Source organism: Miniphocaeibacter massiliensis (genome assembly GCF_900232905.1).
GTDB classification, from domain to species: Bacteria; Bacillota; Clostridia; order Tissierellales; family Peptoniphilaceae; genus Miniphocaeibacter; species Miniphocaeibacter massiliensis.
This window is the reverse complement of record NZ_OCTQ01000001.1, coordinates 57,672-772,215: the sequence shown is the minus strand read 5'-3', so window position 1 is coordinate 772,215 and position 714,544 is coordinate 57,672. Positions and strand designations below refer to the sequence as shown.

720 protein-coding genes, 26 tRNA genes, 1 other RNA gene, 3 pseudogenes, 4 riboswitches and 5 other annotated features are annotated in these 714,544 nt (G+C 27.4%); of the genes and pseudogenes, 445 read left to right on the top strand and 305 right to left on the bottom strand.

Annotated features, from left to right (window positions below):
• From tuf to CS899_RS03975, 18 genes are all read left to right on the top strand, one after another.
• On the top strand, positions 1–1,010 hold a 1,010-nt coding region (gene tuf / locus CS899_RS04060), incomplete at its 5' end, for an elongation factor Tu (protein WP_099203666.1).
• Positions 1,011–1,095: 85 nt separating this feature from the next.
• Positions 1,096–1,488: an ATP cone domain-containing protein gene (locus CS899_RS04055; RefSeq protein ID WP_164995839.1), complete on the top strand. Its 393-nt coding sequence runs from the start codon at positions 1,096–1,098 to the stop codon at positions 1,486–1,488.
• On the top strand, positions 1,481–2,212 hold the full coding sequence (locus CS899_RS04050; RefSeq protein WP_099203664.1) for an aldose epimerase family protein: 732 nt from the start codon (positions 1,481–1,483) through the stop codon (positions 2,210–2,212). The genes CS899_RS04055 and CS899_RS04050 overlap by 8 nt, the downstream gene beginning before the upstream one ends.
• A 132-nt stretch (positions 2,213–2,344) precedes the next feature.
• Positions 2,345–3,301: a DUF2232 domain-containing protein gene (locus tag CS899_RS04045; protein ID WP_099203663.1), complete on the top strand. Its 957-nt coding sequence runs from the start codon at positions 2,345–2,347 to the stop codon at positions 3,299–3,301.
• Positions 3,288–5,291, top strand: a complete 2,004-nt coding sequence (locus CS899_RS04040; protein ID WP_129582282.1) for a DHH family phosphoesterase — start codon at positions 3,288–3,290, stop codon at positions 5,289–5,291. Before CS899_RS04045 ends, CS899_RS04040 begins: the two co-directional genes overlap by 14 nt.
• Positions 5,269–5,715 (top strand): 50S ribosomal protein L9, encoded by a 447-nt coding sequence (gene rplI / locus CS899_RS04035; RefSeq protein WP_099203661.1) that lies wholly within the window; start codon positions 5,269–5,271, stop codon positions 5,713–5,715. Before CS899_RS04040 ends, rplI begins: the two co-directional genes overlap by 23 nt.
• Positions 5,716–5,717: 2 nt before the next feature.
• On the top strand, positions 5,718–7,070 hold the full coding sequence (dnaB, locus tag CS899_RS04030) for a replicative DNA helicase (protein WP_099203660.1): 1,353 nt from the start codon (positions 5,718–5,720) through the stop codon (positions 7,068–7,070).
• Entirely contained in the window at positions 7,060–7,686 is a 627-nt protein-coding gene (locus CS899_RS04025) for a GNAT family N-acetyltransferase (RefSeq protein WP_099203659.1), read from the top strand. Before dnaB ends, CS899_RS04025 begins: the two co-directional genes overlap by 11 nt.
• On the top strand, positions 7,676–8,446 hold the full coding sequence (locus CS899_RS04020; RefSeq protein WP_099203658.1) for a DnaD domain protein: 771 nt from the start codon (positions 7,676–7,678) through the stop codon (positions 8,444–8,446). The genes CS899_RS04025 and CS899_RS04020 overlap by 11 nt, the downstream gene beginning before the upstream one ends.
• On the top strand, positions 8,439–9,398 hold the full coding sequence (locus CS899_RS04015; protein WP_099203657.1) for an ATP-binding protein: 960 nt from the start codon (positions 8,439–8,441) through the stop codon (positions 9,396–9,398). The genes CS899_RS04020 and CS899_RS04015 overlap by 8 nt, the downstream gene beginning before the upstream one ends.
• A gap of 8 nt (positions 9,399–9,406) precedes the next feature.
• On the top strand, positions 9,407–10,066 hold the full coding sequence (locus CS899_RS04010; RefSeq protein WP_099203656.1) for an NAD(P)H-hydrate epimerase: 660 nt from the start codon (positions 9,407–9,409) through the stop codon (positions 10,064–10,066).
• 14 nt (positions 10,067–10,080) lie between these two features.
• Positions 10,081–10,779 (top strand): FadR/GntR family transcriptional regulator, encoded by a 699-nt coding sequence (locus CS899_RS04005; RefSeq protein WP_099203655.1) that lies wholly within the window; start codon positions 10,081–10,083, stop codon positions 10,777–10,779.
• A gap of 172 nt (positions 10,780–10,951) precedes the next feature.
• Positions 10,952–12,673 carry a dihydroxy-acid dehydratase gene (gene ilvD, locus CS899_RS04000; RefSeq protein ID WP_099203654.1) on the top strand — a complete coding sequence of 574 codons (1,722 nt, stop codon included), beginning with the start codon at positions 10,952–10,954 and terminating at the stop codon, positions 12,671–12,673.
• 19 nt (positions 12,674–12,692) lie between these two features.
• Positions 12,693–14,090 (top strand): GntP family permease, encoded by a 1,398-nt coding sequence (locus tag CS899_RS03995; RefSeq protein WP_207204729.1) that lies wholly within the window; start codon positions 12,693–12,695, stop codon positions 14,088–14,090.
• Positions 14,091–14,158: 68 nt separating this feature from the next.
• Positions 14,159–14,250: transfer RNA gene (locus tag CS899_RS03990), tRNA-Ser, on the top strand.
• Positions 14,251–14,274: 24 nt separating this feature from the next.
• On the top strand, positions 14,275–14,754 hold the full coding sequence (locus CS899_RS03985) for a GNAT family N-acetyltransferase (RefSeq protein ID WP_207204728.1): 480 nt from the start codon (positions 14,275–14,277) through the stop codon (positions 14,752–14,754).
• Positions 14,755–14,777: 23 nt separating this feature from the next.
• A complete protein-coding gene (locus tag CS899_RS03980; RefSeq protein WP_099203652.1) occupies positions 14,778–15,332 on the top strand; it encodes a GNAT family N-acetyltransferase in 555 nt (184 codons plus the stop codon).
• Between the two features lie 82 nt (positions 15,333–15,414).
• A complete protein-coding gene (locus CS899_RS03975; protein WP_099203651.1) occupies positions 15,415–16,125 on the top strand; it encodes a DUF5714 domain-containing protein in 711 nt (236 codons plus the stop codon).
• 17 nt (positions 16,126–16,142) lie between these two features.
• On the opposite strand, the gene CS899_RS11055 is transcribed toward CS899_RS03975, so the two are convergent.
• A complete protein-coding gene (locus tag CS899_RS11055; RefSeq protein WP_099203650.1) occupies positions 16,143–17,006 on the bottom strand; it encodes an EamA family transporter in 864 nt (287 codons plus the stop codon).
• Between the two features lie 520 nt (positions 17,007–17,526).
• On the opposite strand from CS899_RS11055, the gene CS899_RS03965 reads away from it, so the two are divergent.
• The 20 genes from CS899_RS03965 (at position 17,527) to rplS (ending at position 38,292) form a co-directional block, all read left to right on the top strand.
• On the top strand, positions 17,527–18,549 hold the full coding sequence (locus CS899_RS03965) for a siderophore ABC transporter substrate-binding protein (protein WP_099203649.1): 1,023 nt from the start codon (positions 17,527–17,529) through the stop codon (positions 18,547–18,549).
• 22 nt (positions 18,550–18,571) lie between these two features.
• Positions 18,572–19,570, top strand: coding sequence for an ABC transporter permease (locus CS899_RS03960; protein WP_099203648.1), 999 nt, complete (start codon positions 18,572–18,574; stop codon positions 19,568–19,570).
• Positions 19,570–20,631, top strand: a complete 1,062-nt coding sequence (locus CS899_RS03955; protein WP_099203647.1) for an iron chelate uptake ABC transporter family permease subunit — start codon at positions 19,570–19,572, stop codon at positions 20,629–20,631. Before CS899_RS03960 ends, CS899_RS03955 begins: the two co-directional genes overlap by 1 nt.
• The gene (locus tag CS899_RS03950) at positions 20,628–21,380 is read left to right on the top strand and encodes an iron ABC transporter ATP-binding protein (RefSeq protein ID WP_099203646.1); all 753 of its coding nucleotides are present in this window, start codon (positions 20,628–20,630) and stop codon (positions 21,378–21,380) included. The genes CS899_RS03955 and CS899_RS03950 overlap by 4 nt, the downstream gene beginning before the upstream one ends.
• Positions 21,381–21,713: 333 nt before the next feature.
• Positions 21,714–22,481 carry a DeoR/GlpR family DNA-binding transcription regulator gene (locus CS899_RS03945; protein ID WP_099203645.1) on the top strand — a complete coding sequence of 256 codons (768 nt, stop codon included), beginning with the start codon at positions 21,714–21,716 and terminating at the stop codon, positions 22,479–22,481.
• A 10-nt stretch (positions 22,482–22,491) separates the two neighbouring features.
• Positions 22,492–23,787 (top strand): four-carbon acid sugar kinase family protein, encoded by a 1,296-nt coding sequence (locus CS899_RS03940; RefSeq protein WP_099203644.1) that lies wholly within the window; start codon positions 22,492–22,494, stop codon positions 23,785–23,787.
• A gap of 1 nt (position 23,788) precedes the next feature.
• Positions 23,789–24,781, top strand: coding sequence for a 4-hydroxythreonine-4-phosphate dehydrogenase PdxA (pdxA, locus tag CS899_RS03935; protein WP_099203643.1), 993 nt, complete (start codon positions 23,789–23,791; stop codon positions 24,779–24,781).
• Positions 24,782–24,826: 45 nt separating this feature from the next.
• Entirely contained in the window at positions 24,827–26,191 is a 1,365-nt protein-coding gene (locus tag CS899_RS03930) for a GntP family permease (RefSeq protein WP_099203642.1), read from the top strand.
• 79 nt (positions 26,192–26,270) lie between these two features.
• Complete coding sequence (locus tag CS899_RS03925; protein WP_099203641.1) at positions 26,271–27,230, top strand: NAD(P)H-dependent glycerol-3-phosphate dehydrogenase; 960 nt, start codon at positions 26,271–26,273, stop codon at positions 27,228–27,230.
• A 411-nt stretch (positions 27,231–27,641) separates the two neighbouring features.
• A complete protein-coding gene (locus CS899_RS03920; RefSeq protein ID WP_099203640.1) occupies positions 27,642–29,423 on the top strand; it encodes an adenine deaminase C-terminal domain-containing protein in 1,782 nt (593 codons plus the stop codon).
• A gap of 19 nt (positions 29,424–29,442) precedes the next feature.
• Positions 29,443–31,176, top strand: a complete 1,734-nt coding sequence (gene ade, locus CS899_RS03915) for an adenine deaminase (protein WP_099203639.1) — start codon at positions 29,443–29,445, stop codon at positions 31,174–31,176.
• Positions 31,177–31,230: 54 nt separating this feature from the next.
• Positions 31,231–32,799 carry a xanthine/uracil/vitamin C permease gene (locus CS899_RS03910; protein ID WP_242491860.1) on the top strand — a complete coding sequence of 523 codons (1,569 nt, stop codon included), beginning with the start codon at positions 31,231–31,233 and terminating at the stop codon, positions 32,797–32,799.
• A 219-nt stretch (positions 32,800–33,018) separates the two neighbouring features.
• A complete protein-coding gene (locus tag CS899_RS03905) occupies positions 33,019–34,236 on the top strand; it encodes a carboxylate--amine ligase (RefSeq protein ID WP_099203637.1) in 1,218 nt (405 codons plus the stop codon).
• Between the two features lie 175 nt (positions 34,237–34,411).
• A complete protein-coding gene (gene ylxM / locus CS899_RS03900; RefSeq protein ID WP_099203636.1) occupies positions 34,412–34,783 on the top strand; it encodes a YlxM family DNA-binding protein in 372 nt (123 codons plus the stop codon).
• Positions 34,773–36,116, top strand: a complete 1,344-nt coding sequence (ffh, locus tag CS899_RS03895) for a signal recognition particle protein (RefSeq protein WP_099203635.1) — start codon at positions 34,773–34,775, stop codon at positions 36,114–36,116. Before ylxM ends, ffh begins: the two co-directional genes overlap by 11 nt.
• 32 nt (positions 36,117–36,148) lie before the next feature.
• The gene (gene rpsP / locus CS899_RS03890; RefSeq protein WP_099203634.1) at positions 36,149–36,400 is read left to right on the top strand and encodes a 30S ribosomal protein S16; all 252 of its coding nucleotides are present in this window, start codon (positions 36,149–36,151) and stop codon (positions 36,398–36,400) included.
• 21 nt (positions 36,401–36,421) lie between these two features.
• The gene (locus CS899_RS03885) at positions 36,422–36,652 is read left to right on the top strand and encodes a KH domain-containing protein (RefSeq protein ID WP_099203633.1); all 231 of its coding nucleotides are present in this window, start codon (positions 36,422–36,424) and stop codon (positions 36,650–36,652) included.
• 6 nt (positions 36,653–36,658) lie between these two features.
• Positions 36,659–37,156 carry a ribosome maturation factor RimM gene (gene rimM, locus CS899_RS03880; protein ID WP_099203632.1) on the top strand — a complete coding sequence of 166 codons (498 nt, stop codon included), beginning with the start codon at positions 36,659–36,661 and terminating at the stop codon, positions 37,154–37,156.
• Complete coding sequence (gene trmD, locus CS899_RS03875; RefSeq protein ID WP_099203631.1) at positions 37,153–37,848, top strand: tRNA (guanosine(37)-N1)-methyltransferase TrmD; 696 nt, start codon at positions 37,153–37,155, stop codon at positions 37,846–37,848. The genes rimM and trmD overlap by 4 nt, the downstream gene beginning before the upstream one ends.
• A gap of 93 nt (positions 37,849–37,941) precedes the next feature.
• Positions 37,942–38,292 carry a 50S ribosomal protein L19 gene (rplS, locus tag CS899_RS03870; RefSeq protein ID WP_099203630.1) on the top strand — a complete coding sequence of 117 codons (351 nt, stop codon included), beginning with the start codon at positions 37,942–37,944 and terminating at the stop codon, positions 38,290–38,292.
• 40 nt (positions 38,293–38,332) lie between these two features.
• On the opposite strand, the gene CS899_RS03865 is transcribed toward rplS, so the two are convergent.
• The 3 genes from CS899_RS03865 to CS899_RS03855 all read right to left on the bottom strand — a co-directional run bounded on the left by CS899_RS03865 (position 38,333) and on the right by CS899_RS03855 (position 40,357).
• The gene (locus CS899_RS03865) at positions 38,333–38,899 is read right to left on the bottom strand and encodes a hypothetical protein (RefSeq protein WP_099203629.1); all 567 of its coding nucleotides are present in this window, start codon (positions 38,897–38,899) and stop codon (positions 38,333–38,335) included.
• 20 nt (positions 38,900–38,919) lie between these two features.
• Entirely contained in the window at positions 38,920–39,435 is a 516-nt protein-coding gene (locus tag CS899_RS03860) for a matrixin family metalloprotease (RefSeq protein ID WP_099203628.1), read from the bottom strand.
• Between the two features lie 313 nt (positions 39,436–39,748).
• Positions 39,749–40,357, bottom strand: coding sequence for a DUF1361 domain-containing protein (locus CS899_RS03855; RefSeq protein ID WP_164995838.1), 609 nt, complete (start codon positions 40,355–40,357; stop codon positions 39,749–39,751).
• A gap of 306 nt (positions 40,358–40,663) precedes the next feature.
• Between CS899_RS03855 and CS899_RS03850 the strand changes: the two genes are divergently transcribed.
• The 43 genes from CS899_RS03850 to CS899_RS10795 all read left to right on the top strand — a co-directional run bounded on the left by CS899_RS03850 (position 40,664) and on the right by CS899_RS10795 (position 75,476).
• Positions 40,664–41,452, top strand: coding sequence for an Ltp family lipoprotein (locus CS899_RS03850; RefSeq protein ID WP_099203626.1), 789 nt, complete (start codon positions 40,664–40,666; stop codon positions 41,450–41,452).
• Between the two features lie 133 nt (positions 41,453–41,585).
• Entirely contained in the window at positions 41,586–42,458 is an 873-nt protein-coding gene (gene ylqF / locus CS899_RS03845) for a ribosome biogenesis GTPase YlqF (RefSeq protein ID WP_099203625.1), read from the top strand.
• Positions 42,445–43,062: a ribonuclease HII gene (locus CS899_RS03840; RefSeq protein WP_099203624.1), complete on the top strand. Its 618-nt coding sequence runs from the start codon at positions 42,445–42,447 to the stop codon at positions 43,060–43,062. The genes ylqF and CS899_RS03840 overlap by 14 nt, the downstream gene beginning before the upstream one ends.
• Positions 43,059–43,406, top strand: a complete 348-nt coding sequence (locus CS899_RS03835) for a YraN family protein (RefSeq protein WP_099203623.1) — start codon at positions 43,059–43,061, stop codon at positions 43,404–43,406. The genes CS899_RS03840 and CS899_RS03835 overlap by 4 nt, the downstream gene beginning before the upstream one ends.
• Before the next feature lie 32 nt (positions 43,407–43,438).
• A complete protein-coding gene (locus CS899_RS03830) occupies positions 43,439–44,014 on the top strand; it encodes a GrpB family protein (RefSeq protein WP_099203622.1) in 576 nt (191 codons plus the stop codon).
• Positions 44,015–44,022: 8 nt separating this feature from the next.
• Positions 44,023–44,472, top strand: a complete 450-nt coding sequence (locus CS899_RS03825; RefSeq protein ID WP_099203621.1) for an N-acetyltransferase — start codon at positions 44,023–44,025, stop codon at positions 44,470–44,472.
• 9 nt (positions 44,473–44,481) lie between these two features.
• The gene (gene mog / locus CS899_RS03820) at positions 44,482–44,970 is read left to right on the top strand and encodes a molybdopterin adenylyltransferase (RefSeq protein ID WP_099203620.1); all 489 of its coding nucleotides are present in this window, start codon (positions 44,482–44,484) and stop codon (positions 44,968–44,970) included.
• Positions 44,971–45,028: 58 nt separating this feature from the next.
• Positions 45,029–45,586, top strand: a complete 558-nt coding sequence (efp, locus tag CS899_RS03815) for an elongation factor P (RefSeq protein ID WP_099203619.1) — start codon at positions 45,029–45,031, stop codon at positions 45,584–45,586.
• Positions 45,587–45,604: 18 nt separating this feature from the next.
• Positions 45,605–45,916 (top strand): CD1247 N-terminal domain-containing protein, encoded by a 312-nt coding sequence (locus tag CS899_RS03810; protein WP_099203618.1) that lies wholly within the window; start codon positions 45,605–45,607, stop codon positions 45,914–45,916.
• Positions 45,917–45,996: 80 nt separating this feature from the next.
• The gene (locus CS899_RS03805; protein ID WP_099203617.1) at positions 45,997–46,692 is read left to right on the top strand and encodes a response regulator transcription factor; all 696 of its coding nucleotides are present in this window, start codon (positions 45,997–45,999) and stop codon (positions 46,690–46,692) included.
• On the top strand, positions 46,685–47,710 hold the full coding sequence (locus CS899_RS03800) for a sensor histidine kinase (RefSeq protein WP_164995837.1): 1,026 nt from the start codon (positions 46,685–46,687) through the stop codon (positions 47,708–47,710). Before CS899_RS03805 ends, CS899_RS03800 begins: the two co-directional genes overlap by 8 nt.
• Positions 47,711–47,848: 138 nt before the next feature.
• Positions 47,849–48,478 carry an ABC transporter ATP-binding protein gene (locus CS899_RS03795; RefSeq protein WP_242491868.1) on the top strand — a complete coding sequence of 210 codons (630 nt, stop codon included), beginning with the start codon at positions 47,849–47,851 and terminating at the stop codon, positions 48,476–48,478.
• Positions 48,471–50,981, top strand: a complete 2,511-nt coding sequence (locus CS899_RS03790) for an ABC transporter permease (RefSeq protein ID WP_099203615.1) — start codon at positions 48,471–48,473, stop codon at positions 50,979–50,981. Before CS899_RS03795 ends, CS899_RS03790 begins: the two co-directional genes overlap by 8 nt.
• 431 nt (positions 50,982–51,412) lie before the next feature.
• Positions 51,413–51,562, top strand: coding sequence for a 50S ribosomal protein L33 (rpmG, locus tag CS899_RS03785; protein ID WP_099203614.1), 150 nt, complete (start codon positions 51,413–51,415; stop codon positions 51,560–51,562).
• Positions 51,563–51,581: 19 nt separating this feature from the next.
• On the top strand, positions 51,582–51,788 hold the full coding sequence (gene secE, locus CS899_RS03780) for a preprotein translocase subunit SecE (RefSeq protein WP_099203613.1): 207 nt from the start codon (positions 51,582–51,584) through the stop codon (positions 51,786–51,788).
• Positions 51,789–51,827: 39 nt separating this feature from the next.
• Positions 51,828–52,379, top strand: coding sequence for a transcription termination/antitermination protein NusG (gene nusG, locus CS899_RS03775; protein ID WP_099203612.1), 552 nt, complete (start codon positions 51,828–51,830; stop codon positions 52,377–52,379).
• 89 nt (positions 52,380–52,468) lie between these two features.
• Positions 52,469–52,894 (top strand): 50S ribosomal protein L11, encoded by a 426-nt coding sequence (rplK, locus tag CS899_RS03770; RefSeq protein ID WP_099203611.1) that lies wholly within the window; start codon positions 52,469–52,471, stop codon positions 52,892–52,894.
• 47 nt (positions 52,895–52,941) lie between these two features.
• Positions 52,942–53,652, top strand: a complete 711-nt coding sequence (gene rplA / locus CS899_RS03765; RefSeq protein WP_099203610.1) for a 50S ribosomal protein L1 — start codon at positions 52,942–52,944, stop codon at positions 53,650–53,652.
• A gap of 126 nt (positions 53,653–53,778) precedes the next feature.
• The gene (tmk, locus tag CS899_RS03760) at positions 53,779–54,399 is read left to right on the top strand and encodes a dTMP kinase (RefSeq protein ID WP_099203609.1); all 621 of its coding nucleotides are present in this window, start codon (positions 53,779–53,781) and stop codon (positions 54,397–54,399) included.
• A 3-nt stretch (positions 54,400–54,402) separates the two neighbouring features.
• On the top strand, positions 54,403–54,729 hold the full coding sequence (locus CS899_RS03755) for a cyclic-di-AMP receptor (protein ID WP_099203608.1): 327 nt from the start codon (positions 54,403–54,405) through the stop codon (positions 54,727–54,729).
• 11 nt (positions 54,730–54,740) lie between these two features.
• Entirely contained in the window at positions 54,741–55,019 is a 279-nt protein-coding gene (locus CS899_RS03750; protein WP_099203607.1) for a cyclic-di-AMP receptor, read from the top strand.
• Positions 55,019–55,837, top strand: coding sequence for a DNA polymerase III subunit delta' C-terminal domain-containing protein (locus CS899_RS03745; protein WP_099203606.1), 819 nt, complete (start codon positions 55,019–55,021; stop codon positions 55,835–55,837). The genes CS899_RS03750 and CS899_RS03745 overlap by 1 nt, the downstream gene beginning before the upstream one ends.
• Positions 55,834–56,673, top strand: coding sequence for a PSP1 domain-containing protein (locus CS899_RS03740; protein WP_099203605.1), 840 nt, complete (start codon positions 55,834–55,836; stop codon positions 56,671–56,673). Before CS899_RS03745 ends, CS899_RS03740 begins: the two co-directional genes overlap by 4 nt.
• A 113-nt stretch (positions 56,674–56,786) precedes the next feature.
• Positions 56,787–56,954, top strand: a complete 168-nt coding sequence (locus CS899_RS03735) for a DUF362 domain-containing protein (RefSeq protein ID WP_099203604.1) — start codon at positions 56,787–56,789, stop codon at positions 56,952–56,954.
• 71 nt (positions 56,955–57,025) lie between these two features.
• The gene (locus CS899_RS03730; protein WP_099203603.1) at positions 57,026–57,865 is read left to right on the top strand and encodes a pyridoxamine kinase; all 840 of its coding nucleotides are present in this window, start codon (positions 57,026–57,028) and stop codon (positions 57,863–57,865) included.
• A gap of 99 nt (positions 57,866–57,964) precedes the next feature.
• Positions 57,965–58,681, top strand: a complete 717-nt coding sequence (locus CS899_RS03725; RefSeq protein ID WP_099203602.1) for a tRNA1(Val) (adenine(37)-N6)-methyltransferase — start codon at positions 57,965–57,967, stop codon at positions 58,679–58,681.
• On the top strand, positions 58,674–59,492 hold the full coding sequence (rsmI, locus tag CS899_RS03720) for a 16S rRNA (cytidine(1402)-2'-O)-methyltransferase (protein WP_099203601.1): 819 nt from the start codon (positions 58,674–58,676) through the stop codon (positions 59,490–59,492). Before CS899_RS03725 ends, rsmI begins: the two co-directional genes overlap by 8 nt.
• 8 nt (positions 59,493–59,500) lie before the next feature.
• A complete protein-coding gene (locus CS899_RS03715) occupies positions 59,501–60,460 on the top strand; it encodes a DNA double-strand break repair nuclease NurA (protein WP_099203600.1) in 960 nt (319 codons plus the stop codon).
• A complete protein-coding gene (locus CS899_RS03710) occupies positions 60,460–62,316 on the top strand; it encodes an ATP-binding protein (protein WP_242491859.1) in 1,857 nt (618 codons plus the stop codon). The genes CS899_RS03715 and CS899_RS03710 overlap by 1 nt, the downstream gene beginning before the upstream one ends.
• Position 62,317: 1 nt before the next feature.
• The gene (locus tag CS899_RS03705; RefSeq protein WP_099203599.1) at positions 62,318–63,049 is read left to right on the top strand and encodes an acyl-[acyl-carrier-protein] thioesterase; all 732 of its coding nucleotides are present in this window, start codon (positions 62,318–62,320) and stop codon (positions 63,047–63,049) included.
• Positions 63,050–63,082: 33 nt separating this feature from the next.
• Complete coding sequence (gene udp, locus CS899_RS03700) at positions 63,083–63,874, top strand: uridine phosphorylase (protein ID WP_099203598.1); 792 nt, start codon at positions 63,083–63,085, stop codon at positions 63,872–63,874.
• Between the two features lie 119 nt (positions 63,875–63,993).
• Positions 63,994–65,196, top strand: coding sequence for a S41 family peptidase (locus CS899_RS03695; RefSeq protein ID WP_099203597.1), 1,203 nt, complete (start codon positions 63,994–63,996; stop codon positions 65,194–65,196).
• Between the two features lie 16 nt (positions 65,197–65,212).
• On the top strand, positions 65,213–66,136 hold the full coding sequence (locus CS899_RS03690; RefSeq protein WP_099203596.1) for a polysaccharide deacetylase family protein: 924 nt from the start codon (positions 65,213–65,215) through the stop codon (positions 66,134–66,136).
• Positions 66,137–66,349: 213 nt separating this feature from the next.
• Positions 66,350–68,470, top strand: coding sequence for an anaerobic ribonucleoside-triphosphate reductase (gene nrdD, locus CS899_RS03685; RefSeq protein WP_099203595.1), 2,121 nt, complete (start codon positions 66,350–66,352; stop codon positions 68,468–68,470).
• A 4-nt stretch (positions 68,471–68,474) separates the two neighbouring features.
• Positions 68,475–68,969, top strand: coding sequence for an anaerobic ribonucleoside-triphosphate reductase activating protein (gene nrdG, locus CS899_RS03680; RefSeq protein ID WP_099203594.1), 495 nt, complete (start codon positions 68,475–68,477; stop codon positions 68,967–68,969).
• 107 nt (positions 68,970–69,076) lie between these two features.
• The gene (locus CS899_RS03675; protein ID WP_099203593.1) at positions 69,077–69,595 is read left to right on the top strand and encodes a hypothetical protein; all 519 of its coding nucleotides are present in this window, start codon (positions 69,077–69,079) and stop codon (positions 69,593–69,595) included.
• Positions 69,579–70,910, top strand: a complete 1,332-nt coding sequence (locus CS899_RS03670) for an efflux RND transporter periplasmic adaptor subunit (RefSeq protein ID WP_099203592.1) — start codon at positions 69,579–69,581, stop codon at positions 70,908–70,910. The genes CS899_RS03675 and CS899_RS03670 overlap by 17 nt, the downstream gene beginning before the upstream one ends.
• Before the next feature lies 1 nt (position 70,911).
• Entirely contained in the window at positions 70,912–71,589 is a 678-nt protein-coding gene (locus tag CS899_RS03665) for an ABC transporter ATP-binding protein (RefSeq protein ID WP_099203591.1), read from the top strand.
• A complete protein-coding gene (locus CS899_RS03660) occupies positions 71,589–72,788 on the top strand; it encodes an ABC transporter permease (RefSeq protein ID WP_099203590.1) in 1,200 nt (399 codons plus the stop codon). The genes CS899_RS03665 and CS899_RS03660 overlap by 1 nt, the downstream gene beginning before the upstream one ends.
• Positions 72,789–72,908: 120 nt before the next feature.
• A complete protein-coding gene (locus tag CS899_RS03655) occupies positions 72,909–73,493 on the top strand; it encodes a TetR/AcrR family transcriptional regulator (protein ID WP_099203589.1) in 585 nt (194 codons plus the stop codon).
• Positions 73,486–74,193 (top strand): CPBP family intramembrane glutamic endopeptidase, encoded by a 708-nt coding sequence (locus CS899_RS03650; RefSeq protein WP_099203588.1) that lies wholly within the window; start codon positions 73,486–73,488, stop codon positions 74,191–74,193. The genes CS899_RS03655 and CS899_RS03650 overlap by 8 nt, the downstream gene beginning before the upstream one ends.
• 191 nt (positions 74,194–74,384) lie before the next feature.
• A complete protein-coding gene (locus tag CS899_RS03645) occupies positions 74,385–75,254 on the top strand; it encodes a D-alanyl-D-alanine carboxypeptidase family protein (RefSeq protein WP_099203587.1) in 870 nt (289 codons plus the stop codon).
• Positions 75,255–75,308: 54 nt separating this feature from the next.
• A complete protein-coding gene (locus tag CS899_RS10795) occupies positions 75,309–75,476 on the top strand; it encodes a hypothetical protein (RefSeq protein ID WP_164995836.1) in 168 nt (55 codons plus the stop codon).
• A 279-nt stretch (positions 75,477–75,755) separates the two neighbouring features.
• Here the strand turns inward: CS899_RS10795 and CS899_RS03640 are convergent, their stop codons facing one another.
• Together CS899_RS03640 and CS899_RS03635 are read right to left on the bottom strand one after the other, a co-directional pair.
• Positions 75,756–77,534, bottom strand: a complete 1,779-nt coding sequence (locus CS899_RS03640) for a vWA domain-containing protein (RefSeq protein ID WP_099203586.1) — start codon at positions 77,532–77,534, stop codon at positions 75,756–75,758.
• Between the two features lie 4 nt (positions 77,535–77,538).
• Positions 77,539–78,447 (bottom strand): AAA family ATPase, encoded by a 909-nt coding sequence (locus tag CS899_RS03635; protein ID WP_099203585.1) that lies wholly within the window; start codon positions 78,445–78,447, stop codon positions 77,539–77,541.
• Between the two features lie 108 nt (positions 78,448–78,555).
• Between CS899_RS03635 and CS899_RS03630 the strand changes: the two genes are divergently transcribed.
• The 7 genes from CS899_RS03630 to CS899_RS03600 all read left to right on the top strand — a co-directional run bounded on the left by CS899_RS03630 (position 78,556) and on the right by CS899_RS03600 (position 84,978).
• The gene (locus CS899_RS03630) at positions 78,556–78,945 is read left to right on the top strand and encodes a metallopeptidase family protein (protein WP_099203584.1); all 390 of its coding nucleotides are present in this window, start codon (positions 78,556–78,558) and stop codon (positions 78,943–78,945) included.
• Positions 78,942–79,772 (top strand): DnaJ domain-containing protein, encoded by an 831-nt coding sequence (locus tag CS899_RS03625; protein ID WP_099203583.1) that lies wholly within the window; start codon positions 78,942–78,944, stop codon positions 79,770–79,772. The genes CS899_RS03630 and CS899_RS03625 overlap by 4 nt, the downstream gene beginning before the upstream one ends.
• A 114-nt stretch (positions 79,773–79,886) precedes the next feature.
• On the top strand, positions 79,887–80,507 hold the full coding sequence (locus CS899_RS03620; protein ID WP_099203582.1) for a DedA family protein: 621 nt from the start codon (positions 79,887–79,889) through the stop codon (positions 80,505–80,507).
• 39 nt (positions 80,508–80,546) lie between these two features.
• Positions 80,547–82,478, top strand: a complete 1,932-nt coding sequence (locus CS899_RS03615; RefSeq protein ID WP_099203581.1) for a TcaA second domain-containing protein — start codon at positions 80,547–80,549, stop codon at positions 82,476–82,478.
• A gap of 9 nt (positions 82,479–82,487) precedes the next feature.
• Positions 82,488–82,874, top strand: a complete 387-nt coding sequence (gene gloA, locus CS899_RS03610; RefSeq protein WP_099203580.1) for a lactoylglutathione lyase — start codon at positions 82,488–82,490, stop codon at positions 82,872–82,874.
• A 3-nt stretch (positions 82,875–82,877) separates the two neighbouring features.
• Positions 82,878–83,795, top strand: coding sequence for an ABC transporter ATP-binding protein (locus CS899_RS03605; RefSeq protein ID WP_099203579.1), 918 nt, complete (start codon positions 82,878–82,880; stop codon positions 83,793–83,795).
• Positions 83,788–84,978, top strand: a complete 1,191-nt coding sequence (locus CS899_RS03600; RefSeq protein ID WP_099203578.1) for an ABC transporter permease — start codon at positions 83,788–83,790, stop codon at positions 84,976–84,978. The genes CS899_RS03605 and CS899_RS03600 overlap by 8 nt, the downstream gene beginning before the upstream one ends.
• Before the next feature lie 20 nt (positions 84,979–84,998).
• Here CS899_RS03600 and CS899_RS03595 read toward each other — a convergent pair whose 3' ends face one another.
• From CS899_RS03595 to CS899_RS03585, 3 genes are read right to left on the bottom strand one after another with little or no spacing between them, the layout of a single operon-like run.
• Positions 84,999–86,363, bottom strand: coding sequence for a citrate synthase (locus CS899_RS03595; protein WP_099203577.1), 1,365 nt, complete (start codon positions 86,361–86,363; stop codon positions 84,999–85,001).
• An 8-nt stretch (positions 86,364–86,371) separates the two neighbouring features.
• Complete coding sequence (locus CS899_RS03590; protein WP_099203576.1) at positions 86,372–87,367, bottom strand: isocitrate/isopropylmalate dehydrogenase family protein; 996 nt, start codon at positions 87,365–87,367, stop codon at positions 86,372–86,374.
• A 1-nt stretch (position 87,368) separates the two neighbouring features.
• Positions 87,369–89,300 carry an aconitate hydratase gene (locus CS899_RS03585; protein ID WP_099203575.1) on the bottom strand — a complete coding sequence of 644 codons (1,932 nt, stop codon included), beginning with the start codon at positions 89,298–89,300 and terminating at the stop codon, positions 87,369–87,371.
• Positions 89,301–89,544: 244 nt separating this feature from the next.
• On the opposite strand from CS899_RS03585, the gene CS899_RS03580 reads away from it, so the two are divergent.
• A complete protein-coding gene (locus CS899_RS03580; RefSeq protein ID WP_099203574.1) occupies positions 89,545–90,108 on the top strand; it encodes a DUF4256 domain-containing protein in 564 nt (187 codons plus the stop codon).
• A gap of 91 nt (positions 90,109–90,199) precedes the next feature.
• Here the strand turns inward: CS899_RS03580 and CS899_RS03575 are convergent, their stop codons facing one another.
• The 12 genes from CS899_RS03575 to CS899_RS03515 form a co-directional block, all read right to left on the bottom strand.
• Positions 90,200–90,466, bottom strand: a complete 267-nt coding sequence (locus CS899_RS03575) for a hypothetical protein (RefSeq protein ID WP_099203573.1) — start codon at positions 90,464–90,466, stop codon at positions 90,200–90,202.
• 15 nt (positions 90,467–90,481) lie between these two features.
• Positions 90,482–90,793, bottom strand: coding sequence for a hypothetical protein (locus tag CS899_RS03570; protein WP_099203572.1), 312 nt, complete (start codon positions 90,791–90,793; stop codon positions 90,482–90,484).
• 17 nt (positions 90,794–90,810) lie between these two features.
• Positions 90,811–91,989, bottom strand: coding sequence for a hypothetical protein (locus CS899_RS03565; protein ID WP_099203571.1), 1,179 nt, complete (start codon positions 91,987–91,989; stop codon positions 90,811–90,813).
• A gap of 4 nt (positions 91,990–91,993) precedes the next feature.
• Positions 91,994–92,476: a hypothetical protein gene (locus tag CS899_RS03560; protein ID WP_129582281.1), complete on the bottom strand. Its 483-nt coding sequence runs from the start codon at positions 92,474–92,476 to the stop codon at positions 91,994–91,996.
• Positions 92,477–92,717: 241 nt separating this feature from the next.
• Positions 92,718–93,047, bottom strand: a complete 330-nt coding sequence (locus tag CS899_RS03555; RefSeq protein WP_164995835.1) for a hypothetical protein — start codon at positions 93,045–93,047, stop codon at positions 92,718–92,720.
• Positions 93,048–93,119: 72 nt separating this feature from the next.
• Positions 93,120–93,416 carry a hypothetical protein gene (locus CS899_RS03550; protein ID WP_099203568.1) on the bottom strand — a complete coding sequence of 99 codons (297 nt, stop codon included), beginning with the start codon at positions 93,414–93,416 and terminating at the stop codon, positions 93,120–93,122.
• A 295-nt stretch (positions 93,417–93,711) separates the two neighbouring features.
• On the bottom strand, positions 93,712–94,095 hold the full coding sequence (locus tag CS899_RS03540; protein WP_129582279.1) for a hypothetical protein: 384 nt from the start codon (positions 94,093–94,095) through the stop codon (positions 93,712–93,714).
• 168 nt (positions 94,096–94,263) lie between these two features.
• Complete coding sequence (locus CS899_RS03535; RefSeq protein ID WP_099203565.1) at positions 94,264–94,749, bottom strand: hypothetical protein; 486 nt, start codon at positions 94,747–94,749, stop codon at positions 94,264–94,266.
• An 88-nt stretch (positions 94,750–94,837) separates the two neighbouring features.
• Positions 94,838–95,041, bottom strand: coding sequence for a hypothetical protein (locus CS899_RS03530; protein WP_129582278.1), 204 nt, complete (start codon positions 95,039–95,041; stop codon positions 94,838–94,840).
• Positions 95,042–95,122: 81 nt separating this feature from the next.
• Positions 95,123–95,323, bottom strand: a complete 201-nt coding sequence (locus CS899_RS03525) for a hypothetical protein (RefSeq protein ID WP_099203563.1) — start codon at positions 95,321–95,323, stop codon at positions 95,123–95,125.
• A gap of 33 nt (positions 95,324–95,356) precedes the next feature.
• Positions 95,357–95,839 (bottom strand): hypothetical protein, encoded by a 483-nt coding sequence (locus CS899_RS03520; RefSeq protein WP_099203562.1) that lies wholly within the window; start codon positions 95,837–95,839, stop codon positions 95,357–95,359.
• 134 nt (positions 95,840–95,973) lie between these two features.
• Positions 95,974–96,049: transfer RNA gene (locus CS899_RS03515), tRNA-Thr, on the bottom strand.
• Positions 96,050–96,158: 109 nt separating this feature from the next.
• Positions 96,159–96,393, top strand: a binding site (T-box leader).
• Positions 96,394–96,625: 232 nt separating this feature from the next.
• Here CS899_RS03515 and CS899_RS03510 point away from each other — a divergent pair.
• The 5 genes from CS899_RS03510 to CS899_RS03490 all read left to right on the top strand — a co-directional run bounded on the left by CS899_RS03510 (position 96,626) and on the right by CS899_RS03490 (position 99,228).
• On the top strand, positions 96,626–97,135 hold the full coding sequence (locus CS899_RS03510; RefSeq protein WP_099203561.1) for a tryptophan transporter: 510 nt from the start codon (positions 96,626–96,628) through the stop codon (positions 97,133–97,135).
• A gap of 89 nt (positions 97,136–97,224) precedes the next feature.
• On the top strand, positions 97,225–97,596 hold the full coding sequence (locus CS899_RS03505) for an SdpI family protein (RefSeq protein ID WP_099203560.1): 372 nt from the start codon (positions 97,225–97,227) through the stop codon (positions 97,594–97,596).
• Positions 97,597–97,626: 30 nt separating this feature from the next.
• Positions 97,627–98,367, top strand: a complete 741-nt coding sequence (locus CS899_RS03500; RefSeq protein WP_099203559.1) for a hypothetical protein — start codon at positions 97,627–97,629, stop codon at positions 98,365–98,367.
• Positions 98,368–98,399: 32 nt separating this feature from the next.
• Complete coding sequence (locus CS899_RS03495; RefSeq protein WP_099203558.1) at positions 98,400–98,984, top strand: hypothetical protein; 585 nt, start codon at positions 98,400–98,402, stop codon at positions 98,982–98,984.
• Between the two features lie 31 nt (positions 98,985–99,015).
• Positions 99,016–99,228 carry a zinc ribbon domain-containing protein gene (locus CS899_RS03490; protein ID WP_099203557.1) on the top strand — a complete coding sequence of 71 codons (213 nt, stop codon included), beginning with the start codon at positions 99,016–99,018 and terminating at the stop codon, positions 99,226–99,228.
• 54 nt (positions 99,229–99,282) lie between these two features.
• Here the strand turns inward: CS899_RS03490 and CS899_RS03485 are convergent, their stop codons facing one another.
• Positions 99,283–100,572: an O-acetylhomoserine aminocarboxypropyltransferase/cysteine synthase family protein gene (locus tag CS899_RS03485; RefSeq protein ID WP_099203556.1), complete on the bottom strand. Its 1,290-nt coding sequence runs from the start codon at positions 100,570–100,572 to the stop codon at positions 99,283–99,285.
• A 558-nt stretch (positions 100,573–101,130) separates the two neighbouring features.
• Here CS899_RS03485 and CS899_RS10790 point away from each other — a divergent pair.
• Entirely contained in the window at positions 101,131–101,268 is a 138-nt protein-coding gene (locus CS899_RS10790) for a hypothetical protein (RefSeq protein ID WP_164995834.1), read from the top strand.
• A 12-nt stretch (positions 101,269–101,280) separates the two neighbouring features.
• Here CS899_RS10790 and CS899_RS03480 read toward each other — a convergent pair whose 3' ends face one another.
• From CS899_RS03480 to CS899_RS03450, 7 genes are all read right to left on the bottom strand, one after another.
• Entirely contained in the window at positions 101,281–102,045 is a 765-nt protein-coding gene (locus tag CS899_RS03480) for an ABC transporter ATP-binding protein (RefSeq protein ID WP_099203555.1), read from the bottom strand.
• A gap of 9 nt (positions 102,046–102,054) precedes the next feature.
• A complete protein-coding gene (locus CS899_RS03475; protein WP_099203554.1) occupies positions 102,055–102,891 on the bottom strand; it encodes an ABC transporter permease in 837 nt (278 codons plus the stop codon).
• Positions 102,892–102,918: 27 nt separating this feature from the next.
• Positions 102,919–104,064 carry an ABC transporter substrate-binding protein gene (locus CS899_RS03470; protein ID WP_099203553.1) on the bottom strand — a complete coding sequence of 382 codons (1,146 nt, stop codon included), beginning with the start codon at positions 104,062–104,064 and terminating at the stop codon, positions 102,919–102,921.
• A gap of 153 nt (positions 104,065–104,217) precedes the next feature.
• On the bottom strand, positions 104,218–104,742 hold the full coding sequence (locus tag CS899_RS03465; RefSeq protein WP_099203552.1) for an NYN domain-containing protein: 525 nt from the start codon (positions 104,740–104,742) through the stop codon (positions 104,218–104,220).
• The gene (gene rlmB / locus CS899_RS03460; protein ID WP_099203551.1) at positions 104,729–105,466 is read right to left on the bottom strand and encodes a 23S rRNA (guanosine(2251)-2'-O)-methyltransferase RlmB; all 738 of its coding nucleotides are present in this window, start codon (positions 105,464–105,466) and stop codon (positions 104,729–104,731) included. Before rlmB ends, CS899_RS03465 begins: the two co-directional genes overlap by 14 nt.
• Positions 105,466–106,314 carry an aldo/keto reductase gene (locus tag CS899_RS03455; RefSeq protein WP_099203550.1) on the bottom strand — a complete coding sequence of 283 codons (849 nt, stop codon included), beginning with the start codon at positions 106,312–106,314 and terminating at the stop codon, positions 105,466–105,468. The genes rlmB and CS899_RS03455 overlap by 1 nt, the downstream gene beginning before the upstream one ends.
• 22 nt (positions 106,315–106,336) lie before the next feature.
• Positions 106,337–106,969 (bottom strand): DsbA family oxidoreductase, encoded by a 633-nt coding sequence (locus CS899_RS03450; RefSeq protein WP_099203549.1) that lies wholly within the window; start codon positions 106,967–106,969, stop codon positions 106,337–106,339.
• A 128-nt stretch (positions 106,970–107,097) separates the two neighbouring features.
• Between CS899_RS03450 and CS899_RS03445 the strand changes: the two genes are divergently transcribed.
• The 5 genes from CS899_RS03445 (at position 107,098) to CS899_RS03425 (ending at position 111,676) form a co-directional block, all read left to right on the top strand.
• Entirely contained in the window at positions 107,098–107,601 is a 504-nt protein-coding gene (locus CS899_RS03445) for a phosphatidylglycerophosphatase A family protein (protein ID WP_099203548.1), read from the top strand.
• The gene (locus CS899_RS03440) at positions 107,601–108,251 is read left to right on the top strand and encodes a ribonuclease H1 domain-containing protein (RefSeq protein ID WP_099203547.1); all 651 of its coding nucleotides are present in this window, start codon (positions 107,601–107,603) and stop codon (positions 108,249–108,251) included. Before CS899_RS03445 ends, CS899_RS03440 begins: the two co-directional genes overlap by 1 nt.
• A gap of 78 nt (positions 108,252–108,329) precedes the next feature.
• Positions 108,330–109,685: a Trk system potassium transporter TrkA gene (trkA, locus tag CS899_RS03435; protein ID WP_099203546.1), complete on the top strand. Its 1,356-nt coding sequence runs from the start codon at positions 108,330–108,332 to the stop codon at positions 109,683–109,685.
• 12 nt (positions 109,686–109,697) lie between these two features.
• Complete coding sequence (locus CS899_RS03430) at positions 109,698–111,146, top strand: TrkH family potassium uptake protein (RefSeq protein ID WP_099203545.1); 1,449 nt, start codon at positions 109,698–109,700, stop codon at positions 111,144–111,146.
• Positions 111,147–111,157: 11 nt separating this feature from the next.
• On the top strand, positions 111,158–111,676 hold the full coding sequence (locus tag CS899_RS03425) for an adenine phosphoribosyltransferase (RefSeq protein ID WP_099203544.1): 519 nt from the start codon (positions 111,158–111,160) through the stop codon (positions 111,674–111,676).
• 43 nt (positions 111,677–111,719) lie between these two features.
• On the opposite strand, the gene CS899_RS03420 is transcribed toward CS899_RS03425, so the two are convergent.
• Complete coding sequence (locus tag CS899_RS03420) at positions 111,720–112,781, bottom strand: acyltransferase (RefSeq protein WP_242491867.1); 1,062 nt, start codon at positions 112,779–112,781, stop codon at positions 111,720–111,722.
• Between the two features lie 690 nt (positions 112,782–113,471).
• Between CS899_RS03420 and CS899_RS03415 the strand changes: the two genes are divergently transcribed.
• Together CS899_RS03415 and CS899_RS10785 are read left to right on the top strand one after the other, a co-directional pair.
• Positions 113,472–113,654: a hypothetical protein gene (locus CS899_RS03415; RefSeq protein ID WP_099203542.1), complete on the top strand. Its 183-nt coding sequence runs from the start codon at positions 113,472–113,474 to the stop codon at positions 113,652–113,654.
• Between the two features lie 239 nt (positions 113,655–113,893).
• Positions 113,894–114,043, top strand: a complete 150-nt coding sequence (locus CS899_RS10785) for a hypothetical protein (RefSeq protein WP_164995833.1) — start codon at positions 113,894–113,896, stop codon at positions 114,041–114,043.
• Positions 114,044–114,185: 142 nt separating this feature from the next.
• On the opposite strand, the gene CS899_RS03410 is transcribed toward CS899_RS10785, so the two are convergent.
• Entirely contained in the window at positions 114,186–115,634 is a 1,449-nt protein-coding gene (locus CS899_RS03410) for a nicotinate phosphoribosyltransferase (RefSeq protein ID WP_242491866.1), read from the bottom strand.
• 188 nt (positions 115,635–115,822) lie between these two features.
• Between CS899_RS03410 and CS899_RS03405 the strand changes: the two genes are divergently transcribed.
• From CS899_RS03405 to CS899_RS03360, 10 genes are all read left to right on the top strand, one after another.
• The gene (locus CS899_RS03405) at positions 115,823–118,174 is read left to right on the top strand and encodes a heavy metal translocating P-type ATPase (protein WP_099203541.1); all 2,352 of its coding nucleotides are present in this window, start codon (positions 115,823–115,825) and stop codon (positions 118,172–118,174) included.
• Positions 118,175–118,188: 14 nt separating this feature from the next.
• Entirely contained in the window at positions 118,189–118,395 is a 207-nt protein-coding gene (locus tag CS899_RS03400; RefSeq protein ID WP_099203540.1) for a heavy-metal-associated domain-containing protein, read from the top strand.
• A complete protein-coding gene (locus tag CS899_RS03395) occupies positions 118,395–118,664 on the top strand; it encodes a metal-sensing transcriptional repressor (protein WP_099203539.1) in 270 nt (89 codons plus the stop codon). Before CS899_RS03400 ends, CS899_RS03395 begins: the two co-directional genes overlap by 1 nt.
• A 111-nt stretch (positions 118,665–118,775) precedes the next feature.
• On the top strand, positions 118,776–119,255 hold the full coding sequence (locus CS899_RS03390) for a CarD family transcriptional regulator (RefSeq protein ID WP_099203538.1): 480 nt from the start codon (positions 118,776–118,778) through the stop codon (positions 119,253–119,255).
• Between the two features lie 35 nt (positions 119,256–119,290).
• Entirely contained in the window at positions 119,291–120,379 is a 1,089-nt protein-coding gene (locus CS899_RS03385; RefSeq protein WP_099203537.1) for a PIN/TRAM domain-containing protein, read from the top strand.
• 64 nt (positions 120,380–120,443) lie between these two features.
• On the top strand, positions 120,444–121,178 hold the full coding sequence (gene ispD, locus CS899_RS03380; RefSeq protein ID WP_099203536.1) for a 2-C-methyl-D-erythritol 4-phosphate cytidylyltransferase: 735 nt from the start codon (positions 120,444–120,446) through the stop codon (positions 121,176–121,178).
• Complete coding sequence (ispF, locus tag CS899_RS03375; protein WP_099203535.1) at positions 121,156–121,635, top strand: 2-C-methyl-D-erythritol 2,4-cyclodiphosphate synthase; 480 nt, start codon at positions 121,156–121,158, stop codon at positions 121,633–121,635. Before ispD ends, ispF begins: the two co-directional genes overlap by 23 nt.
• A gap of 53 nt (positions 121,636–121,688) precedes the next feature.
• A riboswitch (SAM riboswitch) is annotated at positions 121,689–121,783 on the top strand.
• Between the two features lie 351 nt (positions 121,784–122,134).
• Positions 122,135–123,319 carry a methionine adenosyltransferase gene (gene metK, locus CS899_RS03370; protein ID WP_099203534.1) on the top strand — a complete coding sequence of 395 codons (1,185 nt, stop codon included), beginning with the start codon at positions 122,135–122,137 and terminating at the stop codon, positions 123,317–123,319.
• 2 nt (positions 123,320–123,321) lie between these two features.
• Positions 123,322–123,885: a VanZ family protein gene (locus tag CS899_RS03365; protein ID WP_099203533.1), complete on the top strand. Its 564-nt coding sequence runs from the start codon at positions 123,322–123,324 to the stop codon at positions 123,883–123,885.
• Positions 123,886–124,053: 168 nt separating this feature from the next.
• Positions 124,054–128,475, top strand: coding sequence for a BspA family leucine-rich repeat surface protein (locus CS899_RS03360; RefSeq protein ID WP_099203532.1), 4,422 nt, complete (start codon positions 124,054–124,056; stop codon positions 128,473–128,475).
• A gap of 43 nt (positions 128,476–128,518) precedes the next feature.
• Here the strand turns inward: CS899_RS03360 and CS899_RS03355 are convergent, their stop codons facing one another.
• Positions 128,519–128,734 carry a (2Fe-2S)-binding protein gene (locus CS899_RS03355; protein WP_099203531.1) on the bottom strand — a complete coding sequence of 72 codons (216 nt, stop codon included), beginning with the start codon at positions 128,732–128,734 and terminating at the stop codon, positions 128,519–128,521.
• The gene (locus CS899_RS03350; protein WP_099203530.1) at positions 128,735–128,923 is read right to left on the bottom strand and encodes a hypothetical protein; all 189 of its coding nucleotides are present in this window, start codon (positions 128,921–128,923) and stop codon (positions 128,735–128,737) included.
• A gap of 1,022 nt (positions 128,924–129,945) precedes the next feature.
• Between CS899_RS03350 and mreB the strand changes: the two genes are divergently transcribed.
• The 11 genes and pseudogenes from mreB to dltD all read left to right on the top strand — a co-directional run bounded on the left by mreB (position 129,946) and on the right by dltD (position 140,281).
• A complete protein-coding gene (mreB, locus tag CS899_RS03340) occupies positions 129,946–131,004 on the top strand; it encodes a rod shape-determining protein (protein ID WP_099203528.1) in 1,059 nt (352 codons plus the stop codon).
• A gap of 80 nt (positions 131,005–131,084) precedes the next feature.
• Entirely contained in the window at positions 131,085–131,630 is a 546-nt protein-coding gene (locus CS899_RS03335) for a rubrerythrin family protein (protein WP_099203527.1), read from the top strand.
• Positions 131,631–131,696: 66 nt separating this feature from the next.
• A complete protein-coding gene (locus CS899_RS03330; RefSeq protein WP_099203526.1) occupies positions 131,697–131,957 on the top strand; it encodes an HPr family phosphocarrier protein in 261 nt (86 codons plus the stop codon).
• Positions 131,958–132,129: 172 nt separating this feature from the next.
• Complete coding sequence (locus CS899_RS03325) at positions 132,130–132,804, top strand: response regulator transcription factor (RefSeq protein WP_099203525.1); 675 nt, start codon at positions 132,130–132,132, stop codon at positions 132,802–132,804.
• The gene (locus CS899_RS03320) at positions 132,804–133,706 is read left to right on the top strand and encodes a sensor histidine kinase (protein ID WP_099203524.1); all 903 of its coding nucleotides are present in this window, start codon (positions 132,804–132,806) and stop codon (positions 133,704–133,706) included. The genes CS899_RS03325 and CS899_RS03320 overlap by 1 nt, the downstream gene beginning before the upstream one ends.
• 100 nt (positions 133,707–133,806) lie before the next feature.
• On the top strand, positions 133,807–134,487 hold the full coding sequence (locus CS899_RS03315; RefSeq protein WP_099203523.1) for an ABC transporter ATP-binding protein: 681 nt from the start codon (positions 133,807–133,809) through the stop codon (positions 134,485–134,487).
• Positions 134,480–135,595 (top strand): annotated as a pseudogene (locus CS899_RS11140) (ABC transporter permease); the annotation flags it as partial. The gene CS899_RS03315 and the pseudogene CS899_RS11140, both read left to right, overlap by 8 nt.
• 612 nt (positions 135,596–136,207) lie before the next feature.
• Positions 136,208–137,071, top strand: coding sequence for an FtsX-like permease family protein (locus CS899_RS11135; protein ID WP_422879617.1), 864 nt, complete (start codon positions 136,208–136,210; stop codon positions 137,069–137,071).
• Positions 137,072–137,517: 446 nt separating this feature from the next.
• Positions 137,518–137,679 (top strand): teichoic acid D-Ala incorporation-associated protein DltX, encoded by a 162-nt coding sequence (locus CS899_RS03305; RefSeq protein ID WP_099203521.1) that lies wholly within the window; start codon positions 137,518–137,520, stop codon positions 137,677–137,679.
• A gap of 86 nt (positions 137,680–137,765) precedes the next feature.
• Complete coding sequence (dltB, locus tag CS899_RS03300; protein WP_242491857.1) at positions 137,766–138,986, top strand: D-alanyl-lipoteichoic acid biosynthesis protein DltB; 1,221 nt, start codon at positions 137,766–137,768, stop codon at positions 138,984–138,986.
• 26 nt (positions 138,987–139,012) lie between these two features.
• A complete protein-coding gene (gene dltD, locus CS899_RS03295; RefSeq protein WP_099203520.1) occupies positions 139,013–140,281 on the top strand; it encodes a D-alanyl-lipoteichoic acid biosynthesis protein DltD in 1,269 nt (422 codons plus the stop codon).
• A 420-nt stretch (positions 140,282–140,701) separates the two neighbouring features.
• On the opposite strand, the gene CS899_RS03285 is transcribed toward dltD, so the two are convergent.
• The gene (locus tag CS899_RS03285; protein WP_099203518.1) at positions 140,702–141,403 is read right to left on the bottom strand and encodes a YdjY domain-containing protein; all 702 of its coding nucleotides are present in this window, start codon (positions 141,401–141,403) and stop codon (positions 140,702–140,704) included.
• A gap of 206 nt (positions 141,404–141,609) precedes the next feature.
• Between CS899_RS03285 and CS899_RS03280 the strand changes: the two genes are divergently transcribed.
• Complete coding sequence (locus CS899_RS03280) at positions 141,610–142,542, top strand: M28 family peptidase (protein WP_099203517.1); 933 nt, start codon at positions 141,610–141,612, stop codon at positions 142,540–142,542.
• 761 nt (positions 142,543–143,303) lie between these two features.
• Complete coding sequence (locus tag CS899_RS03275) at positions 143,304–145,805, top strand: HsdM family class I SAM-dependent methyltransferase (protein ID WP_099203516.1); 2,502 nt, start codon at positions 143,304–143,306, stop codon at positions 145,803–145,805.
• Positions 145,806–146,340: 535 nt separating this feature from the next.
• Here CS899_RS03275 and ychF read toward each other — a convergent pair.
• Both ychF and CS899_RS03265 read right to left on the bottom strand, forming a co-directional pair.
• A complete protein-coding gene (gene ychF, locus CS899_RS03270) occupies positions 146,341–147,435 on the bottom strand; it encodes a redox-regulated ATPase YchF (protein WP_099203515.1) in 1,095 nt (364 codons plus the stop codon).
• An 84-nt stretch (positions 147,436–147,519) separates the two neighbouring features.
• The gene (locus CS899_RS03265) at positions 147,520–148,473 is read right to left on the bottom strand and encodes a HEPN domain-containing protein (RefSeq protein WP_099203514.1); all 954 of its coding nucleotides are present in this window, start codon (positions 148,471–148,473) and stop codon (positions 147,520–147,522) included.
• A gap of 608 nt (positions 148,474–149,081) precedes the next feature.
• On the opposite strand from CS899_RS03265, the gene CS899_RS03260 reads away from it, so the two are divergent.
• From CS899_RS03260 to CS899_RS03225, 8 genes are all read left to right on the top strand, one after another.
• On the top strand, positions 149,082–150,851 hold the full coding sequence (locus CS899_RS03260; RefSeq protein ID WP_099203513.1) for an aminopeptidase P family protein: 1,770 nt from the start codon (positions 149,082–149,084) through the stop codon (positions 150,849–150,851).
• 53 nt (positions 150,852–150,904) lie between these two features.
• A complete protein-coding gene (locus CS899_RS03255) occupies positions 150,905–151,954 on the top strand; it encodes a glycoside hydrolase family protein (protein WP_099203512.1) in 1,050 nt (349 codons plus the stop codon).
• A 158-nt stretch (positions 151,955–152,112) separates the two neighbouring features.
• A complete protein-coding gene (locus CS899_RS03250; protein ID WP_129582277.1) occupies positions 152,113–153,174 on the top strand; it encodes a hypothetical protein in 1,062 nt (353 codons plus the stop codon).
• An 87-nt stretch (positions 153,175–153,261) separates the two neighbouring features.
• Positions 153,262–155,106, top strand: a complete 1,845-nt coding sequence (gene uvrC / locus CS899_RS03245) for an excinuclease ABC subunit UvrC (RefSeq protein WP_099203510.1) — start codon at positions 153,262–153,264, stop codon at positions 155,104–155,106.
• Between the two features lie 3 nt (positions 155,107–155,109).
• Positions 155,110–156,039, top strand: coding sequence for an HPr(Ser) kinase/phosphatase (gene hprK, locus CS899_RS03240; protein WP_099203509.1), 930 nt, complete (start codon positions 155,110–155,112; stop codon positions 156,037–156,039).
• Between the two features lie 92 nt (positions 156,040–156,131).
• Positions 156,132–159,683, top strand: a complete 3,552-nt coding sequence (gene nifJ / locus CS899_RS03235; RefSeq protein ID WP_099203508.1) for a pyruvate:ferredoxin (flavodoxin) oxidoreductase — start codon at positions 156,132–156,134, stop codon at positions 159,681–159,683.
• Between the two features lie 97 nt (positions 159,684–159,780).
• Complete coding sequence (locus tag CS899_RS03230) at positions 159,781–161,142, top strand: hypothetical protein (RefSeq protein WP_099203507.1); 1,362 nt, start codon at positions 159,781–159,783, stop codon at positions 161,140–161,142.
• A gap of 418 nt (positions 161,143–161,560) precedes the next feature.
• Positions 161,561–162,142, top strand: coding sequence for a TMEM175 family protein (locus CS899_RS03225; RefSeq protein ID WP_099203506.1), 582 nt, complete (start codon positions 161,561–161,563; stop codon positions 162,140–162,142).
• A 105-nt stretch (positions 162,143–162,247) separates the two neighbouring features.
• On the opposite strand, the gene CS899_RS03220 is transcribed toward CS899_RS03225, so the two are convergent.
• Positions 162,248–163,033 carry a hypothetical protein gene (locus tag CS899_RS03220; RefSeq protein ID WP_099203505.1) on the bottom strand — a complete coding sequence of 262 codons (786 nt, stop codon included), beginning with the start codon at positions 163,031–163,033 and terminating at the stop codon, positions 162,248–162,250.
• 704 nt (positions 163,034–163,737) lie between these two features.
• Here CS899_RS03220 and CS899_RS03215 point away from each other — a divergent pair.
• A complete protein-coding gene (locus tag CS899_RS03215; RefSeq protein WP_099203504.1) occupies positions 163,738–164,550 on the top strand; it encodes a MerR family transcriptional regulator in 813 nt (270 codons plus the stop codon).
• An 11-nt stretch (positions 164,551–164,561) separates the two neighbouring features.
• Entirely contained in the window at positions 164,562–165,206 is a 645-nt protein-coding gene (locus tag CS899_RS03210; RefSeq protein WP_099203503.1) for a GyrI-like domain-containing protein, read from the top strand.
• Here the strand turns inward: CS899_RS03210 and CS899_RS03205 are convergent.
• Entirely contained in the window at positions 165,203–165,748 is a 546-nt protein-coding gene (locus CS899_RS03205) for a GNAT family N-acetyltransferase (protein ID WP_207204727.1), read from the bottom strand. The two genes, CS899_RS03210 and CS899_RS03205, sit on opposite strands and share 4 nt — an antisense overlap.
• A gap of 97 nt (positions 165,749–165,845) precedes the next feature.
• Between CS899_RS03205 and CS899_RS03200 the strand changes: the two genes are divergently transcribed.
• The 6 genes from CS899_RS03200 to CS899_RS03175 all read left to right on the top strand — a co-directional run bounded on the left by CS899_RS03200 (position 165,846) and on the right by CS899_RS03175 (position 170,612).
• Positions 165,846–166,385, top strand: coding sequence for a ClbS/DfsB family four-helix bundle protein (locus CS899_RS03200; RefSeq protein ID WP_099203501.1), 540 nt, complete (start codon positions 165,846–165,848; stop codon positions 166,383–166,385).
• 231 nt (positions 166,386–166,616) lie between these two features.
• Complete coding sequence (locus CS899_RS03195; RefSeq protein WP_099203500.1) at positions 166,617–168,149, top strand: AbgT family transporter; 1,533 nt, start codon at positions 166,617–166,619, stop codon at positions 168,147–168,149.
• A gap of 16 nt (positions 168,150–168,165) precedes the next feature.
• Positions 168,166–169,347 carry a M24 family metallopeptidase gene (locus CS899_RS03190; protein ID WP_099203499.1) on the top strand — a complete coding sequence of 394 codons (1,182 nt, stop codon included), beginning with the start codon at positions 168,166–168,168 and terminating at the stop codon, positions 169,345–169,347.
• A gap of 138 nt (positions 169,348–169,485) precedes the next feature.
• The gene (locus CS899_RS03185) at positions 169,486–169,848 is read left to right on the top strand and encodes a YccF domain-containing protein (RefSeq protein WP_099203498.1); all 363 of its coding nucleotides are present in this window, start codon (positions 169,486–169,488) and stop codon (positions 169,846–169,848) included.
• 118 nt (positions 169,849–169,966) lie between these two features.
• Positions 169,967–170,407 carry a hypothetical protein gene (locus CS899_RS03180; RefSeq protein WP_099203497.1) on the top strand — a complete coding sequence of 147 codons (441 nt, stop codon included), beginning with the start codon at positions 169,967–169,969 and terminating at the stop codon, positions 170,405–170,407.
• A gap of 1 nt (position 170,408) precedes the next feature.
• A complete protein-coding gene (locus tag CS899_RS03175; protein WP_099203496.1) occupies positions 170,409–170,612 on the top strand; it encodes a helix-turn-helix transcriptional regulator in 204 nt (67 codons plus the stop codon).
• Between the two features lie 145 nt (positions 170,613–170,757).
• On the opposite strand, the gene CS899_RS03170 is transcribed toward CS899_RS03175, so the two are convergent.
• The gene (locus CS899_RS03170; protein WP_207204726.1) at positions 170,758–171,267 is read right to left on the bottom strand and encodes an NUDIX hydrolase; all 510 of its coding nucleotides are present in this window, start codon (positions 171,265–171,267) and stop codon (positions 170,758–170,760) included.
• A gap of 73 nt (positions 171,268–171,340) precedes the next feature.
• Between CS899_RS03170 and CS899_RS03165 the strand changes: the two genes are divergently transcribed.
• The 7 genes from CS899_RS03165 to CS899_RS03135 all read left to right on the top strand — a co-directional run bounded on the left by CS899_RS03165 (position 171,341) and on the right by CS899_RS03135 (position 175,290).
• Entirely contained in the window at positions 171,341–171,817 is a 477-nt protein-coding gene (locus tag CS899_RS03165) for an NUDIX domain-containing protein (RefSeq protein WP_164995832.1), read from the top strand.
• Positions 171,818–171,950: 133 nt separating this feature from the next.
• Complete coding sequence (locus tag CS899_RS03160; RefSeq protein WP_099203494.1) at positions 171,951–172,400, top strand: GNAT family N-acetyltransferase; 450 nt, start codon at positions 171,951–171,953, stop codon at positions 172,398–172,400.
• 15 nt (positions 172,401–172,415) lie between these two features.
• Complete coding sequence (locus CS899_RS03155) at positions 172,416–172,769, top strand: helix-turn-helix transcriptional regulator (protein WP_099203493.1); 354 nt, start codon at positions 172,416–172,418, stop codon at positions 172,767–172,769.
• A 27-nt stretch (positions 172,770–172,796) separates the two neighbouring features.
• The gene (locus tag CS899_RS03150) at positions 172,797–173,285 is read left to right on the top strand and encodes an AraC family transcriptional regulator (RefSeq protein WP_099203492.1); all 489 of its coding nucleotides are present in this window, start codon (positions 172,797–172,799) and stop codon (positions 173,283–173,285) included.
• A gap of 61 nt (positions 173,286–173,346) precedes the next feature.
• Complete coding sequence (locus CS899_RS03145; protein ID WP_099203491.1) at positions 173,347–174,000, top strand: type 1 glutamine amidotransferase family protein; 654 nt, start codon at positions 173,347–173,349, stop codon at positions 173,998–174,000.
• Between the two features lie 259 nt (positions 174,001–174,259).
• Positions 174,260–174,844, top strand: a complete 585-nt coding sequence (locus CS899_RS03140; RefSeq protein WP_099203490.1) for a helix-turn-helix transcriptional regulator — start codon at positions 174,260–174,262, stop codon at positions 174,842–174,844.
• 146 nt (positions 174,845–174,990) lie between these two features.
• Positions 174,991–175,290: a hypothetical protein gene (locus CS899_RS03135; protein ID WP_099203489.1), complete on the top strand. Its 300-nt coding sequence runs from the start codon at positions 174,991–174,993 to the stop codon at positions 175,288–175,290.
• 90 nt (positions 175,291–175,380) lie between these two features.
• Here CS899_RS03135 and CS899_RS03130 read toward each other — a convergent pair whose 3' ends face one another.
• From CS899_RS03130 to CS899_RS03120, 3 genes are all read right to left on the bottom strand, one after another.
• The gene (locus CS899_RS03130; protein WP_099203488.1) at positions 175,381–175,995 is read right to left on the bottom strand and encodes an MBL fold metallo-hydrolase; all 615 of its coding nucleotides are present in this window, start codon (positions 175,993–175,995) and stop codon (positions 175,381–175,383) included.
• Between the two features lie 124 nt (positions 175,996–176,119).
• On the bottom strand, positions 176,120–176,410 hold the full coding sequence (locus CS899_RS03125) for a MerR family transcriptional regulator (protein WP_099203487.1): 291 nt from the start codon (positions 176,408–176,410) through the stop codon (positions 176,120–176,122).
• A 108-nt stretch (positions 176,411–176,518) separates the two neighbouring features.
• Entirely contained in the window at positions 176,519–177,655 is a 1,137-nt protein-coding gene (locus tag CS899_RS03120) for a MucBP domain-containing protein (RefSeq protein ID WP_099203486.1), read from the bottom strand.
• Between the two features lie 291 nt (positions 177,656–177,946).
• On the opposite strand from CS899_RS03120, the gene CS899_RS03115 reads away from it, so the two are divergent.
• Complete coding sequence (locus tag CS899_RS03115) at positions 177,947–178,714, top strand: transporter (protein ID WP_099203485.1); 768 nt, start codon at positions 177,947–177,949, stop codon at positions 178,712–178,714.
• A gap of 96 nt (positions 178,715–178,810) precedes the next feature.
• Complete coding sequence (locus CS899_RS03110) at positions 178,811–179,563, top strand: alpha/beta fold hydrolase (RefSeq protein WP_099203484.1); 753 nt, start codon at positions 178,811–178,813, stop codon at positions 179,561–179,563.
• Positions 179,564–179,839: 276 nt separating this feature from the next.
• Here CS899_RS03110 and CS899_RS03105 read toward each other — a convergent pair whose 3' ends face one another.
• On the bottom strand, positions 179,840–180,565 hold the full coding sequence (locus CS899_RS03105) for a CPBP family glutamic-type intramembrane protease (RefSeq protein WP_099203483.1): 726 nt from the start codon (positions 180,563–180,565) through the stop codon (positions 179,840–179,842).
• Positions 180,566–180,636: 71 nt separating this feature from the next.
• Here CS899_RS03105 and CS899_RS03100 point away from each other — a divergent pair, with 71 nt between their 5' ends.
• From CS899_RS03100 to CS899_RS03075, 6 genes are all read left to right on the top strand, one after another.
• Positions 180,637–181,053, top strand: a complete 417-nt coding sequence (locus CS899_RS03100) for a GNAT family N-acetyltransferase (RefSeq protein WP_099203482.1) — start codon at positions 180,637–180,639, stop codon at positions 181,051–181,053.
• A gap of 30 nt (positions 181,054–181,083) precedes the next feature.
• Positions 181,084–181,290, top strand: coding sequence for a hypothetical protein (locus CS899_RS03095; protein WP_099203481.1), 207 nt, complete (start codon positions 181,084–181,086; stop codon positions 181,288–181,290).
• Positions 181,291–181,303: 13 nt separating this feature from the next.
• Positions 181,304–181,738, top strand: coding sequence for a cytidine deaminase family protein (locus CS899_RS03090; protein WP_099203480.1), 435 nt, complete (start codon positions 181,304–181,306; stop codon positions 181,736–181,738).
• Positions 181,739–181,799: 61 nt separating this feature from the next.
• Positions 181,800–182,162, top strand: coding sequence for a DUF2513 domain-containing protein (locus CS899_RS03085; RefSeq protein WP_099203479.1), 363 nt, complete (start codon positions 181,800–181,802; stop codon positions 182,160–182,162).
• 9 nt (positions 182,163–182,171) lie between these two features.
• A complete protein-coding gene (locus CS899_RS03080; protein WP_099203478.1) occupies positions 182,172–182,396 on the top strand; it encodes a hypothetical protein in 225 nt (74 codons plus the stop codon).
• 107 nt (positions 182,397–182,503) lie between these two features.
• On the top strand, positions 182,504–183,013 hold the full coding sequence (locus CS899_RS03075; RefSeq protein WP_099203477.1) for a hypothetical protein: 510 nt from the start codon (positions 182,504–182,506) through the stop codon (positions 183,011–183,013).
• 39 nt (positions 183,014–183,052) lie between these two features.
• Here CS899_RS03075 and CS899_RS10760 read toward each other — a convergent pair whose 3' ends face one another.
• From CS899_RS10760 to CS899_RS03055, 5 genes are all read right to left on the bottom strand, one after another.
• On the bottom strand, positions 183,053–183,517 hold the full coding sequence (locus CS899_RS10760; RefSeq protein WP_129582276.1) for a hypothetical protein: 465 nt from the start codon (positions 183,515–183,517) through the stop codon (positions 183,053–183,055).
• A gap of 60 nt (positions 183,518–183,577) precedes the next feature.
• A complete protein-coding gene (locus CS899_RS03070; protein ID WP_099203476.1) occupies positions 183,578–184,063 on the bottom strand; it encodes a hypothetical protein in 486 nt (161 codons plus the stop codon).
• 505 nt (positions 184,064–184,568) lie between these two features.
• On the bottom strand, positions 184,569–184,832 hold the full coding sequence (locus CS899_RS03065) for a hypothetical protein (RefSeq protein ID WP_099203475.1): 264 nt from the start codon (positions 184,830–184,832) through the stop codon (positions 184,569–184,571).
• A 64-nt stretch (positions 184,833–184,896) separates the two neighbouring features.
• Positions 184,897–185,322, bottom strand: a complete 426-nt coding sequence (locus tag CS899_RS03060; RefSeq protein WP_099203474.1) for a hypothetical protein — start codon at positions 185,320–185,322, stop codon at positions 184,897–184,899.
• A 79-nt stretch (positions 185,323–185,401) separates the two neighbouring features.
• Positions 185,402–185,824 carry a hypothetical protein gene (locus CS899_RS03055; protein WP_099203473.1) on the bottom strand — a complete coding sequence of 141 codons (423 nt, stop codon included), beginning with the start codon at positions 185,822–185,824 and terminating at the stop codon, positions 185,402–185,404.
• A gap of 408 nt (positions 185,825–186,232) precedes the next feature.
• On the opposite strand from CS899_RS03055, the gene CS899_RS03050 reads away from it, so the two are divergent.
• From CS899_RS03050 to CS899_RS03010, 9 genes are all read left to right on the top strand, one after another.
• Entirely contained in the window at positions 186,233–187,072 is an 840-nt protein-coding gene (locus tag CS899_RS03050; RefSeq protein ID WP_099203472.1) for a class I SAM-dependent DNA methyltransferase, read from the top strand.
• Positions 187,073–187,119: 47 nt separating this feature from the next.
• Positions 187,120–188,268 (top strand): ArgE/DapE family deacylase, encoded by a 1,149-nt coding sequence (locus tag CS899_RS03045; RefSeq protein WP_099203471.1) that lies wholly within the window; start codon positions 187,120–187,122, stop codon positions 188,266–188,268.
• A 191-nt stretch (positions 188,269–188,459) separates the two neighbouring features.
• The gene (locus tag CS899_RS03040) at positions 188,460–188,975 is read left to right on the top strand and encodes a dihydrofolate reductase family protein (protein WP_099203470.1); all 516 of its coding nucleotides are present in this window, start codon (positions 188,460–188,462) and stop codon (positions 188,973–188,975) included.
• A 167-nt stretch (positions 188,976–189,142) separates the two neighbouring features.
• Positions 189,143–189,469 (top strand): amino acid permease, encoded by a 327-nt coding sequence (locus CS899_RS03035; protein ID WP_099203469.1) that lies wholly within the window; start codon positions 189,143–189,145, stop codon positions 189,467–189,469.
• Positions 189,393–190,388: an amino acid permease gene (locus CS899_RS03030; RefSeq protein WP_164995831.1), complete on the top strand. Its 996-nt coding sequence runs from the start codon at positions 189,393–189,395 to the stop codon at positions 190,386–190,388. The genes CS899_RS03035 and CS899_RS03030 overlap by 77 nt, the downstream gene beginning before the upstream one ends.
• Positions 190,389–190,458: 70 nt before the next feature.
• The gene (locus CS899_RS03025) at positions 190,459–190,797 is read left to right on the top strand and encodes a DUF6176 family protein (protein ID WP_099203467.1); all 339 of its coding nucleotides are present in this window, start codon (positions 190,459–190,461) and stop codon (positions 190,795–190,797) included.
• Positions 190,798–191,020: 223 nt separating this feature from the next.
• Positions 191,021–191,884 (top strand): alpha/beta hydrolase, encoded by an 864-nt coding sequence (locus CS899_RS03020; protein WP_099203466.1) that lies wholly within the window; start codon positions 191,021–191,023, stop codon positions 191,882–191,884.
• Positions 191,885–191,931: 47 nt separating this feature from the next.
• Positions 191,932–192,297: a DUF3795 domain-containing protein gene (locus tag CS899_RS03015; protein WP_099203465.1), complete on the top strand. Its 366-nt coding sequence runs from the start codon at positions 191,932–191,934 to the stop codon at positions 192,295–192,297.
• Between the two features lie 142 nt (positions 192,298–192,439).
• Positions 192,440–195,265: a hypothetical protein gene (locus tag CS899_RS03010; protein ID WP_099203464.1), complete on the top strand. Its 2,826-nt coding sequence runs from the start codon at positions 192,440–192,442 to the stop codon at positions 195,263–195,265.
• Positions 195,266–195,313: 48 nt separating this feature from the next.
• Here the strand turns inward: CS899_RS03010 and CS899_RS03005 are convergent, their stop codons facing one another.
• Positions 195,314–195,517 carry a hypothetical protein gene (locus tag CS899_RS03005; protein ID WP_099203463.1) on the bottom strand — a complete coding sequence of 68 codons (204 nt, stop codon included), beginning with the start codon at positions 195,515–195,517 and terminating at the stop codon, positions 195,314–195,316.
• A gap of 114 nt (positions 195,518–195,631) precedes the next feature.
• On the opposite strand from CS899_RS03005, the gene CS899_RS03000 reads away from it, so the two are divergent.
• The 5 genes from CS899_RS03000 to CS899_RS02980 all read left to right on the top strand — a co-directional run bounded on the left by CS899_RS03000 (position 195,632) and on the right by CS899_RS02980 (position 199,675).
• Complete coding sequence (locus tag CS899_RS03000; protein ID WP_099203462.1) at positions 195,632–196,336, top strand: response regulator transcription factor; 705 nt, start codon at positions 195,632–195,634, stop codon at positions 196,334–196,336.
• Complete coding sequence (locus CS899_RS02995; RefSeq protein WP_099203461.1) at positions 196,329–197,270, top strand: sensor histidine kinase; 942 nt, start codon at positions 196,329–196,331, stop codon at positions 197,268–197,270. Before CS899_RS03000 ends, CS899_RS02995 begins: the two co-directional genes overlap by 8 nt.
• Positions 197,271–197,358: 88 nt before the next feature.
• A complete protein-coding gene (locus tag CS899_RS02990; protein WP_099203460.1) occupies positions 197,359–198,276 on the top strand; it encodes an ATP-binding cassette domain-containing protein in 918 nt (305 codons plus the stop codon).
• Positions 198,276–198,971: an ABC transporter permease gene (locus tag CS899_RS02985; protein ID WP_099203459.1), complete on the top strand. Its 696-nt coding sequence runs from the start codon at positions 198,276–198,278 to the stop codon at positions 198,969–198,971. Before CS899_RS02990 ends, CS899_RS02985 begins: the two co-directional genes overlap by 1 nt.
• 11 nt (positions 198,972–198,982) lie before the next feature.
• Positions 198,983–199,675, top strand: a complete 693-nt coding sequence (locus tag CS899_RS02980) for an ABC transporter permease subunit (RefSeq protein WP_099203458.1) — start codon at positions 198,983–198,985, stop codon at positions 199,673–199,675.
• Positions 199,676–199,713: 38 nt separating this feature from the next.
• Here the strand turns inward: CS899_RS02980 and CS899_RS02975 are convergent, their stop codons facing one another.
• Positions 199,714–200,538, bottom strand: a complete 825-nt coding sequence (locus CS899_RS02975; RefSeq protein ID WP_099203457.1) for an Rgg/GadR/MutR family transcriptional regulator — start codon at positions 200,536–200,538, stop codon at positions 199,714–199,716.
• 249 nt (positions 200,539–200,787) lie between these two features.
• Here CS899_RS02975 and CS899_RS02970 point away from each other — a divergent pair, with 249 nt between their 5' ends.
• Both CS899_RS02970 and CS899_RS02965 read left to right on the top strand, forming a co-directional pair.
• Complete coding sequence (locus tag CS899_RS02970) at positions 200,788–201,231, top strand: hypothetical protein (RefSeq protein ID WP_099203456.1); 444 nt, start codon at positions 200,788–200,790, stop codon at positions 201,229–201,231.
• A 150-nt stretch (positions 201,232–201,381) separates the two neighbouring features.
• On the top strand, positions 201,382–202,065 hold the full coding sequence (locus CS899_RS02965; RefSeq protein WP_099203455.1) for a GntR family transcriptional regulator: 684 nt from the start codon (positions 201,382–201,384) through the stop codon (positions 202,063–202,065).
• Between the two features lie 56 nt (positions 202,066–202,121).
• Here CS899_RS02965 and CS899_RS02960 read toward each other — a convergent pair whose 3' ends face one another.
• From CS899_RS02960 to CS899_RS02950, 3 genes are all read right to left on the bottom strand, one after another.
• Positions 202,122–202,679, bottom strand: a complete 558-nt coding sequence (locus CS899_RS02960) for a DUF3267 domain-containing protein (protein WP_099203454.1) — start codon at positions 202,677–202,679, stop codon at positions 202,122–202,124.
• A 136-nt stretch (positions 202,680–202,815) separates the two neighbouring features.
• A complete protein-coding gene (locus CS899_RS02955; protein WP_099203453.1) occupies positions 202,816–204,186 on the bottom strand; it encodes a sodium-dependent transporter in 1,371 nt (456 codons plus the stop codon).
• Positions 204,187–204,201: 15 nt separating this feature from the next.
• Positions 204,202–205,785, bottom strand: a complete 1,584-nt coding sequence (locus CS899_RS02950) for an L-serine ammonia-lyase, iron-sulfur-dependent, subunit alpha (RefSeq protein WP_099203452.1) — start codon at positions 205,783–205,785, stop codon at positions 204,202–204,204.
• A 426-nt stretch (positions 205,786–206,211) separates the two neighbouring features.
• On the opposite strand from CS899_RS02950, the gene msrB reads away from it, so the two are divergent.
• The gene (gene msrB, locus CS899_RS02945; RefSeq protein WP_207204725.1) at positions 206,212–207,186 is read left to right on the top strand and encodes a peptide-methionine (R)-S-oxide reductase MsrB; all 975 of its coding nucleotides are present in this window, start codon (positions 206,212–206,214) and stop codon (positions 207,184–207,186) included.
• A gap of 30 nt (positions 207,187–207,216) precedes the next feature.
• Here msrB and CS899_RS02940 read toward each other — a convergent pair whose 3' ends face one another.
• Together CS899_RS02940 and CS899_RS02935 are read right to left on the bottom strand one after the other, a co-directional pair.
• Complete coding sequence (locus CS899_RS02940; protein ID WP_099203451.1) at positions 207,217–207,987, bottom strand: EFR1 family ferrodoxin; 771 nt, start codon at positions 207,985–207,987, stop codon at positions 207,217–207,219.
• Complete coding sequence (locus tag CS899_RS02935; RefSeq protein ID WP_099203450.1) at positions 207,988–208,560, bottom strand: TetR/AcrR family transcriptional regulator; 573 nt, start codon at positions 208,558–208,560, stop codon at positions 207,988–207,990.
• Positions 208,561–208,782: 222 nt separating this feature from the next.
• Here CS899_RS02935 and CS899_RS02930 point away from each other — a divergent pair, with 222 nt between their 5' ends.
• From CS899_RS02930 to CS899_RS02910, 5 genes are all read left to right on the top strand, one after another.
• Positions 208,783–209,688 (top strand): NAD(P)/FAD-dependent oxidoreductase, encoded by a 906-nt coding sequence (locus CS899_RS02930; protein ID WP_164995829.1) that lies wholly within the window; start codon positions 208,783–208,785, stop codon positions 209,686–209,688.
• Positions 209,689–209,854: 166 nt separating this feature from the next.
• On the top strand, positions 209,855–210,505 hold the full coding sequence (locus CS899_RS02925; protein ID WP_099203448.1) for a GPP34 family phosphoprotein: 651 nt from the start codon (positions 209,855–209,857) through the stop codon (positions 210,503–210,505).
• A gap of 77 nt (positions 210,506–210,582) precedes the next feature.
• The gene (locus tag CS899_RS02920; RefSeq protein ID WP_099203447.1) at positions 210,583–211,536 is read left to right on the top strand and encodes a M28 family peptidase; all 954 of its coding nucleotides are present in this window, start codon (positions 210,583–210,585) and stop codon (positions 211,534–211,536) included.
• Positions 211,537–211,549: 13 nt separating this feature from the next.
• The gene (locus CS899_RS11130) at positions 211,550–211,969 is read left to right on the top strand and encodes an SF0329 family protein (RefSeq protein ID WP_422879616.1); all 420 of its coding nucleotides are present in this window, start codon (positions 211,550–211,552) and stop codon (positions 211,967–211,969) included.
• 162 nt (positions 211,970–212,131) lie between these two features.
• Entirely contained in the window at positions 212,132–213,109 is a 978-nt protein-coding gene (locus CS899_RS02910) for a cell wall-binding repeat-containing protein (RefSeq protein WP_099203445.1), read from the top strand.
• Positions 213,110–213,176: 67 nt separating this feature from the next.
• On the opposite strand, the gene CS899_RS02905 is transcribed toward CS899_RS02910, so the two are convergent.
• Both CS899_RS02905 and CS899_RS02900 read right to left on the bottom strand, forming a co-directional pair.
• Positions 213,177–213,362, bottom strand: coding sequence for a hypothetical protein (locus tag CS899_RS02905; protein WP_099203444.1), 186 nt, complete (start codon positions 213,360–213,362; stop codon positions 213,177–213,179).
• Between the two features lie 86 nt (positions 213,363–213,448).
• Positions 213,449–214,120, bottom strand: coding sequence for a hypothetical protein (locus tag CS899_RS02900; RefSeq protein WP_099203443.1), 672 nt, complete (start codon positions 214,118–214,120; stop codon positions 213,449–213,451).
• A 585-nt stretch (positions 214,121–214,705) separates the two neighbouring features.
• Between CS899_RS02900 and CS899_RS11125 the strand changes: the two genes are divergently transcribed.
• A complete protein-coding gene (locus CS899_RS11125; RefSeq protein ID WP_422879615.1) occupies positions 214,706–214,840 on the top strand; it encodes a hypothetical protein in 135 nt (44 codons plus the stop codon).
• Positions 214,841–215,036: 196 nt separating this feature from the next.
• On the opposite strand, the gene CS899_RS02890 is transcribed toward CS899_RS11125, so the two are convergent.
• Positions 215,037–215,123, bottom strand: a tRNA-Leu gene (locus tag CS899_RS02890).
• A gap of 282 nt (positions 215,124–215,405) precedes the next feature.
• Between CS899_RS02890 and CS899_RS02885 the strand changes: the two genes are divergently transcribed.
• From CS899_RS02885 to CS899_RS02790, 20 genes are all read left to right on the top strand, one after another.
• Positions 215,406–215,942 (top strand): HdeD family acid-resistance protein, encoded by a 537-nt coding sequence (locus CS899_RS02885; RefSeq protein ID WP_099203442.1) that lies wholly within the window; start codon positions 215,406–215,408, stop codon positions 215,940–215,942.
• Between the two features lie 107 nt (positions 215,943–216,049).
• Complete coding sequence (locus CS899_RS02880; protein WP_099203441.1) at positions 216,050–216,511, top strand: YbaK/EbsC family protein; 462 nt, start codon at positions 216,050–216,052, stop codon at positions 216,509–216,511.
• Positions 216,512–216,575: 64 nt separating this feature from the next.
• Positions 216,576–217,571 (top strand): cation diffusion facilitator family transporter, encoded by a 996-nt coding sequence (locus CS899_RS02875; RefSeq protein ID WP_164995828.1) that lies wholly within the window; start codon positions 216,576–216,578, stop codon positions 217,569–217,571.
• Positions 217,510–218,565: an L-threonylcarbamoyladenylate synthase gene (locus tag CS899_RS02870; protein WP_099203439.1), complete on the top strand. Its 1,056-nt coding sequence runs from the start codon at positions 217,510–217,512 to the stop codon at positions 218,563–218,565. Before CS899_RS02875 ends, CS899_RS02870 begins: the two co-directional genes overlap by 62 nt.
• Positions 218,565–218,993, top strand: a complete 429-nt coding sequence (locus tag CS899_RS02865; protein ID WP_099203438.1) for a low molecular weight protein arginine phosphatase — start codon at positions 218,565–218,567, stop codon at positions 218,991–218,993. The genes CS899_RS02870 and CS899_RS02865 overlap by 1 nt, the downstream gene beginning before the upstream one ends.
• Positions 218,994–219,049: 56 nt before the next feature.
• Positions 219,050–219,679 carry a uracil phosphoribosyltransferase gene (gene upp, locus CS899_RS02860; protein WP_099203437.1) on the top strand — a complete coding sequence of 210 codons (630 nt, stop codon included), beginning with the start codon at positions 219,050–219,052 and terminating at the stop codon, positions 219,677–219,679.
• Positions 219,680–219,886: 207 nt separating this feature from the next.
• Positions 219,887–220,213, top strand: a complete 327-nt coding sequence (locus CS899_RS02855; protein ID WP_099203436.1) for a hypothetical protein — start codon at positions 219,887–219,889, stop codon at positions 220,211–220,213.
• On the top strand, positions 220,200–222,152 hold the full coding sequence (locus CS899_RS02850) for a V-type ATP synthase subunit I (protein ID WP_099203435.1): 1,953 nt from the start codon (positions 220,200–220,202) through the stop codon (positions 222,150–222,152). The genes CS899_RS02855 and CS899_RS02850 overlap by 14 nt, the downstream gene beginning before the upstream one ends.
• A gap of 17 nt (positions 222,153–222,169) precedes the next feature.
• On the top strand, positions 222,170–222,640 hold the full coding sequence (locus CS899_RS02845) for a V-type ATP synthase subunit K (RefSeq protein ID WP_099203434.1): 471 nt from the start codon (positions 222,170–222,172) through the stop codon (positions 222,638–222,640).
• A gap of 31 nt (positions 222,641–222,671) precedes the next feature.
• Complete coding sequence (locus CS899_RS02840) at positions 222,672–223,226, top strand: V-type ATP synthase subunit E (protein ID WP_099203433.1); 555 nt, start codon at positions 222,672–222,674, stop codon at positions 223,224–223,226.
• Between the two features lie 11 nt (positions 223,227–223,237).
• Positions 223,238–224,239, top strand: coding sequence for a V-type ATP synthase subunit C (locus tag CS899_RS02835; RefSeq protein ID WP_099203432.1), 1,002 nt, complete (start codon positions 223,238–223,240; stop codon positions 224,237–224,239).
• Positions 224,232–224,540 carry a V-type ATP synthase subunit F gene (locus CS899_RS02830; RefSeq protein ID WP_099203431.1) on the top strand — a complete coding sequence of 103 codons (309 nt, stop codon included), beginning with the start codon at positions 224,232–224,234 and terminating at the stop codon, positions 224,538–224,540. The genes CS899_RS02835 and CS899_RS02830 overlap by 8 nt, the downstream gene beginning before the upstream one ends.
• 16 nt (positions 224,541–224,556) lie before the next feature.
• On the top strand, positions 224,557–226,329 hold the full coding sequence (locus CS899_RS02825; protein ID WP_099203430.1) for a V-type ATP synthase subunit A: 1,773 nt from the start codon (positions 224,557–224,559) through the stop codon (positions 226,327–226,329).
• Positions 226,322–227,707 carry a V-type ATP synthase subunit B gene (locus CS899_RS02820; protein WP_099203429.1) on the top strand — a complete coding sequence of 462 codons (1,386 nt, stop codon included), beginning with the start codon at positions 226,322–226,324 and terminating at the stop codon, positions 227,705–227,707. The genes CS899_RS02825 and CS899_RS02820 overlap by 8 nt, the downstream gene beginning before the upstream one ends.
• A complete protein-coding gene (locus tag CS899_RS02815; protein ID WP_099203428.1) occupies positions 227,708–228,346 on the top strand; it encodes a V-type ATP synthase subunit D in 639 nt (212 codons plus the stop codon).
• A gap of 78 nt (positions 228,347–228,424) precedes the next feature.
• Positions 228,425–228,931 (top strand): ECF transporter S component, encoded by a 507-nt coding sequence (locus tag CS899_RS02810; protein ID WP_099203427.1) that lies wholly within the window; start codon positions 228,425–228,427, stop codon positions 228,929–228,931.
• Between the two features lies 1 nt (position 228,932).
• Positions 228,933–229,469 (top strand): folate family ECF transporter S component, encoded by a 537-nt coding sequence (locus tag CS899_RS02805; RefSeq protein ID WP_099203426.1) that lies wholly within the window; start codon positions 228,933–228,935, stop codon positions 229,467–229,469.
• A gap of 63 nt (positions 229,470–229,532) precedes the next feature.
• Positions 229,533–230,219: a 2,3-diphosphoglycerate-dependent phosphoglycerate mutase gene (gpmA, locus tag CS899_RS02800; protein WP_099203425.1), complete on the top strand. Its 687-nt coding sequence runs from the start codon at positions 229,533–229,535 to the stop codon at positions 230,217–230,219.
• 21 nt (positions 230,220–230,240) lie between these two features.
• Positions 230,241–230,945: an Ntn hydrolase family protein gene (locus tag CS899_RS02795; RefSeq protein ID WP_099203424.1), complete on the top strand. Its 705-nt coding sequence runs from the start codon at positions 230,241–230,243 to the stop codon at positions 230,943–230,945.
• A gap of 115 nt (positions 230,946–231,060) precedes the next feature.
• On the top strand, positions 231,061–231,840 hold the full coding sequence (locus CS899_RS02790; RefSeq protein ID WP_099203423.1) for a GNAT family N-acetyltransferase: 780 nt from the start codon (positions 231,061–231,063) through the stop codon (positions 231,838–231,840).
• Between the two features lie 45 nt (positions 231,841–231,885).
• On the opposite strand, the gene CS899_RS02785 is transcribed toward CS899_RS02790, so the two are convergent.
• Both CS899_RS02785 and CS899_RS02780 read right to left on the bottom strand, forming a co-directional pair.
• The gene (locus CS899_RS02785; protein ID WP_099203422.1) at positions 231,886–232,458 is read right to left on the bottom strand and encodes a DUF6434 domain-containing protein; all 573 of its coding nucleotides are present in this window, start codon (positions 232,456–232,458) and stop codon (positions 231,886–231,888) included.
• Between the two features lie 90 nt (positions 232,459–232,548).
• The gene (locus tag CS899_RS02780; protein ID WP_099203421.1) at positions 232,549–232,971 is read right to left on the bottom strand and encodes a Fur family transcriptional regulator; all 423 of its coding nucleotides are present in this window, start codon (positions 232,969–232,971) and stop codon (positions 232,549–232,551) included.
• 129 nt (positions 232,972–233,100) lie between these two features.
• On the opposite strand from CS899_RS02780, the gene uraA reads away from it, so the two are divergent.
• Complete coding sequence (uraA, locus tag CS899_RS02775) at positions 233,101–234,360, top strand: uracil permease (protein WP_099203420.1); 1,260 nt, start codon at positions 233,101–233,103, stop codon at positions 234,358–234,360.
• Positions 234,361–234,391: 31 nt separating this feature from the next.
• Here the strand turns inward: uraA and CS899_RS02770 are convergent, their stop codons facing one another.
• Positions 234,392–234,928: a hypothetical protein gene (locus tag CS899_RS02770; RefSeq protein WP_099203419.1), complete on the bottom strand. Its 537-nt coding sequence runs from the start codon at positions 234,926–234,928 to the stop codon at positions 234,392–234,394.
• Positions 234,925–235,821 (bottom strand): ribonuclease H-like domain-containing protein, encoded by an 897-nt coding sequence (locus tag CS899_RS02765; RefSeq protein ID WP_164995827.1) that lies wholly within the window; start codon positions 235,819–235,821, stop codon positions 234,925–234,927. Before CS899_RS02765 ends, CS899_RS02770 begins: the two co-directional genes overlap by 4 nt.
• A gap of 107 nt (positions 235,822–235,928) precedes the next feature.
• On the opposite strand from CS899_RS02765, the gene CS899_RS02760 reads away from it, so the two are divergent.
• The 19 genes from CS899_RS02760 (at position 235,929) to CS899_RS02665 (ending at position 254,662) form a co-directional block, all read left to right on the top strand.
• Positions 235,929–237,062: a cysteine desulfurase family protein gene (locus CS899_RS02760; protein ID WP_099203417.1), complete on the top strand. Its 1,134-nt coding sequence runs from the start codon at positions 235,929–235,931 to the stop codon at positions 237,060–237,062.
• Complete coding sequence (gene thiI, locus CS899_RS02755) at positions 237,062–238,234, top strand: tRNA uracil 4-sulfurtransferase ThiI (protein ID WP_099203416.1); 1,173 nt, start codon at positions 237,062–237,064, stop codon at positions 238,232–238,234. Before CS899_RS02760 ends, thiI begins: the two co-directional genes overlap by 1 nt.
• A gap of 13 nt (positions 238,235–238,247) precedes the next feature.
• Complete coding sequence (locus CS899_RS02750; protein ID WP_099203415.1) at positions 238,248–238,808, top strand: LemA family protein; 561 nt, start codon at positions 238,248–238,250, stop codon at positions 238,806–238,808.
• Positions 238,809–238,817: 9 nt separating this feature from the next.
• Positions 238,818–239,615, top strand: coding sequence for a TPM domain-containing protein (locus tag CS899_RS10780; RefSeq protein ID WP_099203414.1), 798 nt, complete (start codon positions 238,818–238,820; stop codon positions 239,613–239,615).
• A gap of 58 nt (positions 239,616–239,673) precedes the next feature.
• Positions 239,674–240,207, top strand: coding sequence for a GNAT family N-acetyltransferase (locus CS899_RS02740; RefSeq protein ID WP_099203413.1), 534 nt, complete (start codon positions 239,674–239,676; stop codon positions 240,205–240,207).
• A gap of 124 nt (positions 240,208–240,331) precedes the next feature.
• Entirely contained in the window at positions 240,332–240,922 is a 591-nt protein-coding gene (locus CS899_RS02735) for a hypothetical protein (RefSeq protein ID WP_099203412.1), read from the top strand.
• Between the two features lie 12 nt (positions 240,923–240,934).
• Complete coding sequence (locus CS899_RS02730; RefSeq protein ID WP_099203411.1) at positions 240,935–241,354, top strand: DUF3788 domain-containing protein; 420 nt, start codon at positions 240,935–240,937, stop codon at positions 241,352–241,354.
• Between the two features lie 566 nt (positions 241,355–241,920).
• The gene (locus CS899_RS02720) at positions 241,921–242,562 is read left to right on the top strand and encodes a hypothetical protein (protein WP_099203409.1); all 642 of its coding nucleotides are present in this window, start codon (positions 241,921–241,923) and stop codon (positions 242,560–242,562) included.
• Between the two features lie 16 nt (positions 242,563–242,578).
• Complete coding sequence (locus CS899_RS02715; RefSeq protein ID WP_099203408.1) at positions 242,579–243,166, top strand: hypothetical protein; 588 nt, start codon at positions 242,579–242,581, stop codon at positions 243,164–243,166.
• Positions 243,167–243,179: 13 nt separating this feature from the next.
• Entirely contained in the window at positions 243,180–243,989 is an 810-nt protein-coding gene (locus tag CS899_RS02710; RefSeq protein WP_099203407.1) for a nitroreductase family protein, read from the top strand.
• 14 nt (positions 243,990–244,003) lie between these two features.
• Positions 244,004–244,798 (top strand): pseudouridine synthase, encoded by a 795-nt coding sequence (locus tag CS899_RS02705; protein ID WP_099203406.1) that lies wholly within the window; start codon positions 244,004–244,006, stop codon positions 244,796–244,798.
• Positions 244,799–244,808: 10 nt separating this feature from the next.
• On the top strand, positions 244,809–249,023 hold the full coding sequence (locus CS899_RS02700; protein ID WP_164995826.1) for a C10 family peptidase: 4,215 nt from the start codon (positions 244,809–244,811) through the stop codon (positions 249,021–249,023).
• A gap of 93 nt (positions 249,024–249,116) precedes the next feature.
• Positions 249,117–249,851 carry an elongation factor P 5-aminopentanone reductase gene (ymfI, locus tag CS899_RS02695; protein ID WP_099203404.1) on the top strand — a complete coding sequence of 245 codons (735 nt, stop codon included), beginning with the start codon at positions 249,117–249,119 and terminating at the stop codon, positions 249,849–249,851.
• Positions 249,852–250,027: 176 nt separating this feature from the next.
• Positions 250,028–250,567, top strand: a complete 540-nt coding sequence (locus CS899_RS02690; protein ID WP_099203403.1) for a helix-turn-helix domain-containing protein — start codon at positions 250,028–250,030, stop codon at positions 250,565–250,567.
• An 8-nt stretch (positions 250,568–250,575) separates the two neighbouring features.
• A complete protein-coding gene (potA, locus tag CS899_RS02685; protein WP_099203402.1) occupies positions 250,576–251,613 on the top strand; it encodes a spermidine/putrescine ABC transporter ATP-binding protein in 1,038 nt (345 codons plus the stop codon).
• Complete coding sequence (locus tag CS899_RS02680; RefSeq protein ID WP_099203401.1) at positions 251,614–252,438, top strand: ABC transporter permease; 825 nt, start codon at positions 251,614–251,616, stop codon at positions 252,436–252,438.
• On the top strand, positions 252,432–253,211 hold the full coding sequence (locus CS899_RS02675; protein WP_099203400.1) for an ABC transporter permease: 780 nt from the start codon (positions 252,432–252,434) through the stop codon (positions 253,209–253,211). The genes CS899_RS02680 and CS899_RS02675 overlap by 7 nt, the downstream gene beginning before the upstream one ends.
• Positions 253,212–253,220: 9 nt before the next feature.
• Positions 253,221–254,282 carry an ABC transporter substrate-binding protein gene (locus tag CS899_RS02670; protein ID WP_099203399.1) on the top strand — a complete coding sequence of 354 codons (1,062 nt, stop codon included), beginning with the start codon at positions 253,221–253,223 and terminating at the stop codon, positions 254,280–254,282.
• Between the two features lie 89 nt (positions 254,283–254,371).
• Entirely contained in the window at positions 254,372–254,662 is a 291-nt protein-coding gene (locus tag CS899_RS02665; protein WP_099203398.1) for a DUF1905 domain-containing protein, read from the top strand.
• 132 nt (positions 254,663–254,794) lie between these two features.
• Here the strand turns inward: CS899_RS02665 and CS899_RS02660 are convergent, their stop codons facing one another.
• Positions 254,795–255,817 carry a D-alanine--D-alanine ligase family protein gene (locus tag CS899_RS02660; protein WP_099203397.1) on the bottom strand — a complete coding sequence of 341 codons (1,023 nt, stop codon included), beginning with the start codon at positions 255,815–255,817 and terminating at the stop codon, positions 254,795–254,797.
• A 343-nt stretch (positions 255,818–256,160) separates the two neighbouring features.
• Between CS899_RS02660 and CS899_RS02655 the strand changes: the two genes are divergently transcribed.
• Positions 256,161–256,982 carry an undecaprenyl-diphosphate phosphatase gene (locus CS899_RS02655; RefSeq protein ID WP_099203396.1) on the top strand — a complete coding sequence of 274 codons (822 nt, stop codon included), beginning with the start codon at positions 256,161–256,163 and terminating at the stop codon, positions 256,980–256,982.
• A 592-nt stretch (positions 256,983–257,574) separates the two neighbouring features.
• On the opposite strand, the gene CS899_RS02645 is transcribed toward CS899_RS02655, so the two are convergent.
• Complete coding sequence (locus tag CS899_RS02645) at positions 257,575–257,949, bottom strand: hypothetical protein (RefSeq protein WP_099203394.1); 375 nt, start codon at positions 257,947–257,949, stop codon at positions 257,575–257,577.
• 216 nt (positions 257,950–258,165) lie between these two features.
• Here CS899_RS02645 and CS899_RS02640 point away from each other — a divergent pair, with 216 nt between their 5' ends.
• Positions 258,166–258,795, top strand: a complete 630-nt coding sequence (locus CS899_RS02640; protein ID WP_099203393.1) for a helix-turn-helix domain-containing protein — start codon at positions 258,166–258,168, stop codon at positions 258,793–258,795.
• A gap of 47 nt (positions 258,796–258,842) precedes the next feature.
• Here the strand turns inward: CS899_RS02640 and CS899_RS02635 are convergent, their stop codons facing one another.
• Positions 258,843–259,037, bottom strand: coding sequence for a hypothetical protein (locus CS899_RS02635; RefSeq protein ID WP_099203392.1), 195 nt, complete (start codon positions 259,035–259,037; stop codon positions 258,843–258,845).
• A gap of 238 nt (positions 259,038–259,275) precedes the next feature.
• Between CS899_RS02635 and CS899_RS02630 the strand changes: the two genes are divergently transcribed.
• The 3 genes from CS899_RS02630 to CS899_RS02620 all read left to right on the top strand — a co-directional run bounded on the left by CS899_RS02630 (position 259,276) and on the right by CS899_RS02620 (position 263,828).
• Positions 259,276–261,477, top strand: coding sequence for an ATP-dependent helicase (locus CS899_RS02630; protein ID WP_099203391.1), 2,202 nt, complete (start codon positions 259,276–259,278; stop codon positions 261,475–261,477).
• 2 nt (positions 261,478–261,479) lie between these two features.
• On the top strand, positions 261,480–263,474 hold the full coding sequence (ligA, locus tag CS899_RS02625) for an NAD-dependent DNA ligase LigA (protein ID WP_099203390.1): 1,995 nt from the start codon (positions 261,480–261,482) through the stop codon (positions 263,472–263,474).
• A gap of 102 nt (positions 263,475–263,576) precedes the next feature.
• Positions 263,577–263,828 carry a kinase to dihydroxyacetone kinase gene (locus CS899_RS02620; protein ID WP_099203389.1) on the top strand — a complete coding sequence of 84 codons (252 nt, stop codon included), beginning with the start codon at positions 263,577–263,579 and terminating at the stop codon, positions 263,826–263,828.
• Positions 263,829–263,884: 56 nt separating this feature from the next.
• Here CS899_RS02620 and CS899_RS02615 read toward each other — a convergent pair whose 3' ends face one another.
• Positions 263,885–264,157 (bottom strand): hypothetical protein, encoded by a 273-nt coding sequence (locus CS899_RS02615; RefSeq protein ID WP_099203388.1) that lies wholly within the window; start codon positions 264,155–264,157, stop codon positions 263,885–263,887.
• 34 nt (positions 264,158–264,191) lie between these two features.
• Complete coding sequence (trhA, locus tag CS899_RS02610) at positions 264,192–264,869, bottom strand: PAQR family membrane homeostasis protein TrhA (RefSeq protein WP_242491854.1); 678 nt, start codon at positions 264,867–264,869, stop codon at positions 264,192–264,194.
• A 197-nt stretch (positions 264,870–265,066) separates the two neighbouring features.
• On the opposite strand from trhA, the gene CS899_RS02605 reads away from it, so the two are divergent.
• From CS899_RS02605 to CS899_RS02585, 6 genes are all read left to right on the top strand, one after another.
• Positions 265,067–265,336: a co-chaperone GroES gene (locus CS899_RS02605; RefSeq protein WP_099203387.1), complete on the top strand. Its 270-nt coding sequence runs from the start codon at positions 265,067–265,069 to the stop codon at positions 265,334–265,336.
• A gap of 17 nt (positions 265,337–265,353) precedes the next feature.
• Positions 265,354–266,988: a chaperonin GroEL gene (gene groL / locus CS899_RS02600; protein ID WP_099203386.1), complete on the top strand. Its 1,635-nt coding sequence runs from the start codon at positions 265,354–265,356 to the stop codon at positions 266,986–266,988.
• 85 nt (positions 266,989–267,073) lie between these two features.
• On the top strand, positions 267,074–267,289 hold the full coding sequence (locus CS899_RS11200) for a TraX family protein (protein ID WP_207204724.1): 216 nt from the start codon (positions 267,074–267,076) through the stop codon (positions 267,287–267,289).
• A gap of 2 nt (positions 267,290–267,291) precedes the next feature.
• On the top strand, positions 267,292–267,792 hold the full coding sequence (locus tag CS899_RS02595) for a TraX family protein (protein ID WP_207204736.1): 501 nt from the start codon (positions 267,292–267,294) through the stop codon (positions 267,790–267,792).
• A 101-nt stretch (positions 267,793–267,893) separates the two neighbouring features.
• A tRNA-Trp gene (locus CS899_RS02590) sits at positions 267,894–267,969 on the top strand.
• A gap of 95 nt (positions 267,970–268,064) precedes the next feature.
• On the top strand, positions 268,065–270,827 hold the full coding sequence (locus CS899_RS02585) for an AAA domain-containing protein (RefSeq protein ID WP_099203385.1): 2,763 nt from the start codon (positions 268,065–268,067) through the stop codon (positions 270,825–270,827).
• Between the two features lie 31 nt (positions 270,828–270,858).
• Here CS899_RS02585 and CS899_RS02580 read toward each other — a convergent pair whose 3' ends face one another.
• Together CS899_RS02580 and CS899_RS02575 are read right to left on the bottom strand one after the other, a co-directional pair.
• A complete protein-coding gene (locus CS899_RS02580; RefSeq protein ID WP_099203384.1) occupies positions 270,859–271,284 on the bottom strand; it encodes a hypothetical protein in 426 nt (141 codons plus the stop codon).
• Positions 271,285–272,080: 796 nt separating this feature from the next.
• A complete protein-coding gene (locus tag CS899_RS02575) occupies positions 272,081–272,653 on the bottom strand; it encodes a DUF5067 domain-containing protein (protein WP_099203383.1) in 573 nt (190 codons plus the stop codon).
• Positions 272,654–272,850: 197 nt separating this feature from the next.
• Here CS899_RS02575 and CS899_RS02570 point away from each other — a divergent pair, with 197 nt between their 5' ends.
• The 43 genes and pseudogenes from CS899_RS02570 (at position 272,851) to abc-f (ending at position 304,603) form a co-directional block, all read left to right on the top strand.
• Positions 272,851–273,648, top strand: coding sequence for a hypothetical protein (locus tag CS899_RS02570; RefSeq protein ID WP_099203382.1), 798 nt, complete (start codon positions 272,851–272,853; stop codon positions 273,646–273,648).
• 147 nt (positions 273,649–273,795) lie between these two features.
• Positions 273,796–273,870: transfer RNA gene (locus CS899_RS02565), tRNA-Glu, on the top strand.
• A gap of 5 nt (positions 273,871–273,875) precedes the next feature.
• Positions 273,876–273,951, top strand: a tRNA-Val gene (locus CS899_RS02560).
• Between the two features lie 5 nt (positions 273,952–273,956).
• Positions 273,957–274,033 (top strand) — tRNA-Asp (locus CS899_RS02555).
• A gap of 5 nt (positions 274,034–274,038) precedes the next feature.
• Positions 274,039–274,114 (top strand) — tRNA-Thr (locus CS899_RS02550).
• Between the two features lie 11 nt (positions 274,115–274,125).
• A tRNA-Tyr gene (locus CS899_RS02545) sits at positions 274,126–274,211 on the top strand.
• 63 nt (positions 274,212–274,274) lie between these two features.
• Positions 274,275–274,348, top strand: a tRNA-Gly gene (locus CS899_RS02540).
• A gap of 4 nt (positions 274,349–274,352) precedes the next feature.
• A tRNA-Arg gene (locus tag CS899_RS02535) sits at positions 274,353–274,429 on the top strand.
• Positions 274,430–274,432: 3 nt separating this feature from the next.
• Positions 274,433–274,509 (top strand) — tRNA-Gln (locus CS899_RS02530).
• Between the two features lie 14 nt (positions 274,510–274,523).
• Positions 274,524–274,599, top strand: a tRNA-Lys gene (locus CS899_RS02525).
• A gap of 4 nt (positions 274,600–274,603) precedes the next feature.
• Positions 274,604–274,692, top strand: a tRNA-Ser gene (locus tag CS899_RS02520).
• Between the two features lie 24 nt (positions 274,693–274,716).
• A tRNA-Ser gene (locus CS899_RS02515) sits at positions 274,717–274,807 on the top strand.
• Between the two features lie 7 nt (positions 274,808–274,814).
• Positions 274,815–274,891, top strand: a tRNA-Ile gene (locus CS899_RS02510).
• Between the two features lie 58 nt (positions 274,892–274,949).
• Positions 274,950–275,025: transfer RNA gene (locus tag CS899_RS02505), tRNA-Phe, on the top strand.
• A 45-nt stretch (positions 275,026–275,070) separates the two neighbouring features.
• A tRNA-Lys gene (locus CS899_RS02500) sits at positions 275,071–275,146 on the top strand.
• A gap of 112 nt (positions 275,147–275,258) precedes the next feature.
• The gene (locus CS899_RS02495; RefSeq protein WP_099203381.1) at positions 275,259–275,489 is read left to right on the top strand and encodes a hypothetical protein; all 231 of its coding nucleotides are present in this window, start codon (positions 275,259–275,261) and stop codon (positions 275,487–275,489) included.
• A 356-nt stretch (positions 275,490–275,845) separates the two neighbouring features.
• A tRNA-Lys gene (locus CS899_RS02490) sits at positions 275,846–275,921 on the top strand.
• A gap of 102 nt (positions 275,922–276,023) precedes the next feature.
• Positions 276,024–276,099: transfer RNA gene (locus CS899_RS02485), tRNA-Lys, on the top strand.
• Between the two features lie 106 nt (positions 276,100–276,205).
• Entirely contained in the window at positions 276,206–276,748 is a 543-nt protein-coding gene (gene yfcE / locus CS899_RS02480; RefSeq protein WP_099203380.1) for a phosphodiesterase, read from the top strand.
• A gap of 59 nt (positions 276,749–276,807) precedes the next feature.
• A complete protein-coding gene (guaA, locus tag CS899_RS02475; protein WP_099203379.1) occupies positions 276,808–277,749 on the top strand; it encodes a glutamine-hydrolyzing GMP synthase in 942 nt (313 codons plus the stop codon).
• A gap of 601 nt (positions 277,750–278,350) precedes the next feature.
• Positions 278,351–279,322, top strand: a complete 972-nt coding sequence (locus CS899_RS02470; RefSeq protein WP_099203378.1) for an ABC transporter substrate-binding protein — start codon at positions 278,351–278,353, stop codon at positions 279,320–279,322.
• A 3-nt stretch (positions 279,323–279,325) separates the two neighbouring features.
• Positions 279,326–280,363, top strand: coding sequence for a FecCD family ABC transporter permease (locus tag CS899_RS02465; RefSeq protein ID WP_099203377.1), 1,038 nt, complete (start codon positions 279,326–279,328; stop codon positions 280,361–280,363).
• A gap of 1 nt (position 280,364) precedes the next feature.
• Complete coding sequence (locus CS899_RS02460; RefSeq protein WP_099203376.1) at positions 280,365–281,126, top strand: ABC transporter ATP-binding protein; 762 nt, start codon at positions 280,365–280,367, stop codon at positions 281,124–281,126.
• Positions 281,127–281,776: 650 nt separating this feature from the next.
• A complete protein-coding gene (locus tag CS899_RS02455) occupies positions 281,777–282,499 on the top strand; it encodes a TVP38/TMEM64 family protein (protein ID WP_099203375.1) in 723 nt (240 codons plus the stop codon).
• Complete coding sequence (locus CS899_RS02450; RefSeq protein ID WP_099203374.1) at positions 282,489–283,172, top strand: TVP38/TMEM64 family protein; 684 nt, start codon at positions 282,489–282,491, stop codon at positions 283,170–283,172. The genes CS899_RS02455 and CS899_RS02450 overlap by 11 nt, the downstream gene beginning before the upstream one ends.
• 14 nt (positions 283,173–283,186) lie before the next feature.
• A complete protein-coding gene (locus CS899_RS02445; RefSeq protein ID WP_099203373.1) occupies positions 283,187–284,440 on the top strand; it encodes an ABC transporter substrate-binding protein in 1,254 nt (417 codons plus the stop codon).
• Positions 284,413–285,315 (top strand): ABC transporter permease, encoded by a 903-nt coding sequence (locus tag CS899_RS02440; RefSeq protein ID WP_207204723.1) that lies wholly within the window; start codon positions 284,413–284,415, stop codon positions 285,313–285,315. The genes CS899_RS02445 and CS899_RS02440 overlap by 28 nt, the downstream gene beginning before the upstream one ends.
• Positions 285,312–286,121, top strand: a complete 810-nt coding sequence (locus CS899_RS02435) for an ABC transporter permease (protein ID WP_099203372.1) — start codon at positions 285,312–285,314, stop codon at positions 286,119–286,121. The genes CS899_RS02440 and CS899_RS02435 overlap by 4 nt, the downstream gene beginning before the upstream one ends.
• Positions 286,122–286,134: 13 nt before the next feature.
• The gene (locus CS899_RS02430) at positions 286,135–286,971 is read left to right on the top strand and encodes an ABC transporter ATP-binding protein (protein WP_099203371.1); all 837 of its coding nucleotides are present in this window, start codon (positions 286,135–286,137) and stop codon (positions 286,969–286,971) included.
• Between the two features lie 3 nt (positions 286,972–286,974).
• Positions 286,975–287,841 carry a nucleoside hydrolase gene (locus CS899_RS02425; protein WP_099203370.1) on the top strand — a complete coding sequence of 289 codons (867 nt, stop codon included), beginning with the start codon at positions 286,975–286,977 and terminating at the stop codon, positions 287,839–287,841.
• A gap of 55 nt (positions 287,842–287,896) precedes the next feature.
• Positions 287,897–288,724 (top strand): rhodanese-like domain-containing protein, encoded by an 828-nt coding sequence (locus CS899_RS02420; protein ID WP_099203369.1) that lies wholly within the window; start codon positions 287,897–287,899, stop codon positions 288,722–288,724.
• A 63-nt stretch (positions 288,725–288,787) separates the two neighbouring features.
• Complete coding sequence (locus tag CS899_RS02415) at positions 288,788–289,798, top strand: aminoglycoside phosphotransferase family protein (protein WP_099203368.1); 1,011 nt, start codon at positions 288,788–288,790, stop codon at positions 289,796–289,798.
• A gap of 22 nt (positions 289,799–289,820) precedes the next feature.
• Entirely contained in the window at positions 289,821–290,894 is a 1,074-nt protein-coding gene (locus CS899_RS02410; protein ID WP_099203367.1) for a sulfurtransferase, read from the top strand.
• Positions 290,895–290,914: 20 nt separating this feature from the next.
• Positions 290,915–291,361, top strand: a complete 447-nt coding sequence (locus tag CS899_RS02405) for a hypothetical protein (protein ID WP_099203366.1) — start codon at positions 290,915–290,917, stop codon at positions 291,359–291,361.
• Positions 291,351–292,325: a heterodisulfide reductase-related iron-sulfur binding cluster gene (locus CS899_RS02400; RefSeq protein ID WP_099203365.1), complete on the top strand. Its 975-nt coding sequence runs from the start codon at positions 291,351–291,353 to the stop codon at positions 292,323–292,325. The genes CS899_RS02405 and CS899_RS02400 overlap by 11 nt, the downstream gene beginning before the upstream one ends.
• 110 nt (positions 292,326–292,435) lie before the next feature.
• The gene (locus tag CS899_RS02395) at positions 292,436–293,767 is read left to right on the top strand and encodes a TIGR04283 family arsenosugar biosynthesis glycosyltransferase (RefSeq protein WP_099203364.1); all 1,332 of its coding nucleotides are present in this window, start codon (positions 292,436–292,438) and stop codon (positions 293,765–293,767) included.
• Positions 293,768–294,082: 315 nt separating this feature from the next.
• Complete coding sequence (locus tag CS899_RS02390; protein WP_099203363.1) at positions 294,083–299,194, top strand: SdrD B-like domain-containing protein; 5,112 nt, start codon at positions 294,083–294,085, stop codon at positions 299,192–299,194.
• Positions 299,195–299,373: 179 nt separating this feature from the next.
• Entirely contained in the window at positions 299,374–299,694 is a 321-nt protein-coding gene (locus CS899_RS02385) for a DUF1622 domain-containing protein (RefSeq protein ID WP_242491853.1), read from the top strand.
• Positions 299,695–299,971: 277 nt separating this feature from the next.
• A pseudogene (locus CS899_RS02380) lies at positions 299,972–300,405 on the top strand (DUF4003 family protein).
• Between the two features lie 171 nt (positions 300,406–300,576).
• Positions 300,577–300,747, top strand: a complete 171-nt coding sequence (locus CS899_RS10775) for a hypothetical protein (protein ID WP_164995824.1) — start codon at positions 300,577–300,579, stop codon at positions 300,745–300,747.
• Positions 300,748–300,941: 194 nt separating this feature from the next.
• Complete coding sequence (locus CS899_RS02375) at positions 300,942–301,895, top strand: Gfo/Idh/MocA family protein (RefSeq protein WP_164995823.1); 954 nt, start codon at positions 300,942–300,944, stop codon at positions 301,893–301,895.
• Between the two features lie 116 nt (positions 301,896–302,011).
• Positions 302,012–302,668: a redox-sensing transcriptional repressor Rex gene (locus CS899_RS02370; protein ID WP_099203359.1), complete on the top strand. Its 657-nt coding sequence runs from the start codon at positions 302,012–302,014 to the stop codon at positions 302,666–302,668.
• 39 nt (positions 302,669–302,707) lie between these two features.
• Positions 302,708–304,603 carry a ribosomal protection-like ABC-F family protein gene (gene abc-f, locus CS899_RS02365; RefSeq protein ID WP_099203358.1) on the top strand — a complete coding sequence of 632 codons (1,896 nt, stop codon included), beginning with the start codon at positions 302,708–302,710 and terminating at the stop codon, positions 304,601–304,603.
• Positions 304,604–304,699: 96 nt separating this feature from the next.
• Here the strand turns inward: abc-f and pdxS are convergent, their stop codons facing one another.
• Positions 304,700–305,569: a pyridoxal 5'-phosphate synthase lyase subunit PdxS gene (gene pdxS / locus CS899_RS02360; RefSeq protein WP_099203357.1), complete on the bottom strand. Its 870-nt coding sequence runs from the start codon at positions 305,567–305,569 to the stop codon at positions 304,700–304,702.
• Positions 305,570–305,681: 112 nt separating this feature from the next.
• On the opposite strand from pdxS, the gene pdxR reads away from it, so the two are divergent.
• The gene (gene pdxR, locus CS899_RS02355) at positions 305,682–307,064 is read left to right on the top strand and encodes a MocR-like pyridoxine biosynthesis transcription factor PdxR (protein WP_099203356.1); all 1,383 of its coding nucleotides are present in this window, start codon (positions 305,682–305,684) and stop codon (positions 307,062–307,064) included.
• A gap of 12 nt (positions 307,065–307,076) precedes the next feature.
• On the opposite strand, the gene CS899_RS02350 is transcribed toward pdxR, so the two are convergent.
• Positions 307,077–307,598 carry an inorganic diphosphatase gene (locus tag CS899_RS02350; protein WP_099203355.1) on the bottom strand — a complete coding sequence of 174 codons (522 nt, stop codon included), beginning with the start codon at positions 307,596–307,598 and terminating at the stop codon, positions 307,077–307,079.
• 93 nt (positions 307,599–307,691) lie between these two features.
• Between CS899_RS02350 and CS899_RS02345 the strand changes: the two genes are divergently transcribed.
• The 19 genes from CS899_RS02345 to CS899_RS02255 all read left to right on the top strand — a co-directional run bounded on the left by CS899_RS02345 (position 307,692) and on the right by CS899_RS02255 (position 322,991).
• Complete coding sequence (locus CS899_RS02345; protein ID WP_164995822.1) at positions 307,692–308,120, top strand: DUF1893 domain-containing protein; 429 nt, start codon at positions 307,692–307,694, stop codon at positions 308,118–308,120.
• 7 nt (positions 308,121–308,127) lie between these two features.
• A complete protein-coding gene (locus CS899_RS02340; protein WP_099203353.1) occupies positions 308,128–309,498 on the top strand; it encodes a GTP pyrophosphokinase in 1,371 nt (456 codons plus the stop codon).
• A 4-nt stretch (positions 309,499–309,502) separates the two neighbouring features.
• On the top strand, positions 309,503–310,717 hold the full coding sequence (locus CS899_RS02335) for an NAD(P)H-hydrate dehydratase (protein ID WP_099203352.1): 1,215 nt from the start codon (positions 309,503–309,505) through the stop codon (positions 310,715–310,717).
• A complete protein-coding gene (gene alr / locus CS899_RS02330) occupies positions 310,717–311,895 on the top strand; it encodes an alanine racemase (protein ID WP_099203351.1) in 1,179 nt (392 codons plus the stop codon). Before CS899_RS02335 ends, alr begins: the two co-directional genes overlap by 1 nt.
• 80 nt (positions 311,896–311,975) lie before the next feature.
• Complete coding sequence (locus CS899_RS02325) at positions 311,976–312,317, top strand: type II toxin-antitoxin system PemK/MazF family toxin (RefSeq protein ID WP_099203350.1); 342 nt, start codon at positions 311,976–311,978, stop codon at positions 312,315–312,317.
• A gap of 55 nt (positions 312,318–312,372) precedes the next feature.
• Positions 312,373–313,134, top strand: a complete 762-nt coding sequence (gene ygiD / locus CS899_RS02320) for a 4,5-DOPA-extradiol-dioxygenase (protein WP_099203349.1) — start codon at positions 312,373–312,375, stop codon at positions 313,132–313,134.
• 70 nt (positions 313,135–313,204) lie between these two features.
• Positions 313,205–314,047, top strand: a complete 843-nt coding sequence (locus tag CS899_RS02315; protein WP_164995821.1) for a YitT family protein — start codon at positions 313,205–313,207, stop codon at positions 314,045–314,047.
• A gap of 65 nt (positions 314,048–314,112) precedes the next feature.
• Positions 314,113–314,697 (top strand): HDIG domain-containing metalloprotein, encoded by a 585-nt coding sequence (locus CS899_RS02310; RefSeq protein ID WP_099203347.1) that lies wholly within the window; start codon positions 314,113–314,115, stop codon positions 314,695–314,697.
• Between the two features lie 69 nt (positions 314,698–314,766).
• Entirely contained in the window at positions 314,767–316,038 is a 1,272-nt protein-coding gene (locus CS899_RS02305; protein ID WP_099203346.1) for a dicarboxylate/amino acid:cation symporter, read from the top strand.
• Positions 316,039–316,050: 12 nt separating this feature from the next.
• Positions 316,051–316,716: an L-serine ammonia-lyase, iron-sulfur-dependent subunit beta gene (gene sdaAB / locus CS899_RS02300; RefSeq protein ID WP_099203345.1), complete on the top strand. Its 666-nt coding sequence runs from the start codon at positions 316,051–316,053 to the stop codon at positions 316,714–316,716.
• 1 nt (position 316,717) lies between these two features.
• Positions 316,718–317,590 (top strand): L-serine ammonia-lyase, iron-sulfur-dependent, subunit alpha, encoded by an 873-nt coding sequence (gene sdaAA, locus CS899_RS02295; protein WP_099203344.1) that lies wholly within the window; start codon positions 316,718–316,720, stop codon positions 317,588–317,590.
• 69 nt (positions 317,591–317,659) lie between these two features.
• Positions 317,660–318,502, top strand: coding sequence for a CvfB family protein (locus CS899_RS02290; RefSeq protein WP_099203343.1), 843 nt, complete (start codon positions 317,660–317,662; stop codon positions 318,500–318,502).
• A 10-nt stretch (positions 318,503–318,512) separates the two neighbouring features.
• Positions 318,513–319,259 (top strand): peptidylprolyl isomerase, encoded by a 747-nt coding sequence (locus tag CS899_RS02285; protein ID WP_099203342.1) that lies wholly within the window; start codon positions 318,513–318,515, stop codon positions 319,257–319,259.
• 72 nt (positions 319,260–319,331) lie between these two features.
• Positions 319,332–319,688, top strand: a complete 357-nt coding sequence (locus tag CS899_RS02280) for a DUF1292 domain-containing protein (RefSeq protein WP_099203341.1) — start codon at positions 319,332–319,334, stop codon at positions 319,686–319,688.
• A gap of 46 nt (positions 319,689–319,734) precedes the next feature.
• Complete coding sequence (locus CS899_RS02275; RefSeq protein WP_099203340.1) at positions 319,735–320,574, top strand: Cof-type HAD-IIB family hydrolase; 840 nt, start codon at positions 319,735–319,737, stop codon at positions 320,572–320,574.
• Positions 320,567–321,013, top strand: a complete 447-nt coding sequence (locus CS899_RS02270; protein WP_099203339.1) for a peroxiredoxin — start codon at positions 320,567–320,569, stop codon at positions 321,011–321,013. The genes CS899_RS02275 and CS899_RS02270 overlap by 8 nt, the downstream gene beginning before the upstream one ends.
• Positions 321,000–321,944 carry a tRNA modification radical SAM protein MnmL/YtqA gene (mnmL, locus tag CS899_RS02265; RefSeq protein WP_099203338.1) on the top strand — a complete coding sequence of 315 codons (945 nt, stop codon included), beginning with the start codon at positions 321,000–321,002 and terminating at the stop codon, positions 321,942–321,944. The genes CS899_RS02270 and mnmL overlap by 14 nt, the downstream gene beginning before the upstream one ends.
• Positions 321,945–321,990: 46 nt before the next feature.
• Entirely contained in the window at positions 321,991–322,416 is a 426-nt protein-coding gene (locus CS899_RS02260) for a hypothetical protein (protein ID WP_099203337.1), read from the top strand.
• 38 nt (positions 322,417–322,454) lie between these two features.
• Positions 322,455–322,991, top strand: a complete 537-nt coding sequence (locus CS899_RS02255) for a DUF6648 family protein (protein ID WP_242491851.1) — start codon at positions 322,455–322,457, stop codon at positions 322,989–322,991.
• Positions 322,992–323,015: 24 nt separating this feature from the next.
• Here CS899_RS02255 and CS899_RS02250 read toward each other — a convergent pair whose 3' ends face one another.
• Complete coding sequence (locus CS899_RS02250; RefSeq protein ID WP_099203336.1) at positions 323,016–323,537, bottom strand: endolytic transglycosylase MltG; 522 nt, start codon at positions 323,535–323,537, stop codon at positions 323,016–323,018.
• Positions 323,538–323,617: 80 nt separating this feature from the next.
• On the opposite strand from CS899_RS02250, the gene CS899_RS02245 reads away from it, so the two are divergent.
• From CS899_RS02245 to CS899_RS02215, 7 genes are read left to right on the top strand one after another with little or no spacing between them, the layout of a single operon-like run.
• Positions 323,618–324,601 (top strand): RluA family pseudouridine synthase, encoded by a 984-nt coding sequence (locus CS899_RS02245; RefSeq protein ID WP_099203335.1) that lies wholly within the window; start codon positions 323,618–323,620, stop codon positions 324,599–324,601.
• Positions 324,579–326,198, top strand: a complete 1,620-nt coding sequence (locus CS899_RS02240; RefSeq protein ID WP_242491850.1) for a nucleoside kinase — start codon at positions 324,579–324,581, stop codon at positions 326,196–326,198. Before CS899_RS02245 ends, CS899_RS02240 begins: the two co-directional genes overlap by 23 nt.
• A gap of 7 nt (positions 326,199–326,205) precedes the next feature.
• Positions 326,206–328,947, top strand: a complete 2,742-nt coding sequence (locus CS899_RS02235; protein ID WP_099203333.1) for a PD-(D/E)XK nuclease family protein — start codon at positions 326,206–326,208, stop codon at positions 328,945–328,947.
• Complete coding sequence (locus tag CS899_RS02230; RefSeq protein ID WP_099203332.1) at positions 328,948–332,007, top strand: UvrD-helicase domain-containing protein; 3,060 nt, start codon at positions 328,948–328,950, stop codon at positions 332,005–332,007.
• Between the two features lie 18 nt (positions 332,008–332,025).
• Positions 332,026–332,709 carry a response regulator transcription factor gene (locus CS899_RS02225; protein WP_099203331.1) on the top strand — a complete coding sequence of 228 codons (684 nt, stop codon included), beginning with the start codon at positions 332,026–332,028 and terminating at the stop codon, positions 332,707–332,709.
• 4 nt (positions 332,710–332,713) lie between these two features.
• Positions 332,714–334,120, top strand: coding sequence for a HAMP domain-containing sensor histidine kinase (locus CS899_RS02220; protein WP_099203330.1), 1,407 nt, complete (start codon positions 332,714–332,716; stop codon positions 334,118–334,120).
• Positions 334,107–335,573, top strand: a complete 1,467-nt coding sequence (locus CS899_RS02215; RefSeq protein WP_099203329.1) for a hypothetical protein — start codon at positions 334,107–334,109, stop codon at positions 335,571–335,573. Before CS899_RS02220 ends, CS899_RS02215 begins: the two co-directional genes overlap by 14 nt.
• Before the next feature lie 131 nt (positions 335,574–335,704).
• On the opposite strand, the gene CS899_RS02210 is transcribed toward CS899_RS02215, so the two are convergent.
• From CS899_RS02210 to CS899_RS02200, 3 genes are all read right to left on the bottom strand, one after another.
• Positions 335,705–335,788 (bottom strand) — tRNA-Leu (locus tag CS899_RS02210).
• Between the two features lie 3 nt (positions 335,789–335,791).
• Positions 335,792–335,868: transfer RNA gene (locus CS899_RS02205), tRNA-His, on the bottom strand.
• Between the two features lie 88 nt (positions 335,869–335,956).
• Positions 335,957–338,761, bottom strand: coding sequence for a transglycosylase domain-containing protein (locus tag CS899_RS02200; RefSeq protein ID WP_164995820.1), 2,805 nt, complete (start codon positions 338,759–338,761; stop codon positions 335,957–335,959).
• A gap of 119 nt (positions 338,762–338,880) precedes the next feature.
• Between CS899_RS02200 and hflX the strand changes: the two genes are divergently transcribed.
• From hflX to CS899_RS02035, 33 genes are all read left to right on the top strand, one after another.
• Positions 338,881–340,155, top strand: coding sequence for a GTPase HflX (gene hflX, locus CS899_RS02195; RefSeq protein ID WP_099203327.1), 1,275 nt, complete (start codon positions 338,881–338,883; stop codon positions 340,153–340,155).
• Entirely contained in the window at positions 340,145–340,786 is a 642-nt protein-coding gene (locus CS899_RS02190) for a YigZ family protein (RefSeq protein ID WP_099203326.1), read from the top strand. Before hflX ends, CS899_RS02190 begins: the two co-directional genes overlap by 11 nt.
• A gap of 12 nt (positions 340,787–340,798) precedes the next feature.
• Entirely contained in the window at positions 340,799–341,524 is a 726-nt protein-coding gene (gene nadE / locus CS899_RS02185; protein ID WP_099203325.1) for an NAD(+) synthase, read from the top strand.
• A complete protein-coding gene (locus CS899_RS02180; RefSeq protein WP_099203324.1) occupies positions 341,524–342,264 on the top strand; it encodes a YebC/PmpR family DNA-binding transcriptional regulator in 741 nt (246 codons plus the stop codon). The genes nadE and CS899_RS02180 overlap by 1 nt, the downstream gene beginning before the upstream one ends.
• Before the next feature lie 3 nt (positions 342,265–342,267).
• Positions 342,268–343,011: a prolipoprotein diacylglyceryl transferase gene (gene lgt / locus CS899_RS02175; protein ID WP_242491849.1), complete on the top strand. Its 744-nt coding sequence runs from the start codon at positions 342,268–342,270 to the stop codon at positions 343,009–343,011.
• Positions 343,012–343,199: 188 nt separating this feature from the next.
• Entirely contained in the window at positions 343,200–343,631 is a 432-nt protein-coding gene (gene mraZ / locus CS899_RS02170) for a division/cell wall cluster transcriptional repressor MraZ (protein ID WP_099203323.1), read from the top strand.
• 8 nt (positions 343,632–343,639) lie between these two features.
• Complete coding sequence (rsmH, locus tag CS899_RS02165; RefSeq protein WP_099203322.1) at positions 343,640–344,581, top strand: 16S rRNA (cytosine(1402)-N(4))-methyltransferase RsmH; 942 nt, start codon at positions 343,640–343,642, stop codon at positions 344,579–344,581.
• A gap of 1 nt (position 344,582) precedes the next feature.
• Complete coding sequence (locus CS899_RS02160) at positions 344,583–344,984, top strand: cell division protein FtsL (protein WP_099203321.1); 402 nt, start codon at positions 344,583–344,585, stop codon at positions 344,982–344,984.
• A gap of 47 nt (positions 344,985–345,031) precedes the next feature.
• Positions 345,032–347,191: a penicillin-binding transpeptidase domain-containing protein gene (locus CS899_RS02155; protein ID WP_099203320.1), complete on the top strand. Its 2,160-nt coding sequence runs from the start codon at positions 345,032–345,034 to the stop codon at positions 347,189–347,191.
• Between the two features lie 88 nt (positions 347,192–347,279).
• On the top strand, positions 347,280–348,248 hold the full coding sequence (mraY, locus tag CS899_RS02150; RefSeq protein WP_099203319.1) for a phospho-N-acetylmuramoyl-pentapeptide-transferase: 969 nt from the start codon (positions 347,280–347,282) through the stop codon (positions 348,246–348,248).
• A gap of 9 nt (positions 348,249–348,257) precedes the next feature.
• On the top strand, positions 348,258–349,595 hold the full coding sequence (gene murD, locus CS899_RS02145; protein ID WP_099203318.1) for a UDP-N-acetylmuramoyl-L-alanine--D-glutamate ligase: 1,338 nt from the start codon (positions 348,258–348,260) through the stop codon (positions 349,593–349,595).
• A 5-nt stretch (positions 349,596–349,600) separates the two neighbouring features.
• Positions 349,601–350,710 carry a putative lipid II flippase FtsW gene (gene ftsW / locus CS899_RS02140; protein WP_164995819.1) on the top strand — a complete coding sequence of 370 codons (1,110 nt, stop codon included), beginning with the start codon at positions 349,601–349,603 and terminating at the stop codon, positions 350,708–350,710.
• A 7-nt stretch (positions 350,711–350,717) separates the two neighbouring features.
• Positions 350,718–351,821, top strand: a complete 1,104-nt coding sequence (gene murG, locus CS899_RS02135; RefSeq protein WP_099203316.1) for an undecaprenyldiphospho-muramoylpentapeptide beta-N-acetylglucosaminyltransferase — start codon at positions 350,718–350,720, stop codon at positions 351,819–351,821.
• The gene (locus CS899_RS02130; protein ID WP_099203315.1) at positions 351,814–352,563 is read left to right on the top strand and encodes a cell division protein FtsQ/DivIB; all 750 of its coding nucleotides are present in this window, start codon (positions 351,814–351,816) and stop codon (positions 352,561–352,563) included. The genes murG and CS899_RS02130 overlap by 8 nt, the downstream gene beginning before the upstream one ends.
• 374 nt (positions 352,564–352,937) lie before the next feature.
• Complete coding sequence (ftsZ, locus tag CS899_RS02125) at positions 352,938–354,035, top strand: cell division protein FtsZ (RefSeq protein ID WP_099203314.1); 1,098 nt, start codon at positions 352,938–352,940, stop codon at positions 354,033–354,035.
• Positions 354,036–354,038: 3 nt separating this feature from the next.
• A complete protein-coding gene (nrdR, locus tag CS899_RS02120) occupies positions 354,039–354,488 on the top strand; it encodes a transcriptional regulator NrdR (RefSeq protein ID WP_099203313.1) in 450 nt (149 codons plus the stop codon).
• A gap of 85 nt (positions 354,489–354,573) precedes the next feature.
• Entirely contained in the window at positions 354,574–355,890 is a 1,317-nt protein-coding gene (locus CS899_RS02115; RefSeq protein WP_099203312.1) for a replication-associated recombination protein A, read from the top strand.
• A 4-nt stretch (positions 355,891–355,894) separates the two neighbouring features.
• Positions 355,895–357,280: an asparagine--tRNA ligase gene (gene asnS, locus CS899_RS02110; protein WP_099203311.1), complete on the top strand. Its 1,386-nt coding sequence runs from the start codon at positions 355,895–355,897 to the stop codon at positions 357,278–357,280.
• A 175-nt stretch (positions 357,281–357,455) separates the two neighbouring features.
• Positions 357,456–357,968, top strand: a complete 513-nt coding sequence (gene infC, locus CS899_RS02105) for a translation initiation factor IF-3 (RefSeq protein WP_099203310.1) — start codon at positions 357,456–357,458, stop codon at positions 357,966–357,968.
• 11 nt (positions 357,969–357,979) lie between these two features.
• Positions 357,980–358,171, top strand: coding sequence for a 50S ribosomal protein L35 (rpmI, locus tag CS899_RS02100; protein ID WP_099203309.1), 192 nt, complete (start codon positions 357,980–357,982; stop codon positions 358,169–358,171).
• A gap of 23 nt (positions 358,172–358,194) precedes the next feature.
• Positions 358,195–358,545 (top strand): 50S ribosomal protein L20, encoded by a 351-nt coding sequence (rplT, locus tag CS899_RS02095; protein ID WP_099203308.1) that lies wholly within the window; start codon positions 358,195–358,197, stop codon positions 358,543–358,545.
• A gap of 58 nt (positions 358,546–358,603) precedes the next feature.
• Positions 358,604–359,944 (top strand): TrkH family potassium uptake protein, encoded by a 1,341-nt coding sequence (locus CS899_RS02090; RefSeq protein WP_099203307.1) that lies wholly within the window; start codon positions 358,604–358,606, stop codon positions 359,942–359,944.
• Between the two features lie 7 nt (positions 359,945–359,951).
• Positions 359,952–360,608 carry a potassium channel family protein gene (locus CS899_RS02085; RefSeq protein WP_099203306.1) on the top strand — a complete coding sequence of 219 codons (657 nt, stop codon included), beginning with the start codon at positions 359,952–359,954 and terminating at the stop codon, positions 360,606–360,608.
• A complete protein-coding gene (locus CS899_RS02080) occupies positions 360,601–361,386 on the top strand; it encodes a TrmH family RNA methyltransferase (protein WP_099203305.1) in 786 nt (261 codons plus the stop codon). Before CS899_RS02085 ends, CS899_RS02080 begins: the two co-directional genes overlap by 8 nt.
• Positions 361,387–361,633: 247 nt before the next feature.
• Complete coding sequence (gene pheS, locus CS899_RS02075) at positions 361,634–362,656, top strand: phenylalanine--tRNA ligase subunit alpha (RefSeq protein WP_099203304.1); 1,023 nt, start codon at positions 361,634–361,636, stop codon at positions 362,654–362,656.
• A gap of 9 nt (positions 362,657–362,665) precedes the next feature.
• The gene (pheT, locus tag CS899_RS02070; RefSeq protein ID WP_099203303.1) at positions 362,666–365,044 is read left to right on the top strand and encodes a phenylalanine--tRNA ligase subunit beta; all 2,379 of its coding nucleotides are present in this window, start codon (positions 362,666–362,668) and stop codon (positions 365,042–365,044) included.
• Positions 365,045–365,046: 2 nt separating this feature from the next.
• Positions 365,047–365,583 carry a cell division protein ZapA gene (locus tag CS899_RS02065; RefSeq protein ID WP_099203302.1) on the top strand — a complete coding sequence of 179 codons (537 nt, stop codon included), beginning with the start codon at positions 365,047–365,049 and terminating at the stop codon, positions 365,581–365,583.
• A complete protein-coding gene (locus CS899_RS02060) occupies positions 365,584–367,899 on the top strand; it encodes a U32 family peptidase (protein ID WP_099203301.1) in 2,316 nt (771 codons plus the stop codon).
• Between the two features lie 2 nt (positions 367,900–367,901).
• Entirely contained in the window at positions 367,902–370,271 is a 2,370-nt protein-coding gene (locus CS899_RS02055; protein ID WP_099203300.1) for an endonuclease MutS2, read from the top strand.
• A gap of 12 nt (positions 370,272–370,283) precedes the next feature.
• Positions 370,284–371,981, top strand: a complete 1,698-nt coding sequence (argS, locus tag CS899_RS02050) for an arginine--tRNA ligase (protein WP_099203299.1) — start codon at positions 370,284–370,286, stop codon at positions 371,979–371,981.
• A 36-nt stretch (positions 371,982–372,017) separates the two neighbouring features.
• The gene (locus CS899_RS02045; protein WP_099203298.1) at positions 372,018–373,736 is read left to right on the top strand and encodes a B12-binding domain-containing radical SAM protein; all 1,719 of its coding nucleotides are present in this window, start codon (positions 372,018–372,020) and stop codon (positions 373,734–373,736) included.
• Entirely contained in the window at positions 373,733–374,458 is a 726-nt protein-coding gene (locus CS899_RS02040; protein ID WP_099203297.1) for a hypothetical protein, read from the top strand. Before CS899_RS02045 ends, CS899_RS02040 begins: the two co-directional genes overlap by 4 nt.
• Positions 374,458–375,543, top strand: a complete 1,086-nt coding sequence (locus CS899_RS02035; RefSeq protein WP_099203296.1) for a tetratricopeptide repeat protein — start codon at positions 374,458–374,460, stop codon at positions 375,541–375,543. Before CS899_RS02040 ends, CS899_RS02035 begins: the two co-directional genes overlap by 1 nt.
• On the opposite strand, the gene CS899_RS02030 is transcribed toward CS899_RS02035, so the two are convergent.
• Positions 375,544–376,890 (bottom strand): helix-turn-helix domain-containing protein, encoded by a 1,347-nt coding sequence (locus tag CS899_RS02030; protein ID WP_099203295.1) that lies wholly within the window; start codon positions 376,888–376,890, stop codon positions 375,544–375,546.
• Positions 376,891–377,020: 130 nt separating this feature from the next.
• Here CS899_RS02030 and CS899_RS02025 point away from each other — a divergent pair, with 130 nt between their 5' ends.
• From CS899_RS02025 to rnpB, 44 genes are all read left to right on the top strand, one after another.
• A complete protein-coding gene (locus tag CS899_RS02025) occupies positions 377,021–377,242 on the top strand; it encodes a hypothetical protein (protein WP_099203294.1) in 222 nt (73 codons plus the stop codon).
• Between the two features lie 622 nt (positions 377,243–377,864).
• Positions 377,865–379,403, top strand: a complete 1,539-nt coding sequence (gene murJ / locus CS899_RS02015) for a murein biosynthesis integral membrane protein MurJ (protein ID WP_099203292.1) — start codon at positions 377,865–377,867, stop codon at positions 379,401–379,403.
• Positions 379,404–379,441: 38 nt separating this feature from the next.
• Positions 379,442–379,628, top strand: a binding site (T-box leader).
• 37 nt (positions 379,629–379,665) lie between these two features.
• A complete protein-coding gene (gene aspS, locus CS899_RS02010) occupies positions 379,666–381,438 on the top strand; it encodes an aspartate--tRNA ligase (RefSeq protein WP_099203291.1) in 1,773 nt (590 codons plus the stop codon).
• A 3-nt stretch (positions 381,439–381,441) separates the two neighbouring features.
• Complete coding sequence (locus CS899_RS02005) at positions 381,442–382,155, top strand: tRNA threonylcarbamoyladenosine dehydratase (RefSeq protein WP_099203290.1); 714 nt, start codon at positions 381,442–381,444, stop codon at positions 382,153–382,155.
• Positions 382,156–382,581 (top strand): SoxR reducing system RseC family protein, encoded by a 426-nt coding sequence (locus tag CS899_RS02000; protein ID WP_099203289.1) that lies wholly within the window; start codon positions 382,156–382,158, stop codon positions 382,579–382,581.
• Between the two features lie 22 nt (positions 382,582–382,603).
• Positions 382,604–383,845, top strand: coding sequence for a serine hydroxymethyltransferase (locus CS899_RS01995; protein WP_099203288.1), 1,242 nt, complete (start codon positions 382,604–382,606; stop codon positions 383,843–383,845).
• Between the two features lie 171 nt (positions 383,846–384,016).
• On the top strand, positions 384,017–385,333 hold the full coding sequence (gene der / locus CS899_RS01990) for a ribosome biogenesis GTPase Der (RefSeq protein ID WP_099203287.1): 1,317 nt from the start codon (positions 384,017–384,019) through the stop codon (positions 385,331–385,333).
• A gap of 7 nt (positions 385,334–385,340) precedes the next feature.
• The gene (gene plsY / locus CS899_RS01985; protein WP_099203286.1) at positions 385,341–385,937 is read left to right on the top strand and encodes a glycerol-3-phosphate 1-O-acyltransferase PlsY; all 597 of its coding nucleotides are present in this window, start codon (positions 385,341–385,343) and stop codon (positions 385,935–385,937) included.
• Positions 385,938–385,996: 59 nt separating this feature from the next.
• Positions 385,997–387,187 carry an acetate/propionate family kinase gene (locus tag CS899_RS01980; protein WP_099203285.1) on the top strand — a complete coding sequence of 397 codons (1,191 nt, stop codon included), beginning with the start codon at positions 385,997–385,999 and terminating at the stop codon, positions 387,185–387,187.
• 163 nt (positions 387,188–387,350) lie between these two features.
• Entirely contained in the window at positions 387,351–387,536 is a 186-nt protein-coding gene (gene rpmF / locus CS899_RS01975) for a 50S ribosomal protein L32 (RefSeq protein ID WP_099203284.1), read from the top strand.
• A gap of 106 nt (positions 387,537–387,642) precedes the next feature.
• Complete coding sequence (locus CS899_RS01970) at positions 387,643–387,873, top strand: hypothetical protein (RefSeq protein WP_099203283.1); 231 nt, start codon at positions 387,643–387,645, stop codon at positions 387,871–387,873.
• Between the two features lie 198 nt (positions 387,874–388,071).
• Positions 388,072–388,407, top strand: coding sequence for an amidase family protein (locus tag CS899_RS11050; protein ID WP_099203282.1), 336 nt, complete (start codon positions 388,072–388,074; stop codon positions 388,405–388,407).
• A 13-nt stretch (positions 388,408–388,420) separates the two neighbouring features.
• Positions 388,421–388,579, top strand: coding sequence for a hypothetical protein (locus CS899_RS11045; RefSeq protein WP_277985521.1), 159 nt, complete (start codon positions 388,421–388,423; stop codon positions 388,577–388,579).
• Positions 388,580–388,767: 188 nt separating this feature from the next.
• A complete protein-coding gene (locus tag CS899_RS01960; RefSeq protein WP_099203281.1) occupies positions 388,768–389,106 on the top strand; it encodes a hypothetical protein in 339 nt (112 codons plus the stop codon).
• Positions 389,107–389,350: 244 nt separating this feature from the next.
• Positions 389,351–390,349, top strand: a complete 999-nt coding sequence (plsX, locus tag CS899_RS01955) for a phosphate acyltransferase PlsX (protein WP_099203280.1) — start codon at positions 389,351–389,353, stop codon at positions 390,347–390,349.
• 1 nt (position 390,350) lies between these two features.
• Positions 390,351–390,575 (top strand): phosphopantetheine-binding protein, encoded by a 225-nt coding sequence (locus CS899_RS01950; RefSeq protein WP_099203279.1) that lies wholly within the window; start codon positions 390,351–390,353, stop codon positions 390,573–390,575.
• A 9-nt stretch (positions 390,576–390,584) separates the two neighbouring features.
• On the top strand, positions 390,585–391,307 hold the full coding sequence (rnc, locus tag CS899_RS01945; protein ID WP_099203278.1) for a ribonuclease III: 723 nt from the start codon (positions 390,585–390,587) through the stop codon (positions 391,305–391,307).
• Positions 391,300–392,364, top strand: a complete 1,065-nt coding sequence (locus tag CS899_RS01940) for an elongator complex protein 3 (protein ID WP_099203277.1) — start codon at positions 391,300–391,302, stop codon at positions 392,362–392,364. Before rnc ends, CS899_RS01940 begins: the two co-directional genes overlap by 8 nt.
• Positions 392,365–392,371: 7 nt before the next feature.
• Positions 392,372–395,887 (top strand): chromosome segregation protein SMC, encoded by a 3,516-nt coding sequence (smc, locus tag CS899_RS01935; RefSeq protein WP_164995817.1) that lies wholly within the window; start codon positions 392,372–392,374, stop codon positions 395,885–395,887.
• Positions 395,888–395,899: 12 nt separating this feature from the next.
• Complete coding sequence (gene ftsY / locus CS899_RS01930; RefSeq protein ID WP_099203275.1) at positions 395,900–397,003, top strand: signal recognition particle-docking protein FtsY; 1,104 nt, start codon at positions 395,900–395,902, stop codon at positions 397,001–397,003.
• A 64-nt stretch (positions 397,004–397,067) separates the two neighbouring features.
• Complete coding sequence (locus tag CS899_RS01925) at positions 397,068–397,412, top strand: Asp23/Gls24 family envelope stress response protein (RefSeq protein ID WP_099203274.1); 345 nt, start codon at positions 397,068–397,070, stop codon at positions 397,410–397,412.
• Positions 397,413–397,456: 44 nt separating this feature from the next.
• Positions 397,457–397,852, top strand: a complete 396-nt coding sequence (gene nusB, locus CS899_RS01920) for a transcription antitermination factor NusB (protein ID WP_099203273.1) — start codon at positions 397,457–397,459, stop codon at positions 397,850–397,852.
• A 9-nt stretch (positions 397,853–397,861) separates the two neighbouring features.
• The gene (xseA, locus tag CS899_RS01915; protein WP_099203272.1) at positions 397,862–399,199 is read left to right on the top strand and encodes an exodeoxyribonuclease VII large subunit; all 1,338 of its coding nucleotides are present in this window, start codon (positions 397,862–397,864) and stop codon (positions 399,197–399,199) included.
• Entirely contained in the window at positions 399,192–399,428 is a 237-nt protein-coding gene (xseB, locus tag CS899_RS01910) for an exodeoxyribonuclease VII small subunit (protein ID WP_207204722.1), read from the top strand. Before xseA ends, xseB begins: the two co-directional genes overlap by 8 nt.
• Positions 399,415–400,263, top strand: a complete 849-nt coding sequence (locus tag CS899_RS01905) for a polyprenyl synthetase family protein (RefSeq protein WP_099203271.1) — start codon at positions 399,415–399,417, stop codon at positions 400,261–400,263. Before xseB ends, CS899_RS01905 begins: the two co-directional genes overlap by 14 nt.
• A gap of 29 nt (positions 400,264–400,292) precedes the next feature.
• Positions 400,293–400,745 carry an arginine repressor gene (locus tag CS899_RS01900; RefSeq protein ID WP_099203270.1) on the top strand — a complete coding sequence of 151 codons (453 nt, stop codon included), beginning with the start codon at positions 400,293–400,295 and terminating at the stop codon, positions 400,743–400,745.
• Positions 400,746–400,750: 5 nt separating this feature from the next.
• Positions 400,751–402,451 (top strand): DNA repair protein RecN, encoded by a 1,701-nt coding sequence (recN, locus tag CS899_RS01895; protein ID WP_099203269.1) that lies wholly within the window; start codon positions 400,751–400,753, stop codon positions 402,449–402,451.
• Between the two features lies 1 nt (position 402,452).
• The gene (locus CS899_RS01890) at positions 402,453–402,995 is read left to right on the top strand and encodes an NUDIX hydrolase (RefSeq protein WP_099203268.1); all 543 of its coding nucleotides are present in this window, start codon (positions 402,453–402,455) and stop codon (positions 402,993–402,995) included.
• Entirely contained in the window at positions 402,985–403,620 is a 636-nt protein-coding gene (locus CS899_RS01885) for a site-2 protease family protein (protein WP_242491848.1), read from the top strand. Before CS899_RS01890 ends, CS899_RS01885 begins: the two co-directional genes overlap by 11 nt.
• On the top strand, positions 403,620–404,342 hold the full coding sequence (locus tag CS899_RS01880) for a segregation and condensation protein A (protein WP_099203267.1): 723 nt from the start codon (positions 403,620–403,622) through the stop codon (positions 404,340–404,342). The genes CS899_RS01885 and CS899_RS01880 overlap by 1 nt, the downstream gene beginning before the upstream one ends.
• A 4-nt stretch (positions 404,343–404,346) precedes the next feature.
• Positions 404,347–404,889, top strand: coding sequence for an SMC-Scp complex subunit ScpB (gene scpB / locus CS899_RS01875; protein WP_099203266.1), 543 nt, complete (start codon positions 404,347–404,349; stop codon positions 404,887–404,889).
• Positions 404,879–405,568 carry a pseudouridine synthase gene (locus CS899_RS01870; RefSeq protein ID WP_099203265.1) on the top strand — a complete coding sequence of 230 codons (690 nt, stop codon included), beginning with the start codon at positions 404,879–404,881 and terminating at the stop codon, positions 405,566–405,568. Before scpB ends, CS899_RS01870 begins: the two co-directional genes overlap by 11 nt.
• A gap of 2 nt (positions 405,569–405,570) precedes the next feature.
• The gene (locus CS899_RS01865) at positions 405,571–405,933 is read left to right on the top strand and encodes a hypothetical protein (protein ID WP_099203264.1); all 363 of its coding nucleotides are present in this window, start codon (positions 405,571–405,573) and stop codon (positions 405,931–405,933) included.
• Positions 405,926–406,495, top strand: a complete 570-nt coding sequence (mnmM, locus tag CS899_RS01860) for a tRNA 5-(aminomethyl)-2-thiouridylate-methyltransferase MnmM (protein ID WP_099203263.1) — start codon at positions 405,926–405,928, stop codon at positions 406,493–406,495. Before CS899_RS01865 ends, mnmM begins: the two co-directional genes overlap by 8 nt.
• The gene (locus tag CS899_RS01855) at positions 406,485–407,711 is read left to right on the top strand and encodes a BaiN/RdsA family NAD(P)/FAD-dependent oxidoreductase (RefSeq protein ID WP_207204721.1); all 1,227 of its coding nucleotides are present in this window, start codon (positions 406,485–406,487) and stop codon (positions 407,709–407,711) included. Before mnmM ends, CS899_RS01855 begins: the two co-directional genes overlap by 11 nt.
• Complete coding sequence (gene cmk / locus CS899_RS01850) at positions 407,698–408,609, top strand: (d)CMP kinase (RefSeq protein ID WP_242491847.1); 912 nt, start codon at positions 407,698–407,700, stop codon at positions 408,607–408,609. Before CS899_RS01855 ends, cmk begins: the two co-directional genes overlap by 14 nt.
• On the top strand, positions 408,609–409,187 hold the full coding sequence (locus tag CS899_RS01845) for a lysophospholipid acyltransferase family protein (protein WP_099203261.1): 579 nt from the start codon (positions 408,609–408,611) through the stop codon (positions 409,185–409,187). Before cmk ends, CS899_RS01845 begins: the two co-directional genes overlap by 1 nt.
• Before the next feature lie 2 nt (positions 409,188–409,189).
• Complete coding sequence (locus CS899_RS01840) at positions 409,190–411,217, top strand: bifunctional 4-hydroxy-3-methylbut-2-enyl diphosphate reductase/30S ribosomal protein S1 (protein WP_099203260.1); 2,028 nt, start codon at positions 409,190–409,192, stop codon at positions 411,215–411,217.
• 96 nt (positions 411,218–411,313) lie between these two features.
• The gene (locus tag CS899_RS01835; protein ID WP_099203259.1) at positions 411,314–412,336 is read left to right on the top strand and encodes a deoxyguanosinetriphosphate triphosphohydrolase; all 1,023 of its coding nucleotides are present in this window, start codon (positions 411,314–411,316) and stop codon (positions 412,334–412,336) included.
• Positions 412,337–412,346: 10 nt separating this feature from the next.
• A complete protein-coding gene (gene dnaG, locus CS899_RS01830) occupies positions 412,347–414,140 on the top strand; it encodes a DNA primase (protein ID WP_099203258.1) in 1,794 nt (597 codons plus the stop codon).
• An 11-nt stretch (positions 414,141–414,151) separates the two neighbouring features.
• Positions 414,152–415,348, top strand: a complete 1,197-nt coding sequence (rpoD, locus tag CS899_RS01825; RefSeq protein WP_099203257.1) for an RNA polymerase sigma factor RpoD — start codon at positions 414,152–414,154, stop codon at positions 415,346–415,348.
• Between the two features lie 3 nt (positions 415,349–415,351).
• Entirely contained in the window at positions 415,352–416,044 is a 693-nt protein-coding gene (locus CS899_RS01820) for a tRNA (adenine(22)-N(1))-methyltransferase (protein WP_099203256.1), read from the top strand.
• A complete protein-coding gene (locus CS899_RS01815) occupies positions 416,034–416,819 on the top strand; it encodes a Nif3-like dinuclear metal center hexameric protein (protein ID WP_164995816.1) in 786 nt (261 codons plus the stop codon). Before CS899_RS01820 ends, CS899_RS01815 begins: the two co-directional genes overlap by 11 nt.
• 21 nt (positions 416,820–416,840) lie before the next feature.
• An RNA gene (rnpB, locus tag CS899_RS01810) (RNase P RNA component class A) lies at positions 416,841–417,164 on the top strand.
• 35 nt (positions 417,165–417,199) lie between these two features.
• Here the strand turns inward: rnpB and CS899_RS01805 are convergent.
• Positions 417,200–418,546: a sensor histidine kinase gene (locus CS899_RS01805; RefSeq protein WP_099203254.1), complete on the bottom strand. Its 1,347-nt coding sequence runs from the start codon at positions 418,544–418,546 to the stop codon at positions 417,200–417,202.
• Positions 418,543–419,232, bottom strand: a complete 690-nt coding sequence (locus CS899_RS01800) for a response regulator transcription factor (protein ID WP_099203253.1) — start codon at positions 419,230–419,232, stop codon at positions 418,543–418,545. Before CS899_RS01800 ends, CS899_RS01805 begins: the two co-directional genes overlap by 4 nt.
• Positions 419,233–419,533: 301 nt before the next feature.
• Here CS899_RS01800 and trpS point away from each other — a divergent pair, with 301 nt between their 5' ends.
• The 9 genes from trpS to CS899_RS01755 all read left to right on the top strand — a co-directional run bounded on the left by trpS (position 419,534) and on the right by CS899_RS01755 (position 429,038).
• On the top strand, positions 419,534–420,526 hold the full coding sequence (trpS, locus tag CS899_RS01795; protein ID WP_099203252.1) for a tryptophan--tRNA ligase: 993 nt from the start codon (positions 419,534–419,536) through the stop codon (positions 420,524–420,526).
• An 81-nt stretch (positions 420,527–420,607) separates the two neighbouring features.
• A riboswitch (Lysine riboswitch) is annotated at positions 420,608–420,750 on the top strand.
• 77 nt (positions 420,751–420,827) lie between these two features.
• Positions 420,828–422,123, top strand: a complete 1,296-nt coding sequence (lysA, locus tag CS899_RS01790; RefSeq protein WP_099203251.1) for a diaminopimelate decarboxylase — start codon at positions 420,828–420,830, stop codon at positions 422,121–422,123.
• A 2-nt stretch (positions 422,124–422,125) separates the two neighbouring features.
• Entirely contained in the window at positions 422,126–423,325 is a 1,200-nt protein-coding gene (locus CS899_RS01785) for an aspartate kinase (protein ID WP_099203250.1), read from the top strand.
• A 12-nt stretch (positions 423,326–423,337) separates the two neighbouring features.
• Complete coding sequence (locus CS899_RS01780; protein WP_099203249.1) at positions 423,338–424,327, top strand: aspartate-semialdehyde dehydrogenase; 990 nt, start codon at positions 423,338–423,340, stop codon at positions 424,325–424,327.
• An 11-nt stretch (positions 424,328–424,338) separates the two neighbouring features.
• On the top strand, positions 424,339–425,220 hold the full coding sequence (gene dapA, locus CS899_RS01775; RefSeq protein ID WP_099203248.1) for a 4-hydroxy-tetrahydrodipicolinate synthase: 882 nt from the start codon (positions 424,339–424,341) through the stop codon (positions 425,218–425,220).
• 8 nt (positions 425,221–425,228) lie between these two features.
• Positions 425,229–425,978, top strand: a complete 750-nt coding sequence (gene dapB / locus CS899_RS01770; protein WP_099203247.1) for a 4-hydroxy-tetrahydrodipicolinate reductase — start codon at positions 425,229–425,231, stop codon at positions 425,976–425,978.
• A 10-nt stretch (positions 425,979–425,988) separates the two neighbouring features.
• Positions 425,989–426,963: a diaminopimelate dehydrogenase gene (locus CS899_RS01765; protein WP_099203246.1), complete on the top strand. Its 975-nt coding sequence runs from the start codon at positions 425,989–425,991 to the stop codon at positions 426,961–426,963.
• Positions 426,964–427,052: 89 nt separating this feature from the next.
• Entirely contained in the window at positions 427,053–427,760 is a 708-nt protein-coding gene (locus CS899_RS01760) for an alpha/beta hydrolase (RefSeq protein WP_099203245.1), read from the top strand.
• Positions 427,761–427,772: 12 nt separating this feature from the next.
• Positions 427,773–429,038 (top strand): dihydroorotase, encoded by a 1,266-nt coding sequence (locus CS899_RS01755; protein ID WP_099203244.1) that lies wholly within the window; start codon positions 427,773–427,775, stop codon positions 429,036–429,038.
• Between the two features lie 24 nt (positions 429,039–429,062).
• On the opposite strand, the gene ppdK is transcribed toward CS899_RS01755, so the two are convergent.
• The 3 genes from ppdK to asnA form a co-directional block, all read right to left on the bottom strand.
• The gene (gene ppdK, locus CS899_RS01750) at positions 429,063–431,711 is read right to left on the bottom strand and encodes a pyruvate, phosphate dikinase (protein ID WP_099203243.1); all 2,649 of its coding nucleotides are present in this window, start codon (positions 431,709–431,711) and stop codon (positions 429,063–429,065) included.
• 10 nt (positions 431,712–431,721) lie between these two features.
• Positions 431,722–432,534, bottom strand: coding sequence for a pyruvate, water dikinase regulatory protein (locus tag CS899_RS01745; RefSeq protein ID WP_099203242.1), 813 nt, complete (start codon positions 432,532–432,534; stop codon positions 431,722–431,724).
• 92 nt (positions 432,535–432,626) lie between these two features.
• Positions 432,627–433,640 (bottom strand): aspartate--ammonia ligase, encoded by a 1,014-nt coding sequence (gene asnA / locus CS899_RS01740; protein WP_099203241.1) that lies wholly within the window; start codon positions 433,638–433,640, stop codon positions 432,627–432,629.
• Positions 433,641–433,827: 187 nt separating this feature from the next.
• On the opposite strand from asnA, the gene CS899_RS01735 reads away from it, so the two are divergent.
• Entirely contained in the window at positions 433,828–434,733 is a 906-nt protein-coding gene (locus tag CS899_RS01735; protein ID WP_099203240.1) for a DegV family protein, read from the top strand.
• A 7-nt stretch (positions 434,734–434,740) separates the two neighbouring features.
• Here CS899_RS01735 and CS899_RS01730 read toward each other — a convergent pair whose 3' ends face one another.
• Both CS899_RS01730 and CS899_RS01725 read right to left on the bottom strand, forming a co-directional pair.
• Entirely contained in the window at positions 434,741–434,992 is a 252-nt protein-coding gene (locus CS899_RS01730; protein WP_099203239.1) for a GIY-YIG nuclease family protein, read from the bottom strand.
• Positions 434,989–435,606 (bottom strand): regulatory protein RecX, encoded by a 618-nt coding sequence (locus CS899_RS01725; protein ID WP_099203238.1) that lies wholly within the window; start codon positions 435,604–435,606, stop codon positions 434,989–434,991. Before CS899_RS01725 ends, CS899_RS01730 begins: the two co-directional genes overlap by 4 nt.
• Positions 435,607–435,797: 191 nt before the next feature.
• On the opposite strand from CS899_RS01725, the gene CS899_RS01720 reads away from it, so the two are divergent.
• From CS899_RS01720 to CS899_RS01560, 33 genes are all read left to right on the top strand, one after another.
• Complete coding sequence (locus CS899_RS01720) at positions 435,798–436,469, top strand: hypothetical protein (protein WP_099203237.1); 672 nt, start codon at positions 435,798–435,800, stop codon at positions 436,467–436,469.
• Positions 436,470–436,478: 9 nt separating this feature from the next.
• Complete coding sequence (locus CS899_RS01715; protein WP_099203236.1) at positions 436,479–436,700, top strand: YdbC family protein; 222 nt, start codon at positions 436,479–436,481, stop codon at positions 436,698–436,700.
• Positions 436,701–436,746: 46 nt separating this feature from the next.
• Positions 436,747–436,934, top strand: a binding site (T-box leader).
• Positions 436,935–436,974: 40 nt separating this feature from the next.
• On the top strand, positions 436,975–439,386 hold the full coding sequence (gene leuS, locus CS899_RS01710; protein WP_099203235.1) for a leucine--tRNA ligase: 2,412 nt from the start codon (positions 436,975–436,977) through the stop codon (positions 439,384–439,386).
• 42 nt (positions 439,387–439,428) lie between these two features.
• Positions 439,429–440,274 carry a DegV family protein gene (locus tag CS899_RS01705; protein ID WP_099203234.1) on the top strand — a complete coding sequence of 282 codons (846 nt, stop codon included), beginning with the start codon at positions 439,429–439,431 and terminating at the stop codon, positions 440,272–440,274.
• Between the two features lie 86 nt (positions 440,275–440,360).
• Positions 440,361–440,774 carry an RrF2 family transcriptional regulator gene (locus CS899_RS01700; RefSeq protein WP_099203233.1) on the top strand — a complete coding sequence of 138 codons (414 nt, stop codon included), beginning with the start codon at positions 440,361–440,363 and terminating at the stop codon, positions 440,772–440,774.
• Positions 440,771–441,913: a cysteine desulfurase family protein gene (locus CS899_RS01695; protein WP_207204720.1), complete on the top strand. Its 1,143-nt coding sequence runs from the start codon at positions 440,771–440,773 to the stop codon at positions 441,911–441,913. The genes CS899_RS01700 and CS899_RS01695 overlap by 4 nt, the downstream gene beginning before the upstream one ends.
• Positions 441,914–442,015: 102 nt before the next feature.
• Positions 442,016–443,242, top strand: coding sequence for an AI-2E family transporter (locus tag CS899_RS01690; RefSeq protein ID WP_099203232.1), 1,227 nt, complete (start codon positions 442,016–442,018; stop codon positions 443,240–443,242).
• Positions 443,243–443,254: 12 nt separating this feature from the next.
• The gene (alaS, locus tag CS899_RS01685; RefSeq protein WP_099203231.1) at positions 443,255–445,891 is read left to right on the top strand and encodes an alanine--tRNA ligase; all 2,637 of its coding nucleotides are present in this window, start codon (positions 443,255–443,257) and stop codon (positions 445,889–445,891) included.
• A gap of 10 nt (positions 445,892–445,901) precedes the next feature.
• Positions 445,902–446,174, top strand: coding sequence for an IreB family regulatory phosphoprotein (locus tag CS899_RS01680; RefSeq protein ID WP_099203230.1), 273 nt, complete (start codon positions 445,902–445,904; stop codon positions 446,172–446,174).
• Between the two features lie 462 nt (positions 446,175–446,636).
• Positions 446,637–447,053 (top strand): Holliday junction resolvase RuvX, encoded by a 417-nt coding sequence (gene ruvX / locus CS899_RS01675; RefSeq protein ID WP_099203229.1) that lies wholly within the window; start codon positions 446,637–446,639, stop codon positions 447,051–447,053.
• 3 nt (positions 447,054–447,056) lie between these two features.
• Complete coding sequence (locus CS899_RS01670) at positions 447,057–447,305, top strand: DUF1292 domain-containing protein (RefSeq protein ID WP_099203228.1); 249 nt, start codon at positions 447,057–447,059, stop codon at positions 447,303–447,305.
• A 13-nt stretch (positions 447,306–447,318) separates the two neighbouring features.
• Positions 447,319–447,765: a Fur family transcriptional regulator gene (locus CS899_RS01665; RefSeq protein WP_099203227.1), complete on the top strand. Its 447-nt coding sequence runs from the start codon at positions 447,319–447,321 to the stop codon at positions 447,763–447,765.
• Positions 447,765–449,429 (top strand): ribonuclease J, encoded by a 1,665-nt coding sequence (locus CS899_RS01660; RefSeq protein WP_099203226.1) that lies wholly within the window; start codon positions 447,765–447,767, stop codon positions 449,427–449,429. Before CS899_RS01665 ends, CS899_RS01660 begins: the two co-directional genes overlap by 1 nt.
• Positions 449,430–449,441: 12 nt before the next feature.
• Positions 449,442–449,771, top strand: a complete 330-nt coding sequence (locus tag CS899_RS01655; protein WP_099203225.1) for a YlbF/YmcA family competence regulator — start codon at positions 449,442–449,444, stop codon at positions 449,769–449,771.
• Positions 449,771–450,415, top strand: a complete 645-nt coding sequence (locus CS899_RS01650) for an O-methyltransferase (RefSeq protein ID WP_099203224.1) — start codon at positions 449,771–449,773, stop codon at positions 450,413–450,415. Before CS899_RS01655 ends, CS899_RS01650 begins: the two co-directional genes overlap by 1 nt.
• 33 nt (positions 450,416–450,448) lie before the next feature.
• The gene (locus CS899_RS01645; RefSeq protein ID WP_099203223.1) at positions 450,449–451,195 is read left to right on the top strand and encodes an IclR family transcriptional regulator; all 747 of its coding nucleotides are present in this window, start codon (positions 450,449–450,451) and stop codon (positions 451,193–451,195) included.
• Between the two features lie 116 nt (positions 451,196–451,311).
• Complete coding sequence (locus CS899_RS01640) at positions 451,312–451,593, top strand: 2Fe-2S iron-sulfur cluster-binding protein (RefSeq protein WP_099203222.1); 282 nt, start codon at positions 451,312–451,314, stop codon at positions 451,591–451,593.
• A gap of 24 nt (positions 451,594–451,617) precedes the next feature.
• A complete protein-coding gene (locus CS899_RS01635) occupies positions 451,618–452,541 on the top strand; it encodes a catechol 2,3-dioxygenase (RefSeq protein WP_099203221.1) in 924 nt (307 codons plus the stop codon).
• 26 nt (positions 452,542–452,567) lie between these two features.
• Positions 452,568–453,386 (top strand): alpha/beta fold hydrolase, encoded by an 819-nt coding sequence (locus tag CS899_RS01630; protein ID WP_099203220.1) that lies wholly within the window; start codon positions 452,568–452,570, stop codon positions 453,384–453,386.
• A gap of 76 nt (positions 453,387–453,462) precedes the next feature.
• Positions 453,463–454,233, top strand: coding sequence for a 2-keto-4-pentenoate hydratase (locus CS899_RS01625; RefSeq protein WP_099203219.1), 771 nt, complete (start codon positions 453,463–453,465; stop codon positions 454,231–454,233).
• Positions 454,234–454,247: 14 nt separating this feature from the next.
• Positions 454,248–455,129, top strand: a complete 882-nt coding sequence (locus CS899_RS01620; RefSeq protein WP_099203218.1) for an acetaldehyde dehydrogenase (acetylating) — start codon at positions 454,248–454,250, stop codon at positions 455,127–455,129.
• A 1-nt stretch (position 455,130) separates the two neighbouring features.
• Complete coding sequence (gene dmpG / locus CS899_RS01615; RefSeq protein ID WP_099203217.1) at positions 455,131–456,141, top strand: 4-hydroxy-2-oxovalerate aldolase; 1,011 nt, start codon at positions 455,131–455,133, stop codon at positions 456,139–456,141.
• 88 nt (positions 456,142–456,229) lie between these two features.
• Positions 456,230–457,450: a peptidase U32 family protein gene (locus CS899_RS01610; protein WP_099203216.1), complete on the top strand. Its 1,221-nt coding sequence runs from the start codon at positions 456,230–456,232 to the stop codon at positions 457,448–457,450.
• A 152-nt stretch (positions 457,451–457,602) separates the two neighbouring features.
• Positions 457,603–458,199, top strand: coding sequence for a DUF3841 domain-containing protein (locus CS899_RS01605; protein ID WP_099203215.1), 597 nt, complete (start codon positions 457,603–457,605; stop codon positions 458,197–458,199).
• 119 nt (positions 458,200–458,318) lie between these two features.
• The gene (locus CS899_RS01600; RefSeq protein ID WP_099203214.1) at positions 458,319–459,872 is read left to right on the top strand and encodes a BCCT family transporter; all 1,554 of its coding nucleotides are present in this window, start codon (positions 458,319–458,321) and stop codon (positions 459,870–459,872) included.
• A gap of 12 nt (positions 459,873–459,884) precedes the next feature.
• A complete protein-coding gene (locus CS899_RS01595) occupies positions 459,885–461,213 on the top strand; it encodes a glycine/sarcosine/betaine reductase component B subunit (protein WP_099203213.1) in 1,329 nt (442 codons plus the stop codon).
• Between the two features lie 9 nt (positions 461,214–461,222).
• Positions 461,223–462,521, top strand: a complete 1,299-nt coding sequence (locus tag CS899_RS01590) for a glycine/betaine/sarcosine/D-proline family reductase selenoprotein B (protein WP_099203212.1) — start codon at positions 461,223–461,225, stop codon at positions 462,519–462,521.
• Positions 462,522–462,636: 115 nt separating this feature from the next.
• A complete protein-coding gene (locus tag CS899_RS01585; RefSeq protein ID WP_099203211.1) occupies positions 462,637–463,302 on the top strand; it encodes a TetR/AcrR family transcriptional regulator in 666 nt (221 codons plus the stop codon).
• Positions 463,303–463,447: 145 nt separating this feature from the next.
• Positions 463,448–464,773, top strand: a complete 1,326-nt coding sequence (gene miaB, locus CS899_RS01580; protein WP_099203679.1) for a tRNA (N6-isopentenyl adenosine(37)-C2)-methylthiotransferase MiaB — start codon at positions 463,448–463,450, stop codon at positions 464,771–464,773.
• 8 nt (positions 464,774–464,781) lie between these two features.
• The gene (gene mutS / locus CS899_RS01575; protein ID WP_099203210.1) at positions 464,782–467,382 is read left to right on the top strand and encodes a DNA mismatch repair protein MutS; all 2,601 of its coding nucleotides are present in this window, start codon (positions 464,782–464,784) and stop codon (positions 467,380–467,382) included.
• 11 nt (positions 467,383–467,393) lie between these two features.
• Positions 467,394–469,277 carry a DNA mismatch repair endonuclease MutL gene (mutL, locus tag CS899_RS01570; protein ID WP_099203209.1) on the top strand — a complete coding sequence of 628 codons (1,884 nt, stop codon included), beginning with the start codon at positions 467,394–467,396 and terminating at the stop codon, positions 469,275–469,277.
• Positions 469,274–470,212, top strand: a complete 939-nt coding sequence (miaA, locus tag CS899_RS01565) for a tRNA (adenosine(37)-N6)-dimethylallyltransferase MiaA (protein WP_099203208.1) — start codon at positions 469,274–469,276, stop codon at positions 470,210–470,212. The genes mutL and miaA overlap by 4 nt, the downstream gene beginning before the upstream one ends.
• Positions 470,199–471,503, top strand: coding sequence for a methionine gamma-lyase family protein (locus tag CS899_RS01560; protein WP_099203207.1), 1,305 nt, complete (start codon positions 470,199–470,201; stop codon positions 471,501–471,503). Before miaA ends, CS899_RS01560 begins: the two co-directional genes overlap by 14 nt.
• A 10-nt stretch (positions 471,504–471,513) precedes the next feature.
• On the opposite strand, the gene CS899_RS01555 is transcribed toward CS899_RS01560, so the two are convergent.
• Positions 471,514–472,050, bottom strand: coding sequence for a DUF2634 domain-containing protein (locus CS899_RS01555; protein ID WP_099203206.1), 537 nt, complete (start codon positions 472,048–472,050; stop codon positions 471,514–471,516).
• A gap of 1 nt (position 472,051) precedes the next feature.
• Positions 472,052–472,669, bottom strand: a complete 618-nt coding sequence (lexA, locus tag CS899_RS01550; RefSeq protein ID WP_099203205.1) for a transcriptional repressor LexA — start codon at positions 472,667–472,669, stop codon at positions 472,052–472,054.
• 164 nt (positions 472,670–472,833) lie between these two features.
• Here lexA and yneA point away from each other — a divergent pair, with 164 nt between their 5' ends.
• Positions 472,834–473,142: a cell division suppressor protein YneA gene (gene yneA, locus CS899_RS01545; RefSeq protein ID WP_164995814.1), complete on the top strand. Its 309-nt coding sequence runs from the start codon at positions 472,834–472,836 to the stop codon at positions 473,140–473,142.
• Between the two features lie 9 nt (positions 473,143–473,151).
• Here the strand turns inward: yneA and CS899_RS01540 are convergent, their stop codons facing one another.
• The 38 genes from CS899_RS01540 to lepB (CS899_RS01355) form a co-directional block, all read right to left on the bottom strand.
• Entirely contained in the window at positions 473,152–474,105 is a 954-nt protein-coding gene (locus CS899_RS01540; RefSeq protein ID WP_207204717.1) for a tyrosine recombinase XerC, read from the bottom strand.
• A gap of 157 nt (positions 474,106–474,262) precedes the next feature.
• Complete coding sequence (locus CS899_RS01535; RefSeq protein ID WP_099203203.1) at positions 474,263–475,450, bottom strand: pyridoxal phosphate-dependent aminotransferase; 1,188 nt, start codon at positions 475,448–475,450, stop codon at positions 474,263–474,265.
• 11 nt (positions 475,451–475,461) lie between these two features.
• On the bottom strand, positions 475,462–476,292 hold the full coding sequence (locus tag CS899_RS01530) for a PHP domain-containing protein (protein ID WP_164995813.1): 831 nt from the start codon (positions 476,290–476,292) through the stop codon (positions 475,462–475,464).
• A 94-nt stretch (positions 476,293–476,386) separates the two neighbouring features.
• On the bottom strand, positions 476,387–477,970 hold the full coding sequence (gene rny / locus CS899_RS01525; protein WP_099203201.1) for a ribonuclease Y: 1,584 nt from the start codon (positions 477,968–477,970) through the stop codon (positions 476,387–476,389).
• Between the two features lie 90 nt (positions 477,971–478,060).
• A complete protein-coding gene (locus CS899_RS01520) occupies positions 478,061–478,717 on the bottom strand; it encodes a P-loop NTPase family protein (RefSeq protein ID WP_099203200.1) in 657 nt (218 codons plus the stop codon).
• Positions 478,718–478,954, bottom strand: coding sequence for a hypothetical protein (locus CS899_RS01515; RefSeq protein ID WP_099203199.1), 237 nt, complete (start codon positions 478,952–478,954; stop codon positions 478,718–478,720).
• A 1-nt stretch (position 478,955) separates the two neighbouring features.
• Entirely contained in the window at positions 478,956–480,398 is a 1,443-nt protein-coding gene (locus CS899_RS01510; RefSeq protein WP_099203198.1) for an AAA family ATPase, read from the bottom strand.
• A complete protein-coding gene (locus CS899_RS01505) occupies positions 480,395–481,363 on the bottom strand; it encodes a metallophosphoesterase family protein (RefSeq protein ID WP_099203197.1) in 969 nt (322 codons plus the stop codon). Before CS899_RS01505 ends, CS899_RS01510 begins: the two co-directional genes overlap by 4 nt.
• Positions 481,364–481,408: 45 nt before the next feature.
• Positions 481,409–482,461, bottom strand: coding sequence for a recombinase RecA (recA, locus tag CS899_RS01500; RefSeq protein ID WP_207204716.1), 1,053 nt, complete (start codon positions 482,459–482,461; stop codon positions 481,409–481,411).
• Between the two features lie 9 nt (positions 482,462–482,470).
• Positions 482,471–483,013: a CDP-diacylglycerol--glycerol-3-phosphate 3-phosphatidyltransferase gene (gene pgsA / locus CS899_RS01495; RefSeq protein WP_099203196.1), complete on the bottom strand. Its 543-nt coding sequence runs from the start codon at positions 483,011–483,013 to the stop codon at positions 482,471–482,473.
• The gene (locus CS899_RS01490; protein WP_099203195.1) at positions 483,014–485,257 is read right to left on the bottom strand and encodes an FtsK/SpoIIIE family DNA translocase; all 2,244 of its coding nucleotides are present in this window, start codon (positions 485,255–485,257) and stop codon (positions 483,014–483,016) included. It abuts the gene before it with no gap.
• Between the two features lie 41 nt (positions 485,258–485,298).
• Positions 485,299–485,730 carry a dUTP diphosphatase gene (dut, locus tag CS899_RS01485; RefSeq protein ID WP_099203194.1) on the bottom strand — a complete coding sequence of 144 codons (432 nt, stop codon included), beginning with the start codon at positions 485,728–485,730 and terminating at the stop codon, positions 485,299–485,301.
• Positions 485,731–485,778: 48 nt separating this feature from the next.
• A complete protein-coding gene (locus CS899_RS01480; RefSeq protein WP_099203193.1) occupies positions 485,779–487,911 on the bottom strand; it encodes a polyribonucleotide nucleotidyltransferase in 2,133 nt (710 codons plus the stop codon).
• A gap of 88 nt (positions 487,912–487,999) precedes the next feature.
• Complete coding sequence (gene rpsO / locus CS899_RS01475) at positions 488,000–488,266, bottom strand: 30S ribosomal protein S15 (RefSeq protein WP_099203192.1); 267 nt, start codon at positions 488,264–488,266, stop codon at positions 488,000–488,002.
• Positions 488,267–488,364: 98 nt separating this feature from the next.
• Positions 488,365–489,303 (bottom strand): bifunctional riboflavin kinase/FAD synthetase, encoded by a 939-nt coding sequence (locus CS899_RS01470; protein WP_099203191.1) that lies wholly within the window; start codon positions 489,301–489,303, stop codon positions 488,365–488,367.
• A complete protein-coding gene (gene truB / locus CS899_RS01465) occupies positions 489,290–490,201 on the bottom strand; it encodes a tRNA pseudouridine(55) synthase TruB (RefSeq protein WP_099203190.1) in 912 nt (303 codons plus the stop codon). The genes CS899_RS01470 and truB overlap by 14 nt, the downstream gene beginning before the upstream one ends.
• Positions 490,188–491,150 (bottom strand): DHH family phosphoesterase, encoded by a 963-nt coding sequence (locus CS899_RS01460; protein ID WP_099203189.1) that lies wholly within the window; start codon positions 491,148–491,150, stop codon positions 490,188–490,190. The genes truB and CS899_RS01460 overlap by 14 nt, the downstream gene beginning before the upstream one ends.
• 2 nt (positions 491,151–491,152) lie before the next feature.
• Positions 491,153–491,509: a 30S ribosome-binding factor RbfA gene (gene rbfA, locus CS899_RS01455; RefSeq protein WP_099203188.1), complete on the bottom strand. Its 357-nt coding sequence runs from the start codon at positions 491,507–491,509 to the stop codon at positions 491,153–491,155.
• Between the two features lie 8 nt (positions 491,510–491,517).
• Positions 491,518–493,812: a translation initiation factor IF-2 gene (gene infB, locus CS899_RS01450; RefSeq protein WP_099203187.1), complete on the bottom strand. Its 2,295-nt coding sequence runs from the start codon at positions 493,810–493,812 to the stop codon at positions 491,518–491,520.
• Between the two features lie 19 nt (positions 493,813–493,831).
• Positions 493,832–494,101: an RNase P modulator RnpM gene (gene rnpM, locus CS899_RS01445; protein ID WP_099203186.1), complete on the bottom strand. Its 270-nt coding sequence runs from the start codon at positions 494,099–494,101 to the stop codon at positions 493,832–493,834.
• A 10-nt stretch (positions 494,102–494,111) separates the two neighbouring features.
• Positions 494,112–495,224, bottom strand: coding sequence for a transcription termination factor NusA (gene nusA, locus CS899_RS01440; RefSeq protein ID WP_099203185.1), 1,113 nt, complete (start codon positions 495,222–495,224; stop codon positions 494,112–494,114).
• A gap of 9 nt (positions 495,225–495,233) precedes the next feature.
• Positions 495,234–495,698, bottom strand: coding sequence for a ribosome maturation factor RimP (locus CS899_RS01435; RefSeq protein ID WP_099203184.1), 465 nt, complete (start codon positions 495,696–495,698; stop codon positions 495,234–495,236).
• Positions 495,699–495,803: 105 nt separating this feature from the next.
• Positions 495,804–496,205: a hypothetical protein gene (locus CS899_RS01430; protein WP_099203183.1), complete on the bottom strand. Its 402-nt coding sequence runs from the start codon at positions 496,203–496,205 to the stop codon at positions 495,804–495,806.
• 8 nt (positions 496,206–496,213) lie between these two features.
• Entirely contained in the window at positions 496,214–497,203 is a 990-nt protein-coding gene (gene floA, locus CS899_RS01425) for a flotillin-like protein FloA (protein ID WP_099203182.1), read from the bottom strand.
• On the bottom strand, positions 497,203–498,039 hold the full coding sequence (locus tag CS899_RS01420; RefSeq protein ID WP_099203181.1) for an NfeD family protein: 837 nt from the start codon (positions 498,037–498,039) through the stop codon (positions 497,203–497,205). The genes floA and CS899_RS01420 overlap by 1 nt, the downstream gene beginning before the upstream one ends.
• Positions 498,040–498,124: 85 nt before the next feature.
• Positions 498,125–498,307, bottom strand: coding sequence for a 30S ribosomal protein S21 (gene rpsU / locus CS899_RS01415; RefSeq protein WP_099203180.1), 183 nt, complete (start codon positions 498,305–498,307; stop codon positions 498,125–498,127).
• A gap of 95 nt (positions 498,308–498,402) precedes the next feature.
• Positions 498,403–498,744, bottom strand: a complete 342-nt coding sequence (locus CS899_RS01410) for a histidine triad nucleotide-binding protein (protein WP_099203179.1) — start codon at positions 498,742–498,744, stop codon at positions 498,403–498,405.
• A gap of 16 nt (positions 498,745–498,760) precedes the next feature.
• Positions 498,761–500,059, bottom strand: a complete 1,299-nt coding sequence (mtaB, locus tag CS899_RS01405; RefSeq protein WP_099203178.1) for a tRNA (N(6)-L-threonylcarbamoyladenosine(37)-C(2))-methylthiotransferase MtaB — start codon at positions 500,057–500,059, stop codon at positions 498,761–498,763.
• Between the two features lie 10 nt (positions 500,060–500,069).
• The gene (locus CS899_RS01400) at positions 500,070–500,795 is read right to left on the bottom strand and encodes an RsmE family RNA methyltransferase (protein WP_099203177.1); all 726 of its coding nucleotides are present in this window, start codon (positions 500,793–500,795) and stop codon (positions 500,070–500,072) included.
• A complete protein-coding gene (prmA, locus tag CS899_RS01395) occupies positions 500,788–501,723 on the bottom strand; it encodes a 50S ribosomal protein L11 methyltransferase (RefSeq protein ID WP_099203176.1) in 936 nt (311 codons plus the stop codon). Before prmA ends, CS899_RS01400 begins: the two co-directional genes overlap by 8 nt.
• Positions 501,713–502,849, bottom strand: coding sequence for a molecular chaperone DnaJ (gene dnaJ / locus CS899_RS01390; RefSeq protein WP_099203175.1), 1,137 nt, complete (start codon positions 502,847–502,849; stop codon positions 501,713–501,715). Before dnaJ ends, prmA begins: the two co-directional genes overlap by 11 nt.
• A gap of 118 nt (positions 502,850–502,967) precedes the next feature.
• The gene (gene dnaK, locus CS899_RS01385) at positions 502,968–504,791 is read right to left on the bottom strand and encodes a molecular chaperone DnaK (RefSeq protein ID WP_099203174.1); all 1,824 of its coding nucleotides are present in this window, start codon (positions 504,789–504,791) and stop codon (positions 502,968–502,970) included.
• A gap of 16 nt (positions 504,792–504,807) precedes the next feature.
• On the bottom strand, positions 504,808–505,338 hold the full coding sequence (locus tag CS899_RS01380; protein WP_242491846.1) for a nucleotide exchange factor GrpE: 531 nt from the start codon (positions 505,336–505,338) through the stop codon (positions 504,808–504,810).
• 12 nt (positions 505,339–505,350) lie between these two features.
• Positions 505,351–506,385, bottom strand: coding sequence for a heat-inducible transcriptional repressor HrcA (gene hrcA / locus CS899_RS01375; protein WP_099203172.1), 1,035 nt, complete (start codon positions 506,383–506,385; stop codon positions 505,351–505,353).
• Positions 506,386–506,472: 87 nt separating this feature from the next.
• Complete coding sequence (hemW, locus tag CS899_RS01370; protein WP_099203171.1) at positions 506,473–507,609, bottom strand: radical SAM family heme chaperone HemW; 1,137 nt, start codon at positions 507,607–507,609, stop codon at positions 506,473–506,475.
• 39 nt (positions 507,610–507,648) lie between these two features.
• On the bottom strand, positions 507,649–509,457 hold the full coding sequence (gene lepA / locus CS899_RS01365) for a translation elongation factor 4 (protein ID WP_099203170.1): 1,809 nt from the start codon (positions 509,455–509,457) through the stop codon (positions 507,649–507,651).
• Positions 509,458–509,465: 8 nt separating this feature from the next.
• A complete protein-coding gene (lepB, locus tag CS899_RS01360) occupies positions 509,466–509,993 on the bottom strand; it encodes a signal peptidase I (protein WP_099203169.1) in 528 nt (175 codons plus the stop codon).
• Positions 509,994–510,002: 9 nt separating this feature from the next.
• Positions 510,003–510,533 carry a signal peptidase I gene (lepB, locus tag CS899_RS01355; protein ID WP_099203168.1) on the bottom strand — a complete coding sequence of 177 codons (531 nt, stop codon included), beginning with the start codon at positions 510,531–510,533 and terminating at the stop codon, positions 510,003–510,005.
• Positions 510,534–510,677: 144 nt separating this feature from the next.
• On the opposite strand from lepB (CS899_RS01355), the gene rpsT reads away from it, so the two are divergent.
• Positions 510,678–510,941: a 30S ribosomal protein S20 gene (gene rpsT / locus CS899_RS01350; RefSeq protein WP_099203167.1), complete on the top strand. Its 264-nt coding sequence runs from the start codon at positions 510,678–510,680 to the stop codon at positions 510,939–510,941.
• Positions 510,942–510,983: 42 nt separating this feature from the next.
• Here the strand turns inward: rpsT and holA are convergent, their stop codons facing one another.
• On the bottom strand, positions 510,984–511,970 hold the full coding sequence (gene holA / locus CS899_RS01345; protein ID WP_164995812.1) for a DNA polymerase III subunit delta: 987 nt from the start codon (positions 511,968–511,970) through the stop codon (positions 510,984–510,986).
• Positions 511,967–514,324, bottom strand: coding sequence for a DNA internalization-related competence protein ComEC/Rec2 (locus CS899_RS01340; RefSeq protein WP_099203165.1), 2,358 nt, complete (start codon positions 514,322–514,324; stop codon positions 511,967–511,969). The genes holA and CS899_RS01340 overlap by 4 nt, the downstream gene beginning before the upstream one ends.
• 93 nt (positions 514,325–514,417) lie before the next feature.
• Between CS899_RS01340 and CS899_RS01335 the strand changes: the two genes are divergently transcribed.
• Together CS899_RS01335 and CS899_RS01330 are read left to right on the top strand one after the other, a co-directional pair.
• The gene (locus CS899_RS01335) at positions 514,418–515,536 is read left to right on the top strand and encodes an alanyl-tRNA editing protein (protein WP_099203164.1); all 1,119 of its coding nucleotides are present in this window, start codon (positions 514,418–514,420) and stop codon (positions 515,534–515,536) included.
• A gap of 59 nt (positions 515,537–515,595) precedes the next feature.
• Positions 515,596–516,036, top strand: coding sequence for a VOC family protein (locus CS899_RS01330; protein ID WP_207204714.1), 441 nt, complete (start codon positions 515,596–515,598; stop codon positions 516,034–516,036).
• A 64-nt stretch (positions 516,037–516,100) separates the two neighbouring features.
• On the opposite strand, the gene eno is transcribed toward CS899_RS01330, so the two are convergent.
• The 11 genes from eno to CS899_RS01275 all read right to left on the bottom strand — a co-directional run bounded on the left by eno (position 516,101) and on the right by CS899_RS01275 (position 527,447).
• Positions 516,101–517,390: a phosphopyruvate hydratase gene (gene eno, locus CS899_RS01325; RefSeq protein WP_099203162.1), complete on the bottom strand. Its 1,290-nt coding sequence runs from the start codon at positions 517,388–517,390 to the stop codon at positions 516,101–516,103.
• Between the two features lie 11 nt (positions 517,391–517,401).
• A complete protein-coding gene (gene gpmI / locus CS899_RS01320; protein WP_099203161.1) occupies positions 517,402–518,931 on the bottom strand; it encodes a 2,3-bisphosphoglycerate-independent phosphoglycerate mutase in 1,530 nt (509 codons plus the stop codon).
• A gap of 15 nt (positions 518,932–518,946) precedes the next feature.
• Positions 518,947–519,693: a triose-phosphate isomerase gene (gene tpiA, locus CS899_RS01315; RefSeq protein ID WP_099203160.1), complete on the bottom strand. Its 747-nt coding sequence runs from the start codon at positions 519,691–519,693 to the stop codon at positions 518,947–518,949.
• Positions 519,694–519,701: 8 nt separating this feature from the next.
• Positions 519,702–520,901 (bottom strand): phosphoglycerate kinase, encoded by a 1,200-nt coding sequence (locus tag CS899_RS01310; RefSeq protein ID WP_099203159.1) that lies wholly within the window; start codon positions 520,899–520,901, stop codon positions 519,702–519,704.
• Between the two features lie 65 nt (positions 520,902–520,966).
• Positions 520,967–521,965, bottom strand: coding sequence for a type I glyceraldehyde-3-phosphate dehydrogenase (gene gap, locus CS899_RS01305; RefSeq protein ID WP_099203158.1), 999 nt, complete (start codon positions 521,963–521,965; stop codon positions 520,967–520,969).
• 18 nt (positions 521,966–521,983) lie between these two features.
• The gene (locus tag CS899_RS01300) at positions 521,984–523,009 is read right to left on the bottom strand and encodes a sugar-binding transcriptional regulator (protein ID WP_164995811.1); all 1,026 of its coding nucleotides are present in this window, start codon (positions 523,007–523,009) and stop codon (positions 521,984–521,986) included.
• Between the two features lie 82 nt (positions 523,010–523,091).
• Entirely contained in the window at positions 523,092–524,393 is a 1,302-nt protein-coding gene (rpoN, locus tag CS899_RS01295) for an RNA polymerase factor sigma-54 (protein ID WP_099203156.1), read from the bottom strand.
• A gap of 58 nt (positions 524,394–524,451) precedes the next feature.
• Entirely contained in the window at positions 524,452–525,384 is a 933-nt protein-coding gene (trxB, locus tag CS899_RS01290; RefSeq protein WP_099203155.1) for a thioredoxin-disulfide reductase, read from the bottom strand.
• Positions 525,385–525,499: 115 nt separating this feature from the next.
• Complete coding sequence (locus tag CS899_RS01285) at positions 525,500–525,964, bottom strand: tRNA (cytidine(34)-2'-O)-methyltransferase (protein ID WP_099203154.1); 465 nt, start codon at positions 525,962–525,964, stop codon at positions 525,500–525,502.
• 8 nt (positions 525,965–525,972) lie between these two features.
• Positions 525,973–526,620 (bottom strand): endonuclease III, encoded by a 648-nt coding sequence (gene nth, locus CS899_RS01280; RefSeq protein WP_099203153.1) that lies wholly within the window; start codon positions 526,618–526,620, stop codon positions 525,973–525,975.
• A gap of 2 nt (positions 526,621–526,622) precedes the next feature.
• Positions 526,623–527,447, bottom strand: coding sequence for a deoxyribonuclease IV (locus tag CS899_RS01275; protein ID WP_207204713.1), 825 nt, complete (start codon positions 527,445–527,447; stop codon positions 526,623–526,625).
• Positions 527,448–527,527: 80 nt separating this feature from the next.
• Here CS899_RS01275 and rodA point away from each other — a divergent pair, with 80 nt between their 5' ends.
• The 3 genes from rodA to CS899_RS01260 are packed head-to-tail and all read left to right on the top strand — an operon-like array spanning position 527,528 to position 529,614.
• Positions 527,528–528,634, top strand: coding sequence for a rod shape-determining protein RodA (rodA, locus tag CS899_RS01270; RefSeq protein WP_099203152.1), 1,107 nt, complete (start codon positions 527,528–527,530; stop codon positions 528,632–528,634).
• Positions 528,627–529,151 (top strand): DNA-3-methyladenine glycosylase, encoded by a 525-nt coding sequence (locus tag CS899_RS01265; RefSeq protein WP_164995810.1) that lies wholly within the window; start codon positions 528,627–528,629, stop codon positions 529,149–529,151. The genes rodA and CS899_RS01265 overlap by 8 nt, the downstream gene beginning before the upstream one ends.
• Positions 529,135–529,614, top strand: a complete 480-nt coding sequence (locus tag CS899_RS01260) for an S-ribosylhomocysteine lyase (RefSeq protein WP_099203150.1) — start codon at positions 529,135–529,137, stop codon at positions 529,612–529,614. Before CS899_RS01265 ends, CS899_RS01260 begins: the two co-directional genes overlap by 17 nt.
• 44 nt (positions 529,615–529,658) lie before the next feature.
• On the opposite strand, the gene CS899_RS01255 is transcribed toward CS899_RS01260, so the two are convergent.
• The 5 genes from CS899_RS01255 to CS899_RS01235 all read right to left on the bottom strand — a co-directional run bounded on the left by CS899_RS01255 (position 529,659) and on the right by CS899_RS01235 (position 534,289).
• Positions 529,659–530,261, bottom strand: coding sequence for a peptidylprolyl isomerase (locus tag CS899_RS01255; RefSeq protein ID WP_099203149.1), 603 nt, complete (start codon positions 530,259–530,261; stop codon positions 529,659–529,661).
• A gap of 10 nt (positions 530,262–530,271) precedes the next feature.
• A complete protein-coding gene (locus CS899_RS01250; RefSeq protein ID WP_099203148.1) occupies positions 530,272–530,982 on the bottom strand; it encodes a response regulator transcription factor in 711 nt (236 codons plus the stop codon).
• Positions 530,983–531,002: 20 nt separating this feature from the next.
• The gene (gene selD / locus CS899_RS01245; RefSeq protein WP_099203147.1) at positions 531,003–532,031 is read right to left on the bottom strand and encodes a selenide, water dikinase SelD; all 1,029 of its coding nucleotides are present in this window, start codon (positions 532,029–532,031) and stop codon (positions 531,003–531,005) included.
• Between the two features lie 10 nt (positions 532,032–532,041).
• Entirely contained in the window at positions 532,042–532,623 is a 582-nt protein-coding gene (locus CS899_RS01240; protein ID WP_164995809.1) for a helix-hairpin-helix domain-containing protein, read from the bottom strand.
• A gap of 76 nt (positions 532,624–532,699) precedes the next feature.
• Positions 532,700–534,289, bottom strand: coding sequence for a C40 family peptidase (locus CS899_RS01235; RefSeq protein WP_099203145.1), 1,590 nt, complete (start codon positions 534,287–534,289; stop codon positions 532,700–532,702).
• 196 nt (positions 534,290–534,485) lie between these two features.
• Between CS899_RS01235 and CS899_RS01230 the strand changes: the two genes are divergently transcribed.
• Positions 534,486–535,685 carry a pyridoxal phosphate-dependent aminotransferase gene (locus CS899_RS01230; RefSeq protein WP_099203144.1) on the top strand — a complete coding sequence of 400 codons (1,200 nt, stop codon included), beginning with the start codon at positions 534,486–534,488 and terminating at the stop codon, positions 535,683–535,685.
• 16 nt (positions 535,686–535,701) lie between these two features.
• Here CS899_RS01230 and CS899_RS01225 read toward each other — a convergent pair whose 3' ends face one another.
• From CS899_RS01225 to CS899_RS00925, 61 genes are all read right to left on the bottom strand, one after another.
• On the bottom strand, positions 535,702–537,033 hold the full coding sequence (locus tag CS899_RS01225; protein ID WP_099203143.1) for a L,D-transpeptidase family protein: 1,332 nt from the start codon (positions 537,031–537,033) through the stop codon (positions 535,702–535,704).
• A gap of 24 nt (positions 537,034–537,057) precedes the next feature.
• Positions 537,058–537,867, bottom strand: coding sequence for a pyruvate, water dikinase regulatory protein (locus tag CS899_RS01220; RefSeq protein WP_099203142.1), 810 nt, complete (start codon positions 537,865–537,867; stop codon positions 537,058–537,060).
• A gap of 8 nt (positions 537,868–537,875) precedes the next feature.
• The gene (locus tag CS899_RS01215; protein ID WP_099203141.1) at positions 537,876–539,399 is read right to left on the bottom strand and encodes a glycine--tRNA ligase subunit beta; all 1,524 of its coding nucleotides are present in this window, start codon (positions 539,397–539,399) and stop codon (positions 537,876–537,878) included.
• On the bottom strand, positions 539,392–540,153 hold the full coding sequence (recO, locus tag CS899_RS01210; protein ID WP_099203140.1) for a DNA repair protein RecO: 762 nt from the start codon (positions 540,151–540,153) through the stop codon (positions 539,392–539,394). Before recO ends, CS899_RS01215 begins: the two co-directional genes overlap by 8 nt.
• Positions 540,140–541,024, bottom strand: a complete 885-nt coding sequence (gene era / locus CS899_RS01205) for a GTPase Era (protein ID WP_099203139.1) — start codon at positions 541,022–541,024, stop codon at positions 540,140–540,142. The genes recO and era overlap by 14 nt, the downstream gene beginning before the upstream one ends.
• Entirely contained in the window at positions 541,017–541,421 is a 405-nt protein-coding gene (cdd, locus tag CS899_RS01200; protein WP_099203138.1) for a cytidine deaminase, read from the bottom strand. The genes era and cdd overlap by 8 nt, the downstream gene beginning before the upstream one ends.
• Positions 541,422–542,195, bottom strand: coding sequence for a diacylglycerol kinase (locus CS899_RS01195; protein WP_099203137.1), 774 nt, complete (start codon positions 542,193–542,195; stop codon positions 541,422–541,424). It lies immediately after the preceding gene.
• Entirely contained in the window at positions 542,188–542,646 is a 459-nt protein-coding gene (gene ybeY, locus CS899_RS01190) for an rRNA maturation RNase YbeY (protein ID WP_099203136.1), read from the bottom strand. Before ybeY ends, CS899_RS01195 begins: the two co-directional genes overlap by 8 nt.
• 2 nt (positions 542,647–542,648) lie before the next feature.
• Positions 542,649–543,626, bottom strand: a complete 978-nt coding sequence (locus CS899_RS01185; protein ID WP_099203135.1) for a PhoH family protein — start codon at positions 543,624–543,626, stop codon at positions 542,649–542,651.
• 80 nt (positions 543,627–543,706) lie between these two features.
• Positions 543,707–547,948: a PolC-type DNA polymerase III gene (locus CS899_RS01180; protein ID WP_099203134.1), complete on the bottom strand. Its 4,242-nt coding sequence runs from the start codon at positions 547,946–547,948 to the stop codon at positions 543,707–543,709.
• A gap of 12 nt (positions 547,949–547,960) precedes the next feature.
• Positions 547,961–549,010 (bottom strand): flavodoxin-dependent (E)-4-hydroxy-3-methylbut-2-enyl-diphosphate synthase, encoded by a 1,050-nt coding sequence (gene ispG, locus CS899_RS01175; protein ID WP_099203133.1) that lies wholly within the window; start codon positions 549,008–549,010, stop codon positions 547,961–547,963.
• 9 nt (positions 549,011–549,019) lie between these two features.
• Entirely contained in the window at positions 549,020–550,027 is a 1,008-nt protein-coding gene (rseP, locus tag CS899_RS01170; RefSeq protein WP_099203132.1) for an RIP metalloprotease RseP, read from the bottom strand.
• A gap of 8 nt (positions 550,028–550,035) precedes the next feature.
• Entirely contained in the window at positions 550,036–550,812 is a 777-nt protein-coding gene (locus tag CS899_RS01165) for a phosphatidate cytidylyltransferase (protein ID WP_099203131.1), read from the bottom strand.
• Positions 550,812–551,543 (bottom strand): isoprenyl transferase, encoded by a 732-nt coding sequence (locus CS899_RS01160; RefSeq protein WP_099203130.1) that lies wholly within the window; start codon positions 551,541–551,543, stop codon positions 550,812–550,814. The genes CS899_RS01165 and CS899_RS01160 overlap by 1 nt, the downstream gene beginning before the upstream one ends.
• An 8-nt stretch (positions 551,544–551,551) precedes the next feature.
• A complete protein-coding gene (frr, locus tag CS899_RS01155) occupies positions 551,552–552,109 on the bottom strand; it encodes a ribosome recycling factor (protein WP_099203129.1) in 558 nt (185 codons plus the stop codon).
• Positions 552,109–552,825 carry a UMP kinase gene (pyrH, locus tag CS899_RS01150; RefSeq protein ID WP_099203128.1) on the bottom strand — a complete coding sequence of 239 codons (717 nt, stop codon included), beginning with the start codon at positions 552,823–552,825 and terminating at the stop codon, positions 552,109–552,111. The genes frr and pyrH overlap by 1 nt, the downstream gene beginning before the upstream one ends.
• A gap of 187 nt (positions 552,826–553,012) precedes the next feature.
• Positions 553,013–555,466, bottom strand: coding sequence for an ABC transporter permease (locus CS899_RS01145; protein ID WP_099203127.1), 2,454 nt, complete (start codon positions 555,464–555,466; stop codon positions 553,013–553,015).
• Positions 555,453–556,136, bottom strand: coding sequence for an ABC transporter ATP-binding protein (locus tag CS899_RS01140; RefSeq protein ID WP_099203126.1), 684 nt, complete (start codon positions 556,134–556,136; stop codon positions 555,453–555,455). The genes CS899_RS01145 and CS899_RS01140 overlap by 14 nt, the downstream gene beginning before the upstream one ends.
• A 100-nt stretch (positions 556,137–556,236) precedes the next feature.
• Complete coding sequence (locus tag CS899_RS01135; RefSeq protein ID WP_099203125.1) at positions 556,237–557,469, bottom strand: sensor histidine kinase; 1,233 nt, start codon at positions 557,467–557,469, stop codon at positions 556,237–556,239.
• On the bottom strand, positions 557,462–558,154 hold the full coding sequence (locus tag CS899_RS01130; RefSeq protein WP_099203124.1) for a response regulator transcription factor: 693 nt from the start codon (positions 558,152–558,154) through the stop codon (positions 557,462–557,464). Before CS899_RS01130 ends, CS899_RS01135 begins: the two co-directional genes overlap by 8 nt.
• Before the next feature lie 98 nt (positions 558,155–558,252).
• Positions 558,253–558,729 (bottom strand): xanthine dehydrogenase subunit XdhC, encoded by a 477-nt coding sequence (gene xdhC, locus CS899_RS01125; RefSeq protein ID WP_099203123.1) that lies wholly within the window; start codon positions 558,727–558,729, stop codon positions 558,253–558,255.
• Positions 558,729–559,601, bottom strand: coding sequence for a xanthine dehydrogenase subunit XdhB (gene xdhB, locus CS899_RS01120; protein WP_099203122.1), 873 nt, complete (start codon positions 559,599–559,601; stop codon positions 558,729–558,731). Before xdhB ends, xdhC begins: the two co-directional genes overlap by 1 nt.
• 16 nt (positions 559,602–559,617) lie before the next feature.
• Complete coding sequence (xdhA, locus tag CS899_RS01115) at positions 559,618–561,909, bottom strand: xanthine dehydrogenase subunit XdhA (protein WP_099203121.1); 2,292 nt, start codon at positions 561,907–561,909, stop codon at positions 559,618–559,620.
• Positions 561,910–561,945: 36 nt separating this feature from the next.
• Positions 561,946–563,220: an amidohydrolase family protein gene (locus CS899_RS01110; protein ID WP_099203120.1), complete on the bottom strand. Its 1,275-nt coding sequence runs from the start codon at positions 563,218–563,220 to the stop codon at positions 561,946–561,948.
• 92 nt (positions 563,221–563,312) lie between these two features.
• Positions 563,313–563,411, bottom strand: a riboswitch (purine riboswitch).
• Between the two features lie 97 nt (positions 563,412–563,508).
• Positions 563,509–564,180 (bottom strand): translation elongation factor Ts, encoded by a 672-nt coding sequence (gene tsf, locus CS899_RS01105; protein ID WP_099203119.1) that lies wholly within the window; start codon positions 564,178–564,180, stop codon positions 563,509–563,511.
• An 87-nt stretch (positions 564,181–564,267) separates the two neighbouring features.
• Positions 564,268–565,059 (bottom strand): 30S ribosomal protein S2, encoded by a 792-nt coding sequence (rpsB, locus tag CS899_RS01100; protein ID WP_099203118.1) that lies wholly within the window; start codon positions 565,057–565,059, stop codon positions 564,268–564,270.
• 134 nt (positions 565,060–565,193) lie between these two features.
• Positions 565,194–567,257, bottom strand: a complete 2,064-nt coding sequence (gene topA / locus CS899_RS01095; RefSeq protein ID WP_099203675.1) for a type I DNA topoisomerase — start codon at positions 567,255–567,257, stop codon at positions 565,194–565,196.
• Positions 567,258–567,279: 22 nt separating this feature from the next.
• Complete coding sequence (gene dprA / locus CS899_RS01090; protein WP_099203117.1) at positions 567,280–568,341, bottom strand: DNA-processing protein DprA; 1,062 nt, start codon at positions 568,339–568,341, stop codon at positions 567,280–567,282.
• Positions 568,342–568,349: 8 nt separating this feature from the next.
• On the bottom strand, positions 568,350–569,759 hold the full coding sequence (locus tag CS899_RS01085) for an FAD-dependent oxidoreductase (RefSeq protein WP_099203116.1): 1,410 nt from the start codon (positions 569,757–569,759) through the stop codon (positions 568,350–568,352).
• A 47-nt stretch (positions 569,760–569,806) separates the two neighbouring features.
• Positions 569,807–570,745, bottom strand: coding sequence for an RluA family pseudouridine synthase (locus CS899_RS01080; RefSeq protein ID WP_099203674.1), 939 nt, complete (start codon positions 570,743–570,745; stop codon positions 569,807–569,809).
• Complete coding sequence (locus tag CS899_RS01075; protein WP_099203115.1) at positions 570,742–571,416, bottom strand: uracil-DNA glycosylase; 675 nt, start codon at positions 571,414–571,416, stop codon at positions 570,742–570,744. Before CS899_RS01075 ends, CS899_RS01080 begins: the two co-directional genes overlap by 4 nt.
• Positions 571,416–571,874 (bottom strand): signal peptidase II, encoded by a 459-nt coding sequence (gene lspA, locus CS899_RS01070; protein WP_099203114.1) that lies wholly within the window; start codon positions 571,872–571,874, stop codon positions 571,416–571,418. Before lspA ends, CS899_RS01075 begins: the two co-directional genes overlap by 1 nt.
• Before the next feature lie 7 nt (positions 571,875–571,881).
• The gene (locus CS899_RS01065) at positions 571,882–572,664 is read right to left on the bottom strand and encodes a YlmH family RNA-binding protein (protein WP_099203113.1); all 783 of its coding nucleotides are present in this window, start codon (positions 572,662–572,664) and stop codon (positions 571,882–571,884) included.
• Positions 572,665–572,688: 24 nt separating this feature from the next.
• Positions 572,689–573,192 carry a cell division protein SepF gene (locus CS899_RS01060; RefSeq protein ID WP_099203112.1) on the bottom strand — a complete coding sequence of 168 codons (504 nt, stop codon included), beginning with the start codon at positions 573,190–573,192 and terminating at the stop codon, positions 572,689–572,691.
• 12 nt (positions 573,193–573,204) lie between these two features.
• Positions 573,205–573,897, bottom strand: coding sequence for a YggS family pyridoxal phosphate-dependent enzyme (locus tag CS899_RS01055; protein WP_099203111.1), 693 nt, complete (start codon positions 573,895–573,897; stop codon positions 573,205–573,207).
• A gap of 8 nt (positions 573,898–573,905) precedes the next feature.
• Positions 573,906–575,069, bottom strand: a complete 1,164-nt coding sequence (locus CS899_RS01050) for a biotin/lipoyl attachment domain-containing protein (RefSeq protein ID WP_099203110.1) — start codon at positions 575,067–575,069, stop codon at positions 573,906–573,908.
• A gap of 75 nt (positions 575,070–575,144) precedes the next feature.
• The gene (gene pyrE / locus CS899_RS01045; protein WP_099203109.1) at positions 575,145–575,714 is read right to left on the bottom strand and encodes an orotate phosphoribosyltransferase; all 570 of its coding nucleotides are present in this window, start codon (positions 575,712–575,714) and stop codon (positions 575,145–575,147) included.
• A gap of 10 nt (positions 575,715–575,724) precedes the next feature.
• Complete coding sequence (locus CS899_RS01040; protein ID WP_099203108.1) at positions 575,725–576,621, bottom strand: dihydroorotate dehydrogenase; 897 nt, start codon at positions 576,619–576,621, stop codon at positions 575,725–575,727.
• Positions 576,608–577,342 carry a dihydroorotate dehydrogenase electron transfer subunit gene (locus CS899_RS01035; protein WP_099203107.1) on the bottom strand — a complete coding sequence of 245 codons (735 nt, stop codon included), beginning with the start codon at positions 577,340–577,342 and terminating at the stop codon, positions 576,608–576,610. Before CS899_RS01035 ends, CS899_RS01040 begins: the two co-directional genes overlap by 14 nt.
• On the bottom strand, positions 577,329–578,186 hold the full coding sequence (gene pyrF, locus CS899_RS01030) for an orotidine-5'-phosphate decarboxylase (RefSeq protein ID WP_099203106.1): 858 nt from the start codon (positions 578,184–578,186) through the stop codon (positions 577,329–577,331). Before pyrF ends, CS899_RS01035 begins: the two co-directional genes overlap by 14 nt.
• 9 nt (positions 578,187–578,195) lie before the next feature.
• Positions 578,196–578,624 (bottom strand): aspartate carbamoyltransferase regulatory subunit, encoded by a 429-nt coding sequence (locus CS899_RS01025; protein ID WP_099203105.1) that lies wholly within the window; start codon positions 578,622–578,624, stop codon positions 578,196–578,198.
• On the bottom strand, positions 578,624–579,544 hold the full coding sequence (gene pyrB / locus CS899_RS01020) for an aspartate carbamoyltransferase (RefSeq protein ID WP_099203104.1): 921 nt from the start codon (positions 579,542–579,544) through the stop codon (positions 578,624–578,626). The genes CS899_RS01025 and pyrB overlap by 1 nt, the downstream gene beginning before the upstream one ends.
• An 85-nt stretch (positions 579,545–579,629) precedes the next feature.
• Positions 579,630–580,436, bottom strand: a complete 807-nt coding sequence (locus CS899_RS01015) for a Cof-type HAD-IIB family hydrolase (RefSeq protein WP_099203103.1) — start codon at positions 580,434–580,436, stop codon at positions 579,630–579,632.
• Positions 580,437–580,481: 45 nt separating this feature from the next.
• Entirely contained in the window at positions 580,482–581,723 is a 1,242-nt protein-coding gene (locus CS899_RS01010) for a glutamate-5-semialdehyde dehydrogenase (protein ID WP_099203102.1), read from the bottom strand.
• A gap of 2 nt (positions 581,724–581,725) precedes the next feature.
• Complete coding sequence (gene proB / locus CS899_RS01005) at positions 581,726–582,511, bottom strand: glutamate 5-kinase (RefSeq protein ID WP_099203101.1); 786 nt, start codon at positions 582,509–582,511, stop codon at positions 581,726–581,728.
• 71 nt (positions 582,512–582,582) lie between these two features.
• A complete protein-coding gene (locus tag CS899_RS01000; protein WP_164995808.1) occupies positions 582,583–583,128 on the bottom strand; it encodes a class IV adenylate cyclase in 546 nt (181 codons plus the stop codon).
• Positions 583,128–583,850 (bottom strand): glucosamine-6-phosphate deaminase, encoded by a 723-nt coding sequence (nagB, locus tag CS899_RS00995; RefSeq protein ID WP_099203099.1) that lies wholly within the window; start codon positions 583,848–583,850, stop codon positions 583,128–583,130. Before nagB ends, CS899_RS01000 begins: the two co-directional genes overlap by 1 nt.
• A gap of 116 nt (positions 583,851–583,966) precedes the next feature.
• Complete coding sequence (locus CS899_RS00990) at positions 583,967–584,641, bottom strand: metallophosphoesterase (RefSeq protein ID WP_099203098.1); 675 nt, start codon at positions 584,639–584,641, stop codon at positions 583,967–583,969.
• 7 nt (positions 584,642–584,648) lie between these two features.
• Positions 584,649–586,901 carry an ATP-binding protein gene (locus CS899_RS00985; RefSeq protein ID WP_099203097.1) on the bottom strand — a complete coding sequence of 751 codons (2,253 nt, stop codon included), beginning with the start codon at positions 586,899–586,901 and terminating at the stop codon, positions 584,649–584,651.
• A complete protein-coding gene (locus CS899_RS00980; RefSeq protein ID WP_099203096.1) occupies positions 586,902–587,984 on the bottom strand; it encodes a metallophosphoesterase family protein in 1,083 nt (360 codons plus the stop codon).
• Between the two features lie 8 nt (positions 587,985–587,992).
• Positions 587,993–588,616 (bottom strand): hypothetical protein, encoded by a 624-nt coding sequence (locus CS899_RS00975; protein ID WP_099203095.1) that lies wholly within the window; start codon positions 588,614–588,616, stop codon positions 587,993–587,995.
• A 142-nt stretch (positions 588,617–588,758) separates the two neighbouring features.
• Complete coding sequence (gene mobB / locus CS899_RS00970; protein ID WP_099203094.1) at positions 588,759–589,787, bottom strand: molybdopterin-guanine dinucleotide biosynthesis protein B; 1,029 nt, start codon at positions 589,785–589,787, stop codon at positions 588,759–588,761.
• Position 589,788: 1 nt separating this feature from the next.
• On the bottom strand, positions 589,789–590,970 hold the full coding sequence (locus CS899_RS00965) for a molybdopterin molybdotransferase MoeA (RefSeq protein ID WP_099203093.1): 1,182 nt from the start codon (positions 590,968–590,970) through the stop codon (positions 589,789–589,791).
• A 97-nt stretch (positions 590,971–591,067) separates the two neighbouring features.
• Positions 591,068–591,412: an arsenate reductase family protein gene (locus tag CS899_RS00960; RefSeq protein ID WP_099203092.1), complete on the bottom strand. Its 345-nt coding sequence runs from the start codon at positions 591,410–591,412 to the stop codon at positions 591,068–591,070.
• Positions 591,413–591,423: 11 nt separating this feature from the next.
• Entirely contained in the window at positions 591,424–592,176 is a 753-nt protein-coding gene (locus CS899_RS00955; protein ID WP_099203091.1) for an amino acid ABC transporter ATP-binding protein, read from the bottom strand.
• Between the two features lie 6 nt (positions 592,177–592,182).
• Positions 592,183–592,827, bottom strand: coding sequence for an amino acid ABC transporter permease (locus tag CS899_RS00950; RefSeq protein ID WP_099203090.1), 645 nt, complete (start codon positions 592,825–592,827; stop codon positions 592,183–592,185).
• A 61-nt stretch (positions 592,828–592,888) separates the two neighbouring features.
• Entirely contained in the window at positions 592,889–593,701 is an 813-nt protein-coding gene (locus tag CS899_RS00945) for an amino acid ABC transporter substrate-binding protein (RefSeq protein ID WP_099203089.1), read from the bottom strand.
• A gap of 91 nt (positions 593,702–593,792) precedes the next feature.
• Complete coding sequence (thrS, locus tag CS899_RS00940) at positions 593,793–595,700, bottom strand: threonine--tRNA ligase (protein WP_099203088.1); 1,908 nt, start codon at positions 595,698–595,700, stop codon at positions 593,793–593,795.
• 250 nt (positions 595,701–595,950) lie between these two features.
• Positions 595,951–597,252 (bottom strand): histidine--tRNA ligase, encoded by a 1,302-nt coding sequence (gene hisS / locus CS899_RS00935; RefSeq protein ID WP_164995807.1) that lies wholly within the window; start codon positions 597,250–597,252, stop codon positions 595,951–595,953.
• Between the two features lies 1 nt (position 597,253).
• Positions 597,254–597,994, bottom strand: coding sequence for a DUF6873 family GME fold protein (locus tag CS899_RS00930; RefSeq protein WP_099203087.1), 741 nt, complete (start codon positions 597,992–597,994; stop codon positions 597,254–597,256).
• Positions 597,988–598,824: a protein phosphatase 2C domain-containing protein gene (locus tag CS899_RS00925; RefSeq protein ID WP_099203086.1), complete on the bottom strand. Its 837-nt coding sequence runs from the start codon at positions 598,822–598,824 to the stop codon at positions 597,988–597,990. Before CS899_RS00925 ends, CS899_RS00930 begins: the two co-directional genes overlap by 7 nt.
• A 79-nt stretch (positions 598,825–598,903) precedes the next feature.
• On the opposite strand from CS899_RS00925, the gene CS899_RS00920 reads away from it, so the two are divergent.
• The 3 genes from CS899_RS00920 (at position 598,904) to CS899_RS00910 (ending at position 599,141) form a co-directional block, all read left to right on the top strand.
• Positions 598,904–598,979 (top strand) — tRNA-Phe (locus CS899_RS00920).
• A 6-nt stretch (positions 598,980–598,985) separates the two neighbouring features.
• Positions 598,986–599,060 (top strand) — tRNA-Gly (locus CS899_RS00915).
• 7 nt (positions 599,061–599,067) lie between these two features.
• Positions 599,068–599,141 (top strand) — tRNA-Cys (locus tag CS899_RS00910).
• 111 nt (positions 599,142–599,252) lie between these two features.
• Here the strand turns inward: CS899_RS00910 and CS899_RS00905 are convergent.
• The 18 genes from CS899_RS00905 to CS899_RS00820 all read right to left on the bottom strand — a co-directional run bounded on the left by CS899_RS00905 (position 599,253) and on the right by CS899_RS00820 (position 615,872).
• A complete protein-coding gene (locus tag CS899_RS00905) occupies positions 599,253–600,107 on the bottom strand; it encodes a ComEC/Rec2 family competence protein (RefSeq protein WP_099203085.1) in 855 nt (284 codons plus the stop codon).
• 92 nt (positions 600,108–600,199) lie between these two features.
• Complete coding sequence (locus CS899_RS00900; RefSeq protein ID WP_099203084.1) at positions 600,200–601,051, bottom strand: bifunctional 5,10-methylenetetrahydrofolate dehydrogenase/5,10-methenyltetrahydrofolate cyclohydrolase; 852 nt, start codon at positions 601,049–601,051, stop codon at positions 600,200–600,202.
• A gap of 9 nt (positions 601,052–601,060) precedes the next feature.
• Positions 601,061–601,528 (bottom strand): metallophosphoesterase, encoded by a 468-nt coding sequence (locus CS899_RS00895; RefSeq protein ID WP_099203083.1) that lies wholly within the window; start codon positions 601,526–601,528, stop codon positions 601,061–601,063.
• The gene (rdgB, locus tag CS899_RS00890) at positions 601,509–602,114 is read right to left on the bottom strand and encodes an RdgB/HAM1 family non-canonical purine NTP pyrophosphatase (RefSeq protein WP_099203082.1); all 606 of its coding nucleotides are present in this window, start codon (positions 602,112–602,114) and stop codon (positions 601,509–601,511) included. The genes CS899_RS00895 and rdgB overlap by 20 nt, the downstream gene beginning before the upstream one ends.
• A gap of 9 nt (positions 602,115–602,123) precedes the next feature.
• Positions 602,124–603,548: an Asp-tRNA(Asn)/Glu-tRNA(Gln) amidotransferase subunit GatB gene (gatB, locus tag CS899_RS00885; RefSeq protein ID WP_099203081.1), complete on the bottom strand. Its 1,425-nt coding sequence runs from the start codon at positions 603,546–603,548 to the stop codon at positions 602,124–602,126.
• On the bottom strand, positions 603,548–604,951 hold the full coding sequence (gene gatA / locus CS899_RS00880; protein ID WP_099203080.1) for an Asp-tRNA(Asn)/Glu-tRNA(Gln) amidotransferase subunit GatA: 1,404 nt from the start codon (positions 604,949–604,951) through the stop codon (positions 603,548–603,550). The genes gatB and gatA overlap by 1 nt, the downstream gene beginning before the upstream one ends.
• Entirely contained in the window at positions 604,952–605,236 is a 285-nt protein-coding gene (gene gatC / locus CS899_RS00875) for an Asp-tRNA(Asn)/Glu-tRNA(Gln) amidotransferase subunit GatC (protein WP_099203079.1), read from the bottom strand.
• A gap of 87 nt (positions 605,237–605,323) precedes the next feature.
• Positions 605,324–606,205: a DNA-3-methyladenine glycosylase family protein gene (locus CS899_RS00870; protein WP_099203078.1), complete on the bottom strand. Its 882-nt coding sequence runs from the start codon at positions 606,203–606,205 to the stop codon at positions 605,324–605,326.
• A gap of 63 nt (positions 606,206–606,268) precedes the next feature.
• Positions 606,269–607,537: a Glu/Leu/Phe/Val family dehydrogenase gene (locus CS899_RS00865; protein WP_099203077.1), complete on the bottom strand. Its 1,269-nt coding sequence runs from the start codon at positions 607,535–607,537 to the stop codon at positions 606,269–606,271.
• Positions 607,538–607,609: 72 nt separating this feature from the next.
• Positions 607,610–607,858, bottom strand: a complete 249-nt coding sequence (locus CS899_RS00860) for a glutaredoxin domain-containing protein (RefSeq protein WP_099203076.1) — start codon at positions 607,856–607,858, stop codon at positions 607,610–607,612.
• Positions 607,858–609,252 (bottom strand): glycine--tRNA ligase, encoded by a 1,395-nt coding sequence (locus CS899_RS00855; RefSeq protein WP_099203075.1) that lies wholly within the window; start codon positions 609,250–609,252, stop codon positions 607,858–607,860. The genes CS899_RS00860 and CS899_RS00855 overlap by 1 nt, the downstream gene beginning before the upstream one ends.
• 113 nt (positions 609,253–609,365) lie before the next feature.
• Positions 609,366–609,528, bottom strand: a binding site (T-box leader).
• Positions 609,529–609,578: 50 nt separating this feature from the next.
• A complete protein-coding gene (locus CS899_RS00850; RefSeq protein WP_099203074.1) occupies positions 609,579–610,178 on the bottom strand; it encodes an SOS response-associated peptidase in 600 nt (199 codons plus the stop codon).
• 44 nt (positions 610,179–610,222) lie between these two features.
• Complete coding sequence (locus CS899_RS00845) at positions 610,223–610,699, bottom strand: ATPase (RefSeq protein WP_099203073.1); 477 nt, start codon at positions 610,697–610,699, stop codon at positions 610,223–610,225.
• Between the two features lie 72 nt (positions 610,700–610,771).
• Positions 610,772–611,248 carry a pantetheine-phosphate adenylyltransferase gene (gene coaD / locus CS899_RS00840; protein ID WP_099203072.1) on the bottom strand — a complete coding sequence of 159 codons (477 nt, stop codon included), beginning with the start codon at positions 611,246–611,248 and terminating at the stop codon, positions 610,772–610,774.
• Entirely contained in the window at positions 611,226–611,798 is a 573-nt protein-coding gene (rsmD, locus tag CS899_RS00835; RefSeq protein ID WP_099203071.1) for a 16S rRNA (guanine(966)-N(2))-methyltransferase RsmD, read from the bottom strand. The genes coaD and rsmD overlap by 23 nt, the downstream gene beginning before the upstream one ends.
• An 8-nt stretch (positions 611,799–611,806) precedes the next feature.
• Positions 611,807–613,834 carry an ATP-dependent DNA helicase RecG gene (recG, locus tag CS899_RS00830; protein WP_099203070.1) on the bottom strand — a complete coding sequence of 676 codons (2,028 nt, stop codon included), beginning with the start codon at positions 613,832–613,834 and terminating at the stop codon, positions 611,807–611,809.
• 33 nt (positions 613,835–613,867) lie between these two features.
• The gene (locus CS899_RS00825; RefSeq protein ID WP_242491844.1) at positions 613,868–615,502 is read right to left on the bottom strand and encodes a DAK2 domain-containing protein; all 1,635 of its coding nucleotides are present in this window, start codon (positions 615,500–615,502) and stop codon (positions 613,868–613,870) included.
• 1 nt (position 615,503) lies between these two features.
• Positions 615,504–615,872 carry an Asp23/Gls24 family envelope stress response protein gene (locus CS899_RS00820; protein ID WP_099203069.1) on the bottom strand — a complete coding sequence of 123 codons (369 nt, stop codon included), beginning with the start codon at positions 615,870–615,872 and terminating at the stop codon, positions 615,504–615,506.
• A 179-nt stretch (positions 615,873–616,051) separates the two neighbouring features.
• Between CS899_RS00820 and rpmB the strand changes: the two genes are divergently transcribed.
• Positions 616,052–616,243: a 50S ribosomal protein L28 gene (gene rpmB / locus CS899_RS00815; protein WP_099203068.1), complete on the top strand. Its 192-nt coding sequence runs from the start codon at positions 616,052–616,054 to the stop codon at positions 616,241–616,243.
• 43 nt (positions 616,244–616,286) lie between these two features.
• Here the strand turns inward: rpmB and CS899_RS00810 are convergent, their stop codons facing one another.
• The 16 genes from CS899_RS00810 to CS899_RS00735 form a co-directional block, all read right to left on the bottom strand.
• A complete protein-coding gene (locus CS899_RS00810) occupies positions 616,287–616,919 on the bottom strand; it encodes a thiamine diphosphokinase (RefSeq protein WP_099203067.1) in 633 nt (210 codons plus the stop codon).
• Complete coding sequence (thiT, locus tag CS899_RS00805; RefSeq protein ID WP_099203066.1) at positions 616,916–617,473, bottom strand: energy-coupled thiamine transporter ThiT; 558 nt, start codon at positions 617,471–617,473, stop codon at positions 616,916–616,918. Before thiT ends, CS899_RS00810 begins: the two co-directional genes overlap by 4 nt.
• A 77-nt stretch (positions 617,474–617,550) precedes the next feature.
• Positions 617,551–617,645, bottom strand: a riboswitch (TPP riboswitch).
• The gene (rpe, locus tag CS899_RS00800; protein ID WP_099203065.1) at positions 617,642–618,298 is read right to left on the bottom strand and encodes a ribulose-phosphate 3-epimerase; all 657 of its coding nucleotides are present in this window, start codon (positions 618,296–618,298) and stop codon (positions 617,642–617,644) included. Its footprint overlaps the riboswitch before it by 4 nt.
• Positions 618,298–619,164 carry a ribosome small subunit-dependent GTPase A gene (gene rsgA, locus CS899_RS00795; protein ID WP_099203064.1) on the bottom strand — a complete coding sequence of 289 codons (867 nt, stop codon included), beginning with the start codon at positions 619,162–619,164 and terminating at the stop codon, positions 618,298–618,300. The genes rpe and rsgA overlap by 1 nt, the downstream gene beginning before the upstream one ends.
• Positions 619,165–619,167: 3 nt before the next feature.
• On the bottom strand, positions 619,168–621,096 hold the full coding sequence (gene pknB, locus CS899_RS00790) for a Stk1 family PASTA domain-containing Ser/Thr kinase (RefSeq protein WP_099203063.1): 1,929 nt from the start codon (positions 621,094–621,096) through the stop codon (positions 619,168–619,170).
• Complete coding sequence (locus CS899_RS00785) at positions 621,093–621,830, bottom strand: Stp1/IreP family PP2C-type Ser/Thr phosphatase (RefSeq protein ID WP_099203062.1); 738 nt, start codon at positions 621,828–621,830, stop codon at positions 621,093–621,095. Before CS899_RS00785 ends, pknB begins: the two co-directional genes overlap by 4 nt.
• 12 nt (positions 621,831–621,842) lie before the next feature.
• Positions 621,843–622,877, bottom strand: a complete 1,035-nt coding sequence (rlmN, locus tag CS899_RS00780; protein ID WP_099203061.1) for a dual-specificity RNA methyltransferase RlmN — start codon at positions 622,875–622,877, stop codon at positions 621,843–621,845.
• A gap of 27 nt (positions 622,878–622,904) precedes the next feature.
• Positions 622,905–624,209 carry a 16S rRNA (cytosine(967)-C(5))-methyltransferase RsmB gene (gene rsmB / locus CS899_RS00775; RefSeq protein ID WP_099203060.1) on the bottom strand — a complete coding sequence of 435 codons (1,305 nt, stop codon included), beginning with the start codon at positions 624,207–624,209 and terminating at the stop codon, positions 622,905–622,907.
• Between the two features lie 23 nt (positions 624,210–624,232).
• On the bottom strand, positions 624,233–624,913 hold the full coding sequence (locus tag CS899_RS00770) for a zinc metallopeptidase (RefSeq protein ID WP_099203059.1): 681 nt from the start codon (positions 624,911–624,913) through the stop codon (positions 624,233–624,235).
• A gap of 11 nt (positions 624,914–624,924) precedes the next feature.
• Positions 624,925–625,857, bottom strand: coding sequence for a methionyl-tRNA formyltransferase (fmt, locus tag CS899_RS00765; protein WP_099203058.1), 933 nt, complete (start codon positions 625,855–625,857; stop codon positions 624,925–624,927).
• Positions 625,857–626,360, bottom strand: a complete 504-nt coding sequence (gene def, locus CS899_RS00760) for a peptide deformylase (RefSeq protein ID WP_099203057.1) — start codon at positions 626,358–626,360, stop codon at positions 625,857–625,859. The genes fmt and def overlap by 1 nt, the downstream gene beginning before the upstream one ends.
• An 8-nt stretch (positions 626,361–626,368) precedes the next feature.
• Positions 626,369–628,771 (bottom strand): primosomal protein N', encoded by a 2,403-nt coding sequence (gene priA, locus CS899_RS00755; protein WP_099203056.1) that lies wholly within the window; start codon positions 628,769–628,771, stop codon positions 626,369–626,371.
• 1 nt (position 628,772) lies between these two features.
• Positions 628,773–629,948 (bottom strand): bifunctional phosphopantothenoylcysteine decarboxylase/phosphopantothenate--cysteine ligase CoaBC, encoded by a 1,176-nt coding sequence (coaBC, locus tag CS899_RS00750; protein WP_099203055.1) that lies wholly within the window; start codon positions 629,946–629,948, stop codon positions 628,773–628,775.
• A complete protein-coding gene (rpoZ, locus tag CS899_RS00745) occupies positions 629,945–630,139 on the bottom strand; it encodes a DNA-directed RNA polymerase subunit omega (RefSeq protein ID WP_099203054.1) in 195 nt (64 codons plus the stop codon). Before rpoZ ends, coaBC begins: the two co-directional genes overlap by 4 nt.
• Positions 630,136–630,726, bottom strand: a complete 591-nt coding sequence (gene gmk, locus CS899_RS00740; RefSeq protein ID WP_099203053.1) for a guanylate kinase — start codon at positions 630,724–630,726, stop codon at positions 630,136–630,138. Before gmk ends, rpoZ begins: the two co-directional genes overlap by 4 nt.
• Before the next feature lie 12 nt (positions 630,727–630,738).
• A complete protein-coding gene (locus CS899_RS00735) occupies positions 630,739–631,620 on the bottom strand; it encodes a YicC/YloC family endoribonuclease (RefSeq protein WP_099203052.1) in 882 nt (293 codons plus the stop codon).
• 119 nt (positions 631,621–631,739) lie between these two features.
• On the opposite strand from CS899_RS00735, the gene CS899_RS00730 reads away from it, so the two are divergent.
• Entirely contained in the window at positions 631,740–633,485 is a 1,746-nt protein-coding gene (locus CS899_RS00730) for an Rqc2 family fibronectin-binding protein (RefSeq protein ID WP_099203051.1), read from the top strand.
• Between the two features lie 34 nt (positions 633,486–633,519).
• Here CS899_RS00730 and CS899_RS11120 read toward each other — a convergent pair whose 3' ends face one another.
• Positions 633,520–633,840, bottom strand: coding sequence for a TraX family protein (locus CS899_RS11120; protein WP_479724602.1), 321 nt, complete (start codon positions 633,838–633,840; stop codon positions 633,520–633,522).
• 192 nt (positions 633,841–634,032) lie between these two features.
• Between CS899_RS11120 and CS899_RS00720 the strand changes: the two genes are divergently transcribed.
• On the top strand, positions 634,033–634,482 hold the full coding sequence (locus CS899_RS00720) for a hypothetical protein (protein ID WP_099203049.1): 450 nt from the start codon (positions 634,033–634,035) through the stop codon (positions 634,480–634,482).
• Positions 634,483–634,515: 33 nt separating this feature from the next.
• On the opposite strand, the gene CS899_RS00715 is transcribed toward CS899_RS00720, so the two are convergent.
• Positions 634,516–635,145 (bottom strand): SDR family oxidoreductase, encoded by a 630-nt coding sequence (locus CS899_RS00715; RefSeq protein ID WP_099203048.1) that lies wholly within the window; start codon positions 635,143–635,145, stop codon positions 634,516–634,518.
• A gap of 142 nt (positions 635,146–635,287) precedes the next feature.
• Between CS899_RS00715 and CS899_RS00710 the strand changes: the two genes are divergently transcribed.
• Positions 635,288–635,629 (top strand): winged helix-turn-helix transcriptional regulator, encoded by a 342-nt coding sequence (locus CS899_RS00710; protein ID WP_099203047.1) that lies wholly within the window; start codon positions 635,288–635,290, stop codon positions 635,627–635,629.
• 8 nt (positions 635,630–635,637) lie between these two features.
• On the opposite strand, the gene smpB is transcribed toward CS899_RS00710, so the two are convergent.
• From smpB to CS899_RS00675, 7 genes are all read right to left on the bottom strand, one after another.
• On the bottom strand, positions 635,638–636,099 hold the full coding sequence (gene smpB / locus CS899_RS00705) for an SsrA-binding protein SmpB (RefSeq protein ID WP_099203046.1): 462 nt from the start codon (positions 636,097–636,099) through the stop codon (positions 635,638–635,640).
• Positions 636,083–638,209, bottom strand: coding sequence for a ribonuclease R (gene rnr, locus CS899_RS00700; RefSeq protein ID WP_099203045.1), 2,127 nt, complete (start codon positions 638,207–638,209; stop codon positions 636,083–636,085). The genes smpB and rnr overlap by 17 nt, the downstream gene beginning before the upstream one ends.
• A gap of 81 nt (positions 638,210–638,290) precedes the next feature.
• On the bottom strand, positions 638,291–638,917 hold the full coding sequence (locus CS899_RS00695; RefSeq protein WP_099203044.1) for an ATP-binding cassette domain-containing protein: 627 nt from the start codon (positions 638,915–638,917) through the stop codon (positions 638,291–638,293).
• Entirely contained in the window at positions 638,917–639,582 is a 666-nt protein-coding gene (gene modB, locus CS899_RS00690) for a molybdate ABC transporter permease subunit (RefSeq protein WP_099203043.1), read from the bottom strand. The genes CS899_RS00695 and modB overlap by 1 nt, the downstream gene beginning before the upstream one ends.
• Positions 639,582–640,382 (bottom strand): molybdate ABC transporter substrate-binding protein, encoded by an 801-nt coding sequence (modA, locus tag CS899_RS00685; protein ID WP_099203042.1) that lies wholly within the window; start codon positions 640,380–640,382, stop codon positions 639,582–639,584. Before modA ends, modB begins: the two co-directional genes overlap by 1 nt.
• 48 nt (positions 640,383–640,430) lie before the next feature.
• Entirely contained in the window at positions 640,431–641,360 is a 930-nt protein-coding gene (locus CS899_RS00680) for a tetratricopeptide repeat protein (RefSeq protein WP_099203041.1), read from the bottom strand.
• 27 nt (positions 641,361–641,387) lie between these two features.
• Positions 641,388–642,185: a nitroreductase family protein gene (locus CS899_RS00675; protein WP_099203040.1), complete on the bottom strand. Its 798-nt coding sequence runs from the start codon at positions 642,183–642,185 to the stop codon at positions 641,388–641,390.
• Positions 642,186–642,243: 58 nt separating this feature from the next.
• Here CS899_RS00675 and CS899_RS00670 point away from each other — a divergent pair, with 58 nt between their 5' ends.
• Complete coding sequence (locus CS899_RS00670; RefSeq protein WP_099203039.1) at positions 642,244–644,052, top strand: ATP-dependent helicase; 1,809 nt, start codon at positions 642,244–642,246, stop codon at positions 644,050–644,052.
• A 16-nt stretch (positions 644,053–644,068) separates the two neighbouring features.
• Here the strand turns inward: CS899_RS00670 and CS899_RS00665 are convergent, their stop codons facing one another.
• The 4 genes from CS899_RS00665 to CS899_RS00650 all read right to left on the bottom strand — a co-directional run bounded on the left by CS899_RS00665 (position 644,069) and on the right by CS899_RS00650 (position 646,608).
• Positions 644,069–644,752: a DUF3885 domain-containing protein gene (locus tag CS899_RS00665; RefSeq protein WP_099203038.1), complete on the bottom strand. Its 684-nt coding sequence runs from the start codon at positions 644,750–644,752 to the stop codon at positions 644,069–644,071.
• Positions 644,753–644,808: 56 nt separating this feature from the next.
• Positions 644,809–645,372: a redoxin domain-containing protein gene (locus CS899_RS00660; protein WP_099203037.1), complete on the bottom strand. Its 564-nt coding sequence runs from the start codon at positions 645,370–645,372 to the stop codon at positions 644,809–644,811.
• 94 nt (positions 645,373–645,466) lie between these two features.
• The gene (locus CS899_RS00655) at positions 645,467–646,201 is read right to left on the bottom strand and encodes an HAD-IB family hydrolase (protein ID WP_099203036.1); all 735 of its coding nucleotides are present in this window, start codon (positions 646,199–646,201) and stop codon (positions 645,467–645,469) included.
• A 2-nt stretch (positions 646,202–646,203) separates the two neighbouring features.
• Positions 646,204–646,608 (bottom strand): hypothetical protein, encoded by a 405-nt coding sequence (locus tag CS899_RS00650; protein WP_099203035.1) that lies wholly within the window; start codon positions 646,606–646,608, stop codon positions 646,204–646,206.
• Positions 646,609–646,759: 151 nt separating this feature from the next.
• Between CS899_RS00650 and CS899_RS00645 the strand changes: the two genes are divergently transcribed.
• The 3 genes from CS899_RS00645 to CS899_RS00635 all read left to right on the top strand — a co-directional run bounded on the left by CS899_RS00645 (position 646,760) and on the right by CS899_RS00635 (position 650,182).
• Positions 646,760–646,835 (top strand) — tRNA-Arg (locus CS899_RS00645).
• A 271-nt stretch (positions 646,836–647,106) separates the two neighbouring features.
• Entirely contained in the window at positions 647,107–648,834 is a 1,728-nt protein-coding gene (locus tag CS899_RS00640) for an adenine deaminase C-terminal domain-containing protein (RefSeq protein ID WP_099203034.1), read from the top strand.
• 16 nt (positions 648,835–648,850) lie between these two features.
• Positions 648,851–650,182, top strand: coding sequence for an NCS2 family permease (locus CS899_RS00635; RefSeq protein ID WP_099203033.1), 1,332 nt, complete (start codon positions 648,851–648,853; stop codon positions 650,180–650,182).
• 26 nt (positions 650,183–650,208) lie between these two features.
• Here the strand turns inward: CS899_RS00635 and nox are convergent, their stop codons facing one another.
• From nox to CS899_RS10990, 30 genes are all read right to left on the bottom strand, one after another.
• Positions 650,209–651,546, bottom strand: a complete 1,338-nt coding sequence (nox, locus tag CS899_RS00630; RefSeq protein WP_099203032.1) for a H2O-forming NADH oxidase — start codon at positions 651,544–651,546, stop codon at positions 650,209–650,211.
• A 171-nt stretch (positions 651,547–651,717) separates the two neighbouring features.
• Positions 651,718–652,902, bottom strand: coding sequence for an aspartate aminotransferase family protein (locus CS899_RS00625; protein ID WP_099203031.1), 1,185 nt, complete (start codon positions 652,900–652,902; stop codon positions 651,718–651,720).
• 8 nt (positions 652,903–652,910) lie between these two features.
• On the bottom strand, positions 652,911–653,786 hold the full coding sequence (gene argB, locus CS899_RS00620; RefSeq protein ID WP_242491843.1) for an acetylglutamate kinase: 876 nt from the start codon (positions 653,784–653,786) through the stop codon (positions 652,911–652,913).
• Positions 653,783–655,003: a bifunctional glutamate N-acetyltransferase/amino-acid acetyltransferase ArgJ gene (gene argJ, locus CS899_RS00615; RefSeq protein WP_099203030.1), complete on the bottom strand. Its 1,221-nt coding sequence runs from the start codon at positions 655,001–655,003 to the stop codon at positions 653,783–653,785. The genes argB and argJ overlap by 4 nt, the downstream gene beginning before the upstream one ends.
• Before the next feature lie 21 nt (positions 655,004–655,024).
• The gene (gene argC, locus CS899_RS00610) at positions 655,025–656,065 is read right to left on the bottom strand and encodes an N-acetyl-gamma-glutamyl-phosphate reductase (RefSeq protein WP_099203029.1); all 1,041 of its coding nucleotides are present in this window, start codon (positions 656,063–656,065) and stop codon (positions 655,025–655,027) included.
• 102 nt (positions 656,066–656,167) lie between these two features.
• A complete protein-coding gene (gene hslO, locus CS899_RS00605) occupies positions 656,168–657,052 on the bottom strand; it encodes an Hsp33 family molecular chaperone HslO (RefSeq protein WP_099203028.1) in 885 nt (294 codons plus the stop codon).
• Positions 657,053–657,121: 69 nt separating this feature from the next.
• Positions 657,122–657,325, bottom strand: a complete 204-nt coding sequence (locus CS899_RS00600) for a cold-shock protein (RefSeq protein ID WP_099203027.1) — start codon at positions 657,323–657,325, stop codon at positions 657,122–657,124.
• Between the two features lie 150 nt (positions 657,326–657,475).
• Entirely contained in the window at positions 657,476–658,210 is a 735-nt protein-coding gene (locus CS899_RS00595) for a class I SAM-dependent DNA methyltransferase (protein WP_099203026.1), read from the bottom strand.
• Between the two features lie 27 nt (positions 658,211–658,237).
• On the bottom strand, positions 658,238–659,485 hold the full coding sequence (locus CS899_RS00590; protein ID WP_099203025.1) for a bifunctional folylpolyglutamate synthase/dihydrofolate synthase: 1,248 nt from the start codon (positions 659,483–659,485) through the stop codon (positions 658,238–658,240).
• On the bottom strand, positions 659,485–662,127 hold the full coding sequence (locus CS899_RS00585; RefSeq protein ID WP_099203024.1) for a valine--tRNA ligase: 2,643 nt from the start codon (positions 662,125–662,127) through the stop codon (positions 659,485–659,487). Before CS899_RS00585 ends, CS899_RS00590 begins: the two co-directional genes overlap by 1 nt.
• Before the next feature lie 167 nt (positions 662,128–662,294).
• Positions 662,295–662,481 (bottom strand) — a binding site (T-box leader).
• Between the two features lie 39 nt (positions 662,482–662,520).
• Positions 662,521–663,132, bottom strand: coding sequence for an MBL fold metallo-hydrolase (locus CS899_RS00580; RefSeq protein ID WP_099203023.1), 612 nt, complete (start codon positions 663,130–663,132; stop codon positions 662,521–662,523).
• A gap of 8 nt (positions 663,133–663,140) precedes the next feature.
• Complete coding sequence (dtd, locus tag CS899_RS00575) at positions 663,141–663,593, bottom strand: D-aminoacyl-tRNA deacylase (protein ID WP_099203022.1); 453 nt, start codon at positions 663,591–663,593, stop codon at positions 663,141–663,143.
• A 37-nt stretch (positions 663,594–663,630) separates the two neighbouring features.
• Entirely contained in the window at positions 663,631–665,790 is a 2,160-nt protein-coding gene (locus CS899_RS00570) for a RelA/SpoT family protein (protein ID WP_099203021.1), read from the bottom strand.
• Between the two features lie 78 nt (positions 665,791–665,868).
• Entirely contained in the window at positions 665,869–667,614 is a 1,746-nt protein-coding gene (gene recJ, locus CS899_RS00565; RefSeq protein WP_099203020.1) for a single-stranded-DNA-specific exonuclease RecJ, read from the bottom strand.
• A gap of 105 nt (positions 667,615–667,719) precedes the next feature.
• Complete coding sequence (gene yajC, locus CS899_RS00560) at positions 667,720–668,070, bottom strand: preprotein translocase subunit YajC (RefSeq protein WP_099203019.1); 351 nt, start codon at positions 668,068–668,070, stop codon at positions 667,720–667,722.
• A gap of 9 nt (positions 668,071–668,079) precedes the next feature.
• Positions 668,080–669,204 (bottom strand): tRNA guanosine(34) transglycosylase Tgt, encoded by a 1,125-nt coding sequence (gene tgt / locus CS899_RS00555; protein ID WP_099203018.1) that lies wholly within the window; start codon positions 669,202–669,204, stop codon positions 668,080–668,082.
• Entirely contained in the window at positions 669,201–670,238 is a 1,038-nt protein-coding gene (queA, locus tag CS899_RS00550; protein ID WP_099203017.1) for a tRNA preQ1(34) S-adenosylmethionine ribosyltransferase-isomerase QueA, read from the bottom strand. The genes tgt and queA overlap by 4 nt, the downstream gene beginning before the upstream one ends.
• A gap of 8 nt (positions 670,239–670,246) precedes the next feature.
• The gene (gene ruvB / locus CS899_RS00545; RefSeq protein ID WP_099203016.1) at positions 670,247–671,257 is read right to left on the bottom strand and encodes a Holliday junction branch migration DNA helicase RuvB; all 1,011 of its coding nucleotides are present in this window, start codon (positions 671,255–671,257) and stop codon (positions 670,247–670,249) included.
• 4 nt (positions 671,258–671,261) lie between these two features.
• Positions 671,262–671,852 (bottom strand): Holliday junction branch migration protein RuvA, encoded by a 591-nt coding sequence (gene ruvA, locus CS899_RS00540; RefSeq protein WP_099203015.1) that lies wholly within the window; start codon positions 671,850–671,852, stop codon positions 671,262–671,264.
• A 19-nt stretch (positions 671,853–671,871) separates the two neighbouring features.
• Entirely contained in the window at positions 671,872–672,366 is a 495-nt protein-coding gene (gene ruvC, locus CS899_RS00535; protein WP_099203014.1) for a crossover junction endodeoxyribonuclease RuvC, read from the bottom strand.
• Between the two features lie 82 nt (positions 672,367–672,448).
• The gene (locus CS899_RS00530; protein ID WP_099203013.1) at positions 672,449–672,976 is read right to left on the bottom strand and encodes a flavodoxin domain-containing protein; all 528 of its coding nucleotides are present in this window, start codon (positions 672,974–672,976) and stop codon (positions 672,449–672,451) included.
• A complete protein-coding gene (locus CS899_RS00525) occupies positions 672,969–673,418 on the bottom strand; it encodes a MarR family winged helix-turn-helix transcriptional regulator (protein WP_099203012.1) in 450 nt (149 codons plus the stop codon). Before CS899_RS00525 ends, CS899_RS00530 begins: the two co-directional genes overlap by 8 nt.
• Positions 673,419–673,532: 114 nt before the next feature.
• Positions 673,533–674,837 (bottom strand): ABC transporter permease, encoded by a 1,305-nt coding sequence (locus tag CS899_RS00520; RefSeq protein ID WP_164995805.1) that lies wholly within the window; start codon positions 674,835–674,837, stop codon positions 673,533–673,535.
• Positions 674,827–676,023, bottom strand: a complete 1,197-nt coding sequence (locus CS899_RS00515; RefSeq protein ID WP_099203010.1) for a COG1361 S-layer family protein — start codon at positions 676,021–676,023, stop codon at positions 674,827–674,829. The genes CS899_RS00520 and CS899_RS00515 overlap by 11 nt, the downstream gene beginning before the upstream one ends.
• Positions 676,020–676,718: an ABC transporter ATP-binding protein gene (locus tag CS899_RS00510; protein WP_242491842.1), complete on the bottom strand. Its 699-nt coding sequence runs from the start codon at positions 676,716–676,718 to the stop codon at positions 676,020–676,022. The genes CS899_RS00515 and CS899_RS00510 overlap by 4 nt, the downstream gene beginning before the upstream one ends.
• Positions 676,719–676,897: 179 nt before the next feature.
• On the bottom strand, positions 676,898–677,623 hold the full coding sequence (locus CS899_RS00505; RefSeq protein WP_099203009.1) for a hypothetical protein: 726 nt from the start codon (positions 677,621–677,623) through the stop codon (positions 676,898–676,900).
• A gap of 15 nt (positions 677,624–677,638) precedes the next feature.
• Entirely contained in the window at positions 677,639–678,247 is a 609-nt protein-coding gene (locus CS899_RS00500; RefSeq protein WP_277985525.1) for a zinc dependent phospholipase C family protein, read from the bottom strand.
• Between the two features lie 101 nt (positions 678,248–678,348).
• Positions 678,349–678,789: a macro domain-containing protein gene (locus CS899_RS00495; protein WP_099203007.1), complete on the bottom strand. Its 441-nt coding sequence runs from the start codon at positions 678,787–678,789 to the stop codon at positions 678,349–678,351.
• A gap of 143 nt (positions 678,790–678,932) precedes the next feature.
• Positions 678,933–679,154, bottom strand: coding sequence for a P-loop NTPase family protein (locus CS899_RS10995; RefSeq protein ID WP_242491841.1), 222 nt, complete (start codon positions 679,152–679,154; stop codon positions 678,933–678,935).
• 21 nt (positions 679,155–679,175) lie between these two features.
• Positions 679,176–679,442 (bottom strand): P-loop NTPase family protein, encoded by a 267-nt coding sequence (locus CS899_RS10990; RefSeq protein WP_242491840.1) that lies wholly within the window; start codon positions 679,440–679,442, stop codon positions 679,176–679,178.
• 109 nt (positions 679,443–679,551) lie between these two features.
• Here CS899_RS10990 and sfsA point away from each other — a divergent pair, with 109 nt between their 5' ends.
• Positions 679,552–680,241 (top strand): DNA/RNA nuclease SfsA, encoded by a 690-nt coding sequence (sfsA, locus tag CS899_RS00485; RefSeq protein WP_099203006.1) that lies wholly within the window; start codon positions 679,552–679,554, stop codon positions 680,239–680,241.
• A 3-nt stretch (positions 680,242–680,244) separates the two neighbouring features.
• Positions 680,245–681,456, top strand: coding sequence for a nucleotidyltransferase (locus CS899_RS00480; protein ID WP_099203005.1), 1,212 nt, complete (start codon positions 680,245–680,247; stop codon positions 681,454–681,456).
• 9 nt (positions 681,457–681,465) lie between these two features.
• Here CS899_RS00480 and map read toward each other — a convergent pair whose 3' ends face one another.
• From map to secG, 6 genes are all read right to left on the bottom strand, one after another.
• Complete coding sequence (gene map / locus CS899_RS00475; RefSeq protein ID WP_099203004.1) at positions 681,466–682,233, bottom strand: type I methionyl aminopeptidase; 768 nt, start codon at positions 682,231–682,233, stop codon at positions 681,466–681,468.
• Between the two features lie 40 nt (positions 682,234–682,273).
• Positions 682,274–683,620, bottom strand: a complete 1,347-nt coding sequence (locus tag CS899_RS00470) for a hemolysin family protein (protein WP_099203003.1) — start codon at positions 683,618–683,620, stop codon at positions 682,274–682,276.
• Between the two features lie 67 nt (positions 683,621–683,687).
• A complete protein-coding gene (locus CS899_RS00465) occupies positions 683,688–684,914 on the bottom strand; it encodes a sensor histidine kinase (protein ID WP_129582273.1) in 1,227 nt (408 codons plus the stop codon).
• Positions 684,904–685,578 carry a response regulator transcription factor gene (locus CS899_RS00460; protein ID WP_099203001.1) on the bottom strand — a complete coding sequence of 225 codons (675 nt, stop codon included), beginning with the start codon at positions 685,576–685,578 and terminating at the stop codon, positions 684,904–684,906. The genes CS899_RS00465 and CS899_RS00460 overlap by 11 nt, the downstream gene beginning before the upstream one ends.
• Positions 685,579–685,666: 88 nt before the next feature.
• A complete protein-coding gene (locus CS899_RS00455) occupies positions 685,667–687,685 on the bottom strand; it encodes a sodium-translocating pyrophosphatase (RefSeq protein ID WP_099203000.1) in 2,019 nt (672 codons plus the stop codon).
• 108 nt (positions 687,686–687,793) lie between these two features.
• Positions 687,794–688,018 carry a preprotein translocase subunit SecG gene (gene secG / locus CS899_RS00450; RefSeq protein WP_099202999.1) on the bottom strand — a complete coding sequence of 75 codons (225 nt, stop codon included), beginning with the start codon at positions 688,016–688,018 and terminating at the stop codon, positions 687,794–687,796.
• A 216-nt stretch (positions 688,019–688,234) separates the two neighbouring features.
• On the opposite strand from secG, the gene CS899_RS00445 reads away from it, so the two are divergent.
• Positions 688,235–688,840, top strand: coding sequence for a DUF3793 family protein (locus CS899_RS00445; RefSeq protein ID WP_099202998.1), 606 nt, complete (start codon positions 688,235–688,237; stop codon positions 688,838–688,840).
• Positions 688,800–689,225, top strand: coding sequence for a flavodoxin (locus tag CS899_RS00440; RefSeq protein ID WP_099202997.1), 426 nt, complete (start codon positions 688,800–688,802; stop codon positions 689,223–689,225). The genes CS899_RS00445 and CS899_RS00440 overlap by 41 nt, the downstream gene beginning before the upstream one ends.
• A gap of 28 nt (positions 689,226–689,253) precedes the next feature.
• Here CS899_RS00440 and hisIE read toward each other — a convergent pair whose 3' ends face one another.
• The 11 genes from hisIE to CS899_RS00385 form a co-directional block, all read right to left on the bottom strand.
• Positions 689,254–689,868 carry a bifunctional phosphoribosyl-AMP cyclohydrolase/phosphoribosyl-ATP diphosphatase HisIE gene (hisIE, locus tag CS899_RS00435; protein ID WP_099202996.1) on the bottom strand — a complete coding sequence of 205 codons (615 nt, stop codon included), beginning with the start codon at positions 689,866–689,868 and terminating at the stop codon, positions 689,254–689,256.
• A complete protein-coding gene (hisF, locus tag CS899_RS00430; RefSeq protein ID WP_099202995.1) occupies positions 689,849–690,634 on the bottom strand; it encodes an imidazole glycerol phosphate synthase subunit HisF in 786 nt (261 codons plus the stop codon). The genes hisIE and hisF overlap by 20 nt, the downstream gene beginning before the upstream one ends.
• Before the next feature lie 16 nt (positions 690,635–690,650).
• Positions 690,651–691,361, bottom strand: coding sequence for a 1-(5-phosphoribosyl)-5-[(5-phosphoribosylamino)methylideneamino]imidazole-4-carboxamide isomerase (gene hisA / locus CS899_RS00425; RefSeq protein ID WP_099202994.1), 711 nt, complete (start codon positions 691,359–691,361; stop codon positions 690,651–690,653).
• Entirely contained in the window at positions 691,361–691,948 is a 588-nt protein-coding gene (gene hisB, locus CS899_RS00420; protein ID WP_099202993.1) for an imidazoleglycerol-phosphate dehydratase HisB, read from the bottom strand. Before hisB ends, hisA begins: the two co-directional genes overlap by 1 nt.
• 2 nt (positions 691,949–691,950) lie before the next feature.
• Positions 691,951–693,012: a histidinol-phosphate transaminase gene (hisC, locus tag CS899_RS00415; RefSeq protein WP_099202992.1), complete on the bottom strand. Its 1,062-nt coding sequence runs from the start codon at positions 693,010–693,012 to the stop codon at positions 691,951–691,953.
• Between the two features lies 1 nt (position 693,013).
• Positions 693,014–694,306, bottom strand: coding sequence for a histidinol dehydrogenase (gene hisD / locus CS899_RS00410; RefSeq protein ID WP_099202991.1), 1,293 nt, complete (start codon positions 694,304–694,306; stop codon positions 693,014–693,016).
• A gap of 11 nt (positions 694,307–694,317) precedes the next feature.
• Complete coding sequence (gene hisG / locus CS899_RS00405) at positions 694,318–695,922, bottom strand: ATP phosphoribosyltransferase (protein ID WP_099202990.1); 1,605 nt, start codon at positions 695,920–695,922, stop codon at positions 694,318–694,320.
• 336 nt (positions 695,923–696,258) lie between these two features.
• The gene (gene tkt, locus CS899_RS00400) at positions 696,259–698,229 is read right to left on the bottom strand and encodes a transketolase (RefSeq protein WP_099202989.1); all 1,971 of its coding nucleotides are present in this window, start codon (positions 698,227–698,229) and stop codon (positions 696,259–696,261) included.
• Between the two features lie 89 nt (positions 698,230–698,318).
• Positions 698,319–699,695 (bottom strand): PH domain-containing protein, encoded by a 1,377-nt coding sequence (locus CS899_RS00395; protein ID WP_099202988.1) that lies wholly within the window; start codon positions 699,693–699,695, stop codon positions 698,319–698,321.
• A 256-nt stretch (positions 699,696–699,951) separates the two neighbouring features.
• A complete protein-coding gene (locus CS899_RS00390; protein WP_099202987.1) occupies positions 699,952–701,319 on the bottom strand; it encodes a PH domain-containing protein in 1,368 nt (455 codons plus the stop codon).
• A 1-nt stretch (position 701,320) separates the two neighbouring features.
• Positions 701,321–701,701, bottom strand: coding sequence for a GntR family transcriptional regulator (locus tag CS899_RS00385; RefSeq protein ID WP_099202986.1), 381 nt, complete (start codon positions 701,699–701,701; stop codon positions 701,321–701,323).
• A gap of 191 nt (positions 701,702–701,892) precedes the next feature.
• On the opposite strand from CS899_RS00385, the pseudogene CS899_RS00380 reads away from it, so the two are divergent.
• Positions 701,893–702,249 (top strand): annotated as a pseudogene (locus tag CS899_RS00380) (GNAT family N-acetyltransferase); the annotation flags it as partial.
• A gap of 107 nt (positions 702,250–702,356) precedes the next feature.
• Here the strand turns inward: CS899_RS00380 and lon are convergent.
• From lon to CS899_RS00355, 5 genes are all read right to left on the bottom strand, one after another.
• Positions 702,357–704,696: an endopeptidase La gene (gene lon / locus CS899_RS00375; protein WP_099202984.1), complete on the bottom strand. Its 2,340-nt coding sequence runs from the start codon at positions 704,694–704,696 to the stop codon at positions 702,357–702,359.
• Between the two features lie 39 nt (positions 704,697–704,735).
• On the bottom strand, positions 704,736–705,968 hold the full coding sequence (gene clpX / locus CS899_RS00370) for an ATP-dependent Clp protease ATP-binding subunit ClpX (protein WP_099202983.1): 1,233 nt from the start codon (positions 705,966–705,968) through the stop codon (positions 704,736–704,738).
• An 8-nt stretch (positions 705,969–705,976) separates the two neighbouring features.
• Positions 705,977–706,561, bottom strand: a complete 585-nt coding sequence (clpP, locus tag CS899_RS00365; protein ID WP_099202982.1) for an ATP-dependent Clp endopeptidase proteolytic subunit ClpP — start codon at positions 706,559–706,561, stop codon at positions 705,977–705,979.
• Positions 706,562–706,583: 22 nt separating this feature from the next.
• The gene (gene tig, locus CS899_RS00360; protein WP_099202981.1) at positions 706,584–707,888 is read right to left on the bottom strand and encodes a trigger factor; all 1,305 of its coding nucleotides are present in this window, start codon (positions 707,886–707,888) and stop codon (positions 706,584–706,586) included.
• Between the two features lie 93 nt (positions 707,889–707,981).
• Positions 707,982–710,300, bottom strand: coding sequence for an N-acetylmuramoyl-L-alanine amidase (locus CS899_RS00355; protein ID WP_099202980.1), 2,319 nt, complete (start codon positions 710,298–710,300; stop codon positions 707,982–707,984).
• Between the two features lie 143 nt (positions 710,301–710,443).
• Between CS899_RS00355 and CS899_RS00350 the strand changes: the two genes are divergently transcribed.
• Positions 710,444–711,106: a helix-turn-helix transcriptional regulator gene (locus CS899_RS00350; RefSeq protein WP_099202979.1), complete on the top strand. Its 663-nt coding sequence runs from the start codon at positions 710,444–710,446 to the stop codon at positions 711,104–711,106.
• A 31-nt stretch (positions 711,107–711,137) separates the two neighbouring features.
• Here the strand turns inward: CS899_RS00350 and CS899_RS00345 are convergent, their stop codons facing one another.
• From CS899_RS00345 to CS899_RS00330, 4 genes are read right to left on the bottom strand one after another with little or no spacing between them, the layout of a single operon-like run.
• Positions 711,138–711,284, bottom strand: a complete 147-nt coding sequence (locus CS899_RS00345) for a FeoB-associated Cys-rich membrane protein (protein ID WP_099202978.1) — start codon at positions 711,282–711,284, stop codon at positions 711,138–711,140.
• A 37-nt stretch (positions 711,285–711,321) separates the two neighbouring features.
• Complete coding sequence (gene feoB, locus CS899_RS00340; protein WP_099202977.1) at positions 711,322–713,448, bottom strand: ferrous iron transport protein B; 2,127 nt, start codon at positions 713,446–713,448, stop codon at positions 711,322–711,324.
• Positions 713,449–713,673, bottom strand: coding sequence for a FeoA family protein (locus CS899_RS00335; RefSeq protein ID WP_207204730.1), 225 nt, complete (start codon positions 713,671–713,673; stop codon positions 713,449–713,451).
• Positions 713,674–713,690: 17 nt separating this feature from the next.
• A complete protein-coding gene (locus CS899_RS00330) occupies positions 713,691–713,909 on the bottom strand; it encodes a FeoA family protein (protein ID WP_099202975.1) in 219 nt (72 codons plus the stop codon).
• Positions 713,910–714,544: the final 635 nt, after the last annotated feature.

Sequence of the window (714,544 nt, the reverse complement as noted above, 5' to 3'; positions counted from 1 at the left end):
TAACAATCTCAACATCTCACGTAGAATATGAAACACCAAATAGACATTACGCACACGTAGACTGTCCAGGCCATGCCGATTATGTTAAAAACATGATCACAGGAGCAGCACAAATGGACGGAGCAATCTTAGTAGTATCAGCAGCAGATGGTCCAATGCCACAAACAAGAGAGCATATCCTATTAGCAAGACAAGTAGGAGTACCAAAAATAGTAGTATTCTTAAACAAAGAAGACCAAGTAGACGATCCAGAACTAATCGAATTAGTAGAAATGGAAGTAAGAGACTTACTAAGCGAATATGATTTTGACGGAGACGACGCACCAATCGTAGTAGGATCAGCATTAAAAGCATTAGAAGATCCAGACGGAGAATGGGGAGACAAAATCGTAAAATTAATGGAAGAAGTAGATGCATACATTCCAGAGCCAGTAAGAGACATAGATCATCCATTCTTAATGCCAGTAGAAGACATCTTCTCAATAACAGGAAGAGGAACAGTAGCAACTGGTAGAGTAGAAAGAGGAGTAGTAAAAGTAGGAGATAACGTAGAAATAATAGGTTTAACAGACGAAAAAAGAACAGTAGTAGTAACAGGAGTAGAAATGTTCAAAAAAATGTTAGACCAAGCACAAGCAGGAGATAACATAGGAGCGTTATTAAGAGGAGTACAAAGAGAAGAAATCCAAAGAGGACAAGTATTAGCAGCACCTGGAACAATACAACCTCATACAAAATTCGAATCAGAAGTATATGTATTAACAAAAGACGAAGGTGGAAGACATACACCATTCTTCTCAGGATACAGACCACAATTCTTCTTTACAACAACAGACGTAACAGGAAACATAGCATTAGAAGAAGGCGTAGAAATGGTAATGCCAGGAGATAATGCAAAATTCATAATAGAATTAATTACACCAATTGCCTTAGAAGAAGGACAAAAATTCTCAATAAGAGAAGGTGGAAGAACAGTAGGAGCAGGAGTTGTAACTAAAGTTATAGCTTAATCTGTAAATGCTTGTAAATTTGGAGAGCAAGGAATTCCTTGCTCTTCAAATGAAATTTAATGAAAACGATATCTAGGAGATGATTATGGTGGAAAGAGAACGTATTTTAAATGACATTATTGAGTATTCAAAAGAACAAAATTATTCAACAGAAGAATTAGTTAAATTTATAAATGGTTTATCAATGGAAGTTTTAGGAGAAAAGTATAAAAATTCTGACAAAATATATGTTTTAAAAAATAGGGGAATAATAGAAGAATTTGATCCGGAGAAAGTTTATTATTCACTAGCAAATATAACATACAAAGGACAGCATTGTATGACAGAATCAGAAATATACTTAGCTATAAAATATTTAGAAAATAGTATGAAACAATTAAACAGATGTGTAATTTCTACTAATGAGATAAGGAAATTAATTGCAAAGTATTTAGAAGAAAATGGAAGAACTAGAGTTGTAAATTTATATAATGCATAAAATAATTTATAAAAATTACGATGAAACAGAAACTTTTATGGAAGTGAGTCCCAAAGGCGGGATGATAAACTCTTTAAATTATAATGGAGAGAATATTTTATACCCTATTTCATTAATAGAAAAAAAGGGAATGAAAAAAATTAGGGGTGGTAATTTTTCGTGCATTCCTAACTTTGGAGTTGATGAAATTACAAATTTAAACAATCATGGTTATGGTAGAGATCTTGAATGGAAAGTTGATTTCAAAAATAAAGAAGAAATTAACTTATATGTTAGAGGTATTGGAGATTATAAAAAGCTAGATACATATCTATCGTATAAACTAGAAAATAATCAATTTATTATGAAATTGAAATTTTCTAATCAAGGAAATAAAGATATTTTTATTGCACCAGGATTTCATCCTTATTTTTCAAGTAAAGATAATTTTTTATTGGTTGAAGATAGAAAATATTCTAAAGAAGAGCTAGAAAAATCTGTGTTTATAGAAAAAAATTATATAGAATTTGAAACAGAAAAATTTAAATTTTCCTATACTTCAGAAGATTTTACTACTTATGTAATATGGTCAGATTTCTTAGGTGACTACGTATGCGTGGAGCCAACTTATAATGGTACTAGTTTTAAAACTGGATATAAAAATAAACCATATAATTTAAAATCTAAAGAAGAAATTGAATTTAAGATAGCTTTAAACTGGGAATATAAAAATACTATTAGCTAAGGTTGTATTTATAAATGAAATTATAAATTAATAAATAATAGAATAATACTATCAAAAAACAAGAGCTTGTTCATTGCTCTTGTTTTTTGATAGTATTATTCTTCATGTGGTATAATAGTATTATTTACGGAGGTGTTTAGAATAGAACCTAAAGCAAGTAATACAAATACATTAGATATTATAAATACAATAATGTTATCAATAGGGATATATCTAGTAAGTGCAGTTTTAATGCCGTTTTTCCTATTTATAATTCCAGCTCCAAGTATTGTACTATCTATAAAAAAGGGTACAAAATATGGACTACTATCAATGACATTGGTTTGTATTGTAGCATATTTATTTAATAGGACAGCTATGAATTTAACATTACTTTTATATATGATTCCAATAGTTATAATTATGAGTTCTATGATAAAGGAAGATGAGAGTTTTGGAAAGATAATGGGTGTAAATATTTTTGCATCTTTATTTATAACAATTGTATCACTATTAACTTTTCGATATATATTAAAAGTGGATATACTGTTTGAAGTAAATAGTTTTTTTACTGAAATGTCTAAATTTATGGAAGAAATTTTATTAAAATCAAATTTTACTGAAACTAATATGCAACAGATTTTAAAGGCATATAATTTTATGAAAATATTATTACCAGGAATTGTAGTATTAGCAGCAACAGCTCTAAATTATGGAAGCTTTGCATTTTCAAAAAATTTATTAAAGAAACAAAATATTAAAATTAGTCAAAACTTCAAATTTATTGATTATAGGATAAGTTTTAAGATATTGTTACCAACATTATTTGCAGTAGGGGTAGCATATTTATTATATTATTTTAAAAATCCATATTTTGAAATAGTGTTATACAATTTAGTATTTATTTATAGTTTGTTTTTTATACTAGCGGGGATATCTTTATTCGACTATTATTTAGTAGGAAAAATTCCAAAGATATTGAGATTAATATTGCCAGCAGTAGTATTGTATTTATTTAGGGGAGAAATATTGTATATAGCTGTAGCTACTGTTGATATGCTCGTTAATTTTAGAAAAAGATTTAAAAGGATTGAAAATGAAGAAAAGTAAATTTTTTAAATGGTCAGATGTAATTATATTTTTCATAGCTTTGATTTTGCTTTCAATAGTTATTGTTTACTATAATGCAGTCTTAGGAGTTATAGCATTTATAATTACTGTGTATCTAGTTTTTTATGAATCAAAACTTATGCAATACAAAAGTAATGAATTTGAGAGATATATAGAAAACATAGATAAACAATTTGACGAAATTACAAGAAGGGCTATATTTTCTATGCCATTTCCACTAGTTATTTTAAATGGAGATTGTAAAATAAAGTGGTATAATACAAAATTTAAAGAAGTCGTAGGAACTGAAGAAACATATATAAATATTGAAATTGAAAATATATTTAGTGAAATAAAGAAAGATTCTATATATAGCGGAGTTAGGTATATAGAAGTAAAATTTAACGAGAAATTTTATAAATTCTATATTAATATATTTGAAAAAGATAGCGATAATTCAGATATACTTTTGTATGCGGTAGATTATACAGGAGAGTATAAGTTGAATAAAGAATTAATAGATACATCTCTTGTAGCAGTAAATATAAATATAGATAATTATGATGAAATATATGAAAATACTGAAGATAATGTTAGACCGATGGTTTTTGCCGAGGTAGATAGAGTAATAAATAACTTTGTACAACAATACAAAGGATATTCTGTAAAATTTGAACAAGAAGACTATTTTGTTATAATTTCACACGAAAATTTAGAACAGATAATGGAAAATAAATTTAATATATTAGACCAAGTTAGAGAATTAGAAGAAGGAAATAAAATTCCTATAACTCTAAGTATTGGAGTAGGGACAAATCAAGAAAATATCTTAGAAACTTTTAAAGTTGCTAAAGCTTGTACAAATATCGCACTTGGTAGAGGAGGAGACCAAACTGTAGTTAAAATTGGAGATCATTATGAATACTATGGTGGAAAACGACAATCTACTTACAAGAGTAGTGCTGTAAAAGCTAGAGTAATTGCAAATGGACTTGTTAAGATACTAGAACAAGGTGGAAATATTTTTATTATGGGTCATAAAAATCCAGATATGGATTCCATAGGTTCTTGCTTGGGAATAATGGAAGCGGCCAATATAGTGGGGAAAAATAGTTATATTGTTTTAGATAGAGTAACACCAGCTATAGAGAATATTTATAATTCAGTGCTTAAAAATTACCCAGACGAAAATATAGAAGAAAAATTCATATCTCCTAACAAAGCAATAGGACTTTGTGAAGCAGAGTCAGTAGTTGTAGTCTTAGACCATCATAGGAGATCTCATTCGGAATGTGAAGAGTTGTTAGATTTGTCTAAAAATATAGTATTAATAGATCATCATAGAAGAGGTTCAGAATATATTGAGAATGCAATTTTAACTTATTTAGAGCCTCATGCTTCATCAACATCAGAACTTGTAACAGAAGTAATTTTCTATATGTCAGAAAAAGTTAAAATTCCAAAAGTGATAGCTGAGGCATTGCTTGCAGGAATAACAGTGGATACAAAGAATTTTATACTACAGACAGGTGTTAGAACCTTTGAAGCTGCTTCTATATTAAAGAGGCAAGGTGCAGATAGTGTTGAAGTAAAACAATTATTTAGAGATGATGAAAAAACTGTAAAATTAAAAGGCGATGTTGTTGCAAACTCTGAAATATATAAAAATAGAATAGCAATAGGTGTATTAAATGAAAAAATAGAAGAGTCTATTTTAATAGCAGCTCAAGCAGCAGATGAAATGTTAAATATGAATGGAATAGAAGCATCTTTTGTATTAACATTAAATGGAGATAAAATTCATATAAGTGGGAGAAGTTTAGGACAAATTTCTGTTCAACTAATATTGGAAAAACTTGGAGGAGGAGGACATTTAACTTCTGCAGGAACCCAATTAGAAGAAAGTATGGATGGAGCTATAAATCAATTAAAAAACGCGATAACAGATTATTTAGAGGAGGACGAAAATGAAAGTAATTCTAATAGATGATGTAAAAGGACTAGGTAAGAAAGGTGAGCTTGTAAATGCTAAAACAGGTTATGCTAGAAATTTTTTATTACCTGGTAAATTAGCACTTGAAGCTACAAAAGAAAACTTAGCAAACTGGGAAAAAGAACAAGCAGAAATTGCTAAAAAAAGAAAAGAAGAATATGAAGAGGCTTTAGCTTTAAAAGAAAAACTTGAAGGTCAAAAAGTTATTATAAAAGTTAAAGCAGGTGAAGGCGACAAGTTGTTTGGAGCAATTACAAATAAGGATATAGCAGAAGCGTTGGAAAAACAGTCAGGACTTAAAGTTGATAAAAAGAAAATAGAATTAAAAGAAAATATTAAAACTTTAAAAACAACAGAGGTACCTGTGAGAATATATCCAGAAGTTATTGCAAATATCAAGGTAGAAATAACTAAGGAGTAACAATGGAAGAATTATCTACTGGAAGAGTATTTCCAAATGATATAAGTGCAGAGATGTCTGTTTTGGGATCTATGATATTGGATAAAAATGCCATAGATGTTGCAACAGGCATTTTAAAGTATGAGGATTTTTATACAAATAAAAACGCTGAAGTATATAAAAGTATAGTCAATCTAACAGACAAAGGTGAGGCTATAGATTTTGTTACTATAAGTGAAGAGTTAAAAAAAGAAGGCAAACTAGATTTTGTAGGTGGTATGCAGTACTTGATGGAATTGACAGAATTCGTTCCAGGACCTACAAACATAGAGTCTTATAGTAAAATAGTAAAAGAAAAAGCCACTTTGAGAAATTTAATTAGAATAAGTGACGAAATAATGTCTAGATCTTACGCTAATAGTCCAGCAGAAGAAGTTTTAGAATTTGCAGAATCATCGATTTACAGTATAAGTCAAAGTAAAAACAAAGGTGATTTAGAAAAAATTAGTAGTATATTAGAAGAAACATTAGATCAAATAAACCAGATGAGTTTAAATGAAGGTGGTTTAACTGGTATAACAACTGGACTTGTAGATTTAAACAAACAAATTTCAGGTTTTCAAAAATCTGATTTGGTATTACTTGCAGCTAGACCATCAATGGGTAAAACAACATTAGCATTAAATATGGCATTAAGTGCAGCTTTAGACCATAAAAATATAGCAGTATTTTCTCTAGAAATGAGTAAATTACAATTATCACAAAGATTTTTAAGCTCTCTATCATTAATTAATTTACAAGATATAATATCTGGTAATATAGCAGAGGGAGATTTTGAAATGCTAGGAAATGCTATACGAATACTAGAAGAAACACCTATATATGTAGACGACACATCTAGTATTTCGTTAACTGAATTAAGGTCTAAATGTAGAAGGCTATCTTCAAAAGAAGGTCTAGATTTAGTATTAATAGATTATATTCAGTTAATGACAGCGGGTACAGGAAGAAATGAAAATAGGCAGCAAGAAATTTCAACAATTTCTAGAGGTTTAAAAGGACTTGCAAAAGAACTGAACTGTCCAGTAGTAGCTTTATCCCAGCTTTCTAGAGCAGTAGAATCGAGAACGGATAAAAGACCAATGCTTTCAGACCTAAGAGAATCAGGGGCAATAGAGCAAGATGCTGATATTGTAATGATGATATATAGAGATGATTATTATAATCCTGAAAGTGAAAAGCCTAATATAGCAGATTTAATAATAGCTAAACATAGAAATGGTCCAACGGGAACTGTGGAATTGTACTTCAATAAACAATATTCTAAATTTACTGATTTAGTATCAGACTTTGATAGCGCTGCTTATGGAGAATAGTAGAGATAAACTTATAATAGAGAAAGATGGTTTAAAGTTAAAAAAACTAGAATTTGAAGATGCTATTAATATTAAAAATTGGGGAAGACATAATAATGAACTCCTTATAGATTATGAATTAGGAAACTTTACAAAAAATCAATTAAGAATTTGGTATATTAGCAAAAAAAGTGGAATAAAAAACAAATATTTTGCTATATATAATGAAGAAGATAAAATGATAGGCTATTTAGGAATGAAAAATATAGCACTATTCAAAAGAACTTCCACTCTTGGTATTGTGTTAGATCCAAATTATGTTTCAAAAGGTTATGGATATAAGTCATTAAAATTATTTCTAAATTATTATTTTGATACATTAAACATGAAAGAAATGGATTTAGAGGTAAATGCTTTTAATGAAAGAGCGTTAAAGTTATATAAAAAGATAGGATTTAAATATACAGCAGAATACTATGGTATGTTTGAAAATCAAAAATTAGATTTTTCATTACCAAATATTGAAAAATACAGAGACTGTTTTATAGTAAATAGAGGGATAATATACTCTAAAAATTATGTAATGAATTTAAGTAGAAAAAGATTTATGATAGGAGAAAATAAAAATGAAATTTAGTATTGACACATTCACATTAGACTTGGGTGAAACTCCTATTGAAAATTTGTTTTTAGATTTATTGATGCCAATGGCAGATGGAAATGCAGTAAAAGTTTACTTATATTTATATAGACAAGTTTTAAGCAATAATAATTACTTAGATTTTAATGAAGATAAGATAGCTAAAAACTTAGGAATGGATACTGAAGAATTTAATAAGGCTATAGAATATTGGATGGAAACTGGAGTAATTTCTAGAGAATTAGTAGTAAAAACAGGGAAATATGATTACAAGTTCTTAAGTATAAGAGAGTTACAGTTAGGAAGAAAATCATTTTATGAATATGATAGAAATGAAGAGAATTTCTTAAACAAAGATAATAGCCAAGAAATGTTTAATAAAATAGAAGAAATTATAGAATTACCATTATCAAGTACAAATATAATAGAAATATTGGAATTACAAAAGTCTACAAACGTATCATCGGATTTAATTATAAAAGCTTTCGAATATTCCAAAAAGAAAACAGGTAAAATGAACTTTAACTATGTTTTTGGAATAATTAGGAATTGGTATTTAGATGGAATAAAAACATTAGATGATTATTATAAATTGGTAGAAAATGAACAAATAAAAAAGGCTAATATAAAAAAGAAGAGAAAGTATTATAAACCAGAATCTAAGGAAAAAAAAGAGTTGGATGTAGATTTTAAAGAAAATTCAGCAGAACTTGAATCTATTAGAAAACTTATAGCTCAAAGGAAAAAAGATGAATGATTATTTATATGCTGACAAAATAATAGAAAATACAAGATTAGAAAACAAAAAAAAATTAGATTCTAGAAAAAAAGAAATAGAATTAAAAATTCCTGAATATAATATATTTACAAATAAAATAAAGCTACTTAATTTAGATTTAATAAAGAATATAAAGAGTAATAATGAAGCTAATGAACTAAAAATAAAAAATGAAATAGAAGAACTAAAAAAGAAAAGAGAAGATTTATTATTAAAAAATAATTATGATAAAAATTATTTGAGCTTAGAATATAATTGTGAAATTTGCAAAGACATAGGTGAAGTTAATGGTAAAATATGCAAATGCAAAAAGGATATAATAAATAAAATAAGGCTTAAAAGAGCTAAAATGTATCAAGCAATAGATAGAGAAACATTTGAAAATTTCAATTTTAGTTTATTCAGAGATACAAAAAAAGAAGATGAGATAATATCGCCTAAAGAACTTATGAAACTGTATTTTGAAGAGTTTAAAGAATATGCTAAGAATTTTTCTGTTAATAGTAAATCTTTATATATAAGTGGAGATGTTGGAGTAGGAAAAACTTATATTTGTAATTCCATATCTAGTGAAATTATTAAAAATGGTAAAAATGTAGTATATATGACATCTTCAAATTTAATGCAACAATTAAGACTTAATTTATATAGTCCTTTTGATAAGATAGAAGAAAATCAAGAAAAGTATAATTTATTAATGGAATCAGACCTATTGATAATAGATGATTTAGGTTCTGAAAATATAACAGATACCTCCGTTTCAAATCTTTTCAATTTAATTAATAATAGGATGATTTTAAGAAAGCCAATAATAATATCGACTAATATTCCAATAGATGAAATCTCTAAAGTTTATGATGAGAGAATAGCATCAAGAATAAAAACTTTTAATCATCATGCCATTATAGGAGATGATTTAAGGAATAAATAGGAGGAATTATGATTTCTGTAACAGCAGAGCAAATGAGAGAAATAGACAGATATACAATAGAAGAAATAGGAATACCATCAATTGTTTTAATGGAAAATGCTAAAAATGCAATGATAAACTTTATTCCTTTAGATGGTTATGAAAAGTATATTGTAGTTGTAGGTGTTGGAAATAATGGTGGAGATGGACTTGCTATAGCAAGGGATTTAATTCTAGAGGATAAAGAAACTATTGTATTTATAGTTGGAAATGTTGAAAAAGGAAGTAAAGATTTTTTAATAAATTATAATATACTAAAAAACATAGAAGCTAATATTATAAATATAAAGGAAAAATCTGACTTAATAATTCTAGAAAATACATTAACAATTGATGATATAGTAATAGATGGAATTTTTGGAACAGGATTAAATAGTGATATTAGAGGAATAAGTAAAGAAGTAATAGAAATTTTAAATAACTCAAAAGCATTTAAATTTTCTATAGATATACCAAGTGGGTTAGATGCAAATACTGGAAAAGTTCTTGGAGTAGCTGTAAAATCTGATTATGTTGTTACTTTAGGGATTATGAAAAAAGGACTAGAAAATTATTCGGGACATGTAACCGTAGAAGATATAGGAATTCCTAAAATAGTAATAGAAAAAGTTTTAGGAAAACAAAAGTAGAAAGTAAAAATCATATGAAAGAATTTTCGAAAATTAAGAAAAAATTACTAGCAGAACAAGTAGAAGAAGATTTATATAAATATATATTAAAGTCTGAACTTTCAATAGGAGATAAGCTACCGAATGAATTTGAACTTGCAGAAAAATTTGGAGTAGGTAGGAGCACTATTAGAGAAGCTGTAAAACTACTGGAATCACAAGGGGTTTTAGAAGTACGTAGAGGTTCAGGAACTTATATTGTAAGTAAATCTTATATAGAAGTAGATCCTTTAGGACTTGGAGCAATAGAAGATAAAATGGCATTAGCTATGGATTTAGCAGACTTAAGGATACTATTAGAACCTGGAATTGCAGAAATAGCAGCAATAAATGCAACGGAAAAAGACATAAAAGAACTTTACGAGTTGTGTGACATAATAGAAGAGAAAATTTCAAAAGATGAAAATTATGTAGAAGAGGATATAAAATTCCATACATATGTTGCGAAAGCATCAAAAAATATGGTAGTGGAACAACTAATTCCTATAATAGATACAGCTGTAATGATATTTGTAAATGTAACTCATAAAAAATTGATAAAAGAAACGATAATGACTCATAGGGCAGTGGTAAATGCTATATCAGAAAGAGATATAGTAGGTGCAAAAACTGCAATGATGATGCATATGACATACAATAGGAATTTAATAAAGGAAATAAAAAAAGAAAAATAAGATAGAAATTAGCTATCTTATTTTTTATTGGAAAATTCAAATATTAAGAAAAAGAAATAAATTATATATAAATAGAGAAATATCATCTGATGACTTGATAAAATAATTTGAAAATGATATATTAAAAAGAAGAAACATCAGATGTATTTTTGAATATAAATAGGAGGAAATTATGGAACTTAATAGTCAAAGAGTTAGGAAGTTAGCGCCGGAAAACGATCCCTTAAAGATGGGTATGGGTTGGACAGTAAAAGATTTGGATAAACCACAAATAATGATAGAAAGTTCTTTTGGAGATAGCCATCCAGGAAGCGCACATTTAGACAAGCTAGTAGAAGAAGTTAGAAAGGGAATAATAGAAGAAGGTGGAAAACCAGCGAGATACTTTGCAACAGATATTTGCGATGGTATAGCACAAGGTCATGATGGAATAAATTATTCACTAGTAAGTCGTGAGATGATTGCGAATATGATTGAAATACACGGAAATTCAACAGGATTTGACGCTGGAGTTTTTGTAGCTAGTTGTGACAAATCCATGCCAGCAGCTTTAATTGGATTAGCTAGACTTAATATGCCGTCTATAGTTGTAGCAGGTGGAGTTATGGATGCTGGACCAGACCTTTTGACATTGGAACAAATAGGTATGTATTCAGCTATGGAACAAAGAGGAGAAATAACAGAAGAAAAGCTTACATATTATAAACATAATGCTTGCCCTTCTTGTGGAGCTTGTTCATTTATGGGAACAGCATCTACTATGCAAATTATGGCAGAAGCACTAGGACTTGCATTACCAGGTTCAACATTAATGCCAGCAACTTCAGGTGATTTGAAAATAAAAGCATATGAAGCGGGAAAACAAGCAATTAAATTGGTGGAAATGGGTTTAAAACCTTCAGATATAGTTACTATGAAATCCTTTGAAAATGCAATTATGGTGCATGCAGCAATTTCGGGTTCTACAAATTCACTGCTTCATATACCAGCAATGGCTCATGAATTAGGGTTTGAAATAGATGCAGATACATTTGACAAAATGCATAGAGGAGCACACTACTTACTTGATATTAGACCAGCTGGAAAATGGCCAGCACAATTTTTCTATTATGCAGGAGGAGTTCCAGCAGTAATGGAAGAAATTAAGTCAAAATTACATCTAGATGTAATGACAGTTACAGGAAAAACACTAGGTGAAAATTTAGAAGATTTAAAGAAAAATGGATTTTATGAAAAAACTGAAAAATACTTAGAGCCATGGAATATAAAAAGAACAGATGTTATTAGAACATTTGACAATCCAATAGGAAAAGATGGTACAGTTGCAATATTAAAAGGAAATTTAGCTCCAGAAGGTTCAGTTGTAAAACATTCAGCGGTTCCAAAAGAAATGTTTGAAGCAGTTCTTAGGGCTAGACCATTTGATAGTGAGGAAGAAGCATTAAAAGCGGTATTATCTAAAAAAATAAAACCAGGAGATGCTGTGTTTATAAGATATGAAGGACCAAAAGGTTCAGGGATGCCAGAAATGTTTTATACAACAGAAGCAATTTCATCAGATGAAGAATTAGGTAAAACTATAGCCTTAATAACAGATGGTAGATTTTCAGGAGCTTCAAAAGGACCAGCAATAGGGCATGTATCACCAGAAGCAGCAGATGGTGGTCCAATAGCACTTGTTGAAGAAGATGATTTAATAAAAATAGATATTCCTAATAGAATTTTAGAAATAGTGGGAGTAAAGGGTAAAGAAGTTTCAAAAGAAGAGATGGACAAAATCTTAGAAGACAGAAGAAAAGTTTGGAAAGCGAAAGAGCCTAAATATAAAAAGGGAGTTTTAAAAATTTATGCAGACCATGCAGTATCACCTATGAAAGGTGGATATATGGTTTAACCATAGAAGGAGGTAAAATATGTATATGAATTTAATGGCTTCGGTACAAGGGGATTCTTTAGAATTAGATCCTAAGAGATTAGTAATAGCAGCAATAATAGGATTACTTATATTACTTGTACTTATAATAAAGTTCAAAGTACAAGCTATGATAGCGATATTAGTTGGAGCTATATCTATAGGAATAATAGCGGGTATGCCACTTGAAGAATTGGTAAATTCAGTAAATCAAGGTATAGGAGAAACACTAAAGGGGATAGCTTTACTTATAGGATTAGGTTCTATGTTTGGAGCAATACTTGAAGTTTCAGGAGGTGCACAAACATTAGCTGTTACTATGGTCAATAAATTTGGCGATAAAAAAGCAGCGTGGGCATTGGGAATTACAGGTTTAGTAATATCTATTCCAGTATTTTTCGATGCAGGATTGATAATATTAATTCCCTTAGCATACTCACTTGCAAAAAGAACAAATAGGTCAGCTTTATATTATGCTATACCACTTTTAGCAGGACTTGCAGTAGGTCATGCATTTATACCACCAACACCAGGACCTGTTTTAGTTGCAAAGATGTTAAATGTAGATTTAGGCTGGGTTATAATGATAGGTTTATTGTGTGGAACAGTAGCTATGATTTTAGCAGGACCTATATTTGGAGCATATGCAGGTAAGAAATATTTTGTACCAGTTCCAGAGCATGTAAAAGAAAATGAAAATGTAGATGAGAAAAAATTACCTAGTTTTATTACAATAGTTGGAATAATAATGATTCCATTAGTGTTAATAATAATTAATTCTATATTAAAAGTAATTAAGCCAGGTAAGTATGAAATAGTTGATATGATAAGACCAGCATTGAAGTTTTTAGGAGAGCCTTTTGTAGCTTTACTAATAGCGACAATAGTAGCTATGATTTTACTAGGAATAAGACATGGATATACAAAAGAAGAATTAGAAAAAGTAATGACTAAATCTTTGGAACCAACAGGGATGATATTACTTGTAACTGCTTGTGGTGGAGTTTTAAGATATGTACTACAAAACTCAGGAATAGGAGAAGTAATAGGAAATGCAGTTTCAGCAGCTAATTTGCCAGTAATAGTTATAGCTTTTATAATTGCAGCACTAGTAAGAATTTCAGTAGGTTCAGCAACGGTGGCTATGACAATGGCAGCAGGAATAGTAGCACCTATGCCTATGATAGCAAATTTAGAACCACTACAATTAGCTTGTATTACAATGGCAATTGCAGGAGGATCTACAGCATTTTCACATTTTAACGATTCAGGATTTTGGTTAGTAAAATCGTTACTTAATATAGATGAAAAAACTACATTAAAAACTTGGACAGTAATGGAAACAATAGTAGGAACTACAGGTTTTGTAATAGCTTCAATTATATATATATTTATTTAAAAAATAAAACAACTGTATAATGCAGTTGTTTTTTATTTGAAAAGATTAAGATATAATAGTATTAATATGGAGATGTACCCAAGAGGCTGAAGGGTCCGCTCTCGAAAAGCGGTAGGTCGGCTAAACCGATGCGGGGGTTCAAATCCCTCCATCTCCGCCAAAATAATAAAATGAAGGAATGAAATTGGAAAAAATAAAACTACGTCCATTTATAGATAATGATATTAAAATTATAGGAAAATGGTTAAAGAAAGATTATATAATTAAGTGGTACCATGACTCAGATGCTTGGATTAAAGAGCTGGAACAGAGAAATAATGAATTTTCATGGATAAAACATTTTATTGTAGAGGAAGATTATGTGCCAATAGGATTTTGCCAATATTATGATTGTTACAATAGCAAGGATATTGAAGATTGGCATAAAACAACAAAACCAAACAACAGTTACAGTATTGACTACTTAATTGGGGAAGAGAAATATTTGAAAAAAGGATATGGAAGTCTAATAGTAAAAAAATTGACAAATATAATTATAAAACATGAAAACTTAAAAGAAATCATAGTTAAACCAGAAGAAGAAAATATAGCATCTATAAAATCTTTAATATCAAATGGTTATAAGTATGATAAGAATAGAGAATATTATTATAAAAATATTTAAAAGGCAATGTAAAGGGGATAATAATGTTAAATCACTGTGGAACTAAAAGGATAGAATTGGATAGATTGATTTTAAGAAAATTTGAACATAAAGATAATCAAGATATGCTGGATTATTGGATAAGTGATGAAAAAATACAGAATATGTATGCAGAACCAGTATATTCTTCAAGAGAAGAAGTAAAAGAACTTTTAGATAAATATAATACATCTTATAAGAATAATAACTATTACAGATGGGCTGTAATAGAAAAACAATCAAATATTTGCATAGGACAAATTTCAATTTATTATGTAGATAGTGAAAATCATTATTGTGAAATTGAATATTGCATTGGTAGTAAATTTCAAGGAAATGGATACTGTACTGAAGTTGTAAAAACTATATTAAAGTACTCTTTTGAAAATATAAATTTAAATAGAGTGCAGGTAAGTCATAAAGAAAATAATATAGCATCTAAAAAAGTAATAGAAAAATGTGGGTTTGTTTATGAAGGAACTTTAAGAGATTATTTTTACGATAATGGGAAATATATAGATAGGCTATATTATTCAATATTAAAGAATGAGTGGAGTTAAGAATTTTATAGCATATTGTTTTAAATAGAGTTAGGTACTAAAATATAAAGATAGATAAAAACTATTTGCAGGGGGACATATAGTGTCAGAAGAGTGTTTGATTTGTGGAAAACCACTAGAGTATCTAAACGAAACTGAAGAAATGAAATGTGGAATTTGTGGAAATAAATTTCCAAGTACGGCAAAATGTCTAGATGGACATTTTGTTTGCGATAGTTGTCATAATGAAGGAGCAAAGTTAATAAAGTTAGTTTGTTTAGAATTAGAAAGTAAAAATCCAATAGAAATAGCTAATAACCTTATGAGTAAAATATTTATTAATATGCATGGTCCAGAACATCATGTTCTAGTTGGAGCGGCTCTTTTAACAGCATATAAAAATGCTGGTGGAGATATAGATTTAGAAAAATCTTTGGAAGAAATGGAGAAAAGAGGTCGTCAAGTGCCAGGTGGAACTTGTGGATTTTGGGGAGCTTGCGGTTCTGCAATATCTGTTGGAATATTTGTGAGTATTATTACAAAGGCAACACCTCTTACTAATAATTCTTGGGGTATGTCTAATTTAGCAACAGCAAAAGTACTTCAAAGAATAGGGGAAATTGGAGGACCTAGGTGTTGTAAAAGAAATTCTTTTATAGCGATAGAGGAAACATTGGAGTTTATAAAAGATAATTTAGAAGTTACAATGGACAAAGAAAAAGTAGTTTGTTCTTATAGTGAAAGAAATAATCAATGTATAGTTAAAAGATGTCCTTATCATAAAATAAATATAGAAAAAGTATCAACTATTTAGAGTTGATACTTTTTTATTTACAGAAGTAATAATGTGCCAATAACTATTAGCATTAATCCACAAAGTGCTTTAAAAGATAATTTTTCTTTTAATATAAAGTATGAAAAAGCTATTGTTATAACGATACTTAATTTATCTATTGGTACAACTACTGAAGCTTTACCACTTTTTAATGCACCATAGAAACATAACCAAGAAAGACCAGTTGCAATTCCAGAAAGTACTAAAAATATCCATGATTTATTTGCTATTTTATTTAAACTTAAATTTGTCTTTCTTATGTAGACAATAAACCAAGCAGAAATAAAAACGAATATTGTTCTAATAGCAGTAGCTAAATTTGAATCTATATCTTGAACACCAATTTTCCCAAGAATAGCAGTTAAACTTGCAAATATAGCAGAAAGTATAGCATAAATAAACCAAGTATTTTTGTTTATATTAGTAATATTATCAGCAATTTTTTTAGCAGGTAACATCATGTATGTACCTATAAGGATAAAAGATAATGCTAAAAAAGATTTTTCTGAAAAAGATTCTCCTAGAAAAATAAAAGAGAGAACCATAGTTAAGACAGTGCTACTTTTATCTATAGGGGTTACTTTATTTACATCTCCAAGTTTTATTGCTTTAAAATAGCATATCCATGATGCACCAGTACTAAAGCCTGAAAGCATTAAAAAAAACAATGTTCTTGTTGTAATTTCAGATATTTCTTTTACAACTCCAGTTATAAAAACTAATATCCAAGCACTTATTAAAACAACTGTAGTTCTAATAGAAGTTGCTAGATTTGAATCTACATCTTCAACGCCTATTTTTGAGAGGATAGCAGTTATTCCAGCAAAGATAGCTGCTCCAAAGGCTAATAATATCCACAAAATGAAACCTCCTTACCAAATGATTTTAGAATAGCATAAAAATATTTTTAATACAAAGCAGTAAGTGATATTTTGATATTTAATATCAGAATATCACTTACTTTCGAAAAAAGATAATCAATATCGTTTCTATTTTGATATTTCTATGCTATAATAATTCTTGCCTTAATTGATACAAAGTATCATTATCATATTAATTCCTTTTTATTATAACATTAGAATAATATACCTATATAATAAAATTAAAAATATATTAATAAATAAGATTTTTATTAAAATTTGACAAATAATAATAAATCTAAAAAAACAAAAGTAATTATTAATATTATATAAATTTAAAAATCATATATTTAAGTAAGTGCACCTAATTTTAAATTTAATTTTGGATGTGTTTTTTTATTAATAGTAGGTATAACTAGATAATAAAAGTTATGTTATAAATAAATGGTGTAATAGAATAAATGATATTGTCAATTAAACAATATACTTGTATATCAAGATAATATAAAAGGAGAGATACATGAAAACAAATAAATTATTTAAACTAGCGATGTTGATGTTAGTGGTGTCAATGATGCTAGTTGGTTGTTCAAAAGGAAAGGATAACTCAAAAACAACAGAAACTGGCACAGCAAAAACAGAAGAAAAAGCAAAAGATACAGTTGAAATTAAAGATATTCACGGAACAGTAGAAGTTCCTGTAAATCCAAAAAATGTAGTTGCTTTAGATAATAGAACTTTCGAAACATTATCAGACTGGGATATTAAATTAGCGGCAGCACCTAAAGGAGTTATGCCAGAAGATTCATCTTATGTTAAAGATGAATCTGTTAAAGATATAGGAGATCACAAAGAACCAAATCTTGAAGTTCTAGCATCTGTAAATCCAGAACTAATAATAGTTGGACAAAGATTTGCAAGTTACTATGAGGAAATAAAGAAATTAGTACCAAATGCAGTAGTAATAGATTTAAGCTTTGATGTTTCTGGAGAAAAAGGTTCAGCAGGAGAAAACTTAATTAATGGTCTTAAAAATTCTACTACTGACTTAGGAAAAATATTCGACAAAGAAAAAGAAGCTGAAAAATTAGTAGCTGATTTTGATAAAAAGATAGAGGATGCTAAGAAAGCATATAATGGAACAGACAAAATCATGAGTGTTGTAGTATCAGGTGGAGAAATTGGTTTCTCAGCTCCAACTTCTGGACGTGTTTGGGGACCAATGTATGAAGTGTTCGAATGGAAAACAGCTTTAGAAGTTGATGGTTCAACTTCAGATCACCAAGGTGATGATATTTCTGTAGAAGCTATAGCAGAGAGTAATCCAGATTGGATATTTGTACTTGATCGTGATGCAGCAGTTTCTTCAGAAGAAGAAGCAGTTCCTGCTAAAGATGTTATAGATAAGTCGCCAGCTCTTAAAAATACAACAGCTATCACTAAAGGACAAATATTATATGCACCTAATGATACTTACACTAACGAGTCAATTCAAACTTATATAGAATTATTTGAAAATATAGCAAAATCTCTAAGTAAGTAATAAAAGGAGTATTAAAAAAAGAATGAAAATTACTAATGGGGCTGAGGTAACTCAGCCCCAAAATATTAAGAAAAATAAATTATGGACTAAACCTTTTATAGCGGCAATAATAGTTGTTATTATATTAGGAATAATATCTTTATTTACAGGGGTTTACGATATTAAAGGGCAAGAAGATGGAATGGACATGTTCTTTATAACTCGTGTGCCAAGAACTGTTGCATTAATGCTAACAGGAGCAGCTATGTCTATTTCGGGACTTGTAACACAACTTATTACACAAAACAAACTTGTTGAACCTACAACGACAGGTACAATTGAATGGGCAGGACTAGGACTTATATTTGTTTATTTAACTTTCCCAGCACCATCTCTAGTACTTAGAATGACAGGGGCAATAATTTTTTCGTTTATAGGAACTATGATTTTCTTTATGTTTTTAAGAAAAGTTAAACTTAGATCTTCTTTAATAGTTCCAATCATAGGTATGATGCTTGGAGCAGTAGTATCAGCATTTTCGACATTTGTTGGGCTTATTTTTCAAATGACACAAAATATTGAAACTTGGTTTGTAGGGTCATTTGCACCAGTTCAAGTAGGAAGATATGAATATTTATGGTTTATTGTCATAGCGACAATATTAATTTTTATTTATGCAGATAGATTAACACTAGCTGGATTAGGTGAAGATATTGCTACAAATCTTGGAGTAAATTATAACAAGATAGTTATTTTAGGAACAGGAATAATTTCATTAATTGTGGGAATAGTTGCGGCAGTAATTGGAAACTTACCTTTTTTGGGATTAATTGTTCCCAATATTGTTTCTATGTACAGAGGAGATGACCTTAGAGGAAATTTACCTTGGGTTTGTGTTTTAGGAATGGGAATTATCATGTTATGTGATATTATTTCAAGAACTATTATAATGCCATTTGAATTACCTGTGTCTTTAATTTTAGGAACTTTAGGATCTATAATATTTATAATTATGATACTTAAACAAAGGAGAGCAAAATAATGACTGATTCAACATTAAATAAAGGAAATATTAAACTTAGGTTTAATGCTGGAAACGAAGACAGGTCAGCTAAAGCTTTCCGTTCAAAGAAAGAACAAAGAAGATATTGGTTTCTTTTAATAGGGTTGATAGGATTAGGTCTTGCTTTTTCATATGGACTTTTAGTTTACAACAATCCTGTTCCAGTAGATTCACCATCTTTTATACCAGTAGTAAAAAGAAGGATAATTGCTCTTGTATCAATGTTAATTGCTGCTACTTGTCAGAGTTTATCTACAGTTGCATTTCAGTCTAGTACAAATAATAAAATTATAACACCTTCACTTTTAGGGTTTGAAGCACTTTATTCTACTATTCATACAGCAACTATGTTTTTTGGAGGAATAGCAGTATTTGTTAATTCTGAAGGAATAGGCTCATTTATATTTCAAGTAATAGTTATGGTTTTAATGTGTTTAGTATTATATGGATGGTTGCTTTCAGGTAAGTATGGAAATTTACAACTTATGCTTTTAATAGGAGTTATAATTGGAACAGGTTTAAGATCAATATCTTCTTTTATGAGAAGGTTACTGGCTCCTTCTGAATTTGATGTTTTACAAGCAAGGCTATTTGGCTCGGTAAATAATGCAGATGTTGATTATTTTCCTGTAGCTATACCAATAGTAATAATAGCGGCAGTCTTGCTATTGCTTTATTCTAAAAAATTAAATGTTTTATCTTTAGGAATAAATACAAGTACTGCTTTAGGAGTGAATCATAAATTTGGCGTAATTTATACACTCGTATTAGTTTCTATATTAATGTCAATTTCAACAGCTTTAGTAGGGCCTCTTACTTTTTATGGTTTTTTAGTTGCTACTATGACTTATCAAGTAGCACCAACATATGATCATAGATATATTTTTCCAATGGCACTTGCTATAGGTTTTTTAGTAATTACAGGAGCTTACTTTTTTATGTACCACATATTTAGTGCTCAAGGAGTAGTTTCTATAATTATAGAAATGTTTGGTGGAATTACATTTTTAATTGTAATGCTAAGGAAGGGGACTTTATGATAAAAATAGATAATGCTAGAAAAAATTATAACGACGAAGTTAATATTGGACCTATTGATATACAAATACCAAAGGCTGGTATAACATCTTTAATCGGACCAAATGGAGCTGGTAAGTCAACAACTCTTTTAATGATAGGAAGACTATTAAATATAGATGAGGGACAAATAAAAGTAGCAGATATGGACGTTACCACTTCTAAATCTGGGGATTTAGCAAAGATTTTAACTATTTTACGTCAAGAAAATCATTTTGTGACTAGGCTTACAGTTAGACAGCTGGTTGGCTTCGGAAGATTTCCTTATTCTAAGGGGAGGTTAACTAAAGAAGATGAAGTTATAGTTTCTAAATATATAGACTTTTTACATTTAACTGAATTAGAAAATAGATACTTAGATGAACTATCAGGAGGGCAGAGACAAAGAGCTTATGTGGCAATGGTTTTATGTCAAGAAACAGAATATGTTCTTTTAGATGAACCTTTAAATAATTTAGATGTAGCTCGCTCCGTACAAATGATGGAACATTTACGTCAAGCAGCTAATGAATTTGGAAGAACAATTCTTACTGTAATGCATGATATAAACTTTGCAGCTAAATATTCAGATAGAATTTGTGCCATGAAAGATGGCAAAATAGCAGCATTTGGTGAAGTAAATGAAATAATGGATTCAGAGCTTCTAACAGATATTTTTGAAACTAAAATTGAAATTATAGAAGGACCTTATGGACCAATAGCTATATATTAAGTAGACCTAACATATATATTTAAAATTAAAATAAAAGGAGAGATTTATCTCTCTTTTTTGTTTGAAAATTAAAGTAAATTTATTAATAGAAATACATAAAACTTAAATATAAATTGTTTAAAAATACCTATATATTTCATTAAATAACAAAATATAGCAAAAACAAACAAAAACTGTTAAATGAACATTTTAGCACTTGCTAAAAGAATATAAAATAAATAAATATTCAAAATGCATATATAACAAAGGCTTTAAATAGAAAAAAATAGAATATTTAATCATTGACTTTAATAAAAACTAATAATATAATTTGTTTACAAAGGTGATCATCTTATGAAAACAAACAATAGAATTAATAAAATAAGAAAATATTTAGAAGAAAATGGTTTTACTACAGTTTCTAAATTAGCAGAAGTTTTTTCAGTTAGCACAATGACAATAAGAAGAGATTTAAATTCTCTAGAAGAATTAAATTTAGTAATGCGCGAAAAAGGTGGGGCAATTCCCAAAACACCTATTTTTTTAGAAGAAAGATATGAAAAGAAAAAGATAGAAAACGTAAGAATCAAAAGAAAAATAACAAAAGAAGCTATTAAATTAATTGAAGATGGCGATGTAGTATTTTTGGACGCAGGTTCAACAACGTTTATGTTAGCTGAATTGATAATAGAAAGTGAATTTAAAAATATTACTTTAGTTACTAATGATTTAAATATAGCCTTCTATCTAAGAAATGAAGAAAATATTAATTTAATATTTATTGGGGGAAATATTTCTAAAGTTACACATAGCTCTCGAGGAAGTATAGCAGCTGATAATATTAGACAATTACACTTTGACAAATGCTTTATGGGAGTTTCTTTTATAGGAGAAAATTTTAAACTATTTACTCCAGCTGAGGAAAAAATAGAGTATAAAAGGCAAGTATTGTTAAATACCAAAATAAAGGTTCTATTAACAGATATGTCTAAATTCAACAAAAACAGTTTGTACTATATAACAGATATTGAAGAATTTGATATTTTAATTACTAATAAAGAAAACGATATAGTAGATATAAATTATTTTAAAGAGAGAAAATTAGAAGTAATTAAGGCTTAAAGGAGAAATTATGCCAAATTATGTAATGATAGCTGATGATTTAACAGGTGCTAATGCCAATTGTTCTTTGATGAAAAAAATAGGATTAAATAGTGCGAGTGTACTTGATATAAATAGCTATGAAGAGGAAGAAAATATTCAAGCTATTGCTGTGACTACAGACTCAAGATCAATGTTTAAAAATGAATCTTATGATGTAGTAAAAAAAGCAATGGAAAAATTTAACAAGAATAAAGTGAATTTATTTAACAAAAGAATAGATTCTACAATGAGAGGAAATATTGGAGTAGAGATAGAAGCAATGTTAGATAGTCTTGGGGAAGACTATATGGCAATTGCAGTACCTGTATATCCAGCTACAGGAAGAATTGTAGTAAATGGAATTATGCTTGTAAATGGAAATCTTTTATTAAATACTGACGCTGGAAAAGATACAAAATCACCAGTGGATTCTTCAAATGTAGAAGATATATTGAAAAAACAATTTAACAGAAAAATTAAAAGCATATATTTAGAGGATGTTCAAAAAGGAAAAGAACATTTAGAAAAAATATTAAGAGAAGAATACGATAATAAAACAAAGCTTTTAATATTTGATGGGGTTACAGATAAAGATTTAGAGAATATAGCTAACGCAGCAATTAATAGCAAGGTTAATTATTTTTCTGTAGATCCAGGCCCTTTCACAAGTAAAATAGCTGAAATAAACCTAAGTACTACAGAAACTTTTAGTAAGGTAATAATGACAGTAGGTTCAGTTACAGATATAAGTATTGAACAAATAAAAGAGCTTATATTCACATATCCTGTAAACATATTAAAAGTTGATGCCTTAAGACTAGCAACTTTAGAAAATTATAAAGAAGAGATAGAAAAATCAATAGTAGAAGGCGAAAAACTTTTAAAAGAAGAAGATTACTTACTTATAACAACAACTCCATATAATCCTAACGAAAAAAGATTAGATTTACAAAAAGTATCTAAAGATACAGGAATGTCAGTAGATGATATAGCAGTAATGATATCTAGAGGATTAGGAGTAATAACATCAGAACTACTTAAAAAAGATTTTTCATTTGCAGGAGTTTTTTCTAGTGGAGGAGATGTAACTGTTCAACTTACAAAAGAATTAAAAGCTAATATGATAGAGATAAAAGAAGAAATTATTCCGCTTGCAGCATATGGAAGACTTATTGGTGGAGAGTTACCAGGTCTTAGAATTATAAGCAAAGGTGGAATGGTAGGCGATAAGAATGCAATGAAATTGTGTTTAGAAAAATTGAAAAATACATTGGAGGAAGAATAGAATGACAAAACCAATTATAGGAATACCGTTAGGAGATCCGGCTGGAATTGGTCCAGAAATAACAATAAAAACTTTTGCAGATAAGGAAATAATAGATAGCTGTAACCTTATATTAGTTGGAGATAAGTATGTTGTGGAAAAAGCTATAGAAGTTACAGGAATTAATATGAATATTAATGTTATAGAAAAAGTAGAAGAAGCAAAATTTGAAGAAGGAACTATTGATTTAATTGATTTAGGTTTAATAACAGACAAATTTGAATTTGGTAAAGTAGATGCAGATTGTGGTAATGCTTCTTACCAATATATAAAAACAGTAGGAGAACTTGCTATGGATAAAAAAGTAGATGCAATAGCTACAACTCCTATAAATAAAGAATCACTAAGAGCAGCAGATGTTCCATATATTGGTCATACAGAAATGTTGGAAGATATTTCAGGAGTTCATGATCCACTTACAATGTTTGAAGTTGAAGATTTAAGAGTATTTTTCCTTTCTAGACATTTGTCATTAAGAGATGCAATAGATGTTGTAAAATACGATAGAGTTTTAGACTATATAAAACGTTCAACAGAAGCTTTAAATAAATTAGGAGTAAAAGGAACAATGGCAGTTGCAGGACTAAATCCTCATTCAGGGGAACATGGACTTTTTGGAAGGGAAGAAGTTGACGAAATAGAACCAGCAATTATTCAAGCACAAAAAGAAGGATATGATGTAGTTGGTCCAATAGGAGCAGACTCAGTATTCCACCAAGCTCTTCAAGGTAAATACGCTTGTGTTTTAAGTTTATACCATGACCAAGGACATATTGCTACAAAGACATATAATTTTGAAAAAACAATTTCAATAACAAATTCTATGCCTTTCTTAAGAACAAGTGTAGACCATGGAACAGCTTATGACATAGCAGGTAAAAATATAGCATCAGCAGTAAGTATGATAGAAGCAGTTAAATTGGCAGCAAAATATGCTCCGTACTTTAACAGCTAAAAGTAAAGAGGATAAAATTAGTAAATACAAGAAAGGATTTATATTATGGATATGACAAGAATGGTACTAGCATTAGTTATAGGTATTATAATACTAGTATTTTTAATAATAAAAACAAAGATTCATACTTTTTTAGCACTAATATTAGCGGCGTTATTTATAGGAATAGCTGGGGGAGTTCCAAGTGCAAAAGTAATAGAGTCAATTACTGGAGGATTTGGTTCAACATTAGGAAGTATAGGTATAATAATAGGATTTGGAATTATGATGGGGCAAATTTTTGAAACTAGTGGTGCAGCTACTAGAATGGCATATACTTTCATAAGATTATTTGGAAAAGAAAGAGAAGAAGCAGCACTTGCTGTAACGGGATTTTTAGTTTCTATACCAATATTTTGCGATTCAGGGTTTGTAATACTTTCACCACTTGCAAAAGCATTGTCAAAACAGACAAAAAAATCTGTTATTTCAATGGGGATAGCTCTTGCAGGAGGACTTGTAATTACTCATAGTTTAGTTCCACCAACACCAGGTCCAGTAGGAGCAGCAGGAATATTCAAAGCAAATGTGGGTAGTGTAATCCTTTGGGGAATAGTTATAGCTATACCAATGATGCTAGCGGTATTATTATATGCAAAATATATGGGAAAGAAAATTTATCAATTACCAGGTGATGAAGAACAAGAATGGATAAGGCCTACAAATAGAGAAGCTTTAGAAAATGAAAAAATGGAATTTAATTATGATAATTTACCTGGAACTTTCAGATCATTTGCACCTATTATAGTTCCTATTATATTAATACTTTTAAATACAGTTTCAGCAGCGTTAAAAGTAAAAGGAACATTAGGTACAGTGCTTACATTTATAGGAACACCTATAGTAGCAGTAGGAGCAGGACTTGTCATAGCAATATTTACTTTAACTATAGGGCAAGACAGGGATTTTGTAATTAAAGATATGGAAAAAGGAATTCAGTCAGCAGGTATAATAATACTTGTGACAGGAGCAGGTGGAGCTTTAGGACAGGTTTTAAGAGATAGCGGAGTTGGTAACTATATAGCAAAATACATTGCAGAAACTCCAATACCACCAATTTTTTTACCATTTATAATAGCTACATTAATGAGATTTATTCAAGGTAGTGGAACAGTTGCAATGACAACAGCAGCTTCAATAACAGCACCAATAATGATAGCATTAAATGTAAATCCAGTTTTTGCAACATTATCAGCTTGTATAGGATCATTGTTTTTTAGTTACTTTAATGATAGTTTCTTCTGGGTAGTTAATAGATCACTTGGAATTACAGAAGCTAAGGAACAAATTAGAATATGGTCAGTAACATCTACAATAGCTTGGGCAGTAGGATTTGTAATGTTATTAATAATAAACTTTATATTTGGATAAATAAAAAGGAGTTGGGAAACCAATTCCTTTTTTTGTTTCTATATTATTGGTATAATTGTAGAAGGAGAGTGGTGAGGGAATGAAAATTACAGTAATAGGAACTGGGAGATGGGGTTCTTTTATAGCTTGGTACTTAAATCATATAGGTAAAGATGTTACTTTATATGGAAGAGAAAGTTCTAAAAAATTTCAAGAATTTAAAAATACAAAATCAAATGGATTAATAGAAATTCCAGAATCGTTAAAATTATCTAGTGACTTAGATAATGTAATAGATTCAGAAGTAATAGTAGTATCAGTTGGAGCTCAAAACTTTAGAGATTTGATGAAACAACTACAAGAATATAAATTAAAAAATAAAATTTTTGTTCTTTGTATGAAAGGAATAGAAATTGCTAGTACAGAAAGATTATCACAAATTGCAGAACAGTACCTAGATTATACAAATAGAGTAGCAGTATGGCTTGGACCAGGACATGTTCAAGAGTTTTATAAGGGTGTTCCAAACTGTATGGTAATAGATTCAAAAGATGAAAATTGTAAGGAGTACCTAGTAAAAGAATTTAGTAGTTCATTAATTAGATTTTATTATGGTAATGACTTACTAGGAAATGAAATAGGAGCTGCTGCAAAAAATGTTATAGGAATAGCAGCAGGAGTATTGGATGGACTTGGACTTTCTTCACTAAAAGGAGCTTTAATGAGCAGAGGTACCAGAGAAGTATCAAGGCTAATAGAAAAAATGGGAGGAAATCCTCTTTCAGCATATGGACTTTGTCATTTAGGAGATTATGAGGCAACTGTATTTTCTGAGTTTTCACATAATAGAAGATTTGGAGAGATGATGGCAAAAAAAGAAACATTTGATAAATTGGCTGAAGGATATTTTACTTCAAAAGCGATGATGAAGTTAAAAGAAAAGTATAATGTTGAACTTCCAATAACAGAAGCAGTTTACAATGCTTGTTATTTAAACAAAGATCCTAAACTAGAAATAGAAAGTTTGTTTTTAAGAAGTATAAAACATGAATTTGCATAAATTTAATGAGCAAATTTAAGAGGGGAAACTATATTTAAAGGATAGGATTTTAGCTAGAAAGTAATTTATTTTGGGATATTTAGTAAATTTTTTCAGAGAAAATTATGAGAAAGGTTAGCAAAAGCTAGCCTTTTTTATTTTAAATAAACTCGTTATACTAATAAAAATATTCAGATAAAACATATCGTATTATAATTGACAATGAAAAAATAATATGGTAAACTTTCTGTAATTTCAAGATATGTTAATTATATAACTTGAAATACAATTGAAAATTCGTCTAGACAGTATTGCAGGACGGGAAACCTGAATTGCTTATAAGCCGGTACGTCTTAATAAAATTCCTTTACATAAATACAGGACGGGAAACCTGAGGCATGTTAGCTGTGCTAAAAAAACAAGGAGGATTTTATGAAAAGAACGGTTGACGATTTAAAACAGTACATAAGAGCAGGTAGAGCAATCAACAAGGCTACATTAGTAGTTAAAAATGGTAAGTTTGTAAACGTTATGACAAAAGAAATATATGATGCAAACGTTGCTATTTACAAAGACATGGTAGTGGCTGTCGGAAATGTTGATGATTACATTGATGACAAAACAGAAATTGTTGATGCAAAAGGAATGTATATAACACCAGGATTAATAGATGGTCATATACATAGCGAGTGTAGCAAAATGAGTATTACAAGTTACTCAAAAGCTGTTGTACCAAGGGGTACTACAAGTATGGTAAGTGGATTGGATGAATACATATCAGTATCCGGTTTAGAAGGACTACAAGAAGTTTTAGAAGAAATGAGAAGAAGTCCACTAAAAGTATTTTGGGGAACTCCATACAAAACACCATATACATTTCCAAAATCTACTGTTGCATTTAATATTACTGCCGACGTTCATAGACAAGTCCAAAAGTGGGACGATTGTCATGGAGTTTGGGAAATTGTTAGAGAAGCTGTCATAGAAGAAGACGAGGATACTTTGGGAGCTATTTCTGCAGCAATGGAGAATAATCTCCCTTTATTTGGTTGTGCTCCTATGGCAAGAGGTAAAGATTTAAATGGATATTTATGTTCAGGTGTAAGATTAGACCATGAAAGTTATTCACATGAAGAAGTAGTTGAAAAAATGAGAAATGGTATGCATATGATAATGAGAGAGTCAGAAGTAACTCCATTTATGCTAGAAAATATAAGAGCTGCAACTGAAGTAAATCCATACTTGACTAGACGTATAAGTTATTGTACTGATGATGTTACATCTTCTGATATTTTAGAACATGGACATTTAGATAGCGTTGTAAGAAAAGCTATAAAAGCTGGTATTGAACCAATTACAGCAGTTCAAATGGGAACTATAAATAGTGCAGAAGCTTATAGATTAGATCACTTAATAGGTTCAGTTTCACCAGGAAGATTGGCAGATATATTATTAGTGGATAATTTAGAAGACTTTAATGTAAAAAAAGTTATAGTTGAAGGAAAAGTTGTAGCAGAAGAGGGAAAATTATCATTTAGACTTGATCCACCAGAAAGAAGTAGTATTTTAAAAGGTAAATTAAAAGCTGAATTAACTGCAAAAGAAGACTTTGAATATAAAGTTAATATAAATGAAGGTACAGCTACGGTTCTTTCAATGGATGTTAGAGGACCATTTGTAAGAAAAAGAAAAGATATAGAATTAGAAGTTAAAAATGGAATAGTTCAATTAGACACAAGTAAAGATGTTGCAATGGTTTCAGTAATTGAAAGATTTGGAAGAAATGGAAATAAATCTTTGGCATTTTGTTCAGGTTGGAACATAAGCAAAGGAGCTATGGCTTCTTCAGCAGCACCAGATGATAACAATATTGTAGTTATGGGAGTTAATGCAGAAGATATGTCATTAGCAGTAAACCACTTAATAAAAGAAGGTGGAGGACAAATAGTTGTACGAGATGGAGAAATAGTAGATTATTTACCTTTACCAGTTGGTGGAATTGTAAGTGACATAGAGCCAGAAGAAATGTCTAAAAGAGAAAAAGAGATAAATGCAAGTGCATGGGAGCTAGGTTGCAAACTGGAACAACCGCTAATGTATATGTTCTTCTTACCTATTACTGCCATACCAGATTATGCAATTACAGATGTTGGACCAGTAGATTGTATAAACTTAACAACATTTGATCCAATAATAAACTTAAAGAGTAATTAATAAAAATAGAGGTAAAATTATGGATAAAGTTAATTTAAAAGAATTAATAGATGTGGCAGCAGGAAGAAAAAAATGTGATTTATTATTAAAAAATTGCAATATAATTGATGTATTTAGTCATAAAATAATAAAGGGAAATGTTGGTATTCATAATGGAACTATAATTGGAATAGGAGATTATGAAGGAACTAAAGAGATAGATATTGACTGGAAGTATCTATCTCCAGGTTTCATAGATGGCCATATACATATAGAATCATCTTATGTTAGTCCAGAAGAACTTGGAAAACTTCTAGTTCCTTGTGGTACCACTACAATAATTGCAGATCCTCATGAAATAGTAAATGTAAGTGGACTAGATGGATTAGATTATATGATAAAGGCATCAAAAAATACTAAATTAGATATTAAATTTATGCTACCATCATGTGTTCCAGCTACTCCATTTGAAAATGCAGGTGCTAAAATTCTTGCAGAAGATATGACAAATCATATAAAGAAAGAAGAAATTCTAGGACTTGGAGAGTTTATGGATTTTCCAGGAGTTACAAATGCAACTCCTATGGTAGTAGATAAATTAAATTTAGCAATACAAGAAAATAAATTAATAGATGGTCATTCTCCAGGAGTTGTAGGTAATGATTTAAATGCATATATATTATCAGGAATTCATACTGAACACGAATGTAGTACTGTAGAAGACATGAAGGAAAGACTAGAAAGAGGAATGTACATACTTCTAAGAGAAGGTTCAGCTTGTCATGAACTTGGGATATTAATTAAAGAAGTGACTAATGAAAATAGTAGAAGATGTCTTTTCTGTTCAGATGATAGACAGCCTAAAACAATTTTAGAAAAAGGTCATATAGACAATCATTTGAGAATATGTATAGAAAATAATATTGACCCTATTACAGCTATACAAATGGCTACACTAAATGCTGCAGAGTGTTTTAGACTTTACGATAGAGGAGCAGTTGCACCAGGTTATAGAGCAGACTTAGTAGTTCTAAATAATTTGGAAGATTTTAATGCAGAACTAGTATTTGTGAATGGAGAAAAAGTATCAGAAGATAAAAATTATTTATTTGAAGTAGAAAAAGTAGATAGCTCTATTGTAGCAAATAGTTTTAATGTAAAAGATTTTACAATAGATAAATTAGAAGCTAAAATACCTTCAGGTAAGGCAAATATAATAGAAATTCAGCCAGGCGGAGTAGTAACTAAGAAAATAAAAGAAGAAGTAAAAATAGATGAAGATAGTAATTTTATATTTTCAAAAGACAAAGATATTTTAAAAGTTGCAGTGGTTGAAAGACATAATGGTACAGGAAATGTTGCAGTAGGACTATTAAAAGGATACGGATTAAAAGAAGGAGCAATAGCATTATCTATAGCTCATGATTCACATAATATAATAGTAGTAGGTTCAAATGACAAAGATATGTACTTTGCAGTAAATGAACTTATAAAACAAAATGGAGGTATTATTCTAGTAAAAGATGAGAAAGTGATAGAAAATATGCCAATGCCATTGGGTGGAATAATGAGTGATAAAACTGGAGAATGGGTTGATAAGAAATTAAATGATATTCATAAAGTTGCTCATGAAGTATTAAAAGTAAGCAAAACTGTGGAACCAGTAATGACATTATGTTTTATGTCACTTGCCGTTATTCCAGAAATAAAATTAACAGATAAAGGATTATTTGACGTAACTATATTTGATTTTATAGATCTAGAGGTAAAGTAAACTTTCATTATATATTTTATCGCATATTATATTTTAATGTGTTAGGAGAAAATATTGAAAAAAGAAAATTTAGTACCTTTGTTTAAGGTTGAAGATGTAGGTGGCGTAGTTTACATGGTAACAAATAATATAATAAATTATTTGATAATTATCATGACTTTGTCAAACGTTTTGAAATGGCCTGATGATATAGTTTATGGGTATGTAATACCAGGTATATCTGTTGGATTATTTTTAGGAGGACTTTACTACGCTTACATGGGATATAAATTATCCAAAAAAGAAAATAGAGCAGATGTTACAGCAATTCCATCAGGAGTTTCTACACCAGCGATGTTTGTAATGTTATATGGAGTAGTGGTTCCACTAAATTATGCACTCGAAGATCCTAAATTGGCATGGTCAGCTTCAATGGCAGCATGTTTAATAGGAGGTTTTGTAGAATTTTGTGGAGGAATAGTGGGACCGTGGATTAAAAATAATGTGCCTAGAGCGGCTTTATTTGGGACAGTAGCAGGGATAGGATTTGTGTGGATGGCGACACAAGGGTTATTTGATGTATATGCTGATCCAATAGTGGGATTACCAATACTTATAGTGGCTATGCTAGGGTTTTTTGGAGGATACTTATTCCCTAAAAAGATACCACCATTACTAGTAGCTTTAGTAGGAGGAATAGTATATGCACTTGCACTAGGAAGGACTAGCATAAATTTTGAAGGAGTTGGGCTATATACGCCTAACCCAGTTACAGCTATACAAAATTTAGTAAATGGATTTGTAGTTGTAATTCCATATTTAACAGCTATAATTCCCGTTGAAATATATAATGTAATAGAAACAGTAGATAATGTTGAAGCGGCAAATGTTGCAGGAGATGATTATAGTGTTAGAGAAACATCTTTTGTGAATGGTATTTGCACTATGATATCTGCGTTATTTGGAGGAATAATACCTAATTCCATATGGTTAGGTCACGCAGGGCTTAAAAAATCAGGTACAGGAATAGGATATTCAATAATATCTGCGGTTATATTATTATTGGCAGGTGTGTTTGGATTATTTACATTTTTAAATAATTTAGTTCCAAGGTCTGTTTGTGCAGTAACATTCTTATGGTGTTCAATAGTTATGGTTGCACAGGCTTTCAAAGAATGCAAAGTTAAACATTATGCTGCAGTAGGAATAGCTATGATACCACCTTTTGCAGACTATATATTTTCAGAAGTAACAGGAGCATTAGGTGTTATGAATGTTTTTACAGAAATACAAGCATCTGGATTAAATGAATATACAATAGAAATGACCGATAAACTTGTAAATGGAGGAGTAATGTGGGAAGGTATACCAGCGGTTAAGTCTGGAGCAATTCTTGTAGGAGTGGTACTAGGAACATTAACTGTATACATAATAGATAATAGATTAGACAGAGTAGCACTCACACTTTTTGTAGGAGCAGCATTATCATTCTTTGGTCTAATACATAATGCACAAATGGGCATATTCCCTACATCACCATTTGTTATAGGCTATATTGTATCAGGAATATTAGCTTTAGCATTACATTTTAGTCATAAAAACAAGAAGTTGTTAGAAATAGAGGAAGATTTTGAATATGTTTAAATCATAAGAGGTTAGTATGTGATAAATATAGAGATAAATAATATCAAATATTAAAATTAAGAAAGAGGACTAAGTAAGTTAATAGTCCTCTTTTTTATTTAAGTCAAAATAAGAGTAAAATCTTAAAAGATTAGTAAATAGTAGTAGGTTTACACATAAATACAAATTTAGAGTATAATATATTAATGTAAATACTAATCAATATATAAAGGAGAGATTATGAAAGAAGATTTTCTACCTATAATATTAGGAACAGATATAAATGCTTATGGAGTTGCAAGGTCATTCCACCAAGCTTATGGAATAAATTCAGTAACACTTGGCAAAATGCCATTACCATTTACACAAAATTCTAAAATAGTAGATGTTAAAACTTTTGAAGGATTCGATACTCAAGATGTATTTTTAGAAAAAATGCTAGAGGTGGGTAAAAAATATAGTGAACAAGGTAAAAAATTAATACTTATTTCTTGTTCAGATGGATATACTAGTTTAATAACCAATAATAAAGAAGCTTTAGAAGAATATTTTTTATTTAATTATGTTTCTTTAGAGATGCAGCAACAGCTAGAGAACAAAAAAGATTTTTATGAAATTTGTGAAAAATATGGCTTAGATTATCCAAACACTTATGTAATTTCTAAAGATATGAGAGATAATTATGAAATTCCTTTTGAATTTCCTTTAGCTGTAAAACCAAATGATAGTATTGAGTTTTTACATTTAGACTTTGAAGGAAAGAAAAAAGCATACAAGGCTAATAATAAAGAAGAATATGAAAAAATTATAAAAGATGTATATGATGCAGGTTATACTGGAGAACTTATAGTTCAAGATTTTATCCCAGGAGACCATTCAACTATGGCTGTTTTAAATGCATATGTAGATACAAAAGGCAGAGTGAAAATGATGTGTTTCGGAAAATGTCTTTTAGATGAATGTCAACCACAAGGTATAGGTAATTACAATGCTTTAGTTACCCAAGATAATCCAGAAATTTATAAAATGGCTAAAAAGTTTTTGGAAGACATTAATTATAGAGGGTTTGCAAACTTTGATTTTAAATATGACAGAAGAGATGGAAAACATAAAGTGTTTGAAATAAATATAAGACAAGGGCGTTCAAGTTTTTATATGACTACTGGTGGTTGTAATTTTGTTGAATTTTTAGTGGACGATTTAATATATGGAAAAGATGAGCCTACATACTATCATAAGAGGGAAAAATTATGGTTATATGCAGACCCTTCAGTGTTAAAAAAATATGCTAATAAAGATGATGCTGAATATGCAAAGAAATTAATAAAAAAAGGTTATGAATTTACTCAGTGGTATAAAGAAGATAGAAATTTAAAGAGATTTTTACTTTATATGAGAAGAAGACTTGGAACTATAAAATATTATCCAAAACTTCAGCCAAGTAGACAAGAAGATTAATAATTATTATAGAAAAAAAGAAAGTTATATAACTTTCTTTTTTTATTATAAATTTAAGAAAATAGTAATAAACAAAAACTTTGAATTATTGAGTAAAAATTGTTGACTTAAGGCGGACAAAAGGGTATACTAATTAAGGTCAATGTAAAAGGTTGACAGCGAGGAAGAGGTAAAGATGGAGAAACTTGTTGAGGTAGGAATACTTTTTGACTATTATGGAGAACTTCTTTCAAAGAAACAGTATAAAATGGTTGATGAGTATTACAATGAGGATTTGTCATTAACAGAAATTGCTGAAATTTATGGGGTTTCTAAGCAAGCAGTTTCTGAAAATATTAAAAGAGCAGTTAACAAATTATATGAATTTGAAGAAAATTTAAGATTAATGAAAAAAAATGACGAAATAAATAAGTTGTTAACTACAATTAATTTGGAATTGGAAATGCTGGAAGTTAATACTAATGATAAAGACAAATTAGAAAAAATAGTTTCTAAAATAAATAAGTTCCAGAGAGAAAACATGGGAGATAGTAGTTATGATATTTGAAAATTTATCCGATAAATTACAAAATGCCCTTTCTAAGCTAACTGGTAAAGGTAAACTTACAGAAAAAGATATTGATGTAGCAATGAGAGAAGTTAAACTAGCGCTGTTAGAAGCGGATGTTAACTTCAAAGTTGTTAAAGATTTTATAAAAACTGTAAAGGAAAGAGCATTGGGCTCAGAAGTTATGGAAAGCCTTACTCCAGGACAGCAAGTCGTTAAGATTGTAAATGAAGAACTTACAAAATTAATGGGTGAAAGTGAGGCAAAATTAAACATATCATCTAATCCTCCAACAGTAATCTTGTTAACTGGTTTGCAAGGAGCAGGTAAGACTACTCATGGTGGTAAGCTTGCACTTCATTTGAAGAAACAAGGTAAAAGACCTCTTTTAGTTGCAGGAGATATTTATAGACCAGCAGCTATAAAACAATTACAAGTTGTTGGAGAAAAAGTTGGTGTTCCAGTATTTACACTTGGAGATAAAATTAGCCCTGTAGAAATAGCCAAACAAGCAATTGAAGAGGCAAAGAAAAATAGTAATGACGTTGTTATATTAGATACAGCGGGACGTCTTCATATAGATGAAGAATTAATGCAAGAACTAAGAGATATTAAATCTACAGTAAATCCAGATGAAATACTTTTAGTAGTAGATGCTATGACAGGACAAGATGCAGTAAATGTTGCAAAAACATTTAATGAAGAATTAGATGTAACTGGAATTATTCTTACAAAATTAGATGGTGATGCAAGAGGTGGAGCAGCTCTTTCAATTAGAAATGTAGCAGAAAAACCTATTAAGTTTATTGGTGTTGGAGAAAAGCTAGAAGATTTAGAACCATTCCATCCAGATAGAATGGCATCTAGAATACTTGGAATGGGTGATGTTTTATCTTTAATAGAAAAAGCACAAACAGCAATAGATGAAAAGAAAGCTAGAGAATTAGAAGAAAAAATAAGGTCGCAAAAATATGACTTTAATGACTTCCTAGAACAACTTGGTCAAATGAGAAACATGGGACCAATTGAAGATTTACTTGGAATGATACCAGGAGTAAATTCTAAAGCACTAAAAGGAATTAGCTTTGGAGAAAAAGAAATAAAAAAGATTGAAGCAATGATTCAGTCCATGACACAGAAAGAAAGAGAAAATCCTGAAATAATAGATGCTAGTAGAAGAAAGAGAATAGCAAACGGTTCAGGGTCAAATATTTCCGAATTAAATAAACTTTTAAAACAGTTTAAAGACACTAAAAAAATGATGAAACAAATGGGAAATATGGGTAAAAACATGAAAAAAAGAGGTAAGTTCGGCTTTCCGCTTTTTAAATAAATTTTAAATAAAAAATTTTGGAGGTTTTATTAATGGCAGTAAAAATTAGATTAAAAAGAATAGGATCAAAGAAAAATCCATTTTATAGAATAGTAGTAGCAGATGAAAGAGCTCCTAGAGATGGAAAATTCATAGAAGAAATAGGATACTATAATCCACTAACTGAGCCTAAAACAGTTAAAGTAGATGCTGAAAAAGTAAACCAATGGATTAAAAATGGTGCAAAACCAACAGATACAGTAAACAGATTATTTAAAAATAATGGTGTTTACGAAGCTAAATAATAGCCTTTAATAGGAGGTATTATGGTTGAATTAGTAGAAGCTATTGCAAAAGAATTAGTAGAAAAACCTGAGGCAGTAGTTGTTACAAGTAGAGAAGAAGGCAATACCTTAGTAATTGAAGTTAAGGCAGACTCTAATGATTTAGGAAGAATTATAGGAAAAGAAGGTAAAATAGCAAAAGCTATAAGAACTTTGGTTAAAGCTGCCGCTATCAAAGATGGTATAAAAGTAGCTGTAGATATTATTCAGTAGGTATTTATGGAACTTATAAAAGTAGGATATATAACCAATACTCATGGGATAAAAGGTGATATAAAAATTTATCCATTAACTGATTATCCAGAAAGATTTGATGAAAAAATTGATTTTTACATTGAAGATGAAAAGACTAAAGTAAAAATTAAAAAGACAAGACTTCATAGAGGGTTGGTTTATGTAAAACTTGAAGGTTATAACAATATAAACGAAGTACTAAAATTCAAAGACAAATATATTTATATTAATGAGGAAGATAGACTGGAATTGCCAGAAGATATTTACTATATTAGCGATTTAGTTGGTATGGAAATAATAGATGGTGACAAGCTTATTGGAGTTGTAAAAGAGGTTATGTCTAACCAAGCAAATGATATTTATATTTGTGAAGATAAGAATAAAAAAGAATTTATGATACCAGCAGTAAAAGAATTTATAAAAAATGTAGATATAAAAAATGGGAAAATTTATACTGAATTAATAGAAGGTATTATTGAATGAAATTTCAAATATTGACATTATTTCCAGAATTTATTAACTCATTGAACAATTATGGTGTAATAGGTAAGGCTTTAGAAAAAGGAATAATAGATTTAACTGTTAAAAATATTAGAGATTATTCTAAAGATAAACACAATAGAGTTGATGATGAGATATATGGTGGAGGAGCAGGAATGTTAATGACACCTCAACCAGTTTATGACTGCATTATGGATTCTAAAACAAAAGATAGCCTAGTTGTATATATGTCTCCACAAGGGGAAGTGCTAGACCAAGAAAAGTGTAAAGAGTTGTCAAAATATGATGATATTATACTTTTGTGTGGTCATTATGAAGGTATAGACTCAAGAATAGTAGATAATTACGTAGACATGGAATTATCTATTGGAGATTATGTAATGACAGGTGGAGAACTTGCAGCAATGGTAGTAATAGATTCAGTTTCTAGACTTGTAGAAGGAGTACTTGGAAATGATGAAAGTGCAGTAACAGACTCTCATTATAATGTATTACTTCAAAATAATGTATATACAAGACCTAGAGAATTTAATGGACATAAAGTACCAGAAGTTTTATTTAGTGGTAACCATAAAAAAATAGAAGAGTGGAAAAAAGAAAGCTCTTTAGTAAATACTAAGAATAAAAGACCAGACATATATGAAAAATATATAAAAAACAATAAATTGAAATAGCGTAATTATTATGCTATAATCACAAAGTCATGTAAAACGGATGGTCCTCTGCTTTCAAAGCAAGAACATTTAATAAATAGGAGGATTTTACAAATGGATATAATAAAGCAAATAGAACAAGAACAAGTTAGAGAAAATAAATTTGAATTTAATGTTGGAGACACAGTAGTATTAGACTACAGAATTAAAGAAGGTTCTAAAGAAAGAATCCAAAAATTCGAGGGAACAGTTATAAAAATTCAAGGAACAGGCTCAAGAAAAACTTTTACAGTAAGAAGAGTTGCTTATGGAACTGGAATTGAAAGAACATTCCCAATGAACTCACCAAGAGTTGAAGCATTAAAAGTTATAAGAAAAGGTAAAGTTAGAAGATCTAAATTATATTACTTAAGAGATAGAGTAGGTAAAGCTGCTAAAGTAAAAGAAAAACAAAGCTTCAGATAAGATAAAAGCGCTAATAATAGCGCTTTTTTGTTTACTATAACTATTCTTGTATTTTTTCAATTACATTATCAACAGGTACTTCATTGCTTTTATCATTAATTGGAAGTAATTCTTTAGTGTTTTCATCTAATTGCACCTTATCCTTTTCTATTTTTAAATAAGATTGGTCTAAATTTATTAAAGATGCAGGGAAGTTTTCATAAGTTTCTAGGAAAAATATTCCATTTGTACCAATTGAAAATTTTGAGTCAATATCTTCAGAAGAAGGTATTTTTATTTGTACAGTTTTATTAGTATAGTTAGAAGTTTCAATTGTTTCATCTATTTTTATAGTGTATAAATGATACTTTATTTCTGTTTCGTATTCCTCACCAGGAGTAAGTTTTATTTCATGTATACCATCATCGCTTATTATACTTCCTTTTATAATTAAATTACTAGCATTTTTCATTTCTTCTAGAGAATTAAAATATTCATAATCAAATTGTGGTGTAGGATTAAAAACTATACTAGTACTGGAATTATTTTTGTTATAATCAGTACAGGATGTACAAATAAACAATGTTAAGATAGAAACTAAAGATAATATATAAATTTTTTTAATCATTTTATTCCTCCTTATTCATATTAGGGATATACTTTTTCTACCCCATTTATTTCATCTGAGGTAGGTTTGTAAACAATATATCTATTTCTACTATGTGACATTAAAGTATAGGCATTATTAGTATGACCTAGATTTAAGGCGTGCCCCATTTCATGAGCGATAACACTTTGCCTAAAAGCGTAACTAGCAGGAATTGTACGGTCATTAATATATATATTAAAAATAGATACCCTCTTATTAGAAGTAATAATTGGACCAGGGGAATATCTGCCAAACCAACTATCTGGATAATTACTAACAACAACATTGCTAACTGAAGAATTATCATTTCCCCAGTTTATTTTTGAATACGCACTATTCCATGAAGCTTGAGCATTTCTATATGGGGTTTCATATTTGCTATTACTTGCAATTTTAGCATTGACTCTTATTCTAGATGTGTAGCTACCACTATTTTGTATATAGTAAGCTTTTACTGTGTAAGATATAACAAAGATACTCAATAAAATTATTGATAAAAAACACTTTTTCTTCATATTAATTCCTCCGACTTTATTTTTTATTAATTTAGTTTACTTTACTTGGCTCCTTTCATAATATTAGGTAAATTAATACCTTATACAATTAATACAAATTTAAGATACAATATGTTACAAAATATGGAGAAATCATCAAGAGATACACAATATGTTGCAAAAATGCAACAAATATAATTTTATTAATATATAATTAAAACAAAATATATGTAATAAAATGATTTTTAAAGGGTTTATATCAATTTTAAAATAAAGAGATAGTGTATGAAAAGAAAAATTTATATTAAGCTAATTTCAATAGTGATGACAATACTTAAACTTCACCTCTATTAAATAAATAATTTGAGTTCAACAATATAAATATAACCAAAGCAAAAGAAAGAATAAAATAAATTACAAAGCTTATATTATGTCCTACTAAATTAAATTTGTTGATATATTTTGGAATATTAAATATATCCCAAGAGTTAAGTCTTAAAAATCTGCCAATATATATTGCAAAACCAGAAGCTAAAGACAATATAAATCTAAAGCTTATCTTTGAAATATTTTTACTTTTAAAGTTAAATATTTGGAAAATAGTTTTTTCTACATATCGTTCAGAAATAAATCCACAAAAAATAGAGTAAGCTACACCAATTGCTATTGTCAATAAATTTATCCAGTTTGTAATATTGGTAGAGTATATCTTTAAATATTCACCATAATTTGATCCAGCTACTGTTTTATAAAATTCTAAAGTAGATAAATGAATAATATCTGTTATTACATAGAAAGTGTTAGGCCAAAATATTAGCCATAAAAAGAATAGCAGAAATAGTAAGATTTTTTTATTAGCAACATATAATAATTTTTCTGAAAAAAGCACAGGTAAAAAAGCTAAAAATATATTCCACACTAGCATTGGATTTAAAAATGACAAATCTCCATATTGAAACAATTTTAAATTTAAAAAGACAAATAGTAAAATAAAGATAAAATGTTTAAAATACATATTATTATAAAATTTGTTTAGTATAGTGTTATTATTCATATGTAAAATACTCCAGTATAAATTAGTTGTTTAATTAGGAAAATAATCTTATTCTGATAATTATATCATAATGCATTTATAATATTGAATTTAATACATAAACTATAATATAGATATAAGTATACAAAAGATTTATATTTTATAAAAATTACTATATACTTACATAAGTAATGTAAATATGGTGGAGGTAAGTATATGAAAAATAAATTATTGATTTGTACAATTTTAATTGTAAGTTTTATTATTACAGGATGCAATACTAAAAAAAATGAAATTAAAGAAGAAATTTCAGATAGGATTACTAAATCTTTGAAAACAGATATATATTCTAAAGAGGAAATTGAAGAGATTTTAGAATCAGAAGATTTCAGAAAAAAAGATATTGACTATGCTATGGGAAAAATGGATGAAAATATATGGGAAGAACAAGCTTTGGAAAAAGCAAAGAGGTATCTTAATGATGAAATATATTCAAAAGAATCTTTAACAAGTAAGTTAGAAAAAGATAAGTTTAGAAAAAAGGATATAGAATATGCAATTAAAGAGCTAGGAGATAGTATATGGAAAGAACAAGCTATAAAAATAGCAGAAAAATACTTGGAAGATGGTGAATATTCAAAGAGTGAATTAGTAGATATGATTGAATTTAGAGGATTTACAAAAGAAGAGGCTAATTATGCATTAAACGAATTAAATTTTTCAGATGAAGAATTTGCATTAGAAAAAGCTAGGAATTATATTAAAAGTTCAGCCTTTTCAAGAATTAGTTTAATAAAGCAACTGGAATTTGAGGGGTATTCTAAAGAACATGCAACTGTAGCAGTTGATAAACTTAATGTAAATTGGAAAGAACAGGCAGTTATAAAAGCTAAAGAATGGCAAGAGTATGGCAAGGAAACTAAAAGTGATATAATGGGTATATTACAAACTGAGGGATTTACAGGAGCAGAAATAATTTATGCTGTAGTAAAATTAGATTTTTAAAAATATTAATAAAATTATTAACCAAAATTACTAATATTTTATTGGGATTTTGGTTTTTTTATTATTAAATTAATGAATAATTTAATAATAGTATATAATAAGTGATAGAGGAAATTAAACTAGGAGGAAAATTATGAACAATATGAATATAAACTGGTATCCAGGTCATATGAAAAAAACTATAGATTCTTTGAAGTCCTCTTTAAAATTAGTAGATATAGTTGCAGAGTTAATAGACTCAAGAATTCCTATTGCTAGTAGGAATCCTTTAATAGATGAAATTTTAGAAAATAAGCCAAGGATTATTTTATTAAATAAAAAAGATTTATCTAATCAAGAAGAAAACTCAAAGTGGGTGGAATATTTTAAATCTAAAGGACATGAGACTGTCATGATTAATTCTATGACAGGTCAAGGCGTAGAGAATATTGAAAAAGCTTGTAAAAAGCAGTTGAAAGATAAGTTTGAAAAAAACAAAGAAAAAAACATTAAATCTAATAGAATTAGACTTATGATTGTAGGTATACCTAATGTAGGAAAATCTACTCTAATTAATAGACTTGCAAATAAAAAATCAGCAAAAGTTGGAAATAGACCAGGAGTCACAAAAAATAACCAATGGATAAAAACTAAGGGTAATATTGAACTTTTGGATACTCCAGGAGTACTTTGGCCTAAGTTTGAAGATAAGCTAACAGGACTTAATTTAGCTTATACAGGAGCTATAAAAGATGAAATAATGGATGTTGAAAACTTAGCTTTTTCTTTAATAGAAACACTTCAAAAAATAGATGAAAATATACTATCAAATAGATATGGTATAGAAACATCAGAAAGGCCTACTATAGATATTATGGACGATATAGCTTTAAAAAGAGGAGCGATATTAAAGGGAAGAGAAATAGATTATACAAAAACAGCAAATATTATTTTAGATGAATTTAGAAAAGGTGTTTTAGGACAAATTACTTTAGAAAAGGTTGAAGATATAAATGTTCGAGTATGATTTAAGTGAGTATTACGGAAAAAACATGGTTTTAGCAGGAGTTGACGAAGTAGGAAGAGGACCTTTAGCAGGACCTGTTGTTGCTTGTTCTGTTATTATGCCAAACAATGAGTTTATAGAAGGAATAAGAGATTCTAAAAAATTATCTGAAAAGAAAAGAAATTTATTTGCTGCAGAGATAAAAGAAAAAGCTATAGCCATAGGCATAGGAGTAGTAAATGAGAAAGCTATAGACAAAATAAATATAAAACAGGCTACTTTATTAGCTATGAAAATTGCTGTTGAAAATATGAAAGACAAAGAAGGAAATTTAGTCAAACCTGATATGATTTTTATAGATGCAGAAAAAATAGATTCAGAAATAAAACAAGTTTCTATAATTAAAGGTGATGACAAATGCTATCCAATAGCCTGTGCTTCTATTGTTGCTAAGGTATGTAGAGATAGTATGTTTAAGGAATTAGAAGAACAATACCCTGGTTATGATCTTATAAATAACAAAGGTTATGGAACTAAAAAGCATAGAGAAGCTTTATTGGAGCTAGGCCCTACACCAATTCATAGGATGTCTTTTCTTAAAAAGATTTTAGGAAATAAAAGATGAATTCTAATATTATTGGGCAAAAAGGTGAAGATATAGCCTTAGAATATTTAATAAAAAAAGGATATGATTTTATAGAAAAAAATTATAAAGTTTATTCTGGAGAAATAGACTTGATTTTTAGAGATGGAACTTATTTAGTATTTGTAGAAGTTAAGTATAGAAAAAATATTAAATTTGGTTATCCTAGAGATTTTGTAACTACAAAGAAACAAAGAAAAATTATTTCAGCAGCAGAAAGCTTTATAGAAGAAAAAGAACTTTACAATATGCAACCAAGGTTTGATGTTGTAGAAATTATAGAACAAACAGGAGTAATAGAGCATTTAGTCAATGCTTTTCCATAAAATAAAATTTTCATTGGAACTAAGGTGAAATTATGTCTGAAAATAAAAGACTAGAAGATATGACTAATGAGCAGTTATGGGAGTTGTTTCCAATTAAATTAACTTCACACAAAGATTATTGGTTTGACTGGTATTTAGAAGAAGAAAAAGAAATAACAAAAATTTTAGATAAAGATAATATAAACAGGATATCTCATATAGGAAGTACAGCTATAAAAAATATTTTTGCAAAACCTATTATTGATATATTAATAGAAGTTAGAAATATTACTGAATTAAATATAATAAAAGAAAAATTACAATTAAATAACTACATTTGTATGTCAGAAGATAAAAATAGAATTTCTTTAAACAAAGGGTATACAATTAATGGATTTGCAGATAAAGTTTTTCATATTCATTTAAGATTACTTGGTGATAATGATGAACTTTATTTTAGAGATTACTTAAATAAATATGAAAATATAGCAAAAGAATATGAAAAATTGAAATTAAATCTATGGAAAGAATATGAATACAATAGAGATATGTATACAGAAATGAAGACGGATTTTATTTTTGTAAATACAGTTAAAGCTAAAAAAGAAATAGGTTTGATATATAGTTAGGGTAAAGTATGATAAAAGAAGGAATAAGTGATTCTATAAATGAAATTATGGATATTTGGTTAAATTCTAATATTGATGCACATTCATTTATAGATAAAAATTATTGGAAGTCCAATTATGAAATGGTAAAAGAAATGCTTCCAAGAGCAGATATTTATACCTATATTGAAAATAATAAAATAGTAGGATTTATAGGAATAGTAGATTCAGAATATATAGCTGGTTTATTTGTATATAAGAGTTATAGGTCAAAAGGTATAGGTAAAAAATTATTAGATTACTGTAAAAATAAATATACTAATTTAGAATTAGATGTTTATGAAAAAAACACAGGTGCAGTTTCATTTTACAAAAATAATGGTGTTATAGTAGAAAAAGAACAAGAAGATGAAAATTTAAAAGAAAAAGAGTATCATATGAAATGGAGTAAAACTAGTAAAAGTAATATAAAAATTTAAGGAGAAATTATGTTTAATGTTGGAATTCTTACTATATCAGACAAAGGTAGTAAGGAAGAAAGAAAAGATTTAAGTGGTAAAGTTATAGAAGAAATATTAATTAAGAATAATTACAGTATCTTAGAGTATAATATAATACCAGATGAACAAGATATAATAGAAAAAGAACTTATAAAACTTTCAGATGAGAAAAAAGTCGATTTAATTTTAACAACAGGTGGAACTGGTTTTAGTAAAAGAGATGTTACACCAGAAGCTACTATAAATGTGGCTACTAAATTAGTGCCTGGAATAGCTGAAGCTATGAGAGCATACAGTTTAAATATAACAAAAAGAGCGATGCTTTCAAGGGCGGCATCAGTTATTAGAAATAATACTCTAATAATAAATTTACCAGGAAGTCCAAAAGCTGTGACAGAAAGTTTAGAATATATTATTACAGAATTAGACCATGGACTTAAGATTTTAACGGGTAAAGACTCTGAATGTGCAAGATAACTTGTTATGAGCACTTTCTATTGGTATAATTAATTAAGAAATTATTTAGGAGGTATATATGATATCAGCAGGAGATTTTAGAAAAGGCACTACTTTTGAAATGGATGGCGATGTTTGGCAAATAGTTGATTTCCAACACGTTAAGCCAGGAAAAGGAGCGGCTTTTGTTAGAGCTAAAATAAAGTCAGTAATGTCTGGAGCAAACAAAGACATAACTTTTAATCCATCAGAAAAATATCAAGAAGCAAGAATAGAAACAAAAGAAATGCAGTACTTATACAATGACGGTACATTATATTATTTTATGGATCCAAATACTTACGATCAAGTTCCACTAGAAGCAAGTAGCGTTGCAGATGCAATTAAATATATAAGAGAAAATGACAATGCAACTATTAAGTTTTACCAAGGAAATGCTTTCTCGGTAGCTCCACCTAACTTTGTAGAATTAACAGTAACAGAAACAGAGCCAGGTGTTAAAGGTGATACAGCAACAGGAGCAACAAAACCTGCAACAGTAGAAACAGGTGCAACAGTACAAGTACCTTTATTTGTTAATGAAGGTGATGTAATAAAGATAGATACTAGAACAGACGAGTATTTATCTAGAGCTTAAAATAAAAGGAGGATCATTATGGATAATATTTTTGAAAACATAGCTTATCTAAAAGGATTGGCAGAAGGTTTAGAAATCGAAGAGGATACTAAAGTTGGTAAATTGATGATGGGAATAATTGACGCTTTAGATCAAATGGCTGGAGAAATTGAAGATTTATCCTATGGTCTAGAGGATGTTGAAGAGTATTTAACATTTGTAGATGATGATTTATCTGAAGTAGAAGATTATATCTTTGACTTTGATGATGAAGACTACGAAGATTGTGAATACTATGATGAGTTTGACGAAGATTATGACGACGAAGATGAAGAAGTAGTTGAAGAATAGTCTGAAAAAAAGATGCTAAATTTAGCATCTTTTTTTATTTGTCATATAATTATAGTATAAAACAATAAAGGATATAAATTATGGAAAAAATACTATTAGTCGAAGATGACAAAATAATGAATAAAATGATAAAAAAATTATTGGAAAGTAATTCTTATAATGTTATTTCTGTATTTGATATGAAAGATGCGAAAAATGTTATTGAAAAAGATAGTTTGGATTTAATTGTATTAGATATAAATTTACCAGATGGTTTTGGGCTAGATTTGGCAAAAGAATTACAAGAAAAAAACAAAAATTTACCAATAATGTTTTTAACGGCAAATGACTTAGAAGAAGATATTATAAAAGGATACAAAGTTGGTGCAGTCGATTATATTACAAAGCCGTTTTCTAACGATATTTTAATATTAAAGATAAAAGCTTTTTTTAGCTTAATAAACAATTCAAAAGAACATAACAGCAATATATATGATAATGGTTATTTAAAAATAAACTTTGATAGTCTAAGTCTAAAAGTAAATGGAAAAGAAGTGGAAATTTCTCCACTTGAATTTCAAATTTTAAAAGTATTTGTAGAAAATAAAAATATTTTATTAACAAGAAACAAGTTGTTTGAATTAATATGGGATAGTAGAGAAAATTATGTTAAGGAACATACACTAACAGCTGCGATAAGTAGGCTAAGAAAAAAGATAGAAACAAAGGATAGAAAATTCATAGAAACGGTGTATGGTATGGGATATATGTTTGTGGAAGGAGAAAAAAATGAGTAAGGGAAAATCTTTGAAAAAATTATTTATAGGGTTTTTAATAGTAATAATCTCCTTGAATATATTTTATATTATTAATGTTGTAAATCAACTTGAAAAAAGATGTTTAATTTATAGTTCAATAATACTTAGTATATCTATACTTTTGAGCTGTTTAATTCTTGTGTTCAAATTAAATAAGCTAAACTCTGAATTTGTAAATAGAATTTCAGAAACCATAGATAAAATGACAAATAATGAAAGTAATATATCTTTTAATTCAGATGAAGAAACTTTGTTTTCAAGAGTGGAATATCGTTTAAATAGGCTTTATAACATGTTAAAAGCAAATAATAACAGTGTAAATGAAGATAGAGAAAAATTACAGGAGTTAATTTCAGATATTTCTCATCAAGTAAAAACACCAGTGACTAATTTAAAAATGGCTAAATCTTTTTTAAAGGCAGAGAATATTAATATAAAAGAAAAAAACGAGGCTATTGAAACAATAAACGCTCAAGTGAAAAAAATAGATTTCTTAATGAAAGCACTTGTAAAAACCTCAAGACTTGAAGCTGGAGTTATAAAACTTAATATACAACCAAATAATTTATACGAAACTATAGCTCGTTCTGTTGGAGGTGTATATTTAAAGGCAAAAGAAAAGTCTTTAAATATAGAGATAAATTGCAAAGAAGATTTTATAATTCCTCATGATAGCAAATGGACAGGTGAAGCTATTTTTAATATATTAGAGAACGCTGTTAAGTATACAAAAGAAAATGGATTTATAAAAATTTCTGTGGAAAAATGGGAAAAGTATACTAAAATAGATATTTCAGATAACGGAATAGGAATACCAGAACAGTCACAAGGTAGAATATTTCAAAGATTTTATAGAGAAGAAAAACTACATGATGTAGAGGGAATAGGAGTAGGATTGTACCTGTCTAGAGAAATTATATCCAAAGAGGGAGGATATATAAAAGTAAAATCTAAAGAGGGTATGGGAAGTACATTTTCAATATTTCTTCTTAATTAACTTGTAATAATTATTTAATTTCTTTGCGATAATTGAATGATATTTGTTTTGTATTATTTAATTAACAAATATTAAGGAGTGATATATATGTCAGTATTACAAGTTGAGAATTAAAAAAAACACTATAAACAAGGAGAAATTGTTACAAAGGCATTAGATGGAGTTGATTTAACGGTAGATTCTGGTGAGTTTGTTGCAATAGTTGGGACTTCTGGTTCTGGTAAAACTACTCTTTTAAATATGATAGGGGGACTAGACACACCAACTTCTGGAAAAGTATTAATAAACAATGAAGACCTTTCAGAGAAAAAAGATGAACAACTTACAATATTTCGTAGAAGGTACATAGGTTTTATATTTCAACACTACAATTTAGTTTCGGTGATGAATGTTAAAGACAATATACTACTTCCAGTAAAACTTGACGGAAATAAAATAGACTACAAGTTTTTTCAGGAAGTAACAGAACTTTTAGGAATAGGAAATAAATTAAAAAACAAACCAAATGAACTTTCAGGAGGACAGCAACAAAGAGTTGCTATTGCAAGGGCGCTAATAACAAAACCTCAAATAGTTTTGGCAGATGAACCTACTGGAAACTTAGATTCAAAAACTAGTGAAGAAGTAATGTCTCTTTTAAAAATGACAAGTGCTAAGCTAAATCAAACATTAATAGTAATAACTCACAATGACGCTATTGCACAACTTGCAGATAGAATAGTGAGACTTGAAGACGGTAGGATAGTAGGAGGTGCTTCTAATGTTTAGGAACACAAACAAAGAAGTATCAAAAGAAATTGCTACAAAGACAATGTCTAGTCATAAGCTAAGAAACTTCATGGCAATAATTGCTATAGCTCTTACAACACTTTTAATAACTACAGTTTTTACAACGGGACTAAATTTTTATGAAGCTATGAACAGGGCAACAGATGTTACTCCTGGTCCTAAGTCGGATGGAAATGTAGTTGCAGATGTTAGCAGGTATGAAGAAGTTACTAAAATGGATAACGTAAAGTGGGCATCTTACGTTCGACCTGCAAATATAGGAAGCTTACACAACAAAGAGATGATAGGACTGCAAAGTTCAATATTCGCACCAGATAAATCTTTTTATAAAAATAATAATGTTGAAATAATAAAAGGAGATTACCCTAAAAGTGATAATGAGATTTTAATTTCAAAAGCAATGGCAAGGAGACTGGGGGAAAGTGGAAAAGTTGGAAACGATTATATTTTACAATCAGTAGTTTTAGAAAATGGTGAGCGTGTTGAAAAAGAAATTACTGCTAAAATTTCAGGAATTTATACATCTCCAATAGATATTCTTTCAGATACATATGAGGAAATTTATATTACTGAAGATTTTATCTCCACAAATATGCCTGAAATGTTAGAGTCTAATGCTACTATTTACATTAAATTTAATAAAGTAAATACCGATGCAGAAAAAAGCGATTTATTACAAGAAGTAAAAGAGAAAATTGATGGAGAAGGCTTTGGGTTTAAGAGGGAAAATTCCATTTCAGGTATAGTTTTGCTGGCAGTTCCAGTTGTTTCAATAATAGTATTTTGTGGTTATCTTTTAATATACAATGTTTTTTATATTTCAGTAATAAATGATATTAAATTTTTTGGAATGTTAAAAACAATAGGAGCGTCTAAGAAACAATTAAAGATGATTATTTCAAGACAAATTTTAATTTTGTCTATTCCAGGGATACTACTTGGATTGGGACTAGGTATTTTACTTGGTTTCAAAATTTCTCCATTTGTTTTGAATTACACTGATTTTGGCAAGTTTTACAAACCAACAGTAAATGCATATGTAGTGTTTGGAGCAGTTTTATTTTCAGGGCTTACAGTTTGGATTAGTAGTTTAAAATCTTACAGAACACTAAGTAAGCTTTCTCCAATAGAAGCAAGTAAGTACGAAGTAAAAAACAATAGAAAGAAAAAAATTATATCTATTTTATCTTTTGGACTAAGTAGTATTATATTTTTAACCTTATTTACTTCAACTTTTGGGTATGATATTGAAAAAATGGTAGAAAGATATAATACTTCAGATGTTATAATACGACAAAAAGCTATGGTATATTATGACGAAGAAGAGTATCAGCCTATAACAGAAGAGTTAATAAATAATTTATTCAACATATCTACAGTAAAAGACGTTCATTTATTTTACCAAGCTAGAAAAATGGGGAATATAAAACAGGAAGGTACAAAAAATATAACAGAACCAGGATATGCATATGTAAAGAAAAATCCTATTTTTGAAAAAGAACACAAAAGAATAAAAGATGAGGCTGTAACATTAATTGAGAAGTATAAAAATCCATATATGATAATGGAAAATGGAGATATTCAATTTCAAATAAAAGGTATTCCAACAGACCAGCTAAAAGTTGAAGCTATTAACGTGAAAATACTTGATGGAAGTTTTGACGAAGAAAAATTTAATTCAGGTAAGCATGTTATTTTTAACCAAAACACTAAAAGTACAAATAAGTTAGTAGAAGGAGGAGTTAGAGCAGGAGATAAAATAAACTTATCCATATACGACCCTAGTAGAGATATTTATATAGACAAGGAAGTTGAAGTTATGGCAGTAATAGAAAGAATTAATCCATTTGGGACTTCTGTAATCAGAGACTCAATGCTAACATTTTCCGATAGTGATTTTAAAGAAATTTATCCTAATTATGTAGATTTGGTTGAAAGGGTAAAAGTAGATACTAAAAGTGAACTTACAAAAATGGAGTATGAGGAAATAGAAGAAACTATAAAAGAGTCTTTTAACTCACAATTGGAAATAGGTTCAAAATATGCAACTAGACAAAGTGAAATAAAACAAAAAGAACAAATGACTATCTTAGGACTTTTAGTTGCAGGAGTTTTTGGAGTAATAGGACTTGCTAATGTAGTAAATACAGAAGTTACTAGTATAATGGCTAGAAAACTGGAATTTGCAACAATGCAGTCAATAGGTATGACTAAAAAACAAATGACATTAAGTATTTTAAAAGATGGAATTTTCTTGTGTGCAGTAAGCTTTGTAGTAGCAGTTCCATCTTCCTATTTTATAATAAATTTACTATCATATAAAATTTTGCTATTAACAGGATTTGATTTAAAAACTTTTATAATAGGCTGTATAATATTATTTATTATAATGATAATAGTAACTTTATTAACTGCAACTTTATTAACTTGGTTTTTAAATAAGAAAACAATAACTGAAAGAATTGCAGATTCAAGAGAATAAGATAAATAAAAAAGATGCTAATTTTAGCATCTTTTTTTGTTATTTAAATATTTTGATTATATCTTCTATTTTATTAAACTTTTTCCAGCCAGATGGAGATAGTATTTCTACAGATGGCATTTTAGCAACTAACTGGAATTAATTAGGAATAATCCGCTTTTCTTTTACTTGTTAACTTATTGTTGGAATGTAATATTCTGCTTTTATAGGATATAGTTAATTTTAGTAAAATGCTGTTTATTGTTAATGTTTTTTATAAATTATATTTTAAAAAACCTAACTATAACAAATAAATACTAGAGAGTAACATTGTTTAAATTAAATGAGAAAACTAAGATATTTACATTGACTAAATGGCTTATTTATGATAAATTAGTCAAGTATGAATATGAGTAATTAACTCTATTCAAATAATTTGTCGGAGGTGTATTATGAGAGATAAAGTGACTATGGAATGTACTGAGTGTAAAAATAGGAACTATAACACTAATAAGAACAAGAAAGTAACAACTAACAGATTAGAATTGAAAAAATATTGTAAATTCTGTAAGAGTCACACTTTACACAAGGAGACTAGATAGTTAAAATTGGAGGTTTGAAATGGCTCAAAAAGAAACGTTAAAGAACCAACAGAAAAAAAGCTTTGCTAAAAGTGTTAAGGCAGAATGGAAAAAAGTAGTTTGGCCAACACCTAAGGAAGTTTTAAATTACGGTATAGTAGTTACTGTTGTTTGTTTAATAATAGTTGCGTTTGTATTTGGTTTAGATTCAATATTCCACTTTTTATATGGACTAATAAGCAAGTAGAATTAGTCGTTAAATGGAAAGGGAAGGAGGACCAATACTATGACAGAGCAAGATAATAACATACAAGAAAGAGCAAAAGATGCTAAATGGTATGTTGTTCACACTTATTCGGGACATGAGAATAAGGTAAAGGTAAACATTGAGAAAATGGTAGAAAATAGAGGATATGTTGATGATATCTTCGAGGTAATGGTACCAACAGAAGAATATATTTCTGTAGTAGGCGGCGTAAAAAAAGTAAAAGAGAGAAAACTCTTCCCAGGATATGTTTTTGTAAAAATGATAATCAATGATGTTTCTTGGTATTTAGTTAGAAATACCAGAGGTGTTACTGGTTTCGTTGGACCGGGTTCAAAACCTGTGCCTTTAACTGAAAGAGAAATGAGATCATTTGGTATTGAAGAAGTTGTATTACCAGATTTAGAAGTTGAAGTGGGAGATTCTATTAAGATAGTATCAGGTGCTTTTAAAGACTTCGTAGGTTCAGTTGAAGAAATAAACGTTGAAAAAAGAAAAATTAAAGCATTTGTTTCTATATTTGGAAGAGATACAAGTGTAGAAGTAGATTTTGACGACGTAGAAAAAATATAAATTTGAATATAATTGAAATAATTCGTTCGATATAGATTCAAGTGGGAGGGGAAACCCGCCAAACCACATTAGTTATAAGGAGGACTATAATGGCTAAAAAAGTTCAAGCAATAGTAAAATTACAAATCCCAGCAGGAAAGGCAACACCTGCTCCACCGGTAGGTACAGCGTTAGGACCTCACGGTGTTAATATAATGCAATTTACAAAGGAGTTTAATGCAAAAACTGCTGATCAACCTGGTATGATTATTCCAGTTGTAATGACAGTATATCAAGACAGATCTTTTACATTTATAACAAAAACTCCACCAGCTGCAATTTTAATTAAAAAAGAATTAAATTTAGATAAAGCATCTGGAGAACCAAACAAAACAAAAGTTGGTAAATTAACTAAAGATCAAGTTAAGAAAATTGCAGAAATCAAAATGCCAGATTTAAATGCAGCTTCTATTGAAGCAGCTATGGAAATGGTAGCTGGTACAGCTAGAAGTATGGGTATAACAGTAGAAGAATAAAATAAGTGGGAGAAAAAATTCGATAATACCACAAGGAGGTTCGCGTAATGGCAAAAAGAGGAAAAAAATACCAAGAAAGTGTTAAATTAATAGAGAAAAACACATCATATGATTTAAATGAAGGCGTTGGCTTAGTATTAGATACAGCTAAAGCTAAATTTGATGAAACAGTAGAGCTACATGTAAAATTAGGTGTAGACTCAAGACATGCAGATCAACAAGTAAGAGGAGCTATGGTTCTTCCTCATGGTACTGGTAAAGACCTAAAAGTTGTAGTTTTTGCAAAAGGACCAAAAGTAGAAGAAGCTGAAGCTGCTGGAGCTGATTATGTTGGAGGAGATGATTTAGTTACTAAGATTCAAACTGAAAACTGGTTTGATTTTGATGTGGCAATAGCTACTCCAGACATGATGGGTGTTGTAGGTAAAATAGGTAGACTATTAGGACCTAAAGGTTTAATGCCAAACCCTAAATCAGGAACAGTAACTTTTGATGTTGCTGATGCAATAAAAGATATTAAAGCTGGTAAGGTTGAGTATAGAGTAGACAAAGCTAATATTATTCACTCTCCAGTAGGAAAAGTATCTTTTGGAAAAGAAAAGTTAGAAGAAAATATAAATGCATTAATGGGAGCTATTATTAAAGCTAAACCAGCTTCTGCAAAAGGTAAATATTTAAGAAGTGTATCAATTTCTTCAACTATGGGACCTGGTGTAAAATTAAACGCAGCTAAATTTACAACATCAGAAAGCAAGTAATCTTTAAGTAGGTAAGAATTTCTTATCTACTTTTTTTTATTTTGAAAATTATAGTATAATATATATAGTAGGAAAAGAATAGATTGATTTTAAGTATCTATAAATATGAAAATTAGAGGTTAAGGATTGTTTATTACATTTGAAGGACCAGATGGATCTGGGAAGAGTACTATAATAAATTTAGTTTCAGAAAAATTAAAAGAATTAAATTATGATATTGTTCAAACGAGAGAACCAGGTGGAACAAGAATATCAGAAAAACTTAGAGATATTATTTTAGATAGAGAAAATACAGAACTTACAGCAAGAACAGAAGCTTTGTTATATGCTGCAGCAAGAGCTCAACATGTAGAAGAGTTTATAGTTCCTAATTTAAATTCTGGAAAAATTGTTTTATCAGATAGATATGTATTGTCAAGTTTAGCATATCAAGGTGCTGGAAGAGAACTTGGGATAGAAAGTATTTCAGAAATTAACAAGTTTGCAACAAATAATTTAGAACCTGACTTGATTTTGTTTTTTAAAGTAGACCCACTAACAACATTAAAAAGAAAAAACAAGCTAGATACTGCAGATAGATTAGAATTGGAGAAGGAATCTTTTCACAGTAGGGTTTATAATGGGTATATAAGCATTATAAACAAATATAAGAACAATAATAATTTTGTAGAAGTAGATGCAACGAAAACTATAGAAGAAGTTTTAGAGTTTAGTTTATATGTTATATTAAAAAGTATTAGGGGGTAGATTATGAAACTAATAATTGCTATTATTCAAGACCAAGATTTATTTTTATTGAGAGAAGACTTGACTAAAAATAATTTTAGAATGACAAAGTTGTCTTCATCAGGAGGATTCTTAAAGGCAGGGAATAGTACTTTGCTTATAGGGGTTGAAGATGAAAGAGTAGATGAATGTTTAAAAATAATAGAAGATGATTGTAAAGCTAGAGAAGCAGATTCATCATTGTTAAATATTACAATGCAGACAGATGCATACATGCCATACCCTGTTGAAATTACGATAGGTGGAGCGACAGTATTCATAGTAGATGTAGAAGAACACATAAGATTTTAGTAGGTGATTAAATGAAATTAGTAGTTGCAATTATAGAAGATGACATGTCTCACGACATAATTAAGTTATTAGCTATTAATAAGATTAGATGTACCAAATTATCATCTACAGGTGGTGTTTTTAAAAAAGGAAACACTACATTATTAATAGGAGCTAAAGAAGAGCAACTTGATGAAATAAAAAGCATTATTAAAGAAACTAGCAATAATAGATTAAGAGATCCTGACGATGGAGATTCATACAATGCAAATATTTTTGTAATTAGTCTAAAGGGTAGCAAAAGATTTTAATGAATTTATCTAGTAGAATATTAAAAGAACAATTAAAGAATAATTCGCTGTCTCATGCATATTTGTTGGTTTCTAGAAACAAAGAAATACTTGAAAATGAATCAAAAGCATTAATATACAATATTTATAATGGAGAAGATAATTCTTCAGAAAAATTTTTAAGAGATGCTAATGTAGATTTTTTTAAGGTTGAACCTGAAAAAAATAATATAAAAATTGGTCAAGTAAGAGAAATTATAGAATTTTTAAGTTCAGGACCAGTAGAATCTAAATATAAAGTTGTACTAATAAAAAATGCTGAGTTTTTTAGAAAAGAGTCAGCAAATGCATTGTTGAAAATTTTAGAGGAACCACCAAAATATGGGAAAATAATATTAACAACTGATAATGAAGAAAAAATAATAAAAACTATTATATCTAGGTGTCAAGTTATAAATTTAGAGCATAGTGTAGAAATAGCATATGAAGACTATGCTGAACTAAATAAAATATTAGTTAATAGTATAAATAGGAATTTACTGGAATTAAGTAATTCCAAAGAATATTTTTTTAATAATAAAGAAAAAGCTAATGAAATATATAATTATTTTTACAATTTTTTTTATGACCTGTATAAATATGGCAATAGTAAAATAAAAGATAATTTGATTTACAAAGATAATATTAAAATTTATGAAGATATAAATAAATTTAAAAATGAAAATTTGATTAATATACTAGATAAGATTATGTATATTAAAGACAAATTTAAAAACAATGTTAATTTTCAGCTTTCAAATGAAGAGCTTTTATTATATATAATGGAGGAACAAAAATGATTGAAGTAGTAGGTGTACGCTTCAAAAAAGCAGGTAAAGTATACTATTTTAGCCCAAATGGATTTAGTATAGAAAAAAATGAAAATGTAATAGTAGAAACTGCTAGAGGGATAGAGTTTGGTCAAGTAGTTGACGAAATAAAAGAAATAGACGAAAAAGATCTTGTTGCAGAGTTAAAATCTGTAATTAGAATTGCTGATGAGTGTGACAAAGATTGGAATAGACAAAATAAGAAAAAGGCAAAAGATGCTTTAGATATCTGTATAGAAAAAGTTAAAGAATATGATTTAGATATGAAATTAGTAGACTGTGAGTATACTTTTGACAATAATAAAGTTATATTTTACTTTATATCTGATGATAGAATAGATTTCAGAGAATTAGTTAGGGGCTTAGCTAGTATATTTAGAACCAGAATAGAACTTAGACAAATAGGAGTAAGAGACCATGCAAAAATGGTAGGAGGAATAGGATGTTGTGGACAACAATGTTGTTGCAATAGATTTTTAAGTGAATTTGCACCAGTGTCAATAAAAATGGCTAAAGACCAATCAATATCTTTAAATCCTACAAAAATTTCAGGAATGTGCGGTAGACTTATGTGCTGTTTGAAATATGAACAAGAAGGTTATGAAAGAAATATAAAAAGATTACCTAAAGTTGGTGTAAAAGTAAGAACACCAGAAGGATTGGGGATTGTCACAGAAGTAAATGCACTTACTGAATTTGTAAAAGTAAAGATTGAAAGTGAAGATGACCTTGAAGAAATAAAAGTATTTTTCAACGAAGATATAACAATTGAAAGAAAAAATTGTGATGGATGTCACTGTGGATAGATTTAAATAAGTTATTTAAAATGAAAACATATTCCATACCTTGATTTTAGATATTTAATATGCAATAATATACCTAGATATTTAATATCTAAATTATCAAGGGGGGAAATAACATGGCTTATCATATAGACGATAGTTGTATAGCTTGTGGATCATGTCAACCAGAGTGTCCAGTAGATGCTATCTCTGAAGGGGACGTTTATGTAATAGATCCTGATACTTGTACAGATTGTGGTGCATGCTCAGAAGTATGCCCAACAGAATCAATACATCCAGAGTAAAATATGTTATACATATATAGGGGATAGAGAGTGGAGCCTTGAAAGGCTCTACTTTTATTTTAGGAGAGAATATGAGTAAAAACAATATACTTTTAATTAATGATAGACCAGGTTATAGTAGAGTTGCATTGTCTGCAATGACTCCAATACTTTACCATATGGGTTTTGGTATTTTAAATCTTCCAACAGCATTGGTTTCAAATACTTTAGATTATGGAGAATTTTCAATATTAGATACAACTAAATACATGAGGGAATGTATAGAAGTTTGGAAAAAGCTTAAATTTAATATAAATAGTATTTCAACAGGATTTGTTTTAAATGAAGAACAAATAGAAATTATTGAAGAAATAATAGAAGATAATAAGATATATAATCCTTATGTAATGGTAGATCCTATAATGGCAGACAATGGAAAACTATATAATGGAATAGAAAAAGATAGAATAGAGATAATGAGAGATTTAATATCTTATGCAGACTTAACAATTCCTAACATTACAGAAGCATATTTGTTACTTGAAAATAGATTTAATAGAGTTTTTGTAGATACAAAGATGGAACTGAAAGATTTAATTGATGGAATTAGAGAAAAAGGAAGTAAATCAGTTGTAATTACAAGCGTTAAAGCAAGTAACGAAAAATATTATATAGCTGGCTATGATAATAAGAATAAAGAATATTTTAAGGTTCCATATGAAAAAATAGATGTAAATTATCCAGGAACAGGAGATATTTTTTCTTCAGTAGTATTAGGATATGTACTTAAAAATGTAAAATTAAAATATGCTGTAAAAATAGCGGCAGACTTTATATATAACTCAATAAAAGAATCTGAAAGAAATAGATTAGACAGAAATGAAGGCATAAATTTAGAATTATATATTCATAATATAAAAAAGGACTTATAGGTCCTTTTTTTTATTTATATAAGAAATTTAAGTAATTAGCTAATATGTAATATAATATAGTAGTATAAAATTGATAAATTAACAAATAACGGAGATAAAATGATAAAAGAACATTATATACCTGGAACAAATTATAAAATAAACTCAATAGAAGATAAATTTTCTTTTGGGATAGATGCTATACTTTTATCTAGTTTTGCTAAGGTTAAAAGTAGTGACAAAGTTTTAGAAATAGGTGGGGGAACAGGTATTATTTCTTTAAGGATGAATTATTTATACAATCCTAAAATAATAGATTGTGTTGAAATTCAAAAGGATAATTATAATGTTTTAGAGAAAAATATTGAAATAAATAATTTGAAAAATTTAATAAATCCAATTAATGAAGATATAAATAATTGTTTTGAAAATTATAAAAATGATAGTTTAGATATTATAGTAACAAATCCACCTTATTATAAAGTAGATGCAGGAATAAAAAATAAAAATGAAAACCACTATATATCAAGATATGAAGTGTACTTGAAACTGGAAGATATTTTTAAATTTGCAAAATATAAATTAAAGTCAAAAGGTGTACTATATATGATAAATAGACCTTCAAGACTTGTCGATATATGTGAAATGGCAAGAATTTATAAAATTGAACCAAAAAACTTAGTTCCAGTTGTATCTAAAATAGGAGAAGAACCTAAAATGATACTTATGAAATTTGTAAAAAATAGTGGAGCAAATTTTGTTTTTAAAAAGCCTTTAGTTGTATATAATGAAAAAGGTGAATATACAGAGGAAGTGAAGAAAATATATTATGGATAATAAATTGTATATAGTTCCAACACCAATAGGGAATTTAAAAGATATAACTATTAGGTCTTTAGAAGCTTTAGAAAATGTAGATATTATTTATTGTGAAGATACAAGAAATACTATAAAGCTTTTGAACCATTATGATATAAAAACAAAGCTTAAATCCTATCATGAACATAATGAAAAAGAGAGAGTAGCTGAAATTATAAGTGAATTAGACGCAGGGCTTAATCTAGCAGTTGTTAGCGATGCAGGAATGCCTGGTATTTCTGATCCTGGACATGTAATTATAAAGGAATTAATTAAGCATAATATTGCTTTTGATGTTTTACCAGGAGCTACTGCAACAATTACTGCACTTGTATCATCGGGTTTAAATACAGATAGATTTGCATTTTTAGGATTTTATCCTAGAGAAAATTCTGAAGCTAAGAAATTTATAAAAATATTAAGTGAAATAGAAATGACTTCTATTATTTATGAATCAGTTCATAGAGTAAAAAATACTATTAAAGTTTTAGCTAATGAATTTCCTAGTAGACAAATAGCGGTAATTAGAGAAATTACAAAACTACATGAAGAAAGAATTAGAGGAACTTGTAGTGAAGTTTACGAAATTTATAAGGATAAAGAAAATGTAAAGGGAGAATTTGTAATTATCTTAGAAAAAGCTGAAAAAATAGAAGAAGAAATAGATATAAAAAAAGAGTTGTTAAATGAAATAGAGTTAGGACTTAGCAAAAAAGATGCAGTAAAAAATATAGTAAAAAAATATGATTTAAATAAAAATGAAGTTTATAAAATTAGCTTAGAAATATAGGTGACAAATTGGATAAAGAGATTATAACTGAAGTAAAAAAAGTTAACGACTTTTTAAGAACAAAATATAATCAAATAAACAAATACTCTAGAGATGAAATTAGAGAAATAATGAAAAATGTTGGTGAGCTTATACAAGTAAAAAAACTTACATCTAATGAGCTTATAGATATAAAAAACAAAGGTGGAGTAGTGGGAATAGATGGCTCTACTAATACTTTTGGAGGAGCATACCCTCATTATATTCAGCTATTTCAAGCAGTTGCTAGTTTTGGTATAAATGAAGAAGAAAATATAAAAATTACAGATTTTTACTGTCCACTTGTAGATGAGAGTACTATAAATGAAGAAAAAAATATAAAAGATAGTAAATTAGCAAGTATAGAAATAGAAGTAGCTATAAAATCAACAGAAAAAAATCCTCATATTGTTTTGTTAGATGGTTCTTTAATTAGATACAAAATTTTATGTGATGAAAAATGGGAAGAATTAAAAAAGATAGCTGAAGAAAAAAATATTATTTTAGTTGGTGTTATAGAAGATATTAAAACTTCTGTAACTTATGATAATATATCTGGAAAAGATAGTAACAATACAACAAATAATATAATTTACGATAGAGAATTACTTTTTAATAAATTAGAATATTTAGAAAGTTTATATATAGATAAAAAAGAGTCTGGGAAAGACGAGTATGGTTTTAGATCAGCTTTTTTAAGAAGTAGTAAAGCACCTACTATAATAGCAGTAGATATTTTAGAAGAGCAAGAAGAAAATTTACAAAAAATATTATCTTTAATAGCTTCAATAACAGATGTTAATAGTAGAGGAATACCATTTATCTTAGATTTAGCTGATGTTCAAACTAGAATTTCAGACGAAACTATAGAGCAAATGATAAAAATGTACATTGATACAGAATTTTACGAAAAATTATTTAACGCTCAAAGATTTAAGAGGAGTTTTTAATGGATATTAAAATAATAGGAATGACAGATCAGCAGGAGGCTTATGTTGGATCTAATTCTAGGAAATTTAGAATAAACGAATTTTTAATAATTGAAGATTTAGGGCAAGGAGATATTCTTGGTGAAATTGTAGAAGTTCACACTTATAATAAATTTATTCCTATGAATAACAATGGTGAAATCATAGATGGGAATATGATTAACAATTTAAACTTACTAGGTTTCAACGTTGAAGAAGGTACTATTTATTTTGCTAAAATAAGACTTTTGCAAGAAGCTAATTATCCTATTGAAACAGGTTCAGATTGTAGGATTCCGAAATTCAAAGAAGTTAAGAAATATTTTATTTCAAATGAGTTAAACAAAGGACTAAATATTGGTGTTATTAGAAATACAGACGATATTTATGAAAATATAGATGAAGAATATAGAGACTTATCTTTAACATTAGAAGATAAAGAGTTGAAAAAACAAACTGAAGTTCCATATATTTTAAATTTATATGATATGCATGAATATCCTCATGTTGGAATTTTTGGAGGTTCAGGTTCAGGTAAATCTTTTGGACTTAGGGTTGTATTAGAAGAATTGATGAATAAGAATATTCCTACACTTGTATTAGACCCTCATTATGAAATGGACTTTTCAGAGAAATTAAAACAAGATTATGGAAGAGATTATACAAATCTTTTTTCTAAGTTTGTAATAGGAGAGAATATAGGAATAGATTTTAAAAAGATTTCTAGTAAAGATTTAAAAAACTTACTTCAAACATCTTCAAGATTAACAGAAGCTATGGAAAATGTAGTTGATAATTTACACAAACCAAAGGACAGCTTATTTTCTTTTGAACAAAGATTAGAAAGACTTAAAAAAGGTCAAGAAATAGGCTCAGAAGCTAATATTAGACGTGTAATGGAAGAAATAGAAGATTCAGAAGAAAGAAAATATTATAAAATGATATTAGAGGACTTTAGAAACTTAAATGATAAATGTCCACCTTCTTCAGTTTCAGGAGTTTCTTGGAGATTTGACAGGTTAAAAAAACTGGGAATATTTGAACACGATTCTTTACTTGCAGAAGAAGCTTTGAAAAACTGTAAGCTTGTAGTTATTCAAGGTAGTATAAAAATAATTCAAGTATTTTCAACATTTTTAGTAAACTCTGTTTATGAAAAAAGAAGAAATTACAAAGATTCTATTATAAAAAATAATGAGGAAGATTATTTTCCACCATTTTTTATAATAACAGATGAGGCTCATAATTTTGCACCACAATCAAAAGACGGTATGTCAGAGTCACCTTCAAAGTATATACTTAGAGAAATAGCACAAGAAGGTAGAAAGTATGGAGTGTTTTTAATACTTGCAACTCAAAGACCTTCTCTTTTAGATAGTACAATAACAGCTCAACTTAATACTAAATTTATATTTAGAACAACTAGAGCAAATGATATTCAAACTATAAAAGAGGAAACAGACCTTAGTCCAGAACAAACTAAAAGATTACCTTATTTAAAAACAGGAGATGTTTTTTTGTCTGAGTCTGCAATAGGACGTACAATGTATGTGAGAATTAGAGCAGCTCATACTACAACTCCTCACAAAGAAAATCCCTTTATAGAACTTAGTAATAAGTATAGTGTAAGTAATGAAGATAATTTTGAACTAGTAAAAGATTATTTGCCTATTATGAGTACAAACTTTTATGAATTAACAAAAGAAATTCAAGAAGATACAGGAAAAGTTTATTCAGTAGACCAACTAAGAAATATATTAGATGAATTGGTTTTAAAAGAAAAACTAGAAATTAAAAAGACTTTTTTAGGAGATAGATACGAAGAATTTGGGAGATAGAATGAAACATTATACAGATAGATACAAAATTTATAGCTTTAACTGTGACCATAATTTTAAAGCTACTATACAATCTTTAGTCGAATATATGGCAGAGACTTCAATAGGTGAAACAGACGATGTTATGAAAGGTGTTACGGAATACGACGATTATTTTTGGATAGTATATCAGTGGGAAATAGATATATTTGATATACCAAACTATTCAGATGAAATAAATATAGAAACCGTTTCAGCAGGAACTAAGAAGTTTTATGCGTACAGAAATTTTAGAGTATTTGATGATAATGGAAAAGATTATATTAAAGGAAAAACTAAGTGGTTATTATTAGATAGAAAAACATATATGCCTACAAGAATACCAGATGATTTAATAAACCGTTATGGCATAGAAAAAGATTTAGATATAGTAGGAAAAGATTTGAAAATAAAAAAAGATGTAGATTATGCTAGTTCACTTTCATTTAGTGTAAGAAAAACAGATATAGACGCAAATAGACATGTTAATAATGCAAAGTATTTTGGATGGATTTTTGAAAGTATAGACGACGAAATACTAGATGATAATAAACTAAAAAAAATAGAAATAGTTTATAAAAAAGATACAAAATATGGTGAAAATATAATAACCAAATCAACAGATTTAATACAAGAAGATGATGATTTAGTCATTTATAATAAAATAGAAGATGAAAAAGGAGAAGTAAAAACCTTTAGCAAATTGTATTTTTGAAATGAGGTTTGATTCACTTGAATAGGAGAATATATGAGAGATAATCTTTTAGAAGATAGACAATTTCACATAGATATGGAAAAAGGAGACGTAGGGAGATATGTTTTACTACCAGGAGACCCCAAAAGATGTGAAAAAATAGCAAAGTATTTAGATAATCCAAAGCTTGTAGCAGATAAAAGGGAATTTGTAACATATACTGGTACATTACTTGGGGAAAAAGTATCTGTAACATCTACTGGTATTGGAGGACCATCTACAGCAATAGCAGTAGAAGAACTTTGTAATATTGGAGCAGATACATTTATAAGAGTAGGAACTTGTGGTGGAATGCAATTAGATGTTAAAGCAGGAGATTTGGTTATAGCAACAGGAGCAATCAGGATGGATGGAACATCAAAAGAATATGCTCCTATTGAATATCCGGCAGTACCAAACTATAACCTTACGTCAAATTTGATAGATGCATGTGATAAGAAAAAATTGATATACCACACAGGAGTTGTTCAAAGTAAAGATTCATTTTATGGACAGCACAATCCAAGTAATAAACCCATTTTTTATGAATTAGAAAGTAAATGGGAAGCTTGGAAAAGAGCGGGGTGTTTAGCTTCTGAGATGGAAGCTTCAACATTATTTATAGTATCTAGTTATAGGGGAGTAAAATCAGCAGCGATATTTTTATGTATTAACAATCAAGAGAGAGTATCTAAGGGTTTAGAAAACAAAGTAACAGAAGACGTTAATATAATGATACAAACAGCAATAGATGCAATAAAACTTCAAATTATAGAAGATAAAACTAAAAATATTAAAGACAGGTAAATCCTGTCTTTTTATTATAATTGATATTTAAATTAAATTTATAAATATTAAAGAATCTAATGTGATACTAGTTTTTTATAAATAAATAAAATATGTTATCATATTAAAAGAGGTGAGAAATGAAGAGATATTTAAAAGTGTTTTTAGCTTTTAGTATAGTTATTTTACTTAGTGTGAGCTCTTTTTATGTTGGCACTATAGTTTCAATAAATACAGATAGTAAGACCGTATTATCAGATGAAGAAAGAGCAGAAAGCTTTAAAAAATTAAATAGCTTAATGGATTTAATAGATGAAAATTTTTTATTTGAGACTGATAAAGAAAAACTACAAGTCTCCATGTTTAAGGGGCTTTTTCAGGGGTTAGATGATCCATATTCTATGTATTTAGATAGTGAAGAATTAGCTAAATTACAAGAGAGTACATCAGGAGAGTTTTCAGGTGTAGGACTACAAGTAACCGTTACAAAAGATAATTTAATTCAGGTAATTTCTCCTATTAAAAATTCTCCAGCTTACAAAGAAGGAATAAAAACAGGTGATTTAATAACAAAAATAAATGGTGAAATATATTCCGGAGAACAGTTAAATGAAGCAGTAGCTGAGATGAAAGGTGAAGTAGGAGAAGAAGTAGTTCTTTCTATTAGACGTCCTTTAGAAGATGAAAAATATGAGGACTTAGAATTTAAAATTAAAAGAGATATAATAGAATTAACAACTGTAGAAAATACTAAAATAGATGATATAGGATATATATCTATATCTAATTTTAATGAAAATACAGATAGAGAATTTATTGAAGCCTTTGAAAAGCTTAAAAAAGAAAAAGTAAAAGGAATAGTTTTAGATTTAAGAGGAAATCCTGGAGGTCTTTTAACATCTACAGTATCCATAGCTGATTATTTATTGCCAGAAGGTGATATAGTAAAAATGGTAGATAAAAATGGAAAAGAAAAAGTCGAAAAGTCAGATGAAAAAGAACAGACTCTTCCAATGACTGTGTTAATTAATGGTGGATCAGCATCTGCATCTGAATTATTGACAGGAGCTTTGCAAGATTATGAAAAAGCATTTGTAATAGGGACACAGTCTTTTGGAAAAGGGATAGTACAGACTTCTATACCGCTAGATAGGATAGGAGACAGTGGAGCGGTAAACATAACTACTTCAGAATACTTTACACCAAAAAACAATAGAATTCATGAAAAAGGAGTTACCCCTAATAAAGTTGTAGAGTTACCAAAAGATATACCTTTAGGGCCAGAAAATATTGATAAAGATTTACAACTGAAGACTGCGATAGATATTTTAAATAAAAACTAAAGGCAAAGGAGGGATTATGAAGTTAGATTCAAAATATATTAAATTTGCATGTTATGTATTAATAGTATTAATTTTGTTTGGAGTACTAATATTCCAAAAAAGAAATTTTAAAAATAGTGAACAAAATAATAAAGGTATAGCTGAAACAAATTCTTCAGAAGATACTGAAAAAACTGTTAAAAACAAATCAACAGAAAAACCAACTGAAGCTACAGAAATAGCTACAGAAGAATCTACAACAGAAAACATAGAAACTTCTATTGTATATAATGCAGGGGAAATAAGTAATTATATAAGAGGAAAGGCTCCGTATAAAGGAGAAAAATTGGTATTTTTGACTTTTGATGATGGACCAGACAATGCTTCTACAGGTAGAATACTAGATATTTTAAAAGACAATGGTGTTAAAGGTACATTTTTCTTACAAGGAAGAAATATAAATGATAGTACAGCTGAAATGTTAAAAAGAATCCATATAGAAGGTAGTGGGATAGCTATGCACAGTTACTCTCATGATTATAAATATTTGTATCCAAATAGAGTTGGAAATGCAGATGCAATAATGACAGAGTATAACAAGATAGATGCGGTATTAAAAAAATATTTAGGAGAAGAGTTTAAATGTAAAACTTGGAGATATCCAGGTGGGCATATGTCTTGGAAAGGTTTAGAAACAGCAGATGAACGATTAAAATCAGCAGGAGTAGATTGGATTGATTGGAATGCAATGAATGGTGACGCTGAACCTAAAAAAAGAAGACCTGTTACAGCTGAAGAAATGATTAAAAAAGTACAAACTAGTATAGCAGAATCTCCAACTAAAGATATAGCTGTTGTATTAATGCATGATAATAAGAATAAAGAACTTACAATGCAAACTTTACCAGATATAATTAAATATTACAAAGATAATGGATATAAATTTGGAATTTTCAAATAAAAATAAAAAATCTTACCACAAGATGTAGGTGAGATTTTTTTATTTTGTATATTTAATAAGTAATTTTATTAAAAAATGAATAAAAAAATTGCTAAAGAACGTAAAATAAGCGAAGACCTAAAAAAGTACTGCATAAAGATACACACTATATATAGGTTGTCTTGTGGTTGAAACACTATATATTGTGTGCTAGAATAATTGTGGGTGATAAAAGTGAAAGTAATAAAAAGAGATGGAAACAAAGTAGAATTTGACAAAGATAAAATATCCAAAGCCATAGTAAAGGCTATGAACAGTAGTACGGGAGTTTATGAAGAAGGACTTGCAGAAAGAATAGCAAATGAAATAGAGGACTTTGCAAAAACTACTGGTAGAGTAATGAGCATTACAGATATAGAAGATCAAGTATATTATAAATTAATACAAAATAACAATCCTGCAACGGCTAGAGCTTATGAAAACTATAAGGCAGTACAAACATATAAAAGGGAATCTAATACTACAGATGATAGTATAATAGGACTTTTAGCAACAGAAAATGCAGAGTTAATGAATGAAAATTCAAATAAGAATGCTTATATTGCATCAACACAAAGAGATTTAATAGCAGGAGAAGTTTCAAAAGATATAGCTAGAAGAAAAATTATTCCTACAGATTTAATTCAAGCACATGATGAAGGCGCTATACATATTCACGACATGGACTATATCATACAGCCAATGTTTAACTGTTGTTTAGTTAATATGAAAGATATGTTAGACAACGGAACAGTAGTCAATGGCAAGATGATAGAATCACCAAAATCTTTTCAAGTAGCATGTAATGTTATGACACAAATTATAGCACAAATAGCTAGTAATCAATATGGTGGACAAAGTATAGACATAAAATGTTTAGGTAAGTATTTAAGAAGAAGTTATGAGAAAAATTTAAGTCTTGCAGTCGAAACTGTAGGAGATGTTAAACTTGCTGAAAAAATGGCTGATAAAATGACTCAAAAAGACTTAGAGTCAGGAATTCAAACGATACAGTATCAAATAAATACATTAATGACTAGTAATGGACAAGCTCCATTTGTAACACTATTCATGCATGTTGTTGATGGCGACGAATATGAAGTAGAAACAGCTAGAATTGTAGAAGAAATACTTAAACAAAGAATCCAAGGAATAAAAAATGAAGTTGGAGTATATGTTACACCAGCATTTCCTAAATTAATATATGTATTAGATGAAAATAATATAAACGAAGAAAGTAAGTACTATAATTTAACAAGTTTAGCCATAAGATGTACAGCAAAAAGAATGTATCCAGATTATATTTCAGCTAAGAAAATGCGTGAAAATTATGAAGGTAATGTATTTAGTCCTATGGGATGTAGAGCTTTCTTATCACCATGGCAAGATGAAAATGGTAAATACCAATTTGATGGAAGATTTAATATGGGAGTTGTAACTTTAAATCTGCCACAAATAGGGATATTAGCTGAAGGTAATGAAACAAAATTCTTTAATTTACTAGACAAAAGATTAGAATTATGTAAGAAAGTTTGTATGTTGAGATATGAATTATTACAAAATACTAATAGTGACTCATCACCAATACATTGGCAACATGGTGCAATAGCAAGACTTGGGCAGCATGAGCCAGTAGGAAAACTACTAACAAATGGATATGCAACAGTAACTTTAGGTTATATTGGAATATATGAAGCAACTCTATTAACAAAAGGAGTTAGTCACACAGATCCAGTAGGAGAAGAATTTGCACTAAAAATAATGGATAGACTTAATGAAAAAATAACAGAGTGGAAAAATGAAACTGGACTTGGTTTTGCTCTATATGGAACTCCAGCTGAAAGTTTAACACACAGATTCAATTCTATTGACAGAAATAGATTTGGAGAAATAGAAAATATAACAGATAAAGGATATTATATCAATAGTTTCCATGTGGATGTTAGAGAAGAAATAGATGCTTTCAGGAAGTTTAGTTTTGAATCTAAATTCCAGGATAGGTCAAAAGGTGGTTGTATATCATATATTGAAATACCAAATATGGCACATAATTTAGAAGCATTAGAAACAATGGTAAATTATATTTACAATAACATAACTTACGCAGAATTTAATACTAAATCAGATTTTTGTCAAGTTTGTGGATATGATGGAGAAATAATTTTAAATGATGACAATGACTGGGAATGTCCTCAATGTGGAAATAAAGATACTGCTAAAATGAATGTTACAAGAAGAACTTGTGGATATTTAGGAGAAAATTTTTGGAATGAAGGAAGAACCAAAGAGATAAAAGATAGAGTTTTACACATTTAATATTATGAGATACGCACAAATAAGAGAATTTGATGTTGCGAATGGTCCAGGCGTAAGAACAACGATATTTGTTACAGGTTGTACAATAGGATGTAAAAATTGTTTTAATAAAGAATATCAAGACTTTAATTTTGGAACTGTTTGGACTGATGAAGAAACAAAACAAATTTTAAATAATCTGTCATCAGACATTATAGAAGGACTTACTATACTAGGAGGAGAGCCTTTTGATAATACAGAAGGACTATTGAAGGTAGTTTTAGATATTAGAAAGAAATCTAACAAAAGTATATGGATTTTTTCAGGGCGTGTATTTGAAAAATTAATAGAAGTTGAAAATAATAAAAAATTATTAAAACTATGTGATGTTTTAGTAGATGGACCATTTATTGAAGAAAAAAAGAATTTACGACTTAAATTTAGAGGTTCAGAAAATCAGAGAATTATAGATTTGAAAAAAACTTTTGAAAATAATGAAGTAATTATTTATAAAAAATAGAAGTATATAAAAAATACTTCTATTTTTTTATTGTTTTTGCTTAAAGTCTTTGATATACTATTATTGTATTAGCGAATTAGTGCACACATAATATAATAGGGGGATATATGTTAGTAGAAAAGATTACAAAAAAAATGAAAACATGGAATACAATATTTTTGGTGTTTAGTATTATTGGAGTGGTATTATCAGCTATTGGTTTAATCGGTATTATATTTAATAAGGCAGAAATAAACGTATTAAACACAATTATTTCAGTAGTGATATTTATAATTACTATATACACAATTTTTATAGCAATACAGAATAATAAAAAGATATTTGAAGGCACAGATATTAATATAATAGCTTACATATTAAAATTGTTAATTACAGCATACAGTATAATCATAACCATAATGCAATTAATTACAGGTGATATTAAAAAAACTGCAGAAGCTGAACTATCAACTTTGCCAACAGATCAAGTAGAAGCTGTTTTAGCTATAACAATAGCTGTAACAATAGGTGTTGCAATAATAGGTTGGATAATAGCGATATTACCATCAGTTAGAATATTAATGTTAAATAAAAAATACAAAAAATTAAAAGAGGAAGTTAATACTAATTATGACGAAGAAGAATAAAATAATTATCGCTGTAGTTTCTATATTTTTTATAATAGCAATTGCACTAACTATATTTTTTAGTAGAGATAAGAAAGAAGTTGTAGATTTGTATAAAGTTGAAGAGCAAGATCCTATAACTTTTACAGGTTCAGCACAAGCAAGCAGCAATCAAGATATATATTTAGATTCTACTAAAGGTGAAATAATAGACTATTATGTAAAAAACGACGAAGAAGTAGTTGTAGGACAAAAATTATTTATTTATGAAAATGAAACAATAAAGGATACAGTAGATGAACTTACTAGAAGTTACAATAATTTATATGGTTCTTATAAAGATGTTCAAAGTCAAGTAAGTAGTGCCAAGGGAGAGTTAAGTTCAGCGAACAAAAAAATAGAAGATATAACATCAAAGATAAATAACATATCTGAAACACCTAGTATGGATATGGATCCAAGTAAAATAGGAGCAACTTCTGGAACGGGTGAATTAACTAAATTACAAGGTGATTTACAAAAAGCACAGGCGGAGGCACAAGCAGCACAAGCAACTATTACGCAAGGAGAGGCAAGTTCGAAAGAATTAAAAGCTCAGTACGAAGAAATAGATGCAAAAATAGCTTCAACTAAGAAAAACATGAACTATGTTGAAAAAGCTACTGTTGGAGGTATAGTAAAACTAAATAAAGAAGCCGCCAAAGCAGGAGTTAGTATGACAGGTGGAGAACCTGTCATATCTATAACAAGTAAGGACATAGTTATAAAAGGAAAAGTAACAGAATATGATTATGAAAAAATAAAATTAGAAGATAGAGTAGATATAGAAATAGCAAATTCAGGTAAAAAAATAGGAGGAACTATAACTTATATAGATTCACTTCCAATTAGCAGTGATTCACAGATAGCTCTTTCCCAGCAATCAGGAGGGTCATCTGTTTCAAGTTATAGTTTTGACGTAAAGCCGGACGAAGTAATTCATTATGGTTTTTCAGTAAATATAAAACTTCCACAAGAAGATATATTTATACCAGAAGAAGCTGTAGAAAAAAGTAGTGGTAAATATTATGTTTATACAGTAGAAAATGGAAAAACTGTAAAGAAAGAAATCCAAGTACAACAAGATGATGGTGTGTATAAATTAGAAAATGGACTAAAAGTTGGAGATAAAATAGTTGCAAATGTTGAAGGTATAAAAGAGGGAATGGAAGTTGAAACAAACACTCCAGAAGATAAGAAAAAAGAAAATATTGACCCAACAGATACAACAAATATGGATAGTAGCGATGCAACAAATATAAGCGAGACAACAAATAGCACAAAACCGGAGAATTAAGATGATTGAAATAAAGAAAGTAAATAAAACTTATGATTCTGGTGAAGAAAAGTTGCATGTTTTAAAAGATGTTACTTTTACAGTAGAAGAGGGAGAGTTTGTAGGTATAATGGGAGAATCTGGCTCTGGTAAATCTACATTAATGAACATAATTGGATTTATGGATAACAAATTTGAAGGTGAGTATTTTTTTGAAGATAAACTTATAAAAAATGAAAGTGATGATAGTTTATCTCATATTAGAAATGAGTCCGTTGGGTTTGTGTTTCAAAATTTTAATTTAATTGATAATTATACAGTTAGAGAGAATATAGAATTACCATTATTGTATGCAGGACTATCCCCAAAAAAAACTAGAGAAGTTGTTCTAAAAGCTTTAGAAAGTGTAGGAATACCTGAAAAAATTGACAAATATCCAACACAACTTTCAGGAGGACAAAAACAAAGAGTAGCAATTGCAAGAGCAATAGTTCATAAACCTAAGTTTATTTTAGCTGATGAACCAACGGGAGCTTTAGACTCAGTTACTTCAAAAGAAATAATGGATATATTCAAAAAATTAAATACAGAAAATAAAACAACAGTAGTAATGGTAACACATGATAGAACTCTATCAACATATTGTACAAAAATTCTTTTTATGGTTGATGGAAATTTAGAAGAGAGGTTTGATTTATAATGAGGTTTTCAGTATTATTTTCAGACGCTTTTGGAGCTATAAAAAGAAATAAAAAGAGAAGTATATTGACCATGCTTGGGATAATAATAGGAATTGGTGCAGTTATAGCAATAATTTCGATAGGACAAGGATTTGAGAATTATGTAGTAGATAGCCTTACAAGTGAAGATAGCAATGAGCTTTCAACAACAATAACATTTCAAGCTAATGATAGTAATTTGTACAACGATGAAAATATAGAATTTTTTAATAGCAACGATATAAGGAATATTGAAAAACTCTCAGGTGTTTCAAAAGTAGAAGAAATGCAAGGTTCTATAATGGGAGATGATGTAAAACTAGAGTTAGAAACAAGAAACAATAAAAAAAATGCTATGGTAAAAATACAAAATTCTACAAAACAATCTATATCTGATGGTAGAAATTTAACATCAGTTGATAATGCAAAAGAGAGTAGAGTTGTAATAATAAGTGAATCATTAGCAGAAACATTATATCCTGATACAAAAAACTATATAAATAAAAGTGTAGATATAAAAGGTCTCTCATATAATATTGTAGGAATTTATGAAAATACTGTGGAAATGTTTGGAGCAACATATGATGTGTATATGCCAAAAAAAACCTATGAATTTTACAATAAAGAAAAAGTGAATGCATCTACAATCACAGTTTATTTAAATAAAGGGGCTAATGTAAAAGATGTCTCAGAGAATGTAGTGGAATATTTAGAAGAAAAAGGTTCTATGAAAAGTTTAGGCTCCTATATGTATGTGGATTTAGGAGAAATAATGGATGGCATTTCAAGCGTTCTAGACAGCATAACTTTATTCATAGCATTAATAGGTGGTATATCATTGTTTATAGCGGGAATAGGAATGATGAACATGATGTTTATATCAGTTTCAGAGAGAACAAAAGAAATAGGTATAAGAAGAGCACTTGGGGCAACTAAAAGAAATATAACTATGCAATTTTTGTTAGAAGGAATAATTATAACTATACTTGGTGGAATACTAGGTTATTTCTTTGGATTGATTTTTGCGATGGTTATTTCAATATTTTTACCATTTTCAGTAGCTATACACGCAGGTCCAGTAATGACTGCACTTATAATTTCACTTGCAATAGGAATTATATTTAGCTATAGCCCTGCAAAAGCAGCAGCAAATAAAAATGTAATAGAAATATTAGCATAGAATAAACAGGTCATATTAATATGGCTTGTTTTTTTATGTGAAAAATTATTGACATAAAAAATTTAGTAGTGTATACTTTTAATTAAATAACATACGTTATTTAATTAAAAGGGAGGAAATATGAGAGGACCTAAAGTTAAGTATGATAAAGATTTAATAGTAGAGAAAAGTAGGGAATATATAGACAAAAATGGAATAAAACAAATAAGTATAAGAAATCTTGCAAAGTATATAGGCTGTTCAACACAACCGATATTTAGACAATATAAAAATAGTGAAGAATTATTAAAAGATGTATATATATCAATGGAAAAATATTATGAAAATTTTGTAGAAAGAATTTCTAGCAATATAGATATTCCATTTTTAGGATTAGGACTCAGCTATATAAATTTTTCAAAAGAACACCCTAATTTGTTCTTTGCATTGTTCATGAATGATTTATATAAAAAAGATAACTTATTAGATTTTTTCAAGAATGAAGAAAGTGATAGCGTAATAAAAGATATTTCTAAACAGACAGAATTATCTAGTGAGAATTGTAGAAAATTATTAAGAAATATTTGGTTATTAACTCATGGTATGGCAACGATGATATATACAAAACAAGTAAAATACAATGATAAAGAAATAAGGGAAATATTATTTCATGGTTTTTATGGATTTATTTCAATATTAAAACAAAAGGAGAGAAAGAATGATTAAAAATTTATTTAAAAGTATAGCAATAGCGATATTAATGGTATTATTTCCTATTATGGCATCTGTAATTATTCAAGTTAATAATATTAAGAGTGATATATTAGGATATGGAATTCAAACAATATTTTTTGCAATAGCGTCTACTATAGGAATTATAATATACAAAAAAGTAAAGTATAATAAAAAAGATAAAGGTAGTAAAATATATAAGCAAGTATTATGGTATACTCCAATTATAATTTCTGAAATTATAGTATTTAGTTCAAAAATAGACTTAAGTAAAGACATATTTTATTACATAATTTTATTAATATTTACAGTATTTGTTGGAATAAGTGAAGAATTATTTTTTAGAGGAATTATATTGAATATTTTAAGTGAAAAAAGTAAGCGTTATGCAATATTAGTTTCAGCTATACTATTTTCAATACTACATTTAACAAATATTGCAGGAGGTATTAGTATAAAATATGTAGTATTACAGGTAGTATTTTCATTTATATTTGGGGTAGTTGCAGGTCAAATAACTGTTATTAGTAGATCATTATTACCAGCGATTATTTGGCATTTTACACATGACTTTATCGCATTTTTAACAGGTAATGAATTAAGTAAAAAAACTATAATAGTTTTAGTTGTTCAGTGTGTAATTTTATTAATATATTCAGTTTATTTAAGTAAAAAAATAAATAAAAATATTTAAGAAATAAGTCATATTAATATGGCTTGTTTTTTTGTGAAAATTATTGTGAAACAATAAAATTTAAAAAATCAATTAATTAGTTTAAGGGTTATATTGTAACTATTATGTAAATTTTTCGTAACTGGAATGTAAATTTTTAGTGTTAGTATTTAAATTAAGCAATATTGCAATACTAAAATAAGGAGTGCAAAATGGAACTCAAAACTAAAGAGACAGTGAAATATTTATTTATACCTTTGTTGATTTTTATAGCAGCTATTTGTATATTATTTTTACTTAAAGAATCTAAATTTGCAAAATTAGAACTAAAAAGTAGTAATATTTTACTATATAATTTGACAGAAGATAGAGAAGAATTTTCAAAAAAAGATAAAGAATGTGTATCACCAGCATCTTTAACTAAAATTATGACAGTTTTAGTATCTATTGAAAATATAGAAGATAAATCTAAAATAGTGCTAGTAGATAAGAAATCTTATCAAGAAATGGTTGCAAGAAACTCATCTATGGCAGGATTTTATGGAAATGAGCCTGTAACATACAAAGATTTATTATATGGAACTATGCTTACATCGGGAGGTGAATGTGCAAATTCTTTAGCTATACATATTTCAGGTAACGTTTCAGAGTTTGTAAAATTAATGAATAAAAAAGCTAAAGAAATAGGTATGATAAATACAAATTTTGAAAATCCTGAAGGAATGGATGGAGAAAATCACTATACAACAGCAGAAGATATAGCTAAATTATTAAAGTATGCATTAAAAAATGAAGATTTTAAAACAATATTTACCGCTAAAGAATACACTTCCACGTCTACATTAGATCATCCAGGTGGTATTAATATAAAAAGCACAGTTTTAAGTAAGTTAGATGGATATAAACAAAAAAATTTCAGGATAATAGGTGGAAAGTCTGGGACTACAGAAAAAGCAGGACATTGTTGGGCGACACTTGTTGAAAAAGAGGATAAAGAATACATATGTATAGTAATGGGGGCTACTTTAAAGGAGAATGAACCACAAATAAAAGATACTATAAGTATTATGAATGAAGTTTAAAGTACATATTTAATTAGCCGGTATTAATTATATAGAAATAATAAGGAGAAAAGAATGGATAAAAAAGAAAAAGATAAGAAAATTGATGATTATTATAATGAAGAAAAAGAAGTATTTCATTTTTTAGATTGGTGGGCTCCTCCAATAAGCAAAGAAGATTTATTTGAAACATTAAATGATGACTATTTAGTAGAAAAAATTATAGATTTTCAAGAATGGTGAATAGACACTAATAATGTTTTTTTTAAACTATTAAACCAAGCACATTTTCTAGAAGATAATATAGAAGAAAATAGAGAAGAGTTAGCATATGTTTATTCTGTTATTTCTCATACAATAATATCGCATTTATATTTTCCAGATGCTCTTAGAATTGCAACACATTATATTGATAAAGCTATAGAATTAACAGAAAATGAGGAAAATAAAAAAGAGTGGACTGAGTTTAAAAATCTGGATATATTTTATAATTACTAAAAGAAAGGTTTTTTAACCGTTCTTTTAGTAATTTAATCCATTTTTAAATACATTTTTCAAAAAGTTTCCAACAATATCTGAAAATCTTGTTATATTTGATATATATGCAAAGTCTTGTCCATATATTTTCTTTTCACTAGGTAAGTCTTTAGTTTCTCCAGTAAATACCCCAAGAATAGTGTTGCCAGAGTTACGACCTAAAAATACTTCTTTGGCAGTATCTCTAACAGCTTCTTCTTTAACATAATCTACAGCTTTTTGTTTTAAGTTACCAATTATTTTAATATTTATTTTATCATATGGTTTTCCATCGCTTAAAACTATTAAAATTTTTCTATCAACAGGAGAATTTTTCATCAAATGATTTATAGTTTTTATAGCAAGTCCATCTCTATTAGAACCAGACGCGCTATATTCAAAAATATTTTGATTTTTATTTTGAGTATCGTTATAATCTCTAAAAAGTCTTAAAACTAAAACATTATAGAAGTTATTGAAAGACATAACTCTTGTAGGGATATTTAATTCTGTTAATGCTTGTGCAATTACATAACCTTGTGAAGCGACTATTTCTTGCCTTTCTATTTGAGAAGCAGAACTATCAAGTAATATGTCTACAGAAACTGTACCTATTTCATCTTTTAGTTCTTTTAAAAATATTTTATTATTGTGTAAATACTTTGGTTTCCAAAGATATGAAGGAATTAATTTTCCAGAGCCAGACAAAGTAGAACTTTCTTCTAAGTCAGCCAGTATTTCCTTTTGTATAGTATCTTTTAATTTGGTGATAGATCGTTTATATATAAGAAAGTTTTTTTCAAAATGTTTTAAATTTTCCTTTTTATTAAACTCTTGTTCAGATATTCTAAATTGTTCATTAGGTGTATTTCCAAATTCACCTTTTGTAATTAAAATTTTAATTCCGTCATGATAACCTGTACATAACTTATTTTCAAGTTTTAAATTATTAACTTTGTTTAAGATGCTTTTACCATATACTTTTTCAGCTAAATCTTTAGTATAGAGTTCTTTAGAATAAATGTTTTTACTGTAATTTTCATCTTTTTCATCATTATTTTTATTCATATCTTCAGATAAAAGATTTATTTTGTTAAATTCAGCAGCCTCTACTTCTTCATCTACTTTGGTATCACCTTTACTGTTAAACTCTAGCTTAGGTTTATTTTGAGATTTTTCCAACTCTTTTTCATTAGCTTTTTCAACGATTTTATCTATTTTTTGTTTATATTTTAAATCTAAATTTAAGTAAAAATGATTTTTTATAATATTCTTTAGTTTTAAGATTAAGTCAGAACTGTTTTTTATATCTTTTAAATTCATTATGTCATTTAGTAAAAGTATAGTCATTTCTCTAGTTTTAGGAACTTGTTTTAATTTCCTACTATAAAAAGCATACTCTAATTCTTCAGTTAAGTTTGTAGGTTGTCTAAATTTATAGTAATCAAATTTAGTTTTTACTGTGTAGTTTCTGTATTCAAGTATACCTGGTCTATATTTTTCATAGTAATTCCAAAAATATTCTTCCAGTATTAATTCAGTAACTTTATAGTAATCTTCTGGTTTTGGATTGTCATTTATTAAAATATTTAAAAATGAATAAATTTCATTCATTTGAAATTTCATATAAGAAAAACCAGAAAGAGCAGATTTATAAAAATTAATTTTTTCATCGCTACCAAATTCAAAAATACTGTAATTTGGTAAAAAATTATAATTGTTTGAAATAGTCCAAATTAAATTATTCCTTCTAATATTTTCAAATGTGTTTAAATTTTCAGACATTTTATTAACCTATAAATATATCTTCTTTAGTAAGGTTATTACTAAACAAACTGTCTATTTCATCTTGTATTATTTCTTTTTCAAAATTATCAAAAGTTTTATTAACAATACCTATTTTTAAAGCAGATTTTATATCTAATCCTATTTTCATTGCACCAATAGCAGCTATTAATCCCCTAATATCTATTGGGCGAGAAGATATTTCTGAGTTTAAACTTTTTTCTTGTAAATCTAAAAATAGTTTAGTAAATAATTCTATAGCATTTTTTGTTAAATCAAAATCTGTTTTTAAAATATTTTCTAGAGTATTCTTATCAGACATAGGCATATCAATTATTAAAAATCTAGATATTAAAGCTTCGTTTAATTCTCTAGTTCCAGCATATCCATAATTCATAGTGCCAATAAATCTTGTTGCATCATCTAGTTTTATTTTGTCATAACCAGGAATATCAATAATTCTTCTATGATCCAAACTAGAGTGAATAACAGCGACAGAATCATTTTTTGCCATATTGACTTCGTCTAATATCCCGAAACCTCCATTTATAGCAACATCATAAACAGGACCAGGTCTAAAAGAAACTTGGTTATTTACAAAAGTATCTGTACCAACTAAAGTAGAACTGTCTGTGTTTACATGAAAAGATATGTTCCATGTTGGTCTTTCAAAAAGTAGTGCTAAATTGTCACAAAGTACATTTTTACCAGTTGCTTTAGGGCCAGTTAATAGTATATTGGAACCTTGTAGAATTGCACTAATGGCTTGTTCCCAAACTTCTTTGCCATAGTATTTGTAATGAGGTGTAGGTATTCTTTCTATATATTTATCATTGGAATATTTTTTCCTAAATTCTAATATTCCATTTATTAATTCATTATTTATTCCTTGTTCTTTTAAAAAATTAATCATAGTTTTCCTCCAGTAGATAATTATACCATAATGATTAAAATTATCATTTAATTATTAAGTTTATTTTAATATCTTTATGTTATAATTAGTATTATTCGAGGTATAGCTATGTGTGAATATAATTATTCAATAGAAGAAGTGGAAGAAATGTTAGAAGAAATTGCAGAAAGTATTCCTAAAGCATTATACAAAAACCTACATGGTGGTATAGTGCTAATTGAAGGAGCAAAGATACATACAAAAAGCATTGAGCCAAGTAAATTATACATAGCAGGGGAATATATTAGAAATAGAAATACTGGCAATCACATAAAGATATACTATGGTTCAGTTATGAAACTTTATCAAAACTGGAGTAAAGAAAAATTAAAAGAAGAATTGGGTAAAATTTTAATACACGAATTTAGGCATCACATAGAGTATGAGGCAGGAGATTATTCTTTAGTGGTTGAAGATAAAATATTTATAAATAATTATTTAGAAAGGCATAGTGAATGAGGAAAATTTGGGGGAAGTTTATATTAAAACTTGCTAGGTTTATAGAAATTATAGTAGGAGGACTATCAAAGGGAGTTAATTTTGTAGTAACATTTGTTTCACAACTAGGAAAAATCCTTTGGTCTGCTTTAGTAATGGTAGCATGTGGCGGCTTTTTTATATTAGGACCATTTTTGTTGTTTAATCCATATGCTATGGTAGTAATTGTTACATCAATATTTATATTTGTTATTATTCCAATGATAGGTAAAATATTTGCAAGTTGGCTAGATTATATTAACTATTCAGCTGTAGAATTTTTAAGGAATTATGGGGATTATTTAATAAATAACAAAGCTAATTTTAAATCTTATAGGGAATTTTCAAAAGATTATAAAGATAAAAAAGCAAGAGAAGAAAGAGAAAGGGAAGAGCAACAACGAGCACAAAATGATTTTTGGGAAGAAATATTTAAAAACTTTACTCAAGGTGGAGGAGGTTTTTATTATAAAACTTATAATATGAATGATGAAGACTTCGGAAATCAATTTGGAGGTTACAGTGGATATGGTGGTCAAAGACAGGGTTATGGAGGTTACAATCAAAGCTATGGAAATCCTTTAGATGACTTTAGAACTAAATATAAAGAAAGTTGTAAGGTTTTAGGAGTACCAGAAAACACTGATAAGTATGAGGTAAAAACAGCATATAGAAAGCTTGCTAAAAAGTACCATCCAGACATAAATAAGAGTTCAGAAGCTACAGAAATGTTTCAAAAAGTTAATTCAGCATATGAATTTTTAAGTGAAGAGAATATACAAAGATATAATAAAATGAATATAAATTAAGAATATAATAATTTTGAGTAAAATATTTAAGGAATAAAATTATAACATAGAAATAAAGAGGGGTGGAGCTATCACTCCTCTTTATTTCTATGTTATAATATACTGGGTGATGTCATGGAAAGTTTTATAATAGGATTTTTAGAAAATTATGGATATTTTGGAGTATTTTTACTTATTTTTATAGAAAATTTATTTCCACCAATTCCTTCAGAAGTTATTTTGGGACTTGGAGGATTTTTCACAACCTCTACAGACCTTAACTATTTTGGGGTAGTGATATTTGCGACTATAGGATCTGTACTTGGTGCAATTATTTTATATTATATTGGGTACTACATAAATTCTGATAGAGTAAAAAATCTTTTAAGAAAAGGGAATAAAATTTTACAAGTAAAAGGCGGAAAACTAGATAAGGCTATGGAAATATATAAAAAATATGCTAGTGTATCGGTTTTTGTATGTAGAATGATTCCTATTATTCGTTCAATTATTTCAGTTCCAGCAGGAATGGCTAAAATGAATATAGGTAAATTTATAGGGTTAACGGCTCTTGGTTCTTTAATATGGAACTCTATTATTACATATTTAGGCGTTTACTTAGGAGATAACTGGATACAAATTGAAGTTTTGATAAAAGAGTATACAGTGATAGTTTTTGGAGCTATTTTGATAGTAGGTCTTGGTTATATTTTTTATAGGATAAAAAAGAAGAAAAAAGAAGGTAAAGATAGCTAATAGTATTTATATAAAATATATTAAGAAAGGGTGCTCGTCTTGGCTGATGATAACGACAAAGGTAACAATTCAAAAAAGAAAAGCTTTATTGGAAAGTTAATTGATGATTTAGAAATTAACAAAGATAATAAGACTAAATTTGAAGATGTTCAAAAAAGAAAATTAAATCCAAATATTGTTGAATATGATTGGGAAGAAGACAGTCCTTTAAAAGGTAGAAGAATTTTAATAACTAAAAAAAGTGACTTTTTAAGAAAAAACTACAATGATTCTACTCTAGATAAAAAGCATATAAAATTAGAAGATGATAAAGTAGAAGAAGATATATTAAGAGTATCAAAGCCTAAAAAAGTAAAAAAAATAGTTCATAAAAAAATTGATAAAAGTAAAATTGAAGACAAAAAAGAAAATCTTCAAACTAGTAATTATAAAGAAGAAAATAAACAAGTAAACGAAAATAATGTAGGAAAAAATTTAGTAAGAGAAGAAGTTCCTAATGAGAAAAATATAGAAGAAAAAACAAATTCTGAGATAAAAAAGGAAAAAGCTGGAAAAAACAGTTTTAATTTTAGAATACTAAAAGATAAATTATCAGAAATAATGGGAAGATTCAAAAATGATAAAGAAGATGAAAATAAAGTACAAAAAAGGAAGTTTCCCATCAAGTTTATATATCTAATTACTTCTCTAGCATGTGTATTTTTATTATTTTTAGGAATAATGATTGTTTCTGGTGGAGACAGTGTTTCATTAGATAACGTAAGCAAAGAATTTATACAGAGATTAGAAGAAGGAAATACTGAAAAAATAGAAGAAATAGTATCTTTTGAAGGCAAGAATACAGAAAGTTACAAGAAATCTATATCTAATTTCGTGAAATTGTATAAAGAAGATAACGAATTTAAGGAGTATGTTAAGACTTCTGTAGAATCAGATGTTAAGAATATACAGGAAAATAAGAATTATAAGACTAAAAATTTAATAGGAATAGTTGAAGCTGGTAAAAAACACTTACTTTTTCCAGGATATAAGGTAAAGATATCTCCCTTATCTATTAATACTGAAAGTATAGTTGAAAAAACTATAAAAATAGGAGATGAAAGAGAGATAATTAAAGGAGAAATGTTAGTAATACCAGGTGTATATGATATTATTACAGAGTTTGAGTTTTTAAAATTAAAAGATCTAGCATATGTTAAATATCAAAATAATGAAGCTAATTATAATCTTAATTTAGGTTATTCAAATTCTGAAATTTATAATGATAGTTTTGATTTGCAAGAAGGAAACTATAAATTTGAAATTAGGAATGCAGATGATGAAGCCTTAGTATTTATAGATGGTAAAAACACTAATAAGACAGTAGAAGAATTTAACGAGATGGAAGGTAAAAACTTAGATGATGGTAATTCTATAGCGGTATTAAATAAATCAGCTATAGGATATGGACTTTCAGATTCAATAGCGTTAATAAATGCTGATGGTAGTGCTAAATTTAAAGTAAACTATGAAAATAATTTAATGTTAGATAAATTTATCAGTATGATAAAGACTACATTGCAAAATGACAGTAAAGCTTTTAGGAATTCAGATATAAATATGTTAACAACATTAGGTGGAGAAGAATTAGATGCTGCAATAGGATGGATTAACAAGAATATAGGAAATAATCAATATTACATTAGAGATTATATGTCTTATTTGGTAGATAAAGATTCATTTGATGTTAAAGAAGGTGGATATTTTAGTTCTACGTCAGCTTATGTTGGAGGATACTTGAACTATAAAGAAGGTAAATTCAGTAATGATGATAAAAATCCGGATTTAAATAATTTAGATGAATACGTAGATAAGAAAACAGGATTCCACTTTAAATTTGACGAAGATGAAAAAGCTTGGTATGTAGACTTATGGGGAACAACTTATAGGAGTATAGAAACAAATAATACTTTATTGTTAAAACTAAAATAGGAGAAAATTATGAATATGAAAGCAATTCACACTTGTATAAGAGTATATGATTTAGAAAAATCTATTGAATTTTACGAAAAAGCTTTGGGCTTAAAAGTTACAAAGAAAAAAGACTATCCTGAAGATAAATTTACACTAGTATACTTGGGAGATGGAGAAAGTGAACATGAAATTGAGTTAACTTATAATTATGGACATGAACCATATGATTTGGGAAATGGATATAGTCATATAGCTTATTCTGTTGAGGATTTAGAGGATGCTCATGCAGAGCATGTTAGATTAGGTTATAAAGTGACTGAATTAAGTGGCTTGTCTGACTCAAATAGACCGAAGTTCTACTTTATAACTGATCCAGATGGGTATGATATAGAGATTGTTAGAAAGAGGAGTTAATAGTTGTTAAATATCGTAGATTTAAGTAAAAAAATCAAAAACAAACAAATTATTGATTCTGCAAATTTAACTATAGAAAAGGGTAGGGTTTTTGGGGTTTTTGGAAGTGAGAACTCTGGAAAAACTACCCTTTTAAGGATAATTTTAGGAGTTATAAAAGCAGATTCAGGAAATATTATATACAATGATAGTAAATTTATTCCACAAAACACAAATATATCATACTTACCACAAAAAAGTGGACTATATTATGATATGAAAGTATATACACAATTAAAGTTGTTGTGTAGTCTTAAAAAGATGCCTAAAAAGGATATTGATAAGAATATAAAATACTGGTTGAAAAAGTTTAAAATAGAAGAACTAAAGAACGAAAAGTATAATAATATTTCAAGAGAGAATCAACAAAAAATTAAACTTATTGCATTATTAATAGATAATCCAGATATAATAATATTAGATGAGCCATTTAGAAGCATAGGATTTATAGGTATTTATGAGTTAAAAAGTATCTTGCAAGAACTTAAAGAAGTGGGAAAGATTATTTTAATAGCTAGTGAATACCTTAATTATATAGAAGTAATATGTGATGATATTGCATTTATGTATAATGGAATATTAAAAGACTATGGAAGTATAGAAGGTTTGATAAAAAGCAATTCATATAATAAAATTTCAATAAAAGTAAAAAATTGCAAAGATGTGAATAAAATTATAGGAAATTTACTTAGTGTTAAAAAAATTATTTCAGTATGTGAAGATGAAATAATAATTGAATTAACGGAAGGTAACAATATAGAGGATTTAATTAAAGACTTATTTAATAAAGGAGTTACATTCACTTCAATAGGATCAATTAAAAAAAGTTTAGAAAATATTTATATGGAAGAATTTAGAAAGGAATTAACAAATAATGTTTAAGTTGACAATTTTTGAATTAAAAAGAATTCTAAAAAATAAAGTTTTTATTCTAGCAACCATTGTTATATCATTATTCCTTTTAGGATTAACATTTTTGCCACAAATTTTTCGGGGAAATGTAAGTTCAAATTCTGGAACAGCAAGTATAGAATACAATTATAAAAAATCTGATTTTAATAATAATAAAGTTTATTTTGGAGATGATTTCAAAGATCCAGAAGATCTTATTGCTTTAATGAATTTAAGTATACAAGATATTGCTTCAAGTGAGTCGGAATTAGAAAATATGGTTAAACAAGGTTCTATACATAGAGGAATTGTATTTAAAAGTCCAACAGAGTATAGAGTTATTGTTAAAAACAATAATTTGTTTAATTCATCGGATGATATAATTGCATTATTAGACAATTTTAACTTTAATACATATTTAAAATCAAATAATATAAATCCAAGTGTATTAAATCACGGAAAAGAATACAATATAAAAGGTACTGTTACATCATTAGAAGGTAGGGGGAGTACAGGCTATATTGTAAATATAATTATAATGATAATGTTTTATGCATTAATATTATTTTATGGGAATAGCATGGTCATCAATATAATAAAAGAAAAGAAGAATGGAGTTTATGAAACGGTGTATAGTTTTACAAATTCATTTTCATTATCTATTAGTAAAGTTATTGCGTATAGCATAGTAGGAGTACTTCAATTTATGTTGTATATGTCTTTTATTTTAATTGGATTAAATAGAAATAAAGAGTATTATATGTCAGAAGGATTTGACAGCATGGGTGGTATAAATTTCAATATGATATTAATATATTTATTATTTATTATTTTAGGATTTATTTTCTACCTGTTATTATATAATATACTTTCTAATTTTATAAAAAAAGTAGATAATGTTGTTAATATATCCATACCAATATTATTTTTGCTTTCATTTGTAATAATTTCAACATTTGTTGGAGTAAATTATATAAATGGACAGTTTATGTATATACTATCATTACTACCATTTTCATCTATAATCGTTGCTCCACTATTATTTAATATGACAAATATGGAAATTAGTAGCATTTTAATAAGCGTAGGGATATTGGTTTTTATAAATATAATTTTGGCAATAATTTCTATAAAAGCAAATAAAAAATATTTATATATAAAAAAAGACTTTTAGCTAAAGCTAAGAGTCTTTTTTTATCTTTCAGTTATACTAGTATAATTATTTTCAGATGCTATTGAAATGTAACCAGGTCTCATAATTTTTTCATCTCTAGTTTGTTCAAGTCTATGAGCACACCATCCTGCCATTCTTGCAACGGTAAAAATAGGAGTATATAATTCAGGAGGAATGCCTAGCATTTCATAAACAAGTCCTGCATATAAATCAACATTTGCACATATTTCAAAATCTTTACCTTTTCTTTCTTTAAACTTTAAAACAGTTAGTTTTTCAATATTTTCTAAAAGTTCAAATTTTTCAGTATATCCTTTTGCAGCAGCTAATTCTTTTGCTTTTTTCTTTAATAATACAGCTCTAGGATCAGATTTTGTATAAACAGCATGACCCATACCATAGATTAATCCTTTTTTATTAAATACCTTTTTGTCTAAAATATCATCTAAATAAGAAGATAACTCATCATAATTTTGCCAGTTACAACTTTCAATAATATTATTAATCATTGAGCGAACCATAATATTTGCTCCACCGTGTTTAGGACCTTTTAATGAACCTATAGCAGTAGAAATAGCAGAATATGTGTCAGTTCCTGTTGAAGAAACAACATGGGTAGCAAAAGCAGAGTTATTACCACCACCGTGTTCAGCATGCACGACCATACATAAATCTAAAAGTCTAGCTTCTTCTTTAGTGAATTTACAGTCAGGTCTTAACATATGAAGTATATTTTCAGCTATCGAAGCATTAGATAAAGGTCTATGCAAAATCAAAGATTTATTATCATAATAATGTCTTTTAGCCTGATAAGAATAAACCATCATTACAGGAACTTTGGATATTAAACTCAAGGATTGTCTAAAAGTATTTAAAAGTGATGTATCATCAGCAGTTTTGTCATATGTGTAAAGTGTTAAAACAAGTCTTTGTAACATATTCATCATATTATTACTTGGGAATTTTAAAATATTATCTTCATTAAAAAACTTAGGGAACTCACGATTGTATTCCATAACTCTATAAAATTCAGATAGGGCTGCCTCTGAAGGTAATTTACCTAGTAATAATAAAAATGCAGTTTCTTCAAATCCGAATCTATCATCTTTTTGAAAGCCATCAACTAAATCTGTAAGAGGTATTCCTCTATATAGAAGTCTACCGTCAATAGGCACTTTTTTATCGTCTTTAACCTCATATCCTACAACATTTGCAATCCCTGTAATACCAACAAGTACGCCTGTACCGTTAGAATTACGAAGTCCTCTTTTTATATTGTATTTTGTATATAGGTTAGGGTCTATATAGCTACTACTATCAAGTAACTTTAGAAAATTATCTTCTATTTCATTAATTGATTTATTATTAGAATTATCTACAACCATATATCCTCCTATAAATTTTTAATTATTGCATCTGTATATTCTTCTGTTGATTTATTACCACCTAAGTCTCTAGTAAAATTGTCTTTATCACTTAAAGCCTTGTGAATTGCACTCTTTATTTTATTAGAAGCTTCTATTTCTCCTAAATAATCCAACATCAAGCAACCACTTAAAATTAAAGCAGTTGGATTAGCATAGTTTTTACCAGCAATATCTGGCGCAGAACCATGAACTGGTTCAAAAATTGCCAAATCTTTACCTATGTTTGCACCAGGAATAAGTCCAAGACCACCAACAAGACCAGCACAAAGGTCAGATAAAATATCACCATATAAATTTTCGGTTAAAATAAGTTTGTATTTTTCTGGGTACATTACAAGTTGCATAGCCATGTTATCAACTAAAACTTCCTCAAGTTCAATTTCTGGATAATCTTTAGCAACTTCTCTTGAAACATCTAAAAACATTCCGTCAGTAAATTTCATGATATTTGCCTTTGTTACAACAGTAACTTTGTTAATTCCATTTTTCTTAGCAAATTCAAAAGCTTCTCTAGCAATTCTTTCAGAACCTTTTTTAGTAATTACTTTAATACTCTTAGCTGTGTTTTCATCTTCCATTTCTTCAATACCTTGATATAAATCTTCAGTATTTTCTCTAAAGATGGTAATATCTATATTTTCAAACTTACTATCTATTTTTCCTAAAGATTTAACAGGTCTAACATTTGCAAATAAATCATATTTTTTTCTTAAAAATACATTTGCAGATCTAAAACCAGTTCCAATAGGGGTAGTCATAGGTCCTTTAATACCTACTTTGTTTTTTTCTAAACTCCCAAAGCAATCATCTGAAATTATTTCACCATATTTTTCAAATTGTTTTTCTCCAGTTTGATAAATATCCCACTGAATATTAACATCAGCAGCTCTAAAAACTTTTCTTAAAGAAGCACATATCTCTTTTCCGATACCGTCTCCTTCTAACATTGTAACTCTATGCATTTTACACCTCTAATTTATTATTTTTAGCATAATTTAAAAATCCACCATTTAAAACAACTTCAGTTTCTCTAGGAGAACCTTTAAATAATACTGGAATTTCTGTATTTTTATTAACTACTTTAACAGTAAATTCTTTTCCGTTTTTAACAGAATTGATAACATTACTTAATTCTAAAGTATCATTTTCATCTATTTTGTCATAATCATCTTTGTTTACAAAAATAAGTGGTAAAATACCGCTGTTAATTAAATTTGAACGGTGAATTCTAGCAAAAGATTTAGCAATAACAGCCTTAACACCTAAGAATAAAGGAACAAGTGCTGCGTGCTCTCTTGAAGAACCTTGACCGTAGTTGTCACCACCTACAATTATTCCACCATCATTTTTTATAGCTCTATCATAAAAATCATCAACTATAGTTTTAAATGAAAATTGTGATAAGTAAGGTATATTAGATCTAAATGGTAAAAGTTTAGCATTAGATGGACAAATATCGTCAGTAGTAATATTATCACCAGTTTTTAAAATTACATTTTTTTCAATAGAATCAGTTAAAGGAATAGCTTTAGGGAAAGGTTTAATATTTGGTCCCATAACAACAGGTTTTCCTAAATCTTCTTCCACTGGAAAAATAAAGTAATTATCACTTTTACCGTAATTTTCAGGTTCAGTTATAGTCAAGTCTATATTTAATTCACTAGGGTCAGTTAAGAAACCTGTAATAGCAGAGGCCGCGGCAGTTTCTGGACTAACTAAATATATATCAGCATCCATTGTTCCGCTTCTTCCTTTAAAATTTCTATTAAAAGTTCTAAGACTTACACCTTTAGACTTAGGAGCTTGTCCCATTCCTATACAAGGACCACAAGCTGATTCCAATATTCTTGCACCAGCTTGAATAAAAGTAGCAAGAGCTCCATTTTCACTTAAAAGTCTTAGAATATTACTGGAACCAGGAGCAATAACTAAACTAACAGAAGGATCGACTTTCTTTCCTTCAAGAATTTTAGCAACTTTCATCATATCTGCATAAGATGAATTAGTACAAGAACCTATAGCAACTTGGTCAACTTTAATTTTTTCGTCTTTAACATTTGCAATATTGTCTGGACTATGAGGTTTTGCAGTCATAGGAATAATATCATTTAAATTAATTTCTAAAGTATTTTCGTATTCTGCATCAGCGTCAGGTGAAAGAGGAGTATAATCTTCGGGTCTATTTTGCTTAGTTAAGAAGTCTAAAGTTCTTTCATCACTAGGGAAAATAGAAGTAGTAGCACCTAGTTCAGCACCCATATTACAAATAGTAGCTCTGTCTGTAACAGAAAGAGAATCTACACCAGGGCCGGTATATTCCATGATATAACCAACGCCACCCTTAACAGAAAGTTCTTTTAAAACTGTTAAAATAACATCTTTACCATTACATTTATCACTTAACTTACCAGTAAGTTTAACATTATAAACTTTAGGTACAGTTATATAGTAATAACCATTTGCCATACCAACCGCAACATCTAGTCCACCAGCACCAATAGCTAAAGCACCAAGACCTCCAGCAGTTGGAGTGTGAGAGTCAGATCCAATTAAAGTAGCACCTGGTTTAGCAAATCTTTCAAGTTGAACTTGGTGACAAATTCCTCCACCTGGCTTAGAGAAAACTAAACCGTATTTTCTAGCAGAAGTTCTAATAAATTCATGGTCGTCTGCATTTTCAAAACCAGCTTGAATAGTGTTGTGGTCAATATAAGCAACAGATAAATCTGTTTTAATTTTGTCTATACCCATAGCCTCTAACTGTAAATAAACCATAGTACCAGTAGAATCTTGAGTTAAAGTTTGGTTTAACTTAATGGCAATTTCTTTGCCAATTTCTAGATCACCTTCAATAAGATGGTCTTTAAGTATTTTATATACCAATGTTCCTTTCATAAAAAAATCACCCCTAATCAAATTGTCAAATAAGTATAATTATATAAGATATATCACTTTAACACAATAGTGAAAGCTATAATATAGATACAATTACAAATAAATATCGAGAAATAAAATCCTTTATAATTATATTATACTATAAAAGCAATATATGAACTTTCTTTATAATAGAATTAAGATAAGAATGGAAAATAAGGGTATTAAAATTATATTAAATTATAAATTATCTAAGGAGACAAAAATGAAAACAAAAAAGATTTTAGATAGAGAAGGAGAATTAAATTTATTAGAAATATTAGAAAAAAGATTTAAAGAAAATATGCACAGACATAATGGGGTAAAGTGGCAGAAAGTACTTGAAAAATTAAAAGAAAATCCTAGTAAATTAAATACTCTAAGTAAAATGGAAAAAACTGGGGGAGAACCAGATGTAGTAAAGTTTAATTCAAATATAAAAGAATACGTTTTTGTAGATTTTTCAAAAGAAACTCCAGAAGGAAGAAGAAGTCTTTGCTATGATAAAGAGGCATTAGAGTCTAGAAAGAAAAATAAACCAGAAAATAGTGCATTAGAAATGGCTAAAGAAATAGGAATAGAAATATTAACTGAAGAAGAATATAGGAGGTTACAAAAAGTAGAAGAGTTAGACTTAAAAACATCAAGTTGGGTTTTTACACCAAAAGAAATAAGAGAATTAAAAGGAGCACTTTTTTGTGACAGAAGATATAATCATGTATTCTTATATCATAATGGAGTAGAGTCATACTATAGTTCAAGAGGATTTAGAGGAAAACTTAGAGTTTAGAATAATGATTATGAAGTAATATAAAGAACATAATTAAATAATAAAAAGAACATAATTAAATAATAAAAAGAAAGAGATTTATCTCTTTCTTTTAAACATTAAGACTTTCAACATGACTTTTTAAAAGTTCTCTAGCTTGAGTACCAAACTGGCCTTTCAAAGAGCCTTCTAAGCTGTTTAAAGTAGTTTGCACACTATTTTTGGTAGTATTAATATATCCTTCAGCATTTTCATTAGTTGTATTTATGTTATCCATACTTTTACTAGATGCAGATGTTGCAATAATTGATGAAATTATATTTTTCTGAAGTTTCTTAGCTTGCTCTAAGAGTTGTTGTTCCAATAGTTCATTTACCATAGTTAAATCTCCAATTTAATCTTTATTATCTTCTAATTTTAATTTTTTATATTCAGTTTCTAATTCTTCAATAGAATTGTCTATCTTTATATATTCTTTTTTCATAATAGATTCAATATACTCTCTTTCATTTTCTATAATATTAAAGGTTTGCTGATATAAACTATTATCAGTTATAAAATCTTTAAGGTAATAGCTACTTCTTTCGGAAATGTCATCTATCATTTTTAATCCTTTAGTTCTAAGAACAGCTAACTCTTCTTTCATTTCAGAGTACCTTTTTTGTTTAGTAATATATTCATTTTCTATATTATCTTTTTTATTCATAGTAAATCCTCATAATTTTATTCCATCATACTTTTAGCTATTTCTCGGTCAAACTCATCAAATTTTTCAATGCCAGATTCAATTTGACTAATGAATGAATCGTACTCATCAATCATATTTTTTAATAAATTTATCTTTTCTTGAAATATACTAGTAGGTTCATTTACAATGCTAGTCTCAGTAGCACCACCAGAAGCTAGAGCAGTTAAAACTTCTGAGTAGCTTAATAATGAACCAACACCAGTAGCAGAATCTAAGGTGCTGTCCCAAATATTTTCTGCTCTAGAGATGCCATCTTCATATATGATAATAGAATTAGATAATCCATAGTCCATCATTTCTCTTACATTACTTAAAACGGCTAAAGATTCACAAGTATCAATAAAAATTTTTTCGGATGAAGAAAGATTACCCTTAGCAAGTAGTTGTTTTTTAATATTACTTATATATTGTAGTTTAGTAAATAAATTCATTTGAGACTGTCTTAATAATATTTCTACACTTCTTTTATTTCCATCATATGCATCGAGTCTACCAAGAGAATCAAAAACCCAATCAGTTAATGAATGACTATCTCCAGTTATCCAGATAATTGTTCCTAAATCATTAATTTCTTTAAATTTATTATAGTCATTAAGCCATGTAACTTTATCTTTATAATGCCTATAATTTATTAAAAAACCAGGATTTTTAGATATAAAATCTTTTTCTTCATCTGTCAAAGAATTGTAATTAAACCAACCATTAAAAACGACAGTTGGTATTTTATGTTTAATTCCGAGTCTTAACATATAAGCACTTTGACTATATCCTGTTAATTTTTCTATATTATATCCCTCAGCTTGCAACTTTTCAATAAAGTCATTAGCAACAGAAGTTTGCTGAGAACCACTTCCAGGAGCTCTGTTTCTGGCTTGCATCGCCCCCCAGCGGTCATTAGAATCAGATATATCAGTTGCCGCAGATACTACAGTAACTTGATTATTATGAATATCAGATATAGGCGATACTGCCATTCCTTGATATCCTGTGTCTTCATCATCTACAATCTCTATAACTTTGACTTTTGTTCCAGAAGGTAATTTTATTTCCACATTTTTTTTAGGAATTTCTACATCTGGATTATAATCTCCATCGCCTTCAATATTATAGACAATTTGATTTAATTCAACTAAATCTTCATCTGTTAATATCATTATTTTAATCTGCTCTCCTTTTACGTTGATTTAAATTATAGGTAATTTTAGCATTAGGACTGCCAACTTTAGATTTTTCAACCCCTTGACGTCGAAGTTCTTTTTGCATTAAATCAAAATCTTCAATATCTTCAAGGTCAGGTGAAACTAGAAGGCAAGCATCTGTATATGCTTCAATATATTTATCACCAGCACTATAAGAAAGTTGTACTTTTCCATTACGCTCATCTTCATAACCATTAACAGTCATTGATGTCTTAATGGAAAAAGGACCTGCAGAAATAGACCAACCATTCCATTCGATAGTTTTAATACCTTCAAAATTTTCGACGATATAATTAGAAACAAGTTCTTGAGTTTCTTTAACGGCTTCAATATATTCATCTTTAGTGTTTTTTTGTTTTAACATATATCCTCCTATAATAAAAAGTATAATTAATATAATAATTCCAAGTGGTGAAAAAACTGTACGTTTTAATTTATTCAAAATATCACTCCTAAATATCGCAAAATATTTTTATATTATAATAATTATACTAAAAAAGAGAATTAATAACAATTATTATAATAGTGTATTAATTCTCTTCTAAATTATAAATTATTTTAGCACTAGGACTTCCTGCTTTAGATTTTTTAACCCCTTGACGTCGAAGTTCTTTTCGCATTGGATCAGAATTATTAATATCTACAAGACCATGTGAACCAACAAGGCAAGTATCTGTGTAAGCTTAAATATATTCATGTCCAACAATATAGGAGAGTTGGACTTTACCGTTATCTTCATCCTCATAACCATTAACTGTCATAGAACTGTTAATAGCAAAAGGACCTCCGCCTTTTGGGGTAGACCATCCATTCCATTCTACAGTTTTAATACCCTCAAAATTTTCAATAATGTAATTAGAAACAAGTTCTTGAGTTTCTTTAACGGCTTCAACATATTTATCATTAAGTTCTTTTTGTTCTTTCATATACCCTCCTATATTTTTTACTAATAGTGGAGTTATTGCAATTATTATTAAAAATACAATTAAAATAATACTTTTCTTTTTATTCAAAATAATCATCATCACCTTCAATATTATATACATATTTATTTAATTCAACTAAATCTTGTTCTTTTAATGCTACTATCTTTTCCTACCTTTGCGTCCTTTAAAATTATAAATTATTTTAGCATTGGGACTACCAACTTTAGATTTTTTTACTCCTTGCTTTTGTAGTTCTTTCTGCATCAAATCTGAACCTTCAACATTTTGAAGTTCAGGAGATACGAGAAGTGAAGCATCAGTATACTTTTCAATATATTTATGACCAGCATTGTATACAAGTTGTATTTTTCCCATATCATCACTTTCATAATCATTTACTGTCATAGAAGTATGGAGTGAAAAAGGACCAAAGCCTTTTGTAACAGTCCAACCCATCCACTAAATAGTTTTAATACCTTCAAAATTTTCGACGATATAATTAGAAACAAGTTCTTGAGTTTCTTTAACGGCTTCAATGTATTCATCTTTAGTATTTTTTTGTTTTATCATAAAACCTCCTATAATAAAAAGTATTATTAATATAATAATTCCAAATGGTGAAAAAAATGTACGTTTTAATTTATTCAAAATATCACTCCTAAATACTACAAAATATTATTATAATATATTAATTATACTCAAAAAAAGAGAATTAATAACAATTATTATAATAATGTAATTAATTCTCTTTTTAATTATATTTAATTTTAGCATTAGGACTACCAACTGTAGATTTTTTAACTCCTTGGTGTCTAAATTCTTTTTGCATTAAATCTGCATCTTCAATATCTTCAAGACTAGGTGAAACTAAAAGACAAGCATCTGTGTAAGCTTCAATATATTCATGTCCAACGATATAGGAGAGTTGGACTTTACCGTTATCTTCATCCTCATAATCATTAACTGTCATAGAGCTGTTGATAGCAAAGGGACCTCCACCTTTTGGAGTAGACCATCCATTCCATTCTATAGTTTTAATACCTTCAAAATTTTCGATGATATAATTAGAAACAAGTTCTTGAGTTTCTTTAACGGCTTCAATGTATTCATCTTTAGTATTTTTTTGTTTTAACATATATCCTCCTATAATTAAAAAAATTATTAATATAATAATTCCAAATGGTGAAAAAAATGTACGTTTTAATTTATTCAAAATATCACTCCTAAATACTACAAAATATTATTATAATATATTAATTATACTCAAAAAAAGAGAATTAATAACAATTATTATAATAGTGTATTAATTCTCTTCTAAATTATAAATTATTTTGGCATTAGGACTACCAACTTTAGATTTTTTAACTCCTTGCTTTTGTAGTTCTTTTTGCATTAAATCTGCACCACCAATATCCTCAAGAGCAGGGGAAACTAGAAGAGAAGCATCTGTATAATCTTCAATATATTCAGTACCAACAGTATAAGTAAACTGATCTTTTCCTTTCATATCATCCTCATAACCATTAACGGTCATAGAAGTATGTATAGCAAAAGGACCTCCAAATCCTTTTGGAGTAGCCCATCCATTCCACTCAATAGTTTTAATACCTTCAAAATTCTCAACAATGTAATTAGAAACAAGTTCTTGAGTTTCTTTAACAGCTTCAACATATTTATCATTAAGTTCTTTTTGTTCTTTCATATACCCTCCTATATTTTTTACTAATAGTGGAGTTATTGCAAGTATTATTAAAAATACAATTAAAATAATACTTTTCTTTTTATTCAAAATACAAACCTCCTATAATATAAATATTTTTATATTATAATAATTATACTAAAAAAGAGAATTAATAATAATTATTATAATAATGTAATTAATTCTCTTCTAAATTATAAATTATTTTAGCATCAGGGCCACCAACTTTAGATTTTTTAACGCCTTGGTGTCTAAATTCTTTTTGAATTAAATCTGCACCACCAATATCCTCAAGAGCAAGGGAAACTAGAAGAGAAGCATCTGTATAATCTTCAATATATTCAGTACCAACAGTATAAGTAAACTGATCTTTTCCTTTCATATCATCTTCATAACCACTAACGGTCATAGAAGTATGTATAGCAAAAGGACCTCCAAATCCTTTTGGAGTAGGCCATCCATTTCACTCAATAGTTTTAATACCTTCAAAATTCTCAACAATGTAATTAGAAACAAGTTCTTGAGTTTCTTTAACGGATTCAATATATTTATCATTAAGCTCTTTTTGTTCTTTCATATATCCTCCTATATTTTTTACTAATAGTGGAGTTATTGCAATTATTATTAAAAATACAATTAAAATAATACTTTTCTTTTTATTCAAAGATATCCTCCTATATAATATTTTTAATTTGTATTATTCAAGTTCATTTATATTATAGGTTATTTTAGCATTAGGGCTACCAACTTTAGATTTTTTAACTCCTTGATTTCTAAATTCTTTTTGAATAGCTTCAATATCGCCAATATTTTCATAATAAGGGTCAACCTGGAGGTATCTGTCTACAAGTTCTATATTGTCTATGTGCTTGTTAACAATATAATGATACGAATATGAACCATTTTCTTCGTGATTGTAACCATTAATAGTCATATATGTAGCTCTGTAAGTTTTTATACTAAATGGAGCATATAATTCAAACCAACCGTTCCATTCAATAGTTTCAATTCCTTCATAATTATCAATAATATATTCAGAAATTTTAACTTGAGTTTCTTTAATTTCTCGTAAATATTTTAGTGTGCCATTTTTTTTCTTAGTAATATAAGTTATTGAAATTATAAGAATTATTAATATAATAAATACAAATTCTACTTTTCTTGTTAGTTTCCAATTCATGAAATCACCTTTTTACAATATAAAAAATATTTAGTACATTTATTATATATTTTAAATAATATAAGAGCAATACATATATTTTCAGGTTAATTTTAAAATAAAAAAGTCGCTTCTGTATACTAATAGAAGCGACTTGGAGCTCACTGCCGGAATCGAACCGGCGACCTCTTCCTTACCATGGAAGCGCTCTACCTACTGAGCTAAGAGAGCAAGCAATTTAATTATAACTATGGTGTTGTATTATGTCAATTTGAAGTTGAAAAACATAATAAAAAATTATTAACAAAGTTGACAAATTATTCTTATAAGACTATAATAATGTTAATCGATGATTAGAGGGAGTAGTAAAGTTTTTACTTTGTAGAGAGGAAATAGTTGGTGAAAATTTCCAAGTAGGATTTTATGAATGGGTCTATGAGATCAAAGAAGAATTATAGTAGTCGGAGGGTGTTTCTCACCTTATAGGGATAGAATATGAAAGTATTTGAAATGAGATGTGTATTTTATAGTACATAAATTAGGATGGTACCGCGAGTTTAACACTTGCTCCTTTTATAGGAGCAAGTGTTTTTTTATTATTACCTAATAAGACTTGTGTATTTACAAGGCTAGGTAGGATAAGTATTAAATAAAAGTGGAGTTGGTAAGTATGGTTTTAAGAGTAAATAAAACTAAAAAAAGAATAAGAGAAAAAATTTTAAACAATGAAAATATAATGCTATTTAAATGATAGCTTAAGCCTAATAATTAATTTAATGAATTAGGCTAAGAAAGGGGATATAAAAAATGAAAACAAAAGAAATGGTTATGTCAGCAGTTTTATTAGCTTTAGGAACGGTATTACACTATATTACACCTCCAATTTTTGGAGTTACACCAGATATGTTACTTGCAATGATGTTTTTAGCAATATTTATATGTAAAAAATTTTCTTCAACAATTATTATTTCGCTAGTTGCTGGAGTTTTAGCAATGATGACAACAAAATTTCCGGGAGGACAAATTCCTTCTATATTAGATAAATTAGCAGCAGGAATTATTGTATATGCAATTTATAGATTTATATTTAAGTTTGAACTAAATACTGTAAAGTCAGCAATTATAAACTTTGTAGGAACACTTTTAAGTGGATTTGTATTTTTAGCTTTTGCAGTATTTATATTTACTCCTTCAATGAGTAGTCAATTTCTAACATTAGTTGCAACAGTAGTACTACCAGCATCTTTAATGAATACAGTATTAGGAGTACTTCTTGCAAAGTCACTAAAAGTATCTAGAAAGTTAAGCAGAGCTTAAAAAATAAAGTTCCCTAAAAATTAGGGGGCTTTTTTTATTTGATATATAATATATAAAACAGGGTAAAATACTATGTATTGGAGGAAACTATGAGATCAATAAGTTTATTTAATATAGTAGTAATTAACCTAATTCCTTTGATTATGATACTGGGTTCATTTTACTTGAAGAAATTGGCAAAGGGCAAAATTAGAAAAATTACTGGATTTAGGTCTGGACTTAGTATGAAAAACCAAGAAAACTGGAAGTTTGCAAATGAATATGCTAGTAAGTTATGGCTTAAATTTGGGATTATATTAGAAGTGGTTAATATTGCAATTATATTTTTAATAAAGGTAGGGATATTAAGTATATCCTTTATAAATAATGATTTATTTATAGTGTTAGTAGCTTTTATACAAATAGGATTTTTAATATATACAACAATAAAAGTGGAACAAAAACTTACAAATAAGGAATAAAAAATATTTGTTATGAAGAGGTAGTTTAGTATGAATGATGATAAAAATAAAGATATTCAAAATACAGATGAATTTGTAAAAATAAGTGAAGAGGATTTACATAGAAGAGTAAGACATTTAGAAATAAAAGATGAAATTAAAAGAAAAGAAGAGGAGAATAAAAATAAAGAAATATATTCAGATGAAAATTTCAAGAATAAAGCAGGAGACGAAAGATCTAAAACTATAGCTATAATTGCCATTATTATATTAGTAACAGTACTTATTATAGTAGCAATGATACTGGTTAATTCAAGTTTAAATAAAGAAAATGATATTATAGCTGTTAAAGAAACGGAAGCTACAAAAGCTACAGAAGAATTAAAAGAAATAACTACGGAAAAAATAGAGACTACAGAGAAAGCTAAAGAAGAAACGAAATCTACAAATCCAATAATTAATAAAACCAAGCCGAAAGTAAATCAAAAAGCTATGACTATTGACCAAGTAAATGAGTGGGTAAATACAGTTTTAAGATATAGAGAGAATGTTTACGGCTGGGAATTTTTAAAGGAAGAACCCTATGGCACAATTATGACTCCTGCAAAACAATCGCCAGATAGATTGGTTTATATAGAAGTAAGACAAGATAGTTCAGATGGTATGCACGATAATCATGTTACAACTTTTAGAGTTAATGCCAATGGTCATCTTGAAGAAATGGATTGGGTAACAGGTGAGTATGTGGTTATATCAACAGAATATGGAGAACCAGGAGTTGTATTGAATTAGAAAAAGAGGAAAATATAATTTTGGAGTAATATATGAAAAATAAACGAAAATATAAATATCATACTGATGAGTTTTTAAGAAAAAGGCAGAACGACTCAGATTGGCGAGAGTACTATTTAAGACGTAAAGCTCAGAGAAAAAAAGAAAGAATACGTGTAATTATATTCTTTTCAGTACTTATTTCAGGACTTTTTTTAATATACCAAACTAAGTTTAAAGGAACAGAATATGATTTTATAAATAAAATAAAAAATAAAGAAGAACAAGCAGAAAATATAAATGCAATTAACAATAACGAAAGTTATCAAATAGACCAAAAAGCTATGACTGTTCAACAAGTAGAAGACTGGGTAGATAAAGTTTTAAATTATAGAAAAGATATATATGAATGGAGTGTTTTAAATGAAGAACCTTATGAAAAGATTATAACTACTTCAAAAGAATCCGAAGATGGATTAGTGTATATTGAAGTAAGACGAACCTCAGCAGATGGATATCCAAGTGGACATATAACTAGCTTTAGAATAAATGATGATGGATATTTAGAAGAATATGACGATATATTAGAAGGATTTGTTTTAGTTGCAACAGAATATGGAGATATAGGCAAATATTAAGTTGAAAAATATTATACAAATGGAGGAAACTATGGAAAAGAAACAGTATATTTGTGAAAAATGTGGTAATGAACATTATGTATCAGACCAATTTCAGGCAACAGGTGGAAATTTTGCAAAACTTTTTGATGTACAGAACAAAAAATTTATAACTATTAGTTGTAGTAGATGTGGTTTTACAGAGCTATATAAAGATGAAACTTCAGATGGATGGAATGTATTAGATTTCTTAATAGGTGGATAAAGAATAAATTAGCTAACTATAAATATAAAAAAGGCTAGAATTATCTAGCCTTTTTTATATTTGATTAAATGCATTTTCTAAATCATAAATTAAGTCGTCTATATTTTCAACACCTATTGAAAGTCTAATTGTATTTCGATTTATTCCTTGTTCTAAAAGTTCTTCTTCTGAAAGTTGAGAGTGAGTAGTACTTGCAGGGTGAATAACTAAGGATTTTACATCTGCAACATTTGCGAGTAATGAAAAAATTTCTAAAGAGTCTATAAATTTCTTAGCTTCTTCTTCTCCACCGTCTATTTCAAAAGTGAATATGCTTCCAGCACCTTTATTAAAGTATTTGTTGTATAAATCATTATATTTGTTGTCTTTTAAGGATGGATGGTTTACAGTTTTTACTTTGCTATTATTTTTTAAATAATCTACTATTTTTAAAGTATTTTCAATATGTCTTTCTAATCTTAAAGATAGTGTTTCAACGCCTTGTAACAATAAGAATACATTAAAAGGTGATATTGTTGCACCAGTATCTCTTAGATAAATTGCTCTAATACGAGTAACATATGCTACATTTCCAGCAACTTCAGTAAATACAGCTCCGTGATAGCTAGGGTCAGGAGTTGTTAATTGTGGGAATTTACCAGATTCTTCCCAGTTAAACTTTCCAGAATCTACTATTACACCACCTAGTGTAGTTCCATGACCTCCAATAAATTTTGTAGCTGAATGTACTACTATATCAACTCCATGTTCAATAGGTTTAAATAAGTATGGTGTTGCAAAAGTATTGTCAACAACTACAGGTATTTTACGCTTGTGTGCTACTTCTACTATTTTTTCTATATCTGAAATACTAGAGTTAGGGTTACCTAAAGTTTCGAAAAATATTGCTTTAGTGTTTTCATCAATGGCATTTTCAAAATTATTTGGATTGTCTGCATCTACAAATTTAGTTGATATTCCAAAAGTTTTTAATGTGTTAGCAAATAAATTGTATGTTCCACCATAGACTTGTTTAGCAGAAACTATATTATCACCAGACTTAGCTAAACTAATAATGGCGTAAGTTATTGCAGCAGCTCCAGATGATACAGCTAAAGCAGCAGCTCCACCTTCTAAGGCAGCTATACGCTGTTCAAGAACATCTTGAGTTGGATTGGTAAGTCTTCCATATATATTTCCAGGGTCTTTTAATGCAAATCTATCAGCTGCATGTTGACTGTTATTAAAAACGTATGAAGTAGTTTGATATATAGGAACGGCTCTTGCGCCAGTAACTGGATCAGCTTCTTCTTGACCAACGTGTAATTGTAAAGTTTCAAAGTTTAAAGTTCTTTCTTTTGTCATTTTCTATATCCTCCTAAGTTTTCATTAATTTTAGCATGTACAAACAAATATAGAAAATATTAATAATCTATCATAGAATATAGTTTTAAACTATAATGATAGATTTGCATTGTTTATTTAATATTATTAAGGTTTTAAAGTGTAATAAGGAGTAATATGTAAATAATTTAACTAGTTTAAAGGGGGTAAGAATATGAAAAAACATAGTAATATTAAATAATAGGTACTTGTATTTTTTTATAATTTGTATAGTAGGTTTAATTTTTTACTTTTATAGTAATAAACCTGAAAAACAACTTGAGAGAAAGTATTCTAAAAATGAAGATTATATTTTACTAAAACAAAGTAAATTTTTAAATTACATATCTTATTTAGGAAAGGATAAAGAAAAGTATATTTAGATATTTTTAATAAAAATAAATATGAGGATGGAGTAGAAAGCAAGATTGTAGACTATGATTAAAAAAATAACACAGGTATATATAATAAAGGTGAAGAAGATACTTTAGTAGTAATATACGGTGATAATATTATTTCTAAAATTAAAGAATATAAGTTTTGATAAAAAGTGACAAAGAAGAAGTGGAAGACAAGATTATAAGTAAAAAGAATATAGAAGAAGATTATATTTTAGATATTTATGTATTTGGGAAAGAGTGTAATTCTTTTCCGAATTTAGAAACAAAAAAAGACTAGTAATCTAGTCTTTTATTTTTTAATTTTATTATTTTCTTCAAAAAGTTGTAATAATTCTGATGTTATTTTTCCAAACTGTGGGTCTTCTCTTTTACGCTCTCTAGGCATGATAATAGGAATTTCTTTGTAAATTCTACCAGGTTTAGATTTCATAAAAACAACTTTATCTGCTAAATAAGCAGCTTCATCTACACTGTGTGTAACAAAAACTACTGTTATTTTATGTTTTTCCCAAATTTTCAAAAGTTCTTTTTGTAACACTATTCTTGTATATGCATCTAAAGCCCCGAAAGGTTCGTCCATTAGTAAAACGTCAGGGTTATTTGCTAAAGCTCTAGCAATAGCTACTCTTTGTTGCATGCCTCCAGACAATTCATAAGGATATACTCCACCAAATTCAGTCATATTTATCATTTCAAGGTAATGATTAGCTATGTCTTTTCTTTCATTCTTTGAAACTTTTGAAAATTTAGGTCCAAGAACAATATTATCTTGAACTGTTAGCCAAGGCATAAGAGAATAGTTTTGAAAAACCATTCCTATATCTTTTTGAGCCTTATATATTTTTTTATCTTTATATATTATACTTCCAGAGCTAGGTGTTTCAAGACCAGCAATCATTCTAAGTATAGTAGATTTTCCACAACCAGAAGGACCAAGTAAACATATAAATTCTGATTCTTTTATCTCTAAATTAACATCATTTAAAGCTATAAAATCATCTTTTGAATTATTAGAAAATACTTTTTTTATATTTTCTAGTTTTAAATAATTCATATAATCCTCCTATCTAACTTTACTTTCCCATGAAAAATATCTTTGACTAATAAATTTAAAGATACCATCAAGCAAAGCTCCAACTACACCTATACAAATAATTCCAGTAATAACTAAGTCTATCCTTGCAAGTTCATAAGCGTGAGTTATTAAATATCCTACACCAGAAACACTACCAGGGAGCATTTCAGCTCCAACTAAACAACCCCAAGCAGTAGCAAGTCCCATTCTAAGACCGTTTAAAATAGTAGGGGAAGCGGAAGGAAGAAGTACTTGAAAGAAAATGTCTTTGTTACTAGCTCCTAAAACTTTAGCAGACTCTATTAGTGTTTTTCTAACATTTTTAACTCCAAACATTACATTTCCAACTACTGGAAAAAAACTTCCCATTGCAATTAGAAAAATCATAGATATTTTATAGTTATCCCAAAGTACAAAACTTTTACCATAGGTAAGTCCAAAAATTGTAGCTAGACTGCTTACTCCAAACCAACCTAATATTAATGGTTGCCAAGCTAAAGGTGGTACAGGTTTAAAAAGATTTATAAAACTTTCAAATAGAGAATTCATAGTTCTAAAATATCCCATTAAAAGCCCTAAAGGTATAGCTATTAAAGCTCCTAAGCTATACCCTAAAAGTACTCTTACAAGGCTAAAACCTATATTTCTAGGTAGAGAGCCAAGTCCTATAAAATTGTCCATTGCGTGAGTAAAATGGTAAACAATATCTGAAACTGGAGGTAAAATAGAAGGGTTATCTACTAATTTTGCAGCAATAGTCCAAATAATTATTAGAATTATAGGAACTATTAAAGGATAAACCCACTTGTTTAAATGTTTATTCATATATTAAAAACCTCAATTACACTATTATTAAGAACGTACTTTATTTACAATATCAAATTTAAAAATATCATCTTTTGCTTCTTCAAAAGTATTGTCTTTCAATCTTCCTTCAAATTTACCCATGTCAGTCATGGCTTCGTAATAAACTTTCATACCTTCAACAAATCTATCTGTTGGTTCAGTAGAATATTTTATTAAAGATTTAGGTAAAATATCTTTTTCAACGCCAATAGTATCAGCTAAAAGTTCACCAGTTTTTTCTTGATTTTCATTAGCATAGTCTGCAGTATAAGTTGTAACTGTCATTAAAGCTTCAAAAACTTCTGGATATTTTTCAATAACTTCATTTCTAGCTGAGAATACACAACAAGGGAAATTTGACCATTTACCTTCGGGTAAATCATTAAGTGTAGCTATTATTTTACCAACGCCAGTACTTTCAGCATTTTGTGGATTAGGTGCAGGACCTGCCCAAAGTTCTACTTGTCCACTAGACAAAGATGGAACTAGATTTTGCACACCTTTTAAGTCAACAAGTAATACATCAGCTTCAACATCACCAGGATCTTCAGTAACTTTTAAACCTGCATCTTTCATAGCATATTCTAAAACAACTCTAGGGCTACTAACTGCTGAATGGTATCCAGCTTTAATAGGTTGTTTTGATTCTTTTGCATATTTTACAAACTCGTCGAAAGTATTGTAAGGAACGTCTTTTGCAGCAGCTATTGCAACACCATCTGCTTGAATAGGGCAAAGAATAGAAAGTTCTGTACCTGTGTCGTAGGCAGTTAGCATAGCTGTACTAGAAGTGTATCCAATATCTAAATGTTTTTGTCCCATTAAAGTAGCTACTTCAGAACCACCTTTTGTAACAACTTGTTTTAGAATGGCGATAGTTTTTCCATCTTTTTGCAATTCACCTTGAGAATCAGAAATAGGGTTAATCCTTATACTTTCATCTTCAAAAAGTTCAGGTGCAATAAATGGTAAGTACATAATTCCTGTATGCATCTCATTTCCCCAAGATACATTTAATACTGGTACATCTTCAGAACTAGAATTTGTTTTTTCTTTAGCGTCTCCTGTGTCTTTAGTGGAATTTGATCCACAAGCTGTAACAGTAATAGTAAGTAATAATAAAACTGTTATCAAACTAAAAAATTTCTTCATAAAATCCTCCTAAAAAATACTATTTATCAATAATATATTATTGACGATAGATAGTATATTAATAGCTCAAGATAAAGTCAAAAAGAAAAAGAATGATCTTAATATAACGAAAAACAATGTCGTAATAATAAAAAAGCTAAGCGACTAATATTTTTAGTCATTTAGCTTTTTCTTTATTTTTTCTAGTTTTTTTACATTATCTTCGTTTATAGTAACTAAATTTTTTGAACTATATGTCCTAGAATTTCTTTCTAATCTATTAACCTGGTTTTTTAATTGTAAGTATTCTATTAAAAGTTCATTTGAAGATAGCCTTGTTCCACCTCGGACTAGTATTGTTTGTTGTATTAGTCCATCTGATGTAGCAACCCGAACTATATCTTTTTTACCAATTTTATCTAAAAATCTTTCGATGTACTCGTCAGCTGTTTCTTTTTCTTTTGTAAAATATACATTTATATTTTTGATTTTTTCTTGATTAGTTCTTTCTCCTTTTGCAAGGTAGGCATCAAAAACAAGTATTACTTTTTCGTCTGAAAGTGCTTGGTATTCAGATAGAATATTTATTAATTCTTCTCTGGCAGAGTCTAAACTTACCTCGTCTTTTATTTTATTTAAATTTTCCCAATTGTTTATTATGTTGTAACCATCGACAAATAGGTATTTATTTTTTTTCATCTCTTTGCCTTACTATTTCATATATTATTACAGCAGAAGCATTTGAGGCATTTAGTGAATTTATTTTTCCATACATTGGTATTTTTATTAAAACGTCACATTTTTCTTTTACAAGTCTAGACATTCCTTTTCCTTCATTACCAATTACTATGGCGATTGGTCCAGTTAAGTCTGTTTTGTTGTAATAGTCTTTAGCTTCTCCGTCTGTTCCATAAACAAATATATTTTTTGATTTTAAATAATCTATAGTTTGAGAAATATTCGTAACTTTAGCTACTTTTAAATAATTTGTTGCTCCAGCAGAGGACTTATGAACTACAGAGTTTACTGTTGCAGAGCGTCTTTTAGGTATTATTATTCCATTTGCTCCTGCGACTTCTGCTGTTCTAATTATAGCTCCTAAGTTGTGAGGATCTTCTATTTCGTCTAAAATTACTATAAAAGGATCTTGGTTTTTACTGTAAGCATCTTCTAATAAGTCATCTACTTCAAAGTATTCATATTTTAAAGCTACTCCAACTACTCCTTGGTGTGACATTCCACCAGTCATATTGTCCAATTTATTTTTGTCGACGTGTTTTATTACTATTCTATTTGCTTTGGCTTTTCCTATTATTTTTTCAATAGAACCTTTTAGTTCACCTTTTTGTACAAAAAGTGTTTCTACTTTTCCTGTTTCTAAAAGTTCTAGTACGGCATTTCTACCAAATACGTATTCTGACATTAATTTTTTGCTCCTGTTCGTATTTCAGTTAACCAATCTTCATTATCTGGGTCTTTTGAAACTCTTTTATTTTTATTTAATTTATCTATTAATATAATATCTTCTTTTTCTATAGAAAAGTCGAAAATATTTATATTTTCTTTTATTCTTTTAGGGTTTACTGACTTTGGAATTATTATTCTGTTATTTTCTAAATGCCATCTTAATATTATTTGTCCTATTGTTTTATTGTATTTATTAGCTAAATTTTTTAGAGTATCACTAGAAAAAAGTTCTTTATTTGCTTTTGCTAAAGGAGCCCAAGCTTCTAGTTTTATATCATATTTTTCTAAAAAGTTCATCATTTCTTCCTGTGTTAAAAGAGGATGAGTTTCTAACTGATCCATTACAGGAGGAATGTTTGCATTTGCAAGTAATTTTTCTATATGTTTTTGATGGAAATTACAAACAGCTATGGAGTTAAAAACACCCTGCTCATAATAGTTTTCTAAAACTTTCCAAGAGTCTAAAAATCCTTCAGATGGCCAGTGTAAAAACATTATATCTATTTTATCTAAACTTAGTGAGTCTAAAGATCTTTCTATTGACCTTTTAGTATCGTCGGGCTCAAAGTCTGTAGGCCAAACTTTAGTTGAAAATACTAAATCTTTTTTTAGACTAGGGTTATTTTTAAAATAGTTTCCTATTAAAAGTTCATTTTCATAGAAGGAAGCTGTATCTATCATAGTATAGTTGTTTTTTATTGCTGATTCTAAAAGAGTGTTAATGTCTTTTTCTTCTATTACTTTGTAAGTACCTATACCTAATTGAGGAATTATGAGATTATTATTTAGTTTTATATAGTCCATAATATATTACTCCTTACTACATTTAGTTGCTCATATCTTTTTCTACTTGAATTGCTTCCATTATAATTTTTAAATAATCGGATTTACTTCTTGAGCCTATATATTTTTTCCCATTTTCTAGGACTATTGAAGGAACTGAAGTAATTTTAAATGTAGATGCTTGGTACATATCTTTATTTATTTCATCTAAGTATTTACTATCTTCCAAAATTTCTTTTAAATTACTACTGTCTAATTCTAGTTCTTTTAGAATATCTTCTAAAATATTAAGATTATTTATGTTTTTGTACCCTAAAAAGTATGTTTCATAAATTTTTAGTACTAAATCATGTAGTTTTTCACTTTGACTAAAATGCTTAATTAATTTATGAGCATTTACGGTATTAACTTCTCTGAGTTTTTTAAAATCTAGTTTTATATCATCTTCTAATGCTAAGTTAACAGCACCATAAGTCATGTTTTCTGCTTTATCGTAAGAAACATTATATTTTTCACTGAGACTTTTAATATAGTCGTGAACACCCTTAGTATTAGGATTTAGCAAAAATGATTTTATTTCTACATCAAATTTTGCATTTGTTTCCTTTAATAAAGGAAGTAGTCTATTCATTCCAACATAACAGAATGGGCATGTAAAGTCTATCCAAATTAACATTGATTTAACCTCCGTTTAATATTATTATTCTAAAATAGATTATACCATTCTTTCTTTTAAAATCTTATTATATATTATAAAATTAAGTAAATGGATAAAAGTAGTACAATATAAAAGAGGTGAAATAATTGGGAAATAAAAAAATTAGAACAAAGCACTCTATGGAAGAACTTGTTAAAGCAACAAGAGAGGCACTTCATAAAAGAGGAGTCCATATAGGAGATATCGCAGATATTGTGTATACTCTACAAAAACAATACTTTGATAATTTAACAATAGAAACTTGTAGAGAACATATTTTAGCGGTATTAAATAAGAGAGAAGTTTGTCATGCCATATTAACGGGAATAGCACTTGATGAACTTGCAGAAAAAGATTTAATAGAGGAGCCTTTAAGATCAATTATTAAAAATGATGAGGGACTTTATGGAATAGATGAAATATTACCGTTATCAATAGTAAATATATATGGGTCTATTGGATTTACAAATTTTGGCTATTTAGATAAAGAAAAAATAGGTATTATTAATGATTTAGACAGAGGAAAGACAGATAATGAAGTAAATACTTTTTTAGATGATTTAGTAGCAGCGATAGCAGCAGCTGCAGCAAGTAGGTTGGCACATTCATAATGGCAAAAAAATATTATTATGCAGTTAAGGTTGGAAAAATACCAGGAATTTACTATAACTGGGAAGACTGTAAAAAACAGGTAACAGGATATAGTGGAGCTGTTTACAAAAAATTTGATACTTTGGAAGAGGCTGGTAGGTTTATAGATGAAAAATCACCATGTAAAAAAGATGATTCTAAAAATGCAAAAAAAGCAAATAATGAAAAATTAGAAAATAATACATTTAAAGATGATGAGGCAGTAGCTTATGTTGATGGAAGTTATAATGTTTTTACAAAAGAATGTGGCTTTGGAGTAGTCCTTTTTACAAAAATAAATGGTAAAGAAACTTTTTCATATAAAGTTGAAAGCAAAAAATATTCTGATTATAGAAATGTTACTGGAGAAATTTTCGGCTCACTTAGTGCTATAAAAAAATCTATAAATTATGGTATGAAAAAAGTTTATATACATTACGATTATACAGGTATAAGCAATTGGGCTCTGGGAAATTGGAAAACAAATAATGAGTTAACAAAACTTTACAAAAAAGAATTTGATGAATTAAGTAAAAAAATAGAAGTTGAATTTATAAAAGTTGCAGCTCATACAGGAGATATTTACAACGAAGAAGCCGATGTGTTAGCAAAAAAATCCATAGGTATCTAATTATCTTAAAACTAGGTTAGCCTAGTTTTTTTATATTGTAATTATGCTATACTATTTAGAGGTAAGAGGAGGCTTTTTATGAACATTATAATCGTAGGTGCTGGTAAAGTTGGAGAGTATTTATGCCAAGATTTAGCATCAGAAGGATACGATATAACATTAATAGAAAAAGATAAAGAAATACTTAATAGGATATTAGACTACAACGATATTATTGGAATACAAGGTGATGGAGCAGATACTTTTGTATTAGAAGAAGCGGGAATAGATAGATGTGATATTTTCATAGCTGTAACAAATCAAGATGAGTTAAATATGGTTTCATGTGTTATGGCAAAAAAACTAGGAGCTAATTATACAATTTCAAGAGTTAGGAACCCAGAGTATTCTAAGCATGTTGATTTTATGAGTGAAACTATGGACATTAATCTAATGATTAATCCAGAACTTGAAACAGCTAGAGAAATAGTTAGAATTTTAAGTTATCCTAATGTGTTAAATGTAGATACTTTTGATCATGGTAAAATAAATATAGTTTCTTTTAGATTAAAGGAAAATAGCGTATTAAATGATATGTCGTTAAATGAGATTCAAAATAAAATAAATAGGAATATTTTAGTATGTTCAGTTTTAAGAGGAGAGGAAGTTTTTATCCCGAATGGAGATTTTATACTAAAAGCTAATGATATTATTTACATTATAGGAGAAAATGATGCTTTAAATGAATTTTTTAGATTTATAGGAACTAAGAGTAAGATTAAAAATGTAATTGTAGTTGGTGGAGGAAGAATTTCTTATTATTTAATTGAAAGATTAATAAAACAACATGTTCATGTAAAAGTAATAGAAAAAAGAAAAAGTATTGCAGAATTTCTAAGCTTCAATTTTCCAGAGGCAGATGTAATAAAACAAGATGGCACCAATCATGATGTATTAGAAGAAGAGAGAATAGATTTTTTTGATGCTTTTATAGCACTTACTGGTATTGATGAAGAAAATATAATAGCTTCAATATTTGCCCATAAAAAAGGTTTGGAAAGAACAGTGACAAAAGTAGATAGAACCAGAATTTTAGATATGGTAGAACTAAAAGAAATAGGAACAACTATATCACCTAAAAAAGTTATTTCAGATAAGATAGTTCAATTTGTAAGAACTCATTCAAAAGTAGAAAATGCAAAAATAGAATCGTTATATAGGATAGCAGATGATAAAGTAGAAGCTATTGAAGTACTCATAGACAAAGATTCTGAAATTTTGAATATAAGATTGAAAGATTTAGATATTAGGGAAAATACTTTGCTCTCTTTTATTTTAAGAGGAAATAAATTAATAATTCCTAATGGAGATGATAGTATTCAAATAGATGATAAAGTATTTATTATAACTACCAATAAGTCTTTTAAAGAAATAGAAGATATATTAAATAAATAAAACGAGGAAGTTATGAATTATAAAGTACTAGGGTATGTATTAGGACATTTAATAAGAGTGGAAGGAATACTAATGGGGCTTCCACTTCTAGTAAGTTTTATATACAAAGAAGAAAGCATTTATAAATTATCATATTTTATACCAATGGTTACAATGATATTAGTAGGAAGTATATTAATAAAATTATGCAAAAAGTTTGACAGGTATTATAACAAAGAAGGCGTCATAATAGCTGCTTTAGGATGGATAATAGTTTCTCTGTTTGGAGCATTACCTTTTAGAATATCAGGTGATATTTCAAATTTTATTGATGCGTTCTTTGAATCAGTAAGTGGATTCACAACAACAGGATCTAGTATTATTGTGAATTTAGATATTATTTCAAAATCAAATTTGTTTTGGAGATCATTTTCTCATCTAATTGGTGGAATGGGAATTTTGGTTTTTGCATTGGCAGTTATGCCAAAAGGAAATGGACAGTCATCTTTAATTATGAAGGCAGAGGTACCAGGGCCGGTATTTGGTAAAATCTTGGCAAAAGCAAGAGATAGTGCAAGAGTACTATATATTATTTACATAGCGATGACAATTGTTTTAGTTACATTTTTACTATTTGGAGGAATTGGGTTATTTGATTCTTTATTATTAGCTTTTGGTACAGCTGGAACTGGAGGATTTGGTATTTCAAATGCTGGAATTGCTGCATATAATAGTACATATATTGAAGTTGTGCTATCTATAGGGATGATAGTTTTTGGAGTGAATTTTAATGTATACTATCTTATATTATTAGGACATTTTAAAGATGCATTAAAAAATGAAGAATTAAGATGGTATCTAGGAATTATAACAGGAGCTATTCTCCTTATATTATTAAATATTTGGAAATATTATGATACAATATTTGGGGCACTAAAAGATATTTTATTTACAGTTTCTTCGATAATAACAACTACAGGATATGCAATATTAAATTATGATAAATGGCCATTATTTTCTAAATTTATAATTTTAATGCTAATGTTTGTAGGTGGTTGTGCAGGGTCTACAGCTGGGGGACTTAAAATTTCAAGAGTATTAACATATATTAAATCTGGAATTTCACAATTTAAAAAAGCTACAAATCCAAATAGAGTAAAAGTAATTTGTGTAGAGGGGAAAAGCCTAGATAGAGATATTAAAGAAAATATTTTGAACTATTTGGCAATATATATAATAATGTTTGTAATTATTTTAGGAGCTTTAAGTATAACAATGGAAGATTTTGTTACAGCATTTAGTTCGGCGGCTACTTCATTTAATAATGTTGGACCTGGACTTGGAGAAGTAGGTCCAGTATCAAATTTTTCATCTGTAACATATTTAAATAAGATTATACTGTCTATATCTATGTTAGCAGGAAGACTTGAGCTAATACCAATATTGATTTTATTTTCGCCTAAAACATGGAAAAAGATTTAGTTGGAGGATTTATGGAATTAAAAGATAAAATTAGAGTTATAGAAAATTTTCCTAAAGAAGGAATAAGTTTTAAAGATATAACTACTTTAATAAAAGATAAGGAAGCATTTAGAGAAGCTGTAGACATAATAGCTGAAAATTTAAAAGGCAAAAATATAAATTATATTGTAGGGCCAGAAGCAAGAGGGTTCATTTTTGGCTCAGCAGTAGCATATGCTTTAGGAGTTGGATTTATTCCTGTTAGAAAACCAGGTAAACTTCCAGCAGAAACCATAAGTTATGAGTATGATCTTGAATATGGTAAAGATGAGCTAGTTGTTCATAAAGATGCTATAAAAGAAGGAGATAGAATTGCTATAGTAGATGATTTACTAGCGACAGGTGGAACTGTAAATGCAATTGCTAAATTAATTGAAGAATGCGGTGGAATAGTAGTTGCAATGGAATTTTTAATAGAACTTGAAGATTTAAAAGGAAGAGAAAAAAATAGCGAGTACTATATAAAGAGTATAGTTAGATATGATAATTAATAAAAAAGAGAAGACTTGAGTCTTCTCTTTTTTATTAATTAAGTTAGTTAGTGTATTTTGTTAATAATAAAGTCAAATATTTTGCTAAAAAAGAAGATATTGAGGTAATAATCCAGGATATTATCATAGATAAAGTGAATACAGAAATTATTATAATAGGAAAATAATAAAGTCTGTCAGTTATAAGTGGAACTTCTTTATTTAAAATAGTGTAAATTAAATTATCTCCAATCCAAGAAGTCAAATATATTCCCAAAGACAAAGATGATACTTTAGTTATAAAACTTTTTAATAATTTAGGTATATTTTTTAAATTTATATTTTTTAAAATAACAAACAAAATAATAGAAGAAAAAACAGGCTGCCATCCATAAAATCCATTATATGATAAAGATGGAAAAGGAATCTCATAGTTAATAATAATATTATACAAAGAACTTATTATAAGAATTAAAAAATATATTAAAAAAGAAAGCTTTAATTTTATTTTTACTTGGTATTCTCGTATATAACATCCAATAAAATAGTAAAGTAAAGGCCAAATATTTTTCCACCAATCAGGAATTATTTTTATACTATATGCATTAAGCAAAGATGGAAGGCTAACGATAACAAACAAAGTTATAATTAAACAAATTTTATGTTTTTTATTTTTCAAATTATTATAAAGAATATTTAAAAATGGTATTAAAAGAAATAAAGAAATATACATTTCAACATACCATGCATATGGTGAAGCAGAATAATTTAAAATTTGTTTTATTATTTTGCCAAAATTAAAGGATTCATTTAATATATGAATTTTATAAGAGATACATATAAGGCTAGCAAATACATATATAAAAAGTATATTGAAAATTCCAGAGTAATATTTTCTATTTAACTGTTTTTTACTCATTAAATATCCTGTTGAAATAATAAAAAGAGGTACACAGACTATAAAAATTGTTCTGAGAGTCACCATAATATACATAGGAACACCTTTAATAGGAATAGTATAAAATTTAATTTTTAAAAAGAAATGAACACAAAGTACAAAAAATACTGCAACACATTTCACAAGATCTAAATTTAAATCTCGCTTTTTTTGTATATTATTAATCATCATGTTAAAACCTCACTAAAATGTATAATTTATCATATACATTATATTATAGATTATTTAAAAAAAGAAAGATAGATTATTTATATTTCATTTATGACTTATATTTTATTGGAAATTTTAAGTTAAGAATATGATTTTGAATATAGTAAATATTAGTTAATTGTTTATAAAGATGTTATAGAGAGAAGAAAATATAATAGCTATAGTAGATAATTTACTAGTGACAAAGGAACTGTAAATACAATTTCTAAATTAATTAAAGAATGTCGTAGAATAGTAGTGCAATGGAATTTTTAATAGAACTTGAAGATTTAAAAGGAAGAGAAAAAATAGTGAATATTATATAAATAATATAGTTAGATATGATAAATAAAAAAAGAGAATACATTATGTATTCTCTTTTTTATTTAAATATTAAAATATCGTAATATTAATTATAAATGCATTATATTTTTTGCCCAAATGTAACAGAACAGAGTTTTAAATTGTATTCATATGTAAGATGGTAAATACTATAATAGTAGTAAAAGTTAGATATTTAATTGCTTAATTTTAGGAGATAGTTTCATGAAAAGACATATTATACAAAAATTCAAACTTAGCCTTTTGTTTATATTAATATTAGGTATGGTATCTTGTACATTAGCTGATTAAAAAAAGCTGCCAATAAGTCAGGAGTTTAAAGATTTTATGGATGACGCTTTTTCCAATCCCGATACTGTATTAATTCAAGATAATAATGGAAATGATGTAAAAGATAAGTATTTAAAACAGTTATTAGAATATTACAGAGAGAAAGATTATGAGGCTATAGGAGATTTAATGGATAAAAAAGATTTTTCTATAGGGACAGATAGAAATATAATTAGATAGGTAGAGGGATTCATCAATCTTTTTATTATTACATAGTAATTTTATAGAAAATATTTAGAGTTTTTTGATTAAAAATTAGTACAAAATATAAAAATATGATTAAAAAATATAAAATTAAAATTTAATTTGGATTTTTGTAACAAAACAACACTTTAAATCGTATTAATTAATAAGGGAATGTAATTAAGATTTGCATAAATTTAGAATTATAAATAAGTTATTTATTAGGAGAATATTTTATGGGAAAAAGAAGTTTTAAAGTATCGATTTTGTTTTTGTTAATTTTTGCAACTATATTTTGTACATTAATTGAAGAGAAAGATGTATCAATAGATAAAGAATATACAGATATTATTGAGGAAGAATTATCTAAAACAAATGATATATAATTAAAGATAAAGTATTTAATATTTGTAAAAAAAGATTACTTAGAATGAGAAAATATGTAAAAAAACCAAAAGGATTAACTATCTAGCCTTTTTGGTTTTTTTACATATTAGAAATTTATTATTTTATATTTGAATAATTTTACTATTTATTTCTATTGCTTAAAAGATTGCGTTTTAAATCCCAAAGTTCTTGAGATAGGTCGACGATATATAAATGCGGATATTCAAATCTTTTGACTTCATCCCAAAGGGTTTCTAATTCATTTTGGCAGAAAGTACGTATATTGTTAAGTGAAGGTGCATTATAAACAAACTCACCTTCTTTGAATATAGGTATTAAAAGAGGTTTTGCAGTAAAATTGGTTAAAGTTTTTCTTTTCCAAGTGTGGATTGGATGGAAAATTTCTAATGGTTTACTTTCATCTATTGTTTCATCTGAAAGGCAAACTAAATCAGCTTCAGCTTTTTTTGTGGCATTGTCATAAAGTCTATATATCTGTTTAAAACCAGGTGTTGTAATTTTTTCGACATTTTCACTTATTTTTATCTTAGGGATTATTTCATCGCCATCTTCAATGGCAACCAATTTATAAACTCCTCCAAAAACAGGGTTGGATTTAGAAGTTATTAGTCTTTCTCCAACACCAAAAGTATTAACCTTTGCACCTTGGTCTATTAAACCTCTTATTTTGTATTCGTCTAAAGCATTAGAAGCTACAATTTTACAATCTTCATAACCTGCATTATCTAGCATTACTCTAGCTTGTTTAGATATATACGCAATATCACCACTATCTAATCTTATAGCCTTAGGACGTTTTCCAAGCGGTTTCAAAATATTGTCAAATACTTTTATAGCATTTGGAACACCTTCTTTTAATGTATCATATGTGTCAACTAAAAGCGTAACATCATCTGGAAAAGTTTCAGCATATGCTTTAAAAGCTTCATATTCATTTTCGAACATCATAACCCATGAATGAGCCATTGTTCCAAGAGCAGGTACTCCATAGAGTAAGTCAGTCAAAGTATTAGACGTTCCTGCTACTCCTCCAATATAGGCAGCTCTTGCGCCAAAAGTTGCAGCATCTGGTCCTTGAGCTCTTCTTGCGCCAAATTCCATAATAGCTCTGCCTTCGGCAGCTCTTACGATTCTGTTGGCTTTTGTAGCGATTAGAGTTTGATGATTTAGGCAAAGTAATGCCATAGTTTCAATAAATTGAGCTTGAACAGCAGGGCCTCTTACTACCATTAAAGGTTCATTAGGGAAAGCTATCGAACCTTCAGGCATTGCCCAAATATCACATTTAAAATCAAAATTTTCTAAGTAATTTATAAATTTATCAGAAAAGATATTTTTGTTTTTAAAGTAGTCAATTTCATGTTTTTCAAATTTTAAATTTTTTATATATTTAATAAATTGCTCAAGACCAGCTACTATAGCAAAACCACCATTGTCAGGAACATTTCTAAAGTATAAGTCAAAATAAGTTATGACGTTTTCTTTATTTTTTTCTAAATAGCCATTGGCCATTGTAAACTCATAAAAATCTGAAAGCATCGTTAAATTATGAGTTATTTTCCAGTTAATCAAAATTAACCTCCCTAAAAGTTTAATTTACATGCAATATTAGTATAAAGTATTTTGCTAGAAATATAAAGAACTTTTAAAAAGAAATTTGACATTAGTTATCAATAAGAATATAATTTAAATATACCCAGGGGGGGTATATGGTTATTAGATTTATAGGTACTAAAAATATTAAATAAGGAGAATATATGAAAACTTTAAATATTAAAGTTAATGGAATGACCTGTCAATCTTGTTCATCAAGAATAGAAAAAGTGTTATCTAAAGTTGATGGGTTATCTGAAATAAATGTAAATTCTGTAACGGGAATTGCGACGATGAATGCAGGAGATAATGTAGACAAAAATATCATTGTACAAAAAATTGAAGCTACAGGTTTTGAAGTTCCAAAAGAAACAGTAAAATTAAATATAGAGGGAATGACGTGTGAAGCTTGTTCTGCAAGGATAGAGAAATTAATAAGGAAATTGCCAGTAGAGGAAGTTAGTATAAATTCATTACAAAATATTGGTACAGTTACTTTTAGAAATGGCTTGGTTTCTGAAGATGAATTAGTAAAGGCTGTAGAAAAGGCAGGTTTCAAAGGTAAAGTTTTACATGAAGATGACAATGTAGTAAACAATGATATAAAAGAATTAAAGGATTTAAAAAGAGATTTAATTATTTCGGCTATTTTTACGATTCCTTTATTTTCGGCAATGTTTTTTCATATGGCAGGTATTCATACTATTTTAAGCCAAGGATGGTTTCAACTATTACTTGCTACACCAGTTCAGTTTTTTATAGGTAAGAGATTTTACAAGGCTGCCTTTAATTCACTTAGAGGTGGAGGAGCAAATATGGATGTTCTTATAGCTATGGGAACATCAGCGGCATATTTCTTTTCAATATACCATGTAATTATAGGCTCACCAGATCTTTACTTTGAGTCTTCAGCAGTTATTATAACTCTTATTCTTTTAGGTAAATATTTTGAAAAACGTGCTAAAACTAGAACAACAGATGCTATTAACAAGCTTCTAGAGCTACAAGCAAAAACTGCTATTGTAGAAAGAAATGGAGAAGAAATAGAAATACCTGTTGAAGAAGTAGAAATTAATGATGTAGTTTTAGTTAAACCAGGAGAAAAAATTCCAGTTGATGGTACAATTGTTTTTGGAAATACTAATATAGATGAATCCATGATTACAGGTGAGTCTATACCAGTTGAAAAAACAATTGGAGATGAAGTTATAGGAGCAACTATAAACAAAAATGGTTTTATAAAATTTGAGGCTAAAAAGATTGGAAAAGATACTATGCTTTCACAAATTATAAAACTTGTAGAAGATGCTCAAGGTCATAAAGCACCAGTACAAAGACTTGCTGATAAAATATCTGGTATATTTGTTCCATCGGTTATAGTAATAGCTTTAATTACTTTTATATCGGTATATTTTATTAAAGGTAATTTAGATTCTGCAGTAATGAATTCAGTTGCAGTTTTAGTAATAGCTTGTCCGTGTTCTCTAGGGCTTGCTACACCAACAGCTATTATGGTTGGAACGGGTAAAGGTGCTGAACTTGGAATATTAATTAAGTCTGGAGAATACTTAGAAAGAGCATATGAAATGAACGCTATAGTATTTGATAAGACTGGTACTATTACAGAAGGAAAACCTTCAGCTATAGATATAAAAAATTATAACCACGTTAATGAAGAAGCTCTTGTAGTTCTAACAGCATCTCTTGAAAAAATTAGTGAACATCCTCTTGGAGAAGCTGTTGTTAAATACTCAGAAGAAAAAAATTATAAACTAGAAGATGTAAAGGATTTTAATTCAATAACAGGAATGGGAATTGAAGGTAGTATAAATAGCAAAAAATACTATATTGGAAGTAAGAAACTTTTAAATAAAAAAAGCATAAACTACATTGAAAGTGATATAGATGAATTTCAGGAAAAAGGGCAAACTCCTCTTCTCATAGCAGATGAAGAAAATTTACTTGGAATAATTTCTGTTGCAGATGAAATAAAATCTACTTCTAAAGAAGCTATAGATGAACTTCAAAGTAAGGGAATAGATGTCTATATGATTACTGGTGATAGCATAAAAACAGCTGAAGCTATAGGAAAAAGGGTTGGAATAAAAAATATTTTAGCTGAAGTTTTACCAAATGACAAAGCTAACAAGGTAAAAGAAATTAAATCAACTGGAAAAGTTGTAGGTATGGTTGGAGATGGAATAAACGATGCTCCTGCACTTGTTGAGGCAGATATTGGATTTGCAATAGGAACAGGAACGGATATTGCAATAGAAGCTTCAGATATTACCATAATAAATGGAGATTTACGTTCTGTAGTAACTAGTATAAAACTTAGTAATAAAACTATGAGAACAATAAAACAAAACTTATTCTGGGCGTTTTTCTACAATACAATAGGGATACCAGTTGCAGCTCTTGGGTTTTTAAATCCAATGATAGCTGGACTTGCTATGGCATTTAGCTCAGTATCTGTTGTTACAAATTCGCTTAGATTAAAAAACTTTAAAAAATAATAGGAGGAATTAAAATGAAAAAAATTTTAGAAGTTAAAGGAATGACTTGCTCACATTGTGAAAAATCTGTAAAAAGTGCATTAGTAGAAGTAGCTGGTGTAAATAATGTTGATGTTAACTTAGATACTAAATTAGTTACAGTTGAAGGTGATGATTTAGAAGATAAAGTTTTAGTTGATGCAGTTGAAGGTATAGGCTTCGACGTTTCTAAAGTAGAGTAATGAAAGAAGGAAAAGCAAAGGCTCTAAAGAAATTGAAAATTGTAAGAGGGCAAATGGATGGAGTAATAAAAATGTTAGAGGAGGATAGATACTGCGTTGACATTTCCACACAGCTTCTTGCAATGATAGGACAAATAAAAAAAGCTAATATTGACATTTTAAATGATCATTTAAAGACTTGCGTTACTGATGCAGTAAGAAGTAACAAAGAAGATGGCGAAGAAAAAATAAATGAAATAATAACTGTAATAGACAAGTATATAAAGTGAGAGTTAGCTCTTACTTTATATACTTGACAATGATATAAGATGTGATATAATTTTAGTTTTATTTACTATTTAATGATTTTGTTATATAATTATCCCATGAGGTGAGATAGGATGTTCGATATAGGTGATAAAATAGTTTATCCAATGCATGGAGCAGGTGTAATAGTAAAAAAAGAAGAGAAGGATATTCTAGGTATAAAAAAAGAATATTTCATTTTTAAGATGCCAGTAGGGGAAATAAAGATATCTATACCTGTGGATAAAGTAAATGATGTAGGAATAAGAACTGTTGTTAGTACAGATATAGTAGATGAAGTATATTCTATTTTATCTACAAAACAAGGAGAAGTTAACGCTAATTGGAATCAAAGATATAAAGATAATCTTGAAAAGTTAAGAACAGGAGATTTATATGAAATATCGTCAGTTTTCAAAGAGTTATATATCTTAGATGAAGAAAAGGGTCTTTCAATGGCTGAGAAGAAACTATTAACAACCTCTAAAAAAATGTTGATATCTGAAATTTCTGTAGTAAAGGATAAATCAGCTTCAGAAATTGAAGATAAAATTTTAAGCTTGATTTCATTATAATAAGTAATAATTAGAAAATAACAAGGAGGTGAGAAATGGCGAAGAAGTTTTTTAATTTCTTTATAATCTTATTAGGTGGAATTTTTGGGTTTACTGTTGTGTATATACTTGATCAAATGGAAATTTTAAAGAAGTTTGGTGGAGGCATGGTAACAACAGTAATTTATATTTCTGGTATTATAATTTTTTCTTTGATTTTTTATTTTATATTTCCCAAAATTATTAAAAGTATAGACAAGTCAACTAAATTAGCGGAACTTGAAATTACTAAATTACCTATGAGTGACATGATATTTGGATTGGTAGGTATGATAATTGGGTTAGTTATTGCAACTTTAGTAACAAAGCCACTTTATGAAATTAAATTACCATATGTAGGAAATATTCCTATGGTTATTATAGTAATTGTTATTTACATAGCATTAGGTTACCTAGGAATGCGTATAGGTAGAATAAATCGAGAAGACATTAATACTACAATACATAAATTAAGAACACCTAAAGAAAAAACTGTAAAGAAATCAAATGAACAATATGTAAAGATACTTGATACTTCTGTAATTATAGATGGAAGGATAAAAGATATTATAGAAGCTGGGTTTATAGATGGAAAAATATTAGTTCCTATATTTGTATTAGAAGAATTACAGCATATTGCAGATTCAGATAATGATCTTAGAAGACAAAAAGGAAGACGTGGGCTTGATGTATTAAAGTTAATACAAAACATAACGACAAGTGATGTTGAAGTAACACAGAAAAGATATCCTGAAATAGAAGAGGTTGATTCTAAGATATTGCAGCTTGCTAAAGAACTAAAAGCAACTGTTATTACAAATGACTACAACTTAAATAAAGTTGCAGCAGTTAGGAACATAAGAGTTTTAAATATTAATGAACTTGCAAATGCAATGAAGCCAATAGTAATACCTGGAGAGCAAATGACAGTAACTATAATAAAAGATGGTAAAGAGTCAAATCAAGGTTTAGCATATTTAGATGATGGTACTATGGTTGTTGTAGAAGATGGTAAAAAGTTTATAGGAAAAACAGTAGAAACTCTTGTAACATCTGTTTTACAAACAGCAGCAGGCAAAATGATATTTGTTAGAATTAATAAATAAAAAGATAGAATTTAAAATTCTATCTTTTTTATTTGTACATATTGATTTATGATATAATTTTTGTATGAATACGTTAAATAGTAACTTTAAAAATATAGGCATTTCTGTGATTTTAACAGCAGCAGGAAGTGGAACTAGAATGGGTCACAATAAGCCTAAGCAATTTATTGAAATAAATGGAGTATCAATAATTGAACGAACATTAAAAAAATTTTATGACATAAATTTAATAAATGAAATTATAATTATAATTAGAAAGGATGATTTAGATTATTATAATAATCTAAAAAATAAGTATAGCTCAAAAGTAAAAATAGTAATAGGTGGGAAAACTCGAGAAGAATCTACATATAATGGACTTTTAGAGACAAGTGAAAATAATAGTATTATTCTTTGTCATGATGGTGTAAGACCATTTGTAACAAAAGAGATTATTTTGAATTCTATAAAAGCTATGAAAGAATATAATGCAGTAGTTGTAGCAGTACCAGCAAAAGATACTATAAAAAGTATTAGAGAAGACAAAACTATTGCATATACACCTAAAAGAAAATACCTTTATAATGCACAAACGCCACAAGTATTTAAAAGGGATTTATTAGTTAGTGCATATAAAAAGTGTTTCCAAGAAGATATACAAGTAACAGACGATTCTTCATTAATGGAAGTAATAGGTGAAAAAGTAAAAATAATAGACGGAAGTTATAGTAATATAAAAATAACTACAAAAGAAGATTTGCTATTTGCTGAAATAATAGCAAAAACGGAGGAACAAAATGAGAATAGGAATAGGGTATGATGTTCATAAATTAGTAAAAGGAAGAGACTTAATAATAGGTGGAATAAAAGTAGAACATTCAATGGGGCTTTTAGGTCATTCAGATGCAGATGTGTGCATACATGCTATTATGGACTCTATTCTTGGAGCTCTTGCATTAGGAGACATAGGAAAATTGTTTCCAGATACAGATATGAAGTATAAGGACATAGATTCAAAAAAGCTTTTGGGAAACGTAGTAGCTATAATGCTTGAAAAAGGATATAAAATAGGTAATATTGATGCAGTAATAGCGGCACAGAAACCAAAACTTGCTCCATATATAGATGAAATGAGAAAAGTTATAGCAAATATTTTAAAAACAGAAATGGAAAATGTTTCAATAAAAGCGACAACAACAGAACAACTTGGATTTGAAGGTAGAGAAGAAGGAATATCTACTTATGCAGTCGTATTATTAGAAAAAATAGTTGATTAATAAATTAGTAAGTGTTATCATTATATAGCATTACTAAGATATAAACAGAATATACCTTATTAAGAGTGGTGGAGGGACTGGCCCTTTGAAACCCGGCAACCTATTAAGTTAGGTGCTAAATCCTGCAGTTAATACTGAAAAATAAGATTTTTTAGACCTTGCTTTTCAGTAAGGTCTATTTTTATGATCTAACAGAAATATTTGATTTCGTAGTAGGTCAGTAGACTGTTTTAACCAAATATTCTATATTTGGATAACAGATTGCATCTGTTATATAAACAAAATCAAAGATTTTGATATAACAGGAAAACATAAAGATTTACAAAGAACAGAGAAGTTGTGATTAGAAGAAGTCGACTGTGTATTGTGGTAAGTTGTTACAGATACTTAATAACAGACATTGTGAATTAAACTGTTAACAAATAAACACAAAAGGTAATGTAATTATAAAAATAATTTAAGGTATATAAATAAATTTACAGAGAAAGTAGGGAAAAGATTGAAGAGAAAATTATTTACATCAGAATCAGTGACAGAAGGACACCCTGATAAAATATGTGACCAAATATCAGATGCGGTGTTGGATGCAATAATAGAAAAAGATAGTGACGCAAGGGTAGCGTGTGAAACTATAACAACAACAGGAACAGTATATGTTATGGGTGAGATAACAACATCGACATATGTTGATGTTCAAAATATAGTGAGAGAAACAGTAAGAGAAATAGGTTATGACAGAGGTAAGTACGGTTTTGATTGCGACACATGTGCAGTAATAACATCAATAAATGAACAGTCACAAGACATAGCCTTAGGAGTTGATAATTCAATAGAATATAAAGAAACAGACGAAGATAAATACAATAGAATTGGTGCAGGTGACCAAGGAATGGTATTTGGATATGCTTGTAACGAAACTAAGGAACTAATGCCACTTACTATAAGCCTTGCGCATAAATTAACTAGAGAATTAACAAATCTTAGAAAAAATGGAACATTAAAATATCTAAGACCAGACGGTAAATCTCAAGTTACAGTAGAGTATATAGATGATAAACCAGTCAGAGTAGATGCAGTGGTTATTTCAACACAACATGATCCTAATGTTACTACAGAACAGCTTCGCGAAGACATAAAAAACGAATTAATTTTAAAAGTAATACCAGCAGAATTAATAGATGAAAATACAAGATTTTATATAAACCCAACAGGTCGTTTTGAAATAGGTGGGCCAATGGGAGATTCTGGGCTTACAGGAAGAAAGATAATAGTAGATACCTATGGTGGATTTGGAAGACACGGAGGAGGAGCATTCTCAGGAAAAGATCCTACAAAAGTAGACCGTTCAGGAGCTTATATGGCAAGATATATTGCTAAAAATATAGTGGCGGCAGGACTTGCAGAAAAAGCAGAAGTAGGACTTTCTTATGCAATAGGCGTAGCAAAACCAGTTTCAATATATGTAGATACATTTGGAACTGCTAAAGTTTCAGAAGAAAGGCTTTCAGAAATAGTAGAAGAAAACTTTGATACAAGACCAGCAGCTATAATAGATAAACTTAACTTAAGAAGACCAATCTATAAGCAAACTGCTGCTTACGGACATTTTGGTAGGGAAGATATAGATGTACCTTGGGAAAAAACGGATAGAGTAGAAGAATTAAAAAAAGAATTAAGTAAATAATAATGATAAATTTTGATTTTTTTGGAATAAGTATATTTCTAGTTGTACTAATATTAGAAATATATAAAATAATAAAGAAAAAAAGCAGAATTTACAAATCTATTTTTAAAATGTTGTTTGTAATATATATTTTACTACTAATAGATGTGGTATTTTTTCCAATACCTTATCAAAGTAGATTAATAGAAATTTATAGGTTAAAAACAGGACTTGGAGATATTCAAAACTTTGTACCGTTTAAAATTATAATAAGTTTTATAAAAGACACAAGCTTTGGGTATGCACTAAAACAAATAGGTGGAAATTTTATACTATTACTTCCACTTGGAGTGTTTGTATCGATAATATTTGAGAACAAAAAATCTAAAAGATTTATGTTTTTAATAGGATTAGGTACAACTTGTGCAATAGAATTAACACAAGGGTTAATAGGATTAATAATAGGATTTCAGTATAGAGTAGTAGATATAGACGATATAATTCTTAATACTGCAGGGTATGTTGTTGGAATGTTTATATCATTTAAGGTAGTATTACCACTATGGACTAGAATAGTAAAAAAATAAAAGCAGATAAAAATTTGCTTTTATTTTTTTACTTAAATATATTTTATTTATATTTAATGGAATTTAAAATAGTTTGCGCACATATAGATACTTTAGTATAATAAAGATACAAAAACCTGTTGAAAATTAGGTATTTTAAAGAGTTGCATATTAAAAAGGAGAGTTTATATGAAAGAGAAAAGTAAAGTTATTTTAGCAAGTTTATTATTACTTAGTATTTTGTTTCAAGTAGTACCTGTGTATGCTACAACAATAGAAAACGATTTACCAAAAGAAGAAGTTAAAGTTAGCGAAGACTTAACAGTAGAAAAAGAAGAGGTTGAAGAACTAGTAAAAGAGAATATAACAAAACAAGGTGAAAATACAGTAACAGGAACATGGGGAACATGTCATTGGACATTTCACGCAGATACAGGAGAACTTGTTATAGGGGCAGGAGAATTAACTGGTTATACAAATTCTCCATGGAATAAAGGTGAAATACCATCTTTAGATATCTTGAAAATCACTTTAGATGGAGAAGTAATAGCACCTGCTAATAGTAGCTATCTTTTTAGTAGTCATAACTCTCAAAAATATTTAGGTGAATTAAAATACATAGAAAATGGAAATAATTTAGATACAAGCAATGTTACTAATATGTCATATATGTTTTATTGCTTAGGCTCATTAGAAAGTATAGATGTATCAAGTTGGGATACAAGTAATGTTACTAGTATGTCAGTTATGTTTTATAGCGCTACTTCGTTAAAAAGTTTAGATGTATCAAACTGGGATACAAGTAATGTTACTAGTATGTCAGCTATGTTTTCTGGAACTTATTCATTAGAAAATCTAAATGTATCAAGTTGGGATACTAGCAATGTTACAAATATGTATAGGGTATTTTTTGGTGCAGGTTCATTAAAAAGTCTAGATGTATCAAACTGGGATGTAAGTAATGTAAAAAATATGGAAGGTATGTTTCGAGGAGCGGGTTCATTAAAAAGTCTAGATGTATCAAACTGGGATGTAAGTAATACTAGAAATATGGCAAATATGTTTTACCAAGCTATATCATTAAAAAGTCTAGATTTATCTAACTGGAATGCTAGTAATGTTTATATGGTTGATATGTTTTATCAAACTAAAGCACTAGGAAGTATTTGCTTAGGAAAAAACTTTAAATTTAATGAATATAATGGATTACCAACAGGAAGTTTTCCATATTCAGATAGCTGGTTAGGTAAAAATACAGGGAAGTTATATAATACAACAAATGAATTTGTAACAAATTACGATGGAACAAATCCAGATATATATAATAGAATACCATTAAAGTACGAAGTTATATATATGAATGGTGATACAGAATTAGGTAGAGATGGTAATATATCTGTATTAGATGAATACAAAACAAAAGATGGAAAAGAATTTACAATAGAAGGGAAAAAGATAGTTAGTTGGAATAAAAAAGCAGATGGAACAGGAAAAAAATATCCACTAAATTCTGTATTAAATATAGACGTACATAGTTATATAGTAACAATGGTTCTATATGCACAGCTAGAAGACTATGTAGAATATACAGTAAGATATGAACCAAATGGTGGGCAATTTACTGATGGAACAACAACAGCAAAAAAAATTAAAGTAGAAAAAGGAAATAAAATAACACCAGAAAATGTAAGTAAAGAAAACCATAGTTTTGAAGGGTGGTATACAGACAAAGAACTTACAAAAGCATATAACTTTGAATTAGCAGTAACAAGTGATATAACATTATATGCAAAATATAAAGAAAACCCAGTACCAGGATATACAGTAACAGGAACATGGGGAACATGTCCATGGACATTTTACTATGATACAGGAGAACTTGTTGTAGGTGCAGGAGAATTAACTGATTATAATAATTCTCCTTGGAATAAAGAGGAAGTATCAAGTTCAGATATCTTAAAAATCACATTAGCTGGAGAGGTAGTAGCACCTGCTGATAGTAGGTATCTTTTTAGTAGTAACTTAAATGGAAAATATTTAAATAATTTAAAAAGTATAGAAAATGGAAATAATTTAAATACTAGCAATGTTACTTCGATGAATAGTATGTTTGAAGGAGTAAATTCATTAGAAAGTTTAGATATATCAACATGGAATACAAGTAATGTTACTGATATTTCATATATGTTTGTAAGTAATAGTTCATTAGAGAATTTAGATATATCCAGTTGGGATACAAGTAAAGTTACTAATATGTCAAGTATGTTTAATGGAACTAGTTCATTAGAGAATCTAGATATATCCAGCTGGGATACAAGTAATGTTACTCGTATGGAACTTATGTTTTATGGAGCAAGTTCATTAAAAAGTCTAAATGTATCAAGTTGGGATACTAGCAATGTTGCAAATATGTATAGAGTGTTTTTTGGCACAGGTTCATTAGAAAGTTTAGATGTATCAAATTGGGATACAAGTAATGTTGTATATATGTCAGGCATGTTTTCAGAAACTAGTTCACTAGAAAATTTAGATGTATCAAACTGGGATACAAGTAATGTTATTACTATGTCAGGTATGTTTTCTGGAGCAAGTTCATTAAAAAGTCTAAATGTATCAAGTTGGGATACAAGTAATGTTACTAATATGTCATATATGTTTAGTGAAGCTAGTTCATTAAAAAGTTTAGATGCATCAAGATGGGATACAAGTAATGTTACTAATATGTCATATATGTTTAGTGAAGCTAGTTCATTAAAAAGTTTAGATGCATCAAGATGGGATACAAGTAATGTTATTAATATATCATATATGTTTTTTGGGGCTAGTTCATTAGAAAGTATAGAAGCATCAAACTGGGATACTAGTAATGTTACTAATATGAGATATATGTTTAATAATGCTACTACATTGAAAAACTTAAATGTATCAAATTGGGATACTAGTAAAGTTAATAGTATGTCATATATGTTTTTCGGAGCAAGTTCATTAAAAACTCTAGATTTATCAAATTGGGATACTAGTAATGTTGATTTTATGAGTGGTATATTCGGAAATACTTTCTCATTAGAAAGTATTACTTTAGGAGAAAAAATTAAATTTGTGGAATATACCTATCTTCCAAAAGGAAGCTATCCATATACAGATAGTTGGATAGGCGAAAAGACAGGAACATTATACAATACAACAAATGAATTTGTAACAAACTACGATGGAACAAACCCAGACACATATAGTAGAGTACCATTAAAATACGAAGTTATATATATGAATGGAGAGGTAGAACTAGGTAAAGATACCGATGTATCTGTACTAGAAGAATACAAAACAAAGGGAAGAAAAGATTTTACAATAGAAGGAAAAAGTATAGTTAGCTGGAATACAAAAGCAGATGGAACAGGAACAGAATATCCACTAAATGTTGTATTAAATATTGATGAAAATAGCTATAAAGAAAAAATAACACTATATGCACAGTTAAAAGACTATGTAGAACATACAGTAAGATATGAACCAAATGGTGGAAAATTTATAGATGGAACAACAACAGCAAAAGAAATTACAGTAGAAGAAGGAAATAAAATAACACCAGAAAAAGTAAGTAAAGTAAACCATAGCTTTGAAGGCTGGTACACAGACAAAGAACTTACAAAAGCATATAACTTTGAATTGCCAGTAACAAGTAACCTAACACTATATGCAAAATATAAAGAAAACCCTACAGTACCAGAAACAAAGAAAATAACATTAGTAGGAGGAGATGCAGTCTTAAGTAACAACATATCAAAACAACTAAGCAAGTACAAACCAACAAGACTAGCAGGCTCAAATAGATATACAACATCAGTAAGCGTTAGTAAAAACTCTTACAAAAAAGCAGATATAGTAATACTTGCAAGTGGAGAAAACTATGCAGACAAATTAACAGCAACAGTACTAGCAAACACAATGGACTCACCAATACTATTAACAAGTAAAGCAAGTCTTCCAAAAGAAATACTAACAGAAATACAAAGACTTTCACCTACAAAAATAATAATAATAGGTGGAGAAGGAGCAATATCTAAAAACGTAGAAAAACCACTATCAAAATATAAAATAGAAAGAATAGTGGGAGCGAGTAGATATGGAACAGCAGTTAAAGTAGGAGAAAGAATAAGAAAAGAAGGCGGAGACAAAACAGAAGCAATACTTGTTTCAGGAGAAAACTTCCCAGATGCAATAGCAATGACAACAAAAGCTATGCAAAATAACACACCAATACTACTAACAACATCAAAAGAATTAGAACAAAACACAGAAAAAGCATTAAAGGGTTGGAAAGTAGGAAAAGTTACAATAGGTGGAGGAGAAGTAGCGGTTTCAAATAAAGCACAAAGTACAGTAAATAAAATTACAAAATCCACAAGGATATCAGGAGCAAACAGATACGACACATCAGTAAAAATTGCAAAATCTGTATATCCAACACCAAATCATATAGTAATAGCAAGTGGCGAGAACTTCCCAGATGCAATAGTAGGTTCAGTATATGCATCAAAGAACAAAGCACCAATAGTTCTTTCAAATAAGACATCTGTACCTAAGGTAGTTATGGATTATATAAACAAATAAAATAAACTAAGAGGTAGATATTCTAATATATCTACCTCTTAGTTTATTTATCTTCCCAATAATTATCTATTAATTCTTGTATTGGCTCTGTACAGTTCTTTCCTTTACAGTATCCTGAGCCTGCACCTGTTTTTTTTCTAACTGCTTCTATATCATCAAAGCCTTTTTCAATAACTTGTTTAATTTTATACCTAGATATAGATTTACAAGTACATATTTTTGTTAATTTATCCATTATTAATTGTTCTTTATTTTCCATTTACTTTTTCTCCATTATATTTTTTATGATTTTAGTTGATATAAACAATATTATTATATACACAACAATTATAACTGCAAGAGCAATATTATCATTTTTAGTAAATAACTTTACTATCTCCAATGTTTTATTTACAAAAAATAATAATACAACAAAGATAAAGAAGTTTAAAATATACTGTAATTTCATATAATGCTCCTAATTAAATATTAAAAATTAGCTGTTAATATATTTCTTCTATACCCTAAATTTATAATAATATTAATTTAATAGTTTAATATTATTATAAATTTTATTAAAAAATACAAAGATAAAATTATGTTCAGTAGAGTATTAAATTTAAAAGATAAAGGTGTTTTAGAAAAGTTTAGTTTTAGATTTTTAATTTGTAATAGCGAAATAATAGTGAAAAGTAATGAGTACATTATGTTAACAAATAAATTATACATAGGTATGTTTTTGTTATGTAAGGTATTCAAAAGTGAATTATTAATATAAGAATCTATTTCAAAAAAAATTATCCAAAAGTTTACAAAGAGACATGATGATATTAATTTTTTAGAAGTCATATCTTTTTTTAATAATAATATGATAATTTTCAACAATAATAATGTTGTAAGAGGAAATATAAGTCTATTATAATAATTTTCTCTAGTTATAAAATTTGTTTTACAACCTACTATAAAATATATTAATGAGATAACTGCAAATACTATATTATTTGTTATTTTCATATGTTTTTTAGTCATAACTTACTTCCTTTAATTTTATTCCTATAGATATGTAATTTTTTAGAAAGTTTATTTACTAATTTAAAAAGTACTAGAAATATAATTATTTCTAAAAAGATTTTAGTGAAAATACTATAAATATAATTATTTTTGATTGTATCGTGAAATATTGCTGATATGAATAATAATATTAATAGTATTGTAATTATTATATATTTTAAAAACTTTTTCGTTTTTTACTCCTTAAATTTTATAAAAAACCTTATCTTACTAATTAATACATTTCAACAATGAGATTTGTTACAATTATTTGAAAATATAAAATATTAAACTGTATTAGAGATTTTATATTAATCATTTTTGATATATACTTATATTGAGTATGTATATTTTTAATTTTATAGTAAAATAAAAAGAAAAGAAATTTAAACTTTAAGAGTTTATATATAAATGTTTTATATTTATGAGAGGAAGAAACAAATGGCAAATTTAAGAAAAAATGTTGCGATAGATTTAGGTACAGCTACTGTTTTGGTATATATGAGAGGTAAGGGGGTTATGCTAAACGAACCTTCAGTTGTTGCAATGGACAGTTATACTGGCAAAGTTTTGTCCGTAGGAAAAGAAGCTAAGAAAATGTTGGGAAGAACTCCTGGTAATATTATTGCAACTCGTCCTATGAAAGATGGGGTTATTGCAGATTTTAACACTACTGAAAAAATGCTTACTTATTTTATTCAAAAAACATTGGGAAAATCTTTTGTAAAACCAAATGTTGTAATCTGTGTACCTAGTGAAATAACTCAAGTTCAAAGAAGAGCTGTTATTCAAGCTAGTAAATATGCAGGAGCATACAAAACATATTTAATAGAAGAACCTCTTGCAGCTGCTATAGGAGCAGGAGTAGATATAGGTGATGCAGGTGGAAGTATGATTATAGATATTGGCGGAGGTACTACTGATGTTGCCGTTATTTCACTAGGAGGTATTATTATAAATAGTTCTATTCCAATAGCAGGTGACGAATGTGACATGGCTATAGCAAATTATATTAAGAGAAAATACAATATGATTATAGGGGAAAGAACTGCAGAAGATATTAAAATTAACATAGCAACAGCATACCCTAGAGATGATGATGAGTTATATGAAGTAAGGGGAAGAAATTTAATTAATGGACTTCCTATGCATGTTTTTATAACTTCTTCAGATATATCAGAAGCGTTATCCAAACCACTAAATAAAATTGTAGATACAGTCCATGATGTTTTGGAGCAAACACCACCAGAACTTGCAGCAGATCTTTTCGAAAGAGGTGCTTTAATGACAGGTGGAGGAAGTTTAATTACTGGATTTGATAAAAAAATTCAAGAAAAAATTGGAATTAAAGTTCGTCTTGCAGAAGGACCTGTTACAGCAGTTGTAAGAGGTACTGGAAAAGCATTAAATTGGATAGATAAATTAGATTCTAGTGAAATGGGAGAAGAGTCTGGTAGAAAGAAAGCTATAGAAGAAAGAATGAAAAGAAATTATATATAATTGTAATGATTACAAAAAAACTAGACTATAAGCATAAAATGTGTTAGGATAGTTAATATAAAAACAAGGGGGTTATACAAATGAAAGCGATGACACAAGCAAATTTACAGTCAGCTTTTGGTGGAGAATCACAAGCTAGAAACAGATATGATATTTGGGGGGAACATGCAGGAAAAGATGGTTTTCCTAATGTAGAAAGATTATTCCACTGCACAGCAGATGCAGAAAAGGTACATGCAGGATTACATTTTAAGGCAATGAAAGATGTTAAAGGGGACTTCTTAGTTGCTAGTATGGCAGGATTTGGTATAGGAACTACTTCAGAAAACTTAGAAGGAGCTATAGGCGGAGAAGTTTTTGAATATACTGAAATGTATCCAGCTTATATTGAGGTTGCAGAAATGCAAGAAGAGAAAGCAGCAGTTAGTGCTATGAGATTTGCTATTGAAGCAGAAAAAGTACATGCTGAACTTTTTGGAAAAGCTAAAGAAGCTGTTGATGCAGCTAAAGATTTAGATGCAGAAAAAATATTGTTATGTCCAGTTTGTGGATTTGTTACTATAACTGGTGAAGAAGAAAAATGCCCAATTTGTGGAGCACCATCTTCTAGGTTCAAAGCATATTAAATATACACTGTAAAAGTTAGGGTATCTTATGATATCCTAACTAATACATATATGGAGGATTGTTATATGGTAAAGGAAAAGGTTATTATGAATAATGATGAAGGGTTACATGCTAGACCAGCAGCGAGGTATTTAAGGGAAGCTGTTAAATTTTCGTGCAAAATAACCTTAATAAGAGAAGATGGAGTAGAGTATGATGGAAAGAGCATTTTGTCAGTTTTAAGCATGGGAGCAAATAAAGGCTCAACTATTACTATTAAATGTGAAGGAGAAGATGAAAAAAAGGCGCTGGAACATTTAAAAGATTTTATATTAAATGAATTATAGGTGAATTTTATAATGATATATAATTTTATAGAAACTTGAAAACACTTTTAAATAAAAAATTGGAAGTGTTTTTTTATTTGTGTTAATTTCTATATATTGTATATTAGAGGTATATTGATTATGTCATATAAAATTAGAAATAAACTTTATATGTGATTAGGTGGAGTTCTATATGAAAAAAATATTAATTTTAGAAGATGATTTGAAATTGAATGATGGTATAAAATTAGCACTTGAAAATAATGATTATAATTTTTATCAATGTAGTAGGATAAAAGAGGCAAGAAAAGTTATTTCTAGAGAAAGTATCGATTTAATTTTATTAGATATAAATTTACCAGATGGTCTAGGGCTTAGCTTTTTAAAGGAGATAAGAAATAAAAGTAATATCCCAATTATAATAATTTCTGCTAATAATATGGAGTCTGATATTATTATAGGTTTAGAACAAGGGGCTGATGATTACATAACTAAACCTTTTAGTTTAATGGTTTTAAGAGCTAGAGTTGAAGTTCAATTAAGAAAAACGAAAACTTCAAGGAAATATTTTTCAGAAGAGTTTCTATTTGATTTTGACAAGATGGTTTTTGTTGTAAGAGGAAATAAAGTTGGACTCAGTAAGACAGAACAAAGACTACTTTTTTTGTTAATTAGCAATAAAAAAATTACATTAGAACGCAGTTTTCTAATCGATAAGATTTGGTCTGGAGAATCTGAATACATAGAGGAACATGCTCTTACAGTTTTAGTTAAAAGACTTAGAGATAAGTTAGAAAAAGATTCGACTAAACCTTTTTATATTAAGACAGTTTATGGAATAGGGTATTCTTGGGAGGAGGATTTATAATGACGGTGTTTATTATTTCAATTTGTCTTGTTATGAGTGTTTTTGCAAATCTATTAATATATAGACATTATAATGTTAAGGAAAGAAATTTAACAAATAGTTTAAAGAAAATGATCGATGATGCAAAAGAGGGCAAACTTGAAATTAAAAGTTATGATGAAACTAGATTATCTTCTTTGGAGAATAGTTTTTATAATTTTATTTTGAAATTTCAAGCTTCAGAAAAAGATATTGAAGAAAAAAGAAGTCAGGTACAAACTTTAATTTCAGATATTTCTCATCAATGTATTACACCTATTTCTAATATAGTTTTATATTCACAGCTATTAGAAGAAAATAAAAATAAATATTTGGAAAAAGTTCCTTTAATTACTAGTGAGTCATTTAAGTTAGAGTTTTTGATAAAATCTCTAATAAAAATGTCTAGATTTGAGAGTGGAATGATTAAACCTAATATGAAAATTCAGCCAGTAAAAAATTTGTTATGTTCTTTGAAAGACGAGTTTAGTAATAAATTATTAGAAAAAAATATTTTATTTAAGTTTAAAGAGCTAGATGGTTATGCAAATTTTGATTTGAAATGGACTAAAGAGGCTTTGTCTAATATTTTGGATAATGCAATAAAGTACAGCAGTGAAAACAGTGTAATAGAGCTAAAAGCAGAAAGTTATCCTATGTTTACAAAGATAGATATTGTAGATGAAGGAATGGGAATTTCTGAAAATGAACAAAATAAAATATTTCAACGTTTTTATAGAAGTAAAAGTGTCTCTGAAATTAATGGAGTTGGTATAGGATTGTATCTTTCTAGACAGATTATTCATATACAAGGAGGTTATATTAAAGTTAAATCTTTACTTGGCAAAGGAACAGTTTTTTCAGTATTTATTCCAAATGAATAGAATATATCAAAATTGAAACTTTTAAGATACTAAGTCGATATCTTTTTTTGCTATAGTAATTGCAATGAAGATATCTTTTAAATTTTAAGGGAGAGAATTTATGAAAATAGTAAAAGTAGTTGGAGTAAAGAAAGTGTTTGGTTCTAGAGATACTAAAGTTAATGCTCTTAGAGGAATTGATTTAGAGATTGAAAATGGAGAGTTTTTAGCTATAGTTGGGACAAGTGGAAGTGGAAAGTCTACTTTATTACATATTTTAGGTGCATTAGACCAACCTACAAGTGGTGAAGTTTTTATCCAAAATAGAAATTTAAGTAAATTAAGTGATGAGGAGTTAACTATTTTTAGACGTAGAAATATTGGATTTGTTTTTCAAAAGTACAATTTAATTCCAATGTTTAATGTTTTAGAAAATATAATTATACCAATTCGTTTAGACAAAAACGATGTAGATATGAATTACATAGATGGAATTATTGAATTGTTAGGGTTAACTGAAAAAAGAAATGAATACCCTGATAATTTGTCTGGAGGACAACAGCAAAGAGTTGCTATTGCAAGAGCTTTAGCTACTAAGCCAACTATTATTTTAGCAGATGAGCCAACTGGAAATCTTGATTCAAAAACTAGTCAAGATGTGCTTAGTTTGTTAAAAGTAACAAGCTATAAACTTAAGCAGACTGTAGTTATTATTACTCATGATGAAGAAGTTGCTCAACTTGCAGATAGAATTATTCGGTTAGAGGATGGTGAAATTTTAAAGGAGTACTCTAATGAATGATTTTAGTAAAAAAAATACATTACTTTATATTACGTTAAAATTTTTAAGAAGTTTCAAGAAAAATACTACTTCATTATTGTTAAGTTTTATTTTAACAGTTGGATTAATTGTAAGTATAATAACTTTAATTCATACTAACCATAGTATTGTTGAAAAACAAAATCTTTTTATTTACTCTAATATCGATTATGAGATTAAAGATGTTTCTTTGGAACAATATAAAAAAATAAAGGATAATTCTAAGATAAAATATTTAGGAGTTAGTAAATATTTAGGAAATTTAGAAACTGCTAATAAGCAACAAGGTTCTCTTGTAGGAGCTAATGGAAATAGCATTTTAACTGTTTCTAAATTAAATAAAGGACGTTTGCCAGAAAAACCAAAAGAGGTTGTTGCAGAGAAATGGGCTTTATTAAATTTGGGGATTAATCCTGTAGTAGGGCAAAAGTTTGTAGTACCTACAAGAAGTGATTTTAATAATTCCATAAAAGAGGTTGAATATGAATTAGTAGGCATTGTTAATGACCAAGCATTTAATAAACGTGCAAAGTCTGTTAATTTGTATACTTATTTAGATTTAAACAATGAAAGTGAATTAATTTTATCTGTTACTTTTTTTGATAATGTAAATAAGGAAAAGGAAGTAACAAATATTAGAAATGATGTGAGTTTAGACAAAAAACAAATTCAAGCTAATGTGTGGAAAGGGAGTAGTAAAGAGTTATTTAAAATAGATGTACAAATATGTGTTATTTTAATAATTATATGCTCTACTTTAATTTATGGAATATATAGAATTGCTTTAAGAACAAGGAAAAGTCACTACGGTATTTTAAGGGCGATAGGTTTGACTAAAAGACAAATTCAAAAAATAATTTTATATGAGTTTGGGATTGTTTCACTTGTGAGTTTTCCTTTAGGAATATTACTTGGACTATTTATATCATATTTAGTGACTTATTTTTCAAAAGACCAGTCCATTAAGATTTACTTTTTTGGAAAGCTAGAAAAGTTTGAATTAATTATTCCAATTATTCCAATAGTTATATGTTTGATTTTTCTTATTTTAGCAATATTTGTAATTGGAGTATTGTCTGGTAAACAAATAAATAAAGATTCAATTACAGAGACAATTTCTAAAGAGTTAGAAAAAAAGTCTTTGTCTATTAATATACTAATGATTAAAGGAAAAAAGAAATTTATTTCAATATATAAACAGCTTGCTTTAAAATATGTTTTTCAAGATATTAAGACTACTATTTATATTATTATTTCTTTGTCATTAGGAGGAGCTTTATTTATTTCTTTGGCTTATCAGGCAAAACTTGCAAAAGATGAGCAAGAAATAAAAATTGCTACAAGTTTTTACAACAGTGATTATATAATGAATATTTACAACGATATGGATGTAAGTTATGGTATTAAGCCTAGTATTGTTAAAAAAATAGAAAAGGTAGCTAATGTGGAGAGTATAGAAACTCAGTTAGCATTACCTGTTCGTGTGGCAGACAGCAAAGTAAAAAGGAATGATAGATATTTTATTGAACATAACAAAATTGTAACAAAACATTATGGTTTTGATTTACATGGGAACGACAAAGAAGATGAAGTATATTTATCAAAGTTTAAAGGGTACAATAAAGAAGCGCTAGAAAAGTTGAAAAATTATTTAGTAGAAGGAAATTTAGATAATCTAAAAAATGATGAAGTTATTATTGCTATGCCATTTACAAGTGAGTACGGAAAGTCTAAAGGTACAGTTGGATTTTTCAAAAAGGGAACTCCTATTATGGATTATAAAGTTGGAGATAAAATAAGTATAAAGTACCCTTCAGATTTTAAAACCGATAATGAAGAATTTTGGAATTTAAATAATGATAACAAAGAGTATATTAAGAAAGACTACAAAATAGCAGGAATAACGTATTATCCATATATGCCACAGGTTTCTTTACTTGAACAGACATATCCTTTGATAATAACAAGTGAAAAAAATTTTAGTGAAATTGTAAGTAGCCCTACTTATGAATCTATTAATATAAATGGGAAAAGGAACATTTCTTCAAAAGAGCAAAGTAAAATTGAAAATACTTTGATTGAATTAGCAGTTGAAAATGGAGAAGTTACCGCTAGAAGCATAATAAATGAGAGAGAACAGTTGTATACTATTTACGATAAAGAGTTGGTGTATATTATTGGAATAGCTTTAGTGGTATTAGTTTTAGTAGTTATTAATTTTATTAATAACTTAAAATACAGAATAGAAACAAGAACATATGAAATGTATTTGTTAAAGGGGTTAGGTTTGACAAGTAAAAGTATGGTGAAAATAATTGTTTTGGAAAATTTATTATTTGGTATAGTATCTTTAATTATAAGTGGTTTTATAGCTATAATTTCTACTAGGATACTATATAAAAGGTCACAGATTTATCTTTTAGGAAAATCATACAATTATCCAGTGATACAATTTGTAATTTTAGCTATATGTACATTATTACTTTGCGTTTGTCTAAGTTTGTATTTGTCAAAGGAGTTAAAAAATTCTAGTATAGTTGAAAAGTTAAACAGTATTGATTATTAAGATTTAGCATAGAAAATAGTATTTATTGTAATACTTTTAGGTGAAATTAAAGGAAATAAATTATGGTAATATGAACTAGTTATAACAATTGTATGTAAATATTGTTAATTTAAGAAGAATTAGTGTAAATATTTTTCAATATGTTGGTAGATGAAAAAATGAACTATATTATAATTATATAAGAGAAAAAGATTATTTTAAATTAAAAAACCATCTATAAGCTAGATGGTTTTTATTTGCTAAATTTTAAATTAAATTAGATTTAACTTATCAATAGAGTGGTACTATATAACTAAAATTAAAAATTACAAAGCAATATAACTATAATTCTAATTGTTAAGAAAAGATTAAGAATATAAATAATATTTGAATTTATGTTAGAATAGTAAATGTTAGAATTTTTTTGAGTATTATGAAATTAATTTAATAACTTTAAAGGAGTAAATATGGAAAAAAAAATAGATGAAAATATTAAAATAAAAAAGTTTAAAAGTATTGCTACTTTCGTAGGTAAGTCAGTATTTTATTTAGCTATAATGATAGTTCTTATATACATGTATCATTTTATTGACGTTCAGACAACTTCTTTTGTATATAATCAGTTTTAAAGGAGTTAGTATGAAAAATAGTAATTTATTTATAGTAAAAATTAGTTTAAGATATAAAAGGTTAATTTTGAATAAGGAGTTAAATAATGAGTAAATTAATAGAGATGTTTCCTTATTTAGAACCATATCAAAAACCAATGTATTTTATTATCTTAGGAATACTTTTAATTCCTTCAATAATATATTCATTAAAAGGTAAAAGACTTGTATGGTACCAAGCTTTATTGACATTATTCTTTTTATGGATGAGTTTCGCAGGACCTCATAAGGAACAAGGTTATGCATTAATAGGATATGTAATTTGGCAAATTGTATTAGCGAAATGTTATTTTACTTACAGGCAGAAAGCTAACAAAGGCATTTGGTTCTATATAAGTGTATTTTTAAGTATATTACCTATGATATTGATAAAAGTAATACCTTTTTATACAAATGAACAACCTATATTTTATTTTTTAGGATATTCATATTTAACATTTAAATCTGTTCAAGTAATTATGGAAACTAGAGATGGAATAATAAAGGAATTAAAAATAAGAGATTATATTCAATTTATGATATTCTTTCCAACAATTTCTTCTGGACCAATTGATAGATTTAGAAGGTTTACCAAAGAAGCATACAACCCTCCAACAAAAGAAAAATACACTATATTGTTGGAAAAAGGAATACATTATATATTTATGGGGTTTTTGTATAAATTTATTATCGCATATGTTTTAGGAATAAGACTTCTTCCTCTAATTCAAGAAAGAGCTCTTGGACAGGAGTTTATAATTCAAGGAAGTATTGCATACATGTATGTGTATAGTTTGTATTTATTCTTTGATTTTGCAGGATATAGTTTATTTGCGGTAGGGGTTAGTTACCTTTTAGGATATGAAACACCAATGAACTTTAATAAACCATTTATAAGTCATAATATTAAAGAATTCTGGAATAGATGGCATATGTCCTTATCATTTTGGTTTAGAGATTATGTATATATGAGATTAATGCTTACTCTAGTAAAAAAGAAAGTATTTAAAAGTCAAATAACGGCTTCAAATATATCTTATTTTATTCTGTTTTTCATAATGGGGATTTGGCATGGATTAGAATGGTACTATGTGGTATATGGATTATTTCACGCTGCTTTGATATGTTCTACAGATGCATGGATTAGATTTAAGAAGAAACATAAAGATAAAATCCCTAGTAACAAAATTACAAAAGGATTGTCAATGTTCTTAACATTTAATGCAGTATGTTTCAGTTTGTTAATATTTTCAGGGTATTTAGATACCTTAATAAAACATTTAATGTAAATAAATAAAGAAAAAGGTTTAAATATATGAAGGAAAATAGAAAATTATGGTTTGCAATAGGTCCATTTTTAGTATCGATAATATTACTCATAGCAATATTTATTAGTCCTATTGAAAAAATATTAAAACCATCAAAAAAAGAATTAAAAGAGTCATCTACTTCAATGTCTCTTGGAGTATTAAAAGGAAATATATTAAAAAATAGTGCAGTTGCAGAAAATTCATATATTCCATTTTTTGGTTCGTCAGAATTAAATAGAATAAATGAATTTCATCCAACAGTATTAGCCAGAAAATACAAAAGGAGTTATGAGCCATTTCTTTTAGGATTTGCTGGAACACAGTCTTTATCACATTATTTTTCCATAAACTCTATGAAGAATAATATAAAAGACAGTAAAATAGTGTTTGTTATATCTCCACAGTGGTTTGTAAAAGATGGTGTAAATGATAATGCCTTTTCATTATATTATTCTCCTCTTCAAATATATGGTTGGATATTAAATATAGAAGAAGTTGGAGAAGGAGAAAAATATATAGCAAATAGACTATTAAATTTTTCAAAGATACAAGGAAATAATGATTTGAAAAATGTTCTTAAAAAAATTGGAAAAGGTGAAAAACTTTCTAAATATGACATAGGAATGTGTGAGTTTATGTATAATATGATATCTAAAGAAGATGCTATGTTTGGAGGGTTAGATTTAACGACAAGAGAGCATAAAGTTGTAAAATCAGAAAAGAATTTACCAGAAGAATATAATTTTAAAAAGTTAGATAAGTTAGCATATGATATTGGCAAAGAAAGAACATCAAACAATGATTTTCAAATAGCTAATGGATTTTATAAAAATAGATTGTCAAAAGCTAAAGATAAACTCAAAGGATCTCAAAAAAAGTTTGACTATACTAAGTCCCCGGAGTTTAGTGATTTTCAAATGGTATTAAATGAGATTGAAAAAAACAATATAGATCCTATATTTGTAATAACGCCAGTAAACAAAAGATGGTCAGACTATACAGGGTTAAGTGAAGAAATGTTAAATACATTTAGTAAAAAAATTACACAGCAATTAAAAGAGCAAGGTTTTAATAATATTATAGATTTCACATACAAAAGAGATGTAGATTATTTTATGGAGGATACAATTCACATAGGATGGCGTGGATGGCTGGAGTTAGACCAATATTTAAATCCATTTTTAGAAGATAAAGCCAAAGGACAGAATAATTATAAAATAAATAATTCTAAGTTTTTAACAAAAGAATGGGAAGAAAAAATTGAATTTAAATAAAAAACAACATCTAATTTTAGATGTTGTTTCTATTTTTTTTAGTATTAGATATTATTATTAACAGACCTGATAAAATAAATGATACCAAAACAATATTTATTTTATCAAATGGAATGCTAGTTATATTAAGTCCTTCTCTAATTAAAGAAGCTGGAACTATTTTAAGTCTTACAAATCCATATAGTAGTATAGTATATAATGAACATATTATTAAATTACACAATGTAAAAAGTTTACTAATCTTAAGATTTCTTTTTTTATATAGGAATATTAAAATTAAAAAGAAAATAATTAAAAATATAAAAAATAAATGTCCAGTATTTATTCTCATTTGAATCCATTCACTTTTAAAACAAGTAGTAGCTAAAACAATAGCCCATAAAAAGCTATTATAAAAAAAAGTAAAGTAATTCATTTATTTTATTCAGCTAATTTAAAAGTTACTATTACTTTAGTACCATCTTTAGGCAATACATTTTCATCACCATAGAATTTAACAAGGTCATTAGCCATTGCTCCACCTGGCCAAGTTGCATCGCTTAAAATACCAGCAGAACAACTATCTAAACATAGAATACAACCAGTATTGTGTTTTTTAGCACCTTCAATATTGCCACCAAAACGCAAGTCCATAGGTTTTTCTTCAGTAGCTTTTACTATGTCAGAAAAAGGAATTTGTTCTTGATTATCCCATTCAATAAATGCCTCAACTTTTTCACCTTCAATAGATTTAGCATCTTCAGGCTTAACTGACATATCTTTATCAGTAAGATTATTACCACCTTTAGCACCAAAGTCTATCCACGCTTGATGGAATTCTTTTTCGTCTCCTAAACCTCTAAGAATAGCTTTTTCACCAGCGGAACCACCTTTATAAACTATTCCATGTCTAGTAGGTTCAGTAAAGTATGTACCATTAACTTCACAAAGCATTTTTATTTCTTTGTTGTCTTTGTCTACAATCATTGGATTTTTTTCACTTAATTCAGTAGAATTTTTTTGACTAGATTCTGTTGAGCTATTTTGCTTAGTATCTTTGTTGTTGTCTTTGTTAGAGCAAGCAGATATAGTAGTAATAAGTAATATCATAGCCATAATTATTCCAAATTTTCTTAATTTCATATATCGTTCTCCTTTCATTTATATAAATAATAACTTATAATAAAATAATTGTCAAAAAATATACAATATAAAGATATATTTTAGTAAGTTTTAATAGAACAAAGTTTATTATATTTAAGATTAAATTATAATCTGTTGTGGTATAATGATAGACTCTAATGGAATAGAAAATAGCAAACTTTTAATTGGAAATAATAGGGGCTAATATGAATAAAAATATAAAAGATTTAGTAGATAATTACCAAATTAGAAAAACGAATAAACAAAAAATTAGCTTCATAGCATGGTTGAGAAAAATCACAGACAGTTTAGGATATGACTTGGAAATAGATAAGTACAACGACCATGGAAGAAATTTAATATTTGGCGATGTTGAAAAAGCGGATATTATTTTAACAGCTCATTATGACACACAGCCAAATGGTATAATACCAAGAATATCTTTTATGTCTAATCCGATAATATATTTAATTAGTGAAATTTGTACTTATGGTGGAATTTTAGGGATTTTTTTGCTATTTAGATTTGCTTTGTCTAAATTTATAGATACAGGAATTTCTTATACTGTTACCGGAGTTTTATTATTACTTTTCATATTTCAGAATATAACTGGATTTGCAAATAAACATACATTAAATGACAATACTTCAGGTGTTGCAACTATTTTAACTATAATGGAAGATTTAGAGATACATTTGCGGAAAAAAGTATGCTTTGTATTTTTTGATCATGAAGAATTAGGATTTTTAGGATCTAAAAATTTTAAAGATAAATATCATAGTAAAATTATGGATAAGCCATTAATAAATTTTGATTGTGTTTCAGATGGAAACTATATGTTTTTTATCACAAAAAAGAAATTTAAGAATTCAAAATATAATGAAGCTCTTAATAAATCTATAGAATGTAATTTTACCAAGAAAAATGATAAAAAAGCTTTAGTTGAAAAAGCATCAAAGGTAATTTATACATCTGACCAAATTCTATTTTCAAATGGGATAGCAATAACAGCTATGAATAAAGCTCCAATACTAGGATATTATTTATCAAGAATACATTCTAGTTTAGATAGGGTATTTGATGAAGAAAATATAAAATTATTAAAAAATACTATGATAGATTTCATAAGAAAAATATAGATAAACTTCTTAAAATTAAGTAAAAAGCATTTAAATTTAATACAATTTAATATATAACCTACTTAATGATAACGAATATCAAAAGAGAGGTAAGAAATATGATAACTATAAGAAATTCTACCTCAGGTTATTATAATACTAAAAAGAAATTTTTATTTTCAATAAAAGAACTAATAGTAATTTCTTTTATATTAAGTATATATTTAAGTGAAAATATTAGGAATTAGTAGAAATATTATGAATTGTATAATTAATCACATTTAAATTAGCTCATCCTTAAAATATATAAAATTTTTTACCTATATTATTTAGTTAGTATAGCCTGTTATAAAATAACATTAAATTTTTAAATTAGATTGTTTATGAGGGAATTAAAGAAGTAGAAAATGTAGATAAATATTTTAGTTTGTTGATAGAGTCTATTATATATGATACAAAATTTTATGAAAAGCTAGATGTTAATGCTATATTTGATTTAGCTAAGAAATAAAATCCTATAAAGTAAGAAAGGGGAGAATAAAATCTGATTTTTAAATGTTTTTATTTTAGAATATATTGTATATAAATAATTATCTAAAAAGTTAAATTATGATATAATGAGATACTAGTAGAAAACAATAAGAATGTGAGGCTATATAATATGGATGATTTAAAAAGATTAATAAATATTATTAATTTTAGCCCAAGGATACTGGTATTAAAATAATAAAAATTGAAAGAAAAAATAACTTAGAAAATTAAATAATAAATCGAGGAAAATAATGGCTAGAAAAGATAAAAACATTACACCAAGTATTACACAGAAATTACAAAATTTAGGTTATAACGTGGCAGATTGGGACGATAGTCAAACTAAAATTAAATTAACTGAAAATATATATGAAGTCTTAGGAAAAGCTTCTAAAAAGAAAAACAACAATAGAGGATATCCTGATAGAATTTATGTAAATAAACAAAAAAGATTAATGATTATTCTTGAAGAGAAAAATGATATTAGATTACATGATGTTGAAGATATTACAAAAGGTGCTATTTATGGCGTAAAGTGGTATTTAAGTAGATTTTTAAATAAAAATTTACAAAAACATTTAATTAATTGTTTTGATGATTGGAAGATAATAGGAATAGCTGCAAGCGGAGATTTTTCAAGCGAATTTGCAAATAGATTTACCGCATATTATATTGACACTAAATTAGGGGAAATTGCCGATGTGCCTCAATTGCAAGAGTTTGTTACAGATAATGAATACGAAGCAATTTTCAACAACTTTGATGAAGAAAAATCTGTAGAACAAGTTACTAAATCAAGTAAAAAAATAAATAATTTATTAAGGAGTATTGATTCACAAAAAAGACCTGTTTTACTTTCTGCATTAATGATAAGTTTATATATACCAAAGGATGAAAAAGGTAATCCAAAATTAGAAGCTGGAGATTTCCCTAATTTATATAAACAATTTACAGCAGAAATGATTATTGATAATCTTTTAAAAAGAGTTAAAGTTGTATTAGAGGCGGAGGGTATACCATCTCATAAAATAGAGTCGTTAGATTCAGAGTTGGCTTTTATAAAAACGGATCAAGTATTAACTAATAGCAATATTCTAAAAAATATTCTTTTAGAATTAGATGAATATGTGATACCTTTGTTTAACTCATCTTTTTCTACAGAATCAAATTATGATATTATTGGAAAGTTTTATGAAGAATTTTTAAAGTATGCAGGAATATCGAATGTAAAAAAAGGAATTGTATTGACACCAAGACATATTACATCCTTATTTACTAAATTGATACCAATTAAATCTAATGATGTGATTTTAGATTTAGCTAGTGGAACAGGAGCATTTTTGATAGCAGGTATGAATGAAATCATACGACAAATAAAGTATAGTAAATCAAGCGAGCAAACTTCCAAAATTAATGAAGTGAAAACTAATCAATTGTTAGGTTTTGAGATAAATCCAACAATGTATATTTCTTCTATATCCAACATGATGTTTCGTAATGATGGTAAGTCAAAGATTTATAACATAGACTCTATAAATGACAGCAAGACACAAATATTATTAGATAAATATAAACCAACAATAGGTTTTATTAATCCTCCATATTCAGGAAAGGAAAACAAAGATGACCCTACTCCTAAAGAAATAACATTTTTAGAAAAAATGTTAGATAATGTGTCAAGGTATGGTGTAATGATTGCTCCAATATCTACATTTTTTAAAGATATTACTAGAAGAGCAACAATATTATCTTCTCACACGCTAAAGTACGTAATTAATATGCCTAGTGATTTATTTGCTCCAAATGCGGCAACTCACACTTCTATTGTAGTTTTTGAAACTAATAGACCGCATAAATTTGAAAGTGATGAAGTTGTATTTTATGATTTAAAAGATGATGGTTTTGTTCTAACTAAAAATAAAGGGCGAACTGATATTTATGGTAGATGGGCTAAATTGGAAAAAGAAGTTATAGATAAAGTTGTTCATGGAAAAGGTAAGCCTGATGGTATTAATTTATTAAAGAAAAAAATATCTAATAAAGATGAATGGACTGTCCAACAACATTTAGAAGTAGACTATTCTAAACTTTCTAATCAAAAGTTTGTAACAACTATAGCAGATTTTGTTATATTTGAAGCAAAAAGAAATTTAGATTTATTGGCAACTAAAATTAGTGACTTTACATTATATAATTCTCTTAATGAGTATTTTTCAGATGGTTTTAAATCAAAAATAGAAATGCCTAAAGAAGAAATTGATATAACTAATTGGAAAATGTTTAACCTTGTAAAAAAATCAAAAGAAGATATTGATGGAGTTTTTGAAACATTTAATAATGGTAAAAGACTAACTGTTCCAAATCGTATACAAGGAGAATATCCATTATTAACGGCAGGAGAGCATAATCAAAGTTTTTCACAATTTATAGGGAATTATAGCAGAGATGAATTAACTGATCCTTCAATTACAATAGATATGTTTTTTAATGTATTTTTTCAAAATTTTAAATATTTTTCTGATGATAATGTATATAGTTTTATTAATAATAATTTGAATATGAAAAGCTCATTATTTGTAGTAACAATTTTGAAAATGCAAAAAGACAAATATGGCTATGGAAGGCAATTTAGAAAAGAAAATGCGAGAAATACATCTATTTTATTGCCTCAAGATAAATATGGGAATCCAGATTATGAATTTATGGAAAATTATATATTTAAGCTACCATACTCTGATTTATTACCTAAATAAAATTCTAATAAATTATAATTAAAAGTGGATTTATAAAATGAATTAAAGTGATAACAACCATATAATAAATTGTTTTGAAGAAGATTAAGAAAAAACAAGAGTATGGGTTAGTGTTTACAAATAATTAGATTGAATTTAAACTACTAAATCAATCCATGCTCTTTGTACCTATTATTTGTTATAAGAGTAAATTGAGGATATTTTGAAAGGAGAATATAGATATTTAAACATAAAAAGAGGGAGTCAGTTATATCCCTCTAGTTTTTTATTATTTCTTGAATTAATTGATATCTTCAAGGGTAGCCTGTTTTTTTACAAAATTTCTAGCTGCGGATCTATTTCTCAAATATCTTGCTTTTTCTCTATTAGCTTCTGTTTGTGGTTTTGATGTCATGAATTACCTCCTTATTTTTATTGACTCATTCACTTTTTCACCTCCTTTAATATACTATCGATAGTATATTAAGTATATTAAAGATAAAAGAAAAACGACTTAATATCAACGATTGTTAATATTAAGCCGTTTATATTTTTATTAAACATTAAATCTGAAATGTACTACATCACCATCTTGCATTATATAGTCTTTTCCTTCTAGTCTAACAAGTCCTTTTTCTTTTGCTGCATTCATACTTCCAAGTGTTGTTAAATCATTATAACTTACTATTTCTGCTCTTATAAAGCCACGTGAAATATCTGTGTGAATTTTTCCAGCAGCATCTACTGCTTTAGTTCCTTTCTTAATAGTCCACGCCCTTGTTTCTTGTGGTCCTGCAGTTAGAAAGCTCATTAAGCCCAGTAGTGAGTAGCTTGCTTTTATTAGTGAATTTACACCAGACTCTTCTATTCCCATTGCTTCTAGGAACTCTTGTTTTTCCTCGTCTTCAAGCTCTGAAATTTCTTGCTCTATTTGTGCAGATATTACTACAACTTCAGCATTTTCAGTTTTTGCAAATTCTCTTATTTGCCCAACATATTCATTCGACTTACCATCATCTGCAACATCTTCTTCAGATACATTAGCCACATATATTATTGGTTTATCACTTAATAAGTTGAAATTTCTTAAAAGTTTTTTCTCGTCGTCATTTAAATCTAAAACTCTGGCAGATTTTCCATCTTCTAAAACTGTTAATAATTTTTCTAATAAATCCACTTCTTGTTTTAAGTCTTTATTTCCTTTTAAAGCTTTTCTAGATTTTTCTAATCTTTTTTCAACCATTTCCATATCAGAAAATATTAACTCTAGGTTAATGGTTTCTATATCTCTAAGGGGATTTATATCACCGTCAACATGTACTATATTTTCATCTTGAAAACATCTTAATACTTCAACTATTGCATCAACTTCTCTAATGTTAGCAAGGAATTTATTTCCAAGACCTTCACCTTTACTAGCACCCTTTACAAGTCCAGCTATATCGTAAAATTCTATACTTGCTGGTAATATTTTTTTTGATTCGTAAATTTCTGCAAGCTTTCCAAGTCTTTCATCTGGTACGTCTACTATTCCTATGTTTGGATCTATTGTACAAAATGGGTAGTTAGCCGATTCTGCTCCTGCTTTTGTTATTGCATTAAACATGGTACTTTTACCAACGTTTGGTAATCCAACTATACCTAATTTCATTTAATCACTCTTTCTATATATCATTAATAATCATATTAAAACCTTTATAGATTCTATCATAGGGGTAATCTATTGTAAATATAATTACATTTCAAATAAAATATCCTTAAAGTATTGTTCAATATAATTGTTTTCACTATTAAAAAGAATATCGAATTTATTGTTATTTATGATTTTTCTACATAAGTCATCTAAAAATAGAACCAACTCAATATGTTTTTGATTCCTTGAATTATCATAAGAATTTTTCACAAAAGAGCCATGAGCAATTTTTGATCTAATATCATATGCATCTTTAATTTTTTCATAACAGTCAATTCTTTTATATTTATTATCGAAGAAAATCAAAGATATTCTTTCAGCAATTTTATGATTTATCTCATGGGTGTCAGTTGAAAAAAGAGATTCCAATACTATAGTATAGAAAAGAATTTTTAGCTCTGGTATTGCAGATGATCTAGCTTTAGATATGTAATAGTAAAACAAAGATTTTTTATCACTATCTTTTTTATATAAATGTGAAGAATTAGGTTCTAAAGAACTAGCATGAGGTAAACTGTTTTTTGTATAATTTTCTAATGAAAAATCAGATAGATAGTTTTGGAGTTCATTTTTACTAAAAGTTATATTTTTTTCAATATAGGTTTCAAAAATAGTTGACAAACCATAATAATAAATCTTATCACATGAAATTAAATATCCATTACGTGTGTATACTGAATTATCTTTATGTTTCCAAATTAAATATGATAAATTCTCTGTATCTCTAATATGTGATTTAACTAAAGTGTTAAAAACAGAATCTTTATCTTCATCTTTATCGAAATTATAATCACCAAATTTATAAATATAAGGATTATTTTCAAGTTCAGATAAATTAATTTCTCCAAGGGTATACTCTATTTTATCTTTATAAATATAATTATTTAATAAACTTCTTCTATTAGTGATTCTTGTATCATTTTCTAAAGTTAAATTAATATTTGCATTATCAGTAATGTTTAAATTAAATATTGGTGCTATAAATAAATATCTCATAAATACCTCCCAAGTATATAATAATTATTATATACTAAAATTAATATTTTGTTTAAATAAAACTAAAACAAGATGTAACATAAATTAATTGAATATAATACACTTTGTTTTAGATTTATTTGTTATTTAGAAATTATTTGCAGTATATAGAGTTTAATAACAGTTATTAATTAGTTCCTAAAGGTTCTGTATTGCTGGTTTCATTGTATCCTTCTTAAAAACCTTCTTTAAATCCAGCGGTGAAGTCACTACAAGCAGTTAATGTAAATATTAACAGTACAAATAATATTAAAGTTGATAATTTCTTTTTTATAAAGACTTCTTAATATATGTGTTTAATGTATTTTTTAAAAAAATCTTAACATAGGAAAATATTATTGTAAGTGATATATATGATGATAAGTCTAAATTATAAATAATAAAGCAAGTATTATTAGTATTTGAATTAAGTTTTTAACGAATATATTAGTAAGAATTACTTACTAGTAAAAATATTTATTTATATGGAATATATAGGAGGTATTTAGAGAATATTGTTGTTTTAAATAACAGGTAGTAGTGTTATGATATAATTAATTTTATAACAATATTAATATGGAGGTAATATAATGGTTAAGTATAGAATTGAGAAATTAAGAGAATTGATGAAAAAAGAAAATATAGATGCATATATTATTCCAACAGCGGATCCACATCAGTCGGAATATGTTGCAGATTTTTATAAAAGTAGAGAGTTTATATCGGGTTTTACTGGTTCGTCAGGAACTGTTGTAATAGGTAAAGAAAAAGCTGGTCTTTGGACTGACGGTAGATATTTTATTCAAGCAGCTAAAGAATTAGAAGGATCAGGTATTGATTTATACAAATTAGGTGTTGAAGGAACTCAAAGTATTTCTGATTTTATAAAAGAAAATGTAGAGGATGATGGAGTTGTAGCTTTTAATGGTGAAACTTATAGCTATAGAAGATATGCTACTTTACTAGATAAGTTACAAAAAATTAATTTTAAATCAAATTATACTTTAGTTGAAGATATTTGGGAGGATAGACCAGAAAAACCAAGCGGAAAAATGTACATTTATGATATTAAATATACAGGAGTTTCTGCTAAAGCAAAAATAGATGAGATAAGAAATACATTAAAAGACAAAGGTCTTACTCATTACTTAATATCTAGCTTAGAAGATATATGTTATTTATTTAATATTAGAGGTAGTGATGTTGAGTTTAATCCTGTTGTAATTTCGTATGTTTTAATAAGTGAAGATTTTGCTAAATTATATGTTGACCTAAATAAGGTTGACGAAAAGACAAAAGCTGTTTTAAAGGAAAATGGAATTACTGTAGAAGATTATGACAGCGTTTTTGATCAACTTTCAGAGTTAGATAATGACAGTAATTTATATCTTGACCCAAGGAAAATAAATGTAAAAATATATAAATCTATTAATTCTGTGGTAAATATAGAAAAAGGTCCAGATTTTACCTTAATGATGAAATCTATAAAAAATGATATTGAAATAGAAAATCAAAGAAACGCATATGTAAAAGACTGCGTTGCTTTAGTTAAGTTTTTCAATTGGTTAGAAGAAAATGTGCCTAACGAAGAAATAACAGAATTAGATGCTGCTGATAAACTTTTAGAGTTTAGAAAACAAGGAGATTTGTTTATAGAAGCTAGTTTTGGAACTATTTCAGCTTATGGAGAAAATGCAGCTTTGCCACATTATTCTCCAAATAAAGGAAATCCTGTTGTATTAAAAAATAGAGGATTGTATCTACTTGATAGTGGTGGACATTACCTAGATGGTACTACTGACATAACAAGGACAGTTGCTTTAGGTGAATTAACTGAAGACGAAAAATATCATTATACTTATACTTTAAAATCTCATATAGCTTTACTAGATTCTACTTTTGCTAAAGGTACAAAAAGCTCTAGTTTAGATATTTTTGCAAGAGGACCACTTTGGAAAGAAAGACTTGACTTTAATCATGGAACAGGTCATGGCGTAGGTTATTTGTTATCTGTTCATGAAGGACCTCAAAGTATTTCTAAAGCAAACAATAATATAGATATGGTTCCAGGAATGATAACTTCTGATGAACCTGGTATTTATATAGAAGGAAGTCATGGTATTAGAATTGAAAATATTATGTTATGTATAGAAAAATTCAAAAATGATTTTGGAACATTCTATGGATTTGAGTCTCTTTCTCTTTGCCCTATTGATTTGAGACCAGTAAAGAAAGAGCTCTTAACAGAAAGTGAAAAAGATTGGATAAACAAATATCATAAAGAATGTTTTGACGTTTTATCTAAATATTTAGGTGGATCTGATTTAGAGTATCTAAAGGAAATGACAAAAAGTATCTAATAATTGAAATTATATATTTAAGGAGCAATATTATTAAAAGTATAAAAAAATTTTTGTTTTTATTGGGATGTATTGTCGGTGTTTTTTTCCTAAGTTCATTAATTAAAAAAGATTTTTTTATAAATAATACAGAGGAAATAAATGCTATAAAAATAATTGATAAACAAGAACTCAAAGAAGTAATTGAGAAAAAAGAAAGATTATTAAATGAGTTCTACAAAACTTTACCATTAGAAAATTCAGTTGAGCCATTAGAAATTCCTACTTATGTTGAAAGAGATAATCAGGCGATACACCCATCAGTATATTATGATGAAGATAGAAAATTTGGCTATAAATGGGTAATGGCTTTTACGCCATATAGTTTATCAAAAGATTTTACAGAAAATCCTTCAATAGTTGTATCAGAAGATGGAGTAAATTGGAAAGAGCCCAAAGGGCTAAAAAATCCTCTAGCAATAACAGATAAACCAGATAAAATTCACTATTCTGACACTGAAATTATTTCAAATGGTAATGAGTTAGAATTATGGTATAGGCAAAGTGATAAACCTGCCAAGCTATCAAGAATATTAAGACAAAAATCCAAAGATGCTGTTAATTGGTCCAAGCCAGAAATTATATTTGATTATGGAACAGGTGGTTTTGGTTATGGTGCTCCAAGTGTTATATGTAAAGATAATGTTTATGAAATATACTATAGAGAAAAAATGAAATTAGCAGAAGAAAGCTATGTAAAAATAAAGTACTCAGAGAACAAAATAAAAGAAGAAGCTATTCCTGTAAATTTTGAATATACTGAAGAGTATAAAGAATTTGTTGGATGGCATATTGAATTTAGAAAAATAGGTGATAAATATTATGCTTTAACTATGGCATATCCAAAATCTACACCATGGCAGGGTGGAAAATTATTTTTGTTCGATTCAGACGATGGTGTGAATTTTAAGAATATGAAGTTAGTATTAAAGCCGACCAAAGATGGATTTGATAATAAAACTATTTACAAATCCAGTTTAGTTGTGACTGAAGATTTTATAAATTTGTATTATTCTTCAATAAGTAAAGATAATAAGCCGTATATATCATTAATTAAAGGATAACTTAATGTAAATTTTAATTAATTTGTAATGGTATTGTAATAACTAAGTATATATTAATGTGATAATATTTATTTTGTAAGAAATAAATAGATGAATTTCTTATAAAATAAATAAAGGAAATATAGTATATTATGAGAAAAAAAACCAAGAGAAATTTAGTGAGTATTAGTTTATTATTAGTTATTTTATCTGTAATATTAATTAAGAAATTTTATTCAGATTCAAATAAAAGAAATGATGAAAAGCCATTAAAAAAAATAGAGTTAAGGAAGCCTATTAAAATATCAAGTACTGCACATTTGAATTATAAATTAAATATGGTAGAAAAATTCAAACAGTCAAGTCCATTTGAAAATGCTAAAAGTTATTTAAAAATACCAACATACATTGGTAATAACCAACTTTTACATCCATCTGTATTTTACAATCCAAGTAAAAAATTTGGGTATAAATGGGTAATGGCTTTTACGCCATATAGCTATACAAATGATAGTACAGAGAATCCATCTATTGTAGTATCGGAAGATGGAATAAATTGGAATGTTCCAAATGGGTTAACAAATCCCCTTGCAAAAACAAATAGACCAGGGGTAGTTCACTATTCAGATACTGAGATTTTTTCAAATGGAAATGAACTTGAATTATGGTATAGAGAAAGCGATAAACAAGCTAGACAGTCAAGAATATTACGACGAAAATCCAATGATCTTGTCAACTGGTCTGACCCGGAAGTTGTTTTTGACTATGGAACTGGAGGATATGGATACGGTGCTCCGTCAGTGAACTATGAAGATGGTATTTACGAAATATACTATAGAGATCATATGTCTTTTGGAACAGAGGGGTATGTAAAAATAAAGTATAGTGGTAATAATATTATAGAAGAAAAGAAAGCTGTAGATTTTCAATATACAGAAGAATATAAAGATTATGTTGCTTGGCATACTGAATTTAAAAAGATAGGAAGTAAATATTATGCACTTGCCATGTCTTATAACAAAGATATTCCAGGAAAAGGACTATTATTTTTGTTTGAATCTGATGATGGAATAAGTTTTAAAGATATGAAGATGCTAGTTAAACCTAGCGATACAGGATTTGACAACAGTACAATATATAAATCTAGTATGGTAATAGATAATGATTTTATAAATTTGTATTATTCTTCTATAAGTACTAAAAAAGAATGTTATACTTCTCTCATTAGAATAGACAGGTAAATGCTATGTGTCATTTGCAAAATCACAAGTAGAATATATAATAAAAGTGAATTTAATCAGATTTGTGTAGTTAGAAAAGGTTAATGAATGTTTAATATTAAGGAAGAATTAAAACGCTTGCCAGATAATCCTGGTGTGTATTTAATGTTTAATGACGATGATGAAATCATTTATGTTGGTAAGGCCAAGAATTTGAAAAAGCGTGTAAGACAGTATTTCACTAGCTCTGATATTGGAAAAACAGACAAAGTTATTGAAATGGTTAAGCATATTAAAAGATTTGAATATATTATAGTAGATAATGAAGTAGAATCTTTAATTCTTGAGTCAAATTTTATAAAGGATAAACAACCCAAATACAACATACTTTTGAAAAATGGTGAAAAATATCCTTTTATAAAGATAAGTAACGAAAAATTTCCGAGAATTACAAAGGAAAGAGTTATAAAAAAAGATGGTTCTAAATATTATGGGCCATTTCCAAATGCTTATGCTGTTACTGAGATTATAGAAATATTCTTAAATATGTTTAAAATTAGACGTTGTACTTTAAACTTTGACAAAGGACAATATTTAAAAAGACCTTGCTTGTATTATTTTATAAAAAAATGTAGTGCTCCTTGTATTAAAAATATTTCAGAAGAAGACTACATGAAAAATATAGATGAAGTTGAAATGCTTTTAAAGGGAAAAGAAAATAAAATAATAGAAGAAACTAGAGAAAAAATGTTTAAGGCTAGTAAAGACCTTAACTTTGAATTAGCAGCAAGGTATAGAGACAATATTGAAAATATTGAAGCTATAATCGAAAAACAAAAAGTAAGAAACTCAAAAGGTACAAACATGGACATTATAGCATTAGAAAGACATGGAACAGATGTTTGTGTCCAAGCGTTTTTAATGCGAAATGGAAAAATTATAGATAGAGAGCACTTCTTAATAGAAGATAGCTTTAAAGAAAATGATAGCGAAATAATGAGTTCTTTCTTAAAACAGTTTTACTTAGATATGGCATTTATTCCAAAGGAAATTTTGGTAGATACTTTACCAGATGATCTTGAGTCAATAGAGGAGTTTTTGACAAATGAAAAGAAAGGTACAGTTAAAGTAACAAAACCTCAAAGAGGTGAAAAGGTTAAACAACTCGAACTAGTTAAGGCAAATGCTAAAGAAATGCTAGAGAAATATATAACTAGTAAACACAAAAGGGAAAGAAGTAAAAGTTCAGCTTTCGACGAATTAAAGAAAGTTACAGGTTTAGAAGATTTTGATAGAGTTGAGTGTTATGACATTTCAAATATTTCGGGTGTTCAGTCTGTAGGTTCCATGATAGTTTTTATAAATGGCGAAAAAGCACCAAAAGAATACAGAAAGTTTAAAATTAAAACAGTAGTTGGTGCAGATGACTATGGAAGTCACAGAGAAGTCCTAACTAGAAGATTTTCTAGAATGTTAATAGAAAACAAAGAAGGTAATTTTTCAACTGGATTTGGAATAAAACCTTCCATAATATTGATGGATGGTGGGAAAGGTCAAGTGAACGTAGCTCTTGAAGTTTTAAAAGAATTTAACATAGACATTCCAGTAATGGGACTTGTAAAAGATGATTATCATAAAACTAAAGGTATAATTTACAAAAATTCGGAATATCTATTAAAAGTTAAATCTCCTTTATATAGACTTTTATTTCAAATTCAAGAAGAGGCTCATAGGTTTGCAATTAACTACCATAGAAAACTTAGAGAAAGAGATCTTAAAAAATCAGAGTTAGATGAAATAGAAGGAATAGGAGTAGTTAGAAAGAAAGCATTGATAAAATATTTTAAATCAATAAAGAAAATAAAAGAGGCAAGTATAGAAGAATTAGCAAAGATTGATAAAATGAATCTTTCTGCAGCTGAGAGTATATATAAATTTTTTCACAAGGAGTAATATATGAAGGGAATAAAACTTAGTCAACTGTGTAGGGATTTGGAACTTACAGTTGTGAGTAAAAGTTCGGATTATGAAGATATTTTTATAACGAATTCACAAGTAAATAGACCAGGTATTCAACTGGCAGGTTTTTATGAACAATTTCCTTTTAAAAGACTTCAAGTTATAGGGAAAACAGAAAATGTATACTTAAAATCACTGTCAGATGAATTAAAATATGAAAGAATAGAAGGTATAATGTCATATGATATACCTTGCCTAATTTATTCACATTGGGCGGAAATACCACAATATGTTATAGAATTAGCAGAAAAACACAACAGAACTTTGGTTCGCTCAGATAGACCAACTACAAGGCTAATAAGCAAGATAGATGAAAAACTTGACTATGTACTTAGCGAAGAAGTTACTATGCATGCAGGGTTAATGGAAATTTATGGAGTTGGTGTTTTAATAGTAGGAAAAAGTTCGGTAGGTAAATCAGAAACAGCTCTTGACCTTATTATTAGGGGACACCGTTTGGTTGCGGATGATGTTGTGGAAGTTAGAAAACTTGAAACAGGACTTGTAGGACAAGCACCTAAAAATATTAGGCATTTTCTTGAAATAAGAGGAATAGGAATTTTAGATATTCAAAGACTATATGGGGTAGGTAGTATTAAATCATTCACTAATATTGACATGGTAGTATCGCTAGAACAGTGGGATGATGATAAAGAATATGATAGATTAGGAATTGACGATAATTTCACAGAAATACTTGGAGTTCAAGTAAATGAAGTTACAATCCCAGTTAAACCAGGAAGAAATGTCGCAATGATAGTAGAAGTTGCGGTTAGAAATTACAGACAAAGGTCACTTGGATATAACGCAGCATTAGAATTGAACAAAAGGTTATTTGCAAGTATGGAAAGTGACGCGAGAAGTTGACAATAACCAAATGATGAATATATAATTACAACTTGAGTGAAAAGATTAACTTAAAAATTAATTTTAAAATAAATAGGGGGTTTTTAATTACAATGGCAAAGAAAATGATGACTATGGATGGTAATATGGCTGCAGCTCATGTTGCATATGCCTTTACAGATGTTGCATCAATCTATCCAATAACACCTTCATCTACAATGGCAGAATATGCAGATGAATGGTCAGCAAATGGTAGAAAAAATATGTTTGGACAAAGAGTTTTAGTTTCTGAATTACAATCTGAAGCAGGTGCTGCAGGAGCAATGCACGGAGCTTTGGCTGCTGGTTCATTATCTACTACATTTACAGCATCACAAGGACTTTTGTTGATGATACCAAACATGTACAAAATTGCAGGAGAGTTACTTCCAGGGGTGTTCCATGTTTCAGCAAGAGCTTTAGCATCACATGCTTTAAGTATATTCGGAGATCATCAAGATGTTATGGCTGCAAGACAAACAGGATTTGCTTTACTTGCATCAGGTTCAGTACAAGAAGTTATGGATTTAGGTTCAGTAGCACATTTATCAGCTATAAAAGGGAAAGTTCCTTTCTTACACTTCTTTGATGGATTTAGAACATCACATGAAATTCAAAAAATTGAAGTTATGGATTATGATGAATTATTTAAATTAGTAGACCATGACGCAATAGATGAATTTAGAAACAATTCTTTAAATCCTGAAAGACCTAAAACAATGGGTACAGCACAAAATCCAGATATCTATTTCCAATCAGTAGAAGCTTCAAACAAATACTATGATGACATAGTAGGCGTTGCAGAAGGATATATTAATGAAATAAATAAAATTACTGGAAGAAACTATGGTTTATTCAACTACTATGGTGCAGAAGATGCAGAAGATATAATAGTAGCTATGGGTTCAGTAACTGAAACTATAGAAGAAACAATAGATTACTTACAAGCTCAAGGAAGAAAAGTTGGAGTTGTAAAAGTTCACTTATACAGACCATTCTCAAAAGAGCATATGTTAAATGTAATTCCAAAAACAGTAAAAAGAATAGCTGTTTTAGATAGAACAAAAGAAAAAGGTTCATTAGGAGAGCCATTATACTTAGATGTAAAATCAGCTTACTATGATGAAGAAGCTCAACCAGTAATAATTGGTGGTATATATGGACTTGGTTCAAAAGATACAACACCAGCTCAAATAGTTGCAGTATATGACAACTTAGCAAATGAAAATAGAAAAACAAGATTTACTATAGGAATAGTAGATGATATTACAAATAGATCATTAGAAGTACAAGAAGATATTCATACTTCACCAGAAGGAACAATTAACTGTAAATTCTGGGGCTTCGGTTCAGATGGAACAGTAGGAGCTAACAAATCAGCTATAAAAATTATAGGTGATGGAACAGATATGTACGCACAAGGATACTTTGAGTACGATTCCAAAAAATCAGGTGGGGTAACAATATCTCATTTAAGATTTGGAAATCAGCCAATAAAATCAACATACTATGTAGATAGTGCAGACTTTATATCTTGTTCAAAACAATCATATGTAAACCAATACAAGTTATTGAGAGGTCTTAAAAAAGGTGGTACATTCCTACTTAACTGTATTTGGTCACCAGAAGAATTAGAAACACATTTACCTAATTCAATGAAAAGATACATTGCAGAAAATGACATTAAGTTCTACACAGTTAATGCTTCTAAAATAGCATCAGAAATAGGACTTGGTGGAAGAATTAACATGGTAATGCAATCAGCATTCTTCAAATTATCAAAAGTTTTACCTTTAGACGAAGCAATTGCAAAACTTAAAGAAGCAATAGTAAAAGCTTACGGTAGAAAAGGTGAAGATATAGTAAATATGAACTACAAAGCAGTAGATGAAGGAATAAATTCTATGGTAGAAATAGAAGTTCCAGCTGCTTGGGCTACTTTAGATGCAGATGATACTAAAGATACAAACATACCAGAATTTGTTAGAGAAGTAGTAATACCTATGAATGCACAAGAAGGTAATGATTTACCAGTATCTAAATTTGCAGATAGAGCAAATGGCGAATTCCCAATGGGAACATCAGCTTACGAAAAGAGAGCAATAGCATTAGAAGTTCCAGAATGGCAAATGGATAACTGTATACAATGTAACCAATGTGCTTACGTTTGTCCTCATGCAGTAATCAGACCATTCTTAATAACAGAAGAAGAAAAAGAAAATGCACCAGAAAACTTTGAAAGTAAAAAAGCTATAGGTAAAGGCTTAGAAGGATTAACATTTAGAATGCAAGTAAGTCCACTTGACTGTACAGGTTGTGGTAACTGTGCTGACGTATGTCCATCAAAAGAAAAATCATTAATAATGAAACCTTTTGAAGAACAATATCAAGCACAAAAAGATAACTGGAACTACGCACATGATGTAGTAGGATACAAAGAAGACTTAATAGCTGATACAACAGTAAAAGGAAGTCAATTTAAACAACCATTATTAGAGTTCTCAGGAGCATGTGCTGGTTGTGGAGAAACACCTTATGCAAAATTAATAACACAATTATTTGGCGATAGAATGATGATAGCAAACGCAACAGGATGTTCATCAATTTGGGGAGGTTCAGCTCCGGCTACAACATATTGTACAAATTCAGCAACAGGTAAAGGACCATCATGGGCTAACTCATTATTTGAAGATAACGCTGAATATGGATTTGGTATGCATTTAGGAGTAGAAAAAACTAGAGAAAAAATTAAATTCTTAATGCAAGAATTTGTTGAACTAGGAATAGACTCACCACTTAACGAAATATTTGAAAGCTGGATATCAAATATGGAAGATGCAAAAGGTTCAAAAGAAGCAACAGCTGAAATGTTACCTTTATTAGTACCGAACACAGGAAATGAAAAAGCAGATCACTTAATAGATAGAATAGTTGCAAGACAAGACTATCTAATTAAAAAATCAGTTTGGATATTTGGTGGAGACGGATGGGCTTATGACATTGGGTATGGTGGATTAGACCATGTAATAGCAAGTGGACAAGATGTAAACATTTTAGTAATGGATACAGAAGTTTACTCAAATACAGGTGGACAATCATCAAAAGGAACACCAACAGCTGCAGTAGCTAAATTTGCAACAGCTGGTAAGAGAATTAGAAAGAAAGATCTAGGCTTAATGGCAACAACATATGGTTATGTATATGTAGCTCAAATAGCAATGGGAGCAAACCAAGCTCAAACAATAAAAGCTATAAGAGAGGCAGAAGCTTATCCAGGTCCATCACTAATCATAGCTTACGCTCCATGTATAAACCACGGAATAAGAACAGGTATGGGAACAACTCAAAGACAAGAGAAAAAAGCAGTAGAAGCAGGTTATTGGCACCTATACAGATTCGATCCAAGACTTAAAGAAGAAGGAAAGAATCCATTCCAATTAGATTCAAAAGAGCCAAAAGCTTCATTCCAAGAGTTTATAAACTCAGAAGTAAGATATACTTCACTTAAACGTTCATTCCCTGAAGATGCAGAAATACTATTTGCAGAAGCTGAAAGAGATGCAACAGAAAGATATGAAAACTATAAGAGAATGGCAAGTTACGATTATAGTAAAACAGAAGAATAAAATATAGTAATATAAAAGAAAAGAACTCTACAAAGTAGAGTTCTTTTTTTCTGTGTAATATTATATAATATATTTAATATTATATAAGGAGAGATATATGGAAAATAATAGTAGTATTATAAAATTCAATAATGAAAATTTAATAAACACAGGAAATGATATTGTAGCAAATATAACTGATGAATTGAGTATTCCAAGAGATTTATTACCTTCTAAAAATGATATTGATATTGCTTTATCACTTTTACCACGAGAATTAAATAAAGTTCCAATTAGATTAAGGGATAAATTTATTGCTAGGTTATGCGTAGCCGTGTCAGTAGGATTATTTGATAGTGCTATTGTATATATTTGGAATAGTGCTATGAATGAATTGAAATCAAGGGTGAAGAATTTTGGTGAAGAAATGAGAGCGAATTTTTTAGAAGGAAAAATAGATGATGATTTTTTAATAAAAATAACAGACTCAGAATTATTAAAAATAAGTTATCAGCTTAATATTATTTCAGAACAAGGATTTTTCTTCCTAAATCAAGCTAGAGAGATTAGAAACCAAGCATCAGCTGCTCATCCAACAGAAATAGAAATAGATGATAGAGAGCTGATTACTTTTATTAGTAGATGTTGTAAATATGCATTATCAAATGAAAATATAGAAGAAGGAATAGATATAAAGGTTTTAAATAAAACTTTAGAAAATCAAGATACTACAGATGAAAATTTAAATAATTTAGCCTCTAACATAAGAAATACATTTAAATTACAAAAAGAACTTATAATGAAAATATTATACTCTAATTTTACAAAAGAAGAAAACTTGCCAACTAAGAGAAATAATTCATTAAACTTGGCAATTAAATTAAAAGATATTGTAGATTCGAAAATACAAACAGATCTAATTGAAAAATATAATACTTCTAGAATAATAGGGACAGATACTTCTCATAGTTTAGCAAAAAAATTTTTTGAAAGAATGGGTTTGTTGAGTATATTAGGTGAAGAGGAACAAATATCTATTCTAAAAAAAGCAATAACCCAGCTAGAAAATGCACACTATGGAATGAATAATTTTTATAATGAACCAATTTTTGCAGAACGATTAATAGAAATATCTAAGGATTTAAATCCTATTCCTAAGTTAATAATTCCAGAATACATTGATGTAGTATTTATGTGCTATTTAGGAAATTCTTATGGAATTTCACATTCTGCTTATCCATATTACTTAGAAATGTTAAAAAATCTTACACCATATGGAATAGAAAAAATATTGACTAAAATATATAAAAATACAATAGATATGCATAATATATTAATAGTTCCTTGGAAAGTAAAGTTATTAGTTGATTTATTAGAGTATTATGATACTTTACCTTCATTATCAAGTAAACAAAAATATATGTTAAGTGAAATTTTTCATAAATATAAAATTGGAAAAGTAAATGATAAAAATGAATAAAGTTATTAAATTATTATATTTTTTAATATTAGAGTAAAAAATTGAACAAAAATAAAATTTTTCATTACTCTGAAATAATATTAATAATAGGAATAATTACTATTTATTTTAAATCATTATAGGTAAGAAAGGAATACAAAAAATATTATGATATTTTAATTCTATTATAAGAGATAACAAGGATTTTTAATTACTTGAAAGTGATACTTATAATTTTTTAAATGGTTTTAGAAGTCCAAATTTATCTTTTGGTATTTCTGAATATAATATTTTTATTGAGAGTGGTTTAAAGAGCTAATTAACTAGCTGTTTTTTTGTAAATAAATGTCTTGCAAATATTCTGATGTTATAGATTAGCTTTGAATGTTATAATATTTTTATAGATACAGTATATAAATTTATAAATCGAGGTGAGTATATGTCAAAAAGTAGGCTTGAGGCTTTTTCTGATGGTGTAATGGCTATTGTTATTACTATTTTAGTTTTAAATATTTCGGCTCCTGCTGGTGATTCTTTTAGAGATTTGCAAGGTATTGAAAAGAAGTTATTTGTGTATTTATTTAGTTTTACTGTTGTTGCAGTTTATTGGAACAATCATCATCACTTATTTCAGATTGTAAAAAGAGTAAATGGTAAGATTTTGTGGGCTAATAATTTCTTTTTGTTTTCTTTAACTCTTTTTCCTTTTGCTACTTCTTGGATTAGTGAGCATTTGTTTAGCCTATTTCCTCAGCTACTTTGTGGTGTTGTAATTTTACTAGCGGATATTGCATTTTTTGTTTTAATTATTACTATTAATAAGGTTACTAGTAAGGACAATAATTTTAATTTAAAACGACATAAAAAGACTTTGTTTTCTATTTTCTTAAATATTATTGCTATTTGTTTGGGGGTATTTATTAAACCAATTTTGGTTACTGTTATAAATATTATGATGATTTTACTATGGATAGTTCCAAGTAAGAGAATTGAAAATATTTTTAATGAAGATAATATTTAGTTAGTATAAAAATTTAATGTGAATTATATTTTGTTTTAGGTCAATAAAATATTTACATATTAATATTAAAAAATAAAAAAAGCTGGAACTCCAGCTTTTTTGTACTCAAGAAGTAATTTCTTTTGCCCATTTAGTATTGTCTAAAAGGGAATTTATTTGTATTATAGCGGACCTAGCATCTGTTAGTTCTGCTAGTTTATTATTTACAGCTGGGTGAAAATATTCTCCATTATTTCTAGCTTCTATTCCAGCTCTTATAATTTCTTTTAACAGTTCTAAATTTTCAAAACGACTTAAATGACTGACTTCGTTTAGTAAAAGTTGAGGCTTGTGCCAAATATTTATATTTTTTTGGTATATAGCATGTAGTTGTACAGGCTCTAAATTAAACATAAATCCAGTACTAAATTCACTTTCTCTACCAAATATTGAAACTCCGCTTTTTCTAAGCCATTTTATAGATTCTTTTCTATTTACTGTATCTTTAAAAGAAGTTGCTATTAGTGTTACGTCTGACTCAACTATTTTATGTAGGTCAGGAGTTATAATATTATTTTCAAAAGGACTTACTCCACTTATACTACAAGATACAGCATATTCAACATTTAGTTCTTCTCCAGCACATAATGTTCCAGAAGCTGTAAGTGCTGCTGTAAGTTTATTTTTCTTAGCTTCTTCGTAATTTTCACTATTTACTCTGTGTTCTATTGAATTATTATTTTTGAATTTTAAAAACTCATATAATTTTCCAACTTTTAAATTTCCTTTATCCAACCAAACAAAGTCTGAATCGTTGTTTCCCCAAAGTGATAAGATTTCCATTTTTAGTAAATCTGCAACACCATGTGTCATTAATGCAGTTTCTACAATATAATTATTTTTAATTTTCATGGCTTATCACCATTGTGTTACAATTTAAAATTTTTGGAGAAATTAATATTATATTAATTTTTCGAGATAAAGTATTTGATATTTGCTGTTTCATTTTAAGTTCCTTTCTGTAATTAATTTTGTTGACTAACAAATTGCAGTTAAAACAGCTATCATTAAAATTATTTAATTCTAAAACTAACAAGCACTAAAATTAATAGTCAATTTGACTATTAATACTTGTATTTTTTTAATTCTTTATCTCCATTGTAATTAAGCACACTAAGTCTATAGATGACTAAATTAATTTTAAGCATACAAAAAAACATATTAGTAAATAATATGTTTTCTTCATCTTTTTTTAGTTGTACTAAAATAAACCATCTCTATAGATATATAAAGGTAGGCTGATGAAGAAAAGAATTTTTGGGTTCTTGCTTAGCAAACTCTAAGCTTAAATTAACTCAAAGTCATCTAGAATAATTTTTAATGATAGACTTAAAATTCATTTCTTCACCTCCTAAAGTGCAAAACATTAGTAATATACTGTAAAATAAAGGTTTTTTATTAACAACTAGAGTATAACAAAATTATAGTTAATATTCAATCAATAATTATTAGTTAGACATAAATATAATTATCTGATATTATAAAGTGTTTCTTGACTCTCCCATTGTGGGAGATAGTATAATTGTATTAATAAATAAATATTTAAGGAGATTTATATGTTTAAAATAGGAGATTTTTCCAAGTTATCTAATATAACTATAAAAATGCTTAGACATTATGATGAAATAGGGTTATTAAAACCAAGTATGGTTGATGAAAAAACAAATTTTAGGTATTACTCAGCAAAGGAACTTGAAGTTGCTTCTAAGATTAACACTTATAAAGAGTTAGGTTTTTCTTTAAAGATGATTGCAACTTTAATTAAAAATGAAAGTGAGGAAGAGGAGTTAATTTCTCATTACAAGTTTAGAATTGCTGAAATTAAAGAGGAACAGGAGAAGCTTGAAAAGCAAATGACAATGCTTAAAAAAGTTTCAGAGTTAAATAGAAATTTAAGTATGATTAAATACAATATTATTGAGAAAGTAATTCCTAAAAGACGTGTTATTTCTTTAAGAAAGAAAATTCCTAATTATTATAGTGAGGGACTTTTGTGGAATGAGCTTTACGAATTTATAGGTAAAAACAATATTAAACCGATTTATGATGGTTATACTATGGCAGTTTATCATGATGATGAATACAAGGAAGAGAATGTAGATGTTGAAATTCAAGTTACTGTAGATGATTTAGATGATGATACAGGAGATTTTAAGTTTTATGAAACTGAGGAAAGTGATGTAGTTTCTGTTGTATTTACAGGTAGTTATGAGCAAATGCACAAAGTTGTTGAAGCTATTGCTTATTATGTGGAACAAAATAATTTAGAGCTTAGTGGAAGTATGGCTAATATATTCCATGTTTCTCCGGCACAAACGGAAAATGAAGATGAATATGTTACAGAAGCATGTTATTTTATAGAAAGGTAGATAGGAAATTTATGAAGTACGAGTGGAGAAAAAAGGAAAAGGAAGTTTATTTGCCAAAGGAAAAAGCTGTAGAAATTAATGTACCAAAGTTTAAGTATTATACTGTTAAAGGGTGTGGTAATCCTAATGGTGAAACTTTTAAAGAGGCTGTTGGTGCACTTTATGCTATGAGTTACGGTATTAGAATGATGCCTAAAAACGGTGTAACTCCTGAAGGATACTTTGAATATACTGTTTATCCTTTGGAGGGAGTGTGGGACTTGAATAAGAATGGAAGAAAAAGTTTTAAAGAAACGGGTTCTTTTTCTAAGAATGATTTAACATATAAGTTAATGATTCGCCAACCTGATTTTGTTACAGAGGTTCTTGCAAAAGAGAATATTGAGAAAGTTTCTAAGAAAAAGCCAAATGATTTTAATAATTTGGTTAAGTTTGAAGAAATTGAAGAAGGTCTTTGTGTTCAAATACTTCATAAAGGTTCTTATGATACTGAAAGTAGTTCTTTTGGACTATTAGATGAATTTTGTAAGGAAAATAATTTAAAAAGATTAAGTATGGTACATAAAGAAATTTACTTAACTGACCCTAGAAAGTCAGAGCCAGAAAAGCAAAAAACTGTTTTAAGATATTGTGTAGAAAAGAGTATTAGCGTTTAAAGGGAATGGTTTAGTTTTACAAAATGTATATGATCTTCCCAAATACCATTTATTTTGAGGTAGTTTTTAGAGATTACTTCGTTTACAAAACCACATTTTTCTAATACTTTTATTGACGGAATATTTTTAGGCATTACATTTCCTTCTATTCGGTGTAAATGTAATTTGTTAAAGGCAAAGTTTACGACTTCTTTTACAGCTTCTGTCATATAGCCGTTATTGCAGTAGTCTTTGTCTAGTTGGTAACCTAGGAAACAGGAACAAAATGCTCCCATTACAACATTACTTAATGATACAAATCCTATTATTTTATCTTTTTCTAATTTTGTAGAAATATATAATTTATAATTTTGTCCGTTGTTCCACTCATATTGTTGTATTGTAAGAAGTGATTTTTGAAATTCTTCTGTGTAGTAATTTTCTGGTTTTAATGGTTCAAATTCTCTTAGAAAGAGTTTGTTTCTATTTAGGTATTTTGTAAGTGGTATTTCACTAACTTCTTTTGGAGAAGATAGTATTAATCTTTTTGTTTCTAATATCATATGTATAACCTTTCTAATTGTTTAGGTATTATTAATCTTAAAATAAGTATAGTTTATTTTTATTTTACTAGCAAATAGAAAAGATAGGAGGAAGTTTATGGCAAGGGCAAGTACAAAAGTTGATTTGATAGAATCGGCAAATAGTAAGTTTGAAAAGCTATGGGATATAATTAATAAAATGAGTGAAAGTGAAGAAAATGGAACTCTTGTCTATGGAGATTTTATAGGTAAAGAAAGACATTGGGGCAGGGATAAAAACCTTAGGGATATTTTAATTCATTTATATGAATGGCATATGCTTTTACTTAACTGGGTAGATTCTAATATAAGTGGTAATGAAAAATCTTTTTTAAAGGAAGGTTACAACTGGAAAACTTATGGTGATATGAACGTAGAGTTTTGGGAAAATCATCAAGATACATCATTAGAAAAGGCTAAAGATATGATTTTAGAAAGTCATAAAAAAGTTGTTTGTTTAGCTGAGAAGTTTTCAAATGATGAGTTATTTTCTAAAAATGTATTTTTGTGGGTAGGTGGTTCCACTTTAGGAAGTTACTTTGTTTCTACAACTAGTAGTCACTATGACTGGGCTATGAAAAAACTTAGAAAATATCTAAAAGTAGTTAGAAATAAATAAGAGCTGAAAGGCTCTTTTTTATTTAGTTAAAATTCTAATATCTTATTAAAAATAATTTTAAATTTTATTTTTAAGTAAATATTTACAATTTTTAAACAAAATAATTGTATAAGTTAATTTTCTACACTAAAATATTTTAATTTTTAATAAAAAACTATATGATACTAGTATAGTTACTTAATTAAGTAAGTAAATTAACTATAATTATGTAAATTGAAAGGGAGGGAACTTATGAAAAAGAAAAAAAGAAATTTATCTACTCGTGCTTTAGATAGAGTGGAAAAAATTGGTAATGCACTACCAAGTCCAGCGACTTTATTTTTTGGATTGTTTTTACTTGTAATAGTATTGTCGTTTGTTTTTAATAAGCTTGGGGCAAAGGTAACATACGATGCAATAGTTGAAGGTAAATTACAAGAGACAACGGTTGCTGTAAAAAATCTTATTAGCAGAGATGGACTTGTACATATTTTAACTTCAACAATCAGTAATTTTACAGGTTTTTTTGCACTTGGTACTGTATTAACGATTATGCTTGGGGTTGGAGTTGCAGATGGTAGTGGTTTGATTGCTGCATTAATGCGTAGAATTGCATTAAATACTCCTAAGTTTTTGTTGACTTCAGTTGTTATATTCTTAGGAATAATGTCAAATGTTGCAAGTTCAACAGGTTATGTTGTCCTTGTTCCACTTGGTGCAATTTTGTTTATGGCTTTTGGACGTCATCCCATTGCAGGTCTTGCAGCGGCATTTGCAGGAGTTTCGGGTGGATGGAGTGCAAACCTTTTGATTGGAAGTAATGATCCTTTATTTGCCGGAATGTCTACAACTGCAGCTCAAACTATTGACGCAAACTATGTTGTTCCACCTATTTCAAACTGGTATTTTATGTTTGTTTCAACTTTTCTACTTGTCATTGTAGGAACTTTTATTACTGATAAAATTATAGAACCTCGATTACCAAAGTATACACCAGATAAAAAAGAAGAGGCTGGTGTAGTTACTGTAGATGAAAAAAGAGGTATGAAATTTGCAGGTATAGCAACTATTTTGTATATAGCTCTTGTTTTAGTTTTAGTATTGCCAAAAAATGCTTTACTTAGAGATCCAAAAACGGGAGGAATATTATCATCTCCATTTATGAGTGGAATTATAGTTATTATGATGCTTTTATTTATGATTCCAGGTATTGCATATGGTTATGGTGCTCGAACTTTAAAAAGTGAAAAAGATATTATTAAATTAATGGAAAAGGCAGTTTCTGGTTTATCTAGTTTTATAGTTTTAATATTTTTTGCTGCACAATTTAATGGAGCTTTTGAATATTCCAATATGGGAGTGGTAATGTCTGTAAAGGGGGCTAATTTACTTGAAAATATTGGATTTATAGGGTTGCCATTACTTATTTGCTTTATTATATTGACATCCTTTATAAACATATTTATAGCAGTTGATTCTGCTAAATGGGCTATGATGGCTCCGGTATTTGTGCCAATGTTTATGCAACTTGGTATTTCTCCAGAAATGACTCAACTTGCCTACAGAATAGGTGACTCTAGTACAAATATTATTGCCCCATTAATGCCGTTTTTTGTTTTAACTGTTGCATTTTTCCAAAAGTATGATAAAAAAGCGGGAATTGGTTCGGTAGTATCCACCATGCTACCATATTCAGTAGGATTTTTAATAAGTTGGATTTTAATGTTTATTCTTTGGTATTTATTAGGTCTCCCTATTGGGCCAGGAGCAACAATTTTTTATTAAAGTAAAAGGGAAAATTATGAAATCAAAACAAGAAAAAATAAAAAAACTATTAAGAGAAAAAAATATTGATGGTGCTATAGTTTCTTCACCAGAAAACTTGCATTACGTTCTTGGATTTGGGGGACATCAACATACGGTTTCAAGACAAGCAGGATTTTCTGTCGGTGTAATATCTTCAAAAGAGAATGTCAAAACTCATGGTATAACTATGGATTTTGAATATCCAACTTTTACAAAGAAAAACAAAAGTGATGAACATATTATAAAACCATATTCTACTTGGGTTGGAGTTAGAAATTGGGATAATTTAGTTAAAGATATACCCATGGAAGAGTCAAATTTTAAAAATTCTTTTGAAGTTATGTTAGAGTCTGTAAAAGAACTTGGACTTGAAAATAAGAATATTGGTTTGGAGTTAGATTTTTTACCAATAAATTACTATAATCAACTTTTAGAAAGTTTGCCAAATGCTAAATTTGTAAATATTTCTGATTTGTTTATTTATGCAAGATCAGTTAAAACAAGAGAAGAAATTGAAGTTTTTAGAAACATATGCTCTGTTGCTGATAATGCTTTTTATGAAGTTAGTAAAATGGTAAAAATAGGTGTATCAGAACAAAATCTTTCTCAGTGCTTTAAAGAAAATGTAATAAAGTCTGGCATTTGTGTTCCAAGTGCTTGGTCTATGTTTTCAACAGGAGCAAATGGAGCAAGGCTTACTATTCCAGAAGATGGTATTATAAAAAAAGGTGATGTTGTAAAATATGATGCTGGTGTAAATGCAGGTTTTGATTTTTACACTACTGACACTTCTAGGTCGTGGGTTATGGAAGGTGCAGATTCTGAACTTTACAATTTAAAAGATATGCTTTACGAAGCTCAAAGGCTTATGATTAAATCAGCTAAACCAGGACTTCCAATAAATGAATTATTTAATATTGGTTTTAATTATGTTAAAGAAAAATATTCCATCTACAAAAGGGGACATTTAGGGCATAGTATAAGTATGGGACCTCAAACAGCAGAAGCACCATATATAACAGCTAATGAAACTAGAGTTTTAGAACCTGGAATGGTACTTGCAATGGAAGTTCCTTGTTATATAGATAATTTTAACGGATTTAATATTGAAGATATGGTTTTAATTACAGAAACAGGAGCAGAGATTTTAACACCTAAAACTCCTCATTATATATAAAGCTTGTTTTAAAGGACTATAGAATAACTATTATAGTCCTTTTTATTTGCAAATTGTTGAATTGTTGTAATAATAAACCATTATAACTTAATATATAATGTATTTAGAAAGTATTTTATATTATGTAGGAGTAAATTTATGGGATGTTTAGGTAATTTAATTTGGTTTATATTTTCAGGACTTTGGCAAGGATTAGGTTGGACATTAGCAGGAGTACTATGGTGTATAACTATAATAGGAATACCCATTGGATTACAGTGTTTTAAAATAGCGGGATTTGTGTTTTTACCTTTTGGAAAAGAAGTTACCTATGGTGAGATGGGAGTAATATCAGCAGTCGCAAATGTATTTTGGATAATATTAAGTGGTATTCCATTAGCATTAGCAGCTATTTTAAATGGCTTAATTCTTTGTATAACTATAATATGGATTCCTTTTGGCCTACAATGCTTTAAGTTTGCAAAACTGGCACTTATGCCTTTTGGAGCAAAAGTTTACTAAATTAATATTTTACAAAACAGGTATTTATTACCTGTTTTTTTATTTCATAGATTGACATTATACAAATAAGGTGATATATTTATCACATAAGATACAAATATATCACATGGAGGTTATTATGAAGAAAGAGTTATCAGTTAGTAGGTATAAATTTATTAATATTATTTTTGTTAGTGTTGTAATATTTTTTATTATATTAAAGAATATTAGTGATTACTATTTTATGAAAGATGATAGATATTTTGCTATACACATGCTTATTTCTGTAATAAGTATAGTATTTACTTTTGCTTATGTTATAGTAATGTTTGTATATTTTGCAAGAATGGAAACAACTAGAAATAAAGTTTTTGAAGATGAATTAACACGAGAATACGAAGCAAAAGCAACGAGTTATGCAGTAGTTGTTTTTGTAATATTAGCAATAATAGCATTATTTGTGGCTATGATTAATGGTGGTACTATAACTGTAGGTGTTGATTTTATTATGTCTTTTGTGTTGATGTTTTCCGCTATTAAAGATGGAATTTATTTGTATTTAGAAAAGAAAGATATCTAATATGAGTGAATTAATAACTAAAATTAAATATTACAGAGAAAATTTAGGCATGAGCCAAGAAGAACTAGGACTTATAGTTGGAGTTAGAAGAGAAACTATTTCTAGGCTTGAAAAAGGGAAATACAATCCTTCTTTAAAGCTGGCCATGGATATTGCTAAGATATTTAATGTAAAAGTTGAAGATGTTTTTGAGTTTGTAGATTAAAAATTAAACAGAGCTAATTTTTTATTAGCTCTGTTTAATTTTTATTAAATTCCATATATTAACATCTCCTTTTAGAAAGAGTATCACAGTATTGTATTTTTTCTATCAAAGGCTTTTACTTTGCGATAATATATATATTTAATATTTAGAGATTATTATAACTTTTATCATTAATAAATTTATGTAGCAAGGCTAAATCCATAGGATAAATTTTTTCAGGGGTTTTTTCAACTAAAGTTTTAAGTTCTGCTATTGAAATCCATTTATAGTTTTTTGATTCATTTGAAGAAGATAATAACTTGCCAGTTGTTTGGCAGATAAATACCATTAATATAACAGGATAATTTCCTATTAAGTTTTGAGTACAGTGATATGGAGAAAAGTCTATTACTTCATAACCATTATTCCTATATATAGAGGAATTCTCCTTGCCTTTTACATCAACAATGTTTAGTCCAGTTTCTTCTTTAATTTCTCTTTTTATACAGTCAAAAATATTTTCATTTTCTCTTATTTTACCAGCAGGTATTTCTAAAAGTCCTAGTTCTTGAGGTTTATTTTCTTTATGCCTTTCTTGCATAAGGATATATAAGTTGTTATTTATTTCTTTTTCAATTATTGCACCAGCACATGGTATTGAAAACTTTTCTATCATTTTACACCTCTCTATAAATTAATGTTAGATTATAGTATATACTATATTGAGAAATATGTTTGGGGGAGAAAGTATGACTATAAGAAATGCAGCAAAAGCTATTATAATAAATAAAAATAAAGTATTGCTATTAAAATATGACAATCCAATATTAGGAGAGTATTATACTTTGCCAGGGGGAGGACAAAATCAGTACGAAACTATGGTAGAAGCTGTTAAAAGAGAATGTTTGGAAGAAACAGGCTATAGTATTTGTATAGATAAATTTGTTGGAATATGTGAAATTATTTGTTTAGATGAATATATAAGAGTTAATCATCCAAATTATGCACACAAAATTTATCATATTTTTAGAGCTTACTTAAAAAGTGAAAATACTGTAAATCCAACAGAAGTAGATTCACTTCAAATTGCAATGGAGTGGATAGATTTAGAAGAGATTAAAAATATGAAGATACTTCCAAAATGTATTGGAGAAAGTTTTTTGGAACTTGTGCAAGCTAATAACATAATAGATTTAGGGAGTAGCTTAGTAAGAGTGAACAAATAAAAGAGGAAACATTGAAGAAAAATATAACTGTGATTTTATTATGGATTATTTCTTTATTAACTCAAAATTATTATGAAAAAATATTAGGGAAAAATTTTTAAATTAATATTTCAATTTAAATTAGGAGGATAAAATGATTAATTTTAGAAAGATGAAAAAGAAAGATATCCCAAGACTTTACAATATAGCTAAGAGAGCTTTTCAACCTGATTATGAAAAGTATGGAGTTTATCCTCCACTTCTTAAAACGAAAAATGAAACTTTTTTTCCACCATTAATGTTTGGGAAAGTTATTTTAGTTGACGATGAAGAAATAGGAGGGGTTTTTGTAGCTGCTATTGGTAAAAAGGGAGAGATAGGAGCAATTTTTATTGATCCAAAGTATCAACACAAAGGATACGGTAAAAAAGTAATGTCAATGATTGAGAAAGAATATCCTAAGGTAAAAAAGTGGAAGTTAGATACTCCTAGTGAAAATTATCATTTGCATAGTTTTTATGAATCTCTTGGCTATATTAAAGTAGGAGAATTAGAAGATAAAAAAAGTGGTATGATAGGTTATATTTACGAAAAAAATATTTAGTTACACGAGGTTAGCATGGAAGAATATATTAGATTAATAAATAAAACAGAAGACTTTATAAATTCTAATTTAAACAAAAATATTACACTTGAAGATTTGGCTGAAAATATTAATATGTCAAAGTTTCATTTTCATCGAATTTTTAGTAAGTATAGTGATGAAACAATAAAACAGTTTATTGTAAGAACAAAGATGGAACGTTCTGCTATATATTTATTGGTTAGAAAAGATATTAATATTACAGAAATTGCTGGGAGGTATGGGTATAGTGATTCTAGCAGTTATAGCAAGGCGTTCAAAAAATATTATAAGATATCTCCTTCAAAATTTAGAATAGCAAGAAATGACATGCACAAAACTAGTGTGTAGTATATCATTTTTTTAGGAGGTAATGATATGAATAAACCAAATGTAACAATAGAAAATATAGAAATGAAAGTTATTTATATTCGTTTTAAAGGAACCTATGTAGCTTTTAGGAAAGAAAGTAAAAAGATGTTTAAGGAATTATTTGATTTTGCCAAAAATAACGATCTAATAGTTGAAGGAAAAACAAAGGTTTTAACAATATATCATGATAATCATTTTATTACAGACCAAAAGAATTTAAAAATGAGTGTTGCTATGACTATTCCAAAAAGTGCAAAAGTTACTGAAGAGGGAAGAATATGCTCAATGGAATTTGCAGGGAAATATGGTGTTTTACACTATGATATAAAACTAAATGAATATGAAAAGGCTTGGGAGTATGCTTATCAAGATTGGTTATTTAAAGATTCAAAAGAAAAACCAAGGGACAATTTCCCGTTTGAATTGTATGTAACAGAACCGCCAAGAAATTTGAAGAATACAAGCCTAACTGATATTTATATTCCAATAGAATAGGTAGTGAAAAATTTCAGAAAGTATTATAAGTTATATTTTTAATAAAACTGAGGTGTTTTAAGTGAGTATTCATTATTATTTTAGTTGGTTTAGTGAAGGATTTCCAGATTGTGTTATTAAAAAATTAAATGATGATATTAGTTTAAGGAAATTACTGGTTATGATTAGTGGTAGTCCAAGTGATCCTTTTGAAAGTGATTTACTTGCAAAGTCATGGTTCAATAAAGGGAATATATTTTTTGATGAATATGAAATAATCAATTATAAAAGTGATAAAAATAAGACTAATGAAATTATAAAAAACGCATCTGTAATATTTTTATGTGGTGGATATCCTAGTTTACAAAATGATTTTTTAATAGAATATAATCTTATAGATTCTATAAAAGTTAGTGATGCTATTATTATGGGAGCAAGTGCTGGTGCAATGAATATGTCATCAAAGTGGCTAAGCTCAAAAAATACAAGCCAGAATGTTAGTAAAAGTTCAATAATTTCTGGTATAGGAATGGATAGTATATATTTTTGCACTAAAGAAAATCAGTCTATTAATGATACTCAACTATTAGAAGAATTACTACCATTATCAAATGAAATTGATATTTATATGGCTATTGATGAGGTGGCAATTAGAATAGAAGATGGTATTGATATTAGTGGAGAGGTTTATTGTATTTCCAAAGGAATCATTAAAAAATTAAAATCAACATTTTAATAATTTAGTTGAGCTTTGAAAAATTAAAAAATAATTTAATAAGAAAATTTGATGATATCTTTAAAAAATGGAAAAGAAACAGCTACCAAGTCAAGATAAGTTTTATATAATATCTAATTCTTTTGTAAAATAAAATCTATATTTTAGAAGGTTTAAAGGAAATGACAAAAAGTTTTTGCAAGAGAAAATGTCATTTTCAAAAGACTTTTGATAGATAATTTATAATTTATCTTTTAAAGTTAGACTAGGGGGTGAATATATGAATTTAGAAAATCAAATTAAAAGTCATAGAAAGAGACTTTCTTTATCTCAAGATGAGTTAGGAGATAAGTTATATGTTACTAGGCAGACTATTTCTAATTGGGAAACTGGTAAAAGTTATCCTGATGTAAATAATCTTATACTTTTAAGCTCTTTGTTTGAAATTTCTATAGATGAACTTATTAAAGGAGATATTGAAGAAATTAGGAAAATAGTAGATGAAAGTGTTGTTACTAGACTACAAAAACTAAGTGTTATTTATACAGTTTGCTTTATAGTAATGCTTTTATCGATTGCTCCACTATTTTATTATTTTAAATGGATTGGGTTTTGTATTTGGTTAGTTATAGCAGTTATTTGTTTTATTCCAGCAATTAAGATTGAAAAGATAAAAAAACAAGAGGATATTCAAAGCTATAAAGAAATAGTTGCTTTTATGGATGGAGAAAGACTTGACGAAATACAGAAAGCTACAGAAAAGGGAAAAAGAATTTATCAAAAAATATTTCAAGGAGTAATTTTTTCAGTAATAGGTTTTGCAGTAGGATATTTAATGATGATGTTATTAGATAAATTTGCTTAAAAAATATTAGAGTTATTATTTTTATACTAAAAGAAAATTTAATATGAATATAATTTGATCTATTATATAATTAGAAGTTTTATAATATTGCAAAAATAATATATAATATATAATGTGTTCTAAACTATATAAAAAGGGAGAAAATTATGTCAAAAGCAGTATGGATTATATCTTTTAAATTAAAAGAGAAAGTATCTAAGAAAGAGTTTATAGAAGCAACAAAAAAGTTATATGACAATGTATTATCTAAAGCAAAGGGATTTGTTTCTTGGGAACAGTATATTCAAGATGATATTTGGACAGATTTTGTTACTTGGGAATCTTATGAAGATGCACGTAATGGAGTTAAGGCTGGAACTGGTAATGAATATGCAAAGAAATTTTATTCTATGATTCAGCTTAAGACTTGTAATATGTTAACTTCTTCATTTGTAAAAAAATATTAGAAAAAAACAGTTATTTTAAAAAACAGTTTTTTTATTTAACTTTAATTTGTTAGTTACTAGTGTAATTTTTTATTTGCTCGGTTAATTAAATTATCTAATTTTGAGTTTCTTTTCCGTGTCACAATACATTTTATCTATTATGTAGTCTTTTAATTTCTCTGTTGATTTAATAGATTCTTTTAAGTCTTCAGTGGCAGTACTAGGGAATGGGAAAAATATTCTAGTATCTCCAGATATTGTAAGTTCACTTTTACTATGAAAGTGATCTCCAGCTATTAGTATTTTATAGTCCGTGTTGTAAAGAGAGATAGAGCCTTTTGTATGCCCTGGAGTTTCTATAATTTCTAGCGAAGAAATTTTGTTATTTTCTGACAAAATATTATATTTTAGTGTTTCGTTAATTTTTTTCAAACACTGTTTTTTATAAAGTTCTTCTTCATTTTTACCAATATGAATTTTTGCATTAGGATATTTGTTTTTTATTCTATAAAGTCCACCAATATGATCATCGTGTGCATGGGTTAGAATTATATCTGTTAGTGGCTTATTTATATTTTGAATATATTTAACAATTTTATTGCTACAATTTTTCAAGGATGTGTCTATTAATATTAATTTATCTTTATCTTCCCATATATACACATTTGTAAATAGCATTAAGGGAAATGTTAGTGTGTGTAGGTTTTTATAAGTTTGTTGTTTCATTAAATTCCTCTTTCTAACAAAAACTCAAATATTTTATTTACCATATCATCTGTAAATTCGTTAATATTAGGGGTTGGATTTTCTAAAGCTATTGAACGTTTTTCCATGAATTTTTGCACTGTTTTTAGTATATATGTGTATATTTTACCTTTTGCTCGAATATTTTGGTAGTGTTGTTTTTACAATCTTCACTAAATTCTTTATTAGATAGTTGCAGTAGTTCTTCTATTTCTTCTAGGGAAAAGTTAGCGTATTGTAAAACTTTTATATATTTTATCTTTGTATATTCTTCTTCACCATAAACTCTATAATTATTTTCTTTTCTTTTTGGCAATATTAAACCTATTTTTTCGTAGTACCTTAGTGTTTCTGGTGTTGTATTTGTAAGGGATGAAAATTCTTTTTTACTCCACATGTTATTCCTCCTTTTTTGTTAGTATAACATTGGAGTTGAGTACAAGGTCAATAGACAAAATAAAAAAACCAGAGGAATTAATATTCTCTGGTTTTTTTATTTATTAGTTTAAGCTTCTTTTTTTGTTGTATAAAGAATAGCTCCTGCAACTAATATTCCTACACCAATAATTGACATGTAGTTTTCAGTTGTACCTGTTTTAGGTAGTTTCTTTTCAGTTTCTTTTTTCTTAGTTTCTTTTTTCTCAGGCTCTAATTTAGTTTTTTCATTACTAGTTGTTTTTCCTGTTGAAGGAGCATATACAGCTGTATATGTGTCGTCAGATGAACCGAAAGTATAAGGTATTTCTACTTCATATCCTGGAGTAGTTGAAGCTGTTCCTTCTTTACCAATATATTTGTATCCTTTTATTGGAGGAAGTTTAAGCATTCCAGTATCACCAATTTTACCATCGAAAGAATCACTAGTCTTTAATGTCTTTCCATTTTCATCTACATAAACAACTGTTAATGTAAGAGGAATACGCTCATAAGTAAGAGTAATAGTATCTCCATCTTTGTCAGGCATTGTTATTGTTTCTGGACCAGTATACTTGTATCCTGCAACTTTTGGAGCTTTGAAGTCTTTAACTTCACCAGCTTCTCCATATTCTCTAATACCAGGAGCTCCTATTACAGGGTTTCCTTCTTCATCAACAAATTTAATTATAGCTGTTATTCTAGGCGCTTTTAAAAGTTTTACAACTATATCAACTTGTAAGTCTTTTGAAACAGTACCAGTTATAGTGTTATTTGCACTGTTATATGCAAAGTCTCCACCTTTAACAGAAATAATCTCAACTTCTGTTGGCTCAACAAAAAATGTTAATTTTTCACCGACAACTCCTGATTTACCAATTTCATAAGCATTTACTAAAGAACCATCTTCTTTTTGAACAATGTAGTTAAACATTACAGTTGTTTTATCAGTTTCTTCAGTAGAAGCCTCAGTTTCTTTAGCTGGAGCCTCAGTTTCTTCAGTAGAAGCCTCAGTTTCTTTAGCTGGAGCTTCAGTTTCTTCAGTAGAAGCCTCAGTTTCTTTAGCTGGAGCTTCAGTTGGTGCATCTGTAGCTTCTGCTTCTTCAGTAGTTACTGGTGGAACTTCTTCAGTTTCATTTGCAGAAACTACATCGCTGAAAGTTGATCCCCAAATTAATGCACCAGCACAAATTAGTGAAAGAACTTTTTTTGTCTTAATTAACTTCATTTAATAACCTCCTTATTATACTATGTGCATTAAATTTAATAAATAATATTTTATCATGCACAATCATAATATATTATAACATAATATATTATCCAGAGAAGATATAATTAAAAATACAAGTAATATAAATTTCATTATAAGAAAAAAACAATATTTTTTATTGATATGATTTGATTTAAAACATAATACCAAATTTTAACAATATTGTAACAATTTATTAAAATTATTGGTATATAATTAAAATGTTAAGTGAAATATATAAAAAATTGGAATTAATAATAAGGGGATAAAATGAGAATAGATCACGTTATATTTAATATAAATGAAAAATACCAAAAAGATACAGAAATTATAAATCAAATAAAAGATACTGGACTTTTATATGCTCCAGAAAAAGGGAAAAAAACAAAGGGATTTAAAGTAAGCAATTTATTTATAGGAAAAGAGTATTTAGAATTTGTAAATATATTACAAGAAGATGATAGCGGTTGGAGAAAAGAGTGGGTAGACTTATACAACGACAATTATAAAGGATGTACTTGTATTATGTTAGATATTCCAAAGCTTAAAGAAATAAAAAAGAAATTGGAAGAACTTAAAATAGATAGTATAGAAGAAGAAAAAGTTAGTTTTAAAATTTTTGGACTTTTTACAATAACTCAGCCTTGGACAAACCTGTACTTACCATTTTTTGAAAACGAAAATATACAAATAGGTTTTCAACAGTATGATAAACCGAATTATTTAGAAAAAATGTCAAAGAGAATGGTTCCGAATAGTACAGAAAATGGCATAACTGGTATATCTTCAATAGTTTTACAAGGAAATTGGACAACAAAAGACTTTAAACTTTTGTCATTTGTATTTTATGACTACATAGAAGATGATAGAAATAGATTAGTAATTAAATTAAACGAAAGACAAAAATTAATATTTGAAAAAGCAGATAGATTAAACGTAGAAATATACGTAACAAATAACAGATCAATAGCAAAAACAGTTAGAGTAGAAAACTCTCAAATAATTGCTGCAGATAGAGTAGAAAAAGAAGAGTTTTAAAAATTTATTCAACTAAAGGAGATAATATGGGAATATAATACTCGCTTAGTGCGAGGGGAAGCCTTGCTAATAAAAAATAAAAATTAGGAGGCAAAAATGACATATTTTAAATTTGAGAATAAAAATATATATTACAAAGAAGTTGGAAAAGGAAAACCTGTAATATTTTTACATGGAAATACAGCATCATCAAAAATGTTTAATATGGTACTTTCAGTTTATAAAAAGAACTTTAAAGTTATATTAATAGATTTCTTGGGAAATGGAAAATCAGATAGGGTAAAAGAGATACCAACAGATATTTGGATTTGGCAAGCTAAACAAGTAGTTGAATTAATAAAACATTTAGGTATAGGAAAAGTTTCTTTAGTAGGGACTAGTGGAGGAGCTTTTACAGCTATTAATGTTGCATTACTGGAACCAAATTTAATAGAAAGGGTAGTGGCAGATAGTTTTGAAGGTAGAAAATTAAAAGACGGTTTTTCAGATTATATTTTAAGAGAAAGAGAAAGTGCAAAAAATAGTTTTTTTGCAAGAAAATATTATGAATACAACCAAGGGAAAGACTGGAAAAAAGTTGTAGATTTAGATACTAAAGCTCTTGTAAAGCTTTATGAAAATAAAAGAAAACTATTTGTAAAACCAATAGAAAATTTACAAATTCCAGTTTTATTTACAATTAGTCTAGAAGATGAAATGCTTTCAAAAAACACAACAAAAAAGTTTGAAGAATTAAAACAAATATTAGAAAATGTACAGGTACATTACTTTGAAAAAGGAGGGCATCCTGCTATTTTATCCAATGCAAAAGAATGTGCAAATATTATAACAGAGTTTTTAGTAAAATAAAAAAGCAGGGGAAACCCTGCTTTTAATTTAAAACAATAGTTGCAAGTAGTGTATTATAAACAAAGTGTAGCACTATTGAACCATATAAATTGTTTGTTTTTCTATGAACAAAATCACATAGAAAATGTAGTAGTGCGAGAGCAATGATATATGGAACTGTAAGTATGGCTAGGAAAAAGTTCCAGATATAACCCATATAAAAGGATAGTGCATATTAATGAATAAAATAAATGTACATATATTAGACAATATCTATACAAAAGGAACAATTAAAGCTTATAAATTTCTAAACCAAAATGTGAAAAATATTGTAAATGAAAACACAAAATTTAGTATAATAGGACCGTATATACACTTTGTTTTATCTAATACAATGGAGTTAAAAATATGTATTAAAAAATTAGAAAAAGCATATATTATAACTAATTGAGCATCTAAGCGTAGGATCATGATTAAAGGAATTTTTGTAAATATAAACAGGATTCCAGAAAATATGATTATTAAAAATTTCCATTTCATTATAATGCTAAGTCTTGTTTGTATATATCCTCTAAAAACTAACTCACTTGATATAGCACTTGCTAAAAATGGCGAAATATAGAAGAATCCACCCGTTGACATATCAAAGTACATTTCACCAGTTATTAAATAAGAAAGTAATAGAAAAATGCTAGTCCCTACTAATCCAAGTAACAAACTTTTAAAAAGATTTTTAATAGTAAGTCCTATATATTGTAGTTTTTCTTTATCAAAATATACTACAAATGAAAAGGTAATTAAAATAATTATAAGATTTACAATAATAATAGATATAAATAATGTTGTAAACCCATCTTCAATATCAGTAAAATTCATAATATTTACTATTAAAAAGTAAATAAATGGTACTGCACAGTATGCAATACAGTAAATCAAGAATAACAAATTAGCTCTATTTACTTGTGATATAGCACGTTTAGTATCTTCTAAATTCAAGTCATCATTTATTGAAATATATTTCATGATATCTCCTTTCTTTTTAATATTTATATAATATGATATATTAAAGCAATACACAAATTAAAGGAGAAAAAATGTACAAATTTTATAATAAATTAAACAACGATATTAAACACATAAGAGAAGAAGTTTTTGTAAAAGAGCAAAAATTTGCAGACGAGTTTGACGATGTAGACCAAAATTGTATACATTTACTATATTTTTACGAAAATATACCAGTTGGAACAGCTAGAATTTTTAATAGCGAAGAAAATTTTGAAGAGTATCATATTGGAAGAGTGGCTATATTAAAAGATTATAGGAAGTTTGGTTTGGGCAAGAAAATAATACTTGCAGTTGAAGAAAAAGCCAAAGAGCTAGGAGCAAAAAAACTAGTGTTGTCAGCTCAAAAGCCAGTAGAAGAGTTTTACAAAAAATGTGGATACATAAGTGTAGGAGAAGAGTACTTCGACCAGTGGTGTCCTCACATAGATATGGAAAAAGAAATTTAAAAACACATAAGAGGTCAGAAAGAGGTAGAAATGAGAAAAGTAAAAAGTAGTTTAATACTAGTGTTAACTTGTTCTGTAATTGGAGCGTTAATATACTTTTTAATGACTAGCTTGTCAGAAAAAGCAGAGTCAAAGAGCCTTACAAATATAATAAATATAACATTTTTAGTTATTATGTTTGCTTTTTTAGCAGTAGTACTAACATATAGCATGGCAAATGCGTTTTTAATAATATAAATTGGAGAAGAAAATGGATATTTGGGAAAAATTGTATTTACAAGCTAAAGAAGAGTACAACCCTAATGAAGTTTCACCATTTATATATGCACATCATGTAGTTTCTGCGGTAGAAATGGAAGATGGAAGGATATACACAGGATTTTGTATAGAAAGTGCTTGCGGAGTTATGGATCTTTGTGCAGAAAGAGTAGCAATTTTAAAAGCTTATATGGAAACAGGTGAAACTACAATAAAAAGATTAATAGCATTTAGAGATGTACCACCAAAAGAGGGGGAGGACAATATACCTTGTGGAGCTTGTAGAGAATTTTTAATGCAACTAAACGAGAAGAATAAAGAAACAGAAATATTAATAGACTATGAAAAAAGAAAAACATTAAAATTAAAAGAACTATTGCCAATATGGTGGAGAGAGAAAAGGTATAAAAACAATAAGACAGTATAGGCTGTCTTTTTTCATTTGCAAAATTAGTATTTGTGTAATAGCCTAATAATGAGGTGAAAATATGAAAAGGGACATGGAACTTGTTAGAAAAATTTTGTTTAAAATCGAAAAAGAGTATATTGATACAGCATTAAGTTATGATAATATAAAAATAGAAGGATATGATATGAAAACAATAGGATACCATTGTGATTTAATGTATAATGTAAATTTATTATCATATTATAATCCTAGAGTTTATGATAATGAATTGGGTTATTTTTTTGTAGGAAAATTAACTTGGGAAGGACATGAGTATTTAGATAAGATAAAAAATGAGAATGTGTGGAATAAGACTAAGTCTACTATTAAAGAAAAAGGATTAGAATTAACAATGGAAATTATACCTAAAGTAGCTGGTAAAATTATTTCAGAGATGATTTAAGGATTAGTATTGGGTAAAGTTATAAATATTTTTGATAATAGGGAATTGGCTGGAATTATAATTATTGTTTTTATTATATTAATGGTAATGATGTTTGCTCCTAGTGAAAACAGATTAAAGATATTAAGAAGTTTAGTTGAAATAGTAAGGGAATTTTTGCATAAAAAAATAATAACTTTAATTTTTATAATTATTATGTATTTAATTATAGCACTTTATTTTTTAATAAATTAGGGTATTGGGATGTATCATTTTTAGGAGAAACCATTAAATGGGTAGCAATTATATGTTTTTCTTTAATTGGAAAGATTATTTATGAGGCTAGAAATATAAAGTTTTTTGTGAGTTTAATAAAGGACAAATTTAAATTTATAGTTATTATTGAATTTGTATTTAGTTTTTGGACATTTAATATATTTGTAGAAATAGGTGTTGGCTTATTAATGATGCTAATTTTGTCATTAATTACAGCTGATACCAAGGAAGAGTTTCTTAGTATAAGAAAATTTTATAAGCTTGTAACAATAACTTTTGGAGTTGCTGTAATATTTTTAGTAGTAAATAATATTGTAAAAAATCCAAATGATTTTTTTAGCATAGAAACACTAAAAGAGTTTATTTTGCCAATATTTCTATTAATAGTATTATTACCAGTATTTTATGGTTTAGCAGTATATAACTTATATGAGAACATATTTTTGAAATTAAGAATAGATATATTAGAAAAGAAGAAAATGAAAAAATCCGTAATTAAATATTGTAATATTAATTTAAATAAGTTAGATATTGTTTATAAATTTATAATGAAGAATGGGCAAAGAGATTTGGAACAATTCTTTTATAATCAATAAAAAAGACTACAATGTAGTCTTTTTTTGTTTCCAACTATTCTATTGTTCTGCTATTACACTCCCTGATTCATGTGTAGTTATTTCTGTTTTTTCTTTAGTATCTTCTACTATTTTTATTGTTAGTGTGTATTCTTCTTGTATATTTAGGTCTGATATTTGGTCGGCTATTCTTGTTGTTAGTTCGTCTGCTTTTTCTTTTGTTGTTCCTTTTTTTACTGCAGCTATTATTGTTATATCAGCAGTAGATTCATCTGTTATTTGAAGGTTTTTTATTGCTGCAAATTTTTCTTTGTTTTGTAATTCTTTTTCAATACTTTCTATTTCTATTTTTTCTGTTTTAAATGTTGTTATTTTTGGTTTTGGCTTTGTTGTTTCTGGTGCTTGTGTTTCTATTACTGTTGGTTCAGTTGGGGATGTTGTTTCTTCTTTTTTGTCTTTACATGATGTTATTGTAAATGAAAGTGATAGTACTAGTACTAGTATTAGCGTTTTTTTATTTTTCACTTTTTACCTCTTTTCTTTCTTTTTGTTTTTAAAAATCCTACACTTTTGTGTAGGATTCTTTTATTGGTATAATTTTTGGAATAGTATTGTATCTGTTCCGTCTTCTTCTACTTCTATATGTGCAGGATAGTTAGTTGTCATTGTTGTGTTATATTTTTTTATTATTTCGTTTAGTTTGTCATATATTGTATTTGCTACTTGTTCTGCGTCACCTTGACTTAGTCCTTGTTCTACTTCTATTTCTATTTCAATATTTCCATTTTCTACATCTACATCAAAGTCTCTTATTTCTGCGTAACTTTCGTTTCCTTTTACTTCTCTTTCTAATTCATCTTCTACTTTTGTAAGGTCTACTTGTATTTGTGGTGTTACTGGTGTTGTTGTTTCTTGTGTAGATGATGTTGGTGCTGTTGTTTCTGTTGGTTTAGTTTCATCAACTATTTTTGTGGGTTCTTTGGTTTCATTTTTTTTATCTTTGTTACAAGCTGTTAGCCCTACGACAAGTGTTAGTGTTAGTGCTATTGCTATTATTTTTTTACTTTTCATTTTTTATTCCTCCAATTTTTAATATAGGTTAACCTCTTTAAAGAAGAAGTCCAATTTCTATATTTATTATAGCATTAATTTTTTGATTTATAGACTATTTTTTAATTGTTGAAATATCTTAATATTTGTTATTTATTTGTAATAATATTTTATTATTTAAATTTAAACAAAAAAGCTACTTTAACTATACTAAGTTAAATAATTGTAAGATTTAATTTAGTTAATAACCGAGAAGGAAGTATAGTTAAAGTAGCGGTAGAATGTAAAATAATCGGCTACACTAATATATACAATTTTAAGTAGCCATTTGTTACAAGTATTTGAAACTAAGTGATAATTTTACATATTATATAAAAATATTGCAATAAAAAAGAACAAATATCTAATTTTATTTTATGATATTTATTTCTTTAAAATATAAGTTTTATATTAAAGTAAAACTATTAATATTCTACTAAGTATTGTTCTAAAAGTGTTACATTACTTGTTGGCATTTCATCAACTTCTAAAATTTCAATTTCATCTTGTAATCTAGAAATTTAGCCATATTAAGCAGTGCATTTTCTTTGAAAGATTCTAAAGTTGAAAACTCTTGATTGTCTAGGGGAAAAGTAGTATCAAAATATTCCTTACCATCATAGTCACTAGGAATATTTATATGATATTTAATATTATTGTATTTAAATACAAGATTTAGGATAGGAGCATTAATATTTACACATTGTTGCATTAATTCTAAAATTACTGAAGTTTTACAAAGAGCATACATTTTTTTCTTTTTAGAAAATAATCCAAATATAAAATCACCTCGCTTTTTAAGTTTACAAATAAATTTATTTTTTATATTTTTTAGATATTAAAATACAAGTACCTGATACTATAATAAAAATTAAATAAATAGCTATTATTTTAATAGCATTTTCTTTATTTATTTTATAAAGAGGTTCCAAAACTTTTTTATGAGTTTTTGTGTATCCGCCAATAGCAGTGTGAAGAACTAAGGCGATTATATTTACATAAAAAATAGGTGTTGACCAGTCTTTTAAAGTATTAAATTTTTTCTTATAATCATTTTCTCTTAAATTTACGTAGAAAAACATAGAAAAAACAAATAAATTTAAAAATAGAGGAAACTTTGGAGAAGTTGAAATATCTTTTATATCTCCAATAATTGCAAATATAATTATAGAAACAGTTAAAAAAACTATCCAGTCTAAAAGGCAACCTAGATTTTTATGTTTTTGAAGAAAGTTGTTCATTAAGCTCTCCTTTACAAGCTAGTCTTTGTAAATTATAGCATTAATTACAAAATAAAAAAAAGACACAAGAAAGTGTCTTTTAATTTGAAACTTTGTAAAATACTGTATAAAGATAAGCTGTTTTACCTTCAGGTGTATCATCTTCTGTTTGGAAAAGTTGTACTTTAACATCTTCAGAAGTGTTATAAGCTCCTTCAACTCCACTAATATTTATAGTGTATGTAGAATCATTTTTTAGTTTTTGATTTAAAACTACTTGGTTTGCTACTGAAACGAAACTAGTTTTATTTTCGTCAACGTTAAAAACTTTTATTTCTAAAGACTTAGTACTACTGTTAATATTTTCAGTTAAAATTTCAAAGTTCATATTTGGGTTATTGTTGTTAGAAACTTCTTCAGTTGGAGTAGTTTCTTCTTTTCCAAAAATATTATCAAGAAAATCACAGCCAGTAAAGGCAAATAATGAAATAGCTATTAAGCATATTAAAATTAATTTTTTCATAAATCCTCCTAAAGTAACAATATATATATAATATCTTAAAATTAAGATAGAAGCTACTTTTAAATTGTAATGAAAATTATTAGTTATATTTTTAAATTAAGGAATTTTAGTTAAGAAGTAGGTTGATATAATGTAAGAGTAGTATTGGGAAAGAAAATAGATTAAATTGAAAAAATAATATATAATATAATTAATTTTATTAAGAAGGTGATTTAGTCCGACGCATTCTATATTGCAGTTTTAAAATATAAATGAAACGTGGAAAAGTTAGTAATCTTTAAATGCATAAAAAATATAAGTCTATTAGATAGGCTATCTTTTTGTGTGGAGATTATTAAGGTTTTCTACGTATATTGTCTGTAGAAAACTATCTACAGATTTTTTTGTTTTAGAAAGGATTAAATTAAAATGTTAGAAAAAATAATTAAGTTATCTAAAAAGCCAAGTTTATATGAAAAGAGCGAAAGTAAGTTTTGGGACGATTCACACATATCCAAAGAAATGCTAAAAGCACATTTGAACAAAGAGGTAGAGTCTGCAACAAGAAAACTTGAATTTGTAAAAAAATCAGTTAATTGGATATCTGAAGTTTTACCAAAAGAAAAATATAAAGAAATTTTAGATTTAGGGTGTGGACCAGGAATTTACTGTGAGTTATTGAAAGAAAGAGGATATAAAGTAACAGGGGTAGATTTATCTAGAAACTCAATAAATTATGCAATAAAAAGTGCAAAGGAAAAACGTTTAGATATAAATTATATTGTAGCAGATTATTTGGAATGGAAATTTCCAAAAGAAAAAAATTTAATTACTATGATTTACTGCGATTTTGGAGTTTTATCAACAAAAGAAAGAAAAACAATACTTAATAAAATTTACAATTCACTTGATGAAGAAGGAGTATTTTTATTTGATGTTTTTACACCAATAAAAAATAAAAACAAAAGTGAGTTTAAAAATTGGAGTGTTGAAAATAAAGGTTTTTGGAGTGACAAACCTTATTTATTATTAGAATCATTTTATAAGTATGAAAAAGAAAATACTTTTTTAAATCAATATATAGTTAGTACTTCTAAAAAGACTGATTATTATAATATTTGGGAACATACTTTTGAAATAGAAGAACTAATAGAGGAATTAGAAAAAGCAGGGTTTTCAAATATAGAAATATATAAAAATGTTGCAGGAGAGAAATATTTTAAAGATAGTAAAACTATGTGTTTATTAGCTAGGAAAAATAAATGTTAGAACTGACTACCAAAAAGGGTAGATATAACACTAAGAGGTGAAAAGTAATGAATAAAGAAGAGAAAATAAAAGTTTTACAAGATATTGTAAAAATAAAATCTGTAAATGGAAATGAGTTAGAAGTAGCAGAGTATATAAAAAAATTACTTAATGAACATGGTATAAAGTCAGAGCTAATAGAATACTCCGAAGGTAGAAGTAGTTTAGTAGCAGAAATTGGTGAAGATAACGGAAAAGTTTTAGGATTTACTGGACATATGGATGTAGTAGACGTAGGAGACGAAGCTGACTGGAAATACCCACCTTTTGAAGCACATATAAATGATGGGAAATTATATGGTCGTGGTTCAACAGATATGAAAAGTGGATTAACAGCAATGATAATTTCAATGATAGAGTTAAAAGATGAAGATGTTAAATTAAATGGTAAAATTAGACTACTTGCAACAGTAGGCGAAGAAATAGGAGAGTTAGGATCAGAGCAATTAACAGAAAAGGGATATGCTGATGATTTAAGTGCTTTAATAATAGGTGAACCAGCTGGTACTAGCATAGTTTATACACACAAAGGTTCAATAAATTATAGAGTTAAATCTACAGGAAAGGAAGCTCATAGTTCAGCACCAGCTCAAGGAATTAATGCAATAAACTATATAAGTGAATTTATAAATATAGTAAATAAAGAAATGAATAAAATTGCAGAAAAATACAATAACGAAGAACTTGGAAGAACTATTCATAATGTAACAGTTATTAGAGGAGGAAACCAAGTTAATACTATACCTTCTGAAGCAGAACTTCAAGGTAATATTAGAACTATACCAGAATTTGATAATGATAAAGCAATAAACTTAATTGCAGAAATAATTAAAAATCTAAATGAAGAAAAAGATTGTAAGCTTGAATTAACTATAGATTTTAACAAAATTCCAGTGGAAACTTATAAGGATTCAGAAATTATAAACATAATTCAAGATACATGGCTAGAAAATAATAAAGAAAAATTGTCAGTAATAGGAATATCTGGAACTACAGATGCAGCTGAATTTACAAAATCAAAAAATAAATTTGACTTTGCTGTGTTTGGTCCAGGAGAGCCTATGTTGGCACATAAAGTTGATGAGTATGTAGAAATAGACAACTATTTAGATATAATAGAGGCATATAAAAAAATAGCAAAAAGATATTTATCATAGAAATATAAAAAGCACTTGAAATAGTGCTTTTTATATTTCAAATTAATTACAGAATGTAAATAATTTTATCAATAAGTAAAAATAAATAAATTATTAAAGCAAGAATTTTGCTTAAGGTAGAAAAAGTTAATAAAGATACATATAAATATGAGTAATATAGAAATAAGGTGACATATGAAAAAGGAGAGAATATGAGTGTAATCTTTTACGGTTGTATTAGTTTAGACGGTTATTTATCAGGAGAAAACCATGATTTAAGTTGGCTATACGACTCTGGTGATTCTGAAGAAACAGATTATGAAAATTTTTATAAAAATATAGATATAACTATTATGGGAAGAAATACATTTAATGAAGTTAATAAAATAGCCCTATTTGATAAAGTTTACCCTAGTACAATAAACTATGTATTTACAAGTCGAAAAGATATTAAAGAAGAAGGTGTAATTACAGTTTCAGAAAATGTTAATGAATTTGTAAAAGGTATAGAAAAAGATAAAAATGTTTGGGTAGTTGGAGGAAGTAAAATAGTAAGTTCTTTAATAAAAGAAGATTTAATAGATAGAATGTATATACAAATAGCACCTGTAATAATAGGTGGAGGAATACTACTATTTGAAAAACTTGAAGTACAAAAAAGATTTAAGCTGATGGAAGTAAAAAAATATGGACAATTTGCAGGGTTAATTTATGAGAAAATGAAATAGTAAGTTTGTTTTATCAAAATGGATAATTATTTAACGTTTAATTGCAGGAATATAGTTATTTCTTAATTTATATAAATATATTAATATAAAAAATTGAATAAATATTTTTATTATGATATAGTAGGTCTTAATTTTAATTTAAAGAGGTTAGAAAATAGGAGGGGTACATGGAAAACTTGAAGGCTACTTTATCTATGAGGCAAGGTATTGGAATTTTAGTTTCTACTTTACTAGGTTCTGGGATTTTTATTGTTCCTGCAATGATTGCATCAGAGGTTGGAATTTTATCTATTTTTTGTTGGATTCTAATTATTATTTTAATGATTCCAATTGCTATCACTTTTGGAGATTTAGGTGCAAAGTATCCTAATGCTAGTGGAGCTGCATTTTTTGTAGAGTCTGCTTTTGGCAAGGGGATTGGAAAGGCAATTTCTTTTTTTATATTTGTCTGTTATTCCTATTGGTCCACCTGTTGTTATTATTACTGGTGCTAGTTATTTTGCGTCTGCTATTGGTATGGAAGATTATGGTTTTTTAATTTCTATTGTTTCAATTTTTCTAATGTTTATTATTAATGTTTTAGGAATGGAGGTTTCTTCTAAAATTCAGGGAGCTTTATCTGTTGTTTGTCTAATTATTTTCTTAGGTATTATTGTTGTAGGTATTATTAATTTAGATAAGGCTGATCCTGTAAATATAAGTAGTTTAAAGCTATCTGATTATAGTTTGTCCAGTGTTTTTTCTGCTTTGGCTATGACTTTTTGGTGTTTTGTTGGTATTGAAGCGGTTTCTCATTTGGCAGGGGAGTTTAAGGATGTTAAAAGAGATTTTCCTAGAACTATTATTTTTAGTGTTATTATCGTAGGTTTTTTGTATTTATCTGTTGGAATTATTGTATTTTTATTTAATGCTTATGGAAATTCTAGTATTAATGACAATTCTTTAGTGTACTTGTTAAGTATTTTTTATGGTGGTATAGGAAAGTTTGTTATTGGAATTTTAGGTTTTATAACTTGTATTTTAGCTAGTAATTTGTATATTTTAAGTAGTTCTAGGTTATTAATGGCTTTAAATAAAGGTAATAAATTTTCAAAGGTTATTAAAGGAAATGTTCCTATTTACAGTTTAATAGTTTCTTTTTTAGCTGTACTTGTTACTGTTACTTTAAGGTTTAAATTTAAGATTGACTTATCTGAATTAATTAACTATGCAAATGGAGTTTTTATTTTAATTTATTTGTTTGTTATGTTAGCAGGTATAAAGCTACTAAGCGGTGTTAAGAAGGTTCTTTCTATTATTTCTTTTTTTCTATGTTTTATAATTTTATTTAGTATTGGTAAACACGCTATATATGGAATTGCTGTTTTTGGATTTATTTTAGCTGGAATTGTATTACATAGAAAATTTAAATAGTTCTATATATAAATTTATAGGCTATATATTGTCTGGTATTATTTCTTATGTTTAACTTAATAAGATGTCAATGAAAAATTTAGACGTAAAACTTTATAAAATGAAAATAAAAGAAGGTAAGGAAGATTTAGCTAGGAAATGGATACAGTTTATTGTAGATAATAAAGAAGAAGCTCAATTGACATTGGAAGCTGAAAATACATATTTAGAATCTTACTTTTTAAATGTAGAAGATGGAAATATGTTTATTTATCTATTTATGGCTTCTGATGACACTGAATATGCCAATATGATTGCAGGAAATAGCAAAGATGATATTCATTTGAAGTTTTTTGATTATTCTAATAAATGTGTTGACAGAGAGTATTGTGAGATTATTAACTGTGATTTTTATATTAATAATTTTTAAAATTTTAAATAATATTATTAATAGTTAAAAATCACCACATTTTAATTAAGATTATTTAAATATGGCAATTTGCTATTATAGTTAAAATTTAAAATCCTTTTTAAAGATATTTATAAATATAGTGTTTTCCTGAATTATTATAATATATAAGTTATGTTTTTGTTTTATTACAGATATAGTAGAATATTTATATTATGTAAATTTGAAAAGGAAATGATTGTATATGAATTTGTTAAAAAGTGAACGAGTAAAAATATGTTTTTTATTTATTTTTATATTTAGTCTTGTTTGTACATCTTGTTCAGAAAAAAAAACATCTAAATTATCTGAAAGTTCTACAATTCCAAATATATATGAAAAGACAAATGTGCCAACGCTATTTGTTCATGGTTATAAGGGTACAAAAAATTCATTTGGTCAAATGATTAAAAGATTGGAAAAAAAAGATTATACAGAAAAAGAACTTATATTAACTGTAAGTTCTGAAGGTGAAGTTTCTTCTGAAGGTGAACTTTCAGGTGAAGCCAATAATCCATCTATTCAAATGATTTTTGAAAATAATCAAGGTGACGAGTGGAGTCAAGCTAAGTGGATAAAGAATTGTTTGGAATATCTTAAAGAAAAGTACAGTGTTGAAAAGATGAATTTAGTTGCTCATTCTATGGGAGGGGCAAGTATATTTAGGTATTTTACTCTTTATGGAAATGAAGATTTACCAGTTGTTGAGAAATTTGTTCCAATTGCTACTCCTTTTAATAATTTTGTTGAGTTAAGCAAAGGAGAAACTTTAGATTCTGTTATAGAAAATGGTCCTACTATAAAAAGTGAAAGATACAATGACTATGAAAAAGGAATAGGAAATGTTCCTAAAAATATGAAAGTTTTAGTTATAGCTGGAGACGTTGAAGATGGTTCTTTAGGGGATGAAGCTGTACCTATGGCTGACGCTTTAAGTATAGTAAATTTATTTTATTCAAATGGAATTGAAGTTGAACACCAAGAATATTATGGTGCTGATGCTCAGCATAGTCGTTTACACGAAAATGAAGAAGTTGATAAGAGAGTTGGAGACTTTCTTTGGAAGTAGGATTTTATAAAGAGGACTAAAGTTTTAAGTGAAAACAGCATTGCTATTTGTGGAGTAATTGCATAATTTGTAGTGCTTATTTAAATAAGAAGAAACCTTGTCCAGGGTGTAGAGCGCCAAAGGAAGAGCATACAAGAAAAAGTTGTGCAAATTGTTTAAAGAAAAAATGTGCAGTTGAAAAAGGACTTAACTACTGTTTTGAATGTGATAAATTTCCGTGTAGTAAAATTAAGAGTTTAAATAAAAGATACTTAGAAGATTATAATATAGATATAATTGAAAATAGTAAGAAAGCTAAAGAAAATACGAAGAAGTTTTTAGAAGAACAAGTAGAAATTTATACTTGTAAAGAATGTGGTGGGGTTATAGATGTGCACCATAAAAAGTGTAGTGATTGTGGTGTGGAGTTTTAGAAAATAATAAGACTATAAAAGATTAGAGAAAACAGCCAATTGGCTGTTTTTTATATTGAGATAAAAAATATATTATAGTATGATATAAAATATATAGAAAAGTTTTACTGATTCAAAGAAGAATTAAATGGAGGAAGAATGTATGGAAAATAATAATGATAAAAGTAGCCTGAGTTATAGTAAAAAATTAAATGAGAAAATAGATATCATAATTAGACAAGTTGATAAGATTAAAAAGGAAGAAAAATTACAGGATAATAAGGTAGATATATTAGAAATTATTTTTTTAATTCCAGGTGTATTGAGTATATTAGTATTAATTTTGATACCATTTTTAGTTGTATTAGATAAAGTATTTATGAGATTATTAGATAAAAATTTTGGAAGTAATTCATTTAAATTGATAGACTCAACTGTTAAACTTTATGATAATTTTAACATTGTTAAAATGGACTACTCACCTAAACCATGGCATATAGTTTGTGCTATGATAATAGCAAGTTTAACAATTTTTAAAATTATCAAGAAAGTAAAAAAAACAGAGAAAGCTTTTATAAAATCATATGTATGGCATGAAAATATAGAAATTATAATTATAATTATTCTTCATTTCATGTTACTTATAATCATACCAATAATTATGGTTACAATGGATATCTTACCAAGATTAGAAAAGCTTATAGATTCTGGAGATATATCAGCACTAGCATCGATATTTATATTTATAAATTTTATTTCTTCGATTATTTATATAGGTATATTTTTTGTAAATAATAAACTAAAGTATAAAATTAGTTTTTTTGATATACATGTTCAAGATATTATACTATCTAAATATACAATAATAATATACCTAATAATATCTATTGTAATATATATTATTACTACATTTAATTTAGATAGATTTAATATTATAGTATTTTTGTTACTACACATTTTAAATTTTGTTTTATTAGTATTTTTATCTTGGAAATTTAACTTTAAAAAAAATTATTTTCAAGATAGGATATATGGGAAAAAACTTATACAAGTATATGCAAACAATTATAGTCATATTTTGGATTCTACAATTGTATTTCCAAGAATAAAAAAGAATGATTTTAAAAATATAAAAAAGTTTATTTCTGATAGTAGAATTTACTATGTGGATTTATCAGATATTAATGGAGAACTATATTCTATTAGAACACCTTATTATTCATTAAAAGGTAGAGGAATTGATAAAAATGGATTTTATATAAGTTTGCCTATTGACAAAAATTTTAACAATAAATATTTAAGAGTTAAATTTACTATGAAAAAAGATGAAAAAAAGTATTTAAGGTATGTTTTAGATATCAAAATAAGATATAGGTATGGAGATTGTATAATTGAAAGTAGTTCATTTAAATTAGTTAATATAAAAAGAAAAGAAATTAAGTCGAAAATAACAAAGTATGATTTAAACAATATTGAAAAAAAAGACGAGATAATATTAGAAATTCCAACAGCTATTTTATATAGTAATTATGCATCCATATCAAATATTAAAATAAAAATAAAAAATACAATTAAAGAAATAGAAAAATCCAAAAAAATTGATGATGAATATTTGAAAAAATTAGAGAATATAATAGGAAAAATAGAAAAAATAGTTAAAAGTGATAATGATTGTTCAGATAAGGAAATGGAATCTATAAAAACAGAGTACAAATATGTAAAAGTAGAAGATGAAGTTAATATAACTGAATGTGAATACACAAAAACAGAAAGAAGTTTTAGAAAATCGAATAAGCTATCTGTTATAAATGATATTAGAGATTTAAAGAAGTGTATAAATAAAAAAATATCTAAGGAAGAATATAATATATTAAGTGATATTTTTAAGGGAATAATAGAAGTTTTATATAAGTATAATAATAAATCAAAAGTAAGTACAAATGGAATTATTATAGAGAAAGACGATAAAACAGATCAACGAAATACTTTATTAATAGATCAAAAATTTGGAACTGGAAAAACATTGGCTATTGTAAATGCTATGTCAGAGTTAAAGAAAAATACTGCACGTATATCTTTTTATGAGGAACCAATAGACATTGATAAGGTATATAAGATTTTTTCAAATGTAAAAAAATCTTATATTGAAATTGGGTTTGGAAATAAAATAAATTATTTTTTTAAAATTATAAGGAAGGCATTTAGTTATCCTATAATATTATTATATGCTTTTTCTGTTCTTGCTGCTGTAATCATTTCCGGAAGCTCTATGCTTGAAAAATTAAATAAATTAACTATTCTCGATGAAGTTAAAGATATAATTTTAAATTATTATGTTGTAAAATATACAGCATTAATTATCTTAATGGTAGTAATTATAAATTATATACCAGAAATAATTAAAATTGTTCATAAATCTTCAAATAATTATATAGATTTTTATTTAGAATTAACAACAGAATTAATGGTTTCAGGAAATATTGTTTTAATGGTAGAAGATATAGATAGAATGAGATCTGAAGATATGTTTGATGTGGTATCTTTGATATCAAATTATAATTTTCACTTAGAAGAGTTAGGAAGTGATATTTGTAATATAGTATTATCTGTAGATAAAGAAAAATTTGAAGAAAAGTTAGATAGTATATATGATAAAGGAAAAAGTAGTAGAGACAATAATATAACAAACTATATTATACTTAACAATAGAAGGTTTAATAGTATAGGAATTAACAGGATAAGTAGTATGAAAAATAATAATATAAGTGAAGGGGTAAATACTTTTATTGAAAAAACTATTTATAGAACTATTAAAATTAATAACGATATTATAAAGGAATATACAGAAGCTCTTAGTTCATTTATTACTAAATATAATGAACAAATTGAAGAAGAAAAAGACAAAAAATATGTTAATTTTAATGAGAATACTACTTCTTTACGAGAAGTCAGAAAACAATATAGAGAACAGATTGAAAGACAAATTTAGAAATATATTTAAATAAAAAATAGTTAGTCTTAAATGGACTAGCTGTTTTTATATCCAATTAAATGGGTTTATCATTTCTAGAATAACTTCTAAAAATACAGCCAAGAATGTTTCTTTTACTACACCTTTTGTATTTTTTCCTTTTATTTTTCTATGTATTACCTTTACTAATGAAATTACTATGCAAACTATTAGGTATAGACCTATGACAAGTGCACCAACTTCTATAAAGAACATCATTTTTTCTTTCATATTTATTTTCCTTATTTTAGATTATGTTTTATTTTACTATAATTAATATGCTAAGTAAATATTTTGTTTTTTATGGTAGGATTATAGATATATTAAGTAAGTTAAGGAGTTTTTATGAATATTTTACTTGTTGAGGACGACAAAGAGATTAGTGAGATGGTTGAGTCTTTTTTAGTTTCTGAAAATTTCAAGGTTAGTTGTGCTTTTGATGGTGAAAGTGCTATTAAGCTTTTTAATAGTAATAGTTATGACATTGTTTTGTTAGATTTAATGATTCCAAAGGTTTCTGGGCTGGACGTTTTAAAGGAGATTAGAAAACAGAGTCACGCTCCTGTTATTATTATGTCTGCAAAGGACAGTGATTCTGATGTTGTGTTAGGGCTTGGTCTTGGTGCTGACGATTATGTTACAAAGCCTTTTTCTATTTCTCAAGTTTTGGCTCGTATTAAGGCTACTTTAAGAAGAAGTAACGTGTATTCTGGTAGTTTAAAAGAAGAAGTGTCTAGTTCTAGTTTGTTAAGTCACGGTGATTTGGTTATGAATTTAGAGGACTATTCTGTTTTAAAGGGTAATGTTACTCTTGATTTAACTGCTAAGGAGTTTGCTATTTTAAGGCTTTTTATGGAAAATCCTTCTAGGGTTTATACTAAGGAGCAAGTTTATTCTAGTATTTGGGAAGATGATTATTTAGATGATGAAAATGCTTTGAACGTTCATATTAGTAGGCTTAGAACAAAGATTGAGGATAATCCACGTTCTCCTAAGCATATTGTTACTGTTTGGGGAATAGGTTATAAGTTAGGTAAGGGCGATGAATAGTAATTTGATTATTTTTTTCTTATGTATTGTTATTGTTTGTTTGGTTTCTTTTGTTTTTTATCAAAGGTATAGGTTTAAAAATACTATTTTTAAAGAAATTGAAGAGATTATTTCTAGTTTAGAAAGTATTATTGATGTTAATGATAGTGAAAAGGTTATGGTTTTTACTGACAATGATATTTTAAAAAGGTTACTTTCTGAAATTAACAGGTTACTTGATTTTCAACGGGAGTTAAGGTTTGAGTTTAATCAGTTTGAAAGTTCTTCTAAGAAGATGTTTTCTAATATTTCCCATGATATTAAAACTCCTATGACTGTTATTTTAGGTTATTTGGAGATGATGCTTTTACAAGATAATATTAGTAAGGAAACTGTTTTAAAGGTTGAGTCTAAGGCTAAGGAAGTTATAGAGCTTATTAATAAGACTTTTACTCTTGCAAAGCTTGAAGCGGGAGATACTAAGATGAATATATCTAGGGTTAATTTAAATGAGGTTTGTAGGGAAAGTATTTTAGATTTTTATGATATTTTAACGAGTAAAGATTTTGAGGTTGATATTAATATTCCTGAAAGTTCTATTTATACTATGGGAGATATTTCTTTTATTAATCGTATTTTGTTTAATTTGATTTCTAATGTTATTAGGTATGGTTATGACGGAAAGTATTTAGGTCTTAAGCTTTACGCTGATAATAGTTTTTCTTATATTGAGGTTTCTGACAAAGGCAATGGGATTGATAAGCAGTTTGCAAGTAGTGTTTTTGACAGGTTATTTACTATGGAAGATTCTAGAAATAAAGAAATTGAAGGGAATGGTCTTGGGTTAACTATTGCAAAAAACTTTGCTAATAAACTTGGTGGTGATATTACTTTAAGTAGTACTCCTAGTGTTATGACTGTTTTTACGGTTAAATTAAAGAAATTAAGTTATTAATTATAGAAAGAAATTCGTAAGATTTTGTTAAGAGTTTAGAAAGTGTATACCTCTATAATAGTAGTAGAACAAAGGGGGGGAGTGTTAAGTGGATTATATTTTAAGAACTAATAAACTTTCTAAAAGTATTAAAAATAAAGATATTGTAAAAGATGTTAGCTTAAATATTAAAAGGGGTGAAATTTACGGGTTTTTAGGTCCTAATGGTGCTGGCAAGACGTCTATTATGAAGATGATTACAGGGATTTGGAAGCCATCTTTTGGTAGTATTGAAGTTTTTGGAAAAGAGATTACTCCTAAATCGTACAAATATTTAAAGAATATGGGAATTATTATTGAACAACCTGTTTTTTACGACCATATGAGTGGGTATGACAATTTAAAGATTCATTGTGAGTATATGGGTTTTTACAAAAAAGGTGCTATTGAGGAAACTTTAAATTTACTTGGATTAGTTGGTACTGGGAAAAAGGCAGTTAAAAGTTATTCTTTAGGTATGAAACAACGTTTGGGAATTGCTAGAGCTATTTTAACAAAGCCTGATATTTTAATTTTAGATGAGCCTACTAATGGGCTTGATCCTTCTGGTATGAAAGAAATTAGAGATTTATTTAATATGCTTTCTAAGGATTATGGTATTACTATTATGATTTCGACTCATATTCTTTCTGAAATTGAGGATATTGTCGATACTGTTGGAATTATAAATAGGGGCAATTTAATTAATGAAATTTCTATGATTGATATTGAAAGGGACAATGCTTCTTACATTGAGATTGAGGTAAATGACACTAAGGCTGCTACTTATATTTTAAGTGACAAGTTAGGGTTAAGTAATTTTAAAGTTATTGATAATTCTGTTATTAGAATTTACGAAGTGGATATTGAAACTAAGGATATTTCTAAAGTGTTAGCTATGAATGACATTGAGATTTCTAAAATTCAGAAAATTTCTGAGTCTTTGGAGGATTATTTCTTGAAAGTTACTCAGGAGGTAGACAGATAATGTTAAAGCTAATTAAGTTGGAATATAGAAAGAACAGGGCTTGGAAATATTTAATTAATGCACTAATTTTAACATTTATTTTGGGATTATTTGTATTTTCTATAGGATTTTTTGAAGATGCATCTCCTGGTAGCAAAGAAACTGTTGGTTTTTTAATTGAAATGATTACGAGTATGGCGTTTTTAGTTTTCACTGGTGTAATGATTTCTTCTTTTATAGTATCAGCCTATAAAAATAACACTATGGGGTTGATGTTCACATATCCTATTAACAGAAAGAAGATTTTAATTTCTAAGGTTATTGCTGTTTGGATAATTAGTTTTATTTGTTTACTTATATCTAAGCTTATAATTTATTTATCTATGTATGGTTTTTCAAATATATTAGAACCTAAAATGCCTTTAGGATATAATCTTAGCTATATTTCGTTTTACACTTATATGATATTTAAGTCTTTTACGACAGTAGCTACAGCTTTTCTTGCTCTACCAATTGGAATATTATTGAATTCTAGCAAGGCTGTTATAATTACATCCTTTATATTACTTGTTTTTTTAGAGGGAGATATTGGAGATTTTAGCCTTAGAGGGAATTCAGCTAATTCTATCATATTATCGTCCATTATTTTAACAGCTATTTCTATATTTTTTATAATTTTTTCTATAAGAAATGTTGATAAGAAAGATTTAGTGTAGGTGAAAGAGCTATGTTTGATTTAATTAGATTGGAATGGAAAAAGAACAAAGCTAAGGGATATATAGTAAAAGCTAGTATTACTATTTTACTTCTAACAGCTCTAGTTTTACCTATTGCTTATGAAGATGTAGAAGAAACAGATAAAAGTATAAGTGGAAGAGATACTATTACAATGACTGTGGATACTTTTTCTGAAATGGGGTTTATAGTTTTTTCAGGAGTTATGCTTTCTTCTTTTATTGTATCGAATTATAAAAATAGAACTATGGAGTTAATGTTCACATATCCTATTAAGAGAAAGAAAATTTTAGCTTCAAAGATACTTTCAGTAGGAATTTTCAATTTTACAGGTCTTGTTATTGCTAAATTATTTATGTACGGACTGCTCTTGTTTTTTTCTAAGTATAAGGAATTTTCGTATCCTGCTAGATATGATATGGCAAGCTTTCTATTTTACGTTGATGTTATTGTAAGGTCTTTTTCAACAGTTTGTATAAGTTTTATAGCTTTATTTGTAGGTATGAAGTTGATGTCAAGTAAGGCAACCATTATAACTTCATTTTTATTATTTACTTTACTTCAAGGACAAATCGGAGATTTTACTTTATCGGATAATATTGTACTACCGCTTATACTTGCTTTTGTTGGTTTAGTTATAGCTGTACTTTCTATTAGAAAGGTTGAATCTAAAGATTTGATTTAATATATTTTACAAATAAAAAAATAAAGGTAAATATACCTTTATTTTTTTAATGGACTATTGTTTTTTGTTTTCATATAATATTCAAATATCATATTGGCGTATTCTTTATAGCCTAGTACTTCTGAAAATAAATTTATTATTTCTTCACATTTTTTTATTCCATTTTCATCACCTTTTTTTATTAAGACAAGTCCCTCTAAAAATACTGAAAAAGTATGAAATGGCATATATTGTAAAGCCGTAGCTTCATTTTTGTTGTTTTCATAATTTTCTAAGAGATTTTCAGCTTCGTATAAAAAGTTTCTGTTTAGTAATTCCATTATTAAATGAAGCATATAGTCTAGCTGGTATATTCTAGTATTTTTGTTTTTGATTATATGCAATGGTAATGTAGTAACCATTGATTTTATAGCATTATCATTGAAGTAGCCAAGGCAGTAAGTAGCTATAAAGAATTCATAAGTATACCAAACATCACATTTTGAAAGGTATTCTTGTATCGTATTAACATCTATTTCGTAGGAAGTTTTACAAAGAAGATTGGAGTAAATTTTAATTAGTATAGCATAATGTAAATACCTAGATTCGTTTTTTTCTAAGTGTTTTTTTTCGTATTTATCAATTAATTTTTGTATTCCTAAGTAGTCTTTTTTTATTCCTAAAAAATCAATAGTTAATTCTATTTTTTCAACTGAATCTTCAGAGTCATTTATTAATTTATCTGACATAAATTCGTCATAAGTTACATTTATTTTATTTAATAGTTCGTGGAAGTTAGAAAATTTTATGTCATTTTCATCTTTTTCAAATCTTCTTAAAAATTGTACTGAAACTATATTGTCAGCAACTTCTTTTGTTGTCATATTTTTTCTTCTCTTATTTCTTTAAATCTTTTTCCGAAATTATACATAACTAACCTCCAAACTGTAAGTATTATACTATATATAATTAAAAGAGGGAACATATAGTTTCTCTAGTATACTAAAATTTAATATTTTAAAACATTTTCGGATAAATAGTTTCTATAAAAAGAATATAAATTTTTTTATGTTACTATGTTAATAAGCTTTTAAAAGAGCTACAGATATTATATATTTTAAGGAGGAAGTTTTATGGATGGTATTAAAGAAGTTTTAGGAAATTTTTTGGACTGGATAGATCCTTATACTACGGGAATTAGTTTATTTGTCATTGCTATTTTTTGGATACTTATGGCTATAAAAATAGAAAAGGTAAAAAAACATGGTTCTGCTGAGGAAAAAATACTTCAAAAGAATATGATTATTGCAGGAGCTAGTGCAGTTAATGTTTTAATTACTTTATTTGTTGTTTTAAATGTCGCACTTTATATTATTAAGATAATTAAAGGTGATATTGAAAACTTTAAATCTATTGATATTGATTTAGTTATTTTGGCAGCTTTTAGTGCTATTTTTTATTTTAGTAGTATGCTTAGTTTAAAAAAATATGAAAATAATCCAGCAAAGAAGAAAAAGTTAATGGAAGATTATGCAAAAATGGCAAAATCTCTTATTGATGATGAGGAAATAAAATAGAATTTATTTGTATTATTTAAGCAACCTTTAAGGTTGCTTTTTTATTGCATAGATTATGTTTCATAAAAAACAAGATTGACTAATTTAGTATTTTAAGCTAAAATATGAGTAATATATTAGGTGTTAAATTTTTATCTAGGGGGATGGTTTATGGCAACAATAGAAGAAACTATAAAATATTATAGTGAAAAGGAGTATAATCATTTATCGGAAAAAGCTTATGATATTTTACAAGAGTTAATAGTAACTATGATTTTAAAGCCTGGAAAGTTATATTCTGAAGCAGAGCTTAGTAGTATGCTTGAAATAGGGAGGACCCCAGTTAGGGAAGCCATAAAAAAATTAGAAGATACTATGCTTTTAGAAATTGTTCCAAGGTCAGGAGTGAAAATATCAGAAATAAGATTAGAAGATTTTTATCTTCAGATGGAAGTTAGAAAATTAGTTGAAAGATTAATTGTACAACGTGCTACTAAGTTTTCTACAAATAGTGAAAAAGTTAGATTTAAAGAATTATCTGAAGAATGGAAAACTGCTACGATAAATAAAGATAGTGATTTAGCTGTTAGAGTAGATGATGAATTTCACCGTTTAATGATAGATTGTGCTAGAAACCCATATGCTAAAAAAGCTATAGCTCCATTTCATCTACAAGAAAGACGTTTATTTTATATAGAATATGATTCAGGAACAGAGTATATAAAAGCAATTAATGATGCTCATTCAAGGTTGATGTTTGCAATATCACAAGGAAAAGAAGAAAATGCTGCTTTAATTTTTGATGAAATGATGGAGAATATTGAATTATTAGGTACGAAATGGCTTAAATTTTAAGTGTTTTATATTTATAAAGCATCTTTTTTGTTAAGATTATAAAATAAAAAAGTCGCTTATCTACGACTTTTTATATAAAAATTTATTCCATTTTCAGTATCTTCAATTAATGAATTCTTGGGAGATTTAATTATTAATATAATCCAGTAAAAATCTCCAACACATGAGCCGGCATGTACTGATGCAAGTAATACATATTCAGATACTGTAATTATATTCAAAATAAATAAAGTAGTTAGTATTGCTGTAATTATTACAAAAGGTGCTAAACTTATACAAGCAAACTTTCCTTTTGTATAGTATGAACCAGGGCTTGTAGCATAAGCAAGTCCATTTTTGAATCCAAATTTCACTTTTCCTTTTAAATTAAATAGTTTAAAAAAAAGACCGTGTATTAATTCGTGTATGATTATTATTGGGAATAGCATAATTAGACTAATAATTGTTCTACCTAAATTAAGTTCATAATCTTTGAGTATTAAATTATTATCTATTTTAATAGAAATAAAAGAGAATATTCCTATAAAAATGACTATTAAAGGTATTGATAGTAGATTTAAAATAATAGCTATTTTCTTGTTGTTCATAATGTCTATTTGTTTTATTAGTTTCATAATTATTTCCTTTCTATAATATGATTATATATTATTTGATGTGATAGGTAAAATAAGTATATTTTATTTGATTTATTCATTTATTATTTAAAGGAAATAATTAAAAGCACTTATGCATTGCATAAGTGCTTTTAATTTAAACTATTCCAAACAAATTTAATGCCATATATACCATAAATATTGGCAATATGTAATAAAAGAGAGGTTTCATCCAGTTGTATATTCTTAATTTTGACTTTGGATCTATTCCTTCATTTACATCAATCATGAAATTTTTCCATTTCCATTTCATAGGTAAGTAAAAAGCCATAAATAGTGGACCTACTATTAAGAAGAAATTACATGCTATAAAATCTACAGCGGTAAATAAATCCTTACCAAAGATAGTAACTCCATCAAATAATCCTGTGTAGCTAAAAGTAATAGGAATACCTAGAATAAAAGCAGTACCTACTACTATTGTTGCAATTTTTCTTTTAGACATATTTGTGTGAAACATTTCTTTAATATTTCCTATCCAAGCTTCCCTTCCACCAAATTCTGATGTTAAAGCAGCAAATAATACTAAAATAAAGAACAAAGTACCAAAGAGTTGCCCTGCAGGCATTTCTGCAAAAACTGTAGTCATTGTTACAAATAGCAATCCTTGACCTTCTGTAGGAGCTAGTCCGTAGGCAAAAACTGCAGGAAATATTACCAAACCTGCGAGAAGTGCTGCTACTGTATCCATTATAGCTACTTTTGCAGTACTTCCAACTACATCACTATCCTTAGGGTTCATATAACTACCATACATCCAACTAACAGCCATTCCTATTCCCATAGAGAAAAATATTTGACCAGCTGCAGCTAAAAAAGTTCTTCCAGTGATTACTGAAAAATCTGGTTTTAGGTACCATTTTACTCCTTCAATAGCACCTGGAAGAGTAAGGGAGCGTATTGCAAGTATTATCATCATTAAAAATAGAGTAGGCAACATCCAACTACAATATTTTTCTATACCTTTTTGAAGATCTTTACTTACAACTAACCAAACTAAAAATTCAAATATAAAGAAACATAATATACCAAATATAGGGTTAGCTCTGTAACCTTCAAACATTGTTTGAGCTTGTTCTGCTGATACACCCTTGAAAGTTCCTATCATAAATAAAAATGCATACCCAAGAATCCAACCTTTTAGAATACTGAAAGTAATCCAAGCGAATAAATTATATATGTTACCAGATATTCCTATTATTCTCCAAGGACTTTTCTTGCCAAACAATTTTGCTGATCCAGGAATAGGGGAGGCTTGAGATTTTCTTCCAAGTGTTATTTCCATTATCATTAAAGGTAGACCTATTAAGATAGTACACAAGATATAAACTAAAACAAATGCACCACCACCATTTGTTCCAACCATATAAGGAAATCTCCAAAGATTTCCAAAGCCTATTGAAAATCCGGCAGTAGCTAAAATCATTCCGAACTTAGAACCCCAAGAACCACGTTTTTTTTCTTCCATAATTATCCTCCTTACTTAGATTTGATTTTTATGCCATTCTTTAAATTCGCAAATATATTTTTGAGCAGTAGGAGCATTGCAATGTCCTCCTCCTGCAGTACAAAGTAGACCTCTATCCATACTTCTACCTATTTCATCAGCAACATCTATTACTTCATGATAAGGTAAAACAGGATCAGTATTAGCTCTTGCTAATTCTGCAAATGTTATTGCCATAGCAACTGTTGTAGTTACTCTACTTCCACAAGGTTGCCAGAAACCGCCTGGAATTGTATCACAAGGCCAACCTATAGCCGACTGCATAGCTAATGAGGCAGAAGCTTCAATTTGTTCAGGTGTTGAACCAATCATTTCTGAAAGACCAGCAGCTGCCATTGACATACATACACCACATTCTCCAGCACAGCCTATTACTTCACCAGTAGGATTTGTCCTTGCATAACTTATGGCACCAACACCTGCGGCTACAAATAACGCTCTAATTAAATCATCTTTTTTATATCCATTCAATTCTTGTACTGCTGATAGTACTGCATATACAAAACCTCCACCAGTACCCATAGGACCAGGAACAAAAGGTATACCTGGTATTGCTGCTTGTGCAGCATAGGCATATTTTAGAGCCAAAGTTATTACATTTCCACATAGGGGATTTTTATTTTCGGAGTATTCTGACCACTCCTTATACTTGTTTCCTGTAAAAGAAAATTCTCGTACGATTACATCTTCTTCGTATATAGCATGAGTTTGTCTATGCATATACTTTCTAACTTTTTCCATATAATTGAGTATTTCTTCACGATTCCATCCAGAGGAATTAATTTCATATTGAATAGCTATTTCTGCAAGTCCCACATTTTGCTCTTTAGCAAGTTCTATCCATTTTGTCATAGAATCAAATAGAGCAGGCTTTTTTTCTTTTCTAGTAGCAACAGGAAGAATAGGTTTCATTATAGCAAAATCATATTCATTAAGAATATTTTCTATTCCTTTAGGTTTATCAGAAGTTTTAAACCAATGTAAAACCTTTTCAGAACTTGTATTTAATCCGCTTTCAAAAATATCAATATTTTGTAGTTTTAATTCTAATTCTCTATGGTTTATTTCGCCATTTTCGTCAAATATCAATACTACATATGTATCACCTTGTCCTTGAAATGGATATCCGTTTACAAGAACAGTTTCTATCATTCCACCACCAATAGAATTAGCAACTATAGATGATTCTTTACCACTTTTAGATTTTAAAATAAATTTAAGTGAGTTAAGGTGAGGACTTTCCTTCATTTCACAAAAATCAAATTTATAATTTATTCCTTCTTTTTTACAAATTTCTTTTACATCAAAAAGTCTGCTATCATCAGGTAGGAATCCTAGTGCGCCTGCAAGCATTCCCAAATCTTCATTCATAGACCCAAAAGTACCAACAAAGGACCCTTCAGTATCCATTTGTATAGTTATTTCTACAGGTTTTTCTCCTAAAATAGAATTACATAAATAACCCATTCTACAAGGAGCAGCAGTGTGTGAACTTGACCCTGGTTGCATAATTGGACCGAAAACATCGTTAAACAAATCAGGGTATAGTGATAATGTCATATATATTCTCCTTTCATATATTTAACAGCAAATATTAAGATATCTGTAATATATTAGTATTATATTATCACCATATTTTTAGATTGTCAATGTTATATTTATATCTATTTTTGTAGTCAAAGTGAGATATTAAAGCTTAATACTAGAATTTAGAAATTATTAGTAAAAGTAAATTTGGACTTACTATATAAGCTTAAATAAGAGGACATTAAAAATAAATAAAGGTACTAGGGTAATTAATTACAAAAACAGGTAATAATAACACAAATTACCCTAGCAGAAAATAATAATTTTACTATATTAATCAAATAAATCTTTTAGTTAGGGATAATAGTATATATGAATATTCGTTAAATTCTAGGGTATTTTTATTAATGGGTAAGAATTAAATGAAACTAACTTAAAATATATAATTTGGAGGGACAAGTGAAAACTATAGAAGGCAGATTAAATTTAGGTGAAAACTGCGAAGAAATATGGCTTGCAGGCGGATGCTTTTGGGGGACTGAAGAATATCTTTCAAAAATTAATGGAATAGTTAACACGAACGTTGGATATGCTAATGGTATTACTGAAAATCCATCATACCAAGAAGTATGCTCTGGGAAAACAGGTTTTGTAGAAACCGTTTATGTTGTTTTTGATAAATCTATAGTATCTTTAGATTTTATTTTAGAACTTTATTTTAAATCAATAGATCCTACACTAATAAATAGGCAAGGAAATGATATAGGAAGTCAGTATAGAACAGGAATTTATTATTTGAATAAATCGTTTATAAAAATTATAGAAAAATCTATAAAAGATTTACAAAAACAGTATAATAATCATATTACTATTGAAGTTAAAGAACTTGAGAATTATTATTTAGCTGAAGATTATCATCAAAAATATTTAGAAAAAAATCCAGGTGGATATTGTCATATTCCAGAAATAATGTTTGAACATGCAAAAAATGCTAGTATGTATAATAGGAAAACTAAAGAAGAATTAGAAAATGAATTAACAGAATTAGAGTATAATGTTACACAAAAAAACATGACAGAACCTCCTCATAATAATGAATATAATGAAAACTTTGAAAGAGGTATTTATGTTGATATAACTACTGGAGAGCCATTGTTTTTATCTAATGATAAATTTGAGTCTGGCTGTGGTTGGCCAGCTTTTACAAGACCAATAAATGATAGTGTAATAACTGAGGTTAGAGATAAAAGTCATGGAATGGTGAGAACAGAAGTAAGAAGTAGTCTGGGAGATGCTCACTTGGGTCATGTATTTGAAGATGGTCCTAAAGAAAAAGGAGGACTTAGGTATTGTATTAATAGTGCTTCTTTGAGATTTATTCCATTTGAAAATATGGAAAAAGAAGGATATGGATACTTAATTGATTTTATATAATAGTAGAAAAGCTAAAAACTTTTGAAGTTTCTAGCTTTTTTTGTTTAAAAATTGAGATTGTTTATGTACTATATTTTTGCCTAAAATTGTTATAGCTTTTTTAGGACAAACATGGACACATCGATAACAAAGTGTACACTTATTCAAGTTATCAATTTGATTTAAAGAGTTTATATATAGATTTTTCATAGGACAATAAGCTATGCAATTATTACAGTTAATACATTTTTGATAGTCTATTTTTGGATATTTTTTATAAGTACTAGTCATTTTTTTAAACCAAAGTCTTTGACCAAGTAATCCAGCTATATGAGAAAATACTCCAAGACCTTGTTGAGTTTGACAGTTTTTACTGTATAAATTAGCAGATTTTTCTATTTTTAATTTAGTATTTTTTAGTAATTTATCTTCTTGCTCAGAGGATTTTTTTAATATTTTAACATCTATTATACAATCAGGCATTTTAATATGAAGTCCTCCTATAATAACAGCACCATATTTTTCTAATATTCTAGCACTACACCCAGTACCATCACCACTAAATAATCCCATAGTAGCAATTATAAATATTTTCTTTCCATAAAATAAACTACTATTTTCTAGTAAAAAGTCTTTTAGTATTAAAGGAAGGTTACTATAATAAACAGGATATGATAGAATAATTTCTTCAGATTTTTCAATTAAAGATTTGGCATTGGAATCTTCTATTGAGCACAAACTATAATCATTATTTAAATTTTTCAAAAAGATTTCTAAACATAATTTACTGTTTCCAGTACCACTAAAGTATAATCCTAGCATTTAACACCATTCCTTCCAAATAGAATCTATAGAGTGTTTAATTAACATATCATTTATTTTAAAATTATGAAATCTTACTAAGTAGGAATACCCTTGGATATATGCCCACAATTGTGTAAGAATAGTTTCCATGCTTACATTTAAACTTCTGTTCTCAATAGTTTCTTTTATAATGTCTATAAGTAATTTCATTCCTTGAGTTTCTAAATCACAAATCATGTTATTTTGTGAAGTTATAGGAGTATATTCACTTATAAACATTAAGTCATATAGATAAGGATAGTCTAATGAAAAATCTATATAATTTTTTGCCATTATAAATAACTGTTCTGTTAAACTTAAATTTTTGTTGTAATTATTTAATAAATAATTCGAAAATAAAAGTTCACCTTCATAAATTACATTCTTTAGCAATTCAGCATAATTTTTATAATGTCTATAAATTGCAGTAGGAGATATGCTTAATTCTCTAGCAATCATCCGTGTAGAAACTTTTTGGTATCCTTTTAAATTAATTAATTCAAAACTCTTTTTTAATATTTTGTTTTTTAAATCTACTTTATGATAACTCATAATATCATCTCCTAAACAAATGTTATCAATGTTAACATAGTGGTGTCAAGATATTTTAATATAAAATTTAAAGAAACTCATTAGAAATATTAAAAAAATTTAATAAGAATAAAATTTTTTATGAATTTTAACATATAAATTATAAATAAGTGTTATGATTGTAGTATGAATTAGCAAATTTTATATATGTATAAAAATTAATTTAAGAAAGAAGTGATTTTAGTGTATGATGTAATTATTTTAGGGGCAGGTCCAGCAGGTGTTAGTGCAAGTTTGTATTCTGCAAGTAGAGGATTAAAAACTCTTGTTATAGAAAAGGGAAACAGAGTTGGGGGAACCATAAATAACGTATCAAACATAACTCATTATGCAGGTTATCCTTCTGGAGAATCTGGTGAAAAACTAATAGATATATGGGAAAAACAATTACTAGATTCAGGTGTAAAACTAGTAAAAGATACAGTTACTGGAGTATCATTGAAAGAAGAAATTAAGGTTGTAAGTTGCCAAGAAAATTCTTATGAAGGAAAATGTGTAATTATAGCAACTGGAACTACACAAAATATTCCTAAAATAAAGGGTGAAGAAAAATTAATAGAAAAACATTTACATAATAATTCTTTTAAATATGCTAAAAATTATAAAAATGCAGTTGTAATTGGTGGTTCAGATGGAGCATCAAAAGAAGCTATTTATATATCAAAATATGTAAATCATGTTGATGTACTTGTTTTAGGAGACCATATAGAATGTGTAAATGAATTTTCGACACAAATAAAAAACATTGACAATATTACTGTTCACTTAAGTAGTCAATTAATTTCCATAGACGGAAAAGATAATATTGAAAAATTAAATATAGAAAATAAGACTACAAACAAAAATTATACTATTGAAAATGATAATATTGGAATTTTTTATTACATAGGTTCAAGTCCTAACACAGATCTTTTTAAAGAATTAGATAAAATAAAGGGTTATCTAAAGGTAGATGAGCATATGCAAACTTCTATTGAAGGAGTTTATGCTATAGGAGATGTAAGAGTAAAGCAGGTCAGACAAATATCAACAGCTGTGTCAGATGGAGCAATAGCTGCAATAGAAGCAAGTAAATATATATTGACTTAGATTAGTAATAAAAAGGCGTTCATAAAAGAGCGTCTTTTTTATTTAATAACTTAAATTGACAATTCAGGAAGTAAAATTAACATTTCAAGAAATAAATAAAATAAATGGGAAAAATAATATAATATATTTAATATATACATAAATAAAAATCAAAGGAGAGATATATATGGAAGACTTATCATTATCACAAGAATTTTTTCTTTTATCATTAAATGAGAAAGGAAAAATTTCTTCAATTAACACCGACCTTAATGTTTGTGTTGTAGCATCAGCTTTATTTGAATTGTCATTAAGGAATATTGTAAAAATAGAAGATAAGAAAACGGAAGTTATAGAAGAACTGCCACAAGATATGGAATATTTACTATCGTTTTATAAATACTTAAAAGAAAAGGTTAGAAAGATTAATAATATTATAAGTGATTACACACAATCATTTTCTGGTAAAAAAATATATAATTTATATTATGATTTAGGACAATCTTTGTATAAGAATAATATTGTTGATTTTAAAGAAAAAGGGAAGTTAGATTCTATGGATATTTTTATTCCTAAAAAATCTATAGTAGAGAACATTATTAATGAAATAAAAAAAGAGCTTTTAGGAAGTGAAAAATTAGATGTAAAAACAGTAGTACTCACTAATTTATTAGACAAAAGTCACCAATTAAAGCAATATTTTTCTTCTTATGAAAAAAAAGATTTGAAAAATAGATTGAAAGAAATAAAAAATTCAGAAGAAAACAAAATGATACAAGACATGCTTTCTTATATTGATTTCCTTACAACAGTAATATTTGTACCTTATATGAGTTAAAATAAAAAAACCTACTATATGGTAGGTTTTTTGTTTATACTATAATTTAAATATAATATTATTATATAGGAGTTATTATGAGAGAAAATATTAATGAATTAATAGAAAAATATCAGGTTAGAAAATCTTATACTGAAAAGACTAAATTTATAGAATGGGTAGATGAAAAAACAAAATCTTTGGATTATAATTTAACAATTGATAAATATAGTAAAAAAGGTAGAAATATAATTATTGGAAATGTAGAAACATCAGAAATGATTTTTACAGCACATTATGATACACAAGCTAATTTTTTTATTCCAATGTTTATGGGGGTTAGCTGGTTTGGATTTATTCTAGGTCAATTATATTTATTGATAGCCATGTTTTTTATTCCGATTTTGACAAATATAATATTGTCTAAATTTGTAAATGATTTTATAGCTACATATATTTCACTTATAGTTTTAATTTTAGTTACTTTACAGATGCAGTTTGGATATGCAAATAAAAATACAGTTAATGATAATACATCAGGTGTTGCTACAATTTTTTCAATAATGGAAGATTTACCAAAGGAATTTAAAAACAAGGTTTCTTTTGTGCTATTTGATCAAGAGGAAATAGGACTTATAGGTTCAACAAATTTTAATAATAAATACAGAAATGTAATAGAAGAAAAACCTTTAATTAATTTTGATTGTGTTTCAAATGGAGATAATTTTGCATTTATTACTAAAAAGCATTTTAGAAACTCTAAATATAATAATTGTTTAAATTCTTCTATTGAAAAAATTATAGAAAAAGATTGTATTCGAAAAACATATTTTATAGGAAAAGCTATTAAATATGTTTACCCATCAGACCAATTGATTTTTAAAAATAGTGTAGGAGTTGCAGCTTTAAAAAAAGCACCTATACTTGGTTATTATTTAAGTGGTATCCACAATTCAAGAGATAAAGTATTTATGAAAGAAAATATAGAAATATTAAAAGACATTATGATTGATTTTATAAAGAATGAAAGATTAGAGGATATAGATGGATAAAAGTTTTAAATAAATAAAGAAAGAACTTGAAAATGAATGGATTGCAGAAAGTTTAAAAGGAAAAGTTGAATATCAACTTACTCTATACAGAAAATCACATGATAGAGCATATGGTAGAGTTACTATTTTACTGGATAAAGAAGTAAAGTTAAATACAAGTGATATTGAAAGTTTGGAAATATATGGTTATGAAAATACAGAAGAAGCATTAGAAGATGGTAGGTTCATGCACTATGATTTTTATATTAGTTACTATGAGTATATAAATAATTCTATATATGATAATATCAACTCTGATAATGCATTAATTAGATTATTTACTATTTTTGACAGAAGGATTGGAAAGAAAAAATTTAAAGAGTTAAAGAATATTTTAGTTGGAGAAACAAAATGGCTAGAGGAGTTTTATAATTTCAGATACTATAATGAGTAAAAAGAGATAGATAATTCTATCTTTTTTTTTATTAAATTTAATGTAACTATATTGTAACCGAATTTTAACTATATTGTAACTGTATCTTAACTACTTTGTAAACTTTATATCAATATTAAGTAGTATAATAAATTTACAAAATAAATTAAAGGAGGAACAAAAATGAAAAAGCGAATTTTATCTTTAGTATTGGTATCATTATTTATGTTAACAGCATTTATACCAGCAGCAAAAGCGAGTGAGGTAACACAAAATGAAAGACTAAATGTTACAAGAATTTTAGGTAGCGACAGATATAAAACAGCTGTTAAAGTTAGTAGACAAGAGTTTAGTATTTCTAAATATGCTATTATAGCTAGTGGAGAAGGATATGCAGATGCATTGACAGGAGGAACTTTATCAGTTTACATTAAAGCACCGATTCTTCTAGTTAGAAAGAATTACATACCAGAAGAAGTAAAAGAAGAACTTAAAAGATTAAATGTAGATGAAGTTTTTGTTCTAGGTGGAGAAGCGGTAATATCTAAAAAAGTTGTAGGAGATATTAAAAAAATAGTACCTAAAGTTCAAACTTTAGTAGGAGCAGATAGATATGGCACAGCATCTAAAGTAGCAGAAAAGAAATATGAGTTAACTTATGGAAGTCAAGCTATGGGAGACTCAAGTGTGGGATTTGATGGATATAATTTTGCAGAAGGTTTACCAGCAGCTCCTTTTGTAGGGCAAATGGAAGGTACTTACCTAATGCCATACAAACCAGGAGGTCTTTTACCGGAAATAGTAATTGGTAATATTGAAATAGAAGAAGAGAAAGAATTTCCAGAATATAATTATACTAGAATATCAGGAAACAATATTTATGGAACAGCAGTAGAAGTAGCAAAAAAATATAAAGAATATTTAAATAAAGATATTGATACTATAATATTAGTTTCAGGAACAAACTATCCAGATGCTTTAACATCAAGTGTGTTATGTGGAAATAGGAAAGCAGCAATATTACTTACAGAAGAAAAAAAATTATCTATAGAAACAAAAAACTATATACAAGAAAATAGAAATATAAAAAATATTGTTATAGTCGGGGGTGAAGCAGCTATTTCAAACAATGTAGAAAATGAACTAAAAAACATTAGATAAATAAAAAAGGAAGATTTAGTCTTCCTTTTTTATTTATATTTTATCTTTAACAATTTTAAATAAAAACCTATTCATTTTTATTGTCATCACGATTAAATGCCTCGATAAAATCGTTATAAGCATTTATGTAAGTTTCATAAAAGCCTGCATTAATATTTGAAGGATTATATGTTGGATGTTTAGCTTTTGAATTATAAACATATTCTGCAACTTTTAATGCCAATTCATGAGAACGTTTTTCGTAATCTGTCATTTTATCCACCTCCTTATATATATTGTAACATAGAGGAATTTAATATAGTGAAGTAAAGCAAAAATTTATTATATCAAATTTTATGTTTAATTTTTGAAAGTATTATATTGATCCATATTTATATTAGATATATTTTCAACTATACCATTTTTGGTATTAATAGTTAATAAGTTAGAACTGTCAACTTTATATGAATAACTAGCAGAAGTTCCATTTCTATTATAGTCTTCAGAAGTTAAATCTCCAGAGCCTAATATTTTAAATACTTCTTCTATTTTCATACCTTCTTTAACTTTTTTGGCTTGTGAAGAAGTTACAACAGTATCTTTGACTAATCCTAACTGTGTTTTACCAGAGACTTTATCGGAAGAGAAAAATACCGTAAGAGTTGCGATTGGACGGTTAGTTTCATAATTATAAGCACCTACACTTTTCTCTCCGTTTATATTCATAGAAACAGCAGGAGAAGATTCAACTCCTAAAATAGAATCCACCTCCGATTTAGTCATACCCTCTTCAATCTTTAAAAATTTTTGATAAAGTTCTTCATTGTAAAGTTCATTAGAATTAAAATTAGAACTAGACTCAGAAGGTTCTTCGGAAGTTGTTGCTTCTGTAATTGGCTCTGTAGTAGTTTCTGTTACAGCCACAGTAGTACTTGTTTCTTCTTTAGTTTCATCTTTCGAATTTTTATTACAAGCAGTAAAAGATAAAATTAAAACAATTATAATAGTTAATAAAAATAATTTCTTTTTCATAAATCCTCCTTAAATATTAATAATATATAAAAAGTATATATTATTATATAATACAACAAAAATGTAAAAATAACTATAATTAAATAAAAAATAATAGGCAGCAATTATTTAGGAATATAGGTATAAGATATATGTATATTAAATATTAGAAAAGGCATATGAAAAGAAAAACTATATGACTGTCAAGATTAAAGAATTGATAGAGTAAAACAATGTAATTTAAAATATAAATGCATAATTTGGAAGAGAGGATAGATCAGTCTTTTTTTAGTGCAAATAAAACTAATAATTTATAAATTTGTATAAATGTAAACATAAAATGTTTAAGGAGTGATTTACATTAAAAACATTGGGATATTATTAGTAAGTTTAAGATGAGAATCATATTCAAAAAATTAGCATAAATTACAGCAAAAAGATTTGAAAAAAGAAGAAGAGGTTAATTTTATAAAAATAGGAGATATTACTTACTATAATGAAGATTCGGAGCAAGAAGATAAAGTTACAGAAGAATGTATAAAAGAATGAAAAGAAGTAGAAAGTTTAGATGCTTTTTTATTTGTAACACCAGAATATAATAGAACAATTCCAGTAGTTTCAAAAAATGTTTTAGATGTTGCATCAAGACCATTTGGTAAAAGTGGATGGAATGAAAAAATAGGTGGAATAGTTTCAATATTTACAGAAAATATTGGAATTTTAGAGGAAATAATCATTTAATATAATCTATGACCTTTTTGAACATCTATATTATGTAGTAATCAGAAGTATATATAGCAAATATGGGAGATAGTTTTGATGAAAATACTTTAATTAGTTAAATAGGTGAAAAGTATTTAGTTAAAATATTAGATGAAATAAAATAATGTTATAAAAGATTTATAAAATAAAAAAAGACTGAGTTATCAGTCTTTTTTGGTACCAGAGGCGGGGGTCGAACCCGCACGATGTTGCCACCACGGGATTTTGAGTCCCGCGCGTCTGCCAATTCCGCCACTCTGGCGCGATACTTTATTATAATAGCATATAATAGAGTATAGTTCAATAAAAAGATATTAACTAATTATTAAAATAAAATACAATATTAAGTTTAAATCTTTACAAATAGTAATATACTACATTCAATTAAAATTAAAGTATTAAAATATTAATAAAACTTAATATATATAAATAAATGTAGATAAAAAAATATATATAGAATTTTTTTTGGTATTTATTAACAGTAGGAAAAAAGATAGTAGAATATAAATCTATCTTTTAATTATTATACTTTAGGAGGTACATTATGGTAAAAAAAGAATCAAAATTTAATTGGGGAAGTTTTTTAATAGGTATTGTTTTTGTTATAGCCTCAATGGTGGCATTTAGAGATCCGGAAAGTGATTTAGTTGCTATAGTAATGGTATTTGGTGTAACAGCTTTGCTAGAAGGAATATATCAAATTGCAATAAGGAGAACTATAAAAGAAGTTACAGGCTATAAATCTACTTTCATGATATTAGTAGGTATTCTAAATATTTTAATAGGAATTATATTGTTATTTAATGTTTATGAAGGTGTTTTAGTATTGCCTTATGTTTTTGCTATTTGGTTTATTATAAGGTGTGTGGAAGGCTTAATCAGTAGTGATTTAGCGAAATCAGTTAGTGATGGATATTATTGGTTTACTTTAATAATAAATTTATTAGGAATTGTTTTAGGAATAATGCTATTCACTAACCCTCTAAGTTCTATAATGACAATAGCATATATAGTAGGATTCTATTTCATGTTGTTTGGAATATTAAATATTGTAGAGGCTTTTACAAGTGAAAAACAATAGTATATATAAAGAAGAGTGATAAACTCTTCTTTCTTTATTTACATATTTAAAACTTTTATATAAATAATAAATTTCGAATATGCTATAATACTAAAAAGAGGTGTATTATGAGTTTTGAAAATGCAAAATTGCATATTGAAAAATATAATTTGGAAAACAATATAGTAATACATAAGGAATTGATAGCTACTGTTGAACTTGCAGCAGAACAAATAGGGTGTTCAGAGGCTCAAATAGCAAAATCTTTAACCTTTAAAGTTAATGATGAACCTGTAATGGTAGTTTTAGCAGGAGATAAAAAAATAGACAATAAAAAATTTAAAGATTTTTTTAATACAAAAGCAAAAATGTTAAAAGCTGAAGAAGCAGTAGAGTTGGTTGGCCATGAAGTAGGTGGAGTTTGTCCTTTTGGAATTAAAGAAGAAGTAAAAGTGTATTTAGATAATTCTTTAAAAGAGCATAAAATAGTTTACCCTGCTTGTGGAAGTAAGGATAGTTCTATAAAACTTACAATAGATGAGTTAGAAACTGTTTCAAATAGCATATCTTGGATAGATATAAGTAAATAGCAAATTTGTAAAGCCTAAAATAATATTTAGGTTTTTTTAATGCTTATATATAAAGGAGATGAAAATGATTAATATAATTATCAATATAATTATTGGTAGTGAAGTAAATGAAAAGAATCTAAAACAAAGAGATAAAAGTATAAAGAAGTCTGGTGTAATTGGACTGTTTTTAAATTTATTACTTTTTGCAGTAAAGCTAGTAATAGGTATTATAATTAATTCAGTTGCAGTAATATCAGATGCATTTAATAATTTAGCAGATTCAATGAGTTCAGTAGTAACTTTAATAGGGACGTATTTAGCTGAAAAACCAGCAGATGAAGAACATCCCTATGGGCATGGAAGATTTGAGTATATTTCTTCATTGGTAGTTGCGTTTTTAATACTAGTTACAGGTTTAACTTTATTAAAAGAATCTGTTGTAAAAATTTTTAATCCAGAAGATTTAAACTTTAGTGTAATTACTACAAGTATTTTGATTATTTCTATTATAGTTAAAATTTTTATTTATAGGTATAATAAAGTCTTAGGAGAAAAAATAAATTCTATCACATTAATAGGAGTAGCTAAAGATGCATTAAGTGATATTTTATCTACTATAGGTATTATAATATCAATATTAATTTACTATTATTTTGATATAAATCTAGATGGATTTATAGGGGTGGTAGTATCATTTATAGTTTTGAAATCTGGATATGATATAGCAATGGATTCAATAGATGTAATATTAGGTAAAGCTCCAGATAAAGAGTTAATAAATAAAATAGAAGACATACTAAAATCTGGGAAATATGTAGAAGGAGTACATAGATTAAATATTTACGAATATGGAAGAGGAAACATATACGGTTCAGTTCATTTAGATTTTCCATGTAGTTTATATTTTAGAGATGTACATGAAACAGCAGATGAATTAGAAAATAGGATATACGATGAATGCAAAGTTAAGATTGCTATTCATATGGATCCAGTAAATTGTTTAGAAAGAGAAAATGATGAAAACGGAAATTGCAAAAATAGAAACAACTGTAAATACAGAAGCCTTAGATATAAATAGAAATATAATAAAAAAAGCAGCAAAGTATTTAAGAAAAAATGAACTTGTAGCTATTCCAACAGAAACAGTTTATGGATTAGGAGCAAGTGGACTTTCAGAAGAAGCTTGTAAAAAAATATTTGAAGTAAAGGGAAGACCAGCAGATAATCCATTAATACTGCATATATCTGAATTAGAAGAACTTTATGATTTAGTAAAAGAAGTTCCTATAGAAGCAGAAAAAATGTTAGAAGAATTATGGCCTGGACCATTAACAATAGTTTTGAGAAAAAGTGAAAAAATTCCAAATATAGTAACAGCAGGTGGAAACACAGTAGCTATAAGAATGCCAAGTCATAAGGTAGCTAGAGAAATAATAAAAGAGGTAGGACTGCCTATTGCGGCACCATCAGCAAACCTTTCAGGGAGACCATCGCCAACAACAGCAAAAGATGTAATGGAAGATTTAAATGGAAAGATAAATTTAATAGTGGATGGGGGGCAGTCAAGTATAGGTATAGAGTCTACTGTATTAGACTTAACATCTAAACCATACACTATCTTAAGACCAGGTTTTTTTGATAAAGTAGATTTAGAAAATTATTTAAAAGAAGTAGAATATGACAATGCATTATTAGAAGAAGGAGTTATTCCACGTTCACCAGGTCAAAAGTACAAACACTATGCACCTAAAGCTAGTATGGAAGTAATAATTGGAAATAATAAACAAATAAAAGAATTTATAGTAATTTATATTAAAAGTACAATTAAAAACACAGCATATATATTATTTGAAGAAAATAAAAATTTAGTACCAAAAGATGGTATTTTTTTAACATTAGGAAGTAAGGAAAAACTTAATGAAATGGCATATAATCTATTTAAAAATTTAAGATTAGCAGATAAATTAAAAGTAGAACATATAATCTGCGAAGGAACTCTGGAAAAAGGGATAGGTATTGGAATAATGAATAGATTAAAAAAATCATCTTCTGGTACAGTTAGGATTTTATAATGAATATATTATTTGTATGTACTGGAAATACATGTAGAAGTCCAATGGCAGAATACTTATTTAATAGCTATTTTAAAGAAACGGCTATACATAGAGCAAAATCCGTTGGTACAGGAGCACATGGAGATTATCCAAGCAAAAATTCGATTTTAGTAATGTCAGAAGATGGAATTGATATAACAAGGCATATTTCTAAGCAAATTGACAAAGAAGATATAGAATGGGCAGATTTAATCTTAACAATGGGATATAGTCATTTAGAATTAATAAGACAATACTTACCAAATGATAAAACTTTTATGTTTTACGATTATGTGGATAAGGAGAAAATAGAAATAATGGATCCATATGGTTCAGGTTTAGAAGTTTATAGAGAAACAAAAGAAGAAATTAAGGAATTAATAAAAAAACTATTAAAGATATTATAAATTAATGTTATATTAATGGTATTATATTAATATATAAAAAATTTAGGAGGAATTTAATGGATAATGTAACAGTTTTTGATCATCCTATGATAACGCATAAGTTAACACATTTGAGGGATAAAAATACAGGTTCTAAGCAGTTTAGAGACTTGGTATCTGAAATTTCAATGTTAATGGCTTACGAAGTAACAAGAGACTTGAAATTAGAAGAAGTAGAAATTGAAACACCAATGGAAAAAACAAAAAGTAAGGTATTAGCAGGGAAAAAAATAGCAATAATACCTATACTTAGAGCAGGACTTGGAATGGTAGATGGAATGCTAAATATTTTACCAGCAGCAAAGGTTGGTCATATTGGTTTATATAGAGATCCTGAAACATTAGAGCCAGTAGAATATTATTGTAAGTTACCATCAGATATAGCAGATAGAGATATTTTAGTTCTAGATCCTATGCTTGCAACAGGTGGTTCAGCATCTGCAGCAATTCAGTATTTGAAAAATAAAGGTGCTAAAACGATTAAACTAGTTAATATAATTGCAGCTCCTGAAGGAGTTAAATTAATACATGATGCTCATCCAGATGTTCCGATTTTTGTTGCAGGCTTGGATGAAAAATTAAATAATCATGGATATATTTTACCAGGACTTGGAGATGCTGGAGATAGACTTTTTGGCACTAAATAGATAAAATATTTTTGAATAATTAGTAACATATTATTGATTTTTCAAATTGATTTAAATCACTTAATATGTTACTATATTTCCATAGTGATGATTTAATGGGATAATGTTTCGATATTTTAGATTATTATAAATTTAACGTAATAGCCCATTAAAATTTATGCTAAGTTTAAAAAGATGAAATCGTTTATCTTTATAGGGGGTGAGTATATGTCGTCCAATGCAATTAATCAAATTAAAGATGCCGAGGATAAAGCGAAAAAACAAGTAGAAGAAGCGAAGAAAGAAGCTTTAGAAATTCAAGAAAAAATGAAAATTCAAGGTACAGAAAAATACAATGGTATTTTGAAAGAAGGTGAACAAGAAAGGCATAAAATATTGGAAGAAGCAAGAGAGAAAAGTAGAGAAATAGAATTTCCAATTATCGAAAATGCTGAAAGAAATGCAAATGTAATTTTGAATAAAGATGAAAATATTTTAAATGAGGTTGCAGATGCAATTGTAGAGAGGATTGTGAAAGATTATGTCGATAGTTAAAATGAGCAAATTCAATTTGCTAGCATTTGATTATGATAGGGCGAATCTTCTAAGAGAACTTCAAAAATTCCAATTTGTTCATTTCAATGATTTAACGAAATCTGAAGAAGAGAAGTATGAATCATTAGAGAAAATTATAGTTGGTAATGAAATTAATGCAGTTTCTGAAGAACTTGTTAAAGTTAACTGGGCTATTGATTTATTACAAAAGTATAAACCTAAAGAGGGTATGTTAAAATCTTTAAAAGAAGGACTACCTACTTATACGTTTAATGAAATAATTGAAAAAGCTAGTAAATTCGACTTTAATGAAGTTTATAAAAACCTTTTAAAATCAAGCGAAAAAATAGAACGCAGTAGGCAAAATATACATAATTTAAACCAGAAAATTGATGAGTTAAAGGTTTGGGAAGGGATTAGTATTCCTATTGCAGAACTAAATAAATTAGACAAGGTATTTATAACTACAGGTGTACTACCTACTAGATATCTAGATAATTTAAAAGAAGACTATAAGGATATAGACGACTCTTACTTTGAAGTTGTAAGTGAAGAGAAAGGAAATACTTATATATTATTTGTTACAACACTTGAAAACAAATCTAGAGATTTAGAGATATTAAGAAAAAATGGATACAATTCTATCTATATTGATGCAAAAGGCATAGTAAGAGATGAAATATTTTATTTAAAGCTTGAAATTGAAGAAAGTAATAAAACTATTAGTGAAGAAGAAACGAAATTAAAAGATAGTACAGGAGTTTTAGGAGAACTAGAGATTTATTATGAGTTTTTAACAAATACAAAATTAAGAGAAACGTCTGTTGAAAAATTCGTAACTACAAATAGTGTAAATGTAATAGAAGGCTATGTCCCTACAAACAAAGAAGAAGAATTTAAAAAAATATTGGATAATATATTAAATGATCGTTATTACTTGGATATAAAACCAGCGGAAAAAGATGATTTAGAAGTTCCAATTATACTTAAAAATGGTAAATTTTCAGAAGCATTTGAAGGCATGACAGAAATGTATTCTTTGCCTAAATATAATGAAATTGATCCAACACCATTATTTTCAGTTTTTTATGCGATATTTGCAGGAATGATGGTTGGGGATTTAGGTTATGGATTATTGTTAACTATAGGATGTGTTATTGGACTTAAGTTTTTCAACTTAAAAGATAGCATGAGAAAGTTTGTTAAATTTTTCATGTTTATAGGAATTTGTACATCAATAGCAGGAATTGTATATGGTTCATTCTTTGGTTTTACTATTATAGAAAAACCTATATTAAGTCCAGCTAATGATTCGATGAAGATGATAATAGTAGCTTTAATCTTAGGAGGAATACATTTATTCTTTGGATTAGCAATACAAGCTTATATGAAAATAAGAGACAAAAAAATACTAGATGCTCTATTTGACGTAGGATTTTGGTATATGACTCTAATTGGAATAATTGTATTTGCGCTTTCAAAACTTATACCAGCAGTAACTCCAATGATTGGAAAAATAGGATTAATAGTATCAGTTATTGGTATGATAGGAATTGTTGCAACTGGAGGAAGAGATGCAAAAACTATAGTTGGGAAAGTAGCATCAGGAGTATATGAATTATATGGAATAACAAGTTACATTGGAGATTTCGTATCATATCTTAGAATTATGGCATTAGCCCTTTCAGGGGGATTTATAGCTTTAGCAGTAAACATGATAGTAGAAATGTTATTTGGAGCAGGAATAATAGGTGCTATAGGAGGATTAATTGTATTTTTGATTTTCCAATTATTTAATGTTTTTTTATCTTATTTAAGTGCTTATGTTCATACTGCAAGACTAACTTATGTTGAAATGTTTAATAAATTCTATGAAGGTGGAGGAAAGGCCTTCAAGGGTTTAATAGAAAAATCTAAATATTTTAAAATTGAAAATTAAATTAGGAGGAATTATTAATGGCTGAATTTTTTATTGAAAATGGTGGACTAATTTTAAAAGGACTAGCAGTAGCTTTAGCAGTTTTTTTAGGAGGAATAGGTTCTGCAAAAGGTGTTGGAATGGCTGGGGAAGCAGCAGCAGGTGTAATAATAGAAGAACCAGAAAAATTTGGTAAGGCACTAGTACTTCAATTATTACCAGGTACACAAGGACTTTATGGTTTTGTTATTGGTATCGTATTAATTGTTATGGTTGGAGACTTAAATTTTGCACAAGGATTATTTGCAGTTTTTGCAGCATTACCAGTAGGAATTGTTGGATTAGTATCAGCTATAGCACAAGCTAAAGTTTCAGTAGCAGGTATCAACATATTGGCTAAAAACGAAGAGCAACAAGCAAAAGGTATCGTATTAGCAGTTATGGTTGAGTTGTATGCTATATTAGGATTTGCTATCTCATTCTTAATGATTAGTAATACTTTAATGTAATTAAGTATCTTAAAATTAAGGATGTGAAAAAATGTCAAATTTAGACAATATTATTCAAACACTTTTAAATGATTCGGAAAAAGAGAGTAATAAGATTTTACAAGAAGCAAATAGTAATAGAGATAAATATATTCAAAACAAAGAAAAGACTGCAAATGAAATGAAATTGCAAATTATTTCAAAAGCACGAGAAGAAGCGAAAAATTTAACAGAAAAAGCTTCGAATAGTGCAAATTTAAAAGCTAGAGATAAGATTTTAGAGGCTAAACAGAGAACTGTTTCAAAAGTACTTTTAATTGTAAAAGACAAATTAAAAAATATGGATGATAAAACTTATACAAATATTTTATTGAATACTTTAAAAAAATCTGAAGTAGATAGTGATTATTTAATAAAAGTACAAAAAGATAAACTAGATTCAGTAAAAGCTTTAGGACTAAATAATGAAATATCAAATGAGTTTGTAGATAGTGGATTTGCATTTGTAGGAAAAAGTTCTATTATAAATAATGATTTTTCAAATTTAGTAGACTATATGAGTGATGATTTAGAAGGTTATATAGCTGGAAAATTATTTGTGGAATAAAGGAGGAAAAAATGGATAGAACTAAATTCATCCAAAGCTCAACAACCACAAGAGTATATGAAAAAAGTCTACTTACAAAAAGTCAATTTAGTAGAATGATTGAATCAGATAACTTAGAAAATGCTATAAAGCATTTAAATGATACACCATACCAAGCTTATATTAATAAACTAAGTAGAAGTGAAGATTATGAAGTAGCTTTAAAAGAAGCGTTAAATGATACTTTTAGAAAATATTATGAGTTTTTACCAAGCCCAGAAGTTGTAGATTTAATAGCTATGAAGTATGAATACCATAACTTGAAAGTTATTATAAAAGAAAAAATTAGTGGACTTAATTATGAAAGAATGTATATTAATTTTGGCAATTTTGATTTTGATAAATTGAAAGAAGAATTTGAATCTGGGGATCGTTCAAAATTAGATAGTAGATATTCAGAAGTCATAAATGATGTTTACGATCAGTTTTTAGAATTCAATGATCCTCAAAACATAGATATTTTAATAGATAAAGCATACTTTGAGGATTCGAAAAAAGTTGCAGAACAATCAGACGTAGATCTATTTAAAACTTATGTTGAAGACTTAATAGACTTTACCAATATAAGAACTTTATTGAGGTGTCAAAATCAAAAGAAAGACTTGAATTTTTTAGATAGAGTAATAATAGATGGTGGAACAATAGATAAAAACAAATATAGAGATTTTTTATTTACTAAAGTTGATGAGAACAGCAATTTATTTAAAACATCAAGAATTTATTATTCATTGAAAGAAAGTTTAAAAGAGTATAATTTAACAAATAGTCTTTCAGTTTTTGAAAAGAGTATGGATAATTATTTAATGGAAGTCATAAAAGAAGCTAAGAAAGTTACATATGGTCCAGAAGTTTCATTTGCGTATTTATTAGCAAAAGAAACAGAAATTAAAAATTTGAGGATTATATTTGTTTCTAAACTAAATAAGCTTCCAACTAAATTTACTAGAGAAAGGTTACGTGAGAGTTATGCATAAAGTAGCCGTTGTAGGAGATAGAGATTCAGTTCTTGGGTTTAGAGCTTTGGGAGTACATGTTTACATTGCTTATGAAGCAAACGAAACAAGAAAAATAGTTGATAGTATCGCAAAAGAGGATTATGGAGTTATATTTATAACAGAACAGTTGGCAAATTTAATTCCAGAGACTATAGACCGATACAATTCAGAAATTACACCAGCTGTAATATTAATACCATCAAATCAAGGAACACTTGGTATAGGTATGAAAAACATAAATAAAAATGTAGAAAAAGCAGTTGGATCTAATATTTTATAAAGGAGAGAGCTTATAATTGAAAGTAGGTAGAATAATAAAAGTTTCTGGTCCTTTAGTTGTAGCTGAAGGAATGGAAGATGCAAACGTATATGATGTAGTAGAAGTTTCAGAAAATAAGCTCATTGGTGAAATCATAGAGATGAGAGGCGATAAAGCTTCGATCCAAGTATATGAGGAAACTACAGGTATAGGACCTGGAGATATTGTTATTACAACAGGGTCTCCATTATCAATAGAATTGGGACCTGGATTAATTGAGCAGATGTTTGATGGTATTCAAAGACCATTACAATCTCTTCAAGATGCAGCAGGAGATTTTTTAACAAAAGGTGTAGCGGTAAAATCATTAAATAGAGAAAAGAAATGGGAGTTTGTTCCAGTTGTAAATGTAGGAGACTTAGTTAAGCCAGGAGATATTATAGGTACAGTACAAGAAACACCAATAGTGTCTCATAAAATAATGGTACCAGTGGGAATTGAAGGAACATTAGAAAAAATTGAATCAGGTAATTTTACAATAGAAGAAACAGTTGCAGTAGTAAAAACTGAAGATGGTGAAAAAGAACTTACAATGTTGCAAAAATGGCCAGTAAGAAAAGGAAGACCATATTCAAATAAACTTGACCCAACAGATCCATTAATTACAGGACAAAGGGTTATTGATACATTTTTTCCTGTAACAAAAGGTGGAGCAGCTGCAATCCCAGGGCCATTTGGTTCAGGGAAAACGGTAGTACAACATCAGTTGGCTAAATGGGCAGATGCTGAAATAGTAGTATATGTAGGTTGTGGTGAACGTGGTAATGAGATGACAGACGTTCTTATGGAATTCCCAGAGATAATAGATCCAAAAACAGGCGAATCATTAATGAAGAGAACTGTTTTAATAGCTAATACTTCAAATATGCCTGTAGCAGCAAGGGAAGCATCTATATATACAGGAATTACAATTTCAGAATATTTTAGAGACATGGGATATTCTGTAGCTATGATGGCGGATTCAACATCAAGATGGGCAGAGGCTCTTAGAGAAATGTCAGGACGTCTTGAAGAAATGCCAGGAGATGAAGGATACCCAGCATACTTGGCATCAAGAATTGCAGATTATTATGAAAGAGCTGGTAAGGTTGAATGTTTAGGAAATGATGGTAGAGTTGGAGCTTTAACGGTAATAGGAGCTGTATCACCTCCTGGAGGGGATATTTCAGAACCCGTATCTCAAGCTACACTTAGAATAGTAAAAGTATTCTGGGGACTTGATTATGCACTATCATATAGACGTCACTTCCCTGCAATTAACTGGCTAAACTCTTATTCACTATATCAGACAAAAGTAGATAAATACTTTGATGAAAATATAGATACAAATTTCTCAAGAGATAGAATAAGGGCGATGGCACTATTACAAGAAGAGTCAGGATTAGAAGAGATAGTAAGACTAGTAGGTAGAGATGCTCTTTCAGATGCCGACCAATTAAAACTAGAAGTAACTAAGTCAATAAGAGAAGACTTTTTACAACAAAATGCTTTCCATGAAGTAGATACTTACTGTTCATTAGATAAACAATACAAGATGTTAAGTTTAATATTAGAGTTTTATGACTTAGCAATGGAAGCATTGGAAAAAGGTGCTTATACTTCTGAAATAGAAGTAATGCCAATAAGAGATAAAATAGCAAGATCAAAAAATATTCCAGAAACAGAGTTAGATAGATTTGCTGAAATAACCAAAGAAATGAAAGAAGATTTTACTAAATTAGTAGAAAAGGAGGGTACTGTAAATGCTTAAAGATTATAAATCTGTAACAGAAGTAGTTGGCCCTCTAATGGTTGTTGAAGGTGTTGAGGATGTAAAATATGAAGAGCTTGTAGATATTCAATTACAAAATGGTGAGAAGAGAAGAGGTCGTGTAATTGAGATAGAAGGAGATAAAGCAATGGTGCAAATCTTCGAAGGTTCTTCAGGAATAAACTTGAGAGATACAACAGTTAGATTTTTAGGTAGACCACTAGAACTTGGTGTATCTGAAGATATGATAGGAAGAGTATTTGATGGACTAGGTTCACCAATAGACAATGGTCCTAAAATAATGCCAGAAAAGAAAATAGATATTAATGGTTCGCCAATTAATCCTGTTTCTAGAGACTATCCTTCAGAGTTTATACAAACTGGAATTTCAACAATTGATGGTTTAAATACATTGGTAAGAGGTCAAAAACTACCTATATTCTCAGGCTCAGGACTTCCTCATAATAATGTTGCAGCACAAATTGCAAGACAAGCAAAAGTACTTGGAAAAGGTGATAACTTTGCAGTAGTATTTGCAGCAATGGGTATAACATTTGATGAAGCACAATTTTTTATAGATGATTTTACTGAAACTGGAGCTATAGATAGGGCAGTTTTATTTATGAATCTTGCAAATGACCCTGCAATAGAAAGACTTGCAACACCAAAAATGGCACTTACTTGTGCTGAATATTTAGCTTTCGAAAAAGATATGCATGTACTTGTAATCTTAACGGATATGACAAATTATGCAGAGGCACTTCGTGAAGTATCAGCAGCTAGAAAAGAAGTACCTGGACGTAGAGGATATCCAGGATATCTTTATACTGACCTTTCAACGATATACGAAAGAGCTGGAAAGATTAAGGGGAGAAATGGATCGATAACACAAATCCCTATACTTACAATGCCAGAAGAAGATATAACACATCCTATTCCAGACTTAACAGGTTATATTACTGAAGGACAAATTATACTTTCAAGAGATCTTTATAAGTCAGGAATAGAACCTCCAGTATTTGTAATACCATCACTTTCAAGGCTGAAAGATAAAGGGATTGGTAAAGGAAAAACCAGAGAAGATCATGCAGATACAATGAATCAAATTTATGCAGCTTATGCATCAGGTAGAGAAGCGAGGGATCTTGCGGTAATACTTGGGGAATCTGCACTTTCTGAGGCAGATAAAGCATTTTCTAAATTTGCGGAAGAATTTGAAAGAGAGTATGTAAATCAAGGCTATTATAACAACAGAACTATTGAAGAAACATTAGACCTTGGATGGAAACTATTAAGAATAATACCTAGATCGGAACTTAAGAGAATTAGAGATGAATATTTAGACAAATATTTGGAAGACTCTCAAGGGGATGATTAGATGGCTAAACTTAATGTAAATCCTACGAGAATGGTCTTGTCTGAGCTGAAAGGTAGACTTGTGACATCTACTAGAGGACACAAGCTATTAAAAGACAAACAAGACGAACTAATGAGAAGATTCATTAGTCTTATTAGAAAAAACAAGGAATTACGTTTAGAAGTAGAAGAAGAGTTGGGTAATTCTTTCAAGGATTTTTTACTTGCATCAGCTATAATGAGTCCTGAATTTCTTGATGAAGCTGTTTCTTTTCCAAAAGAAAAAATAGATGTAGAAATTACTACTAAGAATATAATGAGTGTTAATATTCCTGTAATGAAATTTACAAAAACAGAAATAGATGATACTGGAAGTATATATCCTTATGGATATGCTCAAACATCTGCAGATTTAGACTATGCAATAGAAGGTTTAGACAGAGTAATGGATAAATTATTAGAACTTGCAGAAGTTGAAAAAGCTTGTCAGTTGATGGCTAAAGAGCTTGAAAAGACAAGAAGAAGAGTAAATGCACTAGAATATAGAACTATACCAGACTTAGAAGAAACAATAAAATATATTCGTAGTAAATTAGATGAAAATGAAAGAGCTACTATAACAAGACTAATGAAAGTTAAAGATATAATTCAAGAAAATTAAGATAAACACAACGCTAGCCGTTGTGTTTATTTTTATGACTTGTTAAAATATTATTAGTTTATCTAAAGGTGGGATTATATGAAGAATAAAGAATTAAGAAATATTGTATTTTGTGCATTGCTTATAGCGTTGGTAATTATAGGAACTATAATAATAAGGATACCAATACCAGCAGTAGCGGGGTATGTACATTTTGGAGATTTATTTATTTTTTTGGGCTCTTGTATATTTGGTCCAATAATAGGTGGTATAGCTGGAGGTTTGGGTTCAGCATCAGCAGATATATTAGTAGGTGCATCACAGTGGGCAGTATTTTCGTTAATAATAAAATCTTTAATAGGGTTTGTAGTAGGTAAATTTGCATATAAACATAAATTTCATAGTTTAAGAAATTTGATAGGAATAATAATAGCGATAGTGATACTTGTAATTGGGTATTATATAGTGGGTTCAATACTATTAGGAAGTTTTAAGGCTGGTTTAGTATCTATACCTTATGATATTGCACAGGGAGTAGTATCAGGTGTGGTATATTTTGTAATTGGAGAGAAAATATCTAAAATAAAGATTATAAAAGGTGAGTAAATTGACAGAAATAAAGAAAATATTTAGCTTTAAAGAATTTAGAAATGTAAGAGTATTAGTAATATGTGCTTTGATGACAGCTTTAAATGTAGTTTTAAGTTTATTTGAGATACCTTTGTTTGGAAATCAAATGATGATAGGATTTCAATTTGTAGCAGTAGCTATTATAGGATATATGTATGGAGCTATGCCAGCTATGATAGTTGGAGGGGTAGGAGATATAATAGGAGCATTTCTATTCCCAAAAGGAGCATTTTTTATAGGTTTTACTTTAAATGCAATGATGCAGGGGTTTATTTTTGGAATCTTTTTTTATAAAAAACAAATAACAATTCCTAGAATAATGGCAGCGCTTTTAGCGAGTACTATAATAGTATCTTTAATAATGACTCCAACATGGATAGGAATATTATTTTCATCAAATCAATGGATTACAAGAGGAATATATGTAAAGGCAATCACAAAATACCCTGTAGATGTATTAATAACTTATATTTTCCTATCTTCATTAAATATGGCAAAAAAATTAAAGAAGTAGCTTTTTATTTTTATAATTATAGGGTATTAAAGGTATAGTTATAAAAAATAAAGAAGGTGCAAAATGAAGAAACTAGTATTAGTAAGACATGGACAAAGTAAGTGGAATTTAGAAAATAAATTTACTGGTTGGGTAGATGTTGACTTAAGTGAAGAAGGATATAAACAAGCTAAAGAAGCTGGAAAAAAAGTAAAAGAAGCAAACATTGAATTTGATGTTGCATATACATCAGTTTTACAAAGAGCAATAAAAACTTGTTATTTAATACTTGAAGAGTCAAGACAATTATGGATACCAGAAGTTAAGTCTTGGAGATTAAATGAGAGGCATTATGGAGCATTACAGGGACTTAACAAAAAAGAAACAGCAGAAAAGTATGGAGATGAAAAAGTACACGAGTGGAGAAGGTCATATGATGTACTTCCACCACTTCAAAATGCTGAAAGTGAAGAAAACTTAATAAATGACAGAAGATACAAAAACTTGCCAAAAGGTACAGTTCCACTAGGTGAAAATTTAAAAGTAACTTTAGAGAGAGTAATACCATTTTGGGAAGATGAAATAGCGCCAGCTCTTTTAGACGATAAAACAGTATTAGTTGCAGCACATGGGAATTCATTAAGAGCAATATTAAAACATATAGAAGGAATATCTGATGATGATATAATGGGGGTAGAAATACCAACAGGAGAACCTTTAGTTTTAGAATTAAATGATGATTTAACTGTAAATAATAAATATTATTTATAGTAATAGAAAAGAGGATATTACGTGTGTACAAGATTTGTGTATAATGGAGATGATCTTATAACAGGATTTAATTTTGAAATAGATTTAGATGATTATACACATAAAATTATAAAAGAAAAAGATATATTTTATATTGGAATAAAAATGCCAGATGGATTGTACCATTCATATCATGGAGTAAATATAAATGGAAATGTCGGTACTTTGCTCTATGTGCATGGAAATGAAAATGCTAAATATTCAAATTGTGAAAATTGTGTTACCATAGCAGACTTAGTAGAAAAATTTATAAAAAATGAGATTTCTTTCGACGATGCTGTAAAAATAGTTGATACACAAAAAATAGTGTATTATAAAGAGTCAACAATGCAAGCGATACTATCAGATAAAAATGGTAGAGTTCTTATAATTGAACCTGGAATAGGATATAGGGTAGAGGAAAATAAGTATTCTATAGTAACAAATTATTCTATTTTACAGCCAGAAAGTACCAAAGATTATATAAATGAAAATGACAACAGGTATGAGTTAGGGAAAACTTATCTTGAGAAATCGAATAAAAATTTTTCTATAAAAGATGGATTAAATTTGTTAAAGAATATTTCAGTAAATGAAGGATGGGCAACTAGAGTTTCATTTGTATATTCAAAAAATAAAAATACAGTGTATTATGTAGAAAATAACAAATTTCAAGAGATTTTGAAACACGAATTTTTAAATAAATAGTTTGATTAACACCATCTAATTATAGTTATTAGATGGTGTTTTTATTATATTTACAAAGATTAAGAAAGTTTTATATAAAGATAAAAAGAATATTATTAATTATTGGAGGTGAAATATGAAAGAATCAATTATTAACTGTGAAATTAGTTTTAGAAAATGTTTTTCAAAATATTTGGGAACTAATAGTATAGTTAGATTTAGAGATTATGAATTACCAAAAATGTATGACCATAATATGACCTTAATAAAAACAAAAAATATTGATAAGGAAGAGTTAAAAGAAATCATAAAAGAAGAAGTAAAAATATCTTATAAAGATGGACTTAGTTTTACTAAAATTTTAATAGATAAACTTATTGAAGAAGATACGTTAAAGACTATACTAGAGTATAAAGAAATTACATATTATGGATTTTATGAACTTTTAAATAATGAATATAGTAATTGGAAAATAAATGAAATTTCTAATGTTATTGTAGCAAATAATAAAAAGCATATTGATGATTTATGTGAACTAGAGATAAGTGAATATGGTGAAGTTTGTGGTAAAGAATTTTGTGAGAAGAGTATAAGGTTAAGAAGTAAAGTTTTTCTAGAACCAGGTAATTCTAAGATGTATTTAATTTATATGGGAAATGAATTAGTTGGAAAATGTCAGTTATTTATTAAGAACAAGACAGCTAAAATTGAAAATTTTGATGTAAAGGAATCTTTTAGGAATAAGCGTATAGGAACATCACTTTTAAAAGAAATTGTAAAAAAGGCAGTAGATAGTAGAGTGAATGAAATATATCTTGTTACAGATGAAAGTGATAGAGTAAAAGATATGTATAAAAAATTAAGATTTGAACAGAATTATTTTTTAATCATAATATTGAATAAAAAAGGTATCTAATAAAACAGCAACTATTATATTAAATACCTTTTTGATAAATTGAATTTAAACATCCAAATCAATCAAATCATTGTTCTTATATTTATTATGACCAATTAAAGATTTTTTATACTTCCAGCATTTTATAGCATCTTTTAAACTTTTATCTTTATTATTTTCAAAAAAATCTCTTATATAGTTATTATATTCAAACTGTTTTCCTATTTGGAATTTGTTTTTCTTTTTATCTTCTAAAATTTTATAATACATATCTATGGAATCTTTGTACGTTTTTCCTGTATTTGCTTTTAGCCAATTTTGAAATGGTACAATAAAAGAAAAATTATTTCCAATATGTTTTTTGTAAAAAAACCTGTGTATTTCTGAACATACGAAGTTACCTTCAATTTTATCAGATAGATTAATTTCTTTTAAAGATAGATTTTTGTTTGTTTTTTTTGATTTAGTAAGATTTTCTCCTGTTTTTAAATAGTGAGAAATTCTATTAGTAAGCTCTTCTTCATTTCCAGAAGTTTGAAGTTTTTCTTTTCTAGAAAATGAAACTAATTCTTCTTTTAAATAGTAAAATTGCAAGAAAGTTTCATAGTGTAAATTTTTAGTAAGTTCTTGTCTTTTCATTTAATTTTCCTTTTTGTTCAATATATATAAGAATATACTGTTAAATTTTTTATAGCAAATAAAAAAGTAAACTAGAATTTAGTTTACTTTTTATTTATCTTGACATTCTGGACAAGTTCCGCTAAAATATACATTTTTTGTATCAATAACAAATCCAGTTAAATCATCTGATTTTAAAGGTTTAGTTCCTAGAGCAAAATCAAATATTTTCCCACATTCTTTACACTTAAAATGCCCATGTGGTTCAGATTTTAAATCATATCTTATTTCAGTATTTTCTATTTGTATCTCACTAACAATATTTGCTTTAACAAAAGAATTAAGTGTATTATATACTGTAGTTTTTGAAAGTGTTGGTAGATACGGACATAAACTTATATAAATTTCATCTACAGTTGGATGAGTATGATTTTGATTTAGATAGTCTAATATTTTTATTCTTTGGTAGGTTGGTCTAATACTTGCATCGATTAAAATGTCTTTTAAAGTATCGATATTCTTTATATTTTCCATAGTACCACTCCTTTATGTAATGATTACAGTTATCTTACCATTCCACAATTATAATGTCAAATTATATATTGATAAAAAATTTGCTGCTATTATGGTATAATTTACATTAGGAAAAAATGAGGAGGGTATATGTCAAGGAAAATTATAAAAGTGGATGAAAAAGTTCCCTTTAGAATGTGGATACCACTTAGTCTGCAACATACTTTTGCGATGTTTGGTGCTTCAGTGTTAGTTCCAATAGTCTTAAAATTTAACCCAGGAATAGTTTTACTTATGAATGGTATAGGAACGCTATTATTTATATTAATTACTAAGAAAAAAGCACCAGCTTATTTAGGTTCAAGTTTTGCTTTTTTAGGACCAGCAGGTATAGTTATAAGTAAGTTAGGGCCAGAATATGCACAAGGTGGGTTTGTTGCAATTGGTATTTTAGGATGTTTACTAGCATTTATAATTTATAAATTTGGAACAGACTGGATAAATGTAGTATTACCATCTGCAGCGATGGGAGCAGTAGTTTCACTTATAGGTTTTGAACTAGCGAGTTCAACAGTTAAGGGTGGGAAAATTGGTGCAGAAATAATGACCGAAAATGTGAATTTTGAACATGTTTTAGTTTTTGCGGTAACACTTTCTGTTGCAATAATAGGGTCAGTAGTATTTAAAAAATTTCTAGCTACAATTCCTATTTTAATAGCTATTGTAACAGGATATATAGTTGCTTATGCAGTAGGACTTGTAGACTTAACACCAGTAATGGAAGCTAAACTTTTTACACTTCCAGAATTTAGATTGGCAAAATTTGATGTATCAGCAATTTTAACTATGTTACCAGTAATACTCGTAATAACTTCAGAGCATATAAGTCATCAAGTTGTAACAAGTAATATTATAGGAAGAAATTTAATAAAAGACCCAGGGCTACACAGAAGTATCTTTGCAGATAATTTTTCAACAGCATTGTCTGGACTTATTGGAGGAGTTCCAACTACAACTTATGGTGAAAATATAGGGGTAATGGCAGTAACTGGGGTATATTCAATATATGTTATAGCAGGAGCAGCTTTAATTTCAATTTTAATGGCATTTATTGGACCTCTTGCGGCTTTTATTCAAACAATACCAGGAGATGTAATAGGTGGTGTAACATTTTTGTTATATGGAATGATAGGAGCTTCAGGAATAAGACTTCTTGTAGATGAAAGAGTAGATTATAGTAAATCTAAAAATTTAATATTAACATCTGTAATATTTGTAACAGGGCTTAGTGGACTTGCAATAAATATTGGTGATGTTGAGTTAAAAGGTATGGTGTTATCATCAATAGTAGCAGTAGTACTTAGTTTATTATTCTATATATTCGATAGATTAGGTTTAATGAACCAATAAAAAAGAGTTGTTTTGCAACTCTTTTTTATTTTTATGAAATTGGAATAACACCAGTTATTATAAAGATATTTAATAATAAAGAAAAAGCTGCTAAAATAATAGCCCATATTGCGAAGAAAAAAAGAGCAAGAGAAAAATTTTTTTTTATAATATATTCAACTTCTACAAGTTCATTATTTGACTTTGGAATAATTCTTCCAATAATTGAAAAAGGTTTATTAATAGTTTTTAATTTATAAGAACCAGCTCTTGCAACAAAGCTACCAAGTTTAACACTTGAATATTTTGGCGATGAAGTAGTCATATTTCCTATACTTCTAGAAAAATCTACTGTTTCATCTCGATTATTTAGTATTACAGGGCTTTCAACAAGTAGTTTATTCATTTTTCTATTTCTAGCTCTTGCCCATAAAGCAAATTTTCCATCATCTTCTAAATAAAAAGTAGAACCATCTTGAAGAGAATCTGCAATAGGTTTTGAAAAAATGTATTTTACAAAAAATCTGACTGTAAAAAAAGTAAAAAGTACAAATGTTATACTAAGTGTTAATATTAAAGTTTCTTTCATATAATCTCCTTGGTTAAAGTATATTTTATTATATTATTTAATATAGAAATGTCTAAATTATCATTTATAATAATAGGAATTAAATTATTTTTCAAATTAGGATATTTTTCTCTAAGATTAAAATAATCTGGAAATACTAAACAAGTTGCAAAAGTATCTTCATTAATATATCCTTTTACAATTTCATACCTTAAATTTAAATAATTATCTTTTGTAGTAATTTTATAATAGTCAGACGCAAGGCTTAACTCATAAAATTCATCTAAATTATTATACAAAGAAATATTTATAAAATTTTCAGTAACCTTATAACTATAAGCAGTTACACTATAATCTAAACCATAAATATTGAAATTTATAGAATTATTTAATAAAATACTTTTTATAGATTCGAAAATTTCATACCTAGACATAATAGAAAGTCTACCTTGTTCTAAAAGTTTATCTTTTAATAAACTGTCATTATCTTTTAAATAATCTTTATATAATTTTATTATAAATTTTTGATCTAACAATTCAAATTTTTTCTTACATAGCGATTCATAAATGTTCTTTAGTTTATAGTTATCTAATTTAAAAAAATTAAAGTTTTTTAAAAACAAGTATAAGTCAAAATTGTTATTTTGAACGATCTCTAATTTATTTTTTAATAGAAATTCATTTATAAATGGAATATCAAAAGAATATCCATTAAAAGTTATTAAATTATAATCTGAAATTTTTTCTTTAAATAATTCTAATGAAGGTAGAGGATTATTTTCATCTACAAAAATTTGAAAAATTTCGTCTTTTTTATTTTCAAAAATTAAATTTATAAGAAAAATTTTATTTTTATGTCTGTTTATACCAGTTGAATTAATAGATATGAAACAATTGTTTTTTGTATTTAACATTTTGTAACTCCATAAAATATAGTCATAAGATACCATACTTGTAGTATAATAACTAATGTTACAATAATTATAACATTAATTAATTTTAAAATAGAATAGGAGCAATTATGATTTATTTAGATAATGCAGCAACAACAAAAGTTGATGATGTAGCAATAGAAAAAATGATAAAAGTAATGAAAGAAGAATTTGGAAATCCTTCTGCACTTTATGACTTTGGGTTACAGTCAGAAAAAAATTTGAATTATGCTAGAAAGCAAGTAGCAAATGCTTTAGGTGTAAAAGAAAATGAAATTTATTTTACTTCAGGAGGAACAGAAGGAAATAACACAGCAATACTTGGCTCATTAACAGGAAATAAAAATGAGGAATTTTTAACTATGCCTATAGAACATTCTTCTGTACACAAAGTTTATGAAAATATAAAAGATAGAAAAGTTCAAAGTTTAAAAGTAGATAAGCTAGGATTTTTAGACTTAGAAGATTTAAAAAATAAAATTAATGAAAATACTAGACTTGTTTCAGTAATGCATGTAAATAATGAAATTGGAACTATACAAAATATAGAAGAAATAGGAAATATTATAAAATCTAAAAATAAAAATACATTATTCCATGTAGATGGTATACCAGGTTTTTGTAAAGTACCTTTAAATGTTAAAAAAGCTAAAATAGATTTTTATACAATGAGTGCACACAAGATACATGGACCAAAAGGTGTAGGTGCAATTTATGTAAAAGAAGGAGTGAATCTTAAGCCTATATTAATAGGTGGAGGACAAGAGAAAGGAATATCTCCAGGAACAGAAAATATGCCAGGAATTGTGGCCTTTGGAGAAGTTGCAGAAATTGCAGTAAAAGGGCTAGAAGAAAATTACAAAAAAGCTTATGAATTAAAGAGATATTTAATGGAAGAATTGTCAAAAATTTCAGACTCATTAATAAATTCAACCTTAGAAAATTCAAGTCCATATATAATAAATGCTTCTTTTAAAGATGTTAGGGGAGAAGTTTTATTGCATTTTCTTGAAGGAGATAAAATATACGTTTCAACAGGTTCGGCTTGTGGTAAAAGTAAAAAGAGTAGAGTAATGGAAGCTATACATTTACCAGACGGTTATGAAAATGGTACAATTAGAATATCTTTTTCAAAATATACTACTAAAGAAGAAGTAACTATATTTATAGAAAAATTAACTAAATATATAGAAGAAATTAGAAGCATAACAAGGAGAGATTAATGGATTGGTATATATCTGTTAGTTTTGGAGAACTAACATTAAAAGGACAAAATAGAAAAACATTTGAAGATAGAGCGATAAAAAAGGTGTTAAACTCAGTAAAAGATTTCGAAATACAAGATCATTACAGAGACCAAGGTAAACTGTATATAAAAGCAGCAAGAGAAGACTTTGACGATATGATGGTGGCAATAAAAAAAGTCTTCGGAATAATTTATATTAGCCCGTGCTTGAGAGTTGAAAAGTCAGTAGAGGGAATGCAAGAAGGATTAATAGAGTTTATTAAAGATAAAAACATTACTGAAAATACAACTTTTAAAATAGAAGTAAACAGAGTGGACAAAAGCTTTAGACCAAAGTCTCCTGAACTAAACCCAAAACTTGGAGGAACTGTTTTAAAGAACTTTGGAAATTACTTTAAAGTAGATGTTCATGCTCCAAAAATGAAAATATTTATAGACATAAAAAAACATGCTTATATTTACTCAGATAGGGTAAAAGGTTGGGGAGGACTTCCAATAGGTAGTTCTGGTAGAGGGCTTTTACTTTTATCAGGTGGAATAGACAGCCCAGTAGCAGGCTTTTTACTAGCAAAAAGAGGGGTAGAAGTTTCAGCACTACACTTCCACAGTTATCCATTTACATCAGATAGAGGATTTGAAAAAGTTAAGGAACTAGCAAAAGAACTTTCTAATTATACAGGTAAAATAACTATGTATAGTATTAATTTATTACCTATTCAAAAAGAAATAGGAGAGAAATGTAGAGAAAGAGAAATGACTATATTATCTCGTAGGTTTATGATGAGAATAGGTGAAGAACTTTCAAAAAGATATGAATATGATGCTTTAATAACAGGAGAAAGTTTAGGACAAGTAGCTAGTCAAACAATAGAAGGGGTTTCAGTAATTAACCATGCAGTTGAAATGCCTATATTAAGACCTTTAATAGCTATGGATAAAACAGAAATAATTGAAATAGCAAGAGAAATAGGAACTTACGAAACATCAATACTTCCATTCGAAGATTGTTGTACAGTATTTCTACCAAAAAGACCAGTAACAAAACCAAGACTTAGAGATATAGAACAAAGTGAAAGTAATTTAGATGTAGAAAAACTAGTACAAGAAGCGATAGACAAAATGGAAGTATATGAAATAGAAGAAGATTAATTGGAGGAATATAATGAAGAAAAAAATATTAGTACCAATAATTATAGTATTAGTTGTATTAGCAGCAATATTTATGATGTTTATTGGACCATACAACAATTTAGTAGATTTGGATGAACAAGTAAATGAAGGTTATTCACAAATTGAAACAGTAGTACAAAGAAGAGCGGACTTAATACCTAATTTAGTTGAAACTGTAAAAGGATATGCAACTCATGAAGAAGAGACACTTACAAAGCTAACAGAGGCAAGGACAGGTGTTAAAAATGCAAAGTCACCTGAAGAATTATCAAAAGCAAATGATGAGGTTACAAAAGCTATTAATATAGTAGTAGAAGCTTACCCAGACTTAAAAGCAAATACTAATTTTCAATCATTTCAAGATGAACTTGCAGGGACTGAAAATAGAATTTCTGTAGCAAGAACAGATTATAATAAAGTAGTAAAAACATACAATGCAAAAATCAGAAAATTCCCAGCATCTATTTTAGCAGGTATAATGGGATTTGATAAAGCAGAGTATTTTAAGGCAGATGCTGGATCAGAAAAAGCACCGGAAGTTAACTTTAATTAGGAGAAAAAGATGAAAAAGAAATTTTTACTTGTAGGATTAATATTATCATTGTTTATAAGCACAATTTCATATGCCAAAATGCCAAGTCCAAGTAAAGATTTCTATGTATATGATGAGATGAATGTAATATCAAATGAAACTAAAGATCATATATTGAAAACGAATATAGAAATACAAGGCAAAACTAAAGCCCAAATAGTAGTTGCTACTATTAATGATTTAGAAGGAAAAGAGCCCTCAGACTATGCTTTGCAACTAGGTAGAGAATGGGGAGTAGGAGATGAAAAGCTAAATAATGGTGTTGTAATATTATTAGGATATGAACCTACATCAGGTAAATATAGAATCTCTATTCAAGTAGGTTATGGATTAGAAGGTATATTAAATGATGGAAAAGTAGGTAGAATAATTGATGATTATTTTGGAGCTAACTTCAATAAAAATAGTGAAAAAACTTATGATGTTGCATTAAAAGAAACATTTAATGCTGTGATATCCCAAGTAATTAAAGAATATGGTATAGAAATAGAAGGGAATTATTCAAAATATTTAGAGGATTTATCAAAGGAAAAAAACTCTTCAATAGGATCAATATTTACAATAATAATAATAATATTAGCTATTAGTTCATTTATGAATAGAAATAACCGAAATAATCGAAACAATAGAAATCACAGAGGACCTTTTGGTGGAGGAGGGTACTATGGTGGATTTGGAGGTTTTGGTGGTTCAAGTCGAGGATCAGGAGGAGGATTTTCTGGCGGTGGAGGATCTTTTGGCGGAGGAGGATCTAGTAGAGATTTTTAGTAAACTAAAAGAGGCCTAGGCCTCTTTTCTTGTATTAAATAAAATTTGTGGGTGTGATATGAAATATAAAGTTGTATTAGGAAAAATTGAAGATTTAGATAAAATGGAATATTTTTATAATGAAGTAAACGAATATTTGGAAAGTAATGTAAATTATCCTTCTTGGAAAAAGGGAGTATATCCTGTAAAAGAAACAGCAGAAGAAGCGTTGAACACAAGTACATTATTTATAATAAAAGAAGATAACAAGATTATAGCATCTGTAATACTAGACAATATTCAAGAAAAAGTATATAAATTTGCTAAATGGAAAATAGATGTAGCTGAAAAAGAGGTTTTAGTAGTACGTACTCTTGTAGTACATCCTTTATATAAAAGAAGAGGATTAGCAGAAAAATTATTGGAATTTTCAAAAGAATATGCTAAAGAAAAATTTTATAAAACCATTAGATTAGATGTTTCAATAAATAATCTACCTGCGATAGACTTATATGAGAAAAATGGATTTGAGTATATAGATACAGTAGATTTGGGATTAAATATAGAAAATCTTAAATGGTTTAAATTATATGAATATATAGTTCAAGTATAAAAGCAAGTTTTTTACATAATGAAATAAATTTGTAACAAATAGTACTTGTAAATTGTATATATTAATGAGAAGGTTTTTATAAAATTAAATAATAGACTATAAATAATTACAAGGAGATTTAAGGATGAACAAGTTAAATGAAATATTAAATGACTTAGCTGAAAATTTTGAATTATACATACAAGGGAAAAGCGATTATAAAGTAGAAAATAAAATTATTTTTAATTTAATGGAACTTTTAGTTATGGATAGTGAAAATTATAAACTTATATCTAGACAAATTAGATTGTTTTTGAGTGAAATAAAAATTTCTGAAAATTATGATGAATTTATATTTAGAATATTAGTAATTAAATTGTACTGTGATAATCTACTAAAAAACAACAGAATTAATGAAAATAATGAAAATATATTAAAAAGGCTAAAGAGCGCGACAAATGAAAATAAATCTGTATTATTGTACTTGGCAGGCTCAAATTATAAGAATGAAGATATTAGATATAAATATTTAAAAGAAGCCTTAAAATATCATGCATTTCCTAATTTATTAATTGATTTATCTAATCATGAGAAAAACATAGAGATTAAGAAATCGTTATCAATAGAAGCTGAAAAAATGAAAAAAACAGAAATGGATATACAGATAGAAGATAATAATTTATTTGAATTTAATAGGTTTTATCACACTAATATTTTAGGAGATTTTATAGAATAGGGAGTGACAAATATGGAATATATTAAAATGGAAGAAAAGCTAAAAGAATTAGTAGGAAGTGAACTATTTGAAGTATGGAAAGAACTTACAAATTTAATAGAAAGCAAATATACTTTAGAGAAAATTTGGGCAGATGGTGGTAAAAAATGGAATTATTCTTGTAGATATAAAAAAGGTTCTAAAACTTTTTTTGGACTTTATGCAAAAGAAAATTGTATAGGATTTATGCTAATTTTTGGCAAAAAAGAGAGAGAAAAATTTGAAAGTGAGATAGATAATTATTCAGAAGAGATTAAAAATATATACTATGATACAGAAACATACCATGATGGAAAATGGTTAATGTTTATGCCAACAAATAATTTTCATTTCAAAGATTTTGAAAAATTAATGTTAATAAAAAGAAAACCAGATAAAAAAGACATGTTATAGTGTCTTTTTTAGTTTAATACCATGCCAGGTAACTTATAAAAATACTTGTCTTTTATTTCAAAATAAACTTTAGTTTTAAAAGAATGTGTTCTGTTATCAAAATAAATGTAATTTTTATTATTAATTAATTTAGTTTTTTCAGACATTGAAGTGATACCCCAAATAGAAGTTATAACAAGTCCAAAAGAAAAGAATCATAAAAAAAATATTCCTAAAATTTTAAGGAAAATATTTATTTTAAAAAATCTTTTATAGAAAACTATTAAACTAGAAATAATTAATATGATTAGAGGTACTAAAAAAGATATAATTAAAAATTTGTAATAAGATAGCCTTAAGCCTAAATTTTTGTTTTTTAAAATATTTGAAAATATTACATAGTTAACACATAAAATCAAGGTAATAATAGCTAATATTTTGAATTTTTTTGTGATTAAAGTTTCTTTTGACATTAAATTGAACCTCATTTATCTTAAATTATCATAATATATAATAACATATTTATTAATTTCATATAACTTGTATTAGAATAATAGATAAAGGATAAATATGTACTAGGAGATAATATGGAAAATTTGATTAAAGAAATTAAAAAAGAAAATTTTGATATAGATTTTTATGTGAAAGAAATACAAGAAAATTTTGATATAAGAAATGAAGTTATAAGCAATTTATTGTATAACAAAGATACAATGGTGTACTATCATTGCTACTATATATTAGACAAAGCAACAAAAGAAAATCCAGTATTATTTTATAAGTATTGGAATGATTTTTACAGTCTTTTGTCATATAAGAATTATTATTATAGAGATATTGGACTTACACTTTTGGCTAATTTATCTAAAATAGATAAAGAAAATTTATTTGATAGAATAAAGAATGAATATTTTTCACATTTAAATGAAGCAAATTTTGAAATGGCAAATAATTGTGTAAAAAATATTAATATAGTTTGTAAAAACAAATCTAAATATTTACAAGAAGTAGTAGAGATATATCTGAATATAGAGAAAATAGTAGATTTCCCAGAAAAACAAAGAGAACTTATAAAATTTGAAATAATTAAGTTTTTTGACATGAACTATGAAAATATAGAAAAAAAAGAAAAAGTTATTGAATTTATACAAAAAGCTACGAGCAGCATAAGTCCAAAGACTAGAAGAAGAGCAAAAGCTTCTAGATTGAAAAAATATTTTAAATATTAAGATAAAAGGAGGAAATATGGCATTCTACAGTTTAACATTGGATTTAAACATGAGAAATATAATGTATTATACAGTATATGCTTATGGAGATAAATTCCCAAACAATGTAGTAGCAAAAATATTGTATGAAGATACAAATAGATTAGACACATGGGAAGATTTTAAGAAAGTACTAGAACCTTTTGGATATACTGAAGAAGGTTATGAAGAAGATCCTAGAAAATTGTTCATAAAAATAACAGTGTTTTTTACAAGAAAAGAATATATGAAAGATGAAGAAATAAACGAAGAAATTTATATTCTAGCAGAAAATATGGTTCACCATAGAAATGTAGCAACTTTAGTGGAAATGGTATTAAAAGAAGATGATTATGAACCAGCAAATGAACCAGATGACTATGTATGGGATGAAGAAACAGAAGACGAAGATTATGAAGAGATAGAAGAAGAGTTTGATGCAGAAAAACATGATAAAGAATTTAATGATTTTATTGCAAAAGTAACAAAAGAAGAGTTTGAAGAAATAAAAGATTATATAATAAACAAAAAGAATTTAGATATAGATTTTTATAAATTAGATTATAGACATTTAATACAAGAATAGTGAAGGAGGAAATATGGACTTTATAGGAACTATAACAACAGAAGGAAGAAAAACTTTGATAAATCTTCCATTTAATGCAAAAGAAAAATTTAATCAACCAAAAGGTAGTATAAAAGTTTATGGGAAAATTAATGGACAAGATTACAAAGGAAAATTAATTTCAAAAGATAAAAATACACAGTTTTTGCGAATTACTAAAGAATTTCAAGAAGCTTTAGGTTATTCTGGAGAAGATTTAGAAGTTAAAGTTTCTATGTATTTAGATGAAGTACCTAATTTTGAAATTGAAATAGTTCCAAACAATAAGTATATTGAAGATATAAAATATTTGATTACTAGAAAAAGTGAAAGAGAATACTTAAATAAAAAAGTAGATAGAGAATTAATAGAGGCAATAATATATGCAGGAATGAGTGCACCAACAGCTAGAAATAGAAGACCAGTTCATTTTATTTTACTAGATAATGAAAACATTTTAAAAGAGTTGGCGGCAAATAATAGAAATGCTAGAATGTTAGCTAAAAGCAAGTATGCCATTGTAGTATGCGGGGATAATAGCATAGAAAAGAAAAAGGGACATTTAATAGAAGACTGTTCAGCAGCAACACAAAATATTTTATCAGCCATTCATACATTTGGACTTGGTGGAGTTTGGTGTGAAGTTCAGTCGAATATCGAATGGAGAAATAAAATAACAGAAATTCTAGATATTCCATCGAAAATTACACCTATATCATTAGTGGTTTTTGGACATGTAAAAAATATTAACAATAAAAACAAAAAGGTATTTACAAAAGGAAAAATTCATAATAATAAATGGTAAATTAAGGGGAAGAAATGGCAAAGAAACAATCATTAAACAATAAAGAAAAAAACATAATAGAACATAAAAAAAAAGATAGTATAAGACTTAATAAATATATAAGTGATTGTGGATATTGTTCAAGAAGAGAAGCTGATAGGTTAATAGAAGCAGGAAAAGTTTTAGTTGATGGTGTAGAGGCTTCTGTTGGAATGAAAATAAACAAAAATCAAATAGTTGAAGTTGAAGGGAATATTCTAAAGGATAATAAAGAAAGAATTTATATCGCTTTAAACAAGCCAAAAGGAATTACTAGTACAACAGATGTTAATATAAAAGGTAATTTAACAACTCTTATGAATTATCCTGAAATGATATTTCAAATAGGGAGGTTGGATAAAGATTCAACAGGTCTTTTGTTAATGACAAATGATGGTGATATAGTAAATAAAATATTGAGAGAAGAAAATGGCCATGACAAGGAATATTTGGTTACTGTAAATAATAGAATAAATGAAAAATTTTTAAAAAGTATGGAGCAAGGAGTTAAAATATATAACCCTGTTTCAAATAAATATCAAAAAACAAAACCTGCAAAGGTTGTAAAAGTATCAAATAAATCATTTAAAATAATTTTACAACAAGGTCTAAATAGACAAATAAGAAGAATGACAAAAGAACTAGGGTATAGAGTGGTGGCATTAAAAAGATTGAGGGTAATGAATATAAAATTAGGAGATTTAAAAGAAGGAGGGTGGAGATATTTAACAGAAGAAGAGCTTATAGAAATGAATAGTTTAATAAATAAAAATATTTTCTATGAAAAATAGGAGGAAGAATATGAAAAATAAATTTTACAATAGAGTAATTGCAATTTTATTCATGATTAGTTTATTGATATCACCAATTAGTAGTGTATCTTTTGCAAATAATAGTAGTGAAGATAATGACAATAGTGTATCAAAAACTGATTATGAATATATAGCTGATGATTTAGAAAAAGGTAATTTATTTAGAGACGATAAAGAAGCTATAAAAGTTGCAGAAAGTTTCTTAGATAAAAATAAAGCTGAATTAAGAACGGGTAGTAGTAAGTCTTATAATTTAGAATTAGTCTACCCAGAAGAAGATGAAGTATCTGCTCGAAGTATTGAAGACAATAATGCTAAACTATTATATGTATTTAATAAATCTAACGGAGGATTTATTATAGTATCAGGAGATAAAAGAGCGACAGATATTTTGGGTTATTCAGAGGATTCTAAATTTGATTACAATAATGCGCCTGAAAATTTAAAAGGATGGATATCAAGTTATGAAGATCAAATTAAATATATACAAAATAATCCAGACGAGTTTAGCACAAGAATTGCTGATAAATTAGAGGTTAAAAGAATAGCTGAAGAAAATACATTAAAAGTAAATCCATTTATGAATGATATAAAGTGGAATCAGCTTGAACCATATAATTTAAAAGCTCCGGAATATACAAGTGGTAGAAGGTCAGCTACTGGGTGTGTTGCTACTGCTATGGCACAAGTTATGAAGTATTATAATTATCCAAATCAAGGGGTTAAAGATGCAAGTTACGAATGGAGAAATCCATATACAGGTATAGTTACTAAATTAAGTTCAGACATATCAAATCATGTATATGCTTGGAAAAATATGCCTAAAGATTATGAAGGTGTAACAGATGAAGTTCAAAGAATGAATGTTGCACAGCTTATGTATGATTCAGGAGTTTCAACCAAAATGGAATATGGTGAAACCAGTGGTACAGTATCATTATATGCAGGACAAGCATTTGTTGAGAATTTTGGCTATGATAAGGGATTAAAAAATTTATATCGCTCATCATATGAAAAAAAAGAATGGCAAGATATTGTAAAAAAAGAGTTAAATGATAAAAGACCAGTATTTTATGGCGGAAGTGGAAAAGAGGGTGGACATCAATTTGTACTGGACGGATTTGATGAAAACAATTTATACCATGTAAATTGGGGCTGGGGAGGTATGGCTAACGGATACTATGCCTTAGATGCTATGAATCCTACAGTTCTAGGAACTGGGGCTGCTGGTGGTTCATATAATATGAATCAGGAAATATTAGTAGGAATAAAACCATCAGATGATAATATTGTAGAAAAAACAATAAAAGCAGAAAATATGGGGATAATGTTAGATTATCCTGCTCAAAAAGAAGTTGCAAATTTAAATAATGAACCATATAAAGCAAATAAAAATGATGTTTTGCTTAGTAAGTGGTCAGTATTTGTTGAAAGTTTAGAAGGATTTAAAGGGGAATTTGGTTTAGGAGTAGAAATAGACGGACGAGTAAAAATTTTTAATCCATCTAATAATATAGAAGTTGGACAATATCAACAACCACAAGGGATTATATGGCAGAATTTAGGTAATGTTACAGATGGTATATATGAACTTAAAATGTATCAAAAAGCAGATGGAGAAACAAATTATTCTGAGATACCGAGTAAAACAGGAAAATCTGACATAATAAAAGCACAAATAGAAGGAAATACTGTTACTTATTTTTTAGATGAATTAAATACAGTAAATTTGGAAGTAACAGAATTTATAAGGGAACCTGATTGGGAGTTATATGTAAATTCTACTGCTAAATTTAAATTAACTTTAAAAAATAATGGAAATGAAGAATACAACTCTTTGGTTTATGTAGAATTAGAAGATAAAAATACAAATGAAAAATATATCATTGGTAAAAATCAAATAGTAATCTCACCAAGTGAAGAGAAAAGTATCAATATAATTGATGATTTAAAATATAATCAAACAAATATACCAATAGGAAAATATACGGCTAGAATTATTTATAATAAGGGAAATACTCAAGAGGAAATACCATCTGGAGTTTATCAAGACTTGGGAAAAGGTATAGATGTAGAAATTAAAGATAAAACAACAGGTGTATTGGAATATATTGAAACTCCAAGATTTGTTTATAATACAGATCCAAAAGTTGCAGGAAAACCAAGTGATTTAAATATAGTTACAAAAATAAAAGCATCTGGAGGATTAGTAGAAGGAAAATTCACAGCTATTATAGCGGATTATGGAACAGCAAATCAAATTTTAAATTTTTCATCAGAGAATTTTAGATTGGAAAATAATGTAGAAAAAGAAATAATTATTGAGAATTATGATGTTTCAAAATTAATTGATGGGAATAAGTATTGGATTTTTATGGCATACAATGGAAAACAATTAGAAAATTTCAATCCACTCCCATTTACCTATAAAAAAGCCCCAGAAGTAGATAAGAAAGCTTTAGAAGAAAAAATCAAAGAAGCAGAAGAAATAGAGAAAGATAAATACACAGAAGAAAGTATAAAAGTACTAGAGGAAAAACTAGTAGAAGCAAAAGAAGTAAATACCAATCCAGAATCAAGTCAGGAAGAAGTAGATAAAGCATTAGAAGAGTTAACAAATGCAATAAAAGGATTGGAAGAAAAACCAGTAACCCCAGAAGTAGATAAGAAAGCTTTAGAAGGAAAAATCAAAGAAGCAGAAGAAATAGAGAAAGATAAATACACAGAAGAAAGTATAAAAGTACTAGAGGAAAAACTAGCAGAAGCAAAAGAAGTAAATACCAATCCAGAATCAAGTCAAGAAGAAGTAGATAAAGCAGTAGAAGAGTTGACAAATGCAATAAAAGGATTGGAAGAAAAACCAGTAACCCCAGAAGTAGATAAGAAAGCTTTAGAAGAAAAAATCAAAGAAGCAGAAGAAATAGAGAAAGATAAATACACAGAAGAAAGTATAAAAGTACTAGAGGAAAAACTAGCAGAAGCAAAAGAAGTAAATACCAATCCAGAATCAAGTCAGGAAGAAGTAGATAAAGCAGTAGAAGAGTTGACAAATGCAATAAAAGGATTGGAAGAAAAACCAGTAACCCCAGAAGTAGATAAGAAAGCTTTAGAAGAAAAAATCAAAGAAGCAGAAGAAATAGAGAAAGATAAATACACAGAAGAAAGTATAAAAGTACTAGAGGAAAAACTAGTAGAAGCAAAAGAAGTAAATACCAATCCAGAATCAAGTCAGGAAGAAGTAGATAAAGCAGTAGAAGATTTAACAAATGCAATAAAAGGATTGGAAGAAAAACCAGTAACACCAGATAAAGATAGCAAAGCTATATTGATGGGTGGAACAGCAGCAATATCTAATAACGTCCAAGGGAAATTAACTAAGTATGATACAGTTAGAAGAGTATTTGGAGCAGACAGATATGGAACAGCAATAGCAGCTAGTAAAGAAATGTATAAAACTGGAGCTAAAACAGTAGTAATAGCTAGTGGACAACAATTTAGTGATGAATTAACAGCGACAGTATATGCTAACATAATTCATGCACCAATATTATTAACAGAAAAAGGTAGTATAGCACAAAAAACTATAACTGAAATACAAAGATTGGGAGCTAAAAACATAATCATAATTGGTGGAGATGCAGTAATCTCAAATGGAGTACAAAGCAGACTAAGTAAATTAGGTAATGTTAGAAGAATTGTGGGAGCAGACAGATATTCAACAGCAGTTAAAATAGCTAAAGAAATAGAAAAAGAAGTAGGAACAATAAGTGAAGTTGCACTAGTAAATGGAACAAACTTCCCAGACGCAATATCTATGACTAGTTATGCAGTAGATAGAAAGATACCTATTTTATTAACAGAACCAGCTAATTTAAACTCTAATACAGAAAAATTAGTAAATGAATGGAAAGTTAAAGATGTAAAAATAGGTGGTGGAGAAGTAGCGGTTTCCAAGGCTGCAGAGAAAAAATTAACAGCTAAAGGAATAACTGTAAAAAGATTTATGGGAGCAGACAGATATGGAACTTCTGTAGCTGTTGCAAGAGCCTTAAACTTAGATGCAAAGAATATAGTAATAGCAAGTGGAGAAAATTTTGCAGATGCAGTAGTAGGAGCACCATTAGCAGCTCATAAAGAATATCCAATAGTATTAGTAAAACAAAATGCAATACCAGATTCAGTGAATGGATATTTGAATAAGTAATTATAAAAAAGATAGAATCTATAAAGATTTTATCTTTTTATTTGAAGTATATGTTAAAATATTAATAAAAATTATATAAGTGAGGATTAATCATTGAATAGAACAGCATTAGTAACAGGAGCTTCAACAGGTATAGGATATGCAATATCTGAAGTTTTAGCTAAAGACAACTACAATGTCATTATTAATTATATTAATTATGAGAATAAAGCGTTAGAATTAAAGGAAAAAATAATTCAAGATGGTGGTAATGCTATAGTTGTAAAAGCAGATATTTCTAAAAGAAAAGAAGTAGATAATATGTTTGAAGTAGCAAGAAATTATTTTGGACAAATAGATGTACTTGTAAATAATGCTGGAATCTCTAAACAAAATTTATTTACTGATATAAAAGATAGCGAATGGAATAATATGATAGATACAAACATAAATGGTATATTTTATTGTACTCAAAATGCTATAAAAGATATGATATCTAGAAAACAAGGTAGTATAATAAATATTTCATCTATTTGGGGCATAACAGGAGCATCTTGTGAAGTTCATTATTCTACAACTAAGTCTGCAATTATAGGGTTTACCAAAGCATTAGCAAAAGAATTAGGTCCTTCTAATATAAGGGTAAATTGCATAGCACCAGGTCTTATAGATACAGAGATGAATAGTAATATTAGCAATGAAGACAAGGAAAACATAGTAAAGGAAACTCCTTTAATGAGGATAGGGACGGTAAAAGATATAGCATTAGCAGCAGAGTTTTTTGCTTCGGACAGTTCAAAATTTATAACAGGACATGTGCTAAATGTTAGTGGAGGCCTTGTTATATAAAATAAATAAAAAAACATATCAAAATAGATATGTTTTTTATTTTCAAATAGGTTTAATATATTAAACTTTTGGTAAAAAATTTTAAGAAAACTATTGTAAAAAAATTTCAGCTTGTTATAATAATTCTTGGTGTTTAATAAATTTTACAAATTACTTAATATAGTGAGGTTATATAAATGGATATTGGTGACAAAATTAAAAATAGGAGAATGGCTTTAGGGCTTACTCAAGAAGATTTAGCAGAAAGAGCAGACTTAACTAAAGGGTTTATTTCTCAACTTGAAAGGGATTTAACTTCTCCGTCTGTAGATTCACTTTTTGATATTTTAGAAGCTTTAGGAACAAATATTTCAGACTTTTTCAAAGAAGAAAAGGAAGAAAAGGTAGTTTTTAAAAAAGACGATTTTATAACAAATATAGATGAAGAAAATAGAAACTCTATTGAGTGGATTGTTCCAAATGCACAAAAAAATGAAATGGAACCAATAATTTTAAATTTAGAGCCAAAAGGAAAAAGTAAAGTTTACGATCCAAATGAAGGAGAAACTTTTGGATATATTCTTAAGGGAAAAGTAAGACTTGTACTGGATGATAAGATACATGATTTAGAAGCTAAAGAGTGTTTTTATACTCCTTGTAACAAGTCAATGTACATTATAAATAGAAGTGGTAGTGAATCTAAGGTTTTATGGATTACTAACCCACCAAGCTTTTAGGAGGAAATATGACAAATACTATTGAGTTAAAAAACATATCTAAAACTTTTGAAGATGATTTAATTTTAGATAATTTAAGTTTAAATATAAAACAAGGAGAGTTTTTAACTTTGCTTGGTCCTAGTGGTTGTGGTAAGACTACAACTTTAAGAATATTAGCTGGATTTTTAACACCAGATAGTGGAGAAGTTATTTTTGAAGGTAAAAAAATTAATGAGATTCCTCCTTATGAAAGAAATATAAATACAGTTTTTCAAAAGTATGCTCTTTTTCCAAATATGAATGTGTATGAAAATGTAGCTTTTGGATTAAAAATAAAAAAAGTAAATAAAAAAGAAATAGATAAAAGAGTTTCAGAAATGTTAAAGTTAGTTAATCTTTCTGGATATGAAAAAAGGTCTATTGAAGCTTTAAGTGGTGGGCAACAACAGAGAATTGCTATTGCTAGAGCGTTAATAAATGAACCCAAGGTTTTATTACTTGACGAACCACTAGGAGCTTTAGACTTAAAACTTAGACAAGGTATGCAAGTAGAACTTAAAAATATTCAACAAAGAGTAGGTATAACTTTTGTGTATGTAACTCATGACCAGGAAGAAGCTTTAAGTATGAGTGACAAAATAGTTGTAATGAACAATGGTTTAATACAACAAATTGGAAGTCCAACAGATATTTACAATGAGCCTGTAAATTCTTTTGTTGCAGACTTTATAGGAGAAAGTAATATTATTAACGGAACAATGCTAGATGACTATTCAGTTGTATTTTCAAATAATAAATTTGTCTGTGTAGACAAAGGATTTAAAGAAAATGAAGAAGTGGAAGTAGTTGTTAGACCAGAAGATATAGACTTGGTTAGTGAAGATAAAGGTATGATGACAGGAATAGTAGAAGATATAGTATTTAAAGGAGTGCATTACGAAATGAATGTTAATGTAGATGGTTTTAGATACTTAGTTCAGTCTACTTTGTCAAAAGAAGTTGGACAAAGGGTTGGAGTAAATATAATTCCAGACAATATTCACATAATGAAAAAGGGGAAATAAATGAGATTTAAGAAATTAGCATATCCATATCTTTTTTGGATTTCAATTTTTATAGTAGTGCCACTTTTAATGGTTTTGTATTATTCTTTACAATCAGGTGAATTAGGGGGACTAACTTTAGAAAATTTTAGAAAGTTTTTTACTTCCATAAATTTAAAGGTACTTTTCAATTCAATAAAAATAGCATTTTCTTGTACTTTAATTTGTCTAATTATAGGGTATCCTATGGCTTATTGGATTTCACAAGCACCTTTTAAGAAGAGAAATATAATGATTTTGCTTGTTATTTTACCAATGTGGATGAACTTCCTACTAAGAACTTATGCTTGGATGAATATACTTTCAACAAATGGAATTATAAATAGTTTTTTAGGTTTTTTAGGAATAGATCCAGTTCATTTAATTTATACAAAAGGTGCAATAATGGTAGGTATGGTTTATAATTTCTTGCCTTTTATGATTTTGCCTATATATACGGTTTTAGATAAAATGGACAAGTCACTTTTAGAGGCAGCTTCAGATTTAGGAGCTACAAAAATCCAGTCATTTTGGAAAATAATTTTTCCAATGAGTTTTTCAGGAGTAATAACTGGAATTACAATGGTGTTCATTCCTGCAATATCTACCTTTGAAATTTCAGCACTACTTGGAGGAAATAAAATTAATTTAATAGGAAATGTAGTTGAAAACCAGTATAGAGTAGTAGGAGACTGGAATTACGGTTCAGCTATAAGTATGGTTTTAATGGCAATAATATTAGCTTCTATGTTAATTACTAATAAATTTGATGATAGTGATGAAAAAACAGGAGGTGGATTATGGTAAACAAGTTAAAAAAATTCTATGTATTTTTGATATTTGTATTCCTATATGCACCAATAGTATTTTTAATGGTATTTTCGTTTAACAACTCAAAGTTGAAAACTACTTGGACAGGATTTACATTTAAATGGTATGAAGAGTTGTTTAAAAATGAAGAAATATTAACAGCTTTTACAAATACTATACTAGTGGCAGTTATTACAACAATAATAGCGACAATACTTGGAACAACAGCGGCTATTGGAATTTACTATATGAAAAAGTGGAAGAAGTCATTAATATTAAATATTAATTATATTCCTGTATTAAACCCAGATATTGTAACAGCGGTGTCATTAATGGTTTTGTATAGACTTGTAAATATGGAAAATGGATTTTTAACAGTTGTATTATCACATATTATGTTTACAACACCATATGTTGTACTTTCTGTACTACCTAAACTAAAGCAAATGAGCAGGTCTCTTCCAGAAGCAGCTATGGATTTGGGAGCAACACCACTTTATACTTTTAGAAAAATAATAATTCCAGAAATAAAGCCAGGAATATTTTCAGGAATGATACTTGCATTTACACTATCATTAGATGATTTTGTCGTGTCTTACTTTACAACAGGTAATGGTTTTAATACACTTTCTGTGACTATATTTTCAATGGCAAGAAGGGGAATAAACCCTGCTATAAATGCACTTTCAACTTTAATGTTTTTAGCTATATTAATACTTTTATTGGTAGTTTATAAAACATCAAAAGATCCAGACGAATTAAAAAGATAGAGGTAAGAAATGAAAAAGACAAAAATTTTATTAATTCTAATGACTTTAGTACTTGTTTTAGTTTCTTGTAAAGATGATAGCAAAAATGGAGAAAAAGTTAGTGGAGAAAAAGTATATGTTTACAACTGGGGAGACTATATAGACGAGTCTGTAATAAAATCTTTTGAAGAAGAGACCGGTATAAAAGTAATATATGAGCAATATACACAAAATGAGGATATGTATATGAAATTAAAAGAGGGAGGTTCAACATACGATTTAATATTTCCATCTGACTATATGATAGAAAGATTAATTTCAGAAGATATGCTTCAAGAAATAGACATGAGAAATATTCCAAACTTAAAAAATATAGGAAAAGAATATTTGAATATGGATTACGACAAAGAGCAAAAATATTCAATACCTTATTTTTGGGGAACTGTAGGAATACTTTACAATGAGAAATTTGTAAAAGAAGAAGTTGATTCATGGGGTATACTTTGGGACAAAAAATATGAACATAAAATTATAATGATGGATTCAACAAGAGATTCAATAGGAATATCATTAATACGAAATGGATATTCTATGAATAGCAGAGATATGGAAGAATTAGAAATAGCAAAAAAAGATTTAATAAAACAAAAAACAATAGTAAGGGCATATTTAGTTGATGAAATGAAAGGTCAAATGGTAAACAACGAAGCAGCACTTGCACCAGCTTATTCAGGAGATGCAATGGAAGCAATGTCAGAAAATGAAGACCTAAAATATACAGTTCCAAAAGAAGGGGCAAATCTTTGGTTTGATGCAATGGCAATACCTAAAAATGCTAAAAATGTAGAAAATGCAGAAAAGTTTATAAATTATATACTAGAACCAGAAAATGGTGCAAAAATAGCAGACTATATAGGTTACTCTTCACCAAATGTAGAAGCAGTTAAATTACTAGATGAAGAAATACAAAATAGTGAAGTAGCTTACCCTGACATAAAGAAATTACCTAAAATGGAAATATTTAAAAATCCAAGTGAATTTAATTCGGTTTATACAGAAATTTGGGCAGAAGTAAAAGCGGCAGATTTTTAAAAAATATTACTGACTTATGTGATATACTATATAAAATAAATAATGCTATAAATAGCAAATTAAAAACAATTTATTTTAGGAGTATATATATGAAATATGAATTTTTCGCAAAACCTTATGAATGTTTAGTAGAAAAAGCTAACTGGACTTTTGTTTCAATACCTAAAAATATTTCTATAGAAATAAAAGAAAATTTTGAATTATTAGAAAAAGGCTGGGGACGAATAAAAGTAACTGTTAATATTGGAAATAGTGAATGGGAAACTTCTATGTGGTTTGATACAGAAACAGAGACTTATTCACTTCCCCTTAAAGCTGCAATTAGAAAAAAGGAAAATATTGTGTTAGATAAAGAAGTAAAAGTTTCTATTTGTATTTAGTGAAATAAATTTTAATAAATGTAAATAATGTTCTTAAGCTAGTTATTTAGAATATAACTTAAGTATAGTAAGAGTACAAATGAATAAAAAACCTTGAGAAATAAACTTTCAAGGTTTTTTTATTTATTTAATTTATTTTTCTAAAGCCAATCTTGCAATTTTCTCACATAAATCATTATAAGATATCCCAACAGAAATAGCTGATTTAGGAAAGACGCTTGTAGGAGTCATTCCAGGAAGAATATTTGCTTCTAAACAGTATATACCATTTTTATTTTCAATGAAATCAATGCGTGAATAATCTCCTAGATGTAATATTTCATGAACTTTTAAAGATAAGTTTTGCAATTTTGTTTTTAAATTACTATTTATTTTAGCAGGACATATTTCATCAGCTAAATTATCTTGGTATTTACTTTCATAGTCAAAAATTGATTTTTTAGGAATTATTTCAGCAACTTCTAATGCTTTGTTATCTAAAACTCCAACAGTAAGTTCCCTTCCTATTATTCTCTCTTCGACTAATAACTTATCTTCGTATTTAAATCCATACTTTAGAGCTTTATCAAAATCCGATTTTGTTTCAGCTAGAGATAGTCCAATACTTGAACCTCCACTTATGGGTTTAATAACACAAGGTAGTTTAGGAATAAAATGTTCATTTGAATTTAGATCATATATTTTCCAAGGGGGGGTTAATATTTTATGAAATGAAAAAATTTCTTTGGAAATTTGCTTATTCATAGCAATTGCACTACCTAAAGGGTCAGATCCAGTATATTTAATATTACAAGAATTTAAAACACTTTGAAGTTCTCCATTTTCTCCCATAGCTCCATGTAAAGCTAAAAAAGTTACATCAGCGGTCTTGCAGATATTAATAATATTTTCACCAAGCCATTCTTTTCGATTACCATTCTCAAAAATTAGTTTCTCTAAATCTGGTTCCTTTTGAGGAGTAATATGTGAATATTCTTTTTTTTTGTATCTATCAAAAGCATCTTTAAAATTATCTGTATTTTCCAAGCCTTTATATAAATCTAGCAATATAACATTATGGCCATTTGAAATTAATGCATTAGCAACCATACTACCAGACGATAAAGATACATCACGCTCAGGGCTAAGTCCTCCAGCTAAAACTACAATATTCATAAAATCCTCTCTTTCTCTACGATAGTGGTGTTTTTTTCATCTTATCATACATATTCACATAAGTCATTAAATATCTAGAATTAGTAGTAAAATATATTATTGATTATAAAGTTATAAAATGAGTGCCATTTAATAGTTTTTTATTTTTAATGGTGAAAAATCATAGCCTGCATCATATGAAAAAGTATTTTATATACATCTTTTTTGAAAATATTATTAGTCAACAAGTATAATCCTTTTAGCATAGTGTTTTATTTATATTATAATAAAATAGTAAAATTAATAGATTGTGCTGATTAAAATAAAAATTTATTGTATAATAGAAAAATGTGTGAGGTGAAAGATGATAGAAATTTTAAAGGCTATAATATTAGGTATAGTAGAAGGAATTACAGAGTGGCTTCCAATAAGCTCAACAGGTCATATTATATTAGTAGATGAATTTTTAAAGTTAAATGTTTCAGAAAAATTTATGTCTATGTTTACAGTAGTAATACAGCTTGGTGCAATACTTGCAGTAGTAGTAATATTTTGGAATAAGATTTTTCCAATTGAGAAAAAAAATGGCAAGTTTATAATAAGTAAAGATAAAATTTTAATGTGGATAAAAATAGTTGTAGCTTGTTTACCAGCTATGATAATAATACCTTTTGATGATAAATTTGAAGAATTATTTCATAAACCAATTCCAATAGCATTAGCGTTAATAATAGTAGGTATTTTATTTATATTAGTTGAAAATAGAAACAAAAATAAAAAATCAAAAATTAACACAATAGCTGAAATAACATTTCAAGCAGCATTCATTATAGGAATATTTCAAATGATAGCAGGTATGTTTCCTGGAACATCACGTTCAGGGGCAACGATATTAGGAGGTATATTTTTAGGGCTTTCTAGAACTATTGCAGCAGAATTTACATTTTTCTTAGCAATACCAGTAATGTTTGGAGCAAGTTTTATAAAACTGTTAAAATTTGGATTGTCATTTACAGGATTTGAATTTTTAATATTAATAGTAGCATCAGTAGTTTCTTTTGTAGTGTCAATACTTACAATAAAATTCTTAATGGACTATGTTAAAAAACATGATTTCAAAGTGTTTGGTTGGTATAGAATAATACTTGGGATTTTAGTGATATTGTACTTTACATTACTTAAATAAAATAGGTAAAAAATAATGATATAGTATATAATAATTGCAATTATATTTTAGTATATTATTTAAGAATGAAATTAAAAAAACCACAGTTTTTAACTGTGGTTTTTGTGTTTTCTCTTCAAAACATATTCTATAAAGAGAGATAGTAGTATAGCTGAAATATATGTATTAACTAAGTATATTGTACTTAGAAAATAAATATCTAAAATAATAGATGCTAAATATACTAAAATAATATTTAAAAGTATATTCAATATGGTAATTTTTAAAAATTTATTTAAGGGCATATATTTATGTGCATTATAAGTGAAAATATAACCCGCTAAAAAAGTCAATATTAATAATATACTTTGAAAACTACTTATATTTTCGGTAATAGGAATATTTTTCTCGAAATTAGCACTTCCAATATATACTTTTTGTAACAAGTATTCAGTTGATAGGTAAAAAATGTTAAGTAATGTGAAAATTAAATATAATAATTTAATTTTTGATTTTTTATTTAGCGTCATATAACTCTCCTTTGTAATATATACAAATTAAAATAGGATTTTGTTACAAAATTATAAAAATAAAAATGCTATAAACAAAGAGCTTATTTTATAAATGGTTTAAAAAAATGTTTACTAATAAGATTTATAAATATAGCTGCAACATATACGTATACAGGTGTTAATGTGCTACTGAATGGAAGTTTTAATATTATTGAAAGTAAAACTGAAATTAAAATATTATAAATAATTGCAAAAGTGTTTATTCTAACAAATCTATCAAATTCTATAAATTTTTCTAAATTATAGGTAAAGATAGATCCTACAGCATAGGTTAAAAACAATATTACATATCCTATTTTCGTAGTTTTAGAATAATCTATATTAAATTTGATACTTAAAAATTGAGTTAATATAAAAATAACAGTAAGTATAGTAAATAGTATTAAAAATATATTTATATAATTTTTCTTTTTCAAAGTATTCCTCCTAAAACTAAATCATATGTAAATTATATAACAATATTATATTAATTAACATAGAAAAAATAATTTGTTAAAATAAACAAGAATCTGATTACTACTAGATGTAAAGATATTCTTACATTGAAAATTCAGCTTTTAAGGTATAATGTAAAGTATTATTGATAGAGAATAATCATTTTTTTATTTATGATTTAATTGGGAGGTACGTTAATGGATATAGGAAAAAAATTAAAAGAGGCAAGAACTAGAGCAGAAATGACACAAGAAGAATTAGCTGAAAAAATTCATGTAAGTAGGCAGACTATATCAAGCTGGGAGAATAGTAGGAGTTATCCAGATATAATTAGTGTGATAATGCTAAGTGACTTGTACGGTATTTCATTGGATGTACTATTAAAAGGAGATGAAGAAATGATAAAAAATCTAGAAAAAAGTACAAATGTAGTAAAAAGTAACAAGAAAGTAATTCTGTCAACAATAGGAGTTTTATTAGCATATGTAATGCTATATATGTTAAAAAAACTTAGGAATGAATCAGGGGCTATTATAGATAATCCAATAATAAATATGATAATGTTAGGATTTTTTGGAATAATTTTAATAGCATATATAACTAAATATATTATTGATACAAAGAAAAAAGATAGTGAAAATTTAAGTAAGTACATTATAATAGGATTATTTGGCATAGCTTGTATTGCAATTATTTTTATAACATTTATTTGTATAGGGGAAATTTTGGAAAATAAATTAGTGATAAATACCTTTAGAATACTATCGTTAGTAGCATTATCAATTTTATTTAACTTTATATATAAAAAATTATTTAAAAATAAATAAACCATACATTAAAAAAAGAACTCTACATTGATTAGAGTTCTTTTTGTTTATTCTTCATTTTTATCGTTATTAAATCCAAATAATTTATTTATAAAGATTATTCCTGATACAAAAATTACCATTGAAACTAAAATAGTAATAAACTTGATTCGTATAAATCCTTCTAAAAAATCATCAACTTTCAAGCAAATTAGAGAATAAATAGATATGGATATTATGTAGAATATTTCTTTTAATTTCATAAATTAGCTCCTTTAAATAAAATTATTCAATACTTTAATACCCTTTAATCGTAGTTTATAAATAAAAATTATAAAAATATTAACAATTAATACAATAACTTTAATAAATACTGCAATAAAAAGATAAAAATGGTATAATGAAGAAGTAAGAAGGGTACTTGTACCTAATTTTAATATGTTAATTTTAAAATAAGCCTTTTTTGAGGTCTTATTTTTTTGATTTATTTTAGGAGTATTTATGAATTTATTAGATAATTTAAATGATAAGCAAAAAGAAGCTGTACTACATACAGAAGGACCACTTTTAGTGTTAGCAGGAGCAGGAAGTGGTAAAACTAAAGTTTTAACTACTAGAATTGCCCATATACTTAATGAAGGTCTTTGCAATAAGTACGAAATACTAGCAATTACCTTTACTAACAAGGCAGCTTCAGAAATGAAGGTAAGGGTTGAAAAAATATTAGGATATGATGTTTCTGATATGTGGATAGGAACGTTTCACTCTATTTGTACAAGAATTTTAAGAAGAGAAATTACACATATAGGATATACTTCAAACTTTACAATTTATGATAGAGCTGACCAAATATCTTTAGTGAAGGAAATTTTAAGAGAAAAAGGTATGGATGTAAAAGAGTTTCAAACCAATGCATTTTTATCTATAGTAAGTAACACTAAGAATATTGGTGAAGGAAAAGAATATTTAGATTCTGTTTATAAAGATAATCCAACATTTAAAAGATATGGGGAACTTTTTGAAGAGTATGTAAAGAAGACTAAAATGTATAATTCTTTAGACTTTGATGACTTAATACTTAAAACTTTAGAATTATTTAAAACTTGTCCAGATATAGCTGAAAGGTATTCAGGAAGATTTAAATATGTTTTTGTAGATGAGTATCAAGATACAAACAAAAGTCAGTACGATTTAATAAGATATTTAACAGAAAAAAACAACAATATTTGTGTAGTTGGTGACGGAGACCAGTCTATTTATGGCTGGAGAGGTGCTGACATATCAAATATTTTAAATTTTGAAAAAGATTTTAAAAATGCTAAAGTTATTTTACTAGAACAAAATTATAGGTCTAGTAAAAAAATACTTAAAGTAGCTAATAGTATTATAAAAAATAATGAAGAAAGAAAAGACAAAAGTCTATGGACAGAAAATGACCATGGAGACGATATTATCTATAAAAAAGTAGGTTCAGACTTAGAAGAATCAATTACAGTTACAAACTGGATTGAGCATATGAAGTATAATGGATATTCTTTTGAAGACATGGCAATACTTTATAGAACAAACTCACAATCAAGGATTTTTGAGGAAACCTTGATGAGAGAAGGCATAAATTACCATGTTGTAGGAGGACTTAAATTCTACGACAGAAAAGAAATAAAAGATATAGTAGCTTATTTAAAAATTATTGTGAATTCAGATGATAATATTTCTTTAAAGAGAATAATTAATTCTCCTAAAAGAGGAATTGGTGATACTACTTTAGCAAAACTTGAGGTAGAAGCTAACATAAAAGGAATGTCTATATATAAATTAATAGAAAAAGATTTACTATATATGGTATCTCCAGCGACTGCAGCTAAATTAAGAGAATTTTTGTTCATGATGAATAATTTAAAAAATAGTTTAGATAGTTTTTCTGTTTCAGGATTTGTAGAGTTTTTATTAGATAAAACAGGATATTTAAAAGCCTTAAAAGATTCTAAACTTCGAGAAGATAAAACAAGGTTAGAAAATATTGGAGCATTTTTAACAGCTATTATAGACTATGAGAAATCTGCTGAAGAACCATCACTTGAAGACTATTTAGCTTCTGTTAGTTTACTTTCAGATGTAGATAAAACAGAAGAAGGTGGAAAAGGTGTTAGTTTAATGACTATACACGCAGCTAAAGGGCTAGAATATAAAGTTGTGTTCTTAACAGGAATGGAAGAAGGACTTTTTCCAAGCGAAAGGTCTATTTATGAAAGAGATGGTCTTGAAGAAGAAAGAAGACTTTGCTATGTTGCAGTAACACGGGCAGAAGAAAGATTATATATAACAAGTTCAATGACAAGGAGAGTTTTTGGAAAGACAATGAGTAAAGAAGAATCTAGGTTTATAGAAGAAATGAAAGAAAATATTGTAGAAGATAAGCCTAAAGAAATAATTAATACAAACTTTAGAGAAAGTTATTCTACTTCAGTAGATAATATGGCAAATGATTTAAGAGATCCTTTTGCTAAAAAACCAAAGCAAACTAAAAAAACATTAGAAGGTATTGAAATAAAACCAGGAGATAAAGTAAAACACAAAGCTTTCGGGGAAGGAACAGTAGTTTCTGTTGCAGAAAAAGCTGATGGTGATGAACTGGTAATAGCTTTCGACAAAAAGGGTATAAAAAAGCTGAATAAAAATTTAGCACCTTTGGAGATTGTATAAAAATGGATAAAAAGTCTAGAATAGAAGATTTAATAAAAAAAATAAATGAATTAAATTACCATTACTATACTCTTGACGAACCAATAGTTTCAGATGGAGAGTACGATAAACTTTATGATGAATTAGTAATTCTTGAAAAGGAAACAGGCTATGTAAAAGAAGGGTCTCCAACACAAAGAGTTGGAGGAACGGTACTAGAAGGCTTTGTAAAACACACACATATTAATTCGCTTTATAGCTTGGCTAAAGCGCAGTCTATAAAAGAGTTAGAGGATTGGGGAGCTAGGTGTGAAAAGCTAGTAAGTAACTATAATTCTGAAAATGAAGATAAATTACCTCCTTTGGAGTATATAATTGAATTAAAGTTTGATGGTTTAACAATAAATTTAACTTATAATGAAGGCAAACTTCAAATGGCAGCAACTAGAGGTAATGGGACTATTGGAGAGGAAATACTACCTCAAGTAAAAACTATTAAATCTATTCCATTAGAAATAGACTATAAAGGATTAATGGAAGTACAGGGTGAAGGTTTAATGCCTTTGTCTGAATTAAAAAAATACAATAAAAATAATGAGATACAGCTAAAAAATGCTCGAAATGCGGCAGCCGGTGCCCTTAGAAACTTAAATCCTAAGGAAACTGAAAAAAGACATTTAACAGCATTTTTATATAACATTGGTTATATAGAGGGAAAAGAATTTGCTACACAATTAGAAATGGTAGACTTTATAAAAGAAAATAAATTTAAAGTAAATAAATTTTTCAGAGTAGCAAAAAATATAGAAGAAATAGAAGAAGTAATAGAATATATAAATGAATATAGAAAAACTATAGATATTTTAACAGATGGTGCTGTTATAAAAATAAACGATATGAAAACAAGGGAAATATTAGGTTATACAAATAAATTTCCTAGATGGGCTATAGCTTATAAATTTGAACCAGAAGAAGTTACAACAATATTAAAAGAAGTAATATGGAATGTTGGAAGAACTGGAAAAGTAACACCAACAGCAATACTTGAACCTGTAGAAATAGGAGATGTAACAGTTCAAAGAGCTACTCTTAATAATTATGATGATATCTTGAGAAAAAAAGTAGAATTAAACTCTAGAGTATTAATAAGAAGGTCAAACGATGTTATCCCAGAAATACTTGGAACCATAGAAGATGGAAGGGAAACTTCAAAAATAGAAATGCCAACAGAATGTCCTTACTGTCATACAGAACTAATAAAAGATGGAGTTCATATTTTCTGCCCTAATTCAATGAGTTGCGAACCACAACTTGTAAGTCGACTAGTTCATTTTGCTTCCCGCGATGCTATGAATATAGATGGATTAAGCGAAAAGACAGTTGAAAAAATGCTTGAAATTTTAAATGTACATCAAATTTCTCAAATATATGATGTTACAGAGGAGGATTTATATAAAATTCCAGGATTTAAAGAAAAAAAGACAAATAATCTTTTAAAAGCAATAGAAAAAAGTAAAAATATAAAGCTTGAAAACTTTATTTATGCAATAGGAATACCAAATGTAGGTATAAAAACAAGTGAAGACCTAGCTAAGATATTTATGTCGTTAGACAAACTTAGAAATGCAACAGCAGAAGAACTTGTAGAAGTTGAAGATATTGGAGAAATAACTGCACAAGCTATAGTTGAATTTTTCCATGACGAAGAAATAGTTAATGGAATTGACAGCTTGTTATCTAAAGGTATAGTAATAAAAAATCCTGTTGTAAAAGAAGTTTCAGAAGATAGTAAATTTTTAGATAAGAGAATAGTAATAACTGGTTCTTTTGAAAATTATAAAAGAAAAGACTTAGAGAATCTTTTTAAAGAAAAAGGAGCAAAAACTGGTTCGTCTGTATCTAAAAATACAAACTATGTAATAGTAGGTACAGACCCAGGAAGCAAACTTACTAAAGCGCAAGAAATAGGCGTTGAAGTAGTAAGAGAAGAAGAATTAGAAGAGTTTATTAAAGAATAAAAGACTAATTATAGTATTAGTCTTTTTTTAGTGCGAAGTTAATATAGTATGAATTATAGAGTAGAATATTATTATAAAAATTTATAGTAGGAGAAAAATAGAATGGTAGAATTTAAATATGATACACAATTATTAATTCAAGGATTAAATTTGGATGAAGATAAAATTAGTGAATACTTTACTACAAATTTTAAAGGAGATTGTCTTTTAGTAGTAGGGGATGAAAATTTAATAAAGATACATTTTCATACAAATGAACCTTGGGTGGTACTTGAATACTGTTCAACTTTAGGAGAAATATTTGATATAGTAATAGAAGATATGGATAGACAATCAAGAGGGCTGCAAGGTTAAAATATTGAAAAAAAAGACTAATCAAATTGATTAGTCTTTTTTTGTAATAAGATTTTTTAAAATTCCAATGGTAAAATTAGTATACTAAATACAAGAATAAATATTGCTATATATAAAGTAAACTTTTTTGAAGTAATAGGTTTGAAACTTTTATTTAACAAAAAATAAATTAAGGCTGAAACAATAAGATAGGTGACAGCAGTTAATATAATGTTCGTGAAATTTTTATTTTTATAGATAAATAATTGTAAAATTAAAAAAGTTACAGTATAACCTAATGTAATAGAATATACATTTTTAAATGAATGGCTCTTTTCTTCTTTTTTCATAATAAAACCTCCTATGTCATATTTAATATTCAAATTAAAGTAAATATAAGTATATCCCTAAAAACTGTGCAACTGCAGCAGCTAATACAAATACATGCCAAATTACATGGGCATACTTACTATCTTTTTTATAAAAATATGTTCCGCCACTATACAACAAACCACCTAGTAATATCCAAAAGAAGAACATAGGGGAAGTTGATTTTATTATCGGTTTTATAAAAAATATTGCTATCCAGCCCATTCCTATATATAAGATAGTAGAAAGTCCTTTATATTTATCGTATTTTCCATAACTAAATATCTTGTACAAAATTCCTATAAGAGCTAAAGAACAAATTAATACTAGTAAAGCTATCCTAAGTTTACCTTTTAATACTAAAAGTATTATAGGTATATAAGTACCTGCAATAAATAAATATATAGAAGAGTGATCTAAAACTCTTAGTATTTTTTTAGCCGTAACATTTGTTATAGAATGGTATATTGTGCTACTTAAAAACATAAATATAAAGAAAGCGCCATATAGTGAAAAGGCAACTACTTTAGTAACATTTCCTTGCTTTGCAGAAGGAATTACCAAAAGTAGTAAAAATACTATTCCCATAATAACTCCTAAACCATGAGTTATTGCATTTGCTATTTCTATTTTAGTACTAGATTTCATTTTTGTTTTTTTATTATTAAAATTATCTGTTTTTGGATGTGTCATAATTTCCTCCGTTTAATAAATATTATCACTATTTTTTTCATACTGCAAATAGATTTAAATTTTTATATAAATATAAAATTTATTTATTAAATACTTGAAAAAAAATTAAGTATGAGTTATTATATAAGAGTAGTTATTAGCACTCAACATTAATGAGTGATAATAAAAGAATTATTAGATTATTAGGAGGAATTAAAATGACATTAAAACCTATTGGTGAAAGAATAGTAGTAAAAATGGTTGAAGTTGAAGAAAAAACAGCTTCAGGTATAGTTTTACCTAGTTCAGCTCAAGAAAAACCACAAGTTGCTGAGGTAGTAGCAGTTTCAGAAGAGGTAAAAGACTCGACTATCAAAGTAGGTAGTAAGGTTATTTATTCAAAATATTCAGGAACAGAAGTTAAATTAGATAAAGAAGAATATATAATAGTAAAAACTGAAGACGTACTTGCAGTAGTAGAAGGTTAATTAGGAGGTATTATAAAATGGCTAAAGAAATTAAATTTAGTGTTGACGCTAGAACAGGTCTTGTTGATGGCGTAAACAAATTATCAGATACAGTAAAAGTTACATTAGGACCTAAAGGAAGAAATGTTGTATTAGACAAACAATTTGGTGCACCTTTAATTACAAATGATGGTGTTACAATAGCTAGAGAAGTTGAATTAGAAGATGAGTTTGAAAACATGGGAGCTCAACTTGTAAAAGAAGTTGCAACAAAAACAAATGATGTTGCAGGAGATGGTACAACAACAGCTACTTTACTTGCACAAGCAATTATTAGAGAAGGCGTTAAAAACTTAGCAGCTGGTGCAAATCCAATGGTACTTCAAAAGGGTATTAAGAAAGCAGTAGATGTTGCAGTAGAAGAAATAAAAAATATTTCTATTCCAGTTGAAACAAGTGAAGCTATTGCACAAGTTGGTTCAATTTCAGCAGCTGATGAACAAGTAGGACAAATGATAGCTGAGGCAATGGAAAAAGTAGGAAAAGACGGTGTTATAACTGTTGAAGAATCTAGAAGTATGGGAACTACTTTAGAAGTTGTTGAAGGTATGCAATTTGATAGAGGATACTTATCACCTTATATGTCAACAAATATGGAAAAAATGGAAGCTGAATTAGAAGAACCTTTAATTTTAGTAACTGATAAGAAAATCTCAAATATTCAAGATATATTACCAGTATTAGAAGAAGTAGTAAAAATGAGCAAACCTCTTTTAATTATTGCAGATGATGTTGAAGGAGAAGCTTTAACTACACTTGTAATTAATAAATTAAGAGGAACATTTAACTGTGTTGCTGTTAAAGCACCAGGATTTGGTGATAGAAGAAAAGAAATGTTACAAGATATTGCTATTTTAACAAATACTGTAGTTATTAGTGAAGACTTAGGTCAAGAATTAACAGATGTTACAGTAGATATGTTAGGTTCTGCTAGAAAAGTTAATGTATCAAAAGAAAATACAATAATAGTTGACGGTGCTGGTAACAACGATGAAATTCAAGATAGAATTTCACAAATTAGAAAACAGATAGAAGTTACAGAATCAGAATTTGATACAGAAAAATTACAAGAAAGACTTGCTAAACTTTCAGGTGGAGTTGCTGTAATCCAAGTAGGAGCTGCTACAGAAACTGAATTAAAAGAGAAAAAATTACGTTTAGAAGATGCTTTAGCTGCAACAAGAGCAGCAGTAGAAGAAGGTATTGTTTCAGGTGGTGGTACAGCGTACATCAATGTATTAGAAAAAGTTGCAACATTACTAGAAACAGTAGAAAATGACGAAAAAACTGGAGTAAACATAATCTTAAAAGCATTGGAAGAGCCAGTAAAACAAATAGCTATTAATGCAGGACTAGAAGGTTCAGTAATAGTAGAAAAAGTTAAATCTGAAGAAAAAGGAATAGGCTTTGATGCTTATAACGAAAAATATGTAAATATGATAGATGCAGGTATAGTTGACCCAACAAAAGTAACTAGATCAGCATTACAAAATGCAGCATCAGTATCTGCAATGATACTAACAACAGAAGCAGCAGTTGCAGATGTTACTAAAGAAGATCCTATGGCAGGAGCAGCAGGTGGCGGAATGCCAGGTGGAATGGGATATATGTAAAATAAAGGGATAGAGAAATCTATCCTTTTTTATTTTTTACTTTTATATTAAACTATATATATTACTATATTATAGGAGTAAGATTATGAAAAGAGGACTAAATGCATTTCATTTGAAATTAATAGCAATAATAGCTATGGTAATAAATCATATAGGTAGTGGTTTTCGGTTTTCAAGTAGTTATCCAATTTTATTTTGGTTTACAGAGTTTATAGGGAAATTAACATTTCCTATTATGGCTTTTTTATTAGTGGAAGGGTTTAAGTATACAAGTAATATAAAAAATATACATTACGATTAGCGATTTTTTCCTTAATATCAGTTATTCCATTTAAATTATACATACAAAATAGCACGGATTTTAGTTTGTTAGATTTAACAAATAATGTTTTATTTACTTTATTAATAGGATTATTGATGATTATATGTTGCAAGAAAATATCAAATGGATTATTTGATGTATTTATAGTTATTATTTCACTTGCATTAACTTCTAATTCTGATTGGGCAATATTTGGAATATTAATGATATATGGTTACTATGCAATAAAAGATAGAGTAAAAAGAATAGTATATCCTTCACTTTATATAGCTATACCTATATTTTTATTAGGGCTACCTTTTATAAAAGAAGAGTCAATTTTTATGAGCACATCTTTGGGATTACTTTTAAATATTCCTATTTTATTTAAATACAATGGAGAAAGAGGATATTCACCTAAATGGGTTAAATATGGTTATTATATTTTTTATCCTGCCCATTTAATTATTTTATATTTAATTAGAAATTTCTTATACATATAGAAACATTAAAGTGGATATGATTTTAATCTTGACACAACACATAAAATATCTTATACTTATATGGTATTGCAAATGTGATATTTGGCAGTTAAATAAGATATAGGGGCATAGTTCAGTTGGTAGAACGTTGGTCTCCAAAACCAAATGTCAGGGGTTCGAGTCCTCTTGTCCCTGCCAAGAGAGTAGTTAATAGCTACTCTCTTTTTTTATTTCTGATATACTTATATTATGTAAAACAATAATTATTAATTAATATATTTAGAGGTGGAAAATTGAATGAAAAAAAGTTCTTGATTTTGTGCAAAGGAGAAGATAAAACAAAACAAGTATCTGATTTTGATATTATTAAATCAGATGAAAAATACAAAATAAAATTTAACTCAGGAAAAATTTATTATTACAATAAGGAGAATATAAAATTTTTTGAAAATCCAAGAGAAGTCAAATTGGAAAATAGTATTATTTATTATAAAAGTAATTTAATAGATAATGTAGATATAGTAATAAATTTTAAAGATAAATTCAATTCGTATTATAAATTAATAAGAAAAGATAACAATAATATATTAGGTTTAGAAGAGGATTTTAGTATAATAAAAAATGTATCTAATCAAAATATTAAGAATATAATGTATTATTTACGTTGTATTGTAGATATGAAAAAAGATAAAGTAAATGAAATTAATTTTTTAAGTAATCAATATAAAAAACTAGAATTTATTCATCCTGAAAGTGTTTTATCAAATTATTTAAATAAAGATGATATTATATCAAGAAACTTGTCATGTGATGATACAATATTTCCGTTTAATTTTAATATAAATCAAAGAAAAGCAGTAAAAAATGCATTAACATATAATATATCTGTTATAGAGGGACCACCAGGTACTGGAAAAACACAAACAATATTAAATATAATAGCTAACTTAGTTACAATACATAATAAATCAATAGGAATAGTTTCTAATAATAATTCAGCAGTTGAAAATGTATTAGACAAGATGACTAAAAAAGGATATGGATTTTTATTGGCTGATTTGGGAAGGGAAGAAAAGCGGAAAAAATTTTTTCAAAACATGTCATTACCAATAATAGATAATTGGAATTATAAAAAGGACATAAGGGAGCTTCAAAATGAAATTAATGAAATAAATAAGAAACTTAGAAAACTTTTAAAAATAAAAAACAAATTAGCAAAATTAGAAGAACAACTGGAAGCATATAAACTAGAGAAAGAACATTTTGGAAAATATTATAGAGAGCAAAATATTAAAAAGAATGACGAATATCCTTTTAATGCTAACAAATCTGACAAGATAATCAAATATTTAAGTTATGTTTCTATATTTGATAATTATGAATTAAAAAAGTCACTTATAAATAGAATTGAAATTTATTTTAAGAAAAAAATTTATAAATTGGATAATAATGATATAGATAAGATTCTTAATTTTCAGAATAAATTTTATATTTTAAAAATTGATGAAGTAGAAAAAGAAATCAAAGAAATATCAAGCTATTTAAAGTTTGAAGAATTCGAAGATTTGATGGCTAAACAACAAAATACATCTGAGAAATTATTTAGACAAAAATTATATGAATCTCATGGTAAATTAAGAAAAATGGATTTTTCTTTGAATAATTATAAAAATAAATTTAGAGATTTTATAAAATATTATCCAGTAATACTTAGCACCAATCATTCCATAAAAAATTCTTTGCCTAAAAATTATCTTTTAGATTATATTATTATAGATGAATCATCTCAAGTAGATTTAGTTACGGCGATGTTAACATTGTCTAGTTGTAAAAATATAATCATAGTAGGAGATGATAAACAATTATCTCATATTGTAGATAAAGATATTATGAAAGAGAAAAAAAAGTTAGATATTATATTTGAAAGATTAAATATTCCTAAGGAATATAATTATTTTGAAAAAAACATTATGTCATCTATAGCTGAAATTTATAAAGGAAAAATAGAGACTGTAACTTTAAAAGAACATTATAGATGTCATCCTAAAATTATAAATTTTTGTAATCAAAAATATTATGATGGAGAATTAATAGTTTTAAAAAAACCAACTAAAGAAGTTAGCCCTTTGATGGTTTATGAAACAACAGAGGGGAATCATATGCGTAAGCTTGAAGGTAAGGGCAGATATAATCAAAGAGAGTTAGATGTTATAAAAAGAGAAGTTTTAGATAGTGTTAATGTAAGTAAAGAAGATATAGGTCATGCAACGCCATACAGACTTCAAGCTGACAAAGCAAAACAATATTTTCCTTTGTATATACAAAATGATACAATACATAAATTTCAAGGAAGAGAGAAAAAAGTGATTATTATGTCTACAGTTTTAGATTCTTATGAAAAGATAAATTTTATAGATGATCCTAGACTAATAAATGTAGCTGTATCACGAGCAGAAGAAAAATTTATATTAGTTACAAATCCTATCTTATTCCAAAAAGAAGGGAGCAATATTCAAGATCTAATAGGATATATAAAATATAATACTTTAAATGAAGGAATAATAAAAAGTGATATTGTATCAGTGTTTGACTTATTGTATAAAGAATATTCTAAAAAACTTGAATCTTTTAAAAAAAGAATAATAGTGAAATCAAGGTATGATTCAGAAAATATAATTTATACACTATTAAATGATATATTTTCTAATGAAATTGAAGGAATTAAAGACATTTTGTATAATAGATATAAGATTGCAACGCAAATATTTCTTAAAAATATATTAAAAAGTGATAAGAGATTAAATATAAAAGAAAGTAATTTTATAAACAATAAATCATCCGTAGATTTTGTTATTTATAATAAATTTGATAATAGAATTAAATGTGCTATAGAAGTGGATGGTTTTTCATTTCATGAAAATAATAAAAAACAACTTGAACGAGATAAATTAAAGGATGGAATTTTAGACAAATATTCTATACCTTTATTAAGGTTGAAAACTAATGAAAGCGATATAAAAAATAAAATACAAAATTTTTTAAAAAAATATTTGTAAAATAAAAGAGCTATCTATTCAGATAACTCTTTTATTTTACTTTATATTTTAGTAATCTATAAAACTCTACTTTATCTCCATCTCTTTGAATAAATTCAATATTATGAGTTCCCTTTTTTAAATAGGGCTCTGTTAATACTATAGTATGTTCAGGATTATTAAATTGTTCTTGAGTTATTTGGTAGCTATCTACATATACTGTTATTATTTTTTCGGGATCAATATTTCCGGGTTTTATTTTAAGTCCATAATTAGTAATATCTTTATCATATTTAATTGTAAATATTTTATTATCTTTAGATTTATTGACTATAGATAAGTTTCCTTCACCTATGTTTTCGCCACCAATATATTTATTTTTGGGTAATTCAGTTGTTGAATTTTCTTCATCATCTTTTCCACAAGCAGTAAGAGATAAGGTTAAAATTAAAAATAAAAGTATTATTTTCTTTTTCATTAAGTCCTCCTAATTATATTTATATATATCATTATGTAATACTATATTTATAAAAATATTGCTATGAAAAATACACATAATGTAGGTATAAAATTATATTTTTGATGTTGATTATATAACAATATAGATTATCATTATTGAATGAGCTAAGTAAAATGGGGTTATCTGCAATGCAAATAGATTGTAACCCTAAAGTGGATTTAACTAAAACTTAACAAGAGGTATCAAAATATCAACTGTATTAGATGATGTTAGAGAAAAAGTAGAAGTAGAAGAAGTAAATTTAGAAGATATAATTTTTAAATGTTTTGGTAGTGCATATTGCATTAAAGTGGGGTTCTACACCTAAGATTGGTTATACATGTAGAGGTATTATTATATTTTTTGAAAGGTAAGATTTGATATTATACTTTGAAGTTTTATTTTAAATAAAATAAATGTAGAAAATGAATTTAAAGCATGAATTATAAAATTAATGTATAAATTTTGTAATAAACTTCTGAAAAAGAACTTAAAATGATATTACATAGTAATTAATACATTAAAAAAATTATCTAAAGAAAAATAAAGCTATAATTATAAATACATATTATTAGGAATATGAACTAAAAATTTCAGATAAAGCCTTACTTATAACACGAGTAATCTAAGTCTGGAAATACTTGTGAGATCGTTAGTGAAGAGAATTTGAAAGAAATTTTTAGAGTAAAGGTTTAAATAGGTGATTTTAGAGTATATTAAAGAAGAATATAAATTTTAAAGTCAATAAAAAAAGATGTTCTTATGGCATCTTTTTTTATTGAGCTGGGAAAGGAGCTTTGATTAGTACAGGATTGCTTTCAAGAGATATCCACTCATCAAACTCTATTTCTAACTCGTTTGTACTAATTGTATGATAAGAAACTTCAATGTTCTCTAAAGTTGTACCAGGTCTAACATCTTTCAAATAATTATCAGATTGTACACCATCTACCATAAAGGCAGATTCTAATTCTTGACCATCTTGGAATACTTTTTCTGAAATTGAAGTTGCATAACTAGTAGTTTCATTAGAGTTGTTTGTCCAAGTGATATTCAATACTATAGCTTCTTTACCATCATAATCTTTACTTTTTCTTACAGAATTTAAAACAACAGTACTATCTTTAACATCAAAAGGAGATCCTAAAGTTGCATCACCACTTTGTTCTTTGGGTGTTTTAGTTTCTTCAACATCTTCATTTTCTTCAGTTGTTTTAGCTTTTGTAGTTTTTTCATTTGTTTTAGTAGGAGCTTCAGTTTCTTTTGGATCATTTTTCTTGTCTTTATTACCACAAGCTGTAAAAACTAAAGACATTATAACTCCTAAAATTAATAATTTTTTCTTCAAATCTTTCCTCCTAATTAATATGTAGTAATAAATTATGAAATATAATTCACAATTATACTATACCGTATTCTTAAAAATAATCAAAGAAGTAAATAAGGAAAATAATTTTGTTATGATAAAGAAGAATAATTTGACTTTGCTTATGGATAAATGAAATAATACTAAAAAGCTTTGATACATTATATGGTAGGTGAATTATGAAGAATAACATTTGGAAAGATGAAATAATAAGTAAAGAAAAAAATATAGTAGTTTACAAAAATACAGAATCTAGTATTTTAATGAAAAAATTTACTTCAAATAAAGAATTAAGGAAAGAATTGAAGCTTTATGAATTAATGAAAAAAAATAATATTAATTTAGCATTTACCATAAGTGAAATATTAAAAGATAATAGTATAGTTTATAGTGCATCTAAAGGAAAAAAATTATCTTTATTCAATGATATAAATGAAGAAATTTATTTTAAAATAGGGGAAGAGTTATCTAAATTTCATAATATAGAATTAAATATAAGAAATGAGATGGAACCAATATTTTATCAAGTTCAAATATTAGAAAGATTAAAAAAAATATTAAAAGAAACTCAAAATGAAACTATAAAAGAAGCAATTTATTATATAAAAGAAAAACTAGATAAAGTAAATTTCAAGTTAATTAGATTTGGTATATCCATATATAAAATTAGCATAGACGACATATTAATAACAGAAACAAAAGAAATAAAAATAAATAATACAAAAGAAATTTGCTATAATAATCAAGAATTAAATTTTGTTTTATTAGAAAAGGCAATGGATGAATCTAGCAAAATAGAATCCTTTTTCAAGGGTTATAGTAAGAATATATTATTAGATGAAGATTATATAGAAAGATTAAAGATATTTACTTTGTTTTCAATAATTAGTAATTCTAAATATTGGGAAATAGAGGATAAGGAATGCTATTCAAAAATAACGAATATAAAAGTGCGAGATATTTATAAAAAAACATGATAAATTTATATTTTGATAGTTGCTTTATTTAAAAAATTATAATATAATAAATTTTGTCGTTTGTAAGAAAGTTATTTAAGTAGTTAAATAACTTGAAAAAATATTTGACAAGCCAGACTAAATAAGTTATACTAAATTAGTCAATTAGGCCCCATGGTCAAGCGGTTAAGACATCGCCCTTTCACGGCGGTAACCCGGGTTCGAATCCCGGTGGGGTCACCATATATGGGCGGTTAGCTCAGCTGGGAGAGCATCTGCCTTACAAGCAGGGGGTCACAGGTTCGAGCCCTGTACCGCCCACCATATATGGCCTGGTAGTTCAGTTGGTTAGAATGCCAGCCTGTCACGCTGGAGGTCGTCGGTTCGAGTCCGATCCAGGTCGCCATGTGTGCTGATGTAGCTCAATTGGTAGAGCAACTGACTTGTAATCAGTAGGTTGGGGGTTCAAGTCCTCTCATCAGCTCCATTTTTACACAAGGAGGAGTTCCCGAGTTGGCCAAAGGGGACGGACTGTAAATCCGTTAGCTACGCTTTCAGTGGTTCGAATCCACTCTCCTCCACCAATAAAAATATTGACAATAATAAATGAAAATGGTATACTGAAGAAGTTGCTTAAACATCTATATGCGGGTGTAGCTCAGTGGTAGAGCCCCAGCCTTCCAAGCTGGTTGCGAGGGTTCGATTCCCTTCACCCGCTCCAATAAGCACCTATAGCTCAGCTGGATAGAGCAACGGACTTCTAATCCGTGTGCCAGAGGTTCGAATCCTCTTAGGTGCGCCATAATGGGGCGTAGCCAAGTCGGTAAGGCACTAGACTTTGACTCTAGCATTTCACAGGTTCGAGTCCTGTCGCCCCAGCCAATAAAATTTAACATGACCCATTAGCTCAGTTGGCAGAGCACCTGACTTTTAATCAGGGTGTCCCGCGTTCGAGTCGCGGATGGGTCACCAGTACGGAGAGGTATCGAAGTGGTCATAACGAGGCGGTCTTGAAAACCGTTTGGGTTCACGCCCACGTGGGTTCGAATCCCACCCTCTCCGCCAATTTATAACCAAAGAATTGGATTAGGAGAAGTACTCAAGTGGCTGAAGAGGCTCCCCTGCTAAGGGAGTAGATCCTTAACGGGATGCGAGGGTTCAAATCCCTCCTTCTCCGCCAGTTATTTGGGCCTTTAGCTCAGTTGGTTAGAGCGCCCGGCTCATAACCGGTAGGTCCGGGGTTCGAGTCCCTGAAGGCCCACCAAATATAAATATTTCTTGGCAATAGCCAAGAAATATTTACTTTATAAGCAAAAAAATTTGCCCAGATAGCTCAGTCGGTAGAGCAGAGGACTGAAAATCCTCGTGTCGCTGGTTCGATTCCGGCTCTGGGCACCAAAGAAGATTTAATCTTCTTTTTTAATGTGTATAACAAATTAATAAGACCCATTAGCTCAGTTGGCAGAGCACCTGACTTTTAATCAGGGTGTCCCGCGTTCGAGTCGCGGATGGGTCACCAAAACCCCAACAACATAGGTTGTTGGGGTTTTTATTTGAAATCTATGTAAGGATATTATATTATATGAACAATAATACTAATAAATTATTTTTTAATATGAAGGGAGATTTAAATGAAAAAAACAAAAAACAAAGTAGTAATATTATTAATTATATCTTTGGTTTTTAGTATTTTACTAGGAAGTACAGCATTTTTTCTTATAGGAGCTTTAGATAGTGGAGATGTAAAGTTATATGAAACTTTAAAATACCTGTTTTTATTCTTTTTTATATCAACACCTTTAATAATCATATTATCATTAATATCATTATCTAGTATAAAATTAAAAGATGATAAAGAATAGAAAAATTGTAAAATAAACTTAATGGAAAAAAATTTTAGTCTATATTTACATTAAAGGATATAATTTTAAATAGGTATATTGAAAATTAGTATGAATAAAGAAATAATGTTTATATTTATTGATGTTACTAGAATTATAACATAGTATTACTTACGATAAATTATAGATATATAAAGTTGGCAATTTGTAATAATATTTTTATATGCAAGTATAATCTACAAAAGCATTAAATAATAAATAATTATATATTATGAAAGCGTTGAATTCATACCCAATGAAAGTGAATAAAATTATCACAATAATTTAAGTTGACATAGAGCATAGTATAGGTTTAGTATTTAAATAGAATATTTTAAGACCCATTAGCTCAGTTGGTAGAGCACCTGACTCTTAATCAGGGTGTCCAGAGTTCGAGCCTCTGATGGGTCACCAATATATAAAAATAATAGAGATTTAATTAATATTAAGTTTTGCAAGCTATAATAGCTTGACAATATAATAAATATATCTTATTATAGGGTGGTAATTAAATATGACCCGTTAGCTCAGTGTTAGAGCACCTGACTCTTAATCAGGAGGTCCCATTGTTCAAATCATGGACGGGTCACCAAAAAGAAGACGAAAGTCTTCTTTTTTTATTTGATAAATTGCATAGAACTATTTTTAAAAGGTATAATTATATTAATATACTAATTAAAATATAGATAGGAGAAAAAATGAAGATAGGAATAATTAGTGATACACACGGAGATATAGTGCAAACTAAAAAAGCACTTAGTATTTTAAAAGATTGTGAATATATAATACATTGCGGTGATGTACTATATCATGGTCCAAGAAATGATCTACCTAAAAATTACAATCCAAAAGACTTGGCGTTATACTTAAGTGAGTTAGATAATATTATATATATTAGAGGCAATTGTGATAGTGACGTTGATGAAATGGTAATGAAAAAAGATTTAAGTCATAAATCTAGACTACTAGAATTAGATGGACACACAATATTTGCAATTCATGGATATGAAGAAATAGAACAGGAAAGAATAAAAAAAGCTGAAGGTTTAAAAGCTAATATAATAGTTTCTGGACATACACATATAAAAATATTAAAAAAAGTAAATAATTTAATTATAATAAATCCAGGAAGTACTACAATTCCAAAAGATGGTTCTAGTTCCGTTGCAAAGATAGATGGTAACGTTGTCGAATTAATTGACTTAGAAAAAAATACTACAATAAAAAAATTAGATATATAAAAATAGGCTTGTATTTATGATATAATCTGAATTGGAGAAAAATTTGTTTAGGAGGAACTATGAAAGAATTTGTAGAAAAAAGTGTAAAAGAAATTCAAGAACAAATAGGTGATGGTAAGGCAATATGTGCATTATCAGGCGGAGTTGATTCTTCAGTATGTGCTGTACTAGTGCATAAAGCAATAGGAGATAGGCTAACTTGTGTATTTGTTGACCATGGACTACTTCGAAAAGGTGAAAAAGAAGAAGTTGAAGAAACATTTAGAAATAAGTATAATATTAACCTTATTACAGTAGATGCAGAAGATAGATTTCTTAGTAAATTAGAAGGTGTATCTGATCCTGAACAAAAAAGAAAAATTATTGGTGAAGAGTTCATCAGAGTGTTTGAAGAAGAGCAAGCTAAATTAAAAGGATATGGTTATTTAGTACAAGGAACTATATATCCAGATATATCTGAAAGCGGAATAGAAGGTCATGATCTTGTTAAAAGCCATCACAATGTAGGTGGACTTCCTGAGGATGTAAACTTTGAATTAGTAGAACCGCTAAGAACATTATATAAAGAAGAAGTTAGACAAGTTGGTAGAGAATTAGGTATGCCAGATGTTATGGTTAATAGGCAGCCATTCCCAGGACCTGGACTAGGGGTTAGGGTTTTAGGGGAAATAACAAAAGAAAAATTAGACATACTAAGAGATGCTGATTATATATACAGAGATGAGGTTGCAAAAGCAGGCTTAGATACAAAAATTTGGCAGTATTTTGCGGCTATGCCAGACTTTAGTGTAACAGGAGTAAAAGACGGTAAAAGAACATACTCAAGAACAATTTTCTTAAGAGCAGTTAACACAGAAGATGCAGTAACAGCTGAGTGGTATAAATTTGATATGGACTTTTTACAAAAAGTATCAGATAGGATTGTAAAAGAAGTACCTCAAGTAAATAGGGTACTTTATGATATAACACAAAAACCACCAGGAACAATAGAATTCGAATAAAAACAATAAAGGCTATATCCTAATAGATATAGTCTTTTGTTATACTAAAAATATTATAATTAATTTTAAATTTTATTTGGTAATTAGATATAAAAATAGTAGGTAGCTAATAAAAGTAGTTTAAATTAAAATGGAAACATTTATTTGATAACAATCTAATATATTCTTCTAATAGTAAATATATAGATATGTTTATTATTTAATTGTATAAACTGTTATCAATAACTTTAATACAATGTATAAGTATTTGTCCAAGAAAGATAGTATTAGTATAATTATTATGTCAAATAATTATTTAATTTAATAAATTATAAATTTTTAGTATCTTTTTTAAATTTTAAATTATCAAAACTAAATGAGTATTTTAAGTTAATCTAATAATGGAGCTACTTATAAATATATTATTTTATAAGAAACTGTGATAGTAAGTTATACAAGATAGTTTCATTTTGTAATTAGCAATTATTTTTTATTTAAAAGAAAGTTATTTTATGAGCTCATATGGAGGAGCTTTTTTATTGTAAAATAAAAATAATATTTTATAATTGAATAAAGAACTATTAAGGTTTAAGTAATAATAACTATATTAAGGAGCGTATATATGAGGAAAATTTTTACAGTATTATTGTTTTTCGTGTTACTAGTATCTTTATTAGCATGTTCAAATGAAAATTCTAATTCAAGTAAAACAGATTTTAGGAAAGAAGAACAAAATAAAAATATTATTAAAGTAACAGATATGATGGGAAGAGAAGTTGAAATTAAAAAGGGAGTTAAAAAGATTGTTGCTTTACAACCAGCAGATTGTGAGATTATTTTTTCAATAGGATCTGGAGAAAACGTAGTTGGAAGGGGAGAATATTGCGATTGGCCAGAAGGAGTTAAAAAGGTTGAATCATTGCAATCAGGAGAAGATACAAATATTGAACAAATTATAAAGTTACAACCAGATATAGTTTTTATGGGAACTATGACACAGAAACCAGAACAAATAGAACAATTGGAAAAATTTGGAATATCTGTTGTTGTAAGTGAAGCTACAAATGTTGATGGTGTATACAAATCTATAAATATAATTGGAAAGTGTCTTGGAAAAGATAAGGAAGCTAATGATCTAGTTAAAGAAATGAAAAATGGATTTGATGAACTAGCAAAAAAAGTTTCAAAAGAAGAAGAGAAAACTATTTACTATGAAACATCTCCATTAGAGTTTGGAATTTGGACTGCAGGAAAAAATACTTTTATGAATGATATTGCGAATGTGCTAGGATTAAAAAATATATTTGAAGATGTTGATGGATGGGCGGAAGTTTCTCAAGAACAAGTTATAGAAAGAAATCCAGATTACATAGTTAGTATTGCTATGAATTCAGATGAGGGAATAAAACCAACAGATGAAATTATGACTAGAGATGGATGGAAAGATATTGTAGCTGTTAAGAATAAAAATGTATTTTTGTTAGATGCAGATGAACTTTCTAGACCAGGACCTCGTTTAGTTGATGGAGCAAAAGCGTTGTATAATGCAATTTATGGAGAAGAAGTATCTATAGAAGATACATCTTTCAGATAGAATATGAGTAAAAAAAATAATAGAAAAGGACATACTTGGAGAAATTATTTAATATTATCATTTATTACCGTAAGTATATTCATAATTTGTGTATGTACAGGAAGCATTACAGTACCAGTAAAAGATACACTTAATGTTATCTTAAGTTCAATTCAAGGCAAGGAGACAGAATTAGCTGTCTCAAAATCAGTTATAGTATTAGTTAGAATTCCAAGAGTTCTATGTGTAGCATTAGTAGGAGCGGCGTTAACTATTTGTGGTGCTTCTATGCAAGGTTTATTGAAGAATCCATTAGCAGATGGTTCAACTTTAGGAGTGTCTGCAGGAGCTTCACTAGGAGCAGTTATAGCTATTACATTTGGTTTTAGGATACCTGGGTTAGAAGGTGGAGGAACTATGGTAATGGCTATATTATTTGCGTTTGTATCTATAATTGCAATATTAGCTTTAGCCAGAGTATTAGATTACTCACTAACAACTAATACTATTATTTTAATAGGGATAATTTTTTCTATGTTTATTGGTAGTATAATAAATCTTATTATTGCATTTGCAGGAGAAAAAGTAAAAACTATTGTATTTTGGACAATGGGATCTTTGGCAGATAGTAATTATACTAATTTTTTTGTAATGTTTGCAGCATTAATTATTTGTAGTGTAGTATTGCTTTTACATACAAATGAATTAAACGCATTGGCTATAGGAGAAGATAATGCTCGTAACATTGGGATAAATGTAAGAAATACCAAGCTTATTATTCTTATATCTACTTCGGTTTTAATTGGAATATCTGTATCAATAGGTGGAACTATCGGTTTTGTAGGACTTATAATTCCTCATATAACAAGGATGATAACGGGACCTAATCATAAAAGATTACTACCTACTTGTATTTTTACAGGTGCATCATTTTTAATGTTGGCAGATCTTATTGCAAGAATAATAGTAAAACCTAAAGAATTGCCTATTGGGGTTGTAACTTCCATTATTGGAGTTATAAGTTTTATATATATTTTTTATGTAACAAGAAAGGCAAAATGATATGTTAAATATTTCGAATATAACAGTTACAAGCGGGAAATTGGTAATAGTTGATGATGTTTCTTTCTCACTTGAGCAAAATCAGTGGTTAATGGTGACTGGACCAAATGGTGCGGGAAAGAGTACTTTAGTAAAAGCTATTTCTCAAACAGTTCCATATAAAGGAAGAATTTTTTGCTTGGGAACAGATGCTTCTAAAGACAAGCCTAGTGTATTTGCAAAGAAAGTTGGTATGTTAGTTCAAGATAACTATGTTAATTATAGTTTTACAGTTGAAGAAATTGTGAATCTGGGAAGATATGCATGGTCAAAAGGATTTTTTTCAGAAATGAACAAAAATGACATAGAATATGTAGAAAATGCTTTGAAAATAACAGGTATGTATGAATTACGAAAACAATCAGTTTTAACTTTGTCTGGTGGAGAGTTACAAAGAACATTCTTAGCTCAAGTTCTGGCACAAAATCCAAATATTCTTATTTTAGATGAGCCAACTAATCATTTGGATTTAATGTATCAAAAGCAGATTTTTTCCATCTTAACAAATTGGGTAAAGAAAGAAAATCGTGCTTTAATATCAGTAGTGCATGATTTAAGCTTGGCTAAAGTCTATGGAACACATGCTCTACTTATGAAGCAAGGTAAAGTTATTTCACAAGGTATTATAGATGATGTTTTAAGTAATGACAATTTAAATTATGTATATGATATGAATGTTTCAAATTGGATGAATAAGCTTTTAAGTAAATGGAATGATAGATAATTTAACTAACTAATTAATTTTAAAATGGGAGGAAATTGTTTTACAAAGATAACTAGAAGTTTTAATTGACATAACAATTTTACTCTTTAGTGTATCTATATAATGTGTATAATTTATTTAACTTATAAGTTTAATAATTCACATATAATTGACATAGCTATTTTAATTTGATACGATTTTAATATCACTTTTTAAATTATTAAATATGTTATCTAAGGAGAAGAAATTAATGAAAAATATTAAAAATATACTTTTTAAATGATATAAGAGTATTAAATTAGAAGTTTCTAATGAATTAATAAAATATAATTTCTTTTTTATATAATATAGGTTATGGTAAAAATTTTCTTTAAAAATTTTTAAATTTTTCAAGTCATTTTTAAGAGTCTTTTAGTTTTTATTAAAGCTAATCTAATTAATCTAAATATATAGTTTAGAAGAGAAATTATATATTTAGGCAATCTTTTACAAATTTCAAAATACCAAAGTTAAATGAATAGATATTATAGACTAAATAATTAAAAAATATTAATTTTTAGTTATTTAAAGTTGTGCAAATATTTTTAGAAAAACACATGTTATTATATTAACAAATAACCTATAAAACATAGGATATCACCAGGTATTTATTTCATAAAAGGGAGAAAGACATGAAAGAAAAAAAAACAAATAGAAAAAGTTATATTGGCAAAATTATAATAATTTTTCTAATATTAATAGCAGTAGGATCTTATTTTTTTATTCCTAGTATAAAAAATGGAGTGAATGTTATATTTGACATGTTTTCAACTGGAGATTTTACAGTAGTAAAAAAATTTGTAGAATCTTATGGCGCATATGCAGTATTTGTATCATTTTTACTTATGATTTTCCAGTCTATAGCAGCTCCGTTACCAGCGTTTTTAATTACATTTGCAAATGCAAATCTTTTTGGATGGTGGCAAGGTGCAATATTGTCATGGACTAGTTCTATGGTAGGAGCAGCCTTATGCTTTCTTATCGCACGAGTTTTGGGAAGAGATGTTGTTGAGAGATTAACTAGCAAAAAAGGATTAAAACAAATAGACACTTTTTTTGAAAAATATGGTAGAAAAAGTATATTAATAGCAAGACTTTTGCCTTTTATATCATTTGATATTGTAAGTTATGCAGCTGGTCTTACATCTATGTCCTTTAAAGGTTTTATAATAGCAACAGGTCTTGGGCAACTTCCAGCAACTATAATTTATTCTTATGTTGGTGGGATGCTTACAGGAGGAGCACAAAAACTTGTGACAGGATTATTAATTTTATTTGCACTTTCTGTATTAGTAGTTTTAATTAAGCAAATATATAATGAAAAACAAAAGAAGGCTAGAGAGAATGAAAAATAAAGGCATAAAAAAAATTATAATATTTTTTATAATTATGCTTATTCTATTGATATTAAATCATTATTTTAAATGGTCAAGTTATCTAGGAGATATAGAAAACCTTGAATTTTTAAAAGATATGGTAGAAGATAATTTTCTATTAGCTGTTTGTACATATATTGTTTTAACTATTATAGGGTGTGTAGTTTTAGCGCTACCGGGATTCACGTTTGCTATTATAGCAGGAATTTTATTTGGACCTATAATAGGAATATTAGTTTGTCTTGTGGCTACTACATTAGGAGCGATGTTGTCGTTTTTAGTCGGAAGATTCTTTTTAAAGGATGGAGTTAAGCCGATGCTTGAAAAAAATAAGACGTTAAAAAAACTTTTATTTAGCGAAGATGGAAAAGCTGATATGGTAGTATTAATGATTACTAGAATGGTTCCAATATTTCCATATAATTTGCAAAACTTTGCTTATGGAATAACGGATATTAATTTTTGGAAATATTCGATATTTACGTTTATTTTTATGCTTCCAGGGGTTTCGTTTTTTACAATAGGAGCTTTTGGATTTATGGCATATGAAGGAAAGTGGAAATATTTTATAATTGCAGGAATTTTAGCGATTTTAGTAACAATAGTAGGAATTTTAATACAAAAAAAATTTTTAGAAACTGAAAAATCGTGATTTAGGAGGAGAAGATGAAGAAAAAATTGTTAATCTTGGCTATGGTTTTAACACTAATATTATCCATTGTAGCTTGTAATGGAAATGATAATAGTAAATCGACAGAAAAAACAGGAAAAGGTAGTATAAGCATATCTGAAATGTCATATGATGAATTATTGAAAGAAGCAAAAGGTACAACGGTTACATTTTATGGATGGGGCGGAGATGAGCAGTTAAACAAATGGCTAGATGACTACTTTGAGAAAATTATGAAAGAAAAATACGACATTAAAATGGAACGTGTTCCAATGGATATTGAGCAAATTTTAAGTCAGATTTCAGGTGAAATTCAAGCAAGTAAAAAAGATGGCGATATTGATATGATTTGGGTAAATGGAGAAAATTTCAAATCAGCAAAAGAAAATAATATGCTTTTTGGACCATTTGTTGATAAATTACCAAATTATAAAGATTTTGTAGACGCAAATTCTGAAGATGTATTATCAGATTTTGGATATCCAATAGAAGGATATGAAGCTCCTTATGGAAAAGCTCAAATCGTTATGCTTGCAGATACTAATGTAGTTGATGAGCTACCTAAGAGTACGGACGAATTAAGGGAATTTGTAAAAAAATATCCAGGTAAAGTTACATATCCTGCATTACCAGATTTTACAGGAAGTGCTTTTGTAAGAAATATTATCTATGATATTTGTGGTTATGAACAATTTTTAGATATGAAAGCAGATAAGGAAACTGTAAAAAAAGCTATAGAGCCAGCTTTAGAATATTTAAGAACTCTAAATCCTTATTTGTGGAATGAAGGAAGTACTTTTCCAGACTCATCAACGACTGTAGACAATATGTTTTCGGACGGTGAACTTGTACTTAATATGACATATGGGGCATATGATGTTGCAGTAAATATAGAAAATGAGACTTATAAAGATACTACTAAGTCTTTTCAGTTTGACAAGGGAACAATTGGGAATACAAACTTTATAGGAATTGCAGAAAATTCAGAAAATAAAGCAGGTGCAATAATTGCAATAAATGAAATGTTATCACCAGAAGTACAAGCTAATAGATATGAAGCTTTAAAAACATTGCCAGTTTTAGATTATGAGAAATTAGACGAAAGTCAAAAAGAAGCATTCGATAAAGTGGATTTAGGAAAAGGAACAATTCCCCAAGATGAATTATTATCTAAGCGTCTACCAGAAATGCCAGCAGAATTGGTTCCAATAATTGAGGAAATATGGCTAGAAGAAGTAGTTGGAAAATAATTAGAAAAAAATTAACTCCTTATAAATTATTAATTCCTCAAATAATATTATCTATGATATTTTTAGTCGGTATTTTCATAGGAATTATTCAAAGTTTTGGTGTAATCCCATCACTTGGACTTACAAAACCGACAATTAAATACTATAAAGAGATATTAAGTAATGTGAACATGATAAATTCAATAGTTTATAGCTTTAGAATTGCTATTATTTCAGCACTATTTTCTACTATAATAGGTGTATTGATATCTGGGATTATTGTTTTGAATAGAAGAGAAAATAGTTTGTACATGAAAATTATACAGTTGCCTATAATAATTCCACATATTGTAGTAGCTTTATTTACAATAAACATTTTATCTAAAAATGGAATACTAGCAAGAGTTGTATACTCTCTTGGGTTAATATCAGATCAACAAGAGTTTCCTAAGGTTATTTTTGATTCAGGAGGCATAGGAGTTATAATAGCTTATTTATGGAAAGAGATACCCTTCATTATATATTTTATCATTGCCTTAATGTCAAAAATAAATAATAAACTGGGGGAAGCGGCTATAAATTTAGGGGCAAGTAAATGGAAAGCATTTTTTAAAGTTACTCTACCACTTTGTAAGAATACAATATTAAGTGGATTTATTATAATATTTATATTTGCTTTAGGAGCTTATGAGTTACCAGCGATACTTGGAGCAACTTCTCCAAGAGCTTTACCAGTATTAACTTATGTTGAATATATACACCCTGATTTACAAAATAGACCTTATGCAATGGCGCTAAATGGAATTATGATATTGATTTCTTTAATAAGCGCAACTATATACTATTATTTGGTTAATAGCAATTTTAAAAGTATAAAGGGAGATATAAATAAATGATAGGTGAAAGAAATAAAATTGTATTATTAATATTATTTATTATGTCTTTAATTATACTTATACCAATTTTAATTCTTATAGTATGGACTTTTACTGAAAGATGGTCTTGGCCAAGTCTTATACCTCAAGTATTTTCACTAAGAGCATCAAAGGATATTATAGGAAGAACTAGCCAATTTATACCAATAGTATATTCTAGTGTATTCATCTCTTTAGTGGTGGCAGGCTTATCAGTTATTATAGGTACTATGACTGCAAGAGCTTTTGTATTATATGAGTTTAAAGGGAAGAAAATATTATATTTTTTATCTATGATACCTTTTGTTATTCCAACAACAATTTTTGCCCTTGGACTACAAATAGTTTTTATAAAATCAGGATTTAGTAATACTATGTTTGGAGTAATTATTGCTCACTTAGTATACTCTTTGCCTTATGCCATTATACTATTAATAGATGGAGTTAAGGCAGTTGGAAAAAGCTTAGAAGAACAAGCAAGGGTACTTGGTGCTACACCTATGAAAGCTTTTAGGAAAGTATCTTTACCACTTCTTGTACCAGTAATGTTGTCAGCTTTTAGCATGTCATATATAGTTTCTTTTAGCCAATATTTTTTGACATTGATAATTGGAGGAGGAAAGGTAAAAACTTTTGCTATAGTAATGTTTCCTTATTTACAAGGAGGAACTAGAAATATAGCAAGTGTATATAGTTTAGTATTTCTAATAATAACTATAATAGTATTTATACTGAGCAAGTTAATAGCTGATAAATACAGTAAGAACTACAGTATTAATTATTATTAACAATAGGAGAAATATGAGTTTAGGTATAGAGAATTTAGAAGTTTCATTACAAAAAAATAAAATTTTAAAAAATATTAATTTGAATATAGAAAATGGTGAATTTATTTCGCTTTTAGGGCCTTCAGGTTGTGGAAAAAGTACCTTATTAAAAAGTATAGCTGGTTTATTGGAAAAAGACTCAGGAAAAATATATATAAAGGATGAGGATGTAGAATATTTACCGCCAGAGAAAAGAGGAGCTATTATAGTTTTTCAAGATTTACGATTGTTTCCAAATATGACAGTAGAAAAAAATATAGGATTTTCATTAGAACTTAAAAAAGTCAAAAAAAATTTACAAAAAAATATAATCTCAAATTTATTGAGAGATGTACAACTTGAGGGATTTGAAAAAAGGAAAATAACTGAAATGTCAGGAGGGCAGTTGCAAAGAATAGCATTAGCTAGAGCACTTGCTACAGAACCAAAAATACTTTTGTTAGATGAACCTTTTTCTAGTTTAGATGAAGAATTTAGGTTAGAAATGAGAAAGCTTGTAAAAAAATTACAAGAAGAAAGAAATTTAACTACTATTTTAGTAACTCATGATAAACAAGAGGCAATACAAGTATCTGATAGAATTGCGGTTATGGAAAATGGGGAAATTAAGTTAATAGATACACCATACAATATTATTAATTTAAATATAGAATATGAAAAAAACAGTTTAAATAAAATAGTTGGAAATGTTAAAGATGGTTTTTTCAAAAATGAGTTTTGCAGTTGGAAAGTAGATATTGAAGATGGTAATTATGAAGTTATAATTTCAGAAGATGGTATGAACTTTAATTATTTTAAAGTAAAGGAATAGTATATGAAAAAAGTAATTGTTGATTGTGACAATACAATAGGAATAAAAGGATGCGATGTTGATGATGGATTAGCTATTTTGTATTTATTAGGTTGTGAAAATATAGATATAAAGGGAATAACAGTTACATATGGCAATAGTGATATAGATACTGTTTATGAGAATACCCAAAAATTTCTAGAAGAAATAAATAGATTTAATATTCCATTAATTAAGGGAAGTGGAATTTCAAAAGATTGCAAAAATGAAGCAGCAGAATTTTTAGTAAATAAAGCCAAAGAATATAAAGAAAATCTTTCAATTATAGCAACAGGTTCTCTTACAAACTTAGGGAAAGCCTACGAGCTAGACAAAAATTTTTTTGATAATGTTAATGAAATAGTATTAATGGGAGGAATTACAGAACCTTTAATTTTTGAAAAAAAGATAATGGATGAGTTAAACTTTTCGTGTGATCCTATTTCTACATATAATGTTTTAAATTATGGAAATAATGTTTCTGTAATAACTGGAAATAATTGTTTAAAGGCTTTGTTTACATTAGATGAATACAATATGGAATTATTCAATAAAAAAATTAATATAGCAAAGTATATATATGAAAAAACTAGTTACTGGTTTATAGATAACGAAGAAGAATATGGAATTAATGGTTTTTATAATTGGGATGTTTTAGCAGCAGTATATTTAGCTAATCCAGAACTATTTAATAAAAAATATAAAAATATAGAAGTTTTAGAAGAGAATTTAACAAAAGGTTTTTTAAATGAAGAAGAAAATGGAGTTATATTAAATCTTCCAGAAATAAAGAATGAATATAAATTAAAAGAAAATATTTACAGTAAGTGGCTAAATATATCATTAGTTTAAAAGTTAATAAAATACATAATTGTATTTTATATATAAAAATATTAGGAGGAAAATAATGAAGAAAAAATTACTTATTTTAATCTCTGCAATTATGATGATAACATTATTTGCAGTAGGATGTGACAAAAAAGATGGAGGATCTACAAAGGGGTCAGATGCAGTAACTTCAAAAGATGGATATCAATATATATCAGCGGAAGAAGCAGTTAAAATTGCAGAAAAAGGTGAAGATCATATATTAGATGTTAGAGAATGGGATAACTATGTTGAAGGAAGACTTATTAATTCAGAATGGAAGGCAATATTTCCACTAGAAGATACAAAACTTGAAGAAGAAATGGCAACTTATGCTAAAGAAAAATTATCAGATGGTAAAAAAATATATATAGTATGTAATAGTGGAAAAAAAGGAGCTGAAAAAACTACAGACATATTAAAGAAAAATGGAATAGATAGTTCTTTAATATTTACAGTAGAAGGTGGAGCAAAAGCATTAGGTGAAGAAAAAGCTTTATCGACAGATAGAGTAGAAGAAAATATCGAATGGAAATATGTATCAGCAGAAGATGCATTAAATAATAAAGATGCACAAATAATAGATGTAAGAGATGACGAAAATTATAAAAAAGGTCATTTAAAAGATTCTATCCATAGTGATTTAACTGATGTAGAAGATGCTAAATTACAAACAAATATGTATAAATTAGGTGTTGAAAAATTAGATAAAGAAAAACCTGTTTATATATTATGTTATAGTGGAAACAAATGTGCTAAAACAGGAATTTCTGTATTAAGAGATGCAGGTTTTGATACAAATAATGTTCTAATTATAGAAGATGGAGCAAAAGATAAGACAATACAAGAAGCTTTTGTTGAAGAATAAAAATACTAAAGACAGTGTAAATATTTTATATTTATACTGTCTTTAGTTAAGGAAATACAAGATATGGAATTTGATAAAAATTTGAAAAATTATTTGAATAGGGATGAATTTAAGGATGCTCTTGGTATTCCTAAAAATTATAATATTACATATAAAAAATTAGCACAGGGAGAATATAATATTAATTATATTTTACTTCATCCTATAACTAATAAAAAAATGATTTTAAGGATAAATACAGGAAGTCAGATGCACTTAAATAATCAAATAGAATATGAATTTAATGCTCTTAAGCTTTTGGAAAAATCTAATAGAACTCCTAAACCAATATTTATTGATGGTAGTAAAGAATATTTAGATTATGGACTTATGGTTATGGAATTTTTAGAAGGAAGAAGTTTAAATTATAAAACAGATTTAAATTTAGCAGCAGAGTGCTTAGCAGATATTCATGCAACAATAGTATCGGAAAACAGTGGTTTAATTTACCCTAAGAATCCTATAGAAGCAATACTTTTTGAATGTAATGAGATGTTTAAAATATACTATGATTCTAGATTAAGTAAAAAGGAAGTAAAAAGTAAAATAAAAAGATTGTTAAGCTTAGGAGAAAAAAAACTAAAAGATGAAAATGAATATAGTGGATATCGTTGTTGTGTAAATACAGAATTAAATTCAGGTAATTTTTTAATAAATGGTCATAATAGAAATAATTATTTAGTAGACTGGGAAAAGCCTATTTTGAGTACTCCTATTCAAGATTTAGGACATTTTTTAGCTCCAACAACAACATTTTGGAAAACGGATATTATTTTATCTAAAGAAGAAAATGAAAAGTTCGTAAATGAATATATAAATGCAGTAAATAATAGGTTTGTTATAAATAATTTGAATGAACAATTAAATTTGTTTATAGCAATTAATTGTTTAAGAGGTATAACTTGGTGCTCTATGGCATATATTCAATATAATAGTTATGATAAACTTATAAAAAATGGGGATACATACAAAAAGCTAGAAGCTTATCTAGAAAAAAGTTTTTTAGAATACATTGAAAATATGTATTTTAAATAAAATTAAACTAAGGAGAAAAGTTATGAAAAAGATTTTTAGAATATTGAGTTTATGCTTAATATCAACCTTTTTATTAGTTGGGTGTGGAAATTCAAAAAACAATGAAAAAACTACAGAAACTGGTAAAAAAATCGAAGAAAAAAGTAGTGTAAAGGCAGAGTCAGTTGAACAAAAGAAAGTATATGTTACACCAGAGTGGGTTAAGAGTGTTATAGACGGGAACCAAGAAGAATCTAAAGATTATGTTATTTTAGAAGTTTCATGGGGAGATGAGGAAGCTTCCCCAACGTATTTAAAAGGACATATTCCTGGTGCGGTTCACATGAATACAGATAATGTTGAGTCAGAAGAAATGTGGAATTATAGAACTCCAGAAGAATTTGAAAAGCTAATGAAAGATTATGGAATAACAAAAGATACTACAGTAATTTGCTATTCAGATGTTGGAACAAATTCAGCAGATGATAGAGTTGCATTTTCGATGTTATGGTCAGGAGTTGAAAATGTTAAATGTTTAGACGGTGGTCTTGATTCATGGAATAAAGCTAAGTATGATTTAGAAGAAAAAACAAATGAACCATCAAAAACAGATAAAGATTTTGGAGTAAAAATACCAGCACATCCTGAGTATGTTTTATCTATTGATCAAGTAAAAGAAAAATTAGGAAAAGATGAAAATTTCAAATTAGTGAGTATTAGAAGTAAAGATGAATTTATTGGAAAAACTAGTGGATATTCATATATTAAAAGAGCAGGAGAGCCTAAAGGTGCTATATGGGGACATGATACAGATGATGGTTCTTACAATAAAGAAGACGGAACAACTGTAGGAATAGATGTAGTAGAAAAATACTTAAAAGAATCTAATGCTTCATTAGAAAATGAAACTTCATACTACTGTGGAACTGGATGGAGAGCAGCAATTCCTTTCTTAATAGCATATGAAAATGGTTATACAAATGTTACATTATATGATGGTGGTTGGAATGAGTGGCAAATGGATGACAGCTTACCAGTACAAGTTGGGGACCCAGCTAGTGATGATGTAGAGTATAAAACAGTAAAAGAACTACCAACAGATAAAGCTAAGAATTAGAATTAAAGGATAAATTATAAATGAAAAAAGCTGGTTATATATTTTTAACATTATTAGAAATATTATTATTTATAGGATGCTATGTCATTACTTATTTTACTAAGAAGAAAATGGGTATGGCTAGATATATAGCTTTTAAAAATCAATCAATAAGAAAAGAGCTAGATGTAGATTTAATAAAAAATATATTTATTGTTGTAATATTAATACTTACAATTATTGTATTAATAAATTTTATTGTAAAAAGACTAAAATTAAATAGAATATCAAAATTAATTAATTTTGTAATGTTAATTACAACAATAGTATTTACTGTATTTGTATCTATAAGTTCCACAGAAAAAATAAAAACATATTTTTATATTTCTTTATTTTTAGGATTAATAGCTTTAATACAAATAATAAAAGCCATATTATCCATAGTATGGAATAGTAATAAAGTAGGAAGTAAAGAAAATGTATACTAATAAAAAATTTTCAACTAATTCTGAAGATTGTATTAATTGTGGAATATGTACGGAAAACTGTATATTTTTAGATAAATATAAAGTAGATATAAGTGATATTAGATATAATCCAGAATTGTCATATAGTTGTTTTTTATGTGGAAAATGTACAAGAGTTTGTCCTATAGATATAGATGGAAGAGAAATAATTTATCAAATTAGAAAAGAAGAAATGAAAAAATATGATAAATTAATAAAAAAAGACTATAAAATGTTAATTGCCGAAAAAAACAATTATAAATTTAAGAATTACAAACATTCTTCAAAGAGTGTATTATTTCCAGGTTGTAACTTTCCATCATTTTATCCAAAAACAACTAAAAATATTATAGAAATATTAAACGAACATGAAAATATTGGTGTTGTTTATGATTGTTGTGGAAAGCCAATATCAGAATTAGGCATGGAGAAAGAAGAAAAAGATATATTACTTAAATTAAACCAGCGATTTAAAGAAGAAAATATTGAAGAACTAATTATTATTTGCCCAAATTGTTATCACTATTTATATGATAAAGTAGATATAAATATAGTAAGCATATATGAGAAACTTTTGGAGTTAAATATAGGTAAAAAAATAGCTGAAAATATAAATATGTTTGTGCCATGCCCAGAAAGAGAAGAGAAAAAGTGGATGGAACAAATAAAGTTACTTATAGATGGAGAGATTAATTATATTAGTGAAATTCAGTGTTGTGGATTAGGGGGCTCAGCTATTATTAAAGAACCTGAGTTAGCTAAAAAAATGAATGACTTAACAATAAAATATGAAGAAATTTATACTTATTGTGCAACCTGTGTGGGACAATTCACTAGAAATAAACATGATAAATCATTTCATATTTTATCTGAAATACTTGAAGTTTCAGAAAAAGCAGATATTAAAAAATCTTTAATAAATAGAGTAAAAACAAAATTTTATTAAATAGAGTATTTTCTTAATATTAAATTATATAAATGGGAAGGGGTTTTTAGCCTTCCTATTTTATATGGGATTGTATTGAGAGGAATAAAGTTTATAAGAAAGATGGTTTTATGGAAAGAGCAATAATTATTTTTACAAGAGTTCCACTAGCAGGAAAGACAAAGACAAGAATGATGCCAGCGTTAACTCCAATGGAGTGTGAACAATTACATATAAGTTTTTTAAAAGATATAAAGCAAGAATGTGAAAAAGTAAGTACTGATATTTTTGTTGCTTTTACACCGGAAGATAAAGAAAAAAAATTAGTGAAAATTTTAGGAGATGACAAGATATATTTTTCTCAAAAAGGAAATGATTTTGGAGAAAAAATGTATAATGCTATAAAATTTGTACTAGACAAAAATTATAAATCTTGTGTTTTAATAGGGACAGATATTCCAGAAATAAAAAAAGAATATTTAGAAAATGCATTTAAAGGGTTAAATAATAAGGATATAGTTTTTGGACCAACTAAAGATGGGGGATATTATTTAGTTGGTATGAATAAACCTATAGAAGAAGCTTTTAAAAACCAAATATATGGAAAGGGAACAGTATTAGAGAATACAGTTTTTAGATTAAAAAACAAAAATTTTAAAATAGAATATGTAAAAGAACTTTCAGATATAGATACTATTGATGATTTAAGAAAATTTAGAAATAGAATTAGAGAAAATAGGAAGGAACAAAAGACAGAAAGTTCAAAATTCGTGTATTCTAATAATAAAGTTTCTATAATTATTCCTATTTATAATGAAGAAAGTACTATTGAATATATCCAAAAACAATTGTATACATTCAAAGATAAATGTGAAATTATATTTGTTGATGGAGGAAGTAGTGACAATACTTTGAACTTAATAGATAGTAATTTTACTGTAATTAATTCAGAAAAGGGAAGAGCTAATCAAATGAATTTAGGGGCAGAAAAAAGTACGGGAGATACACTTTTTTTTCTTCACTCTGATAGTAAATTACCTTCTGATTTTTTAATGCAAATAAAAGAAGTAATGAAAAAGTATAGAGTAGGTTGCTTTGGAATAATATTTGATTCAAAAAACTTCTTTATGTTTGCTTGTAGAATTATTTCTAATTTTAGAGCTAAGTATAGAAGAATAATTTTTGGTGATCAAGGAATATTTATTGACAGAGATTTGTTTTTTGAATTAGGTATGTATCCTAATTTACCTATAATGGAAGACTACCAGTTTTCTTTAAGTTTAAGAGATAAAGGTTTTAAAGTAGGTATAACAAAAGATAGAATAAATACATCTGATAGAAGGTATCCTAAGAAAACTATACAAAAACTTAAATTAATGTGGAAAATGTATAAATTAAGGAAAATGTATAGAAATGGGGTAGATATTAATATTTTATCTAACAATTATAAAGATATAAGGTAGTGAAATATATATTAACATGAGATTGTACTTAGAGTACTATAGTTTATATGTAAAACATGAAGAAAATAATTTTAAATTATTAGACTAAGGTAGGTAATAAATTCTATTCATAAATTATTCTATTATAATATACAAATTTAAATATTATATATTATAGCTCAAATAGATAAAATTTTTAATTAAATATTAATATTATTATATTTAGGATTTACATTTCACAAGTAACGTTATATTATATAGAGTAAGGTTAGTATACTATTGATTTATTTTATAGATTAAAGTATTAAAAATATAACAATAACGGAGGGAAGGATTTTGGTTAAAATTAAAAAAGGAAAAAGGTTTTTATCTTTATTTTTATTGTTTTCTTTAATAATGCCATTATTTTCAGGACTAATAGTTTCTAATGCTGATACTATTGAAAATAAAACCACTGGTTCTATAGAAGAAGAGAACTTAGAGTTATTTTGGTTAAATAATGGAGAAAAATTAAAAGAAATAAGAGCAGAATTAAATAATGAAAAATGGGAAAGTACTATTATTGTTGAGGGGAAAGTTTCAGGTAATAACGGTGAAGAACTATCATACATAATAGATACAGGAGAGAGTTTAGATGTATTGTTAAAGAGTGATAATATCAATACTGAAATAAATAAACTCGATGAAAAAGGAAAATGGGAAGTTAAATCAAAGTATCCAGTAAGAGGTGAAGAAAATTATCAAGAAACGATTTCAATGGAAATTAATTCTGATAGTGACAAAATAGATGGAATTAATATCGTAAGTTTAATTTCTGATAAAGATAAAAAAGATACAATTAGTTTAGATTTAGTTAATGTAAAAAAAGAAGATATAAATAATAATAAGGCAGAGATAGATAAAGAAGTAAATGAAGAAATAGTACCAAATATTTCTACATTATCAGATGAAATTATAGCAAACTTATCAATATCTGAAGCATACTCAAATAAAAATCCATTGTCAGGTAGTGATTTTACTATGAATGTTATGGTAAATAGTTCAAGTATAGCAGAATCACAATTATCAATTTCAGGAATAAAAGTAAAAGTTGAACTGCCAGATACTGTAGATATTACATCTTTACCAAGTAGTAATGCTTATAAATTAACTCAAATAGGAAATACAATTGAAATAGAATATTTAGATACTTTAGAAGTAGGAACTATGCTGTCTATTCCTTTTAAATTAAGATTTAAAAAGGGAGTTAGTACTACAGATACAAAACTAGATGGTAAAATTTCAGTAACTGCTAATAATGCTAATCCATCAGAAAAAGCATTAGATGGAATTACGCCTAAAAACAATGATAAAATACAGTTTTTAGAAGGAGTATTAGGAGGAAATGTAGCTACAAATGCACACACTTCTAAATTTACATTAAAATCAGAAGCTGATGTAGGTGGCTTAAATATAAAAAATGGAAAATTAATAATAACAGTTCCAGAAGATGCAGATTTATATAGCGTGAAATATAATAACGTTGAATATTATAAAGGAGAATCTCCAGAAAATGGAATATATACTGTAGAGATACCAGTTGATGATATTATTGTTGGCGATGCTAAAAGAGAAGTAGTTTTAACTTATAAGTATCCTTATCCAGAGGAAGAAGAAAAAGATTATGAAATAAAGGCACAATTTTCTGGAGATAGATTTAACGGAGAAAAAATTGAAGAAGAGTCAATTATAAAAGAAACGGCATATCCTAAAGATAAAATTGATTTTCCAGGAACAAAATTCTTTGAAAAAAATGCCCCTTCAGTAATTTCTAAATTAGTTGATTATAGACTTATATATTCCATTAAATTTATACCAGAGTTAGATATGAGAAATGCTTATTTAGTAGATGATCCATTAAGAAATGATATTGAAACAGATTTTTTCGATGGGTATAAATACGAAATATTTGCTTGGAGTGCAGAAAAAAGTGCAAGTCCAGAAATTAATAGTCTAGTAAGTACAGAAGTTTTGTATAAGACTAACAAAAATGATTCATGGAGGTCAATGGGACCTTCAAGGACTTCGGGGAAAATATATGTTTCAAATTTAGGATTAGAAGAAGATGAATATATAACAACTGTAAAATATGATTTTTCCTATGAAGGAACAAAATCTATTCCAGCAAGTGCAGGCGTAGTAAATATAGAGGGTATTGGTAAAACTTTAGAAGGAATTAAAGATAACTCAAAATCTTTAAATGATGGAATTACTAATACTATGTATATTTATGGTGATATAAAGTTTCCAGGTGACTCAGAAGCTACTTACACTCCATTTGTTGAAGGAGGTTATGATGCTAATAATGATGATGCTGGAAATACTAAGAAAGTAACTACAAAATTTTCAACAGGTGCAATACCTGGATATACGGGTTGGGAACAACCTTTTACACCTTTAGAAAATAAAATAGGAGATACTTTTGAATTTAAAATAGCTATAAACAATACAGGTGGTGGTGGGCCATTAAAAGACCCAATATTATATGTTGTAGTTCCTACTAGCATAGATATAGAATCAGCAGAAGTAATAAATACTCAAACTAATCCAAATGTAGAAATAAACATAAGACAGATTAATTCATCACAACAATTAGTAGAATTTAAGTACAATCAAGATTGGAAAAATGGCGAGGGCTGGAATTGGAATCATGGTGTTAAGATTAAAGCAAGTGGTTCTAAAGCTGTGAACTCATCGGAAATTTTTGACTGCTATTTAATATCCGGTGATCCTGAACAAGAGTATGAAGGTGGAGTAGCTGGAGTAAATATACCAGGAGTAGGATACAAGAATGCGGCAATGTCTAGATGGAGAGAAGTAAAATTTATACGTTCACTTGGAGCAGCAAGCAAAAAAGAGTTAACACTAGACGGAAATACATTTAATAGAGTAAATAATTCAGTAATGGAACAAGATGGATTAGACATGTCATTTAAAATAGAAGTTCCTAATACAGGAGTAACAAAAATAGAAGAAGTTCATATTATTGATAACTTACCTAAAGTTAATGACACAATGACTATATCTAGTAATTCCAAAAACTCTACAGTAAATGGCATAGTAACAGGCATAAAACAATTAGATGAGACTACGTTAGGAAGTAACTTTGAATTATATTACTCTGAAGATGCAACAGCTGAAAATAATTTATTAGAATTAAAAGAATTGAATAATAGTAAATCAACTTGGATATCTTGGGATGGACAGTCTGAATTACCAAGAGAAGCTTCAGCTATTAAGATAATTAAAAAAGATGGTCTGGAGGGGAAAGAAACATTAAGCTTACTATTAGACTATAGAGTTGAAAATATAACAAATGAGAAAGATATACTTTGGAACAGTTTTGCAGTAGGGGGGAATTATATTGAAGGAGAAAACAAACCTTCAATTGAAGTAGGTGAACCAATGAAGTCTGGTATTTATCTTACAAAAGAAATACAAACTAATTCTATAGCAGGTACTGTTTGGAAAGACAGTAATGGCAATGGGCTTAGAGAAACAGACGAGAAAAACATATCTAGTGTAAAGGTATCTTTATATGATTGGAACAATGATTTAATTGCTGAAACTATTACTGATGGAAATGGAAAATATAAATTTGACAATTTAGTAGAAGGAAACTATAAAGTTGAAATTAAGAAGAATAATTCATCTTTAATGTTGACGAAATACAAAATTGGCGATGACAAAACAATAGATAGTGATTTTCTAGATTCTTCTGATGAAAGTTTAGGAATTGCAAAAATAGATTTATCTACAGAGACTAATCCATTAAATATAGATGCAGGATATTTGGAAAGTACTAATATATCTGGTTATGTTTGGGTGGATAGTGATGAAAATGGTTTAAAAACATCAGGAGAAAATACTTTAAGTAATCATAAAGTAGATTTATATAAGGTAGAAGATGGTAAAGAAGTATACGTTAAATCTACGAATACAAATAGTGAAGGAAAATATAATTTTTATGGAGACAATATTGTTCCAGGAGAGTATGTTCTAAAACTAGAAGTTCCTTCAAGTTATAAAATGACAGTAAAAGGCGATTTAAATAATTCTCAAACTTCAAAATTTAATGATAGTGGCTCTACAGATATAATTACTATTAAAGATGGTAAAAATGAAAACTGGAATGCTGGACTGATATTAGATATTCAACCAGCTGAAACATATGTAGTGACATATGATGGAAATGAAAATACAAGTGGAGAAGTTCCAGTAGATAGTAGCGAATATAGTAGTGGAGAAGATGTAATAGTACTAGGAAATACAGGAAAGTTAGAAAAAACTAGACATAAATTCTTAGGTTGGTCAGAAGATAAAGATGCAACAACACCAACATATGCGGTAGATGAAAATGGTGTAGTAAATCCAGAAAGCTTTAAAATAACCAAAGACACTATACTATATGCAATCTGGGAAGAAACATATGTAGTGACATATGATGGAAATGGAAATACAAGTGGAGAAGTTCCAGTAGATAGTAATGAATATAGTAGTGAAGAAGATGTAACAGTACTAGGAAATACAGGAAAGTTAGAAAAAACTAGACATAAATTCTTAGGTTGGTCAGAAGATAAAGATGCAACAACACCAACATATGCGGTAGATGAAAATGGTGTAGTAAATCCAGAAAGCTTTAAAATAACCAAAGACACTATACTATATGCAATCTGGGAAGAAACATATGTAGTGACATATGATGGAAATGGAAATACAAGTGGAGAAGTTCCAGTAGATAGTAATGAATATAGTAGTGAAGAAGATGTAACAGTACTAGGAAATACAGGAAAGTTAGAAAAAACTAGACATAAATTCTTAGGTTGGTCAGAAGATAAAGATGCAACAACACCAACATATGCGGTAGATGAAAATGGTGTAGTAAATCCAGAAAGCTTTAAAATAACCAAAGACACTATACTATATGCAATCTGGGAAGAAACATATGTAGTGACATATGATGGAAATGGAAATACAAGTGGAGAAGTTCCAGTAGATAGTAATGAATATAGTAGTGAAGAAGATGTAACAGTACTAGGAAATACAGGAAAGTTAGAAAAAACTAGACATAAATTCTTAGGTTGGTCAGAAGATAAAGATGCAACAACACCAACATATGCGGTAGATGAAAATGGTGTAGTAAATCCAGAAAGCTTTAAAATAACCAAAGACACTATACTATATGCAATCTGGGAAGAAGAAATTATTACTGAACCAGAAACAACAGAACCTACAGAAAGTACTAAGCCTACTATATCTAAAGATAGTGAAGATTATAATAATAAGGATAAAGATAATAGTAGTAAATTACCAAAAGCAGGAGTAATAAATTTAACGGTGATGAGTATTTTAGGTGTATCATTAATATCGATTGGAGCATATAGCTATAAAAGACAAGATAAAAAATAAATATGACTGATTATTTACAACAATGACTAACCAAATATAAAAACCACTATTACTGTAATAGTGGTTTTTATATTAAAAATTTATACAGATATATTGATTTTCATGTTAGCTGTTTATATAAAATGAGAAATTAGTATGATAGAATTATTATAAATGAGAAATAATGCAAGGAGGATATGATGGAAACTATAAAAGAATTGTTAGAAATTTCTGTTAATATAGTAAAATTAATATCTGTAATAGTGCTATTAGTTGGATTAGCTTCTTACTTAAAGGATTTATTTATAAATATATTAAAAAAAGATTCAAAACAAATAAAAATTATTAAGAATAAATTAGGTGGTATAGTTTTAATTGGTTTAGAAATTTTAATTATTGCAGATATTGTTGAGACTATAATTTCCCCAACTTTTAGGGATATAGGACTATTAGGTGCTATTGTTATTATTAGAACAGCTATATCGTATTTCTTAAATAAAGAAATAGAAAGTACTAATTAATGAAAGACAATCTCAATTAAATATTACCCAAATATAAATAATTTATAATAAGGGGGACTTTTAATATGAAAAATTCATTAAAAAATAAAAGTGATTTATTAGAAATAGAGATATAATAAAATCTAGATTTAAATGGGAAAGTATTTATATACATTCTTTATGTGGATATATTTATGCTTCTAAAAACAAACAAATATGTATAGATAAACTTGAATAGAGTTTAGATATATTAAAAGAAAATGTAGGAGTTTTTTCTAATTTTAGAGGAATCTCTAAGATGGCTACTGTTACAATTATTTCTTTGAGAGATAATCCAGAATTAGAAATGAAAAAAGTGCTAGAAGTTTATAATAAGCTTAAAGGCTTATTTTGTGGTTCAGAACATCTAGTGGTAACTTCTGCTATATTGCTCAAAATGTAGATAGATTTGATTATGATGGCATAGTTGAAAAAACTAGAGGTATTTATGAAAAAATGAAAAGAAATCATCCCTTTTTAACATCAAGTGAAGATACAACTTTTGCTGCTATGTTGGCAATATCAAAACTGAACATTAGCATGATAGAAAATGAAATGGAAAAATGTTATGATATTTTGAGAAATAGTGTGTTTTATAAAAATGCTGTACAATCATTGAGCACTATTTTATCGCTGGGAGAAAAAACATCAGAAATAAAATGTGAAAGAGTTGAAAGGTTATACAATGATTAAAAAAATAATAGATATAAATATGGAAAGTATTATGAAGCAGCCAGTCTAGGTATAGTTGGCTTACTAGATGTAGATATTAAGACTCTTTGTAATGATATTATGTAGATAGATGATTATCTTAAAGAACAAAAAGGATTTGGGGTTTTTGGAATAGGTTAAAGACAACGTTTAATGTATTCAGCTATGATAGCGACAAGTGAATATTTACCAGACGAAGAAAACATTAATTCTACGGCAATAAGCACTATAGTATCTTTGATAATAGCTGAACAAATTGCCTTAATGATTTCTATAGCAGCAGCTAGTAGTGCAGTAGTGGCCTCATCATCTTATAATTCTTAAGATATTAAAACAATAATTTTCATAGTACAAACATTACTGATTACAAATTTTACCTAAAAGGAAAGGGATAGTAATTATATCGTTTAAATATGTTAATTAATTATAAAAATAGTTTGATTAATTATAGGTTTATGAGATAATACTTGTTATAAATGATTTGTATCACTTTAAATGCTATAAAAAAGGGAGGATTTATGAAATTTGGAGTTATAGGTTCTAATTTTATAGTACAAGATTTTTTAAATGCGGCAAAATTACTTGAAGATTTTGAATTTACAGCTATGTATTCAAGAGATATTAATAAAGCAATAGAATTTGGAAAAGAAAATGGTGCTAAATTTTACTATGATGACTTGGATAAAATGTTAAGTTCAGGAATAGATGCAGTGTACATAGCTAGTCCTATAGGGTTACACGAAGAACAGTCTATTAAGGCATTAAATTATGGAATTCATGTAATATGTGAAAAAGTAGCTACAACAACTTTAAATTCGATTAACAATATAATAGAAACTTCAAAAAAAAACAATAAAATGTTTATGGAAGCTATAATTTCTACAACAACTCCAACTTTTAGAGAAATAAAAAATAGTTTATGTAAATTGGGGAGTATAAGAAGAGTTGTATTTCAATTTAATCAATATTCGTCCAGATATGATAAATTGAAAATTGGAATAGTAGAAAATGCATTTAAACCAAAACTTGGAAATGGTGCACTAACGGATATAGGAATTTATAGTATAGAACCAATAGTAAATTTGTTTGGGAAGCCAAATAAAGTTATAGGAAATAATCATAGATTATCTACTGGAGCAATAGGATTTGGAACTGGAATTTTAGATTATGATGATTTTGAAGCTGTAGTAATGTATAGTAAAATATTTAATAATTATCCAGAGTCTCAAATTATTGGAGAAGATGGCGTATTAACATTTGAAAAAACATCGTTACCTACTAAATTCAATATAGAGTACAGAGATGGAACGTTAGAAAAATATGAAGATAAAAACAAATTACCTTTAATGTATTATGAAATAGAAGAATTTATTAACTGTATAAAACAAGGAAAGATAGAATCTGAAATTAATTCACTTGAAATAACAAAAAACAGTATAGAAGTGATAGAAAAATTATGGAATATATATTAAATTATATAAAAAACCAAAAAAATATTTAGCAGAAACACAATAAATTGTTAAATAATTATTGATAAATAATTATAAAATTGATATAATAACAATATAGATTAATAAGGAGGAATAATATGAGCTCAAATATACGTGTTTCGTTAGCCGTAGTAAAAAGATTGCCAAAATATTATAGATATTTAGGGTTGATTGCAGATAAGGGAATTATAAGAGTATCTTCACAAGAGCTAAGTAAGATTACTGGATTAACAGCCTCCCAAATAAGACAAGACTTAAATCATTTTGGTGGTTTTGGCCAACAAGGTTATGGATACAATGTTGAAGAATTAAAATCTGAAATAGAAAAAATAATAGGAATAGACAAATCATATAAAGCAATTATTGTTGGAATGGGAAATATAGGACAGGCAATATATAAATATAGAGGATTTAATGAATCATCCGGTTTTAAAATAATGGGTTTATTTGATAAAGATAAAAATATTATTGGAAAGACTATAAATGGTATAAAAGTAAGTGATATTGCAAATATGTCTAAGTTTTTAGAAAAAGAAGATATAGATATGGCTGTTTTAGCAGTTCCAGTAGGATCTGCTCAAGAAATTTGCGACTCTTTAGTAGAAGGTAAAATTAAAGGAATTTGGAATTTTGCTCCAACAGATTTGAAATTACCAAAAGATGTAGTTTTAGAAAATGTCCATTTAGACGAAAGTTTATTTACACTAACGTACTATATGAACAATTTAAAAGATTATCCAGGAACAAAAAATTAGACATTGATAACAATGTCTTTTTTATTTAAGGTGTAAAGAATGATATTAATAGGAGCAAATGGAGTAACAAAAGCATATGTTACAGAAGAAATATTAAAGGATGTAACTTTTAATATTCAAACAGGAGATAAAATAGGATTAATAGGAGTAAATGGAGCAGGAAAGACTACTTTATTAGACATATTGAATGAAGAATTATCCATTGATTCAGGTGAAATTTACAAACAAAAAGATTTAAAAATTGGATATTTGAAACAAACTACAGATCTTAATTTAGAAGAAACGTTATTTAATGAATGTTTAAAAGTTTTTTCTAAGGTCTTAAAATTAGAGAAAGAGATTCGAGAATTAGAACTCCAAATGTCTAGAATTGCAGGAGAAGAACTAAGTGAGGTATTAGAAAAATATCAGAAGTTACAGGATAAATTTAATGAGTTAGATGGCTATGAATATAATTCCAGAATACATGGTATGCTTAAAGGTTTAGGCTTTAAGGAAGATGAATTTAATATGCATATAAAATATTTTTCTGGTGGGCAAAAATCTAGAGTACAGTTGGCAAAACTTTTATTATCACGGCCAGATATACTATTTTTAGATGAACCAACAAATCATTTAGATTTAGATGCTATTGAATTTTTACAGGGATTTTTGAGAGATTATAATGGAGCGGTGTTAATAATATCTCACGATAGATATTTTTTGGACAAAATTGCAAACAAAATATTATTATTAGAAAATAAAAAAATCGAAACTTATAATTGTGGTTATTCAAAGTATACTATTCAAAGAGAAAAAGATTTAAAAATGCGTATGGCTGCATACGAAAATCAACAAAAAGAAATAAAAAGACAACAGGAAATAATAGAAAGATTTTCAAACTATGGAAGTGCAAGGTTAATAAAGCAATCACAGTCTAGAAAAAAATTACTTGAAAAAATGCAAGTATTAGAAGAACCAGCTAGTGTTTCAGGAAAGTTTTCGTTGAAATTCAATCCTTCTGTAGAAAGTGGAAAAGATGTTTTACAAATAGATAACTTATCTAAAAAGTTCGATGATAGTTTATTATTTGAAAATGTAAATATAGATATTTACAAAGGTGAAAAAGTAGGGCTAATTGGTCCAAATGGAATTGGGAAAACAACGTTATTTAAGATGATATTAGGAAAAGTTGGTGCTAATGAGGGGAGTATTCGCTTAGGAAGTCAAGTAAAAGTTGGATATTATGACCAAGAACAACAAAATTTAGATGAAAATAATACTATTTTAGATGAAATATGGAATGAGTATCCTAAATTAACACATTATGATATTAGAAATTATTTAGCAAGATTTTTATTTGTTGGAGATGATATATTTAAAGAAATATCAGAACTTAGTGGTGGAGAGAAAGCAAGAGTATCTTTACTAAAATTAATGTTATCATCAACTAATTTTTTACTAATGGATGAGCCTACAAATCATTTAGATATAGATTCAAAAGAAGTTTTAGAAAATGCATTAACAGATTATAATGGGACTTGTTTTATCATATCCCATGACAGATATTTTCTAAATAAAGTTTTAGATAAAATTATTGTTTTAAATAAGAATGGAACTGTAACTTATTTAGGAAATTATGATTATTATTTACAAAAAATTAATGAATCTAAAGATGAAAAAGAAATATTTGAAATATCAAAAACTCAACTTGCAAAAGATAAGAAAAAGCAAAGAGAACTAGAAAAATTAAAATCTAAAATAAAAAAACAAATAAATGAACTAGAAAAAGAAATAGAAAAAGTAGAAAAAGAGTTAGAATATTTAAATAGTATAGCTTCAGATCCTACTATATATGATGATAATGAAAAAATGGTAAAGTTATTTAAAGATATAGAAAACAAGGAAAAAGAAAAAGAGGAGCTTTACGATAAATGGCTGGAATTACAGGAATAATTATATTAAATTACTTTAAAAATAAAAAGGTACACAGAATTACTATGCTGTGTACCTTTTTATTTTTTGAGAAAGAAAAGTTAAATATAATTACAGTTATATACCTCTTTCTGCCATTTTCAAGTCTAGCTCAAAAGAATTTATTCCAACCATAGCTTCACCTAAATCTTCGGAAAGCTCGGCTAATAAATTTGAATCATTATAATTTTTAACAGCTTCTACTATAGCTTTTGCTCTTTTAATAGCATCACCAGACTTGAAAATTCCAGATCCTACAAAAACACCTTGGGCACCTAATCTCATCATTAAAGCTGCATCAGCAGGGGTTGCAACACCGCCAGCAGAAAAATTAACAACAGGAAGACTATTATTATCGTGAACATACTTAAGTAATTCATAAGGAACTTGCAAATTTTTAGATTCAGTATATAATTCATCTTCATTTAAAGAAGATATAATTTTAATTTCTTTATTAATAGTTCTCATATGAGTAACAGCTTGAACAATATCTCCAGTACCTGCTTCACCTTTTGTACGAATCATAGCAGCACCTTCTAAAATTCTTCTTAAGGCCTCTCCTAAATTTCTTGCACCACATACAAAGGGAGAATTAAATTTTCGTTTGTTAATATGATTTAAATCATCAGCAGGTGATAAAACTTCACTTTCATCGATACAATCAATATTTAAACTATCTAAAATTTCTGCCTCAACAAAATGTCCTATTCTAACTTTTGCCATAACAGGAATATTAACAGAATCTTGAATATCTTTTATCAATTTAGGATCACTCATACGAGCAACACCACCCTCTACACGTATATCAGCAGGGATTTTTTCTAAAGCCATAACAGCACATGCTCCAGCTCTTTCAGCTATTTCTGCCTGCTCAGGAGTAGTAACATCCATAATTACTCCACCTATTAATTTGTTAATTTTTTCTAAATTTTCTTTTTTAGTAAACATATAAAGCTCCTTTATTAAATATTTTGTTTATTTCGTAAATATATGGTAATTTATAACTGATACTATAACAAGAGCCAGAAAAATAAAATTAATAGTACCAGTAGGAGGAGAAATGATATATATTGATAAATCTTTAAAAGAACATATTTATTTACAGATATATAATCAAATATTAAAGGATATTTTAGAAGGAAAACTTTCATCTGGAACAAAATTAAAGGGAAGTAGAACCTTGGCAGAAGAATTAGGAGTCAGTAGAAATACTGTAAATTCTTCATATAATCAACTTGAAGCAGAAGGTTATATAGAATCCGAAAAAGGTAAGGGGTTTATAGTATTAGAAATACCAAAATTAGAAAACTATAAATTAAAGAAAGAAATAAAAAAAGAAGATAAATTTAAAAATAGGAATAATAAATTTAAAGATAAAATATTATTTGATTTACACTTTTCAAATAATATTTTCCCATCAGTTAAATGGAAAAAATATTCAATAGAAGCTATAAATAATTATGATATCATATTTAAAGAGAGGGACTTTAAAGGTAGTGAATTTTTAAGAGGGCAAATAAAAAATCATATTTATGAAACTAGAGGTGTTGAATGTGATAGTGAGCAAATAGTAATAACTAATGGGTTACAACATTCTTTAGAATTAATAAGTGATTTAATTTTTGACAAAAATGATTTGATTTATATAGAAGATCCTTGTTATCATAGTGCTTATTCAGTTTTAGAAGAAAAAGTAAATATAAAAAGGATACCAATAGATAATGATGGAATAAAAATTCACGAGATAGAAAATAATAAAGTAAAGGCTATTTACACTACGCCATCACATCAATTTCCGACAGGAATAGTAATGTCTATAAAAAGACGTTATGAACTTTTAAATTGGGCAAATGAAAATGAAGTTTATATTATAGAAGATGATTATGATAGTGAATTCACATACTACAATAAGCCAATACCATCTTTGCAATCCATAGATAATGCTGGAAGAGTAATATATTTAGGGACATTTTCAAAGTCAATATCAACAGCTATAAGAATGGGTTACTTTGTAATACCAAAAAATTTATTAGAAAAATATAGAAATAAAAAAGAAAGTTATGGCTGTAGAGTTTCTTTGTTAGATCAATACACAGTAGCTAGATTTATAGAGAGTGGTGATTATAAGAGACATATAAGAAGACTATGTTCTTCTTTCAAGAAAAACCACAGTGCTTTTGTGCGAGGTCTTAAAAGTATGAAAGATACAATAAAAATACATACTTCAGGGGCAGGATTATGGATCTTAATAGAAATTATTAAAGATATTTCTTTGGAAGAATTAGTAAGGAGAGCTAGAAATGAAGGGGTTATTGTATATGGTCCTGAAAATAATTGGAATCAAACTAATGAGAATAATAAATTTGTACTTTTAGGATTATCACATATAAAACATAAAGATATAGAAATATGTATAGAAAAATTAAAAAAAGCTTGGAAATAAAAAAAAGATGAACTAATCATCCTTTTTTTTATTTTTTCTATAATTTTCTCTTGCTTTTTCAAGGGCAATAATGGCATCATTTACATTATACCATCCACCAATTTCAACTTTTTTATTTTCTAAAGTTTTGTATTCTTTAAAAAAGTGTTCAAATTCTCTTTCTGTGTGACTGCTTAAATCACCTAAAGAGTAAACTTCATCATATCTAGGATCATGTATTGGTACAGCTATTAGTTTTTCGTCTTTTCCTTTGTCATCGGCCATTTCAAACATTCCAATTATTCTGGCTTCAATTAGACATCCAGGGAAAGTTGGATTTTTCATTAATACTAATATGTCTATAGGATCACCATCCTCAGATAAAGTTTCATCTACAAAGCCATAATCTGCTGGATAGTACATAGGTGAAAACAGGCATCTATCTAATTTTATTACCTTTTTTTCATGATCATATTCATATTTGTTACTACTTCCAGTAGGTATTTCTATTATTGCATCAACAATAGCAGGGTTTCTTTTGAAATTTTCTGTCATTTAATTTTGACCTCCATAATATGTAAATACTTATTACTAGATTATTATACTACAATTTAAGAATGATATGTTAAAATGTATTATGAGGTAATTATGGAAAATATAGATTTAGCAAAAGATAAATTATTAGAAGGAAAATATAAAATAGTGGTTGTAAAAGACAATAATATAATATTTAAAAGTGATAAAAGTGGAATAGTTCCAATGTATGATTTTTATAATTCAAGCATAAGTGGAATCGTTTCTATTGCGGATAAATTTATAGGAAGTGGAGCAGCTAAGCTGCTTATAAATAAAAATATAGATATAGAAGAGCTATTTGTACCAATTGTATCAGAAGGTGCATTGGAACTATTGAATAAGTATAGAATAAATATAAAATATGGAAGAAAAGTTAAAAAAATTTTAAATAGGACAGGGAATGATCTATGTCCAGTAGAAAAAATAAGTTTAAGAAATGATAATTTTAAAGATTTTTATAATGAACTTTTTGAATTTTTAAAAAATACTAAACAAATATAGGTGAGATATGAAGACAGATATGTTTCAGTTCATTGAATCAGCAGTTGAATATATACATTCAAAAGATAAGTTTGTAGAAAAGGTTGCCAATGAATGTAATAGTTTTTTTTATGACTTATTAAAAGAGGATGACCGTTTTTTAAATATTAATTATCGTATAAAAAGTGATAGCAGTTTAAAAGAAAAGATGTTAAGGCAAAATTATTTCGTAAAGTGTAGTAAACCAGAGGATGTATTAGTTGAGTTTAATGACATTGTTGGAGTTAGAATTGAGTGTAGATTCATTGATGATGAAAGAATAATTTTTGAAAATATAAAAAGAGAATTTTCAGTAGGAGGTTCAAGTGGATTTTTTAAAACTGAATACAATGACAATATATATTTAAATTTATATCAAAATCAACCACAATTACAGAAAAATGGCTTTGAAATATACAAAATAGATGGAAAGTATATAGAAGGTGATAGAGAATTACTTTTTGAATTACAAATAAAATCTATGGTAAATGTATTTTGGGGGGAGATAGATCATAGGATACTTTACAAAAATTTTAATTATATGATTACAGAAGATTTTATTAGAGATATTATGTATTCAATAAAAAGTAATTTAGAAATGGTTGATAATCAATTAAGAACTATTTATCAAAGACTAAAAAATATAGAAGATTTAGATAGAAATAGTACAAAGACACAGTTAAAATCAATATTATCAAAGTTAGTACATGATATTTATATATTAAAGTTAAAAAATGAAACAGGGTTATTAATAGATCTTAGATTAATATCAAATCTTGCTGTAGATTTTTTATTTGTAGAATATGGAATTATTGATGATACAGTTATAGATAGTCAAATAATTCAGCTTTTTGATATAGTTAACCAATTAAATAGAAGAAAAATGAGCTTTGGTGAAAGTATAGAATTAGAAAACTTAAGTTATAGAAATAATCTTAATAAAAAATTGGGAGATGCTGTAAAAAAAGCAATAAATAAAGATTTTAAATGGAATATATGTGTAAAAATAATAATGGACATATCAAAAAAAGAAGACAATGAAGTATTTATGAATTTTATAGATTTTATAGTTCATACAGTAAGCTTTAGGGTTGAAAAAGGTGTGGAAAATATTAATTTAAGTAAGAAAGATATTCATGAATTAAAATATAATTTATTAAATGCGATATTTGATTTTTATTGCAAAGAATTGGATATTAATTTTTTCAATATTGATGATATGAGAAAGTTACAAATAAATATAGAGGAATTTGTTGAACCTATATCTAGACCAGAGGATATGATGGATATTGATATGGAGGATTTTACTGAAGTATTAAAAAAACAATATCAATATATAAATAGAAATGAAAAAGAGTGATTAGATGGCTATAGGAATAGATATTACAAAAACAAAACGTTTAGAAAAGTATATAGACGATTATAAATTATACAATAGAATTTTCACAAATAAGGAAATAGAATTAATAAACTCAAAAAATGGAAAAAGAAAACTAGAAATTATAGCTGGAAGATTTTCAGCAAAGGAAGCTATTTCAAAGGCTTTAGGAACAGGCATTGGCGAAGTTGCATTCAAAGATATTGAAGTGTTAAATAACAAAGATGGAAAGCCAGAAGTATTTCTATATAGAAAAGCTAAGGAAAAATGGAAGATTCTTTATTCAAATAATCCAGATATTTCAATATCACATGATGGGGAATATACTTTAGCAGTTGTAAATGAAAAAAATCATAATTTATTTTTTGATATTGATGAAGACATTAGTAAATTATTAAAAAAAAGAAGAAGTGACTCGCATAAGGGGGATTATGGGAAAGTTGCATTTGTAGGTGGTTCTCGAGGAATGTGTGGATCCATTTATTTAGCATCTTTAGCAGCTCTTAGAACAGGTGCAGGATTAGTTTACACAGTAGTTCCAGAAGAAATAGAGACAATAATGCAAATAAAGTCTTTAGAGAATATAGTATGGCCGATAAATTATAATAACTTAGAAAATTATAAAGATAAGTTTAATAAGATAGATGCTTTTGGTATAGGTCCAGGAATGGGAGATGGTTACTCATTTGAAGTTATAAAATTTTATTTAGAAAATTATAATAAAAATTTTGTTATAGATGCTGATGGACTAAATATGTTATCTAAAAATTTAGGTAAGATTCCTAGAAACAAAAATATAATATTTACACCACACGAAATGGAAATGTCTAGAATGACTGACATGGATATTAATCATATACATGCCAATAGAGAAGAAATTTCTATTGAATTTGCAAAAAAATACGGTATAATTTTAATATTAAAAGGAAAAAATACAATAGTAACAGATGGTAATATAATATATATAAATAAAACTGGAAATCCTGGAATGGCAACAGCAGGTAGTGGAGATGTATTGACAGGTATAATAACCGCATTAATAGCTCAAGATTATGAATTAATAGAGGCAGCAAAGCTTGCTGTTTATGTACATGGACTTTCAGGAGATATCGCTTGTAGTATAAAAGGTGAAGACGGAATTATAGCAAGAGATATTATTGAAAATATACCTTCTGCAATGAAATTGATGAAGGAGAATTAATGGTTAAAGAATATCAAAGTTATTTAAAAATAGACTTAAATGCTCTAGCACATAATTATAAAGAATTGAAGAAAATTTGTTATCCTGCAATGTTAAGTGCAGTAGTTAAAGCAAATGGATATGGATTAGGGTCAATAACTATATCGAGAGAATTAGAAAAAATAGGTTTAGATTATTTATGTGTTGCAAATATGAATGAAGCTGTCGAATTAAGGAATCATGATATATATTTACCTATATTAGTTTTAGGGTATATAAAAGATGAACTTTTTAGGGCAGTTATACAAAATAGAATAGAAATAACAGCATATAGTTATAATCAATGTGAAAAATTAAATGATGCTGCTAAAGAATTAAATGCAGTAGTAGATGTCCATATAAAAATAGATACTGGTATGGGAAGGTTAGGGTATCTAATAGATGAGGATAATCTTGAAAATACAATTTCTGAAATAAAAAAGATAGATAGATTATCTAATATAAGAATAAAGGGAATATATTCACATTTTTCTGATGCTGATAGTGCCGATTTTTCATATACAAAAAAACAATATGAAAAATTCATGGATTTTTTAATTTATTTGAATAAGGAAAAAATAAGTATACCAGTAAAACATATTAGCAATGATGCTGGTGCAATAGTGCATGGTTACTATTTAGATATGATTAGATGTGGAATTGGTTTGTATGGATATTATCCTTCAGAAATTGTTAAATTATCAGAAAATGTCAATTTAAAAGGAATAGCTTCATTATTTACAACAGTATCAAGTGTTAAAGAATATGGAATAGGGGAAAGTATTGGTTACAATAGAACCTTTATAACAAATAAAAAAACAAAAATAGCTTCTATTGCAATAGGTTATGCAGATGGATATCCTATACAGTTATCAAACAAAGGATATGTCAAAATAAAAGGTAAAAAAGCCAAGATAATTGGAAAAGTTTGCATGGATCAAACAATGGTAGATGTTACAGATATTGAAGATGTAGAAATAGGAAACTCTGTATTATTATATGGGGAAGATGAATATGGTTCTTTACCAATATATAAAGTTGCAAGTTTGGCAAATACAATAGTTTATGATTTAACTTGTGGTATTACAATGAGAATACCAAGAATATATTTTAAAAATGACAAAATATATAAAATAGTTGACTATCTTAGAACATGGTAATTGACGAAAATAGATAAGTCTGTATATAATAAGAAGTGCATAATGTATTTTTTATAAATACATGAGAAGTAGGGGCGAATATGAAGATAAAAAGAGGGGATATTTTTTTCGCTGACCTTAGTCCTGTCGTTGGATCAGAGCAAGGTGGAGTTAGACCTGTAGTTGTAATTCAAAATGATGTTGGAAACAAGTATAGCCCCACCATTATTATTGCAGCAATAACTTCTCAGCTACATAAAGCTAAATTACCTACTCATGTTGGAATATCAGCAGATACATATGGTTTACCAAAAAATTCAGTAATTTTATTGGAACAAGTACGGACTATAGATAAAAAAAGGTTGAGAGAAAAAATAGGTGTCTTTGACGACAAAACTATACTTAAAATTGATGAAGCGTTAAAAACATCATTGGGGCTGTAAAAGAGAGAAAGTTTCATCTTTCTCTCTTTTGTTATTTAATTTAAGAGGAGAAAATATGAAAATGCCAGTATTATTTGTTGGTCATGGAAGTCCAATGAATGCAATAGAAGAAAATGAATATACTAAAAAATGGGAAGAAATAGGAAGAGAAATACCAAAACCAAAAGGAGTTATAAGTATATCTGCCCATTGGTATACAGATGATATATTTACAAATAATTTAGAAAATCCAGTACAAATATATGATATGTATGGCTTTCCCGAAGAATTATATAATTTCAAATATCCAGTAAAGGGAAGCGAAAAACTAGCTTTAAGATTAATTGAAACATTAGAAGAAAAAATAAAAGTAGATAATTCTTGGGGAATAGATCATGGAACATGGGCTGTTCTTTGTAAAATTTTCCCAAAAGCGGAAATTCCAGTCGTACAAATAAGTTTAAATGGAAGCTATTCTATAGAAAAGCATTATGAGATAGGACGAAAATTAAGGAAATTTAGAGATGAAGGATATTTAATATTTGGAAGTGGCAATGTAGTACACAATTTAAGGCTGTTGAATCCTAATATTTCTGGGTATGATTGGGCATATGATTTTGATAATTATATAAAAATCAATATATTAAATAGAAACTTTAAAGATGTAATAAATTATAAAAATTCTGGAGAGTCTTATAAAAAAGCGTTTTTTACATTAGAGCATTTTCTACCATTAATATATATTTTAGGAGCATCTTATGATAATGATAATATTGAAATTTTTAATGAAAGTTGTGTATTAGGTTCATTGTCAATGACATCATATTTATTCAAATAAACCATCTCGAAATGTAAGATTATGTTATAATAAAAACATGAAAAAAATAATAAACTTACTAAAAAATAACATGAAAAAAATAATATTGGTAACATTTGGTTCCATACTAGTTTCAGCAGGGATATACTTTTTTATAGTAGATTATAAAATTCCTATGGGAGGGTTAAGTGGATTTGCGATTGCAGTACAAAACTTATATCCAAAATTACAAATAGGTTATGTAATGACAGTACTAAATGTGATATTATTTATAATTTCCTATATGTTTTTAGGAAAAGAATATGTTGGTTATACATTATATTCATCTTTAGTGGTGTCAAATGGAATAACTTTCTTTGAAAATGTATTTCCCTTGCAAAATCCACTAACAGAGAATATATTATTGAGTTTAATAATAGGCATACTAATTTCAGGGATAGGGATTGCGATTGTTTTAATGCAAGATGCTACAACTGGTGGAACAGAGATAATAGCAAGCATAGTAAATAAATATTCACATATAGAAATGAGCAAAAGTATATTAATAGTTGATGCATTTGTAGTTGTTTTTGGTATGTATGCTATAAATATAGAAGTTGGTTTATATGCTTTGGTTGCTTTGGGATTAAATACCTTGGTAATCGATTGGGCAATTTCTGGATTAAACACTAGAATTAATATGATGATAATTACAAAAGAGTATGATTTAGTAAATAAATATATAATTAATACTATGGTAAGAGGAACAACTGTTTATACAGCTGAGGGAGGTTATTCTAAAGAAGAGAAAAAAATTATAAACACAGTAGTTTCGAGAAAAGAATATTTTAATATAAGAAGTTATATAAATAAAGTAGATTCTAAGGCATTTGTGACAATGAATTATGTAAATGAAGTTGTTGGCGAAGGATTTACATATGATTATGATGATTAATATAGCATTAAAGATGGTATAAACCCAGGGTGAAGTACTATCTTTTTTATTTTAAGGGTGAAATTATGGATTTAAATAGAAAAAAAGCAATAAATTTATTAAGAGAATACAATGAAGAAGATTTTCATATATTACACGGAATTACAGTTGGAAGAGTTATGGAGTATTTTGCAAAAGAGATAAATGAAGATATTGAATATTGGGGGATAGTTGGATTACTACACGATATAGATTTTGAAAAGTATCCTGAAGAACATTGTGTGAAAGCTGTAGAAATTTTAAGAAGTAATGATTATGATAATGAATTTATAAATAGTGTAATTAGTCATGGGTATCAAATTTGTAGCAATGTAGAACCTAAGAAATATATGGAAAAAATTTTGTATTCTGTAGATGAACTTACTGGTATAATAAATGCTGCTTCTTTAATGAGACCATCAAAATCATATCAAGATATGAATCTTAAAAGTATTAAAAAGAAATTTAAGGATAAAAGTTTTGCAAAAGGTTGTTCAAGAGAAACGATAAAAAATGGAGCAGATATGTTAGAAATTGAAATAGACATATTATTAGATAAAACTTTGAACGCTTTAAAAGAAAAGGAAAAAATTATAAATGAGGAATATAATGTTATAGTAGATCACATTTAATAAATACAAAATAGGGTATAATATCTATGCTCTAGCATTATTATTAGACATAAATAAAAGGAGAGAGGCATGGAGAAGAAAAAATTTAAATTAGGGTTAATACCAAAATTAATTATTGCAATTATATTAGGTATTTTATTTGGTAAGTTTTTACAAGAATTAGTATCTGGAACAAACTTACCAGGAGTAATAAAAAAAGCTCCAGAGATGATAGTAAAAATTGCAGTTACATTTTCATCATTTTTTAGTTCTTGGCTTGGATTTATTATTCCTTTAATGATATTGGCATTTGTTACAAAGGGAATAGCTGATTTGAGAGAAGGTGCAGGTAAATTACTGGGAATAACAGTAGGAATATCTTATTTATCTACACTTACAGGAGGTTCTTTATCTTGGTTAATGAGTAATTCAATATTTTCTAACTTTATAACACAAGATGCGGTTGAAAAAATAAAGGGAGCAGCAGATAAGTCATTAAATCCTATATTCACAATACCATTGGAACCATTTTTCGAAGTTACAAGTGCATTAGTATTTGCATTTGTTTTAGGATTATCAATATCCTGGTTAAAAAACAGAGGAAAAGGGGACTATAGCTATGGCTTAATAACAGAATTCAACGAAATTATAACTAATATTTTATCTAAAGCAGTAGTTCCTATTTTACCTTTTTATATTTTTGGGAATTTTGCAAATATGGCATTTTCAGGATCTGTGTTCCACATACTTGGAATATTTTGGAAAATATTTTTATGTGTATTGGCATTACATCTACTATATGTTTCGGTAATGTTTATAATATCAGGAAGCTATACTAACAAAAATCCACTAAAATTAATAAAAAATCAAGTAAAAGGATATATTACAGCAGTAGGTACTCAATCTTCAGCAGCAACTATTCCAGTAAATTTAGAGTGTGCTAGAGAAGATGGAGTAAGTAAAGATATAAGAGAATTTGTTATTCCATTGGGAGCGACAGTGCATATGCCAGGATCAATGATTACTATTACAGCATGTACTTATACTATACTTGCAATGTATGGCATGGAAAATGGGTTTATGAAAATGGCTCCATTTATAGCTGTTTTGGGAATTGCTATGGTTGCAGCGCCAGGAGCACCAGGTGGAGCAGTAATGAGTGCACTACCATTTTTACCTTTGGTAGGAATTGATAAGACTGGAACAATGGCTACTTTATTAATATCTTTATATACGACACAAGATAGCTTTGGAACAGCGGCAAATATCTCAGGAGATAATGCAATAGCTGTAGCTGTTGACAAATTTTATTATAAGTATATAGTAAAAAGGGAGAAAACTAAGGAAGAATTAGAAGGATAAATTAGGAGGATTATGAACGAATATAATTTATTTGATATTTTAGGACCTATAATGATAGGTCCTTCAAGTTCACATACAGCAGGAGCTTGTAGAATATCTAAAACAGCTAGAATTATTTCTGGAGCAGATTTTAATAAAATCAAGTTTTATTTACATGGTTCTTTTGCAGAAACATATAGAGGGCATGGAACAGATAAAGCTTTATTAGCAGGGGCTCTTGGTATGTATCCAGATGATGAAAGACTTAAAGACTCATTTGAAATTGCAAGAGAAAATGAATTGGAATATTCTTTTGAAAAAATAGACTTAGGAAATGTTCATCCAAATACTGTAAAGATAGAAATGTATTATCCAAGTGGAAAAATAAATACAGTAATAGGATCGTCTATTGGTGGTGGAAATATTGAAATAATAGAAATGAATGGAATAAAAATTAAATTTACAAATGAATTTCCACTTTTAATTGTTAGATATAAGGATATAAGAGGAATTATTTCATTTATTTCAACATTATTAAGCGATAATGGATACAATATAGAGAGCATGAAAACTACTAAAGAAGAAGAAGACTCTGTAATTGTAATAGAATTAGATAAAAATATTGATGATAAAGTTGTTAAAGAATTATTAGAAAACAAGAATGTTAACTTTGTTAAACATTTAGTGAAAGGATTTTAATATGATATATAAGGCCAAAGAATTAACAGAATTTTGCAAAGAAAATAATATGACAATAGCTGATATTGTATTAAATGACGAAATGGAAGAAAGTGGAAGAACAATACAGGAAATAAAGTCTACACTATTAGAAATGCTAAATGTAATGGAGAAATCAGCCAACAAATTTTTAAAGGAAAAAAGTGTTACAAGTTTAGGGATGATAGATGGATTTGCAAAAATGGCAAACGACTACGCTGATAATGGAAATACATTACTTGGGAAGAATAATGTAAAGGCAATGGCAATGGCTTTTTCTACTCTTGAATTCAGCTCTTCCATGGGTAAAATTGTAGCAGCTCCTACGGCAGGATCTTCTGGAATAATACCAGCAGCTATATTTAGATATAAATATGAAAATGAAGTAACAGACGAAGAAATGATAAATGCTTTATTAACAGCTGTTGGAGTTGGTGGAATAGTAGGTAGATATGCTACTTTTGCTGGAGCAGAAGGGGGATGTCAAGCAGAGTGTGGAGCAGCGTCAGCAATGGCTTCAGCAGCTCTTGTATATCTAAAGGGAGGAACTTTAGAGCAATCTTTACATGCTGCTTCTATAACATTAATAAATATACTGGGACTTGTTTGCGATCCTATAGCGGGACTTGTAGAATATCCTTGTACATTTAGAAACGCATCAGGAGTTATTAATGCAATTCTTTCTGCAGATTTAGCTATGTCTGGAATTAAGTCGTTAGTACCTTTTGATGAAGTTGTACAAGCTATGGGAGATGTTGGTAAATCTATGAGTTACACTTTAAGAGAAACTTCATTAGGTGGTTTAGCAGCAACAGAAACAGGTAAAAAAATAAAAGAAGAATTTTATAATAATTAGCTTCCTATAAATTAGGAGGTTTTTTATTTGTTATCTATGATATAATATATTGATGTGGGAGGTGACATAATGTACGAATTAGGAGAGTTTCAAGAACTTGAAATAATTAGAATAAGAAATGCAGGTGCTTTCTTAGGCCTTCCTGGAAGTGGTAAAAAAGATGATTTGATATTATTGCCAGGTACGGAATTAAATGAAGCAGATGAAGTTGGAAATATACTTAAAGTTTTTATATATAAGGATCATGAAAATAGGCTAATTGCAACTAAAAGAGAACCTAAGATTACATTAGGCAAAATTGCCTATTTGGAAGTTAAAGATATAACAAATATTGGCGCTTTTTTAGATTGGGGCTTAGAGAAAGATTTATTTATGCCATTTAAAGAACAAACTATTAAACTTGAAAAAGGGCGTAAATATTTAGTAGCTCTTTATATAGACAAGTCTGATAGGCTAAGTTCTACAATGAAAATTAGAGATTATTTAAGAACAGATTCTAAATATTCTGAAAATGATTGGGTAGATGGTATAGTTTACAATATTGTAGACGAAATAGGAGCATTTGTAGCAATAGATGAAAAATATGAAGCTTTGATACCGAAAGAACATATAAGAGGTATTATAGCTGTTGGAGAAGATGTACATGCTCGAATAGCATCTATAAAATCTGATGGCAGAATTAATTTGACAATGAAAAATAGAGGTCATTTAGAAATAGATAATGATAGCAATACAATTTTGAGTATGCTAAAAGAAAATGATGGTTTTTTAGAGCTAAATGATAAATCTAGTCCTGGAGAGATAATGGATGCTTTATTGATGACTAAATCGAGCTTTAAAAAGGCCGTAGGAAGACTTTTAAAGCATAAAAAAATAGAATTTTATAAAAATGGAATAAAAATAAAAAAATAGGAGAGATAATATGTCAGAAAATAATATTTTAGCAAAAGTAAATGGTAGAAGCATTACAAAAGAAGAAGTAGAAAGCTTTATTAATATGATGGGAGCTCAAGGTGCACAATTTAGAACTCCTGAAGGAATGAATAAAATTGCTGATGAACTTGTAAATCAAGAATTATTTTATTTAAATGCTTTGGAAACAGGTTTAGATAAAAATGAAGATTATTTAAAAGAAGTTGAAAGAATAAAAGAAAGTGCATTAAAACAATTTGCAGTTACAGAATTATTAAAAGATGTTAATATTTCAGATGAAGATATAAATGAATATTATGAATCACATAAAGAGTATTTTAAAAAACCAGAAATGATCAAAGCATCTCATATATTAGTTGAAGAAGAAGATAAAGCAAATGAAATAAAGACTGAAATAGAATCTGGAAAAGATTTTGATAAGGCAGCTTTTGAGTATTCAACTTGTCCTTCAAAAGAAAAAGGTGGAGATTTAGGTCAATTTGCTAAAGGACAAATGGTTCCAGAATTTGAAGAAGCAGCTTTTGCATCAGAAATTGGCGAATTAGTGGGACCTATAAAAACACAATTTGGATATCATTTAATAAAAGTAACTGATAAAGAAGAAGAAGGAGTAGCTCCATTAGAAGAAGTTAAAAATGAAGTAGCAAGACAATTAAGTGGTTTAAAACAACAAGAAATATATATAAATAAAGCTAAAGATTTAAGTAAAGAATACAAAGTAGAAAAATTCTATTAAAATGTTCAAATAATACTTTTATATATTTGAAGTATTAATTAATAGTGTAAGTTCTTAAAATAGGAGGGGAAAATGAGTAATAATGAACACGGTTGTGGATGTGGAGAAAATCATGACCACAATAATAATCATGAAAATGAGTGTGGATGTGGACATGATCATGAAGGAGAAATAGATACAATAAAATTAACTTTAGATGATGATTCGGAATTAGAGTGTGGAATATTAGGTGTATTTGAAGTACCAGAACAAGAAAGAGATTATATAGCATTAATAACATTAGAAGATGAACAAGTATTGCTATATAGATATATTGCAGATGAAGAAGATGAAGAAGCTTTTTCACTTGATAGTATAGAATCAGATGAAGAATTTGAAAATGTGTCAAATATATTTTATGAAACATTTGTAAATGAAGATGAAGAATAAAAAAAAGACAAAGTAGAAATGCTTTGTCTTTTTTAAGAGGTATAAAATGTATAAAGTAATTTGTTTAGACTTAGATGGAACTTTATTAGATGATAAAAAAATAATAAGCAAATTAAACTTAAAAATATTAGATGATTTGCAAGGAAAGGGTATTGAAATTGTAATAGCTACAGGTAGAGGACTTACTAGAATTGAGCAATTAACAAGTAGTATGAAATTTCCACATATCATAATAGCTAATAATGGAGCCATTGCAAAGCTTAATTTCAGCGATAATATATTATTTTATAATTCTTTAGATAGAAATATCTTTAATGAAATAGTTAAAGTAAGCAAAAAATTTAGTATGATGCCATATTTACATATTTTTGACCTTAATGGTGAAAAATCGTTAGTAATTCCAAATGAAATATTAAAGGAAAATCACATAAAATCAGTAAAAGATATAAGTGAGATAGCTCATTACAATGAAATAAATGATAGAGATTTAGATAATATTTTGTCAGCAGTATTTATAGATAAAGAAAATAAAATTTTAGGTTTAAATAAAGAAATTTTGAGTTTAAAATTAGATATATCAACACATATATTAACTAATACTTCAGAAAATAGATTATTGTCTGAGTATTTAAATCCATTAGCACAAAAATCCATAGGAATAAATGAATATTTAAAATTTAAAGGATATAAATGGAGTGAAGTAGTTTCATTTGGTGACGATAACAATGATTTAGATATGATAAAATCTTCAGGACTGGGTATATGTATGAAAAATGGAAGTAGTTTATTAAAACTAAATTCTAGGTATATTTCACAATATACTAATAATGAAGATGGAGTAGCAAGAGAATTAATAAAAATATTTGGAGGTATATTAAATGAATAATATAAAGGACTATTTTAGTGAGGATTTTTTAAAAAAATATGATGGAAAAAATTTAGTTGTTTATTTTTATCCAAAAGATAATACGCCTGGTTGTACAACAGAAGCTATAAACTTTACAGAGAGAATAGATGATTTTGAAGCATTAAATACAGAGGTCGTTGGAATAAGTAAAGATTCAGATAAAACTCATGAAAACTTCAAAAATAAACATGATTTAAAAATAGATTTAGTAAGTGACAAAGAAAAAGTATTACATGAAAAATTTGATGTAATAAAACAAAAGAAACTTTATGGAAAAGAAGTAATGGGAACAGAAAGATCAACATTTGTTTTTAATAAAGCAGGTGAACTGATAAAAGAGTACAGAAAAGTGAAAGTTAAAGGTCACGTTGATGAAGTATATGATTTCTTAAAAGGATATTTGGATGAGCATAAATAATCCTTATTTATCCTATAGTGATTATTTAAAGGATATTTATGGAGAAAAAGTATATAAATTACCTGTAAAATTAAATTTAACCTGTCCAAATAGAGATGGAAATGTTTCAAAAGGTGGTTGTATATTTTGCAATGAAAAAGGTGGCTCATTTGAAAATTTAGATGTAAGTTTTTCAGTAAAAGAGCAAATTTTGAAAAATAAAGACTATATTGGAAAAAAATATAATGCAAAAAAATATATAGTTTATTTTCAAAATTTTTCCAATACTTATATGAAATATGATGATTTTATAAAAATAATAAACGAGTGCAATATAGAAGATATAGTGGGAATTGATATATCAACTAGACCAGATTGCATATACGATAAACAATTAGACTTTTTAGAAGACTTTAATAAAAAAACAAATATAGATATATATTTTGAATTAGGACTTCAAACAACGAACTATCATACATTGGATAAGCTAAATAGAGGTCATGGGTTAAGTGAATTTATATTAGCTGTAAATAAAATTAAAAATAGAAATTTTAAAGTTTGTGCACATGTAATAATAGGACTTCCTTGGGATAATGAGTTAGATGTTATAGAGACATCTAAGATGATTTCAGTATTAGGAATTAATGAAGTAAAAATACATTCTCTTTATATCCCTAAAAATACAGTGTTAGAAAAAATGTATAGTGACAATAAAATAAGTTTGATTTCATTGGATGAATATATAGATTTAGTAATTGTTTTTTTAAGATATTTAAAAAAAGATATAGCAGTTCAAAGACTTGTAGGAAGAATGCCAAAAGAGGAAAGTGTTTTTTGCAATTGGAATACAAGTTGGTGGAAAATAAGAGATTTGATAGTAGAAAAAATGATAAATAGCGATTTTTATCAAGGAGATTTATGTAACTATCTTGATGGAATTGTTTTTATATAATACAATGTTAGTATAAACAAAAGCATATGAAAGGTTGTGATTATAAATGATAAAATTAGTATTAGGTCCTTCAGGAAGTGGTAAGACTAAATGGCTTATAGATCAAGCTAATGATGATAAGAGAAATGGAAATGGTAATATAGTTTTTATAGATACAGATGATTCTCATATTTTTTCATTAGATTATCAAGTAAGATTAATTAATGCAAACAAATATCATATAAATACAGTAAATGGTTTTTATGGTTTTCTAGCAGGAATAATTTCAAGAGATTATGATATTGAAAAAATTTATGTGGATGGTATATACGATATTGTTAATATTGAACTTCCAGAGTTGGAAGTATTAACAAAAGATTTACGTATCTTATCCGAAGAATTTGGAGTTGAGTTCTATATAGGGTTAAACAAAGAAAAATCTGAACTATCAGAAGACTTGGCTAAAGATGTAGTAGAGTTGAATATTCAATAATATATAAGCACTCTTAAATAGAGTGCTTTTTTGAAATTATGATGAGTGAAAAGGAAATTATAAAATCTTTTATAGAAAAAAGAAATACTTTAATTAATAAACTAGATAGTAAGGAAATAGATAAAAATGAATTTCTAGTATTAAATTACCAAATGGTAGATAAATTATCAATGAAACCATTTTTAAAAATAGATACTGTAGAAAAAGGCATATATAATTATCAATATTACAATATCTTGGCAAAATATCATAATTATAGAGCTAATGATTATAAAGGCAAGAATAAGAAAAAGTATAATGTTGAAATTAACAAATCAAGTAATTATTACTCAGAAAAAGATAAGGTCACAATAGAAATATTAAGGTTAATAAACTTTGAAAATGTAGAATCTTATTATATTACAATGTTTTCTAGTAGATTAAAAAACAATATATTTGAAATTGTATTATTGGATTATGAAAAAGCAATATTTCATTCTATGAATAATATTATTTTGCAAGAATTAAAAAAAAATAAAGTATTCTCAAATATAGAGAAATTGTCAAAAATAGATTCTTATGTAAATAAACAATAAAAGCACCCATTATGGATGCTTTTTTTATTGAATCGGAGATGGAACTAAATTATCAAAATTAGAGTTTTCATTATTTTTACTAGCGTCTGGACTAGCATTTGGTTCAGTAGTATTTTCTTCTGAAGAAGTATTACCAGTAATTATATTAACTACCTCTTCCAATGAAGAACCTTTAGATATTGTAAACTGTCCATGTTTTATGCTACTTTCTAAATTATTTGTTTTAACATAATTCAAAAATTCTTCTGGATCAGATATTACTTTATATTCTGTTAGTATTCTTGAAATATCAATAATAGAAGAACCTTCTGGAAGTGTAACATTAATATCTATCTTTGGTGCATTTTCATCAGAATAAACATCCTCAACTTCAACTTGGGAAAGTGAAGTTTTCATATTTTCTCTTTTAACTCCATAATCTGCAGAGTACATAGCATGTATTCTATTTTGTAAAACAAAACCTACCAATACAATAACTATTAAAGTGAATATTAAAATATTTAAATCGTATACAGTATCTTTAATAAAATTTATGAATCTTTTCATTTTTGCTCCTTTTGAACATATTGCTATTTTTAAGGTATAATCTTACTATACTATTAAATATTATAACATAAAGGAATAAAATGAGAGAAATAACTATAAACGAAAATGATAAAAATCAAAGGCTAGATAGATTCATGGTAAAATATTTACCAAAAGCACCAAAATCACTTATAAACAAATATATTAGATTAAAGCGAATAAAAGTTAATAAGAAAAGAGTTGAGTCTGATTATATTTTAAAATTAAATGATAAAATACAAATATATATATATGATGAAGTATTAAATGAGTATAAAGATAATAAAGTATATAGCTATTTAGATTATAATTTAGATATTGTTTATGAAGATGATAATATTGCAATTATAAATAAACCAGCGGGTGTTCTAAGTCATGCAGCTTCAAAAGAAGATTATGGTAAAAATATTGTAGATAATTTTGTGTCATATTTAATAAAGACCAAACAATATATACCTAGAAATGAAAAAAGTTTTATACCAGCACTTTCAAATAGATTAGATAGAAATACAAGTGGTTTATTAATAGGATGTAAAAACAAAGATTCATTATACCAAATTAATAATGCAATAAAAAATAGGAAAATAGGTAAATATTATATTACAATTTGTAAAGGGAAAATAGAAGATCAATTAATAGAAAAAAAAATAACTAAAAAATCTGAAAACAAAATGGAGATAGCTCAATTAGAAGGAAAAGATAGCAAGACAAAAGTAAAGACTATAATAAACGGTGAAAGATATTCTCTAGTAGAAGTTGATTTGATAACTGGAAGAACTCATCAGATTAGGATACATTTAAATTCTATAAAACATCCTATAATAGGGGACCAAAAATATGGAGATAAAACTATAAATAGATATTTTAAAGAAAAATATAATTTAAATTATCAGCTTTTACATGCTTATAAATTAACTATTAGTGGGTTAGAGGGAAATTTGGAATATCTGAATGGTAAAGAGTATTTTTCAAAACCTACGAAGGAATATGCTAAAATAGCAAAAAGTATATTTGGAGAAAAATATGAAAGTATATTTAGGAAATAAAAAAATAGAAATACAAGAAGGAATGACTTATTTAGAATTATCAGAAAAAATTTTTAAAGATAAAGAAAAAATAGGAGTAATTGTAGAAAATAGCTTAAAAAATTTACAAGATAAGGTAAAAGAAGGAGATAGACTTTTTTATTTTGGAAAGTATTCAACTGAAGGCCATGTGCTAATGCAAAGAACCATAATTCTTGTATTCATAATGGCCTGTAAATCTTTATATCCAGACAAAACAGTGCAAGTTGAACATTCAATAGGAGAATCGATGTATTGTGAATTAAAGGGTAAAAATAAGCTATTACATACTGATGTTGAACTAATAAAAAAAGAAATGCAAAAAATTATTAATTCAGATTATAAAGTATATAGAAAAAAAACAGATATAGAAACGGCTTTAAATCTTTTTGCAAAAGAAGGTTATGATGATAAAGTGTTACTATTTAAAAATATGGATTTAAAAGAAGTTTCTTACTATGAAGTTAATAATAATATATTTACATTTCATGGATACCTTGCACCATCCACTGGATTTATAGATAATTTTGACATAATTTCATATTATCCAGGAGTTGCAATAACTATACCAAGTAGCAATAATGGTAAAATTCCAGAATTTAAAGAAGAAAAAACATTAGCAAAAGTATTTTCTAACTCAAAAAAATGGACGGATTTACTAAATGTAGAAAATGTAGGAAATTTGAATGAATACATAATAGACAAAGATATAAAATACATAGTTGATATATCTGAAGCATATTTTGAAAATCAAATATCTGAAATAGCTGAAAATATAATAAGTGATTCAGATATTAATTTAGTACAAATAGCAGGACCAAGTTCTTCAGGCAAAACAACAACAGCATATAGATTGTCAGTACAATTAGGCTCTAGAGGAAAACGACCTATATTAATTTCAACTGATGATTATTTTGTGAATAGGGAAGATACTCCGCTTAATGAAAATGGTGAAAGAGATTATGAGGTAATAGAAGCCATAGATTTACCTAAATTTAATGATGATTTAATGTCTTTAATGGAAGGAAAAGAAATAGAATTACCAAGATTTAACTTTCTAGAAGGAAAGAGAGAAAAATCTGGTAAAAAAATAAAATTAAATGGTGAGAGTATTATAATAATAGAGGGATTACATTGTTTAAACCCTAAATTGACAAGTTTAGTACCAGATAAAAATAAATTTAAGATATATATAAGTGCTTTAACACAATTAAATATAGATAATCATAATAGAATTGCATCAACTGATGTTAGGTTTTTGAGAAGAATGATAAGGGATGATAATTTTAGAGGAAATAGTGTAGAAGATACATTTGAAATTTGGGAGAAAGTGAGAAGAGGAGAAGAATTATATATATTTCCGTACCAAGACTTAGCAGATGTAGCAGTTGATTCATCGCTTATTTATGAACTATCAGTATTAAAAAAGCATGCATATAAACTGCTTAATGCTTATGATAAAAATGGAGAATTTTATAAAGAAGTAAAAAAACTTAAATCATTTTTAAAATATTTTTTAGATATAGAGGATGAATCTATAATTCCTGTAAATTCTATCTTGAGAGAGATAATAGGGTAGGTAAAATATGCAAAAGGTATATGTTTATAATTCAGCAAGAAATATTTATAATGATTTTAAAGAATTGATTATAAATAAACTAAAAGATAATAACAATAAATTTATAGCTATATTGCCTAATGGAAACTTAATAGATAGATTAAGAAAAGATATAACTAATGAATTCGAAGTAATATTTGATTTAAAGTTATTTACCTTCGATGATTTAATTAATTATAAAAATATTAGTTTTTCGGAGGTAGAAAATTTCGATTACTATAACAAATTAATTATAAGTTATAGTATAAACAACTGTATTTCAAAAGGTTTTATAGAGAATAGTTCTTTTTACAACTCTGATGGTTTTTTATCTTTAGCTAGTAAAATGATTAATTATATAAAAAGTTCGTTATTATCATCAGATAATTTTTTAAGGGAAGTAGAAAGAGATTCTTCCCTTTTTTCAATTGCAAAAATTTACGAAGAATATTCTAAAAATTTAAAAAAATACAATTTTGAGGATAGATATGACAAATATTTTAAATTTATAGACTCAAAATTTTCATTTGATATAGAAAATGAAATAGAAGAGGTATTTATTTTTGGTTTTTTAGATTTTAGAAAAATAGAATATGAAATATTAAAGGTATTAAGAGATTTAAAAATAAAGATTAAAGCTTTTTATTATAATTCTTTAAATGAAAATATAGATATATTTAAAGAAACAAAAGAAAAATTAGAAAAAATAGGTTTTGAATACACATATATTAAAGATAAAGTTCAAGGAAAGTGTAGAAATTTTAAGCTAGTTGAATGTGAAGATAAGTATTTAGAAGTTAAAAGATTATCAATCGAATTGAAAAAAGATTTACTAGAAGGACACAGTAAAAAAATTGGGATTATAGTAAATGATGAAGAATATATTGAGATTGTTAAAGATAGGTTTATATTTGAAAATATACAATTAAATTCAAATTCAAAAGCATATTTAAAAGAAAGTGATTTTGGAAAATGGATGTTGAATTTATTAGATTATGAAATTGGATTGAAAAAATATATAATTAGAAATCTTAAAAATCCTATGATATTTGAGAAACCTATAAATGATATTGAATTAGAAAAATTAATTTTATCAATAAGTATTACAAGTAAAGAAGATTTATTTAATTCTACTATATTAAAAAGTAATTCAAATTACAATGAGTACATTGAAATATTAAATTCAATATTCAATATTATTGAATTACAAAAGGATAAAGAAAATATTATACTTTTTATTAAAGAAAAATTAAAAAAATATTTTGAAGTAGATGATAGTAAATTAATATTATATGAAAAATTTTACAATTTTATAGATGGATTAAACTTTAGATTAAGCAGTATTACTAATAGTTTAAAATCTGGAGAATTAATAAGGCATTTAAAAGAAATACTAAATGAATTTTCAATTAATGAAAATAGTATGGTAGATTATAATGTTTATTTAGTAGAATTTAATAATTTCAAAGCCTTAGAATTTGATAATATATATTTTTTAGGAATGACAGAAGAAAATTATCCTAAAAAAGAAACAGATAATTTTTATTTTAATAATAAAAACATATATAGGCTTAAAGATTTAGGAATAGATATATTAGACAGAAAGTTAAAGAATTCAAAGAATGAATTGAATTTTTTCAATATAATAAATTCAAATTATTTTAAAATTTATATATCTTATGAAAATTCCAATAAAAGTATAATATCTGACTATGTATTAGGAATAGTTGATATTAAAGAAAAGGAACAATATAAATTCAAAAACTTTATAAATCCAAAAGTTGAGAATGTTATTAATGAAAAAGATAAGAGATTATATTTTTCATCGTTTCAAAAAGTATATGAAGATATTAGAAGAGAAATAACATATAAAATAAGTTTTTCAAATAATATTTTAAACAATAAATTTTCAGCTACCAGTTTGGAGACATATTATTTGTGTCCTATAAAATATTACTATAAATATGTAATAGAGCTTAAAGACAACTTAATAAAAACGAAGTTAGAAGAATCAGCTTTATTAGGAACAGCTTGCCATGAAACTTTGAGGAAATTATATGAATACTACTTTGAAGAAATTAAAGAGAATAATAACACTGAAGATATTGTATATAGAATTTTAAAAACAGAGCTAAAAGAATTAGATTTTAATATAGATGATTTTAAAGGTAGTAATATTTTAAAAAGATATACAAATTTATTAGTGAGTTTAATTAAAATGGACTTGATTTATATTAATAATTCTAAAAAAGATTTGACACCTTATAAATTTGAAGAAAAATTTGAAATAAAGAAACAATTAAATATCAATGGAGATACTAAAAATATAATTATTTCTGGAAGAGTAGATAGAATAGATAGAGATGGTAATAATAATTTTTATTTAATTGATTATAAGTTAGGAAAAAATTCATTTAAAACTTTAGCAGATTTTCAAAAAGGAAGAACTTTACAATTTCCTATATATTCGCTTATTAAAAATATTGATGGGTGCAGGTACATTACTATAAAGGATTTTAAAAATCATGAATTTTTCAACCTTTCTAATGAATACAATGGAAAAGGATATCTAAATAGAGAAGAGTTTGATGAGTTGAGATATAAAACAGTGCTAATTTTAGAAGATATAATAACACAAATAAATAATGAAAATTATTTTAAAGGAACAGAAGAAAAAACAAATTGTACATTTTGTGAGTATAGTAATATTTGCGATTATAGGAGTAATTAGATGAAATTAACTAATGAACAATTAAAGGCTATACAAACTATTGATAAGAATGTGATAGTTAATGCAGGAGCTGGAACTGGAAAGACAGAAACCTTAACAAGAAGATATATAGAAATATTAAAAAATGGAAAATTAGAAAAAAATAATGAAATTTCTGGAATTGTAGCCATAACATTTACAATAAAAGCAGCTAATGAGATGAAAGAAAGAATAAAAGAGTTATTGCTTGAAAATAGTGATGATAGAAATAAAGATTATTTAAGACAACTTTCTGATTCTAATATATCAACAATTCATAGTTTCTGTACAAAATTAATTAGGGAAAATTCTTATTATTTAAATATTGATCCATTATTTGAAGTTTTGGAAGAAAAGGAAAGTCAAAAAATATTAAATACTGTTATTTCAAACATATTGGAAAAAGAAGGAAATGAGGAAAACTTTATAATTTTATTAATGAATTCTACCGAGAGAAATGATGTTGAAGAATTAATTAATGAAATAAAAAATATTTATTTAAAAATTAAAAATACTATCTATTCTATTGAAAGTATTAAAAATAGAACATTAGATAATATAAAAAAATTAAATGTGGAAGATAAGTCAAAAGAAATAAAAGATGAACTTAAATATATAAATAAAAATGTAAAATTAAGGAGTAATAGTAAGTTATATAAATTTATAAATGATGAAGCTAATGCAGAAATTTTAGAAGCAGAAAATCAGATAAATAAAAAATTTGTAGTAGGATTAGTAGATAGTATAAAAGCATTAGATAAAAATGAAGAGTTAGAATATTTAAAAGAGCTAATAAATTTCCAACTACAATTTGAAGAGAGTAATTATTACGAAATTTATAGTAATTTATTTGTAATATTAAAAAAAATAGAAGAAGATTATAATAAAGAAAAAGAAAAATTGGGGAAATATGATTTTAACGATTTAGAGCATTTGGCCCATGAGCTACTTTTAAAAGAAAATATAAGAAAAAACATACAAAGAGATATAGAATATTTAATGGTAGATGAATATCAAGACTCTAATGACATACAGAAGGAAATATTCTATTTAATATGTTCAGAAAATACAAAGTTAGATAGAAATAATTTCTTTGTAGTAGGAGATCCTAAACAGTCTATTTATGGCTTTAGAGGTTCAAATATAAATATATTTTATAATACTAGGGAAGATATAATAGAAACTGGGGGAGAAAATATCATATTTTCTACTAACTATCGATCTAATAAAAATTTGATGACAGGAATTAATAATATATATGGAAATATTATGAAAGATAGGTATGATTTTTTAAGTTCAGTAAAAGAATCAACAAATAAGTATAATATATTTCTAATAAATAATGATAATAAAAGAGATAATAATTTTGAACCAGAAGTCATTTCAAACTTTATAGTTGAAAATATTTATGAAAATAAAAGAAAAGCTAAAGATTACACATTGTTGTTTAGAAATAGAAATGGGCAAGAAATTTTCGAAAACAATTTTAGAGAAAAGAATATTCCATTTTATACTTTTGATTCATTGGGGTTTTACAATTCAGAAGAGATAAAAATTATAGTTGAAATGCTAAAGTTAATAAAATTTAATGAAAATAATATGTCATTGTATTTTATAATAAAGTCGCAATTATATAATCTAACGGATGCTGAGATATTTGAACACATAAAAGAACCTAATGAAAAAATTTATTTTGCAGTAGAAGGAATTTTTTACAAGATAGAAAATATTAGGAATAAGTTTAATAATAAGGTATCAGATTTTTTAAGTTGTATATATGAAGAATTTAATTTGTATGAAAAATATAATTATAAGGAAAATACTATACAGAAACAAGGAAATTTATATAAATTATTAGAAATAGCTCATGAATATGATAGGAATAATTTAACAGTAGATGATTTATATTATGACTTATTAGACAATAATAATGATGAAACCATGAAACAAGTTGAAGATGAAAATAGTGAAGTTGTAAAGTTAATGACAATTCATGGATCCAAAGGTTTAGGATTTAATGATGTAATAGTTCCTTATATAAATAAGGGAATAAATAATAAAAAAGAATTAATTAAGTTTAGAGTTTTTGCTGGAATAGCAATAAATTTTTTTGGTGCAAATTATACTTATAAAATATTAGAAGAAAAAGACTTAGAAGAAGAAAAAATTGAATCTGATAATATTTACTATGTTGCTATGACTAGAGCTAAAGAAAATCTTGTTTTAGGTTTTTCTGGAATAAAATCAGGATATAAAAAAGTCTTATATGATGAAATAGAAAAATTAAAAAAAGACAATAAATTAAAAGAAATAAATAATATTGATGATAGAACATTAAGAATAGAAAAAATAGATAAAATTAACGATAGTGTTAATTTTGAATTTACTAAAGATATTGAAAAAGGAAAAAATAATATTATTAAATCTAATATAAGCACTATATTAGATTTTCACAGCAATGGAAATAAAATAAAAAATCAAACAATAGATAAGTTCAGAAGCTATAAAGACCGAGTAGAAAAATCGGAAGTGAATTTACCGAGCAATTTAATAGGAGATGTAATTCACAGATTTGCTGAAATGTATAAAGAACCATATAACTTAGAGCTAGAAGAAATACTAAAAGAGTTTGGATTAGATAATAAAAACAAGGAATTTTTCAACAAATATATATATAATTTTAAGAAATTATATAATTATGAATATGATAAATCATATGAGGAAGTAGAATTTAATTATAAATATAAAAATTTCTTATTTAGAGGGATTATTGATAGAATAGAAGTAATAGATGATAGAATAATTATAATAGATTATAAGTTTTCTAATTTAAGAGAAAATGAATTGTTAGAAAAATATTGGCCACAATTAATTTTTTATGGAATAGTTTGTGAAAAAATATTTGATAATAGAAATATAGAATTAATATTTAAAAATATACGAAGAAATTATTGCATAAATGTGGAGTATAAATTAGATATCAAGAAAAAATTTGAGATTATACTAGATAATTATATTGAAAATGTTTATAAAATAAGTTGATATATAAAAGGAGGAGCAATGGAAGAGAAGGTTTTACTAGTTGAAGACGAAGAAAACATTAGGAAATTCACTAAAATTAACTTAGAAAGAGAAGGTTTTGTAGTAGTAGAAGCTGAAACGGGTGAATTGGGAGTAGAATTAGCAGAAAAGGAGAATCCTCATGTAGTAATATTAGATGTTATGTTACCTGGTATAGATGGATACGAAGTTTGCAAAATTTTGAGAGAGAATATACCTAATATTGGGATAATAATGTTAACAGCAAAAACACAAGAAAATGATAAAATATTTGGTTTGGAAAGAGGAGCTGATGATTATCTAAGTAAACCATTTAATCCTAAGGAGTTATCTTTAAGAATAAAGTCACTTTTAAGAAGACTTGATAAACCTAAAAATAATAATTTAATAAATGATCCACCATTTAAACTTGACTTATATTCTAAGTCATTTAGTAAAAGTGGGCAACATATAGAATTAACACCAACTGAACTGTCGATGATTTCTCTGTTTATGAAAAATCCTGGTAGGGCATTTACAAGAAATGAATTACTTGACTTAAATTGGGGAGAAGAATTTGTGGGAGATACTAAAATAGTAGATGTTAATATAAGGAGATTAAGATCTAAAATTGAAGATAATCCTGGTAAACCAATTTACTTAGAAACAGTTTGGGGAACAGGATATAGATGGAAAAAGGACTGATATTTTGAAAGTTAGTATAAGAAATAGAGTAGTTTTATATTTTGCAGTATTATTGTTATCCACTATAGTTGTATTTGAGGTATTTTCAATGTACTCAGTAAAGTACTATTATTATTCAGTTGTGAAAGGAAATCTTAAGAACGAGGTAGACTTAATTTTAGAAACATATAAAACATCTCCTTATTCGGATTCGCTTGAGAGTATGGTTTTAGAAGGAAAGGATTCTTTATTTTTAGATGTTGAATCTCAAATTCAGATATTGAATAATGAGAAAGTTGTAATATATGATAGTTTAGGCACAGATTTAGTAGGTAAGGAATTAAACTCATCAGATATTTCAAAAGCTGTTTTAGGTGAGGAAGGGCAGTATATAGGTGATGTTAGTTACTATGATGGGAAAGTAATGGCAGTATCACTACCAATACGTCCAGATGAACAAAAAGGAGTAATTAGAATAATTACTTCATTAGAACTAGTTGATTATATGGTTACAAAAAGATATTTAACATTTGTAGCATTTGGTATATTTGTAATAGCACTTACTATTTCAGGGAGCATAGTTTTAGCTAATAAAATAGTGAAACCATTAAAAAAATTAAATAAAACAGCTGAAAAACTAGCAGAAGGTCAATTTAATATCAAGGCAGATGGATCGGATTACGAAGAAGTAGATGCTTTAAGTAGAACTTTGAATATTATGAGTGATAATATAAAAGAAAAAGAAAAATTAAAAAATGACTTTATTTCATCTGTTTCACATGAACTTAGGACACCTCTTACCTCAATTAATGGATGGGCATCAACTTTGCTATATGAGCCAGAAGATTCAGAATTAGTAAAAGAAGGATTAGAGATAATTCAAAGTGAATGTATAAGACTAAGTGGTATGGTAGAAGAACTTTTAGATTTTTCAAGATTTACATCTAATAGAATTACACTAGAGAAAGAGGATGTTGATGTAACAGAATTATCAGTAGGAATTAAAAAGCAATTAACGCCAAGAGCAAAATCTCTAGGGATAGATTTGATTATTAATTTTGAACCAGAACATATAGTAGCTAAAATTGATCCTGATAGAATTAAACAAGTATTAATAAACTTATTAGATAATGCATTGAAATTCACAGACTCTGGAGGAGTAGTAATAATAAATGTGTCAGATGATGAAAAAAATGTATACTTTGAGGTAATAGATACAGGAATTGGTATAGATAGTGAAGAAATATCTTTAATAACAGGCAAATTTTACAAAGGTACAAATAGTAATTCTCATACAGGACTCGGTCTATCAATTTGTGAAGAAATAATAAAATTGCATAGTGGAGAAATGATGATAGAGAGTAAAATAAATGAAGGAACTACAATTAAAATATCTTTGCCGAAAGAAGAGGTTAAAAATGAAAAAAATTAGAGTGTTATTTGTTTTTTTTGTGTTAGTTATGCTATCCTCTTGTACAGATGCAAGTATTAAAGAAAATGAAAATTTTATACAATCCCCAAAGTCTAATGATTTATCTATAGAAGGAACTTGGAAAGTAATAGACAAAAAATCTTTAAAAGATACATCTAAGGGAGATACAAATCCATTTGAAGAGATATATATTACTAAAAACTTAGTAGAAATAGGAAATAGATATAATTTATATCCAGAATTTGAGTCAGAGTATGTAAGTACAAGTAATTATTTGAAAAACAAAGAATTAGGTATTCAAGCAAAAGATATAACAGATAAAGATTTTATAGAAGTGGTTTTAGTTTCTGGTAGAACGCAATTTTCATTAGATATAGTAAAGATATCTAATGAAAAAATATTTTTAATAAATGAAGGATATCAATATTTTTTAGAAAAAAAATCAGACTCTGTTGATGGTGATATTTTAGATAAATACAAAGAGGAAAGAAAAGAAGGCGAAAATTTAGAGTCTTATGACGGAAAAATAGGGCTATCTTTAGTGGTTAAATGTCAAAGTAAAAACACAGATGACAACAAAGTAAAAACTGAATATAACTCTTATTATTTACATTATGACAATACTAATTATAAACGTCATGGTAAAGTTTATTTTGCAAATAATATATATGTTCCTAAAAGTGATAATAATGAAATATATAAATATAATGAGGATTGGGAATCTGATAAACATGAGGCTTATTTCATGAGAATTAATCCGAATACTAAATTTGAAACTGATAAAGAAGAGATACTATATGAATCAGAAGAACCTTTTGAATTGAATTATATATCTGATCAATATTACTCTATATCATTTAATGATAAAACAACAACTAGTAGAAAATTTTATAGAATATATAGTATAGATAATGACTTTAAAAGTAAAGCTTTATCTGCAACAGATATAGATTCTAAGAATGGGAAAAAAATTCTTGAAGATGTGATCAATACTGCTAAAGAAAAAGACGAATTAAATATAGATAAGAATTCTCCGATGGAAAATTATACAAATATAGGAATAGTTAGAGTCGATGGACTTTGGAAGTTTAGAACTAGTTTAGTATTAGGTAATAATAATAATACAATTAAGGAAATTGACGTATCATTAACACCAAAGAAAGACTTTTTCAGAAATAATACACTTGGGAAATATAAATGGGCAGATATAAAAGAAGAATATTCTAATCTAGTAGATGCATATATATCTCCAGAAGAAAATTTTATTATTATAAACAATTCTGAGAGCATATCTTTGTATAGTATAACTGATTTAAAAAAACCTATAATTACATTACCTAGAAAAGAAGGGGATTGTTCTATAATAATGTCTAAGTGGACAGTAGGGAATGAGGCAGATGTATTTATAGACAAATTTATTAAAGATAATAAAGAAACATTAAAAATTTATTAAAAGGCATGCTTTTATAGTATGCTTTTTATATTAATAATATTATTATATTGATAGATTTTCATTAAAATATTTTCTATTTTAGAACATTAAATAAATAAAAAACAGGTTGGTGAGCAACCTGCTTTTTTATTTGGTGCGGGAAAGAGGACTTGAACCCCCACGTCAATGACACTAGATCCTAAGTCTAGCGCGTCTGCCAATTCCGCCATTCCCGCATATGGGGTGGATGATGGGATTCGAACCCACGACCTTCAGAGCCACAATCTGACGCCCTAACCAGCTAGGCCACATCCACCAAACAACTACCTTATTACTATAGCATTTATCTTTTTAAATGTCAAATAAAATTCAAAGAAAAAAGAGAACTATTAGCTCTCTTTTATTTATTCAAATTTAGGTGGAATTGGTGGATTAGGTGGATCTGTAGGCTTTGATTCCGTTGGTTTAGTATCAGTAGGTTTTGTATTTATAGTAGGTGGTGGGGTTGTAGTTTCTTGAGGTTTTGATGTAGCAGGAGATGTTGATTCTTTGGTTGGCTCAACTTCATCTTCACCTTCATTTTCAGAGTTATTTCTGTTTATAACGCTACCTCCACCATGAACTTTACAGCTGCCAGTAGGTTCTGTTCCTTTTGCGAAAATTTCGTTTTTTACTGTTCCATCTCCATAACAAGCACCAGTAGGTTTTCCATTTCCTATGGTACATACTTTCATGTGTATCATTCCATCTGGTTCTTCAAATCTTGCACTATCATAACCTTCTAAAATTGTTCTATTTACAACATTCCAAAATTTTACAGCTTGACCACTATTTCTTGTTAATTTTAATTGTTGATTATCAAATCCTATCCAAGTACCTATTGTATAATATGGACTATATCCAATAAACCATATATCTTGATTTTCTTGAGTGGTACCAGTTTTTCCAGCTATATCAAAATTAGAGTTAGCAGCATATTTACCATAAGGTACAGTTAGTACATCTTTCATAACATCGGTCATAACATATGCTATTTGAGGGGATACCACGGTTTCTTTTTTACTAACATCTTCAAGTAGTACAGTACCATCATAATCTACAACTTTTGAAAAAGTAAGTGGCTCAATATATTCTCCACCATTTGCAATTGCAGCATAAGCTGCTGTCATTTTTAAGTTTGAAATACCATAGGTCATACCACCTAGTCCCATAGCTGATAAGTTTTCATCATTAACGCTACTATTTTCAGATGCAGTTATAAAACTATCAGCATCGGGATTTTCTTTGTCAATCAGACCAAACTTTGTTAGATATTCTTTAGAAACATCTATACCAACGTCATCAAGCGTTTTTACAGCATTAACGTTACTTGATATTTTAACACTTTCTCTAAGAGAAATAAGCCCTTTGAAGCCTCTATATACGTTTTTAGGCCATTGTTTTCCATTATAGAAGAAAGGAGCATCTTCAATACCAGAAGCAGCAGTATATCCGTTATCTAAAGCAGGAATATATGTAGCTATCGGTTTCATGGTTGAACCTGGTTGTCTAGGATAGTCAGAAGCTCTATTCAATATTTTTCTACCACCTTGATTTCTACCACCAACAATAGCTTTAATGTGGCCTTGCTTGTGGTCTATGATAACTATAGATCCTTGAGGTTGAGCTATTCCATCTTCAATAGAAAAATATTTAGCTCCTAATGATAAAGTTCCACTATCAGAGACAGAGTAAAAATCTGGATATCTTTCTAGGAAAGATTTGCTTATTACAATACCATTATCAGTACTTTTAATTTCATTTTCATTAGGGATAGCTTTGCCAGAACTACTAGTTCTATAAGTTACAAGGTTCTTGTCATCATTTATGGTATAAAAATCTTTAGGGTCTATTGAATTGGTTGAAAAATCTAATTTACTTGAATTTAAGATTAGGCTTCCATCATCAGATAGAGAATATTCGTCATTTCCAATATATACTTGTCCATTACTGTCAATAAGATTTTCTTTTTTATAATAAACTATTGCTCTTTTTGAATTAGTAATGTTTCCATTTCTATCTGAAGACCAATCTAAAAGAGCCGGTCTAGTAGAGGAACCTGTACCTTTTAAAACTATATCAGAAAAGTTTTCAAAAACTCCTTCGACTTGTTTTTGCATTTTAGTGTCTATTGTAGAATAAACTTCTATACCACCATTATAATATTTTGCAATTGCTTCATCTTTTGTAAGACCTAGCTCCGATTGCAATTTTCCTATAACTTGGTCAGCCGTTAAGTCTATATAATAAGAAGAAATATTTTGTTTAGTTGAATTTTGACCAGGTGATAAAGCATTAGCTATATTTTCACTAGCAGCTTTATCATATTCTTCTTGCGTAATAAATTTTTCTTCTAGCATATTTTTCAAAGTACGTTTTTGCCTGTTTTCTAAATTTTCACTTTTATTGTAGACAGTTTTATACATAGTGCCATTTAGTTCTATTTCTTCATCTCCAACAACTATATCATCTTTAGTAATGTTTTCAGGAAGGACTGTCTTATATAATGCATAGTTTGAAGGACTTTTGACTATTGATGCAAGTGAAGCACATTCAGCAAGAGTTAATTCACTAACATCTTTATTGAAGTAAACCTTACTAGCAGCTTGTACACCATATGCATTTTGTCCTAAGAAGACGGTATTTAAATATTTTTCAATGACACCTTTTCTTCCAAGTTGTTCAGTTAATTGTAGTGCCAAGTAAGCTTCTTTTATTTTTCTTTCAATTTTTTTGTCAGCAGACAAATATAGGTTTCTAGCAAGTTGTTGAGCTAATGTTGAAGCTCCCCTTTCCATATCGGAAGATACTACATTATCAGCGAAAGCTCCGACAATACCTATAGGGTCTACACCATCATGTTCATAAAATCTAACATCTTCAATGGCAATAAAAGCATTAATTAAATTTTTAGGCAATTTATCATAGGGTACTAATTCCCTGTATTCTGTAGTATGAACATTTTCTAGCAAATCACCATTAGAATCTAAAATTTTTGAAGTTTTATTAACCAAATTATCAATTTCGTTAGTATTTATAGGGTCAGTACTTTCGAGGACTCCAACTATGGATACACCCAGAGCACCTGCCATAAATGTAAATACAACCAAAAAAGTAATAACAATTAATTTTACTATTTTAGATATATATTTTGAATTTTTATTTTTCATCTTAACCTCCATTAACTTGTATTTTTTAATTATAACATAGGGGGAAATATTTGTTAATTTCTAAGGATAAAATAGTAATAGGTATTTAAAACTGTTATAATATTTAGCAGGTGAAAATTATGGAAAAAGAAAAAGTAATAACTGTAACAGTAAAATTAAAAAAAGATTTTAATACTGATTATGAAAACAAAAGAGAAGAATTAAAGCAACTTGTTATAGCGATGGAAGCAGAAGTTGTATCAGAAGTTTCATGTTCTAGAGATTTTATAGATAAAGCTTTGTACATTGGCAAAGGAAAAGCTGAGGAAATAAGGTTATTATCAGAAACATTAGGAGTAGATACTATTGTATTCAATAATGAATTATCAGGTTCACAAATGAAAAACTTAGAAGAAATAATAGATAGGAAAATCGTAGATAGAACTAACCTTATTTTGGACATATTTGCAACAAGAGCAAAAACAAAAGAAGCTGTATTACAAGTACAACTTGCTCAAATGGAGTATATGCTACCAAGACTAGTAGGTCTTAGAAAAAATCTTTCAAAAGCTAGTGCAGGTATTGGTACTAGAGGTCTAGGAGAACAAAAACTTGAATTAGATAGAAGGAAAATATCTAAAGAAATAGATAGGGTAAAAAACAAGTTAAAAAAAGTAGAAAAAACAAGAGAAACAAATAGGAAAAGTAGAGTTAAAAACAAGACTAAACTAGTGTCCTTAGTTGGATATACAAATGCAGGTAAATCTACAATAGCAAATGAATTATCGAATTTTTACAATGATGAGAAAACTCAATATTTTGCAAAAAAAGATATGCTTTTCATGACATTAGATACAACGATAAGAAAGGGGTTACTTCCTCAAGGTAGTGAATTTTTAATAGCTGATACAGTTGGATTTATAGAAGACATATCGACTAATTTAATAGAATCGTTTAAAAGCACATTAGAAGAAATAAAATATTCAGATTGCATATTACATGTTATAGACTCATCAAGTAATAATATGAGTGAGCAAATAGATACAACATATAAAATGTTAAAAGAGTTAGATGTACTGGATAAACCAATTATTAATATTTATAACAAAATGGATATAAAGAAAGATTTAATATATAAATCAGATAATATAAAGGGAAGAAATTTATATATATCTTCTTATAAGAAGGAAGATATTTTTAAATTACTAAAAGAAATAGAAAGTGCTTTAAAATTAGATTATGAAGAAATGATATTGGAAATACCATACGACAAGCAAGGTGTGTTGGCAGAGCTTAGAAATAAGGATATAAGTTTTGAAATAGAATATGATGAATTAATGAAAGTAAAAATGAAAGTTTTAAAAACAGAAATCAATCATGTAGAAAAATATTTAAGGGAAAAATATGAGTTATAATAGCATATTAAAAAAAGAAATAATAGAAACAGAGATAAAAAAATCAAGATTTATAGGATATTCTTGCCCTGTAGAAACAGAAGAGGAAGCTTTGAAATTTGTAGAATATATAAAGTCTGAAAATCCACAAGCAAGACATAATTGTTTTGCATATATAATTGGAGAAAAAAAATTGACTCAAAGATATTCAGACGATGGTGAACCAAGTGGAACAGCAGGAATACCTATATTAGATATTATAAAGAAAAAAGATATAACAGATATTTGTATTGTAGTAACAAGATATTTTGGAGGTATTCTATTAGGTGCAGGAGGACTTATAAGAGCTTATTCTAATGCAGCTAATGATGTAGTTAATAAATCAATAATAGTAGAAAAAAAATATTTTTCTAGTTTTACATTAAAAATAGATTATAATAGTTACGGTAGGATTTTAAATTACTTAGAAGAAAATGGTGTATATATAAAAAATAAGCAATACGAAGAAGATGTTTCTTTGAATGTATTTATAGAAGAAGAGAAAGAAGAAAATTTGAGAAAAAATCTTTTAGATTTAACAAGCGGTAATATACAAATTTTATTTAACAAAAAGAATTTAATGAATACTATAAATGGACAATTATATATTTAATAAGGAGAAACCATGAACTATAAAAAAATAAAAGAAGATTTAGTAGAATGGCTTAGAGAGTATGTCTATGGAATTAATTGTAAAGGTGTTGTTTTTGGACTAAGTGGTGGAATAGATTCAGCTGTGGTAGCAGCCTTGGCAAAGGATGCATTTGGAGAAGATGCTTTAGGAATTATTATGCCTATTAACGGTTTAGAGTCTGATTTAGAAGATGCAAAACTAGTCTCAGATAGTTTGAATTTGAAAACTATAACATTAGACTTAACAAAAGAATATAAAAGTTTTATAGAAAAAATGGAAGTAAATAAAAATCCGTTAGCATATGCGAATATAAAGCCAAGACTTAGAATGATAGCATTATATTATTACGCTCAGAACAATGGATATTTAGTTTCTGGAACAACTAATTTGTCTGAATATACAATAGGCTATTCAACTAAATATGGTGATTCAGCAGTAGATATATCACCATTAATAGATTTTACTAAAACTGAAGTGTTGGAATTAGCTAAATATTTAGGAATACCAAGTAAAATTATAGATAAAAAACCTTCAGCAGGACTTTGGGAAGGACAAAATGATGAAGATGATTTAGGTTTTACTTATGAAGAATTAGATAGGTATATTCTTAAAGGAGAAGGAAGTAAAGAAATAATAGAAAAAGTAGAAAATATGAAAAAAATTAATAATCATAAAAAAATGATGCCTGAAAAATTCAATTATAGGAGAGATGTATAGTGGCAGGACATAATAAGTGGAGTAAAATTAAAAATAAAAAAGGTAGTGAAGATGCTAGAAGAGGGAAAATTTTCACTAAATTAGCTAGAGAGATTTTAGTTGCAGTTAAAGAAGGTGGTAGTGATCCAGAGTATAATGCATCATTAAAAACGGCAATTGAAAAAGCTAAAGCTGAAAATATGCCAAATGATAATATTGAAAGAGCGATAAAAAAAGCATCAGGATCAGGAGCTGGTGAAAATTATGAAGAAGTCATATATGAAGGATATGGTCCAGCAGGAGTTGCGGTAATAGTAAGTACATTAACAGATAATAGAAATAGAACTGCACCAGAGGTAAGACATGCTTTTGATAAATATGGTGGTAATCTAGGACAGACTGGTTCTGTAATGTTTACTTTTGAAAGAAAAGGATTAATTACAATAAACAAAGCTGAATTAGATGAAGAAGAAGTTATGATGATGGCAATAGACTCTGGAGCAGAAGATTTTTCAAGTAATGATGATGAGTTCACTATAACTACATCAGTTTCTGATTTTATAAAAGTGAGAGATACACTTATCAAAGAAGGCTACAAACTGACATTTGCTGATTTATCTTATATACCTTCAAATGAAGTGGAAGTTACAGACAGTGAAGACATTAAAAATTTAGTAAAATTAATAGATATATTAGAGGATAATGATGATGTACAAAATGTATATCACAATTGGAATATACCAGAAAATTTAGAGGTATAGTAAATGGAATTTAATATAAATCCAATAGCATTTAAAATATTTGGAATAGAAATTATGTGGTATGCAATAATAATTTCTATAGGTTTTTTTCTAGGTATAATAGTGGCTACAAAACTATTAAAATATAATGGAATGAACCCAGATATTGTAGTAGATATATTAATATTTGCTTTACCTGCTGCAATTATTGGAGCAAGACTTTATTATGTAGCTTTTAACTGGGATGATTATAAAGGAGATTTATTTAAAATAATAAATACTAGAAATGGTGGTTTAGCCATATATGGTGGTTTAATTGCAGCGTTTTTAGTAGGGTACATTTATTCTAGAATAAAAAAAATAGATTTTCTAAAATTAACAGATATTTTTGCACCTGCCATAGTGTTGGGGCAAAGTATAGGGAGATGGGGAAACTTTGTAAATCAAGAAGCTTTTGGAAGGACAACAGATTTACCTTGGGGCATAATTATAGAAGGTCAAAAAGTTCATCCAACATTTTTTTATGAATCTTTAGGAGATTTTATAATATTTTTAATACTATATAAAATTTGCAAGGATAAAAAGAAGTTTGATGGTCAAGTGATAAGTCTATATTTAATATTATATGGAATTTTAAGGTTTTTTGTCGAAGGTCTAAGAACTGATAGTTTATATTTTTTAAACTTTAGGGTATCACAAATTTTAAGTGCAGTTTTAGTGTTAGTGGGTATTGTAATTTATTATGTAAAGTTAAAAAAAAGAAAATAGTATTTTAGTTAAAAGAGATGATTTTATAATCATCTCTTTTTTTGTTGGAAAATAGAGGAAAAAGAATACTTGACAAAACTAAAAAGAACAAATATTCCCGTTGTGTTCTCCTATAAAATAAGGTATTATTATATTAAGTGGTAATAAGTGGGTAATTGTGGTGAAAAATAGAATGGAGGTGGAGTTAAATGTTCATAGGTGAATATCAACATAATTTAGACACCAAGGGCAGAATAACTTTGCCATCTAAGTTTAGAGAAGAACTAGGTGAGGAATTTTTCATTACAAAAGGAATGGACAATTGTCTGTTTGTATATACTCAAGAAGAATGGATAAAAATGGATGAAAAAATAAATGGACTAAAACTATCTAGAAAAGAGGCTAGAGGTATAGCTAGACTATTTTACGCAGGAGCTATAAATGTTTCCTTGGATAAAATGGGAAGAGTTTTATTACCACAAACATTAAGAGATTATGCAAAATTAAAAAAAGAAGCAGTTGTTATAGGGGTTTCTTCAAGGATAGAAATTTGGGATAAAGAATCTTGGGAAAACTACAATGATGATGATGAATTAAATTATGACATTTTAACAGAAAAAATGGCAGATATAGATTTTTAGAGGTAATTATGGAATTTAAACACATACCAGTTTTATTAGAAGAAACAATAAAAGGTCTCAATATAAAACCTGATGGAATTTATGTAGATTGTACTCTCGGAGGGGGAGGACATTCTATTGAAATATTAAAAAAATTAAATAATGGAAGATTAATATGCATTGATCAAGATATAGATGCGATAGAAAATGCAAAAATAAAACTTGAAAATTATATTTCAAAAATAACTTTTGTAAAATCTAATTTTAAATATTTTCCAGAAATTATGAAAGAGTTAAATATAGAGTATGTTGATGGAATATTAATGGATATAGGAGTTTCATCATATCAAATAGACAGAGTAGATAGAGGTTTTTCTTATATTCATGACAGTGAGCTAGATATGAGAATGAATCAAGAACAAAATCTTACAGCAAGATGTATTGTAAACAACTATTCTATAGAAGATCTAACAAATATATTCTACAAATATGGTGAAGAAAAATGGTCAAAAAGGATAGCTGAATTTATTTGTGAATCTAGAAAAGAAAAAGAGATAGTAACAACTTTTGATCTAGTAGAAATAATAGATAAAGCAGTTCCTTTAAAGGTTAGAAAAGAGGCTAAGGGGCATTATTCTAAAAGAGTTTTTCAAGCGCTTCGTATAGAAGTGAATAATGAGTTAAATATTTTAGAAGAATGCATACCTAAAATGGTAAATTATTTGAATGAAAAAGGAAGAATTTGTGTAATAACTTTTCATTCATTAGAAGATAGAATTGTTAAAAATATTTTTAGAGAATTAAGTACAGGTTGTATATGTCCACCAGAAATACCAATTTGTGTATGTGGAAATAAAAGAAAGGTTAAGTTGATAACTAGAAAGCCTATTTCCCCAAGTACTAGAGAAATGGAAGAAAATTCAAGATCTAAAAGTGCTAAATTAAGAATTGTAGAAAGAGTGAGAGATTAAAATGGAAGCACGTAATTATGAGTATATTTATGAAGATATTTATATAGATGACGCTGTAAGAAATACAGCGATTCCTATACCAAGAGAAAAAAATAGGGTAAGGAAAAAAGTTAAAGTTAAGTCAAAAATAATAGGTAAAAAAATTGTTTTGATGTCTATTTTAGGAATAAATTTATTTATGGTAGGTATTACTTTGCAAAGTTATATGACTACTAGTGGAGCAAGCGCTCAGATAACAAAGCTAAATAAAGAGATAACAGAACTTGAGGCAACAAGAGATTATTATAAATTTGAAGTAGAAAAATATTCTTCAACAGAAAGAATTGAAGATATTGCAAAAAATAAATTAGGAATGTACTATCCAAAAGAAGATCAATATATATATATCCCTACAGAAAAATAGTAAAATATAGTAAAATAGAGGAAATATATAATAGTTAGGAAGTAAAGATGGATAGTAATTCAAAAAAAAGGTTTAATAGAAATTTTAAAACTAGAACTACATACATATTTTTTATATGTTTGCTATTAGTATTAGTTTTTGCTGTAAGATTGATATGGCTATATAATTCCAAATATAGGAGTTTAGCTTCAGAACAAAGACTAAAAACAATAGAAATACCAGCAAGTAGGGGAAATATATATGATAGAAATGGGAAAATACTTGCTGAATCTATAAAAATAAGTTCCTTATATTATTTTCCAGGGAATATATCGGACACAGATAAAATAAAACTGCAATCGGCATTAAGGGATATCTTATCATTAAGCGATGATAAGATTGAAGAAATATTAAATAGCAAAGAGAGAGTTAAAGTATCAAATAAATTAACCCCTGAAGAAACGAAAAAAATTAAGGACCTTAAATTAAATTGTTTATCTATCTCTGTAGAGAATAGCAGGGCTTATCCATTAGAAAGTTCTTTGTCCTATGTACTTGGATTTGTGGATTCAGATAATGAAGGTCAATATGGAATTGAAAGCAAATATAATGATATTCTAAAGGGAAAGCCAGGATTGAATTTATATACTGGTACAAGAGATGGAGATATAATTTCATATGATAAAAATGAAAAATATAGCGCTACAGCAGGTAGTGATATTAGCCTAACTATAGATGAAACCATAAATAATATCGTTAGTAAAGCATCAAGTGATGCATATGATAAATTTAACCCGAAAAGTATTTCCATAATAGTTACAGATGTAAACAAAAATGAAGTTTTAGCTATGGAAAATTTTCCTAGGTATAATTCTAATAACCCAAGAGAAGGTAGAACAGAAGAAGAAAAGAATGAAATAGGAAAACTTGAAGGTGAAGAAAAACTTAATAAATATTATGATATATGGAGAAATATTTCAGTTAGTAATGTTTATGAACCGGGGTCTGTTTTTAAATTAATTACTTCTGCAATAGCTATAGAAGAAAATACAAGTAATAGCAAATCAGAATATTATTGTAATGGACTATATAAAGAAATACCTGGTGTTACAATTAGGTGTGTAAATTGGTTTGAACCGCATGGAAAACAAACTTTAAAAGAAGCTTTAGCTAATTCTTGTAATCCGAGTTTCGTACAAATAGGACAAGATATAGGAACAAATAAATTTTATGAATATTTAAAAGCTTTTGGGTTTGGACAAACAACAGGTATAGATATTGGAGCAGAAGAAACAGGGTTGATTCCAAACAATATAGAAGAAATAAAACCAGTAAGATTAGCAACAATGTCATATGGACATGGAATATCTGTTACACCAATACAAATGATTACAGCAGCAAATGCTGTCGTAAATGGGGGATATATAATTACCCCCAAGTTGGTAAAAGAAATTAAAAGTGATGAAGAAGATAAAACAGTAGAAAAAGAAATAAAAAGACAAGTAATATCTTCTGATACAAGTGACCAGATGAAAGAATTAATGGTTAATAATGTAGAAAATGGAGTTGCTAGTGCTGTAAAGATGGCAAATTATAGTATAGGAGGCAAATCAGGTACTTCCATAAAAATTGACGATGATGGGGCTTATACATCAGAAAAAACAGTTGCATCATTCTATTCAGTGTTTCCTATGGAAAAGCCAGAATATTCCATTCTAGTAGTAGTAGATGAGCCTAAAGGACAAAATTCTGGGAATTCCGTAGCAGGTTCTATATCTAGAGAAATAATTAAAGAAATAATTGATTATCAAAACATAGATAAAAAAGTTGATATAAATAAGGAAGAAGAAGAAATAAAAGTTCCTAACTTCACGGGAGAAACATTAAAATCAGCAATTAAAATAGCAAAAGACAATAATTTAAGAATAAACATAGAAAATACAACAATGGATGATTCTATAATCATTACAAGTCAGTCTATAGAAGAAGGGACGAAAGTTGAAGAAGATACTGTAGTAGACTTAGCAGCTGATGATACAGGGAAAGCATTGATAAAAGTTCCAAACCTAGAAAATTATTCGGAATATGATGTTAAGAAAAGATTAGAAGATGTTAACTTGAAGTTAGTTAATAAAGGTGATATATCTAAAGGAAAAGTTTTAAAAACTAATCCTTCAGCAGGTGAGCTTGTAGAGTCTGGGAGCAGTTTAGAATTAATTTACGAATAAAAATAGGCGAAAGTTAAAACTTTTGCCTATATTTATTATTATGCTCAATTATTTGTTATAATAGATAAGTTGAGTAAAGGAGAGAGTTATGGATTTATTTAAAGAAGAAATTTTATTACCAATATTAACTAGTTTAATATTATCTTTGGTATTAGGAAAATTTATTATAGGATTATTAAAAAGAGCACATATTGGACAAAGCATAAGAGAAGATGGGCCAAAAGCTCATTTTTCAAAAGCAGGTACTCCAACAATGGGAGGAATAGTTTTTATAATTTCAACATTAATAACATTAGTTATTTTTAAAGGATATAATTATGAAAATATATTAGTTATATTGGGAATGTTAGGATTTGGATTAGTTGGATTTGTAGATGATTTTTTTAAGTTAGTTATGAAAAGATCATTGGGGCTAACAGAAATGCAAAAAATAATTTTTCAAATTATTATAAGTTTTTTACTTATATATTTTGCTTCTAAAGTTTCGATAAAACCTGTTGGAACATTTATTATACCTTTTTTTAATTTCGAAATTAATTTAGGGGTTTTTGCTTATCCAATATTAGCATTTATTATGATTGGTACTGTTAATGCTACTAACATTACTGATGGTTTAGATGGCTTAGCTACATCTGTAACTATTCCTGTATTTGCAGCACTAACTATAATAGCTATGAGTTTAAAATCTGATATAAGTCTTTTCACAGCTATATTTATGGGAGCCTTAATTGGTTTTTTAGTATATAATTCTAATCCAGCAGCGGTATTTATGGGAGATACTGGTTCTATGGCAATAGGCGGAGCCTTGGTTATGGTAGCTATAATTTTTAATATGTCTTTGTACTTAGTGATAATAGGTGGAGTATATGTAATAGAAACAGGATCTGTAATACTCCAAATGTTAAGCTACAGATACAGAAACAAAAAGAGAATATTCCTAATGTCACCAATACATCACCATTATGAATTAAAAGGATATAAAGAGCCTAAAATTGTAGCAGGATTTACAATTTTAAGTGTAATATTATCTATAATTACATTAATATCTTTTTTATAAGGTGGATTTATGAGATATTTTATTTTAGGGTTAGGTTTAACAGGAATTTCTACAATAAAAACTTTATCAAAATTTGGAAACACTGTATATGCATATGATGAAAATATTAAAGACTACACAAATTTAGAAAAAGAATTAGAAAGTTTTAATTACAGATTAATAAAAAATATTAAAAAATTTGATATACAAAAAATAGATATAGTAGTTAAAAGTCCAGGAATTCCACCAACTAATGAATTAATCAAAAAATTTCAAAAATTGAATATTGAAGTAATAAGTGATTTAGAATTAGCTTATAGATTATTTCCAAATAGAAATTTAGTTTCTATAACTGGAACTAATGGTAAAACTACGACTTCAATGTTATTGAACAATATAATAAATTCATCAAACAAAAAGTCTATGGTAATAGGGAATATTGGTATAGGTATGTTGTGGGAAATTTACAACAATAATGATGTAGACTATTTTGTAATAGAAAGTTCAAGTTTCCAGCTTGAAAATACAATTACTTTTAGGACAAAAGTAGCTGGTTTAATAAATATATCCATTGATCATTTAGATTGGCATGGAAGTTATGATAATTATGTAAATTCTAAAAGTAATATATTTAAGAATCAAACAAAAGAAGATTACTTAGTTATTAATACAGATGATAATAAAATTGTAGAGATAACAAAAAATGTATCATCTAAGATATTAAGTACATCTACTAGAAAGATATTAAAAAATGGTATATTTCTAGAAAATGATAATGTTATATATAAATATGGAAACAATAAAATGGAATTACTAAATATAAATGATTTAAAAATAGTAGGAATGCATAATATTCAAAATGCTTTAATAGCAATAGGAATGGCAATAGAGCTAGGGATAGATTTTGAGTATATAATAAAAGGTTGTAAAACATTCAAAGCAGTAGAACATAGAATAGAATTTGTAAGAGAAGTAAAAGGAGTTAAATATTTTAATGATTCAAAAGGAACGAATATAGACTCAACTACTAAGGCTATAAATTCTTTTAAAGAACCTATAATATTAATTGCAGGTGGATATGATAAAAAAATAGAGTTTGATGAATTGTTTGAAAATTTTCCAAGTAATGTAAAATCTTTAGTATTACTAGGGGAAACTAAAGATAAAATGAAAAAATCAGCTGTAAAATATGGTATTAAAAATATCTATTTAGCAGAGGATATGAAAGAAGCGGTATATTTATCAAATAGAATTTCAGAAAGTGGAGATATAATATTATTGTCTCCAGCCAATGCAAGTTGGGGGATGTATAAATCTTATATTGAAAGAGGAAAGCATTTTAAGAAACTTGTTAACGAAATAAGGTGATCTTGTTGAAAAAAAACAAAGCTAGTATAGACAAAAGAATATTAAGCGTTACAATAATACTTATTTTAATTGGTTTAATAATGATAGCTAGTTCAAGTTGGCCTTATGCAAATAAACTTGGTAAAAATTCATATGAATTTTTTGAGAAACAATTTAAATTTTCTTTATTGGGGTTTGTAATAATATTTGTAGTTTCAAAAATAGATTACAGAATTTACAAGAAGTATGCAGGTGTATTATTTATATTAACAATTATTCTATCAATAATAGTTTTAATTGTAGGAGATGAAAAAACTTATTCAGCAAAAAGATGGTTAAATTTAGGCTTTACGACTATAATGCCGTCAGATTTTTTAAAAATAGGTACAGTATTTATAATTTCAAAATACATAGCCTCTAATTATAAACAAATTAAATCTTTTAAGTACGGTTTTATTCCTATGATTATATTTGGAGGTATATCTGGTGGATTAGTATTTCTTCAACCTGACTTATCTACAACTTTAGTTATTCTTGGTACGGTAGTAGCAATGTTTGTTATAGCAGGTATAAATTTAAGATATTTTGCTACTGCAGTATTTGGCGTAGGGGGTATTACTGTATTTGCGATATTAAAACCAAACAGTGCATATAGTAGAATGAGTAGAGTTGAAGCTTGGTTAGATCCCATGAAAGATTTTACCAATAAGGGATGGCAACTAGCACAATCTTTATTTGCAGTAAGTTATGGAGGGTTTTTTGGTACTGGCATAGGAAGAAGTAGGCATAAATTTAGTTACTTGTCTGAAGCACATAATGATTTTATATTCGCTATAATTTGCGAAGAATTAGGATTTATTGGAGCTATTTTAATAATACTATTATATGTTTATCTTATATATGTAGGAATAAGTATATCATTTAAATTAGAAGATGTTTTTGCTAAATTTTTAGTTATAGGTATAATGCTTCTGATAGGATTACAAGCATTTACAAATATTTCTGTAGCTTTAGGATTAATACCTCCAACAGGGTTAACATTACCTTTTATTAGTTATGGTGGTAGTTCATTAATCGTATATATGGTTTTAATAGGTATAATTTTGAATATATCTAAAAATGTTCAAAGGAGATAATTTAATTATGAAAGTTATTATCACAGGGGGAGGAACAGGTGGACATATTTATCCTGCTGTATCACTAATAGAAGAATTAAAAAAAAGATATGAAAATATTGAAATAAAATATATAGGAAGTGTAGGAAGCTTAGAATCAAAAATAATTCCTAAAATGGGTATAGATTTTGAAGAAATAAGAGTAAAGGGGCTTCCTAGAAAAATTAATAAAAAATCTTTTATTGCATTGAAAGAATTAATATATGGGTTGAAAGAATCTAAAAAAATAATTAAAAATTTTAACCCAGATTTTGTATTAGGAACAGGTGGATTTGTAACAGGGCCCGTTTTATATAATGCATCAAGAATGAAATATAAAACATATTTTCATGAGCAAAATAGTTATCCAGGGCTTACAAACAGAATTCTTTCAAGGTTTGCTAAAAAATATTTTATAACATTTGAAGAGAGTTTAAAATATTTTAAAAACACAGAGAGAGCAATAAAAACTGGGAATCCAATAAGGAATAGATTTAAGAATTTATCTTCTATTAGAGAATCTTCTATAGAGGAATATGGACTTAAAAAGAATATTAAGACTGTTTTTTCATTTGGTGGATCCAATGGATCATATATATTAAATAAAACCATAAATGATTTAATAAAAAATAAAGAGTTAAAAGGCAAGTTTCAAATTGTACATGTAACAGGAGACAGATATTATAAAGATTTTTTATCCAAAATTGATAATAGTATAGAACAAAACATAAAAGTATTTGCATACTTAGACGATATACAAAAAGCTTATAGTGTAGCAGATTTAGTAATAACTAGTTCTGGAGCTATTACATTAGCTGAGTTAGCGTATGTTGGCATTCCAAGTATATTGATACCTAAAGCTTATACTACAGAAAACCATCAAGTCCATAATGCTTTAGAGTATGAAAAAATAGGTGCTAGCAAAATGATTCTAGAAAAAAATTTAAATTATTCAGTATTATATAATAATATTATGGCTATTCTACAGGATGACAGAAGTTTAGAAAAAATGAGGAAAGTAGTTAAAAGTCTTGCAACTCCAAACTCTGCAAAAGAAATAATAGATAATATTATAGAGGATATAAATGGATAGAAGAAATTATTATAAAAGAGATAATAGAAAATTACGAAAAAGACATAGAAAAAAGGTTCCTTTTTATAAGAAGTTTTTTTCTATGTTAATATTTTGTATAATTATAGGATTATTAATATTTTTTATAGATAAAGTTTTCTCTGTTAAGAAAATAGAAATAAGTGGAAATGATAAAGTTTCTAGAGAAATAATATTAAAAAAATTAGAGGTATTTAATAAAAATATATTATTTATTAAAAAGAATGATATAGAAAATAATTTGCTAAATGATAAAATAAAAGCTGTAAAAGTTGAAAAAAAGATGCCAGATACATTGAATATATCTATTGTAGAAAATAGAAATGTAGCATATATAAAAGAATCTGAGGATAATTATTATTTTATCAATGTAGATGGATTCGTAGAGGGAAAAACTAAAGAGGAACCTAAGAATATTCCAATTATTTATGGAGTTAGCTTGGAACCTTTACATGATGGAGTAAGTATATTTCAAGATGAAAATATAAAATTTATTTTTGAGAAAATAGAAGAGTATGGTATAACTATAATAGAATATGATTTTTCAGATACAGATAATATTGTTATAAAAACGGAAGAAATTAATATATTTTTAGGTGATATCAACAACTTAACTGAAAAAATTGATAAATTAAATGATATTTTGACTAGAGTTGGTACTGATAATATAAATATTAAAGAAATAAATATTAAAGAAATAAAGAACCCTATAATTAGCGAATAATAGTCTAAAATAAGCCGATTAGCTATATTGTGTCGGTTTATTTTTTTGTTCTATTAGTACAGAAAAATATGAAAATCAACAAAAGTAACAAAAAAATTTTTATAGCCAAAAAAATTTTTTAATCCAAATTAAAGTATGTTTCAATATAATTAATAAAAAAAGTACTTAAAGTACAAAAGAAAAATCCTAATAAATGCGTAAAATTATAAAAAATTTAAATAATGATATGGATAATACAAAAAAATAAATTCAAAACAGGAAATCTGTGGAAATATTGATTTTCTCAAAAATAACCTAATTATATTTGTATTTTTCGGAAAATACAAATATAATTAGGTTATAAGTGTAATTGATTAAAATTTAGGAGGATGAACATGAGTTTTGAGATGGAAGTAAATAATGACGAACTTGCAAAAATAAAAGTAGTAGGAGTAGGTGGCGGTGGTAACAATGCTATTATGCGAATGCATGAAAGCGGACTTCGAGGAGTAGAATTTATAGCCATAAATACAGACAGACAAATTTTAACTACAAGTGCAATTGAAACAAAGTTGCAAATTGGTGAAAAGTTAACAAAAGGTTTAGGAGCTGGTGCCAATCCATCTGTAGGTCAAAAAGCTGCAGAAGAGAGTAGAAATGATATTGTTGAAGCTCTACAAGGCTCAGATATGGTATTCGTAACAGCAGGTATGGGAGGAGGAACTGGAACAGGAGCTGCTCCAGTTGTTGCAGAAATTGCTAAAGAAATGGGAATACTAACAGTTGGTGTAGTAACTAAACCTTTTACTTTTGAAGGTAGAAAACGACAATTGCAAGCAGATCAAGGTATAGAAGCATTAAAGGATAAGGTTGATACCTTGGTAACAATACCAAATGACAGACTATTACAAGTAGCTGAAAAAAGAACCACTATGTCAGAAGCTTTTGCTATGGCGGATGAAGTATTATTAGATGGTATTCAAGGTATATCAGATTTAATAGCAGTACCTAACCTAATTAACTTAGACTTTGCAGATGTTAAATCAATAATGTTTGATCAAGGCATAGCACATATGGGTATTGGTAGAGCTACCGGTGAAAATAGAGCAGTAGAAGCAGCTAGAGCTGCAGTTAAGAGTCCATTATTAGAAACATCTATAGATGGTGCTAAAGCTGTTCTTATTAACGTTACTGGTTCAGATTTAGGATTGTTTGAGGTAAATGAAGCTGCTGAATTAATTAGAGAAGCAGTAGACCCTGATGCGAATATTATATTTGGAGCAGGAATTGATGAAGAATTAAAAGATGATATTAAAATTACAGTTATAGCAACAGGATTTAATGACAAAAAATTAGGCAAATCTACATCATCACCTTTAAAAGCTAAAAAGGTAGCACCTAAAGCTGAAACAAGAGAAGAATCAGAAGAAAAGAGTGAACCAATCTCAGATGAGCTTGAGATACCTTCATTCTTAAAAAGAAGGGGTTTCTAGTAAATGAGATGTCCTTTTTGCCATGCTTTAGACTCAAAAGTAGTTGATTCTAGACAGGTAGAATCTGAAACGTCTATAAGAAGAAGAAGAGAATGTAATGTTTGTAAAAAAAGATTTACAACTTACGAAAAATATGAAGCAAGCCCTTTAATTGTTATTAAAAAAAATCAAGAAAGAGAAACTTACGATAGTAACAAAATACTAGAAGGAATGATTAGGTCATGCTACAAGAGGAAAGTACCTGTTGAAATTCTAGAAAAAGCTACAAAAGAGATAGAGATAGAAATTAATCATTTAAATTTCAAAGAAGTACCTTCTTCTTTTATAGGAGAAAAAGTAATGGAAAAACTTCTAGAAATAGATAAAGTGGCATATGTAAGATTCGCTTCAATATATAAAGAATTTAAAGATGTAAATTCTTTTTATGATGAAATAGAAAAAGTAAAAGAATAAGAGACTTGAATAAAGTCTCTTTTTTATTTTATATTAAATAAATATATGGTAATATTTAATATAATGCTTTGATGAGGAGAATATTATGGACTTGTTTGAATATAGTAAAAAAAAATCATTGAAATTTAATGCTCCTCTTGCAGAAAGAGTAAGACCATTAACAATAGATGACTTTTATGGTCAAGAGCATATTTTATATAAAAATAGTCCTTTGAATAGACTAATAAAAATAGATAGGATTGGTTCGTTGATTCTATATGGCCCACCAGGAACTGGAAAAACAACATTGGCTATGATTATTTCTAATACAACAAAAAAAGTATTTGAAAAATTATCGGCGGTAACATCTGGAGTTAAAGATATTAAGGAAGTTGTTAAAAATGCTGAGGATAATTTAAGCTTTTATAATAAGGAAACGATATTGTTTATAGATGAAATCCATAGATTTAATAAGTCACAACAAGATGCACTGTTACCTCACGTTGAAAATGGATTAATAACTCTTATAGGAGCTACTACTGAAAATCCTTATTTTGAAGTAAATAAAGCATTACTATCAAGATGTAAGATAGTTCATCTTAAAAGTTTGAAAGATAATGATTTAGTTAAAATCTTGCAAAGAGCTCTAAATATAGATAAAATTTTGAGTAGTTATAAAATTAGATATACTGACAAAGATTTAGAATACATAGCAAGATTATCTTCTGGAGATGTAAGGAATGCTCTAAATACATTGGAAGTAGCAGTTCTTTCAACGGAACCTACAAATGGTGTTATAGAAATTAATAATAAAGTAATAAAAGAGTCTGTTATTGATTCATCAGTTAATTTATATGATAAAAATGCAGATTATCATTATAATACAATATCTGCATTTATAAAATCTATGAGAGGTTCAGATCCAGATGCATCTATACTATATTTAGCAAAAATGTTAAAATCAGGAGAAGATCCTAAATTTATAGCTAGAAGAATGGTGATTTTTGCTTCAGAAGATATTGGAAATGCAGACCCAAATGCTCTAACGATTGCTAACAATGTATTTAGAGCAGTTGAAATAATAGGACTTCCGGAAGCTAGAATAAATCTAGCACAAGGAGTCACATATTTAGCAACAGCTAAAAAAAGCAATAAATCTTATTTGGCAATAGAAGAAGCCACGAAAGATATAAATGAAAATCCTGATTTGGATATTCCTCAATATTTAAGGGATTCTCATTATTTGGGTGCAGAAAATCTAGGGATCGGAATAGGATATAAGTACCCACATGATTTTGAAAACTCATATGTGAAACAAAGATATTTTCCTATGAATTACAATGAAAAGAGATATTATAAGCCAACAGAAAACGGTTATGAAAAAAATATAAAAGAATATATAGATAAATTAAAGGGGGAGTAATAAATTGATATTATTAAAAGATTTAGAAAAAGATTATAAAAAATATATTGGCAAAGAAATTGAGGTTGCAGGATGGATTAGAAATTCAAGATTTCAAAAAAAATTAGGTTTTATAGAGTTGAATGATGGTACTCAATTTAAACCAATACAAATAGTTGTAGATTCAAATCTTGAAAATTTTGAAGAAGTAAATAAATTGTACTTAAGCAGTGCGATTATAGTAAGAGGAGTTCTTGTAGAAACACCTAATGCAAAGCAACCTTATGAAATACAGGCTAGAAACATCTTTATAGAAGGTAATTCAACAGACAATTATCCTCTTCAGAAAAAGAGACATACTTTTGAATTTTTAAGAACTATTCTTCATTTAAGATCTCGTACTAATACTTTTAATGCAGTATTTAAAGTTCGATCTGAACTTAGCTATGCTATACACAAATTCTTTAACGATAGGGGATTTGTATATGTTCACACTCCAATAATTACAGCTTCAGATGCAGAAGGCGCAGGTGAAATGTTTGAAGTTTCTACTTTAGACCTAAATAATTTACCGAAAGATGAAGAAGGAAACTTAGATTTTTCAGAAGATTTCTTTGGAAAGAAAACAAATCTTACAGTAAGTGGTCAACTTCAAGTTGAAACGTTTGCAATGTCTCATAGAAATGTATATACTTTTGGTCCTACTTTTAGAGCGGAAAATTCAAATACAACAAGACATGCTGCAGAATTTTGGATGATAGAACCAGAAATAGCATTTGCAGAACTATCAGATGTATGTAATTTAGCAGAAGATATGGTTAAATTTTTAATAACATATGTACTTGAAAAATGTCCTCAAGAAATGAATTTTTTCAATAGTTTTATAGATAAAGGATTAATTGACAGGTTAAAATTAGTTGCGAATAGTGAATTTAAGAGATTACCATATACAGAAGCTATAGAAATACTAGAAAATTCAGATGTCAAATTTAATTACCCTGTTAAATGGGGAATAGATTTACAAACAGAACATGAAAGATACTTAAGTGAAGAAGTAGTCAAGGGTCCTGTATTTATTACTGACTATCCTAAGGAAATAAAAGCATTTTATATGAAATTAAACGAAGATGGAAAAACTGTTGCAGCTACAGATCTTTTAGTGCCAGGAGTTGGAGAAATGATAGGTGGTAGTGAGAGAGAGTATAGGTATGATGTACTAAAAGAAAAAATATCAGATGCTGGTTTAAATGTAGAAGATTATGATTGGTATTTAGATTTGAGAAAATATGGAACTACAAGGCATGGTGGATATGGACTTGGATTTGATAGAATGTTAATGTACTTAACAGGTATGACAAATATAAGGGATGTGGTTCCTTTCCCAAGGACAGTTGGTCATTGTGATTTTTAGTTGACAATTATTTATATTGATATTATAATAGTTAATGTTGATTAAGTAGAGTTATCCGCTCTCACCTTATCATATTGTGAATAAGGTTATAATTTAATTACTTGTAAGTGTTTATTACGTAATTTTATGGCGGGTATTTCTACTCGCCATTTTTTATTATACGGAGGTGTGAGGTATTAAAGAATTACAAATTAATGAAGAGATTAGAGCAAAAGAGGTAAGGTTAATTGATGCTCAAGGTGAACAAAGAGGTGTGGTTTCCATTAGAGAAGCTAGAGATTTAGCAAATGAAAGTAAACTTGACTTAGTAAACATTGCTCCAATTGCTAATCCTCCAGTTTGTAAAATAATCGATTATGGTAAATATAGATATGAAACCATAAAAAAGGAAAAAGAATCTAAGAAGAAACAAAAAACTATAACAGTAAAAGAAATTAGACTTAGACCTAATATCGATAAACATGATTTAGAGGTAAAGGCTAAGAGAGCAAATGAATTTTTGTCAAAAGGCGACAAAGTAAAAGTAACTGTAAGATTTAGAGGTAGAGAACTGGGACATACAGGTATGGGTAAAGACTTATTAGAAGTTTTTGCAGGACTAATATCAGAGAATGGTGTAGTCGAGAAAAGACCTGCTATGGAAGGTAGAAGTATGATTATGATACTTAACTCTAATATAAATAAATAAGGAGGACTATTATGCCAAAAATGAAAACACATAGAGGTTCCGCTAAAAGATTCAAAAGAACAGGAACTGGCAAATTAAGAAGATTTAAAGCTTTTAAGAGCCATTTAACAGCTAAAAAATCACCAAAAAGAATAAGAAACTTGAGAAAAGGTACTTTAGTGAGTTCAGGAGATCAAAAAAGAATCAATCATATGATTCCTTAATTATAAATAGGAGGTAATTAAACATGGCAAGAGTAAAACGTGGTGTAACATCACACGCTAAACATAAAAAAGTATTAAAAGCTGCAAAAGGCTATTATGGTTCAAAATCAACTTTATTCAAAACTGCTAACCAAGCAGTAATGAAATCAATGACATATTCATATATTGGTAGAAAGCAAAGAAAAAGAACTTTCAGACAATTATGGATTGCTAGAATAAATGCAGCAGCAAGACAAAACGGTTTAAGCTATAGCAAATTTATGAATGGACTTAAAAAAGCAAATATAGATATTAATAGAAAAATGTTATCTGAAATGGCTATTAATGATCCAGCGGCATTTACTAAATTAGTAGAGATTGCTAAAGAAGCATAAAAAATCCCTCTAAGGGGGTTTTTTTTTATAATGTTTTAATGAATTTCAGGAAGGGAAAATGAAAAGTAGAAGGAAAAAGATAATAGATAACCCATCATTGTACTTAGCTTTAGGATTTTTATCAGTAATATTAATAGGTAGTATACTTTTAATGCTACCTATATCTTCAGCAAATGGTACAGCAACTAATTATTTAGATTGTTTGTTTGTCGCAACTTCTAATGTTTGTGTAACAGGGCTTACAACAGTAGTTACAGCAACTCATTGGAGTACATTTGGTCATGTTATAATAATTACTTTAGTTCAAATTGGAGGACTTGGGTTTATGACAATGGCTACATTTATGGCTTTATTATTGGGGAAAAGAATAACATTGTCTTCCAGATTAGTAATAAAGGAACAGTTAAATGCTGATACTATGAAAGGATTAGTTAAATTAATAAAATATGTTCTTTTTTCTACCTTTATAATTGAAGCAATAGGAGCATTACTTTTATCAATCACTTTTATTCCAGAATTAGGAGTAAAAAAAGGAATTTGGTATAGTATATTTCATTCTATTTCTTCATTTTGTAATGCAGGTTTTGATATAATTGGTCCATCTAGTTTATCAAAATATAGTTCAAATTCTCTTATAATACTGACTGTAAGTATATTGATAATACTTGGAGGACTTGGATTTAATGTATATATGAATATAACAGCATACAAATTTAATTTCAAAAAATATTCTTTACATGCAAAAGTTGTTATAGTAGGTACAATTATAATGATAGTGTCAGTAGCACTAGCTATTTTTATAATAGAATATGATAATGTAGGTACATTAAAAAATTTAAGTATGAAAGATAAAACACTAGCCTCATTTTTTCAGTCAGTAACTTTAAGAACAGCAGGTTATTTTTCTATAGATCAAGCTGCATTAAATGATAGCAGTGCTATAATTGGAATATTTACAATGTTTGTTGGGGGTGGACCAGCTGGTACAGCTGGAGGTGCTAAAATTTCTACAATAGCATTAATTGTTGCAGTTGTAATTAACGAAATAAAAGGTAATGAAGATATTGTAATTTTCAATAGAAGAATTAGGTTTGACTTTATAAGAAGAGCAATGACAATAGTATTTGTATTTGCATTATGGATAATAGTAGTTTCTTTAATAATCTTAGTGATAGAGCCTTTTGGTGCAGTAGATATATTTTATGAAGTTACATCAGCAGCAGCTACAGTAGGCATAAGCAGGGGAATAACTTCAGAGTTAACTACTATTTCAAAGATACTGTTAATATTAACTATGTATGCTGGCAGAATAGGAATGCTGACATTAGTTTTTGCTTTTGCTAATAATAAAAAGAAGAAGAAATACAAAGAAGCTTATGGAAATATTATTTTAGGATAGGTGAATTATGAAACAAATAGTTGTAATAGGTTGTGGAAGATTTGGAAAAGCTTTGGCATTGAAATTAGTTGAATTAGATCAAGAGGTTTTAGTAATTGATCAAGATGAGGATGTTATAAATGAAATAGCTCCTTATGTCACTCATGCTGTTGCTGCTGATGTTATAGCAGAAGGGGTTATGGAAGATTTGGGTGTACAAAATTTTGATGTAGTTGTCATAGGAATGAGCTCCAATTTTGAAGCTTCAGTATTAGCTACAACAGTAGCAAAAGAACTAGGAGTAAAATTTGTAATAGCTAAAGTTAAAGATACTGCTCATGGCAAGATACTTAAAAAAATAGGTGCAGACGAAGTAATAATTCCTGAAAAAGAATCTGGTCTTAGACTAGCTCATGTTTTAACTAAAAATAGTATAGTAGATTTTATAGAATTATCTGATGAATTTAGTATGATAGAAGTGAAGGCACCTAATATTTGGGTTAAGCATAAAATTGAAGATCTTGATATTAGAAATAAGTATAAAATAAGTATCATTGCTATAAGAAATAATACAGGAACACATATAAATCCAATTTCTAGTTCTATAATAGATAAAGAGGATATATTGTTAGTTGTTGGAAGAACAGAAGATGTTGAATCTTTAGTAGACATAACAAATGATTAAAAAGATTTCGAGTAAAGATAATAAATATTTCAAGAAGATAAAAAGCCTCAAGAGGAAAAATTCTAGAGTAAAAAATAAACTATTTTTAATCGAAGGTAAGAAAGTTTTTGTTGAGGCATTAGATTCAAGGGTTAAAATAGAAAGCATTTTTGTAAAAGAAGATTTTAATATTAATACACTAATAGACACAAACCTAGATATTTTTATATTAGAAGAAAATCTATTTAAAGAGCTTACAGACATGGAAAATCCCGAGGGAATAATTGCAGCTTGTAAAATAGAAGAAAGTGAGAGATTTTCCAAAGAAGAAAATATTATAGTTTTAGATGGAATAAGAGATCCTGGTAATATGGGCACAATTATACGGTCAGCAGAATCTTTTGGTTATAAGCAAATAGGATTAATTAATGATTGTGTAGATATTTATAATTCAAAAGTTATAAGGGGGTCAATGGGATCGCTCTTTAGAACTAATATAATTAGCCTAAATTTAGAAAAATTAAAAGAAATAAAGAATACACATAAATTGTATTGTATGGCTTTAGAAGAAGATTCAGTTAGTATTTATAATATGACAGAATCTGAAAAACATGCTATAATAATTGGAAATGAGGCAAATGGAGTTTCACAAGAAGTCTTAAAGATTTCAGCTGAAAAAGTGATAATTCCACTATCAGGAAATGTAGAGTCACTAAATGCTGGTGTAGCAGCTTCAATAACAATGTTTTATTTTAATCAAATAATTACGCAGATGGAAAAAAAGACAATTAGCAGTTAATAGAGAGCTATGGGGTGGTGTAACATAGTAATTGCATTGTAAATATTCACTCCTGAGTACTCAGTTAATACTGAGCGTTAACTAACGATATATAGTTTCAAATTAAGTGATGTTTTCATAATTTGGGTGGTACCGCGGATCTTCCGTCCCATTTTGGGATGGAAGATTTTTTTATGATTATATTAGGGAAAACCTAAATAATTATAGTTGATAAAATAAAGCATTATATGAAGAAATAGGAGGAAAAATGAAAGAACAATTAAGTTTAATTAAAGAAAAAACTATAGAAAAAATTGAAAAAGTAAAATCCTTAAAAGAATTAGAGAATATAAGGGTAAGTATTCTTGGTAAAAAGGGAGAACTTACATCAGTTTTAAGAGGAATGGGAAAACTTTCAAAAGAAGAAAGACCAGTTATGGGACAGTTGGCTAATGAAGTTAGAGAAAAGTTAGAAAAATACCTTTCTGCTAAAAAAGAAGAGCTAGTAAATGAAGTAAAAAAAATAAAAATACAAGAAGAAAAAGTAGATGTTACTGCAACTAGAGGATCTTTAGAAATAGGACATAGACATCCTTTAAATAAAACAATGGAAGATTTAGAGGATTTGTTCCAGACAATGGGATTTTCTATAATTGACGGTCCAGAAGTAGAAACTGTTAAAAATAATTTTGATATGTTAAATTCACCAAAAAATCATCCATCTAGAGATTTAACAGACACTTTCTATATAAATGATGATATTTTACTTAGAACCCATACATCTCCAGTTCAAATAAGAACAATGTTAAAAAATAAACCACCAATTAGAATGGTTTCTGCTGGAAGAACGTTTAGGTTTGATGATGTAGATGATACACATTCACCAATGTTTCATCAAATAGAGGGGTTAGTTGTAGATAAAGGCATAACAATGGCTAATTTAATAGATACATTAGATGTATTTATTAAAGAGTTTTTTGGAAGTGATATGAAGACTAGATATAGACCACATTATTTTCCATTTACAGAACCATCAGCAGAGGTAGATGTTTCTTGTTTTGATTGCCATGGAGAAGGATGTCCTTCTTGTAATTATACAGGATGGAGTATGGAGTTATTAGGATGTGGAATGGTTCATCCAAATGTATTAAGAAATTGCGGAATTGATCCAGAAATTTATTCGGGATTTGCATTTGGAATGGGAGTAGATAGAATTACAATGGTAAGACATGGAATAGATAATATTCGTCTACTTTATGGAAATGATAAGAGATTTTTAGAGCAATTTTAGGAGGAAATAATGTTATTACCAATAGTTTGGATGAAAGAATATATAAATAAAGATTTAGATTTAATGGAGTTGGTAAATAAAGTAACATCAACAGGTTCTCATGTTGAATCTATAGATAATTTAGGAGAAAATTTAAATAATATAGTAGTAGCTAAAATAATAAGTATAGAAAAACATCCTAATGCTGACAAATTATCATTAGTAAAAGTAAATGATGGTACTGGAGAAGTTGATATAGTAACTGGAGCAAAAAATATGAAAGAGGATGACTTAGTAGTATTTGCTAAAATAGGTGCTAAACTTCCAAATGGACTAGAAATCCAACCTGTTGATCTTAAGGGAATAATATCACCAGGAATGCTATGCTCATATGAAGAATTAGGATTTAATGATAAAGTTGTTCCAAAGAATTCTCAAGAAGGAGTAATAATTCTAGAAAATGGTACGCCAGGACAAAGTATAGTAGAAGCTTTGCAAATAGTGGATCCTGTTATAGAATTTGAAATAACTCCTAATAGACCAGATTGCCTATCAATAATAGGCATGGCTAGAGAAGTAGCAGCAACTTTTAATAGTAAAATAGAAATACCAAAAATAGAATTAACTACTGAGATTGAAAATATAGAAAAATATTTTAACTCTGTGGAAGTAGAGTCTGATAATTGTTTAAGATATGTAGGAAAAATTGTTAAAGATATTGTAGTTAAAGAATCTCCTCAATGGATGCAAAATTATTTAATGCAAGCAGGAATGAGACCTATAAATAATATAGTAGATATTACAAATTATGTATTATTAGAATTAGGTCAACCACTACATGCTTTTGATATTGAACATTTGGCAGATAAAAAAATAATTGTTAGACAAGCTATGGAAGAAGAAAAGGTAACAACATTAGATAAAAAAGATAGACAATTATTATCTTCTGATCTAGTTATAGCTGATGGAGAAAAAACAGTAGCTATAGCAGGGGTTATGGGAGGATTAAATAGTGAAATAACAAATGACACTAAAACAATTTTAATAGAATCAGCTGTATTTAATAGTGAGTCAGTAAGGTTAACATCTAAACGACTTGGATTAAGAACAGAAGCATCTCAGAGATATGAAAAAGGAATAACTCCAGATATGTGTAAGTATGCGGCAGAGAGAGTGTGTGACTTAATCGAGAAAACAGACTCGGGAACAGTAGTAGCTGGTTGTTATGATGTTTACAAAGTACCACAAGAAAAGAAATTCATAGATATAAATTATAATAAAATTAATGAGATATTAGGTACAGAAATACCTAAAGAAGAAATAATAAAATATTTTGAAATCTTAGAATTTAAGGTAGATGTTGTTGAAGATAATTTAACAGTAGAAGTTCCAAATTTTAGAATGGATATAAGCATTAAAGAAGATTTAATGGAAGAAATAGGAAGAATGTATGGATTTCACAATATAACTCCCAAACCATTAAGTGGAGATTTATTAAGTGGTAAAAAATCAGAAAAAAGGCTTCTAGAAGATGAATCTAAAGAAATTTTGACTAGATTAGGTTTATATGAAGCTACAACATATTCTTTTATTAGTAGAAAAGCATATGATAAAATATTAAAAGAAATTGACGATAATGAACTTGTTATTTTAAAAAATCCACTAGGTGAAGATTTTAGTGTTATGAGAACTACACTTATTCCAAACATTTTAGAGGTTTTGGATAAAAATAGCAAATTTAAAACAGAAGACTTTAAAGTTTATGAATTGGGAAACACATTCCACGCTTTTGACAAAAATGAGTTACCTAATGAAGTAAAAAAAGTTGCTATAGGAATGTATGGGAAATATGATTTTTACGATATAAAAGATATAGTGGTAGTTTATTTGAATCAATTAGGAATAAAAAATTTAGAGTTTAAAGCGTTAACAGAAAATAGAACATTTCATCCTGGAAGATCTGCATCTATAATTTACAATGGAGATATATTAGGAGAAATTGGAGAAATAAGTTATGAGGTAGCAGAAAACTATAATATTTCTTCAAGAGTATATATTGGAGAACTAGATTTATCTATTATAATGAAGTATATAAATAAGGACAAAAAATACAATACTATAATAAAGTATCCTAGTATAGAAAGAGATTTAGCAATAGTTGTAGCTAGAAACCTTGAAACTGCACAAATAGAAAAAATAATATACAAAACAGGTGAAGGTTTAGTAAAAAATGTTAAATTATTTGATATTTATACAGGAGATCATGTAAAGAATACAGAAAAAAGTTTAGCTTACAGAATTGTATTTCAGTCTTCAAAAGGAACTTTAAAAGAAGAAGAAATAAATAAAATTATAGATAATATATTAGAAATACTACAAAGAGATTTAAATGCAGAATTAAGGAGTTAAATATGCCTGAAAAAAACAAAGTTGATATAAAAATTTTTGGACATATATATACTATAAAATCTGATAAGTCAGAAGAATATGTACAATGTATAGCTGACAAAGTGAATGAAAAAGTGTCAGAACTTAGAAGAGAAAATCCTAAATTAAAAGAGATGATGCTTTTAAATTTAGCTCTTTTATATTTTTCAGAAGAAAATTTAAAGATTGATGAAAAATACAAGGAATTATCAAAAAAAGCAGAAGTTCCTTTAAGAGAGTATAATTCAGTATTAAACAAAAATGATACTTTAGTTAGGGAAATAACAAAAACTGAAGAAGATAACAAAAACTTGAAAAATTCTATTTCAAATTATAAGACAAAAATAGAAGGACTAGATAAAGATATAAAAAAACTTAACGATGATGTTAGTAGAAAAGACCAAGAAATAGAAAAAATAGAAAGTGCTTTAAATGATGTAAGAAAAGATTATACAGAATCATTAAAGTTAATTAATTCACTTTATAAGGAATTAGAAGAAATAAAAGGTAAGGTTTTATAATTGAAAGATTATGATTTTGAAGTTTTAGCTCCTGTAGGTAACAATGATATGCTCATTGCTGCAATTAAAGCAGGAGCTGATGCTATTTACTTAGGTGGTAAACTATTTAGTGCACGAGCCTATGCGGAAAATTTTACAACTGAAAATATGAAAAATATAGTGAACTTGTGTCATAAAAACAATGTAAAGGTATATGTTACAGTTAATACTTTACTTCATGATTATGAGTTAAATGAAGCACTAAATTATGTTATTGATTTATATAATTCTGATGTAGATGCAGTGATAATACAAGATTTAGGATTATTAAAATTAATAAAACAATATTTACCAGATATGGAAGTTCATGCTAGTACTCAAATTAATATATATAATTATTTTGGGGCAAAAATGATGAAGGAGTTAGGTTTTTCAAGAGTTGTACTTGCAAGAGAAACACCTATTGATGAGATAAGATATATTTCTGAAAATGTAGATATAGAGTTAGAAGTATTTATTCATGGTTCTTTGTGTGTGGCAACATCTGGTCAATGCTTAATGAGTTCATACATTGGAGGAAGAAGTGGAAATAGAGGTAAGTGTGCTCAGCCATGTAGAAAGGAATACCAAGTATATGATTCTAATTTTGAAATAGAAAGTAAAGATAAAGATTACAAATCTTTTTTAAGCCCTAAAGACTTATGTACAATAGATACAGTTGTAGAACTTAGAGATATAGGTGTTAAATCTTTTAAAATTGAAGGTAGAATGAAAAAGCCAGAATATGTTTATTCAGTTGTAAAAACATATAAGTCAAAATTATTAAAAGAAAAGATAAATATAGAAGTTTTGGAAGAAGTTTCTAATAGAGGATTTACAAAGGGGTTACTAAACTATGACTATGGTAAAAATTTTATAGAAATAGATAGGAAAAGAAATAAAAAAGGTATTGAAATAGGTGTAATTGTATCTCAAAATAACAAAACTGGAATATTACTATATAAACAAGTCTACAAGGGAGATATTCTACTAATAGAAACAAAGAAAGGCAAAGTAATTCAATATACATTAACAGATGATTACAAAGCAGGAGATATTATATTTGAAAATTACTTTTATGATGCAAAAATAAAAGCTAAAGTAAGAAGAACTAGTTCTATAAAATTGAAAGAAGAACTAAAAAATAAAGTCATTGACTACAAAAGAACAATAGAATTTAAATTTATTGGTAAAATTGGAAAAAATCCCAGACTTTATGCAAAATATAAAAATTTAGAAATTGAAGATGAAGTAGAACATACAATTTTACCAGCTATTAGTCAACCAATGGAGAAAGAAAAAATATCTGAACAACTCTCTAAATTAGGTAATACTGACTATACTCTTAATAAAATAGAATTTGATATAGATGAGAATATATTTATTCCTGTAAAAAAATTAAATGAACTCCGAAGAGAAATTATCATAGAGTTAGATAACTATATTAATAATTTTAATGATAGAGAATTTAAAAATTATGTTACAATAGAGTTTGAGAAATTAAAACATAGGAAAGAATCAAATACTTTAATTAACATAGAATACATTAATATAGATAAAGAAATAGATAATGAATTTGGCGAAATATATTCTAATTTACCATTAAAAAATACTAATAAATATTATTTTAAAATTCCAAGATTTTCAACAACTGACAATTTGTCTAAGTTAGAAAATGAAATTGCTGAAATAGAAAAAAATATAGAAGGATTTTTAGTAAATAACATAGGAGATATTGAATTTATAAGACAAAAATTCCCAACTAAGAAAATAGTAGGAGATTTAGGATTGAATGTTTTAAATTCAAAAACTTATAAATTTCTTGAAGATTTAGGTTTAGAAAGAATAACGCTATCTACAGAATTAAACTTAGATGAAATAAATAGTATGCTACCATTTATAAATACAAATTTTGAAATTATAGTATATGGATATTTAACATCAATGATAATAAGAAATTGTCCATTTAGTAGTATAAAAGGTTGTAAGAACGATTTAGGTTGCAAATCTTGTAAGTATTCTAAAAATCATTATTTAAAAGATGAAAATAATGAATATTTTTTAGTAAATAGGTACAATAATTATAGTGAATTATATAATAGTAAATTATTAAATAGTTATGATTTAATAGGTAATATTAATTTTGAAAATAGTGGTAATATTAGGTTAATTATAAATGAAGAAGATGCTAATTTAATAAAACTATTTAATAATAAAATAAATAAAAACAAAAATGGAAAAAACTTATTTGATATGAACAAATATACAAAAGGACATTTTAATAGAGGAATAAATTAAGAATGAATGAAAGAGCATTAAAAGTACTAGAATACAATTTAATAATTAATAGACTTGTAGAATACACTAAGTCAAATTTAGGGAAAGACATTTCTAGAAAGTTAATGCCTACTACAGACATAGATATTGTAAAAAAAACACTAGAAGAAACAGAAGAAGCCTGTAGTTTAATATATGCTTTTGGTAATCCTTCTATATATGAAATAAATGATTTTATATTGCCCTTAAAACATGTAGAAAAAGGTGGAAGTTTAAATCCTAAAGAACTTTTAGATGCAGCAACTTTATTAAGGTCTGTAAGAGAGGTAAAAAAATATTTAGGAGAAACAGAAGAAAATAATATTAAATATCCTATTATTTACAATATGATTTTTAATTTGATACAATTTGATAATATTGAGTCGAATATTTCAAGTTCTATTATTTCGGAAACAGAAATTAGTGATAATGCAAGTTCTGAACTTAAAAGAATCAGAAGAGAGATACAAAATAAGACAAGCGCAATAAGAAACAAATTAAATAGCATATTAAAATCTCAAAATTCAGAGAAATTATTACAAGATTCTTTTGTAACCATTAGGGATGGAAGATATGTAATACCGGTTAAGTCTGAAAATCGAAGTTTTGTAAAAGGAATAGTGCACGATCAATCATCATCAGGAGCAACTGCTTTTATAGAGCCAATGGCAGTAGTTGAGCTTAATAATGATATTAGAATATTAGAGTCAAAAGAAGCTGAAGAAATAAAGAAAATACTAAGAAATCTATCAATTGAACTTTTTGAAATAAAGGATCAATTGATAGAAAATCAAAAAATATTATCTTATATGGATTTTGTTTTTGCCAAGGGTAATTTAGCGATAGAATTAGAGGGTACTAAACCAGAAGTTAATACAAATGGTATTATAAATTTAAAAAAAGCTAGACATCCTGCTTTAGACAAGAAAACTGTAGTTCCGATAGATGTGTATATAGGAAAAGATTACAATACGCTTGTTATAACTGGACCAAATACCGGGGGTAAGACCGTTACTCTAAAAACAGTAGGATTATTAACATTAATGGCTCAATCAGGTTTGATGATACCTTGTAATGCAAATTCAGAAATAGCGATATTTAATGAAATTTTTGCAGATATTGGAGATGAACAAAGTATAGAACAATCGTTAAGTACTTTTTCTTCTCATATGACAAATATTGTAAATATACTAGAGAATTTACAGTATAATTCACTAGTATTATTTGATGAACTAGGAGCAGGAACAGATCCAACTGAAGGAGCTGCACTTGCAATTGCAATATTAGAAAGATTATTAAAAAAGAATATAAGGACTATGGCAACAACACATTATTCTCAACTAAAATTATTTGCATTAAATACCAAAGGTGTAAAAAATGGCTCAGTTGAATTTAATGTTGATACCTTAAGACCGACATATAAACTTACAATAGGAATACCTGGAAAGTCAAATGCATTTGAGATTTCAAAAAGATTAGGACTAGGTGAGTCTATAATAAATGAAGCAAAAGAATTGATTTCAGAAGAAAATCAAAGTTTTGAAGATGTACTATCAAAAATTGAGTATGATAGAAAGCAAGTAGAAGAAAGCAAAAAGAAACAAGAAGAACTTGAAAATGAAATAAAAGAAATAAAGTTAAAATTACAATTAGAACTGGACAAGGCAAAAAACACAAGAGAGAAAATAATTGAAGAAGCTAGAGAAGAAGCTTATAATATTATCTTAGAGGCAAAAGATTCTACTAAAGACTTAATTAAGCATTTGAAATTCTTAGAAAAAGATGCAGAAAAAAATATTGCTAAAGAAGTAACTTTAATAGAGAAAGATTTTAGTGAAAAATTAAAGAAAAATACTTCTAATAAGAATTTATTGGAAACATCTAACAATTCTAAGAAAGAAATTTCAATAGGAGATGATGTTGAAATACTTGGAATGAATGAAATTGGGGAAGTTATAACAAATCCAGACAAAAAAGGAGATATTCAAGTTCAAGTAGGTATTATGAAAATAAATGCTAACATTAAAAACTTAAGGTTAGTTGAATCCAAGGATGAGAAAAAAGCTAGTAATAATATTAAAAATATAATAAAAAACAAGAGTAGCAAAGAAGTAAATAGAGAATTAGACTTAAGAGGTCTAAACATTGAAGAAGCTATTTACGAAATAGATAAGTTTATAGACGATGCCTATATAGTTGGACTTAAAGAAGTTGTACTTATACATGGAAAAGGAACAGGTGCTTTAAGGCAAGGAGTTCAAAAATATTTAAATAGAAATAAGCATGCAAAATCCTTTAGAATAGGTAGTTACTCAGAAGGTGGAACAGGAGTTACTGTCGTTGAAATTAAATAGTGAGAGGTTAAAATGATAGATTTTAAATTAAAAGTTGCAGATAAAATTGAAGAGTTACAATTAGATATGAACAGAGAAGAAATTATTTCACTAATAGAAATCCCGCCTAATGCTGAAATGGGAGATTATGCTTTTCCGGTATTTAGATTTGCTAAGGTTTTAAAAAAAGCGCCTAACTTAATAGCTGAAGATTTTGTAGGAAAACTATCAAATGGAGAATATTTTTCAAAGATTTTAAATGTAGGTCCATATATAAATTTTTATGTTAATAATTGCATTCAAATTAAAGAAGTATTAGAAGAAGTAGTGAATAATAAAAAATTTGGATCTAAAAGCATAGGAGAAGGAAAAAATGTTGTTGTAGAATTTTCTTCTACAAACATAGCTAAGCCTTTTCATATTGGACATTTGAGATCAACAGTTATAGGAAATTCTATAAATAATATACTAAAATATCAAGATTATAATACTGTATCCATAAACTATTTAGGTGATTATGGAACACAATTTGGTATGATGATTTCTGCATATAAAAAATGGGGAAGTAAAGAGCAAATAGACAAAGATCCTATAAATGAACTACTTAATTTATATGTCAAATACAATAAAGAAGCTTCAGAAAATGAAGCTTTAATGGATGAAGCAAGATATTGGTTTGATAGACTAGAGAAAAAAGACGAAGAAGCAGTTGAACTTTGGCAATGGTTTAAAGATATTAGTCTAAATGAATTTCAAAGAGTATATAAGCTTTTAGGGGTAAGTTTTGATAACTATAATGGCGAAGCTTATCATTCTCAGTTTATGGAAGATGTTATAAAAGAGTTAGAAGATAAAAATTTGTTAAAAGAATCAGATGGAGCTATGATTATAGATTTAGAAAAATATGATCTACCTCCAGTATTAATTAAGAAGAGTAATGGTTCTAGCACATATATAACTAGAGATATTGCAACAGCAATTTATAGAAAGAAGACATATGACTTCTACAAAAATAATTATGTAGTTGCTTCTCAACAAAGACTGCATTTTCAACAATTGATAGCGGTGCTAACAGAAATGGGATACGAGTGGGCAAAAGATTGTGTACACGTATCTTTTGGTATGGTTTCGATGAAAGATGGAGCTATGAAAACAAGAGAAGGGAAAGTGGTGTTTTTAGAAGATGTTTTAAATAAGGCTATAGACAAGACTAAAAATATTATTGAAGAAAGAAATCCTAATCTTGCAGATAAAGAAAAAGTAGCGAAAGAAATAGGCGTTGGTGCTATAATATTCCAAGATTTGTTCAATAATAGAATAAAAGATTATGTATTTGATTGGGATCAGGTGCTTAATTTTGATGGAGAGACAGGACCTTATGTTCAATATGCAAATGCTAGAGCATCTACAATATTAAATAAAGTTAATTTTAAGTTAATGGAAGATGTTAATTATAACTTACTAAAAGAAAATGAAGAGATAGCCATAGTAAAACTATTGGATAATTATGGAAATGTACTAGAAAGTGCAGCAAACAAATTAGAACCTTCATTTGTAACAAGATATGCGGTAGAACTTGCAAAGGCATTTAATAGATTTTATAATTCTTGTCCTATTAATTCAGCTGAAGAAGATTTAAAAAATGCAAGATTATTATTAACATATGCAACAAAAGTTGTTTTAACTACAAGTTTGAATTTACTTGGAATAGCAGCTCCAGAAAAAATGTAAGACTAGTTTTACTAGTCTTTTTTAGATAGGTGAAATATGAAAATATTACTAACATCTTTAAATACTAAATACATACATAGCAATATTGCTATACAGTATTTAAAGTCAACAATAGAAAACAAATATGAAGTAAAAACTATAGATTTTACTATAAATCAAAACTTAGATGATATTATTTATGAAATAATAAAAGGTAATTATAATATTGTAGGCTTTTCAACATATATATGGAATATAGAACAAACCTTAAAAATTTCTAAAAAAATAAAAAAAATTAATAATAAAATAAAAATAGTACTAGGTGGACCAGAAGTATCCTATGATTCTAGGAATATTTTAAAAGAAAATAAATTTATAGACTTTATTATGTGTGGAGAAGGAGAAACCACATTTCCTATACTAATGGATTATATTAATGGAGAAAAAATAGATTTACCTAGTGGTACACTAGAAAATAAAGAATTTGAAATATTAGGGAATGAAATATTTCAAACAATAAATGATTTAAAAGTTTCAGAGTTTGAATATACAGAAAAATATTTAAAAGATAAAAAAATTGTATACTATGAAACATCCAGAGGATGTCCATATAATTGTGAATTTTGCCTTTCATCTTCAACAAAAAAAGTAAGATATTTTAATTTAGATAGATGTAAAAGTGATATTGGTAAATTTATAGATTTAAAAGTTCCATTAGTTAAATTTATAGATAGAACATTTAATTTCAATAAAGAACATGCACTGGAAATAATAAAATTTATTATAAATAATGATAAAGGTTATACAACGTTCCATTTAGAAATACATCCAACATTAATAGACAATGATTACTTAGAGTTATTTAAAATTTCTAGGAAAGACTTATTTCAATTTGAAATAGGAGTGCAATCAACAAATATGGAAACATGTAAAGCAATTAAAAGAGTTGGAGAGTTTGAGGATATAAAAAGAGTATGTGAAAAACTACTAGCTTTCGATAATATACATTTACATTTGGACTTAATAGCAGGTTTGCCATATGAAAATTATAAAAGTTTAAAAAAATCATTTAATGATATTTTGTCAATTAGACCAGATAAATTACAGTTAGGATTTTTAAAAGTATTAAAAGGCTCGGATTTATGGTTGAAAAATAGAGAATACAAGATAGTTTATGATGATTATCCTCCTTATGAGGTAATTTCTACTAAATGGATTAGCTATGAAGGACTACAAAAAGTGAAAGAGATAGAAGAACTTGTAGATAAGTATTATAATGAAAAAAATTTTTATAATACCTTTGAATATATTGTAAAAAATTATTATAAAGATGATTTTTCATTTTTTGAAGAATTTTCGAAATTTTGGGAAGAAAGAGGCTATTATTTAATAAATCATTCAAGGGATAGTTTATATAAAATATTATTAGAATTTGTCATAGAGAAAGAATATGAAAATATAGATATTATAACTGAGTTATTGATACATGATTATATTATGGTTAATAGAAAAATACCATATTTTTTAGAGCCAAATTTAATAGATAAAAATTCAAAACATGAGATTTTAAAGAATGATGACATACTAAATATTTTACCTGAAAAATACAAAGAAGTTTCTACAAAAAAATTAGTAAAAAATATTCATATTTTAAAGTATGAAAATGATATAATTAGACATTATAATAAAAATCAAAAAAAATATTTAATTATGTTGTATGATATATATAACAGCAAAAATTATGATGTTACCCAAAAATATGAGGAGATAATATGAACTATATAAATGATTTTATTAATGTACAAGTTATGGCAATAAAAAATACATTTAAAAGATTTAGATATATTATTATTGTTGCTTTTGTTATAATTGCAGGATCTTTGGCAATAAATGTAGTGTCAAATCTACTTGGAGGTTTAATGCCTACAGGTAGTATGTCAATAGTAATAGGAACTGCAATATATTTGTTAGAGTTATTTGTATTATCAATAATAATGAGTGTGTTAACTGTTTCTATTAAGGAAAATACTAGTTTATCAAGTTTTATATCTTTAAATAACACTCAAATTTTTTATAAATTGATACAAATAGGATTTATATTTTATATTGCAAATCTTGCACTTGGTCTTATGGGGTTATCAAAGATTTATATTATAGTGTATCCAGCTCTATTAATTTTATTTAATGCAACACCAGAAACTATTTATTTAGAAAATTATGATGGAATAGGAACTATAATAAAATCAGTAGAATTTTTGAAGAATAATATAATAAACTGGGTAATACCAAATGTTGTTATATTTGGAGTTATTTATTTACTTAATATTAATTATATATTACCCTTTGGGATGTATTTTGAAAAAGACATCAAATCAGTATTAATAGTATTTGGGAAAATAGTTGTTTATAGTATATTTTTGATATATAGAGGAAATTTATTTGAGATTTTAAATGGTTCCTCAATGAGAAAAAGAGAATATATGAGGAAGTTTAAATAATGGAAAACATTAATAATTATTATATTGATAAAAGAGAAGAATTATTATATTTAGAATTAAAAAATAATTCCGAATATAAATTTCCACTTCCGATTTTGAAAAAGGATTTTGTAGAAGAAATAAAAAATGATACATTTAATGAAAAAATAGAATTTAAATATTTTTTTAGAGGTATGATATTTAATATTTCAGTAGATCCAAACTTTAAATATTCAAAAGAATACTTAACTTTACTAATTAATAAAATTAATAAATTAGAAAAAACTGTATTAGCTGAATCGTTGTTAGAACTAAAAGAAGATGTAGAAGTAGCGAGTATATTTTTGAAATTCAACTATGATAATTTTAAAGATGCAGAAAGTAACTATTATTATGCGAGTACATTGTTAAATTTATATTCTAAAAATCAAGAGGAATATTTTAAAGATAAGTCAGAAGAAGTTTTAAATAAAAATATAGTTATAGATGACACTTATCCTTTAACTTATTTATTATTAGGGGATATAGAGGAATCTAAAGGTAATTTAGTAAAGGCTAAATTATATTATAAATCTGCAAATAAATTCATCAATAACTTAGAAAACAATGAAGTATTATTAAAAGAGCTTAAAACAAGACAAACTAATATAGAAGAAGAGGCTTTTTATAGCGAAATTAGAGAGTCTTTAAAATATTCTAGGTATTATGAAGTAGTAAATAAACTAGAAAACTTAGAAAAAGAAGATTTTGAAAAATACTACTATCTAGGAAATGCATATTTAGGTCTTACAAATTATGATGAAGCTTTTAAAAACTATGAATTAGCAAATAGTTATAAAGAAAAATCAATAGATTTTTATGTGGATTATAGTTATTTCTTAGCTGAAATAGGAAAAGTAGGATTAGCATTAGAAGTAATAGATGAAGGCTTAGAGAATCATGAAGATAATGAAAAATTATTGTTTAACCGAGCTTTAATATATATAAACATTAACAAAATAGAACAAGCAAGAGAAGATTTAACAAATATAGTTCAATATTATGATATTTCAGAAGATATATTTAATAATTCAATGATATTATTAGAAAAAATCCAGGATTTATAATTACTTTATAAGTCCTGGATTTAATTTATTTAATAGTTCTAAGGCTATTAAGATATTGTATCTAGATTTTGAATCTTCTAAGTCTAAGTCAACTAATTCATTTAATTTATTAATACGATATACTATAGAATTTCTATGAACATCTAATTGTTTAGACGCTTTAATTAAAGAGCGTTCCTCAATTAAGTAAAAATATAGAGTTTTCAAAAGCTCTGTTTTTTTATTTTTATCATGATCCATAACTGTCTTAAGTTCATTTGGTATTAATAAATCTATGAAATTATTAGAAACACACATGTTAAATATAAGGTCAGGCAAATACTCTTCTAAATTATCAGTATATTCCAAGTTATAGTTAATTATATAAGTTGCTAATTCATAAGCTTTATAAAAATCTAATAAATTTCTACCTAAATTTAGAAAAACTCGTTTTAAATTATATTTATCTAAGTATACTTCTATTTCAGATCTTATTTTATTGATGTTTACATGAGATTCGTTAATTACAAGCATAAGATAATTATTATGAATAAGAGAATATAAATACATAGGGTGATCTAGAATAAATCTATTTCCATGAATGAACATATCTCTATATTTAAATAAACCACCATCTATTTGTACAAAATATACTTTGTAGCTGTCATTTATTTTCCAATTAAGTATATCTAGATTTTTAGCATCTTCTTCATTAAAGGTATTATTTGATAGATTTTTTAATGTATTATAAAAATTATCTTTTGATACCATTAATTGGCTTAAGTTATCATATATATAATTATTACTAATATCCAAAATTCTATTAATTTCATCAGAGTAGAAATTATTTATATTTTCAAATGCTAAATAACCGTAAACTCTTGAAGTTGTTGATCGTTTTACCTTTAAAGGATAAGTATTGTTTACTTTTTTAAAGTCAAAAATGTTGTATAGCAACTTTTTATTGCTGTTTAAAACACATACATTAGAATTAAATTGTTTTTTTATAGATCGTAGTAATTCATTAATTCCTTTATCTTTAGTAATGATTTCATATATTGAAATTATAAAGTTATTGTAATCATAAATTGCTTTATTTAATATGCTGAATATTACATTTTTATTTGTTAAATCAGTATATATATAATTTCCTTTGTTAGAATTTATTTTTTGACTATTGTGATTATAAATCAAATAGTTTCCTTTTATATCTTCTAAATTATTAAGTTCATTAAAGCTAATTATATTAATAACGTCTTTTTCATTTTGAAAATCATATATACGAATAGTTTTTATATTATTGTTTAAATTAATGTTTATATCTTGTACTTTAAGTTCAGGCAAAATTGTCAAGTTATATAAATCCATAATAAACCTCTCCTTATTACATATTACTAGTATAACATAGTTTTATACTTGCTAAAATATCAATAATTATATAGAAATAAAAAGTTTAAAGTATTATAATATATGTTATGTAAAATCAAGAGGTACAATATTGAAATCGACAGCATTAATTTTAATGGTAATAACAGTAATTTCAAAGATGTTAGGATTTTTAAGAGTTTCACTTCTTGCCAAATACTTTGGAGCAGGTACTGTAGCATATGCTTTTAATTTAGCATCACAGTTCCCAATAGTTATTTTCAGTTTTATTGCAGCAGGAATATCTACAGGTTTTATCCCTACATATAAAAGATTAGAAAAAAAGAATATCTAATAGTAGATATATTTACAAATAAATTACGAAATGTATCTATAATAATAAGCATAGCTTTATTAATAAGATGAATAAATTTAAAGATACTATTTTATCTTCTATTAATTACATAAACATTTTAATATATCCTGCTCTTATAGGAATGACTATATTTGCAAGACCTATACTTAATTAGGCATATGAAAGTGGTTCAAACTCTAGTAGCTACACTACCACTTAAGTTTCATGCATTAGGATTGACAGGTGTTGATTTAGGTACTTAAATAGTGGCATATACAGATTCAATGCTATTATTTTAAAGTTGAGGAAAAAGATAGGAAAATTAAACAATATTAGAAATTTTGTTATAGAAAATGCTACAATGATAATTTCAAGTCTTAGTATGGGAATAATATCATTTTTAGTGTATAATTCTTTAATGGGCATTATAACTACAACATTGAGTTTAATAATTGCTGTAGTACTTGCAGTCATGATATATTTTGTATGTTTATTAATACTAAAAGTTAATGAATTACACAATATATTAAATAGTATTAAAAGAAAATTTAGTAAAAATATAGGAAGCAAATAAGCTTCTTTTTAAATTCTAATATTTATATTAGTAGTTTTAGGAGGATTTATGAAATCGACAACGATTATTTTAATGATAATTACAATAGTATCTAAAGTAATTGGTGCATTGAGAGAGTCTGTGTTATCTAGACTTTTTGGAACTGGAGCTGAAGCAGCTGCATTTAACTTGGCAATGACAATACCGGTTGTTGTATTTAGTTTTATTTCAGTAGGTATAACAACGGGGTTTATTCCAACATATAAGAGATTAGAAGATAGAGAAGGTTATCTAATAGCAGATAGATTCACAAGTAATCTTGGAAATATAATTTTTATACTAAGCTTATTCTTAATGATTATATGTCAAATTTTTTCTAAGCAATTAACATATTTATTTGCCTTTGATTTAGAGCCAGAAGCTAGGGAATTAGCAATTCCATTTTTGCAAATAACTTTTTTAAGTTTAATTCCAACAGCAGTAGCTACTGTTTATAGAGGATATTTAAACTGTAAAGGTGAATTTATAGTACCAGCAATTCAAGGGTTTATATTAAACTTTTTTATATTAATATCTCTATTTTTGGGGAAATTTATAAACATATATTTTTTGGCTATAGGACTTGCTTTTGCAACTTCAGTACAGTTTATACCATATATCCCAGCTGTAAAAAGAAAAGGATTTATTTGGACTAAGGTATTAAATGTCAAAGAAAGAGAAATTAAAGAGATGTTGATTATGGCTTTACCAGTAATACTTGGAGTTTCTATAAATCAACTAAATGTTATGATTGACAAAAACTTGGCTTCTATAATACTTCAATCTCAGGGTGTTACTATAATGAATTATGCCGCTAAGTTGAGTGAATTTGTAAATGGAATAGTAATAGTATCAATAGGTACTGTAATTTATCCTACACTAAGTAAAATAGCAGGAAGAAACAATATAAAGGAATTCAAAAAAACTGTTCTTGAATCTCTAACATCCATGAATATATTAGTATTTCCAGCTATGACAGGATTAATGGTTTTGACATACCCAATAGTAAAATTAGTTTATGAAGGTGGAAATTTTAAACCAGAAGATACTGCAATAACAGTACCTTGTTTGCTTTTTTATGCAATGGGGCTTGCAGGAATTGCAATGAGAGATACCTTTTCTAAGGCATTTTATAGTTTAAAAGATACAAAAACTCCAATGTATAATTCTATAATAATGATTATTTTAAATATAACTATTAGTGCATTGTTTTCAATTGTATTTAAGTGGGGACTTGTAGGACTTGCATTTGGAACAACAGTAGCAGCTTACTATGGAGCGATAACATTATTCATTAAATTAAAGAAAAAAATTGGTAAATTTGAAAGAACAAATGCATTTAAACGTGAAAATTTAAAAATGTTAGTTTCTAGTTTAGTAATGGGATTAGTTTCTTTTTTAGCATATAATTTAGCTTTGAAAATTATTGGAAGTAGTAATTTAAGTTTGCTCATAGCAATAGTGATTGCAGGTCTAACTTATTTTATAATGTTAGTAGTGTTGAAAGTAAAAGAACTACATTCTTTATTAAATAGTTTTAAATCAAAAATGAATAAGAGAAATAAGTAATTGACTAAAAAAATTTATAAGTATATAATCAAAATATATTAAATACATTGAAAAGAAGGGTATTTTAGATAAGTGTAAAATAGAGAGGTAAGGGTTGGTGAAACTTACTTTGCATACTAAAATGGACATCTTGGAGTAGTAAATCCGCTAGTAGCGTTAAAACAAACAAGAGAGGTTTACCTAATTAGGGTGGTACCGCGAGAAAATTATAAACTCGTCCCTTTGTGGCGAGTTTTTTTATTGTAAATTTTAGGAGGATAATATGGAAACAATGGGAAATTTGAGAAGAAGTCATATGTGTGGGGTCTTAAGAGAAAAAAATATTGGTGACGAAGTTATAGTTATGGGATGGGTTGCAAAAGAAAGAAATCTTGGAAGTTTAATTTTTGCAGATATTAGAGACACAACAGGAATAGTGCAAGTAGTTGTAAATGAATCAGATGATGCTGAAATGTTTAACAAAGCGAAAACAGTTAGAACAGAGTATGTTGTAGCAATAAAAGGAAATGTACGTGAAAGACAATCAAAAAACCCTAATATACCAACAGGAAATATAGAAATAGTAGCATCTGAATTTAAGATACTGGATACTGCAGAAACTACACCAATTTATATAAAAAATGATGATAATGTATCAGAAGAAGTAAGGCTTAAGTATAGATATTTAGATTTAAGAAAAGAATTTTTACAAAATAATTTAAAATTAAGAGCTAAAACTTCTAATATAATTAGAAATTTTATGGCAGATAATGATTTTATAGAAGTTGAAACACCTTTTTTAGGTAAACCAACACCAGAAGGAGCTAGAGATTATTTAATTCCTTCAAGAGTTAATCCTTTTGAATTTTATGCACTTCCTCAAAGTCCTCAATTAATGAAACAATTATTAATGATTTCAGGAATGGATAGATATTATCAAATAGTTAAATGTTTCAGGGATGAAGATTTAAGAGCAAATAGACAACCTGAATTTACTCAAGTAGATATTGAAATGTCTTTTGTAGATGAAGAGGATGTTATAGAAATAAATGAGAGACTTTTAAAGAAAGTATTCAAAGAAATAAAGGGAATTGATTTAGAAATTCCATTTAAGAGAATGTCTTACGAAGAAGCTATGAATAATTATGGTAGTGATAAACCTGATTTAAGATTTGGGTTTGAGTTACACGATATTACAGATATTGTAAAAGATTCAGAATTCAAAGTGTTTTCTTCATGTGCAAAAGAAGGATATTCTGTTAGAGGTATTAATATCGGTGAATATCAAGCAGAATTTTCTAGGAAGAAAATAGATGCACTTCAAGAATATGTTAAAACTTACGGTGCGAAAGGATTAGCATGGATTAAAGTAGTAGGAGGAGAAATTACTTCTCCAATTCTTAAATTTTTAAAAGAAGAGGAACTTAGTGCATTAATAGGTGAATTTAAAATAGAAGCTGATGGATTAATTTTAATAGTTGCAGATAAAAATTCTGTTGTATATGATTCTCTAGGAGCATTAAGAAGACATATTGCAAGATCTTTAGATTTATTGAGAAATGATGAATTTGTATTTACTTGGATTGTAGATTTTCCATTATTTGAATATGATGAAGAAGAAAATAGACTTGTAGCAAAACATCACCCTTTTACAAAGCCAAAAGAGGAAGATATTGAATTTCTAGAGTCAAATCCAGAAAAAGTTAGAGCTAAAGCTTATGATATTGTAGTAAATGGAGATGAGTTAGGCGGAGGTTCAATAAGGATAAATAATAGCAAATTACAAGAGAAAATGTTTAAAGCTTTAAAATTATCAGAAGAAGAAATAGAAAGTAAATTCGGTTTCTTTGTAGATGCTTTAAGATATGGAACTCCACCACATGGAGGATTAGCTTATGGATTTGATAGGTTAATGATGTTATTGTGCGAAACAGAGAATATTAAAGATGTAATAGCATTTCCAAAAACACAGTCAGCTACAGACTTATTATCTGAGGCGCCAGCAGAAGTTGATGAAAAACAGTTGAAAGAAATCCATATAAAGTTGGATAAGTAATAAATGGAAAGAAAATTTTTACAAAGAACAGAGCTTCTAATAGGAAAAAGTTCAATAAGCACCCTTTTAAACTCCAAAGTAATAGTCTTTGGAGTTGGAGGAGTTGGAGGATATACAGTGGAAGCTTTAGTGCGTTCAGGTATTGAAAATATTTCTATTGTAGACTATGATACAGTTGATATAACAAATTTAAATAGACAAATTATTGCATTAAATTCGACAGTAGGAAAATATAAAGTAGATATTTTTAAAGAAAGAATAAAAGATATTAATCCTTTATGTAAAGTTAAAATATTCAAAAAAAAATTAGTGCCAAAAAATATTGAAGAATTTAGCTTAAAGGAATATGATTATGTTGTTGATGCAATAGATAATATAACTTCCAAAATTGCTTTAATAAATTACTGTTATAATAATAATATAAATATAATATCTTCTATGGGAGCTGGAAACAAGTTAGATCCTACAAGATTCAAAGTTTCAGATATAAATAAAACAAAAGAATGCCCGATGGCGAGAGTGATAAGAACAAAGTTAAAAAAAATTGGAGTAAAAAAACTAAAAGTAGTATGGTCAGATGAAAAAACTTCTGGGAGCACAATGAGAAACGAAGAGTTAGGGAAATCATCTCCATCAAGCATAGCTTTTATTCCTTCGGTAGCTGGACTAATTATAGCTGGAGAAGTGGTTAAGGATTTATATACAAGAGGTGATTAAATGGAACAAAAAGGCAAAGTAATAGGAATAGAAGATTCTTTTGCTAAAATTTTTGTAATGCGTTCTAGTGGATGTGGGGGAAAATGTGATTCATGCTCAGGATGTAGTGCAGAAAATCAACCAATTATAGTAAAAGTAAATAATGATGTAGATGCAAAAATAGGAGATGAGGTTATTTTAGCTACTCAAAATGGCTTAATCTTCAAGTATTCTTTATACATGTACATTATCCCGTTATTTTTCTTTGTATTTGGGATAGTTAGTGGTATAATACTATTAAGTGAAAATAACGTTACCAATTATGAAATACTAAGTTTCTTTATTGGGCTAGTATTTTTACTAGCATCATTATTGTTATTAAAGTTTTTAGATAAAAAGTTTTTTAATAAAAATAATGATGTAATAAAAATAATAAAAATTATTTAAATTTTAGGAGGAGAGTAAAAAAATGAGTTTAAGACCGTTACCAAATTTAGAGAGCTTTGATAAGGAAATTTTCGACGCTATTAAGAAAGAGACACAAAGACAAAGAGATCATGTAGAATTAATTGCATCAGAAAACTTTATTTCAGAAGCTGTTTTAGAAACTTTAGGAACTACTTTAAATAACAAATATGCAGAAGGTTATCCAGGAAAGAGATATTACGGAGGATGTGAATTTGTAGATATCTCAGAAGACCTTGCAAGAAATCGTTTGTGCGAACTATTTGGAGCAGATCATGCAAATGTTCAACCGCATTCAGGTGCAAATGCTAATATGGCAGTTTACTTATCAGTACTTAAACCAGGAGATACTGTTTTAGGTATGAACTTATCAGAAGGTGGTCATTTAACTCATGGGTCACCAGTTAATATTTCAGGTTTATACTATAATTTCGTGGATTATGGAGTAGATCCAAAGACTGAAACTATTGATTATAATCAAGTGAGAGAAAGAGCACTAGAACATAAACCAAAATTAATAGTTGCTGGAGCAAGTGCATATCCTAGAGAAATTGACTTCAAAAAATTTAAAGAAATAGCAGATGAAGTAGGAGCATATTTAATGGTAGATATGGCTCATGTTGCAGGTTTAGTTGCAGCAGGAGAGCATTCAAACCCAGTTCCATATGCTGATTTTGTTACTACTACAACTCATAAGACTTTAAGAGGTCCAAGAGGTGGAGCTATATTATGTAAAGCAGAGCATGCTAAAAAAATAGACAAAGCTGTATTCCCAGGACTACAAGGTGGACCATTAGAGCATGTAATAGCAGCTAAAGCTGTTTGCTTTAAAGAAGCGTTAACAGACGAATATAAAGAATATATCAGACAAGTTAAGAAAAATGCTGTTGCATTAGGCGAAGCTCTAGTAGAAGGTGGAATAAGACTTGTTTCTGGCGGAACAGATAACCATTTATTATTATTAGATGTTAGAAATTTAGGATTAACAGGTAAAGAAGCAGAAGCTTTATTAGAAGCAGTTAATATAACTACTAATAAAAATACAATACCAAATGATCCAGAATCTCCATTTGTAACTTCAGGTATTAGAATTGGTACTCCAGCTGTTACAACTAGAGGAATGAAAGAAGATGGATTTAGAGAAGTTGCTAAATATATGATACAAGCATTAAAGAAAGAAAGACCAGCAGAAGATATAAAAGCTGATGTTCTTAAATTAATGAGCAACTACAAATTATACGAATAAAATTTAAATAGTAAAAAACTTGAGTTTATTCTCAAGTTTTTTTATTTGTCGTCGTTATCTAATTAAACAGTATTATGATATAATAAATTAGTTATATGCACATTTAATTTACTACAGGATAAGATTACATGTGTATTGTTTAAGGAATAAATTTTAGAAAAGAGGTATTCAATGGATAAACCAATAGTAGCAATAGTTGGAAGACCAAATGTTGGGAAATCTACTTTGTTTAATAGATTAGTTAGAAAAAGAATAGCTATAACACAAGATGATCCAGGTGTTACAAGAGATAGATTATATCAAGAAGCTGAATGGCAAAATAGATATTTTACTCTGGTAGATACAGGAGGATTAGAACCAAAAAACAAAGAATTATTTTCAAAAGAAATCTTAGGTCAGGCTAAAGTTGCAATAGATACTGCGGAAATAATATTGTTTGTTGTTGATGGAAGAACAGGAATTACACCAGATGATAGAGAAATCGCAAATATTCTTAGAAAATCGAAAAAAGAAATAATTCTAGTTGTAAATAAAGTAGATAATAAAAAATTCAATGATTCAATATATGAATTTTATGAACTTGGAATAGATAATATAAAGCCAATAAGCGCAGAAAACTCTTTAGGGTTAGGGGATTTATTAGATGATATTGTAGAAAAATTCCAAGTAGATTTAGATGTAATTAATAATAATGAAACAACTAAGGTTGCAATTATAGGAAAACCTAATGTTGGAAAATCTTCTCTTATAAATAGGTTATTGGGCGAAGACAGAATGATAGTTACAAATATAGCTGGAACTACAAGGGATTCAATTGATAGTAAGTTTAAATATAAAGGAGAAGAATATGTTTTAATAGATACTGCTGGGTTAAGACGTAAGAGAGCTATAAATGAAGAAATAGAAAGATATAGTGTTGTAAGGACATTATCTGCTATGGATAGATCTGATATTTGTGTGTTAATGATAGATGCTGAAGAAGGAGTAACAGAACAAGATTCAAAGATTATAGGGTATGCTCATGATGCAGGTAAAGCTATGATTATTTCAGTTAACAAATGGGACTTAATTGAAAAAGATAGCAAATCATATGATAATTTTGAAAGAGAAATTAGAAAAAAACTAGGATTCTTAAATTATGTTCCTATAATTTTCATGTCAGTAAAAAATAATTTAAGAGTTCATAAGCTATTTGAAATGATACAGGCAGTAAATAACAATTATTCTATGAGGGTAAGCACAGGTATACTAAATGATATTATTAATGATGCTGTACTTCATAACCCACCTCCAACAGATAAAGGAGTTAGGCTAAAAATATTTTACATGACACAAGTTTCAACTAGACCACCTAAATTTCTTATATATGTAAACAAGTCTGAGCTTATGCATTTTTCTTATCAAAGGTATATAGAAAATCAAATTAGGGAGAATTTTTCTTTTTCAGGAGTACCTTTAGTATTTGAATTAAGAGAAAGAGGAGAATAGATAATTAATGAAAATTATTTTAATAGGTATAATAGCTTATTTTATAGGTAATATTTCAGGTGGAATAATATTAAGTAAATTAGTTTACAAACAAGATATTAGGGAGCATGGAAGTGGAAATGCAGGTTCAACAAATGCACTTAGAGTATTTGGCAAAAAAGCAGGAGCATTTACTTTTATCATAGATTTTCTAAAAGGTTTAATAATTACGTATGTTGGTGGAAAGTTGCAAGGAGATTTAGGAGTATTTGTAGCAGGGTTATTCGTGGTTTTGGGGCATGATTGGCCAGCTATTTACGGTTTTAAGGGAGGTAAAGGAATAGCAACATCTTTTGGTGTTTTAGTTGCAATTTCTCCTATACACATATTAGCAGTATTTGTAATATTTGTAATAGTTGTAGTAGCTACTAAATATGTTTCATTAGGCTCTATAATAGCTGCATTACTCTGTATATTAGTAGGGGGATATTTTATTTTATCAAAAAACAATAATTACATTGGAATTTTATATATTGTATTAGCTTTAATAACCACTTTTAAACATAGGGCTAACATAAAAAGATTGTTTACTGGAAAAGAGACAAAAATCAAATTAAAAAAATAAGATTTGTGTTATAATTATTGTGAAAAATAAAACCATAATTAGGAGGAATTAAGAGTTTAATGAAAATTTTAGTAATAAACTGTGGTAGTTCGTCGTTAAAATATCAATTATTCGATATGAAAGATGAAACAGTACTAGGTCAAGGGATAGTTGAAAGAATAGGAATTGAAGGTTCAAAAATCACTCAAAAAGTAAATGGGGAAAAGACTGTTAAAGAGATGGAGCTACCAGATCATTCAGCAGCAATCAAACTAGTTTTTGATTTTTTAACTGACAAAGAATATGGTGTAATAGAGTCAACGAATGATATAGGAGCTATAGGTCATAGAGTATTGCATGGTGGAGATAAATTAACAGATTCAACATTAATAAACAAAGAAGTAAAAGAAACTATAAAAGAGTTTATTAAATTTGGTCCTTTACATAATCCAGCAAACTTAATGGGAATAGAAGCTTGTGAAGAAATTTTACCAGGAAAACCAAATGTAGCAGTATTTGATACAGCCTTTCATCAAACAATGCCAGCGTATAATTACATGTATGGTATTCCATATGAATATTATGATAAATATCAATTAAGAAAATATGGATTCCATGGTACAAGCCATAAATATTTAACACACAGAATGGCAGAATTGTTGAGCAAACCATTAGATGAAACAAATATAATAACATTGCATTTAGGAAATGGTTCAAGCTTAGCTGCTGTGAAGAATGGAAAGTGTTTGAATACTACTATGGGATTATCTCCTTTAGAAGGTTTAATTATGGGAACTAGGTCAGGAGATTTAGATCCGACAATAGTATCTTTTTTACAAAATGAAGAAAATTTAACTGCAGATGAGGTAAATTCAGTACTTAATAAAAAGTCTGGAGTATTGGGTATATCAGGGATAAGTAGCGATTTTAGAGATCTAGAAGATGCAGCAGTAGAAGGAAATGAAAGAGCGAAATTAGCATTAGATATGTTCCATAATAGAGTTAGAAAATTCTTAGGTGCATATTTACTTGAATTAGGAGATGTAGATGCTATTTGTTTTGCTGGTGGAGTTGGAGAAAATGGTGTTGGAACTAGAGAAATAATAGTTGAAAATTTAGAAAATTTCGGATTAACTTTAGATAAAGAAGCAAATAATACCAGAGGAAAAGAAGCGATTATATCTACGCCAGAGTCTAAAATAAAAATATATGTTGTACCTACAAATGAAGAGTTAATGATAGCTAGGGATACTTTAGAATTAACAAAGTAGATATTGACATTTCCTTAATTACTTTGTATAATAATTCTTGTTGTAAATAAAGGATTATTAAATTAATTCGTTTAGTTTTAGGTATATGGGATTGTCTACCTACCCATATCTAATTGTTAGAAATATTTTAATAAGAGGTTAGAAGTTTAAGGGAGGTGTAATAATGGCAGTACCAAAAAGAAAAACATCCAAAACTAGAAGAGATAAAAGAAGAGCTTCATCATATAGATTACCAAAGGTAACTATAACTGAATGTTCAAATTGCCATGAGCCAAAATTACCACACAGGGTATGTAGAGCTTGTGGTCACTATGATGGTAAAGAAATAATTTCAACAGAAGAACAATAAATAAAAAAGATAGGTTTTTTCCTATCTTTTTTTATTGTTTAAAATAAATATGATTAAATTTAATATTTTTCATGATATTACAAATATATATTATTTAGAAAAGAGGTTGTGTATTACAAAGGTATTAAAAAATGTAGGAATTATAACTTTAATTATAGCATTGATAGTAATTGCAATCTTATTCGTAAATAGGAAGACAGAAGAACCAATAAAAGAAGAATATACAATGTATAATCAAAATAGAGTAATTAAGGATATAGATCCTCAGTTAAGCGAATTAGATATTGAAAATATTAGAAATAAAAAAGAAATAATTTTAGAAAAAAACAATAATTGAATTACGAGAAAGTATAAGAAAAGGTGACTTAACTTATACAGAACTAACTGCATTTTATTTAGATCGTATTAAGAGAAGTAGATCAAACATACAAAGGTATAAATTCAATTTCTGAAATAAATTCAACAGCTATATTAGAGATTAAAAAAACTAGACAGTAAAAAAGATGCTGTAAAAACCAAATTGTATTGAATGTAAATTAGTGTTAAAGAAAACATTAATACAAATAATGTGATTACAAGTGCTTGTACATATGAATTAAAGGATTTTATTCCAAAAGAAGATGCAGAAGTTATTAAAAAACTAAAAAATGAAAAAGCAATTATATTGGCTAAAACAAACTTATCTGAATTAGCTAATTACATGGATGTGAGGATTCCTAGAGGCTATAGTTCTAAACACGGACAAAATATAAACCTATATAATCCTTTAATTATTTCACCATTAGTCTCAAGCTCAGGAAATGCAGCAAGTATTACTGCCAATATAGGTGTAGCATCATTATTCGTTAGATGTAGTAGGTCCAATAAGTAGAAATGTTACAGATGTGGTGGAGATTTATAATGTAATATTTAATGATTCCGCTAGTAAAATAAACATAAAAAGTTTCAACAAAAACTCTTTGGAAAAAGTTAAAGTAGGAATAATGAAATATGATGAGAACGAAGAACTATATTCAGAAGCAATAAAGTTGTTGAAAATTTAGGGGCGGAAGTTAAGGAAATAAATATCGATTTAAAAGGGATAAATAATACTGAAATATTAAAAAATGATTTTAAACTTGATGTTAAAGAATTTGCAAATAAATATGACTTGCCCTTTAAATAATTAGAGGAGCTAGTAGAGTAAAATTCCGAAGACTTAGCTCGTAGAGCAAAATATGGGCAAGAATTATTGAAAGAGGCTAGTGAAGTAGACAAAAGAGATTCGAAAAAAATTGAAGACACAATAATGATGGCTAAAAACAGATGCGATGAAGCAATAGAAAAAGACAAGTTAGATTGTATTGTATTTTTAGATAACAGTTCAGCTGTACTAACTGCTGTAGCTGGATATCCAGAAATTACGGTACCCATAGGTATAGATAAAGACGGAACTCCACATGGATTGACTTTTACAGCTGGACTTAACGAGGATAAAAAGATATTAGAATATGCTTATTCTTTTGAGCAAAATACCAATTTAAGATATGTAATAAAAGAAAAAGATTTAATCAAAAAAACAATCTATTAATAGATTGTTTTTTTGTGCAAAGTTTTATAAAAAAATAATTTATATTATTTTAATCTATATAAAAAATTACTAAATCAAATTATACTTTATAATTAATTATAAAATTAAAAACTTAGGAAAATAAAAGTAAATTTTAAATAAGAATAAAATGAGTGTATAATAGTAATGATACTCAAATGAGTATATTAAAAATATAAATTGACGAATAAATAGTATAGTAACTATTTTAAATAAGAGGTGTTTTATGAAAATTTTAGTAGATACGTTAGGAGCAGATAAAGGCTATGAAGAAATAACAAAGGGGGTTATAAAATCTCTAGAAAACCACAAAGATTTAAAAGTAACTTTAATAGGAAATAAAAATAATATAGAAAATATTATTAAAGAAAAATTATCTGATATTTCTAGAGTTGATTTTATAGATACAGATGATTATATAAAAAATGATGAAGAACCAGCTTTAGCAATTAGAAGAAAAAAAGATTCCTCATTATATCTAGGGTTCAAATCTTTGAATGATGAGGAATATGATGGATTAATATCTTGTGGAAGTACAGGAGCATTACTTGCAGGAGCTACTTTGATAACAAAGAGATTAAAAAATATAAATAGAGCGGCTCTTACGATAGTATTTCCTAGTGAAAAAAATCCGGTTGTATTGTTAGATGCAGGAGCAAATATGGATTGTACTCCAGATTTATTGGAACAATTCGCATTAATGGGAAATGTATATTCTTCAGGAGTGTTAAAAATAGATAATCCAAAAGTAGGACTTTTAAGTGTCGGAACTGAAGAAGGTAAGGGAGATAAACTTAGAAAAGAAACTTTTGAACTTTTTAAAAATTCAGATTTTAATTTTTTTGGAAATATTGAAGCTAGAGATTTTTTATCTGGAATTGCAGATGTCGTTGTAACAGATGGTTTTTCAGGAAATGTATTATTAAAGTCAACAGAGGGAACAGCTATAACTATAATGAGTAATTTAAAAAAAGGAATAGTTAGCTCTTTTAAAGCAAAGTTAGGAGCGTTGTTGTTAAAGGGTGTATTAACGGACATTAAAGGTATGCTAGATTATAATGAATATGGAGCTGCACCGCTTTTAGGAGTAAAAAAAGCTGTTTTTAAGGCACATGGAAGTAGTAATTCTAGAGCTATAGAAACAGGAATTGACGCAATGGTTAAATTTATAGAAAATGATATAATTAATAAGATAGAGTCTAAGCTAGAAGAGAGAGGAAATTAAAATGGTATATGATAAAGTTATTGAAATAATAAAAGAAGAATTTGATGTAGATGAGGTAAATGAAAATACATTATTAAGAGAAGATCTAGGAACAGATTCTATAGGTTTGTTAGAATTAGTTATGGCTATAGAAGAGGAATTTGATATAGAGATAGAAGATGCCAATTTAGATGATATAAAAACAGTAAAAGATGTAGTTGATAGTATTGAAAAAATAAAAGGGTAGGTTTTTAAAGTGAATCTTGAAAATGACAGGATTAGACTATTAAAAGAATTAGAAAATGACTTAGAATATAAGTTTAATAATATTGAGATTTTAGATGGAGCATTTCATCATATTTCCATTGTAAATGAAGAAACAAATGAGAAGTTTATTTCTAATGAAAGAATGGAGTTTTTGGGTGATTCAGTACTAGGCTTGGTATTTGGTGAATATTTTTATAAAAAGCATAAAGATATAGATGAAGGAGAATTAACTAAATTAAAGAGCAAGACAGTTTGTGAAGATAGTTTTGCTAATGCAGCTAAGTACTTTAAGTTAGGAAATTATTTAATACTTGGAAAAGGTGAAGAAAAGTCTGGTGGAAGGAATAGAGATTCTATATTGTCAGACACATTTGAAGCACTTTGTGCGGCTATTTATTTAGATTCATCATATGATAGAATATATGATTTTATAACAAATACACATATAAATATATTTAATGATTATTTAGAAAAAAATTTAGATAAATATAATTACAAAGCAATACTCCAAAATTATATTCAGACTAAGTATAAATCCAAATTGAAATATAGATTAGACAAGGAATCAGGACCAGATCATGATAAAACATTTTACGTTACAGCAATATATGATAATAATGTTTTAGAGAGTGGAAAAGGCAAAAACAAAAAAACAGCTGAGCAAGAAGCTGCTAAAAATTCTATAGAGAAGTTAGGTATTAGTTTTGAGTAAATTAAATATTATACCAGTTTTTGTGCCACATTATGGTTGCCCAAATGACTGCATATTTTGTAATCAGAGAAAAATAACAAACAAAGATTATGCAGATGATTTAAAACAAACAAGGTTAGATATTGAAGAATACCTAACTTTTTTTTCTGATAAGAAAAATGAAACTCAAATAGCTTTTTATGGTGGTAGTTTTACAGGATTAAATTTTAATGTAATGGTAGATTATTTAAACCTAGCAAATGAATTTATTAAAATAGGAGAAGTCAACAGTATAAGACTATCAACTAGGCCAGATTATATAGATGGAAAAATATTAAATACTCTAAAAGAAAAACAAGTAAAAACTATTGAGTTGGGTGTTCAGTCTTTAGATAATGATGTACTAAAATCTAACAATAGAGGACACTCTGCTGAAATAGTATATAAAGCATCTAAACTGATAAAAAAATTTGGATTTGAACTTGGTTTACAACAAATGATAGGACTCTATAAAGACGATAAAGAAAAAGATTGGTTTACAGCAAAAGAATTTGTAAAAATAAACCCTAAATATGTAAGAATTTATCCAACATTAATAATAAAAGATACTTACTTAGAGACATTATATTTAAGTGGAAAATATAATGCTTTAACATTAGAACAGGCTATAGAGATAATTAAGCCTATTTATATTTTATATGAGTTAAATGATATAGAAATAATAAGAGTGGGGTTACAACCTACAGATAATATTAATGAAAATGGAGATATTGTTGCAGGACCTTTTCATGCAGCATTTAGACAACTAGTAGTTCAAGAAGTTTATAAAGATATTGTTGAATGTTATTTAAAGGAATTCAAAGACACTTCAAGTATAGAAATTTTTTGTAGCAATAAGGAAATTTCGTATGTTGTAGGTAATGGCGGAACTAATAAAAAGCAGTTAATAAAGAAATTTAATATAAAAAGATTTAAAATATCAGGGCAAAGAGAAGGAACGTTTAAAATTTTTTCAAAAGAAGAACATGTGGAAGTCGATATAAAAAAATATTATAAATATTATTTGAATAAGAGGTAAAAAGTATTTGAAATTACAGTCAATAGAAATCCAAGGGTTTAAATCCTTTAGAGATAAAATAAAGTTACAATTTAATAATCCTATTTGTGCTATTGTAGGACCAAATGGTAGTGGCAAGTCTAATATTTCAGATGCTATAAGATGGGTTTTAGGAGAACAAAGTGCAAAATCTTTGCGTGGTACAAAGATGGAAGATGTTATATTTTCTGGGACAGCAAAGTCAAAACCTTTAAATTTTGCTCAAGTTTCATTAAATTTTGACAATAGTGATAAATGGATACCTGTTGAATTTTCAGAGGTAAATATAACTAGAAGAGTATTTAGAACAGGTGAGTCAGAATATTATATTAATAAAAGGGCTTGTAGGCTAAAAGATATAAGAGAACTATTTTTAGATACTGGTATTGGTAAAGAAGGATATTCTATAATAGGACAAGGAAGAATAGATGAGATTTTATCTAGTAAGAGCGAAGATAGAAGGTACATATTTGAAGAAGCATCAGGGATTTCAAAATTCAAATATAAAAAGGAAGAATCTTTAAAGAAACTAGAAAAAACAATTTCTAATTTAGCAAGAATAGAAGATATTTTAATTCAAAAAATAGAACAACGAGATTTTTTAGAGAATCAGGCTAAAAAAGCTAAAGAAGGAATAACTTTAATAAATGAAATTAAATTTTTAGACATTTATTTTAATAAAATGGATTTAGAAAAATTAGGTATAAAAATTTCTAATATATTAGAAGAAAATATTTCCTTGAAGTCTGATATAGAAAAAAATAAAAAAGAAATAAATGAAATAGAACCTAAATTAGAAGAGTTGTTAGAAAAATCTAAATTTGTAAAATTAGAGTATGAGGAATTAGAAAATAAATTAAATTTAATTGAGAAAGAGAAAAATGATTTTAATTTAAATGTAAAATTAAATGAAGAAAAATTAGAATATGAAAAAACAGAAATAAATCGACTTATCGAAGAAAAAACATATATACAAAATAAAATAAAAGATTTAGAAAATAAAATTAAAGAAAATGAAAATTCGAAAAAAGATACAAATAAAACTATTGAAGATATTAAAAACTCAATTCTAGAATATACAAAAGAAAAAGATTTATTGACAAATGTTCTTGAAGATAAAAAAACTTTGGCTAATAAGATAAATGATAAAATAATAGAATTGACAAATCTTATAAATGAGTTAGAAGTTGATAAGCGAACTAGAGAAGGTATAGAAAAGTCTGAAATAGAAAAATTACAACAAAATAAAGAAAAAAGTTCTAAGTTAAATAATGAACTAAAAAATTTGAATTTAGAATTAAATAAATTAAACTCAGAAAAAGAACTAATTTTTGAAAAAGAAGAATATATTTCAAAAGAAATCATAGAAACAAAAGAAAGTATAAATAAAATTGATGAACAGCTAAAAAAATTACAGGCAGATAAAAATATACTTATATCTAAAGATAATGATTTAAATAGAGAATATAGTTTTTATAAGAATGTAAAAGAAAATTACGAAGGATTTAACAAACAAGTAAGCAATTTCTTTAAAAGCATAAAAAGAACTAATTTAAATAATTTACCTTTGGGAACTTTAGTTGATTTAATTAGTGTTGATGATAAATATGCTAAAGCAATTAATAATGTATTATCAGGAACTCTTCAAAATATTGTGGTAAAGAATGAAAATGATGCAAAAAAACTAATTGAATTTTTAAAAGCTGAAAAAATTGGTCGACTTACTTTTTTACCAATTACTAAAATAAAAGGGAATAATAAAAATGGAGATATAAAAAATCCTAATATTATAGCTGTAGCTTCAGAAGTTATAGAAACTAAGGAAGAGTATAGAGGACTAATAGATTATTTTTTAAGTAGGACGTTAATAGTAGAGAATATTGAAAATGCGATAGCTGTAAGTAAAATATTTAAACAATTTAGAGTTGTAACTTTAGATGGTGACGTTTTTAATTCATGGGGCTCTATAGTTGGTGGATTTAATAAGTTTAAAAAAGATAGTAACATCATAAATAGAAGTAAAAACATAAATAATTTAATTATACAGATAAAAAATAATAGAGAAAATATTAAAAATATTGAAGAAAAAATTGTAAAATCAAGTATAGAAATTAAGAATTATAATGTTACTTTAGAAAATAAATTGAACTTAAATAAAGACATTAATATTAAGATTGAAGAGTTAAATGATAATATAAAAGAAATAGAAACTTTAATATTAATAAAAGAAAATTCTTTAGATGAATTAGAAGTTTTAATAAAAGAAATAAACGAAAAGTATAATTATCAAAGTAATGAAGAGAATATAGATAATCTGAAAAATGAGTTGTCAAAATCAAATAAAGAATATAATTTAGCAATAAATGAAATTAGTGAAATAAATACAAAGATAAATTATATAGAATATGAATTAGTAAAATACAATTCAGAAAAAGAATCGTTAGATAGAGATTTAAATATAAAGGAAAATTTTTATATTGAAAATCTAAATGAATTAAACGATTTAAGACAAAGATATAAAAATAATGAAAATCAACTAGTTTATATAGATAAGTCCTTAGAAGATAGAAACAACAATATAAGTAAATACAATGAAAAGTTATTTGATGTGAATAGGGATTTTGAAAATTTAATTAAAATAATTCCATCTAAAAAAAAAGAATATGAAAATATTACAAATACTTATTCAGAACAAAAAGATTTAGTAAATGATATGAAAAACATATTGACTAAGTTAGAATATAATTATGATTTTAATTTGAATAAATTAGAAGGTGTTTCAAAAGATAAAGATAAAATAGTTGATTTTATGAAAGAAGAATATAATATTAATATAGAAAATATTACTTTACTGGATGAAACAACAACTAAGACTAGAAGTGAATTAAAAGTATTAAAAAATAAACTTAAAAATTTAGGATACTTTAGTGTAGATTCTATTGAAGAGTATGAAATAGTAAACGATGAAGTCAATTTTTTATCAAATCAAAAAGATGATTTATTAAAATCTAAAGATGATATAGAAAGTATTATAAAAACTTTAGATAAAGATATGAAAAAAATGTTTATATTTAGTTTTAATGATATAAATGAAAGGTTTAATAAAATATTTAGTGTATTATTTGATGGAGGATATGCAAATCTAGAATTAGAAGATAATGATGTTCTAACTAGTGGAATAGATATAGTTGCTCAACCACCAGGTAAAAAACTTCAAAATTTATCACTACTATCTGGAGGAGAGAGATCATTAACTGCAGTGGCTTTATTATTTGCGATATTTGAAACTAGGCCTTCTCCGTTTTGTATATTAGATGAGATAGATGCGGCATTAGATGAAGCTAATATATTTAGATATACAAAGTACCTGAAATCATTTACAGATACTGCTCAATTTATTATGATTTCTCATAGAAAGTCAACAATGGAAATTGCAGATATACTTTATGGAGTTAGTATGGAAGAAGAAGGAGTTAGTAAGGTTATTTCTTTAGAATTGGAATAATTAGGAGGAAGTATGCTAAAAGGATTTTTTGACAAATTTAAGAACAAAGAAAATAGCGAAGAGATAGAAGAAATAAAAGAAGATAATACTTCTTTAGAAAGCTTAGAAGAGAACATAGAGGAAGAAATTTCAGATAATATTGAAGAATTAAAAGAAAATATTGTAGAGAATGAAGTCGAAGAAGAAGTTCAAGAAGAAAAAATAGGGTTTTTTGATAGATTAAAAAAAGGGTTAACTAAAACTAGAGACAGTATTTCAAGTAAGATAGATTTAGTACTTGCAAGCTACCAAAAAGTTGATGAAGAATTATTTGAAGATTTAGAAGATACACTTATTTCAGCAGATTTAGGTGTAGAATCAACTATGCAAATAATAGATGAACTTACTGAGAGAGTAAAATTAAATAGAATTAAAAATCCATTAGAGGTAAAGACTGAATTATCTAACATAATGAAAGAAAAATTAAAAAATAGTGTAGAAAGTAATGTGTTGGATATTCAAAAAACGCCTAAATTAATACTTGTTGTGGGAGTAAATGGTGTAGGTAAAACAACAACAATAGGTAAAATGGCATCTAAATTTAAAAATCAAGGTAAAAAAGTTATGCTTGTTGCAGCAGATACTTTTAGGGCAGCAGCAATAGAACAATTAACAGAATGGGCAAATAGAGCAAAAGTTGATATTATATCACATAATGAAGGGGCAGATCCAGCATCGGTAATATTTGATGGTATATCATCTGCAAAGTCTAAAAAAGTAGATATTTTAATATGTGATACTGCAGGAAGACTTCATAATAAGAAAAACTTGATGAATGAACTAAATAAAATACACAGAGTTATAGAAAGAGAATACCCTGAGGCAGAAAAAGAGACTTTATTGGTTGTAGATGGAACTACAGGACAAAATGCTATTTTTCAAGCAAAAGAATTTAAAGAGGCAGCAAATTTAACAGGTGTGGTAATAACTAAGTTAGATGGTACAGCTAAAGGAGGAGTAATTTTTCCTTTGCAAGTGGAATTAGGACTACCTATAAAATTAATTGGCGTTGGTGAACAGATTGATAATTTGATGGAATTTGACTCTGATGATTTTGTAGATGCAATAATAAATTAATAAATATACGGTAAAATTGAATTTATTCATAAAATTTGTTAAAATTAACTAACGGGGGTAAGCTATGTTAAATAAAAATAAGTTTGAAAATGGTTCTGTTAAAATATCTAATGATATTATTAACTTGATGGCCAGTACAGCAGCCTTAGATGTTAAAGGAGTACATTCACTAGTTGGATCAATGGGCGAAGAAATAACTGATCCAAAGAAAGGTTCTTCTAAATCAACATCTGTTGAAATTGGAAGAGATTATGTAATTATTAACATAAATATTGTTTTAGAATATGATTCTAAAATACCAGAAGTTGCAAAAAAAGTACAAGATAGAGTGAAAAGTGATATAGAGAACATGACTGGGTTAAATGTAACTCAAGTAAATGTTAATGTTTTAAGATTAAAAAATAATTAAAAAATGCCCTCTTTATTTAAGGGGGCTTTTTATGTGGAGGAGCTTTGAGTAGAAAAACATCTAGAGAATGGATAGTGAAATTAATATTTCAAATTGAAATGAACAAAGAATTTGAAAATTATGATATTAATTTATTTTTTGAAAATTACGATATTTCAGAAAAGGATAAAGAATTTATTAGGGAATCTATAAGTTCAATAATTAAAAATTTGGAAGAAATAGACAATTATATAATGTTAAATATTAGAGGATGGGAATTTAATAGAATAGCTAAAGTAGATATTGCAATATTAAGAGTTGCCATAAATGAAATTTTATTTAATGAAAGCATACCAAATAGTGTATCGATAAATGAAGCGGTAGAAATAGCAAAGATATATTCAGCAGAAGATGCTTATAAATTTATAAATGGAGTGTTGGCTTCAGTAGTTAGAAAATAGTAGGTAAAAATGTCAAAAGCAATAAAGATAAAAGAATTAAGTAAATATATAAATAATTTAGTAAAGAGAGATCCTATTCTTGCTAATTTACATGTTGAAGGAGAAGTTTCTAACTTCAAAATATCATCAGGAAATGTATATTTTGTTTTAAAGGATGAAGGTGCAGCCTTAAGGTGTATAATTTTCAAAAACATGGGTTTGGCTAAAACTATATCTATAAAAGATGGTATGAAAGTAGTTGCAAGAGGCTCTCTTACTACTTACGATTATGGAAGTTATTACCAACTTTTAGTTAAGGAAATAGTTTCTGATGGAATTGGAGATATTTACAAAGAATTTGAAATTTTAAAATCTAAATTATTAGAAGAAGGGTATTTTGATGAAAAGCACAAGAAAAAAATACCTTTTATTCCAAATTCCATAGGAGTTATTACCTCGCAAACAGGAGCAGCAATTAGAGATATTATAAATACTATAAAAAGAAGATTTCCAATTACAGATATATATATATATCCAGCAAAAGTTCAGGGTGCAGATGCTCCAGCTATGTTAATAGAAGGTTTAAAATATTTTGATTCTGTTCAGAAAGTTGACACCATAATCATAGGAAGAGGTGGGGGGTCATTTGAAGACTTAAATAGTTTTAATGAGGAACAGTTATTATATGAGATATATAATACTAAAACACCAGTAATTTCAGCTGTTGGACATGAAGTAGATAATATGCTTTCAGATTTTGTTGCCGATTTAAGAGCAGCAACTCCTACAGCTGCCGCTGAACTTTCCACACCGGTTTTAGAAGATTTAAAACTAGATTTAAAATTAAAAAAAGAAAAACTTGATAAATCTTTTGATAATTATATTGTAGAAGAAAAGAAAATATTAGATTATTATTTTAAAGAGTTAAATTACTATAATCCAAAAGAGAGAATAAATACATTATCTAAAGAACTGACTTTAATAAAAGAAAATTTAGATAAATTATTTACAACATATTTTTCTAATAAAAAGCATGAATTGGATAAGAAATATTTGAATTTAAGAAGTTATAATCCAATAAATAGAATAAAAACAGAAGAAGATAAGTTGATAGTAAATAAAAAATTATTAAATTTGAAGTTCAATAATTTTATTGGCAATGAAAAATACAAATTGGATGGAATTTTGTCTAAATTAGAAAGATTTAATCCTAAAAATATACTTAAACAAGGCTATGTTAAAGTTAGTAAAGACAATAAGGATATTAAGAGCATTAAAGATTTAGACGTTGATGAAAAAATAAAGCTATTTTTTGTTGACGGAATAGCTTCTGCTACAATTACAGAAAAGGAGAATAAATTTGAGTAACGACTTTAAAGATTATGAAAAAGGTATAAATAGATTAAATGAAATCTTAGAAAAAATGGAAGAAGGAGACATCTCATTAGAAGAAAATGTATTACTTTATGAAGAGGGAATAAAACTTCATAACAAATTATCGAAAATCCTTGAGAAAGAAGAAGGTAAAATTCGTTTAATTTCTGAGGGCGAAAGTAAAGAAATAAATGAGATTAATTTTTTAGATGAAGAAATTTAATGATTTTAAAGTTGAATTAAATAAAAAGCAGAATGATTTAAACGAAAAGTTATCTCGAATATTTAATGGAAATGATATATTAAGCAGCGCCTCTAATTATGCATTAACAATAGGTGGAAAAAGATTAAGACCAGTACTGTTAATGGAATTTGCGAGTTTATTTACAGAGGTAACAGATTACATTTACAATTTTGCAATATCTTTAGAGTTGATACATAATTATTCACTTATACACGATGACTTACCATCTATGGATGATGATGAGTTCAGAAGAGGAAATTTAACAGTTCATAAAAAATATGGTGAAGATATTGCAGTTTTAGCAGGAGATAACCTTCTAAACAAATCATATGAAATAATTTTTGATACTATGGCTACTAATAACCTTGATAGAAAATACATATTTGCAGCGAGCTATCTTTCAAAGATTTCAGGACAAGAAGGAATGATTGGTGGACAAATTGCAGATATTACAAATAAATTTGAAAGTATGAATGACATTTTAGACATGTATGTAAAAAAGACATGTGGTTTAATTAAAATAGCTTGTAAAGTAGGAGCTATTTTAGGAAATGCAACAGAAAAAGAAGTTAGTTTATCTGAAGAATTTGGAGAAGTATTAGGGCTTGCTTTTCAAATTCAAGATGATATTTTAGATTATGAAGAAGATAAAAATATAGGTAAAATTACTATTGCAAATTATACATCGCTAGAAGAATCAGAAATATTAGTACGAAACTATTCAAATAGAGCCAAAGAAATTCTTGTTGAATTAAAAAAGGATACTAGTTTCTTGGAAGAATTAGTAGACTATTTAATTACTAGAAAATATTAATATAGAAATATAATTTAAAAGGAGTTGTAATGAAAAAGTATACTAGACAGAGACTAATTTTAGATTTAATTCAAAATAATGAAATTCACACTCAAGAAGAGTTGTCAGATTTATTAGAAAGTAGTGGAGTAAAAGCAACACAAGCTACTATATCTAGAGATATAAAAGAACTTAGAATATCAAAGGTACAAACAAGAGAAGGCGAATATCATTATGCAATAATAGATACTGTTCACGATTCTCTTAATGAAAGATTAGATAAAATATTTAAATCAGCAGTGTTAACTGTTATGCATAATGGAGATATGGTTATTGTAAAAACTATTTCTCATACAGCAACAGTATGTGCTACCTCTATAACTAATGCAAAATTAGACTATATAGGAGGAATGATAGCAGGTAATGACACTATTTTTATAGCGGTGACAGATAAAAGCAAATTAGATGAATTGGTAGATAGCATACAATCTATAATCAGGTAGAAAATATGATTTCAGAATTATATATTGAAAATTTTATAATTATAAAAAAATTAAATATTGAATTTTCAGATAAATTTAATGTAATTACAGGCGAAACTGGATCTGGTAAATCTATTTTAATAGATGCAATGCAGTTATTACTAGGTAGTAGGTTTCAAAAAAGTTTTTTAGGTAAATACTCTAATAAAACAATAGTTGAAGGTAAATTTAATTTAAATGAAAATGAAAATATAAGAAAATTTATTAATGAAGGTTATGAATTAGAAGACAATGAATTGATAATAACTAGGGAAATACATTCTAATGGGAAAACTAGTAACAAAATTAATGGTAGAAATATTAATTTAAATAAATTGAAAGAGCTTATGAATGGAGTTATTGACATACATAGCCAAAATGAAAATCAAACTTTACTAAAAAAGGAAAACTATATTAATTTATTAGATTCTTTTAATCCTAGTTTTTTTATTTCTAAAAAAGAAAAAATAAAAGAGCTTCTTGAACAAAAGAAAAAAATTATAACAGAGCTTAATTCTTTAAATATGTCAGAACAAGAGATAGATAGAGAAAAAGATATATTAAACTATCAGTTAAATGAACTAGAAGAAATAGATTTAACAAATATTGATGAAGAAGAAATGTTTCAAGAATATACTAAATTAAGCAATGTAGATGAAATAATTATAGGATTAAATAAATTTAATGAGTTTTTTAATACAGAAGATTACAATAATATTGATATATTTTCTTTGATGAATCAGAGTGTTAGTAGTTTGGGAGATTTATCTGAGAAAGATGGTAAATTAATAAGTTATGTAGAACAATTAAATGAAATATATTATAATTTACAAGATGTAGTTTCTGAAATAAGTAAATATTCACAAAACCTTTTTGTTGATGATGAAAAATTAGAAAAATTAAATTTAGATATAGAAATTATCACTAATTTAAAAAGAAAATATGGTGGTAGTATTAATGAATTGATTGAGTTTAAAAAAAATATTACTAATAAATTAAGTAAACTTGAAAATATTGAGAGTTATATTTCAAAAACAAATGTAGAGTTAAACAAAGTAACAAAAGAATTAAAATCTATAGCAGAAGAAGTTTCACAAGAAAGAAAGAAAATATCAAAAAAATTAGAACAAGATATTTTGAAAAATATAAAAGAGCTGAATATGGCAAACGCTAAATTTGAAATTTACTTTAAAAAGCTAGATATAATTAATCATGATGGTTTTGATGAGATAGATTTTTTGATTAGTACAAATATAGGACAAGAAGTTAAACCTCTGAGTCAGACGGCATCAGGAGGGGAGTTGTCTAGAATTATGCTTGGATTTAAAACAGCTTTAGCAGATGTTGATGAAGTAGAAACTTTGGTATTTGATGAAATTGATACAGGAATAAGTGGAAGGACGGCCCAATTAGTAGGAGAGAAGTTAATTAATATTTCAAATAATAGACAAATATTAGTTATTTCTCACCTACCACAAATTGCTTCATTAGCAGACTATCATTTATTAATTGATAAAGAAGAATCAATAGAGGATACTATTTCAAATATTTATGAAATAAAAGATGATGATCGTGTAAATGAAATAGCTAGATTAATAGGTGGTGTAGATATTAACGACATAACTTTAAAACAATCTAGTCAAATGATAGAACAAGCTAAAAGCTTAAGAGAAAGTAAGAGGAAATAATATGCTTCATGAAGAGAAAACTATAAAAAGTGAAATGATATATGAAGGTAGAATATTAAATTTAAGAGTAGATACTGTTGAACTACCAGATATAAAATATTCTAAAAGAGAAATAGTAGAACATAGTAATGCAGTTGCAATAGTTGCTGTAAAAGATAATAAGGTATTTTTTGTAAAACAATATAGAAAAGCAATAGAAAAAGTGTTACTGGAAATACCAGCAGGTCTACTTGAAGTAAATGAGTCCCCTAGAGAAGCAGCACTTAGAGAATTACAAGAAGAAATAGGATACAGTTCAAATAATATGGAATTTATGTTTAATGGATATTCATCACCAGGATTTACAGATGAAAAAACAACATACTTTTTAGCACAAGAATTATTTGAAAGTAAATTAGTAGCAGATGATGATGAATATTTAGAAGTAGTTTCTTATGATATTGAAGAAGCTATAAAAATGATAGAAGATGGAGTAATAGAGGACTCCAAAACTATTAGTGGAATACTTTTTGCATATAGGAAATTAAAAGATAATGAATATTAATAATTTTGAAATAATTGATAAAATAGCAATGGTTATTGCATTGCTATTTTCATTAGTTATGCATGAAAATGCACATGGTGTAGCAGCTTATTTTATGGGAGACAATACTGCTAAAAACGCAGGAAGATTGACATTAAATCCATTAAAACATTTATCTTTATATGGAACTATATCTTTATTAATATTTAAATTTGGATGGGCGAAACCAGTTCCAGTAAATCCATATAATTATAAAAATAAAAGAGCAGGCAACTTATTGGTTTCAATTGCAGGTATCTGTATAAATTTAGTATTAGCTTTAATATCTACATTAATATTTGGGATATTAATAAAAATAGAGGGAGATAGTTTATTATATATCTTTGTTTACAGATTAGTAAATTATTTAATTATATATAATGTTTTTCTTGCTGTATTTAATTTGATTCCGATACCTCCATTAGATGGATCTAAAGTTGTATATAGTTTTTTACCAGAAAAAACAGTATATAAATTATCACGGAATGAACAGTATTTTAATATAGTATTGATAGTACTAATAGTTACAGGCATTGTAAGTAAAGTAGTAAATTTCTTTGCAGGTTATATTATTGAATTTTTGGATTTAATTTTAAAGGTGATTTAATGGCAATAACTATAGAAACAGATATATATAATGGACCATTTGATTTATTACTAAGTCTAATTGAAAAGAACAAAATAGATATTTACGATTTAAAATTAAGTGATATTACTGAGGAATTTCTTATAGAAGTTGAATCTATGAAAGAAAACAATCCTGAAAACATTACAGAATTTATTTATTTAGCAAGTACTTTATTAGAATTAAAATCTAGAAAATTACTGCCTAAAAATGAATATATTGAAGATGCTGAAGAAATATCAGAAGAACTAATTTTACAAAGGTTAATAGAATATAAAAGATTTAAAGAAGCAAGTAAACAATTATTGTATTTAAAACAATGTTCAGACTTACAGTTTTCTAAATATCAAGAAGATTTACAAGAATATATTGTTGAAGATTTAGAAAATGAAATTATTGGAGATTGTAATTTATTATTAAACGAATTAATACAAATAATGAAAAGAGATAAATTAAAAGAAGAAAATCTTAAAAAATTCGAAATTATTAGAGCTGAAGAGTATTCAGTAGATAGCTATATGGAAACTATTCAGTGGAAACTTGGAGACAATTCAAAACTTCCATTAAATAGTTTTGTAGAAAAAAATGGCTGTAAACAAGAAGTGATAGTTGTATTCTTATCTATTTTAGAGCTAATAAAAACAAAAGTAGTTAAAGTATTCCAAGACGAAGTTTTTAAAGAAATATATGTTGAATTGAGATGATAATATGGAAAATTATAAGTCAATAATAGAATCAGTTTTATTTGTATGGGGTGAACCTTTATCATATAAAGAGCTATCTAAAGTTTTAGAAATAGAGAACAAAGAGGCAAAGAAAATTTTAGAAGAATTGAGCTATGATTATTTAAATGATGATAGAGGAATTAAGTTAAAAAAATTTGACGAATATTATCAGTTAGTAACAAAAAAAGAAAATAATGACTATATAAAAAGAATAGTTAATAAGAAAAAGGTAAAAAAATTATCAAATCCAGCAATGGAAATACTTGCAATTATAGCATATAAACAACCAATAACTAAGTTAGAGATAGAAGAGATTAGGGGAGTTAAGTCATCTAGTTCGATAGACTCTTTGATAAATAGGAATTTAGTAAAGGAAGTTGGAAGATTAGATAAAATTGGAAAACCAATTTTGTATGGTACAACTGATGAATTTTTAAGAGTGTTTTCTATTGATAGTTTGAAAAAACTTCCTAAAATACATGAAATAGAATTGTATTTTGAAAATGAGGAAAATGATGAGGATTAATAAATATTTAGCTAAGTCTGGGATCTGTTCAAGAAGAAAGGCTGAAGAGTTAGTATTAAGTGGAAATATAAAAATAAATGATAAAGTAATTAACGATCTTAGTACAATTGTTAATGAAAAAGACATAGTAAAATACAATGATAAAATTGTATTATTAGAAGAATCTTTTGAATATATATTATTAAACAAACCAGTAGGCTATGTTTCAACTGTAAGTGATCCATATGCTGATAAAACGGTTTTAGCTTTGATAAATACAAGTAATAGATTATTTCCAGTTGGTAGACTAGATAAAGATAGTAGAGGATTAATTATTTTAACTAATGATGGAGATTTAACTTATAAATTAACTCACCCAAGTGGTACTACTAAAAAAACATATCTTGTTAAAATAATAGGTAATCCTAAAGAAAAAGATTTAAATTCTCTTAGAAAAGGAATAGTTTTAGAAGGTTATAGATTAAAACCTACAGAAATAACAAAAAAATCTAAAGATACTTATGAAATTATAATATCAGAAGGCAGAAATAGACAAATAAGAAAAATGTTTGAACATATTGGATGTAAAGTAATAGATTTGTATAGAGTAAAAATAGGAAACATTAATATTGGTAATTTAAAAGAAGGTAAATATAGAAATTTATCCTCGAAAGAAGTGAGTTACTTAAAGGGGAAATAGACGTGTATATAGTAAAAAACTCTGAATCAAAAGAAATTGAGTGTTTGATTGAAAAATTCAATATAGATTTAAATTATGACTTAAAGAATCCAAGCTTTTATTATACTTTTAAAATAGATGAGGAAATAGTAGGATATAGTAAAATTAAAGTGATAGATAATGTAGTTAATTTAATAGAATTTAAATTAGAAGGTGAATATTCAAATTCAGAAAAATTATTTTTTTTAAAAGCTACAGGTTCAAAAATTTTAGATTTAGGATTTGAAAGCTTTTCTAGTGAGTTAGATGAAATAAATTTCTACAATATAAAAGGTAACATAATATATTTAAACGAACTATTTGTAGGTACTTGTAAAGATGTTTAATAATTTTTATAATACTAAATCTATAGTAGATTACTATATAAATAAATTTAAAAACAAAGAAATAACAGCTGTTGACATGACAGCTGGAAATGGAAATGATATATATAATATTGCAAAGACTGTAAATATAAACAGTAAAATTTATGGATTTGATATTTTAGAAAAAGCTATAGAAAAATCTAAAGAAAAACTTTCGAAGCTAACCATTAATTGTAAATTAATTTTAGATAGTCATAGTAATATCAAAAATTATATATATACAAAAATAGATTTAGCTATATATAACTTAGGTTTTCTACCAGGTGGAGATAAAAATATAACTACTAATTATTCAACTGTATTAGAAAGTTTGAATTATTTAATAACAATGTTAAATAATGGAGGCATTGTTATTTTTACGTTTTATCCTGGACATAAAAGTGGTTTAGAAGAGTCTGAAAAAATTGAAGAATACTTGTCTAAATTAAATCAAAAAGAATATAATGTTTTAAAATTTAATTTTATTAATCAAATTAATAACCCACCTTATGTGGTAGTTATAGAAAGAGGTAATGTTGAATAATGTAATAATTATTGGTGCAGGACCAGCGGGGTTACTTGCAGCAATTTCAGCTAAAAATGAAAATAACAATGTAATAATAATTGAAAAAAATGAAAGAATTGGTAAAAAGTTATTTATTACAGGAAAAGGAAGATGTAATATAACTAACTATTCCAATACAGAAGATTTTTTTTCTAAAATAAATACAAATTCAAAGTTTATGTATAGTTCAATATACGGTTATACAAATTTTGATATATTAGAATTATTATCTAACTATGGGTTGGAGTATAAAGTGGAAAGAGGAAATAGAGTATTTCCAAAAAGTGACAAATCCAGTGATGTTATAAAAACTTTTAAGAAAATAATAGATGACTTAAAAATAAATATTATTTTAAACGAAAAAATAGATTATATTGAGAAAAAAGATGATATTTTCAATTTGTATAGTAAAAATAATAGATATGAGGCAGACTACGTTGTAATAGCAACAGGAGGGGTATCATACCCTGCTACAGGCTCAACAGGAGATGGATATAAATTTGCTAAAAATTTTGGGCATACATTAGTAGAAACAGAACCTAGCCTTGTCCCATTAGAAATATATTCAGATTATATTAAAGAACTTCAAGGTGTTAGTTTGAAAAATGTAGAAGTTAGTATAAAGAATAAGGAAAAAATATTACAATCGGAGTTTGGAGAAATGATATTCACTCACTTTGGAGTATCAGGACCAATAATATTAAAACTATCAAATAAGATTGAAAAAAATAGAGATATAGACATAGTTATAGATTTAAAGCCTAAATTAGATAAAGAAACATTAGATAATAGGATTATTAGGGATTTTGAAAAATATAATAATAAAGATATTAGTAATGGACTAAAGGATTTACTAATACAAAAATTAATACCTGTAATTTTAAAAGAGGCAAAAATAGATGAAAATAAAAAGGTAAATCAAATAACTAAGGAAGAACGGGCAAAATTAGGTGAAACTATAAAAAACTTAACATTTAAATTTAAAAGTTTCAGACCAATAAAAGATGCTATAATAACAAAAGGTGGCATTTCTACAAAAGAAATTAACCCTAAGACTATGGAAAGTAAAATCATAGATAATTTATATTTTGCAGGAGAAGTTATAGATGTAGATGCAATGACAGGTGGATATAATTTACAAGTAGCTTATTCAACAGGATATGCTGCTGGAAGGGATATAAATGAAAGAACTTAGAATAGATTTTGAAGATAATAAGGATAATGATATAGACACTTTGTCTAAAGAAATATTATTAAGAGTAAAAGAATTAAAAGAAAATAGAAACATAGATATTGAAGCGCTAATAATAAGTTTGCCATCATATCGAACAATAATAAACGAAGAAATATTAGAAAGTTTAGGAGATATAGATATTTTTGTTAGTAATGCTATGTCAGAAAAAGAAGATACAAATAAAGTGACAGTTATAGTAAAAGAAAAAGAGATTTTTCGAATTGCATTAGATGGTCCTTCAGCATCAGGAAAAAGTACAATTGCAAAAATATTGAGTGGTATTTTGGGAATCAAATACTTAGATACAGGAGCGATGTATAGAGCTATTACCTATTATCTAACAAAGAATAATGCGAATTTAGAATGTGAAAAAGATATAGATTCTAAATTAAATGATATTAATATTAGTTATTTAAAAGAGGATATACTTATAAATGAAGAAGTAGTCACAGATAAGCTACGAACAGATATTATAAATAAAAATGTTTCATTAGTATCAAGCTATTCGTCAGTAAGAGAAAAATTAGTAAATATACAAAGAGATATCGCAAGAAAAAACTCCATAATACTTGATGGAAGAGATATTGGAACTGTGGTTTTACCTAACGCAGAATATAAATTTTTCTTAATAGCCTCAGCAGAAGAAAGAGCAAAAAGAAGACTAAATGATAACGAAAGCAAATCAAATTATTCTTATGAGAAAATATTAGAAGATATAAAAAGAAGAGATTATCTAGACTCAACTAGAAAGATTTCTCCTTTAAAGAAAGCAGAAAACGCAATAGAAATAGATTCTACAAATATGACAATAAACGAAGTAGTAGAAAATATATTAGAATATATAAGAGGTATTAAATAATGTATTGGTTTTTTAGAAATATTCTTTGGGTAATAATGAGAATAATTTTTAGAATAGAAATTAATGGAAAAGAGAATATTAATTTAGAAGATAAAGGTAGCCTCATAATATGTTCAAATCATATTAGTATGTGGGATCCTTTAACACTTGCTATAACATATAAAAGACAAATAAACTTTATGGCTAAAAAAGAATTATTTGAACTACCTATAATAGGAAAAATATTTTATAAAGTAGGAGCTTTTCCAGTTGAAAGAGATAAGGTAGACTTAAAAAGTGTGAAACAATCCCTTAAAATACTTAAAGAAGATAAGATTTTAGGAATATTCCCCGAGGGAACAAGGGTTAGGGAATTAGACATTGAAAATGTCAAAGAAGGTGTTGGTTTAATAGCAAATAAATCAGGATCAAATATACTACCAGTTCATATAGAAACAGAATATAAAATATTTGGAAAAGTAAAAGTAACTTACTTGCCAATTGTAAAAGTTGAGAGATTTGAAGAATTACCTAAAAACGAACGAAGCAAAGCTATAACATTAGCAGCCTATAAAGAAATATACAACATTACGGAGTAATAATGGAAATTATAATAGCAGATAATTCAGGATTTTGTTTTGGAGTAGAAAGAGCTATAAAATTGACAGAAGATGCGTTAAAAACAAACGTAAAGACAACATCTTTAGGATTGTTAATACATAATCCGCAAGAAGTAGATAGATTAAGTAATATAGGATTAAATGTTACTGAAGAAATTGACAGAATTTTTGAAAATGAAAATTTAGTTGTACGAGCTCATGGAGAAACAAAAGACAAGAAGAAACTTATAGAAAGCAAAGGATATAATTTAATAGATGCGACATGTCCAGTATTGTTATCGATATACAAGAGAATAGAAAAAGCGGAAAATGAAGGGTATACGATAATAATTATAGGGGACAAAGATCATCCAGAGATAATTGCGATGGCTGGACAATTAGCACAAAATCCGTTAATAATTAATACAGAAGAAGAAGCTAGAGAGATAAAAAATACAGATAAATTATATATTGTCTCACAAACAACAAATTTAATAGAGAAATTTTTGTTATTATCTGATATAATAGGAAGAAGTAATACTAATGTAGTGATAAAAAACACAATATGCAATGCCACAAAACTAAGGCAACAATCAGTTATTGAGCTATCAAAAAATGTAGATGCTATGGTTGTTATTGGGGGAAAAACAAGTTCAAATACGAACAAACTTTATGAATTGTCCAAAAAGCATTGTGAAAATACTTTCCGCATAGAGACGGTTAGAGATTTATCTTTACAAGAAGTATTTAAATATAATAAAATAGGAATAACCGCAGGAGCATCAACACCTGCGTGGATAATTGAGGAGGTTGTTCAAGTAATGGATAATTACAGCAAAGATGAGTTTATGGAGCAAGTAGAGGGTAGTATAACTAAAATTTATCCTAAGGACGTTGTTAAAGGTAGTGTTATATATGTTACTGATAATGAAGTTATGGTAAATATAGGTTATAGCTCAGACGGTATTATAAAATTAGATGAGTTATCAACAGATCCAGATAAAAAACCAAGAGATTTATTTGAAGAAGGTCAAGAAATTGATGTATATGTAATCAAATTAGATGATGGTGAAGGAAATGTGGTTTTATCAACTAGAAGAGTTGAAGGACTTAAAAACTGGATGAAATTGGTTGAAATCTATGAAAATAATGAAACTGTTGAAGCAGAGGTGTTAAAAGAAGTTAAAGGTGGTTTATTAGCTTCAGTGCTTGGCATTAATGCATTTATTCCAGGATCTCAAATAACAACTTCTTTTGTAAAAGATTTATCACCATACATTGGTCAAAAATTAGAGTGCAAAATTATAAGTATAGATGAGAAGAAAAGAAGATTAGTTTTATCTAAAAGAGTTATAGAAGAAGCAGCAGAGCAAGAAAAAGTAGATAAAGCTTGGGAAACTGTTGAAGTTGATAAAATAGTAACTGGAACAGTAGAACGCCTTACAGATTTTGGAGCTTTTGTTGATATTGGAGGGGTAGATGGTTTGATTCATATCTCCGATATATCATGGAAAAGAATAAAACACCCATCAGATGTATTAACTGTTGGTGACGAAATAGAAGTTAAAATACTTAGAGCAAATAAAGAGAAAAATAGAATCTCTTTAGGATTAAAACAATTATCTAAAAAACCATTTGAATTATTTATGGAAAATAATCAAGTTGGAGATGTAGTAAAAGGTGAAGTTGTAAACTTACTTGATTTTGGAGCCTTTGTTAGACTATCCGAAGGAGTAGAAGGTTTAGTACATGTTTCTCAAATCAGCTATGAACATGTTGAAAAGCCATCTGATGAACTAAACATTGGTGATGAAATAGAAGTTAAGATTTTAGAAATAAATCCTGAAACAAAGAGAATAGCATTAAGTGTAAAAGAAACTTTAGAGAAGCCTCAAGAAGTTAAAAAACCAGAACCTGTAAAAGTAAAGAAACCTAAAGAAGAAGTTGTTGAATATGAAAATCAAGAATTAGAAAATAACTTAGGTGCTTTATTAGATGCAGAGTTAAGTAAAAATATTGATGAAGAATAAAATTCAAATAAAAAGGTAGAGATAACTCTATCTTTTTTATTTGATTGTAAAATATCAAATAAATTGGGTATAAATGAGTGTATATAGAGGTGTGAAATGAATTTAAGACTTGATCAAGAAAGATATGAAAGAGAATACTTAAGTGTATATTCATCTAAAAGCTATGATGCTAAAAGAGAGATATTAGAAGAAAATGATAATATAAGAACTTCTTATCAAAGAGATAGAGATAGAATTATACATTCTAAGTCATTTAGGAGACTTAAACATAAAACACAAGTGTACATTTCACCAGAAAAAGATCATTACAGAACAAGATTAACACATACATTGGAAGTTGCCCAAATAGCAAGAACTATTGCAAGAGCTTTAAAGCTTAACGAAGATTTGACAGAAGCAATAGCGTTAGGACATGACTTAGGACATACTCCTTTTGGGCATATAGGAGAAGATGCCTTAAATAACTTAAATCCTAAAGGCTTTAAACATTACAATCATTCAGTTAGAGTAGTTCAGTTACTTGAGGTTACAAAATCTGGAAAAGGACTTAATTTAACGTTAGATGTAATAGATGGTATAAAAAATCATACAGGCAAGAGTACTAGTAATACATTGGAAGGAAATATAATAAAGTTTGCTGATAGAATAGCATATATAAATCATGATATAGATGATTCTATTAGAGCTGGGATTTTAAAAGATGAAGATATACCAAAAGAACTTTCCGAAGAATTTGGATATAATTCAGGGGATAGAATAAATTCTATGGTTATAGATGTAATAGAAAATAGCTATAATAAAAATAAAATATTAATGTCTAATAAGAAATATGAAAAAATGCTTTTGTTACGAGGATTTATGTTTGATAGAGTGTATTTAAATCCTATAGTTAAAAGTGATGAAAAAAAAGCTCATGGAATTATTGAGGCATTATATTCATATTACAAAAAAAACTTTGAAGAATTATATGAGGGTCATTTAAAAGTATACAAAGATAATGATAAATTAATGAATTCAACAGAGGATGATATTATTACAGACTATATAGCGGGTATGACAGATACTTTTGCTATACACAAATATATGGATCTATTTTTACCAAAACAATGGTCAATATAGGAGGGATAATTTGCCATATATATCAGAAGATAAGATTAATGAAGTTAAAGATCAGATTGATATTGTGAATTTAATTTCAGAATATATAGACTTGAAACAGTCGGGAAGTAATTATATAGGCTTATGTCCTTTTCATAATGAAAAAACACCATCTTTTACAGTATCAAGCCAAAAACGGATATTCCACTGTTTTGGATGTGGAGAAGGTGGAGATGCAATTTCTTTTATAATGAAAAAAGAAAATCTAAGCTATCCAGAAGCTATACAGTTTTTAGCAGACAAACTTGGAATATTTCTTGAAACAGGCAAAGTTGATAAAGAATTATACGAACATAGGAAAATTCTTTATGCTATAAACAATGAAGCAAAGTTATATTTTTTTCATAATTTACTAACTAATACTATTCCTAAAAAATATATAAAGGAAAGAGGTCTGGACAGGACTTTTATAAATAAATACATGATAGGATATGCTACAGGAAACGCACAAGGATTATTAAATCATTTATTGAAAAAGGGATATAAAGTTGAGGATATGATTGAATTAGGACTTGTGAAAAAATCTTCAAAAAGCAATTCTCTATATGATGCATTTAGAAATAGATTAATATTTCCAATTACAGATATAAGAAAAAATATAATTGGCTTTGGTGGAAGAACTTTAGTAGATGATAGAGCAAAATATATAAATTCACCAGAAAGTTTAATTTATCATAAAAGCAATAATATTTATGGGGTTGGAAATTTACAAAATGCTTCAAAGAAAAATAAAATAATTTTGGTTGAAGGATATATGGATGTTATTTCTCTATCAAACAATGGAATAGATTATTGTGTTGCAAGTCTAGGAACTGCACTTACAAAAGAACAGGCTAAATTAATTTCTAGATATAGTAAAAACATTTATATTTGTTATGATGGTGACGATGCAGGAATAAAGGCAGCAGAAAGAGCTATGGAAATTTTTGCAGAGTTAAATATTAATCCGTATATAGTGCAAATACCTGATGGATTAGATCCTGATGATTATGTAAAAAAATATGGTAAAAATGCTTTTGACAATTTGTTGGAAAATTCATTAAATCCTATATTATATAAATATAGAAATTTATTAAACTCTTATAATTTAAAGGATATAGATCAAAAGGTAGAATTTTTAGAGAAACTTGCAAAACTTTTATCTGATATTGAAAGTAAGTTAACTAGAGATGAATATATTAGCAGATTTTCGAAAGATTTAGATATAGATAATGAAAGTTTACTACAAGAAGTTGATAAAATATCTAATAATATGAATAAGAAAGATACGAGTAATTTATTAAAAGTAGATAAAAAAATTTATAATTCAAATAAAACTAACATGAAATTAAAACTTATAGAGTCTCTTAGATTTGTATTATTCAACAATCCAATTGCAAACAGGATTATTGAAGAGTCAGATTTTTTGAAAAACGAAACTAAGTATTGGACATTATGCTTGGAAATAATACAGAATATTAATTTGAATGACGATTTAAAACATCAAATACAAAGCTTAAATTTAGATTCTGATATTGAAAAAATTTTCAATAAAGTTTTAAAGATTAAAGATTTTACTGAGTATACAAATATAGATAGTGCTAATAAGTACATTAATTCTTTAAGAGTAGAAGGACTTATTTATAAACGAGATGAGTTAAAGGAGCAGTTTTCTCTTTTAGAAGAAAATGAAAATCTTACAGATGATTTGAAAATTGTTTATTCTAATCTAGCAATGGATATACTTAAACTAAACAAAGAAATAAAGAAATTTGATAAAAACTAGGAGGATTCATTGTGGCAGAGACCAAAAATAATGAAGATTATAAAGAAATAAATCTGGATGAATTAGATGAAATAAAAAAAGACATAATTGAGGAACTAATAGATATAGCATCTAGCAGACATGGAATAATTTCTATGGAAACTTTTAAATCAGTAGATTCTTTTTCGGAGTTGTCTGAAGAAGATATCGAATATATAAAAAAGAATTTGCATGATCATAATATTGAAATTGTAGAAAATGATGATGAAATTATTGTTTTAAAAGAAGATGAAAAAGAAGAAGATGATGATTTAAAAGACGACGATAAAGAAGATGAAAAAGAAGTACCAGAAGAAGAAGTAGAGATAAAAGTAGATGACTTGGCAAATATAAAAGGATTAAATGTAGATGATCCTGTAAAGATGTATTTGAAAGAGATTGGTAAAATTCCATTATTAACTGCAGATGAAGAAGTTGAATTAGCAAAGCGTATGGAAAATGGTGATAACTACGCTAAAAAAAGACTTGCTGAAACAAACTTACGTTTAGTTGTTAGTATAGCAAAAAGATATGTTGGTAGGGGTATGCAATTTCTAGATTTAATCCAAGAAGGAAATTTAGGATTAATGAAAGCTGTTGAAAAATTTGACTACAAAAGAGGTTTTAAGTTTTCTACCTATGCAACATGGTGGATAAGACAAGCTATAACTAGGGCCATTGCAGATCAAGCTAGAACTATTAGAATTCCTGTTCATATGGTTGAAACTATTAATAAATTAGTTAGAATAGAAAGACAATTAATCCAAGAATTAGGCAGAGATCCAACTAATGAGGAAATAGCTAAAGAAATGGGAATAGAGGTTGAAAAAGTAAGAGAAGTTAGAAAAATAGCTCAAGAACCAGTTTCATTAGAAACTCCAATTGGAGAGGAAGAAGATAGCCATTTAGGAGATTTTATAGAAGATGAATCCGCAATAGCACCAGATGAAGCAGCTAATTTTACTATGTTAAGAGAACAATTAAATGAAATTTTATCAACTCTTAATGAAAGAGAAAGAAAAGTTTTAGAGTTGAGATTTGGTCTTATTGATGGAACTCCAAGAACATTAGAGGAAGTTGGGAAAGAATTTAATGTAACAAGAGAGAGAATACGTCAAATAGAAGCGAAAGCTCTTAGAAAGTTAAAACATCCTAGTAGAAGCCAAAAGTTAAAAGATTTTTTGGAGTAATATATGAATCAAGAAAGATTACTAAAAATTGCCAATTTGATAGAACAAAATTCTATAGTAGCAGATATAGGTACCGACCATGGGTTGATACCTATATTTTTATCAGAAAATAATATAGCAAAAAAGATTATTGCATCAGATATAAGTGGAAAATCTTTATCAAAACTTGTTGATAAAATCTATAACAATCCATATATGTCTAATATTGAAACAAGAGTATCAGATGGACTTAATGAATATAAGTTATTTGAGGCAGATACTATAATTGTATCTGGAATGGGAGGAATATTAATAACAAAAATATTGAATGATAATTTAGAAATAGCTAAATCTGCAAATAATTTAGTCCTTCAAGCCAATAATGGATTATATGAACTGAGAAAGTTTTTACATGAAAATGGATTTGCTATTATAGATGAAGATGATGTAATTGAAAATAAAAAGTATTATCAAATAATAAAAACTAAAGTCGGTTTAGAAAAATATGAAAAAAAAGAAGAATATTATTTTGGTAGAGTTTTAATAAAAAAGAAGTCTAAAAATCTTGAATTATACATTGATAAATTGATAAATGATAATAAAAAACTGATGAAAGAATTGAATATATTAGGTAATAAATCTATTAAGGATAGAATAACAGATATTAAAAAAGAAAATTTATTTTATGAAAATGTGAGGAAAAATCTTGAAAATTAAAGACTTTATTCAGTTTTACGAAAGTTTAGTTCCTGTAGAGATACAAGAAGATTGGGATAATTCAGGTTTTCAATTAGGGAATAGAGAAAATGATATAACAGGAATTCTAATTTCTTTGGACTTTAGCTTAGAATCTGTAGAATATGCAAGTAAAAACAACATGAATCTTATTTTTACTCATCATCCTGTATTTTACAAGTCTATAAATAATTTGGAAAAAGGCACTAAATACTCAGATGCAATAATTAAAGCTGTAAAAAATGATATATCTGTTTATAGTAGTCATACTAATTTAGACTTTATTGAAGGAGGAGTAAATGATACTCTTGCTAACTTATTTAATATAAATGATATAAATCCTATAATTGAGCATTATTATAATAATAAGACTGGGCTTGGAAGGTATGGATATATTTTTCCTTTAAAGGGAGAAAAGTTTATTAATTTTTTAAAAAATTCATTAAATGAACAAAATGTAATTGTATATGGAAATTTAGACAAAGAAATAATTAAAGTTGGGGTAGTAGGTGGCACAGGGGCAGAAACTTTAGAAAAATCTGTAGAGCTGAACTTGGATGTACTTATTACAAGTGATATAAAATATCACCAAGCTGAATTTGCTGTAGAAAATAATCTTACTTTAATTGATATAGGACACTATAATTCAGAAAAATTTGTTTTAGATACACTATATAATATTTTTTCTAATGAAGAATTTAAAAATATAATAATAGAAAAATTTGTCTTTGATAAATCAAAAAGAAAAATTTTATAATTTATGTTATACTTTATTAAGTGAGTAGAAAGGATAATCGCGTAAATACGAGGAAAGTCCGTGCACCATAGAGCAAAGATGCTGGATAACGTCCAGTGAGGGCAACCTTAAGGCTAGTGCAACAGAAATAAACCGCCAATATTGGTAAGGATGGAAAGGCGAGGTAAGAGCTCACCAGTGTATAGGTGACTATACAGCTATGTAAACCCCATCTGGTGCAAGATCAAAGTGGTAAAAAAGTGGCTGCTCGTCACTCCTAAGGTAGATCGCTTGAACTTATTGGTAACAATGAGTCTAGATAGATGATTATCATAACAGAACACGGCTTATTTTTCTGGTCACTAAAACCCTAAATTTTTAAATTTGGGGTTTTATTTATTTTAAGGAATTATAATTGTAAATTTTGTATATTGGTTTAATATACTATCTACTTTTATTTCTAGATTCATAATTTCTATTAAATTCTTAACTATTGCAAGTCCGAGTCCATAACCATTTTGTTTAGTATTTCTTACATTATCAACTCTGAAAAAACGATCAAAAATTAAAGGGAGATTTTCCTTAGAAATTCCAATACCATTATCTTGTACATATAACTCAGTATGACCATTAACTGATTTAAAACCTATAATTATAGTATCTCCTGGTAATGTAGCTTTTAAAGAATTACTTAGTAGATTATTTATTATTTGTGTTAATTTATCCTTGTCTAGAGTGACAAAATTATCAAATGGTGTATTTATTATTATGCTTACATTTTTTGATATAGCTTGGGATAAAAAAGACTCAGTAATTATTCTTATTTCATCTTTTAAATTAAAAGTTGTATTATTAAGTTTAAGATTTTCAAATTCATCATTAAAGGTATCTTTTAGATTATCAACTAAAATTTTTAATCTGTTTATTTCACTTAAACTATTTTTTATATTTTCATCATTTAAATCAATAACTCCATCAACCATAGCTTCTAAAGTTAATTGCAAATTTGTTAAAGGAGTTCTCAATTCATGATTTATATCTTGAGAATAAGTTTTTCTTATCTGATTTTGCATTTTTAAATTTTTATTTAAATAGTTTATATTATTGGACAATTTATTGAGTTCATATATTTTAGTAGTTGGTAAATTTAAGTTATCATAGCTTTTAGTAAATATTTTTTCAGTTGAATCAGATAACATTAAGATTGGTTTTGTTATGCTTTTTATCAATATAATTAGTAAAATTAATCCAGTAGCTAAAGATATTGTTGTAACTATGTTAGTACCTAAAACGAGTTTATATCTTGTTTCAGTATACCCAAAGTCTTCAATTAAACCTGGAAGAAATTCATACTTAACATATCCAACAGTTTGTTTATCAACTATAATAGGATATTTCTCATTAATAAACAAATATTCTATATCTTTCAAATTTTCGTCAGAGGAATTTATTAAATTACAATTTGATAAATTATTATTATTATTATCATATACAGTAATATTGATGTCAAAATGCACTAATTCAGGCAATTTTTCACATATTCCTTCAAAATCTCCATTTTTTTTATAGTAATCAGAAATATTTTTGGTAATATAATTAAAATATTTACTATAATTTTTTGTGAATAATGAATTCCACATATTATGGTACATTATTATAGTGAATAAAATTGAAATTAAAATAGGAAAAAGTATAGAAATACAATAAATTTTAAGTATTTCTCTTTTTATACTTTTAGTTTTTTTCATATATTTGCCTTATATCCAATTCCGTATACCGTTAATATATAATTTGGATCTTTAGGATTATTTTCTAATTTAGAACGTATATTTTTTATGTGTGTGTCAATAGCTCTATCAAAAGCAGTGTAATCTACGCCAAAGCCCACTTCAATAATTTCTTCTCTAGTAAAAATCTTTTTAGGATAAGAGAATAAAGTTTTTACTATTTTAAATTCATTATTGGTTAAACTTATTAAACTCCCATTTTTATAGAGATTATTATTTTCTAAATCTAAAACTAGCTCGCCAGTATTAGAAGTAATTAAATCAGCTTTAGGAATATCGTGTTTTCTAGATCTTCTGAGTATATTTTTTACTCTTAATACTAATTCTTTTGCACTAAAAGGTTTAATAATATAGTCATCTGCTCCAAGTTTTAACCCGTTAATACGATTTTCTTCTTCTATTTTTGCAGTAACCATAACAACAGGAGTTTCAGAATAATTTTTTATATAAGACATTATATCTTCACCAGAAATTTTTGGTAGCATTAAGTCTAATATGACTAAATCTGGATTTTCTAATTTAAATTTATTTAATCCGTCTTCTCCATCAAAAGATTGAATTACATTGTACCCTTCTAACTCTAAATATTGTTTTTCTATATTTGATATTGAGATTTCATCTTCAATAATTAATATTTTAATACTCATAAATAACTCCTTAATATAAAAAAATACTTCTCCTATATTTTAATCTAATATTGATTAAAAGCAAAGTAATTAAATAAATTGTTTAATTAATACAATGAAGGTATAATGTAAATATTAAGATTTAAAGATAATAATAAAATTTCAATATTTATTACAAATAGATATAATTTATTTTTTAACATACAAATGTTATATTTTTTAATATAAAAATACCACTATAGAATTAGATAAACTTTTTTAAGTTTGAATTTTGGTAGTGTATATAATAGTTTTTATATTGATTTTATATTTAGGAGGAAATATGAATAAAAAAACAGTTTTTAGTGGGGTTCAACCATCAGGAAATCTGACAATAGGAAATTATTTAGGTGCTATAAAGAATTTTTCAAGATTACAAGATGAATACAATAGTATATATTCAATAGTTGATATGCATTCAATAACAGTACCACAAGTTCCAAGTGAACTTAGAAAGAGAACATATGAAGTTTTAGCACTATATCTAGCAACAGGATTAGATCCTGAAAAATCGACAATATTTGTACAATCACACGTATCTGCACATGCAGAATTATGTTGGGTATTAAATTCTATATCATATATGGGACAATTAAATAGAATGACTCAGTATAAAGATAAATCTTCAAAATCTGAGGAAAATTTAAATGCAGCATTATTCACATATCCCGTATTAATGGCAGCTGATATTTTGTTATATCAAACAGATTTTGTACCAGTAGGAGAAGATCAAAGACAACATTTAGAGTTAGCAAGAGATTTAGCTATTAGGTTTAATAGTAAGTATAGTGATACTTTTAAAGTCCCGGATAATCTAATACAAAAAGAAACAGGGAAAATATATAATTTAAAAAATCCAGAATTAAAAATGTCAAAGTCTGATCCCGATGCAAACAGTTATATATTAATGCTTGATGATAAAGATACTATTGTAAGAAAAGTAAAAAGAGCAGTTACAGACTCATTAGCAAATTTTAATTACTCAAAAGAACAAAAAGGCTTACAAAACTTGATAAATATATATAGTGCTTTTTCTGGAGAGGATGTAAAAAATATAGTAAATAAATATAGAAATGAAAATTATTCTGTTTTTAAAGAAGATTTAGGAATATTAATTGCAGAAGCTTTGAAACCAATTCAAAATGAATATGATAAACTAATGAGTGATAAAGGATATTTAGAAAGTATAATGAAAGAAGGAGCTGAAAAAGCTAGATATTTGTCTTATAAAACTTTGAGAAAAGTTTATAAAAAAGTAGGGTTTGTACAAATTTAATATTTTAACAAACTTTTCATATGAAATAGTTTGACAAAGTATGATATATTTGATATCCTAAATTAAATTAAATAGTTAATCAATGTTTAAAGAGGCCGCGGTTTGAATTATTAGGAAACGAAAGGTTAAATCGCCGAAATACTTAAGTATTGGGGTTATGCTTAATAGGTATGACACTGTCAATAATAGAATGCCCATTTTATTATTGGAGGACTTTATTCATTGAGGGCAGAAGGAAAGTTATATATAACTATGAGTGCCTTTTGCTCATAGTTTTTTTATTATAAAAAGGAGATATTTCATGAAATTATTGGGAAATATGAATTTAAAAAATAGTGAATTATACATTGGAGATACATCTTGTTCAGAACTTGCAAAAAAATTTGATACTCCATTGTTTATAATTGATGAAGATGATTTTAGAGAAAAGATTAAATCTTATAAAAATAGCTTTAAAAGTAAGAAAATAGACTCAAGAGTATTATATGCTTCAAAGTCTATGCTAAACGTTTATACAGCTAAAATAATAGCAGAAGAAGGGTTATATATAGATGTTGTAAGTGGTGGTGAACTATATACAGTATTAAAAGCTAAATTTCCTTCTGAAAGAATATATTTTCATGGAAACAATAAATTATATAAAGAATTAAAATTTGCATTGGATAACAATATAGGAACTATAGTTATAGATAATGTTCAAGAAATAGAGAGAATAATTAATATATTAAGTGGAACTGATAATAAACAAAAAGTATTACTTAGAGTTAATCCTGGAATAGATGCTCATACTCATGAATATATAAAAACTACAAAGTTAGACTCTAAATTTGGAGAATCAATATTTGATGAAAATATATTTAATATTGTAAATAGTATTGTAGAAAATGAAAATTTAATATTTGCAGGTTTTCATTGTCACATAGGTTCACAAATTTTTGAAAAAGAATCTTTCTTTAAAGAAGCCGAAACTATGGTAGAATTTATGAAAACAGTAGAAGATAAACTTGATATAAAAATACCAGAACTAAACTTGGGTGGAGGATTTGGAGTATATTATACAAAAGAAGATAATCCATTTGAGTTAGGAAAATTTTTAAATGAATATATTGAAAAAATTGAAAATTATATTGATTATTATGGAGTAAATTTACAAACTGTAGATATAGAGCCTGGAAGATCTTTAATTTGCAATAGTGGATCAACTTTATATACTGTTGGGGGAGTAAAGGAGACTTTTGGCGGAAAAGATTATATTTTTGTAGATGGAGGAATGACCGATAATCCACGACCAGCGCTATATCAAGCTAAATACGAAGCAATATTAGTTAATAAAGCAAATAAAAAAGCTGACAATGTTTATACTATTGCAGGAAAATGCTGTGAATCTGGAGATATTTTAATTAAAGACTACAAACTACCAAAAGCAGAAATAGGGGATTTGTTATTAATTCCATCAACGGGAGCATACACTTACTCAATGAGTAGTAATTATAATAGAATTGAACGTCCAGCAATGGTGTTTGTTAGTAGAGAAGGAGAAAAATTAGCTGTAAGAAGACAGACATATGAAGATTTAATAAGAGAGGATGTTTATTAATATTGAGTGAATTTGATGGAGTTGTATTGAAGTATGGAGGTTCATCGGTAGCTACACCAGAAAAAATTAGTCAAGTTGCTGATAGAATTATAAAAAAGAAAGAAAAGTATAAAAATATTATAACAGTAGTTTCGGCTATGGGTAAAAGCACTAATGATTTAATATCATTATCTAGAGAAATTTCTAATAACCCTAATAAAAGAGAAATGGATATGTTGCTTTCAACAGGTGAACAAGTAACAATATCGCTTTTAGCAATGGCTATAACTGCAAAAGGGCATAAGGCTATATCGTTAACAGGATGGCAAGTTAGAATGAAAACTTTTGGACATCATATGAAAAGTAAAATAACTAGTTTAGATAAAGATGTAATCAATAAATATTTACAAGAAGATTACATAGTAATAATAGCTGGTTTTCAAGGTATAAATGAAAATGATGATATTACGACACTAGGGAGAGGCGGTTCAGATACTTCTGCTGTTGCCATAGCTGCAACATTAGGATATCCTTGTGAGATATATACAGATGTTAAAGGAATATATACCATTGACCCTAGAGTATATAGCAAAGCCAGAAAATTAGATGAATTATCATATGAAGAAACATTGGAAATGGCTAGTTTAGGAGCAAAAGTCATCGAGCCAAGAAGTGTAGAATTAGCATGGAAGTACAAAGTACCGCTTTATATTGCATTAAATACAAATGATGTTAAAGGTACGTATATTTCAGAAGAAGGAAAAAAGATGGAAAAAAATAGTATAACAAATATATCAATAATGGATAATATTCTTTTAGTTAATATAGAATTAAAAAATAATAATGTTGAACTAATAAATAATATATTCGTTAAATTAGGAAGTGAAAATGTAAATATTGACATAATAAGTCAAAATAAATTTTCAGATGATAAATATTTAATATCATTTACGACAACGTTTGATAATAAGTTTATTGTTACAGAAATTTTAAATAACTTAGGATTAAATTTTAATTTCATAGAAGATGTAAGTAAGGTTTCTATTATAGGTGACTCCATGAGAACACAGGCGGGAGTTGCTTCTAGGGTATTTGAATTACTATCACAAGGAAGTATTGAATTTCATCAAGTTTCAACATCTGAAATAAGTATTTCGTATGTGGTAGATGATTATAATGTTGAAAGAATGGTTGACATATTAGTTAAAGAATTTAAATTATAGTGGAGGTAGGAAATGTCAGAGAGAAAAAATTTTAATGTAGCAGTAGTTGGAGCAACAGGAATGGTAGGGAGAACTATATTACAAGTTTTAAAGGATAGAAGTTTTCCTATTGATAGTTTATATTTGTTTTCATCTAAGAAATCAGCAGGTCAAAAAGTTGAATTTAATGGAAAGGACTACATAGTAGAGGAACTTACAGAAACCTCTTTCGATAGAGATATTGACGTAGCTCTATTTTCAGCAGGTGGTACTATCTCTGAAAAATTTGCACCAATTGCAGCAAGTAAAGGTGTAGTTGTAATAGATAATAGTTCACATTGGAGAATGGATAAAGATATACCATTAATAGTACCAGAAGTTAATGGAGAAACTGCATTTAAAAACAATGGAATTATAGCAAATCCAAATTGCTCTACAATTCAATCTGTAGTGCCACTTAGACCTTTACATGATAAATTTAAAATAAAAAGAATTATTTATAACACTTATCAAGCAGTTTCAGGATCAGGTGTAAAAGGAGTAGCAGATTTAGAAAATGGAACATGCGAAAATTACCCTTATCCAATAGCTAAGAACTGCCTTCCTCATATAGATGTATTCTTAGAAAATGGTTATACAAAAGAAGAAATGAAAATGATAGAAGAAACAAATAAGATATTGGAAGATGATTCTATAAAAGTTACGGCAACGACAGTAAGGGTACCTATAAAAAATTCTCATGCAGTTAGTATAAACTTGGAATTTGAGAAACCTTTTGAAATAGAAGAAATATTTGAATTATTAAAAAATGCAGATGGTGTTGTGTTACAAGATGATGTAAAGAATTTAGTTTATCCTCTTGAAGAAACAGCTAATGGGAAAGATGAAGTATTTGTAGGAAGAATAAGAAGAGATTTTAGTGTTGAAAACGGAATAAATTTCTGGTGTGTAGCTGATAATATCAGAAAAGGTGCAGCAACAAATACAGTACAAATTGCTGAATTAATAGTATCTAGATTATAGGAGGAAGACACATGGCAATTTTTAAAGGATCAGGTGTAGCGATAGTAACACCTTTTAAAGCAAATGGAGATATTAATTTTCAAAAATTAGAAGAATTATTAGAATTTCACGTTGAAAATAAAACTGACTCAATAATAATAACAGGAACAACAGGAGAAGCATCTACAATGACTGACAAAGAGCATTTAGCTACTATAAAATTTGCAGTAGATGTTATTAATAAAAGAATCCCAGTTATTGCAGGTACAGGAAGTAATGATACAAGACATGGAATAAATTTAAGTGTGGAAGCAGAAAAATGTGGTGTAGATGGACTTCTTCAAGTAACACCTTACTATAATAAAACAAGTCAAAAAGGATTAGAAGAGCATTTTTTAGCAATAGCTAATGCTGTTAATATTCCAATTATTTTATATGATGTACCAGGAAGAACTGCCATGACTATAGCTCCTGATACTTTAGAAAGATTATCTAAACATAAAAATATAGTTGGATTAAAAGATGCAACGGGAAATCTATCATATACTGTTGAGGTTATGAGACGTTGTGGAGAAAATTTTGCAATTTATTCAGGAAATGACGATGTAGTAGTTCCACTACTTTCTGTAGGTGGAATAGGTGTAATATCTGTTTCAGCAAATATAATACCTAAAGAAACAAGTGAAATGGTTCATTTGTATTTAAATGGTAAAACAAAAGAAGCGGCAGATTTACAAATAAAATATAAAAGATTTATAGATGCGTTATTTACAGAAGCTAATCCAATACCAGTAAAAGCTGCTATGAATATTTTAGGATTTGATGTTGGTGGCTTAAGATTACCACTATATGAAGCTTCAGAATCTACAAAAGAGTTATTAAGAGCAACAATGAAAGAAATAGGATTGTTATAGGTAGAATTATGAATATACTTTTAATAGGAGCTACTGGAAGCATGGGTAAAACCATAATTGATGTCTGTAAAAAACTGGATGAATTTAAAATATCAGCAGGTATAGGAGAAAATAGCGGATTTGAAACTTCATTTCCAATATATCAAGATTTTAGTTTGATAAAAGAAGAAGTAGATGTAGTACTTGATTTTTCAAATCATAGATTAATTTCAGATATTTTAAAGTTTTCTATAGAAAATAACAAGCCTTTGGTAATAGCGACAACTGGTTATACCGAAGAACAAATAAGAGAAATTGAGGAAGCATCAAAATATATACCTATACTTTTTTCTGGCAATATGAGTATTGGAATAAATTTATTGTTAAATGTTGTTGAAAATTTATCTAAATCTTTACCAGAATTTGACATTGAAATAATAGAAAAACACCATAATTTAAAAAAAGATTCTCCAAGTGGTACTGCTAGAATGTTATTTAAATCTGTAAATAGCGGACGTGACAATTCTTTGAAAGAATTATATGGAAGAGAAGGATCTAACTTATCAAGAGATAAAAGAGAAGTAGGTATTCATGCTGTAAGAGGGGGTACAATTGTTGGGGAACACACAGTTATGTTCTCAGGACTAGATGAAGTACTAGAAGTTACTCATATAGCACAATCAAAAAAAATATTTGCAAATGGTGGGTTAACAGCATGTAGATATATAGTTAATCAAGAAGTCGGATTATATAATATGAAAGACATTTTTAAGTTTTAATGGAGTAATAATGGAAAAAATAAAAATAGGAATAGTAGGTTATGGAAATTTAGGTAAGGGTGCAGTAAAAGCTGTAAATCTTTCAAAAGATATGGAATTAGTAGGAGTGTTTAGCAGAAGGAATCCTTCTACAATAGATTCAGATGTTAATATTTACCATATAGATGATATTTTAGATTTTAAAGACAAAATAGATGTTTGCATACTTTGTGGTGGTTCAGCCACAGATTTAAAATTGCAAGGGCCAGAGATCTCTAAATACTTTAACACTGTTGATAGTTTTGATACACATGCAAAAATTCCTGAATACTTTGAAAGTATCGAAGCTGCAGCGAAGGAAGGAAATAATCTATCAATTATTTCTACTGGATGGGATCCAGGATTGTTCTCTATGAATAGATTATTATCTGAAGCTATACTTCCTGAAGGTGAGACTTACACTTTCTGGGGTAAAGGAGTAAGCCAAGGTCATGGAGATGCTATTAGGAGAATAAAAGGGGTCAAAAACGCTGTTCAATACACTATACCAGTAGAAGATGCGGTGAATAGAATAAAAGATGGAGAAAGGTGTAAATTTTCAACTAGAGAAAAACATATTAGAGAATGCTATGTTGTAACATATGAAGATGTAGATTTAAAAGAAATAGAAAATCAAATAGTTAATATGCCTAATTATTTTTCAGAGTATGATACTTTTGTTCATTTTATTTCAGAAGAAGAATTTAATAGAAATTATACTGGAATGCCACACGGTGGTAAAGTTATTAGACTGGGAAATACTTCAAATAATACAAACCAAATATATGAATTTAGTTTGAAATTAGAAAGTAATCCAGAATTTACATCAGCAGTAAATGTTACATTTGCTAGAGCTGTTTATAAAATGAGGAAAGATGGGAAGATAGGAGCTATAACAGTATTTGATGTACCGTTATCATATTTATCTACATTATCTCCAGAAGAGCAAAGAGAAAAATTATTATAAGAGCCTAAAAAGGCTCTTTTTATTTGTAAATTTAAATAGTGAGTAATTTATAGTAAGATATAGATATGAATTAATTATTTAGGAGAATTATGAAAACAGTAGATTTTAAAATTGATTATATTCCAGCAACTTTATGGGGAGATAAAAATGATAAAGTGTTCATAGCAGTCCATGGGAATATGTCTAATAGAAAAGATAAAATTATAAAAAATTTTGTAGAAATTGTAGTAGGTTATGGGTATCAAGTTTTAAGTTTTGATTTAGCAAAACATGGAGATAGGTTAAATGAAAATACTTTATTAAAAGTACAAAATAGTATGATAGATTTAGAAATAGTATATGATTATGTGAGTACAAGATGGAAAAATATTAGTTTATTCTCTGTCAGCTTAGGATCTTATTTTTCACTAATGGCATATAAAAACAAAAAGCTTAATCAAGCTTTGTTGGTTTCTCCTGTTGTAGATATGTACCAACTTATAAAAAATATGATGAACTGGGAAAATATAACAGAAGAAATGTTAAAAAAAGAACAAATTATAGACACACAAATAGGAGAAACTTTGTATTGGGATTATTATGTATTTGTAAAAGAAAATCCTATAGAAAAATGGAATGTAAAAACTAATATTTTATATGGGGAAAAAGATGAAATTGTAGAAATTGATACAATAAATAATTTTTGCAAAACATATAATTCTAAGTTATCCATATTAAAAGATACCAAACACTTTATTAATGATGGAAAATCTTTAGAAAGTTTTAAGAGTTGGGTTATAAATACATTAAATTATTGAGGAGGGAAAATTATGATACTTATAAAAGATGGATTTGTTATAAGTCCTAAAAATAATATAAATGCGAGGTTAGATATTTTAATTGATAGTGGTAAAATAGTAAAAATTGGAAATATAATTGAAGATTCTAACTATAAAATAATAAACGCAGAAGGTTTGATAGTAGCACCAGGACTGATTGACACACACGTTCATTTTAGAGAACCAGGTCAAGAGTACAAGGAAGACATTCATACTGGAGCATTAGCAGCTGCAAAAGGAGGGTTTACAACTGTGATTTGTATGGCTAATACAAATCCTATTATAGATAATATAGAAACATTAAAATACTGTATAAATAAGTCAAAATATGAAAAAATTAATGTATTATTTGCATCAGCCATTTCAAATGGATTTAATGGTAAAGAACTAGTTGATATGAAATTAATGAAAGAAGAAGGAGCAATACTATTTACAGATGATGGCTTGCCTTTATCAGATAGCGGTATAGTTTTGAAAGCAATGGAAAATGATAAAGAACTGGATATGATTTTAAGTTTTCATGAAGAAGACCCAAATTTAATAGGAAGTTTAGGAGTAAACAAAGGAGAAGTATCAAAAAAACTTGGGGTAGAAGGAGCTCCTAGCATAGCTGAAGATGTTTTAGTTGCAAGAGATTGTGCCTTAGCATTATCAACGGGAGCAAGTATTACTTTACAACATATTTCATCAGGAGATTCTGTTGATATTATTCGTTTATTTAAAAAACTAGGAGCTAATATACATGCAGAAGTAACACCACATCATTTTACATTAACAGATGATATTGTTATTGAAAAAAAGAGTTTGGCAAAATGTAATCCACCTATTAGAACAAAGTATCACCAAAATAAAATACTTGAAGGATTAAGAGACGGAACTATCGAAGTAATAGCGACAGATCATGCACCACATTCTATGGAAGAAAAAAATAGGGGACTAATGAATTCACCAAGTGGATTAATTGGCTTAGAAACATCTTTAGCTTTAGGAGTAACGAATTTAGTTGAAGAGAATATTATTTCTTTAGAAGAATTAATAAATAAGATGTCCGTTAATCCCTCAGATATTTATAAATTAAATAAAGGAATAATAGAGGAGAATTGTACTGCTGATATAGTAATATTTGATAAAGATGAAAGCTGGGAAGTAAAAGATTTTTTATCAAAATCAACTAATTCTCCATTTATAGGAGAGACTTTAAAAGGTAAAGTTAAATATACAATATGTGAAGGTAAAATAGTTTATGAAGATAAATAAAAAAAGAGCCAAAAGGCTCTTTTTTTATTTATCTATATGTCCATAATTTTCATTTTTACTTTTTATAGTTGTTTGAGCAACAGTAAGTCTAGCTATAGGAACCCTATATGGTGAACAAGATACATAATCTAAACCTAATTTATAACAAAATTCTATTGAACTAGGCTCACCACCATGTTCTCCACAAATACCTAAATGTAATTTATCATTAGATTTTTTACCTTCAGATACTGCAATTTCCATTAATTTTCCAACACCTTTTTGATCTAGGGTTTCAAAAGGACTTCTTGGGTATATTTTCTTTTCTTCATATTCACCTAAGAATTTACCAGCATCATCTCTTGAAAAACCAAAGGCCATTTGTGTCATATCATTGGTACCGAAACTAAAGAAATCAGCTTCTTTTGCAATTTCATCTGCAAGTAATGCAGCTCTAGGAACTTCTATCATAGTACCTATGTGATATTCTAAAGAAGAAGAATTTTCTTCAAAAACTAAGTTTATTTCTTCGATTATTTCATTTTTAACATATACTAATTCTTTAACATCACCAACTAAAGGAATCATTATTTCAGGAACTATATTTAATCCTTCTTTTTGATGCTTTAATGCTGCTGATATTATTGCTCTGGCTTGCATTCTATAAATTTCAGGATAAGTAACAGCAAGTCTACAACCTCTGTGACCAAGCATAGGGTTTACCTCATGTAAATCTCTAACAGTATCATTTACTTCTTCGTAAGTTAATCCCATTTCTTTTGCAAGATTTTCAATATCTTTCTTTTCTGTAGGTAAGAACTCATGAAGAGGTGGATCTAATAATCTTATAGTAACTGGACGTTCTTGCATAACTTTATAGATTTCGTAAAAATCATTTTCTTGCATAGGTCTAATTTTTTCTAAAGCATTTTTTCTTTGTTCAGTAGTTTTAGATAAAATCATTTCACGGACAACGGGAATCCTATCTTCATTAAAGAACATATGCTCCGTTCTAGTTAAACCAATTCCTTCAGCTCCAAATTTTATAGCTTGAGCAGCATCTTTAGGTGAATCTGCATTTGTTCTAACCTTCATATCTCTTACTTCATCAACCCAACTCATAAAAGTCTCAAAGCTTCCAGATAGAGCAGGGTCTACTTTATCTATATTTCCAATATAAATAGTACCGTTATTACCATTAAGGGAAATTGTATCTCCTTCTTTAAGAATAACATCTTTGCATCTTACAATTTTTTGAGATTCATCAACCATAACTTCACTTGCACCAGCGACACAACATTTTCCCATGCCCCTAGCAACTACAGCAGCATGAGATGTCATACCACCTCTAGCAGTAAGTATACCTTGTGCTGAAATCATTCCTTCTATATCTTCAGGGGAGGTTTCTTGTCTAACCAAAATAGTTTTTTCACCTTTTTTTGAAGCTTCAACAACATCTTCAGCGTTGAAATAAATCTTCCCTGAAGCAGCACCAGGAGAAGCAGCTAAACCCTTAGATAAAATTTCAGCTTTTTCTAACTGTTCAGTGTCAAAAGTAGGGTGTAGCAGTTGATTTAAACTATTAGGTTCTATTCTCATAATAGCTTCTTCTTTAGTAATTAAACCTTCTTTTACTAAATCTACAGCTACATTTAAAGCAGCTTGAGCAGTTCTTTTCCCACTTCTTGTTTGTAAAATAAATAATTTACCATTTTCAATAGTAAATTCTAAATCTTGCATATCTTTATAATGATGTTCTAATTTATTAGCAGTACTTAAAAACTCATCATAAACTTCAGGCATTATTTCATGAAGAGTAGATATATGTTCTGGAGTTCTAATACCAGCAACAACATCTTCTCCTTGAGCGTTAATTAAATATTCACCGAATAATTTGTTTTCTCCAGTAGCTGGGTTCCTAGAGAAAGCTACTCCAGTACCAGAAGTATCTCCCATATTACCAAATACCATTGATTGAACATTTACAGCGGTTCCTAGAGAACTGTCAATATTATGAAGTTTCCTGTAAATTTCTGCTCTAGGATTATTCCAAGATCTAAAAACTGCTTCAATAGCATATTTTAGTTGTACTAGTGGATCTTGAGGGAATTCCTCATTTAATTCTTCTTTATAAATATTTTTAAAAGTTCCCACTAATTCTTCTAAATCTTCAGAATTAAGGTCACTATCTAATTCGACATTTCTTTTTTCTTTCATGTTTTCTAAAGCTGTTTCAAAATGTACTTTCGGAACTTCCATAGCAACATCTGCAAACATTTGTATAAAACGTCTGTAAGAATCATAAGCAAATCTTTTGTTTTCAGTAGACTTAGCTAGACCAATAACGGATTTATCATTTAAACCAAGATTTAAAATAGTATCCATCATTCCTGGCATTGAAAATACAGCGCCACTCCTTACAGAAAATAATAGGGGATTATCTTCATCTGAAAATCGTTTATTTAATTTTTCTTCTGTAGATGAGATATGTAAATTTATTTCATCTAACAATTCATCCCATAATGACTGATTTTCTTCATAATATCTGTTACAAGCTTCAGTAGTAATAGTAAACCCAGGAGGTACACTTAAACCTAAGCAAGTCATTTCAGCTAGGTTAGCACCTTTTCCTCCCAATAAACTTCTCATGTCCTTGTTGCCTTCACTAAAATCATAAACATATTTTTTAGTCATAACCACACCCCTATATTTCATTATTAATTTTTTTTAGATGTCTAATAATAATATCTGCTGTTTCTTCTATAGCTCTTTCAGAAACATCAATTATTGGACAGCCGACTTTTTTTAAGATTGAATCTGCGTACTCTAATTCAGTTAATATTCTATCAACATTTGAATAAGAGGAGTTAGAGGGTAAACCTAAAGATTCAAGTCTAGATTTACGAATAATATTTAATTTTCCAGGAGAATTTGTAAGACCAATAATTTTTTTTGCAGGAATTTCAAATATTTCTTTTGGAATTGGTGTTTCTGGAACTAAAGGAATATTTGCCACTCTATAGTTTTTATTTGCAAGATACATTGATAATGGAGTTTTTGAAGTTCTAGATACTCCAAGTATAGTTATATCTGCGCTAAGAACACCTCTAGGATCTTTTCCGTCATCATAACGGACAGCAAAGTCTATAGCGTCAACTCTTTTAAAATATTGAGCATCAAGACTTCTTAGAGCACCTGGCTTCGTTTTAGATACTTGACTAGTTATTCTTTCAATAGCGACAATTGAAGGAGTTAATACATCAACGCACATGAGTCCTTTTAAGTCACAATTTTTTTTCATGGTCTCAATTAGACTTTCGTCGACTAAGGAATAAAATACTATTGTATTCTCCTTTTTTTCTATTTTATCAAAGATATTATTTAGAGTAACAACATCCCTAACATGAGAAAATCTATTAAAAGATTTTGCTCCAACATCAAATTGTGCTATGGAAGCGTTTATTACTTGTTCACAAGTTTCTCCTGTCGAATCTGAAATTATTATAAATCTTATCATAAACACACCTCTACTTATCACATATTCATATTACTATTATACATTATATTTTTCAATATTCTACAAAAATAAATAAGCTCTATAAATAGAGCTTACAAAAGGTTTATTTTATTTTCTTTGCATTTTTCAATCATATCTTCTGGCCAAATACTTGATTGAACTTCTCCAATATGAGCTTTTTGTAGGAAAAACATGCATAATCTTGATTGACCAATTCCACCACCTATAGCTTGAGGATACAAGTCATTTAATAAATTTTTATGGAAATCTAACTCCAATCTATCTAGAGTATTAGATATCTCTAACTGATATTTTAATGATTCTTTGTTTACACGTATTCCCATAGAAGAAAGTTCTAAGGCATCATTAAGTATTGGATTCCAAACAATTATATCGCCATTCAATCTCCAATCGTCATAATCAGGAGCACGCAAATCATGAGGTATTCCAGAATTTAATTTTTCTCCAATACCTAGTAAGAACATAGAACCGTTATTTTTACAATATTCTCTTTCTCTATCTTCTGGAGATAAAGAAGGATATAAATCTTCTAATTGTTGAGTTGTAACTATGTTGAGTTTTTCACTTAATAAGGGCTTATAATTAGGATAATGTTCCATTAACATTTTTTGTGTATTTAAAAGTATATTATAAATAACTTTAACGGTACTTATTAAATATTCTTTATTTCTATCTTTTTCAGAAATGGCTTTTTCCCAATCCCATTGGTCAACATAAAAAGAATGGGTATTATCACAAGTTTCACAAGCTCTAATAGCATCCATATCTGCATATATTCCGCTTCCAACTTGTATGTTATATTCTTTTAAAGCATTTCTTTTCCATTTAGCTAGTGAATGAACTATCTCTAAATTCATATTAGATTTTCCGTTTCTTACCTTGAAGTGAACAGGAATTTCGGTACCACTTAAGTTATCATTTAATCCAGAATTAGACTCCACAAATAATGGAGCAGAAACTCTAGTCAAATTTAGTGATTCAGCAAGATTTTTCTCGAAAAAGTCTTTAATTAATTTGATTGCTTTTTGTGTTTCTAAAAGATTTAAGTCTGACTTGTATCCGTCAGGTATAATGAGCTTTGACATTAATTGCCTCCTGAAAATAATATAAACATTATACTTTAATGAAATAAAATGGTCAAATTATTTGCCAATACTTATAAATGGACATGTCTTTTTTGAAATTATATATAACAATTTACTAATATTATTGATATCTATATGTTTATGTTATACTTGTATTTAAAAGTTAGTTGATTTAAAGGAGTATTCTATGACATTAAAAATAATATTAGATTCAGGTAGTGATATGCCTATTGAAATAGCAGAAAAAAATGATATATCTATTTTGCCATTAACTGTTATATCAAATGGAGTTGAATATATTGATGGATTAAATTTAAAACCAAAAGAGTTAGTTAGTAGAATGAAAAATGATGAAGTTTTTACAACATCTCAAGTTTCATATGAACAATTTCATATTAAATTTAATCAAGAATTAGATAGAGGAAATGAAATTGTTTATTTATCCTTATCCGGAGGTATTTCAGGATGCTATGCTTCGGGAATGATGGCAGCAAATGATATTTTGGAGGATAATCCTAATGCTCCAATTTATGTAATAAATTCAAAATGTGCTTCTTTTGCTATATCTTTAATAGCATTGAGAGCATCAATGATGATTAAACGAGGTTTTAAAACTAAAGAAATTATAAGTAAAATTCATGAATTGTGTGATAATACAGATCATTACTTCACGGTTGACGATATGAAATATTTATACAGAGGTGGTCGAGTTACAGCAACTCAAAAAATATTAGGAGGGATGCTTAATATAAAACCTTTGTTGACAGTAGATAAAGAAAATGGAATTTTAATAGGAATAGACAAAAAAAGGGGTTTGAAACAAGTTTATAAAAAAATTATAGACTTAATAAAAAAGAATACACAAAATAATAAAGTATTAGGAAATCAAACAATAGCTGTTTTTCATTCAGGAGTAGAGGACTATGCAATTGAACTAAAAGATATTTTATCCAATGAGATAGGATATACGGATATTATTCTAGGGGATATAGGCTCCACAATAACTGCACACACAGGCCCAGGCTGTATAGTGGTATTTTACTCTAAAAATGAAATAGGAGAAGGTTTAGATACAATTGAATATAAAAAATAGTAGAACTTTAAGTTCTACTATTTTTTTCTATTAAATGTAATTTCTTTTGTCTAGTAAATTTTTTTATTTGAAACTCTCTTTTCATAGCTTCTACTTTAGTAGGATATTTTTCTATATAAATAAGCTTAACAGGAGTTCTGCCTCTTGTATATTTAGCACCTTTTCCGATATTGTGTGAAATTAGCCTTCTTTCAATATCATTAGTCCAACCTGTATATAAAGTACCATCTATACATTCCAGAATATATACATAATTCATTTTAGGTATTCCTCAATAATAGAATTTACAATATTATAGTCAAATCCTTTTTGTGTTAAAAAGCTATACATTTTACTTTTTAATTTATATTTATCATATTTTTTTGTCCAAGAATTTATTTTTTTGTCTATAAAAAATTTTGCATTACTATAGTCTACATCATAAACATCATCAAAATATTCATTTAAATCAAAATTATTGATACCTTTAAATTTTAATTCATACAATATTTTTTTTGAACTCCAATTATTTAGTCTTCTTTTATTGTCATAAAATGATTTAGCAAAGTTAATATCATCAATTAGGGTTATAGACTTAAGATAATATATAACATTTTCTATAACATGTTCATCATTGGTTTCTTTTTTTAATCTATCATAAATTTCTTTTTCGGTTCTATTTCTATAGCTTATATAATTTAATATTTTGCTAATTAATTTTTGTTTTTCAGTAAATGCTTCTAAAGACTTAATAAGTTTTTCAGATAAAACCATACCAACTGACAAATTCAAATCATTATATAAGTTACAATCTGCAAAATAAGAATAGTCAGTATCAGTAATTATTTCAAAAAAATTTAATGTATCCTTAAATATTATTTCTTTTATTATCATAATGAAATAAGAGTATAAATAAGTGGTACAACCATAACTATAATTAAGAGCAAAGAAACTATTCTAACTATTTTTTTATTGTTCTTCATTACTTTCACCTCAAAGTAATTTTAACATATGTGTTTTTTATTTTCTATAAACTTGTCTTTTTTTAATAAAATGTTAAACTATTTATTGAAAGTTGGGATGAGATGAATAAAAATACTTTATTAAAAGAATTAAAGGCTCAAATTTATGATAGAGAAAAATATACCAATATCAAAGAACAAATTGAGGATTTAGAGCTAGAGAAAAAATTTATAGAAAAAGATATTTTATTTAGAATGAGAGAGGTAGAATTATTACAAAAATATATTTTTCTAAATGAGAACTACGACTCTAGTTTTTTGCAGATAATAAATGAACAAGTGAAGAATGAATTTTTCTACAGTGAGGACTTAAATAAGTCCAAAACTAACAAAAAAGTTAACTCAATAGGTGAATTAAAAAAATGCAAAGAGATTTTTTTAAACAATGAATATTTATTATGTAATTATTTATATAACGATGAGTTTAATTTTGTAAAAGATTTATTGGATAAATCAAGAAAGGCATATAAAGATAAAAATTTAAGGTTATTAAAGCTATATGAAGATATTGCTAAGAAAAAATTTTATAGTAAGTTAGAAATAGGAACAATTGACGAGAAAATTTTAAAAAAATCTATAGAAAAAGTGAAAAATGAAACTAGAAACATGAAAGATAATAATAAAATTTTAAATGAAGTATTTAATGATGTAAAAAAACTTGAAAAATTAAGAAAAGAGTTAAAAGAAATACTTTTGATGTCATTACCGGAAAATAAGAATAATTATATAATGTAGGAGGAAAAAATGTCGGAATTTAAATTTGAAATAGTAGAAAATATTGGGATATTATCAGAAAATGCAAAGGGATGGAGGAAAGAACTAAATTTAGTAAGTTGGAGTGAAAGAGAGGCTAAGTATGATATAAGAGAATGGAATCCAGATCATACAAGAATGAGCAAAGGTGTAACTTTTACAGAAGATGAAATGAAAATTTTATTAGAACTACTTAAAGATGAGTTAGAATAATTGATTTTAGTCTAGATAAATGATATAATTTCAGAAGAAATTTAATAAAAGTATTATGTATGAAAGTAGTAAATTAATTAGTGTTTTCAAGAGAGTAGCTGGTTGCTGAAAAGTTATATTACACTATAATTGAACTTGTTCATATATCAAATAATAGACGGGACACCGTTAAATGTACACAAGAGGGTTTTAACCAATAAGAGTGGTACCGCGAATATAACTTTCGTCTCTTAAACAGAGATGAGAGTTTTTTTATTTCAAAAGGAGGAAATTAATGGAGATGTATAATCCTAATGCTATTGAAAAAAAATGGCAAAAACACTGGGATGAAGAAAAACCATTTAAAACAGAAATTGATAGTAATAAGGAAAAATTCTATGCTTTGATAGAATTCCCTTATCCATCTGGACAAGGACTTCACGTTGGTCATCCAAGACCATATACTGCTTTAGATATTGTATCTAGAAAAAGAAGATTACAAGGACAAAATGTATTATATCCTATGGGATGGGATGCGTTTGGACTACCAGCAGAAAATTATGCTATAAAAAACAAGGTTCATCCAGCTATAATAACAGAAAAAAATATTAAAAGATTTAAAGAGCAATTAAAATCAATAGGGCTTTCTTTTGATTGGGATAGGGAAATAAACACAACAGATCCAAATTATTACAAATGGACTCAATGGATTTTTATAAAAATGTTTGAAAAAGGTTTGGCATATAAAAAAGAGATGCCAATTAACTGGTGTCCTAGTTGCAAAGTAGGTTTAGCCAATGAAGAAGTAGTAAATGGATCTTGTGAAAGATGTGGTTCAGAAGTAGTACACAAAGTTAAAAATCAATGGATGTTAAAAATAACAGAATACGCTAATAGGCTTATAGATGATTTATCTGATGTAGACTATCCTGAAAAAATAAAATCTCAACAAATAAATTGGATAGGAAGATCTTATGGATGTGAACTTGATTTTTTAATTAAAGATTCAGAAGACAAACTAAAAGTTTATACAACTAGACCAGATACTGTTTTTGGAGCTACTTACATGGTTATAGCAGTAGAGCATCCACTAATAGAAAAATACAAAAATAAAATAGATAACTTTGATGAAATTTTAGATTATAAAAATGAAGTTATAAAAAAATCAGAATTTGAAAGAACTGAATTAAATAAAAGTAAAACAGGTGTTGAATTAAAAGGAATAAAAGCCATAAATCCAGCAACTGGTAAAGAAATTCCTATATTTATTTCAGATTATGTTTTAATGACTTATGGAACAGGTGCAATAATGGCAGTTCCGGCTCATGATACTAGAGACTATGAATTTGCTACAAAATTTAATTTACCAATAGTTGAAGTTGTATCAGGAGGAGATATATCAAAAGAAGCATATACTGATACAGAAACAGGTATAATGATTAATTCAGGATTTTTAGATGGATTATCAGTAAAAGATGCTAAAGAAAAAATAGCTGAATTTATTGAAGATAAAGGACTTGGTTATAAAAAGACTAATTTTAAACTAAGGGATTGGGTATTTACGCGTCAGAGATATTGGGGAGAGCCTATACCTTTGGTTTATTGTGAAGATTGTGGTTGGGTTGCAGTACCAGAAGAAGAACTTCCAGTTAAACTTCCAGAAGTAAAAGAATATGAACCAACAGATGATGGAGAATCACCACTTGCGAAAATAGAATCATATGTGAATACAATATGTCCAAAATGTGGAAAGCCTGCAAAAAGAGAAACTGATACTATGCCTCAATGGGCAGGTTCATCATGGTACTATTTAAGATATTTAGATCCGAAAAACAAAGAAGCTTTAGCAAGTAAAGAAAGTATTGAATACTATGCTCCAGTAGATTGGTATAATGGGGGTATGGAACACACTACATTGCATTTGCTATATTCAAGATTTTGGCACAAATTTCTTTATGACATAGGAGTTGTTAATACAAAAGAACCATATATGAAAAGAACTAGCCATGGCATGATACTTGGAAATAACGGTGAAAAAATGTCTAAATCTAGAGGTAATGTTATTAATCCAGATGATATTATAAGGGACTTTGGAGCCGATACTTTAAGAACATATGAAATGTTTATAGGAGATTTTGAAAAAGCTGTTCCATGGTCAGAAAATGGAGTTAAAGGCTGTAGAAAGTTTTTGGAAAAAGTTTGGAAATTACAAGGAATTGTAAATGATAAAGAAGAATATACAAAAGAATTAGAGAGTATTATTCATAAAACTATAAAAAAGATTACTGAAGATTTTGAAAACTTAAAGTTTAATACTGCTGTTGCACAGCTAATGACACTTTTAAATGAATTTAATGCTCATAGAAGTATTTCTAAGTTAGACATAAAAACATTTTTAATATTACTAAATCCGGTAGCTCCTCATATTACTGAAGAAATTTGGGAAAGAATTGGATTTGAAAATCATATCTATAATACAACATGGCCAGTTTATGATGAAAAGAAAACCGTTGATAGTACTATAGAATTACCTATACAAGTAAATGGAAAATTAAGGTCGACATTAACCGTTTCTAAAGACGAAAGCCAAGAAAACATAATGAATCAAGTTAAAGATATAGAATCTATTAATAAATATTTAGATGGTAAAAATATTGTTAAAATAATTTATGTAAATGGGAAAATATTTAATATAGTGGTAAAATAAGTCTATTAATCAATAGACTTATTTTAAACTTAGGAGAGTTTAATGAAAATAAATATAGTAACTGATTCAACGGCTACCTTGCCGTTAGAATACATTGAAAAAGAAAATATACATGTCTTTCAAATATATTATAATTTTGAAGGCAAGGAATATGAGGAAGGAGATCCAACTAAATATGACTTGTTTTATGAAAAATTTATAGAAAGTGAGGATTTTCCTACAACTTCTCAACCACCGATTGGGAAGTTAATAGAAATTTTTAATAAAGCATTAGAGAATAATCCTGACGCTGTTATAGTTATGCCTATATCAGAAAAGTTAAGTGGCACTTATAACTCTTGTATTTTAGCTAAAGAGATGATCGGCGATGAGAGAATACATATTTATAATGCAAAAACCACAACTCTAAACTTAAAAAGACAAGTTGAATATGTGGTCGAATTAAGGAATAAAAATTTCGATATTGATGAAATTTTAAAAAGGCTTAAAATTCATAGAGAAAATCAAAGTGTATATTTTATTCCTGAATCCTTAGAGTATTTAAAAAGAGGAGGAAGATTATCTTCAACAAGTGCGACAATAGGTGATTTATTAAATATAAAACCTATAGTATCTGTAATGGAGGATGGTTCTTTGGGATTAATAGAAAAAGTTCGAGGCTTTAATAAAGCAATGAATAAAATAGAATCATTCATACCAGAAGATATTAAGTATTTATCTGTTGTATATGTATATAATAAAGAAAAAGCAATGAATATATATGAAAAAATGCAACAAAAATATCCCAACATAGATGTTAAATTTGAAGAAGTATCTTCTGTTATAGGATGCCATATAGGTCCAGGAACTATTGGCGTATTGTTCGGAACATATCTTGATTTGGAATAAAACAAAAAAGCCCTAATCTTAGGGCTTTTTTAATTTTGATTAAATTAGTAGGATATGCTATAATTTGTAATTATTGGAGGAATGAAATGAGACTATCTACAAGAGGAAGATATGGTTTACATGCTATGTATGTTCTTGGTAAAAATTATGAGGGTGAACCAATATCTCTTAATGAAATTTCAAAAATTACTGGACTATCTAATAGCTATTTAGAACAGTTGATTAGAAGGCTAAAAAAAGGTGGGTTAGTTGATAGTATAAGAGGTTCTCAAGGAGGTTATTTTTTAACTAAAAACCCTAAAGATATAACGATAGGTGATATATTAAGAAATTTGGAAGATTTTTTCGGAACCACAGAATGCTCCACTGAAGAAGATTATTGTCCTAGACAAGGATCTTGCCCTGCAAGAGGAGTCTGGGTAGAAATATCAAATGAAATAACACGCAAGGCAAATGAAATGACATTAGATGAAATGGTTAAAGGTAAATACAGGTCATGATAAATGATATTATATATTTAGATAATGCTGCAACAACTAAACCATTTGAAGATGTTATTAATTCAATGATTCCCTATTTAAGAAATAATTTTGGTAATCCTTCAAGCATTTATTCTTTAGGCACAAAATCTAAAGTTGCTATAGAAAAATCAAGAATGATATTGGCTAAAAATATGTCATGCAAACCAAGCGAAGTTTTTTTCACATCAAGTGGAACAGAAGCTGATAATTGGGCATTAAAGGGAATAGCTGAAAGTTACAAAACAAAAGGAAAGCATATTATAACTTCTAAAATTGAACATCCAGCAGTATTAAATACTTGTAAGTTTCTAGAGAGACAAGGATATGAAGTAACATATTTGGATGTTGATTCAGAAGGCATAGTTAATATCGAGGAATTACAGAGTTCAATAAAAAAAGAAACTATATTAATATCTATAATGTATGCAAATAATGAAGTTGGAACTATACAACCTATTGAAGAAATAGGAAAAATTGCAAAAGAAAATGGTGTTATTTTCCATACAGATGCAGTTCAAGCCTATGGGTTATTAGATATAGATATTAATAAAAATAATATAGATTTAATGACTATTTCAGGGCATAAAATTAATGGACCAAAGGGTATAGGGGTTTTATACATTAGAGATGGTATTAACATAGAAAATTTAATTCACGGAGGATTGCAAGAAAGAGGGAAAAGAGCATCTACAGAAAATGTCGCAAATATAGTTGGTCTAGCAAAAGCTATTGAGCTTACAAATACAGATAAAGATATTAAGATAACTAAATTAAAATCTAAAAGAGATTATTTTATTGATAGATTGAAAGATAACATTCCAAATTTAAGACTAAACGGAGATTCTTTAAATAGATTACCAAACAATATAAATGTATCTTTTGGTAATTTGAATTCAGAGTCTATTTTAATGTCCTTAGATATAAATGGAATAGCTGCTTCAGCAGGATCTGCTTGTACTTCGGGAACTATTGAACCTTCACATGTATTAAAGGCAATGAAATTAAATGAGGAAGATTCAAAATCTGCTATAAGATTTAGTATTGGTATAGAAAATACTAAAGAAGAGTTAGATTTTGTTGTAGATACACTAATAGATATTAACAAAAGAGTTAAATAATTATAAGTAGTATATTAAAATATAGGTAGGACTTACCTATATTTTTTTGTTAATATATCATATAATATAAGAATAGATGTTAAAAACAAAAAGGAGGTATGTATGCCATTTGATGTAAGGGAAACATTGATAAATGTTATATTAATTTTATTGGTTGTTTTTATCTCTTTGACTATATACTATTTAATTAATATTGGTAATAAAAATATTAGTTTAAGAAATAGATTAAGATTTGAACAATCTTTTATAAAAAGAACTGCAGTATATGTTTTTTTAATACTAATAGTATTATATTTATTTACTAAACATGCAATATTAGGTTCTACAATTGTAACTATACTTATTTCTATAGTATTAGCATACTTAATTAATCCATTAGTAAAGAAATTGGAAGCTAGAGGCATAAAAAGGGCTTATGCAATACTAATAGTATACTTGTTAGTAATTTTAATTTTTGCATTGATGATAACTATAATTATGCCAGAAATAACAGAGCAGCTATTTAATTTCATAAGAAATGCTCCTACTATTTTAAATGATTTATCTAATTCAGTAATAGAGTTTGTTGAAGATAACTTTTCTGACAATGAGAAATTAAATAATTTCACAGAAGAAATAGAACGGATGATAGGAAAGGCTATTTCTAATATAAGAGTTAAGTTACCAGAAACTGCAGCAAAATTTGGCGAAAAAATTAGTGGACTTGCTAGTAGTTTAATTAGAATAGTGTTAATCCCGATAATTTCCTTTTATTTACTATTAGATAAAGAAAAATATATAGAAGGAGCTAAAAATTTAATACCTAAGAAAGATAGGGATAATTACTTAATCCTATTTAAAGACATAGATAGAGTAAATTCTCAATTTATAAGAGGTAGACTTTTAATGGCGTTAGCTGTAGGAGTATTAACTGCTATATTTTTATTAATAATGGGGATAGAATATGCATTGGTAATAGGCGTTATAACATGCATAGCAGATATAATACCTTATATTGGTCCATTCCTTGGATTTACGCCAGCAGTAATAATAGCTTTTATAGATAACCCAATAAAAGCAGTTATTGTAGGTGTTGCATTTGTATTTATTCAATGGTTAGAAAATAATATATTAGCACCTAAAATATTAGGAACTACAATTGGATTGAATCCACTTTTAATTTTACTTAGTTTAGTAGTAGGTGCTGGAATGTTTGGAGTTGTAGGTATGATATTTTCGGTGCCTGTAGTTGCAACTATGAAAGTGGTGTTACAACATTTTAAAGATGATATAAAAAACTTTTTTTTAAATACTAACAATATAGAAGATGAAGAAAATAAAAATAAATAAGTGTGAGGTTTTATGAGAAATTTAGGTTTAAATGAGATACGTAAAGAATTTTTAGATTTTTTTAAAGAAAAAGATCATATTGTATTAAAGAGTTTTCCGTTAATTCCACAGGATGACAATAGCTTACTTTTAGTTAATGCAGGTATGGCACCTTTAAAAAAATATTTTACTGGTGAATTAAAAATGGCTAAAGATAGAGCCTGTTCTTCTCAAAGATGTATTAGAACGGGAGATATAGATTCTGTTGGAATAACTCAAAGACATGGCACTTTTTTTGAAATGCTTGGGAATTTTTCATTTGGCGATTATTTTAAAAAAGAAGCTATAGAATGGTCTTGGGAATTTTTAAATAAAAAAATGGAAATACCAGAAGAAGTTCTTTGGGTTTCAGTATATGAAGAAGATGATGAAGCTTATAATATTTGGAAGAATGAAATTGGAATTCCAGAAGAAAAAATTGTTAGGTTGGGAAAAGAAGATAATTTTTGGGAGCTTGAAGTAGGGCCTTGTGGTCCATGTTCAGAGATACATGTAGATAGAGGAGAAAAATATGGTTGTGGAAGTCCAGACTGTAAACCAGGGTGTGACTGTGATAGATTTCTAGAGGTTTGGAACTTAGTATTTACACAATTTAATAAAGATTCAGATGGTGTATATCATAAACTAGCAAACCCGAATATTGATACAGGCATGGGATTAGAAAGAATTACAATGGTTCTAGAAAATGCTGACAATATTTTTGAAATAGGCTTAGTCAAAGATATAATTTCTAAAATTGAGAAATTAAGTAACAAGAAGTATAAAGAAAACGATAAAGATGATATATCTATAAGAATAATAGCAGATCATGCACGAGCAATAACTTTTTTAGTTTATGATGGCGTTGTTCCAAGTAATGAGGGAAGAGGATATGTTTTAAGAAGACTTCTAAGAAGAGCTTCAAGACATGGGAAATTATTAGGTATAAAAGGAAATTTTATAACTGAAGTTTCTAAAGTTGTAATGGAAGTATATAAGTCTGAATATCCTGAATTATTAGAAGAACAAGAAAGAATTTTTAAAATTTTAAATTCTGAAGAAAACAAATTTCAAGAAACTATAGATCAAGGGCTAGTTATTTTAGAAAGTATAATAGCAGAAGCTAATACAAACAAATTAAAGGTTATAGATAGTAAAGATGCTTTTAAACTTTATGACACTTATGGATTTCCTATCGATTTAACTGTTGAAATATTAGAAGAAAATAATATGTCTGTAGACATTGAAAAGTTTAATATGCTGATGGAAGAACAACGAAACAGATCTAGAGAATCTAGAAATGAAGATAATATTGGATGGTCAAGCAAAGATAATTTAGAAATAAAAAGTTTAGAAGCAACAGAGTTTTTAGGCTATAACTTACTAAACAATAAATCTAAAATAAAAAGAATATTTGTAAATGATAATTCTGTTGGTGAAATAAAAACAGGAGAAAAGGGTATAATAGTGGTTGAGGAGTCAAGTTTTTATGGTGAAAGTGGTGGTCAGGTTGGAGATCAAGGAATTATAAAAACCAAAGATTCAAAAGCTATAGTTATAAATACAACTAAAAATAAAAATAATGCTATATTACATCATGTAGAGGTTGAAAATGGTACCTTTAGATTAGAAGAAGAAGTAGAAATGAAAGTAGATATTCAAAGACGTAGAGATACTATGAAAAACCATACAGCAACTCATTTACTACACAAAGCATTAAGGGAAGTATTAGGAAATCATGTGCACCAAGCAGGGTCATATGTAAGTTCAGAAAGGTTAAGATTTGATATTACCCATTTTGAAGCAATATCAAAAGACGATCTATTAAAAGTTCAAAATATTGTTAATGATGTAATTTCTTTAGGGATGCCAGTAAATTCTTCAGAGATGACTCTTGAAGAATCTACAAAATTAGGAGCTATAGGTCTATTTGAAGACAAGTATAAAGATGTTGTAAGAGTAATTAATATTGGAAATGGATACTCTACAGAATTATGTGGAGGAACACATGTAGTTTCTACATCGGACATTCAAATGTTAAAAATAATATCTGAATCATCAGTAGCAGCAGGGATAAGAAGAATTGAAGCAATAACAGGTAGATCTGTATATGAAGATTTAAAAGCGAATGAAAACTTAATAAATGATATTTCTAGTATTTTAAAATCAGATAAAAATGAAATTACTCATAGAATAGAAAACATACAAAAAGAAGTTAAGTCACTAGAAAAACAAATAACTTCATTTAAAGAAAAAGATAGTAAGAAAGATTTGAATACAGTATTAAATGAGGCTAAAGAAATTCAAGGTATTAAAGTGATTATTCATAAATTTGAAAATTTAGATACACAAACATTTAGAAATTTAGGAGATACTTTAAAAGATAAACTAGGTACTGGAATAATAATTTTATCAAATCTAAATAAAGATAAATTAAACTTTTTAACTATTGTTACAAAAGATTTAACAAATAAAGTTTCCGCTGGTGATATTGTTAAGCAAGTAGCTATTAAGACAGGCGGAAATGGAGGAGGCAGAAGGGACTTTGCAATGGCTGGTGGAAAAGATATTACAAAAGTCGATATTGCAATAAATTCTGTTGTCGATATATTAAATGAATTAATTAAATAGGAGGATACAAATGCAAGAAAAAGAAAATATAAATAAGACAATGATGTTTGAACCTCAAAAAGATGAATCTAAATCAGTAAAAGAAATTTTGGATTCTGTGTATAAACTATTATCAGAAAAGGGATATAAGCCAGTAAATCAAATTATAGGGTATATTCTTTCAGATGATCCAACTTATATAACAAGTTATGGAAATGCAAGAAATATTATAAGACAAGTCGATAGAGATGACTTATTAGAAGAATTATTAGAATTTTATTTAAAAGAAAACAATATAAAGTAATTTATACTAGACTTAAAAAAAATAATTATAATTATTTTTAATAATATACTATTTACCAATTAATAAAAAAATTATTTAACATATTATTTATAAAATATTAGTAGAAATGAATTTTCATTTCTACTAATATTTGTGATTAAATAAAAAATTATCAAAATTTAATTAAGAATAATAATTACAAGTTATATGGCATATTGTTAAAATATAATTGATTTTAAGGTTATTTATTAATTTTATACTTGGTATAATTTAATAAAGATAGTAAATATTATTTTATTGAAAATATATTTAGAAAACTAAGATTATTAATAGAAGTATTGAATAAATTACAGTATACATGTAAATTCTCTAAACAAGTATAATTTGCAAATTGTAAATCATAGTTAATATTTAACATGCAAGATATCTATTTTAGGGATATTGTAATTTAGTTAGTAAATACTTCTATAAAAAGGTGGTTTAATGGAAAGATACATGGGGTTGGATGTTGGGGACAAGACTATAGGTGTTGCTATTAGTGATCCGTTTTTTATTACAGCTCAAGGGCTAAAAACTATTAAAAGAGTTAGTGAAAAAAAAGATATAAACGAGCTTTTGGATATTATAAAAGATAACAATATAGTTAAAATTATAGTTGGTATTCCTAAAAATATGAATAATTCAATAGGCCTTCAAGGAGAAAAAGTTATTTCTTTTACTAATAAGCTAAAATCCAGAACAGAAATTGAAGTAATATATCAAGATGAGAGATTATCAACAGTATCTGCTGAAAGGATATTAATAGAAGGAAATATGAGGAGAAATAAACGTAAAAAGGTTATAGACATGGTAGCATCAACATATATTCTACAAACCTATTTGGATAGTATAAGGAGGTAGGCAATGGATATAATAGAGCTTTATGATGATTCGGGAAATCTTCAAAAGTTTGAATTACTTGATACTTTTGGTATGGATGACGATAATTATGCAGTTATGTTACCCATAAGTGAGCATAATCAAATGACTTATATATTAAAAATAAAAAATGGCTCAAATGGTGAGATAATTTTTGAAGGAATAGAAGATGAAAAAGAATTAAATGATGCTGTTGAAGTATATGAACAGTTGAAAAAAGAAAATATGCAATAGACAAGGAGGGGTCATGGATTTAGGTAAATTAAAAGAATTATTAATTAAGAATGGTTATAAAGTAACCAAGCAAAGAGAAATAATTTTTAATACTTTAATTGAAAATGAGGAATCACATTTAAGTCCTGAAGAATTACATGAAATTGTAAGCAAAAAGGACAAAGACATCGGAATAGCTACAGTATATAGGACATTATTACTTTTTGAAGAATTGAGATTAGTGTACAAATTAGATTTCGATGATAATAGATATCGTTATGAGATAGTAAACGATGGCGAAAAACATCATCATCATCATTTAGTATGTACATCTTGCAATAAAGTTATTGAAGTTAAAGATGATCTTTTAGAAAATATTGAAGAAAATATAGAGAAAACATATGATTTTAAAATAGATGATCATGAACTAAAATTCTATGGGTTATGCTCCGATTGTCAAAAAAATAATAGGAGTGTTTAATGGCAAAAAAACAAAATAAATTAAAAATAATTCCATTGGGTGGAGTATCTGAAATTGGGAAAAATATGACTGTTGTCGAATATAATGACGAAATTATAATAGTAGATTGTGGGTTAACTTTCCCTGATGAAGACATGCCTGGAATAGATATAGTAATTCCAGATATTACTTATTTGGAAAAAAATGTGCAGAAAATAAAAGGTTTAGTTGTGACACATGGACATGAGGATCATATAGGAGCTATTCCTTATATTTTAAAAAAGATGAACATACCAATATATGGTACAAAATTAACAATAGGTTTAATTAAAAATAAATTAAATGAACACAAGCTAAGCAAAAAAAACTTACATGTTGTAGAAAAAGGTAAATCTATAAAATTAGGTGTTTTTGATGTTGAATTTATTCAAGCCAGTCATAGTATCCCAGATTCTGTTAGCTTTTCTATAACTACACCACTAGGTGTCTTAATATTTACAGGAGATTTCAAGATTGATTATACTCCAATAGATGGTGATGTTATGGACTTAACAAGGTTTGCTGAATTAGGAAAAAAAGGTGTACTTGCTTTGCTTGCGGAAAGTACTAATGTAGAAAGACCAGGTTACACTTTAAGTGAAAAATCTGTAGGAGAAACGTTTATAGATTTATTTTCAAAAGCTGAATCTAGAATAATAGTGGCAACATTTGCTTCAAATGTCCATAGAATACAACAAGTAATTCATGCAGCTGAACATTTTGGAAGAAAAGTTGCTCTTTCAGGTCGATCTATGGTTAATATAATAACTGTTGCTAGAGAATTAAATTATTTGGATGTTAAAAGTGACACCTTTATAGATTTAAAAGATATTAATAAATATGATGGAAATAAAATTGTTCTACTTACAACCGGAAGCCAAGGTGAACCTATGAGTGCATTAACAAGAATGGCTTTTGGAGAGCATAGGCAAGTGCATTTAGTTCCAGAAGATACTGTAATTTTATCAGCATCTCCTATTCCAGGAAATGAAAAAACAGTATTTTCAATCATTAATAAGCTAACAGAGCTAGGTGTTAATTTAATTTATCATTCATTGGCAGATGTACACGTTTCAGGACATGCTTGTCAAGAGGAATTAAAATTAATTCATACTCTTGTTAAACCTAAATATTTTATACCTATACATGGTGAATATAGACATTTAATAAAACATGCTGAACTTGCTGAAAGTTTAGGGACACCAAAAGAAAATATTTTTATAGGAAGAAATGGAAATACTTATGAATTCACTAAAAGAACTGGAAAATTGGTAAAAACAGATTATGCAGGAAATATATTAGTGGATGGATTAGGTATAGGTGATGTAGGTAATATCGTATTAAGAGATAGGAAACATTTATCAGAGGATGGACTTATAGTTGTGGTGGTTACTATAAACAAAGATAATGGAGAATTAATATCAGGTCCGGACATAATATCTAGAGGCTTTGTTTATGTAAAAGAAAATGCTGATTTAATGGAAGAAGCAAAGCATGTTGTAGAAAAAACATTAGATTTATGCAGTAAATCTAGAATAAAAGGTTGGTCTACAATTAAGAATAATATAAGAGATAGTCTAAGAAAATTTGTATACGAAGAGATAAAAAGAAATCCTATGATACTACCAATAATTATTGAAGTTTAATAAGGAGGAAATATGGATTTAGTATCTAAAGCAGAAGAATTAGGGCAATTATTAGCTAATTCAAATGAGTATGTAGAATATAGAGAATTATATAATTCAGTATATAAAAATGAAAAAAACAAAGATATAATAGATGATTTTAGAAAAAAGGTAATGGAATATCAGATAAATTATGTAAGTAAAGGTAAAGAATCCGAAGATGAAATAAAGAAACTTGAAAATTTACAAAATATTATTATGATGAATCCAGAAGTAGCAAAATTCATGGCAGCAGAAGCAACTTTTTCTGTAGAACTAAAATCTGTATATGATGCTATAGAGAATGCTATTAAATTAGATTAATGATAGTAGAAGAAAATGTTGAAAAGTATATAAGAACTATTTCTAAAACAAATAATAATGATTTATTGGAAATGGAAAAATATGCTTTTAATAATAAAATACCTATTATTGAACCTGAAGTTAGAAATTTTTTAGATGTAATAGTTAGAATTAAAAAACCTAAAAAAATATTGGAAATTGGAACAGCTATAGGATATTCTGCAATAGTTATGAAACTTGCTAATGAAAATTCTAAAATTACTACTATAGAAATAAATGAAGAAAATTTTTTGAAAGCAAAAGAAAATGTAGAAAAAATTGGATTTAATAAAGATATACATTGTATTTTGGGTGATGCAAATGATGTTTTAGATTTATTAGAGGAAAAATATGATTTAATATTTATGGATGCAGCAAAAGGTCAATATATTAATTATTTTGAGAAGTCCATAGATAAGTTAGATATTGATGGTATATTAATCTCAGATAATATCTTATTTAAAGGTATGGTAGCAACTGAAGAATATAAGAAAAATAGACATAGAAAAATAACAATTGTAAAAAGATTAGATCAATATATAGAATTATTAATGAATGACGAAAAACTTTGCACATCAATTATACCTATAGATGATGGAATGTCTATAACCTACAGAAAACATTAATTTCTGTAGGTTATATATTTAAGGAGTGAGAAAATGGGAAGTGTTTTTATACAATCTGTGGATAGAGCTTTTAAAATTCTGGAGTATATTTCTGCTAAAAATAGTGCTGGTATATCAGAAATATCTAGAGACTTAGATATAAATAAAAGTACAGTTTTTGGATTAATTAAAACATTGGAATCATTAGGGTATATAGTTAAATCTAAGAGGGATAGTAAGTATTTGCTATCCTACAAATTTTATTCGTTATCTAGTCGGTCCGCACATAGTATGCCAATATTAGATGTAATAAAACCTTATCTTGAAAAATTAAGCAAAAAATATGGAGAAACCGTACATTTAGTTGTCGGAACTGATAATTCTGTTGTATACATAGATAAATTAGATGGAACTCAGTCAATATCTGTATTTACTAAGATAGGTGCCAAAATGCCACTACATTGTACAGGGGTAGGAAAAGCTATACTTTCATTGAGAGATAATATTCAGGTTATGGAATATGCAGATTTTTTTGGTTTAGAAACTTTTACAAAAAATACAATAACTAATAAATTCAAATTAATAGAAGAAATTGAAAAAATAAGGAAGCAAGGTTATAGTTTAGATGACGAAGAAGCTCAATATGATTTATTTTGTATTGCCATAGCATTTAAAACTGAAAAAGAAGAATATTCTATTAGTATCTCTGTGCCTAAATTCAGAATTAATGAAAAGCTTAAAAAAAGTATTATAGAAGATTTATTAGAAATAAAAGATAGTATGAGTAAATATTATTTATAATAAATCTTGACAATATAGGGTATTGAAAATATAATGAAGATAAGATAACGCATTATAATAAAAAGAGAACGAAATATTATATTATAATACAAGACTAAGAAAGAGATCGGAATATAATGTATACTATAAAAATAGTAAACGAAAATTTTCAATTTTCATGTATTAATGGAGAATCTTTATCTGATTCCATGCATAGAGTTAACAATAAACATCCAATAGTAGGGTGTAGAGGTGGAGGTTGTGGTGTGTGCAAGATAAAAATCATATCAGGTAAATATGATTTAGGCAAAATGAGTATCAAGTATATATCTTTGAAAGATATAGGAAAAGGTTATTCTCTAGCTTGTAGAACATACCCAAAATCAGATATGGATATAGAATTTGTAGGCAGAAAGTGATTTTTTATCTAAAGGAGGAGAAAAATGGCAGTTACAGGTATTTTAAGAGTTGGTTTAGTTCAAATTAAAGTTTTAGATTTTGATGAATCGTTAGTGCATTATAGGGATAGGATAGGATTAGATATTGTAGGAAATATTGATGAAGATAGAATAATGTTAAAAACTTATGATGAATTTGATCATCATTCTCTTGTATTACATAAAGCAGATACAGCGGGAATAGATTTTATAGCTTTTAAAGCGGACAATGAAAAAACAGTAAATAAAATAATAGAAAAGACAAAATCTGAATATGGATTTGATTATGAAATTATGAGTGATCAACCTGGATATGGTGAAATACACACTTTTACTGTTCCAACAGGACATAAAATAGGGATATATAATGAAGTTGAACTGGCAGAAGATTATCCAATGATAAGAAATCCTTATATATGGAAAAAAGAGCCAAAGGGTATGGCACCAACTTGTTTTGACCATGCTTTATTATATGGACCAGATCAAGCAACTACTGTTAAGTGGCTAACTGAGGTTTTAGGTTTGGCTATTACAGAGATATTATTAAAAGAAGATGGTGAAAATCACTTATGCACTTGGTTATCAGCAAATACTAGGGGACATGACTTAGCAGTATTAGATTTTCCAGAACCAAATGTATTACATCATATTTCATTCCACTTAGAAGATTGGCATGCAGTTGGGCATGCAGCTGATATAATGGCAAGATATGAAATCAAGATAGATGCAGGACCAATGAGACATGGTATTACTAGAGGTCAAACAATTTATTTCTTTGATCCTTCAGGAAATAGAAACGAAACTTTTGCAGGTGGCTATGAATTTTTCCCAGACCATCCAGTTAGGATTTGGGATGCTGATCATGCAGGAGCAGGAATATTCTACTATGATAAAGCATTAAATGATAGATTTTTATCAGTTTATAGCTAGAAGAAAGTTATCGAGGAGGAGTTAAATTGAGTAGACCAGAAATTGGAAAAAGTATAGTTACAGGTAAATTTACAACTAATTATTTAGAAGTTGGAGAAGGATTTCCGATAATTTTCATACATGGATCTGGTCCAGGGGTTTCAGCCTATGCTAACTGGAGATTAGTTTTACCGAAAATATCTGAAGTAGGACATTGTTATGCACCAGATATGTTAGGGTTTGGATATTCAGATAAACCAACAGATGTTAAATATGGAATGAAACTTTGGACTCAACAAATAGTTGATTTCATGGATGCTTTAAAGATAGAAAAAGCTGATTTTGTTGGTAATTCTTTCGGAGGATCTTTAGCTTTATCAATGGTAATTAATTATCCTGAAAGAGTTAGAAAATTAGTGATGATGGGTCCAATGGGAGTAGAGTTTGATATTTCTTATGGTTTAAATGAAGTATGGGGATATCAGCCTTCTAAAAAAAATATGTTAAAACTTATAGAACTTTTCTGTTATAACCAAGAATATGCTACTGAAGAATTAGCAGAAACAAGATATAGAGCGAGTACTGAACCTGGTTTTCAAGAGGCGTTTAGTTCAATGTTCCCAGAACCAAGACAAAACTCAGTAGATGATATGTCTTTTACGGATGAACAAATAAAAACTGTTAAAAATGATACTATGATTGTTCATGGTCGCGAAGATAAAGTTATACCTGTAGATAATGCATTTAAATTAATAAAATTAATAGATAATGCAGAATTACACATATTTGGACATTGTGGACATTGGACACAAATTGAAAGAGCAGATGACTTTGCAAAATTAGTAAAATATTTTATAGGAAAATAAGATAATTAAAATGTGGAAGTTACTGTAATGGTAACTTCTATATTTTTCTAATTTAATGTAAATTAGGAGAAATAATATGGATAAATTAAGTAAAATAGCAGATAAATTGTATGATGCCGCAAATAATTTATATCAAATTGATCCAATTAGCAATAGACATAAAGATTTGACTATAGATGATGCCTATAAAATACAATTAATAAATCATGAAAAAGAATTAAAAAAAGGAAAAGTTGTTACCGGAAAAAAAATTGGTTTAACTTCAAAAGGTATGCAAGAAGCCATTGGTGTAAATCAGCCAGATTTTGGAATTTTGTATAATGATATGGAAGTAAAAAATAATATTATTGATACTGATAGTATATTACAACCAAAAGTTGAAGGAGAATTAGTATTTGTTTTAAAAGAAAATATTGGCGACAATATTACTTATGAGAGAATAATAGAAGCTACAGATTATGTTTCTCCTGCAATAGAGATAGTAGCAAGTAGAATAAAAAATTGGAAAGTAACAATTGTTGATACTATTTCAGACAATGCTTCTTGTGGACAATATATAGTATCAGATATAAAAATAGATCCTAAAAAAGTTGATCTAAAAAAAGTTCAATTATCTATGTATAAAAATAATGAATTTATAAATAATGGATATGCAACAGAAGTCCAAGGAGATCCAGTTAATGCCGTTGTATGGTTAGCTAAAACTCTAGGTAAATATGGTGTAAGATTTAATAAAGGTGATGTGATATTATCTGGAGCGATTACAGGTGCAGTTCCAGCTTTTAAAGGAGATAAATTTATTTGTGATTACCATGAATTTGGAAAAATCGAAATAGAATTTATTTAATATAGGAGAAATATATGGATAAAATAAAAGTGGGAATCATTGGTCCTGGAAATATTGGACAGGACTTAATGATAAAAATAGGAAGGAGTAAGTACCTAGAACTTGTGTGTGTTGTTAATATTAGAGAATCAAAGGGTTTAGAGCATGCAAGAAAATTGGGAATAGATGCCTCTCCGCTTGGAGTAGATTATTTAATAGAAAATTATAAAGGAAAGATTAAAATAGTTTTCGATGCAACATCAGCAAAAGCTCATTTGTCTGCTTACAAGAAATTACAAGATGTAGGTATGTTTGTTTTAGATTTAACTCCTGCTTCAGTAGCTCCATATTGTGTTCCAGCAGTTAATCTAGATAATAATATGCTAACTGAAAAAGAGGTAAATTTAGTTACCTGTGCTGGACAAGCAACCACACCTATGGTTTCAGCTATTAATGAAGTTGCTGATGTTTATTATGCAGAAATAGTATCATCTTTAAGTTCTGATAGTGCTGGCGCAGGGACAAGAGCTAATATAGATGAATTTACAGAAACTACTAGAAATGCATTAATAACAATAGGCGGTGCAGATGAAGCTAAAGTTATAATTATATTAAATCCTGCAGAACCTCCTATTTATATGAGCAATACCATATACACTAAAGTAAGAAATTTAGATATGGATAAGATTATCGAATCCACAAATAAATGTTTGGATAAAATGCAAGAATATGTTCCAGGAGTAAGATTTAAAATGGAACCAACACTAAAAGATTTAAATGATGATATAGTGGTAATGATATTAGAAGTAGAAGGATTAGGTGATTTTTTACCAGTTCATTCTGGTAATCTTGATATTATAAATGCCGCTGCAATAAAAATAGCAGAAGAAAAGGCTAAAAAACTACTTGAGGTGTAATATGCCAAAAATAATTATTACAGATACAACATTAAGAGATGGAAGTCATAGTGTAAAACATAATTTTACATTAGAAGAAATAAAAAAAATTTGTAAAAGTCTTGATGATGCTGGTATAGATATCATTGAGGTAGGTCATGGCGATGGATTAACAGGTTCAACAGTTAATTATGGTTTTTCAAAATATAATGATTTTGAAATGTTGGAAGCTTCAAAATCTGTTATAAAAAATGCGAAACTTGCGACTTTATTGCTTCCAGGGATTGGAACAGTTAAAGATTTAAAAAAAGCTAAAGATGTAGGTGTTGAGGTTGTAAGAATAGCAACCCATGTAACAGAAGCGGATATTTCTCAACAACATATTATTGAAGCTAAAAAAATGGGGTATTTTGTAGTAGGATTTTTAATGATGGCTCATAGAGCTTCAGCTGAAAGGATATTATTTGAAGCTAAAAAAATGGAATCCTATGGTGCAGATGTAGTTTATGTTACTGATTCGGCAGGAGCTATGGTTTCAAATGAAGTGGAAGAAAAGATTAGCTTGCTTGTAAAAAATTTGAATATTCCTATTGGATTCCATTCTCATAATAACTTAGGATTGGCAATTGGAAATTCTTTAGCAGCATTAAAGTCAGGTGCAACTTATATAGATGGATCTTTAGGAGGACTCGGAGCTGGAGCTGGAAATACTGCAACAGAAATGTTAATAGCAGTTTTAAATAAAACAGGATATACACATAATACAGATTTATTTAAAACTATGGATGCTAGTTCATATATACTGAATCCTATATTAAAAGAACACGGTGTTAATTTACCATTACTTTTAGACTCTATGATGTTAGGATATTCAGGAGTTTATTCTAGCTTTATGTTACATGCTAGGCGAGCGGCTAAAAGATTTAATGTAGATTATAGAGATATTATATTAGAGCTTGGTAAACGTGAAGCAGTAGGAGGACAAGAGGATTGGATTGTTGAAATTGCTAAAGAGTTAAGTAATAATGATTAATCTTAAAATGAATGATATAAATCAACTATATCATTCATTTTTTGTAGTATAATATTATAAGATATACTACAAAAACAGGGGGATATTTTTGAATAAAGTAGAATTATTAGCTCCAGCAGGAGATTTAGAAAAATTAAAAATAGCTATAATGTATGGTGCAGATGCTGTATATTTAGCAGGAGAAGCTTTTGGAATGAGAAAAGCTTCTAAAAATTTTGATGAGAAACAACTTAAAGAAGGCGTCGAGTTTGCACATAGTAAAGGTAAAAAAATATATGTTACTTTAAATATAATACCTCATAATGATGATTTAGTAGGATTAGAAGATTATGTTAACTTTTTAAGTACTATAAATGTTGATGCATTAATAGTTTCTGACCCGGGAATATACTCAGTAATTAGGTCTGTAAATAAAGATATAGAAGTACATTTATCTACACAAGCATCTGTTACAAATTATCAAACTGTAAAATTTTGGGGAGATATGGGGGTAAAAAGAATTGTTCTTGCTAGAGAATTGTCTTTGAAAGAAATATCTCAAATAAAAGAAAATGTACCAAATGTAGATTTAGAGGTGTTTGTTCATGGAGCAATGTGTATTTCATATTCTGGAAGATGCTTATTAAGTAATTATATGACTGGAAGAGATGCAAATAGAGGAGATTGCGCACAGGCTTGTAGATGGAAATATAACTTAGTAGAAGAAAAAAGACCAGGAGAGTATTATCCAATAGAAGAAACTGAGCAAGGAACTTTTATTTATAACTCTAAAGATTTATGCATGATGGACTCATTAGACGATTTAATAAAGTCTGGAGTAGATAGTTTAAAAATAGAAGGTAGAGTAAAGACTCAGTACTATGTTGCTACAGTAATTAGAAGTTATCGCTTGGCGATAGATGCCTATTATAATGGTACTTATACTAAAGAATTAGCTGAGTATTTACTGAATGAAATAAAAAAATCTAGTCATAGAGATTTCACAAAAGGATTCTTTTATAATAAACCAACTGAAGAAGATCAATTATATGAAAGTAGTTCATATATAAGAAAGTATGATTTTGTAGGAATAGTTTTAGACTATGATGAGAATACAAAAATAGCTACAATAGAACAAAGAAATAGAATTTTTAAAGGAGATAAGCTAGAAGTATTTGGACCAGAAAAAGAATTTTTTGAGTTTGAAATGGGTAGTATGATTAATGATAAAGATGAAGAAGTTGAAGTTGTTCCACGAGCTAGAGAAATTTTTAAAACTAAGATAGATTATCCAATAAAACCTTGGAATCTAATAAGAAAGGTTTTATAAATTAAAACTTAATATTCATATATAAAAAAAGGCGACTTAATTGGTTGTCTTTTTTTATATATGAATATTATTTTAGATTCTTGATTAGAAAGTATTAAAGGTGGTATAGAATAAATACGATTATAAAATAATCAAGATTAGGGAGGTTAAAAATGATTATATATACTTGCCAAAATATTAAATCCTTGGAAATATTAAATTCAAATAAAAGGTTTATTAATAAGAAATTTTATATAGAAGAACATTTTGAAGATATTTCTAATATATTTTTAAGATGTTATGATTGGTTTGTTATAGAAGCAAGTAAAAAAGTAAAAAAACCAACGGATGTTGAATATCCAATTTGGTGCAGTATAACTCCTAGAAATTGTATGATACCAATTGAAAATGAAATAATATACATATTAGATGTTCCAGATGATGAAATAATTCTATTTGATGGAAGTAAATGGGATTTTGTTTTGAATTTACGTTATATACCTTTGGACGACAAGGATTTTGATAATTATATTTTTAATTTGAAAAGAAAAGGAATAAAAAATGAATATACAGTCTTTAATTCCACAGATAACTTAATTGAACAACAAAAAATTATTGATAGCTGGTACAGGATTTTCGAAATTGAAAATAGTAAAGATATATATATTCAAGCTAATATTTGGGAAATAAAAAAAGAATGGATAATAGATATTGTAAGGTATAGAGAAGATATTCCTGAAAAATACTTCAAAAGAATAAAAAATAGATAACACATTTTACATTTGAACAAATTAAACTTTCAACTGTTTTTAAGATTTAAAAGATGTGTTATAATAAAAATATAGTAATCATGATTACTATATAATCATAATCTAGAAAGGAGGAAAAAATGAAATTAAAATCGAAATTGAAGAAGGAGACGATTTTTATAGTGTCAATGTTAATAGTTCTTGCTATAGTAGTTTGGGGAATAGCTTTACCATCAAATTTTGAAAATGTTGCAAATGCTACTTTTACTTTTTTAACAGGCAACTTTAGTTGGTTATATGTAGTAGCTATGAATATTTTCTTGGCATTTGCCATATGGTTGGGTTTTTTTAGTAAATATAAAAATATAAAACTAGGACCAGATGATTCTACACCAGAATATAAAACTATTACATGGTTTGCAATGTTATTTTCTGCAGGAATGGGAATAGGATTGGTATTTTGGGGAATAGCAGAACCATTAAGTCATTACCTTGCTCCAGTAGGAGCAGAAGCTGCAACTGTTGCTGCTCAAAAATTCGCTATGGAGAAATCGTTTTTACACTGGGGACTACATCCGTGGGCAAATTATTGTATTATGGGTCTAGGACTAGCGTATATGCAATTTAGGATGAAAAAGCCAGCTCAAGTTAGTAGCATATTTATACCTTTATTGGGCGAAAAAAGAGCTAATGGAGGTGTAGGTAAAATAATAGATATTTTAGCTGTATTTGCTACTGCTGGTGGAATGGCTACATCTCTAGGACTTGGTACATATCAAATAAATAGTGGACTTAATTATTTATTTGGAATTCCAGAAAATACGAAAGTTCAATTAATAATTGTCATATCAATAACTTTTATTTATACTATAACGGCTGTAGCTGGAATTGATAAAGGGATATCATTAATATCAAATATAAATATGATATTTGTTGGAGTTTTATTAATCGGATCTTTTGTTTTTGGACCAACAGTAGGTATTTTGAACAATTTTGTTGAAACTACTGGATTATATTTGCAAAGATTTTTATCTAGTGCTATGGAAATTGGTGGATTTGAAGGAAAATCTTGGTACAGCGCATGGACTATATTTTATTGGGCTTGGTTTATTTCATGGGCACCTTTTGTAGGAGTGTTTATTGCACGAATTTCCAAAGGAAGAACCATAAAAGAATTTGTTGCTGGTGTAACTTTAGTTCCAGCTATATTATCTTTTATCTGGTTCGCGATATTTGGTGGAATCGATTTTTCTATGGATGTATCCATATTAACTGAAGCAGCTAAAAATACTACAACAGCATTTTTTATAGTTATGGCTGAAATACCATTGGGGTTTTACTTATCTTTAGTTACTATTATTTTACTATTTACATTTTTTATAACATCTGCAAATTCTGCAACATTTGTTTTAGGAATGTTGACAGACCAAGGGAAATTAAATCCGAGCAAATCTAAGATGACAATATGGGGAATTTTAATGGCAGGCTTAACATTAGCGTTAATGGTAGGTAGTAAAAATGGTTTACAAATGTTACAGACAATATCTGTAGTTGCTGGCTTTCCATTTATATTTATAATGTTTTTTACAATGTATGCATTAAAGAAAGCATTGGATAAGGATCCTTATATAATTGAAATGGAAAGATTAAAAAAATTAGAAGACAAAAGAAAAGAACAGTCAAAATTTAGTTGATAGGAGGATTTTATGAAAAAATTAGAAATTGGAAATTTTTATGTTAAAGAAGTAGATTTTGGTGATGAAACAAAATATTCAGATGGAAGATTAATGATAAACCGACAAGAGGCGATGAACTATGTACTAGAAGATTCACACATAATTTCTTTAAATATTGAAATAGCAAGACCTGGTGAAGATATTCGAATAGTTCCAGTAAAAGAGGCTGTAGAACCAAGAATTCGTCCAGATGGAAGAGCTTTGTTCCCTGGTGTTACAGGTGACTTGGCACCAACAGGGGAAGGCGTGGTTCATGCTCTTAAGGGAGTTAGTGTACTTGGAGTTGGAGAACATTATGGTAGTTTTGGTGATGGAGTAGTAGATATGTCCGGAGAAGGACAAAAATATACTAGATTTGGAAATTTGATAAATATTGTACTAATCGCTAATACTGACGAAGAAGAAGAAAGATTTGAACAACAAAAGAAAAATCATGCTATTAGATGGGCAACTCATAGACTAGCTGAGTATATAGGAAAAGCCGTTGTAGAATTAGAGCCAGAAGATAAAGAAATTTATAAGTTTGAAGGTGTAACAAAAAGAAGTGAAAATATTAATAAATTGCCTTCAGTAGTTTTAGTAATGCAACCACAATCTCAAATGGAAACGATGGGTTATAACGATTTGATTTATGGGTGGGATATGAACCATTATGTACCAACATTTATTAATCCTAATGAAATACTAGATGGTGCATTAATATCTGGCAGTTTTATGCCTTCATCTTCAAAATGGGCTACATATGATATGCAAAACTTCGATACTATAAAAGAGTTATATTCAAGACATGGAAAAGAAATAAACTTTTTAGGAATTATTTTGTCTAATCTTAATGTATCATTAGAACAAAAAGAAAGGTCGGCTATATTTGTAGCTAACATAGCTAAATCATTAGGGGCAGATGGTGCAATAGTAACAGAAGAAGGTTATGGAAATCCTGATGTTGATTACGTTAGATGTATTGTTGCATTAGAAGATGTTGGAGTAAAAACTGTAGGTATTAGTAATGAGTGTACTGGTAGGGATGGAAAATCACAACCACTTGTTGTTTTAAATGAAAAAGCAACAGCTTTAGTTTCAACAGGTAATGTTTCAGATTTAATTGAGTTACCAGCTTGTAAAACAGTTTATGGAGAATTAGCAGCTTTAGGTAGAGATGGTTTATCTGGTGGTTGGGAAGGTGATGAAAAACTAGGACCTTCTGTTAGAGAAGACGGCTCCATTATATTAGAAAATAATGCTATGTTTTGTGGTGATGGAATTAGTGGTTGGTCTGTTAAAACAGTTAAGGAATTTTAGGAGGTTATTATGAAAAAAGTTGTTCATTATATAAATCAATTTTTTGCAGGAATAGGTGGAGAAGAGCTAGCAGACATTAAACCTGAAATCAGAAAAGGAGCTGTAGGACCTGGAACTGCATTCAAAGATAAGTTAGATGCAGAAATAGCATATACAATAGTATGTGGAGATAATTACTTTGGAAGTAATACAGAAGAAGCAATTGAAGAAATATTCAATCTTCTTAATGGAATAGAATTTGATGCATTTATTGCAGGGCCAGCATTTCAAGCAGGAAGATATGGAATAGCTTGCGGAAATATAGCAAAAGCGGTAAAAGAAAAATTTGATATTCCGGTAGTAACATCTATGCATGTAGAAAATCCTGGAGTAGAAATGTTTAAAGAAGATATTGTTATTTTTAAAGGCGGAAATTCTGCAGCTTCTATGAGAAATGATATTAAACCTATGTCAGAATACCTAAATAAAATATTTAAAGGTGAAGAAACAAATCCAGCAGAAGAAGAAGGATATTTCTCAAGAGGAATAAGAAAACAAGTTTGGTTGAAAGAACCAGTAACTGCTGCTAAAAGAGGTGTTGATATGTTAATTAAAAAGTTAAATAATCAACCATATCAAACAGAACTTGTAATTGAATCTAGGGAAGAAATTCCAATGGCCACTCCTATTAAAGATTTAAAAACAGCTAATATAGCTATTGTAACAAGTGGTGGAATAGTTCCTGTTGATAATCCTGATAGAATACAATCAGCTTCTGCCACAAGATGGGGTGCATACGACATTTCAAATGTAGATAGACTAGATAGCGGAGTGTTCAAAACTATTCATGCAGGCTACGATCCAGAAGCAGCTGACAATGATCCAAACAGAGTTGTTCCTATAGATGTTCTTAAAGAAATGAATAAAAATGGAATATTTGGAAAACTTCACTCATATTTCTATTCAACTGTTGGAACAGGGACTACACAAGCAGAAGCTGCTAGAATGGCAAAAGAGATAATAATAAAATTACAAGAAGATTCAGTAGATGGAGTAATAATGACTTCTACGTGAGGCACTTGTACACGTTGCGGAGCAACAATGGTAAAAGAGATTGAAAAAGCAGGAATACCTGTAGTCCAAATGTGTAACTTAGTACCTGTAGCACAAACCGTGGGTGTAAATAAAATAGTACCTACTATTTCTATTCCTTATCCATTAGGAGACCCATCTACACCAGAAGAAGAACAACATGGATTGAGATATGATAGAGTAAAAAGAGCATTAGACTCATTAACTGTAGAAATAGAAGAACCTACTATCTTTTAATAGCGGAAAATAAACTTAATATAATTAATAAAAAAACAAACTAGTTTAATTTGTCTAGTTTGTTTTTTGTTGGTAAAATATAATATAAACTATATATGGAGATTAAGAGGTAATTATGGACATAAATTCAATTTCTGAGAGTAATAAAGTAATACAAAAAAAAAGAATGATAAATTATTTTATAGATGCAGCTAAAAAGATAATCCAAGAAGAAAGTATACAAAATATTACTATTAGAAAAGTAGCTATGCTAGCAGGATATAATAGTGCTACTTTATATAAATATTTTGATGATTTAAATCATCTGAAATTTTTTTCAGCAATGACATATTTAAATGTGTATATAGATGATATACCATTATATGTTAAAGGTGTAGATAATAGTAAGGATATTTACTTAAGAATATGGGATTGCTATATTGATCATTCTTTTAAAATGCCTAATATATATTATTATCTATTTTTTGCTGATTTAAAAAAGACTATGGAACAATATACAGAAGAATATTACAGTATTTTTCCTTTAAATATAAAAATAGATGATGAAATTATCAAAAATATGTTATTGTCTTATTCTTTAAATACTAGATCAAAAATACTAATGGATTCATGTGTTAAAAATGGAATTATAAAAAAAGAAGAAGCATATATGGCAGATGATATAATAATATGCATATACGAAAGTTATTTATTAAAAGTTCAGAAAAAATTAATATCACAAAAAGAAGCTACAATTAAAGTAAAAGAATACATTAGGGAAGTATTTAATAAATTCTCTTAAAAAACATGAATTTAAATAAATTCGTGTTTTTTTAATCCATATATTTTTAGTAGGAGATACTTTTTTAGCATTATAAATTATGATACAATGAAAGTTGTACTTAATTAATGAAATTGCGATTAAAGGGGATTTATTATATATGGAAATGAATAATAAAATAAAAAAATATACCATAGTAACATATGGTTGTCAGATGAATGAACATGACTCTGAAAAAATAGCATATATATTAGAAAATTTAGGATATGTATCTACAAATGAAATTAATGATACTGATTTTATAATATACAATACTTGTTTAGTTAGAGAAAATGCTGAGTTAAAAGTATACGGTCAACTAGGATCACTTAAACCTTTAAAAAAAGAAAATCCAGATATGATAATTGCAGTATGCGGTTGTATGATGCAAACAGGTGAAGCTAGAGAAGTAATCCAAAAAAAATATAGACATGTAGATATAATATTTGGTACTAAAAATATTTCTAGTCTACCTACTTTAATAAATAGACATTTATCCACGGGAAATACTGTAATTGACATTGAAGAAAGAGATTTAATTGACAATCAAATAGATATGAAAAGATTACATCCTTTTATTGGATATATAAACATAATGACAGGATGCAATAATTTTTGCACTTACTGTATAGTTCCATATGCTAGAGGTAGAGAAGATAGTAGGACACCGGAAAGTATATTAGCAGAGATAAAAGACTTGGCTAATAAAGGATATAAAGAAATTACATTATTAGGACAAAATGTAAATTCCTATGGGAAAACCTTAGAAAAGCCAGTGCCTTTTCCAGATTTATTAAGAATGATAAACGCGGTAGATGGAATAGAAAGAATAAGATTTTTAACAAGTCATCCTAAAGATTTATCAGATGATTTAATAAATGCAATGGCTGAATGTGATAAAGTTTGCAATAATTTACATTTACCATTTCAAGCTGGGAGTAACTCTATTTTAAAATCTATGAATAGAAAGTATACTCAAGAAGATTATTTATTACTTGTAGAAAAACTTAAGGAAAAAATTCCTAATATAACATTGTCAACTGACATAATTGTAGGTTTTCCTGGTGAAACAGAAGAAGATTTTGAAGAAACTCTTAAGGTGGTAAAAAAGGTAAAATATGATCAAGGTTTTACTTTTTTATATAGTAAAAGAGAAGGAACAAAAGCAGCTGTAATGGAAAACCAAGTAGATAAGAATGTTGCACAAGTAAGGTTTGAAAAACTATTGGAAACTATGTATGAAATTTTTTATGAAAATAATAGTAAATATATAGGTAAAGTTGAAAAAGTTTTAGTTGAAGGACCAAGTAAAAATAATGAAGAATATTTAACTGGTAGAACAGAAGGATTTAAGTTAGTACATTTCAAGGGCAATAAAAACCTAATAGGAACTATTGTAAATGTAAAAATAACAAATCATAATTCATTTTCATTAAATGGAGAAATGGTATAGGTGATTATATGAGTAACTATACTCCGATGATACAACAATATTTAGAAGTAAAAAACAATAATAAAGATTGTATTTTGTTTTTTAGATTAGGTGATTTCTACGAAATGTTTTTTGAAGATGCTATAACAGCCTCTAGGGAGTTAGAAATAGTTTTGACTCAGAGGGATTGTGGTGGTGGAGAAAAATGTCCTATGTGTGGAGTTCCATATCATGTAGCTGATATGTATATTTCAAAACTTGTTTCTAAAGGATTTAAAGTAGCTATATGTGAACAATTAGAAGATCCTAAGGTTGCAAATGGATTGGTGAAAAGAGATATTATAAGGATAGTTACACCTGGAACTATAATAGAGGATTCATATTCAGAAATAGGTGATAACAATTATCTAATGTCTATTTATATAAATGGCAAAACTATAGGAATTTCATATTGTGATATTTTAGAAGGTGAAATAAACTTTACAGAGATAAGATTTTCTAATACAGATGATGTTATTAAAAAAATCGAAAATGAAATTAGTAGAATTAATCCTTCTGAAATTATAATTAACGAAAACAAAATATTTAATGATAATTTAATAAGTGATATTTCTAACGGTGGAAAGTTTGTATTTACAATTGTTGATTTAATCTCTGTTGAAGATGCAAAAAAAATAGTAGAAGATAAATTGAATGTGAAAATTGCTGATTTTGAATACAATAATGAAGCGAATATTTGTGCAATAGGTAGTATATTAAACTATATTTATAATTATCAAAATGAAAATTTAAAACATTTACAATCTTTAAAGTATTATGAAATAGATAAGTTTTTAAACATTGACTCTCATACTATTATAAATTTAGAAATACAAAAAAATTTGTTTAGTGGAAGTAAAAAAGGATCCTTATTTGGAGTCTTAAATAAAACAAATACATCTATGGGTTCAAGGTTGCTTCATAATTTTTTAGAGATGCCACTTATGAACAAAGATGAGATTATTTCAAGGCAAAATATAATTGAAAAAATCTACAATAGTCGTATTCTACAAGAACTGCTAACTAAATCGCTTAAAGAAGTTTATGATTTAGATAGAATAATAGGAAAACTTTCATTTGGTAGAGCAAATGGTAGAGATTTATTAGCATTAAAAGTTTCTATTTCTAAAATTCCTAATATTGTTAATGATTTCTTAGAATCTGAAGATGAAACATTAATAAATTTATCTAAATCATTAGACAGTTTGGAAGATATTTATAATCTAATAGATGATTCCATTATAGATGAGCCACCTATAACTATTACGGAAGGAAATTTAATTAAAACAGGTTTCAATGAAGAATTAGATATTATTAGAAATAATAAAATAATAGGTAAAAAAAGATTAGTCGATTATGAAATATCTGAAAAAGAAAAAAATAATATAAAAAACTTAAAAATAGTATTTAATAAAAAATTGGGATATTTTATAGATGTAACTAATGGTAATTTAAAACATGTACCAGATTATTATATAAGAAAACAAACTTTAACTAACTCTGAAAGATTTACAACAGATGAATTAGAAGAAATACAAAATATGATTATGAGTTCCGAAAGTGAAATTTCAATTAAAGAACATGAAATCTTTAACGATATTAGAGAACATATTTTGAAAAATGTAGATAGGATAAAGAAAACTTCAAATGTAATAGCTTATATTGATGTATTCAATTCATTGGCTAAAGTAGCATATGAAAATAATTATATTAAGCCTAATATAAATAATATTGGAATAATAGATATAGTTAATGGCAGACATCCTGTTGTAGAAAATAGTATTGGGAAAAATAATTTTATAGCTAATAATACAAATATTGGAAGTGGGTATAATGATATTCAAATAATTACAGGTCCAAATATGAGTGGTAAATCAACTTATTTAAGACAAGTTGCTATTCTTAGTATTATGTCTCAAATTGGTTCGTTTGTTCCAGCAGATACGGCAAATATTGCTATAGTAGACAAAATATTCACTAGGATAGGTGCTTCAGATAATCTTTATAAAGGTGAGAGTACATTTATGGTAGAGATGAATGAAGTTAGCAATATAATTACAAATGCAACAAAAGATAGTTTATTAATATTAGACGAGGTAGGCAGAGGCACTAGTACATTTGATGGATTAAGCATAGCTTGGGCTATACTTGAATATATTAGCAAAAAAATTAAGGCAAAAACACTTTTTGCTACTCACTATCATGAATTGACAGAACTAGAAAACAAATTAGATAATATAATTAATTTACAAGTTCAGATAGAAGAATATAAAGGAGAAATAATTTTCTTAAGAAAAATTATTTCAGGAAAAACTGATAAAAGTTATGGTATAGAAGTAGCTAGATTAGCAGGACTACCTAAAAGTTTAACAGATAGAGCAAAAAATATCTTGCAAAATATTGAGTCTAAAAATGAAGACAATGAATTTAATATTTTAGATGATTTAATGGAAAATTCACAAGTTAATCTTGAAGATATCAAGAGAGATGAATATATAGATGAGATAATGAAAATTGATATAAATTCATTATCTCCTATAGAAGCTTTAACTTTTTTAGATAAACTAATAAAAGAAGCAAAGGAATTATAGGTGAGAATTAAATGATTCAAGTTTTATCAAAAGATACTATATTAAAAATTGCTGCAGGTGAAGTTATTGAGAGGCCTAGTTCTATAGTTAAAGAATTAGTAGAAAACTCGATAGATGCAGGTTCTACTAATATAACTGTAGAAATAAGAAATGGTGGAATTGATTATATTGAAGTATCAGATAATGGATCAGGCATAAATAAAGATGAGATAGAAATGGCTTTTCAAAGACATGCTACATCAAAACTAAATAACTTTAATGATTTGTATAATTTAAGTTCATTAGGGTTTAGAGGTGAAGCTTTAGCTAGCATAGTTTCTGTAAGTAAAGTTTCTGTGCTAACTAAAACTGATAGTGATAAACTTGGGACTAAAGCTGTATTTGAAAATGGCAAAATTATTAAATCTAGACCTTCAGCTATGAATACTGGGACTAATATTCAAGTAAAAGATTTATTTTATAATGTCCCTGTTAGAAAAAAATTTTTAAAAAGTAAAATAACAGAAGGTAATAGCATAACTAATTTAATGTATAAATTAGCAATTGGAAATGCCGGAATTGGAATATCTTATATAAAAGATGATAAATTGGTATTTAAAACAAAAGAAGGTGGAAATTTAAAATCTAACTTAACAGAACTTTTTGGAATAGATCTTTCTGAAAATCTTCTTGAACTTAATATTAAGGATAGAGATTTTAAGATTAAGGGTTTTATATCAAATAATAAATACTACAGGGCAAACAGATCATTACAATATATTTATATAAACAATAGGTATATTGAAAATAATGAATTAAGAAATGCAATTGAAAATGCATATACTGCTGTAATCCCAAATGGAAGGTATCCTATTTTTGAAATTTTCGTAGACATTAAGCCAGAACATTTAGATGTAAATATTCATCCAAATAAAGAAAAAGTGAAAATTACTATAATAGAAGATATTATAGCATCTTTAACTGAAGAAACAAAAAAAATATTAATGAATAGATTTTCACTACCAAGTATTGAATATAAAAAGGAAAACAAAGAAAATATATTATTTAATCAGAAAAAAGATATTAAAGATTTGCTTGATAAAATTGACAATAGCAGAGAAGTGAATAATAATTTTAAATTTAAAGAATTTGATAATCATTTTTTTGAAAAATCTAATACTGTTAATGAAGAAGAAAATGACTATTCTGAAAATAGCAATATAGAAGAAAAAAGCAATAAAGAAATTAGTTATAACTTAAATGAGAGTGCAGAAAATATAGAAGATAATAGTATAGAAGTTGAAGAAGTAAACTTTATTGAAGAAATTGAAAAAATACCTAGCTATAAATTGATAGGAATACTCTTTAACACATATATAATTTATGAAAATAATATTGATGAAAAAATTATATTAATAGATCAACATGCCGCTCATGAAAGAATTTTATATGAAAAGTATATGAAAGAATTTAAAAGCAGTAATGTAATAATACAAGATCTTTTAGCACCAATTACAGTAGAATTAAAAGATGATGAATATAGTATATACTTAGAAAACAAAGATATTTTTAGTAAATTAGGATATAGAATTGAAGAATTTGGAGATAAAACTTTAATCATACGTTCAGTACCAAATATTTTAGGGAATCCTAAAAACAGTATATTTTTCATAGAAATATTAGATTCTATTATAGATAATAAGGATAAAATATTAGACGAGATTTATGCTAAAATAATAAAAAAATCATGTAAGGATGCTGTAAAAGCTGGTGATATACTTAGCAAATATGAAATAGATGGCTTAATATGCAGATTAATGAAATGCGAAAATCCATATACATGTCCTCATGGAAGACCAACATTAATTGAAATGACAAAATATGAACTAGAAAAAGAATTTATGAGAGTAAAATAATGAAAGAAATTATACTAATAGTAGGTCCAACAGGGAGTGGTAAAACATCACTCTCATTGAATCTATATGGAAAATTAGATTCTGAAATAATTTCAGCAGATTCTATGCAAATTTATAAATATATGGATATTGGAACGGCCAAAGTTTCTGAAAAAATTAGAGAAAAAATAAAGCATCATATGATAGATATAGTAAATCCAGATGATGCTTTTTCTGTTGCTTCTTTTCAAAAAGATACTTTTAAAATAATAGATAATCTTATTATAAAAAATAAGATACCTATAGTAGTAGGTGGCACAGGTTTATATATAAATTCTTTAACATATAATTTAGATTTTTCTAATGCCAAATCAGATGAAAGCATTAGGAATAAATTATATTATGAATACGAAGAAAATGGAAAACAATTTATATTAAATAAATTAAAAAAAGTAGATTTAGATTCATACAATACAATAGAGCATAATAATATTAAAAGAGTTATTAGAGCAATAGAAATATATGAAATAACAGGAGTTCCTTATTCAAAACAAAACAAAGATTTCAGAAATGAAAATAATAATTATAATTTTAAAATATATGGATTAACTGATGATAGAAAATTACTATACGAAAGAATAAACAATAGGGTAGACGAAATGATTAAAGATGGTTTATTTGATGAAGTTAAGTTTTTAATAGATAACTATGATAATAACTCGCAATCTTTTAAAGGAATAGGTTACAAAGAAATTATAGATTATTATAATGGTATTTATAGTAAAAACGAAGCTATCGAAAAATTAAAGCAAAATTCTAGAAAATATGCAAAGAGACAATTAACGTGGTTTAGAAGAGATAAAAGAATTAAATGGTTTAATTTGTCAGAATATAAAAACAATATAGCAGAGATATCGAATAAAATATATAAGGAAATAAAGAATGGACAAATATAAATATTATAACGAAAATTTTAATATAGACAAAGATGTCTATGAATTTGTAATAAATATTGAAGAAACATTAAGAGATAGATTTTCTAATTTAGACGAAATTGAAGAATATAATATATTAAAAATATTAAAAGCTTTTCAAGATTCAAGACTTTCTGCTTCAGATTTTGGGTGGCCAACAGGATATGGATATGGAGATGTTGGAAGAGATAAGGTTGAAGAAATTTATTCGAAAATATTTAAAACGGAAGACGCATTAGTTAGACCTAGCATTGCTTCTGGGACACATGCATTATCTCTAACACTGCAAGGTTTATTGCTACCAGGAGATACTATACTTTCTATAACAGGGGATCCTTATGATACATTACAGCAAGTTATTGGAATAGCTGGTAATGAAAAAGGAACACTAATTGATTATGGTATTAAATATAAAAAAATAGAACTTGATGCAAATGGGAAAATACAATTAAAATTATTACCAAAATTTATAGATAAAGATGTCAAACTAGTAACTATTCAAAGATCAACAGGTTATAGCTTAAGAAATGCAATATCATTAGATGAAATGAAAGAAGCCGTAAATAAAATCAAAAATATTAATAAAGAGATTATTGTAATGGTAGATAATTGCTATGGCGAATTTACGCAAATATTAGAGCCTACAGAAATAGGTGCTGATTTAGCTGTAGGTTCTTTAATAAAGAATCCTGGGGGTGGTATAGCCCTTTCTGGAGGATATGTAGTTGGTAGCAAAGAAAATATTGAGAAAATATCAAATAGACTTACAGCACCAGGTATTGGAAAAGAAACGGGACTTAGTTTTGGAACAACTAGATTAACATTACAAGGGTTGTACTTTGCTCCAAAGGTTACTATGGAAGCTTTAAAAGGAGCGTTGCTTTTCGCAAGGACATTTGAAAAATTAGGTTACAAAACTTTTCCTTCTTCAGATGCTGAAAGATTTGATATTATTGAAGCCATTATGTTTGAAAAAGAAGAACTTGTTATAGAATTTTGCAGAGCTATTCAAGAGGCTTCTGTTGTTGATTCATTCGTAGTTCCATATCCTTGGGAAATGCCAGGGTATACTGACAAAGTAATTATGGCTTCAGGAAGCTTTATAGATGGTTCATCTATTGAATTAAGTGCAGATGGGCCATTAAGAGAACCATATATTGTATATTTTCAAGGAGGATTAAACTATTTCCAGTGTAAATATGCATTAATGTTAGTGTTGCAGAAATTCAAAAATAAAGAGTTTATAAATATAAAAAAGCTTCTATTTAAATAATGTAGAAGCTTTAAATATGATTTTCAGATATAATACATCTATGAGTGTTAGGTTCGCCTTTTAATTTCATTTCTATAATAAGTTTATTTTTATTTCTAGATATTTTATATATAATTTCAATCCAATTATTAAAAATATCGCTTGAGATTATATCATTAGCGATATACTCACATTGCCTTTCAAATTCTGTAATATTTTTTTCTTGAAAAATAGTTTCAGATTGTTCAATACCATAATTTCCATCATATATTTTATACTTATTTCTCTCAGTATGAATGAATTTACGTAAAGCTTGGTCTAAGGCATCTTTACCTGTTACAAATCCTTCAATTCCATTTTTTGATAATTTATAATCTTTAGGGTAGTCTTTAATTGGATTTATAGAATAAGTGACCTGATTTTTTAATGGTTCAGAAGGAATCCAAACATACTTTTTAAAAATTAATTTTATTATATAATTTGTTAAATCTTTTGCATATGATTTAAATAGAAATAATGTAATAGAAATTATTAATGGTATTATAATAAATAATAATTTTTGAATCATTTTAAAATTCCCTATACAATCCTATAACTTTTCCAAGAATTTCAACATCTTTAACAATAATAGGGTACATAGTTGAATTTTCAGGACGCAATTCAACATGAGTATCTCTTTTAAAATATGTTTTTACAGTTGCTGACTCATCAATCATTGCAACTACAATATCTCCATTATTAGCAGTATTTTGTTGTCGTACTATTATTTTATCACCATCTAAAATACCAGCCTCTATCATAGATTCTCCTTGGACATTTAAAATAAACAAATTACCTTTATTAGATAACTCTATAGGTAGAGGATAGGTATCTTCAATATTTTCTATTGCTAAAATAGGTTCACCTGCAGTAACTTTACCTACAATTGGAACATCAAAAGTTTCTTTTTTAGAAGCAAATTCATCATATTCGTCATTTATTATTTCAATTGCTCTATTTTTTAATGGGTCCCTTCTTACATACCCTTTGTTTTCAAGTTTTACAATATGACTATGTACTGTAGAAGTTGAACTTATATTTAATCCATTACATATTTCTCTAATAGCAGGGGGATATCCCTTGAATTTTATATGGTTTTTTATAAATAACAATATATCTATTTGCTTTTGACTTAAATCATCATACATATTTAATACACCTCTTAATATAATTGAATTAAGTATATCATAAAATTACAGAATCATACAAACAAAAGTTCTTTAATTGCACGAACATAATTTCTTTTCACTTGACATAAGAATATATGTTCTGTATAATTGAATTAACAAAGAACGTTTGTACGGAGGATTTTATGAAAAGAAAGAAATATAGAATAATTAATCGAAAAAGATTTTTAACATTTGTATTTATGTGTGTGGTTTTATTAACTTTAACAATAGTATTATTTGTAAATATAAAATCATCTTTTGGGTCAACAAAAGAAAATAATATAGATTATTATATAATTAGGCATGGAGATACTGTCTGGAGTGTAGCTGAGGAATTTAACACTAATAAAAAAGTTAATATTAGAGACTTTGTAGATATTATTATTGAAGAAAATAGTATAAACAATTCAAATTTAATACCTGGAGAGAAAATAAAGATACCTATTTTATAAGGTATCTTTTTATATGTCCGATAAGGGATTTTTATTTATAGCTTCTCGTAAACTTTCATCATCAACATGAGTATATATTTGAGTAGTAGCTACAGAGACATGTCCTAAAATTTCTTGTAGTATCTTTATATCAACATCTCCGTGTTTAAACATTAGAGTAGCAGCTGTATGTCTTAATTTGTGTGTAGAATATATTTTAGTATCAAAACCAGATTTTTCTAAATAATAATCTACTCTTCTTTGAATTGCACGATTGCTTATTTGAGATTTTCTATTACTCAAGAATAGATATTCATCATCAGTAGGTGGTCTTACCTTTAGATAATCATCTATAGCAACATTACATGATTTATTCAAATATATGGTACGTTGTTTATTTCCTTTTCCAACAACCTGCAATGTATCATTTTTAATATCAGATATTTTTATATTAGAAAGTTCTGAAAGACGCATTCCACAATTTAAAAATAATATTAATATGCATCTATCTCTTTTTTTCATTACTTCATTTTCAATACTATCTACTGATTTTAATAATCTAATAGATTCATCTAGTGTAAGATATACTGGATTTCTGCTTTGTTTTTTAGGCGTTTCTAATTGATCGGTAGGGTTTATATCTAATATTTTTCTTATTGTAACTAAATATTTAAAAAAAGAACGCAAACTTGATACTTTTCTAGCTCTAGTTGTAGTACTATCATTAAACTTTCTGTCAAGAAAGGCTAGATAGGCATGTAGATCAGACAACTCTATTTTTTTAAAATAACTATCTGGAAAATTAGAAATATTAATTTCTTCAAATTCTATATAATTATATTTATTAGATTCAAATCTTGTATAAATAAATTTTAAGAATTTTGATATATCATAACCGTACTCTTTAGTAGTATTAGGAGAGCGTCCCTTAATGGTTTCCATATAAGCTAAGTAATCTGTTAGTATTAGGGGATAGTTAAACAATTAATTTGTCACCTCAAATCTATTTTCAAATAGTCGCAAAATAATAGTTTTGTGACTATTTGCTTCTATTATAAAATATCTATTTGTATTTGTAAAGAACTGCTTATAATAAAGCACTGCATTAAAGATATTTTAATGTAGTGCTTTATGCTTTTTATTATTTTACATCTTCTGTTAATTTAATTAATCTTTTTATACCTTCATTAATAATATCTTCATTAGTTGCATAAGATATTCTTACATACTTATCATTACCAAATGCAATACCTGGTAAAAGAGCTACTTCATAATCATCTAATAGAATACTTGCAACTTCGGAAGCATTACTTATAATACTATTATTATAAGTTTTTCCTATTATATACGATACATCTATAAATCCATAAAAAGCTCCTTGAGGTTTAACCATTGTTAAATTAGAATTACTTATTAAATTATAAACTATTTCAGAACGTTTTTTAAATTCTTTAACCATATCATCTATCTGGTTTTCTTCATCTTTTAAAGCTATGTAGCCTGCATATTGAGCTACAGAATTAGCACAAGATGTTGCATGACTTTGTATTTTTCCCATTAAAGTAGTTATATTATCATTGGCTGCACAATATCCAAGTCTCCAACCAGTCATTGCATAACTTTTAGAAAATCCACCAATTGTTATAGTTTGCTCTTTTATTTTCTCGTTTAAAGATGCAATACTTGTATGTTTACTATAATAATTTAATCTTTCATATATTTCATCTGAAATAACAAAGATTTTATTTTTAATAGCCCATGAAGCTAAAGCTTCCAAGTCAGATTTGCTATAAACAGCACCTGTAGGATTAGAAGGATTTGTTAAGATAAGAACTTTACTTTTACTTGTTAAATATTTATCTAAATCACTAGGTGTAACTTTAAAATCATTATCATAATTAGTTTCAACAATAACTGGTTTTCCAGAAGCTATTTTAGTCATTTCAGGATAGCTAACCCAATAAGGTGAAGGTATTAAGACTTCATCTCCTGGATTACATATGGCCATTAAAGTATTTAATAATGATTGTTTAGCTCCTGTTGATACAATTATGTTTGCAGGATTATATTCTAAATTATTAAATTCTTTTAATTTTCTACATATTTCAGTTCTAAGTTCCAAAGTACCATTAGATGCAGTATATCTGGTTTTTCCAGTATTTATTGCATTTATTCCTGCTTTTCTAATGTATTCTGGTGTGTCAAAATCGGGTTCTCCCGCTGTTAAATCAACAATTGGGACTCCATTTGCTATTAAATTTTTTGCTTTTGTAGAAAAAGCTAATGTCATAGATGATGATAATGATTCTATGTTTTTACTATATTCCATACATACTCCCCCTATATTCCATTTATTCTAAATTCATGTAAATTTTTAATGTTATTTATATTTTTTTTGTTTTGTGTATATCTGCCAATATATTTGTATTTTGATATTAATTTTCCGTGGCAATCACTTCCTGAGGTTTTAATAAGTTTAAATTGATTTGCTAAATCATAATACTTAATTATGTCACTTAATGCATGTTTAGAATTAATAATTTCTAATCCATCAATACCAAAATATATAATTTCTTTTACTATTTCATCGTTATTAATTGTTGAAGGATGAGCTAAAATACTTACTCCTCCTGTATCTTTTATAGTTCTAATTATTTCATAAGGTTTTGCAAAATTCTTACTTACATATGCTAATCCAGAATAATCTAAATATTTAGAAAAAGCTTCTTTTATAGATTTGCAATATCCCTTATTAACTAATAAATTAGCAAAGTGGCTTCTACTAATAATATCTTTTTTCGAGTAGTTTTTCAACTCATCTATATTTACTTTTATACCTAAGCTATTTAACTTATTAATAATTTTATTTGTTCTATTTATTCTATCTTCTTTAGCAAGTTTAATTAAATTTAATATATTAGAATTTTTGATGTCTATAAAATATCCTAGAATATGTATTTCCTTTCCTTTATATGTTATTCCAAACTCTATTCCAGAAATAAAATCTAAATTATATTTTCTAGATAAACTTTCGGATAAATTTACTCCTTCTATATTATCATGATCTGTAATAGAGAAGCCTTCTATACCTATCATATTAATAGCATTGACTATATCATTAATATTAACTATCCCATCAGAATATGTTGAATGCAAATGTAAATCATACAATTTAATCACCTTAATTTTAAATTTATTACATAATCACTAATTATAGTATATAAAACAGAAAAAACTATTACAATATATGTAATAGTTTAATTTTCTATTTTGCATAATCTGTTACACGACTTTCTCTTATAACATTAACTTTTATTTGACCAGGATACTCTAATTCTTCTTCAATTCTAGTTGAAATATTTCTTGCTAATATTACCATTTTATCTTCTGATATTGATTCAGGTTTTACCATTATTCGTAATTCTCTACCTGCTTGTATAGCAAAAGATTTTTCAACTCCATCAAATGAATTAGAAATTTCTTCTAAGTTTTGTAGTCTTTGAATATAATTTTCAATTGATTCTCGTCTTGCACCAGGTCTTGCTGCTGAAATTGCATCTGCGGCTTGAACTAATACAGCTTCTATAGAAGTTGGCTCAACATCTCCATGGTGTGACTCAATACAATTAATAACTTCTGGTTTTTCTTTAAATCTTTTAGCAGCTTGAACTCCTAATTCAACATGAGGACCTTCTATTTCATGATCTAAAGCTTTGCCTAAATCATGTAATAACCCTCCTCTTTTAGCGAGTTTTACATCTGCACCTAATTCTGCTGCCATCATGCCAGCAATATTTGAAACTTCTATAGAATGTTTTAATACATTTTGACCATAACTAGTTCTATAATGTAACTTTCCTAAAAGTTTCACCACTTCAGGGTGTAATCCGTGAACATTTGTATCATCACAGGCATTTTCACCATTTTCTTTTATGGTATGATCAACTTCTTTCGTAGCTTTATCAACCATATCCTCAATTCTTGTAGGATGTATACGTCCATCTACAATTAGTTTTTCTAAAGCAATTCTTGCAATTTCACGTCTAACTGGATTGAACGCAGAAAGTACTACAGCTTCTGGAGTATCATCGATAATTAAGTCTACACCTGTTAATGTTTCAAACGCTCTAATATTTCTACCTTCTCTACCAATTATTCTACCTTTCATTTCATCATTAGGTAGTGTAACAACGGATACTGTCGATTCAGCAACATAATCTGCTGCATATCTTTGTATAGAAGTTGAAATAATTTCACGAGCAAATTTGTCAGCTTCTTCCTTAGTTTTAGCTTCCAATTCCTTTATAATCATTGCTTGTTCGTGGGTTACTTGTTCTCTAAGTTCATTTAAAAGTATTTGTTTAGCTTCGTCTCGAGTTAAGTTTGCAACCCTTTCCAATTCATCAGTTTGTTTGTCAATAAGCTCCTGAATTTCTTTTTCTCTTGACTCTAATTTTTTTAATTCAGATTCTAATTTTAAACTTTTCTTTTCTAGATTATCACTTTTCTTGTCAAGATTTTCCTCTTTTTGAAGAATTCTCTTTTCTGACTTCTGAATTTCTAATCTACTTTCACGATTTTCATTTTCTTGATCGGTTCTTAATTTAAAAATTTCGTCTTTTGCTTCAACTAACATAGCTTTTTTAGTAGATTCAGCTTCTCTACTTGCATCTTCAATAATTTTAGCTGCATGTGATTCCGCACTACCAATTGTTTTTTCAGATATGTTTTTTCTTATTAAAAATCCGACTAACAAGCCGATTATAAGGGAAATTATGCCAACACCAGCAATAATTAATACGTTATTAATAATAACGCACCCCCTCAATATTAAATTTTCAAAATTCATAAAAATATAACAAAATATTAAAATTTTGTTATATTTACATATTAAGTATAAACTTAACAGAAAAAAATGTCAAGAAAATTGCTTTAGTCACTAAAAGTTTATTGTTTCAATTTCTGAAATTAAATCTTTTTTTATAATGCGATAGCATTTATCTCCAATTGAAGAAATATGTTCATTATGTGATATCAAAATTATTTGTTTGTCAAATTCTTCTGATATTTTTTTTATAAAATTAGCAACATTAAATATATAATCTTCACTTACATGTTTTGCTGGTTCATCCAGTATTAAGGGACCCTCGATTTCAGGTTTATATTTCAATAAAAAAGCTAATCTTAAAGCTAATGAAATAATATCAATTACTCCCCCACCTCTGCTATCTTGGATTTTATATTGATATACTTGATCTTCTTTTTTTTCTACAACAAAGAATTCAGCACTATTTTTTCCTCTAAGTTGACTTAATTCTATTTTGAATTCTAAATTATTATTAAAAACTAAATTTAAACAACTTGATACTATAGATTCTATTTGTTTACTGGCTTGCTCTCTTGAAAAGTCAGCAGTTTGTTTTAATAAGCTATCGACCAATATTAAATTTTCATTTTCATTAATTAATTTTTCAATACTATCATCTATTCTCTGAATATTATTATTTATTTCTTCTTTTTGACCTAATGCTAATTGATAATTGTTTTTTCTATTTTCATAAAGTTTTGAAATTTCATCATAATCTAAATCTATCATTTAAATATCCTTAGGTAATAATTTACTTGCCTCAAATAATAATCCATCTATTTCATTTTCTAAATTTTTTATTTCTATTTCTAAATTTTCAGGCTCTACACCTAATAATTTAACCTCTTCTAAAAGTTCTTCTTTTTGCTTATTTAGTCCTTCCAAAGTTGATTCAGCTCTAGCTCTTTTAATTTTTGCATCATCTAATTGAGTTTTTAGCTCATTTATTTTTTTACTGTAATCCATTTTAAATCTCGTACTCCTCAATTATTTTATTAAGATGTTCTTGATCCAATTCACTATAACAATATGGACAAATAGATAATTCTTTTAATAAATCTATATAGTTTTTCAAAAGTAAAGAAAAATCAATGGATAATTTACTCTCATCTTCTTGTACAGATTTTAATTTATTATTTATTTGACTATATAATTTAAAATATTTGTATAGTTGAATTAATTTTTCAAGTAACATTAATATATCATTATAATTTATTTCTACTAATTTAATATTATTGAACCTATTTATATAAATAGTTCCTTTATTTATTCTTTCATTTACTATATTCAACTTATAGAAAATATCATTTAATTTAGTATATTTATTTGATAACCTGATTATCTTATTATAAAAATCATCTAATTTTACGGATGTATCTTTTTCAATAAAGTTAGAAAGTTTTAATGTATTATTATTTATATAACTATATTTTGAATACAACGTATCTAAGGAAACATATTTTAAATTAAGATTTTCGATATTAATAATTTTTTCAAACAAGTCATTAATATTCTTTGTACTTTCTAATACCTTATTATATTTTAAGATATTTAATTTTAAATATTCATATTTCAGAAAAATTTCTTGGGAAATATTATACTTATCAAGTTTATAATTTATTTGTTTAAATATAAGATTTAATTGTTCGTTATTTCTGTATTTAAAAATAATTAAATTTGTTTTATCTATATCATTGTTAATAGTACATATTTTATTATTTAATAGTTTCATCTTATCTAACAATATTTTTTTACTATTAATTTTATCTAAAATAACTTCAATATATTCTAATTCTTTTTTTTCTTTTTCTAAAAAATCAAATTTTTCAAGTTTTTCCTCTTGAATTTTCTTTTCTTTTTCTAAAGATTTTTTTTGAGTTTCTATCTCTCGCATATCTTTAGACAATTTATTTAAAGCTATATCTATAGTTTCTACACCTGCAATCTTGCCAATGGCCAAGGCCTTTATAGAAGGTGTTTCCGTTAATAGAAAAGGACTTTCTAGCTGATCAGAAATACTTAGTGATATTAAATTGTCACCATCTAATTTTACTTTATCAATTCCAGTAAATTCTTTAATTTCTTGAGGTACTTTTTTACCAAAACCTTCAAATCTTTCAGTATTTCCGCCTGGTAGAGTTATTTCATAATAATTTTTCGCTTTAATTCTTCCTCTTTTAATAATTAAGTTATTGTTAAAATAAAGAGTTACATAAGTATCATTTGAACCTTTTCTCATAAATTCGTTACCCGAAGGTTCATTGAATAGAGCCCATTTCATACCTCGAATAATAGCCGTTTTACCACTATCAGATGAACCTATTATTACATTAACTTTATCGTCAAAATAAATATCTGTATATTTATGAGACTGGAAATTTTTTAATTCTATTCTCTTTAAAAGTTTCAATTTACATTACCTTCTACTTCCTCTAATCTTTTTAGTGCTTCTTCTAGTATAGAAGTTGGAAAGTTATTTTTATTTGAGATTTCTTTTAAAATTTCATAAACATTATAATTTTCTAATACTGCATTTTGTCTAACTAGTAATTTAAATTCTTCTAAAGCTTCTGAACCAATTTTTTCAATATTGCTATTAATATCTAATACTTCTTCTCCTGGCTTTGCAGTTTTCAATTTTATTTCTTCAATTAAAATATTTTTTTTTGATAAATCTAAAATAATAACTTCAGGAATTCTTGCTCTTTCAGGTTTACTACTATTTGTTCTCAATAAACTTCCTGGATTAATAAAGTATTTATTATTTACTTTTTTTACACCAAATCCAGTATGGTAATGACCCGATAAAATTATATCTGCATCTACATCTGAAACTTCATCAATTAATGTATGACTAATAGTATCTAAAAATGGCTTATCTAGCAAGAAACTATGTATCATAAAAATATGATAGTCAACATCGTTTAATTTTTCAGGGAAGTAATAATTTTTATATTCTGAATCGATATCATAAACATAAGGGCATCCAGATATTTGTATCTTTAAATTATTTCTTTCTAATATAATAGGCTTATCTTTTTCAATAATATTTACTATTCCAAGTGTATCTAATAAACCTAGCATAGACCTTTCTATGGTAATTGGATTATGACCAAAAATATCATGATTACCACTAATCATATATATAGGAACATTAAAAGATTTTAATATATTTGCAAATTCCCCAACTATTTTCACTGGAACATCAGGTCTATCAAAAAAATCTCCACCATGTAATACAAAATCTATATTATTACTTTCAATTATATCTTTAACTTCTAAAAATTTATTTTTAGTAGTTTCAAGATAGTTATCTAAACGAGATACAGGATTTGTTGCTCTAATATGTGTGTCTGTAAAAAATAAAAATTTCATTACTCACCTACAATAAAACCTCCTTATAATCAAAGGAGGTTTAAATTATTCTTCTAAATTTACGTCTTCTGAAATTACTTCTTCATTATTTTCAGTAATTCCATAATGTTTGTATATTTTTTCTGATATTTCATTTAAAATATCGGTATTATTTTCTAAATAATCTTTAGCTTTTTCTCTTCCTTGACCAAGTCTTTCACCTTCATAAGAGTACCATGCACCAGCTTTATTGACTATATCAGCATCAGCAGCTAAATCTAGTAATGTACCTGTTTTTGAAATACCTAGTCCATACATTATATCAAACTCAACTTGCTTAAATGGAGGTGCTACCTTATTTTTTACAACTTTTACCCTAGTTCTATTTCCAATGATACTGTCACCGTCTTTTATAGCTTCGGCTCTTCTTACTTCAATTCTCACACTGGAGTAGAATTTCAAAGCTCTACCACCTGTAGTAGTTTCAGGATTACCAAACATTACACCGATTTTTTCTCTTAATTGATTAATAAATATTACTGTTGTATTAGCTTTTGAAATTACTGCTGTTAGTTTTCTTAAAGCTTGAGACATTAATCTTGCTTGAAGTCCCATATGGCTATCTCCCATATCACCTTCAATTTCAGCTCTAGGAACTAAAGCTGCGACAGAATCTACAACTACAACATCTAATGCACTACTTCTAACTAATGATTCACAAATAGCTAATGCTTGCTCACCAGTATCTGGCTGAGAAATTATTAAATCATCTGTATTTACACCTAATTTTTCAGCATATTGTGCATCTAAAGCATGTTCTGCATCTATAAAAGCTGCTAATCCACCAGCTTTTTGAGCTTCAGCAACTACATGTAAAGCTAAGGTTGTTTTCCCTGAAGACTCTGGTCCATAGATTTCAACTACTCTTCCTCTAGGAAGTCCTCCTATTCCCAAAGCAACATCTAAATTAATTGCTCCTGTAGGAATAGAATCTATATTTTGTCTTGGAGCATCTCCTAAGCGCATTACAGCACCTTTTCCAAATTGCTTCTCTATATTTTTAAAAGTATCTTGCAAAGCTTGATTTTTATTTTTATCGTCTGTAAAATTTATAGCCATATATTCTCCTTATATATTTTCTAAGTCTAAAACTTGAATATTTTTAATAATATAATCTATACCCGAAATTAGAGTAAGAACTACTGAAATGTAATAAATTATATTTGTTATTGTCATTGGAACAAAGCTTAATATTGATCCACTAAATAATATTAGAATAATAGCTATAAATTGAGATACTGTTTTGAATTTACCCCAATAACTTGCTGCTATTGTTATTCCATTTGAGGCTGCTAATATTCTAAAACCTGTTATTGCAAATTCTCTAGCTATTACAATGCAAACAGTCCAAGCTGAAACATACTTTAACTCTATAAGCATTATTAATGCTGCTGCAACTAGCATTTTATCAGCCAAAGGATCTAAGAATTTTCCAAAAGTAGTAACTAAATTTCTACTTCTAGCAAGATGTCCGTCAATAAAGTCTGTCAATGAAGCTATTACAAAAACAGCTCCTGGTATTACACTTTTAATTCCTAAAAATATCATTAATACAATAAATACTGGTATTAAGACCAATCTAAATATTGTAAATTTATTAGCTATATTCATTTACTCACCCATGTCCTTTAAATAGTCTTTTCCTACTAAAATTTTTCTTGGTTTACTTCCTTCATAACCACTTACTATACCTTGTTCTTCCATTTCATCAATAAGTCTACCAGCTCTAGCATATCCTATTTTCATTTTTCGTTGCAAAAGTGATATTGATGCAGAATTTTCTTCAAGTATAATTTTTACAGCATCATTGAATAGTTCGTCTGTACTTTCAAAACTTTCAGAAGCTTCTTGTTTTTTATCTATATCTTTTATTATTTCTTCATTGTAGTCAGTAATATTTTGATTTTTCAAGTAATCTACTACATTTTCTACTTCTTTATCTGATACAAAAGCTCCCTGGACTCTTATAGGTTTAGAAATATTTGATGGAAAGAACAACATATCACCCATACCAAGTAATTTCTCTGCACCAGACATATCTAATATAGTTCTTGAATCTATTTGAGATGATACAGCAAAAGAAATTCTAGAAGGAATATTTGCTTTAATAGTTCCAGTAATTACATCTACAGAAGGTCTTTGAGTTGCTACAATTAAATGTATTCCACAAGCTCGTGCCATTTGAGCAAGTCTAGCAATTGAATCCTCTACTTCACCAGCAGCAACCATCATTAAATCAGATAATTCATCTATAATTATTACAATATACGGTAATTTTTCAAGACTGTTATCTATATTTTTTCCGTTGTAAGATTTAATATCTCTTACGTAATTCTCTGAAAATATTTTATATCTTCTTTCCATTTCTGTAACTGCCCAGTTTAAAGCAAAATTAGCTTTTTTAGCATTTGTAACAACCGGTATAGCTAAGTGAGGTATTTTATTATATATGCTTAATTCAACTACTTTTGGGTCAATTAATATCATCTTTACATCTTCGGGACTAGCTTTATAAATAATGCTCATGATTATAGTATTAATACATACAGATTTACCACTACCTGTTGCACCTGCTATAAGAAGATGTGGCATTTTATCTATTGAAGTTACTATTGATTTTCCAGAAATACTTTTTCCTAAAGCGATAGGAAGTAACGAATTTATGTTATTAAATTCATCAGAAGTTATTATTTCTTTTAGTGAAACAGCATCTTTATTAATATTTGGGACTTCGATACCAACAACAGATTTACCAGGAATTGGAGCTTGAATTCTTATTTCAGAAGAAGCAAGTCCCATAGCCAAATCATCTGCTAAATTTACTATCTTACTTACTTTTACACCAGGAGCTGGCTCTAATTCATAACAGGTTACAGTAGGACCTCTATCTATTTGTGTAACTTCTGCTTCTATTCCAAAGCTAGATAAAGTTGTTTCTATTTTTCTTGCTTTTTCTAACACTTCATCCTTATTATTACTGCTTCCTTTAATAGAATCTTTTAAAAGTTCTAGTGGAGGGAATTTATAAGGTATCTCTTTTTTTTCGATTTTTATAGAAAAATCTTCTACAGATAATTGTTCATCATTTTCAAGATTGTCTTCTTTGTCTATATTGTTATCAGCACTAAAATTATCATTATTTTCTTTGTAGTCATTAAATACGATATTATCTATTCTAATATCATCATTACTTTCTTTTTTATTATTTTCTTTTTTTAAAATAGAGTTATTTGTATTTTTTTTTTGATTTTGTTTAATAGATTTTTTTTGTTTCATTTTATTAATATTTCTTGCTATAAAAGCAAAAAAACTTTTAGAAATATCTTTAATGTCTTGATATAATTCACTAATGGATATATCAAAAATATAAACTCCTGAGAAAAATAGCAATACTATAAAAAATAAATATATACCTATTTTACCAATAGAATTTAAGAGAATATATGCTAAAAAAGCACCAATATTACCTGCACCTTTAAATTCATTAGCTAGGTAGTTTGAAATGTTAATTCTAGCTGTTAGGTCCTTTCCTATATTTGTATTTAAATCTAATATAATTAACGAAAATATAAACAAGCAGTATATTAATATATATATTTTTTTTATCTTAGGTGTTATTTTATCAAATATATACAAAATACTATTTGAAATAATTATTAGTGGAAATATATAAGAACCTAATCCTGCAATTCTAAAATAAAATTCTTTAATAAAATCACCAATAAATCCAGTATTATTCGCAATTAAAAAAACATATGTTATTGCAAAGATTATAGAAAATATTAAAGCAACTTTTTTTGCTGTAGATTGTGTTATACTTTTGTTTTTTTTCTTTTTCTTATTTGATTTAGCCATGAAAATCTCCTCATTTAATCTATTAAATTATAACACATATATTAATATCCTGTATGGCCAAATCCACCTGTATTTCTATCTGTTTCATCTAAATTATCAACTTCCTCAAACTCTATAATTTCATATTTCGCTAGTATCATTTGAGCTATCTTATCGCCAGTTTTAATAGTGTACTCCTTATTTGATAAATTAATAGCTAATACACCTATCTCTCCTCTATAATCACTATCTATTGTTCCAACAGCATTAACTAAAGTAATACCATGCTTTATTGACATACCACTTCTTGCCCTTACTTGAATTTCATAGCCAATAGGTATTGATATATACAAACCAGTTGGAATCATTTTTCTTTCCAATGGTTTTAAAGTAATATCTTTATCCAAAAATGCCTTTATATCCATCCCAGATGAACCTATAGTTGCGTATTCTGGCATAGGATTATTACTTTTATTAATAATTTTAACTTTCATATATCCTCCACTAAAAAATTAAACATAGTTTCCTATGTTTAATTTTAACTAATTATCTTCAGTTTTTTCTTTTTTTTCTGTATCATTTTCTTTTTTTACTTCAGGTTTTGGTAATAATGCTTTTCTAGAAAGGTTAATTCTTCCTTGTCTATCAATTTCAGTAACTTTTACTAGAACTTCATCACCTGTTTTTAAAACATCTTCAACTTTTTCAACTCTCTCATGTGATATTTTGGAAATATGAAGTAAACCTTCTTTACCATTTAAAATATCAACAAATGCACCAAAATTCATAATTCTAGTTACTTTACCTAAGTAGCTAGCTCCTACTTCTACTTCAGCAATTATATCTTCTATCATTTTAATTGCTCGTTTCCCATCCTCGGTAGTTTCAGCAGTTATTGTAATATTACCGTCATCTTCTGTATCTATACTTACACCAGTTTCTTCAATTATTTTATTAATAACTTTTCCACCAGCACCTATTACTTCTCTTATTTTGTCTGGATGTATTTTAATGCTCATAAGTCTTGGAGCATATTTAGAAATTTCTTTTTCAGGTTCAGAAATTAAACTATTCATTTTATCTAATATACTAAGCCTTGCAATTCTAGCTTTCTCTAAAGCTTCCTCTAAAACTTCTCTACTTATACCATCCACTTTTATATCCATTTGTAAAGCAGTAATACCATCTCTAGTACCTGCTACTTTAAAGTCCATATCTCCAAAATGGTCCTCTAAACCTTGGATATCTGTTAATATAGCAACTTTTCCACCATCGCTAATAAGCCCCATAGCAATTCCAGCTACAGAATCCTTTAAAGGAACTCCTGCATCTAAAAGAGCCAACGTTGATCCACAAATAGAAGCTTGAGAACTTGAACCATTCGAGCTTAATACTTCAGATACAACTCTAATAGTATAAGGAAATTCTTCAATTGAAGGCAATACTGGAATCAAAGCTCTCTCTGCTAAAGCTCCATGCCCTATTTCCCTTCTACCAGGACCTCTCATTGGTCTAGTATCTCCTACACTATATGGAGGAAAGTTGTATTGATGCATATATCTTTTATCATCTTGCTCTAAAAGTCCATCTAATATTTGAACATCTCTAGGTGATCCTAGCGTAGCTACTGATAATACTTGAGTTTGACCTCTTGTAAACAACCCTGAACCATGAGCTCTTGGAAGTAATCTTCTATCACAAGAAATAGGTCTTATTTCATCTAATTGTCTATTATCAGGTCTTATAGAATCTTCTATTATAAGTCTTCTTACTTCTTCAATTTCAATATTTTCAATTATTGCTTTAATATCTTTCTGTTGTCCCTCATACTTTTCAGAGAAATTTTCAAGAGTGCTATTAATTATTTCATCTACATCATTTTGTCTAGACATTTTATCCACATTTCTAACAGCAGCAAGTAATTTGTCTTTTGCATATTCAGTAATATCATTAACAAGGTTCTCATCTACAGATGGAGCTTCAAAGACTTTTTTCTCTTTTCCACAATCTTTTTGAATATCTTCTATAAATTCACAAATTCCTTGTATCGCTTCATGTGCTTTTAAAATAGCGTCTAATACTTGTGTTTCTGTTATTTTATTACAACCTGCTTCAACCATCATTATTGCCTCTTTAGTTCCAGCAACAGTTAATTCTAAATCAGATTTTTCTCTTTCTGCCTGAATTGGATTAATTATTATTTCTCCATCAACCATTCCAACAGAAACTGATCCAGTAGGTCCATTAAAAGGAATATCTGAAATAGTTAAAGCAATAGATGAACCTATCATAGCTAAAATATCAGGTGTATAATCATCTTCTACAGATAGTGCTGTGGCTATTACTTGTACATCGTTTCTATAACCTTCAGGGAATAATGGTCTTAACGGTCTATCTATTAATCTAGATACTAGTATAGCTTTTTCACTAGCTCTTCCTTCTCTTTTAATAAAACCACCAGGGATTTTCCCAACAGAATAAAGTTTTTCTTCAAAATCACAACTTAAAGGAAAAAAATCTATCCCTTGCCTAGGTTCTTTAGAAGCTGTTGCAGTTACAAGTACTATAGTTTCTCCACATTGAACTAGACACGCTCCATTAGCTTGTTCAGCAACTTTTCCAATAGTTACAATTATTTCTTTTCCAAGCAAATTATATTTATATTCTTTTATCATAACGCCTCCTTATAGGCTATTTGTATTTACATTTAAAAATAAGAGCGGCAAAAACCGCTCTTATAGGTTGATATGCCTAACCTGAGAATTAACCTCTTATTCCTAGTCTTTTTATTAATTCACGGTATCTGTCGATATCCTTATCTTTTAGGTATCCAAGAAGACCTCTTCTATTACCTATCATTTTAAATAAACCTCTTCTTGAATGATGATCTTTTTTGTGAGTTTTTAAATGCTCAGTTAAATAGTTTATTCTATAAGTTAATAAAGCTATTTGTACTTCTGGAGATCCAGTATCTCCTTCTGCTGTTTTGTACTCATCAATTATTCTTTTTTTGTCTTCTGCTGTATACATTTTTTCCTCCTAATACTATATTCACCACAACTATTGAATCCGTTGAGGAATCGAAATTCAACGTTACAGTACCTACCGGATTATAATAACACAAATCGTTAAAAATGTAAATTATTATTATAATCCTTTACAAATTCCACATCTTTGTTCATTTGCAAAATCAAACTTTCTTTAGAGTCAAACTTTTCATTATTACGTATAAAGTCAATGAATTCAATTTTTATTGTATCTCCATAAAGATATCCTGCAAAATCAAAAAGATAAGTTTCAATTTTTTGTTCAAACTCATTAAATGTTATGTTTTGACCTATAAAGCTAAGAGAATCATATTGCTTATTGTTATCTTTAGATATTATTGTAGTCTTTGTATAGTAAACTCCTTCTTTTGGTAGTATATAATTAAAATCATTGTATATATTAGCGGTAGGATATCCTAATTCTCTTCCTCTTTTTTCACCATGAACAACAATACCTTTTATAAAATAGTTTCTACTAAGAAGCTTATTTGCCTCTTTAATGTTTCCATTTCTAATCTCTTCTCTAATTACAGTACTTTTAACATATACTGAATTATCTGTAACATCATCAATTACTTTAACAAAGATATCTTCTTTTTCAGCTATGTCTTTTAGTGTTAAAATATTTCCTTTTGCTCCTTTTCCAAACTTATAGTCGCTACCTACTACTACTCCCTTACAGTTAAATTCATTTTTTAATAAAAAAATAAACTCTTCCGGAGTAAAATTAGAAATTTTTTTGAAGTCTAATAAAAATACATAATCTATATTCATATCAGAAATTATATCTATTTTATCTTGTATATCTGTTAGTTTAGGTAATCTTAACTCAGGATGAAGTGAGTCAAGAGTATGACTATTAAATAGTAATATACCAGAATAAAAATTATTTTTTTTAGCCAATTCTCTAACATTATCAATTAAAAATCTATGCCCTTTATGGATACCATCAAAATTTCCTAAAGCAAGTATTGTATTTTTATCAATTTTAAAATTTTCATTTACATCAATTATTTTCATTTGAATTCCAAAACATATTTGTAATTTTTAGAAACTTTATATCATCTAAAAGTACAAATTCTCCTATACCTATAAATTCATCTTTACAATATACTAAAACAGTTTCGTTAGAAATATCATCATTAATTTTTATTTTAACACCATTAATTACTTTTTTAAAATATTTTTCTGGTAATATATACTTGTTAATTTTTTGTAAACTTTTATCTATTGGTTTTATAAAATCATATATTTTTTTATCTATTAAATCTTTTATTTGTTGAATTGTTAGCGAATCATTTATATCTAATCCACCAGAATTTACTCTTATAAGACTTGACATTGTACCAATAGTTCCACTTTTTTCACATATATCTTTTATTAAAGTTCTAATATAAGTTCCTTTTGAACATGTAACTTTAATTATAACTTTGTTATTTAGAATTTTTAAAATTTTTAGCTTGTAAATATTAGCCTTTCTAGGTTTTCTTTCAATAATTTCACCTTTTCTAGCTAGTTCATATAATTTTTTTCCATTAACTTTAACAGCCGAATACATAGGTGGAACTTGATTTATAGTTTTGCCATTAAATTTAGTTATACTTTTTTTAAAACTTTCAATATTTACTTCTATATCTGATGTTTTTATAATATTTCCCCAAATATCTTCAGTATCTGTCTCAATTCCAAAAGTAATTTCTGCAATATAAGTTTTACCATATTCCATTAAATATTGACTTATTTTAGTGGCCTTCCCTATACAAATTGGTAATACACCAGATACATTTGGATCCAATGTTCCTGCATGTCCTATTTTTTTCGTTTTTAAAACTTTTCTAAGTATTGCCACTACATCATGTGAAGTATATCCAGGCTCTTTAAAAACATTTATTACTCCATTAAAATCATTCCCACTCAATGTCTTTAAACCTTTCTATAATTTTATTTTTAACAAACTTTAGTGAACCTTCTACAGCACAACCTGCTGCAAATTTATGCCCACCACCACCAAATGTTTCAGCTATTTTATTAACATCTATATAACTTTTACTTCTGAAGCTTATCTTAAATAAATTATCTTCTTTTTGTTTTATCATACATGAAACTTCAACTTCACTAGAATCTCTATAGTAGTTTATAGCTTCATCAACATCAGAAGTTTCAAGATTATATTTATTTAAAACATCTGTAGTTACGCTAGAAATTACTAATTTATTATTATAATAAAACTCAGCTTCATTATTAATTTTATTTACAAGTTTTAATGCATTTAAATCAGATGATTGAAAAAGCTTTTTCATTAAAAAGTCTTTTTTTGCTCCTAACTTTAGAAGTTTAGAAGTAGTTATAAAAGTATTGTAATCTGCTCTTTCATATAAAAACCTACCAGTATCTGTTAATATCCCCATTAATAGCAAAGTAGCAATTTTATCATTTATATTAGCATCTATATCAAATAGTATATTACTAATTAATTCACATGTAGATGAAATATTAGAATCAACTATATTTAAAGTTCCATAATATTCTTCACTTAAATGATGATCTATTTTTATAATTTCTTTTGCGTTATCAAAAATATTGTCAATTTCACCTAATCGTTTTTTATCTCCACAATCTAATGCAATTAAAACATCCACTTCTATATTAGTATCATTAGTAAATAAAATATCTTCTACTACAAACTGAAGAGATTTAGGTATTTTATCTAATTCTATTGCAAAAACTTTTTTGCCTAAATTTTTTAAATAATAAAAAATAGATAATAATGCTCCTAAATTATCTCCATCAGGACTTAAATGAGAGATAATTGCAAAACTATTATTTTTTGCAATTATCTCTTTAAATTTAAAACTATTTGCATTCATATTTACTTACCAGAATTATTTAGTTCATTTATTATATTTTCTATATGCATCCCTCGTTCTGTAGACTCATCGAGTTTGAAAATAAGTTCTGGTGTATGTCTTAATTTTACATTATTACTTATTTCTTTCTTTAAAAATCCCTTGGCATGTTCAAATCCTTTTAAAGTATTATTTTTTTTCTTATCATCACCAATAACGCTGATATAAACATATGCAAAGCTTAAGTCATTAGTAACTTTAACTTCAGTAATTCCAGTGTTAATAGGATCAATGTTTGGGTCTTTTATATCAGTATATAAACAATTTGAAATTATTTTATTTATCTCTGATGCAATTCGACTTACTCTTTTTTGATTCATTATACCACCTATCTTTTAATTTCTTGCATAATATAAGCTTCCATAATGTCATTTTCTTTAATATCATTGAAATTCACTAGTCCAAGTCCACCTTCATATCCGGTAGCTAGTTCTTTTGTATCATCTTTGAATCTTCTTAGTGAAGCTATTTCTCCTTCAAATACAACAACGTCATTTCTAATAACTCTTATTGTTGAATTTCTAGTAATTTTACCATTTTGAACATATATCCCAGCTACAGATCCTATATTTGGAACTTTAAATATCGCTCTAACTTCAGCTCTACCTATTACTTCTTCTTTGTACTTAGGTGCTAACATACCTGTAATAGCTTTTTCTAAATCTTCTATTGCTTCATAAATAACTCTATAAGTTCTAATATCAACATCTTCATGATTAGCTAAGTCTATTGCACTTTGGGATGGTCTAACATTAAATCCTATAATTACTGCATTAGAAGCAGTAGCCAAGTTAACATCTGACTCAGTAATACCACCTACAGCACCATGTATTATGTTTACCTTAACTTCTTCATTACTTAGTTTAATAAAAGATTGTTGAACAGCATCTATAGTTCCTTTTACATCTGTTTTTACTATAATATTTAAGTCTTTAATAGAACCATCAGATATTTTGTTAAATAAATCATCCAATTTTATATTAGAGCTTGATTTAACCATATCTTCTTTAATCAAATTCAAAGCTTTATCTGAATATGAACGAGCTGTTTTTTCATCTTCTACAGCATATATAAGTTCTCCTGCTTCAGGAACATCCGACAATCCTAATATTAATACAGGTATTGAAGGACCTGCCTTTTTTATTTTTTTACCCTTGTCGTCAAACATTGCTCTTATTCTTCCGTGTGCAAGTCCTGAAACAACGATATCTCCCATTCTTAGAGTTCCTTTTTGAACTAAAACTGTAGCTGTTGGTCCTCTACCTTTATCAAGTTGTGCTTCAATAATAGTACCTACTGCTTTTCTGTTAGGATTAGCTTTTAACTCTTCCATTTCAGAAACGGTTACTATCATTTCTAATAAATCATCTATTCCTTCTCCTGTTCGAGCAGATACTGGAACAACTATTGCATCTCCACCCCAATCATCCGGCATTAAACCATTATCAGCTAATTCTTGTTTTATTCTTTCAAGATTAGCGCCTTCTTTGTCTATTTTATTTACAGCTACTATAATAGGAACTTCTGCTGCTTTAGCGTGATTTATAGCTTCTATAGTTTGAGGCATAACTCCATCATCTGCTGCAACTACTAATATTGCTAAATCTGTTACTTGAGCTCCACGAGATCTCATCGCTGTAAATGCCTCATGTCCAGGAGTATCTAAGAAAACTACTTTATTGTCATTAACTCTTACAGTATAAGCTCCTATATGTTGGGTTATTCCACCAGCTTCGCCTTGAGTTACATGTGCTTTTCGAATTCTATCCAAAAGAGATGTTTTACCATGGTCAACATGACCCATAACTGTAACTACTGGAGGTCTAGATTTTAAATCTCCTTCTTTGTCTTCAAAATCTAAATCTTCAAAAATTTCTTCTGGATCAACTTCTTCTTCAACTTTTAATATAATTTCTTTATCAAATTCTAGACCTAAAATTTCAGCATTTTCAAAATTTAGTTCTTGATTTTGATTAGCCATAATACCCATTTGTATTAATTTTGTTATAACTTGATTAACTGATACGTCAATTGCTTCAGCAAAATCTTTTATAATTATAGTTTCTGGAATTTCTATTGCACCAGTTTCTGTTATATTTACAATTTCATTTATATGTGAAGTTTCAACATTTTTATTTTTATGTTTTTTCTTATTTTTAAATTTTGGTGTAGACTTCTGTAAATTTTTAAAATGTTGATCATTTATTTTTTTATTAGGATTCTGTTGACTCTGTTTTTTCTTATTATCTATATTTTTCTTTTTTATATTTTTATTATCTTTTGTATCATTATTTTTTTTATTCTGAATATGTTGTTTTTTTTCTTCTAAGTTATTATTTTTCTTATTATTTGTATTTGGTTTTACTTGTTTTTTCTTATTATCTATATTATTATCCTTCTTTTTGGTTATTTCTTTATTCTTATTGCTCAAAGCTGATTTTTTATTTTGAGTTTTACTATCATTGTTTTTCGAAAATACTTTTATTATTTTATCTAAATTATCACCTTCTAAAGTTGACATGTGACTTTTTACATCTATATTAAGTTTTTTTAACTCATCTATAACCTGTTTAGTTGAAACATTTAACTCTTTTGCTACTTCATATACTCTTGATTTTTTCATATTAGCACTCCTTTCATGCCTACTTTGAATTCGTTACATAATCTGCAATCTCCTTATAAACTTCTTCATTTATTTCAGCATTTAATGCATGATTAATTCTATTACTCTTTTTAGCTAACTCTAAGCAAGATATATCTTTACAGATATATGCTCCTCTCCCGTTTTTCTTACCGGTAGGGTCAACTATTATGCCTTCTTCTTTATTATTTACTATTCTTAATAAGTCTTTTTTAGGTTTATTCTCTCCACATGCAACACATTTACGCATAGGTATTTTTTTTACTTTCATTTATTCTCACCTAATTTAAATCTATTAAACTATTAATATATTCTTCTTCTTCAGGAAATTCTGCTACAATATCCCCAGATTTTATGCCCTCTAAATATTGTTCTGTTCCTTTTATATCAATTTTCCAATTTGTTAACTTAGCAGCAAGTCTTGCATTTTGTCCTTCTTTTCCTATAGCTAAAGAGAGTTGGCTACTTTCTACTATTATTCTTGCAACTTTTTCTTTTTCATTTACAAATACTTTAACTACTTCAGCAGGACTCAAACTATTAGCCAAGAAAATTTTCACATCTTTATTCCAAATTATTATATCAAGTTTTTCACCATTCAATTCATCTACTATAGATTTTACTCTAGTTCCCTTAAATCCTACACACGCTCCAACTGGATCTATATTTTCATCTTTTGTAAATACTGCTAGTTTAGTTCTAGAACCAGCTTCTCTAGAAATAGAAAATATTTCTACAATTCCATCGTTAATTTCGGGAACTTCTAATTCAAGAAGTCTTCTTACAAGTCCTATATCTGTCCTAGATAAAATAACTTGCGCTCCTTTAGTAGTGTTTTTAACTTCTTTTATATAAAACTTAAATCTATCATTAATTCTATAAGTTTCATTTATTATTTGTTCACTCGGAGGAACAATCCCTTCAATTTTTCCAAGATCAACATATATCATTCCATGATCTATTCTTTGAACAATACCTGTTATCAGTTCTTTTTCTCTACTTATAAATTCATTATAAATTATTTCTCTCTCAGCATCTTTTATTTTTTGAATAACAATATTTCTAGCTGTTTGTGCTGCTATTCTTCCAAAATTTTTAGGAGTTACCTCAATTGTTACTTCATCTCCTATATTAAGATTAGAATTTATATTTTCAGCTTCTTCTACAGATATTTCTGTGATTTTGTCTTCAATATTCTCTACAACTTTTTTTATGGCAAAAATTTTAGCTTCACCATTATTTCTATTTATACTAACTGTTACATTGGCATTATCATCAAAGTTCTTTTCATAACTTTTTACTAAAGCCTTCTCTAATGCATCGATTATTACATCACTTGATACTCCTTTGGTTTTTTCTATATCCATAAGAGCATTCATAAATTCTTGATTCATTTTACCCACCTATTTAAATATTGACAATCTAATAGTAGCTATTTTTTTTCTATCAACTATAATAGCCTTACTATCTATTTCTAACTCTATTTGATTTTTATCAAAACTTATTAACTTGCCTTCAATTTCTTTTTTACCATCAATTGGAGCATAAAATTTTATTTCTACAACTTCTCCTATGTTCTTCACAAAATCTCTATCGTTTCTAAACGGTCTATCAATTCCAGGAGAAGAGACTTCTAGGTAATAAGCTTCACTTATAGGATCTAATTCATCCAATTTTTCACTTATCTTTTTACTTGCTTTTTCACAATCGTCAATATCTATTGTTCCATTTTCTTTATCAATAAATATCCTTAATACATTACCTTTAGGCTCTTTTACATATTCTATATCATCTAAAAAAACATTAAAGTTTAAAACTATTGGTTCGAATTTACTCCAACAAAGTTTTAAAAGGTCATTTTTATTCATTATTCCCCCCTTTAATAAATAAATAAGAGTGGGATGCCCCACTCCTATATAAATTCATATTTACCTAATATAATTATAACAAAATAAATTAATATAATCAATAGACTAATACTTTCTGTTAAAGATTTCAGAAAATAAAAAAGCTTTCTTAGGATTTTCAATAAAATCTTCCTTGATTTCAGATAAAATTTCTACTTTTAATTCATTACTAACATTGCTATTTTGAATAATTTCAATAGGTGTTACATTTGAAAATTCCCAATATTCTTGTTTATAAGATTTAGAATTTTCGGTAGTTCTCTTTTTGTTAATAATATTTTTAGCATTGCTATTAGTAGCAATTCTTTTAGAATTTTTTTTGCTTTTTTGCACTTTTTTATTTTTTGAATCATTTATACTATGTTTTTGTTTGTAGTATTTACTAGAATTTTTTTTGGATTGTTTCTTTGAACTTTCCAAAAAAACAGCTAGAATTACAGCACCAATCACTAAAATAAATTCAAACATAGTATCACCTACTTAGTAGTATCATTTTTACCACTATTTTCAACACCTGATATAGAATCTCTCATTCCTGTATCTGCATTTATGTTTTTCATTCTATAGTAGTCCATGACACCTAAATTTCCATTTTCTAATGCTGTTGATATTGCCAAAGGAACTTTAGATTCAGCTTCAACTACCTTTGCTCTCATCTTGCGTACTTCTGCTAACATCTCTTGTTCTAATGCAACTGCCATAGCTCTTCTTTCTTCTGCTTTAGCTTGGGCTATTCTTTTATCTGCTTCCGCTTGATCAGTTTGTAATTTAGCACCAATATTTCTACCAACATCTACATCTGCTATATCAATTGATAAAATCTCAAAAGCAGTTCCAGAGTCTAGTCCTTTCGATAAAACAGTTTGAGAGATTGAGTCAGGATTTTCAAGAACCTCAGAGTGATTACGAGCAGAGCCGACGGTTGTTACAATTCCTTCACCAACTCTAGCGATTATAGTTTCTTCTCCAGCTCCTCCCACAAGTCTGTCAATATTAGCTCTTACTGTAACTTTCGCTTTAGCAATAACTTCAATACCATTCATAGCTACAGCCGAAATTTGTGGTGTTTCTATAACTTTTGGATTTACAGATACCTGTACTGCTTCCAAAACGTTTCTGCCCGCTAAATCTATAGCTGCTCCCCTGTCAAAATCTAGAGGTATTTCAGCTCTTTGAGCTGCTATTAGTGCATCTACTAGCGTATTTACATTTCCACCTGCCAAATAGTGAGCTTCTAATTCATTAGTGTTTAAAGATAAACCTGCCTTTGTAGCTTTTATTAAAGGATTAATTATCCTACTGGGAGCCACCCTTCTTAATCTCATACCTATTAAAGTAGAAATTTTAACTTTTACACCTGAGAAAAATGCAGTAATCCACAATCCTACAGGAACAAAAGTAAAAAACAAAATTAGTAAAACAGCTACTAAAATAATTCCTATTATACTACCAAATTCAAAAACCATTAATTATCACTCCTTACATATACTTTAAAACCTTCAACTTTAATTACTTTTATATTTACATCCTTATTTATAAAATCTCCTTCTGAAATTGCATCTATTTTATCACCATCTACCTTTATTATTCCTGATGGTCTCAAAGGAGTTAAAGTCTTACCTGCCTTATTTAAATATTTGCTATAATCATCAGTAGAATAAGTATCTATTTTATCATTCAGTATTACTCTTTTAAGAAATTTACTTTTATGACCTTTTTTTATAATTATAACAGATACTCCTATTCCAGATAAAGTTGCTATAATTATAGATATTAACCCTACATATAAGTCTGGCATAGATAGTGTAATACCAAAAAGCACAAATACTATTCCAGCAATTCCTGGTAATCCAAAACCTGGTACAATAGCTTCCACACCTAATAGTATAACACCAATCATAAATATAATTAAGTTCATAGATGTTGCATTTCCACTTGCTAAATTAGTTGCAAAAAACAAAGCAAATGAAATCAAAGATGTTATTCCAGCAATTCCAAATGTTGGCAAAAATAATTCTATCACAAATGCTATTATAGCTATTGTAAGAAGTATTGTGCTAATAAGTGGAGTAGCTAATTTTTGCAAAAACTCTAAATAATTATCTGTCTCATATGTACTTTCACTATTATATGATGCAACAGTCATTTCAATATTTCCAGTAGTAATATCTAAATAATCAACACCTAAAAAGCAAGTTTTATGACTTATTAAATCTGGAGTGATGGTACTAGAATCTGCAAAAGAAATATTGGATATCAACATTAAAGCTATTAATAATATATAATATATTTTCTTCTTCATGTTTAAACCTCCTCTAACAACTATATACCCTATATATAACAATTAAAAATGTCCAGTTAATTAACTGGACATCATGATTTAATATTTAGCCTTTTTTAGCCTTTTTTCTTCTAGCTGCTTCTGATTTCTTTTTTTTCTTTATACTTGGTTTTTCGTAATGTTCTCTTTTTCTGTATTCAGATAAAACACCAGATCTAGCACATTGTCTTTTAAATCTTTTTAAAGCACTATCCAATGTTTCATTTTCGCCAACTTTAATTTCTGACATAGGTTATCCCCCCCCTCTATTCTTGCAAGAGTGCTCATAATGAGCAAAGTACAATAAGTATAGTATAACTTATTAATATAGATATTGCAAGATTTTTAGCCTGGAGGCCATTGTAACTGTCTACCTGCTAATACATGAAAATGTATATGGTTTACTGTTTGTCCTCCGTCTTCGCCACAATTGTTAACTATTCTAAAACCTTTTTTATCAAAGCCAAATTCCTTTGTAAGTTTAGATATAACTTTAAATATATGGCCTATTATCGCCTCATTATCTTCATTTATTTCATTTGCTGATGATATATGATTTTTAGGGATAACTAAGAAATGAGTAGGTGCTTTAGGATCTAAGTCATTAAATGCAATTATTTTTTCATCTTCATAAATAATATTTGATTCAATTTCTCCATTTGCAATTTTGCAAAATATACAATCCATTACTTTTCACCTCCTACTAAACTATTATACCAAATACTTCATCATTTTGTATATCAGTAATTTTAACTTTTTTAATCTTATTTATATAATTTTTATTATATTTTGCATTCACCCTAATATAATTAGTTGAATAACCACTCAGAATATTGTTATTTGATTTTTCTTCAAATAAAACATCCACTCCAGTTCCTATAAATTTATTTAAAAATCCGTTTGTAAGTTGAAGTGATTTTTCAATTAATATAGAGCTTCGTTCTTTTTTTGTATTTCCGTCTACCTGATTATCCATAGATGCTGCAACGGTACCTTTTCTAGGAGAGTATTTAAATACATGAACTTTTGAAAATGCTACTTTCTCTACAAAATTCAACGTATCTATAAAATCAATTTCATTTTCATTAGGAAATCCAACAATTATATCAGTTGTTATTCCAGCATTTGGAAAATATTTTCTAATTAGCTCAACTTTTTCTAAGTACTCTTTTGTGTTATATCTTCTATTCATTAATTTTAATATTTTATCTGATCCACTTTGTAGTGATAAATGGAAATGATCACAAAATTTACCTGTACTTTTAGCTCTATTAAGGAAATCTTCAGTTACAATTCTAGGTTCTAAAGAGCTAAGTCTTATCCTATTTACTCCAGATATAGAAGCGACTTTTTCAATAACATCAATTAATGCACTTCCATCTTTAAAATCTAAACCATATGAAGCGGCATGTATTCCTGTAAGTATAATTTCTTTAAATCCATTTTCGCCTAGTCTTAAAGCTTCACTATATATATTATCTATGTTTCTTGAGCGAATAGGCCCTCTAGCATAAGGTATTATACAATATGAACAAAATTGACTACAACCTTCTTGTATTTTTATATATGCTCTTGTCATATGTTCCTGTTTAGATATAACTAAATCTTCAAAAGATTTATTCTTTTTGATATTTTCAACTCTATTAATAATTTTGTTGCTAATTCTTGCTTCTTCACAATATTGAACAATGTCTGTTCTATTTTTTGTCCCGAGAATGACATTTACTCCTTCTATTTTCTCTATCTCTTCAGGACTCACTTGTGAATAACAACCAACAACCGCAATGATAGCATTAGGATTAATTTTTTTACTTTTAGAAATAAATTGTCTAGATTTTCTATCACTTAAGTTGGTGACAGTACAAGTATTTATTACATATATATCACAGTATTCGTTATTTTCTAAAACTTCATATCCCTTATTTACAAAAAGCTCTGACATAGCTTCTGTTTCATATTGATTTACTTTACAACCTAATGTTAAAAAACTTACTCTTCTCATTCTACTCCTATTAAAAGTCGCCTATTTCATATTGTAGTATTGACAAAATATTTAATGGCGCCGTTTCTGTTCTCAATATCCTTGGACCTAATGAAATAATGTTAAAACCTTTATCTTTTAAATTAAGTATTTCTTCTTTTTCAAATCCACCTTCAGGTCCTATTACTATTTTTATATTATTATAGATATTACTTTTCAATATCTCTTTTAACTGTCTGTTATCACTATCTTCATATGCAACTAAGCCTAACTCATCTTTCTCTAAAATTAAGTCATTTATTTTTACAGGCAGACTTATTTTCGGAATTGAAATTCTATGAGATTGAGATGCAGCTTGTTTAGAAATTTTATTGTATCGTTTAATTCTAGTATCAAGATTTTTATCTTTTAATTTTACTATAACTCTTTTTGTAATAAGAGGAGTAATTGTTGTAACTCCTAACTCTACAGATTTTTGTATTATATAGTCAAATTTATCGCCTTTTGTTAAACCTTGATATAAATGAATATTTAATTTTTCAAGGTTTAAATTTTCTAATTCATTTAAAATAAATAGTTTTAGTAGTTTATTTTCAATAGATGAAATATTACAAATATATATTTTTTTATCTATTACTACTTCAACAGTATCATTTAGCTTTAACCTAAGCACATTATTAATATGATGATAATCTTCACCATCTACATGAATAATATTATCAATTTTATCTGATGCTTCCCTAAAAATTCTATGCATTTATATACTTAGAAAGAATGCAAACCCAATCTTTCTTTTCCTTTATTTTTTCAATTTCAAAACCAAATTTTTTTAAACTTTCTACAATAAGTTCTTTCTTTTCTTTAATTATTCCTGAAGCTAAAAAATATCCATTATTTTTTATTATCTTTGTCATATCTGGAATCAAAGTAATAATTACATCTGCTAAAATATTTGTAATTACAATATCTGCATCTTCAAACTTATTTTCTAATAAATCCCCTTCTATTACCTCAATTATATCTGTAGTATTATTGAATTCAGAGTTTATTTGAGCAGCTTCTGCACTTAATGGATCTATATCTATAGCATATACTTTATTTGCTCCTAATTTTGCTGAAACAATTGAAAGTACACCTGATCCAGTACCTACATCATAAACAATTTTACTTTTGTTATCTATTTCCTGTAACATCTCCACACATAAAGAAGTGGTCTCATGCGTTCCTGTACCAAAAGCCATGCCCGGATCAATTTCTACAATAATATCTTTCTCTTTTTTATTGTACTCTTCCCAAGAAGGTTTTATTACTATACTTTCTCCAATTTTAATTGGTTTATAAAATTTCTTCCATTCTTTAGACCAATCTTGGTTTTCAATAATTCTAGGAGTTTTCACTTCGATATCTTTGCTAATATTATTTAGTTGCAATTTTATATTTGATATTGTAGATTCACTATTCTCATCTTTGATTATATATGCCTTTATAATTATATTATCTAACTTTTCAATCAAATTATCATCCAATTCAATCCAGTAAGGTTTTTTATCTTTTAAATCTAAAAAAGTTCTATAATCTATTATTTCTATAGCTTCTATTTCGTATTTATATATTATGGAATAAATAATATCTTCAAATTCAATTGGAGAGTTAATTGTAAATTCTATCCATTTTTTATTTTCCATCAAATTTGTCCTTTATCTTTTCGAATATATTTCTTTTTTCTTTGCCTTCAATATATTCTTCAGCAGATTCTTTAGAAAATTCTAGTAATAATTCTCTTTGTTTATCTGTTAAGTTTTTAGGTGTAATTATTTGAACATCAAAATATAAGTCACCTTTTTCACCGTTTTTTCTATTTAATATAGTAACACCTTTATCTTTAAGTCTAAATCTAGTTCCTGTTTGAGTTCCTTCAGGTATTGTAAATTCTTCAGTACCATCTAATAACGGGATATTTATTGTAGCTCCAAGTGTAGCTTGAGTGAATGAAATTGGCAGATTATAATAAATATCATATCCTACTCTATGGAAAAATTCGTGCTCTTTTACAGTTATAATTAAGTATAAATCTCCATAAGGTCCTCCCTTAGTTCCAGCGTTACCTTCACCTCTTAAATTTATAACTGAATCATTGTCAACCCCAGCAGGTATTTTAACTTTAATATTCTTATTAACCTTTACTTGCCCAGAGCCTTTACATTCATGACATTTATGTTCTATAATTTCACCAGTTCCATGACACTTATCACAAGTAGCAGTTCTTACAAAAGTTCCAAATGCAGAATTTTGAGTATATCTAATTTGACCTGTTCCTTGACATTTATCACAAACTGTTTTTGAAGTTCCTTTCTCTGCACCAGTTCCATTACATTCTTTACAAGTATCCATTTTTCTTATAGATATTTCTTTTTCAATCCCAAAAACAGCTTCTTCAAAAGTTAAATTAATTCTCATTTGAATATCTGAACCCTTTTTAGGAGCATTGTTATTACGAGCTTTTTGAGAAAAACCTCCTCCAAAGATATCGAAAATATCTCCAAAGATATCTCCAAAATCCATAGAAAAACCTCCTGAACCCATTCCACCATTTGTAAAAGCGGCTTCTCCATATCTGTCATAATTCGATTTTTTTTCCTCATCACTTAGTACTTCATAAGCAAAATTAATTTCTTTAAAAGTCTCATGAGCTTGTTCATCCCCAGGATTTAAATCTGGATGATATTTCTTTGCAAGTTTACGGTACGATTTTTTTATTTCAGCTTGACTAGCAGAACGCTCAACTTCTAACAATTCATATAAATCTTTCATTAACACCCCAACCTTAATTTATCTTTACTAAAACATTTTACTAGATATTTCATAATATTCAAACAATAATAAAGGCTCATGAATTCATGAGCCTTTATTATTAAATTTGTTACATCAATTATTTATTTTCATCATCATCTACTACTTCATAATCAGCATCTACCACATCTTCTTCTTTGTTGGCATTTGTGTCAGCGGATTGATCAGTATTTTGTCCATATAATTTTTCTGACATTTTATATAATTCTTGAGTTAACTCTTCAGTTTTGTTTTTAATATCATCTGAGTCTTCAGAATTTATTACTGCTTTAAGTGCTTCTATCTTAGAAGTCACATTATTTTTTTCATCTTCAGAAACTTTATCCCCTAAATCTTTGATAGTTTTTTCTGTTTGATAAATAACTGATTCTGCGTTATTTTTATTTTCAATTAATTCTTTTCTCTTCTTATCTTCTTCGGCGTGTTTTTCAGCTTCATTAACTTTTTGTTTAATTTCATCTTCTGACATTTTAGTTGAAGAAGTAATAGTCATTTTTTGTTCTTTTCCAGATCCTAAATCTTTAGCTGTAACATTTACAATACCATTAGCATCAATATCAAAAGATACTTCTATTTGAGGTACTCCTCTAGGTGCAGCAGGTATATCTGCTAACGTAAATTTACCAAGTAAAGTATTATCTGCAGCCATCTCTCTTTCACCTTGTAATACAACTATTTCTACATTTGTTTGACCATCAGCAGCTGTTGTGAATACTTGGCTCTTTTTAGTAGGTATTGTAGTATTTCTTTCTATAAGTTTAGTAGTTACTCCTCCTAAAGTTTCAATTCCTAGAGATAACGGAGTAACATCAAGCAATAATAAATCCTTAACTTCACCACTTAAAACTCCACCTTGAATTGCAGCTCCCATAGCAACACATTCGTCTGGATTTATATCTTTTTGAGGTTCTTTACCTATCAATTGCTTAACAGATTCTTGAACTGAAGGTATTCTAGTAGAACCACCTACTAATAATACTGATTGAATTTCACTTGGTGAAAGTCCAGCATCTTTTAACGCTTCTCTTACTGGAACCGTAGTTTTTTGAACTAAATCTTCAGTTAATTCATCAAATTTTGATCTTTTTAAATCTATATTTAAATGAGCTGGAACTCCATTGATAGCTGTAATAAATGGTAAGTTTATATTTGTACTCAATGTTGTTGAAAGTTCTTTCTTAGCTTTTTCAGCTGCATCTTTTAATCTTTGTAGTGAAGTAGGATCTTGTCTTAAATCCAATCCATTTTCTTTTTTAAACTCTTCAGCTAAATAATCTATGATTTTATTATCAAAGTCATCTCCACCAAGTTTGTTATTTCCTCTAGTAGCTAATACTTCAAATACTCCATCTCCAACTTCTAGTATGGATACGTCGAATGTACCTCCGCCAAGGTCGTATACCATAATTTTGTGTTGGTCATGATCTTTGTCTAAACCATAAGCTAAAGCTGCCGCAGTTGGTTCATTTATAATTCTTTTTACATCTAATCCTGCAATTTTTCCTGCATCTTTTGTTGCCTGTCTTTGACTATCTGTAAAGTATGCTGGAACAGTAATAACTGCTTCTGTAATAGTTTCTCCCAAATAACTTTCAGCATCTGATTTTAATTTTTGTAAAATCATAGCAGATATTTCTTCTGGAGAATATTTTTTTCCATCTATATCAACTTTATAATCTGAACCCATATGTGTTTTTATAGAAGCTATTGTTCTACTTGGATTTGTGATAGCTTGTCTTTTAGCAGTTTCTCCTACTAGTCTTTCTCCATCTTTAGTAAATGCTACAACAGATGGTGTTGTTCTATTTCCTTCAGCGTTAGGTATTATTGTAGAAGTACCACCTTCCATAACAGCTACTGCTGAGTTTGTTGTTCCTAAATCAATTCCTATAATTTTTCCCATAATTTATTCCTCCTAATTATTCACTTACTTTTACCATGCTAGGTCTTATTACTTTATTATTTAATTTGTATCCTTTTTGAAAAGTCTCCATTATAGTTCCTGAATCATATTCATCACTTGGTTCCATTAATATTGCTTGATGCAAATTATGATCAAATGGCATGTTATTGGATTTAATTTCTTCCAAACCTTCTCTACTTAAAACCTCTTTAAAATTATCGATTATAATTTTAATTCCTTCAGTAAATTCATTACTTTCTTGTTTATGTTCATAACCTCTCTCTAAGTCATCTAATATAGGTAATAATTTTAATATTAACCCCTCATTAGCTAGTGCTATAGATTGAGATTTTTCTTTTTCAATTCTATTTTTAAAATTCATGAAATCAGCTTGAAGTATAGCTAAAGAATTTTTTAATTGCTCAGTCTCATCTAGATCTTCTTTAAGAACATCTTCACCTTCTTCTTCGTCGATATTATCTGAGTTTAAAACTTCTTCATTTATGATTTCATCGTCATTCACAACATTATCTTTCTCTTTTGCCATCATTACACCTCATTAATCCATCATATTTACTATTTTCCAAGAAATGTTATTTAATGCGATAATAGTATTTTTATAGTCCATTCTCAACGGACCTATTACTCCTAATTTTCCTACATAATAATTATTTAAATATATATTCGTTAAAAGTAGGCTATTATTTTTCAAAGTAGGTATTTCTATTTCTGATCCTATATAAACATTTACATGCTCATCTATTTTTCTATTTAAAAGATTTATAATATTTTCTTTTTTTTCTATAAATTGGAAATATTCTTTTACTTTTTCTAAATCGTTGTATTCTGGAAAATTAAATATATTAGTTACTCCGTAATAATTAGATTTAACACTTCCAAAATTTAATATTTCAGCTTTTAAAATATTAAAAATAATATTAAATACATTAAAAAATTTATTATATTTATTAATGGCTATACTTAGACTTTCTTCAATATCATCAAGATTAACTATTTTTTTTACCAAACTATTAATAAGAAAGTTTATTTTTTTTAAGTCCTCTGCAGTTATGTCTTCATTAATGTTGAAAACAGTGCTGTTGACTTCTCCATTTCTTAATACTGAAAGTAAAACATAATCAAATTTACTAATTCTTAATATTTCAACATGATATAATCCAATGTTTTTAGGTCTTTCTAATGAAGAAACAACTGTATAATTTGTAATAGAAGCTAAAATTTCAGCAGCTGTATCTATTAATTGTTCCACATTTATATTTATATCATTTTGTTTTATTTTTATAGCGTTACTTTCCTTGTTAGAAATTTCTTTTTTGAAATTTTCAATTAATTCATTAACATATAATTTATATCCTCCTTCCGAAGGTATTCTACCAGAAGAAATATGAGATTTATTAAGAAGTCCTAATTCTTCTAAATCACTCATTTCATTTCTTACTGTTGCAGCACTTACACCTATATTGGGATCTTTAGAAATAGTTCTAGATCCTACAGGTTCAGAAGTTGATAGATAATTCTCTATTATAGAAAATAATATGTTTTTTTTTCGAATATCTAATTCTTTATTAGTCATTAGAATCACTACTTTTTATATTATTAGCACTCGCTTACCTCTAGTGCTAATAATATAATAATACCTTTATCCTCTTTTGTCAACACTTTATATATTAATATCAACAAAAAATTTATTTGATATGTTAAACCCACTTTGTGTAAATAAAATATTTCCGTTAATAATTTCTATAAAACCTAATTTCATATAATTTTCTAAAATGTTTTTATTCAACTTTATAATGTCGTAACCGAAAGTTTCTTTTAATTCATTAATATTAACTCCTTTGGTCAATCTCATGTTCATAATTATTTTTTCAAATATTTTGTCTTTTGTATTTAATTTTTCAATATTTGATAAAGGCTTTTCTCCTTTGTGAATTAAGTTTTTATATTCATTATATTTGTTAACGTTAGTATATCTATGCCATTCAAGATAACCTGATGCACCTATTCCTATTCCCAAATATTCTTTAACATTCCAATATTTTAGATTATGTTTAGATTCATATCCTTTTTTTGAAAAATTTGAAATTTCATATTGTACTAAATTAAATTTTTCTAATTCAGATATTATAACGCTGTAAATTTCTCTATCTTTCTCCTCATCTGGAAGCGAAAGTTTATCTTCTTTGCATAATTTATGAAACCTGGTATTTTCTTCAATTATCAAACTATACCAAGAAATATGTTCAGGATTTAATATATTTATGTTTTTTATATCATAAAATATATCATCAATAGTTTGATTGGGAAGTCCCATCATTAAATCAAAACTAATATTTTTAAAACCAGCTTTTCTAAGCATAGACAGGTCATTAAATACAATATTAGTATTATGACTTCTTCCTAAAGACTTTAATAAATCATCGTTAAAACTTTGTACTCCAATAGATGTCCTGTTAATTCCTATCCTTTTATAATCATTAATTTTATCATAGCTTATAGTTCCTGGATTAATTTCAATAGTATATTCTAAATCTTTAGATATATTAAAGTATTTACATATTATATTGTTAACCTCCACTATATATTTTGAATCTACATAACTTGGAGTCCCTCCACCTATATATATAGTATCTATAATACAGTCTTCCAATTTATTTTTATACATTTCTATTTCAGTTAGTAATAACTTAAAATATTCATCTATTCTTTTATCTTGATAAGGCATAGTTGTAAAATCACAATATAAACATTTGCTCTTACAAAACGGAATATGAATATATAAACCTATTTCTTTCATTTTCTCTCCATAAAAAATCTCATAGCAATTGCTATGAGATTAATCTTCATCATATTTAAGTACAGATAAGAATGCTTGTTGAGGAACTTCTACTGAACCTATTTGTCTCATTCTCTTCTTTCCTTCTTTTTGTTTTTCTAGTAATTTTCTTTTTCTTGAAATATCTCCACCATAACATTTTGCTAAAACGTCTTTCCTTAAAGCTTTTACAGTTTCTCTAGCAATTATTTTCGAACCTATAGAAGCTTGAATTGGTATAGCAAACTGATGTCTAGGTATTTCATCTTTTAATCTTTCAACAATTACTCTAGCTCTTTCATATGCTTTTTCTTCGTGAACTATCAATGAAAAGGCATCTACTAAATTACCATTTATTAAAATGTCTAATTTTACTAATTCAGATTTTTCATATCCTTTTAATTCGTAATCTAATGAAGCGTATCCTCTTGTTTTTGATTTTAACGCATCAAAAAAGTCATAGATAACTTCATTTAATGGCAATGTATAGTTAATGTTAACCCTTTTTTCATCAAGGTACTCCATATTTATAAAGATTCCTCGCTTATTTTGACAAAGTTCCATAATAACTCCTACGTAATCCTTAGGAGTCATTATATTTGCATCAACAATAGGTTCTTCCATATATTCTATTAAAGTAGGGTCTGGTAAATTGCTTGGATTTTGAATTTCTAAAACTCCCCCTGATTTTTTAGTTACTTTATAAATTACAGACGGAGCTGTTGTAATAACATTTAGGTCAAACTCTCTATCTAAACGCTCTTGAATTATTTCCATATGTAATAATCCTAAAAATCCGCATCTAAAACCGAAACCTAACGCAACTGACGTTTCAGGTTCAAAAGTTAATGATGCGTCATTTACTTGTAATTTTTCCAAAGCTTCCCTAACATCCGAAAACTCCTCTCCCTCTGCTGGATATATACCACAATAAACCATAGGAGTTACTTTTTTATATCCTGCCAAAGCCTCATGTGTTGGATTATTTGCATCAGTTATAGTATCTCCTACCCTTGCATCTTTTACATTTTTTATACTTGCGACAACATACCCTACATCTCCAGCATTTATGGAATCTACCTGAATTGTGCCATGTGCACTATATCCAACTTCTGTGACCTCAAATTTTTTTCCAGTGGACATCATCTGTATCGTCATTCCAGGCTTTATTACTCCTTCAAAAACCCTAATATATGATACAACACCTTTATAACTATCGTAATATGAATCAAAAATAAGAGCTTTTAATGGATTAGAATCTTCTCCTTCTGGTGAAGGTACATTTTTAACAATATCTTCTAATACATCAACTATATTTAAACCTTCTTTTGCAGAAATAGCAGGTATATTTGAGGCGTCAAGTCCAATTATTTCCTCTATTTCTTTTTTTGCAAATTCTATGTCTGCAGATGGTAAATCTATCTTGTTTACAACAGGAAGTATTTCTAAATCTTGGTCTATAGCTAAATAAACATTTGCTAATGTCTGAGCTTCCACTCCTTGAGTGGCATCTACTATTAGAACAGCTCCTTCACAAGCAGCAAGACTTCTTGAAACTTCATAGTTAAAGTCTACATGTCCTGGTGTATCTATTAGATTTAACATGTAATTTTCTCCATCAAGAGCCTTGTAAAATAACTTTATAGCTTTTAACTTTATTGTTATTCCACGCTCTCTCTCTAAGTCCATACTATCTAGTACTTGACTTTCCATTTCACGTTTTGTAAGCATACCTGTTTCTTCAATTAACCTATCTGCCAAAGTTGATTTTCCATGATCAATATGGGCTATTATTGAAAAATTTCTTATATTTGACTTCTTTATATTCATATAATCTCCTAAATTCCACCAATATTATTGAAAGGATAAAACCTAAAAAAAGCTATACCTTTAATTGAATCTCTAGATATAGGTCCAAATGTTCTACTATCATTACTTTCTGGTCTATTATCTCCTAATACAAATATTTCTCCACTCTCTATTTTCCATTGGGATATATCACTATATTTTGTATAACCATTTGTGCTAGTATAATCTTCTTTTACGATTTTATCATTAACATAAATTTTATTATCTTTTATTTCTATAGAGTCTCCTTCTTTACCAATAACTCTTTTTATATAATTTTTATTTTCTTCAATTGGACTTTCAAATATAATAATATCTCCATATTCTAAGTCATTTTTAAAAAAAGATAATTTATTAACTAATAATCTATCATTGTGATTTAATGTTGGGTACATACTTTTTCCATCAACAAGTGTAAAATCAATTACAAATAATTTTACTAAAATAACCAAAACTAAAACTACCAAAATAGTTTTAATTGAATTTAAATTTTTAGAATTTTTTTCTTCATTATCCATAAAATTCCTCTAGATTTTCCCGATTTTACTTAATGGAGAATATCTAAAAAAAGCTATTCCTACTATGGATTTTTTTGATATAGGACCAAATGATCTGCTATCGTTGCTTCTTGGTCGATTATCTCCCAATACAAATACTTTCCCCTTTCCTATTTCCCATCTATTTTCGTTATAATAAATAGTTTCACCATTACTACTAGTGTAATCTTCTTTTAACATATTGCCATTTACATAAACTTTGTTATCTCTTATTTCAACAATATCTCCTTCAATACCAATAACTCTCTTTATAAAATCTTCTCCTTCGTTATTTGGGTTATGAAATTCAACAATATCTCCTCTTTCGACATTGTCCACCAAAAAACTAACTTTGTTTACAAATAACTTGTCATTAGTTTCTAAGGTAGGCTCCATACTTACACCACTAACTAATGTAGAACTCAAAAGAAAAGTTTTTATTATTAAGGCTAATATTATTGCAGAACATATCATTACAATCCATTCAAAGATTTCGCGACCAGTACTTTTCTTTTTTTTCATTTTATCACTCCATAATAATCTCTCGAATAATTATATCATAAAGAAAGTTAATATAGAATTTATTAATATCCAAATAATTTATTTCTCTTGATTTTTACTAGTCACTATTATATAATATTAACGTTACGTTTAGGAGGTGAAATAATGGCAAATATTAAATCAGCAATAAAAAGAATTGATACAACAAAAAGACAAACTTTAGAGAATAAAGCTAGAAAATCAGAAATTAAAACTTATATAAAAAAATTTGAAAGTGCTGTTTCAGCTGAGAAATTCGAAGACGCCAGAGAATTATTAAAGTTAATAGACAAAAAACTTAAGAAAGCTTCTTCTAAGAATGTAATACACAAAAATGCAGCTTCTAGACAATTAAGTAGATTAAGCAAAAAATTGAATTCAAGCAAATAAAAAAGATAAGATAATGTATGAGGATCCAATACATTATCTTTTTTATTTTAATGTATTTAATATATACTTTTCTATTGTTAGTTCTGGCTTTATTGATGACGATTTTAATTCAACTTCTGTTTCATATGATAAATGAAAAGCTCTCTTTATCTCATTGTATTTCCAATACTTTAACTTTGATTTAATTTTATTTATTTCATAAGTAGATATAGAGTATTTTTTACTAGCAGTAGATGCTTTTATATTTAATCTTTCACATTCTTTAACAATTAAGATATTTCTCAATGTTCTTAGTACCATATAAAAAATTTGAAAAGGATCAGATGAATTATTTATTAATTCAAAATATATTCTCATAGCCTCTGAAGATTTTTTTCCAGAAATAGCATCTGTTAATTTAAATATATTAGTTTCAAATGAATTAGTAAATAATTCATCAATATCTTCCGCCAAAACTTCACTGTTTTTTTTATTTTTATATATTTTTACTAATTCATTATTTAAATCGAATAGATTTTTATTTAAATCTTTATTTAAGTAAGCTGATTTATCTATAATATAATTAATAACTTTTTTTGAAGCTATTACTTTGTTTTCTACTAATTTGTTATATATATAATTAAATAACTCCTGTGAGTTAAGTTTCTTTATGTTTTTTATCTCACCTACCTTTTCGATTTTTTTATATAGTTTCCCTTTAAATACTTTTTCATTATATGAATTTATAATTAATATGCTTGAAGTTGGTATATTATCTAAATATTTAGTTAATAGTTCAAATTCATTGTTTTTTGATGATATACTATTTTTTGTTAAATCTAAATTATCAACAATTACAATCTTACTTTCATCAAAAAAAGGCAAAGTTTCTAAATTTTGATTTATAAGATTAAATGAAAATTTACTAGAATCTATTTTTATTAAATTAAAATCTATGTAATTAATATTTAGTTTTTCATTAATCAAACTTTCATTTAATTCATTAATAATGTATTTTTCTTCACCATAAAACAGAAATATGTTATTCAATATATCTTCCTTTCATTTCTTAAGTATATTTTAATAAAGCAAATTATAAGAATAGAATATATAAAAGTTAGTACAACCCTTGGATTATCTATAAAACTTCTCAAATAGTTTGAATTGTCATAAATATTAAAGTTGTTTTTATTAAAATTAATAGTCACAAATCCATCAAAATCAGTTCTTTTTAAAATTATATTCATGTCCTTATATAAATTCACAACTTCATCACTTGGATGATTATATTTATTATTTAATCCTACAGATATTAATGCTAACTTAGGATTTACTTTTTCTATAAATTTAATATTAGAGCTGGTTTTTGAGCCATGATGAGGAACTTTTATTATATCAGACTTAATATCTTTGTTTAGTATAGATAATTCCTTGTTTTTTTCAATATCACCAGTTAATAATATTGAACTATTTTCAACAAATAATTTCAAAATAACAGAATCTTCATTTTTGTTGTTTAATCCATTTCCCATACCAATAACTTTTATTTTAGCATTATCATAAGTAAATATGTCATTTTTATTTAATTCTTTATAATTGCTATCTATTTTATATTTTTCTTCTAAAATACTTTTACCTTCATTCGCTCCATATACTTTTGCATTTTTATAATAATTTAAAATATCTTTTAAATTACCTGAATGATCTTCATCAAAATGAGAAATAAAAATAGAATCTAATTTTTTTACTTTTTTATATTTAAGTAAGTTTAGGATTCTATCTGAGTTACTTTCTCCAAAAATTTTTCCACCTGTATCAAATAAAATATTGTGATTTTCTGTTGATAATAAGAAACTATCTCCTTGTCCTATATTTATCATATTAAAAGTTATCGGATTAGTAATACCTAAATATAAAATGCAAAATACTAAATAACTAGGTACTAACTTAAAAAACATATTATTTAAAATATTGATGTTGTTTTTTAATAAAATAATATTTTTAATAAAAAATATTGAAATAGCGATAATAATATACAATAAAATTAAATCTGAAAAATTTATTTTATTATCAATTGTTAATTTACTAAAGATACTATTTAATCCTATTAAAATATTATCTTCTATAAAAAACAAAAAACCTATAATGTTTAACACAATAAAATTAAATATATATATATTACTAACTATTAAGTATAAAAAACCTAAAGTAATAATTATTGTCAATAAAGGAATTACAAATATATTTCCTACAAATGTTCCTAAAGGCAATTCTCCAAAATAAAACAATTGTAATGGACATATCAATAAATTAATGGAAAGGGTTAAATAAAATATATTTATTATTGAACTATCTTTCTTGTTTTTATTTTTTATTATTGGATAAATAGTAATTATGCTTAAAGTAGCTAAAAATGAAAATTGAAACCCCAAATCATAAATACTCATTGGAAGCATCATCAAAATTATTATACAGGCAAAAGATAAAGTTTTTATAGGCATCTTAGGTTTTTTTAAAATGAAAGCAATAAAGTCTACTACTATAAAAATAAAAGCTCTAATTGCTGAATTTGGAAATCCTATTAATAAACAATAAATAAAAATTAAAAAGATTGAAATGGTTAGCTTTATTTTTTTATTTATATTAAATATTGATAGAATTAAGTCTATAAATATTTTCAATAGTACTATGTGAAATCCACTTATAGAAAGTATATGTAAAATCCCTAAATTTCTATAAATATCCGTTTGGTTTTCTTCCATTATACTATTCCCTGTTATAACAGAAAAAATTGTATGTTTAATATCTTTATCAAAATCAATCAATGAATTTTCTACAAAATCATAGAAAGTTCTTCTACTTTTCAATAATACATCTTCTGATAACCCATCTACTTTAATATTGTCTGAATAAGAATAATAGTATGTTTTTTTTGACAACAGGTAATTAAAATAATTTAATTCTCCAGGATTTTGATTCCCTCTGGGAACATATATTTTATCTTCAAAACTTATTTTATCCCCTATTTTTAAATCTATAGACTTATCGTTTAAATATAAAACCATATCTTCAGATATTTTTTTATCCAGTTCTACATTAGTTAAAAATACTGTAAATTTTTCATTCTTTTTATTTATATCTTTAACATCCGCTGTAACAGTATATACTTTATTGTCTTTATTATAATCAATTTTATCAATGCATATTTTAAAATTAATTATAGATATTACAAGCAAAAATATAGCTATACCTATAATATTTAAATTAGTATTTTTCATAAAAAATAAATATACAGCAAAAAAAGATACAATAACTACTAAGACTGTATCCATTTTAAAATAAGTATTAAGTGTAATTCCAAGTAATATGAATAAAGCTATATAAATTATTGGATATTTTTTCATATACTATTCCTTTTTCAATGATTCTTTTATTATATCAAATACTTATAATTTTATTAATTATTCTTATTATGTTAATATAAATATGGTGATAAAATGAAAAAAATATATTTGAAATACCCATATTTGAAGGAATTTAATTCGAATATTGTAAGTAGAAAATTAATAGATGGTAAACCACATATTTTGTGTGATAAAACAATTTTTATTCCTCGAAATAGAGATTGTGAGTATAACGATTTCGGAACTATTAATGGAATAAAAGTTTTAGATGTTTATACTAAAAACAATGAAATTTATCATGTTATTGAAAACAATCCTGAAGCTAGTAAATTAAAAATGAAGATAGATTGGAATAATAGATATGAATTTATGCAAAAAAATACCGCTACATATATATTATCTTCTTATTTGGAAACTTTATACTCCATTAAAATAACAAATTCAAATTTACTTGAAAATTATATTGATATTCCTTTACAAAAAAATTTATCAGAATTTAAATTAAAATTAGATAATGTTTTTAATTTAGCAAATAATATCGTGGACTCGTCTTTAGATATATTCAATAAAATAGAAATATCGAAAAACAAAAAACACGAATATTCAAACATTTTTATTTCAAATCTAAAAAAAACTAAGCATAATTATCCGTTTATATCAAATACAGCAGAATTAAAGTTTGTATTATTAATAAATATTATAAATATAGATAATTTCACTAGAATTTATTTTAATACTGGAACTAAAGCACTCAATTATATTAAGGATATTTATGCTGATGCAAACATAATTGCTCATAAAAATAATATTTCTATAGATTACTTCAATGAATTTATTAATGATAATCTGCAAAAATTAGATATAGTTACCAATGAAAAAAATATTTTTGAAGGGCGATTGATTGAAAGTCTAGCTAAAGTTGTTAACTTGTCTAATGACAATATTATAGAAATAACAGATGACCTAAATTTATATGATATTTCTAGGTATATAATAAAAGATAATTATACTATTTATAAAAAATATTCAAATAAAATAATCTTTCTATCTAAAAATAGTAAAGTAGATTTAAAAAAATTCTTTGAAAATTTAAAAGTTCCTATTATCGGAACTGGAAGTAGTTTAGTTTATAGAGGAGAAATCGATAAAGAAAATTTTGAAGTTTTTTATAGAAAATTAAATGAATTAAAAACACATGTTAATTATTCTTAAAATGCAAAAAATTATTACTTAATATTTTAATACAATTAACTTAGAATAGGAGATATATTATGAAATATGTTCATACAAATTTAATTGCAAAAGATTGGAAAGCTTTATCAAAATTTTACCAAAAAGTTTTTAACTGTAAACCTCTAGGAAATAGAAGAAATCTCTCAGGGGAATGGCTAAAACAGTTAACAGGCCTTGAAAATATTACCATTACTGGTGAACATTTATCATTACCTGGATATCGTGGAGAATCTCCTACTCTAGAAATCTTTTCTTATTCTTTTCCTATTCAAACAGAAAAGCATATTAACAGTTTTGGATTTTCACATATAGCTTTTCAAGTTGATGATGTAGAAACAACTGCCAACTTAATACTCAATGAAGGTGGAGCATTATTAGGAGAAATTGTAGAAAAAGATTATGGCGATATGGGTATTGGTGTATTTGCTTATGCAACAGATCTAGAAGGAAATTATATTGAACTGCAAAGTTGGAAATAATAATATAAAATGTTAAATCTTTTAAACAAATAAAAAACACCCATAAATGAGTGTTTTTTATTTGTTATTTATTTTTTAAATTATAGAATGTTTTAATTCCATCATATTTAGAATTATCTTCTAAGAAGTCTTCAATTCTCAATAATTGATTATATTTTGCAATTCTATCTGTTCTTGAAGCAGAACCGGTCTTTATTTGACCTGCATTTGTTGCAACAGCTAGATCTGCTATAGTCGTGTCTTCTGTTTCTCCTGATCTATGAGAAATAACAGCTGTGTATCCATTTCTTTTAGCAAGTTCAATTGCATCTAAAGTTTCAGTTATTGTACCTATTTGATTTAATTTAATTAATATTGAATTTGCAATTCCTAAATCAATACCTTTTTCAAGTCTTTCAACATTAGTAACGAATAAATCATCTCCTACTAGTTGAATTTTTTTACCTAATCTATCAGTTAGTTTTTTCCAGCCAGCCCAATCATCTTCAGCTAAACCATCTTCAATAGAAATTATTGGATATTTTCCAACTAAATCTTCATAGTAATCTATTAGCTCATCAGTTGTTCTTACAACTCCCTCACCTTTAAAGTTGTATTTACCATCAACAAACATCTCTGAAGATGCAACATCTAGAGCTAGTAAAATATCTTTTCCTGGCTCATATCCAGCTTTTTTAATAGCTTCAACAATAGTTTCTAAAGCTTCCTCATTTGAACTTAGATTAGGAGCGAATCCTCCTTCATCACCTACAGCAGTATTTAATCCCTTGCTCTTTAAAACAGACTTTAAACTATGGAAAACTTCAGTTCCCATTCTTAAACCTTCTTTGAAGCTAGGAGCTCCTACAGGCATAACCATAAATTCTTGAATATCTACATTATTATCAGCATGTTCGCCACCATTAAGGATATTCATCATAGGAACTGGTAAAGTTTTACTATTTACTCCACCTATATATTCATATAACTGTAAACCTAATTCATTTGATGCAGCTTTTGCAACAGCCATAGAAACACCTAATATTGCATTAGCACCTAATTTACCTTTATTTGGAGTGCCATCTAAATCTATCATGGCATTATCTATTCCAATTTGATCAAATATAGACCAGCCAATTAATTCTTCTGCTATTACTTCATTTACATTTTCAACAGCTTTTAATACACCCTTACCTAGATATCTTTCTTTGTCTCCGTCTCTTAATTCAACAGCTTCATGAACTCCTGTAGATGCTCCAGATGGAACCATCGCTAACCCTACTATTCCATTATCTGTTGTTACTTCTACTTCTACTGTAGGATTTCCTCTAGAGTCTAATACCTCTCTAGCATATACGTCAATTATTGTACTCATATTTCCTCCTATTAATTTTCTATTAATGAATTTCCTGTCATTTCTTCAGGTTTTTCTATATTTAAAACGTCTAAAATTGTTGGTGCAATATCTGATAATTTCCCATTTTTTAATTTAATATCTTTATTAGGAAATTCTATAAATGGTACTTTGTTAGTAGTATGAGCTGTAAAAGCTTCTTTAGTGTTCTCATCTATTAAATATTCACTATTTCCGTGATCAGCAGTAATAAATAATACTATATCTTTTTCTTCTACTGCTTTTAATACTCTCTCAATACAACTATCTACAGTTTCAACAGCTTTGATAGCTGCTTCAACTACTCCTGTATGACCAACCATATCAGTATTTGCATAATTTAGTACAATTAAATCATATTTGTCATTTTTAATAGCATCCACAACATTATCTGTAACTTCTAACGCACTCATTTCAGGTTGTAAATCATAAGTAGCAACTTTAGGAGAAGATATTAATTTTCTATCTTCACCTATATTGGCTTTCTCTTCACCGCCATTAAAGAAAAACGTAACATGTGCATATTTCTCAGTTTCAGCAATTCTCAATTGTTTCAAATTATTTTTAGATATTATTTCACCCAATGTGTTTTTGTGAGTCTCTGGTGGATATGCAACACACACATTAGCAATAGTTGCATCATATTGTGTCATACATACATAATATAAATTTGATAATTCTTTTTTTCTTTTAAAACCATCAAATTTTTTATCTATAATAGCTCTAGTCATTTCTCTAGCTCTATCCGGTCTAAAGTTAAAGAATATTACTGAATCATTACTATCCAAAATTCCTTCTGAGTTATTTTCTTCTACAATAACAGTTGGAATAATAAACTCATCAGTTATATTTTTTGCATATGATTCTTTTAGCATAGAAACTGGATCTTTAGTATATAAACCTTCCCCAATAGTTATTGCATTATATGCTTTTTCTATTCTATCCCATCTTTTATCTCTATCCATAGCATAATAACGGCCACTTATTGTAGCTAGTTTTCCAACACCAATGTTATTCATTTCGTCTATTAATTCTTGAATGTCAGATTTGCCAGCTGTAGGCGAAACATCTCTTCCATCTAGAAAAGCATGTATAAAAACATTGTTGAAATTTTGCATTTTACAAAGTTGCAAAATTGCAAATAAATGTTTCATATGGCTATGGACACCACCATGTGAAACCAAACCCATTAAGTGTAACTTACTATTATTCTCTTTAGCATGATTTATTGCATTTAATAATTCTATATTTTTAAAAAAATCTTTATCTTCTATTGCTTTTGTTATTTTTGTTAAATCTTGATAGACTACTTTTCCAGCACCAATGTTTAGATGTCCCACTTCAGAATTTCCCATTTGTCCTTCAGGAAGTCCTACTGCAAGTCCACTAGCATCTAAAGTTGTATTAGGATAATTTTGAATTAATTTATCAAAATTTGGAGTATTAGCTAAACTAATAGCATTACCATTGTAATCTTTCCCTAGTCCCCATCCATCAAGAATCATTAACATAACTTTCTTCATAAATAACCTTCTAACTTAAAAATTTATTAAACTAGCATAGCTATCAGCTTTTAAACTAGCTCCGCCAACTAAAGCTCCGTCAATGTTATCTTTTGACATTATCTCTGATACATTTTCAGGTTTTACAGATCCACCATATTGAATTCTAACTTTTGAAGCTGACTTAGAATCATATAATTCAACAAGTAAATCTCTTATAAATTTACACATTTCTTCAGCATCATCACTAGAAGCTGTTTTACCTGTTCCAATAGCCCAAATTGGTTCATAAGCTATTACAACTTTCTCAATATCATCTTTAGAAATATTTTTTAAATCTTCGATTAATTGGCTCTTTACTTTATCTTCTTGTCTGTTATTTTCTCTTTCTTCAAGAGTTTCTCCACAACAAAGAATTGGATTTATACTATGTTCTATGGCAGATAATACTTTCTTATTAATTAAAGAATCACTTTCCTTAAATATTTCTCTTCTTTCTGAATGCCCTATAATAACATAATCAATTCCTAAATCATTAAGCATCAGTGGAGAAATTTCTCCTGTATATGCTCCTGATTCTTCAAAATACATATTTTGACATCCAACTTTAATATCAGTGTTTTTTAATTCTTTTACTGCTGAATAAGCACTAGTAAATGGTACAATTACAACTTTCTCAACATTTTTTGACAAATCTTTTGATGATATCTCTTTTAACAAAGCTATAGTTTCTGTAACTGTTTTATTCATTTTCCAGTTACCAGCTATTATTGGTTTACGCATATATTCTCCTATTTATCACTAATTGCTGCTACACCTGGTAATTCTTTTCCTTCTAAAAATTCAAGAGAAGCTCCACCACCTGTAGATACATGTGTTACTTTATCTTTATATCCTGCTTTTTCTATAGCAGAAGCCGAATCTCCTCCACCTATTATTGTTACAGCATCTGAATCAGCTAAAGCTTTAGCTACAGCGAAAGTACCTTTACTAAACTGTTCTATTTCAAAAACTCCCATCGGTCCATTCCAAACTACAGTTTTAGCTTTTTTTATTTCTTCATCAAACTCTTCTATTGTTTTTGAACCAATATCAAATCCGGCATAGTCAGCAGGAAAATTATCAACAGAAACTATTTCCGATTTAGCCTCATTAGTCATTTCTTTTGCTATAACTACATCTTTAGGCAAAAATAATTTAACCCCTTTTTCTGTCGCTTTATTCATCAGATCTTTAGCTAAACTTATCTTATCTTCTTCTAACAAAGACTTTCCAACTTCTTTTCCTTCGGCTTTTAGAAAAGTGAATGCCATTCCTCCACCAATAATGATAGAATCAACTTTATTTAAAAGATTTTCAATAACACCTATTTTATCACTTACTTTAGCTCCCCCTAATATGGCAACAAAAGGTCTAGCAGGATTTTCTAAAGCTTTTCCCATTATGTCTAGTTCTTTTTCAACTAAAAAGCCTACCGCAGATGGCAATAATGATGATACTCCTACATTTGAAGCGTGAGCTCTATGTGAAGTTCCAAAAGCATCGTTCACATAAACATCTCCTAAACTAGCTAACTCTTTTGCAAATTCTTCACCATTTTTAGTTTCTTCTTTTCTATATCTAGTATTTTGTAAAAGTGCTACATCTCGATTGTTTAATTCGTTAACATCCTTTCTAACATTCTCATCAACTACTATGTCAGAATTTAAAAACTTAACATCTTTGCCTAACAATTTAGATAATCTTTTAGCAACAGTCTCTAAAGAAAATTCTTTTTTAGGCTCACCTTTTGGTCTTCCTAAATGAGACATCAAAATTATCTTTGCGTTATTATCTATTAAATATTGTATTGTTGGTAATGCTGCAACTATTCTTGCATCATCAGTAATAACTCCAGCTTCTGTTTTTGACATTGGAACATTAAAATCAACTCTTACTAATACTTTCTTGCCATTAACATCTAAATCCTTAATTGATTTTTTATTTAACATGGACTTCACCTCTTCTTAATCTTTAAATAAGCCCAGTCAAAGACTGGGCTTATTTATTTTCATAACTATTTTGTAGCTACTAATTTAGCTAAATCTACAACTCTATTTGAGTATCCCCACTCATTATCATACCATGAAACAACTTTAATGAAGTTATCATCTATAACTGTTGTTAAATCTGCGTCAAATATTGATGATCTAGGATCTCCTTGGAAATCAATTGAAACTAACTTTTCATCTGAATATCCTAATATACCATTTAATTCATTATTTGCAGCTTTTTTAACAGCTTCATTTATTTCTTCTTTAGTTGCATTTTTTTCTATTTCAAAAGTAACATCTGTTAAAGAAACAGTTGGGGTTGGTACCCTAACAGCATAACCATTTAACTTTCCTTCAAGTTGAGGTAATACTAATGCAACAGCTTTTGCAGCACCCGTAGTAGTAGGTACCATACTTAGTGCAGCAGCTCTAGCTCTTCTTATATCTTTGTGTTTATTGTCATGAAGGTTTTGATCACCTGTGTAAGCATGAATAGTTGTCATTAATCCTCTTTTTATTCCAAAATTATCATCTATAACTTTAGCTAAAGGTGCTAAACAGTTAGTAGTACAAGAAGCATTAGAAATAATATTGTCATTTTCTGGATCATATGAATCATCATTTACACCCATAACTATTGTTTTTATACCTGAACCAGGAGCTGTTAATATAACCTTTTTAGCACCAGCTTCTATATGTTTACCTAAACCAGCCTCATCTTTAAAAGCACCTGTTGAATCTATAACTAATTCTACTCCTAATTCTTTCCAAGGTAAATTAGCAGGATCTCTATCATTTGTTATTTTTACTGTATTTCCATTTATTATAAAAGAATCTTCAGTAGTTTCAATTGTTCCATTAAATTTTCCATATAATGAATCATATTTGAATAAATGCGCCATTGTATCTATAGGAGCACTAAAGTTAATAGCAACTAACTCTAAATCTTTTTCTTCTCTTTCAAAAATTTGTCTTACAACATCTCTTCCTATTCTTCCAAAACCATTTACTGCAACTTTCATTAAATTCCTCCTTAAATATTAGATATCGCTATCTTTTAATTTAATTATTTTTTTTGCACATTCTTCAGTAATGATAAGAGTCATATCTTTCCTTACTTCTGAAATAGCAATAATTGCCTTTTCTTTGTCGTCATCGCCAGCTATAGCAATAACGTCTTTAACATTTCTAAATTGTTCTAAAGTAATTCCTATTGATTTAGACTTCAATACTATATTACCCCGAATATCAAAATAATTACCAAAAGCTTCTGCAACTGCTCCACTTTCTTTTATTATATTTTTATATTCATCTGATAATTTTCTTCTACTTGCCATTTTATTAGCATCGCCTATTCCAAAAATCAACATATCTAAGTTATTAATTAAATCTAGAGTATTCTCAACCTCTGGAAGTTTTGATAAATCTTTTAAATTGTCTAAATCAAAATCATCTGGTAAGTAAAAATTAGAATACTTTGAATTTAACTTTTCAGCTAATTTAACCGCTAAAATATTTGCCTGATTGGTTACTGAACCTACTAAACTACCTCTTACAGGTACTATTGTAAGGTTTGGATAGCTTTTTTTTGTCTTAATTGAATTAATTGCCAATCCTACAGTAGAGCCACCAGTAATACCTAAAATAGAATTATTATTTATTGAATTAAGTATATAATTACTGGCAATTTTAGCATTTTCCATTTTACCAGATTCTTCACGGATGCTTCCCTTACTTACAATAACTTTAGTCAATCCTAAAGCGTGTTTTACTTTATTTGCAAGTTCATTATAGCTGTTTAAAGAATAAACTAAATCATAAGCACCTTCTAAAGCATCTATACCCTTGTCTGTGATATTCATACCCACTTGTTCAATACTTATTAAATCTAATTGAAAAAGTTTTTCAGTTTCATTTCTGACTAATCTTTCATTATAATTTAAAAGTGAAGACAACTTTCTTCTTCCAATATTTTTATTCAAATTAATTTGATTTAAAATATTGTACCTTTGAACAAACTTTTCTTTATAATCTGGATATAGAATATCTAAAATTTTTTCATCCATGATATCACTCTTTCGTCCCTCGTGGGACATTATTGTTTACATTTAAATTCTACTACATTTAATATGAAAAAGCAATAAAAAACTAGGAAAATTCTTTTCTCCTAGTTGAATTTTCAATTTGTAGCTTTTCTCTATACTTGGTAACTGTTCTTCTTGCAATTTTAATTCCCTTTTCTTCTAATAAATTGCTTAATTTGCTATCACTTAATGGTTTCTTCTTATTCTCTTTTTCTATAAATTCTTTAATTAAGTTCATTATTACTTTGTCTGAAACTAAATCTGAAGGTCCTGAATAAAAGAAATATTTTAAAGGTAAAACTCCCTTGCTAGTTTCTATGTACTTATTATTAACTATTCTACTTACAGTAGACTCAGAAACATTTAAATCATTTGCAAGATTTTTTTGTTTTATAGGTAGTAAATATTTTTCACCATACCTAAAAAAATCGTATTGCTCTTTTACTATTTTATCTATAACTTTATATAAAGTATTCTTTCTAATGGATAGCGAGTTTTTAAGCCAATCAAATTGCCTCTTCATCTTTTTTACATATTTTTTAGTTTCTTCATCTCTATTTTGTACATAATCTTCATAAAACTTGCTTAAAACTATATCAGGTATAAGTTCATCGTTAATAATGATTTCTACTACATCTTCATTAACCTCAACTCTGGCATCTGGGATAATAAAATTTGTAGTATTGGTCATATTATAAGGTAATGCTGGTCTTGGATTTAAACTCTTCAACTTATTTATTTTTATCTTTAATAAATTTTCAGTTATCCCTAGTTCTTTAATGATTTTTTTATAATTTTTTTTATAAATATCATCTATATGATTAATTATGATTTTTTTTAATACATTATCATTTTCAACTTGCAATAATAAAGTCTCTATTAAATCTTTACCACCTATTCCTACAGGATCTAATTTATTTAAAATATCTAAAGCTATTCTCAATGATTTAATGTCAATATTATATATTTTTGAAATATGCTCTAAATTGGTATCTAAATATCCATTTGAGTCTAAATTATCAACTAAAATGAGTATATTTTTTTTTATAGTTTTATCTATATATAAAATTCCTAGTTGCTTATTTATATGTTCATATAGTGACTCATTATTATCTTCAATAAAAAACTTTTCAAAATCACCATTAAAACCTTTATTATAATTAACATTTTTATCTAAATATTTTTCTATATTTAATTCAATATTTTTTTCTTTTAATTCTATTAAAGGGTTCTCTATAATAGTTTTAGAAATATAATCTTTTAGTTCTAAAGAATTCATTTCTAATAATTTTATAGATTGCTGCAAATTCAAAGTCATATTTATATCTAATTTTTGTTTTAATTGTATATCCATTGAATTTTTCATATTATCACCCAAAACAAATTATATCACAATAAAAAATAAAGGAGATATCTCCTTTATTTTAATTAAACTTTTCTTCAATGTATTTTCCAGCAGAAATAGCTGCTATAGCACCATCATTTGTAGCTGTAACAACTTGTTTTATTTTTTTAAATCTAACATCTCCTGCTGCATATACACCATCTATATTAGTATTCATATCTTCATCTGTTACTATATATTTATTTTCTAATTTTAAGCTATTTTCAAAGATTTTTGTTTGAGGTGAATATCCTACAAAAACAAAAACTCCAAATGCAAAATCGTCATTTTCTGGCTTTAAAACTTTAATTTCTCCTGTTTGAGTATTTTTTATTGTTATTTCGTTCAAAATACCCTCACCCTTGAAATCTACCACTTCATTATTCCAAATAAAGTCTATCTTATCATTTTTAAAAGCTTTTTCTTGAATAGATTTAGCTGCTTTTAATTCATCTTTCCTGTGAATTATAGTAACTTTTCTTGCAAAATTAGTAAGATAAATAGCTTCTTCTACAGCTGCATCTCCTCCGCCTATTACATAAACTTGTAAATCTTTAAAAAATGGAGCATCACATGTTGCACAATAACATACTCCCTTACCAGTATATTCTTTCTCTCCAGTTGCATTAAGAAGCCTTGGTTCTGCACCAGTTGCTACTATGACAGTTCTTGTTTCATATACATTTTCATCACTTTCTATCTTTTTAATATCACCATCTAAATTTACAGAAATTATATTATCAGTAATTATTTCTGCGCCAAATTCTTTAGCTTGTTCTACCATCCTATTGATTAATTCAGGACCTGAAGGATCTTTAATAGATCCTGGATAATTTGCAACTTCATTTGTCTTTGCAATTTGTCCACCCGGATTTGATTTTTCGATTATTAAAGTTTTTAGTCCTGCACGAGCGGCATATAAACCAGCAGATAATCCAGCTGGACCCGCACCTATAATTATACTATCATACATCTATATATCCTCCTGTTAAAAACATTTTTAATTTGTAATAGTTACAAACTTATATTAATTATATACTCATTTTTGAAAAAATCAAACAAAAAAAGAACTATACTAAATAGTTCTTTTATGATAAATTAAAAAAATCATTTTGTCTAAGCGCTTCAAATAAAATTATATTCACTGAATTAGATAGATTTAATGACCTTTTTAATTCTGGTATCATTGGTATTTTTATACAATTATCCTTGTTAGTGTCTAATATTTTTTCTGGAATACCTGCTGATTCTTTTCCAAACATTATAAAGTCACCATCTTTAAATTTGATATCAGAATATTTATTATTAGTTTTTGTAGTTGCATAATATACATTTACATCATGATTTTTTCTAATAAATTCTTCATAATCATCATATATTTCTATATTTACATCTTTCCAATAATCAAGCCCAGTCCTTCTCAAAGTTTTATCGTCCATTTTAAAATTGAATGGTCTTATTAAATGCAATTTTGAATTTGTTAATAAACAAGTTCTTCCTATATTTCCAGTGTTAGCTGGCTTTTCTGGTTCCAATAATACAATATTAAACATTTATACACCTACTTATTTGATTTCTTATAATAATAACAATACTCTTTTACATTACATATTTCACATATAGGATTCCTTGCTTTACAAACTCTTCTACCATGAAATATTAATAGATGATGACTCTTACTCCACCTATTTTTTTCTATTCTTCTTCGCAATTGCTTTTCAGTCTTTTCAACATCGTTGGCATTTGCAATACCTATTCTGTTAGACACCCTGAAAACATGAGTATCTACTGCTATACCAGGTATTCCAAAAGCATTAGATAGAACTACGTTTGCTGTTTTTCTCCCTACACCTGGAAGTTCTATTAATTCTTCCATTTTTTCTGGTACTTGAGAGTTAAATTCTTCTATTAGTATCCTAGAAGTATTCAAAATATTTTGACTTTTAGTTTTATACAAGCCACAAGCTTTTATTATTTTTCCTAATTCATTAGAATTTAATTTTACCATTTTCTCAGGTGTATTATGCTCTTTAAATAAAACTTCTGTAGTCTTATTTACTCTTACATCTGTACATTGTGCAGATAATATTGTGGCAATTAATAACTCATACGGTGTTGTAAAATTCAACTCTGCCTTAGCATCTGGATAATCTTTTTCTAGTATATTTAAAACTTTTTCTATTTCTATAATTTTTAAATGTTTTGTCATTTTTATTTCCTTAAACTATTTAATAGTTCTATCTCCTTCATATATTCTTCATTTGTACAAGGAGTTTCCAATATCATAGGTAGTTTATTTAATATACTGTTATTAACAATATTTTCAAAAGTTTTTATTCCTAAACTACCTTTTCCTATTTGTTCATGTCTATCTTTATTTGAATTAAACTCTGTTTTACTATCATTAAGATGTAATATTTTTAATTTATTAATCCCTATTAGTTTATCAAACTCTTCTAATACAGAATCTAATTTGTTCTTTATATCGTATCCTGCACTATATAAATGGCAAGTATCTAGACAAACTCCCATATTTTTATAATCTACATTTTCAATAATGAATTTTAATTGTTCAAAACTTTTTCCTAATTCAGAACCTTTACCGGACATTCCCTCTAAACATAAATTAAATTTATCATCTTTATTTAAAATACTATTTAAAGAATTTATTATATAATCTAATCCTTTTCCTTCGCCTTGACCTACATGTGATCCAGGATGAAAAACATATAAATTAATTCCTAGTTTGTTAATTCTATCAAAATCTTCTCTTAATAAAAGTGTACTCTTTTCTCTAATATCTTCTTTATCTGATGAAAGATTCATAGTATATGCACCATGGCAAACTATGCTGTTGAAATTATTTTCTTTCGCAATCTGCTTAAAAGAATCAATTTCACTATCTTTTAATATTCTAGCTTTTGATCCTCTAGGATTTCTAGGAAAAAACTGAAAAGTATTTGCTTTGTATTTTTTAGCCTCGAGTATGGTTTTATCAAACCCCTTACTTGTTGACATATGAAAACCTATAATCATAATTACCCCCAAATAATTATAGCATATATTAATTAGCATGTACTCATTCATCTATGATATAATTATTCGCAGGTGATAATATGTTTAACTTAAAGAAAAAAAACTTTGGAAAATTAGATAAAACTTTAGTTGTAGTACTACTTGTACTTATAATATTTGGTCTTATTGTACTATTTAGTGCTACAAAAAGCTTAACAAATAAAGGTATATTTGGACAAATTGTGGCTACAATATTAGGATTTATCTCAATATTATTTATTGTATTAATAGATATTGATTTTATAAAGAAAATCTACTTATATATTTATTTAGTATGTAACTTTTTATTGTTGTTAGTTTTACTGTTTGGAGTAGGTTCTGAGCAATGGGGATCTGATAGTTGGTTACAAATCGGTCCTATTACTTTTCAACCATCAGAGATAGTTAAAATTGGTTTTATTCTATCTGTTGCTAGATTTATAGAAATAAACCAAAAAAACATAAACAAACCTAAAACTTTATTAAAAGTATTAGTATTTGCTTTAATACCTATTTTTATGATTTATAAACAACCAGATGTTGGAACTGCAATGGTATTCGTTTTTATGCTAGTAATTATGCTATTTACAGCAGGACTTAACCTAAAATATTTTTTAGGAGCATTGATTGCCGGTATTGCATCACTACCATTTTTGTATCTTTCTCTTGAGGAGTTTCAGAAAAAAAGAATTCTAACTTTTTTAAACCCTGAACATGATATTTCTGACTCAAGTTATCAAGCTATTCAAGGTAAAATAGCTATTGGTTCTGGAAAGTTTTTTGGAAAGGGATTTTTAAAAGGTAGCCAGAATATGTATAATTTTATACCTGAAAAGCAGACAGACTATATTTTCCCAGTATTAGTGGAAGAATTTGGCTTTTTAGGTGGTGGAGTAGTAATTTTCTTATATGGTATGTTACTGCACAGGTTTGTAGTTATTTCAAGAAATTCTAATCAAATGTATTCAAAATTAGTAATTATGGGCTTTGCTGCAATGTTTCTATTTCACATATTTGAAAATATTGGAATGACATTAGGTTTAATGCCAGTTACAGGTATTCCACTACCTTTCTTTAGCTATGGTGGTACATTTCAGTTGATTAACTTAATCTCTATAGGAATAATTTTATCTGTTTCCATACAAAAAGAGGCTTTATCTTTTGAATAAATTAAGATTTGACTTTTTTAATAGAGATGTTTTAGAGGTTGCTAATGATTTAATTGGTAAATCTTTAGTTTACAATAATAAGAAATATATCATAACTGAATTGGAAATTTATAAAGGTGAAGAAGATACAGCTTGTCATGCAAAAAATGGAAAGACGGAAAGAAATAAAGTTCTTTATGAAGAAGCTGGAACAATATATGTTTATCTATGTTATGGAATACACAATTTGTTCAATATAGTAACAGGTGAAAAAGGCGAACCTCAAGCAATTTTAATAAGAGGATTAGACAATATTTACGGTCCTGGTAAAATAACCAAAAAATTAGGTATAGATAGGTCATTTAATAATAAAAGTATTATTAATAATTCTCTTATATATGTTGAAGATAATTATTTTCTATTCAAATATACAAAAAACAAAAGAATTGGGATAAATTATGCTTCAATTAATGACAAAAATAGATTGTGGAACTATAAAATTGATGAAAGAGAGTTAGTTAATGGAAAAAATAGATAGTTTTAAAGTAAATCATTTAAATCTTTTACCTGGAGTATATGTTTCTAGAAAAGATTTTTTAAAAAATGATTGTATAACAACTTTTGATATAAGAATAACTGAGCCAAATAAAGAACCTGTTTTAAATACAGCAGAAATTCATACAATAGAGCATTTAGCCGCAACTTATTTAAGAAATAATGAAGAATATAAAAATAAAATTATATACTTTGGTCCTATGGGCTGTAGAACTGGTTTCTATTTGCTTTTAAATGGAAATTTAGATTCAAATTCAGTAATCGGATTATTAAAAGATTTATTTGAATTTATAAGCAATTATGAAGGTGATATTCCTGGAGCTTCAGCTAAAGATTGTGGTAACTACTTAGATATGAACTTACCTATGGCAAAGTATGTATCAAAAAAGTTTTTAAATAAAACACTTTATAATTTACAAGAAGAAAATTTAGCATATCCTATATAAAATAAAGACTGTAAGCAAGGCTTACGGTCTTTATTTTATATAATTTACTTTACTTCTATTATATTTATATTTAAAATTTTTATATCATGAACTGGTTTATCATTTCTACCAACTTCAGTATTTGCAATCTTATCTACAATATCCATTCCTTCTATAACTTGACCAAATACAGTATGCTTGTAATCTAGCCAAAAAGTTCCACCTATTTCCTCATATTTATCAACTATTTCTTTTGGGTATCCATTATCTTCCCCTGCTTCTCTCATTTGATTTATATAACTAGGTTCTGTTGAATCTTTTTGTACTATAAAAAACTGACTTCCATTAGTATTAGACCCTGCATTAGCCATCGATAATGCACCTCTAAAATTACGATAATTTATGTTAAATTCATCATTGAATGGTTTATTCCAAATGCTATTTCCACCCATACCTGTTCCTTCTGGATCTCCTGTTTGAATCATAAAGTCTTTTATGACTCTATGAAAAATAATATCATTGTAATAATTTTGCTCTGATAATGTTTTGAAATTTTCTACAGCCAAAGGAGCTATTTCAGGAAATAATCTTACTTTTATAGTTCCTAAACTTGTGTTTATTCCTGCAACTAAATCCCCTGATTGTATATCTCTTAATTGTTCTATCATAAAATCTCCTTTAATTTTCTTTTAAATCTCCAAAATAGTATCCTTCGCCCCATTTTGTTTTTATAATTAATCCTTCAGTATCATAAATTTTTTCTCTAAGTCTTTTTATGTGAACATCTACAGTTCTCAAATGACCTTCATAATTTTCGTCCCAAATTTCTTTAGCTAAGTCAATTCTAGAATAAACTTTTCCAGCATTTGAAACTAATATATATAATAAATCAAATTCTTTACCTGTTAAATCTATATCTTCACCTTTTAAAATTACTTTTCTTCCTACTATGTTAAATTCAAAATCATCAAATATAATAATATTTTCTTTGTCAGATTCTATACTTATTTCTTCAATATATTTTGAAACACGTCTTATGATTGCTCTAATTCTAGCTTTAAGCTCTAGAATATTAAAAGGATATACTATATAGTCATCTGCTCCATATTCTAATGCTAATACTTTCTGAATATCATCATCTAAATCTGTAACAAATATAGTAGGTATATCTTTTATATCATTTAACTTTTTCTTTAAATCCAGTCCAGTACCATCGCTATATTTCATGTCAAGCAAAAGTATATCATAATCATTATGCGATACTTTCGATAAAGACTCTGATATAGTGCTTGCAATAGTTATAGAATAATTAGCATCTTCAGAAAAATTATAGATTATTTCTTTTTTATACTCAGATTCTGGGAACGATAATAACACTTTGAGTTCCATTTTGCACCTCTATTTATATACTATTTCAAGTATATATACTTTTCTTTTGGTTTTAATACCTTACCTATTATTGCTGAACTGATTCCCTTATCAATAAGAGATTTATTTAATTCAATGGCTTCTTCCTCAGGTAAACTAAATAGTAAACCTCCTGAAGTTTGTGGGTCGAAAACTATATCAATTTCATCACTTTTTATTTCGGTTTGAATATTATCCCCTACAAATTTTTTATTACTATATGCACCTTCAGGCAATAATCCAAATTTCAAATATTCCATAGATCCTTCAACTTTGGGTATATCTTTAAAATATAGCTCCATAGATGTTTTACTTCCTTCCATCATCTCGAAAATATGCCCCGCTAAGCCAAAGCCTGTAATATCTGTACAACTGTTAATATTAAATTTCTCTGCTTCTATTTTAGCATATTTATTTAAAGTTGACATAGTGTCTATATTTTTAATAATTATATGTTGGTCAACTATTCCACCCTTAAGGGCAGTGTTTACTATACCAGTACCTATTGGCTTCGTTAAAATCATTAAATCTCCAGGTTTAGCATTTGAATTAGCCCATACTTTATTTGGATTTACAAATCCTGTAACAGATAACCCATACTTTGGTTCATCATCTTGTACAGTATGTCCTCCTGCCAATATACAACCAGCTTCATTTACTTTTTCTAAACCACCTTTTAATATCTCTCCTAGTATAGAAGGATCTAGGCAATTTGGAAAACATACTATATTCATTGCAATAATAGGATCTCCTCCCATTGCATAAACATCAGAAAGAGAGTTAGCTGCTGCAATTCTTCCATAATTTAAAGGATCATCTACTATTGGAGTGAAAAAGTCTAGCGTCTGTATTAAAGCCAATTCATCATTTACTTTATATACAGCAGCATCATCTGATGTATCTAATCCAACTATTAAATTTTCATTTTCTATCTTTGGTAAATTACACAATACTTGTGCAAGAACATCTGGTCCATATTTAGCTGCTCAACCAGATGTTTTAGCATAATTTGTAAGTTTTATATCTTTCATTTTCTACTCCTTAATTTATTGAAATATAATCTTTTATAGAGTCAAATAATTTTTCCCCTATACCATTGACATTCATTATATCTTCAACTTTAGAAAATTTTTTATTCTCTCTATACTTTATAATTGACTCTGCTTTAATCTCGCCAATTCCAGAAAGACTCATTAATTCTTCTTTGGTGGCTATATTAATATTTATATAATTATTATTTGTTTTTTCATCATATACTGATGTATCACTATCTTGATTAATTATATCAGAAGGAATATTTATCTTCATTTCATCTTCTAATTTTTTAGAAAGATTAATATTTTTAGTATTGGCTGTATCTTTTAACCCTCCAGCCTTTATAACTGCATCATTAATTCTATCATTTGAAGTTAATTTATACATTCCAGGATTATTCACTTCTCCATCTATATGAACATATACAAATTTATCTTTAACTTCATTATTAAATAGTTCTGTAGTAATAATCTCTTTCTCTATATTATTTATTCCATTATTCTTTCTATTTATATGAAATCCATATCCTGCAATTATCAAAATGAAAATTACAATAATAATTCTATCTTTACTAACATACTTTTTCATGATATACCTCTTAGTTATCATAGCATTAAAAAATATATTATTCCACTAAAAAAAGCACCATAGGTGCTTTTTAAATCTAGTTGATTATTCTTCTTGCTGTAACAAATCTAGAAGTGTAATAGCTACTATTTATACTACTCTTTATAACCCCTTTAGTTGGCGTTGATGCATGAATCATTTCTCCATTTCCTACATATATCCCAACATGACTAATTCTTGAGCCTCCGGATGTAGCAAAAAATACTAAATCTCCTGGTTTTAAGTTTGACCTAGAAACCTGATAACCATTTGATGCTTGCGCCGCAGAATTTCTATTTAAAGTAACTCCTGCATGAGTTTTATAAAGATAATATGTTAAACCAGAACAATCAAATCCAACACTAGGAGAAGCTGCTCCATAAATATATCTATATCCTAAATATTTATATGCATCGTTAACAATTTTATTAATTGTACTAGAATTAGCCTGACTACCATTATTCCCTTGGTCATTTGAACCATTATTTGAATCTGGTTTTACTTCCGTTGAAGAAATATATGATTTTGACACATAGCCAGTTTTACCACTATATTTTACTTTAACCCATCCATTAATCTCTGTGCCTGATACTTTTGTGCCCTTTGGTATTGTTGCTAATATGCTTGAGCTTGTATTTGCACTTTTTCTTAAATTAAGATTGCTTTTAACCCAGCCTGATACTGTTTTTTCAACAGGTTTTGTTTCAGTAGGTTTTTCTTCAGCTGGTTTTGTTTGTTCAACTTTTACTTCTGTTGAAGAAATATACGATTTTGATACGTAACCAGTTTTTCCATTATATTTTACTTTAACCCAACCATCGCTTTCAGTACCTGATACTTTTGTACCTTTTGGTATTGTTGTTAATACCTTTGAGCTAGTATTAGCTGCATCTCTTAGGTTAAGATTGCTTTTAACCCAGCCTGATACTATTTTTTCAACAGGTTTTGTAGAAGCTGGTTTTTCTTCACTTGGTTTTGCTTGTTCAACTGGCTTTGTTTCAGTTGGTTTTTCTTCTTCAACTTTTACTTCTGTTGATGATACGTATGATTTAGATATATAACCATCTTCATCATTATAAACCACTTTAACCCAACCATTGCTTTCTTCACCAGATACTTTTGTACCTTTTGGTATTGTTGTTAATACTCTTGAGCTTGTATTTGCATCTGACCTTAAATTCAAATCATTTGATGTCCAGCCTGATAAAGAAGATATTTCTACTTCTGGTTCTTCTTCAATCTTTTCCTCAGATGAACTAACCTTTACATTGGACTCTTTAGATTCTACAGCTTTTTCAACGGTTTTTGTTCTCTTAGTAATAGGTGATGTAGAATTAGCAGAATCTTGTTTTAATGTATTTGGTTTAACGTTATTTACTGAAATATTTGCTAAACTTTTTGAAATTTCTTCTATATTGGATTTTTCCAAATCTATACTTTCTAATTTTTCTGGTTCTTTAATATCGTCATTGGTGTTTTCTAATACTTTTTTTACTTCTTTTTCTTCATATGTAGAAATACTTTCAACATAATTATCAGGTGTATTCTTTAATACCTTAGTCAATACTTCTGCATTGCTTAAACCAACTGTAGTAAGAGCTAGCAGAGAAACAACCCCAACGGATACTCCTAATTTTTTCTTATTCATTATAAATCCCCCCAATTAACACTACTATTAGTCTAAATGAACTCAAGTATTAAGTCAATTAAAGTTACAAATTAGTTACAAAAGTATTACAAAAAAGTTAAATTCATATATTTTGATAAAATAATTAAATATTTACTTTATTCTTTAATGTGGTAAAATATTATTATGTATTTTTATATAGAACTAAGGAGGATTTATGTTAATTTCCAATAGAATTAAAGATTTGAGAGTATCACCTATTAGAAAATTAATCCCTTATACTGAACAATGCGAAAATAAGGGTATTAATGTAATTAAGTTAAATATTGGACAACCTGATATCGAAACTCCAAAAGAGTTTTTTGATGCTATAAATAATTTTAAGGATAAAACTATTGCCTATTCACATTCAAGAGGTAGTAAGGAATTTATAGAATCTACTATAAAATATTATAAAAAATTAGGTATAGAATATGAATATAAAGAGATTATTGCAACTCAAGGTGCTAGTGAAGCCCTTATGTTTGTAATGATGGCTGTTTGTAATGCAAATGAAAGTATTATAACACCAGAGCCATTTTATGCAAATTACAGAACCTTTTCTGATATGGTAAGTGTAGATATTTTACCTATTACTACATATGCAAAGGAAGGATTTAAATTACCAAAGTATGAAGATTTCAAAAAATTTGTAAAACCACATACTAAAGCGATTTTACTTAGTAACCCTAATAATCCAACTGGAAGGGTATATTCCGAAGAAGAGTTGCAAACCGTTATTAAAATTGCCGAAGAATTTGATCTTTTTATTATTAGTGATGAAGTTTATAGAGAATTTAATTATGGCAAAACTCCTTTTGTAAGTTTTGCTAAATATAAAGAGGTTGAAGATAGATTGATTTTAATAGATTCTATCTCTAAAAGATATAGCTGTTGTGGAGCTAGAATAGGCAATATTGCATCTAAAAATAAAATTCTTATAGAAGCCTTAATGAAATTATCACAATCTCGTTTAAGTGCTGCTACTTTAGAGCTAGCTGGTGCTTCTGGACTAATAGATGTTCCTGAGAGTTATTTAAAAACAACTCTTGAAAAATATAGGGAACGTAAAGATGTATTATTTAATAGATTAAAATCTATTGAAGGAGTTCATTGTAATGAACCAGAAGGTGCTTTTTATGCAATCGTAAAATTACCTGTAGATGATGCTGAAAAATTTGTAATTTGGATGCTAGAAAATATTTCTGTAAATGGAAATACATTATTGGTTACTCCGATAAAAGATTTTTATGTATCTGAAGATTTAGGGAAAGACGAAGTTAGAGTTTCGTATTGTGTTGGTCCAGATGAAATAAATAAAGCAATGGATGTACTTGAAATAGCTTTAAGAGAATATAATAATAAAGATAGCAATTAATTGCTATCTTTATTATTTAATATACTATTACTGGTGTTCCTTTTTCAATATTATCATAAATCATTTTTGCATTTTTAAATGGTGTGTTTATACATCCATGACTTCCGCCATAACTATATATACTTCCACCAAATGAGCTTCTCCAAGAGGCATCATGAATTCCAACACCAGTTCCATCTATTTGCATCCAATAATTAACCCAACTCTTATATTTACTACCATCTGCATTGTTACCTCTTAAATATCTGTCTGTTTCCTTTATCCATACATTCCAAACACCCTTAGGGGTACTATATCTTTTAGGTTTACCTGTCACTACTGGTGTCTCAACTATAAGTTTTCCATCTTTATAGAACCACATATTTTGATTTTCTATACTTATTTCAACATAAGTATTTCCTATTTCACCATTATTTATAGCTGTTGTTGTATAAATTAAATCAACTGTTCCCCCATTTCCATTACTTATAGCACTAAAAATAGCATCTGTTGTTTTTTCTAGATTTATTTGTGTTCCAAAGTTTCCAGGAGGAACTTCTACTTCTGTCCCATATGAAGTTTTAAATTTTCTAGTAATATTTATATTATCGTATTCACTTTTTAAATTAGTTACATAGCTTTGTACTTTTTCACGTTGTATTTCAAAGGTATTTCCATCTATAAATTGTTCTAAATTATCAATAAGGACTTCCTTTCCATCATGTAATTTTATTGCTAAATTTAAATTAAATAAATTTGATAAATGTTCCTTTCTTACTTCTAAGTCCTTTGCAAATACTGTTGGATTAATATATTCATCCTCTAAAACTATTTGATTTGTAGAGTTCATATAAGCTGTTTCAATTGAGTTATATAATTTATCTACATCTAGCTTATTTCCCATTACTTCTTTTTCTATATAGTATCCCTTTTCATTTTTCTTGATTTCTGCATCTCTAGGTTCTACTGTGTTTTTTAGAAGTTCTGAGTTATTTATCCAATTTTTTAACTGTTTTGAATCTATTGTCTTATTTAATTTGTTTTCATAATCTGGAGCTGAAAAAATTTCTAATGGCCATAGAAAACTATTTTGTTCTATATCCATAGTTTCAGTATATTCAGCTTTAAAATTGAGTTTTTCTGGTGATAGTTTATATGTTTTTCCATCTCTATCTATAATTTCTATATCTTCTATTTTAACTTTCTCGCTAGCTAAACTTATTGATGAAAAGCTCATATCTACATTGTTTACATAAGTATTTGGATACATATATTTTGAAAAATATATTACTCCAAATGCATATACTAATATTAAAAATGCAAAAACAATAAAAAAAATCTTTAATATTGGTTTCTTTCTTCCGTCCATATACTCTCCTTTATTTTAAAATATTTAAATAATTTTATTACTATTTATATAAGATATAATATCCAATGTTGTTTCTTCAATAGTTTTTCTAGTAACATCTATAACTTTACAATTTAATCTATTGTATAAGTCCATAGCAAATCTCAATTCTTGAACTATTCTACTATCAGACGAATAATTCCCACCATCAAGGATTCCCATAGATTTTAATCTTTCATTTCTAATCTCATTTAGATTCTCTTTATTAATTATTAATCCAATTATTTTTTTAGAATCTACTTCAAACAATTCTTTTGGTGGTTCTATTTCTGGTACCAATGGAATATTACAAACCTTATAATTTTTAAAAGCTAAATTTAATGAAAGAGGTGTTTTTGATGTTCTGGATATTCCTATTAAAACAATATCCGCTAACTTTATGCCTCTTGGATCTTTCCCATCATCATATTTCATTGCAAAATCAAGAGAATCTATTTTTTCAAAATAATCTTCACTGAGTTTTCTACTAAGTCCTATTTCTCTCTTGGCTTTTTGACCAAAAAACTCCTCAGCAGCTTTTAAAGGTTCTTCGAATAAATCAATTATCATAAATCCCTTATTTTCAGCACTCAACTTAAGATAATTCAACAATTCCTCGCTTACAATTGTTGAAAATATTAAATTATTTCCTGACAAATCTCTCATTATTTCATCAATCTCTTTTGTTGTAAAAATATCAGGATATCTTAAAATTTTTGTATCGGTTACATCAAAATGTATTTTTATAGCATTTATAACTTGTATCGCTGTTTCACCTGTAGAGTCAGAAACAATAACTATACTTTTATTTTTCATAAATTATCTTAATTTCTCCTTATTTTCAATTTTTCATATGCATTACAAATATCATATGTGTTATCTTCTATTGCATAATCTATATCTTTATAATTAAATCCCTTCTTTATTAATTCTTCTCTAAATTTTTCCATAATAAAATTAATTATTTCATTTTTTAACACATCATAGTCAACTATTAAATCACTATTTTTTACATAAATGTATATTAAATCACTTATTATATTACTTATATTTAATCTCCATTTATTCTCTAAAATAATATTAATTATTCCACTTGCAGATCTTCTTATATCTATAGTTTGATGTTTATTATCTATTCCATTAATTATATTATATATGAAAGAATTTGTAATATTATCTAATTTGTCTGCTATACTTAAAATTTTCGCTGAGGTTGTAGATGGCATTTCATCATAACAAAACCTTGGTTTATAGTACATATATACAGCAGAAGACACTATATCATTAAAGTTCTTTTTCTTTGCATATAAGTAACCTATTACTCCCTTAAGTTCTGACATTTCCTCAACAACTTCAGTTGCTAAATCCATTTTGCATATTTCTGATTCTATTTCTAAATTTACTAATGTATCTTCTCCTACATTTAAGTATCCACCCAATATTTTTGTTAATTCTTTTAATCTTATAGTTTCGTCATATAAAGTTCCTATCTTCTTTAATGATGCAGTATTTTTCATTTTAGTCAAATAATATTCATAATTATAATTCATAGCCGCTTCATACTTAAGTAATATATGATCTATCTCGTTTAGCTTTTGATTATATATCGAATCTATTAATTCACTATTACTTTGATTTTCTTTTTCTACACAAAAAATAAAATATGGCATAAGAATATTTTTATCATTTTTAACTGGAATAATATTACATATATCTAGCATTATTGTAGTTAATAATTCTTTTGGATACTCTAAATATCTATTATCTATACTTTTTATAATTGGATAAGGTAAATTAAATTCATTAATGTACTTTTCTATTATATAAGAAGAGTTATATATAACTAATCCATTTTCTTTTACTAGCCTATTAATTGAATTTATAAAATATTTTTTTCTAGATTCTTTTTCAAGAATTATATTATAATGTTCTAAAGATAGTCTATAATTTTCAATGTCATTAATCTTTAGAAATGAAAATTTTTCTTTATCTTCTTTTGTCAAAATAAACTCATTAAAACTAAAATATTTTTTATTTAGCATACCTTGAATCCAAATAATATAATCTTTTAATTCATTTGATAAAGGAAGATTTTTAATAGGGATAATAGTTCTATTAATTGCTTTAACTATTATTTCTTTTACATTTTCTATATCTAGTTCTTTTCCTGAAAATATAATAAAAATAACTATTCTATTTTTGCTAAAGTTAATTTTATATTCATCAAATATTATATTTTCTTCTGTGAAAATTATACCTAAATGTTCTTTTAAGTTTCTAATTACAACATCATATAAATTATACTGTAATTTATCAATGCCAAGTTCAATTACTAATTTATTATTCATATATCCCTCTCTGAATATTACTAATAAATTTGTGTGAATTTAATTTTTTCGTATCAAATAAATTTTCTATGGTTTCAATTACTAACATTAATAAAAAATAATCATCTTTGTAATTAATATATTTAATATCTTCTAATCTAGAATACAATAATTTATTTAATAATACTACTTTTTTTAATTCAAGTTTGTACTTTGAAGTTCTATTTATATGCTTTGAGCATACAATATCAGCATCTATTGGCGAATAATAATAGTTTTCAACTTTATCTTCTCCACATATAGCACAAACTGATAAATCTAGCTTGTATCCCGTATAAGCCAAAAATTTAAGAATATAAGCAACAGTCAAAATATAAGAATTAGCTTCTTGTATTGAAATTTCTTCAAAGTATTTTTCTGTTAAATTATATATTTTTTTATCTGGATAATTTAATGGGAAAATATTTTGAATAATTTCTAGTATCAAATTTCCAAATATAATATTATCATTATTCTTTCTTATTTTATAATTGGTTTTTACTAATTCATATTCTAATAAATATGAATAATTTTTATATATAGCCATAGATACTATAATTTCAGAAAATATATCTAGATATATTTTTTCATTATCAATTTTTTTTATCCCTTGTAAAATTAAATCCATCCTTCCATATTCATAACTGAATATTTTTAATATTCTACTGTTTTCTTTTATGTTAAAAGAATTAAGCACAATTGCTTTTGATTCAACTTTATCTCTATTTATAACCATATTCTTTTAATTTAGTATCCTTGTTCCTCCAGTCAGGATCTATTTTTACCCACAATTTTAAATTTACATTTGAATCTAAAAATGTTTCTATATCTTTTCTAGCTCCTGTCCCAATTTTCTTTATCATTTGACCATTTTTACCAATTACCATTCCTTTATGCGATTTTTTTTCAACCACTATAGTAGCATGTATGTCATACATATTAGAATTATTTCTTGTTTTCATGCTCTCAACTACAATATTAATTCCATGTGGTATTTCATCTTGTAAATAATTTAAAGTTTTTTCTCTAATTATTTCAGATACTATTTGCTTTACTGGCTGATCTGTAATATCATCTTCTTCATAATACATAGGTCCTTCAGGTAAAATTTCATATATTTCTGAAAAATATTTATCAATACCTACTCCTGACAAAGCAGAAATTGGAATAATCTTTTTGAAAATTTCTAATTTCTCATACATATTTTTTATTTTTTCAATTTCTTCTTGGCTAACTATGTCAACTTTATTAATTAGTAGAATTATAGGTGTGTTTATGTCTTTTAAAAAATCTATAATATATTGTTCGTTCTCTCCTATATTCACACTTGTATCAACAATATAAGTAACAACATCCACTTCATTTAAACTTTCTTTTGACACCTTTAGCATGTATTCTCCTAGTTTGTTTTTAGGTTTTTGAATACCTGGTGTATCTAGAAATACACATTGCATTTTTTCATTTGTATATATTAATTTTATTTTATTTCGTGTTGTTTGCGGTTTGTTTGATATAATGGATAATTTTTCTCCCATTATTTTATTTAAAAATGTAGATTTTCCCACATTAGATCTTCCTAAAACCGTAATAAATCCTGATTTAAACATTTTTTCTCCTTAAGTTCTCCGGTCCAAAAGAATTTGGCAATAATTCTTTCAATAAATATATTTTATATTCTTTTTTACTGTTCACTACTATTATTTCACAATCTTCACTAGCAAATTCTTTTATAACTTGTCTACAAACACCACAAGGAAATGTAAAGTCCTCACTTCCAACTACAATAATTTTTCTTATTTTAGAAGCTCCTTCGCTTATTGCTTTAAAAATAGCTGTCCTTTCTGCGCAAACTGATGGACTATAAGCTGCATTTTCAATATTACACCCCGTATATACTTCATTAGTGTCTGTTACTACAACTGCTCCTACATTAAAGTTTGAATAGGGGGCATAAGAATTTTTTCTTGCATCTATTGCAATTTCTATTAATTCACTATTATTCATTTATCCCCCAATTACAAGTAATTTAAATATTATAGTCGCTATTAAAATTCCTGTTATTCCTCCGAAAATAACTTCAGATAAACTATGGATTTTACCTTCAATTCTCGATTCTGCTACTAAAAAAGCTAGTATAAAGCTAAGTATAGTCACTAATGTATTATTAGTTAAAAAAGTTATAATAGTTGCTAAACAAAAAGCTAAGGAAGAATGTCCACTCACAGTTCCTCCTTGTAAATGAGTTCCTCTGCCTTTATAAAATATACTCTTGAATATAAGGGTAGTTAATATAACAACTACCAATGCTATAAAAGTTAAATGTATTGGTGAGTTTTGTATTCTAAAAATAGCAATATTCGTCAGTGGTATTATTCTATCATAGAATATAAAATACCCTACAAAAATTGAATTTAAAGCAGTAACAAGTACCGCTCCTGCACCTACATCTTTAGCTACTTTTGCTCTAGGATCAATCTTATCGTATATTAAATCCACAACATTTTCCAAAGCGGTATTTAATAGTTCTGCGAGTATAACTAAAGTAATAGTAACACATAAAATAGCCATCTCTGATCTATTTATATCAAAAAACAGGCTTATTATTGCAACTAGCAAAGCCATTAATATATGTCGTTTAAAATTATTTTCATTTTTAAACGAGTAAATCAATCCGTCTATAGCATGGTTAAAACTCTCTATTATATTAGGATTTTTAAATTCCTTATTATTATTTTCTAAATTCCTATTTTTATCTTCTTTATTATTGTTATTATTCATTTTTATAAATACCTATATTTCTTATTACTTCCTTTTCTTTGCTTCTCATTATTATTTTATCGTCTTCATTTAAATGATCATATCCATACAAGTGAAACATTGAATGAATTACTAAATATAGTATCTCCCTTTCAAAGCTATGAGAAAATTCTAAAGACTGTTCTTTTGCTCGTTCTACAGAAATTATTATATCACCCAGAATCTCATTCACATCTTCTATTTCAAAGTTAAACTCCATAGGAAAAGATAAAACATCTGTTATTTCATCTTTTCCCCTGTATTTTTTATTTATACTTTTTATTTCTTCGTTGGTAACAAATGAAACAGAAATCTCTATATTGTTATTATAATTTTCAACTTTTATTGTTTCATTAATAGTGTTTGCTATCTTTAATTTTAAATCTTCAGATATTTTATATTTATCTTGTCTATTATCAAATAAAACTTCCATAATTAATTTTTTTCCTTTTCATTTTTCGTCTCAAATTTATCATAAGCATTAATTATCTTTTGAACTAAAGGATGTCTAACAATATCTGTAGTATCAAAATCCATAAACTCTATACCATCTATATCTCTTAATATAGTATTAGCATTTTTAAGTCCGGATTTTTTACCCTTAGGAAGATCTATTTGAGTGATATCACCTGTTATAATGGCCTTGGAACCATATCCTATTCTAGTTAAAAACATTTTCATTTGCTCATTTGTTGTGTTTTGAGCTTCATCCAATATAACATATGCATTATCTAAAGTTCTCCCCCTCATATATGCAAGTGGTGCTACTTCTATAAGTCCTTTTTCTTGCAATTTTAGGTAATTTTCATAACCTAATATTTCAAACAATGCATCATATATAGGTCTTAAATATGGATCTATTTTTTCTTGTAAATCCCCTGGTAGAAAACCCAAGTTTTCTCCAGCTTCAACCGCTGGTCTTGTTAAAATTATTCTATCTACTTCATTATTTTTAAAAGCTTTAACTGCCATAGCCATTGCTAAATAAGTTTTTCCTGTTCCTGCTGGTCCTACTCCAAATACTATATCATTTTCTAAAATTAAATCCACATATTTTTTTTGCCCTAATGTCTTTGGTTTTAAAGTACGTCCTTTAGCAGTAACACAAATTATCTCATCTAGTAAAAATTTAGAAATATCATGCTTTCCTTTTTTTATCATGCCAATTAAATATCTTAATTGCTGAGTTGTAATATCTTTATCCTTGTTGTAAATTGATAATAACTCATTTAACAGATTGTAAGTTGCTTCAACATATAATTTATCTCCAAAAATAGACAATCCATTTTTATAAACTGATAATTTTACATTCATTTCTCTTTCTATTAATTTAATTTTTTCTTCTAAATTATTAAATAAATTTTTTATAAAATGTTCGTCTAATATTTCATATTCTAATTTTACTTCTTCCATAAATTCTCCTTAAAATAAGCTACTCTAATTATAGCATTAAAAATATCAAAATAAAAAAGATGTTGAAAAAACAACACCTTTTATAAAAAGCTTAACTGATTAGAATCTGGAAGTCCTTCCAAAACACCATGAATTTTTAGAGCTTCAACTGCTCCCTTATTTATTTTTGTTCTTTTAGTTAAATCTTGTATAGATAAAAAGTCATTTTCATGGTATTCCTTGTATATAGCAATAGAATGTGCATCTGAAACTCCTTCTAACGCTCTAAAAGGTGGCTGAATGCAACCTTTTTCTAATACTTTAAACTTAAGTTCGTCTGAATCTTTAAAAGTTATCTTACTGGACTTAATACCTCTGCAATACATTTCTTCAGCTACTTCTAATACCGTTAATATACTATTGTCTTTTGCTGATGCTCCATAACCAAGTTCTTTTATTTCCTTCATTCTTGTTCGTATAGCTTCAATTCCTGAGTATATTGTTTGCCCTGGATAATCGGCAATCTTCGTTGTAAAAAAAGTTGAATAAAAAGCTTCAGGATAATGAACTTTAAAATATGCAATTCTATAACTCATTAAAGAGTAAGCCACCGCATGTGCTTTAGGAAACATATATTGAATTTTTCTACAAGAGTCTATGTACCATTCTGGAACATTATTTTCTCGCATATAATTTTCTGTTTCTTCATCTAATAAACGCCCTTTACGAACTGTTTCCATTATTTTAAAAGATCTCTTGTTTTCTAAGCCTTTTTGAATAAGATAGGTCATAATATCATCTCTTGTACAAATAACCTCTTTAAGAGATGCTATATTATTTTTAACTAACTCTTGAGCATTATTGGTCCATACATCCGTTCCATGTGATAAACCAGAAATTCTTACAAGTTCTGAAAAAGTTGTAGGAAGTGTCTCGACTAACATTTGTCTAACAAATTTTGTCCCAAATTCTGGTATTCCTAAAGTACCAATAGTTGAATAATCATAGTCCTCTACAAAATTTAATTTTTCTGTACTTCTAAATATACTCATTGTATCTTCGTCATCTAAAGGTATTGACAAGGGGTCTATTCCTGTTATATCACTAAGCATTTTTATTATAGATGGAACATCATGTCCTAGTAAATCCAGTTTTAATATCCTTCCACTAATAGAATGATAGTTAAAATGAGTTGTTATAATACTTGAGTTCATATCATCTGCTGGATGTTGTACTGGACAAAAATCATAAATTTCTTTATCCTGAGGAACAATCATTACCCCCCCAGGATGTTGTCCTGAAGTTCTCTTTATTCCTACAATACCTCTCTGAAGACGTTTTAGTTCAGCTGCTGGAATATTTTCATTATTTTCTTCCAAAAATTTTTGAATGTATCCATAAGCTGTATTGTCAGCTATTGTTCCTATTGTACCTGCTCTAAACACTTTATCATGTCCAAATAACTCTTCTGTATATTTATGAACAATTGGCTGATACTCTCCTGCAAAGTTTAAATCTATATCTGGTTCTTTATCTCCTTCAAATCCTAGGAAAACTTCAAAAGGTATATTGTGACCATCTTTTACATAATCTGAACCACAAACCGGACATTTTTTATCAGGCATATCTATACCAGAACCAACATTCATATCATCTATAAACTCACTCTGTTTACACTCAGGGCATCTATAATGTGGTAATAATGGATTTACTTCTGTTATTCCTGCCATAGTAGCGGCAAAAGAAGATCCTACTGAACCTCTTGATCCTACAAGATATCCATCATCGTTAGATTTCCATACCAATTTTTGTGCTATTATATACAAAACTGCATACCCATTTGATATTATAGACGTTAATTCTCTATCTAACCTTTGTTTTACAATTTCTGGTAACGGATCTCCATATAGTGAAATTGCTTTATTATAGGTAATATCTTTTAATTCTTTGTCAGAACCCTCTATTACTGGAGGAAATGTGCCATCTGGTATTGGCTTAAATTCTTCCAACATATCTTTAATATTATTGGTATTCTCTATTACTATTTCTTTAGATTTTTTATTTCCTAAGAAACTAAACGAATTTAACATTTCATCTGTTGTTCTTAAATATAATACTGGCTTGTATTCTTTTCTGCCCATTGGTTGAGCTGTTTGCACTATATTTCTAAGCAGATAATTGTCAGGGTAAATATAATGTACATCTCCTGTAGCAACAACAGGTATATTTAACTTTTCTCCTAAGTTGACTATTCTTGAAATAATATTTTTTACTTCCTCATTATCTTTGATTTTTCCATTAAATACCAGATTTCCATAATTTTCAGGTGGTTGAACTTCTAAAAAATCAAATTTTCTAGCGATTTCTTCTATTTTAAATTCTGGTATATCATCTAAAATAGCTTTAAATAATTCTCCTTCTTGATTTCCACTTCCAATTATCAAACCTTTTTTATGGTTTTCCAATAAAAACTCAGGGATTCCTGGAGATTTATTAAAATAATTTAAACTCGATTCAGAAACTATCTTATACAAATTTTTGAGCCCTACTAAATTTTTTGTATATATTAATCCATTGAATGATTCGTTCTTATATAATGGCCAATCTGTTTCTAAATCATTTATATTTTCATTAAAATTTATTCCTTTATCTGCTAATCTTTTAAGCGTTTCTAAAAATATTTCAGCAGTTGCTTTTGCATCATCACAAGCTCTATGATGATTTTCTAGAGATATGTTTAAATGCTTAGCTACCAAATTCAATTTATGTCTCTTAAGTTCTGGAAAAGCAGCTCTAGATAAAGTAACAGTATCTATGAAAGCATTTTTAAATTCAATATTTTGCCTTTTACAATTTTCTCTTATAAATCCAATATCAAAATCTGCATTATGTGCTATTAAAGTTGAATCTCCAACAAAATTCATAAACTCTTGTAGGACTTTTTCTATAACTGGTTCATTTTTAACCATATTATTATCTATACCTGTTAATTCAATAATTTCTTCTGGTATAAATACTTCAGGATTAATTAATTGGTTATAATTTTCTACAATTTCTCTGTTCTTTATTTTGACAGCACCTATTTCTATAATCTTGTTATTTATTTTAGAAAAACCTGTTGTTTCAATATCAAAAACAACAAATTCATTATCATTGTAAGTGGAATAATAATCTGTTAATATTCTTATATTGTTTTTCAAAAATTTTGCTTCAAGTCCATATAGTGGTTTTATTCCTTTTGAACGAGCCATTTGATCTACATCAGGGTAAGCTTGAACCACACCTTTGTCAGTTATACCTATTGCAGTATGACCCCATTCTTTTAGTATATCCATAAGTTCATTAACCTTTACAAAACCGTCCAATGCACTCATTTGAGTATATAAATGTAATTCTACTCTTTTCTTGATAGCATTATCTTTCTTTTTGGCTATTGTGCAAGGTTCTATACTTGAAACATTAATTACATTTGTTCTTGCAAAGTTATCGTATGAGTATTTACCCTCAACTTTTATAGCCCCACCTATCTTTATTAAATGCTCATATTCTTCAAATTTTTTTGTAGTGAAAAATGTTTTGCAAGTTACCGTAGAAGTATAGTCACTTATATCATAAGTTAATATTACATAATCTCCCTTTTTAGTAACAACTTTGTTTAAATCTATTACTTCTCCTGCTACACATAAATAATCCCAGCTATCGCCTAAATCTTTAATAGGTGTAACTGAATTAGTAATCTTTTTACCGAATCTTTCTTTTTTATCTGTATCTTGTTCAACTACAGTTTTTTCTGTATTTTGGTTTATTTGAGATACTACTTTTTTAGTAATTTTAGTTTCTTTAGATTTAATCATAGAAAGATGTTTTTCTGAAATATCTTCTTCTATTTCATTGAAAATAATATTTTCATAACCATTGCAATTCAAATTTTTTAAATAATTAATAGTTTCTTCTTTTATATTTCCAATTGAAGATAACTTTTTAAAATTATCATTATTGCAATATATAGATACTGAATCTGCTATTGTATAGATATCGCTACTATTTAAGTATATCTCTTTTTTGTTGAAAAAATTTATTAGCGTTTTTATAATATCAACTGCGTTTGAATTATTATTTGTTACTTCTTCTCTGTATGAAATCTCTATATTTGATAATGTGGGAAGTATATCTCTGAAAAAATTTTTTATTATATTTTTATCTTTTTCACCATCAACATCTTTAATCTTTATTTCTATTTTATCTAGCTTTAAATTATATTTAATTTTTTCAATACACGGACTACAATTTAAATCTCTTGTTAATGTATGATTTTTTAAAAGTTTATTAAATTTATCTTCCATTTTTTACCTTCATTACATATTCTCGATTTCTTTAATTAATTCTTTTAATAAATCCTCTTCTTTAACTTTTCTGACTATTTCTCCCTTTTTGAAAATTAAACCTTGACCATTTCCACCAGCTATACCTATATCCGCTTCCTTAGCTTCACCTGGACCATTTACAACACATCCCATTATTGCAACATTTAAATTTTTGTTAAGATTTTCCAATACTTTTTCTGCTTCTGTAACAATACTTATCAAGTCAATTTTTGTTCTTGCACAAGTTGGACATGAAATTATATTTACACCTTCTGTTCTTAAACCTAAAGATTTTAATATTTCTTTTCCTACTTTTATTTCTTCTTCTGGAGCCGCTGTCAATGAAACTCTTATAGTATCCCCTATTCCTTGACTAAGTAAGCTTCCAATCCCTACTGCTGATTTAATTGTACCCACATATGCAGGTCCTGCTTCTGTAATACCTAAGTGCAAAGGATAGTCTGTCATTTCTGATATTTTTTTATAGGATCCAATGCTCATGTTCACGTCACTAGATTTAAGTGATAATTTCATATTGTAAAATCCTAACGACTCTATAAATTCTACCTCATCTAATGCACTATATACAATTGAATCAACACAAACACCGCCATATTTATCTAAATATTTTTGATGTAGTGAACCACTATTAACTCCTACTCTTATTGGAACATTGTATTCTTCACAACAATGAGTAACTTCTCTTACCCTATCTTTGTTTCCAATATTACCAGGATTTATTCTTAAACAATCTGCACCATTTTCTACTGCTGCTATTGCTAATCTATAATCAAATTGTATATCTGCAACAAAAGGTATGTTAGTTTTCTCTTTTATAATTTTTATAGCTTTGGCATCATCTAAATCATTAATTGCAGATCTAGAAATATCACAACCATATTTTTCCAAAAGCAATATTTGATTAACTGTAGAATCAATATCTTTAGTTATTGTGTTAGTCATTGACTGAATAGTAATAGGTGATGTACCTCCTACTGGAACATCACCTACCATAATTTGTTTCGTTATTTTTCTTTCCATTTTATCTCCTTACAACAAAGAAATTATATCTTTGAAAAATACAACTATCATAAGACCTATTAAAAAAATAAATCCTACATAATTCAACATTCCTTCTTTTTCTTCTGGTAATTTTTTACCAGTTATCATCTCAATAATAATTAAAACTGCTCTCCCTCCATCTAATGCTGGAAAAGGTAGTATATTAAATATACCTAAGTTTATAGACATTAGGGCAACAAAATTTAATAGTTGTAAAATGCCTTGCTGTGCAAATGTTCCTATAGTTTTAACTACCATTACAGGTCCAGAAAGTTCTGAAAGTGGTATTTTACCAGTGAATAATTGAATAAAAGATTTAAACAAAATTGTTGAAGCATATTTAAAATTTTCAAAACCTTTAACAAATCCTCGTGTTATTGAAAAGTTTTCTAAGGAAAAAATGCTTCCTACTTCAATTCCAATTAAATATTCACCCTTTTCATTCTTTTCGGGAATTATTTTATAAGATAGTTCTTCATCATTTCTTTTTATCAATATATCTACTTCTTTTTCTTTTGAAGACGATATATACTTTGATATATCTGAAGTATATTTTATTTGATTCCCATTTATTTCTAAAATTTTATCTTCTACTTTTATTCCCGACTTCTCAGCAACACTATTTTCAGAAAACCCTACTATTCCAGGTTGTCCTACAGAACTTATAAAAAACATAATTAGAAATCCTAAAATGAAGTTCATTATTACACCAGCAACTATTACAGCCAGCCTTTTTATAGGTTTTGCATTATTAAATGCCTTGGGATCATTAGAATTTTCATCTTCACCTTCTATTGCAACATACCCTCCTATAGGAAATATTCTAAGAGAATATTTTATGTCCTTTTTAGTTGTCTGATAAATTTTAGGCCCCATTCCAATAGAAAATTCGTTTACTTTTATTCCAGATTTTATCGCTACTAAAAAATGTCCTAATTCGTGAATAAAAATCAACATCAAAAAAACTACTACTGATGCTATCGTTGTTATTACCATTAAGCCTCCTAATATATCAATATAGATACTAAATAAATGTATGGAGCTGTAAATAAAACACTGTCAAATCTATCCAAAACTCCACCATGTCCTAAAAATATTTTACCGTAATCTTTAGTATCAGATAATCGCTTAAATTTAGATGCACATAAATCTCCCATTTGAGAAATAACAGATCCAATCGCTGCTACAAACATCAAAACAAACTTATTATCCAATTTCAAAAACACAGCAAATATGTAAGTTAATATAATGCAACCAACTACTCCACCTATTGCACCTTCTATTGATTTTTTCGGACTTAATTTTTTACTTAATTTGTGTTTACCCATTACAGAACCTACAAGGTAAGCAAACGTATCTGTTCCCCAAGAACAAATATAAACTAACCATATTATTTCTGTGCCAGAAAGCAGAATTAATCTACTAAAAGCTAGTGGTATATACATTATTACAAATACTTGTAAATAAGTAGTTTCTAGATTAAATTTATCAAAGAAAGTCATACTTCCCATAACTATAAAAGTATAAATAATTAAAGCTGTTCCTTCTACTTTTACATACCCTAAATAATCTATGGTTAATAATATTATGGAAAATAGTATACCTAATATTATACTTGGATTATATCCTAATTTTTTATTTACAGTAAAAAATTCAAATATACCTATTATTGACAAAAATAAAGTCATGCCAAACAAATAAGGTCTTCCTAGTATAGTGCATCCAATTATAATTGCTACTAAAACTATGCCTGTCATAGCTCTAACTAATAAATTCTTCATTATACTCCACCAAACCTTCTATTTCTATTTTGGTATTCTAAAACAGCTTTGTATAATTCATCTTCTTTAAAGTCTGGCCATAAACAGTCTGTAAAATACAACTCAGCATATGCCATTTGATATAACATAAAATTACTAACTCTTTTTTCTCCACCTGAACGAATTAAAAGGTCAATATCAGGTTGATGTGAAGTGTACAAATAATCCTTAAAAGAAATTTCAGTTAAATCATCTATGCTAATTTTTTTATTGCTAATATCTTCAACGACACCTTTAACTCCATGGATTATATCACTTCTTCCACCATAGTTAATTGCAATGTTAAGAACCATACCCGTGTTATCTTTTGTATCACTACATGCTTTCTCAATAGCCGCTTTTGATTTTGGAGGAATAATAGACAAATCTCCCAAAGTCATAACTTTTACATTATTTTTTTTCAATTTAGCTAATTGAATTTCTACATAATATACCAATAAATCCATAAGAGAACTTACTTCAGACTCAGGTCTTTTCCAATTTTCTGTAGAAAAAGCGTATACACTTAAATATTTTATTCCTAAATCACTAGATTTTTCGACAATTTCAACTACTCTTTTCATTCCTTCTTGATGACCTTTAAACCTTGGGAAAAATCTTTTTTTAGCCCATCTCCCGTTACCATCAAGTATTATTGCAACATGTTCAGGAACATTGTCTAAATCTATCTGTTCTAGCAAATTCTCTTGCATAACTCCTCCTAGATTTCCATTAACTCGTCTTCTTTGTTCTTTGTAATGGAATCTACCTCTTTTGTATACTTATTTATTATATCTTGAACATCTTGTTCAGCATTTCTCAATTCATCTTCTGAAATTTCAGAACTTTTTTCCATCTTTTTCAATTCATCTAGACTATCTCTTCTAGCATTTCTCAAAGATACTTTAGCATTTTCACCATATTTTTTAACCAATTTAGCCAATTCTTTTCTTCTGTCTTCCGTTAAAGCTGGAAAAGGTAATCTAATAATCTTACCATCATTTGAAGGAGTAATTCCTAAATTTGACTGCATTATACTTTTTTCAATAGGACCAATTGTTGAAGCATCCCATGGTTGAATTGTTAAAAGTCTAGCTTCTGCAACATTTATTGTAGATACTTGATTTAAAGGAGTTTGAGTTCCATAATAATCAATCGTTATTCCATCTAATAACGCTGGATTAGCTCTCCCAGCTCTAACTGACTTTAATTCATCTTGGTAAGCTAAAATTGTTTTTCTCATTCTATCTTCTAAATTTTTTAAAACATCGCTATACATTATTTATTCCCCCCTACAGTAGTTCCTATATTTTCTCCACATGCAACTTTAATTAAATTACTTGGATCGTCAATACCAAACACTATTAATGGTATATTGTTATCCATGCAAAGTGAAGTTGCTGTTGAATCCATTATACTTAAACCTTGATTTAAAATGTCTATATAACTTAATTTGTCATATTTAACTGCATCATCATATTTATTAGGATCTTTATTATAAATTCCATCTGTACCTGTCTTACCTAACAAAATAACATCTGCATTTATTTCAGCAGCTCTTAATGCCGCTGTTGTATCTGTTGAAAAATATGGAAGACCTGCTCCTGCTCCAAAAATTAAAATTCTTTTCTTTTCTATATGTCTAATAGCTCTTCTTCTTATAAATGGTTCAGCTACCGCTTTCATTTCTATAGCAGTTTGTACCCTAGTATCAACTCCTAAGTTTTCAAGAGACGCTTGTAGCCTTAAGGCATTTATTACTGTTCCAAGCATTCCCATACTGTCAGATGTTGAACGGTCTATATTTTCGCTAGATCTACCTCTCCAGAAGTTTCCTCCACCTACAACTATAGCTATTTCTAAACCTAAATCATGAACTTCTTTTATAGATTTACAAATATTTTCTATAACTACATCATCTAAGCCATGTCCTTTTCCACCTGATAATGCTTCTCCACTTAATTTTATTATAACTCTCTTAAAAGCTAACTCCAAATTGTCCTCCTAAGTATTTGTATGTCTTTTAAATTTCCTATAGTTAATAAATATTGTTTTATTATTTACTTTATACTTTTAATATCATACCATTTAGCCATCACTTTTTCAACTTAAGAAAACTAGTTGTTTTGTGGATTTATCAAGATTTGACAACAAAAAAAGAGCTTCTTAAGTTCTCTTTTTATTATTCACTAAACCTTATTCTATCTACTAAAGATTCTTTTTTTACATTTCTTAAAAGTACAAAGGATAAAATTCCTTGTAGTAATGCTATAGCTAATATCATAATAATTATTTCTTTATATGGAATATGATATATATTTAATCCCATCAGCCCTACCTTATCTTTTAAGTAATAAAATGCAAAGTATCCTAAAGGTAGCCCTAGTAATAATGAAATAGCAATTGTTCCTATTGTAAATATTAACCCTTCTGTTTGTAGCATTCTGTTCAACTGTTTATTTGTCATACCTACTGCTTGTAACACTCCAAACTCTTGTTTTCTAGTAATAATACTAATAATAATAGTATTTGCCATATTCATAAACCCTATTAAGCCAATTATTACTAGAAAGGCATATGAAGCTATTTTAGTAATATACATAATTGATTCTGCTTGAGTTAAGGAATCAGAATAAGTCATCATTGATATTTGTTTATTATTTCCAATTATATTTTCTAATTCTTTAAGTACTTCATCTTCGTATTTGTCTTCACAATCTACCCATACAAAACCAATGTTTTCTTCTAGTCCTAAATCTTGAAAAGTTTCTTCAGTAATAGCCCAAGTTGTTGGTAGAAATCTTGGAAAAGCTCCTTCAATTGTAGAGCTTAATTCTTTGTTTGTATTTTTACTATTAATATCAAGTTTAATATCTTGATTTAACTTATACCCATCTTGCTTTAGATAATATGCTGAACTATATAATAATCCATCTTTTTCTACAATATCTTTATAATTAGTATTTCCTAAATATTTTTCTTCATTTTCATTTTTTAATATATAAAAATCTTCATCATCAATAACCATAATATCTGTGTATTCTGATTTTTTTGAATCTGAAATTTCTCTTGTTGTCATTATATTTCTAGTTTTTATTTCTTTAACATTTGGAATGTTTTTTATTTCATTTATTAACTCTTTACTAATTGGATTATTTTTTAATATATTATCTAGGTTGTTTTCTGGATATGCTGTATCATTAAATGAATAATCTAAGCTTATATAGAACTTTCCATACATTACATCTTTTTTAGCCTCAAATTCAGCATCAAAGTTCCCTGCAATATTTGCAATAACAACAAATAGTACACATGAAAGCCCCATAGTAAAAATTGTTTTTATTGTTCTTGTTTTATTCGCGGAAAAATTCGAAAATATTATATTTTTTAATCTTAAAGTTTTTTTACCTTTTCTTTTTATTTTAGTAACTTTTCTAGTTCCTTGATATCTTATTGCTTCAATAGGAAATATTTTTGATACAATTCTTGTAGGTTTTATTAAAGAAATTCTTACTGTAATTAATACTAAAATAGAAACTACAACTAATATTAGTAACATATAAACTGATACATAGTTAATTTTAGAGTTTGCAACCATAGCTAATGGATTTTTACTAGATTCATCCATTATAAAATTCAATATATTTGTTCCTACAAATACACCTAGTAAAAGTCCTATTGGTATAGCTATAAATGCCAAAGACATTCCCTCTTTTACTACAATTTTTTTAAGTTGCTTTTTTGTAGCTCCCAAAGCTTTTATTTTTCCATACTCTTGCACTTTTTGAAGTATTCCTATTTGGAAAATGTTGTAAATTACTATTATTGAAAATATAATTACCAGTAACGCTACTACTATTACTCCTACAATTAAATCAGTTTTAGGTTGTAAGGTAAACATCAAATAAAAATTATTTACATCTACTTGATTTTCCTCTAAACTTAAATCTTTCCCTAAATCTTTAATTACTTCTTCTTGATTGTTGCCATTAATTTCAATATTTTCGTTAATCCTAAAATATGCTGAATAAATATTATTTCCTTGTGATTCGTTTTCATAAAACTCTTCAGAAACATATGCCACATATGACTTATCTCTGATTTCTATATTCTCATTATTTAATAAACCTGAAATAACAAATTCTTTTTCTTCAAACTTACTATTATTGTCAAATCTACTATTTAATGTTATTGTATCTCCTATTTTTACATCACTAAAGCCTAATTCTTTAAACAGTTCTTTACTTCCTGTTATTTCATTATTTTTATTAGGAAAACTTCCTTCTTTTAATTTATCTTCTATATTTGTTAATTTATTTGTTGTTTTATCATTATAAACAAGACTTATACTACTATTGCTATCTACTGACCCTGCAAATGCAGTTTTACCAATATCAGTATATGCATTTTTTCTTTCCATTTCTGTTATTTCATTATCTGTTACTCTCTTAAATATCCCATAATAACTTCCATATAACTTATCTGCAGTATCTGCTTGGTTTTTTATTGCAGCATACATAAAAGTCCCAATAGATGTTAGTAAAATAGTAGTTAGTATTATAGATAAAATTACAAGTATACTTCTAGTTTTATTACTCTTATTATTACTGTAAGCTATTTTTCTAATTAGTTTCATCTAATTTCACCACCTTACCATCTTCTATTAATATAGTACGGTCTGCTATTTGAGCAATATCTTCGTCATGTGTAACTATTACTAATGTTTGTCCATACTTTTCTTTTGATAATTTTAAGAATGCCATTACTTCATCGCTTGTTTTTGAGTCCAAATTTCCTGTTGGTTCGTCTGCAAATATAATATCTGGTTTAGAAGCTAATGCTCTTGCTATTGCAACTCTTTGTTGTTGTCCCCCAGAAAGTGTATTTGGTAGATTTCTAACTTTATCTTCCAAACCTATAGTATTTACTATATCCTTTACAAATTCTTCATCTATATTTTTATTGTCTAAACCTACTGGTAAGATTATATTTTCCCATACGTTTAATGTTGAAACCAAGTTGAAAGATTGAAATATAAAACCTATTTTTCTTCTACGAAATACAGCTAAATCGTCTTCTTTTAAATCAAATATATTTTCTCCTTCTATTAAAACTTCTCCACTTGTAGGATTTTCAAGACCTCCCAAAAGGTACAATAATGTACTTTTCCCTGATCCTGATTTTCCTACTATAGCTACAAACTCTCCTTTATCTATAGAAATATTAGTATCTTGTACTGCCTTTACTATATTTTCTTTTTTTCCATATACTTTATTTAAGTTTCTTGTTTCTAATATTTTTTTCATTTTCTCACTCCTATTTATTTGATTAAGTATATAATAATAAACTTGTATTTCAAGTTAATGTCAGAATAAAAAAATAATCTTACATTTTTGTAAGACTATTTTAATTATATGGTATTTGTACTATAAATGTACTTCCATCTTTTAATTTGTTTTTCTTTACTGAAATAGTGCCATGATGTTTTGAAACTATTTCTCTACATAAATAAAGTCCAACTCCTGAGCCAGAATTGTTTTTTACAACTTCATTTTCACCTCGGTAAAATCTTTTGAATATATTATTGTATTCTGTTTTTTTAATTCCTACACCCTCGTCTATAAATTCTATCCTTAAAAAAGAAGCCATTTTTATTATTTTTATTTCTATTATTGTGTTTTCTTTGCTATATTTTATAGCATTGTCTAAAATATTTACAAATGTTTCTCTCATCCATTTTTTGTCATGGTTTATTTCCAATTTATCAACATCATTTTCCGAGTTCACTTCAATTGCTATGTTCTTACTCTCTGCTTTTGTATATACAATATTAATGGCATCTACTATAGTATCTAATATAAAGCTTTTTTCTTTCTTTATATCTATTAATCCTTTTTCCATTCTTGAAATATTAAGTAATGCTTTTAGTAAATTATCTATTCCATTTACTTGTGCCATAGCTCTACTATAAAATTCTTTTGCTTCTTCTTTTGTCAATTTAACATTTTCAAGAATTTCCAAACTGTTTTTCAAAGCTGCTACTGGTGTTTTTAGTTGATGAGATATATCTGTAACTAATACTTTAGTTTCTTCCTTTTCTTCATTTATTTTTGCAGTTAATAAACTTAAATAACTTCCTAATGCAATTAAATTTTCTTTTAGAAAAACAAGACTTTCATTTTCTAATTTAATATTTTTAGTATGAAATTTATTATCTCTATAATTTGAAATTAATTCACTCAATTTATTAATATCTTCTTTAAGCATATTTTTTTCTAATTTATATGTTAATAAAATAATATATGCTATTAATAAATAAAAAACTATAGAAATAATTACTATTAATATTATTTTTGTTTTTAATTTTGAATACAGTTGATTATTTGTTTTTGAAAAACCATACTCTTCTAAAGTCTTTTCTCCTCTTTCAACATTTATGTCTTCATTTTTCTTTAAAATATCTGAAAGTATCTTTGTATTATCTTCTTCTGATAATGAAACTAGTACTATTCTTAGTTTGTCATTATAATTTTTTACTTCAGAAAATATTATAAGAGAATCTATTAACAAAACAATGAATAATAGTACAATTAAAAATAATTTATAATATATTTTTTTACTGTTTTTAAAATTATTCATCTTTAGTACATTCCTGGTTCCATATATATCCTATGCCACGTAAGTTTTTAATAATCTCTGGTTTTTTAGGATTTACTTCAATCTTATCCCTTAATCTACTTATATTTACAGCAACTGTATTTTCTTCCACAAAATTTGAATCACTATCAAAAAGATTTTCTAATAATTGTTTCTTACTCAAAACTTGTTTTGGATTTTCCATAAAAAATTTTAGTAATTTTAATTCGTTTTTTGTAAGTTCAATTTCCACATCTTCTTTTATAACTTTCATTTCATTAACTGAAAATTTAATATCTCCAGATTTTATAACATTTCTATTATTTGATTTTTTTCTTTTAAAGTAAGCATTTACCTTTAATAACAATACTGACAAGCTAAAAGGTTTTGTTATATAATCATCTGCTCCTGCTTCATAGCCCATTATATGATCAAATTCTTGGTCTAATGCAGTAAGACAAATTATATGTATATTGCTACTCTTTCTAATATATTTTATGAAATCCAATCCATTTCCATCTGGTAAATTTATGTCTGATATTATTAAATTAATATTATTATTTTCAAATTTATCTTTTGCATCTTCTAAATTTTTTGCTGAAAATAATGTATATCCCTCTTTTTCTAGCAAGAACGTTACACTTCTATTTAATGTTTCTTCATCTTCTACTAATAAAATATTTTTCATATACTACCTCTTCAATTTACTTTACTTAATTAAAAATTATACCACATTAATATTTTATCAACTAAAAAAGCAACTCCTTTATAGGAATTGCTTCTTTATTATTTTGTATTTCTTTCTTTTGCTGTTTTTTCTACTGCATCTATTATTTTTTTATAGCCTGTACATCTACACATATTTCCTGAAAGACCTCTTCTTATTTCAGCTTTACTTGGATTTGGATTATCTTTTAATAGTTGAGTACTTGCCATTACTAAACCAGGAGTGCAAAAACCACATTGAACAGCTCCTACTTCTACATAATTTTCTTGGACATCAGTTAAAGAACCGTCTTCATTTAACAATCCTTCAATTGTTGTTATATCTTTACCATCTGCCCAAACAGCTAAGTAAATACAAGTATCTACTAATTTACCATCTATTATCACAGTACATGCTCCACATTCTCCTACACTACAACCTTCTTTAGTGCCAATTAATGCGAAATCATCTCTTAATAATTCAAGTAAGCTACTTCTTATATCTACTGTTGCTGTTAATTCTTCACCATTTAGAATAAAATTAATATCTTTTTTCATTACTTAGCACCTCCTAAAGCAGTGCGTATATTACGAACAGGTAATATTGTTACTAAATGATCTCTATATTCTTTTGAAGCTCTCCAAGAATCTCTTGTTACTGCATCTAGAAGACATTTTTTTCCAATTTCACTTAAAACTTCTTCTGATATCTCTTTTTCTTTAGCGTAAATTTCTGCATTTTTCATTCTTATAGGAGTAGGACCTGCAACTCCAAAACAAATCCTAATATCTTTTATAATATTATTATTTTCTTTTATTAATACTGCACAACTTAAATTTGCAATATCTAAAGCTTCTCTTTGAGCAAATTTTGTATAATGTCCTTTATAGCCCTCATAGTCTTTTTTAGCTATTTTTATTTTAACTAAAATTTCGTCATTTGAAAGCTCAACTTTACCTGGTCCCTTATAAAACTCGGTTATTGGAATATTTCTTACTCCGTTTTTTCCTTTAATCTCTAATGTAGCATTATATGCAAACAATGTAGGTGCACTATCGGCTGATGTTGCACCATTGCAAATATTTCCACCTATTGTTCCAACATTTCTTGTTTGTGGTCCACCAACCGTTGAAACTGCATATGATAATAATGGTGCATATTTTTTTACTAAATCATTATTTTCTATTGTAGTAAACGTATTTGCAGAACCTATTACTAAATTTTCTTCTTCATCTAAATATATATCTGATAATTCAGGAATTCTAGTTATTCCTACTAAAGTCATTGAGGTGTAATTTTCTTTTCTATCTCTTGCCTTTACAAGTACATCTGTACCACCAGATATTATTATTGGATTTTCTTCTTGCCATAAATAATTTAAAGCTTCGTCCAATGTATTTGCTTCATAATATTTTTTTATATCAAACATTACTCTCAACTCCTTCCTATATCAAATTAGCCTTCTTTAAATGTTCAAAAACCATTTGTGTATTTAACGGTATTTTATTTATTGGTACACCAACTGCATTTAGAACTGCATTTCTAATTGCTGGTGCTGGTGAACAATGAGGATTTTCTCCTAATGCCTTATTTCCATATGGTCCTAACGGATCATCTTCTTCTACAAATAATGAATCTAAATCTGGTAAATCCATAGTTGTTGGCATTTTATAGTCTAGTAAATTATTATTCAAAGGTTTTCCTTTTTTATCATAAACCAATCCTTCACTTAGTCCATATGCTATAGCCATAGCCATACCACCTTCAACTTGTCCTTCGGCTAATGTTGGATTAAGTATTTTTCCAGAATCATGAACATTTAAAATATCTAATATTTTTACTCTTCCCGTTTCAATATCTACTTCTACTTGTGCATAAGTACAACCACTAGCATAAGAGTTATTGTGTATATTAACTGATGATTCTGCTACTATAGGTCTACCATGTTTCAAGTCATAGAATGATTTAAGGGCAAGTTCTGCCATTGTACAAATTATTTCGCCATTGTGCTTATATACAATTTTACTATCTACTATATCTATATATTCTTCTCTAATATCATATATAGCTGATGTTCTTTCTATGATTTTTTTTCGCATTTTTTGTGCTGCTTCTTTAACTGCATATCCTGTTATATAGGACTGTCTTGATGCATACGCACCTGTGTCAAAAGGATCTACATCTGTATCCGTTATAGCATCTCTTATTATATTATCTTTTGATACACCTATTGTTTCAGCTGCCATTTGTGAAAATACAGTATCAGAACCTTGTCCTATCTCTGTTGCTCCTATCATTAACTTGAAGTTTCCATCTTGTATTAATATAAGTCTTGCTCCAGAAACTTCTAGTCCAAAAGGATATACTGCTGTTCCATATGAAAAACCTGCAACACCAACTCCCCTTCTTTTAGAGCCGGTTTTATATTTCTTACTATCTTCTAGTTTTTCATTCCATTTAAATTTTTCTTTTCCTGCTAAAAGACATTCTTCTATTTTAAATCCATACTGTTTTACACCACTTAATTTATTATGGTATCCATCTGGGGTTTTGTTTTTTATTCTAAACTCTATTGGATCCATTCCTACTTTTAATGCTAAATCGTCTATCATAGATTCTAAAGCATACATAACTTGAGGAATTCCATATCCTCTCATTGCTCCTGCCACCGCAATATTAGTATATACAGTTTTTGCATTATAACGAAAATTATCTATTTTATATAATGCTTCAATAAATGAACTTCCTTTTCCAGCTATTGCATGCCCATGAGATGCATATCCTCCTTGATTAGATATGCATTCACAATCCATAGCTGTTATTTTTCCATCTTTTGTTACTCCAACTTTAAACTTATAATCTATCGCATGTCTAGTCCTTGTAAAACCTATTGATTCTTCTCGTGAAAGGCTTATTTGAACTGGTTTACCATTACATAGCATACTCATATAAACAGCTAAAGGTTCAATTGTAACATCTTGTTTATTACCAAATCCACCACCTATAAATGGTTTTTTTACCCTGAATTTAGACCAAGGCATACCTAGAGCTTGTCCTATTATTCTTCTTGCTATATGTGGTATTTGAGTAGAAGAAATACAAGTCCATCTTTGATCTTCATCTAAGTAAGCTGTTGCAATTTGTTTTTCCATGTGTGTATGTTGTTGTACTGGAGTTGAAAATTCTTCTTCTAATATATAATCAGCTTCCTCAAAACCTTTATCTATATCTCCTATTCCGACAGTTGTATCTGCTAAAATATTACTTCCATGTTCTTCATGAATCAACTTAGCGTCTTCTTTCATTGATTCTTGTGGAGTTAAATATACAGGATATTCATCATAGGTTATTTTTATTTTTTCTATAGCCTTAATAGCATCTAATTCAGTTTTGGCAATTACAGCTGCTATGGTATCACCATAGTGGTGTACTTTTCTTGTTAATAATGTTCTATCTTCTATATCTTTCTTTTTTGGATCTAAACTTAATGGATGCCCTGCTGTTCCATATTTATTTTGTGGAACATCTTCTGGTAAAAGAATTTTTACAACTCCTGGCATTAATTCTGCTTCAGAAATATCATATTCTTTTACATATCCATGTGCTATTGTAGAACGTACTATTTTCCCATGTAACATATGCTTGAATTCATAATCAGCTGTATACTTAGCTTGTCCCTTTACTTTAGCTATAGCATCCCAGCGTTCAGCTGGTTTTCCTATTACGTTATTTTTCACAATATTACCCCCTTATTATTATGATCAATAATTAATTTACTCACTAAAAGGTTTTCTTAATTCTTTGCCTAAAACATATCTTTTTATAATATTATTACTATTTCCATTATATAAAAACCTTTTTAATCTTTCTTCTATAGTTCTTTCATTAAAATCTAATATATTACTATCATCTATTACCAAAAAATCTGCATCATAATCTTTTTCAAAGCTACCAACATTTTCAAAATATTTTCCGCTTCCTTTTGTCGCCATATAGAAATAATTTATAGTTCCTAAATAATCATATAACCTATTGTCTTCTATCCACTTTAATTTCCCAAATGTCTCTCCTAAAGTTAATACTTTTCCTAAGTTCAGCTCATTTCCACCACTTATATCCGAACAAATCCCTACATTTAAGTTGTTTTCCAAAAATTTATGTATAGGTGCTATTCCACTTGCCAAGTTCCCATTTGAAACTGGAGCATGTGCTACTGTTACATTATATTCTTTAAGTTTATTTATCTCTCTATCATTAGAAAGAACACAATGTGCCATAACAGTTTTATCTTTTCTAAGTAATTTGTATTTTTCATAAACATCAATATAATCTTTACAATCTGGGTGTAATTCCTTTACCCACATAACTTCTCCTTGGTTTTCAGATAAATGTGATTGTATTTTCAAATCATACTTTTCTGCCAATTCTCCCAAACCCGTCATTAATTCTTCACTACAGCTAGGAACAAACCTTGGTGTAATTATCGGTTTTACATTTTTAAATTCAGAAAGCTTATTAATAAAATTTTCTGTATCTATAAGACTATATTCTGTATCTTCTATGTAAAAATCTGGTGAATTTCTATCCATATTCACTTTTCCAATGTATGATTTTAATCCAGATTCTTCAATTAATTCCGCTAATAAAATATTTGAATTATTATAAATACTACCAAATATAACGGAACTAGTAGTTCCATTTTCCCATAATTTATTAATTAATTTTTTATAAGATTTTTTTGCATAATCAATATTTTTATATTTTGTTTCTTCAGGAAATGTATATTTATTTAGCCAATCCAATAGTTGCATATCTACACCTAATCCAATATTGTTGATTTGTGGTGCATGCAAATGTATATCTACAAAACCTGGAATAATTAAATTGTCTTTAAAATCTATTATGTTTTCATTTGAAATATCTTTTGGTTTCTCATTTACTACATCTAAAATTTTACTACCTTCTACTATTAAATACCCTTCTTTAATTGCTATTAAATTATTTATATCTTTAGTAAATAAAATATTACCTTTATATGCCTTTTTCACGTCTTCCCTCCTTCTAAATTTTATTAATAAAATAAAAAAGCTCTACCACTATATTTGTAGTAAAGCTTTATTTTAACTAGTCTCATATAGTGGACATAAATTACAGCACTTATAGTCTGTCATGGGGCTGACAGGTAGAAACGCTCAATCCATCAATTTGAGTATATACAAGTAAATAAATATTATATTTGATTGTTAAATAAATATTATTCTACTTGTCATCATTTGTCAATATGTATTTAATTTAATATAAAACAAAAAGTAGACATAAATATGTCTACTTAAAATTTATTGTCCCATTTGTTTAGCTACTTCAGCGGCAAAATCTTCTTCTTTTTTCTCTAATCCTTCGCCTACTTCATATCTAACAAATCTACGAATTTTTATATTTTCACCTATTTTAGCAATTAAGTTATTTAATAGAGTTTGAACATTAATATTAGGATCTTTTATGAATGCTTGATCTAATAAACAAATTTGCTCATAAAATTTACTCATTCTTCCTTCAACTTTTTTCTCAGCTATCATTTTTGATTTTTCAGGATCCATACCTTTAGCAGCATTTTCATTCATCGCTTGTTGAATTAAGAATTCTCTTTCTTTTTCTACTTCTTCACTTGGTACTTCTTCTCTTGAAACATATTTAGGAGCAGAAGCCGCTACTTGCATTGCTATATCTTTTACAAATTGCTTAAATTCGTCATTTTTAGAAACAAAATCCGTTTCTGAATTTACCTCTACTAGAGAAGCTATTCTGCCACCATGTATATAAGCCTCTACTAAACCTTCAGATGCTAATCTTCCAGCTTTTTTTGAAGCTCCAGCAAGTCCTTTTTCTCTTAAAATTTCTGTTGCTTTATCCATATTTTCATTCGCCTCTTGTAATGCTTTTTTAGCATCCATCATACCAGCGCCTGTTTTATCACGTAATTCTTTAACCATTGCTGCTGTTATAGCCATTTAATATTCCCCCTCTATTATTGTATTATCAAAATAAAAGGTAAGAGAAAAGCTATATACTTTAAACCCTTACCATATAATCATAAATTATGAGTTTATTTCTTCAGAAGCTTCTTTTATTTCTTCTTCTGTTACTTCTTCTGCAACTTCAACAGTTTTTTCTTCTGCTACTTCTTCTACAAAATCTTCGTCTTGAGCTCCTTGATTTGCTTCTATTACTGCATTAGCAATAACACCAGTGATAAGTTTAACGGCTCTTATAGCATCATCATTACCTGGAATAGCAATATCAACATCATCTGGATCACAGTTAGTATCTACAACACCTACTACTGGAATTCCTAAAATATGAGCTTCGTGTACAGCTATCTTTTCTTTCTTAGGATCAATAACAAAAAGTACATCTGGTAAACCTTTCATATCTTTTATTCCACCTAAGAATTTTTCTAATCTTTCCATTTCATGTCTTAATTGGATAACTTCTTTTTTAGGTAATACATTGAAAGTACCAGCTTCTTCCATTCCTTCTATTTCACGAAGACGATCAATTCTGCTTTTTATAGTTTTGTAGTTTGTAAGCATACCACCTAACCATCTTTGGCTTACAAAAGATTGTCCTGATCTTTTAGCTTCTGTTTCTATAGCTTCTTGTGCTTGTTTTTTTGTACCTACAAATAAAACTTTTCCACCATCAGCTACAATTTCTCTAACAAAATTATAAGCTTCTTCAATTTGTTTTACAGTTTTTTGTAAATCGATAATATAAATACCATTACGCTCTGTAAAAATAAATTTTTCCATTTTTGGGTTCCATCTTCTAGTTTGATGACCGAAGTGAACTCCTGCCTCTAATAGGCCTTTCATTGATACTACTGACATTTAAAATACCTCCATTTGTTTTTCGCCTCCATTTACGTCATTTTAATCAAGTACCATTTGGCAACTCTTGGTTAATCAGTAAATGTGTGTTTTCCTCCAGTATTATAGCACATGTGAATATACTTTACAAGAATCTATTTTACATAGTCACAATTTTCATTTGAACATTTTACTTCATCTACTTTTCTATTTTTTTTATGCACTAAAATAGAATTACATTTTGGACAAAATTCATTTATAGGTTTATCCCAAACTGCAAAATCGCAAGATGGAAATTTACTACACCCATAAAAAAGTTTACCTTTTTTGGATACTTTTTCTATAATTTCTCCTTCTTTACATTTTGGACATTTTATTCCTATTCCTTTTATTATAGCTTTAGTAAATTTACAATCCGGAAACCCAGAACAACCAATAAATTCTCCATTTCTACCATGCTTTATAACTAATTGTTTCCCACATTCTGGACAAAATTCATTTATTTTTTTATCTTCTACTTTGTAAATATTTGTATCAGATTTTGCACTATCTAAATTTCCTTCTAAACTCTTATAAAAATCTGCTATTATCTTCTTCCAATCCAAATCTTTTTCAGCTATTTCATCAAGTTCTTCTTCAAGTGTAGCTGTAAATTTTTCATTTATTATATCGCTAAAATATTTTAACAAGAATGAGTTAACATTTTCCCCAAGCTCTGTCGTAAAAAATCTTTTTTTATCAAGTTTCACATAGTTTCTTTTCAATAAACTACTAATTATTGAAGCATAAGTACTAGGTCTACCTATCCCGTCTTCTTCCAATGTTTTGACAAGAGAAGCTTCTGTAAATCTTGCTTTAGGTTTAGTAAAATGTTGGTTTTTTTCAATATTTTTAGTTTTTACATTTTCTCCCTTTTCAAGAAAAGGAAGTGTTTCTTTTTTATCTTCTACTGAATATATAGCAGTAAATCCTTTAAATAATTCAATATTACCATTTGCTTTAAATATATAATTTTTATTTAATAATGTAACACTAGTTGACTCATATTGTGACGGTTCCATCTGACTTGCTACTACTCTATTCCAAATTAATTTGTATAACTTATATTGATCATTTGATAAATTATCCCTTAGATTATCTGGTGTTCTAACTATTGAACTAGGCCTAACTGCTTCATGAGCATCTTGTGCACCCTTTTTATTTTTCCCATACGGATTTCCTTTTGAAGCATATTCCTTACCAAACTTTTTTTTGATAAATTCTAAAGACTCTTTAATTATTTCAGAAGATATTCTAGTTGAGTCTGTTCTCATATATGATATTAATCCAACTGTTCCTTCTTCTCCTATATTTATACCTTCGTATAATTGTTGTGCAACAGACATTGTTTTTGATGCAGAAAATCCAAGTCTTCTATTAGCGTCTTGTTGCAAAGTACTTGTTGTATAAGGTGGGTAAGGATTTCTCTTTTTCTTAGTTTTTTTTATGTTATCTACTACAAAATCATTTATATTTATATCATTTATAATTTTTTCTGTTTCATCCTTATTTTTTAATTCATTTTTATTTTCTTTACCATTTACCAATTCACCATAGTAAGATGACACAAACTCTATTTTTTCTTTTATGTGTTTTGCTTCTATTGACCAATATTCTTCTGGTACAAACTCTCTTATTTCTTTTTCTCTTTCACATAAAAGTCTAAGAGTAACTGACTGAACTCTACCTGCACTTAAGCCACTTTTAACTTTCTTCCACAATATTGGAGAAATTTCATATCCTACTAATCTATCTAATATTCTTCTTGCTTGTTGTGCATTAACAAGGCTCATATCTATTTTTCTAGGGTTTTTAATTGCATCTTTTACTGTAGGTTTTGTTATTTCGTGAAACTCAACTCTATTAGTTTCATTTTCATCTAAACCTAACAAATGACTTAAATGCCAAGAAATAGCTTCACCTTCTCTATCAGGGTCAGTTGCCAAATAAACTTTACTAGCTTTCTGTGCTTGTTTTTTTAATTCTTTTATTATGTCACCTTTACCTCTAACATTTATATATTGAGGCTCAAAGTTATTTTCTATGTCTACTCCCATTTTACTTTTTGGAAGATCTCTTAAATGTCCAACAGAAGCTACTACTTTATAGTTACTTCCTAATATTTTTCCAATAGTTTTAGCCTTTGTTGGTGATTCTACTATAACTAAATTTTTCGCCAAATTTATGATCCTTTCATAAGTATTAGTTTGGTGAAAATTTTCCACCATTTGTCTCAATAATATAACCATTAAGTTCTAAAATTGTCAAGATTACATTAATTTCGTCTATTTTTATATTCAATATATTTGACAATTCATCTGCTGATGAATTATTTTTACAAATCTCTTCATATATTAGCTTGCTAATACCTTCCAATTGCTTACTTACTAGATTTTCTTTTACTGTATCATATTCTATCTCTTCTAGAATATCTTCTACTGAAGCTACTATTTTTGCTCCATCTCTAATTAACAAATTTGTTCCTTTACTGTATAAGCTATTTATATTACCAGGTACTGCAAATACTTCCTTGCCTTGCTCTGCTCCATAATTAGCTGTAATTAAAGTTCCTGATTTTTCCATAGCTTCAATCACTACTACTCCCTGACCTATTCCAGAAATAATTCTATTTCTATATGGAAAGTTGTATGGATATGGTTTTGTTCCTAATGGGAATTCCGATATTACAGCTCCATTTTGAATTATATCATAATATAAATCATGATTTGTTTGTGGATATATTACATCTAGTCCACTCCCCAAAACTGCTATTGTTCTATTGTTATTTTTTATTGAAATTTCGTGAGATATTTTATCTATTCCTGAAGCCATTCCGGATATAATAGGAATCTTACATTTAGATAGTTCCTCAGATATTTTGCTACAAGCCCATGCACCATAGTTTGTACACTTCCTAGCACCAACTATTGAAATGCCCTTACTATCTTCATTTTTTAAATTTCCTTTATAATATAACATCATTGGATAGTCTTCAATATCATATAAATTTATAGGAAAATTTTCATCACCATAAAAAGTTAATTTCACACTTGAATTTTTGATTTTTTCTATATATTTATCAATATCAAAATTTAAGTTTTTTATAATTTTATTTAAAGTTCTCTTATCTATGTTTTTTATATCTAGAATAAAATCTTTATTTTGTTTTAACTCTTTTAAATTTTCAAAACTTTCTAAAAGTTTTCTCATATTATTATTTGATATTCCTACTGCATTTAAAAAAAGTATCAATTTCTTGCTCATAAATTCTCCTAAGAATTGCTAATTAATTTCTTTATTAATTTAAATCTATCAACTCGTTTTATTCCTTTTACCTCTATATCTGTTCTATAGTCTATATTAATATTATTCTTGTCTAATAATTTTTTTATTTTAATCTTACAACGTCTTCCTTGACATTGTCCCATTCCCGCTCTTACTCTTCTTTTTATGCCATCTATTGTATTAGTAGGTATTTTTTTATTAAAACAACTCATAATATCTATATCGTTTTTTTCTTCACAAATACAGATTAGTTCCTCTTTATCATAATGTTTTTTCTTATAATTTCCAAAGCCTTCCCTGTATGGGTTAAAATCTTCTTTTTTATTTAATTTAATTCCTTTATTCTTAAGTATATTTAAAACATATTCTGCAATAGCTGGAGATGAAGTTAATCCTGGTGACTGTATTCCAGAAACATTTATAAAGTTTTTAACAGAACTTTCTTTTATAATAAAATCATCATTATCAGAGATTACCCTAACTCCTGCAAAAGTTCTTATTATTTTATTTGGATCTATTCTATTTGAAATTAATTTTGATTTTTCAAATATTTCTACCAGTCTATCCTCATTAGTTTCAAACTTTTCTGATTTTTCATCTAATGCATCAGGGCCTATTATTAAATTTCCATATACAGTTTTAGAAACTAATACACCTTTTCCCAATTTTGTAGGCATTTGAAATAAAACTGAATTTATTTTATCTCCTTCTGTTTTATCAAATACTAAATATTCACCAGACCTATAAGAAATACTAAAATCATTAGCTCCTATCATTTTTGATATTTTTTCTGAACTTGTTCCTGAACAATTAATTATAATTTTACTTCTATATGTATCTTTTTCAGTTTTAATTGTGAAATATTCTTTATTTTCTATATCTATAACATTTTCATTCAAGAATAAAAATACTCCATTATCTAATGCATTTTCAATAAGAGCTATTGTATATTCAAAAGGAGAACAAACTCCTGCTCCCTCACAATATAGAGCATATTCAAAGCTTTCTTTTATATTAGGTTCTAATTTTCTAATTTCTTTACTTGTAATTATTTTTAAATCATTTAGTCCGTTCTTAATTCCATTAATTTCTAAAGATTTTAATTTATCTAAATCTTCGTTTTCCCCTAATAATAGCGAACCTAATTTCTTATATCCAAAATTTAATTCTTCATTTAATTGTTCAAACTTAACTCTTCCTTTATAACAAATTTTGCCCTTAAAAGTATTACTACTCTCTGCATATCCACCATGTACTATTGCTGAATTAGCCTTACTTGCTCCCATGCAAACATCTGGTTCTCTTTCTATTATTCCTACTTTTAATTCATATTTACTAAGTTCTCTAGCAATACTAGCTCCTACCACTCCTGCTCCTATTATCAATATATCAAACATTTTATCTCCTTACATATGTATAAAAAAAGAAGCTTATATGCTTCTTTTTATAAAATATTTTCATCAATGAAATCATTTAACGGAATTTGTAACTTTTTTATTGCATTTTTAAAAACTAAATTCGGTTTTACAGATACATTAATATTTTCCTTAGTTATAGGATGTAAAAACTCTAATTGAAATGCATGTAAAAGTTGACTCTCAAATTTAACTTTTTCATTTCTAATGCCATAAGTTTTATCTCCTACAATATTATTGTGTCTATATTTTAGATGTACTCTTATTTGATGTGTTCTTCCAGTATCAATATTAATTTTAAGTAAAGTATATCTATCATTATAACTAACTGGATAAATCCTTGTAATAGCATTTTTACCATTATTTATTCTTACTGACATTTTTTTTCTATCTTTTTCATCTCTTCCAATTGGCAAATCTATTACTTCTTCATCTATTATTTTTCCATTTACAATGGCTAAATATGTTTTCTTTATTTGATGCTCTTTAAACATTTTTTCTAATTTTTGATGTGCGATATTATCTTTTGCAACTATTATAAGTCCTGTTGTGTCTTTATCTAACCTATGTACTATTCCTGGTCTAAAAGGTAAATATATATCTGATAATTTAGGAAATCTATACATTATTGCATTTACAAGTGTATCTTTTGTATTAGTTTCAGTTGGATGAACAGTCATATTTTCTGGTTTATTTATAATTGCAATGTATTCATCTTCATAAACAATATCTAAATCAATATTTTCAGGCTCTATAATAACTTGTTTTTCTTTTGGAATTTCAATATATATTTTATCTCCATTAGAAACTTTTATACTAGGTTTAGCAATCTTGCCATTTAATATTATTTTTTTTTCATCAAATAAGTTTTTTAAAAAACTTCTTGAATAGTCTTTCAGTTCATTTACTAAAAATTTATCTATTCTTATAGGTTCTATATTATCTACAATTATATTAACTTTAATCATATATTTTCTATTTGCCAATCTATAGGTTTCATATCATTTTTCTTTAAAAATTCATTACATTTAGAAAATGGCTTGCTTCCAAAAAATCCCCTATAAGCTGAAAGAGGAGATGGATGTACAGACTTTAAAATAAGATGATTTTTATTGTTTATTAATCTTTCCTTATTTATTGCATTTCTACCCCAAAGTATAAATACCATTGGTTTTTCCCTATTTCCCAATATTTCTATTATTTTATCAGTTAAAATTTGCCATCCTAAGTCTTTATGTGAATTGGCGTTTCCTGCCCTTACAGTTAGAGATGTATTCAGTAATAATACTCCTTGTTCCACCCATTTCATTAGATATCCATTATTTGGTATATAACATCCTATATCATTTTTTAATTCTTGAAATATATTTTGTACTGATGGAGGCTTTCTAACTCCTGGCAGAACTGAAAAACTATGTCCATGTGCCTGATTTGGACCATGATATGGATCTTGTCCTAATATTACAACTTCTACATCTTCATAGTCCACTTTTTTCAAAGCATCATAAATATTGTCCATCTTAGGATAAATTGTATAATTTTTATACTCATCTTTTAAAGTTTCGCGTAATTTTAAATAATAATCTTTTTGAAATTCATCTTTTAATAAATTATCCCAATTATTTTCTAATTTCACCATTATATTTCCTCCAAATCTTTTGTCAAAAAGACTGAAAAAATCATTAATATGCAACCAGATACTACAAAAATATCTGCAAAATTGAATACTGGAAATTCATATCCATTAAAAAAAGTATATGATATAAAATCTACTACATATCCTCTAAATATTCTATCTATAAAGTTTCCTATAGCTCCTCCTATTATTAGAGATAAGCTAATAATAGTAATCAAATTAAATTTATTATAACTTTTTATTAAAACATACACTAACATAAGTAAAATAGCTATTGTTATTATAGTTAAAAATATTTTTTTATTTTGAAAAAAACCAAATGCTGCTCCTCTATTTTCAACATAAACAAGCTTCAATTTTTCTCCTATAAGACTCACATCACCTTCTCTAAGTGATATTGCTTTAAACTTTGTAAATTGATCTATTGCAATTGTAAGAACAATTATTAATATAGCTATCATATTTCTCCTACTCGTATTTAATATATTTTATTCTAAATTTATCTTTTTTTGTTTTGCCTTGTATATCTAAAAATTTAAATCTTCCAAATCCTCTAACTGATATTATATCTCCTGGTAACAATTCTCCATGTATTTTTTTTAATTCTTCATGGTTTACTTTGACTCTTCCTGATTTTATAACTGAAGAAACCTTATTTCGTGACAAATTAAGTATTTCAGATAACAAAACATCTAATCTTAATGATGATACAGTAGCTGAATATTCCGAATAATTATCTTGAATATTTTCGTAAGGAATATTCTCAACTATTTTAAATTCCACATTATTTCTACCTATATTATTCAAATTAGCTAAAATATAATTACTTATACTTTTTCTAACAACTATGTAAATACTTTTGTCATCAATTAATATATCTCCTATTTTACTTCGCACCACTCCAAGTGCTAAAATTGAACCCAAAACATCTCTATGAGTAACGTCTTCTGTCGTTTTTCCACAAGCTATAAAACTAATGTATTCTTTTTTATCTAAATATTCAATATTATTTCCTAACAATATACAATTTCTCTCGCACTTTTCAAAATTAGGAATTATTTCATAATTTATATTGGAAAATGTTTGAATACTTTTTATACAATAATTAATTTCATTAGGTGTCAAAAAATCTGAACAATAAGATATATTTTTTTCTTTAACTATAAATAGACTATCAATAAACTTCTTGATAGTCTGTTTGGTATCTACATCATTTATATGATTTAAAATTTTAAAATATTCTTCATTCATCTATTTGCTCTTAATACAATTAGATTATAATTGATAAAATCCCTTACTTTGTATTTGATCTTTTATTTTACCATCAATTTCTACACCTTTAGGTGCAATTATAAAAATATCTTTTGTAACTTTTTGTATTTTACCGTTTATAGCATATATTCCACCACTTACAAAGTCAAATATTTGTCTTTTATTATCCATTTCTAACATTTCAAGATTTAATACTACAACATTTTTGCTTAAAATATCATTTAACACTAATGGAGCATCATCAAACATTATTGGTTCATGAACAACAATTTTAACTTTATCTGTTGTTGCACTACTTTCTTTAATATTAACAATATTATTCTTTTTAAATCTGTCATATGACTCTTCTTTTTTAGATTCTGTCTTTACTTCTGATGTTTCTTTTGGCTCAGCATCATAATGTCTATCATCATAGTAATCTTCATTATAATAGTCATCATCATAATCTTCGTCAAAATCATCTCCAAAACCTATTAAGTTTTTAAATTTATTAAAAAAATCTGCCATTACAGCCTCCAATTAATTATAGTTTCGTTTTCCAAATATACTTGTTCCTATTCTAACCATGTTAGAACCTTCTTCTATCGCTATTTTATAATCATGGCTCATTCCCATAGATAGAATCTCCATGCTAATATTTTTAAATTCTCTTTTACTTAGTTTATCATAAATTTGTTTCATTTGTTTAAAATACACTCTAACTTCTTCTAAATCCTCTAAAAATGGTGCAACTGTCATCAATCCTTTAACTTTTACAAATTCACACTTTTCTACCTCATTTAATAAATCTTCTAAACTCTCTTCATGTAAACCTGTTTTTGTTTCTTCTTTTGCTAGATTCAACTCTATTAAACAATTAAATGTGCTGTTATTCGCCCTTCCTCTTTTTTCTAATTCTTTTAATAAAGATTTTCTATCTAGAGATTGGATTAATTTTACTTTATTAATTAAATATTTTACCTTATTTGTTTGTAAATGACCAATCATATGTAAAGAAATTTCTTCATTATTTATCTCTTCATATTTTTTAGTGATTTCTTGAACTTTATTTTCTCCAAAATCAATTTGTCCACATTCATATGCTTCTAAAACTCTTTTTGAATCTACCGTTTTTGATACTGCTATTAAAGTAATATCTCTATCTATTGATAAGTCTTTTTTTAATTTTTCTATACTTCTATTTATTTCTTCCAAATTATCTTTTATGCTCATACAATCACCTATTCTATCAGTTCACCTAATTTTACATTTTTAGGATTTTTTATAATCTCATCAAAATTTTTTATAGTACTATGGTCTTTGCCATTTAATTCTATAATTCCATTTTCTCCACTATCTATAATAGCATTCTCTTTATTTTTATTAATTACTTTTACTGGTTTAAAATCAACAATTCCACTAGGATTCTTTATATATACTCCTTCAATATCGTTTTGTGAAGTTAGGCACTTAATTGGAATCTCATAGCTACTTAGCCTATAATTTATAAGTTCAATTTCATAGAACCTCGAATCTTTTGTAAATTCAAATCCAGTATTGAATTTAGCAGCTATTGTAAAAGTATTGTTTTTTAAGCTTATTTCCTTTACTGTACCTATCAGTGATTTATCACCAACTTTAATTTCAATATTATCATTGGCTTCATACATTTTTTCTATTTTATCACTATCTACAGTAAATATCATTACATATTCTTTATTGTTAATAATTTTTAAACCACTATACTCTAGGTCATTATCAATTTTTATATTTCTGAAATCTAAATTAAAATTTTCTAACTTAATATTATATATATTGTAAATGTCTTCATATCCATCAACTTTATTTGATATTATTCCTGAGTTCATAGATTTTACATTCAATCCATTAGATTCTAATACCTTTTTCAAAATCTTATATCTGTCTAGTAAATATTCTTTATACTCAATAGAATTGATATTACTAGTCAAAGCAGGTATTTCACCTACAGTATTATAATCTTTATTTCTAATTAACTCTATAACCTTATGAATGTCACTAGTATCTGTATTAACTTCTGTTTCACCATTAACAATGCTTATTGCATTATTAATTTCTTTTAAAGTCATTTCCGTTTTTTTTGAATTACTTAAATCTCCAATATTAGAATTAACTTTTATCTTTAATTCATTTAATCCTTCCATGTTTCTATTTCCACTTTTAGCATAAACATGCTCATCTCTAACTACAAGAGCTGTTGTATCAATAGCTTTTTCATATTTTATAGGATTATTTAATGATATTGTACTATTTTTTATAAAGCTCATATATATATTTCTAATAAAAACAAATACTATTAATAGTATTATTATAAAAAATATATTTATTTTTATTTGCTTTTTTCTTTTTAATTTTGCTTTTCTCATAGAATCCTCTAAAATATTATAACATATAGAAAAAAAAATAAAAAACTCCTTTATTAATAAAGGAGTTTTTTATTATTAGAATTTTTTTCTACTACCTGGTTTAACTAGTTCGATATTATCATTACAAAGTGGACAATCATCATTATCATAAGTGTTTATTTGTAAAGCTACTGCCGGGAATAGTTTGTATCCAACATCTCTTCCACTAGTTCTATCTACAAGACAAGCAACTCCTACTACATTTCCACCATGTTCTTCAATTACCTTCATAGTTTCTACAGAGCTTTTTCCTGTTGTAACAACATCTTCAACTATTAATACATTTTGTCCAGGCTTTATTTCAAACCCTCTTCTTAGAGTCATTTCATCATTTTCTCTTTCTGTAAATATTGCCGGTACCCCTAAAGCTCTTCCTAGTTCATAAGCTATTATTATTCCACCCATTGCTGGTCCTACAACTAAATCAACTTTTTCATCAACAAGTTTTTCTTTAATAACTTTACATACTTCCTCTGCCTTTTCTGGATATTGCAATAGTTTAGCACATTGTACATACTTGTCACTATGTTTTCCTGAAGATAATAAAAAATGTCCTGTTAACAAAGCATCACTTTCTTTTAATAATTCAATTACTCTATTTTCCATAATTTCCCCCTTATATTATTCCTGTAATTTCTTCTAAACTTTTAATATTTTCTTTTATCATAAATTTTTCTATTCCATCTATAATATCTACCATAATATCTGGTTTTATAAAATTAGCAGTTCCAACTTGTATAGCCGTAGAACCTACCATTATAAACTCAATAGCGTCTTCCCAGTTCATAATTCCACCCATTCCAACTATTGGTACATCTACAACATCGTGTACATCTTTAACCATTCTAAGTGCTATTGGTTTTATTGCTGGTCCAGAAAGTCCTGCTGTGACATTTCTAAAAATAGGTTTTCTTTTATATATATCTATTGCTAAGGCATTAAATGTATTAACTAAAGATAAACTATCTGCTCCTGCTTCAACACAAGCCCTTGCCATTTCTTTTATATTCTCTGCATTTGGAGATAACTTAACCATTAGTACTTTATCTGTTTTTTTCCTTACTTCTTGAACTACATTAAAAGCTGTATCACATTTTATGCCAAATGCCATTCCACCTTCTTTAACATTTGGACAAGATATGTTAAGTTCTATTATCTTAACATCTGTCTCATTTATTAGTTCAATACTTTTTAGATAGTCTTCTAATTGTGCTCCTCCAACATTAGCTATTATTTCAGCACTAAATTGTTTCATAAAGTCTAAGTCATTTTTTATAAACTCTGAAATTGAAGGATTTTGAAGTCCTATACTATTCATTATTCCCGAAGGAGTTTCATGAATTCTTCTTCCAGGATTTCCATCTTTTTTAAAATAAGTTAGTCCTTTTGTAGATATTCCACCTAATTTATTTAAATCTACATATGGTTCAAATTCTCTACCAAAACCAAATGTTCCTGAAGCACCAATTACTGGATTTTTTAACTCTACTCCACAAATATTAACTTTCAACATCGAAAATCACCTCTTCTCCGTTAAATACTGGTCCTTCATGACAAACCCTTTTAATTCCTTTTGTTGTTTCTATTGCACAACCTAGGCAAGCCCCTATTCCACATGCCATATGGGCTTCTAAAGAATAATATGACTTAGCATTTAAACTTAAATTCTTAAGAGAATTCATCATAGGATTTGGTCCACAAGCATATACAACATCATACTCATCTTTTATATAATCTGTTATAAATCCTTTTTTTCCTTCATTTCCATCATTTGTTGTAACAATTACATTATCTACAAATTCTTTCATTTCATCCATCAAATAACTTGAATTTCTAAAACCAGCAAAAAGATCTACTTTACCGTTTAATTTTCTTGCTAAATACTTCATAGGTGCAAGTCCTATCCCACCTGCTACAAGTGCAATTTTCTTATTATCTTCTAATGGGAATCCATTACCTAAAGGTCCTAAAATTTGCATACTAGCACCTTCTTTTAAATCTGCCATGATTCCTGTTCCTTTTCCTACTACAGCATATAAAAACGTGATTTTTTCATCGTCTAAGTCAAATATACTTATAGGTCTAGGAAGTAATGGATATTCATCCCACGCTCTTAACATATAAAATTGTCCAGGGACTCCTTGGAAATTTCCTTCTAATTCCATTATGAAAATTCCTTCATCTATTTTTTCATTTCTTAATATCTTAGCCGAAACGTAATTATTTTTTTCCATATATATCATTCCTCATAATTTCAACAGCTTGTCTAGTATAGTCTTGGAATTTATCTTCTCCGTCTTCAAATTTTTTATAAGCTGTTATTATACCTCTTGATGAATTTACTACTCCACCATTAAAATCATTTAAATACAATCTTATATCTTCTGCTTTTCCACCTTGTGCACCATATCCTGGTATTAAGAAAAATGAATTTTTAAATCTTTCTCTAATTTCAGTAGCTTCTTCGCTGTATGTACCACCTACAACAAACCCTAATGAACTGTATCCACTTGTTCCTATAAACTCTTCAGCCATTTTGTATATATTTTCCCCTATTGTATAATACATTGGTTCTCCATCATACTCTAGATACTCTATATCTTTTGCACCAGGATTGGACGTTCTTAATAATACAAACGCTCCCTTTTCTCCACTCTTAAAATAATCAAAGTATGGAGTTATGCTATCATATCCCATATATGGATTTAGAGTTATAAAATCCACCTCAAAATCTCCGCTAAAATGTCCTTTCGCATATTCTTTTGCAGTAGCTGCTATATCTCCTCTTTTTATATCTCCTATTGATAAAGCTTTCTTTTCTTTTAAATATTTCAATGTTTTTGAATAGGCTTTTAAGCCTTCTAGTCCCATTGCTTCATAATATGCTATTTGTACTTTATATATTCCTGTAATATCATTTGTACAATCAATTATTTGCTTATTATACTCAAATATAACTTCTGCTATATCATTAGATTTATTTCTGATATTCTCTGGAATATAATCTAAACTTGTATCTAGACCTACACACACAAATCCTTTTTCTTTAACTGAGTTATATAACTTATCTATTATCATTTTTATCTCCTATTCTTCCATATCATAAATCTGATCACAATATTCACATTTATATAATGAGTTTTCTCTATTTACTAATGAAAATTTGTGAGTAATATTTCTTTCACTTGTAGATATACACCTTGGATTTTTACATTTAACAACATTTTCTATATACTCTGGCAATTTCATATTTATTTTTTCAACTATTTTTTGATTTTCGATAATATTTACTGTTAAATCTAAATCTATAAACGCTAAAGCTGTTAAATCTAAGTCTATAACATTTTCGATTTTTATCATATCTTTCTTTCCACATTTCTTGGAAGAAGCATTCATAATTAAAGCAACTGAATAATCTGCTTTGTCTAAACCTAACATCTCGTAAATAATATGTCCGTGTCCTGGTTTTATATGGTCTATTACTATACCTTTATTTATACTATTAATATTTAACATTATTTAACTCCTAACAATTTTAATATTAATGCCATTCTAACTATTACACCATACTTAACTTGGTCAAAATACAATGCTCTACTATCACTATCTACTTCCACGCTTATTTCATTTACCCTTGGTAGTGGATGAAGTATTGCTAAGTCTTCTTTTGCTGATTTTAATTTTTTCTTGTCTAAGATATAGCTATCTTTTAATCGTATATAATCTTCTTCATTGAAAAATCTTTCTTTTTGTACCCTTGTCATATATAAAATATCTAATTTGTCTATGACATTTTCTAATCTTTCTTCTTCAATGTATTCTATTCCTTTTTCTTCTAAAACATATTTTATATATTCTGGTATTTTTAATTCTTCTGGAGAAATAAACACAAATTTGTTTCCCTTATATTCTGACATTGCTTTTACAAGTGAATGCACTGTTCTTCCAAACATTAAATCTCCACATAGTCCTATTGTAAGATTTTCAAATGTCTTTTTGCTTTCTAATATTGTCAACATATCAGTTAATGTTTGAGTTGGATGTTGATGCCCTCCATCTCCAGCGTTTATTAAAGGTACTTCTGTGTAATCTTTTGCTAAGGTTGATGAACCTTCTTTAGGATGTCTCATGGTAATAATATCAACATAACTGCTTACTGTTTTTATAGTATCTGCTAAGCTTTCGCCTTTTGATGTTGATGATGAATTACTCTCTGAAAATCCTATGCAATCTCCTCCTAATCTGTGAATTGCTGACTCAAAACTTAATCTAGTTCTTGTTGATGGCTCAAAAAAAAGAGTCCCTAGAATTTTTCCATTACATAAATTTGAAAAATTCTCAGGACTCTTAATAATGTCTTGAGCTAATAACATAATATCCATAATTTCAGAATGTGAGAAGTCACTTATCTCGATTAAATTCTTTCCTTTTAACATTATTTTCCTCCTAAAGACATTAAAATTTTATTTACTTATTATTTTTTCTTTATATACAATAACATTTAAAAAATACCCTGTCAACTTATAAAAAATATTTTTCTATTACTTTAACCACACCTTTTTTATCGTTAGAATCCGTTAATTCATCTGCTACCTCTTTTACATTATCCATAGCATTTTTCATAGCTATTCCTTTTCCAGAATATCCAAGCATAGAGATATCATTTTCTCCGTCACCTACAGCTATAATTTCATCTTTATCAATACCATATGAGTTAGCTATATATTCTAACGCTTTACCTTTTGAAGTATCTTTTCTACTAACTTCTATAACAAATGGTAAAGAAAAATATAGTTTACAAGCATCTGTTGCATTTTCAAACTCTTTTTTATACTCAACTAATTCTTCATTCTCTGCTGCAATTACAACTTTATTTACCTTATGATATAAATTATTTTCTGATAAATATTTATCCAAGTTACCAACTTCTTTTGCTGGGTAATCTGAAAATTTATCCATAACCTTGCTGAATTGCGATTTTCTTGAAGCTATGTATGAATTATTTTCTACAAATACCATTGGAAAATATCCCATATCTAGAGCTAATCTAACTGAAAACTCCACATATTTTCTTGGTAAACATAAATTCATTATATGATCTACACCATCTGATGTTGTTATAATAGCTCCATTCATAGATCCAACCAGTCCTTCTAGTCCTATTTTTTCAGCTACTTTAACTATGGATTTAGGCTCTCTTCCTGAAATTATAGTAACTTTTATACCTTTACTAATTATTTTTTGTATACTTTTTGCTGTATCTTCATCAACTGTATGTTTACTATTTAATGTTGTCCCATCTAAATCTAATGCTAATAATTTATACATTGACTACCTCTCATTTATTCTAAAAAGAAGGGAGAAAATACTCCCTTATCCTCTTATTTGTCCATCACCAAAAATAATGTATTTATATGAAGTTAATTCTTCTAATCCAACCGGTCCTCTAGCATGAAGCTTTTGCGTAGAAATTCCCATTTCTGCTCCTAAACCAAATTGTGAACCATCTGTAAATCTACTTGATGCATTTACATATACACACGCACTATCAACTAGATTTAAAAACTTTTGACTATTTTTATAATCATTTGTAATAATAACTTCTGAGTGATTTGTACTATATTTTCTTATATGATCTATTACTTCATCTATATTATCTACAACTTTCATTGCAAATGCATAATCTAAAAACTCCATATAGTATTCTTCTTCTGTTGCTACGCCTATACCTGTTAATTTAGATTTTGAAATTTCATCTCCATATACTTTTATATTATATTGATCTATAATAACTTGTAATTTTTTATAAAATTCATCCTTAACATTTTTGTGCACCAGAAGTGTTTCCATTGCATTACAAACTCCAATTCTTTGAGTTTTTGCATTTTCAATAATATTTATTGCCATTTGAATATCAGCAGACTCATCCACGAATACATGACAGTTTCCATCACCAGTTTTTAACACTGGTACTGTTGAGTTTTTTACAACTGCATTTATTAAACCTGCACTGCCTCTTGGTATTAATAAATCTACATATCCATTTAATGTCATTAATGCATTTGAACTTTCTCTTGATGTATCTTCTATTAATTGTACAAAATTTTCATTATAACCCAATTCTTTAATAGCTCTTCTTATAACTTTCACAATAGATTTATTTGATTCTATCGCTTCTTTTCCACCTCTTAAAATTAACGCATTAGAAGATTTCAAACACAATATACTACAATCTAGCGTAACATTTGGTCTAGATTCATATATTATCCCAATAACTCCCATTGGAGTTCTTTTCTTACCTATTTGTAGTCCATTTGGCAGTAATTCCATATGATCTACATTACCAATAGGGTCTTTCAAGTCTACTACTGTATCTATAGAATCTACCATTCCTTGAATTCTTTCTTCATTTAATAATAATCTATCTAATTGTCCTTCTGTAAGACCATTTTCTATACCATTTTCCATGTCTATCCTATTAGCTTCAATTATCTCTTCTTCTGATTCACTCAAAGCCAACTTTATCGCTTTAAGAATTTCATTTTTTTCTATAGTACTTAAAGTTCCTAAACTATATGATGCATTTTTTGCTTTTATTCCTATTTCTTTTAACATTTTCAACTCCTAAAATATGTTCCTATTTCATCACCGTCAATAATATTTTGTAATATCTTCATATCTTTTCCATTTGCCAAAACTACATCTATATTTTTTTCCATACATAATTTTGCTGCTGTTAATTTAGTTATCATACCACCTGTGCCAACTTTAGAATTAGTTCCTGATGCACATTTTTCTAAATCCTCATTAATTTCTCTTACTTCTTTAATTATTTTAGCATCTTTATTAATTCTAGGATCACTTGTGTAAAGTCCATCAATATCAGATAGTAAAATTAATACGTCAGCTTCCACTATCCTTGAAACTATTGCTGATAATGTATCATTATCGCCAAATTTTATTTCAAATGTTGATATTGTATCATTTTCATTGACTATAGGTATTACATTTAACTTAAATAATTCATCAAATGCATTTTTAGCATTTGAATGCATCAAACTATCTGACTCTATATGTTTTGTTAGTAAAATCTGAGCTGCATGATAGTTAAATTCTCCTAAAATTCTATTGTATGTGTTCATTAATGCAACTTGTCCTACTGCTGAAGTAGCCTGCTTTATCGCAGTATTTGAAGGTCTTTCCTTTAAGTTTAATCTTTTAGTTCCTGCAGATATTGCTCCTGAAGAAACTAACACAACCTCATAACCATGATTTCTTATATCACTTAATTGCCAACATAAATCAAAAATTTTCCTTAAATTAATGTCTCCATTTTCATGAGTTATTGAAGATGTTCCCACTTTAACAACTATTCTTTTTAAATCTTTAACAAATTCTCTCATATGCACTCCATTTTATTAATTATCTTTATTATAGCAAAGTAAATGTAATAAAAAAAGCAAACAATGAAATATCATTGTTTGCTTTTTAATTCATTTTTCAAATCTGTAATAGATTTTAATGAAATATGATTCTTGCTAATATTAAATTCTTTTAAAAAATCATATATATCTTTTTCATTACTTGATTCAATTTCAATATATGGGTAAGGATAAGTGTCTTTATCCCAAGTGTCAAAATCTAATCTTAAATTTTTATAGTTATATGAAGCTCTTTCTTTAGTACCTGTAATATACTTATTAAACTTCAAGTTCCTAAGTATATTTATTAACCCTTCTTTACTTGATACTTCTGTAGTATATTCATAATTTTCTCTAACTAGTTCATTTTTCACTTTCTTTTTAAAAGTAAATTCTATTTTATTATCACTATTTAATAAGTCTTTAACCTCTCTAATTCTTAAATAACAATCTTCGTCTATTAAAGGAAAACTTTCTGAACTTACTACTGTATTAATTTGTTTTTCATGAGCTATTAATTTAGCTCCTTTTTCTTCTAATAAGTTTTTATAATAATCTAAGTCTAAACCCAATAATTTAAACTCTAATTCTCTTTCCACTATTTTACCTTTACTGCACTTTCATCTATTACAACAGTAACATCATGATGTAAATGTAATAAGGACGCTGGATTATTTGTAGTTATTTTATTACTATCTAGCAAATATTTAGTTGCTTCTTCTTTATTGCTACCACTAATTAATATAAGAATTTTTTTTGCTGAAAAAATACTCCCCATTCCCATAGATATCGCTGTAGTTGGAACATCAGATTCTTTTGCAAAAAATCTTGAATTAGCTTTAATTGTACTTTCTGTTAATTTTACAATACTTGTAGGAACATTAAGTTCTAAGTCAGGTTCGTTAAAAGCTATATGTCCATTAGCACCTAACCCAAGTACTTGTATATCTACTCCGCCAACTTCTCTTAATTTTTTTTCATATTCTATTACTTCTACATCTGGATCATTTGTACCATTTGGAATGTTAATATTTTCAGACTTTATATTAACATGGTTAAATAAATTATCATACATAAAATAATTGTATGATTGATCATGATCTTTATCTAGACCAATATACTCATCTAAATTGTAGGTGGAAACTTTAGACAAATCTAAGCCGTCTTTATTTTCTTTAATAAGTTCTTTATACAAACCTATAGGTGTAGAGCCTGTAGCTAATCCTAATATAGAGTTTTCTTTCTCTCTAACTTGTTTTACGATTAACTCACAACCAATTTTACTCATTTCTTCATAGTTTTTTGCGTATATTACTTTCATAATTCCCCCTCGAAATAATTATTTATTGGATAATTATTTCTAAATTTAGTTTAATCATAAAAAACTTAGGCTTTAACCTAAGTTTATTATAATAAAATATTCTAACTCATTATTTTCTAAAATTCAATATTTTTTGGAATAAAATCAATATAATCACAAGAAGTACAAATATATTCTATTCCATCTATTATTCCTTCTACAACATTAACTAAACCCGGCCCATGTAAATGTCCATAAACACATTTACTTATATTATATTCTTTCATCATATAGTGAAATTCGTTTGGTTCTTTATATCTATCAAATGGAGGATAATGAATCATAGCTATTTTTTTGTTATTTTTATTAGCTGATTTTATACTTAATTCTAGCCTTAACAGCTCTCTTTTATATACTTTGTAGTTGTCTGATTCTTCATTAGAATCTTCCCAACCTCTAGTCCCTACTATTAAAATATTTTCATATTCAAAGGAATTATTTTGCAAAAAATTTATACTTTTTAAATTCAATTTATTATTTTTCGATAAAGAACTCCACCAATAGTCATGGTTTCCTTTAATCATAATTTTAGTACCTGGCAATTTATCAATTCTAATTAAATCATTATAAGCTTCTTCTATGTTCATAGCCCAAGAAATATCGCCAGCTACTAAAACAATATCCTCTTTTTTTACAATTTTTTTCCAATTAGAAAATATTTTTTGTTCATAATTTCTCCAATTGTCTCCAAATAAATCCATTGATTTTTTACCAGTATAGTCTAAATGTAAGTCTGAAATGCTAAATATCATATTTCTCCTATAAATGTACAAGTTGAAATTCTAAATTTCCAGATAGTAATACTTCTTTTTCTCTACTTTGGCAAGAGAATAAAATTACTTGTCGCTCTTTACTTATTTCCTTTAAATAATAAAGTAGATTTAAAAGCCTATCATCATCAAAGTTAACAAATGCATCATCAAAAATTAAAATTTCTTTTTCTCCAAATATTTCATTTGTAAGTCCTATTCTAAGTCCTATAAACAATTGATCTGAACTGCCTTTACTTATACTATCAATTTTTCTGAACTCACCAGAATTATTTTTTAAGAAATTAACATTCAAATCTTCATCTAATTTAATACCTAAATTATATTTTGATATCATTGAAAAATATTTTTCTAAGAAATTAATAAGTCTAGGTATATAATTTATCTTTACTTCATTATGAGATATATTAATTTGTTCAACTGCTATTTCTATAGACTTTATATAATTTTTCATTTTTTCAATATCTTTTTTAGTCCAATTTAATTCTTCAATATATTCTGGTAATTTTTGTACTTCCTCTTCTACAAATTTTTTCTTTTCTTCTAAAGATGATATCTCTTTTATTAATGATTCAGATTTCTTGCTAGCATGCTCTAAATTTAAATTTTCTATATATTGAAAATTATTGTTGTATTCAACCAATTCTTCATTTTCTAAAATTGAAAAATCATAAGCTTTCTTTATTGATTCTATTGTTCCTGATTTTTCTTTAATTAAATAGTTTACTTCATCATATCTATCTTTGTTCTTAATAAAATTATCTACATTTATTCCAGTTCTATTTTGTATTTTTAAAGAAATCTCATACAATTGTTCATTCTTATAGTCTTCTTCGTTTAATAATTTTTCTATTGTTTGATCTTTTTCTTGTAACTGTCCATTTAATCTTTCGTACATACTAAATGGTTCTTTGTTCTCTCCATTAAAGAAAGAATTGTTTAATATATTATTTGAATTGTCAAAGGATACATCAAATTCTTTATTTATTGTATTTTTTAATTCATTTTCTTGTTTCTTTAAATATTGAGTCCTAATTAAAGACACTATAAACAAGGTTAAAACTGCAGCTGATGCTATTAATAAATATTTTTGTATATTAGAACTATTTACATAAACAAATATGTTTGCCGCAATAGATAATATTAATATTCCTCCAAGTAAAAGTAATAGTTTCTTATTGCCTTCTCTTCCTTTAATATTATTGTATAAATTTTTTCTATACTCTATTTTTATATTTTCTATTTCTATTAAATCTCTATATTTTTTTAGTTCATTGAATAAATTCTTTTTATCCCTTGATAACTGATTTAAATTTCTTTGAATTATTTTTATTTCTTTTTGTATTTCTTCTATCTGCATCATTTCACTAGGAGAAATATTTTTAAAATTAGAAAATTTTTCATTTTCTTTTTGCAAAGTCATTATTTCTAACTCAAGTTCATCTTTAGCTTTTTTTACTTTCAATAACTTTTGTTGTTCTGTATACTTCAAATAATCATTATAAACTTTTATATTCTCTTTTATACTTATAAAAGTTTTTTGTTTGCTATTTATTTCTTGAAGATAGGAATCATATTCTTCTTTTAATTTCGAACCATTTGCAACTTTTTCTTCTAAAATAGCTTGTTTATTTACCATTGATCCTAAAGGTTTTTTTAAAGATTTTTCAGTTCCTATTTCATTTTTTAACTCAATGAGATGATTTAAACCTTTTACAATAGAAAAACTGTCATTATTTTCTGTAATAACATCAGAGATTTTGTCAGAAATATATTTTGTTGATTCTGGATTTATATCTCTATTATCCTGTCCTATCATTATAGTATTTACAAATACATCACTACTACATTTGAAAAAGAATTCTCCAGGAAAACTTAAGTTACTAGCTTCATATCCTTCAAATTTACTTGAAATATCTGTTCCTGTCACTTCATCAAATATTTTATAAGCCCTATTGGTGAAATCTCTATATAACCTTATTAAAGATCCTTTGTATTCAAAAACTATACTGCCCTGATAATCTCCACCACTCCATGGTTTGTATTTATAATAATCATCATTAAATCTAAGTGTTTTTAGGTATGGCTTTACAAATCCATAGAACATTCCTTCTATAAATTTACAAATACTGCTTTTACCAGCTTCATTTAATCCTTGTATCAGAATAAAGTCACTATCTAAGTTAATAATATTATTATTAAATTTTCCAAAATTAATTAAATTCAATTCTTTTATTTTCATTTAATTTCCCTTTAATAATGCTCTTAGTCCCATATCTAATGCTTCTTTGTTTATAGGATCTGTCAAGTCTTTCTTTCTCATATTTTCTATGAATATTCCAATTATATTATTTTGATTTAATTTATATAATTTATCTAAATCAATATTAAAATCTAAGTCATTTACTATTTCTAAATGTGTGACATATTCATTTAATTCTTCTAGTATAGCAGGCAAATCTATTTCATATTGTTCTGGAATATGACCTGTTAATTTAACTCTTAGAAAATTTTTTTTGTCTTTATATATCCATTCGTTTAAAAGCTTATTCTTTAAATCGTAAAAATCAAATTCTCCTGATACATTATATTCTTCTTCAATAAATATTGCTTGAGATAAATCCAAAAACTGTATATTTAAATTTTTATCATCATCCAAGTTACCATACACTGCTCCATGTGTTCCTTGCTCTCCAAAATTTAAAGGTTCTATTGAACCTGAATACACAATATTATCTCTAATTACCTCTGGCTTATGAATATGCCCTAATGCAACATAATCAAACCTCATTTTTTCTATATCTCTTATTTTTACTGGTTGATATCTAAAACTAGGATTAATAATGTCACTATGAAGCATCAGTATATTTTTTTTATTGAAATTTAATTCTACTCCCTCAAAAAGATTTCCATTATTTAAAACTTCGTCCACATAACTTATTCCATATACATCATAATCTGCAAATTCAAATCTTGTAATATAATCTTTCTCAAATAAGTATACGTTTTCTGGCTTCTCTATAAGCTTTAGCTTTGAATTTTCTCTATATGGATCATGATTTCCTAATATTATAAATATATTTGTACTTGATATTTGTTTAAATAAATCATACAACCTTTTTATTTCTGCCATTGTTATATATTCTTCAATAAATAAATCTCCTGACAAAAATAAAGCATCTACCCTCTTATTCTTTGCTTCATTTATAAGCTTTTCTATACTTTTCCATATATCTATTCTTCTTTCAACCGCTAACTCTCTTGAAAAAGATGACGACTCAAAGCTAGTAGATATGTGAAAATCACTACTGTGCAAAAATTTCATAAAACCACCTATTCATAATATCTATACTTTTCTTTTTTATCATATTTTATATATATTTTTAAGTTGTTAATATCAATATTATATAAATTAAATAATCTAATTAACATTTTGCTAAATTTTTTAGAGCTAAAATGTGTTTCAGCATATAAGTTATCACTTATTTTAAAAGAATTAATCATATTATCTTTATTTTTAGAGAAATATGGCTTTTTAGTACCATTAAATTTAGTCTTGTTAATTAAAGAATACATTTTTGTTTTATCTATCTTAAATAAATACAAAAGGATTTGTTCATATAATTCTTTAAATGATGATACTTCTATATTTTTCCCTCTATATATTGAATATGATTTAGGTTTTGCAAATGTAAAATCATATGTTAAATTTACTGCATTTGAAAAAATTTTTTCATTATTTAAAATATTAAGAGATAACTGAATGCCTTCTATTGGAATTATCTCTTTTATCTTTAAAATTTCTTCATAAAAAGTTTTTAATTCTTTATAACCCTTAAAATCTATATCATAAGTTTGTACTGTTTTAAAAGAATTTTCTATGTCTTCTAAATCATTATATATTTTTAATAATAATTGAGGATTTTCTTCCTTCAACTTTTCAAAGAATTTTATCACAATATCACCTGTTTAAATTATAGCAAATATAACAAACCTAAACTAGATAAGAATCAAAGTAAATTGCATAATATCTCTAGTTTAATAATTTTTTACATAAAAATAAAAAAGAATTTATATATATATTCTTTTTTATTTTTATTTATATATAATTTTTTATAATAAATTCAGAAAACTTTTCAATTTCATTTAAATAAAATCTATTTTTATACCTATTTCCTAAACTATCAATATCAGTTATAATTCCTTTTAACTTTTTTTGAGAAATAATATTTGAAGAATTTTCTTTTCTAACAATTTCAAATTTATCAAAATTACTATTTTTCATACCTTCAATTATTATTAAATCATATTCTCTAAACAAATTTATTAGATCTTCAACATCATTATGTTTATTTTCTATACACATATACTTGTACTCTGAAAATATAGACACAGCATTTGCTCCTGCACTAATATATTTCCCTGTATCTGTGTTTTCTTCTATATCAAAATCATGTCCATCGTGCTTTATAACTGCTATATTATAATTTTTTTTCCTTAAATTTTCTACTACTTTTGTAATAAATGTTGTTTTTCCAGAATTTTTTTTACCACAAATTGCTAATATATTTTTCCTTAAAAATCTATTGTAATCTTTTTTAGTATTTATATTATCCAAAATACTTCTATTAAACTTACTGTATTTTAAATCAACAACCTTTGAAAAATCTTTTTCTATTAAATTTATTAATTTATAATCTTTTTTTTCAATTGCATTTTCAATGATTGGTATCATTTCTTTTGAATAAATAGCTCCTAGTGGATTTAATTTATTATCATATTTAGCTGAAAAAACCTTATATTCAGATGATACAAATTCTGTAATATATTCAAGAAATTCATAATTGATATTTTGCATATCAACGCCTATTATAAAATTATATTTATTTTTACTTTTTTTAAGAATCTCTAAAATACCACTAATCGGTCCAATATTACTATATTTATCTTTTACATATTCCACTTCATCTATGTTGTAATTTGTGTTTGATGAAACTATTATCTCATTTGATTTAAATTCATTAACTAAATTTTCTAAAAAACTATTTCCATTATATGGTAATTCAGCTTTATCTCTACCCATTCTGCTACTTTTACCACCTGCTAAAATTCCTACTCCTATTTTCATTTTATGGCAAGTAAATAACTTTTACTTTTTCTCCTTTTTTTAATTCCCTGTTTGGCTCTTGTACTATTAGACAGTTACAATTTAGAAGATTTGATATTACAGATGATGAATGTATATTTTCTACATAAACTTTTTCATTTTCATATCTTGCTCTAACATATCTTTGCAATTTACTGCATTTTAAATATCCACCTTCTATTATTTTTTCATGTACTATATTACTAAATTCTTCACTATTATAATATTTTTCTGCAATAGGCCAAAACAATACTTGAAAGTTAGCTAGAGCTGCAAATGGATTTCCTGAAAAACTTATAATTATAGTATTGTTAATTCTAGCTGATGAAACAGGAGTACCTGGTTTCATAGCAACTTTTCTAAATAAAATATTATTGGCAATAGAATTATATAATTCTGGTATTAAATCATATTTACCAACTGAAACTCCACCTGTTGTTATTATAACATCTGATATCTCTACAAATTCTTGAACTTTCTTTTTTATTACTTCTAAATTATCTTCAACTATTTCTAAATTAACTATATCTATATTGTATTTTTTTAAATATGAATTTAACGTGAATAATGTACTGCAATAAATTTTCCCATCTTTCAATTTCTCTCCAGGATATAGAAGTTCACTTCCTGTAGATAACAAAGATACTCTTAAAGGTTTTACTACTTTAATTTTATCAATTCCTAAACTAGCAAATATTCCTATATGTACAGATGTTATAACTATACCTTTTTTTAATATTAATTCTCCTTTTTCTATATCTTCACCTTTATGACAATAATTTGAAAATTCTTTTTCTTTTACTTTAATATTTACTACATTTTCTCCATAATCTGTATCTTCTTGTTTTACTACACAGTCATATCCATTAGGAATAAACGCTCCTGTCATAACTCTTATCGCAGTATTTGGTATATATCTAATACTTTTATGTTCTCCCGCATATATTTCATCAATGACTTTAAATTCATCGTTTTGTTCTAAATCTAAATGGTTTACTGCATATCCATCCATAGCAGATTTTGGAAATTCTGGTACATTTATTTGAGAATAAATATCCTCTGATAAAGTGTATCCTACTGCGTCTAATAAATTGACTAATATATTCTCATTTTGTTCTTTTATATTATCTTTTAATATTTTTATAGCTTCTATAACATCTATCATATTTCACCTTTTATTTTGTATAATATAAGAATTATATTATTAATTTCATTAAAAAACAAACTCTTAATTTAATAAAAAAAGAAGTGCATAATCACTTCTATAAGTTATTATACTCTTCTTCTTTAACTCCTACTAAAACAACATCTTTATCGATAAGCAATGGTCTTTTTATTAACATTCCATCAGATGCTAAAAGTTCAATTTTTTCATCTAAATTCATATCTTTCAGTTTGTCTTTCAAATTTAATTCCCTATATAATTTACCACTTGTATTAAAAAACTTTTTAATATCCAATCCACTTTTATTAATAATATCTTTTAGTTCATTGTACAATGGATGTTCTTTAGAAATATCCTTAAGCTCATAAGATATACTTCTTTCATTTAAAAATTTCAATGCCTTTTTACAAGTACTACATTTAGAATAACAATATACTATCATAAATAACCTCTCTACATTAAATTCAAAAACTCTTTTGTTCTAATATTTTTAGGGTTTACCAAAACTTCTTCAGGAGTTCCCTCTTCAGCGATATACCCATTATCCATAAAAATTACTCTGTCAGCTATTTCTTTTGCAAAATCCATTTCATGTGTAACAACTACCATAGTTATATTTTCTTCTGCTAATTGTTTTATTACTTTTAGCACTTCTGATGTTAATTCTGGGTCAAGTGCTGATGTTGGCTCATCAAAAAATAATATACTTGGATTCATAGCTAATGCTCTGGCTATAGAAACTCTTTGTTTTTGACCTCCCGAAAGGCTATAAGGATATGCTTTTTCTTTTCCTTCTAAATTCATTTTTTTTATTAGATTTAGCGCTATTTTTTCAGTATCTTTTTCTTCTTTCTTAAGAACCATTTTAGGTCCTAAAGTAATATTTTCATACACACTCAAATTTGGAAAAAGATTAAAGTTTTGAAAAACCATTCCATATTTATGATTAATTGTTTTATATTCTTCACCTTTGGCATATAAAACTTCATTGTTTTTTGTACTTGCCAAAGTTAATTCACCATATTTTATTTCTCCTGAGTTAATTTTCTCTAAATCTACCGCACATCTTATTAAAGTAGATTTTCCTGAACCAGAAGATCCTATAATTACAACTACTTCTCCTTCTTTAACAGAAATAGATATATCTTTTAAAACCTCTTCTTTTTCAAAGCTCTTTTTTATATTTTTCATTTCTAAAACAGTCATTTTTACCTACCTAAAATAATTGTACTTATTTTCTATTTTATTCATTATAATTTCAACAATATAATTAAATACAAAATAAAATATTCCTACTGCAACAAATGCAAGCATATTAGAATCTCTATTTGCTATAGCCTTTGCTAACGTAAAAGTCTCTGCTACAGATATTACAAAAGCTAGAGATGTATCTTTTACTAAAGTTATTGTTTCATTTGTCATTGCCGGTAATGAATTTTTAAAAACTTGAGGAAATATAATTTTCTTATATGTTTGCCATTTCGTAAGTCCCAAGATTTTAGCAGCTTCATATTGCCCAACATCTATAGACTTAAACCCTCCTCTGTAAATTTCTGCAAAATATGCTGCATAATTTATAACAAATGCTATTATTACTGCAATAAATCTGTCTGGTGATTTCATACCAAATAAATAAAATGGCCCATAAAAAATGAACATCAGCTGTAACATTAAAGGAGTTCCTCTCATTATAGAAATATATATTCTAGTAATTCCTGAAACTATTATATTATTTGATTTTTTCAAAAAATATACAATTATTCCTAACGGAATCGAAAGCAATAATGTAATTAAGAAAATCATAAAAGTTGTTGAAAAACCTTTTGATAATTCTATAAAAATATCTACAAAATACATAACCCACCTATATCCTTAAAAAATATATAGATATGACCGAAATCATATCTATATTTTAAATTTATTTTATTAAAGTTTTATCCTCACCTATCCATTTAACAGATAAGTCTTTTAATATTCCTTCTGATGCTAATTCTTTCAACGCACCATCTATCTTATCTTTTAGTTCTTCATTCCCTAATTTAAATCCTACTGCATATTCTTCATCTTTTAGAGATTCTTCTATAACTCTAAAATTTCTTCCATTATTGATATTATATTTTGCTACTACTTCATCCATCAAAACAGCTTCTGTAGAACCTTGTTCTAAATCATTTAACGCAGTTAAGTTATCCGGTACATTTAAAACTTCCCCTAAACTCTTTTTAAATTCTTTGGAATCATCTAAAGCTTTCTCTGCCGTTGAACCTTGTTGTAGTTCAATGTTTTTTCCTTCTAAGTCTTTTAATGTTTTATATTCAGAATCTTTATTAACTACCATAACTTGTCTATTTTCCATGTATGGCTCTGTAAATGTATATTTATCTTCTCTTCCTGTCTTTGTAAAACCATTCCATATTACATTTATATTTCCACTATCCAATTCTGCATCCTTGCTTCCCCAGTCTATTGGTTGAAGTTCTATTTCCATATTTAATTTTTCAGCAACCTTTTCTGCTAACTCTAAATCAAATCCAGTGTAGCTTCCATCTGTATCCTTAAATCCCATTGGCGGAAAATTCGGATCAAAACCTATAATTAATTTATCTGTTACTTCCTTTGTTTTTTCTCCAGTTTCTGTAGCTTTATTTTCTTCTTTTGATTTACATCCTACTAATAATATACTTAGTGCTAATAACAAAAATAAACCTTTAAATAACTTTTTTCTATTCATTTAATTTCTCCTTGTTTAATATTATCTCTTATACTTTATTATAGTACCATAGTAAAATATTTGTGTAAAGAAAAAGAACAGCATTGCTGTTCTAAATTTCTTTATTTTTTATTTCTTCTAATATTTTTTGTATAAATTCTTCTGTTGGAACTGCACCAGTATCACCTATATCTCTTTTTCTTACAGAAACTTTATTCTCTGTTATTTCTTTTTCTCCAAGTATGATACTGTAAGGAACTTTTTCTAATTGTGCTTCTCTTATTTTAAATCCAATTTTTTCTGCTCTATCGTCAACCTTAGCTCTAATACCGTTATCCATTAATTTTTTCTTTAATTCATATGCATTGTCGTTAAATTTATCAGATATTGGTAATATTTTTACTTGTACTGGTGCTAACCATGTTGGGAATTTACCAGCAAAATGTTCTATTAATATACCGATAAATCTTTCCATCGAACCTAAAATAGCTCTGTGAACCATAACTGGTCTTTTCTTTTCTCCATCGGAATCTATATATGTTAACTCAAATCTTTCTGGCATTTGAAAATCTAGCTGTATTGTTCCACATTGCCAAGTTCTTCCTATTGCATCTTCTAAATGGAAATCTATTTTTGGACCATAAAATGCTCCATCACCTTCATTTATAGTGTATTCAAAGTCTTTTCCATCTAATGCATCTTTTAAGCTTTGAATTGCTATATTCCAGTCTTCATCACTACCCATTGAATCTTCTGGTCTTGTTGATAGTTCCACACTATATTTAAATCCAAATACTGAATAAATATAATCACAAAGGTCTATTACTTTAGATATTTCTTCTTTTATTTGGCTTTTTAGCATGAATATATGAGCATCATCTTGTGTGAATGATCTTACTCTAAATAATCCATGTAAGGCACCTGAAAGTTCATGTCGGTGAACTAATCCCATTTCCCCTAATTTAAGAGGAAAATCTCTATAACTATGCATATTGCTCTTATATACTAAGATTGATCCTGGACAATTCATTGGTTTTATAGCATAATCTGCATCATCTATTTTTGTAAAATACATATTTTCTTGATAGTGATCCCAGTGACCTGACTGGTGCCATAAACTTTCACTTAAAATTATTGGAGTATTTATTTCTCCATATCCTTCTTTTATGTGTAAATTTTTCCAAAAATTTTGTAACTCATTTCTTAAAACCATTCCATTTGGATGGAAAAATGGGAATCCTGGTCCTTCTTCATGAAAACTAAATAAATCTAATTCCTTACCTAATTTCCTATGATCTCTCTTTTTTGCTTCTTCTAAAAATTCTAAATACTCATCTAATTGTTTTTGCTTTTCAAAAGTTATACCATATATTCTTTGAAGCATTTTATTTTTCTCATCACCACGCCAATAAGCCCCTGCTATACTTAGCAGTTTTATAGCTTTAACTTTCTTTATTTCATAAAGATGTGGTCCTCTGCAAAGATCTGTAAACTCACCTAACTTATAAAAAGAGATTATTTCATCTTCTGGTAAATTTTCTATTAAATCTACTTTATAAACTTCTCCTCTTTCTTTAAAATATGATAATGCTTCATTTCTTGGCATTTCATATCTTTCCATTTTCAAACCTTCTTTAGTTATTTTTTTCATTTCTTTCTCAATAGCTGGAAGGTCTTCTTCTGTAAATCTATGTTCTAAGTCAAAATCATAGTAAAATCCATTATCTATTGCTGGACCTATTCCAAATTTAGTTTCTGGATAAAGTCTTTGTACTGCTAAAGCCATTATATGTGCTGATGTATGCCAAAATATTTCCTTTCCTTCTGGCTCTTCAAATTTTACAAATCGAACGCTAGCATCTTCTCTTACCGGTTCTTGCATTCCCATAATTTTTTCATTTACAACAGCCCCTATTACAGCTCTTGCAAGTCCTTCAGAAATATCTTTAGCTATATCCATAACTAATATTCCACTTTCATATTCTCGTACAGAATTATCTGGTAAAGTAATTTTTATCATTTGTTCCCCCATCTTCAATATATTTTTATTTAGTAATTCCACTACATTTTTTCATTTACTTAATAATAAAAAAGAGTCTTTGTTCCTACTATAATAGTAGGGACGAAAGACTCGTGGTTCCACCCTAATTGCTTCTTAATTAATTATTAGCTCCAGACTAGTATTCATAATTTCATTTACTTAAAATAGATTTCAGCCAAGTCTATTTCTCTCTTAAAGTTTAAAATTATTACTCGGGTCTTTCACAGCTTTATAAATTTTCTATTAAATAATTTAAATCGACAGACTTTTGTTCTCCTGTCTTCATATCTCTTAAGGTATAGACATTGTTTTTCGCTTCATCTTCACCTATTACAATTACATTTGGAATATTTAATTTGTCAGCATAGTTAAATTGTTTTTTTAACTTGCCACCTTCCATGTAAGCTTGAACTATTTTATCATTTTTTCTTAACTCAGTCAATAATTCTACCGCATTAGATTCATACCCTTTCATAGGTAAAATAATCGCTTTTATAGGAGCTTCATCTTTTAATTTAATTAAATTAGCTTCTTTTAATTGATAATAAAGTCTAGTTAGACCTATACTTAGTCCAACTCCTGGAAGTTTTTGTTTAGTATAATTACCTGCTAAATCGTCATATCTTCCACCAGAACAAATTGAGCCTAGGTTTTCATACTCTGGAATTATAGTTTCATAAACCGACCCTGTATAGTAGTCTAATCCTCTAGTTATACTTAATTTTATCTCTATATTCTCTTCATAAATTCCGAATGACATCATATTTTTATAAACTAATTCTAACTCTTCTAAACCTTCTTTGTACAATTCATTGTCAATATTTAATGATTTAAGATAATCTAAAATTTCACTATTCGTGCCTTTAAAGTATATAAAATTAACAAGCTTATTTATTGATTCAACAGATACTCCATGCTCTATTAATTCTTTTTTCACATTATCTAAACCTATCTTCTCTAATTTATCTATAGTTCTTAAAGCATATACAAAGTCGTTTATTCCTAAAGATTCAAATAATCCGTTTAATATTTTCCTGTTATTAAAAAGATATTTAAAATTATCCAATCCTAATTTATAAAATATTTCTGCCATTACTGCTGGTATTTCAGCATCATTATAAATAGATAGTGAGTTATTACCTATAATATCAACATCGCATTGATAAAACTCTCTGTATCTACCTCTTTGATTTCTCTCTCCTCTATACACTTTTCCTATATGGTATCTTCTAAATGGAAAATTTAAGTCACTAAATTTCTGAGCGACATATCTAGCTAAAGGAACTGTCAGATCAAATCTTAATCCCATTTCTGTGTCACCTTTTTTTAAAGTATACACTTGTTTGGATGTTTCACCTCCACCTTTAGCCAACAATATCTCTAGCTTCTCCATAACAGGAGTATCTATTGGGAAAAACGCATATTTTTTAAATGTTTCCTCTATAATATTTTTCATTTTATCAAAAATTACTTGTTCTTCTGGAAGTAATTCCATCATTCCAGGTAATATGCTTGGTTGAATTATACTCAATTTATCCTCCTAAAATTCCAATAACTGATCCTCTGTCTATAAAAGAATCTGTTTTTGGATAATAATACTTTATATTTTCTTTTTTTAAAATTTTTAGTAATTTATCTGAATATCTATATTTTTCTAAATTACCATAAAAAATTATTTCATCTTTTCCTATATTACCACAAGTGCCTCCTATAAAACCAGTATCATAACCTGGCAAATTTATGAAATCAGGTGGTAGTAAATAAGATTTTAAGCCTAAATTTAAATATTTTTCATGTAGTTTTAAATCTGTAGTTACAACAGTCTCATTTTTAATAATCATAGTTGAACATTTTGCATAACCTTGTTTAACATTAACTGGCTTATAATGTTTAATTAGCTGCTCATTCAAATTTTCATCTATACAATCTTTTTTATGAAAAAAATACCTTCCAACTCTTGATACATTTAAATATATATCTTTTGGGTAGTTTTTTTCTAAATAATTTTTAGAACTAAAAACATTTATATCATACTTAGATAATTTTTTATGATAATAGTTAAAATATTCTCTACATACTAATATATTTTTATAATCAATGGGATGTACAACTAAGTCTGGATGGTCATTTACAGGAACATCTAGAAAAGTATTAGGCAATGTTTTAATTGTTTCTATATTCAAGTCTTTTAAAAGTTTTTTTAACTCTTCAGAAGCTTTGTAACTAATAATTACTGCTTTAACTCTTTTATTAAATACAAATGGATTTAACATTTTATTTCTCCAACATATACTGCTGTAATATCATCTGTTTTAGTAAATCTAGGATAATTATTCAAATCTTTATCTTTATTTTGTTCTTTTACTAATTTTTCAACTATATTTTCCATAGAATTATTTTCTAAGTCCTTAAATAAATCTTCTAGTTTATTATATATTTTAAAAGTATCATAAATTTGGCTAAATCCGTCTGAACAAACAATAATATTTTCAATTTCTTTTAACGTAACTCTAAAATAATTTCCATTTTCTATTCCCTTACCTGTTGTATCCAATATCCAATAACCATCTTTAGTATTCTTAAGTCCTCTATTTTTAATTAACATATCCTTAATCAATTTACTATTTTTGCTTTCTAAAACATTTGTTTTTTTATTTAAGGAAATTTCCTTCATCTTTTTAAGTACACTACTATCTAATTTAGAAATATCTTTTGCTACATATTCTTGTATGTCACTAGAAGTTTTTATTATTATTGGACTATCTCCTAAATAATATATTTCTAAGTATTCCCCTACTATCCTAAAAATAGAAATAGTTGCAGATATATCGTGTTTAGTAAAAAGCTTTTGTTTATCTTTTTTTAATAAATTGTTTAATGATTTTTTAAGTGCTTCTTGAATATTAATACTACTATCTGACAGTAAGACTGCCAAGTTATCTCTAATTCCATTTACAAATTTGTTAGTTAAAAAATTGCTATTTTCATATCTTATTAAAGAAGATGCCCCATCAATAACAATAATATAATTTTCTGATACAAAATAACTGTCTTCACTGTATTCTTTTTCTGTATAATTTGCTATTTTAAAAGATTTAAACATGTCACCACCATAATTTATTTTTTATTTGACATTAATTTGGAATTATTGTATCATAAATTAGTAGTCAATTGCACTACTTGCCCAGATAGCTCAGTCGGTAGAGCAGAGGACTGAAAATCCTCGTGTCGCTGGTTCGATTCCGGCTCTGGGCACCAAAAAATGCGGAAGTGGCTCAGTGGTAGAGCATCGCCTTGCCAAGGCGAGGGTCGCGAGTTCGAGTCTCGTCTTCCGCTCCAATATTATGGCGGCATAGCCAAGTGGTAAGGCAAAGGTCTGCAACACCTCTATCCCCAGTTCAAATCTGGGTGCCGCCTCCATAAAAATCAAAACACTTAAACTTAAATGTTTAAGTGTTTTTTATAATAATTTAAAATGCTTTAGTTTAAAGAAGTATAAATCTATGTTGATGATTTTATTTACAATAAGTATTATTTTTCTGTACTAAATAACACATCTTTTCCATCACTTATCATTACTATATTTCCAGATATATCTGTTCTAAATACTTCAGCATTTATACTTTTCAACCTATTTAAAACTTCTTTATGAGGATGGCCATACATATTGCCTTTACCAGAAGAAATTACTGCATATTCTGGGTTAACTTCATCTAAAAACTCTTTTGATGATGCTTTTCTACTACCGTGATGTCCAACATGATAAACTTTTGATTCTATTTTTTCTCCTGTGTACATCAATGTAGATTCTTCTAATTTTTCAGCATCTCCAGTAAAAAGAATTGAATTTTCACCATGTGTTATTCTTATAGCTATAGAGTTGTTGTTTGTATCAAAGTTATAAGCAGTAGGTCCTACTATTGTAATTTCTGATTCTCCAAATTTAAACTTATCACCCACTCTAGGAATAATTACATTCGTGTCATTTCTTTCATAGGCTTCCACAAAACTTTCATATACCCTAGTGTCAACTTCTTCTTCATTTCTTATTATATTATTTACTTTAAACTTATTTATAACTCCTACTAATCCATTTATATGATCACTATGGGGATGTGTAGATATAATATATTTTAATTCTTTTATTCCTAGTTTTTCTATATAGCTTACAACTTTAGAAGAATATTCTCTATCTCCACCATCTATAAGTATCGCTTCACCTTTTGAAATTAATAATGTACTATCTCCTTGTCCAACGTCTATAAAATGTACTTCTAGATCATTACTTACATTTAAAACAGCATCTTTTACTGTTATTCCTCCAAAAATAGTTAATATTATCGCTAGCAATAAAGTTATAAGTTTTTTCTTAGTTCTTTTTTTCATTTAATCACTCCATATTGAAGTATACCATATTGTTTTAACAAATATATTATTATAAACTTAATAATTTAACAAAAAAATAAAGCCTTCAGGCTTTATTTTAAACTATTTTCTTTTGCTTGTACAAGTTGATCCATTAATAAAGTAGATGTAATTTTACCAACTCCACCAAGTCTAGGAGTTATTCCCTTTACAAAATCTTTTAAATCTTCAAAATCAGCATCTCCTGAAAGTTTTCCATCTTCTCCCATTGAAACACCAACATCTATAACTATAGAATCTTTTGTTAAAAATTCTCTAGTTAAGCTTTTAGCTCTACCAGTTGCTGTAACTACTACATCTGCTTCTTGTAATACCTTTTTCAAATCTTTTGTTCTAGAATGGCAAATTGTAGGAGTTCCATTTTTACCTAATACCATCATTGCTAAAGGTTTTCCTAAAACCATTGACCTGTTAACAATAGCAACATTTTTACCACTTAAATCTATTCCATAATATTCTAATATTTTCATTGATGCAAATGGAGTTGCTGGTTGAAAACTGCTAAAATCTCCTTGGAATATTTTTGCCAAGTTCAAAGGTGACATACAATCGACATCTTTTTTCCATGATATTGTTTCTTGAATTAACTCTTCATCAATATGTTTTGGCAAAGGTCTAAACATTATAATTCCTGTAACTGAATCATCGTTGTTTAACTCTTCCATTTTTTCTTTTAATCCTTCAGTTGTTATAGTGTCTTCAACAACTACTTGTTGTACTTCTATTCCATATGCATCACCTTTTTTTAATAAGCTTTTTTCATATGAAATATCATTAGGATTTTCTCCAACTCTTAATATTGCAAGTTTTGGAGTATTACCTTTTTGTGTTAACGTTTGTACTCTACTTATAATATCTTCTTCTAATTTTTTTGCAAGTTCATTTGAACTTAAAACAGCATCCATTGCTACCTCCTAAATTTTAATTCTTTCTAATTCCATTTTATTTAAATCCAGAATGGCAAAACTTTTTTCATCGCCATATCTAGGATAACTTGGACTACCTGGATTAATCACCCAAATTCCATCTATTTTTTCTTCAAAAAATACATGTGTATGACCAAAAAGTGCTATTTCTGCACCTAGTATTTTTGCTTTTTCTATTAATCTATCAGTTTCTCTATATACAGAATATCTATGTCCATGAGTAATTAAAAAATCTTTACCCCCTAAGTTTATAAATAACTCTTCACTATCAGTAGTTGCTAAATAATCATTATTACCTTTTACTACATAAGTAATAATATTTGTAATATCCCCTATATCTTTACCATCTTCAGAAAAATCTCCTAAATGAATTATAGCATCGATATTAAGTTTTTTTATTTTTTCAATTACATTGTTAATACTACCATGTGTATCACTAATAATCGCTATCTTCATTTAACATATCCACCAATAATTCTTTCAATTTATTTAAAGCTTTAGCTCTATGGCTAATTAAGTTTTTTTCTTCTAATCCAATTTCTGAAAAAGTTGTACTATAACCTTTAGGAATAAATAATTTGTCATATCCAAAACCTTTTTCTCCAATTTCCATATTAGAAATAGTTCCTTCACAACTGCCTTCTACAATGTATTCTTTACCTTTTTCATCTATTAACACTAAAACAGTTCTAAATACTGCGTTTCTATTTTTTTCATTATTTAGTACTTCTAATAATTTGTCCCTATTTTCTTGTTCGGAGCAGTTTTCCCCTGCAAACCTAGCTGTGTGTACTCCTGGTTTTCCATTTAATACTTCTACAAATAAACCTGTATCATCGGCAAGAGTATATCCTCCTATTTTATTATGGATATACTCTGCCTTAATTCTAGCATTTCCTTCTAATGTATCAGCATCTTCTTTTATATCTTCTATTGTAATGATATCAGATATCCCTAAAACTTCAATATCTAAATTTTTTAAAATATCTTTTATTTCTTTTATCTTTCCTTTGTTATGAGATGCTAATACTAGTCTTTTCATAAATGCTCCTTAACTAATTCTTTTTATAATCATTTCATTAAACTTTTGAGGATTTCCCTTACCTTTTAAAGCCTTCATACATTGACCCACTAAAAATCCTAATGCTCTATCTTTACCATTTTTATAGTCACTTATTGATTCTTGATTATTTTCTAAAACTTCTTCTACTATTTTTTCTAATACAGAATCATCGTTAACTTGTATTAATCCTTTTTCTTCAACATATTTTTCAGGATCAAAATTTTCTTCAAACATATTTCTTAATACTTTTTTAGCAGTATTATTGTTTATTTTTTTATCTTTAACTAATAATATCAACTTTGCAAAATTTGAACTTTCCATTTTTATATCTTCAAATTCAATTTCAGCTTCATTTACCCTTCTCAAAACATCAGATAATAACCAATTGCTTGTTAACTGAGGGTCTTTTGTTATGCTTGCTACAGTTTCAAAATATTTAGATAAATATTTATTTCTGGAAAGTATATCTGCATCATATTCATCTATTTTGTAATCTTTTACAAATCTTTCTCTTATTTGCTTTGGTAATTCTGGAAGATTGTTTTTTATTTCTTCTATAAATTTATCTTCTATTACTGTAATGGGAATATCTCCTTCAACTGAAAATCTATAGTCACTACCTTCTTCTTTTCTTCTCATTACTATTGTTGAACTACTTGCTTCATCCCATCTTCTTGTTTCTTTAAATCCTATATCATTATTCTTTGCCATTTCTAAATGTCTTTTTTCTTCATGTAGTATAGCTTTATACACAGACTTGAAAGAATTCAAGTTTTTTATTTCCGATATTTTAGTTTTAAATTTTCCATCTTCACTAGCTACATTTATATTAACGTCACAACGAAGAGATCCTTGTTCCATCTTAACATCTGAAATACCTATAAATTTTAAAGTCTCTTTTAAGTTATCAAGAAATTCTCTAGCTTCTTCCTCATTTGACATTTCTGGCTTAGAAACTATTTCTATAAGTGGAACTCCTGCTCTGTTATAGTCTAAAAGAGTATTTCCTTCCCCATTGTGAATAGACTTTCCAGTATCTTCTTCAATGTGTATTCTATATAATCCCACTTTCTTTGTTCCTTCTTGGGAATGTACTTCTATATATCCATTTTCACAAAGAGGCATATCTTGTTGGGTTATTTGATATCCTTTAGTCAAGTCTGGATAAAAATATTTTTTTCTATCCATTTTAAAACTATTTCTTATATCACAATTAAATGATAACCCTGCCATTATTGCATATTCTAATGCTTTTTTATTCATAACTGGTAAAGCACCAGGATGCCCTAAACATACTGGGCAAACATTAGTATTTGGAGCTGCTCCGAATTCATTTTTACAGCCACAGAACATTTTTGATTTTGTTCCTAACTCTACATGAATCTCTAAGCCTATTAAAGTTTTAAAATTCATTAATTACTGCTCCTTTCATAACAATAAGCTGCATTTAAAATATTTTCATCATCATATCTTTTACCTATAAATTGTATAGAACCTGAAATTCCTTTTCTTACAGGTATTGAAATACAGCATAATCCACATAAATTAACTGGCACATTAAATGTTCCACTATCGTAAGTTGCTAGTGGATCTTCCTTTCTTGAGCCTATTTCATATGGTAAATTTGTTGTTGTTGGAGTTAAAATAAAATCTACTTCTTCAAATTTTTTGTCAAATTCTTTAGACATTAACTGTCTAACCTTCAGCCCTTGTTTATATAACTTTTGATCATTCTCAGCTGCTAAGAACAAAGTTCCCATTGCAATTCTTCTTTGAGTTTCTTCTCCAAAACTCTCACTTCTTGTATTAATATACAAATCTTCTGTAGTTGAGTAATTATCGGTCAAATATCCATATCTAATTCCGTCAAATCTAGACATATTACTACTAACCTCTGTTGACATAACTACTGAGTAAATTGAAGTTGAATGTTTTAAATATTTGAAATCTAACTCTATAATATCAGCACCTAGTTTTTTAATATTATCTACTGCTTTATTATAGTCATCACATACTTCTTTTTCTAATTCAAAACTATCTAAATTTATAACACCTATCTTTTTATTTTTTAAATTAAAACTGTCATCTAATTTAAAATTAATATTTTCATTTAGAGTAGATGTCATATCGTTTTTATCGTATCCTCCAAGTAGATTTGTTGTATATAATATATCTTCAACACTATTTGCTAAAATACCCACTTGATCTAAAGTATTTGACATAGAAACAACACCATATCTTGAAATAGTTCCATAGCTTGGCATGTACCCATAAACATTACAATATGAAGCCGGCTGTCTAACAGATCCACCTGTGTCTGATCCTAATGATATAGGACATATTTCTGCAGCAATAGAAGCTGCTGATCCTGAAGATGACCCCCCTGGTATTAAGTTTGTGTCTAATGGATTTTTTGTTACTCCAAAATAAGATGTTTCTGATGAACTTCCCATTGCAAATTCATCCATATTAGTTTTACCAAGAATAATAGCATCTTCTTCTAGTAATTTTTTTGTTACTGTAGCATTAAAAACGGGATTAAAATCCTCTAATGCTTTTGATCCACAAGTCATTTTTAATCTATCATAAGAAATATTGTCCTTTAATGTAACAGGAACTCCAAAAAGTTTTCCAAATTTCTTATTTTTAGCTTTTTCTTTTAAATTGTTAATTTGTATATAAATATCTTCTTTGTTAAAGCTAATAAAAATATTTAAGTCTTTTTTACTTTCTATTTTTTTTATTAATTCATTATAATAATTTTCTAAATCTAATTTCCCAGAAACAAAATCTTCTCTTAATTTTTTTATACTCATTTATTCAACAACCTTTTTTAGTCTAAAGTATCCATATTCTTTATCTTTAGCATTTTTTAATGCTAATTCTCTGTCTATACTATCTTCTACTTTATCTTCTCTTAAATAACTATTATGATTTGAAACCATTTCTAACATTTCTACACCTTCTGTATCAACTTCCATAATAGAATTTGCAAAATTTAAAACTGTATTAAACTTATCTTTCATTACTTCAAGTTCTTCTTCTTTAATCTTCAAATTAGCTAAAGAATAAACTCTTTTCACTTCATTAATATCTATCATTAATTTCTCCTATTTAAAAATAATATACCATTAATTTTATCATAATTATTATAATATTTCATTAAATACTCATGATGTTAAGTAATATTATTTACTTTTACCAATATCATTTTCTCTGCCATAATAAAATAAATACTGTTGAGCGTAACCTGCTAAATCCCCAAAAATTTCATCAGCATATTTTCCTATCAGTTTTATGTTAGTTTCTTTTTTTATATAAAGTTCTTCCATTACTCGTTTAATCCAAACATCAATTGGGAAAGTTTCACTTCTTCCATAAGAAAATAGCATAATACAAGATGCTACTTTTGGACCTACCCCAGGTAATATCATAAGCTTTTTCTGTAATTCTTCACTACTAAGTTTAGAAATATCATTAATATTAAAATCTCCATCATTAATTAATTTTGCTACATCATGTATCCTTTTATCTCTAAAACCTACTCTTGCAACTTCTCTAAGTTCTTCTGCTGAAACTTTTGATAATTGAGTAGATGTTGGAAAGGAAAAATAATCTACTCCTCTAAAATTATCTATAAATTCTCCATAGTTATTAGCTAATATCTCTATAGATTTTTTTATCCTTGGAATTTGATTATTTGCAGAAATAATAAATGATATAATTGTTTCAAATTTTTCTTGATTCAATATTCTAATACCATATCCAAACTCCATTGCATTTTTTAATGTCTCTTCTTTTGAAAGTTTTTCCTTTATATCATTATAATCTGTATTTAAATCAAAGTAATCAATCCAAATATTGTTAAAATCTTCTTCCGATGTATTATTTAAAACAACAAAATCATCTTCTAGTAAAACATTTAGTACCCTATTAAATGCTACTGTTGTATAAGAGTTGTCTTGTTCTTTCTTCCATCTAAAAGCCTGCCCACATTCAAATATATGCTTTGGATTAAAGTCATTTTTATTTTTAAATATTATTTTATTATCTTTATATTTATATTCCATTATATCTCCTAAAAAAAGTCATATTACGATGATATTATCATAATATGACTTAAGAGTTAAAGTTTAATACCAGCCTCTAAGTTTTATAACTTCAGAAACTCTTTTTAATGAGTGCATATAAGTTGCCTCTCGTAAAGGTACATTATATTCTTCTTTAACTGTCCAAGTATCATTAAAAGCATTTACCATAGCTTCTTCTTGTTTTTCTTCTACATCAGTTTCATTCCAATAATAGCCATATAGGTTTTGTACCCATTCAAAGTAAGATACTGTAACTCCTCCTGAATTCGCTAAAATATCTGGAGCTACAACAACTCCTCTATCTGTAAGCAATTTATCTGCATCAAGTGTAACAGGTCCATTTGCACCTTCTACTATTAATTTTGCTTTTATTTCATTTGCTTCTTTCACTTTTATAGCATTTTCTAAAGCAGCTGGTACTAATATATCTACATCTAATGCCCAAAATTCTTCTATTGAAATTTCTTTTGATCCTTCAATACTTTCAAGAGTCCCATTATTTTTATTCTTAGATTCTAACAACTCCTCAAATGTAAATCCAGTTTCTTTATATAAAGCATAAGTTCCTTTAGCTTTTGAATATTCCGCTATAGCAACTACTTTTCCACCCATTTTTTCTATGTTTTTTACCGAAAAACTACCTACATTCCCAAATCCTTGAACTGCAACTGTAGCATCTTCTATATTGTACCCCATACCTTTATAAGTTTCTCTTGCTATAATTGCTACTCCTAAACCTGTAGCCTCATTTCTTCCTTTTGAACCGCCAAATTCTATTGGTTTCCCTGTTAATACACCATTTGCATGCTCTCCTGTTATTGTCACATATTCATCAAGCATCCAACTCATAATTTGCCCATTTGTATTTACATCTGGAGCTGGAATATCAACTTTTTCACCTAAAAATTTATATATTTTTCTAATGTATCCTCTTGAAAGTCTTTCTAATTCTCCTTTTGAAAGCTCTGTAGGATCTACAACAATTCCACCTTTTCCACCACCATAAGGAATTCCTGTAACTCCACATTTAAAAGTCATCCACATAGATAAAGCTTTAACTTCATCTGCAGTTACATTAGGGTGAAATCTAACTCCACCTTTTCCTGGTCCAACAGCTGTACTATGAGTAGATCTAAAACCTTTAAAAACTCTTAATGAGCCATCATCCATTTTTACTGGTATATTAACCTCTATTACTCTTTCAGGCTCTTTTAAAATTTCATATACCGCTTTGTCCAAACCTAACTTGTCACACGCTACCTTTAATTGTGATTGTGCGCTAACCAAAGGATTTAAATTTTCTTTACTCATTTTACAACCTCTTTCCTATTAGTAAATTTATTTAATAATTTTACTACATTAAACCAACATATTCAATAAAATTTATGAAATTTTTTCTATATCAAAAAATATTTTTTCATTTTTGTAAAAACATGGTATTCCTACTCTATTATTACTTTTTATTTCACTGAATTCATTTTTAGTATCTCTTAAAAGTAAAAATTGTTTCAGATTAGACATTGAATCTGTTATATTTATAAATTCATACTCCATATCTAATCTATCTAATTCTTCTAAAGCTGGTTTACAATCTGGACATTTATCCGAACCAAAAACTATTAACTTTTCCATTATAATTTTACTCTTTCTCCAATATAAGCCAATAAATCGTCTATTTTTATTCTTTCTTGTTCCATGCTATCTCTATGTCTAATTGTTACAGTTTCGTCTTCTAAAGTATCAAAATCTACTGTTATACAGTAAGGTGTACCAGCTTCATCTTGTCTTCTGTATCTTTTTCCAATAGAGCCTGTTATATCTGTATCTACATTAAAATATTTTGCTAGTTTTTCATAAACTTCATCACTTTTTTCTGAAAGTTTTTTAGTTAATGGTAAGACAGCTGCTTTGTAAGGAGCTAATGCAGGATGTAAATGTAAAACATTTCTAGTTGTACCATCTTCTAACTCTTCTTCTTCATATGCATTACAAAATATCGTTAAAAATAATCTATCTACCCCCACAGAAGGTTCTACACAGTATGGTACATATTTTTCATTTGTATGTGGATCTGTATAAGTAAAATCTGCACTTATTGAATTAATGTGTTGGTTTAAATCATAATCAGTTCTATCTGCTATTCCCCATAGTTCACCCCATCCAAATGGGAATAAAAATTCAATATCGGTTGTAGCAACACTATAAAATGATAATTCTTCTTCGCTATGATCTCTAAGTCTAAGTCTATCTTCTTTTATACCTAAAGTAAGCAAAAACTCTTTACAATAATTTCTCCAATAATTAAACCATTCTAAATCTTCCCCTGGTTTGCAGAAAAATTCTAATTCCATCTGTTCAAACTCTCTAGTTCTAAATATAAAGTTTCCTGGAGTTATTTCATTCCTAAAAGATTTTCCTACTTGCCCTATTCCAAAAGGTACTTTTTTTCTAGAAGTTCTTTGAACGTTTTTAAAATTGACAAATATACCTTGAGCTGTTTCTGGTCTTAAATAAATTTCAGAAGTACTGTCTTCTGTTACTCCCTGATATGTTTTATACATTAAGTTGAATTTTCTAATATCAGTAAAATTATGCTTACCACATTTTGGACATTTAATATCTTCTTTATCAATAATATCTAATAATTCTTCATTAGTATAACCATCTAAACCTAGTATTTCCTCATTTTTTTCATCCATATAGTAATCTTCAATTAATTTATCTGCTCTAAATCTTGACTTACATTCTTTACAGTCTATTAAAGGATCTGAAAATCCTCCAACATGACCTGATGCAACCCAAACATCTGGGTTCATCAATATAGCAGCGTCAAGCCCTACATTATATTTACTTTCTTGAACAAATTTTTTCCACCAAGCATTTTTAATGTTGTTTTTTAACTCTACTCCTAATGGACCATAATCCCATGAGTTTGCCAATCCTCCATATATCTCTGATCCTGGATAAACAAATCCTCTTGTTTTTGCAAGAGACACTACATCTTCCATTCTAATTTCTTTAGCCATAATTCCTCCTATGTTTACATATAATATTAAAATTTTCAAAATAGAACTTTCTATTGTTTATAAAATGGAACAACTTATCGCTTAACTAAAAAAACTTTCATCCTCTAGCTTATGCTAGGGACGAAAGTTTTCCGCGGTTCCACCCTATTTACGACTATAGTCGTCTCTTTATTTATAAACTCAAAGTTGCCCCTTTGCTATTTACTTACTGACTCTCACCAAATATCAGCTCTCTATAAAGTAAATTAACAAATTTTCTCTTATCATAGTTCTATTTAATTAAATTAATAATAATCTATTCTTATAATATTTTCAAGCTTTATGATTTAAATAAATGATAATTGACTATCTGATACAAGTTTTAAGTCTAAATTTGGTCTAAATTTCATAATATTTCTTATAACTACATCAAAATTTCCTTCTATCAGATAATCTTTTTCATAGTTTTTTGGTATTATTATAGGCATTCTCTTATGAATTTTAGCAATTTCTCCTTCTGATTCTCTAGTTAGTAGCGAAATAAACTCATAGTTATTTTTATTATCAACTACCCTTCTATAAATTCCTGCAAAAGAGAATATATCATTGTTAATATCATATATCTTATACTTACTATTTCCAATCTTTATTTTATCCCACTCAAAAAAATAATTTGCTGGAATAATACACCTTCTACTTTTAAAATCTTCACAAAAATATTTTTTATTTATAATATTTTCTATCCTACTATTTATAATTAACTTTGAATTTTCTGATGTTTTTATACCCCATGATAATTTATGTAATTTATTTCCTATAATTACCGTTACTTTATCACTAGGATAAAAAACTTCTGATTCACTTTTTATACTGGTTCCTTTTTCTAAAAATCTATATCTTTCTAATAACTCATAAATATTTGACTCTAATCCAAATCTACCACACATAAAACACCTTATATATAAAAAACAGTTGCATATCTTAGCAACTGTTAATTATCTCTTAATTCATTTCTATTTTCTTCTAATACATCAAGTAACTCTTTAAGTCTATCTTGAGTAACTCCAAGCATTTCATCAACATAAGTAACTGATTGTAATTTTAAAGTTCTAGCATTTTGCTCTGCTTTAGAAACTATTTCTTCACCATATTGGTTTGCCTTCTTAGTCACTTCATGTTCATTAATCATTTGATTAAATGTTTCTTTTGCATCTTGTATTATTTTATCAGATTCTTTTTTAGCCTCATCTTTAATAGCATCAGCATCTCTTTCAGCTTCTGCCATAATTCTATCTTTTTCCTCATTAATCCATTGAGCTTGTCTTATTTCTTCTGGCAAATTTTGTCTTACTTGTTGTAATAATTGAAATAGCTCATCTGAATCAACCATTACCTTTTTTGAAAAAGGTACCGTTGAAGCTTCGTCTATTAAATCTTCAATTTCTTCAATTATCTGAAGTATGTCCATACAATCCTCCCATATTATGTAAATAACCTATTACTTATTATATATTAAAGTTTATTCATTTACAAGTTATATTCATTCACTATATTTTTCTTTCATCATTTGAACCGCCATTGGAGAAACAAATTTATCTATATCTCCTCCAAAAGAAATAATCTCTTTAACAAGAGACGAGCTTAAAAAAGAATATTTATAATTTGATACTAAAAACAATGTTTCTAAATCACTATATAATTCTTTATTCATAAGTGCCATTTGAACTTCTTTTTCATAATCTGATACTTCTCTTAAGCCTCTAGCTATTAAATTACAATCTAGCTCTTTAGCAAAGTCTGCTAATAACCCAGAGAACGATACAACCTCTACATTATTCAAATGTTTACACGAATCTAAAATTATTTTTTTTCTTTCTTCTATTGTAAAAAGTGAATTTTTATTTTTATTATTCAAAATTGCTACATAAACCTTGTTGAATTTTTTTGAAATTCTTTCTATTATGTCTAGATGCCCATAGGTTATGGGATCAAAACTACCTGGATAAATTATTTTCATATTCTTCACCTAAATCTAAAAAATAAATATATTTTTTTCCATATTTTTTAGTTTTTATTAAATTATATTTTTCTAAATTGAGCTCTTTTTCGCTTTCCAAAATTATTATACCATTATTATTTAATAATTCTAAACTTTTAATTAAATCTACAGCTTCAAAATAGAAATCTACTTTTTCATATGGAGGATCTATGAAAATATAATCAAATTTAAATACACTATCCATTTTAATTGTATTTAAATTTCTTATATAGTCACCTATATATACTTTTGAATTTTCAAGAAAGTCAGTGTGCTCTAAATTATCTATTATACAATTATAATTAATTTTGCTTATATCACTAAAAACAGCAAATTTAGCTCCTCTACTTAAAAATTCTATACCTATTCCACCACTACCTGAAAATAAGTCTAATACATATGCATTTTCATCTATATCTTTTAAAACATTAAAAATTGACTCTTTAATTCTATCTTCTGTTGGTCTAGTAAATTTATCTCTTGTAGAGTACAATCTCATACCCTTTTTTTTCCCTGAAATAACTCTCATTTTTACCTCTAATTAAATATTATATTATTATTAATTTTATCTATGAACTTATCTATCTCATTATTTAAGTTTTTATATCCATCTTTGCTTAGTAAATTGTCTTTTATAATGCTTTTTGCAATAGGTTGTACCTTTTCTAATAATTTAATGTCATCATAAATATTTGCTATTTTAAGGCTAGGCAATCCTGATTGTTTTGTACCTATTATATCTCCACTTCCTCTTAGTTCTAAATCTTTTTTAGAAATTGCAAAACCATCATTTGAACTTTCCATAATTCTCATTCTTTCCCTAGAAACTTTACTATATGATCCATTTATTAATATACAATATGATTTATGACTACCTCTTCCAACTCTTCCTCTTAATTGGTGTAGCTGAGAAAGTCCAAACCTTTCAGCATTATATATAACCATAATATTTGCATTAACAACATTTACTCCTACTTCTATAACCGTTGTCGAAAATAATATCTTAATTTCATTATTTATAAATTTATTCATAATAGAATCTTTTTCATCATTTTTCATTTTTCCATGAATAAATGCTATTTCTGTATCTTGAAAATATTCATTTTTAAGTCTTTCAAATAGTTCAACAACAGAATTTAAATCTAATTTTTCAGATTCTTCTATAAGTGGACATACAATATATCCTTGTCTTCCTTCATTTATTTGTTTTTTTATAAATTTTATAATTCTTTCTTCATAGTTCATATTTACTGCAAATGTATCTATTTCCTGCCTTCCAGGTGGTAGTGAATCAATTATGGAAATATCTAAATCTCCATACATAACTAAAGTTAATGTTCTTGGTATAGGAGTTGCTGTCATTATCAAAGTATCTGGATTTTCCCCTTTTTTAGATATTTTTGCCCTTTGTTTTACTCCGAACCTATGCTGCTCATCTGTTATAACCAAACCTATATTTTTAAAATCAACTACATCTTCTAGTATTGCATGTGTTCCTACTAATATATCAATATTTCCATCTTTTAATTTTCTATATATTTCTTCTTTTTTAGAAGATTTTAAACTTCCTTTTAATAGTTCAACTTCTATATTTGTATTTTTAAACAATTCTTTTAAAGTGTTATAATGCTGTGTAGCTAATATTTCTGTAGGAGCCATCATTGCAGACTGATAGCCATTATAATAGGCTTTTACCATTGCTGCTGCTGCAATAACAGTTTTTCCTGACCCAACATCTCCTTGAACAAGTCTATTCATAGAAGTATCGGAGTTCATATCTTTAAAAATTTCATCTAATACCCTATTTTGAGCATCTGTTAATACAAATGGCAGACTGTCTATAAAAGAATATACTTTATCATAATCTTTAAATTTAATTCCTTTTCTGTCTATATTTATAGTATCCAAATTAATTGTTGCCTGAAGTATTAAAAGTTCTTCAAATTTTAAAGTTTTTCTTGCTGCTACAAGCATTTTCATGCTCTCTGGAAAATGAATGTTCCTAATAGCTAACTTTCTATTTATAAGACTGTTTTTAGCAGAAATCTCTATAGGAATAATGTCTAAAATATTTTCGTTTTTTATAGCTCTACCTATGAAATTAACTAAATCATTGTTAGTAAGTCCTTCTGTTAATGAATACTGGGGATAAATTTTCCCAATTTTATTTCCAAAGCTCTTTTCTATAATTGGCGAATCCATTTCAATAATTCTACCATTTTTACTAATTTTCCCATAAACATAAAAAATATCGTTTAATTTAATATTGCTTTTTATATATGGATTATTAAACCATTTTAAAATAATATTGTTATACCCATCTGTAGCTCTACATGTAGTTATAGACATTTTCCTTCTAGGATATGATGTTTTGCATGGAGAAACTATTTTAATTCTAAGCAAGTTAAAATCACCTAAAGTTGCTTCCTCTATTTTAACAACTTTAGTTCTATCTTCATAATCTCTTGGATAATATTCTATTAAATCTAAAGTATTAAAAATCCCTAATTTATTTAATAGTTTTTCTTTTTTTGGTCCTATCCCTTTTATTGTTTTTAATTCCATAATAATAAATAAAAAGCCTTACATTAGTAAGGCTTACTCCACTGAAATAATATAATAGTATAAAGGCTGTTCACCATTGACAAACTCTATATCTGAATCAGGATAAAGTCTTGTCAATTTTCTTTCTAAATCATTTACTAGTTTATCTTCTATGTCATTACCGTAATATACTGTAATTAAACTAGATTCTTCATCAATAATTTTACTCAATAAATCTAGAGTAACCTTATTTAATTTTTTACCCGTTGAAAGAATTTTTCCTCCTTCAAGTCCAATAATATCATCTTTTTTTATTTTTAATCCATCTATTTCAGTATCTCTAACCGAAAATGTCAATTGTGCTGTTTTAACTGTAGTCAAAGCTTCTGACATTTCTTTTTCATTTTCTTCTGGACTAGCTTCTTCATTAAAAGACAATAATGCTGTTATTCCCTGAGGTATAGTCTTTGATTTTATAACCATAATATTTTTATCTGAAAGTTTTTTTGCTTGTTCAGCTGCCAAAATAATATTGCTATTATTCGGGAAAATATATATATTTTCTGAGTTAACTTTATCAATCGCTTCTAAAATTGTTTCAGTAGATGGATTCATTGTTTGACCACCTGATATAACTCTATCTACCCCTAATTCTTTAAAGATATTATCTAGTCCTTCTCCTGTTGAAATAGCTATAAATCCAAATTTTTTTTCTTCTCCCATTTCAATAGTTGGTTCTAAATATTTATCAGCTTCTGATCCTGCAATAATATGATTATGTTGTAAACGCATATTATCTATTTTTATATCTTTTAATGATCCCAATTTTAATGCTTTTTCTAAAACTACTCCTGGATTATTTGTATGAATATGAGTTTTTATTAATCCATCACCTTTTACTACTAAAATACTATCTCCCATTTCAGATATTTCATTTCTGAATTTTAAATAGTCACTTTCTTCAGTTTCTATCATAAATTCAGTACAATACCCAAATTTAATATCATCTCCAGTATCATGAGCAGCTGAAATATTGGAAGCTTTAACACTATTTTTCAACTCAATACTTGATGTGGTTGAAATATTTTTATAATTCAATACTCCTTCTAAAATAACAATTAATCCCATACCACCTGCATCTACTACACCTGCTTGTTTTAAAACTGGAAGCATTTCAGGAGTTGTATCTAAAACTCTTTTACCTTCTTTTATTAAATCTTCAAAAAATAATTTTACATCATCATATTTCTCAAAATTTTCTTCTGCAAATTCTCCAATTCCTCTAATAACTGTTAGAATTGTTCCCTCTGTAGGTTTCATTACAGCTTTATAAGCTGTTTTATAAGCTTGTGACATTCCATCTTTTAAAGTTTCAACATTTATTTCTTTACTATCGCCAATACCTTGAGAAAAACCTCTAAGTATTTGTGATGTAATTACACCTGAGTTACCTCTTGCTCCCATAAGTGAACCATTACTATAAGATTTTGTTATGTCTTTAATACTATTCTCACTACTAGAATCCATTTGTTTTACTGCAGACTTTAGAGTCAAAGACATGTTAGTACCAGTATCTCCATCAGGTACAGGAAAAACATTTAAGCTATTAACTTCATCCTTTTGATTTTCTAGATTCTGATAACCAGCTCTTAGCATTTCCTTTAATGACTTAATGTCAGTAATACTCATCTTATACTTCCTCCTGGTCTTGTAGTCTAATATCCCTTACTAAGATATTAACTTTATCTACTTTTATTCCTGTTTTTTCTTCTACATTAAATTTAACCGTTTCAATTATATTTTCTGAAACTACAGAAATTTGCACTCCGTGTTCTAATATAACTGATAAGTCTATTGTTATTTTATTATTTTCAATAGTTACTGTTACACCTTTTGACAAATTGTCTTTTTTTAATAGTGTCAATATAGTATTAGTTGTATTTGCATTTACTAACCCAACTATTCCATAAGACTCCATTGCTACATTACTTGCTATATTTGTAATAACTTGATCACTTACTGTAATACTACCAAATTCATTTATTATATGAGCTGACATGTCGCCCTCCTTAATTTTGTACATATATTTCTATTGTAGTTTAAAAACAAGTTTATGTAAATATTATTACCCCTTTTTACAGATATATATAACAATTTCTTGCATATTATTTTTTTGTTTGCTATAATATTAATGTTGCAAAACTAAGAATATCTAAAGGACTGACAGGAGGTGTAACTATGTCAAAAAAATGTGAAATCTGTGGTAAAAGCAGAGTATTCGGTAGCAGTATAACTTTCTCACACAAGAAAGGTAATAGAAGCTGGGCTCCAAATATTAGAAAAGTAAAAGCAGTTGTTGACGGACGAACAAAGAAAATAAATGTATGTACTAGATGTTTAAGATCTGGTAAGGTAGTAAGACCTCAATAATAATAAGATAAAATTAGAAATACCTCTAAAAAGAGGTATTTTTTTAATCTCTAGATTCAATTATTAACGCATTTCCTTTATTAATATATACTTTTCCTACACTCTCTATTAAATAATTACTAAGACACCTACTGCTTCCAAACTCTATATTCTCACTGTCTAACTTGTAATAAAATCCTTCTAGCGTTACATTTATTCCACTCATATCTAGTGGTATTATAGATATATTTTCAAATTCATTTCCTACTATATTTAAACTATTTGACAATCTAATTTTATTGTTCTCATCTATAATATATCCTTCAATGTTATTATCTCTAATTTTTTTTAATAACAATATATTTGATATTGTATGGTCTAATCTACTACCTGTACATGACAACATAAAAATTTCAGAACATTTTTTTTCAATTAAATAGTCTACTGCTGCCTCTGTATCTGAATTGTCTTTTTCAATATTAAGCATTTCCATAGGATATTCTCTATTTTTTATTATTTTAAAATACTCTTTATTTATAGAGTCAAAATCTCCAATTGCTATATCAAATTTTATATTTAAATCTATTAAATACTCTACTCCCTTATCAACAGCTACACAAAAATCTGATTTTTTATAATATTTTTCTATTATATTTGTATCTTTTATTTGTCCACCTGATACTATTAAACCTATCACTTATTCACCCTCTTAAGTCTAGGCAACAACAAAAATATTAAAATAATTGAAATAATAGTATTTGGTATAATATACAAACCATTATATAAAAAAGAACCATATAACAAAGGTATATCTACTGGTAAAAACTTCTTAAAAAATACTATTCCAGATAAAATCGCCATTGCCATTCTCATAAAATTAGCAAAAATCACTGAGATTACTACTTTTAGTATATCACCCTTTTTTTCTAATTTGATACTTTTCTTTCCAAAACCTGCAACTCCCAACATAGCATATGCTAACGGATAATCAAATAAAAATTGTAATAGTGATATTATATATGGATCTATTAAAGAATCCAACATTCCATACATTGCTCCTACAATAATTCCAGGAACAGATCCCCATCTTAATGCAAAAAGTAATAAAGGAACATATCCTCCTGGAGTTATTGAACCTCCTTGGGGCATTTTATATAATTTTATATTGTTAAGTATTACCGATAAAGCAATCATAACTCCTGCTTCTGCTAACATCCTAATATTAATATCAAATCTTTTTTTCTTTTCCATATTTCCTCCTTAGTTATTTAAAATAAAAAATCCATTTATCTAGCATAGATAAATGGATTTTTTGTCAATTACAATTTGTAATTAAAAATTCACTTTCCTACGCTAGCATTATCTAGTTCAGGTCCAAGGGTCGTGTAAACACTCTCAGCAAAAAGCTCCCCTAGTGTACTATATATTTTTATAATAATATTTAATTTTTTCCTTCATTTTTTCTAAATCAGAATTAAAAATATCTGATCCTGAAACAAAAATGTCTACTCCTATATTATTAAGAGTATCTAAATTTGTAGTTTTTACTCCTCCATCAATTTCTAGTAATATGTTAGTATTATTTTCATTGATTAATTCTCTAGTTTTTTTAATTTTATCAATTGATGATTTAATAAAACTTTGTCCGCCAAATCCTGGATTTACTGTCATTATTAAGATTAAATCAAGTTCATCCCACAAATAATCTAAAACAGAAAGTGACGTTCCTGGATTTAAAGAAACTCCTGCCTTTACTCCTGTTTCTCTTATTTGTTGTAATACCCTTAAAGGATGATTTGTAGCTTCTTCATGAATGGTAATTATATCTGCTCCAGCTTTTACATAATCTTCTATGTATCTTTCTGGTTTATCTATCATTAAATGAACATCGAATATCATATCTGTTTTGCTTCTTAAACATTTTATAATACCTGGTCCATAAGATATATTTGGAACAAAATTCCCATCCATAACATCTAAATGCAAATATTTTACATTATTCTCTTCTAAAACTTTAATCTGCTTTTCTAAATTATAAAAATCTGCCGCCAAAAGTGATGGTGAAATTTCTGCCATTAAAATCTCCTTATTTTATCATATTCATTTAATATCTGCTTGTAATTTTCGTATCTTTCTTTAGCAATTATTTTTTCTTCTAACGCTAGTTTAACACCACATACTGGTTCATTTATATGATAACAGTCATTATATTTACATTTATTAGCATATTTTCTAAACTCTATAAAATTGTCTTTTATATCATTTCTTTCATCTATGAACTCTAAAGATAAAGAGCTAAATCCAGGTGTATCTATAATATAACTATTATTTGATAGCTTAGACATTTCTATATGCCTTGTAGTATGTTTTCCTTTTTTATTTTTTACACTAATCTCTCCAGTATCAAAATTAAAATTAGAAAAAATTTTATTTAATGTTGTGGATTTACCAACACCTGAAGGTCCTACTACAGCAGTTATTTTATCTTCAAATAACCTATCTAAACTAAGATTTGATTCTTTTACATTAGAATTAAAATATATATCATAACCAATATTCGCATATATTGAAGATATATATTCCATATCTTTGTCTTTTACTAAATCAACTTTATTAAATATGATTTTAATTTCTAAATTTGATTTTTCTAACATTAAAATATATTTGTCTAAAAGATTCAAATTTATTTTTGGATCTTTTAGACTCATAATAATTATGACTTGATCAATATTGGCTAAAGGAGGTCTTAATAATTGATTTTTTCTTTCATATACTTTTTCAATATATCCAGTCCCGTCATCATTAATAGAAATATCTACTAAATCACCTACTATAGGCTTAATGTCTCTATCTCTGAAAACTCCTCGAGCCTTACATAAAATTACCTTATTATTTTGTTCAACATAATAAATTCCTCTATGTGATTTTATTATTCTATCCATAAGCTATTTTAATATTCCATCATCATATGATGTATCATCTACAAATACTTCATACGAATCTCCAGATTTACCATTTATTTTTACACTAATGTTTCCTTCACTAAGTGAATGTGTTTCTTTAAGAATTGGATTTCCATTGCGATTTAATACAACTACTATAGTATAAGTCTCTCCTACCATAGATTGAATTTTATTTTTTTCTATTGTTACTACTTTCGTAGAAGTCGATGGTTGAGTTTCTGTCGGTTTTGTTTCTTCAGGTCCTTTACTTATAGTTAAAGTTATCGTTGTACCTTTAGAAACTTCCCTACCGCTAATACTCTGACCTATAACTTGACCAACTGGCTTATTACTATATTCTTCAGTAGTCTCTACTGTTAATCCCAAGTTTTCAAGTTCATTCTTTGCATCTTTTTCTGTATAACCAACTACATTAGGCACTCCCACCATATTTTTATCTTCTTCTGGTCCTTTGGACACATATAAAGTTACATTAGATTTTTTCTCTACTTTAGTTCCCGCCGGTGGATTTGTAGCTATTACAAGCCCTTCTCTTATATTGTCATCGGATTTTTCTTCAATCGTAACTACAAGTCCTAATTCTTCTAGTTTGTTTTTAGCATCTGTTCCTTGCCAATTATTCTTAAAATCAGGAATTTCTACTTCTTCATTTACTTCTTCTAGTTTTACTGTTACTTCTGTGTTTTTTTCAACTTCTGTATTAGCTGCGGGGTTTTGAGATACAACTTTTGCATTTTCTTTATTCTCTATCTCATCTTCATTTTCTACTTTTATCTTTAAATCTTTTTCTTCTAATGTTTTCTTTGCTGCTTCATAAGTCATCTCATTTAAAGCTGGTACTTGCACCATTCCGTTATCATTAAAGAACACATTGAAAGCTAAAACTAGACCTCCTAGAAGTAATGCTGCTAAAAGAATAGGCAAAATATAAGTTTTGAAAACTCCTGGTTTTTTCTCTTCTTCCTCATCCTCTTCTTCATCTTTTGGCATATTGTAAATAGCTTTATTTCTTCTTTCTTCTATATCCTCATCTTTTATTACGCCAATTCTTTCTGTTTGACCTTCTCCACTATCATCCAGTCTAAAATTTCTATAATTTAACAGTGCTATTTTAAGCTCAGTTGCATTTTTAAACCTATCAGCTGGATTTTTTGACATAGCCTTTATAATAATGCTATTCAAACCATCTGGTATTTGTTTGTTTAGGCTTTTTGGTTCTATTAATGGGTCTTGAATATGTTTTAAAGCAATTCCAACTGCATTTTCAGCATCAAAAGGAATTTTCCCTGTTGCCATCTCATATAGTACAACACCTAAAGAGTATATGTCGGATTTCTCATCAATAAATTTCCCCTTTGCCTGCTCAGGAGATATATAGTGAACTGTTCCTAAAACTGTAGAAGTATATGTTATAGTTGCTGATGATGATATTCTAGCTATTCCAAAGTCAGTAACTTTAGCCACACCCTCTTCATTTATTAAAATATTGTGAGGCTTTATGTCTCTATGAATAACATTATTTTTATGTGCAGCATCTAAAGCCGAAGCTATTTGTACACCTATATTAGAAATATAATCTGGTTCTAAAGGTGCCTGTTCATCTATAACTTCCTTTAATGTTTTACCATTTATATATTCCATAACTATATAATTGTATTTTACACCTTCAATTGTTGAGCTTCCAACATCGTATACTGAAACTATATTTTGATGAGATAAACTTGCTGCAGATTGAGCTTCCATTGCAAATTTTTTAACAAATTCTTCGTCATTCATGAATTCATTTTTTAATACTTTAACAGCCACGTATCTATTTAAAAGAGTATCTTTAGCTCTATAAACTACAGCCATTCCACCTACTCCGATATTTTCTTCTATTAAATATCGATTACCAAGAGTTAAACCTATCATTGCTTAGATTCCTCCTCTATCTCTAGTAATGAAATTGTTATATTGTCAAATCCCCCTCTATCTAAACTTAAATCTATTAATTCATTAACTTTTTCTTCAAGAGTTAAATCTTTTTTCAATATTTCTTGTATTTCAAAGTCTTCTAGCATACCATTTAGACCATCTGTACAAAGTAAGACCATATCATTTTTTTCTATATCTATAGCTAACATTTCTGGTTCTACTTTTTCTTCGGCTCCTAAACTTTTAGTAATTACATTTTTTTGAACATAATTTCTTGCTTCTTCTTCTGTAATAGTTCCACTAAGAAGTAAATCATTAACTAATGAATGATCTTTGGATAGCTGTCTAAAACCATACTCATTTAAAAAATATGCTCTACTATCTCCAACATTAGCAATATATAGTGAATTACCTTTTACTAAGGCTACAACTATTGTAGTCCCCATATTTAGCAAATCTTCGTTATTATGGGATTCATCGTATATAATTCCATTGGAATAAGAAATACATTCTTTAATCAAATCCTGATAATTATCAAATTTATCTAGATTTTCTTTAAAAAAATAAATAAACGACTTTACTGCAAGTTCTGAAGCAATTTCTCCTGCATTATGTCCACCCATACCATCGGCTACTACCATTAAAGCAAAATCATCTGTAACATAATTATCATAATAATCTTCGTTTAATTTTCTCTGCAATCCAATATCCGTACTTGAATAAATTTGCACCGTCTCACTTCCTTATTTAATAATATGAGCTGCTCTTAACTGTCCACAGGCTCCACTTATATCCTGTCCTAAACTCTTTCTAACAGTTGCATTCAACCCTAGTTTTTCTAAGTTATTTTTAAATTTATTTATAGCATCTTTGCTCGAACTATTTTCATTAAATTCTCTTATTTTATTTAATGGAATTAAATTAATATGACAATTCATTCCCCTTATAATATTTCTTAGTTCTAAAGCATGCTTATAACTATCATTTACTCCCTCTATAAGGGTATATTCAAAACTTATTCTTCTACCTGTTTTTTCAAAATAATATTTAGTAGAGTCTACAATTTCTTTTATATTATACTTTTTTTCTATTGGCATAATTTTTTTTCTTTCATTATCAAATGGATTGTGTAATGAAATAGTCATATTTATTGGTAAGTTTTCTTCTGCTAATTCATAAATTTTAGGAACTATTCCACATGTAGATAAAGTAATATTTCTTAAACTTATATTATAACCATCTTTATTTGATAATATTTTTATAAATTTGATAATATTATCATAGTTGTCTAATGGTTCTCCTATACCCATTAATACAATATTACTAATTCTTTTTCCAATATCCTTTTGTACTGTATATACTTGGTTCAATAATTCATAAGGTTCTAAATTTCTTACAAATTTTTGTTTTGTTGACGCACAAAAAGTACAGCCCATTTTACAACCTACTTGTGAAGATATACAAATTGTATTGTGAGTACTATACTCCATGTATACAGATTCTATAATGTTTCCGTCATTTAATTCTATTAAGTACTTTCTTGTTTTATCTAGTTTAGATTCAAGTTTATTATAAATTTTACTAGGGACAATATTTCCATGTTTTTTTAATTTTTCTCTTAAACTTAAAGAAAAATTAGTAAATTCATCTATCCCATAATATTTATTTTTGTGAATTCCTTGAAATAATTGTTTAGCTCTAAACTTTTTCTCACCTATGGATTCAATAAATTCACTTAACTCTTCCAAATCCATATTATTGTAATTTTTATTTTTCATTATAATCCTTATTATTATATCATAATCTTAATATTTTTTAGTAAATTTACTTATAAAAAAGCCATTTGTTCCAATTTCATAGGGCATAAATTTAACAAAAGGTAGTTCTTTATTTTTAAATAGTACCGATAATTTATCTATTTCTCTATGTGATTTAATAAAATAGTCCACTTGTTCTTCATTTTCTTCTTTAAAAATACTACATGTACTATAAACTAATTCTCCACCTTTTTTTAAATATTTCAAAGCATTTTCAAATAGTTTTCTTTGAGTTATTATTAAATCATTTACCTGATTTATAGTCCTATATAGCTTAATTTCTGGCTTTCTTGAGACAATTCCCGATCCTGAACATGGTACATCTAGTAAAATATAATCAAATTTATCAATTAAATTTTCTTGTAGTATCATACCATCAAAACTTGTAGTATTTATATTTTTACAACCTAATCTCAATATATTTTGATTTATTTTATCTAATTTGTTTTTGTATATATCATTAGCCAAAATATTTCCTGTATTATTCATAAGCTCTGAAATATAACATGTCTTACTTCCAGGAGCTGCACATAAATCTAGTATTTCTGAATTATTACTAGGATTTAGAACATCTCCAACGAAAATACTTCCCCCATCTTGTATTGTAAATAATCCATTTTTAAAAGCATTAGTTTTAAATATATTATTTGGATTTATAATAATTAAAGCATTTTCTAAAAATGGATGTGAAATATATTGAATATTTTCTTCTTTAAAAATATTTAATATTTCTTTTTTTGAAGTTTTCAAATTATTAACTCTGATTATAAATTCTTTTTTATCATTAAAACTTTTTAAAATTTTAACTAATGTTTTTCTTGAATATTGTTCATTTAACAGTTTATAAAAATCATCTCCAACAGAAAATTCTGTTTTTAATCTTATATCTCTATCTTTTATTGTATTCAAATATTCTTCTATAGTATTATCTAAAATTTTTCTTAGAACTGCATTTAATAAACCTTTGAATTTAGATAATTTAAAATAATTTGCTATTTCTAATGCTTCATTTACAATTGCATAGCCTGGAATATTGTCAAGAAACATCAATTGATATATAGAAATCCTAAAAATCTCTATTAATTTAATCGGAATTTGTTTTTTCTGTCTTTCTAGCTTTAATTTCAATATATGATCTATTAATATTTTGTTTTCTGTAACTCCATAAACTAGCTCTCTAATAAAAGCTTTATTTAAACTATCATTATTTATATGATTAATTAATTCACTTGTATATCCAAAATCATTATTAACTTTTTCTAAAATTTTAACTGCTTCTATTCTTTCATTCATAATATAAAAAGGGATTTTATCCCTTAATCCCTTCTTCTCATTCCTAAAAGTCTTATAAGTTGCACCAATGCCATTAACGTTGAAGCTACATAAGTTAACGCTGCCGCTTGTAATACAGACTTTCCTTCACCAACTTCATCTCTAGCCAAAATTCCATAACCTTCTAAATTCTCTAGTGCTCTACTACTTGCATTAAACTCAACTGGCAAAGTAATTATTTGAAATATTACTGTTACTGCAAATAACGCTATTCCTACATTTATCAGAAATCTAAATTGACTCATAAATATTCCTATAAAAAGTATTATAAACGCTGATTGAGATGCAAAGTTTACTGCTGGTACTAAAGATGTTCTTATTGTAAGTGGTACATATTCTTCTTTATCTTGTACTGCATGCCCTACTTCATGAGCCGCTACTGATATCGCAGAAATACTAGTTTTATTGTATACACCTTCAGATAAACGTACTACCCTAGTCCTTGGATCATAATGATCAGTTAAATTTCCTGCTACAGAAACAACTTCTACATCTTCCAATCCATTTCTATCCAATATCATTCGTGCTACTTCTCTACCTGTATAACCAGATTCAGCATTTACTTTACTATATTTATTAAAAGTACTACTTACTTTAAACTGTGCAAATACAGCAAGTAATAATGCAGGTATTAATAAAACTGTTCCTAATTGAGATAAATCCATATTTCTCCCTTCTATCTTAAAATAATATTTTCTTTAAAATTATTTCCTTTTAAGAAATCTTTAACTTCCATTGCTTTTTTGTTAGGAAATTGTATTTTTTTTAGAATTATATATCCACCTTTTACAGAAATTTTTATTCCCTCATCATTAACAGATAAAACTTTTCCTAATTCACTGTTATTGATTTCTTCTATTTTTTCCATGTCATGAACTTTTATGTTTTTGTCTTCATATTCAAAAAAGCAACCTGGCCAAGGATACATTCCTCTAAATTTATTATATATTTTATTTAAATCATCTTGCCAGTTTATTCTACCCATAGATTTTTTTAACATTCCTTTGTAAATAGCTAAACTCTCATTTTGCTTTGTTTTATTTGAATAATATTCTTCATAATTATTTATTACTTCTACTAAAGCTTTAGCTCCTAACACCATTAATCTATCATGAAGAGATTCAGCTGTTTCATTAGCTTCTATATCAGTATTTTCTATTTTTAAAATATCTCCTGTATCTAGTTTTTTATCTACCAACATAATAGTAATACCTGATTCTTTATCTCCTTCTATAATAGCCCAGTTAATTGGCGCTGCCCCTCTGTACTTTGGTAGAGTAGAAGAATGTAAATTAATAATTTTATCTTTAAAAGTATTTAATAATCTATCCCCTATTATTTGTCCATATGCAACTACTATTAGTAGGTCTGGATTTATTTTAATTAATTGTTCATATACGTCGTTACTATTAATATCTTTTGGAGTAATAACTTCCAAATCATTTTCTATAGCATATTCTTTAACAGGAGTTGGTTGATATTTTCCACGATTCCTCTTTTTATCAATTTGAGATATAACAAGCTCAACAGAAATATTTTCATTTTCATTTATTTCCTTTAGAGATTCAACTGCAAAATCTGGTGTTCCTAAAAAAACAATTTTTTTCATTAACTTTCTTCCAACTCTTCTCTTTTTTCTAATTCTCTTAAAGTTTCCTCATCTACTTCCACTACTTTATCAATATATAAAATACCATCTAAATGGTCTAGCTCATGAGAAACACAAACTGCTTTGTATCCATCACATTCTAGTTTTTGTTCTTTTCCATTTTCATCTAAATATTCTACTACCAATTTTTCTGGTCTTTCTACATACCCTGACTGTTCTGGCACAGAAAGGCATCCTTCAATATTAAGCTGCAAATCTTCACTTTTTTCTACAATTTGGGGGTTTATCATTTTTATTAACCCAGTATCATCTCTCATATCAACAAGAACTACTCTTCTTAATACTCCTACTTGAGGGGCAGCTAACCCTAAACCATCAGCATCGTATAGAGTTTCTTCCATATCTTTTAGTAATTCTTCTATTCTATTGTTAATTTCTGTAACTTCTCTAGATTTTTTTCTAAGAATAGGATCTCCCTCTATTCTTATTTGTCTTTTAGCCATATATCCTCCTAAAAAAAGCTTATTGGATCTATTGTAGTACTTAACTTAAATCCATTTAAATCTAATTTATATTTATTGTCTATAAGAATTTCTTTTATAATTCTTACTATTTCTTCATTTTCATCTTTAATTTTTATATTTATATCAAATCTATAAAAATTATTTATTCTATTTACCGGGCTCGGATTAGGTCCTATTAACTCTATATCTTTTAAATTACTTTTTAATATTTCATTTTGAATATATTTTTGTATTTCAAATAATTTTAATCTTGTTTGTGCCCTATTCATTCCAGAAAGCTTAATATTTATCAATTTATAAAATGGAGGATATTTATATATCTCCCTATAATTGATTTCCATATCGTAAAAAGACTTATAGTCATGTTCTTTACTGGTTTTTATTGCAAAATGATTAGGTTTATATGTTTGTATAAACACCTGTCCCTTTTCATCTCCTCTTCCCGCTCTTCCAGATACTTGAGTTAAAAGTTGAAATGTTTTTTCTGATGCTCTATAATCTCCCATATTTAAACTAATATCTGCAGCTATTATTCCAACTAAAGTTACATTTTTAAAATCAAACCCTTTTGTAATCATTTGAGTTCCAATTAAAATATCTATTTCATTATTTTTCATCTTCTCATATAATTTTTCATAAGAATCTTTATTTGAGTTTGTATCTCCATCTATTCTATAAATTCTTGCTTTAGGGAATAAATTTATACATTCTTCCTCTAATTTTTCTGTTCCAGCTCCAAATTCCTTTATATACTTACTACCACAATTTGGACAAACCACAGGTTTCATTTTTGTTCTTCCACAATGATGGCAAATCAACCTATTTGACGACTTATGATATGTCATAGAAACATCACAATGAGTACAAATTTCTACATGCCCACATCTTCTACAAAATATATATGATGTATGTCCCCTCTTATTAAGAAACAATATACTCTGTTTACCTTTTTTTAAATTACTTTCTACCGCTTCTTTAAGTTCTGAACTAAAAATAGATATATTCCCTTTTTTTAATTCTTCTCTCATGTCCACAATTTCTACTTCTGGTAAAACAGAATTTGTAGCTCTGTTTTCTAAAGTATATAAGTTATACTTGCCTGATATAGCATTGTTATAAGAAATAATGCTAGGTGTAGCTGATCCCAATACTAATTTCCCTGAATTTTTTAAAACTCTTTTTTCTGCAATTTCTAGAGCATTGTATTTAGGATTTTTTTCACTAATATAACTAGTTTCATGTTCTTCATCGACAATAATTATTCCTAATTTATCTAGTGGTGCAAAAACAGCTGATCTTGCACCTACAACTATTTTAAAATCTCCATTTTTAATTTGTTGCCATTGCTCAAATTTTTCACTTTGTAACAGTTTAGAATGCAAAACCGCAACTTTTCCAGGGAATCTTCCAGAGAATCTCTCTATGGTCTGTGGAGTTAGTGATATTTCGGGAACTAAAATAATTGCTGTTTTTCCTTTATTTAAAACTTCTTCTGTCAACTGCAAGTATATCTCTGTTTTTCCACTTCCAGTAACTCCATGAATTAAATTAAAGTTTTTATCTGAATTTAATATATTATAAAAAACTTCTTCTTGTTCTTTGTTTAGTTTTATTTTATTATATTTTTTATTGTTTTCTACTACTTCTCTATAATATACTTCTTCTGTCTTTAAAATAACTTCTTTTTCAAGTAAACTTTTTATAGAACTTGAAGTTGTAGAAGTTTCTTTTAATAGTATACTTTGTTCTACTTTCCTATTTTTTTCTAAATATTCTATAATCTTAATTTGTGATTTAGCATTTTTTTTGATTTTATCAAAATAAAAATCATCCCTTAACTCAATAAAAGTTTTAGATTTTATTTTACTTTGATTTTTTATTATATATTTAGTAGATATATTATTATTGTCTACTAAGTAGCTTAAATCAGTATTTAACTTTGGAAATTTTTCTGTAATTTCTTCTATATTTTTAGAGAATTTAAGAAAATTTAATAGTTCTTTATTTTTTTCATCAAATTTATTATATTTATCAAAATAATACACTTTTTCTAAATCCTTCCAATTCCCTGGTGGAAGGATTGTTTGGAAAGCTGATGATAAATCAGACAAATATTTATCTCTCATAAAAAATGCTAAATCAATTAACTCTTTACTTACTATTGGTTTATCATCTATTATTTCAGATATATTTTTTAGTTTATAGTTTCCTAAAAACTCTTTTTGTATATTTACAACTAATCCTAGTCTTTTTTTATTCCCTTTGCCAAAAGGTACAATCACTCTCTTCCCAATCTCTACACTATTCTCTAATTTTTCATTTACTGAATAGGTATATAATTGGTCTGTTACTCTAGTTTTATTTTCTAGAACAATTTCTAAAAATTTCATTTTATTTAATTAAATCCAATATATTATTTGCAACTTCTCTTTTTAACATTAATGGCAAATCTACAATTTTATTTTTTGATATTATTTTTACTCTATTTGTATCTACATTAAAACCTGCATCTGGTTTAGTTATATCATTTGCTATTATATAGTCTAAATTTTTTCTTTTTAGCTTACTTTTTGCATTTTCTATCAAACTATCTGTTTCTGCTGCAAATCCAATTAGTAGCTTATTATTTTTCTTGTTTCCAAAATAAGCTAAAATATCTTCATTTTCTTTAAGTTCTAAAATTAAGTTACTACCTGTTTTTTTTATTTTACTACCAGAAACTTCCTTAACCTTGAAATCACATGGAGCTGCAGCCATAATTAGACAATCTGTCCAATTAAAGTTTTTTTCAATAGCTTGTTTTAACTCATTATTTGTATTTACAAATATACTTTCTACTTCTTTTGGAACTTCTATAGAACTAGGTCCTGAAATTAAAATAACTTCTGCTCCTCTTTTTTTAGCATTTTCAGCTATTGCATATCCCATTTTCCCACTAGAATCATTTGTAATATATCTAACAGGGTCTATTCTTTCTGTTGTTGGACCAGCTGTTACAATAATTTTTTTACCTTTTAAATCTTTTTCTATAAAGTATTCATCTATTTTTCTAGCAATTTCTTCTGGTTCTGCTAATCTTCCATCACCAATAGTATTGCAAGCCAAAACTCCAACTTCTGGATTTATAAATTGAACTCCACGTTGTTTTAGCTTTTCTATATTTTCTACAGTAGCTTTATTATTTAACATATTAGTATTCATAGCAAGTGCTATCATTAAATCTCTATTATAAGCTAGTACTGTTGATGTTAAAAGGTTATCTGCTATGCCATAAGTTATTTTTGCAACTGTATTTGCTGTAGCTGGTGCTATTAAACATAAATCTGCTCTCTTTGCCAACTCAATATGCTCTACCTCTTCATGGTGACCTAAATGAAACATATCAGTATGAACTTTACATTTTCCCATAGTTTCAAATACTAAAGGAGAAATTAATTTTGTAGCAGATTCTGTCATAATTATTTCTAGTTCGTATTCTCTTTTTATTAACCTTGAAACCAAGTCTACAACCTTATATATTGCAATTCCAGCTGTAACACAAAGTAAAATTCTTTTTTTTGACATTATTCACTCTTTTCTTCTGTAACTTTATCTTCCATTATCTCTTTTATTGCTATCGTAACTGGATTTTTATCTTTTGTTTTTATTAAAACTTCTGAGCCATCTATAATTTTTCTAGCTCTTTTTGATGCCATTACACATATTGCATATCTACTATTGCTAACTTTTTCTAATTCTTTAAATGATGGGTTTATCATAATTCCACTCCTTGTATATTCGTTACTTTAAGTTTTTCTGCTTCTATAATACTTTCAATACTTTTTACAGTTGAATCAACTTCACTATTTATAACTGCATAATCATATTTATCTATAAAAGATAGTTCATCTTTAGCATTGTTCATTCTTAAATTAATAGTTTCTTCATCTTCTGTAGCTCTTTTTTCTATTCTATTTCTCAGTTCTTGTAAGTCTGGAGGTAGTAAGAATATATATACTGCTTCAGGATAATTTTCTTTTACTTGTAATGCTCCTTGTACATCTATTTCCAAAATTACTATATCACCTTCTGATATTTTATCTAAAACGTAACTTTTAGGAGTTCCATAGTAATTTCCATGTACCTTTGCATACTCAATAAAATCACCTTCTTCTATTTTTTGACTAAATTCATCTATTGATAAAAAGTGGTAATTTTCTCCATCTATCTCATGTGGTCTTTTTTTCCTCGTAGTAGATGAAACTGAATATTTAATATCATCTCTTTTATTTAATAACGCTTCACAAACAGTTCCCTTACCGACACCTGACGGTCCTGATAAAACTAATAAAAATCCATCTCTCATGTATTCCTCCAACTATTCTAAATTCTGAATTTGTTCTCTAATTTTTTCAATAATTGATTTTAATTCTATAGCATATTCTGTTAGTTCAGTATCATTTGATTTTGAACTAATTGTATTAACTTCTCTATTCATCTCTTGTACTATAAAATCTAATTTTCTACCTATCGGAATATATTTTTTTATAGTATCTTCAAATTGTTCTATATGAGATTTAAGTCTAACTATTTCTTCAGTAATATCTGACTTTTCTGCAAATAATGCAATTTCTAAATTTATTCTTTCTTCAGCTAATTTGTCGAATTCTTGAAATACATCTTGAATTTTCGTATATAGATCTTCTCTATACTTTTCTGCTAATTTAGGAGATCTTTTTTTAATTTTTACTACTAAATCTTTCATTTCTTTAGTTTGTTCTAATATTATTTTAACTAAATTCTCTCCTTCAATACTTCTCATTTCACTTAACTCTTTGCAAGTATTTTCTATTATTTCTAATAAAAATGTTCTTGTAATATCTTCGTCAAGTTCATCATGCTTAAGCTCAATGACACCATCATATTTTAAAATATGGTTTAGTTTAACATTTTCTTCAATGTCTAAATCATCCTTTAAATCTTTTAAAGAATTGTTAATCATTTTCGCAAGTTCATAATCTACTACTATTTTAGAAGTATTCCCTAATTTCCTAGTAGATTTTATAAATACATCTACTCTGCCTCTATTTAGATATTTTCTTATTGTCTTTTTTATATCTTCTTCCATATAATTAAAATAATATGGAGACTTTATCTGTATATCTAAATATTTGTTATTTACAGTCTTCATTTCAACAGTAATTTCAAAATTATCATTTTCTCCATCGCTTCTGCCGAAACCCGTCATAGAATAAGCCATACTCTTCTCCTTCAAATATTATAATTATTATATGGTATTACACCTGTCAACTAAAATCAATGATTTATTACATTTTCTTAACATATTCTGTGATATAATAATTTTTAGAAGGTGATAATATGAGTTTTGACGGCATAGTTACAAGAGCAATTATTGAGGAACTTAATGAATCCATACTTAATGGAAAAATAAATAAAGTTAATCAACCAGATAAAAATTGCCTAGTTTTGAATATATATAATAAAAAAAATTACAAATTGCTAATTGATGCTTCTAGCAATAATCCTAGAATAAATCTAACAAATTTAAATAGAGAAAATCCAATTCAAGCTCCTAACTTTTGTATGTTTTTAAGGAAACACATACAAGGAGGAATTATTAAATCTATAAAACAACTTTCTCTTGATAGAGTTATATTAATTGAAATTGATACTTTAGATGAACTTGGCTATCCTATTACTAAGACTTTAGTTATTGAACTTATGGGAAAATATTCAAATATAATACTTATCAACAAAAGTGATAACAAAATCCTCGATAGTATAAAAAGAATAACATTGGATATGAGTAGAATAAGACAAGTTCTGCCTGGTACAAAATACGAATATATTAAAGATGATAAAATAAATATTTTAGATTCTGATATATTACCTAGTACAATCATTAAAAATTTAGAAAAACCTATTAAGCTGTTTAGACTTTTCTATACAAAATACACAGGATTTAGTCCACAAGTCAGTAGAGAAGTTTGTTATCTTTCAAATGTAGATTTTGAAACTAAATCTAATGATTTGAATATCGATGAGCTTGAAAGAATAGATGATAACTTTTTAAAAATCTCTAGTTTTATAAAAAATAATATATACTATTCTGAAATATACAAAGATTTAGATACTAATAAAATACTAGATTTTCATGTCATAAAATTATCTCATTTGGGAAATAATACTAAGGTATTTTCTTCAACATCTTCAATGGTTGATGAGTTTTATTCTTTAACTTCTACTTCAGATAAAGTAAGTCAAAAAACTTCTGTTTTACAAAAAACTGTTAAAAATTCTTTGACTAGAAATATAAATAAACTAGAAAAATTAAAAAAAGAAAAAATCCTAAGTAAAGATAGAGAAAAATATAAAATTTGGGCTGATTTAATTTCTGCTAATAGCAATTATATTAAAAAAGGACAAAAATTATTGATTGCCCAAAACTTTTATGATCCTGAATTGAATACTATTGAAATAGAACTTGACGAAACAAAAAGCTCTTGGGAGAATGCACAATACTATTATAAAAAATATAGTAAATTAAAAACTTCTAGTAAATTATTAGATACTCAAATTCCAGAAGTTGAATCTGAAATAAACTATTTACTTCAAATCTCAAGTACATTAAAACATGTAAGTTCAAGCAATGAAGTTGATGAAATAAGATTAGAGTTAGAAAAAGGTCACTATATTAGAAAAAGATCTAAGAGCAAAATAAAGAACAAGCCCTCTGTACCTTTACACTATTTAAGTAGAAACGGCTTAGATATTTATGTTGGCAAAAACAATACCCAAAATGATTACTTAACATTGAAATTTTCTAATAGAGATGATTATTTTATACATGCAAAAGATGTTCCTGGATCTCATGTAATACTTAGAAATAATAATATTTCTGAAGAAGACATCTTTGATGCTTGTTGTCTTGCTGCATATTATAGTAGTGAGGCTGAGCAAGAATATGTTTTAGTTGACTATACTGAAAGAAAAAACGTAAAAAAATCAAAAGGCTCAAAACCAGGTATGGTTTATTACGATAATTATGAAACAAAAATGATTAATTTAAAAGAATTCAATATAGAAAATTTAAAAAAACTATAAAAGAGATTGACTTATCAATCTCTTTTCATTTAATCTAATTCATAAAAATCGGTATTACTAAAAATTTACTTATTAGAAATAATATTATTAAATGCAATGGATAAAAAGCATAAAATAACCATTTAATATTTTTCCCTTTTTGACCATTATAAAAATATATTAATATAATACTAATTGATGCTATTATAAAATTTATGTCGAATTCGCAAAATCCAGCAATAAATATCCACTCAATAGATAAAAAATACTTAGTAATTTTCGTATCTCTAAAAAAGTAAAAAATAGACATTAGTACTATTCCATAATACCCACCATCTAATTTAAAATAATATGCTAACAAGCTAAATATAACAATTAGTGGTATAGTTAGAAAAATATTGTCTTTACATTTATTTATTAAATATATCTAATATTATTATTAAGAAAATTTAATGAATTACTAATATTTCAATTATTTTATATTTTTTGTAACAAATTCCCTGTCTTGGTTGTATTAATTAATAAAGAAGTAATTTCTTGTATTTACAACTCTAAATGGAGGTTTACTATGAAAAAATGCTTAAATATTTTAATTGTATTGTTAATTTCTTTGTACTTGGTTTCTTGCAATACTTCTACTACAATAACTGAAACTTCAGATAATTTGGATAGTTGGCCTAAAGAAAGGAAAAAAATAGTACTTTACGAAGGGGAAAATAAAAATTGGAAAGCTATATACACTCATTATTTTCTTATTAAAGACGAATTTAAAGTAGAAGATGATTATGGAGAATTATATTTAATAAACAAAGGCAAACCTTATAATGATAGTTTTAAATATCATATTGGTGATGATGCTGCAAGTCATGAAGGGAATATAGAAATATTTACCTTAGACACAAACGAAGTCTATTCAAGTCCATATTTATCCTTAATACCTTCCCCCTCTACTAAAAGAAATAAATTAACTCTAATAATAAATGATTCTGAAACCATAGAACTAAATAAAATAAAGTAAAAAAGACATTTCAAATGAAATGTCTTTTTTACTTTATTTACCTAAAACTGAAATTCTTTTTCTTATGTTATTTCCTTTAGTAGCTTCGTCTACCATTGCTATTGCATAGTCTGCATAGCTTATGGCACTTTCTCCCCTATCATTTAAAGTAAACTCTTCTCCTGATAAAATATATTCTCCTGTTTTTTCGCCATCTGCTTGAAAATCTGCTGCTGGACTAATGTATGTCCAATTTACATCATCTCTAGTTCTAAGTTCTTCTAATGACTTACCCATATTAGAAGCTAATGGTTTAAAACCATCTGGAAAATCATCGCCATCCATTAACTGCATAGTATGTTCTTTATTTGTATATAAACTTCCAGCTCCTCCTACAACTAGTAACCTAGTTTCTTTTCCACTTAATATATCTGCCAAATGTCTTAATGATGTAACATGTAATGGTAAAGTTTCTGGAGTCCAAGCTCCAAAAGCATCTATTACTACATCAAAATCTTTTAAATCTGAAAATTCTAAATCAAAAAGATCTTTTTTTATAACTTTGCTTGCTTCAGATTTATTTTCTCCACGTACAATAGCGGTAACATCTAAACCTCTTTCTACTGCTTCTTTTACTATTAAACTACCTTGTTTTCCATTTGCTCCTATAACTGCTATTTTCATTGTATTCCTCCTTAATTATTTATATGAATTTGATAAATTATCTTTTCAATATTATAATATTACTTAAAGTATCTATTGTAAAGTAAGCACTTAAAGGTTTTATAGTTACTTTTTAGATACTATTCGTAAAATGGAGGTTTTTATGATAGAAAATTTACCTGATTGCCCAGTTGAAATGACTTTAATGTTAATAAGTGACAAATGGAAGGTATTAATTATAAGAGATTTACTAGAAGGAACTAAACGTTTTGGTGAATTAAAAAAATCTATAGGAAGTATTTCTCAAAAAGTTTTAACTTCAAACTTGCGCTCAATGGAAGAAACAGGATTACTCACAAGAAAAGTATATGCCGAAGTTCCTCCTAGAGTTGAGTACACATTGACAGAAACTGGATATAGTCTTCAATCCGTTTTAAATGCAATGACAGACTGGGGTAACAATTATAAAAAGATATTTATAAATAAAAAAGACATTCTTTGCTAGAATGTCTTTTAATACCTTTCTTTAACTGCTCTTTGTATTTTTCTATCTGCATCTCTTTTTGCTATTGTATCTCTTTTATCATATAATTTTTTACCTTTCCCAAGTGCTATCTCCATTTTTATTAGACCTTCTTTCAAATATATATTCAAAGGAACTATTGTATATCCTTTTTCTTTGGTAGCACCAATTAGTTTATTTATCTGTTTTCTGTGTAGTAATAATTTTCTTGTTCTTATAGGATCTACATTATATCTGTTTCCATGATCATATGGGGTTATATGCATATTATATATAAAAAGTTCTCCATTCCTAATTTGGCAGAAACTTTCTTTAATAGAAACTTTACCTTGCCTAATAGATTTTACTTCTGTCCCTTTTAACACTATACCTACTTCATAACTTTCTTCTATAAAGTATTCATGTCTAGCTTTTTTATTATTTGCTATTATCTTTCTATTTTCTTTCGCCATTATTATCACCATTTACAAATTTAAAGTCTATTTGTCTTCTACTACTACTTGCATCTAATACTTTTACTTTTACTTTTTGACCTAGACTATATATTTTCTCTCTTCTCTCTCCAACTACTATATAAGCTTCTTCATCAAAATTATAATAGTCATCATCCATCTGGTTAAATTGTACTAAACCTTCTATACCATTGTCCAGTTGTACAAATATCCCAAAATTAGTTAAAGAAGAAATAATTCCACTAAAGACATCTCCTATATGTTGTTCCATATATTCTGCCATTTTCATATCTATTACTTCACGTTCTGCATCTTCTGCTCTTCTTTCTGTTGTTGAACAATGATAAGCTGTTTCATCTATCATTTCTAAATATGATTTCATATTTTTAGTATTCGGTCTTCCATGTATCCAATTTTTTAATATTCTATGAATAAATAAGTCTGGATATCTTCTAATTGGAGATGTAAAATGAGAATAAAACATACTCGCTAGTCCAAAATGTATTTCAGGTTCTCTACTATACTCTGCTTTTGTAAGACTTCTAAGTAATAAAGTCGATACTAACATTTCTTCTGGTTTATCTTTTACTTCATCTAAAATTTTTTGAAAATCTTTAGAATGTAATTCTTTCCCTTTTACAATATAACCAAATTTTTTGATTATATTTATAAAATTCTCTACTTTTTCTTTTACTGGCTCAATGTGAACTCTATATATAAATGGTTCTTCCATAAATCCAAAATGACTTCCTACTGTCTCGTTTGTAACCAACATAAATTCTTCTATTATTCTATTAGCTACTCTTCTTTCCTCTTTTACTACGTCTACCGCTTTACCATTTGTATCTAAAATTATTTTTGGTTCAATAAAATTAAAATCTATACTTCCTCTAGTTTTTCTCTTTAGATGTAATATTTCAAATAACTCTTCCATAGTTTTTAATTTCTCATTTAACTTAGAATTATTATATACATCATTCTTTCCCTCTAAAATATCTGAAACATTTGTATATACTAATCTGTAATCTGAATTTATTACTGATTCGTAAAATTTATAATCTTTTACTTTTCCCTTTTTATTAATTACCATTCTTGTAGTAATACTTAATCTATCTTCATTTGGATTTAAACTACAAATACCATTCGATAATTCTTTTGGTAACATTGGAATAACTCTGTCTAATAAATAAACGGAATTTCCTCTTCTATATGCTTCTTTATCCATAGCAGATCCTTTTGGAACATAGTGTGCAACATCAGCTATATGAACATATAAAATATAATCTTCTCCATCTCTTTCTATTGATATTGCATCATCAAAATCTTTAGCATCTTCGCCATCTATAGTAACTGTAAACAAATCTCTAAAGTCTTTTCTAGTTTTTATATCTTCAATTTTCACCTTTTGACCAATAGTTTCTGCTTTTTCTATTATTTTTTTAGAGAATTCATATGGAAGTCCAAATTCAACGGCTATACTTGAAATATCAACACCTTTTTGATTTTTATTACCTATTATAGATAAAACTACACCTTCTGGATTTTTACCATTACTTCTTAAGTCTTTCAATTTCACTAAAACTTTATCATTATCTTTTGCTCCATTTTTATCTCCTTTAGATATAAATACATCGAACCCATATTTTGAGTCATCTGGTATAACAAATCCAAAATTTTTTGAAGACTTAAACGTTCCTACTACAGTAGCACTACCTTTTTCTACTATCTTGACAACTTCTCCCTCTGCACTTTTGGTATCAGTCGCATCTTTAATAATTTTTATTAACACTATATCTTTGTGTTTTGCACCATTTAGCAATTCTTTTCCTATATATACATCATTTATATTTTTATTTTCTTCTATAAAATATGCAAAACCAACTTTATTTCCTTGTAGAACTCCTTTATATACACTTGCAGCATTTGATGTCGTATATTTCTCTTTTTTAGTTCTAATTATATCTCCACTCTTTTCCAATTCTTTAAGTATATTAAAAAAGGTTCTATATTCTTTTATATCTATATCAAAATGTAGTGCCAATTCTTCTTTGGTCATAGATTTATAATCTTCACTACTTAAATATTCTAAAATTATTGTTTTTATTTTCATTTTGTACCCTCCAACTTACATTATACCTTATCTTTGTTAATATTATGTAAAAAATAAGAAACTAGATTGCTTGTAAATCATCTAGTTTCTTATTTCTCCTTTTTCTATATGAAGAAGTCTATCTCCTAATATTTCGGCTTCTTTTTCATTATGTGTTATTAATATTGTAGGTATATTCAATCCCTTTATTATATTTCTAAATTCATCATATAATTCATTTTTTAAATTACTATCCAATGCTGAAAATGGTTCATCTAGAAGCAATACTTCTGGATTTGTTACTAAGGTTCTAGCAAGAGCTACTCTTTGCTTTTCTCCTCCAGAAATCTCTGATGGATAAGATTTTAATAAATGTTCTATTTTTAATAATTCTATAATCTCTTTATATATTTCTTCATTTTCAATAGAAAATTTTATATTTTTTTCTACATTCATATTTGGAAAAAGAGCAAAATCTTGAAAAACATATCCTATTTTTCTATCTCTTACTTTAACAAATACTTTTTTTTCTGTATCTACTACTACCTTATTATTTAATAAAATATATCCTCGTTCTGATTTCATTAATCCAGAAATTATATTTAGAGTTGTAGTTTTTCCAGAGCCTGAATTCCCCTGTAATACAAGTATTTCATCATCAACTTCAAAATTCATGTCTAAGTTAAAATGATTCAACTTTTTTGTAAAATCTACAATTAATCTACTCATCAATTAATCCTCTTTTTCTTTAACCATTTATTCAAAAAATATATATTAACAAAACTAAATATTATAACTATACCCATTAATATATTTGCTTTGTCCTTATTGCTGGTTTCTACTGCATAATATATAGCAAGTGGAATTGTTTCCGTTTTTCCTGGAATATTTCCTGCTACCATTAAAGTTGCACCAAATTCTCCTAAAGCTCTTGAAAATGCCAATACAACTCCACTCACAATACCTGGTAATGATAATGGAACCATAACTTTAAAAAATATTTTTAAACTGGATGCTCCAAGTGTTTTGGCTGCTTTTTCATAAACTGGATCAACACTTTGGAAAGCTGATTTTATGCTTTGATACATTAATGGAAATGAGACTACCGTAGAAGCTATACAAGCTGCAATCCATGTGAATATTATAGACATGCCAAAAGTATCTTGTAAAAATATTCCTATTGGTCCTCTTCTCCCAAATAATATCAATAATAAATACCCAACTATTGTTGGAGGTAATGTCATTGGCAATGTAAATATTACTTCAATAGCATCCTTAAATGGAAATTTATATTTTACAAATATATATGCAAAAAATAGTCCCAAAATTAAAGTTATAATAGTAGATATAATTGCAACTCTAAAAGATAGTAGTATTGGATTTAAGATATCCATTATTTTACAACAAAACCATATTTTTCTAATATTTGTTTAGCTTCATCTGTTGATAAATAATCTATGAAACTTTGTGCTGCGTCTTTTTCTTTACTTTCTTCAATAACAGCACCTGGATAAATTACTTCTGTGTACTTACTCGGATTTACTTCTTCTACTATCTTTATTTTCTCTACTCCTGTCGTATCGCTTTTATACACAAACCCTGCATCTACCTCACCAGTACTTACATATGATAATACAGATTTTACATCTTTACCATAAACAAATTTTTCATTTAATTTATCCCATAATCCATAATTTATTAAAGCTTCTTTAGCATACTGTCCTGCTGGTACGACTTCTGGTTCTCCAATAGAAATTTTCCCTTTTACTTCAACTAAACCTTCTATATTTTTAATTTCTTTATTGTCATCTGGAACAATTAAAACTAACGCATTTTTTACTATTGTTTTAACGTTATTTTTCTTTACAAAATTTCCTTCTACTAGTTTGTTCATGTTTTTAGTACTAGCTGAAATAAAAGCATCTATGCCAGCTCCTTCTTCTATTTGTTTTTGCAAAGTACCACTAGCTCCATATGTAAAATCAATATCTAAACCTTTTTCTAATAATAAAGGTTTCATTTCATTGAATGACTCTGTCAAACTAGCTGCTGCCGCTACTGTTAATTTAACCGTTTCCTTAGACTCTTCAGTTTTATTTACTTCTGTTTCTTTAGTATTTTTATTGCACGCTGTAAATGTCAACAATAATGCTAAAAGCATTGAAAAAATTAATAAATATTTCTTTTTAAACATTAAATCACCCTTTCTAACTACTACAATGATTATACATTTTTCGTTATATTATTTCAAGTATAACCAGATTATATCTGTATATCTCTTATCTTTTCTATATTTATCAAAATCAATATCTGTAAGTGAATATTCCACTATATTATTATTTAACTTACATGATATGGCTAGATCTTTAAATGCTTTTTCTTCATTTTTTAATTTTAAATAAACACAACTTCTATTATAGTATAAATTAGCAGAATTACTAATATTTCCAATACCTAAATTTAATATCCTTAGGCTCTTTTCATAATTCTTTTGTTCTATGTATAGAGCCGATAAATTCAAATATATATTTGCAATGTCTTTATTCAATTTTAAAGCTTTATAATAATATTCTTCTGCCTTTTCAAAATTTCCTATTCCTTTATAGGCGATTCCTAAATTAAAAACTGAAAGATAATAATTAGGATTAATTTCTACAGATTTTTGTAAATATTTTATAGCTTTTTCATATTCTTTGTTTTGTTCATATATACTTCCTAGATTATTATATGCCATATAGTCTTGTGGAAATTTATTTATTGTTAGTAAATAATTTTCTATAGCTTTTTCTTCGTAACCATTACGATCATATAAATCTGCTAAAAAGAAAAAAGCATCTCTGTAATCTAATTTTATAGCTTTAGCTTTCTCATAAAATTTTTCAGCTTTTTCAAAATTATTTTTATAGTCATACATTACAGCTAGTCCATAAAAAGCTTCTGGTATTTCTCCAAATTTTTCTATTATTTTTTTATAATTATCTACAGACTTATCTAGATTGTTCAATTCAAAATATATTTGAGAAATATTTAAATATATATTTATATATTCATCTTCTAAATTTTCAAATTCTAATGCTTTCTCATAGCTTTCTATAGCTTTTTCAAATTCTTCACTTAAGTAAAAACTATTAGCTATTTTTATATAGTTATTACTTCTTCTGTACTTATCCATAATAAGAAAAGAAGTGGTTTCCCACTTCTAAAAGTTAGTCCTTCCTATAAATTTCATATCAGTTTCAACACAAGGATCTACATTTAAATCCCAACTTGCATTTATACCATCTATTTCTGCTAATTTTTCATAATAGTACATTACTATCCCAGAATCTGTTAAATTAACATTTCCTTGATAATCTTTTATAAATAAATCAATTTTTCCATCTTTTATTAAAAATCTCCAAGGTTGTTTATTAAATGCTGAAGGTGCATTTCTTAAGTAGTAAAATATTTCATCTAGTCCATAATTTTGTAAAGTTTCAACATCTACTGGTGTATCTAAATCATTAATATATATAAAATCCTCTAATCCCAATCTATTACTATACTGAGAATCTCCTTTTAGTATATAGTTAACTGGAATGCCAAATGCTAAAATAAAATCTATCTTATCTTTTGTTCCAAAAACGTCTTTTTTCAATTCATCACTAACTGAAAATAAACTTACCCAGCATGTTCCATATCCTATTTCTGAAAGCTTTCCTATTATATCTTCTAAATAATAAGCTCCATATATATATGATTCATCATTTGGTTCTTTCATAGAAAGAGATATGTAACCAGGTGCTTCTATCATAACTCCTGAATATCCACCTTCTCCTCGCAATGGTTTATAAATATTCTCACCTTCAAATAACTGGTAATTAATATTATATCTATTAGCTTTTTCGTTTACTTCTTTTAAAATTTCATTTACTTTTTTTAAATCTTTATTTGACAAATTTTTTAGTCTATACTCTCTTGCAGACTTTCTGTTTTCCATAAATTCACTTAATTTCATAATTCACTCCTATTATTTATTATTTTAATATTCTGATATAATCTTATATGGTGATTATATGACTATTGTTTCAAAACAACAATTAAATGCAATTTCGCACAAAAATGGTCCAGCTCTGGTTTTATCAGTCCCTGGATCAGGTAAAACTACTGTATTATTAAATAGAATTATATACTTAATTGATACCCATAATATCAAATATAATCAAATTTTAAATTTAACTTTCAGTAAAATTCAAGCTATGGATATGAAAGAACGTTTTAAAATGATGGCTGGAAATACTAATGTATCATTCTACACAATTCATTCCTTTGCTTATAGTATTATAAAGCAATACTGTAAAAAAAACAAAATTAATATTACGTTAATAGAAGGTAGTAACAAATATAATAAAAACAGATTAATTAATAGACTTCATTTTGAAGAATTTGGCATTAAAATAACTACTGCTGACTTGGAGTCTTTCTTTTCTAATTATAGCCTTTTAAAAAATAATATGCTTAATATTAATGAATTTACAAATATTACTGATTTTTCAAATCTTGCTATTAAATATGAAGAATTTAAATCTAATAATAAATTAATAGATTTTGATGATATGTTAACTTTTGCTTATGCAATATTAAATGAAGATAAAGATATATTAAATTTAATAAAATCTAAGTTCACATATATTCAATTAGATGAAGGACAAGATGCTAGTTTAATACAATTCAAGTTACTGGAACTAATAGCAAGTCCTGAAAACAATATTTTTATACTAGCTGATGATGATCAATCTATTTATTCTTTTAGAGGTGCTAAACCAGACTATTTACTAAATATAAAAAATATTTATGATAATATAACTTTTTATAATTTAAATAAAAATTATAGATCTACAAAAGATATTGTTATGCTTTCAAATTATATTATAAAAAATAATAAAGAAAGATACTATAAAGATGTTGAAAGTAATAGTATTGAAAAAACTCCTATTCAAATAGTAAAGGTAAAAAATTTAGAGTTCCAAAATAAATTTATACTAGAAAAAATAAGTGAATTTTGCAATGAAAACGAAAATATTGCTATTTTATTTAGAAATAATATCTCTGCTTATGCTCCTGCTTTTATTTTAAATAATGAAAATCTAAAGTTTAATAAAAGATTAAATTTTAACAATAAAAATTTAAATATAGTTTTAGATGATTTGAAAAATATAATTAATTTTTCAAAAAATCAAAATAATTTAGGATTTTTTAAAGCAATTTACTACAAACTTAACTTATATCTAAAAAAAGATTATATTGAAAATATTTATATTCATAACTACGACAGTATTTTAAAATATATAATTAATGACTCTTATATTAAAGAATATCAAAGAGACTTAATAAAAGATTTTAAGATTTCTGCAAACAAAATAATAGAAAGTAATTTAACAGAATCTTTAAAAATAATTTTTCAAGAAACTGGATATCTAGAATATATTTCAAAAAGATTTGATAATATTCCAATAAATTTCATTAAAGAATTATTAATTTATACGAGTAATAATTATACGACAATTGAAGAATTAATTGAATTTTTTAACAACCTAAATATTAATTTATCTGACAAATTAATGAATGACAGTAAGATTTATATTTCTACTATTCATCAATCAAAAGGTCTTGAATATGATAATGTAATATTGATTGACCTTGTAGATGGAGAATTTCCAATATATTCTGATAAAATATCAAATATTGAAGAAGAACGTAGACTTTTTTATGTAGCTATTACTAGAGCTAAAAAAAGACTATACTTAGTATCTCCTAAATTTAGAGGAAATAAAAAAGTAAAACCTTCAAAATTTTATACCGAAATAAAAAATTTATCAAAATAAAGATATTGAATACATTTTATTCAATATCTTTATTTTTAAATATTTCATTCATAGTTTTTCTGTTATAGTCTAACAAATATTTATTTAACATCTCATAATATGGAAATAGTTTTTCTCTACTATCTGAAATTAAATCCATTCTTCTATCATCATAAAAATTTAAAACAACAATATTTTCTGTATCTACTAAATAACTGTTCATCCCTTCGATTTTCCCACCAAAATCTTTTTTGGTAATTTCTAAAAATAATCTATTAATATATAATTTATTTTCTAGAATATTCCAATAATACAATTTTGTATAACGAATCCCTTCATAAAACTCTCCTATTGGATCTTCTTCAATATATTTCACAACTCTTATATTATCCTCTTCTTTAGGATAAGGAAGTTTTATTGTCTCTACATAATTTTTAAATTCATTATCAAATTTTTTTGATATTTCATTTTCGTATGTTTCTTCCCCATACCAACTCAACTCTAATATTAATATATTAAAATTAAATTCCAAGCTATTATATATTTCTAGCGCTGTCTTTCTAGCTGCTTTAAAATAATATTTTTCAATATGCCTATTTTTATTAAATGGACTGAATTTAGGTTCTATATCAAATCTCAAATAATATTTACTATTATATATATATTCTATATTTTCCCCGTTTAATTTTCTTTTAACTTCTTTTACCTTTTCTTTTAGCATAAAATCTCCTAAATAAAAAAGTCTAGGTAATATTTACCTAGACTAAATTTTTAATATTATAATTTTCCTACTAAATCAATTCCTGGTGTTAATGTATCTTCACCTGGTTCCCAGCTTGCAGGACAAACTTGATCACCATATTTATGAACGTATTGAGCAGCTTTAACTTTTCTTAAAAGTTCTTTAGCATTTCTACCAATACCATCTGCACTTATTTCATATAATACTATGTCTAAATCTGGATTAATTAAGAAAGTCCCTCTTCTTGATTGTCCGTCTGCTTCTTTTAAAACACCAAATTGTCTACTTAATGAAAAACCTCTATCTGATAATAATGGATATTCTACTTTTGACATTTGCTCAGAAGCATCTAACCATGCTTTGTGAACAAATTCGCTGTCTGTAGAAACTCCATATATTTCTACTCCCAAGTTTTTAAATTCACTATATAAACCTTGCAATTCTTCTAACTCTGTTGGACATACAAATGTAAAATCTCCTGGATAGAAGAATAGTACTGACCATTGTCCTTTTAAATCTTCGCTTGATACCTCCGTTAATGCTCTATCTTTATAAGCTGGTACCTTAAATTCTTCTACTTTTTTATTTATATAATTCATTAAATCACCCTTTCTTTTGTATTACAAGCTCATTATAACATCACCGTGAAATAAAATCAATATTATTTTAACTTTATTTTTGTAATAATTACAATCAAATGTCTAATATCTTTACTTGCGAATTTATTGAATATATAACATCTTTTCTTTCTACTATAATTTCAACTTTATTTTTTAAAGAATTATCCTCATTTATTTTTTTTATAAGTTCTTTTATTGGATTTATTGCTACTGAATTTCCAGTTAGTTTTAACATAGATAAATCACCTGATGTGTCACCATAGCTATACGAATTACTAATATCAATATTGTATTTATCTACTAGTTTTTCAACTTCTTTTTTCTTGCTATCACTATCCCACATAGGAATTATCTCACCAGTATAATTCAAATTTTCATCAAGAACATATTTTGTGGCTCTGTACTCTGTAACATTATATATGTTAGCCATTTCTTTTACTAAAAAATCTGGACTACCTGAAATAAAGAAAATAAGATGATTATTTTCTTTATGATAATTAATTCTATTTCTAGTATATTTATATACTATTTCACCTATATTTTTTACTACTTGTTTAGATATATGCTCATTAAACTCTGAATTAAAGCCTATTAATCCTTCTTTATATGCATCTGCCATCACCAAAGAGTAAGAGTCATATTCATCATATCTTTTTGAATAAGCATCCCAAAATGGTTTTATTTTCTCCAACCAAATAGTCTGACTTATAATGTCATATTTTACTAACTTTTTAAAATGATCAATCATCAATGATTCTCTTGCTAAAGTACCATCAATATCAAAAAAAGCCGCTATTCTCTTATCCATAACTATGCACGCTTTTCATTTGTAATTTTTTCACTAGTTGACTTTTTATCTACTTTCTTAACTTTTGCTTTTTTTGTTTTTTTAACCTTTTTTACTTTAGGTTTATTTTTAGTGAAAAATATGTCTAAAAACCATGCCATACACAATGAAACAACACCTGATGCTAATGTTAAAACGAAGAACTCTAGAGTTGTTAAGGCTACTGGATTAGTAAGATTAGTAAGTGCAACTATAAGTAAAATTAATGCTGTTGCTAACATCGCTAATCCAAATAAATATTTTGCAATTCCTTCCTTTTTTATAAATTTAAAAATTATAAAGACAATCACCATTGAAAAAATACAAAACAATGGTACTTTTAATACTTTATCTGAATTATTTGATATCATTTCTAAAATTGAACTCATACATACTCCTTTGATTAATTCTATTATTATAATATAAAAATTTTTAGTGAATTTATAATAATGCTTTATTCAATATTTTATCATAAATTCACTAAAATTATCATACTTTACTTATGTTTCAATAAATATGTTAAAATATAAATGATTATTTGCACCAGTAGCTCAACGGATAGAGCAACGGTCTTCGGAACCGTTTGTTGGGGGTTCGATTCCTCTCTGGTGCACCATTATATTTATTCAGTAATTAAATCTTATATAATTTGTTTATTTTTATATCAGTAAATTATTTCGTGAAAATTGATTTTATTTCTATAATATTATATGCAAATATTTTTCTAATTAGTTAAATTTTTTTATCTTATATATGTTATAATATTGACATATATTCTATGTACATTATCTAGTTATACACCGTTTATGTCTCTGTATTTCTATAATCAAATTTCTTAACTATAATTATATTATTATAGATTTTTATTTAATTTTAAGGAGGTTAATATGAATGATTTCAACCCTGAAATTGTTATAAAAAATGCAAATGTTTATAACAGTTACTTTAAAGCTTTTAAAAAATCGGATGTCTATATTCTAAACGGAAATTTTCTGTATATTGATGAAAATTTAAACTCAAATTTAAAAGCTAGTAAAACAATTGATGCCAATGGAAAATATATGATACCTGGTTTAATAGATATTCATATGCATATCGAAAGCTCTATGGTCTCTCCAGTAAATTTTTCAAATCACATGGCAAAATGTGGTGTTACAACAATAGTTTCCGAACCACATGAAATGGCTAATGTTGCAGGTATAGATGGTATAACTGCAATGATTGAAGCTGGTAAAAACAGTAAGATAGATATTTTTTACGGCATCCCTAGTTGTGTTCCTGCATCTTCAGAAGACCTTGAAACTACTGGTGGAATTATAAATTTCGAAGAAATGAAAGAATTAAAAAAAATTCCTGAAGTTGCTTGTGTTGGGGAGGTAATGAATTATCGACAGATTATACAGCCTAATAATTTGGAAATTTCTAAATTTATAGACTACGTAAAACAAGAGGATCCTAATTTCCCAATAGAAGGGCATTGTCCTCAATTAGTTGATTTAGACTTAGCTAAGTTTTTATATTTAGGAATTAATGCAGACCATACAGAACACAATTTAGAAGAAATCAGACAAAGATTTGCAAATGGTATGTTTGTTGAAATTCAAGATAAAATGCTCAGTCCTGAAATAATCCAGTATATTATTGAAAACAACTTGTATGAATACTTTTCATTTGTTACAGATGATGTAATGGCAGATACTTTATATTATGAAGGTCATTTAAACTGTTTATTGAAAAAAGCTATATCATTTGGTATGAAGCCTGAAATTGCAATTTACTGCTCTACATATACCCCTTCTAGAAGAATGAACATGCTAGATAGGGGAACACTTTCTCCTGGTAAAATTGCAGATTTTATATTACTAGATAATATAGAAAATTTCGAAATAGATTCCACTTATAAACGTGGAAATTTGATATACAATAAAGAAATTTCTGAAAATACACAACCAAATGCAAAATGCTTCCCTAAACAATTATACAATAGCATAAAGTTGAGACATCAAAATAAAAATTCCCTTTACATATCAGTAAAAGAAGATATTAAAAATGCTAATGTTAATGTAATGGAAATAAATGACAATTCTACTAAAACTAATCTTAAAAATATAAATATGCCCCTAAAAAATGGACTTTTAGATTGGAAAAATAGTAACTGCCTTCTTACTGCAGTATATGAAAGATATGGAAAAAACAATAATGTTGGCTTAGGATTTTTAACTGGTTGCTGTCATAAAAAAGGAACTGTTGCTACTAGTTATGCTCATGATAACCATAATATTTTAGTTGCAGGTTCAAACATAGATGATATGATTCTTGCCGTCAATAGAATTATTGACCTTCAAGGTGGAATGGTCGTTGTTGATAACGGTGAGATAAAAGCTGAACTTCAATTAAATGTTGGAGGGATTTTATCTGAAAAACCAGTTTCATTAGTAGCTAAAGATTTATTAAATGTACGAAATGCAATGATTGAATTAGGATATGAACACTATAATCCTATAATGTCTTTTGGTACATTGACACTAACAGTTAGTCCAACAATAAAAATAACAGATAAGGGTTTGATTGATGTAATTAATTCAACCATTTGCCCTTTATTTAACAGTATTTAAAATAAAGGAGTTTTATATGAATAATAAATCTAGTAAAAATAATAAAAATTTAATTGAATCAATATTTAAACTAAAAGAAAATAATACTAATATAAAAACAGAAGTTCTTGCAGGTATAACGACTTTTGTTACTATGGCTTATGTTTTAGGCACAATTCCAAATATAATGGCTAATGCGGGTCTTGATAGAGCCCCTATATTAACATCTATGATTTTACTCATAATTTTAACAACTGTAGCTATGGCTTTAATTACAAATAGACCATTTGCTTTAGCACCTGGATTAGGTAGTGTAGCTATTGTATCTGGAATGATTGCAAATGAAGGAATTCCTCAAGAAGTTACTGCTGGTGTTGTATTTTGGAGTGGTATAATCTTTGTTATTATTTCCTATATTGGAATTAGAGATGCTGTTGTAAATGCTATTCCTCCAAGTTTAAAACACGCTGTAAGTGCTGGAGTAGGATTGTTCATCGCATTATTAGGTTGTAGAAATGCTGGTATTATTGTTGGTGTTGAAGGTGCTAATTATCTTGCTTTTGGTGACTTAATGAACCCTACTGTAATATTAGCTATTATTGGATTTGTAATTATTTTGGTTACTAAAATGCTTAAAGTTCCAGGATATATGATAATTTCAATTCTTATAACTACTTTAATAGGACTGCCAATGGGATTAACTCAATCACCTGAATCGTGGTTTATAATGCCTGCAAATCCGCTACATTATTTTATGAAAGTAGATTTTATAAAAGCGTTAAACTTTGCGTATATCCCATTTATTATATCCCTATTTGTTCCCGACTTTTTCTCAACATTTGGTACTGCCATTGGTGTGGGTGAAAAAGCTGGATATTTAGACAAAAATGGTAACTTACCAGGTATAGATAAAGTATTTAAAGTAGATGCTATTTCAACTGCTGCAGGTGGTTTATTTTGTATTCCTTGTATGACTACATATCTTGAATCTTCTGCTGGTGTAGAAGCTGGTGGTAAAACAGGTTTAACTGTTATATCTACATCGTTCTTCTTTTTGATTAGTTTGTTTTTAACACCTATAGCTTTAATGATACCTAGTGCAGCTACTGCACCTGCTTTAATAATTGTTGGAATAGGAATGCTAAGTTCAATGAGTAAAATTAAATATGATGATTTTACTGAAGCTTTCCCAGCATTTGTATGTATTGCGTTTACAGTTTTCGCAAATAACATCGCAAATGGAATATGTGTTGCTATTCCTGTATATCTTATATTAAAAATAGCTTCTAAAAAAATAAAAGAAATTCCTATTGCTATTTATGTCTTGACTGCAGTATGTTTCTTATATTTTTATACATTATTTAAATAAAAAACAAGCCATAATGGCTTGTTTTTTTATTTTGCATTTAATGCTGCCATAGTTATGAAATTATAAGGTTGATTAAAATGTGGCAAGAAAAACAAATCTAATAAAGCTAATTTATCAATTGTCAATTTTTCTTGAATTGCTAGTGAAAACATATGAATTCCCATACTAATGTCATAAGTTGACATAATTTGCGTTCCAACTATCACTCTATCTTCTTTCCTGTAAACTATTCTAATTTTTACTTTTGGATTTTCCACTTCCATGAACGCTGGTTTTTTAGTATCTTCATAATCTGTATAATCCACATCTATATTCATGCTTTTAGCCTGACTTACTGTCAAACCTGTAGAAACCATATTTAAGTTATATATAGAAATAGCTGAAGATCCTTGTACACCTTCTGACTCAATATTAGTGCCACATACATTATGAGCTGCTATTATTCCAGATCTAACTGCATTCGTTGCCAATGCTATATAATCATAATTTTCTATAGCATTATTGTATACTGTTGCACAATCTCCTATAGCGTAAACATCCTTGTCGCTAGTTTGACATTTTTTATTTGTTAAATAAGCTCCATTTTCATATAGCTTTAAATAATTTTTACCAATATCTGTATTAGGATTAAATCCAACTGCCATTATAACCATATCTGCATTATATTCTTTTTTATCTGTTATGACTTTGTTAACATTATTATTTTCATCACCAGTAAATTTTATTACAGTTTCGTTAAGTGCAACATTTATTCCATGATTTGATAAATTTCTTTCCATTTCATCTGTAAAAATATCATCGTAATATCCATTTAATACTCTTGGACAGTGATCTATCAATGTAACATTTTTATCTAGTCTTTTAAAAGCTTCTGCTAATTCTACTCCTATATAACCTGCACCTATTACCACTACATTTTCAAATTTTTCTTTTTCTAATTTTACGATTACTTCTTTGGCATTTTGATATAACTTCACCATTTGAATATTATTTAAATCATTACCTTCTATATCTAACATTCTTGGTGTAGACCCTGTTGCTAGAATTAATTTGTCATAATTATCTTCTATATCATTTCCCTCTACAGATACAACTATTTTTTTATTTATAAAATCCACACTCTTTACTTCAGAATTCATATTAACTTTTGCACCCATAGATTCTAAATCTTCTTTGCTAGAATAAAATAAGCCTTCTCCACTACTTATTTGCTCACCTATCCATAATGCCATTCCACAGCCTAAAAAACTTATATTACTATTTTTATCATAAACTACTACTTCCTTATCTTTATAATTTGACAATATTGTCTTTATTGCAGCTGTTCCTGCATGGTTTGCACCAATAATTACAATTTTTTCCATTATTTTCTCCTTAATTCCTACAATTTTTGTAGTATTTTGTTCTATATTAATATTTTTTTAACATATTGTCAACCTTTTTTTATAATTTTAGTTATATATTTATTTAATAGAAAACGTTCACTTTATTAATTTGAAATTTATTCCATTAAAAAAAGGGCTAATTTATGCCCTTTAAAAACTTTTTTCTAGTTTACTTATCATTTCATCTATATTGTTTTCATTTATTATTAAAGGTGGTAAAAATCTTAATACATTTCCTTCAGAAACTGTTATAACTAAGCCATTTTCCAAAGCTTTTTTCATTATTTCTCCAGCATTCTTATTTTCTGTTAACTTAATTCCTTGAATAAGTCCTTCCCCTCTTCTTTCTATAATAAATTCATATTCCTTTACTAGATTTTCTAGTTTTTCTTCTAAGTAAGGTGTAATTCTTTTCACATTTTCTAAAATATTTTCTTCTTCAAATATATCTAAAACAGTAGATATAGCTCTGCCTGCTAATGGATTTCCACCATAAGTTGTTCCATGGTCTCCTGGCTTTAATGATGAATTAGCAGCTTTTTCATTTAATAAAAACGCCCCTACTGGAACACCATTACCCAAAGCTTTTGCTGTAGTTACTACATCAGGCTTTATATCAAATTTCTGATATCTATAAAAACTCCCTGTTCTACCAACTCCACATTGTATTTCATCTAATATTAATAATATATCTTTATTCTTACAAATTTCTTCTAGTTCTTTTAGAAATTTTCCTTCTGCAACATTAATTCCACCTTCTCCTTGAATAGGTTCAACTATCATTGCTATGGTTTTTTCAGTAACAAGTTTTTTTACACTATCTATATCATTTAATTCTGCAAATTTAATTCCACTTAACAAAGGCATAAATGGCTTTCTATAACTTTCATTTCCCGTTACTGACAATGATCCTATAGTTCTACCATGAAATGAATGATTAAACGCAATTATTTCATAATCATCAGTTCCATTTTTCTCATAAGCATATTTTTTTGCAACTTTTAACGCACCTTCTATAGCTTCCGCACCACTATTTGTAAAAAACACTTTAGACATACCACTAATCTTGGTTAATTTTTTAGCTGCTTCAGCTACTGTTGCTGTATAAAACAAATTTGAAGTATGAAGTAGATTTTCCACCTGTGTTTTTATTTCTTCCACATATTTTTTATTGCTATACCCTAAGCCAATAACTCCTATGCCACTTAAAAAATCTAAATATTCTTTTCCATCTTCATCATATAGGTAAACATCCTTACCATTTTTAAAAACTACGGGCATTCTATTATATGTTTTTAAAACATTTTCTTCTGAAATATCTATAAATTTATTCATATTACCACCTATCTATAAATTAAAGTTCCTATTCCTTTTTTAGTAAATATTTCCAATAGCAAACTATGCATTTCTCTACCATCTAATATATGAACTCTTTTTACTCCATTTGTTGCTGCCCTTATACAATTTTCCATTTTCGGTAGCATTCCACCAACTATTTTTTCTTCTCTTATTAATTTCTGGGCTTCACTTACTGAAATTCTTGACATCAGAGAATCTTTGTCAGAGTAGTCTATGTAAAAACCTTCAGTATCTGTCAAAAAAGCTAATTTTTCTGCTTCCAATGCTATTGCTATTTCACTAGCAGCTTCATCAGCATTTATATTATACATTTGATAATTTTTATCCACCCCTATTGGACATATAACTGGAACATAATCGTCTTTTAATAGTGTCTTTATTAGTTTAGTATTTACTTTAGTAATATCTCCAACAAATCCTATATCTTTTCCTTCTAGATTCTTTTTTCTAACTCTTAGCATTGTTCCATCTTTACCACTCAGTCCTACGGCTTTAACTCCAACACTTTCCATGTGAGATACTAGACCTTTATTTACTCCTCCCAAAACCATTTCTGCAATTTTCATAGTTTCAGTATCTGTAACTCTAAAACCATTGTAGAATTCTGGTTCTATTCCATTTAACTTCACCCATTTGCTAATTTCTTTTCCACCACCATGAACAATTACTGGATGAATACCTACTGATTTTAAAAGTGCTACATCTGTCATTACACTTTCTTTTAATTTTTCATCCATCATAGCTGAACCACCATACTTAATTACTATCACCTTACTATGAAACCTTTGCATATACGGTAATGCTTCTATTAAGACTCCAGCTTTATCTTGTAACTCTATTGATTCATTTTTATTTATCACGATCTATAATCTCCATTTATTTCTACGTATTTATATGTTAAATCGCATCCCCAAGCAGTTGCTTCAAATTGTCCTTCATGAATATTTATCAAAGCTCTTACCTCTTTTTGAGATAATATCTCTGTAGCTTTTTCTTCACTATAATTAGTTGCAATTCCATCTATCACTATATCCAACTCTCCTGCTGTACTAGAAAATTTTAAATCTACTTTTTCAGGTTCAAATTTTTCTCCAGAATATCCCATGGCACACAATATCCTACCCCAATTTGCATCATTACCAAATAATGCTGTTTTGGTTAAATTTGAAGTTATTACAGACTTTGCAATCACTCTTGCTTGTTTATCTGATGATGCTCCTTCTACTTTTACTTCAAAAAGTTTCGTTGCACCTTCTCCATCTTCTGCAATTCTTTTAGCTAAATACTCTGATACAAATCTCAAAGCTTCTTTAAACTTATCATAATTTTCATTCTTACTATTGATCTCTTCATTTCCCGCTAATCCATTTGCCATAACTAAAACTGTATCATTAGTAGATGTATCTCCATCTACTGAAATCATATTAAAAGTATCATTTACAATTTCTTGTAAAGCTTCATTTAATAGACTTTTACTTATATTTAAATCTGTCGTTATAAACCCTAACATTGTACACATATTAGGATGTATCATTCCTGAACCTTTACATACCCCACCTATAGTAACTTTTTTATTATCTATTTCTATTTTTACAGCTATCTCTTTTTTTACTGTATCAGTGGTCATAATAGCTTGTGCAGCACTTGTTCCTTTTTGTTTTTCATATCCTATTTCTTCTTTTAATAGTACAATTCCATTAGATATTTTATCCATAGGTAATTGCTGTCCTATAACACCTGTTGAGGCTAATAATATATTATCTTTTTGTATATCAAATATTTCTGCTGCTTTTTTTACAGTCTCGTCACAATATAACATTCCCTGCTTTCCTGTTGATGCATTAGCAATTCCTGCATTTATAATTATTAATTGTGATTTTTCATAATTGTCTACTATATTTTTATCCCAAATTACAGGAGCTGCTTGCACAATATTTTGTGTAAATACCCCTGCTACATTTGCTGGAATATCGCTATAAATTGCTGCCATATCTTTTCTATTAGACTTTATACCAGCTTCTACTCCTCCAGCTTTAAAACCTTTAGGAGATGTAATTCCACCTTCAATTATTTCCATTCTTACTCCTTATTCTATTTCTTATGGATATATTGGAACTTGTTTTAAACCTTCTTGTTCTTCTAATCCATACATTATATTCATATTTTGAATCGCTTGACCTGCTGCACCTTTTACTAAATTATCTATTGCAGATACTACTATTATTCTATTAGTTCTTTCGTCAATTTTAAAATTAATATCTACAAAATTACTTGTTGAAACCCACTTTGTCTCTGGCATAATATTTTCTTCTAAAATTCTAATAAAAAATTCTTTTCCGTAATATTCTTCATAAATTTCTCTTATGTCATCATAATCATATTTATCCAATAAATTTAAATACGATGTTGCGAGTATTCCTCTATTCATTGGAACTAGATGAGGAGTAAAATTAACTAGAATTTTTTCTTTTGCTGCGTAACCTAATTGTTCCTCTATTTCAGGAGTATGCCTATGGTTTGCAATTCCATATGCTTTTATACTTTCATTTACTTCACAAAATAAATTAGATACATTGGTTCCTCTACCTGCTCCTGATGTTCCTGATTTAGCGTCAATAATAATACTTTTAGTATCTACCACTCTTTCACTTATTAATGGATATAACGCTAAAATGGAAGCTGTTGTATAACAACCTGGATTAGCTAATATTCTTGATTTTTTTATATATTCCCTATTTACTTCACAAAGCCCATATACCGCTTCTTTTATATATTCTGGTGATTTATGCTCTAAATTATACCATTGTGTGTAAGTATCTAAGTCTTTTATTCTAAAATCTGCACTTAAATCAATTACTTTAACTTTTTCTAATAATTGTTCGTTTATAATACCTGAACAATAACCTTGAGGAGTTCCTGTAAAAACCAAATCTACTTCATTAATTAATTCATTAATATCTCCACCTACACAAGTTTTATCTATTAATTTAAAAAAATTACCAAAAATACTATGGTAATCCTTACCTAAATAAGATTGAGAGTATAGCCATTTTATCTCAACATCCTTATGATTTAATAATAATCTAATTAATTCTCCTCCAGCATATCCCGTTGAACCGACGATTCCAACTTTTATCATAAAACCACCCTTTATATAAAATATTTAATCCATTATATCATAGATATTAACAATCTTCTATAATACTTTATTAAGATTTAAAATAAAACAAAAGCAAGTCTACTAACTTGCTTTTGTTTCTTTTAATATTTTATTAACTTCTTCTTCTGAAAAATCATATTTTTTATTACAATAACTACATGAAAGTTCTATATGATGATCTTCTTCTAAGATTTTCTTAATCTCATCTTCCCCTATTGAAATTAATGCTCTTTCGATATTTTCTCTATTGCAGCTACATTTATATTTAACTTCCTCTTCTCCCAGTATTTGTATTTCCATCTTTTTGAAAAAATTATTAAATATTTCTTCTACTGAATTATATTCAGAGAAAATAGAACTTATAGGGGGTAAATTGTTGATACATTCTTCTAATACATCAATATCTTCATCTGTATATCCTGGTAATGCCTGAATAAAAAGTCCTCCTGCTGATTTTACAGAGAAATCTTTGTCTACCAAAACACCCAAGTTTACTACAGTCGGAAGTTGTGCTGATTGGTAAAAATAATTTGCAAAATCTTCTGCTATTTCTCCTGATACTAAATTTGTATATCCTCCATAGGGTTTACCAAATCCGAAATCTCTAATAACTGCTAAGCTTCCATTTTTCCCTACATAAACTCCTACATTTAACTTAGTATTATTAATACTTGGTATATCTATCTCTGGGTTTTGAATATAAGATCTAATATCTCCTTTATTATTTACTTCAGAAATTAGTAGACCAGCTGGTCCACCCCCATCTATTTTAGAAATTACTTTTTCTTTTTCTCCTTTGATATCAGCTTTTAAAAGTGCTGACATAGTCGTTAATCTTCCTAGTGCAGCTGTTGCTGTTGATGAAGTGTTATGTGTTATTCTCATTTTCTCCACTATTTCAGTAGAATTTATAATTAAAAACCTTATGGTTTCGTTTTTATTAATTGCTCTATATAATTTACTCATATTTCCTCCAATTACAAAAGCCCCTAAATATTAGGGGCTTTGGTTTACTTCTAAAATCTATTTAGTATTTTATAACTTAACTACGTTAGAAGCTTGTGGACCTTTTGTTCCTTCTACTACTTCGAATTCTACTTCTTGTCCTTCGTCTAAAGTTCTGAAATCTCCATTATCTTCTAAAGCTGAGTAGTGAACGAAAACGTCTTCTCCTTCTTCTGTAGATATAAATCCAAATCCTTTAGTTGCATTAAACCATTTTACTTTGCCTTTTGCCATTTCTAAAAATCCTCCAAAAAAATAAACGATCACAGTGATAAAATCAATCGCTGCTACGTCACAGCTTAGCTGCTATGACTAACTATAACACAAATTTTTGTTAAATGCAAGATTATATAGTTAAATACTAATTTTTATCTACTTTGTTTTTTATTCTTTCAAAGCTGTAAATAGTATTCTTTGACTATTTTCATCTACATCTCTACCAGTGTCAAAGTCTTTATAACTTATTTCTTTAAATCCTACATCTATCAATAACTTATTTATATATTCGACTGAATATATTTTCTCGCTTTGTTCTTCTGTTATTCTTTTATAAATTCCATTTTCCTCTATAAAAAAATCTAATACAAAATCTACTATTTCAGCTTCTTTATCTAAAAAACTTTGCCAACTATAGAAAATATTGCCATACTCATAGACATAGCAATTATCTCCTAAAACTTTTCTTAATTTATTTTCTGAATTAATGTCAAAAATTAAAATTGACTTTTGCACTAAGCTATTATAAATATTTCTAAAAGCTTCTTCTAATCTACTTGAATCTAAAATATAATTTATAGTATCTAATGTACTAATTGCTACATTAAATTTATTTTCAATTTTAAAGTCAGCTATATCTAAATTTATTAAAGTTAAATTTTCTTTGTATTTTAATTTATTACTAGCAATTTCTAACATTTCTTGACTTAAATCAACTCCAAAATAAGAATCAACTTTAAATTCAAGTCTTTCTGTTAAGTTTCCTGTACCTATTCCTAATTCTAGAATATTTTTTGGAATTATTTTATTCTTGTCTATTTCTGCTTTTATTAAATTCACATAAAAGTCATAGTCTATATCATATACTAATTTATTATAAATTTTTGAAAACTCGTTATACATTTATTTTCTCCAGTTAATATACTTAATCTATTTAAACATTAATTTAAACTCTCCTACTAAATATAATGAACCTGTAATTAAAACAGTATCATCTTTGTCTAGTTCTTTTAATATATATTTTTTTACATCTTCTATATTGCTGATAATTTTATATTTCTTGTTTTTTAGATTTAGCAATTTGCTCATTTCTAAAGGGTCTATTGCTCTCTCATAATCAATCCTAGTAAAAATGATTTCTTTTGAATTATCTATTAATTTTTGCAAATTCTCAAAAATATTTTTATCATTCATAGAACCAAGAACTAAAATATAATTTTTTATTCCAATTTTTTTTACATTAGAATTTAGTACTTCTAATCCTTCACTATTATGTGCTCCATCAATATAAATTTTAGGATAAGAATTTATTTTTTCCATTCTACCTTCAAACCTTGTTCTAGATATTATTTTAGATATTTTTTCTATCCTATAATCTAAATTCAATAATAAAAAAGCTTTAAATGCTAGTAAAATATTAAAAATCTGATGTTCTCCTATCATTAAAGTTTTAAACCTATGGTTTAAATATTCAAATTCAGAACCATTAAGACTAACACTAAGTACATGAATATCTGATTGCTCCAAAAAGTAAAGACTTGAATTTAAAAATTCAGCTTCTTCTCTAATAATTTTATCTATATTAAAACTGTGTTTAAAAGAAACAACTTTTGAATTATTTTTTATAATTCCTGCCTTATGTTTTGTAATTTCTTCAAGATTATTTCCTAATGTATTGACATGATCATAATCTATTGTAGTAATTATAGCCAGCTCATTAGCACTAAAAATATTTGTTATATCGTTTCTTCCACCTATGCCCGTTTCTAATATAATATATTCTAAATTATTTCTTTTAAAAATAATGAGTGCTATAACTAAAGATATTTCAAAATAATTTAATTTACTTTTCGTTTCTTCATCTAATTTAGATTTAATATAATTTACTATATCTACAAACTCATCTTTACTTACAAGCTTATTATTTACTTTAAATCTTTCTCTATAATCTTCAATATGTGGTGATATAAAGTGCCCAACTGTTTTATTTGTACTACCTATAAAACAACTTAAAAAAGTACCTACTGTCCCTTTTCCATTTGTCCCAGCTATTTGTATTATTTTAAAATCTGTACCTTTTATATCAAAAAGAGCAAGGACTTTTTTTAATATTCCTAAGTCCTTGCTATGACCATATTTAGAATTTTCTATATAGTATAAAGCTTCTTCAAAATCCATTATATTTTCGCCTTTATTCCTTCAATAGAACTATTTACTTCTTCTAACATATTTTCATATTTTTTAAGTTTATCTTTTTCTTCTTGAACTACATGCTCTGGTGCTTTTGCAGTAAATTTTTCATTAGATAGTTTACCGCTAGCTCTTTTTATTTCACCATTTAATTTTTCAGCTTCTTTTTCTAATCTTTCCAATTCTTTATTGTAATCCACAAGTCCTGATAAAGGAATAAATATTTTAAATTTATTTTGTACTATAGATATTGCATCTATGTCTTCATCTAAATCAGTATCTTTAAATTCTATACTAGAAGCCCCTCCTAAAGTTTTAAAATTATTAGAAAGCTCCTTTAATACATTTATAATACTTTCATCTTTACTACTAAAAATTATTTCTGATTTTTTACTTGGTGCTATATTAAGTTCTGCTCTTGCATTTCTTATAGATTTTATAGCCTCTATCATAATATCTATTTTTTGTTCTTCATTTCTATATTCATTATCTTTACTAAATAATGGCCAGTTGTCATTAATTAGCATATCATTTTGATTTGGCATTATAGAGTAAATTTCTTCAGTAATATATGGCATAAAGGGATGGAGAAGTTTAATTACAATATCTAGTACATGGACTAGTGTACTTTGAGCTGTAATACTTCTTTCTAAGTCATCATTGTATAGTCTAGGCTTAACAAGTTCTATATACCAATCACAAAACTCATTCCATACAAAGTCATATATTTTATCTGCTGCAAGCCCTATTTCATATTTATCTATGTTTTCATCTACATTTTTTATTAAAGCATTTGCCCTTGAAATAATCCATTTGTCCTCATTTTCTAATTTTACTTCTGATATATCTTTTATATTATCTTCATCTAAATTCATGAAAATAAATCTTGTAGCATTCCATAGCTTATTTGCGAAATTTCTGTTTGATTCTACTCTTTCCAAGTAAAATCTCATATCATTTCCTGGTGAATTACCTGTAACTAGAGTAAGCCTTAAAGCATCTGCACCATATTCTGAAATTACTTCTAATGGATCTATCCCATTTCCTAGTGATTTAGACATCTTTCTTCCTTGTGAATCTCTAATTAACCCTGTGAAATAAACATCTTTAAATGGAATTTCTCCCATATTGTAAATTGAAGAAAACACCATTCTAATTACCCAGAAAAATATTATGTCATATCCTGTTACTAAAACATCTGTTGGAAAGAAATAATCTAAGTCCGGTGTTTTTTCTGGCCATCCTAACGTTGAAAATGGCCATAATGCTGAAGAAAACCAAGTATCTAGAGTATCAGGATCTTGATGTAATCTTGTACTTCCACAAACACATTTTTCTGGTGTTTCTTTTGATACTATTATCTCTCCACAGTCATCACAATAATATACAGGAATTCTATGTCCCCACCACAACTGTCTAGAAATACACCAATCCCTCGTTCCTGTTAACCAATTTTCATATACTTTACCTAGCCTATTTGGAATTAATTTTAATTCGTCATTTTTATATACTTCTAAAGCTTCTTTAGCGAAGTTTTCCATTTTAACAAACCATTGTTTTGAAATTATTGGTTCAATTATAGTGTCACATCTTTCACAGTGTCCTACTGCATGATCGTGTTCTTCAACTTTGTCTAATAAACCTAATTTTTCTAAATCTTCAACTATAGCTTTTCTAGCTTTAAATCTATCCATACCTGAATACTTTCCATATCCCTCTGGTATAAATCCTTTTTCATCAATTACTATACACTGTCCTAAATTATGTCTAGCACCTACTTCAAAGTCATTTGGATCATGTGAAGGTGTAATTTTAACCATACCTGTTCCAAATTCCATTTCAACATAATCATCTGCTATTACAGGGATTTCTCTTTCAACAAGCGGTAATGTTAAAAGTTCGCCAACTATACTTTTGTATCTTTCATCTTCAGGATTAACTGCAACAGCCAAATCTCCCAACATTGTTTCTGGTCTAGTTGTAGCAATTACAATATACCCTTCTTTGTTCTTGAAAGGATATCTAATGTGCCATAAGTGCCCTTTTTCATCTTTATGAACAACTTCAGCATCAGAAACTGCTGTTCCACAACTTACACACCAATTTACAATTCTGTCCCCTCTATATATAAGTCCATCATTATACATTTTTATAAAAACTTCTTGTACTGCTTTTGAAAGATTCTCATCTAAAGTAAAAGCGTCCCTTGACCAGTCGCAAGAAACTCCTAATTTTTCTAATTGATTTTTTATATTTCCACCATATTCTTCAGTCCATGCCCAAGCTTCTTTTAAAAAACCTTCTCTTCCAAGTTCTGCTTTAGTTTTTCCATCCTTTGTAATTTTTTCTACAACTTTCATTTCTGTGGAAATACTTGCATGATCAGTTCCTGGCACCCAAAGTGCAGAATAACCTTGCATTCTTTTTCTTCTTATTAAAATATCTTGTAAAGTATTATTTAATGCATGTCCTAAATGTAAATTTCCAGTTACATTTGGTGGTGGCATTACTATTGTAAAAGGTTTCTTATTTTCATCTATTTTCGCTACAAAATATCCGTTATCTTTCCAAGTTTTATATATCCTATTTTCAAAACTTTTAGGATCATAATTTTTTTCTAAATTTTTCAAAATTTTACTCCTTCTATTTTAATTTTTAAACTAATTTATTTTCTCTATTAAATTATCATACGAAATTATATTAATAATAGATTATAATTTCTATTAATAATATATCTGTTGAATAGCTCTTTAATACCAATATTTATAGAATTAATCAAAAATAAGCCCTTCATCCTCTTTAGGACGAAGGGCTCGCGGTACCACCTAAATTTCATAAGTAAATTATGACTCTCTATATTATAAAGGTTTAAAACCTAAAAACACTCCAAAGCAACCTTCATTTAAATTTACTTAGAAGACTTTCACCAATATCTTCCTCTCTAAAAAGAATTTTAAATTACTCCTCTTTTTCAACATGTTAATATTCAACTAATAGAATTCTACAATATATTTTATTTTTTATCAAGATATAAAAGGATTGCTAATTCTTTCTTGCCCTATTGTAGTATCTGAATTATGTCCTGGGTGAATTACTATATCATCGTCTAAATTCATTAATTTATTATTTATAGACTCTAATAGTTCATTATAATTCCCTGTTGGTAAATCTGATCTACCTATAGAATTTGCAAATAAAGTATCTCCTGTAAACAAGTCTTTTTCAAGTAGTATGCAAATTCCACCCTTTGTATGACCTGGTGTATGAATTATTTTTAAAGTATGATTTTCAAATTCTAACAAATCTCCTTCTTTTATATAATAATCCGCATCTATTGATATATCTTCATACATACTTGAAGATAGGTTTAATACCGGATTATTTAACAGCTCTTTTTCTTTTTCATGAGCATAAACTGGTATATTATATATATTTTTTAACTCTTTTACTGAACCTATATGATCACCATGTCCATGTGTTAAAATAATAAATTTTGGAATTACTTTATTTTCTTCTATTATTTCTTTTATATATTCTACTCCATAACCAGGATCTACTATAAAACAATTATCATTTTCTTTTACTATATATACATTTTCTACCAAAGATCTTGTCGTATATTTTATTATTTCCATAACAACTCCTAATAAATTTTACTACTATCCAACTGTATAGTTACAGGTCCATCGTTTATTAAAGATACTTTCATATCAGCTGCAAACTTTCCAGTTTCGACTTTTAATCCTGAATCTTTTTTTAATTCTTCTAAAAATCTCTCATAGTAATCATTCGCCTTTTCATGCTTTGCCGAATTTATAAAACTAGGTCTATTTCCTTTTCTACAATCTCCATATAAAGTAAACTGTGAAACTACAAGAAATTCTCCGTTAATATCTTTTATAGATTTATTCATTTTTCCCTCTTCATCTTCAAAAATTCTTAAATTTATAATTTTATTTTTAACGTATTCTAAATCTTTTAGTTCATCATCAACATTAACAGCTAAAAAAATAAGCAATCCTTTTTTAGCACTTCCTATTATCTCATTATCTACTTCAACAGTAGCTTCTTTTATTCTTTGTACTATTGCTCTCATTTTATCTCCTTAAAAAATAAGGATTGATAAACAATCCTTATATCTTAACTCTATAAACATCAAGTGTTCCTTTAATAGACCTTATTGCAGCTAAAACATCTTCTATTTCTTTGATATGTTTAACTTCTACTATTAAATTAATTGTATATGTCTTATCTTTATTTTTAACAACATTCATTCCTTTAGTATCTGTACCTATTTCTGATATTTTCTGAGTTAAACTCGCCAAATATCCAAATCTATCAAAGGCAATTATTTTTATTTCAACATTGTAATTTGTTTCTTCATTCATATCCCAAGACACATCTATAAGTCTATTTGAATCATCAATATTTACTATATTAGAACAATCTTTTCTATGAACAGAAACTCCCCTACCTCTTGTAATATAACCTACAATATCGTCACCAGGAACAGGATTACAACATTTTGCTATCTTAATTTGAATGTTGTCTACTCCCTTTATTATAATTCCATTATCTGAAGTTACTGGTTCTTTATGTTTATGATAATTATCTTGTAGAGTTTCTAAAGCATCTTCTGTATGATAATATTCTTTGTGAAGTTCTTTCAGTTTTGGAATAACCTGTGTAAGTGGAGTGCTTCCAAACCCAATTGACGCAAACATATCATCCAAAGTTTTAAATGACATTCTATCTTTAACAGCATTAACCCATTCATCTTTTAATATCTCATTAAAAGTATATCCTTGCTTTCTAACTTCTTTTTCAAGTAAGTCTCTACCTTTTATAATATTATTGTCTCTCTCTTTTTTCTTAAAATATTGTTTTATTTTAGTTTTTGCTTGAGAAGATTTAACAATTTTAAGCCAGTCTAAACTAGGTCCTGAAGAATTCGGCGAAGTAAGTATCTCCACTATATTACCTGTTTTTAATTTATAAGTTAGTGGAACTATCCTTCCATCAACTTTTGCACCAACACATTTATTTCCTACGGCTGAATGTACTCTATAAGCAAAATCTATAGGTGTTGAACCCTCTGGTAAATCTATTACATCCCCTTTAGGTGAGAATACAAAAACCTCATCCATAGAAAAATCATCTTTTATCGTATCAATAAACTCTCTAGAGTCTGACAAATCCTTTTGCCATTCCATTAATTCTCTTATCCAGCTAAGTTTTTTATCTAAATTACTTACTTTTCCGGTAGTGCCTTCTTTGTATTTCCAATGTGCTGCTATACCATATTCTGCTATTCTATGCATTTCCCAGGTTCTAATTTGAACTTCAAAAATTTCTCCTTTAGGGCCAATTACAGTTGTATGAATAGACTGATATAAATTTGGCTTAGGCATTGCAATGTAGTCTTTAAATCTTCCAGGAATTGGCTTCCATAATGTATGAACTGCACCTAAAACACCATAGCAGTCTTTTACACTATCAGTTATAACTCTAACTGCTGACAAATCAAATAGTTCTTCAAATGTTTTTCCCTGCTGATACATTTTTTTGTAAATACTGTAAATGCTCTTTGGTCTACCACTAATTTCGCCTTTTATATTTAATTCATCTAACGCAAGGTTTAATACCATTATTACATCTTGAATATAAGCTTCTCTTTCTATTCTTTTGAGCTTTACCTTCTCAACTAACTCATAATAAATCTCTGGTTCCTGATATCTTAAACTTAAATCCTCAAGCTCCCATTTTATAGTATTAATACCTAGTCTATGAGCCAATGGAGCATAAATTTCTAGGGTTTCACTAGCTATCTCAATTTGCTTATTTCTATTCATATATTCTAAAGTTCTCATATTGTGTAATCTATCTGCTAGCTTTATAATGATAACTCTAATATCTTGAGACATAGCCAAGACCATTTTCCTCAAATTTTCAGCTTGGTTTTCATGTTTAGATTTATATTTTAATTTTTTTAATTTTGTTACACCATCTACTAATTTTGCTACTTCTTCACTAAACATTTCTTTTAATGTATTGAAATCTGCATCTGTATCTTCAATTACATCATGAAGCAGACCTCCCATTATAGTAGCATCATCCATATTTAAATCTGCTAAATTATTAGCTACAGCAACCGGGTGTATAAAATATGGTTCTCCAGAACTTCTAAGCTGACCTTCATGCTTTTCTTTTGCAAAATAATAAGCTTTAGTTATCATTTCCTTGTCAGTATTTGGATTATACAATTCTATTTTTTTCAATAAATCTTCTAACATATTATACACCTCCCTATATAGTAATATCCTGTAAATATTATACCATTTTATCATATAATATTTACATCTACAATCACATTATCTTATATCTTTTATTACTAATTGTATATTTTTCTTGTTGTTAAATTCATTAATATCTGGATAGTATACAATATCAATTTTATTTTCATTTACTATTCCAATTTGTGAGTCTTTAAATCTACTTCCAAATTTTTTTTCTAAATATTCCCAAGCTTTTTCTACATCTCCAAAATATATACCTTCTAATAGTCGTTCTCTTATATCGAATATAAATTTAATAACATTTTTATTCTTTCCAATAATATCTATTTTTTTAAGATTTATATCTTTATCTCCAAAAACAGGTCTGCTGTTACCTTTTCCATATGGCTCTAACGAATTAATTTCATCGATTATATCAAAAGTAAGCTCATTTGCATATAATTGAGAGTCTAAATGTATTTTCGGCGTTAAATCGTCCCTTGTTAGCTTTGAATTCTGATTTAATTTTAATGAAAATTCTTTTAATAAATCTTCTTTTATTGAAAGTCCAGCTGCCATTGGATGACCACCAAAAGAATTTAGCATTTCATTAAATACATTTATTTCTTCAAACATATTATATTCATCTATACTTCTACCAGAACCTTTTAAAACTCCATCCTCACTAGAAGCCGTTAATACTATTGTGGGCTTATAATACTTTTCCTTGACTTTTCCTGCAATAATTCCAGCTAAACTCTCATGTATTGACTTTTCCTTTACTATAATAACGGAATTTTCATCTAGTTTGTCTAGCTCAATAGTTTTTATGATTTTTTCTAATCCTTCTTTTGTAAGCTGTTTTCTTTCTTGATTTAAAGCCACTAATTTTCTAGCTATTTCTTCAACTTTTAGCATATTTTCTTGTAGAAATAATTCTATACCGAGGGTAGCACTCTCAAGTCTTCCAGCTGCATTTATACAAGGTCCTATCACAAACCCTAATGCATAAGTATTTACTTCAGTCTTTAGACCTGTTTCTTTAATCAAACATTGAAGTCCATAGTTTTCTGTATTATTTATTCTTTTTAAACCTTCTATTACAAAATATCTATTTTCGTCTATTAAGTCTACTACGTCACAAACCGTTCCCATTGCAACATATTCTAGTAAATCCAAGAGATATTCGGTGTCTCCATCAAGCTTTTCATACAATGCTTGTATAAATTTAAAAGCTACACCTGCTCCACAAAGTTTCTTAAAAGGATACTTACAATCAGATCTATTTGGATTTAAAACTGCATCTGCAACTGGAAGAATATCTTCTCCATTTTCATTTTTTACTTGGTGATGGTCTGTTACAATTACTTTAATTCCTTTATTTTTAGCGTATTCTACAACTTCAAAAGCTGTAATTCCATTATCGCAAGTAATAATCAAATCAACTTTATCTTCTAAAGCTTTTTCAACTATACGTTTTGATATACCATATCCATCTTCTACTCTATGTGGTATAGCATATGAAATATTTTCAGTATATATCATAATACCATCAATCAATGTCATAGTTGCAGAATTACCATCTTGATCATAATCACCAACTATTCTAATATGTTCATTTTTTTCTATGCATTCTATCAAAATATTCACAGCTATTTCCATATCTTTCATCAAAAATGGATTGTGAACAGAATTTTCAAAAGTTGGATTTAAAAATTGCTCAATATTTTCATTTTCTATATTTCTATTAACCAATAACTTTGCAATTATAGGATTTATATTAAATTTTTTACTTATTTCTCTATAATCTCTTGAATTACCTTTTAAAAACCATTTACTCATTTTGCACCTATTTAATTAAATTTAATAACCTTTTTGTTTAAAATATCATATTTACCATAAAAAAATAAAATATTTGATATATATCAAATATTTTATTTAAAGATTTTATTCATTTTCATTTTCGTTGTTATCGTCTTCTTCTTCGATTTCAACATCTTCTTCTTCGTCTTCTTCTTCAACTACTGGCTCATCTCTTATTACCATTCCTATAGCTGATTTTACAAATTCCATTCTTGTTTTTGCATTTGAAGTTTCAATTATTACTGAATCTTCATTAACTTTTAATACTTTTCCTTTAATTCCACCAATAGTAATAATCTCATCACCTATTTTTAGGTTATTTCTCATTTCCATATCAGCTTTTTGTTTTTTTTGTTGTGGTCTAATAGTGAAAAAGTACATTACACCAATAATTAAAATTAAAGGTAAAAACATTCCCAATGATTGTGCGTTCATTCCATCCTCCTATTTTTTGTGGTAGTCATAACCATATTTTTCATAGAATTCTTCTTTATATTCTAAAAATCTATCGTTTTTTATTGACTCCCTAATTTTATCCATCATATTAATTAAAAATGATAAATTGTGTATTGTCAATAGCCTTGCCCCTAATACTTCATCTACATTAATTAAATGCCTTATATATGCTCGACTATGATTTCTACATGTATAACAATTACATTCTTCATCAAGAGGTCTAAAATCTTTAGAATATTTTGCATTTCTAACTACAAGCTTTCCTCTTGATGTAAGTGCAGTACCGTTTCTGGCAATTCTTGTTGGTAATACACAATCTGCCATGTCTATTCCAGCTTCTACAGCTTCAAATAGATAATCTGGAGTTCCTACTCCCATTAAATATCTAGGTTTATTTTCTGGTAAAAACTGTATAGTATGATTTAAATATTCTATCATAATATCTCTAGGTTCTCCAACAGACAAACCTCCTATTGCATATCCTGGTAGATCTATATCCACCGTAGCTTTTGCACTATATTCCCTTAAATCCTTATACATTCCACCTTGCACTATTCCAAAAAGACTTTGTTTATCTGTGTTTTTATGATAGTCTTTGCATCTTTGAAGCCATCTTAAAGTTCTGTGCATAGAGCTTTCTACATATTCTTTACTAGCGGGATATGGTGTACATTCATCAAAAGCCATTATTATATCTGAACCTATATCATTTTGTATCTCCATTGATTTTTCAGGAGATATAAAATGCTTAGAACCATCTATATGTGACCTAAATTCAACACCTTCTTCAGTAATTTTTCTTATTTCATTTAAACTAAATACTTGAAATCCTCCACTATCAGTAAGAATAGGTCTGTCCCAATTCATAAATTTATGAAGTCCACCTGCTTCTTTTAAAACCTCTTGTCCTGGTTTTAGATAAAGATGATAAGTATTACCTAATATAATTTGAGCATTAATATCATAAAGTTCTTCCGATGTCATAGTCTTTACTGTTGCTCTTGTACCAACAGGCATAAAGATTGGTGTTTCTATTCTCCCATGTGGTGTATCTATATATCCAAGCCTAGCATTAGAATTGCTAGATTTTTTTACTAATGTATATTTAATCATATATCTTCCTTCTTTATAAACATTGCATCTCCAAAACTAAAAAATCTATATTTATCTTTAACTGCTTCGTTATAGGCTTTCATTATATTATCTTTTGAAGAAAATGCTGATACTAACATCATTAAAGTAGATTTTGGCAAATGAAAATTTGTAATTAAACTATCAATTATCTTAAATTCAAATCCTGGATAAATAAAAATATCTGTCCACCCACTTGTAGAAATTACTTTGCCATAGTCTCTTGCTACTGTTTCTATAGTTCTTATAGAAGTAGTACCTACTGCAACTATATTAGCTCCTTTATTTATGCCTTCATTTATTATATTTGAGGCTTCTTCTGAAATATTATAATATTCAGAATGCATAATATGGTCATTTACATCATCAACCTTGACAGGTCTAAATGTTCCAAGTCCTACATGCAATGTTACAAATGCAGTTTTTACCCCTTTTTCCCTTATTTTTTCTAAAAGTTCCTTTGTAAAATGTAATCCTGCTGTTGGAGCTGCAGCTGACCCATTATTTTTAGAGTAAACTGTTTGATACCTTTCTCTGTCTTCAAGTTTAGCTGTTATATATGGTGGCAAAGGCATATTCCCTAATTCATCTAAAATTTCTTCAAATATTCCATCATGCTTAAATTCTATTATTCTAGAACCATCTTCTTCTATTTCTTTTACCACTCCAACTAACTTACCATTACCAAATTCAACAGTACTATCTATTTTCATTTTTTTACCAGGTTTTACTAAACATTCCCAAGAATTATTCTCTTTTTTCTTTAAAAGTAAAACTTCTATTTTTTCTTCTTTTCCTGGTCGATTCCCAAAAAGTCTGGCTGGTATTACCCTTGTGTCATTCAATATTAAAACATCATCTTTATTTAGATAATCTATAATATCGTAAAAATGTTTGTGCTCAATATTTCCACTTTTTTTATCCATAACCAATAATCTTGATTGGTCTCTATCTTTAATTGGATATTGAGCTATTAGTTCTTCATCTAATTCAAAGTCAAAATCTTCTGTTTTCAAAATTACCTCTATTTTACATTATACTTTATTCCAAAATGGTCATAAGCTTTTGGTGTTACAATTCTACCTCTTGAAGTTCTATTTAAAAAACCTAATTGTAGTAAATAAGGTTCATAAACATCTTCTATTGTAATTCTTTCTTCACCAGTTGACGCTGCCATAGTATCTACTCCAACTGGTCCTCCACCAAAATTATGAATTATTGTCTGTATGATTTTTCTATCTATGCTATCTAATCCCAATTCATCTATCTCTAATAAATTTAATCCATCTTTTGCTATATCTTCTAAAATCTTTCCATCCGATTTTACTTCTGCAAAATCTCTTACTCTTTTTAAAAGTCTATTTGCTATTCTTGGAGTTCCTCTACTTCTTCTTGCAACTTCCATAGCACCAGAATCATCTATCTCAACACCTAAAACAGATGCAGATCTCTTTACTATATCTGCTAAATCTTCTATTTTATACAATTCAAGGTTTAGCATTACTCCAAATCTATCTCTTAAAGGAGATGTTAACTGCCCCGACCTTGTTGTCGCACCTATAAGAGTAAATTCTTCTAAATCTATTCTCAATGACCTTGCCGATGGTCCCTTGCCTATAATTATATCCAAGGCATAGTCTTCCATAGCAGGGTATAAAATTTCTTCAACTGACCTATTAATTCTATGAATCTCGTCTATAAATAGAACATCATCTTTATTTAAATTAGTTAAAATACTTGCTAAATCACTTGGCTTTTCAATAGCTGGTCCACTTGTTATTCTTAAGTTTACACCCATTTCATTTGCTATTATATTTGCAAGAGTTGTCTTTCCAAGTCCAGGAGGTCCATAAAGTAGTACATGGTCTAATGCTTCCCCTCTATTTTTTGCTGCTTCTATAAATATATTCAGCTTATTTTTTGCTTTTTCCTGACCAATATATTCACTCATCCACTTTGGTCTTAGCGAGAATTCTATTCCTTCATCAAGTTTAGAATAACTTCCTCCCACTATTCTTTCATTAGCATCCTCCATTTAATCACCCCTTATTCTCTAAGGTCTTCATAGCTAACTTTATTATTTCTTCCAATTGTAAATCATCATCTTTTATTTTTTCTATAACTTTTTGTACATCATTTTTAACATAACCTAAGTTTACTAAAGCTTCTATCGCAAAATCTTTATCTTGAGATAAAGAACTTGAAGTGCTTTCAGATGGTACAGAATAATCGTTATCTATTTTATCTTTTATTTCTAAAATAATTCTTCCTGCAGATTTTTTTCCAATTCCTGGTGCTTTTGTTAATGTATCAATATCATTATTATGAATAGCATATTTTAAATCATTAACTGAAAGTGTTGATAAAATACTCATTCCTGCTTTTGGACCTATTGAAGAAACTTTTATTAATTTTTTAAAAATTTCTAGTTCTTCTTCAGTGCTAAATCCATATAAATATACTCCATCTTCTCTTGTAATATATTCAGTATAAATCTTGTAAGTTTCATAGGTATGTATTTCATTTATAGTAGTTTGTGAAGTAAATATTTTGTAACCTATCCCATTATTTTCCAAAATAATTTCTCCATCATAAATAGACTTTATGTCGCCTATTATATATGCATACAAATTTATTACCTCTTTCTTATTATTTCACTTTATATAAATCCTTAAATTTATTCCCAAAAGAATGGCATAGTGCTACCGCTATTGCATCGGCTGCATCATCTGGTTTTGGTATTTCGTTTAAGTTTAACATAGTTTTTACCATTTCTTGAACTTGATGCTTTTCTGCTCTACCATAGCCAACTATAGCTTGTTTTATTTGTAAGGGAGTATATTCATATACTTCTAAAGCAGACTCTACTCCTGCAAGTATTTCTACTCCTCTAGCTTGTGCTACTTGTATAGCAGTCTTAACATTTTTATTGAAAAACAATTCTTCTATTGCCATTTCATTTGGTTTAAATTCTTTTATTATGCCTCTCATCTCTTGCATAATAAAAGATAGCCTATTAGGTAGAGAACTTTTAGAAGAAGTAGTGATGCAACCATACTCTAACAGTTTTACAGCATTTCCTCTCGCTTCTATTAATCCATAACCGACTATAGCTATCCCTGGGTCTATTCCTAAAATTATCAAATTAACACCTCATACTTGATTAATTTTATCATATATCAATTTCAAAGTAAATTTAATAACTTTTAACCTTGTAGTCTTAAATCTAGACTTTCCCAATATATTCTATAAGTGGATTCACAGTTTCTAAATTAATGAATTCTGCCTTTTTCCCATAAGTTTCTAGCATTTCTTTGTCATCATTTGTAAGTTCTGATTCATCCTTTTTATCTACAATAAATTTCTTCAACATAGCCATTAAAATTCTATCTATAAAATTAAGTTTGTTGTAATCCATGTTTCCCCTAAAATGAAAAAATTTAATATTATCAGATTCAATATGCTTTTTGTTTAAACTTATTATATCACTATAATCTGTGTTTTCTGGATTTGATAGTCCTACTGTAAAAATAATCAAATCATTTATTAAATAATTTTTCAATTTTTTTACTCCATATATACCTCCTGCATATATACCTCCTCCATAAATTACAAATTTATAATTTTCTAAGTCATATTTTTTTATATCAGAAACGTTTATACATTCACAATTTAATTTTTCACTAATATGCTCTGCATATTTTTTTGTAGAACCATATTTTGATTTATATATTACTATTATTTGATTATTCATTTTTCATTTCTCCTAATTTACTATACATCTTTAATAAAAAATTGCTAAATTCTTTTATTTCACTAGATGTAAAATCTTCAAACATTGTATTTACAAATTCCGATGATATATCTTTGTTTTTTTCAGACCACATTTTTATTTTATTTGTCAATACAACTTTTTTAGCTCTTTTATCGTTTGGATTACCTTCAAGCTTTACAAACTCTTTATCTTCTAACTTTAATACTATTTGCTTTATATTTTGATAAGATGAATCGCAAGTATTTGCTAATTTAATTAAACTTGGAGGCTCATCCATTAATTCTAGAATTGCCATCACAAACCACTGCTTTGCTGTCAATTCTTCTATTGTTTGATCTAATAAAACTTGTAATCTATTAGAAACTGTAAACAAGCCTCCAAAAATCACTAACCTTTCATCTAAATTTTCTATAGTTATCATATCTCCTCCTAATGCATAATATATTATGTATTATTGTACTATTTTAATATAAAATAGGCAAATAAAAAAGAAATACCAATTAAAATTAGTATTTCTTATATATTTTAATATATATTACTGACTTCTTATAGCTTCAATTGCCGAAATTTTTGTAGCTCTTCTAGATGGTAAATATCCTGAAACAAGTCCTACAATTGTGGAAAAAACCACTCCTACAAATGGTAACCAAAATGGTATATATGATACTAAAGTTTTTTCTCCTTCTCCTGTCATCATCATTTCAGTGACTCCTCCAAGTCCCATTCCAGTAGTATTTAAGATATAAGATACCAAGTAGCTAAATGCTATAGACAAAACTCCGCCTATAAGACCTATGAATGTCGCTTCCATTAAAAACATATTTTTAATATCTTTTATTGAAGCCCCTATTACTTTCATTACACCTATTTCTTTAGTTCTTTCATAAACAGACATTATCATTGTATTAGCAATTCCAATAGCAGCTACTACAAAAGCAACAGCTCCTACTATTAAAAACATATTTCTAGTATTCTTTGTCATATCTTGAATTTCATTAAAATAATCTGTCATTGAATGTGTAACATAACCTTCTTCTTTAAGCTTTTCTTGTGTAACTTTAAAATCTGCATCTTTTTCCATTTCTAGTTTTACATAAGAATAATTAGCTAAGTTTGTCTTTTCTTTTGATTTTTTATCTAATTCTTTCACTATTTCTTTAAAATAGTCCATGCTTACAAATATCGAATATCCTGTTTCATCCATAGCTTCCTCTAATATTCCAGTTATATTTATTTTATAAGTCTTTGGTTTGCCTTCTAACTCTTCTTCACTAAATGATTCAACTTTTAATTCAATTTTATCATTTAGAAAATCTACATCTATTGGAATAAACTGTTCACCTATCACTTTATCAAATTGAACAGAACCTCCAACTAAAACATCCTCTTTTTTTATTGGATTTTCTCCATTTGCTATTTTAAATCCATAGTCATTTATTTTACTAAAATCTACTGCATATATAGGAGCATACGCTTGATCCTTCCCTTTTAATAAACTTATATTATAATTTTGAGACTCCATAAAAGGAAGTATAGTTTTAACTCCTTCCATTTTTTGAATTTTTTTCAAAGTACTTTCATTTAAAATTGCCTTTTTGCTACTATTTTGTTTATCCTCCGTTGAACTCATATAACTATCTGATGGATATACTGTTATTGTAGATAAACCTCCCATTTCTTCCATGAAAGCTTCATTGGTTTTTGTCATTGCAAATCCCATGCTAAGCATTATTATGATAGAAGTTGATCCTATTAAAACTCCAAGTATTGTTAATATAGTTCTCACTTTTCTCCGCCATAAATTTCTTAACGAAGTAAATAACAAATCTTTAATTTTCATTATCTTCCTCATCCTCTAGACTATTTGTATCTATTCTTTGAGTAAGTTCTATATCGCTACTTTTATCTTCTACTTCTTTGGTATCATATTTATCATCTAACTCGTCATCTATAATCAATTCATCATTCTCTTTGTTTTTTTTCTTTTTTCTTATAACAACAGCTATTATTACTATAATAATAACTATTACTGCTATTATTATCATCCAGAAAACAATATTTTTATAAATAGGTTCCTTTTCTTCTTCTATCATGCTTTCGTCAAATTCTTCTTGTATCATCTCCATAAAATTAGCAGTAAATTCTTCTTTTATTTCATGACTTTTGCCTGTAGAATCTTCATAAGTAATGATTAAATTCCCTTTTGTTGTTCCTGGCTCAATACCTATTATGGTAGTTGCAAAACTCTCTGTTGACCCTGGCTGAAAAGTTCCAATATAATATGTATCTCCTATTACATCAAACTCTCCCTCCATTTTTATCATCATATTATAAACTGCCGATCTTCCAGTATTATATAGTGGAACTTCAAAAGGATAATCAACACCTGCCTCTCCTTCTACTGCTGGCATTGTACCAATTTGTAATTTTGCTTCCTGGTATAAATTAATACCTAAAGATTCTTCTACAACATATTCATTATTGTTTGAATCTTCATACTCTAGTGTTACACCTAATTCATATGTATTAGGACTAATATCATAAGGAGATGTTAATTTTATAGTTCTTTCTGCCTTTCTTCCTGCTCTAATAGATTCAATATAAAAAGTATTTGAACTTCCCACTGGCATAAATACAGACCCATTTAACGAAGGAGCTGCACCTGTTCTTGATGGTGAATCGTCCTCACTTTGAGATCCATCCATAGTAGATCCTCCACTGGAATTTAGTACAACCTTTATGTTTTTTATTGATTTATTTTTATTTGTATTATAAAAAGAAATTGTTAAATCAAATGCTTCTCCAGCTTTTATTGGATTTGGTCTGACACTATAATTATCAATTATAAGTTTTGGCTTACTAGTTTTAGCTTCTGAAACATTGCTTAAGTTTTCAACATTTTCTGTCTTAGTAGATGTTTTTCCGGAACTCACATCTTCCTCATTGTCCGCAAAAGAAACTTCTGAAACAAAAAAACTATTCACTATTACAATTAACGCTAATAAAATCCCGTATATCTTTTTCATATTAACTCCCTACTATTTTTTATATTTTCAACACTTCCATCATTTAATGTAATTACTTTATTTCCAAATTTTGCTATATTATTATCATGGGTAACAAGTATTAGTGTTTGTTCATGAGTTTGTACAAGTCCAGTAATTATTTCTAATATTTCTCTAGATGTTTTACTGTCTAGATTTCCCGTTGGTTCATCTGCAAATACTATTTTAGGGTTATCTACTAAAGCTCTTGCTATAGAAACTCTTTGTTGCTGACCACCACTCATCTCTGTAGGTTTGTGATTTAACCTTTTTCCTAATCCAACATCATAAAGAATTTTCATTGACTTATCTTTTCTAACTTTCTTATTCACACCTTTAAGCATTAAACTTAATTCAACGTTTTCCAAAGCTGTTAATGAAGATATTAGATTATATGACTGAAAGATAAACCCTATATTTAGTTGTCTAAATTTAGTAATATTTTTTTCATTTAAACTTGATATCGTTATTCCTCCAATATTAACTTTCCCCTTTGTTGGTTTTTCCAATCCAGCCAAAATATTTAATAAAGTAGACTTTCCTGAGCCTGATGCTCCTAATAAAGTTACTATCTCATTTTTATGTATTTCAAGATTTATATTTTTAAGAGCATATATTTTTTCTTCTCCCATTTTATATACCTTATACAAATCTTTTACTTCTATTATTTTTTTCACAGACACCTCCAACCACCATATATTTATAGTATACTTCATACAATAAAAGCATATGTTACAATTTCCTAACAAATTTATCACAAATCCCCTTATATATATATACAATTAAAATTCCCATTTTGTTACATTCAAAAAATAAAAAAACTTTACTAATAAATTAGTAAAGTTTTAAAATAATTTTAATATCTACTTAACACTCTATCATTAACTCCATACCAAATAGCATCCTTTGCTAGGTGTTTAATAGATAGTAAGTAAGCTCTTAATATTTTATTGTATAATTGCTCTAGTTCAAATCTAGTCAGAAATCTTTCTTCAACTATATATGTGTTTATACCATCAAACTTAAATAACAGTTGTTTATCCAAGTATTTATTTAAAGAATAAACATTGTCCTTTATTACTTTTTCACAATACTTGGTAATTATTTCTTCTAAATAATTCTCGTATTTTTTATAATTATCCACGGAAGAAATCGTGAATTTTTTTATTTCTTTAGTTTCTTGATTTTTATAATTATGAAATAATTTTTTTCTATTTTTTAAATTTTTCGCTGAAATTTTTGTAAGAACATAATTTTCAAATATGTTGACTGCATGTAAATCGTCATATCCTTTACTATAAGCTTCTAGATATATTGCAAATTCCATTCTAGACAGATCTTCATTAAGAATCTTTATAGAAGCTGATGTAATAGCTTCAGCATCTTCTCTGTCTTTAAAAAATTTATTTATAGTCCTAACTATTTTTTTTGTACAACTGTACTTAGGCTTTAAAGTATTACAATTATAGTCATTTTCAATCAAAGACAATAATAAATACAGGGAATCTACATCATCTTGGTATAGGAATTTTGCTTTGAGCTCTTCCTTTAACATATTATCATTTTGTTTTACAAGATGCATAACTTCCCCCACTAATTAAAATACAAAAGAATATTCTCTCGCTTTTTGTAAATTTAGCTCTTCAACAGTATCAAATATAAAATATGATATATTTGTACTTAAATTTAATGCAAAGTCTAAATCTCTTTCATAAGACTGTTTTTTTGAATATTCTTCAATTACTCTATTTAAATAATCTTTAACTAATTCTTTAAGATGAACTGTTTTGAATTCATATAAACTAATATTTTCAACTGTAATTACATCTTTTTTAAATTCATGTGTTTTTACTACTTCATTCAACTCTTTTTCATATACTACATGTTTCTTAAATGAATCATTAAAAGTCCAATTTTCTTTATGTGGCAAACACACATAATCTGACAAGAAATGACTAATTACACCTACTCTATTACTAATCATTTTTCTTTTAAATCCATCTAATTTTTCAAAATTAAAATATCTAGCAATATATATTAATCCAATAATTTCATTTATTAAAAACTCTTGACTATCTGCCATATAATGTCTATAAATCTTATATTTCGGTAGAAAATCTGGCGACATAGCTCCCCATGCCATCTTCTTCTCATTTAGTTTTAAGTCATATTTTTCATTTATGTCTTTACATAAATTCTTTGCTATTATAGCATGTGCTTCTGGAAAAATATCAGAACACCCTCTTTCAATTTACTTAAAATCACTACTAAAATAGTAACAAAATTTCATACAAAAGTCAATTTAGATTACTTGCTCATATAAACAATATTATCATAAAAATTAAATCTTTTATCTTTTACTATTCTATTTAATAATACACTGTATTCAACACCATACTTTCTCTGCATATAGGAAACATCAATAACTACAGAGTCTAATTCATATTCTTCCAAAACTTTAAATAATTTTATAAAAACATTATTAAATAGCTCTTTTTGTATATTTGTATCTATTTTTTCTGGTAAAACAGATAATATTATATATAATTGTCTTAAATTAAAAGCTGGCACTATCTTTATATCTCCTGTTGCACATCCATTTAATTTTTGTATACTATCTATGATTCTATTTCCTGCTTTTTCTATTAGTTCATTAGATTTTTCTCCAATTAAACTATTGTCTGTAAAGTATAATATAGCATCTGCTTCAACATCAAAAACGTTTTTATTAGTGAATCTTATATCCATATTCTTTTACCTTCCTTCCGAAGTATCTTAATATATAATAAAAAAAAACACAATTTATACTATATAAGTAATTATTTATATATTTAAATGTTTTATCGAGTATTTGTATGCAATATATATTTTAAGTATAGATTAAATGTTAATTATACTTTGTATGTATTTATGAATTTGTTCAATTCTTTTTGATTGTTTATAATTTTTATTTTACTATTGTATTTTTTTAATATTTTATTATAATAGTCCTTCTTTTCTTTGCTTCTACCTTTATACAATATCCAAAAAATAAACTCTAAGCCCATTTTTTCAATACATCCTTCTACCATACTTTCTCTTTTTGAATTTTTATACTTAAAATATCTTTTCATTGCTCTTAATAAACAAACCATTCAATTAAAATTCATATAAATTATCATATCTGCAGTTTCTAAACGCTCCTTTTGAAAAAATTCTGAATAATTTCCATCAATTACCCAAGATTTATTATTCATAAATTCATTTACTATCTCTTTTGCCTCGTTTCTATTATGCAAACTCCAATTATCTGTAAATTGAACTGTATCAAGATATAAAATTGGGATATTGTATAACTTTCCTAAGTGTTTAGCTAAGGTAGATTTGCCACTCCCACTATATCCTAAAATTGCTATTTTCATTTTCCCCTCATTTCATAATTTATGATAATCTGCTATATTTAAATGTAATTGTTTAATTTAAGGCATTTTAGTATATAATAAAGTATAAATTAAATCAATAAGGTGAGATATGTATAACGAAATAATAGAAGGAATTTTTATTAAAAGAATTAATAGGTTTATTGCTGAAGTAAGTATTAATGGCATTATTGAGAAAGTCCATGTTAAAAACACTGGAAGATGTAGAGAATTATTTATTGAAGGAAGAAAATGTTATTTAGAAAAATCAAATAACCCTAATAGAAAAACAAAATATTCTTTAATTTCTATTTATAAAGAAAATTTACTAATCAATATAGATTCACAAGTTCCAAATAAAGTTATTCTAGATAGTTTAAAAAGCGAAAACTTACTTTCCAATTTGGAACCTTCTCAAATAAAAGGAGAAATACAATATAAAAATAGTCGATTTGATGTAGGATTTTTTAGTAATAAAGAAAACAAATATTACTATTTAGAAGTTAAAGGTGTAACTTTGGAAAATAATGGAATAGCAATGTTTCCAGACGCCCCTACTTCTAGAGGTAGTAAGCATGTATTAGAATTAATTGATGCTAAAAAAAATGGTTTTGGAGCTATAATACTTTTTTTAGTTCAATTTAAAAATGCAAAAACTTTTAAACCAAATAATATAACTGATGCAGAATTTTCAAAAAATTTAACTAACGCAAATATCAATAATGTAGAAATTTTATGTTTTGACTCAATTGTTACTAGGGATAATATATTATTAAATAACAAAATTCCTGTGGAGATATAATTTATGACTATTACGGCAATAATATCTGAATATAATCCATTTCATAATGGACATCTGTATCAAATACAAGAAATAAAAAAATTAAAACCTGGCAGCAAAATAGTAGCTATTATGTCTGGAAATTATGTTCAACGTGGAGAACCTGCATTATTAGAAAAATATTCTAGGGCAAAATTCGCAGTTGAAAGTGGTGTCGACTTAGTATTACAGCTACCTACAATTTATAGCCTTCAATCAGCTGAAAATTTCGCCCTAGGAGGTCTTAAAATTATAAAGGCCATCAATTGTATAGACTATCTGTCTTTTGGCATAGAAACCTCAAATTTTGAAGACTTATATAAAACAGCTGAAACTCAATTTAAAAATAAAAATATTTTAAAAAATCTAATAGAAAAATATATGATTTATGGAAGAAGTTACGCATCAGCATATAAACTTGCAACTATAGATTTAACTAATAATATTCCTCGAAACGACGAATTGTTTTTATCAAATAATATACTTGCTTTAGAATATTTAAAATCAACTTTCAAGTTAAATGTAAAAATTAATTTTTTACCTATAAAAAGGCTTGGTAATAATTATCTAGATGAAGAGCTTAGTACAGGAAAATATAACTCTGCAACTTCCATTAGAAAAAATATTTTTGATAATAGAATAGATGAAATTGGAAATTCAATTCCTGAAAAAATATTAGAAGATTTAAAAAAAGAGCCTAACTTTCCATCTTTGAATGATTATTACAATATTTTAAAATACAATATCCTTGTAATTAATAAAAATTGTTCTAGTATTACAGGTTATGAAAATGGCTTAGATAACTTATTGTATAAAAATCTTTTAAAATCAAAAACTGTAAACGAACTTATAGATTTATGTATTAGTAAAAGATATAAGAAAAGTAGAATTCAAAGGTATCTTCTAAATTATTTGTTGGATATTGATAAAAATTTTATTGATGCATCTGCTGAACAGTCTATAAATTATATTAAAGTTTTAGGATTTAACGAATCTGGAAAGAAAATATTAAATAAAATAAAAAATAACTCAAATATATCTTTGGTAACTAAAATAAAAGATTTCAAAAGTGATAATATTTTAGATAAAAAACTATTTGATTTAGAAATTAAGTCTACAGACTTATACAATATTAATAAAATAATTTATAAACATGAATATGAATATTTTCCATATATAAAAAAGCCATCTACATAGATTGCTTTTTTATATATATTCTTTTTCATCTTTTTGAATTGTTAATATTTCTGGTCCATCCTTTGTAATTGCCAAAGTATGTTCATATTGGCAGGATAATTTTCCATCAATAGTACGTGCTACCCATCCATTATTATCTATTTTACTTTTCCATTCACCAGCATTAATCATTGGTTCAATAGTAATAACCATTCCTTCTTCAAGCCTAACTCCTCTGCCTGCTTTACCATAATGTGGAACTAATGGATCTTCATGCATGTCTTTTCCAATTCCATGGCCCGTAAATTCTTTAACAACTGAGTAACCTTTAGCTTCAGCATACTCTTGTATAGCCTGACCTATATCTCCAATTCTATTTCCTATAACAGCTTTTTCTATGCCAATATACAGGCATTCTTTTGTAGTTTTCATCAAATCCATCACTTCATTACTTACATTTCCAACTTTATAACTCCACGCTGAATCACCCATATATCCATCTAATTCAACAACTGTGTCAACAGTTACTAAATCTCCATCCTTTAAAATATATTCTGTTGGAAAACCATGGCAAATTTCATCATTTACAGATACACATGTTGCATATGGAAAACCTTGATATCCTATTTGAACAGGAATACCACCTTTGCTTCTAATATGATTCTCACAAAATTCATTAATTTCCATAGTTGAAATACCTGGTTTTATAAAATTTCTAAGTGCTTCATGCATAGTCGCTACAACTTGAGCTGCTGCTTTCATTTTTTCAATTTCTGCTTTGGTTTTAATATAAATCATTTTTTCTCCTTATAAAAAGCTCTTAGATATATCTAAGAGCTTAATCTTTTTTATTAACTTCTTCATCTCCAAAGTCTTCAGGCAAAGTGATTTTTACAAACTGTATTCTCTTATCCTTAACTTCTTCAATATAAAAATTAATCCTATCTATAACTAAAGTTTGTGTTTCTCCATCACTTGGGATATACCCCAAATGAAATATCAGTAATCCTCCAAGCGTATCATAATCTTCTGTATCTTCATCAAATTTAGAACCTACTTTTGAATTTAATTCTTTAATTGACACTGACCCTTTTACATGAAATGTCTGTGGGTCAATAATTTTAATATCTGGTTCATCATGGTCATACTCATCATCAATATCTCCCATAATTTCTTCAATCAAATCTTCCATAGTTACAATTCCTGAAAAACCACCATATTCATCAATAAGAATAGCCATATGCTTTTTGCCTTCTTGAAGTTCCAAAAATAAATCATTTATATTTTTTCTCTCTGGAACAAAATAAGCAGGTTTAAGTATTTTTCTTATATCTACATTTTCAAATCCGTGAATAAAAGCTTCTTTTAAGTAATCTTTAATGTAAAGTATCCCGATAATATTATCTATATCATCTTCATAAACGGGAATTCTACTGTATTTTAGTTCCATCATTTCGCCAATATATTCATCAACTTCACTATCGGCATCAATCATGAACACCTCTGTTCTTGCAGTCATAATATCTTCTGCTAACTTATCGTCAAACCCAATTACGCTATCTATCATTTCTCTTTCAACAGGATTAATAACGCCTTGTTCCTGACCAACTTCTACCATAGATTTTATTTCTTCTAAAGTAACCTTCTCTTCTACGCCCTCAGTTTTTTGCCCTAAAATTCTTAAAACACCATTTGTTGTTGCTGATAATAGCCAAACAAAAGGTTTCATAAATTTTGCTACTAAACTTACAAATGGTATTGCCAATATTGAAAATTTCTCAGCGTTTAACAAAGCAATTCTTTTAGGTACTAACTCACCAAATACTAAATTAAAAAATGCCAAAATAATAGTAACTGATAAAAAAGATATATTTGTTGCATAAGGTATACCAAAATCTCCCAAAAATTTACCTAAGTCTTCTGATAAACCTCTAGATGCAGATCCTGCTGCAAAGAATCCTGCCAAAGTGATTCCTACTTGAATTGTAGATAAAAACCTTGACGGCTCGCTAAGTAACTTTAACAAAGTTTTAGCTCTTCTATTCCCGTCTTCTGCCATATTTGATAGTTTCTTTTTGTCTACAGATACCATTGCCATTTCTGATGCTGCAAAAAATGCATTAATAGTTGTTAGTAAAATTAAAACTAAAATTTGCATCGTGACGCTGGGTCCAGTTTCTTCCATAATTTCCTCCTAAATAAAAATTATTACATAGTTTAATATAGCACATATTATTAATAAAAAAAAGAGGCTATGCCCCTAATTCTACAATAAAAGTATTACCTATATCTCTATATGGTTCCCACCTAATCTTACCTTTGTGATTTTCTACAATTTTATTAGCTATAGCTAATCCTAAACCATATCCTCCTTCTCCATCTCTATTTCTAGATTCTGAATCTCTTATAAACCTTTCAAAAATTCTTTTGGAATTTTTTTCACTTATAATATTTCCAATAGAAGTGATTTTAAAGAATATTTTTTTATCTTTTTTGTAAAGATTAATATCAATATTATTTCCTTGTTCAGAATATTTACAAGCATTATCTATTAAAATAATTATTAATCTTTTTAATTGTCCTCTATCTCCAATACAATGAATTTCTTCATCTACACTTGCATACTCCATTTTAAGACCTTTTTCAAATACAATCGATTCAAATGTTAATAATACCTCTTCTACAAGTTCTGAAAAATTAACATCCGAATAATTTATATTCATATTTCCCATATCACCTTTTGCCAAATATAACATTTCTTCCACTAGATCTTTCATCCTAATAGCTTCATCATTTGTATTATCAATCCACTTATTCTGAGCTGATGTTAAGTTGTTATATTTTTTTAAAATTTTTAAATTGGCTAATATAATAGTAAGAGGTGTCTTTAATTCATGTGATGCATCAGCTATAAATTGTTTTTGTAGATACCAAGCTTTTTCAACAGGTTCAAGTGCCCAATTGGCTAAAAACTTCGCTATTAAAAATATAAATACAAAAGCAATTATAAAAGCAGTAATTAACATTTCTAATAAAGACTTTAAAAGTTCTAATTGTCCTGCTACAAATGAAATAGCTACATATCTTTCATTGTTATCATATGGATCAACTAATTTCAAATACTTCATGCCATGTTCTTTTACAAAACCACTTACTTTATCACTACTGTCAATGGCTTTAAAGATAGTTTCTGCTACTTCTGATTTCAATTCTTGATCAATATTGCTATTAATATATACAAACTTATCATTTACCACTTTGTAAATGAAAGTATAATATGTATTTTTATTTACAAAAGTATTCTCCGGAACATAATTCTTGTCTAATATTGTAATTGCAGTATTTGCCATACTTTCTGTTGTACTCTTGTCCATACTTTTATAATTTACTACATAAATGCTTATTAAAATTGCTAATAGAACAAATGATACTAACGTCATTGTAATTGTTATAAATTTTCTTTTTAATTTAACCAGCATATTCAAGTTTATATCCCAACTTTCTTAATGTTGTAATATTAACGTTACTCTTTAAAAACTTTAATTTTTTTCTTAAAAATGAAATATATACCTCTACATTGTTATCTTCAGCATCCGAATCATATCCCCAAATTTTTGATATTAGCTCATCTTTAGTTACCACTATATTTGTATTACTCATTAATAATTTCATTATTTCAAATTCTTTAGCTGTTAAATTAATTGATTTTTCGTTAGTTGATAAATTATAGTTCGATAAGTCCAACTTTAAATCTTTAAATTCTATTTCGTTAATATATACTTGTCCTTGTCTTCTTGTAATTGATCTTATCCTTGCCAATAATTCCTCTGTATCAAAAGGTTTTGTCATATAATCATCAGCACCATAATCTAAGCCTTCAACTTTACTAGAAATTTCATCCTTAGCAGTTAACATCAATATCGGTGTATCTATTTTGTTTTTTCTTAATTCTTTTAAAATTGTAAATCCATCTAAACCAGGTAACATTACATCTAAAAGAATTGCATCATATATATCAGATAATCCATAATCTAGGCCGTCTTTACCATTATGAACTACATCAACATCATATTTTTCAGATTTTAATATTTCAGAAATAGCCTCTGATAATCTTTTTTCATCTTCTACTATTAAAATTCTCATTCCATCACCTCTGCCTATGTATATTATCAAATATACCTTAAAAGAAACTAAAAAAAAAGGTGCTGTGCACCTTTTTTGAGATTATTTATTATTTTACTAAATTTAATAAAACTCCACCATATTCTAGAACTAATGGTGCAAATACTAATGAAACTACAGTCATTAATTTTATTAATATGTTTAATGATGGTCCTGAAGTATCCTTAAATGGATCTCCTACTGTATCTCCTACTACTCCAGCTTTATGAGCTTCTGAGCCTTTTCCACCATGGTGTCCATCTTCAATATACTTTTTAGCATTATCCCACGCTCCACCAGCATTTGACATAAATATCGCCATTAAAACACCAGTTACTAAAGAACCTGCTAACAAACCACCTAGAGACTCTGCTCCTAATAAAATACCAATTAACACAGGGGTTACTACAGCAAGAACTCCTGGTATAACCATTTGTCTAAGTGCTGCTGAAGTTGAAATATCAACACATTTTTTATAATCTGGCTGAGTTGTACCTTCCATTATACCTGGCATCTCTTTAAATTGTCTTCTAACTTCTTGAATCATATCATTTGCAGCAGTTCCTACTGCCTCCATTGTTAATGCTGAGAACAAGAATGGAAGCATACCTCCTATAAACATACCTGCAATAACTTCTGGCTTCGTAACGTTAATTCCATCTAATTTTACCGCAGCAGTAAATGATGCAAATAAAGCTAATGCTGTTAATGCAGCTGACCCTATAGCAAAACCCTTACCTACTGCTGCTGTTGTATTACCTACAGCATCAAGTTTATCTGTAATAGTTCTAACTTCTTCTGGAAGTTCACACATTTCTGCAATACCACCAGCATTATCAGCTATAGGACCATAAGCATCTACAGCTATAGTCATACCACAAGTTGATAACATACCGATAGCTGCAATAGCTATACCATATAATCCTTCACTTCCATTACTCGCTCCATTAGATGCAAAGTATGCAACTATAATGCCTATCGCTATAGTAATTATAGGTAGAGCTGTTGACTTCATACCAACTGCAAGTCCTGAAATAATATTAGTAGAAGAACCTGTTTCAGATTCTTTAGCTACTTTTTGAACTGGCTTTTTATCTCCTGATGTAAAATACTCAGTAAACTGACCTATTAATAAACCTACAACAATACCTACTGTAACAGCTATAAAAGGACTAAATTTATTTAATATCATTTTCGATAAAATTCCTGAACCAATTATCGCAATAATAGCACTAGAAAATGTTCCCATGTTTAAAGCTTTTTGAGGATTTTTATTGCCTTTTACAAAAAACACGCCTAAGATAGATGCTAAAATACCTACAGCTGCAACAGCTAGTGAATAGAAAACGCCATCAGAGCCAAAGGCTAAAACGCCCAAAGTTATACCTGATAATATAGAACCTACATATGATTCAAATAAATCAGCTCCCATACCTGCAACGTCCCCAACATTATCCCCAACATTATCTGCTATAACTGCTGGATTTCTTGGGTCATCTTCTGGTATACCCGCTTCTACTTTACCAACTAAATCTGCTCCAACATCTGCTGCTTTAGTGTATATACCACCACCAACTCTTGCAAAAAGTGCAATTGATGATGCTCCAAAACTAAATCCCGTTACTATAGTTTCTTGTTTAAAAACTAAATATGCTACTGTAATTCCTATAATACCAAGTCCTACTACAACCATTCCCATTACAGCTCCACCAGAAAATGCTACATCTAAAGCTTTTCCCATTCCGCTTTCTCTTGCAGAATTGGCTGTTCTAACATTTGCTTTTGTCGCAGCAGTCATACCTACATATCCTGCTAACATGGAGAATAGTCCACCAAATATAAAACATACTGCAGTTTGCCAGCTAATAGCAACAGCTAATAACACTGCAACTACTACTAAAAATATTATAATTGCTTTGTTTTGTCTACCTAGGTATGCCATCGCTCCATCATGAATAAAACCAGAGATTTCTTTCATTCTGTCGTTTCCCTCAGATACTTTACTTATACTATTAAACTTTATAAAAGAAAATAGTAACGCTAAAATACCTGAACCAATAGCTATGTACCCAAAAATACTTGAATCCATTAAAATTCCTCCTTAAAATAATACAAATTGTAAATAAAATAAAAATAAAGCGATTAACTTATAATCGCTAAATCTAACTCAGTTAATAAAATAGTATATATAATAGAATTAAGAAAAAACTGCTAATAACAATGCAGATGCTAAAAATATTATAGAAGTAACTACAACTATTCTATCTATAAAGTAATTTTTAGAAGTTTTTCTTCCATAACCACTTGTATTTGAACTTTCAGTCAAAGATGCCATTCCATCTGACTTAGAATCCTGAAATAAAACACTTACTATTATAATAAAACTTGCAATCGCTAACAAAATTTGTACTGCTAACTTCATTCCACACCTCCTACTTCATAACATCATTACGATAATATCATAATTTCCTTATGTTATCAAGCATTCACGATCTTAATTTTCCAATACAAATTAATTAACAATTATAAATTTATACAAAATATAAATTTATAATTCAATTGATAACTATTATTGACTGCATGCAAAAAAATTGATACTCTTTTAATGTAATGATATTAATTATCAAAAGGAGTTAATATGCTTAAACTGCTTGAACAATACCTTATAAATCACTGTGCCCCTACTTTGTGTGGTGTTAAAATTGCTAATTTAATAAGTGTACCTCTAAAAGATATTGAATTAATAGATATTCAAAGTGTAAATAAATTAATAAACAAACATAATATGCACCTTTACCTACTAAGAAAAAATTCAAAATCTATGCTGTTGTATATTTTTAATATTAGCGATTTAACAAAAAGGCTTAAAAAAAATAATGTGAAAGATTTTTTGGATAAATATTATTATCCATTAAATAGTGTTTTTGATATTTTAGAACATTTAAAATTTAGAATTAACTCTAACAAAGAATTTCCACATGAAATAGGTATTTTTTTAGATTATCCTCTCTCCGACATTGAATCTTATATTTTAAACAGAGGAAAAAATTTTATTTTTGTAGGGACTTGGAAAGTTTATAATGATATTGAATTTGCATTAAAAAGATTTAACTCCTTTAAATTATGCAACTTATATTGCAAATACTATTTTGATATAGGTTTGAATATAGAAGATATAATAAATAAATATAAAGGAGAAAAGAATGAAGAAATTAGCTATAGTTTATTGGAGTGGAACAGGTAATACAGAAAGTATGGCAAATGGCATATTAGAAGGAGCAAATTCTATAACAGATGATGTTGATTTAATATTTAGTGATGATTTTAGTGATTCAAATGTTGATGATTATGAAGTAATAGCCTTCGGATGTCCTTCTATGGGAGACGAAGAGCTAGAAGATAGTTTTGAAGATATGTTTTCATCTTGTGAAGATAAATTAAATGGTAAGAAAATAGCACTATTTGGTTCATATGAATGGAATAATGGTGAATGGATGGAAACTTGGACTAATAGAGCCAAAGAATTAGGTGCTAATTTAGTAGCAATATCTTTACCAGTTTATGATAATCCTACTGATGAAGACTTAGATAAATGTAAAGAATTTGGAAAAATTTGTGCTAGTGCATAAATAAAAAGAGCTTTTAATAAGCTCTTTTTTATTTATATCTTTTTTCAATTTCTAGCATTAAATCGTCTAGAGTAATTCCTTGGTTATAAAGCAATACACTTAAATGATATAATAAATCAGAAGATTCATATATAATTTCTTCTTTATCATTATTTTTTGCACCTATTATAGTTTCAGCAGATTCTTCTCCTATTTTTTTACAAATCTTATCTACTCCTTCTCTAAGTAAATAATTTGTATATGATCCTTCTACAGGATTTTCTGCTCTATCTTTTATTATTTCATATTCTTTAAATAACATTTGTCTGTCAGGAACTTCTTTGTAAGATTCCACATCATTAAAGAAACATGAATTTTCTCCTGTATGACAAGCTGGTCCTTTAGGTATTACCCATAAAATTACAGTATCTCTATCACAATCTAAAGCTATTCTTACAACTTCTTGAGTATTTCCTGAAGTTTCTCCTTTATTCCATAGTTCTTTTCTAGATCTACTATAAAACCATGAACTCTTTGTTTCTAAAGTTTTTTCTAATGCTTCTTCGTTCATATATGCAAGCATAAGTACTTCTTTAGTAAGTGCATCTTGTACAATTGCTGGTATTAAACCATCAGAATTCCATTTAATAGTTTTCGTTTTCATAGCAACTCCAATCAATCTCTATATTTTTGAATATTAAATATCTTTTTAAATCATGTATATCTATTTCGTTAAAATGAAATACTGAAGCTCCTAATGCCGAATCTGCTCCATTATCAAAAGCTTCTTTAAAATGTTCCATAGTGCCTGCTCCACCAGATGCTATTACGGGAATATTAAGTTCTTCATTTAACCTTCTAGTAAGTTCTAAGTCATAACCTAATTTTGAACCATCACCATCTATTGAATTCATACAAAGTTCTCCTGCTCCAAATTTTTCAAATTTTTTGGCAAGTTCTATAACATCAATTCCTGTATCTTCAGTTCCACCTTTTACATACACATTCCAAGAACCTTTTTCATTTTTTTTACCATCAAGAGCTACCATAATTTTTTGACTTCCAAACTTTTCTGATGCTTCTTTTATAAATTCAGGTCTCTTAATTGCTGCTGTATTAATTGAAACTTTATCAGCGCCAGCTTTGAAAACTTCTTCTATATCTTCTAATGTTGCAATTCCACCTCCAACAGTAAAAGGTATGTTCTTTTCATTACAAATCTCAGCAATTTTTTTAGCTACATCTATTCTATTTCCTCTTCCTTCATTAGATGCAGTTATATCATAATAAACTAGTTCATCTATGCCTTCATCTGCATAATACTTTGCTCTTTCAACTGGATCTGCTATTTCTTTAATATCCACAAAATTAACACCTTTTACAAGTTTTCCATCTTTACAATCTAAACATGCTACTATTTTTTTCATCATTTATAAAATCACCCACTTATGAAAATTTAGATATTTCATCCATAGTAATTTTGCCTTCATACAACGCTTTTCCGGTAACTCCACCATAAAGTCCTATATCTTTTAATTTGTAAAATTCATCTATACTGCTTAAACCACCTGCTGCAATAATATTATCTCCAAACATTTCTTGAAGTTTACTTAAAACTTCTATATTTGGTCCCTCTAACGTTCCATCTCTTTCAATATCTGTATATATAATAGTTTTTAAACCATATGATTTTAACTCTTTGCAAAAATCAAATATTTGTCTATCTGATTTTTCAATCCACCCTTTTATTGCTACTTCATCTCCATAACAATCAACAGAAACTGCTATTTTATCTCCATATTTTTCTACCAATTTTTTTATTAATATAGGATTTTCAACTGCAACTGTTCCAAGTATAACCCTACTAACACCAATTGAAATTAATTTATCTACTATTTCTTCTGTTCTAACTCCTCCGCCTACTTGAATAGGCACATTTATAGACTTTACTATTTCTTCAATAATATCATAATTTCTTTTTTCATTACTAAATGCACCATCTAAATCTATTAAATGTAGATACTTGGCACCTTTTTTTTCTAAATCAATTGCTACATTAATGGGATTATCAAAATAATATGTTACTTCATCTTCTCTTCCTTTATGTAACCTTACACATTTTCTATCTTTTAAATCAATCGCTGGTAAAATTAACATTAAATAACTCCTTTTGTTGAAGGTATTTCAGTGTTCCCCTCTTCTATTTTGCAAGCTTCCCTTAAAGCTCTTCCCAAAGCTTTAAAAATAGATTCAATTTTATGATGATCATTTTCTCCATAATGAGTATTGACATGCAAGTTGAATTTTCCATTTATACAAAATGCATATAAAAACTCTTTTAGCATTTCTGTTTCAAAATCTCCAACTTTCTCACGTTTTAAATCTACATTAAATACCAAATAGCCTCTACCACTTAAGTCTAAATTTACGGTAGTTAGAGTTTCATCCATGGGACAAGTAAAACTTCCATATCTATTAATTCCTGCCTTATTTCCTAAAGCGTTAATTAAAGCTTCTCCTAACACTATTCCTAAATCTTCAATCAAGTGATGGTTGTCTATATAAGTATCACCTTTGGTATAAATATCTATGTTAAACTTCCCGTGTTTTGTAAGTAAATTTAACATATGATCAAAAAAACCTACTTCTGTTTTTCCATTCAATACACCTTTACCATCAACATTTAACTTTATTTTTATGTTTGTTTCAAATGTATTTCTTTCAATAGCTCCTATTCTTTCCATAACTACTCCTCTACCGAAAAAGATTCTATAATTAAATCATTAACTTCTCTGTTAGATATTGAAACTCTTATACAGTTTTCAAGTTCTGGTTTATTGTTATAAACTTTTGCAAGTATACTATTTTTTTCTAAATTCTTAATAATACTATCTCTGTATATTGAGTCTGTTTTTATTAATACAAAGTTTGTGCTACTGTTATAAACTTCTAAATAATTATATTTTCTTAATTCTATAATTAACCTATCTCTTTCATTTTTGAAAAAATTAATTCTATTCAATATTAATTCTTTGTTTCTTAAAACATTAGTTGCTATAGCTTGCGTTAAACCATTTACGTTATATGGAGGCTTAACTTTATTCAAACAATCAATCATTTTTTTACTTCCAATCCCATAACCAATCCTTAGTCCTGCAAGTCCAAAAAGTTTTGAAAGTGTTCTTATAATAATTACTCTATCATTATTGGTATAATCATATTCCTCTAAATCCGAGAATTCAATATATGCTTCATCTAATACTATTATACTTTGAGTATTATCTATAATTTCATTTATTTCTTCTCTAGACATTAAATATCCTGTTGGATTATTTGGTGTACATAAAAATAATATCTTGGCGTTATTTTTATTACTCTCTTCTATTATAGCTTTTGTATTAATAACATAACCTTTTAAATCGGGAACCTTTATAATTTTCCCATAATTAATAGTTGAAGTAACTTGATACATTTCAAAACTTGGACTATGTACAACAACTGTGTCATTAGGTTCAACAAATGTCATAATAGCTAAGCTTATTACTTCATCTCCACCATTGCCACAAATTATATTTTCTTTGTTTCTATTAACAAATTTAGCTAATTCTTCTCGTAGTTCATTTGCATTTGGATCTGGATATTTATTAAAATTAAAATTTTTTACAACATCATTAATAATATTTCTTAAAACTTCATCTTCTCCAATATTAAAAGGACTTTCATTAGCATTGACTACATATTTTTCTTTTATTAGCTTAGTTTCATAATTTGAAAAACCACATAAACATTTTTTTAAATATTTCTCCATTCTAATCCTCTTTAAATCTTACATCAATAGCATTAGCATGAGCAAATAGCCCTTCATTTTTAGCAAATGTTTGAACTTTTTTTTCAACTTTTGATAATGCATCTTTTGAATAATACAAAATGCTACTTCTTTTAAAATAGTCATAAACTCCTAAAGGTGATGAAAATTTAGCTGTTCCACTTGTAGGAAGAGTATGGTTTGGTCCAGCAAAATAATCTCCTACTGGTTCTGGTGTATATTCACCTAAGAAAATTGCACCTGCATTTGTTATTTTATCTAAGTAGCTTTCTGGATTTTTATATAATATTTCCAAATGCTCTGGAGCAAATTCATTCATCCATTCAATTGCCTCATCTTTATCTCTAGCAACTATACCTAGAGAGTAATTTTCTATTGATTTTATATTAATTTCTTTTCTAGGTAGTATATCTAATTGTCTGTAAACTTCATCTTTAACTTTCTCTGCTTGTTCTTTAGAAGTAGTTATAAAAATTGGTGCTGCCATTTCGTCGTGTTCTGCCTGTGATAAAAGATCTGCTGCTATTATTCTAGGATTTGTATCTTCATCAGCTAAAATACCTATTTCACTTGGTCCCGCTATCATATCTATGTCAACTTTACCAAACACTTGTTTTTTTGCAGTAGCTACAAATATATTACCTGGTCCAACTATTTTATAAACAGGATCTATGCTTTCTGTTCCATATGCTAGAGCTGCTACTGCCTGTGCTCCACCTACTTTATATATTTCATCTACTCCTGCCACATAAGCCGCTGCTAAAATATATGAATCTACTTTTCCAGTCTTATCTGGCGGTGTAACCATTGCTAAAGACTTAACTCCTGCTACTTTTGCAGGCACAGCTGTCATTAATACAGTAGAAGGATATCCTGCTTTTCCTCCTGGAACATACAGCCCAACTCTTTCTATAGGTGTAATTTTTTGTCCTAGCTTAACCCCATCTCTAAATTCTTTATACCAAGTAATCTCTAACTCTTCTTCATGATAAACTTTAATATTTTCTGTTGCTTCTTTTAAAATACTTAAAAACTCATCTCCAACATCTTTAATAGCAAAATCTATTTCTTCTTTGGATACTTTTAAACTTTTTAATTTGACTCCATCAAATTTTTCAGTATAATTCTTTACAGCATCGTCTCCATTTGCTTTTATATCCTTTACTATACTTCTTACAATATCTTCTACTTCTAAATTATCTTCTTCATCCCTTTTTAAAAGTTCATTTAAAACCTTGCGTTTGTTCATACCATCTTTAATTTCTAATATTCTCATCTTAGCACCTCCTATTTCAATTCTAAAGTTTTTAAAATTTCCATAATATTTTCAACTTGTTTACTTTTTGTTTTTAAAGCAACTTTATTACAAATCAGCCTAGAAGAAATATCTAGTATTTTTTCATCTTCAACCAAATTATTTTCTTTTAAAGTACTACCTGTTTCAACAATATCAACAATCAAATCAGATAATTTAACAATTGGTCCAAGTTCAACTGAACCGTTTAATTTTATTAAATTAATAGTAACTCCTTTGTTATTAAAGTACCTACTTGTGATATTTGGATATTTTGAAGCTACTAAAACCTTCTTGTTATAATCTATTTTAGATCCCTTTATAATTGCTGTAGCCATTCTACAAATTCCAATATTCAAATTCATAAGTTCATATACTTTATAATCATCTTCTAATAAAACATCATTACCTACTATTCCTATGTCAGCTGCTCCATTTTCTACATAAATTGGAACATCTTGAGATTTAACTAATATTATTTCAATTTTTTTACTACTATCCAAAAATAGTAATTTCCGACTTTTTTCACTGTATTCTGGGAAAACCAAGCCACATTCCTCAAATCTTTTCATAGCTTGTTTGTGTACTCTTCCTTTTGCAAGGGCAATGTGAATTACTTCATCATAATCTCCATCTTGTAGGTATTCATCAACTAGATTTACATTAATACCAAAACCACAACACGGTCTATTAGCACCAAAATCACCCGATAGTTTGTTACATCTTCCTCCACTAACAACTGGAACATGAAGTGAGCCTGCATATACTTTGAATATCAAATCTGTATAGTAATTTAAACTATTAGTAAAAGATAAATCTAATTTGACCTTTATATTAGTATTTTTCTCTATAATAAATTTATGAATTTCTTCCATTCTCAATAATGCATATTTCATTTCATTATTTTTAGCATATTTTTTTGCTATATTAATTATACTATCAAAATCACCAAATAATTTAGGTAAAATATTTAAGAATTCTTTATCTTCTTTGCCAATATTTAATGTATTTAAATATTCATTAATATCACTAATATTTTTTGTTTCAATCAGCTCTTTAATTTTGGATTTTTTGTCTTCTTCTATATTTAAAGATTTAAAATATCCTTCTTGATAAGCTATATTCCCAATATCAATTTGTATATTAGAAAACCCTATTTTTCCTAACATTTTAGTAGACAAATTAATAATCTCATAATCTACTTCAGATGTATCTGCTCCAAAGAGTTCTACTCCTCCTTGTAAAAAATCTCTTCCATAATTTTTATGACTTTTGTACTCTCTAAATATAGTTGTTAAATAACACAACTTAACTACTTCTGTTACTTCGAATTTTGACGATACAATTTTTGCAATAGGTATCGTTGCATCTGGTCTTAACACTATAATCTTACCATCTTTATCTATTACCTTTGTCATATTTAATCTATCTAATTTATCATAGTTTTTATATAACTCATAATTTTCAAAATATGGTGTACTAATTTGTTTAAATCCTTCTCTCTTAGCACAATCTAAAATAGTATTTCCTATACTATCAATCCTCTTAATCTTATCTTCAAATAAATATTCTGAACCCTTTAAAAAATATTTTTCCATTATTCACCTCAAAAAATAAAAAAATAGCCACTATACCAGTGGCTATAATATACTACAAAATAACACTAAAATATAGCCATATATAATTATAGATGGCTGTGATGATGTACTAAATTATTTAATTTATTATATCTAAATAAATTTTTCATAATGCATCTCCTTTTTTATATAATAAACTATTCAAGTTTGATTGTCAAATTAATTAACAATTTATTTTCTTGTGATATCTAACTAAAATATTTACGCTGGTACATATTGTTAAATCTACATTATTTTATTAATTATTTCATTTACTAATATAAAAAAAGCAACTCTAAAATCAGAGTTGCTTTTTTGTTAATTTAATATACTTAAAGCTTTTTCTACTATATTTTCTACTGTAAAACCAAATTTATCAAATAGTAAGTTTGCTGGTGCTGATGCTCCAAAACTTTCCATTCCTATTTTAATTCCATCTAATCCTACATATTTATCCCATCCATAAGTTGAAAGTGCTTCTACTGAAACTCTCTTTTTCACTTCTTTTGGTAATATTGAATCTTTATATTCTTCAGACTGCATATCAAATACATCTGGACTTGGCATTGAAACTATTCTAACTCCATATCCTAATTTATTTATTCTTTGTGCTGCATCATAAATTAATTTAACTTCAGAACCTGAAGCCATTAAGATGATATCTATTCTTTCACCTAAGTCTTTAAGAACATATCCACCTTTCATTGCATCTTTTCCAGTCTCATACATATTTTCTAATTTTTGTCTTGTAAAAGCAAATGCTGTTGGTCCATCTTTCTTTCTAAGAGCATATTCATAAGCTGCCGCTGTTTCTTTTCCATCTGCTGGTCTAAAAGTAGTTACATTTGGAATTGATCTTAACATTGCCATTTGTTCTATTGGTTGATGTGTTGGTCCATCTTCTCCGACACCTATACTATCATGCGTAAATACATACAATACCTGTTGATTCATTAAAGCAGATAATCTAATAGTAGGTTTTACATAATCACTAAACACTAAAAATGTTGCATTATATGGAAGTAGTCCTCCATGTAAACTAATACCATTAGATATAGCACTCATAGCTAATTCTCTCACTCCAAAGTGGACATTGTTACCAATTTTATTTTCTGGACTATAATAAGTGCTATTTTTTAATTCTGTTTTATTAGAAGGTGCTAAATCTGCTGAGCCTCCAAATAAATAAGGTACTTTTTCTGAAATTTTATTTAATACTATTCCAGAATATGATCTTGATGCATCATCCTTTTCAAAACTATAAAAATCTTCATCAAATAATTCATCTGGAATTAACTTTTCTATAGAATTTTCTAATTCTAAAGCTTCTTTTGGATAAATCATTTTATATTCTTCATATAATTTATTCCATTTATCTTCCTCTAAAGCATTTTTTTCGTTAGTTTTAGCTGTTAAATCCTTTACTTCTTCTGGAATGTAAAATTCTTCTTCATAATCCCAGCCTAAATTCTTTTTGAATTCAATTATATTATCTAATCCTAAAGGTTCTCCATGAGCTGATGCTAAACCTTCTTTAGCACTATCCGCACCTATTTTAGTTTTAATCTCTATTAATGAAGGTTTATCTGTTAATTTGGCTTTTTCAATAGTTGTTGTAATGTCTTTTAATGATTTTCCATCTTCTACTAAAAAAGTATCCCAACCTAAAGCCTCATATCTTGCCCTTACATTCTCTGTAAAAGCTATATTAGTATCTCCTTCTATAGAAATATTATTTGAATCATATAACACTATTAGTTTTGATAATTTGTTTGCTCCTGCAAAAGATGAAGCTTCATTTGTTATCCCTTCCATCATACATCCGTCTCCTGCTAGTACATAAGTATAATGGTCTACTATTTTATAATTTTCTTTATTATATTTTGCTGCTAAATTAGACTCTGCTAAAGCCATACCAACTGCCATAGCTAACCCTTGTCCTAAAGGTCCTGTAGTAGCTTCAACTCCTACCGTATGTCCATACTCTGGATGTCCTGGTGTTTTACTTCCAAGTTGTCTAAATTCTTTTATATCATCTATTGTAACTCCATAATCAAATATATGAAGTAACGAATACAATAACATAGACCCATGGCCTGCTGATAATATAAACCTATCCCTATTAAACCAATTTGGATTTTTAGGATTGTGTTTCATAACATCATTCCACAAAGCAAAAGCCATTGGCGCCGCACCAATTGGTAATCCTGGATGTCCAGAATTTGCTTTTTGAATTGCTTCTACTGATAAAACTTTAAGTGTATTAGCGGCTAAATATTTACTATCCATTGTTCACCTCTCCATTTTACTATCATCTAAAAGTTTATCAATTTATGATAATAAAATCAATGATTTGAACTATTTAAAGTCATTTTAGCTTATTTGTTTATAGTATTTAATATATCATCATACAATTTTTTTGTTGAATCTTTTGTATTATCATTAAGAATATACGTTTTATCCTTAGTTTTTATAATAATATATAAATCTACATCATTATTTTTATATAGATTTACTTTGCCATATCCTTCTACTCTCCATTTTCCATAACTCTTTTTATTAGATGCTGCACCAATACTTCTAGTAGCATCAGGAAATTCCTCAAACTCTTTTAACTCAATATTTTTTACATCATTTAAGTCTATCTTAGAATCAAATTCACCAGCATCTATTTCTAAAATATCTTTATTCACAGTATATGTATAATCTTTTGTTTCTATTAACATTACAAAATAAACTGCTCCTATTATTAGAATAGCTCCTATTAAATAATTAGCGATAAAAACAAGTTTCCCCTTTGGAGTGCCTCTGTTTATACTCATTCCTAAGAAAATTTTATCTGCTACAAAAACTCTATTATCATAAGGATTGTCATAACTTATATAATCGTAAAAATCTCCTGAATCAGCTATACTATTTTTGTTTACTTCATATTTTTTATTTATTTTATTATATTTAATTATATAGTATATCATTACAAATACGCTTAATAATATTACCATCAATATAAAATTTGAAAAAATTCCTAATTTATTCACTAAAATATTTATTCCTAATATTTGTATAATTACAGATACGATATTTGCAATTACCATTTGTTTGAAAAGACTAATATTTTCATTTATTTTATTGAAATTGTAGTTATAATTTTCTTCAAAATCTTCACTTATATAAATATAGTTTTCAGATTTCATAACTATAAAAAATAACAATATTAACGGTATAGGAACTCCTACTATCATAGCAACTATAAATTCTGTTTTTAAAAAAAATATATCTAAAATTATAAATATTACAAATATTAATAAAGCGTAAATACAAATCTTATTATACCTAGATTTTAAATTACTGTTTAAAAGTTTAGTGTCTATAAATACATCTGTTTGACTGTTCCATCCTTTTTCACTTTTTAATAAAACTAATTTCTTTCTCTGTGAATTTAAATAAAGCACCTCAACAACAGTAGGAACAAGTATTACAATAAAAAATGCTAATATATAAACCATTTGCAAATATAGCATAAATAAGTTTAAAAACACTATTAAAATCAACTGTACTATTGACACTATTTTTAACATTTTTCTTGCTTTTTTTACAATTTCAAATACTTCTGCATCATCTTTGTTTCCATATGGTATCTTTACAAGTAATACTTCTCCATTTTTATATTTCAATGTTTTTGAATAAAAATAATACATTAAAAATGTATATGAAGATAATATTAATGTAGTAAATATAAACATATAAATAAACATTTTATATTCTCCTTCTATTTTTTATTAGTAAACTTTTTAACTCTCAATTTCTAAAACTTTGTTTTGAATAATGTATCTATAATCTGACTGTTGCTTTAAATTCATATTAGAAAATACAACTAAAATAATGTTACTGCCAATAAAAATGTTTTAGGTAAAAAATAGTACCTAAAAAAAGTTGCTGAATAAAATATTAAAGTTATTATTATATAAATTTCCATATTATACCCTCCATACACTTTTTATTAACATATTTTTAATTTTCAATTTCTAAAACTATAGTAGAGTACAAATTTTTTGTTTTTTCTATACTTGTATCATTAAATATATAGTTTTGGTCTTTAGTTTTTATAATTATATAGTAATTAACGTCATTATTAATATAAAGTTTAACATCTCCATAGCCTTCTACTTTCCAATTTCCATAACTTTTTTTATTATCACCCACTCCATTATTTTTAAAGGCATCTGGAAATTTTTTAAACTCTTTTAGCTCTATACCTTCTGTTTTTCTTAAATCTACTTTTGTATCATAACCAAAAGAATCTATTTCTAAAACTTTATTTTCTACAGTGTATTTATAATCTGATTGTTTTGATAAATTCATAAGGGAAAATAGGACTACAAATATGGCTATCACTAATACATAAGTTCCTATAAAGACTATCTTTCCCTTTGAATTCCCTCTATTTATTGTCATTCCCATTTGAACTTTATCTGCTACAAAAATTCTATTATCATAAGGGTTATCATAACTTATATAATCGTAGAAATCTCCAGAATTCACAATACTATTTTTATTCGTTTCGTACTTTTTGTTGATTTTGTAATATTTAATCATATAAATTATCATAACTATAAAACTTAAAAACATTGATATAAAAATAAATATAAAAAATAATTTTATTTTATTTACAAGTAAATAAATTCCTAAAACTTGTAACATTGCTATAAATATATTTATTAATATAACTTGTTTGAACAAATTTACATTTTCATTTATTTTATTTAGGTTATAGTCGTAATTTTTTTCAAAATCTTCACTTATATATACATAATTCTCAGCTTTCATAGTCATAAAGAATACTGTGATTAGCAATATTGGAGTTATCATTAAAACTGAAGATAACATTTCAGTTTTTAAAACTAATATATTTATCACTATTAAAATTAGGAAAAACAACATTGAATAAATATAAATTTTGTTGTACTTTGATTTTAAATTACTATTTAACAATCTGGTATCTATAAAAACATCTGCCTTACTTCCCCAATTATTTTCATACTTTAATAAAAGTAATTTTTTTCTTTGTGAATTTAAACAAAGAGCTTCAATGGCTATAGGCACAAGTAATACAGCTATAAAAACTCCCATATAAGATAAATTAAACCAAATCATAAAGTTAAGTAGAAGTATTAAGATTAATTGTATTATTGATACTATCTTTAACAATTTTTTTGCTTTTTCTACAATTTCTAAAACTTCCTTATCATCTTTATTTACATACGGTATCTTTAAAAGCATTACTTCTCCATTTTTGTAATCTAGTGTTTTTGAATAGAAGTAATACATTAAAAGAGTTACTGATGAAAATGTTACTGTTATCATTATATAAATAAACATTCTACGCTTCCTCCTGTAATTTTTTGGACTTAATATTTATTAAATCTATTATATTTTCAATATTAAATCCTCTTACTATAGATTCGGTTAATATAAGCTCTACTTCATTATTTAGTTTAGTCAGGAAAAGTTCGTTAGGTGTTATATCTTCTCTTACAGTTACGCCATTTCTACCTTCTGTTTTTACTATGCCCTCTTCTTTTAACAATTGATATGCTTTATTTACAGTCATTGGATTAAGTCCTGTTTGTTTTGCCATTTCTCTAACTGTTGGAAGTTTCTCTCCTTTTTCTATTTCTCCATAAGCAACTCCCTTTATTATTTCATTTCTAAGTTGCACATATACTGGAGTTGATGAGGTTATATCTATTTTTATTAACATTGTATCACCTTCCTTAATACAATTATATCATTATTTTGTATTATTTAGAATAGTACAATATATATTTATGTTAATATTATATAAGAAGGTAGCATTATGATTTTTAAAGAAATAGATAAAACTAATTATGCAGAGTGTATGCTATTAAAAGTCGCAGATAATCAAAAAACTTTGTTGCTGATAATACTAGAACTTTACTTGAGTCTGTTTATGAAGATGGACTTTATCCACTAGCTATTTATGATAACGATATAATGGTCGGACTTTTACTCTACGATTACGACCATAATATACCTGGATGGTCTTTAAGTAGATTTATGATAGATTACAAGTTTCAAAATAAAGTATATGGAAAAAAATCTGTAATAGAATTTTTAGATTATTTTAAAAACAAAGTAGGTGCTAATAAAATTTATATAAGTGTTAGCATAGATAATTATTTAGCCTTAAATATGTATAAATCTTTAGGATTTACTAAAGTAAAAGAAATAAATTATTCTTATAATGGTATACAATTTAAAGAGATTCAAATGGTAAAAATTCTATAATTTCATTACTATTAAATAAACTTTCTCTTACTTTTTCTTCTTGAAAAATATTTAAGTCTAATATAAAAATTATATATTTCTATATACAATAAAAAAGAACCGTATTTCTACGGTTCTCTAATTGCTATTTCTAAAACTTCATCTATATTTTCAACTAAATTGAAATTTAAAGTTTTTCTTATTTTTTCTGGTATATCTTCTATATCTTTTTCATTTGCTTTAGGAAGTATTATATTTTTTATATTATATCTATTTGCAGCTAATACCTTTTCTTTAACTCCACCTATTGGTAAAACTCTACCTCTTAGTGTAATTTCACCAGTCATTGCAATATCATGTCTTACTTTTTTCCCTGTTAATGCTGACACAAGAGAAGTAGTTATTGATACTCCTGCAGAAGGACCATCTTTAGGAACTGCTCCTTCTGGAAAATGTATATGAATGTCTTTATCTTTGTAAAATTCTCCTTTAATTCCTAAGCGATTTTGGTTACTTCTAATATATGAAACTGCTGCCATAGCAGACTCTTTCATAACATCTCCAAGCATTCCAGTTAGTTGAGTTTTTCCTGAACCTTCCATTATATTGGTTTCTATTGTTAAAATTTCTCCACCAACTTCTGTCCAAGCAAGTCCGTTTACAACACCAATCATATCTTCTTTAGGAATATCATCGTCTACAATTTTTACATTTCCAATATATTTTTCTAGATTTTTAGCATTTATCTTTATGCATTTTTTATCTTTTTCAACAAGTTCCATAACAGATTTTCTAACTGCTTTTGAAATAAGTCTTTCTAAATTTCTAACTCCAGATTCTCTTGTATAATTATTTATCATCTTTTTAAGAACATCTTTTGTTATTATTAATTGTTCTTCAGTTAATCCATGTTCCTTAATTTGCTTAGGAACTAGATATTTTTCAGCTATGTTAAGTTTTTCAAACTCTGTATAACCAGAAATTCTAATAACTTCCATTCTATCCAGTAAAGCTCTCGGGATTGTATTTAATGAATTTGCTGTAGTTAAAAACATCACTTTAGATAAATCATATGGAATTTCTATATAACTATCTACAAATGAGTCATTTTGTGCTGGGTCTAAAACCTCTAAAAGCGCTGATGCTGGGTCTCCTCTAAAATCTGATGCAAGTTTATCTATTTCATCTAGTAAAAATACTGGGTTATTAGATTTAGCCTCTTCCATAAGTTTAATAATTCTTCCAGGCATAGCTCCAATATATGTTTTCCTATGACCTCTAATTTCAGCTTCGTCTCTAACTCCACCTAATCTCATATTTACAAAATTTCTATTCGTAGCTCTTGCAATTGACTTTGCTATTGATGTTTTACCAACACCTGGTGGCCCTACTAAACATAGTATAGGTCCTTTTAACCCCTTAGTCATTTTCCTAACAGCTATAAATTCTAACACTCTTTCTTTAACATCATCTAAACCATAATGATCTTCATCTAGTATGTCTCTAGCTTCTGTTATATCATACTTCTCTCTGGTAGTTTTCTTCCAAGGAAGACTTAATACTTCGTCTAAATAAGAACGAATTACATTTGTATCTGGGCTACCTGGAGAAAGGTTACTTAGCCTTTTAACCTCTTTTAATACATGTTCTTCTGATTTCTTGTTTAGTTTTAATTTTTTTATATTTTCTTCATATTTAAATACTATATCTTCGTCTTCTTCTTCACCTAATTCTTCTCTTATAGCTTGAAGTTGCTCTTTTAAATAGTACTCTCTTTGATTTTTATTTATTTGTTTGGAAACTTTTTGATTTATCTTTTCCTCTATTTTTAAATACTCTATCTCTTTTAATAATATAGAGTGTATTAGTTCTAATCTTTGATAAATATCAAATTCATTAACAATATTAAAATAATCTTCTGGTTCTAATGTTATATATGAAGCTATAACGTCTGCTAATCTACTAGGATCATCTTGTTCTAATATGGGCATAATCATTTCATTAGACATATTTGGATTCATGCCTACATAATCTTTGGCATCGTTAATTACAAGTCTACTAATAGCATTTAAGTCATCTGTTCTTTCTATATCTTCTAAGCTATAAGTAAATTCCTCAACTTCTGCTTCTATTAATTTTTCTCCAAAAGTAAATTCTTTTGCCCTAGCTCTACTTATACCTTCTACCAAAACACGCATATTTCCATTTGGAAGCTTTAATGTTTGCTTAATTTCTGCAACTATTCCCGTTGAATAAAATTCATCTACTACAGGGTTTTCCGTTGCTGGATCTTTCTGTGCACATAAAAATATCAATGAATCATGTACCATAGCTTCACTTAGAGCATTTAATGATAATTCTCTTCCTACATCAAAGTGGATTACTGTATGAGGAAAAATCCAAATACCTCTCATTGGTATTACAGGTAGTTTTAATTCTTTTTTATTATATATAGTATCTATTCCCATACTTACCTCTCAAAAAAAATAGCTCACATTTGTGAGCTTTTATTCGTTAATGATTAACTTAGGACTAACATTTTTAGTAATTGTATCTTTATCTATAATTACTTCCTTAACATCTGTCCTTGAAGGCAATTCAAACATTATATCCATTAAATTTTCTTCAATTATAGACCTTAACCCTCTAGCCCCTGTCCTTCTATTATATGCTTTTTCTGCTATTGCTTTCAAAGCATCATCTGTAAATGTCAATTCGACATCATCCATTCTAAATAATTCTTTGTACTGCTTAATAATAGCATTCTTAGGTTCTACCAATATTTGTACCAAAGAATCTTCATCTAATTCCTCTAATGTAACTATTACCGGAATTCTACCTACAAGCTCTGGGATTAATCCAAATTTAAGTAAGTCTTCTGGTCTAATATCTTTAATTAACTCACCTAATTTAGACTCTTTTCTTTCCCTAATATCAGCTCCGAAACCTATAGATTTAGTTTCTTTTCTTTTTTCAATAATTTTTTCAACACCTTCAAAAGCTCCTCCAAATATAAACAATATATTTGTGGTATCAACTTGTATATATTCTTGATGCGGATGCTTTCTTCCTCCTTGTGGAGGTACATTTGCAACCATTCCTTCAATAATTTTAAGTAATGCTTGCTGAACACCTTCACCACTAACATCTCTTGTTATTGATGGATTAGCTGATTTTCTAGTAATTTTATCTATCTCATCGATATATATAATTCCTCTTTCAGCTTTTTCAATATCGTAATCCGCTGCTTGTACTAGTTTAAGAATAACATTTTCAACATCTTCTCCTACATAGCCAGCTTCTGTTAAAGATGTTGCATCTGCAATAGCAAAAGGTACATCTAAAGTCTTAGCTAGAGTTTGAGCGAGTAATGTTTTTCCTGAACCGGTTGGCCCTATTAATAGTATATTAGATTTTTGAAGTTCAATATCTTCACTATTATAATTAGTAGCTATTCTTTTATAGTGGTTATATACAGCAACTGATAAAGCTTTTTTCCCCATTTCTTGTTGAATTACATATTGGTCAAGAACCTGCTTTATTTCAACAGGCTTTTGAAGCTTCTCGAAATTTCGAGAAGCTTCTTTTATATCAATATTTTCTTCATCAATTATATCATTACATAGTCTAACGCATTCATCACAAATATAAACATTTGGTCCTGCTATTAGTCTATTTACTTCATCAGATGTCTTGCCACAAAAAGAACAACTTATCTTGTTTGTTTCAATATCTGTCATTAAATCTCCTATTTAGACTTTTCTATTACTTCGTCTACTAAACCATATTCTTTTGCTTCATAGGCATCCATATAATTATCTCTATCTGTATCTTTTTCAATAATTTCTAGTGGTTGACCTGTGTTTTCAGATAAAATATCATTTAACTTAGATCTAGTCTTTATAATTTTTTCTGCTTGAATTCTAATATCTTCTGCTTGCCCTTGAGCACCACCTAGTGGTTGATGTATCATTACATCTGCATTTGGTAAAGCAAATCTCTTGCCTTTTTCACCTGCTGCTAATAAAAATGCTCCCATACTAGCTGCCATTCCTATACAAATTGTGCTAACATCACATTTAACATATTTCATAGTGTCATATATAGCAAACCCTGCGCTTACAGATCCTCCTGGAGAGTTAATATACAATTGAATATCCTTTTTAGGGTCTTCTGACTCTAAGAAAAGTAATTGTGCTACCACTAAATCTGCTACTGCATTATTTATTTCCCCACTCAAGAATATTATTCTATCCTTTAATAGTCTAGAAAATATATCGTAAGATCTTTCACCTCTATTAGTTTGCTCCACAACCATTGGAACTAATGCCATAATAAAACGCCTCCTTTAAAATCTATTCAGATTTTTCTTTAAAGTTGACCATACCTACTAATTTTTCTACAGCTTTCTTTTTATTTAAGCTTTCTGTAACAATACTTATATTTCCAGATTTTTTCATATTATTTATAAATTTTTCTTTGTTTTTTGAATCGTATTGCTCTGCTAAAATATTTAATTCTTCTTCTACCTCATCTTCAGAAGCTTCAATTTTTTCTGCTTCTATAAATGCTTCTAATGCTAAGTCAGACTTAACTTTTTTCTCTGCATTTGGTTTTAACTCTTCTTTAGTAGATTCTTCATTTGAGTTAGTTATAGAAAAGTATTGTTCAGCATTTAAGCCCATTCCTTGTATCCTATATAAAAAGTCTTCATATTGACGATCTACTTCGCCATTAATCATAGATTCTGGTATTTCAACTTCCATTACATCTATTAAAGCTTCTACAGCTTTGTTTTCTTTGTCTATTTTTTCTCTTTCTTTATTTTGTTTTTCTAAATCTTTTTTAATATTTTCTTTATACTCATCTAAAGTATCAAATTCAGAAACATCTTTAACAAATTCATCATCTAACTCTGGTAAAACTTTTTCTTGAATTGAATTTAATTTCACTTCAAAAACAACAGCTTTTCCTTTAAGACTTTCTTCATTGTAATCTTCTGGGAAAGTAACATTAACATCAAATTCTTCTCCAATGTTTTTACCCACTATTTGATCTTCAAAACCTGGGATAAATGTATTAGAACCAAGAGTTAAATCATATCCTTCAGCTTTTCCACCTTCAAATTCAACACCGTCAAGTTTTCCATTAAAGTCAATATTTACTATATCATCTAATTTTGCTGACCTATCTTCAACAGAAACCATTCTTGAGTTAGCTTCTAATTCACTATTTATTTTTCTATCGATATCTTCATCTTTAACTTGATATGAATCAATTTCTGCTTCTAAAGATGAATAATCATTTAATTTTGGTTCTGGTTTAACATCTACTTCAAATTTAATTTTAATTGGATTTTCTCTATCTAATTCATCTATATCTATTTCTGGGTTATCTACTGGATCCAATTTTAATTCATCAAGTGCATTTTCATATACTTCTGGTAACAATATATTAATAGCATCTTCATAAAAAATACCTTCTCCATAATTCATTTCAATTATTTTTCTAGGTACCTTTCCCTTTCTAAATCCTGGAATTGAAAATCTTTTTTTATTTTTTAAATAAGCTTTTTGAATAGCTCCTTCGAATTTATCTTGTTGCACTTCTACAGTAAAAACTGCTCTGTTTTTTTCCTTATTTACTAAAACTGCGCTCATTATATTCCTCCATTTTTTAATATGCATTCACATTTAATCAGTATACCATATTTTTTTTACTTTTGCATTAAAAAAGACTACAATAGTAGTCTTTTATTTTAATCCATAATACTTAGCTATTTCAGATGCCATATTCTTAGCCAAAGTTGTTGCTCTATCTTCATATTTCTTTATTTCTGTATAATTATCATGGAAACAATGTTCTATTAACATTCCAGCTGTTGCACCATTATTTCTTAATACACCATAGTAATTATGGTTAGGGTTTACTCCAGATGTATTTTCGCCATAAAGTCTTTTCTTAACCCCTCTATTCGTAATATTTAATGTGCTTGAAATATTAGACGTTAAATTACTAGCAAGTTTTTCAGCTCCTGTTCTTTGAACATCATTATATATTTCAACACCTGTTCCTCCACCTGCATTAGTGTGTAATGATATAAATAAATTGTATCCTTTAGCCGCTTCTCCCCTAGGTGCTAAGTCAGGATTCGCACTTATACTAGATCTTGTAGTTCCTACTTTAATTCCATAAGCTTCCAATTCTTTCTTTAAAAGTAATGAAAAATAATAATTTCCATCACCTTCGTTTTTCCACTTTGGACCTACATAACCTCTATTATGAGTTGAGCCTGCACCATGACCAGGATCTAATAATATACTTACTTTACTAACTCCTCCAGAACCAGATCCACCACCAGTACTTGTCGAAAATACAATATTTCTTAAATTAGTCTCAAATTTTGCACTTACAGCAGCTGTTCCTCCAAATATATAAACCCCTTTTAATTCTTTAATCCCATTTATATATGTTTTCAAATTACTACTAACTGTATTTCCTTCTACTACAATTATAGGTGAATCATTAACTCCAGCAACTGCAGCTCCTGGAAGTGCATCTGCATAAGTTGTTCCTGTTGCAATATTTATTATCTTAGTATTTGGAAAATATTTTTTTGCAATAGCCATGCTTGTTCCATATCTATCCGCTCCAAATACTCTACTAGATTTTTTGCTCTTAATTACAGTATCTACTTCTTTTTTTACTTTTTCACTTATTGTTGCATCTCCACCTATAATAATTGCATCTTTATAACCTGCTGATTTTATAGCTGATTTGACACCAGATGTCATAGAATTTTTTGATACGCATAATACTGGGTAAGCTTTACTTGCTGACAAAGATGCTGCTGACAAAGAATCATAGTAACTTGTACCTGACATTATAATAACTGTTCCTCTGTTTGTTATACTTATTAAATCTTTAGATACTAGTACTGAAGTATCATAAGCGTCTTTTCCTGCAAATCTTTTTTTAGCAGATATACCATTATTCTTTAATTCTTTTTCTACTTTTTCACTTATTACCGCTTTTCCACCAATTATATATATATCCTTAACTTTTAACCTTTTAATTTCATTAAGTGTATCTGAAGTCAATGAATCTTTTTGTACTAATAATATTGGTGCACTCTTTTGTTTTGCAAAAGCTGCCGCAACTGACATATCACTAGGGCTGTTTCCGTTTACCAATACTACAGCTTTAGCTTCAGTTCCTTTCCCTGAACCCTTAGGTGTATATTTAGATTTTGATACTTTAACTGCTGTTGAGTATCTGTTAGCCCCTTGGTATCTTTCAAATAATGTCGATGATGTACTTGTTGTAGATGCTGACATTGTACTTCTTGTTACTTGTTTCTTCTCAACAACATCTTCTACAACTGTTGTATAAGTTGATTTTAATGTAATATCTATAGAAGTACTATATCCTTGGACTTCTAAATTAACTTTATAATTTCCAGAATTTAAAGTATAGTTTTCTGGAACTGATATTGTTGAGGAAAATCCATCATTAAAAATAAAAAACTCTCCTGAATTATTATCATCTGATATAGTAGCTTTAACTTCTACATAATTTCCAAGATTATTATATCCCTTTATCTTTGTTAAACTATACTCTAAATTCTTACCTTCAATAGATGTATTATCTATTCCAGAAATATCTATATAACCATCTTTTCTTCCCGTCATTTCTTCTAAGCTATTGTATACGATAACTTCCTCATGGTTTACTTCAGAAAGGCTAGATTCAATTAATTTCCAAGTTCCCACTTCATCAAATTTTAATTTAAAATAATAAAAACCAGTATCCTCATTGAGCTCTGCTGTAAATTCTTTATTATTTCCATTCCCATCTTCAAATATTAATTTTGATCCTTCAGTTATATTATCCCCACTTATAGAATTAATATAGGTTGAATTTCCTTTAACAATTTTTGTATCGCTTATATTAAGCATCTTATTATCTTCTGCATATGAAACTTTACTACTGGTAACCACTCCAATAAATACAGAAAGCAACAAAGAAATCAATAAAATAATTGTTATTATTCTCTCTTTTGTTTTATTCATGTTCTCCTCCTAATTTTCTCCCATTTGTAACCACCATTATATAATACTCCTACCTATAAAATCAAATTTATATGATGGATATTTTTATAAAATATGTTAAAATGACATTATTAATATAAAAATATCACTATTAGGAGTATGTTTTGGAAATATTAGAAAATCAATTAATACGCGCTGTTTTGATAAAAGACAGAGATAAGGCTAGGACTTTATCAGAATCAATAGTTAGATACATATCTGAAAATAGCGCTAGTTTTGAATACTTCAAGTCATATCTTGTACAATTTAATGGTATTTTTTATTGGAATACGATAAAAAATATAACCGACTTTGAATTTACAAATTCTATTTTAAAAGAGAGAAATAATTTTTTATTAAATATTCTTAATACTTTTGATATGAATTCTTTAAATAAAGTTTTTGAAAGAATGATAGACTTTTATACAGCTTCTCAAAATGAATTAATATACAATTGTAAAAATTCATTAGTCAAAACTATGCTTATTTATATTTATAATAATTGTAATCAAAAAATCTCATTAGACTTATTAGCTTGTACTTTCCATTTAAGTAAATCTTACGTTTCAAATCTAATTTCAAGACACGTGAGCATAAGTTTACCTATAATTTTACTTAATTTTAGAATGGAAAAAGCAAAAACGTTGTTAATAGACAGTAACTTACCTATTAATGAAATTTCAAAACTTTCAGGTTTTGATAGTACATCTTATTTTTGTCATCAATTTAAAAATGTTCATAATTTAACACCAAAACAATTTAGAGCAAAAAATTACAAAAATATATAAAAGCCAGAGCTACACTCTGGCTTTTATATATTTATTTTTCTTTTCCTTTAGGACTACAACTGTTTATTTTGCATGAACTGCATCCACAATCACAAGTAGTTCCCTTTTTTTTGACATGAATAATTGCAAATACCACTGCAACTATTATTATTCCTAAAATTATTAGAGTTGGTAACATATTACCCCTTCTTTCCTTGCTCTAAAATATAAATCTTTTATAATTTTCCTGTAAGTTCTCTTTTCTTACTTGCTCTAAATAGCAAGAATAAATAAACCAACAATATTACTATTGCAACTCCTGTCCAAATATTTAAAGCTTCTCCTAAAATTAGAATTCTACCAAATTGATATATCATAAGTGCAATTGTATATGAAAACAATACTTGATAAGCAATTGTAGCCAATGTCCATTTTGCACTCTTCATTTCAGATCTTATTGCTCCTACAGCTGCAAAACAAGGAACTGTTAATTGGTTAAACATCATAAAACTCATTGCTGTAACAGTTGTAAAAGATTTAGCTGCAAATTCCAATAAAGTAGGATCATCTGCTCCTAATTCTCCAAGTCCTGAAACTACACCATACGTTCCAACTACCATTTCTTTAGCAACAAGTCCCATTATTGAAGCAACCGTAGCTGTCCAATCTCCAAATCCTAAAGGAGCAAATATTGGTGCTATAAATCTACCTATAGCTTCTAATATTGAATGGCTATCGTCAGAGAACTCAACAAATTTTCCAGTTGTACTAATATTACTTAATAACCAAATAACTATTGATGAAAGTAAAATTATAGTTCCAGCTTTTATAATAAATGCCTTAAGTCTTTGCCAAGTTGTTCTTAAAATATTACTTAAAATCGGCATATGATATGCTGGCAATTCCATTACAAATGGTGCTGCCTCTCCAATAAATGCTTTTGTTTTCTTTAAAATTACACCACTTATTATTACTGCTAAAATACCTGCAAAGTAACAAATTGGTGCAAACCACCATTTCCCAACAAATATTGCCCCTGCAAACAACGCTATAATATCTGTTTTTGCACCACAAGGCATAAAACTTGCAACCATTATTGTAAGTCTTCTATCTTTGTCTGACTCAATTGTTCTAGTTGCCATAATTCCTGGAATCGAGCATCCCATTCCTATTAGAATAGGAATAAAAGATTTACCAGAAAGTCCAAATTTTCTAAGAACTCTATCTAGTATAAATGCAATTCTAGACATATATCCTATATCTTCTAGTATTGCTATGAAGAAATACAAGAAAGCAATTACTGGCAAGAATCCTATTACACCACCAACACCACCAATAATACCATCAACTACTAAACTAATTAACCAGTCTGCTACTCCCCAGCCTTCAAGTAGATTTGTTGCTCCACCTTGAATTATTCCTTCTATTAAAGTTCCATTAACCCATTCTCCTACAATATCATTTCCTACCTTAATTGATATGTAGTAAATAGCAAACATAAAAACTGCAAATATAGGAATGGCTAAAAATCTATTTGTTACAACTCTATCTATTTTATCTGATGTAGTAAGTCCAGCTCTCTTATTCTTTACTATATGCTTTGTAATTTTACTTACAAATGTATATCTAGCATCGGTAATAATTCCTTCACCGTCATCATCAAACTCGTTTTCCATTCGTTCTGTAATTTCTTTTACCTTACTTAGTTCAGAACTGTCCAAGTTTAATTTTTCAAATATTTTTTCATCATTTTCCAATAATTTTATTGCTAAAAATCTTGAAGCTATACTATTCTTTATTTTTGATGAAACTTCTTCTGTAGATGTTATAAATTTTTCTAGTTCAGCACTATACTCTTCTTTTATTACTACTTTTCTATCTTTTTCCTTTTTACATGTATCTATTAATTCTTCAATACCTGTTTTTCTCAGCGCAGATATTTTTACCACTTTACAGCCTAAATGATCTTCAAGTTCATCTGTTAAAATCTTCTCTCCTGTTTTGTCAACTAAATCCATCATATTTAAGGCAACCACTACAGGAAGCCCTAGCTCTATCAATTGAGTTGTTAAATATAAATTTCTTTCCAAATTAGTTGCATCTATAATGTTAATAATAACATCTGGCTTCTCATTTATTAAATAATCTCTTGATACCACTTCTTCTAAAGTGTACGGTGATAAAGAATAAATACCAGGTAAATCTACAATCCTAATATCTTGCTCTTTTTTATATAATCCTTCTTTTCTTTCTACAGTTACCCCTGGCCAGTTTCCTACATATTGAGAACTTCCTGTTAATAAATTAAATAATGTAGTTTTACCACTGTTGGGGTTACCTGCTAAAGCTATCGTAATACTCATTTAAATCTCCTCTACTTCAATAATTTCAGCATCTTGTTTTCTTAATGTTAATTCATAACCCCTAATTGTTATTTGAACAGGATCTCCTAATGGAGCAACTTTTCTTATATGAATTTCGGCACCTTTTGTTATCCCCATATCCATAATTCTACGTCTTACTGCGCCAGTACCATTAATTTTACTGACTTTGTAATATTTGCCTACTTCAGAATTATTCAATGTAATCAATAAACACACACCTCCTAAATGGTATCTACCATTATCCTATTGCTTAACTCTTTTCCTATAGCAACTCTACTACCCTTAACACTAATAATTAAGTTTCCTTGTACTTCGTTAACTATAGATACTTCTGAATCAATGACAAATCCTAAATTAGTTAATTGTTTTTGTTGTGCATCTTTTCCCTTAATTTTTATTATTTTTAAGGGTACACCTATTGGCGCTATTGTTAATATCATAAAATTCTCCTTAAATCAAAATAAATAATTGCAAAAAAAAAGCCTACTAAGGCTTGCTAATGTACGATAAAATATAAATATATTCTACTAAATATTATACAACAAAAATTCAATTCTCCAATACTTCTATCAAACAATAACCATTTAGTATAAAATTACACTGTATTCTGTCAAGCAAAAGCCTAATTGATAATAATTATTTTTACAATTTAATTATATACCCATTGATATTTTTTATCAATACTATTTTTTAACATTGCCGTTTTCTTATATAAAATATTAAAATATTATGCTTTCTATCTTGTAAATTTAAGTGTTAATTTTCTTTATTATAGTTTATAATTAATTCTTTACTAAACTATATCAAAAGCCTGTAAAATTGCAATTATTCCAGAAAATATCCCAATTATTTTTGCTAATATAGTAATAATTTTTTTCGTTTTATCTGCCTTAATTGGTTATATATTGTTTTCATTTATTTTAATATTTTTATCCCTAGTAATTCTAAACCTATTTGTTCAAAAAACCTACCGTAGTTCCAAAAATACCAAGCATCAAAAATAAATTTGAAATTATTCTTAATATTATAAAAATATTTTCTATATCGTAATTATTAGAAACTTAAAAAATATAAT

What these genes read in the sequence shown, in the direction of transcription:
- CS899_RS04055 (WP_164995839.1), top strand. Translation starts at nt 1,096, where the DNA reads ATGGTGGAAAGAGAACGTATTTTAAATGACATTATTGAGTATTCAAAA.
- CS899_RS04050 (WP_099203664.1), top strand. Translation starts at nt 1,481, where the DNA reads ATGCATAAAATAATTTATAAAAATTACGATGAAACAGAAACTTTTATG.
- CS899_RS04040 (WP_129582282.1), top strand. Translation starts at nt 3,288, where the DNA reads ATGAAGAAAAGTAAATTTTTTAAATGGTCAGATGTAATTATATTTTTC.
- rplI (WP_099203661.1), top strand. Translation starts at nt 5,269, where the DNA reads ATGAAAGTAATTCTAATAGATGATGTAAAAGGACTAGGTAAGAAAGGT.
- dnaB (WP_099203660.1), top strand. Translation starts at nt 5,718, where the DNA reads ATGGAAGAATTATCTACTGGAAGAGTATTTCCAAATGATATAAGTGCA.
- CS899_RS04025 (WP_099203659.1), top strand. Translation starts at nt 7,060, where the DNA reads ATGGAGAATAGTAGAGATAAACTTATAATAGAGAAAGATGGTTTAAAG.
- CS899_RS04020 (WP_099203658.1), top strand. Translation starts at nt 7,676, where the DNA reads ATGAAATTTAGTATTGACACATTCACATTAGACTTGGGTGAAACTCCT.
- CS899_RS04015 (WP_099203657.1), top strand. Translation starts at nt 8,439, where the DNA reads ATGAATGATTATTTATATGCTGACAAAATAATAGAAAATACAAGATTA.
- CS899_RS04010 (WP_099203656.1), top strand. Translation starts at nt 9,407, where the DNA reads ATGATTTCTGTAACAGCAGAGCAAATGAGAGAAATAGACAGATATACA.
- CS899_RS04005 (WP_099203655.1), top strand. Translation starts at nt 10,081, where the DNA reads ATGAAAGAATTTTCGAAAATTAAGAAAAAATTACTAGCAGAACAAGTA.
- ilvD (WP_099203654.1), top strand. Translation starts at nt 10,952, where the DNA reads ATGGAACTTAATAGTCAAAGAGTTAGGAAGTTAGCGCCGGAAAACGAT.
- CS899_RS03995 (WP_207204729.1), top strand. Translation starts at nt 12,693, where the DNA reads ATGTATATGAATTTAATGGCTTCGGTACAAGGGGATTCTTTAGAATTA.
- CS899_RS03980 (WP_099203652.1), top strand. Translation starts at nt 14,778, where the DNA reads ATGTTAAATCACTGTGGAACTAAAAGGATAGAATTGGATAGATTGATT.
- CS899_RS03965 (WP_099203649.1), top strand. Translation starts at nt 17,527, where the DNA reads ATGAAAACAAATAAATTATTTAAACTAGCGATGTTGATGTTAGTGGTG.
- CS899_RS03960 (WP_099203648.1), top strand. Translation starts at nt 18,572, where the DNA reads ATGAAAATTACTAATGGGGCTGAGGTAACTCAGCCCCAAAATATTAAG.
- CS899_RS03955 (WP_099203647.1), top strand. Translation starts at nt 19,570, where the DNA reads ATGACTGATTCAACATTAAATAAAGGAAATATTAAACTTAGGTTTAAT.
- CS899_RS03950 (WP_099203646.1), top strand. Translation starts at nt 20,628, where the DNA reads ATGATAAAAATAGATAATGCTAGAAAAAATTATAACGACGAAGTTAAT.
- CS899_RS03945 (WP_099203645.1), top strand. Translation starts at nt 21,714, where the DNA reads ATGAAAACAAACAATAGAATTAATAAAATAAGAAAATATTTAGAAGAA.
- CS899_RS03940 (WP_099203644.1), top strand. Translation starts at nt 22,492, where the DNA reads ATGCCAAATTATGTAATGATAGCTGATGATTTAACAGGTGCTAATGCC.
- pdxA (WP_099203643.1), top strand. Translation starts at nt 23,789, where the DNA reads ATGACAAAACCAATTATAGGAATACCGTTAGGAGATCCGGCTGGAATT.
- CS899_RS03930 (WP_099203642.1), top strand. Translation starts at nt 24,827, where the DNA reads ATGGATATGACAAGAATGGTACTAGCATTAGTTATAGGTATTATAATA.
- CS899_RS03925 (WP_099203641.1), top strand. Translation starts at nt 26,271, where the DNA reads ATGAAAATTACAGTAATAGGAACTGGGAGATGGGGTTCTTTTATAGCT.
- CS899_RS03920 (WP_099203640.1), top strand. Translation starts at nt 27,642, where the DNA reads ATGAAAAGAACGGTTGACGATTTAAAACAGTACATAAGAGCAGGTAGA.
- ade (WP_099203639.1), top strand. Translation starts at nt 29,443, where the DNA reads ATGGATAAAGTTAATTTAAAAGAATTAATAGATGTGGCAGCAGGAAGA.
- CS899_RS03905 (WP_099203637.1), top strand. Translation starts at nt 33,019, where the DNA reads ATGAAAGAAGATTTTCTACCTATAATATTAGGAACAGATATAAATGCT.
- ylxM (WP_099203636.1), top strand. Translation starts at nt 34,412, where the DNA reads ATGGAGAAACTTGTTGAGGTAGGAATACTTTTTGACTATTATGGAGAA.
- ffh (WP_099203635.1), top strand. Translation starts at nt 34,773, where the DNA reads ATGATATTTGAAAATTTATCCGATAAATTACAAAATGCCCTTTCTAAG.
- rpsP (WP_099203634.1), top strand. Translation starts at nt 36,149, where the DNA reads ATGGCAGTAAAAATTAGATTAAAAAGAATAGGATCAAAGAAAAATCCA.
- CS899_RS03885 (WP_099203633.1), top strand. Translation starts at nt 36,422, where the DNA reads ATGGTTGAATTAGTAGAAGCTATTGCAAAAGAATTAGTAGAAAAACCT.
- rimM (WP_099203632.1), top strand. Translation starts at nt 36,659, where the DNA reads ATGGAACTTATAAAAGTAGGATATATAACCAATACTCATGGGATAAAA.
- trmD (WP_099203631.1), top strand. Translation starts at nt 37,153, where the DNA reads ATGAAATTTCAAATATTGACATTATTTCCAGAATTTATTAACTCATTG.
- rplS (WP_099203630.1), top strand. Translation starts at nt 37,942, where the DNA reads ATGGATATAATAAAGCAAATAGAACAAGAACAAGTTAGAGAAAATAAA.
- CS899_RS03865 (WP_099203629.1), bottom strand. Translation starts at nt 38,899, where the DNA reads ATGATTAAAAAAATTTATATATTATCTTTAGTTTCTATCTTAACATTG.
- CS899_RS03860 (WP_099203628.1), bottom strand. Translation starts at nt 39,435, where the DNA reads ATGAAGAAAAAGTGTTTTTTATCAATAATTTTATTGAGTATCTTTGTT.
- CS899_RS03850 (WP_099203626.1), top strand. Translation starts at nt 40,664, where the DNA reads ATGAAAAATAAATTATTGATTTGTACAATTTTAATTGTAAGTTTTATT.
- ylqF (WP_099203625.1), top strand. Translation starts at nt 41,586, where the DNA reads ATGAACAATATGAATATAAACTGGTATCCAGGTCATATGAAAAAAACT.
- CS899_RS03840 (WP_099203624.1), top strand. Translation starts at nt 42,445, where the DNA reads ATGTTCGAGTATGATTTAAGTGAGTATTACGGAAAAAACATGGTTTTA.
- CS899_RS03835 (WP_099203623.1), top strand. Translation starts at nt 43,059, where the DNA reads ATGAATTCTAATATTATTGGGCAAAAAGGTGAAGATATAGCCTTAGAA.
- CS899_RS03830 (WP_099203622.1), top strand. Translation starts at nt 43,439, where the DNA reads ATGTCTGAAAATAAAAGACTAGAAGATATGACTAATGAGCAGTTATGG.
- CS899_RS03825 (WP_099203621.1), top strand. Translation starts at nt 44,023, where the DNA reads ATGATAAAAGAAGGAATAAGTGATTCTATAAATGAAATTATGGATATT.
- mog (WP_099203620.1), top strand. Translation starts at nt 44,482, where the DNA reads ATGTTTAATGTTGGAATTCTTACTATATCAGACAAAGGTAGTAAGGAA.
- efp (WP_099203619.1), top strand. Translation starts at nt 45,029, where the DNA reads ATGATATCAGCAGGAGATTTTAGAAAAGGCACTACTTTTGAAATGGAT.
- CS899_RS03810 (WP_099203618.1), top strand. Translation starts at nt 45,605, where the DNA reads ATGGATAATATTTTTGAAAACATAGCTTATCTAAAAGGATTGGCAGAA.
- CS899_RS03805 (WP_099203617.1), top strand. Translation starts at nt 45,997, where the DNA reads ATGGAAAAAATACTATTAGTCGAAGATGACAAAATAATGAATAAAATG.
- CS899_RS03800 (WP_164995837.1), top strand. Translation starts at nt 46,685, where the DNA reads ATGAGTAAGGGAAAATCTTTGAAAAAATTATTTATAGGGTTTTTAATA.
- CS899_RS03790 (WP_099203615.1), top strand. Translation starts at nt 48,471, where the DNA reads ATGTTTAGGAACACAAACAAAGAAGTATCAAAAGAAATTGCTACAAAG.
- rpmG (WP_099203614.1), top strand. Translation starts at nt 51,413, where the DNA reads ATGAGAGATAAAGTGACTATGGAATGTACTGAGTGTAAAAATAGGAAC.
- secE (WP_099203613.1), top strand. Translation starts at nt 51,582, where the DNA reads ATGGCTCAAAAAGAAACGTTAAAGAACCAACAGAAAAAAAGCTTTGCT.
- nusG (WP_099203612.1), top strand. Translation starts at nt 51,828, where the DNA reads ATGACAGAGCAAGATAATAACATACAAGAAAGAGCAAAAGATGCTAAA.
- rplK (WP_099203611.1), top strand. Translation starts at nt 52,469, where the DNA reads ATGGCTAAAAAAGTTCAAGCAATAGTAAAATTACAAATCCCAGCAGGA.
- rplA (WP_099203610.1), top strand. Translation starts at nt 52,942, where the DNA reads ATGGCAAAAAGAGGAAAAAAATACCAAGAAAGTGTTAAATTAATAGAG.
- CS899_RS03755 (WP_099203608.1), top strand. Translation starts at nt 54,403, where the DNA reads ATGAAACTAATAATTGCTATTATTCAAGACCAAGATTTATTTTTATTG.
- CS899_RS03750 (WP_099203607.1), top strand. Translation starts at nt 54,741, where the DNA reads ATGAAATTAGTAGTTGCAATTATAGAAGATGACATGTCTCACGACATA.
- CS899_RS03745 (WP_099203606.1), top strand. Translation starts at nt 55,019, where the DNA reads ATGAATTTATCTAGTAGAATATTAAAAGAACAATTAAAGAATAATTCG.
- CS899_RS03740 (WP_099203605.1), top strand. Translation starts at nt 55,834, where the DNA reads ATGATTGAAGTAGTAGGTGTACGCTTCAAAAAAGCAGGTAAAGTATAC.
- CS899_RS03735 (WP_099203604.1), top strand. Translation starts at nt 56,787, where the DNA reads ATGGCTTATCATATAGACGATAGTTGTATAGCTTGTGGATCATGTCAA.
- CS899_RS03730 (WP_099203603.1), top strand. Translation starts at nt 57,026, where the DNA reads ATGAGTAAAAACAATATACTTTTAATTAATGATAGACCAGGTTATAGT.
- CS899_RS03725 (WP_099203602.1), top strand. Translation starts at nt 57,965, where the DNA reads ATGATAAAAGAACATTATATACCTGGAACAAATTATAAAATAAACTCA.
- rsmI (WP_099203601.1), top strand. Translation starts at nt 58,674, where the DNA reads ATGGATAATAAATTGTATATAGTTCCAACACCAATAGGGAATTTAAAA.
- CS899_RS03710 (WP_242491859.1), top strand. Translation starts at nt 60,460, where the DNA reads ATGGATATTAAAATAATAGGAATGACAGATCAGCAGGAGGCTTATGTT.
- CS899_RS03705 (WP_099203599.1), top strand. Translation starts at nt 62,318, where the DNA reads ATGAAACATTATACAGATAGATACAAAATTTATAGCTTTAACTGTGAC.
- udp (WP_099203598.1), top strand. Translation starts at nt 63,083, where the DNA reads ATGAGAGATAATCTTTTAGAAGATAGACAATTTCACATAGATATGGAA.
- CS899_RS03695 (WP_099203597.1), top strand. Translation starts at nt 63,994, where the DNA reads ATGAAGAGATATTTAAAAGTGTTTTTAGCTTTTAGTATAGTTATTTTA.
- CS899_RS03690 (WP_099203596.1), top strand. Translation starts at nt 65,213, where the DNA reads ATGAAGTTAGATTCAAAATATATTAAATTTGCATGTTATGTATTAATA.
- nrdG (WP_099203594.1), top strand. Translation starts at nt 68,475, where the DNA reads ATGAGATACGCACAAATAAGAGAATTTGATGTTGCGAATGGTCCAGGC.
- CS899_RS03675 (WP_099203593.1), top strand. Translation starts at nt 69,077, where the DNA reads ATGTTAGTAGAAAAGATTACAAAAAAAATGAAAACATGGAATACAATA.
- CS899_RS03670 (WP_099203592.1), top strand. Translation starts at nt 69,579, where the DNA reads ATGACGAAGAAGAATAAAATAATTATCGCTGTAGTTTCTATATTTTTT.
- CS899_RS03665 (WP_099203591.1), top strand. Translation starts at nt 70,912, where the DNA reads ATGATTGAAATAAAGAAAGTAAATAAAACTTATGATTCTGGTGAAGAA.
- CS899_RS03660 (WP_099203590.1), top strand. Translation starts at nt 71,589, where the DNA reads ATGAGGTTTTCAGTATTATTTTCAGACGCTTTTGGAGCTATAAAAAGA.
- CS899_RS03655 (WP_099203589.1), top strand. Translation starts at nt 72,909, where the DNA reads ATGAGAGGACCTAAAGTTAAGTATGATAAAGATTTAATAGTAGAGAAA.
- CS899_RS03650 (WP_099203588.1), top strand. Translation starts at nt 73,486, where the DNA reads ATGATTAAAAATTTATTTAAAAGTATAGCAATAGCGATATTAATGGTA.
- CS899_RS03645 (WP_099203587.1), top strand. Translation starts at nt 74,385, where the DNA reads ATGGAACTCAAAACTAAAGAGACAGTGAAATATTTATTTATACCTTTG.
- CS899_RS10795 (WP_164995836.1), top strand. Translation starts at nt 75,309, where the DNA reads ATGGATAAAAAAGAAAAAGATAAGAAAATTGATGATTATTATAATGAA.
- CS899_RS03640 (WP_099203586.1), bottom strand. Translation starts at nt 77,534, where the DNA reads ATGTCTGAAAATTTAAACACATTTGAAAATATTAGAAGGAATAATTTA.
- CS899_RS03635 (WP_099203585.1), bottom strand. Translation starts at nt 78,447, where the DNA reads ATGATTAATTTTTTAAAAGAACAAGGAATAAATAATGAATTAATAAAT.
- CS899_RS03630 (WP_099203584.1), top strand. Translation starts at nt 78,556, where the DNA reads ATGTGTGAATATAATTATTCAATAGAAGAAGTGGAAGAAATGTTAGAA.
- CS899_RS03625 (WP_099203583.1), top strand. Translation starts at nt 78,942, where the DNA reads ATGAGGAAAATTTGGGGGAAGTTTATATTAAAACTTGCTAGGTTTATA.
- CS899_RS03620 (WP_099203582.1), top strand. Translation starts at nt 79,887, where the DNA reads ATGGAAAGTTTTATAATAGGATTTTTAGAAAATTATGGATATTTTGGA.
- gloA (WP_099203580.1), top strand. Translation starts at nt 82,488, where the DNA reads ATGAATATGAAAGCAATTCACACTTGTATAAGAGTATATGATTTAGAA.
- CS899_RS03600 (WP_099203578.1), top strand. Translation starts at nt 83,788, where the DNA reads ATGTTTAAGTTGACAATTTTTGAATTAAAAAGAATTCTAAAAAATAAA.
- CS899_RS03595 (WP_099203577.1), bottom strand. Translation starts at nt 86,363, where the DNA reads ATGGTTGTAGATAATTCTAATAATAAATCAATTAATGAAATAGAAGAT.
- CS899_RS03590 (WP_099203576.1), bottom strand. Translation starts at nt 87,367, where the DNA reads ATGCATAGAGTTACAATGTTAGAAGGAGACGGTATCGGAAAAGAGATA.
- CS899_RS03585 (WP_099203575.1), bottom strand. Translation starts at nt 89,300, where the DNA reads ATGAAAGGAACATTGGTATATAAAATACTTAAAGACCATCTTATTGAA.
- CS899_RS03580 (WP_099203574.1), top strand. Translation starts at nt 89,545, where the DNA reads ATGAAAACAAAAAAGATTTTAGATAGAGAAGGAGAATTAAATTTATTA.
- CS899_RS03575 (WP_099203573.1), bottom strand. Translation starts at nt 90,466, where the DNA reads ATGGTAAATGAACTATTGGAACAACAACTCTTAGAGCAAGCTAAGAAA.
- CS899_RS03570 (WP_099203572.1), bottom strand. Translation starts at nt 90,793, where the DNA reads ATGAATAAAAAAGATAATATAGAAAATGAATATATTACTAAACAAAAA.
- CS899_RS03565 (WP_099203571.1), bottom strand. Translation starts at nt 91,989, where the DNA reads ATGATATTAACAGATGAAGATTTAGTTGAATTAAATCAAATTGTCTAT.
- CS899_RS03550 (WP_099203568.1), bottom strand. Translation starts at nt 93,416, where the DNA reads ATGGGTTGGACTGTTACAAAAGGCTTTGGTCCTTTTTCACTCCATACT.
- CS899_RS03540 (WP_129582279.1), bottom strand. Translation starts at nt 94,095, where the DNA reads ATGTTAAAACAAAAAAATACTAAAGATGAATACATTGAAGCCGTTAAA.
- CS899_RS03530 (WP_129582278.1), bottom strand. Translation starts at nt 95,041, where the DNA reads ATGAAAGGAAAAGATCAGTTTACTTATACTGTTGGTACTGAATATATT.
- CS899_RS03520 (WP_099203562.1), bottom strand. Translation starts at nt 95,839, where the DNA reads ATGAATTGGAAACTAACAAGAAAAGTAGAATTTGTATTTATTATATTA.
- CS899_RS03510 (WP_099203561.1), top strand. Translation starts at nt 96,626, where the DNA reads ATGAAAACAAAAGAAATGGTTATGTCAGCAGTTTTATTAGCTTTAGGA.
- CS899_RS03505 (WP_099203560.1), top strand. Translation starts at nt 97,225, where the DNA reads ATGAGATCAATAAGTTTATTTAATATAGTAGTAATTAACCTAATTCCT.
- CS899_RS03500 (WP_099203559.1), top strand. Translation starts at nt 97,627, where the DNA reads ATGAATGATGATAAAAATAAAGATATTCAAAATACAGATGAATTTGTA.
- CS899_RS03495 (WP_099203558.1), top strand. Translation starts at nt 98,400, where the DNA reads ATGAAAAATAAACGAAAATATAAATATCATACTGATGAGTTTTTAAGA.
- CS899_RS03490 (WP_099203557.1), top strand. Translation starts at nt 99,016, where the DNA reads ATGGAAAAGAAACAGTATATTTGTGAAAAATGTGGTAATGAACATTAT.
- CS899_RS03485 (WP_099203556.1), bottom strand. Translation starts at nt 100,572, where the DNA reads ATGACAAAAGAAAGAACTTTAAACTTTGAAACTTTACAATTACACGTT.
- CS899_RS03480 (WP_099203555.1), bottom strand. Translation starts at nt 102,045, where the DNA reads ATGAATTATTTAAAACTAGAAAATATAAAAAAAGTATTTTCTAATAAT.
- CS899_RS03475 (WP_099203554.1), bottom strand. Translation starts at nt 102,891, where the DNA reads ATGAATAAACATTTAAACAAGTGGGTTTATCCTTTAATAGTTCCTATA.
- CS899_RS03470 (WP_099203553.1), bottom strand. Translation starts at nt 104,064, where the DNA reads ATGAAGAAATTTTTTAGTTTGATAACAGTTTTATTATTACTTACTATT.
- CS899_RS03465 (WP_099203552.1), bottom strand. Translation starts at nt 104,742, where the DNA reads ATGAAAAAAAATAAATACCTATTTGTCGATGGTTACAACATAATAAAC.
- rlmB (WP_099203551.1), bottom strand. Translation starts at nt 105,466, where the DNA reads ATGTCAGAATACGTATTTGGTAGAAATGCCGTACTAGAACTTTTAGAA.
- CS899_RS03455 (WP_099203550.1), bottom strand. Translation starts at nt 106,314, where the DNA reads ATGGACTATATAAAACTAAATAATAATCTCATAATTCCTCAATTAGGT.
- CS899_RS03450 (WP_099203549.1), bottom strand. Translation starts at nt 106,969, where the DNA reads ATGTTAATTTGGATAGACTTTACATGCCCATTCTGTTATGTTGGAATG.
- CS899_RS03440 (WP_099203547.1), top strand. Translation starts at nt 107,601, where the DNA reads ATGGCAAAAAAATATTATTATGCAGTTAAGGTTGGAAAAATACCAGGA.
- trkA (WP_099203546.1), top strand. Translation starts at nt 108,330, where the DNA reads ATGAACATTATAATCGTAGGTGCTGGTAAAGTTGGAGAGTATTTATGC.
- CS899_RS03430 (WP_099203545.1), top strand. Translation starts at nt 109,698, where the DNA reads ATGAATTATAAAGTACTAGGGTATGTATTAGGACATTTAATAAGAGTG.
- CS899_RS03425 (WP_099203544.1), top strand. Translation starts at nt 111,158, where the DNA reads ATGGAATTAAAAGATAAAATTAGAGTTATAGAAAATTTTCCTAAAGAA.
- CS899_RS03420 (WP_242491867.1), bottom strand. Translation starts at nt 112,781, where the DNA reads ATGATTAATAATATACAAAAAAAGCGAGATTTAAATTTAGATCTTGTG.
- CS899_RS03415 (WP_099203542.1), top strand. Translation starts at nt 113,472, where the DNA reads ATGGATGACGCTTTTTCCAATCCCGATACTGTATTAATTCAAGATAAT.
- CS899_RS10785 (WP_164995833.1), top strand. Translation starts at nt 113,894, where the DNA reads ATGGGAAAAAGAAGTTTTAAAGTATCGATTTTGTTTTTGTTAATTTTT.
- CS899_RS03405 (WP_099203541.1), top strand. Translation starts at nt 115,823, where the DNA reads ATGAAAACTTTAAATATTAAAGTTAATGGAATGACCTGTCAATCTTGT.
- CS899_RS03400 (WP_099203540.1), top strand. Translation starts at nt 118,189, where the DNA reads ATGAAAAAAATTTTAGAAGTTAAAGGAATGACTTGCTCACATTGTGAA.
- CS899_RS03395 (WP_099203539.1), top strand. Translation starts at nt 118,395, where the DNA reads ATGAAAGAAGGAAAAGCAAAGGCTCTAAAGAAATTGAAAATTGTAAGA.
- CS899_RS03390 (WP_099203538.1), top strand. Translation starts at nt 118,776, where the DNA reads ATGTTCGATATAGGTGATAAAATAGTTTATCCAATGCATGGAGCAGGT.
- CS899_RS03385 (WP_099203537.1), top strand. Translation starts at nt 119,291, where the DNA reads ATGGCGAAGAAGTTTTTTAATTTCTTTATAATCTTATTAGGTGGAATT.
- ispD (WP_099203536.1), top strand. Translation starts at nt 120,444, where the DNA reads ATGAATACGTTAAATAGTAACTTTAAAAATATAGGCATTTCTGTGATT.
- ispF (WP_099203535.1), top strand. Translation starts at nt 121,156, where the DNA reads ATGAGAATAGGAATAGGGTATGATGTTCATAAATTAGTAAAAGGAAGA.
- CS899_RS03365 (WP_099203533.1), top strand. Translation starts at nt 123,322, where the DNA reads ATGATAAATTTTGATTTTTTTGGAATAAGTATATTTCTAGTTGTACTA.
- CS899_RS03360 (WP_099203532.1), top strand. Translation starts at nt 124,054, where the DNA reads ATGAAAGAGAAAAGTAAAGTTATTTTAGCAAGTTTATTATTACTTAGT.
- CS899_RS03355 (WP_099203531.1), bottom strand. Translation starts at nt 128,734, where the DNA reads ATGGAAAATAAAGAACAATTAATAATGGATAAATTAACAAAAATATGT.
- CS899_RS03350 (WP_099203530.1), bottom strand. Translation starts at nt 128,923, where the DNA reads ATGAAATTACAGTATATTTTAAACTTCTTTATCTTTGTTGTATTATTA.
- mreB (WP_099203528.1), top strand. Translation starts at nt 129,946, where the DNA reads ATGGCAAATTTAAGAAAAAATGTTGCGATAGATTTAGGTACAGCTACT.
- CS899_RS03335 (WP_099203527.1), top strand. Translation starts at nt 131,085, where the DNA reads ATGAAAGCGATGACACAAGCAAATTTACAGTCAGCTTTTGGTGGAGAA.
- CS899_RS03330 (WP_099203526.1), top strand. Translation starts at nt 131,697, where the DNA reads ATGGTAAAGGAAAAGGTTATTATGAATAATGATGAAGGGTTACATGCT.
- CS899_RS03325 (WP_099203525.1), top strand. Translation starts at nt 132,130, where the DNA reads ATGAAAAAAATATTAATTTTAGAAGATGATTTGAAATTGAATGATGGT.
- CS899_RS03320 (WP_099203524.1), top strand. Translation starts at nt 132,804, where the DNA reads ATGACGGTGTTTATTATTTCAATTTGTCTTGTTATGAGTGTTTTTGCA.
- CS899_RS03315 (WP_099203523.1), top strand. Translation starts at nt 133,807, where the DNA reads ATGAAAATAGTAAAAGTAGTTGGAGTAAAGAAAGTGTTTGGTTCTAGA.
- CS899_RS11135 (WP_422879617.1), top strand. Translation starts at nt 136,208, where the DNA reads ATGCCATTTACAAGTGAGTACGGAAAGTCTAAAGGTACAGTTGGATTT.
- CS899_RS03305 (WP_099203521.1), top strand. Translation starts at nt 137,518, where the DNA reads ATGGAAAAAAAAATAGATGAAAATATTAAAATAAAAAAGTTTAAAAGT.
- dltB (WP_242491857.1), top strand. Translation starts at nt 137,766, where the DNA reads ATGAGTAAATTAATAGAGATGTTTCCTTATTTAGAACCATATCAAAAA.
- dltD (WP_099203520.1), top strand. Translation starts at nt 139,013, where the DNA reads ATGAAGGAAAATAGAAAATTATGGTTTGCAATAGGTCCATTTTTAGTA.
- CS899_RS03285 (WP_099203518.1), bottom strand. Translation starts at nt 141,403, where the DNA reads ATGAAATTAAGAAAATTTGGAATAATTATGGCTATGATATTACTTATT.
- CS899_RS03280 (WP_099203517.1), top strand. Translation starts at nt 141,610, where the DNA reads ATGAATAAAAATATAAAAGATTTAGTAGATAATTACCAAATTAGAAAA.
- CS899_RS03275 (WP_099203516.1), top strand. Translation starts at nt 143,304, where the DNA reads ATGGCTAGAAAAGATAAAAACATTACACCAAGTATTACACAGAAATTA.
- ychF (WP_099203515.1), bottom strand. Translation starts at nt 147,435, where the DNA reads ATGAAATTAGGTATAGTTGGATTACCAAACGTTGGTAAAAGTACCATG.
- CS899_RS03265 (WP_099203514.1), bottom strand. Translation starts at nt 148,473, where the DNA reads ATGAGATATTTATTTATAGCACCAATATTTAATTTAAACATTACTGAT.
- CS899_RS03260 (WP_099203513.1), top strand. Translation starts at nt 149,082, where the DNA reads ATGGTTAAGTATAGAATTGAGAAATTAAGAGAATTGATGAAAAAAGAA.
- uvrC (WP_099203510.1), top strand. Translation starts at nt 153,262, where the DNA reads ATGTTTAATATTAAGGAAGAATTAAAACGCTTGCCAGATAATCCTGGT.
- hprK (WP_099203509.1), top strand. Translation starts at nt 155,110, where the DNA reads ATGAAGGGAATAAAACTTAGTCAACTGTGTAGGGATTTGGAACTTACA.
- nifJ (WP_099203508.1), top strand. Translation starts at nt 156,132, where the DNA reads ATGGCAAAGAAAATGATGACTATGGATGGTAATATGGCTGCAGCTCAT.
- CS899_RS03230 (WP_099203507.1), top strand. Translation starts at nt 159,781, where the DNA reads ATGGAAAATAATAGTAGTATTATAAAATTCAATAATGAAAATTTAATA.
- CS899_RS03225 (WP_099203506.1), top strand. Translation starts at nt 161,561, where the DNA reads ATGTCAAAAAGTAGGCTTGAGGCTTTTTCTGATGGTGTAATGGCTATT.
- CS899_RS03220 (WP_099203505.1), bottom strand. Translation starts at nt 163,033, where the DNA reads ATGAAAATTAAAAATAATTATATTGTAGAAACTGCATTAATGACACAT.
- CS899_RS03215 (WP_099203504.1), top strand. Translation starts at nt 163,738, where the DNA reads ATGTTTAAAATAGGAGATTTTTCCAAGTTATCTAATATAACTATAAAA.
- CS899_RS03210 (WP_099203503.1), top strand. Translation starts at nt 164,562, where the DNA reads ATGAAGTACGAGTGGAGAAAAAAGGAAAAGGAAGTTTATTTGCCAAAG.
- CS899_RS03205 (WP_207204727.1), bottom strand. Translation starts at nt 165,748, where the DNA reads ATGATATTAGAAACAAAAAGATTAATACTATCTTCTCCAAAAGAAGTT.
- CS899_RS03200 (WP_099203501.1), top strand. Translation starts at nt 165,846, where the DNA reads ATGGCAAGGGCAAGTACAAAAGTTGATTTGATAGAATCGGCAAATAGT.
- CS899_RS03195 (WP_099203500.1), top strand. Translation starts at nt 166,617, where the DNA reads ATGAAAAAGAAAAAAAGAAATTTATCTACTCGTGCTTTAGATAGAGTG.
- CS899_RS03190 (WP_099203499.1), top strand. Translation starts at nt 168,166, where the DNA reads ATGAAATCAAAACAAGAAAAAATAAAAAAACTATTAAGAGAAAAAAAT.
- CS899_RS03185 (WP_099203498.1), top strand. Translation starts at nt 169,486, where the DNA reads ATGGGATGTTTAGGTAATTTAATTTGGTTTATATTTTCAGGACTTTGG.
- CS899_RS03180 (WP_099203497.1), top strand. Translation starts at nt 169,967, where the DNA reads ATGAAGAAAGAGTTATCAGTTAGTAGGTATAAATTTATTAATATTATT.
- CS899_RS03175 (WP_099203496.1), top strand. Translation starts at nt 170,409, where the DNA reads ATGAGTGAATTAATAACTAAAATTAAATATTACAGAGAAAATTTAGGC.
- CS899_RS03170 (WP_207204726.1), bottom strand. Translation starts at nt 171,267, where the DNA reads ATGATAGAAAAGTTTTCAATACCATGTGCTGGTGCAATAATTGAAAAA.
- CS899_RS03165 (WP_164995832.1), top strand. Translation starts at nt 171,341, where the DNA reads ATGACTATAAGAAATGCAGCAAAAGCTATTATAATAAATAAAAATAAA.
- CS899_RS03160 (WP_099203494.1), top strand. Translation starts at nt 171,951, where the DNA reads ATGATTAATTTTAGAAAGATGAAAAAGAAAGATATCCCAAGACTTTAC.
- CS899_RS03155 (WP_099203493.1), top strand. Translation starts at nt 172,416, where the DNA reads ATGGAAGAATATATTAGATTAATAAATAAAACAGAAGACTTTATAAAT.
- CS899_RS03150 (WP_099203492.1), top strand. Translation starts at nt 172,797, where the DNA reads ATGAATAAACCAAATGTAACAATAGAAAATATAGAAATGAAAGTTATT.
- CS899_RS03140 (WP_099203490.1), top strand. Translation starts at nt 174,260, where the DNA reads ATGAATTTAGAAAATCAAATTAAAAGTCATAGAAAGAGACTTTCTTTA.
- CS899_RS03135 (WP_099203489.1), top strand. Translation starts at nt 174,991, where the DNA reads ATGTCAAAAGCAGTATGGATTATATCTTTTAAATTAAAAGAGAAAGTA.
- CS899_RS03130 (WP_099203488.1), bottom strand. Translation starts at nt 175,995, where the DNA reads ATGAAACAACAAACTTATAAAAACCTACACACACTAACATTTCCCTTA.
- CS899_RS03125 (WP_099203487.1), bottom strand. Translation starts at nt 176,410, where the DNA reads ATGTGGAGTAAAAAAGAATTTTCATCCCTTACAAATACAACACCAGAA.
- CS899_RS03120 (WP_099203486.1), bottom strand. Translation starts at nt 177,655, where the DNA reads ATGAAGTTAATTAAGACAAAAAAAGTTCTTTCACTAATTTGTGCTGGT.
- CS899_RS03115 (WP_099203485.1), top strand. Translation starts at nt 177,947, where the DNA reads ATGAGAATAGATCACGTTATATTTAATATAAATGAAAAATACCAAAAA.
- CS899_RS03110 (WP_099203484.1), top strand. Translation starts at nt 178,811, where the DNA reads ATGACATATTTTAAATTTGAGAATAAAAATATATATTACAAAGAAGTT.
- CS899_RS03105 (WP_099203483.1), bottom strand. Translation starts at nt 180,565, where the DNA reads ATGAAATATATTTCAATAAATGATGACTTGAATTTAGAAGATACTAAA.
- CS899_RS03100 (WP_099203482.1), top strand. Translation starts at nt 180,637, where the DNA reads ATGTACAAATTTTATAATAAATTAAACAACGATATTAAACACATAAGA.
- CS899_RS03095 (WP_099203481.1), top strand. Translation starts at nt 181,084, where the DNA reads ATGAGAAAAGTAAAAAGTAGTTTAATACTAGTGTTAACTTGTTCTGTA.
- CS899_RS03090 (WP_099203480.1), top strand. Translation starts at nt 181,304, where the DNA reads ATGGATATTTGGGAAAAATTGTATTTACAAGCTAAAGAAGAGTACAAC.
- CS899_RS03085 (WP_099203479.1), top strand. Translation starts at nt 181,800, where the DNA reads ATGAAAAGGGACATGGAACTTGTTAGAAAAATTTTGTTTAAAATCGAA.
- CS899_RS03070 (WP_099203476.1), bottom strand. Translation starts at nt 184,063, where the DNA reads ATGAAAAGTAAAAAAATAATAGCAATAGCACTAACACTAACACTTGTC.
- CS899_RS03065 (WP_099203475.1), bottom strand. Translation starts at nt 184,832, where the DNA reads ATGTATGCTCTTTGTAAAACTTCAGTAATTTTAGAATTAATGCAACAA.
- CS899_RS03060 (WP_099203474.1), bottom strand. Translation starts at nt 185,322, where the DNA reads ATGAACAACTTTCTTCAAAAACATAAAAATCTAGGTTGCCTTTTAGAC.
- CS899_RS03055 (WP_099203473.1), bottom strand. Translation starts at nt 185,824, where the DNA reads ATGAAAAAATTAATTTTAATATGCTTAATAGCTATTTCATTATTTGCC.
- CS899_RS03050 (WP_099203472.1), top strand. Translation starts at nt 186,233, where the DNA reads ATGTTAGAAAAAATAATTAAGTTATCTAAAAAGCCAAGTTTATATGAA.
- CS899_RS03045 (WP_099203471.1), top strand. Translation starts at nt 187,120, where the DNA reads ATGAATAAAGAAGAGAAAATAAAAGTTTTACAAGATATTGTAAAAATA.
- CS899_RS03040 (WP_099203470.1), top strand. Translation starts at nt 188,460, where the DNA reads ATGAGTGTAATCTTTTACGGTTGTATTAGTTTAGACGGTTATTTATCA.
- CS899_RS03035 (WP_099203469.1), top strand. Translation starts at nt 189,143, where the DNA reads ATGGAAAACTTGAAGGCTACTTTATCTATGAGGCAAGGTATTGGAATT.
- CS899_RS03025 (WP_099203467.1), top strand. Translation starts at nt 190,459, where the DNA reads ATGAAAAATTTAGACGTAAAACTTTATAAAATGAAAATAAAAGAAGGT.
- CS899_RS03020 (WP_099203466.1), top strand. Translation starts at nt 191,021, where the DNA reads ATGAATTTGTTAAAAAGTGAACGAGTAAAAATATGTTTTTTATTTATT.
- CS899_RS03010 (WP_099203464.1), top strand. Translation starts at nt 192,440, where the DNA reads ATGGAAAATAATAATGATAAAAGTAGCCTGAGTTATAGTAAAAAATTA.
- CS899_RS03005 (WP_099203463.1), bottom strand. Translation starts at nt 195,517, where the DNA reads ATGAAAGAAAAAATGATGTTCTTTATAGAAGTTGGTGCACTTGTCATA.
- CS899_RS03000 (WP_099203462.1), top strand. Translation starts at nt 195,632, where the DNA reads ATGAATATTTTACTTGTTGAGGACGACAAAGAGATTAGTGAGATGGTT.
- CS899_RS02995 (WP_099203461.1), top strand. Translation starts at nt 196,329, where the DNA reads ATGAATAGTAATTTGATTATTTTTTTCTTATGTATTGTTATTGTTTGT.
- CS899_RS02985 (WP_099203459.1), top strand. Translation starts at nt 198,276, where the DNA reads ATGTTAAAGCTAATTAAGTTGGAATATAGAAAGAACAGGGCTTGGAAA.
- CS899_RS02980 (WP_099203458.1), top strand. Translation starts at nt 198,983, where the DNA reads ATGTTTGATTTAATTAGATTGGAATGGAAAAAGAACAAAGCTAAGGGA.
- CS899_RS02975 (WP_099203457.1), bottom strand. Translation starts at nt 200,538, where the DNA reads ATGACAACAAAAGAAGTTGCTGACAATATAGTTTCAGTACAATTTTTA.
- CS899_RS02970 (WP_099203456.1), top strand. Translation starts at nt 200,788, where the DNA reads ATGGATGGTATTAAAGAAGTTTTAGGAAATTTTTTGGACTGGATAGAT.
- CS899_RS02965 (WP_099203455.1), top strand. Translation starts at nt 201,382, where the DNA reads ATGGCAACAATAGAAGAAACTATAAAATATTATAGTGAAAAGGAGTAT.
- CS899_RS02960 (WP_099203454.1), bottom strand. Translation starts at nt 202,679, where the DNA reads ATGAAACTAATAAAACAAATAGACATTATGAACAACAAGAAAATAGCT.
- CS899_RS02955 (WP_099203453.1), bottom strand. Translation starts at nt 204,186, where the DNA reads ATGGAAGAAAAAAAACGTGGTTCTTGGGGTTCTAAGTTCGGAATGATT.
- CS899_RS02950 (WP_099203452.1), bottom strand. Translation starts at nt 205,785, where the DNA reads ATGACATTATCACTATACCCTGATTTGTTTAACGATGTTTTCGGTCCA.
- CS899_RS02940 (WP_099203451.1), bottom strand. Translation starts at nt 207,987, where the DNA reads ATGCTAGGATTATACTTTAGTGGTACTGGAAACAGTAAATTATGTTTA.
- CS899_RS02935 (WP_099203450.1), bottom strand. Translation starts at nt 208,560, where the DNA reads ATGAGTTATCATAAAGTAGATTTAAAAAACAAAATATTAAAAAAGAGT.
- CS899_RS02925 (WP_099203448.1), top strand. Translation starts at nt 209,855, where the DNA reads ATGGAAGACTTATCATTATCACAAGAATTTTTTCTTTTATCATTAAAT.
- CS899_RS02920 (WP_099203447.1), top strand. Translation starts at nt 210,583, where the DNA reads ATGAGAGAAAATATTAATGAATTAATAGAAAAATATCAGGTTAGAAAA.
- CS899_RS02910 (WP_099203445.1), top strand. Translation starts at nt 212,132, where the DNA reads ATGAAAAAGCGAATTTTATCTTTAGTATTGGTATCATTATTTATGTTA.
- CS899_RS02905 (WP_099203444.1), bottom strand. Translation starts at nt 213,362, where the DNA reads ATGACAGATTACGAAAAACGTTCTCATGAATTGGCATTAAAAGTTGCA.
- CS899_RS02900 (WP_099203443.1), bottom strand. Translation starts at nt 214,120, where the DNA reads ATGAAAAAGAAATTATTTTTATTAACTATTATAATTGTTTTAATTTTA.
- CS899_RS02885 (WP_099203442.1), top strand. Translation starts at nt 215,406, where the DNA reads ATGGTAAAAAAAGAATCAAAATTTAATTGGGGAAGTTTTTTAATAGGT.
- CS899_RS02880 (WP_099203441.1), top strand. Translation starts at nt 216,050, where the DNA reads ATGAGTTTTGAAAATGCAAAATTGCATATTGAAAAATATAATTTGGAA.
- CS899_RS02875 (WP_164995828.1), top strand. Translation starts at nt 216,576, where the DNA reads ATGATTAATATAATTATCAATATAATTATTGGTAGTGAAGTAAATGAA.
- CS899_RS02870 (WP_099203439.1), top strand. Translation starts at nt 217,510, where the DNA reads ATGAAAACGGAAATTGCAAAAATAGAAACAACTGTAAATACAGAAGCC.
- CS899_RS02865 (WP_099203438.1), top strand. Translation starts at nt 218,565, where the DNA reads ATGAATATATTATTTGTATGTACTGGAAATACATGTAGAAGTCCAATG.
- upp (WP_099203437.1), top strand. Translation starts at nt 219,050, where the DNA reads ATGGATAATGTAACAGTTTTTGATCATCCTATGATAACGCATAAGTTA.
- CS899_RS02855 (WP_099203436.1), top strand. Translation starts at nt 219,887, where the DNA reads ATGTCGTCCAATGCAATTAATCAAATTAAAGATGCCGAGGATAAAGCG.
- CS899_RS02850 (WP_099203435.1), top strand. Translation starts at nt 220,200, where the DNA reads ATGTCGATAGTTAAAATGAGCAAATTCAATTTGCTAGCATTTGATTAT.
- CS899_RS02845 (WP_099203434.1), top strand. Translation starts at nt 222,170, where the DNA reads ATGGCTGAATTTTTTATTGAAAATGGTGGACTAATTTTAAAAGGACTA.
- CS899_RS02840 (WP_099203433.1), top strand. Translation starts at nt 222,672, where the DNA reads ATGTCAAATTTAGACAATATTATTCAAACACTTTTAAATGATTCGGAA.
- CS899_RS02835 (WP_099203432.1), top strand. Translation starts at nt 223,238, where the DNA reads ATGGATAGAACTAAATTCATCCAAAGCTCAACAACCACAAGAGTATAT.
- CS899_RS02830 (WP_099203431.1), top strand. Translation starts at nt 224,232, where the DNA reads ATGCATAAAGTAGCCGTTGTAGGAGATAGAGATTCAGTTCTTGGGTTT.
- CS899_RS02820 (WP_099203429.1), top strand. Translation starts at nt 226,322, where the DNA reads ATGCTTAAAGATTATAAATCTGTAACAGAAGTAGTTGGCCCTCTAATG.
- CS899_RS02815 (WP_099203428.1), top strand. Translation starts at nt 227,708, where the DNA reads ATGGCTAAACTTAATGTAAATCCTACGAGAATGGTCTTGTCTGAGCTG.
- CS899_RS02810 (WP_099203427.1), top strand. Translation starts at nt 228,425, where the DNA reads ATGAAGAATAAAGAATTAAGAAATATTGTATTTTGTGCATTGCTTATA.
- gpmA (WP_099203425.1), top strand. Translation starts at nt 229,533, where the DNA reads ATGAAGAAACTAGTATTAGTAAGACATGGACAAAGTAAGTGGAATTTA.
- CS899_RS02790 (WP_099203423.1), top strand. Translation starts at nt 231,061, where the DNA reads ATGAAAGAATCAATTATTAACTGTGAAATTAGTTTTAGAAAATGTTTT.
- CS899_RS02785 (WP_099203422.1), bottom strand. Translation starts at nt 232,458, where the DNA reads ATGAAAAGACAAGAACTTACTAAAAATTTACACTATGAAACTTTCTTG.
- CS899_RS02780 (WP_099203421.1), bottom strand. Translation starts at nt 232,971, where the DNA reads ATGGAAAATATAAAGAATATCGATACTTTAAAAGACATTTTAATCGAT.
- uraA (WP_099203420.1), top strand. Translation starts at nt 233,101, where the DNA reads ATGTCAAGGAAAATTATAAAAGTGGATGAAAAAGTTCCCTTTAGAATG.
- CS899_RS02770 (WP_099203419.1), bottom strand. Translation starts at nt 234,928, where the DNA reads ATGAAAGAAACTTTAATATTAACACTTAGTATAACATTTGTACTTTTT.
- CS899_RS02765 (WP_164995827.1), bottom strand. Translation starts at nt 235,821, where the DNA reads ATGTTAAATACAAAAAACAATTGTTTCATATCTATTAATTCAACTGGT.
- CS899_RS02760 (WP_099203417.1), top strand. Translation starts at nt 235,929, where the DNA reads ATGATTTATTTAGATAATGCAGCAACAACAAAAGTTGATGATGTAGCA.
- thiI (WP_099203416.1), top strand. Translation starts at nt 237,062, where the DNA reads ATGGATTGGTATATATCTGTTAGTTTTGGAGAACTAACATTAAAAGGA.
- CS899_RS02750 (WP_099203415.1), top strand. Translation starts at nt 238,248, where the DNA reads ATGAAGAAAAAAATATTAGTACCAATAATTATAGTATTAGTTGTATTA.
- CS899_RS10780 (WP_099203414.1), top strand. Translation starts at nt 238,818, where the DNA reads ATGAAAAAGAAATTTTTACTTGTAGGATTAATATTATCATTGTTTATA.
- CS899_RS02740 (WP_099203413.1), top strand. Translation starts at nt 239,674, where the DNA reads ATGAAATATAAAGTTGTATTAGGAAAAATTGAAGATTTAGATAAAATG.
- CS899_RS02735 (WP_099203412.1), top strand. Translation starts at nt 240,332, where the DNA reads ATGAACAAGTTAAATGAAATATTAAATGACTTAGCTGAAAATTTTGAA.
- CS899_RS02730 (WP_099203411.1), top strand. Translation starts at nt 240,935, where the DNA reads ATGGAATATATTAAAATGGAAGAAAAGCTAAAAGAATTAGTAGGAAGT.
- CS899_RS02720 (WP_099203409.1), top strand. Translation starts at nt 241,921, where the DNA reads ATGGAAAATTTGATTAAAGAAATTAAAAAAGAAAATTTTGATATAGAT.
- CS899_RS02715 (WP_099203408.1), top strand. Translation starts at nt 242,579, where the DNA reads ATGGCATTCTACAGTTTAACATTGGATTTAAACATGAGAAATATAATG.
- CS899_RS02710 (WP_099203407.1), top strand. Translation starts at nt 243,180, where the DNA reads ATGGACTTTATAGGAACTATAACAACAGAAGGAAGAAAAACTTTGATA.
- CS899_RS02705 (WP_099203406.1), top strand. Translation starts at nt 244,004, where the DNA reads ATGGCAAAGAAACAATCATTAAACAATAAAGAAAAAAACATAATAGAA.
- CS899_RS02700 (WP_164995826.1), top strand. Translation starts at nt 244,809, where the DNA reads ATGAAAAATAAATTTTACAATAGAGTAATTGCAATTTTATTCATGATT.
- CS899_RS02690 (WP_099203403.1), top strand. Translation starts at nt 250,028, where the DNA reads ATGGATATTGGTGACAAAATTAAAAATAGGAGAATGGCTTTAGGGCTT.
- potA (WP_099203402.1), top strand. Translation starts at nt 250,576, where the DNA reads ATGACAAATACTATTGAGTTAAAAAACATATCTAAAACTTTTGAAGAT.
- CS899_RS02680 (WP_099203401.1), top strand. Translation starts at nt 251,614, where the DNA reads ATGAGATTTAAGAAATTAGCATATCCATATCTTTTTTGGATTTCAATT.
- CS899_RS02675 (WP_099203400.1), top strand. Translation starts at nt 252,432, where the DNA reads ATGGTAAACAAGTTAAAAAAATTCTATGTATTTTTGATATTTGTATTC.
- CS899_RS02670 (WP_099203399.1), top strand. Translation starts at nt 253,221, where the DNA reads ATGAAAAAGACAAAAATTTTATTAATTCTAATGACTTTAGTACTTGTT.
- CS899_RS02665 (WP_099203398.1), top strand. Translation starts at nt 254,372, where the DNA reads ATGAAATATGAATTTTTCGCAAAACCTTATGAATGTTTAGTAGAAAAA.
- CS899_RS02660 (WP_099203397.1), bottom strand. Translation starts at nt 255,817, where the DNA reads ATGAATATTGTAGTTTTAGCTGGAGGACTTAGCCCTGAGCGTGATGTA.
- CS899_RS02655 (WP_099203396.1), top strand. Translation starts at nt 256,161, where the DNA reads ATGATAGAAATTTTAAAGGCTATAATATTAGGTATAGTAGAAGGAATT.
- CS899_RS02640 (WP_099203393.1), top strand. Translation starts at nt 258,166, where the DNA reads ATGGATATAGGAAAAAAATTAAAAGAGGCAAGAACTAGAGCAGAAATG.
- CS899_RS02635 (WP_099203392.1), bottom strand. Translation starts at nt 259,037, where the DNA reads ATGAAATTAAAAGAAATATTCTACATAATATCCATATCTATTTATTCT.
- CS899_RS02630 (WP_099203391.1), top strand. Translation starts at nt 259,276, where the DNA reads ATGAATTTATTAGATAATTTAAATGATAAGCAAAAAGAAGCTGTACTA.
- ligA (WP_099203390.1), top strand. Translation starts at nt 261,480, where the DNA reads ATGGATAAAAAGTCTAGAATAGAAGATTTAATAAAAAAAATAAATGAA.
- CS899_RS02620 (WP_099203389.1), top strand. Translation starts at nt 263,577, where the DNA reads ATGGTAGAATTTAAATATGATACACAATTATTAATTCAAGGATTAAAT.
- CS899_RS02615 (WP_099203388.1), bottom strand. Translation starts at nt 264,157, where the DNA reads ATGAAAAAAGAAGAAAAGAGCCATTCATTTAAAAATGTATATTCTATT.
- trhA (WP_242491854.1), bottom strand. Translation starts at nt 264,869, where the DNA reads ATGACACATCCAAAAACAGATAATTTTAATAATAAAAAAACAAAAATG.
- CS899_RS02605 (WP_099203387.1), top strand. Translation starts at nt 265,067, where the DNA reads ATGACATTAAAACCTATTGGTGAAAGAATAGTAGTAAAAATGGTTGAA.
- groL (WP_099203386.1), top strand. Translation starts at nt 265,354, where the DNA reads ATGGCTAAAGAAATTAAATTTAGTGTTGACGCTAGAACAGGTCTTGTT.
- CS899_RS11200 (WP_207204724.1), top strand. Translation starts at nt 267,074, where the DNA reads ATGAAAAGAGGACTAAATGCATTTCATTTGAAATTAATAGCAATAATA.
- CS899_RS02580 (WP_099203384.1), bottom strand. Translation starts at nt 271,284, where the DNA reads ATGAAAAAGAAAATAATACTTTTATTTTTAATTTTAACCTTATCTCTT.
- CS899_RS02570 (WP_099203382.1), top strand. Translation starts at nt 272,851, where the DNA reads ATGAAGAATAACATTTGGAAAGATGAAATAATAAGTAAAGAAAAAAAT.
- CS899_RS02495 (WP_099203381.1), top strand. Translation starts at nt 275,259, where the DNA reads ATGAAAAAAACAAAAAACAAAGTAGTAATATTATTAATTATATCTTTG.
- yfcE (WP_099203380.1), top strand. Translation starts at nt 276,206, where the DNA reads ATGAAGATAGGAATAATTAGTGATACACACGGAGATATAGTGCAAACT.
- guaA (WP_099203379.1), top strand. Translation starts at nt 276,808, where the DNA reads ATGAAAGAATTTGTAGAAAAAAGTGTAAAAGAAATTCAAGAACAAATA.
- CS899_RS02470 (WP_099203378.1), top strand. Translation starts at nt 278,351, where the DNA reads ATGAGGAAAATTTTTACAGTATTATTGTTTTTCGTGTTACTAGTATCT.
- CS899_RS02465 (WP_099203377.1), top strand. Translation starts at nt 279,326, where the DNA reads ATGAGTAAAAAAAATAATAGAAAAGGACATACTTGGAGAAATTATTTA.
- CS899_RS02460 (WP_099203376.1), top strand. Translation starts at nt 280,365, where the DNA reads ATGTTAAATATTTCGAATATAACAGTTACAAGCGGGAAATTGGTAATA.
- CS899_RS02455 (WP_099203375.1), top strand. Translation starts at nt 281,777, where the DNA reads ATGAAAGAAAAAAAAACAAATAGAAAAAGTTATATTGGCAAAATTATA.
- CS899_RS02450 (WP_099203374.1), top strand. Translation starts at nt 282,489, where the DNA reads ATGAAAAATAAAGGCATAAAAAAAATTATAATATTTTTTATAATTATG.
- CS899_RS02445 (WP_099203373.1), top strand. Translation starts at nt 283,187, where the DNA reads ATGAAGAAAAAATTGTTAATCTTGGCTATGGTTTTAACACTAATATTA.
- CS899_RS02440 (WP_207204723.1), top strand. Translation starts at nt 284,413, where the DNA reads ATGGCTAGAAGAAGTAGTTGGAAAATAATTAGAAAAAAATTAACTCCT.
- CS899_RS02435 (WP_099203372.1), top strand. Translation starts at nt 285,312, where the DNA reads ATGATAGGTGAAAGAAATAAAATTGTATTATTAATATTATTTATTATG.
- CS899_RS02430 (WP_099203371.1), top strand. Translation starts at nt 286,135, where the DNA reads ATGAGTTTAGGTATAGAGAATTTAGAAGTTTCATTACAAAAAAATAAA.
- CS899_RS02425 (WP_099203370.1), top strand. Translation starts at nt 286,975, where the DNA reads ATGAAAAAAGTAATTGTTGATTGTGACAATACAATAGGAATAAAAGGA.
- CS899_RS02420 (WP_099203369.1), top strand. Translation starts at nt 287,897, where the DNA reads ATGAAGAAAAAATTACTTATTTTAATCTCTGCAATTATGATGATAACA.
- CS899_RS02415 (WP_099203368.1), top strand. Translation starts at nt 288,788, where the DNA reads ATGGAATTTGATAAAAATTTGAAAAATTATTTGAATAGGGATGAATTT.
- CS899_RS02410 (WP_099203367.1), top strand. Translation starts at nt 289,821, where the DNA reads ATGAAAAAGATTTTTAGAATATTGAGTTTATGCTTAATATCAACCTTT.
- CS899_RS02405 (WP_099203366.1), top strand. Translation starts at nt 290,915, where the DNA reads ATGAAAAAAGCTGGTTATATATTTTTAACATTATTAGAAATATTATTA.
- CS899_RS02400 (WP_099203365.1), top strand. Translation starts at nt 291,351, where the DNA reads ATGTATACTAATAAAAAATTTTCAACTAATTCTGAAGATTGTATTAAT.
- CS899_RS02395 (WP_099203364.1), top strand. Translation starts at nt 292,436, where the DNA reads ATGGAAAGAGCAATAATTATTTTTACAAGAGTTCCACTAGCAGGAAAG.
- CS899_RS02385 (WP_242491853.1), top strand. Translation starts at nt 299,374, where the DNA reads ATGGAAACTATAAAAGAATTGTTAGAAATTTCTGTTAATATAGTAAAA.
- CS899_RS10775 (WP_164995824.1), top strand. Translation starts at nt 300,577, where the DNA reads ATGTATTCAGCTATGATAGCGACAAGTGAATATTTACCAGACGAAGAA.
- CS899_RS02375 (WP_164995823.1), top strand. Translation starts at nt 300,942, where the DNA reads ATGAAATTTGGAGTTATAGGTTCTAATTTTATAGTACAAGATTTTTTA.
- CS899_RS02370 (WP_099203359.1), top strand. Translation starts at nt 302,012, where the DNA reads ATGAGCTCAAATATACGTGTTTCGTTAGCCGTAGTAAAAAGATTGCCA.
- abc-f (WP_099203358.1), top strand. Translation starts at nt 302,708, where the DNA reads ATGATATTAATAGGAGCAAATGGAGTAACAAAAGCATATGTTACAGAA.
- pdxS (WP_099203357.1), bottom strand. Translation starts at nt 305,569, where the DNA reads ATGTTTACTAAAAAAGAAAATTTAGAAAAAATTAACAAATTAATAGGT.
- pdxR (WP_099203356.1), top strand. Translation starts at nt 305,682, where the DNA reads ATGATATATATTGATAAATCTTTAAAAGAACATATTTATTTACAGATA.
- CS899_RS02350 (WP_099203355.1), bottom strand. Translation starts at nt 307,598, where the DNA reads ATGACAGAAAATTTCAAAAGAAACCCTGCTATTGTTGATGCAATAATA.
- CS899_RS02345 (WP_164995822.1), top strand. Translation starts at nt 307,692, where the DNA reads ATGGAAAATATAGATTTAGCAAAAGATAAATTATTAGAAGGAAAATAT.
- CS899_RS02340 (WP_099203353.1), top strand. Translation starts at nt 308,128, where the DNA reads ATGAAGACAGATATGTTTCAGTTCATTGAATCAGCAGTTGAATATATA.
- CS899_RS02335 (WP_099203352.1), top strand. Translation starts at nt 309,503, where the DNA reads ATGGCTATAGGAATAGATATTACAAAAACAAAACGTTTAGAAAAGTAT.
- alr (WP_099203351.1), top strand. Translation starts at nt 310,717, where the DNA reads ATGGTTAAAGAATATCAAAGTTATTTAAAAATAGACTTAAATGCTCTA.
- CS899_RS02325 (WP_099203350.1), top strand. Translation starts at nt 311,976, where the DNA reads ATGAAGATAAAAAGAGGGGATATTTTTTTCGCTGACCTTAGTCCTGTC.
- ygiD (WP_099203349.1), top strand. Translation starts at nt 312,373, where the DNA reads ATGAAAATGCCAGTATTATTTGTTGGTCATGGAAGTCCAATGAATGCA.
- CS899_RS02315 (WP_164995821.1), top strand. Translation starts at nt 313,205, where the DNA reads ATGAAAAAAATAATATTGGTAACATTTGGTTCCATACTAGTTTCAGCA.
- CS899_RS02310 (WP_099203347.1), top strand. Translation starts at nt 314,113, where the DNA reads ATGGATTTAAATAGAAAAAAAGCAATAAATTTATTAAGAGAATACAAT.
- CS899_RS02305 (WP_099203346.1), top strand. Translation starts at nt 314,767, where the DNA reads ATGGAGAAGAAAAAATTTAAATTAGGGTTAATACCAAAATTAATTATT.
- sdaAB (WP_099203345.1), top strand. Translation starts at nt 316,051, where the DNA reads ATGAACGAATATAATTTATTTGATATTTTAGGACCTATAATGATAGGT.
- sdaAA (WP_099203344.1), top strand. Translation starts at nt 316,718, where the DNA reads ATGATATATAAGGCCAAAGAATTAACAGAATTTTGCAAAGAAAATAAT.
- CS899_RS02290 (WP_099203343.1), top strand. Translation starts at nt 317,660, where the DNA reads ATGTACGAATTAGGAGAGTTTCAAGAACTTGAAATAATTAGAATAAGA.
- CS899_RS02285 (WP_099203342.1), top strand. Translation starts at nt 318,513, where the DNA reads ATGTCAGAAAATAATATTTTAGCAAAAGTAAATGGTAGAAGCATTACA.
- CS899_RS02280 (WP_099203341.1), top strand. Translation starts at nt 319,332, where the DNA reads ATGAGTAATAATGAACACGGTTGTGGATGTGGAGAAAATCATGACCAC.
- CS899_RS02275 (WP_099203340.1), top strand. Translation starts at nt 319,735, where the DNA reads ATGTATAAAGTAATTTGTTTAGACTTAGATGGAACTTTATTAGATGAT.
- CS899_RS02270 (WP_099203339.1), top strand. Translation starts at nt 320,567, where the DNA reads ATGAATAATATAAAGGACTATTTTAGTGAGGATTTTTTAAAAAAATAT.
- mnmL (WP_099203338.1), top strand. Translation starts at nt 321,000, where the DNA reads ATGAGCATAAATAATCCTTATTTATCCTATAGTGATTATTTAAAGGAT.
- CS899_RS02260 (WP_099203337.1), top strand. Translation starts at nt 321,991, where the DNA reads ATGATAAAATTAGTATTAGGTCCTTCAGGAAGTGGTAAGACTAAATGG.
- CS899_RS02255 (WP_242491851.1), top strand. Translation starts at nt 322,455, where the DNA reads ATGATGAGTGAAAAGGAAATTATAAAATCTTTTATAGAAAAAAGAAAT.
- CS899_RS02250 (WP_099203336.1), bottom strand. Translation starts at nt 323,537, where the DNA reads ATGAAAAGATTCATAAATTTTATTAAAGATACTGTATACGATTTAAAT.
- CS899_RS02245 (WP_099203335.1), top strand. Translation starts at nt 323,618, where the DNA reads ATGAGAGAAATAACTATAAACGAAAATGATAAAAATCAAAGGCTAGAT.
- CS899_RS02240 (WP_242491850.1), top strand. Translation starts at nt 324,579, where the DNA reads ATGAAAGTATATTTAGGAAATAAAAAAATAGAAATACAAGAAGGAATG.
- CS899_RS02235 (WP_099203333.1), top strand. Translation starts at nt 326,206, where the DNA reads ATGCAAAAGGTATATGTTTATAATTCAGCAAGAAATATTTATAATGAT.
- CS899_RS02230 (WP_099203332.1), top strand. Translation starts at nt 328,948, where the DNA reads ATGAAATTAACTAATGAACAATTAAAGGCTATACAAACTATTGATAAG.
- CS899_RS02225 (WP_099203331.1), top strand. Translation starts at nt 332,026, where the DNA reads ATGGAAGAGAAGGTTTTACTAGTTGAAGACGAAGAAAACATTAGGAAA.
- CS899_RS02215 (WP_099203329.1), top strand. Translation starts at nt 334,107, where the DNA reads ATGAAAAAAATTAGAGTGTTATTTGTTTTTTTTGTGTTAGTTATGCTA.
- CS899_RS02200 (WP_164995820.1), bottom strand. Translation starts at nt 338,761, where the DNA reads ATGAAAAATAAAAATTCAAAATATATATCTAAAATAGTAAAATTAATT.
- hflX (WP_099203327.1), top strand. Translation starts at nt 338,881, where the DNA reads ATGGAAAAAGAAAAAGTAATAACTGTAACAGTAAAATTAAAAAAAGAT.
- CS899_RS02190 (WP_099203326.1), top strand. Translation starts at nt 340,145, where the DNA reads ATGAGTTATAATAGCATATTAAAAAAAGAAATAATAGAAACAGAGATA.
- nadE (WP_099203325.1), top strand. Translation starts at nt 340,799, where the DNA reads ATGAACTATAAAAAAATAAAAGAAGATTTAGTAGAATGGCTTAGAGAG.
- lgt (WP_242491849.1), top strand. Translation starts at nt 342,268, where the DNA reads ATGGAATTTAATATAAATCCAATAGCATTTAAAATATTTGGAATAGAA.
- mraZ (WP_099203323.1), top strand. Translation starts at nt 343,200, where the DNA reads ATGTTCATAGGTGAATATCAACATAATTTAGACACCAAGGGCAGAATA.
- rsmH (WP_099203322.1), top strand. Translation starts at nt 343,640, where the DNA reads ATGGAATTTAAACACATACCAGTTTTATTAGAAGAAACAATAAAAGGT.
- CS899_RS02160 (WP_099203321.1), top strand. Translation starts at nt 344,583, where the DNA reads ATGGAAGCACGTAATTATGAGTATATTTATGAAGATATTTATATAGAT.
- CS899_RS02155 (WP_099203320.1), top strand. Translation starts at nt 345,032, where the DNA reads ATGGATAGTAATTCAAAAAAAAGGTTTAATAGAAATTTTAAAACTAGA.
- mraY (WP_099203319.1), top strand. Translation starts at nt 347,280, where the DNA reads ATGGATTTATTTAAAGAAGAAATTTTATTACCAATATTAACTAGTTTA.
- murD (WP_099203318.1), top strand. Translation starts at nt 348,258, where the DNA reads ATGAGATATTTTATTTTAGGGTTAGGTTTAACAGGAATTTCTACAATA.
- murG (WP_099203316.1), top strand. Translation starts at nt 350,718, where the DNA reads ATGAAAGTTATTATCACAGGGGGAGGAACAGGTGGACATATTTATCCT.
- CS899_RS02130 (WP_099203315.1), top strand. Translation starts at nt 351,814, where the DNA reads ATGGATAGAAGAAATTATTATAAAAGAGATAATAGAAAATTACGAAAA.
- ftsZ (WP_099203314.1), top strand. Translation starts at nt 352,938, where the DNA reads ATGAGTTTTGAGATGGAAGTAAATAATGACGAACTTGCAAAAATAAAA.
- nrdR (WP_099203313.1), top strand. Translation starts at nt 354,039, where the DNA reads ATGAGATGTCCTTTTTGCCATGCTTTAGACTCAAAAGTAGTTGATTCT.
- CS899_RS02115 (WP_099203312.1), top strand. Translation starts at nt 354,574, where the DNA reads ATGGACTTGTTTGAATATAGTAAAAAAAAATCATTGAAATTTAATGCT.
- rpmI (WP_099203309.1), top strand. Translation starts at nt 357,980, where the DNA reads ATGCCAAAAATGAAAACACATAGAGGTTCCGCTAAAAGATTCAAAAGA.
- rplT (WP_099203308.1), top strand. Translation starts at nt 358,195, where the DNA reads ATGGCAAGAGTAAAACGTGGTGTAACATCACACGCTAAACATAAAAAA.
- CS899_RS02090 (WP_099203307.1), top strand. Translation starts at nt 358,604, where the DNA reads ATGAAAAGTAGAAGGAAAAAGATAATAGATAACCCATCATTGTACTTA.
- CS899_RS02085 (WP_099203306.1), top strand. Translation starts at nt 359,952, where the DNA reads ATGAAACAAATAGTTGTAATAGGTTGTGGAAGATTTGGAAAAGCTTTG.
- CS899_RS02080 (WP_099203305.1), top strand. Translation starts at nt 360,601, where the DNA reads ATGATTAAAAAGATTTCGAGTAAAGATAATAAATATTTCAAGAAGATA.
- pheS (WP_099203304.1), top strand. Translation starts at nt 361,634, where the DNA reads ATGAAAGAACAATTAAGTTTAATTAAAGAAAAAACTATAGAAAAAATT.
- pheT (WP_099203303.1), top strand. Translation starts at nt 362,666, where the DNA reads ATGTTATTACCAATAGTTTGGATGAAAGAATATATAAATAAAGATTTA.
- CS899_RS02065 (WP_099203302.1), top strand. Translation starts at nt 365,047, where the DNA reads ATGCCTGAAAAAAACAAAGTTGATATAAAAATTTTTGGACATATATAT.
- CS899_RS02055 (WP_099203300.1), top strand. Translation starts at nt 367,902, where the DNA reads ATGAATGAAAGAGCATTAAAAGTACTAGAATACAATTTAATAATTAAT.
- argS (WP_099203299.1), top strand. Translation starts at nt 370,284, where the DNA reads ATGATAGATTTTAAATTAAAAGTTGCAGATAAAATTGAAGAGTTACAA.
- CS899_RS02045 (WP_099203298.1), top strand. Translation starts at nt 372,018, where the DNA reads ATGAAAATATTACTAACATCTTTAAATACTAAATACATACATAGCAAT.
- CS899_RS02040 (WP_099203297.1), top strand. Translation starts at nt 373,733, where the DNA reads ATGAACTATATAAATGATTTTATTAATGTACAAGTTATGGCAATAAAA.
- CS899_RS02035 (WP_099203296.1), top strand. Translation starts at nt 374,458, where the DNA reads ATGGAAAACATTAATAATTATTATATTGATAAAAGAGAAGAATTATTA.
- CS899_RS02030 (WP_099203295.1), bottom strand. Translation starts at nt 376,890, where the DNA reads ATGGATTTATATAACTTGACAATTTTGCCTGAACTTAAAGTACAAGAT.
- murJ (WP_099203292.1), top strand. Translation starts at nt 377,865, where the DNA reads ATGAAATCGACAACGATTATTTTAATGATAATTACAATAGTATCTAAA.
- aspS (WP_099203291.1), top strand. Translation starts at nt 379,666, where the DNA reads ATGGAAACAATGGGAAATTTGAGAAGAAGTCATATGTGTGGGGTCTTA.
- CS899_RS02005 (WP_099203290.1), top strand. Translation starts at nt 381,442, where the DNA reads ATGGAAAGAAAATTTTTACAAAGAACAGAGCTTCTAATAGGAAAAAGT.
- CS899_RS02000 (WP_099203289.1), top strand. Translation starts at nt 382,156, where the DNA reads ATGGAACAAAAAGGCAAAGTAATAGGAATAGAAGATTCTTTTGCTAAA.
- CS899_RS01995 (WP_099203288.1), top strand. Translation starts at nt 382,604, where the DNA reads ATGAGTTTAAGACCGTTACCAAATTTAGAGAGCTTTGATAAGGAAATT.
- der (WP_099203287.1), top strand. Translation starts at nt 384,017, where the DNA reads ATGGATAAACCAATAGTAGCAATAGTTGGAAGACCAAATGTTGGGAAA.
- plsY (WP_099203286.1), top strand. Translation starts at nt 385,341, where the DNA reads ATGAAAATTATTTTAATAGGTATAATAGCTTATTTTATAGGTAATATT.
- CS899_RS01980 (WP_099203285.1), top strand. Translation starts at nt 385,997, where the DNA reads ATGAAAATTTTAGTAATAAACTGTGGTAGTTCGTCGTTAAAATATCAA.
- rpmF (WP_099203284.1), top strand. Translation starts at nt 387,351, where the DNA reads ATGGCAGTACCAAAAAGAAAAACATCCAAAACTAGAAGAGATAAAAGA.
- plsX (WP_099203280.1), top strand. Translation starts at nt 389,351, where the DNA reads ATGAAAATTTTAGTAGATACGTTAGGAGCAGATAAAGGCTATGAAGAA.
- CS899_RS01950 (WP_099203279.1), top strand. Translation starts at nt 390,351, where the DNA reads ATGGTATATGATAAAGTTATTGAAATAATAAAAGAAGAATTTGATGTA.
- ftsY (WP_099203275.1), top strand. Translation starts at nt 395,900, where the DNA reads ATGCTAAAAGGATTTTTTGACAAATTTAAGAACAAAGAAAATAGCGAA.
- CS899_RS01925 (WP_099203274.1), top strand. Translation starts at nt 397,068, where the DNA reads ATGTTAAATAAAAATAAGTTTGAAAATGGTTCTGTTAAAATATCTAAT.
- xseA (WP_099203272.1), top strand. Translation starts at nt 397,862, where the DNA reads ATGTCAAAAGCAATAAAGATAAAAGAATTAAGTAAATATATAAATAAT.
- CS899_RS01905 (WP_099203271.1), top strand. Translation starts at nt 399,415, where the DNA reads ATGAAGAAATTTAATGATTTTAAAGTTGAATTAAATAAAAAGCAGAAT.
- CS899_RS01900 (WP_099203270.1), top strand. Translation starts at nt 400,293, where the DNA reads ATGAAAAAGTATACTAGACAGAGACTAATTTTAGATTTAATTCAAAAT.
- recN (WP_099203269.1), top strand. Translation starts at nt 400,751, where the DNA reads ATGATTTCAGAATTATATATTGAAAATTTTATAATTATAAAAAAATTA.
- CS899_RS01890 (WP_099203268.1), top strand. Translation starts at nt 402,453, where the DNA reads ATGCTTCATGAAGAGAAAACTATAAAAAGTGAAATGATATATGAAGGT.
- CS899_RS01885 (WP_242491848.1), top strand. Translation starts at nt 402,985, where the DNA reads ATGAATATTAATAATTTTGAAATAATTGATAAAATAGCAATGGTTATT.
- CS899_RS01880 (WP_099203267.1), top strand. Translation starts at nt 403,620, where the DNA reads ATGGCAATAACTATAGAAACAGATATATATAATGGACCATTTGATTTA.
- scpB (WP_099203266.1), top strand. Translation starts at nt 404,347, where the DNA reads ATGGAAAATTATAAGTCAATAATAGAATCAGTTTTATTTGTATGGGGT.
- CS899_RS01870 (WP_099203265.1), top strand. Translation starts at nt 404,879, where the DNA reads ATGAGGATTAATAAATATTTAGCTAAGTCTGGGATCTGTTCAAGAAGA.
- mnmM (WP_099203263.1), top strand. Translation starts at nt 405,926, where the DNA reads ATGTTTAATAATTTTTATAATACTAAATCTATAGTAGATTACTATATA.
- CS899_RS01855 (WP_207204721.1), top strand. Translation starts at nt 406,485, where the DNA reads ATGTTGAATAATGTAATAATTATTGGTGCAGGACCAGCGGGGTTACTT.
- cmk (WP_242491847.1), top strand. Translation starts at nt 407,698, where the DNA reads ATGAAAGAACTTAGAATAGATTTTGAAGATAATAAGGATAATGATATA.
- CS899_RS01845 (WP_099203261.1), top strand. Translation starts at nt 408,609, where the DNA reads ATGTATTGGTTTTTTAGAAATATTCTTTGGGTAATAATGAGAATAATT.
- CS899_RS01840 (WP_099203260.1), top strand. Translation starts at nt 409,190, where the DNA reads ATGGAAATTATAATAGCAGATAATTCAGGATTTTGTTTTGGAGTAGAA.
- CS899_RS01835 (WP_099203259.1), top strand. Translation starts at nt 411,314, where the DNA reads ATGAATTTAAGACTTGATCAAGAAAGATATGAAAGAGAATACTTAAGT.
- CS899_RS01820 (WP_099203256.1), top strand. Translation starts at nt 415,352, where the DNA reads ATGAATCAAGAAAGATTACTAAAAATTGCCAATTTGATAGAACAAAAT.
- CS899_RS01805 (WP_099203254.1), bottom strand. Translation starts at nt 418,546, where the DNA reads ATGAAAAAAACTAAAAGTATAAAAAGAGAAATACTTAAAATTTATTGT.
- CS899_RS01800 (WP_099203253.1), bottom strand. Translation starts at nt 419,232, where the DNA reads ATGAGTATTAAAATATTAATTATTGAAGATGAAATCTCAATATCAAAT.
- trpS (WP_099203252.1), top strand. Translation starts at nt 419,534, where the DNA reads ATGAATAAAAAAACAGTTTTTAGTGGGGTTCAACCATCAGGAAATCTG.
- lysA (WP_099203251.1), top strand. Translation starts at nt 420,828, where the DNA reads ATGAAATTATTGGGAAATATGAATTTAAAAAATAGTGAATTATACATT.
- CS899_RS01780 (WP_099203249.1), top strand. Translation starts at nt 423,338, where the DNA reads ATGTCAGAGAGAAAAAATTTTAATGTAGCAGTAGTTGGAGCAACAGGA.
- dapA (WP_099203248.1), top strand. Translation starts at nt 424,339, where the DNA reads ATGGCAATTTTTAAAGGATCAGGTGTAGCGATAGTAACACCTTTTAAA.
- dapB (WP_099203247.1), top strand. Translation starts at nt 425,229, where the DNA reads ATGAATATACTTTTAATAGGAGCTACTGGAAGCATGGGTAAAACCATA.
- CS899_RS01765 (WP_099203246.1), top strand. Translation starts at nt 425,989, where the DNA reads ATGGAAAAAATAAAAATAGGAATAGTAGGTTATGGAAATTTAGGTAAG.
- CS899_RS01760 (WP_099203245.1), top strand. Translation starts at nt 427,053, where the DNA reads ATGAAAACAGTAGATTTTAAAATTGATTATATTCCAGCAACTTTATGG.
- CS899_RS01755 (WP_099203244.1), top strand. Translation starts at nt 427,773, where the DNA reads ATGATACTTATAAAAGATGGATTTGTTATAAGTCCTAAAAATAATATA.
- ppdK (WP_099203243.1), bottom strand. Translation starts at nt 431,711, where the DNA reads ATGACTAAAAAATATGTTTATGATTTTAGTGAAGGCAACAAGGACATG.
- CS899_RS01745 (WP_099203242.1), bottom strand. Translation starts at nt 432,534, where the DNA reads ATGATAAGATTTATAATAATTTCAGATTCGACAGGAGAAACTTGTGAA.
- asnA (WP_099203241.1), bottom strand. Translation starts at nt 433,640, where the DNA reads ATGTCAAAGCTCATTATACCTGACGGATACAAGTCAGACTTAAATCTT.
- CS899_RS01735 (WP_099203240.1), top strand. Translation starts at nt 433,828, where the DNA reads ATGACATTAAAAATAATATTAGATTCAGGTAGTGATATGCCTATTGAA.
- CS899_RS01730 (WP_099203239.1), bottom strand. Translation starts at nt 434,992, where the DNA reads ATGAATTATGTATATATTCTGGAATGTATAGATGGTACTTTATATACA.
- CS899_RS01725 (WP_099203238.1), bottom strand. Translation starts at nt 435,606, where the DNA reads ATGATAATAAAAGAAATAATATTTAAGGATACATTAAATTTTTTTGAA.
- CS899_RS01720 (WP_099203237.1), top strand. Translation starts at nt 435,798, where the DNA reads ATGAATAAAAATACTTTATTAAAAGAATTAAAGGCTCAAATTTATGAT.
- CS899_RS01715 (WP_099203236.1), top strand. Translation starts at nt 436,479, where the DNA reads ATGTCGGAATTTAAATTTGAAATAGTAGAAAATATTGGGATATTATCA.
- leuS (WP_099203235.1), top strand. Translation starts at nt 436,975, where the DNA reads ATGGAGATGTATAATCCTAATGCTATTGAAAAAAAATGGCAAAAACAC.
- CS899_RS01705 (WP_099203234.1), top strand. Translation starts at nt 439,429, where the DNA reads ATGAAAATAAATATAGTAACTGATTCAACGGCTACCTTGCCGTTAGAA.
- CS899_RS01700 (WP_099203233.1), top strand. Translation starts at nt 440,361, where the DNA reads ATGAGACTATCTACAAGAGGAAGATATGGTTTACATGCTATGTATGTT.
- CS899_RS01695 (WP_207204720.1), top strand. Translation starts at nt 440,771, where the DNA reads ATGATAAATGATATTATATATTTAGATAATGCTGCAACAACTAAACCA.
- CS899_RS01690 (WP_099203232.1), top strand. Translation starts at nt 442,016, where the DNA reads ATGCCATTTGATGTAAGGGAAACATTGATAAATGTTATATTAATTTTA.
- alaS (WP_099203231.1), top strand. Translation starts at nt 443,255, where the DNA reads ATGAGAAATTTAGGTTTAAATGAGATACGTAAAGAATTTTTAGATTTT.
- CS899_RS01680 (WP_099203230.1), top strand. Translation starts at nt 445,902, where the DNA reads ATGCAAGAAAAAGAAAATATAAATAAGACAATGATGTTTGAACCTCAA.
- ruvX (WP_099203229.1), top strand. Translation starts at nt 446,637, where the DNA reads ATGGAAAGATACATGGGGTTGGATGTTGGGGACAAGACTATAGGTGTT.
- CS899_RS01670 (WP_099203228.1), top strand. Translation starts at nt 447,057, where the DNA reads ATGGATATAATAGAGCTTTATGATGATTCGGGAAATCTTCAAAAGTTT.
- CS899_RS01665 (WP_099203227.1), top strand. Translation starts at nt 447,319, where the DNA reads ATGGATTTAGGTAAATTAAAAGAATTATTAATTAAGAATGGTTATAAA.
- CS899_RS01660 (WP_099203226.1), top strand. Translation starts at nt 447,765, where the DNA reads ATGGCAAAAAAACAAAATAAATTAAAAATAATTCCATTGGGTGGAGTA.
- CS899_RS01655 (WP_099203225.1), top strand. Translation starts at nt 449,442, where the DNA reads ATGGATTTAGTATCTAAAGCAGAAGAATTAGGGCAATTATTAGCTAAT.
- CS899_RS01650 (WP_099203224.1), top strand. Translation starts at nt 449,771, where the DNA reads ATGATAGTAGAAGAAAATGTTGAAAAGTATATAAGAACTATTTCTAAA.
- CS899_RS01645 (WP_099203223.1), top strand. Translation starts at nt 450,449, where the DNA reads ATGGGAAGTGTTTTTATACAATCTGTGGATAGAGCTTTTAAAATTCTG.
- CS899_RS01640 (WP_099203222.1), top strand. Translation starts at nt 451,312, where the DNA reads ATGTATACTATAAAAATAGTAAACGAAAATTTTCAATTTTCATGTATT.
- CS899_RS01635 (WP_099203221.1), top strand. Translation starts at nt 451,618, where the DNA reads ATGGCAGTTACAGGTATTTTAAGAGTTGGTTTAGTTCAAATTAAAGTT.
- CS899_RS01625 (WP_099203219.1), top strand. Translation starts at nt 453,463, where the DNA reads ATGGATAAATTAAGTAAAATAGCAGATAAATTGTATGATGCCGCAAAT.
- CS899_RS01620 (WP_099203218.1), top strand. Translation starts at nt 454,248, where the DNA reads ATGGATAAAATAAAAGTGGGAATCATTGGTCCTGGAAATATTGGACAG.
- dmpG (WP_099203217.1), top strand. Translation starts at nt 455,131, where the DNA reads ATGCCAAAAATAATTATTACAGATACAACATTAAGAGATGGAAGTCAT.
- CS899_RS01605 (WP_099203215.1), top strand. Translation starts at nt 457,603, where the DNA reads ATGATTATATATACTTGCCAAAATATTAAATCCTTGGAAATATTAAAT.
- CS899_RS01600 (WP_099203214.1), top strand. Translation starts at nt 458,319, where the DNA reads ATGAAATTAAAATCGAAATTGAAGAAGGAGACGATTTTTATAGTGTCA.
- CS899_RS01595 (WP_099203213.1), top strand. Translation starts at nt 459,885, where the DNA reads ATGAAAAAATTAGAAATTGGAAATTTTTATGTTAAAGAAGTAGATTTT.
- CS899_RS01585 (WP_099203211.1), top strand. Translation starts at nt 462,637, where the DNA reads ATGGACATAAATTCAATTTCTGAGAGTAATAAAGTAATACAAAAAAAA.
- miaB (WP_099203679.1), top strand. Translation starts at nt 463,448, where the DNA reads ATGAATAATAAAATAAAAAAATATACCATAGTAACATATGGTTGTCAG.
- mutS (WP_099203210.1), top strand. Translation starts at nt 464,782, where the DNA reads ATGAGTAACTATACTCCGATGATACAACAATATTTAGAAGTAAAAAAC.
- mutL (WP_099203209.1), top strand. Translation starts at nt 467,394, where the DNA reads ATGATTCAAGTTTTATCAAAAGATACTATATTAAAAATTGCTGCAGGT.
- CS899_RS01560 (WP_099203207.1), top strand. Translation starts at nt 470,199, where the DNA reads ATGGACAAATATAAATATTATAACGAAAATTTTAATATAGACAAAGAT.
- CS899_RS01555 (WP_099203206.1), bottom strand. Translation starts at nt 472,050, where the DNA reads ATGATTCAAAAATTATTATTTATTATAATACCATTAATAATTTCTATT.
- lexA (WP_099203205.1), bottom strand. Translation starts at nt 472,669, where the DNA reads ATGTATGATGATTTAAGTCAAAAGCAAATAGATATATTGTTATTTATA.
- yneA (WP_164995814.1), top strand. Translation starts at nt 472,834, where the DNA reads ATGAAAAGAAAGAAATATAGAATAATTAATCGAAAAAGATTTTTAACA.
- CS899_RS01535 (WP_099203203.1), bottom strand. Translation starts at nt 475,450, where the DNA reads ATGGAATATAGTAAAAACATAGAATCATTATCATCATCTATGACATTA.
- rny (WP_099203201.1), bottom strand. Translation starts at nt 477,970, where the DNA reads ATGAATTTTGAAAATTTAATATTGAGGGGGTGCGTTATTATTAATAAC.
- CS899_RS01520 (WP_099203200.1), bottom strand. Translation starts at nt 478,717, where the DNA reads ATGATAGATTTAGATTATGATGAAATTTCAAAACTTTATGAAAATAGA.
- CS899_RS01515 (WP_099203199.1), bottom strand. Translation starts at nt 478,954, where the DNA reads ATGGATTACAGTAAAAAAATAAATGAGCTAAAAACTCAATTAGATGAT.
- CS899_RS01505 (WP_099203197.1), bottom strand. Translation starts at nt 481,363, where the DNA reads ATGAAATTTTTATTTTTTACAGACACACATATTAGAGCAACAAATCCT.
- recA (WP_207204716.1), bottom strand. Translation starts at nt 482,461, where the DNA reads ATGGCTATAAATTTTACAGACGATAAAAATAAAAATCAAGCTTTGCAA.
- pgsA (WP_099203196.1), bottom strand. Translation starts at nt 483,013, where the DNA reads ATGAATATAGCTAATAAATTTACAATATTTAGATTGGTCTTAATACCA.
- CS899_RS01490 (WP_099203195.1), bottom strand. Translation starts at nt 485,257, where the DNA reads ATGGCTAAATCAAATAAGAAAAAGAAAAAAAACAAAAGTATAACACAA.
- dut (WP_099203194.1), bottom strand. Translation starts at nt 485,730, where the DNA reads ATGAAAGTTAAAATTATTAATAAAAGTAATAATCCTATGCCAGAATAC.
- CS899_RS01480 (WP_099203193.1), bottom strand. Translation starts at nt 487,911, where the DNA reads ATGATAAAAGAATATAAATATAATTTGCTTGGAAAAGAAATAATTGTA.
- rpsO (WP_099203192.1), bottom strand. Translation starts at nt 488,266, where the DNA reads ATGTATACAGCAGAAGACAAAAAAAGAATAATTGATGAGTACAAAACA.
- CS899_RS01470 (WP_099203191.1), bottom strand. Translation starts at nt 489,303, where the DNA reads ATGAAAATAATTGATGTAAATGAAAATTTTAAAATTGATAAAAATACA.
- CS899_RS01460 (WP_099203189.1), bottom strand. Translation starts at nt 491,150, where the DNA reads ATGAATGCAAATAGTTTTAAATTTAAAGAGATAATTGCAAAAAATAAT.
- rbfA (WP_099203188.1), bottom strand. Translation starts at nt 491,509, where the DNA reads ATGAATCAAAAAAGAGTAAGTCGAATTGCATCAGAGATAAATAAAATA.
- infB (WP_099203187.1), bottom strand. Translation starts at nt 493,812, where the DNA reads ATGAAAAAATCAAGAGTATATGAAGTAGCAAAAGAGTTAAATGTTTCA.
- rnpM (WP_099203186.1), bottom strand. Translation starts at nt 494,101, where the DNA reads ATGAAAGTAAAAAAAATACCTATGCGTAAATGTGTTGCATGTGGAGAG.
- nusA (WP_099203185.1), bottom strand. Translation starts at nt 495,224, where the DNA reads ATGAATCAAGAATTTATGAATGCTCTTATGGATATAGAAAAAACCAAA.
- CS899_RS01435 (WP_099203184.1), bottom strand. Translation starts at nt 495,698, where the DNA reads ATGAATAAAAATGACCTTTTAAAACTTTGTTGGAGTAAATTCGAACCA.
- CS899_RS01430 (WP_099203183.1), bottom strand. Translation starts at nt 496,205, where the DNA reads ATGTTTGAATTTATTTTAGTGATTGGTGCTGTAATTCTAGCTGTTTTT.
- floA (WP_099203182.1), bottom strand. Translation starts at nt 497,203, where the DNA reads ATGGTTTTTGAATTTGGTAGTATAATAGGAATTATTTTAGTAGCTGTT.
- CS899_RS01420 (WP_099203181.1), bottom strand. Translation starts at nt 498,039, where the DNA reads ATGAAGAAGAAAATATATTATATATTATTAATAGCTTTAATGTTGATA.
- rpsU (WP_099203180.1), bottom strand. Translation starts at nt 498,307, where the DNA reads ATGTCAGAAATTAAAGTTGGCGAAAATGAAACATTGGATAGTGCTTTA.
- CS899_RS01410 (WP_099203179.1), bottom strand. Translation starts at nt 498,744, where the DNA reads ATGGATTGTATATTTTGCAAAATTGCAAATGGAGAAATTGAATCAAAT.
- mtaB (WP_099203178.1), bottom strand. Translation starts at nt 500,059, where the DNA reads ATGAGAAGAGTAAGTTTTTTAACATTAGGTTGTAAAGTAAATCAATAT.
- CS899_RS01400 (WP_099203177.1), bottom strand. Translation starts at nt 500,795, where the DNA reads ATGCATAGAATTTTTAGGGAAGCATCAGATAAAATTGATAATATTATT.
- prmA (WP_099203176.1), bottom strand. Translation starts at nt 501,723, where the DNA reads ATGGAAAATAAAAAATGGATAGAATTTACAATTAACTCTCCAATTGAA.
- dnaJ (WP_099203175.1), bottom strand. Translation starts at nt 502,849, where the DNA reads ATGAAAGATTTATATGAATTGTTAGAAGTTGAGCGTTCTGCTAGTCAA.
- dnaK (WP_099203174.1), bottom strand. Translation starts at nt 504,791, where the DNA reads ATGGGAAAAATTATAGGAATTGATTTAGGAACAACAAACTCAGCAGTA.
- CS899_RS01380 (WP_242491846.1), bottom strand. Translation starts at nt 505,338, where the DNA reads ATGGCAAAAGAGAAAGATAATGTTGTGAATGACGATGAAATCATAAAT.
- hrcA (WP_099203172.1), bottom strand. Translation starts at nt 506,385, where the DNA reads ATGACTAATAAAGAATTAGATATTCGAAAAAAAAACATATTATTTTCT.
- hemW (WP_099203171.1), bottom strand. Translation starts at nt 507,609, where the DNA reads ATGAAAGAAATAGGTTTATATATTCATATTCCGTTTTGTAAGAGCAAA.
- lepA (WP_099203170.1), bottom strand. Translation starts at nt 509,457, where the DNA reads ATGAATATAAAGAAGTCAAATATAAGAAATTTTTCAATAATAGCCCAT.
- lepB (WP_099203169.1), bottom strand. Translation starts at nt 509,993, where the DNA reads ATGGATAATGAAGAAAAAAATTCTAAAAATTTAAATTCAATTAAAACT.
- lepB (WP_099203168.1), bottom strand. Translation starts at nt 510,533, where the DNA reads ATGAAAAAAAAGAAAAGTACTGGTCGCGAAATCTTTGAATGGATTGTA.
- rpsT (WP_099203167.1), top strand. Translation starts at nt 510,678, where the DNA reads ATGGCAAATATTAAATCAGCAATAAAAAGAATTGATACAACAAAAAGA.
- CS899_RS01340 (WP_099203165.1), bottom strand. Translation starts at nt 514,324, where the DNA reads ATGAAAAAATATCCAATAATTTATATAGCTTTATTCATATTACTTGGA.
- CS899_RS01335 (WP_099203164.1), top strand. Translation starts at nt 514,418, where the DNA reads ATGAAAAAAATATATTTGAAATACCCATATTTGAAGGAATTTAATTCG.
- CS899_RS01330 (WP_207204714.1), top strand. Translation starts at nt 515,596, where the DNA reads ATGAAATATGTTCATACAAATTTAATTGCAAAAGATTGGAAAGCTTTA.
- eno (WP_099203162.1), bottom strand. Translation starts at nt 517,390, where the DNA reads ATGAGTACAATAATTGACGTATATGCTAGAGAGGTATTAGACTCTAGA.
- gpmI (WP_099203161.1), bottom strand. Translation starts at nt 518,931, where the DNA reads ATGAAGAAAGTTATGTTAATGATTCTTGATGGATGGGGACTAGGGAAA.
- tpiA (WP_099203160.1), bottom strand. Translation starts at nt 519,693, where the DNA reads ATGCGTAAACCAATAATAGCTGGTAACTGGAAAATGAATAAAACAGTT.
- CS899_RS01310 (WP_099203159.1), bottom strand. Translation starts at nt 520,901, where the DNA reads ATGTTAAATAAAAAATCAATTAAGGATTTAGATGTTAATGGCAAGAAA.
- gap (WP_099203158.1), bottom strand. Translation starts at nt 521,965, where the DNA reads ATGAAAGTTGCAGTAAATGGTTTTGGAAGAATAGGAAGAGATGTTGTA.
- CS899_RS01300 (WP_164995811.1), bottom strand. Translation starts at nt 523,009, where the DNA reads ATGGATGAAAAAATTTTAGATATTCTATATCCAGATTATAAAGAAAAG.
- rpoN (WP_099203156.1), bottom strand. Translation starts at nt 524,393, where the DNA reads ATGAAAAATTCAATGGATATACAATTAAAACAAAAATTAGATATAAAT.
- trxB (WP_099203155.1), bottom strand. Translation starts at nt 525,384, where the DNA reads ATGTATGATAGTATAATTATAGGTGCGGGTCCAGCTGGATTATCTGCT.
- CS899_RS01285 (WP_099203154.1), bottom strand. Translation starts at nt 525,964, where the DNA reads ATGTTTAATATTGTATTATTGGAACCAGAAAAGCCAGCTAACACTGGA.
- nth (WP_099203153.1), bottom strand. Translation starts at nt 526,620, where the DNA reads ATGACAAAACATTTAAAAATTATAGAAATAGAAAAAGTTTTAAATATA.
- CS899_RS01275 (WP_207204713.1), bottom strand. Translation starts at nt 527,447, where the DNA reads ATGATTATAGGTTTTCATATGTCAACAAGTAAGGGGTTTGATAAAACC.
- rodA (WP_099203152.1), top strand. Translation starts at nt 527,528, where the DNA reads ATGTTTAACTTAAAGAAAAAAAACTTTGGAAAATTAGATAAAACTTTA.
- CS899_RS01260 (WP_099203150.1), top strand. Translation starts at nt 529,135, where the DNA reads ATGGAAAAAATAGATAGTTTTAAAGTAAATCATTTAAATCTTTTACCT.
- CS899_RS01255 (WP_099203149.1), bottom strand. Translation starts at nt 530,261, where the DNA reads ATGATAGAACAATTAAGAGATATACAATCAGGGGATTTAGTTGCAGGA.
- CS899_RS01250 (WP_099203148.1), bottom strand. Translation starts at nt 530,982, where the DNA reads ATGGAACTCAAAGTGTTATTATCGTTCCCAGAATCTGAGTATAAAAAA.
- CS899_RS01240 (WP_164995809.1), bottom strand. Translation starts at nt 532,623, where the DNA reads ATGAAAAAGTATGTTAGTAAAGATAGAATTATTATTGTAATTTTCATT.
- CS899_RS01235 (WP_099203145.1), bottom strand. Translation starts at nt 534,289, where the DNA reads ATGAATAAGAAAAAATTAGGAGTATCCGTTGGGGTTGTTTCTCTGCTA.
- CS899_RS01230 (WP_099203144.1), top strand. Translation starts at nt 534,486, where the DNA reads ATGTTAATTTCCAATAGAATTAAAGATTTGAGAGTATCACCTATTAGA.
- CS899_RS01225 (WP_099203143.1), bottom strand. Translation starts at nt 537,033, where the DNA reads ATGGACGGAAGAAAGAAACCAATATTAAAGATTTTTTTTATTGTTTTT.
- CS899_RS01220 (WP_099203142.1), bottom strand. Translation starts at nt 537,867, where the DNA reads ATGAAAAATAAAAGTATAGTTATTGTTTCTGACTCTACAGGTGAAACA.
- CS899_RS01215 (WP_099203141.1), bottom strand. Translation starts at nt 539,399, where the DNA reads ATGAATAATAAATTAGTAATTGAACTTGGCATTGATAAATTACAGTAT.
- recO (WP_099203140.1), bottom strand. Translation starts at nt 540,153, where the DNA reads ATGGTTATAAATAGAGATAAAGTTGAATCAAAAGCAATTGTGCTTAAT.
- era (WP_099203139.1), bottom strand. Translation starts at nt 541,024, where the DNA reads ATGTTTAAATCAGGATTTATTACGGTTTTAGGAAGATCTAATGTGGGA.
- cdd (WP_099203138.1), bottom strand. Translation starts at nt 541,421, where the DNA reads ATGAATAATAGTGAATTAATAGAAATTGCAATAGATGCAAGAAAAAAT.
- CS899_RS01195 (WP_099203137.1), bottom strand. Translation starts at nt 542,195, where the DNA reads ATGAATAATAACAATAATAAAGAAGATAAAAATAGGAATTTAGAAAAT.
- ybeY (WP_099203136.1), bottom strand. Translation starts at nt 542,646, where the DNA reads ATGGAAGTTTTATTTGATAATAGACAAGATAAATATAAAATATCTGAA.
- CS899_RS01185 (WP_099203135.1), bottom strand. Translation starts at nt 543,626, where the DNA reads ATGGAAGAAGTAAAATTAGAATATGAAATATTAGACGAACATTTTATA.
- CS899_RS01180 (WP_099203134.1), bottom strand. Translation starts at nt 547,948, where the DNA reads ATGGAAGATAAATTTAATAAACTTTTAAAAAATCATACATTAACAAGA.
- ispG (WP_099203133.1), bottom strand. Translation starts at nt 549,010, where the DNA reads ATGGAAAGAAAAATAACGAAACAAATTATGGTAGGTGATGTTCCAGTA.
- rseP (WP_099203132.1), bottom strand. Translation starts at nt 550,027, where the DNA reads ATGGTAATAACAACGATAGCATCAGTAGTAGTTTTTTTGATGTTGATT.
- CS899_RS01165 (WP_099203131.1), bottom strand. Translation starts at nt 550,812, where the DNA reads ATGAAGAATTTATTAGTTAGAGCTATGACAGGCATAGTTTTAGTAGCA.
- CS899_RS01160 (WP_099203130.1), bottom strand. Translation starts at nt 551,543, where the DNA reads ATGCAAGAGAATTTGCTAGAACAGATAGATTTAGACAATGTTCCTGAA.
- frr (WP_099203129.1), bottom strand. Translation starts at nt 552,109, where the DNA reads ATGTATAGCGATGTTTTAAAAAATTTAGAAGATAGAATGAGAAAAACA.
- CS899_RS01145 (WP_099203127.1), bottom strand. Translation starts at nt 555,466, where the DNA reads ATGAAACTAATTAGAAAAATAGCTTACAGTAATAATAAGAGTAATAAA.
- CS899_RS01140 (WP_099203126.1), bottom strand. Translation starts at nt 556,136, where the DNA reads ATGAAAAAAATATTAGAAACAAGAAACTTAAATAAAGTATATGGAAAA.
- CS899_RS01135 (WP_099203125.1), bottom strand. Translation starts at nt 557,469, where the DNA reads ATGAATAATTTTAAAAACAGTAAAAAAATATATTATAAATTATTTTTA.
- CS899_RS01130 (WP_099203124.1), bottom strand. Translation starts at nt 558,154, where the DNA reads ATGAAAAATATTTTATTAGTAGAAGATGAAGAAACATTAAATAGAAGT.
- xdhC (WP_099203123.1), bottom strand. Translation starts at nt 558,729, where the DNA reads ATGAAAAAAGATATTAATTTTATTCTAAATGGTGAAGAATTAACAGCA.
- xdhB (WP_099203122.1), bottom strand. Translation starts at nt 559,601, where the DNA reads ATGTTTGATATAAAAAAATATTATGAAGCAAATACATTGGACGAAGCT.
- tsf (WP_099203119.1), bottom strand. Translation starts at nt 564,180, where the DNA reads ATGGCTATAACAGCAGCAATGGTTAAAGAATTACGTGATAAAACAGGC.
- rpsB (WP_099203118.1), bottom strand. Translation starts at nt 565,059, where the DNA reads ATGTCAGTAGTATCAATGAAAGGCCTATTAGAGGCAGGAGTTCACTTC.
- dprA (WP_099203117.1), bottom strand. Translation starts at nt 568,341, where the DNA reads ATGAGCAAGAAATTGATACTTTTTTTAAATGCAGTAGGAATATCAAAT.
- CS899_RS01085 (WP_099203116.1), bottom strand. Translation starts at nt 569,759, where the DNA reads ATGTTTGATATATTGATAATAGGAGCAGGAGTGGTAGGAGCTAGTATT.
- CS899_RS01080 (WP_099203674.1), bottom strand. Translation starts at nt 570,745, where the DNA reads ATGATTAAAGTTAATATAATTGTAGATAATATAGAACCTATAAGAATA.
- CS899_RS01075 (WP_099203115.1), bottom strand. Translation starts at nt 571,416, where the DNA reads ATGGTGAAATTAGAAAATAATTGGGATAATTTATTAAAAGATGAATTT.
- lspA (WP_099203114.1), bottom strand. Translation starts at nt 571,874, where the DNA reads ATGATAGCTATATTAATAATTGTTCTTACAATTGCAATAGATCAATTT.
- CS899_RS01065 (WP_099203113.1), bottom strand. Translation starts at nt 572,664, where the DNA reads ATGAATGAAGAATATTTTAAAATTTTAAATCATATAAATGATGTAGAT.
- CS899_RS01060 (WP_099203112.1), bottom strand. Translation starts at nt 573,192, where the DNA reads ATGGCAGATTTTTTTAATAAATTTAAAAACTTAATAGGTTTTGGAGAT.
- CS899_RS01055 (WP_099203111.1), bottom strand. Translation starts at nt 573,897, where the DNA reads ATGAGCATAAAAGATAATTTGGAAGAAATAAATAGAAGTATAGAAAAA.
- CS899_RS01050 (WP_099203110.1), bottom strand. Translation starts at nt 575,069, where the DNA reads ATGAGAAAAGCAAAATTAAAAAGAAAAAAGCAAATAAAAATAAATATA.
- pyrE (WP_099203109.1), bottom strand. Translation starts at nt 575,714, where the DNA reads ATGGAAAATAGAGTAATTGAATTATTAAAAGAAAGTGATGCTTTGTTA.
- CS899_RS01040 (WP_099203108.1), bottom strand. Translation starts at nt 576,621, where the DNA reads ATGTTGAAAGTTAATATTTGTGGAGTAGAGTTAAAAAATCCAGTAATT.
- CS899_RS01035 (WP_099203107.1), bottom strand. Translation starts at nt 577,342, where the DNA reads ATGGAAAAAAATAATTACGTTTCGGCTAAGATATTAAGAAATGAAAAA.
- pyrF (WP_099203106.1), bottom strand. Translation starts at nt 578,186, where the DNA reads ATGATAATAGATAAGTTATATAACTCAGTTAAAGAAAAAGGATTTGTG.
- CS899_RS01025 (WP_099203105.1), bottom strand. Translation starts at nt 578,624, where the DNA reads ATGTTAAATATTAATAGTATAAATAAAGGTATAGTAATAGACCATATA.
- pyrB (WP_099203104.1), bottom strand. Translation starts at nt 579,544, where the DNA reads ATGTTAAAAGGAAAGAATTTAATCGAGATAAGTGACTTCTCACATTCT.
- CS899_RS01015 (WP_099203103.1), bottom strand. Translation starts at nt 580,436, where the DNA reads ATGTATAAATTATTAGCATTAGATTTAGATGGGACAACATTAAATAGT.
- CS899_RS01010 (WP_099203102.1), bottom strand. Translation starts at nt 581,723, where the DNA reads ATGTTAAAAGAAATAGGAATAAAAGCAAAAAATGCATCATATAGTTTA.
- proB (WP_099203101.1), bottom strand. Translation starts at nt 582,511, where the DNA reads ATGAGAGAATTTGTTAAAGATTTAAAAAGAATAGTTGTTAAAGTGGGA.
- nagB (WP_099203099.1), bottom strand. Translation starts at nt 583,850, where the DNA reads ATGAAAGTAATATACGCAAAAAACTATGAAGAAATGAGTAAAATTGGT.
- CS899_RS00990 (WP_099203098.1), bottom strand. Translation starts at nt 584,641, where the DNA reads ATGATATTTAGCATTTCAGACTTACATTTAGACTATACTGGTAAAAAA.
- CS899_RS00985 (WP_099203097.1), bottom strand. Translation starts at nt 586,901, where the DNA reads ATGAAAATAAAAGAATTGAATTTAATTAATTTTGGAAAATTTAATAAT.
- CS899_RS00980 (WP_099203096.1), bottom strand. Translation starts at nt 587,984, where the DNA reads ATGAAATTTTTGCACAGTAGTGATTTTCACATATCTACTAGCTTTGAG.
- mobB (WP_099203094.1), bottom strand. Translation starts at nt 589,787, where the DNA reads ATGAAAATAGGAGTAGGAATTTTAGCAGGTGGTAAAAGTAGCAGAATG.
- CS899_RS00965 (WP_099203093.1), bottom strand. Translation starts at nt 590,970, where the DNA reads ATGATAGATGTTATAGAAGCTATAAAAATATTAAAAGATAATATAAAA.
- CS899_RS00960 (WP_099203092.1), bottom strand. Translation starts at nt 591,412, where the DNA reads ATGATAGTATATTGTTATTCTAAATGTAGTACTTGTAAAAAGGCATTG.
- CS899_RS00955 (WP_099203091.1), bottom strand. Translation starts at nt 592,176, where the DNA reads ATGACTGTTTTAGAAATGAAAAATATAAAAAAGAGCTTTGAAAAAGAA.
- CS899_RS00950 (WP_099203090.1), bottom strand. Translation starts at nt 592,827, where the DNA reads ATGTATTTTGTAGATATTTTTATAGAATTATCAAAAGGTTTTTCAACA.
- CS899_RS00945 (WP_099203089.1), bottom strand. Translation starts at nt 593,701, where the DNA reads ATGAATAGAAAAAAGTTATTTAAAGGTTTATTTTTGTTATTAGCACTA.
- thrS (WP_099203088.1), bottom strand. Translation starts at nt 595,700, where the DNA reads ATGATAAAAATTACTTTACCAGATAATTCTGTACGAGAATATGAAAGT.
- CS899_RS00930 (WP_099203087.1), bottom strand. Translation starts at nt 597,994, where the DNA reads ATGTTAAATCCATTTGTATTTAATAAAAGAGTTAAAGCAGTAATTATT.
- CS899_RS00925 (WP_099203086.1), bottom strand. Translation starts at nt 598,824, where the DNA reads ATGTTTAAATCTTTTAAAATAGCAAATTATACAGAAAAAGAATACAGT.
- CS899_RS00905 (WP_099203085.1), bottom strand. Translation starts at nt 600,107, where the DNA reads ATGAAAAAAAGAACTAAGAAAAAACTTATAACTTTATTGCTAGCGATA.
- CS899_RS00900 (WP_099203084.1), bottom strand. Translation starts at nt 601,051, where the DNA reads ATGGATGCTGTTTTAAGTTCAAATGAACTTGCAAAAAAATTAGAAGAA.
- CS899_RS00895 (WP_099203083.1), bottom strand. Translation starts at nt 601,528, where the DNA reads ATGAAGATAGCGATTATTAGTGATACACATGGTAGTATTAACAATGTA.
- rdgB (WP_099203082.1), bottom strand. Translation starts at nt 602,114, where the DNA reads ATGAAAAGACTAGTATTAGCATCTCATAACAAAGGAAAGATAAAAGAA.
- gatB (WP_099203081.1), bottom strand. Translation starts at nt 603,548, where the DNA reads ATGAATTTTAAAACTTTAATAGGCTTAGAGATTCATGTAGAGTTAGGA.
- gatA (WP_099203080.1), bottom strand. Translation starts at nt 604,951, where the DNA reads ATGAGTATAAAAAAATTAAGAGAAGATTTTGTTTCTGGGAAATTAGAT.
- gatC (WP_099203079.1), bottom strand. Translation starts at nt 605,236, where the DNA reads ATGATAGATATTAATGAAGTGAAAAGAGTTTATTCTTTAGCTAATTTG.
- CS899_RS00870 (WP_099203078.1), bottom strand. Translation starts at nt 606,205, where the DNA reads ATGGAATATAAATATAAAGATAATAAAATAATATTTAAAAATAAAAAT.
- CS899_RS00865 (WP_099203077.1), bottom strand. Translation starts at nt 607,537, where the DNA reads ATGAGTAAAGAAAATTTAAATCCTTTGGTTAGCGCACAATCACAATTA.
- CS899_RS00860 (WP_099203076.1), bottom strand. Translation starts at nt 607,858, where the DNA reads ATGGAAAAGTTAATAGTTTTTGGTTCGGATAAATGTCCAGATTGTAAA.
- CS899_RS00855 (WP_099203075.1), bottom strand. Translation starts at nt 609,252, where the DNA reads ATGGCTAAAGAAATTAGAATGGAAGATGTAGTGTCTCTTGCAAAAACA.
- CS899_RS00850 (WP_099203074.1), bottom strand. Translation starts at nt 610,178, where the DNA reads ATGTGTGGTAGATTTGGATTAGAGTCAAATATTTATGAGTTATTAGAA.
- CS899_RS00845 (WP_099203073.1), bottom strand. Translation starts at nt 610,699, where the DNA reads ATGGACATACTTCAGATAATTGAAGAAATTGAAGATTTAATAGACGAA.
- coaD (WP_099203072.1), bottom strand. Translation starts at nt 611,248, where the DNA reads ATGAAAATAATTTATCCAGGTAGTTTTGATCCCATAACCTATGGGCAT.
- rsmD (WP_099203071.1), bottom strand. Translation starts at nt 611,798, where the DNA reads ATGAGAGTTATTTCAGGGAAAAAAAAGGGTATGAGATTGTACTCTACA.
- recG (WP_099203070.1), bottom strand. Translation starts at nt 613,834, where the DNA reads ATGGAATTAAAAACAATAAAAGGGATAGGACCAAAAAAAGAAAAACTA.
- CS899_RS00825 (WP_242491844.1), bottom strand. Translation starts at nt 615,502, where the DNA reads ATGAGTATTACTGACATTAAGTCATTAAAGGAAATGCTAAGAGCTGGT.
- CS899_RS00820 (WP_099203069.1), bottom strand. Translation starts at nt 615,872, where the DNA reads ATGTCAGCTCATATAATAAATGAATTTGGTAGTATTACAGTAAGTGAT.
- rpmB (WP_099203068.1), top strand. Translation starts at nt 616,052, where the DNA reads ATGTCAAAAAAATGTGAAATCTGTGGTAAAAGCAGAGTATTCGGTAGC.
- thiT (WP_099203066.1), bottom strand. Translation starts at nt 617,473, where the DNA reads ATGGAAAAGAAAAAAAGATTTGATATTAATATTAGGATGTTAGCAGAA.
- rpe (WP_099203065.1), bottom strand. Translation starts at nt 618,298, where the DNA reads ATGGCAGAAATTTCACCATCACTTTTGGCGGCAGATTTTTATAATTTA.
- rsgA (WP_099203064.1), bottom strand. Translation starts at nt 619,164, where the DNA reads ATGGATAGAATAATAAAATCACATAGAGGAATTTATTATGTTGAACAA.
- pknB (WP_099203063.1), bottom strand. Translation starts at nt 621,096, where the DNA reads ATGATAGGTTTAACTCTTGGTAATCGATATTTAATAGAAGAAAATATC.
- rlmN (WP_099203061.1), bottom strand. Translation starts at nt 622,877, where the DNA reads ATGAAAAATAAAAATTACAATAATATGGATTTGGAAGAGTTAAGTGAA.
- rsmB (WP_099203060.1), bottom strand. Translation starts at nt 624,209, where the DNA reads ATGAATGAAAGAATAGAAGCAGTTAAAATTTTAGAAAAAGTTAATAAT.
- CS899_RS00770 (WP_099203059.1), bottom strand. Translation starts at nt 624,913, where the DNA reads ATGGATTTATCTCAATTAGGAACAGTTTTATTAATACCTGCATTATTA.
- fmt (WP_099203058.1), bottom strand. Translation starts at nt 625,857, where the DNA reads ATGAAAAAAATTGTTTTTTTAGGAACACCAGATTTTGCAGTTGAATCT.
- def (WP_099203057.1), bottom strand. Translation starts at nt 626,360, where the DNA reads ATGGCTAAAAGACAAATAAGAATAGAGGGAGATCCTATTCTTAGAAAA.
- priA (WP_099203056.1), bottom strand. Translation starts at nt 628,771, where the DNA reads ATGAAATTTTTAGAAATTGTTCTAGAAAATAAAACTAGAGTAACAGAC.
- rpoZ (WP_099203054.1), bottom strand. Translation starts at nt 630,139, where the DNA reads ATGATAAACCCATCATTTAAAGAATTAGAAAAAGTTAGCAATAGTAGA.
- gmk (WP_099203053.1), bottom strand. Translation starts at nt 630,726, where the DNA reads ATGAGAGATGGATTTTTATTAGTTTTATCAGGACCGTCAGGTGTCGGT.
- CS899_RS00735 (WP_099203052.1), bottom strand. Translation starts at nt 631,620, where the DNA reads ATGGCTTATTCTATGACGGGTTTCGGCAGAAGCGATGGAGAAAATGAT.
- CS899_RS00730 (WP_099203051.1), top strand. Translation starts at nt 631,740, where the DNA reads ATGAGTTTTGACGGCATAGTTACAAGAGCAATTATTGAGGAACTTAAT.
- CS899_RS00720 (WP_099203049.1), top strand. Translation starts at nt 634,033, where the DNA reads ATGAAAAAATGCTTAAATATTTTAATTGTATTGTTAATTTCTTTGTAC.
- CS899_RS00715 (WP_099203048.1), bottom strand. Translation starts at nt 635,145, where the DNA reads ATGAAAATAGCAGTTATAGGAGCAAATGGAAAACAAGGTAGTTTAATA.
- CS899_RS00710 (WP_099203047.1), top strand. Translation starts at nt 635,288, where the DNA reads ATGATAGAAAATTTACCTGATTGCCCAGTTGAAATGACTTTAATGTTA.
- smpB (WP_099203046.1), bottom strand. Translation starts at nt 636,099, where the DNA reads ATGGCGAAAGAAAATAGAAAGATAATAGCAAATAATAAAAAAGCTAGA.
- rnr (WP_099203045.1), bottom strand. Translation starts at nt 638,209, where the DNA reads ATGAAAATAAAAACAATAATTTTAGAATATTTAAGTAGTGAAGATTAT.
- CS899_RS00695 (WP_099203044.1), bottom strand. Translation starts at nt 638,917, where the DNA reads ATGAGTAGATTAATTGTAGATTTTACAAAAAAGTTGAATCATTTTAAC.
- modB (WP_099203043.1), bottom strand. Translation starts at nt 639,582, where the DNA reads ATGGATATCTTAAATCCAATACTACTATCTTTTAGAGTTGCAATTATA.
- modA (WP_099203042.1), bottom strand. Translation starts at nt 640,382, where the DNA reads ATGTTTAAAAAGAAATATTTATTAATTTTTTCAATGCTTTTAGCATTA.
- CS899_RS00680 (WP_099203041.1), bottom strand. Translation starts at nt 641,360, where the DNA reads ATGGATAAGTACAGAAGAAGTAATAACTATATAAAAATAGCTAATAGT.
- CS899_RS00675 (WP_099203040.1), bottom strand. Translation starts at nt 642,185, where the DNA reads ATGAAATTAAGTGAATTTATGGAAAACAGAAAGTCTGCAAGAGAGTAT.
- CS899_RS00670 (WP_099203039.1), top strand. Translation starts at nt 642,244, where the DNA reads ATGACTATTGTTTCAAAACAACAATTAAATGCAATTTCGCACAAAAAT.
- CS899_RS00665 (WP_099203038.1), bottom strand. Translation starts at nt 644,752, where the DNA reads ATGCTAAAAGAAAAGGTAAAAGAAGTTAAAAGAAAATTAAACGGGGAA.
- CS899_RS00660 (WP_099203037.1), bottom strand. Translation starts at nt 645,372, where the DNA reads ATGAATTATATAAATAAAAAAGTAGAAGAATTTAAGGTACCAGCTTAT.
- CS899_RS00655 (WP_099203036.1), bottom strand. Translation starts at nt 646,201, where the DNA reads ATGGATAAGAGAATAGCGGCTTTTTTTGATATTGATGGTACTTTAGCA.
- CS899_RS00650 (WP_099203035.1), bottom strand. Translation starts at nt 646,608, where the DNA reads ATGAGTTCAATTTTAGAAATGATATCAAATAATTCAGATAAAGTATTA.
- CS899_RS00640 (WP_099203034.1), top strand. Translation starts at nt 647,107, where the DNA reads ATGAATGATTTCAACCCTGAAATTGTTATAAAAAATGCAAATGTTTAT.
- CS899_RS00635 (WP_099203033.1), top strand. Translation starts at nt 648,851, where the DNA reads ATGAATAATAAATCTAGTAAAAATAATAAAAATTTAATTGAATCAATA.
- nox (WP_099203032.1), bottom strand. Translation starts at nt 651,546, where the DNA reads ATGGAAAAAATTGTAATTATTGGTGCAAACCATGCAGGAACAGCTGCA.
- CS899_RS00625 (WP_099203031.1), bottom strand. Translation starts at nt 652,902, where the DNA reads ATGAATAAATTTATAGATATTTCAGAAGAAAATGTTTTAAAAACATAT.
- argJ (WP_099203030.1), bottom strand. Translation starts at nt 655,003, where the DNA reads ATGGAAATAATTGAAGGTGGAATTACATCTCCTAAAGGTTTTAAAGCT.
- argC (WP_099203029.1), bottom strand. Translation starts at nt 656,065, where the DNA reads ATGATAAAAGTTGGAATCGTCGGTTCAACGGGATATGCTGGAGGAGAA.
- hslO (WP_099203028.1), bottom strand. Translation starts at nt 657,052, where the DNA reads ATGAGTAAATTATATAGAGCAATTAATAAAAACGAAACCATAAGGTTT.
- CS899_RS00600 (WP_099203027.1), bottom strand. Translation starts at nt 657,325, where the DNA reads ATGGCAAAAGGCAAAGTAAAATGGTTTAATGCAACTAAAGGATTTGGA.
- CS899_RS00595 (WP_099203026.1), bottom strand. Translation starts at nt 658,210, where the DNA reads ATGTATAACGAGTTTTCAAAAATTTATAATAAATTAGTATATGATATA.
- CS899_RS00590 (WP_099203025.1), bottom strand. Translation starts at nt 659,485, where the DNA reads ATGGATTTTGAAGAAGCTTTATACTATATAGAAAATTCTAAATATGGT.
- CS899_RS00580 (WP_099203023.1), bottom strand. Translation starts at nt 663,132, where the DNA reads ATGGAAATAATAAAATATACGACAAGATCTTTGGTAGAAAATGTATAT.
- dtd (WP_099203022.1), bottom strand. Translation starts at nt 663,593, where the DNA reads ATGAGAGCAATAGTACAAAGAATAAAAGAAGCTACTGTTGAAGTAGAT.
- CS899_RS00570 (WP_099203021.1), bottom strand. Translation starts at nt 665,790, where the DNA reads ATGTTAGAAGATTTATTGAAAAAAATAGAATTGTATAATCCAAATACT.
- recJ (WP_099203020.1), bottom strand. Translation starts at nt 667,614, where the DNA reads ATGAGTAAATGGTTTTTAAAAGGTAATTCAAGAGATTATAGAGAAATA.
- yajC (WP_099203019.1), bottom strand. Translation starts at nt 668,070, where the DNA reads ATGAACGCACAATCATTGGGAATGTTTTTACCTTTAATTTTAATTATT.
- tgt (WP_099203018.1), bottom strand. Translation starts at nt 669,204, where the DNA reads ATGATTAAATATACATTAGTAAAAAAATCTAGCAATTCTAATGCTAGG.
- ruvB (WP_099203016.1), bottom strand. Translation starts at nt 671,257, where the DNA reads ATGGAGGATGCTAATGAAAGAATAGTGGGAGGAAGTTATTCTAAACTT.
- CS899_RS00530 (WP_099203013.1), bottom strand. Translation starts at nt 672,976, where the DNA reads ATGAATAATCAAATAATAGTAATATATAAATCAAAATATGGTTCTACA.
- CS899_RS00525 (WP_099203012.1), bottom strand. Translation starts at nt 673,418, where the DNA reads ATGATAACTATAGAAAATTTAGATGAAAGGTTAGTGATTTTTGGAGGC.
- CS899_RS00520 (WP_164995805.1), bottom strand. Translation starts at nt 674,837, where the DNA reads ATGAAAATTAAAGATTTGTTATTTACTTCGTTAAGAAATTTATGGCGG.
- CS899_RS00515 (WP_099203010.1), bottom strand. Translation starts at nt 676,023, where the DNA reads ATGAAAAAGATATACGGGATTTTATTAGCGTTAATTGTAATAGTGAAT.
- CS899_RS00505 (WP_099203009.1), bottom strand. Translation starts at nt 677,623, where the DNA reads ATGCATCTTGTAAAACAAAATGATAATATGTTAAAGGAAGAGCTCAAA.
- CS899_RS00495 (WP_099203007.1), bottom strand. Translation starts at nt 678,789, where the DNA reads ATGGATATAAGATTCACTAATAAAAACGTTTTTGATGTTGAAGCAGAT.
- CS899_RS10995 (WP_242491841.1), bottom strand. Translation starts at nt 679,154, where the DNA reads ATGAAAAGATATTTTAAGTATAAAAATTCAAAAAGAGAAAGTATGGTA.
- CS899_RS10990 (WP_242491840.1), bottom strand. Translation starts at nt 679,442, where the DNA reads ATGAAAATAGCAATTTTAGGATATAGTGGGAGTGGCAAATCTACCTTA.
- sfsA (WP_099203006.1), top strand. Translation starts at nt 679,552, where the DNA reads ATGTATAACGAAATAATAGAAGGAATTTTTATTAAAAGAATTAATAGG.
- CS899_RS00480 (WP_099203005.1), top strand. Translation starts at nt 680,245, where the DNA reads ATGACTATTACGGCAATAATATCTGAATATAATCCATTTCATAATGGA.
- map (WP_099203004.1), bottom strand. Translation starts at nt 682,233, where the DNA reads ATGATTTATATTAAAACCAAAGCAGAAATTGAAAAAATGAAAGCAGCA.
- CS899_RS00470 (WP_099203003.1), bottom strand. Translation starts at nt 683,620, where the DNA reads ATGGAAGAAACTGGACCCAGCGTCACGATGCAAATTTTAGTTTTAATT.
- CS899_RS00465 (WP_129582273.1), bottom strand. Translation starts at nt 684,914, where the DNA reads ATGCTGGTTAAATTAAAAAGAAAATTTATAACAATTACAATGACGTTA.
- CS899_RS00460 (WP_099203001.1), bottom strand. Translation starts at nt 685,578, where the DNA reads ATGAGAATTTTAATAGTAGAAGATGAAAAAAGATTATCAGAGGCTATT.
- CS899_RS00455 (WP_099203000.1), bottom strand. Translation starts at nt 687,685, where the DNA reads ATGGATTCAAGTATTTTTGGGTACATAGCTATTGGTTCAGGTATTTTA.
- secG (WP_099202999.1), bottom strand. Translation starts at nt 688,018, where the DNA reads ATGAAGTTAGCAGTACAAATTTTGTTAGCGATTGCAAGTTTTATTATA.
- CS899_RS00445 (WP_099202998.1), top strand. Translation starts at nt 688,235, where the DNA reads ATGCTTAAACTGCTTGAACAATACCTTATAAATCACTGTGCCCCTACT.
- CS899_RS00440 (WP_099202997.1), top strand. Translation starts at nt 688,800, where the DNA reads ATGAAGAAATTAGCTATAGTTTATTGGAGTGGAACAGGTAATACAGAA.
- hisIE (WP_099202996.1), bottom strand. Translation starts at nt 689,868, where the DNA reads ATGAAAACGAAAACTATTAAATGGAATTCTGATGGTTTAATACCAGCA.
- hisF (WP_099202995.1), bottom strand. Translation starts at nt 690,634, where the DNA reads ATGATGAAAAAAATAGTAGCATGTTTAGATTGTAAAGATGGAAAACTT.
- hisA (WP_099202994.1), bottom strand. Translation starts at nt 691,361, where the DNA reads ATGTTAATTTTACCAGCGATTGATTTAAAAGATAGAAAATGTGTAAGG.
- hisB (WP_099202993.1), bottom strand. Translation starts at nt 691,948, where the DNA reads ATGGAAAGAATAGGAGCTATTGAAAGAAATACATTTGAAACAAACATA.
- hisC (WP_099202992.1), bottom strand. Translation starts at nt 693,012, where the DNA reads ATGGAGAAATATTTAAAAAAATGTTTATGTGGTTTTTCAAATTATGAA.
- hisD (WP_099202991.1), bottom strand. Translation starts at nt 694,306, where the DNA reads ATGAGAATATTAGAAATTAAAGATGGTATGAACAAACGCAAGGTTTTA.
- hisG (WP_099202990.1), bottom strand. Translation starts at nt 695,922, where the DNA reads ATGGAAAAATATTTTTTAAAGGGTTCAGAATATTTATTTGAAGATAAG.
- tkt (WP_099202989.1), bottom strand. Translation starts at nt 698,229, where the DNA reads ATGGATAGTAAATATTTAGCCGCTAATACACTTAAAGTTTTATCAGTA.
- CS899_RS00395 (WP_099202988.1), bottom strand. Translation starts at nt 699,695, where the DNA reads ATGTTTATTTATATGTTTATATTTACTACATTAATATTATCTTCATAT.
- CS899_RS00390 (WP_099202987.1), bottom strand. Translation starts at nt 701,319, where the DNA reads ATGTTTATTTATATAATGATAACAGTAACATTTTCATCAGTAACTCTT.
- CS899_RS00385 (WP_099202986.1), bottom strand. Translation starts at nt 701,701, where the DNA reads ATGTTAATAAAAATAGATATAACCTCATCAACTCCAGTATATGTGCAA.
- lon (WP_099202984.1), bottom strand. Translation starts at nt 704,696, where the DNA reads ATGGGAATAGATACTATATATAATAAAAAAGAATTAAAACTACCTGTA.
- clpX (WP_099202983.1), bottom strand. Translation starts at nt 705,968, where the DNA reads ATGACAGATATTGAAACAAACAAGATAAGTTGTTCTTTTTGTGGCAAG.
- clpP (WP_099202982.1), bottom strand. Translation starts at nt 706,561, where the DNA reads ATGGCATTAGTTCCAATGGTTGTGGAGCAAACTAATAGAGGTGAAAGA.
- tig (WP_099202981.1), bottom strand. Translation starts at nt 707,888, where the DNA reads ATGAGCGCAGTTTTAGTAAATAAGGAAAAAAACAGAGCAGTTTTTACT.
- CS899_RS00355 (WP_099202980.1), bottom strand. Translation starts at nt 710,300, where the DNA reads ATGAATAAAACAAAAGAGAGAATAATAACAATTATTTTATTGATTTCT.
- CS899_RS00345 (WP_099202978.1), bottom strand. Translation starts at nt 711,284, where the DNA reads ATGTTACCAACTCTAATAATTTTAGGAATAATAATAGTTGCAGTGGTA.
- feoB (WP_099202977.1), bottom strand. Translation starts at nt 713,448, where the DNA reads ATGAGTATTACGATAGCTTTAGCAGGTAACCCCAACAGTGGTAAAACT.
- CS899_RS00330 (WP_099202975.1), bottom strand. Translation starts at nt 713,909, where the DNA reads ATGATATTAACAATAGCGCCAATAGGTGTACCCTTAAAAATAATAAAA.